Source organism: Nonomuraea sp. LP-02, assembly GCF_036289125.1.
Classification (GTDB): Bacteria; Actinomycetota; Actinomycetes; order Streptosporangiales; family Streptosporangiaceae; genus Nonomuraea; species Nonomuraea bangladeshensis.
This window is the reverse complement of the sequence record NZ_JAXCLK010000001.1, coordinates 8,578,356-9,294,152: the sequence shown is the minus strand read 5'-3', so window position 1 is coordinate 9,294,152 and position 715,797 is coordinate 8,578,356. Positions and strand designations below refer to the sequence as shown.

General features: G+C 71.8%; 576 protein-coding genes, 5 tRNA genes, 3 rRNA genes, 6 pseudogenes and 1 riboswitch. Of the genes and pseudogenes, 268 read left to right on the top strand and 322 right to left on the bottom strand.

What is annotated here, in order from left to right; all coding sequences use genetic code 11:
* Nucleotides 1–187: 187 nt before the first annotated feature.
* Together SMD20_RS43245 and SMD20_RS43240 are read right to left on the bottom strand one after the other, a co-directional pair.
* Nucleotides 188–781 carry a DUF5998 family protein gene (locus SMD20_RS43245; RefSeq protein ID WP_329592369.1) on the bottom strand — a complete coding sequence of 198 codons (594 nt, stop codon included), beginning with the start codon at nucleotides 779–781 and terminating at the stop codon, nucleotides 188–190.
* A 175-nt stretch (nucleotides 782–956) separates the two neighbouring features.
* A complete protein-coding gene (locus tag SMD20_RS43240) occupies nucleotides 957–3,692 on the bottom strand; it encodes a bifunctional acetate--CoA ligase family protein/GNAT family N-acetyltransferase (protein ID WP_329592367.1) in 2,736 nt (911 codons plus the stop codon).
* A gap of 168 nt (nucleotides 3,693–3,860) precedes the next feature.
* Here SMD20_RS43240 and SMD20_RS43235 point away from each other — a divergent pair, with 168 nt between their 5' ends.
* On the top strand, nucleotides 3,861–4,754 hold the full coding sequence (locus SMD20_RS43235; protein ID WP_020541969.1) for a carbohydrate kinase family protein: 894 nt from the start codon (nucleotides 3,861–3,863) through the stop codon (nucleotides 4,752–4,754).
* Nucleotides 4,755–4,775: 21 nt separating this feature from the next.
* Here SMD20_RS43235 and SMD20_RS43230 read toward each other — a convergent pair whose 3' ends face one another.
* Together SMD20_RS43230 and SMD20_RS43225 are read right to left on the bottom strand one after the other, a co-directional pair.
* The gene (locus SMD20_RS43230) at nucleotides 4,776–6,863 is read right to left on the bottom strand and encodes a RecQ family ATP-dependent DNA helicase (protein WP_329592364.1); all 2,088 of its coding nucleotides are present in this window, start codon (nucleotides 6,861–6,863) and stop codon (nucleotides 4,776–4,778) included.
* 92 nt (nucleotides 6,864–6,955) lie between these two features.
* Nucleotides 6,956–7,777 carry a TauD/TfdA dioxygenase family protein gene (locus SMD20_RS43225; RefSeq protein WP_329592362.1) on the bottom strand — a complete coding sequence of 274 codons (822 nt, stop codon included), beginning with the start codon at nucleotides 7,775–7,777 and terminating at the stop codon, nucleotides 6,956–6,958.
* Nucleotides 7,778–7,890: 113 nt separating this feature from the next.
* Here SMD20_RS43225 and SMD20_RS43220 point away from each other — a divergent pair, with 113 nt between their 5' ends.
* From SMD20_RS43220 to SMD20_RS43210, 3 genes are all read left to right on the top strand, one after another.
* Complete coding sequence (locus SMD20_RS43220) at nucleotides 7,891–10,395, top strand: DNA gyrase/topoisomerase IV subunit A (RefSeq protein ID WP_329592360.1); 2,505 nt, start codon at nucleotides 7,891–7,893, stop codon at nucleotides 10,393–10,395.
* 53 nt (nucleotides 10,396–10,448) lie between these two features.
* The gene (locus tag SMD20_RS43215) at nucleotides 10,449–11,717 is read left to right on the top strand and encodes an alpha-amylase family protein (RefSeq protein WP_329592358.1); all 1,269 of its coding nucleotides are present in this window, start codon (nucleotides 10,449–10,451) and stop codon (nucleotides 11,715–11,717) included.
* 117 nt (nucleotides 11,718–11,834) lie between these two features.
* Entirely contained in the window at nucleotides 11,835–14,852 is a 3,018-nt protein-coding gene (locus SMD20_RS43210; RefSeq protein WP_329592356.1) for a glycoside hydrolase family 3 N-terminal domain-containing protein, read from the top strand.
* 7 nt (nucleotides 14,853–14,859) lie between these two features.
* On the opposite strand, the gene SMD20_RS43205 is transcribed toward SMD20_RS43210, so the two are convergent.
* Nucleotides 14,860–15,234, bottom strand: coding sequence for a VOC family protein (locus SMD20_RS43205; RefSeq protein WP_329592354.1), 375 nt, complete (start codon nucleotides 15,232–15,234; stop codon nucleotides 14,860–14,862).
* Between the two features lie 92 nt (nucleotides 15,235–15,326).
* Complete coding sequence (locus SMD20_RS43200; RefSeq protein ID WP_329592352.1) at nucleotides 15,327–15,635, bottom strand: hypothetical protein; 309 nt, start codon at nucleotides 15,633–15,635, stop codon at nucleotides 15,327–15,329.
* A 172-nt stretch (nucleotides 15,636–15,807) separates the two neighbouring features.
* Here SMD20_RS43200 and SMD20_RS43195 point away from each other — a divergent pair, with 172 nt between their 5' ends.
* Entirely contained in the window at nucleotides 15,808–16,302 is a 495-nt protein-coding gene (locus SMD20_RS43195) for a beta-class carbonic anhydrase (protein WP_329592350.1), read from the top strand.
* Between the two features lie 153 nt (nucleotides 16,303–16,455).
* Here SMD20_RS43195 and SMD20_RS43190 read toward each other — a convergent pair whose 3' ends face one another.
* Nucleotides 16,456–18,546, bottom strand: a complete 2,091-nt coding sequence (locus tag SMD20_RS43190) for a DNA gyrase/topoisomerase IV subunit B (protein WP_329592348.1) — start codon at nucleotides 18,544–18,546, stop codon at nucleotides 16,456–16,458.
* Between the two features lie 224 nt (nucleotides 18,547–18,770).
* Here SMD20_RS43190 and SMD20_RS43185 point away from each other — a divergent pair, with 224 nt between their 5' ends.
* Complete coding sequence (locus tag SMD20_RS43185; RefSeq protein WP_329592346.1) at nucleotides 18,771–19,001, top strand: DUF7455 domain-containing protein; 231 nt, start codon at nucleotides 18,771–18,773, stop codon at nucleotides 18,999–19,001.
* Between the two features lie 110 nt (nucleotides 19,002–19,111).
* Here SMD20_RS43185 and SMD20_RS43180 read toward each other — a convergent pair whose 3' ends face one another.
* Complete coding sequence (locus tag SMD20_RS43180; protein WP_329592344.1) at nucleotides 19,112–19,810, bottom strand: GNAT family N-acetyltransferase; 699 nt, start codon at nucleotides 19,808–19,810, stop codon at nucleotides 19,112–19,114.
* Nucleotides 19,811–19,874: 64 nt separating this feature from the next.
* Here SMD20_RS43180 and SMD20_RS43175 point away from each other — a divergent pair, with 64 nt between their 5' ends.
* A complete protein-coding gene (locus tag SMD20_RS43175) occupies nucleotides 19,875–20,612 on the top strand; it encodes a YaaA family protein (protein ID WP_329592341.1) in 738 nt (245 codons plus the stop codon).
* A gap of 79 nt (nucleotides 20,613–20,691) precedes the next feature.
* Entirely contained in the window at nucleotides 20,692–21,138 is a 447-nt protein-coding gene (locus tag SMD20_RS43170; protein WP_329592339.1) for a hypothetical protein, read from the top strand.
* A 105-nt stretch (nucleotides 21,139–21,243) separates the two neighbouring features.
* On the opposite strand, the gene SMD20_RS43165 is transcribed toward SMD20_RS43170, so the two are convergent.
* The 3 genes from SMD20_RS43165 to SMD20_RS43155 form a co-directional block, all read right to left on the bottom strand.
* Nucleotides 21,244–22,902, bottom strand: coding sequence for an RNA polymerase sigma factor (locus SMD20_RS43165; RefSeq protein ID WP_329592337.1), 1,659 nt, complete (start codon nucleotides 22,900–22,902; stop codon nucleotides 21,244–21,246).
* 242 nt (nucleotides 22,903–23,144) lie between these two features.
* Nucleotides 23,145–25,241, bottom strand: coding sequence for a SpoIIE family protein phosphatase (locus tag SMD20_RS43160; protein WP_329592335.1), 2,097 nt, complete (start codon nucleotides 25,239–25,241; stop codon nucleotides 23,145–23,147).
* A 217-nt stretch (nucleotides 25,242–25,458) separates the two neighbouring features.
* Nucleotides 25,459–26,028 (bottom strand): HhH-GPD-type base excision DNA repair protein, encoded by a 570-nt coding sequence (locus SMD20_RS43155; protein ID WP_329592333.1) that lies wholly within the window; start codon nucleotides 26,026–26,028, stop codon nucleotides 25,459–25,461.
* A gap of 154 nt (nucleotides 26,029–26,182) precedes the next feature.
* On the opposite strand from SMD20_RS43155, the gene SMD20_RS43150 reads away from it, so the two are divergent.
* From SMD20_RS43150 to SMD20_RS43130, 5 genes are all read left to right on the top strand, one after another.
* Nucleotides 26,183–26,407 carry a hypothetical protein gene (locus SMD20_RS43150; protein WP_329592331.1) on the top strand — a complete coding sequence of 75 codons (225 nt, stop codon included), beginning with the start codon at nucleotides 26,183–26,185 and terminating at the stop codon, nucleotides 26,405–26,407.
* 109 nt (nucleotides 26,408–26,516) lie between these two features.
* The gene (locus SMD20_RS43145) at nucleotides 26,517–28,067 is read left to right on the top strand and encodes a hypothetical protein (RefSeq protein WP_442942577.1); all 1,551 of its coding nucleotides are present in this window, start codon (nucleotides 26,517–26,519) and stop codon (nucleotides 28,065–28,067) included.
* A gap of 62 nt (nucleotides 28,068–28,129) precedes the next feature.
* A complete protein-coding gene (locus tag SMD20_RS43140; RefSeq protein WP_329592329.1) occupies nucleotides 28,130–28,885 on the top strand; it encodes a LamB/YcsF family protein in 756 nt (251 codons plus the stop codon).
* Nucleotides 28,882–29,502 (top strand): 5-oxoprolinase subunit B family protein, encoded by a 621-nt coding sequence (locus tag SMD20_RS43135; protein WP_329592327.1) that lies wholly within the window; start codon nucleotides 28,882–28,884, stop codon nucleotides 29,500–29,502. The genes SMD20_RS43140 and SMD20_RS43135 overlap by 4 nt, the downstream gene beginning before the upstream one ends.
* Nucleotides 29,499–30,347 (top strand): biotin-dependent carboxyltransferase family protein, encoded by an 849-nt coding sequence (locus SMD20_RS43130; protein WP_329592325.1) that lies wholly within the window; start codon nucleotides 29,499–29,501, stop codon nucleotides 30,345–30,347. The genes SMD20_RS43135 and SMD20_RS43130 overlap by 4 nt, the downstream gene beginning before the upstream one ends.
* Nucleotides 30,348–30,356: 9 nt before the next feature.
* Here SMD20_RS43130 and SMD20_RS43125 read toward each other — a convergent pair whose 3' ends face one another.
* Nucleotides 30,357–31,187: a PhzF family phenazine biosynthesis protein gene (locus SMD20_RS43125; RefSeq protein WP_329592322.1), complete on the bottom strand. Its 831-nt coding sequence runs from the start codon at nucleotides 31,185–31,187 to the stop codon at nucleotides 30,357–30,359.
* A 61-nt stretch (nucleotides 31,188–31,248) separates the two neighbouring features.
* Here SMD20_RS43125 and sthA point away from each other — a divergent pair, with 61 nt between their 5' ends.
* Nucleotides 31,249–32,661, top strand: a complete 1,413-nt coding sequence (gene sthA, locus SMD20_RS43120; RefSeq protein ID WP_329592320.1) for a Si-specific NAD(P)(+) transhydrogenase — start codon at nucleotides 31,249–31,251, stop codon at nucleotides 32,659–32,661.
* Between the two features lie 9 nt (nucleotides 32,662–32,670).
* Here sthA and SMD20_RS43115 read toward each other — a convergent pair whose 3' ends face one another.
* Nucleotides 32,671–33,381 carry a DoxX family protein gene (locus SMD20_RS43115; protein WP_329592318.1) on the bottom strand — a complete coding sequence of 237 codons (711 nt, stop codon included), beginning with the start codon at nucleotides 33,379–33,381 and terminating at the stop codon, nucleotides 32,671–32,673.
* A 35-nt stretch (nucleotides 33,382–33,416) separates the two neighbouring features.
* Entirely contained in the window at nucleotides 33,417–34,946 is a 1,530-nt protein-coding gene (locus SMD20_RS43110) for an MFS transporter (protein ID WP_329592317.1), read from the bottom strand.
* A 258-nt stretch (nucleotides 34,947–35,204) separates the two neighbouring features.
* On the opposite strand from SMD20_RS43110, the gene SMD20_RS43105 reads away from it, so the two are divergent.
* From SMD20_RS43105 to SMD20_RS43070, 8 genes are all read left to right on the top strand, one after another.
* Nucleotides 35,205–36,935 carry a tetratricopeptide repeat protein gene (locus tag SMD20_RS43105; protein ID WP_329592314.1) on the top strand — a complete coding sequence of 577 codons (1,731 nt, stop codon included), beginning with the start codon at nucleotides 35,205–35,207 and terminating at the stop codon, nucleotides 36,933–36,935.
* A 15-nt stretch (nucleotides 36,936–36,950) separates the two neighbouring features.
* Nucleotides 36,951–37,865 carry a haloalkane dehalogenase gene (locus tag SMD20_RS43100; protein WP_329592312.1) on the top strand — a complete coding sequence of 305 codons (915 nt, stop codon included), beginning with the start codon at nucleotides 36,951–36,953 and terminating at the stop codon, nucleotides 37,863–37,865.
* A gap of 46 nt (nucleotides 37,866–37,911) precedes the next feature.
* On the top strand, nucleotides 37,912–40,257 hold the full coding sequence (locus SMD20_RS43095) for an AAA family ATPase (RefSeq protein ID WP_329592310.1): 2,346 nt from the start codon (nucleotides 37,912–37,914) through the stop codon (nucleotides 40,255–40,257).
* 78 nt (nucleotides 40,258–40,335) lie between these two features.
* Nucleotides 40,336–41,322 carry an ABC transporter permease gene (locus tag SMD20_RS43090; protein WP_329592308.1) on the top strand — a complete coding sequence of 329 codons (987 nt, stop codon included), beginning with the start codon at nucleotides 40,336–40,338 and terminating at the stop codon, nucleotides 41,320–41,322.
* Nucleotides 41,319–42,227: an ABC transporter permease gene (locus tag SMD20_RS43085; protein ID WP_329592306.1), complete on the top strand. Its 909-nt coding sequence runs from the start codon at nucleotides 41,319–41,321 to the stop codon at nucleotides 42,225–42,227. The genes SMD20_RS43090 and SMD20_RS43085 overlap by 4 nt, the downstream gene beginning before the upstream one ends.
* On the top strand, nucleotides 42,224–44,371 hold the full coding sequence (locus SMD20_RS43080) for a dipeptide ABC transporter ATP-binding protein (RefSeq protein WP_329592304.1): 2,148 nt from the start codon (nucleotides 42,224–42,226) through the stop codon (nucleotides 44,369–44,371). Before SMD20_RS43085 ends, SMD20_RS43080 begins: the two co-directional genes overlap by 4 nt.
* Nucleotides 44,372–44,389: 18 nt before the next feature.
* Entirely contained in the window at nucleotides 44,390–46,084 is a 1,695-nt protein-coding gene (locus SMD20_RS43075) for an ABC transporter family substrate-binding protein (RefSeq protein ID WP_329592302.1), read from the top strand.
* 51 nt (nucleotides 46,085–46,135) lie between these two features.
* Nucleotides 46,136–47,230 carry a DNA glycosylase AlkZ-like family protein gene (locus SMD20_RS43070; protein WP_329592300.1) on the top strand — a complete coding sequence of 365 codons (1,095 nt, stop codon included), beginning with the start codon at nucleotides 46,136–46,138 and terminating at the stop codon, nucleotides 47,228–47,230.
* A 7-nt stretch (nucleotides 47,231–47,237) separates the two neighbouring features.
* Here the strand turns inward: SMD20_RS43070 and SMD20_RS43065 are convergent, their stop codons facing one another.
* A complete protein-coding gene (locus tag SMD20_RS43065) occupies nucleotides 47,238–47,492 on the bottom strand; it encodes a hypothetical protein (RefSeq protein ID WP_329592298.1) in 255 nt (84 codons plus the stop codon).
* 146 nt (nucleotides 47,493–47,638) lie between these two features.
* On the opposite strand from SMD20_RS43065, the gene SMD20_RS43060 reads away from it, so the two are divergent.
* The 3 genes from SMD20_RS43060 (at nucleotide 47,639) to SMD20_RS43050 (ending at nucleotide 48,978) form a co-directional block, all read left to right on the top strand.
* Entirely contained in the window at nucleotides 47,639–48,094 is a 456-nt protein-coding gene (locus SMD20_RS43060) for a hypothetical protein (RefSeq protein WP_329592296.1), read from the top strand.
* A gap of 112 nt (nucleotides 48,095–48,206) precedes the next feature.
* Nucleotides 48,207–48,650 (top strand): carboxymuconolactone decarboxylase family protein, encoded by a 444-nt coding sequence (locus SMD20_RS43055; protein WP_329592294.1) that lies wholly within the window; start codon nucleotides 48,207–48,209, stop codon nucleotides 48,648–48,650.
* Between the two features lie 178 nt (nucleotides 48,651–48,828).
* Nucleotides 48,829–48,978 (top strand): hypothetical protein, encoded by a 150-nt coding sequence (locus SMD20_RS43050; RefSeq protein ID WP_329592293.1) that lies wholly within the window; start codon nucleotides 48,829–48,831, stop codon nucleotides 48,976–48,978.
* Between the two features lie 3 nt (nucleotides 48,979–48,981).
* Here SMD20_RS43050 and SMD20_RS43045 read toward each other — a convergent pair whose 3' ends face one another.
* Together SMD20_RS43045 and SMD20_RS43040 are read right to left on the bottom strand one after the other, a co-directional pair.
* On the bottom strand, nucleotides 48,982–49,605 hold the full coding sequence (locus SMD20_RS43045) for a pyridoxamine 5'-phosphate oxidase family protein (RefSeq protein ID WP_329592291.1): 624 nt from the start codon (nucleotides 49,603–49,605) through the stop codon (nucleotides 48,982–48,984).
* On the bottom strand, nucleotides 49,553–50,158 hold the full coding sequence (locus tag SMD20_RS43040) for a winged helix-turn-helix transcriptional regulator (RefSeq protein WP_329592289.1): 606 nt from the start codon (nucleotides 50,156–50,158) through the stop codon (nucleotides 49,553–49,555). The genes SMD20_RS43045 and SMD20_RS43040 overlap by 53 nt, the downstream gene beginning before the upstream one ends.
* 47 nt (nucleotides 50,159–50,205) lie before the next feature.
* On the opposite strand from SMD20_RS43040, the gene SMD20_RS43035 reads away from it, so the two are divergent.
* Nucleotides 50,206–51,573: an MFS transporter gene (locus SMD20_RS43035; protein WP_329592287.1), complete on the top strand. Its 1,368-nt coding sequence runs from the start codon at nucleotides 50,206–50,208 to the stop codon at nucleotides 51,571–51,573.
* A gap of 50 nt (nucleotides 51,574–51,623) precedes the next feature.
* Here the strand turns inward: SMD20_RS43035 and SMD20_RS43030 are convergent, their stop codons facing one another.
* Together SMD20_RS43030 and SMD20_RS43025 are read right to left on the bottom strand one after the other, a co-directional pair.
* A complete protein-coding gene (locus SMD20_RS43030) occupies nucleotides 51,624–52,706 on the bottom strand; it encodes a PrsW family intramembrane metalloprotease (protein ID WP_329592285.1) in 1,083 nt (360 codons plus the stop codon).
* Between the two features lie 58 nt (nucleotides 52,707–52,764).
* Nucleotides 52,765–53,976, bottom strand: a complete 1,212-nt coding sequence (locus SMD20_RS43025; protein WP_329592283.1) for an amidohydrolase — start codon at nucleotides 53,974–53,976, stop codon at nucleotides 52,765–52,767.
* Between the two features lie 37 nt (nucleotides 53,977–54,013).
* Between SMD20_RS43025 and SMD20_RS43020 the strand changes: the two genes are divergently transcribed.
* The 4 genes from SMD20_RS43020 to SMD20_RS43005 all read left to right on the top strand — a co-directional run bounded on the left by SMD20_RS43020 (nucleotide 54,014) and on the right by SMD20_RS43005 (nucleotide 56,187).
* The gene (locus SMD20_RS43020; protein ID WP_329592281.1) at nucleotides 54,014–54,412 is read left to right on the top strand and encodes an ester cyclase; all 399 of its coding nucleotides are present in this window, start codon (nucleotides 54,014–54,016) and stop codon (nucleotides 54,410–54,412) included.
* 29 nt (nucleotides 54,413–54,441) lie between these two features.
* On the top strand, nucleotides 54,442–54,927 hold the full coding sequence (locus SMD20_RS43015) for a TIGR03618 family F420-dependent PPOX class oxidoreductase (RefSeq protein WP_329592279.1): 486 nt from the start codon (nucleotides 54,442–54,444) through the stop codon (nucleotides 54,925–54,927).
* A gap of 37 nt (nucleotides 54,928–54,964) precedes the next feature.
* On the top strand, nucleotides 54,965–55,237 hold the full coding sequence (locus SMD20_RS43010; RefSeq protein WP_329592846.1) for an aspartate/glutamate racemase family protein: 273 nt from the start codon (nucleotides 54,965–54,967) through the stop codon (nucleotides 55,235–55,237).
* 119 nt (nucleotides 55,238–55,356) lie between these two features.
* On the top strand, nucleotides 55,357–56,187 hold the full coding sequence (locus tag SMD20_RS43005) for a glycerophosphodiester phosphodiesterase (protein ID WP_329592277.1): 831 nt from the start codon (nucleotides 55,357–55,359) through the stop codon (nucleotides 56,185–56,187).
* A gap of 5 nt (nucleotides 56,188–56,192) precedes the next feature.
* On the opposite strand, the gene SMD20_RS43000 is transcribed toward SMD20_RS43005, so the two are convergent.
* From SMD20_RS43000 to nrdR, 4 genes are all read right to left on the bottom strand, one after another.
* Nucleotides 56,193–56,651, bottom strand: a complete 459-nt coding sequence (locus SMD20_RS43000; RefSeq protein WP_329592276.1) for a MarR family winged helix-turn-helix transcriptional regulator — start codon at nucleotides 56,649–56,651, stop codon at nucleotides 56,193–56,195.
* On the bottom strand, nucleotides 56,638–57,381 hold the full coding sequence (locus SMD20_RS42995) for an alpha/beta fold hydrolase (RefSeq protein WP_329592274.1): 744 nt from the start codon (nucleotides 57,379–57,381) through the stop codon (nucleotides 56,638–56,640). Before SMD20_RS42995 ends, SMD20_RS43000 begins: the two co-directional genes overlap by 14 nt.
* A gap of 209 nt (nucleotides 57,382–57,590) precedes the next feature.
* Nucleotides 57,591–60,434, bottom strand: coding sequence for a vitamin B12-dependent ribonucleotide reductase (locus tag SMD20_RS42990; RefSeq protein WP_329592273.1), 2,844 nt, complete (start codon nucleotides 60,432–60,434; stop codon nucleotides 57,591–57,593).
* Nucleotides 60,431–60,886 (bottom strand): transcriptional regulator NrdR, encoded by a 456-nt coding sequence (nrdR, locus tag SMD20_RS42985; protein ID WP_329592271.1) that lies wholly within the window; start codon nucleotides 60,884–60,886, stop codon nucleotides 60,431–60,433. Before nrdR ends, SMD20_RS42990 begins: the two co-directional genes overlap by 4 nt.
* A 2,106-nt stretch (nucleotides 60,887–62,992) precedes the next feature.
* Here nrdR and lexA point away from each other — a divergent pair.
* Entirely contained in the window at nucleotides 62,993–63,700 is a 708-nt protein-coding gene (gene lexA, locus SMD20_RS42980) for a transcriptional repressor LexA (RefSeq protein ID WP_329592269.1), read from the top strand.
* A 434-nt stretch (nucleotides 63,701–64,134) separates the two neighbouring features.
* On the opposite strand, the gene SMD20_RS42975 is transcribed toward lexA, so the two are convergent.
* The 3 genes from SMD20_RS42975 to SMD20_RS42965 form a co-directional block, all read right to left on the bottom strand.
* On the bottom strand, nucleotides 64,135–64,446 hold the full coding sequence (locus SMD20_RS42975; RefSeq protein WP_329592267.1) for an ArsR/SmtB family transcription factor: 312 nt from the start codon (nucleotides 64,444–64,446) through the stop codon (nucleotides 64,135–64,137).
* The gene (locus tag SMD20_RS42970) at nucleotides 64,443–64,913 is read right to left on the bottom strand and encodes an SRPBCC family protein (protein WP_329592265.1); all 471 of its coding nucleotides are present in this window, start codon (nucleotides 64,911–64,913) and stop codon (nucleotides 64,443–64,445) included. Before SMD20_RS42970 ends, SMD20_RS42975 begins: the two co-directional genes overlap by 4 nt.
* A gap of 79 nt (nucleotides 64,914–64,992) precedes the next feature.
* On the bottom strand, nucleotides 64,993–65,604 hold the full coding sequence (locus tag SMD20_RS42965; protein ID WP_329592263.1) for a TetR/AcrR family transcriptional regulator: 612 nt from the start codon (nucleotides 65,602–65,604) through the stop codon (nucleotides 64,993–64,995).
* Nucleotides 65,605–65,823: 219 nt separating this feature from the next.
* Between SMD20_RS42965 and groL the strand changes: the two genes are divergently transcribed.
* From groL to SMD20_RS42945, 4 genes are read left to right on the top strand one after another with little or no spacing between them, the layout of a single operon-like run.
* On the top strand, nucleotides 65,824–67,449 hold the full coding sequence (gene groL / locus SMD20_RS42960) for a chaperonin GroEL (RefSeq protein WP_329592261.1): 1,626 nt from the start codon (nucleotides 65,824–65,826) through the stop codon (nucleotides 67,447–67,449).
* Between the two features lie 51 nt (nucleotides 67,450–67,500).
* Nucleotides 67,501–68,436 carry an aldo/keto reductase gene (locus SMD20_RS42955; RefSeq protein ID WP_329592259.1) on the top strand — a complete coding sequence of 312 codons (936 nt, stop codon included), beginning with the start codon at nucleotides 67,501–67,503 and terminating at the stop codon, nucleotides 68,434–68,436.
* Nucleotides 68,342–69,088 (top strand): alpha/beta fold hydrolase, encoded by a 747-nt coding sequence (locus tag SMD20_RS48535; protein WP_442942576.1) that lies wholly within the window; start codon nucleotides 68,342–68,344, stop codon nucleotides 69,086–69,088. The genes SMD20_RS42955 and SMD20_RS48535 overlap by 95 nt, the downstream gene beginning before the upstream one ends.
* The gene (locus tag SMD20_RS42945) at nucleotides 69,085–70,398 is read left to right on the top strand and encodes an MFS transporter (RefSeq protein WP_329592257.1); all 1,314 of its coding nucleotides are present in this window, start codon (nucleotides 69,085–69,087) and stop codon (nucleotides 70,396–70,398) included. The genes SMD20_RS48535 and SMD20_RS42945 overlap by 4 nt, the downstream gene beginning before the upstream one ends.
* A 37-nt stretch (nucleotides 70,399–70,435) precedes the next feature.
* Here SMD20_RS42945 and SMD20_RS42940 read toward each other — a convergent pair whose 3' ends face one another.
* The 3 genes from SMD20_RS42940 to SMD20_RS42930 all read right to left on the bottom strand — a co-directional run bounded on the left by SMD20_RS42940 (nucleotide 70,436) and on the right by SMD20_RS42930 (nucleotide 73,700).
* Nucleotides 70,436–71,653: an aminopeptidase gene (locus SMD20_RS42940; RefSeq protein ID WP_329592255.1), complete on the bottom strand. Its 1,218-nt coding sequence runs from the start codon at nucleotides 71,651–71,653 to the stop codon at nucleotides 70,436–70,438.
* Nucleotides 71,634–72,773: an MFS transporter gene (locus tag SMD20_RS42935; RefSeq protein ID WP_329592253.1), complete on the bottom strand. Its 1,140-nt coding sequence runs from the start codon at nucleotides 72,771–72,773 to the stop codon at nucleotides 71,634–71,636. Before SMD20_RS42935 ends, SMD20_RS42940 begins: the two co-directional genes overlap by 20 nt.
* An 84-nt stretch (nucleotides 72,774–72,857) precedes the next feature.
* On the bottom strand, nucleotides 72,858–73,700 hold the full coding sequence (locus SMD20_RS42930) for an aminoglycoside adenylyltransferase domain-containing protein (RefSeq protein WP_329592251.1): 843 nt from the start codon (nucleotides 73,698–73,700) through the stop codon (nucleotides 72,858–72,860).
* A 163-nt stretch (nucleotides 73,701–73,863) separates the two neighbouring features.
* On the opposite strand from SMD20_RS42930, the gene SMD20_RS42925 reads away from it, so the two are divergent.
* Complete coding sequence (locus tag SMD20_RS42925; RefSeq protein WP_329592249.1) at nucleotides 73,864–74,874, top strand: MalY/PatB family protein; 1,011 nt, start codon at nucleotides 73,864–73,866, stop codon at nucleotides 74,872–74,874.
* A gap of 53 nt (nucleotides 74,875–74,927) precedes the next feature.
* Here the strand turns inward: SMD20_RS42925 and SMD20_RS42920 are convergent, their stop codons facing one another.
* Entirely contained in the window at nucleotides 74,928–78,080 is a 3,153-nt protein-coding gene (locus tag SMD20_RS42920; protein ID WP_329592246.1) for a S41 family peptidase, read from the bottom strand.
* Between the two features lie 153 nt (nucleotides 78,081–78,233).
* On the opposite strand from SMD20_RS42920, the gene SMD20_RS42915 reads away from it, so the two are divergent.
* Together SMD20_RS42915 and SMD20_RS42910 are read left to right on the top strand one after the other, a co-directional pair.
* Nucleotides 78,234–78,659 carry a hypothetical protein gene (locus SMD20_RS42915; RefSeq protein ID WP_329592244.1) on the top strand — a complete coding sequence of 142 codons (426 nt, stop codon included), beginning with the start codon at nucleotides 78,234–78,236 and terminating at the stop codon, nucleotides 78,657–78,659.
* Nucleotides 78,660–78,701: 42 nt separating this feature from the next.
* On the top strand, nucleotides 78,702–79,670 hold the full coding sequence (locus tag SMD20_RS42910; RefSeq protein ID WP_329592242.1) for a TIGR03557 family F420-dependent LLM class oxidoreductase: 969 nt from the start codon (nucleotides 78,702–78,704) through the stop codon (nucleotides 79,668–79,670).
* Nucleotides 79,671–79,672: 2 nt separating this feature from the next.
* Here SMD20_RS42910 and leuS read toward each other — a convergent pair whose 3' ends face one another.
* Nucleotides 79,673–82,153 carry a leucine--tRNA ligase gene (leuS, locus tag SMD20_RS42905; protein ID WP_329592240.1) on the bottom strand — a complete coding sequence of 827 codons (2,481 nt, stop codon included), beginning with the start codon at nucleotides 82,151–82,153 and terminating at the stop codon, nucleotides 79,673–79,675.
* A 431-nt stretch (nucleotides 82,154–82,584) separates the two neighbouring features.
* Between leuS and SMD20_RS42900 the strand changes: the two genes are divergently transcribed.
* A complete protein-coding gene (locus SMD20_RS42900) occupies nucleotides 82,585–84,591 on the top strand; it encodes a hypothetical protein (protein WP_329592238.1) in 2,007 nt (668 codons plus the stop codon).
* Here SMD20_RS42900 and SMD20_RS42895 read toward each other — a convergent pair.
* Nucleotides 84,588–85,829, bottom strand: a complete 1,242-nt coding sequence (locus SMD20_RS42895) for a cytochrome P450 (protein WP_329592236.1) — start codon at nucleotides 85,827–85,829, stop codon at nucleotides 84,588–84,590. The genes SMD20_RS42900 and SMD20_RS42895 overlap by 4 nt on opposite strands.
* A 223-nt stretch (nucleotides 85,830–86,052) precedes the next feature.
* On the opposite strand from SMD20_RS42895, the gene SMD20_RS42890 reads away from it, so the two are divergent.
* The gene (locus SMD20_RS42890) at nucleotides 86,053–87,081 is read left to right on the top strand and encodes a methyltransferase domain-containing protein (protein ID WP_329592235.1); all 1,029 of its coding nucleotides are present in this window, start codon (nucleotides 86,053–86,055) and stop codon (nucleotides 87,079–87,081) included.
* A gap of 6 nt (nucleotides 87,082–87,087) precedes the next feature.
* Here SMD20_RS42890 and SMD20_RS42885 read toward each other — a convergent pair whose 3' ends face one another.
* The 3 genes from SMD20_RS42885 to SMD20_RS42875 all read right to left on the bottom strand — a co-directional run bounded on the left by SMD20_RS42885 (nucleotide 87,088) and on the right by SMD20_RS42875 (nucleotide 90,841).
* Nucleotides 87,088–87,927, bottom strand: a complete 840-nt coding sequence (locus SMD20_RS42885) for an alpha/beta fold hydrolase (protein WP_329592233.1) — start codon at nucleotides 87,925–87,927, stop codon at nucleotides 87,088–87,090.
* A gap of 23 nt (nucleotides 87,928–87,950) precedes the next feature.
* Nucleotides 87,951–89,204 carry a cytochrome P450 gene (locus SMD20_RS42880; protein WP_329592231.1) on the bottom strand — a complete coding sequence of 418 codons (1,254 nt, stop codon included), beginning with the start codon at nucleotides 89,202–89,204 and terminating at the stop codon, nucleotides 87,951–87,953.
* Between the two features lie 95 nt (nucleotides 89,205–89,299).
* Nucleotides 89,300–90,841, bottom strand: coding sequence for a GMC family oxidoreductase (locus SMD20_RS42875; RefSeq protein WP_329592229.1), 1,542 nt, complete (start codon nucleotides 90,839–90,841; stop codon nucleotides 89,300–89,302).
* 149 nt (nucleotides 90,842–90,990) lie between these two features.
* Here SMD20_RS42875 and SMD20_RS42870 point away from each other — a divergent pair, with 149 nt between their 5' ends.
* Nucleotides 90,991–92,526: a long-chain-fatty-acid--CoA ligase gene (locus SMD20_RS42870; RefSeq protein WP_329592227.1), complete on the top strand. Its 1,536-nt coding sequence runs from the start codon at nucleotides 90,991–90,993 to the stop codon at nucleotides 92,524–92,526.
* Between the two features lie 104 nt (nucleotides 92,527–92,630).
* Nucleotides 92,631–92,756 (top strand): hypothetical protein, encoded by a 126-nt coding sequence (locus SMD20_RS42865; protein ID WP_281249697.1) that lies wholly within the window; start codon nucleotides 92,631–92,633, stop codon nucleotides 92,754–92,756.
* A 10-nt stretch (nucleotides 92,757–92,766) separates the two neighbouring features.
* Here SMD20_RS42865 and SMD20_RS42860 read toward each other — a convergent pair whose 3' ends face one another.
* A complete protein-coding gene (locus SMD20_RS42860; protein WP_329592226.1) occupies nucleotides 92,767–93,411 on the bottom strand; it encodes a TetR/AcrR family transcriptional regulator in 645 nt (214 codons plus the stop codon).
* Between the two features lie 114 nt (nucleotides 93,412–93,525).
* On the opposite strand from SMD20_RS42860, the gene SMD20_RS42855 reads away from it, so the two are divergent.
* Nucleotides 93,526–94,440 (top strand): zinc-binding dehydrogenase, encoded by a 915-nt coding sequence (locus SMD20_RS42855; RefSeq protein ID WP_329592225.1) that lies wholly within the window; start codon nucleotides 93,526–93,528, stop codon nucleotides 94,438–94,440.
* A gap of 30 nt (nucleotides 94,441–94,470) precedes the next feature.
* Here SMD20_RS42855 and SMD20_RS42850 read toward each other — a convergent pair whose 3' ends face one another.
* The 4 genes from SMD20_RS42850 to SMD20_RS42835 all read right to left on the bottom strand — a co-directional run bounded on the left by SMD20_RS42850 (nucleotide 94,471) and on the right by SMD20_RS42835 (nucleotide 99,740).
* Nucleotides 94,471–95,730: a cyclopropane-fatty-acyl-phospholipid synthase family protein gene (locus tag SMD20_RS42850; RefSeq protein ID WP_329592222.1), complete on the bottom strand. Its 1,260-nt coding sequence runs from the start codon at nucleotides 95,728–95,730 to the stop codon at nucleotides 94,471–94,473.
* Between the two features lie 4 nt (nucleotides 95,731–95,734).
* Nucleotides 95,735–97,084 carry an FAD-binding oxidoreductase gene (locus SMD20_RS42845; RefSeq protein ID WP_329592220.1) on the bottom strand — a complete coding sequence of 450 codons (1,350 nt, stop codon included), beginning with the start codon at nucleotides 97,082–97,084 and terminating at the stop codon, nucleotides 95,735–95,737.
* A gap of 131 nt (nucleotides 97,085–97,215) precedes the next feature.
* Complete coding sequence (locus tag SMD20_RS42840) at nucleotides 97,216–98,199, bottom strand: NAD(P)-dependent oxidoreductase (RefSeq protein WP_329592218.1); 984 nt, start codon at nucleotides 98,197–98,199, stop codon at nucleotides 97,216–97,218.
* Complete coding sequence (locus tag SMD20_RS42835; protein WP_329592216.1) at nucleotides 98,196–99,740, bottom strand: serine/threonine-protein kinase; 1,545 nt, start codon at nucleotides 99,738–99,740, stop codon at nucleotides 98,196–98,198. Before SMD20_RS42835 ends, SMD20_RS42840 begins: the two co-directional genes overlap by 4 nt.
* 118 nt (nucleotides 99,741–99,858) lie before the next feature.
* Between SMD20_RS42835 and SMD20_RS42830 the strand changes: the two genes are divergently transcribed.
* Both SMD20_RS42830 and SMD20_RS42825 read left to right on the top strand, forming a co-directional pair.
* Nucleotides 99,859–100,980, top strand: a complete 1,122-nt coding sequence (locus tag SMD20_RS42830) for a CaiB/BaiF CoA transferase family protein (protein WP_329592214.1) — start codon at nucleotides 99,859–99,861, stop codon at nucleotides 100,978–100,980.
* On the top strand, nucleotides 100,977–102,131 hold the full coding sequence (locus tag SMD20_RS42825) for a cytochrome P450 (protein WP_329592212.1): 1,155 nt from the start codon (nucleotides 100,977–100,979) through the stop codon (nucleotides 102,129–102,131). Before SMD20_RS42830 ends, SMD20_RS42825 begins: the two co-directional genes overlap by 4 nt.
* 14 nt (nucleotides 102,132–102,145) lie before the next feature.
* On the opposite strand, the gene SMD20_RS42820 is transcribed toward SMD20_RS42825, so the two are convergent.
* Nucleotides 102,146–102,598, bottom strand: coding sequence for a GyrI-like domain-containing protein (locus SMD20_RS42820; protein WP_329592210.1), 453 nt, complete (start codon nucleotides 102,596–102,598; stop codon nucleotides 102,146–102,148).
* Nucleotides 102,599–102,695: 97 nt separating this feature from the next.
* On the opposite strand from SMD20_RS42820, the gene SMD20_RS42815 reads away from it, so the two are divergent.
* Nucleotides 102,696–104,135, top strand: coding sequence for a GuaB1 family IMP dehydrogenase-related protein (locus tag SMD20_RS42815; protein ID WP_329592208.1), 1,440 nt, complete (start codon nucleotides 102,696–102,698; stop codon nucleotides 104,133–104,135).
* A 32-nt stretch (nucleotides 104,136–104,167) separates the two neighbouring features.
* On the opposite strand, the gene SMD20_RS42810 is transcribed toward SMD20_RS42815, so the two are convergent.
* Nucleotides 104,168–104,929, bottom strand: coding sequence for an SDR family NAD(P)-dependent oxidoreductase (locus SMD20_RS42810; RefSeq protein WP_329592206.1), 762 nt, complete (start codon nucleotides 104,927–104,929; stop codon nucleotides 104,168–104,170).
* A 77-nt stretch (nucleotides 104,930–105,006) separates the two neighbouring features.
* Here SMD20_RS42810 and SMD20_RS42805 point away from each other — a divergent pair, with 77 nt between their 5' ends.
* The 3 genes from SMD20_RS42805 to SMD20_RS42795 all read left to right on the top strand — a co-directional run bounded on the left by SMD20_RS42805 (nucleotide 105,007) and on the right by SMD20_RS42795 (nucleotide 108,680).
* Nucleotides 105,007–105,381, top strand: coding sequence for an FKBP-type peptidyl-prolyl cis-trans isomerase (locus SMD20_RS42805; RefSeq protein ID WP_329592204.1), 375 nt, complete (start codon nucleotides 105,007–105,009; stop codon nucleotides 105,379–105,381).
* Nucleotides 105,382–105,469: 88 nt separating this feature from the next.
* Complete coding sequence (locus tag SMD20_RS42800; RefSeq protein ID WP_329592202.1) at nucleotides 105,470–106,993, top strand: ATP-dependent DNA ligase; 1,524 nt, start codon at nucleotides 105,470–105,472, stop codon at nucleotides 106,991–106,993.
* Between the two features lie 904 nt (nucleotides 106,994–107,897).
* Entirely contained in the window at nucleotides 107,898–108,680 is a 783-nt protein-coding gene (locus SMD20_RS42795; protein ID WP_329592200.1) for a septal ring lytic transglycosylase RlpA family protein, read from the top strand.
* 202 nt (nucleotides 108,681–108,882) lie between these two features.
* On the opposite strand, the gene SMD20_RS42790 is transcribed toward SMD20_RS42795, so the two are convergent.
* Nucleotides 108,883–109,476, bottom strand: a complete 594-nt coding sequence (locus SMD20_RS42790) for a DUF1707 and DUF4870 domain-containing protein (RefSeq protein WP_329592198.1) — start codon at nucleotides 109,474–109,476, stop codon at nucleotides 108,883–108,885.
* Nucleotides 109,477–109,636: 160 nt separating this feature from the next.
* Between SMD20_RS42790 and SMD20_RS42785 the strand changes: the two genes are divergently transcribed.
* Together SMD20_RS42785 and SMD20_RS42780 are read left to right on the top strand one after the other, a co-directional pair.
* A complete protein-coding gene (locus tag SMD20_RS42785) occupies nucleotides 109,637–109,981 on the top strand; it encodes a hypothetical protein (RefSeq protein ID WP_329592196.1) in 345 nt (114 codons plus the stop codon).
* Nucleotides 109,982–110,349: 368 nt separating this feature from the next.
* Complete coding sequence (locus SMD20_RS42780) at nucleotides 110,350–111,159, top strand: endonuclease/exonuclease/phosphatase family protein (protein WP_329592194.1); 810 nt, start codon at nucleotides 110,350–110,352, stop codon at nucleotides 111,157–111,159.
* Nucleotides 111,160–111,293: 134 nt separating this feature from the next.
* On the opposite strand, the pseudogene SMD20_RS42775 reads toward SMD20_RS42780, so the two are convergent.
* The 7 genes and pseudogenes from SMD20_RS42775 to SMD20_RS42745 all read right to left on the bottom strand — a co-directional run.
* Nucleotides 111,294–111,654, bottom strand: a pseudogene (locus SMD20_RS42775) (transposase family protein); the annotation flags it as partial.
* A 74-nt stretch (nucleotides 111,655–111,728) separates the two neighbouring features.
* Complete coding sequence (locus SMD20_RS42770) at nucleotides 111,729–112,856, bottom strand: DUF4192 domain-containing protein (protein ID WP_329592193.1); 1,128 nt, start codon at nucleotides 112,854–112,856, stop codon at nucleotides 111,729–111,731.
* A gap of 667 nt (nucleotides 112,857–113,523) precedes the next feature.
* Nucleotides 113,524–114,285, bottom strand: coding sequence for an EI24 domain-containing protein (locus tag SMD20_RS42765; RefSeq protein ID WP_329592192.1), 762 nt, complete (start codon nucleotides 114,283–114,285; stop codon nucleotides 113,524–113,526).
* Nucleotides 114,286–114,295: 10 nt separating this feature from the next.
* Nucleotides 114,296–114,877, bottom strand: a complete 582-nt coding sequence (locus SMD20_RS42760) for a Maf family protein (protein ID WP_329592185.1) — start codon at nucleotides 114,875–114,877, stop codon at nucleotides 114,296–114,298.
* A gap of 26 nt (nucleotides 114,878–114,903) precedes the next feature.
* Entirely contained in the window at nucleotides 114,904–115,491 is a 588-nt protein-coding gene (locus SMD20_RS42755; protein ID WP_329592183.1) for a DUF937 domain-containing protein, read from the bottom strand.
* Between the two features lie 97 nt (nucleotides 115,492–115,588).
* Nucleotides 115,589–117,511: an ATP-dependent zinc metalloprotease FtsH gene (gene ftsH, locus SMD20_RS42750; RefSeq protein WP_329592181.1), complete on the bottom strand. Its 1,923-nt coding sequence runs from the start codon at nucleotides 117,509–117,511 to the stop codon at nucleotides 115,589–115,591.
* A 37-nt stretch (nucleotides 117,512–117,548) separates the two neighbouring features.
* Entirely contained in the window at nucleotides 117,549–118,436 is an 888-nt protein-coding gene (locus SMD20_RS42745; protein ID WP_329592179.1) for a hypothetical protein, read from the bottom strand.
* Between the two features lie 101 nt (nucleotides 118,437–118,537).
* Between SMD20_RS42745 and SMD20_RS42740 the strand changes: the two genes are divergently transcribed.
* A complete protein-coding gene (locus SMD20_RS42740; protein WP_329592178.1) occupies nucleotides 118,538–119,521 on the top strand; it encodes a DUF3616 domain-containing protein in 984 nt (327 codons plus the stop codon).
* On the opposite strand, the gene SMD20_RS42735 is transcribed toward SMD20_RS42740, so the two are convergent.
* A complete protein-coding gene (locus SMD20_RS42735) occupies nucleotides 119,511–120,170 on the bottom strand; it encodes a peptidyl-tRNA hydrolase (protein WP_245775449.1) in 660 nt (219 codons plus the stop codon). The genes SMD20_RS42740 and SMD20_RS42735 overlap by 11 nt on opposite strands.
* A complete protein-coding gene (locus SMD20_RS42730) occupies nucleotides 120,167–121,453 on the bottom strand; it encodes an MFS transporter (RefSeq protein ID WP_329592176.1) in 1,287 nt (428 codons plus the stop codon). Before SMD20_RS42730 ends, SMD20_RS42735 begins: the two co-directional genes overlap by 4 nt.
* Nucleotides 121,454–121,524: 71 nt before the next feature.
* Here SMD20_RS42730 and SMD20_RS42725 point away from each other — a divergent pair, with 71 nt between their 5' ends.
* Both SMD20_RS42725 and SMD20_RS42720 read left to right on the top strand, forming a co-directional pair.
* Nucleotides 121,525–122,478, top strand: coding sequence for a GlxA family transcriptional regulator (locus tag SMD20_RS42725; protein WP_329592174.1), 954 nt, complete (start codon nucleotides 121,525–121,527; stop codon nucleotides 122,476–122,478).
* A gap of 37 nt (nucleotides 122,479–122,515) precedes the next feature.
* A complete protein-coding gene (locus SMD20_RS42720; RefSeq protein ID WP_329592172.1) occupies nucleotides 122,516–123,343 on the top strand; it encodes an SAM-dependent methyltransferase in 828 nt (275 codons plus the stop codon).
* 18 nt (nucleotides 123,344–123,361) lie between these two features.
* Here the strand turns inward: SMD20_RS42720 and SMD20_RS42715 are convergent, their stop codons facing one another.
* The 4 genes from SMD20_RS42715 to SMD20_RS42700 all read right to left on the bottom strand — a co-directional run bounded on the left by SMD20_RS42715 (nucleotide 123,362) and on the right by SMD20_RS42700 (nucleotide 125,955).
* The gene (locus SMD20_RS42715) at nucleotides 123,362–123,784 is read right to left on the bottom strand and encodes a VOC family protein (RefSeq protein WP_329592170.1); all 423 of its coding nucleotides are present in this window, start codon (nucleotides 123,782–123,784) and stop codon (nucleotides 123,362–123,364) included.
* A 108-nt stretch (nucleotides 123,785–123,892) separates the two neighbouring features.
* Nucleotides 123,893–124,153 (bottom strand): hypothetical protein, encoded by a 261-nt coding sequence (locus tag SMD20_RS42710; protein ID WP_329592168.1) that lies wholly within the window; start codon nucleotides 124,151–124,153, stop codon nucleotides 123,893–123,895.
* 39 nt (nucleotides 124,154–124,192) lie between these two features.
* Nucleotides 124,193–124,624: a hemerythrin domain-containing protein gene (locus SMD20_RS42705; RefSeq protein WP_329592166.1), complete on the bottom strand. Its 432-nt coding sequence runs from the start codon at nucleotides 124,622–124,624 to the stop codon at nucleotides 124,193–124,195.
* Nucleotides 124,621–125,955 (bottom strand): MFS transporter, encoded by a 1,335-nt coding sequence (locus tag SMD20_RS42700; protein ID WP_329592164.1) that lies wholly within the window; start codon nucleotides 125,953–125,955, stop codon nucleotides 124,621–124,623. The genes SMD20_RS42705 and SMD20_RS42700 overlap by 4 nt, the downstream gene beginning before the upstream one ends.
* 22 nt (nucleotides 125,956–125,977) lie before the next feature.
* Here SMD20_RS42700 and SMD20_RS42695 point away from each other — a divergent pair, with 22 nt between their 5' ends.
* The gene (locus tag SMD20_RS42695) at nucleotides 125,978–126,625 is read left to right on the top strand and encodes a TetR/AcrR family transcriptional regulator (protein ID WP_329592162.1); all 648 of its coding nucleotides are present in this window, start codon (nucleotides 125,978–125,980) and stop codon (nucleotides 126,623–126,625) included.
* Here SMD20_RS42695 and SMD20_RS42690 read toward each other — a convergent pair.
* Entirely contained in the window at nucleotides 126,580–127,611 is a 1,032-nt protein-coding gene (locus SMD20_RS42690) for a helix-turn-helix domain-containing protein (RefSeq protein ID WP_329592160.1), read from the bottom strand. The genes SMD20_RS42695 and SMD20_RS42690 overlap by 46 nt on opposite strands.
* Nucleotides 127,612–127,653: 42 nt before the next feature.
* Here SMD20_RS42690 and SMD20_RS42685 point away from each other — a divergent pair, with 42 nt between their 5' ends.
* The 3 genes from SMD20_RS42685 to SMD20_RS42675 are packed head-to-tail and all read left to right on the top strand — an operon-like array spanning nucleotide 127,654 to nucleotide 129,727.
* Nucleotides 127,654–128,673: a type III polyketide synthase gene (locus SMD20_RS42685; RefSeq protein ID WP_329592158.1), complete on the top strand. Its 1,020-nt coding sequence runs from the start codon at nucleotides 127,654–127,656 to the stop codon at nucleotides 128,671–128,673.
* Nucleotides 128,670–129,182: an isoprenylcysteine carboxyl methyltransferase family protein gene (locus SMD20_RS42680; protein ID WP_329592156.1), complete on the top strand. Its 513-nt coding sequence runs from the start codon at nucleotides 128,670–128,672 to the stop codon at nucleotides 129,180–129,182. Before SMD20_RS42685 ends, SMD20_RS42680 begins: the two co-directional genes overlap by 4 nt.
* Nucleotides 129,179–129,727: a TIGR03086 family metal-binding protein gene (locus SMD20_RS42675; RefSeq protein WP_329592155.1), complete on the top strand. Its 549-nt coding sequence runs from the start codon at nucleotides 129,179–129,181 to the stop codon at nucleotides 129,725–129,727. The genes SMD20_RS42680 and SMD20_RS42675 overlap by 4 nt, the downstream gene beginning before the upstream one ends.
* Here the strand turns inward: SMD20_RS42675 and SMD20_RS42670 are convergent.
* Nucleotides 129,696–131,471 carry an asparagine synthase-related protein gene (locus SMD20_RS42670; protein ID WP_329592153.1) on the bottom strand — a complete coding sequence of 592 codons (1,776 nt, stop codon included), beginning with the start codon at nucleotides 131,469–131,471 and terminating at the stop codon, nucleotides 129,696–129,698. The genes SMD20_RS42675 and SMD20_RS42670 overlap by 32 nt on opposite strands.
* Before the next feature lie 134 nt (nucleotides 131,472–131,605).
* On the opposite strand from SMD20_RS42670, the gene SMD20_RS42665 reads away from it, so the two are divergent.
* From SMD20_RS42665 to SMD20_RS42655, 3 genes are all read left to right on the top strand, one after another.
* Nucleotides 131,606–133,081 carry a vWA domain-containing protein gene (locus SMD20_RS42665; protein ID WP_329592150.1) on the top strand — a complete coding sequence of 492 codons (1,476 nt, stop codon included), beginning with the start codon at nucleotides 131,606–131,608 and terminating at the stop codon, nucleotides 133,079–133,081.
* Between the two features lie 77 nt (nucleotides 133,082–133,158).
* Entirely contained in the window at nucleotides 133,159–134,004 is an 846-nt protein-coding gene (locus tag SMD20_RS42660) for an alpha/beta fold hydrolase (RefSeq protein WP_329592148.1), read from the top strand.
* 46 nt (nucleotides 134,005–134,050) lie between these two features.
* A tRNA-Ala gene (locus SMD20_RS42655) sits at nucleotides 134,051–134,123 on the top strand.
* A 52-nt stretch (nucleotides 134,124–134,175) separates the two neighbouring features.
* On the opposite strand, the gene SMD20_RS42650 is transcribed toward SMD20_RS42655, so the two are convergent.
* The 5 genes from SMD20_RS42650 to SMD20_RS42630 all read right to left on the bottom strand — a co-directional run bounded on the left by SMD20_RS42650 (nucleotide 134,176) and on the right by SMD20_RS42630 (nucleotide 139,096).
* Nucleotides 134,176–134,925 carry a class I SAM-dependent methyltransferase gene (locus SMD20_RS42650; protein WP_329592146.1) on the bottom strand — a complete coding sequence of 250 codons (750 nt, stop codon included), beginning with the start codon at nucleotides 134,923–134,925 and terminating at the stop codon, nucleotides 134,176–134,178.
* A gap of 38 nt (nucleotides 134,926–134,963) precedes the next feature.
* A complete protein-coding gene (locus tag SMD20_RS42645) occupies nucleotides 134,964–136,487 on the bottom strand; it encodes an acyl-CoA carboxylase subunit beta (RefSeq protein WP_329592144.1) in 1,524 nt (507 codons plus the stop codon).
* Nucleotides 136,488–136,558: 71 nt separating this feature from the next.
* Nucleotides 136,559–136,951 (bottom strand): DUF3224 domain-containing protein, encoded by a 393-nt coding sequence (locus SMD20_RS42640; RefSeq protein ID WP_329592142.1) that lies wholly within the window; start codon nucleotides 136,949–136,951, stop codon nucleotides 136,559–136,561.
* 36 nt (nucleotides 136,952–136,987) lie between these two features.
* The gene (locus tag SMD20_RS42635; protein ID WP_329592140.1) at nucleotides 136,988–137,770 is read right to left on the bottom strand and encodes an LLM class flavin-dependent oxidoreductase; all 783 of its coding nucleotides are present in this window, start codon (nucleotides 137,768–137,770) and stop codon (nucleotides 136,988–136,990) included.
* A gap of 111 nt (nucleotides 137,771–137,881) precedes the next feature.
* Nucleotides 137,882–139,096 carry an FAD-binding protein gene (locus SMD20_RS42630; protein WP_329592138.1) on the bottom strand — a complete coding sequence of 405 codons (1,215 nt, stop codon included), beginning with the start codon at nucleotides 139,094–139,096 and terminating at the stop codon, nucleotides 137,882–137,884.
* Between the two features lie 80 nt (nucleotides 139,097–139,176).
* Between SMD20_RS42630 and SMD20_RS42625 the strand changes: the two genes are divergently transcribed.
* Complete coding sequence (locus SMD20_RS42625; protein WP_329592136.1) at nucleotides 139,177–139,521, top strand: PLD nuclease N-terminal domain-containing protein; 345 nt, start codon at nucleotides 139,177–139,179, stop codon at nucleotides 139,519–139,521.
* Here SMD20_RS42625 and araA read toward each other — a convergent pair.
* The 12 genes from araA to SMD20_RS42565 form a co-directional block, all read right to left on the bottom strand.
* Nucleotides 139,518–140,975, bottom strand: a complete 1,458-nt coding sequence (gene araA, locus SMD20_RS42620; protein WP_329592134.1) for an L-arabinose isomerase — start codon at nucleotides 140,973–140,975, stop codon at nucleotides 139,518–139,520. The genes SMD20_RS42625 and araA overlap by 4 nt on opposite strands.
* Nucleotides 140,972–141,628 carry an L-ribulose-5-phosphate 4-epimerase gene (locus SMD20_RS42615; RefSeq protein ID WP_329592132.1) on the bottom strand — a complete coding sequence of 219 codons (657 nt, stop codon included), beginning with the start codon at nucleotides 141,626–141,628 and terminating at the stop codon, nucleotides 140,972–140,974. The genes araA and SMD20_RS42615 overlap by 4 nt, the downstream gene beginning before the upstream one ends.
* Nucleotides 141,625–143,241: a ribulokinase gene (gene araB, locus SMD20_RS42610; protein ID WP_442942633.1), complete on the bottom strand. Its 1,617-nt coding sequence runs from the start codon at nucleotides 143,239–143,241 to the stop codon at nucleotides 141,625–141,627. The genes SMD20_RS42615 and araB overlap by 4 nt, the downstream gene beginning before the upstream one ends.
* A gap of 52 nt (nucleotides 143,242–143,293) precedes the next feature.
* A complete protein-coding gene (locus SMD20_RS42605) occupies nucleotides 143,294–144,325 on the bottom strand; it encodes a LacI family DNA-binding transcriptional regulator (RefSeq protein ID WP_329592842.1) in 1,032 nt (343 codons plus the stop codon).
* 44 nt (nucleotides 144,326–144,369) lie between these two features.
* Nucleotides 144,370–145,644 (bottom strand): multiple monosaccharide ABC transporter permease, encoded by a 1,275-nt coding sequence (mmsB, locus tag SMD20_RS42600; protein WP_329592128.1) that lies wholly within the window; start codon nucleotides 145,642–145,644, stop codon nucleotides 144,370–144,372.
* Nucleotides 145,641–147,179, bottom strand: coding sequence for a multiple monosaccharide ABC transporter ATP-binding protein (gene mmsA / locus SMD20_RS42595; RefSeq protein ID WP_329592126.1), 1,539 nt, complete (start codon nucleotides 147,177–147,179; stop codon nucleotides 145,641–145,643). The genes mmsB and mmsA overlap by 4 nt, the downstream gene beginning before the upstream one ends.
* 60 nt (nucleotides 147,180–147,239) lie before the next feature.
* Complete coding sequence (chvE, locus tag SMD20_RS42590) at nucleotides 147,240–148,355, bottom strand: multiple monosaccharide ABC transporter substrate-binding protein (protein WP_329592124.1); 1,116 nt, start codon at nucleotides 148,353–148,355, stop codon at nucleotides 147,240–147,242.
* Nucleotides 148,356–148,563: 208 nt separating this feature from the next.
* Nucleotides 148,564–149,547: a galactofuranose ABC transporter, permease protein YjfF gene (gene yjfF, locus SMD20_RS42585; protein WP_329592122.1), complete on the bottom strand. Its 984-nt coding sequence runs from the start codon at nucleotides 149,545–149,547 to the stop codon at nucleotides 148,564–148,566.
* Nucleotides 149,544–150,569 (bottom strand): ABC transporter permease, encoded by a 1,026-nt coding sequence (locus SMD20_RS42580; protein WP_329592120.1) that lies wholly within the window; start codon nucleotides 150,567–150,569, stop codon nucleotides 149,544–149,546. Before SMD20_RS42580 ends, yjfF begins: the two co-directional genes overlap by 4 nt.
* Nucleotides 150,566–152,077 carry a sugar ABC transporter ATP-binding protein gene (locus tag SMD20_RS42575; RefSeq protein WP_329592118.1) on the bottom strand — a complete coding sequence of 504 codons (1,512 nt, stop codon included), beginning with the start codon at nucleotides 152,075–152,077 and terminating at the stop codon, nucleotides 150,566–150,568. The genes SMD20_RS42580 and SMD20_RS42575 overlap by 4 nt, the downstream gene beginning before the upstream one ends.
* Nucleotides 152,078–152,132: 55 nt before the next feature.
* Complete coding sequence (locus tag SMD20_RS42570; RefSeq protein ID WP_329592117.1) at nucleotides 152,133–153,122, bottom strand: ABC transporter substrate-binding protein; 990 nt, start codon at nucleotides 153,120–153,122, stop codon at nucleotides 152,133–152,135.
* Between the two features lie 73 nt (nucleotides 153,123–153,195).
* Nucleotides 153,196–154,188: a LacI family DNA-binding transcriptional regulator gene (locus tag SMD20_RS42565; RefSeq protein ID WP_329592115.1), complete on the bottom strand. Its 993-nt coding sequence runs from the start codon at nucleotides 154,186–154,188 to the stop codon at nucleotides 153,196–153,198.
* Between the two features lie 231 nt (nucleotides 154,189–154,419).
* On the opposite strand from SMD20_RS42565, the gene SMD20_RS42560 reads away from it, so the two are divergent.
* Entirely contained in the window at nucleotides 154,420–157,815 is a 3,396-nt protein-coding gene (locus SMD20_RS42560; RefSeq protein WP_329592113.1) for an alpha-L-arabinofuranosidase C-terminal domain-containing protein, read from the top strand.
* On the opposite strand, the gene SMD20_RS42555 is transcribed toward SMD20_RS42560, so the two are convergent.
* Nucleotides 157,802–158,554 (bottom strand): metallophosphoesterase, encoded by a 753-nt coding sequence (locus tag SMD20_RS42555; RefSeq protein ID WP_329592111.1) that lies wholly within the window; start codon nucleotides 158,552–158,554, stop codon nucleotides 157,802–157,804. The genes SMD20_RS42560 and SMD20_RS42555 overlap by 14 nt on opposite strands.
* A gap of 82 nt (nucleotides 158,555–158,636) precedes the next feature.
* Between SMD20_RS42555 and SMD20_RS42550 the strand changes: the two genes are divergently transcribed.
* The 3 genes from SMD20_RS42550 to SMD20_RS42540 all read left to right on the top strand — a co-directional run bounded on the left by SMD20_RS42550 (nucleotide 158,637) and on the right by SMD20_RS42540 (nucleotide 159,884).
* Nucleotides 158,637–158,840 carry a DUF4236 domain-containing protein gene (locus tag SMD20_RS42550; protein ID WP_329592109.1) on the top strand — a complete coding sequence of 68 codons (204 nt, stop codon included), beginning with the start codon at nucleotides 158,637–158,639 and terminating at the stop codon, nucleotides 158,838–158,840.
* A 50-nt stretch (nucleotides 158,841–158,890) separates the two neighbouring features.
* Nucleotides 158,891–159,091 carry a DUF4236 domain-containing protein gene (locus tag SMD20_RS42545; RefSeq protein WP_329592107.1) on the top strand — a complete coding sequence of 67 codons (201 nt, stop codon included), beginning with the start codon at nucleotides 158,891–158,893 and terminating at the stop codon, nucleotides 159,089–159,091.
* Nucleotides 159,092–159,158: 67 nt separating this feature from the next.
* Nucleotides 159,159–159,884, top strand: a complete 726-nt coding sequence (locus SMD20_RS42540) for an endonuclease III domain-containing protein (RefSeq protein WP_329592105.1) — start codon at nucleotides 159,159–159,161, stop codon at nucleotides 159,882–159,884.
* A 43-nt stretch (nucleotides 159,885–159,927) separates the two neighbouring features.
* Here the strand turns inward: SMD20_RS42540 and SMD20_RS42535 are convergent.
* From SMD20_RS42535 to SMD20_RS42505, 7 genes are all read right to left on the bottom strand, one after another.
* Nucleotides 159,928–160,000: transfer RNA gene (locus SMD20_RS42535), tRNA-Ala, on the bottom strand.
* A gap of 50 nt (nucleotides 160,001–160,050) precedes the next feature.
* Nucleotides 160,051–160,875 carry a metal-dependent hydrolase gene (locus tag SMD20_RS42530; protein WP_329592103.1) on the bottom strand — a complete coding sequence of 275 codons (825 nt, stop codon included), beginning with the start codon at nucleotides 160,873–160,875 and terminating at the stop codon, nucleotides 160,051–160,053.
* Between the two features lie 7 nt (nucleotides 160,876–160,882).
* A complete protein-coding gene (locus tag SMD20_RS42525) occupies nucleotides 160,883–162,097 on the bottom strand; it encodes a CynX/NimT family MFS transporter (RefSeq protein WP_329592101.1) in 1,215 nt (404 codons plus the stop codon).
* Nucleotides 162,098–162,245: 148 nt separating this feature from the next.
* Nucleotides 162,246–162,887, bottom strand: a complete 642-nt coding sequence (locus SMD20_RS42520) for an SRPBCC family protein (RefSeq protein WP_329592099.1) — start codon at nucleotides 162,885–162,887, stop codon at nucleotides 162,246–162,248.
* Nucleotides 162,888–162,926: 39 nt separating this feature from the next.
* Nucleotides 162,927–163,304, bottom strand: a complete 378-nt coding sequence (locus SMD20_RS42515; protein ID WP_329592097.1) for a hypothetical protein — start codon at nucleotides 163,302–163,304, stop codon at nucleotides 162,927–162,929.
* On the bottom strand, nucleotides 163,301–163,663 hold the full coding sequence (locus tag SMD20_RS42510) for a hypothetical protein (protein WP_329592095.1): 363 nt from the start codon (nucleotides 163,661–163,663) through the stop codon (nucleotides 163,301–163,303). The genes SMD20_RS42515 and SMD20_RS42510 overlap by 4 nt, the downstream gene beginning before the upstream one ends.
* A 34-nt stretch (nucleotides 163,664–163,697) precedes the next feature.
* Entirely contained in the window at nucleotides 163,698–164,384 is a 687-nt protein-coding gene (locus tag SMD20_RS42505) for a TetR/AcrR family transcriptional regulator (protein WP_329592093.1), read from the bottom strand.
* 55 nt (nucleotides 164,385–164,439) lie between these two features.
* On the opposite strand from SMD20_RS42505, the gene SMD20_RS42500 reads away from it, so the two are divergent.
* Nucleotides 164,440–165,819: a DHA2 family efflux MFS transporter permease subunit gene (locus tag SMD20_RS42500; protein ID WP_329592091.1), complete on the top strand. Its 1,380-nt coding sequence runs from the start codon at nucleotides 164,440–164,442 to the stop codon at nucleotides 165,817–165,819.
* Nucleotides 165,789–166,283 (top strand): DUF523 domain-containing protein, encoded by a 495-nt coding sequence (locus SMD20_RS42495; RefSeq protein WP_329592089.1) that lies wholly within the window; start codon nucleotides 165,789–165,791, stop codon nucleotides 166,281–166,283. Before SMD20_RS42500 ends, SMD20_RS42495 begins: the two co-directional genes overlap by 31 nt.
* Here SMD20_RS42495 and SMD20_RS42490 read toward each other — a convergent pair.
* Complete coding sequence (locus SMD20_RS42490; RefSeq protein ID WP_329592087.1) at nucleotides 166,259–166,642, bottom strand: hypothetical protein; 384 nt, start codon at nucleotides 166,640–166,642, stop codon at nucleotides 166,259–166,261. The two genes, SMD20_RS42495 and SMD20_RS42490, sit on opposite strands and share 25 nt — an antisense overlap.
* A 166-nt stretch (nucleotides 166,643–166,808) precedes the next feature.
* Between SMD20_RS42490 and SMD20_RS42485 the strand changes: the two genes are divergently transcribed.
* The 4 genes from SMD20_RS42485 to SMD20_RS42470 all read left to right on the top strand — a co-directional run bounded on the left by SMD20_RS42485 (nucleotide 166,809) and on the right by SMD20_RS42470 (nucleotide 171,398).
* Entirely contained in the window at nucleotides 166,809–168,179 is a 1,371-nt protein-coding gene (locus tag SMD20_RS42485) for a Dyp-type peroxidase (RefSeq protein ID WP_329592085.1), read from the top strand.
* Between the two features lie 94 nt (nucleotides 168,180–168,273).
* On the top strand, nucleotides 168,274–168,963 hold the full coding sequence (locus SMD20_RS42480) for a GAP family protein (RefSeq protein ID WP_329592083.1): 690 nt from the start codon (nucleotides 168,274–168,276) through the stop codon (nucleotides 168,961–168,963).
* Nucleotides 168,964–169,030: 67 nt separating this feature from the next.
* Nucleotides 169,031–170,836 carry a Na+/H+ antiporter NhaA gene (gene nhaA, locus SMD20_RS42475; RefSeq protein WP_329592081.1) on the top strand — a complete coding sequence of 602 codons (1,806 nt, stop codon included), beginning with the start codon at nucleotides 169,031–169,033 and terminating at the stop codon, nucleotides 170,834–170,836.
* Nucleotides 170,837–170,867: 31 nt separating this feature from the next.
* Entirely contained in the window at nucleotides 170,868–171,398 is a 531-nt protein-coding gene (locus tag SMD20_RS42470; RefSeq protein ID WP_329592079.1) for a hypothetical protein, read from the top strand.
* Nucleotides 171,399–171,413: 15 nt separating this feature from the next.
* On the opposite strand, the gene SMD20_RS42465 is transcribed toward SMD20_RS42470, so the two are convergent.
* On the bottom strand, nucleotides 171,414–172,178 hold the full coding sequence (locus tag SMD20_RS42465) for an SDR family oxidoreductase (RefSeq protein ID WP_329592077.1): 765 nt from the start codon (nucleotides 172,176–172,178) through the stop codon (nucleotides 171,414–171,416).
* Nucleotides 172,179–172,271: 93 nt separating this feature from the next.
* Between SMD20_RS42465 and SMD20_RS42460 the strand changes: the two genes are divergently transcribed.
* Nucleotides 172,272–172,592 (top strand): hypothetical protein, encoded by a 321-nt coding sequence (locus tag SMD20_RS42460; protein WP_329592076.1) that lies wholly within the window; start codon nucleotides 172,272–172,274, stop codon nucleotides 172,590–172,592.
* Here SMD20_RS42460 and SMD20_RS42455 read toward each other — a convergent pair.
* Complete coding sequence (locus SMD20_RS42455) at nucleotides 172,579–173,031, bottom strand: hypothetical protein (RefSeq protein ID WP_329592074.1); 453 nt, start codon at nucleotides 173,029–173,031, stop codon at nucleotides 172,579–172,581. The two genes, SMD20_RS42460 and SMD20_RS42455, sit on opposite strands and share 14 nt — an antisense overlap.
* 45 nt (nucleotides 173,032–173,076) lie before the next feature.
* Between SMD20_RS42455 and SMD20_RS42450 the strand changes: the two genes are divergently transcribed.
* Both SMD20_RS42450 and SMD20_RS42445 read left to right on the top strand, forming a co-directional pair.
* On the top strand, nucleotides 173,077–174,078 hold the full coding sequence (locus SMD20_RS42450; RefSeq protein WP_329592072.1) for a helix-turn-helix transcriptional regulator: 1,002 nt from the start codon (nucleotides 173,077–173,079) through the stop codon (nucleotides 174,076–174,078).
* A 117-nt stretch (nucleotides 174,079–174,195) separates the two neighbouring features.
* The gene (locus SMD20_RS42445) at nucleotides 174,196–175,482 is read left to right on the top strand and encodes an extracellular catalytic domain type 1 short-chain-length polyhydroxyalkanoate depolymerase (protein WP_329592070.1); all 1,287 of its coding nucleotides are present in this window, start codon (nucleotides 174,196–174,198) and stop codon (nucleotides 175,480–175,482) included.
* A 56-nt stretch (nucleotides 175,483–175,538) separates the two neighbouring features.
* On the opposite strand, the gene SMD20_RS42440 is transcribed toward SMD20_RS42445, so the two are convergent.
* Both SMD20_RS42440 and SMD20_RS42435 read right to left on the bottom strand, forming a co-directional pair.
* Nucleotides 175,539–175,611, bottom strand: a tRNA-Ala gene (locus SMD20_RS42440).
* Nucleotides 175,612–175,704: 93 nt separating this feature from the next.
* Nucleotides 175,705–176,331, bottom strand: a complete 627-nt coding sequence (locus SMD20_RS42435) for an NAD(P)-dependent oxidoreductase (RefSeq protein ID WP_329592068.1) — start codon at nucleotides 176,329–176,331, stop codon at nucleotides 175,705–175,707.
* 91 nt (nucleotides 176,332–176,422) lie between these two features.
* Here SMD20_RS42435 and SMD20_RS42430 point away from each other — a divergent pair, with 91 nt between their 5' ends.
* Entirely contained in the window at nucleotides 176,423–176,794 is a 372-nt protein-coding gene (locus SMD20_RS42430; RefSeq protein WP_329592066.1) for a winged helix-turn-helix transcriptional regulator, read from the top strand.
* 47 nt (nucleotides 176,795–176,841) lie between these two features.
* Here SMD20_RS42430 and SMD20_RS42425 read toward each other — a convergent pair whose 3' ends face one another.
* The 3 genes from SMD20_RS42425 to nadD all read right to left on the bottom strand — a co-directional run bounded on the left by SMD20_RS42425 (nucleotide 176,842) and on the right by nadD (nucleotide 178,610).
* Entirely contained in the window at nucleotides 176,842–177,471 is a 630-nt protein-coding gene (locus tag SMD20_RS42425; protein ID WP_329592064.1) for a histidine phosphatase family protein, read from the bottom strand.
* A gap of 34 nt (nucleotides 177,472–177,505) precedes the next feature.
* The gene (gene rsfS / locus SMD20_RS42420; RefSeq protein ID WP_329592062.1) at nucleotides 177,506–177,901 is read right to left on the bottom strand and encodes a ribosome silencing factor; all 396 of its coding nucleotides are present in this window, start codon (nucleotides 177,899–177,901) and stop codon (nucleotides 177,506–177,508) included.
* 91 nt (nucleotides 177,902–177,992) lie between these two features.
* Nucleotides 177,993–178,610, bottom strand: coding sequence for a nicotinate-nucleotide adenylyltransferase (gene nadD / locus SMD20_RS42415; RefSeq protein WP_329592060.1), 618 nt, complete (start codon nucleotides 178,608–178,610; stop codon nucleotides 177,993–177,995).
* 96 nt (nucleotides 178,611–178,706) lie between these two features.
* Between nadD and SMD20_RS42410 the strand changes: the two genes are divergently transcribed.
* Nucleotides 178,707–179,729: a M48 family metallopeptidase gene (locus tag SMD20_RS42410; RefSeq protein WP_091093786.1), complete on the top strand. Its 1,023-nt coding sequence runs from the start codon at nucleotides 178,707–178,709 to the stop codon at nucleotides 179,727–179,729.
* A 71-nt stretch (nucleotides 179,730–179,800) separates the two neighbouring features.
* Here SMD20_RS42410 and SMD20_RS42405 read toward each other — a convergent pair whose 3' ends face one another.
* The 28 genes from SMD20_RS42405 to SMD20_RS42270 form a co-directional block, all read right to left on the bottom strand.
* Nucleotides 179,801–181,825, bottom strand: a complete 2,025-nt coding sequence (locus SMD20_RS42405) for a serine/threonine-protein kinase (RefSeq protein ID WP_329592057.1) — start codon at nucleotides 181,823–181,825, stop codon at nucleotides 179,801–179,803.
* Nucleotides 181,826–181,916: 91 nt separating this feature from the next.
* Entirely contained in the window at nucleotides 181,917–182,093 is a 177-nt protein-coding gene (locus SMD20_RS42400; protein ID WP_329592055.1) for a hypothetical protein, read from the bottom strand.
* Between the two features lie 50 nt (nucleotides 182,094–182,143).
* Nucleotides 182,144–183,418 (bottom strand): glutamate-5-semialdehyde dehydrogenase, encoded by a 1,275-nt coding sequence (locus SMD20_RS42395; protein ID WP_329592052.1) that lies wholly within the window; start codon nucleotides 183,416–183,418, stop codon nucleotides 182,144–182,146.
* A 21-nt stretch (nucleotides 183,419–183,439) separates the two neighbouring features.
* Complete coding sequence (gene proB, locus SMD20_RS42390) at nucleotides 183,440–184,558, bottom strand: glutamate 5-kinase (protein WP_329592050.1); 1,119 nt, start codon at nucleotides 184,556–184,558, stop codon at nucleotides 183,440–183,442.
* Nucleotides 184,559–184,942: 384 nt separating this feature from the next.
* Complete coding sequence (gene obgE / locus SMD20_RS42385; protein ID WP_329592048.1) at nucleotides 184,943–186,295, bottom strand: GTPase ObgE; 1,353 nt, start codon at nucleotides 186,293–186,295, stop codon at nucleotides 184,943–184,945.
* Nucleotides 186,296–186,448: 153 nt separating this feature from the next.
* Nucleotides 186,449–186,706: a 50S ribosomal protein L27 gene (rpmA, locus tag SMD20_RS42380; RefSeq protein WP_020546367.1), complete on the bottom strand. Its 258-nt coding sequence runs from the start codon at nucleotides 186,704–186,706 to the stop codon at nucleotides 186,449–186,451.
* A 15-nt stretch (nucleotides 186,707–186,721) separates the two neighbouring features.
* A complete protein-coding gene (gene rplU / locus SMD20_RS42375) occupies nucleotides 186,722–187,024 on the bottom strand; it encodes a 50S ribosomal protein L21 (protein WP_020546368.1) in 303 nt (100 codons plus the stop codon).
* Between the two features lie 210 nt (nucleotides 187,025–187,234).
* A complete protein-coding gene (locus SMD20_RS42370; protein ID WP_329592045.1) occupies nucleotides 187,235–190,567 on the bottom strand; it encodes an Rne/Rng family ribonuclease in 3,333 nt (1,110 codons plus the stop codon).
* 145 nt (nucleotides 190,568–190,712) lie between these two features.
* Nucleotides 190,713–191,480: a TIGR03936 family radical SAM-associated protein gene (locus SMD20_RS42365; protein ID WP_329592043.1), complete on the bottom strand. Its 768-nt coding sequence runs from the start codon at nucleotides 191,478–191,480 to the stop codon at nucleotides 190,713–190,715.
* Nucleotides 191,481–191,617: 137 nt separating this feature from the next.
* Nucleotides 191,618–193,528 (bottom strand): TIGR03960 family B12-binding radical SAM protein, encoded by a 1,911-nt coding sequence (locus tag SMD20_RS42360; protein WP_329592041.1) that lies wholly within the window; start codon nucleotides 193,526–193,528, stop codon nucleotides 191,618–191,620.
* Nucleotides 193,529–193,607: 79 nt separating this feature from the next.
* The gene (gene rodA, locus SMD20_RS42355) at nucleotides 193,608–194,774 is read right to left on the bottom strand and encodes a rod shape-determining protein RodA (protein WP_329592039.1); all 1,167 of its coding nucleotides are present in this window, start codon (nucleotides 194,772–194,774) and stop codon (nucleotides 193,608–193,610) included.
* Nucleotides 194,771–196,816: a penicillin-binding protein 2 gene (gene mrdA / locus SMD20_RS42350; protein WP_329592037.1), complete on the bottom strand. Its 2,046-nt coding sequence runs from the start codon at nucleotides 196,814–196,816 to the stop codon at nucleotides 194,771–194,773. Before mrdA ends, rodA begins: the two co-directional genes overlap by 4 nt.
* Entirely contained in the window at nucleotides 196,813–197,274 is a 462-nt protein-coding gene (gene mreD / locus SMD20_RS42345; protein WP_329592035.1) for a rod shape-determining protein MreD, read from the bottom strand. Before mreD ends, mrdA begins: the two co-directional genes overlap by 4 nt.
* A 508-nt stretch (nucleotides 197,275–197,782) precedes the next feature.
* On the bottom strand, nucleotides 197,783–198,697 hold the full coding sequence (gene mreC / locus SMD20_RS42340; RefSeq protein WP_329592033.1) for a rod shape-determining protein MreC: 915 nt from the start codon (nucleotides 198,695–198,697) through the stop codon (nucleotides 197,783–197,785).
* Nucleotides 198,697–199,728: a rod shape-determining protein gene (locus SMD20_RS42335; RefSeq protein ID WP_329592031.1), complete on the bottom strand. Its 1,032-nt coding sequence runs from the start codon at nucleotides 199,726–199,728 to the stop codon at nucleotides 198,697–198,699. Before SMD20_RS42335 ends, mreC begins: the two co-directional genes overlap by 1 nt.
* 330 nt (nucleotides 199,729–200,058) lie before the next feature.
* The gene (gene ndk / locus SMD20_RS42330) at nucleotides 200,059–200,469 is read right to left on the bottom strand and encodes a nucleoside-diphosphate kinase (RefSeq protein ID WP_090773482.1); all 411 of its coding nucleotides are present in this window, start codon (nucleotides 200,467–200,469) and stop codon (nucleotides 200,059–200,061) included.
* A 196-nt stretch (nucleotides 200,470–200,665) separates the two neighbouring features.
* Nucleotides 200,666–202,333: a hypothetical protein gene (locus SMD20_RS42325; protein ID WP_329592028.1), complete on the bottom strand. Its 1,668-nt coding sequence runs from the start codon at nucleotides 202,331–202,333 to the stop codon at nucleotides 200,666–200,668.
* An 11-nt stretch (nucleotides 202,334–202,344) separates the two neighbouring features.
* Entirely contained in the window at nucleotides 202,345–202,686 is a 342-nt protein-coding gene (locus tag SMD20_RS42320) for a DUF4233 domain-containing protein (RefSeq protein WP_329592026.1), read from the bottom strand.
* Nucleotides 202,687–202,756: 70 nt separating this feature from the next.
* Entirely contained in the window at nucleotides 202,757–204,076 is a 1,320-nt protein-coding gene (locus SMD20_RS42315) for a bifunctional folylpolyglutamate synthase/dihydrofolate synthase (protein ID WP_329592024.1), read from the bottom strand.
* A 114-nt stretch (nucleotides 204,077–204,190) separates the two neighbouring features.
* Nucleotides 204,191–204,307, bottom strand: a 5S ribosomal RNA gene (gene rrf, locus SMD20_RS42310).
* 83 nt (nucleotides 204,308–204,390) lie between these two features.
* Nucleotides 204,391–207,497, bottom strand: a 23S ribosomal RNA gene (locus SMD20_RS42305).
* Between the two features lie 320 nt (nucleotides 207,498–207,817).
* Nucleotides 207,818–209,340: ribosomal RNA gene (locus SMD20_RS42300) — 16S ribosomal RNA — on the bottom strand.
* Together the 16S, 23S and 5S rRNA genes form the textbook arrangement of a ribosomal RNA operon.
* Nucleotides 209,341–209,791: 451 nt before the next feature.
* The gene (locus tag SMD20_RS42295; protein WP_442942571.1) at nucleotides 209,792–212,365 is read right to left on the bottom strand and encodes a valine--tRNA ligase; all 2,574 of its coding nucleotides are present in this window, start codon (nucleotides 212,363–212,365) and stop codon (nucleotides 209,792–209,794) included.
* Between the two features lie 130 nt (nucleotides 212,366–212,495).
* Nucleotides 212,496–213,779, bottom strand: a complete 1,284-nt coding sequence (clpX, locus tag SMD20_RS42290; protein WP_020542172.1) for an ATP-dependent Clp protease ATP-binding subunit ClpX — start codon at nucleotides 213,777–213,779, stop codon at nucleotides 212,496–212,498.
* Between the two features lie 186 nt (nucleotides 213,780–213,965).
* Entirely contained in the window at nucleotides 213,966–214,589 is a 624-nt protein-coding gene (locus tag SMD20_RS42285) for an ATP-dependent Clp protease proteolytic subunit (RefSeq protein ID WP_329592018.1), read from the bottom strand.
* An 11-nt stretch (nucleotides 214,590–214,600) separates the two neighbouring features.
* On the bottom strand, nucleotides 214,601–215,233 hold the full coding sequence (locus tag SMD20_RS42280; RefSeq protein ID WP_091093958.1) for a ClpP family protease: 633 nt from the start codon (nucleotides 215,231–215,233) through the stop codon (nucleotides 214,601–214,603).
* Nucleotides 215,234–215,610: 377 nt separating this feature from the next.
* Nucleotides 215,611–217,008: a trigger factor gene (gene tig, locus SMD20_RS42275; RefSeq protein ID WP_329592015.1), complete on the bottom strand. Its 1,398-nt coding sequence runs from the start codon at nucleotides 217,006–217,008 to the stop codon at nucleotides 215,611–215,613.
* Nucleotides 217,009–217,196: 188 nt separating this feature from the next.
* The gene (locus SMD20_RS42270) at nucleotides 217,197–218,063 is read right to left on the bottom strand and encodes a helix-turn-helix domain-containing protein (RefSeq protein ID WP_329592013.1); all 867 of its coding nucleotides are present in this window, start codon (nucleotides 218,061–218,063) and stop codon (nucleotides 217,197–217,199) included.
* Nucleotides 218,064–218,298: 235 nt separating this feature from the next.
* On the opposite strand from SMD20_RS42270, the gene SMD20_RS42265 reads away from it, so the two are divergent.
* Entirely contained in the window at nucleotides 218,299–218,781 is a 483-nt protein-coding gene (locus tag SMD20_RS42265; protein ID WP_091093953.1) for an ATP-binding protein, read from the top strand.
* 28 nt (nucleotides 218,782–218,809) lie between these two features.
* Here the strand turns inward: SMD20_RS42265 and SMD20_RS42260 are convergent, their stop codons facing one another.
* Complete coding sequence (locus tag SMD20_RS42260) at nucleotides 218,810–219,310, bottom strand: DinB family protein (protein ID WP_329592009.1); 501 nt, start codon at nucleotides 219,308–219,310, stop codon at nucleotides 218,810–218,812.
* A gap of 193 nt (nucleotides 219,311–219,503) precedes the next feature.
* On the opposite strand from SMD20_RS42260, the gene SMD20_RS42255 reads away from it, so the two are divergent.
* The gene (locus SMD20_RS42255) at nucleotides 219,504–220,337 is read left to right on the top strand and encodes a LuxR C-terminal-related transcriptional regulator (RefSeq protein WP_329592007.1); all 834 of its coding nucleotides are present in this window, start codon (nucleotides 219,504–219,506) and stop codon (nucleotides 220,335–220,337) included.
* Nucleotides 220,338–220,360: 23 nt separating this feature from the next.
* Here the strand turns inward: SMD20_RS42255 and SMD20_RS42250 are convergent, their stop codons facing one another.
* From SMD20_RS42250 to SMD20_RS42240, 3 genes are all read right to left on the bottom strand, one after another.
* Nucleotides 220,361–221,341: a coiled-coil domain-containing protein gene (locus tag SMD20_RS42250; RefSeq protein WP_329592005.1), complete on the bottom strand. Its 981-nt coding sequence runs from the start codon at nucleotides 221,339–221,341 to the stop codon at nucleotides 220,361–220,363.
* 6 nt (nucleotides 221,342–221,347) lie between these two features.
* Nucleotides 221,348–221,487: riboswitch (cyclic di-AMP (ydaO/yuaA leader) on the bottom strand.
* Nucleotides 221,488–221,555: 68 nt separating this feature from the next.
* On the bottom strand, nucleotides 221,556–222,635 hold the full coding sequence (gene galT, locus SMD20_RS42245; RefSeq protein ID WP_329592003.1) for a galactose-1-phosphate uridylyltransferase: 1,080 nt from the start codon (nucleotides 222,633–222,635) through the stop codon (nucleotides 221,556–221,558).
* Nucleotides 222,632–223,414 (bottom strand): DeoR/GlpR family DNA-binding transcription regulator, encoded by a 783-nt coding sequence (locus SMD20_RS42240; protein ID WP_329592001.1) that lies wholly within the window; start codon nucleotides 223,412–223,414, stop codon nucleotides 222,632–222,634. Before SMD20_RS42240 ends, galT begins: the two co-directional genes overlap by 4 nt.
* 142 nt (nucleotides 223,415–223,556) lie before the next feature.
* On the opposite strand from SMD20_RS42240, the gene SMD20_RS48530 reads away from it, so the two are divergent.
* The gene (locus SMD20_RS48530) at nucleotides 223,557–223,634 is read left to right on the top strand and encodes a 50S ribosomal protein bL37 (protein WP_371252575.1); all 78 of its coding nucleotides are present in this window, start codon (nucleotides 223,557–223,559) and stop codon (nucleotides 223,632–223,634) included.
* 48 nt (nucleotides 223,635–223,682) lie between these two features.
* On the opposite strand, the gene SMD20_RS42235 is transcribed toward SMD20_RS48530, so the two are convergent.
* The 4 genes from SMD20_RS42235 to SMD20_RS42220 all read right to left on the bottom strand — a co-directional run bounded on the left by SMD20_RS42235 (nucleotide 223,683) and on the right by SMD20_RS42220 (nucleotide 226,063).
* Nucleotides 223,683–224,993 (bottom strand): TrpB-like pyridoxal phosphate-dependent enzyme, encoded by a 1,311-nt coding sequence (locus tag SMD20_RS42235; protein ID WP_329592000.1) that lies wholly within the window; start codon nucleotides 224,991–224,993, stop codon nucleotides 223,683–223,685.
* Between the two features lie 42 nt (nucleotides 224,994–225,035).
* The gene (locus SMD20_RS42230) at nucleotides 225,036–225,668 is read right to left on the bottom strand and encodes a uridine kinase (protein ID WP_329591998.1); all 633 of its coding nucleotides are present in this window, start codon (nucleotides 225,666–225,668) and stop codon (nucleotides 225,036–225,038) included.
* A gap of 45 nt (nucleotides 225,669–225,713) precedes the next feature.
* Nucleotides 225,714–225,899: a hypothetical protein gene (locus tag SMD20_RS42225; protein WP_329591996.1), complete on the bottom strand. Its 186-nt coding sequence runs from the start codon at nucleotides 225,897–225,899 to the stop codon at nucleotides 225,714–225,716.
* A 90-nt stretch (nucleotides 225,900–225,989) separates the two neighbouring features.
* A tRNA-Gly gene (locus tag SMD20_RS42220) sits at nucleotides 225,990–226,063 on the bottom strand.
* 89 nt (nucleotides 226,064–226,152) lie between these two features.
* Between SMD20_RS42220 and SMD20_RS42215 the strand changes: the two genes are divergently transcribed.
* Nucleotides 226,153–226,229 (top strand) — tRNA-Pro (locus SMD20_RS42215).
* Nucleotides 226,230–226,440: 211 nt separating this feature from the next.
* Here SMD20_RS42215 and SMD20_RS42210 read toward each other — a convergent pair.
* Nucleotides 226,441–227,745: a M50 family metallopeptidase gene (locus SMD20_RS42210; protein ID WP_329591994.1), complete on the bottom strand. Its 1,305-nt coding sequence runs from the start codon at nucleotides 227,743–227,745 to the stop codon at nucleotides 226,441–226,443.
* A 146-nt stretch (nucleotides 227,746–227,891) separates the two neighbouring features.
* Here SMD20_RS42210 and SMD20_RS42205 point away from each other — a divergent pair, with 146 nt between their 5' ends.
* Nucleotides 227,892–228,488: a response regulator transcription factor gene (locus tag SMD20_RS42205; protein ID WP_329591991.1), complete on the top strand. Its 597-nt coding sequence runs from the start codon at nucleotides 227,892–227,894 to the stop codon at nucleotides 228,486–228,488.
* A 125-nt stretch (nucleotides 228,489–228,613) separates the two neighbouring features.
* Here SMD20_RS42205 and SMD20_RS42200 read toward each other — a convergent pair whose 3' ends face one another.
* On the bottom strand, nucleotides 228,614–229,729 hold the full coding sequence (locus SMD20_RS42200) for a PP2C family protein-serine/threonine phosphatase (protein WP_329591990.1): 1,116 nt from the start codon (nucleotides 229,727–229,729) through the stop codon (nucleotides 228,614–228,616).
* Nucleotides 229,730–229,847: 118 nt separating this feature from the next.
* On the opposite strand from SMD20_RS42200, the gene SMD20_RS42195 reads away from it, so the two are divergent.
* Nucleotides 229,848–231,080: a GNAT family N-acetyltransferase gene (locus tag SMD20_RS42195; protein WP_329591988.1), complete on the top strand. Its 1,233-nt coding sequence runs from the start codon at nucleotides 229,848–229,850 to the stop codon at nucleotides 231,078–231,080.
* Between the two features lie 44 nt (nucleotides 231,081–231,124).
* Nucleotides 231,125–231,280, top strand: coding sequence for a hypothetical protein (locus SMD20_RS42190; protein WP_329591986.1), 156 nt, complete (start codon nucleotides 231,125–231,127; stop codon nucleotides 231,278–231,280).
* On the opposite strand, the gene SMD20_RS42185 is transcribed toward SMD20_RS42190, so the two are convergent.
* Nucleotides 231,281–231,748 carry a ribose-5-phosphate isomerase gene (locus tag SMD20_RS42185; RefSeq protein ID WP_329591984.1) on the bottom strand — a complete coding sequence of 156 codons (468 nt, stop codon included), beginning with the start codon at nucleotides 231,746–231,748 and terminating at the stop codon, nucleotides 231,281–231,283. It abuts the gene before it with no gap.
* A gap of 89 nt (nucleotides 231,749–231,837) precedes the next feature.
* Between SMD20_RS42185 and def the strand changes: the two genes are divergently transcribed.
* Together def and SMD20_RS42175 are read left to right on the top strand one after the other, a co-directional pair.
* Nucleotides 231,838–232,323: a peptide deformylase gene (gene def / locus SMD20_RS42180; RefSeq protein WP_329591982.1), complete on the top strand. Its 486-nt coding sequence runs from the start codon at nucleotides 231,838–231,840 to the stop codon at nucleotides 232,321–232,323.
* A 22-nt stretch (nucleotides 232,324–232,345) separates the two neighbouring features.
* Entirely contained in the window at nucleotides 232,346–233,077 is a 732-nt protein-coding gene (locus SMD20_RS42175) for an SDR family oxidoreductase (RefSeq protein WP_329591980.1), read from the top strand.
* A gap of 18 nt (nucleotides 233,078–233,095) precedes the next feature.
* On the opposite strand, the gene SMD20_RS42170 is transcribed toward SMD20_RS42175, so the two are convergent.
* Entirely contained in the window at nucleotides 233,096–234,499 is a 1,404-nt protein-coding gene (locus tag SMD20_RS42170) for an aldehyde dehydrogenase family protein (protein WP_329591978.1), read from the bottom strand.
* Nucleotides 234,500–234,626: 127 nt separating this feature from the next.
* Nucleotides 234,627–235,247: a mycothiol-dependent nitroreductase Rv2466c family protein gene (locus tag SMD20_RS42165; protein ID WP_442942570.1), complete on the bottom strand. Its 621-nt coding sequence runs from the start codon at nucleotides 235,245–235,247 to the stop codon at nucleotides 234,627–234,629.
* 90 nt (nucleotides 235,248–235,337) lie between these two features.
* Between SMD20_RS42165 and pepN the strand changes: the two genes are divergently transcribed.
* The 3 genes from pepN to SMD20_RS42150 all read left to right on the top strand — a co-directional run bounded on the left by pepN (nucleotide 235,338) and on the right by SMD20_RS42150 (nucleotide 240,600).
* Entirely contained in the window at nucleotides 235,338–237,902 is a 2,565-nt protein-coding gene (pepN, locus tag SMD20_RS42160) for an aminopeptidase N (protein ID WP_329591974.1), read from the top strand.
* Between the two features lie 163 nt (nucleotides 237,903–238,065).
* Nucleotides 238,066–239,550, top strand: a complete 1,485-nt coding sequence (locus SMD20_RS42155) for a serine/threonine-protein kinase (protein WP_329591973.1) — start codon at nucleotides 238,066–238,068, stop codon at nucleotides 239,548–239,550.
* Nucleotides 239,551–239,640: 90 nt separating this feature from the next.
* The gene (locus tag SMD20_RS42150; protein WP_329591971.1) at nucleotides 239,641–240,600 is read left to right on the top strand and encodes a hypothetical protein; all 960 of its coding nucleotides are present in this window, start codon (nucleotides 239,641–239,643) and stop codon (nucleotides 240,598–240,600) included.
* Between the two features lie 18 nt (nucleotides 240,601–240,618).
* On the opposite strand, the gene SMD20_RS42145 is transcribed toward SMD20_RS42150, so the two are convergent.
* Together SMD20_RS42145 and SMD20_RS42140 are read right to left on the bottom strand one after the other, a co-directional pair.
* Entirely contained in the window at nucleotides 240,619–240,984 is a 366-nt protein-coding gene (locus SMD20_RS42145) for a DUF5130 family protein (RefSeq protein WP_329591969.1), read from the bottom strand.
* Nucleotides 240,985–241,005: 21 nt separating this feature from the next.
* A complete protein-coding gene (locus tag SMD20_RS42140) occupies nucleotides 241,006–241,296 on the bottom strand; it encodes a hypothetical protein (RefSeq protein ID WP_329591968.1) in 291 nt (96 codons plus the stop codon).
* 202 nt (nucleotides 241,297–241,498) lie between these two features.
* Between SMD20_RS42140 and SMD20_RS42135 the strand changes: the two genes are divergently transcribed.
* The 3 genes from SMD20_RS42135 to SMD20_RS42125 all read left to right on the top strand — a co-directional run bounded on the left by SMD20_RS42135 (nucleotide 241,499) and on the right by SMD20_RS42125 (nucleotide 244,940).
* Nucleotides 241,499–242,326 carry a nuclease-related domain-containing protein gene (locus SMD20_RS42135; RefSeq protein ID WP_329591966.1) on the top strand — a complete coding sequence of 276 codons (828 nt, stop codon included), beginning with the start codon at nucleotides 241,499–241,501 and terminating at the stop codon, nucleotides 242,324–242,326.
* 164 nt (nucleotides 242,327–242,490) lie between these two features.
* Nucleotides 242,491–244,329: a dihydroxy-acid dehydratase gene (ilvD, locus tag SMD20_RS42130; protein ID WP_329591964.1), complete on the top strand. Its 1,839-nt coding sequence runs from the start codon at nucleotides 242,491–242,493 to the stop codon at nucleotides 244,327–244,329.
* A 110-nt stretch (nucleotides 244,330–244,439) separates the two neighbouring features.
* Complete coding sequence (locus SMD20_RS42125) at nucleotides 244,440–244,940, top strand: WYL domain-containing protein (RefSeq protein ID WP_177241217.1); 501 nt, start codon at nucleotides 244,440–244,442, stop codon at nucleotides 244,938–244,940.
* Between the two features lie 55 nt (nucleotides 244,941–244,995).
* On the opposite strand, the gene SMD20_RS42120 is transcribed toward SMD20_RS42125, so the two are convergent.
* From SMD20_RS42120 to SMD20_RS42110, 3 genes are read right to left on the bottom strand one after another with little or no spacing between them, the layout of a single operon-like run.
* Nucleotides 244,996–245,208 carry an FmdB family zinc ribbon protein gene (locus SMD20_RS42120; protein ID WP_329591962.1) on the bottom strand — a complete coding sequence of 71 codons (213 nt, stop codon included), beginning with the start codon at nucleotides 245,206–245,208 and terminating at the stop codon, nucleotides 244,996–244,998.
* Between the two features lie 3 nt (nucleotides 245,209–245,211).
* Nucleotides 245,212–246,009, bottom strand: coding sequence for a GNAT family N-acetyltransferase (locus tag SMD20_RS42115; protein WP_329591960.1), 798 nt, complete (start codon nucleotides 246,007–246,009; stop codon nucleotides 245,212–245,214).
* 46 nt (nucleotides 246,010–246,055) lie between these two features.
* On the bottom strand, nucleotides 246,056–246,565 hold the full coding sequence (locus SMD20_RS42110; protein ID WP_329591958.1) for an HNH endonuclease: 510 nt from the start codon (nucleotides 246,563–246,565) through the stop codon (nucleotides 246,056–246,058).
* Between the two features lie 279 nt (nucleotides 246,566–246,844).
* Between SMD20_RS42110 and SMD20_RS42105 the strand changes: the two genes are divergently transcribed.
* From SMD20_RS42105 to SMD20_RS42095, 3 genes are read left to right on the top strand one after another with little or no spacing between them, the layout of a single operon-like run.
* On the top strand, nucleotides 246,845–248,902 hold the full coding sequence (locus SMD20_RS42105) for a prolyl oligopeptidase family serine peptidase (protein ID WP_329591956.1): 2,058 nt from the start codon (nucleotides 246,845–246,847) through the stop codon (nucleotides 248,900–248,902).
* Nucleotides 248,903–248,912: 10 nt separating this feature from the next.
* A complete protein-coding gene (locus tag SMD20_RS42100; RefSeq protein WP_329591954.1) occupies nucleotides 248,913–249,704 on the top strand; it encodes a helix-turn-helix domain-containing protein in 792 nt (263 codons plus the stop codon).
* 4 nt (nucleotides 249,705–249,708) lie between these two features.
* Nucleotides 249,709–250,056: a VOC family protein gene (locus SMD20_RS42095; protein WP_329591952.1), complete on the top strand. Its 348-nt coding sequence runs from the start codon at nucleotides 249,709–249,711 to the stop codon at nucleotides 250,054–250,056.
* Between the two features lie 13 nt (nucleotides 250,057–250,069).
* Here the strand turns inward: SMD20_RS42095 and purU are convergent, their stop codons facing one another.
* A complete protein-coding gene (purU, locus tag SMD20_RS42090; RefSeq protein WP_329591950.1) occupies nucleotides 250,070–250,924 on the bottom strand; it encodes a formyltetrahydrofolate deformylase in 855 nt (284 codons plus the stop codon).
* Between the two features lie 178 nt (nucleotides 250,925–251,102).
* Here purU and SMD20_RS42085 point away from each other — a divergent pair, with 178 nt between their 5' ends.
* The 3 genes from SMD20_RS42085 to SMD20_RS42075 are packed head-to-tail and all read left to right on the top strand — an operon-like array spanning nucleotide 251,103 to nucleotide 253,183.
* Nucleotides 251,103–252,059 (top strand): inorganic phosphate transporter, encoded by a 957-nt coding sequence (locus SMD20_RS42085; protein ID WP_329591949.1) that lies wholly within the window; start codon nucleotides 251,103–251,105, stop codon nucleotides 252,057–252,059.
* Nucleotides 252,056–252,691, top strand: coding sequence for a DUF47 domain-containing protein (locus tag SMD20_RS42080; RefSeq protein WP_329591947.1), 636 nt, complete (start codon nucleotides 252,056–252,058; stop codon nucleotides 252,689–252,691). Before SMD20_RS42085 ends, SMD20_RS42080 begins: the two co-directional genes overlap by 4 nt.
* 39 nt (nucleotides 252,692–252,730) lie before the next feature.
* Entirely contained in the window at nucleotides 252,731–253,183 is a 453-nt protein-coding gene (locus SMD20_RS42075) for a hypothetical protein (protein ID WP_329591945.1), read from the top strand.
* Nucleotides 253,184–253,195: 12 nt separating this feature from the next.
* Here the strand turns inward: SMD20_RS42075 and SMD20_RS42070 are convergent, their stop codons facing one another.
* The gene (locus tag SMD20_RS42070; protein WP_329591944.1) at nucleotides 253,196–254,122 is read right to left on the bottom strand and encodes a zinc-binding dehydrogenase; all 927 of its coding nucleotides are present in this window, start codon (nucleotides 254,120–254,122) and stop codon (nucleotides 253,196–253,198) included.
* Nucleotides 254,123–254,203: 81 nt separating this feature from the next.
* Here SMD20_RS42070 and SMD20_RS42065 point away from each other — a divergent pair, with 81 nt between their 5' ends.
* Nucleotides 254,204–254,830, top strand: coding sequence for a TetR/AcrR family transcriptional regulator (locus SMD20_RS42065; protein ID WP_329591942.1), 627 nt, complete (start codon nucleotides 254,204–254,206; stop codon nucleotides 254,828–254,830).
* A gap of 17 nt (nucleotides 254,831–254,847) precedes the next feature.
* On the top strand, nucleotides 254,848–255,645 hold the full coding sequence (locus SMD20_RS42060) for a hypothetical protein (RefSeq protein WP_329591940.1): 798 nt from the start codon (nucleotides 254,848–254,850) through the stop codon (nucleotides 255,643–255,645).
* Here the strand turns inward: SMD20_RS42060 and SMD20_RS42055 are convergent.
* The 6 genes from SMD20_RS42055 to SMD20_RS42030 all read right to left on the bottom strand — a co-directional run bounded on the left by SMD20_RS42055 (nucleotide 255,632) and on the right by SMD20_RS42030 (nucleotide 262,701).
* The gene (locus SMD20_RS42055) at nucleotides 255,632–256,072 is read right to left on the bottom strand and encodes an NUDIX domain-containing protein (RefSeq protein ID WP_329591939.1); all 441 of its coding nucleotides are present in this window, start codon (nucleotides 256,070–256,072) and stop codon (nucleotides 255,632–255,634) included. The genes SMD20_RS42060 and SMD20_RS42055 overlap by 14 nt on opposite strands.
* A gap of 14 nt (nucleotides 256,073–256,086) precedes the next feature.
* A complete protein-coding gene (locus tag SMD20_RS42050) occupies nucleotides 256,087–257,052 on the bottom strand; it encodes a YbgA family protein (RefSeq protein WP_329591937.1) in 966 nt (321 codons plus the stop codon).
* 72 nt (nucleotides 257,053–257,124) lie between these two features.
* On the bottom strand, nucleotides 257,125–258,834 hold the full coding sequence (locus tag SMD20_RS42045) for a tetratricopeptide repeat protein (protein WP_329591935.1): 1,710 nt from the start codon (nucleotides 258,832–258,834) through the stop codon (nucleotides 257,125–257,127).
* 200 nt (nucleotides 258,835–259,034) lie between these two features.
* The gene (locus SMD20_RS42040; RefSeq protein ID WP_329591933.1) at nucleotides 259,035–260,333 is read right to left on the bottom strand and encodes a DMT family transporter; all 1,299 of its coding nucleotides are present in this window, start codon (nucleotides 260,331–260,333) and stop codon (nucleotides 259,035–259,037) included.
* 317 nt (nucleotides 260,334–260,650) lie between these two features.
* Nucleotides 260,651–261,154 carry a GNAT family N-acetyltransferase gene (locus SMD20_RS42035; RefSeq protein ID WP_329591931.1) on the bottom strand — a complete coding sequence of 168 codons (504 nt, stop codon included), beginning with the start codon at nucleotides 261,152–261,154 and terminating at the stop codon, nucleotides 260,651–260,653.
* Entirely contained in the window at nucleotides 261,151–262,701 is a 1,551-nt protein-coding gene (locus tag SMD20_RS42030) for an XRE family transcriptional regulator (RefSeq protein ID WP_329591929.1), read from the bottom strand. Before SMD20_RS42030 ends, SMD20_RS42035 begins: the two co-directional genes overlap by 4 nt.
* A gap of 272 nt (nucleotides 262,702–262,973) precedes the next feature.
* Here SMD20_RS42030 and SMD20_RS42025 point away from each other — a divergent pair, with 272 nt between their 5' ends.
* From SMD20_RS42025 to SMD20_RS42010, 4 genes are all read left to right on the top strand, one after another.
* On the top strand, nucleotides 262,974–263,258 hold the full coding sequence (locus SMD20_RS42025) for a hypothetical protein (protein WP_329591927.1): 285 nt from the start codon (nucleotides 262,974–262,976) through the stop codon (nucleotides 263,256–263,258).
* A gap of 453 nt (nucleotides 263,259–263,711) precedes the next feature.
* Complete coding sequence (locus SMD20_RS42020) at nucleotides 263,712–264,707, top strand: mechanosensitive ion channel family protein (RefSeq protein WP_329591926.1); 996 nt, start codon at nucleotides 263,712–263,714, stop codon at nucleotides 264,705–264,707.
* A 9-nt stretch (nucleotides 264,708–264,716) separates the two neighbouring features.
* Complete coding sequence (locus SMD20_RS42015; protein ID WP_329591924.1) at nucleotides 264,717–265,097, top strand: globin; 381 nt, start codon at nucleotides 264,717–264,719, stop codon at nucleotides 265,095–265,097.
* Between the two features lie 17 nt (nucleotides 265,098–265,114).
* Nucleotides 265,115–266,623, top strand: a complete 1,509-nt coding sequence (locus SMD20_RS42010) for a glycoside hydrolase family 13 protein (RefSeq protein WP_329591922.1) — start codon at nucleotides 265,115–265,117, stop codon at nucleotides 266,621–266,623.
* Between the two features lie 22 nt (nucleotides 266,624–266,645).
* On the opposite strand, the gene SMD20_RS42005 is transcribed toward SMD20_RS42010, so the two are convergent.
* The 3 genes from SMD20_RS42005 to SMD20_RS41995 are packed head-to-tail and all read right to left on the bottom strand — an operon-like array spanning nucleotide 266,646 to nucleotide 269,684.
* A complete protein-coding gene (locus SMD20_RS42005) occupies nucleotides 266,646–267,803 on the bottom strand; it encodes an MFS transporter (RefSeq protein WP_329591921.1) in 1,158 nt (385 codons plus the stop codon).
* Nucleotides 267,803–268,219, bottom strand: a complete 417-nt coding sequence (locus tag SMD20_RS42000; RefSeq protein ID WP_329591919.1) for an acyl-CoA thioesterase — start codon at nucleotides 268,217–268,219, stop codon at nucleotides 267,803–267,805. Before SMD20_RS42000 ends, SMD20_RS42005 begins: the two co-directional genes overlap by 1 nt.
* A 22-nt stretch (nucleotides 268,220–268,241) precedes the next feature.
* The gene (locus SMD20_RS41995; protein WP_329591917.1) at nucleotides 268,242–269,684 is read right to left on the bottom strand and encodes an MFS transporter; all 1,443 of its coding nucleotides are present in this window, start codon (nucleotides 269,682–269,684) and stop codon (nucleotides 268,242–268,244) included.
* Between the two features lie 68 nt (nucleotides 269,685–269,752).
* On the opposite strand from SMD20_RS41995, the gene SMD20_RS41990 reads away from it, so the two are divergent.
* Both SMD20_RS41990 and SMD20_RS41985 read left to right on the top strand, forming a co-directional pair.
* Entirely contained in the window at nucleotides 269,753–270,652 is a 900-nt protein-coding gene (locus tag SMD20_RS41990) for an SDR family oxidoreductase (protein ID WP_329591915.1), read from the top strand.
* A gap of 1 nt (nucleotide 270,653) precedes the next feature.
* The gene (locus tag SMD20_RS41985) at nucleotides 270,654–271,472 is read left to right on the top strand and encodes a MaoC/PaaZ C-terminal domain-containing protein (protein WP_329591913.1); all 819 of its coding nucleotides are present in this window, start codon (nucleotides 270,654–270,656) and stop codon (nucleotides 271,470–271,472) included.
* Nucleotides 271,473–271,481: 9 nt separating this feature from the next.
* Here SMD20_RS41985 and SMD20_RS41980 read toward each other — a convergent pair whose 3' ends face one another.
* Entirely contained in the window at nucleotides 271,482–272,093 is a 612-nt protein-coding gene (locus SMD20_RS41980; RefSeq protein ID WP_329591911.1) for a TetR/AcrR family transcriptional regulator, read from the bottom strand.
* A gap of 115 nt (nucleotides 272,094–272,208) precedes the next feature.
* Between SMD20_RS41980 and SMD20_RS41975 the strand changes: the two genes are divergently transcribed.
* Nucleotides 272,209–273,363, top strand: coding sequence for an acyl-CoA dehydrogenase family protein (locus tag SMD20_RS41975; protein ID WP_329591909.1), 1,155 nt, complete (start codon nucleotides 272,209–272,211; stop codon nucleotides 273,361–273,363).
* A 4-nt stretch (nucleotides 273,364–273,367) separates the two neighbouring features.
* Nucleotides 273,368–275,455 carry an acetate--CoA ligase family protein gene (locus SMD20_RS41970; RefSeq protein ID WP_329591907.1) on the top strand — a complete coding sequence of 696 codons (2,088 nt, stop codon included), beginning with the start codon at nucleotides 273,368–273,370 and terminating at the stop codon, nucleotides 275,453–275,455.
* 58 nt (nucleotides 275,456–275,513) lie between these two features.
* On the opposite strand, the gene SMD20_RS41965 is transcribed toward SMD20_RS41970, so the two are convergent.
* The 3 genes from SMD20_RS41965 to SMD20_RS41955 form a co-directional block, all read right to left on the bottom strand.
* On the bottom strand, nucleotides 275,514–276,641 hold the full coding sequence (locus SMD20_RS41965; protein WP_329591905.1) for a thiolase C-terminal domain-containing protein: 1,128 nt from the start codon (nucleotides 276,639–276,641) through the stop codon (nucleotides 275,514–275,516).
* Nucleotides 276,638–277,057, bottom strand: a complete 420-nt coding sequence (locus SMD20_RS41960) for a Zn-ribbon domain-containing OB-fold protein (RefSeq protein WP_329591904.1) — start codon at nucleotides 277,055–277,057, stop codon at nucleotides 276,638–276,640. Before SMD20_RS41960 ends, SMD20_RS41965 begins: the two co-directional genes overlap by 4 nt.
* A 94-nt stretch (nucleotides 277,058–277,151) precedes the next feature.
* Nucleotides 277,152–277,664: a VOC family protein gene (locus tag SMD20_RS41955; protein WP_329591903.1), complete on the bottom strand. Its 513-nt coding sequence runs from the start codon at nucleotides 277,662–277,664 to the stop codon at nucleotides 277,152–277,154.
* 163 nt (nucleotides 277,665–277,827) lie between these two features.
* On the opposite strand from SMD20_RS41955, the gene SMD20_RS41950 reads away from it, so the two are divergent.
* Nucleotides 277,828–279,141 carry an MFS transporter gene (locus SMD20_RS41950; protein WP_329591901.1) on the top strand — a complete coding sequence of 438 codons (1,314 nt, stop codon included), beginning with the start codon at nucleotides 277,828–277,830 and terminating at the stop codon, nucleotides 279,139–279,141.
* A gap of 87 nt (nucleotides 279,142–279,228) precedes the next feature.
* On the opposite strand, the gene ettA is transcribed toward SMD20_RS41950, so the two are convergent.
* The 11 genes from ettA to SMD20_RS41895 all read right to left on the bottom strand — a co-directional run bounded on the left by ettA (nucleotide 279,229) and on the right by SMD20_RS41895 (nucleotide 295,903).
* Complete coding sequence (gene ettA, locus SMD20_RS41945) at nucleotides 279,229–280,893, bottom strand: energy-dependent translational throttle protein EttA (protein WP_329591899.1); 1,665 nt, start codon at nucleotides 280,891–280,893, stop codon at nucleotides 279,229–279,231.
* 289 nt (nucleotides 280,894–281,182) lie between these two features.
* The gene (locus SMD20_RS41940) at nucleotides 281,183–282,775 is read right to left on the bottom strand and encodes a GGDEF domain-containing protein (protein ID WP_329591897.1); all 1,593 of its coding nucleotides are present in this window, start codon (nucleotides 282,773–282,775) and stop codon (nucleotides 281,183–281,185) included.
* 994 nt (nucleotides 282,776–283,769) lie between these two features.
* Entirely contained in the window at nucleotides 283,770–284,327 is a 558-nt protein-coding gene (locus SMD20_RS41935) for a single-stranded DNA-binding protein (protein ID WP_329591895.1), read from the bottom strand.
* Between the two features lie 176 nt (nucleotides 284,328–284,503).
* Nucleotides 284,504–286,129, bottom strand: a complete 1,626-nt coding sequence (locus tag SMD20_RS41930; RefSeq protein ID WP_329591893.1) for a GTP-binding protein — start codon at nucleotides 286,127–286,129, stop codon at nucleotides 284,504–284,506.
* Entirely contained in the window at nucleotides 286,126–289,167 is a 3,042-nt protein-coding gene (locus SMD20_RS41925; protein WP_329591891.1) for a dynamin family protein, read from the bottom strand. Before SMD20_RS41925 ends, SMD20_RS41930 begins: the two co-directional genes overlap by 4 nt.
* Nucleotides 289,164–290,396: a uroporphyrinogen-III C-methyltransferase gene (cobA, locus tag SMD20_RS41920; RefSeq protein ID WP_329591889.1), complete on the bottom strand. Its 1,233-nt coding sequence runs from the start codon at nucleotides 290,394–290,396 to the stop codon at nucleotides 289,164–289,166. Before cobA ends, SMD20_RS41925 begins: the two co-directional genes overlap by 4 nt.
* A 93-nt stretch (nucleotides 290,397–290,489) precedes the next feature.
* Nucleotides 290,490–291,503 (bottom strand): agmatinase, encoded by a 1,014-nt coding sequence (gene speB / locus SMD20_RS41915; protein ID WP_329591887.1) that lies wholly within the window; start codon nucleotides 291,501–291,503, stop codon nucleotides 290,490–290,492.
* 27 nt (nucleotides 291,504–291,530) lie between these two features.
* Entirely contained in the window at nucleotides 291,531–292,607 is a 1,077-nt protein-coding gene (gene cobT, locus SMD20_RS41910; protein WP_329591885.1) for a nicotinate-nucleotide--dimethylbenzimidazole phosphoribosyltransferase, read from the bottom strand.
* 34 nt (nucleotides 292,608–292,641) lie between these two features.
* Nucleotides 292,642–293,481 carry a sirohydrochlorin chelatase gene (locus SMD20_RS41905; protein ID WP_329591884.1) on the bottom strand — a complete coding sequence of 280 codons (840 nt, stop codon included), beginning with the start codon at nucleotides 293,479–293,481 and terminating at the stop codon, nucleotides 292,642–292,644.
* A 70-nt stretch (nucleotides 293,482–293,551) separates the two neighbouring features.
* A complete protein-coding gene (locus tag SMD20_RS41900) occupies nucleotides 293,552–294,730 on the bottom strand; it encodes a bifunctional cobalt-precorrin-7 (C(5))-methyltransferase/cobalt-precorrin-6B (C(15))-methyltransferase (protein ID WP_329591883.1) in 1,179 nt (392 codons plus the stop codon).
* Nucleotides 294,731–294,814: 84 nt separating this feature from the next.
* On the bottom strand, nucleotides 294,815–295,903 hold the full coding sequence (locus SMD20_RS41895) for a GNAT family N-acetyltransferase (protein ID WP_329591881.1): 1,089 nt from the start codon (nucleotides 295,901–295,903) through the stop codon (nucleotides 294,815–294,817).
* 77 nt (nucleotides 295,904–295,980) lie between these two features.
* Between SMD20_RS41895 and SMD20_RS41890 the strand changes: the two genes are divergently transcribed.
* Entirely contained in the window at nucleotides 295,981–296,388 is a 408-nt protein-coding gene (locus tag SMD20_RS41890) for a DUF2795 domain-containing protein (RefSeq protein WP_329591880.1), read from the top strand.
* A gap of 3 nt (nucleotides 296,389–296,391) precedes the next feature.
* Nucleotides 296,392–297,402 (top strand): baeRF2 domain-containing protein, encoded by a 1,011-nt coding sequence (locus SMD20_RS41885; RefSeq protein ID WP_329591879.1) that lies wholly within the window; start codon nucleotides 296,392–296,394, stop codon nucleotides 297,400–297,402.
* On the opposite strand, the gene SMD20_RS41880 is transcribed toward SMD20_RS41885, so the two are convergent.
* From SMD20_RS41880 to SMD20_RS41870, 3 genes are read right to left on the bottom strand one after another with little or no spacing between them, the layout of a single operon-like run.
* Nucleotides 297,392–297,955 carry a LutC/YkgG family protein gene (locus tag SMD20_RS41880; RefSeq protein ID WP_329591878.1) on the bottom strand — a complete coding sequence of 188 codons (564 nt, stop codon included), beginning with the start codon at nucleotides 297,953–297,955 and terminating at the stop codon, nucleotides 297,392–297,394. The two genes, SMD20_RS41885 and SMD20_RS41880, sit on opposite strands and share 11 nt — an antisense overlap.
* A complete protein-coding gene (locus SMD20_RS41875; RefSeq protein WP_329591876.1) occupies nucleotides 297,942–299,336 on the bottom strand; it encodes a lactate utilization protein B in 1,395 nt (464 codons plus the stop codon). The genes SMD20_RS41880 and SMD20_RS41875 overlap by 14 nt, the downstream gene beginning before the upstream one ends.
* Nucleotides 299,333–300,064 (bottom strand): (Fe-S)-binding protein, encoded by a 732-nt coding sequence (locus tag SMD20_RS41870; protein WP_329591874.1) that lies wholly within the window; start codon nucleotides 300,062–300,064, stop codon nucleotides 299,333–299,335. The genes SMD20_RS41875 and SMD20_RS41870 overlap by 4 nt, the downstream gene beginning before the upstream one ends.
* 87 nt (nucleotides 300,065–300,151) lie before the next feature.
* On the opposite strand from SMD20_RS41870, the gene SMD20_RS41865 reads away from it, so the two are divergent.
* Nucleotides 300,152–300,829: a FadR/GntR family transcriptional regulator gene (locus SMD20_RS41865; protein ID WP_329591872.1), complete on the top strand. Its 678-nt coding sequence runs from the start codon at nucleotides 300,152–300,154 to the stop codon at nucleotides 300,827–300,829.
* Here SMD20_RS41865 and SMD20_RS41860 read toward each other — a convergent pair.
* Nucleotides 300,823–302,208, bottom strand: a complete 1,386-nt coding sequence (locus tag SMD20_RS41860) for a sulfatase family protein (protein WP_329591871.1) — start codon at nucleotides 302,206–302,208, stop codon at nucleotides 300,823–300,825. The two genes, SMD20_RS41865 and SMD20_RS41860, sit on opposite strands and share 7 nt — an antisense overlap.
* Nucleotides 302,209–302,334: 126 nt before the next feature.
* On the opposite strand from SMD20_RS41860, the gene SMD20_RS41855 reads away from it, so the two are divergent.
* Nucleotides 302,335–303,336, top strand: a complete 1,002-nt coding sequence (locus tag SMD20_RS41855; RefSeq protein WP_329591869.1) for an LLM class F420-dependent oxidoreductase — start codon at nucleotides 302,335–302,337, stop codon at nucleotides 303,334–303,336.
* A gap of 18 nt (nucleotides 303,337–303,354) precedes the next feature.
* Here SMD20_RS41855 and SMD20_RS41850 read toward each other — a convergent pair whose 3' ends face one another.
* The 3 genes from SMD20_RS41850 to SMD20_RS41840 form a co-directional block, all read right to left on the bottom strand.
* Nucleotides 303,355–305,319: an ABC transporter permease gene (locus SMD20_RS41850; RefSeq protein WP_329591867.1), complete on the bottom strand. Its 1,965-nt coding sequence runs from the start codon at nucleotides 305,317–305,319 to the stop codon at nucleotides 303,355–303,357.
* Nucleotides 305,316–305,996, bottom strand: a complete 681-nt coding sequence (locus tag SMD20_RS41845; protein ID WP_329591865.1) for an ABC transporter ATP-binding protein — start codon at nucleotides 305,994–305,996, stop codon at nucleotides 305,316–305,318. The genes SMD20_RS41850 and SMD20_RS41845 overlap by 4 nt, the downstream gene beginning before the upstream one ends.
* A gap of 371 nt (nucleotides 305,997–306,367) precedes the next feature.
* Nucleotides 306,368–306,997, bottom strand: coding sequence for a hypothetical protein (locus SMD20_RS41840; protein WP_329591863.1), 630 nt, complete (start codon nucleotides 306,995–306,997; stop codon nucleotides 306,368–306,370).
* An 897-nt stretch (nucleotides 306,998–307,894) separates the two neighbouring features.
* Here SMD20_RS41840 and SMD20_RS41835 point away from each other — a divergent pair.
* Both SMD20_RS41835 and SMD20_RS41830 read left to right on the top strand, forming a co-directional pair.
* A complete protein-coding gene (locus SMD20_RS41835; RefSeq protein ID WP_091093801.1) occupies nucleotides 307,895–308,545 on the top strand; it encodes a response regulator in 651 nt (216 codons plus the stop codon).
* Nucleotides 308,546–308,609: 64 nt separating this feature from the next.
* Nucleotides 308,610–309,293: a DUF4328 domain-containing protein gene (locus tag SMD20_RS41830; protein WP_329591860.1), complete on the top strand. Its 684-nt coding sequence runs from the start codon at nucleotides 308,610–308,612 to the stop codon at nucleotides 309,291–309,293.
* A gap of 4 nt (nucleotides 309,294–309,297) precedes the next feature.
* Here the strand turns inward: SMD20_RS41830 and SMD20_RS41825 are convergent, their stop codons facing one another.
* The 3 genes from SMD20_RS41825 to SMD20_RS41815 are packed head-to-tail and all read right to left on the bottom strand — an operon-like array spanning nucleotide 309,298 to nucleotide 314,017.
* On the bottom strand, nucleotides 309,298–312,924 hold the full coding sequence (locus SMD20_RS41825) for a DNA polymerase III subunit alpha (protein ID WP_329592840.1): 3,627 nt from the start codon (nucleotides 312,922–312,924) through the stop codon (nucleotides 309,298–309,300).
* Nucleotides 312,924–313,190: a DUF6504 family protein gene (locus SMD20_RS41820; RefSeq protein ID WP_329591858.1), complete on the bottom strand. Its 267-nt coding sequence runs from the start codon at nucleotides 313,188–313,190 to the stop codon at nucleotides 312,924–312,926. The genes SMD20_RS41825 and SMD20_RS41820 overlap by 1 nt, the downstream gene beginning before the upstream one ends.
* 59 nt (nucleotides 313,191–313,249) lie before the next feature.
* A complete protein-coding gene (locus tag SMD20_RS41815; protein ID WP_329591856.1) occupies nucleotides 313,250–314,017 on the bottom strand; it encodes a GntR family transcriptional regulator in 768 nt (255 codons plus the stop codon).
* Between the two features lie 111 nt (nucleotides 314,018–314,128).
* Between SMD20_RS41815 and SMD20_RS41810 the strand changes: the two genes are divergently transcribed.
* Genes SMD20_RS41810 through SMD20_RS41785 form a run of 6 tightly spaced genes read left to right on the top strand, consistent with a single transcriptional unit; the run spans nucleotide 314,129 to nucleotide 320,346 of the window.
* Complete coding sequence (locus SMD20_RS41810) at nucleotides 314,129–315,283, top strand: ABC transporter substrate-binding protein (protein ID WP_329591854.1); 1,155 nt, start codon at nucleotides 314,129–314,131, stop codon at nucleotides 315,281–315,283.
* On the top strand, nucleotides 315,280–316,104 hold the full coding sequence (locus SMD20_RS41805; protein ID WP_329591851.1) for an ABC transporter permease: 825 nt from the start codon (nucleotides 315,280–315,282) through the stop codon (nucleotides 316,102–316,104). The genes SMD20_RS41810 and SMD20_RS41805 overlap by 4 nt, the downstream gene beginning before the upstream one ends.
* Entirely contained in the window at nucleotides 316,092–316,949 is an 858-nt protein-coding gene (locus SMD20_RS41800) for an ABC transporter permease (protein ID WP_329591849.1), read from the top strand. The genes SMD20_RS41805 and SMD20_RS41800 overlap by 13 nt, the downstream gene beginning before the upstream one ends.
* On the top strand, nucleotides 316,946–318,049 hold the full coding sequence (locus SMD20_RS41795; RefSeq protein WP_329591847.1) for an ABC transporter ATP-binding protein: 1,104 nt from the start codon (nucleotides 316,946–316,948) through the stop codon (nucleotides 318,047–318,049). The genes SMD20_RS41800 and SMD20_RS41795 overlap by 4 nt, the downstream gene beginning before the upstream one ends.
* Nucleotides 318,039–318,674: an HAD family hydrolase gene (locus SMD20_RS41790; protein ID WP_329591845.1), complete on the top strand. Its 636-nt coding sequence runs from the start codon at nucleotides 318,039–318,041 to the stop codon at nucleotides 318,672–318,674. Before SMD20_RS41795 ends, SMD20_RS41790 begins: the two co-directional genes overlap by 11 nt.
* Nucleotides 318,675–318,717: 43 nt before the next feature.
* The gene (locus tag SMD20_RS41785; protein ID WP_329591843.1) at nucleotides 318,718–320,346 is read left to right on the top strand and encodes a serine/threonine-protein kinase; all 1,629 of its coding nucleotides are present in this window, start codon (nucleotides 318,718–318,720) and stop codon (nucleotides 320,344–320,346) included.
* Between the two features lie 22 nt (nucleotides 320,347–320,368).
* Here the strand turns inward: SMD20_RS41785 and SMD20_RS41780 are convergent, their stop codons facing one another.
* Nucleotides 320,369–320,962 carry a TetR/AcrR family transcriptional regulator gene (locus tag SMD20_RS41780; protein WP_329591841.1) on the bottom strand — a complete coding sequence of 198 codons (594 nt, stop codon included), beginning with the start codon at nucleotides 320,960–320,962 and terminating at the stop codon, nucleotides 320,369–320,371.
* Nucleotides 320,963–321,033: 71 nt separating this feature from the next.
* Here SMD20_RS41780 and SMD20_RS41775 point away from each other — a divergent pair, with 71 nt between their 5' ends.
* Nucleotides 321,034–322,653 carry an ABC-F family ATP-binding cassette domain-containing protein gene (locus tag SMD20_RS41775; RefSeq protein WP_442942632.1) on the top strand — a complete coding sequence of 540 codons (1,620 nt, stop codon included), beginning with the start codon at nucleotides 321,034–321,036 and terminating at the stop codon, nucleotides 322,651–322,653.
* On the top strand, nucleotides 322,647–323,519 hold the full coding sequence (locus tag SMD20_RS41770; RefSeq protein WP_442942568.1) for a Vgb family protein: 873 nt from the start codon (nucleotides 322,647–322,649) through the stop codon (nucleotides 323,517–323,519). Before SMD20_RS41775 ends, SMD20_RS41770 begins: the two co-directional genes overlap by 7 nt.
* A 49-nt stretch (nucleotides 323,520–323,568) precedes the next feature.
* Here SMD20_RS41770 and SMD20_RS41765 read toward each other — a convergent pair whose 3' ends face one another.
* Entirely contained in the window at nucleotides 323,569–324,483 is a 915-nt protein-coding gene (locus SMD20_RS41765) for an RNA polymerase sigma-70 factor (protein ID WP_329592836.1), read from the bottom strand.
* Between the two features lie 218 nt (nucleotides 324,484–324,701).
* On the opposite strand from SMD20_RS41765, the gene SMD20_RS41760 reads away from it, so the two are divergent.
* The 4 genes from SMD20_RS41760 to SMD20_RS41745 all read left to right on the top strand — a co-directional run bounded on the left by SMD20_RS41760 (nucleotide 324,702) and on the right by SMD20_RS41745 (nucleotide 328,483).
* Nucleotides 324,702–325,199, top strand: coding sequence for a carboxymuconolactone decarboxylase family protein (locus SMD20_RS41760; protein WP_329591837.1), 498 nt, complete (start codon nucleotides 324,702–324,704; stop codon nucleotides 325,197–325,199).
* 14 nt (nucleotides 325,200–325,213) lie between these two features.
* Entirely contained in the window at nucleotides 325,214–325,966 is a 753-nt protein-coding gene (locus tag SMD20_RS41755; RefSeq protein WP_329591835.1) for an SDR family oxidoreductase, read from the top strand.
* A 147-nt stretch (nucleotides 325,967–326,113) separates the two neighbouring features.
* Entirely contained in the window at nucleotides 326,114–327,310 is a 1,197-nt protein-coding gene (locus SMD20_RS41750; protein ID WP_329591833.1) for a cytochrome P450, read from the top strand.
* A gap of 195 nt (nucleotides 327,311–327,505) precedes the next feature.
* On the top strand, nucleotides 327,506–328,483 hold the full coding sequence (locus SMD20_RS41745; RefSeq protein ID WP_329591832.1) for a quinone oxidoreductase family protein: 978 nt from the start codon (nucleotides 327,506–327,508) through the stop codon (nucleotides 328,481–328,483).
* Nucleotides 328,484–328,514: 31 nt separating this feature from the next.
* Here the strand turns inward: SMD20_RS41745 and SMD20_RS41740 are convergent, their stop codons facing one another.
* Nucleotides 328,515–328,691, bottom strand: a complete 177-nt coding sequence (locus SMD20_RS41740) for a hypothetical protein (protein WP_329591830.1) — start codon at nucleotides 328,689–328,691, stop codon at nucleotides 328,515–328,517.
* A 344-nt stretch (nucleotides 328,692–329,035) separates the two neighbouring features.
* Between SMD20_RS41740 and SMD20_RS48525 the strand changes: the two genes are divergently transcribed.
* The gene (locus SMD20_RS48525; protein WP_442942567.1) at nucleotides 329,036–329,239 is read left to right on the top strand and encodes a GntR family transcriptional regulator; all 204 of its coding nucleotides are present in this window, start codon (nucleotides 329,036–329,038) and stop codon (nucleotides 329,237–329,239) included.
* 354 nt (nucleotides 329,240–329,593) lie between these two features.
* On the opposite strand, the gene SMD20_RS41735 is transcribed toward SMD20_RS48525, so the two are convergent.
* From SMD20_RS41735 to SMD20_RS41720, 4 genes are all read right to left on the bottom strand, one after another.
* A complete protein-coding gene (locus SMD20_RS41735; protein WP_329591828.1) occupies nucleotides 329,594–330,244 on the bottom strand; it encodes a hypothetical protein in 651 nt (216 codons plus the stop codon).
* A gap of 154 nt (nucleotides 330,245–330,398) precedes the next feature.
* Nucleotides 330,399–331,670, bottom strand: coding sequence for a PucR family transcriptional regulator (locus SMD20_RS41730; RefSeq protein ID WP_329591827.1), 1,272 nt, complete (start codon nucleotides 331,668–331,670; stop codon nucleotides 330,399–330,401).
* Nucleotides 331,670–332,473 carry an ABC transporter permease subunit gene (locus SMD20_RS41725; RefSeq protein WP_329591824.1) on the bottom strand — a complete coding sequence of 268 codons (804 nt, stop codon included), beginning with the start codon at nucleotides 332,471–332,473 and terminating at the stop codon, nucleotides 331,670–331,672. The genes SMD20_RS41730 and SMD20_RS41725 overlap by 1 nt, the downstream gene beginning before the upstream one ends.
* Nucleotides 332,470–333,363, bottom strand: coding sequence for an ABC transporter ATP-binding protein (locus tag SMD20_RS41720; RefSeq protein WP_329591823.1), 894 nt, complete (start codon nucleotides 333,361–333,363; stop codon nucleotides 332,470–332,472). The genes SMD20_RS41725 and SMD20_RS41720 overlap by 4 nt, the downstream gene beginning before the upstream one ends.
* A 100-nt stretch (nucleotides 333,364–333,463) precedes the next feature.
* On the opposite strand from SMD20_RS41720, the gene SMD20_RS41715 reads away from it, so the two are divergent.
* Nucleotides 333,464–334,276 (top strand): patatin-like phospholipase family protein, encoded by an 813-nt coding sequence (locus SMD20_RS41715; protein WP_329591821.1) that lies wholly within the window; start codon nucleotides 333,464–333,466, stop codon nucleotides 334,274–334,276.
* Between the two features lie 40 nt (nucleotides 334,277–334,316).
* Nucleotides 334,317–335,339, top strand: a complete 1,023-nt coding sequence (locus SMD20_RS41710; RefSeq protein ID WP_329591819.1) for a 1-acyl-sn-glycerol-3-phosphate acyltransferase — start codon at nucleotides 334,317–334,319, stop codon at nucleotides 335,337–335,339.
* Here the strand turns inward: SMD20_RS41710 and SMD20_RS41705 are convergent.
* The 3 genes from SMD20_RS41705 to SMD20_RS41695 are packed head-to-tail and all read right to left on the bottom strand — an operon-like array spanning nucleotide 335,281 to nucleotide 338,538.
* Nucleotides 335,281–336,771: a cobyric acid synthase gene (locus tag SMD20_RS41705; protein WP_329591817.1), complete on the bottom strand. Its 1,491-nt coding sequence runs from the start codon at nucleotides 336,769–336,771 to the stop codon at nucleotides 335,281–335,283. The genes SMD20_RS41710 and SMD20_RS41705 overlap by 59 nt on opposite strands.
* Before the next feature lie 45 nt (nucleotides 336,772–336,816).
* Entirely contained in the window at nucleotides 336,817–337,134 is a 318-nt protein-coding gene (locus tag SMD20_RS41700; RefSeq protein ID WP_329591815.1) for an antitoxin, read from the bottom strand.
* Nucleotides 337,135–337,191: 57 nt separating this feature from the next.
* Entirely contained in the window at nucleotides 337,192–338,538 is a 1,347-nt protein-coding gene (locus SMD20_RS41695) for a lanthionine synthetase LanC family protein (RefSeq protein WP_329591813.1), read from the bottom strand.
* Nucleotides 338,539–338,606: 68 nt separating this feature from the next.
* Here SMD20_RS41695 and SMD20_RS41690 point away from each other — a divergent pair, with 68 nt between their 5' ends.
* Complete coding sequence (locus tag SMD20_RS41690) at nucleotides 338,607–339,557, top strand: sulfotransferase family protein (protein WP_329591811.1); 951 nt, start codon at nucleotides 338,607–338,609, stop codon at nucleotides 339,555–339,557.
* 1 nt (nucleotide 339,558) lies between these two features.
* Here SMD20_RS41690 and SMD20_RS41685 read toward each other — a convergent pair whose 3' ends face one another.
* The gene (locus SMD20_RS41685) at nucleotides 339,559–340,455 is read right to left on the bottom strand and encodes a hypothetical protein (RefSeq protein ID WP_329591810.1); all 897 of its coding nucleotides are present in this window, start codon (nucleotides 340,453–340,455) and stop codon (nucleotides 339,559–339,561) included.
* A gap of 150 nt (nucleotides 340,456–340,605) precedes the next feature.
* On the opposite strand from SMD20_RS41685, the gene SMD20_RS41680 reads away from it, so the two are divergent.
* Nucleotides 340,606–341,526 (top strand): DNA-3-methyladenine glycosylase family protein, encoded by a 921-nt coding sequence (locus SMD20_RS41680; protein WP_329591808.1) that lies wholly within the window; start codon nucleotides 340,606–340,608, stop codon nucleotides 341,524–341,526.
* Here SMD20_RS41680 and SMD20_RS41675 read toward each other — a convergent pair.
* The 3 genes from SMD20_RS41675 to SMD20_RS48520 all read right to left on the bottom strand — a co-directional run bounded on the left by SMD20_RS41675 (nucleotide 341,492) and on the right by SMD20_RS48520 (nucleotide 345,175).
* Entirely contained in the window at nucleotides 341,492–342,634 is a 1,143-nt protein-coding gene (locus SMD20_RS41675; protein ID WP_329591806.1) for a sensor histidine kinase, read from the bottom strand. The genes SMD20_RS41680 and SMD20_RS41675 overlap by 35 nt on opposite strands.
* A complete protein-coding gene (locus tag SMD20_RS41670) occupies nucleotides 342,631–343,287 on the bottom strand; it encodes a response regulator transcription factor (RefSeq protein ID WP_091077263.1) in 657 nt (218 codons plus the stop codon). Before SMD20_RS41670 ends, SMD20_RS41675 begins: the two co-directional genes overlap by 4 nt.
* 1,486 nt (nucleotides 343,288–344,773) lie before the next feature.
* On the bottom strand, nucleotides 344,774–345,175 hold the full coding sequence (locus SMD20_RS48520; protein WP_442942631.1) for a phosphatase PAP2 family protein: 402 nt from the start codon (nucleotides 345,173–345,175) through the stop codon (nucleotides 344,774–344,776).
* A 91-nt stretch (nucleotides 345,176–345,266) separates the two neighbouring features.
* Between SMD20_RS48520 and SMD20_RS41660 the strand changes: the two genes are divergently transcribed.
* On the top strand, nucleotides 345,267–345,440 hold the full coding sequence (locus SMD20_RS41660) for a hypothetical protein (protein WP_329591804.1): 174 nt from the start codon (nucleotides 345,267–345,269) through the stop codon (nucleotides 345,438–345,440).
* Between the two features lie 12 nt (nucleotides 345,441–345,452).
* Here the strand turns inward: SMD20_RS41660 and SMD20_RS41655 are convergent, their stop codons facing one another.
* Entirely contained in the window at nucleotides 345,453–346,184 is a 732-nt protein-coding gene (locus SMD20_RS41655; RefSeq protein WP_329591802.1) for a phosphatase PAP2 family protein, read from the bottom strand.
* A gap of 126 nt (nucleotides 346,185–346,310) precedes the next feature.
* Between SMD20_RS41655 and SMD20_RS41650 the strand changes: the two genes are divergently transcribed.
* From SMD20_RS41650 to SMD20_RS41630, 5 genes are all read left to right on the top strand, one after another.
* A complete protein-coding gene (locus tag SMD20_RS41650) occupies nucleotides 346,311–347,189 on the top strand; it encodes a diacylglycerol/lipid kinase family protein (protein ID WP_329591800.1) in 879 nt (292 codons plus the stop codon).
* A gap of 115 nt (nucleotides 347,190–347,304) precedes the next feature.
* Nucleotides 347,305–349,566 (top strand): catalase, encoded by a 2,262-nt coding sequence (locus SMD20_RS41645; protein ID WP_329591799.1) that lies wholly within the window; start codon nucleotides 347,305–347,307, stop codon nucleotides 349,564–349,566.
* A 111-nt stretch (nucleotides 349,567–349,677) separates the two neighbouring features.
* The gene (locus SMD20_RS41640) at nucleotides 349,678–350,247 is read left to right on the top strand and encodes a DUF5709 domain-containing protein (RefSeq protein ID WP_329591798.1); all 570 of its coding nucleotides are present in this window, start codon (nucleotides 349,678–349,680) and stop codon (nucleotides 350,245–350,247) included.
* A gap of 9 nt (nucleotides 350,248–350,256) precedes the next feature.
* A complete protein-coding gene (locus SMD20_RS41635) occupies nucleotides 350,257–350,862 on the top strand; it encodes a hypothetical protein (protein WP_329591796.1) in 606 nt (201 codons plus the stop codon).
* A gap of 23 nt (nucleotides 350,863–350,885) precedes the next feature.
* On the top strand, nucleotides 350,886–352,061 hold the full coding sequence (locus tag SMD20_RS41630) for an acyl-CoA dehydrogenase family protein (RefSeq protein WP_329591795.1): 1,176 nt from the start codon (nucleotides 350,886–350,888) through the stop codon (nucleotides 352,059–352,061).
* On the opposite strand, the gene SMD20_RS41625 is transcribed toward SMD20_RS41630, so the two are convergent.
* The 5 genes from SMD20_RS41625 to SMD20_RS41605 all read right to left on the bottom strand — a co-directional run bounded on the left by SMD20_RS41625 (nucleotide 351,989) and on the right by SMD20_RS41605 (nucleotide 359,140).
* Nucleotides 351,989–352,318 (bottom strand): DUF3040 domain-containing protein, encoded by a 330-nt coding sequence (locus SMD20_RS41625; RefSeq protein WP_329591793.1) that lies wholly within the window; start codon nucleotides 352,316–352,318, stop codon nucleotides 351,989–351,991. The genes SMD20_RS41630 and SMD20_RS41625 overlap by 73 nt on opposite strands.
* Nucleotides 352,315–354,027: an aa3-type cytochrome oxidase subunit I gene (gene ctaD, locus SMD20_RS41620; protein ID WP_329591792.1), complete on the bottom strand. Its 1,713-nt coding sequence runs from the start codon at nucleotides 354,025–354,027 to the stop codon at nucleotides 352,315–352,317. The genes SMD20_RS41625 and ctaD (SMD20_RS41620) overlap by 4 nt, the downstream gene beginning before the upstream one ends.
* 72 nt (nucleotides 354,028–354,099) lie before the next feature.
* Entirely contained in the window at nucleotides 354,100–355,941 is a 1,842-nt protein-coding gene (locus SMD20_RS41615; protein ID WP_329591791.1) for a S9 family peptidase, read from the bottom strand.
* A gap of 8 nt (nucleotides 355,942–355,949) precedes the next feature.
* Nucleotides 355,950–357,737 carry an N-acetylglutaminylglutamine amidotransferase gene (locus SMD20_RS41610; RefSeq protein ID WP_329591789.1) on the bottom strand — a complete coding sequence of 596 codons (1,788 nt, stop codon included), beginning with the start codon at nucleotides 357,735–357,737 and terminating at the stop codon, nucleotides 355,950–355,952.
* A 20-nt stretch (nucleotides 357,738–357,757) separates the two neighbouring features.
* A complete protein-coding gene (locus SMD20_RS41605) occupies nucleotides 357,758–359,140 on the bottom strand; it encodes a glutamate--cysteine ligase (RefSeq protein ID WP_329591787.1) in 1,383 nt (460 codons plus the stop codon).
* A 226-nt stretch (nucleotides 359,141–359,366) separates the two neighbouring features.
* On the opposite strand from SMD20_RS41605, the pseudogene SMD20_RS41600 reads away from it, so the two are divergent.
* The 4 genes and pseudogenes from SMD20_RS41600 to SMD20_RS41585 all read left to right on the top strand — a co-directional run bounded on the left by SMD20_RS41600 (nucleotide 359,367) and on the right by SMD20_RS41585 (nucleotide 363,827).
* Nucleotides 359,367–360,598: pseudogene (locus SMD20_RS41600) on the top strand (RNA-guided endonuclease InsQ/TnpB family protein).
* 10 nt (nucleotides 360,599–360,608) lie between these two features.
* Nucleotides 360,609–361,724, top strand: a complete 1,116-nt coding sequence (locus SMD20_RS41595) for an acyltransferase family protein (RefSeq protein ID WP_329591785.1) — start codon at nucleotides 360,609–360,611, stop codon at nucleotides 361,722–361,724.
* Nucleotides 361,725–361,733: 9 nt separating this feature from the next.
* Nucleotides 361,734–362,867: a winged helix DNA-binding domain-containing protein gene (locus SMD20_RS41590; protein ID WP_329591783.1), complete on the top strand. Its 1,134-nt coding sequence runs from the start codon at nucleotides 361,734–361,736 to the stop codon at nucleotides 362,865–362,867.
* Between the two features lie 54 nt (nucleotides 362,868–362,921).
* Complete coding sequence (locus tag SMD20_RS41585; RefSeq protein ID WP_329591782.1) at nucleotides 362,922–363,827, top strand: diacylglycerol/lipid kinase family protein; 906 nt, start codon at nucleotides 362,922–362,924, stop codon at nucleotides 363,825–363,827.
* A gap of 18 nt (nucleotides 363,828–363,845) precedes the next feature.
* Here the strand turns inward: SMD20_RS41585 and SMD20_RS41580 are convergent, their stop codons facing one another.
* Nucleotides 363,846–365,036 (bottom strand): low temperature requirement protein A, encoded by a 1,191-nt coding sequence (locus tag SMD20_RS41580; protein ID WP_329591780.1) that lies wholly within the window; start codon nucleotides 365,034–365,036, stop codon nucleotides 363,846–363,848.
* Between the two features lie 620 nt (nucleotides 365,037–365,656).
* Here SMD20_RS41580 and SMD20_RS41575 point away from each other — a divergent pair.
* Nucleotides 365,657–366,517: an SAM-dependent methyltransferase gene (locus tag SMD20_RS41575; RefSeq protein WP_329591779.1), complete on the top strand. Its 861-nt coding sequence runs from the start codon at nucleotides 365,657–365,659 to the stop codon at nucleotides 366,515–366,517.
* 72 nt (nucleotides 366,518–366,589) lie between these two features.
* Here SMD20_RS41575 and SMD20_RS41570 read toward each other — a convergent pair whose 3' ends face one another.
* Nucleotides 366,590–366,976, bottom strand: coding sequence for a hypothetical protein (locus SMD20_RS41570; protein WP_329591777.1), 387 nt, complete (start codon nucleotides 366,974–366,976; stop codon nucleotides 366,590–366,592).
* A 301-nt stretch (nucleotides 366,977–367,277) separates the two neighbouring features.
* On the opposite strand from SMD20_RS41570, the gene SMD20_RS41565 reads away from it, so the two are divergent.
* Both SMD20_RS41565 and SMD20_RS41560 read left to right on the top strand, forming a co-directional pair.
* Entirely contained in the window at nucleotides 367,278–368,510 is a 1,233-nt protein-coding gene (locus SMD20_RS41565) for an FAD-dependent monooxygenase (protein ID WP_329591775.1), read from the top strand.
* 73 nt (nucleotides 368,511–368,583) lie between these two features.
* Nucleotides 368,584–369,057, top strand: coding sequence for a proteasome activator (locus SMD20_RS41560; protein ID WP_329591773.1), 474 nt, complete (start codon nucleotides 368,584–368,586; stop codon nucleotides 369,055–369,057).
* A 10-nt stretch (nucleotides 369,058–369,067) separates the two neighbouring features.
* Here the strand turns inward: SMD20_RS41560 and SMD20_RS41555 are convergent, their stop codons facing one another.
* From SMD20_RS41555 to SMD20_RS41540, 4 genes are all read right to left on the bottom strand, one after another.
* Nucleotides 369,068–369,493 carry a nuclear transport factor 2 family protein gene (locus SMD20_RS41555; protein ID WP_329591771.1) on the bottom strand — a complete coding sequence of 142 codons (426 nt, stop codon included), beginning with the start codon at nucleotides 369,491–369,493 and terminating at the stop codon, nucleotides 369,068–369,070.
* Nucleotides 369,494–369,613: 120 nt separating this feature from the next.
* Nucleotides 369,614–370,027 carry a peptidase inhibitor family I36 protein gene (locus SMD20_RS41550; protein ID WP_329591769.1) on the bottom strand — a complete coding sequence of 138 codons (414 nt, stop codon included), beginning with the start codon at nucleotides 370,025–370,027 and terminating at the stop codon, nucleotides 369,614–369,616.
* A 120-nt stretch (nucleotides 370,028–370,147) separates the two neighbouring features.
* Nucleotides 370,148–370,483 (bottom strand): chorismate mutase, encoded by a 336-nt coding sequence (locus SMD20_RS41545; RefSeq protein WP_329591767.1) that lies wholly within the window; start codon nucleotides 370,481–370,483, stop codon nucleotides 370,148–370,150.
* 47 nt (nucleotides 370,484–370,530) lie between these two features.
* A complete protein-coding gene (locus SMD20_RS41540) occupies nucleotides 370,531–370,695 on the bottom strand; it encodes a hypothetical protein (RefSeq protein ID WP_177240487.1) in 165 nt (54 codons plus the stop codon).
* A gap of 314 nt (nucleotides 370,696–371,009) precedes the next feature.
* Between SMD20_RS41540 and SMD20_RS41535 the strand changes: the two genes are divergently transcribed.
* Both SMD20_RS41535 and SMD20_RS41530 read left to right on the top strand, forming a co-directional pair.
* Nucleotides 371,010–371,285: a WGxxGxxG family protein gene (locus SMD20_RS41535; protein ID WP_329591765.1), complete on the top strand. Its 276-nt coding sequence runs from the start codon at nucleotides 371,010–371,012 to the stop codon at nucleotides 371,283–371,285.
* A 158-nt stretch (nucleotides 371,286–371,443) separates the two neighbouring features.
* Nucleotides 371,444–372,418 carry a PRC and DUF2382 domain-containing protein gene (locus SMD20_RS41530; protein WP_329591763.1) on the top strand — a complete coding sequence of 325 codons (975 nt, stop codon included), beginning with the start codon at nucleotides 371,444–371,446 and terminating at the stop codon, nucleotides 372,416–372,418.
* A 92-nt stretch (nucleotides 372,419–372,510) separates the two neighbouring features.
* On the opposite strand, the gene SMD20_RS41525 is transcribed toward SMD20_RS41530, so the two are convergent.
* Together SMD20_RS41525 and SMD20_RS41520 are read right to left on the bottom strand one after the other, a co-directional pair.
* Nucleotides 372,511–373,782 carry a glycosyltransferase gene (locus tag SMD20_RS41525; protein WP_329591762.1) on the bottom strand — a complete coding sequence of 424 codons (1,272 nt, stop codon included), beginning with the start codon at nucleotides 373,780–373,782 and terminating at the stop codon, nucleotides 372,511–372,513.
* Nucleotides 373,783–373,791: 9 nt separating this feature from the next.
* Nucleotides 373,792–376,005, bottom strand: a complete 2,214-nt coding sequence (locus SMD20_RS41520; RefSeq protein ID WP_329591760.1) for a GH92 family glycosyl hydrolase — start codon at nucleotides 376,003–376,005, stop codon at nucleotides 373,792–373,794.
* Nucleotides 376,006–376,192: 187 nt separating this feature from the next.
* Here SMD20_RS41520 and SMD20_RS41515 point away from each other — a divergent pair, with 187 nt between their 5' ends.
* From SMD20_RS41515 to SMD20_RS41495, 5 genes are all read left to right on the top strand, one after another.
* Nucleotides 376,193–376,909, top strand: coding sequence for a hypothetical protein (locus SMD20_RS41515; protein WP_329591758.1), 717 nt, complete (start codon nucleotides 376,193–376,195; stop codon nucleotides 376,907–376,909).
* Entirely contained in the window at nucleotides 376,906–377,298 is a 393-nt protein-coding gene (locus tag SMD20_RS41510) for a phage holin family protein (protein ID WP_329591756.1), read from the top strand. The genes SMD20_RS41515 and SMD20_RS41510 overlap by 4 nt, the downstream gene beginning before the upstream one ends.
* Nucleotides 377,295–377,918: a DUF3618 domain-containing protein gene (locus SMD20_RS41505; RefSeq protein ID WP_329591754.1), complete on the top strand. Its 624-nt coding sequence runs from the start codon at nucleotides 377,295–377,297 to the stop codon at nucleotides 377,916–377,918. The genes SMD20_RS41510 and SMD20_RS41505 overlap by 4 nt, the downstream gene beginning before the upstream one ends.
* A gap of 118 nt (nucleotides 377,919–378,036) precedes the next feature.
* Nucleotides 378,037–378,675, top strand: a complete 639-nt coding sequence (locus tag SMD20_RS41500) for a hypothetical protein (protein ID WP_329591753.1) — start codon at nucleotides 378,037–378,039, stop codon at nucleotides 378,673–378,675.
* 61 nt (nucleotides 378,676–378,736) lie between these two features.
* Nucleotides 378,737–379,042, top strand: a complete 306-nt coding sequence (locus SMD20_RS41495; protein ID WP_329591752.1) for a 4a-hydroxytetrahydrobiopterin dehydratase — start codon at nucleotides 378,737–378,739, stop codon at nucleotides 379,040–379,042.
* 30 nt (nucleotides 379,043–379,072) lie between these two features.
* Here the strand turns inward: SMD20_RS41495 and SMD20_RS41490 are convergent, their stop codons facing one another.
* The 8 genes and pseudogenes from SMD20_RS41490 to SMD20_RS41455 all read right to left on the bottom strand — a co-directional run bounded on the left by SMD20_RS41490 (nucleotide 379,073) and on the right by SMD20_RS41455 (nucleotide 385,671).
* Entirely contained in the window at nucleotides 379,073–379,876 is an 804-nt protein-coding gene (locus tag SMD20_RS41490; protein WP_329591750.1) for an ABC transporter permease, read from the bottom strand.
* A complete protein-coding gene (locus SMD20_RS41485) occupies nucleotides 379,873–380,835 on the bottom strand; it encodes an ATP-binding cassette domain-containing protein (RefSeq protein ID WP_329591748.1) in 963 nt (320 codons plus the stop codon). The genes SMD20_RS41490 and SMD20_RS41485 overlap by 4 nt, the downstream gene beginning before the upstream one ends.
* Nucleotides 380,836–380,850: 15 nt before the next feature.
* Nucleotides 380,851–381,756 (bottom strand): DUF4097 family beta strand repeat-containing protein, encoded by a 906-nt coding sequence (locus SMD20_RS41480; protein ID WP_329591747.1) that lies wholly within the window; start codon nucleotides 381,754–381,756, stop codon nucleotides 380,851–380,853.
* Between the two features lie 56 nt (nucleotides 381,757–381,812).
* The gene (locus tag SMD20_RS41475) at nucleotides 381,813–382,340 is read right to left on the bottom strand and encodes a hypothetical protein (RefSeq protein WP_329591745.1); all 528 of its coding nucleotides are present in this window, start codon (nucleotides 382,338–382,340) and stop codon (nucleotides 381,813–381,815) included.
* A gap of 122 nt (nucleotides 382,341–382,462) precedes the next feature.
* Nucleotides 382,463–383,602: an NAD(P)/FAD-dependent oxidoreductase gene (locus tag SMD20_RS41470; protein ID WP_329591743.1), complete on the bottom strand. Its 1,140-nt coding sequence runs from the start codon at nucleotides 383,600–383,602 to the stop codon at nucleotides 382,463–382,465.
* Nucleotides 383,603–383,656: 54 nt separating this feature from the next.
* A complete protein-coding gene (locus SMD20_RS41465; protein WP_329591741.1) occupies nucleotides 383,657–384,202 on the bottom strand; it encodes a MurR/RpiR family transcriptional regulator in 546 nt (181 codons plus the stop codon).
* Between the two features lie 133 nt (nucleotides 384,203–384,335).
* Nucleotides 384,336–384,470: pseudogene (locus SMD20_RS41460) on the bottom strand (amidohydrolase family protein); the annotation flags it as partial.
* Between the two features lie 4 nt (nucleotides 384,471–384,474).
* Nucleotides 384,475–385,671: a hypothetical protein gene (locus tag SMD20_RS41455; protein WP_329591739.1), complete on the bottom strand. Its 1,197-nt coding sequence runs from the start codon at nucleotides 385,669–385,671 to the stop codon at nucleotides 384,475–384,477.
* Nucleotides 385,672–385,720: 49 nt separating this feature from the next.
* Here SMD20_RS41455 and SMD20_RS41450 point away from each other — a divergent pair, with 49 nt between their 5' ends.
* Nucleotides 385,721–386,440 (top strand): TetR/AcrR family transcriptional regulator, encoded by a 720-nt coding sequence (locus SMD20_RS41450; RefSeq protein ID WP_329591737.1) that lies wholly within the window; start codon nucleotides 385,721–385,723, stop codon nucleotides 386,438–386,440.
* Here SMD20_RS41450 and SMD20_RS41445 read toward each other — a convergent pair.
* Complete coding sequence (locus SMD20_RS41445; protein WP_329591735.1) at nucleotides 386,373–387,548, bottom strand: acyltransferase family protein; 1,176 nt, start codon at nucleotides 387,546–387,548, stop codon at nucleotides 386,373–386,375. The genes SMD20_RS41450 and SMD20_RS41445 overlap by 68 nt on opposite strands.
* 88 nt (nucleotides 387,549–387,636) lie before the next feature.
* Between SMD20_RS41445 and SMD20_RS41440 the strand changes: the two genes are divergently transcribed.
* Nucleotides 387,637–388,437, top strand: coding sequence for a DinB family protein (locus SMD20_RS41440; RefSeq protein ID WP_329591733.1), 801 nt, complete (start codon nucleotides 387,637–387,639; stop codon nucleotides 388,435–388,437).
* 2 nt (nucleotides 388,438–388,439) lie between these two features.
* On the top strand, nucleotides 388,440–389,126 hold the full coding sequence (locus SMD20_RS41435) for an alpha/beta fold hydrolase (RefSeq protein WP_329591731.1): 687 nt from the start codon (nucleotides 388,440–388,442) through the stop codon (nucleotides 389,124–389,126).
* A 4-nt stretch (nucleotides 389,127–389,130) separates the two neighbouring features.
* On the opposite strand, the gene SMD20_RS41430 is transcribed toward SMD20_RS41435, so the two are convergent.
* Nucleotides 389,131–389,991 carry a LysR family transcriptional regulator gene (locus tag SMD20_RS41430; protein ID WP_329591729.1) on the bottom strand — a complete coding sequence of 287 codons (861 nt, stop codon included), beginning with the start codon at nucleotides 389,989–389,991 and terminating at the stop codon, nucleotides 389,131–389,133.
* A 94-nt stretch (nucleotides 389,992–390,085) separates the two neighbouring features.
* Between SMD20_RS41430 and SMD20_RS41425 the strand changes: the two genes are divergently transcribed.
* A complete protein-coding gene (locus SMD20_RS41425; protein WP_329591727.1) occupies nucleotides 390,086–390,979 on the top strand; it encodes a DMT family transporter in 894 nt (297 codons plus the stop codon).
* On the opposite strand, the gene SMD20_RS41420 is transcribed toward SMD20_RS41425, so the two are convergent.
* The 8 genes from SMD20_RS41420 to SMD20_RS41385 all read right to left on the bottom strand — a co-directional run bounded on the left by SMD20_RS41420 (nucleotide 390,963) and on the right by SMD20_RS41385 (nucleotide 398,058).
* Nucleotides 390,963–392,498, bottom strand: coding sequence for a CotH kinase family protein (locus SMD20_RS41420; protein ID WP_329591725.1), 1,536 nt, complete (start codon nucleotides 392,496–392,498; stop codon nucleotides 390,963–390,965). The two genes, SMD20_RS41425 and SMD20_RS41420, sit on opposite strands and share 17 nt — an antisense overlap.
* A gap of 9 nt (nucleotides 392,499–392,507) precedes the next feature.
* Nucleotides 392,508–393,194: a DUF4956 domain-containing protein gene (locus SMD20_RS41415; RefSeq protein WP_329591724.1), complete on the bottom strand. Its 687-nt coding sequence runs from the start codon at nucleotides 393,192–393,194 to the stop codon at nucleotides 392,508–392,510.
* Nucleotides 393,191–393,997, bottom strand: a complete 807-nt coding sequence (locus SMD20_RS41410; RefSeq protein ID WP_329591722.1) for a polyphosphate polymerase domain-containing protein — start codon at nucleotides 393,995–393,997, stop codon at nucleotides 393,191–393,193. Before SMD20_RS41410 ends, SMD20_RS41415 begins: the two co-directional genes overlap by 4 nt.
* A 94-nt stretch (nucleotides 393,998–394,091) precedes the next feature.
* Nucleotides 394,092–394,895 carry an endonuclease/exonuclease/phosphatase family protein gene (locus SMD20_RS41405; protein ID WP_329591720.1) on the bottom strand — a complete coding sequence of 268 codons (804 nt, stop codon included), beginning with the start codon at nucleotides 394,893–394,895 and terminating at the stop codon, nucleotides 394,092–394,094.
* 23 nt (nucleotides 394,896–394,918) lie between these two features.
* A complete protein-coding gene (locus tag SMD20_RS41400; RefSeq protein WP_329591718.1) occupies nucleotides 394,919–395,578 on the bottom strand; it encodes a response regulator transcription factor in 660 nt (219 codons plus the stop codon).
* The gene (locus SMD20_RS41395; protein WP_329591716.1) at nucleotides 395,575–396,750 is read right to left on the bottom strand and encodes a sensor histidine kinase; all 1,176 of its coding nucleotides are present in this window, start codon (nucleotides 396,748–396,750) and stop codon (nucleotides 395,575–395,577) included. The genes SMD20_RS41400 and SMD20_RS41395 overlap by 4 nt, the downstream gene beginning before the upstream one ends.
* Nucleotides 396,747–397,580, bottom strand: a complete 834-nt coding sequence (locus SMD20_RS41390) for a CPBP family intramembrane glutamic endopeptidase (RefSeq protein WP_329591714.1) — start codon at nucleotides 397,578–397,580, stop codon at nucleotides 396,747–396,749. The genes SMD20_RS41395 and SMD20_RS41390 overlap by 4 nt, the downstream gene beginning before the upstream one ends.
* Before the next feature lie 133 nt (nucleotides 397,581–397,713).
* Nucleotides 397,714–398,058: an SdpI family protein gene (locus SMD20_RS41385; protein WP_329591712.1), complete on the bottom strand. Its 345-nt coding sequence runs from the start codon at nucleotides 398,056–398,058 to the stop codon at nucleotides 397,714–397,716.
* Between the two features lie 140 nt (nucleotides 398,059–398,198).
* Between SMD20_RS41385 and SMD20_RS41380 the strand changes: the two genes are divergently transcribed.
* Genes SMD20_RS41380 through SMD20_RS41365 form a run of 4 tightly spaced genes read left to right on the top strand, consistent with a single transcriptional unit; the run spans nucleotide 398,199 to nucleotide 401,641 of the window.
* Nucleotides 398,199–399,380: a cytochrome P450 gene (locus SMD20_RS41380; RefSeq protein WP_329591710.1), complete on the top strand. Its 1,182-nt coding sequence runs from the start codon at nucleotides 398,199–398,201 to the stop codon at nucleotides 399,378–399,380.
* Nucleotides 399,377–399,565 (top strand): ferredoxin, encoded by a 189-nt coding sequence (locus SMD20_RS41375; protein WP_329591708.1) that lies wholly within the window; start codon nucleotides 399,377–399,379, stop codon nucleotides 399,563–399,565. The genes SMD20_RS41380 and SMD20_RS41375 overlap by 4 nt, the downstream gene beginning before the upstream one ends.
* Nucleotides 399,562–400,695 (top strand): NAD(P)/FAD-dependent oxidoreductase, encoded by a 1,134-nt coding sequence (locus SMD20_RS41370; RefSeq protein WP_329591706.1) that lies wholly within the window; start codon nucleotides 399,562–399,564, stop codon nucleotides 400,693–400,695. Before SMD20_RS41375 ends, SMD20_RS41370 begins: the two co-directional genes overlap by 4 nt.
* Before the next feature lie 25 nt (nucleotides 400,696–400,720).
* A complete protein-coding gene (locus SMD20_RS41365; protein WP_329591704.1) occupies nucleotides 400,721–401,641 on the top strand; it encodes a LysR family transcriptional regulator in 921 nt (306 codons plus the stop codon).
* Between the two features lie 9 nt (nucleotides 401,642–401,650).
* Here SMD20_RS41365 and SMD20_RS41360 read toward each other — a convergent pair whose 3' ends face one another.
* Nucleotides 401,651–402,265, bottom strand: coding sequence for a TetR/AcrR family transcriptional regulator (locus SMD20_RS41360; RefSeq protein ID WP_329591703.1), 615 nt, complete (start codon nucleotides 402,263–402,265; stop codon nucleotides 401,651–401,653).
* Between the two features lie 172 nt (nucleotides 402,266–402,437).
* On the opposite strand from SMD20_RS41360, the gene SMD20_RS41355 reads away from it, so the two are divergent.
* The 7 genes from SMD20_RS41355 (at nucleotide 402,438) to SMD20_RS41325 (ending at nucleotide 410,852) form a co-directional block, all read left to right on the top strand.
* Complete coding sequence (locus SMD20_RS41355; RefSeq protein WP_329591701.1) at nucleotides 402,438–404,048, top strand: MFS transporter; 1,611 nt, start codon at nucleotides 402,438–402,440, stop codon at nucleotides 404,046–404,048.
* A 108-nt stretch (nucleotides 404,049–404,156) separates the two neighbouring features.
* Complete coding sequence (locus SMD20_RS41350) at nucleotides 404,157–405,116, top strand: phosphotriesterase (protein WP_329591699.1); 960 nt, start codon at nucleotides 404,157–404,159, stop codon at nucleotides 405,114–405,116.
* A 45-nt stretch (nucleotides 405,117–405,161) separates the two neighbouring features.
* The gene (locus SMD20_RS41345; RefSeq protein ID WP_329591698.1) at nucleotides 405,162–406,127 is read left to right on the top strand and encodes a phosphotriesterase family protein; all 966 of its coding nucleotides are present in this window, start codon (nucleotides 405,162–405,164) and stop codon (nucleotides 406,125–406,127) included.
* 17 nt (nucleotides 406,128–406,144) lie between these two features.
* Complete coding sequence (locus SMD20_RS41340) at nucleotides 406,145–407,263, top strand: FAD-dependent oxidoreductase (protein WP_329591696.1); 1,119 nt, start codon at nucleotides 406,145–406,147, stop codon at nucleotides 407,261–407,263.
* 4 nt (nucleotides 407,264–407,267) lie between these two features.
* On the top strand, nucleotides 407,268–408,194 hold the full coding sequence (locus SMD20_RS41335) for an alpha/beta hydrolase (protein WP_329591694.1): 927 nt from the start codon (nucleotides 407,268–407,270) through the stop codon (nucleotides 408,192–408,194).
* Entirely contained in the window at nucleotides 408,191–409,138 is a 948-nt protein-coding gene (locus tag SMD20_RS41330) for an MBL fold metallo-hydrolase (protein ID WP_329591692.1), read from the top strand. Before SMD20_RS41335 ends, SMD20_RS41330 begins: the two co-directional genes overlap by 4 nt.
* Nucleotides 409,131–410,852, top strand: a complete 1,722-nt coding sequence (locus tag SMD20_RS41325; protein WP_329591691.1) for a CocE/NonD family hydrolase — start codon at nucleotides 409,131–409,133, stop codon at nucleotides 410,850–410,852. The genes SMD20_RS41330 and SMD20_RS41325 overlap by 8 nt, the downstream gene beginning before the upstream one ends.
* A 6-nt stretch (nucleotides 410,853–410,858) precedes the next feature.
* Here the strand turns inward: SMD20_RS41325 and SMD20_RS41320 are convergent, their stop codons facing one another.
* Genes SMD20_RS41320 through SMD20_RS41300 form a run of 5 tightly spaced genes read right to left on the bottom strand, consistent with a single transcriptional unit; the run spans nucleotide 410,859 to nucleotide 416,241 of the window.
* Entirely contained in the window at nucleotides 410,859–411,629 is a 771-nt protein-coding gene (locus SMD20_RS41320; protein ID WP_329591689.1) for an ABC transporter ATP-binding protein, read from the bottom strand.
* On the bottom strand, nucleotides 411,626–412,426 hold the full coding sequence (locus SMD20_RS41315; protein WP_329591688.1) for an ABC transporter permease: 801 nt from the start codon (nucleotides 412,424–412,426) through the stop codon (nucleotides 411,626–411,628). The genes SMD20_RS41320 and SMD20_RS41315 overlap by 4 nt, the downstream gene beginning before the upstream one ends.
* Nucleotides 412,427–412,470: 44 nt before the next feature.
* The gene (locus tag SMD20_RS41310; RefSeq protein WP_329591686.1) at nucleotides 412,471–413,679 is read right to left on the bottom strand and encodes an ROK family transcriptional regulator; all 1,209 of its coding nucleotides are present in this window, start codon (nucleotides 413,677–413,679) and stop codon (nucleotides 412,471–412,473) included.
* 20 nt (nucleotides 413,680–413,699) lie between these two features.
* Nucleotides 413,700–414,707, bottom strand: coding sequence for an aliphatic sulfonate ABC transporter substrate-binding protein (locus SMD20_RS41305; RefSeq protein ID WP_329591684.1), 1,008 nt, complete (start codon nucleotides 414,705–414,707; stop codon nucleotides 413,700–413,702).
* A 46-nt stretch (nucleotides 414,708–414,753) separates the two neighbouring features.
* Nucleotides 414,754–416,241 (bottom strand): sulfatase-like hydrolase/transferase, encoded by a 1,488-nt coding sequence (locus SMD20_RS41300; protein ID WP_329591682.1) that lies wholly within the window; start codon nucleotides 416,239–416,241, stop codon nucleotides 414,754–414,756.
* 166 nt (nucleotides 416,242–416,407) lie between these two features.
* Here SMD20_RS41300 and SMD20_RS41295 point away from each other — a divergent pair, with 166 nt between their 5' ends.
* The gene (locus tag SMD20_RS41295; protein ID WP_329591680.1) at nucleotides 416,408–418,771 is read left to right on the top strand and encodes a family 20 glycosylhydrolase; all 2,364 of its coding nucleotides are present in this window, start codon (nucleotides 416,408–416,410) and stop codon (nucleotides 418,769–418,771) included.
* Between the two features lie 70 nt (nucleotides 418,772–418,841).
* Nucleotides 418,842–419,984: an ATP-grasp domain-containing protein gene (locus tag SMD20_RS41290; RefSeq protein WP_329591678.1), complete on the top strand. Its 1,143-nt coding sequence runs from the start codon at nucleotides 418,842–418,844 to the stop codon at nucleotides 419,982–419,984.
* Nucleotides 419,985–419,994: 10 nt separating this feature from the next.
* Here the strand turns inward: SMD20_RS41290 and SMD20_RS41285 are convergent, their stop codons facing one another.
* Genes SMD20_RS41285 through SMD20_RS41265 form a run of 5 tightly spaced genes read right to left on the bottom strand, consistent with a single transcriptional unit; the run spans nucleotide 419,995 to nucleotide 425,612 of the window.
* Entirely contained in the window at nucleotides 419,995–420,120 is a 126-nt protein-coding gene (locus tag SMD20_RS41285) for a hypothetical protein (RefSeq protein WP_329591677.1), read from the bottom strand.
* A gap of 44 nt (nucleotides 420,121–420,164) precedes the next feature.
* Nucleotides 420,165–423,383 carry an ATP-binding protein gene (locus SMD20_RS41280; RefSeq protein WP_329591675.1) on the bottom strand — a complete coding sequence of 1,073 codons (3,219 nt, stop codon included), beginning with the start codon at nucleotides 423,381–423,383 and terminating at the stop codon, nucleotides 420,165–420,167.
* Entirely contained in the window at nucleotides 423,380–424,009 is a 630-nt protein-coding gene (locus tag SMD20_RS41275) for a hypothetical protein (protein WP_329591674.1), read from the bottom strand. Before SMD20_RS41275 ends, SMD20_RS41280 begins: the two co-directional genes overlap by 4 nt.
* A 2-nt stretch (nucleotides 424,010–424,011) precedes the next feature.
* Nucleotides 424,012–425,103, bottom strand: a complete 1,092-nt coding sequence (locus SMD20_RS41270; protein ID WP_329591672.1) for a hypothetical protein — start codon at nucleotides 425,101–425,103, stop codon at nucleotides 424,012–424,014.
* Nucleotides 425,100–425,612, bottom strand: coding sequence for a DUF4365 domain-containing protein (locus SMD20_RS41265; RefSeq protein ID WP_329591670.1), 513 nt, complete (start codon nucleotides 425,610–425,612; stop codon nucleotides 425,100–425,102). The genes SMD20_RS41270 and SMD20_RS41265 overlap by 4 nt, the downstream gene beginning before the upstream one ends.
* 155 nt (nucleotides 425,613–425,767) lie before the next feature.
* Here SMD20_RS41265 and SMD20_RS41260 point away from each other — a divergent pair, with 155 nt between their 5' ends.
* The 5 genes from SMD20_RS41260 (at nucleotide 425,768) to SMD20_RS41240 (ending at nucleotide 432,475) form a co-directional block, all read left to right on the top strand.
* Nucleotides 425,768–428,014 (top strand): hypothetical protein, encoded by a 2,247-nt coding sequence (locus SMD20_RS41260; protein WP_329591668.1) that lies wholly within the window; start codon nucleotides 425,768–425,770, stop codon nucleotides 428,012–428,014.
* 126 nt (nucleotides 428,015–428,140) lie between these two features.
* The gene (locus SMD20_RS41255) at nucleotides 428,141–429,634 is read left to right on the top strand and encodes a phosphoesterase (RefSeq protein WP_329591666.1); all 1,494 of its coding nucleotides are present in this window, start codon (nucleotides 428,141–428,143) and stop codon (nucleotides 429,632–429,634) included.
* A gap of 166 nt (nucleotides 429,635–429,800) precedes the next feature.
* Nucleotides 429,801–431,144 carry an NADP-specific glutamate dehydrogenase gene (gene gdhA, locus SMD20_RS41250; protein ID WP_329591664.1) on the top strand — a complete coding sequence of 448 codons (1,344 nt, stop codon included), beginning with the start codon at nucleotides 429,801–429,803 and terminating at the stop codon, nucleotides 431,142–431,144.
* A gap of 209 nt (nucleotides 431,145–431,353) precedes the next feature.
* Nucleotides 431,354–431,878, top strand: coding sequence for a hypothetical protein (locus tag SMD20_RS41245; RefSeq protein ID WP_329591662.1), 525 nt, complete (start codon nucleotides 431,354–431,356; stop codon nucleotides 431,876–431,878).
* 12 nt (nucleotides 431,879–431,890) lie between these two features.
* The gene (locus SMD20_RS41240) at nucleotides 431,891–432,475 is read left to right on the top strand and encodes a hypothetical protein (protein WP_329591660.1); all 585 of its coding nucleotides are present in this window, start codon (nucleotides 431,891–431,893) and stop codon (nucleotides 432,473–432,475) included.
* 65 nt (nucleotides 432,476–432,540) lie between these two features.
* Here SMD20_RS41240 and SMD20_RS41235 read toward each other — a convergent pair whose 3' ends face one another.
* Entirely contained in the window at nucleotides 432,541–433,872 is a 1,332-nt protein-coding gene (locus SMD20_RS41235) for a M64 family metallopeptidase (RefSeq protein ID WP_329591658.1), read from the bottom strand.
* Between the two features lie 240 nt (nucleotides 433,873–434,112).
* Here SMD20_RS41235 and SMD20_RS41230 point away from each other — a divergent pair, with 240 nt between their 5' ends.
* Nucleotides 434,113–435,108, top strand: a complete 996-nt coding sequence (locus SMD20_RS41230; RefSeq protein WP_329591657.1) for a LysR family transcriptional regulator — start codon at nucleotides 434,113–434,115, stop codon at nucleotides 435,106–435,108.
* A gap of 99 nt (nucleotides 435,109–435,207) precedes the next feature.
* Here SMD20_RS41230 and SMD20_RS41225 read toward each other — a convergent pair whose 3' ends face one another.
* Nucleotides 435,208–435,828: a hypothetical protein gene (locus tag SMD20_RS41225; protein ID WP_329592833.1), complete on the bottom strand. Its 621-nt coding sequence runs from the start codon at nucleotides 435,826–435,828 to the stop codon at nucleotides 435,208–435,210.
* A 105-nt stretch (nucleotides 435,829–435,933) separates the two neighbouring features.
* Here SMD20_RS41225 and SMD20_RS41220 point away from each other — a divergent pair, with 105 nt between their 5' ends.
* From SMD20_RS41220 to SMD20_RS41210, 3 genes are all read left to right on the top strand, one after another.
* Nucleotides 435,934–436,827: a hypothetical protein gene (locus tag SMD20_RS41220; RefSeq protein WP_329591655.1), complete on the top strand. Its 894-nt coding sequence runs from the start codon at nucleotides 435,934–435,936 to the stop codon at nucleotides 436,825–436,827.
* A 486-nt stretch (nucleotides 436,828–437,313) separates the two neighbouring features.
* Complete coding sequence (locus SMD20_RS41215) at nucleotides 437,314–438,795, top strand: endo-1,4-beta-xylanase (protein WP_329591653.1); 1,482 nt, start codon at nucleotides 437,314–437,316, stop codon at nucleotides 438,793–438,795.
* Between the two features lie 222 nt (nucleotides 438,796–439,017).
* Nucleotides 439,018–440,475, top strand: a complete 1,458-nt coding sequence (locus SMD20_RS41210) for a non-reducing end alpha-L-arabinofuranosidase family hydrolase (protein ID WP_329591651.1) — start codon at nucleotides 439,018–439,020, stop codon at nucleotides 440,473–440,475.
* A gap of 13 nt (nucleotides 440,476–440,488) precedes the next feature.
* On the opposite strand, the gene SMD20_RS41205 is transcribed toward SMD20_RS41210, so the two are convergent.
* Nucleotides 440,489–440,998 carry an ArsR/SmtB family transcription factor gene (locus SMD20_RS41205; RefSeq protein WP_329591650.1) on the bottom strand — a complete coding sequence of 170 codons (510 nt, stop codon included), beginning with the start codon at nucleotides 440,996–440,998 and terminating at the stop codon, nucleotides 440,489–440,491.
* A gap of 125 nt (nucleotides 440,999–441,123) precedes the next feature.
* On the opposite strand from SMD20_RS41205, the gene SMD20_RS41200 reads away from it, so the two are divergent.
* The gene (locus SMD20_RS41200; RefSeq protein WP_329591649.1) at nucleotides 441,124–441,885 is read left to right on the top strand and encodes a group II truncated hemoglobin; all 762 of its coding nucleotides are present in this window, start codon (nucleotides 441,124–441,126) and stop codon (nucleotides 441,883–441,885) included.
* Between the two features lie 171 nt (nucleotides 441,886–442,056).
* Complete coding sequence (locus SMD20_RS41195; RefSeq protein ID WP_329591647.1) at nucleotides 442,057–447,525, top strand: ATP-binding protein; 5,469 nt, start codon at nucleotides 442,057–442,059, stop codon at nucleotides 447,523–447,525.
* A gap of 99 nt (nucleotides 447,526–447,624) precedes the next feature.
* On the opposite strand, the gene SMD20_RS41190 is transcribed toward SMD20_RS41195, so the two are convergent.
* The 25 genes from SMD20_RS41190 to SMD20_RS41070 all read right to left on the bottom strand — a co-directional run bounded on the left by SMD20_RS41190 (nucleotide 447,625) and on the right by SMD20_RS41070 (nucleotide 474,083).
* Nucleotides 447,625–448,947 (bottom strand): serine/threonine-protein kinase, encoded by a 1,323-nt coding sequence (locus SMD20_RS41190; protein ID WP_329591645.1) that lies wholly within the window; start codon nucleotides 448,945–448,947, stop codon nucleotides 447,625–447,627.
* Between the two features lie 277 nt (nucleotides 448,948–449,224).
* Nucleotides 449,225–449,680 carry a MerR family transcriptional regulator gene (locus tag SMD20_RS41185; protein ID WP_329591643.1) on the bottom strand — a complete coding sequence of 152 codons (456 nt, stop codon included), beginning with the start codon at nucleotides 449,678–449,680 and terminating at the stop codon, nucleotides 449,225–449,227.
* Nucleotides 449,677–450,018, bottom strand: coding sequence for a hypothetical protein (locus SMD20_RS41180; protein ID WP_329591641.1), 342 nt, complete (start codon nucleotides 450,016–450,018; stop codon nucleotides 449,677–449,679). The genes SMD20_RS41185 and SMD20_RS41180 overlap by 4 nt, the downstream gene beginning before the upstream one ends.
* Nucleotides 450,019–450,072: 54 nt before the next feature.
* Nucleotides 450,073–451,539, bottom strand: a complete 1,467-nt coding sequence (locus tag SMD20_RS41175) for a dihydroorotase (protein ID WP_329591639.1) — start codon at nucleotides 451,537–451,539, stop codon at nucleotides 450,073–450,075.
* 32 nt (nucleotides 451,540–451,571) lie between these two features.
* Entirely contained in the window at nucleotides 451,572–453,008 is a 1,437-nt protein-coding gene (locus tag SMD20_RS41170) for an MmgE/PrpD family protein (protein WP_329591638.1), read from the bottom strand.
* Complete coding sequence (locus SMD20_RS41165; protein ID WP_329591636.1) at nucleotides 453,001–453,849, bottom strand: cyclase family protein; 849 nt, start codon at nucleotides 453,847–453,849, stop codon at nucleotides 453,001–453,003. Before SMD20_RS41165 ends, SMD20_RS41170 begins: the two co-directional genes overlap by 8 nt.
* A gap of 50 nt (nucleotides 453,850–453,899) precedes the next feature.
* Nucleotides 453,900–455,096 carry a CaiB/BaiF CoA transferase family protein gene (locus tag SMD20_RS41160; RefSeq protein WP_329591635.1) on the bottom strand — a complete coding sequence of 399 codons (1,197 nt, stop codon included), beginning with the start codon at nucleotides 455,094–455,096 and terminating at the stop codon, nucleotides 453,900–453,902.
* A gap of 107 nt (nucleotides 455,097–455,203) precedes the next feature.
* Nucleotides 455,204–456,826 (bottom strand): FAD-dependent oxidoreductase, encoded by a 1,623-nt coding sequence (locus SMD20_RS41155; RefSeq protein WP_329591634.1) that lies wholly within the window; start codon nucleotides 456,824–456,826, stop codon nucleotides 455,204–455,206.
* The gene (locus tag SMD20_RS41150) at nucleotides 456,823–457,995 is read right to left on the bottom strand and encodes an MFS transporter (RefSeq protein ID WP_329591632.1); all 1,173 of its coding nucleotides are present in this window, start codon (nucleotides 457,993–457,995) and stop codon (nucleotides 456,823–456,825) included. The genes SMD20_RS41155 and SMD20_RS41150 overlap by 4 nt, the downstream gene beginning before the upstream one ends.
* Nucleotides 457,996–458,029: 34 nt before the next feature.
* Nucleotides 458,030–458,383 (bottom strand): hypothetical protein, encoded by a 354-nt coding sequence (locus SMD20_RS41145; protein WP_329591630.1) that lies wholly within the window; start codon nucleotides 458,381–458,383, stop codon nucleotides 458,030–458,032.
* A 48-nt stretch (nucleotides 458,384–458,431) separates the two neighbouring features.
* Nucleotides 458,432–458,869, bottom strand: coding sequence for a nuclear transport factor 2 family protein (locus tag SMD20_RS41140; RefSeq protein ID WP_329591629.1), 438 nt, complete (start codon nucleotides 458,867–458,869; stop codon nucleotides 458,432–458,434).
* Nucleotides 458,866–459,360, bottom strand: a complete 495-nt coding sequence (locus SMD20_RS41135; protein ID WP_329591628.1) for a (2Fe-2S)-binding protein — start codon at nucleotides 459,358–459,360, stop codon at nucleotides 458,866–458,868. Before SMD20_RS41135 ends, SMD20_RS41140 begins: the two co-directional genes overlap by 4 nt.
* Nucleotides 459,357–460,208, bottom strand: coding sequence for an FAD binding domain-containing protein (locus tag SMD20_RS41130; RefSeq protein WP_329591626.1), 852 nt, complete (start codon nucleotides 460,206–460,208; stop codon nucleotides 459,357–459,359). The genes SMD20_RS41135 and SMD20_RS41130 overlap by 4 nt, the downstream gene beginning before the upstream one ends.
* The gene (locus SMD20_RS41125) at nucleotides 460,205–462,592 is read right to left on the bottom strand and encodes a xanthine dehydrogenase family protein molybdopterin-binding subunit (RefSeq protein WP_329591624.1); all 2,388 of its coding nucleotides are present in this window, start codon (nucleotides 462,590–462,592) and stop codon (nucleotides 460,205–460,207) included. The genes SMD20_RS41130 and SMD20_RS41125 overlap by 4 nt, the downstream gene beginning before the upstream one ends.
* The gene (locus SMD20_RS41120) at nucleotides 462,589–463,164 is read right to left on the bottom strand and encodes an ureidoglycolate lyase (protein WP_329591622.1); all 576 of its coding nucleotides are present in this window, start codon (nucleotides 463,162–463,164) and stop codon (nucleotides 462,589–462,591) included. Before SMD20_RS41120 ends, SMD20_RS41125 begins: the two co-directional genes overlap by 4 nt.
* 52 nt (nucleotides 463,165–463,216) lie before the next feature.
* Nucleotides 463,217–464,584, bottom strand: a complete 1,368-nt coding sequence (locus SMD20_RS41115; RefSeq protein WP_329591620.1) for an MmgE/PrpD family protein — start codon at nucleotides 464,582–464,584, stop codon at nucleotides 463,217–463,219.
* Nucleotides 464,581–465,417 carry an ABC transporter ATP-binding protein gene (locus SMD20_RS41110; protein ID WP_329591618.1) on the bottom strand — a complete coding sequence of 279 codons (837 nt, stop codon included), beginning with the start codon at nucleotides 465,415–465,417 and terminating at the stop codon, nucleotides 464,581–464,583. The genes SMD20_RS41115 and SMD20_RS41110 overlap by 4 nt, the downstream gene beginning before the upstream one ends.
* 37 nt (nucleotides 465,418–465,454) lie before the next feature.
* Nucleotides 465,455–466,225, bottom strand: coding sequence for a hypothetical protein (locus tag SMD20_RS41105; protein WP_329591616.1), 771 nt, complete (start codon nucleotides 466,223–466,225; stop codon nucleotides 465,455–465,457).
* The gene (locus SMD20_RS41100) at nucleotides 466,225–467,673 is read right to left on the bottom strand and encodes an FAD-dependent oxidoreductase (protein WP_329591614.1); all 1,449 of its coding nucleotides are present in this window, start codon (nucleotides 467,671–467,673) and stop codon (nucleotides 466,225–466,227) included. Before SMD20_RS41100 ends, SMD20_RS41105 begins: the two co-directional genes overlap by 1 nt.
* 43 nt (nucleotides 467,674–467,716) lie before the next feature.
* A complete protein-coding gene (locus SMD20_RS41095) occupies nucleotides 467,717–468,769 on the bottom strand; it encodes an ABC transporter substrate-binding protein (RefSeq protein WP_329591612.1) in 1,053 nt (350 codons plus the stop codon).
* A 32-nt stretch (nucleotides 468,770–468,801) separates the two neighbouring features.
* Nucleotides 468,802–469,566, bottom strand: coding sequence for an ABC transporter permease (locus SMD20_RS41090; RefSeq protein ID WP_329592831.1), 765 nt, complete (start codon nucleotides 469,564–469,566; stop codon nucleotides 468,802–468,804).
* Nucleotides 469,567–469,891: 325 nt separating this feature from the next.
* Entirely contained in the window at nucleotides 469,892–470,740 is an 849-nt protein-coding gene (locus SMD20_RS41085) for an IclR family transcriptional regulator (protein ID WP_329591610.1), read from the bottom strand.
* A 123-nt stretch (nucleotides 470,741–470,863) separates the two neighbouring features.
* The gene (locus SMD20_RS41080) at nucleotides 470,864–471,721 is read right to left on the bottom strand and encodes a cytochrome c-type biogenesis protein CcmH (RefSeq protein WP_329591608.1); all 858 of its coding nucleotides are present in this window, start codon (nucleotides 471,719–471,721) and stop codon (nucleotides 470,864–470,866) included.
* Nucleotides 471,718–472,236 carry a TlpA family protein disulfide reductase gene (locus SMD20_RS41075; protein WP_329591606.1) on the bottom strand — a complete coding sequence of 173 codons (519 nt, stop codon included), beginning with the start codon at nucleotides 472,234–472,236 and terminating at the stop codon, nucleotides 471,718–471,720. Before SMD20_RS41075 ends, SMD20_RS41080 begins: the two co-directional genes overlap by 4 nt.
* Nucleotides 472,233–474,083: a cytochrome c-type biogenesis CcmF C-terminal domain-containing protein gene (locus tag SMD20_RS41070; RefSeq protein ID WP_329591604.1), complete on the bottom strand. Its 1,851-nt coding sequence runs from the start codon at nucleotides 474,081–474,083 to the stop codon at nucleotides 472,233–472,235. The genes SMD20_RS41075 and SMD20_RS41070 overlap by 4 nt, the downstream gene beginning before the upstream one ends.
* A gap of 180 nt (nucleotides 474,084–474,263) precedes the next feature.
* Here SMD20_RS41070 and coxB point away from each other — a divergent pair, with 180 nt between their 5' ends.
* The 11 genes from coxB to SMD20_RS41015 all read left to right on the top strand — a co-directional run bounded on the left by coxB (nucleotide 474,264) and on the right by SMD20_RS41015 (nucleotide 483,731).
* The gene (gene coxB, locus SMD20_RS41065; RefSeq protein WP_329591603.1) at nucleotides 474,264–475,235 is read left to right on the top strand and encodes a cytochrome c oxidase subunit II; all 972 of its coding nucleotides are present in this window, start codon (nucleotides 474,264–474,266) and stop codon (nucleotides 475,233–475,235) included.
* 3 nt (nucleotides 475,236–475,238) lie between these two features.
* On the top strand, nucleotides 475,239–477,140 hold the full coding sequence (ctaD, locus tag SMD20_RS41060; RefSeq protein ID WP_329591601.1) for a cytochrome c oxidase subunit I: 1,902 nt from the start codon (nucleotides 475,239–475,241) through the stop codon (nucleotides 477,138–477,140).
* Nucleotides 477,137–477,748: a cytochrome c oxidase subunit 3 gene (locus tag SMD20_RS41055; RefSeq protein ID WP_329591599.1), complete on the top strand. Its 612-nt coding sequence runs from the start codon at nucleotides 477,137–477,139 to the stop codon at nucleotides 477,746–477,748. The genes ctaD (SMD20_RS41060) and SMD20_RS41055 overlap by 4 nt, the downstream gene beginning before the upstream one ends.
* Complete coding sequence (locus tag SMD20_RS41050) at nucleotides 477,745–478,125, top strand: hypothetical protein (RefSeq protein WP_329591598.1); 381 nt, start codon at nucleotides 477,745–477,747, stop codon at nucleotides 478,123–478,125. Before SMD20_RS41055 ends, SMD20_RS41050 begins: the two co-directional genes overlap by 4 nt.
* Nucleotides 478,116–479,051 (top strand): cytochrome c oxidase assembly protein, encoded by a 936-nt coding sequence (locus tag SMD20_RS41045; RefSeq protein ID WP_329591596.1) that lies wholly within the window; start codon nucleotides 478,116–478,118, stop codon nucleotides 479,049–479,051. Before SMD20_RS41050 ends, SMD20_RS41045 begins: the two co-directional genes overlap by 10 nt.
* Complete coding sequence (qcrC, locus tag SMD20_RS41040; protein WP_329591594.1) at nucleotides 479,048–479,719, top strand: cytochrome bc1 complex diheme cytochrome c subunit; 672 nt, start codon at nucleotides 479,048–479,050, stop codon at nucleotides 479,717–479,719. Before SMD20_RS41045 ends, qcrC begins: the two co-directional genes overlap by 4 nt.
* Complete coding sequence (locus tag SMD20_RS41035) at nucleotides 479,716–480,555, top strand: Rieske 2Fe-2S domain-containing protein (RefSeq protein ID WP_329591592.1); 840 nt, start codon at nucleotides 479,716–479,718, stop codon at nucleotides 480,553–480,555. The genes qcrC and SMD20_RS41035 overlap by 4 nt, the downstream gene beginning before the upstream one ends.
* Nucleotides 480,552–482,024, top strand: coding sequence for a cytochrome bc1 complex cytochrome b subunit (qcrB, locus tag SMD20_RS41030; protein WP_329591590.1), 1,473 nt, complete (start codon nucleotides 480,552–480,554; stop codon nucleotides 482,022–482,024). The genes SMD20_RS41035 and qcrB overlap by 4 nt, the downstream gene beginning before the upstream one ends.
* The gene (locus tag SMD20_RS41025; protein ID WP_329591588.1) at nucleotides 482,014–482,289 is read left to right on the top strand and encodes a hypothetical protein; all 276 of its coding nucleotides are present in this window, start codon (nucleotides 482,014–482,016) and stop codon (nucleotides 482,287–482,289) included. Before qcrB ends, SMD20_RS41025 begins: the two co-directional genes overlap by 11 nt.
* Before the next feature lie 40 nt (nucleotides 482,290–482,329).
* A complete protein-coding gene (gene ccsA, locus SMD20_RS41020; protein ID WP_329591586.1) occupies nucleotides 482,330–483,001 on the top strand; it encodes a cytochrome c biogenesis protein CcsA in 672 nt (223 codons plus the stop codon).
* A gap of 85 nt (nucleotides 483,002–483,086) precedes the next feature.
* Nucleotides 483,087–483,731: a cytochrome c maturation protein CcmE domain-containing protein gene (locus SMD20_RS41015; protein ID WP_329591584.1), complete on the top strand. Its 645-nt coding sequence runs from the start codon at nucleotides 483,087–483,089 to the stop codon at nucleotides 483,729–483,731.
* On the opposite strand, the gene SMD20_RS41010 is transcribed toward SMD20_RS41015, so the two are convergent.
* The 4 genes from SMD20_RS41010 to SMD20_RS40995 form a co-directional block, all read right to left on the bottom strand.
* Entirely contained in the window at nucleotides 483,728–485,068 is a 1,341-nt protein-coding gene (locus tag SMD20_RS41010; RefSeq protein WP_329591582.1) for a N,N-dimethylformamidase beta subunit family domain-containing protein, read from the bottom strand. The two genes, SMD20_RS41015 and SMD20_RS41010, sit on opposite strands and share 4 nt — an antisense overlap.
* Before the next feature lie 91 nt (nucleotides 485,069–485,159).
* On the bottom strand, nucleotides 485,160–486,323 hold the full coding sequence (locus SMD20_RS41005; RefSeq protein ID WP_329591580.1) for a M20 metallopeptidase family protein: 1,164 nt from the start codon (nucleotides 486,321–486,323) through the stop codon (nucleotides 485,160–485,162).
* Nucleotides 486,320–487,480, bottom strand: a complete 1,161-nt coding sequence (locus SMD20_RS41000) for an amidohydrolase family protein (protein WP_329591578.1) — start codon at nucleotides 487,478–487,480, stop codon at nucleotides 486,320–486,322. Before SMD20_RS41000 ends, SMD20_RS41005 begins: the two co-directional genes overlap by 4 nt.
* Nucleotides 487,470–488,768, bottom strand: a complete 1,299-nt coding sequence (locus tag SMD20_RS40995; protein ID WP_329591576.1) for a glutamine synthetase family protein — start codon at nucleotides 488,766–488,768, stop codon at nucleotides 487,470–487,472. The genes SMD20_RS41000 and SMD20_RS40995 overlap by 11 nt, the downstream gene beginning before the upstream one ends.
* A gap of 173 nt (nucleotides 488,769–488,941) precedes the next feature.
* Between SMD20_RS40995 and SMD20_RS40990 the strand changes: the two genes are divergently transcribed.
* The 11 genes from SMD20_RS40990 (at nucleotide 488,942) to SMD20_RS40940 (ending at nucleotide 500,246) form a co-directional block, all read left to right on the top strand.
* Nucleotides 488,942–489,709 (top strand): SDR family NAD(P)-dependent oxidoreductase, encoded by a 768-nt coding sequence (locus tag SMD20_RS40990; RefSeq protein WP_329591574.1) that lies wholly within the window; start codon nucleotides 488,942–488,944, stop codon nucleotides 489,707–489,709.
* A 153-nt stretch (nucleotides 489,710–489,862) separates the two neighbouring features.
* Nucleotides 489,863–491,170, top strand: a complete 1,308-nt coding sequence (locus SMD20_RS40985) for an ABC transporter substrate-binding protein (RefSeq protein ID WP_329591572.1) — start codon at nucleotides 489,863–489,865, stop codon at nucleotides 491,168–491,170.
* A gap of 6 nt (nucleotides 491,171–491,176) precedes the next feature.
* Complete coding sequence (locus SMD20_RS40980) at nucleotides 491,177–492,019, top strand: polysaccharide deacetylase family protein (RefSeq protein ID WP_329591570.1); 843 nt, start codon at nucleotides 491,177–491,179, stop codon at nucleotides 492,017–492,019.
* Nucleotides 492,003–493,763, top strand: coding sequence for a gamma-glutamyltransferase family protein (locus SMD20_RS40975; RefSeq protein WP_329591568.1), 1,761 nt, complete (start codon nucleotides 492,003–492,005; stop codon nucleotides 493,761–493,763). Before SMD20_RS40980 ends, SMD20_RS40975 begins: the two co-directional genes overlap by 17 nt.
* Nucleotides 493,760–494,590, top strand: a complete 831-nt coding sequence (locus tag SMD20_RS40970) for an SDR family NAD(P)-dependent oxidoreductase (protein WP_329591566.1) — start codon at nucleotides 493,760–493,762, stop codon at nucleotides 494,588–494,590. The genes SMD20_RS40975 and SMD20_RS40970 overlap by 4 nt, the downstream gene beginning before the upstream one ends.
* Nucleotides 494,587–495,333: an ABC transporter ATP-binding protein gene (locus SMD20_RS40965; RefSeq protein ID WP_329591564.1), complete on the top strand. Its 747-nt coding sequence runs from the start codon at nucleotides 494,587–494,589 to the stop codon at nucleotides 495,331–495,333. Before SMD20_RS40970 ends, SMD20_RS40965 begins: the two co-directional genes overlap by 4 nt.
* Complete coding sequence (locus SMD20_RS40960) at nucleotides 495,330–496,061, top strand: ABC transporter ATP-binding protein (protein ID WP_329591562.1); 732 nt, start codon at nucleotides 495,330–495,332, stop codon at nucleotides 496,059–496,061. The genes SMD20_RS40965 and SMD20_RS40960 overlap by 4 nt, the downstream gene beginning before the upstream one ends.
* Nucleotides 496,048–496,923, top strand: a complete 876-nt coding sequence (locus SMD20_RS40955; protein ID WP_329591560.1) for a branched-chain amino acid ABC transporter permease — start codon at nucleotides 496,048–496,050, stop codon at nucleotides 496,921–496,923. The genes SMD20_RS40960 and SMD20_RS40955 overlap by 14 nt, the downstream gene beginning before the upstream one ends.
* The gene (locus SMD20_RS40950) at nucleotides 496,923–497,936 is read left to right on the top strand and encodes a branched-chain amino acid ABC transporter permease (RefSeq protein WP_329591557.1); all 1,014 of its coding nucleotides are present in this window, start codon (nucleotides 496,923–496,925) and stop codon (nucleotides 497,934–497,936) included. Before SMD20_RS40955 ends, SMD20_RS40950 begins: the two co-directional genes overlap by 1 nt.
* Nucleotides 497,933–499,258: an ArgE/DapE family deacylase gene (locus SMD20_RS40945; protein ID WP_329591555.1), complete on the top strand. Its 1,326-nt coding sequence runs from the start codon at nucleotides 497,933–497,935 to the stop codon at nucleotides 499,256–499,258. Before SMD20_RS40950 ends, SMD20_RS40945 begins: the two co-directional genes overlap by 4 nt.
* A gap of 70 nt (nucleotides 499,259–499,328) precedes the next feature.
* Nucleotides 499,329–500,246, top strand: coding sequence for a MurR/RpiR family transcriptional regulator (locus tag SMD20_RS40940; protein ID WP_329591553.1), 918 nt, complete (start codon nucleotides 499,329–499,331; stop codon nucleotides 500,244–500,246).
* A gap of 5 nt (nucleotides 500,247–500,251) precedes the next feature.
* Here the strand turns inward: SMD20_RS40940 and dhaL are convergent, their stop codons facing one another.
* Together dhaL and SMD20_RS40930 are read right to left on the bottom strand one after the other, a co-directional pair.
* Nucleotides 500,252–500,863: a dihydroxyacetone kinase subunit DhaL gene (dhaL, locus tag SMD20_RS40935; protein ID WP_329591551.1), complete on the bottom strand. Its 612-nt coding sequence runs from the start codon at nucleotides 500,861–500,863 to the stop codon at nucleotides 500,252–500,254.
* A gap of 11 nt (nucleotides 500,864–500,874) precedes the next feature.
* A complete protein-coding gene (locus SMD20_RS40930) occupies nucleotides 500,875–501,876 on the bottom strand; it encodes a dihydroxyacetone kinase subunit DhaK (protein WP_329591549.1) in 1,002 nt (333 codons plus the stop codon).
* Between the two features lie 121 nt (nucleotides 501,877–501,997).
* On the opposite strand from SMD20_RS40930, the gene SMD20_RS40925 reads away from it, so the two are divergent.
* The 13 genes from SMD20_RS40925 to SMD20_RS40865 all read left to right on the top strand — a co-directional run bounded on the left by SMD20_RS40925 (nucleotide 501,998) and on the right by SMD20_RS40865 (nucleotide 514,185).
* On the top strand, nucleotides 501,998–502,813 hold the full coding sequence (locus SMD20_RS40925; protein ID WP_329591547.1) for a GntR family transcriptional regulator: 816 nt from the start codon (nucleotides 501,998–502,000) through the stop codon (nucleotides 502,811–502,813).
* A gap of 66 nt (nucleotides 502,814–502,879) precedes the next feature.
* Nucleotides 502,880–504,244, top strand: coding sequence for an ABC transporter substrate-binding protein (locus tag SMD20_RS40920; RefSeq protein ID WP_329591545.1), 1,365 nt, complete (start codon nucleotides 502,880–502,882; stop codon nucleotides 504,242–504,244).
* 65 nt (nucleotides 504,245–504,309) lie between these two features.
* Nucleotides 504,310–505,230: a carbohydrate ABC transporter permease gene (locus tag SMD20_RS40915; protein WP_329591544.1), complete on the top strand. Its 921-nt coding sequence runs from the start codon at nucleotides 504,310–504,312 to the stop codon at nucleotides 505,228–505,230.
* Entirely contained in the window at nucleotides 505,227–506,123 is an 897-nt protein-coding gene (locus SMD20_RS40910) for a carbohydrate ABC transporter permease (protein ID WP_329591542.1), read from the top strand. Before SMD20_RS40915 ends, SMD20_RS40910 begins: the two co-directional genes overlap by 4 nt.
* Nucleotides 506,120–507,127, top strand: coding sequence for an alcohol dehydrogenase catalytic domain-containing protein (locus SMD20_RS40905; protein WP_329591540.1), 1,008 nt, complete (start codon nucleotides 506,120–506,122; stop codon nucleotides 507,125–507,127). The genes SMD20_RS40910 and SMD20_RS40905 overlap by 4 nt, the downstream gene beginning before the upstream one ends.
* Nucleotides 507,128–507,143: 16 nt before the next feature.
* A complete protein-coding gene (locus SMD20_RS40900; protein WP_329591538.1) occupies nucleotides 507,144–507,932 on the top strand; it encodes a class I fructose-bisphosphate aldolase in 789 nt (262 codons plus the stop codon).
* A gap of 2 nt (nucleotides 507,933–507,934) precedes the next feature.
* Complete coding sequence (locus SMD20_RS40895; RefSeq protein WP_329591536.1) at nucleotides 507,935–509,347, top strand: FGGY family carbohydrate kinase; 1,413 nt, start codon at nucleotides 507,935–507,937, stop codon at nucleotides 509,345–509,347.
* Between the two features lie 86 nt (nucleotides 509,348–509,433).
* Nucleotides 509,434–510,156, top strand: a complete 723-nt coding sequence (gene uppS, locus SMD20_RS40890; RefSeq protein WP_329591535.1) for a polyprenyl diphosphate synthase — start codon at nucleotides 509,434–509,436, stop codon at nucleotides 510,154–510,156.
* Nucleotides 510,153–511,586 (top strand): oxygenase MpaB family protein, encoded by a 1,434-nt coding sequence (locus SMD20_RS40885; RefSeq protein ID WP_329591534.1) that lies wholly within the window; start codon nucleotides 510,153–510,155, stop codon nucleotides 511,584–511,586. Before uppS ends, SMD20_RS40885 begins: the two co-directional genes overlap by 4 nt.
* Nucleotides 511,587–511,710: 124 nt before the next feature.
* Nucleotides 511,711–512,139: a hypothetical protein gene (locus SMD20_RS40880; RefSeq protein ID WP_329591532.1), complete on the top strand. Its 429-nt coding sequence runs from the start codon at nucleotides 511,711–511,713 to the stop codon at nucleotides 512,137–512,139.
* An 879-nt stretch (nucleotides 512,140–513,018) separates the two neighbouring features.
* Nucleotides 513,019–513,462 (top strand): nuclear transport factor 2 family protein, encoded by a 444-nt coding sequence (locus tag SMD20_RS40875; RefSeq protein ID WP_329591530.1) that lies wholly within the window; start codon nucleotides 513,019–513,021, stop codon nucleotides 513,460–513,462.
* Between the two features lie 238 nt (nucleotides 513,463–513,700).
* Nucleotides 513,701–513,841, top strand: coding sequence for a hypothetical protein (locus SMD20_RS40870; RefSeq protein ID WP_329591528.1), 141 nt, complete (start codon nucleotides 513,701–513,703; stop codon nucleotides 513,839–513,841).
* 146 nt (nucleotides 513,842–513,987) lie between these two features.
* Nucleotides 513,988–514,185, top strand: a complete 198-nt coding sequence (locus tag SMD20_RS40865) for a hypothetical protein (protein WP_329591526.1) — start codon at nucleotides 513,988–513,990, stop codon at nucleotides 514,183–514,185.
* Nucleotides 514,186–514,254: 69 nt separating this feature from the next.
* Here SMD20_RS40865 and SMD20_RS40860 read toward each other — a convergent pair whose 3' ends face one another.
* Nucleotides 514,255–514,530, bottom strand: coding sequence for a hypothetical protein (locus tag SMD20_RS40860; protein ID WP_329591524.1), 276 nt, complete (start codon nucleotides 514,528–514,530; stop codon nucleotides 514,255–514,257).
* A 243-nt stretch (nucleotides 514,531–514,773) separates the two neighbouring features.
* On the opposite strand from SMD20_RS40860, the gene SMD20_RS40855 reads away from it, so the two are divergent.
* Nucleotides 514,774–515,181 (top strand): hypothetical protein, encoded by a 408-nt coding sequence (locus SMD20_RS40855; RefSeq protein ID WP_329591522.1) that lies wholly within the window; start codon nucleotides 514,774–514,776, stop codon nucleotides 515,179–515,181.
* A gap of 225 nt (nucleotides 515,182–515,406) precedes the next feature.
* On the opposite strand, the gene SMD20_RS40850 is transcribed toward SMD20_RS40855, so the two are convergent.
* The 4 genes from SMD20_RS40850 to SMD20_RS40835 form a co-directional block, all read right to left on the bottom strand.
* Complete coding sequence (locus tag SMD20_RS40850; protein WP_329591520.1) at nucleotides 515,407–516,978, bottom strand: lectin; 1,572 nt, start codon at nucleotides 516,976–516,978, stop codon at nucleotides 515,407–515,409.
* A 13-nt stretch (nucleotides 516,979–516,991) separates the two neighbouring features.
* The gene (locus SMD20_RS40845; protein ID WP_329591518.1) at nucleotides 516,992–518,368 is read right to left on the bottom strand and encodes a glycoside hydrolase family 43 protein; all 1,377 of its coding nucleotides are present in this window, start codon (nucleotides 518,366–518,368) and stop codon (nucleotides 516,992–516,994) included.
* A gap of 27 nt (nucleotides 518,369–518,395) precedes the next feature.
* On the bottom strand, nucleotides 518,396–519,718 hold the full coding sequence (locus SMD20_RS40840; protein WP_329591516.1) for an extracellular catalytic domain type 1 short-chain-length polyhydroxyalkanoate depolymerase: 1,323 nt from the start codon (nucleotides 519,716–519,718) through the stop codon (nucleotides 518,396–518,398).
* A gap of 194 nt (nucleotides 519,719–519,912) precedes the next feature.
* A complete protein-coding gene (locus SMD20_RS40835) occupies nucleotides 519,913–521,646 on the bottom strand; it encodes an RICIN domain-containing protein (protein ID WP_329591514.1) in 1,734 nt (577 codons plus the stop codon).
* A 308-nt stretch (nucleotides 521,647–521,954) separates the two neighbouring features.
* Between SMD20_RS40835 and SMD20_RS40830 the strand changes: the two genes are divergently transcribed.
* From SMD20_RS40830 to SMD20_RS40805, 8 genes and pseudogenes are all read left to right on the top strand, one after another.
* Nucleotides 521,955–523,994 (top strand): family 43 glycosylhydrolase, encoded by a 2,040-nt coding sequence (locus tag SMD20_RS40830; protein ID WP_329591512.1) that lies wholly within the window; start codon nucleotides 521,955–521,957, stop codon nucleotides 523,992–523,994.
* A gap of 51 nt (nucleotides 523,995–524,045) precedes the next feature.
* Nucleotides 524,046–524,981 (top strand): GNAT family N-acetyltransferase, encoded by a 936-nt coding sequence (locus SMD20_RS40825; protein WP_329591510.1) that lies wholly within the window; start codon nucleotides 524,046–524,048, stop codon nucleotides 524,979–524,981.
* Between the two features lie 51 nt (nucleotides 524,982–525,032).
* Entirely contained in the window at nucleotides 525,033–525,662 is a 630-nt protein-coding gene (locus SMD20_RS40820) for a hypothetical protein (protein ID WP_329591508.1), read from the top strand.
* 232 nt (nucleotides 525,663–525,894) lie between these two features.
* Complete coding sequence (locus SMD20_RS40815) at nucleotides 525,895–530,616, top strand: non-ribosomal peptide synthetase (RefSeq protein ID WP_329591506.1); 4,722 nt, start codon at nucleotides 525,895–525,897, stop codon at nucleotides 530,614–530,616.
* A pseudogene (locus SMD20_RS48515) lies at nucleotides 530,613–531,941 on the top strand (condensation domain-containing protein); the annotation flags it as partial. The gene SMD20_RS40815 and the pseudogene SMD20_RS48515, both read left to right, overlap by 4 nt.
* Nucleotides 531,924–533,123 (top strand): annotated as a pseudogene (locus SMD20_RS48510) (amino acid adenylation domain-containing protein); the annotation flags it as partial. The pseudogenes SMD20_RS48515 and SMD20_RS48510, both read left to right, overlap by 18 nt.
* Nucleotides 533,100–538,799 (top strand): amino acid adenylation domain-containing protein, encoded by a 5,700-nt coding sequence (locus tag SMD20_RS40810; protein WP_442942630.1) that lies wholly within the window; start codon nucleotides 533,100–533,102, stop codon nucleotides 538,797–538,799. The pseudogene SMD20_RS48510 and the gene SMD20_RS40810, both read left to right, overlap by 24 nt.
* Nucleotides 538,796–539,779, top strand: coding sequence for a threonine ammonia-lyase (locus tag SMD20_RS40805; protein WP_329591502.1), 984 nt, complete (start codon nucleotides 538,796–538,798; stop codon nucleotides 539,777–539,779). Before SMD20_RS40810 ends, SMD20_RS40805 begins: the two co-directional genes overlap by 4 nt.
* 181 nt (nucleotides 539,780–539,960) lie before the next feature.
* On the opposite strand, the gene SMD20_RS40800 is transcribed toward SMD20_RS40805, so the two are convergent.
* Together SMD20_RS40800 and SMD20_RS40795 are read right to left on the bottom strand one after the other, a co-directional pair.
* A complete protein-coding gene (locus SMD20_RS40800) occupies nucleotides 539,961–540,317 on the bottom strand; it encodes an antibiotic biosynthesis monooxygenase family protein (protein ID WP_329591500.1) in 357 nt (118 codons plus the stop codon).
* Between the two features lie 47 nt (nucleotides 540,318–540,364).
* A complete protein-coding gene (locus SMD20_RS40795; RefSeq protein WP_329591498.1) occupies nucleotides 540,365–540,985 on the bottom strand; it encodes a 4'-phosphopantetheinyl transferase family protein in 621 nt (206 codons plus the stop codon).
* A 259-nt stretch (nucleotides 540,986–541,244) separates the two neighbouring features.
* Between SMD20_RS40795 and SMD20_RS40790 the strand changes: the two genes are divergently transcribed.
* The 5 genes from SMD20_RS40790 to SMD20_RS40770 all read left to right on the top strand — a co-directional run bounded on the left by SMD20_RS40790 (nucleotide 541,245) and on the right by SMD20_RS40770 (nucleotide 557,430).
* Nucleotides 541,245–542,837 carry an acyl-CoA carboxylase subunit beta gene (locus tag SMD20_RS40790; protein ID WP_329591496.1) on the top strand — a complete coding sequence of 531 codons (1,593 nt, stop codon included), beginning with the start codon at nucleotides 541,245–541,247 and terminating at the stop codon, nucleotides 542,835–542,837.
* Nucleotides 542,834–543,037, top strand: coding sequence for an acyl-CoA carboxylase epsilon subunit (locus tag SMD20_RS40785; RefSeq protein WP_329591494.1), 204 nt, complete (start codon nucleotides 542,834–542,836; stop codon nucleotides 543,035–543,037). Before SMD20_RS40790 ends, SMD20_RS40785 begins: the two co-directional genes overlap by 4 nt.
* 7 nt (nucleotides 543,038–543,044) lie before the next feature.
* Entirely contained in the window at nucleotides 543,045–543,578 is a 534-nt protein-coding gene (locus SMD20_RS40780) for a hypothetical protein (protein WP_329591493.1), read from the top strand.
* 203 nt (nucleotides 543,579–543,781) lie between these two features.
* Nucleotides 543,782–546,619 (top strand): AMP-binding protein, encoded by a 2,838-nt coding sequence (locus tag SMD20_RS40775; protein WP_329591492.1) that lies wholly within the window; start codon nucleotides 543,782–543,784, stop codon nucleotides 546,617–546,619.
* Nucleotides 546,616–557,430, top strand: a complete 10,815-nt coding sequence (locus SMD20_RS40770) for a type I polyketide synthase (RefSeq protein WP_329591490.1) — start codon at nucleotides 546,616–546,618, stop codon at nucleotides 557,428–557,430. Before SMD20_RS40775 ends, SMD20_RS40770 begins: the two co-directional genes overlap by 4 nt.
* Nucleotides 557,431–557,562: 132 nt before the next feature.
* Here SMD20_RS40770 and SMD20_RS40765 read toward each other — a convergent pair whose 3' ends face one another.
* From SMD20_RS40765 to rfbA, 4 genes are read right to left on the bottom strand one after another with little or no spacing between them, the layout of a single operon-like run.
* On the bottom strand, nucleotides 557,563–558,675 hold the full coding sequence (locus tag SMD20_RS40765) for a DegT/DnrJ/EryC1/StrS family aminotransferase (protein ID WP_329591488.1): 1,113 nt from the start codon (nucleotides 558,673–558,675) through the stop codon (nucleotides 557,563–557,565).
* Nucleotides 558,672–559,286 (bottom strand): dTDP-4-dehydrorhamnose 3,5-epimerase, encoded by a 615-nt coding sequence (gene rfbC, locus SMD20_RS40760; protein WP_329591486.1) that lies wholly within the window; start codon nucleotides 559,284–559,286, stop codon nucleotides 558,672–558,674. The genes SMD20_RS40765 and rfbC overlap by 4 nt, the downstream gene beginning before the upstream one ends.
* 18 nt (nucleotides 559,287–559,304) lie before the next feature.
* Complete coding sequence (rfbB, locus tag SMD20_RS40755) at nucleotides 559,305–560,294, bottom strand: dTDP-glucose 4,6-dehydratase (protein ID WP_329591484.1); 990 nt, start codon at nucleotides 560,292–560,294, stop codon at nucleotides 559,305–559,307.
* On the bottom strand, nucleotides 560,291–561,166 hold the full coding sequence (gene rfbA, locus SMD20_RS40750; protein WP_329591482.1) for a glucose-1-phosphate thymidylyltransferase RfbA: 876 nt from the start codon (nucleotides 561,164–561,166) through the stop codon (nucleotides 560,291–560,293). The genes rfbB and rfbA overlap by 4 nt, the downstream gene beginning before the upstream one ends.
* 203 nt (nucleotides 561,167–561,369) lie before the next feature.
* Between rfbA and SMD20_RS40745 the strand changes: the two genes are divergently transcribed.
* Together SMD20_RS40745 and SMD20_RS40740 are read left to right on the top strand one after the other, a co-directional pair.
* Complete coding sequence (locus SMD20_RS40745) at nucleotides 561,370–563,733, top strand: penicillin acylase family protein (protein WP_329591480.1); 2,364 nt, start codon at nucleotides 561,370–561,372, stop codon at nucleotides 563,731–563,733.
* Between the two features lie 58 nt (nucleotides 563,734–563,791).
* Entirely contained in the window at nucleotides 563,792–564,517 is a 726-nt protein-coding gene (locus SMD20_RS40740; protein ID WP_329591478.1) for a thioesterase II family protein, read from the top strand.
* A 1-nt stretch (nucleotide 564,518) separates the two neighbouring features.
* On the opposite strand, the gene SMD20_RS40735 is transcribed toward SMD20_RS40740, so the two are convergent.
* The 4 genes from SMD20_RS40735 to SMD20_RS40720 form a co-directional block, all read right to left on the bottom strand.
* The gene (locus SMD20_RS40735) at nucleotides 564,519–570,515 is read right to left on the bottom strand and encodes a type I polyketide synthase (RefSeq protein ID WP_329591476.1); all 5,997 of its coding nucleotides are present in this window, start codon (nucleotides 570,513–570,515) and stop codon (nucleotides 564,519–564,521) included.
* A gap of 4 nt (nucleotides 570,516–570,519) precedes the next feature.
* Nucleotides 570,520–585,936, bottom strand: coding sequence for a type I polyketide synthase (locus SMD20_RS40730; protein ID WP_329591474.1), 15,417 nt, complete (start codon nucleotides 585,934–585,936; stop codon nucleotides 570,520–570,522).
* A 19-nt stretch (nucleotides 585,937–585,955) separates the two neighbouring features.
* The gene (locus SMD20_RS40725; RefSeq protein ID WP_329591472.1) at nucleotides 585,956–597,622 is read right to left on the bottom strand and encodes an SDR family NAD(P)-dependent oxidoreductase; all 11,667 of its coding nucleotides are present in this window, start codon (nucleotides 597,620–597,622) and stop codon (nucleotides 585,956–585,958) included.
* A 116-nt stretch (nucleotides 597,623–597,738) separates the two neighbouring features.
* Nucleotides 597,739–599,292, bottom strand: a complete 1,554-nt coding sequence (locus SMD20_RS40720) for an AMP-binding protein (protein WP_329591470.1) — start codon at nucleotides 599,290–599,292, stop codon at nucleotides 597,739–597,741.
* Nucleotides 599,293–599,334: 42 nt separating this feature from the next.
* Between SMD20_RS40720 and SMD20_RS40715 the strand changes: the two genes are divergently transcribed.
* Nucleotides 599,335–599,580, top strand: a complete 246-nt coding sequence (locus SMD20_RS40715) for an acyl carrier protein (protein ID WP_329591469.1) — start codon at nucleotides 599,335–599,337, stop codon at nucleotides 599,578–599,580.
* Between the two features lie 10 nt (nucleotides 599,581–599,590).
* Here the strand turns inward: SMD20_RS40715 and SMD20_RS40710 are convergent, their stop codons facing one another.
* The 7 genes from SMD20_RS40710 to SMD20_RS40680 form a co-directional block, all read right to left on the bottom strand.
* Entirely contained in the window at nucleotides 599,591–600,550 is a 960-nt protein-coding gene (locus tag SMD20_RS40710) for an ACP S-malonyltransferase (RefSeq protein ID WP_329591467.1), read from the bottom strand.
* A gap of 84 nt (nucleotides 600,551–600,634) precedes the next feature.
* Nucleotides 600,635–601,927, bottom strand: coding sequence for a methylaspartate mutase (locus SMD20_RS40705; RefSeq protein WP_329591465.1), 1,293 nt, complete (start codon nucleotides 601,925–601,927; stop codon nucleotides 600,635–600,637).
* 7 nt (nucleotides 601,928–601,934) lie between these two features.
* Nucleotides 601,935–602,432 (bottom strand): cobalamin B12-binding domain-containing protein, encoded by a 498-nt coding sequence (locus SMD20_RS40700; RefSeq protein ID WP_329591463.1) that lies wholly within the window; start codon nucleotides 602,430–602,432, stop codon nucleotides 601,935–601,937.
* 1 nt (nucleotide 602,433) lies between these two features.
* Nucleotides 602,434–603,387, bottom strand: a complete 954-nt coding sequence (locus SMD20_RS40695; RefSeq protein WP_329591461.1) for a proline iminopeptidase-family hydrolase — start codon at nucleotides 603,385–603,387, stop codon at nucleotides 602,434–602,436.
* A complete protein-coding gene (locus SMD20_RS40690; protein ID WP_329591459.1) occupies nucleotides 603,380–604,633 on the bottom strand; it encodes an activator-dependent family glycosyltransferase in 1,254 nt (417 codons plus the stop codon). The genes SMD20_RS40695 and SMD20_RS40690 overlap by 8 nt, the downstream gene beginning before the upstream one ends.
* Entirely contained in the window at nucleotides 604,633–605,829 is a 1,197-nt protein-coding gene (locus SMD20_RS40685; RefSeq protein ID WP_329591457.1) for a cytochrome P450 family protein, read from the bottom strand. The genes SMD20_RS40690 and SMD20_RS40685 overlap by 1 nt, the downstream gene beginning before the upstream one ends.
* 149 nt (nucleotides 605,830–605,978) lie before the next feature.
* The gene (locus SMD20_RS40680; protein ID WP_329591455.1) at nucleotides 605,979–607,535 is read right to left on the bottom strand and encodes an MFS transporter; all 1,557 of its coding nucleotides are present in this window, start codon (nucleotides 607,533–607,535) and stop codon (nucleotides 605,979–605,981) included.
* A gap of 61 nt (nucleotides 607,536–607,596) precedes the next feature.
* On the opposite strand from SMD20_RS40680, the gene SMD20_RS40675 reads away from it, so the two are divergent.
* Nucleotides 607,597–608,235, top strand: coding sequence for a TetR/AcrR family transcriptional regulator (locus SMD20_RS40675; RefSeq protein WP_329591453.1), 639 nt, complete (start codon nucleotides 607,597–607,599; stop codon nucleotides 608,233–608,235).
* Nucleotides 608,236–608,265: 30 nt separating this feature from the next.
* Complete coding sequence (locus SMD20_RS40670) at nucleotides 608,266–608,586, top strand: hypothetical protein (RefSeq protein WP_329591451.1); 321 nt, start codon at nucleotides 608,266–608,268, stop codon at nucleotides 608,584–608,586.
* Here SMD20_RS40670 and SMD20_RS40665 read toward each other — a convergent pair whose 3' ends face one another.
* Together SMD20_RS40665 and atpB are read right to left on the bottom strand one after the other, a co-directional pair.
* A complete protein-coding gene (locus tag SMD20_RS40665) occupies nucleotides 608,587–611,418 on the bottom strand; it encodes an ATP-binding protein (protein WP_329591450.1) in 2,832 nt (943 codons plus the stop codon).
* Between the two features lie 818 nt (nucleotides 611,419–612,236).
* On the bottom strand, nucleotides 612,237–612,980 hold the full coding sequence (gene atpB, locus SMD20_RS40660) for a F0F1 ATP synthase subunit A (protein ID WP_329591448.1): 744 nt from the start codon (nucleotides 612,978–612,980) through the stop codon (nucleotides 612,237–612,239).
* A gap of 685 nt (nucleotides 612,981–613,665) precedes the next feature.
* Here atpB and SMD20_RS40655 point away from each other — a divergent pair.
* The 3 genes from SMD20_RS40655 (at nucleotide 613,666) to SMD20_RS40645 (ending at nucleotide 620,173) form a co-directional block, all read left to right on the top strand.
* A complete protein-coding gene (locus SMD20_RS40655) occupies nucleotides 613,666–614,610 on the top strand; it encodes an acyltransferase domain-containing protein (RefSeq protein WP_329591446.1) in 945 nt (314 codons plus the stop codon).
* Between the two features lie 239 nt (nucleotides 614,611–614,849).
* Nucleotides 614,850–617,252 carry a hypothetical protein gene (locus SMD20_RS40650; RefSeq protein WP_329591444.1) on the top strand — a complete coding sequence of 801 codons (2,403 nt, stop codon included), beginning with the start codon at nucleotides 614,850–614,852 and terminating at the stop codon, nucleotides 617,250–617,252.
* Between the two features lie 131 nt (nucleotides 617,253–617,383).
* The gene (locus tag SMD20_RS40645; protein ID WP_329591442.1) at nucleotides 617,384–620,173 is read left to right on the top strand and encodes an ATP-binding protein; all 2,790 of its coding nucleotides are present in this window, start codon (nucleotides 617,384–617,386) and stop codon (nucleotides 620,171–620,173) included.
* A 50-nt stretch (nucleotides 620,174–620,223) separates the two neighbouring features.
* On the opposite strand, the gene SMD20_RS40640 is transcribed toward SMD20_RS40645, so the two are convergent.
* The 6 genes from SMD20_RS40640 to SMD20_RS40620 form a co-directional block, all read right to left on the bottom strand.
* Entirely contained in the window at nucleotides 620,224–622,242 is a 2,019-nt protein-coding gene (locus tag SMD20_RS40640; protein WP_329591440.1) for a hypothetical protein, read from the bottom strand.
* A gap of 813 nt (nucleotides 622,243–623,055) precedes the next feature.
* Nucleotides 623,056–623,421 carry a DUF4189 domain-containing protein gene (locus SMD20_RS48505; protein WP_442942629.1) on the bottom strand — a complete coding sequence of 122 codons (366 nt, stop codon included), beginning with the start codon at nucleotides 623,419–623,421 and terminating at the stop codon, nucleotides 623,056–623,058.
* 219 nt (nucleotides 623,422–623,640) lie between these two features.
* Nucleotides 623,641–625,752, bottom strand: a complete 2,112-nt coding sequence (locus tag SMD20_RS40635; protein WP_329591439.1) for an FtsX-like permease family protein — start codon at nucleotides 625,750–625,752, stop codon at nucleotides 623,641–623,643.
* Nucleotides 625,749–628,919 carry an FtsX-like permease family protein gene (locus SMD20_RS40630; RefSeq protein WP_329591437.1) on the bottom strand — a complete coding sequence of 1,057 codons (3,171 nt, stop codon included), beginning with the start codon at nucleotides 628,917–628,919 and terminating at the stop codon, nucleotides 625,749–625,751. The genes SMD20_RS40635 and SMD20_RS40630 overlap by 4 nt, the downstream gene beginning before the upstream one ends.
* Before the next feature lie 16 nt (nucleotides 628,920–628,935).
* Nucleotides 628,936–629,640 carry an ABC transporter ATP-binding protein gene (locus tag SMD20_RS40625; protein ID WP_329591435.1) on the bottom strand — a complete coding sequence of 235 codons (705 nt, stop codon included), beginning with the start codon at nucleotides 629,638–629,640 and terminating at the stop codon, nucleotides 628,936–628,938.
* The gene (locus tag SMD20_RS40620; RefSeq protein WP_329591433.1) at nucleotides 629,637–630,569 is read right to left on the bottom strand and encodes an ABC transporter ATP-binding protein; all 933 of its coding nucleotides are present in this window, start codon (nucleotides 630,567–630,569) and stop codon (nucleotides 629,637–629,639) included. The genes SMD20_RS40625 and SMD20_RS40620 overlap by 4 nt, the downstream gene beginning before the upstream one ends.
* Nucleotides 630,570–631,042: 473 nt before the next feature.
* Here SMD20_RS40620 and SMD20_RS40615 point away from each other — a divergent pair, with 473 nt between their 5' ends.
* The 4 genes from SMD20_RS40615 to SMD20_RS40600 are packed head-to-tail and all read left to right on the top strand — an operon-like array spanning nucleotide 631,043 to nucleotide 634,010.
* Nucleotides 631,043–632,644 (top strand): ATP-binding protein, encoded by a 1,602-nt coding sequence (locus tag SMD20_RS40615; protein WP_329591432.1) that lies wholly within the window; start codon nucleotides 631,043–631,045, stop codon nucleotides 632,642–632,644.
* Between the two features lie 7 nt (nucleotides 632,645–632,651).
* Nucleotides 632,652–633,104 carry a roadblock/LC7 domain-containing protein gene (locus tag SMD20_RS40610; protein ID WP_329591430.1) on the top strand — a complete coding sequence of 151 codons (453 nt, stop codon included), beginning with the start codon at nucleotides 632,652–632,654 and terminating at the stop codon, nucleotides 633,102–633,104.
* Nucleotides 633,101–633,451 carry a DUF742 domain-containing protein gene (locus SMD20_RS40605; RefSeq protein ID WP_329591428.1) on the top strand — a complete coding sequence of 117 codons (351 nt, stop codon included), beginning with the start codon at nucleotides 633,101–633,103 and terminating at the stop codon, nucleotides 633,449–633,451. The genes SMD20_RS40610 and SMD20_RS40605 overlap by 4 nt, the downstream gene beginning before the upstream one ends.
* The gene (locus SMD20_RS40600) at nucleotides 633,432–634,010 is read left to right on the top strand and encodes a GTP-binding protein (protein ID WP_329591427.1); all 579 of its coding nucleotides are present in this window, start codon (nucleotides 633,432–633,434) and stop codon (nucleotides 634,008–634,010) included. Before SMD20_RS40605 ends, SMD20_RS40600 begins: the two co-directional genes overlap by 20 nt.
* Here the strand turns inward: SMD20_RS40600 and SMD20_RS40595 are convergent.
* A pseudogene (locus tag SMD20_RS40595) lies at nucleotides 633,988–635,243 on the bottom strand (RNA-guided endonuclease InsQ/TnpB family protein). The gene SMD20_RS40600 and the pseudogene SMD20_RS40595 overlap by 23 nt on opposite strands.
* A 152-nt stretch (nucleotides 635,244–635,395) precedes the next feature.
* Here SMD20_RS40595 and SMD20_RS40590 point away from each other — a divergent pair.
* Both SMD20_RS40590 and SMD20_RS40585 read left to right on the top strand, forming a co-directional pair.
* A complete protein-coding gene (locus SMD20_RS40590; protein ID WP_329591423.1) occupies nucleotides 635,396–636,721 on the top strand; it encodes a cytochrome P450 in 1,326 nt (441 codons plus the stop codon).
* Entirely contained in the window at nucleotides 636,625–637,857 is a 1,233-nt protein-coding gene (locus tag SMD20_RS40585; RefSeq protein WP_329591421.1) for a cytochrome P450 family protein, read from the top strand. Before SMD20_RS40590 ends, SMD20_RS40585 begins: the two co-directional genes overlap by 97 nt.
* Nucleotides 637,858–637,938: 81 nt before the next feature.
* On the opposite strand, the gene SMD20_RS40580 is transcribed toward SMD20_RS40585, so the two are convergent.
* The 6 genes from SMD20_RS40580 to SMD20_RS40555 form a co-directional block, all read right to left on the bottom strand.
* Nucleotides 637,939–641,409: a ThuA domain-containing protein gene (locus SMD20_RS40580; RefSeq protein ID WP_329591419.1), complete on the bottom strand. Its 3,471-nt coding sequence runs from the start codon at nucleotides 641,407–641,409 to the stop codon at nucleotides 637,939–637,941.
* Nucleotides 641,410–641,694: 285 nt separating this feature from the next.
* Nucleotides 641,695–642,528 carry a sugar phosphate isomerase/epimerase family protein gene (locus SMD20_RS40575; protein ID WP_329591417.1) on the bottom strand — a complete coding sequence of 278 codons (834 nt, stop codon included), beginning with the start codon at nucleotides 642,526–642,528 and terminating at the stop codon, nucleotides 641,695–641,697.
* A gap of 38 nt (nucleotides 642,529–642,566) precedes the next feature.
* Nucleotides 642,567–643,763 (bottom strand): ABC transporter substrate-binding protein, encoded by a 1,197-nt coding sequence (locus SMD20_RS40570; RefSeq protein WP_329591415.1) that lies wholly within the window; start codon nucleotides 643,761–643,763, stop codon nucleotides 642,567–642,569.
* Nucleotides 643,750–644,700 carry an ABC transporter permease gene (locus SMD20_RS40565; RefSeq protein WP_329591413.1) on the bottom strand — a complete coding sequence of 317 codons (951 nt, stop codon included), beginning with the start codon at nucleotides 644,698–644,700 and terminating at the stop codon, nucleotides 643,750–643,752. The genes SMD20_RS40570 and SMD20_RS40565 overlap by 14 nt, the downstream gene beginning before the upstream one ends.
* Nucleotides 644,697–645,722: an ABC transporter permease gene (locus SMD20_RS40560; protein ID WP_329591411.1), complete on the bottom strand. Its 1,026-nt coding sequence runs from the start codon at nucleotides 645,720–645,722 to the stop codon at nucleotides 644,697–644,699. Before SMD20_RS40560 ends, SMD20_RS40565 begins: the two co-directional genes overlap by 4 nt.
* A complete protein-coding gene (locus SMD20_RS40555) occupies nucleotides 645,719–647,155 on the bottom strand; it encodes a sugar ABC transporter ATP-binding protein (protein WP_329592829.1) in 1,437 nt (478 codons plus the stop codon). The genes SMD20_RS40560 and SMD20_RS40555 overlap by 4 nt, the downstream gene beginning before the upstream one ends.
* Nucleotides 647,156–647,399: 244 nt before the next feature.
* Here SMD20_RS40555 and SMD20_RS40550 point away from each other — a divergent pair, with 244 nt between their 5' ends.
* The 7 genes from SMD20_RS40550 to SMD20_RS40520 are packed head-to-tail and all read left to right on the top strand — an operon-like array spanning nucleotide 647,400 to nucleotide 654,038.
* On the top strand, nucleotides 647,400–648,566 hold the full coding sequence (locus SMD20_RS40550) for an inositol-3-phosphate synthase (RefSeq protein ID WP_329591409.1): 1,167 nt from the start codon (nucleotides 647,400–647,402) through the stop codon (nucleotides 648,564–648,566).
* A complete protein-coding gene (locus tag SMD20_RS40545) occupies nucleotides 648,563–649,432 on the top strand; it encodes an SCO3242 family prenyltransferase (RefSeq protein ID WP_329591407.1) in 870 nt (289 codons plus the stop codon). The genes SMD20_RS40550 and SMD20_RS40545 overlap by 4 nt, the downstream gene beginning before the upstream one ends.
* Nucleotides 649,402–650,295: a sugar phosphate isomerase/epimerase family protein gene (locus tag SMD20_RS40540; RefSeq protein WP_329591405.1), complete on the top strand. Its 894-nt coding sequence runs from the start codon at nucleotides 649,402–649,404 to the stop codon at nucleotides 650,293–650,295. The genes SMD20_RS40545 and SMD20_RS40540 overlap by 31 nt, the downstream gene beginning before the upstream one ends.
* A complete protein-coding gene (locus tag SMD20_RS40535) occupies nucleotides 650,240–650,746 on the top strand; it encodes an EboA domain-containing protein (RefSeq protein ID WP_329591403.1) in 507 nt (168 codons plus the stop codon). The genes SMD20_RS40540 and SMD20_RS40535 overlap by 56 nt, the downstream gene beginning before the upstream one ends.
* Entirely contained in the window at nucleotides 650,747–651,592 is an 846-nt protein-coding gene (locus SMD20_RS40530) for a TatD family hydrolase (protein ID WP_329591401.1), read from the top strand.
* 2 nt (nucleotides 651,593–651,594) lie between these two features.
* Nucleotides 651,595–652,707, top strand: a complete 1,113-nt coding sequence (gene eboE, locus SMD20_RS40525) for a metabolite traffic protein EboE (protein WP_329591399.1) — start codon at nucleotides 651,595–651,597, stop codon at nucleotides 652,705–652,707.
* Complete coding sequence (locus SMD20_RS40520; RefSeq protein WP_329591398.1) at nucleotides 652,707–654,038, top strand: alkaline phosphatase family protein; 1,332 nt, start codon at nucleotides 652,707–652,709, stop codon at nucleotides 654,036–654,038. Before eboE ends, SMD20_RS40520 begins: the two co-directional genes overlap by 1 nt.
* A gap of 55 nt (nucleotides 654,039–654,093) precedes the next feature.
* On the opposite strand, the gene SMD20_RS40515 is transcribed toward SMD20_RS40520, so the two are convergent.
* From SMD20_RS40515 to SMD20_RS40505, 3 genes are read right to left on the bottom strand one after another with little or no spacing between them, the layout of a single operon-like run.
* Nucleotides 654,094–655,803, bottom strand: coding sequence for a ThuA domain-containing protein (locus SMD20_RS40515; RefSeq protein WP_329591397.1), 1,710 nt, complete (start codon nucleotides 655,801–655,803; stop codon nucleotides 654,094–654,096).
* 10 nt (nucleotides 655,804–655,813) lie between these two features.
* Nucleotides 655,814–658,633, bottom strand: coding sequence for a PQQ-dependent sugar dehydrogenase (locus SMD20_RS40510; protein ID WP_329591395.1), 2,820 nt, complete (start codon nucleotides 658,631–658,633; stop codon nucleotides 655,814–655,816).
* A gap of 34 nt (nucleotides 658,634–658,667) precedes the next feature.
* Nucleotides 658,668–661,052 carry an RICIN domain-containing protein gene (locus SMD20_RS40505; protein WP_329591393.1) on the bottom strand — a complete coding sequence of 795 codons (2,385 nt, stop codon included), beginning with the start codon at nucleotides 661,050–661,052 and terminating at the stop codon, nucleotides 658,668–658,670.
* A gap of 333 nt (nucleotides 661,053–661,385) precedes the next feature.
* On the opposite strand from SMD20_RS40505, the gene SMD20_RS40500 reads away from it, so the two are divergent.
* Together SMD20_RS40500 and SMD20_RS40495 are read left to right on the top strand one after the other, a co-directional pair.
* Nucleotides 661,386–662,123, top strand: coding sequence for a FadR/GntR family transcriptional regulator (locus SMD20_RS40500; protein ID WP_329591391.1), 738 nt, complete (start codon nucleotides 661,386–661,388; stop codon nucleotides 662,121–662,123).
* Nucleotides 662,124–662,307: 184 nt separating this feature from the next.
* Nucleotides 662,308–663,810 (top strand): arabinofuranosidase catalytic domain-containing protein, encoded by a 1,503-nt coding sequence (locus SMD20_RS40495; RefSeq protein WP_329591389.1) that lies wholly within the window; start codon nucleotides 662,308–662,310, stop codon nucleotides 663,808–663,810.
* Here SMD20_RS40495 and SMD20_RS40490 read toward each other — a convergent pair.
* From SMD20_RS40490 to SMD20_RS40475, 4 genes are read right to left on the bottom strand one after another with little or no spacing between them, the layout of a single operon-like run.
* Nucleotides 663,801–664,985, bottom strand: coding sequence for a mandelate racemase/muconate lactonizing enzyme family protein (locus tag SMD20_RS40490; RefSeq protein WP_329591387.1), 1,185 nt, complete (start codon nucleotides 664,983–664,985; stop codon nucleotides 663,801–663,803). The two genes, SMD20_RS40495 and SMD20_RS40490, sit on opposite strands and share 10 nt — an antisense overlap.
* Nucleotide 664,986: 1 nt before the next feature.
* On the bottom strand, nucleotides 664,987–665,814 hold the full coding sequence (locus SMD20_RS40485) for a carbohydrate ABC transporter permease (RefSeq protein ID WP_329591385.1): 828 nt from the start codon (nucleotides 665,812–665,814) through the stop codon (nucleotides 664,987–664,989).
* Nucleotides 665,814–666,776 carry a carbohydrate ABC transporter permease gene (locus SMD20_RS40480; protein ID WP_329591383.1) on the bottom strand — a complete coding sequence of 321 codons (963 nt, stop codon included), beginning with the start codon at nucleotides 666,774–666,776 and terminating at the stop codon, nucleotides 665,814–665,816. Before SMD20_RS40480 ends, SMD20_RS40485 begins: the two co-directional genes overlap by 1 nt.
* A 4-nt stretch (nucleotides 666,777–666,780) precedes the next feature.
* Complete coding sequence (locus tag SMD20_RS40475; RefSeq protein ID WP_329591381.1) at nucleotides 666,781–668,058, bottom strand: ABC transporter substrate-binding protein; 1,278 nt, start codon at nucleotides 668,056–668,058, stop codon at nucleotides 666,781–666,783.
* 209 nt (nucleotides 668,059–668,267) lie between these two features.
* Here SMD20_RS40475 and SMD20_RS40470 point away from each other — a divergent pair, with 209 nt between their 5' ends.
* From SMD20_RS40470 to SMD20_RS40460, 3 genes are all read left to right on the top strand, one after another.
* Nucleotides 668,268–668,957 (top strand): FadR/GntR family transcriptional regulator, encoded by a 690-nt coding sequence (locus SMD20_RS40470; RefSeq protein ID WP_329591379.1) that lies wholly within the window; start codon nucleotides 668,268–668,270, stop codon nucleotides 668,955–668,957.
* Between the two features lie 573 nt (nucleotides 668,958–669,530).
* Nucleotides 669,531–670,634: a lectin gene (locus SMD20_RS40465; RefSeq protein ID WP_329591377.1), complete on the top strand. Its 1,104-nt coding sequence runs from the start codon at nucleotides 669,531–669,533 to the stop codon at nucleotides 670,632–670,634.
* A 121-nt stretch (nucleotides 670,635–670,755) separates the two neighbouring features.
* The gene (locus SMD20_RS40460) at nucleotides 670,756–673,581 is read left to right on the top strand and encodes a glycosyl hydrolase family 95 catalytic domain-containing protein (protein ID WP_329591375.1); all 2,826 of its coding nucleotides are present in this window, start codon (nucleotides 670,756–670,758) and stop codon (nucleotides 673,579–673,581) included.
* A 91-nt stretch (nucleotides 673,582–673,672) separates the two neighbouring features.
* Here the strand turns inward: SMD20_RS40460 and SMD20_RS40455 are convergent, their stop codons facing one another.
* Complete coding sequence (locus tag SMD20_RS40455; RefSeq protein WP_329591373.1) at nucleotides 673,673–674,128, bottom strand: hypothetical protein; 456 nt, start codon at nucleotides 674,126–674,128, stop codon at nucleotides 673,673–673,675.
* Nucleotides 674,125–674,271, bottom strand: coding sequence for a hypothetical protein (locus SMD20_RS40450; protein WP_329591372.1), 147 nt, complete (start codon nucleotides 674,269–674,271; stop codon nucleotides 674,125–674,127). The genes SMD20_RS40455 and SMD20_RS40450 overlap by 4 nt, the downstream gene beginning before the upstream one ends.
* 257 nt (nucleotides 674,272–674,528) lie before the next feature.
* Here SMD20_RS40450 and SMD20_RS40445 point away from each other — a divergent pair, with 257 nt between their 5' ends.
* From SMD20_RS40445 to SMD20_RS40405, 9 genes are all read left to right on the top strand, one after another.
* Entirely contained in the window at nucleotides 674,529–674,720 is a 192-nt protein-coding gene (locus SMD20_RS40445) for a hypothetical protein (RefSeq protein WP_329591370.1), read from the top strand.
* A 328-nt stretch (nucleotides 674,721–675,048) separates the two neighbouring features.
* On the top strand, nucleotides 675,049–675,441 hold the full coding sequence (locus tag SMD20_RS40440) for a hypothetical protein (RefSeq protein WP_329591368.1): 393 nt from the start codon (nucleotides 675,049–675,051) through the stop codon (nucleotides 675,439–675,441).
* 634 nt (nucleotides 675,442–676,075) lie between these two features.
* The gene (locus SMD20_RS40435) at nucleotides 676,076–679,297 is read left to right on the top strand and encodes a glycosyl hydrolase family 95 catalytic domain-containing protein (protein WP_329591366.1); all 3,222 of its coding nucleotides are present in this window, start codon (nucleotides 676,076–676,078) and stop codon (nucleotides 679,295–679,297) included.
* A 594-nt stretch (nucleotides 679,298–679,891) separates the two neighbouring features.
* Complete coding sequence (rox, locus tag SMD20_RS40430) at nucleotides 679,892–681,319, top strand: rifampin monooxygenase (RefSeq protein ID WP_329591364.1); 1,428 nt, start codon at nucleotides 679,892–679,894, stop codon at nucleotides 681,317–681,319.
* Between the two features lie 232 nt (nucleotides 681,320–681,551).
* Nucleotides 681,552–682,934, top strand: a complete 1,383-nt coding sequence (locus tag SMD20_RS40425) for an FAD-dependent oxidoreductase (protein ID WP_329591363.1) — start codon at nucleotides 681,552–681,554, stop codon at nucleotides 682,932–682,934.
* A gap of 293 nt (nucleotides 682,935–683,227) precedes the next feature.
* On the top strand, nucleotides 683,228–684,211 hold the full coding sequence (locus SMD20_RS40420) for a CPBP family intramembrane glutamic endopeptidase (RefSeq protein ID WP_329591359.1): 984 nt from the start codon (nucleotides 683,228–683,230) through the stop codon (nucleotides 684,209–684,211).
* Between the two features lie 7 nt (nucleotides 684,212–684,218).
* Entirely contained in the window at nucleotides 684,219–684,971 is a 753-nt protein-coding gene (locus tag SMD20_RS40415; protein ID WP_329591357.1) for a MerR family transcriptional regulator, read from the top strand.
* 501 nt (nucleotides 684,972–685,472) lie between these two features.
* Nucleotides 685,473–692,144, top strand: a complete 6,672-nt coding sequence (locus SMD20_RS40410; protein ID WP_329591355.1) for a DNRLRE domain-containing protein — start codon at nucleotides 685,473–685,475, stop codon at nucleotides 692,142–692,144.
* 72 nt (nucleotides 692,145–692,216) lie between these two features.
* Nucleotides 692,217–692,834 (top strand): DUF6461 domain-containing protein, encoded by a 618-nt coding sequence (locus tag SMD20_RS40405; RefSeq protein WP_329591353.1) that lies wholly within the window; start codon nucleotides 692,217–692,219, stop codon nucleotides 692,832–692,834.
* 249 nt (nucleotides 692,835–693,083) lie between these two features.
* Here SMD20_RS40405 and SMD20_RS40400 read toward each other — a convergent pair whose 3' ends face one another.
* The 4 genes from SMD20_RS40400 to SMD20_RS40385 form a co-directional block, all read right to left on the bottom strand.
* Nucleotides 693,084–693,983, bottom strand: a complete 900-nt coding sequence (locus tag SMD20_RS40400) for an alpha/beta fold hydrolase (RefSeq protein WP_329591351.1) — start codon at nucleotides 693,981–693,983, stop codon at nucleotides 693,084–693,086.
* A 51-nt stretch (nucleotides 693,984–694,034) separates the two neighbouring features.
* Nucleotides 694,035–694,613, bottom strand: a complete 579-nt coding sequence (locus SMD20_RS40395; protein ID WP_329591349.1) for a TetR/AcrR family transcriptional regulator — start codon at nucleotides 694,611–694,613, stop codon at nucleotides 694,035–694,037.
* Between the two features lie 338 nt (nucleotides 694,614–694,951).
* Nucleotides 694,952–697,657 (bottom strand): family 78 glycoside hydrolase catalytic domain, encoded by a 2,706-nt coding sequence (locus tag SMD20_RS40390; RefSeq protein ID WP_329591347.1) that lies wholly within the window; start codon nucleotides 697,655–697,657, stop codon nucleotides 694,952–694,954.
* A complete protein-coding gene (locus SMD20_RS40385) occupies nucleotides 697,654–698,907 on the bottom strand; it encodes an MFS transporter (protein WP_329591346.1) in 1,254 nt (417 codons plus the stop codon). Before SMD20_RS40385 ends, SMD20_RS40390 begins: the two co-directional genes overlap by 4 nt.
* 126 nt (nucleotides 698,908–699,033) lie before the next feature.
* Here SMD20_RS40385 and SMD20_RS40380 point away from each other — a divergent pair, with 126 nt between their 5' ends.
* The gene (locus SMD20_RS40380) at nucleotides 699,034–700,053 is read left to right on the top strand and encodes a LacI family DNA-binding transcriptional regulator (RefSeq protein WP_329591344.1); all 1,020 of its coding nucleotides are present in this window, start codon (nucleotides 699,034–699,036) and stop codon (nucleotides 700,051–700,053) included.
* Nucleotides 700,054–700,124: 71 nt separating this feature from the next.
* On the opposite strand, the gene SMD20_RS40375 is transcribed toward SMD20_RS40380, so the two are convergent.
* From SMD20_RS40375 to SMD20_RS40350, 6 genes are all read right to left on the bottom strand, one after another.
* Complete coding sequence (locus SMD20_RS40375) at nucleotides 700,125–700,817, bottom strand: DUF998 domain-containing protein (RefSeq protein WP_329591343.1); 693 nt, start codon at nucleotides 700,815–700,817, stop codon at nucleotides 700,125–700,127.
* Between the two features lie 55 nt (nucleotides 700,818–700,872).
* Entirely contained in the window at nucleotides 700,873–701,103 is a 231-nt protein-coding gene (locus SMD20_RS40370) for a hypothetical protein (RefSeq protein WP_329591341.1), read from the bottom strand.
* 62 nt (nucleotides 701,104–701,165) lie between these two features.
* Complete coding sequence (locus SMD20_RS40365; RefSeq protein ID WP_329591340.1) at nucleotides 701,166–702,566, bottom strand: GH1 family beta-glucosidase; 1,401 nt, start codon at nucleotides 702,564–702,566, stop codon at nucleotides 701,166–701,168.
* Between the two features lie 29 nt (nucleotides 702,567–702,595).
* Nucleotides 702,596–703,450, bottom strand: a complete 855-nt coding sequence (locus tag SMD20_RS40360; RefSeq protein WP_329591338.1) for a carbohydrate ABC transporter permease — start codon at nucleotides 703,448–703,450, stop codon at nucleotides 702,596–702,598.
* Nucleotides 703,443–704,453 carry a carbohydrate ABC transporter permease gene (locus SMD20_RS40355; protein WP_329591337.1) on the bottom strand — a complete coding sequence of 337 codons (1,011 nt, stop codon included), beginning with the start codon at nucleotides 704,451–704,453 and terminating at the stop codon, nucleotides 703,443–703,445. The genes SMD20_RS40360 and SMD20_RS40355 overlap by 8 nt, the downstream gene beginning before the upstream one ends.
* Nucleotides 704,450–705,757, bottom strand: coding sequence for an ABC transporter substrate-binding protein (locus SMD20_RS40350; protein WP_329591335.1), 1,308 nt, complete (start codon nucleotides 705,755–705,757; stop codon nucleotides 704,450–704,452). The genes SMD20_RS40355 and SMD20_RS40350 overlap by 4 nt, the downstream gene beginning before the upstream one ends.
* A 250-nt stretch (nucleotides 705,758–706,007) precedes the next feature.
* Between SMD20_RS40350 and SMD20_RS40345 the strand changes: the two genes are divergently transcribed.
* A complete protein-coding gene (locus SMD20_RS40345; protein WP_329591333.1) occupies nucleotides 706,008–707,228 on the top strand; it encodes an ROK family protein in 1,221 nt (406 codons plus the stop codon).
* A gap of 42 nt (nucleotides 707,229–707,270) precedes the next feature.
* On the opposite strand, the gene SMD20_RS40340 is transcribed toward SMD20_RS40345, so the two are convergent.
* Nucleotides 707,271–709,829: a discoidin domain-containing protein gene (locus SMD20_RS40340; RefSeq protein WP_329591331.1), complete on the bottom strand. Its 2,559-nt coding sequence runs from the start codon at nucleotides 709,827–709,829 to the stop codon at nucleotides 707,271–707,273.
* Between the two features lie 28 nt (nucleotides 709,830–709,857).
* Complete coding sequence (locus SMD20_RS40335) at nucleotides 709,858–713,319, bottom strand: discoidin domain-containing protein (protein ID WP_329591329.1); 3,462 nt, start codon at nucleotides 713,317–713,319, stop codon at nucleotides 709,858–709,860.
* A gap of 292 nt (nucleotides 713,320–713,611) precedes the next feature.
* Here SMD20_RS40335 and SMD20_RS40330 point away from each other — a divergent pair, with 292 nt between their 5' ends.
* Nucleotides 713,612–714,895, top strand: a complete 1,284-nt coding sequence (locus SMD20_RS40330; RefSeq protein ID WP_329591328.1) for a DUF1996 domain-containing protein — start codon at nucleotides 713,612–713,614, stop codon at nucleotides 714,893–714,895.
* Entirely contained in the window at nucleotides 714,895–715,788 is an 894-nt protein-coding gene (locus SMD20_RS40325; protein WP_329591326.1) for a DUF305 domain-containing protein, read from the top strand. The genes SMD20_RS40330 and SMD20_RS40325 overlap by 1 nt, the downstream gene beginning before the upstream one ends.
* Nucleotides 715,789–715,797 lie beyond the last annotated feature (9 nt).

Here is a 715,797-nt window from a genome sequence, read left to right as displayed (position 1 = left end):
GCCCACATCCTAGCCGTACGGGGGGAGACGGCCGGCGCGCACGCCACGGGCAGGCCGGGACCACGTGCGGCGGCATTCCGCGACGCATGACGTAGCGGGATACCGAACGCGGCGGAGCGGGCCCTTGGTCGCGGCCGGCGTGTCGCGACGGACGGCGGAGCGGGCCCCCGGTCGCTGGATGGGCGGGTCAGGCGCCGGCGGAGCGGGCGGTGGCCTCGGACAGCGCCTTGGCGAAGGCCAGGACGTGCGTGACCGCCTCCGGCCCGTCGGCCGCCTCGCTGACCCGGAGGGACAGGTCGTCGGCGGTGATGGCGCCGGTGTAGCCGTGGTCGGCCTCGCAGTTCTCGTCGCCGCAGGTGGCGGGTTCGAGATCGACGTGGGAGATGGCCCCCCAGCCGATGGTGAGCGTGGCCTCGGTGGGCGGGACGCCCGGCGCGTAGGAGGCGGGGTCGGGGACCACGCGGGTGACGGCGACCGACTGGATGCGGCTCAGCCGGACGGCCTCCGTGGTGGTGGAGGCGTGGGAGGTCGAGACGCCCTCGACCGCCGGGTGCTCGTCGGTGTGGCAGACCAGCAGCCGCGTCGCCGTCAGCACCAGGACCGTGACGTGCCTGCGCACCTCCATCGCAGGATCGAACGTGGCCTCGTGGTGCACCACGAACGCGGTCACTGCCTCCTTGCCCAGCGCGGATTCGACCGCATCGGTGACGAGGTCGGGATAGTAGCCGCTGCGCTCGATCGCTTCACGCAGGCCCGCGGCTGAGACTCGGGTTTCCCTCATGGCTCCATCCTGCCAGGGGTCGGCCGTGCACTCACCCGCCGGATATAACGCTCTATAACGTCTTTCGGACAGGCAACAAGGGGCACACCGGCCACCTGTTTCGCCGCAAGCCGAAGACGCCCGCGCCCACGCCCGTGTCCACGCCCGTGTCCAAGGCCGCCCCGGACGGCCCTGATCACGACAACCTGCGCGGGCCCCCGTCGAGCCGCGGCCCCGCCGGCGTGCGCAGGGTCGCGCGAGCGCCGAGGATCATCACGCTCGACTCGCCGACCAGCACCTGGTCGAGGTCCAGACGGGCCACCTCGGGCAGGTCGTTGGCCAGGCGGCCGACCCGTACGAGCAAGTCCTCCAGGGCGTCGACGGCGACGGGCGGGTAGCCGTACTGGCCGAAGAGCAGCGGGGCGGCGCGTACCGACCGGACCAGGGCGGCGGCGTCCTCCGCCGTGAGCGGCGCCAGGCGGTAGCCCTGGTCCTGCAGGAGCCGCGCGGTCACCTCGCCCAGCCCGAACGACACCACCGGCCCGAACGCCGGATCCTCGACCACCCCCACCACCGTGGGGACCGCGGGCTGCGGCGCCATCCGCTGGACGGCCAGCACCTTCTCGCCGAGCTGGTCGGCGAACTCGGCGTAGGCGTGGCGGACCATCTCGGGGCCGGTCAGGCCGAGGCGTACGGTGCCGGCCCGGCGCGAGGCCCCGGGGTCGGCCACCTTGAGCACCACCGGCCAGCCGAGGCGTTCGGCGGCGGTTACGGCCTCCTCGGGCGAGCGGACCATCTCGGCGGGCCACACGGTCAGGCCGTAGCAGGAGAGCAGCTCGGCCGCGTCGATCTCGACCGGCGGGCCCGGCTCGGCGAACGCCGCCGAACGCACCCCGCGCCGCGTCCCGGCGGTGTCCACAGCGGACCCGGACCCGGGGACGGACCCGGAGATCGGCGCGGGCTCGGGGGCGGACAGGAGGTCGTGGACCAGGGCGCGGGCGCGGTCGGGGTCGAGGTCGTCGAGGGCGGGCGGCGGGGTGGCGGGCTGGGCGCGCCAGGCCGCGTACCTGGCCGCCTGGGCGAGGGCGCGGACCGCCTCCTCCGGAGCCGCGTACGAGGGAATGGACCCCCGCGCCGGCGCCGGCCGCTCCCGAGGGGTCCCCGGCTCGGTCACCTGGAGCGCGGGATGCATGCCCAGATGCCCCTCGAACGTCGTCAGCACCGGCTTCCCGGAGCCCTGGGACACCCGCAGCAGCTCGGCCGCCACCGCCTCGGCGTCGCCCGGCAGCGGCGGCATGTAGATCACGACGGCGGCGTCCACGCCAGCGGAGGCCAGCTCCCCCTCCAGCGCCGCGCCGAACTCGGCGGCTCCCGCCGCGGGCCCCAGGTTGACCGGGGGACGCGGTTCGAGGCCGGCCGCGAGGCAGGCGTCGGCGGCGAGCAGCCCGAGCGCGTCGGAGTTGGTGACCAGCGCGACCTTGGGCCCGGCGGGCAGCGGCTGGTAGGCCAGGAGCTGCCCCACGTCGAAGAGCTGGATGAGGTCGTCCACCCGGATCAGGCCCGCCTGGGCGAACAGCGAGCTGATCGCCGAGTCGGGCAGCCCCAGCTCCTCGGCCGAGTGCCCCGAGGGCGTGCCGCCGCTCTTGACCACCACGACCGGTTTGCGCCGGCTGATGCGCCGGGCCAGGCGGGTGAACTTGCGCGGGTTGCCCAGCGACTCCAGGTAGAGCAGGATCACCTCGGTCGCGTCGTCCTCCTCCCAGTACTGCAGGAGGTCGTTGCCGGACACGTCGGCCCGGTTGCCGGCCGAGACGAACGACGAGATGCCCATGCCGCGCTGCGCCACGCGCTGCAGCAGCGCGGTGCCGAGGGCGCCCGACTGGCTGAAGAAGCCGACCTTCCCTCGGCCGGGGACGGTGGCGGCGAGCGTGGCGTTGAGCCGTACGGCGCGGTCGGTGTTGGCGATGCCGAGGCAGTTGGGGCCGACCACGCGCAGTCCGTAGGAGCGGGCGGTGCGCGCCAGCTCGTCCTGCCGCTCGCGGCCCTCCGCGCCCGTCTCGCCGAACCCCGACGACACCACGACCAACCCGTGCACGCCCTTCTGCGCGCACTCCTCGACCACGTCGAGCACGCTCTCGGCGGGCACGGCCACCACGGCGAGGTCGACGTCGCCGTCGATCGCGGTGACGCTCGGGTAGGCGCGTACGCCCGCCACCGCCCGCACTTCGCGGTGCACCGGGTAGACGGGGCCGGTGAAGTCGGCGGCCAGCAGGTTGCGCAGCACGGTCTGGCCGACCCCGCCCGGCTCGCGGGAGGCGCCGATGACCGCCACCGAGCCGGGCGTGAGCAGCCGGGCGATGGAACGGGACTCGGCGCGGTGCTCGCGGGAGGTGGTCACCTCGGCGGAGGTCTCGGTGGGGGTCAGGTCGAGCGTCATGCGGACGACGCCGTCGGCGAACCGGCTCTGCGCGGTGTAGCCCGCCTGGCGCAGCACGCCCATCATGCGCATGTTGGCGGGCAGCACGTCGGCGACGAAGGTCTCGATGCCGTGCTCGCGGGCGGTCGCGGCCAGGTGCTCGAGCAGCACGGACGCGACGCCGCGGCCCTGGTGGGCGTCCTCGACGAGGAAGGCGACCTCGGCCTCGCCGGGACCGGTCTTGTCGTAGCGGATGACCGCCACCATCTCGGTGCCGATCGTGGCGATCAGCGCGACGCGGTCGACGTAGTCGACGTTGGTGAAGCGCTCCACGTCGCGGTCGGACAGGCGCGGCCGCGGGCCGAAGAACCGGAAGTAGATCGACTCATCGGACAGTCGTGAGTAGAAGGAGCGAAGGCGGTCCGCGTCGGCGGGCCTGATGGGGCGTACGTGAGCGGTGCCGCCGTCCGCCAGGACGACGTCGGCCTCCCAGTGGGCCGGATACTGTGCCTCCACAGCAACGAGCGTAGACCCGCATCCCAAATGCCAAGACCAGAGGCCGTTTTGGGCAACGCTTGTGCATCGACTCCCACCTCGTGTCGCCGGTCAGCCCCACGGTCGGCCCGGAAGCTGTTAGTTTTGCCGTGGCCAGGGTCGTTCTGAAGGCAGCAAGGTGGTGGCATCATGACGCGGGTCGTCGTGGTGGGCGATCTCATGACCGACGCGGTGGCGCGCGCCCGTTATGCGCTCGCCCGAGCGAGCGACACCCCGGCGGTCGTCACCATGCACGGCGGTGGCTCCGGGGCCAACATCTCCTCCTGGCTGGCCGTCGAGGGCGCCGAGGTCGCCTTCATCGGCCGCAGGGGCGCCGACATCACCGGTCGCAACCGCGACATGGAGCTGATGGGCTACGGCGTCGACGCGCGCCTGGTCATGGATCCGGAGCGGCCCACCGGCACCTGCGTGGTGCTCGTGACGCACAAGGGCGAGCGCACCATGCTCTCCGACCCCGGCGCCAACGCCGCGCTGTCCCCCGAAGACCTGCCGCGCGACCTGTTCACCTCGGGCGCCCATCTGCACCTGTCCGGCTACACGCTGATGAACGAGGGCTCGCGCGAGGCGGGCTTCGCCGCTCTGGACATGGCCAGGCGCTCCGGGATGTCGATCTCCGTCGACTGCGCCTCGTCGGCACCGCTGGAGCGCACCGGGGCCGAGCCGTTCCTGGAGTGGACCAACGGCGCCAAGCTGCTGTTCGCCAACATCGACCAGGCCAAGGTGCTGACCGGCCGCGACGACGCCGAGGCGGCGGCCAAGGTGCTGACCGCGTGGTTCCCGCAGGTCGTGATCAAGATGAACAAGGAGGGCGCGCTGTGGTACAGCAACGGCCGCCCCGACCCCGTACGCGCCGCCGCCGAGCCGGTCGAGAAGATCGTGGACGGCACGGGCGCGGGTGACGCGTTCTGCGCCGGGTTCCTGCCGCCGTGGCTGGAGGGCAAGCCGCCGGCCGAGTCGCTGGCCTCGGGCTGCCGGCTGGCCGCCAAGGCGATCATGCACCTCGGCGCCCGGCCGCCCTTCTAGCCCCTTCCTGCGGAGGGGTCGTCAGCTGACCGTGGCGAGGGCCAGGGGCAGCACCGCGGGCGCCCCCGCGTGCCGGACCAGGGCCGTGGCGAGCGTCATCGTCCAGCCGGTGTCGACCCGGTCGTCCACGAGCAGCACCGGCCCGCCGCACTCCGCGACGCGTCCGGCGAGGTCCTTGGGCATGGCGAGCGTGGCCCGGATCGCCTGCACCCGCTTGGCGCTGTTGAACTGCTGCCCCGGCGAACCCGCCCGGTAGCCCAGCTCGCCGAGGTAGGTCAGCCGGCCGATCTGCGCCAGGCGTTCGGCGAAGGAGCGTACGAGCTGCGGCCGCGACGCCGACGGCAGGCTGACCACGGCCACCGGCCGATCCCGCCAGTCCCAGGCGGCCAGCACCTGGACCACGGCCCGCACCAGGTCGTCCGGCACCGGGCCGTCGCCGCCGTGGAACAGCTCGCGCAGCCGGTTGCCCCACCCGATGTCGGTGAGCCGGCCGAGCGCGCGGCCGGGCTCGGCGCCCAGCTCGGGCTTGATCCGGCCGGACAAGTCGGACAGGCCGGTCGGCCACTGCCGGCGCGCCTCCAGCTCGACGCCGGGGCGGCTCAGCCGCTCGCGGGCCTGCTCGACGGCCTGGGGGGCGATGTCGGGCGAGCGGTGCCTGCCGGTGCAGTTGTCGCAGCGGCCGCAGGGGTGGGCGGCGTCGTCGTCGAGGTGCCGGCGGAGGTAGTGCTCGCGGCACTCGGTGGTGGTGAGGTAGCCGAGCATGGCCTCCTGCTCGGCGCGGCGCTCGGCGGCGATGCGGGTGTAGCGCTCGGTGTCGTACGACCACTCCTCGCCGGTCGCCTCCCAGCCGCCCTTGACCCGGCGGACGGCGCCGTCGACGTCGAGCACCTTGAGCATCATCTCCAGCCGGCTCCGGCTGAGGTCGACGGCGGTCTCCAGGGCCGGGGTGGACATGACGCCGCGCTCCTCCAGGGCCGCCAGGGTGGCGCGGACGACGGGCTCGGGCGGGAAGGCCAGCGAGGCGAAGTAGGCCCAGATGTCGCGGTCCTCGGCACCGGGGAGCAGGATGACCTCGGCCCGCTCAACGCCGCGCCCGGCCCGGCCGACCTGCTGGTAGTAGGCGACCGGCGACTGCGGAGCACCCACGTGCACGACGAAGCCCAGGTCGGGCTTGTCGAACCCCATGCCGAGCGCGCTCGTCGCCACCAGCGCCTTGATCTTGTTGGCGAGCAGCGCCTCCTCGGCCGCGAGCCGCTCGGCCGGATCGGTCTGGCCCGAGTAGGCGGCCACCTCGTGGCCCTGCTCGCGCAGGTAACCGGCCACCTCGTGGGCGGCGGCCACCGTCAGGGTGTAGACGATGCCGGAGCCCGGCAGCTCGTGCAGCGTCTGGGCGAGCCAGGCCAGGCGCTGCTCGGCGGTGGGCAGGCGGACCACGGACAGGTGCAGGCTCTCGCGCTCCAGCGGGCCGCGCAGCACCAGCGTGTCCTCGCCCATCTGCTCGGCGACGTCGCGGGTGACGCGGGCGTTGGCCGTGGCGGTGGTCGCGAGGACGGGGATGCCGGGCGGCAGCTCCTCGAACAGCCGGGCCAGCCTGCGGTAGTCGGGCCGGAAGTCGTGCCCCCAGTCGGAGATGCAGTGGGCCTCGTCGACCACGACCAGCCCGGCGCTCTCGGCCAGCTCGGGCAGCACGTTGTCGCGGAAGTCGGGGTTGTTGAGCCGCTCGGGGCTGACCAGCAGCACGTCGACCAGGCCGTCGGCGACCTGGGAGTAGATCTCCTCCCAGTCCTCCGGGTTGGCGGAGTTGATGGTGACGGCCCTGATGCCGGCGCGCTCGGCGGCGGCGATCTGGTTGCGCATGAGCGCGAGCAGCGGCGAGACGATGACCGTCGGCCCCTCGCCCAGCTCGCGCAGCAGCGCGGTGGCCACGAAGTAGACGGCCGACTTGCCCCAGCCGGTGCGCTGCACCACGAGCACCCGCCGCCGGTCGACGACCAGCGCCTCGATGGCGGCCCACTGGTCGTCACGGAGCACGGCGTGCTCGCCGGCCAGCGCCCGCAGGCGCTCCTCGGCCTCTTCGCGCAACACCTCGGCGTCGGGGGCATCAATCATGCCCTCCTTGTTACCAGCTCCCTCCGACGTTTCGCGCCTACGCGCCGAAACCTGACCCGCCGAAACCTGACCCGCCGGAACGTGACGGCCGGCTACCGGTCGGCGTGCTCCGGGAAGGCGTTGATGGTGACGCGGTGCATGCGGCGGCGTTCGGTGTAGTCGGCGACCGCGTAGTGCTGGGTGGGGCGATTGTCCCAGAAGGCGAGGGTGCCGGGACGCCACTGCAGGCGGCACTGGAACTCGGGCGAGCGGATGTGGTCGATCAGCATCGGCAGCAGCGCCTCGTTCTCGCGGTCGGTGAGCCCGACCAGGCGGGTCGTGGACGCGCGGTTGACGAACAGCGCCTTCCTGCCGGTCTCGGCGTGCACCCGCACCACCGGCCGCTCGATCGGCGGCCACTTGGCCTGGATCTCGGCCAGGTCGAACGGGTGCCCCTTGGAGATGGCCTTCTTCATCGACATCGTGATGTCGTGCACGGCGGTCAGCTCGTCGCACAGGCGCTGGAGCGGCTTGGAGAGCGACTCGTAGGCGAGGTAGGTGTTGGCCCAGCAGGTGTCGCCGCCCACGCTCGGGAGCTGGACGCAGCGCAGCAGGGAGCCCATCGGCGGGGTGGGCTCGAAGGTGTTGTCGCTGTGCCACTCGTCGCCGCCCTCGCCCTTGGGCGCGGTCTGGTCGAGCACGTGGATGGGGCTGCCGGCGTCCTTCTTGAACGCCGGGTGGTTGAGCGTGCCGAAGTTCAGGGCGAACTGCAGGTGCTGCTCGTCGTCGATGGGCTGGTCGCGGAAGAACAGCACGAGGTGCTTGAGCCAGCCCTCGCGCAGGGTCGCGACCTCTTCCTGGGACAGCGGCTTGCGCAGATCGACCCCGGTGACCTCGGCGCCGATGTGCTTGGTCACGGGACGGAACTCGATCATGACGTCTCCGGAGTCAGGGGAACCGGTGTCCCGAACGTACGACCCAAGCGCTTGCTTGGTCAAGGGGACTCGTTCCGCGCACAGGTCGCGGGCACCCGAATACCTTCGGCACAATGTTCGACATGGCCCGACGCACGACAGCACCCCCGCCAGAGGACTTCGAGGAGCGCATCGTCGACATCGACGTCTCCTCCGAGATGCGCACGAGCTTTCTGGAGTACGCCTACTCGGTGATCTACCAGCGGGCGTTGCCCGACGCGCGTGACGGCCTCAAACCCGTGCAGCGGCGCATCCTCTACTCGATGGCCGAGATGGGCCTGCGCCCCGACCGCGGCCACGTCAAGTCCTCGCGCGTGGTCGGCGACGTCATGGGCAAGCTGCACCCCCACGGCGACTCGGCGATCTACGACGCCCTCGTACGCCTGGCGCAGCCCTTCTCCATGCGCCTGCCGCTCGTGGACGGCCACGGCAACTTCGGCTCCCCCGACGACCTGCCGGCCGCCATGCGTTACACCGAGGCCAGGCTGGCCCCGGCGGCGATGCTCATGGTCGAGTCCATCGACGAGGACACCGTCGACTTCAAGCCCAACTACGACGGCCAGGAGACCGAGCCGGTCGTCATGCCGTCGGCCTTCCCCAACCTCCTGGTCAACGGCACCAGCGGCATCGCGGTCGGCATGGCCACCAACATGGCGCCGCACAACCTCGTCGAGATCGTCGCCGCGGCCCGCCACCTGATCAAGAAGCCGGACGCCACGCTCGACGACCTGATGGAGTTCGTGCCCGGCCCCGACCTGCCGACCGGCGGCACGATCATCGGGCTGCAGGGCGTGCGCGACGCCTACGAGAGCGGGCGCGGCACGTTCCGCATGCGGGCCAAGTGCACGATCGAGCAGATCACGCCCAGGCGCAAGGGCATCATCGTCACCGAGCTGCCCTACAACGTGGGCCCCGAGCGCGTCGTCACCAAGATCAAGGAGCTGGTGACCAGCAAGAAGCTCCAGGGCATCGCCGATCTCAAGGACCTCACCGACCGGCACAAGGGCCTGCGCCTGGTCATCGAGATCAAGAACGGCTTCATCCCCGAGGCCGTCCTGGAGGAGCTCTACCGGCTGACGCCGATGGAGGAGTCGTTCGGCATCAACAACGTGGCGCTCGTCGACGGCGAGCCGCGCACGCTGGGCCTGCGCGAGCTGCTGCAGGTCTACGTCGACCACCGCGTCGAGGTCGTACGCCGCCGCTCGGAGTTCCGGCGCCGCAAGCGCGAGGAGCGCCTGCACCTGGTCGACGGCCTCATCGTCGCGCTGCTCAACATCGACGAGGTCATCCAGGTCATCCGCTCCTCCGACGACTCCGCGCAGGCGCGCACCCGTCTCATGGAGGTCTTCGACCTCACCGAGATCCAGGCCGCCTACATCCTCGACACGCCGCTGCGCCGTCTGACCCGCTTCGACAAGCTGGAGCTCGACGCCGAGAAGGAGACGCTGACCAGCGAGATCGCCAAGCTGACCGAGATCCTGTCCTCGGAGACCAAGCTGCGCCAGGTCGTCTCCGGCGAGCTGGCCGACGTCGCCAAGAAATACGGCACGCCGCGCCGCACCGTGCTGCTGGACGCCGCGGGCGTCAGCCGCACCGCGGTGGTCGAGCTGCAGGTCGCCGACGACCCGTGCCTCGCGCTGCTGTCGTCCACCGGCCTGCTGGCCCGCACCGCCGACGCCACGCCGCTGCCCGGCGAGGGCGAGCGGTCCGCGCACGACGTGCTGGTCTCGGCGGTGCGCACCTCCGTACGCGGGGAGGTCGGCGTGGTCACCTCGCTCGGCCGGCTGATCCGGGTGCAGGTCGTGGACCTGCCGACGCTGCCGGCCACGGGCGCACCGCCGTCGCTGTCCGGCGGCCACCCGGTCTCCGAATACGTCTCGCTACAGCCCGACGAGCGGGTCGTCGGGCTCGGCTCGCTCGACCCCGACGGGCCCGGCCTGGCGCTCGGCACGCAGCAGGGCGTGGTCAAACGGGTGGTGCCCGACTATCCGGCCAACCGCGACGACTTCGAGGTGATCACCCTCAAGGACGGCGACACCGTGGTGGGCGCGGTCGAGCTGGAGTCGGAGTCGCACGACCTCGTGTTCATCTCCTCCGACGCCCAACTGCTGCGCTACTCCGCCTCCCTCGTACGCCCGCAGGGCCGCCCGGCCGGCGGCATGGCGGGCATCCGCCTGGACGGCGGGGCCCGGGTGATCTGGTTCGGGGTGGTCGATCCCGAACGGCCCGCCGTGGTGATCACCGTGGCCGGCTCGTCCACGGCGCTGCCCGGCACCCAGGTCGGCGGCGGCAAGATGTCCGACTACGCGGAGTTCCCCGCCAAGGGGCGGGCCACCGGCGGCGTACGGGCTCAGCGCTTCCTCAAGGGCGAGGACGAGCTGCTGCTGGCCTGGGCCGGGCCCGCGCCGGCCAAGGCGGTCTCGTCCGTGGGCAAGCCGGTGCCGCTGCCGGACGAGCTGGGGCGGCGCGACGGCTCCGGCGTCCGCCTCACCCACACCATCGGCGCCGTCGGCGGCGCTCTCGCCTCCGGTCCCGCACTTCCGCCGTCGGACGCGAGAGCGGCGGCGGAGGACGAGTAGCCCCGCCGGTCCCCCGGCCCGCGGGCCGGGGGACCGGAGTTAGGCTCACTGGGGTGACGTCGTGGAAAGAGCATGCGATCTGGTGGCACGTCTACCCGCTCGGCTTCACCGCCGCCGAGCCCGCGGCCCTGCCACCCGGCGCTCCCGCACGCCACCGCCTGCGCGCACTGGAGGGCTGGCTGGACTACGCCGTCGACCTCGGCTGTTCGGGCCTGCAGCTCGGCCCGATCTTCGCCTCCGAGACCCACGGCTATGACACGATCGACCACTTCCGCGTCGACCCCCGGCTCGGCGACGACGCCGACTTCGACCGCCTGGTGGCCGCCGCGGACGCCCGCGGCCTGCGGGTCGTCCTCGACGGCGTGTTCAACCACGTGGGGCGCGGCCACCCGCTGTTCGGCGATCCGGCCCACGCCCACTGGTTCGTCCCCGAAGGGGAGGGGCACCGCACGTTCGAGGGTCACCACGGCCTGGTGACGCTCGACCACGAGCATCCCGACGTGCTCGACCACGTCGTCCGCGTGCTCGACCACTGGCTGGCGCGCGGCGCGTCCGGCTGGCGGCTGGACGCCGCGTACGCGATGCCGGCCGCGTTCTGGCGGCGGGCGCTCGAGCGGGTCCGCCCGCGCCACCCCGAGGCGTGGTTCGGCGGCGAGGTGATCCACGGCGACTACGCCGCCTACGTGGCCGAGAGCGGCCTCGACTCGGTCACCCAGTACGAGCTGTGGAAGGCCCTCTGGAGCTCGCTCAACGACGGCAACTTCTTCGAGCTGGCCTGGGCGCTGAAGCGGCACGACGAGCTGCTGGACACGTTCACGCCGCTGACGTTCGCCGGCAACCACGACGTGACCAGGCTCGCCAGCCGCCTCGACGACGGACGTCACCTCGGCCACGCGCTGGCCGTGCTGTTCACGGTGGCCGGGCTGCCGAGCGTCTACTACGGCGACGAGCAGGGCTTTCGCGGCGTGAAGGAGGACCGGCCCGGCGGCGACGACGCGGTCCGGCCCGCCTTCCCCGGGCGGCCGGAGGAGCTGGACCCGGCGGGGTGGCCGGTCTACCGGCTGCACCAGCGGCTCATCGGGCTGCGCCGCCGCCATCCGTGGCTGGCGCGGGCCCGTACGAGCCTGCCCCATCTCACCAACACCGCGGTCGCGCTGGAGGCGACCGGCCCCGGCCGCGTCCTGACCCTGCTCAACGTGGGCGACGAGCCCTACCGCTTCCCGCTGGACGAGACGGGGCTCACCGTCGCGGAGGCGTCCGACACCGGCGGCGACCTGTGTCTCGTCCCCGCGCACGGGTGGAAAATCCTCACTCTGTCCTGACTCGGACTGTTATGAAACCCGGGCGGCCACCGATCACACAGGGAGAGAGCGCTCTCCGAATCGGGAGGTATCCCCGTGTTCCGCAGCAGACCCCCCTTATGGGCGACAGCCCTGGCCTTGCTGGTCCCGCTTCTCGCCGCGCCGTCCGCCCCCGCGCGGGCCGCCGCCGACCTGCCGGTCCTCGCCGACTTCGAGTCCGGCACCGTCCCCTCCGGCGTGTACGCCTGGGGCAACGACGCCGCCTCCACCCCCACGCTCACGATCGAGCCAGGCGCCGCCCGCCCCGGCGCCCCGGCCGCGAACCGGGTGCTGAGGAGCGGCTACGCCATCAGCCAGTGGGGCGGCTGGTCCCAGGACCTGACGGCCACCCAGGACTGGTCCCCGTACGAGGGCTTCTCCTTCTGGGTGAACGGCGAGGGCTCCGGCCGCCGCGTCTTCTTCGAGATCAAGGACGGCGGCTCCGGCCCCGGCGCGGCCGAGCTGTTCGAGTCCTCCTTCACCGACGACGCGGCCGGCTGGCGGCAGGTGAAGGTGCCGTTCGCGGACTTCACCCGCCGCGCCGACTACCAGCCGGGCGGCGCGCCCACGGACGGCGAGCTGGACCTGATCGCCATGTGGGGCTACGGGATGCGCCTGCCCACCGCCGCGGGCTCCCTGGAGTGGGACCAGGTCGAGCTGTACGGCACCGCTCCCCCGCGTCCCGCCCGCCTCAGCACCGACCGGCCGGTCTACCCGGTCGGCGAGCGGTCCGAGGCCAAGGTGAGCGTCACCGTCACCACCGCCACGGGCGCGCCGCTGGCGGACGGGCTCACCGTCGCCTACCGGACCGGCTCCGGCACCGCCACCCCCGGCGCGGACTACACCCCCGCCGAGGGCACCCTGACCTTCCCCGCCGGCACGGCGTCCGGGTCGTCCCGTTCGTTCACCGTCAAGATCCTCAAGGACGGCGCGAACGAGGTCGCCGAGACCATCCCGGTCGAGCTGTCCGGCGCCGGCGTCCGGCCGCCCGCCGAGGCCCCGGTCATCGTGATCGACGCGCACGGCCTGCCGTACCTGGACGCGCGCAGGCCCGTACGCGAGCGCGTCGCCGACCTGCTCGGCCGGATGACGCCGGAGGAGAAGATCGGCCAGATGACGCAGGCCGAGCGCATGGCGCTGGCCAGGCAGAGCGACATCGCCGCCTACCATCTCGGCTCGCTGCTGTCCGGCGGCGGCTCCACGCCCACGCCCAACACGCCGCGCGCGTGGGCCGACATGGTGGACGCCTTCCAGCTCCAGACCCGGCGCACCCGGCTGCAGGTGCCGCTCGTCTACGGCGTGGACGCCGTGCACGGCCACAACAACGTGGTCGGCGCCACGATCTTCCCGCACAACGTCGGCCTGGGCGCCGCCCGCGACCCCGCCCTGGTCGAGAAGGCGGGCGAGGTCACCGCCCGCGAGGTCAGGGCCACCGGCGTCCCGTGGAACTTCGCGCCGTGCCTGTGCGTGTCGCGCGACGACCGCTGGGGCCGCGCGTACGAGTCGTTCAGCGAGGACCCGGCCCTGGTGAGCCGGATGGCCACGGTCATCGACGGCCTCCAGGACAACGGCGTGCTGGCCACCGCCAAGCACTACGCCGGCGACGGCGGCACCGTGTACGGCTCCTCCACGACCGGCGACTACACCATCGACCAGGGCGTCACCAGGGTCAGCCGGCAGGAGCTTGAGGAGATCCACCTGGCGCCGTTCGCCGAGGCGGTCCGGCGCGGGGTCGCCACCGTCATGCCGTCGTTCTCCAGCGTGGACCTCGGCGCCGGGCCGCTGAAGATGCACGCCCACCGGGAACTGCTCACCGACGTGCTCAAGGGCCGGCTCGGCTTCAAGGGCTTCGTGATCACCGACTGGCAGGCCATCGACCAGATCCCCGGCGACTACGCGAGCGACGTGCGCACCTCGATCACCGCCGGCATCGACATGGTCATGGTGCCGTACGCCTACCCGGAGTTCACCGCCACGCTCAAGGCCGAGGTCGAGGCCGGGCGGGTGCCGATGTCGCGGGTGGACGACGCCGTCGCCCGCATCCTGACCCAGAAGTTCCGCCTGGGCCTGTTCGAGCGCCCGTACGCCGACCGCACCCACCTCGGCGACGTCGGCTCCCCTGCGCACCGCGGGGTGGCCCGCACCGCCGCCGCGAAGTCCCAGGTGCTGCTCAAGAACGACGGCCGCCTGCTGCCGCTCAGCCGCGCCTCCAAGGTGTACGTGGCCGGCTCGAACGCCGACGACATCGGCAACCAGAGCGGCGGCTGGACGATCAGCTGGCAGGGTTCGTCCGGGCCGATCACGCCCGGCACGACGATCCTGCAGGCGATCCGGGGCCGCGCCGCCTCCGTGACCTACTCGCCCGACGCCTCGGCCGGGCTGGCCGGGCACGACGTGGGCGTGGTGGTCGTGGGCGAGACCCCGTACGCGGAGGGCTTCGGCGACGTCGGCCGCCAGGGCCGCACGCTGGAGCTGTCGGCCGCCGACCGGGCCGCGGTGGACCGGGTGTGCGGGGCCATGAAGTGCGTCGTGGTCGTCGTCTCCGGCCGCCCGATGCTGCTGGGCGACCTGTCGGGCGTGGAGGCCGTGGTGGCCGCCTGGCTGCCGGGCACCGAGGGTGACGGCGTGGCCGATCCGCTGTTCGGGGCCGTGCCGTACACCGGGCGGCTGCCGTTCACCTGGTTCCGCACCGCGGCGCAGATCCCGATCAACGTGGGCGACGCCGCCTACGACCCGCTGTTCCCGTACGGGTGGGGCCTGCGCACCGATCCCGCTCGCGACCGGCTCAAGGCGGCGCGCGACCGGCTCGCCACCGGCGACGGCCCGGCCAGGGCCGCCGCGGCGACGCTGACGCCCGCCCTCGCCGGCCGGAACTGGAACGCCGACGGCTCGGTCCGCGACGCCCGCGCGGTCCTCGCCTCCGTGGGCACGGCCGCCACGCTGCTCGAACGCTCCCGCACCGCCGCCTTCGCCCAGTCCGACGCCGTCGTCTCGGTGGCCAGGGACCTGGCGCAGAGCGGGGGCCGGCGGCCCGACCTGCAGGCGACCGCGGACCACGAGCTGGCCGCCGGCCACCTGAGGAAGGCGGTGGACCTGCTGGCGCAGGCCGCCCGCTAGCGGGGGCTCAGCTCACGCAGAGACAGAACGGGTGCCCGGCCGGATCGAGGAAGACCCGGAAGTCGTCGTCATCCTCGTCCGGCTGGTGCTCGTGCTTGACCGCGCCGATCTCCAGCACCCGCTTCTCGGCCTCGTCGAGGTCGCTCACCAGGAGGTCCAGGTGGATCTGCTGCGGCCGCTCCGGGTCGGGCCAGGTGCTGGGCCGCAGGTCGGGGGCGAGCTGGAAGGCGAGGCGCTTGGGCGCGCCGCCGTCGCTGATCACCACCCAGTCGTCCTCGGCGGACGTGATCGGCCAGCCCAGCAGCTGGGAGTAGAACTCGGCCAGGCCCTTGGGGTCGGGCGTGTCGAGCACGACGGTACGGAATTGCGCGATGCCGCTCATCAGTCACCTCTCAGGCGTCGAAGGGGTCCCGCCGGGGGACGGGAACCGTTACCCGAGCAGTGATCCGGCACACCTCGCCGGGCGGATCCCGCTCAGACGGCGATCACGGCCGGCAGGGACAGCAGCAGCTCCCGCGGCTCGCCGCCCTCCCAGCGCCGGATCAGCCGGGTGCCGGCCTCCCCGGGATCGAACTCCTCGCCTCCCAGCGGGCCGAAGCAGCCCGCCTCCTCCAGCAGGAGCAGCAGCGGGTCGTCCTCGGGCAGGCCGGCCGCGTAGGCGGCGGTGTCGAGGAGGGCCAGCGCGCACCGGGCGTTGCGGCCGCCGTCGTTGGCCTCGACCCGGTCGAGGCTCCGCCGGGCCTGGGCACGGAGATACGCGGCGAGCGATTCTGACCTACTCACGACAGACCTTCTTCGATCACGTCCATTGGGCTGAGTACGTTGGGCTACGCACTTTGGGCTACGACATCATCACGCATGGTGACATGTTTTCGTCGGAGGTTTGCGAAGTCGGGCGCGTGTCGCCCGCCCCCCGGTGACGACGACCCTTCTGACATGGGGGATCATCGGTGCCATGAGTGCGTTCGACGACCTGTTTGCCGCCAACGCTGAGTTCGCCAAGGAGTTCGGAAGCTCCGATCTCACCGGCCGCGCCGCCCGTGGGCTGGGCGTGGTGACCTGTATGGACTCCCGGATCGACCCTCTCGGGCTGCTCGGGCTCAAACCGGGCGACGCCAAGATCCTCCGCAACGCCGGCGCCCGCGTCACCGACGACGTGCTGCGCACCCTCGTGGTGGGCGTCTACGTGCTCGGCGTCGAGCGCGTGCTGGTCATGCCCCACACCGACTGCGGGATGACCAAGGTCACCGACGCCGACATCCACGACCTCACCGCCGAGCGCGGCGTCGACACCCGCAGCCTCGACTTCCACACGGTGCCCGACCAGTGGGCGGCGCTGCGGCACGACCTGACCCGGATCAGGACGAGCCCGTTCCTGCCGACCGGAATGCCGGTGACCGGCGCCATCTACGACGTCCGCTCCGGCCGGCTCTCCCCCGTCGACTACTGAGCGACCTCGCACGGGCGCGCCGGAGATCGCCTGACAGGGCCGTCAGGGCGTCCTGGGCGCGCGAACGGCCCCTCCCCCACACCAGGGGAGGGGCCACGGTTTCCGGACGACCTGAAGGGCCTTTCAGGCGTCGATCGCGTCGCGGTCGACGTGTCAGGCGTCGATCGCGTCGCGATCGACCTCGGCCGCGCTGGTGACGAGGAACTCGCGCCGCGGCGCGACGTCGCTGCCCATCAGGAGGCTGAAGATGTGCTCGGCCGCCTCGGCGTCCTCGATGCGCACCCGGCGCAGGATGCGGTGGCGCGGATCCATCGTGGTCTCGGCGAGCTGGTCGGCGTCCATCTCACCGAGGCCCTTGTAGCGCTGCACCGGGTCCTTCCAGCGCTTGCCGCGCCGTTCCAGGTCGCGCAGCACCTTCTGCAGCTCGGCGTCGGAGTAGCAGTAGATGTACTTGTCCTTGCCGCGCCCCGGGTTGGTGAGCTCGATGCGGTGCAGCGGCGGCACCGCGGCGAAGACCCGCCCGGCCTCCACCATCGGCCGCATGTAGCGGTAGAAGAGGGTGAGCAGCAGGCAGCGGATGTGGGCGCCGTCGACGTCGGCGTCGGCCATGAGGATGACCTTGCCGTAGCGGGCGGCCTCGATGTCGAACGAGCGGCCGGAGCCCGCGCCGACGACCTGGATGATGGCGGCGCACTCGGCGTTCTTGAGCATGTCGCTCACCGACGCCTTCTGCACGTTGAGGATCTTGCCGCGGATCGGCAGCAGCGCCTGGAACTCCGAGTCGCGGGCCAGCTTGGCGGTGCCGAGCGCGGAGTCTCCCTCGACGATGAACAGCTCGCTGCGGTCGACGCCCTCGCTGCGGCAGTCGACCAGCTTGGCCGGCAGCGCCGAGCTCTCCAGCGCGCTCTTGCGGCGCTGGTTGTCGCGGTGCTCGCGGGCCGCGATGCGGGCCTTGGCGGCGGCGACGATCTTCTCCAGCACGGCGCGCAGCGGCTGCTTGTAACCGCGCGGCGGGTTGGCGAACAGCTCCTTGAGCTCGCGCGAGACCACGTGGGAGACGATGCGGGTGGCCGCCGAGGTGCCGAGCACCTCCTTGGTCTGGCCCTCGAACTGCGGCTCGGGCACCCGGACCGTGACGACGCCGGTCAGGCCCTCCTGGATGTCGTCCTTGGTGACGGGGTCGTCGCCGTTCTTCAGCAGCCGGGTCTCGCGCAGCACCTCGTTGATCGTGCGCACCAGGCCGCGCTCGAAGCCGGTGATGTGGGTGCCGCCCTTGGGGGTGGCGATCACGTTGACGAACGAGCGCACGGTGGACTCGTAGCCCTTGCCCCAGCGGATCGCCACGTCGACGCTCAGCTCGCGCTGGACCTCGGTGGGCGTCATGTGGCCCTGGTCGTCGAGGACCGGCACGGTCTCGTGGAAGTGGCCGACGCCCTGCAGCCGCAGCACGTCGCAGACCGCCTCGTCGCGGGCCAGGAACTCGGCGAACTCGGAGATGCCGCCCTCGAAGCGGAACTCCTCCTCGATGCGCTCCTCGTGCCTGCTGTCGTAGACCACCAGGGTGAGGCCGGGCACCAGGAACGCGGTCTGCCGCAGCCGCACGTGGATCTCGTCGAGCGAGACCTCGGCGTCGGGCAGGAAGATCTGCTTGTCGGCCCAGAAGCGCACACGGGTGCCGCTGACACCGGCGGGGAGCTCGCCGCCGAGGCGCAGGCCGGACTTCTTCCTGAACTTCGCCGTGGGCCCGTCGCCGTCGAAGACGCCGGTGACGCCGCGCCTGAAGCTGATCTGGTGGACCCGCCCGCCGAGGTCGACCTCGATGTCGAGCCGCGCCGACAGGGCGTTGACCACCGAAGCGCCGACACCGTGCAGGCCGCCCGAGGCGCCGTAGGAGCCGCCGCCGAACTTTCCGCCCGCGTGCAGCTTGGTGTAGACGAGCTCGACGCCGTGCAGGCCGGTCTTGGGCTCGACGTCCACGGGGATGCCGCGGCCGTTGTCGCGGACCTCGATCGAGCCGTCGGCGTAGAGCTCGACCTCGATGCGGTCGCAGTAGCCCGCCAGCGCCTCGTCGACGCCGTTGTCCACGATCTCCCAGAGGCAGTGCATCAGCCCGCGGCTGTCGGTGGACCCGATGTACATGCCCGGGCGCTTGCGGACCGCTTCAAGGCCCTCCAGCACCGTCAGGTGACGAGCCGTGTAACCCGCCTCCACTAGCGTCACTCCAGCTCCCCTGGTGTCAAGCATCGAACACGTGTGCGCAGCTTACCGTTCTTCCCTTGCGCACGCGTACAAGCTTGCCACGGCGGCATGTTTCTCGTTACCAACCGGCTGATCCTCATTACTTTCGGACACATTCCGCTCTGGGCGTACAGCGGGGGAGGTTGGGAAGGCCCACGTCCGGTTAGATGTTGTTCCAAGTGACTGACGCCAGATCCTCGCTTCGGCGGGGGTGACCCGAAAGGCGATACGTGACTGGAGCACTCGCCCCCGTTAAGCCGCTGACGGCCCTCGACCGCTGCGACCGTTGCGGCGCCCAGGCCTACATTCGCGCAACCCTGCCAGTAGGCGGGGAGCTGCTGTTCTGCGCCCACCACGGGCGTCAGCACATCGCGGCGCTGCGTGAGAAGGGCGCCGACATCCTGGACGAGTCGGCTCGACTCAGCAAGACCCCGACGAACGCCCCCGACGGCGAGCGCTGATCCACAGCGCCCGCCGTGTTGAGATAACCGCATATGACTAACAGAACGGCCACCCCGGGTCCGCCCGGGGTGGCCGTTCTGCGTGTGTGTGATCCTTGTCACATCCGGGTTCAGCGCACGCGGTAGTGGTAGCGCGCCGCCACCTCGAAGCCCTCGCTGCGGTACAACGCCTGGGCGGCCTGGTTCGGCGCGGTGGTGACCAGGTAGGCGGAGCCGGCCCCCGCGTGGTGCGCGAGCGCCCGCAGGATCGTGCGCGCCAGGCCGCGCCGCCGTGCCTCCGGGCGGGTCGCCATGCAGTAGACGCCGAGCGTGTTTCCCTGGGGGACGGCCCTGCCCACGGCCAGGGTCTCGCCGTTCTCCTCGTAGGCGGCGTACCACGCGGGCACTCCGGCGCAGACGCGGGCGGCGTGGGCGAGGCCGCTCTCGTACCGGCCGTCCACGGCCCACCAGGTGTCCAGCCAGTCGGCCCACGGCTGGTCCTCGATCCTGACATGCTCCCCGCGCCACGGGGCGAGCGACCCGGCGGTCATCACGAGGGTGGGATCGACCAGCTCGTACCCCCGGCGCTCCAGCTCCTCGTCCAGGCCGGGCGTGGCGCCGGGCCCCATCGAGAAGGCCGGACGCAGGTCACGGTCGCCGTAGAACGCCTCGGCGGCCGCGATCGCGGCGACCAGGTCGGCCGGACGGCCGAGAGGCAGCACCGAGTTGGCCCGCTTGGTCACGCCGCCCGCGTACCGCAGCACCCACCCGTCATGCTCGTGTTGCTCGTACGCCGGCCACGCTTCATGGACAAGTCGGTCGAAATCCACCAGCGCAGCGTAGCCGACGGGTCACGACCAGGGCCGGACCAGGTCGCCCATAAGCTAGTGACCTGTGTTGATACTGCTGCCCCCGTCCGAGGGCAAGGCCATGGAAGGAAGCGGCCCGCCCGTCGGCGAGCTGTCCTTCCCCGCGCTCGACCGGGCCCGCCGGCGGGTGCTGAACGCGCTCGTACGCGCCTCCAAGCGCCGCGACGCCCTCGACGTGCTCGGGCTGACGCCCGGCCTGGCCGGCGAGCTGGACAAGAACACCGCGCTGAAGACCGCCCCCACGCTGCCCGCCGCCGAGCTCTACACCGGCGTCCTGTACGACAACCTGGGGCTCGGCACCCTGGAGGGCGAGGCGCGCCGGCGGGCCGAGGAGTCCGTGCTGATCTTCTCGGGGCTGTGGGGCGTGGTGCGGGTCGACGACCGGATCCCGCCCTACCGGCTGTCGATGGGCGTGAGCCTGCCGCCGCTCGGCGGCCTGTCGGCCTTCTGGCGGCCCCTGCTGGCCAAGGCGCTCGACCCGGTGCCGGGGCTGGTGGTGGACATGCGCTCGGCGACGTACGCGGGCGCGTGGCAGCCGGGCGAGCGGTCGGTGGCGGTGCGCGTCTTCCGCGACGGCAAGGTCGTCAGCCACATGGCCAAGGCGACCCGCGGCGAGATCGCCCGCGCCCTGCTCCTGCATGACGCCGTCCCGTCGTCGCCCGAGGAGCTGGCCAAGATCCTCGCCGACCTCGGCCGCACGGTCGAGCTCACTCCCCCGCCCCGGCCCGCCCGTCCCTGGACGCTGGACGTGCATCTGCCCTGACCTCACTGGGGGGCATGGAACGCGGAAGGGCCTGGCCACGTCCGAGAACCAACGGACGAATTTGATCATCTGACCACGCATGAGGTCATTTCAGCGAGCGAGCGCATGGCTGGCCGCGTTCGTCATCGGTGTGCCCGCACTGGGCGTGGTCGCGGTGATCGTCGCGTTGCGTGGGCGGTCGTGGGTGCTGTTCGCGGTGGCGTACCTGGTGCTGTTCACGCTGGCCTACCTCGCAGGTCTGATCCTGCTCGCCCTGCTGCGCTTCCGGCCGGACTGGCTGCGCGCGCTGGTCGCGGCCGTGGCGGTATACGCGCTCGCACCGGTCGCGCCGTTGGTCGGCGCGATGACCCATTACCCCTACCACGTGATCAAGTGCGGCGGCCTGCCCGTCGTCGGCAGTGACGGCGCGGCCCCGGGCTACCTGGTCCCCGGGGAGGAGGACTACGCGGTGACGCCGTTCCACAAGAGGTTCTTCTGCACGCAGAAGGAGGCCAGGGCCGCCGGCTATTACCACGACGACTTCTGACACGGATCCAGGCCCCGGCGATGTCGGGGGCCGGGAACGGCAGAAGGGGGCTTCGCCGGCCATCGGACCGGTGGAGCCCCCTTCTGGTGTGCCTGGCGGAAGTGCTCAGTCCAGGTAGTCGCGCAGCACCTGGGAGCGGGACGGGTGGCGGAGCTTGGACATGGTCTTGGACTCGATCTGGCGGATGCGCTCACGGGTGACCCCGTAGACCTTGCCGATCTCGTCCAGCGTCTTGGGCTGCCCGTCGGTGAGCCCGAAGCGCATCGACACGACGCCCGCCTCCCGCTCCGACAACGTGTCGAGAACGGAGTGCAGCTGCTCCTGGAGCAGCGTGAAGCTGACGGCGTCGGCCGGGACGATCGCCTCGGAGTCCTCGATGAGGTCGCCGAACTCGCTGTCGCCCTCCTCGCCCAGCGGCGTGTGGAGGGAGATGGGCTCGCGCCCGTACTTCTGGACCTCGACGACCTTCTCGGGCGTCATGTCCAGCTCACGGGCGAGCTCTTCCGGCGTGGGCTCGCGGCCGAGGTCCTGCAGCATCTGCCGCTGGACGCGGGCCAGCTTGTTGATCACTTCGACCATGTGGACCGGGATGCGGATGGTCCGCGCCTGGTCGGCCATGGCTCGCGTGATCGCCTGCCGGATCCACCACGTGGCGTAGGTGGAGAACTTGTAGCCCTTGGTGTAGTCGAACTTCTCGACGGCCCGGATGAGGCCGAGGTTGCCCTCCTGGATCAGGTCGAGGAAGAGCATGCCGCGGCCGGTGTAGCGCTTGGCCAGCGAGACCACGAGCCGGAGGTTGGCCTCCAGCAGGTGGTTCTTGGCGCGGCGGCCGTCCTCGGCGATCCACTCCAGCTCGGCGCGGACGTCGACCGGCAGGCCGTCGGCCTCGCCGCTGCCGAGCTGCTCCTCGGCGAACAGGCCGGCCTCGATGCGCTTGGCGAGCTCGACCTCCTGCTCGGCGTTGAGCAGCGGGACCTTGCCGATCTGCTTGAGGTAGTCCTTCACCGGGTCGGCGGTGGCGCCCGCGGCCGCCACCTGGGCGACGGGGGCGTCATCGTCGTCGTCGGAGAGGATGAGGACCTCGTCCTCGCTCTTCTGCGTCGCGGCGATCTCGGCGGGCTTGGGCTCGTCGGTCTCGTCGTCGTCGGAGTCCTCGCTGTCGCCCTCGGCGTCGGAGTCCTCCACGACGATGTCCTCGACGTCGAGGTCCTCGAGGTCCTCCAGCTCCACGTCACCGTCGAGCTCGAGGTCCTCGACCTCGTCGGACTCGCCGCGCGCGCCCTCGGACGCCTTCGGCTTGGTCTCGGCAGGCCCAGCTGCGGTCTTCTGCTCGGCCTTCTTGGCGGCGGCGGGAGCCGCGGCCTTCTTGGCCGCCGGAGCGGCCTTCTTCGCGGGGGCCGCCTTCTTGGCGGCCGGCTCGGCTTCTGCGGTGCCGACGACCGCGGTCACGGTCTCGGGCTGCTGCTCTTTGGCGGCCGCCGCCGTCTTGGTCTTGACGGGGGCGGCGGTGCGGCGCTTTGCTGGACCACGAGACTTCTTCGGCGCAGCCGAATCCGCGGCGGTCACCACCACGGTCACGCCCTCTTTGCTGAGGTTCCGCAAGAACGCGGCGGCGTGCGACATGGGGATGTCCGCCTCCTCGAAGGCCTGACGGACATCCTCAGACTCGAGGAAACCCTGCGAGCGCCCACGCTCGAGCAGTCGCTGAATGACGGGCTCGTTCAGCTCTTGTGGCTTCGAGCGAGTCGAACTTGCAGGCGACACGAACACCTCTCGAACGAACGCGTGGCGACAATGGACCCAGATGCCCGCTGGGGGGCTGTTGCCTCTCTCGGAGATCGGTGAGGCCGTGCGGACCGCGACGGACCTGCACAGCATTGTGGCACGACCCCGCACTCCATACGGCCACCTCCCGGCGGTTGACCTCCACCCTAGGCCGACCAAGGCAGTAGTGCGTACGTAAGCGGGGCACTGATACCCGAAAGCAACCGTTATGACTGTTTCATTCAGTCACTCTTCGTGGCTGGCGGAACGTGAATTGCGAGCGCGGTAACGTCATCATCCTGTTCATATCCAGACAACATCCGGTCAACCAGGAAGTCCAGCAACATGTGAGGACTCTTCACCACCTCAGGCGGCGCTTCGGTCACAACACTGCAAAGGTCCGCGAGTCCGGCGTCCAGCCCGCGCTTGCGGTTCTCCACGAGGCCGTCGGAGTAGAGCACGGCGGTGTGTCCCGGCGGCACCACGAACCGGAACTGCCTGCGGCTGGTCGGCCAGCCCAGCGGCGTGCCGGGCTCGCCGTCGCACAGGATCGCGGTGCCCTGCGGCGAGACCAGCACGGGCGGCGGGTGGCCGGCCAGCGCCAGCGTGCCCTCGCCGGTGACGGGCTCGACGACCATGTAGGCCAGGGTGGTGACCTGCTCCTCTTCCTCGGTGGCCTCGAAGACGCGGTCGAGGCCGGTGAGGACGGCCGCGGGCGGCGGGTTGGTCAGCGCCAGGGCGCGCATGGCGTTGCGGATGCGGCCCATGCCGGCCGCGGCCTTGACGCCCTTGCCCATGACGTCGCCGACGACCGCCGCGACCCGCCCGTCCTGGAGGACGAACGCGTCGTACCAGTCGCCGCCGACCTGGACGTGGCGGCTGCCCGAGCGGAAGCGCTGGGCCAGCTCCAGGCCCTTGACCACGGGCAGCCGGTCGGGCAGCAGGCTGCGCTGCAGCGTCTCGGCGGTGCGGTGCTCGCGCTCGAACAGGGTGGCCCGCTCGACCGCCAGCGCGCACTGGCCGGCCAGCGCCTCCAGGAAGACGCCGTCCTCCTGGGAGATCTTCTGCGGGCGCGTGAAGGAGAATCGGAGCGCTCCCAGCGCGCGGCCCGCGGCGAGCAGCGGCAGGCCCACCCAGGCCCGCTCGTCGCTGCTGGCGAGGTAGTTGCCCAGCACCTCCTCGTCGCCGCCCGCCTCCAGGAGCTGGGACCGCAAGCTGTCGGGCGACTCGGCGAAGACCGGGCGGCGGCTGTTGACCGCCATGGTCATGACGCTGGAGCTGGACAGCGGGATCTCCTCGCCGGAGGCGCCTGACGCCTCGGGGATGCCCTCGCCGTTGATGAGCTTGAGCGCGGCGCGGTCGGTGTCGAGCAGCGCCACGGCCGAGCGGTCGGCGGCCAGGGCGGTGCGGCCCACGTCGATGATGACCTGCACGACCTGCTCGACGGTCAGCGCCTCGGCGAGCATGGCGGTGGCGCCCTGCAGCCGGGCCGTGCGCAGGGCGGCGGCGCCGAGCTGGTCGGTCAGCCTGCCGCGCATCTCCTCGGCCTCGCGCTGCGGGGTGACGTCGGTGTTGGCGCCGACCCACTCCACGACCCTGCCGTGCCGGATGATCGGCACGGCACGCACCTCGAAGTGCCGGTAGCCGCTGGCCCGGGTGCGCACCCGGTAGTTCCACTCGAACATGGTGCGCCCGCGCAGCGCCTCCCGCCAGGCCTCCTCGGTCTGCTGGCGCTCCTCGGGGTGCACGACCTCCAGCCAGCCGTTGGCGAGGTATTCCTCCAGGCCCTGGCCGGTGATGGCGCGCCACTGGGGCGCGTCCTCGACGACGGCGCCCGTGGGCGAGGTGATCCAGACGAGCTGGGACTGCGCCTCGACCAGCGAGCGGTAGCGCTCCTCGCTGCGGCGCAGGGCCTCCTCGGTCTGGCGGCTCTCGGTGACGTCCATGCCGACGAGCGCGACGGCGCGCAGCTCGCCCGAGTCGTCGTGGACCGGCGAGAACGACAGCGACCAGTGCCGGGTGTCGCCCTCGGCCGACCGCACGCGGACGCGCCCCTCGGTGACCGGCGCGTCGGTCTCGATCACGGCCTGCACGGCGTGGGTGATGATCTGGCTGAGGTCTGCGGTCAGCGCCTCGACCGGCTGCCGGCCGACCAGGCGCTCCTCGGGCACGTTGACGACGGCGCCGCAGAAGACGTCGTTGACGCGCTGGACGCGGCCGTCGCCGTCGAAGAACGCGAAGGCGAACTCGGCCTCGGACAGCATGCCCTGGAAGAGGGCGGAGTCTGAGATGTCCACATCCGACTCCCGGGGACGGGGAACGGAGGTCTCGGCGCTCATCGTCCGCACCTCCGTCGCGTGCCAGGGTCTCCCACGCGGCACATCTCCATAGTCGTGTCTGGGTGTAGCACAGCTCCGGGCGACCGGATCCTGCAGTACATCATCGGCGATGGGCATGTGCGGACGGAAGCCCCCGCCGCGGCCCGGTCGCCCCTAAGGTCAACGCATCCTGTCAAAATCGCTCCACGTCGCGCAGCAAGATCAGGTTACAGCGCAGCTACTCGGCCTTGGCCGCGCGCTTGGCCTCCTGCTTGGCGGCACGTACGCGGACCAGGCTCTCGGCGTCGACGACGTCGGCCACCGACCGGTGTGAACCCTCCTCGCCGTAGGCTCCGGCCGCCTCACGCCAGCCTGAAGGTTGAACACCCAACTGCTTCCCCAGCAATGCCAAAAAAATCTGGGCCTTCTGCTTGCCGTATCCCGGAAGGGCCATGAGTCGTTTCAACAACTCCTTGCCGTCGGGTGTCCCGGCCCAGATGTTCTCGGGCCGCCCGTCGTAGTGCTCGACGAGGTGGGCCGCGAGCGCCTGGACCCTGGCCGCCATGGCCTTGGGGTAGCGGTGCACGGCCGGCTTCTCGGCGAGCAGCGCGGCGAACGCCTCAGGATCATACGAGGCGATGCGCTCGGCCGTGAGGTCGCCTCCCAGCCGCTCGGCGATGGTGTGCGGCCCCGTGAACGCCCATTCCATGGGGATCTGCTGGTCGAGGAGCATGCCGACGAGCAGGGCGAGTGGATTGCGGCCGAGGAGCTCGTCCGCCTCGCTCTTCTGGGCGAGCTGGATGCGCATGGAGACAGCTTGGCATGGATGGGCGCCGGGTGAAGTGAACACAGGCGTCGCGGAGGCTTGACACCCGTCCGAGAAAGGATGAAATGAGAGCGCAAGTCGCCCAGCACACGTTCCTGAGGGTTTGCCCCCGGGCTTCCAGAGGAATCTGACACCTATGCTCGCTCTGGCCACACGGTTCCTGCGCGAACCGGTCAGTCTCCGGCTGGCCGAAGAGTTCCTGACCGTACCCGTGGACATCATCGACCGCTGCGTGGCCGACGTCTGCGCGTGCGCCAGGCACCTGGGCGTCTCGGCGACGCCCGAGATCGTGGAACGCATCGCGCGCGAGCACCTGCTCGCGATCGTCAACTCGGCGCCGCCGCCGCGCGACCCGCGCTGAGACTCCGGCAACACCGATACTCCGACAACGCTGAGATCCCCGATAACATCGGGGTTACCAGGCCGAGTTCTCCGCACCGTTTGCGCCTGGAATACGAGAGAGTGAGGGTGTGCGCCGACACCGACGAGATCCCCGGGAGAGCACCCCGCCCGACGACGTGTTCAAGGAGATGGTGACGGCGGCCCGCGAGCTGCTGGCCGTGCGCACGCCGCTCGACGCGGAGCTGATGGTCTCCGACATGATCGGGGCCTGGTGGGGCAGACGGGTCCGGGGCGGCGACGTGGAGCAGGTGCTCGGCGAGGGGCTGGTCGACTACGCCGCCAAGGCCGGCAATCCCGCCTCGCTGACGTTGCTGATCTGTCTCGCCTATCTCGGCACCGCCCGCCAGGGCGCCAAGGCGGAAGGCGCGGCGCTGGCGATGATGGAGTCGGGCGTGGCGCGCCCCGGCTGGGCCGACAAGGTGGGCGCGGTCAAGCCGGCCGGCTGCTACGTCTCCCGCGACGCCTACGGCGACCAGGACACCGTCATCTGCACCTTCGCCTACCGCTGGAACGAGGCATCCGACCCGACCGACCGGCACGCACTGGTCGTGGTCGTCGACTACAACATGAGCGGCATGGCCCGCGACGCCTGGGTGTCCTCGCAGGTCGACAAGCTGCTGGAGCAGGCGAGGGCCGAGGCGGCGGGCAACCCGATGCTGCTGTTCGAGGAGATCCAGCCCGAGCAGGCCAGGGCGCTGCTGGATTCGGCGATGAAGGCCACCAGGGAGCCCAAGACGCCCCCGTCGGTGAGCGACAGCTACAGCGCCTACCACGCCTTCGCCCGCGCCCGGCTGAAGGCGCTGCCCCCGGGCCGCAAGCGCCCGGCGCCGCTGCACATCGAGGCCCCCTACAGCAGGGAGCGGCGGGCCATGCTGGCGGCCGAGTTCCTGGCCTCCGACGCGGCCGAGCACCTGTCCGACCCTTCCGCGGCCTCGCGCTGCGCCGACCACATCATCGACTACGGCTGCGAGCAGGACTTCAACCGGCCGCTGCGGGTCAGCCCGACCAAGTGCGAGACGTTCCTGCTCGACTGGCTGCCGCGCAAGGTCATGCTGAGCGCGGCCGAGCAGGACGCCATGCCGCACGTGCTGTCGGCGTGGGTGCGCTTCGCCGCGCGCCGCACGGGCCTGCCCGAGCAGGGGCTGCGGGCCACGCTCGACGCCGTGTGGGAGGCGACGGGCAAGTTCCCCGAGGCCTACCGCGATCCGACCACGTTCGGGCTCGACCGGCCGCTGCTGGAGCGGCTGCTGCCCGACGGCGACCTGTCGGCGCTGGCCAGGCGCATCTTCGCGTTCCCCTACCTCCAGGGCGTGCACAACGGCATCGACCTCGACCGGCTCAACCCCGCCGACGAGGCCGACCGGCGCACGCTGCTGGAGATCGACCACGGCGGCGCGATCGACCAGGAGCACCTGGCCTGGCACGAGGAGATCGCCACCCGGCTGTGGGAGGGCGACCCGCCGCAGCTCTGGGAGGCCGCCCAGCGCCTGCTCGACCTCGGCCACGACCGGCACGACGTGCTGCACGTGCTCATCGAGATCGCCGAGCGGATCGGCGGCGATCCCGACGAGCTCGCCGCCGCCCTCGACGACATCGCCGACATCCCTGACGAGATCTGACATACAGGGTCCGCGTCCGCGTTCGGCCCGCCGGAGCAGCGACGACTTAGCATGATGGTGCCATGGTGATTGACCTCAACGCCGATCTCGGCGAGAGCTTCGGGATCTGGCGGCTCGGCGACGACCTCGCGCTCCTCGACATCGTCACGAGCGCCAACGTGGCCTGCGGCTTCCACGCGGGCGATCCGGTGACGATCAGGCGCACCTGCGCGGCGGCCGTCGACCGGGGCGTGGCGATCGGCGCCCAGGTGTCCTACCGCGACCTCGCGGGCTTCGGCCGGCGGGCCATGGACGTCGAGCCCGAGGAGCTGTGCGCGGAGGTCCTCTACCAGCTCGCGGCGGTCGACGGCATCGCGCGGGCGATGGGCGGGCGGGTGTCGTACGTCAAGCCGCACGGCGCGCTCTACAACCGCGTCGTGCGCGACCGGCAGCAGGCGGCCGCCCTCATCGACGCGGTGGCCGACTACGACGTCACGCTGCCGGTGCTCACGCTGCCCGGCTCGGTCGTGCACGAGGTGGCCGCCGCGGCGGGCGTGCCGACGGTGAGCGAGGCGTTCGCCGACCGGGCGTACACACCGGAGGGGACGCTGGTGCCGCGCAGGGAGGAGGGCGCGGTGATCCACGACCCGGCGGAGGTGTCCGCGCGGGCCCTGGAGATGGCGGTCAAGGGCTCGGTGACGGCCGTCGACGGCAGCTCCGTGCCGATCCGGGCGCGCTCGATCTGCGTCCACGGCGACACGCCGGGCGCCGTCCGGCTGGCGCAGGAGGTGCGGGACGGCCTGCTGGCGGCCGGGGTGGTCCTGCAGGCGTTCACATGATCCGCCTGGCGGGCGAGCACGGGCTGCTGGTCGAGACGGGCTCGCTGGAGCTGTCGCACCGCGTGGACGCCGCCCTGCGGCGCGACCGGCCCGACCGGGTCGTGGAGATCGTCCCCGGGCCCGGCACCGTGCTGGTGGTGGCTCCGGGCGGCGACCGCGAACGGCTGCGCGAGCGGCTGGCGGACGTGCTGGCCAGGGAACGTGACAGGACGACCGACGCCGGGCCGGTCGCCGCCGCGCCGGTGGTGACCATTCCCGTGGTCTACGACGGGGCCGACCTGGAGCCGGTGGCGGAGCTGGCGGGCGTCGGCGTGGACGAGGTGATCGCCCGGCACGCGGGGCGCGAGCTGGTGGTGGGGTGGCTGGGGTTCGCGCCGGGGTTCGCGTACCTCACGGGGCTCGACCCGGTGCTGCACGTGCCCCGGCTGGGCACGCCGCGCACCTCGGTGCCCGCCGGGTCCGTGGCGGTGGCCGGGCCCTACTCGGCGGTCTACCCGAGCGCGTCGCCGGGCGGCTGGCGGCTGCTCGGGCACACCACGCTGCGGGTGTGGGACGTGACGGCCGATCCGCCGACGCCGTTCCGTCCGGGCACGCGAGTGAGGTTCGAGCCCGCGTGATCGAGGTCATCTCTCCCGGCCCGTACGCCACCGTCCAGGACCTCGGCCGGCCCGGCCTCGCCCACCTCGGGGTGCCCGGCTCCGGGGCGGCCGACGTGGCGAGCATGAAGCTGGCGAACCGCCTGGTGGGCAACCCCGAGGAGCTGGCGGGCATCGAGCTGACCTTCGGCTCGGCGCGGCTGCGCTTCCTCACGGGCGCGTGGGCGGCGCTGGCAGGCGCGCCGGTGCCGGCGGGGCCGGTGCGCGGGGCCGGCATGGGGGCGCCGTTCTGGGTGCCGGCCGGGGCGGAGCTGCGGCTGGGGGCGCCCTCGCGGGGGCTGCGGACGTACCTGGCGGTGCGGGGCGGGATCGCGGTGCCGCCGGTGCTGGGCAGCCGGTCCACCGACTCGCTGTCGGGGCTCGGCCCCGAACCGCTGCGGGCGGGCACGCGGCTGCCCGTGGGGCCCGCGGTGGGCGGGCTCGTGGCGGACTACGCGCCGCTGCCGGAGCTCGGTCCGGCCGTGCTGCGGGTGCTGCCGGGGCCGCGCGACGACTGGTTCGTGCCGGAGGCGCTGGCGGAGCTGTGCGCGGCTCCCTACGTCGTGACGCAGGACAGCAACCGGGTCGGCGTGCGGCTGCGCGGCCCGGAGCTGGTGCGGGCGAGGGAGGGCGAGCTGCCGAGCGAGGGGATGGTGACGGGCGCGGTCCAGGTGCCGCCGAGCGGACAGCCGATCGTCTTCCTCGCCGACCATCCGCCGACCGGCGGCTATCCGGTGATCGCCGTGCTGCGCGCGGCCGACCTGGCGGTGGCCGCGCAGCTCCGCCCTGGCGACGAGGTGCGCTTCACCGTCCAGCGCGAGCGCTGAGGCGGCCGGTCACAGCTCCACGCGGCCGGCGATGCAGGTGACGGTCGATCCGCCGACCCACACGTTCCCGCTGTCGTCGGCGTCGATCCGCACCCGGCCGGCGCGGCCGATCGCGGTGCCCTGGGCGGCGACGTACGGTGCCGTGACGCGGCCGGTGCGCAGCAGCCACTGGGCCAGCGATGCGTTGAGGCTGCCGGTGACCGGGTCCTCGACGGTGGCGCCCTGGAGCGGGAAGAAGGCGCGCACCTCGTACGCGAGGTCCGACCCCGCCGGGTGGGGCCCCGCCACGCCGACGTCGCACGGCACCGTGCCGGGCCGCAGTGCGAGCACCGACTCGGCGTCGGCGAGCAGCAGCGCCACCCAGCCGGGGCCGTTGTCGGCCCACTCGGCGTCCACGACGGCGTCCCTGGGGATGCCGAGTGCCTCGGCGATGCTCGCCAGCAGCGGCTCCTCCACCGGGCCCGAGCGGATCAGCGGCGGCGCCTGGAACGCCAGGCCGTCGCCGGCTCGCCGCACCCGTACGAGCCCCGCCCCGCACTCCTGGACGATCTCGCCGGGGTCGCGCGGCGTGCCCCCGGCCTCCAGCCAGGCGTGACAGGTGCCGAGCGTGGGGTGCCCGGCGAAGGGCAGCTCCTGGGCGGGGGTGAAGATGCGTACCCGGTAGTCGGCTCCGGGGTCGGTGGGCGGCAGGACGAAGGTGGTCTCGGACAGATTGGTCCAGGCGGCGAAGCGCCGCATCTCCTCGGTGCCGAGCCCGTCGGCCTCCAGCACGACCGCGAGCGCGTTGCCGAGGTAGGGGGTGGCGGTGAACACGTCGACCTGGGTGAAGGCGCGCAACATACTCCGGAGTCTGGCAGACGGGGCTTTCCGGCGCGGTGCGGCGGACCGCACACTGTACGTTGTGGCGGACTTTGACGTAGTTGTCCTGGGCTCCGGGCCCGGCGGACAGAAGGCCGCGATCGCCGCGGCGAAGCTCGGCCGGCGCGTCGCCGTGATCGAGAAACGGCACATGATCGGCGGCGTGTGCATCAACACGGGCACGATCCCCTCCAAGACGCTGCGCGAGGCGGTGCTCTACCTCACCGGGCTCAACCAGCGCGAGCTGTACGGCGCCAGCTACCGCGTCAAGGACGAGATCACGGTCACCGACCTCGGCATGCGCACGCAGCACGTGATCGGCCGCGAGATCCAGGTGATCCGCAGCCAGCTCGCCCGCAACCACGTGACGGTGCTGCACGGCACCGGGCGGTTCCTCGACCCGCACACGATCGGCGTGTCCGGCGACGACGACAGCGCCGAGAAGAAGATCACCGCCGACCGGATCGTGATCGCCACCGGCACCTCGCCGGCCCGGCCGGACAGCGTGGAGTTCGACGACCGTACGGTGATCGACTCCGACGCGATCCTGCGGCTGGAGCGGGTGCCGGAGACGCTGGTGGTCGTCGGGGCCGGCGTGATCGGCATCGAGTACGCCTCCATGTTCGCCGCGCTCGGCACGAAGGTGACGGTGGTGGAGCGGCGCGAGCGCATGCTGGAGTTCTGCGACCTGGAGATCGTCGAGGCGCTGAAGTACCACCTGCGCGACCTGGCGGTCACCTTCAGGTTCGGCGAGAACGTGGCGGCCGTCGAGCGGCGCGGCAGCGGCGCGCTGACCGTGCTGGAGAGCGGGAAGAGGATCCCCGCCGACTGCGTGATGTACTCGGCCGGCCGCCAGGGCAAGACCGCCGAGCTGTGCCTGGAGGCCGCGGGTCTGGCGGCCGACCGGCGCGGCCGGATCGCGGTGGACGACAACTACGCCACCGCCGTCCCGCACATCTACGCCGTGGGCGACGTGATCGGCTTCCCCGCGCTCGCGGCCACCTCGATGGAGCAGGGCCGGGTGGCCGCGCAGCACGCCTGCGGCGAGCCGGTCGAGGAGCTGGCCGAGCTGACGCCCATCGGCATCTACACGATCCCGGAGATCAGCTTCGTCGGGAAGTCGGAGGACGAGCTGACGCGGGAGAAGGTGCCGTTCGAGGTGGGCGTGTCGCGCTACCGGGAGCTGGCCAGGGGGCAGATCATCGGCGACTCGTACGGCATGCTCAAGCTGCTGGTGTCCTCGGAGGACCGGCGGCTGCTGGGCGTGCACGTGTTCGGCACGGGCGCGACGGAGCTGGTGCACATCGGGCAGACCGTCATGGGGTGCGGCGGCACCGTGGACTACCTGGTGAACGCCGTTTTCAACTATCCGACGCTGGCGGAGTCGTACAAGGTGGCGGCCCTGGACGCGATGAACAAGATGCGGGTGGTGGCCCGGCTCACCGCGGAGATGTGACCCCGGTCCTCACTCGTCGGACGTGCGCCTGCTCCGGGCGGCGGGCTTCTTGCGCCCGGCGACCAGCGTGTCGCCCGGGGCGGGGGCCCGCTCCTCGGTGCGCTTGGAAGCGGCGGCGCGCGGGCGTGGGTGCGGCGCGGTGTCCTCGGTGGCGGAGCGCTCCTCGGGCGGGTCCGCGGGAGGGGTCTCGGGCGGGGCGGTCTGCTGCTCCGCGGCGGGGGGCTCCCCGGCCTCGTCCGCGGGCCGCGCCGGGGCGTCCGGGTCGCGGAAGGACGCGATGACCCGCTCGGCGTCGTGGTCGGCGGCGAACTCGTCGGCCGCCGCCGCCTCCCGCCGCCGGATCACCACCATGTGGTCGACCGACACCCGCCCGGCCCCCACCACGGCCAGCAGCAGCGACGCCGCGCCGAGCAGGACGATCTCGTTCACGGTGATCGGGTTGAGCGGCGGCGCGACGACGAAGACCGCCAGCGCCTCGGCGAAGAGGAACAGGCCCGTGACGGAGACCGCCAGCCCGGCGATCAGCAGGGCCCCGCCGATGAGCTCGGCGAGCATCGTGACCGTGGCCCATGCCTGCGGCGCGGGCGCGCCCTGCTCCAGGAACTTGGAGCCGGTGAGCTTCAGGCCGTCCTCCAGCTTGGCCCATCCGTTGGCGAAGAAGATCCCGCCCACGCACAGGCGGGCGACTAAGGCCGCGACATCACGGGAGACCTGTTTCACGGTAGTTGACTGCCCGGTACGGGACATGGCACACCTCAATCACGGCGGAGCAGCACGGCCACCGCGACGGCCGTCAGGCTCAACAGGACGACGCTCACGACGACGGTCGTGTGCAGGGCGTTGACGAAGGCCCACCGGGCGGCGTCGAGCAGCGCGCCGCCCGCGCTGCCGCCCACCTGGTGCGCGACGTGCGCGGCCGAGGCCAGGGACTGGCGGGCCTCGTCCATGGAGGCCGCGGGAACCCCGGGCACGGCGCTCAGTGCGGGGGCGTAGGCGATGGCGGTGATGGTGCCGAGCACGGCGACGCCGAGGCCGGCGCCCAGCTCGTACGCGGTCTCCTCGATGGCCGCCGCCCCTCCCGCCCGGGACTCGGGGACCGCGGACATGATGGTGTCGGAGGCGGCCAGCAGCGCCACCTGCACCCCGAACCCGATGCCGACGAAGCAGACGGCCAGCATCACGGGATGCCCTTCGACGCCCCAGCTCAGCGTCGGCGTGAGGGCCAGCGCGACCAGCCCGAGCCCGCCGCTCATCGTGGCCCGCAGGCCGAGGCGCGGCAGGATGCGGGCCGCCGCGAGCCCGCCGCAGATCGCCGACAGCACCAGCGGCAGCATGCGCACCGCCGCGCGCACCGGGCTGTCGCCGAGCACGAGCTGCAGGTACTGGGCGAGCATGAGCTGGAGCCCGACCAGCGCGAAGACGCCGAGCAGCACCCCGGTGACGCCGGTGGTGAACTCGCGCCGCCGGAACAGCCCGAGCTCCAGCAGCGGCACGGCCAGCCGCCGCTGCCGCCTGACGAAGGCGACGAGCAGCCCGGCTCCCGCCAGGAACACCAGCAGCGACGCCCACATCGGCATGAGGGTGCCCGAACCGGCCTCCTTGAGCCCGAAGGCCAGCGCCAGGAGGCCGACGACCGACAGCGCCGCGCCCGCGGCGTCCCAGGGGCGGTCCCTGCGTACGGGCGATTCGGGCAGCAGGCGGACGGCGGCGGGCAGCAGCACGAGCAGGATCGGCACGTTGATCAGGAAGACCGCGCCCCACCAGAAGCCGACCAGCACCCCGCCGACGAGCGGCCCGACGGCGGCGCCGGCCGCGGCCACCGCGCTCCAGATGCCGAGCGCGACGGCCCGCTCGCGCCGGTCGGTGAAGACCTGGCGGATGAGCGAGAGCGTGGCCGGCATGATCATCGCGCCGCCGACGCCGAGCAGTGCCCTGGCCAGGATCAGCGTCAGCGGCGTCGGGGCGAACGCGGCCCCCGCCGAGGCCAGGCCGAACAGTACGAAGCCGCACAGGACCAGGCGTTTGCGTCCGTACTTGTCGCCGAGCGTGCCGAACATGATGAGCAGCGGCGCGACGACGAGCGAGTAGACGTCGATGATCCACAGGAGCTGCACCGCGCTCGGTTCGAGCGCGGCGGTGAGCGCGGGCACCGCGATGTGCAGAACCGTCGCGTCCACCGTGATGAGCAGCAGCGCCAGGCAGAGCAGCGCCAGGACGGACCAGCGTCGCTCGCCCGGCCGGCTCGCGGAAGTCTTGACGAGCGGTGCGGCCTGTGTGACGGTCATGGGCCTCCTTGCAGGCCGATCCGCTGACAGGGCCCGCACGCGCAGGTGGTCGGCCGCTCGCGCGCCACGGTCTCGCGCCCGCCCCTTCAGGACGGCGGCGCCCCGGCTCTTGCGCTCCGGCTTGCGTGGCAGCTTAGGCCATGGCACGCGCTTGTCATAGCGGTATCGCCTGATCCACGGTCTGGCGCACCTCTCTAGTGAGATACAGCCATATGTCGGTATCTATCCAACGTCGGCCCCCCAACCGATCATGGAGGAGTGGGGACCGATCCAAGTGGTAGGAACGATGACATTCAGGATAGGTCCTCACGCGAGTGGTGCGACGAGGCGCTGACCAGGCTGAACACCGGCCGCCCCGAATCCGCGCTGGAGGCCGCCCACCGCGCCGCCGACCTCGATCCCGGGGCCGAGTGGGCGTACCGGCTCATCAGCCTCGCCCACGAGCGGCTCGGCCGCGACGCCGACGCGCTGCCCGCCGCCGAGCGGGCCGTGGCGCTGGCGCCCGGCTCCTGGCTCGCCCGCCTGCGCCTCGCCGCGGTCCTGCGCCGCCGCCCCGGTCGCTGGCCGGCGGCGGTCGAGCACGCCGAGCAGGCCAGGAGGTTCGCACCCGAGGAGGCCGACCCCGAGGTCCTGCTGGGCGACCTCGCGCTGCTGCGCGGCGACCACGCCCGCGCCGTACGCCGCTACCGCGCGGCGCTGGCCGTCGCCCCCGCCCATCCGCAGGCCAGGGTGAACCTGGCGCTGGCGCTGCTGCGCTGGGAACGGCCCCGCCCGCACCACGATCCGGCCTGGCCCGTGGACCCGCGCGACACCGGCAGGGCCAGGCGGGCGCTGGAGGTCTGGTCGCGGCAGGCCAGGCTGCTGGTCGCCGTGGCCACCGTCGCCATCGCGGCGGCAGCGCTCGCCTTCGACTGGGGGACGCGGGCGCGGCTCGCCGGGCTCGCGGTGCTCGCGCTGCTGGTGCCGCTCACGGTGCGGCAGGCGCGGCGGGTCCGGGTCTGGTCGTACGTGCCCGCCATGTTCGGACGGGACCCGTGGCTCGGCGCGGGCGTGGTGGCCGCCGTGGCGTCGGTGCCGGCCTTCGCCGCCTGGCTGGTGCTCGGGACGGCGCCCGCCGTGCCCCGCGCGCTCGACCCGGTGTGGGCCGGGCTGGCGGGCGTCGTCGTGCTCGGCTGGCCGGCGCTCGCCGCCGTGCGGGCGATGGCGGAGTCCTGGCGCGGCCGGCCGCTGCGCGCTCTGGAGCAGGCGCTGCTCGCCGGCCCCGACCGCACGGCGCGGCGCGACGTCGGGGTCACGCTCTGGATCGTCCTCGTCAGGACGTGGTCGGTGCTGGTGCCGGTGGTGGGCGGGGCGCTCGTCGTGGAGCCGCGGGCGGCCGTGGCGGCGCTGGCGGTGCCGTACCCGGTGGTGCGCGGCTGCCTGCGCGCCCGCCGCGCGGACGACCGGTGGCTCGTGGCCGCGACGCTGCTGGTCGTGCTGGCCGCCGCCGCCTGCGCGGCCGGCGGGCTGCTGGGCTCGGCGTGGGCCTGGCGGATCGGGCTGGGGGCGCTCGCGGCGGCGGTGGCGGTGTTCGCGGCGCGGGCGGCGCTGGCCTGGTGGCGGGGCGGCCCCGGGCCGTGGCGGGCCGCGCTGGTCATGTGCGACCTGCCCATGGGATCCGGGCCGTCGGCCGCGCTGACCGCCGAGGCGCGCCGGACCATCTCCTACGCCCGCGACGTCGTCCTGTCCTACGGCGACGGCCTCGGCCCCCGGGTCGCCGGCGCGGCGGCCTCCGTCACCTCCACCGGCGAGCTGCGCCTGATCGCGGGGACCGAGGCGTGGGAGGCGATCGAGGCCGATCCGCGCGTGGCGGTGTTCGCCGCCGACCCGCTCCAGCGGCGGTTCTGGGTGGAGGTGCGCGGCATCGCGCTCGCCGACGCCGACGTGCTGCGGGTGACGCCCAAGCAGGTGTCGGTGGGCGAGTTCCCTGGGCGGCACCAGCGCCGGTGACTAGAGTTTTGTTCTATGCGGATCCTGCGTACTCCCGACGAGCGCTTCGCCGGACTGCCCGACTTCCCCTACGAGCCCCGATACGCCGAGGTGGGCGACGGCCTGCGGATGGCGTACGTGGAGGCCGGCCCCGCCGGCGGCGCGCCGGTCGTGCTGCTGCACGGCGAGCCGAGCTGGTCCTTCCTCTACCGCCACGTCATGACCGAGCTGGCCGCGGCCGGGCTGCGGGCGATCGCGCCCGACCTGATCGGCTTCGGCCGCTCCGACAAGCCCGCCGGCCTCGCCGACCACACCTACGCCAGGCACGTCGAATGGACCAGGGCCCTGCTGCTCGACGCGCTCGGCCTGCGCGGCATGACCGTGGTCGGCCAGGACTGGGGCGGCCTCATCGGGCTGCGGATCGCCGCCGAGCACCCGGAGCGGGTGGCCGGGATCGTGGCCGCCAACACGGGGTTGCCGACGGGTGACATTCCCATGCCCGAGGTCTGGCACCGGTTCCGCGAGTCCGTGCTCAACGCCCCGGCGCTCGACGTCGCCCGGTTCGTACAGGCCGGGTGCAGGACCCCGCTGCCGCCCGAGGTGCGGGCCGCCTACGACGCGCCGTTCCCCGACGAGACCTACAAGGCGGGCCCCCGAGCCATGCCCGGCCTCGTGCCCACCTCCCCCGACGACCCCGCCGCGCCCGCCAACCGCGCAGCCTGGCGGGTTCTCACCACGCTGGACCGCCCGTTCCTGGTGGCCTTCTCCGACGGCGACCCGATCACCGGAGGCATGCGGCCGATCCTGCTCAAGTCGATGGCAGGGGCCTCCGGCCTGGAGCATCCCGTGATCAAGGGCGCCGGGCACTTCCTCCAGGAGGACGCCGGCGCCGAGCTCGGCCGTCAGATCGCCGCTTTCGTGACCTCGGCCCAGCGTGTCAGAAACGCCTAATCGTCCGTCCAGTGCGGTATAACCGGGGGCGGACCGGGGAGGCGTGATGCATGAGTCCGGCAGGGCCCAGGCCGCGGGGCGGGCCGCAGCGCGGGATCTGTTCGAACAGGTGCGGGAGCGCTACTTCCGGATCCCTCCTGGGGTGCGGCGGGTGCTCTACGTGGTCGTGCTCGTCGCGACGATGGGAGTGGGCGCGGCCCTCGGCTGGGACCTGCTGAGCACCTTCCCCCTCGTCCTGCTGGCGCTCGCCTTCATCGCACTCACCATGCGCTTCCCCCGCGCCGCCGCCACCACGCTGGTGGTGGTGTGCTGGATGGCGCTCGCCCTCCAGGCGTTCGCGCGCCTCTACCCCGCGGGCTCGTTCGCGGTGCACCTGATGGTCGGGCTGGCCCTGCCGGTCGCCGCCGCCGCGCACCTCATCCGCTGGGTGACACCGTGGGTGACCACTCTGACGGCGCTCCTGCCCGCCGGCCTGCTCGCCGCGGCCCTGTCCCCCGTCTCCGCCACCATCTCGGTCTGGGTCGCGTACGCCGCCGCGCTCGCCGTCCTCGTCCAGCGCCTCCTGCTGGCCCGCCGGACCAGGGCCGAGAACGCCGTCGAGGAGCAGGTCAGGGTCAGGGCCCGCGAGGGCCGTCCCGAGACCGCCCTGGACAAACCGGGCGGGCCGCCCCAGATCTCCGTCGAGGACGCGCTCGCCGAGCTGGAGAGCATGATCGGGCTCGCCCCGGTCAAGGAGCAGGTGCGCTCGATCGCCGCCTCCATCGAGGCGTCCCGGCTGCGCGCCGAGGCGGGCTACGCCAGCGAGCGGCCCACCCGTCACTTCGTCTTCGTCGGCCCGCCCGGCACCGGCAAGACCTCGGTGGCCCGCGCGCTCGCCAAGATCTTCTACGCGTTCGGCCTGCTGGAGACCCCCTACGTGGTCGAGGCGCAGCGCGCCGACCTGGTGGGCGAGTTCCTGGGCGCGACCGCGATCAAGACCAACGAGCTGGTCGACCGGGCGCTCGGCGGGGTGCTGTTCATCGACGAGGCGTACGGGCTGGTCAACTCCTCCGACGGCCAGCCCGACCGGTTCGGCGCCGAGGCCGTGCAGACCCTGCTCAAGCGGGCCGAGGACGACCGCGACCGGGTGATCATCATCCTGGCCGGCTACGAGCAGGAGATGAGCGGCTTCCTGTCCAGCAACCCCGGCCTGGCCAGCCGCTTCGCCACCCGCGTACGCTTCCCCGGCTACTCCCCGCAGGAGCTCGTCGAGGTCACCGAGCTGCTCCAGCGGCGGCGGGGCGACCAGATGAGCCACGAGACCCGGCGCGTCCTGCTCGGCCTGTACGACGACGTGCACCGCCGCGGCCTGGTCGACGAGCTGGGCAACGCCCGCTTCGCCCGCAGCCTGGTCGAGGCCGCCGCGCAGGCCCGCGACGTACGCGTGGTGGGCGCGGGCGGCACGCCGACCACCGCCGACCTCGTGACGACCACCACGGCCGACGTCACCAAGGCGTTCGACGACCTCACCGCCCGCTTCCGCGGCTACGCCGCCACCCCCACGCTGGAGGAGGCGCTCGCCGACCTCGACCGCATGGCGGGCCTGGCCCCGGTCAAGCGGCAGGTGCACGCCATCGCCGCGCAGCTCCAGGTGGCCCGCATGCGGCAGGAGCGCGGGCTGCCCACGCCGCAGCAGATGCGCCACTTCGTCTTCGTGGGGCCGCCCGGCACCGGCAAGACCACCGTCGCCCGGGTCCTCGGCCGCGTCTTCGCCGCGCTCGGCCTGCTGGCCAGGCCCGACGTGGTCGAGGCGCACCGCGCCGACCTGGTCGGCCAGCACCTCGGCGCCACCGCGATCAAGACCAACGAGCTGATCGACCGGGCGCTCGGCGGGGTGCTGTTCATCGACGAGGCCTACAGCCTGATCAACCCCGGCTACCAGGGCGGCGACGCCTTCGGCGCCGAGGCCGTGCAGACGCTGCTCAAGCGGGCCGAGGACGACCGCGACCGGCTCGTCGTCGTGCTGGCCGGCTACGAGCGCGAGATGGACGGCTTCCTCGCCACCAACCCCGGCCTGGCCAGCCGGTTCAACCAGCGCGTGGCCTTCCCCAGCTACTCCCCCGCCGAGCTGAGCGAGATCGCGGTCCTGCTCGCGTCCAAGGCGGGCGACACCTTCGACGAGGGCGCGCTGCGCAACCTCGACGAGGTCTTCACCTGGGTCTGCGCGGAGCGGCTGATCGACGGCCTCGGCAACGGCCGCTTCGCCCGTTCGCTGTTCGAGCGCGCCGCGATGCGCCGGGACGTACGCCTGGCCGCGCAGGCCGGGGCCGGCTCGGCGGCCAGTGCGGCCGAGCTGACCACGATCACGAGCGAGGACGTCGCCGCCGCCGTGGACGAACTTTCCGGCCGCTGACTTCTTCCTGCTGCGTGCGCCCACCCGTCGCATGGTGTAGCTATATGACTGCGTAGCGTGCTCGGCGGAGGGAGGGCGATGGCCGGGTTCCTGGTCCGCAGGCTGCTCGGCTACACCGTGCTCGTCGTGGTGGCCGCCAGCCTCTCCTATCTGCTGGCCGCCGTCGCCCTCGACCCGCGCTCCAACTACGCTGACCGCACGCCCAAGCCGCCGCCGGCCGTGGTCGACGCGCAGCTCGCCGCGCTCAACCTCAACGACAAGGTCCCGCTGCTGCAGCGCTACGCCACCTGGGCGGGCGGGGTGGTCCGGGGCGACTTCGGCAGGACGATCACCGGTTCGCCGGTCGGCGACGACCTCAGGCGGCGCATGAGCGTGACGTTCCGGCTGGTGATCCTGGGGGTGTTCTTCGGCAGCCTGATCGGGGTGCTGGCCGGAGCGCTCGCCGCGGTCCGGCAGTACGGCTGGTTCGACCGGCTCTCCACCGGCCTGTCGTTCGTGGTGCTCGCGGTGCCGGTGGTCGTGGTGGCCAACATGCTGATCCTGCTGGCGTCCTGGGCCAACGAACGGGTCTTCGGCCACCAGGTGCTGCTGGTCAGCGGCGAGCACACCGACGGGCTGACCGCCGGGTTCTGGGGGCAGGCCGTCGACCGGGTGCAGCACCTCATCCTGCCGACGATCTCGCTGTCCGTCGGGCTCGCCGCCGTCTTCAGCCGCTACCAGCGCAACATGATGCTCGACGTGCTCGGCGCCGACTACGTGCGCACCGCCGTGGCCAAGGGGCTGAGCCGGCGCAAGGCGCTGGTCCGGCACGCGCTGCGCACGGCGCTGATCCCGGTGGCGACCTACTTCGCCTTCACGTTCGGGGCGCTGCTGACCGGGGCCACGTTCACCGAGAAGATCTTCGGCTGGCACGGGCTGGGCGAGCAGCTCATCAACTCGATCTTCAGCAACGACGTCAACACGGTCGCCGCCATCTCGCTGCTCGCGGGCGTCGCGGTGCTGTGCGCCTCACTCGCCGCCGACCTGCTGCACGCGGCGCTCGATCCGAGGGTGCGGTCCGCATGACGCTGTCGCAGGAGGAGCTGGCCGAGGAGCTGAGCGACGGCGCGGTCGCGCGCGTCCCCTCCCGGATGCGGGTGGTGGCCGGGCGGTTCTTCCGCTCCCCGCAGGGGATCGCGGGCTTCGCGGTGCTGGCGGCGATGTTCCTGCTGGCCTTCGCCGGGCCGCTGGTCAGCCGGTGGAGCTACACCGACAAGGACTTCACCGCGTTCCTGCAGCCGCCCTCCGCCGACCACTGGTTCGGAACGCTCCAAACGGGCGCCGACGTCTTCGCCCTCACCCTGCGCGGCATGCAGAAGTCGCTGGTCGTGGGCCTGCTGGCGGCGCTGGTCTCCACGACGCTCGCGGCCCTCGTCGGCGCGTTCGCCGGCTACTTCCTCGGCTGGACCGACCGCGTGCTGAGCTGGACGACCGACCTGCTGCTCGTGCTGCCCGCCTTCCTCGTGCTGGCGATCATGTCGCCATTGTTCGGGGCCGGGCAATGGGCGTTGTTCGTGGTCATGCTGGCGCTGTTCCTGTGGATGGTGACCTCCAAGGTCGTCAGGGGGATGACGATCTCGCTCAAGGAGCGGGAGTTCATCCAGGCCGCCCGCTACATGGGGGTGCCGCCGGTGCGCATCGTCTTCCGGCACGTGATCCCCAACCTGTCGTCGCTGCTCGTCGTGGACGCCACGCTCAACGTCAGCGCGGCCATCCTGACCGAGACGTCGCTGTCCTACTTCGGGTTCGGCATCCAGCCGCCCGACGTGTCGTTCGGCACGCTGATCGCCGACGGGTCGAGGACGGCCATGTACGCGCCGTGGACGTTCTGGTTCGTGGCCGGGCTGCTGGTGGTCACGGTGCTCGCGGTCAACCTCGTCGGCGACGCGCTGCGCGACGCGTTCGACCCGGCGGCGAAGAGGGCACGATGAGACCGGTCCTGGAGGTCACCGACCTCGGCGTCACCTTCGGCGGCGTGCCGGCCGTGCGCGGCGTCGGCTACGCGGTGCGGCCCGGCGAGGTGCTGGCCATCGTCGGCGAGTCGGGGTCGGGCAAGTCCGTCGCCTCGGCGGCCGTCATGGGCCTGCTGCCGCCGGGGGCGCGCGTCACCGGGTCGGTGCGGCTGCACGGCAAGGAGCTGATCGGCGCGCCCGCCCGCGAGCTCGACGCGCTGCGTGGCCGGACGATCTCCATGGTGTTCCAGGACCCGCTGTCGGCGCTCACGCCGGTCTACCGGGTGGGCGACCAGATCGCCGAGGCCGTGCGCGTACACCAGCGCGTGAGCAAGGAGAACGCCCTGGTCAAGGCGGTGGAGCTGCTGGAGCTCGTCGGCATCCCGCGTCCGGCCGAGCGGGCGCTCGCCTTCCCGCACGAGTTCTCCGGCGGGATGCGGCAGCGCGTGATGATCGCGATGGCCATCGCCAACGACCCCGACGTGATCATCTGCGACGAGCCGACCACCGCGCTCGACGTCACCGTACAGGCGCAGGTGCTGGAGGTGCTGAAGACGGCGCAGCGCAAGACCGGCGCGGCCATCATCATGATCACGCACGATCTCGGGGTGGTGGCCGGCTTCGCCGATCGGGTGCTCGTCATGTACGCCGGCCGCCCCGTCGAGGTCGGCGGCGTCGACGACGTCTACTACCGGCCGCGCATGCCCTACACCGTGGGCCTGCTGGGCTCGGTGCCGCGCATCGACCGCCACGGCGGGCGGCTGACGCCGATCGAGGGCAGCCCGCCCTCCCCCGCCGCGCTGCCGCCCGGCTGCCCGTTCGCGCCGCGCTGCCCGCTGCGCGTGGCCGCCTGCGACGAGCGCGAGCCCCCGCTGTACGAGGTGGGCGAGGGGCATCGCGCGGCGTGCATCCGCTGGGAGGACGTGCGCCCCGTCGCCCTCGCCGACGCCACCGGCCCGGTCGGCGTCGCCGACGCCGGCCTCGCTGGCCGTCTTGGCCTCGCCGACGTCGCCGGCCCCGTCGGCCCCGCCGGCCCCGTCGGCCCTCCCGATGCCGCCGGTTCCGGCGCGGGCGGCGAGGACGGCGCCGAGCCGCCGGGAGGCTCGCGGGCGCGGCACCGGCGGACGGTGCTGGAGGTCAGCGGCCTGGTCAAGGACTACCCACTGGTCAAGGGCGCTGTGTTCAGGCGGCGGGTGGGCACCGTGCACGCGGTCGCCGGGGTCGGCTTCGACATCCGCGAGGGCGAGACGCTGGCCCTGGTCGGCGAGTCGGGCAGCGGCAAGACCACGACGCTGACCCAGATCCTGGAGCTGGCCGCCCCGCAGGCCGGCCGCATCGTCGTGCTCGGCCGCGACACCTCCCGGCTCGGCCGGGGCGAGCGCACCGCGATCCGGCGCGACCTGCAGGTGGTCTTCCAGGACCCGCTGGCCTCGCTCGACCCGCGCATGACCGTCCACGACATCGTGGCCGAGCCGCTGCGCACGCACGGGCACCGGCAGCCGGGGCGGCGGGTGGCCGAGCTGCTGGCGCTGGTCGGCCTGGATCCCGAGCACGCCGCCCGCTACCCGCAGGACTTCTCCGGTGGGCAGCGGCAGCGCGTCGGCATCGCGCGGGCGCTGGCGCTGGAGCCCCGGCTGCTGGTGCTGGACGAGCCGGTCTCGGCGCTGGACGTGTCGATCCAGGCCGGCGTGATCAACCTGCTCGGCGCATTGCGGGCCAGGCTCGGGCTGTCCTACCTGTTCGTGGCGCACGACCTGGCCGTGGTGCGGCATCTCGCCGACCGTGTGGCGGTCATGTACCTCGGCAGGATCGCCGAGATCGGCCGGGTCGACGCCGTCTACGACGCCCCGATGCATCCGTACACCCAGGCCCTGCTGTCAGCGATCCCGCTGCCCGACCCGGCGCGCGAGCGTTCCCGGCGGCGGATCCTGCTGGAGGGCGACCTGCCCAGCCCGGCCGACCCTCCGACGGGCTGCCGCTTCCGCACCAGGTGCCCCAAGTTCCGTGGCGAGCTCACCGACGACGAGCGCGGGCTCTGCGTCCTGGTGGAGCCCGACGTGCGGACGCTGGGCGAGGACCACGGCGCGGCCTGCCATTACGCCGAGAGGCGTGTCGTCGTTTAGACCAGGAGGAACCGCTCGATGAAAGCAGCACGTCTCGTCCTCGCCCTGGCCGTGGCCGCGCCGCTGGCCCTGGCGGGCTGCGGGGGCCGCTCCGGCGGCGGCGCGGGAGGCACCGGGGGCCGGGGCGACGACCGTACGATCAGGGCGTTCGACATCAACCCGCGCCCGCGCGACCAGGTCAAGGACGGCGGCACGCTCCGGTGGGGCATCAACGAGCTGCCCGCGCAGTGGAACCGCAACCACGTCGACGGCAACCTGGCGGTGGCGGCGTCGGTCAGCAACGCGCTGCTGCCCGCGCCGTTCTACTCCGACGAGAAGGCGGAGATCACGCCCGACCGCGACTACGTGCTGGAGGCCGAGGTGACGGCGCGGCGGCCGCGGCAGGTCGTCACCTACACGCTCAACCCGAAGGCGCACTGGTCCGACGGCAAGCCGATCACCTGGGCCGACTACCAGGCCCAGTGGCGGGCGCTCAACGGCAAGGACCCCGCCTACCGCATCGCCTCCGCGACCGGCTACCAGGACATCGAGAAGGTGGCGCGGGGCAAGGACGACCACGAGGTGGTGGTGACGTTCGCGCGGCCGTTCGGCGACTGGCAGTCGCTGTTCGGGCCGCTGCTGCCGGCCGCCACCAACTCCTCGGCGGAGGCGTTCAACACCGGGTGGCTCAACAGGATCCCGGTGACGGCGGGGCCGTTCAAGTTCGGCGGGTTCGACCAGACGGCCAAGACGGTCACGCTGGTACGGGACGACGCGTGGTGGGGCGACCGGGCCAAGCTCGACCGGATCATCTACCGGGCGGCCGAGCAGGACTCGCTGATCGGCGCGTTCAGCAACGGCGAGCTCGACATCATCGACGTGGGCCCGTCCGCGCCCGACTACGCGCGGGCCAGGGCCACCTCGGGCGCCCAGGTACGGCAGGCCGCCGGGCCCGACTTCCGGCACTTCACCTTCAACGGCTCCAGCGAGCTGCTGCGTGACCGCGACGTGCGCCGGGCCGTGCAGCTCGGCATCAACCGGCAGGCCATCGCGCAGTCCGACCTGCAGGGCCTCGACTGGCCGATCGCGCTGCTCGACAACCACTTCTTCATGAACACCCAGGAGGGCTACCAGGACAACGCCGGCGAGCACGGGGCCTACAACCCCACGCGGGCGCGGCAGCTCCTGGACGCGGCCGGCTGGCGGCTCGACGGCGCGGTGCGGCGGAAGAACGGCAAACCGCTGGAGCTGCGCTTCGTGGTGCCGTCCGGGGTGCAGATCAGCAAGCAGGAGGGGGAGCTGGCGCAGAGCATGCTCGCCCAGATCGGGGTGAAGCTGACCATCCAGTCGGTGCCCAGCGGCGACTTCTTCACCAGCTACGTGATCCCCGGCAACTTCGACATCACGCCGTTCTCCTACATCGGCACGCCGTACCCCGTGTCCAGCAGCTTCGGCATCTACGCGAATGCCCCCGACGGCAAGACGTGGAACGCCAACTTCGGCCGCACCGGGTCGGCGGCCATCGACGAGGCCATGAGCCGGGCCGCGCAGAGCCTGGACCCGGCCGAGGGGCGCTCGCTCGCCAACGCCGCCGACCGGCTGCTGTGGCAGGAGGTCAACGTCCTGCCCCTCTACCAGCGGCCCCAGAACGTGGCCGTGAAGGAGACGCTGGCCAACGTGGGCGCGCGCGGCTTCTACGACCTGCACTACGAGAACATCGGCTTCACCGCCTGAGCCCGTGATCCGGCCGGCGGGAATGTCGGCCGGGTCCGGTAGAAAAGGCGGATGACGATTCGGGTGAGCTGGGGGCAGATCCTCGCCTGGCGGCTGCGCAGGCAGTTCGTGAGCGGCGCCGACGGCGGCGACGCCGTGAGCGTCGCCCGGCGGCTGTGCGGCGTGCAGGCGCAGGTGGCCTCGTCGGCGGAGCTGGCGGTGGCGGTCCGCCAGGCCGAGCCGGAGCGCGGGGAGGTGGCCCGCGCCCTGTGGTCCGAGCGCACGCTGGTCAAGACCTGGCTCATGCGGGGCGGCACGCTGCACCTGGTGCCCGCGGACGAGCTGGCCTCCTACTGCGCGGCGCTCGCGACGCTGCGGTTCTGGGAGAAGGGCTCGTGGCAGCGCGGCCACGGGGTGACGGCCGACGAGATCGCCGTGATCATGGAGGCGGTTCCCGAGGCGCTGAAGGGCGAGCCGCTGACCCGGGAGGAACTGGTCGACGCCGTGGTGACGATGACCGGCCGGACCCGGCTGCGCGAGGCGCTGGCATCCGGCTGGGGCGCGCTGCTCAAGCCGCTCAGCCGCCTGGGCGAGCTGTGCTACGGCCCGCCGCGCGAGGGCAGGGTGACCTTCACCACCCCCGCGGGCTGGCTGCCGGGCTGGCCGGGCGAGCTGCCGCCGCACGAGGAGGCGGGCGTGCGGGTGGCGCGCGCCTATCTGGGCGCGCACGGCCCGGCGACGCCGGAGATGTTCGACGCGTGGCTGTTCGGCGGGACGGCGCGCAAGGCGGTGCTGAAGGGCTGGTTCCGCGCGCTCGCGCCCGAGCTGACCGAGGTCGGGACCGACGACGGGCTCACGCTGCTCGCGCTCTCGGAGCACGTGGACGAGCTGGCCGCCGGCCGCCCGTCCGCGGCCGTGCACCTGCTGCCGGGCTTCGACCAGTACATCCTGGGCGCGCCGCGCACGCTCGCCCCGCTCATCCCGCCGGAGCTCAAGGCCAAGGTGAGCCGCCAGGCGGGCTGGATCTCCCCCGTCGTCGTGCACGAGGGGCGGGTCGCGGGCGTGTGGGAGCACCGGGACGGCGACGTGGCGCTCGATCTGGCCGTTCCGGTGCCGGCGGAGCCGCTGGCGGAGGCCGTCGCGCGGCTGCGTCCCCTGCTGGCGTAGTCAGGGGTCAGGTGGTGGCGCTGCCCGCCATCACCCGGTCGACGATGCCCTCGCTGCCCTCCTGGCGGGCGCAGTGCGCGCAGCAGTACCAATGCTCGCCCGACTGGACGCCGTGCCCGATGACCTTGGTGCCGCAGTGCTCGCAGATCGGCGCCATGGCCTCGATCGCGCACTGGAAGCAGTCGAAGGTGTGCACCGCACCCTGCGCGTGCACCTCGAACGCCATGTCGTAGTCGTTGCCGCAGGTCTCGCAGATGGCCATGGTGATCCCCTCGGTAGTCGATCCGCCGGGGGGATACCCGGTTCCTGGGTGCACCCTTCCCAAGAAATCACCATATTCCGGCTCCGTTTGCCATCACGGTCAAGACGCAGTAAAGATCGTCGCCGACCCTGTTCCCCGATGAAGGGATGACCGTGCTCGCACGTACCGTTCTCGCGGCCGCCCTGGCCGCCGCCGGGCTCGCCGCGCTTCCTTCCTCCGCCTACGCCGCCACGGCGGCGTACACGCCGGAGCGGATCTGCGGCTCCGGCTTCCACCGTGTCGACGACGGCCACCGCGCGATGAAGACGCGCGGCGGCGCCGTTTTCGGGCACGTCTACCTGATGTACAACAAGCGCAGCGGCCAGAACTGCGTCGCCGCGATCAAGACCGCGTTCCGGGGCGTCCGCTCCGTCACCGGGGCCTACCTGGAGGTGCGCGGCGGCGGCAAATCGGAGGACGCGCAGAAATACCGCTACTACGCCGAGACCGGGCACCTGGCCGGGAGCTGGAAGTGCGTACGGTACGCCGGCTGGACCCGCGACCCCGACAACCGCGTCGAGGCGTGGGGCGGCCGCCAGAGCTGGGGCAACTGCAAGGGCTGAGATCACCCGGCCCGGGATTTTCCGGCCTGAGATTTCCGGCCTGGGGTTGTCACATCGCGGCGGCCTGCCCCGTCCAGTACCCGTAAACGCGAAACACCTACGGGAGGCTGTCATGAGCCAGCGGATCGACATCAGCAAGCACGTGCCCGGCATCTACCACCACTTCATCGAGGTGGAGAAGATCCTGCGCGGGAGCGAGCTGCCCACCGCCACCTTCGAGCTGGTGAAGCTGCGGGCCAGCCAGATCAACGGCTGCGCCTACTGCGTGGACATGCACAGCCGCGACATGAAGAAGGCCGGAGAGAGCGACGAGCGTCTGTGGATGGTGGCCGCCTGGCGCGAGGCCACGGTGTTCACCCCGGCCGAGCGGGCCGCGCTGGCGCTCACGGAGGAGGCCACCCGGCTGCCCGACCGGGAGGCCGTGCCGGACGCGGTGTGGGAGCAGGCCCGCGAGCACTACGACGACAAGCAGCTCGCGCTGCTGATCGCGGCCATCGCGATGATCAACGCCTGGAACCGGATCGGCGTGACCTGCCGGCTCACGCCCGGCACCTGACCGGAGCCGAGCTGGAGCCGGGCCGCCTTCGGGCGGCCCGGCTCCGCCCGAAGGCCGGGCACTGCCGCCCTGACCGGGCGTTATTGCGGGCTTCTTACACCGAACTTACGGGGGTATCGGTAGATAACATCAGTAACGAAAACATCACGGGGGGCTTACGATGAAGAGGCTTGTGGCAGTGCCGCCACACATCGCCAGGCACAAGGTCCGCGACATCCGTTCGGCAGACCGCCACAAGCCCCCAGCAGATCCCAAGGTCGTCGACCTGCGTGCCTACACCGGCCGCAACGTCCTCCGCTTCCCCGGCGGCCCGGCGCCCGCCGCCTGAAGGCTAGGAGGGGGCGTACAGCTTCTTGGCGTAGGCCGGGCCGTAGTACTCCTCCAGCTCCTCCACCGACTCCTCCATCTTCTGCACGTCCTTGGTGATCCGCGCGTGCGAGGGCAGGTCGTCACCCCAGGTCTCGGGCTTCCAGAGCGACGAGCGCAGGAACGCCTTCGCGCAGTGGAAGAAGATCTGCTCGATCTCGACCACGATCGCCAGGTGCGGACGGTGGCCCTTCACGATCAGCTCGTCGAAGAACGGGGCCTCGCGGACGAGCCGGGCGCGGCCGTTGATCCGCAGGGTCTCGTTGCGGCCGGGGATCAGGAAGATGAGTCCGATGTGCGGGTTGCGCAGGATGTTGATGAAGCCGTCGGCGCGGCGGTTGCCGGGCCGGTCGGGGATGGCGATCGTGGCGTCGTCGAGAACGTGGACGAACCCGGCCGGGTCGCCCTTGGGCGAGACGTCGCAGTTGCCGTGCTCGTCGGAGGTGGCGATCAGGCAGAACGGCGAGGCGGCCAGCCACTGGCGGTCGCGCTCGTGCAGCCGCACCCGCTCCTTGTTCGCCGACCTCGGCATGACCTCACCGAGCAGCTCGCGCAGCTCGGCCTCGGACCCGATTTCCGCCCAGCTCATGTGATCTCCCTTCGGGGGTTTCTCCCATCTTGTCAGGGATCGGGGCGAGCATCCTGTGCGGCGACCGAAGGGCGAGACTGACCAAGTCCGTACGCGCGTCGTCGCGCAGCCCCGGCCCCGGCCGCACCTCGACCTCCTCCAGCGGCACGCTCCGGCCGCAGGTCCCGCAGACCGAGTAGGGCTCCAGCGGGGAGCCGCAGGTGGCGTGGTGGTAGAGCCGACGGGGGCCGTTCGCGGCCAGGTGGCGCTCACCCCACTGGGCGAGGGCCAGCAGCGGCACCCACAGCTCGCGGCCCACGGGGGTCAGGACGTACTCGTCGCGGGGCGGCGCGTCCTGGTAGCGGCGCCGTTCGAGCACGCCGGCCTCGACGAGCGCGCTCAGCCGCTGGGACAGCACCGCCTTGGGGATGTCGAGGTGGGCCTGGAAGTCGGCGAAGCGGCGCACGCCGCACATCGCGTCGCGGACCACGAGCAGCGTCCAGCGCTCGCCGAGCACCTCCAGGGTCTTGGCGAAGGAGCAGTCCTGACCGTCGTAGTTCTTGCCGAGCGCCATGCGACCCATGTTAGTTCATTCACCGAACCGTGATACCGTCCGGCGCTATGAGTTCATTGACCGAACCGACTCTGGTCGTGCGGCGTGGGACCGTGGCCGTTGCCTCCGCCGCGCCGCTGCTGGTGCTGACCAACTTCACGCTGCCGATGGTGACGCTGCCGGAGATGGCCCGGGACCTGCGGGCCGGACCCACCGGGCCGGTGTGGATGCTCGGCTCGATCGCGCTCGGGCTGTCGTCGCTGCTGCTGGTCTCCGGCGGGCTGGCCGACGACCACGGCCGCAGGCGGGTGCTCGTCGCGGGCTCACTCGTGCTGGCCGCCGCGAGCGCCGTGGCCGCGGCGGCCCCGTCCGCGGCGGTGTTCGTGGCCGCCCGGTTCGTCCAGGGCGGGGCGAGCGCCGCGATGCTGGCCGCGAGCCTCGGCATCGTCGGGCACGCCTGTCCGGCCGGGCCTGAACGGATACGCGCCACCGGCAGGTACGGCGCCATGATGGGCCTCGGCACCCTGCTCGGCCCACTGCTGTCCGGCGCGCTCGCCGCGCTGACCGGCTGGCGTACGGTCTACGCGCTGATGGCGGCCTCGGCCACGGCGCTGGCGGTCGCCGCGGCCCGCCGGCTGGAGGAGTCGCGCTCGCCGGCCCGGCGCCGCTTCGACGTGCCCGGCGTGGTGCTGCTCAGCCTGGGCGTGGCGGCGCTGGTCGCAGGGGTCACCGAGGGCAGGGCCGGCTGGACGCGGCCCGTGGTGCCGGCCGCGTTCGTGCTGGCGGCGGTGCTGCTGGCGGCGTTCGTGGCGGTGGAGCGGCGGCGGGCGGAGCCGCTGCTGGACCTGGCGCTGTTCCGGCGGCCGGCGTTCCTGCTGAGCACGGGGTCGGCGCTGATCGTGGGGGCGGCGATCGTGGGGCTGCTCAACTACCTGCCGACCGTGCTGCAGGTCGCGCACGGGCTGACGGCGCTGGACACGGCGCTGCTGTGCTCCGTCTGGTCGGGGCTGTCGTTCGCGGGCTCGCTGCTGACCCGGCACGTCCGGCTGGGCTCGGCCGCGCGGCTGGCGCTGGGGCTCGCGCTGACGGCGGCCGGGTTCGCCGCGCTGCTCGGCGTGGGCGCGGCGCTGTCGCTGCCGCTGGTCGTGGCCGGGCTGGCGGTGAGCGGCGCCGGGTCCGGGCTGATCAACTCCGCGATCACCCATCTGTCCGTCGAGAGCGTCCCGGCGCACCGGGTGAGCATGGGGTCGGGGGCCAACAACACCGCCAGGTACGTCGGCTCGTCCCTCGGGGCGGCCGGCGTGGCGGCGGTCGTCGGCGCCCTGGGGCCGGCGCGCGGCGCGGCCGTGGCGATCGCCGCCTGCGTCGCGCTCACCGCCGTGACGGCCCTCGCCGTCTGGTCAGCCGCCCGGCCGTCCAGCCGGTCGGCCGCCTGATCGGCCGGACGGTCGGCCGGACGGTCGCTCCGGCACCGAGGCCGGCCCGATCACCAGCGCCGCGCCTGGGCCATGACCCCCAGGTAGGCGTCCCGCTCCACCGCGAACCTGACCGGGTCCAGCTCCCTCCGCTCGGCCCGCAGATGGAGGATGGTCAGCTCGGTCGCGGCCTGCTGGTAGTCGCTCATGGCCCGGCCGAGACCCGCCCGCCTGGCCCACTTGCGGGCCGCCTTGCGCGCGGGGAGCGTGGTGAGCATGCGGACGTCGGCGTCGGAGATCAGCCCGGTGTGCTGGTAGATCGGCAGGTAGAGGGACATCTTGCCGACGAGGTGGCGGCGCTCGTTCACGGTCACGACGACCAGCGCGACGAGCGTCGCCATGATCACCAGGTAGGCGCCGCCCAGCCAGGCGAGCGAGCCCGTGCTGGCGGCGCCGTTCCACAGCGCGTGCAGGAAGACCGCGCCGAGGTAGCCCAGCGGGATCATGGCGTACCTGAAGGTCGTGCGGCGGGTGATCGCGTAGGCCACGCCGAGGCCGATCAGCGAGGTGTAGATCGGATGGCCGAGCGGGTCGATCAGCCCTCGCACCACGAAGAGCTGGATCGCCGCCCCCGGCCCGTCCGCGCCGAACGCGAGCAGGTAGTAGCCGACGTTCTCCACGGCGGCGAAGCCGAGGCCGGCCATGGAGGCGTACACGATGCCGTCGGTCAGGTTGTCGATCTCCTGGCGGCGGCGCAGGAGCAGCAGCAGGGCCGCGCCCTTGAGCGCCTCCTCGATCACGGGGGCGAGGTAGACGGTGCCGATGCTCTCGGCGACCGCGGAGCCGTAGCCGATCTTCACCCACTCCTGGCCGACGAAGGTCAGGGCGATCCCGAGGACGATCGCCACCCCCGCGCCCCACGCGAACGCAAAGGCGAGGTGCAGCTTCGGCTCCGGCTCCAGCCGGTCGAGGGAGAGCACCGCGGCGAGCAGCACCGGCAGGGGCGCGAACGCGAGCAGCATGGACAGCCCGAATCCGACGGGACCACCCGCGACCAGCATGACCGCCAGCGTGATCAGCGCGAGGAGCCCGGAGACGACCAGACCGAGCAGCAAAGCCTTGCTGGGGCGCTGCGCGAGCGTCGGTGCTGTCATGGTGGTGCCTCTCTTCCCTTCGGTCCGCCCACTATGCGCCCCCCGCATCGACAAGCGCTTAACGGCTGCTTGATTCCCGGTAGTACGGGTCCGCCACCGAAGCCTCACCGTCCGTGTACGAATACACCTCCTTGCCGGAGATGAACACCCGCAGCGCCCGGCTCATCACGTCCAGGGGGTCGCCGGACCAGATCACCACGTCGCCGTCGAGCCCCGGGCGCAGCGCGCCGACCCGGTCGGCGAGGCCCATGATGCGGGCCGGGTTGACGGTGATCGAGCGCAGCGCCTCGGCCGCGTCGAGCCCTTCCTTCACCGCGAGCGTGGCCTGGTGGACGAGGAAGTGGATCGGCACCACGGGATGGTCGGTGGTGATCGCCAGCTCGACGCCCGCCCGCGCGAGCACGCCGGGGTTGCGCAGCGAGCGCTGGCGCAGCTCGACCTTCGACCGGCTGGTGAACAGCGGCCCGATGATCACGGGCACGTTCCGCTCGGCCAGGACGTCGGCCAGCAGGTGCCCCTCGGTCCCGTGGTTGATGATCAGCCGGTAGCCGAACTCGTCGGCCAGGCGCAGCGCGGTGGCGATGTCGTCGGCCCGGTGCGTGTGCTGGCACCAGGGCAGCTCGCCGTCGAGCACGCGGACGAGGACCTCCATCGTGCCGTCGCGGTCGAACGGCTTGTCCTCGCGGGCCGCCGCGTCCTTCCTGGCCCGGTAGTCCTGGGCCTTCATGAACGCGTCGCGGATCACCGCGGCGACGCCCTGGCGGGTGGAGGGCAGCTTCTTCTGGTCTCCGTAGACGCGCTTGGGGTTCTCGCCGAGTGCGCTCTTGACGCTCGCCGGCTCCTTGACCAGCATCTCGTCCACGGACCGGCCCCAGCACTTGACGGCGACGGTCTGGCCGCCGATCGGGTTGCCGGAGCCGGGCTTGATCACCGCGGTGGTGACGCCGCCGGACAGGGCGTCGGCGAAGGCCAGGTCCGCGGGGTTGATCGCGTCGAGCGCGCGCAGGCGGGCGCCGTTGGGGTCAGTCATCTCGTTGGTGTCGCTGCCGGCCCATCCCTCGGCCTCTTCGTGCACGCCGAGGTGGCCGTGGGCCTCGACGAACCCGGGCAGCACCCACGCGCCCGCGGCGTCCACGATCGTGGCGTCCTCGGGGATCCGGACGTCCGCGCCGACTTCGGCGATCTTCCCGTTCGTGATGAGGACGGTGCCGCCGTCGATGGGGTCGCCGTCGACAGGTACGACATATCCGCTGGTAATAGCAAGGTTCACGACTCGTAACTTATCGGTATGGGGGTAGGGGCCCGGCATGATCGCGGAACTGTACCGACGATGGCTGCTCGACATGTGGAACGGCGACTTCGGGCTCGCCCACGACCTGGTCACCCCCGGCTTCATCGGGCACTGGCCCGGCATGGACGTCCACGGCCCCGACGGGCTGGCCGAGGCGCTGCGGCAGGGGCACGCGCCGTTCGAGGACGTCACGCTCACGCTCGACGTGGGGCCGATCGTGGACGGGGACCAGGTCGCCGCGCGGTGGACGTTCGCCGGCACGTACCGGGGCGGCCTGCCCGGCGCGACCGCCGAGCCGGGCACGCGGATCGCCTTCAGCGGGCACGACCTCCTGCGGGCCGAGAACGGCAGGTTCGCCGAGTACTGGGTGATCTCCGATGCCCAGACGTTCAACCGCGAGCTAGGGATAGGGTGATACCTGCGCAATCCGGACGGGGGTGGCAGGTGTCGGAGCAGTACGCGCCGGGCGCGGACCCGGCGTTCCGCCCGCTCGCCGACGACGAGCTCTCGGCGCTGCTCGCCCGGCAACGCTTCGGCGCGCTGGCCACGGGCGACGCGGGCGGCCGCCCCCAGCTGTCCACCGTGCTGTACCGCTGGGACGCCGAGCAGCGCGTCGTCCGCATCTCGTCCCTCGCCGACCGCGCCAAGGTACGCCGGCTCCACCGTGACCCGCGCTGCGCGCTCTACGTCGCCAGCGCCGGCTTCGACGCGTACGCGGTGGCCGAGGGCTCGGCGGAGCTGTCACCGGTGACCAGCGAGCCGGGGGACGAGGTGGGCAGGGAACTGCTCGCCATGCAGGCGGGACTGGCCGATCCGGCGGACGAGGGGGCGTTCCTGCGCCGGATGGTCGCCGATCGGCGGCTGGTGATCCGGATCAGGGCGGCACGCCTGTACGGGACCGCACTCGGCTCCGCATCCGCGACACTCTGAACGAGAGGCCCGCACCTCGAACCCGGCCTGGCGCCACCTGGGCATCCTCGCCCACAGCACCGAGCTGGTGAACGGCGTGTTCACCGACCGATCCCGCCGCGCCCACCTCGACGTCATCGAACGCCTGGCCGCCGAGCGCGGCTGCGACGCCGTGGCTCTGGCCTGCACCGAGATCCCGCTCCTCGTCACGCCCGCCGACTCCCCGCTCCCCACGCTCGACTCCACCCGCCTGCTGTCCACGGCGGCCTTCGACGTGGCGACCGGCGCACGCCCGTTCCCGACCTGGCGCGGCGGCCCTCTGCCGGTATGACCTTTCTGGCGTGTCGGATGCTCATCACCTGGGCATCTGCGGTCTACTCTGCACTCAACCCTTAGTCACCCTCACTTGTCACCGTCGGTCCATCGGCCTCTCCCCGACGGAGGAGACCCATGTTCCGACACCTCGTCCTCACCCTCGCCCTGACGTTCGCCGGTGCCACCGCGGCACCGGCCTGGGCCCAGACCCCGGCCACGAGCCCCATCGACGTGGCGCACCGGGGCGCGTCGGCGTACGCCCCGGAGAACACCATCGCCGCCTTCCACCTGGCCGACGACCTGGGCGCGGACCTGTTCGAGCTCGACGTCCAGGAGACCAAGGACCACGAGCTGGTCCTGATGCACGACACCACCCTGGCCCGCACCACCGACGTGGAGGACGTCTATCCCGACCTGTCGCCGTGGCGGGTCGGCGACCTGACGCTCGCCCAGATCCGCCGCCTCGACGCCGGCTCCTGGGCCGGATCCCGCTACAAGGGCGAGCCGGTGCCCACGCTCGGCGACGCGCTGGACGCGATGGCCGGCTCCGGCATGGGCCTCCTCATGGAGGTCAAGGCCCCGGAGCTCTACCCGGGCATCGAGCGACGCATCGCCGACGAGCTCCGCCGGCACCCCGCCTGGCACGCCCCCGGTCTGCTGGTCGTGCAGTCGTTCGACTGGCAGTCCATGCGGACCCTCCACGGCCACCTGCCGCAGGTGCCGATCGGGCTCCTCGGCACGCCGTCGGCCGCCGAACTGCCGCGGCTCGCGAAGTTCGCCGACCTCATCAACCCGCCCTACACCACGCTCACGGCCGCGTACGTCCAGCGCGTCCACGCCCTCGGCATGCGTACGCTGGCCTGGACCGTGGACAACCCGACCGCCATGCGCCGGCTGCTGGACCAGGGCGTGGACGGCATCATCACCAACCGCCCCGACGTGCTCCGCGAGCTCCTGGACTCCTGACCCGGTCAGGGGCGGCGGGCGCGGCGGGCGAGCGCCTGCCCCGCTGGCAGGTCGCCGACGAAGGCGCGCAGGAAGCCGAGGACCGGCTCCAGGTCACGCCCCTCGGCGGCGGCGTCGATGGACCGGTAGAGCTCCTCCTCGATCTCCGCGATCCGCCGCCCCAGCCGGGCCCCCTCCTCGGTCAGGGACAGCTCGACGGCGCGGCGGTCGTACGCGGGCACGTCCCGCCGGACGAGGCCGACCGTGACCAGCCGGTCGGCGAGGCGGCTCGGGCTGTTGCCGCTCTCGCAGACCAGCAGCTCGCCGAGGCCGTTGAGGCTGAGCGGGCCGCGTTCGCCCAGGACGCGGATGACCTCGGCCTGGGACGGCGTCACCCCGAGCGGCCGCAGGGCCTGGGCGAGCAGCCGGTTGCCCTCCCGCTGCGCGGCCAGGATCAGGTAGCGCAGCTCCTCAGCGGCCCGCATGCGCCACCTCGCCGACCCTGGCCAGGAACTCCTCGACCGCCCGCGCGTACGTCACCGGATGCGTGAACCGGAACATGTGCCCGGTGCGTTCCAGCACCACCTCGCGGGCGTCCGGGATGCCGGTCCGCATGATCCCGGCCGCTTCCGGGCCGATCAGCTCGTCGTGGGACGGCGTGACGATCAGCGTGGGCACCTCCACCCGGCCGAGCCGGTCGGTGTGGTCGGCGGCGAGCGCCGCCGTGACCCGGGCCCCGAACGACGCCGCCGGTGTGTTGTCCAGGAAGAGCCGCCGGCTGTCGGCCGCGCTCCAGGGCACCTGCCCCTCCCCGTCGTGCGGCGAGGACAGCCGCCGGGCGTGCGCCCGCAGCACGACCTGCCGGTACAGCCCGCCCCGCAGCCTGCCCATGATCCGCATCGCCCCCTTCCAGAACGGCGAGGACACGGGATCGGCGGCGAACCCGCCCGACATCACCAGGCCCCGCAGCCCGGCCGGCCGGCGTACGGCGAGGGCGAGCGCGATGTTCGCCCCGAACGAGTCGCCGACCAGCACGTAGTCGTCGAGGTCCGCGACCTGCGCCGCGAGGTGGTCGGCGTAGACCTCCATGTCGTCCACCCCTTCGGGCAGCCGGTACGTGCGCAGCGGCCGGTGCGCCAGCGGAGCGAGCCGCCCGAGCTCCCACGGAGCACCCGAGAAGCAGGGGACGAAGACCAGTGTGGGTTCATATGCCATGCCTAATTAATGACACAACATAGATGTCGTGTCAAATATCGGGATGAACGAAGGCCAACGCCCCTGATCACGGGACGTCGGCCTGACGCTCCTACCCTCGACGGCCGGGCTCCTCCGGGCCAGGTGGACCCGGAGGAGGCGACCATCGTTCATCGGGCGTCAGCGGCTCGCCCGAGCCTGGGCCCGGTCGCCGCGTCCGCCATCACCCCTCAGCTGCAGCCGCTGGTGGAGCCGCAGCCCTCGCAGACGTAGCAACTGCCCGCAGGACGCATCTTGGTGCCGCAGGTCATGCAGAGCGGAGCGTCGGCGACGAAGCGCTGGTGGCTCTCCAGCGTCAGCTCCTGACCCGCCGCCGCCGGCTCCGGTTCGGCCTTCTTGGGCTTCTGCTTCTCCTCGATCGGCGCCGACTGGGCCAGCGCCTCGCGGTCCACCGCCTCCTGCAGCGCCGCAGGGTCCTCCCCGCGCTGCTGCGCGGCCCGCTCCGCCGCCGAGAACAGGCCGAGGGCGGCCCGCTCGTCGTACGGCAGGTAGTCGAGGGCCAGGCGGCGGAAGATGTAGTCCATGACGGACGCGGCCATCCGGATGTCCGGGTCGTCCGTCATGCCGGCCGGCTCGAAGCGCATGTTGACGAACTTGGAGACGTACGTCTCCAGCGGCACGCCGTACTGGAGCCCTATCGAGATCGCGACCGAGAAGGCGTCCATGACGCCCGCCAGCGTCGACCCCTGCTTGGACATCTTGAGGAACACCTCGCCGAGCCCGTCGTCGGGGTAGGACGAGGCGGTCATGTAGCCCTTGGCGCCGCCCACCGTGAAGCGGGTGGTGGTGCTCGGCCGCTGGTTGGGCATGCGCCGGCGGGTCGGCCGGTTGACCTCGATGACCTTGATCTCCGGCTCGGCGACCTCGGCGACCTCGGCGGCCGGCTCCTCCTTCTTGGCGCCGTTGCCCACAGAGAGCGGCTGGCCGACCTTGCAGTTGTCGCGGTAGACGGCCAGGGCCTTCAGGCCGAGCTTCCAGCCCTCCATGTAGACCTGCGCGATGTCGTCGATCGTCGCCGACTCGGGCAGGTTGACCGTCTTGGAGATCGCGCCGGACAGGAACGGCTGCGTGGCCGCCATCATCCGCACGTGCCCCATGGGAGCGATCGCCCGCTCGCCCATCGCGCAGTCGAACACCTCGTAGTGCTCCTGGCGCAGCCCCGGAGCGTCGACGACGTGGCCGTGCTCGGCGATGTACTCGACGATGGCCTCGATCTGCTCCTGCTGGTAGCCGAGCAGCTTGAGCGCCCGCGGGATCGTCTGGTTGACGATCTGCATGGACCCGCCGCCGACGAGCTTCTTGAACTTGACCAGCGCCAGGTCCGGCTCGATGCCGGTCGTGTCGCAGTCCATCATGAGGCCGATCGTGCCCGTGGGGGCGAGCAGGCTGGCCTGGGCGTTGCGGTAGCCGTTCTTCTCGCCCAGCTTGAGGCACTCCGACCACTCGCGCGACGCCTCGGTGTGGATCGTGGCGTCCATGATGCCGACCGTGCGCAGGCTGTCGTTCGCCGCGGCGTGCTTGCGCATGACGCGCTTGTGCGGCTCGGCGTTCCTGGCGTAGCCCTCGTACGCCCCCACGACCCCGGCCAGCTCGGCGCTGCGCCGGTAGGACACACCGGTCATCAGGGACGTGATCGCCGCGGCCACGGCACGGCCGCCGTCGGAGTCGTAGGCGTGGCCGGTCGCCATGAGCAGCGCGCCCAGGTTGGCGTAGCCGATGCCGAGCTGCCGGTAGGCCCGCGTCGTCTCGCCGATCTTCTCGGTCGGGAAGTCGGCGAACGAGATCGAGATGTCCATCGCGGTGATGATCAGCTCGGTCAGCTTGACGAAGCCGGCGACGTCGAAGGTGTTGTCGTCCTTCAGGAACTTCAGCAGGTTGATGCTGGCCAGGTTGCAGGAGGAGTTGTCCAGGTGGACGTACTCGCTGCACGGGTTGCTGGCGGTGATGCGGCCGGTCTCGGGGGTGGTGTGCCAGTCGTTGATCGTGTCGTCGTACTGGACGCCGGGGTCGGCGCACTCCCAGGCGGCCTTGGCCATCTTCTGGAACAGGTCCCTGGCCTCGATCTCCTCGATGACCTCGCCGGTGAGACGGGCGCGCAGGCCGAACTTGTCGCCCTTCTCCACCGCGCGCATGAACTCGTCGGAGACGCGCACGGAGTTGTTGGCGTTCTGGTACTGGACGGAGACGATGTCCTTGCCGCCCAGGTCCATGTCGAAGCCGGCGTCGCGCAGCGCGCGGACCTTGTCCTCCTCGCGCGCCTTGGTCTCGATGAACTCCTCGATGTCGGGGTGGTCGACGTCGAGGACGACCATCTTGGCCGCCCGGCGGGTCGCGCCGCCCGACTTGATCGTGCCCGCCGAGGCGTCCGCGCCGCGCATGAAGCTCACCGGGCCGCTGGCGGTGCCACCGCTGCTGAGCAGTTCCTTGGACGAGCGGATCCGGGACAGGTTGACCCCCGACCCCGAGCCGCCCTTGAAGATCACGCCTTCTTCCTTGTACCAATCCAGGATCGACTCCATAGTGTCGTCCACGGAGAGGATGAAGCACGCGCTCACCTGCTGCGGCGACTGCGTCCCCACGTTGAACCACACGGGCGAGTTGAACGCGAACACCTGGTGCGCCAGGGCGTGCTTCAGCTCGTGGTCGAAGATCTCGGCGTCCTCGTCACTGGCGAAGTAGCCGTGCTCGATGCCCGTACGGGTGTAGACGCCCACGACCCGGTCGATCAGCTGCTTCAGGCTCCACTCGCGCTGCGGCGTGCCCACCGCGCCGCGGAAGTACTTGGTGGTCACGATGTTGGCCGCGTTGACCGACCAGAACTCGGGGAACTCGACGCCCCGCTGCTCGAAGTTCACCGAGCCGTCGCGCCAGTTGGTCATGACGACGTCGCGGCGCTCCCACTGGATCTCGTCATACGGGTGCACACCGGGCTTGGTGAAGATCCGCTTCATCTTCAGTCCCTTGCGCGGACGCTTGCCCCCGCGTGCCACTGAACCGCTGGCCGTCTCCGTCACGACTCCCCCTTCTCCGCCTTCAACTGCCTGATCTCGGCCTCGAAGTCCGCCAGGCTCTCGAAACCGCGGTACACCGATGCGAACCGCAGGTAGGCCACCTCGTCGAGGTCCCGCAGCGGGCCCAGGATGGCCAGGCCCACCTCGTTGGACGGGATCTCGGCCGCGCCCTTGGCCCTGATGGCCTCCTCCACCCGCTGCCCGAGCTGAGCCAGTGAATCCTCACTGACCGGCCTGCCCTGGCACGCCCGCCGCACGCCCGCGACGACCTTGTCCCGTGAGAACGGCTCCGTCACCCCGCTGCGTTTGCTCACCATGAGCAGTACGGTCTCCTGGGTGGTGAAGCGGCGCCCGCATTCGGGACACGTGCGGCGCCTCCTGATGGCCCCGCCGTCGTCCGTGGAGCGGCTGTCGATGACCCTGGTGTCAGGGTGGCGACAGAACGGACAGTGCACGCGCTCGCCTCCTGGACCGGCCACCACAACGCGCCGCCGAACCGCCGTGACGGGACGCTCGCGCACACCCCATGGAGAACCATGGAGCGGTCACGAAAACACAAGGTGTGGTGAACTACATCGGTGTAACTACTAGATGTTGTGGTCCAACCGTAGAAGCGCGCGACCATGAACGCAAGTTGAGCGACACCGCCCGACCGAAGTCGCTGATCAGCACCCGCGCACCCGGAGGCGCCCGGCGTGTCGTGTCGGAGGGCGTCACATCCCTTGCTGACCGCCACGGTCGTGAACAAACCTCACAACGGTACCGGACACCTCAGCCTGCCCGGTCGCCTCGCCGCTTCCCCTGGCCAAAGGCCCTTTTATGGCGTGAGACCGGTCCGAAAAAAGGCGAAGGGCGCGGACGAATCCGCTGCACGGCGACCAGGCCCCGCCGGCGCGGCGTGGCATGGCGTGGCGGCCGTCAAGGCCGCGCCGGCGGAGAGCGGCCGACCAACTGCACGGGGGTCTGGCCCCGCCGATCCGGCCCCGCCGGTCCGGCCCCGCCAATCCGGCCCCGCCGGTCCGGCCCCGCCAATCCGGCCCCGCCGGCGGTGCGGCAGCGGCGCGGCAGCGGACCGCCGACTCCAGGGCGAGGACTCGACACTCACCACCCGACGCCGCCGTGGAAAGCGTTGAGGGGGCCCGCGACCGCCACGCACCATCCCGAGACGTCACTCGGCGGATCACCGCCGAGCGCCGTCCCCGAGGCACCGCCGTACTCCTACGAACTCCTCAGCGCCTCGCCTTCATGAACCACCACCGAGAAGAGCGCGGCGCGCCCAGGCACAGGGGCCTGCACTGCCGCATGACCGGCCGCCCGGGTGCCGAGCCAGAACCCGCCGAGCGACAACAACACCATCGCCACGACCACCACGGCCCGCCCGCGTCGCGTCAACCGCACCGGCGGCGCCGCCGCCTCCGCCCGCCGTCGAGCCCCGCCCAGCCGGCCGCGCCGCTCCCGCGAACGTCCGGCTCCCCCAGCCGTACGCCCCCATCGCTCCCCCGGGCCCGCGGTGACACCACTCCCAGCCAAGGAGAGCCGACGCCCACCGGACGCACCGCGCGCCGGGGCCGAGGCCGGGAGGACGACACCCCGTCCAGCCGCCTCGCGGCCACCAGGCGCCGCCCGCCTTCTACGGGACTTGATCGCATCCTGCGGCGACACGGTTTCGCCCTGCCTGACGCGGCGGGGGCGTCTCAGGCCGAGGCGGAATCGTCTGCCGGTTCCAGGCCCTCCCCGACCCGTACCGGCCTTCGATCCTCGCCGTCCCTCGCTCTGAGCACCCTGCTCCTCCCGCCGTTGAGCTCCGGGCCCGTCGGCAGCGTCCCCTCCCGAGCCCTGGCCGAGGGTGGGAGCGCCGTCCGGTCGCCTCGGGGCGGGTATGCGGCGGCCCGCCGGCGGCCCTCGCCGCACCGCCTTCAACGAGCCGCGGGTTTCTGAGGAGCCCTCGGCTCCTGGACGGCGACGTTCGGAGGCCCGTCGGCGGCCGTCGCGCCCGAGGGGCGGCTCCTCGCAGGCGCCGTCCCCGTCCGGGCGGGGCGGGGGCACCAGGCGCAGCCGGGGCCTCCCCTGCCCTGGGCCCCCGTCGCCGCGAACGGCGTCAAAACCGGCGTCTCGGGCGGCACCGTCACCCTGGCCGGATGAAGGGCCACCGCGCCTTCCCGAACCACCCGGAGGGAACCCCAACCTCTTGCCGGAATTTCCGCGGGACCCGGCTTCCGCCCGCGTATTGTCTGGACGTCGGTCCTTGCTCTGTGTGACATCGGCGATGAGCGTGAGGCGTTTGGCGTCTTCGCTGGTCGTGTCCGTGTTTGTGGTCGTTCGCATGGTTGACCTCCCGCCGTGTGGCCCGAGGAAAAGGCCAAATAAGATCAGCAAATCGAACACGGTGTCGATCGAACTCCCGTACGATGTTGTACACCACACTCGCGCCAATTTCGAGGAAGACTCGAACAATTGTTTGAAGATGATCTTCATTCGAGATACGGTCGCGGTGTGCGACATGAAGACCACAGAACGGGAGCTTCGCCGGTGAGGCAGGCATCCGGGCGAGGAGGAGCAGCATGACCGAGCGGGATGACACCAACGGGGTCAGCGACCTCGCGGTGCGCAGGCGCGACTCCCTGGGCCTGACGCCCAGGCAGCGCAAGATCCTGGAAGTGATCCGCGACTCGGTGCAGCAGCGCGGATATCCGCCCTCCATGCGGGAGATCGGCGAGGCCGTGCAGTTGACGAGCACCTCCAGCGTGTCTCATCAGCTGACCGCTTTGCAGCGCAAGGGCTACCTCAGGCGCGATCCGCACCGCCCCCGCGCTTTGGAGGTGCGTCTGCCGGGCGAGCCCGTGATGTGGGTCGACCCCGACGCCACCGACGAGGAGCTGACGGTCAGCCGCCCCACCGCCGCCTACGTCCCGCTCGTCGGCCGCATCGCCGCCGGTGGGCCCATCCTGGCCGAAGAGAGCGTCGAGGACGTCTTCGCGCTGCCGAAGCAGCTCGTCGGCGAAGGCACCCTGTTCCTCCTGCAGGTCGCCGGTGACTCGATGATCGACGCCGCCATCGCCGACGGCGACTGGGTCGTCGTACGCCAGCAGCCGGTCGCCGAGAGCGGCGACATCGTGGCCGCGATGATCGAGGGCGAGGCCACGGTCAAGACGTTCAAGCGCAAGGACGGGCACATCTGGCTGGTCCCCCACAACCCGAACTACGAGCCGATCCCCGGCGACGAGGCCAGCGTCCTGGGCAAGGTCGTGGCGGTTCTGCGCCGGCTCTGACGACCGGCGGGCACCGGGCGGGCGACGAACGAAGGGCCGGGGCCGGGGCACCTCGCCCGCCGCGGCACTGAGATCCTTCCTGTTCTGGCGCACACTCGAAGATGGTTGAGGCTCCCGAGGCCCGCCGGGGACCGGGGTACGGCACCGCACCGCCGACCCCGGCCCATCCATGCCCGCCCACGCCCTGGCCAGCTCGGGCCCCGGCCCGCCCACTCCCCACGCCCCACGCTCGGGACCCCTGGCCAGCTCGGGCCCTGGCCCGCCTATGCCCCGGCCCGCTCTGGCCCCTGGCCAGTTCGGTCCCCTGGCCAGCTCGGGCCCTGGCCTGCCCAGGTCCGGCCCCGGCTCTGCGCCCCCGGGCACCGCAGGGGAGATCGTCATCAGCGCCTGTTCGTCTGATCAGCCACGAGCCGGACGTGATGCCGGGATTCCGCTCAGTCGTCCGGTGTCGTGTCGAGGTGGCGTTCGAGCGCGTCAAGTCGATCGCTCCACAACCGCCGGTACGGCGCCAGCCAGGCGTCGATGTCCGCCAGCGGCTCGGGCCGCAGCCGATACCAGCGGCGCTGCGCCTCCTTGCGGACCTCGACCAGGCCGGCCTCGCGCAGCACCTTCAAGTGCTTGGACACCGCCGGCTGTGTAAGGTCCAGCCGGCCGACGAGGTCCCCGGCCAGGCGTTCGCCGTCGCGCAGCAGGTCGAGGATCTCCCGCCGCCGGGGCTCCGCCAGGACCTCGAAGGCGGTTTTCATGCCAAGGCCCGCTGATATGCGGCCTGCAGCTCGTGACTGACGGAGGCATCGGTCGGGCGGCCGTCCAGCAGGGCCTCCAGCGCGTCCAGCCCGGCATGCCAGCCGGCGCCCAGCTCGGGTGCGGCGTCAGGGTCGTCGACGATGTTCGTGAACACCAGCCGGCATCCGTCGTCGCCGTCAGGCTCCAGCTCCCAGCGCAGGATCTCCGAGCCCCACGTGTACTCCAGCAGTTTCGGCGGATCGACCCGGACGACCTCGCCCTCGCCGGCCATCGTCCCCTGCCGGTCGACGAAGGCGATCCTGGCGCCGGGAACGAGGTCGAACCGGAACCGGTCGTAGTCCAGGATCTGCACGAACCAGGCACGCAGCTGGTCGCTCTCGCTGATCGCGCGCCAGACCTTGGCCTGCGGGTGCCGGAGTCTGCGTTCGAATCGCAGGGCGACGCGGCCGTCTTCGGTCCTGTGCACCGTTCCGAGCGTGCTCATGGCTCTCCCCGGGGGTCGTAGTTGCCTGGCTAGCTATATAGCCATAGTGGCATATAAGGTGTCAAGAACGCGACCGCGGGGCCGGTGCGGGAGGAACGACACAGGCGAGGGCTTCGCGCACGACGTCGGCGAAGGAGGCGGCGCTGCCGGGGGCGAGCCAGTGCCGTCCCGCCACGCGGATGGCCCCGGCGACCGCGGCGGCGGTGACGCCAGGGAAGAGGTCACGTTCCGGGTCCATCCCCGCGCGGGCCGCGATCGCCTCGGCGAGCGGCCCCTCGGCCATGGTGAACGCCTTGAGCGCCTCGCCCTCCAGCTCCGGCGTCGACATGATCATCCGCAGTCCGGCCCTGTCGGGCTCGGGGTCGGTGTACAGCTCCAGCATGGCCGCGATGATGGCGCGATCCAGCGGCTCGTCGGCCGGCCGGGCGGCCAGCGCCTGTCCCGCACGTCTGGACTGATCCGCCTGGAAGGAGCAGATCGCCTCCTCCCGGCTGGAGAAGTAGTTGTTGTAGGTGCGCGGTGAAACCCCCGCCGCCGAGGCGATGTCCTGGACGCGCACCAGCGCCAGCCCGTGGGGCCCCTGGTCGATGGCCAGCCGGAGCGCGGCATGGCTGATCGCCTCGCGCGTGGCCTGCTTGTTGCGCGCCCGCAGGTTCATGGCGTCGTCGTTCATGACAGAACTCTACATTCATTGCGTGACGCGCACATAATGCGTGACACGCAAGATGTGGTTATAGTGTCGGCAGGCGGCCGGCAGTCAAGCCCGCCCATCGCCCACCATCCGACGCAGGCCGGGACGGCGAGGTCCCGAGGGCAGGCCGGCCGCCCTCCACGGACCGTCCGTCGCGGGCGCCGTCCCGGGCCTCCCCCATCGCAGAGCACAGGAGCAGGAATGACGTCCAAGATGATCGCATTCGACGAGGACGCCCGGCGCGGTCTCGAGCGCGGTATGAACCAGCTCGCTGACGCCGTCAAGGTGACCTTGGGCCCCAAGGGCCGCAACGTCGTGCTGGAGAAGAAGTGGGGCGCCCCCACGATCACCAACGACGGCGTGTCCATCGCCAAGGAGATCGAGCTCGAGGACCCTTGGGAGAAGATCGGCGCCGAGCTGGTCAAGGAAGTCGCCAAGAAGACGGACGACGTCGCGGGTGACGGCACCACCACCGCCACCGTGCTCGCCCAGGCGCTGGTTCGTGAGGGCCTGCGCAACGTCGCCGCCGGCGCCAACCCGATGGCCCTGAAGAAGGGCATCGAGGCCGCCGTCGAGCGCGTCAGCGAGGAGCTCTCTAAGCTGGCCAAGGACGTGGAGACCAAGGAGCAGATCGCCTCCACCGCCTCCATCTCCGCCGCCGACCCCGAGATCGGCTCGCTCATCGCCGAGGCGATGGACAAGGTCGGCAAGGAAGGCGTCATCACCGTCGAGGAGAGCAACACCTTCGGCCTGGAGCTGGAGCTCACCGAGGGCATGCGGTTCGACAAGGGCATGGTGTCGATGTACTTCGTCACCGACTCCGACCGCATGGAGGCCGTCCTCGAGGACCCCTACATCCTGATCGTCAACAGCAAGGTCTCCGCCAACAAGGACCTGCTGCCCCTGCTCGACAAGGTCGTGCAGTCCGGCAAGCCGCTGCTGATCATCGCTGAGGACGTCGAGGGCGAGGCCCTGCCGACGCTGGTCGTCAACAGGATCAAGGGCGTCCTGCGGTCGGTCGCGGTCAAGGCCCCGGGCTTCGGCGACCGCCGCAAGGCCATGCTCAACGACATCGCCATCCTCACCGGTGGCCAGGTCATCGCCGAGGAGGTCGGTCTCAAGCTCGAGAACGCCACCCTCGACCTGCTGGGCCGGGCGCGCAAGGTCGTCGTCACCAAGGACGAGACCACGATCGTCGACGGCGCCGGTGACGCCGAGCAGATCTCCGGCCGGGTCAACGAGATCCGCGCCGAGATCGAGCGCACCGACTCCGACTACGACCGCGAGAAGCTCCAGGAGCGTCTCGCCAAGCTGGCCGGCGGCGTGGCCGTCATCAAGGCCGGCGCGGCCACCGAGGTCGAGCTCAAGGAGCGCAAGCACCGCATCGAGGACGCCGTGCGCAACGCGAAGGCGGCCGTCGAGGAGGGCATCGTCCCCGGCGGTGGCGTGGCGCTGCTGCAGGCCGGCGCCAAGGCGTTCGACAAGCTGGAGCTGTCCGGCGACGAGGCCACCGGTGCCTCGATCGTCAAGAAGGCTCTGGAGGAGCCGCTCAAGCAGATCGCGGTCAACGCCGGTCTCGAGGGCGGCGTCGTGGTGGAGAAGGTCCGTAACCTCACTCCGGGCGAGGGCCTCAACGCCGCCAGCGGCGAGTACGTCAACATGTTCGAGTCGGGCATCATCGACCCGGCCAAGGTGACGCGCTCCGCGCTGCAGAACGCCGCCTCCATCGCGGCGCTCTTCCTCACCACCGAGGCTGTCATCGCCGAGAAGCCCGAGAAGACCCCCGCTGCCCCGGCCATGCCGGGCGCCGGGGACATGGACTTCTGAGCAGCCGGCCGAACGCTTCCGGAGGGCCTCGACCGAAGACAGGGTGACGACATGACACTGCCCACCGCCGACCTCGGCAGGACCGGACTCCAGGTCGGCCGCCTCGGCTACGGAGCGATGGAGCTCCGCGGACCTCGGGCATGGGGCCCGCCGGTCACCGACGATCAGGCCGGCACGCTGCTGAACGCCGTCCTCGACTCGGGGATGAACCTCATCGACACCTCACCAGACTACGGCGACGCCGAGGAGCACATCGGTCGCTGGATCTCCCACAGACGTGCGGAATTCGTCCTGTCCAGCAAGTGCGGCTGCCCGATGTCCGCGAGCGGCGACCCACGAGCACAGCCACCGCATGACTACACCAGAACGAACATCCGCGCCGGCGTCGAGCGGAGCCTGCGCCGCATGCGCACCGACCACCTCGACATCCTGATGGTCCACATGAGCCCCAGCGTCGCCGTCATGCGGAGCGAGGACACCATCGCCGAGATGCTCGCCCTCCGGGACGAGGGCACGATCCGCTTCACGGGGATGTCGGGCGAGCTGCCGCACCTTCCGGACCACATCGCGATGGGCGTGTACGACGTGTACCTCGTGCCGTACTCCCCGCTGGCCCTGTCCCACGGCGACCTCATCACCGCCGCCGCGGCCGCCGGTGCGGGAACGATCGCCCGCGGCTCGATCGCCCGGCCGCTCACGCCCCCGCCCGATGTCCTCCCGGAACCGATCCGTCGGCCGCTCGCCGACCTGCACGAACGGCTCACCGCCGCCCGGCTGGACGATCTGGCGGACGGGGCCTCGCCGATGGAGCTGCTGCTCCGCTTCCTGCTCGGCCATCCGGCTCTGGACGCGGTGCTCGTCGGCTCGACCCGGGTCGCGCACGTACAGGCCAATGTCGCAGCCGCCCGCAAGGGCCCGCTCCCACCGGACGTGTACGACGAGCTGCGCAAGCGCCTCGCGGGGCCATCGATCGCGCCGGAGGAGTGAGGAGGCCGGGATGCGAGTGGTGTTCGTCCATGGGGCGTGCGTGCGTGACGGGGCGTGGTGGTGGCATCGGGCCGCTGACGACCTGAGGAACCACGGCATCCTCAGCTCTGCTCCGCCGCTGCCGAGCTGCGGGGAGACGGGGATCGTCCCCACCGGCGAGGGGCCGACGCTGGAGGACGACGTGGCGGCCGTACGCGCGTGGCTGGCGGCGGACGAGCAGCCGGCGATCGTGGTCGGCCACAGTTATGGCGGTGTCGTGGCCGGGGCCGCGGCGCCGAGGCCGCCACACGGACGTTTCTGCAGGACTGCGACCGTGAGGCCGTGGAGCAGGCGCACGCGCGCCTGGTCCGGCAGAGCGCTGCCGTCATCACCGGGCCGGTCCAGGCCGCCGCCTGGCAACACGTCCCGTCCACCTACGTCGTGTGCGCGCAGGACAACGGCACGCCCGCCGCGGTGCAGCGCGTCCAGGCCGGGCGGGCCACCCACGTGGTCGAGGTGGCGACGGGCCATCACCCCTTCCTGTCCCGGCCGAGTGTCGTCGCCAGGCTGCTCCTTGACCTCGCCTGAGCCGGGGACGGCAGCGCCGAGCCGTTCAGGTGGACCGAGGCGAGCGGTCACGAGCGGAGCCGGCTGGGTAGCGTGCCGCGGATGAGATCAACTCCGGCCTCCAAGCCGCGGCGTCGGTTCCTCACCCTCCTGATGGCCGTTCTGCTGCTCGGTGTCACCGAAGCCATGATCGGCCCTTACATCGTCCTGTTCGGCGCGGAACGGCTCCGCTTGTCGGCACTCCAGATCGGCGTCTTCGTCTCCATGACGTCGGTGAGCGGCATGGCCGTCAGTATCCTGCTCGGCCGCCGCTACGACCGCCGGCCAGGACGCCAGCCGGCCATGCTGGCCGCGTCCCTGGCGGGGACGGGATACCTGCTGCTCCTGACCGGCCCGCCCTATCCGCTGCTGCTCCTCATCGCCGTGCTGTTCATCGGCCCGGGCAGTGCGGCGTTCCCGCAGCTGTTCGCTCTGGCCAGGAGCCACGCGGACGGGACAGCATCCGGATCAGGGGCCGGATCCGGGGCCCGCACTCCCCTGCTGCGCTCGGCGTGGTCGCTCGCCTGGGCGATCGGCCCCCTGGCGGGCGGCGCGCTGCTGGGCGGGGGCGGGTACACCGCGGTGCTCGCGGCCACCGCCGCCGGGTACTGCCTGATGGTCGTGACCGTACTCGGACTCGGCGGCAGCCCCGCGGCCGTACGGGAACCCGCCGGGACGGACAGGGGCCCGGCCGTGCCCGCGCGCGCCGCCGCGCTGCCGATCGCCGCCTTCACCCTGTTCCACACCGCGATGTTCTCGGGGGCGGTGGTGCTGCCGCTGTACGTCACCCGGGAGCTGCACGGCTCGGCCGACGTGGTCGGATGGATGTTCAGCGTCTGCGCGGCAGCCGAGATCCCCGCGGCGCTCGCCCTGCTGCTCCCCGGCCGGTGGAGCAGGCGGCGGGCGATCCTGCTCGGCATGGCGCTCATGACCGTGTACCTCGTGCTCCTCGCGATCTTCACCTCGACCGTGGCGCTGGTGCTCGTTCACCTCGCCCGAGGCGTGGCCATCGCCTTCGTGGGCGCGCTGGGCATCAGCCACATGCAGGACCTGTTCCCGCAGGCTCCCGGCCGGGCCACCACGCTGTTCGCCAACACCGCGGCGGCCGGGGCGCTGGTGTCCGGCATCGCCGCGGGCGGGATCTCCCAGGCACTCGGCTACCACGCGGCGCTGGTCTGCTGCGCCGTCGTCAGCGCCGTGGCATGGCTGCTCTTCCTGCTCGCCGGACGTCAGGCGCCGGTCGGGAAACAGCCCGTCAAGGCACAGCCGGTCAGGGCACCAGAGCCGGCCGCGGCACCAGAGCCGGCCGCGGCGCCGGAGCCCTTCCTCGGCACCGCGGCCGACGACCGTGGGCCGACTCCCTCGGACGGGTCCTGAAAGCGACGCCCACGACACGCTTCGGGCGCGGCGCCGCTCACACCTGCCATTCGTCGTCGCGCAGCAGCTCGATCGCGCCGCCGTCCTGTCCGATGCCGGTCACGGTGACCTCGGGACCGCCCACCATGAAGTCGACGTGGACGCCGGAGACGTTGACCCCGGCCGCGTCGAGCGCGGCGGCGTCCCCGGTACGCAGGCGTTCCGGCACGCCGGGAGGCAGCCCCGCGCCCCACGCCAGGTGGCAGGTGGCGTTCTCGTCCAGGAGCGTCTCAAGGTAGGTGATCCCCGATCGGCCGACCGGTGAGGTGCCGTCGACGAGCGCCAGCTCGCCCAGCCGGGCGGCGCCGGCGTCCGTCGCCTGGTGGGTGCGGACGACGTCCGCGCCGGTGCTCGCGCGGACCCGGCTCACCACGCCGGCGTTGAACGTCAGCTCCAGGTCCCGTACGACGGTGCCGTCGAGCGAGAGCGGACGGGTCGAGCGCACGGTGCCCTCGACCCGCCGGTAGTCGGGCGTGGTGAACACCTCTTCCGTGGGGAAGTTCGCCTGGAACACGTGCCCGCGGACCGATTCCAGCCGTGCCGCGGTCCAGAGCGCGCCGGGCAGCAGGCCGATGGTCAGGTCGGTGCCCGGTCCCTCGAAGCGGACGGCGTCCAGGCGCATCGCGGTGAGGGTCTCGGCGCGTTCGAGCAGGTCGGCGAGGCGTTGCTGCCAGGCCGCGCGGGGGTCGGGCCGGTCCAGGCGCAGGATGGGGCGAAGGTGCTGCCACAGCCGGGCCTCGTCGGGCTCGCCGAAGATCGCCTGAGCCCATTCCGCCGTCGGGCACGGGACCATGACCCAGCGGACGAGGTTGCCGAGCTGGAGCCGCTGCCTGGACGTCAGGTGCGGCATGCGGTCGCGGCCGGCCCTGACCGGGTCCTGCCCGGCGAGCAGGTCCGGCGCGGCGGCGCCGCGGATGTTGACCAGGATCCCGCAGTGGCGGGCCAGTTCCTCGTTGCGGGCGTCCAGCCAGGACGGCACCTCGTGCAGGGTCGCGGCGTCCGCGTGCCGGACGCGGGAGCGTTTGGCGTGGGGGTCGAAGTACCAGATGTCGACATAGCGGGCGCCCCTGGCGTACGCCGCCTCGGTCAGGGCGCGGGCCAGCGGGGCGTGCTCGATCTCGGCGTTGATCAGCACGCGGTCGCCGGCGGCGACCGGCACGGCGACGTCGAAGACGACCTCGGCGTAGCCGGCCAGATCAGCGGACGGGATGGTCATGACGTTCTCCTCGGGTGGGATGAAGGGACAGGAGCAGCGGCGCCAGGCCCGCCACGCAGGCGGCGAGGGCGAATCCCTGGGCCAGGCCGTGGGACTGTGCGACGGCGCCGAGCGCGAGGGCCGCGCTCAGGAACCCCAGGTCGAAGAAGGCTGTGGTGGTGGCCACCGCCGAGCCGCGCTGCCCGGCGGGCACGCCGGTCACCGCCATCGTCAGGAACGCCGGGAGGCCGAGCGCCTGCCCGGCCGCCAGCACGGCCGTGGCCCACAGCGCCCCCGCGACGGTGGGCCACGCGACGAACATGACCAGCCCCGCGGCGGTCAGCAGCAGCGCGGCGGTCGCCGTCCTGCCCGCCGGTATCCGGGCGAGCGCCCGATGGCCGCCCACCCGTACGGCGAGCAGCACGCAGCCGTAGACCAGGAAGTGCGGGCCGCTGCCGCCGCCCAGCGCGGCCAGGTGCAGCGGCAGGAAGGCGCTGAAGGCGGTGTATCCCCACACCGACGCCCAGTACGCCAGCCCCGGCACCAGTCCTGCCCGGTGGACGCCCGTGCCGGAGCGGCGGTGCTCGCCGGCGGCGGCTCCGTCGCGGCCGTCCCGGGCGCCGGTCAGGAACAGGCAGGCGGCGAAGGCGATGGCGGCCACGGCCGCGGACGCCGCCCACACGGCGCGCGGGCCGGCCAGGGCGGCGACCGCCGCGGCGATCGGCGCGCCGGCGAGCAGGCCCGCGTTGACCGCGACGGAGAAGCCGTTGAGCGCCGGGCCCGGACGGTCGTGGTCACTGGCCGCGGCGGCCAGGCCGACGTACATCAGTGCCTCGCCGACGCCCGCGACGGCGCGGCAGGCCAGGAACGACGGCACGCTGCCCGTCCAGGGCACGGCCCCGGACGTGAGCGCCAGCAGCGCGGCGCCGGCCGCCGCGGCGAACCTGCGGCCGCGCCGGTCCGCCAGCCGGCCCGCGAGGGGCCGGGCGAGGACCGCGCACACCGCCGTGACCGCCAGGCAGGCGCCGACCACGGCGGGGCCCTGGCCGAGAACGCCGGTGACGTGGACGGGGATGGCGGGGATGAGCAGGCCGAGTGACAGGAAACACCCGCCTGCGCAGAACAGCAGGAGGCGCGTCATCGCGACCGAGGCTTCACGCTTTCCCAAGACATGTTGGGATAATAGCTTTCCCAAGACCTGTTGGAAAGGTCTGGGCGACGTGTCCTACCGTGCCGCGTACAGCGCGTGTGCGGCCTCGATCGCCTGGCCGGCGAAGGCCAGCACGTCCCTGCGGCGATCGAAGGGCGAGTCGTACAGCGAGCGCCGGGGAGTGCCGAAGTGCTCGCCGAGCCCCGACAGCAGGCCGCCGAACGTCGGCCGCGCGTCGTCCTCCTCGCGCAGCCGCAGCGCCTCGCGCACCACGCGCTGCCAGCGCTCGGGGAACGCCGCCAGCGCGTGCCGGGCCGCGCCCGTCTTCGAGGTGACCTCGCCGGTGGCCAGCGTGTAGTGCAGCCGGGAGACGCCGGTGACGATCCAGACGGTGGCGTACCCGCCGAGCGCCGCGAGCCCCCACGGGCGCACCGGGCTGGCGGCCCGCCTCACCAGGCGGCGCCAGTAGCGGTCGAGGTTGTCGTCGGCCCACGCCGCGAGTACGTCTGGATCGCTCCAGATGTCGAACTCGCCGGGCTTGGGACCACGGCAAGTGACGCCGTGCCGCGCGAGGGTGTGCCAGGTGACCGGGTTGACGCCGCGGCGCGGCTCGAACCGGCCGGCCTGCGCCCCGGGCCGGGCGTCCAGCCGGCAGGGGTTGCCGCGGAGGTCGTCCCAGGTGAGATAGACGCCCTCGAACGGGTGGGCGCCGAGGCTCGTGTGGATGCGGGCGAGCACGTCCACGGGCGGGGCGGCCGAGGTCACCGCCACGAAGTCCACGTCGCTCGTGGCGGGGTGGTAGTCGTCGAGGGCCGCCGAGCCCTCCAGGTAGAGCCCTTCGATCAGGCCGGGAGCCGCCGCGTCGGCCAGCGACAGGTACGTCTCGACGATCGCCTCGATCTTCGGGTGGGGGGTCATGGCCGCCCAGCCTGCCACAGGTCGCGACACCACCTCAGGGCAATGCAAATCCTAGAATGCCTAGGTGAATAGGGCATACAGCATAGAAGACCTCAAAGCACGAAACGATGGCTTCAAATGGTCGAAAGCTGAGGCCGGAGTCATTCCAGCCTGGATCGCCGACATGGACCTGCCCACCGCCCCGGCGGTCATCGAGGCCCTGCACCGGCGCGCCGGCGGCGACCTCGGCTACCCGACCTGGCTGGACCAGCCGAACGCGGGCCCCCTGGCGGAGGCGTTCGGCGAGCGGATGGCCGCCCGCCACGGCTGGTCCCCCGACATCTCCCACGTCCGCGTCTTCTCCGACGTCAACCAGGCACTCCAGGTGCTGCTGCACCTCTGGACCCGGCCGGGCGACGGCGTGGCCCTGCACACTCCCGCCTACCACCCGTTCCTCGGGACGATGGAGGTCATGGAGCGGCCGGTGCGCCCGATCCAGGCCGAGCCGGACGGCGACTCGTGGCGCTTCGCCATCCCCGACCTGACCGGCTGCCGGGTGCTCCTGCTGGTCAACCCGCACAATCCGACCGGCCGCGTGCTCACCCGCGCGGAGCTGGAGGAGCTGGCCGAACTGGCCGAGCGTCACGACCTGCTCGTCATCGCCGACGAGATCCACGCCGACCTGACCTTCGCGCCGCACCGGCACATCCCGTTCGCCACGATCGCCCCGCATCGTACGGTGACGCTCACCTCCGCCACGAAGGCGTTCAACCTGGGCGGCATCCGCTGCTCGGTCGCCCACCTGGGCCATGACGGCGTACGCAAGGCGCTGGAGGCGCAGCCGCCCTTCCTGTTCGGCTCGCCGGGCCTGTTCGGCGTCGAGGCGACGGTCGCCGCCTGGCGGCACGGGGACGACTGGCTGGAGGAGGTCCGGGCGCTGCTGGACCGCAACCGGCGGGCCATCGCCGAACGGCTGCCGGCGACGTTCGGCTACCGGATGCCGGAGGCCACGTACCTGGCCTGGCTGCACACGGGGCGGGCCGGGATGGCGGAGGTCGTCGAACGCGAGGCCAAGGTCATGCTCTCGGACGGGGCCGCGTTCGGGCCGGGCGGCGCGGAGTACGTCCGGCTGAACTTCGCCACCTCCGAGCCCGTCCTCGCCGAGATCCTGGACCGGCTGTCCCGCCTCGCCTGACCCCGGCTACCGGCCCGCCTCGAAAGGAGGCGGGCCGGCCAGACGAGAGCCGGTCAGGCCAGGGGCGGGAGCTCGGGCGGCGTGGCGGCGGGGTGCTCGTCGAGGGCGGCGAGCGCCAGCTCGACCGCCCGGTCGAGCTGCGGGTCCCGCCCGGCGACCCGGTCCTGCGGCGTGGTGACCACCTCGACGTCGGGATCGACGCCGTGGTTCTCCACCCCCCAGCCGTGCCCTTCCAGCCAGAACGAGTACCGCGGCTGGGTGACCCGGGTGCCGTCCACGAGGTGGTAGCGACCGTCGATGCCGATCACGCCGCCCCACGTACGGGTGCCGACGAGCGGCCCGAGGCCGCGGATCTTGATCCCGGCGCTGACGATGTCGCCGTCGGAGCCGGCGAACTCGTCGGTGACGGCCACGACCGGGCCGCGCGGCGAGTCGACCGGGTAGCGGCTCGGCTCGAACCCGCGGGCCCGCACCCAGCCGGTGACCTTGCGGCTGAGCTTCTCCAGCACCAGCTCGGACAGGTGCCCGCCGCCGTTGTCCCGCAGGTCCACGACGAGCCCGTCATGGGACATCTCGGTACGCAGGTCGCGGTGGAACTGCGCCCATCCGGAGGCCACCATGTCCGGCACGTGCAGGTAGCCGAGCCGCCCGCCGGAGAGCTCCCGGACGCGGGCCCGGCAGCTCTCCACCCAGTCGTGGTAACGCAGCGCGGTCTCGTCGGCGAGGGGGCTCACCACGACCCGGCGGGTCTCGCCGCCGGAACCCGGCCGTACGGTCAGCTCCACCGGCTGGTTGGCGGTGCCGGCGAGCAGGGCGAGCGGGCCGCGTACCGGATCGACCGGACGCCCGCCGACGGCGACGATGGCGTCTCCGGGGCGGACGGCGACGCCGGGGGCGAGCAGCGGCGAGCGGGCCTCGTGGTCGGAGGACTCGCCGGCGAGGATGCGCTGGACCCGCCACACGCCGTCGGCGTCCTTGGCGAGGTCGGCGCCGAGCAGGCCCTGGCGGCGGCGCGGGTCGGAGCCGCCGGCGGGGGCGGTGGCGTAGGCGTGGGAGGTGCCGAGCTCGCCCTGGACCTCCCAGAGCAGGTCGATCAGCTCGGTGTGGGCGCCGAGGCGCTCGGCCAGCGGCGCGTAGCGGTCGAGCACGGCCTGCCAGTCGACGCCGTTCATGTCCTCGCGCCAGTAGTGGTCGCGCATGAGCCGGCCGGCCTCGCGGTAGCCCTGCCGCCACTCGGCGACGGGGTCGAGCTGCACCGTGATCCGGTCGAGGTCGATGGTGACGACCTCGTCGCCCTCGCTCGCGGCGCGGGTCTGCAGGCCGTTCTTGCCGTGGATGACCAGGCGGGTGCCGTCGCCGCTGACCTCGAACGAGCGGATCTCCTTGCCGAGCTCGCCCTTGGCGCGCTTCTTGAGGTCGTAGCGCTCCAGCACGGTCTCGTGGGGCGCGTCGCTGCCGTCGCCGAGCTGCCCGGCGAGCGGGTGGCGCAGCCACAGCAGGGCGTCCTTTGCAGTGCGCAGGTTGCCGTAGCGGCCGGCGGGCACCGGTACGGGCACCACGCGCGAGCCGAGGCCCTCGGGGTCCACCTCGGTCCTGGGCGGCGTGTCGTCCTTGGAGGACTTGTCATCCTTGCCGGGCTTGTCATCCTCGCCGTTGAAGCCGCGGCCCTGGAGCGAGGGGTCGAACGGCGAGGGCGTGTCCGCCTTCAGCGGCACCAGGTACGGCCGGCACGCCTGCGGGAACGACATGTCGAACACGTGCGCGTCGTAGACGGGATCGAAGGTGCGCATCGACAGGAAGGCCAGATGCTTGCCGTCCCGGGTGAACATCGGGTCGTAGTCGGCGAAGCGCACCGGCGTCACCTCGATCACGGAGGTGCCGTCCACCCGGCCCATCCTGATCTGCGACAGCGGCTCCTGGTGCGGATGGACCCAGGCCAGCCAGGAGGAGTCGGGCGAGAACGTCAGCCCGCTGAGGTCGCCGTACGAGGTGCGGTCCAGCTCGCGCAGGGCGCCCGACTCCAGGTCCACGACCAGCAGCCGCCCGTCGTGGGTGGCCACGGCGGCGTGCTTGCCGTCGGGCGCCGCCTCCAGCTCCAGCACCCGCCCGAGCTGCCCGGCCGCCAGCGTGCGGACCTCGCCGCCGGGCGTGCCGACCTCCAGCCCGTCCTCGCCGCTGGCGTCGGACACCCAGATGGCGTGGCCGTCGGCGTTCAGCACGCGCGGCAGCCGTACGCGGACGCCGGGCTCGGCGCGCAGCGTGCCGGCGGGGCCGTCGCGGTGGGCGACCCAGTGGGCGGTGCCGCGGATCTCGACGGCGCTGGCCCGGCCGGTGGCGTCCGGCGCGTACGAGCCGACCCGCAGCGGCGCCGGCCGCCTGGCCCGGCCGGGACGCGGCCCGCCGAGCCGGATGTCGAGCGGGCGCGGCTCGGCGTCCAGGCTCTCCAGCAGCCACAGGTCGCCGGCGTGGCTGTAGACGATCCGCGTGCCGTCGCCCGTGGCGTGCCGGGCGTAGAACTCCTCGTGCGCGGTGTGCCGGCGCAGGTCGGTGCCGTCGGGCAGGGCGGAGTAGAGGTTGCCGACGCCGTCGGTGTCGGCGAGGAAGACCAGCCGGTCGCCGATCCAGTTGACGGCCCAGTGCTGGGCGGGGTTGTCGGCGAACAGCCGGGCGAACTCGCCGTCGCCGTTCGCGTCCACCCAGATCTTGGCGGCCGTGCCGCCCCGGTAGCGCTTCCACTGCGACGGCTCGCGCCAGATGGGCGAGACGGTGGCGACCCGGTCGCCGGAGACCGCGACCTCGCTGACCCAGCCGTACGGCAGCCGCTCGGCCGGCCCGGCGTCGAGCGGCACCGCGTAGGCCCAGGTCCGGCTGCGTGAACCCTCCCCGGTCGAGCTGACGGCGAGGACCCGCCCGTCGTCGCTCCAGCCGCACACCCGGGTCTTGGCGCTGCCCCAGAAGGTCAGCCGCTCGCCCTCGGGTCCGTCGACCTCGGCCGCGAACACCTCGGGCGCGCCTTCCCTGCCGCCGGTCCACGCGATGCGGGTGCCGTCGGGCGAGAACCGCGGCTCGCTCACGGGCACGCGGTCGGCGGTGAAGCGCCAGGCGCGTCCGCCGCTGAGGGGGGCGAGCCAGATGTCGTCGTCGGCGACGAAGGTGACCAGGTCACCGTGGAGGTGCGGATATCTGAGGTATGCGCCATTTGTCACAGCTGCACACTAGTGCGCGACACCAAACCCGGCCCAAGAATTCTCCTCCTGGCGGACCGACTGTGTACGAGGAATGCCAAGAACGGGGTGTTCGGCACGCGCGGGGGCAGGTGGGCGGGCGACCGGACCACGGACCGGATCACGGAGGGGAACATGAGGATCTTCGCCCGTACCCACCAGCTTCCGCCGCGGCTGGCGGCCGCCGCCATCATGCTGCACTCGGGAGCCGACATGACCGGCGCCGACGAGGAGCAGGCGAGCGGCCTGCACGGCATGGCGGCCGGCGCCTACCCCTTCCTCGGCTCGATGGATCCCGTGCACTTCACCCGCCTGCTGTCCCGGGCCGAGCTCGCGCTCGGGGCCGCGCTGGCGCTGCCGTTCGTGCCGTCACTGCTGGCCGGGGCGGCGCTGACCGGGTTCGCGGGCGGGCTGGTGGGGCTCTACCTCCTGACGCCGGGCATGCGCCGCGAGGGCAGCCTCCGGCCGACGCAGCAGGGCCTCAGCGTGGCCAAGGACGTCTGGCTGCTCGGCATCGGCCTGGGGCTGGTCCTGGAGGAGCTGGCCAAGCGAGGATCTTGACACCCCGGCACTAAACCGGACATACACGGGTAGTCCCGACGCATGGTACAGATCGGCTACACCCTGATGTCGGAACAGACACCGGCCCGCGAGCTGGTCGACTATGCCGCGGCGGCCGAGCGGATCGGCTTCGACTACGCCGTCATCTCCGACCACTACTTCCCATGGGTGGAGGAAATGGGGCACTCGCCCTACTGCTGGTCGGTGCTCGGCGCCGTCGCCCAGGTCACCGAGCGCATCCCGCTCATGACGTACGTGACCTGCCCCATCATGCGCTACCACCCGGCCGTGGTGGCCCAGAAGGCGGCGACGATGGGCGTGCTCAGCGAGGGCAGGTTCACCCTCGGGCTCGGCGCGGGCGAGAACCTCAACGAGCACGTCATCGGCGAGGGATGGCCGCCCGTCGACACCCGGCACCGGATGTTCGCCGAGGCCGTACAGATCATCAAAGAGCTGTTCGGCGGCGGGTACGTCACCTACCAGGGCGAGTTCTTCGACGTCGACTCGGCCAAGCTCTACGACCTGCCCGACCGGCCGGTGCCGATCGGCATCGCCGCCTCGGGCGGGCAGTCGGCCGACCTGGCCGCCGAGCTCGCCGACGCGCTCGTGATCAACGACCCGATGCCGCAGGTCGTCGAGCACTTCAACGCCGCGGGCGGGCGGGGCAAGCCGGTCTACGGCCAGCTCGCCCTCTCCTACGGCAGCGACGCCGAGGCCGCCAAGCAGCGCGCCCACAAGCTGTGGCGCTGGTCGGCGGTGGGCGGCTGGAAGGTCATGGCCGAGCTGCCCGGCCCGGTCAACTTCGCCGCGGCGGCCACCACGGTCCGGCCCGACGACGTCGCCCAGAGCGTGCCGTGCGGCGACGACGTGGACGCCGTCGTGCAGAGCGTCAAGAAGTTCGCCGACGCCGGCTACACCCACGTGGCGCTCGTGCAGATCGGCCACGACCAGCAGGAGCCCTTCTTCGACTGGGCCGAGAAGGAGCTCCTGCCGGCGCTCAGGTCCCTCTGAGGCTAGGGGACGATGTTGACCAGCTTGGGCGCGCGGACGATGACCTTGCGCGGCATGCCCGACAGGTAGGCCGAGACCTTCTCCGAGGCCAGGGCCAGGGCCCGCAGGTCCTCCTCGGAGATGCCCGGCGGCACCTCCAGGCGGTCACGGACCTTGCCCGCCACCTGCACCACGCAGGTGACCGACTCCTGCACCAGCAGCGCCGGGTCGGCCACCGGCCAGCCGGCGAAGGCGACGGGACCGGTGCGGCCCAGCCGCTCCCAGCCCTCCTCGGCGACGTAGGGGGCCACCAGGGACAGCATGACCGCCAGCGTCTCGGCGGCCTCGCGGACGGCCGGGTCGGCGGGGCCGGGGCCCGAGTCGATCGCCTTGCGCGCCGCGGAGGTCAGCTCCATCATGCGCGCCACCGCCACGTTGAAGCGGTAGGAGTCGAGCAGCTTGGTGACCTCGTCGATCGTGTGGTGCACGACCTTGCGCAGCTCGGCGTCGCCGGCCTCGACCGGCGTGCCGGGCTCGCTGGTGACCTCGGACATCACGCGCAGCGCGCGGGCCAGGAACTTCTGCGAGGCCAGCGGCGACAGGTCGGCCCAGTCGATGTCGTCCTCGGGCGGACCGGCGAAGATCATGGTCAGGCGCACCGCGTCGACGCCGTAGGCGTCGATCTGCTGCCCCAGGTCGACGCCGTTGCCCAGCGACTTGGACATGGCCTTGCCGCCGTTGATCACCTGGCCCTGGTTGAGCATGCGCTTGAAGGGCTCGGTGAAGTCCACCATGCCCATGTCGTGCAGGACCTTGGTGAAGAAGCGCGAGTAGAGCAGGTGCAGCACGGCGTGCTCGATGCCGCCGACGTACTGGTCGACCGGGCCCCACTTGCGCACCTGCTCGACGTCGAACGGGCCGTCGGTGTGGCCGGGCGAGCAGTAACGCAGGAAGTACCAGGACGAGTCGACGAAGGTGTCCATCGTGTCGGTGTCGCGCTGGGCCTGGCCGCCGCACTTGGGGCAGGAGACGTTGACCCACTCGGCGGCCGAGGCCAGCGGGGCCACGCCCTTGGGCGCCAGCGCCTCGCCGCGCAGGTCGGGCAGCGTGACGGGGAGCTGGTCGTCGGGAACCGGGACCTCGCCGCAGTCGGGGCAGTGGATGATCGGGATCGGCGTGCCCCAGTAGCGCTGGCGGGACAGCAGCCAGTCGCGCAGCCGGTAGTTGACCGCGCCGGTGCCCCTGCCCTCCTTCTCCAGCAGCTCGATGATCCGGGAGATGCCCTCGGCCTTGGTCAGGCCGTCCAGCGGACCGGAGTTGACCAGCGTGCCCTCGCCGGGCGTGGCCACGCCGGTCTCGCCCGGGTCGGCCAGGCCGGTGTGCACGACGACCTTGACCGGCAGGTCGAACTTGCGCGCGAAGTCGAGGTCGCGCTGGTCGTGGGCGGGCACCGCCATGATGGCGCCGTGGCCGTAGTCGGACAGCACGTAGTCGGCCGCCCAGACCGGGATGCGCTCGCCGTCGACCGGGTTGATCGCGTAGCGACCCAGGAAGACGCCGGTCTTCTCCTTGTCGGTGGCCAGGCGCTCGATGTCGCTCAGCCGGGCGACCTCGGCGCGGTAGGCCTCGAACGCGGGCCGCTGCTCGTCGGTGACGATCTCGTCGGCCAGCGCGGCGTCGGCGGCGACGACGAAGAACGTGGCGCCGAACAGGGTGTCGGGGCGCGTGGTGTAGACCTGGACCGGCTCCTCGCGGCCCTCGATCTCGAACAGCACGTCGGCGCCCTCGGAACGGCCGATCCAGTTGCGCTGCATGGTCAGCAGCCGCTCGGGCCAGCCGTGGAGCTGGTCCATGTCGTCCAGCAGCCGCTGCGCGTAGTCAGTGATCTTGAAGTACCACTGGGTCAGCTCGCGGCGGATCACGTCGGCGCCGCAGCGCTCGCACTTGCCGGCCACGACCTGCTCGTTGGCCAGCACCGTCTGGTCGTTGGGGCACCAGTTGACCAGGCCGCCCTTGCGGTAGGCCAGGCCGCGCTCGAAGAAGCGGATGAACAGCCACTGGTTCCAGCGGTAGTAGTCGGGGTCGCTGGTGTGCAGGCGGCGCGACCAGTCGAAGGACAGCGCGTAACGCTTGAAGGAGTTGGCCTGCGTGTCGATGTTGGCGTAGGTCCACTCCGCCGGGTGCGCGTTGCGCTTGATCGCGGCGTTCTCGGCGGGCAGGCCGAAGGAGTCCCAGCCGATCGGGTGCAGCACGTTGTAGCCCTGCTGCATCCAGTAGCGCGACACGACGTCGCCGAGCCCGAACGCCTCGGCGTGGCCCATGTGCAGGTCGCCCGAGGGGTAGGGGAACATGTCGAGCATGTAGCGCCGCTCGCGGGGGTCGGCGGGGTCTTCGCTCGCCCGGTAGGGCTCCTGCTCCTCCCAGCGCTGCAGCCACTTGGCCTGCAGTGCCTGCGGGTCGTACTCACTCACGGCTACTGTCCTTCTGGCTTGACTCGGACCCATAAGAAAACCCCCCGTGCACAACGAGGGGTAGCCGCGACGGCGAGATCTCAGAGCCGTCGCGGCCCGCTAAGAAGCAGGGTCGCGGAACGCATGTGTCAAGCCTAGCGCACCTCTTCGGCTGAATGCAGGCAGACGATCGGCGGCCCCAGGCACAATGGACGCTTCAGGGTTGACGAGACCCGATGGTGATGTATCCGTTGTGACCTCATTCGTCCCAGAAGATTACCCTTGTCGCCGTGGTATACCCAGCTGAGCGCGATCGACCGGAGGACGGCCTGCCCATGCAGGACCCGCCCACCGATCCGCATGGCTTCGCTCGTTTCGCTGCGGAACCACCCACATCTCCTGGAAAATCCCATGAGATCATGCCTGGTACGTCAAATCCGGATATAAGGGTTGATCCGGACAGAACTTCGGGAGGACCGGCAGACATGGCAACGGATAACTCCGGACCACACCTGCCCCCGTCCTGGCCGGAGGCGCCGCGCAGGGAACCGTCCTCGTGGGCCAGCACGCCCTCCGAGCAGGAATCCTCCCCGTCCTGGGCGGGAACGCCCGCGGCCGAGGTGCCCATGTCGTGGCCGGAGACGCCGCGGCCGGCCGGTCACGACCCCTCCTGGCCCGAGCCGCCGCGCCCCGAGAGCTCCTGGCCCGAGCCGCCCCGCGCATCCCGCGGCAACCCGACGAACGGCCCGACGAACGGCCCGGTGAACGGCACAGGTCACGCTGCCGGCAACGGCGCGGCGCACGGGAACGGTCCGCGGAACGGCGGCGCGAACGGCGCGGCCGGCGACGGCCGCCGCGCGGACGCCCCCGGGTCCTACGGCGCGCAGGACCCCGGCCCGTCGTGGCCCGAGCCGCCCCGCCCGGACTCCGGCTGGCCCGAGCCGCCACGCAAGGACGGCGGCGCTCCGGCGTGGGCCGGCGAGCGCGGCAACGACCGGCCTCCCGGGCCCGGCCCGATGCCCAACTCCGGGCCCAACTCCGGGCCGAACTCCGGGCCCAACGGCATGGCGGACCCCATGAACTCCGGCCCCGGCTCAGGACCGAACCGTATGCCCGACCCGATGAACTCCGGGCGTATGCCCGACCCGGCGTTCGACGCGGCGGCCCATCGGGTGCCCGACCCGGTGCCCGCCTGGCAGCAGCCGCCGACACCCTCCCCCGGCGCGTGGGCCAACCTGTCCACGCCGGCGCCCTGGCCGCCCCGCGCCCCTGAGCCCGTCGAGGCGCCCGAGCCGCGCCCGTTCGACGGCGCCCCGGCTCCGGCCCGGTTCGACGGCGCCCCGGTCGCGTCGGGTCCGGTCTCGTCGGGTCCGGTCTCGTCGGGTCCGGTCTCGTACGACGGCGCGCCGGCCGCGTCGGCGCCGGTCTCGTTCGGGCAGGCCGCCGCCGCGCCCGCCGGGACGCTGCCGCACGAGGGCCCGTCCGGGCCGCACGGTCCCCCGCCGCAGCCGTCCGAGGAGCGCACGATCACCTACGGCCGCCCCGGCGAGACCCACATCGGCGCCCCGCCGACGCCCCCCGGCGAGCACGGGCAGCCGCCCCAGCAGGGGTCACGCGCCGGCTCCAACCTGAGCCGCGACCCGTCCGACCCGGAGAACAGGTTCGTGACCGCGGGCCAGATCAGCGGCTCGCGCACCCCTCCCCCCGAGCGTCAGCAGGAGCTCTGGAACACCGTCTTCGGCGACAACTACGAGGCGATGGACGGGCGCGACCCGCTGGACGACGACGACGAGGGCAAGCCGATCTGGATCTACGCCCTCGGCGGCTCCGTGGCGATCGCGCTGGTGGCCGCGCTGCTGTGGGCGTTCCTGGCGGGGCCGCTGGCCGGCGAGGACCCGGCGAGCACCGCCGCCGCCGGTCCCACGGCCTCGCAGAAGCCGAGCACGACCAAGTCCGCCACCTCGATCGGCCCGCTGCCGAAATATCCCGGCAAGGCCTCGCCGGTGATCGGCCGGGTGCCCGACCAGGAGGCCGGGATCTCCGTCCCGCGCCTCGGCGGCACCTGGCAGCTCGACCAGCGCGCGACGGTCAAGGCGACCTACGGCTACGACACCCGCCAGTACGTCCCGATCAACGAGGACAAGTCGGCCATGGTCATGTCGGGGCCGCTGCCGGAGCGGCTGGCGTCGTACTACGACCAGGACGACCTGGAGCCGGTGATCAAGCAGGTCGTGCTGGACGCCAGGAAGCGGTTCTTCCCGTCCGACAACAAGGTCCGCAAGGTCGCCCAGCAGGCGATCAAGGTGGGCGACAAGACCGGGCGGCTGATCGCGTACTCGTTGACGTCGGGCACCGACAAGGCCACGATCGTGACGATGGCGGTCAACACCGGCGGCAGCGTGCCCGCCATCGTCTTCGTGTCGATCCCTGCCGAGAGCAAGCAGCTCCTGCCCGACATCCGGGTGGTGATGAACCAGCTCAGGCTGGGCTAGAAGCGGCACTCCATGTGCTTGATGCCGTTGATGAACGAGGAGTGCAGCCGGTCCGGCTCGCCGCCCTCGATCTGGGGCACCCGGCGCAGCAGCTCGCGGAACATCACCGTGATCTCGCGCCGGGCCAGGTGCGCGCCGAGGCAGAAGTGGGGCCCGGGCCCGCCGAAGCCGACGTGCGGGTTGGGGTGGCGGGTGACGTCGAAGCGGTACGGGTCCTCGAACACCGCCTCGTCCCGGTTGGCGGCCCAGTAGAACAGGACGGCCTTCTCGCCCTGGCGGTAGAGGTGGCCGTTCATCTCGAAGTCGCGGGTGACCTTGCGGCGCATGAAGTTGACCGGCGAGGCCAGCCGGACGATCTCCTCGACCGCTGAGGGCGCGCGGCCGTCGAGGTCCTCCAGCCAGCGGGCGCGCTGGTCGGGGTTCCCGGTCAGCAGATGCAGGCCGTGGGAGATGGCGTTGCGGGTGGTCTCGTTGCCCGCCACGACCAGCAGGATGAAGAACGAGCCCAGCTCCTGCATGGTCAGCCGCTCGCCGTCGATGTTGGCGTTGACCAGTGACGAGGTGAGGTCGCCCGTCGGGTTCTCGCTGCGGTGGGCGGCGAGGTCCTGGACGAGCTGCTGCAGCTCCATGCCGGCGGTGAGCAGGCGGGTGGCGATCTGTTCGAGGTCGCCGCCGGTGTACTCGGGGTCGAAGCCGCCGAGGATGACGTTCGAGCGGTCGAAGACGTACGTGTAGTCCCGCTCGGGGATGCCCATCATGTCGCAGATGATCTTCAGGGGGAGCCGGGCGGCCACCTCGGTGACGAAGTCGACGCCGGGGCCCTTGGCCAGCAGGTCGTCCACGATGGCGGTGGCCGCCGACTCGACGTCCGCCTCGAACTGCTTGATCATCTTCGGGGTGAACGCCCGCGAGACGATCCTGCGCAGCCGGGCGTGGCGCGGATCGTCCATGTTGATCATCGAGCCGAAGTACTCGGTGAACTCGCTCGGCATGTCGGGGATGTTGGTCGCGCCGCCGTCACCCGAGCAGAAGACCTCAGGGTTGCGGCTGGCCTCCAGGATGTCGGCGTGCTTGACCAGCGCGTAGTAGCCGGGGCCCTTGGGGGCGACGCCGACGTCCATCTCCTCGAAGAACGCGGGGGTCTCACGGGCACGCAGCCGGTCGAAGGCCTGCTCGCGCTCCTCCATGGGCCTGGCCCAGAAGTCGCGGTCCGACAGGTCGAAGTCGAGGACGCTCATGAGGCAATCATTGGAAAAGCAGGCACTTACGTCAATGGTTCTTACGTACACCGTACGTACGTGATCAACCGGGCCCCGTCCTGTGGCTAGAATGACCGCCATGTACGCGTTCTTCTTCGCCCTCGGCTAGCGATCCGCCGGCGGGCCGCGGAGCACCCCACCGCCGGCGATGCGGGACGGCTGAATCAGCGCCGTCCCGGGTCGCGACGTGGGAGAAGGACACGTGCATACTTTTGCCGTGGCCAGGGCGGTGCACGGCATCGAGCCCTTGGTGGCCACGGAGATCCGGCGTTCCGGCGCGGGCGTGGTACGCGGGATGCGCCATCGCGAGGTGTGGTTCGAGACCCCGGGCACAACGGGGCTGCCGGCGCTGCGGACGGCCGACGACGTGCTGCTGGCCGCCGCCGTGGTGGACGGGATCGGGCGGGAGCGCTCCGCCCTGCGGCGGCTCGCCCGGGCCGCGCGCGAGCTGGACCCCGGGCTGCTGCCGGCGCCCGGCCCCGCCGGGGTCGAGGTGTCGGCGTCGTTCGTGGGCCGGCGCAACTACACCAGGTACGACGTCGAGGACGCGGTGGGGGCCGAGCTGGCGCGGCCGGCGCGGGTGCCGTACCACTCGCGGCGGGACGGCGCGCGGCCACCCGGCGAGGCGACGGCCTGGCGGGTCACGATCGAGGGCGAGCGGGCGGTGATCGCGGTACGGCCGGCCCCGCGTCCGCTGCACCGGCGCGCGTACAAGACGGCCTCCATCCGTGGCACCCTGCACCCGCCGCTGGCCGCCGCGATGGGAGAGCTCGCCGACCTGGCCGGTCTGTCCGCCGGGGCGAGGACGGTGCTGGACCCGTGCTGCGGCGCGGGCACGACGCTGATCGAGGCGCGCGCGCTCGCGCCAGGAGCCCGCTTCCTGGGCTTCGACCACGCGCCCGACGCGCTCGCCGCCGCCAGGGCCAACGCCGGCGGCGGCGAGGCGTTCGCCTGGGCGCGCGCCGACGGCGGCCGCGTCCCCGTACGGGACGGGGCGGCCGACCGGGTGCTGGTCAACCCGCCGTGGGGCCGCCAGGTGCCGCCCGTGGGGCTGCTCGCCGGCGGGCTCGGCCCGCTGTGGCGGGAGGTGCGGCGGGTGCTGGCCGACGACGGGCTCGCGGTGGCGCTGATCCACGACGACGGGCCGCCGCACGGGTTCGCCGTGGAGCGGGCCGTACGGGTGAGCCTGTCCGGGCGGCACCCCTTGATCGCGGTGCTCAGGAAGGAGTGAGGAGGGTCAGGCGGGCCCGAGCCAGTCGAGGATCAGCCGGTTGACCTCGTCCGGCCGCTCCAGGTGCAGGAAGTGGCCCGCGTCCGCCACGATCTCGGCACGCGACCCGGCGGGCAGGTGCGCGACGGCGTCCTTGACGAGTCCGGCGCCCAGGCAGCCGTCCTGGGCGCCGTGCAGGTAGAGCACGGGCCCGCGCGCCTCCGGATCCGGCTCCGGGTAGCGGCCGGAGGGCGGGGTCGTGCCGAGCATCGCGCGGTAGTAGCCGATGGCCGCCGCGAGGTTGGCCGGGTCGTCGAGCAGGCTGCGGCGGACGAAGGCGAGGTCCTCGGTGGCGTCGTACCCCGGTGACCAGTCGCGCCAGAGGCCGTCGAGGAAGCCGGGGGCCGCCGCGGCGGCCTCGGCCAGCGGGGTCTGGAACAGGAAGATGTAGAACGAGCGCCGGAGCTGCTCGTAGTCGAAGAAGGAGCCGGCCAGCGCGCCCGGCGGCGGCACCGCCAGCGCGACGGCCCGGCGGAAGCGGCGGGCGCACTGGTGGACGGGGAAGGCGCCCCAGTCGTGCCCGATGACGACGGCGTCCGCGCCGCCGCCCAGCTCCTCGCGCAGCGCGAGGACGTCGGCGGCCAGCGCCGCCCCCTCGTACGCCCCGTCGGCCGGGATCTCGGTGGGCGCGTAGCCGCGCAGGAACGGCGCGACCGCCCGGTAGCCCCGCTCGGCCAGCGCCGGCATCAGGTGCCGCCAGGTGTGCGCGGTGTCGGGGAAGCCGTGCAGGCACAGCGCGAGCGGCCCGTCCCCCAGGGCCAGATACGCGAACTCCAAGCCGTTGGCGTGGACAGTCCTGATCTCCATGACTGCGAAACCTAGCATTCAGGTCAGACGGTGTAGGGCAGGTGCTTGACGCCGTTGATGAAGTTGGACAGCAGGAAGTCCGGCTCCCCCGCCGCGCGGATGCCGGGCAGGCGGGTGAACAGCTCGCGGAACATCACCGTCATCTCCCTGCGCGCCAGGTGGGCGCCGAGGCAGTAGTGCGGGCCGGGGCCGCCGAAGCCGACGTGCGGGTTGGGGTCACGGGTGATGTCGAACGTGTCGGGGTGGTCGAAGACGGCTTCGTCGCGGTTGGCGGAGTTGTAGAAGAGCAGCACCTTGTCGCCCTTCTTGTACGCCGTCCCGTTCATCTCGTGGTCCCGGGTGAGCGTCCGCCGGAACTGGATGACCGGGGTCGCGTAGCGGACGATCTCGTCGCAGGCGGCCACGATGTGCCCGTCGAAGTTCGCCAGGAGCAGTTCGCGCTGCTCGGGGTGGTCGGTGAGCAGCTTCAGCCCGTAGGCGATGGCGTTCCTGGTGGTCTCGCTGCCGGCCACCACGAGCAGGATGAAGAACGAGCCCAGCTCCTGCGACGACAGCCGCTCCTCGCCGTTGACCAGCAGGCTGACGAGGTCGCCCGTGGGCCGCTTGCGCCGCTCGTCGCCGAGGCGGGCGGCCAGCCGGTTGAGTGAGAAGCCCGCGTGCAGCAGCTTGGCCAGGCCGCGAGCCACGTTGAGCCGGCCGAAGTCGGGCGACAGGCCGGTGTACTCGGGGTCGGCGTTGCCGAGGATGACGTTGGTGCGCCGCAGCACCATGTCGTGGAACTCGGCGGGGATGCCCATCATGTCGCAGATGACGCGGACCGGGAGCCGGGCCGCGATCTGGGTGACGAAGTCGCCCGGCCCCTCCTCGACGGCGCGGTCCACGATCTCGGCGGCGGCCCGCGCGAGGTCCTCCTCCATCTTGGCGAGGATGCGCGGGGTGAAGGCGCGGGAGACGATCCGCCGCAGCCGGGCGTGCCGCGGATCGTCCATGTTGATCATCGACCCGAAGTACACGCTGAGCCAGCGCGGCATGTCCGGGATGCTGTTGGAGCACGGCTCGCTGCTGAAGACGGCCGCGTTCCTGCTGGCCTCGGTCACGTCGGCGTGGCGGACGAGGGCGTAGTAGCCCGGTCCGCCGCCGACGAACGGCACGGCCTGCTCGCGCACGAACACCGGGTGATCGAGCGCGCGCAGGCGGCGGAAGGCATCCATGCGCTCGGCCTGCGGCAGCGCCCAGAACGGGATGTGCGACAGGTCGACGTCGGTGGACAAGGTCATACCCACCAACATTGTGCAAGTGACCACTTACGTCAAGTGCGGCTCATTCCGCCCCGAGGATCAGGTCCGCCCGAGGATGCAGGACCGCTCGAGGATCAGGCCCGCCCGAGGATCAGATCCGCCCCCTTCTCGCCGATCATGATGGCCGGGGCGTGCGTGTGGCCGCGGTTGAGCGTCGGCATGATCGACGCGTCCGCGACACGCAGCCCTTCGACGCCGCGCACGCGCAGCGACGGGTCCACGACCGAGCCCTCGTCGACGCCCATCCGGCAGGTGCCGACGGGGTGGTAGAGGGTCTCGGCGCGCTCGCGCACCCACTGGGCCAGCTCCTCGTCGCTCTCCGGTCCCCAGTAGGGGTCCATCGGCCCACCCGCGTACGGCCGCATCGCCGAGGTCGTGAACACCCGCTTGGCCGCCTTCAGCCCGGCGACCAGCCGCCGCACGTCGGCCTCCGCGCTCAGGTAGGCGGGGTCGATGACCGGGTCGCGGCCGTTCAGCGTGATCCGGCCGCGGCTCTCCGGCTGCAGCAGCACCACGCCCACGGTCAGGCCGTGCCCGGTCGCCGGGACGAGGCCGTGCTCCACGAACGGGACCGGCGCGAAGACCAGCTCGATGTCCGGCGCGGGCTCCTCGGGCGAGGTGCGCAGGAACGCGACCGCCTCGCCGACGTTCGTGGTGAGCATGCCGGAACGCAGCACGAGGTAACGCAGCAGGTTGCCGATGGACTCGGCCTTGGTGAGCGTGACCGGCTGGAGGCAGGTGACGTACACGCCGGAGGCGAGGTGGTCCTGGAGGTTCCTGCCGACCTCGGGCAGGTCGTGCACGACCTCGACGCCGGCCTCGCGCAGCCCGTCGGCGGCGCCCACGCCCGAGCGCATGAGCAGGTGCGGCGAGCCGATCGCGCCCGCGGCCAGGACGATCTCGCGCCGCGCCCTGAGCTGCGCGCCGCCGTGCTCGATCCCCACCGCCCTGCGGCCGTCGAACAGCACCCGCTCGACGGTCGCCCCGGTGACCACGGTCAGGTTGGACCGGTTGAGCGCCGGGCGCAGGTAGGCGTCGGCCGAGCTCCAGCGCCGGCCGCGGTACTGGGTGACGGGGGTCGGGCAGTAGCCCTCGTTGGAGGGGCCGTTCAGCTCCCGCAGCCGCTGGTGGCCCAGCTCCTCGCAGGCGCGCAGGAACGCGGCCGTGGTGACGTTGGGGCTGCGCAGCTCGGAGATGTGCAGCGGGCCGCCGGTGCCGTAGACGTCGCCGGCGTTGCTGCCGATCCGGTGCTCGGCCCTGGTGAAGTACGGAAGCACGTCCGCGTAGGACCAGCCGGGGACCTCCCACTGGTCGTAGTCGCGGGCGCAGCCGCGCACCCACATCTGGGCGTTGAGCGAGGACGAGCCGCCGACGACCCGGCCACGCGGCCAGTAGAGCTCCCGGCCGGACAGCTCGTCCTGCTTGGCCGTCGTGTAGTTCCAGTCGTAGTCGGTCTTGAAGAGCTTGGCGAAACCCGCGGGCATGCGGATCTCCAGCTTGTCGTCCTGGCCGCCCGCCTCGACCAGGGCCACAGACACGCCCGGATCGGCCGACAGCCGGTTGGCCAGCACGCAGCCCGCCGAGCCGGCGCCCACGATCACGTAGTCGTACTCCATGGTTCCCTCCATGGGGGCAAGTAATTGACTACTTGCTTACGCCACGTAAGCGGGGACGTCCATATCCAGTTGTAACCTCCGTTACCTACCGGTCGGTATGGCCATGCTGCGAAGATGGCGCGAAAGCCGGTCTAGAGGAGGAAGGCGTCATGCTGAACTTGTCGATCGTCCTGGAGGACAGCGCCAGGAACAACCCGGACGGCACGGCCATCGTCTTCGGTGACATGCGGCTGCCGTACTCGATGATCGACACGGTGGCCAACCAGGTGGCGAACCTGCTGGTGTCACGCGGCATCCGCAAGGGCGACAAGGTCGCGCTGGCCTGCCCCAACCTGCCGTACTTCCCGTTCGTCTACTACGGCATCCTCAAGGCCGGAGCGACCGTGGTGCCGCTCAACGTGCTGCTGCAGTCCCGCGAGATCGCCTATCACCTCGACGACAGTGACGCCAAGGCGCTGTTCTGCTTCGAGGGCTCGCCCGAGCTGCCGCTCGGCGAGCGCGGCAAGGCCGGGTTCGAGGCCGCCGAGGGCTGTGAGCACTTCTTCGTGCTGCCCGCCACCCCGCTCGCCACCGAGTCGGAGTACGGCGAGTCGTTCTGGGCGGCGCTCGGCGGCATGGCGGCCACGTTCGAGACCGTGCAGACCGCGCCCGACGACACCGCGGTCATCCTCTACACCTCCGGCACCACGGGCCAGCCCAAGGGCGCCGAGCTCAGCCACCAGAACATGCTGATGAACGCCATCGTCAGCGACCGCATGTTCCCGGCCACCGAGGGCGGCGACGTCTACCTGGGCGTGCTGCCGATGTTCCACTCCTTCGGCCAGACCACCGTCATGAACACCGGCTTCCTGCGCGGCGCGACCGTCGTGCTCATGCCGCGCTTCGAGCCGGGCGAGGCCCTGGAGCTCATGCGCAAGGAGGGCGTGACGTTCTTCGCGGGCGTCCCCACCATGTACTGGGGCATGCTCACCAAGATCCACGCCGAGGGCGCCGAGGTGCCGGACACCCTGCGGATCGCCGTGGCGGGCGGCGCGTCCTCGCCGGTCGAGGTGCTGAAGGACTTCGAGCAGACCTTCGGCATCGGCATCCTGGAGGGCTACGGCCTGTCGGAGACCTCGCCGGTGGCGAGCTTCAACCAGCCGGGCCGGCCGGCCAAGCCGGGCACCATCGGCACCCCCATCTGGGGCGTGGAGATGAAGCTCGTGGACGGCGACTGGAAGACCGTCGAGGGCGAGGGCCCCGGCGAGATCGCCATCCGCGGCCACAACGTCATGAAGGGCTACTACGGCCGAGCCGAGGCCACCGCCGAGGTCATGCGGGACGGCTGGTTCCGCACCGGCGACATCGCCACGCGCGACGCCGACGGCTACTACGCCATCATCGACCGCGCCAAGGACATGATCATCCGTGGCGGCTTCAACGTCTACCCGCGCGAGCTCGAAGAGGTCCTCATGACCCACGAGGCCGTCTCGCTGGCCGCCGTGGTGGGCGTGACGCACGAGTCTCACGGCGAGGAGATCAAGGCGTACGTCATCAGGACACCCGGCGCCACGATCACCGAGGACGAGCTCATCGCCTGGTGCAAGGCGAACATGGCGGCCTACAAGTATCCGCGGATCATCGAGTTCCGTGACGCGCTGCCGATGACGGCCACCGGCAAGATCCTCAAGCGCGAGCTGCGCTGACCTTCCTCCCCGAAAGGCGGACGCCGTGCGGCGTTCGCCTTTCGGCCGTGCTGATTGTAATCTTGCGGTAACCGCATGCAACCGAGCACGGCAAAGGAGGTCGCGTGGGCCGCCACGAGAAGCCCCACACCCCCAAGGACCAGCCAGAAGAGGGCAACGAAACCGCCAGGCCGGCCGAGCTCCGGCCGAGCCGCGGCAAGCACGCCGCTCCGGCCGAGGACCCGGAGTAGACCTCTCCCTCTAACGGTCCTCCGGCGCGTGGGCCGCCACCTCGGCGCGGAGGTGGCGGCCATCCTCACCGTTCCCAGCAGCACCGTCCCCCAGCAACGCCAGAGCCAGGCTCCGCACTGAGCGGGTGAACCTGCGCGGGTCCTCCGGCGGCGTCACGTGCCGGATCAGCGCCCCGTCGAAGACCGCCAGCAGGGCGTGGGCCACGAAGCCGGCGTCCAGCTCCGGGCGGGCCTCGGCGACGAGGGCGCTGAGGTGCCCGTGCCAGGAGCGGTAGCTCGGATCGTCGTACTTGTCCTCGGCGCACGCCTGCTCGTGCGCCGCCAGCAGGATCGCGTTCCCCTCGGCGATCGAGCCCAGGCCGTCGAGGAAGGCGAGCAGCCGCTCGCGAGCCGGCGCGCCGGGGCCGAGCGGCGGCGGGCCGCCGGTCACCGCCTCCCGCAGGTCCTTCGAGCGCTCCTCCAGCAGCGCCTGCAGCAGCCCGGCCCGGCTGCCGAACCGCCGGAACACCGTGCCCTTCCCGACCCCGGCCAGCGCCGCGACCCGGTCGATGGACACGTGGTCGCCGCCACCCTGCGCCAGCAGCCGCTCGGTCGCCCGCAACACCGCCACCCGGTTACGCGCGGCATCCCCCCGCTCCGCCCGCCCGTCTGCCATGACGTCCTGCCTCCCCCTCATTATTGCGGACCGCTGGTCCGTTTATGCTAGCGTGCGTATCCATGCGGACCGACGGTCCGCTTAACCCTTCGCCACCAAGGAGGCGGCTCGACCATGCGCGCTCTCGTCACCGATCCCGGCGCTCCCGGCGCCCTGCGCCTCGGCACCGCGCCCGAGCCGGAGCCCGGCCCCGGCCGGCTCGTGCTCGACGTCCACCACGTCTCGCTCAACCGCGGCGAGGTCATCGGCGCCGCCGGACGCCCGCCCGGCACCGTCCACGGGTTCGACGCGGCCGGGATCGTCCGGCAGGCGGCGACGGACGGCACCGGCCCGGCCGCCGGCACCCGCGTGGTGGCGTTCGGGGAGGGAGCGTGGGCGCAGCGGATGGCGGTGGACGTCACAGCCGTGGCCGCCGTCCCCGACGGCGTGGACCTGGCCGCCGCCGCCGCGCTCCCGATGGCCGGCCTGACCGCGCTGCGCACCCTGCGCACCCGCCCGATCCTCGGCCGCCGCGTGCTCATCACCGGCGCCGCGGGCGGCGTCGGCCGCTACGCGGTCCAGCTCGCCGCGCTCGGCGGCGCCCACGTCATCGCCTCGGTCGGCTCCCCCGCCCGCGCCGCCGGCCTGGCCGAGCTGGGCGCGGCCCAGGTGGTGATCGGCCTGGACGGCGTCGGCGAGCCCGTGGACCTGATCCTCGACAACGTCGGCGGCCCCCAGCTCACCGCCGCCTGGCAGTTGCTCGCGCCCGGCGGCGACATCCAGGCCATCGGCTGGGCCTCGGGCGAGCCCGCCGTCCTCGCGCCCTACTCGCTGTTCTCGCTCGGCCCGGCCAAGACGGTGAGCACGTTCGGCGACGTACGCGAGCCAGGACCCGACCTCGCCACGCTGCTCGCCTTCGTGGCGTCGGGCCGGCTGTCGCCGGAAGTGAGCTGGCGGGGGCCATGGGACCGGGTCGGCGAGGCCGCCACGGCACTGCTGGAGCGCCGCGTCGCGGGAAAGGCCGTCCTCGACGTCACCCCGGCGTCGTGAAGGACGGCCTCCTGGCCGCGGGCGGGAAGGTCAGGGCCAGTCGCGGGCCGGGCGCAGCGGCATGCCGGAGCGGCCGTCGTCGTCCAGCTTGACCGCCAGCACCTGGTGGAGCTGGACCTTGTTGCGCTCGAAGCCCACGATGCAGCCGGCCATGTAGAGCGCCCAGACGCGGGCGGTGCCCATGCCGACCTCCTGGACCGCGTCCTCCCAGTTGGCGTCGAGGTTGTCGCACCAGTGGCGGAGGGTCTTGGCGTAGTGCTCGCGGAGGTTCTCCTCGTGGCGGATCTCGAAGCCGAGGTCCTCCATCTGGCGGATCAGCCAGCCCACCGACTCCAGCTCGCCGTCGGGGAAGACGTAGCGGTTGATGAAGCCGCTCTTGTTGAAGGTCTTCTCCTTGCCCGTCGGGCGGGTGATGCAGTGGTTGAGCAGCCGCCCGCCCGGCTTGAGCTTGCCGTACAGGAACTCGAAGTACGCCGGCACGTTGTCCTTGCCGATGTGCTCGGTCAGGCCGATGGAGCTGACCGCGTCGAAGCCGGTCTCCCGTACGTCGCGGTAGTCCATGAAACGGACCTCGGCGAGGTCCTGCAGCCCCTCGTCGGCGATGGCCTTCTGCGCCCACTCGGCCTGCTGCTTGCTCAGCGTGACGCCGAGCGCCTTGACGCCGTAGTGCTTGGCGGCATGGATGACCATGCCGCCCCAGCCGCAGCCCACGTCGAGCAGGCGCATGCCCTCCTTGAGCCCGAGCTTGCGCGCCACCAGGTCGAACTTGGCGAACTGGGCCTCCTCAAGAGAGGAGCCCTCCTCGGGGAAGGCCGCGCAGGTGTACGCCATCGACGGCCCGAGCACCCACCGGTAGAACCGGTTGGAGACGTCGTAGTGGTGGTGGATGGCCTCGGCGTCGCGCTGCTTGGCGTGCCGGGAGCCCAGCCTGGCCAGCGTGCTCTGCCGCATCTCCTGCGGCGGCGGCGGGACCCGCATGAGCAGCGGCTTGACGCCGAGCGCCCGCACCGCGGCGACCTTCTCGCCGGTGGACAGATCGTTGGTGGTGATGTTCCACATGCGGTCGAGCAGGGTGTACATGTCGCCGTGCACGTCGATGTGACCGGAAATGTAGGCTCTGGCCAGGCCCAGCTCCCCCGGAGCCTGCGCCAGGTAGGCCACCGCGATCGGCGACTTGACCTCGAGTGCGAGGTCGGCCGCGTCCGGCCCCGCCTTGCTGCCGTCGTAGGCCATGAACGCGATGTTGGCGTCCTTGCCGACGATTTTCTCGAAGATGGTTGCGAGAGCCATCGACTCACCTTCCCCGTACACACTTGTCGTACAGGTCCAGCAGGCGTCCGTTCGGGTCGTATTCCTGCTTGACCGGCCAGTAGGCGTCGCCGTTGTACAACTGCCAGAACTGCTCGGGGTCGTAGAAGGACGTCGAGTAGAGCGACTTGTGGCCGTCGAGATCGTGCACGGCGTTCTCGATCAGCCGGTTGTAGTAACCGTCGAACTGTCCCCGTGGCAGCGGCACCATACCCCAGAAGCCGAAGTTGACATACAGCCGCCCCGGCTCCAGGGGATAGAGCGGCCAGCGCGTCCCCGCTCGGAGCGGGCACATCCACACCGGGGTCATGCCCACCTTGTCGTGGAAGAACTCCAGGAACTCCGCGCCGCGCTCGACGGGCACCTCGACGTCCTGGATGACCGACTCGTGGACGGGCTGGTCGCGCCAGCGGTCGACGCGGGCGGTCACGCCGTACTTCCGGTCGAGCGCGACCAGGCGGCGGTAGACGTCGGAGCGCATCCAGCGGCGCGGCATGAGCGAGCGGACCACGGGCTGCTGCACGCCGAAGGCGCGCGAGCACCAGAACCAGTCGGTGTCCCAGCGCCACAGGTAGTCGTGGATGGTCAGCCAGTCGCGGTTGCGCTGCCTGATCGACTGGTAGTAGATGCGCATGCCGGTGTAGTCGGAGACGTAGGGCGCGCGCTCGGCGAAGCGGCCGAGGGTGATGTACATCTCGCCGGGATCGAAGAAGACGCCGTCCACGAAGTCGACCCGCTCGCCGTCGTGGACCATGCTCTCGCAGATCTCCTGCATGGCGAGCATGCACTTGGCGGCGTCGGTGAACCTGACGTGGGTGAGATGCACGTACGGCTGGACCTTGCGGAGCTTGATCCTGATGCGCAGGGCGTAGCCGAGCGTGCCGTAGGAGTTGGGGAAGGAGCGGAACAGCTCGCGGTGCTCGTTGTCCTCGCGCGCCACGACCACCCGCCCGTCGCCGGTGAGGATCTCCAGCTCCTCGACCGACTCGTGGGGCAGGCCGTCCCTGAAGCTGGTCGACTCGATGCCGAGGCCGGTGACGGCGCCCCCGAGCGTGATGGTCTTGAGCTGGGGCACCACGTACGGCATGAGCCCGTGCGGCAGGGTCGCCTCGACCAGGTGCTCGTAGGTGGTCATGCCCTGGACCTCGGCCGTCATGGTCTCGGGATCCACGCTGATGACCTCGTCCAGGTCGCGTGCCGACAGCTTCGCGGTGCGGGCGGAGTCGCGGAACCTGAAGAGGTTCGACGTCGACTTGGCCAGCCGGGGCGCGGCGCCGCCCGGGATCTCCGCGTACGACTGCCTGATCTGCTCTACTGCCCGTCGGTGTGTCGACATCGTCGTCGTCACCAAAGCACCCCCTTGAGCTGGTAGAGATCGTCCGTCAGCACGGTATCTCCCACTCGCGGCTCGGGCCAGACCGGGGTCGTTAAAGACACGAAAACTGTTTATCGTGCCAGGTGAATCCGTTATCGGGTAGTCATTCCGGTTGACTTCCTGCGGACCGTGGGCGGCAGGCCGTTCACCACACCGGCCAGTTCGCGCCCCTCGACGGCGGCGAGGAGGTTGTCCACGACGGCGGTCAGCAGGCGGCCGCTCGCCTCGGGAGTGACCCCCGCGACATGCGGGCTGAGCAGCACGTTCGGCAGCTCGCGCAGGGGGTCGCCGGGCGGTGGCGGCTCGGTCTCGAAGACGTCCAGCGCGGCTCCGGCCAGGTGGCCCGAGCGCAGCGCCCGCACCAGCGCCGCCTGGTCGACGACCTCGCCGCGGGCGGCGTTGACGAGCAGCGCGCCGGGCTTCATCAGGGCCGGGTCGACGAGGTGCGTGGTCTCCTCCGACAGCGCGATGACGACCACCACGACGTCGCTGCCCGCCAGGAGCGCGCCGAGGTCCTGGTAGGCGGGGTCCTGGCGGGGGGTGCGGGTCCAGAAGCGGACCTCGCAGCCGAGCGCGCGGAACAACTCGGCGCAGGCCACGCCGATCGGGCCGTAGCCGACGATGCCGACGCTGCGTCCGCGCAGCTCGTACGGCCGCAGGCTCTGCTGCGGCCACTCCCCGGCCCGGACCGCGGCGTCGCCCGCGACGAGCCGGCGCGCCAGCGCCAGGGCGGCCGCGAGGCACCATTCGGAGACGGCGACGGCGCTGACGCCAGGCGTGTTCGCCAGCGGCACCCCGGCCGCCGTCAGCGCGCCGAGGTCGTGGCCGTCCACGCCGACCGACGGCTGCTGGACGAAGGCCAGCCGGGGCGCCGCGGCGACCGCCGCGCCGTCGAGGACGAGCGTGCCCGTCCAGTCGCCGAGCACGATCTCGGCGTCCGGCAGCGCCGCCAGGAGCGCGTCACGCTCGCGGGCGGCGGGCACCCGCACGTCCACCCGGTCGCCGAGCGGGGCGAGCAGGCTGCGGATGAACGTCTCGGGAAGCGGCGGCAGGGCGAGCAGGTTCCAGGGGCTCATGCCCTCACCGTAAAGCTGTTGATCACCTGCCGCATCAGCCGCTGGCTGCGCGCCCACTGGCCCTCCGCGACGGTCCAGGACAGGACGTAGGCCGTGTCGCCGACGACCACGGCCCTGCGCAGCTCGCGGTAGCGGGCGCCGGGCGTGACCCAGGGCGCGCCGCCCTCGGCGCCCGCCGTGTAGGTGAGCTCCCACTCCAGCGCCCTGACGCCCTGGTGGTCGACCGTACGGCGGCCCCGGGTGACGACGTCCTCGGCGCTCTGCCGCAGCTCGTCACGGGTGGTGATCATCAGCTCGGCGGGGTCGGTGCTGCTGTAGACGGCCTGCACCCCGAAGTGGGCGCCCCGGTCGCGGCGCGTCCACTCCGTGTACGCCTCCCGCCGCGCCCCCCGCCAGCCGTAGGGCCGCAGGATCGACCAGCCGTCGGGCGATCGCCAGGCCCGTACGAGCGGCGCCGCCGCCCGCGTGACGCTCGGCCTGGCCGAAGGGGTCGCGCTGGGCGTGGGAGTGGCCGACGCCGGGGCGGTGGTGAGCGGGGCGGTCGCGGCGGCGGGCGCGGTGCTGGCGCGCGGCGCGCCCTCGGCCGGCGTGGCGAGCCTGAAGTAGCCGAACGTCCCCGCGCCGACCACCACGACGGCGGCCGTGGCCGCCGCGAGCAGGGTCCGGCCCCGGCCGCCGCGCCCGCGCCCGGGCTCGCCGGCGTCGTCGTAGGCGGGGCGGGAGGTGGCGGCGAGCTCGGTCAGCAGCCGGTCGGCCTCCTCGGCGCTCAGCCGGTGCTCGGGCTCCTTCTGCAGCAGGCCGCGGAGCACCGGGTGCATGGCGGGCGGGATGCGCCGGTAGTCGGGCTCCTCGTTGAGCAGCGCGTTGAGCGTGGCCATGGCCTCGCCCCGCTCGAACGGCGAGCGGCCCACCATGCACGCGTACAGCGTCGCGCCGAGCGACCACAGGTCGGAGGCCGGTCCCGCGGCGTCGGCGCGCACCCGCTCGGGGGCGAGGAAGCTGGGCGAGCCGGTGACCATGCCGGTGCGGGTGAGCGAGGCGTCGCCCTCGACCGTGGCGATGCCGAAGTCGGTGAGCACCGCCCGGCCGTCCTCGGTCATGAGGATGTTGCTCGGCTTGACGTCCCGGTGCAGGATGCCGGCCTCGTGCGCGGCGCGCAGCGCCGACAGCACCTGGCGGCCGACGTCGGCGGCCTCGCGGATCGGCAGCGCGCCGGTGCTGAGCACGACCTGCTCGATCGTGGGGCAGCTCAGCAGCTCCATGACGATCCAGGGCCGGCCGCCCTCCTCGACGACGTCGTAGACGGCGACGACGCCGGGATGGTTGAGCTTGGCGGCGGTGCGGGCCTCGCGGACGGTACGCATGAGCTGACGTTCCCGGTCGCCGGCCGGCAGCCCGTCGGGCAGCACGACTTCCTTGATGGCCACCTGACGGTTGAGGAGCGTGTCCCGGCCTTCCCAGACCACGCCCATCCCCCCGCGGCCCAGCTCGCGCACTAACTCGTAGCGCATGGCGATGAGCCGGTTGCTATCCGATACCATGTCCGTCCCCTGTAGACCACCACGAACAGTGGGCAAGTTTCCCATACCTGATGGGCGTGCGAGGGAAGCTCGCGAACCCTGCTTGCACCAGATCACCGAATGTTGTTCTACTGGGGGTATGACTGATGGACGTCGCGGCCCGCTGGCCGGTGTGCGCGTGCTGGAGCTCGCCGGGCTGGCCCCGGGGCCTTTCGCCGGGATGATGCTGGCCGACCACGGGGCCGAGGTGCTGCGGGTGGACCGGGTCAAGGCGGTCTCGGACCGGCCCCGTACCGACGTGATGGACCGGGGCAAGCACTCGATCGGGCTGGATCTGAAGTCGCCCGAGGGCGTGGCCGCGTTCAAGGAGCTGGCGCGGCACGCCGACGTGGTGATCGAGGTGTTCCGGCCGGGCGTCGCGGAGCGGCTCGGCATCGGTCCCGACGACCTGCACGCCGTCAACGAGCGGCTGATCTACGGCCGGATGACCGGCTGGGGCCAGGACGGCCCGCTCGCCTCCACGGCCGGCCACGACATCGACTACATCGCGATCTCCGGCGTGCTGTCGATGCTCGGCCGCGAGGGCGGCAAGCCCACCCCGCCGATCAACATCCTCGGCGACTTCGCCGGCGGCGGCCTCATGCTCGCCTACGGCGTGCTGCTGGCGCTGATCGAACGGGAGCGCACCGGCAAGGGCCGGGTCATCGACGCGGCCATGGTGGACGGCGCGGCGATCCTGTTCGCGATGTTCTACCAGGGCGTGCAGAGCGGCTTCTGGGGGCCGCGCGGCACGAACCTGCTCGACACCGGCGCCCCCCAGTACGACACGTACGAGACCGCCGACGGCGAGTACCTGGCGGTGGGGTCGCTGGAACCGCAGTTCTGGAAGGCCATGGTCGAGCTCATGGGCCTGACCGACCTGCCCGACCGCGACGACCGGGCGCAGTGGCCGGCGCTGCGGGCCCGGCTCACGGAGGAGTTCAAGAAGCGGACCCGGGCCGAGTGGGAGAAGGTGTTCGACGGCTCGGACGCGTGCGTGTCGCCCGTGCTGTCCATGCCCGAGGCCGCCGCCCATCCGCACAACGTCGCCCGCGACGCCTTCACCGAGGTCGGCGGGCTCATCCAGCCCCGGCCCGCGCCGCGCCTGCTGGGCGTGCCCGAGCAGGACCTCTCCCCCGCCACCCGCCTGACGGACCTGTCCGACTGGGGCCTGTCGCGGGAGGAGGCGGACAAGCTACGCGGCCAAGGAGTCCTCGGGTGATCGTCGATCTGCTCGACGGCGATTTGTACGCCGGGGACCCTGCCCCGGTCTACGCCTGGCTGCGCGAGCACTCCCCCGTCCACCACGACGAGGCCAACGGCCTCTGGGGCGTCTCCCGGCACGCCGACATCTCGGCCGTCGAGCGCGACCCCGGCCTGTGGACGAGCACCGGCGGCTACCGCCCGCAGCTCCCGTCCGAGCCGTCCATGATCGGCCTGGACGACCCCGAGCACGCGGCCCGCCGCCGCCTGATCTACCACCGCTTCACCCCGCGCCACGTCCGCGACGCGTACGCGGACCGGGTGCGCGCGGTCGTCGCCGAGCAGCTGGACCGGGCCCTGGAGAAGGGCACGGTGGACGCCGTGGACGCGCTCGCGGCCCCGCTGTCGGCCCGGATGATCGGCTGGCTGCTCGGCTTCCCCGACGAGGAGTGGCCGCGGCTCAAGCACTGGTCGGAGACGACGATCGTGTCGGGCGGCGGCCTGCGGTACGTCACGCACGAGGCCGTGGTGGCCGCCGCCGAGTACGCCCAGGCCGTCCTGGAGCTGGCCGCCGAGCGCCGCGAACGCCCGCGCGACGACCTGCTGTCGCTGTGGAGCGCGAGCCCCGGCTACGACGACGAACGCCTGGCGAACGACGCGCTGCTGCTGCTCGACGGCGGCGCCGAGACCACCAGGACGGTGATCGCCACGGCGATCGACGCGCTGATCCGCCATCCGGACCAGTGGCGGCTGCTGCGCGCGGATCCCGCCCTGCTTGAGGGGGCGGTCGAGGAGTTCATCCGGTGGACCACACCCGTGCTCAACATGTGCCGGGCGGCCACCCGCGACACCGTCCTGCGCGGCACGCCGATCCCTCAGGGGGCGCAGGTGCTGCTGATGTACGGCTCCGCCAACCGCGACCCGGAGGTCTTCGCCGACCCGGACGCCTTCGACGTGACCAGGAAGCCCGGCGGGCACCTCGCCTTCGGTCTCGGCACCCACTTCTGCCTGGGGGCGGCGCTGGCCCGGCTGGAACTGCGGATCTTCTTCGAGGAGTGGGTGGCGCGGGTGCGGAAGGCGGAGTGGGCCGACGAGCGCGGCCCGCGCATCCTGCCGAACGCCTTCGTCAGGGGCGTGACGTCGTTCCCGATCTCACTGCGCCCCTGGTGAGCGCTGCCTGAGCGCTAGATGGCGAGGTAGAGGTCGACGCCGTCGGGGTGGTGCACCTCGACGTCCGTCGTGAACGCGCGCGGCGAGACGCCGCCGGACTCGGTCTGCTTCCACACCCGCTGCCACGCCTCGGTCAACGCCTGCGGAAGCTGCCCCCGGGCCTCGACCAGCAGCGCGGGACCGGCCGGCACGCGTACGGCCACCATGCCCTCGGGCAGCCGCGGCGCGGTGCGCACCCCGACGCCGACGATCTGCGTGAAGGCGCCGTTGTGGTCGCTCTCGTAGTCGGTCAGCACCGCGTAGAGGTTCTCGTCGATCCGCCCCGGCACGTGCGCGAAGACGCCCGGCGCGCCCGCGCGCTGCCACAGGGCGGGCAGTCTGGCGCGTGACGGGTCCATCTCCTCGGCGTTGCTGGTGCGTACGACCCAGCCGACCACGGTCAGCTCGGCCCGCTCGATGACGTTCACGGGACCCTCCCCCTCGCAAAAGTGTCCGGGCCGATCATAAGGCCCCCGTGAACGGGCAAACTCCAGGTGGAGCACATACGACATAAGATGGATGAACGTGAAATTTCTTAATGATGTCCAGCCTCGGCACGATCTGACCTATAGCGACGTGTTCATGGTGCCGTCGCGTTCCGCCATCGGATCGCGGCTCGCGGTCGACCTGTCCACCGGCGACGGCACGGGCACCACCATCCCCCTCGTCGTGGCGAACATGACCGCCGTCGCCGGCCGCCGCATGGCCGAGACCGTGGCCAGGCGCGGCGGCATCACCGTCATCCCGCAGGACATCCCCCTGGACGTCGTGGCGAACGTCGTCGAATGGGTGAAGGGCCGCGACCTCGTCCACGACACGCCGCTCACCCTCACCCCGCACGAGACCGTCGGCGAGGCGCTGCAACTGCTGCCCAAGCGGGCGCACGGCGCGGTCATCGTCGTGGACTGGGACAACCGGCCGGTCGGCGTCGTCACCGAGGCCGACTGCCAGGGCGTGGACATGTTCACGCAGCTCTCCAACGTCATGTCGAGCGAGCTGCTGACGCTGCCCGCCGGGCTCGACCCCCGGGAGGCGTTCGACCGGCTGCACGACGGCCGGCACCGCCTCGCGCCCATCGTGGACGGCGACGGCCGCCTGGTCGGCATCCTCACCCGTACCGGCGCCCTGCGCGCCACCCTCTACCAGCCCGCCGTGGACGACGGGGGACGGCTGCGCGTCGCCGCCGCCGTCGGCGTCAACGGCGACGTGGCCGCCAAGGCGAAGGAGCTCCTGGAGGCCGGCATCGACTGCCTGGTCGTGGACACCGCGCACGGCCACCAGGAGAAGATGATCGCGGCGCTGCGTGCCGTGCGGGCCCTCGACCCCGGGGTGCCCGTCGCCGCGGGCAACGTGGTGACCGCCGGCGGCGTACGCGACCTCGTCGAGGCCGGGGCCGACATCCTCAAGGTCGGCGTGGGGCCGGGCGCGATGTGCACCACCCGGATGATGACCGGCGTGGGACGGCCCCAGTTCTCCGCCGTGCTGGAATGCGCCGCCGAGGCCCGCCGCCTGGGCCGGCACGTGTGGGCGGACGGCGGCGTGCGCCACCCGCGCGACGTGGCGCTCGCCCTCGCCGCCGGGGCGTCCAACGTGATGATCGGGTCGTGGTTCGCGGGGACGTACGAGTCGCCCGGCGACACCCGCGTGGACGCCGACGGCCGCAAGTACAAGGAGAACTTCGGCATGGCCTCGGCGCGGGCGGTGCGGCTGCGGACGGCCGAGGACTCGGCGTTCGAGCGGGCCAGGAAGGCGCTGTTCGAGGAGGGCATCTCCACGTCCAGGATGTACCTGGACCCGAAGCGGCCCAGCGTGGAGGACCAGATCGACGCGATCGTGGCCGGGCTGCGGTCAGCATGCACGTACGCCGGGGCCTCGACCCTGGAGGAGTTCCACGAGCGGGCCGTGGTGGGCCTGCAGAGCTCGTCCGGGTACGCGGAGGGCATGCCCCTGCACACGAGCTGGTGAGCCGCGCACGGGCGGGCCGGTGAGCGCGTGGATCAGGTACGGCGCCAGCCGCCGGCCGCGTGGATGCCGCCGTCCACGTGCACGGTCGTGCCCGTGACGAACCTGGCCAGGTCGCCGGCCAGGAACACGGCCGCCCCCGCCGCCTCCACAGGCTCGCCGAGCCGGCCGAGGGGCGGGAGGCGTACGGGCTCGTAGGGCAGGGAGCCGTCGGCCAGCATGCGCTCGCGTACGCCCTCCTCGCCCTCGGTGGGCAGGGCGTCGGGGGCGATGGCGTTGACCCGGACGCCGCGCGGCGCCAGCTCCAGCGCCAGCGACCGGGTCAGGCTCTCCACGGCCGCCTTCATGGCCGCGTACACGGCGAAGCCCGGCGCCGCCTGATGCGCCTCGCTCGACGTCACGTTGATGATCGACGAGCCCGGCCGCATCAGCGGCAGCAGCCTGCGGATCATGGCCGTGAGCTGGGTGAAGTTCTCCTCGATCAGCGTACGCTCGCCGCGCGGCGACAGGCTTTCGAACGGGGCGTGGAAGGTGCCGCCCGCGTTGTTGACCAGCACGTCCACCCGCCCCCAGCGCTCGCCCACCGCACGGGCGAACACCTCCGCCGCCACCGGGTCGCGCACGTCGAGCGTCATGGCCGGCTCCCCGAACGGCGGCTTGTCGCGGTCGCACACGGCCACGTGCGCGCCGAAGGCGGCGAAGGTCTCGGCGACGGCCAGCCCGATGCCGCGGGCTCCCCCGGTGACGACGGCCACGCGGCCGGTGAGCAGGATCGCGTCGGGACTCAGGGCGGTCACGAACGAAGACGATATCCCGAGCGCATAGAGTCGTCGGGTCCGAATCACAACGTCAAGTCGCCGACAGGAGCACTTTCGTGGCACTCGAGAAGCCCGAGATCGACTTCCCCGGGGGCACCCCGCCCAAGGACCTTGAGATCGTCGACCTGGTCGAGGGCGACGGCCCCGAGGCCAAGCCCGGCCACCACGTCCGCGTCCACTACGTCGGCGTGGCCTTCTCCACCGGGGAGGAGTTCGACGCGTCCTGGAACCGGGGGGACGCCTTCGAGTTCCCCCTCGGCGGCGGGCGCGTCATCGCGGGCTGGGACCAGGGCGTCGCCGGCATGAAGGTCGGCGGACGGCGCAAGCTGGTCATCCCGCCGCACCTCGGCTACGGCAGCCGCGGCGCCGGCGCCGCCATCAAGCCGAACGAGACCCTCATCTTCGTCGTCGACCTGCTCGGCGTCAGGTAGGGCCCGCACGCCCACCGGCCGGCCATGTGACGGCCGGCCGGGTGGGCGCCCGGTAGGGAATGTCGGCCGCGTGAGGCACGATAGGCGTGTGCTTCTGATCGACGTGGTCCGAGTTTCCGAGGCGGTGACGCGCACGTCCGCCAGGCTGGGCAAGATCGCACATCTGGCGGAGCTGCTGGGCCGGGTCGGCCCGGACGAGGCGGAGATCGCCATCTCCTACCTGTCGGGTGAGCTGCCCCAGCGCCAGATAGGCGTCGGCTGGCGCACCCTGGAGGACATCCCGCAGCCCAAGCTCGTCGCCACCGCCACCCTGACCACGGTCGACGCGCTGCTGACCCGGATCAAGGCCGTGTCCGGCCCCGGCTCCCAGGCGGCCCGCAGGGCGCTGGTGAGCGAGCTGTTCGCCGGGCTGACCAGCCAGGAGCAGCAGTTCATGCGCCGCCTCCTCCACGGGGAGCTGCGGCAGGGCGCGCTCGACGGCGTCATGATCGAAGCGGTGGCCAAGGCGTCCGGCGCCCCGTCCGCCGACGTCCGGCGGGCGCTCACGCTGCGCGGCTGGCTGCCCGCCGTCGGCGCGGCGGCGCTGGGCGGCGGGGTGGAGGCGCTGCACGCCTTCCGCCTGGAGGTCGGGCGGCCGGTCTCCCCCATGCTCGCCGGCAGCGCGCCCAACGTCGCCGCCGCCCTGGACAAGGCGGGCGCGCCCGCTTCGCTGGAGTGGAAGCTCGACGGCATCCGGGTGCAGGCCCACCGGTCCGGCGAGGAGGTCCGGGTCTTCACCCGTACGCTCGACGACATCACCGCGCAGGTTCCCGAGCTGGTCGAGGCCGTGCTGAAGATGCCGTCGGACGACCTGGTGCTGGACGGCGAGGTGATCGCGCTGCGCCCCGACGGCCGCCCGCACCCGTTCCAGGTGACCGCCGCGCGGGTCTCCAGCAAGCTCAACGTCGAGCAGTTGCGCGAGCAGACGCCGCTCAGCGTGTTCTTCTTCGACGCGCTGCGCGCCGACGGCGACGACCTCCTCGACCTCCCCTACGCCGAGCGCCAGCAGGCGCTGGCCCGGGCCGTGCCACAGACCCTGCTGACGCCGCATCTGGTGACGGACGACGTGGCGGAGGCCGAGCGGTTCTTCACGGACGTGGTCAAGGCCGGGCACGAGGGCCTGGTGGTGAAGGCGCTGGCGTCGCCGTACGCGGCCGGGCGGCGCGGGGCAGGCTGGATCAAGGTCAAGCCGCGGCACACGCTCGACCTGGTGGTGCTGGCCGCCGAGTGGGGCCACGGGCGGCGCGAGGGCAAGCTGTCCAACCTGCACCTGGGGGCGCGCGACCCGGAGGGCGGGTTCGTGATGCTCGGCAAGACGTTCAAGGGCCTGACGGACGAACTGCTGGCCTGGCAGACCGAGCGCTTCCTGGAGCTGGCCGAAGGGCCGACGGACGACTGGACGGTGCGGCTGCGCCCTGAGCTGGTGGTGGAGATCGCCTTCGACGGGGTGCAGCGCTCGCCGCGCTATCCGGGCGGGATGGCGCTGCGGTTCGCGCGGGTGCTGCGTTACCGGCCGGACAAGCGGGTGGAGGACGCCGACACCGTGGACACCGTCCGCTCCCTCATGATCTGACCACTTCCACCGGGCTTTCCTGGCCCGGCTCCCCCCTGCCAGTGACGAGAGCCCTCCAGGCACCCCTGGCCCAGCCTGAGACCCCTCCAGGCATCCCTGCCCCAGTCTGAGAGGGCGGCGGGCCTCACCGCCCAGGAGTGGTTCCCGAGGGGCGAGGGATGCCATGGCGGCGGCGCGTTCACGGAAAAGCCCCCCAGCCTCCACGCCCCCTGACACCTGGTGCCGGTGGCTGTTCCTGGCGCTCGAACCCGCGAGGGTTGCTGGCCCCCATACCCCGGGGGTTTGCTGGCCCCATTCCTGCGGGGGTTGCTGCCTCTCATACCCGCAGGGGCTGCCAGCTCCCCAACCTGCGGAGGTTGCTGGCTCCCATACCCGCAGGGGTTGCTGGCTCCCATACCCGCAGGGGTTGCTGGCTCCCATACCCGCAGGGGTTGCTGGCTCCGTTACTCGCCGAGGTTGCTGGCTCCCGTACCCGGCGCGGTTGGCTGGCTCCGTACCCGACGGGTCGAGCGCTTCGATGGCCTCTTCCTCGCCTTCCCGCTTTTCCCGTATGCCCGCGACCTCAGCCCGCAGTTTTGCCTTATGGGGCCCTTCACCATTGAGGCGCAGTCCCCATTCGCCCTGATCAAGCCCCTCTTTCATGATCAAAGTCGCACTGATCGACATTCTATGGAATTCAGGGATCAATGGCGCGAAGTTGACCTTTAGTGCGATCTTGAAATCGAAGTGAGATATGTCACTAGATTCCCTATTAACTTGTCTTTACTAGCTGTTTGTCCCGTATGTTCGTCCTCACCGCGCGGCATCCCCCACCGCGCCGACGGAAACGGCCGCCTCACGCCCCCACCCCCGCCCGGGGCTGGCCTTTCCCTTCCCTATCCCCTAGCCAGGACCGTGGTTTACCTTGGGCCAGCATTCCCACAAGCCGTTCCTCACCGGCAGACGCCGCTGGACCGCTGTCGCAGCGGGTGCCGCCGTCATCGCCACCGCCTCGGCCTCCGCGTACGCGGCAGTCGCCAACGACGACTCCGCCAAGCGCACCGCGGCCGCCGGCAAGCCCTTCGCCGAGACCGGCGCAGCCGCGGCGAAGACCCCGAACGAGGCGGGCCGCCAGTCGAGCCCGAAACCTCTCTCTCCGACCTCGAAGCCCTCGGCCGCCGCCAGCCCGAACCCTACGACTGCCGCCAGCTCTCACCCGCAGGCCGCGTCCTCCCAAACCGCCGCCCCGCAGAGCACGACGCCGCAGGCCACAGGGCCGGACGGTACGGGGTCGCGGGATGCGGAGGCAGCGGGTGGCTCGCCGGCCGCTACGGCGTCGAGCGCGGCCAGCGGCAAGACCTCACAGTCCGCCGCCCCCAAGTCGGCCAAGCCCGTCGCCAAGAAGCCCAAGGCGAAGGTCATCTCCGCCGGCTCCTGTGGCGCCTCGTACTACGACGAGCCCCAGATGACCGCCAGCGGCGAACGCTTCAACCCGTCCGCCATGACGGCCGCGCACAAGACTCTCCCCCTGGGCAGCAAGGTCAGGGTGATCAACCCGGACAACGGCAGGTCGGTCACCGTCCGCATCAACGACCGCGGCCCCTACGTCGGCGGCCGTTGCCTCGATCTGTCCGCCGCCGCCTTCTCCGCCATCGGCAGCACGAACGCCGGCGTGATGCGCGTGAAGTACCAGGTCCTGGCCCGCTGACCCCGTTCGCTGCCGGAACGAGCCCCTGCCTCGCGCGCTCCCTTTCCGTGCGAATTGCGAAGGTCCCCACGAGGACGGCCGGCCAAGCGGCGCGGCCGCGCGGGGCTCATACGACCACCCCCGCAGGTCGTATGAGCGTGTGCCCGGATCGGCGCGTGACCTACCGGCCCGGCGTCAGCGGCGTGAGTCCTGGAAGCTTCGGCTATTTGACCAGGCGGACCGTCAGCGGGTAGCGGTAGTCGCCATCGGTCAGGGAGTTGACGCCGGCGACGATCGCGAGGACGAACGCCGCCACCCAGACCACGGGCACCAGCACCACACCGATGACCGTCAACGGGAGCAGGATCGACGCCCCGACCACCGTCAGCCCGAAGTTGAGCGCCTCCACGGCGTGCCGCCGGATGTACGGCGACGTCTTGCCGGCGGCGAGCAGCAGGATCAGCGGGCCGACGATCGGGAAGCCCAGGGCCAGGAGCAGGTGGCCGGCCGCGGCGCCGAGGCGTTCGTTGCCCTCCACGGCCCCCGCCGGCCGCGGCGGGTAGGCGGGAGCGGGTCTCGGAGCGAGTTGTGGCACCGCCTGCGTGCCGTACAGCTCGGTCATGATGGGCATCAGGTCGCCGTGGGTGCGTGCCGTCATCGCCCGCTCAAGCCGGTCGTCGAATTCGAGCTTGTCGAACCGGCCCTCCGCGTACGCCGCTTTGACGTGCTCGACCACATGCTCCCGGTCCTGGTTGGTGACGCGCAGGTGAGCTGGCGGCACCTGTCCCGGCCCGGGGGTTGTCGGTACCCCAGCCATAGTCGCCATGCCTCTCCTTCGGTGATCGGTGTGTCTTTCCATACTGCGTCGCCGAACGGGCGGCTGCCATCAGGAGAAACCCGGAGCTGTCCCCGAGATCACCCCCTGAAAAGATCATTTTTTGTACGCGCGAAAGCGCCAGACGATATAAAAAGGACCTATGAGATGGCGAGACCGGTATGGCCTTCGTCGATGGCGCGGCCCGAAGGTCGCGAAGTTCGACCGTGAGGCGACAGACGCCGACATCGAGGCGCTGATCGCATTCGCCCGTTCCCGGCGCGGCGTCGAGTTCTACGTCGAGCCGGAAACGTTCGCCACCGACACGACCGCCGTGGCCGTCGCCGACGACGGCGAGTGGACCAGGCGCCGGGTCGGGGCTCCCGCGGTGATTCACAAGGTCGCCCGTAATCTGGCACTGCCGGTGTACGACGTCCAGCTCACCGGATATCCGCCCCGCATGCGGGCATTCAACGAACGCCGCCGCCGCGAAGAAGGCTCACTCTAGCCCCCTAGCCCCTCCAGTCACTGTCACTCGGCGTGGTTTCGGCGGTGCGTTCCGGCATCGGCTGGTTCCAGGATTCGGGATCTCATGAGGGCGGCACGGGCGGGGATCGGCGGCCCTTGTAAGGGGTGTTTCTCGGCGTGGGCTCGGTTGTTCCCCACTTGTTCTCCGCCGCCGCTCGTCACTGAGGCTTTCCAACCTGATCGGGCTGATCAGCAGGAGAGAACCGGGACGGGTTGGCATGAGAAGAGGCTCTCGGCAGCTCGTACGCCCGGGTCTGACCCCATGAAGACCAATAGGCTCCCGGTTGCCAGATGTGCCGGTTGAGCGGTCTTTTGACGGCTCGGATCATGTGTGGAGGGATCTCGGTGATGGTGATCAGTCAGCTCGTGATCGCCGGGCTGTTGTTCCCGAACCTGTCCGTACAGGCACAGCCCCCTCTCCTCCACGTGATGACGTGGAACGTCTGTGCGGGCACCAACGCCGGGTGCGCGCTCTTTCGCCGTTCGAACGCCGAGCTGGCCTGGCACGTGGCAGTGCTGGCGACCGAGGCGGACGTGGTCTTCCTTCAGGAGTTCTGCACGGGCGCCGACGCCGACCTGGAACACGAGCTCGAACGCCGTACCGGCCGGAATTGGAGCGTCCGGTCGGCCGGGCTGATGTACTCGGACGGTTCCCCGTACCAGTGCCTGCCCGACAGAAACGGCAGGCCGCGTGGGGTGCTGAGCGTCACCCTGGCCGTGGCCGGAGCGGACACCGGCCTCGTCGTGCACGCGCTGACCTCGCCGCCGTGGGGAGCCCGCAGGTACGCCGTCTGCACGGCCGACCGGGCGTTCTGCACCGCGCACTTCTCGTCGGGATCGAGCTACGACGACAGGCAGAAGGGCAGGCCCTACCGGCACATCCAGTTGCGCGAGCTGTTCAAGCTCGGCCGGGGTGTGATCGGCGGCGACCTCAACCTTGTGCCGCGCGACGCCGCCGCGGCCTACAAGGGCCGCGACGAATGCGACCCGCGCCGGCGCTGGACCTACGTGACCCGCAAGCGGAAGATTGATTACGTGTTCGCCGGCGAGGGCCGCCTGCGGAAATGCTTCGTCGATTATGCCCGGAGCACGTGGTCTGATCACGTCCCGCTGCACGCCTGGGTGAGAGCAGGCTCAACGCCGCCTGCACCACGTTGAGCCGGCCCAGCACCGGGTTGTTCGTCATGCCCTACCAGCGAAACGCGGATTTTGCGCATCCAGCTTGCCGGCCAGGGACGAATTGGGATACGCCCTCACTGAGGCCTTTCATCCGTGAGCACTTTTCATCCTGATTAGCGGCCTTCCTCGATGAGCTGCAGGACGAGGATGGCCTGCACGATCGTGGTGGCGCGGTGCGGGCGGCAGCGCAGCCGGGACAGGACCTTCCAGGTCTTCAAGGTGGCCACGGCGCGTTCCCCGCAGGCGCGGATGCGAGCGTGCGCGCGGTTGACCGAACGCTGATGGCTCGACAGCGGCGGCCGCAGCCGATGACCTTTGAACGGCGTGCGGATGCTGCCGCCCGCGCCCTGATATCGCCTTGTCGGCGAAAGTCTTCACCCCTGCGGCGGTCAGCGCGTCGATCAGGCCGGCGGCGCGGGCCGCGGTCAGGTCGTGCGTGGCGCCGGGCAGCGCGGGTGAGGCCCAGATGAGCCGGGAGCCTCTTCTCATGCCAACCCGTCCCGGCGCCGCCCCTGCTGACCAGCGCGATCAAGTTGGAAAAGCCTCACTCAACATTCTGGGACGGGCGTTTCGTCGTCCAGCAGGAGGCCCGACAGGGGAAGGAGCCAGCCCGCGTGGGCGGCGCCCATGGCGGTGTCGAGCTCGGCGGGGGTCGGCATGCGGTCGCGCAGGATCGCGGGTGAGAGCAGGTTCTGGACCGCGTGCATGAGCAGGTTGGCCATCGAGTAGCCCGGGTCGATCGCCAGGGCACGTTCTAGGGCGACGGTGGCCAGGATGCTGTCCCCCGTCCGCCAGGCCGCCATCGCCAGCAGGGACGCGGCCGGCGGTGCGAAGCGCGGCTCCAGGCGGCGGGTCAGGTCTTTCCACAGCGCCACGTGGGACTCCTGCATGAGCGTCCATGCCTCGTCGCGAATCCGGACGAGCGCGAGGTCGAGGCCCAGCCGGGCGGCCTCCAGGTCGGTGAGCCGCCCGCCCTCCTCATGGGTCGCCAGGGCGTTGCGGACGCGGGCCAGGCCCTCCGCCACGAAGCCGCGGGTGAAGGCGTCGAGGTTGGTGGCCGCCGCCAGCGCGGCCTTGACCTCGCCGGCCGCGTCGGACGTGGCACGGCGCATCGCCAGCCTGACCGGGCCGGTGACCGGGGCCAGGGTGCGTTCGAGGGTTTCGCGATCGGGGAGGGCCACCAGGCCGTGCACCGTGGCCTCGGCGGCGATGCGGCTGCTCCCGGGGTCGTACGGGGTGCCCTCGGCTGGACAGCAGGACGGGAGGGCGCAGACGTAGGACCAGTAGCGGCCGGAGTGGGCGCGCAGTGCCTCCCCTACGCGGACGCCGGCCCGCGCCGCCACCTGCCTGGCCTCGTCCATGGCGGGGGTGACGGACTCCCCAGGGCCGTAGCCGATGGCGACCATCTCGGTCACCTTTTCCCGCCTGAACATGGTCTCCAGGACGTCGAGGGTGCCCGGGGGCATGGGGAGGTCCCAGCGGACCACCATCACGGCCCGGCCGTGCTCCAAGCCCACCGCGACCAGGCTTTCGGAGGGGTGGAAGCCGACGAGATAGGGGACGGCGGCCAGGATGTCGGACGGGCTGGTGAGAGTGAGGAAAGGTGAGGTGGAAGTGGGGGTCGAAGGAGAGGTGAAGGGAGGCGGTGGCGGGGGCGGGGAGGTGTTGGTCGTCATGGACCGTTAGGGTGCCCGGAAGCGCGGGCTCAGGATGAGCCGAAGGCGATTCTGGGGATAAGCGTGCGGGCGCTGGGCTGCCCTGTGGACAGCGCCTGCACAGGTGGCGCGCCCGGGGACGCGGGCGACGGCATTGGACAAGGGTGGGGTGCTCGGGGCCGACGGATGGGCACGACTCTCGGGGCGCGGCCTGTGGCTGCGTCTCAAGGGCGGCCCCTGGGCGCGGGCCAAAGGGTGACCGACGGGTGTGGGTCGGGGGCGGCCCGTGAGCGCGGACTAGAGGATGACCGACGGCTCCGATTAAGGGAGCCGCCAGCGGGTGCGGACCACAGGTGCGCCATGGGCGCGAATTCAGAGGGCGACCAGCGGCTCCAGACCAAAGGAGCAGTCCACGGGTGCGGACCACGGGTGCCCCCGCGGACGCGAACCAGAGGATGACCAGCGGATGCGGGCCAGGGGGCCGGCGGGTGCGAACCACAGGGTGACCCACGGACGCGCACCAGAGGGCGACCAGCGGATGCAGGTCAGGGGTGGCCAGCGGGTGCGGATCAGGAGGGCCGGCGGGTGCGGATCAGGGGGTCGCCAGCGGGTGCCGATCAGGAGGGCCGGCGGGTGCGGATCAGGGGGTGGCCGGCGGGTGCGGATCAGGAGGGCCGGCGAGTGGGGGTCAGGGGGTGGCCGGCGGGTGGGGGGGCTGGGTGGTGGGGGCGATGTGGTGGCGGACCAGGAGGGCGGCGCCGGCTACTGCAGCCGGCATGGCGATCACCGCCACGAACGGCACCAGGAACAGGACGAACACCGCCACCCCGAACCCCAGCGTCACCCCCAGGTTGGCGCGCAGCAGCCGGAAGCGTTCCTTGCGCGCCACGCCCCGCCGCTCCAGCGCCAGCGTCGTGAGCTCGACGGTCAGGAAGAACCCGGACACCGCCGCCCCCAGCACCGGCACCACGGTCTGCCCCAGCACCGGTACGAACCCCAGCACGAACAGCGGCACGGTGAACAGCAGCACGTAGAAGAGCGTCACCAGGCTGTCCCTGATCGAGCGCGGCAGGGTGCGCCACCACGGCTGCTCGATCTCGTTGTCCAGCGGGTCGGCCGCCGCCGACAGCCGCTCGTAGAACGGCTCCCCGATGGCGAGCGTGACCGCGGTGAACGTCACCACCGCCAGCGCCAGCCCGCCGGCGAACAGCACGATCCCGACCAGGGTGCGGAAGACCCCCTGCCAGCTCCAGGAGTCGGCGAACGGGGTCAGGAACTCGGCCAGCTCGAACGCGTACGTACCCAAAAAGATCAGCGCGACCACGTAGAGAGCGAACGCGATGAGCGCGGGGATCAGCCCGAACCCCCACCACCGGCCGTTCCTGGCCACCCAGCCGAACCCCTTGAGAAAGAAGCCGATACCGGCCGAGAAGTCACGCATTGATCGCATGACCGGCAGGCTAGCGCCAGAACGCCGTCACCGCGTACCCGAGCTCGGCGAGCAGGTCGCGCAGCAGCGGCAGCGACAGGCCGAGCACGTTGCCGTGGTCGCCCTCGATGCCCTCGACGAACCAGCCGCCGCGCCCCTCGATGCTGAACGCCCCGGCCAGCCCGAGCGGTTCGCCGGTGGCGGCGTAGGCGGCGATCTCCTCCTCGGACGGCTGCCCGAAGCGCACCACGGTGGTCGCCACCTCGGCGACCTGCCGTCCGGCGGCGACGTCGATGACGCAGTGGCCGGTGACGAGGCGGCCGGTGCGGCCGCGCATGAGCCGCCACCGCTCCACGACCTCCTCCGCGGAGGCCGGCTTGCCGTAGGGGCGGCCGTCGAGCTCAAGGATGGAGTCGCAGCCGATGACCAGGCCCTGGTCGAGCCCGCCCGCGACGGCTTCGGCCTTGGCCTTCGCCAGCACGAGGCTGAGCGCGGCCGGGCTGTGCGCGGAGTAGGCGTCCTCGTCGACCCCGCTGACGATCACCTTGGGGTCGAGGCCGGCGTGGCGCAGCAGGGCCAGGCGGGCGGGAGAGGCGGAGGCCAGAACGATCACCGGACAAGCCTACCGGTCGTCACCGGTCACCAGTCGGGAAGGGACGTACCGGGCAGTCCGCCGTAGATCCCGGGACGGCCGGGGCCGGGGCCGAAGATGTGGTCGAGCAGCTCGTCGAGGAGGTCGCGGCGCGAGTCGGGCAGGGCGGCGCGCTCGCGTTCGAGCTCGTCGACCAGGGCGTCCGCGTCGAGGTCGCGGCCGTCGGCCCGGGTGGCCAGCAGGTACATCACCATGGGCGCGATCAGCGGCAGCAGCTTCATCATGGCGCCGGTGTCGACGCCGAACAGCCGCCCCAGCCCGGTCGCCGCCACCTCGGTGCCCTGCCCGCCGAGCACGTGGCCGAGGATGCTGTGGCCGTCGCGGGTGAGCGAGGCCACGTCGCCGTCGAAGGGGTCGGCGTCGACGTGGTCCTCCAGCGCGCCGCGCAGGGCGTCGGCCCCGTCGGGGTATTGGACGTTGCGGGCGAGGCCGCCGATGATGACGCCGGTGACGGCCTGGACGACGTCGCGGGCCTTGTCCAGGTCGGTGCCGAGCATGGCGGCCGTCTGCTCCAGGCCCGGCCGGCCGAGCTGTTCGAGCAGCTGCTGGTCGAGGAGTTCGTCGTACGGCGTCACGGCTCTCCTCCGATCCTCGGCGCTCGAAGGCTCCTGACGCTACAGGTTCCCGTGGCGCCGAGGAGCAACGCCCGCTTTGTGCTAATTCTCGGGAAAGTCAGGAGGTGACGTCGGCCTTCGGCTGGCCGGCCAGACCGGCCGCGGCGTACGCGTCGGCCTCGTCCAGCGTCTCGTGCTCCAGCAGCGCGGCCACGATCGCGTCCAGCTTGTCGCGGTTGTCGGTGAGCACCTGGACCGCGCGCTCGTAGCACTGCTCCACGATGCGCCGCGCCTCCTCGTCGACGGTGGCGAGGGTGGCGGCGCTGGCCTGCGGCTGCGAGCCGTCGTTGGGCAGGATGGTGAGCGGGCCGACCTTCTCCGACATGCCCCAGCGCCCCACCATGCCCCGGGCGATCATGGTGACCTGTTCGAGGTCGTTCTCGGCGCCGGTGGTGATGACGCCGAAGACGACCTGCTCGGCCGCCATGCCGCCGAGCGCGCCGGTGATGCGGCCGCGGAGGTACTGCTCGTCGTAGGCGTAGCGGTCGGTGTCGGGGGTGGACAGCGTCACGCCGAGCGCGCGCCCGCGCGGGATGATCGAGATCTTCCTGACCGGGTCGGCGCCGGGCTGGAGCATGCCGAGCAGCGCGTGACCGGCCTCGTGGAAGGCGGTGCGGGTGCGCTCCTCCTCCGGCATCACGATGCTGCGGGCCGCGCCGAGCTGCAGCTTCTCCAGCGCGTCGGTGAAGTCGGACCTGGTGACCTTCTCCTTGCCGCGCTTGGCGGCGAGCAGGGCCGACTCGTTGACGAGGTTGGCCAGGTCGGCGCCGGTCATGCCGGGCGTGGTCTTGGCGAGCTGGTCGAGACTGACCTCGGGGTCCAGCGGCACGCCGCGGGTGTGTACGCCGAGGATGGCGGTGCGCCCGGCGGCGTCCGGCAGGCCCACCTGCACGGTGCGGTCGAACCGGCCGGGGCGCAGCAGCGCCGGGTCGAGGATCTCGGGACGGTTGGTGGCGCCGATGACGATGACGCCCTCGGCCCCGGAGAAGCCGTCCATCTCGGTGAGGATCTGGTTGAGCGTCTGCTCGCGCTCGTCGTGGCCGCCGATGCCGCCCGCGCCGCCCCTGGCCCGGCCGATGGCGTCGATCTCGTCGATGAACACGATCGACGGCGCCACCTTGCGCGCCTCCTCGAACAGGTCGCGTACGCGCGAGGCGCCCACGCCGACGATCATCTCGATGAACTCGGAGGCGGAGGCGGAGAAGTAGGGGACCTTGGCCTCGCCCGCGACGGCCCTGGCCAGCAGCGTCTTGCCGGTGCCGGGCGGGCCCGCGAGCAGCACGCCCTTCGGCAGCTTGGCGCCGAGCCGGCGGTATTTGCCCGGGTCCTTGAGGTAGTCGACGATCTCGACCAGCTCGTTCTCGACCTCGTCGATGCCGGCGACGTCGTCGAAGGTGACCCGCACCTGCCCGGCCTCGACCGGCTTGGCCGCCTTGGACTTGCCGAGCCCGCCGAGCCCGCCGCCGCCCATCATGCTGGCGCCGCGCCGCATGATCCAGATCCACAGGCCGGCCAGCAGCAGCACGGGCAGCAGCGACAGCAGCAGGTTGGAGAAGAAGCCGCGGGTGAGCGGCTTGGAGGTGATCTCGACCTGGCCGGTGCGGAGCTGCTGGTCGAGCTGGTCGGTGTTGGCGAAGGCGGGGATCTCGGTGGAGAACCGGGTGTACGTGGCGCCGCCGTCGGGGTTCTTCGCCGCGTTCCTCAGGTCACCCTCGACCGACAGGCCCTGGGCGGAGATGTCCTTGACGTTCTTGGCGTCGACCTGGGAGGTGAACTCGGTGTAGGAGATGGTCTCGACGGATTCGTTGTCGACGAACGACGACACGACGAAGAAGCCCGCGTACACGACCAGCAACGTGACGACGAACCGCCACCAATTGATCTTGGGTCGGCCGCCGGGCGTGCCCGGCAAGCCCTCTGAGCGCCAGGGCGGCTTGCCCTTGCCCTTGCCTGGTGCCTGCGGCGGTCCAGAGCGTTCCACGGCGTCTACTCCCCACGTCGCCGCAACCATGATCCTTCTAGCCTAGAACACGCACCCCCGAGGCCACGCGGGCGATGTCGCTCCACTGCTTGCGCTGCGCGTCAGGCACTGACACGAACGCCAAACCCGGCTTGGACATTCCCCCGTCCACCACGACCACCGCCGCGCGGGAGGAACGCTTGCCGTACGTGACGCGGTAGACGAGCAGCCAGCCGCGCTTGACCGGCTGCGAGGCCAGCCAGGTGATGCGGGAGCCCTTCGGGTGATGGTTGAGCGTCCAGCGGGCGGCGAGCAGCGCGCTGTCGCGCGGCGACTTCTGCTCCATGATCGGCAGCGGGCAGGTGACGAACATGCCCCGTACCGCGCCGCCGCGCAGCCGCGGCAGCACCTGCCTGGTGGTGAACGGCGCCGGCCCGTACGCCTTCCAGGGCTTCGGCAGCTTCGGCACGGCGAGGCCGCTCCGCCGGTCCTTGGTCACCCGGCGGGCGGGGGCCGGGAGCCGCATGCGCTTGACCTTCGCGGTCAGCTTGGGGACGCGGGGGTCGGCGTACAGGGCCTCCATGGCGGTGTAACCGGGGGCCAGGGACGTTCCGGGCGTCGGCGTGACCTGGGCGGCGGGCGCGGCCGGGGTCACGGTCTCCGACGGGGACACCGACGCCGACACCGAGGACGACGCCGATGCCGACGCCGAGGCGGACGCCGGCGCGGAGGGGCCGGACGAGGGCTGCGCGGCCGGCGGCGCGGTTACCGGCCCCGCGACGACCTCGTCCGGCTCCGACGGGAGCACCACGACCACCGCCACGGCGGCTGCCGCGACGGCGGCGACCACGGCGAGGCCCCGGTACACCGCCCGCATGCGGATGTCACCGATGCGGGAGCGTTTGGGCGGAGAGGTAAGGGTTCTGGGCTTGGTCGCGGTTCTCACACGGGAACCCTTGATCTCATCTTCCCCATCGAGCACGACGGGAGCGTACGACATATCCCGCCATTACGTATGTGATGCGACCGAAGTGCAATCATGGCGTCGTGCAACAGGTGGAGCTCCGCTTCGATCACGCCTCGCGAGCGTCCCAGACCCATACGAACCTCTCGGCGCTCCGCCAGAGCCCCCACGGCCTCTGGGTGGCCGGCGACGAGACCGCCTCCTTCGAGCACCTGGCCTGGACCGGCGACCATTTCGGCGACCAGCGTACGTTCCGCCTGGCGGACCACATCGAGCTCCCCGCGGGCCCCGACGACGAGGCCGACATCGAAGGCATGGCGCGGGCCGGCGGGCACCTGTGGGTGGTCGGCTCGCACAGCCTCAAGCGCAAGCGGGTCAAGTCGAAGGACCCCGCCAAGGCCGCCGCCCGCCTGGCCACCCTGGTCAGGGAGGAGAACCGCTACATCCTCGCCCGGCTGCCGCTGCACGGCGAGGAGCCCGGCGCGGGGGCGGTGCTGTCCGGGGAGCGCGGCCTCGCGGCCCACCTGCGCGAGGACCCGCATCTCGGGCCGTTCCTGGCGATTCCCGGCAAGGACAACGGCCTCGACGTCGAGGGCATCGCCGTGGTGGGCGAGCGGGTCTACCTCGGGCTGCGCGGCCCGGTGCTGCGCGGCTGGGCGGTGGTGCTGGAGCTGCGGCTGGAGGAGGCGGGACGGGGGCGGCTGAGGCTGCGCGAGCCGTACCGCAAGCACTTCCTCGACCTCGGCGGGCTCGGCGTGCGGGACCTGTGCCCCGACGGCGACCCGGACGGCGATCCCGACGGCTGCGGCCTGCTGCTGCTCACCGGACCGTCCATGGCGCTCGACGGCCCGGTGCACGTGCGGCGCTGGTGGCCGGGCCGGCGGTCGGGCGTGGTGCCCGCGGGCGAGCTGGAGGTCGTCATGGACCTGCCGTACGGGGTCGGCTGCGACCACCCGGAAGGGCTGGCGCGGCTGGCCGACGGCCGGTTGATGGTCGTCTACGACAGCCCGTCGCCGGCCCGGATCACCGCGGCCGGCGGCGTGCTGGCCGACGTCTTCATGATCTAGCGACCCGGCCCCGGAGCCAGGGCGCGTCGGCGACGAACGTGCACGAGCCCGGCTCGATCTCGGTGAACCCGGCGTCGCGGACGACCGGCAGCCCGGCCGCGACCATGGCGTCGAAGTCGTCCCGCGCCGGGGCAGTGCGGACCGAGACGGCGAGCCCCGCGGCCCGCCAGGCCGCGCGCCCGGCGGCGTCACTGGCCCACCAGGCGAGCTGGGCCGCGTGCCCGGCCTGCGCCATGGCCTTGCCCGCGGTCATCTCCAGGCCGGGGTTGGCCCACAGGACCGGCGGGACGGCGGGCGGCGGCTCGTGGGCGTCGCTCAGCTCGGTGCCCCCGACCTGCAGCCGGGCGAGGTCGCGCGGCCAGTCGTCCAGCGGCACCGGCGGGTGGACGCGGACCTCGGCCGTGCGGTGCTCGACCGTGCGGCCGGGCAGCGCGACGGCCCGCCGCCACTCGGCGCCGCGCGCCCTGCGCACGACCTTGCGGATCTTCCCGGTGGACTGCCAGGCGTGCAGCTCGGCGGCCCACTCCCCCGGGTCGTCGAGCAGGCCGAGCACCGCCATGGCGGCGGCCTCCAGCGCGTCGGTGCGTTCAGGGGGCGTGGCCCGCTCGATCCTGACGACCAGCGGCAGCACGTACAACTCTTCGTTCATCGGGTCCTAGCATGCCTGATCGCCAGGGACATGCCGGCGGCGAGGAGGCAGAGCGCGCCCGCGGCGTACCAGGCGAGGTCGTAGGCGCCGAGGTGGTCGCGGGTGAGCCCGGCGGCGACGGCGGCGAACGCGGCCCCCACCTGGTGGGAGGCGAACACCCAGCCGAACACCACGGCCCCGTCCGCGCCGTAGACGCGGCGGCACAGCGCCACGGTGGGCGGCACGGTGGCCACCCAGTCCAGGCCGTAGAAGATGATGAAGATCAGCATGCTGGGCTCGGTCGTGGCCGCGAACAGGCTGGGCAGCACCATCAGCGACAGCCCGCGCAGCCCGTAGTAGAGGCCGAGCAGCACCTTCGGGTCGATCCTGTCGCTGAGCCAGCCCGAGGCGACGGTGCCGGCGATGTCGAAGATCCCGATGACGGCGAGCAGCCCCGCCGCGACCGGCTCGGCCATGCCGTGGTCGTGCGCGGCGGGGATGAAGTGGGTGCCGACCAGGCCGTTCGTGCTCGCGCCGCAGATCGCGAAGCCGCCCGCGAGCAGCCAGAACGGCCGCGTGCGTGCGGCCCGGCCGAGCACGGCGAGCGCGCGGAAGGCCGCGTTGCCGCCGGCCGGGGCGGGGCGCTCCTGGCCCGGCTCCGCGCCGAGCGCCGTCGTGCCGACGTCCTCGGGGCGGTCGCGCAGCAGCCACCACACGAACGGCACCACCGCCAGCGCCGACCCGGCGACCGCGAGCGAGGCCCAGCGCCAGCCGGGCCCCTCGGCGAGCTGGGCGAGCACGGGCAGGAAGATGAGCTGCCCGGTCGCCCCGGCCGCCGTGAGGATGCCGGTGACCAGTCCCCGATGCCTGACGAACCAGCGGTCGACCACGGTCGCGGCGAACACCAGCGCCATCGAGCCCGTGCCGAGCCCGACGAAGACGCCCCAGAACAGCAGGAGGTGCCAGCTCGCGGTCATGAGCACGGTCAGCCCGCTGCCCGCCGCGATCAGCAGCAGGGCCAGCGCGACCACGCGGCGCATGCCGAACCGGTCCATGAGCGCGGCGGCGAAGGGGGCGGTGAGGCCGTACAGGACCAGGTTGATCGACACCGCCAGCGAGATGGTGCCGGTGGACCAGCCGAACTCCGTGCGCAGCGGCGTGATCAGCACGCCCGGCGTGGCGCGGAACCCGGCCGCGCCCAGGATCGCCACGAAGGCGACGGCCGCCACGTACCAGGCGCGGTGCGGGCCGCGGCGGATCGGCCCGGCGACGGGTGCCCGGGCGGGGGTGGTGCTGGAGGTCATGCGGCAATCCTGGGGGTTCTGCCCGTACGGGGACGAGTGGCCGGAAAGCCAATATGTGCAAGAATCCGGCCATGCGCCGTCATCGTATCGCCGTGGTCGCGCTCAACCACTTCGCCCCTCTCGACTTCGGCATCCCCGGCCAGGTCTTCTGGGCCGCGGAGACCCCGGGCGGCGAGAAGCTGTACGAGGTGGTGACCTGCTCCGAGGGCCGCCGGCCGGTGCGCTGCTCGGCGGGCTACAGCGTGCAGCCCGACCACGACCTCGACGTGCTCGACACGGCCGACACCGTCCTCGTGCCCGGCATCCACGCGGGCCGGGTGCTCAAGGACGGCACGCTCTCCGCCGAGCTGCGCGCCGCCCTGCGCGACCGGCCGCGGGTGATGTCGATCTGCACGGGAGCGTTCGTGCTGGCCGCGGCCGGGCTCCTCGACGGCCGTCCGGCCACCACGCACTGGCGGGAGGCGCCCCGGTTCGCGGAGCTGTTCCCGCAGGTGAAGCTGGACCCCGACGTCCTGTTCGTGGACGACGGCGACGTGCTGACCTCGGCCGGCGTGGCCTCCGGCATGGACCTGTGCCTGCACGTCATCCGGCGCGACCACGGCAGCGAGGTGGCCAACCGCACCGCCCGCCGGTGCGTGATGCCGCCGTGGCGGGAGGGCGGCCAGGCCCAGTACGTCGAGCGGCCGCTGCCGGACGACACGGCCGGCGGCCTGGGCGCCACCCGGGAGTGGATGCTCGCCCACCTCGACCGCCCGCTCGACCTCAACGCCCTCGCCGGGCACGCCAGGATGAGCGTGCGCACCTTCACCCGGCGCTTCCGCGAGGAGACCGGGGTGAGCCCGGCCAGATGGCTGGCCGCCCAGCGGGTGCAGCACGCCCGGCACCTGCTGGAGACCACCGACCTCGGGGTGGAGGAGGTGGCCAGGCGGGCCGGGTTCGGCACGGCGGTCTCGCTGCGCCAGCACCTGCACGCGGCGGTGGGGGTGGCGCCGCTGGCGTACCGGCACACGTTCCGGCGGGTGTGATCTTCCGCCGCGTCCGCGTTCCACCTAAAGTCGGGACATGACCGAGACGGACCGCGTGCCGGCCGGGATCGACCCCAGCGTGCCGAGCGTCGCCCGCATGTACGACTACTACCTCGGCGGCCGGGACAACTTCGCCGTGGACCGCGAGGCCGCCGAGAAGATGATCGAGCTCGGCCGGCGGCTCGGCAACGACGCCCGCGAGATCGCCCTCGCCAACCGCGCCTTCCTCGGCCGGGCGGTGCGCATGCTGGCCGAGGCGGGCGTGCGCCAGTTCCTGGACATCGGCGCCGGGCTCCCCACGCAGGACAACGTCCACCAGGTCGCGCGACGGCACGGGCCCGGCTCGCGGGTCGTGTACGTCGACAACGACCCGATCGTCCTCACCCACGCCCGCGCCCTGCTCGCCACGGATCCCGACGTCATCGTCGTGCGGGGCGACCTCAAGGACCCCGACGCGATCTTCGACGATCCGCGCGTGGCCGCGCATCTGGACCTGTCGCAGCCGTTCGCCGTCCTGATGGTCGCCGTGCTGCACTTCGTCCCCGACGACGCCGAGGCCGGGCGCATCGCCGCGCGGGTGCGGGAGCGGCTGCGGCCCGGCGGGCATCTCGTGCTGTCCCACCTGTACGCGGGCGACGCCGGCGAGGACGCCGAACGGGCCGGACGCCAGGTGTACGCGAACACGCCCTCCGGCGGCCTCGCGCGGCGTGACCGCGGCCAGATCGCCGCCTTCTTCGACGGGCTGGAGCCGGTCGGGCCCGGCGTGGTGCCGGTCGCCGACTGGACGCCGGACGGCGCGCCCGGCGGGGAGCACGACTACGTGAGGTCCGGCATCCTGGCCGGCGTCGGCCGCGTCCCGGCCTGACCCTCCCGGCCGCAGCGGTCACGCGACGTACGGGCTGACGACGTCCACCACCCAGGTGACGCCGAAGCGGTCCTTCAGCATGCCGTAGAGCGCCGCCCACTCGGCGGGCCCGAACGGCCGCAGCACGCTCGCCCCGACGGCGAGCTTCTCCCAGTACGCGGTCACCTCGTCGGCGTCCTGGCCGCGCAGCGAGAGGAAGAACGCGTTCTGGCCCTGGTCCCACGGCTGGCCCGACGGCACGTCGTAGGCCATCACCCGGAATCCGTTGGGGGCGCTCACCTGGCCCCACATGACCTGGCCGGCCTCGGCCGGGTCCTGGACGTTCCCGGCGTCCTGGTAGGTGACGGCGACGACGTCGCCGCCGAACACGGACTGGTAGAAGGCGAGCGCCTCGCGGGCGTCGCCACGGAAGTTGAGGTGGGTCACGGCGTCGACGGACATGATCGCTCCTTGCGGATGGTGGTCATCGAGCGGGCAAGGCAAGCGGCCCGTTCGATGACCACCGTTCCAGCCGAAGCGGCCAGGTTGTGTCCTCTTCCAACCGTGGCCTCACAGCAGCGCGTCCGCCACCGGGACGGTGCTGTAGTCCTCGCCCGTGACCGGGCGGATGTCCTCCCACGGCACCCAGCGCGCCTGCCCCTCGTGCGCGACGCCGTCGTCCGCCGGCCGCGCCCGCGGCGGCCACAGCAGGAAACCCCATCGTTCGCCCGCGGCGTCGTCACCCCAGGCGAGCAGATAGCGCGCCGCGCCGGCGCGAAGAACGATCGGCGGCCGCCAGAGCTCGGGAAGGTCCTTCGGCGTGAGATCCATGTCTCCATTATACGAACGCCAGTTCGAAATGGCCAGTGATCAAATGTCATCAGGCAGAGTGGCCATCCGGTTGAGCACGGGGACCAGGTGCTCCTCCTCGTAGTCCAGGTGGGCCTCCAACTCGCGGGTCAACCGCTCCACCTCGTCCGCGACGCCCTCCCCCACCCCTTCCTCGCCCAGCAGCCGCCGGACGCGCTCCAGGAGCCGGGCCACCACCCGATGCTCGGCGCCGAGCCGGCGCAGGACCTCCGCCAGGTCGGGATGCTCGACGGCCAGGTGCGGGAACAACGTGGTGTCCTCGCCCTCGTGATGGGCGTGCAAAGCGTCGCAGAACGCCAGGCAGTGCGCACGCAACTCACCCCCGCCCGGCCCACGCAGCCCGGCGCGCAGGGCGGCGAGATCGCGGCGGAAGCCGTCGTGCAGCTTGATCAGCTCGTCACCCCAGGCGACGAGACGCTGGTCCCCGGTCATGCGATGCGCACCCTTCCGTGTACGGCGGCGAAGAGAGCCGCGACCAGCGCCGCACCTGCGGCGAGGGTGAAGGCCCAGCCGGGCCCGCCGGCAGCCAGGACCACCGCGCCCACCGCTCCGGCCAGGCTGCTGCCGAGCACCCTGACCAGCGCGTTGACGCCGCCGGCCGCCGCGGTCCTGGCGGGTTCGACGTGTTCGACGGCCATGGTGCCGAGCGCCGCGTAACCGAGTCCGACGCCGAGGCCGAGCACGGCCGTGGCGGCGTACAGTCCCGGTCCGCCGCCACGCAGCACGGCGAGCCAGGCGGCGGCGACCGTCACCAGCGCCGAGCCGACCGCGACCAGCGTGGCGGGGGCGAAGCGGCGCATCAGCGGGCCGGCCAGCACGGAGACCGCGAGCATCAGGACCGTCGTCGGCAGCAGGTACAGCCCCACCTGGAGCACGGACGCGCCGAGCGTGCCCTGCGCGTAGGCCGACACCGTGGTGATCGCGGCGAACAGCGCGAACCCGATCAGGAACGACGCCACCGTGGCCCCCACGGTGCTCCGGTGCAGCAGCATCGGTATCTCGATCAGCGGGGACGGCGCCCGGCGCGCGGCGGCCACCCACCCGGCCGCCACCGCCACGGCGGCGGCCAACAGCGCCAGGGTGAGCGGCGACGTCCAGCCCCACTCGGCGCCCTTGTTGAGCGCGAGCAGGAGGCAGACGAGCCAGCCCGAGACGAGCACCGCCCCGGCGAGGTCCAGCCGCTCCCCCGGCCGCCCCTGCATCCGCAGCCCCTCCCGCACGGTGGCCGCGACCAGGACGAACGCCAGCGCCGCCAGCCCGGCGAGCATCCAGAACACCGTCCGCCTGTCCCCGTCGACCAGCCCCGCGACGATCATGCCGCCGCCGCTGCCGACGCCGATGGTGGCGCTCAGCACTCCGATCGCCGACGGCAGCCGCTCGGCGGGCAGCGCCTGCCTGACCAGGCCGATGGCGAGCGGGAGCAGCGGCGCGGCCAGCCCTTGCAGCACGCGTCCCGCGATCATGGGCGCGAGCGTGTCCGAGACGGCGCTGAGCACCGATCCGGCCACGAGCAGCGCGAGGGCGACCAGGGACATCATCCGCCGCCCGTACAGGTCGCCGAGGCGGGACAGCAGCGGGATGGCGACCGCGCCGGACAGGAGCCCGGCGGTGAGCGTCCAGGAGACGGAGGCGGGCGAGGCGGCGAGCTCGCGAGCCAGCCGGGGCAGCAGCGGCACGACCACGGTCATCTGAAGCGTGCCGACGGCGACGCCGTACGCGAGCGCCCCCACGGCCGCCCGGCTCGCGAAGGAGTTTTTATACATGTATAGAAAGTAACATGACAGGATGCCAGCGCGCACCGGCCGCCCACCGAAGATCTCCAGGGCCGACATCGTGACCGCCGCCCACCGGGTCATCGAGGAGGACGGCGTGGCGAGCCTCACCATGCGCCGCCTCGCCCGCGAGGTCGGCAGCACGGCCATGGCCCTCTACCACCACGTACGCGACAAGGAGGAGCTCCTCCTGCTCCTCCTCGACGACTACGCGGCGGGCCACGCCCGCCCGGCCGAGGAGGAGCTGCCGGGCGAGCCGCGCGAGCGCGTCGTCGCCGTGGCCACCGCGATGCGCGAGGCGCTGGCCGGCTGCCCGTGGATCGTGGACGTGTTGCGCGCCGACGACCTGCTGTCCGTCGGCGGGCTCTGGTACCCGGAGAAGATCATCGACGCGGCCCTGGCGGCGGGGCTGGCGATGGAGGACGCGGTCTCGGCGTACCGGATCATCTGGCACTACACGGCCGGCGAGATCGGCGCCAGGGCGGCGGCGGCCGGGCGGCGGGCGGAAGGCGGGAGCACCTACCGGGAGCGGGTGTTCGCGGAGCTGGACGCGGACGCGTTCCCGCGCCTGGCCGAGGTCGGGCCACGGTGGGCGGAGCTCACCGCAAGGGACACCTACGACCGGGGGCTGCGCGCGCTCGTCGCGGGCCTGCTGCCCTGACCGAAGCCCCCGGCGAACGCCCTGCGGTAGGCGGACGGCGACGTCCGCATGGCCCTGGTGAAGTGGCGCCGGAACGTCACCGCGCTCTCGAACCCCACCGCCGCCCCGATCTCCTCCACCGGGACCCCCGTGGACTCCAGCATCGGCAGGCTGGCCGCCACCCGCTGCGCGATCACCCACCGCAGCGGGCTGGTGCCGGTACGCCGGTGGAAGTGCCTGATGAACGAGCGCTGCGACATGGTGGCCACGCGTGCCAGGTCGGCCACGGTGATCGGCCGGGCCAGGTGCTCCAGGGCCCACGCCATCGCCCGCGCCACCGCGTCGTCGCCGCCGACCGGCGTGACCGCCGCCTCGATGAACTGGGCCTGCCCACCCTCCCGGTGCGGCGGCACGACCAGGCGGCGGGCGACGGTGTTGGCGACGCGCGGGCCGTGGTCGGTGCGGACGAGGTGGATCAGCAGGTCGAGCCCGGCGGCGCTGCCCGCGCTGGTCAGCACGTCGCCGTCGTCCACGTACAGGACCGAGGGGTTGACCCGGACGGCGGGGAAGCGCTCCTGGAGCAGGGCGGCGTACCTCCAGTGGGTGGTGGCCGGGCGGCCGTCGAGCAGCCCGGCGGCGGCCAGCGCGAAGGCGCCCGAGCAGATCGACACCATCCGCGCGCCGCGCCCGTGCGCCCGGCGCAGCGCGGCCACGAGCGGGTCGGGCACCGGCCCGCGCACGTCCGCCACCCCGGGGACGATCACCGTGTCGGCCTCGGCCAGCGCGTCGAGCCCGTGCTCGGCGCTCATGGTGAAGCCGCCCACCACGCGCAGCGGCTCCGGGGACGCCGCGCACACCCTGAGGTCGTACCAGGGCACGCCGAGCTCGGCCAGCTCCGGCCGGGGCAGCCCGAACAGCTCCACCACGCAGCCCAGCTCGAACGGCGCCATCCCGTCGAAGGCCAGCGCGGCGACCCGGTGCGGCCGGGCCAGGTCGGGGAGGAGCATGAGCGCATGTTAGCCGGGCTCCTCCAGCGGCAGAGGAAGTGCATGCATATCTCGGCGGTACAGACGGTTCTCCCCGATCACCGCTACGAGCAGGCGGAGATCACCGAGGCGTTCGCCCGTCTGACCCACTGCGACGAGGACCTCCTTCGGCGCTTCCACGAGGCGACCGGAGTGACGGGCCGCAGTCTCGCGCTCCCGCTGGAGGACTACGCCAAGCTCGACTCCTTCGGCCGCGCCAACGACGCGTACGTGGAGATCGGCCTCGACCTGAGCGAGCGGGCGCTGACGGCGGCCCTCGACCAGGCGGGCGTGGAGCCGAAGCGGGTCGATCACCTGCTGTTCTGCTCGACCACGGGCCTGGCCACGCCCTCGCTGGACGCGCGGCTGGCCAAACGCATGGGGCTGCGGCCGGACGTGAAGCGGCTGCCGGTGTTCGGCCTTGGGTGCGCGGCCGGGGCGTCGGGCCTGTCCCGCCTGTACGACTACCTGCGCGGCTGGCCGGACCACGTCGCGGTCCTGGTGTGCCTGGAGCTGTGCTCGCTCACCATCCAGCGGGACGACACCTCGATCGCGAACCTCGTGGCGAGCGGCCTGTTCGGCGACGCCGCGGGGGCCGTCGTGGCCACCGGGCGCGGACGGGGACCGGAGGTCGTGGCGACCCGCAGCCGGCTGTACGCCGGCACCGAGCACCTGATGGGCTGGGAGGTCGGCGACCACGGCTTCCGCCTCGTCCTGGACGCCGATCTGACCAGTTTCGTCGAGGAGGTGCTGGCGGGCGACATCCGGGCCTTCCTCGCCGACTACGGCCTGACCCCCGACCAGGTGGGCACCTGGATCTGCCACCCCGGCGGCCCCAAGGTCATCGAGAAGATCGTGGAGACGCTGGGCCTGCCGCCGAAGGCGGTCGAGGTGACCTGGCGCTCGCTGCGCCGGCACGGCAACCTGTCGTCGGTGTCGGTGCTCAACGTGCTGCAGGAGACGCGCGGCCGGCCGGGGGCGCCCGCGGTACTGATGGCCCTGGGGCCGGGCTTCTCCGCCGAGCTGCTCCTGCTGCACTGGTGAACGCCTACCTGGTGCTGATCGGGCTGGTCGTCATGGAACGACTGGCCGAGCTGGTCGTGGCCCGGCGCAACCTGGCGTGGGCGCGGGCGCGGGGCGGCGTCGAGCACGGCAGGCGCCACTACCCCTGGATCGTGGCGGCGCACGTGGCGCTCCTGGTGGCCGCGCCGGCCGAGGTGTGGCTGCTCGACCGGCCGTTCGTGCCGGCGCTGGGCTGGCCGATGCTCGCCGTGGTGCTGCTCGCGCAGGCGCTGCGCTGGTGGTGCGTCGCGACGCTGGGGCGGCAGTGGAACACGCGGGTGGTCGTGGTGCCGGGGCTGCCGCTGGTGAGCGGCGGGCCGTACCGGTGGGTGCGGCACCCCAACTACGTGGCCGTCGTGGCGGAGGGGGTGGCGCTGCCGCTCGTCCACACCGCCTGGATCACCGCGCTGGTGTTCACCGCGGCCAACGCGGTCCTTCTGACGATTCGGATCACGGAGGAGGACCGGGCGCTGGCATCCTGTAGCTCATGAGAGAAGAGTTGCTGCCGATGATGCGCGGGGCCGCCCAGCGCACCGCCGACCTGGTCACCAGCATCCCCGAGGAGGAGTTCGGCCGGCCCACGCCGTGCCAGGAGTTCGACGTCCGGGGGCTGATCAACCATCTGGAGTGGGGCGCCTCGCTGTTCGAGTCGGTCGCGGGTGGCGGCGAGTTCCTGCCGCCGAAGGAGTACACCGGCGACTTCCCCGAGCGGGCCGAGCGCATGCTGATCGCCTGGGAGAAGCCGGAGTCGTGGGAGGGCGTCAGCGAGGCCATGGGCGGGCTGCCGCGCACGGTCCTCGCCCACATGGCGCTCACCGACCTGGTCGCCCACGGCTGGGACCTCTCCCGGGCGACCGGCCGCGGCTACGAGGTGGAGGAGGCGACCGCCGCCAGGCTGCTCGCCTTCGCCAAGGACATGGCGCCGATCGGCCGGGCGCGGGGCGCGTTCGGCGAGGAGGTCGCCGTGCCGGAGGACGCGCCCGCGCTGGAGAGGTTCCTCGGCCTCATCGGCCGGGATCCGGCCTGGAGACCGTGATCGGCTCCAGCCCCTCGGGCTGCTTGCCGGGGTAGAGCCCGGTGAGCAGGGTGCTGACGCTGTAGAGGTGCCAGGCGAGCGCGGGCTTCTTGACCACCGGGTCGGCGAACAGGGCCCGCGCCTCGTCGGGGTTCACGATGGGCGCGAGCGCGTCGAGGCTGCCGAGCACCTGCCGGCGCAGCACGTCCGTGAGCGCGGGCCCGGGGCTGGTCCGCCAGCTCCAGCCGCCGCCGGTCTTCACGGTCGGCATGGCGGGCGGCGGGACGTGGGTCCACGGCAGACGCCGGGTCAGGCCCTCGGCGAAGCGCCACGGCTTGCCCTCGATCGGCACGTCGCGCAGGCGGGGCGCGAAGCGCAGGACGAGCTGGTAGATCACCTCTTCCGACAGCCGCCAGCGCTGGTCGAGGGCGAGCGCCGCGCGCACCACCCGGTTGTCGAGGAACGGCCGCACCGGATCGCCCCGGCGCAGGGCGCCGGCCCGCGCGCTGGCCTGCCACCGGCCGACCTTGTACCAGATGTAGATGTGGTCGAGGGCCTCCAGCCGGTCGGGCCGCTCCTGCCAGGGGCGGGCCAGCTCGCGGGCGTGCTCGTTGGCCTCGGCCGTGAACAGCTTGTCGTCCTTGCAGAAGGTCGTGGTGATCCGGCGCAGCAGAGCCTTGTCGCCGAGGTCGGTCTGCAGGAGGTTGAGGCTGCCCGCGCGCAGCGTCTCACCGCTCTGCCCCGACATGGTCGGCTTGCCGGAGTACGGCAGGTAGCTCACGATCGACTCGTACGCCGACGTCATCCCCTCGCACGTGCGCAACGTCTCCCACGCGCGGGCCAGCGGGTGCTCCACCAGCACGGCGTCCTTGGCGGCCGTCTGCGGCGGCGCGATGACCGTGTGCTCGACCTTCAGCTCGGCGGCGATCCGCCGCGCGATGATCACGTCGGGGTGGGTGTCGAGGCCGTTCGTCGTCACCCGGAACGGCACCCGCGCGGCGTGCAGCAGCGCCGCCAGGACACGGGTGTCGCGCCCGCCGGTCAGCGCCAGGTTGACCGGCTCGCCCAGGGAGCGCAGCGGCTCGACGGTGGCGAGCAGCGCGTGGGCCAGCTCGTCCACGGCGGCCCGCTTGGCCCGGCGGCTCTCCGGGGGCGGCGCGGCCTGCGGCAGCGGGGTCTCGATGATCACGCGCCGGCCGTCGCGCACCTCGACCCGCGTGCTCGGCCGCAGCGCCGACACCCCTTTGTACGGCGTCTCGTCCGACAGGAAGAACCCCTGCCTGACCATGGTCTGGAGGGCCAGGACGTCGTGCTCGACACGGTCGCCCGGCTGGGCCATCAGGTGCACGAGCAGGGCTCGGCTGCCGATGAGGTACAGGTCGGGCGTCTCGGCGTGGAAGACGGGGCACACCCGGTTGATCGCCGTGCTCGCGCCCAGCTCGCCGTCGCGCGCGTACCAGGAGGAGAAGCAGCCGCCCAGCGGGTCGCCGGGGTCGCGGGGCAGCCGGGCGACGTCGGCGGGGTCGGCCAGGTGGCCGTTCAGCCCGATGATCCGGCCGCCGTGCTCGGACAGCAGCGGCGGCTGACGGAGGTCGTCGGGCTCGTTGGTCCAGCCGAGCAGGGAGACGCCTCTGCCGTGCCATTCTCGGCCGCGGATGACGTCCGGGGGCACGGGGAAGGCGAGCTCGATGACGGAACGGGCCTTCTCCAGGACAGGAAGAGGGATCTCTCCATGCTTCGCGGCTATACCGAGGTAGACGCGCATGCCAGTCAGATCTATCTCATTTACACCGATTGTCACAACTGATCACGTATCGATCGCGGTTTGTGCTCGCTTACGTCACCGCCCCGGCGAACCACCGGTCAGCCGCCGTCGTAAGAGGTCGGAGGTGGTTGAAGATGAGAATCCGCCCGTTATTGATCGGCTCCGGACTGGTCGCCGTCCTCGCGCTCGCCGGGTGCGGCGGCTCCGGCGGCAGCACGGGAAGCGCCGATCGCGCCAACGCGCCCGTCGCGTCCCAGGGCCCCGCCCGGCCGGAGTCGTCGGCCAAGGAACGGGACGAGCAGGAGACGGCCACGGCTCAGATCTCCACGTTCGCGCTGGACGTGGACACCGCCTCGTACGGCTACGCCCGCCGCGCCCTGGAGGAGGGCCGCTGGCCCGAGCCGGACCAGATCCGCCCCGAGGAGTGGGTCAACGCCTTCCGCCAGGACTACGAGCAGCCGCCGGACGACGGTTTCGCGGTGCACGTGGACGGCGCCCTGCTGCCCGGCGGCCGGGACGAGGCCGTGCTGCGGGTGGGCCTGCAGACCCGCGCCACCGAGGCCGCCGCGCGCCGGCCGGTCAACCTCACCTTCGTGGTCGACGTGTCCGGCTCGATGGCCGAGCCCGGCCGCCTCGACCTGGTGAAGTCCTCGCTGCGCACGCTGCTCGACCAGCTCGCGCCCGGCGACCAGGTGTCGATCGTGGCCTTCAGCGACGAGGCCGAGGTGCTGGCCTCGATGACCCCGCTCACCGCCCGCGCCGAGCTGTCGGCCGCCGTGGACCGGCTCGACGTCGAGGGCGGCACGAACCTGGAGAGCGGTCTGGTCGCCGGCTTCCAGGAGGCGGCCAAGGCGTTCCGCCCCGCCGCCACCAACCGGGTCATCCTGCTCTCCGACGGCCTCGCCAACCAGGGCGAGACCGAGTGGCAGGGCATCCTCACCCAGGTCAAGGAGTACGCCGCCCGCCAGGTCACGCTGCTCACCGTCGGCGTCGGCCGCGAGTACGGCGACACCCTGATGGAGCAGCTCGCCGACAACGGCGACGGCATGGCCGTGTACGTCAGCTCCCAGCAGGAAGCGGACAAGCTCTTCACCACCCAGCTCACGGCCACCATCGAGCTGCGCGCCCGCGACGCCAAGGCCCAGGTGGTCTTCAACCCGTCCGTCGTCGACACCTACCGCCTCATCGGCTACGAGAACCGCGCCCTGACCACGGAGGAGTTCCGCGACGACAGCCGCGACGGCGGCGAGATCGGCCCCGGCCACGCGGTGACCGCTCTCTACGCGCTCAAGCTCAAGCCGGGGGCGCGCGGGCAGCTCGCCCAGGCCACGGTCCGCTGGCAGGACCCCGACACCCGTGAGGCGTCGGAGGCCGGCAAGTCGCTGCGCGCCGCCGACCTGGCCGAGGGCGTGTGGGACAAGGGCACGCCGGTCCGGCTCCAGGTGGACGTGCTGGTGGCGGCGTTCGCGATGTACCTGCGGGAGCGGCAGGCGTTCGGGCTGGACCTGCCGGACCTCGCCGAGCACTCCACCCGCCTCGCCTCCCTGTCGGAGGACCCGATGGTGAGCGAGCTGACGACGCTCATCGACAAGGCCCGCTCAGTCGGCTGACCGTCGGCTGACCGTCGGCTGACCGGGCGCGGAAAACGATTTGCCGAGGATCGGCCGGGCCTAGCAAGGTGTCAGGCATGAACCGGCACGACCTGATCACCCCACCGGCCCGGCTCGGCGAGAGCGTCCTGCCCGACGGCCGCCGCCTGGCCCGCGCCGAATGGGGCCCGGCCACCGGGACGCCGGTCGTGCTCTGCCCGGGGGCGGGCACGAGCCGGTGGCTCGGCTTCGGCGCGGGCGTCGTGGACGAGCTCGGCGTCCGCCTCATCTCCCTCGACCGGCCCGGCCTCGGCTCCTCCGACCCCGATCCCGGCCGCACCCTGACCTCCTGGGCCGCCGACGTCGCCGCCCTCGGCCTCGACGAGCCGCGGGTGGTCGGCTTCTCGCAGGGCGCCCCGTTCGCGCTGGCCTGCGCGTTCGTCCCGGGCGTGCGCCGGGTGGCGGTCGTCTCGGGCGCCGACGAGGTCGCCACCATGGCCGAGTCGCTGCCCGGCCACTTCCGTGAGCTGGTCGAGACGGTCGCCGCCGACCCGGCCGCCGCCGAGAAGTTCTTCTCCTCCCTCACCCCCGACGCCCTCTGGGACATGATCGTCCCCAACAGTCCCGCCGTGGACCGGGAGATCTACGAACGGCCCGGCTTCGCCCGCGCCTACCGCCGGGCCATGTCCGAGGCCTTCGCCCAGGGCCCCGCCGGCTACGCCCGCGACAGCGTGCTCGCCATGAGCCCCTGGCCGTTCCCGCTCGCGGAGGTCCCCGTCCCCGTCGACCTCTGGTACGGCGACCTCGACCTGCACCACTCCCCCGACCAGGGCTTCACCCTGTCCCGGCGGATCCGCGGCGCCCGCCGCCACCTGATCCCCGGCGCGGGCGGCTCCCTGCTGTGGACGCACGCCGAGCCGATCCTGCGGGCCCTGCTGGAGTAGCCGGTCCGGGGTGGTCGGTGAGTCCGATACACTCGTACTCACGCAAGGGGCTATAGCGCAGTTGGTAGCGCGCCTCCATGGCATGGAGGAGGTCTGGGGTTCGAATCCCCATAGCTCCACAGACGATGACGAGATCCCGTCCGATCACCTCGATCGGGCGGGATCTCGTCGTTATCCGGTGCGGCGGGCCAGGTGCAGAGCGGTATCGACGCTCAGCGTCACCTGCTCGCCGATCGGCTCCTTGAGCGCCGCGAAAAGCTCGGCGCGAGTGGTGTCGTCGAGCATCAGGTAGACCGACTGCGTGGACAGATACGCCAGGTAATCGGCGCCTGACAGTATCCGCTCCGAACGATACAAACGTGCCGACAGTTCGCCGAACTCAGCCAGCGTCTCCAGCTCGACCTGCGGCCACGAAGCGGCGAGCGAAGCGTCGTCGATCGGACGGGTGTTCGGCGTGATGTGCGGTGCATGTCGCTGATGCGCCGCGAGCACGCCGGCCACCACGTCGGGATCCTTGGGGCAGTGGAAGTTCCAGAACAGAGCCAGCGCCCCGCCCGGAGCGAGTGCCGCGGCCGCCTTCTCCCACCTCACCGCCGGGTCGGTCCAGTGCCAGGCCTGCGCGCTGAACAGCAGGCCGAACGGCTGATCCGGCAGATAGTCCTCGAAGGAGGAGACCGCGATCGTCACCTTCGGCAGGCCCGCCACGCGTTGTTCCAGCACGGCGGCCATCGCCGGATCAGGCTCGACGGCGGTGAGGGTGACGCCGCGCGCGGCGAACAGCGCCGTCGCCTTCCCCGTGCCCGCACCCACCTCAAGGGCCGGAGCTTCCGCGAGCCGGGCATAGGTCAGGATGTCGTCCACCAGCTCGGCCGGGTAGCCGGGCCGGATTCTGTCGTACTCGTCGGCCACCTCGCCGAACACTCTGGCTCGTACGCGCTCTGTGGTCATGGTTCACGATCTCACGGACGGGTGGTGGAGCGGGGGCCTGGTTCGAGGGCGGCGTAGGCGTCCTTCACCCAGTCGGTCAGCAGGGGGCGGGTGTCGGCGGGGTCGATGATGTCCTCGACCAGGAACGCCTCCGCCGTACGGAACGGCGACCGCACCGCCTCCAGCCGTTCGGCGATCTCCGCCTTGAGCGCCGCCGCCTCCTCGCCCGCCTCGGCGAGCAGGCGCTTGAAGGCGACCTCCAGGCCGCCCTCGATCGGCAGCGAGCCCCAGTCGCCGGACGGCCAGGCCACCCGGAAGGTGTAGCGGTCGTGCGGCCGGTGGGCGGCCCCGGCGACGCCGAAGACCCGGCGGACCAGCACCGAGGCCCAAGGGACCGTCGACTGGTAGACGGCGGCGAGCGCGCGGGCGCCGCGGCGGATGGTGCCGGCCCGCTCGGCGGCCGTGCCGATGACGAAGCCCGGCTGGTCCACCAGGTGCACCACCGGCAGGTGGAAGGTCTCGGCCAGGTCGACGAAGCGGGCCAGCTTGTCGGAGCCCTGCGCGGTCATGCCGCCGCCGTAGACGCGGGGGTCGGCGGCGAGGGCCGCCACGGGATGGCCGTCCAAGAGCGCCAGGGCGGTGATCACGGAGGGCGCGAAGCGGCGGCCCAGCTCCAGGACGCTGCCGGTGTCGAAGACCAATTCAAGCGCGCGGCGCATGTCGTAGGGGCGGCGGCGCTCGCGTGGCACGAGCTCGCGCAGCTCGGGAGCGGTCCGGCCGGGCGCGTCGGCGGACGGCGTGACCGGGGGCGGCTGCCAGGCGTTCTGCGGCAGGTACGACAGCACCCGCCGGGTGAGCGCGAACGCCTCCTCCTCGGTGCCCGCGACCAGGTCGACCGTGCCGGCCGCGGCGGCGACCCGCCAGCCGCCGAGCTCCTCCTTGCCCACGCTCTCCCCCATCCCCGCCTCCACCACGGCGGGGCCGGCGATGAAGACCTGGGACAGCTCCTTCACCATGATCGAGACGTGCGAGGTGACCAGGCGGGCCGCGCCGAGCCCGGCCACCGGGCCGAGGGCCAGGGAGATCACCGGGATCCGGCCGAGGTTGGCCACCACCTGGTCCCAGCCCGGGTTGTACGGGACGTAGGTGCGCCCGAACTCCTCGAGCTGCTTGACGCTGCCGCCGCCGCCCGTGCCGTCGATGAGCCGGACGAGCGGGACGCGCAGCTCGCCCGCCATGCGCTCGGCCAGGATCTGCTTGTCGTGGATGGCGGCGTCGGCGGCCCCGCCGCGTACGGTGAAGTCGTCGCCGGACACCACGATCCTGCGGCCGTCGAGGCGGGCCCGGCCGATGATGACGTTGGACGGCGTGACGCCGCCGTCCGCGGCCCGGCCGGTCAGCGCGCCGATCTCCTGCCAGGAGTCGGTCAGCGCGGCCAGCCGCTCGCGTACGGTGAGGCGGCCGGTGGCGTGCTGGCGAGCGACGCGCTCCTCGCCTCCCATGCGTTCGGCCAGCTCCCTGCGCCGGCGCAGCTCGGCGAGTTCGGGGTCCCACACGGCGTGACTCCTTCCCGGCGGTTGGCGTACCGGCCGGTCGGTACGCTACCGGGAGCCGCCCCCGAACGCCATCAAAGGGTGTAGTCGAAGGTGTAGGAGTGGCCGCCGTCCGGGCCGATGACGATCTGCATCTCGCCGCGCAGGCCGGTCAGCTCCCCGGTCCCCGAGTCCGGCACCACCGACACGCGCAGCGAATGCGCGCCCCGGTCGCTGACCGCGTTGTGCTGGACGACGAAGCTGCCCGACCGGCCGTGCAGGGCGCCCTCGATGCGCTCCAGCGCCACGTACGAGCGGGAGTCCTCCACAGGGGTCGTGGCGATCATCAGCGTGACGAGGCTGGTGCCGGTGAGGTCGCCGTGGAAGGTCTTCGTCATGGTGACGAGGCCGAGCGTGACGCCGTCGCGCTCCTCGTAGGGCTGCTTGGCGTCCCAGTTCGCGGTGTCGAAGGTTCCCTTTGCGGTCATGGCGTCCATGCTGGCGGACGTACCTGTCAGGTTCCGTCAGGTTCCGGCGAGGAGTTCCACGACGGGGGCGAACGCCTCCAGGCAGGCGGCGTTGACCGTGACGTACGACACCCCGAGCCGGTCCCTGCGGCGGCGCAGCACGTCCGCCATCTGCGCGGGCGTGCCGCGCAGCACGCCGGTGGCCTCGGGGCCGAGGGGGCCGAGCCAGGCGGGCGGCTCGGCGCCGGCGGCGGCCAGGTTCATGCCGAGCTCCAGGTCGTGGAAGCGGTCGCCGGCCAGCTCGTACAGCTCGTCGAGCTTGGCCGCCACCTGCTCCTCCGTGGCGTGCGGCGGGACGCCGAGCGCGACCGTGTCCGCCCTGGCGGCGGCCAGCCGCAGCAGCCGGGTGCCGGCGGCGGCGACGAGGATCGGCACGTCCTTCGACTCCGCGGCGACCGCGTCGATGGTGTCGGCGAGCCTGCGCACCCGCGCGCCCGCGGTGCCGAAGGGCAGGCCGAGCTCGGCGGCGTCGTGCGCGGCGTCCGGGCGGCCGGCGCCGAGGCCCAGCTCGAAGCGCCCGCCGGACAGCTCACGCAGCGTCGCGGTCTCCCAGGCGACGGCGCGGGGCGTGCGGTTGGCGACGCTCAGCACGTACGTCCCGACCCGCAGCCGGCTGGTGACCGCGGCCGCCGCGGCGGCCGCGCTGAACGGCGAGAACGTGCCCAGCGTGTCGGGCACCAGCAGCGTGGCGTAGCCGAGGTCCTCGGCCCGCCGGGCCAGGCCGCACCAGTCGGGGGCTCGTCCGGCGACCGCGCCGAACCTGAAGGGGTGATCGCTCATGCCCTCGACGATCGCCTACGGGCGGCTCCGGCGCATCGTCCCCGCGACCGGTGGGCGGCTACGCCCGTGGACGCAGCGCGCGCCCGGCGGGCTACTCCCCGGGCGGTAGGGCTACTCCCCCAGCAGGCGGCGGGTGAAGTCGTTGGCGAACTTGCCCTCCGGGTCCAGCCGGGCGGCCAGCGACCGGAACCGCTCGGGGCAGGACGGCCACCGGGTGAACAGCTTGCCCCAGTGCGGCCGCGGCTCGAACGGCGCCAGCGTCTTCTCCACCAGCTCCAGCACCGGCCGCACGCCCTCCGGGTCCTTGATCCAGGTGAAGTGGACGCCGACGCTGTCGCGCCCGTGGAAGGGGCTGAGCCACAGGTCGTCGGCGGCCACGGTGCGCACCTCGGAGATGTGCAGCACCGGCCGGATGCGCTCGCCGATCGCGAACAGCGCGCGCAGCGCCTCGACCGCGTGCTCGCGCGGCAGGATCAGCTCCGACTGCAGCTCGTCGCCCGCGCCGCTGGGCTCGAAGTCGGCGCGGAAGTGCGGCAGCCGTTCGTGCCAGGGGCCGGGCACGCCGAGCTGCGTGGTGCAGGGGTCGGCGGGCATGCTGGGCAGCGGGTGGCGGGGGCCGTCGGCGGGGCGGGTGCCGTACCAGTCGGCGGGCAGTTCGGACGGCTCGCCGGTGCGCTTGAGCCAGACGCGGGTCTCGCGCCAGTCGGTGAAGAGGCTGACGCTGTAGCCGGCGGCCATGATGTCGTCGAAGTGGGCCAGCGCCTCGACCGGCAGGCCCTCGCGGACGTACTGGCGTACCTCGAAGGAGGGCACCACGTCGAGGGTGAGCGAGGTGACGACGCCGAGCGCGCCCAGGGCCACCACCGCGCCGGGGAAGTCGGCGTCGCCGCGGGCGAGGGTGAGCGTCGAGCCGTCGGCGGTGACGAGGTCGAGCGAGGAGACGGCGGCGGCGAGGCTCGGGATGGCGTCGCCTGAGCCGTGGGTGCCGGTCGCGACCGAGCCGGCGACGGAGATGTGCGGCAGCGAGGCCAGGTTGGCCAGCGCGAGGCCGTGCGCGTCGAGCTGCCGGGCGAGCCGCGCGTACGTCATGCGCGCGGGCACCCGGACCTGCGCGGCGGCGCTGTCGATCTCGACGGCGTCCGGCATCCGGTCGAGGACGACGAGGTCGCCCGTGGTGTCGGCGACGTCGTTGAACGAGTGGCCGCTCCCGAGCGCCCGCACGCGGGCGCTGCCCGCGACGAGCCGGCGCAGTTCGTCGAGCGAGGAGGGGTGATGGACGTCACTTGCCCGGAATGCGGTGTTTCCCGCCCAATTGCTCAGCGTCACGGCCTTACCTTCCCACAACCACCGCTTGTCAGCCCGATCAGGTGCCGCTAGTTTCGTCTGGCCGCTGACGGAGGTGCGCCGTGCTTTACCTGTACGAGGCCATAAGCGTGGTCACGCTCGTGCTGTGGCTCTACTGCCTGTTCGACGTGATCACCACGCCGGAGCCGCTCTGCCGCAACCTGCCCAAGATCCTCTGGCTGGTGATCGTGTTCCTCGCGCCGCTCGTCGGCTCGATCGTGTGGCTGCTGGCCGGCCGCCCGGAGCGGCGGGCGCCGGCGTCGCCGAGCACCTTCCCCGAGTACGACCGCCCCGGCCGCTTCGCCGCCACCAACCCCGATGACGACGAGGAGTTCCTGCGCCGCTGCCGCGAACGCGCCGAGGAGCAGCGCAGGAACGCCCCGAAGAGACCCGCCGAGGACGATTAGAAGCCCTGGGCCAGGCGGTAGTACGCCTGGTTCCAGCGCAGCTCCTTGGTGAAACGCTCGGTCGTGGTGGCGGCGTCGATGATCACCAGCTCCACGCCCAGCATCTCGGCCAGGTCCGTCAGCTCCTCGCGGGTGACCGCCGTGGTGAGCACCGTGTGGTGCGGCGCGCCCGCGGTGAGCCACGACTCGGTGGACGTACGCAGGTTCGGCCGCGGCTGCCACACCGCGCGGGCCACGGGCAGCTTCGGCAGCGGCTGCGGCGGCGCCACGACGTCGATCTCGTTGGCGACCAGGCGGAACCGGTCGCCCATGTCGGCCAGGCCGACCACGATGCCGGGGCCGGGAGCGGCGTCGAACACCAGCCGCACCGGGTCCTCCCTGCCGCCGATGCCGAGCGGGTGGATCTCGCAGGACGGCGTGTCCGCGGCGATCGACGGGCAGACCTCCAGCATGTGCGCGCCCAGGATCAGCTCGTTGCCGGGCGTGAGGTCGTAGGTGTAGTCCTCCATGAAGGACGTGCCGCCCGACGGGGACATCGACTTCAGCGTCCGCAGCAGCACCGACGTCTTCCAGTCGCCCTCGCCGCCGAAGCCGTAGCCGTCGGCCATGAGGCGCTGCACGGCCAGGCCGGGAAGCTGGCGCAGGCCGCCCAGGTCCTCGAAGTTCGTGGTGAAGGCCCGGTAGCCGCCGGCCTCCAGGAAGCTCCGCAGGCCCAGCTCGATCCTGGCCGCGTAGCGCAGCGACTCGCTCCGCTCGCCGAGCAGCTCGGGGACCACCCGGTACTGCTCCTCGTACTCCTTGACCAGCGCGGCCACGTCCGCGTCGGAGGCCGCGTCCACGGCCTCGACCAAGTCGTTGACGCCGTAGGTGTTGACCGAGACGCCGAAGCGGAGCTGCGCCTCGACCTTGTCGCCCTCGGTCACGGCCACGTCGCGCATGTTGTCGCCGAACCGCACCAGCTTGAGCTGGCGCACCTCGGCGAGGCCCGTGGCGGCGCGCGCCCACGCCTCGATGCGCCCGCCCACGGCCGGGTCGCTGACGTGCCCGGCCACGGTCTTGCGCGGCACGCCGAGCCGGGTCTGCACGAACCCGAACTCGCGGTCGCCGTGCGCGGCCTGGTTGAGGTTCATGAAGTCCATGTCGATGGTGCTCCACGGGAGCTCGACATTGGCCTGGGTGTGCAGGTGCAGCAGCGGCTTGCGCAGCGCGTCGAGCCCGGCGATCCACATCTTGGCCGGGGAGAAGGTGTGCATCCAGGCGATCACGCCGGCGCACGAGTCGTCCGCGTTGGCCTCCAGCATCACGCGCCGGATCGCGGCGGCGTCCGTGAGCACGGGCTTCCACTCGACCGTGACGGGCAACTGCTCGGCGATGCGCTGGGACTGCTCGGCCACCTGGCGGAGCGTGTCCTCGCCGTACAGCCCCTGGCTGCCGGTCAGAAACCAGATCTTCAACGCGGGCTCCTCTGTCCGTAGACGTTCTGGTAACGGTCGTACAGGCGGTCGATGTCGTCCTGGGCGATGGGCAGGGGCCGGCCGAGCTGGCGGGCCACGTGCACGGTACGGGCCACGTCCTCGCACATGACGGCGGCCTTCACCGCCGCCTTGGCGTCCTTGCCGATGGTGAACACGCCGTGGTTCTGCATGAGGACCGCCTTGGAGCGGTGCCCCTTGAGCGTCTCGACGATGCCCTGCCCGATCGAGTCGTCGCCGATCAGCGCGAACGGGCCGACGGGGATCTCGCCGCCGAACTCGTCGGCCATGGCGGTGAGCACGCACGGGATCGCCTCGCCGCGGGCGGCCCAGGCGGAGGCGTACGTCGAGTGGGTGTGCACGACGCCGCCGACGTCGGGCATGTTGCGGTAGACGTAGGCGTGCGCGGCGGTGTCGCTGGAGGGGGCGTGCTCGCCCTCGACCAGGTTGCCGTCGAGGTCGCACACCACCATGTTCTCCGGGGTCAGCTCGTCGTAGGAGACGCCGGAGGGCTTGATGACGAACAGGTCCTCGCCGGGGACCCGGCCGGAGACGTTCCCGGCCGTCCACACGACGAGGCCGTACCTGACCAGCTCGGCGTGCAGCTCGGCGACGACTGCGCGGGGGTTCTTCATGCCTGGGCCTCGTTCCTGATGGCGCGCAGCGTGTGGAGCATGCGGCCGTCTCCGAAGAAGTCGTGGAGCCTGCGGTACTCGGCGTAGAGCCGGTCGTAGGCGTCGGCGCGGTCCGGGTCCGGCGTGTACGCCGCCTCGGTCCGCTTGCCCATGGCCGCCGCCGCCTCCTCGATGCCGGAGTAGGCGCCGGCGGCGACCGCCGCGTGGATGGCCGAGCCGAGCGCGGGCCCCTGGTCGGAGCCGATCACCGACAGCGGCCGGCGCAGCACGTCGGCGTAGATCTGCATGAGGAAGGGGTTCTTCAGCAGCCCGCCGGCGACGACGAACTCCTCGACGGGCACGCCGGCCCGCTCGAACGTCTCGACGATCATGCGGGCGCCGTACGCGGTGGACTCGATGAGCGCGCGGTAGACGTCCTCCGGCCGCGTGGCCAGGGTCTGGCCGACGATGACGCCGGAGAGGTTGTGGTCCACGAGCACCGAGCGGTTGCCGCCGAACCAGTCGAGCGCCACCAGGCCGTGCTGGCCGACGGCCTGCTTCTCGGCGAGCGCGGTCAGCTCCTCGTGGCCGAGGCCGCAGCTGTCGACGTACCAGGCGAAGATGTCGCCGACCGCCGACTGTCCCGCCTCGTAGCCCCACAGGCCAGGGACGATGCCGTCGCGCACGACGCCGCACATGCCGGGCACCTCGGCGAGCCGGTCGCTGGGCATGATGTGGCAGGTGGAGGTGCCCATGATGGCGACCATCTGGCCGGGGCGGACGGCGTCCGCGGCGGCGGCGGTGACGTGCGCGTCCACGTTGCCGACGGCGACCGCGATGCCCTCGGGCAGGCCGGTCCAGCCGGCCGCCTCGGCGCTCAGCCGGCCGGCGAGGCCGCCGAGCGGGGCGAGCGTGACGCCGCCCTCGTCGGCTCCCACCTTGCCCGTGGCGAGCTTGTCCACGAAGCCGGCGAAGCCGGGGTTGAGCTCGGCGAGGAACTCCTTCGACGGGTAGGTGCCGTCCTGGAAGACGCCCTTGTAGCCGGCAGTGCAGATATTGCGGCTCTCGACGCCGGTGAGCTGCCAGATGATCCAGTCGGCGGCCTCGATCCAGCGCTCGGCCCGCGCGTAGACGTCGGGGGCCTCCTCCAGGACCTGCAACGCCTTGGCGAACTCCCACTCGGAGGAGATCTTGCCGCCGTAGCGCGGCAGCCAGCTCTCGCCGCGCCGCGCGGCCAGCTCGTTGATGCGGTCGGCGTGCGGCTGGGCGGCGTGGTGCTTCCACAGCTTGGGCCAGGCGTGCGGCAGCTCGGGGGTCTCGACGCAGAGCGGTGTGCCGTCGGCCGTGGTCGGCAGCACGGTGCAGGCGGTGAAGTCGGTGCCGATGCCGACGACCTGCTCGGCGGGCACGCCGGCGGCGGCGAGCGCGGCGGGCACCGCGCTCTTCAGCACCTCCAGCCAGTCCTGCGGCGCCTGCAGCGCCCAGTCGGGGCCGAGCCGCACACCGGAGCCGGGCAGCTCCCGCTCGATGACGCGGTGGGCGTACTCGTGGACGGCGCTGCCGAGCTCCGCGCCGTCGCTGACCCGGACGACGACCGCGCGTCCGGACAGCGTGCCGAAGTCGACTCCTACCACATAAGTGTTAGCGTTCACATTGCTCTCCAGGGGAATTCCGGTGGCATGCCCATCATCTACCGGCAGAACGTCCGCGTGCGGGGGCCGTGCTGGAACGCACCACCAGACGGGGCGGCACGACCAGGCGCCCGCGCGCGCCGCGCCCGCCCTCGACCTGCCGCAGCAGCACCTCGATGCAGTGCCGGCCCACCACGTCGAAGTCCTGCCTGACCGTGGTCAACGGCGGCGAGAAGAACTCCGACTCCGGGATGTCGTCGAAGCCCACCACGCTGATCTGCTCCGGCACCCGCACGCCCCCTTCGCTGAGGGCGCGCAGCACCCCGAGCGCCATCTGGTCGTTGGCCGCGAAGACCGCGGTGACGCCGTCCATCGCGGCGAGGCTGCGCCCCGCCTCGTAGCCGGCGCGCGGGCTCCAGTCGCCGGCCAGCGGCTCGGGCGCCGGCCGGTCCGCCTCCGCCAGAGCGGCCCGCCAGCCCGCCAGCCGGCCCTCGGTCTCCAGCCAGTCGGACGGGCCGCTGACGTGCCAGACCGTCTCGTGGCCCAGCTCCAGCAGGTGGCGGGTGGCGAGCCTGGCGCCCTCGGCCTGGTCGATGCAGACCACCGGGATGTCGTCCCGGTGCGAGCCGCCCTCGACCGCGACCGCCGGCATCCCGGTCGGCAGGCTCTCCAGCGCCTGCGCGGCCGAGCGCTGCGGCGCGACCACCACGACCCCGTCCACGCCCTGCTCGGCCAGGTAGTCGATCGCGTCGCGCACGCTGTCGGCGTCGATCGACTTCAGGCTCACGATGCTGACGAAGTAGCCCGCGGTCCTCGCCGCCTGCTCGATGCCGTACACCGTGCTGGCCGGGCCGTACAGCGTGGTGTCGAAGCTCACCACGCCGAGCGTCCGCGACCGCTTGGTCACCAGGGCGCGGGCGACCAGGTTGCGCCGGTAGCCCAGCCGGGTGATCGCCGCCTCCACCCGGGCCCGGGTGTCGGCCCGGACGTTCGGATGGTCGTTGAGCACCCGGGAGACCGTCTGGTGCGACACGCCCGCCTCCTTGGCCACGTCGGCCATGACCGGCAGGCGGCGCTTGGATGCCATCACGGGCGTCTCCTCTCCCTGGGCGCTCGGGGTCGCGGGCGTGCTCAGCGCGTTCCGCCGGCCCGGCGCTTGGTCCAGACGTCGAACGCGACCGCGGCCAGGAGCACCGCGCCCTTGACGAGCATGACCCGCTCGCTGGGCGAGCCGATCAGCGACATGCCGTTGTTGATGACCGCCATGATCAGACCGCCGGTGATCGCGCCGGCCACCTTGCCGACGCCGCCCTGCACGGCCGCGCCGCCGATGAACGCCGCCGCGATGGCGTCCAGCTCGAAGCTGTTGCCCGCCGTCGGACCGGCCTGGTTGAGCCGGCCCGCGAAGATGATGCCGGCGATCGCCGACAGCACGCCCATGTTGACGAAGATCCAGAAGACGACCGACTTGACCTTGACGCCGGACATGACCGCCGCCTGGAGGTTGCCGCCGATGGCGTAGATCTGGCGGCCGAAGACCGTGCGGCCGGCCAGCATCGAGTAGCCGAGCACCAGCACCGCGAGCAGCACGAGCACCCACGGCAGGTTCTTGAACCTGGCGAGCTGCACGACCAGGAAGAGGATCACCGCGGCGCCGGCCGCCATCTTGAGCGCGAACACGGCCATCGGCTCGACGGACTGGCCGTAGCCCTTGCGGGCGTTGCGGGTGCGGAGCTGCGCGACCACCATGCCGGCGATCGCGATCAGGCCGATCAGCAGGCTGAACAGGTCGGCGCCGCCGAGCGGGCCGAGACCGATGTTGCCGAAGTAGCCGTTGGTGAAGCCGTTGGCCAGGGTGCGGACCTGGTCGGGGAACGGGCCGATGCCCTGGTTGCCCAGCACCGTGAGGGTCAGCGCCCGGAACAGCAGCATGCCGGCCAGCGTCACGATGAACGCCGGGATGCCGAAGTAGGCGATCCAGTAGCCCTGCCACGCGCCGATGAGCGCGCCCGCGACCAGCGTGATCAGCAGGGCCAGCGGCCACGCCACGCCCATGTTGACCATGAGCACGGCGGCCAGCGCTCCGGTCACGGCCACCACCGAGCCGACCGACAGGTCGATGTGCCCGGCGATGATGACGAGGATCATCCCGATCGCGAGGATCAGGACGTAGGAGTTCTGGACGATGATGTTCGAGATGTTCTGTGGCTGCAGCAGCGCGCCGTCGGTGAGCACCGAGAACAGCACGATGATGAGCGCGAACGCGATGTAGATGCCGCTGGAGCGCAGGTTCAGCGACACCCCGCCGAGCGACACCCTGCCCGGCCGGCGTGGCCCTTCCCCGTCGACGCCCTTCGCGCCGGTAGCCGTGCCGGCGGGCACGTCCGCGGGCGTGATGCTGCTCATGAGAGCTTCTCCTGTCCCTTGGTCATGAGGTACATGAGCCGTTCCTGGGTGGCGTCCTCGCGCGCCACCTCCCCGGTGATGCGACCCTCGGAAAGCGTGTAGATGCGGTCGCACAGGCCGAGCAGCTCAGGCAACTCACTGGAGATCACCAGCACGGCCTTGCCCTGGTCGGCGAGGCGGTTGATGATCGTGTAGATCTCGTACTTGGCACCGACGTCGATGCCGCGGGTGGGTTCGTCGAGGATGAGCACGTCCGGCTCGGTGAGGATCCACTTGGAGAGCACGACCTTCTGCTGGTTGCCGCCGCTCAGCTTCCCGACCACGCTGTTCACGGTGGGCGCCTTGATGTTCATGCTCTTGTGGAAGCCCTCGGCGACCTTGTACTCCTCGTTCTCGTTCACCCAGCCGCGCCTGGCCAGGCCCTTGAGCCCGGCGGCGCTGATGTTGCGCTTGATGTCGTCGATGAGGTTGAGGCCGTACCGCTTGCGGTCCTCGGTCGCGTACGCGATGCCGTGCCTGATCGCGTCCTGGACGTTGCGGATCACGACCGGCTTGCCGTCCTTGAAGATCTTGCCGGAGATGTTGACCCCGTAGGTCCGCCCGAAGACGCTCATCGCCAGCTCGGTGCGGCCGGCGCCCATGAGGCCGGCCAGGCCCACGATCTCGCCGCGGCGCACGGTGAGCCCGGCGCCGTCGACGACCTTGCGGCCGGGCTGGCTCGGGCTGTGGACGGTCCAGTCCTCGATGCGCAGCACCTCCTCGCCGATCGACGGCTCGTGCGGCGGGAAGCGGTTGTCCAGCGCGCGGCCGACCATGCCCGAGATGATGCGGTCCTCGGTCACGTCGTCGGTCGCCATGTCGAGCGTCTCGATCGTGCGGCCGTCGCGGATGATCGTGACGGCGTCGGCGATCGCGGTGACCTCGTTGAGCTTGTGGGAGATGATCACACAGGTGATGCCCTCCTCCCGCAGGCCGCGCAGCAGGTCCAGCAGGTGCGCGGAGTCGTCGTCGTTGAGCGCCGCGGTCGGCTCGTCGAGGATGAGGAGCTTGACCTCCTTCGACAACGCCTTGGCGATCTCCACGAGCTGCTGCTTGCCCACGCCGATGTCGAAGATCGGCGTGGTCGGGTTCTCGCGCAGGCCGACCCGCTTCATCAGCGCGGCGGCCTCGTAGTTGGTGCGGTTCCAGTCGATGATCCCGCGCTTGGCGCGCTCGTTGCCGAGGAAGATGTTCTCCGCGATCGACAGCTGCGGGCTGAGCGCCAGCTCCTGGTGGATGATGACGATGCCGGCGTGCTCGCTGTCGCGGATGCCGCCGAACTCGACCCGTTCGCCCTCGAAGACGATCTCGCCCTCGTACGTGCCGTGCGGGTAGACCCCGGACAGCACCTTCATCAGCGTCGACTTGCCGGCGCCGTTCTCGCCGCAGATGGCGTGGATCTCGCCCCGCCGGACGGACAGGTTGACGTCCTGGAGCGCCTTGACGCCGGGGAAGGTCTTGGTGATCCCGACCATCCGCAAGATGTGCTCGGTCATATGCCCCTCGCTCAGCTCAGGGAAGCCCCCGGGAACGCGTGGTCCCCGGGGGCAAGGCCCTTACTGGAGCTGGTCCTCGGTGTAGTAGTTGCCGCCGACGATGATCTCCTTGTAGTTGGACTTGTCGACGATCACCGGGTCGAGCAGGTACGACGGGACGACCTTGTTGCCGTTGTCGTAGTCCTTGGTGTTGTTGACCTCGGGCTGGCCGCCCTTCAGCACGGCGTCGGCCATCTTCACCGTCTGCTCGGCGAGCTTGCGGGTGTCCTTGAAGATCGTGGAGTACTGCTCGTCGGCGATGATGGACTTGACCGAGGCGAGCTCGGCGTCCTGGCCGGTCACGATCGGGTAGGGCTGGCCGCTGGTGCCGTAGCCGGAGCTCTTGAGCGCCGACAGGATGCCGATGGACAGACCGTCGTACGGCGAGAGCACGCCGTCGACCTTGGCGCTGCCGTAGGTGCTGGTGAGGATGTCCTCCATGCGCTTCTGGGCCGTCGCCGGGTCCCAGCGCAGGATGGCGGCCTGCTTGAAGTCGGTCTGCTTGCTCTTGACGACGATGGTGCCGTCGTCGATCTTCGGCTGGAGCACCGACATGGCGCCGTTCCAGAAGAACGTGGCGTTGTTGTCGTCAGGGGAGCCGCCGAACAGCTCGACGTTGAACGGGCCCTTCTTGCCGTCCTCGACGCCGAGGCCCTTGAGCAGCGAGGTGGCCTGCTGCACGCCGACCTTGAAGTTGTCGAAGGTGGCGTAGTAGTCCACGTTCGGGCTGTTGCGGATCAGCCGGTCGTAGGCGATGACCGGGATCTTGTTGTCGGCGGCCTGCTGGAGCTGCGAGGTGATCGCGGTGCCGTCGATCGAGGCGATGATCAGGAGCTTGGCGCCCTTGGTGATCTGGTTCTCGATCTGGTTGGCCTGGGTGGGGATGTCGTTCTCCGCGTACTGGAGGTCGACCTTGTAGCCCAGCTTCTCCAGCGCCGACTTGACGTTGTCGCCGTCGTGGATCCAGCGCTCCGACGACTTGGTCGGCATCGTCACGCCGATCAGCGCCCCGGCGCCGCCGGCGGCGGAGGACGCGGAGGCCTCGGCGTCGACCGTCTTCTGGCTGGAGCCACAGGCCGTCATGGTCGCGGCGAGAGCGATGGCCGAGACCACGCCCCCGATCCGTCCCAACCTCATGTCATCTCCTTGCGATGGGGGTCGCGGCAGGCGCTGGACGCGGCGGCCGCCGGTGTAGAAGATCCAGTCGTCCCGTGAGAACGTGACGAACCAGAACAAACTTCGCGTTCGTTTCCGCCGATTGTTATCGCTAACAAAGACTATGTCAACGCTCGGGCATCACCTGCCGGAAACATTCAGGTAACGCCCAAGCGCGCGTTCTCCCAGTTCAACGCCTGGACCGCCCGGAGAACGGGCGCTGCAGGAGGATGAACACGAAGAGCAACAGTCCGATAAAGATCTTGGTCCACCAGGAGTTCAGGGTGCCCTCGAAGCTGATGATCGTCTGGATCAGCCCGAGCACCAGCACCCCGAGCACGGTGCCGAGCAGGAACCCGGTGCCGCCGGTGAGCAGCGTGCCGCCGATCACCACGGCCGCGATCGCGTCGAGCTCCATGCCCACCGCGTGCAGGCCGTAGCCGGAGAGCATGTAGAACGACAGCAGCACGCCGCCGAGCGCCGAGCAGAAACCGCTGACCGTGTACACCGTGATCTTCGTACGGGCCACCGGCAGCCCCATGAGCAGCGCCGACTGCTCGTTGCCGCCCGTCGCGTAGACCGACCGGCCGAAGCGCGTGTAGTGCAGCACGTACGCCGCCACCGCCACCACGACCAGCGCGATCACCACGCTCGGCGAGATCCACAGATCGGCGAACAGGTCGATCCTGGTCTGCGCGAACGCCGTGAACGTGGCGTCCCTGATCGGGATGGAGTCCGTCCCGATCGTGTAGCAGAGCCCGCGGGCCAGGAACATGCCCGCCAGTGTCACGATGAACGGCTGGATGTCGAAGGACTGGATGATCCAGCCCATCACCAGCCCGAGCCCCGACCCGATGAGCAGCACCAGCGGCACCACCACGTACGGCGGCCACCCCGGCCCCTCCATCAGGCTCGCCGCGATCATCGTCGACAGCGCCACCACCGAGCCCACCGACAGGTCGATGCCACCGGTCAGGATCACGAACGTCATCCCCACCGCCACGACCAGTAGAAAGGCGTTGTCGATGAAGACGTTGAGCACGACCTGCCCGCTGGCGAAACCCTCGTAGCGGATCCCGCCCACCACGAACATCGCCACGAACAGGCACCCGGTCACCAGGACCGGCAGGTACTTCACCGGGACGGAGGCCCGCCCGAACGTCAGCGCGGTCACGCCGTGCCTCCTCGGCCTGCCAAGACTCTCTCCTCCGGGGTCGGTTCCGCGGGCGCCGCCCGGCCGCGGCGGCGGAACGCCTTGGCGCGGAAGGACGGGGACTGGATGAGGCAGACGGCCGTCACGACCAGCGCCTTGAACAGCAGCGTGGTCTCCGGCGGCACGCCGATCGAGTAGATCGTCGTGGTCAGCGTCTGGATGATCAGCGCGCCCAGCACGGTGCCGGACAGCGAGAACCGGCCGCCCGCCAGCGAGGTCCCGCCGATCACCACGGCGAGGATCGCGTCGAGCTCGATCCACAGGCCGGCGTTGTTGCCGTCGGCGCTGGAGACGTTCGAGCTGATCATCAGCCCGGCCACGCCCGCGCACAGGGCCGCGAAGGCGTAGACCATGATGACGATCCCACGCGCCCGGATGCCGGCCAGCCGGCTGGCCTCGGCGTTCCCGCCCACCGCCTCGATGAGCATGCCCAGCGCCAGCCGCCGGGTCAGGAACGCGGTGATCCCCAGCACGGCGATCACCACGAGGATGCCGAACGGCACGGTCAGCCAGTAGCCGCCGCCGATCACCTTGTACGCCGGGTCGTTGATCGTGATGATCTGCCCGTCGGTGATGAGCTGCGCGAGGCCCCGCCCGGCCACCATGAGGATCAGCGTGGCGATGATCGGCTGGATGCCGACCGCGGCCACCAGGAACCCGTTCCAGGCCCCCAGCACCAGGCACAGCCCGAGCGCCGCCGCCACCGCCGTGGTCACGCCGGCGTCCTCGCTGATCTGGAGGCAGGCGAGCGCGCCGGAGATCGCCACCACCGAGCCCACCGACAGGTCGATGCCGCCGGTGGCGATGACCAGGGTCATGCCGATCGAGACCAGGATCAGCGGCGCGCCGAAGCGCAGGATGTCGATCAGGCTGCCGTACAGGTGGCCGTCCCTGACCTGGACGGAGAAGAAGCTCGGCGTGAAGAAGATGTTGAGCGCCAGCAGCAGCACGAGGACCACCGCCGGCCACAGCAGGCGTCTCATGACACTCGCCCTCCGCTGGCGATCGTCTCCAGCAGGACGTCGGTGGTCAAGGTCTCGTCGTTGGGCAGCTCGGCCACCAGGCGGCGGTCGCGCAGCACCTCGACCTTGTGGCTGAGCCGCAGCACCTCCTCCAGCTCGGCGGAGATGAACAGCACCGCCATGCCGCCGTCCGACAGCTCGGCCACCAGCCGCTGGATCTCGGTCTTGGCCCCGACGTCGATGCCGCGGGTGGGCTCGTCGAGGATGAGCAGCCGGGGTTCGAGGATGAGCCAGCGGGCCAGCACCACCTTCTGCTGGTTGCCGCCGCTCAGGTTGCGCACCGGGATCTCGGGGTTGGGCGGGCTGATGCGCAGCGCCTTGACGTACTTGCCGACCAGGTCGTCCTGCGTCTCGCGGGGCACCGGGCGGGTCCAGCCGCGGGTGGCCTGGAGCGCCAGCACGATGTTCTCGCGGACGGTGAGGTCCGGCACGAGCCCGTCCTCCTTGCGGTTCTCCGAGCAGAACGCGATGCGGTGCGTCATGGCCGCGCGCGGCGTCCGCAGCGATGTGGGCGCGCCGCCGATCGCGAGCTCGCCGGAGCCCGCGTGATCGGCCCCGAACAGCAGCCGGGCGACCTCGGTGCGGCCCGAGCCGAGCAGCCCGGCGAGGCCGACGACCTCGCCCTCGTGGATGGTCAGGCTGAACGGCTCGATCGCCCCGGACCGGCCGAGCCCGCGCGCCTCGACCAGGGGGCGGTCGAAGGTCTTGGCCTCGCCGTGCAGGCGTTCCAGCGCGGCCAGCTCCTGACCGATCATCTTGGCCACGAGCTGGACCTGGCTGAGCTCGCTGGTCGGGTACTCGCCGACCAGCCGGCCGTTGCGCAGGATCGTCATCCGGTCGGAGATCTCGTAGATCTGGTCGAGGAAGTGGGAGACGAAGAGGATCGCGATCCCCTCCTCCTTGAGCCGCCGCATCACCCGGAAGAGCTGCTGGACCTCGTCGGCGTCGAGGCTGGAGGTCGGCTCGTCGAGGATGAGCACGCGGGCGTCGATGTCCACGGCCCGCGCGATGGCCACCATCTGCTGGACGGCCAGCGAGTAGACCGACAGCGGCGCCGACACGTCGAGCCGGACGTCGAGCCGGGCGAGCAGCTGGGCGGCGCGGGCGCGCATGCGCTTCCAGTCGATGCGCCCCCGGCGGCGCGGCTCGCGGCCGAGCAGGATGTTCTCGGCCACCGAGAGGTTGGGGCAGAGGTTGACCTCCTGGTAGACCGTGCTGATGCCGGCCTGCTGCGCTTCCAGCGGGCTGCCGAAGGCGACGGTCCTGCCGGCCAGCTCGATGGTGCCCGCGTCGGCGGGGTGCACGCCCGTGAGCACCTTGATGAGGGTGGACTTGCCCGCGCCGTTCTCGCCCATGAGCGCGTGCACCTCGCCGGGGAGCAGCCGCAGGTCCACGTCGTCGAGGGCCTTCACCCCCGGGAACTGTTTGCCGATCCCGCTCATCGTCAGGACCGGCGCGGGTACTGCCATGGATCCTCCAAGTCAAGACCGGGCCGGCGGGGCCGCCGGCCCGGCGTCCTTGCGATCAGTACTGGCGGGAGGACAGGACCTGCTTGGCCTGCTCCTGGGTGAAGGTGGTCTCCTCGGTCACCACGCGGGCCGGCACCTGCTCGCCCTTGACGACCTTCTTGGCCAGGTCCATGAGCTGCGGGCCGAGCAGCGGGGAGCACTCGACGATGAAGTTGATCTTTCCGTCGGCGAGCGCCTGCATGCCGTCCTTGACCGCGTCGACCGTGATGATCTTGATGTCCTTGCCGGGGACCTTGCCCGCGCCCTCGATGGCCTCGATGGCGCCGAGGCCCATGTCGTCGTTGTGGGCGTAGAGCACGTCGATGTCGGGGTTGGACTTCAGGAAGGCCTCCATGACCTCCTTGCCCTTGGCGCGGGTGAAGTCGCCGGTCTGCGAGGCGATGATCTTGAACTTGGGATCGGCGCCGATGACCTCCTGGAAGCCGGCCTTACGGTCGTTGGCCGGGGCCGAGCCGGTGGTGCCCTGCAGCTCGACGATGTTCACGGTGTCCTGGCTGTCCTTGTACTGCTCCACCAGCCACTGACCGGCCTTCTTGCCCTCCTCCACGAAGTCCGAGCCGAGGAAGGTCTTGTAGAGGGAGGTGTCCTTGGAGTCCACGGCGCGGTCGGTCAGGATGACCGGGATCTTGGCGTTCTTGGCCTCGTTGAGCACCGGGTCCCAGCCGGACTCCACCACCGGCGAGAAGGCGATGACGTCCACCTTCTGCTGGATGTAGGAGCGGATGGCCTTGATCTGGTTCTCCTGCTTCTGCTGGGCGTCGGAGAACTTCAGCGTGATGCCCGCGCTCTTCGCCGATTCCTGGACGGACTTGGTGTTCGCGGTCCGCCAGCCGCTCTCCGCGCCGACCTGGGCGAAGCCCATGGTGATCGTGTCGTCGCCGCCACCGCCGGTGCCGGCGCTGGTGGTGCCGTCGCCGCCGCCGCAGGACGCCACCGACAGCGCGGTGAGCCCGGCGAGGACCAAGGCCGAGATCCTCTTGAACACTGGGGGGTTCCCTTCTGATGTGAACGCTAACACCCCTGATGGGGCCAGGGACCGCCGTACTCGCGCACGGCCGCTAGCGACCTTCCGGGGGCTGGGCCGTACTGGCCCTGCGGACGAACGCCGGCGGCACCACGAGCCGCTCCCGCTCCTGGAGGCCGCCCTCCAGTCGCCGTACGAGCACCTCGATGCTGTGCCTGCCGACCGCGTCGAAATCCTGTCTGATGGTCGTGAGCGGCGGCGAGAAGTACGCCGACTCGGGGATGTCGTCGAAGCCGACGACGCTCACCTGGCCGGGCACGCTCACCCCCTGCTCGGTGAACGCCCGCAGCACTCCGAGCGCCATCTGGTCGTTGGCGACGAAGACCGCGGTCACGTCCGTCATGCGCGCCAGGCTGCGGCCCGCCTCGTATCCCGAGCGCGGGCTCCAGTCCCCGGCGAGCGGTTGCGGGGCCTCGCGGCCCGCCTGCTCCAGCGCGGCCCGCCACCCGGCCACGCGTCCTTCCGCCTCCAGCCAGTCCGACGGGCCGCTGACGTGCCAGACCGTCTCGTGACCCAGGGAGAGCAGATGCTCGGTGGCGAGCCTGCCCCCCGCGACCTGGTCCACGCTGACCACCGACACCTCCCCCGCCTGGCCGCCCTCGACGGCGACGGTGGGGATGGCGAGCGGCAGGTCGGCGAGGGCCCGGGCGGCCGAGCGCTGCGGCGCGACCACCACGACCCCGTCCACGCCCTGGTCGGCCAGGTAGTCGAGGGCGTCACGGACGCCTCCGGGATCGATGGACTTGAGGCTGACGATGCTGATGAAGTAGCCGGCCGCCCTGGCCGCCTGCTCGATGCCGTACACCGTGCTGGCCGGGCCGTACAGCGTGGTGTCGAAGCTCACCACGCCGAGCGTCCGCGACCGCTTGGTCACCAGGGCGCGGGCGACGAGGTTACGGCGGTAGCCGAGCTTGTCGATCGCCTGGAGCACCCGGGCGCGGGTCTCGCTGCGCACGTTCGGGTGATCGTTGAGCACGCGGGACACGGTCTGGTGCGACACGCCGGCCTCCTTGGCCACATCGGCCATGACCGGTAAGCGACGTCCCAGGCGGGATCCCACTGCCGTGCTCCTTCCCTGGCTTGGCCCCGACTGTGAACGTTAACAACCGGTCTCGTCAAGAGGTCGCCCGATTACGGTCGGGTTACGCAGGCTCGCTCTTGACGTGCTGGGCGGCGGGTCTTTACGGTGGCGCGGATCGCCGTTGTTAACGCTCACCTATTGTTAGCGCTAACACGATCTTGAGGAGCCCCCCGACTCATGATGCGCATCACCCTGTCCGCCCTGCTGGTGGCCGCCCTGCTGGCCGCGCCGCCCCCGGCGGCCGCGCTCGCGGACCCCGTCCCTGAAGGCGCGGTCGTCGACCAGTTCGACGGCAACGCCCTCGGACAGGACTGGACCGTCCTGTCCCCCGACGAGTCCCGCTGGAGCCTGTCCGGCGGGGCGCTGCACCTCGACACCCTGACCGGCGACACCCACCAGGGCACCAACAACGCGCGCAACCTCTTCCTCGTCGACGTCCCCGACGGCGACTTCGAGGTGGTGACCAGGCTGAGCGCGCCCGTCGCCCTCGACTACCAGAGCGCGGGCCTGCTGGCCTGGCAGGACTGGGACAACTACGTGCGGGCCGGGCTCGCCCACGTCGGCTTCGCCGGCGGGCCGGTGATCGAGACCGCGACCGAGGTGGGGGCCGCCTTCACCTCGGCGTTCGCGGCCCGGCCCGGATCGGCGGCCGAGACGCTGAAGCTGGCGCGCCGCGGGGACGAGTTCACCTCCTCGTACTGGGACGGCACGGCCTGGGTGCAGGCGTCCCGCATGACGGCCAGGCTGGAGGTGCGCCAGCTCGGGCTGTTCGGGCTCTCGGCGCAGAACGGCGCCTCCATGCGGGCCGACTTCGACTACATCGCGATCAAGGCGGCCGAGGGCGGGCCCGTGGTGCCGGACGGGCCGTTCACGTTGCGCGCGACGGCGCTGCCGTACCTGGCGGCCGACCGCTCCGGCGCGATCACTGCCTCGGCCCGGCCGCCGCGGACCGGCCTCGCGCTCACCGCCGTCCCGAGCGGCGACGGGGTGCTGCTCAAGGACGTCGCCACCGGCCGGTTCCTGCGGGCCGCCGACCGGGTGAGCCTGGCCGGCACCGGCTCGGTCTTCCGGATCGAGGACGCGGGCGGCGGCAAGGTCACGCTCACCTCCGGCGACCGCGCCGCGGCCGTGACCGGCGGCCGGCTGGTCATGGGGAGCCAGGCGGCGAAGTTCCGCGTCGAGGGCTACACGACCGGCAAGCTCACCGCGGACACCAGGGCCGCGGGCACGAAGGTCTCCCCCAACCTCTACGGCGTCTTCTACGAGGACATCAACCACGCGGCCGACGGCGGGCTCTACGCCGAGCTGGTGCAGAACCGCTCGTTCGAGTTCAACTCCACCGACGAGCCCTCCTACACCGGGCTGACCGCGTGGAGCAAGGCCGAGCGCGGCGCCACCGCCGCCCTGACGGTCTCCGGCGAGCAGCCGCTCAACCCGAACAACCGCAACTACCTGCGGCTGGAGGTGACCGGCGGCGGCACCGCCGGGGTCGCCAACGCGGGCTTCAACCGCGGCCTGGCGCTCAAGGCCGGCGAGCGCTACGACCTGTCGCTGTGGGCGCGGCGCGACTCGGCCGCCACGCTGACGGTGACCGCCGAGGCCGGCACGGCCGTGCTCGGCAAGGCCGCGCTGCGGGTCAAGGCGGGGGGCTGGACGAAGTACCGGGCCTCGTTCACCGCCTCGGCGACCACCGACGCCGGCCGCCTGGTGATCCAGGCCCCCGAGGGGCGCACCGACCTCGACATGGTCTCGCTGTTCCCGCGCGAGACGTACAAGGGGCACGGCATGCGGGCCGACCTGGCGAAGCTGATCGCCGACCTGAAGCCGCGGTTCCTGCGCTTCCCCGGCGGCTGCGTGACCAACGTCGGGACCTACGACCCGTACTCGCTCAACCAGGACCGGCGGCGGATCTACCAGTGGAAGGAGACGATCGGCCCGGTCGAGGAGCGGCCGACGAACTTCAATTTCTGGGGCTACAACCAGTCGTACGGCATCGGCTACCACGAGTACTTCCAGTTCGCCGAGGACATCGGGGCCGAGGCGCTGCCGGTGCTGTCGGTGGGCGTCAACGGCTGCGGCGAGAACCGGCCGCTCACCGACGAGGCCAAGCTGGCGCGCTGGGTGCAGGACACGCTGGACCTCATCGAGTACGCCAACGGCCCCGTCACCTCGACCTGGGGAAAGAAGCGGGCCGAGATGGGGCATCCGCGACCGTTCGGGCTGGAGTACATCGGGCTCGGCAACGAGGAGATCTATCCGGAGTTCTTCACGAACTATCCGAAGTTCGCCGACGCCGTGCGGGCGAAGTACCCGGAGATCAAAATCATCAGCAACTCGGGGCAGACCTCCCAAGGGGCCTGGTTCGACCGGATGTGGCAGTTCGCCCGCGACCAGAAGGCCGACCTCGTGGACGAGCACTACTACAACAACCCCGACTGGTTCCTCGCCAACAACCACCGCTACGACACCTATGACCGGAGCGGGCCCAAGGTGTTCGTCGGCGAGTACGCCTCGCGCGGCAACGCCTTCTCCAACGCCCTGGCCGAGGCGTCGTTCCTGACCGGCATCGAGCGCAACTCCGACGTGGTCGAGCTGGCCTCGTACGCGCCGCTGCTGGCCAACGTCGACTACGTGGACTGGACGCCCGACCTCATCTGGTTCGACAACGACCAGGCGTACGGCTCCCCCAGCTACCACGTGCAGCGGCTGTTCTCCCGCCACGTCGGCGACCGGGTGCTGCCGAGCTCCTTCACCGGCGAGGCCAGGCCGGTCGAGGACATCAGGGGCGCGGTCGGGCTCGGCTCCTGGCGCACCCGGGTCCGCTACGACGACGTCAAGGTGACCGCCGCCGACGGGAGCGTCCTGCTCGCGGAGGACTTCTCGGCGGGCGCGCCCGGCTGGACGCCCGGCCCCGGCACCTGGACGGCGGAGGACGGCGCTTACACGCAGAGCGCCCTGGTCGAGGACGCCCGCTCCACCGCCGGCTCGGCCGACTGGTCGAACTACACGGTCGAGGTGACCGCCCGCAAGACCGGCGGCGACGAGGGCTTCCTGGTGATGTTCGGCGTGCGGGACACCGGAAACTTCTACTGGTGGAACGTGGGCGGCTGGAACAACACCCAGACGGCCATCGAGAAGGCGGTCGACGGCGGCAAGTCGGCGCTCGTCACCTCGGCGGACACCGTGGAGACCGGCCGCGACTATCGCCTCAAGGTGCAGGTGGACGGGCGGCGGATCACGACCTGGCTGGACGGGCGCAAGGTGCACGACTTCGTGGACAGCGCCCAGGTCGAGCCGCTGTACCAGGTGGTGTCCAGGGACGGCGACCGGGTGACGCTCAAGGTCGTCAACGCCCAGGACAGCGCGGTGCGCACGGCGGTGGACCTCGGCGGCGCCCGGTTCCGGCCGGCCGCCGTGGTCACCTCGCTCACCGGGTCGCCGTCCGACGTCAACACGCTGGCCGAGCCCGAGCGCGTCGCGGCCGAGGAGTGGCGGGAGAACGGCCTGTCCGCCTCCTTCGGCTACGACTTCCCCGCCCACTCCGTGACGTTCATCGAGCTCAGGGAGCGATGACCACCCGGTAGTGGGTGGTCATCCTGCCCTCGTCGTCGAGCACGTGGAAGGCGAGCGACGGGGGCAGGGCGTAGTCGAGACAGGTCTCCCACGTGGTGCCGCCCTCCCAGGGCAACGTCAGGGTGGAGACCACGCCAGGCGCGACGAGGAGCGGCCGGCCGGCGAACGTGGTCGCGGCGGCCGTGTGCGCGTGGCCGACCAGGACGGCCGCCACGTTGGGGTGGCCGACCAGCTCCTCCAGGCGCGGGCTGGGGCGCAGGAGGATGTCGTCGAGCAGCGGCGCGTGCAGCGGCACCGGCGGGTGGTGGAAGGCCACGAACACCGGGCGGTCGCTGTCGGCCAGCACGCCCTCCAGCCAGTCCAGGGTCTCCTCCTCCAGGTGGCCGGGGTTCTGGCGGGGGATGGAGGAGTCGCACATCGCGTAGATCGCGCGCGGGGTGCGCAGGGCCTGGTTGACCGGGCCGGGGCCGGGGTCGGGGTCGCCGAGCAGGACGCGGCGGAACTCCTCGCGCACGTCGTGGTTGCCGGGCCCGATCAGCACGGGGTGGCGGGAGGTGAGCAGCTTGCGGGCCTGCTCGTACTCGTCGGCGGCCCCGTGGTCGGCGATGTCGCCGGTCACCAGCACGGCGTCGAGGTCGGCGGGGAGCGCGTCGAGATGACGCATGACGGCCCGCGCGCGGGCTGCGCTCTCGGGGGTGGCGCCGATGTGGATGTCACTCAGGTGCGCGATCACAATCACGCCCTCCACCGTACGCGGCGACACCGACGGAACTCCGGTCATCCGCCGCCCGTTGAACGGGACGAACAGCGAAGGAGGGGCCTTGGGCTGGCACTACAGAAAATCCATCAAAGTAGGACCGTTCCGGATCAACCTCTCGCGGCATGGCATCAGCCACAGCTACGGCAACCGGCGCTTCCACGTCACCGCGACCCCCGACGGCCGGCGGCACGTGTCGGTGCGCCTGCCCGGCGGCTTCCACGTCGGCAAGACGTTCGGCGGCCGGAAATATCGCGGACATTACTGAACCCGATACAACGCGCTTTTCGTGGGTAGTGGAGTGCCCTCGCGAATTCGATGGAGGAGTTCGAGATGGGCTGGAGCTACCGTAAGTCGATCAAGGTGGGCCCCTTACGGCTGAACCTGTCCCGCGGCGGGGTCGGCCACAGCTGGGGCAACCGGCTGTTCCGGGTGACGCGGAGAGCCGACGGGCGTCGTACGCTGTCGGTCAATCTGCCCGGCGGCTTTCACTGGCGCAAGACCACCAACGGTCGCTGACCGTTCGCCATAGGACGGACCGGGGGGCTCCCCTCCGGTCCGTTCCCATGTGTCACGAGGGGGAAAGGTGACCGATCGGGTGCTGGAGGTGCTGCGGCGGCTGCGGGCCGGGCGGGAGTCGTTCGCGCCGGGCCCGGCGCTGCCCGTCGTGGACCAGGTCGTGGCGACGGTCCTGTCCCAGGCGACCTCCGACGTCAACTCCGGCCGCGCCTTCGCCCGCCTCAAGGACAGGTTCCCCGCGTGGGAGCAGGTGGCGGACGCGCCGCCGGAGGAGATCGCCGACGCCATCCGCTGCGGCGGCATCGCCGAGCGCAAGGCCCGCCGCATCCAGGAGATCCTGGCCGCGATCGAGGACCGCGAGGGCGCGATCACCCTGGACCGGCTGGACGGGCTCGACGACGAGTCGGCGGAGGCGTACCTGACCTCGCTGCCGGGCGTCGGCCCCAAGACCGCGGCCTGCGTGCTGATGTTCTCCATGGGGCGGGCGGCGTTCCCCGTGGACACGCACGTGCACCGCGTCACCACCCGGCTCGGCTGGATCCCGCCGGGCACCTCGGCCGCGGAGGCGCACCGCCTCCTGCGGCCCATGGTGCCGCCGGAGGTCCGGCACGAGCTGCACATCGCGCTGATCAGGCACGGGCGCACGGTCTGCCAGGCACGACGGCCCCGGTGCGAGGAGTGTGTGTTGCGCGAGGTGTGCGCCTACGGCAGCGACCCGGCGCACTTCGCGCGGCACGACGTACCAGCTGATCAGCTCGCCGCAGCACGGCCTCGTAGTCGCCGGGTGGGGTGAAGGCTGGAGAGCGAGATGCCGACTCGGGCCTCGCCAAGAGGGGTGGAGCTATGGGGATTCGAACCCCAGACCTCCTCCATGCCATGGAGGCGCGCTACCAACTGCGCTATAGCCCCTTGCGATCACCAAGTGTATAGGACTTCCGGAGCGCCCGCGCCCCGGAAGCTCAGCCGCAGGTCGTGTGCATGGTCAGGGTGGCCTCGTCGAGGGTGAGCGAGACCTGGACCCGGCCCAGCTCGCCGGTGCGGGCGACGTGGGTGCCGCCGCACGGGATGGCCGCCTCGCCCTCGGGCAGCTCGCAGCGCCAGGTGCGGCGGGCGGTCAGCTCGGGGCCCGGCGCGTCGATCCGGACGGGGGCGTCGGCGGCGACCCAGGTCTTGAGCCGGTCGTTCACCTCGCCGGCGACCGCGCCGGTGTCGAGCCCTTCGGCGGAGAAGCCCTTCTTCCGCAGCGACTTGCCGAGGCGGTAGACGTCGACGCTGCCGCCCTCGACGATGCGCGACGAGGTGATCGCGGCCTGGTCGAAGTCGGGGTGGCCGAGCCGGTCGAGCGTCGCCTCCTTGCGCCAGCGGCCGGCGAGGGCGGCGTTGAGCGCGAGCGCGGCGAGGTGGCAGGCGGTGTGGCCGGCCGAGAGCGCCGCGCGGTGGGCGGCGTCCACCTCCAGCTCGACCTCGGTCCCCAGAGGGGGCGGCGCCTCGCCGGTCACATGGACGACGAGCCACCGCCAGCCCTCGTCCCCTCGCCGGACCGGGATGTCCGCCCCCAGGAAGGTCTCGCCGGTCGCCGACTGGGCCCCTGTCACGCAGTCGATGACCGGCGTCCCGCCGACCGTGCCGCGGTCGGCGGGCTGGTCGGGCCAGGTGTGGTCGAGGGGGTGGAAGGGCGTCTCGGCGACGACGAGGCCGTGCCGGTCCCCCACCGGCACGACCCCGACGAGCTCGGAGCGGCCCGAGATCCGGCCGCTGGGGAAGGTGACGAGAGTCGAGTTCACCCGTCCATCATCCCAGCGCCCGCTCGTCCTCCAGGTGCCGCTCGCGGCCGGCGTACAGACCGGAGACGAGCTGGACGGCCAGCACCACGAAGATCAGCGTGTACGGCAGCGCCCAGCCCCCCGACGCCTCCCGCAGCACGCCGACCAGCAGCGGCCCGCCGCCGGCGATGAGATAGCCGGCGCTCTGGCCGAAGGCCGACAGCGCGGCGGTCACCTCCGGCGTACGGGTGCGCAGCCCCAGCATCACCAGCGCCAGCGGGAACGACCCCATGCCGACCGCGATCAGCGTCACCCAGAGCGGCGCCCACGAGACCGGCCCCGCCCAGAGCCCCCCGAAGCCGGCCACGTAGAAGGCGACGAGCCCGACCACCACCGGCCGCTGGTCGCGGAACCGCGCGGCGATCATGGGCACGGCGACCGACACCGGGATGTTCAGCGCGGTGAACACGCCGAGGAGCAGCCCGGCCTCGGAGGTGCTGTAGCCGCCGTCGGTGAGGATGGTGGCGAGCCAGCCGAACATGATGTACGCGATCATCGACTGGGTGCCGAAGTAGATCGCGATCATCCAGGCCAGCCGGCTGCCCAGCAGCCGCCGGATCCCGGCGTCCCGGCCTCCCGTGTCCCGCTCCGGCTCACTGCGCAACAGCGCAAGCCACGGAATGGCGGCCACGGCGGCCAGGGCGGCCCACACGCCGAGCGCGACGTGCCAGTTCCCCGACGCGCGCTCGATCGGCACGGTCGCGGCGGCGGCCAGCATCGTGCCCGCCGCCAGGGCCGTGGTGTAGACGGTGGTCATGATCCCGGTGCGCGCCGGGAAGTGTCGCTTGATCAATGTCGGGATCAGCACGTTGCCCACGGCGCCGCCGGACAGCGCGACCGCGCTGCTCAGCAGGAACACGGGAGCCGAGCCGACCAGCGACCTGACCAGCAGTCCCACGCCCAGCGTGACCAGGGCCAGCAGGAGCAGCCGGTGCTCGCCGATCCGCCGGGCGAGCGTCGGGGTGACGGCGCCGACGCCGGCGAAGGCCAGCACCGGGAGGGTGGTGAGCAGGCCGGTGCCGACGCTCGTCATGCCGAGCGCCCCCGCGAGCTGGTCGAGGAGCGGGCCGACGCTGGTGACGGCGGTCCGCAGGTTGAGTGCGGCGAGGACGATTCCCAGCACGAGGAGCCAGGCGAGGGGGGTGGTCGTCCTGCCTCTGGGCTCTGACGCCAGAACGCTCATGCCGGACAAGTCCTCCATTCATCAAGTCATGGGACGAATCACCACCTTAACAGGACCGAAATGCGGCTTTATTCCGCCCTGTGTGCCGGTCTCCGGACACACGACAGCGGCCGCCACACGGGCGGCCGCCGTTCGGGTCGAGGGTGTCTTACAGGACCGGGCGAGGGCCCTGCGGGGGCTCGTCACGCGGAGGGAAGGCGCCGGGGGCCGGCAGCGTCGTGTCGCCGCCCGGCATGGACGGGTCGGTGCCGCCGATCGTGCCGGGCGGCACCTGCTGCGCGCCGCCGTACGTGGAGCCGTGCTCGTGCGTGCGCGGGGCGGCGCCGTCGTGCTGGTGCGGGCCGGGCACGTCGCCGCGCCAGCCGCCCGTCTCCGAGCCGCGCGACTCGATGAACTGCTTGAACCGCTTGAGGTCGCCGTTGACCCGCAGGCGGACCAGCTGCAGCCAGTCGCCGGCGGTCTCGACGAAGCCCTCGGGGTCGTACTCCATCTGGAGCGTGACCCGCGTGCGGCCGTCGTCGATGCGGTGGAAGGTGACGACGCCCGCCTGGTTCGGCTTGTCGACGCTGCGCCAGGCGACCCGCTCGTCCGGGTGCTGCTCGGTGATGTCGGCGTCGAACTCACGCCGGACCCCGGCGATCTCCGCCACCCAATGCGTACGGGTGTCGGTCACCTGTTTGACCGACTCCACCCCTTCCATGAACTCGGGGAAGCTCTCGAACTGCGTCCACTGGTTGTAGGCCACCCGGATGGGGACCTCGACGTCTACGGAGTGCTCGATCGTGCTCATGGGTTCAGCAACTTCCCGGCCGGGCCGGACGTTAACGCCTCAATGCCGTTGCCGGCGCAGCCAGTAGAGCCCGACGAGCGGGAGCACGAGCGGGATGAAGAGATAGCCCTTGCCGTAGACGGACCACACGGTCTCGTCGGGGAAGGCCGCCGGGTCGAGGACGCTGGCGGTGCCGATGATCAGCACCCCGGCCAGCTCGACCAGGAGCGCGGCCAGCGCGAGCCGCCGCGCGCCGCGCCAGAGCGCGACCGTGAGCAGGATGTAGACGGCCGCCGCGAACGCCGACAGGCCGTAGGCGAGCGGCGCCTCCCCGAACCTGGTGGCGATCTGCACCGCCGCCCGCGCGCCCGCGGCCAGCGAGAACAGCCCGTAGACGGCGATCAGCGCCCGCCCCGGCCCGCTGCCGATGGAGCTCATGCCACGCCCTGCCAGATCTGCCCGAGCCGGGCGTTCATGACCGCGATCGCGAACCCGGCCACCACCAGGATCGCGGTCCCCCACCGGGACCGTTCGGCCAGCGCCAGGAACACCCCCGCAGGCGGGATCACGATCTCGCCGATGAGGTAGCCCCACAGCGTGGCCGGCTCCGGCGACTCCGCTCCCCCGGCCAGCGCCGCGATCACGAAGCCGACCTGCACCAGCACGGCGACCTCCAGCACGCCGAAGCCGATCAGCAGGACCATGCCCATGGGCCGGTCGCGGATCGCGGTGATCAGGCTCGCCAGCATGAGCAGCAGCGCGACAGTGATGACGATCGCGGAGACAGTGGTGTTCATCGGGGGTAAGGCTATCGCCAGGGGGCGGCGCCCCTCAGCGCGGCAGCTCGCGCTCGATGCCGTCGAGCAGCCAGCGCAGGCCCCGCTCGAAGTTGTCGTCCGCGCCGGGGACGCCCCGCTCCAGCATGGGCGCCAGGTGCGGCAGCTCGCCGCCGTCGACCAGCTCCCTGACGTACGGCTCCGCGACGGCGGCCCGCTCGGCGTCGCTGACGCCCTCGTGCCGGGGCGCGGAGCGCTCCTGCGCCTCGCGGACCATGTAGCCGGTCATGTAGTCGGTGTAGGCGGTCAGGAAGCGCCAGGCGGCGGGCGGCTCGACGCCGAGCCGGGCGAAGACGGCGAGCTTGTGCTCGACGTGCCGCAGCGCGTTGGGCCCCGCGGGCAGGCCCTGCGCGACCAGATCCATCCGCCAGGGGTGACGGCGGACGAGGTCGCGCTCGCGGCGGGCGATGGTGAGCAGCGCCTCGCGCCAGTCGTCCGGCGCGGGGCCGTCGGCGCGCAGTTCGGCGGCGACCTCGTCGAGCATGAGCGCGAGCAGGTCCTCCTTGCGCTCGATGTAGGAGTAGAGCGTCATCGTCCGCGCCCCCAGCTCGGCCGCCACCCGCCTGATGGAGACGGCGGCGAGGCCCTCGGCGTCGGCGATCGCGACGGCGGCGGCCACGATCGCCTCCCTGGTCAGAGCCGGACGGCGGGGCGGCGCGGGACGCGACCAGACAGAGCTCACAGGACCCGATCCTAAGCCAGGCGCTACACCGTACGAAAGTGCTACGGTGTACGACATGCGATACAGCGTACGAACCCCGTTCGTGACGACCGCCCTGGTGGTCTTCCTGGGCGGCGTCATGACGATGCTGGACTCGACGGTGGTGAACGTGGCGCTCACCACGCTCGCCCACGACTTCCGCACCACCCCCGCCGCCATGCAGCAGGCGGTCACCGGCTATCTGCTGGCCATGTCGATGACCGTCCCGGTGACCGGCTGGGCCGTCGGCCGCTTCGGCTCGCGGCGCGTCTGGCTGGTCTCGCTCGTGCTGTTCGCCGGCGGCTCCACGCTCTGCGCCGCGGCCTGGTCGGCCGGCAGCCTGGTGGCCTTCCGCGCCGTCCAGGGGATCGGCGGCGGCCTGCTCATGCCCGTCGGCCAGGCGATGCTGGCGCAGGCGGCGGGCAAGGAGCGCATGGGCCGCGCCATGGCGCTGATCACGGTGCCGTCCATGCTGGCGCCGGTGCTCGGGCCGCCGCTCGGCGGCCTCGTCGTCGAAGGACTCGGCTGGCGGTGGTTGTTCCTGGTCAACCTGCCGATCAGCGCGGTGGCGCTGGTCGCGGCCGCGCTGCTGCTGCCGCGCGAGCCCGACCCGGCCGCCGCGCCCCGGCAGCCGCTCGACGTGCTCGGCCTGGCGCTGCTCTCCCCCGGGCTGGCCGCGCTGATCCACGGCCTGTCGGAGGCGGGCGACTCGGAGGTGGGCGGCGGGGCCTCGTTCGCGCATCCGGCGCTGTGGATCGGGCTCGCGCTGGTCGCGGCGTTCACCGTGCGGGCGCTGCGGGTGCCGGGCGCGCTGGTGGACCTGCGGCTGCTCGGCGACCGTACGTTCGCCGCGGCGGTGGCGGCGCTGGCCTGCTACTCGGCGGCGATGCTCGGCTTCACCGTGCTCGTGCCGCTGCACAGCCAGCTCGAAGGGGGCGGCGGCCCGCTGGAGGCCGGGCTGCTGCTGGCCCCCCTCGGGATCGGGGCGGCGCTCACGCTGCCGATCGCGGGCAAGCTCACCGACAGCCGGGGAGCGCGCGGGGTCGCGGCGACCGGCGTGGCCGCCGTGGTGGCGGGCATCGCGGCGTTCGCGGCGTTCCCCGGGCCGGTGCCGATCCTCGTGGCCGGGCTGGGGCACGGGCTGGTGTCGACGTCGGTGCTCGCGGCGGCGTACGCCACGCTGGAGCGCGAGGCCATCCCTGCGGCGACCACGCTGAGCACGATCGCGCTCCGGCTCGCCTCCTCCTTCGGCGTCGCGGTGCTCGCGGTGCTGCTGCAACTGCTCAGCGCGGCGGGCACGGCCCGCCCCTTCGGCTACGCCTTCGGCTGCGCCGCCGCGCTGGCCGCGCTCTCGCTGGTGCCCATCGTGCTCATAGGATCGAAGGCGTGGAGAAGATCCTCGTCAGCGCCTGCCTGATGGGCCGCAAGGTCCGCTACGACGGCGGCGCCAAGACCAGCTCGGCCGCCGTGCTCGCCGACTGGCGGGCGGAGGGGCGGCTGGTGTCGTTCTGTCCCGAGGTGGCGGGCGGGCTGCCGGTGCCGCGCCCGGCCGCCGAGATCGAGGGCGGCGCGGGCGGCGCCGCGGTGCTGGCGGGCACGGCCCGGGTCCTGACGTCCGGCGGCGACGACGTGACGGAGGCGTTCCTCGCGGGGGCGCGGGCGGCGCTGGAGGCGGCCCGGTCGGCGGGCGCCCGGATGGCGGTGCTCAAGGAGGGCAGCCCGTCGTGCGGCGCGCTGGCCGTCCACGACGGTTCCTTCGCGGGCCGCAGGACGCCCGGTCAAGGGGTCACCACGGCGCTGCTGGAGCGGCACGGCATCCGCGTGTTCGGCGAGGACCGCCTCGCCGAGGCGGCCGACTACCTGCGCACCCTGGAGACGTAGAAGGCCGCGCCGAGGCCGGCGGCGAGCAGGGTCGCGACCGTGCCGTGATACCACACGAGCAGCGTGCCCGCCTGCGCCCCCGGCGCGAACGCGCTCGCGAGGACGCCGAGCAGCACGCCGCCCAGCGCGGCCGCGTGCGTGTAGACCAGCCCGTCCCACGCCCATGGCCGGGGCTTCAGCGCGCCGTACGCGCCGGTCAGCATCGCGGCGCAGCACAGCGTCTCCACGATCACGGCAGGCGGTATCGGGGGCCGGCGCAGCGCGCCGGGACCTGCCCCGGCGTGCAGCAGCGCCGCCGCCAGGAAGATCAGCGCGTACAGCAGGGAGAGCCGGCCCAGAGCTCTGCGGATCGTGTCCATGCCACCACGCTCCCACCGCGGGCGCGGCCGGCCATCGTCCCGGAGGAGGCCGCCCGCGTACGTCCCGCGTTGTATCACCCGCGCGGGAAACTTTCTCCGCCTCCTGGGAGTCCTAGAAGTGGGGGCTCGGAAAATTCCATTCCGAAACGGGGAAAGGGACTTGGCGATGCCAGTCGACCTGAACAACGCGCTACCCCTGGCCTGGGACTCGGCCACGCTCGACGCGGACACCAAGGCGATGCTCGACAATCTTCAGCCGAACATCCTGCGCGCGCACGTACGCGAGCACCTGTCCGTCCTGTTCGTCCGGTTCAACGACGCGGCAGAAGGCCGGGCGTTCCTGCGGCACGTGGCCACCACGTGGATGAAGTCGGCCCGCCAGCACCTGAAGGAGGTGCGCGACTTCGCGGGCCGGGGGCGGCGCGGCACCCCCTACGTCGGGCTCGGCATCAGCAAGGCCGGCTACCGCGACCTCGGCCACTCGGTCGAGGAGGTGCGCGCCTTCGGCGACCAGGCGTTCCGCGACGGCATGAAGCGGCGCGTCGCCGAGGTCGAGGACCCGCCGGTCGAGCAGTGGGACCGCGCCTACCAGCGCGAGATCCACGCCGTCGTGCTCATCGGCGACGAGCGGCCCGGGCCGGTGGCGACGCTGCGCGACGAGATCATCGGCGCGCTGCCGGCCAGTGCCCGGCTGCTCGGCGAGGAGACCGGCAGGGGCATGCGCAACCCGGCCGGCGACGGCATCGAGCACTTCGGCTACGTGGACGGCCGCAGCCAGCCGCTGTTCCTCAAGGACGAGGTGGACCGCGAGCCGCGCAAGCGCTGGGACCCGGCCTTCCCGCTGGCCAACGTGCTGGTGCCGGACCCCTTCTCGCCCGACCCGCGCCGCCACCACGGCAGCTACCTGGTCTTCAGGAAGCTGGAGCAGAACGTACGCGCCTTCAAGGAGATCGAGGAGCGGCTCGCCGACGACCTCGGGCTGAAGGGCGAGGACCGGCACCGGGCGGGCGCGATGCTCGTCGGCCGGTTCAAGGACGGCACGCCGCTGACCGGCAAGGCCAAGGCCGGCGGCGGCCCGGTGGCCAACGACTTCACCTTCGACGGCGACGACGGCAGCAAGTGCCCCTTCAGCGGCCACATCAGGAAGACCAACCCGCGCTCGTTCGGCCGCGAGGTGCTCATGGCGAGGCGCGGGCAGACGTACGGGCGGCGCGGCGACCAGCCGTGGGACGACGCGCCCCCGGAGACGCGGCCGAGCGGCGGGGTCGGGCTGCTGTTCATGGCGTTCAACAGCAGCCTGGTCGACCAGTTCGAGTTCACCCAGCGGAGCTGGGCGGGCAATCCCGACTTCGAGAACCCGGCGACCGGCCACGACCCGGTCATCGGGCAGGGCGAGCGGGCGATCAAGGTGACGTTCCCGAAGGTCTGGGGCAAGCCCGAGCAGTCGCCGCCGCAGGCCCAGGTGGCGCAGACGGTCACGATGAAGGGCGGGGAATACTTCTTCGCGCCGTCGCTGGCCTACCTGCGCGGCCTGTGACCCCGTGAGAGCGCCCGGCGTGCATCGAAGGATGTACGCCAGGTTCGCACCGGCGTAGGAGGCGGGGGCGGGCACCGGCCGTGATGATCGTGTCATGACGATCGGCCTGATGCTCACCCTCGCCGCCTTCGCCCTGGTGGACAGCACCAGCTTCGGGACGCTGGTCATCCCTCTCTACCTGCTGCTGGCCGGCGAGCGGTCCAAGGTGTCGGGGCAGCTCGTCTACCTGGCGACGATCGCGGCCTTCTACTTCCTGGTCGGGGTCGCGCTCATGCTGGGCCTGTCCGCGGCCGTGGACGGCCTCGGCGAGGCGCTGCACAGCGAGGTCGCGTACGGGGTGCAGCTCGCGCTGGGCGTGGGCCTGTTCGCGCTGAGCTTCAGGTTCGACCCCAAGTACCGCGCCAAGCGGGGCCTGCCCGAGCGCCGCTTCGAGCCGCGCGTCGGCGGGCCACGGACGATGGTGCTGCTCGGGCTGACGGCCGGGGCGGTCGAGGTGGCCACGATGGTCCCCTACCTGGCGGCGGTCGGCGTCATGACGACCTCCGGCCTGCCGGCCGCGCAGTGGCTGCCGCTGCTGGCCGGGTACGTCCTCGTCATGATCACGCCGCCGCTCGTCCTCATGGGCCTGCGCGCCGTCGCCGGGGGCCGGCTGGAGCCCAGGCTGGAGCGACTGCGGGCCTGGCTGACCAAGCACTCGGCGTCGATGGTGAGCTGGGCGATCGGCATCATCGGCTTCCTGCTCGCCCGCGACGCGGCGGCTCACCTGTTCTTCGCCCCGGAGTGACCACTCCCCTGCGAAATGCATCGCATCCGCGCATCTAGGATCGACCTCCGGGGAGGCGATCGAGTCGATGTTGCGCACCTTTTTCCGTACCGAGGCGGGCAGCACCAGCGCGCTGCTCATCGCCACGGTGCTCGCCCTGCTCTGGGCCAACTCGCCCTGGGCGGACACCTACGAGGCGTTCTGGCACACGCCGATGGGGCTGTCGTTCGGCACCGCCGAGTTCTCGCTGGACCTGCGCCACTGGGTCAACGACGGTCTGATGACGCTGTTCTTCTTCGTCATCGGCCTGGAGATCTCGTACGAGGTCCGGCTCGGGCAACTGCGCGACCGGCGGCTGATCGCGGTGCCGGCGGTGGCGGCGTTCGGCGGCATGCTCGTGCCCGCGGGCGTCTACCTGCTGCTCAACGCGGGCGGTCCCGGCGCGGCCGGATGGGGCGTGCCGATCGCCACCGACACGGCCTTCGTGCTCGGCGTGCTGGCCGTCGTGGGCGCGCGGTGCCCCGATCCGCTGCGGGCGTTCCTGCTGACGCTGGCGATCGTGGACGACGTGCTCGCCATCCTCATCATCGCGCTGTTCTACACGGAGGAGCTGTCGGTGCCGGCCCTCCTCACCGCGGCGCTGCTGCTGGCGGCCATCATGACGCTGCGCTGGCTGAAGATCTGGCGGGCGCCGGCGTACATCGTGCTGGGGTTCGCGCTGTGGGTGGCCACGCTGGAGAGCGGCATCCACCCCACGCTGGTCGGCATCGCGCTCGGCGTGCTCGTCTTCGTCTACGCCCCCTCCGACCAGAAACTGCTCCTCGCCGGCGAGGCCGTCCACGAGTTCACGAACGAGCCGAGCGCCCGCGCCGCCAGGGAGGCCACCCTGCGCGTCCGGCACGCCGTCTCCGTCAACGAACGGCTGCAACTGCGCCTGCACCCGTGGAGCAGCTACGTGATCGTGCCGGTGTTCGCGCTGGCCAATGCGGGGGTGCGGCTGGACGGCGAGACCCTGCGGGCGGCGCTCACCTCGCCCGTGTCGTGGGGGGTGGCGGCGGGCCTGGTGCTCGGCAAGTTCGCCGGCATCGCGCTCGGCACGTGGCTGCCGCTCCGCCTCAAGTGGGGCATCCTGCCGGGCAACCTGGTGTGGGGGCAGCTGTTCGGCGGGGCCGCGGTGTCCGGCATCGGGTTCACGGTGGCGCTGTTCATCGTGGACCTGGCCTTCGCCGACCCGGCGATCCGCGCCGAGGCCAAGATCGGCATCCTGGCCGGCTCGCTGCTGGCCGCCGCGCTGGGCTGGGTGATCTTCCGGATGGCCTGGAACCGGGGCGGGGTCTGCGCCCCGCCCGAGGCCGAGCCCGACGAGGAGCTGCCCGAGCTGCTGTCGGTGCCCGTCGGGCCGCGCGACCACGTACGCGGCCGGGCCGACGCCCCGATCACGATCGTCGAGTACGGCGACTTCGAATGCCCCTACTGCGGCCGCCTCCACCCCGTGCTGGCGCGGCTGCTCAGGGACAACCCCGACGTGCGCCTGGTCTTCCGGCACTTCCCGCTGCGGACCATCCACCCGCGCGCCGCCTCGGCCGCGATCGTCGCCGAGGCGGCGGGCGACCAGGGCCGCTTCTGGGAGATGCACGACGTCCTCTACGACAACCAGCGGTCACTCACGGACGCCGATCTGGAGCGCCATGCCGCCGGGCTCGGCGTCGAGCCGTGGGAGGACGTGCCGCGGCACGCCGCGAGGATCGCCCTTGACGAGGCCTCCGGCCGCGACAGCGGCGTGCGCGGCACCCCCACCCTCTTCCTCAACGGCGTCCGCTACCAGGGGCCGCTCGACGAGGACGCGATCGGCCGGGCGATAGCCGAGCTACGCCCGTCACCGCAGCCTTCCTGACAGGTCCACCGATCCCCGCAGGAGTCCTCCCTTGACAGACACCGGTTCGCTCGTGGTCATCGGCCTCATCAGCGCGTTGCTGAACGGCATCCTCCTGCTCGTCGGCCTCGTCCTCATGGTGATGCGCCGGCGCGAGCAGGGGCGCGGGGCCGTGCTCGGGATCGCCGGCTGCGCCGTCCTCCTCGTCGGCGCGGGCTTCGCCCTGTCGCAGAGCTTCCTGCAGAGGGAGCTGGTCGACCTGCTGGGCCTGGTCACGGGGCTGTCCGTGTGGGTCGCCATCAGCTCGATCATCCAGCTCGCCGGCCTCGGCCTGCTGATCGGCGGGGTGGTCGCGAAGCGGGCCACGACCCCGCAGCGGCCCGTTCCTCCGCAGGGACCGCAGGGGTGGCCGCAGCAGGGCTGGAACCAGCCGGCGCCTCCGCCCCAGCCGTACCCCCAGCAGCCGCAGGGACAGCCTTACCCTCAGCAGCCCTACCCTCAGCAGCCCTATCCGCAGCAGCCTCCGCAGCCCGGCGGCCAGCACCCGCCGCAGCCGCCTTTCGGCCAGGGCCCGTACGCCTGACCACCGCCGGTCCCGTCACCCGCCCCGCAGGTACCGCTCCCAGGTGAGCTCACCGGCCGGCCGCGCCTCGGTGACCAGATGACCCGCGCGGAAGGCCCTGCCGAGCGCGCCGGGGATCCGCATCCGCAGCACCGGCCGGCGCAGCCCGCGCGCCCGCAGCCAGCTCTCGGCGGCCTCGGCCATGGTCATCACCTCGGGCCCGCCGAACTCCTCGATTCCCTGCCGGGGCCCGGCCTCGATCACGTCCGTCAGCCGCCGGGCCACGTCCCTGACGTCCACCGGCTGTGCCCGGACCCCGGGATCGGCCACCAGCGCCCCGAACCGGGCCATGCCGCGCAGCGCCTGCTCCACGAACTCGTGGAACTGCGTGGCCCGCAGCACCGTCCACGGCACCCCGCCGTCACGTACCAGCCGCTCGGCCTGCACCTTGACCCGGAAGTAGCCCCACGGCACCCGGTCGGCGCCGATGATCGACAGGTAGACCAGGTGCCGTACGCCGGCCGCCCGCGCCGCCGCGAGCAGCGCCCCCGTGCCGTCCAGCTCGACCCGCCGGGTGTAACGCCCCCGGTACGGCGCCGAGGCCAGGTGCACGACCACGTCGGCCCCCGCCACCGCCTCCTCCAGGCCCCGCCCGGTGGTCAGGTCCGCGCCGAACCACCGTACGCCGCCCGTCTCCGAGGCCCGCGGCGACCGGCTGGTCGCCCGCGTCTCGTACCCCTCCTTCGGCAGGATCTCCAGCGTCGCGCGGCCGAGCCGGCCGCTGCCTCCCGTCACCAGCACACGTGTCATGCGATCTGGACGGGGCAGCAGTCGAAAGTGTGACAATGTCGGCGGAAAGCCCGGCACTCCCCACCCAGCACGTTCGAGGGGCTCATGACTGCGCACCAGCCCGGCCGCCAGGAGCCGGACCCCGACCAGACCATCCGGCACCGCCTCCCCCACCCGGAGTCGCCCCCGCCACACCGGGAGCCCCAGGACCCGCCCGCCACGCAGCGGCTGGACTACACCCCGGACATGCTGCCCGACGTCCAGCTCTACGAGGCCAAGCCGCCGCGGGCCGGCTGGTGGTGGGTGATCGTGGTGGGCGGGCTGGTGCTGCTGCTCGGCGCGCTCGCGGTGGCCGGGATCCTGTGGGTGCGCAGCACGCAGTCCTCGGCGGCCGGGCCGCCCGCCGCGGCGGTCACTTCCGCGTGAAGTCCATGATCCAGTTCGTCTCCCAGTCCTCGGTGCCCTCCTCGGCGAACGCCTGCTCCCAGCGGGCGGTGTCCGGGTCGATCCGCGTCCAGATGAACCGGGCGCGGACCGGCCGGCCGTCCACGGTCTCGTCGCCGTAGAAGACGCCCCTGTCGCCGTCGAACGCGCCCACCATGGGCCGGGTGTCGAGCTCTCCACGGGCGCTGCTGGCCCAGTAGATGGACCACTGGCGGGTGCCGGGGTTGTAGACGCGCACGGTCAGGCCGCTCCAGCCCTTGGTGGGGAAGGTGACCTCGTCGAAGCTGGCGGCTCCGGCGAAGTGCCGGGTGGCGACCGAGTGGCCGGGGAACTCGTCCCATTCGTCGCTGCCGGACAGGGGCTTGACGAGCCGGCGGTTGGCGACGTTCCAGTGGCCGGCGAAGAAGTCGAAATCGTTCATGCGGGGACCGTACGCCGGGGTCGCTGACAGGTAATGTCAGCGATTATGCGTGCCTCCCGCCTGGTGTCGATCCTGCTCCTCCTGCAGACCCGTGGCCGGCTGACCGCGCGCGAGCTGGCCGAGCGGCTGGAGGTCTCGGTCCGTACGATCTACCGCGACGTCGAGTCCCTGCACGCCGCCGGCATCCCCCTGTACGGCGACGCCGGCCCGAACGGCGGCTACCAGCTGCTCGACGGCTACCGCACCCGGCTCACCGGGCTGACCGCGGACGAGGCCGAGTCGCTGTTCCTCGCCGGGCTGCCCGGTCCCGCGGCGGAGCTGGGCCTCGGCGCGGTGGTGACGGCGGCCCAGCTCAAGCTCATGGCCGCGCTGCCGGTCGAGCTGCGCGACCGGGCCGGGCGGCTCCAGGAGCGCTTCCACCTGGACGCGCCCACGTGGTACCGCGAGCGGGAGCCGGTGGCCCATCTGCCGGCCGTGGCCGACGCCGTGTGGAACGAGCGGCGGATCCGGGTCGTCTACCGGCGGTGGAAGGAGCCGCAGGAGGTGGAGCGGCTGCTGGATCCGTACGGGCTGGTGGTCAAGGCGGGCCGGTGGTACCTGGTGGCCGGAACGGGCGGGGACGTGCGGACCTACCGCGTCTCGCAGATCCTCGGCCTGCGCACGCTGGAGGAGGGCTTCACCCGGCCGCGGGGGTTCGATCTGGCGGCGTACTGGGCGGCCTATCTGGAGGCGTTCGAGGCGCGGCTGCGGCGGGGCGAGGCGGTGGTGCGGCTGTCGCCGCGCGGGCTGGAGCGGCTGCCCGACCTGATGACGCCGGGCATGGTGGAGGCGGCGCGGCGCACTGCCGGGGCGCCGGACGCGGAGGGGTGGACGCGGGTGACGGTGCCGATCGAGTCGGTCGAGCACGCGCTGGCCGAGTTCCTGCGCCTGGGGGTGGACGCGGAGGTGCTGGCTCCGGCCGAGCTGCGGGAGCGGCTCGCCGCGACCGCCACGGCCCTGGCCGAGCGTTACGCACCCAGGGAAAGTTTCATGCCGGAGCCCGCCTAGTTTCCGCTGGTTCCGCAGCTCAGAAGGGCGGGCCCGTCCCCGGTGGACCTGGCCTGTTGCGAGAGTGAAAGTTTCTGAACAGACTCGCAATGTTTCAGGCCGTCGAGAGGAGCCCGGATGAAACTGACAGCCCGGTTGGCCAGCGCCGCGGTCGCCGCGATGGCACTCGTCGTCGCGATGCTGATCTCGGCGCCCCCAGCCGCCTCGGCCCAGCTCACCGAGGTGACCGGCTTCGGCACGAACCCCACCAACCTTCGCATGCACCTCTACGTGCCCGACGGCGTCGGCACCCGCCCGGCGCTGCTCGTGGCCGTCCACTACTGCACGGGCTCCGGCCCGGCCTTCTACTCGGGCACCGAGTTCGCCTCGCTGGCCGACCAGTACAAGTTCATCGTCGTCTACCCGTCGGCGACGCGCAGCGGGTCCTGCTTCGACGTCTCCTCGCCGCAGGCGCTGCGGCACGACGGCGGCAGCGACCCGGTCGGCATCGTCTCCATGGTCAGGTACGTGCAGCAGCGCTACAACGCCGATCCGGCGCGCACGTACGTCACCGGCGCCTCCTCCGGCGGCATGATGACGAACGTGCTGCTGGGCGCGTACCCGGACGTGTTCAAGGCGGGCGCGGCGTTCATGGGCGTGCCGTTCGGCTGCTTCGCCACCACCGACGGATCGAGCTGGAACAGCACCTGCGCGGGCGGCCAGCTCATCAAGACCCCGCAGGAGTGGGGCGACCTGGTCCGTGCCGCCTACCCCGGCTACACCGGCCCGCGCCCCCGCATGCAGGTGTGGCACGGCACCGAGGACAGCACCCTGCGCTACCCGAACTTCGGCGAGGAGATCAAGCAGTGGACCAACGTCCACGGCCTGAGCCAGACCCCGTCCATGACCGACCAGCCGCGCTCCGGCTGGACCAGGACCCGCTACGGCGGCACCGGCACCACCGTCGCGGTCGAGGGCATCAGCCTCCAGGGCGTCGGGCACAGCCTGCCGCAGGGCGGGATGGCCGCCATGGTGCTGGCCTTCCTCGGCCTGGACACCCCCGGAGGCGGCCCGTCCCAGACGCCGACCGCGACCCCGACGGTCACCCCTGGCGCCTGCAAGGTCACGTACGCCATGAACACCTGGAACACCGGCTTCACCACCGCCGTGACGATCACCAACACCGGGACCACGCAGCTCTCGTCCTGGTCGCTGGCCTTCACGCTGCCCGCCGGGCAGACGATCACGGGCGCGTGGAACGCCACCGTCTCCCCCGCCTCGGGGGCGGTGACGGCCAGGAACGTGAGCTACAACGGTGCCCTGGCGCCCGGCGCGTCCACCCAGTTCGGCTTCCAGGCCACCCACAACGGCAACACCGCGGCCCCCTCGTCCTTCACCCTGAACGGCGCCGCCTGCACCACCTGACCCCGGACACGGAAAACGGCGGCGTCCGGAAGGACGCCGCCGTGGCGGTGCTGGTGTGGAGCTATGGGGATTCGAACCCCAGACCTCCTCCATGCCATGGAGGCGCGCTACCAACTGCGCTATAGCCCCTGGTCACCGCCACGGGCCCAGCCCGTTGCGGCGCTCCGAGAGCATATAGCCATCCGCCCCGATTCGCCTAATCGCCCTGCCTGGGCCCGGGCCTCAGGTCACGGCCAGGTGGCCGCCCCGGTGCCGTGGGGTCTCCGCCTCGTCCAGCAGGACGATGGCGAAGTCGGCGTACGAGACGCGCAGCGCCATGTCCCCGTGCTCGCGGACCTCGTACCGGCCGCTCCGCTCCCCTTCGTGGTCGAAGTCGCCGGCCGGGCTGACGTACACCCAGTCCAGCCCGCCGCCTTCGGCACGGAGCACCTCGAGACCGGCGGCGTGCGCCAGGCAGAAGGGCCGGAACTCGGCGGGGAAGCCGGGCGCGTCCAGCAGGCGGATCCCGTCGGGCCCGGGCAGCAGCGTGGCGAGCCCCACCGCGACGAGCCTGTCCACCCCGGCCTGCCGCAGGCCCTTGACGAGGGCGCGCGCCGCGTCGCTGAAGAAGGTGTCCGAGCCCAGTGCCGCCGCCGCGTTGATCGCGGCGTCGTGCCCGGCCGCGAGGGCGGCGACGTCCGCCGTGTCGGTGACGTCCCCTGCGGCGACCCGTACGCCGTCGTCCGCCGGGCCGCCGTACCGTGACGGGTCGCGCACCACCGCCGTCACCTCATGCCCGCGCCTGCGCGCCTCGGCGACGGCCTGCCGACCGGCTCGGCCGCCGGCCCCGAAAATCACGTACTTGCCCATCGTCGGAATACCTCCCGTTGCGTCGATGCTCCGGAAAGGTAGCCGCGAGGGCGGTTACCTCCTGGATACCGAGACCCGCGGGAGAGACACCATGACGCACCGGCAGCCGCTGCCCGCCGATCTGTTCGACGAGTTGTGTCCGTCCGCGCTGGTGCCGTTCCGCTTCGGCGACAAGTGGGCGGCGTTGATCATCCGCTGTCTGGAGGACGGCCCGCGCCGGTTCTCGGAGCTCCGCGTGCCGCTGCACCGCGTCACCCCGAAGGTGCTCACGCAGTCGCTACGCGGGCTGGAGCGCAGCGGCCTCGTCTTGCGCACCGTGCACGACGGGCCGAAACCCAAGGTCGAGTACGCGCTCACGCCGCTCGGCCGCAGCATGCTGGAGCCGCTGGAGGCGGCATGCGTGTGGGCGGCCGAGCACTGGGACGAGCTTCTCGACGCTCAGGAGCGGCACACCGCCTCCTGAGCGGGCGAGCCGCACGGCCCCCGAGCCGCACGGCCGCCCGACCGTTCTCAGACCTCGGCGTCCGGTTTGTCGTCGCTGCTGATGGGCTCGGGCAGCGTGCCGGCGTTGTGCTCCAGCAGCCGCCAGCCCTTGCGCCCTTCCTGGAGCACCGACCACGAGCAGTTGCCGAGCCCGCCGAGCGCCGGCCACAGCTCCTCGGGCAGCCCGAGCAGCTCGCAGATGCCGAGCCGCAGCGCCGCGCCGTGCGAGGCCACGACCAGCAGGCCGCCGTCGTCCAGCTTGGCCGCCCAGCGGCGCATGGCCGACCCCACCCGCTCGGCGACGTCCTGGACCGACTCGCCGTCGGGAGCCTCCCAGTCGGCGTACTCCTTGGGCCAGCGCGCGGCGATCTCCTCCCGCGTCAGCCCTTCCCACTGGCCGCCTCCGCGCTCGCGGAAGTCCTTGTCGACGTGCACGTCGAGCCGGACCAGGCGGCCCAGCGCGAGCGCGGTGTCGTTGGCCCGCTGCAGGTCGGAGGAGACGATGACGGTGGGCCGGAGCGAGGCCAGCAGCGAGGCGGCCCTGGCGGCCTGCGCGATGCCGGTCTCGTCGAGCGGGATGTCGGAGTGGCCCTGGAACCGTTGCTCGACGTTCCACAACGTCTGCCCGTGGCGCAGACATACGATGCGCTTGCTCATGCGGCTTCCCCGCCGGAACGTCCGGCTCGTCCGCTCACGCGCGCGCCCGCTGCAGGTTGGCCTGCATGACGCTCTCCGGCAGCGCGATGGCCGGGCAGTCCTTCCACAGGCGCTCCAGGGCGTAGAACGTACGGTCCTCCTCGTGCTGGACGTGCACGACGATGTCGATGTAGTCGAGCAGCACCCAGCGGCCCTCACGCTCGCCCTCGCGGCGCACGGGCTTGGCGTCGGCCTCGGTGCGCAGCCGCTCCTCGATCTCGTCGACGATGGCACGGACCTGGCGGTCGTTGGTGGCGGAGCAGAGCAGGAACGCGTCGGTGATGACGAGCTGCTCGCTCACGTCGTAGGCGAGGATGTCATCGGCCAGCTTGTCGGCCGCGGCCTCCGCGGCGATGCGGACGAGCTGGACGGCTCTGTCAGATGCGGTCACGATGCGGGTCTGTCCTCCTGTGTCGGCAGCATGCCCATATGTTGAGGGTACCCGTCCAGGCCGAAACCCCTCACGTACGGCATGGATACCTTCACCCGTGGGCGTGATACAGCCCCCGTTTGTTGATGTACTGCACGATCCCGTCGGGAACCAGATACCAGATCGGCTCCCCCTTGGCCACCCGCTGCCGGCACTCCGACGACGAGATGGCCAGCGCGGGGATCTCCAGCAGCGTCACCCGTCCCTCGGGCAGGCCGGGGTCGTGCAGGGTGTGGCCGGGCCTGGTGCAGCCGACGAAGTGCGCCAGCTCGAACAACTCGTCGGCCTGCTGCCAGTCGAGGATCGCGCCGAGCGCGTCCGCGCCGGTGATGAAGAACAGCTCGACGTCCGGACCGTAAATGTTGGCGATGTCGCGCAGAGTGTCGATCGTGAACGTCGGCCCGGGACGGTCCACGTCCACGCGGCTGACGGAGAAGCGGGGGTTCGAGGCGGTGGCGATGACCGTCATGAGGTAGCGGTCCTCGGCGGCGGACACCTCGCGCTCGGACTTCTGGTACGGCCGTCCGGTCGGGACGAAGACGACCTCGTCCAGCTCGAAATGGTGGGCGACCTCGCTGGCCGCGACGAGGTGGCCGTGGTGGATGGGATCGAACGTCCCGCCCATCACTCCCACTCGCCGCAACCCATGCCCACCAGACGCGTTCTTCATGGAACGGACCTTACGCGGACGCAGCACCACAACTCGATGGCACCCCCCTTCGTGATGTCCGCGCATGACCCCCGTTGCGGACGTAGCATGCCGGGCATGACGACCACCCCGGACCGCAACAGAGTCCAACTGCCCGGCATCTCGTCCCGTGCCTACGAACACCCCGCAGACCGGTCCGCCCTGGTCGCTCTGCGCAAGTTGAGTGGGTTCGACACGGTTCTCAAGCAGATGTCCGGTCTCATCAGCGAGCGCCGCCTCCGCCTGATGTACCTCGCCTCGGCCGTCCGCGTCAGCGAGACGCAGTTCCGCTCGCTCTACGACATGGGCCGCGACGCCGCCTACACCCTCGACCTGCACCGCATCCCGGAGATCTACGTCCAGCAGGACCCGCAGGTCCAGGCCAAGGCCATCGGCTTCGACGACCCGTTCATCGTCGTGACCACCGGCCTGCTCAACCTCATGAACGAGGAGGAGCAGCGCTTCGTCATCGGCCACGAGACCGCCCACATCCTCTCGGGGCACGCGGTCTACCGGACGATGCTCGACATCCTCACCCGCCTCGCCACCCGCGTCGCCTGGATCCCGCTCGGCTACATCGGCCTGCGGGCCATCGTCGCGGGCCTGGAGGAGTGGTACCGCAAGTCGGAGCTGTCCTCCGACCGCGGCGGCCTGCTCGTCGGCCAGGACCCCGACGCGGGCAAGCGGGCGCTGATGAAGCTCGCCGGCGGCGCCTACACCCACGAGATGAACATCGAGGCGTTCCTGGAGCAGTACAACGAGTACGACACCGCGGGCGACCTCCGCGACGGCTTCCTCAAGGTGCTCAACCTGCTCGGCACCACCCACCCGTTCGCCGTGGTGCGCGTGGCCGAGCTGGACAAGTGGCAGCGCAGCGGCGACTACGACCGCATCCTCGGCGGCGACTACCCCCGCCGCGAGGACGACGCCAGCGCACGGGTCACCGACGAGGTCAAGGCGGCGGCCGAGTCCTACCGCGCGTCCTGGCAGCAGTCGCAGGACCCGTTCATCGGCGTCCTGCGTGACGTCGCCGAGGGCGCGGTCAACGCGGGCGAGCGCATCTTCAACCGCTTCTCCCGCCGCGACGGCGGCCAGGGCTGACCGGCGCCATCGCCACGCGCGGCCGGTCAGCGTGAGCGGCCGCGCCCTGCGGCGGTGACGCCGCAGGAGTCCTAGAGCAGGAGGGCGATGGCGCGCACGGCGGCCGCGCACAGGGCGACGAACCCGCCCAGCACCGCCAGCGCCCGCAGTCCCTCCCTGCGCAGGTCCGGCAGCCGGCCGCCGATCCGCTCGATCTCGCGACCGGTGATGCCGCCGCAGAGCATCCCGAACACCACGGCCGCCACGGTCACGGGCGCCGGCTGCTGCCACCAGTCGGTGTCGATCTGGCCGCCGCCGGTCACCCAGAGCGCCCCGCCCGACGCCACCGCGACGGGCACGCCGGGCCACACCAGCGCGGTCCCCGCCGCGCCGGCCAGCGCCAGCGGGAACAGCAGCACGCGCAGCGTCATCCGGACCCGCCGGGAGCCCCGGTTCCTGATCATCCAGTGGTTCATCCAGAGCGCCCTGGTCAGCACCACGAACACGGCGGTGATCGCGATCGAGGCGATCGGCCAGATCACCGACGTCACCACGCACGGCACCGCCAGCACCGCGAGCAGCAGCAGCGCGCCGTTGCCCGCGGGAAGCGTGGTGGGCGCGTCGCTCTTCCGCCTGACCTGCGGCCGGGCCGCCGCCGCGCGGGTCCGTACGGCGGCGGCCGCACGGGCGCGGGGCGTGGTCAGCTTCGGCCGCGGCCCGGTGTTCTTGCCGTCGCCGCTGCCCCGGACGCGCGGCGCGGGCACCTTCCCGTCGGCCCCGCTCCGGGCCCGCGCCGCGGCCCCGTCCATCCTGCTCCGCGCCACGACGCCGTCAGCGGACGTACGCCCCCGCGCGGCGCCCCCGTCACCAGCCGTCCGTCCCCGGGCCGCAGCGCCATCCGCGGCGGCGCGGGGACGAGCAGCGGCCCCGTCAGCAGCCGTGCGCCCACGCGCGGCAGTCCCATCCGCAGGCGTCCGGCCACGCGTAGCAGCCCCGTCCGCAGGAGCACGCCCACGAGCGGCAGCACCGTCAACAGGCGTGCGCCCGCGCGCGGCAGCCCCATCCGCAGGCGTCCGGCCACGCGCAGCAGCCCCGTCGACAGGCGTGCGCCCTCGGGGCTGGGCGGCCTTCCCCTCGGCGGCGGCCCGCCGCGCCGCCTCGCCACCGGTACGGCGAGGCGGCGGCACCTTCCCGTCGGCGCCCGTCGGATTCGGCCGCCCGCGCGCCGCCTTGGCCTCGCCCCGCGTGCCCTCGTCCGCGCCCCGTCCCCGCGACGGCGGCGCCTCCTCGGCGGCCTCGCCGCCCGCGTCGGTCTCGGTCGCACTGGTCACCCTGGCCAGCCGCGACAGCCGGTCGGCCAGCAACGCCGCCGTGGGCCGCTTGCCCGGCTCCCGGTTGAGCGCCGCGCGCACCAGCGGCAGCAGCTCGACCGGCACGCCCTTGAGGTCGGCCTGCCCGTTGAGCACGGCGTACATCTGCGCCTCGGCCGTCCCCCGCCCGAACGTGGGCCGCCCGGTCGCCGCGAACGCCACCGTCGCCGCCCAGGCGTGCACGTCGGCCGGCGAGTCGACGTGCTCGTCGGCGAAGATCTCCGGCGCGGTGTAGCCGGGCGTGCCGAGGAACGTGCCGGTCATGGTCAGCCGGGTCGCGTCCAGGACCTGGGCGATGCCGAAGTCGATGAGCACCGGCCCCCGCGCGGACATGATGATGTTGCCCGGCTTCAGGTCGCGGTGCACGACCCCGGCCGCGTGGATGATCGCCAGCGCCGCCGCGATGCCCTGCGCCATCTCGACCAGCTCGGCGACGTCGAGCGCCCCGTCCTGGCGTACCTTCTCCAGCAGCGTGGCGCCCTCGATGTGCTCCATCACGAGGTACGGCCGCGTGCAGTTGAGGTCGGCGTCCAGCACCTTGGCGACGTAGGGGCTCTCGACCCTGCGCAGCGCGCGGACCTCGCGCTCCAGTCTGACCCGGGAGGTCTCGTCCTCGGCCAGGTCGTGCAGGACCTTCAGCGCGATGCGCTCGCCCCGGCGGGTGGTCGCGAGGTAGACCTCGCCCATGCCGCCCCGGCCGAGCCGCTCGACCAAGGTGTACGGCCCGACCTTGCCGAGCTTGCTCACCGTCCCTCCCCGCCCGGCGCGCCCATAAGGGACACAACCCTAGCGTTGGGACGGGAGTCAACGCTTGCGGCGCGCCGGAGGTCGTCCAGGTTTATCGGCGTGAGTGGTCGGAGAGCATGCTGTCGAGTCGCGCGGTGGGCTCCTCCGACAGCCGCCTGCGGCCCTTGCGGCGCCAGCGTACGTGGCCGTGGCTCTCCAGCAGGAGCATCAGACGATCGGCGCCGAACAGCACCGCGGCGACGAAGACGAGGGCGACGATGATCTCCATGTCTCCCAGTCAAGCCGCGGTGCGCGGCCACGGTCAGGCCGACACGCCGGTCAACCAGCCACCACCGTGCCTTCTGAGGTGCGCAAATGCCCTTCGCCGGTGTATACCCACTTCGTGGAGGTGAGCTCCGGCAGCCCCATCGGGCCGCGCGCGTGCAGCTTCTGCGTGGAGATGCCGATCTCCGCCCCGAACCCGAACTCACCCCCGTCGGTGAACCGCGTGGAGGCGTTGACCGCCACCGCCGCCGAGTCGACCAGCGCCACGAAACGCCGGGCGGCCCGCTGCGACCGGGTCACGATGGCGTCGGTGTGGCCCGAGCCGTGGCGCCTGATGTGCGCCACCGCCTCCTCCAGCGAGCCGACGACGGCCGCGGCGATGTCGAGCGAGAGGTATTCGGTGGCGAAGTCGTCGTCGGTGGCGGGTACGACGTCCGGGCCGTGGGCGGCGATCCGCTCGTCGCCGTGCACGGTCACGCCCGCCTCGGCCAGCGCCTCCAGCGCCTTCGGCACGAACGCGCCCGCTATGTCCTGGTGAACGAGGAACGTCTCAGCCGCGTTGCACACCGAGGGCCGCTGCGCCTTGGCGTTGACCAGGATCTTCACGGCGAGGTCGACGTCGGCCTCGGCGTCGACGTAGACGTGGCAGTTGCCGACGCCGGTCTCGATGACCGGCACGGTGGACTCCTCGACCACGGAGTTGATCAGGGACGCGCCGCCGCGCGGGATCAGCACGTCGACCAGGCCGCGGGCGCGCATGAGCTCCTTGACCGAGTCGCGGGTGCGGCCGGGCACGAGCTGGATCGCGCCGACCGGGACCTCGGTGCCCTCCAGCGCGCCCTGCATGACCGCGACCAGCGCCGTGTTGGAGGAGTAGGCGCTGGAGGAGCCGCGCAGCAGCACGGCGTTGCCGCTCTTGAGACAGAGCGCGGCGGCGTCCACGGTGACGTTGGGACGGCCTTCGTAGATGATGCCGATGACGCCCAGCGGCACCCGGAGCTGGCGCAGCTCCAGGCCGTTCGGCAGCGTGGAGCCGCGGACCACCTCGCCGACCGGGTCGGGCAGGTCGGCGACCTCGCGCACGGCGTCGGCGATCTTGGCGATGCGGCCCTCGTCCAGCCGCAGCCGGTCGATCATGGCCTCGGAGGTGCCCTCGGCCCTGGCCCGTTCGACGTCCTCGGCGTTGGCCGCGACGATCTCGGCAGCGTGGGCGACCAGGGCGTCGGCGATCACGCGCAACGCCCGGTCCTTCGGCGCCCGCGGCAGCGGGGCCAGCTCGGCGGCGGCCTCTCGTGCCGCGCGGGCGACCTTCAGGAACTCTTCGGACATCACGTGCTCCTCGTTCGGCTGCTAAGCGTGGGTCTCCAGTATGACGATGTCGTCGCGGTGGATCAGCTCGCGTTCATATTCCGGACCCAGCGCGCTGGCCAGCTCGCGAGTGGAACGCCCGAGCAGGCCGGGGATCTCGGCGGCGTCGAAGTTGACCAGCCCGCGGGCCACCACGTCACCCTCCGGCCCGCACAGGTCCACGGGGTCGCCCGCCGCGAACTCGCCCTCCACCGACGTCACCCCGGCCGGCAGCAGCGACTTGCGCCGCCCGACGACGGCCTCCACCGCGCCCGGGTCGAGGCTCAGCCGGCCGCGCCCGGTGGTGGCATGCGCGAGCCACAGCAGGCGCGTGCCGGGGTGGCGCCCGCCGGGGTGGAAGTAGGTGCCGACGTCGGCGCCGCTCAGCGCCTGGGCCGCGTGAGCGGCCGCGGTGAGCACCACGGGGACGCCGGCCCCGGTCGCGATCCTGGCGGCCTGCACCTTGGTCACCATGCCACCGGTGCCGACGGCCGCGCCGTTCCTGCCCAGCTCGACGCCCGCCAGGTCCTCGGGACCGCGGATCTCGGCCAGCCGGCGGGCGCCGCTGCGGCTCGGCGGGCCGTCGTAGAGCGCGTCCACGTCCGACAGCAGCACCAGCGCGTCGGCGCGGATCAGATGGGACACCAGGGCGGCCAGCCGGTCGTTGTCGCCGAACCGGATCTCGTCGGTGGCCACCGTGTCGTTCTCGTTGACGATCGGTACGATGCCCAGCTCCAGCAGCCGGTGCAGGGTGCGCTGGGCGTTGACGTGGTGGGCGCGGCGCATCATGTCGTCGGCGGTGAGCAGCACCTGGCCGACGCGCAGCCCGTACCGGGCGAAGGAGGAGGTGTAGCGGGCCACCAGCACGCCCTGGCCGACGGAGGCGGCGGCCTGCTGGGTCGCGAGGTCGCGTGGTCGCGCGCTCAGCCCGAGCGGGCCGAGCCCCGCCGCGATCGCCCCGGAGGAGACCAGGACGATCTGCGTCCCGGCCCGGCGCCGCGCCGCCAGCACGTCCACCAGGGCATCGACGCGATCGACGTCGATCGTGCCCTGGAGGGTGGTGAGCGAGGAGGAGCCGACCTTGACCACGACCTTCGACGCCGCGCTGATCTGTTCCCGCACGCTCTGCAGCCTATCCAAGCTCCAGCCCACCCAACGCCCGCCCAAACCCCGCTCCCCCAACCTCCCGCACTCCAGGCCCCGCACCTCAGGGCCCGCACCTTAAGGCCCGCACCTCAGGGCCCGCACCTTAAGGCCCGCACCTCAAGGCCCGCACAGACCCCGCACCTTAAGGCCCGCACCTCAGACCCCGCACCTCAGACCCCACACACCAGGGCCCTCGCACCTGAAGACGCCGCACCTCTGGGGCGCCCAGGCGCGGCATCAGGGCGCGAGGGGCGGCTCAGCGCCCCTGTCGCCACCCTGGCAGCCCCTTGCAGCCTGCCCTGGAGCCCAGCAACTGGAGCCCGCCCCTATGCCGCGCCCCGGCGCCGTCGCGAAGCGGCTTCAGCTCAGCCGGTTGTCGGTGCCGCGCGGCCCCTGCCGCGTGGACTCCGCGCTCAGCGTCGGCTGCCAGTCGAACACGTAGCCACCCTCCATCGGCCCGATGACCACCTCGGCCCCCGCCGTGGCCCCGGCCTTGGCCAGCTCCTCCTCGACGCCCAGCCGCTCCAGACGGTCGGCGAGGTAGCCGACGGCCTCGTCGTTGGTGAAGTCGGTCTGCCGGATCCACCGCTCCGGCTTCTCGCCGGTGACCTGGAACAGGTTCTCGTTGACCCGCCGGACCTTGAACCCGGCGTCCCCGAGCTGCTTGGGCCGGATGACCAGCCGGGTGGGCTCCTCCACCGGCTTGCTGGCCCGCGCCGCCGCGACCCACTCCCCCATCGCGTACGTCAGCTCGCGCAGCCCGTCATGCGTGGCCGCCGACACCGTGAACACCTGCAGCCCGCGCTCCTCGAACTCGGGCGTCACCAGCTCGGCCAGCTCCCGCGCGTCCGGCACGTCCGCCTTGTTGAGCACGACGATGCGCGGCCGGTCCTCCAGCTTCCCGTACGCCGCGAGCTCGGCCTCGATCACCTCGTAGTCGCTGACCGGGTCGCGTCCCGGCTCCATCGTGGCGCAGTCGATGACGTGCGCGAGCATGTCGCACCGCTCGACGTGCCGCAGGAACTCGTGCCCGAGCCCCTTCCCCTGCGAGGCGCCCGGGATCAGCCCCGGCACGTCGGCCACGGTGAACACGGTGTCGCCCGCCGTCACCACGCCCAGGTTCGGCACGAGCGTCGTGAAGGGATAGTCGGCGATCTTCGGCTTGGCCGCGCTCAGCGCCGCGATCAGCGACGACTTGCCCGCGCTCGGGAAGCCGACCAGCGCCACGTCCGCGACGCTCTTCAGCTCCAGCATCACGTCGAGCCCGTCGCCCGGCTCGCCGAGCAGCGCGAACCCCGGCGCCTTGCGCTTGGTCGAGGCCAGCGCGGCGTTGCCGAGGCCCCCGTGGCCGCCCTGCGCGATGACGTACCGGGTGCCGGCGCCGATCAGGTCCACCAGCACCTCGCCGGTGCGGGCGTCCTTGACCACCGTGCCGTTGGGCACCGGCAGGATCACGTCCTCACCGTTGGCGCCGTCGCGGTTGGAGCCCTGGCCCTGCTTGCCGTTCTCGGCCTTGCGGTGCGGGCGGCGGTGGTAGTCGAGCAGGGTCGCGGTGTTGGGGTCCACCTCAAGGATGACGTCGCCGCCGCGCCCGCCGTTGCCCCCGTCCGGACCGCCGAGGGGCTTGAACTTCTCCCGGTGGATGGAGGCGCACCCGTTTCCCCCGTCACCGGCCTTGACGTGCAGGACCACCTGGTCCACGAAGTCCGGCATGCAGCAGCACTCCTCCATCGCCCCCGCCAGGGGCTTCTCAACTCATCGAACGGGACCCTACCCAGGCCCCGGGAACGCGGAAGGGGTGGATCGCCCGCGCGATCCACCCCTTTGACGCGATGGTGCAACGACCCCCGTGACGGGAGCGGAGAACTACTCCGCGACGGGGACGATGCTCACGGCCCGACGGCCGCGCTTGACGCCGAACTGCACGTGACCCGCGGTCAGCGCGAACAGCGTGTCGTCGCCACCACGGCCGACGTTGTCGCCGGGGTGGAAGTGGGTACCACGCTGACGGACGATGATCTCGCCCGCGTTGACCAGCTGGCCGCCGAAGCGCTTGACGCCCAGGCGCTGAGCATTGGAGTCACGGCCGTTCCGGGTGGACGACGCGCCCTTCTTGTGTGCCATCTCTCAAACTCCCGATCAGGCCTGGTCGATACCGGTGATCTTCACCTGGGTGTACCGCTGGCGGTGACCCTGGCGCTTCTTGTAACCGGTCTTGTTCTTGTACTTGAGAATCCGGATCTTCGGGCCCTTGGTCTCGCCGAGGATCTCGGCGCTGACCATGAACTTGCCCACCTCGGTGGTCACGTCGCCATCGTCGACGACGAGCACCGTCGGCAGCGAAACCGAAGAGCCGACCTCGCCGGCGACCTTGTCCACCTCGAGGACGTCACCGACGGAGACCTTCTGCTGCCTGCCGCCGCAACGAACGATCGCGTACACCGCGGAACCCTTCTACTGACTCGCTGTTGCCACAGCCGTCCCCTGAGGGAACGACCGCCGAATGCTGCGCCTGCCATTCGGTCCTGTCTCGAACCGACGAACCGAGTAGGCGCGCCAACAGGGCGCGTCACCTGACGCACCGGTTCACCAGGGTACCGGATTAACGGTCCCCTAGGCGAACCGGACGGATCGTCGGATGTCCGCCAAAGGCTAGTCGGCGGACTTCGCTCGGCGAGAGCGTCGCCGCCCTCTGCCGGAAGTCTGGCCCGCTTGGTCGTCCTCAGCCGGGACATCATCAAGCGCACCGGTCACGGTATCACGGCCTGAGGTGTCCTTGGCCGCGGAAACCTTGTCCGAGACCGCCTTCTCGACGGCCATCTTGCCCTGCGTGCCGCGCGGCTCCGGCTTGCTCTCGACCGGCTCGGTCGAGACGATCAGCCCGCGCCCGTTGCAGCACTCGCACGGCGTCGAGAACGCCTCCAGCAGCCCCTGACCGACCCGCTTGCGCGTCATCTGCACCAGGCCCAGCGAGGTCACCTCGGCCACCTGGTGCTTCGTACGGTCGCGCGCCAGGCACTCCAGCATCCGCCGCAGCACCAGGTCGCGGTTGGACTCCAGCACCATGTCGATGAAGTCGATCACGATGATGCCGCCGATGTCGCGCAGCCGGAGCTGGCGCACGATCTCCTCGGCCGCCTCCAGGTTGTTCCTGGTGACCGTCTCCTCCAGGTTGCCGCCCTGGCCGGTGAACTTGCCGGTGTTGACGTCCACGACCGTCATCGCCTCGGTGCGGTCGATGACCAGCGAGCCGCCGCTCGGCAGCCACACCTTGCGCTCCAGCGCCTTGCCGAGCTGCTCGTCGATGCGGTAGGCCTCGAACACGTCGCCCTGCTCGCCGTCCCACTTCGACAGCCGCTCGCCCAGGTGCGGCGCGACGTACTTGACGTAGTCGTCGACCGTGTCCCAGGCGTCGTCGCCCTGGACGACCAGGTTCGTGAAGTCCTCGTTGAAGACGTCGCGGATGACGCGGATGGTGAGGTCGGGCTCGGCGGACAGCAGCTCCGGCGGGCTGGCTGACTTGGCCTTCTTCTGGATGCTTTCCCACTGGGCCGACAACCGGGCCACGTCGCGGGCCAGCTCGTCCTCAGAGGCGCCCTCGGCCGCGGTGCGCACGATGACGCCCGCGTTCTCCGGCATGACCTTCTTCAGGATGCTCTTGAGCCGGGTGCGCTCCTTGTCGGGCAGCTTGCGGCTGATGCCGGTCATCGACCCGTCCGGCACGTACACGAGGTAACGCCCCGGCAGGCTGATCTGCGAGGTGAGCCGCGCGCCCTTGTGCCCGATCGGGTCCTTGGTGACCTGCACCAGCACCGACTGGCCGGACTTCAGCGCCGACTCGATGCGCTTCGGCTGGCCCTCCATCCCGACGGTGTCGAAGTTGACCTCACCGGCGTACAGGACCGCGTTGCGGCCCTTGCCGATGTCCACGAACGCCGCCTCCATCGAGGGCAGCACGTTCTGGACCTTGCCGAGGTAGACGTTGCCCACGTACGACTGGCTCGCCTCGCGGTTGACGTAGTGCTCGACGAGCACGCCGTCCTCCAGCACCGCGATCTGCGTACGGTCGCCCTGGCGGCGCACCACCATCATGCGGTCGACCGACTCGCGCCGGGCCAGGAACTCCGACTCGGTGATGATCGGCGGACGCCTGCGGCCCAGCTCGCGGCCCTCGCGGCGGCGCTGCTTCTTGGCCTCCAGCCGGGTCGAGCCGCGCACGCTCTGCACGCCGTCCGTGGCGGTCTCCAGCGCACCGGTGCGGCCGGAGCGCGGCGCGCGGATGCGCACCACCGTGTTGGGCGGGTCGTCGCTGGCCGGCTCAGCGCCCTCGTCACCGCCCCTGCGGCGGCGGCGACGGCGGCGGCGTGAGGACGAGCTCTCCTCTTCCTCCTGCGCGGACGGCTCCTCGGCGGGCTCCTCCTCGGACTCCTCGTCCTGGTCCTCGCCGTCCTCGCCCTCGCCACGCTCACGCGACTTGCCGCGCCCGCGGCCACCGCGGCGGCGACGGCGGCGACGTCCGCCGCCCTCTTCCTCCTCGGGCTCCTCGACGGCGTCGGCATCGGTCTCGTCCTCGACGCCCTCTTCGACAAGGTCCTCGGCCTCCTCCGGCTCGACCGGCTGGGGCGGCTCGGGACGCCGCGTCACGGCGGGCTTGGCCTGGGTCGGGTCCGGCGCCTGGAACAGCGGCGCGAAGATGGCCGCGGGCCGCTGGAACGCGGCGCCGGGCTCGTCGTAGCGGCGGGCCGAGAGCCCGAACGGGTCGGCCAGCAGGCTCGGCCGGGTCGGTTCCTCGTCGAGGTCCTCGCCGGCGGGTTCGTCGTCGAGCGGCTCGTCCTCGGGAAGGATCTCGATGATGTCCTCCCCCTCGTCCTCAAGACCCTCGACATCCCCGCCGGACGCCACCACAGGGCCCTGAACGCCACCGGCCACCGCGCCCTGACCGGCGCCGGCCTGGCCAGGCACGGCTCCCTGCGGGCCCGTGCCGGCGTCCTCGCCCGTCTCGCCGGGCGCCGCCTCCGCGGCGGTCGCACGCCGGCTACGCGTCGTCGTGGCGCGGGTGCGCGTCCTCCGGCTCCCCGTGCCACGCCCGCTCTCGGCCGCCTCGGCCTGCGCTTCTGCCTCCGCACCGGCCTGCGTGCCGGCTTCGCCGGCGGCCTGTGCAGCGGCCTGTCCGGCACCCTCCGCGCCAACCGGCCCGGCACCCACGCCACCGGCCGCGCTCACTCCAGCGGCCTGCCCGGCAGCGGCCTCGGTCGCGCCGTCGGCCGGCACGCCCTGCTCCCCGGCGGGCGCGACGGCCTCCGCCGCCACGTCCTCACCGGCCTTCTTACGAGTCCTGGTACGCCGCTTCGGCGCGACCTCCTCGGCGGGAGCCGCGGCCACGCCGCTCTCCACCGCACCGGCGCCAGCGCCCTCGGCGCTCACAGCCACACCGGCGCCGCTCTCAGCACCGGCCTCCTCGGCCTCGGCGCCCTTCTTCGTGGTACGCCGCCGCGTCGTCGTCGCGGTGGACCGCGTACGCGACGTCTTCTTGGGCTTCTCCTCGCCGGCTCCGGCCTCGCTCACCGCGTCCGCCACGGCCCCGGCCACAGCGGCCTCCACCGGACTGACACCAGCCCCAGCAGCAGGGCCACCAACAGCTTCGGCAGCACCAATGCCACCAGCCTCAGCCACGCCGCCACCGGCCCCGCGAGCGCCGCTCACGGCACCGCTTCCGTTCTCCACGGCAACAGCGACCTCGGCATCCGGCGACCCGGCTGCTCTGCGCACCACAGTGCCCCGCACCGGCGCGCCCTCCGACACCGACACCGACGGCGCGGCCTGGGCGGCGACGACGGTGACCGGCTTCTGCACCGGCTCCTCGGGCAGCTCGGGCGGCGGCCCCGCGGGCCGGCTGGCGGCGCGGCGGCGCCTGGTCCCCGTTGTCTGTTCAGTTGTCTCCCCGTCGGGGCCAGTGGCCCCGGCGTTGGGCTCGTTGTCGAGCATGCGGGCGCTCTCCCGTCAGCTCCCGGGCGCGTCGCCGCGCCGCGCGGGAGCCATCGTGTCTCAGTTGTCCGTCGGCGCCTCCGTGACGGAGTCGCCGACGCCAAGTCCTGTCAGCGGTCGTGCCCGGCGCATGCTGGGCGCGTCCTCAACCGCCGACGTGCTCACCCGCCGGTCCCGCCTCGCCGCCGCGCGTCGTGTCGCGGTCCAGGCCGAGCGGGTCGGCAAGCGCACCGGTACTGGCGTCGAGCGGCCCCTGCGCCAGCCTGGTCACCTCGGGGGGAACCGGCGGCGCGAAGTCGGCCACAAGGCGCAGCCCTGTGAGCACATCGTCGGGTCGAACTGCAGGCGTCATGTGCCGAACAACCATGCGCAGTATGACACACGGCCCTCTCTGCACCTGAGCTGCGGTTCTTTCTGTTCCCTCGGACACCGTCAGCCCCAGGACGGCGCCGCGCGCGTCGAAGCGGCGGGGTCCCTTCTTGGTGAGGCGTTCGACCTCCACGGTGCCCTCCGCGAGAAACTTCTCCACCGCCATCTCGGCGAGCTCGCGATCGGCACCGGGCAGGCGCACCTCCCAGTCGGAGACCTCCAAGCGGTCGGCCAGCCCACCCTGACCCGCCTCCACGACGTCGAGCACATCGAGCCCCGGCGGCAGCGATCCGTCCAGACTGGACCTGACCTGCTCGGGGTCACACGGCGTGGTTACGCCGATCTCGAGGTATTCGGCTTCGCTGGCGACGCCGGTCGGCGCCGCGCCCGCGTAGGAGATCTTGGGGTGGGGCGAGAAACCCGCGCTGTAGGCCACCGGAATGCCAGCACGGCGGACCGCCCTCTCGACGGCCCGCGAGATGTCGCGGTGGCTGGTGAAGCGCAGGCGGCCGCGCTTGGCGTAACGCACACGCAGGCGCTGCACCGTGGGCGCGGGCGGAGGCCCTTCGGGAACAGGTTTCAGAGTCTGTCGTCCTTCCCTTGTAAGAGTTCCTTCATTCAGGATAAGCCGCCCCGGTGTATGGACGTGTACAACGAGGCACGGCTCGCCCACTGAGCGCGCTAGACCACGGTGAGCGGAAGGAGCTTCCGTCCCGTCGGACCGATCTGGATCTCGGTGCCCATGGTGGGGCAGACGCCGCAGTCGTAGCACGGCGTCCAGCGGCAGTCCTCGACCTCGCCGCCGGAGACGGCCTCCTGCCAGTCCTGCCACAACCATTCGCGGTCGAGGCCGGCGTCGAGGTGGTCCCACGGCAGGACCTCGTTCTCCTCCCGCTCGCGGGTGGTGTACCAGTCGACGTCGATCCCGGCCTTGTCCGCCGCGGCCATCCAGCGCTCGTAGGAGAAGTGCTCGCTCCAGCCGTCGAACCGGCCGCCGTCCTCCCAGACGGCCCGGATGACCGCGCCGATCCGGCGGTCGCCGCGCGACAGCAGGCCCTCCACGATCGAGGGTTTGCCGTCGTGGTAGCGGAAGCCGATGGCCCGGCCGTATTCCTTGTCGCCGCGCAGCGAGTCACGCAGTGCCTTGAGCCGCCGGTCGACGGTCTCGTGGTCGGCCTGCCCGGCCCACTGGAACGGCGTGTGCGGCTTGGGCACGAACCCGCCGATGGAGACCGTGCAGCGGATGTCTCTGCTGCCGGTGGCCTCACGACCGGCCTTGATGACCTTCTTGGCCAGGTCGGCGATGCCGAGCACGTCCTCGTCCTGCTCGGTGGGCAGGCCGCACATGAAGTAGAGCTTCACCTGCCGCCACCCCTGCGAGTAGGCGGTGGTGACGGTGCGGATGAGGTCTTCCTCGGTGACCATCTTGTTGATCACCTTGCGCATCCGCTCCGAGCCGCCCTCCGGGGCGAAAGTCAGGCCCGAGCGCCGGCCGTTCCTGGAGAACTCGTTGGCCAGGTCGATGTTGAACGCGTCGACCCGTGTCGAGGGCAGCGACAGCGAGGTGTTGGTGCCCTCGTAGCGGTCGGCCAGTCCCTTGGCGACCTCGGCGATCTCGGAGTGGTCGGCCGACGACAGCGACAGCAGGCCGACCTCGTTGAAACCAGACTCCTTGATGCCGTTGTCGACCATCGCCCCGATCGTGGTGATGGACCGCTCGCGCACCGGGCGGGTGATCATGCCCGCCTGGCAGAACCGGCAGCCGCGGGTGCAGCCGCGGAAGATCTCCACGCTGAACCGCTCATGCACGGTCTCGGCCAGCGGGACCAGTGGTTTCTTCGGATAGGGCCACTCGTCGAGGTCCATCACCGTGTGCTTGTGGACCCGCCACGGCACGTCGGGACGGTTGGGCGCGACCCGCTTGATGCGCCCGTCCGGGTGATAGTCGACGTCGTAGAACTTGGGCACGTAGACGCCGCCGGACTCGGCGAGCCGCATCAGCAGCTCGTCACGGCCGCCGGGCCTGCCCTCGCCCTTCCACTCGCGCACGACCTCGCTGATGGCGATGGAGATCTGCTCGCCGTCGCCCAGCACGGCCGCGTCGACGAAGGCCGCGATCGGCTCGGGGTTGAAGGCCGCGTGGCCGCCCGCGACGACGATCGGATCGTCCTCGCCCCGGTCTGCGGCCTCCAGCGGGATGCCGGCCAGATCGAGCGCGGTCAGCAGGTTGGTGTAGCCGAGCTCGGTCGAGAACGACACGCCGAGCAGGTCGAAGGCACGCACCGGGCGGTGCGCGTCGACGGTGAACTGTGGCACGCCCTCGGCCCGCATGAGGGCCTCCAGGTCGGGCCAGACGGCGTAGGTGCGCTCGGCGAGCGTGCCGGGCAGCTCGTTGAGAATCTCGTAGAGGATCGCCACGCCCTGGTTGGGCAGCCCGACCTCATAGGCGTCCGGGTACATCAACGCCCATCGCACATCGGCGGAGTCCCAGTCCTTGACGGTCGAGTTGAGCTCACCTCCGACGTACTGGATGGGCTTCTGCACCTTGGGCAGCAGCGCTTCCAGGCGGTGGAAAATCGACTCGACAGGCATACCGTCAAGGGTAGCGGGGCCGGGGCGGTGGCAAATCCGGCAAGCGCGCTCACGCCCGGTCAGCGCCGCCCGCGGCCGGTCAGAGGAACGACTGACCTCGCACCTTGATGGCCTGCAGCAGCCCGATCGCGATCAGGTTGGCGAACGTGGCCGTGCCGCCGTAGGACACGAACGGCAGGGGCAGCCCGGTGATCGGCATGATGCCGATCGTCATGCCGACGTTGACGAACGTCTGGAAGCCGAACCAGCACACGATCATGCCCGCGACCAGCGTCCCGAACCGGTCCTCGCACTTGCGGGCGATGCGCAGCCCGCGCACCAGCACCACCCCGAGCAGCACCACGACCGCGGCCGACCCGAGGAAGCCGAACTCCTCGCCCGCCACCGTGAAGATGAAGTCCGTGTGCTGCTCGGGCACGAACCGCCCGGTCGTCTGCCCGCCGCCGAGCAGCCCCTTGCCGAGCAGCTGCCCCGACCCGATGGCGATCAGCGACTGCGTCGCGTTGTATCCCACTCCGCGCGGATCGACGCTCGGATCGACGAACGCCGTGAACCGCGCCACCTGGTACGGCTCCAGCAACTGGAAGTAGAACACCGAGAAGATCCCCAGCGCGGCGGTGGCCACCAGCCCCGCGATGACCCGTTTGCGCACGCCCCCGAGGACCAACCCGGCCGCCGTGATCACCGCCAGCACCATGGCCGTGCCGAGGTCGGGCTGGAGCATCACCAGCCCCATCGCGATCACCGCCGCCAGGATCGCCAGCATCACGTCGAGCCCGCGCGGCCGATCGGTGCCCTCCGCCGGCTGCGCCAGCAGCATGGCGATGATCAGCAGCAGCCCCACCTTGGCGAACTCCGACGGCTGCACCGCGAAGCCGCCGCCGAGCAGGATCCACGAGTGCGAGCCGTTGATCGTCGCGCCCAGCGGCGTGATCACCAGCCCCAGCCCGACCAGCGACACGAAGAACACCAGCGGCGCGTACGCCCGCATCGCCCGGTGATCGACGGTCGCCACCATGGCGCACAGCACCACGCCGATGGCCTCGTTGAGCATGTGCTTCTTCACCAGGCCGGTGGAGCCGGGCGCCCAGGTCCTGGTGCACGACCACACCAGCAGCGTGCCGATCACGCACAGCCCGGCGACCGCCACCAGCATGAGCCCGTCGAGCCTGCGGACCGCGGAGTTCTCCTGCATGAGCCGGCGCAGCAGCGAGGGCCGCTGGACGGCGGCGGTACGGGCGGTCATCGCGGCGCCACCGTTCCGTCGGGCCGGAAGACCGGCAGCTTGGTGGTGAGCCTGCCCCCGGGCACGGCCGGGGTCCGTTGGATGCCGTAAATGCCCTCGTAGATCTCACGTGCGGCGGGCGCCGCGGTCTGCGCGCCCATCCCGCCCTGGGAGACCATGACGACCACGACGTACTGCGGGTTCTTCGTCGGCGCGAACGAGGCGAACCACGAGGTGTCCTGCTTGCCCCACACCTCCGCGGTGCCGGTCTTGCCGCCCACGCGCACCTTGTCCATCGGGAAACCGGCGAACGCTCCGGCCGCGGTGCCGTCCTGGGCGACCTGGCTGAGCGCGTTCTTGATGTAGTGCCGCTCCTTCTCGCTCAGCGGCAGCTTGCCGACCACCGGCACGGGGATGGTCCTGACCACCTTGCCGTCAGGCCGCACCTGCGCCCAGCCGATGCGCGGGCTGCGCAGCTTCCCGTCGCTGACCAGCGCCATGTAGGCCCGCGCGAGCTGCATCGGCGTCACCAGCACGTCGCCCTGCCCGATGGAGAAGTTGGCCGAGTCGCCGGGCCGCAGCAGGAACCCCTCCGTGCAGTTCTCCAGCGCCAGCCGCTTCAGGAACTCCGCCCGCGCGCGGTCCTTGACCTCCGGATAGCCCTTGCGCGAGCGCTCGCAGGTGACCGCGTTGGTCTGGTTCCAGAGGCTCTTCTTCCACGCCCGGTCGGGAATGCGGCCCCCGGACTCGCCGGGCAGGTCGACACCGGTCGGCCGGCCGAACCCGAACGCCCTGGCCGTGTTCGCGAAGATCTCCTTCGGCGTCTTCTTCGGATAACGCCCACCGTCCTTGAGGTACTGCTCGTACGCGGCCCGGTAGAAAATCGTGTCGCACGACTTCACCAGCGCCGTGTGCAGGTTCATCGGGCCCAGCCCGATGCCGCGGAAGTTGTTGAAGGCCCGCCCGCCCACGTTGTACGACCCCGAGCAGTCGTAGGTGCCGTTCAGCGGATAGCCGGCCCGCAACATCGACGTCACCGACGAGATCTTGAACGTCGAACCGGGCGCGAACTGCCCGTTGATCGCCCGAGACACCAACGGCTTGCCCGACTTCTCCGACATCAGCCGCTGGTAGCCGCGCGCCGAGATTCCGCCGCCCCAGATCTCCGGATCGTAGTTGGGCTGGCTGGCCAGCGCCGCCACCCTGCCGCTCCGCGCGTCGAGCACCACCGCGGCCCCGCCGTCGGCCTGCGGCGCGGACTTCATGGCCCTGGCGAGGGCCCTCTCGGTCACCGCCTGGATGCGGGAGTCGATGCTGGTCACCAGATGGTCCCCGGGAACGGGCGTGACCTGGTCCTCCACCCCGAGCGCCTTGCCCATCCGGTCGACCTGCACCCGGCGCAGCCCGGCCTTGCCGCGCAGCGCGTCGTCGTAGACGTACTCCAGCCCGTCGCGCCCGGCCAGGTCGACGCCGGAAAAGGCCGCCTTGAGCCCTTCGCGCTTCTCCAGCTCCTCCTCGGTGACCGGCTGCAGGTAGCCCAGCATCTGCGCGCCCGCCCGGCCGCCCGGGTACTGCCGCACCGAGTGGATCTCCGCCGTCACCCCGGGGAACTCCTCCTGGCGCTCCAGGATCTGCAGCGCCTCCCGGGTGTCCACCTTCTCGTCCAGCGGCACCGGCTGGTAGGGCGACCCCGTCCAGCACGGCTTCGGCACCTTCGGCCCGCACGGCGTGATCTTCCGCTGCAGCTCCTGCACCGGCCTCCCGAGCACCTGCGACAGCTTGGTCAGCACCTTCAGCCCGCCGTCCGGCGTCCTGGACAGCAGCGCCCGGTCCACGGACACGACCAGCGCCGTACGGTTGCGCACCAGCGGCCGCCCGGAGGAGTCGAGGATCTGCCCGCGCACGGCCGGCACGATCACCGTGCGCGTCCTGGTCTCCGTCGCCCGCGTCACGAACTCCTGCCCGTGCACCACCTGCACCTGGTAGAGCCGCCCGACCAGCACCACGAGCAGCGTCAGCACCAGCACGTGCAGCACCAGCAGCCGGGTCCGCATCCTGATCATGTCGAGTACCTCGGCTCGCCGCGGGTGGCCAGCCAGATGACGACAGGGGACACGAGCAGCGTGTAGACGATGGTGACGGGCACCTCCCCGGTCAACGTGGCCAACGTCACCCGGGAGTCCCCGATCAGCAGGTTGACGCCCACGGCCAGCAGCGGCGCCAGCAGCACGCACAGCACCACAGTGGTCACCGGGCCGCCCGCGCCCCGCCCGGCCACGTAGCCGACCAGCGCCAGCACGAACGCGTACTGCCCGACCAGATGGGCGCCCGGCGGCGCGATGTCCACCACCAGCCCGGCGAAGAACCCGAGCACCGCCCCCGGCACCGCCCCGCGCGCCAGTGCCGCCCCGATCACGGCCAGCAGCACCAGGTCAGGCGCTCCCCCGCCAGGCAACGGCAGCCGGTTGACCAGCATGACCTGCACCAGCAGCGCCAGCAGCACGCACAGTCCTCCGATCACCGCGACCCCTCCTCGTGCCCCAGCCCCCTGATCACCACGACCCACCCTCGGCGCGCAGACGCCCGCACCACCGGCCCCTGCAAGCCGAGGCCGGCACCGCTACGACCCACCTCCCGCACACAGGCACCCACACCACGGCCCACCTCACGTGCAAAGGCACCCGCACCACGGCCCGCCTCCCGCGTGCAGGGCGCCCGCACCACAACTCGCCCTCGCCGCACAGGCCCCCGGACACGCGCCGCCAGGGACCGCACCCCACACACAGACACCCGGGCTCGCGCCTTCGAGCACCACACCCCACACACAGGACCCCGGACCCGCGCCCCCATGCCCCGCACAGGAACCCGGACCCTCATCCCCACGCCCTGCAGCCCACACACAGAACCCCTGACCCGCGCCTCCACGCCCCGCACAGGAACCCGGACCTTCGTCCCCACGCCCCGCGTCCCACGCACAGACGCCCGGGCCCGCGCCCCCACGCCCCGCCCTCCGCACACTGGCGCCCGCATCACCGTGACCCCCCTCGGCGCGTAGGCGTCCGCGTCACCGCGCCCCCCTCCTTGGCGGGCAGCACCGCGTCACGGGGGTCCCTCTTCGGCGCCTCGACCACCACACCGACCGCGTCCAGCGCCGTCAGATCCGCGAACGGCCGCGCGTAGGCGATGCGCGTCAGCTCTCCGGGCGTGGACTCGACCCTCTCGATCACCCCGACCGGCACCCCCGGCACGTACGGCCGCCCGTTCTGCGACCCGAAGCTGACGATCCGCCCGCCCCGCACCAGCGGCGCGGTGGAGTCGAGCAGCCGGAACTGCACGAGCCTTCCGTACTCGCCCACCCCGTGGACGACGCCGATCTCCTTGCCGCCCTCCAGCCGCGCGCCCGCCGCCGAAGCCGGATCGCTGATCAGCAGCACCGTCGAGCTGGTTGTGGAGGCGTGGATGACCCGCCCCACCAGCCCGTCGCCGTTGAGCACGGTCATCTCCGGCTGCACCCCGTCGGCGCTGCCGATGTCGATCTGCACGGTGTCCTCGAACCCCGGCTGGCCTCGCCGCGCGACCACATTGCCGGTGACGATCTTGTATCCGCCGACTCCCGCCAGCCCCAGCAGCTTCTTCAGCTCGCTGGAGCGGGCGGCGTCGAGCCTGCCGGTCAGCATCCCGGTCCGCAGCCGGGCGTTCTCCTCCGTCAGCGCCTTGATCCGCTCCTGCGCCGCCGGCGCGGTGAACAAGGCCTGCACGAACGTGGTGACCGGACGCACCACCCCGCCCCCGAGCTGCTCGGCCGACCCGAAGACCCAGGCTCCGACGGCGCGGAGCGGGCGCAGCGGCGAGCTCTCGCCGGTGCGATGATCGACGGTCAGGATGACCAGCGCCGCCGTCAGCAGCACTCCGAGGATCAGCCGGCCCCGGCGCGAGTCCCTCATCAGTGCCGTGACTCCGGCACCAGGACCTCCTGCAGCGCCTCGAAGTCCTCGGCGCACTTGCCGGAGCCGATGGCCACCGAGTCGAGGGCGTTCTCGACGAGGTGGACCGGCATGCCCGTCTCGGCCTTGACCCGCTCGTCGAGGCCCTTGAGCAGAGCGCCGCCGCCGGTGAGCGCGATGCCGCGGTCCATGATGTCGCCGGACAGCTCGGGCGGGCACTTGTCGAGCGTGGTCTTGACCGCGTCGACGATCGCGTTGACCGGCTCCTCGATCGCCTTCCTGATCTCCTCACCGGAGACGATGATCGTCTTCGGCAGCCCGCTGACGAGGTCGCGCCCGCGGATCTCCGCGTGCAGCTCCTCGTCGTTGGGGCAGGCCGAGCCGATCGCCATCTTGATCTCCTCGGCGGTGCGCTCGCCGAGCATGAGCGAGAACTCCTTCTTGGCGAACGCGATGACCGCCTGGTCGAGCTCGTCGCCGCCGATGCGGATCGACTGGCTGGTGACGAGGCCGCCCATCGAGATGATCGCCACCTCGGTGGTGCCCCCGCCGATGTCGACGACCATGTTGCCGGTGGGCTCGTGCACCGGCAGCCCGGCGCCGATCGCGGCCGCCATGGGCTCCTCGACGATGTAGACCTTCCGTGCCCCGGCCTGGTAGCCGGCTTCTTTCACCGCGCGCTGCTCGACGCTGGTGATGCCGCTCGGCACGGCGATGATGATCCGGGGCTTGGCGAAGTGGCGCCGTTTGTGCACCCTCTGAATGAAATATCGCAACATGCGCTCGGTGACGTCGAAGTCGGCGATCACGCCGTCCTTCAACGGCCGGACGGCCACGATGTTGCCGGGCGTGCGGCCGATCATGCGCTTGGCCTCGATGCCGACCGCCACGATCTTCCCCGTGGTGGTGTTGATCGCGACGACTGACGGCTCGTTGAGCACGATGCCGCGGCCACGGACATAGACCAGTGTGTTGGCGGTTCCGAGGTCGACCGCCATGTCACGGCCGAGGAACGCGAGCTTGCTGCCCATGGGGAACGGAGCCCTCCGTAACGTCGTTCGCGAATGACTACGGATTGAATTCGAATCGTAACGTGACGTACCCACCGATGAGTGCAACGAGCCGCCGCGCCCGTCAAAAATCTCCAGCCCCAAGCTCAACAGCAATTTTGCCCAGACTGTCGCATAACGCCCGAACGCTCACTGGACCGTTCCAAAAACCCCACATGGCATCTGGCAACTCTCGCGGCACACGCTACGCGAGACCACCGACAAAAACACGGGCGCCCGCACAGCGTGCAGCGCTGTGCGGGCGCGGGAGCTCCCTGCCGCCCTCGGAAAGGGACGGTAAGGGCGAGGTAGTTAGAAGCGGTCCGGGAAGAAGATCTTGATCTCCCGGGCGGCGGACTCGGGCGAGTCGGAGCCGTGGACGACGTTCTCGCCGATCTCCAGGGCGTGGTCGCCGCGGATCGTGCCGGGGGCGGACTTCACCGGGTCGGTGGCGCCGGCCAGCGCGCGGAAGGCCTCGACGGCGCGGGGGCCCTCCAGCACCAGGGCGACGAGCGGCCCCGACGTGATGAACTCGACGAGCTCACCGAAGAACGGCCGCTCGGAGTGCTCGGCGTAGTGCGCCTTGGCGGTGTCGGCGTCGAGGGTGCGCAGGTCCATCGCCACGACCTTGAGGCCCTTGCGCTCCACACGGGCGATCACGTCACCGATGAGGCCACGCTTCACTCCGTCGGGCTTGATCAGGACAAGAGTGCGCTCGGACACTTGGAGTTCTCCTTCGAACAGAATGGGGTCGCGGCTACCGGCGCCCCGGCCTCATCGCGAGGACGCCTCGGCCGGGCACGGGCCCGGACGTCGCCGTAGCCGGGCCTCAGCTTACCGTCCCGGGCCCGCACCCTCGTTTCGGACGGGCGATCCCGCCCCGACCCTGCGGGCCGCCGTGGAGACCGGACGGCGCCGTCTACGGGGCACGGTCGTCCTCGGGCGACTTCGCCTGAGGCGGAACGGCGGGTACGCGCCCCTCCTCGGGCTCGCCCTCCGGCTCGGCGATCGCACGCCCGTCCGGCACGGACCGAACACCTTCAGGCGCGCCCGCGTCGGGCTCCTCGCCCTCGTCCCGGCCAGGACCATCCCCGGCGGCGAGGGCGTCTCCCCACTTCCGCCGCTCGCCGGCGCAGTCAACGGCCTCGCTTCCTCGACCCGGGTCGTCCTGGGCAGCCGTTACGAGCAGAACATCCTCGAGGGCCCGTTCACCTCCGTCGTCGCCCTCCGGCCGCCGCGCCAGCACCGCCGCGAGCACGATGACGGCCACCAGCAGGAACCCGCCGATGAGCGCCCACCAGTGCAACGCCCCCACGAACTTGTCGACCAGCTCCTGCGCCGACCGGACCCCGTCCAGCAGCGCCATCTGCACCCCGGTCCCCAGCAGGAACCCGGCCAGCACCCCTGCCACGCACAACGACAGCCCGAACGCCGCCGCCCCGATCCCGACCTCCTGCAGCGTCGCCGTCAGGGCCACCGCCGCCCCCACCGCGAGCAACGTGAACGGCACCGCCAGCACCATCCCATCGGCCGACGGCACCACCAGCCGGACCGAGCACAACCCCACCACCATGGACAGCAGCCCCAGCGGCGCCAGCCATCTCCCGGCGCCGACCGCGTACAGCCGAACGGCCACCGCCGCGCCGATCGCCAGCGCCCCCGCGATCCCGTAGGGGATCCACAGCCCCCGCAACCCCGGCCCGCCGAGCCCACCCATCTCCACCAGCGTCACCTGAGCCGCGCTCGGCAGCAGCACCACCCCCACGGCCACCAGCACGTACGCGGCCCGCCTGCTCTCCACCGGGCCGATCGACGCCAGCGCAAGCAGCCCGAAGACGGCCGTGGCCGCCAGCAGCACCACCGGAGGCGCCCGCCAGCCCGCCGAAGCCGTGCTGATCGCCACCACGGCGATCCCGAGCGCCAGAACGACGCACAGCAGCAGCCGGCCACGCTCGCCCACCTCGAAAGCGGGAGCCTCGGGCCGGCCGAGCAACATCCAGGCCAGCAGGTACGCCGCCGCCACTCCCAGCGCGACCCCCGTCACCAGCGGATACGGCTGCAACGTCACCTTCCAGCTGCTGACCGCGTCCAGCGGCCACAGCGCCAGCGCCTGCGCCGTGAGCAGACTCAGACTGAACGTCCCTGCCCACAGACCGCGAAGCACCGGCGTACGCGGCCAGACCGCGACCAGCGTGGCGGGCACGAGCAGCCCGCACCCGACGCCCCGCAGCACGCGTACGGCGCCGACGAGGAGCTCGCTGACCGCATAGCCGCCCGCCGCGTCGGACAGCGCGACCAGCGCCAGCCCGGCGAGCATGAGATGCGCGGCAGGAACCCGCCGCAACGCCACCGCCGCGAGCGGCACGGTCAGCATGAGCACAGGCAGGGCGAGCCCGTGCGTACGCATGAGCCCGACCTGATCGATGTCGGCGGGCAGCAGCCTCGCGACGACGGAGAGCGTGTTGGGGATGGTGATGATCGCCAGCGGCAGCGCGCAGACGACCAGCAGCCCGAGCAGAGTGTCGAGCAACCAGCTGTTTCCGGGCGCAACCGAACGGAGCGACCGCTGGATCGGGGGGACGGCCATGTAGGCCGACTTTAGCGGGTAGTAGCGCCCTCGACACGGCGAGCGACCATAATCGCGGTGATCCACAGTGCCGCGAAGATCGCCCCGAGGAAGAACATGGACGTCACCAGGAACCCGCTCGCGATCGCCAGCACCTGGACGACGCTGCCGAGCAGGTAGCCGACCGGCTTCTTGAGCAGGCCTGCGGCGACCACGCACAGCACGGCCAGCCCGATCCCGACGGTCACCGCCAGCGCGGGCGCGACCTTGCCGACGACGATCGCTACCGGCGTGATCAACCCGGCGACGATCGCCTCCATCCCGAGCACGCTGGCGCCGAGCCTGCGCATGCCCGGCGTCACCTGAAAGCTCATCCCGAACCCCCCTTCATCCTCATCAACCGGGCTGGTACGCCCAGAGCGCCCGACGCGTCGCATCCGCTCATCAGACGCCGTCCGCCTTCAGCAGCCGCCGCGCGTCCCCCGCCGTGACGACAGATCCCGTGATCAGCACGCCGGTGCCGCTGAACTCCCCCTCGGCGTCGGCGATGCCGATGCCCTTGTCGATGGCGTCGTCCAGCCGGTCCTCCACATGCACCCGCTCCTCGCCGAAGATCGGCTCGGCCAGCGCCGCCAGCTCGTCCGCGGTCAACGACCTGGGCGAGGAGTTACGCGTGACGACGATCTCATCCACCATCGGCTCAAGAAGCTCCAGCAGGCCCTCGACGTCCTTGTCGCGCATGACCGCGACCACGCCGATGACCTTGGCGAAGTCGAACGCCTCGTGCAGCCCCTCCAGCGTCGCCTGCATGCCGCCGGGGTTGTGGGCCGCGTCGATGACGACCGTCGGAGTGCGGCGTACGACCTCCATGCGCCCCGGCGAGGACGCCTGCGCGAAGGCCTGACGTACGAGGTCGGCGTCGAGCGGGTCGTCGCCGCCCGTCAGCGCCTCGACGGCGGCCAGGGCGCACACCGCGTTGCCCGCCTGGTGAGCGCCGTACAGCGGCAGGTAGACCTCGTCGTAGACGCCCTTGAGGCCGCGCAGGGTGAGCAGCTGCCCGCCGATGGCGACCTCGCGGCTCATCACCCCGAACTCCAGCCCTTCGCGCGCCACGACCGCGCCCACCTCGGCCGAGCGCCGCATCAGCACCTCGGCCGCGGCCAGCTCCTGCTGGGCCAGGATCGCGGTGGCGCCGGGCTTGATGATGCCCGCCTTCTCCCCGGCGATGCTGGGGATGTCGGGCCCGAGCCGGTCGGTGTGATCGAGGGAGATAGGAGTGATCACGCACACGGTGCCGTCGGCGACATTGGTGGCGTCCCACGATCCGCCCATGCCGGTCTCGATGACCGCGACGTCCACAGGCGTGTCGGCGAACGCGGCGAACGCCATGGCCGTCAGCAGCTCGAAGAACTGGATGCGCCGGCCCTGGGTGTCAGCAAGCTCGACGTACGGGATGATCTCCTCGTAAACCTGCGCGAAGCGCTCCTCGCTGAGCGGCTCGCCGTCGACGGTGATCCGCTCGCGCATGGACACCAGGTGAGGGCTGGTGAACCGCCCCACCCGCAGGTTGCGCTCCTTGAGCAGCGCCTCGGTCAGCCGCGCGGTGCTCGTCTTGCCGTTGGTGCCGGCGATGTGTATGACCGGGTACGCCCGCTGCGGTGAGCCGAGCAGGTCCAGCAGGGCCGCGATCCTGTCCAGCGTCGGCTCGAAGTCCCACTCGACGCCGCGCTCCAAGATCGCGCGTTCGACGGCACGATAATCCACACCTCAACCCTACTGACTGCTCACACCGCTTCCAGCCACGCCCCGCTCCCCGCGGCATCCCAGAAATGCAGAAGGGCCCCGACGCGAGGCGTCAGGGCCCTCCATATAAAGATTGTCCGGCGGTGACCTACTCTCCCACACCCTCCCGAGTGCAGTACCATCGGCGCAGAGAAGCTTAACTTCCGGGTTCGGAATGTAACCGGGTGTTTCCTTCCCGCCATAACCGCCGTAACCCTCCGAAACAAACAAACACACAGTGTTTGCAGTCTCAGAATTGCCTAGTGGACGCGAGCAAAAACTAGAAAGTATGCTTTGTGGTCAAGTCCTCGGCCTATTAGTACCGGTCAGCTCCACACGTTACCGCGCTTCCACCTCCGGCCTATCAACCCGGTCGTCTACCGGGAGCCTTACCCCCTCACAGGGTGGGAGACCTCATCTCAAGGCGAGCTTCCCGCTTAGATGCTTTCAGCGGTTATCCCTTCCGAACGTAGCCAACCAGCCGTGCACCTGGCGATACAACTGGCACACCAGAGGTTCGTCCGTCCCGGTCCTCTCGTACTAGGGACAGCCCCTTTCAAGTCTCCTGCGCGCGCAGCGGATAGGGACCGAACTGTCTCGCGACGTTCTAAACCCAGCTCGCGTACCGCTTTAATGGGCGAACAGCCCAACCCTTGGGACCTACTCCAGCCCCAGGATGCGACGAGCCGACATCGAGGTGCCAAACCATCCCGTCGATATGGACTCTTGGGGAAGATCAGCCTGTTATCCCCGGGGTACCTTTTAGCCGTTGAGCGACACCGCTTCCACACGCCGATGCCGGATCACTAGTCCCAGCTTTCGCTCCTGCTCGACCCGTCAGTCTCACAGTCAAGCTCCCTTGTGCACTTACACTCAACACCTGATTGCCAACCAGGCTGAGGGAACCTTTGGGCGCCTCCGTTACCCTTTAGGAGGCAACCGCCCCAGTTAAACTACCCACCAGACACTGTCCCCGATCCGGATCACGGACCAGAGTTAGACGTTCAAAACGACCAGAGTGGTATTTCACCAATGACTCCACCCGAACTAGCGTCCGAGCTTCCCAGTCTCCCACCTATCCTACACAAGACGCTCCAAACGCCAATGTCAAGCTGTAGTGAAGGTCCCGGGGTCTTTCCGTCCTGCTGCGCGAAACGAGCATCTTTACTCGTAGTGCAATTTCGCCGGGTCTGTGGTTGAGACAGCGGGGAAGTCGTTACGCCATTCGTGCAGGTCGGAACTTACCCGACAAGGAATTTCGCTACCTTAGGATGGTTATAGTTACCACCGCCGTTTACCGGCGCTTAAGTTCTCACCTTCGCCAACTCACGCTGACTAAGCGGTCCCCTTAACGTTCCGGCACCGGGCAGGCGTCAGTCCGTATACATCGTCTTACGACTTCGCACGGACCTGTTTTTTAGTAAACAGTCGCTTCCCCCTGGCCACTGCGACCCCCACCAGCTCCAGGCGCAAAGCCCATCACCAGCAGAGGTCCCCCTTCTCCCGAAGTTACGGGGGCAATTTGCCGAGTTCCTTAACCACAGTTCACCCGATCGCCTTAGTATTCTCTACCTGACCACCTGAGTCGGTTTAGGGTACGGGCCGCCACAACACTCACTAGAGGCTTTTCTCGGCAGCATAGGATCATCCACTTCACCACAATCGGCTCGGCATCACATCTCACCCTGCATGTGTTGCGGATTTGCCTACAACACGGCTACATGCTTACCCCAGGACAACCATCGCCTGGGCTGGACTACCTTCCTGCGTCACCCCATCGCTTACCTACTACCCGATCGGACCGAGCGTTCAGCCTGACACCCGCCCCGAAGGGCCGGCCGACTTAAGGACTCTTAGCATCACGAGGTTCAGTATGGGCGCATTGAAGCGGGTACGGGAATATCAACCCGTTGTCCATCGACTACGCCTGTCGGCCTCGCCTTAGGTCCCGACTTACCCTGGGCGGATTAGCCTGCCCCAGGAACCCTTGGTCATCCGGCGCGAGGGTTTCTCACCCTCGATTCGCTACTCATGCCTGCATTCTCACTCGCACAGCCTCCACGACTAGATCACTCTGCCGCTTCACCGGCTGCACGACGCTCCCCTACCCATCAACCCTCCCAAAGAAGGATCAATGCCACGACTTCGGCGGTGTGCTTGAGCCCCGCTACATTGTCGGCGCAGAATCACTTGACCAGTGAGCTATTACGCACTCTTTCAAGGGTGGCTGCTTCTAAGCCAACCTCCTGGTTGTCTCTGCGACTCCACATCCTTTCCCACTTAGCACACGCTTAGGGGCCTTAGTCGGTGATCTGGGCTGTTTCCCTCTCGACTACGAACCTTATCGCCCGCAGTCTCACTGCCACGCTCTCACTTACCGGCATTCGGAGTTTGGCTGACGTCAGTAACCTTGTCGGGCCCATCGGCCATCCAGTGCTCTACCTCCGGCAAGAAACACGCGACGCTGCACCTAAATGCATTTCGGGGAGAACCAGCTATCACGGAGTTTGATTGGCCTTTCACCCCTACACACAGATCATCCCCCAGGTTTTCAACCCTGGTGGGTTCGGTCCTCCACCCAGTCTTACCTGAGCTTCAACCTGCCCATGCGTAGATCACTCCGCTTCGGGTCTACAGCATGCGACTCAAACGCCCTATTCAGACTCGCTTTCGCTACGGCTCCCCCACACGGGTTAACCTCGCCACACACCATAACTCGCAGGCTCATTCTTCAAAAGGCACGCAGTCACATCACAGCCGATCCGAAGACCAGCTAAGCTCCTACGGCTTGTAGGCACACGGTTTCAGGTACTATTTCACGACCCCTCACCGGGGCACTTTTCACCTTTCCCTCACGGTACTCGTGCACTATCGGTCATCAGGGAGTATTTAGGCTTACCAGGTGGTCCTGGCAGATTCACACAGGATTCCTCGAGCCCCGTGCTACTTGGGATCCCCTCCAGAAGCCTTCAAGGTTTCGTCTACCCGGCTCTCACGGTCTACGGCAGCCCTTCCCAGAGCTTTCAACTACCCCAAAGGTTTATAACTTCTCGAAGCAGCGGCAGCCACTTCAGGCGGGTCCCACGACCCCGGACATGCAACGCCTGCCGGCTATCACACACGCCCGGTTTAGCCTCATCCGCTTTCGCTCACCACTACTCACGGAATCACTCTTGTTTTCTCTTCCTACGGGTACTGAGATGTTTCACTTCCCCGCGTTACCACCAACCGCCCTATACATTCAGGCGGAGGCAACACCACATGACTGGTGCTAGGTTTCCCCATTCGGACATCCCCGGATCAACGTCTGGTTGGCGACTCCCCGAGGCTTAACGCAGCCTCCCACGTCCTTCATCGGCTCCTGATGCCAAGGCATCCACCGTGTGCCCTTAAAAACTTGGCCACAAAGATGCTCGCGTCCACTATGCAAATCTCAAACAACAAACAGCAACCACATCCACACCAGAGAGACTTCTCTGACGCTTCAGTGGCCCTGTGCTCCGAAGAAGACGAGCGCAACCAATGTGCCCGTTCCTTCAGGACCCAACAGTGTGTCCGACCAGTCCCGGCCTTCTCGACGCCCGTTCCCACTCCCGTTCTCCCCGAAGGAAGACGGGCGGTACTAGCGCGCAGACGACCAGGCCTGGTCGAGTAGCCAGTGCTCCACTAGTGAGCTGTCACCCCACCACACGCTCGGTGGTGACGGGTGAGAGTGCTCCTTAGAAAGGAGGTGATCCAGCCGCACCTTCCGGTACGGCTACCTTGTTACGACTTCGTCCCAATCGCCAGCCCCACCTTCGACCGCTCCCCCCAGCAAGCTGGTTGGGCCACGGGCTTCGGGTGTTGCCGACTTTCGTGACGTGACGGGCGGTGTGTACAAGGCCCGGGAACGTATTCACCGCAGCATTGCTGATCTGCGATTACTAGCGACTCCGACTTCATGGGGTCGAGTTGCAGACCCCAATCCGAACTGAGACCGGCTTTTAGGGATTCGCTCCACCTCACGGTATCGCAACCCTCTGTACCGGCCATTGTAGCATGTTTGCAGCCCAAGACATAAGGGGCATGATGACTTGACGTCATCCCCACCTTCCTCCGAGTTGACCCCGGCAGTCCCCCATGAGTCCCCAACCACCCGAAGGTGTTGCTGGCAACATGGAGCAAGGGTTGCGCTCGTTGCGGGACTTAACCCAACATCTCACGACACGAGCTGACGACAGCCATGCACCACCTGTCACCCAGCCCAAAAGGGAAGCCCCATCTCTGGAGCGGTCCGGGTGATGTCAAACCTTGGTAAGGTTCTTCGCGTTGCGTCGAATTAAGCAACATGCTCCGCCGCTTGTGCGGGCCCCCGTCAATTCCTTTGAGTTTTAGCCTTGCGGCCGTACTCCCCAGGCGGGGCGCTTAATGCGTTAGCTCCGGCACGGAACCCGTGGAAGGGTCCCACACCTAGCGCCCAACGTTTACAGCGTGGACTACCAGGGTATCTAATCCTGTTCGCTCCCCACGCTTTCGCTCCTCAGCGTCAGGTAAGGCCCAGCAAGCCGCCTTCGCCACCGGTGTTCCTCCTGATATCTGCGCATTTCACCGCTACACCAGGAATTCCACTTGCCCCTACCTACCTCTAGCCGGCCCGTATCCACCGCAGACCCGCAGTTAAGCTGCGGGCTTTCACGGCAGACGCGACCAGCCACCTACGAGCTCTTTACGCCCAATAATTCCGGACAACGCTTGCGCCCTACGTATTACCGCGGCTGCTGGCACGTAGTTAGCCGGCGCTTCTTCTGCAGGTACACGTCAACTTCGTCCCTGCTGAAAGAGGTTTACAACCCGAAGGCCGTCATCCCCCACGCGGCGTCGCTGCGTCAGGCTTCCGCCCATTGCGCAATATTCCCCACTGCTGCCTCCCGTAGGAGTCTGGGCCGTGTCTCAGTCCCAGTGTGGCCGGTCGCCCTCTCAGGCCGGCTACCCGTCGTCGCCTTGGTAGGCCACTACCCCACCAACAAGCTGATAGGCCGCGAGCCCATCCCCAACCGAAAAACTTTCCACCACCATCCGATGCCGGAGGCGGTCATATCCGGTATTAGACCCAGTTTCCCGGGCTTATCCCAGAGTCAGGGGCAGGTTGCTCACGTGTTACTCACCCGTTCGCCGCTCGAGTACCCCGAAGGGCCTTTCCGCTCGACTTGCATGTGTTAAGCACGCCGCCAGCGTTCGTCCTGAGCCAGGATCAAACTCTCCAAACAATGTCTGCGTAATACAGCTTGTCCGGATGAATCATCCAAGCAAGAATCCGTCAAAAATGACGGGGTCATACATGTGTGATGCACATGCACTGGCTTTTAACACACTGTTGAGTTCTCAAGAAACGGACGCGTACTTCCTCACCGGACACTCTCTCGAGTCCCGGTGCCGGAGGCGCACTTCGCTTCTCCTTCAGTTTACCAGATCCGGACGATCCTTGTCAAACCGCCCGTTCCGGGAGCTTCCGGACTTGCCCCTCGTCGAGGCAACCCTCGTAACTTACTCCAACTTTCGGCGCTTGTCCAACCGCCTGGTCGGACCTAGCCCGAATGTCGGGGTTCGTTGTGAGGAGTGGCAGGGCACTACCGCCCTACACACAAAACTCTAGCAGCCCTCACGGGCAGGGAAGGTCGTTCTTCGGTAACGAATAGACCTTCCCTGCGTCCGGAAGGTTCAAACACCCAGCGTGGCCAGCTGTGCCTCAAGCCTCGCGATGTCGGCCGCGGCCTGCTCGGCCCTGCCCCTGACCTTGGCGACCACGTTGTCGGGTGCCTTGGCCATGAACTGCTCGTTGCCCAGCTTGGCGGCCACCTGGGCGGCCTCCTTGCGCGCGACGGCGAGATCCTTCTCCAGCCGCTTGCGCTCGGCCGCGACGTCGATGGCCCCGGCGGTGTCGAGCTCGACGCTCACCCCGCCCACTTCCAGGCGCGCGGTGGGGTTGAAGGATTCGCCGGGCTCGGTCAGCCGCAGCAGCACTCGCGCGGCCGTCTCCTGCGCCGCAAGCGGCGTGCCGGCCAGCCCCAGCCGGGCCGCGACCTTCTGACCCGGCTTGAGCCCCTGGTCGGAGCGGAACCGGCGGACCTCCGTCACGAGGTCCTGCAGCGCGACGATCTCGGCTTCGGCCTTGGGGTCGGCGTAGCGGGGGTCGGGCACCGGCCACGGGGCCACGACGATCGACTCGCCGCCCGTGACCGCCCGCCACAGCTCCTCGGTGACGAACGGCACCAGCGGGTGCAACATCCGCAGCAGCGCGTCGAAGACGTTGCCGAGCACCAGCCGCGTGTGGTCGAGCCCCTCGCCGAGCTGGATCTTGGCCAGTTCGAGGTACCAGTCGCAGACCTCGTCCCACGCGAAGTGGTAGAGCAGGTCGGCCGCCTTGGCGAACTCGAAGTCCTCCAGTGCGGCGTCCGCCGCCCCGATGACGGTCTGCAGCCGCGACAGGATCCACCGGTCGGCCGCGGTCAGGTCGGCGCCGTCGAGCGAGCCGACGGCAGCGCCGTTCATGAGCGCGAAGCGGGTGGCGTTCCAGATCTTGTTGCAGAAGTTGCGGGAGCCGGCCGCCCACTCCTCGCTCACCGCGACGTCAGCGCCGGGGTTGGCGCCGCGCAGGAGCGTGAAGCGGGTGGCGTCGGCGCCGAAGCGCTCGACCCAGTCGAGCGGGTCGACGACGTTGCCGAACGACTTGGACATCTTCTTGCCGTACTGGTCGCGGACCATGCCGTGCAGTGCCACGACCCGGAACGGCGGCTCGCCGTCCATGGCGTAGAGCCCGAACATCATCATCCGGGCCACCCAGAAGAACAGGATGTCGTAACCGGTGACGAGCACGGACGTCGGGTAGAAGCGCTCCAGCTCCGGCGTGTGGTCGGGCCAGCCCAGCGTGGAGAACGGCCACAGCCCGGAGGAGAACCAGGTGTCGAGGACGTCGGAGTCCTGGGTGTAGCCGGCGGGCGGGTCCTCGTCGGGGCCGACGCAGACGACCTCGCCGTCGGGGCCGTACCAGACCGGGATGCGGTGGCCCCACCAGAGCTGGCGGGAGATGCACCAGTCGTGCATGTCGTCCACCCAGTCGAAGTAGCGCTTGGCCATCTCCGGCGGGTGGATGCGGGTGCGGCCGTCGCGGACGGCGTCGCCGGCGGCCTTGGCCAGCGGCGAGACGTTGACGAACCACTGCAGCGACAACCGCGGCTCGACGACGGTCTTGCAGCGCGAGCAGTGGCCGACCGCGTGCAGGTAGGGGCGCTTCTCGGCGACGATGCGGCCCTCGGCGCGCAGCGCGGCCACGACGGCGGGCCTGGCCTCGAAGCGGTCGAGCCCTTCGAACGGGCCGTGCGCGGTGATGATGCCACGCTCGTCCATGACGGTGATGGACGGCAGCGAGTGCCGCCGCCCGATCTCGAAGTCGTTGGGGTCGTGGGCCGGGGTGACCTTGACCGCGCCGGTGCCGAAGGCCGGGTCGACGTGCTCGTCGGCGACCACCGGGATCATGCGGCCGGTGAGCGGCAGCTCGACCATGGTGCCGACGAGGTGGGTGTAGCGCTCGTCGTTGGGGTGGACGGCCACCGCGGTGTCGCCCAGCATGGTCTCGGCGCGGGTGGTGGCGACCACGAGGTCGTCGGAGTAGCGGATCGAGACGAGCTCGCCCTCGTCCTCGCTGTGCTCGACCTCGATGTCGGACAGCGCGGTGTGGCAGCGCGGGCACCAGTTGATGATGCGCTCGGCGCGGTAGATGAGGCCGTCGTCGAACAGGCGCTTGAAGATGGTCTGCACGGCCCGCGACAGGCCCGGGTCCATGGTGAAGCGCTCGCGCGACCAGTCGACGCCGTCGCCCAGCTTGCGCATCTGGCCGAGGATCCGGCCGCCGGACTCCTCCTTCCACTGCCAGACCCGCTCGACGAACGCCTCGCGCCCGAGGTCGTGCCGGGACAGGCCCTCCTTGGCCAGCTCGCGCTCCACGACGTTCTGGGTGGCGATGCCGGCGTGGTCCATGCCGGGCACCCACAGCGTCTCGCGGCCCTGCATACGGGCCCGGCGGGTGAGCGCGTCCTGGATGGAGTGGTCGAGCGCGTGCCCGATGTGCAGGACGCCGGTCACGTTGGGCGGGGGCAGGACGATGCTGTACGGCTCGCGCGAGCTGCCCGGGTCGGCGCCGAAGTAGCCTCGGGATACCCAGCGCTCGTAGCTGCGGGTCTCGACGTCGGCCGGTGTGTATTGAGTAGGCAGCTCTGGCGTTGTCACAGTGACCAATTCTAGGGAGGGCAGGAAGCGGAAAACGCCTCGCTTGCTCGAATGCGGGATGGAAATGGGGCCGAAGTGCCGAAAGCGCCCGCGTGGCGTGCTGCCACGGGGCGCTCGGGCGTGAACGGTGCGGGCCGGGTCAGGCAGACTTCTCGCGCGGCGTGCGCTGCTGCTTGACGGCGAGCTGGTCGCGCGGGACGAGCGTCGGGATCGCGTGCTCCAGCACCGACTCGCGGGTGATGACGACGCGGGCGACGTCCTGGCGGGAGGGCACTTCGTACATGACGGACTGGAGCACCTCCTCCAGGATGGCGCGCAGGCCGCGGGCGCCGGTGCCGCGCAGAATCGCCTGGTCGGCGATGGCCTCCAGGGCGCCGTCGGTGAACTCCAGCTCCACACCGTCGAGCTCCAGGAGCTTGCGGTATTGCTTCACCAGCGCGTTGCGCGGCTCGGTGAGGATCTGGATGAGCGCCTCGCGGTCGAGATTGTGGACCGAGGTGATGACCGGCAGGCGGCCGACGAACTCGGGGATCATGCCGAACTTCAGCAGGTCCTCCGGCATGACGTCGGCGAAGATATCGGCGGTGTCGATCTCTTCCTTGGACCGGATGATCGCGTTGAAGCCGATGCCCTTCTTGCCGATGCGCGACTCGATGATCTTTTCGAGGCCCGCGAACGCACCGCCGCAGATGAACAGCACGTTGGTGGTGTCGATCTGGATGAACTCCTGGTGCGGGTGCTTGCGGCCGCCCTGCGGAGGCACCGATGCCGTGGTGCCCTCCAGTATCTTGAGCAGCGCCTGCTGCACGCCCTCGCCGGAGACGTCGCGCGTGATCGACGGGTTTTCGCTCTTGCGGGCGATCTTGTCGACCTCGTCGATGTAGATGATGCCGGTCTCGGCCTTCTTGACGTCGTAGTCGGCGGCCTGGATCAGCTTGAGGAGGATGTTCTCGACGTCCTCGCCGACGTAGCCGGCCTCGGTGAGGGCCGTGGCGTCGGCGATGGCGAAGGGCACGTTGAGCATCTTCGCCAGGGTCTGCGCCAGCAGCGTCTTGCCCGAGCCGGTGGGCCCGAGCAACAAGATGTTGCTCTTGGCCAGCTCCAGGCCGTCGTCTCTGCCCCGGTCGCCCGACTGCACCCGCTTGTAGTGGTTGTAGACCGCCACCGAGAGCGCCTTCTTCGCCTTGTCCTGACCGATGACGTAGGCGTCGAGGAACTCGTAGATCTCCCTCGGCTTGGGCAGGTTGTCCCACTTGAGCTCGGAGGACTCCGAGAGCTCCTCCTCGATGATCTCGTTGCAGAGATCGATGCACTCATCGCAGATGTAGACGCCTGGACCGGCAATGAGCTTCTTGACTTGCTTCTGGCTCTTTCCGCAGAAAGAGCACTTCAGCAGGTCTCCCCCGTCGCCGATGCGTGCCACCCCAGATACTCCTTTGCGTGGGACCGCCCTGCTCTCGCGAGAGCAGTGTCTCCGGACATCCTCCGGACTTGGCCGAACCGCTCAGGTTTCGACGTTACCGTCTTCTGGGCCCTCAGTGAGCCCCCTAGCGGCGAGTCGCACCGGAACGTGCCCTATTGGGCAGCGCTCCGGTGCGTCACGTCCCGTCTAGGAAGCCACGGCCTGAGCTCGCTTCTTCCTGGACGGGATGATGTCGTCGATCAGACCATACGCCTTTGCCTCGTCCGCGTTGAGAATTTTGTCGCGTTCGATGTCCTTACGGACTTCGGCGGAGGCCTTACCGGTGTGCCTGGCCACGATGTCCTCCAGCAGCGTGCGCATGCGGAGGATCTCGCGGGCCTGGATCTCGATGTCGCTGCCCTGGCCGCCGCCCTCGGTGGACGGCTGGTGGATCAGCACCCGGGCGTTGGGCAGCGCGAAGCGCTTGCCCGGGGTGCCGCCGGCCAGCAGCACGGCCGCCGCGGAGGCGGCCTGGCCGAGGCAGACGGTCTGGATCTCCGGCCGGACGAACTGCATCGTGTCGTAGATCGCCGTCATGGCGGTGAACGAACCGCCCGGCGAGTTGATGTAGATGCTGATGTCACGGTCGGGGTCGAGCGACTCCAGCGTGAGCAGCTGGGCCATCACGTCGTTGGCCGACGCGTCGTCGATCTGCACTCCGAGGAAGATGATGCGGTCCTCGAAGAGCTTGTTGTAAGGGTTCATCTCCTTCACGCCGTACGACGTGCGCTCGACGAAGGAGGGGAGAACGTAACGGCTTTCGATGTTCATGTCAGCTCCCCCTAGGAGACGGGCCCGGCCGAGGGCACCTGTCGCGCGCTGCGGACCACGTGGTCGATGAAGCCGTAGTCCTTGGCCTCCTCGGCGGTGAACCAGCGGTCGCGGTCGGAGTCGGACTCGATCTGGTCGAGCGACTGCCCCGTGTGGAAGGCGATGCGCTCGGCCAGCGTCTTCTTCACGTAGAGCATCTGCTCGGCCTGGATGGCGATGTCGGCGGCGGTGCCGCCGATGCCGCCCGACGGCTGGTGCATCATGACCCGCGCGTGCGGCAGGGCGTAGCGCTTGCCCCTGGCGCCCGCGGTGAGCAGGAACTGGCCCATGGAGGCCGCCATGCCCATGACCACGGTGGAGACGTCGTTCGGCACGTATTCCATCATGTCGTAGATGGCCATGCCGGCACTCACCGAGCCACCCGGCGAGTTGATGTAAAGCGTGATGTCGCGGCTGGGGTCGTCGGCCGCGAGCAGCAGCAGCTCAGCGCAGATGCGGTTGGCGATCTCGTCGTTGACCTCCTGCCCGAGCACGATGATCCGCTCCCGGAGCAGGCGCTGGTAAAGCTGGTCCTCAAGCCGGAAGGCGGAGCCGTTCTCACGGCCTCGAGACTCAGGCTGATAGAAGGTCGGCGGGCTGGTCACAGCGTCACCTTCCGATGCGTCGTAATCGATTGGCTTTGCTTGTGACCTTAACGCGCGCCGCCCACAGGTCATGCCCGCTCTGCCGGACTGTTCGCTGACGGCGCATGTCCCGGCGCCCGCGCGGGGAGAAACGGGCTCCTGCGAGAGCGCGGGGCGGGATGTCCCTGAAGCGCCCTGAGAGGGCGGGACGCGTGGCCAAGGGCCGTGACGGCGCTTCGCCAAGGGCCGGGACGCCCCGCGCCCTGTGGCGGGCGTCTCAGCCCCTCCGAAGCGGTTGCGGCCGGGCCGGGAAGCCGCGCCTCGCGGAAAACGGCGGAGCCCCCGGACGGAAGGTCCGGGGGCTCCTGCGAAGTGCCGGTGAGGGCGCGGGGTGAGGGTTACGCCTCGCCCTTGTCCTTGCCCTCGGTGGTGCCGTCCTCGGCGGCGGCCTCCTCCTCGACGGGGGCCTCGCCGTTGATCTCGGTGTAGATGGCCTTGAGGTCCACCTCGTTGCCATCGGTGTCGACGACCTTGGCGGCGTCACCGATCACGGACTTGGCCTTGTCGCGGACGATCTCGACCATGGCCAGCGTGAGCTGGTCGTTGTCGGCCAGGTGCTTGGCCAGCTCGTTGGGCTGGACGCCCATCTCCATGGCGCGGCGCACGACGAAGTTGGTCAGCTCCTGCTCGGAGACGCCCAGCTCCTCGGACTTGGCGATCTTGTCGAGCACGAAGCCGACCTTGAGCGCGCGGGCGGAGTTCTTCTCGAACTCCTCGAAGCGCTCCTCCTCCGTCGTCTGGTAGAGGCGGAAGAAGGCGTCGCGGCTCAGCCCGCTCTCGGCCACCTGGTGGTCGAGGTTGTGCTTGCGGGCGTCGATCTCGGCCTTGAGCGCGCTGTCGGGCAGCGGGAGGTCGAGCTGGTCGAGCAGCGCGTCGAGGGCCTTCTCGCGGGACTGGACGACCTGGTCGATCAGCTTGTTGCGGCGGGCCTGCTCGCGGATGCTGGCCTTGAGCTCGTCGAGCGTGTCGAACTCGCTGGCGAGCTGGGCGAACTCGTCGTCGAGCTCGGGCAGCACCTTCTCCTTGACCGACTTGACGTTGATGATGACGTCGGCCTGCTCGCCGGCGTTCTCGCCGCCGACCAGCTCGGTCGTGAAGCTCTTCTCGTCGCCGGCGGACATGCCCTCCAGGGCGTCGTCGAGGCCCTGGAGCACGGAGCCCGCGCCGACCTCGTAGGACACCTCGCTGGCGGCCTGCTCCTCGATGTTCTTGCCGTCGATCTCGGCGCGCAGGTCCATCACGACGTAGTCGCCCGCGGTGGCGGCGCGCTCGACGCCGGTCAGCGTCGCGAAGCGCTGGCGCAGCGAGTCGAGCTGGCGGTCGACGTCCTCGTCGGTGACCTCGGCGGAGTCGACGGTGACCTCGATGCCCTGGTAGTCGGGCACGTCGAAGTTGGGCCGGACGTCGACCTCGGCGGTGAACTCGATCTGCTCACCGTCGTCGATCTTCGTGACCTCGATGTCAGGCTGGCTGACCGGGAACACGTCGGCCTCGTCGACGGCCTGGCCGTACAGCTTGGGCACGGCGTCGTTGAGGGTCTCCTCCAGGACGACCGCCCGGCCGAAGCGCTGCTCGATGATGCGGGCCGGAACCTTGCCAGGCCGGAACCCGGGGACGCGCACCTGCTGCGCGACCTTCTTGTACGCCGCATCCATGCTCGGGCGCAGCTCGTCGAACGGCACCTCGACAGTGAGCTTGACCCGGGTCGGGCTGAGCTCCTCGACAGCGGTCTTCACGGAATGGTCTCCTTGATCAAGCTACGAGTGATCGCGGGCGCGTCCATTCGGTCGGCTCACGCGCCGCGCCCACATGTGCGGTGTTGGGCATGCTCCGCCTCGGCGGCATCCAACGCCGGGTGTCCAGTCTAGGGCAGATGCATACCCAACAACGACGTCCCGGCGGTCACAACGACGTCCGCATGCCGTCAGAACTCGTCCGCGATCTTCCTCAGCAGCTCGATCGTCTCGTCCGGCGTGGTGCTGACGGCGCAGAGCCGCTCCATGACCTCGGTGTACCGGTCCACGTCCTCGCGCTTGTCCAGGTAGAGGGCGCTGGCGAGTTGCTCGACGTACACGACGTCCGGCAGGTCGGGGTCGGGGAAGCGCAGGACGCTGAACGCCCCGCCCTCCGCGCTGTGCCCGCCGAAGCTGAAGGGCATGATCTGGATCGTGATGCTCGGCTGGCGCATGAGGTCGATGAGGTGCTCGAGCTGAGCCTTCATCACCTCGGCGCCGCCGATCGGGCGGCGTAGCGCCGCCTCGTCGATCACCGCCCAGAAGACGGGCCCGTCCGGCCTTTCGAAGATCCTCTGGCGCTCCAGACGGAGATCGACCCTCCTGGCGATCTCCTCCGCTCCGATGCCCGCCGTCCCGGCGGTCACCACAGCCCTGGCGTACTCCTTGGTCTGCAGCAGTCCTGGCACGAACTGGACCTCGTAGGTCCTGATCCTGGTGGCGGCCTCTTCAAGGCCGACGTACGCCTGGAACCACGTGGGCAGGACATCGTTGAACCGGTGCCACCAGCCCGGCTCGTTGGCGGTGGCGACCAGGTCGAGCACGGCGGAGCGGGCCTGCTGGTCGACGACCCCGTACAGGGTCAGCAGGTCCGCCACGTCACGCTCTTTGAACCCCACCCGGCCCAGCTCCATGCGGCTGATCTTGGATTCGGAGCCACGGATGAGGTGGCCCGCCTCCTCGCGGGTGACGTTCTTCGCTTCCCTGAGCTTGCGCAGTTGGGAGCCCAGGAGGATGCGCAGCGCCGTCGGCCCGGAACCCGGCTGGTTCTGCGTCACTTTGCCTCCTATCAAGGTCCGCACCACACAGTGACACCACATTGGCTGCTATGACAAGGTCCCAACCGGGTGTCCGATTCGCCGTGTCGACCGGGGAAAACGCCGCTTGCGGCTGCACATTGCAGCTGCACGTGCATTTGGGTCTTGCAGCCGCAGCCGTCGTGACCCATGATGGCTTAGTGCATATTGGGCCAAACATGCACTAACCAAGGCTTTACGGGGAGGTATTGGCGGGATGGTAGAGGACCCTCTGGCCACTGCCGACTGCCTCCAGATCACCCGCGAGGTCGGCTTCGATCAGTTGCTCACTGGTCGCGGCGGCAAGCCGTACACCACCTCGTGCCCGTTGCCCTTCCAGGCCGACTCGGTGAAGACCGCCAGGGACGTCACCCGCTCCACCCTCCGGGGCTGGGGCCTGCACGACCTGAGCGACGACGCCGCGCTCGTGGTCTCCGAGCTGGTGACGAACGCGGTCAGGTACGCGATGCGATCCTCGGGGCGGCGCGAGATCGAGCTGCTGCTCATGCGGGTCAGCCCCCACGTGCTGCTGGCCGTGGCCGACCCCAGCGACGAGGTGCCGCGGCGCAAGGAGCCCGACTTCATCTCCGAGAACGGCCGCGGCCTCTACATCGTCGAGACCTACAGCCAGAGCTGGGGCTGGGACCGGCTGGCCCGCGGCGGCAAGGCCGTGTGGGCGCTCTTCCGCACCGAGCCCTGACCGCCTTCTTCTGATCACTCGCCCGTGGTCACTCGCCCGTGGCGCCGTCGATGCGTTCGCGCAGGAGATCGGCGTGGCCGTTGTGCCGGGCGTACTCCTCGATCATGTGGACGAGGATCCAGCGGTGCGAGCAGTCGTCGCCGCTGCGCTTCCCCACGGCGTCCAGCGGCCTCGCGGCCGAGATGGCGCGGGCGCGCTCGATCTCGTCCCGCCAGGTGTCGAACGCCTCCTCCACCGACGCGGCGTCCACTTCCTTGAAGTCGGCGTCGATGTCGCGGTCCTTGTCCCACAGCTTGGGGACGTCCTCGCCGGCGAGCACCCGGCGGAACCATGCGCGCTCGACGTTCGCCATGTGACGGACCAGGCCGAGCAGGGACAGCCCGGAGGGTTCGGCGCTGCGCAGGCGCAACTGCTCGTCGGTCAGGCCGGCGCACTTGACCGCGAGGGTGGCGCGGTGCCATTCGAGCCAGTTGCCGAGCACGGTGCGCTCGTCGCCGGTCAGCGGCGGCGGAGTGCGGGGGTCTTCCATGAGCCCCGACCCTATCGAGCGTCCCGGGACCGCCTGCCGTCGGGACGAGCGCGTCGATCCACCGATCGGTTGAGCCGGCGACCCCACCGTCCGGCGGCCAGGTCCCGTCCACTGGCCGGTGTCGGCAGAAGCACGGGCCGTAGCAGGCTGAACGCGTCAATCGCCGACGGGCCGAGCCCGGAAGGACGCGCGCATGCCACCAGTGATCGAGGTACGCAACCTCCACAAACGTTATGACGACAAGATCGCGGTCGACGACGTCTCGCTCACCGTCCGGGAGGGTGAGATCTTCGGCATCCTCGGCCCGAACGGCGCCGGCAAGACGACGACCGTGGAGTGCGTCGAGGGCCTCCGCGTGCCGGATCGCGGTGAGATCAAGGTGCTGGGGCTCGACCCCCTCCGGGACCGCGCCGAGCTGACCCGGCGACTCGGCGTCCAGTTGCAGGCCGGCCACCTGCCCGAGCGGCTGCAGGTCGCCGAGGCACTGAAGCTCTACAGCTCCTTCTATCCCCGGCCCGCCGACTGGCGCGCCCTGCTGGACGGCCTCGGCCTGGCGGACAAGGCGAAGACCAGGTACGCGATCACCGAGCTGGCCAGGCTCGGCGTCACCGCGCGCGTACTGGTTCTGACCACCTACGACACCGACACCCACGTACTGCCGGCCATCGAGGCGGGCGCGACCGGCTACCTGCTCAAGGACGCTCCCCGGGAGGACCTGCTGCGCGGTGCCCGGGCCGCCGCCAAGGGCGAGAGCGTCCTTTCCCCTTCGGTGGCGGCACGGCTGATGAACCGGGTCAGGACACCCGCGCCGCAACTGCTCAGCCAGCGGGAGCTGGAGGTCCTGGGTCTCGTGGCGGCCGGGAACACCAACCGTGAGGCGGCCGCCCGGTTGTTCATCACCGAGGCCACGGTCAAGAGCCACCTGCTGAACATCTACACCAAACTAGGCGTCGGAGACCGGGCCGCCGCCGTCACCGAGGCGTTCAACCGGGGCCTGCTCGTCCCACGGGCCTCTGAGCAGTCCTGACCCTTGGCTCGTCGTGCGCGTCCTCAGTTCATGGAGATGTGGACGTGGTCGTAGTGGTTCTCGGTGACGCTGCCGCGGTCGGACATCGCGCGCCAGCCGGAGCCCGAGTTGATGCGCTGCTTCCAGATCACGTACTTGACGCCCAGTTTGCTCTGGTTCTGCAGGGCCCAGGCGGCGATGCGGTCGCCGAGGGCGTTGTCGGCCGCGCTGGGCATGGTGCCGCCTGAGCTCATCATGAAGTCGCAGGCGCGGCCGAGCGGGTGCTCGCCGCTGGAGCCGGAGCGGAAGCAGCCCACCGAGAACGGCAGCGCGAAGTTCTTCGTCACCTGCTCGCGCATGAGCCGGGTGCGCGCGGTGATGTTGTCCGAGCCGGACGGCAGCTCGGGGGCCCAGCTGCCGTCGGAGTTGCGGCCGGTGCCGTACGGGACCAGGTCGGCCAGCTTGTCCTTGATGTCGTCGATGACGTCCTCGGCCTCGTCGCGCTGCTCGGCGACCGAGGCGGCGTCCGCGCGGATCTTGACCGCCAGCGCCTCGGCCTCGGTGGCGGCCTTCTTCTTCTCGTCGCGGGCCGTGGCCACGCCCTGCACCAGCGCCTGCTGCTCGGCGGTGAGCTGCTCGAGCACGGCCGCGCTGGCGCCGTCCAGCATGAAGCCCGGCACCGGGGGGTTGCCGTTCTGGTAGCGGAGGCGGGCGAGCTCGGCGACGCGCTGCTCGGAGGCGGCGAGCGTACGCTCGGCCGTGGCCAGGCGTTCCTTGGCGGTCTCGGCGGCCTCCTGTGCCTTGGCCAGCTCGACGCGCTTGAGGTTGTACTGCTCGATGAGCTTGTCGACCTTGGTGTTGAGCCGCTTGAGCTGGGCGCGGAGCTGTGACTCCGACGGCTTCGGCGCGGCGGCCTGCGCGGGGGCCTGCGCAGGGGCCGCCTGCACAGGGGAAGGCGTCGACAGGAGGACGGCGGCGGCGGTGACGAGACCGATGGCGAAGGGCACGGGGGACGAAGCCGCCACGTACTGGGTTCCTCTCCCTCTGCCGGCCGGGTTAGCTGACGGGTTCGGGCGTGAGAGTGCGTCCCTACCACCGAAGTGGATTCACCCCAGGTGCGGTGGGTCCCCGGCTCCCGGGCGACGCGCCCGGGATTAGGCGTGCGACGGCTGGTAGCGCCGTTGCTTATGGGGATATTAGTGGTAGATCACAAGTAATGCGACCTTAAGTAGAAATCTATTAGTGATCAAGTTGTGATCGCAGCATGCGTGCCGCTTCCTCCGGCAGCACGTCGTTGACGAAGGCGCCCATCGCCGACTCCGACCCGGCCAGGTACTTCAGCTTCTCCGGCGCCCGCCTGACGCTGAACAGCTCAAGCCGCAGGTGGGCGAGGTCCCGCCCCTCGCGCACGGGCGCCTGGTGCCAGGCCGCGATGTACGGCATCACGACCCCGAACAGCCCGTCGAAGGCCCGCAGCACCGACGTGTAGAGCGGCGCGAACGCGGCCCGCTCCGCCTCCGTCAGCGCCGGCAGGTCCGGAACCTGCCGATGCGGATAGACGTGCACCTCGAACGGCCAGCGCGCGGCGGCCGGCACGAACGCCGTCCAGTGCTCGTTGGAGGTCACGACCCGCGTGCCCGCCGCGCGCTCGGCGGCGAGGACGTCGGCGAACAGGTTGCCGGGGCCCTTGTGCCGGGAGGCCGCGCCGAGGTTGAGCTTGGTGCGCGGGGTGACGTACGGGTAGGCGTAGATCTGGCCGTGCGGGTGCGCGAGCGTGATGCCGATCTCCGAGCCCCGGTTCTCGAAGCAGAACACCTGCTCCACGCCCTCGACGGCGGACAGCTCGGCGGTGCGGTCGGCCCACGCCTCCATGACCAGCTCGACCTGGTCGTCGGAGAGGCGGGAGAAGCTGGCGTCGTGGTCGGAGGTGAAGCAGACGACCTCGCAGCGGCCGGCGCCGGGACGGACCTCGCTCAGGCCGCCCACATCCTCATACGTACCGAAATTTCCGGAGAAGGACGGGAAACGGTTCTCGAACACCACGACGTCGTAGTCGTACGCGGGGATCTCCGTGTCACGGCCGGGCGCCGACGGGCACAGCGGGCACTCGGCCGCCGTGCCCTTGGGCTGGAACGTACGCGTCTGGCGGTGCCCCGCCATCGCGATCCACTCCTCGGTCAGCGGGTCGTAGCGCAGCTCGGAGGCCACCGGCCGGGGGCCGAGCTCACGCCGGTCGGTCGCGCTCCGGTCGGCGTCGTCCCTCCGGTCGAAGTAGATGAGCTCCCGGCCGTCGGCCAGATGGGTGATGGTGCGCTTCACAGCGTGCCCTCTTCCGCGATGATGAGTTCGCCGGCCCGATCGGCCAGCTCCGTGCGTGCTTCCTCCGGCAGCCCCGCGTCGCTGATGACCACGTCGGCCTCGCTCAGCTCGGCGATGGTGCTGATGCCGACCGTGTTCCACTTGGTGTGGTCGGCGGGCACCACCAGGCGGCCGGCGGCGCTCACCAGCTCCCTGTCGGTCTCGGACTCCAGCAGGTTGGGCGTGGTGAAGCCGGCCCGGACGCTCATGCCGTGGACGCCGAGGAACAGCGTGTCCACGTGCAGGCGGCGGATCGCGGCCACGGCGACAGGGCCCACCAGCGCGTCCGAGGGCGTACGGACGCCGCCGGTCAGCACCACCGTGCGGTCGGCGCGCGGGTTGCGGTGGAAGACGTCGGCGACGGGGATCGAGTTGGTGATCACGGTCAGCTCGGGAACGGCGATCAGGTGATGGGCGAGGGCCCACGTGGTGGTGCCCGCCGACAGCGCGACGGCGGTGCCCGGCCGGACGAGCTGCGCGGCGCGGCGCGCGATGGCCTGCTTCTCCGGCTGCTGGCGGGCGGACTTGGCGGTGAAGCCCGGCTCCTCGGTCGAACCGGGGCCGAGTGCGGTCGCGCCGCCGTGCACCTTCTCCAGCAGGCCGCGCTCGGCCAGCACCTCGAGGTCGCGGCGGATGGTCATGTCGGAGACGCCGAGCTCGCGCACGAGGTCGGCCACGCGTACGCCGCCGTTGCTGCGTACGCGTTCGAGGATCGCCTGCTGACGCTGCTGTGCGAGCACCCTTGCCCCTTCCAACAGATTCCACCAAATTATGACATGACAATGGTGGGAAATGTTAGTTCGCGAGGCGCACTTGCCTGGTCGGCGCGGTGGGAGGACGTTGGGAATCCATGTCGGACCCCGATCGCGGGAGGCGAGTTTCATGGCCAGGCGGGCACGCAAAGGCAAGGCGCGCAAGAAGAAGAAGGCGAACCACGGCAAGCGCCCCACCGCACGATAGGAACCACCGGGTGGCCGCCTGCCGCGCGGCCACCCGCTCACCTCATGATCAGCTCGGCAGCTCCGTGAGCGCCTGGTCGATGCGCTCCTGCGGCAGCGTGTAGTCCTCCAGCTCGCCGCCCAGGTGCCGGTCGTAGGCCGCGAGGTCGAAGTGCCCGTGACCGCACAGCGCGGTCAGGATGACCTTCTCCTCGCCGCTCTCCTTGCAGCGCAACGCCTCCGCGATCGTCTCGGCCAGCGCGTGCGTGGGCTCGGGGGCCGGCACGATGCCCTCGGTACGGGCGAAGCGGACGCCGGCCTCGAAGCACTCGCTCTGGGCGCGGGTGACGGCTTCGAACAGGCCCAGGTCGTACATGTGTGACAGCAGCGGCGACATGCCGTGATAGCGCAGGCCGCCCGCGTGGATCGGATCCGGCACGAACGAGTGCCCCAGCGTGTGCATCTTGAGCAGCGGCGTCAGGCCGGCGGTGTCGCCGAAGTCGTAGGCGTACACGCCGCGGGTGAACGACGGGCAGGCGGCCGGCTCCACCGCGCGGAACACCGTGTCCAGGCGGCCCGCCAGCTTCTCGCGCAGGAACGGGAACATCAGCCCGGCGAAGTTGGAGCCGCCGCCCGTACAGCCGATGACCAGGTCGGGCAGCTCAGGGAGCTGTTCCAGTGCCTCCTCGCCGATGAGCGTCTGGTGCATGAGCACGTGGTTGAGCACCGAGCCGAGCGCGTAACGGGCGTCGGGGGTCGCGGCCGCCACCTCGACGGCCTCGCTGATCGCGATGCCGAGGCTGCCGGGCGAGCCGGGGTCGCCCGCCAGGACCTTGCTGCCCGCGCCGGTCACCGGGGACGGGCTGGCGTGCACCGTCGCCCCGTACAGCTGCATGAGCGAGCGGCGGTAGGGCTTCTGGTCGTAGGAGGCGCGAACCATCCAGATCTGGCATTCCAGATCGAACTGGGCGCAGGCGAAGGCCAGCGACGATCCCCACTGCCCCGCACCGGTCTCGGTCGTGAGCAGCCGGACGCCTTCCTTGGCGTTGTAGTACGCCTGCGGCACGGCGGTGTTCGGCTTGTGGGAGCCGGCCGGTGAGACGCCCTCGTACTTGTAGTAGATCCTGGCCGGCGTGCCGAGGGCCCGTTCCAGGCGGCGGGCCCGGATCAGCGGCGTCGGCCGCCAGAGCCGGTAGACCTCCATGACCTCCTGCGGGATCGGGACGAACCGCTCGGTGCCGACCTCCTGCGCGATCAGCTCCATCGGGAACAGCGGGGCCAGATCGTCAGGCCCGACGGGCTCGCGGGTGGCCGGGTGCAGCGGTGGCGGCGGAGGAGCGGGCAGGTCGGGAACGATGTTGTACCAGTTGCTCGGGATCACTGTTTCAGTCTGCGCCCGTTACGCACGGCAATCCAGTAACTCTCAGCTACCGATCAACACTGCCAGCCGGGTGGGGTGGTCGGCCCTGACGACGACGTCGGCCCACCGCTGGGGGCGGGCCTCGCGCTCGTAGCGCTCGTACGCGGGCAGCCGCCACCGCTCCTCCTCCGGCGTGCCGCGGCTCAGCGCGCCCGGCGACAGCCACACGTGCACGCTCACGTCGAACGGCAGCCCGTGCCCCAGCAGCAACGTCCCGTCGACCAGCGCCACCCCGCCAGGCGGCAGTTCCTCGTACGGCGAACGATAGGCGCGGTCCACGCTGCTGTCCCACAGCGCCGGCAGCACCCGCCCCGACCCGCCCGCGTCCAGCGGCTCCAGCACCTCCCGCCGCAACGCCTTGACGTCCAGCCAGTCCTCGTAGAAGGCGTCGGGATCGGTCCTGCCGTGCTCCAGCCGCAGCGACGCCGGACGCAGGAAGTCACCGGCGGACACCCGCAGCACCGGCCTCCCCCGCAACCGCAGCGGCGCGACCAGCTCGTCGGCCAGCGCCTCCGGCCGCGCGGCGGGGGCGCCGTCCACGGCCACCCGCACCCACTCCTCCCGCGGCCGGCCGGCGATCAGCTCGGCCAGCTCCTCGACCAGGACGTCACGGGAGATCGGTCGCGCGCGCATCATCCTTCACAGCTTACGATCGCCCGCCCGGGAGCCGTGGATCCTGGATCAGGCCGTCCAGGCGGTGATCCGCACGAGCAGCATCCCGCCGAACCAGCAGGCGAACATCAGGATGATCCCCATACGGAGCTGCCTGTGGTCCTGGGTGGTCCTGCCGCGCCGCCGCGCCCTCATGATCAGCGTGATGGCCACGGACACGAGGGCAAGCGTCTGCACGATCTCGACCCAGGTCATGAGGCGACGCTACTCCCGCCGCGCAGGCGTGTCGATCACGAAAAGGCGAGGCCAGGCAGCCGCATGCGACTGACCTGGCCTTTCGCCTGTTGGAGCGGACGACGGGAATCGAACCCGCGTAGCTAGTTTGGAAGACTAGGGCTCTACCATTGAGCTACGTCCGCGCGAACCGGTCGAACTCTGGTCTAGACTTCATCCGGTCGTCAGAGCGTAAGCGTACCGGAGTCCCGGGGCGCATGCGCACTCGGCGAAGCGGGGCGTGGCGCAGCTTGGCAGCGCGCTTGCTTTGGGAGCAAGAAGTCGCAGGTTCAAATCCTGTCGCCCCGACCAGCCCGAAGGCCCCTTCCGATTTCGGAAGGGGCCTTCTGCTGTGGATGGCGTTCCTGTAACGAGATCATCAGGAGATCGGCAGACTATGGGCGCATGGAGATACTTCCGGGCGCAGGTGTGACCCTGGTCAAGGTCGGGGACCAGCGAGCCGAGGTTGAAGTCCCAGTCCGGTGGCCCGGTGCATGACCGAGCAAGGCGCCGCCGGGAGGGGTCAGCCGGTCAGGGTGAGCGGGTTGACCAGGTCGGCGTAGACCAGGAGCCCGGCCATCACCATCATGACGAGCGCGATCGCGTACGTCAGCGGCAGCACCTTGGCGATGTCCACGTACTTCGGCTCCGGCCGTCGCATGATCTTCGCGTACGCCCGCTTGATGCCCTCCCAGATCCCGCCGGCGATGTGGCCGCCGTCCAGGGGCAGCAGCGGGATGAGGTTGAACATGCCGATCGCCAGGTTGAAGCCGGCCAGCAGGTTGACGAAGATGGCGATCTTCTTCTCGTTGGTCAGGTCGCTGGCCAGGATCTCGCCGCCCATGCGGCCCGCGCCCACGACGCCGACCGGGCCCTCGGGGTCGCGCTTCTCGCCGGAGAAGGCCGCGTGCCAGACGCCGACCATCTTGTCCGGCAGGTTGAGCAGGGAGCCCGCCACGCGGCCGGTCAGCTCGCCCATGTAGCCGACGACCGCGCCTATGCTCTGGCGCTGCATGACCTCGGTGGGCAGGACGCCGAGGAAGCCGACGTTCTTGTCGATCTTGCTGGGGTCCTGGAGGTTGGGGCGGTCCTGGGCGATGAGCGTGACGTCGAGCGTCAGCGGCTTGCCGTCGCGTACGACGCCGAGCTCCACCGGGCCGGGGCCGTGGGAGCGGATGAGCCGGGTGGCGTCCTCCCACGTGTTGATCTTCTGGCCGTCGAAGGTGACCATCCGGTCGCCGGGCTTGAGCCCGGCCTGCGCGGCCGGGGTGGGCTGGTCGCCGGCCTGGCAGGTCTTGCGCTGCTCGGTGACCGGGATCACGCAGGTGGAGGTCTCGGGCGAGACGACCGGGGCCCAGGCGGGCAGGCCGATGCCGACCAGCAGGATGCTGAAGAAGACGAACGCGAGCACGAAGTTCATCAGCGGCCCGCCGGACATGATGATGATCTTCTGCCACCACTTCTTGCGGTAAAAGACGCGGTTCTCGTCGCCGGGCCGCACCTCCTCCTGGGCGGCGTCCCTGGCCGACTCGATGAGGCCCTGCCAGGGGCCGGTGGCGGTGTTGCGCAGTTTGTTCGGGTCGTCACCGGGGCGCGGCGGCAGCATGCCGATCATGCGGATGTAGCCGCCGAACGGGATCCACTTGATGCCGTATTCGGTCTCGCCCCTGCGCCTGGACCAGGCGGTGGAGCCGAAGCCGACCATGTATTGGGTGACCTTGACCCCGAAGAGCTTGGCCGGGATGAGGTGGCCGATCTCGTGCAGCGCGATGGAGAACATCAACCCGAGCAGGAAGAGGATGATTCCCACCAGATAGAGCCAGTTCATCTATGCGCGCTCCAGGGCAAGGCGGACGGTCCAGACAGCTTCAGGGTAGTCGACTTCCCCGGTCCTCAAGGGCTTGCGACATTTTGGGCAGGCATTGACAGTACGCACCCGGACGATCACCCTGAGAGACGACGGAGGGGGACGTCTTGATCAGGATCCTGATTGCCGAGCACCTGCCCTTGGTGCGCCGCGGCCTGCTCGCGACCCTCGACGCCGAGCCGGGGCTGCGCGTGGTGGCCGAGGTGGGGCACGCCGAGGAGGTGGCGGCCGCGGCCCGCGCGAGCGCCCCCGACGTGGCCGTGGTGGATCTCGACCTGCCGGGACCGCCCGTGGTGGCCGAGCTGGCCGGGCGGGTGCCGTCCTGCCGGACGCTGATCCTGTCCGCCCGGCCCGATCCCGGTCAGGTGCGCAGGGCGCTGGCGGGGCCGGCGCTGGGGTTCATGAGCCTGCGGGTGGCGCCGGAGCGCCTGGCCGACGGGATCCGCCAGGTGGCGGCGGGGCGGCCGGCCATCGAGGCGGAGCTGGCGGTGGCCGCGTTGCACTGGGAGCGCAACCCGCTCACCCGGCGCGAGCTCGACGTGCTGCGCATCGCGGCCGGGGGCGCGCGCTCGACGGAGATCGCCGATCAGCTCTTCCTGTCGGTGGGCACGGTACGCAACCACCTGTCGCGCATCATGTGCAAGACGGGCGCACGCAACCGCGTCGATGCCGTACGCATCGCCAGCGATTCGGGATGGCTGTGAGGACGGCGGGGCGCCGGCGAAGCCGCGCCGCCCCGCCGGTGCCCCGGTCACTCAGAGGATCGCAGCAGGCCCGAGCCGCGTGCCAGTGACCCTTCTCACGACCTGACCCGTGTCGAACGTCACGGTCACGGCCGCCAGATGAGCACCAGCGCGCAGTCGTCGTTGTGCCCCGAGGCCATGGCGTTGACCAGCGCGCGGGCGCCGTCGCGGAACCCGGAGGGCAGCAGCCGCTCGGCCTCGCCGAGCAGCCGGTCGAGCCCGGCGTCGATGTCGCGGCCGGGCTGCTCGATGAGCCCGTCGGTGAACAGCAGCAGCGCGTCGCCCTTGCGCAGGGTGCCGCTGTCGGGCTCGCAGTGCAGGTCGGGCACCACGCCGAGCACGACGCCCTTGGCCGAGGCGACCTGCCAGTTCCCGGTGCCGGCGTCGAACTTCACCACCGGCGGATGCCCGGCCGAGGTGATCGTGTAGTCGCCCGTCGCGAGGTCGAGGCGCAGGTGGACGGCGGTCACGAAGCCCTCGTCGCCCCGCTGGCGGTGCAGGTAGGCGTTGCAGGCGGGCAGGAAGTCGTCGACCGAGCCGAGCAGGCCGCCGAACGTCCCCGACAGCAGCAGCGCCCTGGTGCCCGCGTCCACGCCCTTGCCGGAGACGTCGACCAGGGCGATCTCGACGCTGTCGCCGTCACGCATGGACACGAGGAAGTCGCCGCCGAAGGAGGACCCGCCGGCCTGCTTGAGCACCACCTTGGCGCCCCAGTCCTTGGGCAGCGGCGGCAGCTCGCCCTGTCTCTTGAGCCGGTCGCGCAGCTCCAGCAGCATCGCGTCACCGCGCAGCCCCTGCACGCCGAGCTTGCCGCGGGTGCGCGCCATGAGCACGGCGAGCACGGTGGTGAACCCGATCGTCACCATGAGCCCCACCCCGACGCGGCCCGCGCCGAGCGTGATCGCGACGTAGCCGAGCGCCGCGCCCACGGCCACGAGCAACATGACCAGGCTGCGCAGCCGCAGCTGCAACCCGCCGACCAGCGTGACGAGGATGAGCAGCGACGGCGAGAACCACTCGGTGGAGACCTCGCTGGCCAGCACCCCGATGAGCAGCGCGAGCACGGAGAGGGTGATGAGCAGATTGCGGTCGCGGGCGAGCGGCCCTCTGCGGACGAAGCGGACAATGGACACGAGGAAGGGCACCCGCGCCAGCGCGGCGCGGACCCGTGGCGGGATCAGCGGCGCCGGACGGGAACTCATGATGGGCCTGACTGTATCGGTCCGCATCCCGTTTGGGCAGTCCACTTGACCAAGGCCTTGATCATTACGTGCGGATATTCGGTGGCTCTCCCCCTTTGCCCGCTCCTACCGTGGACGGATGAGCTTCCCCATCCGTCCGATCGCCGAGCCCGAGTGGGCGGCGTACGTCAACGTCATGAGCGAGGGATTCGGCTGGACCGCGCCGCCCGCGATGACCGAGCGGTTCAAGGCCGAGACCGAGTTCGACCGGACGCTGGCCGTCTTCGACGGCGACGTCATGGTGGGCACCACCGCCGTGCTCAGCCTCAGCATGGCCGTTCCCGGCGGGCGGCTGCTGCCCGTGGGCGGGGTGACGTCCGTGAGCGTGCTGCCCTCGCACCGGCGCCGCGGCGTGCTGTCACAGATGATGCGCCGCCAGCTCGCCGACATCCGCGAGCGGGGGGAGGCGGTGGCCGCGCTGTACGCCTCCGAGTCCGGCATCTACGGCCGCTTCGGCTACGGCCGGGCCGCGAGCCAGCTGTCCTTCCGCATCGCCAAGCGCGCCGCGGCGTTCGTGGCGGACGCGCCCGTGGACGCGTCGCTGCGGATCAGGGTGGCCTCTCCGGCCGAGGTGCGGGCCGAGCTGGAGGCCCTGTTCGCGGCCGTGGTGACCGCCCGGCCCGGCCGGTACGAGCGGCACGCCGCCTTCTGGGACGGCAACCTCGCCGACGACGAGTCCGACCAGCGCGGGATGGGCGCGCTGCGGTGCGTGCTGGCGGAGGACGACGGTGGCGTGCGCGGGTACGCGCTGTTCCGGGTCAAGTCGTCCTGGGACGAGACCGGGCTGCCGGAGGGCGAGGTGCAGCTCTACGATCTGGAGGCGAGCGATCCGGCGGCGTACGCGCTGCTGTGGCGCCATCTGCTGGACCGGGACCTGGCGAGCACGCTGCGGACGGGCAGCCGCCCGGTCGACGACCCGATCCAGGCGCTGCTGGCCGACTCGCGCCAGCTCCGCGCGACCTGGGGCGACGAGCTGTGGGTACGCCTGGTCGAGGTGGACCGCGCGCTGGCCGCCCGCGTCTACGCCGCCCCGGTGGACCTGGTGATCGAGGTGGACGACGACGTGTGCCCGTGGAACGCCGGCCGCTGGCGGCTCACCGCCGACCCGTCGGGCGCGGAGTGCAAGCAGGTCGAGGACGAGCCGGACCTCACGGTGCCGGTGGCGGCCCTGGGATCGGCGTATCTGGGCGACGGGCAGCTCGGCCCGATGCTCGGCGCGGGGCTGCTGCGCGAGCACACCCCGGGCGCGGTGCGCGGGCTCGCCACCGCGATGTCCTGGAGCCCCAAGCCGTGGGGGGGCCGGACCTTCTGAGCCGCCTCTCCCGAGGGCCGGGGCTCCGGACGTACGCTCGGGTCATGGCCTTGCAGAGCTTGCAGATCACCGCGACGATCGCCATGCGCGCCCGCGACGTGTCGCGCCCGGCGAAGGTGCAGCAGGAGGCCGCCGACCGGCGGCCCCTGCGTGACGAGATGCCGAAGCGCGAGACCCGGCGCAAGGGACAGAACGGATAGTCAGGGCAGCGGCGGGAGCTGGCCGATCGTCTCGTACGAGGCCAGCTGCGCGATGCGCCGGCTGTGGCGCTCGCTGCCGGAGAACGGCGTGCCCAGGAAGACCTCGGCGAAGCGGGTGGCCTCGTCGAGGGAGTGCATGCGCGCCCCGATGGCGACGACGTTGGCGTTGTTGTGCTCGCGGGCCAGGCGCGCGGTGTCCTCGCTCCAGGCCAGGGCCGCGCGGATGCCTCGCACCTTGTTGGCGGCGATCTGCTCGCCGTTGCCCGAGCCGCCGATGACGATGCCGAGGCTCGCCGGGTCGCCCGCGACGCCCTCGGCGGCGCGCAGCACGAACGCCGGATAGTCGTCCTCGGCGTCGTAGACGAAGGGACCGCAGTCGGTCACCTCGTGCCCGTGGTCCTTGAGCCAGGACACGAGGTGGTTCTTGAGCTCATAGCCGGCATGGTCGGCACCGATGTAGACACGCACCCGCCCAGTCTTCCACAGCCCCGGGGTGGCGGCTCGCGCACTAGAGTAAGGATCACTTCTGCTCACCACCCCTTACGAAGGCAGGGATCATGCGAGAGATCCGCGTCATCGGCGACCCCGTGCTGCGCACGCCCGCCGAGCCGGTCACGGACTTCGACCGCGAGCTGCGCCGCCTGATCGAGGAGATGTTCGAGGCGATGTACGCGGTCGACGGGGTGGGCCTGGCGGCCCCGCAGATCGGCGTGTCGCGGCGGCTGTTCGTCTACGACATCAACAAGCGCAAGGGCCACGTGATCAACCCGGTGCTGACGGTGGACGACCCGGAGGAGATCGCCGACGAGGAGGGCTGCCTGTCGGTGCCCGACCGGCGCACCGGACGGCCGATCTACGCCCCCGTCGCGCGGGCGGCGGGCGTGACCGTGGAGGGGGTGGACCGGCTCAGGCGGCCGGTGCGCGTACGCGCCCGCGGCTCGCTGGCGCGCTGCTTCCAGCACGAGACCGAGCACCTCGACGGCCGCCTGTACGTCGACCGCCTGCCGCGCGACGAGGCCCGCGGGATCATGTCGCGCGCCTGACCCGGGGGCGTAGCGTGGCCGCATGACTGTGCTTTCCGGCAAGGGCGCGTTGGTCACGGGAGGCTCCCGCGGCATCGGCAGAGCCGTCGTGGAGCGGCTGCGGCAGGACGGCGCCGAGGTCGTCTTCTGCTACGAGCGATCGGAGGAGGCCGCGCTGCGGGTCGCCAAGGAGACGGGCGCGACGGCGGTGCGCGCGGACCTCGGCGTCAAGGAGGACCTGGAACGGCTGTTCGCCGAGGCGGAGGCCCGGCTGCCCGGCGTGGACATCCTCGTCAACAACGCGGCCACCACCACCGGGCAGAAGCTGCTGGCCGACCTCACCGACGACGACTTCGAGCGCTCGTTCGCGGTGAACGTGCGCGCCGTCCTCCTCGCCATGCGGTGGGCCGCCGGGGTGATGCGCGACGGCGGGCGCATCGTCACGATCTCCTCGCTCAACACTCAGGTGCCCGCCCCGACGCTCGCGCTCTACTGCGGCGGCAAGGGCGCGGTCGAGCAGTTCGCCAAGGTGGCGGCGCGGGAGCTGGGCGGGCGCGGCATCACCGTCAACGTCGTCTCCTCGGGCGCGACCGACACCGACATGCTGCGCGGCGCCAACCCGCCCGAGGCGCTGGAGCGGACGCAGGCGCTCACGGCGCTCGGGCGGCTGGGGCGGCCGGACGACATCGCCTCGGTGGTGGCGTTCCTGGCCGGGCCCGACGGGCGGTGGATCACCGGCCAGAACCTGATCGCCAGCGGGGGCCTGCTGGTCTGAGCCATCCGCGGGAAGGCGTCAGAGCTGGAGCGACTTGATCTCCAGGTATTCCTCCAGGCCGTACTCGCCGAGCTCGCGGCCGACGCCCGACTGCTTGTAGCCGCCGAACGGGGCCAGCGGGTTGAACCGGCCGCCGTTGACGGCGACCTGGCCGGTGCGCAGGCGGCGGGCCAGCCCCAGGGCGCGTTCCTCGGTGCCCGCCCAGACCGCGCCGGCCAGGCCGTAGCGGGTGCCGTTGGCGATGGAGACGGCCTGGTCCTCGGTGGTGTAGGGGATCATCGACAGCACCGGCCCGAAGATCTCCTCCTGCTCGATCGCCATGCCGGGCTCGACGCCCGCGAACACCGTGGGCTCGACGTAGAAGCCGCGCTCGTGCGGCCGGTCGGTGCCGCCGGCCACCAGCCGGGCGCCCTCCTCCTGGCCGCGGTTGATGTAGCGGACCACCCGGTCGCGCTGGACCTGCGAGACCAGCGGGCCGATCCGGGTGGACTCGTCGAAGGGGTCGCCGACGATGTAGCCGCGGGCGGCCTCGACGGCGAGGCGGACGGCCTCGTCGTACTGGTCGCGGTGGACGAGCATGCGGGTCCAGGCCGAGCAGGTCTGCCCGGCGTTGACGAAGCAGTTGGCCACGCCGACCTTGACGGCGAGCTTGAGGTCGGCGTCGGGGAGGATGATGTTGGCGGACTTGCCGCCGAGTTCGAGCGCCACCCGCTTGACGGTCTCGGCGGCGAGCGCGGCCACCCGGCGGCCCGCGGCGGTGGAACCGGTGAAGGAGACCATGTCGACCTCGGGGTGGGCGGCCATGGCCTCGCCGACGACCGGCCCGCGCCCGCTGACGAGGTTGAACACGCCCGGCGGCAGGCCCACCTCGTCGAGGATGCCGGCCAGTTCGTACGCCGCCAGCGGCGCGACCTCGCTCGGCTTGAGCACGGCGGTGCACCCGGCGGCGAGCGCCGCGCCCACCTTGCAGACGATCTGGTGCAGCGGGTAGTTCCACGGCGTGATGGCCGCGACCACCCCGATGGGCTCCTTGACGACCAGGGAGGAGCCGACCCGCTGCTCGCGCGGATGGCTCTCGGCCAGGTGGGCGAAGGAGGCGAGGACCCCGGCGGGCATCAGGGTCTGCACCTTGAGCGCGAAGCCCAGCGGCGATCCCATGTCGGTGGCGATCGCCGCGGCGACGTCGTCGGCCCGCTGCCGCAGGAGCTCGGCCGCGGCGGCGAGCAGCTTGCCGCGTTCGGCCGGCGCGCTGCGCGACCAGGACGGGAACGCTCTTCGCGCCGCCGCCACGGCCGACTCCACATCGTCGGGAGAGCCGGCGGGCACGTGGTCGATGACCTCTTCTGTGGCCGGGTTGACGACCTCTATGGACTCGTCGGACGCTGAGGCGGTCCAGGAGCCGCCGATGTACAGCTGACGCATGTCCCCATCCTGACAGCGCATCCCGGCGTTCGCGAGGGAGGTTCACTGAGCCGGGGATAAGGATTCTCCACCGCCATCAGGGTCTTTCCTCCCCGCGGGGTATCCGAAATGCACTGACAGCGGGTTTTCAGTCGAATTGTGGGCGGCGGGTGCGCGTGCGCTTGAGCTCGAAGAAGTCGTCGAACTCCGTCACCGCGACGACGCCGTCCCACAGGCGACCGGCGTCCTCGCCCCTGATGATCCTGGTGATGACCGGACCGAAGAAGGCGTTGGCGCCGGCGCGGATGATCGGCGTGCCCACCTCCTGGCCGACGAGCGTGATGCCCTCGTCGTGGGAGGCGCGGATGCCGGCGTCCCACTCCTCCGACTCCATGGCGTCGGCGAGCTGCGGGTCGAGGCCCACGGCCTCCAGGGCGGCCTCGTTGATCTCGCGCAGCTTCTCGGGGTCCTTGCCGAGGCCCTCGTTGTGCAGGCGGGTGCCGAGCTCGGTGTAGAGCCGGCCGATGTACTCCTCGCCGTGCTTGGCGGCGGCGGCCGCCACGACCCGGACCGATCCGTGCGCCTTGAGTGCCCGCTCCTTGTATTCGGGGGGCACGTCCTTGCCCTCATTGAGGTAGTGGAGCGACATGAAGCGGAAGCGGGGCTCGATGGGCCGAACCTTCTCGACTTCGAGCAGCCACCGTGACGTTACCCATGCGAAGGGACAGGCAGGATCGAACCAGAGGTCCACGGGAATCTTCTCAGCCATGTGGGGCCATAACCTGAGGTGGCTCGGATCCTATTCCCGCCGTGACAGGATACCGACAACCCCGACGAAGCGGTTGAAAAGGAGCGGAACTTGGCAGGCAACCTGACCAGGGACGAAGCGCGCGAACGCGCCCGGCTGTTGAAGGTCGAGTCGTACGAGGTCGCCCTCGATCTGACGGAAGGTGAGGAGCGCTTCGAAAGCGTCACCACGGTCCGCTTCTCCGGCCTGGTCCCCGGTTCGTCCACCTTCATCGACCTGCACGGCGCGCACGTCCGCCAGGTCACCCTGAACGGCGAGGACCTCGACGTGTCCGCCTACGACGCGGAGAAGGGCCGCTTCCCGCTCCCCTCGATCGCCGAGTCGAACGAGTTGCGCGTGGACGCCGACTGCTCCTACATGCGCACCGGCGAGGGCCTGCACCGCTTCGTCGACCCGGTTGACCAGGGCGTCTACCTCCACACGCAGTTCGAGACGGCCGACGCCCACCGCATGTACGCCTGCTTCGACCAGCCCGACCTCAAGGCCACCTTCCAGCTCACCGTGCTGGCCCCGGCCGACTGGGAGGTCGTCTCCAACGCCGCCGCCACGAACGTCGAGAACCTGCCCGAGCAGGCCGGACGGCACGGCACCGTGCAGGCGGCCAAGCGGTGGACGTTCGACACCACTCCCGTCATGTCCACCTACATCACCGCGCTGGTGGCCGGGCCGTACCACAAGGCGACCTCCGAGCACGACGGCATCCCGCTCGGGATCTACTGCCGCGCCTCGCTCGCCGAGCACCTCGACGCCGACAACATCTTCGAGGTCACCCGGCAGGGCTTCGACTTCTTCCACAAGGTGTTCGGGGTGCGCTACCCCTTCGGCAAGTACGACCAGCTCTTCGTGCCCGAGTTCAACGCCGGCGCGATGGAGAACGCGGGCTGCGTGACGTTCCTGGAGGACTACGTCTTCCGCTCCCGCGTCACCGACGCCCTGGTCGAGCGGCGCGCCGAGACGATCCTGCACGAGATGGCGCACATGTGGTTCGGCGACCTCGTCACCATGCGCTGGTGGGACGACCTGTGGCTCAACGAGTCGTTCGCCACCTACATGTCGGTGCTCTGCCAGGCCGAGGCCACGCGGTGGGGCAGGGGGGCCTGGACGACGTTCGCGAACGTGGAGAAGGCCTGGGCCTACCGCCAGGACCAGCTCCCCTCCACCCACCCCATCGCCGCCGACATCCCCGACATGCAGGCGGTCGAGGTCAACTTCGACGGCATCACGTACGCCAAGGGCGCCTCGGTGCTCAAGCAGCTCGTCGCGTACGTGGGGCTGGAGAACTTCCTCGCCGGCGTGCGCGACTACTTCGCCGACCACGCCTGGGGCAACACCGAGCTGAAGGACCTGCTCGACGCGCTGGAGCGCACCTCGGGCCGGGACCTGTCGGCCTGGTCGAAGGAGTGGCTGGAGACCGCCTGGGTCAACACGCTGCGCCCGTCGTTCGACGTCGAGGACGGCCGTTTCACCCGCTTCGAGGTGCTGCAGGAGGCTCCCGCCGACTACCCGACGCTGCGCTCGCACCGCATCGCCGTCGGGCTGTACTCGATGGTGGACGGCGCGCTGACCCGTACCAAGCGGGTCGAGCTGGACGTGGTCGGCGCCCGCACGCCCGTGGCCGAGCTGGTCGGCGCGGAGCGGCCCGACCTGGTGCTGATCAACGACGACGATCTCACCTACGCCAAGATCCGCCTGGACGACGACTCCCTGCGGACGCTGGTGAACGGCGGCATCGCCGCGTTCACCGACTCGCTGCCGCGGGCGCTGTGCTGGTCGGCGGCCTGGGACATGACCCGCGACGGCGAGATGTCGGCCCGCGATTACGTCCGGCTGGTCGTCTCCGGCGCGAGCGTGGTCACCGACCTCACCGTGCTCCAGGCGATCCTGCGGCAGGCCCGCCAGGCCGTCCAGCAGTACGCCGACCCGGCCTGGCGGGCCGAGGGCCTGCGACTGCTGGCCGACGAGCTGCGCTCGCTGCTCGCCGCCGCCGCGCCCGGCTCGGACCACCAGCTCGCCTACCTGCACGCGTTCGCGCCGGCGGCCACCTCGGGCGAGGACCTCGACCTGCTGGCCGGCATCCTCGACGGCACCTTCGTGCCCGAGGGGCTGGCCGTGGACGCCGACCTGCGCTGGAGCCTGGTGCACGCGCTGGTCGTCGGCGGCCGGATCGACGAGACGGGCATCGCGGCCGAGCTGGAGCGCGACCCCACGGCGACCGGTGAGCGCTCGGCCGCGCAGTGCCGGGCCGCGCTGCCGACCGCCGAGGCCAAGGCGGCCGCGTGGGATCGCATCGTGGGCGGCGAGCTCGCCAACCACATCGCGCGCGCCACGATCGGCGGGTTCCAGGACCCGCACCACCCCGAGCTGCTCGCGCCGTACCGGGAGAAGTACTTCGCCGAGGTCGGGCGCATCTACAAGGAGTGGACGTTCGACCAGGCGTCGTCGTTCGCGGTGGGCTGCTTCCCCGCGCTGCTCATCGAGGAGGCGACCGTACGGGCCGCCGACGACTACCTCGCGGCCGAGCAGCCGCCGCAGGCGCTGCGCCGGCTGATCCTGGAGGGCGCCGACGGCGTCCGCCGCGCCTTGCGCAACCAGGAGAAGGACGCGGCGGCCTCCTGAGCCTCGCGCGCCGGGCGGAGGACTCCTCCGCCCGGCGCACCATACCCCTACGGTGACTGTTCCCTACCGGCGCGGGCGGGCGTGACGCCCGGACGGGCGGGGGCGTCCGACACCTGCGCCGACTTGGTCCTGCCACCTCAGAGCCGGTGTTAGATTCGACTACGTGCTAGGCGCCGGGACCACGCTCAACGACCGCTACGTGCTGGCCGGTCGTCTCGGCGGCGGCGGCATGGGCGAGGTCTGGCGCGCCGAGGACAAAGTGCTCGGCCGCTCGGTCGCGGTGAAGGTGATGACTCCCGCGCTGACCGAGAATGCCACCTTCGCCCAGCGGTTCCAGAACGAAGCCAGGGCCATGGCCACGCTCACCCATCCCGGCGTGGTCGACGTCTACGACTACGGCACCTGCGAGATCTCCGGCCGCCAGGTCACCTTCCTCGTCATGGAGCACGTGCGGGGCGAGTCGCTCGACCGGGTGCTGCGCCGCGGCCCGCTCGACCCGGCCGCCGCCATGCGGCTGGTCGCCGAGGTCGGCGACGCGCTGGCCGCCGCGCACGCGCAGGGCATCGTGCACCGTGACGTCAAGCCGGCCAACCTCATGGTCCGCGAGGGCGGCGGGGTGGCGCTCACCGACTTCGGCATCGCGCACTCGGTCTCGGCCGGGCACCTGACGGCGACCGGGCAGATGTTGTGCTCGGCGGGCTACTGCGCGCCGGAGATGGCGACCTCCAGCGAGGTCACGCCGGCGGTCGACGTCTACGCGCTCGGCGTGGTGGCGTTCGAGTGCCTGACCGGGCGGCCGCCGTTCCAGGGCGAAACCCCCGTACAGATCATCTTCAAGCACCTCAACTCGCCGGTGCCGGAGCTGCCCGGCGACGTGCCCGCAGGACCGCGGGCCGTGGTGACGCGGGCGCTGCAGAAGACGCCCGAGCAGCGCTGGGAGTCGGCCGCCGCCATGGCCGCGGCCGCCCGCCAGGCCCTGGCCGCCCCCGGCGTCGTGCCGTACGGGGCCGGCGACACGGGGCCCACGGCGGCGCCCGGCACCGGCGTCGCGGGCACGGTCACGGCCGGCACGGCCGGCGGGCCGGGAGTTTTCCCGGGCGGCGGCGTTCACGGCACCGATCCCGGAGCGCTGCCCGGCGCGGCGGGCGGACCAGCAGGCGACACTGCGGGCGGGACCCTGCCCGCCCGTCCCGAGCGGCGCGGGCGGCGGACGGCGCGGGTGGCGCTCACCGTCGCCGCCGCGGTGCTGGTGTCGGCCGGCGTCGCCGGAGCGGTGTGGCTGCGCCCGGATCGCTCGTCCAGCGAGGCCACGGTGACGCCGCCCAGCGTGACCGGCACCACGGCGACCACCGGTCCCAAGACCCCGGCCACCTCCCGGCAGCCGAGCGTGCCTCCGGTCCGGCAGAGTCCGACCGCCGCGCCGACGAAGGGCGTCGACCCGCTGCCCACCCCGTCGGTGACCGTCACGCCCACCGCGTCGGTCACGCAGACGCCCACCGCGGCCCCGACCACGCCCGAGCCGAGCAAGGAGCCGACGAAGGAGCCCACCTCCGAGCCTACGCAGTCCTCCGGCCCTGAGCCGCCGGCGACGGAGCCGCCGAGCGACCCACCGGGCGACATCCAGTGCATCCGCGAGCCGTGCCCATAGCCGCGTGCCCGTAGCGGGGTGCCCGTAATCGGCTGCCCGCGCGCTTTGCCGGTGTACGCGAATACTCGGCGATCGTGAGAAGGTCGTCCCGTGGAGACGACTCGTGACCTGCTCATCGCCCTGGCCCGCCGCTACGCCTTCGCCGACCTCGGCGCGCTCGCGCCGGCAGCGGAGATCGCGGAGGTGTGCGAGTTCGGGCAGCGGCTGCTCTCCCTCGACGCGGAGGACTTCGCCGCCGAGGCCAGAGTGGTGCCCGCCGAGCTGAGGCGCCGGGCCCGGGCCTGCCACATGCCGCAGACGCCGCGCGAGCAGCCGCGGGGGGCGCTGGAGTCGCTGCGGCCGGCGTACGGGCTGCTGCTGGAGGCCATCGCGGTGCGGTGGCACCGGCGGGAGCTGAGCCCAATGATCGCCGCCGTGCACATCGCCAGCGAATACCTGCCGCTGCTGGCGTTCGAGCCGCATCTCGGCCACGCCGGCGATCCGGCCCGCTGGCCGGCCGGGCTGAGCGCGCCGGGGAGCCGGTTCGGGGTGATCGGCGACCGGGAGTGCGACCACACCAAGTCCGAGCAGTCCGCCACCAACCGCACCCTGCGGGTGTCGGTGGAGCCGGCGGAGGGCTGGCGGGCCTACTTCGACCGGCAGCACAGCCAGGTCGCGGGGGCTCTGGCGGTGTGCGCGGCCACCTGCCGCAACCCCTGCACGTCGATGGACTGGATCGATCCCGAACCCCGCGCCGACCTGCAGATGCGCGCCCGCACGGCGCTGGCCTTCGCCGAGACCCCGCTGGTGCGGCTGCGGCACGCCGCGCCCGTGGGGCACGGGTTCGGGGTGCCGTCGCCGGAGGAGGTGCTCGACGCCTGGGAGCGCAGCCGCCTGGCGCTGGACAAGAACCCCGTCGGCGCCGCCGCCTCCAAGGACGACGGGTTCCCGCTGCCGGGGCTGCCCGCCCTGTTCGCCGCCATCGCCGACGCCCCCATCGAGCCCTCGACGCTCCTGCACGGCGTCAGCGAGCACGTCGTGCGGCTGCTCGAACGGCACGAGGCCGCCTGACCCCCCGCTCGCGCCGGGTCAGCGGCGGGCGGTCGCCTGCTCGCCGAGGGCGTTGATGCCGTAGAGCAGGCCGCCGATCAGGTCGCCGGCGCTGAAGGCCGTCGCCATGGACATCGCGGTCAGCCGGCAGGCGGCGTCGCCGAGGCGGGAGCGGGCGCTCTCGCCGGTGACGATCTCGATGCCGCGCCCGTGCAGGTCCACCAGCACCACCACGGCGCTCGCGGCCTCCGCGCCGAGCGCGGCGTGCAGGCGTTCGGCGAAGTGCCGCCGGCCGCCGGCGGCGGGCGCGCCGAGGAAGAGCCCGAAGCGCAGCCCGCTGCGCCGTTCGGCGGTGCGCAGGGCCTGGCGGAGGTCGTCGGCCTGGGCGCTGGTCAGTCCGCGCATCTCGGTGCTCCCATCGTCACCTCACCATCCGGCCGAGGCGCCGCCGACGTGCCGGCTCGGCTCCGCCGTCTCGGCCGCGGACACCCAGTCGTTCTCGGGGACCTCCGCCCAGTGCGCCACCCGGTCGGCGAGGACGAGCCCCGACGTGCTCACGCCGCGCTCGCTGCGGGACGGCCCGCCGAGCCACACCGGCCCCGCCTCCGCGCGCCGCTGCGCGCCGCGCCCCGGCAGCATCACCAGCAGGCTGATCAGCACGAACAGCCCCAAGGACACCCCGAAGAGATAGAGCAGGATCTCTGCCGCGCTCTTCACACCACGAACGTAAACCTCGTGCGCGAGTCCGGCCAGACCCCGGCGGGGGCGGGAGTTATGATCATGGGAGAGCGGGCACTTCTCTAGAGAAGAACGTAGTTAATACCCTGAAAACGGGCGTGGAACACGATGAGCTGGGCCATAAAAGTATGGACAGGGCAACACTAGGATTCGGCAAGATTTCCGGGCTACGGTGAGTCACGTGGACACCGACAACCAGCGAGAAGACGGTCACAACGCGTCACCGATCTGGGTGAGCGACCGGCCGGAGAGCGAGCGGACCGCCGCCTCGACGCCATCGGCGCCCACCTCCACGTACGCGCCCGTGCCACGCGCGTCCGTGCGCGATCTGCTGGCACAACCGCGTTTCCGCCGGTGGCGCACGCGCCTGCTGGTGGGCGTCGCCGCGGCGATCGTGGTGGGCTTCCTGGCGCAGGACTGGCGGATCGGCGTGACCGCGGGCGTGGTCGCGGCCATTCTGGAGGCGGCCTACCGGGCACGCTCCAATTCGTCCGTGCCCGCGTGGCGGCGCGCCTCCGTGGCGGAGCGGCGCACCGAGGCACAACTACGCAAGCTGGAACGCCTGGGCTACCGCACGTTGCACGCCCGCGCGATCCCCGACACCGAGCAGCAGATCGACCACCTCGTGGTCGGCCCGACCGGCGTCTACGCCGTCGACTCCGAGAAGTGGGACAAGCGCCTCCCGGTCCGTGTGCAGATGGCCAAGAAGCTCTTCCACGGGCCGTTCGACCAGAAGGAGCGGCTGACCCACGCCAAGTTCGAGGCGTCGAAGGCGAGCGAGCTGATCAGCGCGTCGTTCGGGCGCGAGGTGCCTGTCGTGCCCTCGCTCGCGATCTACGGGCCGCCCGTGCCGTGGAAGATCATGACGATCCGGGGCGTGGACGTCTACCAGGGCGACCGGGCCCGCAAGTGGATCACCAAGCGGGAGCGGGCGCTGACCGACGCCGAGATCGAGAAGATCTTCGAGATCGCCGGCAAGGTGCTGCCTCCCCGCTACGGCGAAGGCTGACGGACGACCGGCAGCGCCGCACGCCGCCTCCCCCGGGCGGGCGTGCGGCGCTTTCGCGCGTTCTCACGCCGGGTCGTCGTCTCGTCCGAAGCGTGGACGGTTTGTCTCAGTCACCGGGCGGTGGTCGTACCATGTGAAGACTCGACAGCGATGGGAGAAGCGCGATGCCCGCCCTCAGGTCACGTACGGTCACTCACGGCAGGAACATGGTCGGTGCCCGGGCCCTGCTCCGGGCGACCGGCGTAGCCGGGAGCGATTTCGGCAAGCCGATCGTGGCCGTCGCCAACAGCTTCACGCAGTTCGTCCCCGGTCACGTGCACCTGCGGGAGGTCGGCGACGTCGTCGCCGGCGCGGTGCGTGAGGCGGGCGCCATCCCCCGCGAGTTCAACACGATCGCGGTCGACGACGGCATCGCGATGGGCCACGGCGGCATGCTCTACTCGCTGCCGTCCCGCGAGCTGATCGCCGACGCGGTCGAATACATGGTCAACGCGCACTGCGCGGACGCCCTCATCTGCGTCTCCAACTGTGACAAGATCACGCCGGGCATGCTGCTCGCCGCCTTCCGGCTCAACATCCCGACGGTCTTCGTCTCCGGCGGCCCGATGGAGGCCGGCAAGACCCCGGGCCGCAAGCTCGACCTCATCGACCCGATGATCGCCTCCGCCGACGCGTCGGTCACCGACGAAGAGCTGCTGGAGATGGAGGAGAGCGCCTGCCCGACCTGCGGCTCGTGCTCCGGCATGTTCACCGCCAACTCCATGAACTGCCTGACCGAGGCGATGGGCCTGGCGCTGCCCGGCAACGGCACCACGCTGGCCACGCACAAGGCGCGCAAGCAGCTCTTCGAGGACGCCGGCCGCACGCTGGTCGAGATCACCCGCCGCTACTACGAGGAGGGCGACGAGTCGGTGCTGCCGCGTTCGATCGCCACTCGCGAGGCGTTCGAGAACGCCATGGCGCTCGACGTCGCCATGGGCGGCTCCACCAACACGATCCTGCACATCCTGGCCGCGGCCCGCGAGGCCGAGGTCGACTTCGGCCTCAAGGAGATCAACGAGATCTCGCTGCGGGTGCCGTGCCTGTGCAAGGTCGCCCCGGCCACCAGCAAATACCACGTCGAGGACGTCCACCGGGCCGGCGGCATCCCCGCCATCCTGGGCGAGCTCGACCGGGCCGGGCTGCTGCACCGCGACGTGCCCACGGTCAACGGCGGCACGCTGGCCGACCTGCTGGCCGGCTGGGACGTCAAGTCGCCGACCGTCCGGCCGGAGGCCGTCGAGCTCTGGCACGCGGCGCCCGGCAACGTGCGCACGGTCAAGGCGTACTCGCAGGGCAACCGCTGGGACGACCTCGACCTCGACCGGGCCGAGGGCTGCGTCCGCGACCTGGAGCACGCCTACACCGCCGACGGCGGCCTCGCGGTGCTCTACGGCAACATCTCGCGCGACGGCGCGGTGGTGAAGACCGCCGGCGTGGACGAGTCGATCTGGCGCTTCAGCGGCCCCGCGGTGGTGTTCGAGTCGCAGGAGGAGGCCGTCGAGGGCATTCTCGGCGGGCGGGTCAAGGAGGGCGACGTCGTCGTCATCCGCTACGAGGGCCCCAAGGGCGGCCCCGGCATGCAGGAGATGCTCTACCCGACCTCGTTCCTCAAGGGCAAGGGCCTCGGCAAGGCGTGCGCGCTGGTCACCGACGGCCGCTTCTCCGGCGGCACCTCGGGCCTGTCCATCGGCCACGCCTCCCCCGAGGCGGCCGAGGGCGGCACGATCGCGCTGGTCGAGGACGGCGACCTCATCGAGATCGACATCCCCGGCCGGTCGATGGAGCTGCGCGTCCCCGAGGCCGAGCTGGCGGCGCGGCGCGAGCGGCTGCTGGCCGACCTGGGCGGCTACCGGCCGCGCGAGCGCAACCGGCCGGTGAGCGTGGCGTTGCAGGCCTACGCCGCGATGACGACCTCCGCCTCGACGGGGGCCTCGCGGGACCTGTCACAACTGTCGAAGTAGTCCGGCGTCCGAAGCGGCGGGGTTTCCACCCGCCGCTTCTGCGTGTCCGGGCACCTGTCCTTCCGGACAGGTTTTCGAAAAATGTCGGTCGCGGTCCGTATTCTTTGGGTATGACGACAGTCGTGAAGCACGATACTCGCCCGCTGACGACCGCCGAGATCGCCGCCCTCGCACTCTCCCTCGCCCACCTCGGCGCGGGACCCCAGGCTGTCACCGCCCGGCGCGGCCTGCAGCACGCGCTCCAGCACCTGGAGCTCGACGACGACGTCATCGCCGCCACGCTCACCACCCTGACCGAGCCGCTGCCCCTGGAGATCGCCTCCCGGGCCAGGCTGATGGCCGACGCCATCACCAGCCGGCTCATGATCCGCCTGCACTACCGCGACGCCGGGGGCAACGTCACCGTCCGCGACGTCGAGCCGGTGACCTGCCTGGTGCACCGCGAATACTGGTATCTCGTCGGCGTGTGCCGGATGCGCCGCGGGATCAGGGCCTTCCGGTTCGACCGCATCCTCGCGGTCGAGCCCACGCTCACGCCGGCGCGGCCGCATCTGGCCGACCGGTTCCTGCCGTTCCAGCGCCGCAAGCGGGTCAGGGCCGGAGCGGCCTAACGCCAGGACGCCGGGGCGGCCGGTTCACCGCCGCCCCGGCCTCACGGGTCGGGGGTCAGGAGGAGCAGCAGCCCCCGCCGCAGCAACCGCCGCCGCCACCGCTGGGGCGGGGTGCGGCGGCGCCACCGGTCATGGCGACCGTGGACAGCAGCTTCACGGTGTCGTCGTGGCCTTCGGGGCAGGGCGCCGGTGCGTCGGAGGCCGACATCGGGCGGGACACCTCGAACGTGGAGCCGCACGCGCGGCAGCGGAAGTCGTAACGCGGCATGGCCTAAGCGTAGGTGATGTGCGCGTAGTCGGACACGGGCTCGTACCCGATGGCCTGGTAGATGGCGTTGCTGGTGGGGTTGGTCAGGTCGGTGAAGAGCACGATCTCCTCGCCCCGCTCCGCGAGCCCGACGTGGCTGACGTGGGCGGTGATCGCGGAGCCGTAGCCGCGCCGGCGGCGCGAGGGCGGCGTGTAGACCGGCCCGATCCGGCAGACCCCGCCCGCCGCCTGCGACAGCGCCGCGAGGGCGACCGGCGCGCCGCCGTCCTCCCACACGAACAGCTCGCGCCGGGTGAGCCGCTGGGCCACCCGTTCGGCCGGGTCGCCCTCGCCGAGCCCGGCCTCCTCGCCGAAGGCGTGGTACCAGCTCACCAGCAGCGGGAAGTCGGCGGGCGTGGCGAGCCTGCCCCGCCCCGGCACCTCGGGGACGCTGAGCGTGCCGAGCCGGTAGAGCCGCTCGGCGACGGTCCGCGCGGGCGGCCCCATCAGGCGGACGACCTCGTCGGTCAGCTCGGCCCGGCCGACCAGCGCGGGGATGTCCCTGCCGAGCGCCTCGACCAGGGGCGCGACCGCCTCGACCGGCATGACGGCGAGCCCGATCGGGTAAGGAGGCGTGCGGGAGGCCGCCCCGCGCACCTGCCCGCCCACCGTCCACCAGCCGAATCGCGGGTCCTTGGCCGGCGTGCCCGCGCGCAGGTCGGCCAGCACGGTCAGCGGGACGGTGTTGCCCACCGGGTCGCCGAGCAGGAAGGGCTCGGCGACCGCGGCGTACTCCTCGGGGTCCGAGGTGAAGGTCCACATGCCTGGCATGGTGCCAGGCACCGGCCTGCCCGGACAAAGCAGACGGTCAGGCCGCCGCCTCCAGGTAGGGCGCCCACTGGGGGTCGCCGACGAGGGAGGCGCCGATCAGCCGCCAGTGTGCCCCGCGCGGCACCGCGGGGAGGACGCGGAGCGTCCACCCCAGCTCTTCCAGGTATTTGTCGGCCTTGCTGTGGTTGCAGGTGGTGCAGGACGCCACGCAGTTCTCCCACGTGTGCGTGCCGCCCCGCGAGCGCGGGATGACGTGGTCGATGGTCTCGGCCCGCTGGCCGCAGTAGGCGCAGCGGTAGTTGTCACGGCGCATGAGCGCCGCCCTGGTCAGGGGGATGCGGGACCGGTAAGGGATGCGGACATATCTGCGGAGCCTGATCACCGAGGGCACGTCGAGCGTGCAGCTCGCGGAGCGCAGCACGGCGCCCCTGCCGTCGCGGTGCACGACGTCGGCCTTCCCCCGGAGCACCAGCACGACGGCGCGGTGCAGCGAGAGGGTGGTGAGCGGCTCGTAAGTGGCGTTCAGCAGCAGGACCTGGCGCGTCATCGGGCCTCTCCCCGCTGCTTGCGTATGAGAGGGGACATGCCGTGGCATGTCCCGGCTATCGGCCCCTCCTGGGGCACTCGTGCTTCCGTCACGTGGACCTCCGCCGGACGGCCCAGCGGATGGTCACCACGGCACCGTCCTGTCAGCAAGTCTGGCGTTAGCAGCGCTGTCCCCGCCACCCCATAACCACTCACCGGACTGACTAAAGGGACGCACGGTACGTTTTATGCCCGCTTCACCTGCGTTTTACGCCTGCTCCGTGGCAGTAGGGTTCCCTGCATGAGCCGAGAGCCGTACCCGACCGCGCGCCGCGAAGACATCATCGACGAACTGCACGGAACGCCCGTACCGGACCCCTATCGATGGCTGGAGGATCCCGACAGCCCGGAGACGAAGGGGTGGCTGCTCGCGCAGAGCGAGCTGTTCAGCCGGAGCAGGGGGCCGCAACGGTTCAAGAGCCGCATCGCCGAGCTGCTGCGGTCCGGCTCGGTCGGCGTGCCCGCCTGGCGCGGCGAGCGCTACTTCTTCAGCCGCCGCACGCCCGACCAGGAGCACGCGGTCTACTACGTCGTCGAGGCCGACGGCACCGAGCGGGCGCTGATCGACCCGATGGCCATCGACCCGTCCGGGCTGACCACGCTCGACGCCGTCCAGCCCGACAAGGAGGGGCGGCTGCTGGCCTACCAGCTCTCGGTGGGCGGCAACGAGGAGTCCGTCCTCTACATCATGGACGTGGCGACGGGCGTCCGGGTCGAGGGGCCGATCGACCGCTGCCGCTACTCCCCCGTCGCCTGGCTGCCCGGCGGCGAGGCGTTCTACTACGTGCGCCGGCTGCCGAGCACCGAGGTGCCGGAGAACGAGAGCCAGTTCCACCGCCGCGTCTACCTGCACCGCGTCGGCACCTCCACGGAGGACGACGTCATGATCTTCGGCCAGGGGCTGAAGATGACCAACTACTACGGCGTCGGGGTCTCCCGCGACGGCCGCTGGCTGCAGGTCTCGGCGCACGAGGGCACCGCGCCCCGCAACGACCTCTGGGTGGCCGACCTGACGGCGTCCCCGGCCGACCGGCCCGACCTCAGGGTGGTCCAGGAGGGCGTGGACGCGCAGGCGGGGCTGGTCTTCGGCCGCGACGGCCGGCTGTACGTCCACACCGACCGCGACGCCTCCCGCGGCCGGGTGTGCGTCAGCGACCCGGCCGAGCCCGGCTACGACACCTGGCGCGATCTGATCCCCGAGGACCCCGAGGCGGTGCTCAACGACTTCGCCATCCTCGACGACCTGGAGCGCCCGGTGCTGCTGGTGGGCTGGACCCGCCACGCGATCAGCGAGATCACCCTGCACGACCTGGAGACCGGCGAGCGCCTCGGCGAGGTGCCCACGCCCGGCCTGGGCTCGATCGGCGGCATCGCCGAGCGCCCCGAGGGCGGCCACGAGGCGTGGTTCGGCTACACCGACAACACCACCCCGCCCACCATCCAGCGTTACGACGCCCGCACCGGCGAGACCACGCTGTGGGCGGCCTCGCCGGGCGCCGTCGAGGTGCCGGACGTCCGCACCGAGCAGGTCGTCTACCGCTCCGCGGACGGCACCGACGTCCGGATGCTGATCATCTCGCCGCCCGGCGAGGCGAGCGGCCCCCGCCCGACGATTCTCTACGGCTACGGCGGCTTCGGCATCTCCATGACCCCCGGCTACTCCGCCTCGATCCTCGCGTGGGTGGAGGCCGGCGGTGTCTACGCCATCGCCAACCTGCGCGGCGGCGGCGAGGAGGGCGAGCAGTGGCACCGCGACGGCATGCTGGGCAACAAGCAGAACGTCTTCGACGACTTCCACGCCGCGGCCGAGCACCTGATCGCCACCGGGGTGACCACGGCGGGGCAGCTCGGCATCTCCGGCGGCTCCAACGGCGGCCTGCTCGTGGGCGCGGCGCTCACCCAGCGGCCCGACCTGTACGCCGCCGTGGTGTGCTCGGCCCCGCTGCTCGACATGGTCAGGTACGAGCTGTTCGGCCTGGGCGCGACCTGGAACGTCGAGTACGGCTCGGCCGACGACCCCGAGCAGTTCGGCTGGCTCTGGGGCTACTCGCCCTACCACCACGTCAAGGAGGGCGTGGAATACCCGGCGACGCTGTTCACCGTCTTCCAGTCCGACACCCGGGTGCACCCGCTGCACGCCTGGAAGATGTGCGCGGCGCTGCAGCACGCGACGGCCTCCGGCCGGCCGGTGCTGCTGCGCAACGAGACCGAGGTGGGCCACGGCGCCCGCTCGGTCAGCCGCTCGGTCGACCTGTCGGCCGACACGCTGACCTTCCTCGCCGCCCACACCGGGCTCTAGAGTCGGAAAAGTGAGCGCGCTGGGGCTGGCCATGGTCGAGGCCGTCCCCAGCGCTGCCCTGCGCCCCTACGTCACCCGCCTGACCGCCTACCGCGAGCGCCACGGCGCGCCGGTGACGCGGGCGGAGCCGGCGATGCCCGGGGCCGTGCTCATCCTCGCCTTCGGCACGCCGATGGAGGTGGACGGGCAGCGGCTCACGGCGTTCGCCGGCGGGCTCGGCGACCGGTTCACGGTCACCCGCACGCCGGGGCCGACGGAGGGGGTGCAGGTGTTCCTCACGCCGTTCGGCGCCCGGCGGCTGCACGGGCTGCCGATGCGTCACCTGACCAACCGCGTCCTGCCGGCCGGCGAGCTGCTGGGGCCGTGGGCGGAGGCGGTCGTGGAGCGGCTGGCCGCCACGCCGTCCTGGCGGGAGCGGCTGGCGCTGGCCGACCGGCTGCTGCTGGCCCGGCTCCGGCAGGGGCCCGAGGTGGGGCCGGAGGTGCCGTGGGCGTGGGCGCGGCTGCTGGAGTCGGGCGGGCGGGTCCGCGCGCCCGAGCTCGCCGCCGCGCTCGGCTGGAGCCACCGGCACCTGGTGGCGCGGTTCCAGGACCAGGTGGGGCTGCCGCCGAAGACGGCGGCCCGGGTGATCAGGTTCGGCAGGGCGGCGCGGCTGCTGCGCTCGGGTGCGGCTCCCGCGCTGGTGGCCGACGAGTGCGGCTTCTACGACCAGGCGCACCTGAACAGGGAGTTCCGGGCGCTCGGCGACGTCACGCCCGGTCAGATTTCTCCAAGACCCCGGGGCGGCCGCGCGGCATGCTGAGCCCATGCGAACCGTGTACGCGCTCGCCCGCTACCAGGACTGCGGTGCGGCGCTCGACTTCCTGACGGAGGCGTTCGGCTTCCGGGCGCACGAGGTGTCCAAGAACGACGAGGGCGTGGTCCACCACGCCGAAGTGCTGGCAGGCGACGACATCATCATGCTCGGCCAGGGCCGGCCGGGCGGGCCGGGGATCTACGTCGCGGTGGACGACGTGGACGCCCACCACGACCGCGCGGTGGCGGCGGGGGCCAGGGTCACCATGGCGCTGGTGGACCAGCCGTACGGGTCCAGGGAGTACGGCTGCGCGGACCCCGAGGGCAACACCTGGTGGTTCGGGACCTACCGGCCCTGACCTCCGCGCGGGCTCAGCGCGGGAAGACCACCGTCTTGTGGCCGTCGAGCAGCACCCGCTGCTCGGCGTGCCACTTGACGGCCCGCGCCAGCGTCACGCACTCGACGTCGCGCCCGATGGCCGCGAGGTCCTCGGGCGAGTGACTGTGGTTGACCCGGGCCACCTCCTGCTCGATGATCGGCCCCTCGTCGAGGTCGGAGGTCACGTAGTGGGCGGTGGCGCCGATCAGCTTGACGCCCCGGTCGTGCGCCTGGTGGTAGGGCTTGGCGCCCTTGAACGACGGCAGGAACGAGTGGTGGATGTTGATCGCCCGCCCGGCCAGCTTCTCGCAGAGGTCCTGGGAGAGCACCTGCATGTAGCGGGCCAGCACCACGAGGTCGACCTGGTAGTGCTCGACCAGGGCCAGCACCTCGGCCTCCTGCCTGGGCTTGGTCTCGGGGGTGACCGGCAGGTGGTGGTAGTCGATGCCGTGCGACTGGGTGAGCGGGCGCAGGTCGGGGTGGTTGGAGACGACGGCGACCACGTCGATGTCGAGCGTCCTCGCCTTGACCCGGTAGAGCAGGTCGTTGAGGCAGTGGTCGAACTTGCTGACCATGATCAGCACGCGCGGCTTGCGGGCGACGTCCCGGACCGTGAACTCCATGGCGAAGTCGGGGGCCAGGGCGGCGAAGGCCGCCCTGATGTCGTCCTCAGCCTGCCGGCCGGCGAACTGCACGCGCATGAAGAAGCGCTCCGCCTTCCGATCGCCGAACTGCTGGCTCTCGATGATGTTGCACCCGTGGCGGGCGAGCAGGCCGGAGACGGCGGCCACGACGCCGGGGCGGTCGGGGCAGGAGAGCGTCAGGATGTATTCGGCTGGGCTGGTCATGCGGTCACTCTCGCGCTTAGTGTCGTGGGGACGTGGATCGGGCGTCAGGTCGAGCGTACCGGCGTGAGGAGTGTCGCCGGGGACCCGCTGGGCGCTCGAATATGGGGTAGTTAGCCGGCATTACGGACGATTTGGATAACTCGGCCGGGTCCCGCCTCATCGTCCTGAGCTGACGGGGGTGGAGCACGTGCCTGTGGACGCCGTCGTCCTGGTCGTGGTGGCGGCGTTGTTCGCGATCGTGTCCGGGATCAACGACGGCGGCGCGCTGCTCGCCACCGGGCTCAAGCTGCCTACGGTGCGGCCGGCGATCGGCATCCTCGGGCTGATCCTCATGGTGGCGGTCGTGCCGCTGCTGTCGTATCAGGTGGCGTTGACGTTCGTGGACCGGCTGGCGAACTTCGACGCGCCCGGCGGGCGGATCGCGACGTCGGCGGCCGTGCTCGGAGCGCTCGGCGTGGTCGTCGCGCTCAGCGTCAAAGGCCGCCCGACCAGCCTCACCCTCGCCGTCGTGGGCGGGCTCACCGGGGCGGGCCTCGGCTGGGGGCTGCCGGTGTCGGGGGCGACGGTGGCGCAGGTGCTCGCGTTCGGCGTCGCCGCCCCGATCGCGGGCGGGCTGCTGGCGTGGGTGCTGATCCGGCTGCTGGCGCTGGTGACGGGCTCCCGGGGGCTCGGCCGGTGGCACCGGCTGGGCTTCCTGCTGCAGACCGTCGCGTACGCCGCCAACGACTCCCAGAAGATGCTCGCGCTCTTCATGATCGCCATCGGCTTCCGTGACGCGCCGGTCCCGTACACGTCGCTGGTGGCCCTGCTCTTCGGGATCGGCGTCCTCTACGGATTGCCGAGCGCCGGCCGCACGCTGAGCCGGGAGATCATCGTCTCCAGGCCCCCGCACGGCGTCGCCGCCGAGCTGGCGTCGGGGCTGGCGGTCATCGGCTGTGCGGCGGCCGGGATGCCGGTGAGCATGACCCAGGCCATCGCGGGCGGCCTGATCGGCGCGGGCGTCGCGCAGGGCAGCGGGCGGGTCCGCTGGTACGCGGCGTTGAAGATCGCGACGGCCTGGCTGCTGACCCTGCCGGCCAGCGCGCTGGCGGGCTGGGTCCTGGCCCTGGCGGTGAAAGGACTGAGAGTGTTGTGAAGCGGCTGCGGTGGATCAGGGATCTCATCTCCGGGCGCATGGACGCCGGCGTGACCGAGGCGCTGCTCGGCCAGCTCGAAGCCACCAAGGAGGGGGCCTGGCTGGCCATGGCCATGATCGGCGGCGAGGTGGGGCGCACGGGGGCGCACGAGCGGATGCGCTCCATCGAGCACCTGGGCGACGAGGAGCGGGCCCGGCTCGTGGACGAGCTCCAGTCCGCCCTCGTCACGCCGATCGACAGGGAGGACCTGTTCCGGCTGTCGCGCTCGATCGACGACGTGCTGGACTCGCTGCGGGACTTCGTGCGCGAGTCCCATCTGTACCGGGTGCCGGAGCAGATCCGCTTCACGCCCATGCTGGACCAGGTCATCGTCGGCATCGACGCCCTGGAGCAGGCCGTACGCGACCTGGCCGCGAGCCCGTCGGCGGTCGAGGTGGACGCGCTGGAGGCGAAGAAGGCGGGCGGGGCGATCCGGCGGATGTACCAGTACGAGATCTCGCGCATCTTCTCCGGCGACGAGCTGACCCCGGAGAAGATGAAGGAGCGGGAACTGGTGCGCCGGCTGGAGATCGTCGGGATGGCGATCGGCGAGGCGGCGGACGCCATCGCGGACGGCGCCATGAAGCGCTGACCGGCTCCCCCGCCGGCCTTCGATGAGAACATGGAGGTCATGGCGGGGCGAATGGGGCGGGCGGCCGCGGTGTGCGCCGTCCTCGGGGTGCTGTGGTGGGCCACCGTCCGCGTCGCCTGGCTCGGCGTGGGCTGCGAGGACTGGGGGTGCCTCGCGCCGTCCGTCGGGCTGCTCGTGGTGATCAGCCTGGTGCTGCTCGCCGGGTCCGTACGGGTGCTGGAGCGGGTGGACGTACGGCCCGCGCGGCGGGTGGCGCTGGTGGCCGCCGGGGCGCTGGTGGTGTTCCGGCTGGCCGCGGAGGCGCTGCCGTCGTGGACCTCGCAGTGGGCGGATCTGGCGGTGGCCGGGGCGGCGTTCGCGGGGGCGGGGGTCGTGGCGGCGTTCGTGACCGAGTCGCGGGTCCACCGGGGGTGGCGGGTGGCGGCGGCGCTGACGGTGGTCGCGCTGCCGCCGCTCGCCCTGGCCCTGACCCTGGCCAGGTCACCCCTCTGAAGGTCCCTTCCTTCAGGGCACCAGCAGGGTCTTGCCGACGACCGTCCTGGCCTCGATGGCCGCGTGGGCGGAGGCGGCGGACTCCAGGGGGACCACCGCGCCGATCACCGGGCGGAGGCGACCGGCCGCCGCCTCGGCCAGCGCCGCCCGCGACAGCTCGCGCAGGTCCGTGTCCGGCCAGGCGACGGCCTTGACGCGCGGATCGGGGGTGGTCATGGGGCCGCCCGCCATGCCGTACACGCTGATCCGCCCGCCGTCCTTCAGCAGCCCCTGCGCCGCCGCGCCGATGTCGCCGCCCACGCCGTCGAAGACGAGGTCGAGCCCGCCCGTCGCGGCGCGCACCTCGGCTGTCCAGTCCGGCCGCGTGTAGTCGACGGTGAGCTCGGCCCCCAGGCTCGCGGCCAGCTCGCGCTTGGCGTCGGCCCCGGCCGCCGCGACCACGCGGGCCCCGGCGGCGCCGGCGAGCTGCACGAGCAGGCTCCCCACGCCGCCGCCCGCCGCCTCGACCAGCACCCACTCCCCCGGCGCCGGGGCGGCGGCGCGTACCAGGCCGAGCGCGGTGCGCCCGTCGGCCAGCAGCGCGACGGCGTGCTCGGGCGACAGCCCCTCGGGCACCGGGATGACGTCCGCGGCGGAGGCCACCGCCAGCTCCGCGTAGCCGCCCTGGCCGCCGAGCGTGGTGACGACGAGCGTGCCGGTCAGCGCCGGGTCCACGTCCTCCCCCACCGCCAGCACGGTGCCCGCCACCCCGTTGCCGAGGACGGCGGGCAGCTCGGCCCGCCGCGGGCCCCGGTCGGCGCGCACCTGCGTCTCCACGAACGTCACGCCCGCCACCGCGACCCGCACCAGCACCTGCCCCGGCCCCACGACCGGGTCCGGCACCTCCTCGGCGACCAGTTCCTCCGGCCCGCCGTACCGCCTCAGGATCACCGCGCGCATGTCCCCGCCCTTCCTATTGTCGGAGCGATTCGCTCCGTTATTTATATCGGAGCGTACCGCTCCGCGACTATCGTGGTCTCCATGTCCGGACGCGGCAGGCAGGCCGAGGCGGCGCGCAACGATCTGCGGCTGCTGCGGGCGGCGCACGAGGTGTTCACGACGCAGGGGTTCGACGCGCCGGTCTCCGCCATCGCCCGGCAGGCGGGCGTGGGCATGGGCAGCCTCTACCGCCGCTACCGCACCAAGGAGGAGCTGCTCCAGCGGCTGTGCCTCATCGCCATGGAGCGCGCCGCCGAGGCCGCGGAGACGGCACTCGCCGACGACGACCCGTGGTCCGGCCTGGAGGCGTACGTCCGTGAATGCGTGGGCCTGCGCTCCGGCGCGCTCGCCCCCGTCGCGGGCACCATCGAGGTCACCCCCGAGATGTGGCGCGCCTCGCGCCGGGCCACCGAGCTGGCCGGGCGGCTCGTCGGGCGGGCGCACACGGCCGGCGTGCTCAGGCAGGACGTGACCGCCCTCGACCTCTCGCTGCTCATCGAGCAGTTCAGCCGCCCCGCGCCCGGCCCGCCCGACCCCGCGCACGAGCACGTCAAGCGGCGGCTGCTCGCCATCGCGCTCGACGGCCTGCGCGCCCCCGGCCGCACCCCGCTGCCCGGCGATCCGCCGGGCGCCGAGTGGTACGAAGGCCGCTGGGGAGAGCGCCCGTAGGGTCTACGGTGGGGTGCGTGGCGTTCAACGACCTGCTCGACGACCTTGACCACAGCGCCGCGGCCCAGGCCGCCGGGATCCGGCGCGGCTACGGCGGGCCGCCGCCCCGCACGGTGTCCGCGTGCGCCGGCTTCACCCGGCTGCGCTGCGCGTCGCTGCTGAAACCCCTCTACGCGTGGGTGACCGCGGACCGCATCCCCGACCGGGAGCGCTGGCGCCGGCACGCCGAGCCCGCGGTCGTGGTCTCCTCCAACGCCGACACGCTCAACCTGTGGCTCGGCGTCGGGCCGGGCGTCATCCTCGACGACCTCCGCGAGCGCACCGGCGTGTCCTGGACCCCGCCCAACGGCGACCCCTCGCGCTTCGGCTCGGTCGAGGTCGCCGCCGAGGAGGTCGCGACCGCGTACGCGGTGCTCGCCCAGTCGGCGGCGGCCGGCGACCCGGTGGCCTCCGACGTGCTGGAATGGATGCGGCAGGTGGAGGGCGAGCAGACGTTCGGGATCCGGGAGGCGCTCGGCTCGGCCGAGGCGGCCGTCAAGTGCGGCTGGTACGGCGCCCCCGACGAGACCTGCCTGCGCACCCACGCCGTCGCCCTGCTGCCGCGCGGCGGCACCCGGGTGAGCGTCGTCGTCGGCATGACCGCGCTGCCCTTCCCCGACGCCGCCGCCCGCGAGGACTACCGGGAGCGGGTGGGCAAGGGCCTGCCGGTGGAGCAGGTGCACGACAAGCTGTCCGGCGCGCTGCTGCGCGGGCTGATGGCGACGACGCTGACCGAGCTGGGCGGCGCGAAACCCCGCCGGCCTACCGCTCCGTGAGCCGGCGGACGACCTCCGCCAGGCCCGGCGGCTCCAGCCCCCGCGCGGGCAGCTCCTCGGCCCACACGTATCCGAGGTACGCCTCCCGCTCCTCCTCCGTCAGCCCGTCCGGCCTGACCACCGGCCGGGCCCCGGCGAGCCTGGCGAGGTAGAACGACTCGTCCTTGACGTAGCGGACGCCCAGCCAGGCGTAGTCGCGGGCCACCTCGACGCACCCCTCGATCACCGCCGAGCCGGGCAGCCCGGTCTCCTCGGTCAGCTCGCGCCGGGCGGCGTCGAGCGCCGTCTCTCCCGGGTCGATGCCGCCTCCGGGCGGCTCCCACACGTCGGCCTGGGCGACGCGGTCGTACCAGTGCAGCAGCAGCACCCGGCCGTCGCGGTCGAGGCAGACGACGCGGGCGGCGGGACGGGCGCTCACATGCTCCATCCCACCGAGGCTAGCTATCCGAGAGCCGGTACGTGGTTCCGCAGCCGCAGATCGTCCGGGTAGGGCGAGAAGTAGGTCTGGTCGCTGACGTACTCGGCCGCCTCGCCCCGCGCGTGGTGGCGCAGCAGCGTCGTCGGGACGCTCAGCGGCACCACGCCGGCCCGGTAGGACTCGATCACCTCGACCAGGTCGGCGCGCCGGGCCGGGTCGAGGGCGAGCATGCCCATGGCGTGCTGCAGCACGTTGACGTTCCTGCCCAGCGTGGCCTTGGTCGCCAGCGCCTCGCGGAAGATCGCGGCGTAGGCGGCGGCCACCTCCTCGTGCGGCCGGACGCCCGCCTCGGCGACCACCCGCCCGGCCTGCCGGTAGCGGAGCGGGTCGTGGGCGAGGAGCTGCATCTTGTGCCGGGCGTGGAAGGCGACCAGGTCACGAGGCCGCCAGCCACCGGCGAGCAGCGCCCGCAGCCGGGCGTGCGCGAACACGCGCTCCACGAAGCTCTCGCGCAGCAGCGCGTCGTGCAGGCGGCCTTCGTCCTCGACCGGCAGCAGCGGATGGGCCGCGATGATCGTCTCGGCGAACAGGCCCCGGTTGCGCCGGTCGGCCGGCGTCCCGTCGGCGCGGTAGACGGGCACGCCGTGGATGCCGCAGGTGGGGCTCTTGGCCTTGAAGACGTACCCGTCGACGTCGAGCACGGCGGCCCGCTCGGCGGCGAGCGCGCGCATCCGGTCGGTCAGGTCGGCGTGGGTGGTGCGGGTCCTCAGCCGGGGGCCGTCGGCGGCGGCCTCCAGCCGCAGGGTCTCGCGGGGCGTGCCGAGGCCCGCCTCCATCTCGGGGCAGATGCGGATCCAGTCGACGTACGGGTCGAGCGCGTCGGTGAGGAAGCGGTCGCGGCTGTGCCCGCCGTTGTATCTGACCAGCTCGCCCAGCAGGCAGCTCGACACCGCCACCCGCGGTCGCGTGTCCGGCCTGCCCGTGATCATCTTTCCATCCAATCCCGTGCAGGTGAGCGCGGGCAACCAAGGCCGGGGAGATCAGTCGCAAGGCCGCCCGGCTCAGGAGAAGGCGCTCACGCGCCGCTCGTCGGCCTCGGCCTCCTCCGTGCGCCCCAGGGCGCGCAGCGCGACGGCGCGGTTGCCGTACAGGTCGGGCTGGGGCTGGAGGTCGATGGCCCGGCTCAGGTCCTCGACCGCGCCTTCGAGGTCGCCGGTCGCGTACCGCAGCACCCCCCGGTTCCCCCACGCCGCCGCCAGGTCGGGCGCGGCCGACACGGCCTCGTCCAGCGCCGCCGCGGCGGTGCCGAACCGGCCCGCCGACGTCTCCAGCTGCCCCAGCACGGTCAGCAGGTGCGGGTTGCCGGGCGCGCGGGCGAGCCCGGCGGCCACGTCGGCCGCGGCCTCCTCGTCGCGCCCCAGGGCGGCCAGCAGCCCGGCCCGGTTGATGAAGGCGTCCAGGTGAGCGGGATCGAGCTCGACGACCCGGGCGAGGTCGGCGAGCGCGCCCTCGTTGTCGCCGCGCGTCACGCGCAGCTCGGCCCGGTTGTAGTACGCCTCCGGCAGCGGCGGCCCGGCGCGCATGGCCCGCTCGTAGTCGGCCAGCGCCTCCTCGTGCTGCCCCAGCCTGAGCAGCAGGTTCCCGCGGTCCAGGTAGTGGTCGGGGAAGGCGGGGTCGAGGGCGATGGCGGCCCCGTAGTCGTCCAGGGCCTCCTTGTCGCGGCCGAGCGCGGCGAGGAGCTGGGCCCGGTTGGCCAGCAGCACCATGCGGTGCAGCGGATGCCGCTCCCCCAGCTCGCAGGCCAGCTCGATGGCCGACTCCACCAGCGCCAGCGCGGCCTCCGGCCGCTGCCGGCGCAGCTCGATCAGGGCCAGGCCGTTGCGGTCGAAGCCGAGCTTGAAGGCCCGTTCCGCGGGGTCGGGCAGGAGGGAGGAGACGGCGATGGCCAGGTTGATCCAGCGCCGGGCGCGGCCGAGGTCGCGCCGGGCGGGGTCGGGGTGGCGGGCGTCCAGCATGGCGGTGCCGTACGCCGCCGCCGCGTGCATCTTCGGGTCCTGGCTGACCTCGCGCACCCGGTCCCAGAGCGCCCGCGCCTCGGCGGTGCGGCCGAGCCCGCCGAGCGCGGTCGCGGTGCGCTGCGCGAAGCGCCACCACGAGGTCCCGCCCGGCTCGGTCCTGGCGAGACCGCGCTCCCCCAGCTCGACGACGGCGTGCAGGAAACCCTCGCGCATGGAGCGGTCCACGACGGCCCAGAGCGCGGCGGCGTCCCGCGTGTCGGGCGCGGGCTCGGGGCCGCCGGTGCAGAGGAGGAGGGTGAGCGTGCCGGGCGGGACCCGGCGGGCGAGGACGTCGAGCAGTTCGAGGTCGGTGGGGTCGGCCTCGGCGAGGTTGCACACGGCCAGCGCCCGTCCTGGCGGCACGGCGTCGCGGACGAACTCGGCGAGGCCGTTGGCCAGCCGCAGCGTGCGGCGCGGCGCGGGCACGAGGATGCGTTCGTCGTCGCTCAGCCCGGCGTCGATCGTCACCCGCCGGGCCGGGACCAGCTCGGCGAGCTCGGGCGCCGCCGCCCGGATCTCGATGTCGTGGGCCGCCACCAGCTCCGCGGAGCGTTCGAGGGTCGCCGGCACCAGGGCGCGCAGCAGCGCCGCCGCGACGGTGTAGGGGCCGCGCGGCCGCCGGTGCGCGTCGATCATCGGCATCAGCAGCCGCGCGGCCTGCCAGCTCTCGGGCGGTACGCCCTCGACCTTGAGGTGAGACCTGCTCTCGATCACCCCTTGTGGATGACGCTGGAGGTCCCGGCGAGCCTCTTGGGGCCAGGCTTGCGGACGACGATGCGTTTCATGACGTGCCTCTCCACTCGCGCGGGGTGATGCCCTATCAGGAGGGCACCCCTACGAATATCAAGGTTCGCGGTGGATAAGCCGGAGGGCCAGGGATAAGAAGTAGTTGCCTTTTGACTGGTTTCCCTAACCTATTTGGCGCCGAACCACCGGGGCGTCGAGTCCATGTGCTTACGTTCGGATTCCTCCATCAGCTCGCACAGGCAGCGGCCCAGGAGCGTGACCGATCGGCAACATCCGGGGCCGTGCAGGTTCCTGGCGCGCACGATGATGGTGGCGCGCTCGATGAGGCGTTCGAGGCTGGGCTCGCCGCCGCCCTTCAGCGACCGGGTGTGCCAGGGGCAGGAGGCGGTGTCCAGGCAGGCGCTCTTGGCGATGATCGGCGGCGATTCGACGCAGGGGGCCGGTGACTCCTCGCGCTTGACGCGGAGGTCCTTCAGCACCTTCGCGGCCCTGCGGGACAGGTCGAGCAGCTCGCGGCGGCCCCGCACGCGCTCCTTGTCCGGCGGCGCGGCCTGTTCGTCCGGCGCGGCCTGTTCGTCCAGCGGACCGGCCTGCTCGTCCGGCGCCGCGGCCCGCTTGTCCGGCGTGGCCCGCGCGGGGACGGCGAGCAGCATCGCGGCCGCCATGAGCCCGCCGCCCACCACCATGCTCCAGCCGACCTGCTCGTGGAACCAGATCACCGCGATGAGGGCGACGAAGACGGGCTGCGACGACATGAGGACGGCGCTCGGGATCGCCGGCACGTGCGCCTGGCCGTACGAGCGGGCGAGGAACCCCAGCGCGCACGACACCACCGACAGGTGCGCGAGCAGCAGCCAGTCGGGCGCGCTCGAAGGGAGCGTGATGCCGTCCCTGACGCCGGCGGCGCCCGTGGTCAGCCCGATGGTGGCGAGCTGGATCGCGGTCAGCGCGTACGGCTGGAAGACCCGCTGCTTGGAGATCTGCCCGAGCATGAGCGTGTGGCCGGAGTAGAGCGCCGCCGCGGCGAGGGTGGCCGCGAGCGCGATCAGCGAGATCTCGTGCTCCTCGACGCCGCGCATCAGCGTGAACGCGGTCATCCCGGCGAGCGCGAAGACGACGCCGTACCAGATGCGGGTCTGCACCCGGGCCTTGTGGACGAGGAGCGCCAGGATGGGCGTGATCACCACGCTGCACCCCACGGCGAACCCCGACACCGCCGACGGCAGCCCGTGCAGCGCCACGGCCTGCGCGGTCTGCCCGACGCCGAACATGATCCCCAGGATCACCCCGTTGATCCACGTCTCGCGCGGCAGCCCCCGAAGGCAGCGCGGCCGGATCAGGAGGAGCGTCAGCGCCGCGAGCAGATAGCGCTCGGCGAGGAGATCCTCGACCGGTAACCGATGGATGAGGTCCTTCATCAGCGGGAACGCCGACCCCCAAGCGGCGCTGACGAACAACAGAAGCACGGCTCCCAGGAGGGGTCGGGGAGCGGGCACGCCTGCCATGGCAGAAGCATCTCACTACTATTCGCAGCCAGAGATGTACAGCCAGCGAGCCGGGCAGGTTCCTCTACCACTTGGAGTGAAGACACTCACCCGCGGGTTCGTACATCCCTACCTCGCACGCACCGGGGGTCGCCCCATCTCCACACTTATCCCGCTTCACGGGAATGGCGGGCTCCTGTCCGCAACAGGGCGAAAATCGGAAGGGTCGGCGGAACGGTCACGCCGAACGAGGCCGGAGGGGGATGGCCTCGGGAGGGGGAAAGCCCGACGGGGCCGGGCTAGACCGCGCCGGACGCCGCGTCGAGGACCGCGGGAGGCACCAGGCGTTTCTCGCCGTAGACGACGGTCAGGTCGCCCACGCGCTCCCTGGACAGCTCGCGCCAGCCCTGACGCCGGTAGAGCGACAGCGCCGCGCCCTGGTTGAGCGTGGTGTCGCCTCTGACGCTGCCGAACCCGAGCTCCACCGCGCGCTGTTCGAGCGCGCGCAGCATGGCCACGCCGAAGCCGCGCCGCTGGAACTCGGGATGGACGCGCAACCGGCAGACCTCGGCCGTCACGGTGTCGACGGGTCTCAGCCCGCCCATCGCGACGACCCGCCCGCCGGTCTCCCCGACGAGGAAGTCACCGCCGCAGGCCAGGTAGAGGTCCTGGATGCGGGGGAAGTCGTCGTCGTAGTAGACGCCGTCGCCGGGGAACAGGCCCACCTGGGCGAGGCAGATCTGGTGGAGCGCGAGAATGGTGTCGAGATCGGACCAGCGATAACGCCTGATGGTCAGCTTCACGCACCGCCCCCTTTCATCTGTGCCCTGGGGCGCCGCAGCGCGGCGCGGAACTCCTCGAGACCGGGCGCGTGCGGGTCCTGCGCCACGATCGCCTGCTCCAGCGCCGTGGCCGGGCGCACGATGAAGTCGGTCAGGTATTCGTTGCCCACCAGGAGGAGCGCCTTGGTCGCGACGGACACCGCCTCGGCGACGTCGCCGTCGATCAGCCGGCACTGCGCCTGGTCCAGCCGGATCAGCGTCTGGTCGAGGATGTGGTCCTCGTAGGCGCTGAGCGCCTGGTCGAGCACCACCTCGGCCTCCAGCGTCTGGCCGAGCTTGGTGAGCACGTCGCCCTGGTAGAAGTAGAGCTGCTTCTCGGTGTAGCCGAAGGCGAGGTCTTCCTTGTCCTCGTCCTGCATGTGACTGAAGGCGTTCCTGGCCCGGGCGAGCGCCCGCTTGGCCTGGTCGACGACCTCCTTCTTGCTGTCGATGCCCGACATCATGGCCAGCGCCCTGGCCTCGACGACCGGGGCCATGGCCTGGGCGACGCACGGGGTGTTGCCGGCCAGGTCGCGGCTCTTCTTCGCGAGGTGCAGCGCCTCGCGGGCGTCGCCGAAGTAGAGGGGGACGAGGGACTCACGGGCGCAGATCCAGGCCCGCAGCGCGCGGTCGCCGGTCTCGTCGGCCGCCACCCGCCCGGTGCGGAAGAACCCGCGGGCCAGGCGGTGGTCGCCGAGGTTGATGAGGATCATGCCGCTCAGCCCGGAGAGCTGGGCGGCCATCCGGCACAGCCGCTCCGTCAGGTCGATGGGCTGGCGCCTGGACATCGCCGTGCGGACCGCGCTCAGCTCCAGCAGCACGTCGCACAGCAGCCGCAGCGGGGCGGTCGTGGTGTATTGGCGGCCGAAGCTGGCCGTCGCCTCCTCCCATTGGTCGAGCATCTGGGCGGAGACGGTGGCCGACACGAGCGTCTCGTCCATGCGGCGCCTGATGCCCTCGCACGCGCCGAGCACGGGGCCGTCGAGCTGCTCCGAGAGGTCCGTGTCGGTGTTGAGCAGATTTAACAGCGTGCGGCGGAGGATGTTCTCGTCCTCCTCCGTCTCCGGGTCGATCACCATCGGATGGAGCACCAGATCGCGCTCGGCCAGCGTCAGGGGGCGGGGGATGTTCTCGCCGCCGACGGCGCCGGGCGTCCGGTGACCGTGCCCGCAGATGCACGGCGCGTCGAAGCCGAGCGAGGAGGGCTCGACCCGGTAGACCGTGCACAGGTAGTGGAGGTATTCGGGCCCCGGGCGTTTGAGCCCGCTCTCGTACGCGGACAGCAGCGTCTCGCCGATGCCCGGTGCTGGTTTCTGATCTCGATCGAACAGGGCCCTGACCTGCTCGATCACGTCGGCCAGCGCGATGCCGTGTGCCAGGCGATGGGCCTTGATCCGGCTCGTGCTGAACTGCGACGCGCATGCTTCGTGGATCTCGTCGGCTATCTGGGAGGAAGTGCGACCCGCGGCGAGGCCTTTGGCCCGGATCCGCCGCGCGATCTCCGTCTCCCTGTGCTGCCTGCCGGACATCCCGGCCCCTCTCACGCAAGTCTCGACCGGTCCGCAACTGATGACTGATCGTAGTCAACAAGTCGCAGCGCGCCTACCCATGACTATGAAGCAACGAAGACTGGAAGAAAACGCTCCGCGACAAGCCTACGGTTAAGGATCGTCCTCCCAGGGGCTGTTTCTTACATCCCATGAGGGAGAAGCAACTCCCCGTAGCCGGATTCCGCTCGTTGCGCCCGCCGCCGTCTTGAGCCATCTTTGGCCCACCAGCAGCGATTCCTAGGAGGACAACGGTGGGGGACGACGACTACGAGCGGCTGGAGCGTCTGGTCAAGGAGCTCGGCGCCCGCGGGTTGCTCGCCCGAGTGGTCCGGACCCAGGGCGGCCGGCAGTTCGTACGGGTGATCAACCCGAAGGCGACGAGCCTGACGGAGAACGTGACCTGCCGGTCGGCCACCGTATCCGACATGCCGGACTGGTGGTACTGCTGGTCCTGGGGCGAGCGGATGCACACGGCGGACGACCCGGCCGGTGCGGCGACGAAGGTCGCCCGAGTGCTCGCCGCCGTGGGCGAGTGATGACGGCGGTGATCCGGATGGAACGCGGCCATCACGGCTCACCGCGACCACGGCGGCTCCTCGGAGCCGGCGGGGTGACCGGTGCGGAGGGCTCCGATCGACGGCGCCCTGGTCACTCCGCCGGTTCCCGCCCTTTCGAGGGCGGCAGATCTCGCGCGCACGGCTCGCACCCGTGCGCGCGGCCAAGCCACCCGTCCCACCGGGGCGGGTGTTCGGGGGATCCCTCCCGGAACCGGCGCGGGACATGCTTCCGGGTGCGTGTCCCGTTCCGAGCCGTCCGTCATCGGAGCGTGGGCTCTCTCCCTCCGCGGCCCAGAGAGCCCGCGTCCCCGTCTTCCCCGGCGTGATGTGACGGCGGGCGGTTCGGTCGGCGGTATTTTGGATGCGAACTAGATCAACTAGATCAAATCGATCCAAAGCCGATCGAACCGCTTCCGGAGGGGGATCCACCCAGTGCTACTGCTGGTGACACCGTCGCCACAGCCCTCGTCGACGTCCACGGTCCTGCCCGACCTGGACCAGCTCACGCACGGAGTGAGCACGGTCTGCCAGAACGACACGGTGCTCTGCTCTACCCTTGCTGGGGTGTTCGACAACGCCCCTTGGGCACCGCTGGTCGCGACCGCCATCACGATCGTCCTGATCGTGGTGCTCGCGTTCGTGATCCGCAACATCGCCCATCGGGTGATCACGCGGGTGGTCACCCGGGCGGCCACGGGCGGCTCGATCACCAGCAGGTTCCGCAAGGGCGCGGCTCCCGACAGCATCGACGTGCTGCTGCACGAGCGGCGCAAGCAGCGGGCCGAGACCATGGGCTCGGTGCTGAGGTACATCGCCTCGATCGTCATCCTGGGCACCGCGGTGCTGACCGTGCTCGACCGGCTGACCATCCCCATCGCGCCCGTGCTGACCAGCGTCGGCATCCTCGGCGTGGCCATCGGCTTCGGCGCCCAGGAGCTGGTCAAGGACTTCATCGCGGGCCTGTTCATGCTGATGGAGGACCAGTACGGCGTCGGCGACGTGATCGACGCGGGCGCCGCCGTCGGCACGGTCGAGGCCGTGACCCTGCGGATCACCCGCCTGCGCGACGCCGACGGCCGCGTCTGGTACGTACGCAACGGCACGATCACCCGCGTCGGCAACGAGTCGCAGGGCTGGTCGCGCGCCTTCGTGGACGTCCCGGTCGGCTACGACGCCGACGTGGTCGCCGTGAAGGTGCTGCTGGAGCACACCGCCGAGGAGATGTGGGCCGACTCCGAGCTGCGCGAGAGCAAGATCGTCGAGCAGCCCCAGGTCTACGGCGTGGAGCAGCTCTCCAACAGCGCGATGGTGTTCCGCGTCACGGTCAAGACCCTGCCGTCCGCGCAGGCCGAGGTGGCGCGGGAGCTCCGGCTCCGGGTCAAGACGGCCATGGACACCGCGGGCATTCCCATGGTCGCGATTGCCTAAGCTAATGCTGTGACTGAGACCTCCTTCTACGATGCCGTAGGCGGCGAGGACACCTTCCGGCGCCTCGTCCACCGTTTCTACGAGGGGGTCGCCGACGACCCGATCCTGCGGCCGCTCTACCCGGAGCCCGACCTCACGGGCGCCGAGGAGCGGCTGCGGGGCTTCCTCGTCCAATACTGGGGCGGCCCCAAGACCTACAGCGAGCAGCGCGGGCATCCCCGGCTGCGGATGCGCCACATGCCGTTCGTGATCGGCGAGCCCGAGCGGGACGCCTGGCTGCGGCACATGCGGGACGCGGTCGACTCGCTCGATCTGCCGGAGGAGCAGGAGACCCGGCTCTGGGACTATCTGGTCTACGCCGCCCACAGCTTGGTGAACTCTCCCGCCTGACGGGGCAGAGAGCCGTCATGGACATCCCCTGGTGGCGTGACGCCGTCGTTTACGAGATCTATGTACGCAGCTTCGCCGACGCCTCGGGAGACGGCGTCGGCGACCTGGCCGGGGTGCGGCAGCGGCTGCCCTACCTGAAGCGGCTGGGGATCGACGCCATCTGGCTGACGCCGTTCTACCCCTCCCCCATGGCCGACGGCGGCTACGACGTGGCCGACTACCGCGGCGTGGACCCGCTGTTCGGCTCGCTGGCCGACTTCGACGCGCTGGTGGCCGAGGCGCACGAGCTGGGGCTGCGGGTGCTGGTCGACATCGTGCCCAACCACAGCTCCGACCAGCATCCGTGGTTCCAGGCGGCGCTGAAGGGCGAGGGCCGAGACCGCTACATCTTCCGCGACACGCCCAACAACTGGCAGTCCACCTTCAGCGGCCCCGCCTGGACGCAGACGCCCGACGGCCAGTACTACCTGCACCTGTTCGCCCCGGGCCAGCCCGACTTCAACTGGCGCAACCCCGAGGTGCACGCGGAGTTCCTCGACGTGCTGCGGTTCTGGCTGGACCGCGGCGTCGACGGGTTCCGCATCGACGTGGCGATGGGCCTCTACAAGGCGGAGGGCCTGCCCGATGTGGGCGACCAGTCGTTCAAGGCGGCCTCGCCCGTGTGGGGGCAGCCCGAGGTGCACGGCGTCTACCGCGACTGGCGCCGGCTGCTCGACAGCTATCCGGGCGAGCGCATGGCGGTGGGCGAGGTCTGGACCGACAGCCTCGACGACCTCGCGCTCTACGTGCGCCCCGACGAGCTGCAGCAGAGCTTCAACTTCGCCTGGTTGCAGGCGCCCTGGTCGCCGACGGCGTTCAAGAAGGTGATCGACGACACGCTCGGCGCGGTCCCCTACGCGACGTGGGTGCTGTCCAACCACGACGTCGTACGCCACCGCACCCGCTACGGCACGGCCGACCCCGGCACGGGGCTGTCCCGGGCGCGGGCGGCGCTGCTGACCATGCTGGCCCTGCCCGGCTCGGCCTACCTCTACCAGGGCGAGGAGCTGGGCCTGCCCGAGGTCACCGACCTGCCGGCCGAGGCCCGCCAGGATCCGGTGTTCTTCCAGTCGGAGGGCAAGCTGCCGGGGCGCGACGGGTGCCGGGTGCCGATCCCGTGGACGGTGGACGCCCCCTCCCACGGGTTCTCCCCCGACTCGGTGGAGCCGTGGCTGCCGCAGCCGTCGTCGTTCGCGGAGCTGAGCGTGGAGAAGCAGGAGGGCGACGCCGGCTCGACGCTGGAGTTCTACCGGCGGGCGCTCGCCCGGCGCCGCGAACTGGTGGAGGAAATTCCTTACACCTTGGAGTGGCTGGATTCTCCCGAAGGTGCGCTTTTCTTCACCCGCGGCCCGCTGATCTGCGCCGTCAACTGCGGCACCCACCCCGTACGCCTCCCCGCCCACGACGAGGTGATCCTGGCGAGCGGCCCGGTCAAGGGCGGCCTGCTGCCCGCCGACACCGCCGTGTGGCTGCGCCGGGCCGGGTAGCCATCACGGTCGCCCGGCGCGCTCACTCCGCCCGCTCGCTCCTCCATGGCACGACCGGCACCGACAGCAGCGTGCACGCCAGCCCCGCGGCGAAGCCCGCCCAGAACCCGGCGCTCTCCATGAGCACGCCGGCGAGCGGGATGGCGGCCAGGGAGACGGTGTTCTGGACGGTGTTGTGGGTGCCGAGCACCCGCCCCGCCCAGGCGGGCCCGGCGAGCTCGCCCGCCGCGAGGTAGGCGAGCCCGTTGCCGGCCACGGTCATCACGGCGGCCAGCGCCAGCATGACGGGGCCCGGCCAGGTGCGGGTGAGCGTCCCGGCGACCAGCAGGAGCAGCACGACGACGTTGGCGAACGTGATCAGCAGCAGGGGCCGCATGCGCAGCCCGACCCGGTCCGACCAGCGGCCGGCCGCGACGCGCACCGCGGCCCCGCCGATCGCCGCCACGCCGAACAGCCGGCCGGCCGACACCGCGTCCCAGTCGTAGAGCTCGACCAGGCAGGTCACGCCGTACGTGGTGACCACGATCTGGGGCACCACGTGCAGAGCGCTGGTGGCGTGCACCCGCCAGAGCGCCGGCTGCCGGTACGGCGAGCCGGCCGGCGCCGTGCCCTGCCCGGCGGGCTCGTGCGGCGGCTCGGTCAGGAAGATCGCGGCCAGCACCGCGGCCAGCAGGCTCACGCCCGCGCAGACGAGCAGCACGCCGGGCAGCCCGTACGCCGCCGCGACCGGCGGAAGCGTGAACGCGCCCACCGCCATGCCCAGCGTGAAGGAGACCTGGCGCACGCCCATGGCGAGGCCGCGCTCGGGCGGCCGGAACCAGCGCAGCACGATCCGCCCGCCGCCGACCATCGCGGCCGAGCCCGCCGCGCCGGCCAGGGCGAGCAGCACGGCCACGGCCCAGGCGCTCTCGACGAAGGACGCGGCGGCGAACAGCACGGCCGCCAGGCCCACGCCGGTGCCGAGCACCACCCGCTCGCCGTGCCGGTCGGCCAGCGCGCCCCACGCGACGAGGGCGGCGAGGATGCCGACGGCGGAGGCGTTGGCGATGATGCCGGCCACCGGCAGCGACACCCCGAAGTGGCGCTGGATCTCCGGCATGACCAGCGGCAGGCCGAACAGCCCGAGTGTGACGCCGGCGTGGGCGTTGACGCCCAGCGCCAGCATCCACCAGCGCTTCATTACGAGAAGCGTTTGAGGTAGGCCAGCTCGGCCTCAGTGAGCCTGCGCGGGGCGGCCCGCTCGACGTCGTAGGCGGCGATCACGGAGGTGGCCGTGACGTAGAGCTCGTCGTCGTCGACGATCTCGTACCGCAGCCGGAAGCGCACCGCTCGGACCTCCTCCACCCAGGTCTCCACGCGCACCGGCTGGGGGCGGAAGCCGAGCGGGCGGCGGTAGTCGATCTCGTGCCGGGTGACGACCAGGCCGCCGAACGGCTCCTCCCCCGCGTTGTGCGGGTCGATGGCGAACATGCCGAAGCGGGCGTCCTCCAGGTAGTCGAGGAAGCGCACGTTGTTGACGTGACCTTGGGAGTCGACGTCGCCGAAGCGCACCGCGCGGAGGTAGACGTGTCGCCGGGGACCGTTGCGTTCAACCACCTGGCCACCGTACCGGTCCCGGTCAGGTGGCCCTGCGCCGGGCCAGGCAGGCCAGCACGGTCAGCACCGAGATCGCGGCCATGGCGGCGAGCGCGTAGCGGTAGCCGGTGACGAGCTGCTCGACCGCGCCGCCCGAGAGCCGGCCGAGCGTGCCGGCGAAGACCTGCTGATGCAGGGCGGCCGGGAGCGGGGCGGTGAGGATCGACAGGACCAGGGCGGTGCCGACGACGTTGCCGGTGTTCTGGAGCATGAGGCGCATGGCGTTGACGATGCCGAGCCGGTCGGAGGGCAGGCCGTCGAGGATGGCGGTGGTGTTGGAGGGCAGGAACACCCCCGAGCCGAGCCCGATGAGCACCAGCCCGAGCGCCACGGCCGGGTAGGGGACGTCGGTGGACATCACGGCCAGCATGACGAGCAGGCCGCAGGTGGTGGCGGCGGCGCCGCCGACGGCCAGCGTACGGGCGGTGAGCAGGCGCTGGAGGAACCCGGAGACCACGGAGGCGGTCATCGCGGCCACCGCGAGCGGCAGCACCTTGAGCCCGGCCTGCACCGGGTCGTCGCCGCGTACGGCCTGGAAGTAGAGGGCGACGAGGAACACCATGCCCATGCGGGCGACGGCGTTGAGGAACGAGGCGAGCGTCCCGAAGGCGAACGCCCGGTCGCGGAAGAGCCCCAGGTCCACCACGGGGTGCGCGGCCCGCCGCTCCCTGGCGAGGAAGAGCGGCAGCCCGGCGACGGCCGCCACCAGCCCGGACACCACGATCGGGTGGCTCCAGCCGAGCCGGGTGAACTCCGACAGCGCCAGCAGCAGCCCGCCCAGCGTGACCAGCACGAGCAGGCTGCCGGGCAGGTCGAGGCCGCGGTCGCGGTCGCCGGGCGCGGGGGCGCGCAGCACGAGCGCGCCCCAGATCAGGCAGGCCACGCCGATGGGCACGTTGAACCAGAACACCCACCGCCAGCCGAGGCTCTCGGCCAGGAAACCGCCGAGCGTCGGCCCGATGAGCCCGGCGATCGAGAACGAGGCCACGTACACGCCCATGCCCTCCCCCAGCCGCTCGCGGGGGAAGGCGTCGCTGACGAGGGCGGCGCTGTTGGTGAGGAGCATCGCGGCCCCGGCGGCCTGCACCACGCGCAGCGCGACGATCACCCAGGCGTTGGGCGAGAAGCCGGCGAGGAGGGCGGCGAACGTGTAGACGCCCAGCCCGAGCAGGTACATGCGGCGGCGGCCGAACAGATCGGCGAGCCGGCCTAATACCACCATGAGCACGGTCGTGGTCAACTGGAACCCCAGGAGGATCCAGCCGGCCGCGGTGGCGTCGGCTCCGGTGTGCCGGGCGATCTCGGGCAGCGCGACGTTCATCGAGCTGCCGCCGAGGCCGGTCAGCATGCTGGCGAGGCTCACGACCGACAACGTTCGCCAGGCCTGGCCTATGGGAGTGGTGGTCGCGAGCGTCAAGAGAGACACTGTCCTTTCTAGATTTTAATACTAGAATCCAATTCGCATCGTCAGCCGGTCAAGGATCGAGGTGTCGGATGAGCGGAATAGTCGACGGCCGCGTGGTCATCGTCACGGGCGGAGCGCGGGGCATCGGGCGCGGGCACGCGCTGGAGTTCGCCCGGCAGGGCGCCAAGGTGGTGGTCAACGACCTGGGCGCGGAGGTGGACGGCACCGGCTCGTCCGGGGCCGCGGCGGACGTGGTGGCCGAGATCGAGGCCATGGGCGGGGAGGCGATCGTCAACGGCGAGGACGTCTCCGACTTCGACGGCGCGGAACGCCTGGTGCGCGCCGCGATCGAGCGGTTCGGCGACCTGCACGTGCTGGTCAACAACGCGGGCATCCTGCGGGACCGGATGCTCGTCAACATGACCGCCGACGAGTGGGACGCGGTCATCAGGGTGCATCTGCGGGGAACGTTCGCGCCGCTGCGCCACGCCGCCGCCTACTGGCGGGGCAAGGCGAAGGCGGGCGAACCGGTGGATGCCCGGATCATCAACACGACCTCGTCCTCCGGGATCTACGGTAACCCGGGGCAGGGCAACTACGGCGCGGCCAAGGCGGGCATCGCGGGCCTGACCGTCATCGCCGCGCGGGAGCTGGAGCGCTACGGCGTCACCGTCAACGCCGTCGCCCCCGCCGCGCTCACCCGCATGACCGAGAACCTCATCCGCTCCGGGGCCAAGGGCGCCGACCCCGACGACATCGCGCCGCTGGTGGTCTGGCTGGCCAGCGCGGAGGCGCGCGGTATCACCGGCCGGGTGTTCAACGTGCGCGGCGGCGCGATCAGCGTGGCCGAGGGCTGGCACGCGGGGCCCGGCGTCGACAAGGGCTCGCGGTGGGACCCGGCCGAGCTGGGCGCGGTCGTCCCCGGCCTGGTCGAGAAGGCCGCGCCCAACGCGCTCACCAACGGCCGCATCCCGGGACGGGAGGACTGACATGCCGCTCGACCACGGCGTGATCGGCCAGGAGGGGCCAGCGCACGAGCGCACCTGGACGGCCAGGGACACCATGCTGTACGCGCTCGGCGTCGGCGCGGGCCTCTCGGAGCTGGAGTTCGCGACCGAGAAGGGCCAGCGGGTGCTGCCGACGTTCGCGGTGCTGGCCGCGCAGTCGCCGGGGCGGCGGCTCGGCGACTTCGACCGGGCCATGCTGGTCCACGCCGAGCAGTCGTTCGAGGTGTTCCGCGAGCTGCCTGCGGCCGGCGGGGTGCGCACCTCCAGCACGGTCACCGGCATCTACGACAAGGGCTCGGGGGCGCTGGTGACCTCCGAGGCGCGGGCGGTCGATCTGGAGACCGGCGAGCCGGTCATCGTCAGCCGGAGCTCGGTGTTCATCAGGGGCGAGGGCGGCTTCGGCGGTGATCGCGGGCCGCGTGACGACTGGCGGGCTCCGGACCGGGCCCCCGACCACAAGATCACCTACGCGACGCGGCCCGAGCAGGCGCTGGTCTACCGGCTGTCGGGCGACTACAACCCGCTGCACAGCGATCCCGAGTTCGCCGCGCGGGCGGGCTTCGACCGGCCGATCCTGCACGGGCTGTGCACGTACGGGGTCACCGGGCGGGCGCTGCTGCACGCGGTCGCGGGCTCGGACCCGGCCAGGTTCAAGGCGATGTCGGGCCGGTTCAGCAGCCCCGTCTTCCCGGGCGAGGCGCTGACGGTGTCCATCTGGGTGGACGGGGCCGACGTGCTGTTCCGTACGGCGAAGGACGACGGCACGGTGGTCATCGACCGCGGCCGGGCCACCGTCGCCTGAGCCCCGGTCTCAGCTCTCGTCGAGCACGCGCAGGGGGTCGAGGCGGTGGATCAGCGTCATCGCCGCCTCGATCACCTCCTGGGCCTCCTCCTCGGTGTCGGAGGTGGCGACCTCGCGCGCGGCCTCGCCGATGATGCTGGTCAGCACGGCCACGGTGAACCGGTCGAGCGGGTCGCCGCCGGCACCGAGCAGCACGGCGTTCTGGCGGACCCACTCACGGCCCCGGGTGCGCCTGATCAGCTCGAAGCCGGGCGGCCCGTCGCCGTCCATGAACAGCCGGACCAGGTCGCGGCGCTCCCATGCCCCGGCGAGGTAGGCGCGCGCCCCGGCGATCAGCAGCTCGACCGGGTCGCTCACGCCCTCCTTCTTGGCCTTGGACACGCTGGCGGCCGAGGCCTGCTCGTGCGCGGCCTGGTGGTCCTCGTAGAGGGCGAGGAACAGCTCGGTCTTGCCGCCGAAGTGGTGGTAGAGGCTGCCGACGCTGGATCCGGCGCGGGCCACCACCTCGGAGACGTTGGCCTCGGCGAAGCCGTGCTCGCTGAAGACCTCGCGGGCCGCCTGCAGCATGCTCTTGCGGGTCTGCGCGGTGCGGCTCCACTCCCACGACGACTTGCGTGCCATGCGTGCCATGCTAGCGCCTCCAAATTCTAGAATCTGATTCTTGACACCGGACCTCCGTGCCCCGAATGTATTCCTAGAGAAAGATTCTAGAAATTTCCGCAGGCAGGAGGCGGCCGTGGACTTCTCACTCAGCCCCGAGGAACGGCAGATCCGCGACACCGTACGATCCTTCATCGAGAGAGAGGTCATGCCGCTGGAGCCCGACGTCCTGCGCAACGAGCGCGAAGGCCGGCCGGCGCTCGACCGCGACACGCTGCGCGAGCTGCGCGCCAAGGCCAGGAAGTCCGGGTTCTGGGGCATCAACACCCCCGAGGAGTACGGCGGCGCCGCCCTCGGCCCCGTCATGTCCGCGATCATCGCGATGGAGCTGGGCCGCACGTTCGTGCCGTTCACCTTCGGCGGCGCCGCCGACAACATCCTCTACGCCGGCACCGAGGAGCAGAAGCGCCGCTACCTCATCCCCACCATCGAGGGCGAGCGCCGCTCCTGCTTCGCGATCACCGAGCCGGGTGCGGGCTCCGACGCCCGCGCCATCCGCGCCAAGGCCGTACGCGACGGCAGCGAGTGGATCATCAACGGCGAGAAGACCTTCATCACCAACGGCAGCGAGGCCGACTTCGTCATGGTGTTCGCCGTGGCCGAGGAGCATGGCGTCACCTGCTTCCTGGTGGACAGGGAGATGGGCTGGACCTCCGAGCCGATCCCGACCATGGGCGAATGGGGCCCGGCGTCGCTGGTGTTCCAGGACGTCCGGGTGCCGGAGGAGAACATCCTCGGCGAGCTGGGCAAGGGCTTCGAGCTGGCCATGCAGTGGATCGGCCAGGGCCGCTACATGATCCCCGCCCGCGCGATCGGCTCGGCCGAGCGCATGCTCCAGATGGCCGTGGACTACGCCAAGATCCGCAAGTCGATGGGGCAGGCGATCGCGGAGTACCAGGCCATCCAGTGGATGATCGCCGACTCGCAGGTGGAGATCGAGGCCGCCAAGTGGCTCACGCTGTACGCGGCCTGGCGGGTCCAGGAGGGCATGGACGCCCGGCACGCCTCCTCCATCGCCAAGCTCAACGGCGCGGTCATGGCCAACCAGGTCGTCGACCGGGTGCTCCAGATCCACGGGGGTATGGGGTACACGAAGGAGCTGCCGATCGAACGGTGGTACCGGGAGCTGCGGCTGCTGCGCATCTTCGAGGGCACCGACGAGATCCAGCGCCGTACCATCGCCCGCAACCTGATCAAGGGACATGCGCGGCTGGGCCTCATCGGGGAGTGATCGCATGTCGGTCCACGCACTGTTCAACCCGCGCTCGATCGCCCTGGTCGGCGCCACCGACAAGTCGGGCTGGTCGGTCAGCACCCTGCTCAACCTGCGTACGCACGGATTCCCCGGGCCGGTGCACCTGGTGAACCCGCGCGGCGGCGTGGTGCACGGGCAGCCCGCCCACCGCAGCCTCACCGACATCCCCGAACCCGTCGACCTCGCGTACGTCATGGTGCCGACCCCGGCGGTGCTCGGCGTGCTCAAGGAGGGCGCCAAGCTCGGCATCCGCGACTACGTGGTGCTGACGGCGGGCTTCGGCGAGTCGGGCGAGGCGGGCGCGCGGATGGAGGCCGAGATCGCCGCCTTCGCCCGCGAGCACGGCCTGACCATCCTCGGGCCCAACGGCAACGGCTACATCAACGCCGCCGCCGGGATCACCCCGTACGGGCTGCCCATCCCCGAGCCGCTGCTGCGCGGCTCGGTCGGCGTGGTGCTGCAGAGCGGCGCGCTGGCCAGCTCGGTGCTGGGCTTCGCGCTGGCCCGCAACGTCGGCGTCAGCCTGCTCACCTCGATGGGCAACGAGTCGGTCGTCACGGTCACCGACGTGGTCGACTACCTCGTGGACGATCCGGCGACCAAGGTGATCGCGCTGTTCCTGGAGACGATCAGGAACCCGGCCGAGTTCTCCCGGGTGGCGCGGCGGGCACTGGAGGCCGGCAAGCCGATCGTCGCGCTGAAGATCGGGCGCAGCACGCTGGCCTCACGTACCGCGCAGGCCCACACGGGCGCGCTCGTCGGCGACGACGACGTCATCGACGCCGCCCTGCGGCAGCTCGGCGTGATCCGGGTGCGCTCGCTGGAGGACCTGATCATCACGGCCGGCCTGCTGGCCTCGACCGGGCCGCTGCCCGGCCGGCGGGTCGGCGTCGTGACGCCCTCCGGCGGCGCGTCGGAGATCATCGCCGACCGGGCCGAGGACGAAGGGCTGGAGCTGCCGGCGTTCGCGCCGGAGACCGTGGCCAAGCTGGCCGAGATCGTGCCGTCGTTCGGCACCGTGCAGAACCCGCTCGACGTCACCGGCTACGTCCTCATCGACCGGACGCTGCTGGGACGGGCGCTGGAGGTGGTCACCGCCGATCCCGGCATCGACGTGGTGCTGCTGCTGTCCGAGCCGCCCAAGGTCGCGCCGCCCGACCCGGCGCCGGTCTTCGCGCTGTACTCGGCGAGCGCGCGGCGCATCGCCGAGTCGCCGGTGCCGGTCGTCGTGGTGAGCAACGTGCTCACGGACGTCACGGAGTTCGGACGGCGGGTGCAGCAGGAGACCGGCTATCCGTACGTGGCGGGCGGGATCGAGCACGGCCTCCAGGCCATCGCGGCCGCGGTCCGCTGGTCCGAGACCCGGGAGCACGCCCTGTCCCGGCCCACTGCCGCTCCGCCCGCCTCCGTGGCCGTACCCGAGGGGGCGACGGGGGTGTGGGCCGAGCACCGGGCCGCCGCTCTGCTGGGCGCGGCCGGGCTGCCCGTCGTGCCGTCGGCGCTCGCCAGGACCGCGGACGAGGCCGTCGCGGCGGCCGCGAGCTTCGGCTATCCCGTCGTGCTCAAGGTGGCCGCGGAAGGGCTCGGCCACAAGAGCGACATCGGCGGGGTCCGCCTGGACGTACGGGACGCCGCCGCGGTCGGGCGGATCCACGGCGAGCTCATGGCCGCGGTGCCGGACGCGGACGGGGTGCTCGTGCAGCCGCAGCGCGGCGGCGGGATCGAGCTGCTGGTCGGGATCGTCCGCGATCCCGCCTGGGGGCTGACGCTCGCCGTCGGGCTCGGCGGGGTGTGGGTCGAGGTGCTGCGGGACGCGGCGCTGCGCGTGCTGCCGGTGGACGCCGCCGAGGTCCGCCGGGCCCTGTCGGAGCTGCGCGGCGCGGCGCTGCTGCAGGGGGCCAGGGGCGCCGAGCCCGCCGACCTCGACGCGGTGGCCGAGGTGGTGGCGCGGATCGCGGCGTTCGCCGAGGGTCTGGGCGAACGCCTGGAATCCCTGGAGATCAATCCGCTCCTCGTCACCGGCTCCCGCGTCGAGGCCCTGGACGCGTTGGTGACCTGGCGCGACTGACCTCACGCCACCGCCGGCCGGGGACCCTGGGTCCCCGGCCGGCGCGGCATGACGTTCGTCAGGGCAGGCGGTTGGCGAGGACGAGGGTCGCGGCCGAGGCGAACATGCCGCCGTTGCCCAGCACGACGCTCACCTCGACGCCGGGCACCTGGGCCGCCGCCTCGCCGCGGAGCTGGCGCACCGCCTCCTGGATGGCGAACATGCCGTACATGCCGGTGTGCGTGTAGGACAGGCCGCCGCCGTTGGTGTTCATGGGCAGCCGGCCGCCGGGCGAGGTGTGGCCCTCGGCGATGAACGCCCCCGCCTCGCCCCGGCCCACGAACCCGAGATCCTCCAGGCCGTAGATCGGCACGTGGGCGAAGGCGTCGTACACCATGAGGTGGTCGACGTCCTCGTGAGTGATCTTGGCCTCGGCGAACGCGGCCTCACCGGACCGCCGGAACGCCTTGGAGGTGGTGAAGTCCTCCATCTGCGAGATGATCGGCGACTCGGCCGACTCGCCCGAGCCCAGCAGGTGGACCGGGGAGCGGCGGGCGCGCTCGGCGGAGGTGACGACCAGCGCGCCGCCGCCGTCCGTGACCAGGCAACATTCCAGCAGGTGGAACGGGTAGGCGACCATGCGCGAGGCGAACACGTCCTCGACCGTGATGAGATCGCGGAACATCGCCCGCGGGTTGAGGTGCGACCAGCGCCGCTGCGCCACCGCCACCTCGGCGAGCTGCTCGTGGGTGAGGCCGGTCTCCTTCATGTAGCGCAGCGCCGTGATCGTGAACGACGTGGGTGGCCCGACCACGCCGTACGGGATCTCGAACTGGCCCAGCAGCGAGTCCGGCCCCATGCCGTACCGGCCGGCCCCGACGCGCGAGCGGCCCGACTCGCCGTGCGTGATGAGCACGGTGTGGCACAGCCCGGCGCGGATGGCCGCCGCCGCGTGCCGTACGTGGAACAGGAACGACGAGCCGCCCACGCCCGTGCCGTCCAGCCAGGCGGGGGTGATGCCGAGGGCGTGGGCCACCTGGATCGGGCCGGGCGTGCCGACCGTCGCGACGCCGTCGATGTCGTCCTTGGTCAGCCCCGCGTCGGCGAGCGCGTTGCGGGCGGCCTCCAGGTGGAGCTGGAGGGTCGAGTGGTTCGGGAGGCGGCCGACCTCGTCGGTCTCGGCGGCGCCGGCGATCACGACGTTCATCGGGCGCCTCCCGCGTCCGTGGCGGCGGGCTCGAAGAGGGGCACCGACACCTCGCCGCGCCGCTCGAACACCACCCGCAGCTCCATGTCCAGTGGCAGCTTCTCGGGGACGTTCTCGACGCCCACGATGTTGGTCATCATGCGTACGCCCTCCTCCAGTTCGACGACCGCGATGGCGTACGGGCCGTCGTCCTGGAAGCCGGGGGCGGGGCGGTGGTTGATCACGTACGAGTAGAGGGTCGCACGGCCGCTGGCCCGGACCCATTCGACCTGGTCACTGCCGCAATGGGGGCAGCTCGGGCGCGGGTAGAAGTAGTGGCGCGCACATGTCTGGCAGCGCTGGATCCTGAGCTCTCCCTCGGCCGTGCCGTCCCAGAACGGCTGGGTGTCGGGTGTGGGCTTAGGTGCCGGCTTCATCGGCCTCCCCAATCTGGTTCTAGAATTTCACTCTAGAACCAGCCGGACCAGAGAGGGAAGACCCACGAGGACGATCACCGGCCGGGAGGCGGAATCAGGGGCTGGGGATGCCGTTGCCGTTGCGTCCGCGCCCGGCGAGCACCTCCTCCAGGCTCGGCCGCGGCTCGTTCGCGTCGCGGAAGCCCGGCTGGGCGAGCTGGATCAGCACCCCGTGCGCCTCCTTGGGGTGCAGGAACACCTCCTGCCAGCGCGCGTCGGCCCGGTTGAGCCCGTGCAGGCGGAAGCCGCGGGCGGTGAGCCGGGCGACGGCCGCCTCCAGGTCGTTGACGTGGAAGTTCAGGTGGTGGACGCCGCCCCGGCCCCGGGTGAGCTCGAAGAAGCTGTCGAAGAAGGACGAGCCTGCCAGCGGCTCCATCAGCTCGACCTTGCCGCCGTTCGCGTACGTGAGCTGGAGGGTGCGGTAGCCGCTGACCCGGTTGTCGCCCCCGCCGCCCAGATGCCGGCCGCCGAGCAGGTCACTGTAGATCGGCAGCAGGTCCCTGATGCGCGGCGCGGCCACGGCGGTGTGGTCGAAGATCACCTCAAGGCCGTCCAGTTCCAGGTCCAAGGCGAGACTCCTTACTCCGTCGAATCCTAGAATTTCATTCTAGCGCGCGGACCGTGACTCACCCTTGACGGAGGCCCACTGTGAGGAGCAGCATCACAGAAACCGATTCTAGAGCTAGCTTCTAGAACTAGGCGGGGGTCCAGCCCGATCAGAAAGGCCGTCCATGAGGCTGTCCTACGTCCGCGAGCTCGACGAGTACCCGACCGGTGCTCGGCGCATGAAGATCCTCACCATGGCCGTCCTGGCCATCCTCATCGGCTCCTATGAAGGGCAGATCGCGCCCGTCGTCCCGCTGCTGCTGAAAGACCTGGACATGACGCTGGCCACGTACGGCGCCGTGTCCGGCGCGGCGGCCGTGGCCGGCGCGATCGCGTCCATCCTCGGCGGCCGGCTCACCGACCGGGTGGGGCGGGTGCGGCTGCTCATCCCGCTCATGGCGCTGACCGCCGTGTGCTGCTTCGCCATGACACTCGTGCACAGCCCACGCGACCTGCTGATCGCCAGGATCGTGCTGGCGTTCGTGGACGGCGTGGCGATGGCCAGCACGGCTCCGCTGATCCGCGACTTCTCCCCGCGGCTCGGGCGGGCGCAGGCGTTCGGGTTCTGGACGTGGGGGCCGGTCGGCGCGAACTTCCTGGCCGCCGCCGTCGCCGGCTGGACCCTGCCGATCTTCAACGACTCCTGGCGCTCGCAGTTCGTCATCATGGGCTGCTTCTCGCTGGTCATCTCGGTCGTCATCGCGCTCAACATCGCCGACCTCTCCCCCGAGCTGCGGGCCAGGATCCAGCACACCGAGCGCGCCGCCACCGAGGCCGTCGACGTGACCCGGCCGGCCCGGATCTCGGCGCTGTTCGCCCGGCCCAACATCTGGGCGCACGTCGTCGGCATCTCGCTGTGGCTGGTCCTCTACATCACGCTGTCGCTGTTCGGGCAGACCATGCTGGTCGGCGCCCTCGGCGTGAGCAGCGCGGAGGCGTCCACGATCATGGCGGCGTTCTGGAGCCTCAACCTCATCACGCTCATCGTCACCGGCCGCCTGTCCGACCGGTTCCAGCTCCGCAAGCCGTTCACCCTCGGCGGGACGATCGCCGCCGTGCTCGTCACCACCTTCCTCGCCGTGCTCCTCGGCCGGCCCGAGGTCTCCTCCGGGACGCTCATGGTCGTCGGCGCGCTGCTCGGCGGCTCGCTCGGCGTCGCGTACGCGCCCTGGATGGCGAACTACTCCGAGGACGCCGAGGACGCCGACCCGCGCCTGCAGGGCACCGCGTGGGGCCTGTTCGGCTTCCTGTCCAAGGGCATCGCGGTGGTCGGGCTGCTCGTCATCCCGCGCGTGGTCGAGGCCACCGGCTGGCAGACCTGGCTGTACGTGGCGCTCGGCTGCCTCGTCCTGTTCATCCCCGCGATCCTGATGTTCAACGGCCCCTGGCGGCGTACCGACCGGACCCCCGTCAACGTGGCGGTGAAGGCGGAAGGCTGACCTGCCGCCTTTCCGGAACGACGAAACGGCAGGCCGCCGATCCCGAGGGGGGACCGGCGGCCTGCCGCTTCACGTTACGACCCGCTTTCAGTCGCGGTGCAGCTTGCGGTACGTCACCCGGTGCGGACGCGCCGCGTCCGCGCCCAGGCGCTCGACCTTGTTCTTCTCGTAGTCGGCGTAGTTGCCCTCGAACCAGAACCAGTTCGAGCCTTCCTCCCACGCCAGGATGTGCGTGGCGATGCGGTCGAGGAACCACCGGTCGTGCGAGGTGATGACCGCGCAGCCCGGGAAGTCGAGCAGCGCGTTCTCCAGCGACGACAGGGTCTCGGTGTCGAGGTCGTTGGTCGGCTCGTCCAGCAGCAGCACGTTGCCGCCCTGCTTGAGGGTGAGCGCCAGGTTGAGCCGGTTGCGCTCGCCGCCCGACAGCACCCCGGCCTTCTTCTGCTGGTCGGGGCCCTTGAACCCGAACGCCGCGATGTAGGCCCGCGACGGCATCTCGACGTTGCCGACCTTGATGTGGTCGAGCCCGTCGGAGACGACCTCCCAGACGTTCTTGTTCGGGTCGATGCCGCCGCGGCTCTGGTCCGCGTAGGAGATCTTGACCGTGTCGCCGATCGTGATCGACCCCTTGTCGGGAGTCTCACCGCCGGTGATCATCCGGAACAGCGTGGTCTTGCCGACGCCGTTGGGGCCGATGATGCCGACGATGCCGTTGCGCGGCAGGTCGAACGTCAGGCCCTCCATCAGCAGCCGGTCGTCGAAGCCCTTGGTGAGCTCCTCGGCCCTGATGACCGTGGTGCCGAGACGCGGGCCCGGCGGGATCTGGATCTCGTCGAAGTCCAGCTTGCGGTATTTGTCAGCCTCGGCCGCCATCTCCTCGTACCGCTGGAGACGGGCCTTGCTCTTGGTCTGGCGGGCCTTCGGGTTGGAGCGGACCCACTCCAGCTCGTCCTCCAGGCGCTTCTTGCGCTTGACGTCCTTCTGCCCCTCGACCTTGAGCCGCTGCGCCTTCGCCTCCAGGTAGGTCGAGTAGTTGCCCTCGTAGGCGTAGGCGCGGCCGCGGTCGAGCTCCAGGATCCAGTTCGCCACGTTGTCCAGGAAGTAGCGGTCGTGGGTGACGGCCAGCACGGTGCCGGCGTACTTCTCCAGGTGCTGCTCCAGCCACTGCACGCTCTCGGCGTCGAGGTGGTTGGTGGGCTCGTCGAGCAGCAGCAGGTCGGGGGCCTCCAGCAGCAGCTTGCACAGCGCGACCCGGCGGCGCTCACCACCGGACAGCGTGGTCACGTCGGCGTCGGGCGGCGGGCAGCGCAGGGCGTCCATCGCCTGTTCGAGCTGGCTGTCGAGATCCCAGGCGTTGCGGTGCTCCAACTGGTCCTGCAGCTTGCCCATCTCGTCCATCAGCTCGTCGCTGTAGTCGGTGGCCATCTGCTCGGCGATCTCGTTGAAGCGCTGGAGCATCGCCATCGTCTCGGCGACACCCTCCTGCACGTTGCCGAGGACCGTCTTCTCCTCGTTGAGCGGGGGCTCCTGCTGAAGCATGCCCACCGTGAAGCCCGGCATGAGCCGCGCGTCACCGTTGGACGGCTGCTCCAGGCCGGCCATCATCCGGAGCAGCGTGGACTTCCCGGTGCCGTTCGGCCCCAGAACACCGATCTTGGCTCCGGGCAGGAACGACAGCGTGACGTCGTCAAGGACCACCTTGTCGCCGTGCGCCTTACGCACGCGCTGCAGCGTGTAGATGTACTCCGGCATGCCCCCTAGCTTAGGGGCTCCTGACCCAGGCTTCCGCCGCTCCTCCCCACCGCACCCGCCGGTACGTACCCGACCGCCTTCTGGGCACGGAGGTCTTCGAAGGCAGGAGGGCTCACTCGGTTGATTCGAGCCTCCTCCTCCAACGGCGACTCTCAGACCCGGGCCGAGACCCGGGATAGGCCCCAGGCTGAGGGTGAGAACCGGACTGCGACCGAGGATGGGGCCCCGGAGTGGGACTGACACCCAGACCGGGGCCCCGGCTGAGACTGAGACCGGGCTGGGTCCCGGGCTAGGACCCGGGCTGAGGATGGGACCCGGGACCGAGCTGAGGGTCGGGGCCGAGACTGGGGCCGGAGGCGACGCTGGGGCCGGAGGCAAGGTCGGGGCCGGAGGCGAGGTCGGGGCCCGGGGCGGCTTTGTGCTGGGGCTGGGACTGCCACCGAGACAGAGCCTGGGAAGGAGATGGAGACGACGGCGGAGACGGAGGCTGGGACTGGGACTGGGACTGAGGCTGGGACTGAGGCTGGGACTGAGGCTGGGACTGAGGCTGGGACTGAGGCTGGGACTGAGGCTGGGACTGAGGTGGGATCTCGGGGTGCGGAGGAGAGGGCTCGGGGAGGGGGTGGGGCTCGGGTTGGGGCTCAGCGGCGGGCGGGGAGCCGGGCTGGGGTTGGATGACGGACACGCAGACGCGGTCGCGGCCCAGCTCCTTGGCGCGGTAGAGGGCCAGGTCGGCGGCGGCCAGCAGCTCGATGAGATCGTCGCCGTGGACATTCATCAGAGCCACGCCGGTCGAGACGGTGACCCTGATCAGGGTGTCATCGGCGGGGACGGCCAGGTGGCGGATGCGGGTGCGGAGGCGCTCGGCGACGCGACGGGCCTCGTGGGAGTCGGCGCCAGGCAGCAGCACCACGAACTCCTCGCCGCCGAAGCGGCCCACCACGTCGTACTCGCGGAGCTGGCCGCGCAGCGTGGACGCCACCCCGACGAGCACCTGGTCGCCGGCCAGGTGACCGTGGGCGTCGTTGACGCGTTTGAAGTGGTCGATGTCGAGGATCAGAAGGGCCAGACTCGCGCCGGTGCGCCGCGCGCGGACGATCTCCATGTCGGCCTCGCGATGCCAGGCGGCGGCGTTGAGCAGCCCGGTCTTGGCATCCGTACGGGCCGCCGCCTGGAGCTGGGCGTGCAGCAGGCTGCGTTGCAGCAGGACGACAGGCGGCAGGGCGAGCAGGAGCAGCGCCAGGTTGAGCCCGCAGACGATCGCGACGGAGATGCCCAGACACAGCTCGACGATGTCGAGCAGGAGGCTCTCTTTGTCCCAGAGCACCTCGCGCCAGCCCATGTCCGGGTCGGCGGTCAGGGCCGCGATGGCGATGAGGGCGATGTTGAGCAGCGCGAAGAGGACGGCGGCCAGGACCGCGAAGATGATCGGCGGCCCGCTGCCCTGCGACAGCAGCCCCGGCTCCGCGACGAAACGGTGGAACAGCACCGAAGCCGTGCATCCCGCCAGGCCGATGGCGGCCGCACTGGTGACCCGCCGATAGAGGACGGTCGCCCGGACCCGTACCTGCAGGAGCGCCTGCAGGACGATCGGCGCGAACAACGCGTAGAGCGGCGGCAGGAGCAGCGCCACCGGCAACCACCAGGCCGACAGCAGGTCGCGCGAGACGCCGGCCGGCACTCCGAGCCGCCGGGTCGCCTCGATGCAGACCGCGCCACAGCCCATGAGGGCGGCGAAGGTGTACGCGTCCGGCCACCGGAACTCCAGTGTTACCGCGAACACCATGATCGCGACGAGGTCGAGGGCGACCATCGCGACCAGGTAGATCACGAGCGCGCGGCGTTGCCCGAGCAACGGCCAGCGGCCGACCAGTGTTGACACACCGTCGCGAGGCTGGATAGAGGCGTGACTGGTCGCCGCCATCTCGTCTCCTCCCTAACTAACGATGTGTAACACAATAATTGCGGAGTGTGCGTTGTGCGATGGGAACCTATACGTTGGCATGGACCGTGCCTGCTCACTCCGCGAGCGGGCCGCGCCGGAAAGGAGCAGCCATGGTGCGGGGCGTCATCTGGACCTGATAGATGCTCTCTCTCGTTCTAATGCTGGTGTTCATGCCATCGGCCGCCCTCGGGGTGAAGTAACGGGCCTGGCTGGTGCCCCCCTCCCCCAGCTTTCCCCGCCCATCTCCCCCGCTCCTTCGACGGCGGTCCCTGCCAGGAAGGCCAGTTGCTACTGGTCAGGAGAAAGGCTGGTTGCTACCTCGACGACAGGTTGCTGCTGAGCGGCCAGTGGCTGCCTGAGCGGCCGGTTGCTGGTGTGCAGGGCAGCCGGTTGCTGCCTGGCAGGACGACCGGTTGCTTGCCTGGTCGCGGGTTAGGGCGGTCGCATATCCGCCGTCCCGCCGCTCTCGCGAGGAGTGGCCCACGCCTACGAGGTCCCGCGACGGGCCCGCCGCGCCCCGGTGCGCGAACAGCTCGGCAGATAACAGCGCACTACGACCACCCCGCCCCGCCCCGTCGACCCGTCCTACGAGCCGGGTTGGGCGGGCCGGGGTGGGACGAGCTGGATGGGACGGGCCCGTTCGCGCAGGCCAGGCGCCAGGTGGAGCCGTTCGGGTTGGGCCGATTGGGCTGCGTGGGGCTGGGTTGGCCCGGCCGGGTTGGTTTGGCTGGGCCGGCCGGGTTGGTTTGGCTGGGCCGGCCGGGTTGGTTTGGCTGGGCCGGCCGGGTTGGTTTGGCTGGCTGGGCTGGAAGGGTTGCCTGGGCTGGGGTGGGCTGGCGGGGTGCGCGGACTAGGGTGCGCGGCCTGGGTTGGGCCGGCGGGGTTGCCGGCCTACCCGTACGTCAGGCCCGTGCGGCACAGCGGCTCACGGCTAGGCTGCCGCTCGTTCCTCCGGTAGGTGTGTCTCGGTGTCGTCGTCCAACGGGTCGGGCTGCTCCTGGTCGGGGGCGCCGAGGATGCGTACGGTGGGCGAGGAGGCGCGGCCGGGGCGGGTGGCCATGGCCCAGTCCTGGGTTTCCTCGTCGAGGCGGTCGCGCATCTCCTTGCTCATCGAGGTCGTGCCGCCGCCCCGCTCGGGCTTGGTGAAGGCGCCGGTGCCCCAGCGCAGGTCATGGCCCACGGCGCTGGCCTCGATCTCGGGCATGAAACGGCGGTCGCCCTCCGGGCCGAACTCACGGATGCGCAGCCTGCCGGACACCACGACGGGCTGCCCGGCCCGTACGGACGTGGCGACGTTGTCGCCGAGGGCGCGCCAGCAGCGGACCGTGAAGCAGACACGGTCGCCGTCCGTCCACTGGCCGGTCTTCTTGTCGAAGTAGCGATGTGAGGTGAGGACCCTCAGCGAGGTGACCCTGAGACCGTCCTCGAAGGTGTATTGCCTGGGCTCTGCTGCGACGTTGCCGGTGAGCGTGATGTAGATGTCGTTCATCCTGTGCCTTCCCCTGCTGCGGGCGGCGGGCGGGGTGCCCGCGTCCTGGTGACAAGGTGCCGCAGAGGGCCACGGCCGCGGGCGGGCGAACGGGATTCTGTGGATGGAGGCGTTCGGGCGAAGGGCGCACGCCCCCCGCTCACGCCCCCACCCGTGGCCGGGAGGAAGGCGCGAGGTCAGGCGGACAGGTCGCGCAGAGCCGTGTAGAACGTGTGGTGGCGGGCCAGCTCGCGTTCGACGGGCTCGACGACCATCGTGGCCGACACGGCGGCGACCCGGCGGCGCATCTCGCGTTCGAGGCGTTCGCGCTCCCGCGAGGCCCCCAGCTCCACGAAGTTGCGGGCCGCGATGCCGGACAAAGCGCCCAGCCCCAGCACCGAGGCCATCATGAGGCCCACCCACGGCAGCGTCGCGCTGTCGCCCAGCAGCTCCAGCGACGGCGGCAGCGAGCCCGGCATGAGCAGCCCGGCCGCCAGCCAGACCACGCCCGCCAGGAACGCCGCCACCAGCACGTACTGCCAGACCTTGAGCGCCCACCACCAGCCGGGCACGTGGTCGAGGCGGGGCGCCACCTCCGTCAGGTCCTCGGTCAGCGCCTTGGGCAACTGCTTGGAACGCGACTTCGCCGCCTGCTGAACGGCCGTGCGCCACACGGGGTGCATGTTCATGGACAGACCGTCGGCCAGGGCGTGCACCGCGTTGGCGACCTCGGCCGACTGGGCGCTCACCGAGCCGGTCGTGATCCCGCGGATCTCCTCGCTGACGTCCTCCAGCCGCAGGCTCTTCAGCGGGTCGGCGCGGAACCTGTCGACCCAGCGCGGGTACGGCCACCCCACCCACTTGCTGGAACGCTCGGCGTAGACGTTCTCCATGGCCTCGCCCACCGCCGGGACGCCGACCGCGTCGCACAGCGCGTCCGTCAGGCCCATGCGGCGGGCCTCGTCCACGGAGGCGGGCGCGGACAGCGCCTCCCCGAGCGGCATGGCCTCGGCGATGCGCTGCTCCAGCCGCTGCAGGTCGGCCTCCAGCTTCTGGATCGCGGCCCGGCGGCGGGAGACGGCGGTGGCGATGACGCTCTTCAGGCTCTCGATGCCCCGCCCGGTGACCGCCGAGGTCGGCACCACGCTCGGGTGCTCGACGCCCTCGCGGCGCAGCAGGTCGTTGAGGTCGATCAGCAGCTCGGCAAGCTCCTCGGTGTCGAGCTTGTCGGCCTGGTTGAGCGCGAACACGGTGACCGCGTCGTGCCCCGCCAGTTCGGTGACGTAGCGCCGGTGCGTGGAGGCGTCGGCGTACTTCTGCGGGTCGAGCACCCACACGACCAGGTCGGCCAGGCCGATGAGCCGGTCGGCCTCGGTGTCGGTGAGCGCCCTGATCGAGTCGTGGTCGGGCAGGTCGAGCAGGACGAGCCCGTTGAGCTGGGTGTCGCCCTTGTCGAGCGCGCTGGCCCGGGAGAAGCGGTGCCGCCACTGGATCTGCAGCCAGTCGAGCAGCGGCGCCGAACCCTCCAGCCCCCACACGCAGGCGTGCGTGCGGCCGGTCGTCGGCCGGCGTACGCCCGTCGGCGACAGCTCCAGCCCCGAGATGGCGTTGAACAACGACGACTTGCCGCTGCCCGTGCCGCCCGCGAGCGCGACGACGGTGTGCTCGGAGGAGAGCTTGAGGCGTTCGCCGGCCCGTTGCAGCAGCGCCGTGGCCTCGTCGAGCAGCTTCTTGTCGAGCCGGCCCGCGCCCACCTCGACCACCTTGGTGAGCGCGGTCAGCCGCGCGGCGAGCCCCGGCCTGGGGGTGGTCGTGGTGGTCATCGAGCGACCTCAAGGTTGTACGTCGCCTGGTAGAGGCGGGTCGCGGCGGACTCGTCGGGCACGCCCGCGGAGTCGAGCGCTTGCACGTAACGCATGGCTTCCTCGTCGAACAACATACCGATCCTGGCCCGCAGGTCGCTCAGCGCCTTCGCGCCGATGCCGCGCAACGACTCGGCGCCGAGCAGGGCGTTGACCAGGCGGTGCGGCACGCCCTCGCCGTTCGCGCCGCTGAACATGGCGACCGTGAAGATCAGGGCCAGCGCGTCGGGATCGAACGACACGATCTTCGACACCGAACGCTTGGCCACGCCTTCGGTCCGTACGAGCTCGCCCAGGTGATCCTGCCAGGACGCGATGGCCCGCCCGGTGTTGCGTACGAGCGTGTCGGAGGGGACGTCGAGCCCTTCGCCGAGCTTGCCGCCCAGCTCGGCGCGGTGCCGCCAGCGTGCGACGACCTCGGCGGTGGCGCGGTTGGCGGCGGCGACGATCACCGACTCCAGGCCGGTGCGGATCGCCGCCCTGAACGCGGTCACCCGCTCCGGCGCCTGCCTGGCCGCCCGGCCGCGCCGGCGGAGCTGCAGCGAGCGCATGAGGTCGCCCGAGCCGGCGAAGTCCTGCCAGCGGGCCAGCACCTCGCCGTGCAGCAGCGAACCGCTCCTCGCCGCCTTGTCGATATCGCTCAGCGCGCCGAAGAACGCGGCCTCCACGTCCTTGCGCAGCTCCGCGCGGAACGCGACCTGCGCCTCCAGGTGCTTGGCCAGCGCGGGTACGCGGGTGCGGAAGCTGTCGAGCACGCCGTTCAGCGTCTCGCGGACGGCCTGGGCGCGCCGTTCCTCGTCGACCGACAGCTCGGCCAGCCACAGGCGCAGGTCGGTGACCTCGCTGTCGGGCAGCCTGCCGTCGGTGACCTCCGACTCGTGGATGACGAACCGGTCGATGTCGCCCAGACCGTATTCGGTGAGCATCCGGACGAAGTGCTTCAGCACGACGTCCACCGCCTTCGGCTGCACCCGCGACAGCACGATGGCCAGCCGGGCGCCGCGCTCCTTGGCCAGCTTGAGCAGGCTCCAGGCGGGGGCGTCGGCGTAGCGGGCCGCCGTGGTCACGAAGATCCACAGGTCGGCGGCGTCGAGCATGCGGTGCGCGATCTCGTGGTGCTCCTCGACGACCGAGTCGATGTCGGGGGTGTCCAGCAGCGCCACGCCCTGCGGAAGCTTCTCGGTCGCGACCAGGACCAGGCCGTCGTTGGTGCCCGTGCCCGCGCCGCCGCCCCGGTTGGCAGTGGGCTCGGGCTGGTCGAGACGCTGTACGGTGCCGAGCAGCTCGCCCTCGGCGAACCACTGGCGGTCGTCCGGATGGCACACCAGGACGGGGGTGCCGGTGGTCGGGCGGCGGATGCCGGTGCGGGAGACGTTGCGCTCGGCGAGGCTGTTGACCAGCGTGGACTTGCCCGCGCCAGTGGAGCCGGCCACCACGATCAGGGCGGGGGCCGTGCTGGTCCGCACCCTGGGCAGGACGTAGTTGTCGAGCTGGGCCAGGAGGTCGGTGCGGGCCTGCCTGGCCTCCTTGACGCCGGGGAGGTCAAGGCCCAGGCGGAGGTCGGTGATGCTCTCGCGGAGCTGGTCGAGCGCGGTGGTGAGCGCTTTCACGGTCTCCGGTGGGAGGGCTTCGGTACGGGTGCCGTCGGCGGGCGGCTGCTCGTTGGCGGCGGCGTCCTTTTCCTCGGCCTCTTCCGCGTCTTCGCCGTCGTCCTCGCCTTCGTCGAGGGTGTTGGCCTCGGCCTGGCGGAGGGTGTTCTCCGCCGAGGCGTCGTCCTCGGGTGCGGCTTCTGTGGAGGCGATGGGGGTGGGCTCTTCGTCGTCGTCCGGCTCGTCGGCGGTGCGGGACTCCGTGGACGGGGCGAGGTCCGGCGAGGAGTCGTCCGGTTCTGCCGATAGGTCCAGGTCGGCGGAGACGTCAGCGTCCCCGGAGAGGGCGGCCTCGGTGGAGAGGTCGGGCTCCGTGGGTGGAGCGAGGTCTGGGGAGGGGGCCGAGTCCTGTGAGGGGCTCGGGTCCTCTGGAGAGCTTGCGCTGTGGTCCGCGGAGGGGTCGGTGGCGGGCGAAAGCGCTTCGACGGCGGGCGTCTCGTCGGCGGAGGGCTCGGCGTCGCCCCCCTGGCCAACGTCGCTCGGCTGGTCAACCTCGCTGGGCTGGTCAGCGTCGGTTGGCTGATCGGCGGCATTCGGGTGCTCGGGGGCGGGCTGGTCGTCGGCGGGTGAGGAGGTTGCGGTGGGGGGCTCGCCGGTGGGTGGGACGTTCAGGGCGGCGGGCCTGGTGAAGAGGGAGGGCTGGCCGGAGGGCGCAGCAGTGGGCCGGCCCGAGGTGGCGTCGGTGCCGTCGGCGGGGCGAGTGGGTCTGCCGGGGGCGGACCGGACAGGGCTCTGCGCGCCGGGAGCAGGCCGGGCGGGGTCCTGGGTGCCGGGGGCGGGACGGTCCGCTGAGGGGGTGTCCTCTGGGGCGGGGGAGGTGCCGGCGGCGGGCTTGCGGGGGGTGAAGAAGTCGATGCGGTCGGCGGGCTTGGCGGGGGCGCCGAACAGGTTGACCTCGCCCGGCTCGCCGTGGCCCTCAGGGGCGCCCGTGGCAGGGTGGCCGGGGAAGGCAGGGCGATTGGGGGACGTGGGGCGACGCCTGGGAAGTGGCTCGTGCGCCTGCTGCGGCTCGCGGGCCGCCCGCGGCTCGCGGCCCGGCTGCGGCTCCCTGCCCGGCCGTGGATCACGGCCCTGCTGCGGCTCCCGAGCCGGCAGCGGGTCGCGGGCCTGAGGTGGTTCGCCGGCGCGGCGCAGTTCGCGGACGTGTTCGGCCTCGCCGAGCCGCCGTTCGCGGGGCTCCTGGGCGGCGTCGTGGGGCGGGTGCGGCTCGCGGGGGGTGTCCTGGGGGTTCTTCTTGGCGTCCCCGGAGGGGGCGAAGGCGTCGAAGGTGTCGTCGTCGCTGATCGAGGGGAACGACAACGTCTGCTCCCCCAGCGACTCCGGCCGCCCGTCATCCATGGCCGTGTTCACGGCAGGCGCTCCGCTCGAACCATCTCGACCTCCTGGCCGACCCTGACGACGTCCCCGACGACGACGATCGCCGGCGGTCGTATCCCAGCCGCCGACACGCGGTCGGCCACGGTGGAAAGCGAAGCGACGACCGCCCGCTGCGTCGGAAGGGTACCGTCCTGCACCACCATTACGGGAGTATCCGGCGAACGTCCGTCTCGAAGGAGCGTCTCGGCCACCTTCGCCAGCCGCTCGACGGCCATCATGAGCACCAGCGTGCCCTGGGAACGGGCCAGGCCGGGCCAGTCGACGGTGGAGCGCTCGTCGTCGGGCGCCACGTGCACCGAGATGACGTGGAACTCCTGGCTGACCCCCCGGTGCGTCACCGGTACGCCGGCCGCCGCGGGGACGGCGACGGCGCTGGTGATGCCGGGGACGACGAGCACCGGGATGCCGGCCTCCGCGCAGGCGATCATCTCCTCGCCGCCGCGCCCGAAGACGAACGGGTCGCCGCCCTTGAGCCGCACCACGAACTTCCCCTGTCTGGCGCGGTCCACGAGGATGTCGTTGATCGTCTCCTGGGACAGCGAGCGGCCATAGGGGACCTTGGCGGCGTCGATCAGCTCAACGTCGGGGGCGAGCTCGTCGAGCAGGGCGCGCGGCGCGAGGCGGTCGGCGACGACCACGTCGGCCTGCGCGAGGAGCTGCCGCCCGCGTACGGTGATGAGCCCGGGATCACCGGGACCGCCGCCGACGAGGGCGACGCCGACGGGTTTGGTGCGGTTGCGGCGGGCGTCGACGGTGCCGTCGCGCAGGGCTTCGACCACGGCGTCGCGGATGCCGGCGGCCCGCCTGGGGTCGCCGCCCGCGGTGACGGCCACGCTGATCTCGCCGACGCGCCCGCTGGCGGGGGTCCAGGCGGCGGCGGCGTCCTTGTCGTCGGCCCGCACGCACCACACGCGCTTGGCCTCCGCCTCGGCGGCGACCGCGGTGTTGACGGACCTGTCGTCGGTGCACGCCTGGACGAGCCAGGCGCCGTCGCAGTCGCCGACCTCGTAGGGCCGGGCGTGCCAGGTGATCCGTCCGGCGGCGATGAGGTCGTCGAGTGCCGGGGTCACGCTCGGCGAGACGACCGTGACCTCCGCACCGGCCTCCAGGAGCGCGGGCACCCGCCGCTGGGCGACGCGGCCGCCGCCCACGACGAGCACCCGGCGGCCGGAAAGCCGCAGGCCGAGGAGGTAGGGGCCCATGAGGGAAATCTCCCGTTCGCGCAGGTTGTGTTAAGAGGTAAACCTACCGGCTTCGCATCCTTCATTTGCTGCGCACAGGTTAACGAGCACAAGTCAACGGCCGTCGAGAAGCGGCTGACGCGGATCCCAGCGCGGCCCGCCCTCGTCGTCCTTGCGGCGTCTGGCCATCGCTGACAGAGCCTCCAGGATAACCCGGTTGCCGAGGAAGGCGGTGATGTCCGCGTGGTCGTACGGCGGGGCCACCTCGACCAGCTCCATGCCGGCGACGGGCAGCTCGTAGCAGATGCGGCGTACGGCGTCGAGGAGCTGGCGGGCGGTCAGGCCGCCGGGCTCGGGCGTGCCGGTGCCGGGGGCGTGGCCGGGGTCGCAGACGTCGATGTCGACCGACAGGAAGATCTGGTCGCACTCGTCCAGCGCGATCGCGGACGCCTCCGTCAGCACCTCGTCCAGCCCGCGGGCGACGATCTCGGTCATCTCGTACGAGCGCATCCGCTGCCCGGCCATCCACGACAGCGTCTCCGGCTCGGGCCAGTAGCCGCGCAGGCCGATCTGGAGGAACCGGTCGCCGCGGATGGCGCCGGACTCGATGAGCCGCCGCATGGGCTGCCCGTGGCCGTACAGGTGGCCGAAGGTGATGTCGCCGGTGTCGGCGTGGGCGTCGAAGTGGATCATCGAGGTGCGGCCGGGCAGGTGCGCCCTGGCCGTGCCGCGCGCGTCGGGCAGCGCGATCGTGTGGTCGCCGCCCAGCACCAGGGGCACCGCGCCGGAGGCCGCGATGCGGTGCACGGCGTCCTCGATGGCCTGCAAGGAGCCCTCGACGTCGCCCGAGTAGCACTCGACGTCGCCGGCGTCGAGCACGCGCAGGTCCTTCAGCCCGTCCACGCGCAGCGCGAGGCTGGGACGTGAGCCGTCGTGCGGCAGGTAGCACGCCTGCCGCAGCGCCTGCGGCCCGAACCTGGCGCCCGGCCGGTGGGAGGTGCCGCCGTCGAAAGGGGCGCCCAGGATCACGACGTCCGCGCCCTCGTAGGACGCGGGATCTCCGAGGTCGCAGCGGTCGACCCCCAGGAACGTGTAATCCGGGCCGTACATGGCGCCGTATCGGGACAACAAGCTCACCTCCAGTGAGCACCATCCTTACACGGGCTTCTCGGTGACCCCCGCCGAGTCGAACGTCGCGACCTCGTGCATCACCCGTACGGCCGCGCACAGCATGGGGTGGGCCAGCAGCGCGCCGGTGCCCTCGCCGAGCCGGAGCTCCAGGTCTACAAGGGGACGCAGCCCGAGACGGGCGAGCGCGGCGGCGTGGCCGGGCTCGGCCGAGCGGTGCCCGGCCACGCAGTGGTCGAGCGCGGACGGGTCGAGAGCGGCGGCGACCAGGGCCGCGGCCCCGGCGATCACGCCGTCGAGCAGCACCGGGACGCGGGCCGCCGCGCCGCCGAGTATGAAGCCGGCGAGCGCGGCGTGCTCGAACCCGCCGACGGCGGCCAGCGCCCGCAACGCCTCGCTGGCCGAGGAGCCGAGCGTGCCGCCGTCGAGGCCGTTCACGCGCAGCGCCTCGCGGACGATCCCGACCTTCCGCTCGTACGTCTCGTCGTCGATGCCGGTGCCCCTGCCGGTGACCTCGGCCGGGTCGGCGCCGGTGAAGACGGAGATCAGGGCGGCCGAGGCGGTGGTGTTGGCGATGCCCATGTCGCCGGTGATCAGGCAGCGGGCCCCGCCCGCCACCAGGTCGCGGGCCACCGTGATGCCCGCCTCCATGGCCCTGACGGCCTGGTCGACGGTCATGGCGGGCCCGCGCGACAGGTCGGCGGTGCCGTAGCCGATCTTCCGCTTGACCAGGGCGGGCGCGTCGGGCAGGTCGGCGGCGACGCCGACGTCCACGACGGTGACCGGGACGCCGGCCTGGGCGGCGAAGGCGTTGGCGACCGCGCCGCCGGCCAGGAAGTTGGCCACCATCTGCACGGTGACCTCCTGCGGCCAGGGCGTGACGCCCGCGGCGTGCACGCCGTGGTCGGCCGCGAAGATGGCCAGCGCGGCCGGGGCGGGCAGGGGCGGCGGGCAGGCGCCGGCCGCGCCCGCCAGACGGACCGCGACGTCCTCAAGCACGCCGAGCGAGCCGCGCGGCTTGGTCAGGCGGTCCTGGAACGCTCGGGCCTCGGCGATCGCCACCGGGTCGGCGGCGCGGATCGCGGCGAGGGTGTCGGCCAGCACGGCGTACCTCCGGGAAGAAGGGTCTTAGGGGGGCTCAGTGGACGAGCTGAAGTGCTTCCTCGTAACGCTCTATGACGACGTCGGCCAGGGGCTCGCAGTCGCCGATCACCTCGGCGCAGCGGATGTCGAGGTCGGGGTGGCCGGCGCCGTACGCCAGCGCCTGCGCCCACACGCGCTCCAGCATGCCGCCCGCGAACAGCAGGTAAGGCACCACGATCACGCGCCTGGCCCCCAGGCGGCGGCAGCGTTCGAGCCCGCCGGGCACGCCGGGGGGCGTCACCGACACGAACGCGGTCTCGACGGTCATGAAGTCGTAGGCGTGCGTCTCCCAGAACAGCCGGGACACGCGGTGGATCTCGGCGTTGGCCGCCGGGTCGGTCGAGCCCTCGCCGACCAGCACGATGCCGGTCTCGCCCGGCTCGACGTGCAGGTCCTCGTCGAGGGGGGCGTCCACGGCGCGCAGCCGGGGGCGGGCGCCCGCGGGCTCCAGCGCGCGCGGCCTGGACAGGTCGGCGGCGGCCTCGGTGAGCCGCTCGGCCAGCAGCGACAGCACGCGGGGGTCGGGGCCGAGGGGGCGGCCGTAGTCGTACATGAGGGTCGGGTGGCGCTGCTGCTCGCGTTCCATGGCGGCGCCGAGGTCGTCGCTCGCCCTGTTGAGGCTGAGCGGCAGGGCGACGAGACGGTGGTGGCCCCTCGCGACCAGGGATGCGACGGAGTCGCTCAGCCCCGGCGTGGCGCGCTCCAGGTAGCCGCCGGAGACGTCGACGGCCGTCAGGTCGAGGCGGCAGCGGAGCCGGTGTACGAACCTGCCGAACTCCGCGGCGTAGGCGTCATCGTGCGAGCCCTGCCCGATCAGCAGGAGCGGCGGCTTCATCGTGAGGGAATCTCCGGTGCGTTGGACAAGGACACGCGAGGATAACCGATGCGCGGCAGTAGGGAACAGGTCACGTTCCGTGCGCGGGCGTCGCGTGCACGACGAAAACGGGGTCGGCGGCGGCCAGGCGGTGGGATCCGTCGGGGTTGACGGTCAGCGCCGAGGCGATGATCTGGGTGCCCGTGCCCCGGTAGCCGTGCTCGCGCAGCCGGTCGAGCACGGCCGAGACCTGCTCGACGGTGCGCAGCGCGCACACCAGCGAGCGCGGGCGGCGCGCGGCGCAGGCCGCCACCACGTCGGCCCCGCCGCCGCCGACGAACACCGCGTCGGGGTCGGGCAGGGGCTCCAGCGCGGGCGGGGCCTGGCCCCGGGTGAGCGCGACCTTGACGCCGTGGGCGAGCACGTTGGCGCGCAGCCGGGCGCAGTTGGCCTCCTCGCGCTCGACGGCGACGACGGCCGCGCCGTGCCTGGCGCACTCGACGGTGATCTCGCCGACGCCCGCGCCGACGTCCCAGACGAGGTCGCCGAGGCGGGGGCCGAGCTTGGCCAGCACGTACGCCCGCACCTCGGGCGGCAGCCCGCCCCCCTCGAACGGCAGCGCCCACTCGGCCGGCCCCGGCTGCGCCCCCGCCACCCAGCCCGGCTCCTTGGCCTGGTGGAGCGGGTCGATGACGAGGACGACGTCGGGGTCCTTCCACGGCCGGGTGGTGGCCTCGCCCATGCGGCTGTGCGTGACCCGCTGGTCGGGCCCGCCGAGGTCCTCGCAGACGATGAGCGCGCGGGGCGTGGTGGGGGCCAGCTCGCGGGCGATCTCGGCGGGGCCGACGCCGGGCGCGACCAGCAGCGCGACCTTGGGGTGGGCGCGGCAGGCGTTGACGGCCCTGTTGAGCTGGTGGGGGCCGACGGGTGCGACGACCAGCGCGTCCTCCCAGTTGAGCCCGGCGCAGGCGAAGGCCCGGGTGACCAGCGAGGTCGCGGGCAGGACGTCCGGTTTGAGGCCGTGCGCCCGGAGGGTGCGTACGACGCCGAAGAAGCCGGGATCGCCCTCCGCGATCACGACCGCGGGGCCGTCGCCGTTCTCGAGATGGTCGTCCAGCGCCTGGAGCAGCGCGCCGTCGGCCACGGTCGCGGCGTTGAGCCTGAGCCGGCCGAGCAGGGCGTCAGGGCCCACGACGAGGGCGGCCTCGCGCAGCCGGTCGAGCGCGGCGGGCGGCGGCTCGGTCCCGTCCCAGCCGACAACCGTGATCATGGTGCCTCCACCTCCCCTTCAAGGGTGACGGTTGCCGGCGGGTTTCACAAAGGGGTGCGAGAGCCAGTACGGCGTGCCTTCCGGCTACGCGCCGGACTCCAGGTCGGACGGTACGAGGCTGAAGACGACCAGGTCCTCCCCCGCGAGCGCGCAGCGGGCCACGCCCTCGCGGACGAAACCGGCCTTCTCGGCGACGCGCTGCGACTGCGGGTTGTCCACGGCGGCGCGGAGCTGGAGCCGGCTGAAGCCCTGCCGCTCGAACAGCCAGCGCGCGACGGCGAGCACGGCCTCGCCGGCGTAGCCGTTGCCGCGCGCCCAGGGGGCGGTCATGTAGCCGATCTCGGCGGTGCGGTGGCTCCACTCGACGTCGCGCAGGTCCACGTTGACGGCGAAGCGGCCGGTCGCCTGCTCGACGGCCGACCAGGCGATGCCGGCGCCGCGGACGCGTACCCGTTCGGCGTGGTCGATGAAGGCGAGCGCGTGCTCGACGGTGTAGCCGCGCGGGACGCCGGTCCTGGCCTGGGTGAGCGGGTCGGCTCCGGTGGCGGCCAGGTCGGCCGCGTCGGCGGGCTCGGGCGCGCGCAGGAGCAGGCGCGGCGTGCGCAGCTCGGCGCGCGGCAGGATGGTGGCCGGGGCGCGGCCGTCGCCGCGCAGCAGGCCGAACACGACCAGGTCGTGCGGCCCGTCGTCCTCCATGACCGCGCCGCGCAGCACGCCCTCCCAGGTGAAGCCCGCTTTCTGGGCGACGCGCAGCGACGGCAGGTTGTCGAGGTTGGCGGTCAGGTCGATCCGGCGCAGCCGGGTCCTGTCGAAGACCCACTCGGCGAGGCCGCGCAGGGCCTCGGTGGCCAGGCCGCGGCCCCGGTACAGCGGGTGCACGCCGTAGCCGACCTCGGTCGTACCGGCCTCCCACGAGGTCTTGAAGAGGCTGATGGCCCCCACCACGCGGCCGTCCACGTCGATCATCGCGAGGTGCACGCCCTGCCCCGACCTGCGCAGCTCGTGCACGCCCACGTCGAGCCACTGCGCGACGCCGGACGCCGTGGCGGGCGCGCCGGGAGGCAGGAAGACGGCGCCGGACTCCACGATCGACCGGATCCGCGCGGCGTCCTGGGGGGCGAACGGCCGCAGGGTCAGGCGGGCCGTCGCGATGGTGATGTCGGCATCGAACACGCACGGCAGGGTACACAGCGGCGATGTTTGCCCACGAAAGCGGGGGTAGGGGCGCTGAAGAGAGAGGTGAGACGACTATGGAACGTGGGAGCGACAAGCACGGCCCCCGTCTGGACTCCCAGCAGAAGCACGAGACCGAGGGCATGATCCGCGGCGGCGGCACGACGCACGCCGAGGAGTGGAAGGAGCCCGAGTCCATGCCGGCGGCAGGCGAGGAGTCCATGCGGTCGTACCCGCCCGGTCACGAGCCCGGCGTGCCCGAAGGCATGACGGGGCCCAGCGTGGACGTCCGCGCCGACCTCGCCAAGTGGCTGAGCGACACCCACTGGCCCAAGTCGAAGGAGGACCTGGTCCGCCAGGCCGAGGAGGCGGGCGCCCCCGACCGGGTGACGGACATGGTGCGCTCACTTCCCGAGCGGGAGTACACGAACATGTCCGACGTGGGCGAGGCGCTCGGGCTCGGCGTGGAGAAGCGGAGGTGGTGACGGGTGCGCCTCGACTTCATCAGGCCGCTGTACGAGCGGCAGGGCCCGTACGCCTCCGTCTACCTGGGGGCGCTGACCGGCCCGGAGCGTGAGACGCACTGGCACAGCGTGCGCGACGCCCTCGACGGGGCGGACCCGGCGACCGTGGCGGCCCTGGCGGAGCGGGCCGAGCGGGCGGCCGCGGGGCAGGCGCTGTTCGCCGCGCACGGCGAGGTGGTGCTGGCCGAGCCGCTGTCGCGACCGCCGTACGAGCGGGCGACCTGGTCCCCGCTGCCGAACATCGCGCCGATGCTGCTGGAGCGCGGCGAGAACGTGCCGCACCTGGGGGTCATCGTGGACCACGCCGGGGCGGAGCTCACCGTGTACGGAAGCGGGGCGCCGCGCCGGCGCACGGTGCAGGCCGCGGCCTGGCCGCTGCAGAAGACCGCGCAGGGCGGCTGGTCGCAGCGCCGCTACGAGGTGTCCGTCGAGAACGCCTGGGAGCAGAACGCGCAGGCGGTCGCGCACGAGATCGACGAGCAGGTACGCCGCCTCGGCACCGAGCTGATCATCGTGGCCGGCGAGCCGAAGTCCCGTTCGTACCTGATGCACCACCTCGGCACGAAGGCGACCGACCGGGTGGTGATGGTCGAGCACGGCAGCCGTTCCGACCACGGACAGTTCGAGGACGACGTCGAGCAGGCGCTCGACGACTGGCTCGACCGCCGCCGCGGCGAGCTGCTGGAGCGTCACCAGGAGAGCGGCGGTCCTGTCGGCCTGTCGCAGGTGGCGCGGGCGCTGCGCGACGCGCGGGTGCAGGCGCTGCTGCTGCCCGGCGAGCGGCCGGAGCCGATCTGGATCGGCGAGGGCGGCGTCCAGCTCAACACCGACCAGGGCGAGCTGCGGAACTGGGGCGTGGCCGAGCCGGTACGCGAGCGCGCGGACGCCGCCCTGGTGAGGGCCGCCGCGATGACGGACGCCGAGCTGTGGTTCACGGACGGCGTCAAGGACGTGGCGGCGGTGCTCAGGTACTGATGACCACTTCGAGGGTGCGGGGGCCGTGCACGCCCTCGACCCGGTTGAGCTCGATGTCGCTGGTGGCCGACGGGCCGCTGATCCAGGTCAGCGGCCGGGCCGGATCGAGCCTGGCGACGGCCTCGGGCACCGAGGAGACGATCTGGTCGGCCCGCACCACGCACAGGTGGTAGTCGGGCACCAGCGTCTGAGCCCGCGTGCCCTGGCCGGGGCCGTGGTCGAGGACGATCGTGCCGGTCACCGCGATGCCGACGGCGCAGCCGGTGACGACCCCGTCGGCGGTGTGCAGGTCGGGCCAGCTCTCGTGCCCCGCCAGGCCGAAGCCGTCGGGGACGATCATCCGGCGGCCGGCCAGGCGCTCCTCGATCCAGCCGGGCACCTCGGCGGCCGGCAGGACGTGGACGACGGCGCGGTAGTCGTCCACCCGCTCGGCGAACAGCTCGACAAGATCGCCGGCCGCGATTTCGGTGCGGTAGTCACGGGGGATCTCGACGTCCTCGGCGCCCGCCACGGCCTTGGCGATCCGGGCGAGGATCTCCTCACGCGCGCTCATTCCGCTCCCACCAGTCTCTGAACGATTCTTCCGGGATCTCCGGCACGTCCCGGGTGTCGGTCCAGGCCGACAACGGGCCGGGCAGCCGCTTCTTCGGCACCAGCCCGCGCGCCTTGGACGCGAGCCGCTGGGCCGCCGCCAGCCGCCGGTGGTCGTCGAGTATCCAGCCGGCGACCTTCATGCCGGCCTTCTCCGCCGCCGCGTGCGGGGCCTTGGCGCGCAGGTCCACCAGGACCTCGGGGATGTCGATGGCGACCGGGCAGACGTCGTAGCAGGCGCCGCACAGGCTGGAGGCGTACGGCAGCGAGGCGTCCAGCTCGGAGCCCATGCCGCGCAGCTGCGGGGTGAGGATGGCGCCGATCGGGCCCGGGTAGACGGAGCCGTAGGCGTGGCCGCCCGCGCGCTCGTAGACCGGGCACACGTTGAGGCAGGCCGAGCAGCGGATGCAGCGCAGCGCCTGGCGGCCGACCTCGTCGGCGAGCACGCCGGTGCGGCCGTTGTCGAGCAGCACGAGGTGGAAGTCCTGGCCCTCGACCGCGCCGGTCCACATGCTGGTGTACGGGTTCATCCGCTCACCTGTGGAGCTTCTGGGCAGCAGCTGGAGGAACACCTCTAGATCCCGCCAGGTGGGCAGGAGCTTCTCGATCCCCACCACGCTGATCAGCGTCTCGGGCAGGGTCAGGCACATGCGGCCGTTGCCCTCGGACTCCAGCACGACCAGCGTGCCGGTCTCGGCCACCATGAAGTTGGCCCCGGAGATCGCGACCTTGCTGCGCAGGAAACGTTCGCGCAGGTGGAGCCGGGCGGCCTCGGCCAGCGCCGGCGGGTCGTCGGTGAGCCCTTCCGGGGTCTTCGGCATCTTCTCCAGGAAGATCTCGCGGATCTCCGACCGGTTGCGGTGGATCGCGGGCACCAGGATGTGGCTGGGGAAGTCGTCGCCGAGTTGCACGATCAGCTCGGCGAGGTCGGTCTCGTACGCGGTGATGCCCTCGGCGGCCAGCGCCTGGTTGAGCTCGATCTCCTGGGTGGCCATCGACTTGACCTTGACGACCTCGCGCTCGCCGGTGGCCTTGACCAGGCCGGTGACGATGTGGTTGGCCTCGGCGGCGTCGCGCGCCCAGTGGACGGTGCCGCCCGCGTCCTGGACGGCCTGTTCGAGCTGGACCAGGTAGCGGTCGAGGTTGCGCAGCGTGTGGTCCTTGATGGCCTTGCCGGCGGCGCGCAGCTCCGTCCAGTCGGGCAGCTCGCCGACGACGCCGGCTCGCTTGCCGCGGATGGTGTGGGTGGCTTTGCGGAGGTTGTAGCGGAGCTGAGAGTCCTGGACGGCCTTCTGCGAGTTTTTCGGGAAATTTCCTGGCATGCCGAGGAATGTTGCGCTCATTGGCTCTCCTCCGTGGACGCCAGGATCTCGGCCAGGTGCATCGTCCGCACGCCGGTCTTCTGGCGGCTCAGCGTGCCGCCGATGTGCATGAGGCACGAGTTGTCGGCCGCGCACAGCACCTCGGCGCCGGTGTCCATGATGTTGCGGGTCTTGTCGGCGCCCATCGCCGCCGAGACCGCCGGGTTCTTCACCGCGAACGTGCCGCCGAAGCCGCAGCACTCCTCCGCGCCGGGCAGCGGCACCAGCTCCAGGCCGCGTACGTTGCGCAGCAGCCGGGCGGGCCGGTCGCCGAGCCGCAGGCCGCGCAGCGAGTGGCAGGTCGGGTGGTAGGTGACGCGGTGCGGGAAGTACGCCCCCACGTCCTCGACCTTGAGCACGTCGATCAGGAACTCCGACAGCTCGTACACCCTGGGCGCGACCTTCGCGATCGCCGCGGCCCCCTTGCTGCCCGGCCGGGCCAGCTTGGGGTACTGCTCGCGGACCATGGCCGCGCACGACCCCGACGGTGCCACCACGGCGTCGTACCCGGCGAAGACCTCGGTGAAGTGCCGGGCCAGGCGCACTCCCTCCGCGCGGTAGCCGGTGTTGACGTGCATCTGGCCGCAGCACGTCTGGGCGGCGGGGAAGTCGACCTCGCAGCCGAGCCTGCGCAGCAGGGACACCACGGCCTTGCCGGTGCCGGGGAAGAGCGTGTCGTTCACGCACGTGATGAACAGGGCGACTCGCACGGCTCTCCTCTCGAAAGGTATGGTCTGACCACAATATGGTCAGACCATAGCAGGGAGGCCCGGGTGGACGGCAGCGGGTGGGGTCCGGTGAAGCGCACGCGCACGTTCGAGGACGTGCTCGCGCAGATCGAGCGGCGCATCGCCGAGGACGGCCTCACGGCCGGGGACCGCCTGCCCGCCGAGCGCCGGCTCGCCGAGCAGCTCGGCGTCAGCCGCTCGTCCGTGCGCGAGGCGATGCGCGTGCTGGAGACGCTGGGCGTGGTCTCCTCCCAGGTCGGACGGGGCCCCGACGCGGGCGCGGTGCTCATCGCCCGTCCCGACTCGGCACTGACCGGACTGCTGCGGCTGCACCTCGGCCTGGCCACCCTGGAGCTGCGCGAGGTCATCGACACCCGGCACATGATCGAGCAGTGGGCCGCCGCCCGCGCCGCCACCGGCCGTCATGGCACCGAGGCGCTGACCGCCGCCCTCGCCGGCATGGACGCGGCACGCACCGCCGAGGAGTTCGTCGAGTACGACACCGCCTTCCACTGCGCGCTCGCGGACGCCTCGGGCAATCGGCTCGTCTCCGCCGTCATGCGCTCGCTCCGGGACACGATGCGCAAATTCTCGGTCGAGGCGGTCGAACGCCTCGGCGACACCGCGATCCTGCGCGCCGGGCACGTCCGCATCCTGGCCGCGATCGAGGCGGGCGACCCCGGCGAGGCCGCCGCGGCCGTGTCGGAGCACCTCGCCGACGCCTACCCCGAGCTGTTCACTCACTGAAGCACGTCGGCCTGGCGGCAGCTCGCGCCCGTGCAGCGCGCCATGGTGTCCAGCCGGACGTCCAGGTTCGCCAGCAGCTTGGGGTCGGCGGTGGCCGCGAGGTTCTGCAACTCGTACGGATCCGTCCGCAGGTCGTAGAGCTGCTTCTCGCCGGTGACGTAGCGGACGTAGGTGTAGTGCTCGGTGCGCAGCGCGGTGTAGGCGGGCACCGGCGTCTGCCGCGCGGACGACCGGTTGGCCGGCCGGTGGAACTCGATGAGCGCGTTGTGCCGCCACACCGCCGGCTTGCCCCCCTTGAGCAGCGGCTTCAGCGACCGCCCTTCGGCGAACGGAGGCGGCGTGGCCCCGCCCAGGTCGGCGACGGTCGGCGCGAGGTCGACCGTGGCGCCCATGTGGCCGATCCTCGATCCTGGCCGGATGCCGGGCCCGCGCACCACCAGCGGGATCCTGATCGCCTCCTCGTACGGCGTGGTCTTGCCCTGCGGCAGCCGGTGGGTGCCGAGGTGGAAGCCGTTGTCCGAGGTGAACATGATGTAGGTGTCGTCGAGGTGCCCGCTGTCGCGCAGCGCGTCGACGACCGCGCCGACCAGGTCGTCCACGCCGAGCATCGCGCGCAGCCTGGCGCGGTGGCGGCGGTCCACGGCGTCGATCTGCTCCTGCGACAGCGGGAGCCTGCCGCGCAGCCACAGCGGCTCGGCGCTGACGTCGGCCTGGTTGAACGACGGCGTCCGGGGCGCGGTCACATGGGGGAACGCCTCCTCGTGCCGCCAGGCGGGGTTGGCCGGGCTGTGCGGCGCGATGGGCGCCAGGTAGAGGAAGAACGGTCTGCCCGAGCTCTTGATGAACTGCCGGCTCTTCTCGGCGAGCACGTCCGACAGGTAGTCCTCCTGGCCCCAGCCGCGGTCGGTCAGCGCGCCGTTCTCGTTGAGCCGGTAGCCGTACTCCTCGTAGAGGTTCGTCACCGGGACGGCCCACTCGTCCCAGCCGGGCGGCACGTACGTCTCGGTGGCGGTACGTCCCGGATAGTGGTTGAGGAACTTGCCCATCAGCGCGGTGCGGTAGCCGGCCGCCTTCATCCACGTGCCGATCGTGGAGCTTTCCAGGCCGAGGGTGTGGAAGCGGTCGAAGCCGCCCTCCGGGGCGGTGTTGGTGAGCACGCCGTGGCTGTGGACGTACTGGGAGCGCAGGATCGACGCCCGCGACGGGCAGCACCAGGAGTTCGTCACGAAGAACCGGTCGAACGTGGCCCCCTTGCGCACCAGATGCCGGGTGACGTGGGGGAAGTACGCCAGCGTGCCCGCCTCCAGGTCGTCGGTGACGATGAGGACGATGTTCGGCCGCGACGCGCTCGCGGCCACCAGGGGCTCGGCCGCGGGCAACAGCAGGAGCAGGACGCACGCTACGCGACAGAGACCTTTGACCACGGACTGTGACTGCCCGGAAGATCCTCCATTGACACCCGGCCCCCGCACAGGGGTAATAGAACTTAATTCCGGAGGTGTCACATGAAGCTCGGGCTCCAGTTGGGCTACTGGCAGCGCAACGCCGACGACGCGACCGCATCCGTGCTGGCGGCCGAGCGCCTCGGCTACGACTCGGTGTGGACGGCCGAGGCGTACGGCAGCGACGCGTTCACCCCGCTCGCCTGGTACGGCGCGCGCACCAGCCGCATCAAACTCGGCACGTCGGTCGCGCAGCTGTCGGCCAGGCCGCCGGTGACGACCGCCATGACGGCCATGACCCTCGACCACCTGACCGGCGGCCGGCTGCTCCTCGGCGTGGGCGCCTCGGGCCCGCAGGTCGTCGAGGGCTGGTACGGCCAGCCGTTCGCCAGGCCCCTCGCCAGGACCCGCGAGTACGTCGAGATCATGCGCAAGGTCTGGCGCCGCGAGGAGCCGGTCACCGGCGACGGCCCCCACTACCCGCTGCCACTGCCGGACGGCCTCGGCAAGCCGCTCAAGCTCATCACCCACCCGCTGCGCCCCGACATCCCCGTCTACCTGGGCGCGGAGGGCCCCAAGAACGTCGCGCTGGCCGCCGAGATCGGCCAGGGCTGGCTGCCGCTGTTCGCCTTCCCCGAGAAGATCGAGGAGATGTACGGCGACGCGCTCGCCGGCGCCCCCGCGGGCTTCGAGGTGGCGGCCATGGTGACGGTGGTGGTCTCGGACGACGTACGGGCCGCCCTCGACGGCGTGAAGCTCATGCTCACCCTCTACATCGGCGGCATGGGCGCCCGGCACCGCAACTTCCACGCCGACATCATCGGCCGCATGGGCTACGCCGAGGCCGCCGAGCACATCCAGGCCCTCTACCTGGCCGGGCGCAAGGACGAGGCGTTCCGCGCGATCCCCGACGAGCTGGCCGACGGCATCTCGCTCGTCGGCCCGCCCGGCCGCATCAGGGAGCGCCTGGAGCTGTGGCGCAAGAGCCCGGTGACGAGCCTGCTCGTCATGGGCCCGCGCGACGAGCCCACGCTGAAACTGGTCCGCGACCTGGTCCTCGGGTAGCCGCTCAGTCGGGGCTGTTCAGTCGGGTCTGGGCGCGGGGTCGGCCGTGACCGACCTCAGCAGCGGCCGGCTCAGCGCCCCCGCCCCGATCACCCCGGCGAACCCGAGCACCACGCAGGCCACCAGCGTGACGACCCCGGCCACGCTGACCCCGCCGATCATGAACGGCGCCGCGCAGAACGCCCCCACCAGGATCGCGCCGCCGCCCATCACGCCCAGCGGGATCAGCGTCTCGGCCCGCCTGGCCCGGTCCAGCACCTCCAGCGGCGTCCCGGCCAGCCGCAGCAGCCCGTACGTCTGCCGCCGGTCGAGGACCGACGAGGCGGCCGTGATGCCCGCGCTGGCGATGGCCACCAGGAACGACACCGACAGCACCACGATCGTCCCCACCCGCACGTCGGCCAGCAGCTGGTCGCCGAAGCCCCGCTCGTCGGCCTCGGTGGTCGGAGTGCGGCCCGGGACGAGCCCGGTGAGCGCCGTACGCGCCCGGTCCACGGCCGCGGCGTCGAGCGGGCCCGACGGCGCGGCGACGACGGTCCGCTTGACGACCGTGACCGCGGCGGGCACCTTGGCCGCCGCCAGCCGCTCGCGGGCCTGCCCGGCCACCTGCTCGGCCTGTCCGGCCGGCGCGAGAACGCGCAGCTGGAGCGGCCCGTCGTCCCCCGCGAACGCGCCCGGGCTGAGCAGGCCGAGGAAGCCCGCCACGAACCCGGTCAGCGCCACCCCGCTCACCGTCCGCCAGGCCGAGCGCGGATCGTCCACCAGCCTGCGCCCGGCCAGCAGCCGGGCGGGGCTACGCGCCGTACCCGCCGTGATCCTTCCGATGAGGCCCACCACCCAGGGCCCGGCCAGGTTCAGGCACAGGAACGCGAGCCCCAGCGCCACGGCCACGATCGCCACGCTGGTCCCCTGGGTCAGCATCGGGAACGCGGCCAGCACCACGAGCAGCGCGAGCACCCGGACGAAGCGCATGCCGGGCGGCGTCTCCCGCTTGGCCACGCCGAGCGGGCTCACCACGACCCTGCGCAGCCCCGCCACCGCCGACAGCCCCACCAGCAGCGGCACCGCCACCAGCACCCCGGCCAGCACCGCCAGGCCGGGGAACAGGTCCCCCGCGAACCAGGCGCCCCCCTGGATCTCGATCCGCGTCAGCAGCGGCACCGCCAGCGCGAACGCCACCGCCCCTACCAGCGCACCGGCCAGCGCCACGAGCACCGCCTCGGCCACCGTCATCCGCACCACCTGCCCCGGCGTCGCGCCGACCAGCCGGAGCGCGGCCAGCCGCCGGTCCCGCCTGGCCACCGTGAGCCGGGCCGCCGCGCCCCCGAACACCAGCAGCGGCACCACCATGAGCACGCTCGCGATGACCGCGAGCACCTTGTACGCCTCCGCGTCCTCGCTCGGCGTCCCCGCCAGGCTCGCGACCTTCACCGGCGGCTTGCCCACGATCCAGTCGTCACTGCGCTCCGCGGTCATCGCCGGCGCGTCCGGCGCGTGGCCGACGACCGCGACCAGCTCCCCCGGGTACACCAGGGCCTCGTCCCCGATGACGCCCGCCCGGCGCGGGTAACGGTCGCCCAGCTCGGCGGGAGGCAGCTCACGGGCCAGCTCCGCGAGCGCGGGCGACAGCCACGTCTCCCCCGGCTTCGGGAAACGCGGCAGGCCGGGCGGCGGAGCGGCGTCCGGCCGGAGCGCGGCGAGGTCCACGACGGTGATCACCCGGCCGCGTACGTAGTCGAAGCGGGACGCCTCGACGGCGACCGCGTCCTTGGCAGCCGTGTCCTTGGCAGCCGTGTCCTTGGCTACGGGCACCGGGTTGCGCCAGGCGCCGCGCTCGGCGCGGGCGTCGAAGGCCAGGTTCGCGGCCACGGCGAACAGCAGCAGCGCCGTGGACACGGCGACGGCCCCCAGCGTCAGCCAGACGCCCAGCAGCCCCTTACGGCCGCCGCCCTTGAGCAGCCGCCACGTCAGGTCCAGGTTCACGCCGTCGCTCCGCTCATCGTCACCAGGTGGCCGTCGCGGACCTCGACGGTGCGGTCGCACCAGGCGGCCACGTTCGGGTCGTGGGTGACGACGATCAGCGAGGCGTCGTTGTGCCGGGTCGCCTCCACCAGCAGCCGCATCGTGTCCTGCCCGGTCCGCTGGTCGAGCGCGCCGGTCGGCTCGTCGGCGAACACCACCGCCGGCCTGGTCACCAGCGCCCTCGCGATGGCCACCCGCTGCGCCTGCCCGCCGGACAGCTCGCCCGGCCGCCGCGCCTCCATGCCCGGCAGCCCGAGCGGCGCGAACCACTCGCGGGCCTGCTTGACCGCCTGCTGCCGGGACACGCCGCCCAGCATGAGCGGCAGGGCCACGTTCTCCTCCGCCGGCAGTTCGGGCAGGAGCTGCCCGAACTGGAAGACGAAGCCGAACCGGGTACGCCGCAGCGCGCTGCGCTTGCGCTCCCCCATCGCGTCGATGCGCTGCCCCAGCAGGTGCACCTCGCCCTCGTCCGGCCGCATGATGCCCGCGAGGCAATGGAGCAGGGTGGACTTGCCGGACCCGCTCGGCCCCATGATCGCCACGGCCTCGCCGGCCCGCACCGCGATGTCCACGCCGCCGAGGGCGACCGTCTGCCCGAACCTCTTGACCAGGGCCCGTCCAACAAGCACGTCGTTCATGCCTTCAAGCCTCCCGGCGGGCCCGCACCCACCGGATCGGCCGTGCGGCCATCCCGTCTCAGCCGAACGGCCGATCTCGTACAGGGACACAACTGTGGACCCCCGGATCGAGACCTCGTAACGCCGGCCGGGATCAGCCAGGACCGGCCCGTCGATCCAGGCGGGAGGACCGTACGACGGCCTGCGCAGAACTGGGCACGAACCGATGACGCGGAGCGCGCGAAGATCTCGCGCCGTCCCGATCGCCGTCGAATGCCCATTGTCCCCTCATGAGGGCGTCGGCGATCGGAAGCCCAGATGCGGCCTCCAGCCATCGAGAAGTGCCCATCCATGGGGGCCGCCCTCGAACGGGGTGGCCCCTGAAGCAGTGATCACCTCAAGAAGGGCGGTCTTCTTTTCTGTCGCCTTTCGATCAATTCCTTCCTGTGCCCCTGCGACATGCACACCAAGACCCGTTCATGTTGATCACCCAAGGTGTCTTCAATTCGCAACAATATATCGAGGTCCGCCAGCGTCAACATTGCCTTCTTAGTAAGTGCGACCACCTCCAGACCTGCACCCGCAGCACTGGCCAGCGGGAGAGTTGACCCGTTTCCGATGCGCGGCAGCACATAGTGCTGCCAATTTGTCAAGTTGCGTTCTTCTAATCTATCGACCACGTCATGCCAGTCCATCCAATCACTCAGAGGACCTTCCCCGACCCCACTTCTCGGATCGGCCATCCGGTATCTGTATTTGACCAGGCATACAATAGCGTGGCCAGCTCCAGCATTGCGGACATGAATAACGCGTTCGGCCTTCTTGATAAAGGAGCTTTTATCCGAGAACGAGGAATAGCTGATGACAGGACGATTAGTTCGGGCTAGTTGAGATCGCGCCAAAAGCAAGGCCAGAACGGCACTCGCCAAGGTCGCACTGGTGCCGACGTCGAGCAGAGTGAGCTTCCACGGCCACGAGTTGACGAAGCTCGCAGAAAGATTCTTCTTTAGAATCTCCCACATCAAGTTGACTGTCGTGGTTGCGAGAAAAATTCTCGGCCACCAATAACTGGACCGCTTGCGATTGACCAACCTCTGGAGAGGCATCTCTGCTTCCCTGCTCACACTGGCGCCTTCCGTTGATCCTTCCAACGTTCCAAGGGTTCCGCCGAGTCGTACCGAGACGCCGGGATCCGGCCAGCGAAACATCCTTCATAACAACCTCAACGAGCAGGAGTCCTCCATAGTTGCGAGTGATCATGCTAGGCGAACCGACGCGGCACAAGCTGCGTCTCGTCGCCCAACAGCCGAGCGGGCCGACAACCTCGCCCTCATACACGTTGCCGCTCCACTCAATCTCTGGGCGTGGTTCATTTAGCCCAAGGAGACACAAACCGGCTTCAGCGCACGGTATGCCCGCCTCGAGATGCGCTAGTTGGCCATAGGCAACGTCGTTTCCGAAGCTGGTCTCGTACGAGATTCCTTGATCGCCCGCCCGGATCTGTCGTCTCCGGCGGCCTTCCTGCGGCCGGTTCCTGGCGTTCGGCCGTCACCGCGCCGCGAGGTAGCGAAGGTAGGTAGCCCGGTACTCGTCGATCAAATCCGACGCGGCCGCCTCGGCGGGGCCGCGCCTCTGATCGCGATGTCGCCCAACTCGGCTCGGCCTGCAGCCGCTTGACCTCCTCCACCAGGCCGCCGGAGACCAGGCGGGCGTTGCCCTTCACCGTCGACAGCGCGGCGGAGAAACACCACCTTCGGGAGCGATTTCGCCGCCGATCCGGCCCGGCGATGTAGCCGTCGAGCAAGACGCTCACCGAATAAGTCACGCTGCGCATCAGAGGTCCTCCTCGGTGCCGGGTTCGACGGTACGACCGCTGGACGCCGCAGAACTCTCGCGGCGCTCTCTCTAGAGTTAGGGTCGTGACTATTCGGGTTCTCGTCGCCGACGACCAGCAACTGGTGCGTACCGGCTTCCAGATGATCTTGGACGCGCAACCGGACATGGAGGTCGTCGCCGCGGTGGCCGACGGCGCCGAGGCGGTGGCGGAGGCGCGGCGGCTGCGGCCCGACGTGTGCCTCCTGGACATCAGGATGCCGAGGCTCGACGGCATCGAGGTGACCAGGATCCTGGCCGGCCCCGGCGTGGAGAACCCGCTGCGGGTCGTCATCGTCACCACGTTCGACCTCGACGAGTACGTCTACGGCGCGCTGCGCTCCGGCGCGACCGGGTTCCTGCTCAAGGACAGCGGGCCCACGCTGCTCATCGAGGCGGTACGCGCGGCCGCGGCCGGGGACGCGCTGGTGTCTCCCTCGGTCACCGTACGGCTGCTGCAGCATCTCGCCCAGCCCCGGCGGGCCGCGCCGCCGCCCATGAACGACCCGCTGACCGAGCGCGAGCTGGACGTGGTGCGGCTGATCGCGCGGGGGCGTACCAACCAGGAGGTGGCGGCCGAGCTGTTCGTGTCGCTGTCGACCGTCAAGACGCACCTCGGCAGCATCTTCGCCAAACTCGGCGTTCGCAATCGGGTCGAAATCGCTGCTTGGGCGTGGGAATCCGGCGTGGTGAGCTGATTAACGGCAGGGCTCGCGGGATAAAAGTGAATCAGAACCGCAGCGCAAGGCCCGGGGAGAGAACATGCGCCACACCCAGGCACCGCCCACCAGAGCCGCCTCCGCCGTCTACGTCACGCTCGCCGCGCAGGTCCTCTCCCTCGCCGCTCTGGTGATCTTCGAGCAGGTTCGCGGGCGGCGGCTCGCCGCCCAGCTCGCCGCGTTCGGCGGACGTCCCCAGGGGGCCGACGCGGAGGCGGTCGTGGGCGCGGTGACCGTGTTCGCGGTGCTGATCATGCTGGTGGCGGGCACCTCGGTGGCGGCCGGGGCCGCGTACGTGACGTGGCTCGTACGCGCCAGGCAGGCCAACGACCGCTCGGCGGCGACCGCGCCGGTGGCGGCGGCCTGGCTGATCCCCGGCGTCAACCTGGTGGCGCCCGCGGTGCTCCTGGACGAGGTCTGGCGCGGCGCCCGGCCGCCCGCGGGGCGGCGCGGCCGGTGGCTGGCGCTGCTGGCCGGGTGGTGGCTGAGCTGGCTGACCACGCTCGCGCTGGTCACGATCCGGCTGCCGCTCGACTCCGCGTCCGGCGGCCTCACCGGGGTGGGGGCGCCGGAGCTGCTGTGCGCGGCGGTCGCCGCGGCGCTGTGCGCGGGCACCGTCCGCGAGCTGACCCGGCTCCAGCGCGCCGCCCGCTCCCCTCTCGCCTCGCTGCGCACCCTCTCCGCCAAACCCGCCCCCGACTCCACCCCCCTCAGCCACCCCATGTGACCTGTCAGGCGGCGGTGGGGCCGGAGCTGCCGGGGCTGGCGTGCCAGAGGCGGCGGGCCGGGGTGACGACGGCCGGGGCGATGTCGGAGTACGGCGACAGCCGGAAGCCGTTCGGATACTCGATGCTCCGCCCGCCCACGCCCGCCGGCTCCCCCGGCGTACGGCGGAGCAGGTCGCGCACCGCCTCGATGCCCTCAGAACGCCACAGTCCGTCCAGGTCGGCGAGGTCCCAGCAGTCGACGGCCCGCAGCGACACCGCCCGCACCCCGGTGCGGCGCACCACCCCCTTGGCCAGCATGAGCCACGCCCCGAACACGGTCGCGGCGCAGTGCCCCTGGACCGACTCGAAGAAGGTCAGGTCGATCGGCCCGGTGGAGTCCTCCAGGGTGGTGAAGATGACCCGCTGCCCGGAGCGCACCGCGGGCGTCTGCGTGGCCACCTTGACCCCGGCCACCAGCACCTCGGACCCGTTGCGCCGGCGCAGCAGGTCGCGGGCGCGCACGACGCCGAGCAGGTCGAGCAGCTCGCCGTGGAAGCTCATGACGTGCCGGCTGACGTCGATGCCGAGGATCTCCAGCTCGGCCTCGACCATCTCGGCCTCGGTCATCTCGGGCAGCTCGCCGGGCGGCAGGTGCTCGGTGAAGCCCAGCGGGAGCTGCGCCGACGGCTGAGGCTCAATAGCTCGGGCAGCGGGGCGGGTGTAGTGCTTGGAGGCGCGCGGCGCGGCCCGTACGCCGCTCGCCGATGACCGTTCGAGCGCGCCGATCCGCGCGATCAGGTCGCGCCGGGTCAGCTCGCCTGGCTTCCAGCGCGGCCCGCCAGGATGCAGGTCGTGCAGCGCGTCGAGGCCGCCGACCTGGACGATCCGCTCGATGACGGGCCGCGAGGGCCGGGCGCGGTCCCAGAAGTCGGCCAGCGAGGTGTACGGCTGCCCGGCCACCATCCGCTCGACCTCGGCCTCGCTCACCCCTTTGACCGCCGAGAACGGCACCCGCAGCGCGTACCCCTTGCCGATGTCCCCGGCCCGGAACTCGCGCCGGCGCGCGCCGGCGAGGCGGTCGGGCCGCACCCGTACCGGCACGCGCGGCCCGAGCCGCTCCACCCGCCAGTCCTTGCCGGACTTGTTGACGTCGAGCGGCAGGATCTTGACCCCGCACTGCCTGGCCTCGTCGATGATGACCCGCGAGGGGTACATGCCGGGATCGTGCGTGAGCACCCCCGCGAAGAACGCCGCCGCGTGGTGCCGCTTCAGCCACGCCGACTGGTAGGTGGGCAGCGCGAACGCCGCCGCGTGCGCCTTGCAGAACCCGAACCCGCCGAACGCGTCCAGCACCCGCCAGGCCCGGTCCACGGCCGCGTCGTCGAAGCCGTTGGCCCGTGCCAGGGGCACGAACGTCTTGCGCACGCGTTCGCGTCCCTCCGGCGTGCCGAGGGTGCGCCGCAGCAGCTCGGCGAAGGACAGGTCGCGCCCGGTCATCACCGAGATGATCCTCAGGACCTGCTCGTGGAACACCACGACGCCGTGCGTCTCGCGCAGCGCCTCGCGCAGCCGCTCGTGCGGGTAGTGCGGCTGCCGCCACCCCTGCCTGGCCTCCAGGTACGGGGTGATCATGTCGGAGTTGACCGGCCCCGGCCGGAACAGCGAGATGTCCACGATGAGGTCGTGCATCGTGCGCGGCTCCAGCTTGGCCACCAGCTCCCGCTGGCCGGGCGACTCGATCTGGAAGCACCCGATCGTCCGGGCGGCGCAGACCATGTCGTAGGTCTCCTGGTCGTCGTGCGGGACGTACTGGACGTCCGGGTCGTCGCCGCTCTGGGTGTCCAGCTCGACGGTGACGCCGTCCACGCGCTTGATCTCGCCCAGCGCGTACGCCAGCGCCGACTGCATCCGCACGCCCAGCACGTCCAGCTTGAGCAGCCCGGCCTCCTCCACGTCGTCCTTGTCGAACTGCGACATCGGGAACTCCAGCAGGCTGCGTTCGACCGGCGTCCGGTCGAGGAGGCCGGAGTTGCCGACGAGCACCCCGCACGGGTGCAGCGCGATGTGCCGGGGCAGCCCGTCGAGCCGTTCGGCGAGGCGGAACACACGATCCAGCCCGGCGTCGCCGAGCCTGCTGCCGCGCAGCTCGGGCAGGTCGGCGAGCGAGGCGGTGATCTGTTTGGCCCTGATGTGCGGGAACGCCTTGGCGATCGTGTCGATCTCGTGCGGCGGCAGGCCCATCGCCCCGGCGACGTCGCGGATGGCGCTGCGCGCCCGGTAGGTCTCCATCATGGACACGCAGGCCACGCGGTCCTCGCCGTACCGTTCGAAGATCGCCTTGTAGCAGTCGAGGCGGCGGGCGGACTCGACGTCCACGTCGATGTCGGGCAGCCCGACGCGCCCCTCGGACAGGAACCGCTCCATGAGCAGGCCGTGGTCGAGCGGATTGACCTCGCCGATGCCGATGAGGTAGTTGACCAGGCTGCCGGCGCCCGAGCCGCGGATGGCGCAGCGCACGCCCATGCCGCGGATCATGTCGGTGATGCCGGCCACCGCGATGAAGTAGCCGGACAGGCGCTTGCGCTCGATGATCGTCATCTCCTCGCCGAGCCGCCGCCGGGCGTCGGCGTCGCGGCCGAGGCCGCGCCGGAGCAGGCCGTCCTCGACGCGGTGGCGCAGCAGCGGCACCGGGTCCCTGCCGACCTCGGGCAGGTGCAGGTCGGGCGGGTCGTTGCGGAGCGCGAGCAGCCGCAGCGGGTCCATCGCGCACGCCTCGGCCAGCCGCCGGGTGGTGAACAGCAGCCGCCCCACCCGCGTCCGGTCGGCGCCGCAGACCTTGGCCGCCACCTGCCACATCTCCTTGGTGCTCTTGAGGTAGGCGTGCGAGGTCGTACGGTCGAGGTGGCGCGGGTGCAGGGGCACGAGCTGGCGGGCCGCGTCGAGCACGTCGCCCACCTGGTGGTCGGCCGGGTCGAGGTAGCGCACCGCGTTGGTGAGCACGGCGGGCACGCCCATGGACTCGGCCAGGCCGAGCATGCGCACGGCGGTGGTCGCGTCGCGGAAGCCGTACTGGTCGACCAGCTCGATCACCACGGCGGGCACCGCCGCCCGCCACAGGCCGAGCAGCGTCCGCGCGTGCTCGTCGCGCCGCGCGGCCACCGCGCGGCCCACGTCGGAACGGGGACCGAGCAGCACCACGAGCCCGTCGTCGGCCCCGAACCCGTGCTCGCCGCCGGGCCCGCCCGCCCATGCGCCGATCAGCTCGCGGGTCACCTTCGGCCGGCCGCGCTCGCCGGCCCGGTGGGCGGCCGTGACCAGGCGCGCCAGGCTCGACCAGCCCTCGCCGCGGGCCAGCACGGTGACGCGGTCCTCGGACTCGGGGCCGGTGCGGGGTCGCTCGGCGCGCATGCCGGGCGCCGGACCGGCCGGCGGGGCGTCGAGCGCCAGGTTGACCCCGACGACCGGCGCGATCCCCGCGTCGGCGCACGCCTGGACGTGCTTGACGGCGCCGTAGAGCCCGTCGCGGTCGGTCAGGGCCAGGATGTCCATGCCGTGCTCGGCGGCGCGGCGGGCGAGCGCCTGCGGGAAGGCGGTGCCGTAGCGCATGGAGTAGGCCGAGCACACGTCGAGGTGCGGGAACGGCGGCGCCATCAGTCCCACGCCCTCAGCAGCAGCCAGCCGTTGGCGGCGGTGTCGTAGCGCAGCTCGTAGGAGCCCACCTCGCGGCCGGGGCCGGCGTCCACGCGCCAGAACCGGCGCTCGCCCGGATCCGCCTCGCTGGTCTTCCACCATTCGCGCGCGACCACCCAGTGGTCGAGGACGCGGCGCACCAGGTAGAGCCGGTCGCGCCAGACGAACTGGATCGGCTCTCCGTCCCTCGTCCACACCTCTATCGGATCGCCATAGAGTCTGCTCAAGACGCTTCTCCCACGCGGCTCTGGTCGTGTTCGTGAGCCACCCGGGGGAAGGCGGGCGCTTATGACTCGAACATATGTTCTCCGGACGCGGAACGCAAGTCGATCGCCTGCCGGACGAGCGGGTTCGCGCCGATCGAGTTGCGGATGCTGAAGGCCACGCTGCCCGCGCGGTAACGGTCGTCGGAGGACTCCACGGGGCGGCCCTCGTGGGTCGTCGTGGTGCGGCGCTGGCGCAGCAGCGGGCTGCCGCGGCGCACCCCCAGCAGGCGGGCGTCCTGGGCGCCGGCGGCGACCGCGTCGATGAGGTGCTCGCCGTAGGCGCACACGAGCCCGGCGGTGTCGTACAGGGCCTGGGTGACCGACTCGCAGTCGGCGGGCAGCGCCTCGACGTCGGGGGCCACCCAGGCCGCGTACACCGTCCGCTCGACCAGCACCGGCTCGCCCTCCAGCGTGCGCAGCCGCAGCACCTCCAGCACCTCGCCGCCGCCGAGCCTGGCCGTCTCCGCGGCGCTCGCGGGGCGGCGGCGCTGCTCGATCACCTGGCCGCCGAAGCGGTGGCCGCCCGCGCGCGCCCACTGCGCGAAGCTGTGCAGCTCGGCGAAGCTCTGGCTGCGCGCCGCGCCGAGCACGATGCGCCGGGCGCCCTGCCGGGAGCCCACCAGCCCCTCGGCGGCGAGCACCGCCACCGCCTGACGCACCGTGCCGCGCGCCGCGCCGTGCCGCCGGGCCAGCTCGGCCTCGCTGGGGAGCTGCGAGCCCACCGGGTACGCGCCGGAGATGATGCCTTCCCGCAGGTCATCAGCGATCAGTTCATAGCGAGCAGCCAAGCCCGCCCCTCCCCGTTCATGAAAGAGCAACGTTCATGCGACTTACTGGTGCTCGCTTGTTTGTACAAGTTCCCCTAGTTTCGTGCCATACCCCCTGCACATGGAGGCGTCGTGCTCACCTCTCGCGCCCGAGCGGCCGGAATCGCCGCAATACTCGCACTGGCCACCGCAGCCTGCGGCGCCGCCCCCGGCACCCAGCAGACCACCGAGGCGTCACAGGGCGGGGCGAACGCCGCCACCGCCACCTCCGCCGCCGACTTCGGCGGGCTGGACAAGCTCGTCGAGGCCGCCAAGAAGGAGGGCGCGCTCCACGTCATCGCCCTGCCTCCCGACTGGGCGAACTACGGCGAGATCATCGAGAAGTTCCAGGCCAAGTACGGCATCAAGATCGAGAGCGAGACCCCCGACGCGTCCAGCGCCGACGAGATCAACGCCGTCAAGACCCGCAAGGGCCAGGACCGCGCCCCCGACGTGCTCGACCTCGGCCAGTCGTTCGCGCTCAGCGGCGCCGCCGAGGGGCTGTTCGCGCCGTACAAGGTGCAGACCTTCGACAAGATCCCCGCAGGCCAGAAGGAGCCGACCGGCCTCTGGGTCAACGACTACGGCGGCTACGTGTCCATCGGCTGCGACGCCAAGAAGATCGCCACCTGCCCTGCCAGCTTCCAGGACCTGCTCAAGCCCGAGTACAAGGGCAAGGTCGCGATGAACGGCAACCCGACCAAGGCGGGCTCCGCCTTCGCCGGCGTGTACGCCGCCGCCCTCGCGAACGGCGGCTCGTTCGACGACATCCAGCCCGGCATCGACTTCTTCAAGAAGCTCAAGGACGCCGGCAACTACAACCCGGTCGAGACCACCCCGGCCACCATCGAGAAGGGCGAGACCCAGATCAGCATCGACTGGGACTACAACAACGCCGCCTACGCCCCCCAGATGGCCGACAAGGGCATCGACTGGCAGGTCAACATCCCCTCCGACGGCAAGTACTTCCAGATGTACGCCCAGGCGATCAACAAGGACGCCCCGCACCCGGCCGCCGCCCGGCTGTGGCAGGAGTACCTCTACAGCGCCGAGGGCCAGAACCTCTTCCTCAAGGGCTTCGCCCGTCCCGTGCTGCTGCCCGCCATGACCTCCGAAGGCACCGCCGACCAGGCGCTGGCCGACAAGCTGCCCAAGGTGGACGGCGAGCCGACCTTCCCCACCACCGAGCAGGTCGACGCGGCCAAGGCCAAGCTGGCCAGCGGCTGGGACGCCGCGATCTCCGGATGAGCCGTCCCCGGTCGAGCGGCTGGCTGGGCGCGCTGCCCCTGCTGGTGTTCTTCGCGCTGGTCTTCGGCGTCCCCGCCGTCGTGCTGGTGGCGGGGGCGTTCACCGCGGAGGGGCGGCCCAGCACGGCCAATCTGGCGCTGAGCCTGCAGGGCGGTTACCTGACCGCCCTGCTCGGCAGCGTGAAGCTGTCGGCCGTGGTGGCGCTGGTGGGAGCCGTGCTCGGCACGTTCCTCGCCTACGCCGTCGTGACCTCGCGCTCGCGGCTGCTGCGGGAGGCGGTGCTGACCGCCTCCGGCGTGCTGGCCAACTTCGGCGGGGTGCCGCTGGCGTTCTTCTGGATCGCCACGCTCGGCAACTCCGGCGTGGTCAGCGGGCTGGTCGGGCTGCCGTCGGGGTCGCTGTACACGTTCTGGGGCCTCGCCGTCGTCTACCTGTACTTCTCGGTGCCGCTGATGGTGCTCGCCATGGCGCCGGCGCTGGACGGCCTGCGCCCGCAGTGGCGGGAGGCAGCGGCCAACAGCGGCGCGACCGCCTGGCACTACTGGCGCTACGTGGCGCTGCCGGTGCTGGCCCCGGCCATGCTGGGCGGAGTGGTGCTGCTGTTCGGCTCGGCCTTCTCCGCCTACGCCACCGCCAACGCCATGGTCGGCACCGTCGTGCCGCTCGTCACCCTGAAGATCGCCGCCGCGCTCACCGGCGACGTGCTGATCGGCTACGAGAACATCGCGCTGGCGCTCAGCCTCGACATGATCGTGGTGGCCGGCCTGGTCATGGCGATCTACCTGCCGCTGCAGAGGAGGACCTCGCGATGGCTGCACTGACCGGGCTGGAGCCCGTCGCCACCGCCGCCCCCGCGAAGGCGCCCGCCCGGCCGCGGGTGTGGCGCGGGCTGGTGTTCCTGGTGGCCGGGCTCTACTTCCTGGTGCCGCTCGGCGCCTCGCTCTGGTACACCCTCTACTCGCCCAGGTCCGGGGTGTCGTTCGCGCCCTACGCCGAGCTGCTGACGGCCGAGGGCTTCGCGAGCTCCCTGACGCTGTCGCTGGGGCTCGCCGCGGCCACGATCGCCGTGGTGCTGCTGCTGGCGCTGCCCGCGATGCTGGCCGTGCGGTTGTTCGCGCCGCGGCTGCGGCCGGTCATGGAGGTGCTGTGCACGCTGCCGCTGGTGGTGCCGCCGATCACGTTCGTGGCGGGGCTGTCCACGGCGCTGCGGAACGGCACCGAGCTGCTGGCGCCGACGCCGTTCTGGGCCACGATCATCGCGGTGCAGGACCCGGGGTTCCCGATCGTGCTGGTGCTCGCGTACGTGGTGCTGGTGCTGCCGTTCGTGTACCGGTCGCTGGACGCCGGGCTGCGCACGATGGACGTGCGGACGCTGGTGGAGGCGGCACGCAACCTGGGGGCTTCGTGGCCGTACGTGCTGTTCCGGGTCGTGGTGCCCAACCTGCGCTCGGCCCTCGCCAGCGCGTCGTTCCTGACGCTGGCGCTGGTCCTCGGCGAGTACACCGTCGCCAGCCTGCTGGGCTACCAGCCGTTCGCGGTGTGGATCGTGACCGTGTCCGGGTCCCGTGGCCAGCTCTCGGTGGCCGTCTCCATCCTGAGCCTGCTCATCATCTGGCTGCTCCTGCTGGCCGTGTCGACCGTCTTCGGTAGGGAGAGAAAGAAATGACCGCATCGGCTCCGGCGTCCGTCGAATTCCGGGCGCTGCGGCGGGAGTTCGGCAAGACGGTCGCGCTGGACGGGCTCGACCTGCTCATCGAGCCCGGCGAGTTCGTCGCCCTGCTCGGTCCTTCCGGGTGCGGCAAGACGACGGCACTGCGGTGCGTGGCCGGGTTCGAGCGGCCCGACTCCGGCGCGGTGCTCGTGGACGGCAAGGACGTCACCCGCGTGCCCGCCAACAAGCGCGACGCCGGGATGGTCTTCCAGTCGTACTCGCTGTTCCCCAACCTGAACGCCCGCGACAACGTCGCCTTCGGGCTGCGCGTGCGCAAGGTGCCCGCCGCCACCCGGCGGGCGCGCGCGGACGAGCTGCTGGAGCTGGTCGGCCTGCCCCAGCACGCCGACCGCTACCCCCACCAGCTCTCCGGCGGCCAGCAGCAGCGGGTCGCGCTGGCCCGCGCGCTCGCCCTGGAGCCGCGCGTGCTGCTGCTCGACGAGCCGCTGTCGGCGCTGGACGCCAAGGTCCGCGTCACCCTGCGCGAGGAGATCCGGCGGCTCCAGCTCGACCTGGGCATCACCACCGTCTTCGTCACCCACGACCAGGAGGAGGCGCTGTCGGTCGCCGACCGGGTCGCGGTGCTGCGGGAGGGGCGGCTGGAGCAGGTGGGCGCGCCCGCCGAGGTCTACGACCGGCCCGCCACGCCGTTCGTCGCGGAGTTCGTCGGCACCATGAACCACCTCGCCGGGCGGCTCGGCGGCGACCGGGTGAGCGTGCTCGGCCAGAGCCTGCCCGTGGACGGCCCCGTCCCGGACGGCCCGGACGTGGACGTGCTGGTCCGGCCGGAGGCGGTCCGGGTGGAGCCGGCCGAGGACGGGCCCGCTGAGGACGCGACGGCCGAGGTGCTGGCGGCCTCCTTCCGTGGCGCGTCCGTACGGCTCCGGCTCGCCGTGGACGGCGGCGAGGTGCTGGCCGACGTGCCCGGCCACGAGGCGGCGCGGCTCGGGCCCGGGACGCGGGTCGCGGTGCGGCTGGTGGAGCGGCCCGTGCTGGTGGCGGCCCGTACGGTCACGGCACCCGCCCCCGTCGTGGCCGCCGCCGATGCCGTCTGACCCTGAGGCGGTCCTGCTCGATCTGGACGGGACGCTCGTGGACACCGAGGGGGCGTGGTGGCGGGCGGTGGCCGGGGTCGCCGCGTCGTTCGGGCGGCGGCTGGAGGCGGCCGACGTGCCGCACGTACGCGGCCGTACCGCCGCCGACGCCGCCGCCCACCTCCTCCCTGGCGCCGCGTCCGGAGTCGCGTCCGGAGCTGTGGACGCGCTGGCGGAGCGGCTGGTGGACGCCTTCGCCGAGCGGCTCGGCCGCGACGGCGTGCCGGTGATGCCCGGGGCCCGCGAGCTCCTGTCCGACCTCGCGGCCGCGGCCATCCCCACGGCCCTGGTCAGCGCGTCCCCCCGGCGGGTGGTCGAGCTGGTGCTGCCCTGCCTGCGCCACTCGTTCCACCAGGTCGTCGCCGACGGGGAGACGGCGCGCGGCAAGCCGCATCCGGACCCGTACCTGGAGGCGGCCCGGAGGCTCGGCGCGGCCCCCCAGCGCTGCGTGGCCGTCGAGGACAGCCTGGCGGGCGTCGCGGCGGCCACCGCCGCGGGGTGCCGGGTGCTGGTGGCGGGGCCGGCGGGACCGCCGTCGCTGGCCCGGATCCGCGCCTGCCTCGCCGCGCCGGGAGAGGGCTTGTGACCATGCTCCCGCGATCACGGCGGTGTCGGTAAGCTTGCGCGGCGTGAATGAAACCTCCCACATCGGGCGCTACAGGGTGCTGAGCGCGCTGGGGCGGGGCGGAATGGGCACGGTCTACCTCTCCGAGGACCCCGCCGGCCAGCGGGTCGCCGTCAAGGTCATCAACCCCGAGCTGAGCCAGCACGAGCAGTTCCGCCTGCGCTTCCGCAGGGAGGCCGACGCCGCGCGCCGGGTGCGCAGGTTCTGCACGGCGGCGGTGCTGGAGGCGGCGCTCGACGGCGACCAGCTCTACGTCGTCACCGAGTACGTGCCGGGCCCCAGCCTGGAGCAGGCCGTACGCGAGTCAGGCCCGCTGCGCGGCTCCAGCCTGGACGCGCTGGCCGTGAGCGTGGCGACGGCGCTGACCTCCATCCACGCGGCCGGGGTCGTCCACCGCGACCTCAAGCCGTCCAACGTGCTGCTGTCGCCGGTCGGCCCGCGCGTGATCGACTTCGGCATCGCGCGGGCGCTCGACACGCTCGGCGGCGTCACCGGCACCGGCGAGCTGGTCGGCACGCCCCGCTACATGGCGCCCGAGGTGCTGCGCGGCGAGCCGGTCTCGCCGGCCTGCGACGTGTTCTCGTGGGGGTGCCTGGTGGCGTTCGCGGCGAGCGGGCGGGCGCCGTTCCCGGGTGACACGCTGCCCTCCATCGTCTACCAGGTGCTCAACACCGAGCCCGTGCTCGACGACGTCGATCCGGGGATGCGCGAGCTGGTCAGGGCCGCGCTGCGCAAGGACCCGGCCGCCCGGCCGACCGCCCAGCAGCTCCTCGACCACCTCGTCGGGCGGGCCGCCGAGCCGGAGCAGGCCACGCGGACGGTCCAGGCGACCTGGCAGCACGCCGGCGGCCCGTACGCGCCGCAACCTGTGGACGGGGCGCGGCGCGGCAAACTGTACGCGGCGGTCGCCGCCGGGGCCGCGCTGCTCGTGGCCGCGTCCGTGGGGGCGTGGGCGCTGCTGTCGCCCGGCGGCCCGCCCGACCTCGGCGTCCTGTACGCCGAGGACTTCACCCAGACCTCCGGCGGCTGGAACGGCACCTACGACGCCAGCGCCGACGCCTCCTACGGATACCGGACGGACGGGACGTACGGGCTGGACGTCAAGCAGGGCAGCGGCTACGAGGAGCGGTGGGCCGAGGCTCCCATCCCCTTCCTCGTCGCCACGCCGACGACCACGCCCGACCCGACGGCCAAGCCCACGCCGATGCTGCCGTCGTCGGTGGTCATCGGCGTCACCACCGACGTCAAGAAGGCGTCGGGCACCGGTGAGTACGGCGTCTACTGCCACGCCGCCGACGACAAGTCCTACTACGAGTTCGGGCTGGACACCAAGGGCAACGCCAGGATCCGGCGGGTCGTGGACGGCGCGGGCGGCACCCTCGCCCCTCCGGTGCAGGTGGACGGGCTGTCCGGCGGGCCGGTCAGGATCGTGGTGGCGTGCGAGCAGGTGGACACGACGACGACGCGGCTGACCATGTGGGTCAACGACGACCGGGTGCACCGCGTGGAGGACCCGGACGGGATCGGCAACGGGCCGCTCGGGCTGTTCGCGCGTACGACGAAGGCCGAAGGGTCGCTGCTGCGGACCACGTTCGACGACTTCGAGCTGCGCGGCAAGAAGGCCGACCCCTGATCTCCGCGTAGTTGAACTCTGCTCAGAGGACCCCGGCGCGGGCGGCGGCCAGGGCGGCGTCGGCGGCGCGGTCCGCGTCGCGCTCGCTGACCGGCTCGTGCGCCACGAACAGCCGGTAGTAGACGGGCGCGACCGCCACCCTGATCACCTCGCGGACGTCCACCACGTCGGGCAGCTCGCCCCGGGCGACCGCCCGCCGTACGACCTCGGCCGACTGGTCGTGCCTGGCCACGAAGAAGTCGTGCAGCGCCCGCGCCGCCGCGTCGTTCTGCACGGCGGCCGCCACGAACGCCGACGACACCGGCCCCAGCTCGGGATCGGCGAACCCCGAACGGACGAGCTGCACGACGCCCCGCAGGTCGCCCTCGATCGTCCCGGTGTCGGGGATGGGCCACGGCTCGTCGCGCGCCAGCTCCAGTGCGTCGGAGATGAGCCCTTCCACGTTGCCCCAGCGCCGGTAGACGGTCGTCTTGTGCACGCCGGACCGCTCTGCCACCCGCTCGACCGTCAGCCCGGTGTAGCCGTGCTCGACCAGCTCGGCGAGCGTCGCCTGGCGTACGGCGTCGCGTACGCGCGCGCTGCGCCCTCCCGGCCGCTTGCTGCCACCCGCTTCCAAAAACTACTCCAGTTGCGTTTGCTGCTCAGACTATGGTTAGCTAACGCTACCGCAGTTGCGATTGGAGTTCCATCCTGATCCACCTTCGTAGCGTTTCCAAGTCCTACGGCGAGCGCATCGTGCTCGACGACGTCACCGTGTCCGTCAAGGCGGGCGAGCGCGCCGGCGTCGTCGGTGAGAACGGCTCGGGCAAGTCCACCCTGCTCCGGCTCCTGGCCGGGGTCGAGCGGCCCGACGACGGCGAGGTCACCGTACCCTCCGCCGCCGACGACCTGGGATATCTCGGCCAGACCCTCGACCTGCCGCCCACGCACACCGTCCAGCAGGCCGTGGACGCCGCCCTGGCCGGGCTACGGGCCATCGAGCGCCGCCTGCGCGACCTGGAGGCGACCCTCGCGACGGCCGCCGACGACACCGCCCACGACACCGCCGCCCTGGCCGAATACGGCGAGCTGCAGACGCTCTACGAGGCACGCGGCGGCTACGAGGCCGACGCCCGTGTCGACAAGGCGTTCCACGGCCTCGGCCTGGCCCACGTCAGCCGCGACCGGGCTCTCGGCAGCCTGTCGGGAGGCGAGCTGGCCCGGCTCGGGCTGGCCTGCGTCCTCGCCGCCGCGCCCCGCGTCCTGCTCCTCGACGAGCCCACCAACCACCTCGACGAGCCGGCCCTGACCTGGCTCGAAGACCGCCTGCGCGAGCACCGCGGCACGGTCGTCGTGGTCTCCCACGACCGCGTCTTCCTCGGCCGCGTCGCGACCGCCGTCCTGGAGGTCGAGGGCGGGGCCGTCACCCGCTTCGGCGGCGGCTACGACGGCTTCCTCGCCGCCAAGGCGGCGGCGCGGGCCCGCTGGGAGCAGGCATACGCGGCCTGGTGCGAGGAGGTGCGCCAGGTGCGCGAGCACGCCGCCACCACCGCCCACCGCGTCGCCGCCGGCGGCCTCATGCGCGACAACAACAAGATGGCCTACGACCGCAACGCGGGGCGCGTGCAGAGCTCGATCTCCAGCCGCGTCCGCAACGCCCACGAACGCCTCCGCCGCCTCCTCGACAACCCGATCCCCCGCCCCCCATCCCCGCTCCACTTCCACTCCCCCTTCACCCCCTCCCTCATCCCCGACGGCGGGACCGCCAGGACATCGGAGCAGGCGGTGCTGGTCGAGCTTCGCGACGTCCGGGTCGGCGACGGCCGCCTGAACATCCCGCACCTGGCCCTCGCCCCGGGCGATCGCCTGCTCGTACGCGGCCCTAATGGCGCCGGCAAGTCCACGCTGCTGCAGGCGCTCGCCGAGCAGGCCGCCCGCGCCTCGACAAAGGTCGGCCACCTCCAGCAGGAGGTGACGTTCGACCCCGGCCTCACCGTCCTCGCCGCCTACGGCCACGGCTACCCGGACGAACGCGAGGCCGCCCTCCTCGGCACCGGCCTCTTCGCCCCGCACACTCTCCGGCAGAAGGTGGGCGAGCTGTCGGTGGGCCAGCGGCGCCGCCTCGCCCTCGCCCGCCTGCTCGCCTCCGAGCACGACCTGCTCCTGCTCGACGAGCCCACCAACCACCTCTCGCCACTCCTGGCCGAGGAGCTGGAGCAGGCGCTCGACCACTACCGCGGCACGCTCGTCGTGGTGTCGCACGACCGCGCGCTGACCCGGCGCTTCCGCGGCGAACACCTGCACCTCGTAGGGGGACGCGTATGTTGACCATGATCGACGCCGGCGCACCGTACGGCATCACGACCGGCCCCGACGGCGAGCTCTGGTTCACCCTCGTCCACCAGGGCCGCGTCGGACGCCTGCGACCCGGCCACGCCCCGGTGATCCACCAGCTCGACCCGGCCGACGGCGGACCCACCGTGATCACGCCCGGCCCGGACGGCGCGATGTGGTTCACCGAGGGCCAGGGCGGCCGGGTGTGCAGGATCACCGCCGACGGCGAGGTGACCGCCTACCCCGCCGACTCCCCGTTCGGCATCACGGCGGGCCCCGACGGCGCGATGTGGTTCGCCCAGATGCAGCCGGGCCGCATCGGCCGCATCGCGCCGGGCGGCGACCGCGCCGACTTCGAGATCCCGTCGCCCGGCGGCATGCCCGCCTTCATCACCCCCGGGCCCGACGAGGCCCTGTGGTTCACCCTCAACCAGGGCAACGCGATCGGTCGCGTCTCACTGACCGGCGAGGTGGCCCTCCACCCGCTGCCCACGGAGGGCGCCGCCCCGGTCGGCATCACGCTCGGCCCGGACGCGGCGCTGTGGTTCGTGGAGATCGGCGCCGGGCAGATCGGCCGCATCGACCCGACCGGCAAGATCGACGAGTACCCGCTCGCCGACCCCGCCTCCCGCCCGCACGCGATCATCGCGGGTCCCGACAACGCCCTGTGGTTCACCCTCTGGGGCACCGACCGCGTCGGCCGCATCACCCCCGACGGCGCCATCCAGGAGTTCCCCCTCCCGGATCACGGGGGCGGCGAACCGTGGAAGGCAGAGCCGCACGGCCTGACGGTGGGCCCCGACGGAGCGATCTGGATCGCCCTCGAAGCCGGCGCCCTGGCCCGCCTCACCCCGCCCTGACCACCCGGCCTCTCCCCTCTGGTGACCCGCGCCGCGAGCCTCCGCGCGTTCAGCGGGTCACGGCGGTCTCCCGCTCCACACGTGACAACTTCTCGGGATTGCGTACGTGGTAGGCGCCGGTGACGTAGCCGTTCTCCACGCGCACCGCCACCACTCCGTCGATCTCCCCGTCGACCCGTACGAGCAGCCCGGGGCCGCCGTTGATCTGCACCAGCTCGACCGACCGTTGCGCGTCGCGCTTCCACCAGCCGACGGCCAGCAGGCGGGCGACGTTGTCGATCCCCACGACGGGTCGCAGCAGGGCGTGCCTGACGCCGCCGCCGTCGCTGAGGGCGACGACGTCCGGCGCGAGGACGTCGAGCAGGCTCTGCAGTTCGCCGGTCTCGACCGCGCGCTGGAAGGCCAGGAGCACGGCCCGGGTCTCGGCCGGGGAGGTGCTGCCGCGTGGCCGGCGGGCGGCGACGTGGGCCCGCGCCCGGTAGGCGAGCTGGCGTACGGCGGCCGGGCTCCTGTCGACGGCTTCGGCGATCTCGTCGTAGTCGAGGGCGAACACCTCACGCAGTACGAACACCGCCCGTTCGGTCGGCTGCAGCGTCTCCAGGACCAGCAGCATGGCCATCGAGACGCTCTCGGCGAGCTCGACGTCCTCGGCCACGTCAGGCGCGGTCAGCAGCGGTTCGGGCAGCCACGGTCCGACGTAGGACTCCTTGCGCCGGCCGAGCGCGCGCAGCCGGTCGAGGGCCTGCCGGGTGACGATCCGTACCAGGTAGGCACGTTCCTCCCGGACGGTGGCGAGATCGACGTCCGCCCAGCGCAGCCAGGTCTCCTGCAGGACGTCCTCGGCGTCGGCGGCCGAGCCGAGCATCTCGTAGGCGACGGTGAACAGCAGGTTGCGGTGGGCGACGAACGCCCGGGTGGCGTGGTCGATGTGGTCGGCACGGTCGAGCGGCCCGGGCGGCTCCATGCTTGGTTCGCTCCGCTCGGTCATGCCCCGTTCCTGCCTGTTCGTTCTCAGTGCTGCCATACGCACAGGACGCCGCTGCCCGCCGTTCCGTAACACCACCGGCGGGTGGTCCATGTCACATGGTCGCCCTGTTACAGGGGGCCGGGCGCCGGCGTCTTCATGGTTGTCGGGATGCCGGATCACCACGGCATCGACCACCACGAAGGGAAGCCTTCCCCATGTCCACGCCCACGACGACCGGCCAGCGGTCGCGTATGCCCAATCCTCTCCCCTTCCTCCCCGAGATGGCGCAGGTCGGGGAAGGTCTGCATAAGGCCCTCCAGAACGGGGCGATTCCACAGACGACCATCCACCTGTTGCAGTTGCGCGCCGGGCAACTCCTCGGCAGCACGTACTTCACCATCAGGGAGACCGGCAACCTGCGCAGGATCGGGGAGTCAGAGGAGCGCATCACCGCCGTGGCGACCTGGCGGGACGCCACATGCTTCACCGATCCCGAACGGGTCGCGCTGGAGCTGGTGGAGGCGGTCCTCACCCCGAACCCGTCAGGGGAACGCGTCCCTGACGAGCTGTACGCCAGGGCGTCGGCGCACTACGACGACAGAGCGATGTGGTCGCTGGTCATGGCGATCGCCCACATCGGCTTCTTCACCCCGGCCGCTCTCATCGCCAAGCCGATCCCCGGCATGCCCCCCGGCCAGAACTACAGCGAGTAAGGAAGGCATCCAGCATGAGCATCACCACGTTCGCGGTGGCGGGAGCGACCGGGCGGCTGGGCCGCCACGTCGTCGACGTCCTGACCGAGCGGGGACACCGGGTCGTGCCGATGTCCCGCGCCACCGGCGTGGACATCATCACCGGCCAGGGCCTCGCCGAGGCCGTCGCCGGGGCCGAGGTCGTCATCGACGTCGCCTCCTGGCACGCCTCCGACCAGGACGCCGCGACGAAGTTCTTCCGTACGTCGGCCGCCAATCTGCACGAAGCCGGCCGGAAGGCGGGGGTCGCCCGGATCGTCATGGCGTCCATCATCGGCGTCGAGAAGGCCACCGCCGGTTTCCTCGCCGCCAAGAAGGTGCATGAGGAACGCCTCCTGTCCGGCCCGGTCCCTGCCCGCATCCTGCGGGCCGCGCAGTTCCACGAGTTCGTCGGCCAGCTCCTGGACTGGCAGGAGGGCGAGGTCGCGTACATACCGGCGCTGCCCAGCCAGCTCGTGGCCTGCCGCGCCGTGGCCGAGGAGTTGGTCAACCTGGCGACCGCCCCCGCCTCTCCGGGAACGCCGATCCCCGAGGTCGCCGGGCCCCGCAAGGAGATCCTGGCCGAGGCGGCGCGGCTTCTCGGCGCCCGGCGGGGCGTCAAGGTCGTCGGCGTCGACGGGTCCGCCATGCCCGATGCCGAGCTTGCCGCCGACGGCGCCTTCCTGCCCGGTCCGCACGCCAAGCTCGCCGGCCCCACCTTCGAGGAGTGGCTCGACACTCAGCCCTGAGCCCCTGAGCCGGCCCCGCCCTTGTTCTCGGTGCTCCACCACCAAGGGCTCCACCGGGACTCACCCCCGGCCGACACGAGCTGTGTCACTCCTCGGCGGCGCAGCGCGGGTCACGATCACGATCACTCTCACTGGAGGAATGGACCGATGATGATGAAAGCGCCGGAATTGCCGCTGCACATGCGGCGGGCCGGGCTCAACCCGGTAGAGGAGCTGGCCCGGGCTCGCCACAGCGAGGGCGTGGTGCGGGTGACGACGCCGTTCGGCGCGCCCGCGTACGTGATCTGCCGCTACGAGGACGTTCGCCAGGTGCTGGCGGATCCGGCTCGGTTCAGCAGCGCCCTGACGCCGTTCCCGGGATCCGGGCAGATGGACGCCGACGAGCTCGCCAGGATGCGGGCGGGGCAGCTCATCGGGTTCGACCCGCCCGAGCACACGCGGTTGCGCCGGATGCTCACCCCGGAGTTCACGGTACGGCGGATGCGCAGGCTGGAGCCGAGGATCACCGAGATCGTCCAGGCGGCCCTGGACGATCTGGAGCGGGCCGGCAAGCCCGCCGATCTGGTGGAGCACTTCGCGCTGCCGGTGCCCTCGCTGGTGATCTGCGAGCTGCTGGGCGTGCCGCACGCCGATCGCACCGAGTTCCACGAGCGTTCGGTGCGCCTGCTGGACACCTCCCTGCCGATGGAACAGCGCGTCGCGGCGCAGCGGGAGGACCGCGCCTACATGGCCGGCCTGGTCGCCCGCGCCCAAGCGGATCCTGGCGAGGACCTGCTGGGCATGCTGGTACGCGAGCACGGCCACGACCTCACGACCGACGAGCTGGTCGGCATCGCGGGACTTCTGCTGCTGGCCGGGCACGAGACGACCTCGAACATGCTCGGCCTGGGCACCCTGGCCCTGCTGCGGCACCCGGACCAGCTCGCGATGATCCGCGAGGACCCGGCGCGGGTCGAACCCGCGGTCGAGGAGCTGCTGCGCTGGCTGTCCATCGTGCAGTCGCTGCCGCCGCGCACGACCACGACGGACGTGGTGATCGCCGGGCATGCCATCCCCGCGGGGTCGCTCGTCATCTGCTCGTTCCCCGCCGCCAACCGCGACCCTGCCTTCGTCGACGATCCCGAGACGCTCGCCATCACCAGGGGAGCCGCCGGTCACGTCGCCTTCGGCCACGGGGTGCACCACTGCCTCGGGGCGCCGCTGGCGCGGATGGAGATGCGCGTCGCCTTCCCGGCCCTGCTGCGGCGCTTCCCCGGCCTCGCCCTGGCCGATCCGTACGAGCAGGTGGACTTCAACGTCTTCAGCATCGTGTACGGCGTGCGCACGCTGCGGGTGACCTGGTGAGCGGACACCCGGCGCCCGACCCGTACGCCCCCGGTTCTGCGGCCTGTTGAAGGGCGCGAGCGCCGTCCTGGCGGCACAGGTGTGGTCGCCCCGCCCCGCCGGCTGAACGCGGAGCCCGGCCCGCCCACCTCGGAGGCCGCGGGGTTGCGGGGGTCCGGGTGGCGGCCGGGGTTCCGGGCGGAGTTGACTAGGGGCATGCATGCCATCTTCGTCTCCGCCCAGGGCGGTCCAGAAGTTCTCGAGTACGTCGAGCGTCCCGACCCCACGCCCGGTGACGGCGAGGTCGTGGTCGACGTCGCCGCCAGCGGGGTCAACTTCATCGACATCTACTACCGCTCCGGCGCGTACCCGCTCGACCTGCCGATCGCCATCGGCTCCGAGGGGGCGGGCACGGTCGCGGCGGTCGGGGCCGGGGTGCGGGACGTGGCCGTCGGCGACACCGTGGCCTGGGCGAACGTGCTCGGCAGCTACGCCGAGAAGGCCGTCGTACCGGCCGCGCGGCTGGTGCCGGTGCCGGACGGCGTGTCGGCCGAGCTCGCGGCCGCGACGATGCTGCAGGGCATGACCGCCCACTACCTGACCCACTCCACGCACGAGGTGAAGGAGGGCGACCGCGTCCTCGTCCACGCGGGCGCGGGCGGCATGGGCCAGCTGCTGATCCAGCTCGCCAAGCTGCGGGGCGCCACGGTGTACACGACGGTGTCCACCGACGAGAAGGAGAAGCTGGCCCGCGAGGCCGGGGCCGACGAGGTGCTGCGCTACGACGACTTCGCCGAGGCGCTGCGCGGCACGATCGACGTCGTGTACGACGGCGTCGGCAAGGCCACCTTCGACGGCAGCCTGGACGCGCTGCGCCCGCGCGGCCTCATGGCCCTGTACGGCGCGGCGAGCGGCCCGGTCCCGCCCCTCGACCCGCAGACGCTCAACAAGAAGGGTTCCCTCTTTCTGACCCGGCCGACGCTCGTGCACTACATCGCCGAGCGGGCGGAGCTGCTGCGGCGGGCGTCCGACCTGTTCGGCTGGATCTCGGCGGGCGAACTGCGGATCAACATCTCGCACCGCTACCCGCTGGCGGACGCGCAGAAGGCTCACGAGGACCTGGCCGGCCGGCGTACGACCGGCAAGCTGCTCCTCATCCCGGCCAGCACGGCCGGTGACCATACCGACCGCTGAGGAGAGCCGTCCGGCGCGCGACGGCGGACGACTACGGGGAGTCCTGGACGATCTTGAGCCACACGGCTTCGGCGTCGCGCCGACGTCCCCGAGCCGTCTCGGTCATGACGACCCGACCGCCCTTCCGCTCCGTGCGCCGGACGACGTAGTGCCCGCCTTCGGCGCACAGTTCGAACTCGACGTCGCCACGAACGACGAACTTCCTCATGTGACAGCGCGTGCCCCGAAGGATGTACGGTCGCCAGTCGATCAGAGGCGGCGACAGCGGACCCGCCGTCACCTCGGTTCCGGTCATCGCCGAGACAGCACGCGTTGCGTCACCGTACTGTCCGCATCAGCACCACAGCGAGGACACGGGAACGGACAGGAGAACACTGCACTGCACGCCGGACACGTATTGATCGGGGACCGAGGCGATCGGAGCCGGTTGGGTATGAGTCATCCTGCCTGCCCCCCACGTGGCATGGTAGGACGCCATGTCGCACACACCGGCCGCGATCATTTCGAGTTCGATCGAAACGGACCCGCCGAGATGGCGTTCAGATATACGGAGTGATCTCTCAGCGCATTCGCTCGGGAGAGATCAAGGTCGGTGCGCGCGTTCCCTCGCTCGTAGATCTTGGGGCAGAGTTCGGAATCGCGAACGCCACAGCGCAGAAGGTCATTCGTCAGCTTCGAGCCGACGGACTCATCCGGACAGAGCCCGGCATCGGGTCGCGCGTCGCCGAGCCCGAGCACTGGGAACCGGAGGGGTGATCTCAACGCCGCTTCTGTGCCCGTCCGGTTCGGTTAGCCGGTGCCGTGACGTACAGGCACACTTGCCGGCGCCATCGGGTGCGAGGCAGCCAAAGACCCAGCCCGACTGGATCTCCATCATGTGCTCCGCGAGATCCCGGCGACTGCTGTAGTAGCGAGCCCCAGTCCCAACTAACACGTTGCGGCGGTGCGTTCGGCGTCAAAGACCGCCGCAGGGGGTGAAGTCATCAGTCGAGGAGTACTTGTCCCCGCCTTGCTGCCTTCTGAGTTGATACCGCACACATCAGCGTTGACTTCGACACTCGCGACTTCCTTAGTCCGGGGGATTCCCCCGTGAACGATCCCGCGTGTCTGTCAATACCGGAGATGCGGAGGTACGTGGATTGAATAGCGGAGGCTGCGGAGCAGTTCCTCGTCCAACCGAATTCGGGTCTCCAGCTCGAAGGAGGTGAGAATCGCAGCCTTCAGGTAGGCGGGATCCGCTTCGCCGTCATCGTCATCAAGATGATCACGAACTTCGCGCAGATACGGGTCAAAGAGTGGCCGGTAGCGGGCATACGGGCCTTCGAAGGGCGTCGCTGCCTCTCGTATGGATTCGACAGCGTCATCCGATTCGAAGAGGTATGCCTCACTCCAGCCAAAACCTGGGCCGGCCGGTGGGCTGAAGGAGAAATCGAGATTGTAGGAGTCCCATTGGGTGACCGCGCGTGTGATGCCACGTCGAAGCGCATCGTCTGTGCGTAGATATAGGCCCGCGACAGATTGCCAGTCCCACGTCACGACAGCATCTTCCACTTGATCAATGAAAACGCATCCGTCATGATCGAGGAGGTCATGTTCCGCATTGCGTTGGAGATCTCCGGTCTGTACGCCCATCCGCTGTAATGCCTCGTCCAGGCTCAATGGGGCGGTGACCGTATAGCAGAACATCTCCTGGTATCCGCGGAGAAAACTGCTGTACCTCGACATGATGGCGTGCAGTGGTGCCGGCAGGGCATCAATCATGTGCAGATCTTCTCAGGAAGAGAGCAGATGCATGATCTAGGGCGTACGGATCGTCCGGTGTCGAGCATGCGTCCAGCACCGCGGACGGCATCCATACGTCAGGCCGGCGTGCTCTGACCTGGCAGCCGCCCCCAGCGGCGGCCGTAGGACTTGGTCAGCCGTTCGGCCAGCCGAGGAGGCGGGCGCCCAGGACGGCGGTTTCCAGGGTGAAGCGCTGGGTGGGGTCGTCCGGGGAGAAGCCGGTCAGGCGGCGGATGCGCTCCAGGCGGTACGTCACGGCGCGCGGGCTCAGCCGCAGCTTCCGGGCGGCGGCGGTCTGGTTGCCGTGTGAGGCGAAGATGGCCTCCAGGGTCTCCAGCAGCGGTTCGTGCCCGCCGCGTGCCTCCAGCAGTGGGCTGAGGACGCTGGTCACCAGGTCTTCGATGGCGCTGCGGTCGCGGAGCAGGACGGGGAAGACCAGCAGGTCGGCGGCTCGTACGACGTCGATCTTGAGTGCCAGGGCGTCGGCCAGCTCCAGGGCCTGGGCGGCCTCGCGGTAGGAGGTGACGACGCCGCCCGGGCCGCGGTGCGCCCGGCCCAGGCCGACCCGCCAGCCGGTGGCGAAGCGGGCGCGTACGTGGTACGTGAACTCGCCGACGGCGGCCGGCAGCGTGGCGGGGGCGACGCACACCAGGAGGTCGTCGCGGACGGCGACCAGGACGTTGTGCGAGCCGAAGCGGGTGACGAGGGCGCGTTCGACGGCGTTCCTGTCCTGGGCGAGGGTCGTGGACGGGAGGTTGCCGGCCACGGCGACGACGTACGACTCGGCGAGGCGCAGGCCGAAGTGCTCGGCGCGTTCGGCCAGGCGTTCGGCCCGGCCCTGGAGCAGGTCGTCCACGAACTCCCTGCGGGCCTCCTCCTCGTCCCGGATCGCGGCGAGCTGGGCCTGTTCGTACCCCTCCATGAGGGCGGAGACGGCGCGGCGCAGCGCGGGCAGGACCGGCGGGAGGCCGTCGGCGGCGGCCAAGGCGTCGGCGGCGGCCAGGGCGTCGTCCACGAGCGAGCGCAGCGGCACGCCCAGTTCGGCGGCCCGTACGCCGGCGGCGCGGCACGGATCGAGCGCCCGCCGGTCGGGCGCCCGCCCCGTCCCCGCCGCCTCGGCCAGAATCCGCCGGCATGCGTCGAGTAACCCGCCTCGCACCTCGGAGGCAGAGACCCGTGCGCTGGAGGCGGACGGGCCGGAGGCTCCCGTGCCGGAGACCGACGGGCCGGAAGGCCCTGCCTCGGAGGTCCCCGCGCTGGAGGCCCCCGCGCCGGAGGCAGGGGGCGCAGAAGTCCCCGGGCTGGAGGCGTCCGTCCCGGGAGCGCTCCCCTCGCCGGCGCCCCTGCCGGAGGCGTCCGGGGCGGGGTTGTCGGAGGGGGTGGCGGGCAGGGGTGGCGGGGTCATCACACTCCTACGTCGCGCCGGTCGAAGGCGAGCACCGCGGTGAGCGCGAGCACGACCGTCGCTCCCGCCAGCACAAGGTAGTCCCCGACCGGCACCCCCTCATAGAGGGGCCGCCCTTCGGCGTAGTAGTGGAACGGCGAGACCCACTTGAGCCAGGAGATCGCGTCCCAGGAGCGCCCGACGGTGACGACCATGTAGCCGGCCGCGGCCCACACCCCGACCACGGCCGAGGCGACGAGCCGCCGCCCGGTGGCCGCGCCCACGGTGAGTGCCACGGTGCCGAAGAACAGGCCGAGCAGCAGCACGCCGAGGTGCCCGGCGAGGATGCGGCCGAACGGCACCCCGTTCTCGACCAGGGCGCTCATCCCCCAGGCGACCAGCAGCGTCACGGCCGCCACCGCGAGCAGGCCGAGCGCCAGCGCGGCGAGCCTGGCGAGCACGAGCCGCCTGCGGTCCACCGGCAGGGTGAGTACGAGCTCCAGGGTCCCGTTCTCCTCGGGCCCGGCGAGCGCCCGGTTGGCGAGCAGCGTCGCGCACGAGATGAACAGCATGGGGACGAAGAGCTGGTAGACGGCGGTCTGGAGGTAGCCGGCGCCGCTGGTCATGTCGGCGAGGCCGCCCATAAGGTCGCGCAGCGGGCCGGGGAACTTGGCGATCATCGCCGGCCCGTACGTCTCCGGGCTCTCCTTGATGCTCCCGTAGACGGCGAGGTAGAGCGCCATGAAGGCGCTGATGCCGACGGTCCACCAGAACGTCACGCCGCGGTGGTCGCGCAGGCTCTTGCTGATCAGCGGGCCGTTCATCGGGGCCGCTCCTCGTCGCTGTAGTAGGTCAGGAAGATCTCTTCGAGGTCGGGCTCGGCGCTCACCAGGTGGACCACGGTGTGGCGGGCGGCGGCCTTGATGAGCGCGTCCGGGCGGCCGTCGATGGTGCAGGACAGGGCGGCGCCCTCCACGCGCAGGTCGCGTACGCCGGGCAGCCCCTCGAAGTCGGCGCGCGGCACGGGCGCCGCGAAGTGCAGCTCGACCCGGCGCACCGCCTTCTCGCGCAGCGCCGCGACGTTCTCGACGGCGACGAGCCGCCCGCCGCGTACGATGCCGACCCGGTCGGAGACGCTCTCCACCTCGGCGAGGACGTGCGAGGACATGAGCACGGTACGCCCGGAGGCGCGCACCTCCCGCACCAGCGCCAGGAACTCGTGCTGTACGAGCGGGTCGAGCCCCATGGTCGGCTCGTCGAGGATGACGAACTCGGGTTCGTGCATGAACGCCTGGATGAGCCCGATCTTCTGCCGGTTGCCCTTGGAGAGCTTGCGCATCGGCACCGACAGGTCGGCGTCGAAGCGCTCGGCGAGGGCCGCGACGCGCGACTCGGGGACGCCGCCGCGTACCCGGCCGAGGAAGCGCAGGTAGTCGAGCGCGCGGTCGCGGCTCTCCAGCACCAGGTCGCCCGGCAGGTAGCCGATGCGGGCGCGGACGGCGGGCTCGCGGGGTGAGCCCCCGAGGACGCGTACGAGGCCGCTGGTCGGCCTGATCACGTCGAGCAGGAGCCTGATGGTCGTGGTCTTGCCGGCGCCGTTGGGTCCGAGGTAGCCGAAGACCTCGCCCGGCTGGATCTCCATCGTGAGGTCCGCGAGGCCCCGGCGGCTGCCGTAGTACTTGGTCAGCCCTTCGGCCTGCACCACTGCTGTCATGGCGGCATCGTCCCGCCGTTGTGGGTAGGGCGTCAGCGGGCGGATCCGGCAGGTTCGCGGGCCGTTCGTTTCCGAACCGTGGCAAGGGGAGGGTGAGGGCGTGGAGACGGCGTTCGTGCTCGGTGGCGGTGGCGTGCTCGGCGCGCACGAGGTGGGCATGCTGCGGGCGCTGGACGCCGCGGGCATCCGTCCCGACCTGGTGGTGGGCACGTCCGTGGGCGCGCTGAACGGGGCCGTCATCGCCGCCGGGCCGGGCGAGGCGGTGGAGCGGCTGACCGGGTTGTGGCGCTCCGACATCGTCCGTACCGCGTTCGCCGGCTCGTGGGTGGCCCGGCTGTCGACGCTGGCGCGGACCGGCACCCACCTGCATCCGATCGGGCCGCTGCGCGACGTGCTCGCCGAGACCGTACGGGTGGGGCGGATCGAGGACCTGGAGGTGCCGTTCCAGTGCGTGGCGGCGTCGGTGGAGCGGGCGGCGGCGCACTGGTTCACCGCGGGGCCGCTGGTGCCGGCGGTGCTGGCGTCGTGCGCGGTGCCGGGCCTGCTGCCGCCGATGGTGATCGGCGGGGAGCATTTCTACGACGGCGGGCTGGTCCACAGCATCCCGGTGGGCCGGGCGGTGCGGCTCGGGGCCAAGCGGGTGTACGTGCTGCACGTCGGCCGGATCGAGCGCCCGCTGACGGCGCCGCGGCGGTTCTGGGAGGTGGGGATGGTGGCGTTCGAGATCGCCCGCCGGCACCGCTTCGCCGAGGACATGGCGAGCCTGCCGCCGGGCGTGGAGGTGCACGTGCTGCCCGCCGGGGCGACCGAGGCGATGTCGCCGCTCCGCTACCGGGACGGCGCGCAGGTGTCGGCCTGCATCGAGCGGGCGTACCACGCGTCCGCCCGGTATTTGAGCGAACATGGAGGATGAGGGCAGGGAGGTAGGACAACCTACGTCCAGGGAGGCCGTGTTGCTCCCCCCACGTATCCTGCGCCGGGTCGTGCTGGCGCCGCTGATCGTCCTGGTGACGGTGGCCATGCTGGTCACGCTGCCGCTGTGGCTCGTCGTCGCGGCCGTCGCCTCGCTGGGGCTGCCGCCGCCGCAGCGGCGGGCGCCGCGGTTCGTGTGGTTCGGGGTCGCCTGGCTGACGCTGGAGTCGCTGGTGCTGATCGCCTGCCTGTGGCTGTGGGTGGCGGGCGGGGCCCGCCACCAGGAGCGGCACTACGCGCTCGTCGGGTGGTTCCTGTCGCGCGTGTACGGCGCCGCCGTGCGGATCTTCCGCCTGACCGTGGACGTCGAGGGCCCGCCCTGCGCGGACGACGCGCCGCCCCGGCCGCTGATCGTGCTGTCCAGGCACGCCGGCCCCGGCGACTCGTTCCTGCTGATCCACCGCCTGCTCCTGACCCACGGCCGGCGGCCGCGGATCGTGATGAAGGCCGCGCTCCAGTACGATCCCACGCTCGACGTGATGGTCAACCGGCTGCCGAACGCGTTCGTCCCCCGCCGCTCCGGCCGCCGCCGCATCGTCGAGGAGATCCGCCGCCTGGCCGGCACGATGGGCGAGCGGGACGCCCTGGTGATCTTCCCGGAGGGCGCGAACTTCAGCCCGCGCCGCCGCCGGGTGGCGATCCGCCGCCTGGCGGCGAAGGGGCTGACGGAGGAGGCCGAGCGGGCCCGCCGCATGAAGCACGTGCTGCCGCCCCGGCCGAACGGCGCGCTCGCCGCGATCGCCGCCTGCCCGGACGCCGACGTGGTGTTCGTGGCGCACACCGGCCTCGACGACCTGGTCACGCTGGGGGACGTGTGGCGCAGGCTGCCCTACACCGTGCGCATCTCCGCGACGTGGTGGCGGGTCCCGGCCGCCGAGGTGCCGCGAGGGCGCGAGGAGGGCGTGCGCTGGCTGTACGACAACTGGGCGCGCGCCGACGCCTGGATCAGCGAGCGGCGGGAGCACCCGGCGGAAGGAACGGCACCTCCGGCGGCCCGTCGCTGATCAGCCGCAGCAGCGCGCCGGTGTCGAGATGGCGCTCCACGAGGTCGCCGAGCGCGTCCAGCCTGGCCTCCCTGAGCGCGGCGAAGTCGGTGCCGGGCGCCGGGACGAAGTCGCGCCCGGCCCGCGCGGCCACGTCGGCGAGGAACGCGCGGCGGAAGCCGTCGTTCTCCAGCGCGCCGTGCCAGGTGGTGCCCCACACGTCGCCGGCCCGGCAGCCGTCGAGGAACGGCTCCCCGCCCTCCACGGTGACCCGCCCGTGGTGGATCTCGTAGGCGCGTACCGGCTGCCCGTACGCCGTGCCCTCCGGCCGCCCGAGCCGCTTGTCCGGGGCGAACTCGACCCGCGACGGCAGCAGGCCGAGCCCCTCGACCCGGCCCGCGCCCGACTCGACCTCGTCCACGATCTCGCGCCCGAGCATCTGGAAGCCGCCGCACACGCCGAGCACCGGCCCCTTCCGCTCGGCGATGGCCGCGGCGAGGCCCGTCCTGCGCAGCCAGCGCAGGTCGTCGACCGTGGCGCGCGAGCCGGGCAGCACGACGAGGTCGGCGTCGTCCAGCTCGGCCGGGCCGGTGACGAAGCGGACGACGACGCCCGGTTCGGCGGCCAGCGCGTCGAGGTCGGTGAAGTTGGAGATGCGCGGCAGCCGGACGACCGCGACGCGCAGGGTCTGCCGGCCGTGCGGCGGGCGGGCGGCGACGTGGCGGGCGTCGAGCGCCAGGGAGTCCTCGACGTCCAGCCAGAGGCCGTCGAGCCAGGGCAGCACGCCGTAGACGTGCCGGCCGGTCAGCTCGCGCAGCATGTCGAGGCCGGGCTCCAGCAGCTCTCGCGCCCCGCGGAACTTGTTGATCACGAACCCGGCGACGAGCGCCTGGTCGGCGGGCTCCAGCAGGGCGACGGTGCCGTGGAACGCGGCGAACACGCCTCCCCTGTCGATGTCGCCGACCACGACGACGGGCAGGCCGGCGGCCCTGGCCAGGCCCATGTTGGCGAGGTCGGTGCGGCGCAGGTTGATCTCGGCGGGGCTGCCCGCGCCCTCGCACACCACCACGTCGTACTGGTCCCGTAACCGGGCCAGGGACTCCAGGGCGGTGGTGCGGAGGAGGTCCTTGAGTTCGGCGTACTCCATGGCGTCGACGTCGGCGACCGGCCGGCCCATGAGGACGACCTGGCTGCGGCGCTCGCCGCCCGGTTTGAGCAGGATCGGGTTCATGTCGGCGACCGGCTCCAGGCCGGCGGCCTGCGCCTGCGCCGCCTGGGCGCGGCCGATCTCGGCGCCACCGGGGGTCACGTAGGAGTTGAGCGACATGTTCTGCGCCTTGAACGGCGCCACGCGCACGCCCTGGCGGGCGAGCCAGCGGCAGATGCCCGCGGTGACGACGCTCTTGCCCGCGTCGGACGTGGTGCCCGCGACGAGCAGCCCTCCGGTGACCATGCGATCACCGTACCGGAGCCCCGGTGGCGCCGGTGATCGTGCGGGTCAGCCCTGAGGGCCGCGCCGGTAGGGCTCGCCGGTGGGGTCGTGCTGGGCGGACATCTGCTCGCGCTCGGCCGGCGTCGGGCCGGCGCCCTCGGTGGTCCCGCCGGCGCCCGTGGTCCCGCCCGTGGTCCCGCTCGTGGTGCCGCCGCCGTAGCGGCGCTGGACGGCGTCCGCGCCCTTCTCGATGTGCTCGTCGTACTTGTGGCCGGTGCGTTCCTTGGCGAACCGCTCGGCCCGGTCGAGCATCTGGTCGGCCTGCTTGGAGTGCCCGCGGGCCAGGTTCTCGGCCTTCTTCAGCCATTCCGCGATGCGGCTCATGACGCCCCCTCGTGTCGGTTACCCGGCCCCCCTACCCCGCGAGGCCGGACAGTCACGTCAGGCCGGGCCGGGGTCGGTCAGGTGCGCCGCGGGCACGGGGATCGAGGGGAACGGGTTGTCGGGCAGGAGGATGACGCGGCGGGCCTGCCTGGGCCGCAGGGCGGCGTCGAGGTGGAGCAGCGCCGCGCCGATGCCGGCCGCGCCCACCATGTAGCCGGTGTCCGCGCTCACCTCGCCCGGCCGTAACCGCCGGTATGCCTGGTACCAGCGGAACCCGCGGTCGTCGTGGTCGGTGGCCGCGCCGATGAGGTGGCGGGCGAGCCCGCGGGCGTAGGTGAGGTAGGTGGCGTCGCCGGTCTCCGCCCAGAGGCCGGTGAACAGCTCCAGCAGCCCGGCCGAGCCGCAGCACTGGCAGGCCGTGTTCCAGAAGCCGGGGGTGCGCCGTTCCGGCACGCCGCTGCGGACGATGCCGCCGGCCAGCCGCTCCACCCATTCGAGGTGGCCCGGCTCGCCGGTGACCCGGTGCAGCTCCTGGAACATCCGCGCCACGCCCGCCGAGCCGGAGCAGAACCCGAGGTAGTGCAGGCCGCGCCCCTGCGGCACGTGGTGGGGCACCAGCGCGCACCGCTCGGAGAGGACGCTGACCTCGCGGACGAAGCCCGCCCCCCGGTTGGCCGCCTCCAGGAAGCGCGTCTCGCCGGTGACGCCGTACAGGCGGGCGAGGAGGAACGCGGTCCCCGCAGTGCCGGCCAGGAACCCGGGGGTGACGGCGTCCGTGGGCAGGTCGGGGCAGTCGCCGAAGCGGTGGCCGGGGACGGCGAGCCCGGCGATGCGCTCGCCCGCCTCGACCGCGATCTCCTCGTGGCCCGGCACGCCGAGTGCGGTGGCGGCGCGCAGCAGCCCGAGCACGATGCCGCCGTCGCCGCGCTGGGCGGGGTCGCCGGTCCAGCCGGGGCCGCCGGGGAGCGGCCGGGCGGACCGGACGACGTGCTCGGCCGCGTCCCGTGCCGCCGACTCCAGCCGTTCGTCGCCGAGCGCCCAGCCGGCCTCGGCGAGCGCCACGACGGTGCCGGTGAGCCCGTGGTAGAGGGTCAGGTCCTGCTGCTCGCGCCAGGTGGCCGCGAGCCGTCTCGCCCCGGCCGCGGCGTCCTCCAGGTACGCCTCGTGCCCGGTCGCCGCGGCGAGCTCCAGGAAGAACAGGACGATGCCGGCCGACCCTGCGTAGAGGGAGGCGGGCTCGGGGGCGGCCAGCGCGGAGCGCCCGCGGGCGTCCGGGTTGGCGGCCCAGGTGCGACCGGCGGCGTCGTCGCGGGCGGCGGTGCGGATCCACCGGCCCGCCAGGATGGCGGCGGTCAAGGGCGTCTCGGCACGCTCGCGCGGCGAGCGGGTCTTGTCCAAACCCATACGTTTGATTATCCCACACTTCTGGTAGGAAAATTAGGGTGTTGTCCGAGTCGTCTGGAGGGAAGACGGTGGCCCTGCCCGATTTCCTGATCGCGGGCGTGCCCAAAGCCGGCACGACCGCCCTGCACACAGCGCTGCGGCAGCATCCCGAACTCTACCTGCCCACGATCAAGGAACCGAAGTTCTTCCTCACCGACGGCCCGCCGCCCGAGCACGGCGGCCCCGGCGACGTGGAGACCTACCGGGAGCACGTCTGGCGGCGCGAGGAGTACGAGGCGCTGTTCGCGGACGCCCCTCCGGGCGCGCTGACCGGCGAGTCCACCCCGTTCTACCTCTACGACGCCGGAGCGCGCCGCCGGATCCGGGCCCTCGTCCCGAATGTCCGGATCATCGTGTCGCTGCGGGACCCGGTCGAGCGCGCCCACTCCAACTGGACGCACCTCTGGTCGGCGGGGCTGGAGCCGATCGGCGACCTCGTACGCGCCTGCGAGGCCGAGCCGGAGCGCGTCGCCGCCGGCTGGTCGCACTTCTGGCACTACGTCGGCCTCGGCCGCTACGGCGAGCAACTGGCCGACCTGTACGAGCTGTTCCCGCGCGAGCAGGTGCTCGTCTTCCGCTACCGGGACGTCGTGGACCGCCCGGCCGAGACCCTCGACCGCATCTGCGCCTTCCTCGGCGTGCGGCAGGGGCTGCTCACCGAGGTGCCCCGGCGGAACGTGACCGCGCACCCCGCCCCCGGCGCCCGGCACGCCGTGCTGTCCACGCTGGCCCGCCGCCTGCCCGCCCTGGCCCGGCCGATCGAGAGCCTGCTCCAGCACCGGGGCGAGGCCCGCCGCCCGCTGTCGTGGGAGCAGCGGCAGCGGCTCATCCCGTACTTCGCCGAGGACGTCGCGCTGCTCCAGCGGGTCACCGGCGAGGACTTCGGCGACTGGCTGCGGCCGAGGGAACGCTCCGGCGGCCTGGTCGGCGTCCGGCCGCCGGGGCAGCGGCAGTCACGCAACGGCCGCGGCCAGGGGTGAGCTAGCGCAGCTCGGTGCGCAGCTCGTGGGCGCCGTCCGCGCGGGTGTACTCGTAGTAGAGGCGGGTCCCGCCGCCGGGCAGGTCCACGAGCTCCAGGTAGCGCAGGCCGCCCCCGCCGTACGGTGACCGCGCGGCGGGCCGCTCGCCCACGGGGGTCAGCGCGGCCGGGTCGGCCCCGACCGCGATGCCGGTGCGCTCCTCGTAGTTCTCCTCCGCGCCGGCCCGGCCGTCGTAGAAGGCCACCACCCGGTCGCCGTCGAAGCGCACCGCGCTCACGCGGACGCCGCGCGCGTCCCACATCCCCGGCCGGCCGGTCAGCGCCGTGCCCTGCCAGGTCCATTCCAGGCCGTCGGCGCTGGTGGCGTAGTCGGTGACCATCTGGTCGGCCTCGTCGGGGTCGGCGAGCGGGTGGCAGGAGGCCCACAGGTGCCACACGCCGTCCCGCCGGACGATCACCGTGTCCTTGACCCCGGTCTTCGGGTCGCCGGGCAGGACCGTCATGCGGGTGCGCGGGTCGAACGCGCCGGGCTCGTCGGCCTCCAGCACCTCCACCCGCCAGTGCTTGGTGCCGGTGGTGGCACAGCTCAGGTAGAGCCGCCAGCGTCCGTCGGGCAGCTGGACGAGGGTGGGCCGCTCCAGCGACTCGGCGTCCATCTCCTCCCGCGTGATCGTGGCGAGCGTCTCGAAGCGTTCGCCGTCCACGGAGCGGGCGATCGCCACCGCGTAGCCGCGGCCCTGCCCGATGGGGCGGCGCAGGCGGTAGGCCAGATAAATGAGCCCGCCGGCGGCGACGGCGCTGGGCGCGCCCGCCCAGTGCCCCTCCCCCGGCGACGGCGGCCCGATCGCCACGCGGGCGCGGTCGGGGTCGGGCAGAAGGGCGTTCTCGTCGATCGGCATGGGACCGAGCGTAGGGCTGGAATGGGTGCCGGACATCGCCGCTTGCCCCTTCTTTAGGATTCTCCTCATTGCCTATGGACTTTAGCGGGAATCGGGGGCGTTCCGGTGGAGCGAACCGGGTCTGTCGGGGGCTGCTTCTACCCTACGGGTATGACCCCGCACGGATTCACGATCACCGCCGACGGCCCGTTCGACTTCGGCGGCTGCCTGCGCTTCGCCGAGGACTGGCCGGCCACCAGCGCGCTGCCCTCCGACGGGCGGGCGCTGCGCTTCGCCTACTGCGCGGAGCACGACTGGAAGCCGATCGGGGTGCGGGTGACGGCCGCGCCCGGCGGGGTCGAGGTGGCCACCACGCGGCCGGCGGGCCCGTCGATCCGCGGCGAGGTGGCGCGGATCTTCTCGCTCGACGTCGACGGCACGGGCTTCGCCAAGATCGGCGAAGCCGATCCCGTGCTCGGCGACGTGCAGCGGCGGCGTCCCGGCCTGCGCCCGCTGTGCTTCTGGAGCCCATGGGAGGCGGCGTGCTGGGCGGTCATCGTGCAGCGCTCGTCGATGCTCGTCGCCTCGCGCGTCAAGCAGCGCATCGCCGCGCGCTTCGGCGCCGAGGTCGTCGTGGACGAGCAGGCGTTCCAGGCGTTCCCGCCGCCGGTGTCGCTGCTGGAGGCGGGCGGGCTCGGGCTGCCCGCGCAGAAGGAGGAGTGGGTGCGCGGGCTGGCGCGGGCGGCGCTCGACGGCGTGCTGACCACCGAGCACCTGCGCTCGCTCGCCCCCGAGGAGGCGCTGGCCGAGCTGCGGGCCCTGCCCGGGGTGGGGCCGTTCTCCGCCGGGCTCATCCTGATCCGCGGCGCGGGCGCGCCGGACGCCTTCCCCGGCGACGAGCCTCGGCTGTTCGCGATCCTGCGGGAGGCGTACGGACTGCCCGAGGACGCCCCGCCGGTCGCCTACCGCGAACTGGCCGAGGCGTGGCGCCCCTACCGCTCGTGGGCGTCCTTCCTGTTCCGCGCCACGGCCTACGGCACCCTCGACGACGAGGCGCTCACGCCGCCGGGTCCACCGGCAGCTCGACGGTGATGGTCAGGCCGCCCTCCTCGCGCGGCCAACCCGTGACCGTGCCACCGTGGGCCTCGGCGATGACCTTGACGATCGACAGGCCGAGCCCGCTCCCCCGGTCCGAGCGCAGCCGGTCGCCGTGCAGCCGCCGGAACGGCTCGAAGATCGTCTCGATCTCGTAGGCCGGCACGGGCAGCCCCGTGTTGGCCACCACCAGCTCGACCCGCTCGGCCCTGCGCCGGGTCGAGAGCCAGACCTCGCCCTTCGGGTGGTTGTGCCGGATCGCGTTCTCCAGCAGGTTCTGCACCAGCCGCTCCACCAGCACCGCCTCGCCGGTGGTCGGCGCGGGGTCGAGCAGCCGGTGGATGGTCACCTCCCGCTCGGCGGCCTCGGCGGCGGCCTGGTCGAGCACGTGCTCGGCCACGTCGGTCAGGTCGAACGGCCGCCGGTCCAGCACCGCCTGCTCGCCCTCCGCCAGCGCCAGCAGGCCGTCGATGAGGCGTTCGTGCCGGGCGTTGACCAGCAGCAGCGACTCGCCGAGCCGTTTGACGTCGTCGGTGGCGTCGGGCCGGCGCACGGCCACGTCCACGAGGGTCCTGTTGATGGTCAGCGGGGTGCGCAGCTCGTGGGAGGCGTTCGCGACGAACTTGCGCTGCGCGTCGAACGAGCGGGCCAGCCGGCCGAGCATGGTGTCGAAGACGTCGGCCAGCTCCTTGACCTCCTCGCGCGGGCCGTCGTAGGAGATGCGCTCGGTGAGGTCGTGGCTCTGGGCGACCTGACGGGCGGTCTCGGTCATCCGCCGCAGTGGTCGCAGCACCCAGCCGGCCGTCCGCCAGCCGACCCCGAACGCCCCCGCCGCCCCCGCCACCACGACGAGCGCGCCGACGTCGCGCACGGCCTTGAGGGTGTCGCGCTGGTAGGCGGCGCGCACCCGCATCGCCTGCCGGCGCCCCACCTCGTACAGCGGGTCGTTCCTGCAGACCCCGTCCTGCGTGCAGGCGGGGGTGAGCAGGTCGGCGCGGTATTCGAGGTTGGAGCGCACGACGAGCCACACGCCGGCGAGCACGAGGGCGCCGAGCACGAGGAACACCACGGCGCAGGCCACGGCGAAGCGGAGACGCGCGCTCATGGGATTCGGTAGCCCGATCCCGGCACGGTCTCGATGACCTGGGGCTCGCCGAGCTTCTTGCGCAGCTTCATGACCGTGGTGCGCACGGTGTTGGTGAACGGGTCGATGTGCTCGTCCCACACCTTCTCCAGCAGGTCCTCGGCCGAGACGACCGCGCCACGGGCGCGCAGCAGCTCGGCCAGCACGCCGAACTCCTTGCGCGCCAGCGGCACGTACACGCCGTCGCGGAACACCTGCCGGTGCGCCCAGTCCAGCCGGACCCCGGCCCGCTCCAGCAGGGGCGGGTCGGCCCTCCTCGCGCGGCGGCCGAGCGCGTGCACGCGCGCCACCAGCTCCTCGAACGCGAACGGCTTGGGCAGGTAGTCGTCGGCCCCCAGCGACAGGCCGCGCACGCGGTCGCGCACGTCCCTGGCGGCGGTCAGCATCAGCACCCTGACCAGCCACTCCTTCTCCACCACGGTCCTGCACACCTCGTCGCCGTGCACCTGGGGCAGGTCGCGGTCGAGGACGAGCACGTCGTAGTCGTGCACGGCGAGGCGTTCCAGCGCCGCCTCACCGTCGTAGGCGACATCCACCGCCAGCGCCTCGCCCCGCAGCCCCTCGGCGATCGAGTCGGCGAGCATCTTCTCGTCCTCGGCCACCAGCACCCGCATGCGCGCCCCCCTTGCGAGATCCACGAACGGCGAAGATCCTCGCCGAACCCACATAACGCCCGCATAACCACATCTGGTGACGATCAGGTTATCGGTCATTCGCTGGACTGCCCTGCCTACGGCCGGAACGACCGGCCCGACGTACGGGAGGACGTCCGTGACCGCCCGCCTGCTCCGGACGCACCGGCTGTTCTGCTGCGTGCTCGCCCTGGCCGCCGCGCTGCGCGTGCTGGTCATGCTCGGCTACGACACGGCACAGGTCTACTGGTACGACTCCTTCACCTACCTGGACACCGCCGTGCACATGAAGCCGCAGGGCACCTTCCACCCCGCCGGGTACTCGTGGTTCCTGTGGGCGCTGCTTCCCTTCCACAGCGTCCGGCTCGTGGTCGCGGTCCAGCACGTGATGGGCCTGGGGATCGCGGTGATGATGTACGCCCTGCTGCGCCGGCACTCGCTGCCCGGCTGGGGGGCGGCGCCGGCGACCCTGCCGGTCCTGTTCGCCCCGCCGTTCGTCCGCCTGGAGCACGCGGTGCTGTCCGACCTCCAGGTGATCTTCCTGGTCACGGCCGCGCTGCTGGCGCTCATGTGGCGGCCCGGGCAGATCTCCGTCCGGGCCGCGGCCGCGGCGGGCCTGCTGCTCGCGCTGGCCGGGCTGACCCGCACCGCCGCCGTGCCGCTGCTCGGCCTGGCCGCGCTCTGGCTGCTGCTGCGCCGCACGCCCTGGCGGCACTGGCGGCCACTCGTCGCGCTGGCGCTCGCGGGCGGCCTGCCGCTGCTGGCCTACGCCGGCTGGTACGCCCAGCACCACGGCAGGTTCGGCCTGAGCGGCTCGGACGGGGTGGCGCTGTGGGCGCGCACGATGACGTTCGCCGACTGCTCGGTGATCAAGCCGCCGCCCGACCTGGCCCCGCTCTGCCCGAACGGCACCGTCGTGGACGCCGCTTCCGAGTACGTCTGGGCACCGGGCTCCGCGCTCAACCGCCTGCCCGGCGACCGTTTCACGCACAACGACGCGGCGAGGTCGTTCGCCCTCGCCGCGATCGCCGCCCAGCCGCTCGACTACCTGCGTGAGGTCATCAAGGACACCTCGCTGGCCTTCACCTGGGAGCCGGTCGCGCATCCGAAACGGGTCGTGCCCGCCTCGACCTTCCCCGTCGGGTCGTGGTCGCTGCCCGAGGAGCACGCGCTCATCGGGAAGGTCCGCGCCGAGTACGACCCGGACATCAGCGGGATGTCGTCCGTGGAGCCGTACGCGTCGGTCCTGGCCGCCTACCCGTACCCGTGGGCGCTGCACGGCCCGCTGCTCGGGGTGCTGCTGGTCGCGGGCGGGCTCGGCGTGGCCGCGGGCCGGGAGCGGCGGGCCGTGCTGATGCCGTGGGCGTTCGCGATGTTCCTGCTGGTGGCGCCGGTGGCCGCGCTCGACTTCGACCACCGGTACGTGCTGCCCGCCATCCCGCCCGCGTGCCTGGCCGCCGCGCTCGCGTCAGGACGCCTGCGCCTGCGTCTTCGTCAGGGCGACCGCCGGCCGGCCCTCCGCACCCTTGCGCCGGAACAGGATGGCCCGCGCCGCCACGACCACGCAGACCAGGCCGAGCAGCAGGCCCCAGGTCACGTCGGTGAGGAAGTGCATGCCCCGGTACAGGCGGGAGAACGCCACGCTCAGCGGCGCGGCGACGCCGAGCACCCAGATCACCACCTGCAGCGCCCGGTTGCGGGTGTGCGTGGCGAGCACGAGGGCGAAGCCGCAGTAGAACGCGACCGCCGCGCTGACGTGCCCGGACGGGAAGCTGGAGGTGGGCGGGGCCGGGTCGAGGTGCTCCACCGGCGGCCGGTGCCGGCCGACGACCTCGGTGGTCCCGAGGAAGACCAGTGACTGGCTCCACACCGCGACGATCAGGAAGACCGACTCCAGCCAGCGTTTCCACACCAGCCGGAAGGCGATCGCGGCGATCGCCGTGAGCGCCACGATGTAGGGCGTGTCGGACAGGCTGCTGCCGAAGTCGGTGAGGGTGTTCCACTCGGAGGTGCGGTCGGCGGCCAGCGCCCGGCTCAGTCCGGCCTCCCCGGTCGGCCAGGCGAGGATCGCCCGGCCGACCCCGTACGTCACGGCGGCCAGCAGCACCAGCGGTAAAAAGATCGTCGAGGCGTAGTACTTCACGTGCTCACTCATGGGTCACCTTCACCGATTCCGGTTCCACTCCTTCGCTCACCGGCGAGGCCGGTCTGCGCCCCTGCGTGCGGCGCCAGGTCTCGAACGCCGCCGCCGTGGCGGCGATCACCGCCACGCCCAGCACGATGCCGCCCACGACGTCGCTCACCCAGTGCACGCCGAGCGCCACCCGCGTGTACGCCACCGACAGCACCACGAACCAGCCCGCCGCCCACGCCAGCCGCCGCCCCCACCGAGGCAGCGAGGGCAGCAGGAGCAGGACGATCACGCCCACGCCGAGCGTCACGTTGACCGCGTGGCCCGACGGGAACGAGTCGCCCGGCGCGAGCGCGACCGGGTCGGGGAGGTGCGGCCTGGCCCGGGCCACGACGACCTTCAGCGCGAGCCCGAGCAGCCCGCCCACGACCATCGTGGTGACCGCCCACGCGGCCAGGCGCGGCGCGCCCCGGTAGAGCAGCCAGGCGGCGTACAGGCCGACCGCGATCCGCCACGGCCACGGCCCGAACAGGTCCGTCCAGACGATCAGCACCGTGGTCACGCCGGGATGGGCGAGCGCGTACGCGTGCAGATCCACCGCGACCCCGTGATCCAGGCCGTTCAGCGGCATCTTGGCCACGACGAGGAGGAGGGTGAACGGGATCATGATCAGCGCGACGGCGAGACTCGCCAGCGCCAGCCGCAGCCCGAGACCGCGTTCAGGATCTTTGAGCTGTGGAAGCCTCACATTTCCCGTCCTTTCCCTCGGTTGCGCGTTCGCCACGGCTACCCAGTCGGCGCGCGATTAATGCCGCGATCAATGCCGCGATTAATGCTCCGTCTGAGAAGCCGCGGCGCGGGTAGTCGGAGAGACATGTCCCCCACCGTGGCGGTGATCGCCCACCGCAAGAAGACATTAGGCGCCGGCCTGGACCGGCTCCGGGTGCTCATCACCGAGGAAGGCGTCGGCGACCTGCTCTGGTACGAGGTGCCGAAGAGCAAGAAGGCGCCCAAGAAGGTGCGCAAGGCGCTGAAGAAGGGCGCCGAGCTGGTGTTCGTCTGGGGCGGCGACGGCATGGTGCAGCGGTGCGCCGACGCGCTCGCCGACTCCAAGGTGCCGATGGCCATCCTGCCCGCCGGCACCGCGAACCTGTTCGCCGGCAACCTCGGCATCCCCATCGACCTGGAGGAGGCCGTGCGGATCGGCTTCCACGGGCGGCGCGAGCGGCTGGACCTGGGCGTGGTCAACGGCGAGCACTTCGCCGTCATGGCCGGGGCCGGGTTCGACGCGGAGATGATCGCCGCGACCGACGGGGCGGCCAAGCGGAAGCTCGGCAGGCTGAGCTACGTCAAGGCGGCCGTCCAGGGCGTCGGCGGCCCGCTGGTGCCGATGACGATCGACGTCGACGGCACCACCTGGTTCGACGGCATGGCGAGCTGCCTGCTGCTGGGCAACGTGAGCACGATCGCGGGCGGCATCGAGGCGTTCGACGACGCCCGGCCGGACGACGGCTGGCTGGACGTGGGCGTCTCGACCGCCAAGGGCCCGGTGCAGTGGGCGCGGGTGCTCGGCAGGATGGCGGCCGGGCGCTCCGACGAGTCGCCGTTCGTGCGGATCACGCGGGCGCGCAAGGTGACGGCGAAGTTCGGGTCGCCGCTGACGTACGAGCTGGACGGCGGCGACCGGGACAGCGTCACGGAGATCGAGGCCGCGGCCGCGCCCGGCGCGCTCACGATCTGCCTGCCGAGGTGACCGGTGTCACCGCCTTGACCTGGACTCTCCGGTATGGCCGCGGCCGGCCTGGGTAGCGAACGACGCCTGACAGTAAGACACCCATGTCACGGCGCGTGCCGAGGAGTAGCTACCCATGAGCGAGTCAAACCCGATCAAGTCGGCGGTCGAGAAGGTCGTGGACACCGTCGCCCACCACGGTCACCCGGAGAAGGCCGAGATCCCCGGCGTCCCGAACAGCGAGCCGCCCTCGCTCGAGGAGCCGGTCGAGCCGCGCGAGCCGCTGGCGCCGAAGCCCGACCAGACGGGGCCGGACACCTACTCCCCCACCGGGCAGCCGACGGGCGCGTCGCAGGACGCGGTGGCGCAGGGCGGCGCGTTCCTGACCAGCGCCCAGGGGGTGCGGCTGCCCGACACCGACCACTCGCTCAAGGCCGGCCCGCGCGGCCCGGTGCTGCTGCAGGACTTCCACCTGCGCGAGAAGATCATGCACTTCGACCACGAGCGGATCCCTGAGCGGGTGGTGCACGCCCGCGGCTCGGCCGCCCACGGCGTCTTCCGTTCCTACGGCACCGCCGCGAACATCACCAAGGCCGCCTTCCTCGCCGAAGGGGCCGAGACGCCGGTCTTCGTGCGGTTCTCCACCGTGCTCGGCTCGCGCGGCTCGGCCGACACCGTACGCGACACGCGCGGCTTCGCGACCAAGTTCTACACCACGGAAGGCGTGTACGACCTGGTCGGCAACAACATCCCGGTGTTCTTCATCCAGGACGGCATCAAGTTCCCCGACGTCATCCACGCGGGCAAGCCGCACCCCGACCGGGAGATCCCGCAGGCGCAGAGCGCCCACGACACGTTCTGGGACTTCGTCTCCCTGCACACCGAGGCCACCCACCACACGATGTGGAACATGTCGGACCGCGGCATCCCCCGCTCCTTCCGGATGATGGAGGGCTTCGGCGTCCACACCTTCCGCCTGGTCAACGCCGAGGGCGCGACGACGCTGGTGAAGTTCCACTGGAAGCCGAAGCTCGGCGTGCACTCCCTGACGTGGGAGGAGGCGCAGCTCATCAACGGCGTGGACCCCGACTACCACCGGCGCGACCTCGCCGACGCGATCGAGGCGGGCGCGTACCCGCGGTGGGAGCTGGGCGTCCAGACCTTTCCCGACACCCCTGACCAGACGTTCGAGGGCATCGACCTGCTCGACCCGACGAAGATCGTGCCCGAGGAGCTGGCGCCGGTCCAGCCGATCGGCCTGATGGAGCTCAACCGCAACCCCTCCAACTTCTTCGCCGAGACCGAGCAGGTCGCCTTCCACGCCGGCCACCTGGTGCCCGGCATCGACATCACCGACGACCCGCTGCTGGCCGCCCGGCTGTTCTCCTACCTGGACACGCAGCTCACCCGGCTCGGCGGGCCCAACTTCCCGCAGATCCCGATCAACCGGCCGCACGCCCCGGTCAACGACATGCTGCGGGACGGCTTCCACCAGGACGCGGTGCACCGGGGGGTGGCGCCGTACCGGCCGAACTCGCTGGACGGCGGCTGTCCCTTCCAGGCGGGCGCGGCCGAGGGCGGCTACGTCGAGGTGCCGCTGGAGGTGGCGGGGCGGAAGGTGCGCGAGGCGCCCGCCTCGTACGCCGACCACTTCAGTCAGCCGCGGCTGTTCTGGCGCAGCATGTCTCCTGTCGAGAAGGAGCACATCATCGACGCCTACACCTTCGAGCTGGGCAAGTGCTACGAGCAGGCGGTGAAGGAGCGGCAGCTCAGGGTGCTGGCCAACATCGACCCGGTGCTGTGCCGTGAGGTCGCCCAGGGGCTGGGGCTGCCGGCGCCGGAGCCGACCGAGCCGCCGGCCGAACTGGCGCCGAGCCCCGCGCTGTCGCAGGTGGGCCGCGAGTGGCCGACCGACGGGCGGGTCATCGGCATCGTCGCCGACGAGTCCTGCGACCTCGGCGTGGTCGGCGCGGTGCGGGAGGCCGTGCTGGCCGCCGGCATGGTGCCGCTGATCATCGCGCCGAAGGGCGGCATGCTGGGGACGATGCCGGTGCAGCGGACGTTCCTGACCGCGCGCTCGGTCGAGTTCGACGCCCTGCTGCTGGCGGGCGCGCCGGCGCCGGGCAAGGACGCCTTCGGGGCGCGCGACGCCAAGGCGGGCAACCTCCTGCCGGACGCGGCCGTGGACCCGCGCGTCGTGCTCATGGTGATGGAGGTGTACCGGCACGCCAAGGCGATCGGCGGCTGGGGCACGGCGGCACAGGTGCTCACCCAGGCGGGCGTGCCCGAGCGGGCGCCCGGCGTGATCGTTGGCGAGGACGGCGAGCAGGTCCTGCGCGAGACGATCGGGCTGCTGGGGGCGCACCGGGTGTGGGAGCGGTTCCCGCCGGCCGCCTGATCGTACGGTGGGGGCCGGGTCCGCGCACCCGGCCCCCACCTTCCGGGTCGTGCCCGAAGAGGATCACGCCTGTTAAGTGGCCTTTTGCGACGTATGGGTAGGGGCGAAAACATGAGTCACCACACACCCGAGCATGACCCTCGCTCCCGTTTCGAGGACGAGGGCATCCCCGACCTGCAGGACGGCACGCCCCAGCAACAGTGGGCGGTGGACCCGCAGGAGGCCCCGCTGCCCGCCGACCACCCGGTGGCGGTGGACGACTTCGGCACCACCATCGACGAGCAGATCCAGGGCGAGTCGCTGAGCGGCCGGCTGGACCGCGAGGTTCCCGAGGACCAGCCGGTGTTCGGCGTGGCCGAGTCCGCCACGGCCGACCGGCTGCCCACCGACCAGGACGACGCGCCCGAGGTCGAGCGGGTGACCGAGGAGGGCGGCCTCGGCGTCGGCGCGGACCTGGACACGAGCTACGAGCGCGACGACGACGTGGACCCCGGCTGGGAGGCGCAGCCCGAGGAGCCCTCCGGCCAGGTCTGGGACGAGCCGCGCCGGGCCGGCCGGCTGGTCGCGCCCGACGAGGGGGCGCGCGGCGACGCCGAGCCCGACGAGATCGCCACGGAGGTGGGCCCGGACTCGGGCGGCTACAGCGCCGAAGAGGCCGCCATGCGGGTCGAGCCCGAATGAGGAGAGGGCATGTCTGACGAGAAGCGCACCGCGGAGACGCGTGCGGAACGCGAGCAACGCGACAAACGACGCGAGCAGGACCGGGGCACGACGTTCGACGCCGAGCTGCACAACATGGGCGGCGACGTCGGCCCCGCCTCGATCCGCGGCTCGAACCCGAGCCCCGGGTCGAAGCCCCGCGACGACGCCGAGCCGACGAGCGGCTACGCGACGCCCATGGGGTACACCACCGGCCGCGACGACGAATGGCCCGTGACCGCGGGCTCCGACGAGAAGGCGGTCGCGGCGCGTACCGACGAGATCGAGGGCCACGTCGCCACCTACGGCCCGAGCCCGCACCCCATGCCGCCCGACCGGCTGGAGCCGCAGGGCGAGGGCGGCGACCCCGGCTTCCGCGTCACCGGCCCCGTGGACGAGGCCGAGCACGGCATGGTCATCGACGACGAGGGCGAGCCGCCCTCCGAGCAGGAGCCCGGCCTGCCCGGCGGCGAGCACATCGGCGCGGGCGTGGACTGGGTGGCCTCCGACGAGGACGACCCGGACGGCGGCTCCGGCCGCACGGCCGACGACGACGGCGGCTACCTGCCCGGCGAGGGCACCGGCCGCCCCTACTGACGGACGAGAAGAGGAAGGGCGAGATGGCGGAGCTGCTGACGGGGGACTTCTACGCGTTCGAGGAACTGCTGGCCGGCGAGGAGCGCGAGACGCTGCTGCGGGTGCGGGAGTTCCTGCGCGAGAAGGTCGTCCCCATCGCCAACGACTACTGGGCCCGCGCGGAGTTCCCCACCCACCTGGTGAAGGAGTACGCCTCGCTCGGGATCGCCGGCCTCGCCTTCGAGGAGCTGCCGGGGCCGAAGCCGAGCAGCCTGCTCAGCGGCTTCCTCGCGATGGAGATGGCGCACGCCGACCCGTCGATGGCCACCTTCTACGGCGTGCACACGGGGCTCGCCATGGGCAGCATCGCCGCCTGCGGCTCGGCCGAGCAGCGGGCGCGCTGGCTGCCGGCGATGAGCGCGATGGAGCAGATCGGCGCGTTCGCGCTGACCGAGCCGGACGGGGGCTCGGACGTGTCCGGCGGGATGCGCACCACGGCCCGGCGGGAGGGCGACACGTGGGTGCTGGACGGCGCCAAGCGGTGGATCGGCAACGCCACCTTCGCCGACCTCGTCGTGGTCTGGGCCCGCGACGCGGAGGACGGGCACGTCAAGGGCTTCGTGGTGGAGAAGGACACCCCCGGCTTCACCGCCACCAAGATCGAGAACAAGATGGCGCTGCGTTCGGTCCAGAACGCCGACATCACGCTCGACGGCTGCCGGGTGCCCGAGGCGAACCGGCTGGAGGGCGCCAACTCCTTCCGCGACACGGCCGGCATCCTGCGCCGTACCCGGAGCGGGGTGGCCTGGCAGGCGGTCGGCGTGATGCTGGCCGCGTACGAGATCGCCCTCGCCTACGCGAAGGAGCGCGAGCAGTTCGGCCGGCCGATCGGCAAGTTCCAGCTCGTGCAGGACCTGCTGGTGCGGATGCTCGGCAACGCCACGGCCTCGCTCGGCATGGTGGTGCGGCTGGCCCAGCTCCAGGACGCCGGCACCTACCGGGACGAGCACTCGGCGCTGGCCAAGGCGTACTGCACGACGCGGATGCGGGAGGTCGTCGGCTGGGCGCGTGAGCTGCTCGCGGGCAACGGCATCGTGCTCGACTACGACATCGGCCGCTTCGTGGCCGACGCCGAGGCGCTCTACTCCTACGAGGGCACCCGCGAGATCAACACCCTCATCGTGGGCCGCGCGGTGACGGGGCTGAGCGCCTTCGTGTGATGAGCCCGGCCGCTCCCCGAGCCGCCGCGCGGCGTGCTCGTGGGAGCGGTCAGCACGAGGATCACCGCCGACAGCAGGCTCAGCACGACCACGACGAGCAGCACGCCCACCATCTGGCGGTTGCTCACGTGGCAGGCGTAGCGCTGCGGCCCCTGGCGGTTCAGCGCGTCGATCCTGCGGGTGAAGCCGGGATCGCCGCAGCGCAGGTCCTGCTCGATCTCCGCCAGCAGCCGCCGCTCGCGGTCGGACAGGCTCACCGCTCGATGCCGGCGCCGCTCTCCGGGCCCGGCAGCTCGTCCTCGTCGTGGCGGCGATAGGAGGTGTGCGGGTGGTGCATGTCGAACGCGGGCCGCTCCGAGCGGATCAACGGCATGCTGTCGAAGTTGTGCCGGGGCGGCGGGCAGGAGGTGGCCCACTCCAGCGAGTTGCCGTACCCCCACGGGTCGTCCACGGTGACGCGCGGGGCGTGCCGGGCCGTCCACCAGACGTTGTAGAGGAACGGCAACGTCGAAAGGCCGAGGATGAACGCGCCGACGGAGGAGATCTCGTTGAGCGTGGTGAAACCGTCGGCGGCGCTGTAGTCGGCGTAGCGGCGCGGCATGCCCAGGGCCCCGAGCCAGTGCTGCACCAGGAACGTGGTGTGGAAGCCGATGAACAGCAGCCAGAAGTGCCACTTGCCGAGGTGGTCGTTGAGCATCCTGCCGGTCATCTTCGGCCACCAGAAGTAGAACCCGGAGAACATGGCGAACACCACGGTCCCGAACACCACGTAGTGGAAGTGCGCGACGACGAAGTAGGAGTCGTGCAGGTGGAAGTCCAGCGGCGGCGAGCCGAGGATGACCCCGGTCAGCCCGCCGAGCAGGAAGGTGACGAGGAACCCGATCGCGAACATCATCGGCGTCTCGAACGACAAGTACCCGCGCCACATCGTGCCGACCCAGTTGAAGAACTTCACGCCCGTCGGCACCGCGATGAGGAACGTCATGAACGAGAAGAACGGCAACAGCACCTGCCCGGTGGCGAACATGTGGTGCGCCCACACCGTCATCGACAGCCCGGCGATGGCCACGGTCGCGCCCACCAGCCCCACGTAGCCGAAGATCGGCTTGCGGCTGAAGACCGGGATGACCTCGGTGATGATGCCGAAGAACGGCAACGCGATGATGTACACCTCGGGATGGCCGAAGAACCAGAACAGGTGCTGCCAGAGCATCGGCCCGCCGTTGGCCGGCGCGTAGACGTGGGTGCCGAGCTTGCGGTCGGCCTCCAGCGCGAGCAGCGCCGCCGTCAGCACCGGGAACGCCATGAGCACGAGCATGCTGGTCAGCAGCACGTTCCAGGTGAAGATCGGCATCCGGAACATGCTGAGGCCCGGCGCCCGCATGCAGATGATGGTGGTGAAGAAGTTCACCGAGCCGAGGATCGTGCCGAGACCGGACAACGCCAGACCCATCACCCACAGGTCGCCGCCCTGGCCGTGGCTGTAGGTGGCGCGCGACAGCGGCGTGTACGCGGTCCAGCCGAAGTCGGGCGAGCCGAAGTTGGTGAAGATGGCGCTGAACACGATGATCCCGCCGAACAGGAACAACCAGTAGCTGACCGCGTTCAGCCGGGGGAAGGCCACGTCCGGCGAGCCGACCTGGAGCGGCATGATCACGTTCGCGAAGCCGGCGAACAGCGGCGTGGCGAACAGCAGCAGCATCGCCGTGCCGTGCAGCGTGAAGAGCTGGTTGTACGCTTGCTGGCTCACCACCTGCAGGCCCGGCCGGGCCAGCTCGGCACGGATGATCAGCGCCATGATCCCGGCCAGGGTGAAGAAGACGAACGACGTGATGAGGTAGAGGTAGCCGATCACCTTGTGGTCGGTGCTCGTCAGCCATGACACGATCACCGCGCCCTTGCGGGGGTGGCGCACGGGCGCCAGCGGTGAGGTAAGGGGCTCCTCGCCAGGCCGGTACGTCGTCATCGCCACTCTCCGTCATGCGGGCACCACGCGTCGAACATCCGGTACCCGTGGCTTCTGACGGGAATCGCCTGATTACCGAGCGCGACCGAAGTCCTTGCGACCGGTTGGGCGGTACTCGACCGTTCTGAGCTGATGTGAGAGCCAGTCCACCACTTTGGCCACGAAACTGATCCGGTTGGCGACCTGGCGGATCTCGTGACCCTCGTCGTCGAAGAACAGCGCCTCGCAGGGCAGCCCCAGCGCGCGGGCGGCGGCGAGGACCTGCTCGGCCTCGTACAGCGGCACGTTCGTGTCCGCGGCGCCGTGCACGAGCAGCAGCGGGGCGGCCAGCCGGTCGAGCGCGCGCAGCGGCGACAGGGCGCGCAGCAGGTCGCGGTCGGCCTCCGGATGGCCGTACTCGCTGAAGGCGGCCTCGGCGATCCACGGCTCGGTGCGGGCGTAGAAGGTCTCGAAGTCGGCGATGCCGGCCACGTCCACGCCCGCCCGGAAGAGGCCGGGATGGGCGACCAGCGCCGCCAGCGTCAGATAGCCGCCGTACGACCAGCCCATGCAGGCCAGCCGGCCGGGATCGGCCAGGCCCAGGCGGACCAGCTCGGCCGCGCAGTCGGCCACGTCCTCGATGGCCCGAAAGCGCAGCGCTCCGTCGTCCGCGCGGCGGAAGGCGCGGCCGTGCCCGCCGGAGCCGCGCACGTTGGGGGCGAACACCCCGATCCCGGCGGCCAGCAGGTTCTGGAACAGCGGGTTGAACGTCGGGCGCTCCTCGTCCTCCGGGCCGCCGTGCAGGTAGAGCGCGTACGGGGCGGGCCCGGTGACGTGCGGCGGCCGGTACAGCCAGGCGGTCAGCTCCAGCCCGTCGCGGGCGCGCAGCCGTACCGGCTCGGCCCCGCCCGCCGCCTGCAGCGGACCCGCGCCCGCCACCCGCCGGTAGCGGCCCGTGCCGAGGTCGCACACCAGCACGTGGGACGGCTCCTCCGGGCTCTCCGCCGCGAGCGCGGCCAGCGTACCGTGCCAGGAGAGGCGGGCCGAGGTGACCACGGCGGCGGGCGGCGGCGGCAGCGCCCGCAGCTCGCCCCGGCCCAGGTCCAGGAGGTCGAGCTCGGAGCGGCCGTACCGGTTCCAGACCAGCAGCGCCCGGCGGCCGTCCGCGCTCAGCGCGAACCGGTCCAGCTCCGCGTCCTCGCGCTCGGCCAGCACCTCCGCCGGAGCCAGCGCGCCCCGGCGGGCGGCCAGCAGCGCGGCGCGGTCACGGCCCGCGTCGGTGACCAGGTAGGCGGTGCGGCCGTCCGGCGACAGCACGCCGAGGTCGGTGGTGCCGGTCAGGCCGGGCAGCAGCGGCTGCTCCACGCCGTTCGCGAGGTCGGCCACGTACATCCGGCGGGCGCCGCGCGGGCCGCGCCGCAACAACATCCTGGAATGGTCGCGGCTGACCGAGGCCGGCCACAGCAGGTGGCCGGCGGCGATCGGCCTGCGCCCGCCGGTGACGGCGTCCACCAGGACGGCGCTGGTCAGGCCGTCGGCGGCGGTCTCGGCGACGAGCAGCGTCTCGCCGCGGCCGGTCCAGCGCACCATCGACGCCGAACCGCCGGGCGGGGCGGCCAGCGTGCGCAGGTCGCCGCCGTGCGTCTGCACGGCCTCCACCTGCGTGTGCTCCCCGCCGCCCGGCGCGACCAGCACGGCCAGGTGCCCGCCCGTGGGCGCCCAGCTCACGTCCATGACCGGCTGCGGCCCGGTGTCCACCGGCCACGCCTCTGCGCCGTCCCGCAGTGGCTGGACCCAGACCTTGGGGTGGCCGTCGCGGTCGCTGACGTAAGCCACGGCGCTGTCGTCGGGGGCCAGCGCGGGCGCCAGGCAGCTCTCGGCGGTCAGGCTGGCGGGCGAGGGAACGTGCGCGAGCCCGCCCAGGTCCGGCGTCATGCGCCCCGTCATACCCCGTGGGCCTGCAGCCACATTTCGAGCAGGCCGAGCTGCCAGAGCGGGTTCACGCCGGTCGGCGTGCCGTCGGCGTCGGGGTCGGCGAGCAGGCGGGCGACGTACTCGGGGCGGAACAGGCCGCGCTCGCGGGCCGCCCGGCTGGTCAGCGCGTCGCGCACCAGGTCCAGGACGCGTCCGTCCACGTGCCGGATGGCCGGCACCGGGAAGTAGCCCTTGGGCCGGTCGATGACGTCGGCGGGCAGCAGGCGGCGGGCGGCGTCCTTGAGCACGCCCTTGCCGCCGTGCGCCAGCTTCAGCTCGGCGGGACAGGCCGCCGCCAGCTCCACCAGCTCATGGTCCAGGAACGGGGTGCGGGCCTCCAGCCCGTGCGCCATGGTCATGTTGTCCACCCGTTTGACCGGGTCGTCCACCAGCATGGCGGTGGTCTCCAGGCGCAGCACGGCGTCGAGCGCGGTGTCGGCGCCCGGCCTGGCCAGGTGCTCGCGGACGAACGCGCCGCTCGCGTCGTGATCCAGCAGGTGCCCGGACGCGAGGACGCGGGCCAGCTCGCCGTGCGGGCGGTCGAAGAACTCGCGGGCGTAGACCTCGGCGGCCCGCTCGCGCGGCACGTCCGCCAGCGGCGGGAACCAGCGGTAGCCGGCGAACACCTCGTCGGCGCCCTGGCCCGACTGCACCACCTTGACGTGCTGGGCGACCTCCTCCGACAGCAGGTAGAAGGCGACGCAGTCGTGGCTGACCATCGGCTCGCTCATGGCCAGCACCGCCCGCTCCAGGCCGTCGACGAGGCGGCTGTCGGGGATGCGGATGCGGTGGTGTGCGGTGCCGAAGCGCTCGGCCACCAGGTCGGAGTAGGCGAACTCGTCGCCCTTCTCGCCGCCCGCCGCCTCGAAGCCGATGCTGAACGTGGCCAGCCCCTCCTGCCCCTGCTCGGCCAGCAGCGCCACGATGAGGCTGGAGTCCAGGCCGCCGGACAGCAGCACACCCACCGGCACGTCGGCCACCATGCGGCGGCGCACCGCCGCGCGCAGCGCGTCCAGGACGGCCCGCCGCCACTCCTCCGCATCGAGACCGGCGTGCTCGGGCAGCGCGCCCCGGGTGTAGGGCGGGTCCCAGTAGCGGTGCTCGCGGCTCGTGCCATCCGGCTCGACCACGCGGACGGTCGCGGCGGGCAGCTTGCGCACCCCGGCGAGGATCGTACGCTCGCCCGGCACCAGCGCGTGGAAGGTCATGTAGTGGTGCAGGGCCACCGGATCGACGGCGGTGTCCACGTCGCCGGCGGCCAGCAGGGCGGGCAGTGATGAGGCGAAGCGCAGCCGGCGGCCGTTCTCGGCCAGGTACAGCGGCTTGATGCCGAGCCGGTCGCGGCCCAGCACCACGCGGCCGGTGTCGCGCTCGGCGACGGCGAAGGCGAACATGCCCTTGAAGCGCTCGACGCAGGCGGTGCCCCACCGGTGGTAGGCCTTCATCAGCACCTCGGTGTCGGAGGTGGAGTAGAAGCCGTAGCCGTCGCGGCGCAGCTCGTCGCGGAGCTCCGCGTAGTTGTACAGGCAGCCGTTGAACACCACCTCCAGCCCCAGCTCGCCGTCCACCATCGGCTGGGCCGCCTTGTCGGACAGGTCGATGATCTTCAGGCGGCGGTGGCCCAGCGCGACCGGGCCCTGCGACCACAACCCCGAGCCGTCCGGCCCTCGGTCGTGCATCGCCTCCGTCATCCGGTCCACCGCGGCGATGTCCGCCTCCTCGTCGTCGAAGCGGATCTCACCGCACAGGCCGCACATGATGAAAAACCTCCTTGTCGTCAGACCGCCGGCCGATGATCGGGCCGGGGGTCGGTTTGGGGGTCGGTCCGGGGGTCGGTCTGGTGGCCGGTCTGGTGGCCGGTCTGGTGGTCCGGCCGCGGGTCGGCTTGGTGGCCGGGCCGGGGGTCGGTTCGGTGGACGGTCTGGTGATCAGGCCGAGGGGCAGGCTCGGGCCCGGTCCCAAGCCGGTGATCAGGCTGATGTTCGGGCTCGAGACCAGGCCGGGCCTCGGGCCGGCGGTCTGGCCGGGCCTCGGGCCAGGGGTCGGGCGGGGCTGGGGCCCAGTCGCAGGAGCGGGTCTCGGCGAGCAGGAGGTCCACGACGTCCTCAAGTCGGCCGCGCCGGGCGTGGGCCGCCCGCTGCCGCGCCGCCGAGCTGCCCCGCGCCGGCGCCTGCCGGGCCAGCGCCGAGACCAGCTCCCAGTCGCCGACCTCCGTGAGGTGCGGGCGTGCCCGGTCGAGCAGGCGGGCGATCACCTCGGCCGCCGGGCGCGGCACCCCCTCCACCGGGTCGACCAGCTCGCCCTCCAGCCCCGAGCGCGCCGCCTGCCAGGTCGCCGCGCGTACCGCCTCCAGGCGCACCTCGCGCCCGGCCCCCCTGCGGGCCACCTCCAGCTCGGTGGCGACCAGCGCACGGAACAGCCCGGCGATCAGCACGACGTCCGCCAGCCGCGGGCAGGAGTCGCAGATGCGCAGCTCCACGGTGGGCAGGTGGCAGGAGGGCCGGATGTCGAAGTAGATCATCCCGGGGTCGGCGATCACCCCGGAGCGGATCAGCGCGTCGATCATCTGCTGGTACTCGGCCGCCGAGCCGTAGGACGCCATCGGGCCGGTGGTGGGCCAGCGCTGCCACACCAGGGTGCGGTAGCTGGCGTAGCCGGTGTCGGCGGCGTCCCAGAACGGGGAGCTGGCGCTGAGCGCCAGCAGCGGCGGCAGCCACGGCGCGAGCCGGTGCGCGACGGCCACGGCCAGCTCCCGGTCGCGTACCTCGGCGTGCACGTGCATGCCGCAGATGAGCTGCTCGCGGGTGAGCACCTGGAAGTCGATGAGCATCCGCTCGTAGCGGGGGTCGGGGAAGATCTTGAGCTGGTCCTCGTCCACGAGCTGCGGGCTGCCCGCGGCCACGACGCCGAGGCCGAGCGCCTCCGCCTCGCGGACCAGCGCGGCGCGCATGCCGCACAGGTCGCGGGCCAGCTCGGTCAGGCCACGGAAGGGCAGGCTGTTGGACTCCACCATCGAGCGCTGCAGCTCGTGCGTGAAGCGGGCAGGGGGCAGTGCCGCCAGCAGCAGTCCCGACCGGGCCGCCAGGTGGCGGGTCCGCAGGTCCACGACGTGAAACTCCTCCTCCACCCCCACCTTGATGGGCTCTCCTGGCTCCGGCACGGCCATCACCCCCGACATCGCGCCCTAAAGGGTGACACTCCCCCATAAATCGCAGGTTTAGCATCGTCCTTCATCAGATGCCTCCGAGGAGACCCCCGCCTTCAGGCGGGGGAGGAATCGGACTCCTGCGGAGCAGGGCGGGAGCAGGCGGTACGCCGCCAGGAGAACCGCCGTCGTCTTTTCGAATCGGCCGGTGCGCGAGCGATCTCGCACATACAATCGAAAGGTGGCGCAGCTCGTGAAGCGGGCCTACAAGTACCGCTTCTACCCGACCCTCGAACAGGCCGAAGAGCTTGTCCGGACGTTCGGCTGCGTACGCCTGGTCTACAACAAGACTCTTGAAGAGCGGACCCGCGCCTACAAGCTGGAAGGCCGCGGCGTCTCCTACACCGAGTCGTCGGCCACGCTGACCGTCTGGAAGAAGACACCCGAGCTGGCGTTTCTGAACGAGGTGTCGTCGGTGCCGTTGCAGCAGGCGCTGCGGCATCTGCAGGCGGCGTTCGCGAACTTCTTCGCCCGCCGGGCCAAGTACCCCACGTTCAAGAGCAAGAAGCGGTCGCGGGCGTCGGCCGAATACACCCGTTCGGCGTTCCGCTGGCGTGACGGCCGGCTCACCCTGGCGAAGATGAACACCCCGCTGGACATCGTGTGGTCGCGCCCGCTGCCCGAGGGAGCCGAGCCGTCCACGGTCACCGTGTCGAAGGACGCGGCGGGGCGGTGGTTCGTGTCCCTGCTGGTGGAGGAGAAGATCGCGCCGTTGCCGCCGGTCGAGCGGTGGACGGGCGTGGACGCCGGCCTGACCGCGCTGCTGACGCTGTCGTGCGGTGAGCAGATCGTCAATCCGCGTCATGAGCGTCGTGAGCGGCGTCGGCTGGCCAAGGCGCAGCGAGCCCTGGCCCGTAAGGAGAAGGGGTCGAACAACCGGGCCAAGGCCCGGCTGCGCGTGGCGAAGATCTACGCCCGGATCGCCGACCGGCGCCGGGACTACCTGCACAAGGTCACCACACGGCTGCTTTCCGAGAATCAAGTGATCGCCGTGGAGGACCTGGCCGTCCGCAACATGGTCAAGAACCGCAGGCTGGCCCGCGCCATCTCCGACGCCGGCTGGCGGGAACTGCGGTCCATGCTGGAGTACAAGACGGACTGGTACGGCCGCACGCTGGCGGTCGTGGACCGCTTCTTTCCCTCCTCCAAGCTGTGCTCGATCTGCGGGACGCTGCAGGAGCAAATGCCGTTGAGCGTCCGCAAGTGGACCTGTGGGTGCGGTGCGGTCCATGACCGGGAGGTGAACGCGGCCAGAAACGTGCTCGCCGCCGGGCTGGCGGAGAGCTGAAACGCCTGTGGAGCTGGTGTAAGACCTCAACGAGACTCCTCTCGGGCGGGCGATCAGCAATGAAGCAGGAAGACCGGCCGGCGACGGTCGGAACCCCCTCGTTCACGAGGGGGAGGATGTCCTAGACTCCGACGAATGTCCTTGCCCCCTGCCCGGCTGGCTTGGCTGGACGCCCTCCGGGGGCCGGCGGCGCTGGCCGTCACCGCGCACCACGGCGGCTGGACCTTCGTCCCCGCCCTCTACGCCGTCGTCGACGCCCGCGTCGATCTGGGCACGTGGGGGGTGTTCGTGTTCTTCCTGGTGAGCGGCTACATCATCCCCGCCTCGCTGGAGCGGCGCGGCGACGTACGCGGCTTCTGGACCGGGCGGGCCTTCCGCCTTCTCCCGCTCCTGCTCGCCGCCTGCTGCGCGGCGCTCCTGCTGGCCGCCGCCGGGCTGGTCCCGCTCGCCTCCGGGCTCGGCTCCCGCCCGCTCCCCCTCGTCGCGCTCGGCAACGTGGCGATGCTCCAGGAGCTGCTCAACCTGCCCGCCGTCGTGTCCGTGACGTGGACGCTGTCGTACGAGATGGCGTTCTACCTCATCAGCGTGGCCCTCTACGTGACCGGCCAGGCCCGCAGGTCGGCGGGGATCTCCCTGGCCCTGGCGGTCGCCGCCGTGCCGTTAGGACTGCTCATGCCGCGCGCCGTGATCGGCCGCGGCGACCTGCTCGCCGCGCTGCTCTGCCTCGCCGTGGTGGCCGCCGTCGCGGTGACCGCGCTGGCCGGCGGCCGGGCCCGTACGGCGGCCGCCGTCACGGGCGGCCTGCTCGGCCTCGCGCTGGTGGTCGCCGGCAGCCGGGGCGGCACCTGGCAGGGCGTGATCATCCTGGCCGCCATGTTCGCGGGCACCGCCGTGTACCGGGCCGAACGCGGCGAGATCCCGTGGCGGGCGGCGGCCATCGCCGTGGCGGCCGTGCTCGGCTGCGGGATCCCGGCCAAGGACGACCCCGGCTGGGCGCCGGCGCTCGTGCTGGCCTTCGCCGTGTTCGGGCTGGCGTTCGCGCTGCGCGGGCGGGCCTTCCCGCGCTGGCTGACCTGGCTCGGCGTGGTCAGCTTCTCGCTCTATCTGCTGCATCCGCTCCTGCTGCATCTCGCGCCCAACCTCGGGGTGTACTACCTCGTGCTCGTCCCGTTGAGCGGGGTGACGTACCGCCTGATCGAGGCGCCGGCGCAGCGGCTGGGACGGCGGCTGCGCAAGCCGCAGAACGCCTAGATTGTCCCCATGCCCCTGACCCTCCGCGATCTCAACCGCGCCACCCTGGCCCGGCAGTTCCTGCTGCGCCGGGAGCCGCTGGACGTCGCCCCCGCGGTCCGCCGCCTGGTCGGGCTGCAGGCGCAGCAACCCGCCTCGCCCTACCTCGCGCTCTGGAACCGGCTCGCCGGGTTCGACCCGGCCGCGCTGGACGCGGCGTTCGCCGGCGGCTCGCTGGTGAAGGCCACGCTCATGCGGATCACCCTGCACGTGGTGCACGCCGACGACCATCCGGCCATGCATCTCGCCCTGCGGCGGACGCTGCGGGGCTCGCGGCTCGGCGACCGGCGCTTCGCCGAGACCGGCCTCACGCCCGCCGAGGCCGACGCTCTGGTGCCCGACCTGCTGGTCTTCGCCGCCGACCGGCCGCGTACGGGCGCCGAGATCGAGGCGTGGATCGCCGAGCGCGCGCCCCTGTCGCCGAGGAACGTGCTGCGGGTGATGCGCTCGATCGCGCCGCTGCGGCACGCGCCGACCGGAGGGGCGTGGTCGTTCGGGCCGAGGCCCGCGTACCTGGCCGCCCTGCCGGGCGCCGTCCCCGGGGACGAGGACGACTGCCTGCGGGAGCTCACCCTGCGGTATCTGGAGGCGTTCGGGCCCGCTTCGGTCCTGGACGTGGCCCAGTTCGCGATGGTCCACCGGCCACGGGCGCGCGCGGCCCTCCAGGCGCTGTCCGACGGGCTGGAGCGCCTGGAGGGGCCGGACGGCACGGAGCTGTTCGACGTGCCGGGGGCGCCGCGGCCCGGCGCGGACACGCCCGCCCCGCCCCGGCTCATGGCCATGTGGGACAACGTGCTGCTCGCCTACGCCGACCGGGCCCGCGTCATCCCACCCGCGTACCGCAAGCTCGTCATCCGCGCCAACGGCGACGTCCTGCCCACGCTGCTCGTGGACGGCCACGTGGCCGGGGTGTGGCGGCCGGCGGAGGGCGGCATCGAGGCCTCCGCCTTCCACCCCCTGCCCGAGGAGACGTGGGACGCGCTCGCCGCCGAGGCCAGGGAGTTGCTGGCGCTGCTGGCCGGTCGCGACCCGCGCGTGTACCTGAGCTACGCCCGCTGGTGGGGCGCCCTGCCGGCGGCCGAGATACGGATCCTGCCTGCCTGACCGCGTTTGGCCCGCTCGTGGCGGGGCACCGGGGCGGTCGCTGGGAGGAGTGGGATGGCGCGCAAGCTGCTGGCGATGGGCAACCCGGCCGCGGGCGGGGACGACGAGGCGACCCGCCGGGCGGTGCTCGGCGTGCTCGGCGGCGGGGCGGACGTGGTCTTCCACGCCCTGGAGCGGCCGGACGACCTGGACCGGGCGCTCGCCGAGCACCCCGGCCGCGAGCCCGTCGTGCTCGGCGGCGACGGCACCCTGCACCGGGTGGTGGCGGCGCTGCTGGCCCGCGGCGAGCTGGAGCGCCGCCAGGTGGGTCTGATCCCGATGGGCACCGGCAACGACCTGGCCCGGACGCTCGGCATCCCGCTGGACCCCGTCGAAGCCGCACGCGTCGTCCTGGACGGCACGCCCCGCCCCCTGGACCTGCTCGTCGAGGACGAGGACGAGGACGGGGGCGGGGGGATCGTGCTCAACGCCGTGCACGTGGGCGTCGGCGCGGAGGCCAGCCGGCGGGCGACGCCGCTCAAGCCGGTCCTGCGCCGGGCCGCGTACGCCGCCGGCGCGCTGCTCGCGGGCGTGCGCAGCAAGGGCTGGCGGCTCCGGGTGCGCGTGGACGGCGAGCTGGTCGCCGACGGGCGCCGCCGGGTCCTCATGGTGGGCGTCGGCAACGGCGCCTCGATCGGCGGCGGCACTCCCCTGGCCCCCGGCGCGCGTCCCGACGACGGCCTCGCCGACGTGGTCGTCTCCTACGCGGTCTCGCCGTGGGGGCGGCTGGCGTACGGGGTGCTGCTGCGGCTCGGCCGGCACCCGGAGCGGGACGACGTGGCGACGTTCCGGGGACGCGCGGTCGTGGTCGAGGGCGAGCCGGTGCCGGCCAACGCCGACGGCGAGCTGTGCCCGCCCGCTCCGCGCCGCTCCTGGACCCTCCGTCCGGCCGCCTGGCGGGTCGTCGCGCCGCGTTCCTGACCGCGGGGCCCGCTCCTCTCAGGCTTCCCGGAGGTCGCGGCGCTGCTCGGCGAAGCGCGTGGTCTCCACGGTGACCAGCACGACCAGGACGAGCGTCAGCCCCGCCAGCGCGGCCAGCGGCGGCAGCGCGATCGCCGCCGGCAGCCCGGCCAGCAGCGCGCCGATGGCGAGCAGCCGCGGCAGGCTGAGCACGCCGTGCATCAGGCCGCCGAACAGCACGTGCCCGCCGAGGTAGAGTGCGGCGCCGCCGTACAGGACGGACGCGTGGAAGCCGCCGAGCGCCACGCCCTCGCCCGCGTGGGCCAGCACGCCCTGGACGCCGAGCCCGGTCACGATGACGCCGGCCACGATGGGGAAGTGCCCGTAGGTGTAGCCCTCCACGACCATCTTGACGCGGATCACACCGAGCGCGCGCACCAGCCGGTGCTCGGCCGCCGGTGCGACCACGTCGAAGTACAGCCACCACAGGCACACGGCCACCGCGATCCCGAGCACGGCCCCGGCGAGCAGCGGGACGCTCACCGCCCGCCCCGCGACCCCCACGCCGGCGGCCACGGCCGACTCGCCGATGGCGAGCAGCACGAACAGCCCGTGCCGTTCGCTCCACCGCGCCGCGTCGCCGACCCGCAGGCCGCCGCGGCGCGCGGCCAGGTGCGTCCCGGCCCGGTCCACGGCGAGCGCCCCGGCGAACAGCACCGTCTGCGCCCATCCGCCGAGCAGCGCGCCCGCCACCAGCAGCGGCACGACCGCCAGCAACGTCGCCCAGGAGAGCCCGAGCCTGCGGCGCGCCCCTTCGCCGCCCCCGGCCACCGTTTCCACGACGGTCCCGTCCACGGCGGACCGCACGGTGAGGTACGTGGCCCGCACCAGCACGTACGCCCCCACGAGCACGAGCGGCCCGTCCAGCCCGCCCGGCGTGTCCCGCCACGCCTCGGGGATCGTCAGCGCCATGACGATCACCGCGGCGCTCGCCACCGCCATGCCGCCGCGTACCACGCCGTCGTCGGCGCGTGCCTGGTTGCCGAGCCAGGTGTAGCCCTCCCACGTCCACCACAGCAGCGCGAGCAGCAGCAGCCCTTGGAGCAGTCCGTGGACGTTGTGCTCGCCCGCCATGAGGACGGTCACCCGGGTCGCCGCGAACACGAAGACCAGGTCGAAGAAGAGCTCGAAGGCCGTCGTCCGGTGGCTTTCCCCCGCCTGGCCGGTCACGCTCGATAACCTCGGCCCGCGCCGCGGGTCCCCCTGCTCGGCCATGGCCGGCCACCCCATTCCCTTCCCGGATCGATTGCCGACGGGAAGGTTATAGGCGGTTATAGGGGGACGTCTCCACGATCACCCTGTTTTCCGCGATCTGTAAGGGTTCGCCATGCCCGCGTCCCGCGCCGCGCGAGGTCCGCACCGGCTCCCGCCCGCCCCTGCCGCCGCGGCCCGCGGCCGTCCGTTCCGGACGCGGTGGGTCGGCCGACGAGGCCGCCATCGAAAAAATCACACGGGGCCTCGCCAACCCCACAAACCTCACTCAGCCCATAAGCCCGAAAAATCACAACCCCGGAACCGCCCGCAGATTCGATCATTCAGCGGCCCGTCTATCCCCTTCTTCGGGTTCCACCGAACCATCGTCGACGTGCATGAATAGGAAGCCATTTCTTGATCGAACAACCCCGCGCAGCCCTCGTCGCCGCGATTCTGGTCACAAACATTTCCCGAAATAACCGGTCTACCGCATTGCGATTGACTGGAATTGTTGGAACATATGGTCAGAGTCATCGAGTGAGGTCCGAAGATCGTCAACCCCGGACGGGTGGCGGCGTGGGAAAGGGGCAACGCTCATGCACCAAAGGGCTGTCCGAAACCTGGCCAAGCTCGAAACGACGCAGGCGCGCATGACGCGCCTTTTCGACGCAGCGGCCGGCGGGAAGAACAACTTCCAGGCGGACAAGGACATGGTGCGCCATTTCGAGCAAGCCGCTCCCGTCGTCACCACCGCCGCCCGCGCCGTCCTGCAGTTCCTCTCCCGCGTCATTCGCCATCTGGCCGCCCACGAGGGCGTCGACCAATTCATGATCATCGGCAGTGGCGTGCCCAGCGGCCTCCCGCCCGGCCGCCGCCTGCACGACCTCGCCCGCCAGGCCTCCCCCAGCCCCGCCGTCCGGACCGTGTACGTCGAGAACAACCCGATGGTCGTCACCATGGCCCAGGCCACCATCGAACCCTTCTCCGATCTGGTCCGGGTCGTGGACGGCGACGTCCACGAGATCGACGAGATGCTCGGCGACCGGGTCGTCCAGACCTTCCTCGACTGGGACCGGCCCATAGCGGTCCTGCTGCTGTCCGCGCAGAGCCTCGACGACGAGGAGTACGCCCACTACGTCATCAAGCGCCTGCGCCACACGGCTCCGGCGGGCAGCTTCCTCGCCCTGGCGCACACCACGTTCGACGCCGTCCCCCAGGAGCTGCTCCCCGCCGTCCGCGACATGCTCGCCATGACGCTCCCGCGTCTCGCCATCCGTACGAAGGAGGAGGTCGAGGCCCTGCTGGACGGCCTGGACCTGGTGGACCCCGGCCTCGTCTGGGTGCCCGAGTGGCACGCCGGCGCCCCCGGCGACGCCGCCCCGGAGGACGACGACGCCGCCTGCGCCGACCAGCCCGCCGCCTCGGGCAACTACGGAGCCGTGGCGCACATCCCCTGACCGCGCCACCCCCGGAAACGGCGCGGCCGCGCGCCCCGGGCGGGGCGCGCGGCCGTCACGGCATGGCGGGCGTCAGGCGATGTACAGGTCGAAGCCGCCGTTCGCGGACCTGCCGTCGGTGCCGACGACGCGCACCGCGATGGTGTTGGGCTGGTTGTCGCACTGCTGCGACGGGAAGCGGTAGGCGATGGACAGCACCCGCGCGTCGGTCCGTGAGGTGAGCTGGATCAGCGCGTCCCTCGTGTCGATGGGGGGCGCGATCTGCACGCAGTAGCGGCCGTCGCTCGGGCGCCACGTCCGGATGACGTTCTTGCCGTCGATCAGGGCGCCCCACTGGTCCACGATCGCCGCGGCGCGGGCGTTCGGCGCCTTGATGTCGGCGTGTGCTGCGGAGCCGGCGGCGGTGACGAGACCGGCGGCCGCAAGGGCGAGGCAGCCCGCCAGAGCACGACGAAGCATTCGGTTTCCCCCTTTGGGTAACTCACGGATAGGAGCCACGACAGAACGTAATTTCACCGGCCTGCCTGCGGCGCGAGCCACCCCGGAGTGCGGCGCCAAAGATTTTTTGGCCGGCGCCTCGTGAACTTCTGGAGGGCTTCGAACGTCTGAGCGCCTCCGCCGCGCCCCCGGCGCGAGGCCGGGCGCTCTACGACCCCGTGGTGAGGTCATGACCTGAGGCTCTATGAGAGCAGACCTCCGCCTGTAACCGGCCTGCTACTTTCTGCTACGTACCGGCCACAATACGCGGAATGGGAGTTCGATGATGAAGATCGCCTGCGTCGGCGGCGGGCCCGCCAGCCTGTACTTCTCGATCCTCATGAAGCGGATTGACGCCTCCCACGAGATCACGGTCTACGAGCGGAACCCGGCCGGCTCGACCTACGGCTGGGGTGTGACGTACTGGGTGCAGCTCCTGGAGAACCTGTACGCCCTCGACCCGGCGTCCGCCCAGGCCATCAGGGAGAACTCCGTCCACTGGGACAACTGGGTGGTCGAGCTCCAGGAGCGCGCGACGCTCATGATGGAGCACAGTGACGACGGCTTCGGCATCGGCCGCAAGACCCTGCTCGACATCCTCGGCCGCCGCGCGGGCGAACTCGGCGTCCAGATCGCGTACGAGCACGAGATCACCGGCCCAGACGCACCCGAGCTGGCCGGCATGGACGTGGTCGTGGCGGGCGACGGGATCAACAGCAAACTGCGCGAGCCGCACGCCGAGCACTTCGGCTCCGAGTTCACCGTCGGCCGCAACGTCTACATGTGGCTCGGCACGACGAAGATCTTCGACTCGTTCGTCTTCTCGTTCGTGGAGACCGCGCACGGCTGGATCTGGTGCTACGGCTACCCGTACGGCAACGAGCACAGCACCTGCGTGATCGAGTGCGCGCCCGCGACCTGGACGGGCCTCGGCCTCGACGGGGCGAGCGAGGCCGACAGCCTGGCGGTGCTGGAGAAGCTGTTCGCCGGCGTCCTGGACGGCCACCCGCTGATCGGCCGCGAGCAGCCCGACGGCAGCGCTCACTGGCTCCGGTTCCGCACCCTCACCAACCGCAGCTGGCACCGCGGCAACCTGGTCCTGCTCGGGGACGCCGCGCACACCACCCACTACTCCATCGGCGCGGGCACCGCGCTGGCGCTGGGTGATGCCGCCTTCCTGGCCGACGCGCTGCGCATCGAGCCCGACCCGCGGGCCGCGCTCGCCCGCTACTCGCGCAAGCGCATCCCCTCCATCCGGCCCACCCAGCGCTCGGCCCGCAACAGCGCCCGCTGGTACGAGAACCTGCCCCGCTACGCCGCCCTCGCGCCGCACCAGTTCGTCGCGCTGCTCGGCCAGCGGCACGGCACGCTGCTCGGGCGGGTGCCGCCGAGGCTCTACTACCACGTCGGCCGCGCGGTGGAGGGCCTGCAGATGGGGACGGACTGGGTGGCCGCGAAGTTCGGCCGCGTCCCGACCTGCGAGTGCTGCCGCCCGCGGCCCACGGAGGGCGGGTAATCAGGCCACCGTTCGTGGGCAGGGGGTGAGGAACCGAGATCGCACGAGCGAACAGCACCCCGGAGGACGGCTCATGACATCGACACCCGGCCCGCCCCGTCCTGAAGAGCACGGCCCGCCGGCGGTGTCGCCGCAGGCCACCGCGGCGGAACGGGAGATCGCCCGCGTCACCGAGCCGGCCCGGCTGCTGCGCATGAGCGACATGGTGCGCATGCTGCTGGACGAGGCCCAGGACACGACCCTGGACGAGCGCGCCCGCGACCAGCTCAAGCACATCCACCTGCAGGCCATCGAGGAGATCGGCGATTCGGTGGCGCCCGAGCTGCGGGAGGAGCTCGAACGCCTCATGCCCGAGGAGCCGCCCGGCCTGCCCAGCCAGGCGGAGCTGCGCATCATGCAGGGCCAGCTCGTGGGCTGGCTGGACGGCGTCTTCCAGGGCATCAAGGCCGGGCTGGCGCTCCAGCAGGCCGGCGCCCGGCCGTCGCGGCCCGAGGGCCAGGGCCACGAGCTGCCGGACCGGCCGCGCGGCACGGGCCCGTACCTGTGAGGCCCCGGCCTCAGCCGCGCCTGGCGGCGGGCCAGCCGTATCCCCAGCCGCCCTGGATCATCGTCTGGAAGGCCCAGCCGTCCTCGGTGCGCACCAGCAGGTCGGCGTAGTGCATCTCCTGCTCCTCGCCCTCGATGGTCATGGTGGCCCGCGTCTCGACGACCACCAGATTCGGGCTCAGGAAGTGCGGGGTCCGCCGCGAGCGGAGGTCCAGCCCGGCCGTGCCGCCGCCCATCGCCTCCTTCATCGCCTCCAGGTACTCCTCGCGCGTCCACTGCCGGACCGCCGCGTGGCCGCCGGGCACGTCGGTGGCCACGTTCATGGGGAAGACGCCCAGGTCGGCCAGCTTGTCGAGCTCACCCCGCTCGGCCCGCGCGTCGTACTCGGCGAACCATTCCTCGATGCTCTTCAGCTCTTCGGCGCTCGGCTGATACATGCGCGACTCCCTTGTCCTCGTGGCTTGCCGTACGCCGTACCGTACAGCATACGGATCGGCGACGCAAAAAGGCGGCGTCCGGCACTGCCGGACGCCGCCTGAATGCGCGGAGCCGTGAGGTCAGAGGTGCGACTTGACGCGGAACTCGTCCGAGATTCCGCAGGAGGGGCCGTTCGGGCCGCCGATGCGGACCCCGTTGAAGAAGTCGCGGTAGGTGCTGTAGAAGTTGCCCTTCCCGCGTGGCGCGGTCGTGGCGGTGCAGCCGCCCCAGTTGGCCTCGGAGTAGAGGTGGATGACGGAGTCGGTACGGTTCCAGTCGGACTTGGCACGGTCGGCCATGCCGTAGACCGCCAGGTCGGGGACGTTGGCGTTCAGCTCGACGATGTCGCCCGTGCCGTTGAGGCCGCTGAACAGGCAGTAATAGCCCTCATGGCAACGGTCGTAGCCGTCGGCGGCCTGCGCCGGGGCGGACATGAGGGGCAGCGCGAGCGCCACGATCGGCAGAGTCAGAAGCGGGTGTAACTTCTTGCCCATTTCACCTCTTCGGATGAAAGTTTCTTTCGCCGGTGGGCCGAACATACCTCGCCGATCTTCGTCAAGAAAGTCTTGACTCGGGCGGGGTTCCGTGCCCACCGGCCACTGCCTGGGCATTTGCTAATTCCGCGCGCGGCTCTCCGACATGCTGCTGGCGATCAGCTCGTGGTGGCGTACGACCTCGGCGATGATGAAGTTCAGGAACCGCTCGGCGAAGACCGGATCGAGCTTCGACTCCTCGGCCAGGCCGCGCAGCCGGCGGATCTGCCGCGCCTCGCGTTCGGGGTCCGCAGGCGGCAGCCGGTGCTCCGCCTTGAGCCGGCCGACCTCCTGCGTGCACTTGAACCGCTCCGCCAGCAGGTGTACGAGGGCGGCGTCGAGGTTGTCGATGCTGGCGCGGAGCCGCTGGAGCTCCTCGAGGACGGCCTCCTCCGTGAGGGGCTGGGAGTTTTCCATGCGGGACAGCCTGCCATTAATCAGGCAAGCTACTCACATCGGGCACCTCACCCCAGGTCGGTCACCCCGCACACCTCGCACCGATAGAGCGTGCCCCTGCCGTCCTCGCCGAACTCGTTCCACCAGTGGGCGTTGCCGGCCAGGTTGGACGGGTCACCAGAGCAGAACATGCGGGATCCGGCAGGATCGGCGGGAGTGGCGGTCGAGGGCATGTCGTCTCCAGGCAGAGGGGGTCGGATGTCGAATGTGTTGACCTCGTGCTTCTGCCCGAAGGAAGAGATCTGAAACCTTACGTGATGGGAAGAGACGCAGGTCACTCCGGCGAGTAAGCCGCCCGGAAGAGCGGCCGGAACCCCTCATCGCGGCCCCCTACCCGCGAGTAGAAGTCGTTTGAGACAGATTCATAACGGTATGGGACCTGGTGAGCAGGGGGAGACAGAGATCGCCCCGCTTGGGGGCCTTCCTGCAAAGGGAGGCAGAACAGGCGGTCTCGGCAATCGTGGGACCGCCGGATCGGGGGAACCCAATGCGCAAGACACTCACCGGACTGGGACTGGCGTTCTTCCTGACGCTCGCCCCGGCCGCCGCGGCCACGGCCGAGACGCCAGTCGCGCCCGTGGCGCACGGTCAGGTCACTCCTGCGCCGCAGGACAACACCAGACAGAGCGACGGCGGCGGCAATGCCGGTCTGTGGGGCCTGCTGGGCCTGCTCGGACTTCTGGGCTTCGCCGGCATGCGGCGCCGTGAGCACCACGACGTCGGCACCGCCGAGCACGTCGGCAATCGCAACATGCGCCGGTAGCACGCCGGCGTTCTCATCCGGGGGCCCGCCGTACGCGACGGGCCCCCATCCATGACACCGGCCCAATCTTGACTGTGCCATATGTCCGAATTGTGATGCTTTGTGCGGATTACGGGTACGTGGACCGTGAATCACACGAACAAAGGGGGGAAATCGTCGTGGCACTGCAAACAGAGATCCGGCACTTGTTCGACTGCCACCTCGTGGGGTCGGACGGGCAGCCCATCGGCCAAGTAGGCCAGGTGTACCTCAATGACCGCACCGGCGATCCGGAGTGGGTCACCGTCCGGACGGGGATGTTCGGCATGAAGGAGACCTTCGTGCCCCTCTCCGGTTCCCACCGCACCGGGGACGAGATCCGTGTCCCCTTCGACAAGGAGAAGATCAAGGACGCACCGAACATCGACGTGGACGGCCATCTGACCATCGAGGAGGAAGCGCGGCTCTATCGCCACTACGGCCTCCAGCCGCCGGCCGTCCCGCAACAGCGCAGCACGTCGCCCACCGGCGAGGCCCGCCCTGGAACCGTCCCCGGCCCGGCCACGCCGACCAGGCCCACCGCGTCCACCACGCCCACCACGCCCACCACGCCCACCACGCCCGCCGCCGGCCCGACAGGCACCCGCGGGGACATGGGCGACATGGAGCGGATACGCCGCGAGCACGAGACGGGCGTGACCGGCGGCATGGGACCCGAGACGGCGATGGGCCGCACGGGGGAGATGGCCGATTCCGACATCGACATGACCATTTCCGAGGAGCGGCTCCGCATCGGCAAGGAGACCGTGGAGAGCGGCCGGGTGCGGCTGCGCAAGTACGTTCAGACCGAGAACGTGCAGGAGACCGTACCGCTCAGCCACGAGGAGGTGGTGATCGAGCGCGTGCCGATCCGCGAGGGCGAGGCGGTCACGGGCTCGTACGACATCGGCGAGGACGAGCAGAGCATGACGCTGCACGAGGAGCGCGCGGTCATCGGCAAGGAGACCCGGCCCGTGGAGCACATCCACGCGCACAAGCAGTCCGTCGAGCAGGAGAAGACGGTGAGCGGACAGGTCCGCAAGGAGCACTTGGAGATCGACGAGGTCGAGACGCCCCTCGACACCAAGCGGGACGACCGCCGGCCGCCGCTGTAGGCGCTCACCCGCCCGCCGGCGGCAGCGGGCCTCGCACGGACGCGAGGCCCGCTCCTCGTACGCCGAAAGGGTCGTACGCCAGCGGAAGTGGGTCAGGCGACCTCGATCGCCGGGGTCGGCGGGAAGAGGTCGTCGAACACCGCCGCCCGGTCGAAGCGCAGCGCGCGGGCACGGGCCCGCATCTCCATGTCGTGCCGCTCGGCGGCCGACAGGTCCAGCACCACCCGGTCGAGGGCCGCCACCAGGCTCGGGACGTCGCCGGGCCGGACGATGACGGCGGTGTCGCCGACCGCCTCCGGAGCGCCGCCCGTCGTGGTGGTGATGATCGGCCCGCCGCCGGCCAGCATCTTCTCGGCCAGGGCGATGCCGAAGGTCTCGACGAAGTCGGGCTCGGGCTTGGTGGGCAGCGCGTAGGCCGCGCACCCGTTCATGAGCAGCGCCTTCTCCCGGTCGTCCACGTCGTCGAGGAAGACCACCCGCTCGTCCGCCGCGGCCAGCGCCCTGACGTCCGCCAGCGCCGGGCCCGTGCCCGCGACGACCAGCTTCACCCGCGAGCGGCAGCGCGTCCGCGCGAAGGCCGTCACCAGCTCGTAGATGCCCTTGGCACGGGTCATCCGCGAAAGGAACAGCACGTACCCGTCGCGAGCCAGCCCTCGGCGGAGGAGCGCGGCGTCCACCTCCGCCTGGTCGAGACCGAGGAAGGCCGTGGAGTCGATCGGCGGATAGCTGACGGTCACCCGCCGCCGGCACTGCTCGGCGAAACCGGTGCCGCAATACGCGTCCACCTGCTCGGCCGAGGCGATGATCTCGTCCCTGGTGTAGTCGGAGACCGCGACGACCTCGTCGTTGGCGAGGAACGTGGTGAACAGCACGGTCGCCGCGCCGAACCGGCCCTCGCGCAGGCACGAGCGGATCACGTTGGTGACGTCGGAGCCGACCGCCTTGGCGACCGTGTGGACGTCGGGCGCGTAACCGGCCGCGCGGGCCGCCGCGACCGCGTCCACGACGACCGAGGTGTGCGGCGCGAGGTACATCGACAGGCAGACGGTCGGCACCGGCTCGGCCAGCAGCTCGACCAGCCGCCCGGTGAGCCCGGCCTGATGGCGTCCGTCGGGTACCCGGTAGTCGCCGACCGGCCCCGGCCGCTCCACGGTGATGCCGGGACTGTACGGCAGCAGCCGGTCCAGCGGCTTGAGCGGCAACCCTGCCGCCTGCAGCGCGGGGATCGGCCACGTCAGCAGCCGCACGTCGGTGAACCCGCGAGTCAGCGCCACCTCGGCGAGATTGCGCGCTTCGCCCGAGTGACCGCAGATGACCGGGTCGGCCCTGACCACGATGACAAGACGGCGATGTGGGGGGGTCATCGCGCCCTCCTATGTCGCGGGTGAATCGGAAAGAGACGGGGGCCGGAGCTCCCGGCCCCACGCCGACGGCTCCGGTCCGAGCCGGAGGTGGAGGACGCCGCCGCGGTGCACGGTGACGGCGTCCAGGTGCGTCGCGTGCAGGGGCTTGCCGTCGAGCGTCGCCGACTGCACGTACTGCGGGGGCGGGTGGCCCTCCGGACCGTCCACGCCGATCGGGGTCTCGCGGTGGCCACTGGTCTCGACGACGAACTCGCCGTCGCCGGTGCGGAGCACGGCCCGTTCGAAGGCGGGCGCGTTGACCAGGAACAGGCTCTGCCCGGCGACCGGGAACAGGCCCAGCGACGCCCACACGTACCAGGAGCTCAGGCCGCCGGAGTCGTCGTTGCCCGGCAGGCCGCCTGGCCCGGTGCCGAACTGCCAGGTCAGCGCCGCGTGCACCACCTCGGCCGTGCGGTCGGGGCGGCCCGCGTAGTGATAGGCCCAGGGCGCCTCCATGTCGGGCTCGTTGTTCAGGCCCTCGAACCGGTTGAGCGCGTAGCCCGCCGCCATCTCCGCGGGGTCCGGGCGCCGGCCCGGCTGCCGCACCGGCCGCGCTCCATAGCCGAAGAAGCGGTCGAGCTTGTCGATGAACGCCTTGTCGCCGCCGGTCAGGGCGATCCTGGCGGCCATGTCGTGCAGCAGGCGGAAGGAGTAGTTCCACTTGCCGCCCTCGTAGAACTCCGAGTCGCGCAGCAGGCCCGTGTAGGGGTCGAAGGCGTTGGTCCACTGGTGGCCGCGCTGCTCCAGCTCCTCGGCCAGCCGGCGGTCGTTGAGCGCGCGGGCGACCTTGGCGGTGCAGTGGTGGGCGTAGGCCAGGTCGAGGGTGTGGGTGATGGGGTGCACCACGCCGTGCTCGAAGAAGTCCTCGCCGTACATGCGGCGCAGGTCGCCGACCATGTGCACGAGCGCCCAGTTCCAGTCGAGCGCGGTGCGGCCGAGCGCGTGGGCGTCGGCCAGCGCCGTGTGGACGAGCGCGCTCGCCTGGCGGAAGAACCGGTCGGCGCCGCGGGCCATGCGGTAGCCGATCGGGAAGTTGCCCTCCTCCTCGCAGACCCGGATCAGGGACTCCAGCAGGTCGTTCGCCCGCTCGGGGACGATGGCGGACAGCAGCGGGAGCTGGGTCTTGTAGATGTCCCACATGGTGCACACGTCGAACGCGAACGGCCCGGGGGTCGGCCAGAACGGGCTCTCGTCGTCGCCGAAGCACGGCTTGATGAGCGCGTGGTAGAGCGCGGTGCCGAAGACCGTGCGGCGGGCGGGCGTGCCGCCCTCGACCTGGACGCGGCCGAGGTGGTCGCCCCAGCGGGCGCGGGTGCGCAGGCGTACCGTGTCGAAGGCGGAGCTCGACTGGCCGCACTCGCGTTCGAGGTTGGTGCGGGCCTGCTCGCAGCCGCGCAGCGAGAACCCGAGCCGCACCTCGACCGTCTGCCCCGCCCGCGCCGGGCCCATGAAGAGCATGCCGAACGGGCGCAGCGTGGTCTGCCGGATGCTGTCGAAGTCGAGGCGGGTGCCGCCGTGGATGAGGCGGCGGTCGTACCAGAGCAGCTGCCGCCAGCCGGGGCTGTCCACCTCCAGGTAGACCGACAGCGGGACGCCCTCCATCACCACCGTGCCCTGCGCCCGGCCTTGCCCCATGCTCTCGGCCTGCGCCCGGACCGGCACCGTACGGCCGAGGTCGATGCCGAGGCCGCCGCAGGACAGGTCGATCACGACGCGGGCGCTGGAGTGCTCGGGGAAGGTGTAGCGGTGCACGGCGACCTTGGTGCCCACGGTCAGCTCGCAGCGGATGCCGGTGTCGAGGGTGGCGGCGTAGTAGCCCGCTTCGGCCACCTCGTCGTGCAGGGGCCAGGCCTCGTTGAGGTCGTCCAGCGGCTGCACCATGGGGGTGACCCGGACGTAGTTGTAGTACTTGCGGATCGCGCCGGTGCCGGACTGCTGGAAGTGGGTGAACCCGGACGCCTGCAGCCGCTCGAACATCTCCTCGGGCACGCCCTCGGTGTTCTTGGCGTAGCGGCCGTAGCCGGTGGGGTAGGCGCCGGAGTAGGCGCAGGCGGAGACCATGCCGAGCGGCGAGGTCGCGCCCGGGTGCGTGTTGCCGACCTGGGGCTTCGGCCACCACCAAGTGGCGGCGAGACCGCGTGCGGGAGGCAGGTCGGTGGCCGCTGTACCGATGAAGGGGTCCATGTTCGCGAGGATGGCGGCAATGTACCCGTTCCCTGTGCCGCTTAAGGTTTCGTCGAGGTGAAATCCTTATAGTTGATCTCCATCGCACGGCCAGGGGAGCCCGCTTTGCCCTGCGTTGGGGCCGTTTTGGTTTGTTGTTGACACTCTGGGTAGCCGCAGGCGACATCAGTCGCACGAGGAGGCATCCATGAGCGAGTATCCGACGGGGACCGGGCGACCGGCCTCTCCACAGGAAGGAACGCTCCAACAGGGCAAGGACGCCGCCCGCGAGGTGGCAGGCACCGCCGTGGAACGGACGGCGCAGGTCGCGGACGAGGCCAGGCACCAGGCCCGCCGCGCCGTGAACGAGCTGCGGAACCGGGTGCGCGAGCAGTCCGATCACCAGAGCCAGCGCGCCGCCCAGAGCCTGCGGCAGTGGTCCGAGGACCTGTCGTCCCTGCAGGAGCACGCCAAGCCCGACTCCCCGGTCAACGGCGTCGTACGCCAGATCGCCGGCCAGGGCCACCGGGCCGCCGACTACCTGGACCGCAACGGCCTGGCCGGCATGGTCAACGACGTGCAGAGCTTCGCCCGCCGCCGCCCCGGCGCGTTCCTCGCGGGGGCGCTGGCCGCGGGCTTCCTGGTGGGCCGGATCATGAAGGCCGCGAACGAGAGCCCGGAGCCGACGTCCCGTCCCGAGGAGCGGTCCCCGCTGGCCTCCGCCGACACCGTGCCGAGCGCCCCCGCGCCCGTGTTCCCGCCGGAGCCGGTCGGAGACGCGTTCTCCGCCCGCGAGGAGACCAGGCCCGTGGTCCCGCCCGCGTACGAGGAGCCCGGACCGGCCGTGCCCGGGCCCGAGCAGCCGAGGCAGGTGCCGCCGCGCTCCACTCCCCCCACCTACGGCACCGGGAGTGACCTGCCATGACCGTGCAACCCGAGGAACCGACGATCGGCCAGTTGGTCGGCGAGATCGGCGAGGACATCTCCAAACTGTTCCGCCAGGAGGTGGCGCTGGCCAAGGCGGAGATCCGCCAGGAGGCCACCAAGGCGGGCAAGGCCGCCGGGCTGCTCGGCGGCGCCGGGTTCGCCGCCTCCATGACGGCGCTGCTGCTGACCCTGGCCGTCATGTTCGGCCTGGGCAACGTCATGGACCTGGGCTGGGCGGCGTTCATCGTCGCGGTGATCTGGGCCATCGCCGGCGGCGTGATGTACACGACCGGACGCAACCGGATGCGCGAGGTCGAACCCAAGCCCGAGCAGACCATCGAGACGCTCAAGGAGGACGCGCAATGGGCACGCGACCTGAGGAAATGAGAAGCGAGATCGCGGCCACGCGCGCCGAGCTCGCCGCCGACGTCGACCGGCTCGCCGACCGGACGAGCCCGTCCCGCATCGCGCGGCGGCGGACCGAGGGCGTACGGCGGGCGGCGCGCTCGTTCCGTGAGCGGGTCATGGGCACGCCGGCCCACGCCGCCGACCGGGTACGCGAGAGCGCGCACCACGGCGCGCACCAGGCCGCGCAGACGGTCAGGGAGGGCTCGCATCAGGCGGCCGACACCGTACGGCACGGCGCCCATCAGGCCGCCGAGGCGGTACGGACCGCGCCGGAGCAGGCGATGCGCGGCACGCAGGGCAACCCGCTGGCCGCCGGGCTGATCGCGTTCGGCGCGGGACTGCTGGCCGCCGCGCTCATCCCGCGTACGCAGGCCGAGGAGCAGGCCGTCGGGCAGCTCCGCGAGCAGGTCGGCGACGTGCTGGAGCCGGTCAGGGAGGCCGGGATGGAGAGCGTGCGCCAGCTCGGCCAGGAGGCCAAGGACGTGGCCGGCCAGGCCGCGCAGCAGGTGCGGGAGACCGCCGCCGAGGCGGCCGGCGACACCGCGCAGCACGCGCGCGAGCAGGCCCGCCAGGTCACCGACCACCACCGAGGCGGCTGAGCGCGTACCCCCGGCCCCACTGTCACGCGGGGCCGGGGGCGCCTTCCCTCAGGTGACGACGGGTGGGCTGCAAGCCGCGGGCAATCGGGACGCAAGACGCAGGCCATAGGGTCGGGCCGTGTACAGACGACTGGTTCTCGGCGGCGCCGCGCTCGCGGTGACCGCGACGATGACGCTCACCGCCGCCGGCCCCGCCTCCGCCACCACCGCCCCCGCCTCCGTCGCGCCCGCCGGAGTGGCGAACAAGCTGTTCCGCGCCTGGCTGGCCGCCGACCGCACGGCCGCCGCGAAGGTGGCCACCCCCGCCGCGGTCGCCACGATCTTCGGCTACCCCTACCGCGCGCCCGACCGCTTCGCCGGCTGCTCCGGCGCGGTGTGCCGGTTCACGCACACGAGCGTACGGGTGCCCGGCGGACTGGACGGCATCGCGATGGTGGTGACCGGCTCCAAGGTCACGAAGGTCTACCAGTCGCGGCACGTCACCAAGCCCTCCACGGTGGCCACGCGGCTCTTCGCCGCCTGGCGGCGAGGCGACCGCTACAGCGCGCTCGAGATCGCCTCCACGGGCGCGGTGAAGACGCTGTTCAAGGTCAAGTACGACCCGCGCGGCGTCGCCTACCACTTCCAGGGGTGCACGGCCGAGCCCAAGGGGTCCGCGTGCGCCTACTCGTACGAGGGCGGCGCGATGCTGATGCACGTGCGCGGCACGCGGTCCAGCGGCTACGAGGTGAGCTCGATCAGCTACCTCGCCGACTGATCGAGGTGTGAACGCCCCGGCCCGTGGTAGGCGAGAACCGGATCTCGACACGGGAGGCGACATGGCCGAGGGGCTTTTGACCGATGAGGACATCGACACCGCGCTCGTGGCCCTGGAGGGCTGGCGCCGCGAGGGCGACGCGCTGCTCAAGGACGTGCCGGTGACGCCGGACAGCCACGGCTGGCTGTCCGAGGCGGTGATGAACGAGGCCGCCGTGCTCGACCACCATCCGGAGATCGAGCACACCGCCGACGGCATCCGGTTCCGGCTGTCCACCCACAGCGCGGGCGGGGTGACGGCGCGGGACGTCGAGCTCGCCGCCCGCATCGACCACGTCCTCGACGGCGCGGCCCCCGATCGCGGCTGAGCGAGGGGGCCGCGCCGTCCGGCGGGCTGGTCAGCGGCTGATCGCCCGCTGGTAGAGCCGCGTGGCCAGCGGCACGAACACCGCCAGCAGCACCACCGACCAGAGCAGCGACGCCGCCACCGGATGCCGCAGCGGCCAGACGTCGGGCACCGGCATGGCGGCGCTGGTGTTGCCGAACAGCTCGCGCGCGCCCTGGATCAGCGTGGAGACCGGGTTCCACTCGGCGATCGGCTTGAGCGGCCCCGGCAGGCGGGCGCTGTCGACGAAGGCGTTGGACAGGAACACGATCGGGAACGAGACGATGGTGGCCACGTTGTTGAACGTCTCGGGCGTGCGCAGGGCCAGCGCGACCGTCGCGGTCACCCACGAGAACGCGTACGAGAACAGCAGCAGCATGAGGAAGCCGAGCGCGGCCTCCCCCGGCGAGCTGTGGATCCGCCAGCCGACCAGCAGCCCGACCAGCGCCATCGTGACGACGCTGGCCAGGTTCATGATCACGTCGCTGACGGTCTGGCCGATCAGCACCGCCGAGGGCGACATCGGCAGCGTGCGGAACCGGTCGAAGATGCCCTTCTGCAGGTCCTGGGTCAGCGTGTAGCCGGTGATCTGGGAGCTCATGACGATCGTCATGACGAAGATGCCGGGGAGCAGGTATTCGCCGTACGACATGCCGGGCAGGCTGATCATGCTGCCGAAGACGTAGGCGAACAGCAGCACGAACACGATGGGCAGCGTGATCACGCCGCCCAGCAGGTCGGGGGCGCGCCGGATCTTCAGCGCGTCGCGCCTGGCGATGGTGAGGCCGTCGGCGGCGGCGAGCCGGAGGGCGTTCATCGTACGGTCTCCTCGATCTTGCCGGCCCCCTGGCCGGTGAGGGTCAGGAACACGTCGTCCAGGGTCGGGCGGCGCAGGCCCGCGTCGCGGACGGTGATCCGCTGGGCGGCCAGCTGGCCGAGCGCCTCGGTCAGCGCGGCCGCGCCGCCGGTGACCGGGACGGTCATCCGGAGGGCGGCGGCGTCGACCTGGATGTCCTCGACGGCCAGCGGCGCCAGCGCCAGCGCGGCGGCCTCCAGGTCGGCCCGGCCGGTGACCGACAGCTCGACGCGGTCGCCGCCGATCTGGTCCTTCAGCTCGTCGGCGGTGCCGCGGGCGATCTCCCGTCCCTGGTCGACGACCGCGATCCGGTCGGCGAGCCGGTCGGCCTCCTCCATGTACTGGGTGGTGAGCAGCACCGTCGTGCCCTCCGCGACGAGCTCGGCGATGACGTCCCAGAGCCCCGCGCGGGCCCGGGGGTCGAGGCCGGTCGTGGGCTCGTCGAGGAACAGCACGGGCGGGTCGGCGACCAGCGCCCCGGCCAGGTCGAGCCGCCGCCGCATGCCGCCCGACCAGCCCCGCACCGGGCGGTCGGCGGCGCCGGTCAGGTCGAAGCGCTCCAGCAGCTCGCGGGCGCGCTCCCTGCTGCGCCGCGCGCCCAGGTGGTAGAGGCGGCCGACCATCTCCAGGTTCTCGGCGCCGGTGAGGTGGTCGTCGACGGCGGCGTACTGGCCGGAGGCGCCGATGCGGGCGCGCAGCCGGGTGGCGTCGCGTACGACGTCGAGCCCGGCCACCGTGGCGCGCCCGGCGTCCGGTCTCAATAAGGTGGTCAGGATGCGCACGGTCGTGGTCTTGCCCGCGCCGTTGGGGCCGAGCAGCCCGAACACCGTCCCCTCGGGCACGGCCAGGTCCAGGCCGTCGAGGGCGGTCACGTCGCCGTAGCTCTTGACCAGGCCGGTGGCCATGATCGCGTCGGTCATCGGAAGTCCTCCTTCTCAGGAACGCTGGATGACGATGTCGCCGTAGGCGGTGTGGGCGCGCACCTCGACGACGTTCCCGGCCGAGCCGGGGCCGTCGGCGGAGTCCAGGCGGACGTCCACGAGGCCGTGCTTGGAGCTGACGTCGAGCCAGGCGGCGCTGCCCTCGCGGATCCCGAGGTCGAGCCCGCCGCCGGTGGTCTCCAGGACGACCGCGCCGGAGACCACCTCGCCGATGTTCACGCCGCCGTGCGCGGTCTTGGCGACGACATCGGCCAGCGCGCGGTCGACGGTGACCTCGCCGTAGGCGGTGTTCAGGCGCAGCTCGCCGGTCACCTCGCCGATGCGTACGTCGCCGTGGGCGCTCTTGACGACCGCCGTGCCGTCGATCCGGCCGAGGCGGATGTCGCCGTTGGTCGTGGCGACCTCGACGTGCCCGGTGGCGTGCTCGACCGAGATGTCGCCGTGGGTGGTCTGGAGCCGCAGGCGGCCGGCCCGCTCGACGCGGATGTCGCCGTAGGAGGTGGCGAAGGTCACCTGGCCGAGCGGCCCGCGGCAGTGCAGGCCCGCCGCCGCCTTGGCGTCCACGCGGGAGCCCGCGGGCAGGTGGATCGCCACCTGCACCGCGCCCTGCCCGCGCAGCAGCGAACGCGCCCAGTCCGCCGGCGACTCGATGAGCCTGCCGAGTGACAGCCCCCAGCCGGGCGCCGAGCTGGGCGCGGCCGGATCGGCACGGACGAGGAGCCGGCCGGCGGCGTGGTCGATCTGGACGTCCCGCGCGGCCTGGACGTCGGTGTCGTCGGTCTCGTCGGCCGGACGGACCTCGACGGTCGTGTCCGCGCGGTCGCTCGCGGTGATCCGGACGACCGCGGTCGGCACGTCGATGAGAACGTGGATGGGCTCCGGCGTGTCGAAGGTCGGCATAGAGGTCGGCATAGAGCTCGGCATCACGGCTCCTCCGTGGTGGGTCGGGGTGGACATCAGCGCACCCAGCCGCTGAAGCGCCTGCCGGACTGCGGCTGCGGCGGGCGGCCCGGCCGGCGGCCCGGCTCGCCGGCGTCGAGCGCGCCGGCCACGGCCCGGACCAGCCAGGCGTTGACCGACAGCCCTTCGCGGCCGGCCGCCTCCTCGATGCGCGGCTTGAGGTGCTCGGGGACCCGGAGCGAGATCCGGGAGGTGCCGCCCTCGTCGGCGTCGGGCGGCGCCGGCGTCACGAGCGGCCGGGCGGGAACGTCGTCCTCCTCGTACGTGACGCCACCGCTGCCGGGCGGTGGCGTCACGACGAAGTCGGGGTCGCGCCCGCGCAGGCGCACCTCGACCGCGCCGGGCGCGAGGTCGCGGGTGATCTCGTCCGCGGCGGCGGACAACGCTTCGAGCAGCGCGAGCCTGGCGGCCGGTTCGAGCGCGGCGGAGAGGCGCTCGGCCAGCGCGCGCGTCTCCTCGCCGCCCGCCCCTGCGGCGACGGCCAGCTCACGGCGGAGTTGGTCGACATACGGAGCTAGGTCCATGACGCCACTATGACACCATTATGGCGTCACAACAACCCGTCCTGGCGGCACCTGGTGACGTCACTCGTCATGAGGGCATGCTTCAGCGGCCTCACCGTCAGTGAGGCCGTCACGGATCGGGGTTACTGCTCCCCCGCGCGGCGGGCCGGAACGGGCGGCGGGCCGGCGGTGCCGTCCGTGAAGCGGCCGGGGCGGAAGGGGGCGAGCAGCGCCGACTCCTCGCCGTACAGCTCGCCGGCGACCTCCCGCCCGAGCAGCGGGGCGAGGGTGACGCCGCTGTGGGTGGCCACGGTGTACACGCGCCGCGCCGCGTCGGCGAATCCCGCCACCGTCAGGCCGTCGCCGGGGAGGGCGCGCTGCCCCACCACCGCCCGCTCGGCCGTGGCCCCCTCGGTGGCACGCAGCGCGGCCGGCAGCCTGGCCAGGAACGTGTCCCGGACGTCGGCCGGCACCGGCTCGGCCGGATCGGCCCGGCCGTCCAGACCCAGGGCCTGGAGCAGGAGCCGGCCGGCGCCGTCGGGGCGCAGGTTCAGCCCGGAGGTGGTGACCATCCGGGACAGGCGGGCCGGCACCGGCGACGTGGTGACCAGGAAGCCGTTGGTGAGGCGGCCGGACCTGGCCGGGTCCAGCATGGGCACGTACGCGCCGGCCAGCGCCGCCATTCCCTGCGTCCAGCGCCCGGCGCAGGTCACGACGGCGTCGCCGTCGAACGAGCGCCCGCCGGTCACGGTCACCTTCACCCCGGACGCCGACGCCTCGATCGCCGTGACCTCGGCGCCGCACTCGACCGCCGCCCCGCCGTCGCGGGCCTCGCCCAGCAGCCGTCCGATGAGCCGCATCGGGTGGACGTGCGCCTCGGCGGGGAAGAACGCGTACTCGGCACCGGGCGGCCGTACCAGGTCGGGCTCCAGGTCGGCGGCCCGCTCCGCGGTCACCCGTTCCACCAGGTAACCGAGTGACGCCAGCCGCGCCACCCGCGCCTCCAGCAGCTCCTTGTGCTCGTCGGTCGTCGCGCGTTCGAGGTGGCCGGTGGGGAAGAACCACGGGCCCGGCAGCTCGTGATGCGCCAGGACCCCGGCGTGGTTGAGGCGGAAGTACTCCTCAAGCCGCTTGTTGTTGGCGTTGACCCAGGCCATGGAGGTGGCCGAGGTGCCCGATCCCGGGGTGCGCGCCTCCAGGACGGTGACCCGCGCGCCGCGCCGGGTCAGCCCCGCCGCGACCGCCGATCCCACGACCCCCGCGCCGATGACGACGACTCGCACGCCGGCCCCTCCTCCCGCACGCGCCCAGGCTCCCTCGCCGGCAGGGCCGGTCGCTCAGACCGTGCCCTCGTCAGCATGGCACGTACCCGTACGGTTGCCCATCCCGGGGGAGCCGGGGGCGGTGAGCTCGGCCAGGACGGCGTGGACGTCCGCGACCATCGCGGCGCGGGAGGGGCCGTCGCGGAAGCCCTCGACGGGTGTGACGATCAGGTGGTGGGCCTCCTCGGCGAGCGGCGAGGAGCGCAGGTCGGTCAGGACGCAGACGGTGGCGCCGCGCTCCCTGCCCAGCCGGGTCAGGCCGCGCAGCCCGCGGGCCGGGCGCCAGAGGTGGAGCACGACCAGGCAGTCGCCCGCCTGCAACTGGGACACCTGGACGGCCTGGGCGGTGGTCGAGCCGAGAGCCAGCCGGACGTCGTGCCCCAGGGTGAGCCCGCGGCGGCCGAGGACGCGCGCCGGCCCGGAGCCGCCGCCGCAGCCGATGACGACGGTACGCCGGGCCGCCCCGATCGCCTGGGCGGTCGCGCGGATGGCGCCACGACGGCCGGGGTCGGCGGGATCCGTCAGCACGGCGGGTTCGGCCGGTCCCGTCTCGATCGACACTGTGCCTTCTTCTCCGTTTTGCAGAAATGCGGGGTGGAACGCCGGGATCACCCAGCGTTTGGGGCATTCTGCCAGTTCGCACCCCGCCGCACCCCCGAGATCGTGAAGACGGGCCGGGAGCCAGGCCGAGCAGGCGGGCGGCGTGGTGCTTGAGGATCTTGGGACGTACCTCGGGTTTGATGTCGAGCCTGGCGAAGTCGGCGAGCCGGCGGTCGGGACTGATCACCGGATAGTCGGAGCCGAACAGCGCCCGCCGAGGGGAATGCAGTGGTTCATGCCGCGTCCAGGATGCGCTCCCATCCCTCCGGGCTGAGCGCGTACGCGGCGACGCTGCCCGTGGCGAAGCGCCGCCAGGCGCGCGGGCGGGCGAGCACCAGCCCGGACACGCCGGCCAGCAGCAGCGCGGCGCGCGCGTCGGGACCAGGGGACAGCTCCTCCGCGCTGCCCGCGTAGCCGCCGCGGCGCAGCAGCGCGGCGGCGAGCTCGCCGAGCACGGCCCGCCGCCGCCCGGTGTGCTCGGCCGCGCCCAGCACCGCGAGCAGCAGTTGATGGGTGGCCACCCCCGCCCTGCCCGCCGGCTGCGGGGACGGGGTCCGGCCACGGGCGAGCTCCAGCAGCGGCGTCAGCAGATCGACCCCGGACAGCAGGGCGTTGACCGGCTCGACCAGCCGTGGGTTCACGTCGATGACCACGGGGCCGTCGGCGGTCAGGATGACGTCGGCCGACAGCGCGCCGTGCCAGCGGAGGCCGCCGCCGAGCCGCCGTAACTGCGCTTCGGCCTCGGGCAGGCGCAGGCCGAGCTTGCGGCTCGCGCCGCCGCGCGAGCCCTCGCCGGTGCGGCGGCAGGCGTGGAAGGCGACCAGCTCCCCGGAGGCGAAGACCGCCTGCGTCATCACCAGCGGCCCGCGCGCCTCCTGCTGGATCAGCCGCCGCTCCCCTTCGGGCCAGGTGAGATCCGCCAGGCTCGCGGGCCCGGCCAGGCGGATCACCCCGCTGGAGGCCGTGCCGACCGGCCGCTTGAGATAGGCGGGGAACGCCTGCCACGCGGCGGCCTGCGCCGCGCCGGACACCACGGCCGACGGCGGCTGCGGCACCCCCACCGCCTCCAGCGTGGCGTAGGCCGTCACCTTGTCCTGCACCGCGGCGAGCGCCGGGAACGGCGGCGCCGCCGTGGACACGCCTCGCGCGCGCAGCCGCCCGGCCGCCGCGGACAGCACGCTCACCTGCTCCTGCGTGGGCAGCAGCACGTCGAAGCCGCCCTCGTCGTAGATCGCGAGGGCCGACTCCAGCCAGGCGAACGGGTCGTCGCCGAAGGCGGGCACCCGGTGCACGCGCCGGACGTGCCGGGTGAAGGCGCACACGCACCAGGGGTCGGGGGACAGCGCCTCCACCTGGTGGCCGGCGCGCGACAGCACGGTGGCGCACTGCCGCGAGGTCAGTCCCGACCCGTCCGACAACAGGATCCGCATGACGCCTCCCGTTTGTTTATGGCGTAAGCGTACGTCATATACTTACGGTATGGGACGCCCCGCGCAGATCAATCGCTCCGCCGTCGTGGCCGCCGCGATGGCCGTGGCCGACGAGCACGGCCTCGCCGGGCTCACCATGCCGGCCGTCGCCGCCCGCCTCGGCGTCACGACCATGGCGCTCTACCGGCACGTCGCGAGCAAGGACGACCTGCTCGACGCGCTCGTGGAGGCACTGCTCCCCCCGCTGCCCCCGGAGAACGCGTCCTGGAGGGAGCGGCTGGGCGCGATGGCCACCGCGATCCGCGACACCGCGGCCCGCCATCCGGCGGTCTTCCCGCTGCTGCTCCAGCGCCCGGCGGCGACCGAGCGGTCCCGTGAGATCCGCGACGGCGTCGTGGCCGCGCTACGGCAGGCCGGGCTCGCGCCCGACCGGGCCGCCCGCGCCGAGCGGCTGATCAGCACCGCCGTCCTGGGCTACGCCGCCGGCGAGGCCGCCGGCCGCTTCGACCATCACGACCGGCATGTACGCGACGAGGACTTCGCCTGCCTGCTCGCCGCCATCGGCGCACTCGTCGAGACCGGCGGGCCGATCGCCGGCACGCTCACCCGGACCGGCGAGCCAGCGGCCGGCACGCTCACCGAAGGCGGCGGGCCAGCCTCCGGCGCACTCGCGGAGACCGGCGAGCCGACCTCCGGCACGCTCAGCGAAGGCGGCGGGCCAGTCTCCGGCCCAGCCGCTGGCCGGGCAGTTCCAGGAAGCGGTGGCTGAGCCAGCTCAGCGGCAGCAGCAGGGCGAGCACGAGCACGCCGACGCCGAGCTGCGCGGCCATCGGCGCCCACCGCATCTCCCCCAGCACCGCCATGAGGACCAGCAGCAGCGGCAGGTGCACCAGGTAGAGCGAGTAGCTGACGACGCCGAGCCTGGTCAGCACGGTGGGCAGCCGCCGGCCGCGCAGCGCCATGGCCGCGCCGAAGGTGGCGGCGGCCAGCACGACGGTCAGGATCCACACCGGCGGCCGCACCCACCACCAGCCCGCGCTGAGCGCCCACACCGGCGTCGCGGCCACCAGCGCCGCCGCGACGCCGACCGGCCACAGCCGGCCCTGGCCTCGTTCCCACCGGTGGATGGCGGTGCCGGCGAACATCACCGACACGATCGCCGCCCCGAACCACGGCACCCGGCTGCTGAGCAGCAGCAGCGCCAGCGCCATGACCCCCAACGCCACGCTCGCACCGCGCACCGCCCGCCCGGCGAGCACGCAGCCCAGCCCGGCCGCGAACACGGCCAGCGACACCCACGACAGCCACGCCCCCGACAGCGGCGCCGCCGCCCACGCCAGGCCGGTCACCGCCGCCGCCACGGCCGGCAGCACCGGCAGCACGCCCCGCCCGTCGCGTACGCCGAGCACGAACAGCGCCGCCGCGAGCAGGTAGAACACCATCTCGTACGAGAGCGTCCACATGGTGTTGAGCACCCCGGCCGACCCGACGGCGTCGAGCAGCATCGTCGCGTGCGCGGCCACCGCCGAGGCGTCGCGCGGCACCTCGGCGCGTACCGCGATCCAGGGCGAGAGCGCCAGCGTCAGCACGATCACCGCCAGGTAGAGCGGGTAGAGCCGGAAGACGCGGCCGATCCAGAACACCCGCACGTCGCCGTGCCGCTCCAGCGAGTGCGGGATGATGTAGCCGCTGACCAGGAAGAACACCAGCACGCCGTAGATGCCGAGATTGATCGCGGTGGGCCGCAGCCAGGGGATGGCCCACGTCGTCAGGTGCTCCCCCACCACCGCCAGGGCGCCGAGGCCGCGCAGCGCGTCCAGCCAGTCGAGCCGGGTCGTCTCCGTGCGGGCGGCGGTGGAAGCGGGGGCGGCGACCATGAACTCCAACGTATCGGAACATCCTGGAAGCCCGCCCCGGCACTAACCGGAAGCACAACGTCCGGAACAGGGCCTAGGGTCGGGGCTCATGGACGAGTTTCGCGAGCGGGACCTCTCCGCGGCGCGCTTCGAGCGCGTGAACCTCCAGGACGCCACCTTCGACCGGGTGGACCTGGTCAACGCCCGGATGCGCGGGATCGACCTCACCGGTGCCGACGTCCGCGCCGCCCTGTTCCGGCGGACCCGCCTGCGCGGCGTCGAGCTGATCGACGTCGAGATCGACGGCGAGCTGAGCAACGTCGTCGTGAACGGCGTCGACATCGCCCCGCTGGTCGAGGCCGAGCTCGACCGGCGCATGCCGGAGCGGGCGAAGATGCGTCCCGAGGATCCCGCCGGGTTCCGCGAGGCGTGGGCGATCCTGGAGCGGCTGTGGGAGGGCACCGTCGCGCGGGCCCGTACGTTCCCGGAGGCCGAGCTGCACCGCGGCGTCGATGACGAGTGGTCGTTCATCCAGACCCTGCGGCACCTGAACTTCGCCTCCGCCGCCTGGGCGGGCCGGATGGTGCTCGGCGACCCCTCGCCCTGGCATCCGCTCGACCTGCCCTGGGACGAGGCGCCCCGGTGGGACGGCATCCCGTGCGAGCGCGACCTGCGCCCCTCGCTCGACGAGGTGCTCGCCGTCCGCCGCGAACGGCAGGCGATGGTGCGCGGCGTCCTGGACACGCTCACCGACGAGCGGCTGGCCGCCGAGGTGACCCGCACCGAGCCCGGCTGGCCGCGACTCGAACGTTTCCCCGTCAAGGAATGCCTCCACATCATCCTCCACGAGGAGTGGGAGCACCGGCTCTACGCCGAACGCGATCTGAAAGCACTCAAGGAAGAAGACTGACCGTGGACATTCTGCTCATCGGCGGCCTCTGGCTCGACGCCTCCGCCTGGGACGACGTCGTGCCCGAGCTCGCCGCGCTCGGCCACCGCCCGGTGCCGGTCGCCCTGCCCGGCCAGGGCGACGGCTCCGGCTCGGCCACGCTCGGCGACCAGGTGGCGGCCGTGCTCGCCGCCCTGGACGCGGCGTCCGGCGAGGTCATGGTGGTGGGGCACTCGGCCGCGTGCAGCCTGGCGTGGCTGGCCGTGGACGCGCGGCCGGAGCGGGTCGCCAAGGTGGCCCTGGTCGGCGGTTTCCCGGCCGCCGACGGGGCCGCGTACGCGGACTTCTTCGAGGTGACGGACGGCGTCATGCCCTTCCCGGGGTGGGGACCGTTCGAGGGGGCCGACTCGGCCGACCTCGACGAGGAGGCCAGGCGGGCCTTCGCCGCCGCCGCGATCCCCGTGCCCGAGGGGGTCGTCAGGGGCGTGGTACGGCTGACCGACGGGCGCCGTCACGACGTGCCGGTCGTCGTCGTGTGCCCCGAGTTCGGGCCGGCCGAGGCGAAGGCGTGGATCGACGCCGGGGACGTGCCCGAGCTGGCGCGGGCCCGGCACGTCACGTTCGCCGACCTCGACTCCGGGCACTGGCCCATGCTGACCCGGCCGCGCGAGCTCGCCCGCGTCATCGCCGCGGAGGCGGGCGAGGGCTGAGCCGTCAAGCGGGTGGACGGGCGGCGACGACGAGGGCCTCGGCGGCGGGGTGCCAGGGGCGGCCGGGCGGGCCGCTGAGCACGAGCCTCCTGGTGACCCGCTGGTCGAGCGGCACCAGGACGAGCCGCGCGTCCAGCATCGCCGCGGTGAGGCCGGGCACCACGGTCACGCCGACGCCGTTGCGGACCATGGCGAGCAGCGTGCCCATCTCCCTGATCCGGTGCGCGGGCGCGAACGGCGTCCGCCCCTGACGGAAGACCTCCCTGACATGCGACTCGCAGCCGCCACGGGACAGCAGGAAGGGATCGTCCTCCAGGTCCGTGACGCTGATCGACGCCTCCCCCGCGAGCGGGTGGTCGCGGCGGAGCAGGGCGTGGAAGGCGTCCGCGCCGACGACCACCCCGGCGCCCGGCGGCGGGTCGACGAGCACGGCGAGCTCGACGGCGGAGCCCGCGAGCCAGCCGGCGACCTCGTCGTCGTCGCCCTCGAACACGGTGACCTCGACCTCGGGGAAGTCGGCCTTCCACCGGTTGAGCAGCCCGGGAAGGAGCCCCTGGCACACGGACGGCGGGGCGCCCAGCCTGACGGCCCCGCGCGGCACGCCGTCGCGCAGGGCCACGAGGTCGTCGATGGCGACGGCCGCCGCGACCGCGGCCCGCGCGTGCGCGAGGATCCGCTCGCCGAACGCCGTGGGCCGCGGCCGGCTCTGACGTAGCAGCACCGGAGCATTGAGCGCGCGTTCCAGCGCGGTGACGGCGTGCGAGACGGCCGACTGGCTCACCCCGAGGGCGTCGGCCGCGGCGCTGAAGCCGCCTTCGTCGAGCACCGCCACGAACGCCCGCAGCTGGGCCAGATGCACCGTCATGAGCTTCCTTCATAGGGTCGGCGAGCCGGCTTGTTGGACTCATGCTCCTCTCCTCAGCAGGATGCCGTCCATGCATGAGGAAAGGGGAGGCGCCATGCGGTGGATGCCGGCGTTCGTGACGTTGTCCGCCATCTGGGGGGCGAGCTTCGCGCTGATCAAGGTCGCGGTCGACGCGGGGGTCGGGCCGCTGTGGGTGGCGTTCTGGCGCTGCTTCTTCGGCGCGCTCGCCCTGCTCGCGGTGTGCGCGCTGCGGCGGGAGCCGCTGCCCCGCGATCGAGCCGTCTGGGGGCACGCGCTGGTCGTGGCCGCGCTGCTCAACGCGGTGCCGTTCGCCCTACTCGCTTATGGCGAGACGCTGGTCAGCTCGGTGCTCGCCGGCGTGTGGAACGCGACGACGCCGCTGACCACGCTGGTGTTCGTGCTGCTCATGGTGCCGCAGGAGCGGCCGACCGCCCGCCGCCTGCTCGGGCTGCTCGTCGGCTTCGCCGGGGCGCTCGTGGTGCTCGCCGGCGGGCCGGGCGCGGGCGGCGGCCCGGCGATCGGGAGCCTCGCCTGCCTGGCGGCCACGGCCTGCTATGGAGCCGGGTTCGCCTACACCCGCAGGTTCTACTCGGGGCGCGAGGGCTCCGCCGCCGCGCTGTCGGCCGTGCAGATCGTCTGCGCGACCGCCGAGCTGGCCGTCGTCACCCCGTTCGCCGGCGGCGGGCCGTCCTGGCCCGGACTGCCCGCCGCGGCGGCGCTCGTGCTGCTCGGCGCGGTCGGCACCGGGCTGGCGTACATTCTCAACCTGCGGGTGATCCGCTCGGCGGGGTCCACGATCGCCTCCACCGTGACGTACGTGACGCCCGTGTGGTCGACGTTGCTCGGCACGCTGCTGCTGGCCGAGCCGCTGGGCTGGAACACCGTCGCGGGCGGCGTCCTCGTGGTCGCCGGGGTCCTCCTCTCGCGTACGGGCGGCGCGGCGGCGCGGCTCACGACGCCCCGGTGATCGCCTGGTCGGCGCCGAGCGTCTTCTTCCTGGTCTCCAGGAACGTACGCAGCGTCGCCGCCTCCTCCCCGACCTTGGCGGTGTCGGCCCGGTCGTTGAGGTTGTAGGCCGCGACCAGCTTGTCCAGCAGGCCGGAGGCGGCGTCGCCGGCCAGCAGCTTGGCGTAGAGGGCGCGGTACTGCTCCTCGTAGAGCTTCTTGAAGCCGGCGTCGGCGAGGAACTTCTCCTTCAGCGGGTGCCCACCCATGCGCCCCATGCCGCCGCGACCGCCGCCCATGCCGATCGTGTCGTGCACGCCGCTCGTGGCGTCGCCGTTGAAGGCGAGGTTGAGGTCCCAGGTGACGACCGTGAACTTCTTGGCGGCGAGGTCGTACCACAGGTAGTAGTTGCGGCCGGGGCCGGCCATGTCGTCGAAGTTGACCATGAGGTTCTGCAGGGCCACATAACGGGCGAACGACTCCACGTCCAGGCGCTCGGCGAGGCCGGCGGCGAACTCCTCGGCGGACGACTCGTTCACCCACTTCACGAAGTCGATGACCGGCTGCAGATCCCTGACGCCGACCTTGTCGACCTGCTTGAAGTCGGTGCCGTACGCGGTCTGGTCCTCGCCCTTGTAGGTGAAGGAGCTGGAGGCCAGCGACTTGTACAGGACGCCGTCGCCCAGGCCCTCGGCGTAGCCCTCGTCCAGGTACTCGACCAGCAGGCGGGGCGTCGAGGCGCGGCCGTTGACGGTGAACGAGCCGTAGGCAGAGCGCTGGGTGGGCTCGCCGGCCGCGCCGACGACCGCGATGCCGAGCGCCTCGTTCAGCATCGCCGACGAGCCCGACAGGGCCGGGCGCACAGCGAGCTGGCTGTGGCCCTGGTAACGGCGGCCCTCCACGAACTCGTCGAAGCTGATCAGCCACGGCAGGCTCTCCGGCTCCTCGGCCTTGAGCGAGGCCCGCATCATGCCACCGCCGCCGGGCGGCCGTCCGTTGCCCCGCTGCTGCCCGTCCCCGTTGCCCGGCGGCTGGAAGCCCTCGGGCGGTTGAAAGCCCTCGGGTGGCTGGAAGCCCTCGGGTGGCTGGAAGCCGTTCGGCGGGCCGTCGCCGGCCTGGCGGGGGCCGCCGCCCGGCATGACCCGCCGCTTGCTCTGCCCCTTCCAGGTCAGCCCCTGCAACGTGGAGTTGCCCTTGAGCCGGACGCCGACGCTGGGGATCCGGGTGCCGTCGATGACCAGGTCGGCCTCGACGTACTTCTTCTCCCCGTCCTTGAAGTACTCGGTCAGCATGTCCTCGTACGCCTCGTCCGTGAACGTGAGCCGCACGTCGTGCGGCACCGAGGCGTCGAACAGGTCCTTGGCGCCGGTCAGGTTCGTGGTGACGGCTCCGGCCTCGGCGGCCCGGGCGGTGGTGACGTACGGGCGGATGGTCCCGCTGCCGAACACGCCCCAACAGACGGCCAGGAACGCCGCGCACAACGCGACCAGCTTCCAGTTCTGCCGCAGCCTGACCGGGACGCGGTGTTTGAGCTGTGCCATGGCCGGGCCCTACAGATCGGTCTGGTCGTACCCGGTCAGGACCGTGACCGCCTGGCCGTGGTTGCGGGCGCGCAGGCCGGAGATGACGTCCGCGGGCTCGCTGCCCTTCTTGATCTTGACGGTGTACATCAGTTCGAGCAGCGCGCCGCCCCGGATCGACTCCATGCTGACCAGCTCGAACTCGTCGGTGTGCCGGACGAGCACGTCCTGGATCGCCGCGGTGTAGTCGTCGTCCGACGGCACCTGCACCTTGACGACCTGGCGCCGTACGTTGAGCGCGAACCAGTTGAACCGGTGCATGACCACGACGATCAGCGAGATCGCGACGGCGGCGACCACGGCCAGCAGGTAGAAGCGGGTGCCGACGGCCATGCCGACGCCCATCACCAGGAAGATGAACCCGACGTCGCGGGTCTCCTTGATGGCGTTGCGGAACCGCACCACCGACAGGGCGCCGACCAGGGCGAAGGCGCGGGCGATGTTGGAGCCGACGACCAGCATGATCAGCGAGATGAGCATGCCCAGGACGACCAGCGTCTGGACGTAGGACTGGCTGTAGGACACGTTGCGGTGCGTGGCCCGGTAGACCCAGCCGATCATCGCGCTCAGCACGAACGACAGCGCCATCGCGATCGCGATGTCGGCCACGCTGAACGTGCCGGACAGGTCCTGGAAGGAGAAGTCCATGGGGGTCATGCCTCCAAGGGGACGGCCGGCCGGGAGCGGCCGGCGTCGAGGTCGGTGTCGAGGTCGAGGTCATGGTCGGGAACGTGGAACACCGAGCGCGGCGCCAGCCCGTACGCCTCGACGCTCTGGCAGTACTTGGAGACCCGCACCACCTGCAGGTTCCGCTTCGCGGTGAGGTCGGTCAGCCAGTACGGCACCCGCTCGTCGGCCTTGACCTCCATGATCACCTTGCGGGCGGGGACGATGAGCCGGTCGTCGGCGTCCGCGCCGAGGTGGAAGTCCCGGTCCCGGCCGCGGATCCGCTGGTCGAACGTCACCCGCAGGCCCACGTCGGCGTCGCGGCCCAGGTAGGCGTGCCTGGTGTAGCCGGTCGTCGCGACGGCTCGCAGGTCGAGGCGCAGGACCAGGTCCAGCACCTCCTCCAGGAAGGGCCGCTGGGCGGGCTCGTGCTCGACGAGCGTCCGCCCGTCGCAGAGGAGCAGCGCGTCCCGGTACGGCAGGCGTACCCGCCGCTTCTGGGTGACCCGGTTGACCCGCTGCTTGATCTCGACGTACACCGGCGTGTCCTCGTCCACGGAGAACCGGTCGCCGTAGTGGCGCACCCGCAGCTTCCTGCGGAACTTCAGCCCCTCGATCTTCTCCCAGTAGAAGCGGAGCTGCCGGGTGTCGTAGTAGACGCTCCAGACGCCGTAGCCCCGGTCGCCGCTGTGGCGGTCCCGGTCGAGCCGCCGCTCGATCTCCTCGCGGAGCGCGGCCGCCTCCACAGCGTCCACGAGATACTTGATCTCGTAGCGGTTGAACGCGTGCAGCATGGCCCTCCTTTCGTCCGCACACATCCGACAGCACGAAGCTGGGAGAAGTGTGTGAACCGGGCCTGACGTCCAGGTGAACGGGAGGCGGCCCGCGCTAGCCCCAGAGGTCCAGCGTCAGCGCCCGGTGGTCGGACACCTCGGGCGCGGCCACGATCTCGAACCGCGTGACCGCCTCGGGCTCGGACACCAGCAGGTAGCTCGCGTGCCGTACCGGCTTGGGGTAGCGGGAGGTCCGGGTGTCGGCGTCCCGCACCAGGTCGACCAGGTCCAGCCCGCCGAGCACGCGGAACGTCTCGCTGCCGGGCAGGACGTTGAAGTCGCCGCACACCACGGTCAGATCGCCCTTCTCGCGCGCCCCGGCGACGAGGTCCGCGAGGCGTTCGGCCTGCGCGCGACGCGCGGGGGTGTCGGCCTTGCCGCTCGCGTCCCGCAGGCCGTGGAAGTTGACGACGGTGACGAAGCGCCCGGCCCGCCGGTCGAACACGCGCACCGCCAGCGCGACGCGCGGCCGGCCGTCGCTGGGCCACCGGTCGCCGTGGTCGGCGTACTCGCCGTGCGCGAAGCCGGAGCGCGTGCCGACCACGGGGAAGGCCGGGGCGATGAAGGTCGCGAGCCCGAAGTCCTGCTGGTGGACGCGGTGCTCGTGGTCCTGGACGGGCCCGGAGTCACATGCGCTGAACAGGGCGTGGTGGCGGGGCAGGCGGGCGCGTACGTCACCCAGGAGGTCGGCCCGCTGCGGCAGCGAACGCTCGTCGTCGTCGAACCGGGTCCACCCGTCCGCGGTCGGGGTGTGGGTGACCTCCTGGAGGCACAGGACGTCGGCGTCGCAGCCGCCGAGCCAGGGGGCGAGCTCGTCGAACATCGCCCCGCCCCAGGTGTTCAGTGAAGTGATGCGCACGGCCCCACACCCTAGGGCACCGGTCAGGTCACGAGTCCCCTGCGGTAGGCGTAGACGACGGCCTGCACGCGGTCGCGCAGGTCGAGCTTGGTGAGGATGCGGGACACGTACGTCTTCACCGTCTCCTGGCTGATGACCAGCGTCGCGGCGATCTCGCTGTTGGACAGGCCGTCGGCGATGAGGCGCAGCACCTCCAGCTCGCGCGGGGTGAGCGCCTGGTCGTCCGGCGTCTGCTCGGCGGGGCGGATGCGGGAGGCATACCGGCCGACGAGCTGCCTGGTCACCTCGGGGGCCAGCAGCGCGGCGCCCGAGGCGACGGTGCGGATGCCCTGGAGGAGCTGCGCGGGCGGGGCGTCCTTGAGCAGGAAGCCGCTCGCGCCGGCACGCAGCGCCTCGTAGACGTACTCGTCCAGGTTGAACGTCGTGACCACGAGCACCTTGACGGGACGCGCCACGCCCGCGCCGGCCAGCAGGCGGGTCGCCTCGATGCCGTCGAGCACCGGCATCCGGACGTCCATCACCACGATGTCCGGGTCCAGCTCGCGGGCCAGCTCGACCGCGGCGCGGCCGTCGCCGCACTCGCCCACCACCTCCAGGTCGGGCTGCGCGTCGATGATCGTGGCGAACCCAGTGCGGATGAGCGCCTGGTCGTCGCAGACCAGGACGCGTACCGGCGCGCTCACGCCGGGCTCCCCGCGGGGATGCGGGCCCGTACGACGAAGCCGCCGCCCGCCCGCCGGTCGGCGCTGAACTCGCCGCCGAGGGCGTCGACCCGCTCGCGCAGCCCGGCGAGGCCGCGCCCGCTCCCTCCGGGGGAGCCGGCCGCGGAGCCGGAGCCGTCGGTGGTGACCTCCACGGTGATCTCCTTCTCGCCGTAGCGGACGCTGACCGCGGTGCGGCTGCCGTGGGCGTATTTGAGGGCGTTCGTCAGGGATTCCTGCACGACCCTATAGGCCACGAACTCGGCGCTGCCCGCCGTTCCGGCGGGTTCGCCCGCCTCCGTGAGCTCCACCGGCTGCCCCGCCTGGCGGGTCTGCTCGACGAGCTCGCCGAGGTCGCCGATCGAGGGCGCCCGGACATGGGCGGCGCCGTCGGGATCGGGGCCGCCGTGGTCGGGGTTGAGCAGGTTGAGCAGGTGCCGCAGGTCGGAGATGGCCCGGCGGCCGGTGTCGGTGACGGCGGTCAGGGTGGCGTCGAGGCGTTCGGGGGCCGCGGTCAGGTAGCGGGCCGCCTCGGCCTGCACGACCATCGCCGTGACGTGGTGGGTGACGACGTCGTGCAGCTCGCGGGCGATGCGGGTGCGCTCGGCGGTGCGGGTGGCCTCGGCGACGGCGCGGCGGCGTTCGGCCTCGGCGATCCTGGTGGAGCGCAGCCAGGCACCGATGCACCAGGCGAGCACCAGCAGCAGGTAGAACACCGTGAAGCCTTCCGGCCCCTCCGTCGAGCCGAGCCGGGTGAGCACCACCGCGAGCGTCACGTACGCCGCCGACAGCAGGACCACGAGGACCCGCCGGCCGCGTTCGAGGTGGGCGCCCGCGCTGACGAGCGCGATGGCCAGCGCGGTGCCGGCCACCGTGTGGTAGACGCGGACCTGGTCGAGGGCGAACCCGAGCGAGACCAGGACGAGGGAGACGGCCGGCCACCTGCGGCGCACGGCGAGCGGCAGGCACTGGAGGGCGATCGCGACGATGGCCAGCTCGTCGAAGGGGCGGGCCGGCAGGTCGCCGAGCTGCGTCCCGTGGCCCCGGAGCGCCGGCAGGAACGACGCGACCGCCAGCGCCACCCCGAGCGGCGCGTCCCGGACCGTGACGTGGAGCCGCTGCCACAGCTCCGTGACCCGGCGGAAGTCGATCATCGGGAGAGCCTAGCGTCCTCGCCGGCCGCCGCGCCGCGCCGCAGCGGAATCCAGGTGCCGCGCCGGTGGGCCAGCCACACGAACACGATCGTCAGCAGCGTGCAGAACACCACCGCGTACACGCTGCCCTCCGGCCCGAACGCGCCGCCGGTGAGCGCGGTGGGGCCCGACGTCACGCCGTGCAGCAGCCCGTCCGAGGCGCCGTTGCCGGAGACCTCCGCGCCGAAGATGCCGGCGGCCGCGTAGTTCCAGCCGAAGTGCAGGCCGATCGGCAGCCAGAGGGTGCGGGTGGCGGCGTAGCAGGCGGCGAGCATGCCGCCCGCCTCGATCGCGATGGCGGTCGCGCCCCACAGGTCGGCGTGCGGGTTGACCAGGTGCACCAGCCCGAACAGCACCGCGGTGAGCGTCAGCGCGAGCCAGGTGCCGAGGCGTTCCTCGGCGATCCTGAACAGGATGCCGCGGAAGAGCAGCTCCTCCGTCACGGCGGCCGCCGCCATGAAGCCGACCAGCCCCAGCGCGCCCGTCACCGAGCCCATGCCGTCGATCCGGTAGCCGCCCATGAAGGCGATGTTCACGATCACGGCGGCGAACAGCCCGACCCCGATCAGTATCCCGCGCCCGGTCACCGCGGCGGCGCCCGCCGTGGCCACCTCCACCGGGTCGCGGCGCTCGGACCAGCGCACCACGCGGGCGTAGACGAACAGCGCGAGCGCCGCCGTCGCGACGCCGATCATCAGGGTGAGGAGCGCGTTCCCCTGTACCGCGCTCACCCCCGCGTTGCCGGCGAACGCGACCACCGCGACGGCCACGAACTGTTTCACCAGTCGCATGACGACTCCTTGGAGAGGGTTCAGGAAGCCGCCGGTCCGTGCGCCGCGGCCAAGCACAGAACGCTAGAGATCCGGCCCTCGGGAATCGTCACCGTACGGTGGACACTCGCGGGTAGCTCGCACGGGGGACACGTCAGCGCGGGTCGGCGACCGCCTTCGCGGCGCGGATGCCCTTGACGGCCCCCAGGACCGTCAGCCCCGTCATCACGGCGACCGCCACGAGGGTCGCGACGACCACGCCGATCTCGCCCGGCACGAGCCAGGCCACCACCGCTCCCACCACGCCGGCGCCGCCCCCTGCCATCGTGGGCACGCCCGCCGCCCGGTTCGCGGCCAGGAACGTGGCGTCGCTGCGCATCGTCGTCGCGGTGCGGACCCCGGCGAACTCGTTGCGCGGCAGCCGCCCGGCCAGTCCGAGGTAGCCGACGACCCCCAGGACAAGTCCTGCGAGCAGCACCACGAGCGGCAGGATCCACATATGTCGATCCTAGATCGGCTTGTACCGGCCGAACCAGGCATGCACGAGATTCATGTCCACCCATGCAGAACATGTGTTTGCCTGATGGGAGCCCGGTCGTTTCACTGGACTACCAGTGACCGACCCCCGAGGTGAGACCGATGACCGACCCCGCTGCCCCCGTCTCCGACCTGGACCTCTTCGACGACGAGGTGCTGGTCGACCCCTACCCGTCGTACGCGGCGCTGCGCGAGCTCGGCGCCGTCGTGCGCCTCCCGGCGAACGACGTCTACGCGCTCACCCGCTACGACGTGATCCGCGACGCCCTCGCCGACTGGGAGACCTTCTCCTCGGCCGGGGCCATCGGCTTCAACCCGATGGTCAACGAGGCGCTGACCGGCACGTCCCTCTCCTCGGACCCGCCCGCGCACACCCGGCTGCGGGCGGCGCTGACCGCCAACCTGTCGCCGCGGGCGCTGCGCGGGCTCAAGGCCACCATCGAGGCGAAGGCGGACGCGCTCGTCGAGGAGCTGGTCGCCAAGGGCTCGTTCGAGGCCATCGACGCGCTGGCCCGCGCCCTGCCGCTGGAGATCGTCGCCGACCTCGTCGGGTTCACCGGCCACGTACGCGACAACATGCTGCGCTGGGGGCAGGCGGCCATGCAGGTCATCGGGCCGATGAACCAGCGCACCGCGGAGAGCTTCCCGATCGCGGGCGAGCTGTACGCCTGGTGCTCGGCCGTCACCGCCGGCGACCTCACGCCCGGCTCCGTCGGGCGCGGGATCTTCGAGGCCGAGGCCCGCGGCGAGATCCCGCCCGACACCGCCGGCCACATCATCCACCAGTACCTGGGCGCCGGCGTCGACACCACGGTCGCCTCCATCGGCAACATCGTCGCCCTCTTCGCCCGGCACCCCGACCAGCTCGCGCTGGTGCGGGAGAACCCGGCGCTGGTCCCGGCCGCGTTCAACGAGACGCTGCGGTTCTGGCCGCCGGTCAACGCCTGGGGACGCCGCGCGACCCGGGACGTGGAGATCGACGGCGTCCTGATCCCGGCCGGCGCGAAGGTCGCGGTCCTGCTCGGCGCCGGCAACCGGGACCCGCGCCACTACCCGGATCCCGACGCGTTCCTGGTCGAGCGCAACCCGATCGACCACCTGTCGTTCGGCTACGGCCCGCACGGCTGCGCCGGCCAGGGACTCGCCCGGCTGGAGGCGCACGCGGTCATCACGTCCCTGTCCCGCCGCGTCGAACGGCTCGTCGTCGGCCCCGAGGTGCGGGTGCCGAGCAACATCACCCGGAGCATCGAAGAGCTCCCCGTCCTGGAAGTGTCCCCCGTATGAAGATCGTCCTGAACCGTCCCCGCTGCGAGGGGCACGGCCTCTGCGAGGAGGCCGCGCCCGCGCTCATGCACCTCGACGACGACGGCGAGCTGGTCCTGCACCAGGAGGAGATCGGCGACGCCCACCTCCCGCAGGCCCAGGCCGCCGTCCGGGTCTGCCCGGTCGCGGCCCTCCGCCTCGCGTGAACAGGTCCATCGGGCCGGTCAGGCGGGTCGTCGTCGTCGGCAACGGCGTCGCGGGGCTCACCGCGGCCGACGCCCTGCGCGACAGCGGGTACGACGGCGAGCTGACCGTCGTCGGCGACGAGCGGCACCCCGCCTACAGCCGCCCGGCGCTGTCGAAGGCGCTCCTGCTCGACGGCGACGACCTGTCGTCCCACGAGCTGCCGCCGGCCACGCACGGGGCGCGCGAGCTGCTCGGGGTCCGGGCGTCGGGGCTCGACCTGGAGCGCCGCCTCGTCCGGCTCGACGGCGGAGACGCGCTGCCGTACGACCGGCTGGTGATCGCCACCGGCTCCCGCGCCCGGCGGCTGACCGGACTGCCGGACGAGCTCACCCTGCGCGGGCTGGACGACGCGCTGGCGCTGCGGGCGCGCCTCGCCGGGCGGCCCTCGGTCGTCGTGGTCGGCGGCGGCCCGCTCGGCATGGAGGTGGCCTCCGGCTGCCTGGCGGCGGGCTGCCGGGTCACGCTCGTCTCCGACGGGGTGCCGCTGAGCGCGCAGTTGGGGCCGTACCTGGCGGGCGTCTTCGTCAGGGCCGCGCTGGAGCGCGGGCTGACCCTGCTCACGAACGGCGCCACGCACGTCGAGGCGGCCGCCGGGCACGCCCGCGTCCAGCTCGGCGACGGTGAGGTCGTCGAGGCGGAGCTGCTGGTGTCGGCCGTCGGCGACGTGCCCAACACCGAATGGCTGGCCGGCACCGGCCTGGCCGACGGCGGCGTCCTCCAGGTGGACGAGCGCGGGCTGGTGCGCCCTGACGTCGCGGCGGCGGGCGACCTGGCGGCGTTCCCTACCCCGTACGGCCGGCGCCGCGTCCCCCTGTGGAGCAGCGCGATCGAGCAGGCGAAGGTGGCCGGGGCCGCCCTCGTGCGCGGGGAGCAGGCGCCGCCGCTGCGGTTCCAGCCGTACTTCTGGACCGAGCAGTTCGGGCTCAGCCTCAAGGCGGCGGGCGAGCTGCCGGTGGCGGGAGAGCCCGAGTTCGTCGAGGGCGGGCCCGGCGGACCCGCGCTGATGCGCTGGTCCCACGGCGCGGCCGCAGCGCTGAACCTCCGCGTCCCCATCCCGAAGCTACGCAGGGTGAGCCAGGCCGTCCTATGAGGAGCAGCGCATAGGATGCGTCGCGATGAGCGACGACGACAGGGGCACCGCGGGCTCCGGGCTGGACCGGCTGGCGTCGGTCAACCTCAACCTGCTGGTGCCCCTGCTCGCGGTGCTGGAGGAGCGCTCGGTCACCAGGGCCGCCCAGCGGGTCGGCCTCTCCCAGTCGGCGATGAGCCACGCGCTCGGCCGCCTGCGGCGGCTGCTCGGCGACGACCTGCTCGTCCGGCAGGGCAACGGCGTCACGCTGACCCCGCGCGCGGTGCAGCTCATCGCGCCGCTGCGGGCGACGCTCGAACAGGTCGCGGACGTGGTCAGGTTCCCCGTCTTCGACCCGGCGGAAGACCGCCGGGTGATCACGATCGCGATGACCACGAGCACGGCTTTCGTCCTCGGGGCGCGGCTGGCGCGCCTGGTCGCCGAGCGGGCCCCGAACGCGACGCTGCGCCTGCGTACGATCACCGTGCCGACCGAGTCCACCTACACCGAGCACGGCGTGGACGTCGTCCTGGTCTCCGAGGCCATCGCCGCGCCTTACCCGCGCGAGCGGCTGTACGACGACCGCGGCGTGGTGGTCACCTCCGTGGACACGCCGCCGGAGTCGAGCGCGCTCGACCTGCTGTCCGCGCAGCCGCACGTGGTCGTGGACACCGAGCGGCGGGTCTTCCCGTACTCGGTGCTCGACGAGCACGGCGTGCCCTACCGCGTGGGGCTGCTGATCTCGGACTTCCTGCTCGTGCCGTACCTGGTGGGGCGGGCCGGCGGGGTCGCGCTCCTGAGGTACCGGGTGGCCCGCGAGATGAGCACGCTCGTGCCGCTGCGGATCGAGGAGTTCCCGTTCCCCATCCCGGGCCTGGGCATCGACATGGTGTGGAACCCGCGGCTCGGCGACCATCACTTCATGGCGTGGCTGCGGCAGCTCCTGTTCGACGCGGCCCGGGCTTGAGGGACGCCGTCAGCGGCGGCCGATCGTGCCGAGCCAGCTCTCGGTGAGCACGTCCAGCATCTCCTCGCGCTGGACGCCCCAGTGTCCCGCGACCCAGTGGCGCGCGACGTGGTCGAGCTCGGTGATGGCGATGACGCTGCGGAAGTGCCGGGTGGCGGCGGGGAACCGGTCCGCGCGGTTGAGTCCCTCCTCGACGTCGCCGATGGCCTCGTTGAGCCAGGCTCCGAGCAGCTCGCGGATCTCGGGATCGACGGCGGCGGCCTCGAAGGCGGCCGTGGTGTAGGGGCGGATGACAGGCCAGCGCAGCGAGATCTCCGCGAGCCAGTCGCGGATCCGCTCCCGCGTGCCGTCCTCGATCACGCTGACCAGGTCGCGCGCGGTCGAGCCGTGCTCCGGTGAGGGGACGCGGCCGAGCGCGGCGTTGAGCCGCTCGTTGATGAGGGCCTTCATCAGCTCGACCTTCGACGGGAAGTAGGCGTAGAACGTCACCCGCGTCGTGCCCGCCGCCGAGGCGATGTCGTCGACCGTGGTGGCCGCGTAGCCCTTCGACACGAACAGCTCCAGGCCGGCGTCCAGCAGGAGCTTGCGTGTCATCTCCTTCTGCGCCTCACGAAGCCTCGCCATGACGGCCAGCGTAGAGCACGCCGCCCGTGTTCCGTCCTCGGCGGCCATTTCGGATACGCACTGCTCAAACTCTTGACGACGTGTTAAATCTTGTGCCACTTTGCACAATCAACGCGGTGATGCCGCTCACATCCTCACCCCCCACCCCCCTTTGACGAGGAAGACAACCGCCATGACACAGACCGCCGCGCGCAGGCAGGGGCACACCGTCACGGTGCTCGCCGGCTGCTTCGCCGTGCTCCTCGCGCAGGTGGCGTACTCGCTGCCCGGCGCGCTCAACGGCACCTTCCAGCAGGAGTTCCAGACCACCGGCGCCGAACTGACCTGGATCACGGCCGCCTTCGCGATCCCCATGGTCGTGCTCGAACTGACCACCGGCGTGATCGGCGACCTGTTCGGCCGCAAGCGCCTGCTGCAGGCCGGCGCGGCGCTCACCATCGCCGGCTCGGTCATCTGTTACGCGGCGGGAACGGTCCAAGTCCTGTGGATCGGCCAGGTCGTCGCCGGCGTCGGCGCGGCGATCCTCTACCCGATCTCGCTCGCCATGCTGGCCGCCGTGAGCACGTCGCAGGAGGCCCGGTCCAGGGCCATCGCGATGTGGGCCGGCTTCCTGTCGGCCGGCGCCGCGATCTCGCCGCTGATGGGCGGCTGGCTGGCGGAGGACGGGGGCTGGCGCACGTCGTACCTGGTGGTGATCGCCGCCTCGGTCGTCTCGATCGCCATCACCCAGTTCGCCGCCGACTCCGCGGCCCCCGAGGGCCGCAAGCTGGACGTTCCCGGCCAGGTCACCCTGGCTCTCGGCCTGATCGCGCTGCTCTTCGCGGCCACCCAGGGCTCCGAGGCGGGCTTCGCCCGTCCCGAGATCATCGGGGCCTTCGCCGCGAGCGTGGTGCTGCTCGGCGCGTTCGTCGTCATCGAGCTGCGGACCGAGGTCCCGCTGCTGCGTCTCACCATCTTCGCCAACCGCGCCTACGCGGTCGTCGCCGTCGCCACGGTCATCGGCATGTTCGCCTTCCTCGCCACCTGCTACTCGATGAGCATCTGGCTCGGTGCCATCCAGCACCAGAGCGCGCTCAACATCGGGGTGCTGTTCCTGTTCATCCAGGGGCCCGCCTTCCTGCTGGTGCCGGTCGTCTCGCACCTGATCCGCAACTTCTCGCCGCGCTGGGTGCTCACCACCGGCTTCGCGCTCATCGCGGTCAGCGGCATCTGGTGCTCGACGTTCGACGTCCACGACCTGGACTGGATCCGCTTCATGGCCCCGATGCTGGCCCTCGGCGTCGGCTTCGCCCTCACCGTCGGCTCGATCACGGCCGTGGCGATCAACGCGGTGCCGCTGCGGCTGGCGGGCATGGCCAGCGCCACCACCAACCTGCTGCGCGACTTCGGCTTCGCGCTCGGGCCCGTGCTCATCGCCGCGTTCGCGGTCAGCCGCGCGAACGGGGACCTGACGCAGGGCCTCGGCTCCGCCGTCGCGGCGTCGGGCCTGAAGCCGCCGTACACGGAGGTCGCGGGCGGCCTGGCGCAGCAGGGCGGCGCGATGGCGGTCAACTCGATGCCGGTGGTGCCCGGGGCGGGCCCCGATCTGCCGCCGGTGCCCATGCCGGACAGCCTGCGGGTGCTGGCCTTCGAGTCCCTGGGCAGCGCCTACAACGTCGCCTTCCTGGTCGCCGGGCTGTGCGCGGCCGTCGCCGCCGTCCTGACCCTGGCCGGGCTCTTCGGCTCCAAGCGGGCCGACGTCGAGGAGCACCTGGACGACGACCAGCTCATCGCCACCACCTGACTCTCAACCAGCAGAATTTACAGGGAGGACATTTCCTTGACGCCCTGTAAAGTTATGTGACACGATCGCCAGCGAAAGGAAGTACCGGTGAAAGGTGCGCGAACTGCCATGAGCAGCACCGTCAACACCGTCCTCGGCCCCGTCCCCGCGGACGACCTCGGAGTCGTCGCGGTCCACGAGGCCCTGCTGTCGGTGCTCCCGGGGGCGGAGCACGCCTTCGACATCACCGTCGACCGCGCCGAGATCTTCGAGATCCTGGCGCGCAAGCTGGCGGACTTCCGGGCGCACGGCGGCGGGACGATCGTCGACAGCACGGGCATGTTCCACGGCCGTGACCTCCGGCTGTACGAGGCGCTGTCCCGCTCGACCGGCGTGCACATCGTGGCGTCCACGGGCATGGGCCCGGAGAAGCTGCTCGGCGGCTACTTCCTCACCCCGCAGACCAACCCGCCGACGCCGTGGCCGGCCGAGAAGTTCGCCCGCCTCTTCACGCAGGAGGTCACCGAGGGCATGGTGGTCCCGCGCGTCGAGCGGCGGGCCGCCGCGGGTCTCGTGGCCACCGCCGCGACCCGCGAGGGCATGACCGCCACCGACGAGAGCCTGCTGCGCGGCGCGGCCCGCACCGCCCTCGCCACCGGCGTGCCGCTCTCCGTCCGCCACGGCGCCGACGCCGTGCACGACCTGGAGATCGTCCTCGACGAGAAGCTGCCGGCGGACCGCGTGGTCGTCGGCGGGCTCGACCGCGCGGACGCCCTCGCCGCCGGCGCCCCGCTGGAGGTCGCCCGCCGCGGCGCGTACGTAGCACTCGATCACGTCGGCTCCGACGGCGGCGTCACCGACGACGACCGCGCGGCCCTCGTGCTCGACCTCGTCAAGGCCGGGCACGGCGCGCGCGTCCTGCTCTCCAGCAGCGCCGTCGGCGTGGCCAAGGGCCACCCCGGCAACGACCTGCCGTTCAGCCACGTCCTGTCGGAGTTCGTCCCCCTGCTCACCGCCCGGGGCCTCGGCGACGAGGACGTCCGGCGCATCCTCGCCGGCAACCCCCGCGACCTGCTCTCGGTGCGCTGACCGCCACCGGCGAGAGCCTTTTCGAACGTTCAAGAGATGAGTTCTGTGACGAGAGTGAACACCGTGCTCGGGCCGATCCCGGCCGAGGAGCTGGGGATCGTGGCCGTCCACGAGCACATCGGGTACGGCATGCCCGGCTCCGAACTGGACAGCACGTGGTGGAAGTCCCCCGAGCAGCGTTACGCGGAGACCGTGCCGAAGCTGCGCGCCTTCCACGACCACAGCCGCGAGTACGGCGGCGGCACGTTCGTCGACGCCACCGGCATCTGCAACGGCCGCGACGTCGACTACTACAAGAGCCTGTCGGCGAAGACCGGCGTGCACATCGTGGCCTGCACCGGCTTCGTCGGCGGCGACACCGCCCTGCCGTTCTTCGAGCGGGCGAGCGTCGACTACCTGACCCGGCAGTTCACGCACGAGATCACGGTCGGCATCGGCGGCACCGGCAGCCGCGCGGGCGTCATCAAGGTCGGGGTGAGCCGCGGCGGACGCATGACCGACCTGGACAAGCGCATCTACCGGGCCGCCGCCCGCGCCGCGCTGGAGACCGGCGTGCCGATCCTCACCCACCTCGCGATCGACGCCGAGAACGCCATCGCGATCTTCAACGAGGAGGGCCTGCCCCTCGACCGGGTGCTGTTCGGGCACGCCGACGACGGCGTGAACGCCGAGAAGACCCGCGACACCTGGATCGCCGAGCAGGGCGGCCGGGTCGGCTTCGACACCTTCGGCTACGAGACCGAGCTGCCGGACCCGCCGTTCTGGGCCCGCCCGCGCCGGGAGCGGCTCGACCACTTCCTCGGGTTCATCGGCCAGGGGCACCTGCGCAGGGTCCTCGCCTCGGCCGACGCCAACTGCAGCCCGCTGGGCTGGCCGGGCGTGAAGGGCCACACCGTCAACTACATCTTCGAGGACCTCATCCCCGACCTCCGGGCCGCCGGTCTCGACGAGCGCACGATCGCGACCGTCTTCATCGACAACCCCGCCGACTTCCTGACCATCCAGAGCTGAAAAAGAGAACCGGGACCATGCAGTCTTCCGACCTGAGAAACCTCGACATCGCGATCGTCGGCGCGGGCTACGCCGGCGCCGCCGCCGCCAAGGCCCTGAGCCTCCTCGGCGCCACGGTCAACGTCTACGAGCAGGCGAGCGCCGTCCGCGAGGTCGGGGCCGGCATCGGCCTGCGGCCCTCGACCATGGACCGGTTCCGCCAGTGGGGCGCCTTCGACGCGATCGCCAAGGTCAGCTCGCCGAGCGACTACTTCGAGATCCTCACCGCCACCTCCGACCCGATCGCCAAGGAGGAGTGGCCGGAGATCGCGACCTACGGCGAGAAGACCCACCTGATCCACCGCTGCGACTTCATCGAGGCCCTGCTGGGCGTGCTCCCCGAGGGCATGGTGCATCTCGGCCACAAGCTGGAGTCGATCGAGGACGAGGGCGACCGGGCCAGGCTGACCTTCGCGGGCGGCAAGTCCGTCACCGCCGATCTGGTGATTGGCGCCGACGGCATCAAGTCGGTCGTGCGCGCGCGGTTGTTCGGCGACAACCAGCCAGTCTTCTCCGGCGAGCACGCCTACCGCGCCGTGATCTCCGTGGCCGACGCGCGCGGCCTGGCCGTGGACGACAACCTGCGGATGTACATCGGCCGCGGCACCAAGGTCTACTTCCTGCCGCTGCGCCACCGCGACCAGGTCTCCTTCGACATCACCGCCCTCTGCCCCGACCCCACCTGGGCGCCGAAGGTCACCAGGGACGACCTGCTGAGGACCGTCGAGGGCTTCGACCCGCGGATCGTCGACATCACCCGCAACCTGGACCTGGACACCGTCAACTGCCGCGCGGTCTACGACATCGACCCGGTGGACACCTGGCACTCGGACTCCGTCGTCCTCGTGGGCGACGCGGCCCACTCGATGCTGCACCACCAGGGCCAGGGCGCGAACTCGGCCATCCTGGACGCCGGCGCCCTCGCCGACGCGCTCAGGGAGGCCGGCTCCGTCAAGGAGGCGCTGGCCTCCTACCAGGCCGCCCGCAAGCCGGTGACCGACGAGCTGCAGCGGATCTCCCGCCAGGGCTGGACGGAGGACGAGATCAACGACGTCTTCCCCGGCCAGAAGCCCACCTCTCAGCAACCGCAGGACTGACGCCATGCCTCTGCATCCCGACATCGCCAAGGCCCTCGCCGCCATGCCGGCCCCGCCTCCCGGCCCGCTCGACCCGGTCCCCATGCGCGCGGCCGAGGAGGCGGACGTGCCGCCGGTGGCCGAGCGCCTGCCGCTGCACGCGGTGGAGGACGTCACCGCGCGCACCGCGTCGGGCGAGGTGCCCGTGCGGATCTACACCCCGGGCGACGCCCCCGCGTACGGTCTGCTCGTCTACTTCCACGGCGGGGCCTTCTTCCTCGGCAGCCTGGAGACGCACGACCACGTCGCGCGGTCCCTGGCGAAGGAGACCGGGCTCAAGGTGATCTCCGTCGGCTACCGCCGGGCGCCGGAGCACGCCTTCCCCGCTGGCCTCCAGGACTGCTACGGCGTGGTCCGCTGGGCCGCCGAGCAGGGCGAAAGCCTCGCCTGGGACGGCGGCACCCTCGCCGTCGCCGGCGACAGCTCGGGCGGCACGTTCGCCGCGGCGGTCGCCGCCATGGCGCACGACGACGGCTTCGACCGGATCACCCACCAGGTCATGTACTACCCGTCGCTCGACCTGGACTTCGACGTCGACCGCTACCCGTCGCTGCGCGAGAACGCCGTCGGCCACGGCTTGGAGACGGCGGGGCTGAAGCCGTTCAACGCCTTCTACCTCGGCAGCGGCGCCGACCCCGCCGATCCGCTGGTATCGCCGATCAAGCGCGCGGACCTCGCCGGGCTGCCGCCCGCGCTGATCATCACCGGCGAGTACGACCCCATGCGCGACGAGGGCGAGCTCTACGGGCGTCGGCTGGCGGAGGCCGGCGTGGCCGTCAAGGTGAGCCGCTACCCGGGGGCGGGCCACGGGTTCGTCCAGCACTTCTCCTGGATCCCGGACTACCACCGGGCCTTCGAGGAGACGGCCGGCTTCCTGCGGGGCGCGTCGTGACGCGCGTGCATCCGCTGGTCTCGCCGTGGGGCCGGTTCGGCCTGTACAGCTTCTTCCTCGACGCGCCCGAGCCGGCGATCGTGGACACGGGCATCGCGTCCTCGCCCGCCGAGGGCATGGCCCCCGCGCTGGAGGCGATCGGGCGGCGGATCGAGGACGTGCGCTGGATCCTGCTCACGCACGGCCACATCGACCACGTCGGCGGCGCGTACGCGCTGTGGGAGCTGACCGGCCGGCGGGCGCGGGTCGTCATCCACGAGGCCGACGCGCCGATGCTGCGCTCGCGGCACGCGCACGTCGAGGAGTACCTGTCCGGCCGGGGCCGCTACCTGAACGACCCGGACGGCGCGGCCAAGGTCGCGGCGGCCACCGAGGCGGTCATCTCCGGCGAGCTGGAGCCGGACCTGCTGGTCAGGGGCGGGGAGACCATCTCGCTCGGCGGCGGCGTCACCGTGTCGGTGCACGCGATCCCCGGGCACACGCCGGGATCGGTGGCCTACGTGCTCGACGGCCAGGACGACGTGTTCGTCGGTGACGCGGTCCAGGTGCACGGTGCCGCCAACGGCTTCCCCGGTTACACCGATCCGGTCGCCTACCGGGCGAGCCTGGAGCGGCTGCGCGACGAGGTACGCCCGCGGCGCCTGTATCTCGGGCATCCGTACCGGCGCGCGGACGGCGTCCCGTACGGCGTCGAGCTCGACGCCGGTCAGGCCCGCGAGGCGATCCAGGGGAGCCTGGACGTCGAGGCCGGGGTCGGCGAGGCGGCCCGCCGCTGCCTGCGGGAGGGCCTGCGCGAGACGGGCTCGCCGTACTCGCCGTTCGCCCCCGTCGCCGACGGCCTCGGGTACACCGGCGACCCCACGCTCGAACCGTCGCCGTTCTTCACCTCGATGCACGCCTACCGAGCAGAACTCGTGAGACAAGGAACCATCCACCATGGCTGACATCCCGACGATCCAGGCGGGTTCGCAGCAGATCGCCGTGCTCAAGGACCTGCGGGTCCCGATGCGCGACGGGGTCGCCCTCGCCGTGGACGCCTACCACGGCGCCGAGGACAAGCCGCGGCCCGCGCTGGTCGCGATGAGCGCGTACGGCAAGGAGCTGCAGGCCCTCGCCCTCACCACGCCGCCCCAGCGCCGCCCCTCCCCCATGTGGGACGGCTGCATCGAGGCCGGTGACATCGCCCGCGTGGTCAAGGAGGACTACGTCCACGTCATCGGCGACATGCGCGGCACGGGCGACTCCGGCGGCGAGATGATCGGCAACTACAACGCCGGCGGCGTGCCGCAGGGCCAGGACCTGTACGACCTCATCGAGTGGGTCGCCGCCCAGCCCTGGTGCGACGGCAACGTGGGCATGATCGGCATCTCGTACTTCGGCTCGATGCAGGTGCTCGCCGCCGCCGAACGGCCTCCGCACCTGAAGGCGATCTTCGTCAGCGGCGGCCACTTCGACTTCTACGAGACCACCTACCACGGCGGCATCATGTGGTTCATGCCGCGGGCCGCCCGCGAGGGCCGCGGCGGCGACTCCGGCATCGCCCACACCGACGTGATCTCCCGTATGCGGCACGTGCACTCGCCGGAGGAGCTGGAGCGCCTGGTCGAGGAGCGGTTGCGGGATCCGGACGTGGCGGCCTGGCCCAACCTCGTACATGTCCTGAAATATCCGAAAAACCGCGAGTTCTGGTTCGACATCGTGATGAACCCCCTCGACGGCCCCTGGTACGAGGAACGCAACCCCATCAACCTGGCCAGGAACATCGACATCCCGGTCTACCTGCAGATCGACCAGGGCCGCGGCTGGACCGTGGACGGCCACATCGAGCTGTTCCACGCGCTCAAGGGCCCCAAGAAGCTGGACATCGGCTCCTACCCGCCGATGCAGTCCCGCCCCTGGGTCGAGGAGCACGACAAGATGTTCCGCTGGTACGACCACTGGCTCAAGGGCATCGACAACGGCGTCATGGACGAGCCGGCCGTCAGCGTCTTCGTCGAGGGCTCCCGCGAGGTCGTCACCGCCGACACGTGGCCGCCCAAGCCGGTCGAGCACCGCTCGCTCTACCTGCGCCCGCGCCACAAGCTGTCGTTCGAGCCGGAGCTGATGGGCGCCGAGCACGCCGCCCCCGACGGCTTCTACCAGGCCCCGCTCACCGTCACCGACAAGGTCGAGACGGTGAGCTGGAGCACCGAGCCGTTCGAGCAGGCAACGGAGCTGATCGGCACCGGCGCGGCGCACCTGTTCGCCGAGATCGACCAGGACGACACCAACTTCATCCTGCGCCTGTGGGACGCCGCGCCCGACGGCGGGCGGCAGCTCATCACCACCGGCTATCTCAAGGCGTCGCACCGCGAGCTGGACGAGCGCAGCACCGAGGGCGATCCGTACCACCCGCACACCCGCGCGGTCCCCGTCGAGCCGGGCGCCATCGAGGAGTACGTGCTGCGGCTCTACCCGTTCGCGGCCACCTTCCGCCCCGGCCACCGCCTGGTGGCGGAGCTGTCGAACGACGAGCCACTGGCCGACGCGCACAACGCGCTGCTGCCGCCGGACGCCTTCCACCTGCCGGTGGGCCGCCCGGTCACGCACAAGATCTACCGCGACGCCGCCCACCCGTCGCGGCTCGTCCTGCCGTTCACCACGAACCCCGGCGACTAGCCGGGGTCAGGCGGCGGGCGCCTGGTGGTAGACCGAGTGCCAGACCTCGTTGCGGATGCGGGAGAACTCCGGCGACAGCCGCAGCTCCTCCGTCCTCGGGTACGGCAGGTCCACGTCGATGATCCGGTGGATGCGGCCCGGCCGGGCCGCCATGACCACGACCCGGTTGGCCAGGTAGACGGCCTCGTCCACGTCGTGCGTGATGAACATGACCGTGCGCCGCTCCCTGCTCCAGGTGTCGAGGAGCTGGTCCTGGAGCTGGACGCGGGTGAGCGCGTCCAGGGCGCCGAACGGCTCGTCCATGAGCAGCACCTGCGGGTCGACCGCGTACGCGCGGGCGATGGCGCAGCGCTGCTTCATGCCGCCCGACAGGGTCTTCGGCAGCGCGTCGGCGAAGTCCGACAGCCCGACCAGGTCGATCGCGTGCTCGGCCCGCTTCACGCGCTCGTCCTGCGGCAGGTTCATGAGCCTGAGCCCGAACTCGACGTTCTTGCGCACGCTCAGCCACGGGAACAGCGCGTACTGCTGGAAGATCACCCCGCGATCCGGTCCAGGGCCGGCGACGGGCGCGCCGTCGAGCAGGATGTCGCCCGTCCCCGGCTCGGTCAGGCCGGCGGCCATGCTCATGAGCGTGCTCTTGCCGCAGCCCGACGGGCCGACGACGGTGACGAACTCGCGGTCGGCGATGTCCAGGTCCACCCGGTCGAGGGCGAGGAAGTCGCCGCCCTTCAGCGGGAACGACTTCGACACGTTCCTGAAGGAGATCTTGGGGGTCATCGGCGCTCCTGCCATCCGGTCAGCCTGCGCTCGGCCAGCAGCAGGAGCCGGTCCATGACCAGGCCGAGCACGCCGATGCTGATCAGGCCGACGAAAATCGTGGGAAGGTCGTAGTAGAGCTGGGCCTGCTGCATCCGGTAGCCCAGCCCTTCCTGGGCGGCGATCAGCTCGGCCGCCACGAGGGTCCCCCAGGCCGCGCCGAGGCCGACGCGCATGCCGACGATGATGAACGGCGTCGAGGCCGGCACCACCACCTTCATGAAGATCGTCCGGTCGGACGCGCCGAGCACGCGGGCGGCGTTGATGAGCGTCTTGTCCACGTCCAGGACGCCCTGGAAGGTGGAGACCACGCTGGACAGGAACGCGGCCAGGAAGATGACGAACACCTTGGGCGTCTCGCCGATGCCCATCAGCAGGATGGCCAGCGGGATGATCGCCAGCGGCGGGATCGTGCGGAAGAACTGCACGTACGGCTCGATCAGCGCGCGGGCGGTGGCGTACCAGCCCATGAGGAAGCCGACCGGGATCGCCAGCACCGTGCCCAGCACGAAGCCGGTGAAGACGCGGCGGAGGCTCGCCAGCATGTCGGTGACGAGGGTGCCGTCGGCGATGAGCTCGGCGCCCCGCCGCACCACCTCGATCGGCCCGGTCAGGCCCGTGATGCCGGACACGGACAGGCCGGTCCAGACGGCGAGTCCGGCGACCACGGCCGCCACGTTGAGCACGACCGTGCGGCCGGGCCGCGGCCGGCGGCGGCGCGGCGAGGCGGACGGTTCGGTCACGGTGGCGGCGGTCATGGCTCAGAGCTCTGCATGGTGTGGTGAATCCTTCTCAGTACGGTTCAGGGGACGTCGGGGCGGAGATGGGCAGGGATCGAGGGCTCCTCGTGCAGGAGGAGGGCGATCGCGCCCATCGCGGAGGCGTTCACGCCGAGGTCCGCGGGGACGACGGCGATCTCGCGGGACGAACGCGGCAGCGACCGCTCGGCGATGGCGTCGCGGATCGGGTCGAGCACCAGGCTGCCGAGCCCGGCCAGCTCGCCCCCGACCACGACGAGCGCCGGGTCGAGCTGGGTGACGGTGCCCGCCAGCACCCGCCCGAGGTCGGCCGCGGCCGAGGCGACGACCTCGCACACGGCGGGCACGCGGTCCTGCGCCGCGGCGACCAGCGCGTCCAGCGCGGGCAGCCGGACGCCGTGGGCGGCGCACCGCTCCAGCAGGCCCCGGCCGCCGATGTGCCCCTCCAGGCAGCCGCGCGAGCCGCAGTGGCACGGCGGGCCGTCGGGGTCGAGGCAGACGTGGCCGAGCTCGCCGCCGGCGCCGTGCGCGCCGCGCATCAGCCGGCCGCCGGCGAGGAAGCCGCCGCCGACGCCGACCGACCAGCGCACGTAGATCATGTCGCGGACCGGCCTGGCGACCCCCCAGGTCGCCTCGGCGAGCGCGGCCAGCCGGGCGTTGTTGTCCACGGCGAGCCGCACCCCGAACTCCTCGCCGAGCCGCCGGGCCAGCGGCAGGTAGCGGGCGGGGACGACCGCGGACTGCTCGCCGCCCACGGGGACGGGCGGCAGATGGTCGTCGACCACGCCGACGAGGCCGAGCCCGATCGCCTCCAGGGCGCCCAGACTCAGGCCGCGCTCGGCGGCGACGGCGCGGACCAGCCGCACCGCACTCTCCGCCTCCTCCTCGGGGGCGGCCTCCTCGGGCAGGTCGGCCGAGGCCGTCGCGACCACCTGGTGTGCGGCGTTGGCGACGGCCAGGCGTACCCGGTTGCGTCCCAGGTCGAGACCGAGGAGCAAGCCCGCGTCGGGGTTGAGCGAGACCAGCGCGGCCGGTCGGCCGCGTCCGCGCGGCTCCGCCGCCGAGCCCTCGGTCTCGATGACCACGCCGCGTTCGAGCAGCCCGGAGACGATCGCGAACATCGTGGTGCGGGACAGCCCGGTGCGCTCGGTGAGCTGGGCGCGGCTCAGCCCGCCGGCCGAGCGCAGCGCGGACAGTACGGCGTCCTCGTGCACCCGACGCAGCCGTTGCAGGGCGTCAGTGGGGGTCGACATGGGTCCATTTTCCGGGCTTGTCAGCTGCCCGCCGCGGCGGTGTAGAGGTCGGTCGTGATGTACGTGGCCGGGTCGGGCGACTCGGTCAGCTTGCCCATCGTGACGAAGAGGTCGGCGAGGCCCTTGTACCAGCCGGACACCGAGCCGTCCGCCATGAGCCCCTTCAGCTCGCCGGTGGGCAGGATCTTCGTCACGGCCGAGGAGCCCTTGAACTGCTCGGCGGGCGCCTTGAGGAACGTGGCGGTCAGCGTCTCGGCCTCGGTCGTGTTGGCCGCGACCCAGTCGTTGCCCTGCTGGAGCACCTTGAGCACCTTGGTGACGGTGCCGGCGTCCTCGGTGACGATCTCGTTGCGGGCGACGAAGGAGCTGGGGAAGCTGAGCCTCGGGTAGAAGTCCTCGCTCTTGGTCAGCTCGACCAGGTCGGGCACGTTCTTCTTGATGGTGTCGATCAGCGGGTACCAGATGGCGGCCGCGTCGACCTGCTTGCCGCTGAAGGCCGTCACGACCGTGCTGGCGTCCATGTTGACCTTCTGCACGTCCTTGCCGGACAGCCCGGCCTCCTTGAGCGCCAGCTCCAGGATCATGTCGCCGGAGGTGCCCTCGGGAACGCCGATCTTCTTGCCCTTGAGGTCGGCGATCGAGGAGATGCCGGAGCCCGGGTAGGTGATGACGCGGTCGGCCTGGCCGAGCATGTTCGGCGCGATGATCTTGGCCTTGCCGCTCGCCGCCAGCCACGTCGCGCCGGAGCCGATGTAGCCGAAGTCGAGGTCGCCCGCGCCCAGCGCCTGGATCTGCAGCGGGCCGTTGGTGAACACCTTCAGCTCCGGCTCCAGGCCGTTCTTGGCCCACAGGCCCTGCTTGTCGGCGGCGGCGAGCACGGCCGCGCCGGAGAAGTCGGCGATGTAGCCGATACGCACCTTCTTCGGCTCGGCCGCGCCGCCCTCTGAGCCGGAGGAGCCGCACCCGGCGGCGGGCAGGAGGACGGCCAGCGCCGCGAGGACGGTGGCCAGGATGCGGGGACGCCTCATCGGCGGATCCTTTCTCGTTCTTGTTCGGGGGGTGACGCGGACGGCCTCAGCCCAGTTCGTCGGCCACGCCGTCCACGTCAGGGGCACGGCCCTCGCCGATGTCGGCCATGTAGCTCATCCAGGTGTACGCGGGGTCGCCGCGGCGCAGCAGCTCGCGATAGAGCCGCACGGTCAGGTCCCTGCGGACCGCCGCGTAGGCGGGCACCGCGTAGACGTTGCGCAGTTCGTGCGGGTCGCTGTCCAGGTCGTACAGCTCGTGCACGCCTTCGGGGTTGAACACCAGCTTGTGGCGGCGGTCCCGGAACATGCGCTGCGAGTAGGGGAAGTGGTGGCCGTGGAACTCGGTGGTCACCGAGTCCCGGCCCTCGGCGGGCTCGCCGGCCAGCAGCGGCAGCAGGCTCTCGCCGTCGCACGGCTCCTGCGGCGGCAGCCCGGCCAGGTCGAGGATCGTGGGGTTGAGGTCGATCAGCGTCGCGAACGCGTCCACGGTGCGGGCGGGCGCGCCCGGCACCCGGATGATGCCGGGGATGCGGTAGATGTCCTCGTACATGGCCGGGCCCTTGTCGTTGAGCCGGTGGGCGCCGGTGAACTCGCCGTGGTCGGCCGTGAAGATCACCGCCGTGTCGTCCCAGAGGCCCAGCTCGCGCAGCGCGGACAGCAGCCGGCCGATCTGGGCGTCGATGAGCGAGACGTAACCCCAGTAGGCGGCGATGAGCTCGCGCCAGGCGTCGGCGTCGAAGTGGTCGGCCGACCAGTACTCGGAGTAGCGGCGCTGCACCTCCGGCTTGCCGTCGAAGGTCTCGGCCATCGACGCCGGGAGCGGCACGCTCTGGGGGTCGTACATGTCGTAGTACTCGTCGGGGATCAGGTACGGCAGGTGCGGGCCGTACCAGTGGCACGACAGCATGAACGGCCGGCCGGCGTCGCGGAAGTCGCGGGCGTAGCGTTCGAGCAGCTCCAGCGTCTGGTCGGCGAGGAACGCCTCCATCGTGGCCTCCGCCGGCTGCTTCAGCCGGCCGGCGATGAGGTGGCCGCGGCCGGTGCCGTTCGCGGCCTTGCCGAAGACCGGCCGCTCCACGGCGAACGGCGGGTGTCCCCGCTCCTTCAGCCACCGCTCGTACGACGGGTGGTGGAAGGGGTTGAGCGCGCCGGGCAGGTGCTCGCCGTCCATGCCGTAGTGCTCGGGCCCGTGCTCGCGGCCGATGTGCCACTTGCCGACGTGGCCCATGTTGTAGCCGGCGGCCAGCAGCGGCGCGGACATGACCGGGTCGTCCTCGGCGACCTCGTCGCGGCCGCCGCCGTTGCGCTCGGGGTTGACCAGCAGGCCGTGCCGGAACGGGTGGAGCCCGGTGAACAGCGAGGCGCGGGCCGGGGTGCAGATGGCGGTCGGCGTGTAGAACCGGTCGAAGCGCGTGCCCTCCGCCGCCAGGCCGTCCAGGGCGGGCGTGCGTATCACCGGGTTGCCGTAGCAGCCGAGGGTGTCCACCCGATGCTGGTCGGTCATCAGGAACAGGACGTTGCGTGGACTGGTCACTCATGCTCCGATCGCCAATTAGTACCGAGCGTTTACGTTAAACGGCTGATCTGAGTGATCACAAGAGGGATCTAGGAGGATTGTCCGCATCTTTATTCCTGTCTATTGACCTAAATCGGTGATCGTGGCCACACTGAGCGCTGACTCCCCCGAGACAAGGAGACCCATGCGTCGTCCCCTCGCGACCCTCGCGGCAGCCGCGCTCGCGGCCACGCTGCTGGCCCCGGCGCCCGCCGCCCGGGCCGCCGACACCCCGGCCGACCTGGCGCTGACCGGCACGGCCACCGCCTCCAGCGTCGAGCTGGACCGCTCCGACTTCGTGGCCGCCCACGTCAACGACGGCGACAGCGCCACCCGCTGGTCGTCGAAGTACCAGGACGACAACTGGGTGCAGATCCAGCTCGCCCAGCCGGCCAAGGTCGACCACGTGAAGCTCACCTGGCCGAACGCCTGCGCCCGCGACTTCGTCCTGCAGACCTCGCTCGACGGCCGGACCTGGACCGACGTGGCCGCGCTCCAGCGCGACACCTGCCCCCGCACCGACGTCATCGACGTGCTCTCCGAGGAGCCCGTCGGGTACGTACGCATGCAGGGCCGCAAACGCTGGGCCGCCTACGGCTACTCGATCTCCGAGTTCGAGATCTGGGACGGCCCGCCCGCCGCCCCCGCGCCCACGCTCGGCCTGATCCCGAAGCCGGTGTCCGTCACCGAGACCGGCGCCGCCCCGTTCACGCTGCACAAGAACACCCGCGTCCTCGCCCAGGGCGACGGCGCGCAGGCGCCGGCCGCTTACCTGGCCCGGCTGCTGCGCCGCGCCACCGGCCAGACGCTCAAGGTCGCCGAGAACGGCCGCGGCCCCGCCCCGATCGTCATCGAGGTCGGCGCAGGCAAGGGCCCCGAGGGCCACGAGGACGAGGGCTACACCCTGACCGTCGCCGCCGGCGAGATCCGCCTGCGCGCCGCCACCCCGAACGGCGCGCTCAACGGCGTCCAGACGCTCCGCCAGCTCCTCCCGCAGTGGGTCGAGTCCAAGGAGGTCGTCGACACCGCGTGGACCGTGCCCGCCGTGCAGATCACCGACTACCCCCGCTTCGCGCACCGCGGCATGATGCTCGACGTCGCGCGCAGCTTCTACTCCGTCGACGAGGTCAAGACCTACATCGACGCGGCCGCGCTGTTCAAGGTCAACCGGCTGCACCTGCACCTGACCGACGACCAGGGCTGGCGCATCGTGATCGACGAGCCGGCGAGCAACCCGTCCGGCATCGACTACGGCCTGCTCACCCGGGTCGGCGGCGGCACCGCGATGACCGAGCGGGGCACCGAGCCCGGCATCACCGGCTTCTACACCAAGGCCGACTACGCCGAGATCATCCGCTACGCCGGCGAGAACGGCATGACCGTCATCCCCGAGATCGACATGCCCGGCCACGTCAACTCGGCGCTGCACTCCGTCCCGCAGCTCAACACCGCCGGCTCCCAGCCGCGGCCCTCCGCCGGCCAGACCACCGTCCCGCACAACGGCACCGGCGCCGTCGGCTACTCCTCCTTCGACGCCAACAGCGCGGTCACGTACGAGTTCGTCGGGCACGTGCTGGCCGAGCTCGCCGCCATGACGCCCGGGCCGTACCTGCACATCGGCGGGGACGAGGCGCACGTCACCAGCCACACCGACTACGTGAAGATGGTCGACGCCTTCACCGCCCGCGTGAAGTCGCTCGGCAAGACCGTCGTCGGCTGGAACGAGTACGCCGGCACCGCCCTGCCCCAGGACGACGCCGTCGTGCAGTTCTGGAGCGGCGACCGCAACGCCGTCGCCAACGCCGTGAAGAACCGCGGCGCCAAGGTCGTGCTGTCGCCGGCGGCGAACGCGTACTCGCCGCAGAAGCAGGACTCCCGGCAGCCGGACGGCGGCACCTGGGCGTGCGGCGGGCCGTGCGGCCTCGACCGGCACTACAACTGGGACCCGGGCACGTACATCCCCGGCATCCAGGAGAGCAGCGTCCTGGGCGTGGAGTCGGCGGTGTGGGGCGAGTTCATCCGCCGCGTGCCGCAGGCGCAGTACTACGCCTACCCGAGGCTCCTCGCCACGGCCGAGGCCGGCTGGACCCCGCAGGCGCAGCGCGACTACGGCGACTTCAAGACCCGCCTGTCGAAGATGGGCGGCCGGCTGACCGTGCAGGGCACCAACTTCTTCCCCACCGCCGACGTGGCGTGGCGCACGGAGATCCTGGCCCCGGCGGTGACCGCCGCCACCGGCCGGCCCTCGGGCGCGACCTGGACCGTCACCGCCCCCGGCAAGGCCGCGGCCGGCCTCGGCGCGGTCATCACCTGGAGCGACGGCGTCAAGGAGACCCCGGCGCCGGTGACGGAGCGGGAGGCGAGCATCCCCGGGATGCGCGTCAACGCCGCCTTCACCGTCACCTCCACCAGGTCCTTCGACAAGGAGGGTGTCTACACCGGCACGCTCACCGTGCGCTCGCCCGGCGAGGCCCCGGTCACCGGCACGCTGGAGGTGACGGTCCGCTGACGCATGCCGGCGGTCCGCGCGGGTACCTGGGCGTCGTCGGACGGCCGTGAGCAGGGGGACGTGGACCGCCGTGCGCGCACTGATCGTGGAGACGGGCTTCAGCCGGGGAGCGCTCGCCGCCGTACGCTCGCTCGCCGCGGCGGGCTGGGAGGTCGGCGTCGGCGCCCCCACCGGCGCGGGCCTCGCGTCCTCGTCCCGCCACCGCCGCCGGCGCCACCTGGTGCCAGCGGCGCACGAGGACCGCGACGCCTTCCTCGCCGCCGTGCGGCGCGCGGTCCGCGACCACGGCTACGACGTGGTCTTCGGGGCGGGCGAGGCCGAAGTGCTCGCGCTGTCCCTGCTCAGGGACGAGGTCGGGGCGATCGTGCCGCATGCGGGACACCGGCAGGTCGTACGCGCGATCGACAAGCAGGAGCTGTCCGAGGCGGCCGGGTCCGTGGGCATCCTGACGGCCCGCGCCCTCGACCCGTCCGCGCTCGACCCGTCCGCGCTCGACGGGGAGCGCCCGCCCCTGGTCGTCAAGTCCCGGCTGCACGCCCACCCGGAACGGCCGGGGGCGCCGCCCAGGATCGACACGCTCGTCGTGCCCGGCGCGGAGGCCGCCCGCCGCCGGGTGGACGAGGTACGCAGGCTCGGCGGCGAGCCGCGCGTCGAGGAGTTCCACGAGGGACGCCTGATGGCCTACTCGGCCGTGACCGCCGCCGGCGGGCGGGTGGTGTGCGACTGCATGCAGGTCGCCTCGCGCATCTGGCCTCCGGGGGCCGGCGCGAGCTGCCGCGCCGAGACCGTACGGGTGGACCCCGCGATCAGCGACCGCGCCGCCCGGCTGCTGGCCGCCCTCGGCTGGTTCGGGCTCGCGCAACTGCAGTTCGTGGTGCCCGAGGACGGCCGGCCCCGGCTCATCGACCTGAACGGCCGCTTCTACGGCTCGATGGCCCTCGCCACCGCCGCCGGCGCCAACCTGCCGGCGGCCTGGGCCGCCCTCGCCGTCGGCCACGACGTGCCGCCGACGCGGGCCCGGCCCGGGGTGCGCTACCAGTGGCTGGAGGGCGACCTGCGGCGGGCGGCCGTCGAACGCCGGGGCGGCCTCCTCCTCGACCTGGCCGGCACGCTCCGCTTCGCCGCCGGCGCCGTCCACAGCATCCTGTCGCTCCGCGACCCCGCTCCCGCCCTGGCCAGGATCAGGGCGATGGCCGCGGCGCGCGTGCGCTGATCCCCATCACTCATTCGAAGTCGTCGGGGTTGAGCTCCTTGAGCCGCTTGAACTCGGCGACTTCCTCGTCCTCCATCTCCACGTCCTCGACGTCCTCGTCCTCGTCCGTGCGGTCCTTCTGCGGCTGTTCGGTCATGACGCCTCCCCCGAGTGCTCTCGCCGTTGCGGCTGCCCAACCGCTCAGCTCCGTAACCTGGCGGGACGCCGCCCCGCGCGCTCGATGATCTCCTGCTCGGTGAGCGGGTCGGGAGGATGGTGGCTCAGGCACTGCCGCGCCCGTACGAGCGCCTCGGGCACGCCGTCGCTCGCGGCGTAGAACTGCCCGGCCTCCAGCCGCCCCACCCGGTCGGCCCGGCCGCCCCGGGCTCGCGCCAGCCCTTTGACCACCTCGATCTGCGTGGGGCTGTTGATCCTGCCGATGAACTGCGTCGTCGCGTTGCCCGCGATGTGGTTGTGCAGGCCGCGCGGCGTCTGGGTGGCGAAGACCAGGCCGAGCCCGTACTTGCGGGCCTGCGAGGCCAGGGTCAGCGTGCTCGCCAGCGCCTCGGTCTTCGGCGTCGCCGGTACGAGGGACTGCGCCTCGTCCATCACGTAGAGGCCGCTGAGCGGCCGGCCACGTGCCGGGTTCCGCCTGATCCAGGAGAACAGGGCCATCTGGAGCTGGTTGACGAACGCCGGCCGCGCCTGGTCGCCGAGCCCGACGAAGCTGATGACGGAGACGCGGGCCCGCTTGCCCGGGGACGGCGTGAGCAGCTGCGCCGGGTCCGCCGGCTCGCCGTGGCCCGCGAAGAGCGGATCGGTGATCGTCGCGGCGGTGAGGAGCTGGCCCAGCTCGGCGGCGAGCTGGTCCGCCCGGTCGATCTGGCTGACCTCCAGCGGCAGCGCGCCGAGCAGGCCGAGGAACGCGGCGAAGCTCCCGCCGCCCGAGCGGGCGAAGTGGGCCAGCGCCTGGCGGAGTATGGCCTTGCCCTTGCGGGCCTTGGCGCTCGCCCCGTCCACGTTCGCCCGGTGGGCGAGCGCTTCGACGGCCAGGGCGAGCGCCGTCTCCAGCTCGTCGCGGTCGTCGAGCACGGCCGCGAAGTCGGGAAGCGGCTGGAACGTCAGCGGGCGTCCGCGCGAGCGTCCCGGCGTCCAGATCACGACCTCGGTCTCGGCGAAGTAGCGGGCCGCCTTGTCCGCGTCCCCGTCGCCCCAGCCGGGCGGCGGGGCGGGCCAGGGGTCGCCCAGCCGGGCGAGGTCGTTGTTGGAGTCGAGCACGATCGACGACACCCCGAGCAGCGCGCACTCCTCGATGAGCCGCCGCAGGAACACGGTCTTGCCCGAGCCGGAGCCGGCGAACACGGCCGTGTGGCGGGCGAGGGCGCTCAGCTTCAGTTCGAGCTCGGCGCCGGTGTCCATGCGCCTGCCGACCGGAATGACCGGGACGGGCCCACCCACGGGCCCCGGCCCGCTCCCCGCCTGCCGCACAGGCTCCGGCTCGCTCCCTGCCGGCCGCGCCAGCCCCGGTCCGCTCTCCGCCGGCCGCCCGGTCTCCGGGGTCGGCGGCTGCGGCGATGGGGCCGTCTCTTGCTTCAGCGCGCCGAACAGGCCGCTGAACAGCTCCGTGCCGCCGGCCGGGCGGCGGGCCCGCAGCCAGGTCTCGTACTCCGGGTCCCCGTCGGCCGCCAGCTGCCGCAGTGCCGCGAAGACCCGCAGGTCGTCGCCCCGTACGGGAAGGGAGAGCCCGCCCCACTCCTTGAGCTCCGCCAGGCGGGCCCGTGTGGCCGGGCCGTCCGACCACGCCTGGTTGCGCAGCACGACGAAACACCGGTCGGGCGTCTCCGGGCCCAGTCCGGACGCCGCGATGCCGTCGTTCAGCCGTTTCAACGCCGCGATGTGGTGCGCCGCACCGATCATCCGGAACGTCCAGTGCCGCTGGTACTCCGACTCGGGGTCCAGCGTCTGCCGCAACCTCGCGTGCAGGCTGGGCCGCCGGCCCGGCGGCGGATCGACGGAGAAGGTCTCGCCCGCCTTGTCCTGCTCCCTGATCCAGGCGTCGAGCCCCGCGGCGAGCAGGGCAGGAGCCAGCTCGTCCTCGTGCTCGGGATCGAACGCGGCCGACACGTCCGCCCGCCCGCGCAGGTCGGCGAAGCGCGCGTCGAGCCTGGCCAGGCTCACCTCCGCCACGGCGGCGACGGCCTCGGCGGGAGGGGGCGGCGTGGCCACCGCGGCTTCCCCGTCGAAACGTTCCAGGAGGCGTACGACGCCGTCCGCCCGGCAGGCCGCGACGTGCGCGGCGATGAGCCGGAGCAGCGTCCTCGGAGTCCGGCCCGGCGCGGTCGCGAACGCGGCCGGGGCGACGGGCCACGCCGGGTCGGGCGGGGTGAAGCCCGCCCGCGCGAAGGCGACCGCGAACCTGCGCTCGACCAGGTTCCTGGCGAGCTCCGGACGCGCGATCGTGCCCAGGATCAGGGACGGCCGGAACCTGTCCTTCGCCGTGCCGATGGCCCGGTCGCGGATCAGGCCCCACGACGAGGGCAGGCAGGCCACCAGGCACAACGTGCGGTGAGTGGCGTGCACCAGGGCCATGAGACCGCTCGCGACCTCGTCGACGACGTCCTTACGGGGGCCGTCGGGGGCCGCGCCCGGGGCGGCTCGGGAGTGTTCGAGCAGCGCGTCGATCTGGTCCACCGCGATGACGCTGGGGCCGGTCAGCGCGAGGATCGTCGACAGTTCGACCACGATGTCGTGGGGCGCCTTGATCCCTCTGCTCATCCCCCAGGCCCCGCGGTCGCCTTCCTCGGCCTCCTCGGTCGACATCAGGTGGTCGTGGGCGACGTCGAAGGCCGGGCCCGAGGCGACGGCGTAGAGGGCGAGCGCCCGGATCGTGTCGCGGCACCGCTGCAACCGCCGGTCCCGGGCCACCAGTCCGGCCACCAGGGCGTCGAGGTCCTCGCGGGTGACGCCCTTCCCGTCCTCGACGGCCGCCGCGATCCGGTCCCCGGCCCCCGCGAGCGCGGCCAGGCCGCGCAGGGCCACCACCGCCTGGGCCGGGGTGTCCGGACCCGCCGCCGAGCGGCCGAGGTCGTCGACCATCGCGCCCGCGGTCCGTCGCCAGAAGTCGTCGCCCGCGCTGAAGTCCACCAGGAAGAAGTAGCCGCCAGCCCGCGCGATCTCGCCCCTGACCCAGCCGAGGAGATGCGTCTTGCCGGCGCCGCCCTCGCCCTGGATCACGACGCCGAGCGGGCTCGCCCTGGTGGCCTCGCACGCCTCGTCGATGCCGTCGAGGATGAGCTGCTCGGCCCGCGGGTGCACGCCGCCGACGTGGAAAGGCGGCGGGTTCCAGGCGTGCTCGGCCATGGTCGTCCAGGTGAGGACCCTGGAGATGGCGCGCAGTGCCCGTTCCTCGGTCTCGTTCATCGCGCCTCCATGGCCAGCAGATGCTTGCTCACGCCGCCGACGAGGACGGCCGCGTTCCTGTCCTCGTCGGTCAGGGTCTTCTGGTCGGCCTCCGGCGCCAGGTGGACGTCCGGGAGGGATTCGAGCCGTCGCAGCGCCTCGTCGACCGCCTCGCGGGGGACGTCCCCCAGCTCCGCGCGCAGCCGCGTCAGGAGCACCCAGTCCTGCGGCTCGCGGGCCAGCCGCCAGTACGCGTCGCGGATCGCGTCGGGCAGCTCAGCCGGGGCGGCCCCCTCGCGGGCCTTGACCACGAACTCGGCGAGGCTCAGGTCCGCCGCGTCGAGATAGCCCCTGAGCAGGTGGAGCACGCCGTAGAGCGTCCGGCCGAGCGACCCGCCACGATCCGGGGCGGAGCCGTCCAGCTCCGTCACGCACCAGGCCCAGCCGTCGTCGGTGAGCGTGTGGTGGTAGGACCTGCCGGGCTTCTCGCTCGTGACGAGGCCGCCCTTGTTGAGGCGGTGCCGGGGCTGCCCGTCGAGGGTGCAGCCGACGTGGGCCTTGAGCTCCGCGTTGGACGCGGTTCCGCCGAGCGTCATCAGGCCCAGGAGCACGGCACGTTCGCGGGTGCCGAAGCCGGTGTTCTTCAAGGTCAGCTCTCCTCGGATCGATCGTCCACGACAGTGGTGAAGCCGGTCGCCATGAGTTCACGGCGGCCGTTGACCTCCCTGAGCGTGCCGGCGACCCGTACGGGGATCCGGTCGCGGTGCGCCCGGACGGCCACGTCGTAGTCCGCCTCGCCGGGCAGGCGCACCCAGATGACGGCGCGGCGCGGCTCGCCGTCCCCGATCGTCACCTGGCCGCGTACGTGGACGCGGAACCGGTCGTCGCCGTCGTCGACGAGCGCGCCGACGAGGCCCGTCACCGCGGCGCTCTCGTGGTGCAGGCGGCGCAGCCGGTGGCCGACGCGGCGCAGCAGGGTGCCGGTGCCCGGCTCGAAGACCACGCTCCGCGCGGGGGTCTCGGCGGGCAGCGCGCGGGCCCAGCGGAAGCCGACCTCGAACCGGGCCCCGGGATCGGCTCCGGCGAAGCGGGCGAGCGCGAGGCACAGGTCGGCCGACACGCCGTCCCGTACGAGGTCGTCGAAGACGCTGACGTCGCCGGTGCCGCGCGCCTCGGCGGTGGCCTCGCGCAGGAGCAGCGCGGCGCGCTGGAGCAGGGTCAGGGCGCGGCGGGCCAGCGGAGGGTCGCCGCCGTCGGCCAGCGGGAGGCGTACGGTGAGGAGGTTCGAGGACGGCACGATCGGTCCGATCCGGACGCGCGCCAGCAGGTCGCGCACCGGTTTGGGAGCCGGGCCGTCGAACACCGGCCGGGGCCCGCTCAGCGCGGCCCGCGCCGCCGCGCTCAGGGCGGCGTGGGCGCTGGTGACGGCCGTGACGGCGTCCACCAGCCCGAGCTCCCCGCCGACGGGGGCGATGGGCGCGCGGTACCACTGGACGTCCGCCATGGGCGAGCCGATGTCGGAGGCGATGTCCTCCGGCGCGCGGCCCTCCACCCGCGCGAGCAGCGACAGGATCTCCCTGAGCCGGCGCGGCCCGTCGGCCAGGTGGTCCGTACCGGGCACCAGGATCTCGTGGTCCCCGTCGTGCTCCCAGATGGCCGCGCCCCTCCAGGTCTCCGGCCGGCGCACCCAGCCGGTCGCGGCGAGATAGCTGCTGACGTCGGCGACCGACACGTTCCTCATCGGGCGGAGGGCCCCGTGGGCGCGCCGACGAGCTCACGTAACGCGCGGACCGTGAGAACGTTCCCGAGCGGCACCTGGAGCGGCACCTTCCGCGCGGCGCTGGGCGCGGGGACGGGCCGGTCGTGCTCGAAACCTCGGTAGTAGCAGAGCCGGCTCAGCGTGAGCCCGTCGGTCTCCACGCGGGCGTACCGGTCGCTCTCCTGCGGGACCACGACGAGGAAAAGGTAGCGCGGAACGAGGAACGGGCCGTCGACGAGCTTGTTGTACTGCACCTCGTTCAGCCCGCCATAATGCAGGGCCGCGCCCTTGGACCGGGGGTCCGACCAGGACTTGATCTGCACCTCGATGGCGGGCGAGGAAATGTGACCGGTCCTTCCCGGATATCGGAAGCCCAGGTCGATGCCGTCGTGGTCGAGGTCGTCCTGATAGACGAGGAGGCCCGCCGCCGAGGCGAGCACCCGCACATAGTCCTCGGCGAACTTGCCCTGATGATTTCGCTGGTCCAGCACGCAGTCTCCCTCGTCCGCCGACCGCCCGACGCAGAAGAGTAGCGGCAAAAGGGGACGCTCTTTCTTCCTTTCTTTATGGTCATCCCGATTGAGTGAATTCGACTGGAGCATAATCGCGACGGGACCCGTCCTCCTGTGCTCTAAGGTTGTCCTCCGTGCGCCGCTACCGTTTCGGGAGAATCGCCGCTTTTTTCGCCGTCGCCTACGTGACGGCGGTCGTCGTGGCCGGCGTTCTCGGGCTGGTCACCGGCGATCCCGCGGTGTTGCGCACGATCGTGGCCCGGGGGTGGGACGCGGACTTCGTGACCTCCGCATGGTGGGTGGAGCTCCTGTTGGTCGCGGGCGGGATCGTGCAGGGCTGGGCCTACTGGCAGGTGCTGCGGGGGCGTCCGGCCGGTACGCCGGTCGCCAACGACAGGCCGGTCCGGCTGTTACGGGGCGCCCTGTACCTCGGCGTCGCCTGGATGCTGCTGCACCGGCTGCCGCTCCCCTACCAGTGGTGGTACCAGCTGCCCGCCGACCTGCTCCAGGTCGCCGTCGTCTGGCTGTTCTTCGTGGCGCTCGCCGGGGCCCTGCCGCGCCCGCTGCGGCTGGCCGGGCTCGTGGCGGGGCTGGCGACCGCCGCCATGCGCCTGGCCGACACCCTCGTCCTCGAATTCGGCGACCGGGACCTGCTGAAGGTCGTCTCCCCGTCCTGGCTCGGCGACGTCGTCCCCCTGCTGTGGCTGGTGATGGTCCTGGCCGGCCAGGCCAGGGACGCGCGCTGGAGCCGGGGCACCGTACGGGTGGGCGCGGCCGCGGCGGCGGTGTCGCTGATGTCGTCCAGCGGGAGCATGTTTTTCACGACCAGCGGCTCGGATGTGGACCCCAACCTGGTGCTGCTCATGATCCTCGGCGTCCTGAGCGTGCTCTCGACGGCGTGGCAGGCCCGCTCGGCGCACGACCTCGGCGTCCCCGCGCCCGAGCCGGCCCCGGCGGCTCCGGTCCAGGTCGCGCCCGCGCGGGCGTGGCCGCTCGCCGCCGTGGCCGTGACGCTCCCGCTGATCCCCGCCGCCGTCAACCTCGCGGACGGCATGCCCGCGTGGCTCGGCCCCAGGGGCCTGCTCGACGAGCTCTTCCACGGGTACGTCAGCCAGCCCGCGACGCTGCTCTGGGTCGCCCTGGACCTGCTCGTCGGGGTCGGCGCCCCGGCCCTGCTGGTCCTGGTCGCGGTCGTCCGCAGGACCCGGGGGCTGCTGCGGATCACGACGGCGGCCCTGACCCTGGCCGCGGCGGCGGGCGTCGTCACCGTGCTCACCACCACACGCGACACCGACTGGCTGCTCATCCCCGAGGTGGCCGAGCAGCGGCTGAAGTTGTACCCGGACGGGCTGTTCGTGCCGGACGCGAACGGCGCATTCGCCTTCGGCCTGTCCCCGCTCTGGTACAGCGCCGCGCTCGCCGGCTCCGCCCTCATCCTGTTCCTCCTGTACGCCGCCCCGCCCGCGCCCCGCCCGCGCCACCAGGTGGCGATGGCGGCCCCGGCCGTCGTCGTGGCGCTGTGCTTCCTGCCCGCCGCCGACCAGTCCGTCGGCCCGGTCACCACCGCCGCGGACTGCTCGCCCGACCAGCCCTGGGAGCACTACGGCGAGCCCCGGGAGCCCGTGCCGCGGACCGGCCCGCGCGCCTACCTCTGCGCCGTACGTCAGCATCAGGCGCTCGGGTTCGCCGCCACCACGCCCGACCAGGTGGTGCTCGCCCACGGCCGCCGCCTGTGCGCCGCCTACACCCGCGCCGACCCGGCCGTACGTGGACTGGGCTGGGCGCTCGCCGGGATCTGCCCGGCCGCGGACGCCGACGCCCGCGCGGAGCAGGCCGCCGAGGACCGCGAGTTCGCCGACTTCCAGGCCGAGGAGCGGCGCAAGTGCGCCGCGACCCCGCGGCACCGCCCGCTCATCAGGCCCGCGAAGGCGATCAGGCTCAAGGAGCCGGAGTGGCCCGAGGCGGGGCTGGAGCTGTACGACGAGCACGCCACCGAAGGCGGCGGCACGACCGCCGGCCCGGTCGAGTCGGGGCCCGGCCACGTGCGGGTGTCCACGCACTCCGACTTCCACGTCTGCGTCACGCTGGAGACCTACCCGCGCCGCCCGCCGGTCGAGACCAAGGGCTGGGACGACGTCGTCGAGGTCGGCTATCTCAACAGGACCGGCGAGATGATCTTCATGGACGGCCTGAGCGGAAGCACGCTGCCGGACCTGTCGCTCGGCGGCCGCAAGAGCCACTACCGCATCCGCGTGCACTACGCCTGGTTCCCCTGGAAGGGCGGCGAAGAAGGCGACGGCACCCAGCGGCTGCTCATCATGGCGTACCCGGGGCCGGGCGACCAGGTCACCACCTACCGCAAGCCCTCGAAGCGGCGCTGACCACGGGTGCCGGGCCCGCATCCACGGACTGTTCGCGCGCGCCCCTGACGGCGTTCACCCGCCGTTCGATCCGCTCCCGAAAGCTTGCGGCCCGGCACCCTCATCGCACGCGCGAAAGGCTTCACCGTGAGCAAGAACAAGGCCGAGCAGGCCGAGGCGGCCCGGCTCTCCCGCCGGCGGCTGGTCAAGTACGCAGGCGTCGGCGCCACCCTGGCCGCGGCCGCTCCCCTGCTGGGCGGCACCCCCGCCCAGGCCGACGACGAGCGCAAGTTCGGCAACGGCGGCGGCAACGGCCGCAGGTGGCGGGCCGGCGACCACCACATCCACTCCGAGTACAGCGGCGAGTTCGACACCAAGACCAGCCCGCCCACCTTCCACAAGGGCGCGGACGCGGTCTACCCGATCGTCACCAACGCGATCATGGCCAAGCACTTCGGCCTGACCTGGGCGATGTGCACCGACCACGGCGGCCCCACCCACTCCAAGGTGAACCTGGAGCAGGCGTATCCCGACCTGCTGCGCTCGCGGGTGCTGGTGCCCGAGGTGCTGCAGTTCTGGGGCATGGAGTTCGACGCGCCGGCGCTCGACCACCACACCCTGATGATCCCGCACCACGACGGTGAGGCGCAGCAGCTGTTCGAGCTGGAGAGCCGCTTCGCCAAGCACGACGCCTTCCCGGCCGACCCGGGCCGCGACACCGAGGCCAAGATGGTGGAGTTCCTCAAGGCCGCCCGCGACATGCGGCAGAAGCCGCTGGTCATCGCCCACCACGCCTCGCGTTCGGCGCCCGGGCTGGGCGTGTGGGGCCAGGACACGCCGCGCGAGTTCCGCAACGGCAACAACGTCGCCCCCGACGTGTACGTCGGCTTCGAGGGCGCCCCCGGCCACCAGGCCGGCCCCCTCGTCGGCGGCGCGCGCGGCGGCTACGGCAACCACCCCACCTACGGCGGTTTCGACCAGATGACCGCCCGCGTCGGCGGCCTGTGGGACTCCCTGCTCGGCGAGGGCCGCCACTGGTGGATCACCGCCACCTCCGACTCCCACGTGCACTGGACCCGTGGCGGCTCCGACTTCTGGCCGGGCGAGTACAGCAAGACGTACGTGATGGCCCGCCAGGACTACGGCGACATCATGGACGCCCTGCGAAATGGCCGGATCTTCGTCACGACCGGCGACCTGGTCACCGCCCTGGACGTCACCGCGAGCGCCCAGGGCCGCTCCGCCACCGTGAGCGAGACGCTGGTCCTCAGCAACCGCAACCGGGGCGACGTCGAGGTGGAGATCCGCTTCCGCCCGCTGGACGGCGTCAACGGCAACGGCGACCGCCCCGAGGTCCGGCGCGTCGACCTCATCACCGGCCAGGTCACGGGCGTCAGCGCCGACCTCGACGCGGCCACGAACCCCACCACCAAGGTCGTCGCCCGCTTCGGCCCGAACGACTGGCGCCGCCAGGGCCAGGACCTCGTCATCCGCCACACCCTGCGTGACGTGGGCCAGGACAGCTACCTCCGGGTGCGCGGCACCAGCACCGACGAGATGGAGCCGCTCGCGGACGGCAAGGAGAACCCCTGGCAGGACCTCTGGTTCTACTCGAACCCGGTCTTCATCCGGGTCCGCTGACCAGGCCGCCCGCGAGGTGTTCGGCGGCGGGGGCCGGGCCCCGCCGCCTTCCCAACCCGTCGCTCCCCGCCGGGTAATGATTTCGGCAGAGTGCCGGGGCGGGTTCTTCTCACTTCTGACCTAACCGTAAGGTGAGCACGGATTACCGCAATGAGGTCGGGAGCACATGTTGCACGAGAAACTGTCGTCGATCTACGACAACGTCCTGCGCCGCAATCCTGGGGAGGTCGAGTTCCACCAGGCGGTGCGCGAGGTGCTCGAAAGCATCGGCCCGGTTCTCGGCAAACACCCCGAGTACGCCGAATCGAAGATCATCGAGCGCATCTGCGAGCCCGAGCGGCAGATCATCTTCCGCGTGCCGTGGCTCGACGACAGCGGCGAGGTGCAGATCAACCGTGGCTTCCGGGTCGAGTTCAACAGCGCGCTGGGGCCGTACAAGGGCGGGTTGCGCTTCCACCCCTCGGTCTACCTGGGGATCGTCAAGTTCCTGGGCTTCGAGCAGATCTTCAAGAACAGCCTGACGGGCCTGCCGATCGGCGGCGGCAAGGGCGGGTCCGACTTCGACCCCAAGGGCCGCTCCGACCGCGAGGTCATGGCTTTCTGCCAGAGCTTCATGACCGAGCTCTACCGGCACATCGGCGAGTACACCGACGTCCCCGCCGGTGACATCGGCGTCGGCGGGCGGGAGATCGGCTACCTGTTCGGCCAGTACAAGCGCATCACGAACCGCTACGAGTCGGGTGTGATCACCGGCAAGGGCCTGGCGTACGGCGGCGCGCAGGTGCGGACCGAGGCCACCGGCTACGGCTGCACGTTCTTCGTGGAGGAGATGCTGAAGGCGCGCGGCACGTCGTTCGACGGCAAGCGGGTCGTGGTCTCCGGCTCCGGCAACGTCGCGATCTACACGATCGAGAAGGTCGAGCAGCTCGGCGGGATCGTGGTGGCCTGCTCCGACTCCTCCGGCTACGTCGTGGACGAGAAGGGCATCGACCTGGCGCTGCTCAAGCACATCAAGCAGGTCGAGCGCGGCCGGCTGGACACGTACGCGGCGCGCCGCGGCGATCACGTCACCTTCGTGCCGGGCCGCAGCGTGTGGGAGGTGCCCTGCGAGGTGGCGATGCCGTCCGCCACGCAGAACGAGATCACCGGCCGCGACGCCACGTTCCTGGTGCAGAACGGCTGCATCGCGGTCGGCGAGGGCGCCAACATGCCGACCATGCCCGAGGGCATCAAGGTGTTCCTGGACGCGGGGGTCGCGTTCGGGCCGGGCAAGGCCGCCAACGCGGGCGGCGTGGCCACCAGCGCGCTGGAGATGCAGCAGAACGCCAGCCGCGACTCGTGGACGTTCGAGTTCTCCGAGCTCCGGCTGCAGGAGATCATGCGCGACATCCACGCCCGCTGCCTGCAGACCGCCGACGAGTACGGCATGCCCGGCGACTACGTGGCCGGCGCGAACATCGACGGCTTCCGCCGGGTCGCCGACGCCATGCTGTCACTCGGCCTGATCTGAGCGTCAACACAAAGGGCCGCCCGCGTCGCGGGCGGCCCTTTGCCATTGACACGGTGATCATGGAGCTTGCATACTCCCATCAAGACGCCTCAAAAAGGTTGTCAAAAACCCTCCCGACCCCCGGGCCATATTTTCCCCTCTCCCTTCGCCGGCCCGGGTTCCTGCATTTTCCGCCAGCTTCTCAAATACGCAGGGAGTGACATCTCGAAATGCCTTCGGGAGTGTTAGGGCGTGCCCTTCGACGGGGATCGGCCGCGGCGGCCGCCGTCATCCTGCTGACGGCGACCAGCGCCGACCCGGCGTTCGCCCACTGGAACGGCACCGGCCAGGACATCGCCAGCATCCACATGCGCCCGTACAGCTACAACAGCACGTGGCAGACGCCGATGAACAAGGCGCTCGCCAACTGGAACGCGACGTCGAGCCCCGCCAATTTCTACAAGAACTCGAATTCGGGCTCGACCATCACGGTGAAGTCCTACAGCAACACCTGGTACGGCACCTATCAGCGGTGCGGCGGGATGTGCATGTACATCAAGCTGAACTCGCGCACCATAAACCGGGACGCCTCGAACTTCTCCAATTTCGTCACCAGCACGCTGGTCCACGAGTTCGGGCACGCGCTGAATCTCGCGCACAACTCGCTCACGTCCATCATGAACACGAGCCGCAACCGCAACTCGATGACGAAACCCTCGTCGCACGATGTCGCCGACGTCAACGCCTACTACTAAGGAGGCCGCAGGGTGCTACGGCGTCTTGGCGCACTCGTCCTGACCGCGTTGTTCGTCACCGCGTGCGCCGCCCACGAGGAGCCCGTTCTCTACCGGGCCGACTATCCGCAGTACGAGAACGCCGACGCGCTCTTCGACCGGGCGAACCTGGTCGTCGAGGCCCGCATCGTCGGCGAGCCGCGCTACCTGCAGGAAGTGTCCGAGCCCGACCCCGCGGAGACGGATCCGCGGCTGAACCCCATGGCGGGAGCCCCCGCCGCGGTGGCCGCCGCACAGCCCGACGCCCCGCCGATGGTCATCACCGTGTACACCGCCGAGGTGCTGAAGGTGTACAAGGGCGAGGCCCAGGTGGGGCAGAAGGTCGAGGTCAAGGAACTCGGCGGCGTCTTCGACGGCGTGACGTACGAGGAGGAGCACACCACGGCGCTGGACGAGGGCAGCGGGTACGTCCTGTTCCTGGAGACCTACCCCGACTCTCCCGCGGCGCTGCTCAACCCCGTCCAGGCCAAGTATCCGCTGGACACCGCCAACAACCCGGCTCCGCTGCCGGAGAACCCCATCAAGCTGACGCGCAACCAGCTGGAGACGATGTCCTGACCCGCGCGGATCGGCAAGCGGTGGAGGGCCGCTTGCCGATCCCGGCGCCGACCCTCACCTGACGGTCAGGCGCCGTGTCCGTGTTTGTCGCTGACGCGCCACGTGATCGAGGACGTGAGGGCGCCTTCCCGGTAGGCGGGGTCGCGGACGAAGGCGGTGGAGTCGGTCACCGTGACCGTGTAGGTGCACCCGCGCTTGTCACGCAGGTCCTTGCGTCCGCACCACGGGGCCTCCTCGCCGTGGCCCTTGGGCTTCTTGGCCAGGACGTCGACCGAGGTGGCGCCGGCCCACTCGGTGATCTCGTGGCCGTTGACGTACCAGCGGGTGGAGACCGTCGGGATGCCGACGTGGGTGACGGTCAGCCTGGCGGGCGCGGCGACCGGGGCCCCGCTCGGCGGTGTCACGCTGTCGATCAGGCCGGTGCTCTCGTAGAACTTCCGGGTCATCTCCTCCTGGCCGACGGAGTTGAACGGCTTGCGCAGGGTGCGCATCAGGGAGTTGTCGCTGGGCCGGTAGATGCCGCGTTCGTAGTAGTTCGCCCCTTCGAAGGTCCCGATGGCGCCGCCGTCAGGCGTCTCGGCCCCCAGCCAGCGCCACCACTTGGTCCGCGTCGCCGTCTGCTGGGCCGCGTCGTGGACGGAGACGTTCACCTCGGCCGGCTCCTCGCCGGGGTAGACGCTGCCGTCGCCGGGATAGGCCCAGTACGGGTACTCGTCGGCCAGGTCGCCGAGGGAGTGGCCGAGCTCGTGCGGCAGGATCTCGGGTCCGGAGACGTGCCCGCCGGAGAAGGTGACCAGGTCCTCCTCGATGTAGCCGGCGCCGCCATAGGTGTCACTGTTGATCACCACGGCGATCTGGTCGAAGGCGGGCGCCAGCGCGGCGTAGGACTCGGCGGTGGGGATGTCCAGGCAGATCAGGCGGGCCAGCCCCTCGCAGAAGTACGTGCTGTTGAGCGCCGTGTCCTTGACGACGCCCTCGGCCGGGTCGTTGTCCGAGCCGGACTCGGCGGAGACGACGTTGACCTGCCAGACGTTGAACAGCTTGCGGTAGCTCTTGAAGGGCTCACGCGCGGCCAGGAGGTTCCAGCTCGTCGCCACCTGGGCGGCGTAGCGGTCCTGCTCGGCCTCGGTGTAGCCGTCCCCGAGATAGACCAGGTCGATGCGCTTGTCGCTGGGGCCGTTCACCTCGATGGGCGTCACGGTCGCCGACGGCGCGGCCGCGCGGTTCTTGCCCGGCGTGCCGATCTCCGCGGGCACCTCGGTGAAGCCCTGCGGAGCGTCCTCGCCGAAGATCTCGACCTTCCGCTCGCCGGGGCTCGACTGTGCGGGCGCGGCCTGGGCGGGCGCGGCCGCGAGGCTCGCCGCCAGGAGAAGCACCCCTCCCAGAGCTAAGCTCAATTTGCGCATTTTCTCTCCAATAGTCCAGATATCGCGCAAATTGTCAGGGTCGATGAGTAACGAGAAGGTCGCGGTGCGATGTCGAGCCAGGCCAGGGGCGAGGGGTGCAACGTCCCACTGCAGGTCAGACCCAGGCATAACGCGGGAGTTATCGGCAGTTGGGATGGCCGCGAGGCGGCGGAGAGCCGCAGTCGGCGTAGCGACCTATCACTTCGGCGTTATGCCTACTAGTCTGAGCGCATGCGACTGGAGCTGCGGCATCTGCGCACCTTGTGCGAGATCGCCGACGCCGGCAGCCTCAGCAAGGCCGCCGCGGCGCTGGGCGTCTCGCAGCCCGCGCTGACCGCCCAGTTGCAACGGATCGAGGCCGCGCTCGGCGGCCAGGTCTACCGGCGCGGCCGGCTCGGCATGACACCCACCCCCTTCGGTCAGTTCGTGCTCGTCAGGGCGAGGTCGGCCCTGCAGACCGTGGACGAGCTGATGGTCGGCGCCCCGACGAGATCCGGCCGGCCACGGGCCGCCCGGATCGGCGGCTACGCCAACCCCGTTCTCGGCGGCCTGCTGCGCAGACTGTTCGAGCTGCCCGGCGCGCCGATCACCGTCCACACCGAGCACTCGCCGCGCCTGCTCATGGACCTGCTCGCCTCACGGCGGCTCGACGCCGCCGTCCTCGTCGACTATCCGGGGCACGAGCTGCCCGTACCCGCCTCCGTGGAGATGCGTCCCGTCGCCACGGAGCCGGTCTTCGTCGCGATGCCCGCCGCGCACGCGCTCGCGTCCCTGCGGGAGGTGCCGCTCGCCCGGACGGCCGAGGAGGACTGGGTGCTGTCGCCCTCCGACGGCGCCGGCTGGCCCGAATGTTTCCGCACGGCCTGCCAGGACGAGGGGTTCACGCCGAGGGTGCAGCACATCATGACCGAGGCGCCGATGATCCGCCTTCTCATCACCCAGGGTCACGCCCTCTCGCCGTGCCAGGCCACCTTCCCACCCGGGGACGGCATCGTCGTACGCCCGATCGCCGGCGCCCCGTTGTGGATGAGACATCTGATCGCCTGGCACCGCGACGGCGCCCTCGCCCACCGGGCGGACGAACTGGCGGCCTTCGCCGCACAGGCGCACCAGGAGGCGCTGGCCGCGCATCCCACCTACAGCCTCTGGCACAGCTCCCGCGCGCGCTCCGGCCCGCCTGCCGATGTCGCGCCGGTCGCGGGGCGCACCGGGCGCACGGAGTCGTGACGAAGCCCGCACCGGCCCTCCGCGCGGCGCCGAGCAGGCAGCGCAGCCGGAGCAGCGCGGAGTGCTCAGGACTTCTGCTCACGGACGCCGCCAGGAAGGTCAGTCGCCGGCCGGCGCCGACTCGATCTGCAGGGGTTCCGTGGCCCCGCCGGCGAGCTCGCGCCCCTGGCTCAGGGTGTGGTCGAGCTGCCTGGCCAGGACGCGAAGGCTCGCCGGAGGCAGGTACGCGTCGGCGCCCGCGTCGAGCAGCCGCCGGACCGGCCCGTGGTACTGAACGCCGAGCTCGTCGTCCTCGATCTCGGTGACGACCACCCGGGCCTCCGGGAACATCGACCGGAGCCCCGCGATGAGCTGCGGGCTGCCCGCGGGCACCAGCAGCACGTCGGCCGTCGCGGGCGCGGCGTGCATGTCGAGCACCACGTAGTCCGCCCCGAGCTGGGTGGACAGCGCGACCCTGGCGGCGGCCGACAGCTCCATGGCGGTGGCCACGACCGTCACGCTCTCGTAGTCGATCGGCGGCTGTTCGTCGGCCTCGTCCGGCTCCGCGCGCTCGACGACGGCGCCCCGCACGACGTCGATCGTGCTGGAGATCGTCGCGATCGACGCGCCGTCCCGCGTGAGGATCAGGTTCTCGCCGGGTTCGAGTGCGTCGATGAGCGCCACGACGTCGCCGGGCAAGCGGCCCACGTCGACACGCGGAGCGCGCTTGCGGATCACCATGTGCACGCCCCGACACCTTTTGCTGCCATGGTCTCGTTCGACGCCACGAGCGGAGCAGTGGTTCGGGGCCGCGCCGCGGTTTCTTCCCTGCCCTATGATCATCGGATGCACTTACCGAGGCTCGTGCCGGCCGTGCTCCTGATCACTCTGACGACCGGGTGCGGCGGACAGAGCGCGCCGGCGGCGTCGACGCCCGCCGAGGCGGTGGCCCGGCATGCGGAGGACTCGGCCGGGGTGAAGGTCACCAAGATCGTCCGACTGGACTACGGCGAGGCGATGCCCACCCCTCCGGCGGACGGCGACGACATCGTGCCGGTCGACATCGGCGAATACAACGAGAGCCGGACGACCGGAGTCCTGCGGCTGGGTACGACCGCCTCCGATCTGACCACGACCTACTACCGGACCAACATCCCCGAAGACCTGAAGAGCGTCATCCCGGACGATCTGTCCTCCATGACGACCAGGGCGATCTCGATCGGCGACTCCGGCACCTACGAGCAGCGGGCCGACCGGAGGGACGTGCCCGCCGGCAAGACCTGGCTGCACCACGGCAACCCCGGCTGCGGGATGGCGGAGCGGCTCGCCGGAAGCCTCGACATGCGGACGATCCTGTCGCCCCAGGTGCTGCGGAAGCTGGCCGCCCCCGCTCCTTCCTCCGGTGAGGTCATCGACGCGGTCGACACCGTCGTACACGCCGGGAGCGCCTCGCAGGCCGAGTTCGCCGTCCAGGCCCCGGGTGACGATCCGGTCATGGCGGCGCAGCTGCGGGAGCGGGTCCGCCAGACGGAGGTCTCGTGGCGGTTGTGGGCCGGGCCGGACGGGCTGCCCCGCCGGGTCCGGCTCGTCACGACCGGCCCGGAGGCCGTGGAGGGCGTGCCCAGGACCACCGTGACCGAGATCGACTTCACCGACTGGGGAAGCGCCGTGTCCATCGAGCCCCCGCCGACGGATCAGGTGCACGAGACCGGCAACTGCCTGGGCCCCGAGCCCAGGTGATGATCCGCGGCTGTTAACGCTAACAGGAAGCTTTCTCGTCGAGCTCCTCCTCGGCGGCCGATGGGGGGTGGCGGCGTCACGGAGCAAATCCGAGCAGGAAAGGTCCTGTCAACCACATCGGAACCGGCAACGAAGCGAAGGAGACCGGGGCCGGCCGCGCCCACCTGCCGTTTTCGGCAACGATCGGCGCCGGCGACGGCATGAAACTTTCATCCGGCCGCCCCAGGGAGCCGAAACTTTCGTCACCATCTGATCGAGCGTACGTGCAGCACACAGGCCCGATCTTCTCAGCCGTGTTACGAAAAGTTTCACTGCATTCTTGACAAGTTTCGGCGAGTCTCCTCACACTGAGTCCCCGAGGCGATCTCCCTGCCGCATCGGTGGCGCACGGCAGGGACCGCCGTCACGACGCCCCCGTGGCGCGGCGTCGATCACGCGGGCGCGTCCCGCACGTTCTCTCTCCAATTCGCTTATGGAGGCTCAGTCATGCGCGTCAACGCCATGTCCCCACCTGCCGAACACCGCCCGCCCGGCGGGCGCCGCCGGGCACTGATCGCCGGGGCGCTCGGCGCGCTCGGCCTGGTCGCGGCGTTCGCGACGGCGATCCCCGCCGACGCCGCGGCGAGCACGCTGGGCGCGGCGGCCGCCCAGAGCGGCCGTTACTTCGGCACCGCCATCGCCGCCGGCAAGCTCGGCGACTCGGCCTACACGACGATCGCCAATCGCGAGTTCAACATGGTGACGGCCGAGAACGAGATGAAGATCGACGCCACCGAGCCCAACCGGGGGCAGTTCAACTTCACGAACGGGGACCGGGTCTACAACTGGGCCGTGCAGAACGGCAAGCGGGTGCGCGGGCACACCCTGGCCTGGCACAACCAGCAGCCGGGCTGGATGCAGTCGCTGTCGGGCAGCTCGCTGCGCCAGGCGATGATCGACCACATCAACGGCGTCGTGGGCCACTACAAGGGCAAGATCTACGCCTGGGACGTGGTCAACGAGGCCTTCGCCGACGGCAACTCCGGCGGCCGGCGCGACTCCAACCTCCAGCGCACCGGGAACGACTGGATCGAGGTCGCCTTCCGCACCGCGCGCGCCGCCGACCCCGCCGCCAAGCTGTGTTACAACGACTACAACATCGACAACTGGAGCTGGGCCAAGACGCAGGGCGTCTACAACATGGTCCGCGACTTCAAGTCGCGCGGCGTACCGATCGACTGCGTCGGCCTGCAGTCGCACTTCAACGGCAACAGCCCCTACAACAGCAACTACCGCACGACCATCCAGAGCTTCGCCGCGCTGGGCGTGGACGTGCAGATCACCGAGCTGGACATCCAGGGCGGCTCGGCCACCACGTACGCCAACGTCGTCAACGACTGCCTGGCGGTGCCGCGGTGCGCCGGCATCACGGTCTGGGGGGTGCGTGACACCGACTCCTGGCTCGGCTCCGGCGCCTCCGCGCTGCTCTTCGACGGCAACGGCAACAAGAAGGCCGCCTACACCTCCGTGCTGAACGCGCTCAACGGCGGCGCCACCAGCACCCCGACCACCACCCCGACGCAGGACCCCGGCGGCGGCAACGCGGGCCAGATCAAGGGGACGGCCTCCGGCCGCTGCGTGGACGTGCCCAACGCCGGCACCGCCGACGGCACCGGGGTCCAGCTCTGGGACTGCAACGGCCAGACCAACCAGCAGTGGACGCAGACCTCGGCAGGGGAACTGAGGGTGTACGGCAACAAGTGCCTGGACGCCGGGGGCACAGGCAACGGCGCCAAGATCCAGATCTACTCCTGCTGGGGCGGCGACAACCAGAAGTGGCGCGTCAACTCCGACGGCACCATCACCGGCGTCCAGTCCGGGCTGTGCCTCGACGCGGTCGGCGCCGGCACCGGCAACGGCACGGGGCTGCAGCTCTACTCCTGCTGGGGCGGCAGCAACCAGAAGTGGACCTACACCCCAGCAACTTAACCTCCAGGTAACCGCAAGTTACCCAACCGCCATCTGAAACTTTCAGCGAGGCGAGGGGTGCGGCGCGATCGTCCCAGAGACGAAACCCCAGGAGGGAAGGCAGTGTGACGGCACGGCCCGGCTCGGCGGGAGACCCCTCTCGTTGACGCCGGGCCACCCGTCGGATGTACTCCGCGACAACGCTCCGCACCGATTCTTGTTAGCGCTAACAATGGAGCCCCGATGAAGCGCAGATCTCTGTCCATCCTGGCGACGGTGACCGCCTTACTGGCCAGCCTGCTGATCGCCCTGCAGACCCAGCCCGCCAACGCCGCCACCGTCGACACCAACGCCTGGTACGTCCTGGTCAACCGCAACAGCGGCAAGGCCCTCGACGTCTACAACCTGTCCACCGCCGACGGCGGCCGCATCACCCAATGGACCCGCAACAACCAGAACCAGCAACAATGGCAATTCGTCGACTCCGGCGGCGGCTACTACCGCGTCAAGTCCCGCCACTCCGGCAAGGTCCTCGACGTCTACAACTTCTCCACCGCCAACGGCGGCGCCATCGTCCAATGGACCGACACCAACGGCAACAACCAGCAATGGCGCCTCGCCGACAGCCCCGACGGCTACGTCAGGCTCATCTCACGCCACAGCAACAAGGCACTCGAAGTACAGGGCGCCTCCACCGCCGACGGCGCCAACATCGTCCAGTACGACGACTGGGGCGGCACCAACCAGCAATGGCAGTTCGTGAAGGTGGACGGCGGCACCCAGAACCCCGGCCCGTGCGACCTCCCCTCGACCTACCGCTGGAGCTCCACCGGCCCGCTGGCCACCCCGAAGTCGGGCTGGGTCTCGCTCAAGGACTTCACCGTCGCCCCCTACAACGGCAAGCACCTCGTCTACGCCACCACGCACGACACGGGCACGCGGTGGGGCTCGATGAACTTCAGCCCCTTCACCAACTGGTCCGAGATGGCCTCGGCGAGCCAGAACACCATGACCAACTCGACCGTCGCGCCCACGCTCTTCTACTTCGCCCCGAAGAACATCTGGGTGCTCGCTTACCAGTGGGGCGGCACCGCCTTCTCCTACCGGACCTCCAGCGACCCCACCAACCCCAACGGCTGGGGCGCGCAGCAGGTGCTCTTCTCCGGAAGCATCTCCGGCTCCGGCACCGGCCCGATCGACCAGACGCTCATCGGTGACGGCACGAACATGTACCTGTTCTTCGCCGGCGACAACGGCAAGATCTACCGGGCGAGCATGCCTCTCGGGAACTTCCCCGGCAGCTTCGGCACCACCTCGACCGTCATCATGAGCGACACGACCAACAACCTGTTCGAAGCCGTCCAGGTCTACAAGCTCCAGGGCCAGAACAAGTACCTCATGCTCGTCGAGGCGATCGGCGCGCAGGGCCGCTACTTCCGCTCCTTCACCGCCACCAGCCTGAACGGCACCTGGACCCCCCAGGCCGCCACCGAGAGCAACCCGTTCGCCGGCAAGGTCAACAGCGGCGCCACCTGGACCAACGACATCAGCCACGGTGAGCTGATCCGCACCTCGGCCGACCAGACCATGACCGTCGACCCCTGCAACCTGCAACTGCTCTACCAGGGACGCAGCCCCAGCTCGGGCGGCGACTACGGCCTCCTGCCCTACCGGCCGGGCCTGCTGACCCTGCAGCGCTGACCTCGGTCACGCCTCATCGTTCGTCACGCAGTTCGAGCAGGAGCGCCGTCATGCTGACCTTGACGCCGGCGTGCGGCGCTCCTGCCTTGTCATGCAGGAGCGCGACGGCCTGGCCGACCAGGCCGACGATCTCCTCCCACACGGGCCTCGGCAGCCACACCTCGGCGTCCATGGACAGGCGCTGGCGCTCGGTCTCGGTCAGCCGCCTGGCCAGGTCGGCGCTCATCGCCTGATGGAGGAGCTGCCGGCCGTCGGACCGGTCGATGCGCTCGGCGCTGGACGGGTCGTAGCGGTAGAGCACCCGCGGCCGGCCCTTGCCCGCCGGCGCCGGTTCGTCGACCTGCTGGAGGAAACCCGCCTCGGCGAGCCGGCGCAGGTGGTAGCTGGCCGAGCCGTGCGCGATCCCGAGCTCGTCCGCGACCTCGGTGGCCGACATCGCCGCGCCGGTGAGCAGCGACACGATGCGCATGCGCAGCGGGTTGGCCAGGGCGCGCAGCGGCACGAGCTCATTTTCCGAGGACACGGTCGGATCATAGGTTCTCCAACAACCCTTGGGGAAGGCCGCCGACCCGCCTGACCGGGGTGCCTCCAGTCGCCGCTGGGGAGCGGCTGTGCTTACATGATTACACCTTCCGGAGAGGAATCATCGTGATCGTGGAGTACATCCGTTATCGCATACCTGTCGAGGCTTCGGCGGAGTTCGAGGCCGCCTACGGCAGGGCGGCCCGGTCGCTCGCCGAAGCGCCGCAGTGCGTGGACTACGAGCTCAGCCGCTGCGTGGACGAGCCCGCCTGCTACATCCTGCGCATCACCTGGACCTCGGCCGAGGACCACCTGAAGGGGTTCAGGGCGGGCGAGCACTTCCCCGCCTTCTTCAAGGAGATCCGCCCCTACGTGGAGCAGATCGAGGAGATGCGCCACTACGCGCGGACCCCGGTGCGCGGCCTCGGCGGCTCCGTCCCCTCCCTGCACGAGTGGGCCGGCGGCACCGAGGCGCTCGAACGGCTCACCGAGCGCTTCTACGAGCTGGTCAAGGCCGACGACGTCGTCGGGCCGCTGTTCGCCCACATGGATTCGGACCACCCCCGCTTCGTCGCCATGTGGCTGGCGGAGGTGTTCGGCGGCCCCGCGCGCTACACGGGCGAGCGCGGGGGCTACCCGCACATGCTCGGCATGCACCGCAACAGGGCGATCAGCGAGCAGCAGCGCCGCCGCTGGGTCGACCTGCTGGTCGACGCCGCCGACGAGGTCGGCCTGCCGGACGACCCGGAGTTCCGGGCCGCGTTCATGGGCTACATCGAATGGGGCACCCGGCTCGCCCTGGCCAACTCCCAGCCCGGCGCGACCCCCGTCGAGCAGGCTCCGGTGCCACATTGGGGGTGGGGCGTCGCGCCGCCGTACCAGGGGTGATACCCGCCGGTAACGACAGCTCGGGGGTCCCGTCACGAGGCGGATCTTTTACAATGTGGCGGCCTCCACATCGCGCCGCGGATGATGATATTCGAGCACCGTGGAACGGGTGGAGGCGACGCGATGCGATGAACGTCGCCTCGCACACGTGACAGCGGGGAGAATCAGTCGGTGTTCAAACGTGTCGCCATCGTCAACCGCGGAGAGGCCGCGATGCGGCTCATCCACGCGGTCAGGGACCTCTCGGCGGAGACCGGGGCGCGGATCGAGACGGTCGCCCTCTACACCGACGCCGACCGTGACGCCACCTTCGTCCGGGAGGCCGATCTCGCCCATCTGCTCGGGCCCGCCTCGGCCCGGCCGTACCTCGACCACGCCGTCCTGGAGCGGGCGCTCGTCGAGACCGGGGCCGACGCGGCCTGGGTCGGCTGGGGCTTCGTCGCCGAGGACCCGGCCTTCGCCGAGCTGTGCGAGAAGATCGGGGTGACCTTCATCGGGCCGAGCGCCGAGGCGATGCGCCGGCTCGGCGACAAGATCGGCGCGAAGCTGCTCGCCGAGGAGGCCGGCGTCCCGGTCGCGCCGTGGAGCCGCGGCGAGGTGGCCACCCTGGAGCAGGCGCTGCGCGCCGGCCAGGAGATCGGCTTCCCGCTGATGCTCAAGGCGAGCGCCGGCGGCGGCGGCCGGGGCATCCGCGTGATCACCTCCGAGGAGGAGCTGGCCGACGCCTACGAGCGCACCCGCCAGGAGGCGCTGCGCGCGTTCGGCTCCGGCGTGGTGTTCCTGGAGCGGCTGGTCACCGGGGCGCGGCACGTCGAGGTCCAGGTCGTCGCCGACGGCCAGGGCACCGCGTGGGCGCTCGGCGTACGCGACTGCTCGGTCCAGCGGCGCAACCAGAAGGTCATCGAGGAGTCGTCCTCCCCGGTCCTGACCGACGAGCAGGCCGCCGAGCTCAAGGCGTCGGCCGAGCGGCTGGCCAAGGCGGTCGGCTACCGCGGCGCCTGCACCGTGGAGTTCCTCTACCACCCGGGCGAGGAGCTGTTCGCGTTCCTGGAGGTCAACACCCGGCTGCAGGTCGAGCACCCCATCACCGAGGTCACCACCGGCACCGACCTGGTCCGGCTGCAGCTCCACGTGGCCGCGGGCGGCAGGCTGGAGGGGCCCCCGCCGGTCGAGACCGGCCACGCCGTCGAGGCCAGGCTCAACGCCGAGGACCCCGACCGCGACTTCGCGCCGTCCCCCGGGCGCGTCGCGCGCCTGGTGCTGCCCGCCGGGCCCGGCATCCGCGTCGACACCGGCGTCAGGGAGGGCGACGTCATCCCGGCCGCGTTCGACTCGATGATCGCGAAGATCATCGCGTACGGCCGCGACCGCGAGCAGGCGCTGGGCCGGCTGCGCCGGGCGATGACCGACATCACCGTGATCATCGAGGGCGGCGCCACCAACAAGAGCTTCATCCTCGACCTGCTCGACCAGCCCGAGGTCATCACCGCCCGGGCCGACACCGGCTGGATCGACCGCGTACGCGCCGAGGGCCGCCTGGTCAGCCACCGGCACTCCGCCGTCGCCCTCGTCGCCGCCGCCATCCGGGCCTACCGCGACGAGGAGGAGCTCAGCCTCCGCCGGCTCCTGTCCACCGCCTACGGCGGCCGTCCCCAGGTGCGGCACGACCCGGGCCGTCCGCTGGACCTCAAGCTCCGCGGCGTCGGCTACCGCGTGAGCGTGGCCAGGGTCGGGCCCGACCGGTTCCGGGTGGGCGTCTCCGGCGGCGGCGACGTGCACCACGCGGACGTCGAGGTCGACCGGTTCGACGCGCACAGCGGCCAGATCGTGGTCAACGGCCGCCGTTTCCGCCTGGTGTCGGCCGCCCACGGCCCGACCCACCTGGTCGAGGTCGACGGCGTCACGCACCGGATCAGCCGCGACGAGGGCGGCGTCGTCCGCTCCCCCGCCCCCGCGCTCGTCGTGGCGGCGCCGCTGGCCGTGGGCGACGAGGTCGAGGCGGGCGCACCCATCCTGGTGCTGGAGAGCATGAAGATGGAGACGGTGCTGCGCGCGCCGTTCCGCGCCCGGGTGCGCGAGTGCCCCGTGCCGGTGGGGACCCAGGTCGAGACCGGCGCCGCCCTGATGCGCCTGGAGCCGCTCACCGACGACAGCCCGCAGGAGGAGGCCGGCGTCGCCGAGATCGACCTGCCGGCCGAGCCGGCGGACGCGCCCGCGGCCGAGCGGGCCGAGCGCGGCCTGCGGCACCTGCGCGGGCTGCTGCTGGGCTTCGACGCCGATCCGCAGGGCCACCAGCGGGTGCTGTCGGACTACGTGGCCGCCCGCGCCGAGCTGGGCGACCAGGTGCTCGAAGGCGAGCTCGACCTGCTCACCGTCTTCGCCGACCTGTGCGAGCTGAGCCGTAACAAGCCGAGCGGCGACCTCGGCGCCGAGTCCGACAGCGCGGTGCACAGCCCGCGCGAGTTCTTCCACAGCTACCTGCAGAGCCTCGACGTCGAACGCGCCGGCGTCACCGAGGGCTTCCAGGTCAAGCTCGCCAAGGTCCTCGCCCACTACGGCGTCACGAGTCTCGACCGGACGCCGGAGCTGGAGTCCGCGGTGTTCCGGATCTTCCTGGCGCAGCAGCGGATGAGCACGGGCGTCGCGATCGTGTCGGAGCTGCTGCGCCGGTGGCTGGCCGGCCCGCCGCCGATGGAGTCGCTGAGCGAGCCCGCCGGGCTCACCCTTGAGCACCTGGTCGAGGCCACGCAGGTGCGCTTCCCCACGCTGACCGACCTGGCCCGCGGCGTGGTGTTCCGCTGGTTCGCCCAGCCGCTGCTGCGGCGCAACCGCGCCGAGGTGTACGCGGCGGTCCGCGGCCACCTGCGCCACATCGACCATGACCCGGACGCGCCCGACCGCGCCGAGCGGATCCAGGCGATGGTGGCCAGCGCCGAGCCGCTGGTCCGGCTGCTCGGCCAGCGGATCGGCCGGCCGGGGCGCGACCACGCGCCGCTGCTGGAGGTGCTGACCCGCCGCTACTACGGCAACCGCGGGCTGTCGGAGGTCGTCGCGCGGGACATCGACGGCTGCCGGTTCGTCACGGCGACCCGCGCCGGCGCGGACGGCGCTATCCGCGTGATCGCCACCGCCGCCGACATCACCGCCCTGCCGGACGCACTCGGGGCCGCCGCCACGCTCACCGCCGAGGCTGACGGGCCGGAGGTGGCCGTCGACGTCTACGTCACCTGGGAGGACCAGCCCGACGACGACGCGATGGCCGTACGGCTGGACCGGCTCGTCGCCGGGCACGCGCGGCCCGCGGGCGTCCAGCGGATCACCGTCATCGTGGCCGGCACCGGCGGCGCCGTCATGCACCACGGCTTCACCTTCCGGCCCGACGGGACGGGCTTCACCGAGGACCGGCTGATCCGTGGCATCCACCCGCAGATCGCGCAGCGCCTCCAGCTCGAACGGTGGCGCGAGTTCGACCTCACCCGGCTGCCGTCGGTCGACGAGGAGATCTACCTGTTCAAGGCGGTCGCGAAGAGCAACCCCGCCGACGAGCGGCTGCTCGCGATGGGTCAGGTCCGTGACCTGACGCCGCTGCGCGAGGCCGACGGCAGGCTGGTCGCGTTGCCGGCCGTGGAGGACGCGCTCACCGCGGGCCTCGACGCGATCCGCAACTTCCAGGCGCAGCGCCCGCAGAACAAGCGCCTCGACACCAACCGCATCATGATGTACGTCTGGCCGGCCACCGAGATCTCGCACGACGAGCTCAACGCGCTGGTCCAGCGCATCCTGCCGACCACGGTGGGCGCGGGGCTGGAGGAGGTCCTGTTCGTGGCCCGCCAGCGCAACGCCGCGGGCGAGCTGAGCGAGGTCGCCGTACGCATCACGCTCGACGCGGGCCACGGCGCGACCCTGTACGTCGAGAAGCCCTCGACGGAGCCGGTGCGGCCGCTCGACGACTACCGCCAGAAGGTGCTGCGGGCCGCCCGGCGCGGCAGCGTCTACCCGTACGAGCTGAGCGCCATGCTCGGCCGCTTCGTCGAGCACGACCTCGACGAGCACGGCGCGCTCGTGCCGGTGGACCGGCCGAAGGGCCGCAACACCGCGGCGATCGTGGCGGGCGTCGTCTCGACGCCGACCGAACGGCACCCGGAGGGCGTCACCCGCGTGGTCCTGCTCGGCGACCCGACCAAGGCGCTGGGCGCGCTGTCCGAGCCGGAGTGCTCGCGGGTGATCGCCGCGCTCGACCTCGCCGAGCGGATGCGCGTCCCGCTGGAGTGGTACGCGCTGTCGGCGGGCGCGCGGATCTCGATGACCTCGGGCACCGAGAACATGGACTGGGTCGCGGCGGCGCTCAAGCGGATCGTCACGTTCACGCAGGCGGGCGGCGAGATCAACGTCGTGGTGGCGGGGATCAACGTCGGCGCCCAGCCCTACTGGAACGCCGAGGCGACGATGCTCATGCACACCAAGGGCGTCCTGGTGATGACCCCGGACTCGGCGATGGTGCTCACCGGCAAGCAGTCGCTGGACTTCTCCGGCGGGGTGTCGGCCGAGGACAACTTCGGCATCGGCGGCTACGACCGCGTCATGGGCCCGAACGGCCAGGCACAATACTGGGCCCCCAACCTGCGGGCCGCCCACGACGTGCTGATGGCGCACTACGACCACACCTACGTCGCGCCCGGCGAGACCGCGCCGCGGCGGGCCGTGACCAACGACCCCGCCGACCGGGACATCTCGCCCTTCCCGCACACGGTCGCGGGCAGCGACTTCGCCACGGTGGGCGAGATCTTCTCGGCCGAGCACAACCCGGACCGCAAGAAGCCGTTCGACATCCGCACCGTGATGCGCGCGCTGGCCGACCAGGACCACCCGGTGCTGGAGCGCTGGGCGGGCATGGCCGACGCGGAGACGGCCGCGGTCCAGGACGCGCACATCGGCGGCCATCCGGTCTGCCTGATCGGCATCGAGTCCCGCGCGGTGCCGCGGCGGGGCTTCCCTCCCACCGACGGCCCCGACACCTACACCGCGGGCACGCTCTTCCCGCGCTCGTCGAAGAAGACCGCGCGGGCGATCAACGCGGCGTCGGGCAACCGGCCCCTGGTGGTGCTGGCCAACCTGTCCGGCTTCGACGGCTCGCCGGAGTCGATGCGCAAGCTCCAGCTCGAGTACGGCGCGGAGATCGGCCGGGCGATCGTCAACTTCGAGGGCCCGATCGTGTTCTGCGTGATCTCGCGCTACCACGGCGGGGCGTTCGTGGTGTTCTCCAAGGCGCTCAACCCGAACATGACCGTGCTCGCGCTGGAGGGCTCGTTCGCCTCGGTGCTGGGCGGGGCGCCGGCGGCCGCCGTGGTGTTCTCCAGCGAGGTGAACCACCGCACGGCGACCGACGCGCGGGTCACCGAGCTGCAGGGACGCCTCTCGGGGCTCACCGGTGCCGAGCGGGCGGTGCTGAACGCCCAGCTCGTGGAGGTGCAGGCGGCCGTACGGGCGGAGAAGCTGAGCGAGATCGCCGCGGAGTTCGACCGGGTGCACAGCATCCAGCGGGCCGTGGAGGTCGGCTCGGTGGACGAGATCGTCAGCGTCGCGGAGCTGCGTCCCCGGATCATCGAGGCCATCGAGCGCGGGCTGGCCCCCCGCTCCTGACCCGGCGAGCCGCGCCCCCGCGGCCCGGCGAAGGCGGACCTCCGCCTTCGCCGGGTGGGCGTGCGGCCGACCGCCGGCACCGAACGTGCCGGGCGGGGTCTAGGCTCGCTGCGCCGGCGTGGAGCGCCGGAGCTTGCGCGACTCCCAGGCCCATCCACCCGTGATGAGCGTGAGGCCGGCGAGCGCGAAAGGCGAGATCCACCCCAGGACGGGGTTCCTCGAGCCCACGAACCAGGAAGCGATGACGCCCACGCCGTCCAGAGCGAGAGCGGCGGCGGCACCCCCGATGAGACACCCGGCGATGCCCGCGATGACGGTGACGGTCCTGCCGGCGACCCGTGGCACGAAGCGGACGACCTGCGCGCCCAGCAGACCGACCAGGCCGACGCTCACGATGACGGCGATCACGGCGGCGAAACCCAGGTCTGCGTACGCGACCTTGTCCTCTATGTGATCCCATGCGACGCCTTCGTCGGTCAGGCCGAAGAAGCCGAGCGCGAAGATGATCCCTAGCATCACCGCGACGGCTTTGGGCTGCCACGCTTTCCGCGGGTTCTCCTCGGATGGAAGGATCCTGGTGGCGTCCCGTACGCGGTCCCGGACCGGCGGCCGCTCCCCGAGCATGGCCAGCGCCTGCTCGACGGTCGGCCGGTTGCCGGGGTTCTTGTCGAGCAGCCGGGTGATGAGCGGTGCGAGCCGGCCCGCTCGCACCGGCGGCGGGGGCTCTTCGAACAGGACCGCGCTCAGCGCCGCCGGCTGGGTGTTGCGGCGGAACGGTGAGACGCCCTCGACGGCCTGGTAGAGGGTCACGCCGAGGGAGAACAGGTCGCCGGCGGGCAGCCCGTCGACGCCGCGCAGCCGTTCCGGGGCCATGTACTCGGGCGAGCCGATGAGCATCCCCGCGGTGGTCAGGGTGGTGTCGGTGGTGTGGAGCGCGATCCCGAAGTCGGTGAGCAGGGCCCTGCCGTCGCCGGCGAGCATGACGTTGGCCGGCTTGATGTCGCGGTGCACGATGCCGCTCTGGTGCGCCGCGCCGAGGGCCTTCAGCAGCGCGGCGGCGACCTGCGCCACCCTGTCCGCGGGTAACGGCCCGTGTGTTTCGAGGTGCTCGTGCAGCGACGGGCCGTCGATCAGCTCCATCACGATCCAGGGCAGGCCGTCCGTGACGATGTCGTGGATGGCGACGACGTTCTCGTGCGCCCGCAGGCGTACGGCGTTGCGGGCCTCCCTCGCGGTGCGCTCCAGCCGCTTGTCCTGCTCCGCCTGCGACATCCCGGGCACCAGGCACAGCTCCTTGATCGCCACGTCGACGTCCAGGATCTCGTCATGGGCGCGCCAGACCCTCCCGAACCCGCCTGATCCCAGCACCGCGACCAGCCGGTAGCGTCCGCCGACCGTCGAACCAGGCTGTGCGGATGTCATGTCACCTCGCCCGTCGTGCCCTCTGCGACAGTTGATCAGAGTAGATCACACAGGAGCGCGGAGGCACCGTCAACGGTGAAGTCAGGGCATGAAGGCGGCCACGTGCTCGCGCGCCCAGGTGGCGAACGACGTCCGCGTGGGATTTGGCCAGCGGGTCCGGGGCGAGCACGGCGGAGGACGAGAGCAGCACGATGTGCTCCACTCCGGCGGTGACGGCCTCCTTCACGAAGGCGTCGGCGTGGGACGGCTCGGCGTACAGGAAGGTGGTGGTGAGCGCTCACGTCGGCCGGCTCTCCTCGGGGGCGGGGCCCCGGGCCAGGTCGGCGAAGGGCAGCGGGCAGTCGGGGCAGGTGCAGTGCGTCAGGCTGTCGCAGCCGGCGCTCACCACCTGACCCAGCGCCGTCCGGATCGTGGTCAGATCGACGATCTTCGCGTCCACCTCGGCGATCTTGGCCTGGGCGCGGGCACGCAGGTCAGAGGTGGGATGGCCGCGCCGGCCGGTGTCGAGCAGCTCGGCCACCTCGTCCAGGGTGAAGCCGAGCCGCTGGGCCGCCTTGATCACGGTCAGCAGGGTGACCGTGTCCGGCGGGTAGGCGCGGTGCCCGCCAGGGCCGCGGGCCGGTTCGGCGATCAGCCCCCGGCGTTCGTAGTAACGCAGGGTCTGCGGGTTGACCCCGGCCCGCTCGGCGACCTGCCCGCTGCGCAGGTACGGGCCGTCGGGGTCCTGCCTCACGCCGGACTCCCCGCGCGCTCGGCCAGCGCGTCCAGCACCTCGACGTGCTCCGGCGGCACCACCACCTCCAGCGCGAGACCGCCGTCGGCGACGGTGAGGACGAAGGTGAAGAAGGAGCAGCAGCCGTTCTCCCGCGCCGCCAGCTCGGCGGCCCTGGCGGCGTTGTCCGGGCTGGGGGCGAGCTCCAGCCGCAGCCGCTCCCGCCCGGGACGTCGCACCGCCCGGACGGTCTCGGCGAACAGCGCGTCGAACTCGGCCACCCGCAGCGGCCGCTCGACCGTGGGCAGCGTGCACGCGGAGGGAGCCCACACCTCATCAGGGGCGAGATTTTCCGTCATGTCCTGACGTTAAGCCTGTACCTGGGTACCGGATGCAAGCCCCTCGCGGCGGTGTCAGGCGGTGACCGGCCTGGCCAGGTAGCGGCCCGCGGGGTCGCCCACGACCTTGCCGTCCTCCAGCACCCGCCGGCCGCGCAGGAAGGTGTCGGTCACCTTCGCGGTCAGCTCGAAGCCCTCGAACGGTGTGTACTCCTGGGTGGACTCGGAGTCGGCCGCCCGCACGGTCCAGGACGTGTCCGGGTCGACGAGGACGATGTCGGCGTCGAGGCCCTCGGCGATCGCGCCCTTGGTGCGGAGGCCGAACCGCTGCGCCGGGTTCCAGGAGAGCAGCCGGGCCACGTCGCCGTAGGACAGCCCGCGCCGGGAGCCCTCGCTGATCAGGCCGGGCAGCAGGTACTCGGCGCCGCCGAACCCCGACTTGGCCAGGAAGACGTCGTCGCGCGGGTCGCCGAACTTCTGCTCGTCGCGGCAGCAGGCGTGGTCGCTGACCACCCAGTCGACCTTGCCGTCGAGCAGGTGGCCCCACAGCGCCTCGACGTCCTCGCGCGGGCGCAGCGGCGGGTTGACCTTGCCGCCGATTCCGCTCGCCGTGGTGATGTCGGCGAGCAGGTGGCCGATGGTCACCTCGCGGCGGAAGTCGATGTGCGGGAACGCCTCGGCCATCCGCAGCGCCGCGTCCATCGCCTTGGCCGACGACAGGTGCAGCAGGTTGATCGTGGGCAGCCCGGTCTCGTGCGCGAGGTAGGAGGCGATGCTGACGGCGAGGCCCTCGGAGTGCGGGGGCCGGGAGGCGCTGTAGGCGGCGAGGCCGGTGAGCGTGCCCTCCTCCTCCACCATCTTCGTGTACGCGCTCATGATCTCGGCCGTCTCGCAGTGCAGGGACAGCGAGATCTCGTCGGCCAGGTCGGGGAACTGCTCGCGGGCCGCCTGGATGCCGCGCATGACGAACTCGAAGTGCGCGTAGTCGTACCGCTCGCCCTCGGGGATCATGAGGAAGGAGTTCTGGTCGGCGGAGCGCCCGTGCAGGCCGTGGCTGCCGTAGAACATGAACACCTTGAACGACGTCACCCCGTGCTCGCTCACCAGGGAGGGGATCTCGTCGATGTGCCCGCGCTGCATGGGCGCGAGGTGGAAGGCGTAGTCGACGTACGAGCGGTCCTGGGAGGCGGCCAGGACCTCGGGGAAGACCTCCGCGTACGGGCCACCCTTGTTGAGGTAGTACTGGCCGGTGCGCATGTAGGTGAGGGCGGAGGTGACGCCGCCCTGGGCGCAGGCCCGGCTCTCGGTCTCGGTGTCGACGGCCAGCGGGTTGTAGATGCCCCAGTGCTGGTGGGCGTCCACCGCGCCGGGGAAGGCCAGCTTGCCGCCGCCGTCCACCACGGTGCGCGCCTCGGCCGGGTCGAGGCCCGGCCGCACGGCGGCGATCCGGCCGTCGAGGATGCCGAGGTCGGCGGTCTCCGGCTCGGGCCGGTCGTGCCGGACGACCCTGACGTTGGTGACGATCACGTCGTACGATGCCACGGGGGTTCTCCTTTTGGGGGCTGGAAGGGGGCTCAGAGGGCGGAAGGCGGGGTCTCGGTCAGCCGGGTGAGCGGGCGCATGACCTCCGCCACGCCGGTGAGGCGGTCGAGCCGCATGACGAGGTCGCGCACGGTCGCGGCGGACTCCTCGGGCAGCCGGCCGGCCACGTTCTCGCGGAACTTGCGGGCGAGCTCGGCGTCGGACAGCGGCCGGGCGGGGCCGCCCCGGTTGGCCAGCGCCTCTTCGGTCCACTCGCGGCCGTCGTCGGTGCGCACCCGGACCACGGCGGGGAACTGGTGGGGGAAGATGGCGTCGCAGCGCTCGTCGGGGACGACGTCGACCAGGGCCATCAACGCCCGGCGGGCCGGGTCGCGGGCCAGCGCGTCGGTGAAGTCGTCGAGGCCCACGCCGAGCCCGGACCCGCCGACGAGCCCGGCGACCACCGCGTAGGGACCGCTGAACTGCGCCTGGTAGCCCGTCTCCGGGGCCCGCTTCTGGTCGAGCGGCTGGCCGATGGTGCGGATCACCGCCGACGGCACGCGCAGCTCGATGTGCTCGATCCGGTCGAGCGGGAGGCCCCGCTCGCGCAGCGCGATGCCAGCGTCGATGGCCGTATGGGTGAAGTGGTTGGCCGGGTAGGGCTTGAAGAAGATCCCGGGGACCGCCCACTTCTCGCCCAGCCCGTCGAGCACCTGGCCGAGGTCGCTCGCGCCGCGCAGGAACGCCTCGAAGAAGCCGAAGCGGCCCTCCAGGACGGTGGGCGGGCCGGTGAAGCCGCGCCGGGTGAGCTCGGCGGCGGTGACGGCCGACTGCGCGGCCCAGCCGCAGTGCAGCCGCTTGACCGTGCCGCCGGTGCGGTTGGCCTCGATGATGCCGGAGGCGAAGGACGCGGTGATCCCCAGGGCGTGCCCGACGCCTTCCGCGCCGAGCCCCATGAGCAGGGCCGCCGCCACCGCGCCGCCCATCGCGCCGCAGATGGAGGTGGCGTGCTGGCCGTGCTCGAAGAAGACGGAGTTGCCGAGCTCGCTGTCGTAGCCGGCCATGCCGAGCCGTACGGCGACCTCCAGCCCGGCGGCCACGGCGGCGACCGTGTCGGCCCCTGAGGCTCCGGACGCCTCGGCGGCGGCGAGCGCGGCCGGCACGACCGCCGCGCTCGGGTGCAGCACCGACGGCAGGTGGGTGTCGTCGTAGTCGAGCGAGTGGGCGAGCACGCCGTTGGCGAAGGCGGCCTGCGGGGCGGGCAGACGGCCGGGCACCCCGACGGCACTGGCCTGCGGCGCGCCGCCCTGGTCGGCCACGTACGCGGTGGCGGCGGCGCTGGTCGGCAGCCGGTAGGCGGCGACGCAGAGCCCCAGCACGTCGAGGATCCTGCGGCGCACGCTGTCGGTCACGTCGTCGGGCAGCGGCCCGGTCAGCGTCCCTGCCGCGAACCGGGACACCTCGATCGCGAGGGCGGGGGTCTCAGCCATGGCCGACCACCGCCAGCGGGCGCACGGGCGAGCCGGTCGCGCCGAAGATCGGCAGCGGGGAGAGCACGAACGCGAACTCGTGCACGCCGTCGGCGGCCAGTTCGTCGAGCACCATCGTCTCGATGATGTAGACGCCCCGCTCGACGAGCAGGACCCGGTGGGCGGGCAGGAGGCTGTGGCCGCCGCCCGGCTTGAGCCGTTCGAAGGCGATGGTGTCGGCGCCGACGGCGTGCGGCCGGTGGTCGGCCAGCCAGGTCGCCCCGGCCTCGCCGACGCCGGGCACGCCGGAGGCGAGGCCGGTGTAGGCGTCGCGGTCGCCGAACAGGCGTCCCCAGCCGCTGCGGACGAGCACCACGTCGCCGCGCCGGATGGGCGTGCCCTGCCGCTCGGCGGTCGCCTCCAGGTCCTCGGGGGTGATCTCGTAGCCGGGGGCGCAGCCCTCTGGCGTGCCGAGCGCGGCCGGGACGTCGAGCAGCACGCCCCGGCGGAGCATCGGGGCGATGGTGTGGGCCCCGAGCGCGGCGAACCTGCCGCCCCGGCTCGCCTCCACGGCGTCGGACCCGTCGAGCAGCCGGCCGTCCTGCGACACGTGGGAGAAGGCGTCGATGTGGGTGCCGACGTGGGTGCCCATCGTGATGACGTCGTTGGCGGCCGAGCCGCCGTCGGCCCGCACCATGTCGCCGTGCCGGCGGGGCAGCGCGTGCCAGAACGCCGGGTGGTTGGGCGACTGGGGCATCCCGATGGTGAGGGGCCGGCCCAGATCGTAGATCCGGATCCCGTCGTGGACCGCCCGCAGCAGCAGGCCGGTCGTGGTGGCGCTGGTGGAGTCTTCTGGGCTCAACGCTTCTCGTCTTTCGTCGCTGGTCCGAATGCCGGTGATGCCGGCGCCTGTCATGCGATCACCCGCCTTGTGCGCAGATCCTCGACCGTCCCGGCGTCGAGGCCGAGCTCGTCCTGGAGGATCGCGTCGGTGTCGGCGCCGAGGCGCCGCCCGGTGAAGCGGATGCGGCCGGGGGCGCCGGTCATCCGCCACATCACGTTGTGCATGAGCACGGGGCCGAGGTCGTCGTCCTCGACGTGGGTGAGCATCCCGGTGGCCTGTACGTGCGGGTCCTCGGCGAGGTCGCGGGCGGTGTAGACGGGCGCGACGGCCGCGCCCACCCGCTCGAACTCCGCCATCACCTCGGCGCGGGTGCGCTCGGCGATCCACGATCCCACGTAGGAGTCGAGCAGGTCGGCGTGCCGCGCCCGCTCGCGGCCGGAGGCGAACCACGGCTCGTCGATGACCTCGGGGTGGCCCACCAGCGTCAGGACGCGCTCGGCGATGCGCTGGGCGCTGGTCGAGACCGCGACCCAGCCGCCGTCCTTGCACAGGTACGTGTTGCGCGGCGCGTTGTTGGACGACCGGTTGCCCTGCCGCTCCCCGACGACGCCGAGCTGGTCGTACACGGTGGGCCCGGGGCCGACGGCGGCCATGATGGGCTCGATGAGGCTCAGGTCGACGACCTCGCCCCGCCCGGTCCGCTCGCGGGCCCACAGCGCCATCATCGTCGCCGACGACGCGGCGATGCCGCAGATGCTGTCGGCCAGGCCGAACGCCGGCAGCGTCGGCGGGCCGCCGGCCTCGCCGGTGAGGTGGGCGAACCCGCTCATGGCCTCGGCGAGCGTGCCGAAGCCGGCGCGGGCCGCGTACGGGCCCTGCTGGCCGAAGCCGGTGACGCGGACGATGACCAGCCGGGGGTTGACCGCGTGCAGCGCCTCAGGTCCGAGGCCCCAGCGTTCGAGCGTGCCGGGCCGGAAGTTCTCCACCAGCACGTCGGCCGTCGCGGCCAGCCGCAGGAGGATGTCCGCGCCCTCGGGAGCCGACAGGCTCAGCCCGAGCGCCCGCTTGTTGCGGGAGATCTCCTTCCACCACAGGGGCACCCCGTCCTTGGACGGTCCGTGCCCTCGCATGCCGTCACCGTTGACCGGGTGCTCGATCTTGATGACCTCGGCGCCCTGGTCGCCGAGGATCTGGCAGCACAGGGGGCCGGCGAGGATGGTGGACGCGTCCAGCACCCTCAGTCCTGTCAGAGGCCCGTCTTCCACCTTAGCTCCATGTTCCGCTATAGCGAACGCTGGTCCGCTCAGAGGTTAGTTCATTGCTTTTCCCAGGTCAACGCCCCTTGCGTCGCCTGGAGGGCGCGGCGCGGCGCTCAACCGGTGAGCGCCGGCCCGATGGCGTAGGCCCGCACCACCGCCGCCGCCAGCGACGTCCCGCCGCCGGGGTAGCAGTCGCCGAAGGGCGTCGCGGCGACGTTGCCCGCCGCGAACAGGCCCGCCACCGGTTCGCCGGAGGTGGACAGCACCCGGCCGTCGTGGTCGGTCGCCACTCCCCCGCACGTGCCGAGGGTCGCCGCGTGCACGGGCACCGCTGTGAACGGCGGCCGGCCGATCGGCGCCAGGCACGGGTTCGGCCCCACTGAGGGGTCGCCCAGGTGGCGGTCCGCCACGGACGAGCCCCGCGCGAACAGCCGGTCGGCGCCCTCGGCCGCGTCGGCGTTGAACCGCTCCACCGTCGCGGCCAGGCCGCCCGCGTCGATCCCGCAGGTGTCGGCCAGCTCCCGCAGCGTGGGCCTGGTCACCGCCCACGCGGGCGTCGTCCCCGGTGGCGCTCCCGCGACGGGGTAGCGTTCGCCGTAGGCGCTGTCGTGGACGAGCCAGGCGGGCACGTGCCGGGGCGCGCCGGTCGCCGGGTCCACCTCCCTGAACACCTTGGTCAGGTCGTGGTAGCACTGCGCCTCGTTGACGAACCGGCGACCGGCGGCGTTCACCATCAGCGACCCCGGACGGGTGAGCTCGACGTTCGCGAGCCTGCCGGTGGGCTGCCCGTCGTAGCGGGCGTCCGGGTCCTGGAACGCGGGGACGCCCCACGAGGCGGTCATGTCCCGGACCGCCGCGCCCGCGCGCAGCGCCATGAGCAGGCCGTCGCCGACGTTGCCCGGCGCGCCGATCGGCACCACCGGGGCGGGCAGGAAGGCCCGCTGCAACTCGGCGTTCCACTCGAAGCCGCCGCTCGCCAGCACGACCGCGCGCCGTGCCAGGATCCGCCGCACGCCGCCATCGGCCCGCACGGTGACCTCCCACGCCTGGCCGGCGCGGTCCATGGCGGTCGCCCTGGCTCCGGTGACGAAGGTGACCCCGCGGTCGTGCGCGGAGGCGGCGAGCGCTCCTGCGAGCGCGCCGCCCATGGTCCTGACCCCCTGGGCGGAACGCTCCCTGGAGAGCGCGTCGAGGTCCAGGCCGCGCCCGTGCTCCCGCTCGACCATGGTGATCGACGGCAGGTACGTCGGCGTCCTCAGCACCTCGTCCAGGCCGGGCCTGGCCCTCGCCTCGAACGGCAGGTTGTCCAGCGCGCGCCCGCCCGCCACCGCCCCCGGCGCGTCCGCCCGGTAGTCGGGCCGGCCCAGCGCGGCCAGCCCCACCTCGGTCTCCTCGCACAGGTACCGCACGGCCTCGGGTGCGGTGCGCAGGAACCAGTCGATCCGCTCGTACGGCACCGCCCCCCGCGTCACCGCGGTCAGGTACGCCACGGCGTCCTCCCGCGTGTCGGGGAACCCGGCCGCCGCCATCAGGTGGTTGCCCGGCACCCAGATCACGCCGCCGGAGACGGCCGTCGAGCCGCCCAGCGACCGGGCCCGCTCGACGAGCACCACGTGGTGGCCCGCGTCGGCGGCCCGGCAGGCGGCGACCAGGCCCGCCGCGCCGCTGCCGAGGACGAGCACGTCGCAGGCCGCGGGCGGTTCCGCCGAGGTGGTGAAGGCGCCTCTCGCGTTCAACGGGTTTCCTTCCATGCCGCACGATTGACGAAGACCAGGACGGAGGCGAGCGCGACGAACACCGCCGCCAGCCCCCAGCCGAGGGAGTAGGAGGAGTACTGCGCCGCGGCGCCGACGGCGAGCGGCCCCACGATGCCTCCGGCCGAGCCGCCGGCCTGCACCAGCCCCGACGCCGCGCCGGGACCCTCGGGATAGGCCTCGGCGATGACCAGGGCGATCACCCCGGTCCAGCCCCAGCCGGCGCCGCCGGCGATGAGCATGCCGATCAGGCCCAGCACGCGGTCGCCGGAGGCGAGCAGCAGGAAGCCGCAGGCGCCCACCGCCATCAGCGCCGCGACGGTCAGCCTGCCGTGCCTGCGCCCCCGGCCCAGGCCCAGCCCGAGCCGGACGGCGATGATCACCGCGCTGCCCACGGCCAGCGCCGTCCCCGCCGCGCTCTGGCTGAGCCCGGCCGTGACGCCGTAGTCCACGAAGAAGCCGCTGAGCGCGTTGGCCGCCGCCGCGCACAGGAAGAACGCCACGGTGATCATCAGCAGCGGCCCCAGCGGCGTCAGCGCCGCCCGCGGTCGCGCCGCGCCGCCCGCCCTCTCCAGGGGCGGCGCGTCGGGGACGCGCAGCGCCATGAGCACGAGCACGGCCACCGTCCCGACGAGGAACACCAGCCGCCAGTGCATGATCGTGGCGAGCAGCGGCAGCGCGAGGCTGGCCAGCAGCGTGGACGCCGGCAGCGAGGCGCGCTCGATGCCGAACGCCATGGGCCGCCGGCTCAGGCGCACGTTGCGGACGATCAGCAGCGCGCCGATCGGCCCGCCGAGGCCCGAGCCGACGCCGCCCACCGCCAGCGACACCAGCAGCCCCGCCCAGGAGCCGCCGGACACCGCGACCCCGACGAGGGAGGCGCCGGTCACCCCGGCCGCGAGGCGCAGGGCGCGGCGCGCCCCCATCCGGTCGGCGACACGGCCGCCGAACGACATGGAGAGCGCGCTGACCGCGTAGAACACGCTGATGGTCAGGCCCAGCGCCGCGCTGTCCAGGCCCAGGTCGAGCCGGATCGCGACGCCGAGCGTCCCCGCCAGGTAAGCGGGATACATGTACGTCATGCCGAGCAGGACGGCCAGCGTGACCGCGCGCCGCGCCGGTCCCGTCTCGCCGCCGGTTCCGGTCACCACTGCGAGGTCCCTACCGACCGCTCGTGAAGGGTCTCTAGCCCCAGATCTCGTCGGCGTAGGAGATGTTGACCTGGCCGCGCCAGCCGCTCGCGTCGTCCTTCGCCCAGCGCTCGCGCCACTCGGCGGCGTGGTTCAGGATGACGGGGTCGCCGTAGTGCAGCTTGCCGTCGGCGTGGTAGGCGTCGTGGTCGTCGACGAACATCAGGTCGAAGTGCTTGAACCACTCCTCGCCCCGGACGTTGCGGCTGATCACGAAGTTCGCGTAGTCCTGGATCCGGGGGTTCTGGCGGAAGGCCCGGTAGTCGATGTTACGGGTGAATTCCTCGTATTCCGCCAGGTCGGTGCCGGGCTTGAGGTTGTAGGTGAGCAGCACGAGCTTGCGGGCCATGGGAGGTCTCCTTGATGGGGGTCTCGCGTACAGGGGGTGGACTGGGGGTCAGCCAGGGGTCCGGGGACGCCACTGGGGCTCGATCTCGGTCTCGGCGCGGGCGTCGAGCACGCCGCTCTGCGCCAGGTCGTTCCAGACGCGCTGCTCGACGATCAGGCCGTCGCGCAGGCGGAAGCGGTCGACGTAGCGGACGCCGTCGTAGCGGACGCCGGCGTTGTTCTCGCCGAACAGCGTCCCCATGGACCAGACGATCACGTCGCCGGTCCCGTCGGTGAGCGCCTCGTACTCCTCGCGGTGCTTGTCGACGTGCCGGTAGCGGACGGCGGAGGCCGCCGCGAGCGCGTCCAGCGTGGTGTAGCGCCGGCCGCCCGGGAAGATCATGACCGCGCCGTCGGCGAGGCGGCGGGCCGCGGCGCCGCGGTCGCCCCTGCCGAGGGCGGCGAGGAAGTCCTCGACCACCGCGACGGCCTCCGCCTCGGCGGTCATGACGCCTCCTCGGCGCGCTCGCCGGAGGCGGCCATCCGGGTGGCCGCGCAGCGGATGGCGCGCACGATGCTGCCGTATCCGGTGCAGCGGCACAGGTTGCCGTTGATGGCCTGGACGATGGCGTCGTCGCCGGGGTCGGGCGTCCGGTCGAGCAGTTCACGCGCCGTCAGCAGCATGCCCGGCAGGCAGTAGCCGCACTGGAAGCCGAACTCGTCCCAGAACGCCTGCTGGACGGGGTGCAGGCCGTCGTCGCCCGCCACCCCCTCGATGGTGGTGATCTCGGCGCCGTCGGCCTGGACGGCCAGCACCGAGCAGGACTTGACCGACGCGCCGTCCACCAGGACCGTGCACGCGCCGCAGTCGCCGGTCAGGCAGCCCACGTGGGTGCCGGTCAGGCCCAGGTCCTCCCGGACCGCGTGCACCAGGAGCTTGCACGCCTCGACCTCGATCTCGCGTTCCCTGCCGTTGACGGTCAGGCGGATCCTGTTCACGACTCTCCTTCGGCTTCCAGCGCGTCGGCGACGGCCCGCGCCGCCACCACGGGGGCGACGCGCCTGCGGTACTCGCCGTCGGCGAGCACGTCGCTCCACGGCTCGTCGAGCGCCGCGCCGACCACCTCGCGAACGTGCGCCCGCCAGGCGGGGTCGGCGACCCCGGCCCCGGGCGGGTCGAGCGTGACGAGCAGCGGCGTCGCGGCCACCGCGCCGACCGCCACGCGCAGCCCGCCGTCCTGGCCGGGCACGCAGGCGGCGGTGGCGATGGGCCAGCTGCTCTCGGCGAGCTTCAGCTTCGTGTAGCCGGGACGGACGCCGGTCGGCGCCGGCAGCGTGACCGCCGCCAGCACCTCGTCGGGGCGGCGGGCGGTCGCGAAGGCGCCCGTGAAGAAGTCGGCGGCGGCGACCTCGCGGACGCCTCCGGCCGACGCCAGCCGCAGCCGCGCGTCCAGGGCGACCAGCGCGGCCGGCACCTCGGACGACGGGTTGGCGTAGCAGGCCGAGCCGCCGATCGTGCCCTTGTTGCGGATCTGCGGGCCGCCGGTCACGCCGTCCGCCACCCGGCGCAGCAGCGGCGCCAGGGTCCCGGCGCGCGGGTCGGACAGGAGCCGCGCGTACGTGGTCGTCGCGCCGACCACCACCGCGCCGCCCTCGGACGTGATGCCGGACAGCCCGGCCCGCGACAGGTCCACGACCACGTCGGCGACGGTCTTGCCGTGCGTCATGTCGGGCACGAGCATCGTGCCCCCACCGAGCACCACGGCCGCGCCGGACGCCGCGGACAGGGCCGCGACGACCCCGTCCAGGTCCGTGGGGGCGTGGTAGGCGAAGTCGTTCGTGATCATCGGGTGCGCGCCTCGTCGATCAGGGCCAGCACGGCCGGCGGGGACAACGGCACCTCGCGCACCGTGACGCCGAAGGGCGCGAGCGCGTCCTCGACGGCGTTGGCCACGGCGGCCTGCGCGCCGCCCACGCCCGCCTCGCCCGCGCCCTTGTTGCCGTACATGGTGAAGGGACTGGGGGTCACCTGGTGCTCCAGGCGGATCTCGGGAAGGTCGCCCGCCCGGGGCATCAGGTAGGTCTTGAACCGGTCGCTGGTGAGCCGGCCGTCGGCGTCGTACGTGAGCCGCTCCGACAGCGCCGCGCCGAGCCCCATCACGATCGCCCCGCGGGCCTGCCCCTCCACCAGCGCCGGGTTGATGATGGTGCCGCAGTCGTGCGCCATCACGAAGTCCACGAGCTTCGTCACCCCGGTCTCCGGGTCCACCTCGACCACGGCGGCGTGCAGGCAGTTGGAGTACGTCGGGTATGGCTGGATCCGGCCCCGCTCGTCCGGGACGTGGTCGATGTTGCCCGGCTTGTAGGCGCGGGTTGACTCCAGCACCGGTTCGACGTCGTCCGCGACGGCGAACGCCCGCGTCATCACGGCGGCGGCCACGTCCGGCACCGGCACGGCCCGGCCATCGCCCGCCCTGACCTGCCCGTCCGTGACCTCCACCTCGTTCACCGGCACGCCGAGCAGGCGCGCGCCGACCGTGGCCAGCTTGGCGCGCACATCGCGGGCGGCCAGCGCCGCCGACCCGCCGCCGACCACCATGCTGCGCCCGCTGAAGTTGCCGAACCCGCTCGGGCACCGCTCGGTGTCGCCCTGGACCACGGTGATCCAGCTCAGCGGCACGCCCAGCTCGTCGGAGACGATCTGCGCGATCCCGGTGTCGTTGCCGCCGCCCGGCGTGGTGACGCCGGTGTAGACGGTCACGCCGCCGGTCATGGTCATCCGCACCGTCGTGACGTCGAACCCCGAGACGAACGAGCCTGGCCCGTCCGCCGACTCGGGGGTCAGCTCGAAGGCCAGCCCGATGCCGAGGTACCGGCCGGCCGCGCGGAGCTCGGCCTGCCGCGCGCGCAGCGCGTCGTAGTCGAGCGCCCGCAGCGCCTTGTCCAGCAGCCCCGGGTAGTCGCCGCTGTCGATGTTCAGCCCGGTCGCCGTCCGGTACGGGAAGCGGTCCGGCGGGATGAAGTTCCTGCGCCGCACCTCCGCCGGATCGACGCCGAGGCCGCGGGCCACCAGGTCGACCATCCGCTCCATGACGAAGTGCGCCGAGTCCTTGCCGAAGCCGCGGGCGGCGTTCAGCGGCGGCTTGTTGGTCACCACGACGTGCAGCTCGGCCTGGACGTTGGGCACGGTGTAGCCGGAGGCGAGCGTCGTGGCCGACATGTTCGGCATCGCCCAGCCGGCCTGCGCCGACACCGCGCCCAGGTCGGCCACGATGCGGTCGCGGACGGCCACGATCCTGCCGTCGCGCATGGCGCCGATCGTGAACCGGTGCACCTGCTCGCGGGCCCCTGCCATGAAGCACTCGCGGCGGTCCTCGATCCACTTCACCGGGGCGCCGGTCAGCTTGCTGAGCAGGCAGACCAGGGTCTCCTCAGGGTGGCCCTGCATCTTCAGCCCGAAGCTGCCGCCGACCCGCGCGGTGACCACGCGGATCGCCGTCTCGTCCAGGCCGAGGCTCCGGGCCAGCATCCAGCGGAGCTGGTGCGGGTTCTGCAGCGACCCGTACACCGTCAGCGTGCCGTCCAGGTCGTCCCAGGAGGCAAGGTAGCCGCGGGGCTCGATCGGGGCCGTCGTGGTGCGGGCGATCCTGATCGTGTCGGAGACGACCAGGTCGGCCTCGGCCAGCGCGGCGTCCACGTCGCCGGTGCCGTAGTGGTTGTGCAGGATGACGTTGTCCGGCCACTCCTCGTACAGGCGGGGGGCGTCCGGCTCCAGCGACTCGTCGGCGTCGAGGACGTGCGGCAGCCGCTCGTACTCCACCCGGACCAGCGCCGCGGCGGCCTCGGCCGCGCGCCGCGTGTCCGCGACCACGGCGGCGACCGGCTGACCGGCGTGGACGACCTTGCCGACGGCCAGGCAGCGCGCCTCGGCGTACCGGCCGCCGCGCGCGGCCGGGTCGATGAAGTGCGGGATCGGCCCCGCGTGCGCGGCGGCCTGCGCGCCGGTGAGCACGAGCACCACGCCGGGGCTCGCCGCGGCGGCCCGCACGTCGATGTCCACGATCCTGGCGTGCGCCACCTCGCTGCGCACCACCACGGCGTGCCGGGTCCCTGGCAGGGTGTGGTCGTCGAGGAACCGGCCGCGCCCGGTCAGCAGGGCCGGCCCGTCGGCCTTGCGCACCCGGGAGCCGATGGCCCGCGCGCCGCTCGCGCCGCTGGTCGTCACGGTCATGGCAGCCGGACTCGCACGCGCTGGCCGGTGCGGTGGAACGGGCTGCGCTTCTCCACGTCGAACTGGTCGAGCTCGCCGTTCTCGTCCGTCTTGCACTGCAGTCCCCGGGTCAGCCGCTCGTGGCTGGTGATGAGGAAGAGCTGCCCGTCGACCGACGGGAACGGCGGCTCGTGCCAGGTGCCCCGGTAGAGGTTGATGGACACGTCGCCGGGGATGACGAACGCCTTGATCTCGTCGAGAACCGGGAAGCCGTTGTCCAGCGGCACCTCCGGCGGCGCCACCACGGCGACGTACGGCCGGCCGCCCAGCGGGATCATCGTCTGGGTCATCTCGACGTGCCGCTCCAGGTAGCGCAGGTTGTCGCCGCGCAGCCCGACCCGGAACACCAGGAACTCCGGCGGGGTGTCGGAGTCGAGCCGGACCGGCCCGTGCACGGCGTTCGCGCCCGAGTAGAAGTCGATCGGCAGCTTGGGGGTGGCCTCCAGCGACATCACCTCGCCGTAGGGGGCGAACGCCTCGGCGGTGAACTCCTCGGGCGTGATGACGTGCTGGGGACTGTCAGGACTGAGCAAGGTTTCCTCTCCCTGTGTTGCGGCGGGGTCTCGCGGGGGTCGGTACGGCCGGTCAGGCCGTCAACAGTGCGGTCAGCTCCCGTACGGCGGAGCCGCCCGGCGGCGCGAGCACCAGCTCGGCCACCCGGTCCGCGGTCGGTTCGCCGGTCACGGGGCGCGCGTACCCGCGGAACTTGCCGAGCAGTTCCTCCCTGCTCAGCGGGGCGCGCCGGTCGCCGGCCGGCAGGTCGACGAAGCTCTCGTACCGCTCGCCCGCGCGGGTGGTGATGGTCACCCGGGTGGCGGTGAACTCGGGGTAGAGGGCGTTCATCTCGTCGGACACCCGGATCCGCACCCGGGACGCCACCTGGTGCACCAGCGGATCGGCCAGCTTGCCGGGCGCGTACTGGGCGCCGGAGACGTCGCGGTCCACGACGGCGACCGCGGCGACGTACGGCAGGCTGAGCGTGCAGGGGATCGCCGACCGGGCCGGCGTCACCGAGCGCTCGACCAGGATCCGCGCCACGTCGTACGTCTCCACGTCGATGTCGGCGACCTCGGCCGGGTCCAGGTCGTGCCCGGTGGCGAGGTCCACGCACGCCTGGGCGGCGCCGTGGGTGTGACGGCAGCCGGCGAAGCGCTTCTGGTGCACCTCCAGGATGGTCCACTCGGTGCCGAGCCCGTCGGTCAGCCGCGGGTCGCCGGCCGCGCCGCCGAACAGCGCGATCATGCCCTTCGGATGTTCCAGCACCTGCGGCCAGCCGCTCAGCCCGGCGTGCGCGTGCAGCGCGCCCTCCACGCCGGCCCTGGCGAGCTGGCCGGCGAAGGCGGGCTTGACGGTGTGCCCGGTGAAGATCTGCTCGATCATCACGGCGGGCACGAAGTAGCCCGCCGCGCCCATCGCCGAGGCGATGCCCGCCGCGTCCAGCCCGAGGAGCTTGGCGCAGCCGGCCGCCGCGCCGTAGCCGGCCGCGACCGGGAACCAGCCCTTGGCCGTGGCGCCCGGGTGCAGGACCCGGCCGATCCTGTCGGCCACCTCGTACGCGGCCACCGTCGCCACGACCAGGTCGCGCAGGCTCGCGCCGGTGGACTCGGCCACCGCGAGCAGCGCCGGCAGCGCGTGCGACGGGTGGAACCCGCCGAACCGGTAGCCGTCCTGGTGCTCCAGCACGTCGGAGGCGCACCCGTTGAGGTAGGCGGCGTCGGGCACGGAGGTGACGAGGTCCGTGCCGAGCACGGTCGCCTCCGGCCGTCCGCCGCGCGCCCGGACCAGGCCGGTGATGGCCGCGACCTCCGGCACCCGGCTGCCCGCGAGCGCGACCCCGAAGAAGTCCAGCAGCAGGACCTGCGCCTTGGCCACGACCTCCTCGGGCAGGTCGTCGTGGCGCAGGCCGGCCGCGAACCCGGCGAGGGCCGCGGTCGCGCCGGTCGGGTCGCTCATGACACCTCGCCGAGCTGGGCCCGCAGGCGCTGCACGATCTGGCCGAAGCGGGGGTCCTTGGAGATGTCCAGGCCACGGGGACGCTCGAAGTCGATGTCCACGATGTCCTGGATGCGGCCGGGGCGCTGCGAGAGCAGCACGACCCGGTCGGCGAGGAAGACCGCCTCGGAGATCGAGTGCGTGACCAGGACGACCGTCTTGCCGGTGTCCATCCAGAGCTGCTGGAGCATGGCGTTCATCTGGTCGCGCGTCATCGCGTCGAGCGCGCCGAACGGCTCGTCCATCAGCAGGATGGACGGCCGGTGGATCAGCGCCCTGGCGATGGCGACGCGCTGCTGCATGCCGCCGGACAGCGCGCGCGGGTAGTGCTCCAGGAAGTCCGACAGGCCGACGCTCTCGGCGAGCTCGGCGGCCCGCCGGCGGCGTTCCTGCTTCTTGACCCGCTTGACTTCGAGCGGCAGGGCGATGTTCTTCCAGATCTTGCGCCACGGCATGAGCGTGGCCTGCTGGAAGACGAACCCGAGCGAGCCCAGCGCCTCCTGCGAGGGGCTGCTGTCGCCCTCGGCGAACAGCGGCCGGTCCCCGATCGTGATCGAGCCCTCGGTCGGGGTGATCAGACCGCCCAGCATGCGCAGCAGGGTCGTCTTGCCGCAGCCCGACGGTCCCAGCAGGACGACGAACTCCCGGGGTTTGATCTCCAGGTCGGTCGGCAGCAGCGCGCGGACCGGCCCGGCGTCGGTGGTGTACTCCTTCCCGACGCCCTTGATGGAGATCGCCGCGCCGCCGGCGGGCGTGGGCTCCGGTGGTGGCGTGGCGCCGGCGGGTCGGTTCATCGTCTCTCCACGTTCGGTGGTGCTGGCAGGGGCGCCGTCAGTCGACATACGCGGTCGCCGACAGCTCGTCCCACGCTCCGCCTGGTCCGGGGGCGCGGTACTCGGTGGTGGGGGCCGCGTTCGAGCGGATGAACGACATCGTTCCGCCGCGCGAGTAGAGCGGGCCGTGGAAGACGTGCGGGGACCGGAAGAAGTAGCCGCCGGCCCTGATGACGCCGAGCGGCCCCATCAGGACGTCTCCATAGATCTTGAAGGACTCCTCGTACTGGGGGTGGGCCTCCTCCATCGGCGACTTCCAGCCCGGCATCATCCCCGCGAGGTAGACGAAGACGGTGTCGTCGGAGCGCAGCACCTTGGACATGGCGCCCGCCTCCAGCGGGACCTCGCCGCTCCATCCGGCGGGCACCCACGGCTCGCGTTCGGTGGCGATCCGCAGCAGAGGCTCGCCGGAGCCCGTGCCCGGCGCGAAGCCGGAGGGGCCCCAGAATCCGCAGTAGATCGTGAGCCCGCGCGCCGAGGCGACCAGGTCGAGCGCCGTGCCCGCCTTGGCGTAGACGTAGTCACCGACGCGCAGCGGCTCACCGTCGAGCAGGCCCTCGCCGCCGATGACGAACAGGTCCACCGCGCTGTCGAGCACGCCGGAGTGCCGGCCGGTGAGGCGGTGGATCGCGGTCTCCGCGCCGGTGCCGGCGTCGCGGCTGAGCAGCCGCCTGCGCCCGCCCTGGGCGGTGCCGAAGCCGCCCTCGGTGACCGCCTGCCAGGGCACGTCCTGGCTCTGGATGAAGTCGACGTCAGGCCTGTTCCACATCACATGCTCCCTGGATCGGTGTCCGCGCCGGCCGCCCGGCGGCCCAGCATCCGGCCGAAGCTCAGGGCCGGGGTGACACTCATGCCGCTCACGAAGGACTTGCCGGACAAGGTGCTGCCGCCGAGGACCTCGCCGGCCGCCCACAGGTTCTGGAAGGGCCCGTCCCGGCCGAGGACCCGCAGCTCGCCGTCCACCGCGAGGCCCGCCGGGCTCTTCAGCGTGGAGCCGTGGTTCAGCACCGCGTGGAACGGGGGCTCGGCGATGGGCGCGGGCAGGTGCGTGCGGCCCAGCTCGTCGCTGCCCGTGGCGACGGCCTCGTTGTAGGCCGCCACGGTGCGGGCCAGGCCGTCGGCGTCGATGCCGGCGGCCTCCGCGAGCGCCCGCAGGTCGCCGGCCGCCGCGAACGAGGGGTGGCCGGCGAACGCGTCGTCCAGCTCCGCCTCGCTCCAGGTCGGGAACAGCGCGGGCGCCTCCCTGCGGATCGCGGCGTCGTAGACCACCCAGAACTTCAGCTCGGGCTGCTCCAGCAGGGCGTTCTCGCGGACGTCGACGCTCGGCGCGTCCTCGGCCACGAACCGCTCGCCCCGGGCGTTGACGTGGATCTCCCACGGCTGCCGGGACTGCGGGGTCAGCGCCGGGTAGTCGTCCAGGTGCACGGTCTCCCACGAGCTGCCGGGCTTGAGCACGCCGCCGTACGTCGGGAGGAAGCGTTCCTGGCCGCGTACCCGGCCGCCCGCGGCGACGGCCGCGAGGATGCCCGAGCCGTCCGCCTCCGGCGAGCCGGGGCCCGCCAGCGGCGCGCCCGCCGTGAACAGGGGGAACAGCTCGGGGTTGCCCGCGTAGCCGCCGCTGGTGAGGATGACGGCCCGCGCGTCGATGTCGTGGAGCGTTCCATCCGGCCGGCGGACGGTCACCCCGTCCACCCGGCCGCGCTCCGAGGCGCGCAGCTCGACCAGCTCGGTGTTCAGCTCCAGCGTCACGGACCCGGCCGCGGTCTCCTTCTCGAAGGCGGGCGCGAGCACGTCCAGCACGGACCGGCCGGCGTTGCGCCCCCAGTAGGTGCGCGCCAGCAGGTACGGCTCATGGAAATGCAGCACCGCGGGCGCGTCGGGGTCCATGTCGAACCCTGAGGCCATCAGCCATTCGACAGTGGCGGGCGCGTGGCTCACCGCGAGCCTGACGAGCACGGGGTCGGCGGTGTTCTTGCTGATCCGCATGACGTCGTCGAAGTGCAGGTCGGGGCTGTCGAGAATGCCCTTGGAACGTTGCAGCGAGGTGCCGCCCGCGGACAGTTGCCCCCAGGAGCGCCATAGCGTGCCGCCGATCCTGTCGGCCTTCTCGATGACGGTGACCCGCAGCCCGTGGCGGGCGGCCTCGATCGCGGCGGGCAGGCCGGCGGTGCCGGCGCCGATCACCACGAGGTCCGTCGTGGCCGGCTTCGCGCTCATCGCTCGTGTCCCGGTGCCGTGATGTGCAGCATGAACGGATTCCTCAGATCGCGTCGACGAACGTCGTGTTGACGAAGTCGGTGACGGGCCGGGACTTGTCCTTGATGATCCCCGACTTGCGCATCAGCTCGACGGCGCTCTCCCACGCGGCCACGTCGATCGACAGGAACTTGCCGTTCTTCGGCGTGCTCACCTTGACCTCGCCCGCGACCTTGGCCTTGGCGAGCTCCTTGTCGGAGACCTCGATCTCGTTGAACTGGCCCATGGCCTCCAGCACCTTGTCGCCGTTGGCGGGGTCGGCCATGAACTCCCACGCCTTGCGGCAGGCGCGCAGGAAGCCAGTGATCGCCTCGCCCTCCTTCTCCGCGGTCTCGCGGGTGACGAGGTAGGAGTCGCCGGGCAGCACCGCGAACTCGTCGGTGTTGAGGTAGTGCAGCTCGATGTTCTTCTGCTTGAACGAGGTCTCGGTGCCGATGAAGGTGATGAACCCGTCCACGTCGCCGCGCCGCAGGAACTCCAGCGAGCCGACGTCGGCGCCGGTGACGACCTTCTTCACCTTCGTCGGGTCGAGCCCGGCGGCCACCGACATCGCGTCGAGCTGCAGCTCGGTGGTGCCGCCCTTGGAGATGACGCCGATGGTCTTGCCCTGCCACTGCTCGGGGTGGGTGAGGGGCTTGTCCGGCAGGGACGCGACGCTGTACTGGCTGACCTGGTCCTTCTGCCCGATCGTCACCACCTCGGTCTTCTGGTCGGCGATGAGCGGGCAGGTGATGACGGAGGCGGCCTTGCCGAACATCGCCTGCTTGGCGGCGACCTGGGAGATGGAGCTCGCCGTGCCGGTGCCGCCGACCGGGGTGATCAGCAGGCCCTCCGCGGCGAAGAAGCCCTGGTGGGCCGCCACGTACACGTCGGCGTGGGCGATGATGTGCTGGAACGGGGTCATGTAGACGAGGTTGCGCAGGTTCGCGGCGCCGGGGGCGGCGGAGGCGGCCGTCGTGGTGCCGGCGTCGTCCGACCCGCAGCCGACCAGGAACTGGGTCCCGGCCATCGTGCCGACGATCAGCCCGGCCGTCCTGAAGAAGTTGCGGCGGTCCATGGGGTGTCCTGTTCTCGGAGGTTCTCGGGTTCTCAGAGGGAGGTGGGGCGGCCGGACGACTCGTGCCAGGGGATGGCGAATCGCCGGATGGCCGCCGTGACGGCGTAGAGAAGGAAGCCGAGCACCGTCATCACGATCACTGCCGCGAAGAGCATGTCGGTGCGCAGACTGGCGAGCATGGTCGTGGCGAGGGCGCCGAGTCCCTCGTCACCGCCCAGGTACTCGCCGACGACCGCGCCGGTGATCGCGAAGACGACCCCCAGCTCGACGCCGGTGAGCACGTACGGGAGAGAGGACGGGATGTCGAGCGAGATCACTCGCTTCCACCAGGGGGCCTGGATGACGCGCATGAGGTCGCGGTGGCCGGGGTCGATCGAGCGGATCCCCAGGATGGTGTTCTGCATCATGACGAAGAACGCGATGATCGCCGCCATGAAGATCTTGGACGTGGTCCCGAACCCGAACCAGAGCAGGAAGAGCGGCACGATCGCCACCTTCGGCACCACCTGGGTGGCGACGAGGAACGGCGAGAGCACCCGCTCCAGGTTGCGGGCCTTGCCGAGGATGATCCCGAGGCCGATCCCGACGGCGGCGGCGAGCGCGAAGCCCACCAGAGTCTCGTAGAGGGTGACCCCGATGGCGTCGTAGATCATCTTGCCCTGCATGAGCTCGACCATCGCGGTGCCGACCTGCTCGGGCGGCGGCAGCATGAGCGAGCTCACGTCGAACAGGAGGGTGTAGGCCTTCCAGGCGCCGATGAACACCAGGAGGAGCAGGGGGGTGGTGATCCAGAGCATCACCGGTGAAGCGGCCCACTTCTTGCGGGACACGCGAGGTCTGGGGCCTCCGGGGGCGGTGGCAGGGCTCGGCATGCTAGATCTCCATACTCACGGTTGTATCGCTTAGAGGAACGCCGTACCGGTAGGAGGATGCTAGAGGCGTGCTGGAGTGAGGGTCAAGGTCCCGTCTGCCCCTTTTTGGAAGTCAGAGCAGAATGATCCGTTTTGGCGGCTTTTCGCACCCTATAAGAAGATAACGGGAAAGGGCAGAGCGAACACGAAACGTGATGTCCGCAGGTGGCGAAGGACGCCGGGCGACGCCGACGTGAAGGAAAAGGGGAGGTTACGGCTGGGCGGGCCGGTAGCCGAGCTGCCGCGACACCTCGGCCGCGGCCTCCTTGACGAGCCGGCCATAGGTCTCGGTCTCGCCGGCGCTGAGGCGGCCGACCGGGCCGCAGACCGAGATGGAGCCGTAGACGCTGCCGGTGGCCTCGTAGACGGGAGCGGCCACCGAGGCCGCGCCCTGCTGACGCTCGCCGAGGCTCACCGCGTAGCCGCGCCGCCGGATGAGATCGAGCTCCTCCAGCAGGCGGTCGGTGTCCTGGATGGTGATCGGGGTCAGCGCGTCGAGCGGCCCGGCGGCCAGGCAGGAGCGGATCTCGTCGGGCCGCATCGCGGCGAGGATGGCCTTGGACGAGCCGCCGGCGTGCAGCGGATAGAGCCGGCCGAGCTGCACCGACATCTGGATCTCCTGCGGAGACAGCACCTGGGTCAGATACATCCGCTGAAAGCCGTAGCGGACGGACAGCGTGGCAGTCTCCCTGGTGCGGGCCACGAGGCGTTCGAGATGCGGCTGCGCGATGCGCGGCACCTCCATCTGCGCCATCGCCGCGAGGCCCACGCTCACCGCGCCGGGCCCGAGGCTGTAGCGGCGGGTGCGCTCGTCGAAGGAGAAGAAGTCGGCGGCGACGAGGGTGCGCACCACACGGTGCACGACGGCCTTGCTCAGCCCGAGCGAACGGGCCAGCTCGGAGACCCCGATGTCGGGCTCCTTGGCGGCGGCCACGGCGAAGATCACTTGCAGGGCGCGCTCGACGCCACTGCTCGTCTGCCCTTCCTCGGAGGACGTGCCGGCGCCGCTCGCCGGCGGACGCCCGGTGTCTCCCGAGTTCTTGCTCTCACCCGACCGCACAAGGCCACAGCATAGCTGTGATTCGCGCACCTCCGACGTCTGGCGAATGGGAATTTGTCCCATTCTGCGAACATCCGTGTGCTGTCGCGGTTCGCACGAGGACGCCTGCGACGCCGGGAGCGTTCAGCGCAGGAGGTCGCGGATCCGTGGCGCCGCCGGGTGTCCGGCGGGGGCGACGGCCAGGAAACGGGCGAGGGTACGGCGGCCCCGCTCCGGCTCGGTGGCCAGTTGCGCCGTGCCGAGGACGAGCAGCAGGTCGGCGTCCCGTGACCGGCCGCCGGCCACCTTCCCCAGCAGGGACACGGCCTCGGCGGCCCGTCCCGTCTCGATGAGCTGCAGTCCGAGCAGGGAGAGCGCGGCACGGTCGTCCGGACGCCGGCGCAGGGCCTCCCGGTAGGCACGGACCGCGCCCTCGTGGTCGCCGGCGGACGCGAGCAGCCGTCCTCTGGCCACCGGGTCGTCGGGCTGGTCCGCCGTCACCGGTCGCGCGGGTTCGTGACTCACCCGGACGACGACGGCCCCCGCGACGACGGCCAGGACGCCGAGCGCGACCACGGGAACGGTCTTGGCGCCCACGGGCGCGTACCCCGCCGAGGGGCCGCGAGGTGGCGGGCGCCGCCGTCGGCGGGCGGCCAGGGGCACCAGTGCCAGGACGGCCGCCGCGGGCAGCGCCCAGAGCGCCAGCGGCAGCCCCTGCATCGGCGGGAAGAGCAGGATCCACTCCCCGTAACGCTGCCGGAAATGGCGCAAGATGTCGTCGTCGCCGACGCCGGCGCGCAGCAGGCGCTCGATCTCGGCCCGGACCGACAGGGCCATCGCCGAGGACGACTCCGCCGCAGACACGCCCGCGCAGTCCGGGCAGCGCAGCATCGCGGCGAGGTCGTGCGTCCGCTCGGCCAGGCCGGGCTCCCGCTGGGCGGAGTTCCAGAGCGCCAGGGCGGCGAGCACGGTCAGGATCAGCGCGGCGAGCCTGGCCGTCATGGGTCCAGCAGCGGCTGCACGTGGGCCTCGATCCAGCCGGGGGTGAGCGTGCCGATCAGGCGGTCGACGACGTAGCCGTCCCTGTCGAGGAGGAACGTCTCCGGCACGCCCCGCGCCCCGAGTTCGAGTGCGAGCCGCCCGTCAGGGTCGGACAGGTGCGGGAAGGACGTCGCGCCCGTCTCCGTCAGGAACGCGCGGGCCGCCCCGGCCGCGTCGCGCAGGTCCACCCCGAGCACGCGTACGCCGCGCAGGTCGCGTGCGGCGGCGACGAGCAGCGGGAACTCCTCGCGGCACGGGTCGCACCAGGAGGCCCACACGGTGACGAGGACCGGGCTGCCGCGCAGGCCGTCGAGCGTGAACGGCCGCCCGTCGAGCGTGCGACCGGACAGGTCGGGCCTGCGCCGCTCGGGCGCGGGCCACGTCCCTTCCCGGTCGTCGCCGAGGGCGTGCACGAGCACGGCCACCAGCATCGGCACGGCGACGACGACGGCGACGACGGCCGGCAGCCGCCTCATGCCACCGTCACCTCCTCGCGTCGGGCTGCCCCGGAGGTGCGGGTTCGCCCGCGGCCCACGGGGAGCGCGGCGAGGAGGCCGCCCAGGGCGGTCAGGCCGCCGCTCGCCCAGAGCATCCCCATGAGGGGGTTCACCGCCACGCGCAGCATCACCGCGCCTCCCTCCTGGTCGACCTCCGTCACGGACAGGTACAGATCGCCCGCGAACCCCGCGCGGATGGCCGGCTGGGCGACCGGCGAGCCGCCGCGGGCGGGGAAGAAGACGAGCGAGGGCCGCAGCACCCCGACGAACCGCCCCTCGCGGGTGACGGTGACGCGGGCGGTCGCCGTCATGGCGTCACCGGTCCGCGCCCGTTCGACGCCGTCGAGCCGCACGCTGTAGCCGCCGGCCAGGAGGGAGCGGCCCTGCTGGATCCGGCCCTGGTTCTCCTCGGCGTAGCCGGTGGAGGCGGCGATGGCGACGGCGGCCAGGGCGACCCCGGCGTGCGCGAGCAGCGCGCCCGCGCGTCTCCGGTCGAGCCGCTCGCGGGCCGGGCCGAGCAGGCGTCCCGCGAGCGCCGCCAGCGCGAACGCCGCCGCCCCGAAGGTGACCAGGGCCATGACGGGGTGGCGGCCGGTGAACCCGAGGCAGGCGACGGTGGCGGCCCCCGCGGCGACGGGCGCCGCGAGGCCACGGCCCGCGCGGCGCACTCCCACGCCCATGAGGACGACCAGCGCCAGCAGGCCCGGCACCACGGTGCGCTCGTAGTACGGCGGCCCGACCGACACCTGCTCGCCATGAAAGAGTCCGGCGACGGCGGGGAACAGGGTGCCGAGCAGCACGGTGCCGGCCAGCACGGTCAGGAGCGCGCAGCCGAGCAGGAGCGCCGGGTCCGGCCGCCCCGCCGGGCGCGGTTGCCGCGCCCGCCGGGCGAGCAGGCCGCCCGCGCCGACCAGCGCGACCGTCAGCAGTCCGAGCAGCGCCGGTCCGGCCTCCGAACGGGTGAAGGAGTGCACGCTCGCCACCGCCCCGCTCCGGGTCAGGAACGTGCCGAGCAGCACCAGCAGGAACGCCCCCACGGCCAGCGGCGTCGTCCAGGTGACGAGCGCACGCGTACGGGCGGCGTGCAGCAGCGCCGTGGCGAGCAGCCAGGGCATCAGGGACGCGTTCTCGACGGGGTCCCATTCCCAGTAGCCGCCCCACCCGAGCACCCCGTACGACCACCAGGCGCCGAGCACGATCCCGGCGGTCAGCGGGATCCACGCGGCCAGCGTCCAGGCCCTGATGCGCGCCAGAGCGGTGCCGCCGGTGACGAGGCAGGCGACGCCGTACCCGAAGGGCGCCACCAGGGCGGCGAACCCCAGGTAGAGCAGCGGCGGATGCACCCCCATCAGCGGGTGGCCGCGCAGCAGCGGGTCGGGGCCCGGCCCGTTCGCCGGGACGGGGTCGGCCGGCACGAAGGGGTCGGCGGCGAGCGCCGTGAGCGCGAAGAACGCGGCGCAGACCAGCATGACGACGGTCATCGCCACCGGCTGGAGCGGGTCGCGGGCCCGCGCGGCGACGGCGGCGACGCCGGTGAGGATCAGCAGCCACAGGACCAGCGATCCTTCCAGCGCCGACCACAGGCTGGTGACCGTGAAGAAGAGCGGCACCTCACGCCCGCCGTGCCGGGCCACGAACCCCACGCCGAAGTCGTGCGTGAGGAGTGCGGTCTCCAGCAGCAGGAAGGCGAGGAGGGCGGCGCCGAGCGCGGCCGTCGTGGCGCCGACCGCCAGGGCACGGCTCCGGGCACGCGGCCACGTGAGTACGGCGGCCAGCGACGCGGCCAGCCCGGACCACAGCGCGGCGGCGCCCAGAGTGTTGATCACGATCGCGCGGCCCGGCGGTCGGACACGGCTTCCTCCCGGAGAACGGATCGGAGGGAGGCAGGGCCAGCATCGCTCCGGCCGCGGCGCTGGACAAGTTTCCCCAGGTCGCTGGCGTGGCGAGCGGGTCGCGTCGAGGCGCCGGGTTAGCCTGCGCGAACAGGGGGACGGGAGGCTCCGAGCGTGGCGGCAACGAAGATCGGGCGCGTGGCCGCGGCCTGCGCCCCGCTCCTCGCCGCGTCCTGCTCCGCCGGCGCCCCGTCGGCGCTGTCGCCGGGCGGTCCCGGCGCGGCGCGGGTGGCCGATCTGTGGTGGCTGCTGTTCGGCATCGCCGTGGTCGTGTGCGTCGCGGTCACGGGCCTGGTGTTGTGGGCGGTCGCGCGGCGCCGCGACGCGAGCGCGCGCACCTCGTCGGGGCGCCGGTTCGTCGTGGTGTGGGGGCTCGCCGTCCCTGCCGTCATCCTCATGTTCACGTACCTGACCGGCCTGGACGCCATGCGGGCGTTCGAGGACCCGCGCGACCCGAAGGCGCTGACCGTCGAGGTGACCGGGCACCAGTGGTGGTGGGAGGTCCGCTACCCCGCCTCGCACTTCACCACGGCCAACGAGATCCACGTGCCGGTCGGGCGCACCGTCCACGTACGGCTCCGCACCGCCGACGTCAACCACAGCTTCTGGGTGCCGCAGCTCACGGTGAAGACCGACCTGGTCGCCGGGCGGGTCAACGACATGTGGTTCACCGCGAACCGGCCCGGCTTGTTCCGCGGGCAGTGCGCCGAGTACTGCGGGACCCAGCACGGCCGGATGGCGCTGCACATCGTGGCCGAGCCGGACGCCGCCTTCGACGCGTGGCTGGCCAGGCAGTCGCAGCCCGCGACCGCGGCGGGCGAGGGGCGGCAGGTGTTCGAGGCGACGTCCTGCGCCTCCTGCCACACCGTCGCCGGGACATCCGCGGCGGGAAAGCAGGGGCCGGACCTGACGCACGTCGGCGGACGCCGCTTCCTCGGCGCGGGCACCCTGCACAACACACCGGCGAACCTTGCCGCCTGGATCGCGAACGCGCAGGCGTACAAGCCGGGCAACCGCATGCCGCCGCAGCCGCTCGCGCCGGAGCAGCTGCGGGCCGTCACCGCCTACCTGGGCAGTCTGGAGTAGCACGTGGAGACCGTCGCCGGGGCACGGGCGAGCGCCGCCGAGCGCGTCGCGCGCCACTGGCAGGAGCCGCCCGGCCTGCGCGGCTTCCTGACCACGGTGGACCACAAGCGCGTGGGCCGCCGCTACCTGGTGACGGCCTCCGTGTACTTCACGCTGGCGGGGCTGGAGGCCGTGGTGATGCGCACCCAGCTCATCGCCCCGGACGCCGGCGTGGTCGCGCCGCAGACCTACAACCAGCTCTTCAGCCTGCACGGCACCGCGATGATCTTCCTGTTCGCGACGCCGATGCTGTTCGGGTTCGGCAACTTCCTGTTCCCGCTCATGCTGGGCACCAGGGACATGGCCTTCCCACGGCTGAACGCCTTCGGCTACTGGGTGTTCGCGCTGGCGGGGGTGCTGCTGTTCGGCAGCCTGCCGTTCGGCGCCGCGCCGGACGGCGGGTGGTTCGCGTACGTGCCGCTGACCGGCCCCCGCTTCGCCCCCGGCCCCAATCTGGACGTCTACACGCTGGGGCTGCTGTTCCTGGGCGTGTCCACGACGGCGGGCGCGATCAACTTCATCTCCACCGCGCTGAAGCTGCGCGCGCCCGGCATGACGCTGAACCGGGTGCCCGTGTTCGTGTGGGCGCTGGTGGTCACCTCGTTCATGGTGGTGTTCGCGCTGCCGCCGCTGAACACCGCCAACTTCCTGCTCTTCCTGGACCGCCGGTTCGGCACGCACTTCTTCAACCCGGCCGCGGGCGGGGACGCGGTGCTGTGGCAGCACCTGTTCTGGCTGTTCGGCCATCCGGACGTGTACATCATCGTGCTGCCCGCGCTCGGCATCGTCTCCTCGATCGTGCCGGTCTTCGCCCGCCGCCCGATCGCCGCCTACAGCCTCATCGTGCTGGCCACGGTGGCGACCGGGGTGATCAGCTTCGGGGTGTGGGTGCACCACATGTTCGCGGTCGGCCTGCCGCAGCTGTCGCTGACGTTCTTCTCCGCCGCCAGCATCGTGGTGTCGATCCCGGCCGGGATCCAGATCTTCTCGTGGCTGGCCACCATGCTCATGGGCCGCGTCGTGCTGAAGGTGCCGATGTTGTGGGCGGCCGGGTTCATCGTGGTGTTCACGATGGGCGGCGTGACCGGGGTGATGTTCGCCGTCGTCCCCTTCGACCAGCAGGTCACCGACTCCTACTTCGTGGTCGCGCACTTCCACTACGTGCTGTTCGGCGGCGCGGTGTTCCCCATCATCGGCGGGCTGTTCCACTGGTGGCCGAAGCTGACCGGCACGATGACGAGCGAGCGGGCCGGGCGCTGGGCGTTCTGGCTCACCTTCGCCGGGTTCAACCTGACGTTCCTCCCCATGCACGTCTCCGGGCTGCTGGGGATGCCGCGCCGGGTCTACACCTTCCCGTCGGGGATCGGCTGGGAGCCGTGGGCCCTGGCCGCGACCGTCGGGGCGTACCTGCTGGGCGTCGGGCTGCTGGTCGTGCTCGGCACGCTCTGGTACGCCCATCGGCGCGGCCCGTCCGCGCCCGCCGACCCGTGGGGCGGCGAGACGCTGGAGTGGGCGGCGGCGTCCCCGCCGAAGCCGTACAACTTCGCCGTCATTCCCACCGTCCACAGCCTGCACCCGATGTGGGACGAGCGTTCGCGCGCCTCACTCGCCGAGGGCGCGACGTCCGGGGCGCGGGTGCTGGCCGACGGGCATCTGGTGCTGCGTACCTCGGAGCTGGACGGCGAGCCGGAGGGGCCGCTGGAGATGCCGGAGCACTCGTGGGTGCCGCTCGCGGCGGCGGGCGCGCTGTTCCTGGCCGTCGCCTCCCTGCTGTTCGACCGGCCCGGTTTCGCCGCCGCCTTCGCCGTCGCGACCGCGCTGGTCGTCGTCCGCTGGCTCTGGCCGAGGGAGGCCGCTCGCGCATGAGCGCCATCAACGAGATCACCGAGCCCGCGGCGCTGAGCAGCGCGCCCAAGGGCCGCACCCCGGCCTGGTGGGGGATGGTGCTGTTCGTGGCCACCGAGGCGACGCTGTTCGCCTGCCTGCTGGCCTCGTACTTCTACCTGCGGTTCTTGACCTCGGCGGAGTGGCCGCCGCCGGGGATCAAGAAGCCCGAGCTGGCCAAGCCGCTGGTGATGACCGCGCTGCTGCTGACGAGCAGCGGCTGGATCGCCTGGGCCGACTGGGCGATCAGGCACGACCGGCGGTGGCTGCTCAGGGTCATGCTGGCGCTCACGCTGCTGTTCGGCGCGGGTTTCCTGGGCGTCCAGGCCACCGAGTACGCCACCAAGCTGCCGGAGTTCACCTGGACCACGAACACCTACGGCTCGCTGTTCTACGTCATCACCGGCTTCCACGGCACGCACGTCTTCACGGGCCTGCTCATGGTGGGTTTCACGCTGGTGGCGGCGCTGGCCGGCAAGTTCGGCCGCACCCATCACGAGCGGGTCCGGATCGTGTCGTTCTACTGGCATTTCGTGGACGGGGTATGGCTGGCCATCCTGTTCTCCCTCTACCTGAGCCCGCACCTGTGAGCACGCGGCCGAGCACCCGGCGGGCGGCGCGGTGGCTGCTGGCCTTCGCCGTCGTGGGCGGAGTGCTGGCCTGGGCCGCGCACCTGCTGGTGGCCTGGGCCGTGGTGGAGGTGGCCTGCTCCATCGGCCACCCCCGAGTGGCCGGCATTCCCGTACGCCTCTTCGCGCTGCTGGCCACCGTCCTGCCCGGCGTCGTCGCGGTCGCGGCGCTGGCCGTCGCGTGGCGGCTGCGGCTGCGTCACCTGACCGAGCCGGAGGGGCGGCGGGAGCGGCGGGCGAGGTTCCTGGCCGAGCTGGGGCTCGGGCTCGACGCGTTCTCCTGCCTGATGATCCTGTTCGGCGCGGTCGCGGTGGCGGTACTGGCCGCATGCGGCTGACGGCCCTGCACCACACGGCCCTGCACCACACGGCCCTGCATCACACGGCCCTGCACCACACGGCCCTGCACCACCACGACGGCGGGCTGGACCTGGCCGGGGTGGCGCCGGTGGCCTGCTGGCTGGTCCTGGCCGCCGCCGGTTACCTGCTCGGGCTGCGGCGGCTGGGCGGTCCCGGCCGCTCACTACGGGCGGGCGCGCGCCGGTTGGGCCGGGTCAGGGTGGGGGCCTTCGCGGGCGGGCTCGGGTCGGTCGCGGCGGCCCTGCTGCCGCCCCTCGACGCGGTCGCCGACCAGCGGTTCTCCACCCACATGCTGCAGCACATGATCCTCGTCGCGGCGGCCGGTCCGCTGCTGGCCGCCGGCTCGCCCGGCCTGCCGCTCACCCTGGCGCTGCCCCGGCGGGCGCGACGGGTGCTCGCCCTGGCCAGGCACGTCCTGCGCCGGGTGCCGAGGCGGCCGGTCGCGGCCTGGGCGGGGCACGTGGGCGTGCTCTGGCTCTGGCACCTGCCCGGCCCGTACGAGCTGGCGCTGCGCGACCCCATGGCGCACCTGGTGGAGCACGCCTGTTTCCTCGGGACCTCGTACCTGCTGTGGACGCACGTCCTGTCGTCCTCCCGGTCGCGGCTGAACCCGCCCGCCGCGATCCTCTACCTGTTCGCCACGGCGCTGCCCAGCGCGGCGCTCGGCGCGGTCCTGACCCTGGCCGGGGCGCCGCTGTTCCCCGGTCAGGCGGCGGCCGCGCTGGCGTCGGGCGCCGACCCGCTGACCGATCAGCAACTGGCCGGGCTGGTCATGTGGATACCGGCTGACCTGGTATATCTCGGCGCGATCTTTGCCCTCTTCCTCGCGTGGATGGACGGGCCCCGGGAAATGAGCGCTGCGAGGCCGTCCGTCGCCTCGCCGGCGTCCGGAGGTGAGCGATGATCGAGCACGCGCTCGCCGGGCCGCCGTCCCCGTCCCCGGAGGAGCGCGGAAGGGACCTGTTCGGGGCGCACTGCGCGACCTGCCACGGCCAGGGAGGCGTGGGCAGCGACCGCGGCCCGTCGCTCAAGGGCGTGGGCGCGGCGAACGCGGACTACCAGCTCTCGACGGGACGCATGCCGCTCCCGCGGCCCGACGTGCGCCCCGAACGCCATCCGCCCGCGTTCACCGAGGCCGACATCGCCGCGCTCACCTCCTACATCGCCGCGCTCGGCCCTGGTCCGGCCATCCCCCAGGTCAGGCCAGGGGACGTACGGCTGGGACGCGAGCTGTACATGGCCACCTGCGCCTCCTGCCACTCGGGCGCGCAGTCGGGCGGCACGCTGGCCCACGGGCTGGCCGCTCCCCCGCTGCTCTACTCCACGCCCACGCAGATCGCCGAGGCCGTGCGGATCGGCCCCGGCGCGATGCCCGCCTTCCCGCCCTCGGTGCTCGGCGACGCCGAGGTGGACTCCATCGCCTCCTACCTGACCACCACCCGCCCCCAGCTCGACCACGGCGGCAACCCGCTGGGCGGCATCGGCCCGGTCGCCGAGGGCGCGGTCGCCCTGCTCGTCGGGCTCGGCCTGCTCCTGCTGTTCATCCGCCTGATCGGGAAGAGGGCGCCATGAGCGATCCGGGGAGGCGGGCCGAGCGCGGCATCGCCGTGGCCTTCGCGGTGACCGTGCTCGGCGCGGTGCTGGCCGCGGCCGGCTACGTGACCGGCGACGACCGGCTGCTGCTCGGGCTCGGCTTCTGCGTGGCCTTCGCCGGGCTGGCCGCCGGGTTCACGCTGTGGGCGGCCCGGCTGCTGCCGCAGGGCCCGTACGTCGAGGAGCGCGAGCCGATGCGCTCCCCGCCGGAGGAGCGCGCGGCGCTGGAGTCGGAGTTCGAGCCGCCCGCCGGCCGGCTGCCGCGCCGCATGCTGACGGCGGCGCTCGGCACGCTCGGCCTGGCCGGGCTGTTCCCGCTGCGGTCGCTGCTGGTGCACGGCCCCTCCCCCGCGGTCGCGCTGGCCACCACCGCCTGGCGGGACGGCGTGCGCCTGGTGGACCAGGACGGCTACCTCATCCGTCCCGAACGGGTCGTCCCGGGCACGATGCTGACGGTCTTCCCCGAAGGCCACCGCGACACCGGCGACAGCATGGCGCTGCTGCTGCACGTGGACCCGGCCCGCCTGGACCTGCCGCGCGGCCGCGAAGGCTGGACGGTCGGCGGCATCATCGCCTACTCCAAGCTGTGCACCCACGCCGGCTGCCCCGTCGGCCAGTACATGCTGCCCGAGGAGCGGCTGGTCTGCCCGTGCCACCAGTCGGTGTTCGACGTGCTGCGCGGCGCGGAGCCGGTGTTCGGCCCGGCCGCCCGCTCGCTGCCGCAGCTGCCGCTCAGGCTCGGGCTCGACGGGGTGCTGGTGGCCGCCGGCGACTTCCACGAGCCGGTCGGCGCGGGCTACTGGAGGCCGATGTGATCCTCCGTTCGGTGGGGCGGGCCGGGTGGCGCTGGGTGGACGGGCGGCTGCGGGCCGCCGAGATCACCCGGACCGCGCTGGCCAAGGTCTTCCCCGACCACTGGACGTTCATGCTGGGCGAGATCGCCCTCTACAGCTTCGTCACGCTGGTCGCGACCGGGGTGTTCCTCACCTTCTTCTTCGTGCCGAGCAGCGCCGAGACGATCTACGGCGGCTCGTACGCGCCGCTGCACGGCTCGTCCGTGTCGGCCGCGTACGCCTCGGCGGTCGAGCTCAGCTTCGACGTGCGCGGCGGGCTGCTGTTCCGGCAGGTCCACCACTGGTCGGCGCTGATCTTCCTGGGGGCGATCGCGGCGCACGCCTGCCGGATCTTCTTCACCGGCGCGTTCCGCAAGCCGCGCGAGATCAACTGGCTCGTCGGCGTCACCCTGCTGCTGACGTCGCTGGCCAACGGCTTCGTCGGTTACTCCCTGCTGGACGACCTGCTGTCCGGCACCGGGCTGCGCATCGGCTACTCGATCGCGCTGTCGGTGCCCGTCGTCGGGTCGTGGGCGGCGTTCCTGCTGTTCGGAGGCGAGTTCCCCGGCTACCTGATCATCTCGCGCCTGTACGGCCTGCACGTGCTGCTGCTGCCCGCGCTCATCGCCACGCTGATCGCCGCGCACATGGCGATCCTGATCCGCCAGAAGCACACGCACTTCCCCGGCCCCGGGCGGCGCGACAGCAACGTGGTCGGCTCCAAGATGTGGCCCACGTACGCCTTCCGCTCGCTGGCCCTGCTGTCCGGCGTGCTGGCGGTGAGCTTCGGCCTGGGCGGGCTGGCGCAGATCAACCCGGTGTGGATATGGGGGCCGTTCAAGCCGGCCAACGCGACCACGCCGGGCCAGCCCGACTTCTACATGGGCTGGGTGGAGGGCATGATCCGGCTGTTCCCCGCGGCCGAGTTCCGGGTGTTCGGCTACCTGGTGCCGTCGCCGTTCCTGCCCGCGGTGGCGCTGCCGCTGCTGATGGTCCTCGTCATGTACGCCTGGCCGTGGCTGGACCGCCTGGTCACCGGCGACCGGGGCCGGCATCACGTGGACGCCCGCGTCAGGGACCGTCCCGGGCGGACGGCGGTGGGCGTGTGGGCGGTGGCGCAGACGGGGCTGCTGCTGTTCGCCGCCTCCGACGACCTGATCGCGCGCTGGCTGAAGGCTCCCGTGGAGGACGTCGTCGCGGTGCTGCGGATCGTGGTGCTCGCCGGGCCGCCGGTCATCGCGGCGGTGGCGTACGTGCTGGCGCGGGCCCTGCGGGCGCATCCGGAGAGCCGGCTCATGACGCTGGAGCCCCGGCACGTCGGCGAGGCGCTGGGCCTGTCCCGCGCCCGGCGGCCGCGTCACCCGGCACCCGGGCAGCTCAGTGACCGGCCCGACGTGCCGTCGGAGGACGCGCCGCAGGTCGTGGACGCGGGAGGCCGGCATGCGGGTTGAGGTGTGGCGGCAGCCGAACGGCTACTGGCGCTGGGCCTACCACGAGGGTGAGACCTGCCTGCTCAGCAACGTGGAGTACATGAGCGAGGAGGCCGCCCGGCACAGCGCCGACACGGCCTACCCGCTCCCTTCCGGCGGCGGCGAGCCGCGCTCCCGCACCGGCCGTCTGCTGAGCCGCTGGTTGGAGCGCTTCCTCCTCGCCGTGGTCGCCTGGCGGCTGCTGCGGCGGGTGCGCCTCCGCCGCGGTCACGGACAGGGTGGATAGATTGACACGGTCACGCACAGTGATGACGGGAGGAGGCGGCATGCGACCATCCCTGGCAGGCTCGCTGGTCTCGGCGGGAGCCGCGACGGCCCTGGTCACGGGCCTGGCGGTGGCGCCGCCCGACGCCGTGCAGGGCGACGTCCAGCGCCTCATGTACGTGCACGTGCCCGCCGCATGGACGGCCTACCTGTGCTTCACCGCGGTCTTCGCCGCCGGGCTGCTGCGGCTGCGGCACCCCAGGCCGGAGCTGGACCGGATCGGCCGGGCCGCGGGCGAGGTCGGCGCCGGCCTCACCGCCCTCGCCGTCGCGCTCGGCATGTTGTGGGGGCGGCCGGTCTGGGGCGTGTGGTGGACCTGGGACCCGCGGCTGTCCACGACGGTGCTGATGTTCGCCGCGTACGTCACGTACCTGCTGGCCGGGCGGCTGGCGGGCGGCCGGGCGGCGGCGATCGCCGGCTGCGCCGGGTTCCTGACCGTGCCGCTCGCGCACGGCTCGGTCCTGTGGTGGCGGGCCCTGCACCAGCCGCCGACGGTGCTCAGCCCGGAAGGGCGGCTCCCGATCGCGGCGCCCATGCTGGCCGCGCTGCTCGTGGCGACGGCGGCGTTCACCGCGCTGGCGGCCTGGGTGGTCGCGCGCCGCGTCCGCTCGCTCGCCGCCGCTCCCCCGCCGCCGCTCCCCGCCGCGCACGCGCCCGCGGGAGCCGCACGGTGAGCGGCTGGCCGTGGGTGGCCGCCGGCTACCTGCTCACCGTGGCCACCTGGGCGGGGTACGTCGTGTGGTCGGGCCGCACCGCGTCATGAGGAGGCTGCTGATCGCCGCCGTGGCGGTGGTGGCCGGGGGCGTGCTGGTCTTCCAGGCGCTGGGCGAAGGGGTCGTCTACTACCGCACGCCGCAGGAGCTCGCCCAGGAGCCGCCGGAGCCGGGCGACCGGCTGCGGGTCGGCGGGCTGGTCGTCGCCGGCAGCGTGCACACCATGCCCCAAGGGGTCTCCTTCACGCTCACCGACGGCGTACGGAACCTGCCGGTGCGGCACACCGGCGAGGTCTCCCCGGTCTTCGCGGGCGGCCAGGGGGCGATCGTCGAAGGCCGCATGGACGGCGGGGTGCTCCTGTCGGACCGGCTGATGGTCAAGCACTCCAACGAGTACCGGCCGCCGGTCACGAGCACCCGCGTCGGCCTCACCGAATGGGCCGTGACCGTCGGCGACCCCGTGCTGCGGCCCGGGCCGGTGACGCTGGAGGTGACCAACGCCGGGTCCACCGCGCACGACCTCATCGTGACCGGCATCGGCGTGTCGGCGCACACGCCGGTGCTGGCGCCGGGGCAGACGGCGACGCTGCGGCTCGACGCCCCGCCCGGCGCGCTGCTGACCCTCGTGTGCGGCGTCACCGGCCACGAGCCGCTGGGCATGACCGGCACGCTCCGCGTCGCCGACCTCTAAGTTCGCCCAGCTGGGCCCTTGGCGAACCTGGTCAGGAGGTTGAGCGTGGCGCGCCGGGTGAAGGCGGAGGCCGCGCGCGTCACGCCATGGCCGCACGCCGCGCCCTTCATCCCGCACACCCAGCGCATCGTGCCGGAGGCGAACACGCCGGCGCCGCTGGGGGCGACGTAGTAGGTGCTGTTGCTCACGGTGGCCCGGCCGCCGCAGTTCACCGGCGACTCGGCCAGCACCTGGACGTCCGGCGAGCCGGCCGACACCTTGTCGGTCTCCACGCCCGCCATGCCGGGGAAGACCCGGCCCCTGGTCCCCTCGAAGATCCAGTGGCCCGGCCTGGTCACCCGGTAGGCCGCCTCGGCGGGGAAGCAGTCGTACATCTGCCCGACCAGCTCGCTCTCCGGCTTCGACTGCCGCCAGAGCGGGCACTGGGTCTCCTTGTCGCACCTGACCGTCCTGCCGGACAGCCCGATCCGCCAGTAGACGGCGTTGGCCCCGAGGAAGGCCAGGTTCACGCCCTCGTCGCGGGCCCGGGTGACGACCTCCCGCATCGCCGGCGACCAATACTCGTCGTGCCCCAGCGACACCACGGCCCGGGCGCCGCGCAGCGCGCCGGGCCGCAGGTCGAGGCTCGTCAGATAGGCCAGCGGCAGGCCGCTCTGCTCGGCCAGCCGGATGGCGTTCCACTCGAAGTCGAGGAAGAGCCGGGCGCCCGAGCCGTCGTAGGGACGGTCGAAGGTGACCTCACGTGAGCGGTCGCCGAAGCCGCCGGGCCCCTTGTAGAGACTGCGGCCACCCCACAGGTTGTACGCCTGCCAGGTGGTGACCGCGTTGACGAGCACCACGCGGCCCTCGGCCGAGGCCGAGCGCACGGTGATCGGGACGTACCGCTGGCCGCCCGTGGAGGCGTCCAGCCGTACCAGGTAGGCGCCCTCGGCCCAGCCGGTGGTGTCGACGGTGAGCGAGGGCTTCCAGTGGGCGGCGGTCACCGTGCGCGCGACGGTCCGCGCCGGCGGCTGCCGTCTCCCTTCGGTCGGCGCGGAGCGCCAGACCCGTACCGGCTGGGCGCCCATCCGGAACGCCGACGCGGTGAACCGCGGCGCGGTGGTGGAGACGAGCAGCCGGAACCGCTCCCCCGGCAGCACGCTGACGCGGTCGGCGTAGCCCTCGATCTCGTGCTCGCCGCCGCGTTTCGTGATGCGCCAGGGCACGGGCCCGGCAGGGGGCGCCTGCGGGGGCGCGGGAGCGGCGCGTTCGGGAGCGGCGGGCCCGGGGGCCACGGGCGCGGGGGCGGAGCAGCCGGCGGCGGCGAGCAGGACCAGGGCGGCGAGGACGTGACGCACGATCACATGCTCACGCCCGGTCCCGTCCGGACGCCGCCCGTTGGCCGAGTGCTTACCTGTTCCGGCACTCGCCGGGACCTGATCTGCCTGGTCAGGCCGTCTCGCCGGCCGCCGCCAGGTAGCCCGCCAGCATCGCCAGGGCCACGTCGCGGACCGCGTCGTCGCCCGGCAGGAAGTCGGAGCCGTGCAGGCGGGCGCCGCCGCCGTCGTCCACGCCGACGAACATCATCAGCCCCGGCAGCACGGCCGACAGGTACGAGAAGTCGTCGGCGCCGAACGACCACATGGGCTGTGCGGGTTCGAGCCCGAGCGCCGTCAGGTTCGCGCCGGCCAGGCCGGCGAGGGCGGGGTCGTTGTGGAGGATGGGTTCGCCGTGGGTGATGGTGACCGTGGCCTCGCAGCCGTGGGCGCGGGCCATGAGTTCGGCCACCTCGCGCAGGCGGGCGTGGACGCGCTCGCGTACCGGGTCGCTCAGGGACCTGAGTGTGCCGCTGGCGGAGGCGGAGTCGGGGACGACGTTGGGCGCGCTCCCCGCGGCGAGGGTGGAGACGCCGAGCACGGCCGAGCTGGTCGGGTCGACGTCACGGCTGACCACCCGCTGGAGCCCGACGATGACGTGGGCGAGGGCGAGCACGGGGTCGCTGGTCAGGTGCGGGTAGGCGGCGTGGCCGCCGCGGCCCCGTACGACGACGGTGAACTCGTCGGCGGCGGCGTTCACCGTGCCGGGGGTGGCGGCGACCGTGCCCGCGGGGAGCGTGGGCTGGACGTGCGCGCCGATGACGGCGGTCAGCTCCTGGCCGGCCAGCAGCGGCGATCCGGCGATGTCGCGCGCCCCCGAGGGATAGGTCTCCTCGCGGGGTTGCAGCACCGCCACCAGCGGCACCGCGTCGCCGGTGGCGGCGACCGCGCGGGCGAGCGCGACCAGCGCGGCGAGGTGCACGTCGTGCCCGCACGCGTGCATGCGGCCCGGGGTGCCGGACGCCCAGGCGACGCCGGTCCGCTCGGTCACGGCGAGCGCGTCGAGTTCGGCGCGGACGCCGATGGCGGGCCCCGGTCCACCGACGCGTACGAGCGCGCCGGTCCCCGCCACCAGGTGCGCCTCGTCGCCGGGCAGCTCGGCGAGCACGAGGTCGCGGGTGGGCCCCTCCTCGCCGGACAGGTCGGGGCGGGCGTGCAGTCTGCGGCGCAGCTCGCCGGCCGCGGGCAGCTCTTTTTCCAGTGCGGTCAGCAGGCGGGCCGCCAGGCTCGTGCTCACGCGGCGCCCTCCAGGCGGTACACGCGCAGCGCGTTGTCCGCGCCGATCATGCGGGCCACCCGTACGGCGTCGCGCTCGCTCCACTCGCCGGCGTCGGTCCAGTGCCGCAGGGCGCGGCCGAGGCCGCGGCGGAAGAGGTGGGCGCCCAGGAAGTGCAGCTCGGCGGGCCCCCAGGCGTCGGACGAGAACAGGGTCTTGGCGAACGGGGCGAGCTCCAGCGACTCGGCGATCAGCTCGGCCGAGCGGCTGCCGGTGTAGTTGACGCCGAGCCCGACGTCGAAGTAGACGTGCGGGAACACCTGCGCGAGGTAGCCGGCGTTGCGGTGGTACGGGTAGCAGTGCAGCAGCAGCACGTCCATGCCGGTCGGCTCGACCAGCTTGAGCCACCGGGTGAGCAGCAGCGGGTCGCACAGGTGCAGCTCGACGTCGGGGTCGCCGTACCCGGCGTGCAGTTGCAGCGGCAGGCCGCGCTCGGCCGCCGCCCACAGGCCGAGGCGCAGCAGGACGGGGTCGCTCACCCGCCGCTCCCCGGTCCGCTCGGCGTCGGCGAGCCATCGGCCCGCCGCCGCGACGGCCTCGCGGTCGTCGGGCGGGGCGGGGTCGAAGGCGAAGCCGTGCCGGTAGGCGACGATGCTCTTGAGCGCGACGGCGTGCTCCGTACGGCGGCGCAGCTCCTCGCGGAAGCGGCCGGGCAGGTCGGCGGCGGCGACGCCGGACGCCGCGACGTCCTCCATCACCCGTTCGACCCGGACCACCTCGTGGGCGGGCCGGCCGGACACGGCCGTCATCCCGGCGGGGCTGAGCACGTCGTCCCCCCGGTAGCCGGTCTCGACCAGGTAGCGGCCGATGCCGCTCGCGGTGAGCAGCAGCCGGTTGACCTCGGCCGCGCCGAGCTCGGCGCGGCGGGACATGTACTCCTCGGGGGAGGCGTGCGCGGGCAGCCCGAGCACGGGCGCGCACCAGCGGCGGATGGCGAAGCCGATCTGGGAGTCGAACTGCGTCATGAACGCGGGGATCGGGCGGTCCGACTCGGTCACCAGGGTCTCGAACACGTCCCGGCCGAGATCGTCGGCGGAGGCTCCGTGAACGTGGTGGTCGACCAGGGGGAGGGCGCCGAGTTCCGTCTCCAGCGCGGCGCCCGTGGTCTCAGTAGACATCGGCGACCTTCCTGCAGAGCTCGTGGGAGGGCAGGCCCGCGACGTGGTCCAGCTCGGTCCGCTTCACGGTGAGGAACGTGTGCAGCAGCTCGGGCGGGAACCAGCCGCGCGCCACCTCGTCGGCCTCGAGCGCGGCGAGCGCCTCCGGCAGCGACGCGGGCAGCGGGGGCTCGCCGGCCAGGTCTTCTTCGCTGCTGGACTCGGGCCAGACCCGGGCGGGCTCGCCCGCCGCCAGCCCGGCCAGCCCCGCGCGGACGAGGACGCCCAGGACCAGCCACGGGTTGGCGGTGGCGTCCGCGGCCCGGTACTCCAGGTGGAGCTGGGCGGCGGGGTCGGCGTCGCCGATCGCCAGGGTGGGCGCGATGCGCAGCAGCGCCTCGCGGTTGCGCTCGGCGAGGAACACCCCGCCGGAGCTCCACCGGTGCGGGGTGAGCCGGATGGAGGAGGAGGGGCTGGGCGCGGTGACGGCCACGACCGCGCCGGCGTGCTCCAGGACGCCGGCGGCGAACGCGGCGGCGACGGCCGACAGCCTGCCGGGGGCGTCGGCGTCGTACATGACGGGGCCGCCGCCGTCCGCCTGCCGCAGCGAGAAGTGCACGTGGACGCCGTTGCCGACGGAGTCGGGGTCGGCGATCGGCGCGAACGTGGCCCGGTGGCCGCGCCTGCGGGCGAGGTCGCGGACGAGCTCGCGGAGGAGCACCGCGCGGTCGGCGGCGACGAGGCCGGGGGCGGGCCGGAGGGTGATCTCGAACTGGCCGGGGCCGTACTCGGGCAGCCAGGTCTCCGGCTCCAGCCCGGCGCCCTCCAGCAGCGTGACCAGGTCGGTGCCGAAGGGTTCGGCGCGGCGGGCGCGCTGGAAGGAGAACGGCGGCTCGTCGCCGGGCTCGCCTCCTTCGAGCATGAACTCGTGCTCGAAGGAGGCGTGGATCTCCAGCCCGGCACGTTCGCGCAGGTCGTCGAGTGCGGCGCGCAGGAAACCACGCGGGCAGCCGGGCCACGGGGAGCCGTCGAGGCCGGTCTGGTCGGCGAGGTAGAGCCGGGCGCCGGGCGTCCCCTCGTCGGCCGGCAGGTCGATCGCGGTGGCGGGGTCGGGCATCAGCCGCAGGTCACCGACCGAGCCGAACGCGTTGCCGCCCGCGAGGTCGCCGAAGCAGTTCAGCGCCAGGTTGGCCGGAACCCAGCCGACCCCGTTCCGAAGCGTCTGTTCCAGCCTCGACACGGGCGCGGCCCGGCCGCGGACCTGCGCCGCGAGGTCGCAGGTCGCCACGAAGACGGTCCCGGTGGTCATCGCACTCTCCTCCCAGTCCGGTCGGCACGCCCGCGACCGGCTGCCCAAATGAAACATTTGATGCAAATCTCTGGTCAAGAGGGCGAGATGAAATTTATCATGCACGTTACTCACCGCGGCCGGAGAGAAAGCGCAGGTCAAGGCGCTCCCTGCCGCAGAACGGAAGGGCAGCCATGGCCAGAACCTCCTCCCCGGACGGGCTTTCCGGAGCTGTCGCCCTCGTCACCGGCGGCGCCCAGGGCATCGGCAGGGGCATCGCCGAGGCGTTCCGCGACGCTGGCGCGACGGTCGTCGTCGCCGACCTGGACGCCGAGCGCGCCGCCGAGGTCGTGGCGGGCCCCGGCCGGATGTCGGCGCTCCGCCTCGACGTCCGCGACCCGGCCTCCGTGGAGGAGGCGTTCCGCCGCGCCGCCGAGCGGCACGGCCGCCTCGACATCCTGGTCAACTGCGCCGGACGCTACCCCAACACTCCCCTGCTGGACATGCCGCTCGCCGAGTGGGACGACGTCTACGCCATCAACGTGCGCGGCGTGATGCTGACCTCGCAGGCGTTCGCCAGGCTGCCCGGCCGGGACGGCCGCCGGATCATCACCGTCTCGTCGGCGGCGGCCCGGTCCGCCCGGGTGGGCGCGTCCCACTACTGCTCGTCGAAGGCGGCCGTGGAGATGCTCACCAAGGTGCTGGCGCTCGAACTGGCCCCCCTCGGCGTCACGGTGAACGCGGTCGCCCCCGGCCTGATCGAGGTGCCCGCCACGGCGGGCCTGGCCCCCGAGTACGTGGCCACCCTGGTCGCCGGGCAGCCGGTGCACCGCATGGGCACGCCGGCCGAGATCGCCCGCGCCTGCCTCTTCCTGGCCCATCCGGACGCGTCGTTCGTCACGGGGAGTGTCCTCGACGTGGACGGCGGTTTCCTGGCGGGAACGGCCCTGCCGCCGAGCTGATCCGCGTTTCGCCTGATCACCGGCATGCTCTTCCCATCCGGCCAAGTAACGAATATTTTACAGACCTACTCTTTACCGGCATATGCAACGTACATTTCACTTCGATTGGTGACGTACCGTCGCCGCCCCCTGATCGCGCAGAGAGGCTTCACCGTGGCCCGTCTCCCCTTCGGCCGACCCCGGACCCGCCGCCGGGCCGTCGCCGCCATCGCACTGGCCGGCGCCCTCACCGCCGCCACCGCCTGTTCCTCGTCCACCACGGCCTCCGAGGGCGCCGCGCCCGAGGGCGGCGGCGAGGAGATCCAGATCGGCCTGCTCGCCCCGCTCACCGGCGGGTCCGCCGCGGACGGCAAGGGCATGCAGCAGGGCGCCGAGCTGGCGATCAAGCAGCTCAACGAGCGCGGCGGCGTGGCCGGCCACACGTTCAAGCTCAAGACGGTCGACGTGCAGGGCCAGTCGAACGACGCGGTCACCAAGGGCGTGCAGACCCTCACCGACGACGACTCGGTCAAGGCGGTCGTCACCGGCTACGCCTCGACCTCCAACTTCGAGATCGACGAGTTCGCGGCGGCCGAGAAGCTCTACCTGATCGGCGGCAACACCGCGCAGACCCAGGCCATCATCGAGAAGGACCCGGCCAAGTACCCGACCGTCTGGTCCATCACCCCCAACTACGACGCCTACGGCACCGAGCCGGTCGCGCTCGCCGAGAAGTGGGCCGAAGAGGGCCTGTGGAAGCCGCGCAACAAGTCGGTCTTCGTGGTCCGCTCCGACAACCCCTACAGCGAGGGCATCGCCGACGGCCTGGTCAAGACCTTCACCTCCAAGGGCTGGACCATCGCCGGGGAGGAGAAGGTCCCCTTCGGCCCGGTCAACGACTGGGGCACCATCATCGGCAAGATCCGTGACGCCGACCCCGACTTCATCGTCAACACCGACTACCAGGTCTCCAACGAGGCCAGCTTCATGCAGCAGTTCCTGCAGAACCCCACCCAGTCGCTGGTGTTCATGCAGTACGGGCCGAACCAGCCGCAGTTCTTCGAGCTGACCAAGGACAAGGCCGAGGGCGTGCTGTTCAACAACCTCGCCGGGCTGGTGCCCGCCGCGAACTACGCGCCCGCCGCCCAGCTCACCGCCGACTGGAAGGCCGCGTACGGGACCGACAACGTGGACCCGCAGGGCGTGATGACCTACGTCGAGATCATGATCTACGCGGAGGCGCTCAAGCAGGTCGGCGACCCCGACGACGTGCTCGGGATCAGCTCCGCCATCAGCAAGATCGACACCGAGCAGGCGTCCGGCCGGATCGTCTTCGACCAGGCCACCCACCTCGCCAAGCAGGGCGACGACTACGTGCCGCTGCAGTCGTTCCAGTTCCAGGACCAGAAGCGGGTGCTGATCGCCCCTGAGAAGTACAAGTCGGGCACCTTCCGGCTGCCGCCGTGGATGGCGAAGGGCTGACCCGCGATGACGAGCCCCCTCACCCTGCCGCCGGGCAAGCGCATGGCCGTGGCGCTGACGTTCGACTTCGACGCCCACTCGCCGTGGATGGGGACGCTCGGGCGGACCTCGCCGTCGTACCTGTCGCGCGGCGACTTCGGCGCCGAGCAGGGCGTGCCCCGGCTGCTCGAACTGCTGGGCCGCCACGACGTGCCCGCGACCTGGGCGACGCCCGGCCACGACCTGGTGACGTTCCCGCACCGCATCGAGCAGATCCTCCAGGCGGGGCACGAGATCGCCGCGCACGGCTGCTACCACGAGGTGGTGCCCAGCCTCGGCGCCGACGAGGAACGCCGGCTCATGGAGGTGGCGCTGCGCCAGCACGAGCAGGTGGTCGGCCGGCGTCCGCGCGGCTACCGCTCCCCCGCCTGGGACTTCTCCGAGACCACGCTGGACCTGCTGGAGGAGTTCGGCTTCGACTGGGACAGCTCGCTGATGGGCCGCGAGTTCGAGCTGTACCGGCCGCGCCGGGTCACCGTGAACTACGAGTCGGCCAACGAGTTCGGGCCGGAGAGCCCGATCATCGAGATCCCCGTCTCGTGGTACCTCGACGACTGGCCCGCGGTCGAGTACGTGGCGGGCGTGTCCGCGCTGGGCTCGCACCGGGCGATGGAAGACCGCTGGAACGTCATCTTCGACTACGCGTACGAGCGGGTGCCCGGCGCCGTGTACGTGCTCACCATGCATCCGCAGACGATCGGCCGCGCCCACCACCTGCTCGTGCTGGAGGGCCTGCTGGAGCGGATGGTGGACAAGGGCGACGTCTGGTTCGCGACCCTGAGCGAGATCGCCGATGCCTGGCAGGGCTGACGGCGGCGGCCGGGCCGGCGGCGGGCTCGTCACCGCGCCCGATCCGCGGGCGGCCGAGGCGGGCGCGGCCATGCTCCGCGCCGGCGGCAGCGCCGTGGACGCCGCGGTGGCCACGGCCTTCGCCACCGGTGTGGTCGAGCCGTTCATGAGCGGTGTCGGCGGCGGCGCGTGGCTCGTGATCCGCGAGCCCGGCGCGCCCACCGCCACCACCGTGTCGGGGCCGATCCGCGCGCCCGCGCTGGCCACGCCCGACATGTTCCCGCTGGTCCCGTCGGCGCCAGGCACCGGGCTGTACGGCTGGCCCGCCGTGCGGGACGACGCCAACATCGTCGGCCCGCTGTCGGTGGGCGTGCCCGGCGCGGTCGCCGCGCTCTGCCACGCCCACGCCCGCTTCGGGCGGCTGCCGCTCGCCCAGGTGCTGGCCCCGGCGATCGAGCTGGCCGAGGACGGCCACGAGACGAACTGGTTCGCCTCGGCGGCGATCTGCGCCGACGCCCGCACGCTGCGCCGGTTCCGCTCCAGCGCGGAGCTGTTCCTGCCGGACGGCCTGCCGCTGCGCGGCCCCTCGCTGGGGCCGGGCGACCGGCTCGTCCAGCCGAGGCTGGCCCAGGTGCTGCGGGAGATCGCCGCCGGCGGCCCGGACGCGTTCTACCGGGGCAGGGCCGCGCGGGCCATCGCCACGACGCTCGCCGCCGCGGGCGGCCTCCTGCGCGAGCCCGACTTCGCCCGCTACCAGGCGGAAGAACGCCAGGTCGCCCCGATCGAGATCGGCACGGTCGTGGCCGGCGCGACCGGAGCCGGTGGGGCCGGAGTCGGCGGGGCCGGAGCAGGCGCGCTCGGAGCCGGTGGGCTCGGAGCCGACGCGCTCGGGGCCGGTGGGCTCGGGGCCGGTGGGCTCGGGGCCGGTGGGCTTCGCCTCTTCGGGCCGGTGGCGACTGGGATGATCACTGTGGCGGAGGCGCTGCAGCTCGCCGCCGCCGCGCGGCGGCGCGGCCTCCCCCCTGGACCGGCGCTGTGGGCGCGCGTGCTGTCGCACGCCATGGACGACCGCCTCCGCGAGGTCACCACGGACGAGTCCGCGCCGTGGACCAGGCTGGCCACCGCCGGATACGCCGCCGAGGTCGTGGACGGCTGGCTCGCCGGCCGCGCCCCCGGCCCGAGCGAGAACGCCGGCCCGCCCAAGGCGGGTTGCACCTCCCACATGTCGGCCGTGGACGCCGACGGCATGACGGTGGCGCTCACCCAGACGGTGCTGGACCTGTTCGGCTCGCGGATCGTCGAGCCCGGGACCGGCATCCTGCTCAACGACGGGATGATGTACTTCGACCCCCGCCCCGGCCACGTGACCAGCGTCGCTCCCGGCGCGGCCGGGCTCAGCGCGGTCAGCCCGCTGATCCTGGAGGGTCCCGGCGGCGCCGAGGCCACGCTGGGCGCGTCGGGCGGGCGGCGCATCATCTCGGCGGTCGCCCAGATCGCCGCCCGCTGGCACGACGGCGCCGGCATCCAGGACGCGATCTCCGCGCCGCGCCTGCACGCGGAGGGCCGCCGGATCTGGCTGGACCGGCGCGAGGCCGCCGCCGCAGGCGAGCTGGCCGCCGCCGGGTTCGACGTCCAGATCGTCGCCGAGGAGCCCACCACCTGGCACTTCGCCCGCCCGAACGGCATCGCCCGCCGGTCCGGCGGCCCGTGGGCCGCGGGCGTCGACCTCATGAAGCCGTACGGCGTGGGCGTGCCCACCCCATGATCATCAGCGATTTCGAGAAAGGCAACGCGATGGCGACCACTTTGGCAGGGCGGCGCGCCCTGGTCACCGGTGCCGCGAGCGGCATCGGCGCGGCCATCGCCCGCAGGCTGCTCCAGGAGGGGGCGCGGGTGATGATCGCCGACGTCGACGCCGGTCGCGGCGCCCGTACGGCCCGCGACCTGTCCGCCGCCTTCCAGGAGGCGGACGTGTCGGACGAAGGCTCCGTGACGGCGCTGTTCGACCGGGTGACGGACGAGTTCGGCGGCCTGGACGTGCTGGTGAACAACGCCGGCGTGGCCGAGAGCGGCGGCGGCGTCATCGGCGTGCCCGTCGCCGAGTGGCGGCGGGTGCTGGACGTCAACGTCACCGGCACGTTCCTGTGCTCCAGGGCGGCGTTCCCGCTGCTGGCCGCGGCCGGCGGCGGCGCGGTCGTCAACCTGTCGTCCATCTTCGGCGTCACGGGGCTGCCCGCCTTTCCCGCCTACTCGGCGGCGAAGGGCGCGATCGCCAACCTGACCCGGCAGCTCGCCGTCGAGGGCGGCCCGCTCGGCATCAGGGTGAACGCCGTGCTGCCCGGCTACGTCGACAACGACATGGGCCGCTCGCGCGACCTGCTCGACTCCGAGGACGCGGCCGAGGCGCTGCGGCAGCGTGAGGCGGCGGCGGCCAGGCAGCCGATCGGGCGGCAGTGCTCGCCGGACGAGATCGCGACCGCGGTCGCCTTCCTGACCGACCCGCGCTCCTCCTTCGTCACCGGGACGCTGCTGCCGGTGGACGGCGGCTTCCTGGCGCAGGGCGACTGGCGCGGGCCCGGGGGGCTGGCATGACGGGCGACGCTTCCGTGCTGCTCGCCGCGAGGGAGGTGAGCAAGTCGTTCGGCAGCCTCAAGGCGGTGGACCGGGTCTCCCTGGAGGTCCGGCGGGGTGAGGTGTTCGGCCTCGCGGGCCCGAACGGCGCCGGCAAGAGCACGCTGTTCAACCTGCTGACCGGCATCCCCATCCGGCCCGACTCGGGCGAGGTCGTCTTCGACGGGCGGGAGATCCAGAACCGCTCGCCCCGCCTGATCGCCAAGGCCGGGCTGAAGCGCACCTTCCAGACCGAGGCCGTCTTCGACTCGCTGAGCGTGATGGAGAACCTGCGCGTCAGCTCCGCGTACGGAGGGGCCGGCCGCGCCGTCCGCCCCGACGCGGCCCGCTGCCGCGAGGTCCTGGACGTCGTGGAGCTCGGCGGCGACCCGGAACGGCCCGCGGACGGCCTGTCGCTCATCGACCGCAAGCGGCTGATGATCGCCTGCGCGCTGGTGAGCCGTCCGTCGCTGCTGCTGCTCGACGAGCCCGCCGCCGGTCTCGACCCGGCCGACCAGGACGCCCTGATCAGGCTCCTCGGCCGCATCGCGGGCTCCGGCGTCACCATGGTGATCATCGAGCACGTGCTGTCGGTGCTGGAGGCCCTGGCCGGCCGCATGGCGGTGCTGGACAGCGGCCGGATCATCGCCACCGGCGTCCCGGCCGAGGTCCTGTCGGACCCCAAGGTCGTGGAAGCCTACCTGGGACCGGGAGCCGCCCGATGAGCGATCTGCTGACCGTCGAGAACCTGACCGCCGGCTACGGCCAGGCCGGAGTGCTGCGCGGCATCTCGCTGCGCGTCGGCGAGAACGAGGCCGTCGGCCTGCTCGGCCCCAACGGCCACGGCAAGACGACGCTGCTGCGCTGCGTGTCCAACCTGCACCGGCCCACGTCCGGCACGATCACCTTCGCCGGCCGCCCCACCGCCGGCCGCTCGCCGCGCGACCTGGTGAGGAGCGGGCTGATCCACGTGCCGCAGGGCTCGCGGCTGTTCCCGCAGCTCACCGTCGAGGAGGCGCTGCGGCTGTCGGCCGCTTCCAGCGGCCACGCCGGCTCCTGGCGGGACGGCATCGACCGGGTCTACTCGGTCTTCCCCCGCCTCAAGGAGCGCCGCCGCCAGCTCACCGGCACGCTGAGCGGTGGTGAGCGCCAGATGGCCAGCCTCGGCATGGGCCTCATGGCCCAGCCCACGCTGCTCATCCTCGACGAGCCCACCCTGGGCCTGTCACCGAAGGTCAAGCACGAGCTGAGCGAGTGCATCGTCCGCGTCCGCGCCGAGGTGTCGTCGATCATCCTGGTCGACGGCGACATGGAGCTGGTGCTCGATCTGACAGACCGCTACCACGTCGTCCTGCACGGCGACGTCGTGGACAGCGGCGCGTCGGACGACGACCGGAGCCGCGACGAGATGATGTCGCTCTTTCTGGGAGGAGCCGCGGATGAGCGGCATTAGCGTCATCGCCACCAGCACGCTCGTGCTGGGCGGCCTCTACCTGCTCATGGCGGCGGGCCTGACCCTGATCTGGTCCACCCTGCGGGTCTTCAACTTCGGGCACGGCGCGCTGCTGATGTTCGGCGCCTACCTGACCTGGACGCTGCTCAACACGACCGGGCTGCCGCTGGTCGTCTCGCTCGCCGGGGCGGTCGTGGCGATGGCGGCGCTGGGAGCGGTGTACGAGTTCCTGCTGGTCAGCCCGTTCATCAAGCGGCCCAACGGGGACATGCTGGTGATGGTGGCCACGCTCGCGGCGACGATGCTGCTGCAGTCCGGCGCCCAGCTCATCTGGGGGCCGGAGCTCAAGCAGCTCCCGCCGTTCGGCGGGGCCCGCGTGGACGTGGCCGGCTCCGTCGTCCAGGGCACCCAGCTCGTCACGATCGTGCTCGCCCCGCTCCTGGTCGGCCTGCTCGCACTGGTGCTGAGGCGCAGCAGCATCGGGCTGACCGTGCGCGCCCTCGAACAGAACCGCGAGCACGCCCAGTTGCTGGGCATCGCGCCGCGCCGGGTCTACCTGTTCGTGGTCATGGTCGCGGTCGGGCTGGCCACCGTGGCGGGGGCGCTGCTCGGCAGCATGCAGTTCATGTCCCCGGCCATGGGCAGCGACCCGCTGCTGCGCGCGTTCGTGGTGCTCGCCTTCGGCGGCGCGGGCAGCCTCGCCGGGACCATCGCCGGCGCGTACGCCATCGGCCTGCTGGAGGCGGTCACCACGTACTACTTCGGCCTGTCCTGGAGCCCCGTGCTGGTGTTCCTCGCGATGATCGTGATCATGCTGGTCAAGCCGGAAGGGCTGCTGCACACGCGGGTGAGGAGCGCGTGATGGCGAAGCTCGGAACGCGGGCCGGCTGGCCCGCCTACGCGATCGTGCTGGCGGTCCTGCCGCTGGTCATCACCGATCCGCACGGCAGGCTGCTGCTGATCCTCATCACCATGTACGGCGTGCTCGCGCTGAGCTGGAACCTCACGCTCGGCTTCGCGGGCATCTTCAACTTCGCGCAGATCGGCTTCTTCGGCATCGGCGCCTACACGACCGGCATCCTCGTCACGCGGACCGGCGTCGAGCCCTGGCTGGCCCTGCCCGTCTCCGGGGTGTCGGCGGCGCTCGCGTCGCTGGTGGCGTTCCTGCCGGTGCTGCGGCTGCGCGGCATCTACGTCGGCCTGGCCACGTACGTGTTCTCGCAGCTGTGCATCTACCTGGTGCTCGGGCAGGCGGGCCTGACCGGCGGGTCCAACGGCATCGTCGGCATCCCCCGGCTGTCCCTGGGCGACCTGAGCCTGCGCGCCGACGGGCGGATCGGCTACTACTGGCTCGGCGCCGCGCTGCTGTTCGCGGTCACCCTGCTGGTGCGGATCCTGACCAGGTCGACGCTCGGCAGGTCGCTGCTCGCGATCAGGGACAACGAGGCGCTGGCCGCCAGCCGGGGCATCTCCCGCGTCCGGCAGCACCTGATCGTGTTCATGGCCGGCGCGGCCGTCGCGGGCGTGGCGGGCAGCTTCAACGCCTTCCTCAACGGCGTGGTCAGCACCGACATCTTCGGCTTCGGCTACCTCACCCTGCTGCTCAGCATGATCTTCCTGGGCGGCAGCGGCAGCGTCTACGGGCCGATCGCCGGGGCCGTGGTCGTCACGGTCGTCTCGGACGCGCTGCAGGACGCCGGGCCGTGGCGGGACGTCGTGATCGCCGCGCTCATCCTCGTCGTGCTCTGGACCGCGCCCAAGGGCCTGGCGGGCATCGCCCGCTCCGCCGTCACCGCGCTGCGGGAGCGGCGCGGCCGTTCCGACCGCCCTCCGTCCGCATCCGATCCCATCACCCACGTCAAGGAGCTGTCATGACGAACACCGGCGACCCGCGGGACGCGGTCATCGACGAGGTGGACCGGCTCGCCGAGCGCATGGTGTCCAGCCTGTCCGACGCCATCGCGGTGCCCAGCGTCAACCCGCGCTACCCCGGCCAGGAGTACGACAAGATCGTCGGCGCGGAGAGCGACGTCAGCGCGCTGCTGGCGGACCTCTACGCCGAGGCGGGCGCGGACGTCACCAAGGTCACCGCCGAGCCCCGCCGTGACAACGTGTGCGGCGTCGTCGCGGGCGCGGGCGGCGGGCGGTCGCTGCTGCTCAACGGGCACGTGGACGTGGTGCCCGAGGGCCGGCTCGACCGGTGGCGCGGCAACCCGTTCCGGGCCGTCGTCACCGACGACAAGGTGGTCGGGCGCGGCGCGACCGACATGAAGGGCGGCCTGATCGCCGCCGCCTACGCCGCCGTCGCGCTGCGCAGGGCCGGGGTGCGCCTCGCGGGCGACCTCGTCCTGCAGGGCGTCGTCGGCGAGGAGGTCGGCGACCACGAGGCCGGCACCACGGCCGTGCTGGAGGCCGGGTTCACGGCCGACGCGGCCATCGTGTGCGAGCCGTCCGGGCAGGCGGGCACCCTGCCGGCTCAGGTCCCGGTGACCCCCGGCCTGCTCTGGTTCAGCATCTCGCTGGAGGGCAAGACCGCCCATTCCGGGCTGCGCGGCATGACCGTGCACCCCACGCTCGAAGGCGACGCGCTCGGCGTGAACACCGTCGACAAGTTCTGGGTCGTCTACCAGGCGCTGCGCGCCCTGGAGGACGAGTGGGCCCGGCACAACCGGCACCCGCTCTTCCCGCCCGGCTACTTCAACCTGCTCCCCGGCGTGCTGCGGGCGAACCCGTCCGGGATCCTCGTGCCGTTCTTCCTGGCCGACGAGCTGACCGTCGAGTACTGCGTCTACCACCACCCCGACCGGTCCAACGAGGAGGTCATCGCCGAGATCGAGGGCCGCGTCCTCGCGGCCTGCGCCGCCGACCCGTGGCTGCGCGAGCACCCGCCGGTCTTCGAGTGGAAGCTGCTGTGGCCGCCGTACTCGCTGCCCGACGACGCCCCGCTCAACGCGGTGGTGGCGGGCGCGCACGCCGCCGCGGCCGGTGGCGTGGCGCCGCAGCGGGCCGGTTTCATGGGCGTGTGCGACCTGACGTGGATGGACCGCAAGGGCCTCGGCGGCCTGGTCTACGGCCCCGGGGTCGGCTTCACGGCGCACGCCGAGAACGAGTACGTCGAGATCGCGCAGCTCGTGCAGTCGGCCAAGACGTACGCGCTGACCGCGATCGACTGGTGCGGGCTCACGGACGGTGCGTGAACCGCGTACGCTTTTGCGGCGCGCCACCCCATCGGCGGGCGACGCGCCGTCTCTTCCCCCAGGAGGCAGGGTGACATCCGGTGTGCCCGAGTCCCGCACCGTAGCGGCGCAGCTCCGCGAGGTGCTGCCCCAGCTTCCGAAGGCCGAGCAGCGGGTGGCCCGCGCCCTCCTGGCCGGCTACCCCACCGCGGGCCTCGAACCGCTCGCGATCGTCGCCGGGCTCGCCCAGACCAGCGCCGCGACCGTGCTGCGGCTGGCCTACCGGCTCGGCTTCGAGGGCTATCCGGAGCTGCAGCAGGCGATCAAGCGCGAGACCCAGCAGCGCTACACCTCGCCGCTGGCCCAGTACGGCACCCCGCAGGAGGACTCCGACAGCGTGCTGGGCCGGTCCGGCCGGGTGCTGCTGGAGGCGACCGCCGCGACCTTCGAGCAACTGCCCGAGGGCGAGCTGCTCAAGGCCGCCGGGCTGCTGGCCGACCCCGCCCGGCGCGTCTCGGCGCTCGGCGGGCGTTTCAGCACGATCCTCGCCCAATACCTGATCGCCCATCTCCAGCAGCTGCGGCCGGGCACGGCCCACCTGGCGGGCTCGACCGCCGACCACGCGGCCCATCTGCTCGACATGGGCCGCAAGGACGTGCTCGTCCTGTTCGACTACCGCCGCTACCAGCAGGAGAGCATCGCCTTCGCCAACGCGGCGGCCGCCCGCAACGTCAAGATCGTGCTGCTGACGGATCCGTGGCTGTCCCCGGCCGCCGCGGTGGCCGACGTGGTGCTGCCCGCCCAGGTGCGCTCGCCGTCGCCGTTCGACTCGCTCACCCCGGCCGTGGCCCTGCTGGAGACGTTGATCGCGGCGGTGGTGGAGGAGCTGGGCGAGGTCGGGCGGACCCGCGTGGCCGAGTACGACCAGCTGGCCGACGGCGTCCTCCGCGAGGAGGACCGCCGGGCCCCGTCCGCCGACCGCTCCCGCAGGTCACAGGGAGCACGCTGACCAGGTCATGAGCAGGCGGCCTCCGTCAGGAGGGCCACCGTTACCGCGCCCGGGTCCAGGACGCCGCGTGCCACCTCGCCCACATAGCTGGCCCGGCCGCGCCGCGCCAGCAGGCCGGCGGTGGCGTCGGCGCCGGAGCGGGCGGCGGCGGCCGCGGCCGTCAGCGCCTCGGGCAGATCGCCGGGCGCTCCCACGGACGCCGCGGTGAGCGCTTCGGCGGCCGGGACCATGGCGTCCACCATGGTCTTGTCGCCCGGCTTCGCGCCGCCGAGCCGCTGCACGGTCGCGGTCGCGTCGGCGAAGCCGCGGGCCAGCTCGGCCACGCCGACGGTCTCGGCGCGGGTCGCCTTGGCGAGGTGCCTGAACCACATCCCGAACAGCGGGCCGGACGTCCCGCCGGTGTTGAGGAACGCGGTGGAGACCACGTCGAACACGTCGCCGGGGGTGGCGGTGTCCGCGGTCGCGAGCGCGGTGCGGGCGCGGTTGAGCGCGGATCGCAGGTTCGCGCCGAAGTCGCCGTCTCCGGAGCGGCGGTCGAGGTCGGTGAGCGCCTGCTGCTCGCGGTCGAAAGCGGCGAAGAACCGCTCCATCCACCGCCGCGCTTCGGATGCGTTCATGCTCATGCCTTTCACCAGGTCAGGGCCGGGGTGCGGACGGGCGCGTCCCAGAGGGCGACGCGGGTGTCGTCGGCGCGCACCAGGGTGATGGACAGGCCGGCCATGTCGAGCGAGGTGACGTAGGGGCCGACCAGGGTGCGGGCCACCTCGATGCCGCGTCCGGCCAGTTGCCGGTGCACGGCCCGGTGGACCAGGGACAGTTCGAGTCCGTGGGTGGCGCCGAGTGAGTTCACGACGACGAGCACGCCGTCGCCGCGGCGCAGCCCGAGCGCGGTGATCAGCCGGTCGAGCAGATCGGCGGTCAGCTCGTCGGCGCTCGCGAACGCCCGCCGGCCGATGCCGCGCTCGCCGTGGATGCCGACGCCCAGCTCGACCTCGTCGTCGGCCAGCTCCCAGGCGGGAAGGCGCTCGCCGGGATGCGCGCCCGCCGCGAGCGCGACGCCCATGCTGCGCGCGTCGCGGACCAGGTCGCGGCCGAACCCGGCGAGCCGGGTCAGGTCGGCTCCCTGTTCGGCGAGGGCGCCGCACAGCTTCTCCACCACGACGACGGCGGCGGTGCCGCGCCGCCCCGGGCCCTCGCCGTCGGCGCGCTCGGAGGCGAGGTCGTCGTCCACGAGGACCCGCTCGACGGAGACGCCCTCGTCGGCCGCGATCTCGGCGGCGATGGTGAAGTTGAGCACGTCGCCGGTGTAGTTCTTGACGATCTGGAGCACGCCCCGGCCGTTGTCCACGGCGGTGGTCGCGGCGGCGACCTGCAACGCCGTGGGGCTGGCGAAGACCGCGCCGGGGACGGCGGCGTCGAGCATGCCGGTGCCGACGAAGCCGGTGTGGAGCGGTTCGTGCCCGGATCCGCCGCCGGACACCAGGGCGACCTTGCCGGTGGCGGGCGTGGCCCGGACCACGTAGGCGGGGTCGGGGTTCAGCCGCAGGAGCGAGGGGTGGGCGAGGACCAGCCCTTCCAGCGCCTCCGGGACGACCTGATCGGGATCGTTGACAAACTGTCGTCGGCTCATGCAGCCCAACTTCCGTGTAACGAGCTCTTGACGTGCCGGAAAACTAATGCATACATTCCTCCTTGTCCAGACTGTACGTCTTGTACGTACCAGGGCACTGACCTCGGATTACGGAGTCACCATGAACCTACCCCCCGACGGCAAGGCCATCGACCGCGTCTCAGTCGAGCCTTACTACCTCCAGCTGGCCGACCGGATCCGCAAGCAGATCTCGGACGGCCACCTCGCGATGGGCGACCGCCTGCCGAGCGAGGGCGAGCTGGCCACCACCTGGAACCTGTCGCGAGCCACCGTTCGCGAGGCGCTCCGGCTGCTGGAGGAGCAGGGCTGGGTCATCCGCATCCCCCGCCGCGGGGCGTTCGCCTCGATGCCGCCCCAGCGCGGCTGGCTGCTGCAGGGGCGTGAGGGCTTCTTCGAGGACGAGGTCGAGGGGCGCCAGCGCCAGGTCACCACCCAGGTGCTGCGCGCCGAGCAGGCGCCGCTGCCGCAGTCGGCCCTGGAGGCGCTGCACCTGCCGCCCGGCAGCCACGGCTACGTCCTCGAACGGGTACGCGAGCTCGACGGCAAGGTCGCCCTGTTCTCCATCAACTATCTGCCACCGCAGATCGGGACACTGGTGTCGCGCGGCGAGGTACCGACCGGCACCGGCTCGCTCAACGGCATCCTGCGCAGGGCCGGCTACGCCGTCGCGAGCGCCTCGCGCACGGTCGAGGCGGTCGCCGCGGAGGGCGAGATCGCCCGCCTGCTCCACGTGCCCGAGGGCACTCCGTTACTGAAGATCAAGTCGACGTCCTGGGACGCGAACCTGGTGGCCTTCGACCACTACGAGGTCTGGGTGCGCAGCGATGTCGTGCACGTCGAGATCCAGGTCGGCGCCCCCACCCCGTCGTCCACCTCGGCCCGCCACCCCGAGATCGGCCGGATCGCCAGCCCCTGAACCCGCTTCCCCGGCCCGCCGCGCCGCCCGCGGGCCGGTCCCCCCCACCCCCTCCTGGAGGATCTCTTGCGACTCCGTACCAGACCACTCGGCGCGGCCGTGCTGGCCGTCGCCACCCTTGCCGCCGTCTCCGCCTGCTCCGACCCCACCGCCGAGCAGACCTCGGCGTCGGGCGAGACCACGATCACCGTGGCGCTCGCCGCGAACCCCCAGATGAAGACCGCGGAAAGCCTCATCGCGGACTTCGAGCAGAAGAACCCCGGCCTGAAGGTCAAGTTCACCACCCTGCCGGAGAACGACCTGCGCCCCGCCGTGACCAAGGACGTCGCCACCAAGGCCGGCCAGTACGACGTGACGATGATCGGCAGCTACGAGGTGCCGATCTGGGCGAAGAACGGTTGGATCGTTCCACTCGACGACTACGTCGCCAAGGACACCGCCTGGGACGCCGGCGACGTGCTCCAGCCCATCAAGGACATCGTCTCCGCGGACGGCAAGCTCTACGGCGCCCCCTTCTACGGCTCCAGTTCGTTCCTCTTCTACCGCAAGGACCTCGCCGAGAAGGCGGGCGTCGAGATCCCGGAGAAGCCGACCTGGAAGCAGGTCGCCGACGCCGCGGCCAAGATGGACGACAAGGACGGCGGCGTCTCGGGCATCTGCCTGCGCGGCCTGCCCGGCTGGGGACAGAACCTGGCCTCGCTGACCACCGTCATCAACACCTTCGGCGGCCGCTGGTTCGACGAGCAGTGGCAGCCCCAGCTCACCTCGCCCGAGACCACGAAGGCCGTGCAGTTCTACGTCGACCTGCTGCGCGAGCACGGCCAGCCGGACGCCGCCAAGGACGGCTGGGAGGGCTGCCTGCAGCAGATCACCCAGGGCAAGACCGCCATGTGGTACGACGACACGGTCTTCGCCGGCTCGGCCCTGCAGCAGGCCACCCCCGAGATCAAGGACAACCTGGCCTTCGCCCTGGCCCCGGTCGAGCAGACCGACGCCTCCGGCTGGCTGTGGTCCTGGGCCCTCGGCATCACGCAGTCCAGCAAGAACAAGGACGCCGCCTGGAAGTTCATCTCGTGGGCGACCAGCAAGGAGTACATCAAGCTCGCCGGCGCCAAGGCCGGCTGGGACTCGATCCCGCCCGGCTCGCGCACCTCGACGTACGACCTGCCTGAGTACCAGGAAGCGGCCAAGTCCTACGCCGACCTGACCCTCAAGTCGATCAACGCGGCCAACCCGAAGCAGCCCACCGTGCGGCCGGTGCCCTACACCGGCGTCCAGTACGTCCAGATCCCCGAGTTCACCGACATCGGCGACTACGTGTCCCAGCAGGTCGCGGGCGCGATCAGCGGCACCCAGACCGTGGCCGACGCGCTGCGGAAGTCCCAGGAGTACGCGGCGGAGGCCGTCAAGAAGGCCGGCTACCTCAAGTAGCCGCCGGGGTGGCGTCGCGAAGGCCACCCCGCGACGCCACCCGACAACCCAGGAGGAGGTGGGACATGACCGCCATCGCGTCCACGACCGGCCCGGCGCGGGCCCGCGGCCGGCGCGGAGCCTGGAGCAGACGCGCCCCGTTGCTGCCGGCCCTCGTCATCACGCTCGCGCTCACGCAGATCCCGTTCGTCATGACGATCTGGTACTCGCTGCGGAGCTGGAACCTGCTGGCCCCCGGCGAGCAGGGTTTCGCGGGCCTCGCCAACTATCAGTCCACCTTCGCCGACGGCACCTTCTGGAAGGCCATCGGCAACACGGTGGTGCTCACCGCCGGGGCGACGATCCTCAGCATGCTCGCGGGCCTAATGCTGGCGATGCTGCTGCAGAAGAAGTTCCCCGGCCGGGGCGTCGCCCGCACGCTCGCCATCACGCCGTTCTTCATCATGCCGGTGGCGGCCGCGCTGTTCTGGCGCAGCGCCATGTTCGACCCCTCGTTCGGCCTGCTCGGCTGGCTCACCGACCTGGCCGGGCTGCCGCGGGTGAACTGGCTGAGCGAGCAGTCGATGACGTCCATCGTGCTGATCACGTCCTGGCGCTGGACGCCGTTCGCGATGCTCGTCCTGCTCGCCGGACTGCAGGCCATGCCCGACGAGCAGCTGGAGGCCGCGCGGGTGGACGGCGCGAGCTGGTGGTGGCAGTTCCGCGGCGTGATCCTGCCGCATCTGCGGCCGTTCATGGAGCTGACCGCGCTGCTGCTGAGCATGAACGTCATCCAGACGTTCGGCGAGATCGCGCTGCTCACGGCGGGCGGCCCCGCGTACGGCACCACCAACATCACGTACTACGTCTACCTGCGCGCGTTCAACTCGTTCGACTTCGGCACCGCGTCCGCCTACGGCCTGGTCACGCTGGTGCTCACGATCGCGCTCGCGCTGCCGGCGCTGCGCCTGCTGTCCGGCATCTTCCGACAGGAGGGACGGCGATGACCGTCACCACCACGCGGCCCGTGGCGGAGAGCGCCGCGTCCCCAGCGCACGCCGCCACCCGCCGGGAGCGGAGGCGCGAGCCGGACAAGGACCGGGCCCGCTGGCCGGTCGCCGTGCTCGGCTGGCTCGGCTCGCTGCTGCTGTTCTCACCGGTCGCGTACATGCTGCTCAAGAGCGTCCAGAGCGAGACGGACGCCGCCTCGCCGGCGCCGAAGCTCATCTTCGAGCCGACGTTCGAGCACTACCGGAACGCCTTCGGCGCGGGTTTCTGGGCGTACGCCGGCAACTCGATCGCCATCGCGGTGGTCTCGACGGTCCTGGTGCTGCTGCTCGCCCTGCCGGCCGCGTACGCGCTGTCGGTCCGGCCGGTCCGCAAGGCGCAGGACGCGCTGTTCTTCTTCATCAGCACCAAGATGATGCCGATCGCGGCCGGGATCATCCCCATCTACGTGGTCGCGCAGCAGCTGAACCTGCTGAACACGGTCACCGTCCTGATCGTCCTGCACCTCGGCATGAACCTGCCGCTCGCGGTGTGGATGATCCGCTCCTTCCTGCAGGAGGTGCCCGGCGAGGTGCTGGAGGCCGCGTCGATGGACGGGGCCGGCCGGCTGCGGATCATGCGCAGCATCGTGCTGCCGCTGATCAGCCCCGGTCTGTGGGCGACCGCGCTGCTGTCGTGCGTGTTCTCCTGGAACGAGTACTTCTACGCGGTCAACCTCACCACGACCACCTCCAGCCTGCCGGTGTTCATGCAGAAGTTCCTGTCCTTCGGTGAGCTCTACACCGCCCAGGTCGCGGCCGTGGCCACCGTCGTGAGCGTCCCTGTCGTGATCCTCGGCTGGATCTGCCAGCGCAGCCTGGTGCGCGGCCTGCTGTTCGGAGCGGTGAAATGATGCGCGCGATCATCCTGGACGGACAAGGCGGCGTGGAGCCGGCCGAGGTGCCCGACCCGGTGCCCGGTCCTGAAGACGTCGTCATCGCCCCCGCCGCGGTCGGCATCTGCGGCACCGACCTGCACCTCGTCGAGGGCAGCTACGCGACGGGACGCTATCCGGTCGTGCCCGGCCACGAGTTCGCCGGCACGGTGGTCGAGGTCGGGACGGACGTCCGCGGCCTGTCGCCCGGCGACCTCGTCGGCGTCGATCCCAACGTCAACTGCGGCCACTGCCGCTGGTGCCGGGCGGGAGCCCCCAACCTGTGCCTCAGCCTCGAACCGGTCGGCGTCACCCGCGCCGGGGCGTGCGCGGAGAAGGTGGCCGTCCCCGCCCGCGTCGCCCACCGGCTGCCCGCGGGCCTCGATCCCACGGTCGGCGCGCTGATCGAGCCGCTCGCCTGCGTCCTGCACGCGCTCGACCGCGCCCCCGACCTGCGGGGACTGGACGTCCTGGTGTACGGCGCCGGCTCCATCGGCCTGCTCCTGTGCGCCGTGGCCCGGCAGCGCGGAGCCGGCCGCGTCCAGGTCGTCGAACCGCACGCGGTACGCCGCGACGCCGCGCTCCGCCTCGGCGCCGACCACGTCGCCGCGAGCGGCGCCGAACTCGACCTGCTCGGCGGAGCCCAGGTCGTCGTCGAGGCGAGCGGGCACCCGGCCGCCGTCGCCGACGCGCTGGAGCGGATCGCGATCCGCGGCACCCTCGTGCAGATGGGCGTCACGGCGCCGGAGACGGCCGTGCCGCTGCGCCCGTTCGAGGTCTTCGAGAAGGAGCTCACGGTGCTCGGCTCCAACAGCCTCGCCGACTGCTACCCGGCCGCCGTCGAGCAGATCGGCGACCTGGCCGCCGCCGTCCGGCCGCTGGTCACGCACCGCCTGCCGCTCACCGCGTACGCCGACGCGCTCGCGGTCGCCGCCTCCCCCGAGGCGCTCAAGGTCCACATCGACCCCTCAATGAACACCTGATTGGAAGGCAACACCCATGACCATGGCCTACCGCATGACCCGGACGCTGCCCGCGGACCGGGCGGCCATCATCATGCCCGTCGACCACGGGCTCATCTTCGACCGCCTGCCCGGCCTGGAGAACCCGGCCGCCGTGGTGGAGGAGTTCGGCGGTGACGACATCACCGGCTTCATGATGAGCCCGGGGCTCGTCGTGCGGACCGAGCAGTACTTCGCCCAGCGCCCCCACCTGTCCCGCGTGATGGCGATCGACGCGTTCTACCACTACACCGACGCCCCGGCCGGCGTCGGCGCGCTGCAGCACAGCGTGGAGGACGCCGTACGGCTCGGCGTCGACTGCGTGAAGATGCTGATGCCCTGGAACACCACCAAGGCGGAGCAGGCCGCGCTCGTCGGCCGCGTCGGCAAGGTGATCTCCGACTGCGAGCGCTGGCAGATCCCGCTCATGCTGGAGCCGGTGATGCTGGGCGCGCCGCGCACCCCCGAGGTCGTCGCCGCCGAGGAGCAGGCCGCCCGCATCGCCTTCGACCTCGGCGCGCACATCATCAAGATCGCGTTCCCGGGCGAGGAGGGCACCCGCCGCCTGGTCGAGGAGCTCGGCCTGCCCGTCGTCATCGCCGGCGGACCCCGGGAGGGCGACGCGGCCGACACCGTCGAGGCCGTCCGGCAGACCGTCGTGGCCGGCGCCCGCGGCATCATCGTGGGCCGCAACGTCTGGCAGCGCGGCCTTCCCGAGGCGCACTCCATCGTCGGGCAGCTCGCCGCGCTCTCGCGTTCCGGCGGCCGCACGCTGCAGACCGTCTGACCATGACGGACGTGTGGGCCGGCGCCGACCTCGGCAGCACCAACGTCAAGGTGCTGCTCGCGGGCGCCGACGGCACCGTACTGGCTCGCGCCGCCAGGCCCACCCCCAGGGCCGGGCTGCGGGTCCACCCGGACGAGCTGGTCGACACCCTTGAGGAGCTGATCCTGCTGGCCGCCGGCGCGGTGCCGCGTCCCCGGCTGCGCGGGGTGTGCGTGGCCGGCGTCGGCGAGGACGGCGTGCTGCACGCCGGCGGGCGGCCGCTCGGCACCGCGCTGCCATGGTTCGACCCGTCCCGGCGCCAGGTCCTCGACCGCCTGGCCGAGCTCGCGCGGCCAGGCGACCGGCTCCGCCACGGGGTGGAGCTGGACGCCGCCCGCACCATCGCGGCCTGGGCCCTGCTCCCGGCCGCCGACCTCGCCGCGGCCGACGGGTGGGTGGCGTGCACCGACTACCCGGCACTGCGCTGGACCGGCCGGGCGATCATGTCCAGCAGCCTCGCCCCCCGCACCGGCGCCTGGCTGCTCGATCCCGGCGCGTGGGACCTCGAACGCGCCGGCCGGTTCCTCCCCGCCGAGCTGCTGCCCCCGGTCGTCCCCGCCGGCACCGTGGTCGGCGAACTGCGCAGCAGGCGGCTGGCGGACCTGCTCGCGTCCGACGCCGTGGTGGTCGCGGGCGGCCACGACCATCCGGTGGGCGCCTCCGTCGTGCACCGGCAGGATCCCGGGGCGCCACTCGACTCGATGGGCACCGCGGAGGTCATCGTCCGCACCTTCGAACCCGGCAACGGATCGGCCCGCACCGGGGATCGCGGGGACCGTCGGACCGGGGATCGCGGAGACCTCCGCACCGGGGACCTCGGGGATCGCCGGACCGGGGACCTCGGGGACCTCCGGACCGGGGATCGATGGACCGGGGAGGGTCTGCCTCCTGGGGCGGACCTCTCCCCTGCGGTGCTCGGCGACGGTCTGACCGCTCTCACCGTGCTGGAGCTGGACCGCAACATGACCTGGCTACGCGACAACGGCCTCGGCGCCTGCCTGGACGCCGTGCTGGCCGGCCGCCTCACCGTGGAACGGCCCGACCGGCCGGTGTTCGCGCCCGGCGCCGCAGGCGGCGAACCGCCCCGCTGGACACCCGCCGCCGCCGATCTGTCCGCCGAATCGCGGGCGGCCGGCGCGGCCTGGCAGCTCGCGCTGGCCGGCGCGGCGGCCCTGCGCGCCCTGGCGCCCCACGCCGAAGCCGCCTACTCGGCCGGCGGATGGACCCGCGCGCCCGGGTGGATGCGCCTGAAGGTCGCGGCGGCGGGGCTGCCGTACCGGATTCTCGCGGAGCCGGAGCTGTCCGCACTCGGCGCGGCCCACCTCTGCCTGCCCGGACCGGTCGCACCGGTGGCCGTACGAGAACTCACCCCCTGACGTGACCGATAGCCGTACGTGGGCTGCCATGACTCCAAGGAGCACTTAGAGTATTGATATAGTCACGTACAGCTATGGGGGTGGTCATGGTCGTGCCGCGTCACGTGGCCTGTGTGATGGACGGAAACGGCCGCTGGGCCGCGCAGCGGTCGCTGCCGCGCACCGCGGGTCACGAGGCCGCCGAGGCCGCCGTGATGGACGTCATCGAGGCGGCGCGCTCCTCCGGGGTCTCCTGGCTGAGCCTCTACGCCTTCTCCACGGAAAACTGGCGGCGGCCGTCCGGCGAGGTCGACATCCTCATGCGGCTCGTCCGCCGCGCCATCCGCAAACACGCGCCGGTGCTGCACACGCGGGGCATCCGCTGCAGGTTCCTCGGCATGACCGACCCGCGCATCCCGGCGCCGCTGGTCCAGGACATCACCGACCTGATGACGCTCACCCGCGACAACAAGCGCATGACGCTGACCGTCGCCTTCGACCACGGCGGCCGCCGCGACATCGTGGAGGCCGCGCGGTCGCTGATCCGGTCCGCGACACCGGCCGACCAGGTCACCGAGGCGAGCTTCGCCGAGCACCTGCCCTACGCCGACACACCCGACGTGGATCTGGTCATCCGCACCTCCGGCGAGCAGCGCATCTCCAACTTCATGCTCTGGCAGGTGGCCTACGCCGAGTGGGTCTTCCCCAAGGTGCTCTGGCCCGACTTCCGCGCCGCCCACTTCTGCGAATGCCTCGACGCCTACCACCGGCGCCAGCGCCGGTTCGGCGACGTCCGCCCCGCCACCATGACAGGAAAGGGCCTTCGATGACCTACACGATCCGGCAGGAGAACATCGACGTCTTCGGACCCGACTCCATCCTGCGCCGCCTGGTCGGCGAGGCGCGCTGGGGCCTCGCGGTGACCCGTGCCACGTTGCTGGAAGCCGCCCACCCGCAGATCGGCGCGGCCCTGATGGAGAACTCCACGTTCCTCACCCACCCCTGGCGGCGGCTGCGCAACACCGCGACGAGCTCGCGGCGGCTCCTCGATCCCGATCCACGCGTACGCGACCGCGAAGCGGCCCGGCTCAACCGCCTCCACTCCCGCATGTCCGGCGTCGACGCCCAGGGCCGCCCCTACGACGCGACCGACCCCGCGGCGCGCGCCTGGGTGGTGGCGACCCTGTTCGAGTCGACGGTGACGATGTGCCGGCTGAGCGGCGACACGCTCGACGCCGAGGCGATGCGGCGGCTCTACGCCGAGCACCGCACGTTCCTGGCCCTGATCGACGGCACCAGCGACCACCTTCCCGCGACGCTGCCGGAGTTCTGGCCCTACTACGACGACATCGTCGAGCACCACCTGGAGAACAACGAGGCGGTGGGCGTCATCCTCTACCGGCTCTTCGCCAACGTGCCCGCGCCTCCGGTGCTGCGCCCCTACCCCGTGGTGTGGGCCGCGGGCCGGGCCGTGGCGAGTCCGCTGGCCACAGCGATCACCATCGCCTCGCTCCCCGAGGCCTTCAGCCGGCGCGTCGCCCTGCCCGACCTGCCGGGCGCCCGCACCCTCATGCAGGCCGCCTACCTCAGCACCGCCCTCGCCACCCGCCACCTGCCGGAGAGCTGGACGCGGGTGGATTTCTTCATGGGCCTGCTCGACCCCTCCCACAAGGGCGCGGGCCCGTGGGAGACCGTACGCCGCCGGGCCGGCAAGGCCGCGGCCCTGGCACGTCTCCTCACCCCCGCCCCCACCCCCGCGGCCGCCGGCGAGGACGACCAGGTGACCCGATCGGCCGACCGGTTCTTCGCCGAGGTCCTCGACCAGACCGGCGACGGCTACCTGCGCTGGCCCGACCTGGCCGCGATGGCCCGGGAGATCGCCACCCGGCTCGACCTGGGCGAGCAGGAGGAAGACCGGCTGTTCCAGGCGTACGCCGCCTGGTGGCGCGAGCTGCAGAGCGCCCTCGACAGCGACAGCGACGGGCGGGTCACCCGCGACGAATACGCCGCCGCGGCCGCCCGCCTGCCCAGCACCGGGCTCGTCAAGATCGCCGACGTGCTGTTCGACGTCACCGACGTGGACGACGACGAGAAGATCGACAGCGAGGAATACCTCAACCTGTTCCGTACGGCCTTCCACCGCGACCTCACCGGCAACGACGACAGCTACTCCCGCAGCGCCTTCGTCAGACAGTTCGTCTCTTTCATGACCGGGCAGCAGCACTCCAACGCCTACATCTCACTCCTCTCCTCGGGCTGATCGTGGACGACATGAGCGATGCCGAGGTGGAGCAGATCGCGGAGCTGCTGAGGGAACGGAACGCCGTCGACGAGAAGATCGCGGCGATCACGCAGCGACCCATGACCGCAGGCCACCTGGGCGAGTGGATCGCGGCGCGGGCTTCGGCATCGAGCTGGAGAAGTCCGCGGCGACCGCCGCGATCGACGGCCGCTTCACGGCCGGTCCGCTGCACGGGCGGACAGTCAACGTGAAGTGGTACTTGAAGCGCGAGGGCCTTCTGGACATGACCGAGCGGGCGGCGCTGGACTACTACCTCGTGCTGACGGGGCCGGCGTCGCCGGCGGCCTCGTCGCGCGGGAGCATTCGCCCCTGGTGCATCGAGTCGGTCCACTTGTTCGATGCCCGGCAGGTGCAAGCGGAGCTACGCGCGCGGGGGGTCAGGATCGGAACCGCCTCCAGCGTCCGAGCCGCGCAGTGGGCGGCAGCCGAGATCTACCCGCGCGCAAGCAACCCGACGCTTCTCCTGCGCCCCGAGCAGGCGGAGTTACTGCAACATTTCGCACCTCGATGAGTACGCGGGCGTGGACGGGACGCGTCACGGCGTCTATGCTCTCGGCTTCGATGCGGTGATCGCCCCCGAGCCAGAGCGTCCCCGCCCGCCGGAGGCATGAGGTGACTGATCGTCGAAGGTGCTGGGGCCGGGATGCGACCAAGGCCCTGCAAGGCTGGACCTCCTGGCTGTTGATCCTGTTCGTGGGAATGCTGGCCGGAGATCTCATCAGTGAAGGGCCAGAGAGGATCACGGCGACGTATCTCGTCGCCCGGGTTGTCGTGTTCGGGGGCGGCTGGCTCGGTGGAGCACTCGTCATCCGGTGGCTAGCGCGTCGAGCGGCCGATGATTCCCGCGGAGCGGATGACGGCGGCGCATAGGCCGTCGCCCAGCGGCTTCCTGACGACAGTGCGGACTCTCGATCGGTGAATTCGGCGGCTACGGCGCGGGGCCGCTGCGGCGGCACGCCGTTGCCTGCGGCGGCACGCCGTTGCTGAGCTTAAGTATGCCGTGGCCGCGCTTGAGCAGGCCGCGCCCCCACCTGAGCACACCGTTGAGCCGGCGAAGTTCCGGCGAGTCCGCTCGACCGGGTGAAGCTGCTCCGGCCGAGCGGCGGGTGCTCATGCCGGGGTTACTGGTGCACCTGACGCGGCGGGGATCGATGGTGATCCGCGATCAGGTCCCGAGCGGCACAGCGGCCACGCGAACGGGCAAGGCCCCGGGCGGACCTGTGTCCACCGGCGTCCGTGGCGGGGATCCGTCCGACCTTGCTCCGCGCGGGCACGCGCACGAGCCACCACGGTGTCGTTGACTCCGAGCGTCACGCGCCAGACGCCTCCTCGCCTCCATAGCGGGGGTTAGGCTGTCTGGCGGGTGGGCGCGCGAGTGTGGGGAGGCGTGATGACGACCGATGACGACCAGCACCTGACCGGCGGTGGGACGGCGACACGCCCGTCCACGCGCCAGACTCACGCTGAGGCGATCGACGCGTTCATCGCCGCGGCCAACACCGACGATCCGGAGCGGCGAGCGCGACTGCTCAGCCTGGCGCTCGCCCCCGACGTGTCGTTCCACGGCCCGCTCGGCCGGGGCGTCGGACGCGGCGTGGTGGAGGACTTCATCACCGAGGTGGTGCAGGGCTACGCGGCGGGCCGGTGCCGTATGGTGCGGACAACGGCGGTCGACTCGCCCCACGAGTGGGCCCGATTCGGCTGGCGCTTCGAGTCCGCCGATGGCGCCACGGTGCTGTCGGGCACCGACGTGGTCCACCTCACCGCCGCCGGCGACATTGACGAGATCGTGGTCTTCGCGGGAGTCCTGCCAGCCCTGGCACCGGAAGCCTGACGGATACTCGCGGCACCGGTGCCGGTAGCGGGTGACGGTCCGGACGGTCAGCGGCGGCGCGGGCGAAGGACCTTGAGGTCAGCTCATCGAGCAGGTACGGCGAGACGGAGGTTCTCCGTACCCTGACCTGCGGCACTACGAGGTGGGGCATCTCCGACCGGTGCGCTGTCACGGCGGTCGACTGTGCGCGCATGCCGCCATCCGCTGCCCCGATGGCCGGGGCGACGGGGCAGAGGCGATGAACGCGACGCCGGGCCTGGTCCACCTGGTCCGCGTCGGGACCCGTGGCACGCCGGACGCCGACCGGGGCATCCGGCATCTGGCCACCTGCCTGACCAGGTGCATCGGCGACTTCCTTGATGGCGACCGCTTGGCCTGAGACTCTCACGGCCCCCGCCCGGCGTTGACAGATCTTGGTGAAGATCCGTAGCGTGTTGTGAAAAGTCCGACATAAGGGGCGCTTTGGAGCGTCCCGTCGAAAGGAAAAGTGTGCGACGTAGACTGGCGCAAGCAACCTCCACACTCATGGCAGCGGCATTCCTGACGGTCGGCGGGGCCTCCCTTGCGGCCGCTTCCGCGGAAGCCGGCTGGACGCCGTACAAGAATTACGCCACCTACGCGGCCTGCCAGCAGGAAGGGAAGGAGCTGGTGAATGCGGGCATCGTCAAGAACTACGACTGTTCGTGGGACAGCCCGTACTGGTTGCTGAGCGTTTACAGATAACTTCGCCAAAGGCTGATGGAGGGCGACGGAGCACGGTCCGTCACCCTCCATCAGACCTCTTTTTCGTGTTTATTCGATGCGTACGCGGAGCAGCCAGAACGGGCTGTCGTAGTCGCACGTGTAGGCGATGACTACTCCGCCGCCAAGCATTTCCCGGCCCTGCTGACGGCAGGCTTCATAAGTGGCGTAGTTCTTGTAGTCCACCCAGACCGCAGGCGGGGCTGCGACCTTTGTCTGCTGTGCGGTTTGAGCTTGTGCGGAAGCGGTCGCGAGGAAGCTTCCTCCCGCTGTCAGGAATACTGCTGCCAGGAGCGTTGAAGCGGCTTGCGCCAGTCTGCGTCGCACACTTTTCCTTTCCGCAGGGCACCCTGTTGCGCCCCATATGCCGACCTTTGCGCAACACGCTACGGATCTTCACTCAAGCGTGTCAACACCGTAATTGACTTTCCTGAATTTCCCAGGAAGGGTGCCGCGAGCGGTCCTGCCATGCCACGCTTTTGCACCCTGGTCAAACTGCTGTGCCGGCTTACATGCTCGGTGAGCTGGCTGCGGGCGCCGATCCGGAGCCGATCCGGGTGGCCGCCCGGCGTGCCGGGATCCACGAAACGGATCTTCTTCGGCGAAGGTGACGGCGACGAGCGGCAGGCGGGGGTGACGTTGGCGGGCGGGCAGTGGCAGCCGAGCTCCGGACTGGACGCGGAGTCCGGGCACGCCGTCCACCTGGGACTGCGCCGGCATCGGGCGGGACGTACCAGCGTGCTGATCTCACACCGGCTGGGCGCCCTGCGGGGCGCGGGCCTCATCGTCGTGCTGAGCGAGGGGAAGATCCGCGAACGCGGCTCCCACGGCGGGCTCATGGCGCTGGGCGGCGAGTACGCGCGGCTGTTCCGTCTGCAGGCCGGCGCCTACGAGCGTGCGCCGGAGCCCTCGGCCGGTCCAGGTGCCGGGGAGAGCCTGCGCACGACCACGCCCAGCACCTGGTCCACGGGTAGATAGCCCCAGCGAGTCCGCGCCAGCAGGCCGTCGCCGATCACGACCAGCCGCCCCGAGGGGACCAGCGCCCCTCGGAGACCGCGGGCGGCTCGGCCCGGTCACCTGGACGACGGCCAACCGGCACCGGGCGACGGCGAGAGCTCCGGCGAGCACCCCAAGCAAGATCGCTGAGTGCCGTACGGAGTCACCCTGGCCGTCATGCCCGGCCCCGATCCCGGTGGTGTCGGGTCAGACGCGGCTCCACCGCTGGTTGGCGTCGCCGTTGCAGGACCAGATCACCAGTTTGGTGCCGTTGGCGGTGGCGTTGTTCGGCACGTCGAGGCACCGGCCCGACTGCACGCCGGTGATGGTGCCGTCGGCGTTGAGGCGCCATTGCTGGTTGGCTTGCCCGTTGCAGTCCCAGATGATCACCTGGGTGCCGTTGGCGGTGCCCTGGTTGTAGACGTCCAGGCACTTGTTGCCGTACACCCGGAGCTCGCCGCTCGCGGTCGGCGTCCACTGCTGGTTGGCCTGGCCGTTGCAGTCCCAGATCTGCGCCTGCGCGCCGTTGGTCGGTGAGGCGCCCGTGACGTCCAGGCAGCGACCGGAGCCGGCCCCTCTGAGCGCGACCGCGGGGACGATGCCGCCTCCGGTGACGGTGTACATGGCCGCCCCGTGTCCGGGCACCGACGCGCTGATGGTCCCGGAGGAGGAGGACGTCGTGTGCGCCCACAGGTCGCGTACCGAATAAGAGGACGCCGAGCCCAGGCCGAGGGCCGAGGCGGTGGTGGAGACGGTCGAGGCGGAGGTGCCCCGGTTGAGCAGGACGACGGCGACCGAGCCGTTCGACATCGGCTTGCGCCAGACCTCCAGGTTGCCGTTGTCGCTGATCTTGTGGCCCTGCCTGCCGCCCCAGTCCTGGTTGACCGCGATGACCTCGGTGTTCGTCAGGATGGTGCGGGTCTCGGCGCTCATCGAGCGCAGGTCGTTGCCCGCGATGAGCGGCGCGTTCAGCAGGGACCACAGGCTGAAGTGCGCCCGTCCCTCGGTCGCCGTGAGCGAGCCGACGCCGACCTCCAGCATGTCGGGGTCGTTCCAGCCCCCGGGCCCCGAGTACGCTTCGAGCCCGACCTGCTGGTCCAGGATCCCCATGATGGAGTTCCAGTTCGCGGCGATGTCACCCGTCGTGCGCCAGGAGTTGCCCACCGGCATCCCCCAGGTCCACACGTTCTCCTGGCCCCAGTTGCACAGGCTGTAGACGATCGGGCGTCCGGTGGCGGCCAGCGCGTCGCGCATGGCGGTGTAGCGCTGTTGCCCGGTCCTGCCCTGGTGGTCGCCGCAGTTGTCGTACTTCAGGTAGTCGATCCCCCAGGACGCCCACAGCGCGGCGTCGCGCTGCTCGTAGCCGAGGCTGGCCGGGTAGCCCGCGCACGTGGTCGTGCCCGCCGAGGAGTAGATGCCGAGCTTGAGCCCCTTGCCGTGGACGTAGTCCGCCAGCGCCTTCATGCCGCTGGGGAACTTCTGCGGGTCGGGCACCAGGTTGCCGCCGGCGTCGCGGCTCTTCGTGGACCAGCAGTCGTCGATGTTGACGTACTGGTAGCCGGCCGCGGCCATGCCGCTGGAGACCATGATGTCCGCGGTCTGCCGGATGAGGCTCTCGTTCACGTTGCAGAAGAAGGAGTTCCAGTCGTTCCAGCCCATCTGCGGGGTGCGGGCGAGCCCGTTGTCCAGCGCGAGTGCGGGCGACGGGCCGCCGCCGACCGCGACCAGCGAAGCGGCGGCCAGTGACACCGCCAGGAGCCATCTCATGACCTTACGCATCCGATTCGCTCCTTCAGGAGGTGAACTGCCACCAGTTCACGTTGAACAGGTAGCCGCTGCCGCCGGCGTACCTGAAGTACAGGTCATGGGTGCCCGTCGCGCCGTTCACCGGGCAGGTGACCGTCGTCCACGTCTGCCAGCCGCCGGTGCCTGGCACGGTGCACGTCCCCACCAGGGTGCCGTTGGCCCCGTCCAGGCGCAGCTCGATCCGGCCGCCGCCGGCCGCCGAGGCCACCCGCGCGCTGAAGGACCTCGCGCCGGAGCCGAAGGCGACGCCCTTGACCTTGACGTAGTCGCCGTTCTCGATCCATCCGACGTTCATGCCGCCCTCGCCGGCGGGTTCGGTCTCCACGCCGGACTCCCAGGCGATCGTCTCGGCCTCCTGGCGGACGTAGGGGTTCAAGGTGCCCACCTGGGGTGCTCCGGTCGTGGTCATGTTGATCGTCGGGATGGTCCCGTCGGCGTTGTAGGTGAACTTCTCGACGGCGACCGAACGGGTGAAGCCGCCGCCGCCCGGCAGTGCGCCGTTGTGGTAGAAGAAGTAGGAACCGCCGTTGAAGTCGATGACGCCGGCATGGTTGGTGAAGCTGCTGCCCTGCGTGGGCATGACCGTCCCCCGGTAGGTCCAGGGGCCGGTGGGGCCGGGGGCCGTCGAATAGCCGATGAACTCCGAGCAGCATTTGGCGGCGAACACGTTGTAGTAGAGGCCGTTGCGCTTGTAGACCCAGGGGCCCTCCTCGTACAGGGTGGGCCGGCTGGCGTTGCCGGTGCGGGTGCCGAAACCGGCCGTGGTGAGCGGGATCTGCGTGGGGCTGCCGGAGTACGAGATCATGTCGGCGTTGAGCCTGACGTACCAGAGGTTGGGGTTGCCCCAGTACAGATAGGCCTGCCCGTTGTCGTCGATGAAGACCGTGGGGTCGATCTCGCCGTTCCTGACGAGGGGGCGGCCGATGGCGTCCCTGAACGGTCCGGTGGGGCTGTCGCTGACCCCGACGCCGATGGCCATCTGACCGCTCGCCCGGTCCTTCACCGGGACGTACCAGTAGAACTTGCCGTTCCGCTGGACGGCCTGGCCCGCCCACGCGTCCGCGCTCGCCCAGCTGAAGGTGGCCACGTTCATCGGCGAGCCGTGATCGGTCCAGTTCACCAGGTCAGCGGACGACCAGACCCGCCACTCCTTCATGGTGAAGTACGTCGAGCCGTCCTCGTCGTGTCCGGTGTAGAGGTAGACCCGGCCGTTGTGCACCAGTGGAGCGGGGTCCGCCGTGTAGATGGTCTGCACGATCGGGTTGTCCGCCCTGGCCGTGCCGGGGATCGCCGCCACGAGGCAGAGCAGCGCCGTGATCACGAGCGCAGCGCGCCCGGGTAGAACGCCGAACCGAAGTTTCATGATCACCTTCTGTTGGGGGGAGGGGTGTCAGGTGCGGGTCCAGCGCTGGTTGGCGCCGCCGTGGCAGGTGTAGAGCTGGATCCGGGTGCCGTTGGCGGTGCCCTGGCCCACGGCGTCCAGGCACAGCCCGGACTGCGCGCCGGTGATGGTGCCGTCGGCGTTCAGGCGCCACGACTGGTTGGCGCCGCCGTGGCAGGAGTAGATCTGGATGGCGGCGCCGTTGCCGGAGCCGGCCGCGTCGAGGCACTTGTTGCCGTAGACCCTGAGCTCGCCGGCCGAGGTGACGGCCCACTGCTGGTTGCTCCGCCCGTTGCAGTCCCACAGCTGCACCTGCGTGCCGTCGGCGGTGGCGGCGCCGGGCACGTCCAGGCAGCGCCCGGAGCCGACTCCCCTGAGCGGCCCGGTCGCGTCACCGGGGGTGGGCGTCGTCGTCGTGGAGCCGCCGTCCAGGCCGAAGAAGCGGATGGCGTAGGCGGCCATCCCCGCTCGCGGCAGGTCGTGGCCGGCTCCCGAGATGGTGTACGCCTCGACCTGGCCCGAGCCGAACACCCGCCGGGTCCAGCCGGACTGCGGGCTGTCGGTGGAGGCCGGGGTCTGGCTCAGCCCGTGCACGTTCGTCCACTGGTCGACCTCCTCCTGCAACATCGTGTACGACAGCACGGAGTCGGCGGTGCCGTGCCAGGCCATCACGCGCGGCCGGGGCCCGGTGTAGCCGGGGTAGGCGTTCCTGACCAGGTCGCCCCACTGCTGCGGCGTCTTGTCGCCGCACCCGGCGGGCCCGAGGCAGCCGTAGGGAACTCCCGCGTACGGCGCGCCGGCCTTGAACACGTCCGGGTACGTGGCGAGCAGGTTGAGCGTCTCCATCGCGCCGGAGGAGAACCCGGTGGCGAACACCCGCTGCGGGTCGCCGTTGTAGCGCTGCAGCACGTGGTTCACCATGGAGACGATCGACACCGGGTCGCTGCCGCCGCCGTGGCGCAGGGCCTCGTTCGACCACACGTCGAAACAGTTCGACATGCCGTTGGCGCTCTTGTTGGCCTGCGGGTAGATGACGACGAAGCCGTACCTGTCGGCCAGCGAGGCGAACTCGGTCCCCTGGTGGAAGCCCGGCGCCCAGCCGTTGCAGCCGTGCATCGCGACCAGGACGCCCGGCCGGGACGCCACCCTGTCGGGGACGTAGAGGTACATCCGCAGGCCGCCGGGGTTGGTCCCGAAGCTGGTCACCTCGGTCAGGACCGCGGCCGACGCCTGCGGCGTGGCCGTGAGGAACGCGGACAGCGCGGTGACCGCCGCCGTGATCAGGACCGCCAGGGCGGTCCCGATGCCCGCGCGTCTTCTCGTGCGCTTCATCGGCTCGCCTTTCCTATGTTAGCGCTAACACTGTGCTGGAGGTGGTGGCAGGACGGAGCAAATACGGGGCAGAAAGGTACTGTCAAGAGCGCCTTAGCTTGCGGCCGGGTGGAGACGGCAGCGGGTGGATGCGCTCACCTCGAATTTTCCGGTCCTGCGGCAGGGGGCCTTGCTGTGAAACTTTCGACGTCCGGTCAGCCGACCCGCGCGAGTTGCCATTGCTGGTTGGTGCCGCCCCAGTCGTCGTACTGGACGATGTTGGCGCCGTCGGCGGTGGAGGCGCCCTGCACTTCGAGTGCCTTGTTGCTGTGGCGTGAGATGAGCCTGACGTAGCCGTCGGGGCTGTCGGCCAGGCGCCATTGCTGGTTGTTGCCGTTGGTGTCGGTCCACTGGACGATGGCGCCGCCGTTGGCGGTGGAGAAGTTGTAGACGTCGAGGACCTTGCCGGAGTGGCGGGACTTGACGCGGTAGTAGCCGCCGCCGGAGTCCACGAACTGCCATTGCTGCTGGTTCTGGCTGTTACGGATCCATTGCGTGATGCGGCCGCCGTCGGCGGTGGACAGGTTGTAGACGTCCAGGGCCTTGCCGCTGTTGCGGTTGACCAGGACGTACCAGGCGCTGGTGTCGACCACGCCACCGGGGGTCTGGGTCACGCCGGTCACGAAGGTCGTCACGCTGCGGGCGGGCAGCGTGGCGGTGAAGGAGCCGTTCGACACGCCGGCCGCGCCCTGGGGCGCGACGTTCCTGCTCGCGTCGGTCACCCAGGACGACACGCTGGACGCGGTGCCGCCGGCCAGGGTGAACTGCTGGCTCACCGCGGAGGTCGTCTTGTTGATGGCGACGATGGCGACCGTGCCGTCACCGCCCCGGTACGCCGAGACGTAGACGTTCGACACCGGGTTCGCCGTCGCCGCGATCCGCACGTACCCCGGGCGGACGAACCTGGCGAACTGCGCCATGTTGGCGCCGCGCTTGCTGAGCTGCCCGTCCTCCCGCATCGGACCGTAACTGCGCCGGATGTACCACCAAACGTAGGCCTGGAACTCGGCGTCCACCATGGCGTGGTGGATGTGCTCCCCCACGTCCAGCGCCTGGGGCCAGAGGTCCGCCGAGTCGCTGCTGTTGGGGTGGTAGACCTCGGTCATCCAGAGTTCCTTGCCCGCGCCCTTCTGCTGGAAGAGGGGGTAGGGGAAGTTCGCGTACGGCGTGCCGTAGAGGTGGGCCCCGATGATGTCCACGTTGGCGAGCGCCGCGGAGTCGTTGAGTATCGGGTCCGACATGTTCTTGAGGTACTGGAAGGACTCGGGCGCGATGACCCTGGTGCTGATCGAGCCGGCGTTCTCCCGCAGGAAGCGCACCATCTCGGCAGGGGTCCACCACGTCCATTCCTGCGCGTAGTCGGGCTCGTTCTGCACGGATATGCCATATAAGTTCACCCCGTTGTTCCGCATGTACGTGGTGAAGTCGTTGAGGTGCTGGGCGTAGGCGCCGTACGAGCCGTACTTGAGGCGTCTGGCGTTGGTCTGGCTGCCGCGGACGAAGGTCTCGACCATGCCGGCGGGCGGGTTCCACGGCGAGGCGATCACGGTCGCGCCGAGCTCGGCCGCGCGCCTCGCCGTGGCCAGGTCACGGCTCCAGTCCGCCTGGTTCTCGGGAACGGGGATCCTCAGCACGGAGAACCCCAGCCGCCCCTCGCCGGCGCCGAACGCCGTGTCCCGCTGGGCGGCCGTCAGGTCGCCGATCCAGGCCGCGTGGGCCATGCCGCCGAATCCCCGGATCGTCTGCCGGCGCGCCGACGGGTCGATGACCACCGCCGCGGCGGCCGTCGCGGGCCGCGCCGTGGCCGCGAGGACCGGCAGTGCTCCCATCGTCGTCAGGACGGCTCTCCGGCTCAGCGATCGGCGTTCTCCGGGCGCAGGCTCTGTCATGGCTCCTCCTGGTGGCTTTTCCGGAGGAACGTAAAGCCCTGACTCCGGCCCGTCAACCATGTGAGGCCGGAAACTTAATGACTCAGTTGTCGCAACTTAAGGAGTGCCACCCAGCGAATTCCATGAAACTTTCATGAGTACGAGCAGGGCGACTCCGCCCTTCACGGAGGCGAAACTCCAGGAGGGAAGGCCGGCTGACGGCAAAGCCGCCGCTCGGCGCGGCACGCCTCTCGTTGACGCCAGGCCGCCCGTCGGATGTACTCCGCGACGAAGCCCCGTTCATGTTAGCGCTAACAGCGGAGCGCCCGATGAAGCACAGACCTCTGCCCATCCTGGCGACGGTGACCGCCTTACTGGCCAGTCTGCTGATCGCCCTGCAGACCCAGCCCGCCAACGCCGCCACCGTCGACACCAACGCCTGGTACGTCCTGGTCAACCGCAACAGCGGCAAAGCCCTCGACGTCTACAACCTGTCCACCGCCGACGGCGGCCGCATCACCCAATGGACCCGTAACAACCAGAACCAGCAGCAATGGCAGTTCGTCGACTCCGGCGGCGGATACTACCGCGTCAAGTCCCGCCACTCCGGCAAGGTCCTCGACGTCTACAACTTCTCCACCGCCAACGGCGGCGCCATCGTCCAATGGACCGACACCAACGGCAACAACCAGCAATGGCGCCTGGCCGACAGCCCCGACGGCTACGTCCGGCTCATCTCACGCCACAGCAACAAGGCACTCGAAGTGCAGGGCGCCTCCACCGCCGACGGCGCCAACATCGTCCAGTACGACGACTGGGGCGGCACCAACCAGCAATGGCAGTTCGTGAAGGTGGACGGCAGCGGCAGCGGCAACGGCAGCTACACCAACCCGGTGGTGTGGCAGGACTTCGCCGACGGTGACATCATCCGGGTCGGCGACGCCTACTACTACTCCGCCTCGACCATGCACTACTCGCCGGGCGCGCCGATCCTGCGCTCCTACAACCTGGTCGACTGGGAGTACGCGGGACATTCGGTCCCCCGGCTCGACTTCGGCTCCGGCGCCTACGACCTCAACGGCGGCCGGGCGTACGTGAAGGGCATCTGGGCCTCCACCCTGAACTACCGGCCCAGCAACAGCACCTACTACTGGATCGGCTGCGTCGAGTTCAACCGGACCTACGTCTACACCGCCTCCGCCGTGGACGGCACGTGGACCAAACGCTCGCAGATCAACAACTGCTACTACGACGCCGGCCTGCTGGTCGACACCGACGACACCATGTACGTCGCCTACGGCAACGGCACCATCAGCGTCGCCCAGCTCTCGGCCGACGGGCTGAGCCAGGTCCGCGCCCAGCAGGTGTTCCAGACCCCGAGCAGCGTCGGCACCCTGGAGGGCTCCCGCTTCTACAAGCGGAACGGCTACTACTACATCTGGCTGACCCGCCCCGCCAACGGCCAGTACGTGCTCCGCTCCACCTCGCCGTGGGGCCCGTACGAGATGCGCCAGGTCCTGCTGGACATGCCCGGCCCCATCTCCGGCGGCGGCGTCCCCCACCAGGGTGGCCTCGTCCAGACCCAGAACGGCGACTGGTACTACATGTCGTTCGTCGACGCCTACCCCGGCGGCCGGGTGCCGGCGCTCGCGCCGATCACCTGGAGCGGCGACTGGCCGACCGTGCAGACCGTCAACGGCGGCTGGGGCGCCACCTACCCGAAGCCGAACATCCAGACCAGCCGCACCGTCTCGTCCATGATCGGGCCCGACACCTTCACCTCGGGCAGCCTCGGGCACCGCTGGGAGTGGAACCACAACCCCGACACCAGCCGCTTCTCCACCGGCAACGGCCTGCGCCTGCAGACCGCGACCGTCACGAACGACCTCTACAACGCCAGGAACACGCTGACCCACCGCATCCAGGGCCCCTCGTCCACGGCGACGATCGAGCTCGACTACTCGCAGATGAGCAACGGCGACCGCGCCGGGCTGGCCATGCTGCGCGACCAGTCGGCCTGGATCGGCGTCAAACGCGACAACGGCGTCAACCGGGTCGTGATGACCAACGGGCTGACCATGAACGGTTCGTGGCAGACCACCGGCACCGGCACGGAGGCGGCGAGCGCGGCCGTCTCGGGCGGCCGGATCTGGTTGCGCGCCACCGCCGACATCCGGCCGGGGTCCGGCAGGCAGGCCCGCTTCTCCTACAGCACCGACGGCAGCACGTTCACGAGCCTCGGGCCGGCCTTCACGTTGAACAACGCCTGGCAGTTCTTCATGGGCTACCGGTTCGGGATCTTCAACTACGCCACGCAGTCGCTCGGCGGGGCGGTGACCGTACGCCGCTTCGATCTCACCACCCCCTGACGCGGGCCTAGGCTGTGGCGGGAGCGCCGAAAGGTGAAAGGACCCCGCCACATGGCCACCGTCCGTCCCTTCCAGTCCGGCGACGAGATCCCTCTCGTCGCCGCCTGGAACCGCAGCATGCCCGCCGACCCGACGACGTCCCGCCTGTTCGGCGACCGCGTGCTGCTTGATCCCAACTTCGACCCCGAGGGCCTGCGCGTGGCCGTGGACGGGGACGACGTGGTGGGCTGCGCGTACGCCGTCCGCCGCCTGGTCCCCCTGGCGCCCGGCACGGGCCTGGAGCCGGACGCCGGCTGGATCCCGTTCTTCTTCGTCGTCCCGGAGCACCGTGGCGGCGGCCTGGGGCGGCGGCTGGTCGGCGAGGCGGTGGCGTTCCTGGAGGGCCTCGGCCGCACGACGGTGGACTTCTCGTCGTACACCCCCAACTACGTGCTGCCGGGCGTGGACGCCGAGCTCTATCCCGGCGCACACCGGCTGCTGGGCGAGCTCGGCTTCCGGACGCTCTACTCGCCGGTCGCCATGGACCGCACGCTCGTCGGCTACCAGGCCCCGCCCGAGGTGCACGGGCTGCTGCGCGAGCGGGAGCGCGAGGGGTACGTCTTCCGCAGCCCCACCCTGGGCGAGCTGCCCGAGCTGATCCGTTTCGCGGCCGGCGCCTTCAATCCCGACTGGGGCGAGGCCATCCGGCAGCACCGCGACCCCGAACGGGTCGTCATCGCGAAAAAAGATCACATAGAGGGCTTCGCCCTGTACGCGGCCTACCGCGGCACCCCCGAACGCTTCGGCCCCTTCGGCGTCGACCCCGGCCGGCGCGGCACCGGCCTCGGCAAGATCCTCCTCCACCTCACCATGACCAGGATGCGCGCAGAGGGGCTGCACTCGTCCTGGTTCCTGTGGACCGGCGAGGCCGGCCCGGCCGGCCAGCTCTACACCAAGGCGGGCTACGAGATCACCCGGCGGTTCCACGTGATGAGGCGCTCCGCGTGATCCCCGTTCCCGCCGGTGAACAATGCCGGCAATCGCCGCATCCAACGTGACATGATCACCCTCCTGGTTGCGGCCCTGGCCCTCGCCCCCGTCCAGATCCCCGACGGCTTCCTGCTGACCGAGAAGGCCGCCCGTGCCCCGCAGTCGGAGGTCGACAGGGCCGAGAGCTGGTGGCGGATCAGCGACAGGACGACCGCTCCCCTGACGCTCAACCCCTGCGGCCGCAAGCGCGTCTCCCCGGCGGGCCGCTCGGCCGTGCGCACCATCGTCCACGACACCAGCGCCCCCTCGCACTCCAGCGAGCAACTCCTCATCCACCGGAGCGCCGGCGCCGCCCGAGCCGCCATGCGCACCCTCCTCGCCGACGCCCGCCGGTGCCGGACCCAGCCGCACGGAAAGCCGTACAGCTGGGGCGGCGACGGCAAGACGAGCTGGGTCGTGACCCGCACGCGGACCGGCGACGAGGCCGCGCTGATGCACCTCATGATGTACGACAAGCTCAACAAGGAATGGGCGCCCCTGCTGTCGGGCATCGTCGCCCGCAAGGGCCGTGCGCTGATCCTCTACACCGGCGACCAGGACACCTTCGGCCACTCCCGCGCCGGTGCCGTCAGGACGCTGCGCAAGACCGCCGCCCGCATGGCGGCCAAGGTGTGCGCGCTGCCCTCGATCTGCGCCTGAACCCCTCCTGCAAGCAAGATCATGGCAGGTTCCAAGTGAGCGGCAAGCCACACCATTAATGCTGTTCCGCGGAGGATAATGATCTTTTGCGGAAATAGCAGATGACCCCCAGGAACAGACACGCGCCGCGGACACACGCGCCGACCCTGCGACGGTGAACCGCGCGCGCGATCTCGCGCGCCCAGCGACGACCTCGCCGGGGCACGTCCGACCTTCGCTGGAAAGAGGACACATGAACACGAATGTGACGGGCGCCAACCGTCCTCTCACAGACCCGCCCGGCCGCCTCCACGAGGCCCTTGAGGCGCAGTGCCGGCGTACGCCCGATCGCGTCGCCGTCGTCGCGGGCACGAGCCGGCTGACCTACGCCGAGCTCGACCGCATGGCCAACGGGGTCGCCAACGCGCTGGCCGCGAGGGGGGTCGGACGCGGCGACCTGGTCGGGGTCTGCCTGAGCCGCGACGAGTGGCTGGTGCCCGCGCTGATCGGGGTGCTGAAGGCGGGGGCGGCCTACGTGCCGCTGGACCCGGCCTACCCGGCGGAGCGGTTACGGTTCATGGCCGAGGACTCCGGCGTGAGCGTGGTGGTCACCTCGGCGGCGCAGCGCGACACCGCGTCGCTGACCGGCGCCGGCACCGTGCTCGTCGAGGACGCGGCTCCCGCCGCGCACGGGCCCGAGGTGCCCGGCGAGCCGGGCGACGCCGCGTACGTCATCTACACCTCCGGCTCCACCGGCAGCCCCAAGGGCGTGGTCGTGGAGCACCGCAACACCCTCAACTTCGTGCGCTGGGAGGTGTCCGCCTACACCGCCGAGGAGTTGAGCGGCATGCTGGCCGGCTCCTCCATCTGCTTCGACGCCTCGATCACGCAGATCTTCACGCCGCTGTGCGCGGGCGGGACCGTGATCATGGCGGACAACGTGCTGGCGCTGCCGACGCTGCCGGCCCGCGACGAGGTGCGCACGGTCTTCGGTGTCCCGTCCGCGCTGTCGGTGCTGCTGCGCGAGCCGCTGCCGGACGGCGTGCGCCTGGTGCTGTCCGGCGGCGAGCGGCTCACCGCCGCCCTGGTCGCGCGCATGTACGCCAACCCGGGCGTGCGCCGCGTGCTCAACATGTACGGCCCCACCGAGTGCACCACCGGCTGCACCATCTTCGAGGTGAGCCGCGACCACCAGGGCGACCCGCCGCTCGGCGGACCGTTGGCGGGCGCGCTGCTCAGCGTGCGCGACGCCGACGGCAGGCCGGTCGCGGACGGAGAAGTGGGCGAGTTGTGGATCGGCGGGCCCGGTGTGACCCGCGGATACCTGGGCCACGAGTCGCAGGCGTTCCGCACCGAGCCGGACGGCACCCGCGTCTACCGCAGCGGCGACCTGGTCCGGTGGGTGGACGGCCAGCTGCGTTACGTGGGCCGCGCCGACGACCAGGTCAAGATCCGCGGCTACCGGGTGGAGCTGGGCGAGGTCGAGTCGGCGCTGGACCGCCATCCCGCGGTGCGCCGCGCCGTCGTGCTGGCGCACACCGACGACGACGGCATCGCCTACCTCGCCGCGCACGTGGCGGCCTCCGGCGTGACCGAGCCCGAGCTGCGCGACTGGCTGCGTGACCGCCTGCCCGACCACCTGGTTCCGGCCAGGATCGGCGTGACCGGCGACCTGCCGATCGCCCCCACGGGCAAGGTGGACCGCGCGGCCCTGCCCCAGCTGCGCGCCGCCCGTACGGGGAGCGAGGCGCCGGTCGCGCCGCGGACGGACGACGAGCGCCAGGTGGCCGAGGTGATCGCGGACGTGCTGGGCCTGCCGGAGGTGGGCGTGCACGACCGGTTCGCCGACCTCGGCGGGCACTCGCTGGCCGCCGCCCGGGTGGTGACCGAGCTGTCACGGCGGCTCGGGCACACCGTGCCGCTGGCGGCGTTCCTGACCGAGCCGACCGCGGCCGGCCTCGCGGCGCGCCTGCGTGAGCCGGGATCGGCGCCGGTGCGGCGGACCGGCGCGACCCGGCACCCGCTCACCGCCGCGCAACGCGAGCTCTGGACGCTCCGCCAGCTTCACCCGCACAGCCCGGTCACCACGGTTTCGGTCCGGCTGCGCGTACGCGGCCTCAGCGGGAGCGCGCCGCTGCGCCCGGCGCTGGACGCGGTCCTGCGCCGGCACGAGGCCCTGCGCAGCACCGTCTCGGTCGGCGAGGACGGCGTCCCGTACGCGGTCGTGCACCCGCCCGTCGCCGTCCCCCTGGTCGAGCACCCGGCGGGCGCGGACCCGGTGAAGGTGGCCAGGGCCGCGGCGGAGCACGTGTTCGACGTGACGAACGAGGTGCCGCTGCTCCGCGCGAGCCTGTGCCCCACGGGGGACGACGTGGCCGAGCTGGTGCTCGTGACGGACCACCTCGCCTTCGACGGCGGTTCCGTCGGCGTGCTGATGGAGGAGCTGGCCGCCGAGCTGGCGGGTGAGCCCGTTCCCGAGCCGGCGGTGCAGCTCGGCGACGTGGCGGTGCGCGAGCAGGAGGACCGGCCCGGCCTCGCGCGGCTGCGGGAGTTCTGGCGCGGCGAGCTGGCGGGAGCGCCGGCGGCGGGGCCGCCGCCCGGCGACCTGACGACGGGCCGGGTGATCAGGCCGCTGCCCGAGGAGTTCACGGACGGCGTGACGGCGCTGGCCCGTGCGTGTGGCACGACCCCGTTCGCGGTCTACCTGGCCGCTCTCGCCCTGGCCGCCGGGGAGCCGGACACGCTGATCGGCATGGTCGCGGCGCGGCGCGCCGAGCCGGAGCTGGCCCGGATCGTCGGACCGCTGATCGACACGGTGCCGGTGCGGCTGCGGCCGGATGCCGCGCCGACCTTCCGCGAGCTGGTCAGGCAGGCCGGGGAGGCCAGCACGCGGGCGCTGGTCCATCAGGAGGTCCCGCCCGCCGACCTGTCCCGCGCCCCCGTGCTGCTGGCCATGCAGCACGCCGAGGTGCCGGTGCGCGCCGGCTGCCTCGAACTGCTGACCGAGGTCGGCTCGGGCGCGGCGGTGCACGAGTTCAGCGTGCTCGTCAACCGTACGGCGGCCGGCGCCGAGCTGCACCTGGAGTACGCGGTCGCGCTGCTCGGCAGGGAGGCGGCCGAGGCGTACCTGGACCGGCTGCTGTGGCTGCTGCGGCGCGCGGTGGCCGAGCCGGACCTGGTGATCGCGGCGTTCGAGCGGGTCACCCCGGACGAACGCGCCGCGCTGCTGGCCCGCGCGGCCGGGCCGCGGCTGCCTGACGACCTGCCGCCGGTGCCACTGGCGCTCGCGTCGCACACCACGGGCACGGCGGTGGTCGGCCCGGACGGCGCCACGCTGAGCCACGCCGAGCTGAACGACCGCGCCGACCGGATCGCGGCCGGGCTGCTGGCGCACGGGGTGTCGCGGGGCGACGTGGTCGGCGTCCACGTGCCGCGGGACCGGATGCTGCCCGCGGTGCTGCTGGGCGTGTGGCGGGCGGGGGCGGCGTACCTGCCGCTGGACCCGGAACATCCGGCCGAGCGGCTGCGCCTGCTGACCGAGGACGCGGGCGCCCGCGTGGTGCTCACGCGCGGCGAAACGCCTTCGGGAGCGGGGCCGGTGACGCTCGACGCGGACCGGCTCGCGGCGGGCCCGCGCGCCGACCTGCCGGAGGTCCGCGCCGAGGACCTGGCGTACGTCCTCTACACCTCCGGCTCCACCGGCGCCCCCAAGGGGGTCGAGGTCACCCACGGCAGCCTTGCCGCCCTCGTGGCCGGGATGGTCTCGGCGCTCCGCCTCGGCCCGGCCGACGTGCAGCCCGCGGTCGCGCCGCTGAGCTTCGACGTCTCGGCCTCCGAGCTGTGGAGCGTCCTGACCGCCGGCGGCACGTCGGTGGTGGTGGACCGGGCCACGGCCGCCGACGGGCACGCGCTGGCGGAGCTGATCGCCACGAGCGGGGCCACGGTGATCGACCTGGTGCCGACCGCGTACCGGATGCTGATCGCGGCCGGCTGGGCGGGCGGTCCCGCGCTGCGCGCCGTCGCCGGCGCGGAGGCTCTGGACCCGCCGCTCGCCGAGCAGATCCTGCTCCGCGTCGGCGAGCTGTGGAACGCCTACGGGCCCACCGAGACCACCATCACCTCGACGATGCACCGGGTCCGCGCGCACGAGGCCGGCCGGGTGCCGATCGGGTCGCCGATGCCGGGCGAGCGGGTGTACGTGGTCGACGCGCGACTGCGGCTGGTGCCGCCGGGCGTGGTCGGCGAGCTGCTGGTGGGCGGCGCCGGGGTGGCCCGTGGCTACCGGGGCCGGCCCGACCTGACCGAGGCCGCCTTCGTGGCCGACCCGTTCACGCCGGGCGGCCGGTGCTACCGCACGGGCGACCTGGCGCACTGGCGGCCGGACGGGACGCTGGAGTTCCACGGCCGCCGCGACCACCAGGTGAAGGTCCGCGGCTACCGGATCGAGCTGGGCGAGATCGAGGCCGTGCTGCGCGAGCTCGCCGAGGCCGCGGTGATCGTGGCGGGCACGGACGCGCACGCCCACCTGGTCGGCTACGTCGCGCCGGAGACGGCGGACCTGGCCGCGATCGAGCGGCACGCCCGGTCCCGGCTGCCCGGCCACATGGTGCCGCGCCGCTGGGTCGTCCTGCCGGTCCTGCCCATGCTGCACAGCGGCAAGGTCGACCGCGCCGCGCTGCCCGAGCCGGACACCGGCCCGGACCCGGCGCGGGTCGCGCCGGCCACCGACGCCGAGCGCCTGGTGGCCGCCGTCTGGGCCGAGGTGCTCGAACGACCTGAGATCTGGGCCGGCGACGACTTCTTCGCCCTCGGCGGAGCCTCGTTCGCCGCGACCAGGGTGGCCGCCCGCCTCCGCGAGATGTTGCAGCTCGCCGTGCCCGTGCGGTTGCTGTTCGACCGCCCGGTGCTCGCCGACTTCGCCGCCGCGCTGGAGGAGCTGCTGGCCGCCGACCTGATGGAGGGGGACGAAGGATGACCGAGGTACGTGAGGACCGGATCGCCGAACTCGTCCGGTCCAGGCTCGCCGCCGCGCTGAAGCAGAACGAGAAGGCCGCCGCCCCGGGCATCCCGGCGACGTCGGCCACGGACATGCCGCTGTCGCCGGCGCAGGAGCGGCTGTGGTTCCTGGCCCAGCTCGAACCGGACACGCCCGCCTACAACGTGCCGCTGACGCTGCGGCTGCGCGGCCCGGTGGACGTCGCCGCCCTCACCGGCGCGGTGGCGGACCTGGCGGAGCGGCACTGGATCCTGCGCGGCGTCATCGCGGACGGACGGGTGCGCCCCGTCGCCGCCGTACCGGTGCCCGTGGTGGACGTGGACCCGGCGGAGCTGGAGCGGGAGCTGGCCGGGCACGCCTGGCGGCCGTTCCGGCTGGACGCCGAGCCGCCCCTGCGGGCCACGGTGTTCCGGCTCGCCGACGACGAGTGCGTGCTCGCGCTCACCCTGCACCACATCGCCACCGACGCCTGGTCGGAACGCGTGCTGCTGGACGATCTCGCCCGCCTGTACGCCGCCCGCCTCGGCCTGGAACCGCCCCCCGCTCCCCCCGCCCTGCAGTACGCGGACGTGGCCGCGTGGGAGGCCGGGCGGCCGGACAGCGGCCTCGACTGGTGGGCCGGGCACCTGGCGGGCCTGCCGCCGGTGCTCGACCTGCCGCTCGCCCGCCCGCGCCCGCCCGTTCCCGGGTGGGAGGGGGCGGCGGTCCCGGTGGAGGTGCCCGAGCCGCTGGCGGCGAAGGTGCGCGCGGTGGCGGGGACGTCGCCGTTCATGGTGTTCCTGGCCGGGCTGCAGGCGTTGCTCAGCCGCCTGTCCGGCGTCGACGACATCGCCGTGGGGGTGCCGCACGCGGGCCGCCACCACCCCGACGCCGAGCGGGTCGTCGGCTGTTTCGTCAACACCCTGGTGGTGCGCGGCGACACCTCGGGCGACCCGACCGGCGCGGAGCTGCTGGCGCGGGCGCGGACGGCGGCGCTGGACGCGTACGCGCACGCCGGCACGCCGTTCGAGCGGGTCGTGGAGCGGCTGCAGCCGGAGCGGAACCTCGCGGTCACGCCGCTGTTCCAGGTGATGCTCAACGTCTATGACACCGGCGCGCCGGTGTCGCTGCCCGGCCTGGAGGTCGAGGCCGGGTCGCCGTCCGCGCCGACCGCGAAGTTCGACCTGAACCTGGAGCTCGGCGACGACGGCACCCGGTTCTCGGGCGAGTTACGGTACCGCACGGACCTGTTCGACGAGGCCACCGTGCGGCGGCTCGCCACCTGGTACCTCGACCTGCTGGACGGCATGCTCACCGACCCGGACGCGCCGGTGCGGCTGCCGGCCGGCGACGACCTGCGCGGCCGGGACGCGGACCTGCCCGTGGACGTGCCGCTGCACACGCTGGTCGAGCGGGTGGCCGACGCCCACCCTGACGCGGTCGCGGTCGGCTCGCTCAGCTACGCGGAGCTGGACCGCCGCGCCAACCAGGTGGCCCAGTGGCTGCTGGCGAGCGGGGTGCGCCCGGAGGAGCCGGTCGGCGTGCTGCTGGAGCGGCGGCCCGAGCTGGTGGTCGCCATGCTCGGCGTGCTCAAGGCGGGCGCGGCCTACCTGCCGCTCGACCCGGTCTACCCGGAGCGGCGCAACCAGGCGGTGGTGGCCGACGCCGGGGCGCGGATCGTGCTCACGGACGCCGAGCTCGCCGCCGCCGCGGACGCGTCCGGCGAACGCCCCGGCGTGGAGGTGCGGCCGGAGCACCTGGCGTACGTGATCTACACCTCGGGATCGACCGGACGGCCGAAGGGGGTCGCGGTCGAGCACCGGCACATCACGCACTATCTCGGCGCGGTGGCCGAGGTCGTCCCCGCGGGGCTGACGTCGTACGCGCTGGTCTCCACCGCCGCCGCCGACCTGGGCATGACGAACGTGTGGTGCGCGCTGACCACGGGCGCCACCCTCCACCTGATCGACCACGAGACGGCCACCGACCCGGCCGCGTTCGCCGCCCGCCTGGCGGCGCACCCGGTGGACGCGATCAAGATGGTGCCCAGCCAGCTCGAACTGCTCGGCACGGCCGCCCTGCCCGCGAAGCTGCTGATCCTCGCCGGTGAGGCGGTGCCGGCGGACCTGGTGGCGCGGGTCCGGGAGGCGCGGCCGGACCTGGAGGTGCAGATCCACTACGGCCCCACCGAGACCACGGTGTCGGTGCTGGCCTGCGACGCGAGCGAGAGCTCCCCCGGCCGGGCGCCGCTGGGCCGGCCGCTGGCCGACGTGGTGTGCCGGGTGGCCGACCCGTCCGGGCGGGCGCTGCCGCCCGGCGTTCCCGGTGAGCTGTGGATCGGCGGGCCCAGCGTGGCCCGCGGCTACCTGGGCCGCCCCGACCTCACCGCGGAACGCTTCACCGGCGGCTGGTACCGCACCGGCGACCGGGTCAGGGTGACCGGGGACGGGCTGATCGAGTTCCTGGGGCGGATCGACGACCAGGTGAAGGTGCGCGGCTTCCGCGTCGAGCTGGGCGAGGTCGCCGCGGCGTTGCGGGCCCTGCCGCAGGTCGCGGAGGCGTACGTGCAGCCGGTCGGCGCCGGCCTGGAGCGGCGGCTGGCCGCCTGGGTGACGCCGGCGACGGTGGACGCGGCCGAGGTGCGGGCGGCGCTGCGCGAGCGGCTGCCCGACTACATGGTGCCGGCCGCGATCGGCGTCCTGGAGGCGCTGCCGCTCACCCCGAACGGCAAGGTGGACCGGGCCGCGCTGCCCGTGCCCGAGGCGGGGCCCGCGGTGCGGGTGCCGCTCGGCACTCCCGAAGAGCGCCTGGTGGGCGAGGTCTGGGCCGACGTGCTCGGGCTCGCGGAGGTGTGGGCGGACGACGACTTCTTCGCCCTCGGCGGGCACTCGTTCGCGGCGACCCGGGTCGCCGGGCGGCTGCGGGAGCGGCTGGGCGCGGCGGTGCCGGTGCGGCTGCTGTTCGAGCACCCGGTGCTGGCCGACCTTGCCGCCGCGCTCCCCCGCCCGGCCGACGCCGCGCGGGTGCGGCGCGCGCCGGCGGACGGGCCGGTGCCGCTGTCCGGGGTGCAGGCCAGGCTGTGGTTCCTGGCGCAGCTCGAACCGGACAGCAGCGCCTACAACGTGCCGGTGGCGCTGCGGCTGCGCGGTCCGCTGCGGGCGGACGCGCTGCTGGGCGCGGTACGCGACCTGGCCGAGCGGCACCACGTGCTGCGCGGCGTGGTCGACGACTCCGGCCCCGAGCCGGTGATGGTGGTGCGGGACGCCGGCGAGGTGCCCGTGTCCACCGCGCGCGTGGACCGGTCGGAGGTCGAGGACGTGCTGGCCGCGCACCTGGCGACGCCGTTCGCGCTGGACCGCGAGCCGCCGATGCGGGCGGTGCTGCTGACCGTCGGCGATACTGCTGGCGGGCCTGGGGCCGACGACGAGCACGTGCTCTCGCTCACCTTCCACCACATCGCCACCGACGCGTGGACACGCGGGCTGCTGCTGTCGGAGCTGTCCGGCCTGTACGCCGCCCGCCTCGGCCTGCGCCCGCCGCTCGACCCGCCGCCTGCGCAGTACGCCGAGGTGTCGCCGGTCCCCGACCCGGCCGACCTGGACTGGTGGGCCGGGCACCTGGACGGCCTGCCGCCGGTGCTCGACCTGCCCACCGACCGGCCGCGCCCCGCGGTGCCCGACCCCGGCGGGGCCGCGCTCGACCTGGAGCTGCCGGCCGGGCTGAGCGAGCGGGTCAGGGCAGTGGCCGCCGCCTACCGGTCCACGCCGTTCATCGTGCTGCTGGCCGGGCTGCAGGCGCTGCTGGCCCGGCTGTCGGCGAGCGCGGACATCGCGGTCGGCGTGCCGGTCTCCGGCCGCGACCACCCCGACACCGAAGGCGTGGTCGGCTGCTTCCTCAACACCGTGGTCGTACGGACCGACGTGGGCGGCGACCCGACCGGGCGCGACCTGCTGGCCCGCGCGCGGGAGTCCGCGCTGGGCGCGCTAGCGCACGCGGGCACGCCGTTCGACCGGGTGGTGGACCGGCTGCGGCCGGAGCGGAACCTGGCGGCCACGCCGCTGTTCCAGGTGATGCTCAACTACATCTCCGGCGTGGCGCGGCCGGAGCTGCCCGGCCTGGAGGCGTCCGAGATCCACCTGCCGGAGCTGACCACCAAGTTCGACCTGAGCTGGCACGTCGTCGACGAGGGGCCGGGCGCGCCGCTGCGCGGCGGGCTCGCCTACCGGACCGATCTGTTCGAGCCGGGCACCGCGGCCAAGCTGACCCGCTGGTACACGGCGCTGCTCGACGGGCTGCTCGCCGACCTGGACGCGCCGGTGGGCGCGGTGCCGCTGGAGCCGGTGACCGGCCCGGCCGTGGCCGGCGGGCCGCCGCCCGAGCCGGCCGCCGGGGCGGTGCACCACCTGATCGAGCGCTGGGTGGACGAGACTCCCGGCGCCCCGGCCGTGGTGGGCGCCGACCGCGCCCTGACGTACGCGGAGCTGGAGTCGGCCGCGAACCGGATCGCGCACTGGCTGCTGGAGGCCGGGGTGGGCGCCGACGAGCCGGTCGGCGTGCTGCTGGAGCCGGGCGCGGACCTGGCGTGCGCGTTGTTCGGCATCCAGAAGTCGGGCGGCGGCTACCTGCCGATGGACCCGGCGTACCCGGCGGCGCGGATCGCCGCGATGCTGGAGGCCGCCGGGGTGCGGGCCGTGGTGACGGTGAGCGAGTTCGCGCACCTGATCGGGGACGGCAGGCGGGTGCTGGCGCTCGACCGGCCGCCGTCCCTGCCGGACACCCGCCCCGAGATCGACGTACGGCCCGAGCACCTGCACCACGTGATCTTCACGTCGGGGTCCACCGGCACGCCCAAGGCGGTGGCCGCCGAGCACGGCGGCGTACTGAACTACCTGGGCGGCATGCTGCCGCGCATCGGCGTGCCCGGCGGGTCGTTCGCGGTGGTCTCCACGCCCGCCGCCGACTTCGGCCTGACCTGCGTGTTCGGCGCGCTCACCACGGGCGGGACGGTGCACCTGGTACCGCGCGAGACCGCGATGGACCCGGCCGCGTTCGCCGGCTACCTGGCCGAGCACCGGGTGGACGTCGTCAAGTGCGTGCCGAGCCACCTGGAGCTGCTGGCCTCGGGCGGCGACCTGGCCGCCGTGCTGCCGCGCGAGCTGCTGATCCTGGCGGGCGAGGCGTGCCCGTGGGACCTGGTGGAGCGGGCCAGGGCCGCCCGGCCCGGGCTCAGGATCCAGAGCCACTACGGTCACACCGAGTCCACGATGATCTGCCTGGTGTGCGACACCGAGGAGATCCCCGCCGACCGGCGGACCGGCATCGTGCCGCTGGGCCGTCCGCTGCCCGGCGTGTACGGGCACCTGGTGGACGCCGCGCTGCGGCCGGTGCCGCCCGGCGTGCCCGGCGAGCTGGTGGTCGGCGGCCCCGGCGTCACCCGCGGCTACATCGGCCGGCCCGAGCTGACCGCCGAGCGGTTCGTCCCCGATCCGCTGACCGGGGAGGGACGCTGCTACCGAAGCGGCGACCTGCTGCGCGTGACCTCCGACGGGCGGATCGAGTTCCGCGGCCGGGTGGACGACCAGGTCAAGGTGCGCGGCTACCGCGTCGAGCTGGGCGAGGTCACCACCGCGCTGCGGGCGCTGCCGCAGGTCGCCGAGGCCGTGGTGCTGCCCGTCGGCGAGGGGAAGGCCAGGCAGCTCGCCGCGTGGGTGACGCCCGCCACCGTGGAGGCCGCGGCCGTGCGCTCGGCGCTGCGCGAGCGGCTGCCCGACTACATGGTGCCGGCGCACGTCGTGGCGCTCGACCGGCTTCCGCTCAACCCGAACGGGAAGATCGACCGGGCCGCCCTGCCCGAGCCGGTGGCGGAGCAGGCCGCGTACGCGGCGCCCGCGACGCCGGACGAGGAGCTGGTCGCCGGGGTCTTCGCCCGGGTGCTCGGCGTGGAGCGGGTGGGGGCGGGCGACGACTTCTTCGCCCTCGGCGGCGACTCGTTCGCCGCGGTGCGCGCGGTCAAGGAGATCGGCCGCGGGCTGCGGGTGATCGACCTGTTCACCCGGCCCGCCGTGGCCGAGCTGGCCGCGTTCCTCGGCCGCGAGGCCGGCGGCGGGCTGCTGCACCGCCTGGGCGGCGGCCGGGCCAGCGCGTTCACGCTGGTGTGCGTGCCGTACGGCGGCGGGTCTGCGGCGGTGTACCAGCCGCTGGCCAAGGCGCTCGGCGACCGGGTGGAGGTGCTCTCGGCCGAACTGCCCGGCCACGACCCCGCCCGCCCGGACGAGCCGCCGCTGCCGCTGGAGGAGCTGGTGGACGTGCTGGCCGCCGAGGTGGCGGAGAGCGCGTCGGGACCGGTCGCGATCTACGGCCACTGCGTGGGCTCCGCGCCCGCCGTCGCGCTCGCGCGCCGGCTGGAGGCGGACGGCGTGCCCGTGCTGGGCGTGATCGCCGCCGCGAGCTTCCCCGCGGCACGGCTGCCCGGGGCGGTCAGGCGGCTGTTCGGCGGCGACCGCTGGGTGTCGGACCGGATGTTCCGCGACGCGTTGCGCGCCTCCGGCGGGCTGCTCGACGACATGGACGAGGCCGCCAAGCGCACCGCCGTACGCGCCATGCGGCACGACGCCGACCAGGCGCAGGAGTGGTTCGGCCGCGAGCTGACCGGCGAGGGGACGCCGCTGCGCGCCCCGATCCTCAGCCTGGTCGGGGAGCGTGACCGCGCCACCGAGCTGCACGAGGAGCGCTACGCCGAGTGGTCGGCGTTCGCGCCACGGGTGGAGCGGGCCGTGCTGCCCAGGGCCGGCCACTACTTCCTGCGCCACCAGGCCGAGCCGCTGGCCGCCCTGGTGCTGGAGCACCTGACCCGCTGGGCGGCCGGAACGCTGCCCGAACCGGTGCGGCCACCTGAACGCACCCGGCTGTGGCCCTTCTACACGGTCGCGGGCGGGCAGATCGTCTCGGCGCTGGGCACGGCGCTGAGCTCGTTCGCGCTCGGCGTCTGGGCCTACCAGCGCAGCGGCGAGATCCTGGATCTGGCGCTGGTCACGATGCTGGCGCAGATCCCGGCCGTGCTGCTCACCCCGCTGGGCGGCGCGCTGGCCGACCGGGTGGACCGGCGCAAGATCATGCTGGCCTGCGACGCGCTGTCCGGGCTCGCCATGGTGGCGCTGGTGCTGCTGCTGACCACCGGGGGGCTGGAGTTCTGGAACGTCTGCCTCATCGTGGGCGTGACCTCGGTCGTGTCGGCGTTCCAGCAGCCCGCGTGGCTGGCGGCGGTCGCGCAGCTGGTGCCGAAACCGTACCTGCCGCAGGCCAACGCGCTGGCGAACGTGGGCTTCGGCGTGGGCAACGTGGTCGCGCCGCTCGCGGGCGGCGCGCTGATCGGCCTGTTCGGGTTGTCGGCGGTGGTGGCCGTGGACGTGGTCACGTTCGCGGTCGGCGTGGTGACGCTGCTGCTGGTGCGCTTCCCCGACCGGCTGTTCCACCGGCGCGAGGAGACGTTCACGGCCGCGCTCACCGGCGGGTGGCGGTTCCTGCGCAGGCGGCGGCCGCTGCTGGTGATGGCGCTCTACTTCGCGGTGGTGAACTTCTGCACCGCGCTGATGTGGGTGCTCGTCACCCCGGTCGTGCTGTCCATCGGCACCTCGGCGGACCTGGGCGTGGTGACCGCCGTCGGCGGTGTCGGCGCGGCCCTCGGCACCGGCGTGGTGCTGGTGTGGGGCGGCACCCGGCGGCGGGCCACCGGCATGATCGGCTTCGTGGCCGGGTCCGGGCTCGGCGTGGTGCTCATGGGCGTGTGGCCGGTCGTGTGGCTGGTCGCGGCCGGGCTGTTCATCCGGCTGGCGTGCATGAGCATCGGCAACGCGCACTGGCTGTCGATCATCCAGGTCAAGGTGGGGCCGGAGCTGCAGGGGCGGGTGCTCGCGGTGAACATCATGATCGCCACGGCCATGCAGCCGATCGGCTTCCTCGCCGCCGACCCGCTGGCGGAGTGGGCCGGGCGGTTCACCGACGGGCCCGGCGGAGGCGCGGGAGCGGTGCTGCTCGCCAGCGGCGTGTTCCTGGTGGTGTGGGGACTGCTGGGGCTGCGGTACCGGCCGCTGCACCACCTGGAGGACCTCGTCCCCGACGCCGCGCCGCCGTCGGAGGCCGCGGCCGACCTGGACGCCATTCAGGAGAGGGTGCTGAGCGCGTGAACGCGGAAGGCGCAGTGTGCACGAGGCTCGTCACCGCGGCCGACATCCGGGCGGCGGGTGAGCGCATCGCACCGTACGTACGGCGCACGCCGCTGCTGCGGCTGCCCGGCGAACGGCTCTGGGTCAAGCCGGAGAACCGGCAGCCCACCCGCTCGTTCAAGGTGCGCGGCGCGGTCAACGCCGTGGTCCGGCTGGCCGCGCAGGGCGTACGGCACGTGATCGCGCAGTCGTCGGGCAACCACGCCCAGGCCATCGCCTACGCCGCGGCCGAACAAGGGATCCGGGCGACCGTCGTCCTGCCGGACACGGCGCCGGAGCTGAAGGTGAGCGCCGCGCGCCGGCTCGGCGCCGAGGTGGTGATCGTGCCGCCCGCCCTGCGGGAGGAGGCCTGTCTGGCGCTGGCCGACCGGTTCGGCGCGACGGTGATCGGCTCCGACGCGTTCGACGTCATCGCCGGGCACGGCAGCGCCGGGGCCGAGATCGGCCGGGACCTGCCGGACGCGGGGTCCGTCCTGGTGCCCGTCTGCAACGGCGGCCTGCTCGCCGGGATCGCCGTGGCGGTCAAGGCCGCCGACCCGGCGATCCGGGTGATCGGCGTCGAGCCCGAGCTGGCCGCCGACGGGGCGGCCAGCTTCCGGTCCGGCATCCGTACGGCGTGGCCGGTGGAGCTGACCTACCGCACGCGGGCCGACGGGCTGCGCGGCCCGGTGCTGGGGGCCCTGGCGTGGGAACACATCCACCGGTACGTGGACGACATGGTGACCGTGACCGAGGACGCCATCGACGCCGCCGCCGGCCTGCTCCGGCGGGAGCTCGGGGAACGCGCCGAACCCAGCGGCGCGGTCACCACGGCCGCCTACCTCGCCCACCGGGCGCACCTGCCGCCGGGGCCCGTCGTCGCTGTCCTCTCCGGCGGCAACGTCGCGACCGGTCCCGAGCCGCTGGTGCGGCCGGGCGGCCGGATTCAGGAGGTCAGTTGACTCTGCCCTCGACGACGCCGGCCCCCGCGTACCTGGGGAAGGACGGTGTCCAGGCTGCGAAGCTTGTCGTTCGCGCGGGGCCAGCGGTAGCGGCGACGCCGTCACGAGGGCCAGAAGTAAGGCCGTTGGGAGGAGCAGGGCGAGCCGTCATGGGTCAAGCCCTGGGGATCGGGTCGGATGGTCACCGCTGGAGGTCGACCGCGACCTCGTGATGAGTGACGCGTTCGTCCCATCGGGTCAGCGCGCGGCGGGCTGCGTCTTCGACGACGGCCTGCTCCGGGTCCTCTCCGGCGAACGCGCGCACGTCCTCCATGCTGGTGAAGAACGTGATGGAGGTGAACATCACTTCCTCATCGTCGTGGTGGCGCAGCAGGCGGGCACCGCAGAAGCCGGCGACCTGCTGGAGATGCTCGGCCACCTCGGACTCGTAGTGGCGCTGATAGTCGTCGGCCGTCGCCGTCGGGGCCCACCCTCGCCATGTCCGCGCGATCATGCGCTGCACCTGACCTTCCTTCGCGCGAGCGGCGCGGCTCTTCAAGTGATCTCCAATGGTGGGACCAAGGCCATCAGCATGGGCTCAGTGTGTCACCGCGAACCCCACACGATCGCGCTGGCCACGAAGCCGTCCGAGACGGCCCACCGGCCGGTGAACTCGCCGACGGGGCCGGGCACCAGGAGCTTCGCGGTGAACGTGCCGGTGTCGCCCACGATGATCTCGGCCTCGTCGAAGCCCAGGGAACGGCGGGTGAGCGGGTACCACGCCTTGAAGACCGACTCCTTCATGGTGAACAGCAGGCGGCCCCGCTCCTGAGCGCTCTCCGCCCAGGTTCGCTCCTGCGGCAGGGCGATGGCGTCCAGGACTCCGGGGGGCAGCGGCTCGCGCGGCTCGGCGTCCATGCCGATGCTGAGGACGTCCAGACAGCGTGCCACCGCGGCCGCGCGGTAGCCGCGGCAGTGGGTGATGCTCCCCACGACGCCGTCGGGCCACAGCGGCTCGCCGCGCGGTCCGGACAGGATCGGCGCGGGCGGCAGCCCCAGCCCGGCCAGGGCCTTACGGGCGCAGTGGCGTCCTGTGGTGAACTCGGTCCGCCGCGCCTCCACGGCCCGCGCGACCAGAGCCGCTTCCTCGGGGAACAGCGCCGCGTCCGGTGGGTCGGCGAAGACCTCGGCGGTGATCACGCCGGGCGGCATGAGGTCATCTATCATGAGGAAGGATGATAAGTCGGGTCGAATGTGCTGAGGCTGGGCTGAAACGCCGCCCATGAACTCCGATCAGCGGCGGTCATTGTTCGCGTACCCTCCCAGCGGCACAGTTCCTCAGCCGACATGAGGGACGATACGGAAGACCGCCGCCACCGGGACACCCCTAATGCTTAGGGGTTGGCCTGTTTCATCGCTCCCCGTAATGTCCGCCTCGCAGGCGTTGCCGATATTCATTTCACTGGCTTTTCACGGTGGGGGTTGTATGAGCAAGACCGCGCCGACTCCTGTGAGCCAGCTGCCGCAGGAAACCATGCGCGACAGGATCGCCGAACTCGAACTGGTGCGGGACGGCATCACCCAGGGTCCGGATCCTGTGGCCACCGAGAAGCAGCACGCCGCGGGCAAGCTGACCGTACGGGAACGACTGGACGCCCTTCTCGACCCCGGCTCGTTCGTCGAGGTCGAACCGTTCCGCAGGCACACCGCCACCGGCTTCGGGCTGGAGGCCCGGCGGCCGTACACCGACGGCGTCGTCGCCGGGTGGGGACAGGTGCACGGGCAGGACGTCATGGTGTACGCCCACGACTTCCGCATCTTCGGCGGCGCGCTCGGCGCGGCCCACGCGGACAAGATTCACAAGGTCATGGACCTGGCCGCCTCCGCCAAGGTGCCGCTGATCGGCCTCAACGACGGGGCGGGAGCACGCATCCAGGAAGGGGTCACGGCGCTCGCCGGCTACGGCGGCATCTTCCGCAGGCACGTACGCATGTCCGGCGTCGTTCCGCAGATCAGCGTCATGCTCGGGCCCTGCGCGGGAGGAGCGGCCTACTCGCCCGCGCTCACCGACTTCGTCTTCATGGTGCAGGGCACGGCGCAGATGTTCATCACCGGGCCCGACGTGGTGCGGGCCGTGACCGGGGAGGACATCAGCCGGGAGGCGCTGGGCGGCGCCGGGGTCCACGGCACCCGTTCGGGAGTGGCCGGCTTCGTCTACGACGACGAGCTGACGTGCCTGGAGGACGTACGCTTCCTGCTCTCCCTGCTGCCGTCCAACAACCAGGAACTGCCCCCGGTCGCCCCCTCCGCCGATCCGGTGAACCGCCCCAACGACCCGCTCGTGGACCTCGTCCCGAGCGACCCCGCTCAGAGCTACGACATGTCGGCCGTCATCGAGGAGATCGTCGACGACGGCCAGTTCTTCGAGTTCCACCAGGGCTGGGCGCCCAACCTCATCTGCGGGCTCGGCAGGCTCGGCGGTCACGTGATCGGGATCGTGGCCAACCAGCCGTCCCATCTGGCGGGCGTGCTGGACATCGCGGCCTCGGAGAAGGGCTCCCGCTTCATCCAGATGTGCGACGCCTTCAACATCCCGCTCGTCAGCCTCGTCGACGTCCCGGGCTTCCTGCCCGGCGCCGACCAGGAGCACGGCGGCGTCATCAGGCACGGGGCCAAGCTGCTGTACGCGTACTGCGCGGCCAGTGTCCCCCGCATCCAGGTCATCGTCCGCAAGGCGTACGGGGGCGCCTACATCGTGATGGACTCCCGCTCGATCGGCGCGGACCTGTCCTTCGCGTGGCCCACGAACGAGATCGCGGTCATGGGCGCGGAGGGAGCGGCGAACGTCATCTTCCGTCGCGAGATCGCCTCCTCACCCGACCCTGAGCAGCAGCGGATCACGCGGGTGGAGGAGTACCGCCGCGCCCTCATGCACCCCTACTACGCGGCCGAACGCGGTCTGGTGGACGACATCATCCACCCCCGCGACACCAGGGCGCGGCTGGCCCGGGCGCTCGAACTGCTGCGCGCCAAGCACGTGCCTCCGCCCTACCGCAAGCACGGAAACCCACCGATGTGAACGAGATCAGAGTGCTCGCCGGGGCTCCCACGGCCGAAGAGATCTGCGCGCTGATCTGCGCGATCCGCCTGCGCGCCACCGCCACCGCCGTCGCCCCGCCGCGCCCGGCCCGCCGTACGGCTCCCTGGATCCAGGCGGGAGACCTCCCACGGCCTCCCGCGGCCGGACGGATGAGCCCCGACACAGCAGGTCCCCTGTGAGCGCAGTGTGAGGCGGAGCTATCGGTACGTGGGACCGGCCGAGCTGAAGGCCGCGGTCCGGCCCGGCAGCGGCGGCTGCCGGATCGGCTCGGCGGCTGATTTCGCCGGCTGGGTCGCCGAGCGCTGCGCGGCGGAGCTGGTCGAGCCGTTCACCTTCGTGGTCGGCGCGGACGGCGTGCTCCTGCTGGCGCCGCGACGAAGCGAGCATGTGGCCTGTGCGGGCGGACGATCGGTCCTGAGCGCCGGCGAGATCAGCTTCGCCCGCGAGGCAGGCCGATGGGTCGTGGGCGACGTCAGCAACCATTCGACCGGGTACTGCCCGGACGTCAGCTCCTGGCCGTCGGTCGCCCAGGCTCTCGATCGTGCAGGGCTCGGGAGGCCGTCCGGCTTCACCCACGAGGTGGTGTTCCGGCGCTGTCCTGGGTGCCAGGAGCACAACATCGTGCGCGAGAGCGACTTCGTCTGCGTCTTCTGCGGCAGTGATCTGCCCGAGAAGTGGAACGTGGACCCGCTGACCGAGTCCTGTGAGCCCTGCTCATGAAAGCCGGCTTGAATGTCGCCGCCAACCCCTTGTCCGGGACCGGCGACTCCCGCGAAATCCCTGCGTAAACCCGCTGGAAAGAGAGCGACTTATTGAACGCGACCATAGGCCGACCGGTCCCGACGTTAGGGGCGGCTAGGGGTACTTCTGGGGCGGAGCCCCGGCTTAGCCTGAACTCCGCCGCCTGAGGGAGATCGTCGATTATGCGGAATAACCGGCCGAGATACAACGGGACATTCATCCACGATTTTCTCGACCAAAGCGCAGCGGAGTTTCCCGAGTCGCCAGCGGTGCGGGACTCCACCGGAATCTGGAACTATCACGAACTGGATACGTTCGGCCACGCGGTGGATTACTGGCTGGACCGGCACGGCGTCGGCCAGGGCATGCGCGTGGTGGTGCAGGCCCCCACCGACCGCCGGCTGGCCGCGCTGTTCTTCGGCGTCTCCCGCCGCGGCGCCGTCTTCGTGCCGCTCAACCCGGCGATGAAGAGCTTCCACCTGCGTTCGGTGCTCGAGAACGCCGACCCCGCGCTGGTGATCGTCGAATCCGCCGGCGGGAAACCCGACGCCGTACGCGCCCTCACCGGCGCACCGGTCCACGACTTCGAGGAGATCTGGGCCGAGGTGACCGAGCTCGCGAGCCGGCGGGAGCGCGTGGCCGTACCGAGTGAGCTCGACCCCGCGGACCTGGCCGCGCTGGTGTACACCTCGGGCAGTACGGCGGAGCCGAAAGCGGTGATCCTCCCCCACGCCCAGGTCTGTTTCGCCACCGTGGCGCTCGTCGAGGCGCTCGGCTACCGCCCGGACGACGTGGTCTTCTGCCGTTTCCCGATGTCCTGGGACTACGGGCTGTACAAGCTGCTGATGACCTGCGCCGTGGGCGCCGAGGTGGTCTTCGCCGACGCCGGCGCCGACCTGCGGCTGGTCGACCAGCTCAGGAAGACCCGGGCGACCGTGGTGCCGATCGTGCCCTCGCTGGCCAACATGATCATCGCGTCGGCGCAGCGGAAGAGTGAGCCCACCACCGGGGTGCGGTTGTTCACCAACACCGGCGCGGCGCTGCCCGCCACCACCATCGACGCGCTGCGGACCCACTTCCCCGGCGCCCGGGTGGTCCGCCAGTTCGGCCAGACCGAGTGCAAGCGCATCTCCGTCATGCCTCCGGAGGAGGACCGGGAACGCCCGGACTCGGTCGGACGGCCGCTGGCCGGCACCGCCGTACACATCCTCGACCCCGACGGGAACCCGGTGCCCACCGGGACGACCGGGGAGATCGTGGTGACCGGCCCGCACGTGATGCCGGGGTACTGGCGCAACCCCGAGGTGACCGCCAAGACCTTCCGCCGCGACCCGCGGACCGGGGAGCTGCGCCTGCACACCGGCGACTACGGCCACTTCGACGAGGACGGTTACCTCTACTTCGACGGCCGTAGGGACGACATGTTCAAACGCAAGGGCATCCGGATGAGCACCGTGGAGATCGAGGCGGCGGCGCTCGACATCGCCGGCGTCAGGGCGGCCGCCGCGCTGCCCCCGGAGGGTGAGCACGACCTCGCGATCTTCGTCGAGGCCGCCGACGGGGCGGAGCTGGAACCCCACGCCGTCCTCCGCGAGCTGGCCGCCCGGCTGGAGCCGGCCAAGGTGCCCGCGGTCTGCCGGGTGGTCGCGGAGATCCCGAAGTCCGCGCACGGCAAGTACGCCCGCGACCGGCTGCGCGACCTGCACGCGCAGGACGCGACGCGGCAGGCGGAGCCCCACCGGAAGCCGCCGGGAATCCCCCGTGAGGAGCTGGTCCGCCGGTTCGGGTCCCCGCTCTACGTGTACGACCTGGACCGGGTCGCGGCGGCGTACCGGGACCTGGCCGACTTCATGCCGGAAGGCACCGCGATCTACTACGCGCTCAAGGCCAACCCGCACCCGGACGTGGCCCGCGCGCTGCGCACGGCAGCGGGCGGCGGGTGCCGTGCGGAGATCAGCTCCACCGGTGAGCTGGCCGCCGCGCTGGCCGCGGGTTTCACCGGCGCGGACTGCATGTACACCGGGCCAGGCAAGACCGCGGGTGAGCTGGCCGAGGCGCTCGCCGCCGGGGTGCGGCTGTTCTCCGTGGAGTCGCTCACCGACCTCGAACACGTCGGCGCCGCGGCCACCGCGCAGGGCACCGTCGCGAAATGCCTGCTGCGCGTGAACAGCGCCACCGCGGCCGCCGCCACCAGCATCCGGATGACCGGCACGCCCTCGCAGTTCGGCAACGACATGGAGGACCTGCCGGCGCAGGTGGCCGCGATGCGCGCGGTTCCCGGCGTCCGGATCATCGGCGCCCACTTCTTCCCGCTCAGCAACGCCGCGGACGAGGACAGCCTGATCGCCGAGTTCCAGCACACCGTGACGGTCGCCGCGGAGGTGCAGCGCATCCTGGGCGAACCGCTGGAGCTGGTGGATCTCGGCGGTGGGTTCTCCGCGCCGTACGGCGTGCCCGGTACCCGCCCCGGCTACCCGAACCTGCGCAAGGGCCTGGAAGAGGCGCTGGACCGGCACCTGCCGCAGTGGCGGGAGGGCCGGCCGAGCATCGCCTGCGAGTCCGGCCGGTACCTGGTGTCCGACTGCGGCGAGCTGCACTCCACCGTGATCAACGTCAAGGAGAGCCGGGGCCGCACCTTCGCCATCCTGGACGCGGGCATCAACGCGTTCGGCGGCATGGCCGGGCTCGGCCGGCTGCTCCCGGTCCAGGTCAAGCCCACCCCGCCGAACGGTGGCACGCCGCACGCCGCGCCCGGCCGCCGGGCCGCGCTGGCCGGACCCTTGTGCACGCCCGGCGACCTGCTCGCCCGCGAGGTCGAACTGCCCGACCCGGCCCCCGGCGATCTGGTGACCATCCCGCACGCGGGGGCCTACGGCCTCACCGCCAGCCTGTCCCTGTTCCTCGGCCGCCCCGCGCCCACCGAAGTGGTGATCCGCGGCGGCGAGGTCGTCTCCGTCTCCCAGCTGCAACGCCAACGGGTCTACGACCCGCTGCCGAACCCCGACCCCCGGAGCGCATGATGGCATTTCCAGGCGAGCACGGCGGCCCCAACGAGGCCGGGCTCGACGGACTCGACGAGCTGCCCGTCGCGGAGCAGCGCCGGGTGCTCCTGGAACTGGTGCTCCGGGACACCCGGGAGGCGCTGCTCGGAGTGGAGGGCGGCGAGCTGGCCGAGGTGACCTCCAGCCGGCCGTTCCGTGAGCTCGGCCTCGACTCGCTGGCCGCGGTCGACCTGCACGACCGGCTGGAGGCCTCCACCGGCGTCTCGCTGCCGATGACCCTGGCCTTCGACTTCCCCACGCCCGAGCTGGTCGCCGACTACGTGCGCGCCGCCGTACTCGGTCTGCCCGTGCCGGAGCCGGCGTCGGGACGCGCGGACACCGCTCCGGAAGGCGACGACGACGACCCCATCGTCATCGTCGGCATCGGGTGCCGGTTCCCCGGCGGCGTCGAATCCGCCGAGGGACTGTGGCGGATCTTCGCCGAGGAACGCGAAGTGCTCGGCGGCTTTCCCACCGACCGCGGCTGGGATCTGGAGAACCTCTTCGACCCGAACCCGGACGCCCCCGGAAAGAGCTACGTGGATCGCGGCGCCTTCCTGCCGGACGCGACCGGGTTCGACGCGGACTTCTTCGGCATCAACCCGCGCGAGGCCCTGGCCATGGACCCGCAGCAGCGGGTGGTGCTGGAAACCTGCTGGGCCGCGCTGGAGCACGCGGGCATCGACCCGACGTCGCTGCGCGACCAGCCCGTCGGCTCGTTCTTCGGCGCCGAGGTGCACGAGTACGGCGTGCGCGTCCACCAGGCTCCGGAGGGCCTGGACGGCTACCTGATGACCGGCAACGCGCCGAGCGTGGTCACCGGCCGGCTCGCCTATCTGCTCGGCCTGTCCGGGCCGGCGATCACGGTGGACACCGCGTGCTCCGGCGCGATCGTCTCCCTGCACCTGGCCTGCGCCTCGCTGCGTTCGGGCGAGTCCTCCCTGGCCCTGGTCGGTGGGGTGGCCGTGATGGGCAGCCCCGGCATGTTCACCGCGTTCAGCCGGCAGCGGGGGCTGGCCCCGGACGGCCGGGTGAAGGCGTTCGCCGACGCCGCGGACGGCACCGCGTTCTCCGAGGGCGTCGGGGTGCTGGTGGTGGAGCGGCTGTCGGACGCCCGCCGCAACGGGCACCGGGTGCTGGCCGTGGTACGCGGCACCGCGATCAACCAGGACGGCAGGTCCAACGGACTGACCGCGCCGAGCGGCCCCGCGCAGCGCCGGCTCGTCCGCGACGCGCTCGCGGCCGCCCGGCTGGAGCCGGCGGACGTGGACGCGGTCGACGCGCACGGCACCGGCACCGGGCTGGGCGACCCGATCGAGGCGCACGCGCTGCTGGCCACCTACGGCCAGGACCGGGAGTCGCCGCTGTGGCTGGGCTCGGCCAAGTCCAACCTGGGTCACACCCAGGCGGCCGGCGGCATCGCCAGCGTGATCAAGATGGTCATGGCGATGCGGCACGAACTGCTGCCCAAGACGCTGCACGTGGACGCGCCGTCGTCGAAGATCGACTGGTCCGGCGGCGCCGTGGAGCTGCTGACCGAGGCCCGGCAGTGGCCGCGGGTCGAGGGCCGGCCGCGCCGGGCCGGGGTGTCGTCGTTCGGCATCTCCGGCACGAATGCTCATGTGATTCTGGAAGAACCGCCCGTCGAGGAGCCCGCGGGCGTGCCCGGTGAAGACACTGCCGCGCTTCCGGTGCTGCTGTCGGCCAAGAGCGAGGCGGCGTTGCGGGCGCAGGCCGATCGGCTGGCCGGGTTCTTGGCCGAGCATGATGCGGCCGGTCCGTTCGAGGTGGCGGCCGAACTGGTGCGCCGGGCCGCGCTGGAGCACCGGGCGGTGCTGCCGGCTACCGACCGGGAGGGTCTGCTGGCCGGGCTGCGAGCGCTGGCCGCCGGTGAGTCTGCGGCTTCGGTGGTGCAGGGGCGGGTGCGGCCGGGCCGGGTGGCGGTGCTGTTCTCCGGTCAGGGCGCCCAGCGGTCGGGGATGGGTCGGGAGCTGTACGCGGCTTTCCCGGTGTTCGCCCGCGCCTTCGATGAAGCCTGCGCCCTGCTGGAGGCCGAACTCCATACGGCAGGGGCGGTCACCGGCCTGGCCGGTGATGTGCGCCTGCGCGAGATCATCCTCGGCGAGCGTGGTGCCGATGGGGTGCTTGACCAGACGGTGTTCGCGCAAGCCGGGCTGTTCGCGTTCGAGACGGCGCTGTACCGGCTGCTGGAGTCGTTCGGGGTCCGGCCTGAATTTGTGGCCGGGCATTCCCTGGGCGAGATCACCGCCGCCCATGTGGCCGGGGTGCTGGATCTGGCGGACGCGTGCCGGTTGGTGGCCGCTCGCGGCCGGTTGATGCAGGCCCTTCCGGCCGGTGGCGCGATGGCCGCGATCGGCTGCGGCGAAGAAGAGATCGCGCCTGTACTGGCCGGGCACGACCAGGTGGCTGTGGCTGCGGTGAACGCGCCCGGCGCGGTCGTGGTCTCGGGAGCGGCCGACCAGGTGGAGCAGATCATCGAATGGGCACGGCAGGAGGGGCACCGGACGCGGCCGTTGCGGGTGTCGCACGCGTTCCACTCGCCGCTCATGGAGCCGATGCTGGCCGAGTTCGAGCAGGTCGTGGCGGGATTGACGCTGCGGCGTCCGGAGTTGGCGCTGGTGTCCAACGTCTCGGGTGAGCTGGCGGGCGACGAGGTCACCGAGCCCGGCTACTGGGTCGAGCACGTACGGCGGCCGGTCCGGTTCGCCGACGGCGTCCACGTCATGCGGCAGCGCGGGGTCACCCACTTCCTGGAAGTCGGCCCGGACGCCCAGCTCGCCCCCATGATCGAACAAACCCTCATCAACCACGACGGTGAAGAGCCCTCCGTGGTGGCCCTCCTGCGCCGCGACCGCGACGAGACCACCCAACTGATCGCCGGACTGGGACAGGCCTGGACCTGTGGCACCAACGTGGACTGGACCACCCGTGCCCACCGCAGCGACCTGGAACTACCCACCTATCCCTTCCAGCATCGCCGCTTCTGGCTGCAGCCCGCCCCGGCCAGTGACCCGGCCGCGCTCGGTCTGGGTGCCGCCGACCACCCGATCCTGGGTGCCGTGGTGGAGCAGCCCGACGGCGGCGCCATCCTGACCGGCCGGTTGTCGGCCAACACTCAGTCGTGGCTGGCCGATCACGCCATCAACGCCACCCCGATCCTGCCCGGCACCGCCTTCGTCGAGCTCGCTCTGCGCGCCGGCGACCAGGTCGGCTGCAAGGCCATCGACGAACTCACCCTGCACGCCCCCCTGGAGCTTCCGAGCCGGGGCCAGGTGACGATCCAGGTGGTCGCCGGCCGATCCGACGTTGACGGGCGGCGGCCCGTGGAGATCCACTCCATCGGCGAAGACGGCGTCTGGCTACGGCACGCCACCGGCTTCCTCTCCCCCGTACCGGCGTCGGCACAGGAGCTCACCGAGTGGCCGCCGCCGGGCGCGGAGCCGCTCGACGTCACCGGCCTCTACGCGGCGATGGCCAACCGCGGATACGACTACGGCCCCGCTTTCCGCGGCCTCACCCGGGCCTGGCGCCGCGGCGAAGAGGTGTTCGTCGAGGTGGCGTTGCCGGACGGGGTTGAGGCAGCGGGCTTCGGCGTACACCCGGCGCTGCTCGACGCGGCCCTGCACGCCACCGACCTGCTGCCCGGCCACGACCAGGACACGGCGTTGCCGTTCGCCTGGCGCGGGGTGTCACTGCATGCCGACGGGGCGCGCGCGGCGCGGGTCAGGCTGCGCCCGGACGACGAAGCCGCGGTGCGGCTCGACCTCGCCGACCCTGTGGGCCGGCCGCTGGCCACGGTGACGTCTCTGGCCTACCGTTCGGTGCCCGCACAGTGGTCGAGCTCGCGCTCCTCCGCGCACCAGTGGCTGCACGAGATCGTGTGGCGGCCGGTGGACGTGACGGTGTCGTCGGGCGGCATCGGCGCAGATCTGGTGATCGATGCCACCGAGTGGGCCGGGGCCGGAACTGCCGACAGTGAGCTGCTGGACCGCCTGCGCCGTGGCGTGGGTTCGGTGTTGGCTCGCTTGCAGGAGTGGCTGACTCGTGAACCGGGAGATGACGCCCGGCTGGTGGTGGTGACCCGAGGCGGGGTCGCCACCGACGGCGGGCAGGTGGATCCGCTCCAGGCCGCGGTGTTCGGGTTGGTACGGGCGGCGCAGGCGGAGAATCCGGGCCGGATCACACTGGTCGATCTGGACACCGGCGCCGAGACGGCAGCCGGTGAGGTCGCCTCGCTGAGCCGAAGCGGCGACGCGGTGGCGGCGGCGCTGGCTTCTGGTGAGCCAGAGGTGGCGCTGCGCGGCGGCCAGTTGTGGGTGCCGCGTCTGAGGCGGGTAGCATCGCCCGGTTGGGAAGATGCGTCCGGGTCCACGCCTGGCCAGGCTGGTCTGGCGGGTAGCGAGGAGCCCGAGGCGGCCTGGCCGGTCGACGGGACCACGCTGATCACCGGCGGCACTGGCGGGCTGGGTGCTCTGGTGGCGCGGCATCTGGTCGCCGAGCACGGCGTGCGGCAGCTCCTGCTGGTCTCCCGCCGTGGCCTGGACGCTCCCGGCGCTGCCGAGCTGCGCGACGAGCTGACCGGCGAGGGTGCCGAAGTGACCGTCGCCGCCTGCGACGTGGGTGATCGGGAAGCCCTCGCCGTTCTGCTGGAGGACATCCCTGACCTGCGTGCGGTGGTGCATGCGGCGGGGGTGGTGGATGACGGGGTGATCACATCGTTGTCGCCCGAGCGGGTGGAGACGGTGCTGCGGCCGAAGGTGGACGCGGCCTGGCACCTGCACGAGCTGACCCGCGATGCCGGTCTGGCCCGGTTCGTGGTGTTCTCCTCGCTGGCCGGGGTGGTGGACGGGGCCGGGCAGGGGAACTACGCGGCTGCCAACGCCTTCGTCGATGCTCTGGCAGTGGCCAGGGCCGCGGCCGGGTTGCCGGCGGTGTCGCTGGCATGGGGGCCGTGGTCCGAAGAGCGGGGCATGGCCGGCCGCATCGGTGCGCGCGATGAGGCGCGGATGCGCGCCGCGGGACATGTCTCGCTGAGCGCGGGTCAGGGCCTGGCCCTGCTGGACGCTGGCCTCCAAGCCGGTCGGCCGCATCTGGTGCCGGCCCGGTTCGATTCCGCCGCGCTGGGCCGACGGGGCGATCTGCCCGCTTTGTTGCGCGAGCTGGCCGGTCCCGCCGCCCGTCCCGCCGCCGACGCTTCCGCGGCTGCTGGCGGGGATGATGAAGTGCGGCCGGTGGTGGCGGAGCTGGCGCATCTGTCGGCTCCGCAGCGGCAGCGGCGGTTGCTGGACGTGGTGCGCGGGCAGGCGGCGGCCACCCTGGGCCATGACAGTGCTCAGGCCATCGACGCCGATCGGCCTTTCCAGGAGTTCGGGTTCGACTCGCTGACCGCGGTGGAGTTGCGTAACCGCCTGCACGCGGAGACCGGGCTACGGCTCACCCCCACCCTGGTGTTCGATCACCCCACTCCGCGCGCGCTGGCGGCGCATCTGGACGCGGCTCTGTCGGGTACCGTTGCCCGCCGTCCGGTTCAGGCCGCCCCGTCCGAGGGTCCTGCAGATGATCCGATCGCGGTTGTCGGGATGGCCTGTCGTTTCCCTGGCCAGGTCACCAGTCCAGAGGACCTCTGGCAGTTGCTGGTCGATGACCGTGATGGCGTCACCGGCTTCCCCACAGACCGAGGCTGGGACATCACCGGCATCTACGACCCGGAGCCCGGCAAGCAGGGTCGTACCTACACCAAGCAGGGCGGGTTCCTGCACGACGCGGCGTACTTCGACCCCGCCCCGTTCGATATCGGCCCGCGTGAGGCCACCGCGATGGACCCGCAGCAGCGGCTTCTCCTGGAGACCTCCTGGGAGGCGCTGGAGCGCGCGGGCATCGACCCGTCCGGGCTGCGTGGCACCTCGACCGGGGTGTTCGCCGGAGTGATGTACCACGACTGGGGCACTCGGCCGGGTCGGGTGCCGGAGGAGTATGCCGGCTACCTGGGCAACGGCAGCCTGGCCAGCGTGGTGTCCGGGCGGGTGGCGTACGCGTTCGGTCTGGAGGGGCCGGCGGTGTCGGTGGACACGGCTTGTTCGTCGTCGCTGGTGGCGCTCCATCTGGCGGCGCAGGCGTTGCGCGCCGGTGAGTGTGATCTGGCGCTGGCCGGTGGGGTCACAGTGATGTCCACACCGGACACCTTCACCGACTTCGGCCTCCAGCGAGGGCTGGCCGCTGATGGGCGGTGCAAGTCGTTCGCCGAGGCGGCTGACGGTGTCGGCTGGGGCGAGGGTGTCGGGGTGCTGGTGGTGGAGCGGCTGTCGGACGCTCGCCGCAACGGGCACCATGTGCTGGCGGTGCTGGCCGGTAGCGCGGTCAACCAGGACGGGGCCTCCAACGGGCTGACCGCGCCGAACGGCCCGTCCCAGGAGCGGGTGATCGCTCAGGCGCTGGCGTCGGCGGGTATCGGTCCCGCGCAGGTGGACGTGGTCGAAGGACACGGCACCGGCACCTCGCTGGGCGACCCGATCGAGGCGCAGGCGCTGCTGGCGGCTTACGGCCAGGATCGGCAGTCGCCGTTGTGGCTGGGGTCGGTGAAGTCGAACCTGGGTCACACCCAGGCGGCGGCCGGGGTGGCCGGCATCATCAAGATGATCCTGGCGATGCGGCACAGCCTGTTGCCCAAGACGCTGCACGTCGATGCGCCGTCGTCGAAGGTGGACTGGTCCGGCGGAGCGGTGGAACTGCTCACCGAACCCCAGCCCTGGCCCCAGGCCGAAGGCCGGCCGCGCCGGGCGGGAGTGTCGTCGTTCGGCATCTCCGGCACCAACGCCCACGTGATCCTGGAAGAACCGCCCGCTGAGGAGCCGCCGGCCACGAGCGTGCCGGACCCGCTTCCGCTGCTTCCGGTGCTGCTGTCGGCCAAGAGCGAAGCCGCGCTGCGGGCGCAGGCCGACCGGCTGGCCGGTTTCATGGCCGAGCACGACGAGGCCGGTCTGGTGGAGGTGGCGGCCGGGTTGGCGCGCCGCGCGGCGCTGGAGTACCGGGCGGTGCTGCCGGCGGCGAACCGGGAGGGTCTGCTGGCAGGGCTGAGGGCGCTGGCGGCTGGGGAACTGGAGTCGGCGGTGGTGGGCCGGGTGCGGCCGGGCCGGGTGGCGGTGTTGTTCTCCGGTCAGGGTGCTCAGCGGCCCGGGATGGGCCGCGGCCTTTATGCGGCTTTCCCGGTGTTCGCCCGTGCCTTCGACGAAGCGTGTGCACTGCTGGAGGCCGAGTTCTCCGCCACCGATACCGCAGGGAGCCTGCGGGAGATCATCCTCGGCGAGCGTGGTGCCGATGGGGTGCTGGATCAGACGGTGTTCGCGCAAGCCGGGCTGTTCGCCTTCGAGACTGCGCTGTACCGGCTGCTGGAATCACTGGGAGTCCAGCCCGACTTCGTGGCCGGGCATTCCCTGGGCGAGATCACCGCCGCACACGTGGCCGGAGTACTCGATCTCGCGGACGCGTGCCGGTTGGTCGCCGCTCGCGGCCGGTTGATGCAGGCCCTTCCAGCCGGCGGCGCGATGGCCGCGATCGGCTGCGGCGAAGAAGAGATCGCCCCGGCCCTGGCCGGGCGTGGCGAGATCTCGGTGGCGGCGGTGAACGCACCCGACGCCGTGGTCGTCTCGGGAGCGGCCGACCAGGTCGCGGAGGTCATCGACTGGGCGCGGCAGCAAGGGCACCGCACCCGGCCGTTGCGGGTGTCGCACGCGTTCCACTCACCGCTCATGGAGCCGATGCTGGCCGAGTTCGAACAGGTCGTCGCGGGACTGACCTTCCGGCGCCCGGAGCTGGCGCTGGTGTCCAACGTCTCGGGTGACCTGGCCGACGAGGAGGTCACCGAGCCCGGCTACTGGGTCGAGCACGTACGGCGACCGGTCCGGTTCGCCGACACCATCACCACCCTGCGCGAGCAGGGAGTCAGCTGCTTCATCGAAGCCGGCCCGGACGCCCAGCTCACCCCCATGATCGAACACGACCATGATGGCGAAGAGCCCTCGGTAGTGGCGCTGCTGCGCCGCGACCGCGACGAGACCACCCAGCTGGTCACCGGACTGGGACAGGCCTGGACCTGCGGCACCGCCGTGGACTGGACCGCCGGTGCCCCCACCGCCCATCTGGACCTGCCCACCTATCCCTTCCAGCGGCGGCACTACTGGCTCCAGCCCGCCCCGACCGGCGACCTGGCCGCCTTCGGTCAGACCGCCGCCGACCACCCCATTCTGGGTGCGGTGGTGGAGCAGCCCGACGGCGGCGCCATCCTGACGGGCCGGTTGTCCGTCACCGCTCAGCCGTGGCTCGCCGATCACCTGATCAACGGCACCACGATCCTGCCCGGCACCGGCTTCGTCGAGCTCGCTCTGCGCGCCGGCGACCAGGTCGGCTGCCCGGCCATCGACGAACTCACCCTCTACACCCCCCTGCCCGTCCCCGACACCAGCGCCGGCGTCGTCGTCCAGGTCACCGTGACCGCACCCGGCGAAGACGGCCGCCGCCAGATCGGCATCCACTCCAAGGACGACAGCGGGAACTGGACCCGGCACGCCACCGGCACCCTCACTCCGACCCCGTCCATCCCCGCCGATCTGCGCCACGCCTGGCCGCCACCGGACGCCCAGCCACTGGACGTCACCGGCCTGTACGACCGCCTGGTCGACCACGGCTATGGCTACGGCCCCGCCTTCCACGGCCTCACCCACGCCTGGAGACACGGCGACGACCTTTACGCCGAAGTAACCCTCCCCGAAGACGCCGGACCCACCACCCGGTACGGCCTGCACCCCGCGCTCCTGGACGCCGCGATGCACGTGGACCTGGTGGCCGGGCCGAAGGCCACGCTGATCCCGTTCAACTGGCACGGCGTGACCCTGCACGCCGCCGGCGCCGCCACGCTGCGAGTACGGCTTCGCCGGCTGGACGGCGACGAGGTCACCAGGCTGGACCTGGCCGACCCGACCGGACGGCCGGTGGCCACGGTGGAGACGGTGGTGTCCCGGCCGGTCCAGGCCGACCAGCTGGCGCAGGCCCGTCCGTCCTCGGACTCGCTGCTCTCGGTGACGTGGCGGCCGGCCGCGCCGTCGCAGCCCCTCGGCCCGGTGAACGCCTCCGACGCGCTCGTCATCGACGCCACCGGCGAGGCATCGGGCGGCGGGGTGCCGGAGAGGGTGCGCCGTACCCTGCGTCCGGTCCTCGCCGGCCTGCAGGACTGGTCGGCCGGGGCGGACGCCCGGCCGGTGGTGGTGGTCACCCGGGGTGCCGTGGCGGTGCGCGACACCGAGGCGCCGGATCCGGCGCGGGCCGCGGTCTGGGGCCTGGTGCGGGCCGCTCAGGAGGAGAACCCGGGCCGGATCATCCTGGTCGATCTGGATCGGGCCGGCGAGCCTGCGGACGGCGTACGCGTCGCCCTGGCCACCGGCGAGCCCGAGCTGGCGATCCGTGACGGCCGGCCGTGGGTCCCCCGGCTGACCCGCGCCGGTCACGCCGACCGGGTGTCCCGCGCCGTCGACCCGTACGACGCGACCTGGCCGGTCGACGGGACCACGCTGATCACCGGCGGCACCGGCGGGCTCGGCGCGCTCATGGCCCGGCATCTGGTGGCCGAGCACGGCGTGCGGCAGCTGCTGCTGGTCTCCCGCCGTGGCCTGGACGCGCCCGGCGCCGCCGAGCTCCGCGACGAGCTGACCGGGCAGGGCGTCGAAGTGACCGTCGCCGCCTGCGACGTGGCCGACCGGGACGCCCTCACCATGCTGCTGGAGGGCATCCCCGACCTGCGCGCCGTGGTGCACACCGCGGGAGTGATGGCCGGCGGGGTGCTCGGCACGCTGACGGAGGAAGGGCTGGACCGGGTGCTGCGGCCCAAGGCGGATGCCGCCTGGCACCTGCACGAGCTCACCCAGAAGCATGATCTCGCCCACTTCGTGCTGTTCTCCTCCGCCGGAGGGATGGTGCTCGCCGCCGGGCAGGGCGACTACGCGGCAGCCAACGCCTTCCTCGACGCGCTCGCCGCGGAGCGCGCCGCCGCCGGGCTGCCCGCCACCTCACTGACCTGGGGAATGTGGGCGGTGGACACCGGTCTCGGCGGGCCGCTGCAGGAAACCGACCTGGCCCGGGTCCGCAACCTGGGCATACCGGCGATCTCCGCGGACACGGGGCTGGCGCTGTTCGACGCGGCGCTGCGCGTGCCCGCGCCGGTGCTGGCGCCGATCCAGCCGGACGTCCGCACGCTGCGGGCTCGCGGCGACGACCTGCCCGCACTCCTGCGCGACCTCGTGGGCACGCGGCGTACGGCTGCCGTGGCCGAACGGACCAACGAGTCGAACGGCGCGACGGAGCTGCGGGAGCGGCTGGCCGAGCTGCCCGCCCGGGAGCGGGACCGGATGCTGCTCGAGCTGGTCCAGGCCGAGGCGGCGATGGCGCTCGGGCACGACAGCGCGGACGTGATCGACGCCGAACGTGGCTTCGTGCAGCTCGGCTTCAGCTCGCTGGCCGCCGTCGAGCTGCGGAACCGGCTGCGCCGGCGTACGGGACTTCCGCTGCCCGCCACGCTCGCCTTCGACCAGCCGAACGCCACCGCGGTCGCCCGGTACCTGGCCGAGCGGCTGGCCCCGGCGGAGCCGGCAGCTCCCGAGCCCGCTCCCGCCGTGACGGACGGTCCTTCCTCGGCGAAGGCGGAGGAGGACGAGCTGCTCGCCGCGGCCTCCGCGGAGGAGCTGTTCGAGATCCTCGACCGGGAGCTGGGCGGCAACGGGTAGCCGAGGTTCTTGACAGGCCGGTGCGGCGGGCGCAGGTTCCACTCCAGCGCCCGCCGCATCGGCATCCGTGTTCAGCCAAAGAAGAGGGCCTGTCCATCACATGGATGGCAGGCCCTGGGGTTACGGCTTATCTCACCAGCCGCGCCGTACGGTCTCGACGATGTGGGCGCGCTGCTCCTCGGTCACCCACCAGCCCACGGGCAGGCAGACGACGCGCTCGGCCACGCTGTCGAGTCCGGGCAGCAGCGTGGCGTACGGACGGACGCAGGTGTGGGTGTCGTTGCGTTCGTGGACGTTGCTGACCATGATCTGGGCCTCATCCATGCGCTTCATGAAGCCGGCGCGGTCCTCGACCTTGATGGGGTAGATCCAGAAGGACGACTCGCGGTCCTGGGCGCGTTCGGTCAGTTCCAGCCCCGGCACGCCGGCGAGCTCCCGGTCGTAGTGGGCGGCGTTGGCCCGGTGCCGTGCCACGACCTCCTCCGCCCAGTCCAGGTTGGCCAGCCCCATCGCGGCGTTGATGTCGGTCATGTGGAACTTGTAGCCCCACTCGGCGACGTCCGGCGGGTTGCGCAGCCGGTCGGCGCCGCGGCTGATGCCGAACCAGCGCAGCAGCGTGGCCCGCTCGTGCAGCTCGTCGTCCGGCAGCGCCAGAGCGCCGCCGTCACCGGTGGTCAGATGCTTGATCGCTTGGAAGCTGAACACCGCGACGTTGCCGTGGGTGCCCATGCGGCTGCCCTGGTAGGTGGCGCCCCACGAATGGGCGCAGTCCTCGATCACCACGGGGCGGAACCCGAAGGTCGCCTCGGCCTCGTCGAGGATCTTCGCCAGCCGCCCGAGGTCGACCGGATAGCCGGCGAAGTGCACGACGACGATGGCGCGGGTCCGGGGGGAGATCTTGCGGGCCAGGTCGTCGAGGTCGACGTTGAGCGTGGCGGGATCGATGTCCACCCACTTGATGCGCAGCCGGTTGGCGAGGATGGCCCAGTTGGTGGCCTCCATGGTCAGGGGCGTGGAGAGCACCTCGCCCTCGTCGTCCCCTGACGCGGCGACCATGTGGAGCGCCAGGTGCAGCCCCGAGGTGCCGCTGTTGACCGTGGCGACGCGCGGGTTGCCGATCCGCTCCCCCAGCGCCCGCTCGAACTCGGCGACCTTGGCGCCCTGGCCGATCTGGCCACTGCCGACGACCTCGGCGACCGCGGCCGGAGCCGACTCCGACATGGCGACCTTGAACAGCGGGATCAACGGGGCGCTCCGTCCGGTGTGGCGAGTTCGGCGTAACGGGCCAGGCAGTCGGCGTAGGACGGCAGGATGCCGAGCCGTTCGGCCTCTTTCAGTGAGGGCGCGGCCCGGTCCTTGTCCGACAGGACGGGCTCGCGGTCGCGCGGCCAGGGCAGGTCGAGGTCGGGGTCCAGCGGGTTCACCTCGAAGGAGCTCTCCGGCGACCAGGTGTTGGAGCACAGGTAGAAGACGGTGGCCTGCTCGGTCAGCGGGGCGAACCCGTGCGCGAGCCCTTCCGCGAGGTAGAGCGCGTGCCGGTTGTCCTCGCTCAGCTCCGCCACGACGTGCCGGCCGTACGTGGGCGAGCCCTGCCTGATGTCGACGACGATGTCGCGGATGGCGCCGCTCGGGCAGCTCACGTAGCGGGCCTGTCCTGGCAGGTGGATCGCGTGCAGTCCACGGATCGTGCCGATGGAGGAGACGGAGCAGTTGACCTGGGCCACGCTCAGCGGGTGGCCGACGGCCTCGGCGAAGGCAGGCTGTTTGAAGACCTCTAAGAACAATCCTCTGGAGTCGGGGAAGACCTTGGGCTCGACGAGGAACGCCCCGCCGATGCCGAGTTCGCGAATCCGCATCGGATCCCTCCTTCGACGTTATGTTGGGTCGCCTTGATCAGCGGCGACAACCCCTACGGCACCCTTATGGGCCTCCCACCAGGGGCGGTTGTCCCGGTACCACTCGACCGTCTCGGCCAGGCCCTTCTCGAAGTCCACGGCCGGCCGATACCCCAGCTCGGCGCGGATCTTGCCGTCGTCGACGGAGTAGCGGCGGTCGTGGCCGAGGCGGTCCTCGACGAACTCCACGCGCTCCCATCCGGCGCCGCAGGCCTCCAGGAGCAGGCGGGTCAGCTCGCGGTTGGTCAGCTCGGTGCCGCCGCCGATGTTGTAGACCTCTCCTGGCCGGCCTCCCTGCCGGACGAGTTCGATCCCCGCGACGTGGTCGGCGACGTGGAGCCAGTCGCGCGCGTTCAGGCCGTCCCCGTACAGCGGGACCTTGCCGCCGTCGAGCAGGTTGGTGACGAACAGCGGGATGACCTTCTCGGGGAACTGGTACGGCCCGTAGTTGTTGGAGCAGCGGGTCACCCGTACGTCCAGCCCGTACGTCCGGTGGTAGGCGAGGGCGAGCAGGTCGGACGACGCCTTCGACGCCGAGTACGGCGAGCTGGGCGCCAGCGGCTGCTCCTCCCCCCAGGAGCCTTCGGGGATGGAGCCGTACACCTCGTCGGTCGAGACGTGCACGAACGTGCCGAGCCCGTGCTCGGCCGCCGCCGCGAGCAGCGTGTACGTCCCCGTCACGTTGGTGCGGACGAACTCCCCCGCACCGCTGATGGACCGGTCGACGTGGGACTCGGCGGCGAAGTGCACCACCTGGTCGTGCGCGGCCACCAGCTCTCCGACGAGGGCGGCGTCGCAGATGTCTCCCTGGACGAACGTGAAACGGCCTTCGGCGGGCTCCAGGTTGGCCCTGTTGCCCGCGTAGGTGAGCTTGTCGAGAACCGTCAGCGTGCAGTCGCCCCGCTCGGCCAGGGTGCGGACGTAGTGGGAGCCGATGAAACCGGCGCCGCCGGTGACCAGGATCCTCATGGCGTGTAACTGCTCGCGATGCTCATGACGTACTGGCCGTAGCCGGACTGCGCCTGCTCGGCTCCGAGCCGATAGCACTGCTCCGCGTCGATGAAGTTCATGCGGAGCGCCACCTCCTCCAGGCACGCGATGCGCACGCCTTGGCGTTGTTCGAGGGTCTGCACGTACTGTCCCGCCTGGAGCAGCGTCTCCGGCGTGCCGGTGTCCAGCCAGGCGAAGCCTCTGCCGAGATCCACGAGTCTGGCCCTGCCCTGCCGCAGGTAGGCCAGGTTCACGTCGGTGATCTCCAGTTCGCCCCGTTCGGACGGCTTGAGATTCTCGGCGATGTCGATGACGTCGTTGTCGTAGAAGTACAGGCCGGTGATGGCTCTGTTGGAACGCGGTTTCTCCGGTTTCTCCTCTATCGAGATCAGGCGCCCGCTCTCGTCGGTCGTCCCCACTCCGTATCGGCCGGGATCGCTCACCGGATATCCGAACAGCACGCACCCCTGCACTTCCCGTGCATTCTCTTCCAGCACCTCCGAGAAGGAGGGTCCGTGGAAGATGTTGTCGCCGAGGATCAGCGCGGCCGGGCCGCTGCCGATGTGGGAGGCGCCGATGAGAAAAGCCTGGGCTATCCCGTCCGGCGATTCCTGGGGGGCGTAGGAGATGTTCAGCCCGAAGCGGGCGCCGTCGCCCAGCAACCGGACGTAGTTCGGCACCTGGTCGGGCGAGGAAATGAGGAGGATATCCCTGATGCCGGCCAACATGAGCACCGATATCGGGTAATAGATCATCGGCTTGTCGCTCACCGGGAGCAGTTGTTTGGAGACCACGGCGGTGATCGGATGCAGCCGCGTTCCGCGACCCCCCGCGAGAACGATTCCTTTCACGGCCTTATACCTCTCTGCTGCGTGGAAGTGTCCCGAGGCTAAGCAGGGGCGCAGCGGAGCGGCAAGGTCGATGACCGGAGAGAGGGGGCGCATCAGGGGTATCGGCGACGGACCCCTGGATTAGGGGAGGGTAGGGGCTTACCCGGTCTCTGCCCGGCGACGAGAATTTCTCCACATTGACGTCTCTGGGGAGGAGTCCGGCGGTGCGGAATTCGACTTTACGCCGTGCCGTCACCGCGCTCGTGGCCGCGGTGCTCGCACTCACGCCGGCGGTTTCCGCGCAAGCGGAACGGGACGCGGTGGACGCCTCCACGCGCGAGGTCCCCGGACTGCGCGAGCCGGTGCGGCTGGTGGTGGACCGCTACGGCGTGCCGCACCTGTACGCGCGCAACACCGACGACGTGTTCCTGGCGCAGGGGTACAACGCCGCGCGGGACCGGCTGTTCCAGCTCGACCTGTGGCGGCGGCGCGGCCTCGGCCTGCTGTCGGCCGCCTTCGGGCCGCGTTACGTCGACCAGGACCGGGCCTCCCGGCTCTTCCTGTACCGCGGTGACATGCAGCGGGAGTGGGCCGCCTACGGGCCGGACACCCGCCGCGCCGTGACCGCGTTCGTCCGCGGCATCAACGCCTACATCGACTGGGTCGAGGCGCACCCGGAGGCGTTGCCGCCGCAGTTCCGCCGGCTGGGTCATCGGCCGGACCGCTGGCGGCCCGAGGACGTGGTACGGATCCGCAGCCACGGGCTGGCGCTCAACGCGTACCCCGAGGCGTTGCGCGCGGCCGCGATGTGCGCCAACGGACAGACCGCCGCGCGGGCGCTCGTCCAGCTGGAACCCGCGCACGAACCCCGGGTGCCGGACGGGCTCGACCCGTGCACCGTGCCCGCGGACGTGCTCGACACCTACCTGCTCGGCATCTCGTCGGTCACCTTCGACGGTGTCACGCTCCGGTCGGAGCCGCCGGCGCCCGGAGGGTCGAACGCCTGGGCGCTCGCGCCGTCGCGCACCGCGACCGGCCGGCCGATCCTCGCCGGCGATCCGCACCGAGCCACCACGGCGCCCGCGCTGCGCTACGTCGCCCACCTGTCCGCGCCCGGCCTGGACGTGATCGGCGCCGGCGAGCCGGTGCTGCCCGGCATCTCCCTGGGGCACAACGACCGCGCCGCCTTCTCGCTCACCGTCTTCGCCGCGGACCAGGAAGACCTTCAGGTGTACCGCCTGAAGCCGGACGACCCGGGCCGCTACCTCTACCGTGACCGCTGGGTGCCCTTCACCACGGTGCGGGAGGAGGTGCCGGTGGCCGGCTCGACGCCCCGCCAGGTGGAGCTGACCTTCTCCCGGCACGGCCCGGTGCTCAAGGTGGACGCGGAGCGCGGCCTCGCGTTCGGCCTGCGGACCGCCTGGTCGGAGCCGGGGACGGCGCCGTACCTCACCGGTCTCGACGCGATGACCGCGCGGAGCTACCCCGAGTTCGCCGCCAAGGTGCGGCGCTGGGCCGCGCCGCCGGAGAACCTGATCTACGCCGACACCTCGGGCACCATCGGCTGGGTGCCCGGCGCGCTGGTCCCCCGGCGGCCACGGCACGACGGGCTGCTGCCCGTGCCCGGCGACGGCCGCTACGAATGGGACGGCTTCCACGACGGCGCCGAGCTGCCCAGGGTGAGCAACCCCAAGAGCGGCTTCATCGCCTCGGCGAACGAGTACGACATGCCGGCCGGGCACCCGGTGCGCGTCGGCTACGAATGGGAGCCTGCGGCGCGCAAGGAACGCATCGAGGACGTGCTGTCCGGCTCGACCCGGCACACCGTGCCCGAGATGGCGGCGCTCCAGCGCGACCAGGTCGACGAGTACGCCCGGCGCATCGTCGCGGTGCTGCGCGACATCCCGTCCGGCGACGACCCGGACACCGTGGCCGCGCTGCGGCTCCTGCGCGACTACGACGGCATCGCGAGCGCCGACTCCGCCGGCGCGGCGCTGTTCGAGCCCTGGCTCATCGGGCATCTCGGCCCGGCGTTCCTCGCCCGGTTCATGCCCGCGGCGGTGGCCGCCCGGGTGCCGCGCGCCGACGCCCGGCAGGTGATCGACGCGCTGGAGCGGCCGGAGCGCTGGTTCGGAGCGGACGCCGTCGCGGTGCGGGACCGGCTCGTGCAGGAGACGCTGCGCGCGGCCTACGCCGACGTCCGCGGCCGGCTCGGCGCCGACCCGGCCGCCTGGCGCTGGGGCAGCCTGCACCAGGCGCTGTTCTCCAACCCCTTGGGCGACAGCGTGGGCCCGTTCCCCCGGGGCGGCTCCGTGACCACGGTGGACGCCTCGACCTACTACCGAGGGTTCTACCGGTCGCAGTCCGGGGCCGCGTACCGGATGGTGCTGGACGTCGGGGCCTGGGACAACTCCACCTTCGTGAGCGCCCCCGGGCAGTCCGGCGACCCGTCGAGCCCGCACTACGCGGACCTCGCCGCCGCCTGGACGTCCGGCGCGCAGGTGCCGCTGCTGTACAGCCCGGCCGCGGTCGCGCGGAACACGGAAAGCGTCATCACTCTGGTGCCCGCGGCGTCCGGCCGCGGGTGATCGCCACCTCCCGGGGCTCATCGGGAGGCGGCGGACGGATCACTGCGGAAGGAACGACGTGGACGAGCGTTGGATCAAGCGATTTCACCCCGCGCCGGACGCCCCGGCGCGGGTCATCGTGCTGCCGCACGCCGGTGGTGCGGCCAGTGCCTACTTCAAGCTGTCCGCCGCGCTGCACCCGGCGCTGGACGCTCATACGGTGCAGTACCCGGGCCGGCAGGAGCGGCGGCACGAGCCGCCCTTGACGGACGTGCGCCTGCTGGCCGCCGGCGTCGCCGACGCGCTCCCCGACGACGAACGGCCCACGCTGCTGTTCGGGCACAGCATGGGCGCGCTGGTCGCCTTCGAGCTCGCCCTGCTCCTGGAGCGGCGCGGCACGCCGCCGCACCTGCTGGTCGCCTCCGGCCGGCGCGGCCCGTCCACCTACCGCGACGAGTGGGTGCACCGGCGGGACCCGGCCGGCGTGGCGGCCGAACTCCGCAAGCTCAACGGCACCGACCCGGTGTTCCTGCAGGACCCGGAGCTGTTCGAGATGGTGCTGCCGGCGCTGCGCGCCGACTACCGGGCGGTGGAGACCTACCAGTGCCCCCCGGACGCCGCGGTCGGCTGCCCGCTGGTCGTCTTCGTCGGCGACGACGACCCGAAGACCACGGTCGAGGAGGCCCGCGCCTGGGGCCGGAACACCACCGGCCCCTTCGACCTGCGGATCTTCCCCGGAGGGCACTTCTACCTGGACGACCAGGTGGCCGAGGTGACCGACGCGCTCGTCGCGCTGTCGACGTGAGTCACCCGGCCGTCTGAGCCAGCCATTCCTCGATCACGGCGGCGGTCTGCCGCGCCTCGGACTCCAGGATGCTGAAGTGGTCTGCCGCCACCTCGCGCACCGCCGTACCGGGGGTGATGGCCGGATGCCAGCCCGCGCCGACGCCCGCGGTCGTCCCGCCGGGCGTCGCCACCCCCTGGTTCGCGCGGATGAACAACGTCGGCGCGGCCAGTTCGCCCGGCCGCCACTCGGAGAGCAGCGCGGCGTACCAGCCCATCGCGGACAGCCGGGCGGCGGTGAACGGGCCGAACACGGCCTCCCGGTCGAGCAGGCCGCCCACGATCGACGACCAGACCGCGGGGCTCTCCCCCGCGCCGGGCACGTGCGTGTCGAGCAGGATCACCGCGGCCGGGCCCTGCCCCGCTTCCGCCATCGCGCCGGCCAGCGCGTGCGCGAACACCCCGCCGGCGGAGTACCCGACCAGCGCGTACGGCTCCGCGGCGCTGGTCACGGTCTGCGCCAGCCCCTGCACGAGGGCGTCCAGCGAGTCCGGCAGGCTCTCCTCCCGTACGAACCCCGGCACCGGCAGCACGGCGAGGTCACGCACTTCACGGAACTCCGCGGCCAGCGGGACGAACTGGTGCGGCCCGCCGAAGGCCATCGGCGAGTTCAGGCAGAACAGCCGCGGCCGGCTCGGGCCGGTGGACAGCACCACCGGGGTACGCGCCGGAGCGTCGGCCGCGCCGTACTGGGGACGGACCGCGGCGGCGGCGTGCAGCAGCATCATCCCCTCCTCGATCTTGCCGGCGGCGGCAGCCGCGCGGAACAGGCCGCTCAACGTCTCCGTCGCACCCGTCACGTCCTGGGCGACCGGCCCGTCGCCGTGCGCCGTGGCCGGTACGGCGGTCGGCGCCGGAGCGATCTCCTCGTTCAGCAGCCGGGCCAGCGCCCTGACCGACGGGTAGTCAAAGGCAGCCGTGGCCGGGAGGCGGACGCCGGTGGCCGAGTTGAGCGCGTTGCGCAGCTCCATGGCGGCCAGCGAGTCCAGGCCCAGGCCGACCAGGTCCGCATCCGGCTCGACGGGCTCCGGGTCCGCGTGCCCGAGCACCTGGGCCGCCCGCCTCCGTACCAGCTCGACCAGGCGCTCCAGGCGCTCCTCCGGGGCCAGCGCGGCCAGCGGTTCCAGCTCGTTCTCGCCCTGCGCTGCCTTCTGTCGTACGGCCGGTGCCAGGTCCTGCAGCAGCGCGGGGACGCCGTCCGCGCGGGCGCGCACGGCGGCCGGGTCCAGCCGGATCGGCGCCAGCACCGCGGCGTCCGACCGCCGCGCCGCGTCGAACAACGCCAGCCCCGCGTCCACCGGCAGCGGCAGCATGCCCCAGCGGCGGATCCTGGCCAGGTCGTCGTCACGCAGCAGGCTCTGCATGCCCGCCTCGCCGCCCCAAAGGCCCCAGGCCAGCGTCCGCGCCGGCAGACCCGCCGCCCGGCGCTGCTCGGCCAGCGCGTTGAGGAAGGCGTTCGCCGCCGCGTAGTTCCCCTGGCCGGGGTTGTCCACCAGCGATGCCGACGAGGAGAACAGCACGAACTCGGCCAGGTCGTGCTTCTGGGTGAGCTCGTGCAGATGCCAGGCGGCGTCCGCCTTGGGACCGGCCACCTGGTCGACCAGCTCGGGCGTGAGGTCGGCGAGGACCGCGTTCGCGCTCGCCCCCGCGCTGTGCACCACGGCGCGCAGGTCGGGGATGTCTTCCAGCAGTACGGTGAGGGCTTCCCGGTCGGCCACGTCGCAGGCGGCGACGGTCACTTCGGCGCCCTGCTCGGTCAGTTCGTCGCGGAGTTCGGCGGCTCCGGGGGCGTCCAGGCCGCGGCGGGAGACCAGCAGCAGGTGCCGCACGCCGTGCTCGGCGACCAGGTGCCGGGCCATGAGCGCGCCGAGCCCGCCGGTGCCGCCGGTGATCAGCGTGGTCCCGTCGGTCGGCCAGGGCGCCTCCGGCTCCTCGCCGAGGCGGGCCCGCTCCAGGCGGGGCGCCCAGAGCCGGTCGCCGCGCAACGCCACCTGTGGCTCCCCGCTGCGCAGCGCCGCGGCCGACGCGTCGTCGGTGACCTGCGCGCCTGGCAGGTCTGGGTCCAGGTCGATCAGGGTGATCCGGCCGGGCTCCTCCGACTGAGCGGCCCGTACCAGGCCCCAGACCGCTGCCTGGGCCGGGTCCGGCGTCTCTGCGCCGGTCACGGCGACCGCGCCCCGGGTCACCACCACTACCGGTCGCGCGTCCTCATCGGTTAGCCAGGTCTGCAGTTCGCTCAGCGCTTGTCCGACGGCCCGACGTACCCGCACCGGCTCTCCGCCGGCGGCTCCTGTTGTCGAAGCAGCGACAACCAGCACCTCGGGAGTGGCCCCCACGGTCTGGGCACCACGCTCGCCCACCGGCCGCCAGGCCACCTCGTACAACCATTGGGCCGGGACCGCGCCGCTCAACTGCCCGGGAGCAAGCGGTCGCGCGGTCAGCTCCTCCACCGACACCACCGGGCGACCGGACGAGTCGGCGATATCCAGCCGGGTGACCGCGTCGCCGTCCAGCCGGCGTAGCCGTACTCGTAGCGTGGCGGCGCCGGTGGCGTGCAGGGTGACGCCGTTCCAGTTGAACGGGATCAGCGGACCGCTCTCCCCCGCTCCCTGCCCGGCCAGCATGCCCACGTGCATCGCCGCGTCGAGCAGCGCCGGGTGCACGCCATAACCCGCCGGGTCGGCGACGTCGGTCGGCAGCGACACCTCGGCGTAGAGGTCGTCGCCGTGTTTCCAGGCGTGGGTGAGGCCGTGGAAGGCGGGGCCGTAGCCGTAACCGTGGTCGATCAAGCGGTCGTACAGACCGGTGACGTCCAGTGGCTGAGCGTCCGGCGGCGGCCAGGCGAGGCGCAGGTCGGCGGGGAGGGAGGGGGTCGGGGTGAGGGTGCCGGTTGCGTGCCGGGTCCAGTTGCCGTGGTCGTCCTTCGAGTGGATGGCGATCTGGTGCCGGCCGTCCTCGTCGGGTGGGCTCAGGATGATCTGGAGAGTGATGCCGTCGGTGTCGGGGATGGGCAGGGGGGCGTGCAGGGTGAGCTCGTCGATGGCCGGGCAGCCGACCTGATCGCCGGCGCGCAGAGCTAGCTCGACAAAGGCGGTGCCGGGCAGGATCGCGGTGCCGTTGATGACGTGGTCGGTCAGCCAGGGCTGGGCGGTGGCCGACAACCGGCCGGTCAGGATGGCGCCGCCGTCGGGCTGTTCCACCACGGCACCCAGGATCGAATGATCGACAGAGGTCTGGCCGAGCGCGACCGGGTCACCGGTCGACGGCAACTGCATCCAGTAGCGGCGATGCTGGAAGGGATAGGTGGGCAGGTCCAGCTTGCTGGTGCGAGCGCCGGCCGTCCAGGCGGTCCAGTCCACGCCGATGCCACAGGTCCAGGCCTGTCCCAGTCCGGCGATCAGTTGGGTGATCTCGTCCCGGTCGCGGCGCAGCAGGGCCACCACCGAGGGCTCTTCGCCATCATGGTCGTGTTCGATCATGGGGGTGAGCTGGGCGTCCGGGCCGACCTCCAGGAAGTGGGTGACCCCGCGCTGCCGCATGAGGTGGACGCCGTCGGCGAACCGGACCGGTCGCCGTACGTGCTCGACCCAGTAGCCGGGCTCGGTGACCTCGTCACCCGCCAGCTCACCTGAGACGTTGGACACCAGCGCCAGCTCCGGGCGCCGCAGCGTCAGTCCCGCCACGACCTGTTCGAACTCGGCCAGCATCGGCTCCATGAGCGGCGAGTGGAACGCGTGCGACACCCGCAACGGCCGGGTCCGATACCCCTGCTGCCGTGCCCATTCGATGATCTGCTCCACCTGGTCGGCCGCTCCCGAGACCACGACCGCGCCGGGCGCGTTCACCGCCGCCACAGCCACCTGGTCGTGCCCGGCCAGCACCGGAGCGATCTCTTCTTCGCCGCAGCCGATCGCGGCCATCGCGCCGCCGGCAGGAAGCGCCTGCATCAACCGGCCGCGAGCGGCCACCAACCGGCACGCATCCGCCAGATCCAGCACCCCGGCCACATGCGCCGCAGTGATCTCACCCAGCGAATGCCCAGCCACAAATTCAGGCCGGACCCCGAACGACTCCAGCAACCGATACAACGCCGTCTCAAAGGCGAACAGCCCGGCTTGCGCGAACACCGTCTGATCCAGCACCCCGTCGGCACCACGCTCGCCGAGGATGATCTCCCGCAGGTCCCCTGCGGTATCGGTGGCGGAGAACTCGGCCTCCAGCAGTGCACACGCTTCGTCGAAGGCACGGGCGAAGACCGGGAAGGCCGCATAAAGGCCGCGGCCCATCCCGGGCCGCTGGGCACCCTGACCGGAGAACAGCACCGCCACCCGGCCCGGCCGCACCCGGCCCACGACCGCCGACTCCAGTTCCCCAGCCGCCAGCGCCCTCAGCCCGGCCAGCAGGCCCTCCCGGTCCGCCGCCGGCAGCACCGCCCGGTACTCCAGCGCCGCGCGGCGCGCCAACCCGGCCGCCACCTCCACAGGACCGGCCGCATCATGTTCAGCCACGAACCCGGCCAGCCGACCGGCCTGCGCCCGCAACGCCGCCTCACTCTTGGCCGATACCACCACAGGCACCGGAACGGCCGTACCGCCGTCGGCAACCGATGGCTCCTCAGCAGGCGGCTCTTCCACAATCACGTGAGCGTTGGTGCCGGAGATGCCGAACGACGACACCCCCGCCCGACGCGGCCGACCCTCGACCTGGGGCCAGGGCTGAGGTTCGGTCAGCAACTCCACCGCACCGCCGGACCAGTCCACCTTCGACGACGGCGCATCCACATGCAGCGTCTTGGGCAGTAACCCGTGCCGCATCGCCAGGATCATCTTGATGATGCCGGCCACACCGGCCGCCGCCTGGGTGTGACCCAGATTCGACTTCACCGACCCCAGCCACAACGGCGACTGCCGATCCTGCCCGTAAGCCGCCAGCAACGCCTGCGCCTCGATCGGATCCCCGAGCGCCGTCCCCGTACCGTGCGCTTCGACCACGTCCACATCGCCCGGCGTGAGCCCAGCGGCCGCCAACGCCTGAGCGATCACCCGCTCCTGCGAGGGACCGTTCGGCGCGGTCAGGCCGTTGGAGGCCCCGTCTTGGTTGACCGCGCTGCCGCGCAGCACCGCCAGCACCTGGTGCCCGTTGCGGCGAGCGTCCGACAGACGCTCCACCACCAGCACGCCGACGCCTTCGCCCCAGCCGACACCATCAGCGGCCTCGGCGAACGACTTGCACCGCCCATCAGCAGCCAACCCCCGCTGCCGCGAGAACTCCACGAACGCATCCGGCGTGGCCATCACCGTCACCCCACCGGCCAGCGCCAGATCACACTCCCCCGAACGCAACGCCTGCGCCGCCAGATGCAACGCCACCAGCGACGACGAACACGCCGTGTCCACCGACACCGCCGGGCCTTCCAAGCCCAACGTGTACGCCACCCGGCCCGAAATCGTCGCCCCACCCGTACCCGACGGCGCATAGTCGTGATACATCACCCCGGCGAACACCCCGGCACTGCTCTCCCGCAGCGACGTCGGATCAATCCCAGCCCGCTCCAACCCCGCCCAGCACACCTCCAGAAACTGCCGCTCCTGCGGATCCATCTCCGCCGCCTCACGCGGACTGATCCCGAAGAACGCCGGATCGAACTCCGCCGCCCCGTACAGGAACCCACCCTCCCGCGCATAACTACGACCCGGCTTCCCCGGCTCCGGATCATAAAGACCCGCAACGTCCCAGCCACGATCACCCGGGAACCCGCCGACCGCGTCCACACCATCGACCAGCAACCGCCACAACCGCTCCGGGTCATCCACCCCACCCGGATAACGACAGGCCATCCCCACGATGGCGATCGGCTCCCGAGCTCGGGCCGTCAGCGCGCGGTTCTGCTGGCGCAGCTTGGCCGTCTCCCGGAGAGAAGCGCGCAGTGCCTCGACGAGCTTTCCGTCACCCTCCGCCATCTCCTCAGCCCTCCTCGGTCTCGTCATCCGGTTGCCCGTTGTTCAGGGCCATCCTGATCAGGCTTTCGGCATCCAGTTCGTCGATCGCGTCGAGGTCCGCCGTCTCGTCCGGGGCTACGGCTCCGTTCGCGCCGTCGGGATGCACTCCGGCGAGCTCCAGCAGCGCGTCCAGCAGTCCGGCGGAGCGCAGCGTCGCCAGCGGCACGGTCTGCAGCGCTGCGCGGATCGCCGTCTCGTCCCGGCCGTTGGCGGCACCGTGATCCCCGCCGGCGGTCTTCGGCGCGATTCGCTTGATCAGGTAGTCGACGACCGCTCGGACCGATGGATGGTCGAACACCAAGGTGGTCGGTAGCCGGAGCCCCAGCGCGGCGCCGAGCCCGTTCCGCAGCTCCACCGCCGCCAGCGAGTCGACGCCCAGCTCTTGGAACGCCTGATCCACCGGCACCGACGCGGGCGTATCGTGGCCGAGCACCGCCGCTGCCCGCGCACGTACCAGTTCCATCACCGCTGCCTGGCGCTCAGCAGCAGACAGCTCAGCCAGCCGCTCGGCGAACGAGCCACTGCCCGCCGGAGCATCCGCCGCAGCCCTGCGCCGCACCCCGACCAGATCACGCAACAACGCCGGCAACCGCTCCGCCGACCCCGCACGCAACGTACTCAACGACCAACCGGCCGCCACCACCACACCCCGACGGCCCTCGGCCACCACCCGATCCAGCACCGACAGACCCACACCAGCAGACAGCGGGATCAACCCCTCCCGCACCATCCGCTCCCGCTCCCGATCGGACAACCGACCGGCCATACCCTCCTCGGCATCCCACACACCCCACGCCAGCGAAACCGCCGGCAAACCAGCCGCGGTCCGAGACACCGCCAGCGCATCCAACGCAGCATTAGCAGCCGCGTAATTGCCCTGCCCCGCCGCACCCAACGTGCCCGCCAGCGAAGAGAACACCACAAACCGCGCCACATCCCGCTTACGCGTCAGCTCATCCAGATGCCAGGCCGCATCCACCTTCGGCCGCAGCACCGCCTCCACCCGCTCAGCCGACAACGAACTGATCACCCCGTCATCAACCACCCCCGCCGTATGCACCACCGCGCGCAGGTCGGGGACGTCCTCCAGCAGAACGGCGAGAGCGTCCCGGTCGGCCACGTCACAGGCGGCGACCGCCACCTCGGCACCCTGCCCGGCCAGCTCGTCGCGCAGCTCGGCAGCGCCAGGAGCATCCAGGCCACGGCGAGAGACCAGCACCAGATGCCGCACACCATGCTCGGCCACCAGATGCCGGGCCACCAGTGCGCCGAGCCCGCCGGTGCCACCGGTGATCAGCGTGGTCCCATCGACCGGCCACATGGCGTCGGCATCCTTGCCGCCCACCTGGCCGGCAGCCCCCGGCGATGGGGAGGCTCCACCGTCCGGGTCGGGGGATGCGAGGTGCGTCATCCGGGACGCCCACAGTTGGCCGCCGCGCAGCGCCACCTCCGGCTCGCCTAGCGCCAGCGCGGCACGCACACCACCCGCAAGGCCGTCCTCACCACCGTCGATGGTGACCGGCACAGCACTCGCCGATGCCCCCTCCGTGCCGAGGGCGACCTGCGCGCCTTCCAGCTCTGGGTCGAGGTCGATCAGGGTGATCCGGCCGGGTTCCTCCGCCTGCGCGGCCCGTACCAGGCCCCAGACCGCCGCCTGCGCCGGGTCCGGCGTCTCTCCATCGGCCACGGCCACGGCGCCCCGGGTCACCACCACTACCGGTCGCGTGTCGCCCTCGGCCAGCCAGGTCTGCAGCTCGCTAAGCACTTGTCCGACGGCCCGCCGTACCCGCACCGGTACGTCGCCGTCCACCGGCCTGCCGTCACCAGCCCCCGCATCTCGGGCAGCAGATCCCGCTCCCACTGAAGAAGCGGCATCCAGCATCGTGACATCCAGCGCCCCGGCAGCGGTGTTCGTCGCCAGCGGCCGCCAGGCCACCTCGTACAACCACCTGTCCGGGACCGTGCCGCTCAACTGCTCGGGAGCGAGCGGTCGCGCGGTCAGCTCCTCCACCGACACCACCGGGCGACCGGACGGATCGGCGATATCCAGCCGGGTGACCGCGTCACCCTCCAGCCGGCGCAGCCGCACCCGCAATGAGGTGGCACCGGCGGCATGCAGGCTGACGCCACTCCAGTTGAACGGGATCAGCGGACCAGCCTCCCCCAGCCCGTTGTCCTGCCCGGCCAGCATGCCCACGTGCATCGCCGCGTCGAGCAGCGCCGGGTGCACGCCGTAGCCCGCCGGGTCGGCGACGTCGGTCGGCAGCGACACCTCGGCGTAGAGGTCGTCACCGTGTCTCCAGGCGTGGGTGAGGCCGTGGAAAGCGGGGCCGTAGCCGTAGCCGTGGTCGATCAGGCGGTCGTACAGGCCAACGACGTCCAGCGGCTGGGCGTCCGGCGGCGGCCAAGCGTGGTGCAGGTCGGCGGGAATGCTGGGGGTGGGGGTCAGGGTGCCGGAAGCGTGCCGGGTCCAGTGACCGTGGTCGTCCTTCGAGTGGATGCCGACCTGGTACCGGCCGTCCTCGTCGGGTGGACTCAGGATGATCTGGAGAGTGATGCCATCACTGTCGGGGATGGGCAAGGGGGCGTGGAGAGTGAGCTCGTCGATGGCCGGGCAGCCGACCTGGTCGCCGGCGCGCAGGGCAAGCTCGACAAAGGCGGTGCCGGGCAGGATCGCGGTGCCATTGATGGCATGATCGGCCAGCCACGACTGAGCGGTGACCGACAACCGGCCCGTCAAGATGGCGCCGCCGTCGGGCTGCTCCACCACCGCACCCAGGATCGGGTGGTCGGCGGCACCCAGACCAAGCGCGGCCGGGTCACCAGCCGGAGCCGAGTGCACCCAGTAGCGACGGTGCTGGAAGGGATAGGTGGGCAGATCCAGATGGCGGATGCGGGTGCCGGCCGTTCCGGCCCCGGTGGTCCAGGCAGGCCCGGCATTCCAGTCCACGCCGATGCCACACGTCCAGGCCAGACCCAGCCCGGAGACCAGTTGAGCGGTCTCGTCCCGGTCGCGGCGCAGCAACCCCACCACCGTTGGGTCGCTGCCGTCAGCACTGCTGGCGTCACCGTCTTCGTCGTGGGCGAGCGTTTGCTCGATCATCGGGGTGAGCTGGGCGTCCGGACCGGCCTCCAGGAAACAGCCGACCCCATGCCCGCGCAGGGTGGTGATGGTGTCGGCGAACCGGACCGGCCGCCGTACATGCTCGACCCAGTAGCCGGGCTCGATGATCTCCTCGCCGGCCAGGTCACCCGAGACGTTGGACACCAGCGCCAGCTCCGGACGCCGCAAGGTCAGCCCCGCCACGACCTGCTCGAACTCGGCCAGCATCGGCTCCATCAGCGGCGAATGGAACGCATGCGACACCCGCAACGGCCGCGTCCGATGCCCCTGCTGCCGCGCCCACTCGACGACCTCGGCAACCTGGTCGGCCGCACCCGAGACCACCACAGCGCCCGGCGCGTTCACCGCCGCCACAGCCACCCGGTCGAGCCCCGCCAGCACCGGCGCGATCTCTTCTTCACCGCAGCCGATCGCAGCCATCGCACCGCCGGCCGGAAGGGCCTGCATCAACCGGCCACGAGCAGCCACCAACCGGCACGCATCCGCGAGATCGAGTACTCCGGCCACGTGCGCGGCGGTGATCTCGCCCAGCGAATGCCCGGCCACGAAGTCGGGCTGGACCCCCAGTGATTCCAGCAGCCGGTACAGCGCCGTCTCGAAAGCGAACAGCCCGGCTTGCGCGAACACCGTCTGATCCAGCACCCCATCGGCACCACGCTCGCCGAGGATGATCTCCCGCAGGCCCCCCGCAGCATCGGTGGCGGAGAACTCGGCCTCCAGCAACGCACACGCCTCGTCAAAAGCGCGCGCGAACACGGGGAAAGCCGCGTACAGCTCGCGGCCCATACCCGACCGCTGAGCACCCTGACCGGAGAACAGCACCGCCACTCGACCCGGCCGCACCCGGCCCTGCGCCACCGAGGCCGCCAACTCTCCGACCGTCGGCTCACCCGCAGCCAGCGCCCGCAACCCGGCCAGCAGACCCTCCCGGTCCACCGCCGACAGCACCGCCCGGTGCTCCAGGGCGGCCCGGCGCACCAACCCAGCCGCCACCTCCACCAGACCGGCCTCGTCATGCTCGGCCACGAACCCGGCCAGCTGGCCGGCCTGCGCCCGCAACGCTGCCTCGCTCTTGGCCGACACCACCACAGGGACCGGAACCGGCGAGACCGCAGGGTCGGCCGCTGCGGCCGGGCGGCCGTCCCGCTCGCCCGACGGCTCGCTCGTGAGCGGCTCGTCCTCGGCCGGGGGTTCTTCGAGGATGATGTGGGCGTTGGTGCCGGAGATGCCGAACGACGACACTCCCGCCCGGCGTGGACGGTCCGCAGCACGCGTCCAGGGCTGGGGTTCGGTGAGCAGCTCCACCGCTCCGCCGGACCAGTCCACCTTCGACGACGGCGCATCGACGTGCAGCGTCTTGGGCAACAGGCCGTGCCGCATCGCCAGGATCATCTTGATGATGCCGGCCACCCCGGCCGCCGCCTGAGTGTGACCCAGGTTCGACTTCACCGACCCCAGCCACAACGGCGACTGCCGATCCTGCCCGTAAGCCGCCAGCAGCGCCTGCGCCTCGATCGGGTCGCCCAGCGCAGTGCCAGTGCCATGTCCTTCGACCACGTCCACCTGCGCAGGACGGATCCCCGCGGACGCCAGCGCCTGAGCGATCACCCGCTCCTGGGAAGGGCCGTTCGGCGCCGTCAGCCCATTCGACGCCCCATCCTGATTGACCGCACTACCGCGCAGCACCGCCAGCACATGGTGCCCATTGCGGCGAGCGTCCGACAACCGCTCCACCACCAGCACACCCACGCCCTCGCCCCAGCCGACACCATCAGCCGCCTCGGCGAACGACTTGCACCGCCCATCAGCAGCCAGACCCCGCTGCCGCGAGAACTCCACGAACGCATCCGGCGTGGCCATCACCGTCACCCCGCCCGCCAGCGCCAGATCACACTCACCCGAACGCAACGCCTGCGCCGCCAGATGCAACGCCACCAACGACGACGAACACGCCGTGTCCACCGACACCGCCGGCCCTTCCAAGCCCAACGTGTACGCCACCCGGCCCGAAATCGTCGCCCCACCCGTACCCGACGGCGCATAGTCGTGATACATCACCCCGGCGAACACCCCGGCACTACTCTCCCGCAGCGACGTCGGATCAATCCCAGCCCGCTCCAACCCCGCCCAGCACACCTCCAGAAACTGCCGCTCCTGCGGATCCATCTCCGCCGCCTCACGCGGACTGATCCCGAAGAACGCCGGATCGAACTCCGCCGCCCCGTACAGGAACCCACCCTCCCGCGCATAACTACGACCCGGCTTCCCCGGCTCCGGATCATAAAGACCCGCGACATCCCAGCCACGATCACCCGGGAACCCACCGACCGCGTCCACACCATCGACCAGCAACCGCCACAACCGCTCCGGGTCATCCACCCCACCCGGATAACGACAGGCCATCCCCACGATCACGACGGGATCATCGGTGACGGCCGCCGGACGCCGCGTCCTCCGCTGGTCGGCCTGCCCGCCCACCAGTCGGCGCAGTACGAAGTCCGTGAGCGCCTTCACCGACGGGTGGTCGAAGATCAGCGTCGCCGGCAGGGTGAGCCCGACCGCCCGGCCCAGCCGGTTCCGCAGGTCCACTGCCATCAGCGAGTCGACGCCCAGTTCTTGGAAGGCCCGGTCCACCGGGACCGACTCGGCCGCGCCGTACCCCAGCACGGCGGCCGCCTGTGTGCGGACCAGTTCCGTCACCGCTGCCTGGCGCTCAGCAGCAGACAGCTCAGCCAACCGCTCGGCGAACGAGCCACTGCCCGCCGGAGCATCCGCCGCAGCCCTGCGCCGCACACCCACCAGATCACGCAACAACGCCGGCAACCGCTCCGCCGACCCCGCACGCAACGTGCTCAACGACCAGCCGGCCGCCACCACCACACCCCGACGGCCCTCGGCCACCACCCGATCCAGCACCGACAAGCCCACACCAGCAGACAGCGGGATCAAGCCCTCCCGCACCATCCGCTCCCGCTCCCGATCGGACAACCGACCGGCCATGCCCTCCTCGGCATCCCACACACCCCATGCCAGCGAAACCGCCGGCAAACCGGCCCCGGTCCGAGACACCGCCAGCGCATCCAACGCAGCGTTGGCAGCCGCATAGTTGCCCTGCCCCGCCGCACCCAACGTGCCCGCCAGCGAAGAGAACACCACAAACCGCGCCACATCCCGCTTACGCGTCAACTCATCCAGATGCCAGGCCGCATCCACCTTCGGCCGCAGCACCGCCCCCACCCGCTCAGCCGACAACGACGTGATCACCCCGTCATCCACCAGCCCAGCAGCGTGTACCACCGCGCGCAGGGGGTGGGCGTCAGTGATCTCCTCCAGCAGCACGGTGAGGGCGTCCCGGTCGGCCACGTCGCAGGCGGCGACCGCCACCTCGGCACCCTGCCCGGCCAGCTCGTCGCGCAGCTCGGCAGCGCCAGGAGCATCCAGGCCACGGCGAGAGACCAGCACCAGATGCCGCACACCATGCTCAGCCACCAGATGCCGGGCCACCAGGGCGCCCAGACCGCCGGTGCCGCCGGTGATCAGCGTGGTCCCGTCGACCGGCCAGGCCGCTCCGGGCTCATCGCCGAGGCGGGCCCGCTCCAGCCGGGGTACCCATGTCCGGTCGCTGCGGATGGCCACTTCTGGCTCGTCGCCGGGTAGCGCCAAGCTCTCCAGGGTGCTCAACTCCGGCCGTGCGGCGGACCCTCCCGTACGCACCGGCTCCAGGTCGACCAGCGTGATCCGGCCGGGGTGTTCCTGCTGGGCCGCACGTACCAAGCCCCAGACCGCCGCGCCCGCCGGGTCCGGCGTCTCTCCGTCGGCCACGGCGACCGCGCCCCGGGTGGCCACCAGCACGGGCCGCTCATCCTCTTCCGCGAGCCGGTCCTGAAGCTCCGCCAGCACCGCTGCGACGCGGCGCCGTACCCTGTCCGGCAGGTCGCCGGCGTCGTCGTCGGCGCCGCCGGTGGCGTCCACCACGACCGTGCCGTCACGCAGCGCCGACTCTCGCTCATCGTCTGTGGAGGCCCCGGTCAGCGGTCGCCACACCACCTCGGTGAGCCAGCGCGCCACCGACGCCGCGGTCGGTGCCGACGGATCCGTCTCGGCCACCGGCCGGGACGCCACCGTCTCCACGGTGGCCACCGGCCGTCCGGTGGGGTCGGCCAGGTCCAGCCGGAACCCACCGTCCGGCTCCGGGTGCAGCCGTACGCGGAGTGCGGTGGCACCGATGGCGTGCAGGGTGACGCCGTTCCAGTTGAACGGGATCAGCGGGCCGCCCTTCCCGGCGTCCTCTCCGGCCAGCAGCACCACGTGGGTCGTCGCGTCGAAGAGGGCGGGGTGCAGGCCATATCGGGTGGTGGGTCCGGCTTCTTCGGGGAGGGCTACTTCGGCGTAGAGGTCGTCGCCGTGTCTCCAGGCGTGGGTGAGGCCGTGGAAAGCGGGGCCGTAACCGTAGCCGTGGTCGATCAGCCGGTCGTACAGGCCGGTGACGTCCAGCGGCTGGGCGTCCGGCGGCGGCCAAGCGTGGCGCAGATCGGCGGGCATGAAGGGGGTCGGAGTGAGGGTGCCAGTGGCGTGCCGGGTCCAGCTTCCGTCATCGTCTTTGGAGTGGATGCCGATCTGGCGGCGGCCGTCTTCGTCTGGTCCGGTCACAGTGACCTGGACGACGACGCCGCCGCTGGTGTCGTTGGTCGCGTCGGGGATGGGCAGGGGGGTGTGCAGGGTGAGTTCGTCGATGGCCGGGCAGCCGACCTGATCGCCGGCGCGCAGAGCTAGCTCGACGAAGGCGGTGCCGGGCAGGATCGCGGTGCCGTTGATGGCATGATCGGCCAGCCACGACTGAGCGGTGACCGACAACCGGCCGGTCAGGATGGCGCCGCCGTCGGGCTGCTCCACCACCGCACCCAGGATCGGGTGATCGGCGGCGGTCTGGCCGAGCGCGGCCGGGTCGCCGGCTGGAGCCGACTGCAGCCAGTAGCGGCGATGCTGGAAGGGATAGGTGGGCAGGTCCAGGTCGCCGGTGCGGGCGCTGGCGGTCGGCCAGGCAGTCCAGTCCACGGCGGTGCCGCAGGTCCAGGCCTGTCCCAGTCCGGTGACCAGCTGGGTGATCTCGTCCCGGTCGCGGCGCAGCAGGGCCACCACGGAGGGCTCTTCGCCGTCGTCGTGGGTGAGGGTTTGCTCGATCATCGGGGTGAGCTGGGCGTCCGGGCCGGCCTCGATGAAGCAGCTGACTCCCTGCTCGCGCAGGGTGGTGATGGTGTCGGCGAACCGGACCGGCCGCCGTACGTGCTCGACCCAGTAGCCGGGGTCGGTGATCTCCTCGCCGGCCAGGTCACCTGAGACGTTCGACACCAGCGCCAGCTCCGGACGCCGGAAGGTCAGCCCCGCGACGACCTGTTCGAACTCGGCCAGCATCGGCTCCATCAACGGCGAGTGGAACGCATGCGACACCCGCAACGGCCGGGTCCGATGCCCCTGCTGCCGCGCCCACTCGACGACCTCCGCGACCTGGTCGGCCGCTCCCGAGACGACCACCGCGCCAGGCGCGTTCACCGCGGCAACGGCCACCTGGTCGTGCTCGGCCAGTACCGGGGCGATCTCTTCTTCGCCGCAGCCGATCGCGGCCATCGCGCCGCCGGTCGGAAGTGCTTGCATCAACCTGCCGCGAGCGGCCACCAACCGGCACGCGTCCGCGAGATCGAGTACTCCGGCCACGTGGGCGGCGGTGATCTCACCCAGCGAATGCCCGGCCACGAAGTCGGGCTGGACCCCCAGCGATTCCAGCAGCCGGTACAGCGCCGTCTCGAAGGCGAACAGCCCGGCTTGCGCGAACACCGTCTGATCCAGCACCCCATCGGCACCACGCTCGCCGAGGATGATCTCCCGCAGGCCCCCTGCAGCATCGGTGGCGGAGAACTCGGCCTCCAGGAGTGCACACGCTTCGTCGAAGGCGCGGGCGAACACCGGGAAAGCCGCATAAAGGCCGCGGCCCATGCCGGGCCGCTGGGCACCTTGGCCGGAGAACAGCACCGCTACCCGGCCCGGCCGCACCCGGCCCACGACCGCCGACTCCAGTTCCCCACCCGCCAGCGCCCTCAGCCCGGCCAGCAGGCCCTCCCGGTCCGCCGCCGGCAACACCGCCCGGTGCTCCAGGGCGGCCCGGCGCGCCAGCCCGGCCGCCACCTCCACAGGACCGGCCTCGTCATGCTCGGCCACGAACCCGGCCAGCCGCCCGGCCTGCGCCTGCAACGCCGCCTCGCTCTTGGCCGACACCACCACCGGAAGTACCAGAAGCGCGGCGGTGTCTTCCGTCTCGGCGGAGATGGCAGCTTGCTCTTGGGTGGGCTCCCCATCGCCCCGCACCGCGTCGGCCACGATCTCCGACGACGGCTCAACCGTGTCGGCGCCGACGGCCGACAGCTCCTCAGCAGGCGGCTCTTCCAGAATCACGTGAGCGTTGGTGCCGGAGATGCCGAACGACGACACTCCCGCCCGACGCGGCCGGTCCGCAGCACGCGTCCAGGGCTGGGGTTCGGTGAGCAGTTCCACCGCTCCGCCGGACCAGTCCACCTTCGACGACGGCGCATCCACATGCAGCGTCTTGGGCAGCAGCCCGTGCCGCATCGCCAGGATCATCTTGATGATGCCGGCGACCCCGGCCGCAGCCTGGGTGTGGCCCAGGTTCGACTTCACCGACCCCAGCCACAACGGCGACTGCCGGTCCTGCCCGTAAGCCGCCAGCAGCGCCTGCGCCTCGATCGGGTCGCCGAGCGCCGTCCCCGTACCGTGCGCTTCCACCACGTCCACATCGCCCGGCGTGAGCCCAGCGGCCGCCAACGCCTGAGCGATCACCCGCTCCTGCGAGGGGCCGTTCGGCGCGGTCAGGCCGTTGGAGGCGCCGTCCTGGTTGACCGCGCTGCCGCGCAGCACCGCCAGCACCCGATGGCCACGACGCCGGGCGTCCGACAACCGCTCCACCACCAGTACACCGACGCCCTCGCCCCAGCCGACACCGTCAGCCGCCTCGGCGAACGCCTTGCACCGCCCATCAGCAGCCAGGCCCCGCTGCCGCGAGAACTCCACGAACGCATCCGGCGTGGCCATCACCGTCACCCCACCGGCCAGCGCCAGATCACACTCACCGGCGCGCAACGCCTGCGCCGCCAGATGCAACGCCACCAACGACGACGAACACGCCGTGTCCACCGACACCGCCGGCCCCTCCAGGCCGAACGCGTACGACACCCGCCCGGAGACGACACTCCCCTGTGTTCCGGTGGCCACCAGACCCTCGGCCTCCGGTGTGGCGACCGCGCCGGAGCCGTAGTCGTTGGCCATTACTCCGGCGAACACCCCGGTCGGGGTGCCGCGCAGTCCGGACGGGTCGATGCCTGCGTGCTCCAGGGCCTCCCAGGAGGTTTCCAGGATGAGCCGCTGCTGGGGATCCATCGCCACCGCTTCGCGCGGGCTGAGCGCGAAGAACTCCGGGTCGAAGTCGGCGGCACCGGACAGGAATCCGCCGGTACGTACGTACGACGTTCCCGCGTGGTCGGGATCCGGATGGAACAGCGATCCCAGGTTCCAGCCTCGGTCTGTGGGGAAGCCGGTGACGCCATCACGGTCATCGATCAGCAACTGCCAGAGGTCCTCTGGACTGGTGACCTGGCCAGGGAAACGACAGGCCATCCCGACAACCGCGATCGGATCATCAGCATGACCGGCGGCCGGGGTGGCCTGAACCGGACGGCGGGCAACGGTACCCGACAGAGCCGCGTCCAGATGCGCCGCCAGCGCGCGCGGAGTGGGGTGGTCGAACACCAAAGTGGGAGTGAGCCGCAGTCCCGTCTCCGCGTGCAGGCGGTTACGCAACTCCACCGCGGTCAGCGAGTCGAACCCGAACTCCTGGAAAGGCCGATCGGCATCGATGGCCTGAGCACTGTCGTGACCCAGGGTGGCCGCCGCCTGACCGCGCACCACGTCCAGCAACCGCCGCTGCCGCTGCGGAGCCGACAGATGCGCCAGCTCCGCCACCACCGGCCGCACCCCACCATCGGCGCCATCCGCACCATCGGCCGGGGCGGCGGCGGGACGCGCGGCAGGACCGGCCAGCTCACGCAACAAAGCGGGCAGATCGCCACGCCGGCCCAGCGCGGCCGGATCGAACCGGGCCGGCACCAAAAGCGCCCGACCCGCCTGCAAACCGGCATCCAGCAGGGCCAGGCCCTGACCCGCGGTCAACGAGACCAGCCCCGCCGCCCGCATCCGCGCCTCATCCCGCGCACCGATGCGGCCGGCCATGCCCCGCTCCTCCGACCACGGCCCCCACGCCAGCGACACCGCCGGCAACCCGGCCGCAGCCCGCGCCACCGCCAGAGCATCGACGAAGGCGTTGGCAGCCGCGTAGTTCCCCTGCCCGGCCCCGTCCACCACCCCGGCCAGCGAGGAGAACACCACGAACCTGGCCAGACCACCGTCGCGGGTCAGCTCATGCAGATGCCAGGCCGCGTCCACCTTCGGCCGCAGCACCGCCTCCACCCGCTCAGCCGACAACGACGTGATCACCCCGTCATCCACCACCCCCGCCGCATGCACCACCGCACGCAGATCGGGGACGTCCTCCAGCAGAACGGCGAGGGCATCCCGGTCGGCCACGTCGCAGGCGGCCACCGTCACCTCGGCACCCTCGCGGGTCAGCTCGTCGCGCAGCTCGGCAGCGCCGGGAGCGTCCAGACCACGGCGAGAGACCAGCAGGAGCTGCCGCACGCCGTGCTCAGCCACCAGATGCCGCGCCACCAGAGCACCCAGCCCACCCGTGCCGCCGGTGATCAGCGTGGTCCCATCAACCGGCCAAGCCGCCACGGGCTCCTCGCCGGCCTCCTCCCCATCCACAGGCGACGAGGAAGCTCCACCGTCCGGATCGACAGACTCCACATGCGACAACCGCGGCGCCCACAACCCGCCGCCGCGCAACGCCACTTCCGGCTCACCGCAAGCCAGCGCGGCACGCACATCATCCGCGAGGCCGTCCTCACCACCGTCGATGGCGGCCGGTACAGCACTCGCCGATGCCTCCTCCTCACCGAGACCGGCCTGCGCGCCCTCCAGCTCTGGGTCGAGGTCGATCAGGGTGATCCGGCCGGGCTCCTCCGACTGAGCGGCCCGTACCAGGCCCCAGACCGCCGCCTGCGCCGGGTCCGGCGTCTCTCCGTCGGCCACGGCGACCGCGCCCCGGGTCACCACAACCACCGGCCGCGGATCCCCTTCGGCGAACCAGCCCTGCAAGTCGGCCAGGACAGTACCCAGAGTGCTCCGCACTCGTTCGATCACATCGCCGGCGTCCTGGGCACCGTCTGTGGAATCGATGACGAGTGGGTCGCCGGTGGCCGCCGCGCTGAGGGGTGCCGACGCCGCCCCCAACTGCCGCCACGCCACTTCGAACACGGAAGGACGGTCGGTGACGGCGGCTCCACCCGATTGCGGGCGGCCCGGGGGGAGCAGCCAGTAATGCCGCCGCTGGAAGGCATAGGTGGGCAGGTCCAGATCGCCGATGCGGGCACCGGCCCTTCCGGCCCAGGCCGGCCACGCGGTCCAGTCCACACCGGTGCCACACGTCCAGGCCTGGCCCAGTCCGGCGACCAGTTGGGCGGTCTCGTCCCGGTCGCGGCGCAGCAGCGCCACCACCGAGGGCTCCTCGCCGTCGTGGTAGGCGAGGGTTTGCTCGATCATCGGGGTCAGCTGCGCGTCCGGACCAGCCTCCAGGAAACAGCCGACCCCGTTCTCGCGCAGGGTGGTGACGACGTCGGCGAACCGCACCGGCCGGTGCACATGCTCCACCCAGTAGCCGGGCTCGGTGATCTGCGGCCCGGCCAGCTGCCCGCTCACCCCCGACACCAGCGCCACGGTCGGCGGGTGGAACGCAAGCGAGGCCGCCACCGCAGCGAACTCGGCCAGCATCGGCTCCATCAACGGCGAGTGGAAGGCGTGCGACACCCGCAACGGCCGCGTCCGGTGCCCCTGCTGCCGCGCCCAGTCGACGACCTGCTCCACCTGATCGGCCGCACCCGAGACCACCACCGCGCCGGGCGCGTTCACCGCAGCCACAGCCACCCGGTCGAGCCCCGCCAGCACCGGAGCGAGGACATCCTCGCCGCAACCGATCGCCGCCATCGCGCCGCCGGCCGGCAACGCCTGCATCAACCGGCCACGAGCAGCCACCAACCGGCACGCGTCCGCCAAATCCAGCACCCCGGCCACATGCGCCGCAGTGATCTCACCCAGCGAATGCCCGGCCACAAATTCAGGCCGGACCCCGAACGACTCCAGCAGCCGGTACAACGCCGTCTCAAAAGCGAACAGCCCGGCCTGCGCGAACACCGTCTGATCCACCACCCCATCAGCACCACGCTCGCCGAGGATGATCTCCCGCAGGCCCCCTGCAGCATCGATGGCGGAGAACTCGGCCTCCAGCAACGCACACGCTTCGTCGAAGGCACGAGCGAACACCGGGAAAGCCGCATACAACTCACGACCCATCCCCGACCGCTGAGCACCCTGACCGGAGAACACCACCGCAACCCGGCCCGGCCGCACCCGCCCCTGCACCACCGAACCCGCAGACTCACCGGCCGCCAGCGCCCGCAGCCCGGCCAGCAGACCCTCCCGATCGGTAGCCGCGACCGGCACCACCACTCGGTGCTCCAGGCCGGCCCTTCGGGTCAACCCGGCGGCCACGTCCAGCACATCGACCTGATCGTGCTCGGCCACGAACCCGGCCAGCCGCTCGGCCTGCGCCCGCAGCGCCGCCTCGCTCTTGGCCGACACCACCACAGGCACCGGCACGGCTGGGCCTGACGATGCCTCCGCAACCGTCGGCTCCTCGACGGGCGGCTCTTCCAAGATCACGTGAGCGTTGGTGCCGCTGAAGCCGAACGACGACACCCCGGCCCGGCGCGGCCGGCCCTCGACCCGCGGCCACTGCCGGGCCTCGGTCAGCAGTTCCACCGCGCCGCCGGACCAGTTCACCTTGGAGGACGGGGCATCGACGTGCAGCGTCTTCGGCAACAGCCCGTGCCGCATCGCCATGACCATCTTGATCACACCGGCCACCCCGGCCGCCGCCTGCGTGTGGCCCAGGTTCGACTTCACCGAACCCAGCCACAACGGCGACCGCCGCCCCCGGCCATACGTGGCCAGCAGCGCCTGCGCCTCGATCGGATCGCCGAGCGCGGTCCCCGTACCGTGCGCTTCGACCACGTCCACGTCCGCGGACACCAACCCGGCGGCCGTCAGCGCCTGCGAGATCACCCGCTCCTGAGAAGGGCCGTTCGGCGCGGTCAGCCCGTTGGAGGCCCCGTCCTGGTTGACCGCGCTGCCGCGCACCACGGCCAGCACCCGGTGCCCGTTGCGGCGGGCGTCCGACAGCCGCTCCACCACCAGCACCCCGACGCCCTCGCCCCAGGCGGTGCCGTCAGCGGCGTCGGCGAACGCCTTCACCCGGCCGTCCGGGGCCAGCCCCCGCTGCCGGGCGAACTCGGTGAAGGTCTCCGGCGTGGACATCACCGTCACGCCACCGACCAGCGCCAGATCGCACTCGCCCGAACGCAACGCCTGCGCCGCCAGGTGCAACGCCACCAGCGACGACGAACACGCCGTGTCCACCGACACCGCCGGCCCCTCCAGGCCGAACGCGTACGCCACCCGCCCGGACACCACACTCCCGTGCGATCCGGTGCTGAGCAGGCCCTCGGCCTCGGGCACGTCCCGGCCGTAGCCGATCGCGTAGTCCGGAGCCATCACCCCGACATAGACCCCGGTACGGCTGCGCCGCAGCCCGGACGGGTCGACGCCGGCGTGCTCCAGGGCCTCCCAGGAGGTCTCCAGGATGAGCCGCTGCTGCGGGTCGGTGGCGGTGGCCTCGCGCGGGCTCATCCCGAAGAAGTCGGCGTCGAACTCGCCGGAGCTTTCCAGGAACCCGCCACGGTTCACGTAGCTGGTTCCCGGGCGGGTCAGCTCCGGATCGTAGAGCGCGTCCACGTCCCAGCCCCGGTCGGTGGGGAAGCCGGAGAAGCCCTCCCGCTCCGCGGCCACCAGGCTCCACAGCTCCTCCGGGGTGGCCACCCCGCCCGGGTACCGGCAGGCCATGCCGACGATCGCGATCGGCTCCCGGGCCCGCTCCGTCACCTCGCGCAGCTGCCGCCGGGTCTCCTGGAGATCCGCGGTGGCCCTGCGCAGGTAGTCACGCAGCCGGTCATCGCCCGACATGAGTCATCTCCCCCGTTGTTCAGGACGTCCCGTCCGGGTCGCCCAGCTCGCTGTCCAGCATCGCGAACAGCTCCTCGTCGGTCGCCGCGGTGAGATCCCGCACCTGGTCGCGCGGAGCTCCGTTGCCGTCGGTACGGCGGTGCGCCTCCCGCCACCGGCGGGCCAGCGCCTCCAGCCGGGCCGCCACCGCCTCCACGTCGGCCGGCGCGGCCGGGGCCTCGGCGAGCGGTTCGGCCATGGTGGCTTCCAGCCGTTCGAGTTCGTCGAGTACGGCGCGCGCCGGGTCGGCGTGCTCCGGGTCGAGTTCCTCCAGGAGGAACGTCACCAGCGCCTCCGGGTTGGGGTGGTCGAAGACCAGCGTCGCCGGGAGGCGCAGCCCGGCGGCCTCGGCCAGCCGGTTCCGCAGCTCCACCGCGGTCAGCGAGTCGAAGCCCAGCTCGGCGAAGGCCCGATCCGCCGCGACCGCGTCCACGCCGGCGTGCCCGAGCACCGCGGCCACGTGCGAGCGGACCAGGTCGAGGAGGATGCGGCGCTGTTCGGCCGGGAGCAGCCCTGTCAGCCTGTCGGCCAGCGACTCCTCCGCCACGGGCGTGTCGGCCGCGGCCCGTCGCCGCGCCGGCGCGGTCACCAGGCCACGCAGCACCGGCGGCACCGGGTGGCCGGACAGCGCGTCCGCGTCCACGTCCGCGGCGAGCACCACGGGGGCGTCACCGGAGACGGCGGCGTCGAAGCGGCGCAGTCCGGTCTCGGTGTCGAGTTCGCGCAGCCCGCTCGCGGCCAGCCGCGCCGAGTCGCCCGTGCCCACGTGGGCGGTCATCGCGCTGCGTTCCGCCCAGAGCCCCCAGGCCAGCGAGTGACCGGGCAGGCCGAGGTGGCGCCGATGCTGGGCGAGCGCGTCCAGGAAGGCGTTCCCTGCGGCGTAGTTGCCCTGCCCGGGCGAGCCGAGCAGGCCGGCGGCCGAGGAGAACATGACGAACAGGGCGACGTCGTACCTCCGGGTCAGGTCGTGGAGGTGCCAGGCGCTGTCGGCCTTGGGACGCAGCACCGCGGCGAGCCGGTCAGGGGTGAGCGAGGCGATCGTGGCGTCGTCGAGTACGCCGGCCGCGTGCACCACCCCGGTCAGCGGATGCTCCGCCGGGATGCCGTCGAGCAGCGCGGCGAGGGCGTCCCGGTCGGCCACGTCGCAGGACTCGACCCGGGTCGAGGCGCCCAGCTCGGTCAGCTCGTCGCGGAGCTCGGCGGCTCCGGGCGCGTCGAGGCCGCGCCGGGTGACCAGCAGGAGGTGCCGCGCGCCGTACCGGGTCACCAGGTGGCGGGCGACGTGCCCGGCGATGACGCCGGTGCCGCCGGTGATCAGTACGGTGCCGTCCGGGTCGAGCTCCCGTGGCACGGTCAGCGCGAGCTTGCCGACGTGGCGTGCCTGCTGGAGGTGACGGAAGGCGTCCTTGGCGCGCCGGGCGTCCCAGACGGTGACGGGGGCCGGCCGCAGCACCTCGTGTGCGTAGAGCCGTACGACCTCGGCGAGGATCTCCTGGACGCGTTCCGGGGTGCCCTCCGGGTGCTGGGTGCGTGACTGGGCCACCATGTCGTAGGCCCGGTAGACGACTCCCGGGTGGGCGTCGGCCACCTCGTCCGCCTGCCGGATGTCGGTCTTGCCCATCTCCAGGAAGTGGCCGCCGCGCGGCAGCAGCTCCAGCGAGGCGTCGACGAACTCCCTGGCCAGCGAGTTGAGCACCACGTCCATCCCCGCGCCGCCGGTGGCGGCCAGGAACTTGTCGCGGAAGCCGAGGTCTCTGGAGGAGGCCAGGTGGGTCTCGTCCAGGCCGAGCGCGTGCAGCACGGGCCACTTGGCGGGCGACGCGGTCGCGTAGACCTCCGCGCCCAGGTGCTGGGCGAGCTGGATCGCGGCCAGGCCGACGCCGCCGGCGCCCGCGTGCACCAGCACCCGATCCCCCGGGCTCACTCCGGCCAGGTCGACCAGGCCGTAGTAGGCGGTGAGGTTGACGATCGGCAGCACCGCGGCCGTGGTGAACGACCAGTCGTCCGGGATCGGGACGAGCAGCCGCCTGTCGCTGATCGCCACGGTGCCGGCGCCGCCGTCGACCAGGCCGGTCACCCGGTCGCCCGGACGCAGGTCGGTGACGGCGGAGCCGACTTCGAGCACCACTCCGGCGGCTTCGCCGATCAGGCCGTCGTCCTCCTCGGTGATCATGTCGAGGGCGACCACCAGGTCGTGGAAGTTGATCCCGGCGACGCGGGGCGCCAGCCGTACCTCGGTGGGCGCCAGCGGGCGGGTCGCCTCCGGCGCCGGCAGCAGCGCGAGGTTGGACAGTGTGCCCTTGCCGGTGGTGGCCAGCCGCCACGGCCCGGCCGGGGGTACGAGCGCGTCGGCGTCGCGGACCAGCCGCGGCGCGTGAACCGTGCCGGCGCGCAGGGCCAGCTCCGGTTCGCCGGCCTCGATCGCGGCCCGCACCGCCGCCCACGCCGGTTCCTGCCCGTCGGTGTTCAGCAGGACGAACCGGCCGGGATGTTCCGCCTGCGCGGCACGTACCAGGCCGGCGGCCGCCGCGTGCGCGGGGTCGGCGTTCTCTCCCGGGAGGACCGCCGCCGCGCTCCGTACGACCACGGCCAGTCGGGTGCCGTCCGGCCGGTCGCCGGACAGCCACTCGCTCAGGGCGGCCAGGGTGGCCCCGGTGGCCGCGTGAGCGGCGGCCGCCGGGTCCTCGCCACCGTCGCGGGGCACGTCGAACACCTCAAGGTCCGGGGGTACGGCGTCGTCGGCCCGCAGTTGGGCCGCTCCGTTGGCCGAACCCGCGCCGTTCACGAGGGGATCGGCCACCGCGGGCAGCGGTGTCCAGGTGAGCCGCGGCAGGGCGACGTTCGCCGCCGCCGCGTGCGCCAGCTCCCCGTCGGTCACCGCGCGCACCACCATGGCGTCCACCGACGCCATCGGGGTGCCTGCGGAGTCGGCCAGCTCGATGGCGAAGCGGTCCGTCGTTCCCGGGTCGGAACCGGGCCGGTCGGCGACGCCGCGCAGCCGTACCCGTGCCGCCGTCGCGCCCGTGGTGCGCAGCCGTACGCCGCGCCAGGTGAACGGCAGCCGGGGCGCGCCGGAGGCGTCGTCGTCGAGCAGCCCGGCGGTGTGCAGCGCGGCGTCCAGCAGCGCCGGGTGGATCCCGAACCGGTCCGCCTCAGTGGCGACCGGCTCGGGCAGAGCGACCTCGGCGAAGATCTCGTCGCCGCGCCCCCAGGCACGGCGCAGGCCGCGGAACGCCGGCCCGTAGCCGTACCCGCCGGCGTCCAGGGTCTCGTACAGCTCCTCGACGTCCAGCTGCCGCGCGTCCGCCGGCGGCCAGGCCGAGCCGGGCGGCTGCGTGGCGGGCGGCTCCGCGTCGGCGGTCTTCGCCAGGGTGCCGGTGGCGTGCCGGGTCCACGCGGTGGTCGCCGCGGCGGCCGGGTCGGCCGAGGCCGGCGCGGCGTACACGGAGATCTGCCGGTGGCCGTTCTCGGCGGCGCCGACCACCACCCGCACCCTGGTCGCGCCGTCGTCGGGCAGCACCAGCGGGCGTTCCAGGATCAGCTCCTCCAGGAGGTCGCAGCCCGCCCGGTCGGCGGCGTGCAGCGCCATCTCCACCAGCGCGGCGCCGGGCACCACGATCCGGCCGGCCACCTTGTGGTCGGCGAGCCACGGCTGACCCGCGATGGACAGCCGGCCGGAGAAGACCAGCCCGTCGCCGTCCGGCTCGTCCAGCACCGCGGCGAGCAGCGGATGGTCGGCGGAGTCCAGGCCGGCCGCGCTCAGCCCGGCCGGTCCGGCCGGGGTGGCCGGCTTCCAGTACCTGTCGTGCTGGAAGGGGTAGGTGGGCAGTTCCGCGCGCCGCCGCGCGGCCGGCAGGACCTTCAACCAGTCCACCGGCACTCCGCGCAGCCACGCCTCGGCCAGCGCCGTGGTGAACCGGCCGCCCTCGTCGCGGCGTAGCGTGCCCAGCGCGGCCACGTCCACGCCGTCCGCGGCGGCGGTCTCCTCGATCGCCGGAGTGAGCATCGGATGGGGGCTCATCTCCAGGAACAGCCGGCGGCCGCGGGCCAGCAGCGCCCGGGTGGTCTCCGCGAACCGTACGGTCCGCCGCAGGTTCGTGTACCAGTACTCGGCGTCGAGCCCGGCGGTGTCCAGCTCGGCCGCGACCACCGTCGAGTAGAAGGGCACCCGGGCGGTCTGCGGGCGCAGCCCCGCCAGGTCGCGCAGCAGCGGTTCGCGCAGCACTTCCACCTGCGCGCCGTGCGAGGCGTAGTCCACGGCCAGCCGCTTGACGCGGACGCCATCCGCCCGCAGCCGGGCCTCCAGCGCGTCCAGCGCCGCGCCGTCGCCGGCCAGCGCCACCGAGCCGGGACCGTTCACCACGGCCACCGACACCGCGTCGCCGTACTCGGCGAGCAGCTCGGTCACCCGTTCGGCGGGCAGCGCCACCGACATCATGCCGCCGTTCTGGCCGGACAGGCGCTCGGCGACCGCGCGGGCGCGCGTCACCACCACTCGCGCCCCGTCGGCCAGCGACAGCGCCCCTGCCACGCAGGCGGCGGCGATCTCCCCCTGCGAGTGGCCGACCACCGCGGCCGGCTCGACGCCGGCCGCACGCCAGGTCTCCGCCAGCGCCACCATGACCGCCCAGAGCACCGGCTGGACCACGTCGACCCGGTCGAGCATCCGGGCGTCGCCCAGCGCCTCGCGCACCCGCCAGTCCACCAGCGCCTCGATCTCGGCGGCGCAGCGCTCCAGGGCCTCGGCGAACGCGGGCGAGGAGTCCAGCAGCTCGACCGCCATGCCGGGCCACTGACCGCCCTGCCCGGGGAAGACGAACACGGGCTGGTCGGCGCCGTCGTGCACGAGACCGCGGACGAGCTCCGCGGCCTGCTCGCCGGCGGCCAGCGCGCGCAGCCCCGCCACGGTGACGTCCCGGGACTCGCCCAGTACGGCCGCGCGCCGCGGCAGGCCGGCCCTTCGGGTCAGCTCGGCGGCCACGTCCAGCAGCTCGGCCTCGTCGTGCTCGGCCATGAAACCGGCCAGCCGGTCGGCCTGCGCCCGCAGGGCGGCCTCGCTCTTGGCCGACAGCAGCACCGGAAGCAGCGGAAGCGGGTCCGGCACGCTCGCGGCCGGCGGCTCCTCGACGGGCGGCTCTTCCACGATCACGTGAGCGTTGGTGCCGGAGATGCCGAACGACGACACCCCCGCCCGACGCGGCCGACCCTCGACCTGGGGCCAAGGCTGGGCTTCGGTCAGCAGTTCCACCGCGCCGCCGGACCAGTTCACCTTGGAGGACGGCGCATCCACATGCAGCGTCTTGGGCAGCAACCCATGCCGCATCGCCAGGATCATCTTGATGATGCCGGCCACCCCGGCCGCCGCCTGGGTGTGACCCAGGTTCGACTTCACCGACCCCAGCCACAACGGCGACTGCCTGTCCTGGCCGTAGGCGGCCAGCAGCGCCTGCGCCTCGATCGGGTCGCCCAGCGAGGTGCCGGTGCCGTGTCCTTCGACCACGTCCACCTGCGCGGGACCGATCCCCGCGGACGCCAGCGCCTGAGCGATCACCCGCTCCTGCGAGGGACCGTTCGGCGCGGTCAGGCCGTTGGACGCGCCGTCCTGGTTGACCGCGCTACCGGCCAGCACCGCCAGCACCTGGTGCCCGTTGCGGCGAGCGTCCGACAGCCGCTCCACCACCAGCACCCCGACACCCTCGCCCCAGCCGACACCGTCAGCCGCCTCGGCGTACGCCTTGCACCGGCCGTTGGCGGCCAGGCCCCGCTGCCGCGAGAACTCCACGAACGCGCCCGGGGTAGCCATCACCGTCACCCCGCCGGCCAGCGCCAGGTCGCATTCGCCGCGCCGCAGCGCGTCGGCGGCCAGGTGCAGCGCCACCAGCGAGGACGAGCAGGCGGTGTCCACGGAGAGCGCGGGACCGCGCAGGCCGAGGGTGTAGGAGACCCGCCCGGAGACGGTGGCTCCGCCGGCGCCGGCCGGCACGTAGTCGTGGTACATCACGCCGGCGAACACCCCGGCGCTGGTCTCCCGCAGCGACGTCGGGTCGATCCCGGCCCGCTCCAGCGCGGTCCAGGACACCTCAAGGAACTGCCGTTCCTGCGGGTCCATCTCCGCCGCCTCACGCGGGCTGATCCCGAAGAAGTCCGGGTCGAAGTCGGCGGCGCCGTACAGGAAGGCGGCCTCCTTCGCGTACGAGGTCCCCTCGTGCGCGGGGTCCGGGTGGAACAGCGACCCGAGGTCCCAGCCGCGGTCGGCGGGGAACTCGCCCACGGCGTCCCCGCCCTCGGTCAGCAGCCGCCAGAGGTCTTCCGGGGACTCCACGCCGCCCGGGTACCGGCAGGCGAGCCCCACGATCGCGATGGGGTCGGTCGTGACGGCGGGCGCCGCCACCGGCGCCGGTTCCGGCTTCTCTCCGGACCGGTCGGCCAGGAAGGCCGCCAGGGCGGTCACCGTCGGGTGGTCGAAGACCAGCGTCGCCGACAGCGCCACGCCGACCCGTCGGCCCAGCCTGTTCCGCAGCTCCACTCCGGACAGCGAGTCGAAGCCCAGCTCCTGGAAGGCCCGGTCCACCGGCACCGACTCGGCCGTGTCGTACCCCAGCACGCCGGCGGCCTCCGCGCGGACCACGCCCAGCAGCAGTTCCCGCCGCTCCGCCGGGGACAGCCGGTCCAGCCGGTCGGCGAGCGAGCCGGGCCCGGCCGCGGCGGCACGGGCCGGCCGGCGGCCGGCGAGCGCGCGCAGCAGCGCGGGCGGCTCGGTGTCCCGGCCGCGCAGCGCGGCGAGGTCCAGCCGGCAGGCCACGGACGCGGGGCGCCCCGCGGTCAGCGCCGCGTCGAACAGGGCAAGCCCCTCCGCGGCGGTGAGCGGTCGCATGCCGGAGGCGGCCAGGCGAGCGGTCTGACGGCCGTCCAACCGGCCGGCCATGCCGCGTTCCGTCTCCCACGCCCCCCAAATCATGGAGATCGCCGGGAGCCCGTCGGCGGCCCGCCGTACGGCGAGCGCGTCCAGCGCGGCGTTGGCCGCCGCGTAGTTGCCCTGTCCCGCGGCGTCCATCAGCCCGGTCGTCGAGGAGAACAGCACGAACGCCCGCAGGTCGTGGTCGCGGGTCAGCTCGTGCAGGTGCCATGCGGCGTCCACCTTGGGCCGCAGCACCCGCGCCACCCGCTCGTCGTCGAGGGCGGGGATGGTGCCGTCGGCCAGCACTCCGGCCGCGTGCACCACGGCGGCGAGGGAAGGAACGTCGTCCAGGAGCGCGGCGAGCGCGGCGCGGTCGGCCACGTCGCAGGCGGCCACCGTCACCTCGGCGCCCAGCCCGGTCAGCTCCTCGCGCAGATCGGCCGCGCCAGGGGCGTCGAGGCCGCGGCGGCTGGTCAGCACCAGGTGCCGCACGCCGTGCTCGGTGACCAGGTGCCGGGCCAGCAGGGCGCCCAGGCCGCCGGTTCCTCCGGTGATCAGCGTGGTGCCCTCGGCCGGCCAGGCCACAGCGGCGGCGTTTCCGGCGTCGAGGCGGGTCAGCCGGGGCACATGGAGCCGGCCGGCGCGAACGGCCGTCTCGGGCTCTCCGGCGTGCAACGCGGCCGCGGCGGCCTCGTCGATCGCGCCGCGGTCCGGGTCCGACTCGGGGTCCAGGTCGACCAGGACGATCCGTCCCTGGCTCTCTTCCCTGGCGGCCCTGGCCAGCCCCCAGACCGCCGCCTGCGCCATGTCGGGCGCCGCGCCGTCGACGGCGACCGCGCCTCTGGTCGCGATCACCAGGGTGTCGTCGGCGGAGGGCTCGGCGGCCAGCCAGCTCCGTACGCGCTCCAAGGTGGCCGCCACGGCGTGGCGGACCCGCTCGGGCGTGGCCGCCACGGTGTCGTCGCAGGCGGCCACGTGCACCTCGGCCGCCGCGACGGCGTCCCGCGAGGGTGTCCCCTCCGGCGCGGCCAGCGGCCGCCACTCCACCTCGTAGAGCGGGCGCGTCGCCGCTCCGACGCCGGCCGGGAGGTCGGCGGCGAGCGGGCGGGACTCCAGCGAGGTCACCGTGGCCAGAGGACTGCCCGTCGCGTCCGCCAGGTCCAGCCGTACGGCTCCCGCACCGGCGCTGTCGTCCGGGCGCAGCCGTACGCGGGCCGCGGCGGCGCCGGTGGCGTGCAGCTCGACCCCGCGCCAGGCGAACGGAACCACCGGCCGCCCCTCGGACGTCTCCGCGTCCATCTCGGGCAGCAGGCCCACCCGCAGCGCGGCATCCAGCAGCGCGGGGTGCGCGCCGTACGCGGTGGACTCCACCCCCTCCGGCAGCGCCACCTCGGCGTAGAACTCGTCACCGCGTCGCCAGGCGGCGCGCAGCGCGCGGAACGCCGGGCCGTACTCGTAGCCGCGCTCGGCCAGCCGGTCGTCGAGCCCGTCGATGTTCACGGGCCGCGCGTCCGGGGGCGGCCACGCGGTGAGGCCGGCGCCGTCGGCCGTGGCGGGCGCCAGAGTCCCCTGGGCGTGCCGGATCCAGCCTTCGCCGGCCATCGAGTGGATCTCCACGGTGCGGCGGCCCCGATCGTCCGGGGCCCCTACGGCGACCTGTACGGCCACGCCGTCCCCGGTGTCGGTGGGGATGACCAGCGGGGTCTCCAGGACGAGGTCGTCCAGCCGGCCGCAGTCCACCTCGTCGCCGGCGCGGATCGCCAGCTCCACGAAGCCGGTCCCGGGGAAGATCACAGTGCCGTTCATCGTGTGGTCGGTCAGCCACGACTGGGTACGCGGGGACAGCTGCCCGGTGAGGGTGACAGCGCCGTCCGGGTGGGTCACCGCGGCGGCGAGCAGCGGGTGCTCGACAGGCGCCTGACCGACCGCCGACACGTCACCCGCCCGGTACGCCTCCAGCCAGAACCGGCGCCGCTGGAACGGGTACGTCGGCAGGATGACGGAACGGGGCGGGGTCTCGAGGTCGGCGAACCAGGGGGCCCAGTCCACGCTCACGCCACCGGCCCAGGCCGCGCCGAGCGCGGCGCCGAAGTGAGCCACCTCGTCGCGGTCGCGGCGCAGCAGCGGCACCACCGGGCCCGCGTGGCCGCCGTCGGCGAGGATCGCCTCGACCATGGGGGCGAGCTGGGCGTCCGGGCCGACCTCCAGGAAGTGGGTGACCCCGCGTCCCCGCATGACCTGGACGCCGTCGGCGAACCGCACCGGTCGCCGTACGTGCTCGACCCAGTAGCCGGGCTCGGTGACCTCGTCACCCGCCAGCTCACCCGAGACGTTCGACACCAGCGCCAGCTCCGGACGCCGCAGCGTCAATCCCGCCACGACCTGCTCGAACTCGGCCAGCATCGGCTCCATGAGCGGCGAATGGAACGCATGCGACACCCGCAACGGCCGGGTCCGGTGCCCCTGCTGCCGCGCCCAGTCGACGACCTCGGCAACCTGGTCGGCCGCTCCCGAGACCACCACCGCGCCCGGCGCGTTCACCGCAGCCACGGCCACCTGGTCGTGCTCGGCCAGCACCGGAGCGAGGACATCCTCGCCACAGCCGATCGCCGCCATCGCGCCGCCGGCCGGAAGCGCCTGCATCAACCGGCCACGAGCAGCCACCAACCGGCACGCATCCGCCAGATCCAGCACCCCGGCCACATGCGCCGCGGTGATCTCACCCAGCGAATGCCCGGCCACGAAATCAGGCCGGACCCCGAACGACTCCAGCAACCGATACAGCGCCGTCTCAAAAGCGAACAGCCCGGCCTGCGCGAACACCGTCTGGTTCAGAGCGGCGGCCGTCTCCTCGTCCTGGGACGCGGGCGCCAGCACCTCACGCAGCCCGAGCCCCGGCGACCCGCCGGAGAACGTGCCCAGCTCGGCCGTCAGGAGCTCGACTGCCTCGTCGAAGGCCCGCGCGAACACGCCGAAGCGCGCGTACAGGCCGCGGCCCATGCCGAGCCGTTGCGCGCCCTGTCCGGAGAACACCAGGCCCAGCCGCCCGGTCCTGGCCGTCTCGACGGTCACGCCGGACGGCGGCTCGCCCGCGGCCAGGCCGCGCAGCGCGGCGAGCAGGCCGTTCCGGTCGTCGGCCACCAGCGCGGCGCGGTGCGTCAGCGCCGCCCGCCGGGTCAGCGCCGACGCCACGTCCGCCAGACCGGCGTCGGAGCCGGGCTCGGCGAGGAAACCGGCCAGCCGGTCGGCCTGCGCGCGGAGCGCCGCCTCGGACTTGGCCGACACGACCACCGGCATCACGGCAGGCGTACGGTCAGAGGGCTCCGCCGGGACGGCCTCGTCCGGCGCCTCTTCGAGGATGACGTGGGCGTTGGTGCCGCTGACCCCGAACGCGGAGACGCCGGCGCGGCGCGGACGGCCGTCGCGTGTCCACGGCCGGGCTTCGGTCAGCAGCTCCACGGCGCCGGCGGACCAGTCCACTTCCTGGCTCGGCGCGTCCACGTGCAGCGTCTTCGGGAGCGTGCCGTGCCGCATCGCGAGCACCATCTTGATGACGCCGGCGGCGCCGGACGCCGCCTGGGCGTGGCCGATGTTCGACTTCACCGACCCCAGCAGCATCGGCCGGTCGCGGCCCTGCCCGTAGGTGGCCAGCAGCGCCTGCGCCTCGATGGGGTCGCCCAGCCCGGTCCCTGATCCGTGGCCCTCCACGACGTCGACGTCTGCCGGCGTCAGGCCCGCCGCGGCCAGCGCGGCGCCGATCACCCGCTCCTGGGAGGGGCCGTTCGGCGCGGTCAGGCCGCTGCTGGCGCCGTCCTGGTTCACGGCGGAGCCGCGGATCACGGCCAGTACGGGGTGCCCGTGCCGCCGCGCGTCGGAGAGCCGTTCGAGCAGCAGCAGGCCGACGCCTTCGCCCCAGCCGACCCCGTCGGCGGCGTCGGCGAACGACTTGCAGCGGCCGTCGGGGGAGAGCACGCCCTGCCGGGCTGAGTCGACGAACAGCTCGGTGGTGGACAGCACGGTGGCGCCGCCGGCCAGCGCCAGCTCGCACTCGCCGCCGCGCAGGGCCTGCGCCGCGAGATGCAGCGCCACCAGCGACGACGAACACGCGGTGTCCACGGTGACCGCGGGCCCCTCGAAGCCGTACAGGTAGGAGATCCGCCCGGACGCCACGCTGTGGTGGCTGCCGTGCGCGATGAAGCCCTGGACGCCGCGGGGCACCCGGTCGCTGCGCGAGCCGTAGTCGCCGTACATCACGCCGACGAACACCCCGGTACGGCTGCCGCGCAGCGCCGTCGGGTCGATCCCGGCGCGCTCCACCGCCTCCCAGGTGGTCTCCAGCAGGAGCCGCTGCTGCGGGTCCATGGCGGTGGCCTCGTTGGGGCCGATGCCGAAGAACTCCGGCTCGAAGTCGGCCACGTCGCGGAGAAAGCCGCCCTCGCGGGTGTAGGTCTTGCCCGGTTTGCCGCGCTCCGGGTCGTAGATCGCGTCGACGTCCCAGCCGCGGTCGGCGGCGGGCATGGGCGTGACCGCGTCCACCTCGTCGGTGAGCAACCGCCACAGGTCCTCGGGTGCGGTCACCCCGCCCGGGTAGCGGCAGGCCATGCCGACGATCGCGATCGGCACTCCGCCGTCCGGGCCTGCGCCCAGCTCCCGCAGGCGGTCCTCGGCGGCCTGCAACCGCCGCCTGGACTCCCGCAGATCCGCCGTCGCCCTTTTCAGGTAATTGACAAGTTTCTCTTCGTTGTCCATTACCAACCTAGGATTATCAGGAGCGTTGAGCTCACCGGGCTTGATGGTTCTCACCCTTTCGGTTGCGCCACCAAACTACGAAATGTTCGGAGTTCGGACTAACCCCTACCCGCCCCCTAAGACCAATTGTTGTCGGGGTGTAGCAGTTCGCCCGCGCGCTCGGTGAGCGCCTTTCTGTCCACCTTGCGGTTGGCGTTGAGCGGAAGTTCGTCGAGGTGGTGATAGCGCTTGGGCACCATGCCGTGCGGCAGCGTACGGCGCAGCCGGTTGGCCAGCTCGACCGGCGGACGCGCCTCGCCGGTGTAGAACACCACCAGCTCCGTGCCGGCCGCGCCCTCGACCCCCACCGCGGCCGCCTCGGCCACCCCGTCGCCGGCGGCCAGCAGCGCGTGCTCGATCTCCGCCAGCTCCACCCGCCAGCCCTGCACCTGCACCTGGGCGTCCCTGCGGCCGAGGTAGCACAGCTCGTCCCCGGGGAGCCGCCGCACCCGGTCGCCGGTGCGGTACCAGGTGTGTCCCGCGTGCTCCAGGAAGCGGCCCGCGCCGTCCTCCGGGTCCAGGTAGCCGGGGGTGAGCTGCGGCCCGGTGACGCAGAGCTCCCCTTCCTCGTCCTCGGTCGGGCGGCCGTCCTCGGTGACGAGCAGGACCTGGTGCCCGGGGTGCACGGCGCCGATCGGCACGACACCGTTGACCGCGAGCTTCGTGGAGCCTTCCTGCGACCAGCGGTGACCCGTGATCGTCACGGTCAGCTCGGTCGGCCCGTACAGGTTCTCCACCGTCGAGTACGGCGCCGCGCGGGTCCAGTCCTCGACGTCCTGGCAGCGCAGCGCCTCTCCGGCGAAGAAGCTCCACCGCAGGCCGGGCAGGGTGTCCGGGCGCAGGGAGCCGAGCCGGCGGGCCAGGCTGATGCCGCTGGGCGTGGAGAACCAGACGGTCACCCCGTGACGTTCCAGGAAGGCGGGCAGGTCGGCGTGGCCGCGCGGGGGCACCGGCACGGCCGGGGCGCCCGCACCCCAGGAGCAGAACAGGTCGAAGATCGCGCAGTCGAAGGTGAGGTCGAAGGTCTGCGAGAAGGCGTCGTCGGGGCTGAAGTCGTAGCGTCCGTCGAGCACGCCGAAGTAGTGGGACAGGTTGCCGTGGGTGAGCACCACGCCCTTGGGCCGGCCGGTCGAGCCGGAGGTGAACAGGATGTAGGCGGGGGCGTCGGGCGGCACCGCGACCGGTTCGGCCGGCGCGTACGCGGCCGACACCGGGATCCCCCCTTCGCCGCCGCCCACGGGCAGCAGCGCGGCCCCGTGGTAGCCGCGTTCCCGCAGCTCGGGCAGCAGGGCGGCGCCGCGGCCGTCGGCGATCAGCGCGGTGACGCCGGCCGCCGCCATCATCCGCGCCGTCCGGTCGGGCGGGAAGTCGGCGTGCAGCGGCACCACCGTCGCCCCGGCGTACAGCGCCGCGAGCACCCCCGCGTAGGAGGTGGTCCCCTTCTCCGCGAGCACCCCTATGGGGCCAGTGACGCCGCCGTGGAGCAGCGACCCGGCCCAGACGAGCGCCAGCTCGTGCAGCTCCTCGAAGGTGACCGTGCGGTCGCCGAGGCGCAGCGCGGCACCGCGCGGCGCGGCGGCCAGTCCGCCCAGAAATCGCCCGTGGAGGTTCCGGTGAATTTCTTCGCCCATTTCCTTTTCCTCAGCGCGAGTTATTGAGGCATAATGCAGGCCATGTGGGACAAACAGTTTGAGGCGCTGCTGCGGCACCGCCTCCCCTTGCTGTCTTCCGGCGACCAACTCACCGCGGACACCAACCTCCGGGAATTCGGATTGGATTCCATGGGCGCGGTGGAACTGTTGAGCGCACTGGAAGCCGACTACGCCGTACAGTTCGACGAGGAGGCGCTCGTCCTGGACACCTTCACCACCCCGGGGGCTTTGTGGGCGGCGCTCAGCGCCGCCCGCTCAGGCTCCTGAGGCCGCCGGGTCACCCCGCCGCCGAGCCACGCTCCGCACCGGACTCACCGCCATGCGATGAGCGGGGCTCGGCACCGCGAGCCGCGGCGACGAGCAGCGGCCGCTTCGGACCGACCGGCACCACCTCGAAGTTCCGTGCGGTGGCCGGCACCCGGCTGAACAGGGCGTCGGGCCCGGCCACGCAGACCGTGCGCACTCCCCTGGCGCGCAGCGCCTCGACCGTCACCGGCCAGTGCATCTGGCGGACGAAGCCGTCCAGGAGCAGGTTCCGCACCTGCTCCGCGGTGGTCAGCAACGAACCGTCGTGGTCGGAGACCACCGGCAGCCGCGGCTCGGCGAACTCCAGCTCGTCCAGGACCTCCTTCTCCGCGCGTTCCCGCAGCCCGGCGAAGGCCGGGCTGTGCATCGGCGGCCGCATCGTGTAGAGCGACAGCCCGCCGGCGGCACGGATCCCCTTCTCCAGGCCCGGCAGATCGTCCGCCGACAGCGTGACCATGAAGAAGTCCCTGTCCACGCGGCAGGCCACGTCCGCCACGCGGCTGCGCGCGGTCAGCTCGCCGAGCAGTTCCTCCGCCACCTCTGGCTTCACCCGGACGAACGAGTGGGTGACGAGGCTCCGGTGTTCCCGGCTGAAGTAGTCCGCCACGCACCGGGCCAGCCGGGCGGTCATCCACACCGCGTCGGCGAAGCTCAGCGAGCCCACATAGGCGGCGGCCGCCTTGCCCCCGAAGCTCGGCCCGGTGCACAGCCCCGGGCGGGCGGGCAGCGCCTCACTCTCCGCCCACTCGGCCAGAGCCAGGCAGGTGATCAGGAAGGCCACCTGGGCGTACTCGGAGTAGTCGCCCTCCGTCTGGCGGAACCGGTCCAGCACCTGGTAGCCGAGGGCTTCGTCGGCCTCGGCGAACAGCCGCCACGCCACCGGCACCTCGGTGGCGAACCGCTCGATGTCGGCGAACCCGGTCGGTCCCATTCCTGGAAAAACCATCGCGATCTCGTGACTCGATGCGTTGTCCACCAGGGCACGCTAACCGCGGCCGCCCGGCCGGCCCCACCCCTAGTACCCCTCATCGTGATCCGGCCCGCCCCCACCATCCGCGTGCTCCTGGCCGTCGTGCCTGCGCTGGATGTAGTGGAGCGCGTGCAGCAGTTCGGCCGAGCCGACCGGGCGGGAGCGGCGCCGCGCGACCAGCCCGTCGAGCGGCAGCGCCCCCACGTCCGCCCAGCGCAGCGCGCCGTCGCCGTCGATGTGGCTGCGCGCCGCACCCCTGTTGTCGGGGTGCACGCAGTAGGGGATGTCCAGGTAACCCCGCTTGAACGCGCGCAGCAGCGCCCTGCCCACGTCCTGGTGCAGCTCCAGCGTGGCCTCGACGAGCCGCCGCGCCTCGGCGTACACCTGCGAGTCGGTACGGCTCGGCGGCGGCACGACCGGCCGCGCGGCGCGCGCGGCCGTGCCGGCCAGCTCCAGCGCGGCCACGTTCTCCTCGATCGTGGGGATGCGCCGGGACTCCGCCTCGGTCTTGACGATGAGCCGCTCCGCCCCGGTGCGCACGGCCAGCTCGGCGGCGGCGGTCAGCAGCGACGCGGCGCCGCGCGGGGTCTCGGGGTAGACCCCCATGTACGCGTAGACGACCACGTGCCAGCGCACGCCGGCGAGGAACTCCTCGGCCAGCGCGCGCAACGCGAGCACCGCCTCGACGTCCTGCTCCGGGCTGGTCTGCTGGGCGTAGCTCAGCGAGATGTCACGCAGCCCGTGCGCCTGGAAGAAGAGCCCCTCCAGGATGCTGAGCGCGACGAGCTGGCCGGGCGGGCAGAGCTGGCCCAGCACGCAGCCGCCGAAGGTCTCCAGGTGCGGCTCCCTCCCCGCCGCCTGCCCCCGGGTGGCCAGCAGCTCGCAGCCGCGGGCCCAGTGGTCGACCGCCTGGCTCAGCGGCATCCGGCTGTACGGCAGGCAGTAGGAGACCGGGCCGCCCTCGGTGGCGTCCAGGCCGGCGTCCAGCAACGCCTCGAAGATCTTCACGGGGTTGGCGGAACCGTGCCGCACCTGCACGGGGAAGGTGGCGTCCCGCACCCCGCTCAGCAGCTCCTGATTGACCGCGACGCCCTGGCTGACCAAGGGGTAGCCGTTGAGCGCGGCGCCGGAGGCCAGCGCCGCGGCCGCCGAGTCCAGGTCGCCCACCCGGGTGTAGCTGTCCACGGTGATCGTGCCGGCGGTGGCCGCGCGGGCGCCTTTCGTGGCGAGCAGCCCGGCGCGCATGGTCGCCACGTCGCCGAATCCCATCCGGGGCTGCACCACCAGTTCGCCGCTCGCGGCGGTGTCGGTCACGAAACCGCCGAATTCCGCGGCCACCGTGGACTCAGCCGAACTGGACGGGCGTCCGCGCCGCGGCGTCGTCCGCCTTCCAGGCCACCGCGGCGGCCAGTGTCCTGAAGTCCTCGATGTCCTCGGGGCCGCCGCGGTCGAAGACCCCGTCACAGCCGGCGGCGGTGAGCTCGTCGGCGAGGTCGTCCTCCCGCCGCCCGGTCACCCCGAGGCGGCCGCCCATCACGATCGGTACGTCGGCCAGCTCCGGCCGGGCCCGCAGCTTGGGGACGACCCGCAGGCCCTCCCGGTAGCCGTGCCCGTTGACGGTGCTGATCACGACCAGGTCGGGGCGCTGGTCCACGCACTCGGTGACCAGCAGCTCGTCCGGGACGCACGGGCCCAGGTTCACCACGTCCAGGCCCTCCTCCTCGCAGACCAGCTGCAGGAAGACCAGGTTCCAGGTGTGCGAGTCGGAGGCCACTCCGCTCACCAGGGCGCGCGGGCGGCCCGTACGAGGGCTCGGGTTAAGGTCGGGTAAAACGCGGGGCATGTCAACTCCCTGTCGCGGCGTCGCTTGCGCGGGTCCCCGGTTGGGTCCCGTCAACAGTGGCGAGGTAGGCCAGCAGCACTTCACGCAACCGGTCGGGTTCCTCCAGGTGCGGAAGGTGGCTGGAGTTCTCGAGGATCTCCCAGCGGGAGTCCGGGATGAGGTCGTCGAACGGGCGGACGGTCTCCGGCGTCGCCTCGTCGTGCCGCCCGGAGATGATCAGGGTCGGCACCTCGATGGACGGCAGCAGCTTCTCGACCGACCAGTCGCGCAGCGTGCCGACGACGTGGAACTCGGTCGGCCCGTTCATCGTGTAGTAGACGGTCGGGTTGTTGTGCATCTCCATGAAGGACGCCTGGTACTCCCGCGGCCACGGGTTCACCAGGCACACGTAGCGGTCGAAGAAGACGCGCATGGCGTCGAAGTAGGCGCGGGTGCCGGTGGTGCCCGCGGCCTCGTGTCTGGCCAGCGTCTCCTGGACCTCGGGCGGGAGCGTGGCGCGCAGCCGTACCATCTCCGCGCGCCAGGTGGTCATGGAGGCCGGCGAGTTCGCGATGACCAGCCCGCGCAGGCCGGGCGGGCGGGCCGCGGCGTGCGTGGCGCCGAGCATGCCGCCCCAGGAGTGGCCGTAGAGCAGATAGTCGTCGGCCACGCCGAGCCGGTCGAGCAGGTTGTCCAGCTCGTCGAGGAACAGCTGCACGGTCCAGAAGTCCGCGCCCTTGTCCGGCAGGTGGGTGGAGCCGCCGTTGCCGAGCTGGTCGTAGAGGATCACCGGATGGCCGGCGTCGCTCAGGTCGCACAGCGGCACCAGGTAGTCGTGCGTGCTGCCGGGCCCGCCGTGCAGCACCACCAGTGGGGGGCGCCCGCCGGACAGGTCACCGCTCACCCGATACCAGGTGCGGTACTCCCCGAACGGCACGGTGCCCTTCGCGGTCGGCCGCCGGCTCGTCTCAGGCACCGCGGTGCTCCGCGACCAGGCGTTCCAGCCGGGGTACGAGCTCCGCCGGAGTGGGCTCCGTGAGCATCTCCTTGCGCAGCCGGTCGGCGGCGGCCCGCGGTCCCGGGTCGTGCACCAGCGTCGCCACCGCGTCCCGGAAGCCGTCGGCGTCGAGCTTCGGCGGCGGGATGTAGAGGCCGGCGCCCTGCTCGGCCAGCCGCTTGGCCTTCACCGGGGTGTCCCAGGTGTTCGCGACCATCAGCTGCGGCACTCCGTTGAGCAGCGCGGCGCTGAACGTGCCGGCCCCTCCGTGGTGCACCACCGCCGCGCAGGTCGGCATCAGCAGGTTCATCGGTACGAAGTCGACGATGCGTACGTTGTCCGGCACCTCGCCCAGGCGGGCGCGCTGCCCGGCGTCGAGCGTGGCCACCACCTCCACGTCGAGCTCGGCCACCGCGCTCACCAGCTCGGCCGGGCCGAGCGCCCAGTCGTGCAGGAAGTCGCCGCCGGTCCCGCCCAGGGTGAAGCAGACGCGGGGGCGGCTGGGCGGCTCGGCCAGCCAGTCCGGCATCACCGAGCGGCCGTTGTACGGCAGCGTCCGCATGCCCACGATCGGCACCCCGACCGGCAGCCGCAGGCTCTCCGGCATCGTGGTGTCGATCGTGAGCCGCCCCGTGGTCACCTCCTCGGTGAACGGGCGGGAAAAGCGCGCCAGGGTCAGCGTCAGCCACTCGGCCACCGGGTCCTCCCAGTGCGCCCGCGGCTGGCGGGCGCGCAGGTCCAGGAGGGTACGGCGGGCGCTGCCCAGCACGTCGAGGCCCCACAGCGCCCGGACGTGCACCGCACCGCACGCCTCCGCCGCGATCGCGCCGGCCAGCGTGAACGGCTCCCAGATCACCAGGTCGGGACGCCAGCTCCGGGCGAAGCCGACCAGCTCGTCCACCATCTCCGTGTTGTTGGTGGCGGCCAGCAGCAGCGGCGCGATCACCATGTCGAAGTCCAGAGCCTGTTCCCAGGTGACCGGCTCGTCGCGGTCCTCGTGCACCTGGGGCGGGCCCATGGCCGCGGCCGGCCGCTCGCGCACCTCCTCCAGCTCCGGATCGGTGCCGACCGGGACCGCGGTCAGCCCCGAGGCGGTGATCGCGTCGGTCAGCGAGGGCTGGCTGGCCACCCGGACCTCGTGTCCGGCGGCGGCCAGCGCCCAGCCGAGCGGCACCAGGCAGTTGTAGTGCGAGGCGAGGGCGAACGAGGTCAGCAGGACACGCATCAGGTCTCTCCAAGCCCGAGCACGGGCAGCTCGACGGGGCCGCGCACCACGGGAGCGCGCCGCCGGTACACCGGCGCGCCGGACGGCCGCAGGTTCGGCCGCGCCTCGGCGAGAATCCGCAGCGCCGCCTCGGCCTGCGTACGCGCCAGCGGGGCGACCGGGAGGTGGTGGAGCCCGCCGGCGAAGGTGAGCGGCTCCGGCTCGGCCTGCCGATCCAGGCGGAAGCGGTCAGGCTCCGGGTGCCGGGTCTCGTCCCGGCCGGCGGCCGCGGTGATCATCACCAGGTGACTGCCCGCCGCCAGTTCTGTCCCGGCCAGTTCGACCGGCGCGGCGGCCACCCGGATCTCCGCCTGCACCGGGGGGTCGTACCGCAGCGTCTCAGCGACGGCCGCCGCGGCGAGGTCCGGATCGCGGCTCAGTGCCGCCCATCCTCCGGGCTCGGCCAGCAGCGCGTGGACCGCGTTGCCCACCAGGTGCGCGGTGGCCGGGACGGCGGCGACGGACAGCAGCACCCGCACGGCCCGGTCGGGCGTCTCCGTCCCCGCCCCGCCGAACAGCTCGTCCAGCCCGGCCACGGCGTCCTCGATCCGGCGGACCAGGGCCAGCGGCTGGGCGGCGAGCAGGGAGTCCTGCAGCGCCTCGGCGTCCGCGCAGAGCTCCGCGTACCGCGGCAGCGCGGCGGCGGGAATGCCGAGGAACGCGCCGGTGGCGGCGGTCGCCACCGGCCAGGCGTAGTCGGCCATGAGATCGCCGCCGGCGACCCGGTCGAGGCGGGCCAGGCACTCCCGTTCGACGGTCTTGCGATGGGCGGCCAGCGCCTCCGGGTCGACCAGAGGCTGCCAGTGGGCGCGCAGCCGTGTGTGCTCGTCGGCCTCGGCGCCGGGCGTGCCGTACCCGTAGAAGGGCAGCGGCTGCTCGGCGGCCGGCGAGCCGTCCGGGCCGGACATCCGCCATCGCGGGTCCGCCAGAGCCTCGGCGATCACTCCGGGGTCCGCGGTCACCCAGCTGCCTGTCGTGCTGTGGTAGATCGGGCCGCGCTCGCGGATCGCGGCGTAGAAGGGGTAGGGATCGTCGGCGCCGCGCAGGACCAGGGCGTAAGGGTCGCCCATGCTGCCCAGTACCCGCTGCATGGCGCGGGCGTTGAGCAGGCGCAGTCCCAACTCGTAATCGGCTGCCGGGTTGGCGCCTTCGGGCATGGTGCCTCCACCTAGCCGGCGATCGTATTGACCTCGCCACGGTAGAGGCGGACATTCCCCCTAGATCAACCCCTAATGGACCTCGCCCCGGCCCGGCGAACCACGTATGGGGCCGGGGCGACCCATGGAGGAGCCCGCGTACCTGCGCCTCAGTGCGCCTCGGACACGCCGGACTCCTCGTCCGCGTGCTTGATGTCGGCGCGGCGCAGGGCGATCAGCGCGATGGCGGCGAGCGCCAGCATGAGCGCCGCGGTCAGGTAGAGCGGCACCTGCATGCCGAGGGTGAACGCGGCCCTGGCCGCGTCGGCGAGCTGGGCGCCCAGCTGCCCGGGCAGGTCGGCGGCGACCAGGAGCGCCGCGGAAAGGGTCTCGGACGCCGCCGCGGTCTCCGTCTCCGGCACACCCTGCGGCATCGTGTCCAGCAGCGTCCGGCTGTAGACGACGGTGCTGATCAGGCCCATGAGCGCGATGCCCATCGCGGTCCCCAGCTCCAGACTGGTCTCCGACAGCGCGGAGGCCCGCGCGGACCGCTCCTGCGGCACGCTGCCGAGGACGATGTCCACCGCCACCGTGGCCACGATCCCGGTGCCCGCGCCGACCAGGATCATCCCCGGCACCAGCACCGCCAGCCCGGAGTCCACCTGGACCTGCGACATGATCAGCAGGCCGACGGCCATGAGCAGTGGGCCGGCCGCGAAGACCAGACCGGGCCTGGCCCGCTGCGCGAGGTAGCCGGCGACCACCGCGGCGACGATCACCCCGACCCCTGCGGGCATCTGCCACAGCGCCGCGGGCAGCGGGCTCAGCATCAGCACCTGCTGCAGGTACGGCGAGGCGAGGAAGGTGCCGCCGGTGAGGGCGAACATGACCAGCGCGTACCCTCCCACCGCGGTCGCGAAGACCGGCCGCCTGAAGAGGTCGATGTCGATCATCGGATCGGTCCGCCTGCGCTGCTGGTACATCAGCGCCACGCCGAAGCCGATGCCCGCGAGGAGTGGGGCGACCGACCAGATCGACGGCCCCTCCAGTGCCAGCTGCTTCAGCCCGTAGATCAGCGGCAGTATCGCGGCCAGCGACAGCACCACGCCGAGCAGGTCGAAGCGGCCCTTCTTGCTGGGGTCCCTGGACTCCGGCAGCAGCATCGGCCCGGCGGCCAGCAGCAGCAGCATGAACGGCACGTTGAGCAGGAAGACGGAGCCCCACCAGAAGTACTCCAGCAGGAAACCGCCCAGCGGCGGCCCCAGCACCACGCCTCCCGAAGAGCCGGCGGTCCAGATGCCCACCGCCATCTTGCGTTGCCCGGGGTCCTGGAACAGCGTCCGGATGAGCGCCAGCGTGGACGGCATGAGCGTGGCGGCGCCGATGCCCAGCAGCGCCCGCGCGGCGATCAGCAGCTCGGGCGAGGAGGCGTACGCCGCGGCGGCCGAGCCGATGCCGAAGAGCACCGCGCCGCCCAGCAGCACCCGCCGCCGGCCGATCCTGTCGCCCAACGCGCCCATCGGTATCAGCAGCCCGGCCAGCACGAACGTGTAGATGTCCATGATCCACAGCAGTTCGGAGGCGCCGGGCTTGAGCCCTTCGGTGATCCAGGGAACCGCGAGGAACAAGATGGTGATCGAGTTGGACAGCAAGATCACGGGAAGGGTGAGTACGACGAGACCGAGCCATTCCCGACGGCCCGCGATGGGGGGATTCATCTGCGTCATGCCCAGAATCATACAAGCGTACAGAACGGACGTATGAATAAATCGTGCTATGATCGTCGTCATGGGACATCGAGAGCAGCTCCTTGAGGGCGCGAAGCGATGCATCGTGGAGCGGGGTTACGCACACACCACCGCCCGGCACATCAGCGCCGCCTCAGGGGCCAACCTCGCCTCCATCGGCTATCACTTCGGCTCCAAGGAGGCACTCCTTCGCGAGGCCCTCATCGAGATGGTCCAGGACTGGACCGACCTGTGGCAGGTCACCGTCGTCAACGACGCGACCGACCCGCTGGTGGGCTTCGAGAAGACCTGGAAGCAGATCGTCGACAGCTTCAAGCACAACCGCCCGCTGCTGGCCGCCAACTTCGAGGCGCTCACCATCGCCGAGCACGCGCCGGACCTGCGGGAGAGGCTCGGCATCGCGCTCGCGTCGGCCGCCGACCCCGAGGGACTGGCCAAGCTGCTCGGCACGGACGAATCGCTCGACGAGGAGTCCGCACGCGCGGTGGGCCGGCTCTACCTCACCCTGCTCCAAGGGCTGATGGCGCAATGGCTGATCAATCCCGATCTGGTGTCCGTGACCGACCTGACCGACGGGCTGCGGGTGCTCCTCCGCCAGCCCCCCATCCATCGGCGCGGGAGCGATCCGCGCCCCGTACGCGAGGCAATCGGCACCGCATCCCTGGCGAACAACAGTTGAGTTGATATTTGGGGGACTCCTGTGTTCCAAATGCTACTTTCGTCGGTCACTGCGCCATCCACCCTCGTCGACAACACCGATATCCCGGACCACTGGACCGGCCGCGACCTGCTGACCTCGGTCATCCTCTGGTACGGACTCGATCCGGTGCTGGCCGCGCAGCGCGCGGAAGAGCTGCTCGGCCCCTGGGACCTGGCCGAGGCGGAGATCACCCCGGTGCGCGAATACTCAGCGGACATGATCAGGAAGATCAGCCTGCTGGTCACCCTTCTGCCGGAGCCGCAGCCGCTGGCGTTCGACACGCTGCTGAGCGACGCCGGCCATTCCTCGAAGTCCTGGATGAGCGTGTGATCAGCGCTCCATTCCGCCGGCCGCCCGCCTCGGATGACCCGTGCCGCGCCCCGTCATACGGGACACGTCCGTCTCGCCTAATCCCGTGCCCAGGGACAGCTCGGTCGGCAGGTCGGCGCGCCGCTTCACGTTGAGCTTCCGATACACCCGGGTGAGATGCTGCTCCACCGTGCTGACCGTGATGAACAGGCGTTCGCTGATCTCCCTGTTGGTGTAGCCGAACGCGGCCAGCGCGGCGACGCGGCGCTCGGCGTCGCTGAGCGCCGCCGACTCGCCCAGGTCCCCGCCGCCGTCCTCCTCGCGCGGCTGCAGCCGCGCGGACAGCGGACCGGCCTCGCACGCCTTGGCGATCTGCTTGGCCCGCCTGGCCATCAGCCGGGCCCGGGTGATGTCGCCGAGCTCCTGGTAGGCGTAGCTGAGATCCGCGTACGCCCAGCCGAGCTCCAGCAGGTCGCCGGAGCGTTGCAGCAGGGTCATGGCCTCCTGCAGCCTCGCCGGCCGCTGCCGCAGCTCGGTGACCGACGCCAGCAGCCGCAACGCCCGGCCGTGCACCCGCGGATGGGTGCCGCCGGGTATGGACAACTGCTCCGTGATCTTCTGCCGCGCCTCCTCGACCGCGCCGATCTGCAGGTACGTACGGGCGATCGCGCACCGCCAGTCCGCGAGCGCGGGAATGTCGAGGTCCCACTCGCGCAGCAGCTCACCGCACTCGTGGAAGTCGCTCAACGCCGCCCGCGGGCGGTTCGTGGCGAGGTAGTAGTCCCCTCTGGCCTGCAGGAAGAGCGGCCACAGCGTGGTTCGCGCCATGTCGGCGGGAACCCCGCGCTTGATGATCTCCCCCGCCTCGTCCAGATCCCCCATGGCGACGGCGGCCCGCAGCAGCACCATCAGGGGCAACCCGAGGATCACCCCCCAGCTCGTCCGCGACATCGCGCTCAGCGCCTGCCGCGCGTACCGCCGGGCCTCGCCCAGCTCACCGTGCTGGACCGCCAGCCACGACCGGATCGCGGCGAGGGAGGCCGTCCAGCGCGGCAGCCCGCGCGCCGCCCCTTCCGTGCCGAGCGACTCGCACCACCGCACCGCCTCCTGGTAACGGCCCGTGTGGCTCAGGGCGAGCAGCGCGACGAAGACCGCCTCCGGCTCCGCCTCGGTCAGGTTGCAGCTTTCCAGCAGCTCCTGGGCGGCGCCGACGATGTCCTCCTCGGCCTTGCCCAGCAGCAGGTTGCTCAGCGAGAACTCCCGGCCGGCCGGGCCGGCCTCGCCCGCCGGCCCGTCGGTCTCGCCCTCGACGAACATGGTCGGGAAGATCAACCGCGCCCACTCCCGGGTGAAACAGAGCCGGGAGTGCTCCCTGGACGGGGTGTCGCACGGGGGCGCCGTCCAGTCGTAGACGATGGCCGCACGGCGGGTCCAGCCGTGCCACAGCAGATATCTGCTGAGGGCGCGGGCGTCCGCGGCGGCGAGCTGACCGCGCCCGTACGCGTCCTCCAGCGGGGCCAGGAAGCGCAGCGCCCCGGCGGGCCGGTGGCACCAGTTCGCCTGGGCCAGCTCGCTCAGCATCGCCGCCTTCGCCCCTTCGTCGTCGCTGATGAGCCGGGCCAGCTCCAGACAGCTGATCGCCCGGTCCTGGTCGTCCTGCACGAGCGCCACCTGGGCGGCTTCGCGCAGCACCGCCACCATCCACGGCTCCGCCTCGCACGGACCGGCCGGGCTTGAGGCCAGCAGGTGGTCGGCGATGTCCCCCGGCTCGGCGCCGAGCTGATACATGATCCGCGCGGCCCGCATGTACATGACGGACTGCCGGTCCGGGCTGAGATCCCGGAGTACGGCCTTGCGCATCGTCGGATGCCGGAACTGGCAGCCCCGCAGCAGCCCTGCCCCGTCCAGGGCCTCCAGCGCGGGGAGCACGTAGGCGGGCTTCACGCCGAGCAGCTGCGCCACCGATCCGGTGCTGGCCGAGCGCCCGAGCAGGGCGACGCCGCGGGCCGCGTCCAGGATCCGCGGATCCCATCGGTGCAGGCAGGACAGGACCGCCTGGTGGAGATGGCGGCCGACGCCCGGCTGGGAGCCCTCCGGCGACCAGCCGCCCTGCGCCACGTCCCAGTAGTCCTGCACCATGGCGTGCAGGAGGAGGGGGTTCCCGCCGCTCAGCCGGTGGTACTCCGGGGCCAGCCGGGCGGCGGGCTCGGTGCCCACCGTGTCCCGGAGAAGCTCCTCCACCCCCGCAGGCGACAACCCGGTGACCCGTGTCTGCACACAGTTGGGCCGCCCGGTGAGCTCGGCGCTGAACAGGGAGTCCACCGCACGGCGCTGCGCCAGCGAGGTCACGGCCAGCAGCAGCGGGGCGTTCGCCATGCGCCGCTGGATGTAGAGCAGGGCCTGCAGGCTCGGGCCGTCCGCGTTGTGCACGTCGTCGACGGACAGCAGGATCGGCTGTCGTTTGGTGAGCTCCACGAGGACCCCGCACAGCCGCGCCGCAACGTTGGTGAGGTTCTTCCCGAGTACCACCGGGTCAGGCACTCCGGAGATCCCGTTGATCGGTTCCGGAGCGAGCGTCTGCTCCACCTCGTCGGCCAACTCCGGGGGCAGCTCGGCGGAACGAAACAGCTGCCCCAGGGTCCCCAAAGGAAACATGCGTTCCGCACGCGACCCCGCGCTTTTCATCAGAAGGAACCCCGCCGCGCCGGCCTCATTAGCGCAGGCCTGCAGTAACGCACTCTTACCCATGGCGCCGAAACCGGTCATCACCATGACTCCGCCGGTCCCGCCCGCCGCCTTCTCCATAAGGTCACGGAAGTTTGCCAGTGCCTCTGCACGTTCGATGAGCTGCATGGCCCACGCCTCCAGCCAGCCACCCTGGTCGTCGTTCTCGGTGGATTAATTTCCTTTTCAAGCGAATTTCAGTGAGCCCCTCGGCGTCTTCGTCCGAGAGAAGGGATTGCAGGGCAGGGTGACACGCAGCGGACAGACGAATATTCGGCCGCCCGGATTCCGGTTTCGGGATGCTTGATACTTGTGTGTGGCCTGGCCGTCGCGGACGGTGCACGGCGGCCGGGGCGGGCCTCCCGCCGTTCCGGCGGCTCAGGCATCGCCGCCGCTAGCTTCATCTCGGCTATGAGGCATGCCGCCGACGCCACGGTCCTCTCGTCGGCGCGCCCGTCTCTCTCCCGCACGTGCGTGCCCCCGCAATCCTCTTCTTCCACCACATGCTGGAAGAAGGGCATAGAACGCGATATTTGCCGGAGCATCCGGTTCACCGGCAATTGGCGATGTCACTATACGTAGTCACGAGTCCCCCGTCACCCCCGAGGATCGTCCTCCCCTTCCGACGCCACCCTGACAGGCTGCAGATTGTCCCTGACATGATTCCTAACAGACTGACTGAAGAGGGGATCTGTCGGACAACATGACCGCAGTATATGTGGGTAGATCACGGCTCGACCCCTAACGCCCCCCCTATCTCCCCCCTCTTGTGATGAGTCAGATGGGACAACCCGTAGTTATCGTATGAGTGACGTGAATCATGCTCGCGTTCAGTGACCTGCACACAGTGTTCAGGTATCAACGGGAACGCCTCGGCGACCTGCGGCCCATCTCCGGCACCACAACGCCTGGGCGGCCGGTGAGAGGCCGGCCGCCCCCGTCATCCGTCAGTGCTCTCCGCGCAGCCCGCCGGCGATGAACATCGCGGCCAGCATGGCGAACAGGAACGCCTGCAGGAACTGGATGAACATCTCGAAAGCCGTCATCACGATCGTCATCAGCACGCCGACGACGCCGAGTCCCGCGCCCAGCGGAGTGAGCCGCTCGAACAGGAACCAGAAGCCCACCGAGCTGAAGAAGGCCACGAGGATGTGACCGGCGAACATGTTGGCGAACAGCCGCATGAAGTGGGTGAACAGCGACGTGACGAACACTTCAGCCAGGATCAGCGGGACGTAGAGCCCGTACGCCCAGCCCGGCAGGCCGGGCAGGTGCACGATGCCCCTGAGGTAGCCACGCACGCCGTGGTGGCGGATGCCGAGGTAGACCTTGATGCCGTACACGGTGAGCGCCAGCACGAGGGGGAAGGCGATGTGCGCGGCGAGGGGGAACTGGATGAGCGGGATGATGCCCATCAGGTTCCAGACGAGCACCGTCAGGAAGACCGTGAAGAGGAAGCCCATCCAGCGGCCGGAGTCCTTGCCGAGGTTGGGCTTGGCGATCTGGTCGCGCACGAACACGTACGCGTACTCGCCGATGCTCTGCCATCCGCGCGGGACGATCTTCGGGTTGGCGAACGCGGCCCAGCACAGGGCGATGGCGACGGCCGAACTCAGCAGGGCGATGAGCACGGGTTTGGTAAACCATTCCGGGCCGCCGGGAAAGATCGGCGGGAACTCGAAGAGTTCCATTCCGGGGGCGGTCCATTGCCCAGAGGGGTCTTTCAGGCCATAGGAGGTGATCAGGATCGTCGTCCGCACGGCGGTCCTTTCCGGGAAACCTTTGACGGATACTTCGGATGTCAATGTGACAAGTCTCGGTCCGAGCCCATTCAGAAACCCGATACCCGGCTCTTTCCGTCAGCGGGAACAGGTCGTTCGGCGTCAGGCCGGCGGGACTCCCTTGCCGAGCTTCCCGGAGTCGCCGCCCAGGTCGGCCGTTCGGAGAGGCGGTGGGCCTGAACGGGAATCCGCTGTCGGACTATCGGGTCAGGCGACACTCGAAGGCGCCGGTCGGCAGACCATGAAAATTGGGCTGCGGCGCCGCGGATGCCAGGGACGATCGACAGCCGATCGCCGTTCGTTTCTCCCGGTATCCGCCCATAGTGCGCATCCTAAAGTAGGATGACGCCTTTCGCCAGCCCTTGTCCTACTATCGCCGCTGCGGCGATAAAGGCTTTCCTGGTCGGCTCTGGCGATACGGCCGGGCCGAACTGTATGGCGTGAAGCGGCTAATTGAGGCACATATGGCGTTCGTCAGCCGGGACGTCAAACGACCGGCTGGAGATCATGGACGAGACCGGCGGCCTTGGCCGGTCAACAGCTCCAAGCCACGCAACCTGGAGCAGCGACCCCGTCGGCCCATAGGATCAACCGCGTGGATCTTGACGAAACCGCCGCCCGGCTCGGGGTGCCCGTCGAGGACGTCGACCATGTGCACCGGCTCGCCGGCGACCGGCCATCGGCTCCGTTACCCGCCAAGGCCGACGCGCCCGCGCTCCTGAACCGGCTCGCGGTCCCCCCGGACGACGCCGCCGAGATCATGGCGGGCTGGCCCGACCCCGGCTCTCCTTCGTGGACTCCGGAGCTGCGCTGGCTGCTCGACCGCTCGATCGCCCTGGTCCGTGCCGATCTCGGAGGCCACGGCTGGCTGCCGCCCGGCCCCGCGCTGCCACGCGAACGGGGCCCCGCCTGGCGGCACCTCTACGTGTACGCGTACCTGGCCCTGTGCGACGTCGTCATGAAGTACCACCGTGACCACGGCATCGACGAGTCCGTGTCGTGGGCGACGCTCGCGGACCTGGGCCGCAACCTCGCGGTCGACCGGCGCATGCGCGGCGAGGGCTGGCCGGTCATGCAGAGCTGGCTGACGCTGCACGCGCGCGGCGCCATCTACGAGCTGGGCCGGCTGCAGCACCACCGCGGCGGCGCCACCGTCGACCTGCACATCCCCGAGACGGGGCCGCTGGCCCCGGAGGCGGTCGAGGCGTCCCTCGACGAGGCCCGCGCCTTCTTCCCGCGCCACTTCCCCGACGAGCGCTACACGGAGTTCGCCTGCGGCTCGTGGCTGCTCGACCCACAACTGCGGGAGTACCTGCCCGAAGACTCCAACATCATCCGGTTCCAGCGGAGGTTCGAGCTGGAGCCCTACCAGGAGCCGGAAGGGCAGGACGCCGACGTCGAAGTGCTGCGGTTCGTCTTCCGCACCCTGACGACGCCGCTCGACCAGCTGCCGCGCCACACCGTGCTCCAACGCGCGATCGTCGACCACCTGAAGGCCGGCCGCCATTGGCGCATCCACCGCGGCCGCTTCCCGATGTAGCCACGAATGCCTCGGCAGTGCGTAAGCCGCGATGGTGGCCGTCCATCGCGCGGCGAGGCGATGCCGGAGGCATGATGAAGGTGCGAGACCGCATTCAGTCCGTCAGCACCGCCCACCGACGCGGCGCCTGACGTAGGCACGAGCCCAGGCGACCGCCGGGCCATCGGCTTGCTCAACAGCGATACCTGCTGTCTCCTTCCTTCTGGCCTGATGCTCCGTGAGAGAGCGAGGTCCATACGTTGAGCGCGAAAGCCCGCCGCTGGGCCAAGATCCTGCTGTTGGTGACCGCGGCCGTCGCCATAGCCGTCGCGGTGGCCCTGCAAAAGATCGACATGATGGACGGCCTGGCCGGCATCGCCGCCTTGTTCCTCACCCTGCTGGGCTTTGTCACGAGTCCGCGGCAGCGACCCGTATCAACAGCCGACCTGTGCGAACGTCTCCGTACCGAGCTGGAGAGCGTGCTGAACCGCGACGCCCAGGTACGTGGCCTCCTGCGTCCCGAACTCCTGCCCGTGCGCCTGCTCGACCGCAAAGGCAGGGACGCCTGGCGCGGCGCCGGTGGCCCCGTGTGGACGGCGAGCGAGTTCCAGAGACACGCCGCCGGTCTCGTCACCGGCGCCGCTCCCGGCCGGATGATCGTTTACGGTCCCCCGTCCAGCGGCAAGTCCACGATGGCACTGATGATGGCGCTGGGCCTGCTGTCCGAGGGTTACGTGCCGTTGCTGTTGAAGGGCTCCTCATGGGACCCGGAACGCGACTCGTTCGCCGACTGGTTCGACACGGAGGTCTCCTCTGTGCTCGGCCCGGCGTACGAGTACAAGGGCAACCTCTACGAGATGCTCGGCCCTAAAGCGCACATCGTGGTCATGATCGACGACTTCGAGGCCTTGGCCGCGCACGCGGAGCAGGCGGTGAAACGGCTGGAACGGGACGCCCTGCACAGCCGCCCCCTCATCCTGTTCGCCAGGAGCGGCACCATCGATCCGTCCGTTCTGCCGGCGCGGTACACCGTCCGTACGCTCGCACCCCCGAAGCCGGACCTGCTGCGCAAGCACCTGCGACAGCTGGTGGGCAGATCCGCCGCCGACGGCAGGTGGCGTCCAGTGCTGCACCGGATCAACCGGCGGCAGGACGACGACGTGACCGCGCTGCTGTCCACGCCGCTGTTCCTGGGCCTGGCCCGGCAGGTGTGCGACGACCTCGGGTCCGGGCTCGATCCCGGGGAGCTGGTCACCCTCGTGGACGAGCATGGACGCGCCTCCGCCGAGGAACGCCTGCTGAACGAGCACGTCACCATGGCCATCAGCACGGCCCCCTACCCCGGCCTCCGGTTGCGGCTGGACACGCCCAGAGGCCACCGGTGGCTGCGCAACCTGGCCGCCATGCTGCGCCAGCGCAAGGACCGGCGCATGGCGTGGTGGGAGCTGCACACCGCGATCCCGCCCGCCGTGCCGACGTTCGCCACCGCGCTCGTGCTGTCGCCCGCCTACCAGCTCGCGCTCGTCATGCCGCTCGGGCTGACCCGCGGGCTGGCCATCGGGCTGGCGGCCGGAGTGATCATGGGGCTGCTCAGAGGCGTCACACTGGACGCGCGCTCGGTCGTGATCGCCGGGCTCACGGCCACGGCCGGAGTCTTGGGGATCGGCCTGTTCACCCTGTCCCCGGCGCAGGCGGCAGGGGACGCGGTCGAGCTCGGCACCGCCTTCACGCTGACGCTCGCCTGCCGTCCCCTGCTGATCCGCCGGCACGTCCTGCGCCTCCCCCTCCCCGGGGGCCGTGGCCGGAACGTCGCCGGACGAGTCGTCGCGACAGGTGCCGTGGCGCTGGTGGCCTGCGGGTCGGCGCTGGCCTGCGTCGTGGCCGACGGGCTTGGTGCCGAGCACGTGCTCGGCGGCGGCTTCCAGCCCGTCCTCGTCTCGATGGCCACGGGCGTCGGCATCGCCACGATGGCCGGGCGGATGATGGCCGTGGACCTGTCCGCGCCACCGGTCCCGTGCAGGCTCGCCCCGCGGCTCCGGGGGCTTCTCGGGTCGCTGCTGCCGTACCTGCTGAAGGCGTTCCCACCCGTGGTGCTGATCGGCGTCATGGCGGGGCTGACCGGCATCTGGCGCGTGGACGGCGCGGCGTACGGGGTGCAGATAATGATCGTCTTCGGCCTCGTGCTCGGCGTGCCGATCGCGCTGGTCGTCGGCACCGTCAACTGGCTCACCCAGCCGCTGCCCAGCGAGCCGGCCGCCTCGGCCAGGACGATCCGGCGCGGCGACCGCTGGGCGGCGCTGGGCTGCGTGGCCGCGGTCGCCCTGGTGGCCGCGGCCGGGATCATGGTGCTGCGCGGCCCCGGCCAGAGCCTGATCAAGACCGTCGAGGACCAGAGCGGGGGCTTCAGCGTGCAGCCCTGGCAGGGCGTCCTGTTCGGCCTCACCCTGGGCGTGGTGCTGGCGTCCCTGCACACGGCGTGGCCTGCCGTCACGGTCGGGCAGCTCTGGTTGGCAGCGCGTGGGAAACTCCCGTGGCGGACGGTGACGTTCCTGGAGGAGCTGCACACGCGACGGCTGCTTCGCAGGACGGGCCCGTACTACCAGTTCACTCACGACCGCCTCGCCGACGTGCTCGACACCGGAAAACGCGCGAGCAGCGAGTAGCGCGATGCCGGACGCCTCCCGTCGGCGTGGCGCTCCGTCTCTCCCGCCGTGCGTGGACACCGGCGCGGATCCGTACGATCATCGCACCGTGCGACTGCTCGTGGCCCGCTCCCCGCGTGACCGGAGGACGCATGACGGAGGCGAACGCATGGCGCGCGATGGCGGGAAGGGCCGATGAGAGGTCACTGGTCGAGACCGCGATAGCCGAGCGCCACCGCCTGGTCCTGATCGACGGCGAGCCGGGGGTGGGCAAGACCCGGCTGCTGGAGCACCTGACCGACCGGGCGCGGGCGGCCGGGCGTGCCGTGCTCGCCGGGAGCGCCACTGAGTTCGAGCGGCTCGTCCCGTTCGGCATGTACGTGGACGCCTTCACCCGGCTGTCCGACGCCGTCCCGGACGTCGAGGCGGAGGCGGCGCTACGGGCACTGCTGTCAGCGGAGAAGGCCGATGAGGCAAATCAGCTCGATCGTTATCACACCTATCGCGGCATCCGTTCGCTCATGGCCAGGCTCGCCGACGAGCGCGGCGTCGTGCTCGCGCTCGACGACCTGCACTGGGCGGACGGCCCCTCGCTCGAACTGACCGAGTTCCTGCTCCGCCGCCCGCCGGCCGCCGGTTTCACCCTGGCCATGGCCTGCCGGACGGGCGCGGTCCCGCCGGCGGTGGGAGAGGCCGTGGCGCGGCGGGATCCGCTGGTCACCTGGCTGAGCCTGGCCCCGCTCGACGAGGACGCGGTGGAGCTGCTGGTGCCGTCGGCCGTGCACCCGCGCAGGCGGCGGCTGATGTACCGGGTCAGCGGCGGCAACCCGCTGTTCCTGCGGACGCTGCTGGACGCCGACGACGAGCTCCTGACGGAGCTGGCCGACGCCCGGCCGGGGGCGACCCTCGCCCTCGAACAGACGCTGCTGGCCGTGCTGCGCCGGGAGCTGGACCGGCTCACACCGACCGGCCGGCGGGCGGCGTACGCGGCGGCCGTCGCCGGTGAGCTGGCCTCGCCCGTCGTCATCTCCCACGTGGCCGAGCTGGACGCCGCGAGCGCCGCCGCCGCCCTGGACGAGCTGTGCCGGCACAGCCTCGGCACGCTGGTGGGCGCCCGGTTCACGTTCCGGCATCCGCTGGTGCGCGCGGCCGCGTACGACACCTGCGGGGCGGGCTGGCGGGTCGCGGCGCACGCCAGGATCGCCGACTACCTGCGCCGCAACGACGGCTCGCTCGCGCTGCTCGCCCACCACACCGAGCGGTGCGCCGAGCACGGTGACGAGCGGGCCGGCAGGACGCTCGGCGACGCGGGCGTCGCCTACCTGAACACCGCGCCGGAGACCGCGGTGCGGCTGCTGCGCGAGGCCCTGCGCGTGCTGCCCGAGCGCGACGACCTCATCCCCTACCGCGGCCGGCTGCTCACCGGGCTCGCCCGGGGCACCGGCGTGATGGGCTCGCTGGAGGAGAGCCGACGCATCCTGCACGAGGTCATCCACCTGCCGCACGAGGTGTCCTCGGCGGCGGTGGCCTTCTCCTCCGTGATCTCGCGCATGCTCGGCCGGCTGGACGAGGCTCGCGCCCTGCTGAGCGCCCAGGTCCGCAAGGCCGGACAGGAGGAGCGGGTACGCGGCCAGCTCCTGGCCGAGCTGGCCGCCGTGGCGATGCTGCGTTCGGACCCGGCCGGCGCCAGGCGGCACGCGCACGAGACGCTCGGGCTGGTGTCGAAGACGGCCGACCCGGCGCTGGAGGCGGCGGCGTACGCGCTGCTGTCGGTGGCGTGCCTGCAGGACGGCGACATCGCGGCTGCGCGGACGCACAGCAGGCGCGCCGCCTGGCTGATGGACGCCACCTCCGACACCGCCCTGGTGCCGCACGTCGAGCTGGTCGCGCCGCTGGCCTGGAGCGAGATCTTCCTGCAGCGCCCCGCGGACGCCGAACGTCATCTGGCCAGGGGCCTCGACCTGGCCACGGCGTCCGGCCGTAGTTACGTGATGCCGTACCTGCTGATCGGGCAGGCCCAGCTCAAGACCCGCGCGGGCCGCCTGGCGGAGGCCATCGAGATCGCGGAGCATGCCGCCGCGGCGTCCGAGTACATCCGCAGCAGCGAGACGCTGGCGATGGCCAGGTGCGTCCTGCTGCTGCCGGTCCTGTGGCGGCAGGGCGTCGATCCCGCCATGGCGCTGGCCGACTCGCTGGCCGAGGCCGGGCCCGGGTCGGCGTGGTGGCAGGCGATCACGTACGCGTCCGTGGCCAGGGTCCGGCTGGCCGGCCGCGCCGGGCCCGACCATCCGCGGCCGACGGTCCTGACCCGCGACACCGAGGTGGAGCGCCTGGCCGTACGGTCGATCGCGGCCGGCGCCGACGGCGACGTGGCGGCCGCGCTCGCCCGGTCGGAGGCGGCGGTCGAGGCCGCGGGCGACCTCCCGTACCTGCTCGGCATCGCCTACGACGCCCGCGCCCGCGCGCTGATCGGCCACGGCGACCTGGCCGCGGCCGGGACCGCGGCCGCGCTCGCCGCCGAGCGGTTCGGCGAGAGCGGCGCCGTCGTCGAGCACGGCCTGGCCCATCAGCTCCTCGCCACCGTGCACGGCCGCCTGGGGGACGTGGCCGCCGCCCGCGCCGAGCTCGGCCGGGCCAAGGACGCGTACCGGCAGTCGGGCGCGGACTGGCTGGCCGGGCAGCTCGCCCGGCTGGAGCGGCGGCTCGCCGCCCAGGGGCAGCGGCACGCGGGGCGGGAGACGACGCTCACGAAACGCGAGCTCCAGGTCGCCGAGCTGATCAGCCAGGGGCTGACCAATCGCGAGGTGGCCGAGCGGCTCCACGTCAGCCAGAAGACGGTGGAGACGCACGTGTCGCGCATCTTCAGCAAGTTCGACGTGCGGTCGCGGGTGGCGCTGGCCCGGCGGCTGGCGAGCCGGGGCGACCTCCCGGCGATGGGCTGAGAGGTCGCGGCCGCCGGGCTCGTCCGGCGGCCGCGATCCTTCCTGCCTAACTAGGCCCACTCCTCGCTGGTGATCTCGCGGATGTCGTCGTTGACGTTGATGTTGGGCACGCAGGGATCAGGCTTGGGGACGATCTTCTTGAAGTGGACCCAGATGAGCGTGACGGGCGCGCGCAGTCCGCCGCCGCTCACCACTGACGTCGTCACCTGCATGCCACCGCTGGACGGATCGACCTGGGTGGGTTTGCAGGGGTCATTGTTGGGGGCGTTCGTGGCCCCGCCGGTGCCGCCCGTCCCACCGGTCCCTCCGGTGCCTCCGGTGCCTGTACCTGCGCCGCTTCCGTCACCCGAGCCACCGCCGTCACCGGTGCCGCCGGTGCCGCCAGTGCCGCCAGTGCCGCCGGTGCCGCCAGTGCCACCCGTCCCGCCGGTGCCACCACCTGTGCCACCACCTGTGCCACCGCCGGTGCCGCCGCCCGTCCCACCGCCGGTGCCGCCGCCGGTCGAGCCGGTCCCACCGGTCGGATAGGTGTACGTGGCGGGAATCCAGCTATATGTCGGCCCGCTCCCATAATCACCGCCCCCGCCGATGCCACCACTGACCACCTGCGCCCCCGGATACGCCGGGAACGGGATCGGATCGGTCACGATGGTCACCGGGAAGCCGGTCACCCCGCCGGGGCCGACATAGTGACAGAGGCTGTCGATCTCGGCGTCCTCGCACATCAGCTCGGGATGAGCGAGCGCCCATTCCTCGAACTGCCGGTCGGCGTCCGGATCCTGCACCGAGGCGACCGGGTTGGTGTGCACGTTGGCGAAGTCGGGCCCGTCGGGGAAGAGGTCGGGGAACTCTCGGGCCATGAAGCTCGCCAGCGCCTTGCCGATCGCCACGGCGCCCGGCTCGTTGGGGTGGAAGCTCTCCTGGGCGAGCTTGAAGACCTTGTTGACGCCCAGCAGCTCGACCCGGGCCTTCAGCTCGTTGAAGTACGGCGCGGCCTCGCCGAGCTCATGACCGGCCACCACGCTGCTGTTGTTCGGTCCCGCGGTGTTCGGGTCGAACACGTGGACCTTGACGCCCGGGAACCTGGCGCGGAAGTTCGCCACCGCGTCCGTGACCGCCTGGTTGACCCCGGCGGCGAACGGATACATCTGGTCCTGAGCGGCGCCGGTGAGCCGAGTGGTGGACTTGTTGCCGGACGGCTTGACGGCCAGCGGGTAGAGCGCCACGACGAGCTCCGCCCTGAGCGCCTTGAGATGCGTGTCCACCAGGGCCTGCTCGACGTTCGACGTGACCTGCGGCAGCCGCTTCATCAGCCGCTTCACTTCGGCCTGGACGTCGCGCGCCTGGTGGTTGTACGCCTGCGGGTCGTGGATGTCCTCGTCGGCGCCGCCTATGTAGTGCGACTTGATCGCGAGGGACAGCAGCGACCCGAAGCCGGCGTCGTTGCCGCCCAGCCCGAAGTAGACGATGTCGGAGTCCGCGGGCACGCCGTCGATCTGCGGGGGGTTCCGGACCACGCTGCAACTGCTGTTCTCACAGTGCCGGTACATGAGGTGTTTGGTCTCGGCCCCCGACGACGCGTTGAAGTGCAGCTCGTCCGAGGCCCAGGTGGTGCGGATCTCGACCGGCCGGACCGTGTAGCTGCCGAACGGATACCGGCCCTGCTGCAGGTAGGCCCACGCCAGGTGGGCGGGCGCGTACCCGGACTGGTGCCGCCAGTCCTCCTCCGGGCCCGGATACCCGACGTACACGCTGTCGTGGCTGGCGCCCTCACCGCTGGTGTAGCTGTCGCCGACGACCGCCAGCTTGTACTTCCGCTTCGTCGGCGAGGGCGTCGGGGTGTCGGTGGGCGTGTCGGTGGGGTCGGGCGTCGGCGGCTGGAAGGTCGGCGGAGGCGTGGGGAACGTCGGGACGGGCTTGAACGTCGGCACGCCCGGCGCCGTGGTCGGTCGCGGCGCAATCGGCCCGGCGAACGCCGGAACGCCGGCCAACGCGGTCGCCACGAGGGCGGCCACGAGCCCGATCAGGCCCAGCCCGAGCCATCGCCGTAACCGGAGGGGAGGACGCATGGACACAGCCTTCCTTTCGAGAAGGACAGGAGCGGATGTCGTACCGAACGCATCATCCGCCGCCCCGCGAGCGCTAACATCCGGTGTTCCCCCACCCGACCACCCCGACATCGGAGCCCGAGTGCCGTCGTCGGACCGCGCTCGTCGCCGGGCAGACCCCGGTTCACCGAGTTCCGCTTCGGCCGTCCAGAGCATCGACCGCAATTGTCGTCACTGAATGAGGTGATCTCAGAGAAATAATTCGGATGATTGGGGGTCTTGAGCCACCTGCTGTGACGTTCTGGGCCTTCCGGGAGAAGTCATCGAAGACCGGAAACAGACGTGGAGCCTCCGGTAGACGAGTTCTCACCACAAGAAACACCGTTGCCCTACGGGACCGGCAACTACCATGCCTTCGAGAAGCGAGACCCACCTGACCGCCTGTACGTCGCCTCCGACGGAGGCCGCTACTGTGCCGACCGTTTCAGCAGGTTCGTGGCGATCAACGAGAAGATGCCGGTCGATGCCGAGGTCGCCAGAACGTACTTCCCGATAGAGGAATCCCGCTCATGGCCGTGTTCGACGGCCTGGCCGTGGGTGCCGACCTTTTCACGGCGCAGCTGGCCCAGGTGAACGTACCCGCCGACGACAGCAGCGCGTCGAGACTCCTCAAGACGGCCCGCCGACTCAGGCAGGACGCCGAGGCCGGGAGGCCTGGAGCACCGATGGACCACCCATGCTCTTCACCTCACGCCCCCCTTCCCCGGCCCAAATGGTGGCGTGACACAGAGCGCGCCAGACCCCTTTTTCGGAAAGATGGCTGCCGTACCAGCGTTATCGCTTGGTGCATTGATAAACGATCCAGCGGCCGCCGCCCGCATTGGCCACGGCGTTCCTCTTCGCCCTGGCAGGCGTGCTCCCCCTGCCGCCCCAATAGACGTTTCGCCTGGCATTGTAGGCGACAGCGCCACACCCGTTGACGAAGGTGACGAGGACTTTGCAGCTGGAGCGGCCGCACTCTTTCAGCGCCCGCCGTTTGGCAGCGGCCGCTGTCGCATAGTTCCAGGATCTGCCGTTACGGCCGCTCGGGGCCACAGCGATGGCGCCGTAATAGTAACGTGCATGACTTTCTCCCGCAGTAGCCGATGTAGCCGCACTGGCTGCTCCGGGAAACGCCGTGGCCAGCGCCCCGCTCGCCATTAAGACGCAAGCGGCCATAGCAGTCAGCTTCTTGCCCAGCAGCATGATGTCTTCCCTTCGGGCCGTCCGAGCGGACGGCAGTGTGGTTGGTGAGGAGAGTCTGTATTGTGTCACTTGCAAACGACTTGACACCCAGGGAAGACCCGCAGGGCGGGCTATGGCGTTGGCGATCCTCCCCCCTGCAGGTGCGGCACCGCCGCACTCCGGCACTCGGCCGGCTCAGCTGTCGCCCGCGCGGAGCACCTCGCTCAGCCGTCGCCGGCGGCGCAGCGCCGATTCGACGGGCACCACGACGGCGACCGCCGCCAGGAACACGACCGCCACCAGGCCGAGCGCCCACCACGGCACCGCCGGGGCCGGATCGGCGCCGGTGAGCAGGCGCAGGGCGAGCGAGCCGAACGTCAGGCGGGCGAGCAGCACCCCGAGCAGCGGACCGCCCACGGCGGCGACCACCACCGGCGGCAGCAGTTCTCCCGCGGCGACCCAGCGGGCCTCCCGGGGCCGCAGCCCGAGGGTACGCAGCCGGGTCAGGGTCTGCCAGCGCTCCGGCGCGCCGGCCGCCGTGCCGAGAGCGAGTCCCAGCAGGCCCAGGACCGGCAGGGTCACCGCCGAGACCCACGCCAACCGCAGCAGTCCCGAGGCCAGCGGCCCGTCCGCGGTCCCGTGGCCGACAGTGGCGGCGAAGGTGAGCGCGTACGAGGCCAAGGCAGTGGAGGTCACGAGCACCAGCAGCGGCAGCACCCGGGCCGAGGTCACCGCCGCCCTCGCGGCCCCGAACACCGCCAGCGGCCGGCTCGACCGCAGAAGCCGCCTGAGCACGAGGCGCATCGCGAGGGGCAATGCCCGCACCGGCATGAGCGCGCCCGCGAGCGCGCAGAGGGCGGGCGCGCTCGCGGGCAGCACCCCGCCGCCGATCCCACGCTGGTACAGAGCGACGACGGCGCCGGCCGCGACCGCCAGCACCCCTAGCTCAAGAGCTGCCCGCCGCAGTCGTACGGTGTCACTCACCCACCGCCGCGCACTCCGGTTGGCCGGGACGCGGCGATCCCGGGTGGCGCGGGCGGCGGTGAGCGTGCCGAACATCGGCCCCGCGGCGACGGCGGTGACCACCACGGGGAGCGTCCACTCCCAGGAGACCCCCGGCGCGACGGCCCGGGCCAGGCCGAGCCCGGCCGCCGCGGCCAGCAGCGCCAGCACGGCGGATTCGAGCAGCAGCTCGCCACCGATCACCGGCAGCGACATCCCCCTCTGCCGGGCGGCTGCCAGGGCGGGAGCGCGGCGGCGTACCAGCAGGTCGGCGGCGAGCAGCAGGACCAGGACCGCGACGGCGAGCAGGGTGACGAGCAGGACGGACGCCTGCGCGAACGCGGCCTCGACCTGGGAGCTCACCTTCCGCAGCACTCCGTCGAGCCGGGTCTCCCACTTCAGCGAGCCGTCCCGGGCGCCGGAGGAGCCGGAGGACGCCTTGAGCGCGACCACCTTCGCGGCGACCGGCGGGACCACGTCCCAGGCGAGCCGGGCCGGGTCGGGCGTGAACCAGACGGTACGCCGCAACTCGTCCGGCCCGAAGGCGAGCCGCGCGTCGGGCAGCGATTCGCGTGACAGCAGCCCGGCGAGCCGGGTGGATCCGGTGCCGTCCGCGCCGGCGACGGGACTCAGCAGCGAGGGAAGGAGCCGCCAGGCGGGATCGGAACTGTCCCGAGGCCGGAAGACGCCGCTGACCTGGACCTTCTTGACGTTCCCCTGGTCGTCGGCCAGCGGGATCCGGGCGCCGGGACGGAGCTGGAGAGCGGCGGCGTCCGCCTCCGACAGGCCCACCTGCACCGGCCACGGCGGCGCGCCGTAGGGAACCGCCGCCGTCTCGGAGGCGGTGGGCCGGGGCGGGCCGCCCGCGATCCAGGTCACCTCGGGCCCGCCGTCGCGGGCCACGTAGGCGAGCTGGAACGTCCGCAGCACGCTGCCATCGGTGATCTTGAGGGTGGGGCTGGTGACGGTGGCGACGGGTGGACGCAGGACGGCGCGCAGGCCGGGGCCGAGCTCGTCCGTCGCCCTGGTACGGAAGTCGTCGACGTCCTCGGCGAGGCGGGGGTGCCGGACCCGGCTGCCGCCCGGCCCGTCGTCGCCTTCCATCCGGGAGTGGACCTGGAGGTCGCCGCCGTCCCTGCGTACCGCGTCCCGTACGGCTGCGTCGGCGGTCGCCGACAGGAGCGGCGGTACGGCGCCAGCGAGCAACGTGACGACCGCCACCACGGCCGCGGCCAGGAGCAACGGCCCGGCGTCGGCGCGGGCGCGGCCGGCGACGCTGGGCCAGTGCGGTGCCGGGATCCTCACGACGCCACCCGCAGATACGCGGCGTCGGCGAGCCGGGCCTGGACGACGACCACCGCGCCCACCGCCAGCGCGCACCCGGCCAGCAGCCCGGTGAGCAGGGCGGCCTCGGCGGCCCACGGCCAGACGGGCAGGACCTCGGGAACGGGAGCGGCGCCGGTGTCGGAGCGGACGAGCAGCGGCGCGACGACGCGGGTGGCCAGCGCGCCGACGACGGCGCCCACCGCGAGCAGCGGCACCAGGATGCCGATGTGCTGGCCGAGCAGCACGGCGCGGATCTCGCGCCGGGTCATCCCGAGACCCCGCAGGCGCGCGAGCTCGACCGCGCGGGCCCGCAGGTCGAACGTCACGTGCAGGACGATCCCGGCGATCATCAGCAGCACCGCGGCCGGTACGAGCAGCCGGAGCACGGCCGGCAGCCCGGCCCGCAGCGGGCCGCCGGTGAGCCGGGCGGTCTCGGACGCGCGCGTGGTGACGTCGCCGAGGCGGAGATCGGCCGCATCGCCTCTGGCGGGACGGCCGACCCACCACGCGTCCACGGGCACGTCGAAGTCGCCGCTGACGGCGAGGGCACGGGACAGGGCGTCGAAGTCGGCCAGGATGGCCGCGGCGCCCGGAGCGGACGGCACGGCCGGCAGCACCCCGGCCACGCTGACCTGTACGGGGGTGAGGCCGACGGTGAGGTCGAGCCGGGAGCCGCGCCGGGCGCCCACCTCGTCGGCGAAGCGGGCGGAGACGGCCACGGGCACCGGTCCCGGGGCCGGGAAAGCGGTGGCGACCAGGTTCCTGGCGGCGTCCGGCGGGCCCTTCAGCGCGACGGTCGTGGTCATCCTCAGCTCGGCGCCCGCGGGGGTGCTGGTCAGGGCGACGGCCGGAGCGCCGAGCTGCCCGGGGGCCGGCCCGGCTGAGGTGGCGGTCCAGGGCGATGCCCCGGAGCCTGTTCCCGCCACGGTGAGCGTCACGGCGACGCGGCTGTCCCCCGCGGGGGCTTCCGCCAGGGCATCGGAGTAGCCGGTGCCCACGTTCCCCGTCGCGATCACGAACGGAAGGGACACCGCGACCAGCTGGAGCCCTTCGGCCGTCGCGCAGTCCGGCAGCGGATGTGCCACGCCGTCGAGCGGAACGGGCGCGCCGGTGCAAGGAGTACGCAGCCCGGTCGCATCCTGCAGCAGCAGCCGGGGCGTCACGGCGAGCGGCGTCGGACCGGTCGCCTTCCCGGACAGGGAGAGCGCTGCCCCGGCCGGGACGGGGACACCGGCGGCGCGTGCCGGCGGCGCGAGCAGGGCGCCCACGTCGTTCCAGGTGCGACCGCCGTCCAGCCGCCCGCGCAGCAGCGCCTCGGCACGCGTGGTGTCCATGGCGATCAGCCGCGGCGGGTCACCGGCGCCGCCGAGCCACTGGCCGACCGCGACGCCGCGATCGGTGGCCGGGCTCACCTCTCCCCCGCCGGCCGCGCCGACGACCCTGCCCTGCCCGGCGACGGGCGGCGCGGTGAGGGTGAGCGCGAGATCGGTGCCGACGGACAGATCGGCCTGATCCTGCTGGGAGCGCTGCCACGTGGCGTCGAACCCGATCCCGTACGTGGCCGCCGCGCAGCCCAGCCCGATCAGCAGCCCCGCCGCGACCGCCTGTGGCCTGCGGGCGGCTTCGAACGCGGCCAGCGCGACCATCAGCCCCCGAGCTCGTCCGGCCAGCCGTTCCACCACGCGCAACGCGGGCCACACCAGGCGCAGCGCCACCGCGGATCCGGCGATGAGCAGCAGCGCGGGAGCGAGCACCCGTACGGCGTCGACGGGGGAGCCGGAGCCGGCCGGCTGATCGCGCAACTGCCACCAGCCGACGGCGGCGAACGCCACGAGCAGCAGGTCCGCGCCGGATCGGGCGAGCAGCTCACGCCGCCCGCGCACACCTGCGGAGGGCGTCCGCAGCGCGGGCACGACGAGCACCACCGCCAGCGCCAGCGCGCCGCCGGCGACGGACAGCACCTGTACGGCGTTCACGGAGAAGGGCGCGGCGAGCCCGGCCCCGGCCATGGGCGGCAGCCGGGTCAGCCCGGCGTGCAGGGCGGACGAGGCCGGGATCGCGACCGCGGCGGCGAGCACGGCGAGCGCGCCGGCCTCGACGAGCGCGGCGCCGGCGAGTTGACCGCGGCCGACGCCCAGCGCGGACAGCAGGGCGGTCTCGTCGCCGCGCACGCCGGCGCTGAGCCGACCGGCGAGGGCGAGGGCGGTCGCGGTCAGGACGAGTCCGATGGCGGCGACGGCGAGCACGGCGGCCGTGGTGACACGCTGTTGATCGTGGGCGGACAGCAGGGTCGCGGGCAACCGGGAGGCGACGCGCTGGATGCGTACCCGGTCGCCGAGCGTCTGTCCCAGGCGGCGGTCGGCGCCGAGCACGGCCTGAGTGACGGTGTCGAGGTCGCGGACGGCGGGGGCGGACAGGTCGGGGCGGGCGCTGATCTCCAGCCGGTCGAGGGTGGAGCCGCCGCCGAGCAGGTCGGCGAGGTCGACGAGGAACGGCCCGTACGCGTGGACCGGCTGTGCGGAGCGGCCGTCGTGGTAGGCCGGGTCGTAGCCGGTGGCGGCGAGGGGGTCCCGCTCCCAGCCGGCGCCCGGCAGCGGGCGTACGACCCCGACCACGCGCACCTCGGTCCCCTGGTCGGGATCGTCGGCCAGCTCTCTGCCGAGGCGGACCCGGCTGCCCGCGGTCAGGCCGAGCTGCCGCGCGGTGCTCTCCAGGACGACCGCCTCCGCCGGCGCGGCACCCGCTTGCGGCAGGCGTCCGGCGGCCAGCTGGGTGCGGGCCGGCAGGTCCTCCACCCCCGACAGGTACGCCACAGCCGGGACACCGGCACTGGGCAGCGACCGCATCGCGGACGACGCGCGCGCGGCCGTCGTCGTCGCGAACGGGGCGAGGGCCGAGGTCAGCACGGCGCGGGTGTCGTCGGCGACGGCTCTCGCGTGCTCGCCGCGGATGGTGACGGCGTAGGCGGTGACGTCGATCTGGTCGGAGGTGGCACGAGAGGCGGCGGTCTCCAGCGCCCGCTCGGCGGTACGGGTGAGCAGGAGGGCGCAGGTGCCCAGCAGCGTGGGGCCGACCACGGCGACGGCCAGGAGGGCCGCCAGCAACGGCCATTGCGCACGGGCTCGCCGGGCGACCAGCCTCAGCACGGACGGCTCTCACTGATCACGACTCGCCCCGGCTCGCGGAGCGCTCGTCGAGATGCCCGTCATTGATGCGGATCACCCGATCCGCCAGCGCGAGCATCGTCGGATCATGCGTGGAGACCAACGCCGTCACCCCCTCGGACTCCACCACCCCGCGCAGCAGCGCCATCACCGACAGACCGGTCTCGGCGTCCAGCTGCCCGGTCGGCTCGTCCGCGATCAGCAATCGGGGCGAGGCGGCCAGCGCCCGGGCGATCGCCACCCGCTGCTGCTGCCCGCCGGACAGCTCGGCGGGCAACTGCTCGGCGTGGGCGGCCAGCCCGACCAGTTCCAGCAGCAGCGCGACCCGCCGCTCACGCTCCACCGGCGGTACGCGGGCCAGCCGCAGCGGGGCGCCCACGTTCTCCGCGGCCGACAACACGGGAATCAGGCCGAAGGTCTGGAAGACGTACGAGACCTTCTCGCGCCGCAGCAGGGACAGGCCGTCCTCGTCGAGGGCGGTGACGTCCGTCCCGTCGACGAGGACCGTACCGGAGTCCGGGCGGTCCAGGCCGCCGATGATGTTGAGCAGCGTGGTCTTGCCGGAGCCGGACCGCCCGACGAGGGCGGTCATGGTGCCGGCCGCGAGCTCGAACGTCACGTCCCGCAACGCGTGCACGGCGGTCGCCCCGCTGCCGTACCGGCGGTGAACGCCACGCACGCTCACCAGGGGGCCGTCGTTCATCCGGGCCCGCCGCCGTCGGGACGGATCGCGACGTGATCGGCCTCCAGCACCAGCCGGACCCGTCGCGTCAGCGCCAGCGCCTCCCGGTAGTCGCGCGGCACCTGAACCCGCCCGGCCCTGTCCATCACCGCGTACTCCTCGGCGATCACCTGCTGGGCGCCGTCGTCCCCGGTGGCGGTACGCCGCAACACCTCGCTGCTCGTGCGCCCGTCGCGAATCGCCACCGTCCGCTCCACCTGCCCGCTGACCGAGGGATCGTGGGTCACGATGACGACGGTGACGCCCAGCCGCCGGTTGACGTCCCGCAACAGCCCGAACACCGCGGCCGACGTGGCGCTGTCCAGCTCCCCGGTCGGCTCGTCGGCCAGCAGCACCCTGGGCTCGTTGGCGAGGGCCACCGCGATGGCCACCCGCATCTGCTGCCCGCCGGACAACTGCGCGGGCCGCCGCTCGGCGCACTCGGCGACGCCGAGCAGGTCCAGCAACTCGGCGGCGCGCCTGCGGCGTACCCGGCCGGGAGTGCGGGCCGCTGTCATCGGCAGGTCGACCATCTGCCGCGCGGTCAGGTACGGGATGAGGTTGGCGGCCGTCTGCTGGCGTACGAGTCCCACGGTGTGCCGCCGATACCGGACACGATCGGCCCGCGACATGTCCAGCAGGTTCCACCGATCGACCCGCACCCGCCCGGCGGTGGGAGCGTCGACCCCGGCCAGGATGGACAACAGCGTCGACTTCCCCGACCCGGACGCGCCGACGACGGCCACCATCTCCCCGCTGTCCACGACCAGGTCCAGCCCCTGCAGTGCCTGCACCTCGACCGACCCGGACTGGTAGATCCGCACCAGGCTCTCGCACACGATCAGCGCGTCCCGCCCGAACTCCGGCGCCTTCGCAGGGGGCTGCGGCAGGGGTAAGGGCGTGATGGACATCCCCCTCCTCAACCCCGGCACGGCTCCGCTCCGGGGCCGACTCTATCGCCCTCGCAAATCAAGCCCAAGGTTCTTTCCTGACGTACGCGAACACATCACGACAACTACTTTGGGTGACCGCCGGATGACGATCAAGCGCAGAGGTGATCAAGAAGGTGCCAGGAAGGCCCAGATTCGGACAGCCGTGGCAGGAGATTCGGCCCCCGTGATCCCGTGTGCACCGTTAGGCGTTTCCGCAGCTCAGGACCGCTACCACCCCCTCTCGTCGCGGATTGATCACTGTGCGTGATTAAAATGCGAGGAATGTGACCGATTCATGCCCATTTCTCGTGATTTCGGCCGCTTATTGGGGGTTTCCTGATGGTTTGACTATCTAGACGTCCTCGGAATACTGGGTGATCGAACGGCGCCGATTCGCTCTTTCCCCCTAGCTCAGGACTGTCATGCCGCCAGATTTTGCCAGCGTCGCGATAGTGGCAGGCGTCGTCGCCGTCGCCCTCGCAGGCGTGCTGATCTACCGCCACCGCGTACGCCGTGAGCTTGTCCGGACCCATGCGCAGCTGACCGAAACCCGGGACGCGTACGAACACCTGTCCCGCGAGAGCGCTCAGCGGGAGCAGCGGATGCGGCAGGCCGAACATCAGATCAGAGAGGCCGAACATCGCGTCAGAGAGGCCGAACGCCAGGCCAGAGAGGCCGCCGAGGAGGCTCGTGAGCTGCGCGCCCAGCAGGACCTGGCGCGCACCGAGACCGAGCACCTGCTGTCCACCCGCATCCCGGCACTGGTCTCCCACCTGCGTGCCTCGCACGTGACCGTTCCGGGGCTGCAGAACCCGCCGCTGGCCGGCACCGACGTCGACCGCCAGCACCACGCCGTGCTCGACGCGCTCTCCAACGCCGTGCGCGAAGAGGCGGTCCGCATCGACGAGGCGGCCCAGGCGGTCGTCCGGGGCGCGATGGCTCGCGTGCAGACCCAGGCGCTGCGCGCCCAGGACCTGCTGGCCGCCGTGCAGCGGCGCTACAGCGGCGACGAGCACACCCAGCTGCTGCGCGAGGTGCTGGGGCTCGACATGTTCAACGAGCTCATCGTGCGCCGCGCCCAGGCCACCGGCATCGCCTGCGGTGCCACGACGGGCCTGTCCCGCGACGACACCTACCTCGTGGACCTCGTGGTGGGAGCCATCGCGCGCGTCGAGAACTTCGATCAGCGCATCGAAGGTCCTGCCAACCACCTGCGCCGCCGCGTCGGCGTGGCCGCCAGGGCCGCCGAGCCGGTCCTGTTCGTCACCTCCGAGCTGCTGGCCAACGCCGTCCATCACTCCCACGGCACGCTCAAGGTGACCATCGCCGTTCACGAGACCAACACGGGCGCGGCCATCGTCATCGACGACGCCGGGGTGGGGCTGAACGAGGAGCAGTACGCGCGGGCCGGCCGGCTGCTGAGTGGCCGGCACGCCGTGCGGCTGGTCGACCTGGGCAACCCGCCCCACACCGGATGGGCGGCCATCGGACGGCAGGTCGCCCACTACGGCATGCAGGTGACGGTGAAGAAGAGCGCCTACGGCGGTGTCCAGGCCGTGGTGAGCGTACCCGCGGGCCTGCTGGTGGAGATGCCCGAGAGCACCCGTCCCTCCGTGCTCGCGCCCGAGCCGGTCAGGCCCGTCCTGGCGGCGGCGCCGTACCAGCGCCGCATGCCGGAGCCCGAGGCCGCACCGCAACCGGCGCACGCCTCGGCCGCCGCCACGCGGGCCGTGCGAGAAGCGGCTGTCGTACGGGAGCCGACTGTCGTGCGGGAGCCGGCCGCGGCGATGCCCGCGCGGGCGACCGCGCTGACCGACATGCTGACCGACGCCCCGGCCGACCCGGACACCGGCTCTGCCGGGACCGAAGGTCTTCCCGGGTTGCCGCAGCGCCGCCGCCAGTCGCCGCGGCGCGCTCCGTCCAGCGCCCCCACCGGCCCTCTCACCACCCCGGAGGAAGCCCAGAAGCGGTGGGGTGACTTCCAGACGGGCGCCGAAGCGGGCCGCCGCGAAGCAATGCCGTCTCACCAGGACGACGCCACCGAAGGGAACTGACCGCTCCATGGACCACACCCCCGCCGCCACCCCCCGCCCGAGCCGCCGGCCGCTGACGCTCGACGTGTCCTGGGTTCTGTCGCCGCTTCTGGCGCTGCCTGGTGTCGCCAGCGGCGTGGTGCTGAGCCGCGACGGGCTCATCCTCGGCGGTTCCGCCGACGTGAGCGTCGAGGCGGGAGAGCGAACGGCCGCGATGACGAGCTCGGTGCTGGGAGCGGCCCGCGCCCTGTGCGAGGGGCTCAGCAACGGCGCCGACGGCGAGGTGGTGGACATCGTCATCTCCGCGGGCAACGGCTACTACTACATCGCCCCGGCGGGAGACCGCGCCGCCATCGTCGTGGCCGCCACCGGAGCCGTCAACGTCGGATCTCTCGCCTACGAGGTGCAGCTCCAGGTGCAGAAGCTCATCAAGGCGCTCAACGACGCCAGCGCGGCCAGGACACCGGAAATCCCCGCATGACCTCCGGACGACAGCGCCGGCGTGTCGTCCCCGACTTCATGGCCGCCGCCAAGCTGGCCGTGCCCGAACAGATCAACGTCGAGCGGACGACCCTCGTCTCCGTCGCTCCCGAGGTGGTTCCCGACGCCCTGGACCCTCCGGGCGTCCACCTGGTGAACCTCCTGAAGGAGGGTCCGCTGTCCGTCTACGAGTGCGCGGCGCACCTGGGCCTGCCGTACTGCGTGGTGCGGCTGCTGGTAGCAGGACTGGCGGCCTCCGGCACGCTGCTCACCCGGGATCCGCCCCGCGCGGACGGTCCTGACCTAGAAATCTTGGAGTTGGTACTGAGTGGCCTCCGCGCTCTCTGAAAGCCGGATCAGCGTCGACCACATCCCGGTCAAGCTGATCATCGCCGGGCCGTTCGGCGTGGGCAAGACAACCATGGTCAGCGCCCTGTCGGAGATCAAGCCCCTCAACACCGAGGAGATCCTGACCCAGGCGGGCACGCTGGTCGACGACCTCACCGGCGTCAACGAGAAGACCACCACCACGACCGCCATCGACTTCGGCCGGCTCACGCTGCCCGGCGTGGTGCTGTACCTGTTCGGGGCCCCTGGACAGACGCGCTTCCAGGTCCTGTGGGAGGAGCTGGCGCGCGGCGCGCTGGGCGTGCTCGTGCTGGCCGACACCCGGCGCATCGACGACAGCTTCGCCGTACTGGATCTGGTGGAGAACGCCGGCATCCGGTACGCGGTGGCGGTCAACCATTTCCCCGACTCGCCCGAATACCCGGCCGAGGCGCTGCGGCAGGCGCTGGACCTGGACCCGCGCACCCCGCTGCTGGTGTGCGACGCCCGCGACCCCGCCTCCGCCCGCGCCTCGCTGATCGCTCTGGTGGAGCACATCAAGGAACTGATGGTGTCTTGACATCCTCCCCCTCGTGAACGAGGGGGATTCCAACCGTCACCGGTCGGTCTTCCTGCTTCACCACCGATCGCCCGCCCGAGAGGAGGACTCCCGTTGAGGTCTTACACCAGCTCCACAGGCGTTTCAGCTCTCCGCCGGCCCGGCGGCGAGCAGCATGTTCTTGGCCGCGTTCACCTCCCGGTCATGCACCGCGCCACACGCACAGATCCACTCGCGGACGCTCAACGGCATCTCTTCCCGCAGGGCCCCGCAGACCGAGCACAGCTTCGAGGAGGGGAACCAGCGGTCCACCACGACCAGGGTGCGGCCGTACCAGGCCGTCTTGTACTCCAGCATGCTGCGCAGCTCCCGCCAGCCGGCATCGGAGATGGCGCGGGCCAGCGCATGGTTCTTGAGCAGGTTGCGGACGGCCAGGTCCTCCACGGCGATCGCTTGATTGTCGCGTACCAGCCGTGTGGTGACCTTGTGCAGATAGTCCCGGCGCCGGTCGGCGACCCGGGCATACACCTTCGCCACGCGCAGCCGGGCCTTGGCCCGGTTCTTCGACCCCTTCTCCTTGCGGGCCAGTGCCCGCTGAGCCTTGGCCAGCCTGCGCCGCTCACGACGCTCGTGACGCGGGTTGGCGATCTGCTCGCCGCACGACAGCGTGAGCAGGGTGGCGAGGCCGAGGTCCACGCCCGTCGACTGCTCGACCGGCGGCAAAGGCGCGATCTTCTCCTCCACCAGCAGGGACACGAACCAGCGTCCGGCCGAGTCCCGGCTGACGGTGACCGTGGACGGCTCAGCCCCCTCGGGCAGCGGCCGCGACCACACGATGTCCAGCGGCGCCCGCATCTTGGCCAGAGTGAGCCGGCCCTCGCGCCAGCGGAACGCCGAACGGGTGTACTCGGCCGACGCCCGCGACCGCTTACGGGACTTGAACGTCGGGTACTTGGCGCGCTTGGCGAAGAAGTTCGCGAACGCCGCCTGCAGATGCCGCAGCGCCTGCTGCAACGGCACCGACGACACCTCACACAAGAACGCCAGCTCCGGCGTCTTCTTCCACGCGGTCAGCGCGGCCGACGACTCCATGTAGGAGACGCCACGGCCTTCCAGCTTGTAGGCGCGGGTCCGCTCCTCCAGAGCCTTGTTGTACACCAGACGCACGCAACCGAACGTCCGGACAAGCTCCTCGGCCTGCCCGGGGGTCGGGTAGAAGCGGTACTTGTAGGCCCGCTTCACCACCTGCGCCACCCCTCGATCATATGTGCGAGATCACACGCGCACCGGCCGATTCCAGAAGACGACGGCGGTGCGCCTGTCGGCGTAACGCCTGCTCCTGCCCTGCTCCGCAGGAGTCCGATTCCTCCTCCGCCTGAAGGCGGGGGTCTCCTCGGAGGTATCTGATGACCCTGCGTTATCTGCCCGACGCGGGCAAACTGTACGGCCCCGAGTGGACCCGGGACCCGCAGTCGGTGTACGCGAGACTGCGCGCGCGCCACGGCCCCGTCGCGCCCGTGGAGATCGCCCCGGGCGTCCAGGCTCACCTGGTGATCGGATATCAGGCCGCCGTGGACGTTCTCACCAACGCCGGCGGCGTCTGGAGCAAGGACTCGCGCCCCTGGCAGGTCAGGTTGCCGGACACCCCCGGGGCCGCGGCCGCGCTCGGCATGCTCGCCCACCGGACCAACGTGCTGTACTCGGACGGCGCCGATCACGCCCGCTACCGCAAGGTGATGACCGACTGCTACAGCATGATCCAGCCGCACAAGCTGCGCGACATGGTGATCGAGGTCTCCGACTCGCTCATCCGCCGCTTCGCCGCGACCGGGTCGGCCGACCTGGCCACCGAATTCGCCAGGCCGATCCCGCTGCGGGTCTTCAACCTGCTCCTGGGGCGCCCGGACGCCGACAGCGCCGCCCTGATCTCGGCCCTGTACGACATGATGGAGGCCGACGGCGAGGCCGGGGCGCGCGGCACCGAGGCCTACTACCGCTACATCACCGAGCTCATCGAGGACAAGTACGCCGACCGCGGCGACGACCTGACCTCGTGGTTCATCGACCATCCAGTCGGGCTGAGCCGGCAGGAGGTGCTGGAGGCGCTCGTGGTCACCCTGGCCGCGGGCTTCGACCCGATGGCCAGCCTCATCTCGAACACGATCTCGCGGATGGTCAGCGACGACCGCTACTACAACTCGTTGTCCAACGGCGCGTTGAGCACGTACGACGCGCTGCTGGAGGCGCTGCGCGCCGAGCCACCCATGGCCAACTACGGCCCGTACTTCACGACGCGAGCGGTGGACTTCCACGGCACCTGGATCCAGCCCGCCGAGCTGGTCCTGGTCTCCTACGCGGCGGCCAATACCGAGCCCACGCACGTCCCGGACGAGTTGCGCTCCGACGGCGGCGCCTATCTGGGCTTCGGCGCGGGCGCACACCGCTGTCCGGCGGCGGACCCGGCGATGCTCATCGCGATGACCGCCATCGAGCGGCTGACCTCCCACCTGAGCGACCTCGAACTGACCGTGCCACGCGAGGAGCTGGAATGGCGGCCGGGGCCCTTCATCCGGTCGCTGGCCCGCCTGCCCGTCCACTTCACCCCCATCCGTCCCGACCAGCCAGGAGAATCCCCTTGGTCAGCGCAGCACCCGTCGTCCTCGACCCCTTCGGATCAGACCTCCCAGGCGAGACCCGCCGACTACGCGACCTCGGCCCCCTGGTCCTCGTAGAGCTTCCCGGAGGCATCCCGGCCTGGGCGGTCAACGGGCACGAGCTGCTCAAGGAGCTCATACTCAACCCGCTGGTCAGCAAGGACAAACGCCACTGGCGGCTGTGGGAGGAGGTCGGCTCCCGGCCCGAGTGGATGTGGATCGCCACGTGGCTCGGCGTGCGGAACATGCTGAGCACGTACGGTGCGGACCACCGGCGGCTGCGCAAGCTCGTCGCGCCGAGCTTCACCGCCCGCCGCAGCAAGGCCCTCCAGCCGACCATCGAGCGCATCATCGGCGAACTGCTCGACGACATGGCGGCCGTGCCGGCCGGTGAGCCGGTCGATCTGCGCGCGGCGTACGCGCATCCGCTGCCGATGCGGGTGATCTGCGAGTTGTTCGGTGTGCCCGACCACATGCGGGTCGAGATGGCGCAGATCATGGAAGCGATCATGGACACCACGGCCACGCCGGAGGCGGCGGCGGCCAACGCCCAGCGGATCGCGACCGTGCTGCCCGCGCTGGTCGCGTACAAGCGCGAACATCCCGGCGACGACCTGACCACGGAGCTCATCGACGCCCGCGACCAGAGTGACCGTCTCACCGACGACGAGCTGCGTGACACGCTGCTGCTGCTCATCGCCGCCGGGCATGAGACCACGGTCAACCTGATCGGCAACGCGGTGCACGCCCTGCTCACCCATCCCGAGCAGCTCCGGCAGGTGCTGGCCGGAGAGATCTCGTGGGAGGCGGTGGTGGAGGAGACCCTGCGCTGGGCGCCCTCCATCGCCAACCTGCCCCTGCGCTTCGCCATCGAGGACATCGAGATCGGCGGCGCCCGGATCGCGGCGGGCGACGCCATTCTCACCACCTATCTGGCGGCGAACCACGATCCCGCTCAGCACGGTCAGGACGCCGGCGGCTTCGACGCCACGCGGCCACCGGACGAGCACCTCGCCTTCGGCATCGGCGTGCACCGCTGCATCGGCGCCCCGCTGGCCAGGCAGGAGGCGCTCACCGCGCTGCCCGCCCTGTTCGACCGCTTCCCCGAGCTGCGCCTGGCCGTGGGCGAGGACGAGCTGAAGCATGTCCCGTCGTTCATCGCCCACGGATGGAGCGAGCTACCGCTCCTGCTCGGGGACGGCCCTCGCAGCTGACTGAACTGGTGTCGCACAGCGTCCGGACCCTGGAGCCGCCCGCGGAAGGGGCGGCTCCAGGGTCCGGACGTCACATGGCGTTCAGACGCGCGTCCACTTCTGGTTGTTCTGGCCGTTGCATGGCCAGATCTGCACCTTGGTGCCGTTGGCGGTGCCGGCGCCGCTGACGTCCAGACACTTGTTCGCCCCTACCGCCGTGATCGTGCCGTCGGCGTTGAGCCGCCACTTCTGGTTGTTCTGCCCGTTGCAGTCCCAGATGATCACGGCGGTGCCGTCCGCCGTCCCGCCCCCGTTCACGTCGAGGCACTTGTTGCCGTACACCCGCAGCTCACTGGAGCTGGTGGAGGTCCACTGCTGGCCGGGCTGCCCGTTGCAGTCCCAGATCTGCACCTGTGTGCCGTTCGTCGACGAAGCGCCGTTGAGGCACCGGTTCGATGCCACACCCCGCAGCGCGCTGCCCTGGGACGAGCCGTCACCCTGCCCGACGCCCTTGCCGTTGACGGTGAACGAGTCCAGGTCGAACGCGTTCGCGGACGGCGCCTTGAACACGACGTAGACATTGCGGGTGCCTCCGGGGTCGGTGACCCGCACCGCGGGCTGGGACACGTAGGTGTTCCATCCTCCGGTCGCCGCGACGGGACTGGAGGCGATGAGGGCCCCCGTCGGCGAGTCGGCATGCAGTTCGATGGACGCCCCGGTGCTGGACGGTGCCGAGACGCGGAAGGACACCGTGTCGATCCCGGAGAGGCTGATCGGGCTGAAGGAGATCCAGTCGTTGTTGGAGATGTCGCCGATGCGCCTGCCGCCTTCGGCTCCCTGCTCGTCGACGATCCGGATCCCGGACGAGCCGGTGAAGTGCTCGGCCTGCTTGTGCTTGGGCTGCAGGGTGACGCCGGCGCTGCCCTTCAGGCCGCCCTTGTCGGTGTAGTCGGCGGACAGAGCGTAGTAGACGTTGGCGGCCTCGTCGTGGCCGGACGCGGTGGTCGTGACCGTTCCGGTGCAACCGGTGTACTGGCCGGTGTCGTGGGCGTGCTGGTCATGGCCGAGCGCCGTGATCACGTTGACCTTGGTGCAGTCGACGGCGCCGTCCTCGGGGTCGGTGACGTTCACCGTGTAGGCCACCTGGTCGCCGAAGTTGATGAACCCGCCGTCGGGCGGAGCCGAGAAGACGACCTTGGGACGGGTGTTGCCGACGGCGATGGACAACGTGACGCTGCCCGTCTTCCCGCCGGAGTCCCGTACGGTCAGCTTGGCCGTGTAGGTCCCGTTGGCGCTGTAGGTGTGGGACGGGTTGGCGCTGGTGGAGGTCCCGCCGTCGCCGAAGTCCCACGCGTAGGTGATCGCGTCGCCGTCGGGGTCGGACGAGCCGGCCGAGGAGAACGCCACCGTCAGCGGCGCCGCGCCCGAGTCGGGGTTGGCGCTCGCCTTGGCCAGGGGCGCGCGGTTCCCGGCTACGTAGTCGACCCGGTAGATGCTGTCATCGGTGTTCGCGTGGCCGAAGCCGTTGCCCCAGTCGGCCACGTACAGCGCGCCGTCCGGACCGAACTTCATGTCGATCGGCGCGTGCGGGGCGAGCTGTGCCGCGAAGGGGTTGATCTTCAGGAGGTTGCCCGAGGAGTCCAGCCGGAGCTCCTTGACGAAGTTGCGGCTCCATTCGTAGAGGAACGGCGTGCCGTCGAAGTACTCGGGGAACTTGCGGTCGGAGCCGCCGGCGGCGTCGTAGCGGTAGAAGGGTCCGCCCATCGGGGCGGCACCGCCGCAGCAGTCGATCTCGGGGAACTCGGCCGAGGCGTGGTAGTTGTACCAGACGGTCGCGGGCTTGGCCGCGGGCAGATTGGTCAGCCCGGTGTTGTTGGGCGAGTCGTTGACGGGTGCCGAGCAGTTGAACTTCGCGCCGGAGGTGTTGGTGGCGAAGTTGAAGTCGTTGAACGGGATGTTGTTGCCGACGCAGTACGGCCAGCCGTAGAAGCCCGGCTGCTTGATCAGGTTCCACTCGACGGTGCCCTCGGGACCGCGGTTGGGGTTCGCGGCGCCGGCGTCGGGGCCGTAGTCACCCAGTGAGATCCAGCCCGTCACCTTGTCGACGGAGAAGCGGAACGCGTTGCGGAAGCCCATCGCGTAGATCTCCGGCCGCGTCTTGGCGGTGCCGGGCGCGAACAGGTTGCCGGACGGGACCGTGTAGGTGCCGTCGGCCTCGGGGTGGATGCGCAGGATCTTGCCGCGCAGGTCGTTGGTGTTGGCCGCGGACCGCTGGGCGTCGTAGTGCTCCCGGCCCGGCCGCTCGTCGATCGGGGCGTAGCCGCTGGACCCGTTGGGGTTGGTGTCGTCGCCAGGGCCGATGTACAGGTTCCCGCCCGGCCCGAACGCCAGGTAGCCGCCGGTGTGGCCGGGCTCGTCGACGTTGCGGTAGGCCGGAACCTCGATGATCTTCTTCTCGCTCGCCAGGTCGAGGCTGGTGCCGTTGAAGGTGAACCTCGACACCCGGTTCACCTCACCGCCGTTTGACGGCGAATAGTTGACGTAGATCCAGCCGTTGGTGGCGAAGTTCGGATCCAGCGCCAGCCCGACGCCGCCGTCCTCGCCGCCGTCGTACACCGACAGGGTGGCGATGACGCGCGTGCCCCCGCCGCCCGCGGGGATCAGGTTCACCTTGCCGGAGCGCGAGATGTAGAAGACCCTGCCGTCGCCGGCCACGTCCAGCTCCATCGGCTGGTCCGGTCCGCCGTCGAGGGTCACCTTCTGGAACCGGCCCGCGACGGTGCCGCCGCAGTCGCCCGGCGCCGCGCCCGCCGCCCACTTCACGCCGCCCAGCAGGTGCTGTTTGAACGACGACTCCGAGTAGGAGGACGCCTGGTGGCCCATCGCGGTGGCCCACAGCCGGCCGCCCTCCGGGTTGTGGCACCAGGAGATCGGGTGGTCGGCGCCCATCTTGTTCGGCCCCGCGTCATAGGTGGTCTCGTCCGCGGTGACCAGCACGTGCACCGAGCCGCGCAGGTTCTTGTCGAAGTTGTACCACTCCTCGGTGCGCACCCAGCGATCCGGCAGCCCCTTCGTGGAGGGGTGAACCTTGTCGGCCACCTTGGCGGTGCCCTGCAGGATCGACGAGTGCGCGGTCATGTGCGCGCCGGCCAGAGCGACCTGGTCCCACCAGGGGAACTGCGTCTCGATGTTCATGTCGGTGGCGTTGTGGATCGCGACGACGCCGTGGCCGCTGCGTACGTACGCCTGGAATGCCTGACGCTGGGCGTCGTTGTCCCAGACCATGCCGCTGGTCTGGAGCATGATCACCGCGTCGTAGGTGTTCAGGGTCGCGCTCGTGAAGACGGCGGAGTCCTCGCTCTGGTCGAGCTGGAAGTTGTTGTCGGCCGCCATCTGCTGGAACATCGCGATACCGGCGGGGATGGAGTCGTGCCGGTAGGCGCCGCTCGCGGTCTTGCTGAACAGCAGCACCTTGAACTGCGGAGCGGCCGCGTGCGCCACCAGCGGCACCGCGGACAGCCACAGCCCTAAGAAGACCGCGACGAGGGCGGGGAGCAGGCGTGATGTTCGCATGAAGGATCTCCTGGGGTTGCCGGTCGTCTTCAGCGGTGGCCCACCCATCGATCCGGGCGGTCGGGGCCTGATTCGCCATGAAAATAGGTCTGGCTTAACAGAGGCGTCAAGCATGCTTATCGAGCGAATCCACGACCATCTTTTCGCTTCCGCCGGGCCGAGGTCTCGCTGCGTTCACGAGGAATCTCCAGGTGAAGGCGGTATTGCCGGATCCACACCACCCCCAAAGGCGGTCCGTGAGACAGGAAGGAGGCATGGAGATAAGTATGAAACTTTCAGCATCGCTCAGAGGGTGCGCAGGAAGGCGAGGCCGTCCACGGCGAGCCCGTCCTGGCTGCGCGCGAGAGGCCGCCAGACGGAGGCCGCGGTGGCGATGGTCTGGTTGTGCGCGGTGAACGACTCGATGACGAGCGGCCCCTGATAGCCGACGTCGCGCAGCGCCCCGGTGAAGCCGGGCCAGTCGAAGCGGTCGGCCCCCGGCGTGCCGCGATCGGTGCCGCACACCTGCACGTGCGCGATCCGGTCCGCCGCGAGCCGCACCGCCTGGGCGGGATCCTTCTCCTCGATGTTCATGTGGTAGGTGTCGAGTGCCAGATGGCAGTCCTCGGGCAGCGCGTCGAGGGCCTGCTCGACGGTGTTGACGAGGCTGGTCTCATACCGGTTGAGCGGCTCGACCGCGAGCTTTACCCCGCGCTCGCCCGCGCGGTCCAGGACGGGCCGCAGGTTCTCCCGCAGTTCGGCGTAGACGCCGCGGCGCTCGTCCGGCGACAGCCGCCAGGTGCGGCCGACCGAGGCGTACGCCGGCCCCCCGATCACCGGCGAGCCGACGGTCACCGCCACGTCGACGCAGTGCCGCAGGTAGTCCTGGGTGTCGCGGACGGTCCGCCGGGAGGCGGCCACGAGCTCGCGTCCCGGCGGCATGACCAGCACCACGGACGCGGCCAGCCCGTGCTCGGCCAGCACCGCCGCGGCCTTGCCCGGATCCCAGTCGCCGGGCCGCTCGACGGGCAGCTCGACCACGTCGAAGCCCCACCCGGCGATGCGGGGGGCGAGTCGCGCCAGCTCGGCGTCGGTCAGCGGGGAGACCCAGACCCAGGTGTTCACTCCGATGGAGAACATGGCGTCCCTCTTCGTCGCCGGTCCACGAAAGGAGCCGGTCAGCTCTTCTTCCCGCCCCAGGTCTCCGGGTACCCGGGCAGGTCCTCACAACCGCACAGCGCGTAGTGCAACGGCGGCATGTTGGGCTTGAGGTAGGTCGCCAGGTTCTCGCCGGTGACCTTCGGCTGCGGCAGGTTCCAGAGCTTGGGCACCTCCTCGCCCTTGAGGATCTTCAGTGCGGCGATGATCGGGGTGCGCCACTGGTAGGTCGGGTACGTGGGAGCGACGGCGGTGAGGCCCGCGTCCTTCCACTTCTGCAGGAAGTCCTGCTGGTCCTCGCCGTTGATCGGCGGCACCGGCACGCCCGCGTCCTCGAACGCCTCGATCGCCGCCACCGCCGTGGCGCCCGAGTCCATCCAGACGCCGTCGATCTTGCCGTACCGCTGGAGGTAGTCGCTGACGATGCTCTTGGTCTTGGCGGCGTCGCCGTCGGTGAACTCCACCCCGACCACCTGGAGCCGGCTCTTGTCGAAGACCACCTTGGCCGCCGACCAGCGGGTCTCCAGCACGTCCACGCCGGGCAGGATGCGCAGCGCCAGCACCTTCCCGCCCGCCGGCACCTTCCCGACCAGGAACTCGGCGGCATCGGCGCCGAAGGCATAACCGCCGATCGGCTTGATGAACGTCACCGGGCAGTCCGTCTCCACACCCCGGTCGAACACGATGACGGGCACCTTCCCGCAGGCGGCCGTCACGGCAGGGGTGAGCGTGGCCGTGGTGTTCGGCGAGACGATCAACGCGTCGCACCCCTTGGCCTGCAGCTCGGCGATGTCGGAGATCTGCTTGTCGTCCTTGCCCTCGGCGTCGAGGGCCGTGAACTTCCCGATCTCCTTGTGCAGGCCGACCTCGGCCTGCATCGTCTTCCACCCGACCTGCCGCCAGGGGTTGTTGACCGCGGCGTTGGAGAAGCACAGGTGGTACGGCCCGTCCTTCCGGTACGTGGCCGTGCCGGTCATCCGCGGGGCGATGGCCTGCTCCCACGGCTTGCCGGACGGGCCCTGCGGGGTCTCGGAGCGCATGGCCAGCTGGGCGTCGAAGTCCGCCTGGACGAAGAACTTGGACTGCTCGCCCGTGCCCGATCCCTGAGCGCTCGTGGCGGACGCCGTGGACGGGGTTGTGGTCGCCGGCTTGTCGGTGGTGCAGCCGGCGACGACGAGCGCGGCCAACACCGCGATTGCGGCCTTACGACGCGGCATGTGCGTCTCCTCTTCGGGGGGTGAACTTCCAGGGAAGCCGGACGGCTCCCGCCGCGACCGCGGCGATGATGATGACGCCCTGCACGGTGGACTCCAGCGCCCCCGAAATTCCGTACAGGTTGAGCAGGGTGAACAGCGCCTCCAGCGTGAAGGCGCCGGCCAGGGCGGCCGGCACGGAGCCGCGCCCGCCGCCGAGCGCCACGCCGCCGAGGACGACCGCGGTGATGGCCGAGAACTCGAGTCCCTGGCCCGCCTGTGCCGACACCCCGGCGAAACCGCCGAGCAGGACGGCCGCGACGGCGGCGGCCAGACCGGAGAGCATGAAGGCGAAGATCTTGGCCCGGTCGACCCGGACCCCGGACAGCGCCGCGGCCCGCTCGTTGTCGCCGATGGCGATGAGGGTCCTGCCGAAATCCGTACGCGTGAGCCAGATCGCCGCCGCACCCACGGCCAGCAGCACCAGCACCGACCACGGCAGCGGCCCGAGGCCGCCGCGGCCGAACACCCGGAAGCCCTCCGACAGCGCGCCACGCGGCGCGCCGCCGGTCCAGAGGAAGACCGCCCCGCTGAGAACGAGCAGCATGCCGAGCGTCACGATGAACGACGGCACCCGCAGCTTGGTGGTGACCACGCCGTTGACCAGTCCGGTGAGCAGCCCGACGACGATCAGCAGGGCGAGGACCGGCCATGTGGCGGACTCGTCGCCGTCGATGAGCCGCGCGGCGATCACCACTTCGGCCGTCACCAGCGAGCCGACCGACAGGTCGAACTCGCCGGAGACGATGACGAAATACTGTCCCGCGGCGAGGATCACCAGCGGCGCGGCCCGTTTGAGGAACCCCAGGAACCCGGCGGGCTCCAGGAAGAAGGGGTTGGCGACCGCGATCGCGGCCAGCAGCATCACGAGGACCACGACGATGGGGAGTGCCCGTCTCATGCCGGCCGCCTTGTTCCACGCCGCGCGTAGACGGCCACCGCGATGACGATGACCACGCCGCGGACCACGTCCTTGACGAAGGAGTTGACCTCGAGCTGGTTGAAGATGGTGTCCAGGACGGCCAGCAGCAGGACCCCGCCCACGGTTCCGGCGACGCCGCCCTTGCCTCCGGCCAGCGCGGTCCCGCCGAGCACGACCGCGGCGATGGACTCCAGGTCGTAGCCGCCGTCGGTGCCCACCGTGGGCGCCCCCGCCCCGAGCCTGGCGGCCAGCAGCAGGCCCGCGATGCCGGCACAGACGGAGCAGAGCACGTGGCTGATCACGATGACCCGGCCGGTACGGATCCCGGACAGCCGGGCGACCTCCTCGTTCCCGCCCACCGCGTAGATCCGGTAGCCCAGCCGGGTCCTGCTCAGCAGGAACCAGGCCGCGACGGCCACGCCCGCCCAGAGCATGGCGGAGACGGGGCCCGGCCCGATCCGGGAGTAGCCGAGGAGCTGGAACGACTCGGGCACCTTGCCCGCCGGACCGTCGTACAGGTGGTCGACGACGCCCTTGATGACGAGGGCGACGCCGAGCGTGGCGATGAAGGCGTGGACCCGGAGCCTGGTGATGATCAGCCCGTTGACCAGCCCCACCAGCGTGCTGACGGCCAGCACCGCGGCGACCGCCGGCAGGATGTTCCCGTCCCTGCCCGCCATGGTCTCCGCCGCGACCAGCGAGGCCAGGCTGATCAGGTACGCCACGGACAGGTCGAGCGACCCGGCCAGGATCACCAGCGTCTGCCCGATCGCCACGATGCCGAGGGCCGCCGAACGCTGCTGGATCCCTACGACGCTCTCCATGGTGAGGAACTGACCGCCGTCGAGCGCGACGAGGATGCAGCCGACCGCGACCAGGCCGAGCAGCGCGAGGAACACCACCTGCGTGGGTTCGCGCAACCGCGCCGCCAGGCCGCCGTGCGCCGCGCCCCGGCGGGTGGGACGGCGGGTGGGACGGCGGGCGCGCACGGGCAGGTTCATCTCGAGGCCACCTCTCCGGCGGCCAGGCGCATGACGGCCTCCTCGGAGGCCCCGGCCGGCAGCGTGCCCGCGACGCGGCCGTCGCGCAGGACGACGACGCGATCGCTCATGCCGATGAGCTCGGGCAGCTCGGAAGAGATCATCATGATGGCCATGCCGTCGTTCGCGAGTTCGCGCATCAGGTCATGGATCGCGGCCTTGGCCCCGACGTCGACGCCCCGGGTCGGTTCGTCGAACAGCAGCACTCGCAGCGCCATGATCATCCATTTGGCGAGCACGACTTTCTGCTGGTTGCCTCCGGACAGGTAGCGGACCTCCTGTTCCTGACGCGGAGGCGAGAGGCGTACCCGTTCGAGCAGGCCGCGCAGGCCGTCGCGGCCCTTGGCGCCCGCCGCGCGGGCGACGAGCAGGGCGTTGTCGCGTACGGACTGGCGCAGGGCGAGCCCTTCGGCCTTGCGGTCCTCGGTCACCAGTCCGATGCCCATGGCCACGCCTTCCCGGACCGATCGGGGACGCGACGGGGTCATCTCTCCCGTGGTGAACGGTTCGGCGCCGAAGATGGCTTTGGCGAGCTCCGATCTACCGGACCCCTGCAGGCCCGCGATGCCGACGATCTCCCCGGCACGCAGCTCCAGATCGATGTCGCGGAGCTTGTGGTTGCCCGCTCCGCGCAGGCTGAGCCGTACCTCGCCGGCGCCGCCGGAGCGGGGCGGGAAGTAGGTGCCGAGGTCGCGGCCCACCATCAGGCGGATCAGCTCGTCGGGGGTCACCTCGCCGATCGGGAGTGTGGCGACACGCGAGCCGTCCTTGAGCACCGTGACCCGGTCGGCGAGGTCGAACACCTCGCGTAATCGGTGGGAGATGTACACGACGGCGACGCCGCGTTCCCTCAGCCGCCCGATCAGCCGGTGAAGCAGCTCGACCTCGTGCTCGGCGAGCGCCGCGCTGGGCTCGTCCATGACGACGAGCCGGGCGTTCACCGACAACGCCTTGACGATCTCGACGATCTGCTGCTGGGCCACCGACAGGCGCTTGACGGTGTCGCGGGGGCCGAAGGGGTCCTCGCCGAGCTCGTGGAGGAGCCGCGCGGTCGCCTCCTCCATCGCCGCCCGGTCGACCAGGCCGCGTCTGACGGGCTCGCGCCCGAGGAAGACGTTCTCGGCGACGGAGCGCTCGGGCAGCAGGTTGAACTCCTGGTAGATGATCGCGATGCCGGAGCGCTGCGCCTCGATCGGATGGCTGAAGCGGACGCGCCGGCCGGCGATCTCGATCGTGCCCTCGTCCGGCGCGTGCACCCCGCAAATGATCTTCATCAGGGTGGACTTGCCGGCGCCGTTCTCACCGACGACGGCGTGGACCTCGCCGGCCGCCACGTCCAGGTCCACTCCGGACAGCACCCGCACGCCCAGGAAGCCCTTGCCGATGCCGCGCATGCTCAGCACCCCGCCCACCTCTCCGTCTGCCCCGCCGTGAGGGCGGCCCGAGGCCTGCATACTGCGGGATGCTAAGCGGGCTTATATCGACGGTCAAGCAAAAGCCGTCACCACTGTGACATAAGTGGACCAGGGGACGATGCCCGTAGGCGGCAGGACGAATGAAAATCAGCCTACTTATAGTTGACCATCGACGAAAATAGCTCTTACCATCACGGAGACTTACCTGCCGGATGCCTACCGCATGCGGAGGCGGTCCCGACACGATGGAGCTTTCATGGACAAGCTCGGTGTGTGGCTTATCGGGGCACGAGGATCCGTGGCGACCACCGCCATCGTGGGCGCCTCGGCCCTCAGGGCGGGGGCCGCGACCTCGCAAGGATGCGTGACCGAGTCCCCCGGCTTCCCCGGTGACCTGGCTCCACTGGCCGGACTGACCTTCGGCGGCCATGACATCACCGAGACCTCCTTACGCAAGCGCGCCGAGCAACTGGGCAGGGCGGGGGTCATCTCACCGGACCTCCCGGAGCTGCTCGCGGCCGACCTGGACGCCGCCGACGCCGAGATTCGGCCCGGCCATGTCGCCGGCCACGGCGGCCGGGCCGCGGCCCGGCTGATCGACGACATCGCCGGCTTCCGGGCCCGGCACGGGCTGGCCCGGGTGGTCGTCGTCAACGTGTCGTCGACCGAGCCCCCGTGGGATCCGCGCCCGGAGTTCGAGAGACTGGCCGATCTCGAGGAGCGGCTCGCCGCGCAGGACGACGTCCTGCCGCCGAGCTCGCTGTACGCCTATGCGGCCTTCCACGCCGGATGCGGCTATGTGGAGTTCACGCCCTCCACCGGGCCGGCCCTGCCCGCCCTGGCGGAACTCGCCGCCCGGCAGGGCGTGCCGTACGCGGGACGCGACGGCAAGACCGGCGAGACCCTGGTCAGGAGCGCCCTGGCGCCCATGTTCGCCGACCGGGCCCTGCGGGTGCACTCCTGGTCCGGGCTCAATCTGCTCGGTGGCGGCGACGGGGCGACACTCGCCGATCCGGCCGCCAGATCCAGCAAGCGGCTCTCCAAGGACCAGGTCGTCGCGAAGGTCATGGGAGGACCCGTCGAGGGTGAGACGCACATCGACTACGTCCCGGATCTCGGGGAGTGGAAGACCGCCTGGGACCACGTGAGCTTCGAAGGCTTTCTCGGCGTGCGGATGACGCTGCAGTTCACCTGGCAAGGCTGCGATTCGGCGCTGGCCGCTCCGCTCGTCCTGGACCTGGCCCGGCTGGTCGCCCGTGCGCACGAGAAGGGGCGGCACGGCGTCCTGCCCGAGCTCGGCTACTTCTTCAAGAGCCCGCTGGGGACGGACGAGCACGCGCTGGCCGCCCAGTACGCCCGGCTGCGCGCCTTCGCCGAGGAGCTGTCATGAGGGCGCTGCTCGAACTGGTCCGCGCACCGGCCGCGCTGTCGGTACCGGGAGACACCATGGCGGGGGCCGCCGCCGCGGGGCGGCGTCCGGCGCCCGGCCTGGCCCTGGCGTCGGTGCTCATGTACTGGTCGGGGATGGCGCTCAACGACTGGTCCGACCGTGAGACGGACGCCGTCGAACGTCCCGAGCGCCCGATCCCGTCGGGCCGGGTCCGCCCCGGCGCCGCTCTCGGGCTCGCGGCCGCCCTGACCGGCGCGGGCCTCGCCACCGCCGCCCTCGCCGGGGGCCGGCGTGGTCTCACCGTCGCCGGCCTGCTGGCCGGCGCGGTGTGGGCCTACGACCTGGGTCTCAAACGCACGGCGGCGGGACCGGCGTCGATGGCGGCCTGCCGCGTGCTCGACGTGCTGCTCGGCGCGGGCGAACAGGCCAGGGCCGCCGTGCCAGCGGCCCTGGCGATAGGCGCGCACACCTACGGGATCAGCGTCCTCGGCCGGGCCGAGGTCGCGGGGGCGGCCCGCGGGACCGCCGAGCGCGCGCTCGTGGCGAGCGCCGCGGCGGCCGGGCTCGCGGCCGCCGCCTGCGCGCGCGACCGAGCCACCTCCTGCGCGCGCGACCGGGCCGCCTCCCGGGCCGGAGCGGGGGTCCTCATCGCCGGCTATCTCGCCTTCACCCTCCCGGTCCAGGCCGGGTTGCGGACCCGTCCCGAGCCCGAGAACGTACGGCAGGCCGTCCGCCTCGGCATCCTCGGCCTGATCCCGCTCCAGGCGGCGGCGATCGCCGGCGGCGGGCGGTTCGCCACGGCGGGCGCGCTGCTGTGCTCGCTGCCCTTGGGAAGGTGGCTCTCCTCCCGGCTGGCGACCTCATGAAGTGGGCCTACTGCACCAACGGCTTCGCCGACCACCGGCTTCCCGAGGCGCTCGAGGTCCTGGCCGACCTGGGGTACGCCGGCGCGGCGATCACGCTCGACCACGGCCACCTCGACCCCCACTCCCCCGGCCTGGCCGCGGAGGTGTCGCGAATCGCCGGGCTCCTCGAACGCCTCGGCCTCGACGCCGTCGTGGAGACGGGCGGGCGTTACACCCTCGATCCCCTGCGCAAGCACCATCCGACCCTCATCAGCGACGACCCCGGGCGCAGGGTGGAGTTCCTGACCACCGCGATGCGGGTCGCCGCCGATCTGGGCGCTCCCGTGGTGCACCTGTGGAGCGGGGTCCGGCCCGACGGCATGCCGGAGTCGGAGGCGTACACGCGGCTGGCCCACCAGTGCGCACGGCTGCTCGACGAGGCCGACCAGGTCGGCGTCACGCTGGGATTCGAACCCGAACCCGGGATGCTCGTCGCCGGCCTGGACGGCTTCGAGCGGCTGCGTACGATGCTCGGCGCCCATCCCCGGTTCGGTCTCACCCTCGACATCGGGCACTGCCACTGCGTGGAGCCGGACGACCTGGTCACCTGCGTGCGCCGGGCGCTGCCGTACACCGTGCACGTGCAGATCGAGGACATGCGCCGGGGAGTCCACGAGCACCTGGAATTCGGCGAGGGTGAGATCGACTTCCCGCCGGTGCTCGCCGCTCTGCACGGCTACTCGGGCCTGGTGGCCGTGGAGCTGGCCCGGCACAGCCACGCGGCCCCGCAGGTCGCCCGCCGCTCGATCGACTTCCTGAGGAGGGCACATGAAGGAGCCGGCACAGGAGTGGCTGGCACAGGCCGTCCGGCAGGTCGAGGCTGACCCCGACGCGATCCACCGGCTCTTCCCGCAGGCCGAACGGCGGGGCGGCCCACGTGCGCGCCGCGCGCTGCTCGGCGCGCTGCGCGGCCACCACGCGACGATCCGCGGCCTGTACGAGGCCGGCGACAGCCGCGAGCGGCTGGCGATCCTGACCGTCCTGCACGAGCTCGACGCGGAAGGGACGGCGGTCGGGCTGGTGGAGGACGCGCTGCGCACCAACGACGCGCGGCTGGTCGCCGCGGCCCTCGGCCCGTACGGCTCGGCGTGGCTGGACGACCACTCCTTCCGTCAAGGGGTGCTCAAGTGCGTCTTCATGTCGATCCCCCTGGCGGCGGTGGCCGGGCTGGATCGCCGCTTCGACGCCGAACTGGCCCGGATGCTGTCGGACTACGCGGCTGAGCTGCGGGCGGCCGGCCGGCCCGTCCCGGGTGACGTCCTGGAGAGGATCTGAATGCGCATCTTCGACCCCCACATCCACATGACCTCCCGGACCACCGACGACTATCAGCGCATGCACGCCGCGGGGGTCCGAGCCGTCGTCGAACCCGCCTTCTGGCTGGGGCAGCCCCGTACCAACGTGGGCAGCTTCCTCGACTACTTCGACGCGCTGCTCGGCTGGGAGCCGTACCGCGCCGCGCAGTACGGCATCCACCACCACTGCGCGCTCGCGCTCAACCCGAAGGAGGCGAACGATCCGCGCTGCGCGGGGGTGCTGGCCGAGTTGCCGCGATACCTGCTGAAGGACTCCGTCGTCGCGGTCGGCGAGGTCGGCTACGACTCGATGACGGCGGAGGAGGAACGGGCCTTCGAGGCGCAGCTCGCCCTGGCGCGGGAGAACGATCTCCCGGTGCTCGTGCACACTCCGCATCGGGACAAGGCCGCGGGCACCCGCCGGACCCTCCACGTGGTCCGGGACGCCGGGATACCCCCCGAACGGGTGCTCATCGACCACCTCAACGAGATGACCGTCGGCATGGTCGCGGACTCGGGCTGCTGGATGGGGTTCTCGATCTACCCCGACACGAAGATGGACCCGGACCGGATGGTGGCCCTGCTCAGGGAGTACGGCACGGACAGGATGCTGGTGAACTCGGCCGCCGACTGGGGCCGGAGCGACCCGCTGAAGACGCGCGAGGTGGCTGACGTCATGCTCGCGACCGGCTTCGGCGAGGACGAGGTGGATCGGGTGCTGTGGCGCAATCCGGTCGCCTTCTACGGCCAGAGCGGCCGCCTCGACCTCGAACCGGGCCCGCAGGCCGGGCCCGACCACGCCGGCAACACGATCAAGCGAGGCTGACCGTGCGGCTACGCCATCCGGACGGCTCGACGGTGCACCTGTCCTACTGCACCAACGTCCACGCCGCCGAGGATCTCCCCGGCATCCGCCGTCAGCTGTCCGGCGTCGCCGCGCGGGTCAGGCGCCTGCTCGGCGTCGAGAGGCTCGGGGTCGGGCTGTGGCTGTCCCGGCGCGCCGCCGCAGACCTCCTCGCCCGGCCCGGGGAGCTCGCCGGGCTGCGCGAGCGGCTGACCGCGCTCGGGCTGGAGGTCGTGACCCTCAACGGGTTCCCCTACCGCGGCTTTCACGACGAGATCGTGAAGTACCGCGTCTACACCCCTGACTGGGCCGACGCGGAGCGGCTGCGCCACACACTCGGGCTCGCCGAGATCCTCGCCGTGCTGCTGCCGGACGACGTCACCGAGGGCACGATCTCGACCCTGCCCCTCGCCTGGCGCACCGGGTGGACGGTGGACAAGGCGGCCGCGGTCATGGCCAATCTCGGCGCGGTCGCCCAGGGCCTGCGCGCGCTGGCGGGCCGTACCGGCAAGGTGATCCGGCTGGGCTTCGAGCCGGAGCCCGGCTGCATCGTCGAGACGACGCCCCAGGCCACCGCCCTGCTGAGCGACGTGGATCACGACCACCTCGGCCTCTGCCTGGACGCCTGCCACATGGCCGTGGGTTTCGAGGAGCCCGGCGCCGGCGCCCGCACCGGGCTGCCCGTCGTGAAGCTCCAGGCGTCGTGCGCCCTGGTGGCCCCGCCAGGGGCACAGCGGGCGCTGGCCGTGTTCGACGAGGCCCGCTTCCTCCACCAGACGCGCTCCGCCACGGGATACGCCGACGACCTGGGCGAGGCACTGGCCGGCGGCCTGCCCGCGGACGAGAGCTGGCGCGTGCACTTCCACGTCCCGCTGCACGACGCGCCGCCCCCTCCTCTCGCCACCAGCGCCCCCTACCTGCGGGACCTGCTGAACGTGCTCCTCGGCGGGGAACGGCCGCTGACCAGCCACGTCGAGGTGGAGACCTACACCTGGAACGTGCTTCCCGGCGCCCCGGCCGACCTCGCCGAAGGCATCGCGGCCGAGCTCGACTGGATGCGGGGGCAGCTCGCCGCCCTCGGGCTGAAGGAGAAGTGATGGCACCGCTGATCGTGATCAATGTCGTCGGGCTCACCCCACGCCTGCTCGCGCACATGCCGAACGTGGCGAGCGCGGGCGCGGCGGCCACGCTGCGGCCCGTGCTCCCGGCCGTCACCTGTTCGATGCAGGCCACCCTGCTGACCGGCAGGATGCCCCGCGACCACGGCATCGTCGGCAACGGGTGGTATTTCCGGGACCTCGGCGAGGTGCTGCTGTGGCGCCAGCACAACGCGCTCATCCAGGGCGACCAGCTGTGGACCGCCGCGCCCGGCCTGCGCACCGCCAACGTCTGCTGGTGGTATGCGATGGGCGCCGCGACCGACCTGCTCGTCACCCCGCGTCCCATCTACCACGCCGACGGCCGCAAGTCGCCCGACTGCTACACCCGCCCGCCCTCGCTCCACGACGACCTCGAGGCCGCGCTGGGGCCGTTCCCCCTGTTCAGCTACTGGGGGCCGAACGCGGGGATCGACTCCTCCCGATGGATCGTCGCCGCCGCCCGCCGCATCCTGGCCCGCGAACGGCCGGATCTGCTGCTGGTCTACGTGCCTCACCTCGACTACGACCTCCAGCGGTACGGCCCCGCCGGTCCCGAGGCGATCGCGGCGGCCCGCGCCGTCGACACCGCACTGGCCCCGCTCCTGGCCGAGGAGGCCGAGGTGGTCGTGCTCTCGGAGTACGGCATCACCCCGGCGTCCCGCCCGGTGGACATCAACCGGGCGCTGCGCACCGCGGGTCTCCTGGAGGTCTACACCCAGGCCGGGATGGAGTACCTCGACCCGTGGACGTCCCGGGCCTTCGCCGTCGCCGACCACCAGGTGGCCCACGTGTACGTGCGCGACCCCGCCGACCTCGACCGCACCCGCGCCGTCGTCGCCGAGCTCGCCGGCGTGGACGAGGTGCTCGACCAGGCGGGGAAGGCGAAGTACGGGCTCGACCACGAACGCGCCGGCGAGCTCGTCGCGGTGGCGGAGCCCGACGCCTGGTTCACCTACTACTACTGGCTCTCCGACGACCGCGCCCCGGATTTCGCCAGGCTCGTGGACATCCACCGCAAACCCGGCTACGACCCCGCCGAGCTGTTCATGGACCCGAGCGATCCGTTCGTCAAGGTCCGTGCGGCGGCGGCGCTGGCGAGGAAGAAGCTGGGCTTCCGCTACACGATGCGGGTGGTGCCGCTCGACCCGGCACCGGTGCGGGGCAGTCACGGCCGGCTGCCCGACCACCCCGACGACGGCCCGCTGATCATCGGCCGCTTCGACCGTGGCTCCTACGAGGCGAGCGAGGTCAAGGATCTCCTGACCGGCCTGGCCCGCCGAACCCGTTGACCCGTGACTCGCGCGGCCCCCGGTGGGGAGCCGCGCGAGGGGGTGGACGGTGGGCTCAGACGCGGGTCCAGCGCTGGTTGGTTCCTCCGTTGCAGGTCCAGATGCGGGCTTTGGTGCCGTTGGCGGTGCCGCTGACGTCCAGGCACTTGTTCGCGCCGACCGCCGTTATGGTGCCGTCGGCGTTGAGCCGCCATTTCTGGTTGTTCTGCCCGTTGCAGTCCCAGATGATCACGGCGGTGCCGTCCGCCGTACCGGCCCCGTTCACGTCCAGGCACTTGTTGCCGTAGACCCGCAGCTCACTCGCGGCGGTCGTCGTCCACCGCTGGTTGTTCTGCCCGTTGCAGTCCCAGATCTGCGCCTGCGCGCCGTTGGCCTGGGAAGCTCCGCTGACGTCCAGGCACCGGCCCGACCCCACGCCCTTGAGCGCACCCGTACCGCCCGGTGTGCTGGTCAGCTCCTTGACGCGGATGTTGCGGAACGACACCACGTCGCCGGACCCGTGGTTCTGGATGCCGAGGTAGCCCTGCTGGAGCGAGCGGACCGGATCGGTGTTGGTGAAGTCGTTGATTCTGGTGCCGTTCAGGAACACCTGCAGCCGCTCTCCCTCCACCAGCAGCTCATAGGTGTTCCACTGCCCCGGCGGGTTCAGCGCCGCGTCGCGGGCGGCGATGTCGGCCGCCTTGAACCCGTAGATCGCCCCGGTCGTCTTGTCCGGGGTGTCGGTCGCGTCGATCTGCACCTCATATCCGGTGTCGAGCGCCGCTTGGGGGTCGCTGGTGGCCGGGAACCCGACGATGACGCCGGAGTTGGAGTCGCCGGTCATCCTCCAGTCGAGCTTGACGGAGTAGGAGCGGAACTCCTTGGCGTTGTACCACAGCATGCCCATGCCGCCCTGTGAGGTCAGCGTGGCGTCGCTGTTGGCGAACGATCCCGGCCCGGCCTGCGACCAGCCCGTCGTCGAGCCGTTGTACAAGGTCGTGTACCCGGTCTCCGGGCGGCAGTCGGCGTTGGTGGCCTTGGCCGTGTACCTGATCCCGCCGAGCAGCAGCGCGCGGAAGTTCGGATCGGCGTACGACTCCTGGGTGTGCCCCAGGCCGGTGTAGAACGCCCGGCCGGCGGACTGCGGGTGGCACCAGGTGATCGGGTGATCGCCCATGCCGCCGCCGCTGTAGCTGCCCTCGTCCAGGCTCTGCAGCACCCGGACGTTCGGGCGGGGGTTGGTGCGGTAGTTGTACCACTCGTCGGTACGTGACCAGGTCGTCCCCAGGTGAGCGGTCGCGGCGTGCGCCCGGTCCTCGGTCCGTACGGTGGCCTGCTGGATCGCCGGATGGTTGTTGAACCAGGCTCCCATCAACTGCCCGTAGTAGGGCCAGTTGTACTCGGTGTCGGCGGCCGCGTGCACCCCGACGTAGCCGCCCCCGCCGTCCACGTACGTCTGGAAGGCGGCCTGCTGGTTGTCGTTCAGCACGTCACCGGTGGTGCTGAGGAACACCACCGCCTTGTACTGCGCCAGGTTGGCCGTGGTGAAGGCGTTCGAGTCCTCGGTGGCGTCGACGGCGAAGTCGTTGGCGGTCCCCAGGTCGCGGATGGCCTGGATCCCGCTGGGGATCGAGTCGTGCCGGAACCCGGCCGTCTTGGAGAACACCAGCACCTTGAAGGCGGCGGCCTGGGCGGGAACGGCCGGGATCATCGCCGCGGCGACGGTGATCGCCGCCGCCGTCACGGAGAGGCGTCGCAGCAGGGATGTCTTTCTGTCGCTCGGCATGGGTGTCCTTTCAGACGCGGGTCCAGCGCTGGTTGGTTCCTCCGGTGCAGGTCCAGATGCGCAGCTTGGTGCCGTTGGCGGTGCCGTTGACGTCCAGGCACTTGTCCGCCCCCACCGCCGTGATCGTGCCGTCGGTGTTGAGGCGCCATTTCTGGTTGTTCTGGCCGTTGCAGTCCCAGATGATCACGCTGGTGCCGTCGGCCGTCCCGGCGCCGTTCACGTCCAGGCACTTGCCGCCGTACACCCGCAGCTCACTCGCGGCCGTGGACGTCCACTGCTGGTTGGACTGCCCGTTGCAGTCCCAGATCTGCGCCTGCGCGCCGTTGGCCTGCGAGGCTCCGTTGACGTCCAGGCACCGGCCCGACGCCACCCCCTTGAACGCGGTCGTGCTCCCCGAGGGCGGGGTGCCGGTGTCGAGGGTGAAGGCGTCCAGGTCGAACAGGTAGCCCTGTCCGGTCGGGCCGCGGAAGACCAGGTAAAGCGTGGTCGTGCCGGCCGGGGCACCGCTGAGGTTCGCCGAGACGTCGGTGAAGGTGTCCCAGCTGCCGGTGCTCGCCACGTTCACCGTTCCCAGCAGCGTGCCCGTCGCCGAGCCGGCCCGCACCTCGATCCGGCCGCCCGCGCCGGCCGAGGAGACCCGGGCGGTGACCTTCGTCGCGTTGCCCAGGTTGTACGGCTGGAAGGAGATCCAGTCGCCGTCGTCGGTGAAGCCGACCGTCTTGCCGCCTTCCGCGGTGGCGTGGTCGGCCGTCTGGATGCCCTGCTGGGCGCCGAAGTGCTCGGCCTGCCGGTGCCTCGGCTGGAGCGTACGGTCGCTGGTGGAGGTCAGGCCGCCCCTGTCGGTGTAGGAGGCCTCGAAGACGCCGTAGATGTTGGCCGCGGCGTCATGCTCGCCGTCCATCGGCACCGCGATGGAGCCCGAGCAGCCGGTCTTCGAGGTGATCTTGTGGCGGTGGCTGTCGTGGCCGAGGAGGTAGGAGACGGTGACCCCGGCGCAGTCGATCGTGCCGTCCTCCGGGTCGCTGACGGTGACCTGGAAGGGCACGGTGTCGCCGAAGGAGAACAGCTGCCCGGCGGCAGGGGCGGTGAGGGTGACCGTCGGCGCGGTGTTGCCGACGTTCACGATCACGCTCGCCGTGCCGGTGAGACCCTGCGGGTCCCGGACCGTGAGCGTCGCCGTGTAGGCGCCATTGGTGGTGTAGGTCTTGCTCGGGTTCGCCGCCGTGGAGGTGGTGCCGTCCCCGAAGCTCCACGAGTACGTCAGCGCGCCGCCCTCCGGGTCGGAGCTGCCCGCCGAGGAGAAGTTCACCGCCAGCGGGGCGGGTCCCGACGTCTTGTCGGCGGACGCCCTGGCGATCGGGTTGCGGTTGGCGCTGCCGATGTACTCGATCCGGAACAGCGCCTGGTTGTTGCTCCCGGTGCCGTAGTCGAGGACGTACAGCGCCCCGTCAGGGCCGAAGGCCATGTCCATCACCTGCGTCCCCGACCAGGGGAACGCCGAGATCTCCCCGTAGCCGCCGTCCGCCTTGACCTCGATCGCCTTGATCCAGCGGCGGCCGTACTCACCGGCGAAGAAGCGCCCGTCGAGCGTCTGGGGGAACTTGACGGCCGAGTTCAGGCCGGCGTCGTAGCGGTAGACCGGGCCGCCCATCGGCGACTCCGACCCGGAGCCGAACTCCGGCGGGCTGCCGGCGTCCCCCGCGTACCGGATCCACGCCGGCTTCGCCGCGGGCAGCGTGGTCAGGCCGGTGTTACGGAAGGAGTTGTTGGTCGGGCCGCCCGCGCAGTTGTACTTCGGGCCGGTGCTGTTGGTGGCGAAGTTCCATTCGTTGTAGGTCTCGCCGGTGGTGTTCGTGCCCGTGCAGTACGGCCATCCGTAGTTGCCGGGACCGGTGATGCGGTTGAACTCCACCTGCCCGCTCGGCCCTCTGCTCGAGTTGGTCACCCCGGCGTCCGGCCCGTAGTCGCCGAGGTAGACGATGCCGGTCGCCTTGTCCACGCTCATCCGGAACGGGTTGCGGAAGCCCATCGCGTAGATCTCCGGCCGGGTCTTCGCCGTCCCCGGCGGGAACATGTTGCCGCTGGGGATCGTGTAGGTGCCGTCGGGCTGCGGCTTGATGCGCAGGAGCTTGCCGCGCAGGTCGTTGGTGTTGGCGGCCGAACGCTGGGCGTCGAACTGCGGGTTGCGGTCGGTCCGCTCGTCCAGCGGGGAGTAGCCGCTCGACTCGAACGGATTGGTGTCGTCGCCGGTGGTCAGGTAGAGGTTGCCGGCGGCGTCGAAGTCGATGTCCCCGCCCACGTGGCAGCACTGGCCACGGTCGTTCTGGACGCGCAGGACCACCTTCTCGCTGGCCAGGTCGAGAGTGTCGTCCGATTTGAGGGTGAACCGCGACAGGTGCAGCTCGCCCTTCCACTGGTCGAACTGCGCCTGCGTGCCGGTGCTCGGCGCGTCACCGTTCGGGGTGCTCAGGCGCGGCGAGTAGTAGAGCCATAAGTACCGGTTGGACGCGAAGCCGGGGTCCACCGCCACACCCTGCAGGCCCTCCTCGTCGTGACTGTAGACGTCGAGCCTGCCGGCCACCTTCGTGGTGCCGTTGACATCGGTGACGCGTACCGTGCCGTCGCGCGCGGTGTGCACCACCGACCGGTTCGGCATCACGGCCAGCGACATGGCCTCACCCAGTTCGGCGCCTCCCGAGGCGAGAGAAACCTGCTGGTAGTCGGAGGCCGGGATGACGAGGGCGTTGGCGGGAGGGGTGTCGAGCGCGAGTGCTCCGGAAGTGATCAGCGCCACCGTGGTCAACAAAGTGAGCCATGGGCGTCGGGACATGACTGTTCCTCCACTGTCGGATCTGTGCACGGGTCTATGCGCGGGCCCACTTCTGGTTGGTGCCGCCGGTGCAGGTCCAGATCTGCACCTTGGTGCCGTTGGCGGTGCCGTTCCCGGACACGTCCAGGCACTTGTTCGCGCCGACGGCGGTGATGGTGCCGTCGGCGTTGAGGCGCCATTTCTGGTTGTTCTGGCCGTTGCAGTCCCAGATGATCACGCTGGTGCCGTCGGCGGTGCCGGCGCCGTTCACATCGAGGCACTTGTTGCCGTAGACCCGCAGCTCAGTCGCGGCGGTCGACGTCCACTGCTGGTTGGACTGGCCGTTGCAGTCCCAGATCTGCGCCTGCGCGCCGTTGGCCTGCGAGGCGCCGTTGACGTCCAGGCACCGCCCCGACCCCACGCCCTTGAGCGCCCCCGTGTTCCCCGACGGCTGGCCCTGGGGGCCGGCGGACGCCATCACGGCCTGGGCTCCCGCGGGCCAGGCGCCGTTGGTGACGGTGACGTTGTTGTTCACCACGTTGCCGCGGTCGCCGTTGGTCACGTTGGTGCTGCCGTTGGTCGACCAGTTGCCGGTGACGGTGAAGTTCCCCATGTTCTCGCCGCCCCAGTAGTTGGCGGTGGCCCAGGTCCCGGTGTTCGAGAGCACGTTGCCGGTGACGGTGTAGTACTTGGAGCCCTCGTCGAAGTAGATCCCGAACCAGCCGTTGGTGCGCAGGCAGTGGTTGCCGCTGATGACCGCGTTCGGGTTCCACGACAGCGTGTAGATACAGCCCCCATCGGTCATCTGCTGCATGACGTCATGCACGTAGTTGCCGATGAGCTTGTTGCCGGACGCGGTGGTGGGAGTGGTGTACCGCGGCTGGTAGTTGTACAGGCCGCGGTTGGCGTACTGGTTGCTGCCGCCCGGCTCGTTGGCGCCCCAGCCGTACCCGATCGACATGCCGGTGTACGGCAGGTTGTAGACCTCGTTGTGCGACACGTCGGTGTTGGTGACGTAGGTGGTCAGGACCGAGACGATGCCCCGGTAGTCCAGGCCGAGGTCGTGGATGCGGTTGTTGCTGATGGTGATGTTCCGGTTGACCATCCGCTGGTCGCTGGGGTGGTGCGCGTCGGCGCGCACGCCGCCGACCACGACGCCGCCGGCCGAGCTCTGGGCGATCTCGGATCGGGTGACCGTGATGTCGGCGGCGCCCAGGCCGACGCCGCTGGCGTGCGCGTTGGCGTCGTTGCCGATGCCCACGGCGGTCTGGCCGAGGTTGACGAACCGGGAGTCGGTGAAGGTGACGTTGTTGGCCGCGGACACCTGCACGGCCGCCGGCATCTGCTGCCAGTGCGGCCGGGCGGCCTCGAACTGCTGGCAGCCCTCCTGGCAGGAGGTCAGCCTGTCGGCGGGCCAGCTCCAGGTGCCCGTGATGTAGGCGCCGGTCTGCTGGTCGGCGTAGCCCTGGTTGCCGCTGGGTCCGAGCCAGGTCGTGCCGGTGAACGTGATCCCGCTGAACGTGATGTGGTGCGCGGGTGCGTCGTAGGTGCCTCCGACGTTCACCAGGGACTGGAGAACCGGCAGCTCGACGTTGACGTTGCTCATGTTCTGCCCGGCGGCCGGGATGTAGTACAGGATGCCGGTGCCGGAGTTGATGTACCACTCCCCCGGCGCGTCCAGGAACTCGTAGGCGTTCTCCAGGTACAGCGGACCCGCCCGGTGCGGCTGCGTGAAGGTGTCGTACCCGAAGGTGTTGTTGTTCCAGCCGGGCTGCTGCATCGTGATGAAGTTCCCGCTGATGCTCTGCACCGTCACGTAGCGGTCCGTGAACGAACCCACGCTCTCCATCTGGATCCGGCTCTGGTCGGCGAGGTTGTTCAGGTAGCTCAGGGCGCTGTTGCCGAACCTCAGACCGGTGGTGGTGGCGGTGAAGTCGGACCGGTTCACGGTCGTGCGCGCCCGCGTGGCGACGGCGCCGTTGACGTACAGCTGCCGGGTGTCGATCCCGGTGCCGACGTTGGCACGCCAGATGTTCTTCCCCGAGTCGGCCACGGTCCATCCGGTGACCGCCCTGGCTCCGCTGATGACGGGGTGAGCACCCGCCGCGGCCTGCCATTTGACGGTGTAGCCGTTGTTCCCCGAATCGGCGGCGGTCAGCCGGAGCGGCGCGGAGAGCCGGTACACCCCGTCGGCCAGTTCGACGACGATGTCCCCGGACATGGCGGCGTTCAGCGAACGTACCGCCGTCTGCGCCGCGGACACCGAGCACGGCTGGGCGGACGTGCAGGCGGTGCCGGTGCCGGTGGGTGACGCGTAGAGGGTCGTGGTGGCCGCGAGGGCCGGGGTGGCGGGGGCGACGAGGGCGAACGCCGCGGCCAGCGCCGCGACGATGCCGATCAGGAACGGTCTCAGCGCCGTGACGGGCGAAGCTGACTGCACAGTGGTTCCTTCGGGGGGTGCGGGTGTGTGGCCGGGTCACGCCCTGCTCAGGCAGGTGACGCCCTTCCGAGGGCCTTCGCCTCCCATTACGTTGTGAGTCTTGAAACCCGTCAAGACCTTAAGCCCGCCTATTTCACTCTTTGCACACTTAGCATCCCGCCCTGGTGAGCCAATTCAGGCTATTGACCAGCGGAAACTCCCACATCACATTCGCCGGCGCCGATCGTCCTCGCATGAACCGTTCATATGTGTCCTACTCATCGGCCCGGCCTCCGAGCCTGGGAGGGCGGCCTCATCAGCCATACTTTGCAGGGACGGCGAGGAGGAAGCACAGTGACCGACAGCCCCCAAGAGAGCGGATACCGGCCGGGCTACGAGGTGGCGGCCGAGCAGGTACTCGAACTGATCGTCCGGCTCGGCCTGCGTCCGGGCGACCGCATGCCGACCGAGAACGAACTGGCCCGGCAACTGGGCACCAGCCGCACCGTGGTGCGCGAGGCGGTGAAGATCCTCTCCGCGCTCGGCCGGGTACGCGCCCAGAAGGGCCGCGGCCTGTACGTGGCCGACGGCGAGGGCATGTTCGGCACCGGGCGCTGGGCCTCCTTCTTCCTCCCGACCGACCTCGACCACGTCTACATGCTCTTCGAATTCCGCCGGGCGCAGGAGATGGAGACCAGCAGGCTGGCCGCCCGCCGCGCCACCCCCGCCGAGCTGAGGGCCATCGAGGAGGCGGCCGGTGTGTGCCGCCACGGCTTCGAGACCGGGCAGGAAGACCTGTTCAACAAGGGCGACGACGCCTTTCACACCGCCATCGCCACGGCCTCGCACAACATGTTCCTCCAGGTGGCGGTGCGGGAGGCCCGCAGGCTGCAGGCGCAGTCCAACCTCATCGGGCTGAGCGGCTCGGTGGGCGGGCACGCCGCCAAGGCCGTCGAGGAGCACGACGCCATCTACCGGGCCATCCACGCCGGCGACCCGGAAGCGGCCGCCCAGGCCGCGGCCACGCACATCGACAACACCCTCGACGACTACCGGAGAGAGATCCAGCAGCGCCTCTTCTCGTCCCAGTGACCCCGGCCGTCCGCACCGGCGACGCATGAACGTTTCATGGAGCCCGGCCACGAGCGTCACCGGTGAGCGTGCTTCCGGCAGGCCGCCGGACAGGAGGGAGTCTTGACAGCCGGTCCGCCCGTCATATGTGCTTCGCCGGACACCGCGGCTGTCCCCGTCTCCCCCTGCCTCCAAGGAGTACGACATGCAGCCTTCATCCGTTCCCTTGCCGGGCTCCCGGGCGGCCGTCGTCGCGGCTGTGGTGGCGGCGCTGGCGACCCTCTTGGCCACCGTCCTGACCTGGTCGGCGCCGGCCTCGGCGGCGACCACGCCGCTGGTGGGCGTGGGGTCGGGGCGGTGCCTGGACGTCAACGGAGCCTCGCAGACGAACGGCGCGCAGGCGCAGATCTGGGACTGCAACGGGCAGTCCAACCAGCAGTGGACGTCTACGGCCGCGAGTGAGCTGCGGGTCTACGGCGGCAAGTGCCTGGACGTGAACGGCGCCGGCACGGCCGACGGCACCAGCGTGATCATCTGGGACTGCAACGGCCAGAACAACCAGAAATGGCGCCTCAACGCCGACGGCACCATCACCGCGATCGGCGCGAACAAATGCCTGGACGTGTCCGCGAACGGCACCGCCAACGGCACCAAGGTGCAGATCTGGGCCTGCCACGGCGGCACCAACCAGAAGTGGACCACCGGAGCCGGGCCCACCCCGACGACGACCCCGCCGCCGCCCGGCGCGCGCGCGTGCGACATCTACGCCTCCGGCGGCACGCCGTGCGTGGCCGCGCACAGCACGACACGGGCGCTCTACGGCTCGTACAACGGCAACCTTTACCAGGTCAGGCGCTCCTCCGACAGCACGACCAGGAACATCGGCGTGCTGACCGCGGGCGGTGTCGCCGACGCCGCGGCCCAGGACTCGTTCTGCGCCGGCACCACGTGCGTCATGACCGTCGTGTACGACCAGTCCGGGCGGGGCAACGACCTGTGGTACCAAGGTTCCAGCGTGGTCCCCGGCTCCCCTCAGAGCAGGCCCGCGATCGCGACCACCGAGTCACTCACCGTCGGCGGCGGCAAGGCATACTCGCTCTACATCAACCCCGGCAACAGCTACTGGCGGGACGGCCACCTGACCGGCGTGCCGACCGGCAGCGCGCCCGAGGGCATGTACATGGTCACCAGCGGCACCCACGTCAACGGGGGCTGCTGCTTCGACTACGGCAACAGCGAGACGACCAGGAAGGCCGACGCCGCCGGCGCCATGGACGCCATCAACTTCAGCGTCCAGTGCTGGTTCGGCGGCTGCCAGGGAAGCGGCCCCTGGGTCCAGGCCGACCTCGAATGGGGGCTCTACCCCGGCGGCAGCCAGTCCTGGAACCCCAACCAGCGGGCCTTCCCCCACAAGTTCGTCACCGCCACGCTGAAGAACAACGGCACCAGCCGGTTCGCCATCAAGGGCAGCAACGCGCAGTCCGGCAGCCTCTACACCCTGTACGACGGGCCGCTCCCCAACGGCTACAGCCCGATGAAGAAGCAAGGGGCCATCATCCTGGGCAGCGGCGGCGACTGCTGCAAGCCCGACGGCGGCGCCAACCTCAGCGCCGGAACCTTCTACGAAGGAGCCATGGTCGCCGGCTATCCCACCGACGCCACCGAGAACGCCGTCCAGGCCGACATCATCGCCGCCGGCTACCGCTGAGGCACCTGACGCCAGGTCTGATCGAAGCCGTCCGTGACCGCCAGCAGTTGCCGTCCGGCGTGCTCCGGCCGGATGTGGGGGCCGTCCGCGGCCCTGACGTCCGGCCGGCGGGTGTACGCGTTGATCGCGTACTCGTCGATCGTGACGCCGAGGCCCGGCGAGTCCCCGAGGATGAACGCGCCGTCCTCGACCTGCAGGTCGAGCGACAGTCCGACCGGCGGGTGCAGGTCCTGCAACTCGCTGGCCAGGTGGTTCGGCACCGACGTCGCGGCGTGCAGCAGCGCGACCGGCATGTTCCCGATCGGGCTGACCGGCAGGTCATGGGCGTGGGCCAGCGCGGACACCCGGAGGAAGTGGGTCACCCCCCAGACCACGGCCGTCTGGACGATGTCGACGGCCCCCGCGGCCAGCAGCGGGCGGAACTGCTCGAGTCCGGTGAGGTTCTCCCCCGTGGCGACGGAGGCGCGGATCCCGCGACCGACCACGGCCAGCCCTTCGGCGTCCCACCGCCGGACCGGCTCCTCGATCCACGTGAGATCGAGGCTGCGTTCGAGCTCGCAGACGTGCCGGACCGCCTGCTTGCGGGTCCAGACCTCGTTCACGTCGAGCATCAGGCCCGGCCGCGATCCGTGCCCGGCCTCGGTCAGGACGTCCCGTACCAGGGTCAGGCGGTGCCGGTCGCGTTCGATGTCGAGGCCGCCCTTGATCTTGGCCGCGCGGAGACCGTGCTGGGCGTAGACCTGGTAGACCGAGACGAGCTCGTCGTCGGTCAGGCCGATGTCGATGCCTGAGGCATAGGCGGGCACCCGCCGGTCACGTCCGCCCAGCAGCCGCCAGAGCGGCTCGCCGGCCGCCTGGGCCTTGATGTCCCACAGGGCGGTGTCGAGTGCGCCGATCGTGCCGAACACGGCGCCGACGTGGCCGGCCTTGAAGGTCCGCCGCAGCATGCGGTCGTAGAGCGCCGTCACGCCGCGCGGATCCTCGCCCTCGATCGCGGCGAAAACGGCATCGATCTCCACGTGCGGCCCGAGGCCGATGCCGGTGATCCCCTCGTCGGTGTCCACCATGACGAGCGGCACCGAGACGACTCCGTCGGCGAAGACGCCGTTGGCGTCGCCGACGGGACGGCCCCATTCCTGGACCGTCGTCGTGGTCCGATACCCCGTGATCCGCATGTCAGCCCTTCGTGGAACCGGCCGTGACGCCGTCGGCGATCTGGCGTTGGAGGAACAGATAGATCATCAGTACGGGTACGGCGGCGATCAGGACTCCCGAGGCGAAGGCGGGGACGTCGTCGGAATACTGTCCGCGCAGCGCGTTGACCCCGATCATGAGAGTGCGATGCTCGGGCGTCGGCATCATGAGCAGGGAGATGAGCACGTCGTTCCAGCAGAACAAGGCGTCGAGGATGCCGACCGACAGCAGTGCGGGAACGCCCAGCGGAAGCATGATCCGCCGGTACACGCCGTACACCGTGTTCCCGTCGATCCTGGCCGCGTCGACGATCTCCGCGGGAATGGTCCTGTAGTGGCTGGTCATCAGGAAGACGGTGAAGGGCAGGAACTGCGCGACGTAGGCCAGGATCAGTCCCGGATAGGTGTCGATGAGCCCGATGTCGGCCATGATCCTGGTGAGCGGCACCATGATCACCTGGAACGGGACGAACAGTCCCGCGAGACAGCCCAGAAAGATGATCGAAGAACCGCGGAACCGCAGCTGACTCAGCGCGAAACCCGCCATCGACCCCAACAGCAGCAGCAGGGCCACGGCGAACGCCACGACGATGAACGAGTTGACGAAGTAGCGCGCCATTCCGGCGCCGGCCCACGCCTCGGCGAGGTTGTCCCAGCTCACGGAGCCCGCCGGGGAGAACCGGTCGAGGATGTAGTCGCGGCGGGTCTTCATCGCGACGTTGCCGGTGAAGACGAGAGGATAGATCGTCGCCAGCGCGAGGAGGGCCATGGGGACAGCGGCCGCCCACCTGGCCATACGCCTGCCGGCCATCAGTCCTGCCTCCCCGAGCGGCGGAGCAGAGTGATCTGCAGGAGCCCCACCACGAGCATGACGACGAAGAGCACCGTCGAGGCGGCCGAGGCGAGCGCCGGCTGGTTCATCTGTCCCTGCTGGTGCCAGATGTAGAACTCCGGCAGGTAGGTCGATCCCTCCGGACCTCCGTTGGTCATGACGAAGAGCAGGCCGAACATGGACGTCAGCATCCCGATCATCGTGGTCACGAAGACGAACTGAATGGTGCGGGTCAGGCTCGGGATGATCACGTGCCAGATCGTCCGGCGGAGCGACGCGCCGTCCACGCGGGCGGCGTCCAGCAGCGAGGCGTCCAGGGTGCTGAATCCGGCGAGGAACACCACCAGGGCCATCCCGAACGTCGCCCATATGTGCACGCCGACGACCGTGAACATGGCGACGCCCGGATCACCGAGCCAGTCGACGGGGCCGACGCCGGCCGTCCCGAGGAGGGCGTTCAACGGGCCGTCGTACCCGAGCAGGAGGTTGAAGATCGCACCGACGATCACCGGCGAGAGCACGGCCGGGAAGAAATAGACGCTGCGGTAGACCCGGTGACCCGGCACGCGCAGATAGATGAAGGTCGCGAGCAGACCCGGAATCGCCACCGCCACGGGAAGCAGCAGCACCAGCAGCCCGACGTTGCGCAGCGAGGTGCGGAACAACGGGTCGCCGGCCAGCTCCAGATAGTTGCTCAGGCCGACAGGGGTTCCGTTGAGCTCGCCGTCGCCGGTGAAGGAGAAGTTGACCCCGAGGACCAGCGGCCACAGCCGCAGCACCACGATGATCAGTACGGCCGGGGCCACCAGGACGTAGGGGGCGAAGCGCTCCGCGCGCCACCCACGGGCGTCCCAGCGGCGTCCCCGGTGTGTGACGGACGCCGCGCCGGCCCGCCCGGAGCCGGCCGGGCGGGCCAACCGCGACGGGCTTTCGATCGGCACGCGGTCAGCTCGCCCGGTCGGAGGCGGCCAGCTGCTCCACGACCTTGTCCACGGTGGTCGAACCGCTCAGGAGCTGCTGGGACAGTCTTCCCATCAGATCCAGGGTCTTGGCGGACAACGCCACGTGCAGGGCGGGCCTGCCGCTCTTGATCTCGGACGCGATCGTGGCGACGGCCGGTCCGGCCTGCGCGAAGTCGATCGTCGTGTCGGACGCGATCGCACCGGCCTTCGAGTAGAACGCCGTCAAGGCGTCGGTCGAGGTCAGGGACCGCACCAGGTCGGCGGCCAGCGCGGGGTCCTTCGTCCACTTGGCGACCGCGTAGCCGATGCCGCCGTCGTACGGGAGGCTCGGGGTGGCTCCGCCGGTGACGACGGGGGCCCGCATGACGCCGATCTTGTCGGGCGGCAGGAACTCGCCGAAGTCCTTCCAGTGCCCGACGTCCGACATCAGCCCGATGATGTGAGCGGCCTTACCGGTCTCGAAGACCCTGAAGATGTCGGTGAACATCGCGGTGGAGTTGGCGCCGTCGTTGTTCAGCCCTTTGTCGCCGGCCTCCTTCCACAGCTCGAAGATCCGCCGCACGTGCGGAGAGGTCCAGTCGCGCTTCCCGGCGATCCAGTCGTCGTACTCCTGAGGCGTCAGGACGCCGGACCCGAGGCCCGACAGGAAGAACTGGATTCCGGCGCCTTCCTTGTTGCCGAGCGCGAAGCAGGTGGCCCCGGTCGCCTTCTTGACGGCGGCGCAGCCGCTGACGAACTCGTCCCAGGTCTTGGGCGGGTCGGCCGGGTCGAGGCCGGCCTTCTCGTAGAGCGTCTTGTTGTAGTAGATCGGGTGCCCCTGCAGGGTCACCGGCGCGGCGTAGGTCTTGCCGTCCTTGCTGAAGGCGTCCCAGCCCGCCAGCCGGTTCTTGTCCTCGGCCACGTACTGGTCCAGCGGAAGGAGCGCGTCGACCCGGTCGCGGATCTGTCCTCCCCCGTTGAAGAGCATGACGTCGGGCCCCTTGCCGGCCTGGATCGCCGTGCCGAGCAGGGTGTAGTACTGGTCGAACGGCTGGGCGACGAACTCGACGGTCAACCCGGGATGCCGCTTGGCGAAGTCGGCCTTGGCCTTCTCGATGTAGTCGGCCGCGGCCGGTTCACCGGACTTCCAGTCCCAGACCAAGAGCTTCTGCTGCTTCTGCGCCGAGTCGCCGGAGGGTGACTGGGGCCGGGCCGCGCTCCCGCAACCCGCCGAGACCAGCGCCATGACCATCACGGCCGACCATAATGCTCGCTGCTTCATCGCTGCCCGCTTTCCGAGAGGACCGCTGGACCAGGCGCAAACATAATTCGTATGACGTATAACGTCAATAGGGACTGACGTATACTGACGCGGTGGCGCCGCCACGTGCCAGGCCACCGGAGGGATCAATGACGGCATCGCAGGAAGCGTCTGGCAGCGTCCCGGCGTCGCCGGCCTGGGTACGACGTCCTGCCAGTCTCGCCAGAGCGGTGACAGCCGAGCTGGTGGAGCGCATCGTCCGCGGGGTGCACCCGCCGGGGACCTCGCTGCCCCCCGAACCCGCGCTCTGCGAAGCCTTCTCCGTGAGCCGCACGGTCGTCCGGGAAGCCGTGAAGATCCTGCAGGAGAAGGGGCTGGTGCAGGTCCGCCAGGGCGCCGGCACCATGGTGACGCCGCCGGCGATGTGGGACATGCTCGACGAGCTCGTGCTCGCCGCGACCATCGCCGCCGAAGAGGGCCTGACGATTCTCGACGACCTCGTCGTCACCCGGCGCGTGCTGGAGTCCGACATGGCCAACGTCGCCGCCCGCGTGGCCGGGCCCGACACCGTGGAGCAGTTGCGGGCACTGGTGGATCGGATGGACGAGCTCGTGGACGACCCGGTCACGTACGCCGACAGCGACCGCGCCTTCCACGACACGATCATGCAGGCGTCGGGAAACCGCATCGCCCGCGGCGTCGTACGGTCGCTGGAAAGCCAGGTCGTCAGCACCGCCCGCTACCTGGGCCGGACCGAGCGGGCGCTCTGCGTGGCGTCGAACCTCGGCCACCGCCGCATCTACGAACGCATCGCCGCCCACGATCCTGCGGGCGCCGCCGAGGCGATGTTCAATCACATCACCGAGGCCTGGATCGTCCGCCGCAGCGGCCCGGCCGACCCCGTACGGCTGCGGCGTTAGCGCCCGTCCGCGCCCTCGGAACCGATGCGAGCGCGGGCGGTGAAAGTTTCACCGCGACCCGTCAGCGGTGGCCACGGCCGCTTCTCCTGGTCAGGCGCCGGAGCGACGGGGTCGTCTCACGCGCAGGCTCTCGACGTCCAGAAGGCCGAGTCTTGACAGGTCTTGTCACGGTCATATTTGCTCCGCTGCACCATCGCCTCCAGCCCTCGGAAAGAAAGGAGATCCCCTTGGAGGCGGCGTTGAGTTAGCGCTAACAAAGGCGGTGGAAATGGCTTTCCTGCTGCGTGTTTCACCCCCGAGAACGGCAAAGGAATTCGCGTGATGTCGAGGCTCAGGTACCTCTTCACCGCTATCGCGTCCGCTGTACTGCTCGTCGTCCTGGCCACGGTGCACACGGCCCTGGGCGACAGCGCGCCCCCGCGTCCCGCGCAACAGAGCGCCCTCGCGGGCACCGCGGGATGCGGCAGGACCCCGACGCTGAGAAGCGGTTCGCAGTCGATAACGACCAGCGGTAAAAACCGTAACTTTATCCTGAGAATTCCGGACAACTACAACAACAACACCCCGTACAGGTTGATCTTCGGATTCCACTGGAATGGCGGCACCGCCAACGACGTCGACGGCGGCGGAACCAGCGGATACCCCTGGTCCTACTACGGGCTCAGGGCGTTGTCGAACAACACCGCCATCTTCGTCGCGCCTCAGGGCTTCAACAACGGCTGGGCCAACTCGGGCGGTGAGGACGTCACCTTCGTCGACGACATGATCCGGCGGATCGAGGCGGACCTCTGTGTGGACACCTCCCAACGCTTCGCCATGGGCTTCAGCTACGGCGGCGGCATGAGCTACGCGCTCGCGTGCGCCAGGGCGACGGTCTTCCGCGCCGTGGCGGTCTACTCCGGCGGCCAGCTCAGCGGGTGCAACGGCGGCAACGAGCCCATCGCGTACATCGGACTGCACGGCCTCAGGGATCCGGTGCTCAACATCTCCGCGGGCCGGTCGCTGCGTGACAGGTTCGTCAGGAACAACGGCTGCACCGCACAGAACCCGCCGGAGCCGGCGCAGGGCAGCCTGACGCATGTCGTCACCTACTACTCGGGATGCCGGGCGGGGTATCCGGTCGCCTGGGCGGCGTTCGACGCCGGTCACACCCCCGGTCCCGTGGACGGGAAGCCCGGTGACTTCGAGCCCGGCGAGAACTCCTGGACCAGGCCGGTGGTGTGGAACTTCTTCACGCAGTTCGGAGGCAGCGACCCGAACCCGACACCGACCGCCACCGTCAATCCGCCGACGTCAGGCGCCCTCAAGGGTGCGGCGTCGGGCCGGTGCCTGGACGTCAACGGAGCCTCGCAGGCCAACGGCGCGCAGACCCAGATCTGGGACTGCAACGGACAGTCCAACCAGCAGTGGACCTCCACCAGCTCCGGTGAGCTGCGGGTCTACGGCGGCAAGTGCCTGGACGTGAACGGCGCCGGCACGGCCGACGGCACCAGCGTGATCATCTGGGACTGCAACGGCCAGAACAACCAGAAATGGCGGCTCAACGCCGACGGCAGCATCACCGCGGTCGGCGCGAACAAGTGCCTGGACGTGTCCGCGTACGGCACCGCCAACGGCACCAAGGTGCAGATCTGGACCTGCACCGGCGCCACCAACCAGAAGTGGGCCCGCGCCTGACAGCTGACCACGTGTCGTCGCCGGGACGATTCGATCGTCCCGGCGACGGCCACGAACACGCAAGGCACGTCCACCCCCATGGGCTTGGAGAAGCGAAATGGCCGATGTATCGCGAAGACAAGTGCTGAGATTCGGCGCGGCTGGAGCCGGCGCCGCGCTGTTGCCCCTGCAGTGGACGGCCGTGGCCCGGGCGGCGTCGGTGGCGCCCGCGGAGGTGAGGGCCGCGAACGATCTGGCCCTGTGGTACGACGAAAGCGCCGGCACGGAGTGGCTGCGCGCGCTTCCGATCGGAAACGGCCGCCTGGGCGCCATGGTGTTCGGCAACGTCGACACCGAGCGGCTACAGCTCAACGAGGACACCATCTGGGCCGGCGGGCCGTACGACCAGAGCAACACGAAGGGCGCGGCGGCGCTGGGGCAGATCCGGCAGTTGGTCTTCCAGAACCAGTGGAGCCAGGCCCAGACCCTTGTCGACCAGAACATGCTGGGCAACCCTTCGGCTCAGCTGGCCTACCAGCCCGTCGGCGATCTGCGACTGACCTTCGGCAGCGCCGCCGGGGTCTCGGAGTACAACCGTGTCCTGGACCTGAGCACGGCCACCACGACGGTGACGTACCTGCAGAACGGCGTACGGTACCGGCGCGAGGTGCTGGCGAGCGCGCCGGATCAGGTGATCGCCCTCCGCCTGACCGCCGACAAGCCCGGCTCGATCACGTTCTCCGCGACGTTCGGCAGCCCGCAGCGGACGACGCGGTCCAGCCCGGACGGCACGACAGTGGCGCTCGACGGCATCTCCGGCGACCAGAGGGGCCTGGCCGGCAAGGTCAGGTTCCTGGCACTGGCCCGGGCCGTCGCCGAAGGCGGCAGTGTCAGCAGCTCAGGCGGCACCCTGCAGGTGAGGTCCGCCAACAGCGTGACGGTGCTGATCTCCATCGGCTCCGGCTACGTGAACTACAAGGATGCCGGCGGCGACTATCAGGGCATCGCCCGGCGCCATCTCGACGCCGCCGTCACCCGGACCTACGACGACCTGCGCGGCCGGCACGTCGCCGATTACCAGCGGCTGTTCGGGCGCACGACGCTCGACCTCGGCCGTACCGCGGCGGCCGACCAGCCGACCGACGTACGGATCGCGCAGCACGCCGGCAGCAACGACCCGCAGTTCGCGGCGTTGCTGTTCCAGTTCGGCCGTTACCTGCTGATCTCTTCCTCGCGGCCGGGCACCCAGCCCGCCAACCTGCAGGGCATCTGGAACGACTCGCTGACCCCGTCCTGGGACTCGAAGTACACCCTCAACGCCAACCTGCCCATGAACTACTGGCCGGCCGACACGACCAACCTGCCGGAGTGCTACGAGCCGGTGTTCAGGATGATCAACGACCTCACCGTCAGCGGCGCCCGCACGGCCCGGGTGCAGTACAACGCCGGTGGCTGGGTGACCCACCACAACACCGACGGCTGGCGCGGCAGCTCGGTCGTCGACGGCGCGACCTGGGGCATGTGGCAGACCGGCGGCGCGTGGCTGGCCACCATGATCTGGGACCACTACCTCTTCACCGGCGACCTCGACTTCCTCCGGCAGTACTACCCGGCCATGAAGGGGGCCGCGCAGTTCTTCCTGGAGACTCTCGTGGAGGAACCGACCCTCAAATATCTGGTCACGAACCCATCGAACTCCCCCGAACTGACCCACCACGCGGGCGTCAGCATCTGCGCCGGACCCACGATGGACAACCAGATCCTGCGGGACCTGTTCAACGGCTGCGCCAAGGCGAGCGAACTCCTGGGCACCGACGCCGGCTTCCGTACGCAGGTCCTGGCCGCCCGCGACCGGCTCCCTCCGATGCGGGTGGGCTCACGCGGCAACATCCAGGAGTGGCTGTACGACTGGGTCGAGACCGAGCAGAACCATCGGCACATCTCCCACCTCTACGGCCTGCACCCCAGCAACCAGATCACCAGGCGCGGCACCCCCGCGCTGTACACGGCCGCGCGGCGGACCCTCGAACTGCGCGGTGACGACGGCACGGGCTGGTCGCTGGCGTGGAAGATCAACTACTGGGCGCGGATGGAAGAGGGCACGCGGGCGCACGACCTGATCCGCGCCCTCGTGACGACGGCCCGGCTCGCGCCCAACATGTTCGACCTGCACCCGCCGTTCCAGATCGACGGCAACTTCGGCGCGACGTCCGGCATCGCCGAGATGCTGCTGCAGAGCCACAACGGCGAGCTCCACGTGCTGCCGGCGCTCCCGGCGGCCTGGCCGAGCGGGAAGGTGCAGGGCCTTCGAGGGCGCGGCGGCTACACCGTGGACGCGACGTGGAGCTCCGGCGGGACCACCGAGTTCCTCATCAGGTTCGACCGTGACGGCACGGTCAACGTGCGCGGCCGGATCTTCGCCGGGACCTATCAGGTGGTCGACACCACGACCGGCGATGCCGTCAGCGTCACCAAACCCGAGAACGACGTCATCAGACTGAGCGGCCAGGCCGGTCGTACGTACCGCATGACCGGATCCGCCGGCCCCCCGCCGGCGACCTACGTGCGCATCACGAACGCGACCACCGGCCTGGCGCTGGACAGCGGCGGCAATGTCGCCTCCGGGGCGAACCTCAAGCAGTGGAACTGGGACGGCAGCACCAACCTGCAGTGGCAGCTCGTGGCCCTGGGCGGCGGGTGGTACCGCATCGTCAACCGTACCAACGGCATGGTCGCCGACAGCTGGGGCAACACCGCCAACGGAGCCAACGCCAGGCAGGCCGCGTGGGACGGCGGCAACAACCAGCAGTGGCGCCTCAACAGCACGGGCAACGACCGCTACCAGATCATCAACCGCGGCACCGGCACGGCCCTCGACGGCATGGGCAACGGCACGTCCGGCTCCACCGTGGCCATGTGGACGCCGAACAACAGCACCAACAACCAGTGGACCATCACGGGCGTGTGAACCGACGACGCTCAGACCTTCGCGCGCTTCGCCGCGACCGGTCACCGGTCGCGGCGAAGCCACGGCCCAGCTGTCCGGCACCGGCGTGTCGTCACGGGCCGAACCACACCACGGCCGTCGCGGCGGTGAGGAGCAGGAGCCCGGCGCCGGCAGCGAAGATGGAGGTACGCAGGTCACGGGCACCGCGGCGGGCGGCAAGCCGGTCATCGAGTATGAGGTCCTCGGTGGTGAGGCGGCGGGGGCGGCGCGGAAAACCGTTCGCGGCGCGGGTGCTGAGGAAGATGCCGATCGCGCCGGCCAGAACGGCCGCGAGCATGAGAATGCCGATGACGACCTGCGTTCCTGGCCGGTGTCCGATGATCAGGGTGCGGCCCGACACCAGGGCGGCGGTCAGGATCACGGTGATGAAGCCGGCCAAACCGGTGCGCCACTGCTCGCCCTGCTTGCGCATGTGCTCCAGTTCGGTGCGCCTGAGCTCCTGCAGGCGCTCGGCTCGCCACCGGGTCAGCGGGGTGCCGACAGGACCGGGGCGGACCTTGACCGTCATCGGCCGTCCCACTCGACGATGAGCCGCCATGAGCGGCCGCAGCCCGTTCTGCCTTCCGGCGTTTTCTCGTGCGGGAAGGCGCAGGCGCAGATCACCTCGATGTCGAGCTCTCCGCCCGGATCGGCGGCGCGGACGAACTCCACGGGTTCGAGGTGGACGGTCACCCCTTGGCAGGCGGGGCAGGCCCCGGCGACCTCGCCTCGGTGTCCAACGGCACGCTGAGCACGTACGACCCGCTGTTGGAGGCTCCGCGCGGCCGAGCCCCCGATGGCCGACTACGGCCCGTACTTCACGACGCGGGCGGATCCGTCACCTCCCATGTCGGACAATCTACGGGCATGGATTCGCAAGACGCGCTGTCACCACGGAAGTCCTGACCAGGCCGATCTACGCTTCCCGCATGGCTTTTGTTATCCCAGAGATCAAGGTCGGCCTGGCCGAACTCGGCGGCGAGCCTGACTCCTGGTGCGCAAAATGCGGCAAGCGTGCGAGCCTGTACTACGTCGATCCGGCGACCGGACGATCCACGTACGTCTGCACGGCCGACGCCGGCCCTGAACTGGAGGCGATGCTCCTGCGCTCCGCCGATTAGGCGAATCACCACCGCCGCGCCAAAAAGATCGCGAATGAGGTGTTCCCCGACACCGTAGAACCGCGCCGGCCTCCCGTACCCACCGGTGTTCGACCCCGCAGAACAAGGCGTCCCACGCCGTCCGAGCCTCACTCCGGACCCCATCGTCGACGCGAAGTCGCGTCGACGGCCGGCGGCATAGAACCGCGTGCTGATGCCGAAGCAGCAACTCCCGCTTGACCGGACGAGGGTTCTGCGCTGAGAGCGATTCGCATCCTTGAGCCCCGCAGGGCTGACGTTCACGCTTCCGCCGCGCCCATGATCGTCGAGCCGCGCTTGGGTCGGACTGGTGGGCCACCACGCCGGACGGTCGGACACCGCCGACTTCGATGCGTTCGCCGACCAGAACCCCGCCTTGCTCGACAAGAAACTACTTGCCCGCTTCTACCGATCCTCGACGCCGGCAAGCGGCCCCGCCAGCGGGACACCGGCGGCTCGGCCTTCGACGAGCTTCTACTCCTACCGCCTCGACACGGCCTCCGACGTGCTGAGCCTGCTGCGCACCTACGCCGGCCCCAGGCGTCGATCGGGCTCTGAACTCTCGCTGACGGGCGGCGGCACAGGCATCGAATCATGTGACCCGACATGCCAAGACTGCAGGAAGACAGATGCCGGTCACGGTCTGGACGGTCGTCCCACCGTGGGCGTGACCTGCCTCCGGTCTGCGGTCGCTCATGACTGATGTTCGATGTCAGCGGATCGACGTCGACGGACCGCGACCGAGATCTGGAATGCCCCGGCCATGCTGTGCCGGGGCATCCGGCATGGGGTCGAGCGATCCTCGCGACCGCTTCCTCCCCCTCGAAATCCCCATCCGCGGAGGATCCAGAGGCGACCCGTCTCCCTCCGGTTACGGTCGGCCCTTAACCGCCGCGGGCGCCTCTGTCACCGTTGCCCCCCGGGCCGAACCGCATCGTGGGACGCGGGTCCCGAGGGCGGGCACGTGGGACGTGGTGGCGACGTGCCGGGCCTGCTCCCGTACCGGTCTGGGGACGCCGTCCAGCAACGGCTCGATCGCGCGTCGGTAGGCGACGCAGGGCGCGCCATCGTCGCGAGACATCGGATATGAAGTGGCCTTTTGGCCGGGATGACCAGGCGATACCGCGTCAGCACCCCCAGAGACATCGGATGTTAACCCTTGCTAGTCGGGCATTTCACTGATATTTCCTTGGATCACTTTCCTGTGATCGGAGGAATCCGTGCCTCACCCCCCACGACGACGGTTCGGCCCGGCCTTAGTGTCCGCGTTGATGCTGGCCGGTGCTCTGTCCGCACCCACAGCGGCCGGTGCCGCAGCGGCCCAGACACCCGATGACTTGACCCTCTGGTACGACAAGCCCGCCACCGACTGGGAGACTCAGGCGCTCCCCATCGGCAACGGGCCCCTGGGCGCCAAGGTGTTCGGCGGCGTCGCGACCGAGCAACTCCAGTTCAACGAGAAAAGCCTGTGGACCGGCGGCCCCGGCGTCTCCGGCTACGACTTCGGCAACTGGAGAACGCCGCGGCCGGGCGCCATCGCCGAGGTCCAGCAGCAGATCGACCGCGACGGCAAGATGGCGCCCGACGCCGTGGCTGCCAAGCTGGGCCAGCCCAAAACCGGCTTCGGCGCGTACCAGACGTTCGGCGACCTGTTCCTCGACTTCGCCGGCGCCCCTGCGAACCCCGCCGAGTACCGCCGCGAGCTGAGCCTGCGCGAGGCCGTGGCCCGCGTCGGATACACCGCCGGCGGCGTGCGCCACGAGCGCGAGTACTTCGCCAGCAACCCCGGCAACGTCATCGTCGGCCGGATCTCGGCCGACGAAGGCGGCAAGGTGTCCTTCACCTTGCGGCACACCTCGCCGCGCAACGACAAGACTGTCGCGGCCTCCGGCGGCAGGCTCACCATCCGGGGCCGGCTCGCCGACAACAAGATGACGTTCGAGGCCCAGATCCAGGTGATCGCGCAGGGCGGCACCCGTACCGACGCCGGGGACAAGATCACCGTCGCCGGTGCCGACAGCGCCGTCTTCGTGCTGTCGGCCGGAACCGACTACGCCGACACCTACCCGGCCTACCGGGGCGATGACCCGCACACCAAGGTCACCGCCGCGGTGGACGCCGCCGCCGCCAAGAGCTACGACCAGCTCAAGGCTGCGCACATCGCCGACTACCGCAAGCTGTTCGACCGGGTGAAACTGGACCTCGGCGGCTCGACCCCCGCGATCCCCACCGACCGGCTGCGCAGGAACTACACCGGCGGCGCCTCGGCCGACGACCGGGCGTTGGAGACCCTGTTCTTCGCCTACGGCCGCTACCTGCTGATCTCCTCCTCCCGGGAGAACGACGTGCTCCCGGCCAACCTGCAGGGCGTGTGGAACAACTCCACCAGCCCGCCCTGGTCGGCCGACTACCACGTCAACATCAACCTCCAGATGAACTACTGGCTCGCTGAGCAGACGAACCTCCACGAGACGACCAAGCCGTACGACCGTTACATCTCGGCCATGGTGGCGCCCGGCCGGGTGACGGCGCGGGACATGTACGGCGCGCGCGGCTGGGTGGTCAACAACGAGACCAACCCGTTCGGTTTCACCGGCGTGCACACCTACGCCAGTTCCTTCTGGTTCCCCGAGGCCGCGGCCTGGACCACCCAGCACCTGTACGACAGCTACCGATTCACCGGCGACACGGCGTACCTGCGCGACACCGCCTACCCCGTGATCAAGGGGGCCGCCGAGTTCTGGCTCGACTTCCTGCACACCGACCCCCGTGACGGCAAGCTCGTGGTCTCCCCTAGTTACTCGCCCGAGCACGGTGACTTCTCGGCCGGCGCGTCGATGTCGCAGCAGATCGTCCGAGAAGTGTTCACCAACGCCCTCGCCGCGGCCAGGAAGCTGGGCGTGGACAAGGACTTCCAGGCGGAGGTGAGCGGCGCGCTGGCCAAGCTGGACCCCGGACTGCGCGTCGGCTCCTGGGGACAGCTTCAGGAGTGGAAGACCGACTGGGACTCCGCGACCGACACCCACCGGCACGTCTCTCACCTGTACGCCCTGCACCCCGGCAACCAGATCACCACCGGCAGCCCCGAGGCCGAGGCGGCGAAGGTCTCGCTGACCGCGCGCGGCGACGGCGGGACCGGCTGGTCCAAGGCATGGAAGATCAACTTCTGGGCTCGGCTGCTGGACGGCGACCACGCCCACAAGATGCTCAGCGAGCAGTTGAAGGCGTCCACGCTGGACAACCTGTGGGACACCCACCCGCCGTTCCAGATCGACGGCAACTTCGGCGCCACCTCCGGCATGGCTGAGATGCTGGTGCAGAGCCAGTACGACGTGGTGCACGTGCTGCCCGCCCTGCCCTCGGCCTGGAAGAACGGTTCAGTGAGCGGCCTGCGCGCCCGCGGCGACGTCACCGTGGACGCCGCCTGGAAGGACGGCGCGCCCGACACCGTCACCCTGCACCCGGGCAGCTCCGGCCCGATCAAGGTCAAGTCGCCGTTCATCGCCGGGCGCTACCGCGTCTACGACGAGCGGGGCCACGAGATCGGCGCCCACCGCGACGGCGACACCCTGAGCTGGAACGCCGGCGCGGGCAGGACGTACACGATCCAGAACGAGGCCGCCGTCGTCCTGCGCGCGCCCGGCACCGCCACGCCGGGCACGCCGTTCGAGGCCAAGGTCACGGTGACCGCGACCCGCCATCGTGCGGTGCCGGCCGCCGACGTGGCGCTCACCGTCCCGCGGGGCTGGACCGTCGTACCGGCCACCCGCCACCTGCCCGGCACGGCGCCGGGGAAGACCCGCACCGCGACCTTCACCCTCACCCCGGGACCGGCCGACGGCGCCCGGCAGGCCGCGCTGGCCGCCACCGTCACCGGCGACTCCTGGTCGGGCGCGGCCAGCGCCGTGCTCGCCCTGGACCCCTGTGCCCCGGCCCCTGCCGGCTCGGTCCTGGTCGCCTGGGATCCGAAGGAGGGCGGCACGGTCACCGACTCCTCCGGCAACGGCCGCGACGCCGCCGTCACCGGCGGCGCCCCCGCCTACGACTCGACAGCGCCCAGCGGCAGCGGCCTGGTGCTGGACGGCAACACGTACCTGACGACCGGCGCGACCTCGCTCGGGCTGGTCCGGGAGGCGACGTTCGCGGCGGAGGTCAAGATCGGCGGCAGCGGCTACCGCCGACTGTTCGACTCCCAGCCATCCGGCGACCCCGGCACCGACGGCGTCCTCATCGATGTCACCCCAGGCAACACGCTGCGCTTCATCGGCGCGGGCGCGAACGTCGGCCTGAACACGACCCTGCCCACCGGCCGCTGGATCGACCTGGTGGTCACCCTGGAGTCCACCGGCGCGATCACCGTGTACGTGGACGGCGAGCGCAAGGCGACCGGCCAGGCCACCTCCGACGGCATCACCGGCTGCACCGCCCGCCCGCTCCGCTTCGGCGCCGACCAGGGCGGCGGGCAGCGGCTGACCGGCGGCGTCGACCGGGCCGCCGTACTCGCCCGCGCGCTGACCCCCGAGGAGGTGAAGGCCTGGCGGGACCTGACCGCCGCGTAGGTTCGCGCCATCGGAGGCGCTGCCAAGGGGCAGCGCCTCCGATGCTGTACCTGCCGACCTCGCCACCGCCTGCGCCGATCGCACCGCGAGCGTGGGGGACGCCGCCACCGGGAGCAAATCGCTGCCCCTATGGCACACCCTATGCAGCCTCGCACTCGTCGATGAGGCCGCCGGAGATGGCCTGTTCCCACTGGCAAGATGCATTCAGGAGCTCGCGCCGAAGCGTTCCCACCAGGCGTTCGCGGATCGTGTTCGCCCTGGGCCACGCAGCGTGGGTGAGGATGACCCGCACGTCCTCGGCGTGGAAAACGGCATCGAACGCCGGCGGCGCCGGCGGGGACAGCGAGCCTGCGTCCGGTGCCGGTGGGTGAAGATTTCAGACGTCGTTTCCGGGACGGCGGCGGGTGCGCCGTACCAGCCAGATCGCCGTGGATCCCGGCCTGAGAAAACGCGCCGGATGGGCTGTCCGCCTGGAAAAGCAGGAACGCCTCCCCCTGCCACTTCCAAGCTATAGCGCGCCCTGGGACTTGCGGCAAGACCCGGGTCATGCCGCAGACTGCCGGACCGGAAGTCGTACAACGCAGGGGGCGCTACATGTTCGACGTGATCATCGCCGGTGGCGGGCCCACCGGCCTGATGCTGGCGGCCGAGCTGCGGCTGCACGGCGCGCAGGTGCTCGTGCTGGAGAAGGACGCCGAGCCGGCCCCGTACGCCAAGGCTCAGGGCCTGCATGTGCGCAGCATCGAGGTGATGGACCAGCGCGGCCTGCTGGAGCGCTTCCTCGCGCACGGCCGGCGGCACCCGCTGCGTGCTTCCCTCGCCGGGGCCGACCGGCCCGCGCCCGCCGGGCTCGACACCGCGCACGGCTACCTCCTCGCCATCCCGCAGACCGTCACCGAACGCCTGCTGGCCGAGCACGCCGCCGGGCTGGGCGCGGAGATCAGGCGGGGCGCCGAGCTGACCGGCCTCAGCCAGGACGAGCACGGCGTGACCGCCGAACTGAGCGACGGCACGCGGCTGCGTTCCCGCTACCTCGCGGGCTGCGACGGCGGGCGCAGCACGGTGCGTAAGCTGCTCGGCGTCGGCTTTCCCGGCGAGCCGAGCAGAGTGGACACCCTGCTCGGTGAGATGGAGGCGGACGAGGATCCCGAGGCGATCGCCGCCGCCGTCGCGCGGATCCGCGAGACCCAGCCGCGCTTCGGCCTGCTGCCGCTGGGCGACGGGATGTACCGGGTGATCGTGCCCGCCGCGGGCGTGGCCGAGGACCGTGCCGTCCCGCCGACGCTGGAGGAGTTCCGGCAGGGGCTCAAGGCGGTCGCGGGCACGGACTTCGGCGTGCGAGCGCCGCGCTGGCTGTCCCGGTTCGGCGACGCCACACGCCTGGCCGAACGCTACCGCGATGGCCGGGTGCTCCTGGCGGGCGACGCGGCCCACATCCATCCGCCGGCCGGCGGGCAAGGGCTCAACCTCGGCATTCAGGACGCGTTCAACCTCGGGTGGAAACTGGCCGCCGAGGTCGCGGGCTGGGCGCCCGGCGGGCTGCTGGGCACCTACGAAGCCGAACGCCGCCCGGTGGCCGCCGCCGTGCTGGACGACACGCGGGTGCGCATGCACCTGATGTCCGCCGAGCCGGGACCCCGGTCGGTGGGGCGGTTGCTGGCACGGCTGATGGAGTTCGACGAGGTGACCACGTACCTCATCGAGCAGGTCACCGCCATCGGTGTCCGCTACGACCTCGGCGGTGACTCCGAGCTGGTGGGACGGCGGCTGAGGGACGTCCGAATGAAGCGCGGCCGCCTCTACGAGCTGACGCGCTCCGGCCGTGGCCTCCTGCTCGACCGGACCGGCCGGCTCTCGGCCGAGGGCTGGGCGGATCGCGTGGACCACGTCGTCGATCCCGGCACCGAGCTGGACGTCCCCGCCGTACTGCTCCGCCCCGACGGCCACGTGGCGTGGGCCGGCGAGGACCAGGGGGAGCTGGCCGGCGTGCTGCCGCGCTGGTTCGGCGCTCCCTCCAGGTGACCGGGATCAGCGCCAGGCGCTGTCATGGACGGCGCGATCCTGGTCATCAGCGACGCTTGGGACACAGTGGTCATGGGCGGCTGATCTCCAGGTCGGCGAGCCTGTCGCCACGGCCAACGACACAGGCCCCCGGTAGACATCGCCGCAGGTCAGCTCATTGCTTCTCTCGAGGGCTCCACCCCCGTCCGGAGCTGGATAGGCTCCAAGCCATGGCCTCGATTGATGTGACTCGGTGAGCACCACCCGTCTGCTGGTCATTGGAGCCGATGCAGCAGGGATGAGTGCGGCGCACCAGGCGATCCGGAAGTCCGGGACCAAGCTGGCTGTGACCGCGCTGGAGGCAACCGGCGATACGTCGTACTCCGCCTGTGGCATCCCCTACTGGATCGCCGGAGACGTGTCCAGCGGCGACGCCCTGGTGGCCCGCACCGCCGAGGAGCACCGGGCAGCCGGGATCGACCTGCGGCTCGGCGCCACCGCGACCGGGATCGACCGGCAGGCCCGCACCGTCACCTACCAGGATGCCGACGGTGAGCAGGTGTTGGGCTACGACGAGCTGGTGATAGCGACCGGTGCGTCGGCCGTGGTGCCCGACTGGGCCGTCAACCCCGGCACAGGGCAACGGTATGCCGGCGTCGCGCCGGTCAAGACGCTCACCGACGGCGCTGTCTGGCTGGACCTGCTCGTGAGACCGCCCAAGGGCAGTGGCCGGGTGGTGGTCGCCGGCGGCGGCTACATCGGTGTCGAGATGGCCGAGGCCGCCAGGAGGCGTGGCTACGAGGTCACCGTGATCACCCGGACTCGGGTGATGAGTTCCTTGGACCCGGACCTGTCCGCTCGGGTCGAGAAGGGGATGCACGAGGCGGGAGTCCGGGTCGTGGTCGGCTCACCGGTCGTGCGGCTGGACGTGGCGGACGGACGAGTGCGTGGCGTGTACACCGCGGAAGGCGAGCGCTATCCGGCGGACCTGGTCGTGCTGGCGCTGGGGGTCACACCGAACACCGGTTATCTTGACCTCGGCAAGTTGCCGAGCGGCCCGAATGGCGGTTTGCGCCCCGAGCCGGACGGGAGCCTGGCCGACGGGATCTGGGCCGCCGGTGATTGCTGCGAGACCCGGCATCGGCTCACCGGCACGTGGACCTACATGCCGCTCGGCACCCATGCCAACAAACAGGGCCGGATCGTCGGCACGAACCTCGTCACACCAGGCGCGCTGCGGTTCGGCGGCGTGCTGGGCACTGCGATCTCCCGATTCGCTGAGGGCCCGACCTACTTGGAGATCGCCCGCACCGGCCTGAATGAGCGTGAGGCAGCCGCCGCGGGCATCGAGGTGACGTCCCTGGTCACCGAAGGCAGCACGGCCAGCGGCTACATGAGCGAAGCCGACCCGGTCGCGGTGAAGTTGCTGGCAGCGCCGTCGGATCATCGGCTGATGGGCGCGCAGATCGTCGGCGGGCGTGGCGCCGGCAAACGTATCGACACCATTGCCACCGCGTTGTGGCACGGCGCGACCGTTGACGACTTAGCCTGGTCTGACTTGTCCTACGCGCCGCCGTTCGCCACCGCGTGGGACATCGTACAGGTCGCGGCCCGGCGGCTGGCCGACCACCTGTAAGCCGCAACGGCTGTATGTGCTGGTCTTCACCGAGCACGGCACCCGGCGACGGCACCTGGCCGGAGTGACCCGTACCCGACCGGAACATGGACGGTGCAACAGGCCCGCAACCATCACGGGCTTCCGCCGGAAACCGGTCGTCACAGGCACGATCAACGAATACCACCACGCCGCTTTACCGCAGCTCAGACCACATAACCCAAGATTCGAGCGGCACACCGCTTGAGTGTGTCCCCAGGGCACGGTGTTCCCTGGTCGGTGGAACAACCATCTCGGCCCAGGAGGACCGCCCGATGTCCGTGCCAGAACCCGGACAGACCCCGGCCACGGCAGCGCGCCCGAGCTCACCGCAGCAGGCCGACGACCCGGCACCCGGACGTCGCGAGCCTGGTGCCGACGGCTCCCGGCCGTTCGGTGCCCACGTCCGCATGAGCTGGTGGAGCCCGCTGGTCGTCCTCGTCGTGCCGCCGGTCGTGATGGTGCTGCTGCAGATCCTGCTGTACCAGGTCGTGGGCGTCATCGAGGGCAGCGACGACCCGATGTCGGCCACCTTCACCCCGCTGAAGCTTCTGGCCGTCAACCTGAGCATCGCCATCGCGGGCGTGGTGGCGATCCTGCTGCTGGCACGGCTGGCGAAGGTGCCGTGGCGCAGCCTGATCAGCTCGCCACGGGCGTTCGACGCCCGGCGCCTGGCGCAGTACCTGCTCGGCGCGGCCCTGCTGGTGGGCGCCGGCATCGGTGTGGTGGCGCTGGTCGCCCCCGAGTCGCCGGGCTGGGTCGCGTTCGGTGTCTCCGGGACGACGATCCTCATGCTGGTGATCACCGTGCTGAGCACCCCGCTCCAGTCCGTCGGCGAGGAGCTGATGTTCCGCAGCGCCGTGCTGCCCGCCGCCGCGTCCTGGGTGCGCGCGGTTCGCCCGGCCCTCGCCGTCGGTCTGGTGGTCTCCAGCCTGGCCTTCGCGGTCGTTCACGGCTCCAGCGACCCCTGGCTGTTCGGCTACTACACCTTCATCGGCGTCGCCACGGGACTGATGGCGATCATCAGCCGCGGCATCGAGGCGCCGGCTGCGTTCCACATCGCCAACAACGTCCTGTTCTCGAGCGTCAACACCCTGATGGCGGACGGCGAGGCGTACACCATCGACCGGTCCACCGACACCGGTGACGCGGCCCTCCTGATCCTCGCCGCCGTCAACATCGCCATGGTCGTCCTCGTCTGGGTGCGCGAGCGACGTACGCGGATCACGACCTGGAACCAGCACCGGACGACGAGGTGATGACCCCATGACCTGGAGCACCCGCGAGATCGCCCACCTGGCGGGCATCACGGTGAAGACGGTGCGCTACTACCACCAGGTCGGGCTGCTCGACGAGCCCGACCGCGAGCCCAACGGCTACAAGCGCTACGAGGTGCACCACCTGACGCGGCTCCTGCAGATCAAGCGCCTGACCGGGCTCGGCGTGCCGCTCGCGCAGGTGGCCGAGATGGGCACGAGCGGCGAAGGGCAGGCCTCCATCTTCCGGACCGTCGACGCCGAGCTCGAGGCGACGGTCCGGCGGCTGGAGAGCATCCGGCGAGAGCTGGCCGTCCTGGCGCAGCCGGGTGCGTCACCGGAGGTGCCGACCAGCTTCAGCGGCCTCGTCCATGACCTGCGCGACAACGACCGCGCCCTGCTGACGATCTACGCCCAGCTTTTCTCGGACGAGTCGATGGAGGTGCTGCGCCGGACGCTCGCGGCACACCCGAACGACGATCTCGACGAGGCGTTCCGCGACCTGCCCGAAGACGCCGACGACACCACCCGGCAGACCCTCGCCGAGCAGCTCGCGCCCTTCATCGTCCCGGGCGCCACCGCACACGGCGTGACGCTGGAGCCGCGGGCCACCACGCCAGGCCAGGCCGAGGCGGCGCGGCGCGCCGTCGGCCACGCTCTCAGGGCGCTCTACAACCCCGCGCAGGTCGACGTGCTCCGTCGAGCGCACCTGCTCCACGAGGCCGCCGACGACGGTGCCGACACCGGTGACGACGTCCCGTGAGACCCCTCGGAACTCGGCGATCCCCCACAACCGCCCCCAGATCCAAGGGTTGATCGGCGCGGACCGGCCCGATCAGGGCGATGCTCCGGCGCTGGGCGGTGTGGTGGATGATGTCCGGAGTGACATAGCCGGCGTCGACCAGGCGCTCGACCGGAGTCAGACCCCTGGCAGCCAGGCCGGCGTGGATGGCTCCCAGCGCGTCGGGGTCCCGAACCGGTGCAGGCCCGGGTGAGCACATGCACGATCACGTTGGGCCGGTCTTCGTCGCAGGTTTCACTTTGATGGTCGCGGTAGCCGGCCGCACGCGGCAGGCGACTCCATCGGTCTGGAACTAACGGCATAGATCTTTCCCGATACAGAAGATGATCTTTACCGCGATCGCAACACATGTGATGATCGCTCTGTTTTGCTACTTCTGTTCGAAGGGATCGAGTGAACTCATCACGATCAGCGTCCGGGTTACCCATCCGGACGCGCCGCTGTGCTGCCCTGATAGCGGCTGTGACGCTGCCGCTGTCGCTGCTCAGCGCACCCGCGATCGCCCAGCCTCCCACACCCCCTCCCGCCACCACGCCCACCCCCGCGACGCCGCCGAACGCCTCCGCCGCGCCGGCCGCCGCCGCCAAGGCGCTGGCGCAGGCCAAGAAGGACAAACGGCGCGTCGAGATCGAATCGATGCGCTCGGAGAGCGCCACCTTCTACGCCAACCCGGACGGCAAGACGGTCCGGATGGAGCTCAGCACCCGCCCGATCCGGATCAAGAACGCCGACGGCAAGGGCTTCACCCCGATCGACACCACCCTCGTCGAGGTGGACGGTGCGATCAGGCCCAAGGCCGCGCACGGCGGCCTGGTGCTGTCCACCGGCCGGGACAAGACCCTGCTCAAGAGCCAGACGGCTGACGCCACCGCGACGATCGGCACGCCGTCGGCGCTGCCCGTACCCACGTTGAAGGGCAGCACCGCCACCTACCCCAGCGCCTACGGCAAGGGCCGCGACCTGGTGGTCACCGCGAACGCGACCGGGTTCCGGCAGCAGATCGTCATCGCCGACCGGCCCACCGGCCCGGTCTCCTTCCGAGTGCCGGTGGACCTCCCCGCGGGCCTGTCGTTCAAGAAGAACGCCGCCGACCGGCCCGCCATCATGGGCAAGGACGGCAAGACGATCACCGAGCTCCGGCCCACCCTGCTGCAGGACGCCACGGCCACCGACAGGCACGCCGCGCTGGATACCGGCAAGGCCGGCAAGGCCACCGTCGCGCTCGCCGAGGACGGCAGGACTCTGGTGTTCACGCCGGACGCCGCGTTCCTGGCCGACCCGGCCACGACGTATCCGGTGACCGTGACCGCCGCGGCCTCGGACTGGTGGGAGGGACACACCGGCCAGTGGTGGCGTGACGGCGGCGCCATGGACACCTGGATCAACGACTACGACTACCAGGACAGCTGGGACACCTTCACCCAGACCCAGATCGTGGTCGGCAAGTTCTACGCCAGCAGCATCGCCAAGCGCTGGCGCGGCTACCTCAAGTTCCCCGACATTCCGGCGGAGTTCGCGGGCAGAAAGGTGGAGAACGCCGACCTGCACCTGTGGAACTATCAGTCCAACGAATGCGGGATATCGGTCGGCTCCGGCATCACGGCGCGGCGGATCACCTCCTCCTGGGACGAACTGACGCTGACCTGGAACAGCCAGCCGTCGGTCACCAGTACGGGCGCGGACACCGAGTTCGGCGCCTACAGCGAGGACTGCGCCGGCTCCATGAACTACGCCTGGAACCTGACCCACTCACTCAATCGCATCGTCCAGGCGTGGGTCGACGGCGAGACCAACTACGGCATCCAGCTCACCGCCGGTAACGAGTCGGACCTGCGGAACTGGCGGCGTTACAACTCCGAGGACGCCGGTGGCTGCACGACCGAGCCGCTGGAGGATTGCAAGTTCGAGCTCCACCCGCCCATCCTCAGTGTCGACTTCGAGTTGCCCCCATCACCTCCGGAGGTGATCGTCTACTCCTACGAGGGGCCCAGAAGGGCGCAGCCCACGTACGAGGAAGCCGTGGCCATGCGGGTCGACACACCGGGAGACATTCCGGACCTCCCGCCGATGACCGCCGCTGATGAGCAGGCTCTCGCAGCTCGCCCCAACCACGTGGCGGAGATCTCGCCCGCCGAGTTGGAGCCCTTCACCGGTGAGTCGGGTGAGGACTCCTGGGACGGCACCACCATCGAGGACGGCAGTCCTGCCGACACGGTCCCTCCCACGGTGACGAGTACGGTTCCCGTCGCCGAAGCGCGGGAAGCCCCGGTGGACACCCCCATACAGGCCACATTCAGCGAGCCGGTGTGGGAGCCTGCGTTCTCGTTGAAGAACATGGACGGGACGGTCATCGACGGGACGGTGTCCGTTGACTCCGCCGACAAGGTGTTCACTTTCACTCCTGCGCAACCGCTCAAGGCCGGCACCACCTACACGGTGGAAGTCTCGGAAGCGGCCGACGCTTCGGCGAACCCCATGACCCCCTTCCAATGGTCCTTCCAGACGCAGGGCGGTGCGCGCTGGTCCTTCGACGAGGGCACGGGGAAGACTGCCGCTGATTCGTTCGGCAGGCATCCGGCCACCCTCAGCGACACCGCGGCCTGGATCGCCGGCAAGAGCGGGAACGCCGTCTCCAACGTGCCGTCGCAGGCGCGGATCATCGCCTCCGAGGCGGCGGCCCGGCAGGGCAAGGCCGTGGTGGTGGCCGACGAGACGACGGCGACCAGCATCACGTACGCCCAGCCGGACGGGAAGACGTTCAAGACCGAGGTCTCGACTGGTCCGGTGCGTGCCAGGCAGGGCGGCGGCTGGGTGCCGATCGACACCACTTTGATGGAGCAGGGCGGCACGCTGAGGTCGAAGGCTCTGGCCGACGGTGCGGTCGTGGAGATCTCGGCCGGTGGCATGGATCCGTTCGTGAAGATGTCCGCCGACGGGAAGTCGTACGCGCTGCGCTGGCCGACGCCGCTGCCCAAGCCCACGGTCAAGGGCAGCGTGGCCACCTACACCGACGCCGCCGGCGTCGGCGCCGATCTGGTGGTGACGGTGTTGCCGGACGGGTTCCGGCACGAGGTGGTGCTGCGCCAGCGGCCGTCGAAACCGCTGAAACTGCGCATCGGCGTCGAGGACGAGGGCCTGACCCTGTCGGAGGGCAAGAACGGCCGGCTGCTGCTGAAGGCCAAGGACAAGAAGCTGGTCGCCGCTGCGGCGCCGGCAACCGTGTGGGACAGCGCCAAGGGCCGGCCGGCCAAACACGGCGCGGCCGCCGCCGACGTGGTCACCAAGAACGGTCGTACGGAGCTGGTGATCGAGCCGGATCAGGCGTTCCTGGCCGACGCCGGCACCGCCTACCCGGTGCGCGTGGCCGCGGCGGTCACCCTGCCGGGAATGACCGATGTGTGGATCTCCAACTACGGAACTCCGGGGTCGAGCACCTACCGCAACACGACGCTGTGGGTGGGCACCTACGACGAAGGCGAACCGGAGCCGTGGGTGGAGCGCGCCTACCTGAAGTTCGACACCGCCGCGCTGACGAACGTCAACGTGTCGGCTGCCACGCTCAGCATGCGCCGCACCGAAGCTTACGGCTGTGGCGACGCCCAATCCGGTATCAAGGCCCAGCGGGTCACCGCCGCCTGGATCGACACCGCGCTGACCTGGGAGAACCAGCCCGGCATCACCACCGCCGGGGAAGCGGTCGCCAATGACAGCGCCACCTGCGGCGCGCCGGGCACGATGAGCTGGAACCTCGCCGCGATGGCCCAGGCGTGGGCGTCCGGCAGCGCCAACCACGGGCTCATGCTGCGCGGCGTGGACGAGACCCTGGACGGCCGGCCGCAGTACGACCGCGCCTTTGAGTCGTTCAACGCCACCAACAAGCCCACGTTGAGCGTCACCTACACGCTCGGCTCCACACCCACCGTCGCCGGGCTGCAGATCAGCCCGGCCACCAGCGCGGGCGGGACGGTGACCGCCACCTCGCTCACCCCGCAGCTGGCGGCCACCGTCGCCGACACCGCGGGCGGCAGCCTCACGGGCGCGTTCGAGGTCGAGCACGACCCGGCCGCCACGGGGCAGGGCAGCGGCCAGATCTGGGCCGGCACCTCACCGGCGGTCAGCTCCGGCGGCCAGGCCACCGTCAGCATCCCGGCCGGGAAGCTGGCCGACGGCTGGAAGATCCGCTGGCGGGCCCGCGCGGCCAACGCCGCCACCTCGTCCACCTCGGCGTGGTCGAACTGGCAGAGCGCCACGGTGGACGTGCCCAACCCCACGGTCGGCGCCTTCCAGGTCACCCCCTCCCAAGTGGTGGACGGGGCCATCGTGGCCACCAGCCTGACCCCGGCCCTGCGCGCCACGGTCACCGACCCGGCCGCGCAGCCGGTGCGGGCCGAGTTCCAACTCGAGCACGACCCGGCCGCTCCCGACGGGCAGGGCAGCGGCCAGATCTGGGCCGGCGCCGTGGACGGCGTCACCTCCGGCACCCAGGCGTCGGCAGCCGTCCCCGAGGGGAAACTGGCCGACGGATGGAAGGTGCGCTGGCGCGTGCGCGCGGTCAACACCGCCACCACCGTCGGCTCGCCGTGGTCGGACTGGCAGGCCCTGACCGTCGACGCGCCCGACCCTGTCTCCGACCCCTCCGTCGGGACGCTGCAAGTCACCCCGTCCGAGCAGGTGGACGGCACCACCATCACCCCCACCCGCACTCCGTCCCTGCTGGCCCAGGTCAACGACCCGGCCCGCCAGGCCCTGCGCGCCGAGGCCGAGATCGAGCACGACCCGGCCGCACCCGACGGTCAGGGCAGCGGCAGGATCTGGACCGGAGCCGTGGAAAACGTGCCGGCCGGCACCCAGGCGAACCTCACCGTCCCGGCCGACACCCTGTCCGACGGCTGGAAGGTACGCTGGCGGGCCCGCGCGGTCTCGGCCACCGCCACCTCCGCCTGGTCGGACTGGCAGTCCTTCACTGTCAGCCTGCCCAAGCCCACCGCCACCGGCCTGACCATCAGCCCGTCCAAGGTGGCGGACGGCGTGACGGTGACCACCACGCTCACCCCGGCCCTGCGGGCCACCCTCACCCACCCCACCGGCCAGGCCCTGCGCGCCGAAGCCGAGATCGAGCACGACCCGGCCGCACCCGACGGTCAGGGCGCCGGCCAGATCTGGGCCGGCGCCGCAGACAACGTCGCCTCCGGCACCCAGGCGACCATCGCCGTCCCTGCGGGCGAATTGGCCGACGGGTGGAAGGTGCGCTGGCGCCTGCGCGCGGTCTCCGGCGACGCCTCCTCGGCCTGGTCGGACTGGCGGCAGGTCACCGTCGACGTCACCCAACCGGGCGAGGAGCCCCTGGCTCAGACGGCCGGACCGGTGATCCGTACCGACCAGAGCTTCACCGCCGCCGCCTGGTTGCGCTGGAGCGACAAGGACGGCGACTACATCATCCTTGAGCAGAAGGGCACCCACCAGGCACCCTTCCGGCTCGGCAACACTCCCGACCACGGGCTGGTGTTCACCTTCACCAGCGCTGACGCCGCCGACGCGACGGTCGAGGGTGTGGTGTCCGATGTCGAACCACCGGTCAATGAGTGGTTCCACCTGGCCGGCGTGTACGACGCCACAGCCAAGACCGCCTCGCTGTACCTCAACGGAAATCTCGTCAAGACCCAGCCGTTGAGCTTCGCGGCATGGCACGCCCCGCAGGCCCTGACGCTGGGCACCAGCATCCAAGGTGATCTGGACGAGGCACGCACGTATCAGCGGGCGCTCAGTGCAAGTGAGGTCGGTGCGCTCGCCGCGGGTCCGGCCGCGCCGACGTCCGCGCCGGCGTCCGCGCCGAGACCCGCGGCGAGCGGACTCGCCGCTTTGGACGAGCCCGATCCGTACGAGGTCGACTATCGGCACTTCACCCTCAACACCTGCCGGGCGAAGGCCCCCAAGGAGGCCATTTGGGGGATCTGGACGGACGCCACCGTTTTCAGCGGCTGCTCCGTTCGGTGGTTCGGGGTCAGTATGTGGTTCGACGACTTCGACCCCGACACCGGCACGAAGAAGAAGGTCAGGCTGAAGCTGCCGGACGGCGAAGAAGGCATGGATCTCATGATGCGTTCGACGACCGTCATGAACACCTATCTGGGCACGCGCGACGGAACCGCAATTCGCAGGCCGGGAAGTGATGGCGTGACCGGTCCGCTGACCCCTCAGGAATTCTCGATGTGGGTCGCGTTCGATCAGGTCGATTACGACGAGGCGACCGGCATCGGTAATTCGCGTCTCGAGCTGTCGGTGACGTCCAAGCCGGACACCGCCGCGTCGACGTGTCAGAAGACGGTGAACGGCGACAGGGAAGCCCGCGTCAAGGAGTGGGACAACACGATGCGGTACTACCGCTTCAAGTCACTGAGCCCTGGCAAGGACATACGCAGGTGCACGGTGTTCCCCTGGGCGAAGATCAAGGACCTCGTCACCGATGTGGGTCCGTCGAGCTTCCCGCTCTGGGACAAACTCAAGGACGACAAGGAGCACGGCGTCTGGACGCCGCCGACCGTTCGCTGCGACGACGAGACGATGGGGCCAGGCTCTCCCGGGAACTGGCCGGAGGAGAAGCGGGTCCGGTATACGGGTGCCTGCATCTTCCCTGATGTGAGCCGCATCTACCGGACGGACGTGGATCACACCAAGCGAGGACCGGTCGCCGCGCACATCTGGGCCGCGTTCAACACCCCCGACGCCACCGATCCCCGGAAGGAGCCGGGGCAGAAAGTGATCCCAGGAAACTGGGACGGGAAGACAGCCCGCGCGCGAGCCGCACTGACCAGGATCAACGAGAACGAGCTACGCCCCGGCGACCCCAAGAACCGCACCTGGAAGCAGGTCCAGGTGTCGGAACGCCGTAAGGCATGTCGGGCCGCGAAGGTGGTGGGAGACTGCGATGAATTCCCCTTCAACTCGGTCAAGGAGGGGCCTGGATGGGGGGATGGCAATTTCTCCGTCCGGGGCGTCCCCGCAAGTAACAACAAGAGTGACGGCTGGTATCTCACCGTCTTCTATGCTCGATACCGAGTTCTTACCCCGGAAGGCACGAAACGGCCTACCGGCGACCGATTCTGGGTGAGCGTCAGGGGCACTCCTTCGCCCTGACCCAGTGACCCACCCGGCCCGAGCGGGCCGGGTGGGTCTTTCATATGACCGATCGATCAGGAGGCTGACTTCATGGCGGAAGACGCTCTGTATCAATTGCTCCGCTCGTACGATCCCAGTGACGTCTCGATGCAGCAGTTCTATGCCGTATGGGTGGAAGCCGTTCCTGTCGAGGAAGCAGTCGCCGCGCTGAACGGCGATCCGGCCGCCGGCACACCTGACAGCTTCGCCGGATGGGGTTCGGGCTCTGACGGGAGCGGTGACGAATCGGCCGGTCTGCTGGTGGGACCGATCGGCGAATGGACGCTGATGATCGGCGATCACCGTTCGACAATGGACGATGCTCTGCTCGCGTTGTCGCGTCGCGGCGGACGGGTTCTGGCCATCGAGTGGGATTGCGACAGCGAGACGTTGCTCAAATATGCGAAGGACGGTGAGCTGATCACCGTCCTCGATGTCCTCGACACCAATGAACGCTCCGGGAGCGATCCTGACGCGCTGGACCCCTACCTGCACGGCCTCCGGTTCAACATCGACGACGACCTGCCCGGCGAACCCCCGATCACCCTCGATGAGAGCTTCACCTCCGCACTGACCGCCATCGGCCGTGTCGTCGGCCGTCAACTCGACCGGGAATGGCTGGAAGCCACTCACGCGACGTATGTCGTGCCGGCCGACGACTTCGAGTGACCACCGCCCCCGCACCCGAGCAATCTTGATCGTACGCATCCAGACCTCGACCGACTGGTCCTGTCCAGGTCGAGCCGTGAGCAGCAGGAGGATTTTCCACAGCGGCCGTCGTGTGCACGGCCGCCGACGGCGTTGAGGAAACCCGCGCCCAGGTCACCCTCACCCACGCCGGGCAGGAGCTAGGTCCCCGGAGTTGCCCGGAGTAACAACGTCCGTCTTCGGGGAAACCGCCGGGACGCTTCGGCGGCGTCAGGCGGCCCCGGCGGTCACGGGGACGCGGGCCAGGAACGGCAGGACCACGGCGGCCATCTCCTCGGGCACCTCCTCGGCCAGGTCGTGGCCGGCGTCGAAGACGTGACCGGTGACGTTGTCGGCCATGAACCGCATCTGCGACTCGTTGCGCTCGCCGATGAAGGCCGAACCGCCGAGCGCCAGCACTGGGATGTTCAGCTTGTGCCGTGAGGACTGCCGGTTCTGCTCGGCGTCGACGAGCATCGCCCGGTAGATCGAGAGCATCGCGCGGATGCCACCGGGCATGGAGTAGCAGCGCACGTACTCCTCGATCGCGTCCGGCGTCGCGCTGTCCGGCCGGCTGCGCTCGAACTTGATCATGTACGTGATCAGCTCCCGCTCGTGCCCGGCGATCAGCATCTCCGGCACGTCCGGCTGGAAGTAGAAGCCCAGATGCCACAGGTGCATGCCGCTGGAGACATTCTCGACGGTGAGCGCGGTGTGGTCCTCGAAGCCGAACCCGGGGAACAGCGCCTCGGCGAACACCAGGGAGGTGACGCGGCCGCGGTGCCGGGCGGCGAGCTGGTAGCCGATCACCGCCCCCCAGTCCTCGCCGATCACCGCGTAGCTCTCGTGGCCCAGAGCGCTCATCAGCTCGGCGATGTCGTCGCTCATCGTCGCGGAGTCGTATCCGCCCGCGGGCCGGGCGGAGTCACCGAGGCCGCGTAGGTCGGGAACGACCACGGTGTAGTGAGGCGTCAGCTTCGGGACGAGGTGACGCCAGTGGTAGCCGGTCTTCGGCACGCCGTGCAGCAGCACCACGGCCGGCCCGGAGCCGGCTGTGCGGTAGTGCAGGCTCGTCCCGTTGACGGCGGCGCGGCCGGTGCGGACGAGGGTTCCATCGTGGTCGGACATCATTGGGCACTCCAAATTATGGATCGCTTGATACAGATTTCGGGCGTAAAAAACTCAGTCGAGGGTGGCCAGTGCCACCTCCACGAGCGACTCGAGGGCACGGGCGTCCGGCGTGACCTTCGCCGAGACCAGCAGGCCGTTGAGGAAGGTGACGAGGAACGCGGCGAGCGTGTGCGGATCGTGCCGCGCCGCGATCTCGCCCCGTTCCGCCGCGACCCGCAGCACCTCGGCGATCGCGTCGCGGCTGGCGTCCTGCATGTCGCGCACGATGCGCCTGGTCGAAGCGTCCTCCGGCAGGCGCTCGCACGCGGCGTTGACCGCCAGGCAGCCCCGACCCTCCTGCTCGACGGCGATGCGGACGCGCTCGGCCAGCATCGTACGGATCGCCGACCGGGCGTCCGCCCCCTCTTGCAGGTCGCGCAGGGCGGCCGCCGCGAGCGTGGTGCGGTAGTGCTCCAGCGCTGCCCGGTAGAGGCCGTTCTTGTCGCCGAACGCCGCGTACAGGGAGCCCTGCCCGATGCCCAGAAGCTGGGTCAGGTCGCGCACGGCGGTCGCCTCGTAGCCGCGCGTCCAGAACAGCTCCATCGCGCGGCTCACCGCCGCCTCCGTGTCGAACTCCCGGGTCCTTGCCATGACCCCTACCGTAGCTTATCTGGATCGCACGTTCAATAATGCCCGCTCCGCATCACTTTCCCGCCATCGCCCCGTGCTGAGACCTCGACGCCTGCCGATGGATCGCGCTCCGGCACGCCCGCGACCGCATCCACCTGGTGGCCACCGGATGCGAGATCATCGATGCCGCCCCCGGGTAGGCCGACCAGGAACCGTAGAACATGGGAGTACGTCGCGCGCGCTGCGGGCTCATCCCGCACCCGTCGGGTGAGACAGGCGGAAGTAGGGCTCCTCCTACGGTGAGGCATTTTCCGGCACCCCTCCCACCCGCGACGGTCCGGCCCGAACTTGTCCTCAGCTCACGGCCGCAGTTGCTCTTCCAGGGCCGACTGCAGCCGCGCGACGTGTTCCGGTGTGGCACGTGGGGCGACCACGGAGGCCAGCTCGGACAGCGGCAGGCGCAGCCCGCGGGCGGCCAGGGCCGCCGGATCGCCGATCACGCCGTGGGCGGTCATCACTCGGGACAGGCGCTCCCACAACCGAGCGTCGTCGACGGCGTCCGCGATCACTTCCGGCGACGCCGGCTGCGGCAGCTCGGCCTCCCACTGATGGTGGCCCGGGCCGGTCCGGAACGGTTCCCGGCCCGGCAGGTGCACGATCGCTTCGGTCCCCGGCGGGATCCGCGCTTCGAGGATGAGGGTGCCGTCGCTGATCCGCCACGCCACGCCCGCGTGGCCGTACGGAGTCTCCAGATCGGCCTCTGCCCAGGTCATCCCATATCCCGGCAGCGGGCGGAGCTCCAGCTGCCGGTAGCCGGGGGCGGCGGGCGCGAGGCCGGCCACCCGCCGGTGCAGCCAGTCGGCGACCGCGCCCAACGCATAGTGGTTGAACGAGGTCATCTGGCCAGGGTTGATCGAGCCATCGGGCAGCATGCTGTCCCAGCGTTCCCAGATCGTCGTCGCCCCCATCGTCACCGGGTAGAGCCACGACGGGCACGAGCGCTCCAGGAGCAGCCGGAACGCCAGGTGCGGGTATCCCGCCTCGGTGAGCGCGTCCGTGATCAGCGGCGTGCCGACGAATCCGGTCGCCACGCGGAAGCCGTTGGCTCGCACCAGGTCGGCCAGCCTCGCGCCGGCGGCTTCCCGCTGCTTCCTCGTCGGCAGCAGGTCCCAGTGAAGGGCCATCGCATAAGCCGTGGGAGTGTCGCTGACCATCAGCCCGCGCTCTGTGACGTAGGCGGACGCGAACGCACGCCTCACCTCCGCCGCCAGGTCCCGGTAGCGTCGCGCGTCGTCGCTCAGGCCGAGCACGGCGGCGGTCCTGGCCAGCAGGTCGGTGCTGCGGATGTAGTGGGCGGTGGCGACCAGGTCCTTGTCCGTACGGGAGTCGCCGGGCGCGTCCGGCGGGGCGGCCGGGTCCAGCCAGTCGCCGAACTGGAACCGGCCGGTCCACAGGCCGTCCTCCCCCGCGAAGGCGTGCAGCCGCTCCACCCACGCCCGCATGCTCGGATACTGCTCGCGCAGTACCTCGGCATCGCCGTACCGCTCGTAGAGGGTCCACGGCACGATCGTGGCCGCATCGCCCCATGCGGCGGTCGCGGGAAGGATGTTGTGGTGGATGTTCGGCACCACGAAAGGCACGCAGCCGTCCTCGAACTGTTCGGCCGCCAGATCGCGCAGCCATGAGGAGAGGAAGGACGAGCAGTCGGCCAGGAAGGCGGCCGCAGGTGCGAAAACCTGGATGTCGCCCGTCCAGCCGAGCCGCTCGTCCCGCTGCGGGCAGTCGGTCGGCACGTCGAGGAAGTTGCCGCGCATGCTGCGCACCACGTTGTCGTGGAGCTTTTGCACATCGGGATCCGAGCAGCGGAAATGCCCTGTGGGGCGCAGGTCGGAGCTGAGAACGACCGCTTCGACCGACTCGATCTCCTCAGGAGCGACGCCACGCAGCCCCGCGTACCTGAAGCCGTGGAAGGTCAGCGACGGCTCAAGCACCTCGGTCCCCTCGCCGGCCAGCACATAGCGGTCGGTGGCTTGAGCACTGCGCAGGGGGCGGATGCCGAGTTCGCCGTCCTCCAGCACTTCGGCGTGCCGGACGACGACTTCCTGCCCGGCACGCCCGCGCACGCGCAGCCGTACCCAGCCCACCAGGTTCTCCCCGAAATCCACCAGCAGCTCTCCCGACGGGGCCGCGTACCGCACTCCGCCCGGCACTGTGGCGACCGGCCGAACAGGCGGAGAGTCGCCGGGGAAGAGCTGGTCGAGCGGCTCGTCGAGCACATCCACCGGTTCGCTCGGTCCGCGCCCGACCCGCAGGTCGGTGGTCTGTCCGTCGTAGAGGTCGTCAGCGAGGACGCCCGTGGTGTGCGCCCGCCAGCTCTCGTCGGTCACCACCAGGTGCGTGGTTCCGTCGGCGCACTCGATCTCGAGTTGTGCCAGCAGCGCGAGCCGGTCACCGTACAGGGCTCGCTCACCGCGCCAGTAGAGCCTGCCGCGGTACCAGCCGTTGCCGAGCAGCGCGGTGATCTCGTTCTCGCCCGGCCTGAGCAGGGCGGTCACGTCGTGGGTGCGGTAACGCAGCCGCCGGCCGTAACTGGTCCAGCCGGGCGCCAGTTCCTCGTCGGTGACGCGCTCGCCGTTGATCCGTGTCACGTGCAGCCCGAGCGCGGTGACGTGCAGGCGGGCGCGGGTCACCGCCGCGGGCAGCTTCACGGTACGGCTCAGCAGCGGTGCGGCGGTGAGCACCCCACCGAGGGTCCGTGGCGAGACGAAGCGCGCGCTCCATTCCCCGGCGCCGAAGAGCGGCGTCTCGAAGGCCAGAGGCCGGCTCCAGTCGCCCCAGCGGCCTCGGCTGCCGACGCTGACGCGCAGTGATCCGGCGGCGCGGGAGTCCAGTGGGGCGAACGGCCATGCCACGCCGAGCTGGTCGGCGCCCTCCCCGGTGTGGACGACGGGTCGCCGGCCGGCGAGGGTGAGTTCGACGCGGTAGGCGTCGAACGGCTCGGTGGTCCGCCAGGACAGACGCGGTCGGGGCACCGGCATGCCGTGCAGCCGCAGGTCGACGCTCATCGGACCGCCACGGGGTCGGCGGCGGCCAGCATGCGGCGGCGCAGCGGGAAGATCCACGTCCAGGCGATCAGGGCGGCGATGAGCACGGCGGCGAGCAGCACCATCATCAGCGCCTGGGGGCTGGCGTCGGCGATCGCCGGGGTGACCAGCGCGAAGCCCGCCGCCACGAAGCGGGTGAAGGCTATGGCGACGCCTTGCGCGGTGCCTCTGATCAGGGTGGGGAAGAACTCCTGCGACCACACCTTGAAGATGACCTCGCCGGCGAAGCTCGCGCCGATCGTGATGGCGAACTTCAGGATGATCAGTGTCACCGTGTTCAGCCCCACGATCAGCGGGATCGCCGCTCCGGCCGCCATGATCGCGACGCCGATCGTGTAGAGCGGCATCCGGGCGGGCCCGTCCACGTACTTCATGAAGATCAGGATGGTGAGGAATCCGAGCGGATAGGCCAGCATCCCCACGAGGGTGGCCGTCGACACCGGCGCCCCGGCCACTTCGGTGAACAGGAACGTCTGGAACTGGCCGAAGGTGTTGGCGACCAGGTTGCCGACGGCGTAGAAGAGCCCGAGCCCGACGACGGCACCGAGGAGCGGCCTGGACGTCAGCACGCGCCAGGAATCGCCGCGCACGCCTTCGGCCGGGCCGGCCTGCTGCCGGTCGCGCTCGCGTACCCACTCCTCCGACTCACGCAGCCTCCGGCGCAGCACGAGCACCACCAAGGCCACGACGATCACGTGCAGGTAGATGATCCGCGCACCGATCGCTCCGGTCCCTGAGACCAGGAACCCGATGAGGTAGGCGGCGAATCCGCCACAACTCCATAGCACCTGGGAAAAGGCGACGAGCCTGGCACGCTTGCCTTCCGGCGCCTCCTCGGCCACCAGCGCCAAGGAGGTCGGAATGTCGGCGCCCATCGCCAGACCGGTGATGGCCACACCGACGAAGATCATCCATGGCTGGACGGCGAAGGCGAGCAGCAGGAGACCGGCGACGAAGACGACCAGGTCGTACGTGAACACCCTGCGCCTGCCCAGCAGGTCCCCGAGCCGTCCGCCGAACACGGCTCCAAGGGCCAGGCCCAGCGTCAGGACGGACGACGCCGTGCCGATCATCCACGGGCTCAGCCCGAGCTGCTGCTTGTACAGAACCAGCGCGGTGCCGGTCCCCACGATGGTGGCCGCGTCCATGTAGGAGGCCATGCCGCCGAGCGCGGCCGTCCTCCAGGCACGCCTGGCCGTCGTCTCTGTCATCTGCGTCGATACCTCGTGTAGGGGGGTTCACGGCCCGCACGCCGTCGGTCCACGTTGTGTGAAGTGACTATTGTAGATCGATCTACATTTTTCAAGAGGGAAGTTCCGGACCGCTATGTTGCTGACATGAGTTCCTCGCGCCCCACGATCTCCGACGTCGCCGCCGCGGCCGGAGTGTCACGGGCTGCCGTGTCGAAGGTCCTGCGCGACGCCTACGGCGTGAGCCCGCAAATGCGCGAACGCGTCGAGCAGGCCATCGCCGAGCTCGGTTACCGCCCCCGGGAAGCCGCCCGCGCCATGCGCACCGCCACCCGCACCATCGGGGTCGCCGTCCCCTTGCTGCGTGGTCAGTTCTTCGCCGACATCCTCGACGGCGTCTACGAGGGGCTGGACACCGGCCCTTATCGCATGCTCGTCTCGCCGTTCGACCACGAGACCAGCGAGCGCAACCCCGGCATGGAGTCGCTGTGGGACCGCGAGGTGGAAGCGGTCATCGTCGTGTCGCCGAAGGTGCGGGCCTCCTGGCTCGACTCCTTCGCCCAGCGGCTGCCGACGGTGGTGGTGGCCAGGCACGACGCGAGCGACCATTACGACCGCGTCGTCAACGACGACCGAGCGGGAGCGGCCCTGGCCGTCGAGCACCTGGCGGCGCTGGGCCACCGGCGGATCACTCACCTCTCGCACAACGTCTCCGGGCCCGGCGTGCTGAGCCCGCACGCCGTACGCGAGGCCGGCTACCGCGAAGCGATGCGACGGCTGGGGCTCGACGCGTACCTCTCGGTGGTGACATGCGGCGGCAGCGAGGCCGAGACCTGCCGGGCCACGGCGGCGCTGCTCGACCGGGGGGATCCGCCGACCGCGCTGTTCGTCGGGTCCGACCAAGGGGCCTTCGGGAGCCTGCGGGCGCTGTCGGAGCATGGGCTACGCGTACCCGATGATGTCTCTGTCGTGGGATACGACGACACCCAGTTCGCCTCACACCCGCGCTTCTCGCTCACCACCGTCGCCCAGTACGGCACCGCCATGGGCCGCGTCGCGGCCGAGTTGGCAGTGGAGCGGATCAAGGTGCGCAAGGAGGCGCGGGAGTGGGTGTCACAACCGGCGTTGATCGAGCGTGAGTCCACGGGACCCGTGCGCCTTCTCTGACGCCACTGGCCGATCGATCGCCGCGCGACGGCAGGCGCTCGGGAGCTGCCCGGCTCCGGATGGCCGCCCGCTCAGACCACGGTCAGGGCGGTGCCGTCACGCCGGGTCGAAGCCAGCCGGTACGCCGCCAGGAGCGACGCCCATGCCAGGGCGAGCGCGATGGCGAGAGCGAAGGCGACATTGGCCACCCTGGAGCCCTGCACCACGAAGATCGAGACCCAGGCCGCCACGAAGAGCGCGCCGGTCACCATGCTGAGGGCGGCCCAGCCACGACGGCCGGCCGCCGCGAAGCCCCGGCCGAACACGAAACACGCGGCGATCAGCGCGAGAAAGGCGACCCCGGAGACGAGGAAGTGCAGCATCCCCTGCGTGCTCATGCTCGTGGGCGGACCGACGGGCGTCCCCGGCGGGAAGCCGTCGGCAGGGTCGGCGGAGAAACAGGCAGCGGCGATCATCCCCGCGCCGAAGACGCCGACCAGCCGCGGCCCCCAAGCGCCGCCCCAGCGCGCCGGACCACGAGCCCGGTGCAGGCCGACCGCTCCGGCCACGAACAGCAGGCCGCTGACCGCGAAGTTCGCGATCTGAATCCACCCTTGGTCGCCGTTGCTCAGCATGCTGGCCGGGTACCGGCCGATGTCGAAGCCGTCCCTGGTGAGTATCTGCAACAGGACCGCGATGATGTAGAGCGGACCGGCGACGACGCCGCACCTCAGCAGCCTCCGTGTCGTGCCGCTGGCCGCCGTGGCGGTGAGGTTCTTCCTCATCGGTCCACTCCTTTCGCCCCCGTTGGGGGGCGGTGATTCTGGTCGACGATGTCGATCACTCGTCTTCTTCCTCCTCGTCGTTCGCGCCGGGGCGTCCCTCCGGGGACGGCGTCTCGCCGAGCGAGTGGCGGCGCTCGCGCCGGGCGCGTGCGAGTTCGGCGCCCAGCGCGTCCAGGCGCCGGCTCCAGAACTGGCGAAAACGCTCCAGCAGAATGCCGACCTCCCTGAGATGCCTACAGCGCCACCGCGCACGTCGAACGCGTGCGCGGCCCCATAGTTTCAGCATTCGCTTATATAAGTCAATGCTGATAAAGTGGAGGATGATCGAGTATGACCTCGTGGAGTGGTTCAAGCAGGCGATCGACTGCCGTGGTCGTTGACACGAGAGTGCGAGTCGCGCCCGAGGGCGAGGCGGTGGTCGCGGATGACCTCCGCGTAGCGGCGGCCGCTGCTCTTGACCGTACGGCGCTGGGTGGCGTAGTCGACGTGGACCAGGCCGAAGCGCTTGTCGTAGCCGTAGGCCCATTCGAAGTTGTCCAGCAGCGACCAGGCGTAGTAACCGGCGAGCGGGGCGCCCCGGCGGGCGGCGCGGGCGCAGGCGGCCAGGTGGTCCTCCAGGTAGCGGGTGCGTTCCTGGTCGGCGACGCCGGTCGGGCCGACGGTGTCAGGGTAGGCGGAGCCGTTCTCGGTGACGAGGATCCGGCGCGCCCCGTGCTCGGTGGTCAGGCGCATGATCAGACTCTCCAGGCCACCGGCGTCGACCTCCCAGTCCATGCCGGTGCGGGGCGCGTCCGGCCTCAGGACCTGGCGGGCGAAGGGGGGCGGGCCGTCGGGATCGTCGGCGATCGTCATGGGGAAGTAGTAGTTCAGGCCCAGCCAGTCCAGCGGCTGCGCGATCGTGGCCAGGTCGCCCGGACGTTCGGGGAGGTCGACGCCGTACGTCTCGCGCAGGTCGGCGGGGAAGCCGCGGCCGTGTACGGGGTCGAGCCACCAGCGGTTGGTGTGGCCGTCCATGCGGCGGGCGGCGGCCAGGTCGGCGTCGGAGCCGGTGGCGGGTTCGACGGTGGAGAGGTTGTTGACGATGCCGATCTCCGCGCCGGGCGCGGCGGCGCGGACCGCCTGGGTGGCGAGGCCGTGGCCCAACAACAGGTGGTAGGAGGCGCGGACGGCGGCGTTGATGTCGGTGATGCCGGGAGCCATCCTGCCTTCGAGGTGGCCGATCCAGGCCGAGCAGAGCGGCTCGTTGAGCGTGGCCCACTGCCGCACCCGGTCGCCGAGCGCGTCCGCGACGACCGCCGCGTAGGCGGCGAAGTGCTCGGCGGTCTCGCGTGCGGGCCAGCCGCCGCGGTCCTGGAGGGTCTGCGGCAGGTCCCAGTGGTAGATGGTGGCGTTCGGGGTGATGCCGGCGTCCAGCAGGGCGTCGACGAGGCGGGAGTAGAAGTCGAGGCCCCGCCGGTTGACGGCGCCGTCGCCGCCGGGGACGATCCGCGGCCAGGCGAGCGAGAACCGGTAGGAGGTGACGCCGAGCTCCTTCATCAGGGCGAGATCCTCGGGCCAGCGGTGATAGTGGTCGCAGGCGACGTCGCCGGTGTCGCCGTTGTCGATCGTGCCGGGGGTGTGGGAGAAAGTGTCCCAGATCGACGGGGATCGGCCGTCCTCCGCCACGGCTCCCTCGATCTGGTAGGCCGAGGTGGCCACGCCCCAGGTGAAGTCCCGGGGCAGGGCGGCGAGGTCGATGGGGTGGGTCACAAAGGTCCTTTCGAGAGGTGGCGCGGGCGTCACTTGACGGCTCCGGCGGTGAGGCCGGCGACGAGGTAACGCTGCAGGAGCAGGAACCCGGCGACGATCGGCACACTGACGGTCAGCGACGCGGCCATGACCTGGTTCCAGTAGACGTCGTTCTGCGTCGCGTAGCCCTGCAGGCCGACGGAGAGCGTGCGGGTGGTGTCGTCGGTCATGATCGAGGCGAACAGCACCTCTCCCCAGGCGGTCATGAAGGCGTAGACGGCGACGGCGACGATCCCGGGGATCGCGGCGGGGATGACGATGCGGAACAGCGTGGCGACGGGCCCGCAGCCGTCGACGGCCGCGGCTTCGTCCAGGGCCCGCGGGATCGAGGCGAAGTATCCGATCAGCATCCAGATCGAGAACGGCAGGGAGAAGGTCAGGTAGGTGAGGATGAGGCCGCCACGCGAGCCGTACAGGGCGATTCCGGTCGCGTTGCCGATGTTGACGTAGATCAGGAACAGCGGCAGCAGGAACAGGATGCCCGGGAACATCTGGGTGGACAGCACGGTGACGGTGAAGACCCGCTTGCCGGGGAATTCGTAGCGGCTGACCGCGTACGCCGCGAAGATGGCGATGATCACCGAGAAGACGGTCGCCACCCCCGCCACGACGACGGAGTTCGCGAAGTAGCGGGCGAGCGGGACCGTGTCCCAGATGTCGAAGTACGGCCTGATCGTCAGGCCGCTGGGCAGCCAGCGGAAGCGGCCCGAGACGTCCTGCAGCGGCTTGAGTGAGCTGCTGACCATGACGAACACCGGCACGAGCACGAACCCGGACAGCAGGGTCAGGAACACGGCCCGTGCCCACAAGAAGGACCGCGGAGGCGTGGTCGGCGCGCTAGACATCGGCGGTCTTCCTTCCGCGCGAGGTGACCAGGAGGTACACGGCCGTCACCACGAGGAGGAACAGGAGCAGCAGGACCGACATGGCCGATCCGGTGCCGAAGTTCCAGGTGACGAACGAGGACTGGTAGATGTGGATGGAGATCAGGTTCGCCGGCGCCGGCGCGGAGTCACCGAACAGGATGTACGGCGTGTTGAAGTCGTTGAACGTCCACAGGAACAGCACCAGGACGAGGACCCGGTTGATCGGGTGCAGGGACGGCATGGTGATCTTGCGGATCTGCTGCCAGATGCCGGCTCCGTCGATCGCGGCGGCCTCGTACAGCTCCTTGGGGATGTTCTGCAGGGCCGCCATGACGATGAGGAACGCGAAGGGCCAGGTCTTCCAGACGGCCACGACGGCGAGCGCGACGAAGCTGTTGTCACCCAGCAGCCAGAAGGGGCGCTCGTCGATCAGGCCGAGCTGGTCGACGAGGACGTGGTTGACCATACCGTTGTCCCGCTGGAACATGAACGCCCAGGTGATGGCCGCGGCGTAGACGGGCAGCGCGTACGGGGTGAGGAAGACGGCCCGCAGCAGGCCGCGGCCGCGGAAGTTCTCCTGCATGAAGATCGCGGCGGCGGTCCCGACGAGCCAGCACGTGCCGACCGCCAGGACGCTGAAGACGCAGGTGACGAAGAAGGAGTTGAGCAGGTCCTGGCCCACGGGCGCGTCGAGGTCGATGGAGACGCGGTAGTTCTCCAGTCCGCGCCAGGGCGCGGCGCTCCAGTCCCGGATGTAGAACTGGGTGAGCTCCTTGAAGCTCGCCAGGATGCCGGTGAGCATCGGCACCAGGTGCACGAGGAGCTCCAGCAGCGCGGCGGGGAGCAGCAGCAGGTACGGCAGGCTCGCCCGGCGCAGGCGCGGTTTCCGGCGGGGTGTCCGGCCTGCCCCGCCGGGCCGCGCGGTGCGGGGGCCCGGCAGGGTCGGATCTTGGGTGGCGGTGGCCATGTCGCGACGGCTCACCGCGTCGGCATCTGCTGCTGAGCCTTGGTCAGGCGCTCCTTGACCAGCTCGGTGGTGATCTCACGCCCTTGGGCCGCGTCGGCGAACAGTTCCTTGACGGCGGTGCCGACCGCGGTCTCGAACTGCGACTCCTCGGGAACTCTCGGGAGGGCGGCGGCGCTCGTGGCGAGCGTGTCGCGCAGGACGGCGAGGTCGGGAGTGTTGAAGGCCTCGTCCTGCTGGGCGGTCTTGACCGGCGGGATGGAGCCGTAGGTCTTGTTGAGGATCTTCTGCTCCTCGTCGCCGGTCATGAACTTCACGAACTGCAGGGCGCCGTCGAGGTTGTCGCTGTTCTTGAAGACGGCCATGTTGATGCCGGCGACCATGGAGTTGATGTTCTGGCCGGTGCCGGGAGCGCCGGAGGGGACGGGGACCGGGGCGACGCCCCACTCCTCCGGCTTCATGCCGTGGGACTTGAGGGTGGTGGCGGCGGTCTGCCAAAGGATCATGGCGGTGTTGCCCTTGGCGAAGTCCTGCAGTGACTGGTTCTGGGCGTATTCCGCGTTGCCCGGGGCGACGATCTTGTCGGTGGCCATGAAGTCGATGTACTGCTTCACGGCGGCGACGGCCCCGTCGGAGGTGAAGGCAGGCTTGCCCGAGGCGTCGAAGAAGTCGGCGCCGTGCTGCTTGGCGAGGACGAAGACCTGGTGGATGTTGTTCGACAGGTTCGAGCCCTCGACTCCGAGGCCCCACTTGCCGCCGGTGGAGAGCTTCTTGCCGGCGGCGACCAGCTCGTCCCAGGTGGCCGGGGGCTTGTCGATGCCCGCGTCCGCGAACGCCTTCTTGTGGTAGTAGAGCGCGTACGCCATGGAGTACAGCGGGACCGCGGCCGGGTCCTGTCCCTCCGCGCCGGCAGAGGCGAGGGCGGAGTCCACGAAGCGGTCCTTGCCGCCGATCTTGCCGAAGGCGGCCGCGTCCCAGGGCAGCAGGGCGCCGGTGGCCTGGAGGGAGGCGGACCAGGTGTTGCCGATGTTGAGCACGTCGGGCCCTCGGCCGGACGTGGTGGCGGCCAGGATGCGGTTGAGCAGGTCGGCCCAGGGGACGACCTCCAGCTCGACCTTGATCCCGGTCTGCTGCTCGAACTTCTTCAGCTCGGGCGTGAGGATCTCCTTGTCCGCCTCGATGCTGGGGCCCTGGTTGGACGCCCAGTAGGTCAGTGTCTTCGGCGTTCCCTTGCCGGCCTCGCCGGCGCCGGTGCTCCCGGTGCCGCAGGCGGCGAGGGTGCTGAGAGCGAGGACGGCTGCTGCGACTCGTAATTTCTGCATGACGGGTCGTCCCTTCGAGGGAGTCCTTGGGATGGGGGGTGCTGTCTGGGACGATCTCCTGCGGAGAGGTACCTTCACACCTTAATTCAAAGCTTGAGTTAATACCTGAGAGATGCGGCCGTCAAGGGCGCGAAACGGTAGATTGCCCCCAGAGAGGAGCCGCATGGCCAAGCCCAGTAGGCAGACCGTCCGCGACCTGCGGAGAAACAGTCGTGGAGCGGTACTGCAACAGTTGTATTTCAACGGCCCGATGAGCCGTCAGGCGCTGGGCACGGCCACCGGGCTGAGCTCGGGTTCGATCAGCACCATCGTGGCCGAGCTGGCGGGCGAAGGGCTGGTGGAGGATGCCGGCACGGTCGACTCCGACGGCGGGCGCCCCCGCCACCTGCTGCGCGTCCGTCCGGGCTGCGCCTGCCTGATCGGCGTCGACGTCGGGGAGACGCGGGTGCGGGTCGAACTGTTCGACCTCGGCCTCACCGAACTCGCCCGCTACGAGCGCCCCTTGGAGGGCAGAGGCCACGACGTGGCATCGGTCGTCCGGCACATCGCCGAGGGAGTGGCCGCCGTCGTCGCCCACGCGGACGTTCCTGACGACCTGCTTCTCGGCGCCGGCGTCGGCGTACCCGGCATCGTGGAGCGGGGCTCCGGTGACGGCGCGGTGGTGCACGGGCAGACCATCGGCTGGGACGCGGTCCCCCTGGAGTCCCTGCTGCGCACGTCGGTCGCCCTTCCGCCCGGGGCCCGGCTCTTCATCGAGAACGGCGCCAAGACGCTCGGCCGGGCCGAGATGTGGTTCGGCGGCGGTCAGGGCGCGAGCGACGCGGCCATCGTCCTGTTCGGGTCCGGAGTGGGCGCGTGCGTCGTCACCGGTGGCACGATCATGGGAGGGACCCACAGCAGCGCGGCCGAATGGGGACACACCGTGGTCCAGGTCCGCGGCCGGCGCTGCCGCTGCGGCTCGCGGGGCTGCCTGGAGGCGTACGCCGGGGCCGAGGCGCTGATCCAGCGCTGGCGCGAGGCCGGTGGGGCGCTCCCTCCGGACGCCGACGAGGAGTCGGCGGTCACCGCGATGATCGCCGCCGCCTTTCCCCAGGACGGCGCCGCCCCTGACCCCGTGGCGGTGGCGGTCCTCGACGAGACCGCCGAGTACCTGGGCGCCGGCCTGGCCAACCTGATCAACCTCTACAACCCCGAGCGCATCCTGCTCGGCGGCTGGGCCGGGCTGCAGCTCGCCCCGTACCTGCTGGATGCCGTGCGACACCACGCGACCGCCTACGCGCTGCGCCACCCGGCCGGGCAGGTCGTGATCGAGCCGGGACGGCTCGGACCCGACGCCGTCACGGTCGGCGCCGCGACACTGCCGCTGGCCGAGTTCTTCGCCCGCGGCGGACGCCGGGACGCCCCCGTGGCCGAGGCCGACCTGGTGCCCGAGCGGACGGGATGGCGCGCGGTGGCGAGCGTCCGGGCCTGAGTCCCCGGCCGGTGCGGTTCCCCGCACCGGCCGGGCTTGCCGTCAGGGGTAGGAGACGACCGTGGACGGGATGGTGTCGGTGCCGTACGCCGGGGCGCCGGTGTCGTTGATGACGTGGTTGTAGCGGCCCTTTCCGCCGAGGGAGACCACCAGGAGGCTGTGGAAGCGCACCCCGGGCTTCACGGGAGCCTCGAAGCCGTGGTCCACCTCGATCGTCGGATCGCTGGTGAAGACGCAGTAACTGCCCATGCCCCAGCCCTCGTGGACGTCGACGGAGTCGTCGACCTTGTAGGCGGCCCAGCCCTTGACGGAGCCGTTCATGAACGCGGCCTGGTTCGGCGGGTCGTAGGCCAGCTCGTTCTGGAAGAAGATCGTCCGGCCGCGCTCGCCGGACCACTCCACGTTGTACTTCTGGAAGTGCTCGACGAACAGGCCTGTGGCCAGCACGTCGTCGCCGTGGACCCGCAGGCCGTAGTCGGCGGTGTTGACGTTCCAGCCGACGCCGTCGCCGTGGTCGGCGCGCCAGATCCAGGTGTGGTCGATGATCGTGTCATCGCTGTGCACCACCAGGCCGGTGGTCGCCTTCCCGGCGAACTGGCCGCCGACGCGGACGAACACGTCCTGCAGCGAGACGGGGTTGGCGGAGTGGTCGGTGTGCGCGCCCTGCCTGCCGATCTCGATCAGGGTCGGCGAGTTGACCGGACCGGCGTCGATGAGGAAGCCGGCCAGCTTCACCCCGTCCACGTCCGCGACCTTCATCGCCGTGATCCCGCCTTGGGGGACCAGCGTCGCCAGGCCGAGGCCCATGACGATGGTGTTCGCCCGGTTCACCTCGATCGTCTGGTCGAGGTGGTAGATGCCGGGCGTGAACAGCAGGTGCAGACCTTGGGCGAGCGCCCGGTTCAAGGTCGCGGCCGTGACACCGGGCTTGGCGACGTAGAAGGCGGCGAGCGGGACGGACGTGCCCGGGGTGGGGCCGTTCGCCCAGCTGATGCCGCGCGCGCCGGTGCGCTTGCCCGGCACGAACACCCGGTAGCCGTCGCCGTCCAGGTAGAGGTACGGCTTCTCCCGGCTGACCGGGGTGGTGTCCAGGGTCGTGTAGCGCGGCTCGGGGAAGCTGCCCGCGGGTGCTCCTTGGACGCCGGAGAAGGTCATGTTCCACACGCTGTTGGTCCAGCCACCGATGGTGCTGTCGCGGGTGTACCACTGCTGCTGGGAGTACGGCCCGACCTGGCCGTCGATCTTGCTGTCGGCGATGTAACCGCCGGACGCCCACCCGTACCCGGACGGCGCCAGGTTGAGCGCGCCCTTGATGTGCATCCGCCGGAACGGCGCCGCCTGCGAGACCGCCCACCTGTTGGTCCCGTCGTAGGGGGCGACGGACAGGTTCTCGGTGGAGCGCCAGAAGTTCTGGGTGGCGTTGCCGTTGAACCAGCCCGCGTCGACGCTCACGCCCTTGACGGTGACGTCGTCGGGGTTACGGCCCAGGCCATGGATCGAGGTGTAGAAACCCGTGTTGACGTTGACGTCGTAGCTGCCGGGCTTGAACATCAGCGCGTAGCGGCCGAGACCGAACTGCGCGGCCTCCTGCTGCTTGTAGATCTGGTCGATCTGCGCCTGGATCGTGGCCGCCGGCATGGACGGGTCGAAGACCTTCACGTTCGGGCCCAGGTCGCCGCCGCCGGGCAGGTCCTCCCCTCCGTCGTCGCCCTTGACGCGCACGGCGACCTCCCACAGCGAGTATCCGTAGCCGGTGCCTCGGGCCGTCCCGTGGACGCGTACGTACCGGCCGGAGCCGGCCACCTGGTACGAAGCGGTGCCTCCGGTGCCTCCGGTCACCGTCTTCAGGGTGGTCCAGTTCGTGCCGTCGGCGGAGGCCTGGATCGTGAAGTCCCTGCCGTAGGCGGCCTCCCAGTTCAGGCCGACCTCGCAGATCTCCCGCACCGAACCGAGATCGACGCGCAGCCACTGCGGGTCGGCGGCGGCGCTGGACCAGCGGGTCGCGGTGTCGCCGTCGAAGGCGTTCTTGGCCGGGGTGCCGGCGTTCTCCGTCGAGGACGCGGTGGCGGGCCGGTTCAGGGCGGCGTTGCCCGCGCCGCACTCACCGCCGCTGCCGCCGCCGGTCGTGGTGCCGTAGACCTTGAACTCCCACAGCGAGTAGCCGTAGCCGGTGGCGCGAGCGGTGCCGAGCATCCGGACGTAGCGGCCGTCGCCCGTCACGTCCAGGGAGTCGACGCCGCCGTCGCCGCCGGTCACGGTCTTCAGGTCGGTCCACGTCGTCCCGTCCTGCGAGGTCTGGATCCGGTAGCCGGTGGCGTAGGCCGCCTCCCAGTTCAGCACGACCTTGCTGATGTGGGCCGTGGCGCCCAGGTCCACCCTGAGCCATTGCGGGTCGGCGCCGGCGACGCTGGACCAGCGGGTGCCGTCGTCGCCGTCCACCGCCAGGGCCGGGGCGGTGCCGTAGTGCTCGACGGAGGAGGCGGTCGCGGTCTTGCCCTGGGAGAGCAGGGGGTCCTCGGCGTACGCGGGGGCGGTGATCAGGGGCACGGCGAGGAGGCCGGCCAGGACCGCGATGGCGGCCTTTGTCGGTTTGAGGTGCATGGCATCCGCTTTCAGGTGGAGGGGTTCGCTAGCGGTAGACGCCGAACTCCCAGAGGGAGTAGCCGTAGGTCGTGCCGCGTTCGGTCAGGTTGAGCCGGACGTACCGGGCGGAGGCGTTCAGGTCGATGCCGTCGAACCCGCCGTCCCCGGTGGTGGTGGCGTGCACGGTGGTCCAGTCGGTGCCGTTGGCGGAGGTCTGGAGCTGGTACGCCTTGGCGTAGGCGCCCTCCCAGCCGAGCTGGACGTGCTTGATCGGGGTGAGCGCGCCGAGGTCGACCCGGATCCATTGCGGATCGGCCCACTCACTGGCCCACCGCGAGCTGAAGCTGCCGTCAGTGGCCCGATCCGGGGTGAACGGGCCGCCGTCGCCGCTCGCCTGGTACGACGAGGCCGTGGTCGGCTTGCCGCGGGCCACATTGGTGCCGTCGACGACCGGCGGCACCACCCGGAACGAACGCTGCTCGATGCCCGCGTTGCCGTGACCGTCGAAGGCGTAGACGTAGACCTTCCAGACGCCGAGCTGCTCGGGCGCGGTCACGGTGAGCCGGCCCGGGGCGGTCTGGGCGAAGCGGGCGTGCCGGAAGCCGCGGTTGCCGGTGATGTGCTTGTCGCTGACCATCACGTGGTAACGGATCAGGTCCCCGTCGGGATCGGTGGTCTGGGTGTCGACGGTGAACGTGCCGCCGGCGGGGACCGCGGTCTGTGAACCGACCGTCATCGAGGTGATGCGCGGCGGGGTGTTGCCGGTCGGCCGGCCGGTGTAGGCCTGCTGGAGGGCGTGGAAGCCGTGGCGGCGCCAGCCGCCTGGGGTGATGTTCAGCCAGACGCCGCCGAAGTCGTTCTCCAGGCCGTAGTGGAACATGGTCGCGCCGAGTGCCACCCCGGTGTGACCGCTGATGGCGTTCCAACTGGCCGTGTACATCTGGCCCTTCTCCAGATCGGTCGGCTCGTCGGGGACGCCGTTGACGTCGTTCGGGACCTCCCACTCGCCGTCCGGCCCGGCCTCCGTGACGATGTACGGCTTGTCGTATCCGCCGGCGATCCAGTCGTTCCTCACGGTGTGGATGGCGCCGTAGGAGTTGACGGCGAGCAGGTCGAGCGCGGGCGAGTGGGCCTTGTAGTAGGTCCAGGCGTGGGTGTAGGCGTCGGTCGAGGTGACCGGGTGGTTGGGGTCCGCGGCATGCACGGCGAGCGCGACCTCGTTGACGAACTTCGCGTACGCCACCCGCCGCTGCTCCACCACGTCGGCCGGCAGTCCGTGGTCCTGCATGGTGAGGATGACCTCGTTGCCGACGTCCCACATCAGCACGCCCTGGCGGTTCTTCAGCGCGTTGACCCGGGCCACGATCTCGTTCTTCACGGTGGTCTTGTAGGCCGTGTCGTTGACGTAGTCGGCGCCCTGGTTCAGCCAGTGCCCGACGATCACCTTGATCCCGTTCCGGGCCGCGGCGTCGAGCAGAGAAGGGGTGCCGGCGTCGTCCACACCCCAGGTGCGGATGGTGTTGACGCCCATCGCCTTCAGGTCCCGCATATAGCCGTCGGCCGCGGCCTGCGGCGGACCGTAGGTCAAGCCCTTGATCAGGTACGGCTGGCCGTTGACCGACAGCTGCCAGTTGCCGTTGCCACCGGTCACTCTGACGACGCTCGGCCCGGCGGGGACCGGTCCGTCGGTCATCGGGGCCGGCGTGGCGCCCGACCGGCGGGCGACCGACACCCAGTCGGCGCTCAGCACGCCGCCCGAGGCGGTCTCCGGCGACGGCGTGGTGACTCCGGCGACGGCGTTCGGCAGCGAGCCGCCGATGGCCAGGTCCAGGCGGAGGTAGAAGCCGTGATGAACGGCCGCCTGCCAGGCGGCGACGCCGACCTGGCTCTGCCGTACGACCCAGGTCTGCCTGCCGTCGAGGAAGAAGCGGATCTCCTCGTCGCTCTTGGTACGGTCGATGACCTGCGAGAACTCGTGGTAGGCGGTCGCGCAGCCACCACAGGTGGCGAAGCCGCTGGTGCGCCCGTTGTACTCGCTGCAGACGCCGTCGGGTGCGGTGCCGCAGTGCAGCGTGTTGGAGAACTCGTCAGCCCCGTTGACCGCCGTCATGATGTCGGTCTCGCCGACGCCCGGCCAGTTGGTGTAGTCGCCGCGGTAGGCGGCGCCGGTGGCGCGGAAGCCGGGCCAGTAGCCAAGGGCCTTCGCGACGTCGGGCAGCTTCAGCCGGGCGCTGAAGCGGACCATCTCGCCGGGCCTGGCCTCGAAGTCGGTGCGCTGCGTCTCGACGCGGCCGGAGGTCCAGTTGCCGTCGCGGTCCTTGACGGCCTTGATGCTCAGGTGGCCGTCGCCGTCGAGGCTGACGTTGGCGGTGGAGTCGCTCATCGTCTCGACCTCGCCGGTGCCCCAGTTCGCGGCGCCGCCGGGATAGGAGGTGCCCGTGCGCCTGATCCAGTTGGCGGCCGACGGTGAGGTGCCGGCGGGGCCGGTGAAGTCCTCGCGCCACACCTCGGTCCAGTCGCCTGGCTCCTCGGGCTGGTCGCCGGTGTTGATCTGGAGTTCCCAGAGGGAGTAGCCGTAGCCGGTGCCGCGCTGGGTGCCAAGCATGCGGACATAGCGGCCGGTGCCGGACACGTCGAGGGCGTCGGTGCCGCCGTCGCCGCCGGTGACGGTCTTCAGGTCGGTCCACACTGAACCGTCGGGCGAGGACTGGATCTTGTAGGCGGTGCCGTAGGCGGCCTCCCAGATGAGAGTGACCTTGCAGATGTTCCGGCTGGAGCCGAGGTCGACCTGGATCCACTGCGGGTCGGATGCCGCGCTGGACCAGCGGGTGCCGCTGTCGCCGTCCACGGCGGCGCCGGCCGCGTAAGCGGCGCCCTCGGTCGAGGAGGCGGTGGCGGGCTTGCCCTGGGCGGCGTTGGCGGTGGCACAGCCGGAGGTCTGGCCGCCTTCGCCGTACACCTGGAACTCCCAGAGGGAGTAGCCGTAGCCGGTGCCGCGCTGGGTGCCGAGCATCCGGACATAGCGGGCGGCGCCCGTCACGGTGTGCGCGTCGGTGCCACCGTCACCGTCGGTGATCGTCTTCAGGTCGGTCCAGGAGCTGCCGTCGACGGAACCCTGCAGCTTGTAGCCGCGGCCGTAGGCGGCTTCCCAGGTGAGGACGATCCTGCTCAGTACGGCCGGGGCGCCCAGGTCCACCTGGAGCCATTGGGCGTCGCTGAAGGCGCTTGACCAGCGGGTGCCTGCCTTGCCGTCCACCGCCATCGCGGCGGTGGTGTCGCCGCCTTCGGCGGAGGACGCGGTGGCGGCCTTGCCCTGCGACAGCAGGACCTCGGCCATGGCGGCGGCGGCCGCTGGGGCCACGGCGGCGGCGGGTGCCGGTGCGGCCAAGGCGGATACGGGGGCGGCCAGGGCGGGGGCCGCCGGGGCGGGGCCGAGCCCGGCCAGGCCCGCCACCAGGGCGACGACCAGGCCGAACCGGAACCGGCCGGGATGTCGGACGGGAAACACGTTCACTCTCTCCTAGGGGTGGGGGGTGCCGGGGGAAGGAGGAGAGCGCTCTCCGTGCCGTGACACTGCATCCTGGCGCGACCCCCGTCAAGGCCCAAAACGTTGCTGGGCCGAAATGCGCAGGTCACCGCCACGTAATCGGGAGGTGCGGTTTCTCACCGTCTTGACAAGCCGTCGGTCAGGCGTTCACTCTCTCAGGAGAGCGCTCTCCCACCTCCGCCCCCGAGGAGAGACCATGTCCGTGTTCCGAAGAAATCCCGCCTTAGCATCAGCCGCCGCCATCGTTTCCGTGGTGGCGGCCACCAGCCTGGCCTTCGTTCTGCCCGCCGCCGCCGACACGGTGCTGTCCCAGGGCAGGGCCGCCTCGGCGTCGTCGTCGGAAGGCGGCGCGTACGCGGCCGGCGCCGCCTTCGACGGCGACCTCACCACCCGCTGGTCGAGCGCCTGGACCGACCCGCAGTGGATCCAGGTCGACCTGGGCGCCCCGGCGACCATCAGCAAGGTCGTGCTGTCATGGGAAGCCGCCTACGCGCGCGACTACAAGGTCCAGTCCTCCCCCGACGGCAACTCGTGGACGGACCTGAAGACCGTGACCGGCGGTGACGGCGGCACCGACACCTGGAGTGTCAGCGGCACCGGCCGCTACGTACGCATGTACGGCACCGCCCGCGCCACCGGCTACGGCTACTCGCTGCAGGAGTTCGAGGTGCACGGCACCGGCGGCGCCGGAACCACACCCCGGCCCAAGCCGACCTTCACCGACGAGGTCACCCACCACGAGTTCCAGGCCAACTGCTCGCTGACCGCCAACCGGCCCGACGACCCGATCGTCTACCCCGGACTGCCCGGCGCGTCGCACATGCACACCTTCGTCGGCAACACCACCACCAACGCCCACAGCACGTCCTCCTCGCTGCTGGGCGGCAACACCTCCTGCACCAATCACCACGACAAATCCGCCTACTGGTTCCCCAGCTTCTACAAGGGCAACCAGCTCATCGAGCCCGTAGGCAACCAGGTGATCTACTACAAGTCCGGCATCCTGGAGTACTGGCGGGTGCAGTCCTTCCCGCAGGGCCTGCGCTTCGTCGTCGGCAGCCCGACCTCCACCCAGGAGGAGTTCCGCACCCACCCGGGCACGGTCGAGGGTTTCGAGTGCGGCGACCTGTCGAAGAGCTGGGACATCCCGCAGTACTGCGTGCCCGGCAGCCAGGTCAACGTGCGCTTCCAGGCTCCCAGCTGCTGGGACGGGGTCAACCTCGACAGCGCCAACCACAAGAGCCACATGGCCTACCCCGTCGGCGGCTACTGCCCGTCGAGCCACCCGGTCGCGGTGCCCATGCTGGAATTCAAGATCGCTTTCCCGGCGAGCGGTGACCTGTCACAGGCGCGCCTGGCCAGCGGACGCGGCTACACCTGGCACTACGACTTCTTCAACGCCTGGGACGACCCGCGCATCCTCGACGCGCTGGTCACCCACTGCATCAACGGCGGGCTGCAGTGCAATCCGCGCGGCTACGACCTCTACAAGCCGCACCGGGGAGCGGCGCTCACCGAGGACTTCGAACTGCCTTGATGTCCTCCAAGGGAACACCTGGCCCGTCCGCCCACCCCGGCCACCGGGGCGGGCGGACGGCACCGCGCACGGCCGACGACCGCTCGTCGACGGCACCACGCGCGGCCGACGAGCGCTCGTCGACGGCACCACGCGCGGCCGACGAGCGCTCGTCGTGGGCTCGGACCGCGCCGACGGCGCTGGTGCTGCTCGCGCTGACGGCGGTGCTGATGGGCGGCTGCCTGGCCCGCGGCGACTCCGCGGCACGGCACGCGCACCACGTACCGGCATCCGCGCAAGCAGGCGGCCCAATGATCGCGCACCACGTACCGGCACCCACACAAGCGGGCGACCCGCCGATCGCGCACCACGTACCGGCACCCACACAAGCGGGCGACCCGCCGATCGCGCACCACGTCACGAGCGGGAGCGTCAACCCCACCGATGTCGCCTGGCTGCAGCTCATGATCCCGATGGACGAGCGAGTCCTGCCGCTGCTCGACCTCGGCGCCTCCCGGGGCCACGCGCCTGCCGTGGCACAGCTGGCCGGTCGGCTGCGCGCCGCGCACGTCGCCGAACTCGCCCGCCTGCGCGCCGCCCTCCACAGCACCGCCCTCCACGCCACCGGAGTGCCCGCTACCGGTCCGCCCGCCGACAACCCGCACGCCGGGCACGACATGCCCGGGATGATCACCGCCGCCGAACTCGCTCGCCTGCGCACTGCCGAAGGTCCGGCCTTCGACACGCTCTTCACCGGCCATCTCCGTGCCCACCTACGCCAGTCGCGGTCCGTGACCCGCTCGGAACAGGTCTCGGGCGCCGATCCCGGCATCAAGGCGCTGGCCGCCGCCATCGAACGCATCCGTACGACCCAGCTCTCCGCCCTCGGGGCGGTAGAGCGCTCTCCCTCCTGAAAGGACACG

Bases quoted from the DNA above. Each gene is read 5' to 3' on its own strand.
- SMD20_RS43245 (WP_329592369.1), bottom strand. From the start codon at position 781: ATGAGGGAAACCCGAGTCTCAGCCGCGGGCCTGCGTGAAGCGATCGAG.
- SMD20_RS43235 (WP_020541969.1), top strand. From the start codon at position 3,861: ATGACGCGGGTCGTCGTGGTGGGCGATCTCATGACCGACGCGGTGGCG.
- SMD20_RS43230 (WP_329592364.1), bottom strand. From the start codon at position 6,863: ATGATTGATGCCCCCGACGCCGAGGTGTTGCGCGAAGAGGCCGAGGAG.
- SMD20_RS43225 (WP_329592362.1), bottom strand. From the start codon at position 7,777: ATGATCGAGTTCCGTCCCGTGACCAAGCACATCGGCGCCGAGGTCACC.
- SMD20_RS43220 (WP_329592360.1), top strand. From the start codon at position 7,891: ATGTTCGACATGGCCCGACGCACGACAGCACCCCCGCCAGAGGACTTC.
- SMD20_RS43205 (WP_329592354.1), bottom strand. From the start codon at position 15,234: ATGAGCGGCATCGCGCAATTCCGTACCGTCGTGCTCGACACGCCCGAC.
- SMD20_RS43195 (WP_329592350.1), top strand. From the start codon at position 15,808: ATGAGTGCGTTCGACGACCTGTTTGCCGCCAACGCTGAGTTCGCCAAG.
- SMD20_RS43190 (WP_329592348.1), bottom strand. From the start codon at position 18,546: ATGCTTGACACCAGGGGAGCTGGAGTGACGCTAGTGGAGGCGGGTTAC.
- SMD20_RS43170 (WP_329592339.1), top strand. From the start codon at position 20,692: ATGAGGTCATTTCAGCGAGCGAGCGCATGGCTGGCCGCGTTCGTCATC.
- SMD20_RS43160 (WP_329592335.1), bottom strand. From the start codon at position 25,241: ATGAGCGCCGAGACCTCCGTTCCCCGTCCCCGGGAGTCGGATGTGGAC.
- SMD20_RS43155 (WP_329592333.1), bottom strand. From the start codon at position 26,028: ATGCGCATCCAGCTCGCCCAGAAGAGCGAGGCGGACGAGCTCCTCGGC.
- SMD20_RS43150 (WP_329592331.1), top strand. From the start codon at position 26,183: ATGCTCGCTCTGGCCACACGGTTCCTGCGCGAACCGGTCAGTCTCCGG.
- SMD20_RS43140 (WP_329592329.1), top strand. From the start codon at position 28,130: ATGGTGATTGACCTCAACGCCGATCTCGGCGAGAGCTTCGGGATCTGG.
- SMD20_RS43135 (WP_329592327.1), top strand. From the start codon at position 28,882: ATGATCCGCCTGGCGGGCGAGCACGGGCTGCTGGTCGAGACGGGCTCG.
- SMD20_RS43125 (WP_329592322.1), bottom strand. From the start codon at position 31,187: ATGTTGCGCGCCTTCACCCAGGTCGACGTGTTCACCGCCACCCCCTAC.
- SMD20_RS43110 (WP_329592317.1), bottom strand. From the start codon at position 34,946: ATGACCGTCACACAGGCCGCACCGCTCGTCAAGACTTCCGCGAGCCGG.
- SMD20_RS43100 (WP_329592312.1), top strand. From the start codon at position 36,951: ATGCGGATCCTGCGTACTCCCGACGAGCGCTTCGCCGGACTGCCCGAC.
- SMD20_RS43095 (WP_329592310.1), top strand. From the start codon at position 37,912: ATGCATGAGTCCGGCAGGGCCCAGGCCGCGGGGCGGGCCGCAGCGCGG.
- SMD20_RS43090 (WP_329592308.1), top strand. From the start codon at position 40,336: ATGGCCGGGTTCCTGGTCCGCAGGCTGCTCGGCTACACCGTGCTCGTC.
- SMD20_RS43085 (WP_329592306.1), top strand. From the start codon at position 41,319: ATGACGCTGTCGCAGGAGGAGCTGGCCGAGGAGCTGAGCGACGGCGCG.
- SMD20_RS43080 (WP_329592304.1), top strand. From the start codon at position 42,224: ATGAGACCGGTCCTGGAGGTCACCGACCTCGGCGTCACCTTCGGCGGC.
- SMD20_RS43075 (WP_329592302.1), top strand. From the start codon at position 44,390: ATGAAAGCAGCACGTCTCGTCCTCGCCCTGGCCGTGGCCGCGCCGCTG.
- SMD20_RS43070 (WP_329592300.1), top strand. From the start codon at position 46,136: ATGACGATTCGGGTGAGCTGGGGGCAGATCCTCGCCTGGCGGCTGCGC.
- SMD20_RS43065 (WP_329592298.1), bottom strand. From the start codon at position 47,492: ATGGCCATCTGCGAGACCTGCGGCAACGACTACGACATGGCGTTCGAG.
- SMD20_RS43060 (WP_329592296.1), top strand. From the start codon at position 47,639: ATGACCGTGCTCGCACGTACCGTTCTCGCGGCCGCCCTGGCCGCCGCC.
- SMD20_RS43055 (WP_329592294.1), top strand. From the start codon at position 48,207: ATGAGCCAGCGGATCGACATCAGCAAGCACGTGCCCGGCATCTACCAC.
- SMD20_RS43045 (WP_329592291.1), bottom strand. From the start codon at position 49,605: ATGAGCTGGGCGGAAATCGGGTCCGAGGCCGAGCTGCGCGAGCTGCTC.
- SMD20_RS43040 (WP_329592289.1), bottom strand. From the start codon at position 50,158: ATGGCGCTCGGCAAGAACTACGACGGTCAGGACTGCTCCTTCGCCAAG.
- SMD20_RS43035 (WP_329592287.1), top strand. From the start codon at position 50,206: ATGAGTTCATTGACCGAACCGACTCTGGTCGTGCGGCGTGGGACCGTG.
- SMD20_RS43030 (WP_329592285.1), bottom strand. From the start codon at position 52,706: ATGACAGCACCGACGCTCGCGCAGCGCCCCAGCAAGGCTTTGCTGCTC.
- SMD20_RS43020 (WP_329592281.1), top strand. From the start codon at position 54,014: ATGATCGCGGAACTGTACCGACGATGGCTGCTCGACATGTGGAACGGC.
- SMD20_RS43005 (WP_329592277.1), top strand. From the start codon at position 55,357: ATGTTCCGACACCTCGTCCTCACCCTCGCCCTGACGTTCGCCGGTGCC.
- SMD20_RS43000 (WP_329592276.1), bottom strand. From the start codon at position 56,651: ATGCGGGCCGCTGAGGAGCTGCGCTACCTGATCCTGGCCGCGCAGCGG.
- SMD20_RS42995 (WP_329592274.1), bottom strand. From the start codon at position 57,381: ATGGCATATGAACCCACACTGGTCTTCGTCCCCTGCTTCTCGGGTGCT.
- lexA (WP_329592269.1), top strand. From the start codon at position 62,993: ATGACCGAGCGGGATGACACCAACGGGGTCAGCGACCTCGCGGTGCGC.
- SMD20_RS42975 (WP_329592267.1), bottom strand. From the start codon at position 64,446: ATGAAAACCGCCTTCGAGGTCCTGGCGGAGCCCCGGCGGCGGGAGATC.
- SMD20_RS42965 (WP_329592263.1), bottom strand. From the start codon at position 65,604: ATGAACGACGACGCCATGAACCTGCGGGCGCGCAACAAGCAGGCCACG.
- groL (WP_329592261.1), top strand. From the start codon at position 65,824: ATGACGTCCAAGATGATCGCATTCGACGAGGACGCCCGGCGCGGTCTC.
- SMD20_RS42955 (WP_329592259.1), top strand. From the start codon at position 67,501: ATGACACTGCCCACCGCCGACCTCGGCAGGACCGGACTCCAGGTCGGC.
- SMD20_RS48535 (WP_442942576.1), top strand. From the start codon at position 68,342: ATGTCGCAGCCGCCCGCAAGGGCCCGCTCCCACCGGACGTGTACGACG.
- SMD20_RS42945 (WP_329592257.1), top strand. From the start codon at position 69,085: ATGAGATCAACTCCGGCCTCCAAGCCGCGGCGTCGGTTCCTCACCCTC.
- SMD20_RS42940 (WP_329592255.1), bottom strand. From the start codon at position 71,653: ATGACCATCCCGTCCGCTGATCTGGCCGGCTACGCCGAGGTCGTCTTC.
- SMD20_RS42935 (WP_329592253.1), bottom strand. From the start codon at position 72,773: ATGACGCGCCTCCTGCTGTTCTGCGCAGGCGGGTGTTTCCTGTCACTC.
- SMD20_RS42930 (WP_329592251.1), bottom strand. From the start codon at position 73,700: ATGACCCCCCACCCGAAGATCGAGGCGATCGTCGAGACGTACCTGTCG.
- SMD20_RS42925 (WP_329592249.1), top strand. From the start codon at position 73,864: ATGGACCTGCCCACCGCCCCGGCGGTCATCGAGGCCCTGCACCGGCGC.
- SMD20_RS42915 (WP_329592244.1), top strand. From the start codon at position 78,234: ATGAGGATCTTCGCCCGTACCCACCAGCTTCCGCCGCGGCTGGCGGCC.
- SMD20_RS42910 (WP_329592242.1), top strand. From the start codon at position 78,702: ATGGTACAGATCGGCTACACCCTGATGTCGGAACAGACACCGGCCCGC.
- leuS (WP_329592240.1), bottom strand. From the start codon at position 82,153: ATGGGTCCGAGTCAAGCCAGAAGGACAGTAGCCGTGAGTGAGTACGAC.
- SMD20_RS42900 (WP_329592238.1), top strand. From the start codon at position 82,585: ATGGCAACGGATAACTCCGGACCACACCTGCCCCCGTCCTGGCCGGAG.
- SMD20_RS42895 (WP_329592236.1), bottom strand. From the start codon at position 85,829: ATGAGCGTCCTCGACTTCGACCTGTCGGACCGCGACTTCTGGGCCAGG.
- SMD20_RS42885 (WP_329592233.1), bottom strand. From the start codon at position 87,927: ATGGAGATCAGGACTGTCCACGCCAACGGCTTGGAGTTCGCGTATCTG.
- SMD20_RS42880 (WP_329592231.1), bottom strand. From the start codon at position 89,204: ATGACCTTGTCCACCGACGTCGACCTGTCGCACATCCCGTTCTGGGCG.
- SMD20_RS42875 (WP_329592229.1), bottom strand. From the start codon at position 90,841: ATGGAGTACGACTACGTGATCGTGGGCGCCGGCTCGGCGGGCTGCGTG.
- SMD20_RS42870 (WP_329592227.1), top strand. From the start codon at position 90,991: ATGCTGAACTTGTCGATCGTCCTGGAGGACAGCGCCAGGAACAACCCG.
- SMD20_RS42860 (WP_329592226.1), bottom strand. From the start codon at position 93,411: ATGGCAGACGGGCGGGCGGAGCGGGGGGATGCCGCGCGTAACCGGGTG.
- SMD20_RS42855 (WP_329592225.1), top strand. From the start codon at position 93,526: ATGCGCGCTCTCGTCACCGATCCCGGCGCTCCCGGCGCCCTGCGCCTC.
- SMD20_RS42850 (WP_329592222.1), bottom strand. From the start codon at position 95,730: ATGGCTCTCGCAACCATCTTCGAGAAAATCGTCGGCAAGGACGCCAAC.
- SMD20_RS42845 (WP_329592220.1), bottom strand. From the start codon at position 97,084: ATGTCGACACACCGACGGGCAGTAGAGCAGATCAGGCAGTCGTACGCG.
- SMD20_RS42840 (WP_329592218.1), bottom strand. From the start codon at position 98,199: ATGAGCCCCTGGAACCTGCTCGCCCTGCCGCCGCTTCCCGAGACGTTC.
- SMD20_RS42835 (WP_329592216.1), bottom strand. From the start codon at position 99,740: ATGGTATCGGATAGCAACCGGCTCATCGCCATGCGCTACGAGTTAGTG.
- SMD20_RS42830 (WP_329592214.1), top strand. From the start codon at position 99,859: ATGACTGATGGACGTCGCGGCCCGCTGGCCGGTGTGCGCGTGCTGGAG.
- SMD20_RS42790 (WP_329592198.1), bottom strand. From the start codon at position 109,476: ATGGCTGGGGTACCGACAACCCCCGGGCCGGGACAGGTGCCGCCAGCT.
- SMD20_RS42785 (WP_329592196.1), top strand. From the start codon at position 109,637: ATGAGATGGCGAGACCGGTATGGCCTTCGTCGATGGCGCGGCCCGAAG.
- SMD20_RS42780 (WP_329592194.1), top strand. From the start codon at position 110,350: ATGGTGATCAGTCAGCTCGTGATCGCCGGGCTGTTGTTCCCGAACCTG.
- SMD20_RS42770 (WP_329592193.1), bottom strand. From the start codon at position 112,856: ATGACGACCAACACCTCCCCGCCCCCGCCACCGCCTCCCTTCACCTCT.
- SMD20_RS42765 (WP_329592192.1), bottom strand. From the start codon at position 114,285: ATGCGATCAATGCGTGACTTCTCGGCCGGTATCGGCTTCTTTCTCAAG.
- SMD20_RS42735 (WP_245775449.1), bottom strand. From the start codon at position 120,170: ATGAACGAAGAGTTGTACGTGCTGCCGCTGGTCGTCAGGATCGAGCGG.
- SMD20_RS42730 (WP_329592176.1), bottom strand. From the start codon at position 121,453: ATGACCTCCAGCACCACCCCCGCCCGGGCACCCGTCGCCGGGCCGATC.
- SMD20_RS42725 (WP_329592174.1), top strand. From the start codon at position 121,525: ATGCGCCGTCATCGTATCGCCGTGGTCGCGCTCAACCACTTCGCCCCT.
- SMD20_RS42720 (WP_329592172.1), top strand. From the start codon at position 122,516: ATGACCGAGACGGACCGCGTGCCGGCCGGGATCGACCCCAGCGTGCCG.
- SMD20_RS42715 (WP_329592170.1), bottom strand. From the start codon at position 123,784: ATGTCCGTCGACGCCGTGACCCACCTCAACTTCCGTGGCGACGCCCGC.
- SMD20_RS42710 (WP_329592168.1), bottom strand. From the start codon at position 124,153: ATGGATCTCACGCCGAAGGACCTTCCCGAGCTCTGGCGGCCGCCGATC.
- SMD20_RS42705 (WP_329592166.1), bottom strand. From the start codon at position 124,624: ATGACCGGGGACCAGCGTCTCGTCGCCTGGGGTGACGAGCTGATCAAG.
- SMD20_RS42700 (WP_329592164.1), bottom strand. From the start codon at position 125,955: ATGTATAAAAACTCCTTCGCGAGCCGGGCGGCCGTGGGGGCGCTCGCG.
- SMD20_RS42695 (WP_329592162.1), top strand. From the start codon at position 125,978: ATGCCAGCGCGCACCGGCCGCCCACCGAAGATCTCCAGGGCCGACATC.
- SMD20_RS42690 (WP_329592160.1), bottom strand. From the start codon at position 127,611: ATGCTCCTCCCCGACCTGGCCCGGCCGCACCGGGTCGCCGCGCTGGCC.
- SMD20_RS42685 (WP_329592158.1), top strand. From the start codon at position 127,654: ATGCATATCTCGGCGGTACAGACGGTTCTCCCCGATCACCGCTACGAG.
- SMD20_RS42675 (WP_329592155.1), top strand. From the start codon at position 129,179: ATGAGAGAAGAGTTGCTGCCGATGATGCGCGGGGCCGCCCAGCGCACC.
- SMD20_RS42670 (WP_329592153.1), bottom strand. From the start codon at position 131,471: ATGCGCGTCTACCTCGGTATAGCCGCGAAGCATGGAGAGATCCCTCTT.
- SMD20_RS42665 (WP_329592150.1), top strand. From the start codon at position 131,606: ATGAGAATCCGCCCGTTATTGATCGGCTCCGGACTGGTCGCCGTCCTC.
- SMD20_RS42660 (WP_329592148.1), top strand. From the start codon at position 133,159: ATGAACCGGCACGACCTGATCACCCCACCGGCCCGGCTCGGCGAGAGC.
- SMD20_RS42640 (WP_329592142.1), bottom strand. From the start codon at position 136,951: ATGACCGCAAAGGGAACCTTCGACACCGCGAACTGGGACGCCAAGCAG.
- SMD20_RS42635 (WP_329592140.1), bottom strand. From the start codon at position 137,770: ATGAGCGATCACCCCTTCAGGTTCGGCGCGGTCGCCGGACGAGCCCCC.
- SMD20_RS42615 (WP_329592132.1), bottom strand. From the start codon at position 141,628: ATGAAGAACCCCCGCGCAGTCGTCGCCGAGCTGCACGCCGAGCTGGTC.
- SMD20_RS42605 (WP_329592842.1), bottom strand. From the start codon at position 144,325: ATGGCATCCAAGCGCCGCCTGCCGGTCATGGCCGACGTGGCCAAGGAG.
- mmsB (WP_329592128.1), bottom strand. From the start codon at position 145,644: ATGAGCAGCATCACGCCCGCGGACGTGCCCGCCGGCACGGCTACCGGC.
- mmsA (WP_329592126.1), bottom strand. From the start codon at position 147,179: ATGACCGAGCACATCTTGCGGATGGTCGGGATCACCAAGACCTTCCCC.
- chvE (WP_329592124.1), bottom strand. From the start codon at position 148,355: ATGAGGTTGGGACGGATCGGGGGCGTGGTCTCGGCCATCGCTCTCGCC.
- SMD20_RS42580 (WP_329592120.1), bottom strand. From the start codon at position 150,569: ATGAGACGCCTGCTGTGGCCGGCGGTGGTCCTCGTGCTGCTGCTGGCG.
- SMD20_RS42575 (WP_329592118.1), bottom strand. From the start codon at position 152,077: ATGGCAGTACCCGCGCCGGTCCTGACGATGAGCGGGATCGGCAAACAG.
- SMD20_RS42565 (WP_329592115.1), bottom strand. From the start codon at position 154,188: ATGGCCGATGTGGCCAAGGAGGCCGGCGTGTCGCACCAGACCGTGTCC.
- SMD20_RS42560 (WP_329592113.1), top strand. From the start codon at position 154,420: ATGATGCGCATCACCCTGTCCGCCCTGCTGGTGGCCGCCCTGCTGGCC.
- SMD20_RS42545 (WP_329592107.1), top strand. From the start codon at position 158,891: ATGGAGGAGTTCGAGATGGGCTGGAGCTACCGTAAGTCGATCAAGGTG.
- SMD20_RS42525 (WP_329592101.1), bottom strand. From the start codon at position 162,097: ATGAGCGTTCTGGCGTCAGAGCCCAGAGGCAGGACGACCACCCCCCTC.
- SMD20_RS42520 (WP_329592099.1), bottom strand. From the start codon at position 162,887: ATGAGCACGATCGAGCACTCCGTAGACGTCGAGGTCCCCATCCGGGTG.
- SMD20_RS42515 (WP_329592097.1), bottom strand. From the start codon at position 163,304: ATGAGCTCCATCGGCAGCGGGCCGGGGCGGGCGCTGATCGCCGTCTAC.
- SMD20_RS42510 (WP_329592095.1), bottom strand. From the start codon at position 163,663: ATGAACACCACTGTCTCCGCGATCGTCATCACTGTCGCGCTGCTGCTC.
- SMD20_RS42500 (WP_329592091.1), top strand. From the start codon at position 164,440: ATGCGATACAGCGTACGAACCCCGTTCGTGACGACCGCCCTGGTGGTC.
- SMD20_RS42490 (WP_329592087.1), bottom strand. From the start codon at position 166,642: ATGGACACGATCCGCAGAGCTCTGGGCCGGCTCTCCCTGCTGTACGCG.
- SMD20_RS42485 (WP_329592085.1), top strand. From the start codon at position 166,809: ATGCCAGTCGACCTGAACAACGCGCTACCCCTGGCCTGGGACTCGGCC.
- SMD20_RS42480 (WP_329592083.1), top strand. From the start codon at position 168,274: ATGACGATCGGCCTGATGCTCACCCTCGCCGCCTTCGCCCTGGTGGAC.
- nhaA (WP_329592081.1), top strand. From the start codon at position 169,031: ATGTTGCGCACCTTTTTCCGTACCGAGGCGGGCAGCACCAGCGCGCTG.
- SMD20_RS42460 (WP_329592076.1), top strand. From the start codon at position 172,272: ATGACTGCGCACCAGCCCGGCCGCCAGGAGCCGGACCCCGACCAGACC.
- SMD20_RS42455 (WP_329592074.1), bottom strand. From the start codon at position 173,031: ATGAACGATTTCGACTTCTTCGCCGGCCACTGGAACGTCGCCAACCGC.
- SMD20_RS42450 (WP_329592072.1), top strand. From the start codon at position 173,077: ATGCGTGCCTCCCGCCTGGTGTCGATCCTGCTCCTCCTGCAGACCCGT.
- SMD20_RS42445 (WP_329592070.1), top strand. From the start codon at position 174,196: ATGAAACTGACAGCCCGGTTGGCCAGCGCCGCGGTCGCCGCGATGGCA.
- SMD20_RS42435 (WP_329592068.1), bottom strand. From the start codon at position 176,331: ATGGGCAAGTACGTGATTTTCGGGGCCGGCGGCCGAGCCGGTCGGCAG.
- SMD20_RS42430 (WP_329592066.1), top strand. From the start codon at position 176,423: ATGACGCACCGGCAGCCGCTGCCCGCCGATCTGTTCGACGAGTTGTGT.
- SMD20_RS42425 (WP_329592064.1), bottom strand. From the start codon at position 177,471: ATGAGCAAGCGCATCGTATGTCTGCGCCACGGGCAGACGTTGTGGAAC.
- nadD (WP_329592060.1), bottom strand. From the start codon at position 178,610: ATGAAGAACGCGTCTGGTGGGCATGGGTTGCGGCGAGTGGGAGTGATG.
- SMD20_RS42410 (WP_091093786.1), top strand. From the start codon at position 178,707: ATGACGACCACCCCGGACCGCAACAGAGTCCAACTGCCCGGCATCTCG.
- SMD20_RS42400 (WP_329592055.1), bottom strand. From the start codon at position 182,093: ATGGAGATCATCGTCGCCCTCGTCTTCGTCGCCGCGGTGCTGTTCGGC.
- SMD20_RS42395 (WP_329592052.1), bottom strand. From the start codon at position 183,418: ATGTCCGAAGAGTTCCTGAAGGTCGCCCGCGCGGCACGAGAGGCCGCC.
- obgE (WP_329592048.1), bottom strand. From the start codon at position 186,295: ATGCCGGACTTCGTGGACCAGGTGGTCCTGCACGTCAAGGCCGGTGAC.
- rpmA (WP_020546367.1), bottom strand. From the start codon at position 186,706: ATGGCACACAAGAAGGGCGCGTCGTCCACCCGGAACGGCCGTGACTCC.
- SMD20_RS42370 (WP_329592045.1), bottom strand. From the start codon at position 190,567: ATGCTCGACAACGAGCCCAACGCCGGGGCCACTGGCCCCGACGGGGAG.
- SMD20_RS42360 (WP_329592041.1), bottom strand. From the start codon at position 193,528: ATGCCTGTCGAGTCGATTTTCCACCGCCTGGAAGCGCTGCTGCCCAAG.
- rodA (WP_329592039.1), bottom strand. From the start codon at position 194,774: ATGACCGCCCGTACCGCCGCCGTCCAGCGGCCCTCGCTGCTGCGCCGG.
- mrdA (WP_329592037.1), bottom strand. From the start codon at position 196,816: ATGATCAGGATGCGGACCCGGCTGCTGGTGCTGCACGTGCTGGTGCTG.
- mreC (WP_329592033.1), bottom strand. From the start codon at position 198,697: ATGAGGGACTCGCGCCGGGGCCGGCTGATCCTCGGAGTGCTGCTGACG.
- SMD20_RS42335 (WP_329592031.1), bottom strand. From the start codon at position 199,728: ATGGGCAGCAAGCTCGCGTTCCTCGGCCGTGACATGGCGGTCGACCTC.
- SMD20_RS42325 (WP_329592028.1), bottom strand. From the start codon at position 202,333: ATGGCCGTCCCCCCGATCCAGCGGTCGCTCCGTTCGGTTGCGCCCGGA.
- SMD20_RS42320 (WP_329592026.1), bottom strand. From the start codon at position 202,686: ATGAGCTTTCAGGTGACGCCGGGCATGCGCAGGCTCGGCGCCAGCGTG.
- SMD20_RS42285 (WP_329592018.1), bottom strand. From the start codon at position 214,589: ATGAACATCGAAAGCCGTTACGTTCTCCCCTCCTTCGTCGAGCGCACG.
- SMD20_RS42265 (WP_091093953.1), top strand. From the start codon at position 218,299: ATGGTAGAGGACCCTCTGGCCACTGCCGACTGCCTCCAGATCACCCGC.
- SMD20_RS42260 (WP_329592009.1), bottom strand. From the start codon at position 219,310: ATGGAAGACCCCCGCACTCCGCCGCCGCTGACCGGCGACGAGCGCACC.
- SMD20_RS42255 (WP_329592007.1), top strand. From the start codon at position 219,504: ATGCCACCAGTGATCGAGGTACGCAACCTCCACAAACGTTATGACGAC.
- SMD20_RS48530 (WP_371252575.1), top strand. From the start codon at position 223,557: ATGGCCAGGCGGGCACGCAAAGGCAAGGCGCGCAAGAAGAAGAAGGCG.
- SMD20_RS42230 (WP_329591998.1), bottom strand. From the start codon at position 225,668: ATGATGCGCGCGCGACCGATCTCCCGTGACGTCCTGGTCGAGGAGCTG.
- SMD20_RS42225 (WP_329591996.1), bottom strand. From the start codon at position 225,899: ATGACCTGGGTCGAGATCGTGCAGACGCTTGCCCTCGTGTCCGTGGCC.
- SMD20_RS42210 (WP_329591994.1), bottom strand. From the start codon at position 227,745: ATGAACTGGCTCTATCTGGTGGGAATCATCCTCTTCCTGCTCGGGTTG.
- SMD20_RS42200 (WP_329591990.1), bottom strand. From the start codon at position 229,729: ATGAGTTCCCGTCCGGCGCCGCTGATCCCGCCACGGGTCCGCGCCGCG.
- SMD20_RS42195 (WP_329591988.1), top strand. From the start codon at position 229,848: ATGAGCTTCCCCATCCGTCCGATCGCCGAGCCCGAGTGGGCGGCGTAC.
- SMD20_RS42190 (WP_329591986.1), top strand. From the start codon at position 231,125: ATGGCCTTGCAGAGCTTGCAGATCACCGCGACGATCGCCATGCGCGCC.
- def (WP_329591982.1), top strand. From the start codon at position 231,838: ATGCGAGAGATCCGCGTCATCGGCGACCCCGTGCTGCGCACGCCCGCC.
- SMD20_RS42175 (WP_329591980.1), top strand. From the start codon at position 232,346: ATGACTGTGCTTTCCGGCAAGGGCGCGTTGGTCACGGGAGGCTCCCGC.
- SMD20_RS42170 (WP_329591978.1), bottom strand. From the start codon at position 234,499: ATGCGTCAGCTGTACATCGGCGGCTCCTGGACCGCCTCAGCGTCCGAC.
- SMD20_RS42165 (WP_442942570.1), bottom strand. From the start codon at position 235,247: ATGGCTGAGAAGATTCCCGTGGACCTCTGGTTCGATCCTGCCTGTCCC.
- SMD20_RS42145 (WP_329591969.1), bottom strand. From the start codon at position 240,984: ATGCGCGGACTGACCAGCGCCCAGGCCGACGACCTCCGCCAGGCCCTG.
- ilvD (WP_329591964.1), top strand. From the start codon at position 242,491: ATGCCCGCCCTCAGGTCACGTACGGTCACTCACGGCAGGAACATGGTC.
- SMD20_RS42125 (WP_177241217.1), top strand. From the start codon at position 244,440: ATGACGACAGTCGTGAAGCACGATACTCGCCCGCTGACGACCGCCGAG.
- SMD20_RS42120 (WP_329591962.1), bottom strand. From the start codon at position 245,208: ATGCCGCGTTACGACTTCCGCTGCCGCGCGTGCGGCTCCACGTTCGAG.
- SMD20_RS42115 (WP_329591960.1), bottom strand. From the start codon at position 246,009: ATGTGGACCTTCACCTCGGACCCCGAGGAGTACGCCGCGGTCGCCGAG.
- SMD20_RS42110 (WP_329591958.1), bottom strand. From the start codon at position 246,565: ATGACGCGCCAGGTCCTGCTGCTGAACGCCACTTACGAGCCGCTCACC.
- SMD20_RS42105 (WP_329591956.1), top strand. From the start codon at position 246,845: ATGAGCCGAGAGCCGTACCCGACCGCGCGCCGCGAAGACATCATCGAC.
- SMD20_RS42095 (WP_329591952.1), top strand. From the start codon at position 249,709: ATGCGAACCGTGTACGCGCTCGCCCGCTACCAGGACTGCGGTGCGGCG.
- purU (WP_329591950.1), bottom strand. From the start codon at position 250,924: ATGACCAGCCCAGCCGAATACATCCTGACGCTCTCCTGCCCCGACCGC.
- SMD20_RS42075 (WP_329591945.1), top strand. From the start codon at position 252,731: ATGGCGGGGCGAATGGGGCGGGCGGCCGCGGTGTGCGCCGTCCTCGGG.
- SMD20_RS42070 (WP_329591944.1), bottom strand. From the start codon at position 254,122: ATGCGCGCGGTGATCCTGAGGCGGTACGGCGGGCCGGAGGAACTGGTC.
- SMD20_RS42065 (WP_329591942.1), top strand. From the start codon at position 254,204: ATGTCCGGACGCGGCAGGCAGGCCGAGGCGGCGCGCAACGATCTGCGG.
- SMD20_RS42055 (WP_329591939.1), bottom strand. From the start codon at position 256,072: ATGGAGCATGTGAGCGCCCGTCCCGCCGCCCGCGTCGTCTGCCTCGAC.
- SMD20_RS42050 (WP_329591937.1), bottom strand. From the start codon at position 257,052: ATGATCACGGGCAGGCCGGACACGCGACCGCGGGTGGCGGTGTCGAGC.
- SMD20_RS42030 (WP_329591929.1), bottom strand. From the start codon at position 262,701: ATGTCCGGCAGGCAGCACAGGGAGACGGAGATCGCGCGGCGGATCCGG.
- SMD20_RS42010 (WP_329591922.1), top strand. From the start codon at position 265,115: ATGGACATCCCCTGGTGGCGTGACGCCGTCGTTTACGAGATCTATGTA.
- SMD20_RS42005 (WP_329591921.1), bottom strand. From the start codon at position 267,803: ATGAAGCGCTGGTGGATGCTGGCGCTGGGCGTCAACGCCCACGCCGGC.
- SMD20_RS41990 (WP_329591915.1), top strand. From the start codon at position 269,753: ATGAGCGGAATAGTCGACGGCCGCGTGGTCATCGTCACGGGCGGAGCG.
- SMD20_RS41985 (WP_329591913.1), top strand. From the start codon at position 270,654: ATGCCGCTCGACCACGGCGTGATCGGCCAGGAGGGGCCAGCGCACGAG.
- SMD20_RS41980 (WP_329591911.1), bottom strand. From the start codon at position 272,093: ATGGCACGCAAGTCGTCGTGGGAGTGGAGCCGCACCGCGCAGACCCGC.
- SMD20_RS41970 (WP_329591907.1), top strand. From the start codon at position 273,368: ATGTCGGTCCACGCACTGTTCAACCCGCGCTCGATCGCCCTGGTCGGC.
- SMD20_RS41965 (WP_329591905.1), bottom strand. From the start codon at position 276,641: ATGAACGTCGTGATCGCCGGCGCCGCCGAGACCGACGAGGTCGGCCGC.
- SMD20_RS41960 (WP_329591904.1), bottom strand. From the start codon at position 277,057: ATGAAGCCGGCACCTAAGCCCACACCCGACACCCAGCCGTTCTGGGAC.
- SMD20_RS41950 (WP_329591901.1), top strand. From the start codon at position 277,828: ATGAGGCTGTCCTACGTCCGCGAGCTCGACGAGTACCCGACCGGTGCT.
- ettA (WP_329591899.1), bottom strand. From the start codon at position 280,893: ATGCCGGAGTACATCTACACGCTGCAGCGCGTGCGTAAGGCGCACGGC.
- SMD20_RS41935 (WP_329591895.1), bottom strand. From the start codon at position 284,327: ATGAACGACATCTACATCACGCTCACCGGCAACGTCGCAGCAGAGCCC.
- SMD20_RS41930 (WP_329591893.1), bottom strand. From the start codon at position 286,129: ATGACCACCACGACCACCCCCAGGCCGGGGCTCGCCGCGCGGCTGACC.
- cobA (WP_329591889.1), bottom strand. From the start codon at position 290,396: ATGGGCCCCTACCTCCTCGGCCTGCGGCTTTCCGGCCGCCGGGTGCTC.
- SMD20_RS41905 (WP_329591884.1), bottom strand. From the start codon at position 293,481: ATGAAGCCGCCGCTCCTGCTGATCGGGCAGGGCTCGCACGATGACGCC.
- SMD20_RS41900 (WP_329591883.1), bottom strand. From the start codon at position 294,730: ATGATCACGGTTGTCGGCTGGGACGGGACCGAGCCGCCGCCCGCCGCG.
- SMD20_RS41890 (WP_329591880.1), top strand. From the start codon at position 295,981: ATGGAACGTGGGAGCGACAAGCACGGCCCCCGTCTGGACTCCCAGCAG.
- SMD20_RS41880 (WP_329591878.1), bottom strand. From the start codon at position 297,955: ATGAGCGCGCGTGAGGAGATCCTCGCCCGGATCGCCAAGGCCGTGGCG.
- SMD20_RS41875 (WP_329591876.1), bottom strand. From the start codon at position 299,336: ATGAGCGCAACATTCCTCGGCATGCCAGGAAATTTCCCGAAAAACTCG.
- SMD20_RS41855 (WP_329591869.1), top strand. From the start codon at position 302,335: ATGAAGCTCGGGCTCCAGTTGGGCTACTGGCAGCGCAACGCCGACGAC.
- SMD20_RS41845 (WP_329591865.1), bottom strand. From the start codon at position 305,996: ATGAACGACGTGCTTGTTGGACGGGCCCTGGTCAAGAGGTTCGGGCAG.
- SMD20_RS41840 (WP_329591863.1), bottom strand. From the start codon at position 306,997: ATGTGGGAGATTCTAAAGAAGAATCTTTCTGCGAGCTTCGTCAACTCG.
- SMD20_RS41830 (WP_329591860.1), top strand. From the start codon at position 308,610: ATGCGCCACACCCAGGCACCGCCCACCAGAGCCGCCTCCGCCGTCTAC.
- SMD20_RS41825 (WP_329592840.1), bottom strand. From the start codon at position 312,924: ATGGCGCCGCCGTTCCCGCACCTCGACGTGTGCTCGGCCTACTCCATG.
- SMD20_RS41805 (WP_329591851.1), top strand. From the start codon at position 315,280: ATGAGCCGTCCCCGGTCGAGCGGCTGGCTGGGCGCGCTGCCCCTGCTG.
- SMD20_RS41800 (WP_329591849.1), top strand. From the start codon at position 316,092: ATGGCTGCACTGACCGGGCTGGAGCCCGTCGCCACCGCCGCCCCCGCG.
- SMD20_RS41795 (WP_329591847.1), top strand. From the start codon at position 316,946: ATGACCGCATCGGCTCCGGCGTCCGTCGAATTCCGGGCGCTGCGGCGG.
- SMD20_RS41790 (WP_329591845.1), top strand. From the start codon at position 318,039: ATGCCGTCTGACCCTGAGGCGGTCCTGCTCGATCTGGACGGGACGCTC.
- SMD20_RS41770 (WP_442942568.1), top strand. From the start codon at position 322,647: ATGTTGACCATGATCGACGCCGGCGCACCGTACGGCATCACGACCGGC.
- SMD20_RS41765 (WP_329592836.1), bottom strand. From the start codon at position 324,483: ATGGAGCCGCCCGGGCCGCTCGACCGTGCCGACCACATCGACCACGCC.
- SMD20_RS41760 (WP_329591837.1), top strand. From the start codon at position 324,702: ATGTCCACGCCCACGACGACCGGCCAGCGGTCGCGTATGCCCAATCCT.
- SMD20_RS41755 (WP_329591835.1), top strand. From the start codon at position 325,214: ATGAGCATCACCACGTTCGCGGTGGCGGGAGCGACCGGGCGGCTGGGC.
- SMD20_RS41750 (WP_329591833.1), top strand. From the start codon at position 326,114: ATGATGATGAAAGCGCCGGAATTGCCGCTGCACATGCGGCGGGCCGGG.
- SMD20_RS41745 (WP_329591832.1), top strand. From the start codon at position 327,506: ATGCATGCCATCTTCGTCTCCGCCCAGGGCGGTCCAGAAGTTCTCGAG.
- SMD20_RS41740 (WP_329591830.1), bottom strand. From the start codon at position 328,691: ATGAGGAAGTTCGTCGTTCGTGGCGACGTCGAGTTCGAACTGTGCGCC.
- SMD20_RS41735 (WP_329591828.1), bottom strand. From the start codon at position 330,244: ATGATTGATGCCCTGCCGGCACCACTGCACGCCATCATGTCGAGGTAC.
- SMD20_RS41730 (WP_329591827.1), bottom strand. From the start codon at position 331,670: ATGACCCCGCCACCCCTGCCCGCCACCCCCTCCGACAACCCCGCCCCG.
- SMD20_RS41725 (WP_329591824.1), bottom strand. From the start codon at position 332,473: ATGAACGGCCCGCTGATCAGCAAGAGCCTGCGCGACCACCGCGGCGTG.
- SMD20_RS41720 (WP_329591823.1), bottom strand. From the start codon at position 333,363: ATGACAGCAGTGGTGCAGGCCGAAGGGCTGACCAAGTACTACGGCAGC.
- SMD20_RS41705 (WP_329591817.1), bottom strand. From the start codon at position 336,771: ATGGTCACCGGAGGGCTGCTCGTCGCGGGCACCACGTCCGACGCGGGC.
- SMD20_RS41700 (WP_329591815.1), bottom strand. From the start codon at position 337,134: ATGAGCCGCATCGCGGAATGGCTGAAGAAGGCCGAGAACCTGGCCCGC.
- SMD20_RS41695 (WP_329591813.1), bottom strand. From the start codon at position 338,538: ATGGGTTTGGACAAGACCCGCTCGCCGCGCGAGCGTGCCGAGACGCCC.
- SMD20_RS41685 (WP_329591810.1), bottom strand. From the start codon at position 340,455: ATGCCGATCGACGAGAACGCCCTTCTGCCCGACCCCGACCGCGCCCGC.
- SMD20_RS41680 (WP_329591808.1), top strand. From the start codon at position 340,606: ATGACCCCGCACGGATTCACGATCACCGCCGACGGCCCGTTCGACTTC.
- SMD20_RS41675 (WP_329591806.1), bottom strand. From the start codon at position 342,634: ATGAGCGCGCGTCTCCGCTTCGCCGTGGCCTGCGCCGTGGTGTTCCTC.
- SMD20_RS41670 (WP_091077263.1), bottom strand. From the start codon at position 343,287: ATGCGGGTGCTGGTGGCCGAGGACGAGAAGATGCTCGCCGACTCGATC.
- SMD20_RS41650 (WP_329591800.1), top strand. From the start codon at position 346,311: ATGTCCCCCACCGTGGCGGTGATCGCCCACCGCAAGAAGACATTAGGC.
- SMD20_RS41645 (WP_329591799.1), top strand. From the start codon at position 347,305: ATGAGCGAGTCAAACCCGATCAAGTCGGCGGTCGAGAAGGTCGTGGAC.
- SMD20_RS41640 (WP_329591798.1), top strand. From the start codon at position 349,678: ATGAGTCACCACACACCCGAGCATGACCCTCGCTCCCGTTTCGAGGAC.
- SMD20_RS41635 (WP_329591796.1), top strand. From the start codon at position 350,257: ATGTCTGACGAGAAGCGCACCGCGGAGACGCGTGCGGAACGCGAGCAA.
- SMD20_RS41630 (WP_329591795.1), top strand. From the start codon at position 350,886: ATGGCGGAGCTGCTGACGGGGGACTTCTACGCGTTCGAGGAACTGCTG.
- ctaD (WP_329591792.1), bottom strand. From the start codon at position 354,027: ATGACGACGTACCGGCCTGGCGAGGAGCCCCTTACCTCACCGCTGGCG.
- SMD20_RS41615 (WP_329591791.1), bottom strand. From the start codon at position 355,941: ATGACGCCGGACCTGGGCGGGCTCGCGCACGTTCCCTCGCCCGCCAGC.
- SMD20_RS41610 (WP_329591789.1), bottom strand. From the start codon at position 357,737: ATGTGCGGCCTGTGCGGTGAGATCCGCTTCGACGACGAGGAGGCGGAC.
- SMD20_RS41595 (WP_329591785.1), top strand. From the start codon at position 360,609: ATGTCCTTGCCCCCTGCCCGGCTGGCTTGGCTGGACGCCCTCCGGGGG.
- SMD20_RS41590 (WP_329591783.1), top strand. From the start codon at position 361,734: ATGCCCCTGACCCTCCGCGATCTCAACCGCGCCACCCTGGCCCGGCAG.
- SMD20_RS41585 (WP_329591782.1), top strand. From the start codon at position 362,922: ATGGCGCGCAAGCTGCTGGCGATGGGCAACCCGGCCGCGGGCGGGGAC.
- SMD20_RS41575 (WP_329591779.1), top strand. From the start codon at position 365,657: ATGCACCAAAGGGCTGTCCGAAACCTGGCCAAGCTCGAAACGACGCAG.
- SMD20_RS41570 (WP_329591777.1), bottom strand. From the start codon at position 366,976: ATGCTTCGTCGTGCTCTGGCGGGCTGCCTCGCCCTTGCGGCCGCCGGT.
- SMD20_RS41565 (WP_329591775.1), top strand. From the start codon at position 367,278: ATGATGAAGATCGCCTGCGTCGGCGGCGGGCCCGCCAGCCTGTACTTC.
- SMD20_RS41560 (WP_329591773.1), top strand. From the start codon at position 368,584: ATGACATCGACACCCGGCCCGCCCCGTCCTGAAGAGCACGGCCCGCCG.
- SMD20_RS41555 (WP_329591771.1), bottom strand. From the start codon at position 369,493: ATGTATCAGCCGAGCGCCGAAGAGCTGAAGAGCATCGAGGAATGGTTC.
- SMD20_RS41550 (WP_329591769.1), bottom strand. From the start codon at position 370,027: ATGGGCAAGAAGTTACACCCGCTTCTGACTCTGCCGATCGTGGCGCTC.
- SMD20_RS41545 (WP_329591767.1), bottom strand. From the start codon at position 370,483: ATGGAAAACTCCCAGCCCCTCACGGAGGAGGCCGTCCTCGAGGAGCTC.
- SMD20_RS41540 (WP_177240487.1), bottom strand. From the start codon at position 370,695: ATGCCCTCGACCGCCACTCCCGCCGATCCTGCCGGATCCCGCATGTTC.
- SMD20_RS41535 (WP_329591765.1), top strand. From the start codon at position 371,010: ATGCGCAAGACACTCACCGGACTGGGACTGGCGTTCTTCCTGACGCTC.
- SMD20_RS41525 (WP_329591762.1), bottom strand. From the start codon at position 373,782: ATGACCCCCCCACATCGCCGTCTTGTCATCGTGGTCAGGGCCGACCCG.
- SMD20_RS41520 (WP_329591760.1), bottom strand. From the start codon at position 376,005: ATGGACCCCTTCATCGGTACAGCGGCCACCGACCTGCCTCCCGCACGC.
- SMD20_RS41515 (WP_329591758.1), top strand. From the start codon at position 376,193: ATGAGCGAGTATCCGACGGGGACCGGGCGACCGGCCTCTCCACAGGAA.
- SMD20_RS41510 (WP_329591756.1), top strand. From the start codon at position 376,906: ATGACCGTGCAACCCGAGGAACCGACGATCGGCCAGTTGGTCGGCGAG.
- SMD20_RS41505 (WP_329591754.1), top strand. From the start codon at position 377,295: ATGAGAAGCGAGATCGCGGCCACGCGCGCCGAGCTCGCCGCCGACGTC.
- SMD20_RS41495 (WP_329591752.1), top strand. From the start codon at position 378,737: ATGGCCGAGGGGCTTTTGACCGATGAGGACATCGACACCGCGCTCGTG.
- SMD20_RS41490 (WP_329591750.1), bottom strand. From the start codon at position 379,876: ATGAACGCCCTCCGGCTCGCCGCCGCCGACGGCCTCACCATCGCCAGG.
- SMD20_RS41485 (WP_329591748.1), bottom strand. From the start codon at position 380,835: ATGACCGACGCGATCATGGCCACCGGCCTGGTCAAGAGCTACGGCGAC.
- SMD20_RS41480 (WP_329591747.1), bottom strand. From the start codon at position 381,756: ATGCCGACCTTCGACACGCCGGAGCCCATCCACGTTCTCATCGACGTG.
- SMD20_RS41475 (WP_329591745.1), bottom strand. From the start codon at position 382,340: ATGGACCTAGCTCCGTATGTCGACCAACTCCGCCGTGAGCTGGCCGTC.
- SMD20_RS41455 (WP_329591739.1), bottom strand. From the start codon at position 385,671: ATGCGGATCCTGTTGTCGGACGGGTCGGGACTGACCTCGCGGCAGTGC.
- SMD20_RS41450 (WP_329591737.1), top strand. From the start codon at position 385,721: ATGGGACGCCCCGCGCAGATCAATCGCTCCGCCGTCGTGGCCGCCGCG.
- SMD20_RS41445 (WP_329591735.1), bottom strand. From the start codon at position 387,548: ATGGTCGCCGCCCCCGCTTCCACCGCCGCCCGCACGGAGACGACCCGG.
- SMD20_RS41440 (WP_329591733.1), top strand. From the start codon at position 387,637: ATGGACGAGTTTCGCGAGCGGGACCTCTCCGCGGCGCGCTTCGAGCGC.
- SMD20_RS41430 (WP_329591729.1), bottom strand. From the start codon at position 389,991: ATGACGGTGCATCTGGCCCAGCTGCGGGCGTTCGTGGCGGTGCTCGAC.
- SMD20_RS41425 (WP_329591727.1), top strand. From the start codon at position 390,086: ATGCGGTGGATGCCGGCGTTCGTGACGTTGTCCGCCATCTGGGGGGCG.
- SMD20_RS41420 (WP_329591725.1), bottom strand. From the start codon at position 392,498: ATGGCACAGCTCAAACACCGCGTCCCGGTCAGGCTGCGGCAGAACTGG.
- SMD20_RS41415 (WP_329591724.1), bottom strand. From the start codon at position 393,194: ATGACCCCCATGGACTTCTCCTTCCAGGACCTGTCCGGCACGTTCAGC.
- SMD20_RS41410 (WP_329591722.1), bottom strand. From the start codon at position 393,997: ATGCTGCACGCGTTCAACCGCTACGAGATCAAGTATCTCGTGGACGCT.
- SMD20_RS41395 (WP_329591716.1), bottom strand. From the start codon at position 396,750: ATGATCGACTTCCGCCGGGTCACGGAGCTGTGGCAGCGGCTCCACGTC.
- SMD20_RS41390 (WP_329591714.1), bottom strand. From the start codon at position 397,580: ATGCGACTGGTGAAACAGTTCGTGGCCGTCGCGGTGGTCGCGTTCGCC.
- SMD20_RS41385 (WP_329591712.1), bottom strand. From the start codon at position 398,058: ATGTGGATCCTGCCGCTCGTGGTGCTGCTCGCAGGACTTGTCCTGGGG.
- SMD20_RS41380 (WP_329591710.1), top strand. From the start codon at position 398,199: ATGACCGACCCCGCTGCCCCCGTCTCCGACCTGGACCTCTTCGACGAC.
- SMD20_RS41375 (WP_329591708.1), top strand. From the start codon at position 399,377: ATGAAGATCGTCCTGAACCGTCCCCGCTGCGAGGGGCACGGCCTCTGC.
- SMD20_RS41365 (WP_329591704.1), top strand. From the start codon at position 400,721: ATGAGCGACGACGACAGGGGCACCGCGGGCTCCGGGCTGGACCGGCTG.
- SMD20_RS41360 (WP_329591703.1), bottom strand. From the start codon at position 402,265: ATGGCGAGGCTTCGTGAGGCGCAGAAGGAGATGACACGCAAGCTCCTG.
- SMD20_RS41355 (WP_329591701.1), top strand. From the start codon at position 402,438: ATGACACAGACCGCCGCGCGCAGGCAGGGGCACACCGTCACGGTGCTC.
- SMD20_RS41350 (WP_329591699.1), top strand. From the start codon at position 404,157: ATGAGCAGCACCGTCAACACCGTCCTCGGCCCCGTCCCCGCGGACGAC.
- SMD20_RS41340 (WP_329591696.1), top strand. From the start codon at position 406,145: ATGCAGTCTTCCGACCTGAGAAACCTCGACATCGCGATCGTCGGCGCG.
- SMD20_RS41335 (WP_329591694.1), top strand. From the start codon at position 407,268: ATGCCTCTGCATCCCGACATCGCCAAGGCCCTCGCCGCCATGCCGGCC.
- SMD20_RS41325 (WP_329591691.1), top strand. From the start codon at position 409,131: ATGGCTGACATCCCGACGATCCAGGCGGGTTCGCAGCAGATCGCCGTG.
- SMD20_RS41320 (WP_329591689.1), bottom strand. From the start codon at position 411,629: ATGACCCCCAAGATCTCCTTCAGGAACGTGTCGAAGTCGTTCCCGCTG.
- SMD20_RS41315 (WP_329591688.1), bottom strand. From the start codon at position 412,426: ATGACCGCCGCCACCGTGACCGAACCGTCCGCCTCGCCGCGCCGCCGC.
- SMD20_RS41310 (WP_329591686.1), bottom strand. From the start codon at position 413,679: ATGTCGACCCCCACTGACGCCCTGCAACGGCTGCGTCGGGTGCACGAG.
- SMD20_RS41305 (WP_329591684.1), bottom strand. From the start codon at position 414,707: ATGAGGCGTCCCCGCATCCTGGCCACCGTCCTCGCGGCGCTGGCCGTC.
- SMD20_RS41295 (WP_329591680.1), top strand. From the start codon at position 416,408: ATGCGTCGTCCCCTCGCGACCCTCGCGGCAGCCGCGCTCGCGGCCACG.
- SMD20_RS41285 (WP_329591677.1), bottom strand. From the start codon at position 420,120: ATGACCGAACAGCCGCAGAAGGACCGCACGGACGAGGACGAGGACGTC.
- SMD20_RS41280 (WP_329591675.1), bottom strand. From the start codon at position 423,383: ATGAACGAGACCGAGGAACGGGCACTGCGCGCCATCTCCAGGGTCCTC.
- SMD20_RS41270 (WP_329591672.1), bottom strand. From the start codon at position 425,103: ATGAGGAACGTGTCGGTCGCCGACGTCAGCAGCTATCTCGCCGCGACC.
- gdhA (WP_329591664.1), top strand. From the start codon at position 429,801: ATGTTGCACGAGAAACTGTCGTCGATCTACGACAACGTCCTGCGCCGC.
- SMD20_RS41245 (WP_329591662.1), top strand. From the start codon at position 431,354: ATGCCTTCGGGAGTGTTAGGGCGTGCCCTTCGACGGGGATCGGCCGCG.
- SMD20_RS41230 (WP_329591657.1), top strand. From the start codon at position 434,113: ATGCGACTGGAGCTGCGGCATCTGCGCACCTTGTGCGAGATCGCCGAC.
- SMD20_RS41225 (WP_329592833.1), bottom strand. From the start codon at position 435,828: ATGGTGATCCGCAAGCGCGCTCCGCGTGTCGACGTGGGCCGCTTGCCC.
- SMD20_RS41220 (WP_329591655.1), top strand. From the start codon at position 435,934: ATGCACTTACCGAGGCTCGTGCCGGCCGTGCTCCTGATCACTCTGACG.
- SMD20_RS41215 (WP_329591653.1), top strand. From the start codon at position 437,314: ATGCGCGTCAACGCCATGTCCCCACCTGCCGAACACCGCCCGCCCGGC.
- SMD20_RS41210 (WP_329591651.1), top strand. From the start codon at position 439,018: ATGAAGCGCAGATCTCTGTCCATCCTGGCGACGGTGACCGCCTTACTG.
- SMD20_RS41190 (WP_329591645.1), bottom strand. From the start codon at position 448,947: ATGACATCCGCACAGCCTGGTTCGACGGTCGGCGGACGCTACCGGCTG.
- SMD20_RS41180 (WP_329591641.1), bottom strand. From the start codon at position 450,018: ATGACGGAAAATCTCGCCCCTGATGAGGTGTGGGCTCCCTCCGCGTGC.
- SMD20_RS41170 (WP_329591638.1), bottom strand. From the start codon at position 453,008: ATGGCTGAGACCCCCGCCCTCGCGATCGAGGTGTCCCGGTTCGCGGCA.
- SMD20_RS41145 (WP_329591630.1), bottom strand. From the start codon at position 458,383: ATGGCCCGCAAGCTCGTGCTGCTCACCTACAACCTCAAGCCCGGCACC.
- SMD20_RS41140 (WP_329591629.1), bottom strand. From the start codon at position 458,869: ATGACCGCCGAGGCGGAGGCCGTCGCGGTGGTCGAGGACTTCCTCGCC.
- SMD20_RS41130 (WP_329591626.1), bottom strand. From the start codon at position 460,208: ATGATCACGAACGACTTCGCCTACCACGCCCCCACGGACCTGGACGGG.
- SMD20_RS41125 (WP_329591624.1), bottom strand. From the start codon at position 462,592: ATGACCGTGACGACCAGCGGCGCGAGCGGCGCGCGGGCCATCGGCTCC.
- SMD20_RS41115 (WP_329591620.1), bottom strand. From the start codon at position 464,584: ATGAGCGACCCGACCGGCGCGACCGCGGCCCTCGCCGGGTTCGCGGCC.
- SMD20_RS41110 (WP_329591618.1), bottom strand. From the start codon at position 465,417: ATGAACCGACCCGCCGGCGCCACGCCACCACCGGAGCCCACGCCCGCC.
- SMD20_RS41105 (WP_329591616.1), bottom strand. From the start codon at position 466,225: ATGTGGAACAGGCCTGACGTCGACTTCATCCAGAGCCAGGACGTGCCC.
- SMD20_RS41100 (WP_329591614.1), bottom strand. From the start codon at position 467,673: ATGAGCGCGAAGCCGGCCACGACGGACCTCGTGGTGATCGGCGCCGGC.
- SMD20_RS41095 (WP_329591612.1), bottom strand. From the start codon at position 468,769: ATGGACCGCCGCAACTTCTTCAGGACGGCCGGGCTGATCGTCGGCACG.
- SMD20_RS41090 (WP_329592831.1), bottom strand. From the start codon at position 469,566: ATGCTCTGGATCACCACCCCCCTGCTCCTCCTGGTGTTCATCGGCGCC.
- SMD20_RS41080 (WP_329591608.1), bottom strand. From the start codon at position 471,721: ATGACGGCCAGGCTCGCCGCGCTGATCCTGACCGTGCTCGCCGCCCTG.
- SMD20_RS41075 (WP_329591606.1), bottom strand. From the start codon at position 472,236: ATGAGGCGGCTGCCGGCCGTCGTCGCCGTCGTCGTCGCCGTGCCGATG.
- SMD20_RS41055 (WP_329591599.1), top strand. From the start codon at position 477,137: ATGAGCGCCATCAACGAGATCACCGAGCCCGCGGCGCTGAGCAGCGCG.
- SMD20_RS41045 (WP_329591596.1), top strand. From the start codon at position 478,116: ATGCGGCTGACGGCCCTGCACCACACGGCCCTGCACCACACGGCCCTG.
- qcrC (WP_329591594.1), top strand. From the start codon at position 479,048: ATGATCGAGCACGCGCTCGCCGGGCCGCCGTCCCCGTCCCCGGAGGAG.
- SMD20_RS41035 (WP_329591592.1), top strand. From the start codon at position 479,716: ATGAGCGATCCGGGGAGGCGGGCCGAGCGCGGCATCGCCGTGGCCTTC.
- SMD20_RS41025 (WP_329591588.1), top strand. From the start codon at position 482,014: ATGCGGGTTGAGGTGTGGCGGCAGCCGAACGGCTACTGGCGCTGGGCC.
- ccsA (WP_329591586.1), top strand. From the start codon at position 482,330: ATGCGACCATCCCTGGCAGGCTCGCTGGTCTCGGCGGGAGCCGCGACG.
- SMD20_RS41015 (WP_329591584.1), top strand. From the start codon at position 483,087: ATGAGGAGGCTGCTGATCGCCGCCGTGGCGGTGGTGGCCGGGGGCGTG.
- SMD20_RS41000 (WP_329591578.1), bottom strand. From the start codon at position 487,480: ATGTCTACTGAGACCACGGGCGCCGCGCTGGAGACGGAACTCGGCGCC.
- SMD20_RS40995 (WP_329591576.1), bottom strand. From the start codon at position 488,768: ATGACCACCGGGACCGTCTTCGTGGCGACCTGCGACCTCGCGGCGCAG.
- SMD20_RS40990 (WP_329591574.1), top strand. From the start codon at position 488,942: ATGGCCAGAACCTCCTCCCCGGACGGGCTTTCCGGAGCTGTCGCCCTC.
- SMD20_RS40980 (WP_329591570.1), top strand. From the start codon at position 491,177: ATGACGAGCCCCCTCACCCTGCCGCCGGGCAAGCGCATGGCCGTGGCG.
- SMD20_RS40975 (WP_329591568.1), top strand. From the start codon at position 492,003: ATGCCTGGCAGGGCTGACGGCGGCGGCCGGGCCGGCGGCGGGCTCGTC.
- SMD20_RS40970 (WP_329591566.1), top strand. From the start codon at position 493,760: ATGATCATCAGCGATTTCGAGAAAGGCAACGCGATGGCGACCACTTTG.
- SMD20_RS40965 (WP_329591564.1), top strand. From the start codon at position 494,587: ATGACGGGCGACGCTTCCGTGCTGCTCGCCGCGAGGGAGGTGAGCAAG.
- SMD20_RS40960 (WP_329591562.1), top strand. From the start codon at position 495,330: ATGAGCGATCTGCTGACCGTCGAGAACCTGACCGCCGGCTACGGCCAG.
- SMD20_RS40955 (WP_329591560.1), top strand. From the start codon at position 496,048: ATGAGCGGCATTAGCGTCATCGCCACCAGCACGCTCGTGCTGGGCGGC.
- SMD20_RS40950 (WP_329591557.1), top strand. From the start codon at position 496,923: ATGGCGAAGCTCGGAACGCGGGCCGGCTGGCCCGCCTACGCGATCGTG.
- SMD20_RS40945 (WP_329591555.1), top strand. From the start codon at position 497,933: ATGACGAACACCGGCGACCCGCGGGACGCGGTCATCGACGAGGTGGAC.
- dhaL (WP_329591551.1), bottom strand. From the start codon at position 500,863: ATGAACGCATCCGAAGCGCGGCGGTGGATGGAGCGGTTCTTCGCCGCT.
- SMD20_RS40930 (WP_329591549.1), bottom strand. From the start codon at position 501,876: ATGAGCCGACGACAGTTTGTCAACGATCCCGATCAGGTCGTCCCGGAG.
- SMD20_RS40925 (WP_329591547.1), top strand. From the start codon at position 501,998: ATGAACCTACCCCCCGACGGCAAGGCCATCGACCGCGTCTCAGTCGAG.
- SMD20_RS40915 (WP_329591544.1), top strand. From the start codon at position 504,310: ATGACCGCCATCGCGTCCACGACCGGCCCGGCGCGGGCCCGCGGCCGG.
- SMD20_RS40910 (WP_329591542.1), top strand. From the start codon at position 505,227: ATGACCGTCACCACCACGCGGCCCGTGGCGGAGAGCGCCGCGTCCCCA.
- SMD20_RS40905 (WP_329591540.1), top strand. From the start codon at position 506,120: ATGATGCGCGCGATCATCCTGGACGGACAAGGCGGCGTGGAGCCGGCC.
- SMD20_RS40900 (WP_329591538.1), top strand. From the start codon at position 507,144: ATGACCATGGCCTACCGCATGACCCGGACGCTGCCCGCGGACCGGGCG.
- SMD20_RS40895 (WP_329591536.1), top strand. From the start codon at position 507,935: ATGACGGACGTGTGGGCCGGCGCCGACCTCGGCAGCACCAACGTCAAG.
- uppS (WP_329591535.1), top strand. From the start codon at position 509,434: ATGGTCGTGCCGCGTCACGTGGCCTGTGTGATGGACGGAAACGGCCGC.
- SMD20_RS40885 (WP_329591534.1), top strand. From the start codon at position 510,153: ATGACCTACACGATCCGGCAGGAGAACATCGACGTCTTCGGACCCGAC.
- SMD20_RS40875 (WP_329591530.1), top strand. From the start codon at position 513,019: ATGACGACCGATGACGACCAGCACCTGACCGGCGGTGGGACGGCGACA.
- SMD20_RS40870 (WP_329591528.1), top strand. From the start codon at position 513,701: ATGAACGCGACGCCGGGCCTGGTCCACCTGGTCCGCGTCGGGACCCGT.
- SMD20_RS40865 (WP_329591526.1), top strand. From the start codon at position 513,988: ATGGCAGCGGCATTCCTGACGGTCGGCGGGGCCTCCCTTGCGGCCGCT.
- SMD20_RS40850 (WP_329591520.1), bottom strand. From the start codon at position 516,978: ATGCGTAAGGTCATGAGATGGCTCCTGGCGGTGTCACTGGCCGCCGCT.
- SMD20_RS40845 (WP_329591518.1), bottom strand. From the start codon at position 518,368: ATGAAACTTCGGTTCGGCGTTCTACCCGGGCGCGCTGCGCTCGTGATC.
- SMD20_RS40840 (WP_329591516.1), bottom strand. From the start codon at position 519,718: ATGAAGCGCACGAGAAGACGCGCGGGCATCGGGACCGCCCTGGCGGTC.
- SMD20_RS40835 (WP_329591514.1), bottom strand. From the start codon at position 521,646: ATGACAGAGCCTGCGCCCGGAGAACGCCGATCGCTGAGCCGGAGAGCC.
- SMD20_RS40830 (WP_329591512.1), top strand. From the start codon at position 521,955: ATGAAGCACAGACCTCTGCCCATCCTGGCGACGGTGACCGCCTTACTG.
- SMD20_RS40825 (WP_329591510.1), top strand. From the start codon at position 524,046: ATGGCCACCGTCCGTCCCTTCCAGTCCGGCGACGAGATCCCTCTCGTC.
- SMD20_RS40820 (WP_329591508.1), top strand. From the start codon at position 525,033: ATGATCACCCTCCTGGTTGCGGCCCTGGCCCTCGCCCCCGTCCAGATC.
- SMD20_RS40815 (WP_329591506.1), top strand. From the start codon at position 525,895: ATGAACACGAATGTGACGGGCGCCAACCGTCCTCTCACAGACCCGCCC.
- SMD20_RS40795 (WP_329591498.1), bottom strand. From the start codon at position 540,985: ATGATAGATGACCTCATGCCGCCCGGCGTGATCACCGCCGAGGTCTTC.
- SMD20_RS40790 (WP_329591496.1), top strand. From the start codon at position 541,245: ATGAGCAAGACCGCGCCGACTCCTGTGAGCCAGCTGCCGCAGGAAACC.
- SMD20_RS40775 (WP_329591492.1), top strand. From the start codon at position 543,782: ATGCGGAATAACCGGCCGAGATACAACGGGACATTCATCCACGATTTT.
- SMD20_RS40770 (WP_329591490.1), top strand. From the start codon at position 546,616: ATGATGGCATTTCCAGGCGAGCACGGCGGCCCCAACGAGGCCGGGCTC.
- rfbC (WP_329591486.1), bottom strand. From the start codon at position 559,286: ATGCGGATTCGCGAACTCGGCATCGGCGGGGCGTTCCTCGTCGAGCCC.
- rfbB (WP_329591484.1), bottom strand. From the start codon at position 560,294: ATGAGGATCCTGGTCACCGGCGGCGCCGGTTTCATCGGCTCCCACTAC.
- SMD20_RS40735 (WP_329591476.1), bottom strand. From the start codon at position 570,515: ATGGCGGAGGGTGACGGAAAGCTCGTCGAGGCACTGCGCGCTTCTCTC.
- SMD20_RS40730 (WP_329591474.1), bottom strand. From the start codon at position 585,936: ATGTCGGGCGATGACCGGCTGCGTGACTACCTGCGCAGGGCCACCGCG.
- SMD20_RS40725 (WP_329591472.1), bottom strand. From the start codon at position 597,622: ATGGACAACGAAGAGAAACTTGTCAATTACCTGAAAAGGGCGACGGCG.
- SMD20_RS40720 (WP_329591470.1), bottom strand. From the start codon at position 599,292: ATGGGCGAAGAAATTCACCGGAACCTCCACGGGCGATTTCTGGGCGGA.
- SMD20_RS40715 (WP_329591469.1), top strand. From the start codon at position 599,335: ATGTGGGACAAACAGTTTGAGGCGCTGCTGCGGCACCGCCTCCCCTTG.
- SMD20_RS40710 (WP_329591467.1), bottom strand. From the start codon at position 600,550: ATGGGACCGACCGGGTTCGCCGACATCGAGCGGTTCGCCACCGAGGTG.
- SMD20_RS40700 (WP_329591463.1), bottom strand. From the start codon at position 602,432: ATGCCCCGCGTTTTACCCGACCTTAACCCGAGCCCTCGTACGGGCCGC.
- SMD20_RS40690 (WP_329591459.1), bottom strand. From the start codon at position 604,633: ATGCGTGTCCTGCTGACCTCGTTCGCCCTCGCCTCGCACTACAACTGC.
- SMD20_RS40685 (WP_329591457.1), bottom strand. From the start codon at position 605,829: ATGCCCGAAGGCGCCAACCCGGCAGCCGATTACGAGTTGGGACTGCGC.
- SMD20_RS40680 (WP_329591455.1), bottom strand. From the start codon at position 607,535: ATGACGCAGATGAATCCCCCCATCGCGGGCCGTCGGGAATGGCTCGGT.
- SMD20_RS40675 (WP_329591453.1), top strand. From the start codon at position 607,597: ATGGGACATCGAGAGCAGCTCCTTGAGGGCGCGAAGCGATGCATCGTG.
- SMD20_RS40670 (WP_329591451.1), top strand. From the start codon at position 608,266: ATGCTACTTTCGTCGGTCACTGCGCCATCCACCCTCGTCGACAACACC.
- SMD20_RS40665 (WP_329591450.1), bottom strand. From the start codon at position 611,418: ATGCAGCTCATCGAACGTGCAGAGGCACTGGCAAACTTCCGTGACCTT.
- atpB (WP_329591448.1), bottom strand. From the start codon at position 612,980: ATGGAACTCTTCGAGTTCCCGCCGATCTTTCCCGGCGGCCCGGAATGG.
- SMD20_RS40645 (WP_329591442.1), top strand. From the start codon at position 617,384: ATGACGGAGGCGAACGCATGGCGCGCGATGGCGGGAAGGGCCGATGAG.
- SMD20_RS40640 (WP_329591440.1), bottom strand. From the start codon at position 622,242: ATGCGTCCTCCCCTCCGGTTACGGCGATGGCTCGGGCTGGGCCTGATC.
- SMD20_RS48505 (WP_442942629.1), bottom strand. From the start codon at position 623,421: ATGGCGAGCGGGGCGCTGGCCACGGCGTTTCCCGGAGCAGCCAGTGCG.
- SMD20_RS40625 (WP_329591435.1), bottom strand. From the start codon at position 629,640: ATGAACGACGGCCCCCTGGTGAGCGTGCGTGGCGTTCACCGCCGGTAC.
- SMD20_RS40620 (WP_329591433.1), bottom strand. From the start codon at position 630,569: ATGTCCATCACGCCCTTACCCCTGCCGCAGCCCCCTGCGAAGGCGCCG.
- SMD20_RS40610 (WP_329591430.1), top strand. From the start codon at position 632,652: ATGGACCACACCCCCGCCGCCACCCCCCGCCCGAGCCGCCGGCCGCTG.
- SMD20_RS40605 (WP_329591428.1), top strand. From the start codon at position 633,101: ATGACCTCCGGACGACAGCGCCGGCGTGTCGTCCCCGACTTCATGGCC.
- SMD20_RS40590 (WP_329591423.1), top strand. From the start codon at position 635,396: ATGACCCTGCGTTATCTGCCCGACGCGGGCAAACTGTACGGCCCCGAG.
- SMD20_RS40580 (WP_329591419.1), bottom strand. From the start codon at position 641,409: ATGCGAACATCACGCCTGCTCCCCGCCCTCGTCGCGGTCTTCTTAGGG.
- SMD20_RS40575 (WP_329591417.1), bottom strand. From the start codon at position 642,528: ATGTTCTCCATCGGAGTGAACACCTGGGTCTGGGTCTCCCCGCTGACC.
- SMD20_RS40570 (WP_329591415.1), bottom strand. From the start codon at position 643,763: ATGCCGCGTCGTAAGGCCGCAATCGCGGTGTTGGCCGCGCTCGTCGTC.
- SMD20_RS40565 (WP_329591413.1), bottom strand. From the start codon at position 644,700: ATGAGACGGGCACTCCCCATCGTCGTGGTCCTCGTGATGCTGCTGGCC.
- SMD20_RS40560 (WP_329591411.1), bottom strand. From the start codon at position 645,722: ATGAACCTGCCCGTGCGCGCCCGCCGTCCCACCCGCCGTCCCACCCGC.
- SMD20_RS40555 (WP_329592829.1), bottom strand. From the start codon at position 647,155: ATGCGCGGCATCGGCAAGGGCTTCCTGGGCGTGCGGGTGCTGTCCGGA.
- SMD20_RS40550 (WP_329591409.1), top strand. From the start codon at position 647,400: ATGCGGAGGCGGTCCCGACACGATGGAGCTTTCATGGACAAGCTCGGT.
- SMD20_RS40545 (WP_329591407.1), top strand. From the start codon at position 648,563: ATGAGGGCGCTGCTCGAACTGGTCCGCGCACCGGCCGCGCTGTCGGTA.
- SMD20_RS40535 (WP_329591403.1), top strand. From the start codon at position 650,240: ATGAAGGAGCCGGCACAGGAGTGGCTGGCACAGGCCGTCCGGCAGGTC.
- SMD20_RS40530 (WP_329591401.1), top strand. From the start codon at position 650,747: ATGCGCATCTTCGACCCCCACATCCACATGACCTCCCGGACCACCGAC.
- SMD20_RS40520 (WP_329591398.1), top strand. From the start codon at position 652,707: ATGGCACCGCTGATCGTGATCAATGTCGTCGGGCTCACCCCACGCCTG.
- SMD20_RS40515 (WP_329591397.1), bottom strand. From the start codon at position 655,803: ATGCCGAGCGACAGAAAGACATCCCTGCTGCGACGCCTCTCCGTGACG.
- SMD20_RS40510 (WP_329591395.1), bottom strand. From the start codon at position 658,633: ATGTCCCGACGCCCATGGCTCACTTTGTTGACCACGGTGGCGCTGATC.
- SMD20_RS40495 (WP_329591389.1), top strand. From the start codon at position 662,308: ATGCAGCCTTCATCCGTTCCCTTGCCGGGCTCCCGGGCGGCCGTCGTC.
- SMD20_RS40490 (WP_329591387.1), bottom strand. From the start codon at position 664,985: ATGCGGATCACGGGGTATCGGACCACGACGACGGTCCAGGAATGGGGC.
- SMD20_RS40485 (WP_329591385.1), bottom strand. From the start codon at position 665,814: ATGGCCGGCAGGCGTATGGCCAGGTGGGCGGCCGCTGTCCCCATGGCC.
- SMD20_RS40475 (WP_329591381.1), bottom strand. From the start codon at position 668,058: ATGAAGCAGCGAGCATTATGGTCGGCCGTGATGGTCATGGCGCTGGTC.
- SMD20_RS40455 (WP_329591373.1), bottom strand. From the start codon at position 674,128: ATGACGGTCAAGGTCCGCCCCGGTCCTGTCGGCACCCCGCTGACCCGG.
- SMD20_RS40445 (WP_329591370.1), top strand. From the start codon at position 674,529: ATGGCTTTTGTTATCCCAGAGATCAAGGTCGGCCTGGCCGAACTCGGC.
- rox (WP_329591364.1), top strand. From the start codon at position 679,892: ATGTTCGACGTGATCATCGCCGGTGGCGGGCCCACCGGCCTGATGCTG.
- SMD20_RS40420 (WP_329591359.1), top strand. From the start codon at position 683,228: ATGTCCGTGCCAGAACCCGGACAGACCCCGGCCACGGCAGCGCGCCCG.
- SMD20_RS40415 (WP_329591357.1), top strand. From the start codon at position 684,219: ATGACCTGGAGCACCCGCGAGATCGCCCACCTGGCGGGCATCACGGTG.
- SMD20_RS40405 (WP_329591353.1), top strand. From the start codon at position 692,217: ATGGCGGAAGACGCTCTGTATCAATTGCTCCGCTCGTACGATCCCAGT.
- SMD20_RS40400 (WP_329591351.1), bottom strand. From the start codon at position 693,983: ATGATGTCCGACCACGATGGAACCCTCGTCCGCACCGGCCGCGCCGCC.
- SMD20_RS40395 (WP_329591349.1), bottom strand. From the start codon at position 694,613: ATGGCAAGGACCCGGGAGTTCGACACGGAGGCGGCGGTGAGCCGCGCG.
- SMD20_RS40390 (WP_329591347.1), bottom strand. From the start codon at position 697,657: ATGAGCGTCGACCTGCGGCTGCACGGCATGCCGGTGCCCCGACCGCGT.
- SMD20_RS40385 (WP_329591346.1), bottom strand. From the start codon at position 698,907: ATGACAGAGACGACGGCCAGGCGTGCCTGGAGGACGGCCGCGCTCGGC.
- SMD20_RS40380 (WP_329591344.1), top strand. From the start codon at position 699,034: ATGAGTTCCTCGCGCCCCACGATCTCCGACGTCGCCGCCGCGGCCGGA.
- SMD20_RS40375 (WP_329591343.1), bottom strand. From the start codon at position 700,817: ATGAGGAAGAACCTCACCGCCACGGCGGCCAGCGGCACGACACGGAGG.
- SMD20_RS40370 (WP_329591341.1), bottom strand. From the start codon at position 701,103: ATGCTGAAACTATGGGGCCGCGCACGCGTTCGACGTGCGCGGTGGCGC.
- SMD20_RS40360 (WP_329591338.1), bottom strand. From the start codon at position 703,450: ATGTCTAGCGCGCCGACCACGCCTCCGCGGTCCTTCTTGTGGGCACGG.
- SMD20_RS40350 (WP_329591335.1), bottom strand. From the start codon at position 705,757: ATGCAGAAATTACGAGTCGCAGCAGCCGTCCTCGCTCTCAGCACCCTC.
- SMD20_RS40345 (WP_329591333.1), top strand. From the start codon at position 706,008: ATGAGCCGTCAGGCGCTGGGCACGGCCACCGGGCTGAGCTCGGGTTCG.
- SMD20_RS40340 (WP_329591331.1), bottom strand. From the start codon at position 709,829: ATGCACCTCAAACCGACAAAGGCCGCCATCGCGGTCCTGGCCGGCCTC.
- SMD20_RS40325 (WP_329591326.1), top strand. From the start codon at position 714,895: ATGTCCTCCAAGGGAACACCTGGCCCGTCCGCCCACCCCGGCCACCGG.